The sequence below is a fragment of the Belnapia sp. F-4-1 genome, assembly GCF_000802185.1.
In the GTDB taxonomy this organism is placed as follows: Bacteria; Pseudomonadota; Alphaproteobacteria; order Acetobacterales; family Acetobacteraceae; genus Belnapia.
In genome coordinates this window covers 4,043,208-4,844,017 of the sequence record NZ_KN676113.1, presented here as the reverse complement: position 1 = coordinate 4,844,017, position 800,810 = coordinate 4,043,208, and the positions used below count along the sequence as shown (strand labels likewise).

766 protein-coding genes, 10 tRNA genes, 1 other RNA gene, 11 pseudogenes and 1 other annotated feature (1 of these 789 only partly in view) are annotated in these 800,810 nt (G+C 68.9%); of the genes and pseudogenes, 417 read left to right on the top strand and 371 right to left on the bottom strand.

Annotation, left to right across the window (positions count from 1 at the left end):
- Window positions 1-173 precede the first annotated feature (173 nt).
- From LH62_RS22840 to LH62_RS22720, 25 genes are all read left to right on the top strand, one after another.
- Window positions 174-446, top strand: coding sequence for an HU family DNA-binding protein (locus LH62_RS22840; protein ID WP_043364447.1), 273 nt, complete (start codon window positions 174-176; stop codon window positions 444-446).
- A gap of 50 nt (window positions 447-496) precedes the next feature.
- Window positions 497-568 (top strand) — tRNA-Val (locus LH62_RS22835).
- Between the two features lie 100 nt (window positions 569-668).
- Window positions 669-1,475, top strand: a complete 807-nt coding sequence (locus LH62_RS22830) for a hypothetical protein (RefSeq protein ID WP_236552608.1) — start codon at window positions 669-671, stop codon at window positions 1,473-1,475.
- A 52-nt stretch (window positions 1,476-1,527) separates the two neighbouring features.
- Complete coding sequence (locus LH62_RS28680) at window positions 1,528-2,421, top strand: tetratricopeptide repeat protein (RefSeq protein ID WP_052214839.1); 894 nt, start codon at window positions 1,528-1,530, stop codon at window positions 2,419-2,421.
- Window positions 2,422-2,472: 51 nt separating this feature from the next.
- Window positions 2,473-2,549 (top strand) — tRNA-Asp (locus LH62_RS22820).
- 236 nt (window positions 2,550-2,785) lie between these two features.
- Window positions 2,786-3,154, top strand: a complete 369-nt coding sequence (locus tag LH62_RS22815; RefSeq protein WP_043364445.1) for an NADH-quinone oxidoreductase subunit A — start codon at window positions 2,786-2,788, stop codon at window positions 3,152-3,154.
- Between the two features lie 28 nt (window positions 3,155-3,182).
- A complete protein-coding gene (locus LH62_RS22810; RefSeq protein ID WP_043336216.1) occupies window positions 3,183-3,740 on the top strand; it encodes an NADH-quinone oxidoreductase subunit B family protein in 558 nt (185 codons plus the stop codon).
- Window positions 3,733-4,353 (top strand): NADH-quinone oxidoreductase subunit C, encoded by a 621-nt coding sequence (locus tag LH62_RS22805; protein ID WP_043364444.1) that lies wholly within the window; start codon window positions 3,733-3,735, stop codon window positions 4,351-4,353. Before LH62_RS22810 ends, LH62_RS22805 begins: the two co-directional genes overlap by 8 nt.
- Before the next feature lie 62 nt (window positions 4,354-4,415).
- On the top strand, window positions 4,416-5,630 hold the full coding sequence (locus LH62_RS22800; protein WP_043366442.1) for an NADH-quinone oxidoreductase subunit D: 1,215 nt from the start codon (window positions 4,416-4,418) through the stop codon (window positions 5,628-5,630).
- Window positions 5,630-6,265, top strand: a complete 636-nt coding sequence (locus LH62_RS22795) for an NAD(P)H-dependent oxidoreductase subunit E (protein WP_043336219.1) — start codon at window positions 5,630-5,632, stop codon at window positions 6,263-6,265. The genes LH62_RS22800 and LH62_RS22795 overlap by 1 nt, the downstream gene beginning before the upstream one ends.
- A 4-nt stretch (window positions 6,266-6,269) precedes the next feature.
- Window positions 6,270-7,574, top strand: a complete 1,305-nt coding sequence (gene nuoF, locus LH62_RS22790; protein ID WP_043364443.1) for an NADH-quinone oxidoreductase subunit NuoF — start codon at window positions 6,270-6,272, stop codon at window positions 7,572-7,574.
- 6 nt (window positions 7,575-7,580) lie between these two features.
- Window positions 7,581-9,587: an NADH-quinone oxidoreductase subunit NuoG gene (gene nuoG, locus LH62_RS22785; RefSeq protein ID WP_043364442.1), complete on the top strand. Its 2,007-nt coding sequence runs from the start codon at window positions 7,581-7,583 to the stop codon at window positions 9,585-9,587.
- Between the two features lie 6 nt (window positions 9,588-9,593).
- Complete coding sequence (gene nuoH / locus LH62_RS22780; protein WP_043364441.1) at window positions 9,594-10,604, top strand: NADH-quinone oxidoreductase subunit NuoH; 1,011 nt, start codon at window positions 9,594-9,596, stop codon at window positions 10,602-10,604.
- A gap of 10 nt (window positions 10,605-10,614) precedes the next feature.
- Complete coding sequence (gene nuoI / locus LH62_RS22775) at window positions 10,615-11,103, top strand: NADH-quinone oxidoreductase subunit NuoI (protein ID WP_043336231.1); 489 nt, start codon at window positions 10,615-10,617, stop codon at window positions 11,101-11,103.
- 13 nt (window positions 11,104-11,116) lie between these two features.
- On the top strand, window positions 11,117-11,803 hold the full coding sequence (locus LH62_RS22770) for an NADH-quinone oxidoreductase subunit J (RefSeq protein ID WP_043364440.1): 687 nt from the start codon (window positions 11,117-11,119) through the stop codon (window positions 11,801-11,803).
- The gene (gene nuoK, locus LH62_RS22765) at window positions 11,787-12,113 is read left to right on the top strand and encodes an NADH-quinone oxidoreductase subunit NuoK (protein WP_369796806.1); all 327 of its coding nucleotides are present in this window, start codon (window positions 11,787-11,789) and stop codon (window positions 12,111-12,113) included. The genes LH62_RS22770 and nuoK overlap by 17 nt, the downstream gene beginning before the upstream one ends.
- Before the next feature lie 4 nt (window positions 12,114-12,117).
- Window positions 12,118-14,106: an NADH-quinone oxidoreductase subunit L gene (gene nuoL / locus LH62_RS22760; RefSeq protein WP_043364438.1), complete on the top strand. Its 1,989-nt coding sequence runs from the start codon at window positions 12,118-12,120 to the stop codon at window positions 14,104-14,106.
- A gap of 2 nt (window positions 14,107-14,108) precedes the next feature.
- Window positions 14,109-15,620: an NADH-quinone oxidoreductase subunit M gene (locus LH62_RS22755; protein ID WP_043364437.1), complete on the top strand. Its 1,512-nt coding sequence runs from the start codon at window positions 14,109-14,111 to the stop codon at window positions 15,618-15,620.
- A gap of 4 nt (window positions 15,621-15,624) precedes the next feature.
- Window positions 15,625-17,046, top strand: coding sequence for an NADH-quinone oxidoreductase subunit NuoN (gene nuoN, locus LH62_RS22750; RefSeq protein WP_043364436.1), 1,422 nt, complete (start codon window positions 15,625-15,627; stop codon window positions 17,044-17,046).
- On the top strand, window positions 17,043-17,771 hold the full coding sequence (locus LH62_RS22745; RefSeq protein WP_043366439.1) for a biotin--[acetyl-CoA-carboxylase] ligase: 729 nt from the start codon (window positions 17,043-17,045) through the stop codon (window positions 17,769-17,771). Before nuoN ends, LH62_RS22745 begins: the two co-directional genes overlap by 4 nt.
- A gap of 134 nt (window positions 17,772-17,905) precedes the next feature.
- Window positions 17,906-19,576 carry a ribonuclease J gene (locus LH62_RS22740; RefSeq protein ID WP_052214838.1) on the top strand — a complete coding sequence of 557 codons (1,671 nt, stop codon included), beginning with the start codon at window positions 17,906-17,908 and terminating at the stop codon, window positions 19,574-19,576.
- Between the two features lie 191 nt (window positions 19,577-19,767).
- Window positions 19,768-20,028, top strand: coding sequence for a DUF1467 family protein (locus LH62_RS22735; RefSeq protein WP_043364434.1), 261 nt, complete (start codon window positions 19,768-19,770; stop codon window positions 20,026-20,028).
- A gap of 404 nt (window positions 20,029-20,432) precedes the next feature.
- Complete coding sequence (proS, locus tag LH62_RS22730; protein ID WP_043364433.1) at window positions 20,433-21,743, top strand: proline--tRNA ligase; 1,311 nt, start codon at window positions 20,433-20,435, stop codon at window positions 21,741-21,743.
- Between the two features lie 8 nt (window positions 21,744-21,751).
- On the top strand, window positions 21,752-23,008 hold the full coding sequence (locus LH62_RS22725) for a lipoprotein-releasing ABC transporter permease subunit (RefSeq protein WP_043364432.1): 1,257 nt from the start codon (window positions 21,752-21,754) through the stop codon (window positions 23,006-23,008).
- Window positions 23,001-23,681: an ABC transporter ATP-binding protein gene (locus LH62_RS22720; protein WP_043364431.1), complete on the top strand. Its 681-nt coding sequence runs from the start codon at window positions 23,001-23,003 to the stop codon at window positions 23,679-23,681. The genes LH62_RS22725 and LH62_RS22720 overlap by 8 nt, the downstream gene beginning before the upstream one ends.
- On the opposite strand, the gene LH62_RS22715 is transcribed toward LH62_RS22720, so the two are convergent.
- Complete coding sequence (locus LH62_RS22715; protein WP_160299873.1) at window positions 23,682-24,554, bottom strand: DMT family transporter; 873 nt, start codon at window positions 24,552-24,554, stop codon at window positions 23,682-23,684. It lies immediately after the preceding gene.
- A 47-nt stretch (window positions 24,555-24,601) separates the two neighbouring features.
- On the opposite strand from LH62_RS22715, the gene dnaE reads away from it, so the two are divergent.
- A complete protein-coding gene (gene dnaE / locus LH62_RS22710) occupies window positions 24,602-28,057 on the top strand; it encodes a DNA polymerase III subunit alpha (protein WP_043364429.1) in 3,456 nt (1,151 codons plus the stop codon).
- Here dnaE and ada read toward each other — a convergent pair.
- Entirely contained in the window at window positions 28,054-29,109 is a 1,056-nt protein-coding gene (gene ada, locus LH62_RS22705; RefSeq protein ID WP_043366434.1) for a bifunctional DNA-binding transcriptional regulator/O6-methylguanine-DNA methyltransferase Ada, read from the bottom strand. The two genes, dnaE and ada, sit on opposite strands and share 4 nt — an antisense overlap.
- 95 nt (window positions 29,110-29,204) lie before the next feature.
- Here ada and LH62_RS22700 point away from each other — a divergent pair, with 95 nt between their 5' ends.
- Window positions 29,205-29,546 carry a DOPA 4,5-dioxygenase family protein gene (locus LH62_RS22700; RefSeq protein ID WP_043364428.1) on the top strand — a complete coding sequence of 114 codons (342 nt, stop codon included), beginning with the start codon at window positions 29,205-29,207 and terminating at the stop codon, window positions 29,544-29,546.
- Window positions 29,547-29,710: 164 nt separating this feature from the next.
- Window positions 29,711-30,577, top strand: coding sequence for an aquaporin Z (gene aqpZ, locus LH62_RS22695; RefSeq protein WP_144404607.1), 867 nt, complete (start codon window positions 29,711-29,713; stop codon window positions 30,575-30,577).
- On the opposite strand, the gene LH62_RS22690 is transcribed toward aqpZ, so the two are convergent.
- Both LH62_RS22690 and LH62_RS22685 read right to left on the bottom strand, forming a co-directional pair.
- Window positions 30,505-31,353, bottom strand: a complete 849-nt coding sequence (locus tag LH62_RS22690; RefSeq protein ID WP_043364427.1) for a class I SAM-dependent methyltransferase — start codon at window positions 31,351-31,353, stop codon at window positions 30,505-30,507. The genes aqpZ and LH62_RS22690 overlap by 73 nt on opposite strands.
- A gap of 12 nt (window positions 31,354-31,365) precedes the next feature.
- Window positions 31,366-33,129 carry a long-chain fatty acid--CoA ligase gene (locus LH62_RS22685; protein ID WP_052214836.1) on the bottom strand — a complete coding sequence of 588 codons (1,764 nt, stop codon included), beginning with the start codon at window positions 33,127-33,129 and terminating at the stop codon, window positions 31,366-31,368.
- Between the two features lie 197 nt (window positions 33,130-33,326).
- Between LH62_RS22685 and LH62_RS22680 the strand changes: the two genes are divergently transcribed.
- From LH62_RS22680 to LH62_RS22660, 5 genes are all read left to right on the top strand, one after another.
- Window positions 33,327-35,084, top strand: a complete 1,758-nt coding sequence (locus LH62_RS22680; protein ID WP_369796805.1) for a M3 family oligoendopeptidase — start codon at window positions 33,327-33,329, stop codon at window positions 35,082-35,084.
- Window positions 35,077-36,453 carry an AarF/ABC1/UbiB kinase family protein gene (locus LH62_RS22675; RefSeq protein WP_043364426.1) on the top strand — a complete coding sequence of 459 codons (1,377 nt, stop codon included), beginning with the start codon at window positions 35,077-35,079 and terminating at the stop codon, window positions 36,451-36,453. The genes LH62_RS22680 and LH62_RS22675 overlap by 8 nt, the downstream gene beginning before the upstream one ends.
- A 124-nt stretch (window positions 36,454-36,577) precedes the next feature.
- Entirely contained in the window at window positions 36,578-37,735 is a 1,158-nt protein-coding gene (locus LH62_RS22670) for a Re/Si-specific NAD(P)(+) transhydrogenase subunit alpha (protein WP_043364424.1), read from the top strand.
- A 13-nt stretch (window positions 37,736-37,748) separates the two neighbouring features.
- Window positions 37,749-38,150: an NAD(P) transhydrogenase subunit alpha gene (locus LH62_RS22665; protein WP_043364423.1), complete on the top strand. Its 402-nt coding sequence runs from the start codon at window positions 37,749-37,751 to the stop codon at window positions 38,148-38,150.
- Between the two features lie 4 nt (window positions 38,151-38,154).
- Window positions 38,155-39,567 carry an NAD(P)(+) transhydrogenase (Re/Si-specific) subunit beta gene (locus LH62_RS22660; protein ID WP_043364422.1) on the top strand — a complete coding sequence of 471 codons (1,413 nt, stop codon included), beginning with the start codon at window positions 38,155-38,157 and terminating at the stop codon, window positions 39,565-39,567.
- Between the two features lie 69 nt (window positions 39,568-39,636).
- On the opposite strand, the gene LH62_RS22655 is transcribed toward LH62_RS22660, so the two are convergent.
- On the bottom strand, window positions 39,637-40,323 hold the full coding sequence (locus tag LH62_RS22655) for an isochorismatase family protein (protein WP_043364420.1): 687 nt from the start codon (window positions 40,321-40,323) through the stop codon (window positions 39,637-39,639).
- A gap of 198 nt (window positions 40,324-40,521) precedes the next feature.
- Here LH62_RS22655 and LH62_RS22650 point away from each other — a divergent pair, with 198 nt between their 5' ends.
- Complete coding sequence (locus tag LH62_RS22650) at window positions 40,522-41,913, top strand: hypothetical protein (protein ID WP_043364419.1); 1,392 nt, start codon at window positions 40,522-40,524, stop codon at window positions 41,911-41,913.
- Here LH62_RS22650 and LH62_RS22645 read toward each other — a convergent pair whose 3' ends face one another.
- Together LH62_RS22645 and LH62_RS22640 are read right to left on the bottom strand one after the other, a co-directional pair.
- On the bottom strand, window positions 41,914-42,687 hold the full coding sequence (locus tag LH62_RS22645) for an SDR family NAD(P)-dependent oxidoreductase (RefSeq protein ID WP_043364418.1): 774 nt from the start codon (window positions 42,685-42,687) through the stop codon (window positions 41,914-41,916). It lies immediately after the preceding gene.
- 63 nt (window positions 42,688-42,750) lie between these two features.
- A complete protein-coding gene (locus LH62_RS22640) occupies window positions 42,751-42,930 on the bottom strand; it encodes a hypothetical protein (RefSeq protein ID WP_043364416.1) in 180 nt (59 codons plus the stop codon).
- A 149-nt stretch (window positions 42,931-43,079) separates the two neighbouring features.
- Between LH62_RS22640 and LH62_RS22635 the strand changes: the two genes are divergently transcribed.
- Genes LH62_RS22635 through tsaA form a run of 5 tightly spaced genes read left to right on the top strand, consistent with a single transcriptional unit; the run spans window position 43,080 to window position 47,203 of the window.
- Window positions 43,080-44,138: an amidohydrolase family protein gene (locus tag LH62_RS22635; RefSeq protein ID WP_043364415.1), complete on the top strand. Its 1,059-nt coding sequence runs from the start codon at window positions 43,080-43,082 to the stop codon at window positions 44,136-44,138.
- Window positions 44,135-45,241, top strand: coding sequence for an amidohydrolase family protein (locus tag LH62_RS22630; RefSeq protein WP_043364414.1), 1,107 nt, complete (start codon window positions 44,135-44,137; stop codon window positions 45,239-45,241). Before LH62_RS22635 ends, LH62_RS22630 begins: the two co-directional genes overlap by 4 nt.
- A gap of 22 nt (window positions 45,242-45,263) precedes the next feature.
- Window positions 45,264-46,508, top strand: coding sequence for a CaiB/BaiF CoA-transferase family protein (locus tag LH62_RS22625; RefSeq protein WP_052214835.1), 1,245 nt, complete (start codon window positions 45,264-45,266; stop codon window positions 46,506-46,508).
- Window positions 46,493-46,711, top strand: coding sequence for a hypothetical protein (locus LH62_RS22620; protein WP_043364412.1), 219 nt, complete (start codon window positions 46,493-46,495; stop codon window positions 46,709-46,711). The genes LH62_RS22625 and LH62_RS22620 overlap by 16 nt, the downstream gene beginning before the upstream one ends.
- Before the next feature lie 36 nt (window positions 46,712-46,747).
- On the top strand, window positions 46,748-47,203 hold the full coding sequence (gene tsaA / locus LH62_RS22615; RefSeq protein WP_052214834.1) for a tRNA (N6-threonylcarbamoyladenosine(37)-N6)-methyltransferase TrmO: 456 nt from the start codon (window positions 46,748-46,750) through the stop codon (window positions 47,201-47,203).
- Between the two features lie 12 nt (window positions 47,204-47,215).
- On the opposite strand, the gene LH62_RS22610 is transcribed toward tsaA, so the two are convergent.
- Together LH62_RS22610 and LH62_RS22605 are read right to left on the bottom strand one after the other, a co-directional pair.
- Window positions 47,216-49,285: a methyl-accepting chemotaxis protein gene (locus LH62_RS22610; RefSeq protein ID WP_043364411.1), complete on the bottom strand. Its 2,070-nt coding sequence runs from the start codon at window positions 49,283-49,285 to the stop codon at window positions 47,216-47,218.
- 90 nt (window positions 49,286-49,375) lie between these two features.
- Window positions 49,376-50,050, bottom strand: coding sequence for an RraA family protein (locus tag LH62_RS22605; RefSeq protein WP_043364410.1), 675 nt, complete (start codon window positions 50,048-50,050; stop codon window positions 49,376-49,378).
- Between the two features lie 363 nt (window positions 50,051-50,413).
- On the opposite strand from LH62_RS22605, the gene LH62_RS22600 reads away from it, so the two are divergent.
- Window positions 50,414-51,133, top strand: coding sequence for a response regulator transcription factor (locus LH62_RS22600; RefSeq protein ID WP_043364409.1), 720 nt, complete (start codon window positions 50,414-50,416; stop codon window positions 51,131-51,133).
- A 113-nt stretch (window positions 51,134-51,246) separates the two neighbouring features.
- Window positions 51,247-52,161 (top strand): hypothetical protein, encoded by a 915-nt coding sequence (locus LH62_RS22595; protein WP_052214833.1) that lies wholly within the window; start codon window positions 51,247-51,249, stop codon window positions 52,159-52,161.
- Between the two features lie 16 nt (window positions 52,162-52,177).
- Here LH62_RS22595 and LH62_RS22590 read toward each other — a convergent pair whose 3' ends face one another.
- The 3 genes from LH62_RS22590 to LH62_RS22580 form a co-directional block, all read right to left on the bottom strand.
- The gene (locus tag LH62_RS22590; protein WP_201445572.1) at window positions 52,178-52,957 is read right to left on the bottom strand and encodes an NADPH:quinone reductase; all 780 of its coding nucleotides are present in this window, start codon (window positions 52,955-52,957) and stop codon (window positions 52,178-52,180) included.
- Window positions 52,958-53,176: 219 nt separating this feature from the next.
- On the bottom strand, window positions 53,177-54,877 hold the full coding sequence (locus tag LH62_RS22585; protein WP_043364408.1) for an amidohydrolase family protein: 1,701 nt from the start codon (window positions 54,875-54,877) through the stop codon (window positions 53,177-53,179).
- 64 nt (window positions 54,878-54,941) lie between these two features.
- On the bottom strand, window positions 54,942-57,230 hold the full coding sequence (locus LH62_RS22580) for a DUF3141 domain-containing protein (RefSeq protein WP_236552681.1): 2,289 nt from the start codon (window positions 57,228-57,230) through the stop codon (window positions 54,942-54,944).
- A 132-nt stretch (window positions 57,231-57,362) separates the two neighbouring features.
- Here LH62_RS22580 and LH62_RS22575 point away from each other — a divergent pair, with 132 nt between their 5' ends.
- Complete coding sequence (locus tag LH62_RS22575; RefSeq protein ID WP_043364407.1) at window positions 57,363-57,659, top strand: type II toxin-antitoxin system ParD family antitoxin; 297 nt, start codon at window positions 57,363-57,365, stop codon at window positions 57,657-57,659.
- On the opposite strand, the gene LH62_RS28675 is transcribed toward LH62_RS22575, so the two are convergent.
- Window positions 57,641-58,669 (bottom strand): TonB family protein, encoded by a 1,029-nt coding sequence (locus tag LH62_RS28675; RefSeq protein ID WP_052214831.1) that lies wholly within the window; start codon window positions 58,667-58,669, stop codon window positions 57,641-57,643. The genes LH62_RS22575 and LH62_RS28675 overlap by 19 nt on opposite strands.
- 9 nt (window positions 58,670-58,678) lie before the next feature.
- Complete coding sequence (locus LH62_RS22565; protein WP_043364405.1) at window positions 58,679-58,948, bottom strand: DUF6489 family protein; 270 nt, start codon at window positions 58,946-58,948, stop codon at window positions 58,679-58,681.
- Between the two features lie 146 nt (window positions 58,949-59,094).
- Between LH62_RS22565 and LH62_RS22560 the strand changes: the two genes are divergently transcribed.
- Window positions 59,095-60,159 carry an LLM class flavin-dependent oxidoreductase gene (locus LH62_RS22560; RefSeq protein WP_043364404.1) on the top strand — a complete coding sequence of 355 codons (1,065 nt, stop codon included), beginning with the start codon at window positions 59,095-59,097 and terminating at the stop codon, window positions 60,157-60,159.
- Between the two features lie 37 nt (window positions 60,160-60,196).
- Here the strand turns inward: LH62_RS22560 and LH62_RS22555 are convergent, their stop codons facing one another.
- Window positions 60,197-60,406: a general stress protein gene (locus LH62_RS22555; RefSeq protein ID WP_043364403.1), complete on the bottom strand. Its 210-nt coding sequence runs from the start codon at window positions 60,404-60,406 to the stop codon at window positions 60,197-60,199.
- A 128-nt stretch (window positions 60,407-60,534) separates the two neighbouring features.
- Between LH62_RS22555 and LH62_RS22550 the strand changes: the two genes are divergently transcribed.
- Window positions 60,535-61,935 (top strand): CoA transferase, encoded by a 1,401-nt coding sequence (locus LH62_RS22550; protein WP_043364402.1) that lies wholly within the window; start codon window positions 60,535-60,537, stop codon window positions 61,933-61,935.
- Window positions 61,936-62,090: 155 nt separating this feature from the next.
- Here the strand turns inward: LH62_RS22550 and LH62_RS22545 are convergent, their stop codons facing one another.
- Window positions 62,091-63,056: a tripartite tricarboxylate transporter substrate binding protein gene (locus LH62_RS22545; protein WP_043364401.1), complete on the bottom strand. Its 966-nt coding sequence runs from the start codon at window positions 63,054-63,056 to the stop codon at window positions 62,091-62,093.
- 395 nt (window positions 63,057-63,451) lie between these two features.
- Here LH62_RS22545 and LH62_RS22540 point away from each other — a divergent pair, with 395 nt between their 5' ends.
- Window positions 63,452-65,227 carry a sensor histidine kinase gene (locus LH62_RS22540; RefSeq protein ID WP_043364399.1) on the top strand — a complete coding sequence of 592 codons (1,776 nt, stop codon included), beginning with the start codon at window positions 63,452-63,454 and terminating at the stop codon, window positions 65,225-65,227.
- 10 nt (window positions 65,228-65,237) lie between these two features.
- Here LH62_RS22540 and LH62_RS22535 read toward each other — a convergent pair whose 3' ends face one another.
- From LH62_RS22535 to LH62_RS22505, 7 genes are all read right to left on the bottom strand, one after another.
- The gene (locus LH62_RS22535; RefSeq protein WP_052214830.1) at window positions 65,238-66,077 is read right to left on the bottom strand and encodes an alpha/beta fold hydrolase; all 840 of its coding nucleotides are present in this window, start codon (window positions 66,075-66,077) and stop codon (window positions 65,238-65,240) included.
- Between the two features lie 57 nt (window positions 66,078-66,134).
- Window positions 66,135-67,202 (bottom strand): ROK family protein, encoded by a 1,068-nt coding sequence (locus LH62_RS22530; protein WP_043364397.1) that lies wholly within the window; start codon window positions 67,200-67,202, stop codon window positions 66,135-66,137.
- A 35-nt stretch (window positions 67,203-67,237) separates the two neighbouring features.
- Window positions 67,238-67,771: a transcription elongation factor GreB gene (greB, locus tag LH62_RS22525; RefSeq protein WP_043364396.1), complete on the bottom strand. Its 534-nt coding sequence runs from the start codon at window positions 67,769-67,771 to the stop codon at window positions 67,238-67,240.
- Window positions 67,768-68,697 carry a TAXI family TRAP transporter solute-binding subunit gene (locus LH62_RS22520; RefSeq protein WP_043364395.1) on the bottom strand — a complete coding sequence of 310 codons (930 nt, stop codon included), beginning with the start codon at window positions 68,695-68,697 and terminating at the stop codon, window positions 67,768-67,770. The genes greB and LH62_RS22520 overlap by 4 nt, the downstream gene beginning before the upstream one ends.
- Before the next feature lie 9 nt (window positions 68,698-68,706).
- Entirely contained in the window at window positions 68,707-69,486 is a 780-nt protein-coding gene (locus LH62_RS22515; protein WP_043364394.1) for a hypothetical protein, read from the bottom strand.
- A gap of 9 nt (window positions 69,487-69,495) precedes the next feature.
- Window positions 69,496-70,500, bottom strand: coding sequence for an MBL fold metallo-hydrolase (locus LH62_RS22510; RefSeq protein WP_043364393.1), 1,005 nt, complete (start codon window positions 70,498-70,500; stop codon window positions 69,496-69,498).
- 94 nt (window positions 70,501-70,594) lie between these two features.
- Window positions 70,595-71,203, bottom strand: a complete 609-nt coding sequence (locus LH62_RS22505) for a hypothetical protein (RefSeq protein ID WP_043364392.1) — start codon at window positions 71,201-71,203, stop codon at window positions 70,595-70,597.
- Between the two features lie 192 nt (window positions 71,204-71,395).
- Between LH62_RS22505 and LH62_RS22500 the strand changes: the two genes are divergently transcribed.
- Complete coding sequence (locus tag LH62_RS22500; RefSeq protein ID WP_043366420.1) at window positions 71,396-72,922, top strand: AMP-binding protein; 1,527 nt, start codon at window positions 71,396-71,398, stop codon at window positions 72,920-72,922.
- Window positions 72,923-72,943: 21 nt separating this feature from the next.
- On the opposite strand, the gene LH62_RS22495 is transcribed toward LH62_RS22500, so the two are convergent.
- From LH62_RS22495 to LH62_RS22460, 8 genes are all read right to left on the bottom strand, one after another.
- Window positions 72,944-73,906: a tripartite tricarboxylate transporter substrate binding protein gene (locus LH62_RS22495; protein WP_043364391.1), complete on the bottom strand. Its 963-nt coding sequence runs from the start codon at window positions 73,904-73,906 to the stop codon at window positions 72,944-72,946.
- Between the two features lie 67 nt (window positions 73,907-73,973).
- Window positions 73,974-75,146, bottom strand: a complete 1,173-nt coding sequence (locus LH62_RS22490; protein WP_052214828.1) for an acyl-CoA dehydrogenase family protein — start codon at window positions 75,144-75,146, stop codon at window positions 73,974-73,976.
- A gap of 17 nt (window positions 75,147-75,163) precedes the next feature.
- Complete coding sequence (locus LH62_RS22485) at window positions 75,164-76,279, bottom strand: CaiB/BaiF CoA-transferase family protein (RefSeq protein WP_043364389.1); 1,116 nt, start codon at window positions 76,277-76,279, stop codon at window positions 75,164-75,166.
- Window positions 76,280-76,389: 110 nt separating this feature from the next.
- On the bottom strand, window positions 76,390-76,833 hold the full coding sequence (locus LH62_RS22480) for a general stress protein (RefSeq protein ID WP_043366418.1): 444 nt from the start codon (window positions 76,831-76,833) through the stop codon (window positions 76,390-76,392).
- 242 nt (window positions 76,834-77,075) lie between these two features.
- Window positions 77,076-77,906: an ABC transporter permease gene (locus LH62_RS22475; protein WP_043364388.1), complete on the bottom strand. Its 831-nt coding sequence runs from the start codon at window positions 77,904-77,906 to the stop codon at window positions 77,076-77,078.
- Between the two features lie 7 nt (window positions 77,907-77,913).
- Window positions 77,914-78,939: an ABC transporter substrate-binding protein gene (locus tag LH62_RS22470; RefSeq protein ID WP_043364387.1), complete on the bottom strand. Its 1,026-nt coding sequence runs from the start codon at window positions 78,937-78,939 to the stop codon at window positions 77,914-77,916.
- Between the two features lie 17 nt (window positions 78,940-78,956).
- A complete protein-coding gene (locus LH62_RS22465) occupies window positions 78,957-80,033 on the bottom strand; it encodes an ABC transporter ATP-binding protein (RefSeq protein ID WP_043364385.1) in 1,077 nt (358 codons plus the stop codon).
- 2 nt (window positions 80,034-80,035) lie between these two features.
- Window positions 80,036-80,848, bottom strand: coding sequence for an ABC transporter permease (locus LH62_RS22460; protein ID WP_043364384.1), 813 nt, complete (start codon window positions 80,846-80,848; stop codon window positions 80,036-80,038).
- Between the two features lie 174 nt (window positions 80,849-81,022).
- Between LH62_RS22460 and LH62_RS22455 the strand changes: the two genes are divergently transcribed.
- A tRNA-Ser gene (locus tag LH62_RS22455) sits at window positions 81,023-81,115 on the top strand.
- A 220-nt stretch (window positions 81,116-81,335) separates the two neighbouring features.
- Here LH62_RS22455 and LH62_RS31265 read toward each other — a convergent pair.
- Window positions 81,336-81,632, bottom strand: a complete 297-nt coding sequence (locus LH62_RS31265; RefSeq protein ID WP_160299872.1) for a hypothetical protein — start codon at window positions 81,630-81,632, stop codon at window positions 81,336-81,338.
- Window positions 81,633-81,775: 143 nt separating this feature from the next.
- On the opposite strand from LH62_RS31265, the gene LH62_RS22440 reads away from it, so the two are divergent.
- From LH62_RS22440 to LH62_RS22425, 4 genes are all read left to right on the top strand, one after another.
- Window positions 81,776-82,944, top strand: a protein-coding gene (locus tag LH62_RS22440; RefSeq protein WP_144404605.1) for an IS3 family transposase whose coding sequence is annotated in 2 segments (ribosomal slippage) — window positions 81,776-82,040 and window positions 82,040-82,944 — 1,170 coding nt in all. Because the reading frame shifts where the segments join, the coding sequence is not laid out codon by codon here.
- Between the two features lie 508 nt (window positions 82,945-83,452).
- Entirely contained in the window at window positions 83,453-85,417 is a 1,965-nt protein-coding gene (locus tag LH62_RS28670; protein ID WP_052214827.1) for a competence protein CoiA family protein, read from the top strand.
- Between the two features lie 113 nt (window positions 85,418-85,530).
- Window positions 85,531-87,171, top strand: coding sequence for an exodeoxyribonuclease VII large subunit (locus tag LH62_RS28665; protein ID WP_052214826.1), 1,641 nt, complete (start codon window positions 85,531-85,533; stop codon window positions 87,169-87,171).
- The gene (locus tag LH62_RS22425) at window positions 87,168-87,404 is read left to right on the top strand and encodes a hypothetical protein (protein ID WP_043364379.1); all 237 of its coding nucleotides are present in this window, start codon (window positions 87,168-87,170) and stop codon (window positions 87,402-87,404) included. The genes LH62_RS28665 and LH62_RS22425 overlap by 4 nt, the downstream gene beginning before the upstream one ends.
- 15 nt (window positions 87,405-87,419) lie before the next feature.
- Here LH62_RS22425 and LH62_RS30550 read toward each other — a convergent pair whose 3' ends face one another.
- Window positions 87,420-87,812 (bottom strand): hypothetical protein, encoded by a 393-nt coding sequence (locus LH62_RS30550; protein ID WP_144404604.1) that lies wholly within the window; start codon window positions 87,810-87,812, stop codon window positions 87,420-87,422.
- 172 nt (window positions 87,813-87,984) lie between these two features.
- Between LH62_RS30550 and LH62_RS22420 the strand changes: the two genes are divergently transcribed.
- Window positions 87,985-88,224, top strand: a complete 240-nt coding sequence (locus LH62_RS22420) for a hypothetical protein (RefSeq protein ID WP_043364378.1) — start codon at window positions 87,985-87,987, stop codon at window positions 88,222-88,224.
- Window positions 88,225-88,412: 188 nt separating this feature from the next.
- Window positions 88,413-90,335: an RNA polymerase sigma factor RpoD gene (rpoD, locus tag LH62_RS22415; RefSeq protein ID WP_144404603.1), complete on the top strand. Its 1,923-nt coding sequence runs from the start codon at window positions 88,413-88,415 to the stop codon at window positions 90,333-90,335.
- Between the two features lie 256 nt (window positions 90,336-90,591).
- On the opposite strand, the gene LH62_RS22410 is transcribed toward rpoD, so the two are convergent.
- The 3 genes from LH62_RS22410 to LH62_RS22400 all read right to left on the bottom strand — a co-directional run bounded on the left by LH62_RS22410 (window position 90,592) and on the right by LH62_RS22400 (window position 94,095).
- A complete protein-coding gene (locus LH62_RS22410) occupies window positions 90,592-91,695 on the bottom strand; it encodes an aminotransferase class V-fold PLP-dependent enzyme (protein ID WP_043364376.1) in 1,104 nt (367 codons plus the stop codon).
- 439 nt (window positions 91,696-92,134) lie between these two features.
- The gene (locus LH62_RS22405) at window positions 92,135-92,962 is read right to left on the bottom strand and encodes an IS5 family transposase (RefSeq protein ID WP_052214825.1); all 828 of its coding nucleotides are present in this window, start codon (window positions 92,960-92,962) and stop codon (window positions 92,135-92,137) included.
- Between the two features lie 257 nt (window positions 92,963-93,219).
- The gene (locus LH62_RS22400) at window positions 93,220-94,095 is read right to left on the bottom strand and encodes a LysR family transcriptional regulator (RefSeq protein ID WP_082012728.1); all 876 of its coding nucleotides are present in this window, start codon (window positions 94,093-94,095) and stop codon (window positions 93,220-93,222) included.
- An 86-nt stretch (window positions 94,096-94,181) separates the two neighbouring features.
- On the opposite strand from LH62_RS22400, the gene LH62_RS22395 reads away from it, so the two are divergent.
- From LH62_RS22395 to hflX (LH62_RS22380), 4 genes are all read left to right on the top strand, one after another.
- Window positions 94,182-95,024: a glutathione S-transferase family protein gene (locus LH62_RS22395; protein ID WP_201445571.1), complete on the top strand. Its 843-nt coding sequence runs from the start codon at window positions 94,182-94,184 to the stop codon at window positions 95,022-95,024.
- A 56-nt stretch (window positions 95,025-95,080) separates the two neighbouring features.
- A complete protein-coding gene (locus tag LH62_RS22390) occupies window positions 95,081-95,893 on the top strand; it encodes an SDR family NAD(P)-dependent oxidoreductase (protein WP_043364373.1) in 813 nt (270 codons plus the stop codon).
- A 97-nt stretch (window positions 95,894-95,990) separates the two neighbouring features.
- On the top strand, window positions 95,991-96,656 hold the full coding sequence (locus LH62_RS22385; protein WP_043364372.1) for a glutathione S-transferase family protein: 666 nt from the start codon (window positions 95,991-95,993) through the stop codon (window positions 96,654-96,656).
- 368 nt (window positions 96,657-97,024) lie between these two features.
- A complete protein-coding gene (gene hflX / locus LH62_RS22380) occupies window positions 97,025-98,377 on the top strand; it encodes a GTPase HflX (protein ID WP_043364371.1) in 1,353 nt (450 codons plus the stop codon).
- 214 nt (window positions 98,378-98,591) lie between these two features.
- On the opposite strand, the gene LH62_RS22375 is transcribed toward hflX (LH62_RS22380), so the two are convergent.
- The 4 genes and pseudogenes from LH62_RS22375 to LH62_RS22355 form a co-directional block, all read right to left on the bottom strand.
- Window positions 98,592-98,813, bottom strand: a complete 222-nt coding sequence (locus tag LH62_RS22375) for a hypothetical protein (protein WP_043364370.1) — start codon at window positions 98,811-98,813, stop codon at window positions 98,592-98,594.
- A gap of 471 nt (window positions 98,814-99,284) precedes the next feature.
- Window positions 99,285-100,516, bottom strand: a pseudogene (locus tag LH62_RS22370) (IS3 family transposase).
- Window positions 100,116-100,232: a sequence feature (AL1L pseudoknot), on the bottom strand. Its footprint overlaps the pseudogene before it by 117 nt.
- 149 nt (window positions 100,517-100,665) lie before the next feature.
- A complete protein-coding gene (locus LH62_RS22360) occupies window positions 100,666-101,214 on the bottom strand; it encodes a DUF4337 domain-containing protein (protein WP_043364368.1) in 549 nt (182 codons plus the stop codon).
- A gap of 380 nt (window positions 101,215-101,594) precedes the next feature.
- On the bottom strand, window positions 101,595-102,566 hold the full coding sequence (locus LH62_RS22355; RefSeq protein WP_052214824.1) for an endonuclease/exonuclease/phosphatase family protein: 972 nt from the start codon (window positions 102,564-102,566) through the stop codon (window positions 101,595-101,597).
- 225 nt (window positions 102,567-102,791) lie between these two features.
- Here LH62_RS22355 and LH62_RS22350 point away from each other — a divergent pair.
- Window positions 102,792-103,619: pseudogene (locus LH62_RS22350) on the top strand (IS5 family transposase).
- 332 nt (window positions 103,620-103,951) lie between these two features.
- Here the strand turns inward: LH62_RS22350 and LH62_RS22345 are convergent.
- A complete protein-coding gene (locus tag LH62_RS22345) occupies window positions 103,952-105,055 on the bottom strand; it encodes an aldo/keto reductase (protein ID WP_043364367.1) in 1,104 nt (367 codons plus the stop codon).
- Window positions 105,056-105,152: 97 nt separating this feature from the next.
- Between LH62_RS22345 and LH62_RS22340 the strand changes: the two genes are divergently transcribed.
- Window positions 105,153-106,040 (top strand): LysR family transcriptional regulator, encoded by an 888-nt coding sequence (locus LH62_RS22340; protein WP_043364366.1) that lies wholly within the window; start codon window positions 105,153-105,155, stop codon window positions 106,038-106,040.
- A 548-nt stretch (window positions 106,041-106,588) separates the two neighbouring features.
- Here LH62_RS22340 and LH62_RS22335 read toward each other — a convergent pair.
- The gene (locus tag LH62_RS22335) at window positions 106,589-107,212 is read right to left on the bottom strand and encodes a hypothetical protein (RefSeq protein WP_043364365.1); all 624 of its coding nucleotides are present in this window, start codon (window positions 107,210-107,212) and stop codon (window positions 106,589-106,591) included.
- A 309-nt stretch (window positions 107,213-107,521) separates the two neighbouring features.
- Here LH62_RS22335 and LH62_RS22330 point away from each other — a divergent pair, with 309 nt between their 5' ends.
- Together LH62_RS22330 and LH62_RS31260 are read left to right on the top strand one after the other, a co-directional pair.
- Window positions 107,522-108,601, top strand: coding sequence for a Na/Pi cotransporter family protein (locus LH62_RS22330; protein ID WP_052214822.1), 1,080 nt, complete (start codon window positions 107,522-107,524; stop codon window positions 108,599-108,601).
- 201 nt (window positions 108,602-108,802) lie between these two features.
- On the top strand, window positions 108,803-108,973 hold the full coding sequence (locus LH62_RS31260; RefSeq protein ID WP_160299870.1) for a hypothetical protein: 171 nt from the start codon (window positions 108,803-108,805) through the stop codon (window positions 108,971-108,973).
- A 76-nt stretch (window positions 108,974-109,049) separates the two neighbouring features.
- Here LH62_RS31260 and LH62_RS29515 read toward each other — a convergent pair.
- Window positions 109,050-109,997: pseudogene (locus LH62_RS29515) on the bottom strand (IS630 family transposase).
- 358 nt (window positions 109,998-110,355) lie between these two features.
- Between LH62_RS29515 and LH62_RS22310 the strand changes: the two are divergent.
- Window positions 110,356-111,414 (top strand): annotated as a pseudogene (locus LH62_RS22310) (IS3 family transposase); the annotation flags it as partial.
- A gap of 426 nt (window positions 111,415-111,840) precedes the next feature.
- On the opposite strand, the gene LH62_RS22305 reads toward LH62_RS22310, so the two are convergent.
- Window positions 111,841-113,169 carry an MFS transporter gene (locus LH62_RS22305; protein ID WP_043364362.1) on the bottom strand — a complete coding sequence of 443 codons (1,329 nt, stop codon included), beginning with the start codon at window positions 113,167-113,169 and terminating at the stop codon, window positions 111,841-111,843.
- Between the two features lie 264 nt (window positions 113,170-113,433).
- Here LH62_RS22305 and LH62_RS22300 point away from each other — a divergent pair, with 264 nt between their 5' ends.
- Together LH62_RS22300 and LH62_RS22295 are read left to right on the top strand one after the other, a co-directional pair.
- Window positions 113,434-114,597, top strand: coding sequence for a CynX/NimT family MFS transporter (locus tag LH62_RS22300; RefSeq protein WP_160299869.1), 1,164 nt, complete (start codon window positions 113,434-113,436; stop codon window positions 114,595-114,597).
- 86 nt (window positions 114,598-114,683) lie between these two features.
- On the top strand, window positions 114,684-116,789 hold the full coding sequence (locus LH62_RS22295; protein ID WP_043364361.1) for a PQQ-dependent dehydrogenase, methanol/ethanol family: 2,106 nt from the start codon (window positions 114,684-114,686) through the stop codon (window positions 116,787-116,789).
- Between the two features lie 39 nt (window positions 116,790-116,828).
- On the opposite strand, the gene poxB is transcribed toward LH62_RS22295, so the two are convergent.
- From poxB to LH62_RS22280, 3 genes are read right to left on the bottom strand one after another with little or no spacing between them, the layout of a single operon-like run.
- The gene (poxB, locus tag LH62_RS22290; RefSeq protein WP_043364360.1) at window positions 116,829-118,556 is read right to left on the bottom strand and encodes a ubiquinone-dependent pyruvate dehydrogenase; all 1,728 of its coding nucleotides are present in this window, start codon (window positions 118,554-118,556) and stop codon (window positions 116,829-116,831) included.
- Complete coding sequence (locus LH62_RS28660) at window positions 118,556-118,873, bottom strand: hypothetical protein (protein WP_052214820.1); 318 nt, start codon at window positions 118,871-118,873, stop codon at window positions 118,556-118,558. Before LH62_RS28660 ends, poxB begins: the two co-directional genes overlap by 1 nt.
- Window positions 118,870-119,280: an acyl-CoA thioesterase gene (locus LH62_RS22280; RefSeq protein ID WP_043364358.1), complete on the bottom strand. Its 411-nt coding sequence runs from the start codon at window positions 119,278-119,280 to the stop codon at window positions 118,870-118,872. The genes LH62_RS28660 and LH62_RS22280 overlap by 4 nt, the downstream gene beginning before the upstream one ends.
- A 127-nt stretch (window positions 119,281-119,407) precedes the next feature.
- Here LH62_RS22280 and LH62_RS22275 point away from each other — a divergent pair, with 127 nt between their 5' ends.
- Entirely contained in the window at window positions 119,408-120,343 is a 936-nt protein-coding gene (locus tag LH62_RS22275) for an NAD(P)/FAD-dependent oxidoreductase (protein ID WP_043364357.1), read from the top strand.
- 6 nt (window positions 120,344-120,349) lie between these two features.
- Here LH62_RS22275 and pcaG read toward each other — a convergent pair whose 3' ends face one another.
- Window positions 120,350-120,919: a protocatechuate 3,4-dioxygenase subunit alpha gene (gene pcaG / locus LH62_RS22270; RefSeq protein ID WP_043364356.1), complete on the bottom strand. Its 570-nt coding sequence runs from the start codon at window positions 120,917-120,919 to the stop codon at window positions 120,350-120,352.
- Window positions 120,916-121,632, bottom strand: a complete 717-nt coding sequence (locus LH62_RS22265) for a hypothetical protein (protein ID WP_082012726.1) — start codon at window positions 121,630-121,632, stop codon at window positions 120,916-120,918. Before LH62_RS22265 ends, pcaG begins: the two co-directional genes overlap by 4 nt.
- Window positions 121,633-121,663: 31 nt before the next feature.
- Between LH62_RS22265 and LH62_RS22260 the strand changes: the two genes are divergently transcribed.
- The 7 genes from LH62_RS22260 (at window position 121,664) to LH62_RS22230 (ending at window position 129,006) form a co-directional block, all read left to right on the top strand.
- Complete coding sequence (locus LH62_RS22260; protein ID WP_304413366.1) at window positions 121,664-122,485, top strand: alpha/beta fold hydrolase; 822 nt, start codon at window positions 121,664-121,666, stop codon at window positions 122,483-122,485.
- Window positions 122,482-123,264, top strand: coding sequence for an enoyl-CoA hydratase/isomerase family protein (locus LH62_RS22255; protein ID WP_043364355.1), 783 nt, complete (start codon window positions 122,482-122,484; stop codon window positions 123,262-123,264). Before LH62_RS22260 ends, LH62_RS22255 begins: the two co-directional genes overlap by 4 nt.
- An 88-nt stretch (window positions 123,265-123,352) precedes the next feature.
- Window positions 123,353-124,465 (top strand): mandelate racemase/muconate lactonizing enzyme family protein, encoded by a 1,113-nt coding sequence (locus LH62_RS22250; protein WP_043364353.1) that lies wholly within the window; start codon window positions 123,353-123,355, stop codon window positions 124,463-124,465.
- A 27-nt stretch (window positions 124,466-124,492) separates the two neighbouring features.
- A complete protein-coding gene (locus LH62_RS22245; RefSeq protein WP_201445570.1) occupies window positions 124,493-125,668 on the top strand; it encodes an ABC transporter substrate-binding protein in 1,176 nt (391 codons plus the stop codon).
- Window positions 125,669-125,673: 5 nt separating this feature from the next.
- On the top strand, window positions 125,674-126,531 hold the full coding sequence (locus tag LH62_RS22240) for a branched-chain amino acid ABC transporter permease (protein WP_043364352.1): 858 nt from the start codon (window positions 125,674-125,676) through the stop codon (window positions 126,529-126,531).
- 2 nt (window positions 126,532-126,533) lie between these two features.
- Window positions 126,534-128,276: an ABC transporter permease subunit gene (locus tag LH62_RS22235; protein WP_052214819.1), complete on the top strand. Its 1,743-nt coding sequence runs from the start codon at window positions 126,534-126,536 to the stop codon at window positions 128,274-128,276.
- Entirely contained in the window at window positions 128,257-129,006 is a 750-nt protein-coding gene (locus LH62_RS22230) for an ABC transporter ATP-binding protein (protein ID WP_052214818.1), read from the top strand. Before LH62_RS22235 ends, LH62_RS22230 begins: the two co-directional genes overlap by 20 nt.
- 303 nt (window positions 129,007-129,309) lie before the next feature.
- Here LH62_RS22230 and LH62_RS30545 read toward each other — a convergent pair whose 3' ends face one another.
- A complete protein-coding gene (locus LH62_RS30545) occupies window positions 129,310-129,639 on the bottom strand; it encodes a hypothetical protein (protein WP_144404601.1) in 330 nt (109 codons plus the stop codon).
- A 703-nt stretch (window positions 129,640-130,342) separates the two neighbouring features.
- Between LH62_RS30545 and LH62_RS28655 the strand changes: the two genes are divergently transcribed.
- From LH62_RS28655 to LH62_RS32440, 3 genes are read left to right on the top strand one after another with little or no spacing between them, the layout of a single operon-like run.
- Window positions 130,343-130,807, top strand: coding sequence for a hypothetical protein (locus LH62_RS28655; RefSeq protein ID WP_052214817.1), 465 nt, complete (start codon window positions 130,343-130,345; stop codon window positions 130,805-130,807).
- Window positions 130,804-131,367: a peroxidase-related enzyme gene (locus LH62_RS22220; protein ID WP_043364351.1), complete on the top strand. Its 564-nt coding sequence runs from the start codon at window positions 130,804-130,806 to the stop codon at window positions 131,365-131,367. Before LH62_RS28655 ends, LH62_RS22220 begins: the two co-directional genes overlap by 4 nt.
- A gap of 54 nt (window positions 131,368-131,421) precedes the next feature.
- Window positions 131,422-131,550, top strand: coding sequence for a hypothetical protein (locus LH62_RS32440; protein WP_255360005.1), 129 nt, complete (start codon window positions 131,422-131,424; stop codon window positions 131,548-131,550).
- Here the strand turns inward: LH62_RS32440 and LH62_RS22215 are convergent.
- Both LH62_RS22215 and LH62_RS22210 read right to left on the bottom strand, forming a co-directional pair.
- Entirely contained in the window at window positions 131,537-132,430 is an 894-nt protein-coding gene (locus LH62_RS22215) for a PfkB family carbohydrate kinase (protein WP_043364350.1), read from the bottom strand. The two genes, LH62_RS32440 and LH62_RS22215, sit on opposite strands and share 14 nt — an antisense overlap.
- A 27-nt stretch (window positions 132,431-132,457) precedes the next feature.
- Entirely contained in the window at window positions 132,458-133,405 is a 948-nt protein-coding gene (locus LH62_RS22210) for a tripartite tricarboxylate transporter substrate binding protein (protein WP_043364349.1), read from the bottom strand.
- Window positions 133,406-133,809: 404 nt separating this feature from the next.
- Here LH62_RS22210 and LH62_RS22205 point away from each other — a divergent pair, with 404 nt between their 5' ends.
- The 5 genes from LH62_RS22205 to kdpC all read left to right on the top strand — a co-directional run bounded on the left by LH62_RS22205 (window position 133,810) and on the right by kdpC (window position 138,888).
- Complete coding sequence (locus LH62_RS22205; protein ID WP_043364348.1) at window positions 133,810-134,169, top strand: hypothetical protein; 360 nt, start codon at window positions 133,810-133,812, stop codon at window positions 134,167-134,169.
- Window positions 134,170-134,433: 264 nt separating this feature from the next.
- Entirely contained in the window at window positions 134,434-134,520 is an 87-nt protein-coding gene (gene kdpF, locus LH62_RS32775) for a K(+)-transporting ATPase subunit F (protein WP_082012723.1), read from the top strand.
- A 4-nt stretch (window positions 134,521-134,524) separates the two neighbouring features.
- Window positions 134,525-136,222, top strand: coding sequence for a potassium-transporting ATPase subunit KdpA (gene kdpA / locus LH62_RS22200; RefSeq protein ID WP_043364347.1), 1,698 nt, complete (start codon window positions 134,525-134,527; stop codon window positions 136,220-136,222).
- A 13-nt stretch (window positions 136,223-136,235) separates the two neighbouring features.
- Complete coding sequence (gene kdpB / locus LH62_RS22195) at window positions 136,236-138,299, top strand: potassium-transporting ATPase subunit KdpB (RefSeq protein ID WP_082012722.1); 2,064 nt, start codon at window positions 136,236-136,238, stop codon at window positions 138,297-138,299.
- Between the two features lies 1 nt (window position 138,300).
- Window positions 138,301-138,888, top strand: a complete 588-nt coding sequence (gene kdpC, locus LH62_RS22190; protein ID WP_043364346.1) for a potassium-transporting ATPase subunit KdpC — start codon at window positions 138,301-138,303, stop codon at window positions 138,886-138,888.
- Here the strand turns inward: kdpC and LH62_RS22185 are convergent, their stop codons facing one another.
- The 4 genes from LH62_RS22185 to LH62_RS22170 form a co-directional block, all read right to left on the bottom strand.
- On the bottom strand, window positions 138,889-140,238 hold the full coding sequence (locus tag LH62_RS22185) for an esterase-like activity of phytase family protein (RefSeq protein WP_043364345.1): 1,350 nt from the start codon (window positions 140,236-140,238) through the stop codon (window positions 138,889-138,891).
- A 69-nt stretch (window positions 140,239-140,307) separates the two neighbouring features.
- Window positions 140,308-140,913 (bottom strand): class I SAM-dependent methyltransferase, encoded by a 606-nt coding sequence (locus LH62_RS22180; RefSeq protein WP_052214816.1) that lies wholly within the window; start codon window positions 140,911-140,913, stop codon window positions 140,308-140,310.
- Window positions 140,914-140,940: 27 nt separating this feature from the next.
- Window positions 140,941-141,996, bottom strand: coding sequence for a glycosyltransferase family 1 protein (locus LH62_RS22175; RefSeq protein ID WP_236552607.1), 1,056 nt, complete (start codon window positions 141,994-141,996; stop codon window positions 140,941-140,943).
- Window positions 141,989-142,804, bottom strand: coding sequence for a UDP-2,3-diacylglucosamine diphosphatase (locus tag LH62_RS22170; protein ID WP_043364344.1), 816 nt, complete (start codon window positions 142,802-142,804; stop codon window positions 141,989-141,991). Before LH62_RS22170 ends, LH62_RS22175 begins: the two co-directional genes overlap by 8 nt.
- 245 nt (window positions 142,805-143,049) lie before the next feature.
- Between LH62_RS22170 and LH62_RS22165 the strand changes: the two genes are divergently transcribed.
- Window positions 143,050-143,958: a diacylglycerol kinase family protein gene (locus LH62_RS22165; RefSeq protein ID WP_043364343.1), complete on the top strand. Its 909-nt coding sequence runs from the start codon at window positions 143,050-143,052 to the stop codon at window positions 143,956-143,958.
- A gap of 29 nt (window positions 143,959-143,987) precedes the next feature.
- Window positions 143,988-145,142 carry a zinc-binding dehydrogenase gene (locus LH62_RS22160; protein ID WP_043364342.1) on the top strand — a complete coding sequence of 385 codons (1,155 nt, stop codon included), beginning with the start codon at window positions 143,988-143,990 and terminating at the stop codon, window positions 145,140-145,142.
- Here LH62_RS22160 and gltX read toward each other — a convergent pair whose 3' ends face one another.
- On the bottom strand, window positions 145,143-146,540 hold the full coding sequence (gene gltX, locus LH62_RS22155; protein WP_043364341.1) for a glutamate--tRNA ligase: 1,398 nt from the start codon (window positions 146,538-146,540) through the stop codon (window positions 145,143-145,145).
- A gap of 321 nt (window positions 146,541-146,861) precedes the next feature.
- Here gltX and LH62_RS22150 point away from each other — a divergent pair, with 321 nt between their 5' ends.
- On the top strand, window positions 146,862-148,988 hold the full coding sequence (locus LH62_RS22150) for a ComEC/Rec2 family competence protein (RefSeq protein WP_082012721.1): 2,127 nt from the start codon (window positions 146,862-146,864) through the stop codon (window positions 148,986-148,988).
- Window position 148,989: 1 nt separating this feature from the next.
- Here LH62_RS22150 and lexA read toward each other — a convergent pair whose 3' ends face one another.
- The 10 genes from lexA to LH62_RS22105 form a co-directional block, all read right to left on the bottom strand.
- Window positions 148,990-149,718 carry a transcriptional repressor LexA gene (lexA, locus tag LH62_RS22145; protein WP_043366391.1) on the bottom strand — a complete coding sequence of 243 codons (729 nt, stop codon included), beginning with the start codon at window positions 149,716-149,718 and terminating at the stop codon, window positions 148,990-148,992.
- A gap of 99 nt (window positions 149,719-149,817) precedes the next feature.
- Window positions 149,818-151,023 (bottom strand): gephyrin-like molybdotransferase Glp, encoded by a 1,206-nt coding sequence (gene glp / locus LH62_RS22140; RefSeq protein ID WP_043364337.1) that lies wholly within the window; start codon window positions 151,021-151,023, stop codon window positions 149,818-149,820.
- Entirely contained in the window at window positions 151,023-151,505 is a 483-nt protein-coding gene (gene moaC, locus LH62_RS22135) for a cyclic pyranopterin monophosphate synthase MoaC (RefSeq protein WP_043364335.1), read from the bottom strand. Before moaC ends, glp begins: the two co-directional genes overlap by 1 nt.
- Window positions 151,505-152,338: an indole-3-glycerol phosphate synthase TrpC gene (gene trpC / locus LH62_RS22130; protein ID WP_052214814.1), complete on the bottom strand. Its 834-nt coding sequence runs from the start codon at window positions 152,336-152,338 to the stop codon at window positions 151,505-151,507. The genes moaC and trpC overlap by 1 nt, the downstream gene beginning before the upstream one ends.
- Complete coding sequence (gene trpD, locus LH62_RS30540) at window positions 152,335-153,345, bottom strand: anthranilate phosphoribosyltransferase (RefSeq protein WP_043364333.1); 1,011 nt, start codon at window positions 153,343-153,345, stop codon at window positions 152,335-152,337. Before trpD ends, trpC begins: the two co-directional genes overlap by 4 nt.
- On the bottom strand, window positions 153,342-153,929 hold the full coding sequence (locus tag LH62_RS32145) for an aminodeoxychorismate/anthranilate synthase component II (protein WP_043364331.1): 588 nt from the start codon (window positions 153,927-153,929) through the stop codon (window positions 153,342-153,344). Before LH62_RS32145 ends, trpD begins: the two co-directional genes overlap by 4 nt.
- The gene (locus LH62_RS32435; RefSeq protein ID WP_255360004.1) at window positions 153,926-154,060 is read right to left on the bottom strand and encodes a hypothetical protein; all 135 of its coding nucleotides are present in this window, start codon (window positions 154,058-154,060) and stop codon (window positions 153,926-153,928) included. The genes LH62_RS32145 and LH62_RS32435 overlap by 4 nt, the downstream gene beginning before the upstream one ends.
- A gap of 211 nt (window positions 154,061-154,271) precedes the next feature.
- Complete coding sequence (locus tag LH62_RS22115) at window positions 154,272-155,138, bottom strand: amidohydrolase (protein WP_043364329.1); 867 nt, start codon at window positions 155,136-155,138, stop codon at window positions 154,272-154,274.
- Window positions 155,135-156,640 (bottom strand): anthranilate synthase component I, encoded by a 1,506-nt coding sequence (trpE, locus tag LH62_RS22110; protein ID WP_043364327.1) that lies wholly within the window; start codon window positions 156,638-156,640, stop codon window positions 155,135-155,137. Before trpE ends, LH62_RS22115 begins: the two co-directional genes overlap by 4 nt.
- A 16-nt stretch (window positions 156,641-156,656) precedes the next feature.
- Window positions 156,657-158,546, bottom strand: a complete 1,890-nt coding sequence (locus LH62_RS22105; RefSeq protein WP_043364325.1) for a peptidylprolyl isomerase — start codon at window positions 158,544-158,546, stop codon at window positions 156,657-156,659.
- Between the two features lie 120 nt (window positions 158,547-158,666).
- Here LH62_RS22105 and tpiA point away from each other — a divergent pair, with 120 nt between their 5' ends.
- From tpiA to LH62_RS22090, 3 genes are read left to right on the top strand one after another with little or no spacing between them, the layout of a single operon-like run.
- A complete protein-coding gene (tpiA, locus tag LH62_RS22100) occupies window positions 158,667-159,413 on the top strand; it encodes a triose-phosphate isomerase (RefSeq protein WP_201445640.1) in 747 nt (248 codons plus the stop codon).
- Entirely contained in the window at window positions 159,410-160,537 is a 1,128-nt protein-coding gene (locus tag LH62_RS22095; protein ID WP_043364321.1) for an acetoin utilization protein AcuC, read from the top strand. The genes tpiA and LH62_RS22095 overlap by 4 nt, the downstream gene beginning before the upstream one ends.
- Window positions 160,538-160,564: 27 nt before the next feature.
- Window positions 160,565-161,752: an aminotransferase gene (locus LH62_RS22090; RefSeq protein ID WP_043364319.1), complete on the top strand. Its 1,188-nt coding sequence runs from the start codon at window positions 160,565-160,567 to the stop codon at window positions 161,750-161,752.
- A 4-nt stretch (window positions 161,753-161,756) separates the two neighbouring features.
- On the opposite strand, the gene LH62_RS22085 is transcribed toward LH62_RS22090, so the two are convergent.
- Window positions 161,757-162,698: an alpha/beta fold hydrolase gene (locus tag LH62_RS22085; RefSeq protein ID WP_236552606.1), complete on the bottom strand. Its 942-nt coding sequence runs from the start codon at window positions 162,696-162,698 to the stop codon at window positions 161,757-161,759.
- Between LH62_RS22085 and LH62_RS22080 the strand changes: the two genes are divergently transcribed.
- Window positions 162,697-163,167: a DUF192 domain-containing protein gene (locus LH62_RS22080; protein ID WP_043364316.1), complete on the top strand. Its 471-nt coding sequence runs from the start codon at window positions 162,697-162,699 to the stop codon at window positions 163,165-163,167. The genes LH62_RS22085 and LH62_RS22080 overlap by 2 nt on opposite strands.
- Here LH62_RS22080 and LH62_RS28650 read toward each other — a convergent pair.
- Together LH62_RS28650 and LH62_RS22070 are read right to left on the bottom strand one after the other, a co-directional pair.
- Window positions 163,164-163,895, bottom strand: a complete 732-nt coding sequence (locus tag LH62_RS28650; protein ID WP_052214813.1) for a lytic transglycosylase domain-containing protein — start codon at window positions 163,893-163,895, stop codon at window positions 163,164-163,166. The two genes, LH62_RS22080 and LH62_RS28650, sit on opposite strands and share 4 nt — an antisense overlap.
- Before the next feature lie 152 nt (window positions 163,896-164,047).
- The gene (locus LH62_RS22070; RefSeq protein WP_052214812.1) at window positions 164,048-164,827 is read right to left on the bottom strand and encodes a response regulator transcription factor; all 780 of its coding nucleotides are present in this window, start codon (window positions 164,825-164,827) and stop codon (window positions 164,048-164,050) included.
- 190 nt (window positions 164,828-165,017) lie between these two features.
- On the opposite strand from LH62_RS22070, the gene msrP reads away from it, so the two are divergent.
- A complete protein-coding gene (msrP, locus tag LH62_RS22065; RefSeq protein ID WP_043364314.1) occupies window positions 165,018-165,950 on the top strand; it encodes a protein-methionine-sulfoxide reductase catalytic subunit MsrP in 933 nt (310 codons plus the stop codon).
- 162 nt (window positions 165,951-166,112) lie between these two features.
- On the opposite strand, the gene LH62_RS22060 is transcribed toward msrP, so the two are convergent.
- From LH62_RS22060 to recG, 6 genes are all read right to left on the bottom strand, one after another.
- Complete coding sequence (locus LH62_RS22060) at window positions 166,113-166,541, bottom strand: NUDIX hydrolase (protein WP_043364313.1); 429 nt, start codon at window positions 166,539-166,541, stop codon at window positions 166,113-166,115.
- Window positions 166,538-167,560: a DUF4340 domain-containing protein gene (locus LH62_RS22055; RefSeq protein ID WP_043364311.1), complete on the bottom strand. Its 1,023-nt coding sequence runs from the start codon at window positions 167,558-167,560 to the stop codon at window positions 166,538-166,540. Before LH62_RS22055 ends, LH62_RS22060 begins: the two co-directional genes overlap by 4 nt.
- Window positions 167,561-167,570: 10 nt before the next feature.
- Window positions 167,571-169,517, bottom strand: coding sequence for a Gldg family protein (locus tag LH62_RS22050; protein WP_043364309.1), 1,947 nt, complete (start codon window positions 169,515-169,517; stop codon window positions 167,571-167,573).
- Window positions 169,518-169,520: 3 nt separating this feature from the next.
- Entirely contained in the window at window positions 169,521-170,252 is a 732-nt protein-coding gene (locus LH62_RS22045; RefSeq protein WP_043364307.1) for an ABC transporter permease, read from the bottom strand.
- Window positions 170,252-170,980, bottom strand: coding sequence for an ABC transporter ATP-binding protein (locus tag LH62_RS22040; RefSeq protein WP_052214811.1), 729 nt, complete (start codon window positions 170,978-170,980; stop codon window positions 170,252-170,254). Before LH62_RS22040 ends, LH62_RS22045 begins: the two co-directional genes overlap by 1 nt.
- A gap of 73 nt (window positions 170,981-171,053) precedes the next feature.
- On the bottom strand, window positions 171,054-173,135 hold the full coding sequence (gene recG / locus LH62_RS22035) for an ATP-dependent DNA helicase RecG (RefSeq protein WP_043364305.1): 2,082 nt from the start codon (window positions 173,133-173,135) through the stop codon (window positions 171,054-171,056).
- Window positions 173,136-173,222: 87 nt separating this feature from the next.
- Between recG and LH62_RS22030 the strand changes: the two genes are divergently transcribed.
- Both LH62_RS22030 and mfd read left to right on the top strand, forming a co-directional pair.
- Complete coding sequence (locus LH62_RS22030) at window positions 173,223-173,558, top strand: succinate dehydrogenase assembly factor 2 (protein WP_052215037.1); 336 nt, start codon at window positions 173,223-173,225, stop codon at window positions 173,556-173,558.
- A complete protein-coding gene (mfd, locus tag LH62_RS22025; protein ID WP_043364303.1) occupies window positions 173,555-177,055 on the top strand; it encodes a transcription-repair coupling factor in 3,501 nt (1,166 codons plus the stop codon). The genes LH62_RS22030 and mfd overlap by 4 nt, the downstream gene beginning before the upstream one ends.
- Window positions 177,056-177,154: 99 nt before the next feature.
- Here the strand turns inward: mfd and LH62_RS22020 are convergent, their stop codons facing one another.
- Window positions 177,155-177,745 (bottom strand): TetR/AcrR family transcriptional regulator, encoded by a 591-nt coding sequence (locus LH62_RS22020; protein WP_144404599.1) that lies wholly within the window; start codon window positions 177,743-177,745, stop codon window positions 177,155-177,157.
- Window positions 177,746-177,901: 156 nt separating this feature from the next.
- Here LH62_RS22020 and LH62_RS31255 point away from each other — a divergent pair, with 156 nt between their 5' ends.
- The 3 genes from LH62_RS31255 to LH62_RS22005 are packed head-to-tail and all read left to right on the top strand — an operon-like array spanning window position 177,902 to window position 179,435.
- Window positions 177,902-178,297 (top strand): VOC family protein, encoded by a 396-nt coding sequence (locus tag LH62_RS31255; RefSeq protein ID WP_043364299.1) that lies wholly within the window; start codon window positions 177,902-177,904, stop codon window positions 178,295-178,297.
- A 5-nt stretch (window positions 178,298-178,302) separates the two neighbouring features.
- Entirely contained in the window at window positions 178,303-178,833 is a 531-nt protein-coding gene (locus tag LH62_RS22010) for a thiamine pyrophosphate-binding protein (RefSeq protein ID WP_043364297.1), read from the top strand.
- Complete coding sequence (locus LH62_RS22005; RefSeq protein ID WP_043364295.1) at window positions 178,830-179,435, top strand: thiamine pyrophosphate-dependent enzyme; 606 nt, start codon at window positions 178,830-178,832, stop codon at window positions 179,433-179,435. The genes LH62_RS22010 and LH62_RS22005 overlap by 4 nt, the downstream gene beginning before the upstream one ends.
- Here LH62_RS22005 and uvrA read toward each other — a convergent pair.
- Window positions 179,432-182,314, bottom strand: a complete 2,883-nt coding sequence (gene uvrA / locus LH62_RS22000; protein ID WP_043364293.1) for an excinuclease ABC subunit UvrA — start codon at window positions 182,312-182,314, stop codon at window positions 179,432-179,434. The genes LH62_RS22005 and uvrA overlap by 4 nt on opposite strands.
- 135 nt (window positions 182,315-182,449) lie before the next feature.
- Between uvrA and ssb the strand changes: the two genes are divergently transcribed.
- Window positions 182,450-182,995: a single-stranded DNA-binding protein gene (ssb, locus tag LH62_RS21995; RefSeq protein ID WP_043364291.1), complete on the top strand. Its 546-nt coding sequence runs from the start codon at window positions 182,450-182,452 to the stop codon at window positions 182,993-182,995.
- 10 nt (window positions 182,996-183,005) lie between these two features.
- Here ssb and LH62_RS21990 read toward each other — a convergent pair whose 3' ends face one another.
- From LH62_RS21990 to LH62_RS21975, 4 genes are all read right to left on the bottom strand, one after another.
- Window positions 183,006-186,308: an error-prone DNA polymerase gene (locus LH62_RS21990; RefSeq protein WP_043364289.1), complete on the bottom strand. Its 3,303-nt coding sequence runs from the start codon at window positions 186,306-186,308 to the stop codon at window positions 183,006-183,008.
- Window positions 186,305-187,804: a DNA polymerase Y family protein gene (locus LH62_RS21985; RefSeq protein ID WP_043364287.1), complete on the bottom strand. Its 1,500-nt coding sequence runs from the start codon at window positions 187,802-187,804 to the stop codon at window positions 186,305-186,307. Before LH62_RS21985 ends, LH62_RS21990 begins: the two co-directional genes overlap by 4 nt.
- Window positions 187,801-188,502 (bottom strand): ImuA family protein, encoded by a 702-nt coding sequence (locus LH62_RS21980; protein WP_052214809.1) that lies wholly within the window; start codon window positions 188,500-188,502, stop codon window positions 187,801-187,803. The genes LH62_RS21985 and LH62_RS21980 overlap by 4 nt, the downstream gene beginning before the upstream one ends.
- A 107-nt stretch (window positions 188,503-188,609) precedes the next feature.
- The gene (locus LH62_RS21975) at window positions 188,610-190,811 is read right to left on the bottom strand and encodes a N,N-dimethylformamidase beta subunit family domain-containing protein (protein WP_043364285.1); all 2,202 of its coding nucleotides are present in this window, start codon (window positions 190,809-190,811) and stop codon (window positions 188,610-188,612) included.
- 263 nt (window positions 190,812-191,074) lie between these two features.
- Here LH62_RS21975 and gyrA point away from each other — a divergent pair, with 263 nt between their 5' ends.
- From gyrA to LH62_RS21940, 7 genes are all read left to right on the top strand, one after another.
- Window positions 191,075-193,813: a DNA gyrase subunit A gene (gene gyrA, locus LH62_RS21970; RefSeq protein ID WP_144404683.1), complete on the top strand. Its 2,739-nt coding sequence runs from the start codon at window positions 191,075-191,077 to the stop codon at window positions 193,811-193,813.
- The gene (gene coaD, locus LH62_RS21965) at window positions 193,806-194,318 is read left to right on the top strand and encodes a pantetheine-phosphate adenylyltransferase (RefSeq protein ID WP_043364281.1); all 513 of its coding nucleotides are present in this window, start codon (window positions 193,806-193,808) and stop codon (window positions 194,316-194,318) included. Before gyrA ends, coaD begins: the two co-directional genes overlap by 8 nt.
- 29 nt (window positions 194,319-194,347) lie before the next feature.
- Window positions 194,348-194,893 carry a peptidylprolyl isomerase gene (locus LH62_RS21960; protein WP_043364279.1) on the top strand — a complete coding sequence of 182 codons (546 nt, stop codon included), beginning with the start codon at window positions 194,348-194,350 and terminating at the stop codon, window positions 194,891-194,893.
- Between the two features lie 22 nt (window positions 194,894-194,915).
- Complete coding sequence (locus tag LH62_RS21955; protein WP_082012718.1) at window positions 194,916-195,509, top strand: peptidylprolyl isomerase; 594 nt, start codon at window positions 194,916-194,918, stop codon at window positions 195,507-195,509.
- Between the two features lie 61 nt (window positions 195,510-195,570).
- Window positions 195,571-195,646 (top strand) — tRNA-Lys (locus LH62_RS21950).
- A gap of 113 nt (window positions 195,647-195,759) precedes the next feature.
- Complete coding sequence (locus LH62_RS21945) at window positions 195,760-196,188, top strand: hypothetical protein (protein ID WP_043364277.1); 429 nt, start codon at window positions 195,760-195,762, stop codon at window positions 196,186-196,188.
- Window positions 196,189-196,298: 110 nt separating this feature from the next.
- Window positions 196,299-197,462, top strand: a complete 1,164-nt coding sequence (locus tag LH62_RS21940) for a benzoate/H(+) symporter BenE family transporter (protein WP_043364273.1) — start codon at window positions 196,299-196,301, stop codon at window positions 197,460-197,462.
- Here LH62_RS21940 and LH62_RS21935 read toward each other — a convergent pair.
- Both LH62_RS21935 and LH62_RS28645 read right to left on the bottom strand, forming a co-directional pair.
- Window positions 197,449-198,411 (bottom strand): tripartite tricarboxylate transporter substrate binding protein, encoded by a 963-nt coding sequence (locus tag LH62_RS21935; RefSeq protein ID WP_043364271.1) that lies wholly within the window; start codon window positions 198,409-198,411, stop codon window positions 197,449-197,451. The genes LH62_RS21940 and LH62_RS21935 overlap by 14 nt on opposite strands.
- 67 nt (window positions 198,412-198,478) lie before the next feature.
- Complete coding sequence (locus LH62_RS28645) at window positions 198,479-198,847, bottom strand: glycine zipper domain-containing protein (protein ID WP_052214808.1); 369 nt, start codon at window positions 198,845-198,847, stop codon at window positions 198,479-198,481.
- Window positions 198,848-199,098: 251 nt separating this feature from the next.
- Here LH62_RS28645 and LH62_RS21925 point away from each other — a divergent pair, with 251 nt between their 5' ends.
- Entirely contained in the window at window positions 199,099-199,782 is a 684-nt protein-coding gene (locus LH62_RS21925; protein ID WP_052214807.1) for a glutathione S-transferase family protein, read from the top strand.
- Window positions 199,779-200,831, top strand: coding sequence for an LLM class flavin-dependent oxidoreductase (locus tag LH62_RS21920; protein WP_043364269.1), 1,053 nt, complete (start codon window positions 199,779-199,781; stop codon window positions 200,829-200,831). Before LH62_RS21925 ends, LH62_RS21920 begins: the two co-directional genes overlap by 4 nt.
- 33 nt (window positions 200,832-200,864) lie before the next feature.
- Here the strand turns inward: LH62_RS21920 and LH62_RS21915 are convergent, their stop codons facing one another.
- Genes LH62_RS21915 through LH62_RS21900 form a run of 4 tightly spaced genes read right to left on the bottom strand, consistent with a single transcriptional unit; the run spans window position 200,865 to window position 207,432 of the window.
- Window positions 200,865-202,142, bottom strand: coding sequence for an FAD-binding oxidoreductase (locus tag LH62_RS21915; protein ID WP_043364265.1), 1,278 nt, complete (start codon window positions 202,140-202,142; stop codon window positions 200,865-200,867).
- A 9-nt stretch (window positions 202,143-202,151) separates the two neighbouring features.
- Window positions 202,152-203,732, bottom strand: coding sequence for an ABC transporter substrate-binding protein (locus LH62_RS21910; RefSeq protein ID WP_043364263.1), 1,581 nt, complete (start codon window positions 203,730-203,732; stop codon window positions 202,152-202,154).
- Window positions 203,733-203,760: 28 nt separating this feature from the next.
- Complete coding sequence (locus LH62_RS21905) at window positions 203,761-205,413, bottom strand: hydantoinase B/oxoprolinase family protein (protein WP_043364261.1); 1,653 nt, start codon at window positions 205,411-205,413, stop codon at window positions 203,761-203,763.
- A 3-nt stretch (window positions 205,414-205,416) separates the two neighbouring features.
- Window positions 205,417-207,432, bottom strand: coding sequence for a hydantoinase/oxoprolinase family protein (locus LH62_RS21900; RefSeq protein WP_043364260.1), 2,016 nt, complete (start codon window positions 207,430-207,432; stop codon window positions 205,417-205,419).
- A gap of 86 nt (window positions 207,433-207,518) precedes the next feature.
- Here LH62_RS21900 and LH62_RS21895 point away from each other — a divergent pair, with 86 nt between their 5' ends.
- The 10 genes from LH62_RS21895 (at window position 207,519) to LH62_RS21850 (ending at window position 218,537) form a co-directional block, all read left to right on the top strand.
- Window positions 207,519-208,151 carry a helix-turn-helix domain-containing protein gene (locus LH62_RS21895; protein WP_052214806.1) on the top strand — a complete coding sequence of 211 codons (633 nt, stop codon included), beginning with the start codon at window positions 207,519-207,521 and terminating at the stop codon, window positions 208,149-208,151.
- A gap of 82 nt (window positions 208,152-208,233) precedes the next feature.
- The gene (locus tag LH62_RS21890; RefSeq protein WP_201445568.1) at window positions 208,234-208,791 is read left to right on the top strand and encodes a chromate transporter; all 558 of its coding nucleotides are present in this window, start codon (window positions 208,234-208,236) and stop codon (window positions 208,789-208,791) included.
- Complete coding sequence (locus LH62_RS21885) at window positions 208,784-209,323, top strand: chromate transporter (protein ID WP_043364254.1); 540 nt, start codon at window positions 208,784-208,786, stop codon at window positions 209,321-209,323. Before LH62_RS21890 ends, LH62_RS21885 begins: the two co-directional genes overlap by 8 nt.
- Before the next feature lie 82 nt (window positions 209,324-209,405).
- A complete protein-coding gene (locus LH62_RS21880) occupies window positions 209,406-211,481 on the top strand; it encodes a 3-hydroxyacyl-CoA dehydrogenase NAD-binding domain-containing protein (protein ID WP_043364252.1) in 2,076 nt (691 codons plus the stop codon).
- Window positions 211,482-211,506: 25 nt separating this feature from the next.
- Window positions 211,507-212,709, top strand: a complete 1,203-nt coding sequence (locus LH62_RS21875) for an acyl-CoA dehydrogenase family protein (protein ID WP_043364250.1) — start codon at window positions 211,507-211,509, stop codon at window positions 212,707-212,709.
- A gap of 6 nt (window positions 212,710-212,715) precedes the next feature.
- A complete protein-coding gene (locus LH62_RS21870; RefSeq protein ID WP_043364248.1) occupies window positions 212,716-213,861 on the top strand; it encodes an acyl-CoA dehydrogenase family protein in 1,146 nt (381 codons plus the stop codon).
- A gap of 153 nt (window positions 213,862-214,014) precedes the next feature.
- Window positions 214,015-215,232 carry an ABC transporter substrate-binding protein gene (locus LH62_RS21865; RefSeq protein WP_043364246.1) on the top strand — a complete coding sequence of 406 codons (1,218 nt, stop codon included), beginning with the start codon at window positions 214,015-214,017 and terminating at the stop codon, window positions 215,230-215,232.
- Window positions 215,233-215,243: 11 nt separating this feature from the next.
- Window positions 215,244-217,091 (top strand): ABC transporter permease, encoded by a 1,848-nt coding sequence (locus LH62_RS21860; protein WP_043364243.1) that lies wholly within the window; start codon window positions 215,244-215,246, stop codon window positions 217,089-217,091.
- Window positions 217,078-217,836 carry an ABC transporter ATP-binding protein gene (locus LH62_RS21855; RefSeq protein ID WP_043364240.1) on the top strand — a complete coding sequence of 253 codons (759 nt, stop codon included), beginning with the start codon at window positions 217,078-217,080 and terminating at the stop codon, window positions 217,834-217,836. Before LH62_RS21860 ends, LH62_RS21855 begins: the two co-directional genes overlap by 14 nt.
- Window positions 217,836-218,537, top strand: a complete 702-nt coding sequence (locus tag LH62_RS21850) for an ABC transporter ATP-binding protein (RefSeq protein WP_043366368.1) — start codon at window positions 217,836-217,838, stop codon at window positions 218,535-218,537. The genes LH62_RS21855 and LH62_RS21850 overlap by 1 nt, the downstream gene beginning before the upstream one ends.
- On the opposite strand, the gene LH62_RS21845 is transcribed toward LH62_RS21850, so the two are convergent.
- From LH62_RS21845 to LH62_RS21835, 3 genes are all read right to left on the bottom strand, one after another.
- Window positions 218,512-219,372 carry a hypothetical protein gene (locus LH62_RS21845; RefSeq protein ID WP_043364238.1) on the bottom strand — a complete coding sequence of 287 codons (861 nt, stop codon included), beginning with the start codon at window positions 219,370-219,372 and terminating at the stop codon, window positions 218,512-218,514. The two genes, LH62_RS21850 and LH62_RS21845, sit on opposite strands and share 26 nt — an antisense overlap.
- Window positions 219,357-220,841 carry a 6-hydroxynicotinate reductase gene (locus LH62_RS21840; RefSeq protein WP_043364236.1) on the bottom strand — a complete coding sequence of 495 codons (1,485 nt, stop codon included), beginning with the start codon at window positions 220,839-220,841 and terminating at the stop codon, window positions 219,357-219,359. Before LH62_RS21840 ends, LH62_RS21845 begins: the two co-directional genes overlap by 16 nt.
- Window positions 220,842-220,906: 65 nt before the next feature.
- The gene (locus tag LH62_RS21835) at window positions 220,907-221,332 is read right to left on the bottom strand and encodes a MarR family winged helix-turn-helix transcriptional regulator (protein WP_043364235.1); all 426 of its coding nucleotides are present in this window, start codon (window positions 221,330-221,332) and stop codon (window positions 220,907-220,909) included.
- A gap of 82 nt (window positions 221,333-221,414) precedes the next feature.
- Here LH62_RS21835 and LH62_RS21830 point away from each other — a divergent pair, with 82 nt between their 5' ends.
- From LH62_RS21830 to LH62_RS21815, 4 genes are read left to right on the top strand one after another with little or no spacing between them, the layout of a single operon-like run.
- Window positions 221,415-222,614, top strand: a complete 1,200-nt coding sequence (locus LH62_RS21830; protein ID WP_043364233.1) for an amidohydrolase family protein — start codon at window positions 221,415-221,417, stop codon at window positions 222,612-222,614.
- On the top strand, window positions 222,611-223,609 hold the full coding sequence (locus tag LH62_RS21825; protein ID WP_052214804.1) for a lysylphosphatidylglycerol synthase domain-containing protein: 999 nt from the start codon (window positions 222,611-222,613) through the stop codon (window positions 223,607-223,609). Before LH62_RS21830 ends, LH62_RS21825 begins: the two co-directional genes overlap by 4 nt.
- Complete coding sequence (locus LH62_RS21820; protein ID WP_052214803.1) at window positions 223,609-224,718, top strand: radical SAM protein; 1,110 nt, start codon at window positions 223,609-223,611, stop codon at window positions 224,716-224,718. The genes LH62_RS21825 and LH62_RS21820 overlap by 1 nt, the downstream gene beginning before the upstream one ends.
- 4 nt (window positions 224,719-224,722) lie before the next feature.
- Window positions 224,723-225,307, top strand: coding sequence for an amino acid synthesis family protein (locus LH62_RS21815; protein WP_043364230.1), 585 nt, complete (start codon window positions 224,723-224,725; stop codon window positions 225,305-225,307).
- Here LH62_RS21815 and LH62_RS21810 read toward each other — a convergent pair.
- Window positions 225,304-225,903: a TetR/AcrR family transcriptional regulator gene (locus LH62_RS21810; RefSeq protein WP_043364228.1), complete on the bottom strand. Its 600-nt coding sequence runs from the start codon at window positions 225,901-225,903 to the stop codon at window positions 225,304-225,306. The genes LH62_RS21815 and LH62_RS21810 overlap by 4 nt on opposite strands.
- A gap of 170 nt (window positions 225,904-226,073) precedes the next feature.
- Here LH62_RS21810 and LH62_RS21805 point away from each other — a divergent pair, with 170 nt between their 5' ends.
- From LH62_RS21805 to LH62_RS21745, 13 genes and pseudogenes are all read left to right on the top strand, one after another.
- Complete coding sequence (locus LH62_RS21805) at window positions 226,074-226,877, top strand: ABC transporter ATP-binding protein (protein WP_043364224.1); 804 nt, start codon at window positions 226,074-226,076, stop codon at window positions 226,875-226,877.
- A complete protein-coding gene (locus tag LH62_RS21800) occupies window positions 226,874-228,775 on the top strand; it encodes an AMP-binding protein (protein ID WP_043364222.1) in 1,902 nt (633 codons plus the stop codon). Before LH62_RS21805 ends, LH62_RS21800 begins: the two co-directional genes overlap by 4 nt.
- 4 nt (window positions 228,776-228,779) lie before the next feature.
- Window positions 228,780-229,673 carry a branched-chain amino acid ABC transporter permease gene (locus tag LH62_RS21795; protein ID WP_043364220.1) on the top strand — a complete coding sequence of 298 codons (894 nt, stop codon included), beginning with the start codon at window positions 228,780-228,782 and terminating at the stop codon, window positions 229,671-229,673.
- Between the two features lie 101 nt (window positions 229,674-229,774).
- Window positions 229,775-230,737: pseudogene (locus tag LH62_RS21790) on the top strand (branched-chain amino acid ABC transporter permease); the annotation flags it as partial.
- A gap of 14 nt (window positions 230,738-230,751) precedes the next feature.
- Window positions 230,752-232,038 (top strand): ABC transporter substrate-binding protein, encoded by a 1,287-nt coding sequence (locus LH62_RS21785; RefSeq protein WP_043364216.1) that lies wholly within the window; start codon window positions 230,752-230,754, stop codon window positions 232,036-232,038.
- 6 nt (window positions 232,039-232,044) lie between these two features.
- Entirely contained in the window at window positions 232,045-232,842 is a 798-nt protein-coding gene (locus tag LH62_RS21780) for an ABC transporter ATP-binding protein (RefSeq protein WP_052214801.1), read from the top strand.
- Window positions 232,843-232,874: 32 nt separating this feature from the next.
- Complete coding sequence (locus LH62_RS21775) at window positions 232,875-234,038, top strand: AMP-binding protein (RefSeq protein WP_052215036.1); 1,164 nt, start codon at window positions 232,875-232,877, stop codon at window positions 234,036-234,038.
- Complete coding sequence (locus LH62_RS21770; protein ID WP_043364212.1) at window positions 234,038-235,657, top strand: acyl-CoA synthetase; 1,620 nt, start codon at window positions 234,038-234,040, stop codon at window positions 235,655-235,657. The genes LH62_RS21775 and LH62_RS21770 overlap by 1 nt, the downstream gene beginning before the upstream one ends.
- Window positions 235,657-236,832, top strand: coding sequence for an isovaleryl-CoA dehydrogenase (locus LH62_RS21765; RefSeq protein ID WP_043364211.1), 1,176 nt, complete (start codon window positions 235,657-235,659; stop codon window positions 236,830-236,832). Before LH62_RS21770 ends, LH62_RS21765 begins: the two co-directional genes overlap by 1 nt.
- Window positions 236,829-238,436, top strand: coding sequence for a carboxyl transferase domain-containing protein (locus LH62_RS21760; protein ID WP_043364210.1), 1,608 nt, complete (start codon window positions 236,829-236,831; stop codon window positions 238,434-238,436). The genes LH62_RS21765 and LH62_RS21760 overlap by 4 nt, the downstream gene beginning before the upstream one ends.
- Complete coding sequence (locus LH62_RS21755; protein WP_043364209.1) at window positions 238,433-240,382, top strand: biotin carboxylase N-terminal domain-containing protein; 1,950 nt, start codon at window positions 238,433-238,435, stop codon at window positions 240,380-240,382. The genes LH62_RS21760 and LH62_RS21755 overlap by 4 nt, the downstream gene beginning before the upstream one ends.
- Window positions 240,383-240,433: 51 nt before the next feature.
- Complete coding sequence (locus LH62_RS21750; protein ID WP_052214800.1) at window positions 240,434-241,600, top strand: HlyD family secretion protein; 1,167 nt, start codon at window positions 240,434-240,436, stop codon at window positions 241,598-241,600.
- Window positions 241,597-243,132, top strand: coding sequence for a DHA2 family efflux MFS transporter permease subunit (locus LH62_RS21745; RefSeq protein ID WP_043364207.1), 1,536 nt, complete (start codon window positions 241,597-241,599; stop codon window positions 243,130-243,132). Before LH62_RS21750 ends, LH62_RS21745 begins: the two co-directional genes overlap by 4 nt.
- A gap of 3 nt (window positions 243,133-243,135) precedes the next feature.
- Here the strand turns inward: LH62_RS21745 and LH62_RS21740 are convergent, their stop codons facing one another.
- Together LH62_RS21740 and LH62_RS28640 are read right to left on the bottom strand one after the other, a co-directional pair.
- On the bottom strand, window positions 243,136-243,585 hold the full coding sequence (locus LH62_RS21740; protein ID WP_043364205.1) for a hypothetical protein: 450 nt from the start codon (window positions 243,583-243,585) through the stop codon (window positions 243,136-243,138).
- Between the two features lie 75 nt (window positions 243,586-243,660).
- Window positions 243,661-244,371: an ImuA family protein gene (locus LH62_RS28640; RefSeq protein ID WP_052214796.1), complete on the bottom strand. Its 711-nt coding sequence runs from the start codon at window positions 244,369-244,371 to the stop codon at window positions 243,661-243,663.
- A gap of 142 nt (window positions 244,372-244,513) precedes the next feature.
- Between LH62_RS28640 and LH62_RS21730 the strand changes: the two genes are divergently transcribed.
- The 5 genes from LH62_RS21730 to LH62_RS21710 all read left to right on the top strand — a co-directional run bounded on the left by LH62_RS21730 (window position 244,514) and on the right by LH62_RS21710 (window position 250,171).
- Entirely contained in the window at window positions 244,514-245,557 is a 1,044-nt protein-coding gene (locus LH62_RS21730; protein WP_052214794.1) for a cysteine synthase A, read from the top strand.
- 10 nt (window positions 245,558-245,567) lie between these two features.
- Window positions 245,568-246,248 carry a serine O-acetyltransferase gene (gene cysE / locus LH62_RS21725; protein WP_052214791.1) on the top strand — a complete coding sequence of 227 codons (681 nt, stop codon included), beginning with the start codon at window positions 245,568-245,570 and terminating at the stop codon, window positions 246,246-246,248.
- Window positions 246,249-246,310: 62 nt separating this feature from the next.
- On the top strand, window positions 246,311-246,745 hold the full coding sequence (locus LH62_RS21720) for an OsmC family protein (protein ID WP_043364203.1): 435 nt from the start codon (window positions 246,311-246,313) through the stop codon (window positions 246,743-246,745).
- 33 nt (window positions 246,746-246,778) lie between these two features.
- Window positions 246,779-248,359 carry a fatty acyl-CoA synthetase gene (locus LH62_RS21715; protein ID WP_043364201.1) on the top strand — a complete coding sequence of 527 codons (1,581 nt, stop codon included), beginning with the start codon at window positions 246,779-246,781 and terminating at the stop codon, window positions 248,357-248,359.
- A gap of 57 nt (window positions 248,360-248,416) precedes the next feature.
- Window positions 248,417-250,171, top strand: coding sequence for a thiamine pyrophosphate-dependent enzyme (locus tag LH62_RS21710; protein WP_082012714.1), 1,755 nt, complete (start codon window positions 248,417-248,419; stop codon window positions 250,169-250,171).
- A gap of 12 nt (window positions 250,172-250,183) precedes the next feature.
- Here LH62_RS21710 and LH62_RS21705 read toward each other — a convergent pair whose 3' ends face one another.
- A complete protein-coding gene (locus LH62_RS21705; protein WP_043364199.1) occupies window positions 250,184-251,965 on the bottom strand; it encodes a gamma-glutamyltransferase family protein in 1,782 nt (593 codons plus the stop codon).
- Window positions 251,966-252,044: 79 nt separating this feature from the next.
- Here LH62_RS21705 and phnN point away from each other — a divergent pair, with 79 nt between their 5' ends.
- Window positions 252,045-252,563: a phosphonate metabolism protein/1,5-bisphosphokinase (PRPP-forming) PhnN gene (phnN, locus tag LH62_RS21700; protein ID WP_043364197.1), complete on the top strand. Its 519-nt coding sequence runs from the start codon at window positions 252,045-252,047 to the stop codon at window positions 252,561-252,563.
- Here phnN and LH62_RS21695 read toward each other — a convergent pair.
- From LH62_RS21695 to phnG, 8 genes are read right to left on the bottom strand one after another with little or no spacing between them, the layout of a single operon-like run.
- Complete coding sequence (locus LH62_RS21695) at window positions 252,553-253,248, bottom strand: DUF1045 domain-containing protein (RefSeq protein WP_236552604.1); 696 nt, start codon at window positions 253,246-253,248, stop codon at window positions 252,553-252,555. The genes phnN and LH62_RS21695 overlap by 11 nt on opposite strands.
- The gene (locus LH62_RS21690; protein WP_043364195.1) at window positions 253,245-254,384 is read right to left on the bottom strand and encodes an alpha-D-ribose 1-methylphosphonate 5-triphosphate diphosphatase; all 1,140 of its coding nucleotides are present in this window, start codon (window positions 254,382-254,384) and stop codon (window positions 253,245-253,247) included. Before LH62_RS21690 ends, LH62_RS21695 begins: the two co-directional genes overlap by 4 nt.
- Complete coding sequence (gene phnL / locus LH62_RS21685) at window positions 254,384-255,082, bottom strand: phosphonate C-P lyase system protein PhnL (protein ID WP_043364192.1); 699 nt, start codon at window positions 255,080-255,082, stop codon at window positions 254,384-254,386. Before phnL ends, LH62_RS21690 begins: the two co-directional genes overlap by 1 nt.
- Window positions 255,079-255,849, bottom strand: coding sequence for a phosphonate C-P lyase system protein PhnK (gene phnK / locus LH62_RS21680; protein ID WP_052214789.1), 771 nt, complete (start codon window positions 255,847-255,849; stop codon window positions 255,079-255,081). Before phnK ends, phnL begins: the two co-directional genes overlap by 4 nt.
- On the bottom strand, window positions 255,846-256,694 hold the full coding sequence (locus LH62_RS21675; protein ID WP_043364188.1) for an alpha-D-ribose 1-methylphosphonate 5-phosphate C-P-lyase PhnJ: 849 nt from the start codon (window positions 256,692-256,694) through the stop codon (window positions 255,846-255,848). Before LH62_RS21675 ends, phnK begins: the two co-directional genes overlap by 4 nt.
- Window positions 256,691-257,761, bottom strand: a complete 1,071-nt coding sequence (locus LH62_RS21670) for a carbon-phosphorus lyase complex subunit PhnI (protein WP_043364186.1) — start codon at window positions 257,759-257,761, stop codon at window positions 256,691-256,693. The genes LH62_RS21675 and LH62_RS21670 overlap by 4 nt, the downstream gene beginning before the upstream one ends.
- Window positions 257,761-258,339, bottom strand: coding sequence for a phosphonate C-P lyase system protein PhnH (gene phnH / locus LH62_RS21665; protein WP_043364184.1), 579 nt, complete (start codon window positions 258,337-258,339; stop codon window positions 257,761-257,763). The genes LH62_RS21670 and phnH overlap by 1 nt, the downstream gene beginning before the upstream one ends.
- Window positions 258,336-258,794, bottom strand: coding sequence for a phosphonate C-P lyase system protein PhnG (gene phnG / locus LH62_RS21660; protein WP_043364182.1), 459 nt, complete (start codon window positions 258,792-258,794; stop codon window positions 258,336-258,338). Before phnG ends, phnH begins: the two co-directional genes overlap by 4 nt.
- 93 nt (window positions 258,795-258,887) lie before the next feature.
- On the opposite strand from phnG, the gene phnF reads away from it, so the two are divergent.
- Complete coding sequence (gene phnF / locus LH62_RS21655; protein WP_043364180.1) at window positions 258,888-259,622, top strand: phosphonate metabolism transcriptional regulator PhnF; 735 nt, start codon at window positions 258,888-258,890, stop codon at window positions 259,620-259,622.
- 3 nt (window positions 259,623-259,625) lie between these two features.
- The gene (locus tag LH62_RS21650) at window positions 259,626-260,768 is read left to right on the top strand and encodes an alpha-D-ribose 1-methylphosphonate 5-triphosphate diphosphatase (protein ID WP_043364176.1); all 1,143 of its coding nucleotides are present in this window, start codon (window positions 259,626-259,628) and stop codon (window positions 260,766-260,768) included.
- Here the strand turns inward: LH62_RS21650 and LH62_RS21645 are convergent.
- The 6 genes from LH62_RS21645 to LH62_RS21620 all read right to left on the bottom strand — a co-directional run bounded on the left by LH62_RS21645 (window position 260,758) and on the right by LH62_RS21620 (window position 265,019).
- A complete protein-coding gene (locus LH62_RS21645) occupies window positions 260,758-262,290 on the bottom strand; it encodes an amidase (RefSeq protein WP_043364174.1) in 1,533 nt (510 codons plus the stop codon). The two genes, LH62_RS21650 and LH62_RS21645, sit on opposite strands and share 11 nt — an antisense overlap.
- A 255-nt stretch (window positions 262,291-262,545) precedes the next feature.
- On the bottom strand, window positions 262,546-264,180 hold the full coding sequence (locus LH62_RS31250; protein WP_052214788.1) for a hypothetical protein: 1,635 nt from the start codon (window positions 264,178-264,180) through the stop codon (window positions 262,546-262,548).
- Window positions 264,177-264,551 (bottom strand): DUF4345 domain-containing protein, encoded by a 375-nt coding sequence (locus LH62_RS21635; protein ID WP_043364172.1) that lies wholly within the window; start codon window positions 264,549-264,551, stop codon window positions 264,177-264,179. The genes LH62_RS31250 and LH62_RS21635 overlap by 4 nt, the downstream gene beginning before the upstream one ends.
- A complete protein-coding gene (locus LH62_RS21630; RefSeq protein WP_043364169.1) occupies window positions 264,548-264,757 on the bottom strand; it encodes a hypothetical protein in 210 nt (69 codons plus the stop codon). The genes LH62_RS21635 and LH62_RS21630 overlap by 4 nt, the downstream gene beginning before the upstream one ends.
- Before the next feature lie 48 nt (window positions 264,758-264,805).
- Window positions 264,806-264,880, bottom strand: a tRNA-Asn gene (locus LH62_RS21625).
- A gap of 65 nt (window positions 264,881-264,945) precedes the next feature.
- Window positions 264,946-265,019, bottom strand: a tRNA-Cys gene (locus tag LH62_RS21620).
- 172 nt (window positions 265,020-265,191) lie between these two features.
- Between LH62_RS21620 and LH62_RS21615 the strand changes: the two genes are divergently transcribed.
- The 8 genes from LH62_RS21615 (at window position 265,192) to LH62_RS31640 (ending at window position 274,224) form a co-directional block, all read left to right on the top strand.
- On the top strand, window positions 265,192-265,848 hold the full coding sequence (locus LH62_RS21615; protein ID WP_043364167.1) for a protein-L-isoaspartate O-methyltransferase: 657 nt from the start codon (window positions 265,192-265,194) through the stop codon (window positions 265,846-265,848).
- A 75-nt stretch (window positions 265,849-265,923) separates the two neighbouring features.
- Window positions 265,924-267,360 carry a TolC family outer membrane protein gene (locus LH62_RS21610; RefSeq protein WP_052214787.1) on the top strand — a complete coding sequence of 479 codons (1,437 nt, stop codon included), beginning with the start codon at window positions 265,924-265,926 and terminating at the stop codon, window positions 267,358-267,360.
- Window positions 267,360-267,926, top strand: a complete 567-nt coding sequence (locus LH62_RS32135) for a DUF2497 domain-containing protein (RefSeq protein ID WP_052214785.1) — start codon at window positions 267,360-267,362, stop codon at window positions 267,924-267,926. The genes LH62_RS21610 and LH62_RS32135 overlap by 1 nt, the downstream gene beginning before the upstream one ends.
- A gap of 49 nt (window positions 267,927-267,975) precedes the next feature.
- Window positions 267,976-270,660, top strand: coding sequence for a valine--tRNA ligase (locus tag LH62_RS21600; RefSeq protein WP_043364165.1), 2,685 nt, complete (start codon window positions 267,976-267,978; stop codon window positions 270,658-270,660).
- A 97-nt stretch (window positions 270,661-270,757) separates the two neighbouring features.
- Complete coding sequence (locus LH62_RS21595; RefSeq protein ID WP_201445566.1) at window positions 270,758-271,282, top strand: hypothetical protein; 525 nt, start codon at window positions 270,758-270,760, stop codon at window positions 271,280-271,282.
- 73 nt (window positions 271,283-271,355) lie between these two features.
- Complete coding sequence (locus LH62_RS21590) at window positions 271,356-272,123, top strand: DUF2243 domain-containing protein (RefSeq protein ID WP_043364161.1); 768 nt, start codon at window positions 271,356-271,358, stop codon at window positions 272,121-272,123.
- A 94-nt stretch (window positions 272,124-272,217) separates the two neighbouring features.
- Window positions 272,218-273,936, top strand: coding sequence for a dihydroxy-acid dehydratase (ilvD, locus tag LH62_RS21585; RefSeq protein ID WP_043364159.1), 1,719 nt, complete (start codon window positions 272,218-272,220; stop codon window positions 273,934-273,936).
- A gap of 111 nt (window positions 273,937-274,047) precedes the next feature.
- On the top strand, window positions 274,048-274,224 hold the full coding sequence (locus tag LH62_RS31640; protein WP_201445565.1) for a hypothetical protein: 177 nt from the start codon (window positions 274,048-274,050) through the stop codon (window positions 274,222-274,224).
- Between the two features lie 117 nt (window positions 274,225-274,341).
- Here LH62_RS31640 and xth read toward each other — a convergent pair whose 3' ends face one another.
- Window positions 274,342-275,112: an exodeoxyribonuclease III gene (gene xth / locus LH62_RS21580; protein ID WP_043364156.1), complete on the bottom strand. Its 771-nt coding sequence runs from the start codon at window positions 275,110-275,112 to the stop codon at window positions 274,342-274,344.
- A gap of 63 nt (window positions 275,113-275,175) precedes the next feature.
- Entirely contained in the window at window positions 275,176-275,526 is a 351-nt protein-coding gene (erpA, locus tag LH62_RS21575; protein WP_043364153.1) for an iron-sulfur cluster insertion protein ErpA, read from the bottom strand.
- 86 nt (window positions 275,527-275,612) lie between these two features.
- Between erpA and LH62_RS21570 the strand changes: the two genes are divergently transcribed.
- From LH62_RS21570 to serS, 11 genes are all read left to right on the top strand, one after another.
- Entirely contained in the window at window positions 275,613-276,767 is a 1,155-nt protein-coding gene (locus LH62_RS21570) for a deoxyguanosinetriphosphate triphosphohydrolase (protein WP_052214784.1), read from the top strand.
- Window positions 276,768-276,815: 48 nt separating this feature from the next.
- On the top strand, window positions 276,816-278,582 hold the full coding sequence (argS, locus tag LH62_RS21565) for an arginine--tRNA ligase (RefSeq protein WP_052214782.1): 1,767 nt from the start codon (window positions 276,816-276,818) through the stop codon (window positions 278,580-278,582).
- Complete coding sequence (locus LH62_RS21560) at window positions 278,579-279,340, top strand: SPOR domain-containing protein (protein WP_052214781.1); 762 nt, start codon at window positions 278,579-278,581, stop codon at window positions 279,338-279,340. The genes argS and LH62_RS21560 overlap by 4 nt, the downstream gene beginning before the upstream one ends.
- A gap of 7 nt (window positions 279,341-279,347) precedes the next feature.
- A complete protein-coding gene (nagZ, locus tag LH62_RS21555; protein WP_043364146.1) occupies window positions 279,348-280,346 on the top strand; it encodes a beta-N-acetylhexosaminidase in 999 nt (332 codons plus the stop codon).
- Window positions 280,343-281,062, top strand: coding sequence for a site-2 protease family protein (locus tag LH62_RS21550; RefSeq protein WP_052214778.1), 720 nt, complete (start codon window positions 280,343-280,345; stop codon window positions 281,060-281,062). The genes nagZ and LH62_RS21550 overlap by 4 nt, the downstream gene beginning before the upstream one ends.
- A complete protein-coding gene (locus LH62_RS21545; protein ID WP_043364145.1) occupies window positions 281,059-281,823 on the top strand; it encodes a ScpA family protein in 765 nt (254 codons plus the stop codon). The genes LH62_RS21550 and LH62_RS21545 overlap by 4 nt, the downstream gene beginning before the upstream one ends.
- The gene (gene scpB / locus LH62_RS21540; protein WP_369796802.1) at window positions 281,807-282,397 is read left to right on the top strand and encodes an SMC-Scp complex subunit ScpB; all 591 of its coding nucleotides are present in this window, start codon (window positions 281,807-281,809) and stop codon (window positions 282,395-282,397) included. The genes LH62_RS21545 and scpB overlap by 17 nt, the downstream gene beginning before the upstream one ends.
- A complete protein-coding gene (locus tag LH62_RS21535; protein ID WP_043364143.1) occupies window positions 282,394-283,434 on the top strand; it encodes an ABC transporter ATP-binding protein in 1,041 nt (346 codons plus the stop codon). The genes scpB and LH62_RS21535 overlap by 4 nt, the downstream gene beginning before the upstream one ends.
- A gap of 66 nt (window positions 283,435-283,500) precedes the next feature.
- Complete coding sequence (tatB, locus tag LH62_RS32540) at window positions 283,501-283,995, top strand: Sec-independent protein translocase protein TatB (RefSeq protein ID WP_052214777.1); 495 nt, start codon at window positions 283,501-283,503, stop codon at window positions 283,993-283,995.
- Between the two features lie 12 nt (window positions 283,996-284,007).
- A complete protein-coding gene (gene tatC, locus LH62_RS21525) occupies window positions 284,008-284,799 on the top strand; it encodes a twin-arginine translocase subunit TatC (RefSeq protein ID WP_043364141.1) in 792 nt (263 codons plus the stop codon).
- Between the two features lie 3 nt (window positions 284,800-284,802).
- Complete coding sequence (serS, locus tag LH62_RS21520; RefSeq protein ID WP_043364138.1) at window positions 284,803-286,059, top strand: serine--tRNA ligase; 1,257 nt, start codon at window positions 284,803-284,805, stop codon at window positions 286,057-286,059.
- 84 nt (window positions 286,060-286,143) lie between these two features.
- On the opposite strand, the gene LH62_RS21515 is transcribed toward serS, so the two are convergent.
- Window positions 286,144-286,989, bottom strand: coding sequence for an ATP-binding protein (locus LH62_RS21515; protein WP_043364136.1), 846 nt, complete (start codon window positions 286,987-286,989; stop codon window positions 286,144-286,146).
- A gap of 113 nt (window positions 286,990-287,102) precedes the next feature.
- Here LH62_RS21515 and yajC point away from each other — a divergent pair, with 113 nt between their 5' ends.
- The 3 genes from yajC (at window position 287,103) to LH62_RS21500 (ending at window position 288,529) form a co-directional block, all read left to right on the top strand.
- Window positions 287,103-287,435: a preprotein translocase subunit YajC gene (gene yajC, locus LH62_RS21510; RefSeq protein WP_043364135.1), complete on the top strand. Its 333-nt coding sequence runs from the start codon at window positions 287,103-287,105 to the stop codon at window positions 287,433-287,435.
- A complete protein-coding gene (locus LH62_RS21505) occupies window positions 287,432-287,854 on the top strand; it encodes a hypothetical protein (RefSeq protein ID WP_043364133.1) in 423 nt (140 codons plus the stop codon). Before yajC ends, LH62_RS21505 begins: the two co-directional genes overlap by 4 nt.
- A 78-nt stretch (window positions 287,855-287,932) precedes the next feature.
- Window positions 287,933-288,529, top strand: a complete 597-nt coding sequence (locus LH62_RS21500; RefSeq protein ID WP_043364131.1) for a cysteine hydrolase family protein — start codon at window positions 287,933-287,935, stop codon at window positions 288,527-288,529.
- Between the two features lie 21 nt (window positions 288,530-288,550).
- Here LH62_RS21500 and LH62_RS21495 read toward each other — a convergent pair whose 3' ends face one another.
- The gene (locus LH62_RS21495) at window positions 288,551-289,189 is read right to left on the bottom strand and encodes a superoxide dismutase (RefSeq protein WP_043364129.1); all 639 of its coding nucleotides are present in this window, start codon (window positions 289,187-289,189) and stop codon (window positions 288,551-288,553) included.
- Window positions 289,190-289,297: 108 nt separating this feature from the next.
- Here LH62_RS21495 and LH62_RS21490 point away from each other — a divergent pair, with 108 nt between their 5' ends.
- From LH62_RS21490 to LH62_RS21475, 4 genes are all read left to right on the top strand, one after another.
- Window positions 289,298-290,110 carry a squalene/phytoene synthase family protein gene (locus LH62_RS21490; RefSeq protein WP_043366336.1) on the top strand — a complete coding sequence of 271 codons (813 nt, stop codon included), beginning with the start codon at window positions 289,298-289,300 and terminating at the stop codon, window positions 290,108-290,110.
- A 147-nt stretch (window positions 290,111-290,257) separates the two neighbouring features.
- Window positions 290,258-290,500 (top strand): hypothetical protein, encoded by a 243-nt coding sequence (locus LH62_RS31635; RefSeq protein WP_201445564.1) that lies wholly within the window; start codon window positions 290,258-290,260, stop codon window positions 290,498-290,500.
- Between the two features lie 53 nt (window positions 290,501-290,553).
- The gene (locus LH62_RS21480; protein ID WP_043364128.1) at window positions 290,554-291,045 is read left to right on the top strand and encodes a cupin domain-containing protein; all 492 of its coding nucleotides are present in this window, start codon (window positions 290,554-290,556) and stop codon (window positions 291,043-291,045) included.
- A gap of 160 nt (window positions 291,046-291,205) precedes the next feature.
- Complete coding sequence (locus LH62_RS21475; protein ID WP_043364126.1) at window positions 291,206-292,519, top strand: GDSL-type esterase/lipase family protein; 1,314 nt, start codon at window positions 291,206-291,208, stop codon at window positions 292,517-292,519.
- 99 nt (window positions 292,520-292,618) lie between these two features.
- On the opposite strand, the gene LH62_RS21470 is transcribed toward LH62_RS21475, so the two are convergent.
- Both LH62_RS21470 and LH62_RS21465 read right to left on the bottom strand, forming a co-directional pair.
- A complete protein-coding gene (locus LH62_RS21470; RefSeq protein WP_043364125.1) occupies window positions 292,619-293,170 on the bottom strand; it encodes an NUDIX hydrolase in 552 nt (183 codons plus the stop codon).
- A gap of 4 nt (window positions 293,171-293,174) precedes the next feature.
- Window positions 293,175-293,498 (bottom strand): 2Fe-2S iron-sulfur cluster-binding protein, encoded by a 324-nt coding sequence (locus LH62_RS21465; RefSeq protein WP_043364122.1) that lies wholly within the window; start codon window positions 293,496-293,498, stop codon window positions 293,175-293,177.
- 70 nt (window positions 293,499-293,568) lie between these two features.
- Here LH62_RS21465 and LH62_RS21460 point away from each other — a divergent pair, with 70 nt between their 5' ends.
- Both LH62_RS21460 and LH62_RS21455 read left to right on the top strand, forming a co-directional pair.
- Window positions 293,569-294,354: an SDR family NAD(P)-dependent oxidoreductase gene (locus tag LH62_RS21460; protein ID WP_043364120.1), complete on the top strand. Its 786-nt coding sequence runs from the start codon at window positions 293,569-293,571 to the stop codon at window positions 294,352-294,354.
- Window positions 294,355-294,365: 11 nt separating this feature from the next.
- Window positions 294,366-295,154, top strand: a complete 789-nt coding sequence (locus LH62_RS21455) for a cyclase family protein (RefSeq protein ID WP_043364118.1) — start codon at window positions 294,366-294,368, stop codon at window positions 295,152-295,154.
- Here LH62_RS21455 and LH62_RS21450 read toward each other — a convergent pair whose 3' ends face one another.
- Together LH62_RS21450 and LH62_RS21445 are read right to left on the bottom strand one after the other, a co-directional pair.
- Window positions 295,155-295,541 carry a RidA family protein gene (locus tag LH62_RS21450; RefSeq protein WP_043364116.1) on the bottom strand — a complete coding sequence of 129 codons (387 nt, stop codon included), beginning with the start codon at window positions 295,539-295,541 and terminating at the stop codon, window positions 295,155-295,157. It abuts the gene before it with no gap.
- Between the two features lie 4 nt (window positions 295,542-295,545).
- Window positions 295,546-296,523, bottom strand: coding sequence for a tripartite tricarboxylate transporter substrate binding protein (locus LH62_RS21445; protein WP_052214775.1), 978 nt, complete (start codon window positions 296,521-296,523; stop codon window positions 295,546-295,548).
- A gap of 237 nt (window positions 296,524-296,760) precedes the next feature.
- On the opposite strand from LH62_RS21445, the gene LH62_RS21440 reads away from it, so the two are divergent.
- Window positions 296,761-297,963 carry a Zn-dependent hydrolase gene (locus tag LH62_RS21440; RefSeq protein WP_043364114.1) on the top strand — a complete coding sequence of 401 codons (1,203 nt, stop codon included), beginning with the start codon at window positions 296,761-296,763 and terminating at the stop codon, window positions 297,961-297,963.
- Here the strand turns inward: LH62_RS21440 and hpxZ are convergent.
- From hpxZ to LH62_RS21400, 8 genes are all read right to left on the bottom strand, one after another.
- Window positions 297,960-298,331, bottom strand: a complete 372-nt coding sequence (gene hpxZ, locus LH62_RS21435; protein WP_043364111.1) for an oxalurate catabolism protein HpxZ — start codon at window positions 298,329-298,331, stop codon at window positions 297,960-297,962. The two genes, LH62_RS21440 and hpxZ, sit on opposite strands and share 4 nt — an antisense overlap.
- Window positions 298,331-300,109, bottom strand: a complete 1,779-nt coding sequence (gene atzF, locus LH62_RS21430) for an allophanate hydrolase (RefSeq protein ID WP_201445563.1) — start codon at window positions 300,107-300,109, stop codon at window positions 298,331-298,333. The genes hpxZ and atzF overlap by 1 nt, the downstream gene beginning before the upstream one ends.
- On the bottom strand, window positions 300,109-300,951 hold the full coding sequence (locus LH62_RS21425) for an alpha/beta hydrolase (protein ID WP_052214774.1): 843 nt from the start codon (window positions 300,949-300,951) through the stop codon (window positions 300,109-300,111). The genes atzF and LH62_RS21425 overlap by 1 nt, the downstream gene beginning before the upstream one ends.
- 11 nt (window positions 300,952-300,962) lie before the next feature.
- Window positions 300,963-301,754: an ABC transporter ATP-binding protein gene (locus LH62_RS21420; protein WP_052214773.1), complete on the bottom strand. Its 792-nt coding sequence runs from the start codon at window positions 301,752-301,754 to the stop codon at window positions 300,963-300,965.
- On the bottom strand, window positions 301,747-302,547 hold the full coding sequence (locus LH62_RS21415; protein WP_082012712.1) for an ABC transporter permease: 801 nt from the start codon (window positions 302,545-302,547) through the stop codon (window positions 301,747-301,749). Before LH62_RS21415 ends, LH62_RS21420 begins: the two co-directional genes overlap by 8 nt.
- Window positions 302,544-303,491 (bottom strand): ABC transporter substrate-binding protein, encoded by a 948-nt coding sequence (locus tag LH62_RS21410; protein WP_043364106.1) that lies wholly within the window; start codon window positions 303,489-303,491, stop codon window positions 302,544-302,546. Before LH62_RS21410 ends, LH62_RS21415 begins: the two co-directional genes overlap by 4 nt.
- A gap of 117 nt (window positions 303,492-303,608) precedes the next feature.
- Window positions 303,609-304,586, bottom strand: coding sequence for a D-2-hydroxyacid dehydrogenase family protein (locus tag LH62_RS21405; RefSeq protein ID WP_043364104.1), 978 nt, complete (start codon window positions 304,584-304,586; stop codon window positions 303,609-303,611).
- Entirely contained in the window at window positions 304,586-305,044 is a 459-nt protein-coding gene (locus LH62_RS21400) for a thioesterase family protein (RefSeq protein ID WP_052214771.1), read from the bottom strand. Before LH62_RS21400 ends, LH62_RS21405 begins: the two co-directional genes overlap by 1 nt.
- Window positions 305,045-305,246: 202 nt before the next feature.
- Here LH62_RS21400 and minC point away from each other — a divergent pair, with 202 nt between their 5' ends.
- From minC to minE, 3 genes are read left to right on the top strand one after another with little or no spacing between them, the layout of a single operon-like run.
- A complete protein-coding gene (gene minC, locus LH62_RS21395) occupies window positions 305,247-305,996 on the top strand; it encodes a septum site-determining protein MinC (RefSeq protein ID WP_043364102.1) in 750 nt (249 codons plus the stop codon).
- A 33-nt stretch (window positions 305,997-306,029) separates the two neighbouring features.
- Window positions 306,030-306,851 carry a septum site-determining protein MinD gene (minD, locus tag LH62_RS21390; protein WP_043364100.1) on the top strand — a complete coding sequence of 274 codons (822 nt, stop codon included), beginning with the start codon at window positions 306,030-306,032 and terminating at the stop codon, window positions 306,849-306,851.
- Complete coding sequence (gene minE, locus LH62_RS21385) at window positions 306,851-307,141, top strand: cell division topological specificity factor MinE (protein ID WP_043364098.1); 291 nt, start codon at window positions 306,851-306,853, stop codon at window positions 307,139-307,141. The genes minD and minE overlap by 1 nt, the downstream gene beginning before the upstream one ends.
- A 19-nt stretch (window positions 307,142-307,160) precedes the next feature.
- Here the strand turns inward: minE and LH62_RS32130 are convergent, their stop codons facing one another.
- Window positions 307,161-307,457 (bottom strand): hypothetical protein, encoded by a 297-nt coding sequence (locus LH62_RS32130; protein WP_236552602.1) that lies wholly within the window; start codon window positions 307,455-307,457, stop codon window positions 307,161-307,163.
- A 31-nt stretch (window positions 307,458-307,488) separates the two neighbouring features.
- A pseudogene (locus LH62_RS32770) lies at window positions 307,489-307,869 on the bottom strand (FkbM family methyltransferase); the annotation flags it as partial.
- A 367-nt stretch (window positions 307,870-308,236) separates the two neighbouring features.
- Between LH62_RS32770 and LH62_RS21375 the strand changes: the two are divergent.
- A complete protein-coding gene (locus tag LH62_RS21375) occupies window positions 308,237-309,280 on the top strand; it encodes a serine hydrolase (protein WP_052214770.1) in 1,044 nt (347 codons plus the stop codon).
- A gap of 84 nt (window positions 309,281-309,364) precedes the next feature.
- Here the strand turns inward: LH62_RS21375 and LH62_RS21370 are convergent, their stop codons facing one another.
- The 5 genes from LH62_RS21370 to LH62_RS21350 all read right to left on the bottom strand — a co-directional run bounded on the left by LH62_RS21370 (window position 309,365) and on the right by LH62_RS21350 (window position 315,863).
- Window positions 309,365-309,796: a DoxX family protein gene (locus tag LH62_RS21370; protein ID WP_043364094.1), complete on the bottom strand. Its 432-nt coding sequence runs from the start codon at window positions 309,794-309,796 to the stop codon at window positions 309,365-309,367.
- 57 nt (window positions 309,797-309,853) lie between these two features.
- Complete coding sequence (locus tag LH62_RS21365; RefSeq protein ID WP_043364092.1) at window positions 309,854-311,389, bottom strand: SpoVR family protein; 1,536 nt, start codon at window positions 311,387-311,389, stop codon at window positions 309,854-309,856.
- Window positions 311,386-312,690, bottom strand: coding sequence for a YeaH/YhbH family protein (locus LH62_RS21360; RefSeq protein ID WP_043364089.1), 1,305 nt, complete (start codon window positions 312,688-312,690; stop codon window positions 311,386-311,388). The genes LH62_RS21365 and LH62_RS21360 overlap by 4 nt, the downstream gene beginning before the upstream one ends.
- A gap of 30 nt (window positions 312,691-312,720) precedes the next feature.
- A complete protein-coding gene (locus LH62_RS21355) occupies window positions 312,721-314,667 on the bottom strand; it encodes a PrkA family serine protein kinase (RefSeq protein WP_043364088.1) in 1,947 nt (648 codons plus the stop codon).
- Window positions 314,668-315,071: 404 nt separating this feature from the next.
- Entirely contained in the window at window positions 315,072-315,863 is a 792-nt protein-coding gene (locus tag LH62_RS21350; RefSeq protein WP_144404596.1) for an SDR family NAD(P)-dependent oxidoreductase, read from the bottom strand.
- 136 nt (window positions 315,864-315,999) lie between these two features.
- Between LH62_RS21350 and LH62_RS29495 the strand changes: the two genes are divergently transcribed.
- Window positions 316,000-316,749, top strand: coding sequence for a tyrosine-protein phosphatase (locus tag LH62_RS29495; RefSeq protein WP_043364084.1), 750 nt, complete (start codon window positions 316,000-316,002; stop codon window positions 316,747-316,749).
- Here the strand turns inward: LH62_RS29495 and LH62_RS21340 are convergent, their stop codons facing one another.
- Together LH62_RS21340 and LH62_RS21335 are read right to left on the bottom strand one after the other, a co-directional pair.
- The gene (locus LH62_RS21340) at window positions 316,750-317,487 is read right to left on the bottom strand and encodes an SDR family NAD(P)-dependent oxidoreductase (RefSeq protein ID WP_043364081.1); all 738 of its coding nucleotides are present in this window, start codon (window positions 317,485-317,487) and stop codon (window positions 316,750-316,752) included.
- A gap of 44 nt (window positions 317,488-317,531) precedes the next feature.
- Window positions 317,532-318,530: a TRAP transporter substrate-binding protein gene (locus LH62_RS21335; RefSeq protein WP_043364079.1), complete on the bottom strand. Its 999-nt coding sequence runs from the start codon at window positions 318,528-318,530 to the stop codon at window positions 317,532-317,534.
- A 115-nt stretch (window positions 318,531-318,645) separates the two neighbouring features.
- On the opposite strand from LH62_RS21335, the gene LH62_RS21330 reads away from it, so the two are divergent.
- The 5 genes from LH62_RS21330 to LH62_RS21310 are packed head-to-tail and all read left to right on the top strand — an operon-like array spanning window position 318,646 to window position 324,000.
- On the top strand, window positions 318,646-319,413 hold the full coding sequence (locus LH62_RS21330) for an SDR family NAD(P)-dependent oxidoreductase (protein ID WP_043364078.1): 768 nt from the start codon (window positions 318,646-318,648) through the stop codon (window positions 319,411-319,413).
- A 12-nt stretch (window positions 319,414-319,425) separates the two neighbouring features.
- Window positions 319,426-320,739, top strand: a complete 1,314-nt coding sequence (gene hisD / locus LH62_RS21325; RefSeq protein WP_043364075.1) for a histidinol dehydrogenase — start codon at window positions 319,426-319,428, stop codon at window positions 320,737-320,739.
- Window positions 320,739-321,971, top strand: coding sequence for an amidohydrolase family protein (locus LH62_RS21320; RefSeq protein ID WP_043364073.1), 1,233 nt, complete (start codon window positions 320,739-320,741; stop codon window positions 321,969-321,971). Before hisD ends, LH62_RS21320 begins: the two co-directional genes overlap by 1 nt.
- Before the next feature lie 5 nt (window positions 321,972-321,976).
- Window positions 321,977-322,846 (top strand): oxaloacetate decarboxylase, encoded by an 870-nt coding sequence (locus tag LH62_RS21315; RefSeq protein ID WP_043364071.1) that lies wholly within the window; start codon window positions 321,977-321,979, stop codon window positions 322,844-322,846.
- 56 nt (window positions 322,847-322,902) lie between these two features.
- The gene (locus LH62_RS21310; protein ID WP_144404593.1) at window positions 322,903-324,000 is read left to right on the top strand and encodes an alpha-hydroxy acid oxidase; all 1,098 of its coding nucleotides are present in this window, start codon (window positions 322,903-322,905) and stop codon (window positions 323,998-324,000) included.
- Here the strand turns inward: LH62_RS21310 and LH62_RS21305 are convergent.
- Window positions 323,997-325,652 carry a gamma-glutamyltransferase family protein gene (locus LH62_RS21305; protein ID WP_236552601.1) on the bottom strand — a complete coding sequence of 552 codons (1,656 nt, stop codon included), beginning with the start codon at window positions 325,650-325,652 and terminating at the stop codon, window positions 323,997-323,999. The genes LH62_RS21310 and LH62_RS21305 overlap by 4 nt on opposite strands.
- Window positions 325,625-326,626 (bottom strand): VOC family protein, encoded by a 1,002-nt coding sequence (locus LH62_RS21300; protein ID WP_043364065.1) that lies wholly within the window; start codon window positions 326,624-326,626, stop codon window positions 325,625-325,627. The genes LH62_RS21305 and LH62_RS21300 overlap by 28 nt, the downstream gene beginning before the upstream one ends.
- 261 nt (window positions 326,627-326,887) lie before the next feature.
- On the opposite strand from LH62_RS21300, the gene LH62_RS21295 reads away from it, so the two are divergent.
- On the top strand, window positions 326,888-327,148 hold the full coding sequence (locus LH62_RS21295) for a hypothetical protein (RefSeq protein ID WP_043364063.1): 261 nt from the start codon (window positions 326,888-326,890) through the stop codon (window positions 327,146-327,148).
- Window positions 327,149-327,157: 9 nt separating this feature from the next.
- Window positions 327,158-327,739: a LysE family translocator gene (locus LH62_RS28635; protein ID WP_052214768.1), complete on the top strand. Its 582-nt coding sequence runs from the start codon at window positions 327,158-327,160 to the stop codon at window positions 327,737-327,739.
- 7 nt (window positions 327,740-327,746) lie between these two features.
- On the opposite strand, the gene pepN is transcribed toward LH62_RS28635, so the two are convergent.
- The 4 genes from pepN to LH62_RS21270 are packed head-to-tail and all read right to left on the bottom strand — an operon-like array spanning window position 327,747 to window position 335,213.
- On the bottom strand, window positions 327,747-330,368 hold the full coding sequence (gene pepN, locus LH62_RS21285; RefSeq protein WP_236552600.1) for an aminopeptidase N: 2,622 nt from the start codon (window positions 330,366-330,368) through the stop codon (window positions 327,747-327,749).
- Between the two features lie 17 nt (window positions 330,369-330,385).
- The gene (locus LH62_RS21280; protein WP_043364061.1) at window positions 330,386-332,485 is read right to left on the bottom strand and encodes a N,N-dimethylformamidase beta subunit family domain-containing protein; all 2,100 of its coding nucleotides are present in this window, start codon (window positions 332,483-332,485) and stop codon (window positions 330,386-330,388) included.
- 42 nt (window positions 332,486-332,527) lie between these two features.
- A complete protein-coding gene (locus LH62_RS21275) occupies window positions 332,528-334,183 on the bottom strand; it encodes an ABC transporter substrate-binding protein (RefSeq protein ID WP_052214766.1) in 1,656 nt (551 codons plus the stop codon).
- 52 nt (window positions 334,184-334,235) lie between these two features.
- Window positions 334,236-335,213, bottom strand: a complete 978-nt coding sequence (locus tag LH62_RS21270; protein WP_043364059.1) for a tripartite tricarboxylate transporter substrate binding protein — start codon at window positions 335,211-335,213, stop codon at window positions 334,236-334,238.
- A 276-nt stretch (window positions 335,214-335,489) separates the two neighbouring features.
- Here LH62_RS21270 and LH62_RS21265 point away from each other — a divergent pair, with 276 nt between their 5' ends.
- Complete coding sequence (locus LH62_RS21265; RefSeq protein WP_236552599.1) at window positions 335,490-337,211, top strand: ATP-binding protein; 1,722 nt, start codon at window positions 335,490-335,492, stop codon at window positions 337,209-337,211.
- Window positions 337,212-337,331: 120 nt separating this feature from the next.
- Here LH62_RS21265 and LH62_RS21260 read toward each other — a convergent pair whose 3' ends face one another.
- The 5 genes from LH62_RS21260 to LH62_RS21240 form a co-directional block, all read right to left on the bottom strand.
- Window positions 337,332-338,297: a tripartite tricarboxylate transporter substrate binding protein gene (locus LH62_RS21260; protein ID WP_043364058.1), complete on the bottom strand. Its 966-nt coding sequence runs from the start codon at window positions 338,295-338,297 to the stop codon at window positions 337,332-337,334.
- Window positions 338,297-339,409 carry an S-(hydroxymethyl)glutathione dehydrogenase/class III alcohol dehydrogenase gene (locus LH62_RS21255; protein WP_043364056.1) on the bottom strand — a complete coding sequence of 371 codons (1,113 nt, stop codon included), beginning with the start codon at window positions 339,407-339,409 and terminating at the stop codon, window positions 338,297-338,299. The genes LH62_RS21260 and LH62_RS21255 overlap by 1 nt, the downstream gene beginning before the upstream one ends.
- Before the next feature lie 67 nt (window positions 339,410-339,476).
- The gene (locus tag LH62_RS21250) at window positions 339,477-339,881 is read right to left on the bottom strand and encodes a DUF3597 domain-containing protein (protein ID WP_043364054.1); all 405 of its coding nucleotides are present in this window, start codon (window positions 339,879-339,881) and stop codon (window positions 339,477-339,479) included.
- 59 nt (window positions 339,882-339,940) lie between these two features.
- On the bottom strand, window positions 339,941-340,597 hold the full coding sequence (locus LH62_RS21245) for a DUF1028 domain-containing protein (RefSeq protein ID WP_043364052.1): 657 nt from the start codon (window positions 340,595-340,597) through the stop codon (window positions 339,941-339,943).
- A complete protein-coding gene (locus LH62_RS21240; RefSeq protein WP_043364050.1) occupies window positions 340,594-342,153 on the bottom strand; it encodes an acyl-CoA carboxylase subunit beta in 1,560 nt (519 codons plus the stop codon). The genes LH62_RS21245 and LH62_RS21240 overlap by 4 nt, the downstream gene beginning before the upstream one ends.
- A 71-nt stretch (window positions 342,154-342,224) precedes the next feature.
- Here LH62_RS21240 and LH62_RS21235 point away from each other — a divergent pair, with 71 nt between their 5' ends.
- Together LH62_RS21235 and cutA are read left to right on the top strand one after the other, a co-directional pair.
- The gene (locus tag LH62_RS21235; RefSeq protein ID WP_144404592.1) at window positions 342,225-343,403 is read left to right on the top strand and encodes an acetyl-CoA acetyltransferase; all 1,179 of its coding nucleotides are present in this window, start codon (window positions 342,225-342,227) and stop codon (window positions 343,401-343,403) included.
- A gap of 2 nt (window positions 343,404-343,405) precedes the next feature.
- The gene (gene cutA / locus LH62_RS21230) at window positions 343,406-343,735 is read left to right on the top strand and encodes a divalent-cation tolerance protein CutA (protein ID WP_043364047.1); all 330 of its coding nucleotides are present in this window, start codon (window positions 343,406-343,408) and stop codon (window positions 343,733-343,735) included.
- A 3-nt stretch (window positions 343,736-343,738) separates the two neighbouring features.
- Here cutA and LH62_RS21225 read toward each other — a convergent pair whose 3' ends face one another.
- On the bottom strand, window positions 343,739-344,494 hold the full coding sequence (locus LH62_RS21225) for an SHOCT domain-containing protein (protein ID WP_043364045.1): 756 nt from the start codon (window positions 344,492-344,494) through the stop codon (window positions 343,739-343,741).
- 100 nt (window positions 344,495-344,594) lie between these two features.
- Here LH62_RS21225 and LH62_RS21220 point away from each other — a divergent pair, with 100 nt between their 5' ends.
- Window positions 344,595-344,999 carry a hypothetical protein gene (locus tag LH62_RS21220; protein ID WP_043364042.1) on the top strand — a complete coding sequence of 135 codons (405 nt, stop codon included), beginning with the start codon at window positions 344,595-344,597 and terminating at the stop codon, window positions 344,997-344,999.
- A 183-nt stretch (window positions 345,000-345,182) separates the two neighbouring features.
- Here LH62_RS21220 and LH62_RS21215 read toward each other — a convergent pair whose 3' ends face one another.
- Entirely contained in the window at window positions 345,183-346,328 is a 1,146-nt protein-coding gene (locus LH62_RS21215) for a bifunctional 2-C-methyl-D-erythritol 4-phosphate cytidylyltransferase/2-C-methyl-D-erythritol 2,4-cyclodiphosphate synthase (RefSeq protein WP_043364040.1), read from the bottom strand.
- 122 nt (window positions 346,329-346,450) lie between these two features.
- Here LH62_RS21215 and dusB point away from each other — a divergent pair, with 122 nt between their 5' ends.
- The 11 genes from dusB (at window position 346,451) to LH62_RS21160 (ending at window position 359,077) form a co-directional block, all read left to right on the top strand.
- Window positions 346,451-347,542 (top strand): tRNA dihydrouridine synthase DusB, encoded by a 1,092-nt coding sequence (gene dusB, locus LH62_RS21210; protein WP_236552598.1) that lies wholly within the window; start codon window positions 346,451-346,453, stop codon window positions 347,540-347,542.
- Window positions 347,539-348,690, top strand: a complete 1,152-nt coding sequence (locus tag LH62_RS21205; RefSeq protein ID WP_043364038.1) for a nitrogen regulation protein NR(II) — start codon at window positions 347,539-347,541, stop codon at window positions 348,688-348,690. The genes dusB and LH62_RS21205 overlap by 4 nt, the downstream gene beginning before the upstream one ends.
- Entirely contained in the window at window positions 348,687-350,126 is a 1,440-nt protein-coding gene (gene ntrC / locus LH62_RS21200) for a nitrogen regulation protein NR(I) (protein WP_043364036.1), read from the top strand. Before LH62_RS21205 ends, ntrC begins: the two co-directional genes overlap by 4 nt.
- Entirely contained in the window at window positions 350,126-352,459 is a 2,334-nt protein-coding gene (locus LH62_RS21195) for a PAS domain-containing sensor histidine kinase (protein WP_082012707.1), read from the top strand. The genes ntrC and LH62_RS21195 overlap by 1 nt, the downstream gene beginning before the upstream one ends.
- Window positions 352,449-353,858 (top strand): sigma-54 dependent transcriptional regulator, encoded by a 1,410-nt coding sequence (locus tag LH62_RS21190; protein ID WP_043364034.1) that lies wholly within the window; start codon window positions 352,449-352,451, stop codon window positions 353,856-353,858. The genes LH62_RS21195 and LH62_RS21190 overlap by 11 nt, the downstream gene beginning before the upstream one ends.
- A 32-nt stretch (window positions 353,859-353,890) precedes the next feature.
- Window positions 353,891-354,763: a D-amino-acid transaminase gene (locus LH62_RS21185; protein WP_043364032.1), complete on the top strand. Its 873-nt coding sequence runs from the start codon at window positions 353,891-353,893 to the stop codon at window positions 354,761-354,763.
- The gene (locus tag LH62_RS21180) at window positions 354,760-355,407 is read left to right on the top strand and encodes an HAD family hydrolase (RefSeq protein WP_043364030.1); all 648 of its coding nucleotides are present in this window, start codon (window positions 354,760-354,762) and stop codon (window positions 355,405-355,407) included. The genes LH62_RS21185 and LH62_RS21180 overlap by 4 nt, the downstream gene beginning before the upstream one ends.
- A gap of 162 nt (window positions 355,408-355,569) precedes the next feature.
- A complete protein-coding gene (gene hfq / locus LH62_RS21175; protein WP_043335638.1) occupies window positions 355,570-355,887 on the top strand; it encodes an RNA chaperone Hfq in 318 nt (105 codons plus the stop codon).
- On the top strand, window positions 355,883-357,232 hold the full coding sequence (hflX, locus tag LH62_RS21170; RefSeq protein ID WP_052215034.1) for a GTPase HflX: 1,350 nt from the start codon (window positions 355,883-355,885) through the stop codon (window positions 357,230-357,232). The genes hfq and hflX (LH62_RS21170) overlap by 5 nt, the downstream gene beginning before the upstream one ends.
- A 23-nt stretch (window positions 357,233-357,255) precedes the next feature.
- A complete protein-coding gene (locus LH62_RS21165; RefSeq protein WP_043366314.1) occupies window positions 357,256-358,062 on the top strand; it encodes an inositol monophosphatase family protein in 807 nt (268 codons plus the stop codon).
- Between the two features lie 118 nt (window positions 358,063-358,180).
- Entirely contained in the window at window positions 358,181-359,077 is an 897-nt protein-coding gene (locus LH62_RS21160) for a pirin family protein (protein ID WP_043364028.1), read from the top strand.
- 210 nt (window positions 359,078-359,287) lie between these two features.
- Here LH62_RS21160 and mazG read toward each other — a convergent pair whose 3' ends face one another.
- The 9 genes from mazG to LH62_RS21115 all read right to left on the bottom strand — a co-directional run bounded on the left by mazG (window position 359,288) and on the right by LH62_RS21115 (window position 368,301).
- Entirely contained in the window at window positions 359,288-360,112 is an 825-nt protein-coding gene (gene mazG / locus LH62_RS21155; RefSeq protein WP_043364027.1) for a nucleoside triphosphate pyrophosphohydrolase, read from the bottom strand.
- A 235-nt stretch (window positions 360,113-360,347) separates the two neighbouring features.
- On the bottom strand, window positions 360,348-361,142 hold the full coding sequence (locus LH62_RS21150; protein WP_043366313.1) for an MBL fold metallo-hydrolase: 795 nt from the start codon (window positions 361,140-361,142) through the stop codon (window positions 360,348-360,350).
- Between the two features lie 6 nt (window positions 361,143-361,148).
- Entirely contained in the window at window positions 361,149-361,925 is a 777-nt protein-coding gene (locus tag LH62_RS21145; protein WP_043364025.1) for a TatD family hydrolase, read from the bottom strand.
- Between the two features lie 3 nt (window positions 361,926-361,928).
- Entirely contained in the window at window positions 361,929-363,449 is a 1,521-nt protein-coding gene (metG, locus tag LH62_RS21140) for a methionine--tRNA ligase (protein WP_043364023.1), read from the bottom strand.
- A gap of 11 nt (window positions 363,450-363,460) precedes the next feature.
- The gene (locus LH62_RS21135; RefSeq protein WP_043364021.1) at window positions 363,461-364,477 is read right to left on the bottom strand and encodes a DNA polymerase III subunit delta'; all 1,017 of its coding nucleotides are present in this window, start codon (window positions 364,475-364,477) and stop codon (window positions 363,461-363,463) included.
- Window positions 364,474-365,094, bottom strand: a complete 621-nt coding sequence (gene tmk, locus LH62_RS21130) for a dTMP kinase (protein ID WP_043364019.1) — start codon at window positions 365,092-365,094, stop codon at window positions 364,474-364,476. The genes LH62_RS21135 and tmk overlap by 4 nt, the downstream gene beginning before the upstream one ends.
- Window positions 365,094-366,353 carry a D-alanyl-D-alanine carboxypeptidase family protein gene (locus LH62_RS21125; RefSeq protein ID WP_052214764.1) on the bottom strand — a complete coding sequence of 420 codons (1,260 nt, stop codon included), beginning with the start codon at window positions 366,351-366,353 and terminating at the stop codon, window positions 365,094-365,096. Before LH62_RS21125 ends, tmk begins: the two co-directional genes overlap by 1 nt.
- 110 nt (window positions 366,354-366,463) lie before the next feature.
- Window positions 366,464-367,360, bottom strand: coding sequence for an RlpA-like double-psi beta-barrel domain-containing protein (locus LH62_RS21120; RefSeq protein WP_052214763.1), 897 nt, complete (start codon window positions 367,358-367,360; stop codon window positions 366,464-366,466).
- Window positions 367,357-368,301 (bottom strand): lytic transglycosylase domain-containing protein, encoded by a 945-nt coding sequence (locus tag LH62_RS21115; protein ID WP_236552597.1) that lies wholly within the window; start codon window positions 368,299-368,301, stop codon window positions 367,357-367,359. The genes LH62_RS21120 and LH62_RS21115 overlap by 4 nt, the downstream gene beginning before the upstream one ends.
- 118 nt (window positions 368,302-368,419) lie before the next feature.
- On the opposite strand from LH62_RS21115, the gene LH62_RS21110 reads away from it, so the two are divergent.
- Window positions 368,420-369,820 carry an MmgE/PrpD family protein gene (locus tag LH62_RS21110; protein ID WP_043364016.1) on the top strand — a complete coding sequence of 467 codons (1,401 nt, stop codon included), beginning with the start codon at window positions 368,420-368,422 and terminating at the stop codon, window positions 369,818-369,820.
- Window positions 369,821-369,856: 36 nt separating this feature from the next.
- On the opposite strand, the gene nrdR is transcribed toward LH62_RS21110, so the two are convergent.
- From nrdR to rpiB, 3 genes are read right to left on the bottom strand one after another with little or no spacing between them, the layout of a single operon-like run.
- On the bottom strand, window positions 369,857-370,309 hold the full coding sequence (gene nrdR / locus LH62_RS21105; RefSeq protein ID WP_043364014.1) for a transcriptional regulator NrdR: 453 nt from the start codon (window positions 370,307-370,309) through the stop codon (window positions 369,857-369,859).
- Window positions 370,306-371,607 carry a serine hydroxymethyltransferase gene (gene glyA, locus LH62_RS21100; RefSeq protein WP_043364013.1) on the bottom strand — a complete coding sequence of 434 codons (1,302 nt, stop codon included), beginning with the start codon at window positions 371,605-371,607 and terminating at the stop codon, window positions 370,306-370,308. Before glyA ends, nrdR begins: the two co-directional genes overlap by 4 nt.
- Window positions 371,608-371,611: 4 nt before the next feature.
- Window positions 371,612-372,055, bottom strand: a complete 444-nt coding sequence (gene rpiB / locus LH62_RS21095) for a ribose 5-phosphate isomerase B (RefSeq protein WP_043364010.1) — start codon at window positions 372,053-372,055, stop codon at window positions 371,612-371,614.
- A gap of 168 nt (window positions 372,056-372,223) precedes the next feature.
- On the opposite strand from rpiB, the gene LH62_RS21090 reads away from it, so the two are divergent.
- The 3 genes from LH62_RS21090 to LH62_RS21080 are packed head-to-tail and all read left to right on the top strand — an operon-like array spanning window position 372,224 to window position 375,346.
- A complete protein-coding gene (locus LH62_RS21090) occupies window positions 372,224-373,516 on the top strand; it encodes an O-acetylhomoserine aminocarboxypropyltransferase/cysteine synthase family protein (protein WP_043364008.1) in 1,293 nt (430 codons plus the stop codon).
- A complete protein-coding gene (gene hemB, locus LH62_RS21085; RefSeq protein WP_043364006.1) occupies window positions 373,513-374,532 on the top strand; it encodes a porphobilinogen synthase in 1,020 nt (339 codons plus the stop codon). Before LH62_RS21090 ends, hemB begins: the two co-directional genes overlap by 4 nt.
- A 22-nt stretch (window positions 374,533-374,554) precedes the next feature.
- Window positions 374,555-375,346 (top strand): SDR family NAD(P)-dependent oxidoreductase, encoded by a 792-nt coding sequence (locus LH62_RS21080; protein ID WP_043364004.1) that lies wholly within the window; start codon window positions 374,555-374,557, stop codon window positions 375,344-375,346.
- On the opposite strand, the gene LH62_RS21075 is transcribed toward LH62_RS21080, so the two are convergent.
- Genes LH62_RS21075 through LH62_RS21060 form a run of 4 tightly spaced genes read right to left on the bottom strand, consistent with a single transcriptional unit; the run spans window position 375,324 to window position 380,455 of the window.
- Complete coding sequence (locus LH62_RS21075; RefSeq protein WP_043364002.1) at window positions 375,324-376,301, bottom strand: alpha/beta fold hydrolase; 978 nt, start codon at window positions 376,299-376,301, stop codon at window positions 375,324-375,326. The genes LH62_RS21080 and LH62_RS21075 overlap by 23 nt on opposite strands.
- Window positions 376,302-376,331: 30 nt before the next feature.
- Window positions 376,332-377,552, bottom strand: coding sequence for a CaiB/BaiF CoA-transferase family protein (locus tag LH62_RS21070; RefSeq protein WP_144404590.1), 1,221 nt, complete (start codon window positions 377,550-377,552; stop codon window positions 376,332-376,334).
- Between the two features lie 57 nt (window positions 377,553-377,609).
- On the bottom strand, window positions 377,610-378,935 hold the full coding sequence (locus LH62_RS21065) for an SLC13 family permease (protein WP_043364000.1): 1,326 nt from the start codon (window positions 378,933-378,935) through the stop codon (window positions 377,610-377,612).
- Between the two features lie 53 nt (window positions 378,936-378,988).
- Window positions 378,989-380,455, bottom strand: coding sequence for a malonyl-CoA decarboxylase (locus tag LH62_RS21060; protein WP_052214761.1), 1,467 nt, complete (start codon window positions 380,453-380,455; stop codon window positions 378,989-378,991).
- Between the two features lie 72 nt (window positions 380,456-380,527).
- On the opposite strand from LH62_RS21060, the gene LH62_RS21055 reads away from it, so the two are divergent.
- The 8 genes and pseudogenes from LH62_RS21055 (at window position 380,528) to istB (ending at window position 390,410) form a co-directional block, all read left to right on the top strand.
- Window positions 380,528-380,827, top strand: a complete 300-nt coding sequence (locus tag LH62_RS21055) for a hypothetical protein (RefSeq protein WP_043363998.1) — start codon at window positions 380,528-380,530, stop codon at window positions 380,825-380,827.
- Window positions 380,828-380,889: 62 nt separating this feature from the next.
- Window positions 380,890-382,401 carry an aldehyde dehydrogenase family protein gene (locus LH62_RS21050; RefSeq protein ID WP_082012706.1) on the top strand — a complete coding sequence of 504 codons (1,512 nt, stop codon included), beginning with the start codon at window positions 380,890-380,892 and terminating at the stop codon, window positions 382,399-382,401.
- 785 nt (window positions 382,402-383,186) lie between these two features.
- Entirely contained in the window at window positions 383,187-385,073 is a 1,887-nt protein-coding gene (locus tag LH62_RS21045; protein WP_144404589.1) for a hypothetical protein, read from the top strand.
- A 100-nt stretch (window positions 385,074-385,173) separates the two neighbouring features.
- The gene (locus LH62_RS21040; protein WP_043363995.1) at window positions 385,174-386,499 is read left to right on the top strand and encodes a hypothetical protein; all 1,326 of its coding nucleotides are present in this window, start codon (window positions 385,174-385,176) and stop codon (window positions 386,497-386,499) included.
- 58 nt (window positions 386,500-386,557) lie between these two features.
- Window positions 386,558-387,103: a hypothetical protein gene (locus LH62_RS21035; protein ID WP_144404588.1), complete on the top strand. Its 546-nt coding sequence runs from the start codon at window positions 386,558-386,560 to the stop codon at window positions 387,101-387,103.
- A gap of 1,176 nt (window positions 387,104-388,279) precedes the next feature.
- Window positions 388,280-389,050: pseudogene (gene istA, locus LH62_RS32860) on the top strand (IS21 family transposase); the annotation flags it as partial.
- Window positions 389,045-389,800, top strand: coding sequence for a Mu transposase domain-containing protein (locus LH62_RS32855; RefSeq protein WP_408735075.1), 756 nt, complete (start codon window positions 389,045-389,047; stop codon window positions 389,798-389,800). The pseudogene istA and the gene LH62_RS32855, both read left to right, overlap by 6 nt.
- Complete coding sequence (gene istB, locus LH62_RS21025) at window positions 389,697-390,410, top strand: IS21-like element helper ATPase IstB (protein WP_236552596.1); 714 nt, start codon at window positions 389,697-389,699, stop codon at window positions 390,408-390,410. The genes LH62_RS32855 and istB overlap by 104 nt, the downstream gene beginning before the upstream one ends.
- Before the next feature lie 526 nt (window positions 390,411-390,936).
- On the opposite strand, the gene LH62_RS29485 is transcribed toward istB, so the two are convergent.
- Together LH62_RS29485 and LH62_RS30520 are read right to left on the bottom strand one after the other, a co-directional pair.
- On the bottom strand, window positions 390,937-391,077 hold the full coding sequence (locus LH62_RS29485; RefSeq protein WP_082012704.1) for a transposase: 141 nt from the start codon (window positions 391,075-391,077) through the stop codon (window positions 390,937-390,939).
- A gap of 466 nt (window positions 391,078-391,543) precedes the next feature.
- Window positions 391,544-392,035: a hypothetical protein gene (locus LH62_RS30520; protein ID WP_043363987.1), complete on the bottom strand. Its 492-nt coding sequence runs from the start codon at window positions 392,033-392,035 to the stop codon at window positions 391,544-391,546.
- 215 nt (window positions 392,036-392,250) lie between these two features.
- Here LH62_RS30520 and LH62_RS29475 point away from each other — a divergent pair, with 215 nt between their 5' ends.
- A complete protein-coding gene (locus LH62_RS29475; protein WP_160299868.1) occupies window positions 392,251-394,614 on the top strand; it encodes a DUF2235 domain-containing protein in 2,364 nt (787 codons plus the stop codon).
- A gap of 81 nt (window positions 394,615-394,695) precedes the next feature.
- Here LH62_RS29475 and LH62_RS21010 read toward each other — a convergent pair whose 3' ends face one another.
- From LH62_RS21010 to LH62_RS32760, 5 genes are all read right to left on the bottom strand, one after another.
- Window positions 394,696-395,760, bottom strand: a complete 1,065-nt coding sequence (locus LH62_RS21010) for an alpha/beta hydrolase (protein WP_043363985.1) — start codon at window positions 395,758-395,760, stop codon at window positions 394,696-394,698.
- A gap of 372 nt (window positions 395,761-396,132) precedes the next feature.
- Complete coding sequence (locus LH62_RS30515) at window positions 396,133-399,432, bottom strand: hypothetical protein (RefSeq protein ID WP_144404586.1); 3,300 nt, start codon at window positions 399,430-399,432, stop codon at window positions 396,133-396,135.
- Between the two features lie 50 nt (window positions 399,433-399,482).
- Window positions 399,483-400,637 carry a MoxR family ATPase gene (locus LH62_RS29470; protein WP_160299867.1) on the bottom strand — a complete coding sequence of 385 codons (1,155 nt, stop codon included), beginning with the start codon at window positions 400,635-400,637 and terminating at the stop codon, window positions 399,483-399,485.
- 1 nt (window position 400,638) lies between these two features.
- Entirely contained in the window at window positions 400,639-402,048 is a 1,410-nt protein-coding gene (locus LH62_RS32765; protein WP_369796830.1) for a hypothetical protein, read from the bottom strand.
- A gap of 122 nt (window positions 402,049-402,170) precedes the next feature.
- Window positions 402,171-402,518 carry a CU044_2847 family protein gene (locus LH62_RS32760; protein WP_369796800.1) on the bottom strand — a complete coding sequence of 116 codons (348 nt, stop codon included), beginning with the start codon at window positions 402,516-402,518 and terminating at the stop codon, window positions 402,171-402,173.
- 818 nt (window positions 402,519-403,336) lie between these two features.
- Here LH62_RS32760 and LH62_RS21005 point away from each other — a divergent pair.
- On the top strand, window positions 403,337-403,915 hold the full coding sequence (locus tag LH62_RS21005) for a recombinase family protein (RefSeq protein WP_043363983.1): 579 nt from the start codon (window positions 403,337-403,339) through the stop codon (window positions 403,913-403,915).
- A 475-nt stretch (window positions 403,916-404,390) separates the two neighbouring features.
- Window positions 404,391-405,956: an HNH endonuclease gene (locus LH62_RS28625; protein WP_144404585.1), complete on the top strand. Its 1,566-nt coding sequence runs from the start codon at window positions 404,391-404,393 to the stop codon at window positions 405,954-405,956.
- Between the two features lie 428 nt (window positions 405,957-406,384).
- Here LH62_RS28625 and LH62_RS29460 read toward each other — a convergent pair whose 3' ends face one another.
- On the bottom strand, window positions 406,385-406,543 hold the full coding sequence (locus tag LH62_RS29460) for an ATP-binding protein (protein WP_369796799.1): 159 nt from the start codon (window positions 406,541-406,543) through the stop codon (window positions 406,385-406,387).
- A gap of 704 nt (window positions 406,544-407,247) precedes the next feature.
- On the opposite strand from LH62_RS29460, the gene LH62_RS30510 reads away from it, so the two are divergent.
- The 3 genes from LH62_RS30510 (at window position 407,248) to LH62_RS30505 (ending at window position 409,178) form a co-directional block, all read left to right on the top strand.
- Window positions 407,248-407,958 carry a hypothetical protein gene (locus LH62_RS30510; protein ID WP_144404583.1) on the top strand — a complete coding sequence of 237 codons (711 nt, stop codon included), beginning with the start codon at window positions 407,248-407,250 and terminating at the stop codon, window positions 407,956-407,958.
- A 91-nt stretch (window positions 407,959-408,049) separates the two neighbouring features.
- The gene (locus LH62_RS20995) at window positions 408,050-408,427 is read left to right on the top strand and encodes a DUF6876 family protein (RefSeq protein ID WP_043363980.1); all 378 of its coding nucleotides are present in this window, start codon (window positions 408,050-408,052) and stop codon (window positions 408,425-408,427) included.
- A gap of 175 nt (window positions 408,428-408,602) precedes the next feature.
- Window positions 408,603-409,178 (top strand): hypothetical protein, encoded by a 576-nt coding sequence (locus LH62_RS30505; RefSeq protein WP_144404582.1) that lies wholly within the window; start codon window positions 408,603-408,605, stop codon window positions 409,176-409,178.
- On the opposite strand, the gene LH62_RS20990 is transcribed toward LH62_RS30505, so the two are convergent.
- Together LH62_RS20990 and LH62_RS30500 are read right to left on the bottom strand one after the other, a co-directional pair.
- Window positions 409,153-409,527, bottom strand: coding sequence for an H-NS family nucleoid-associated regulatory protein (locus tag LH62_RS20990; RefSeq protein ID WP_052214758.1), 375 nt, complete (start codon window positions 409,525-409,527; stop codon window positions 409,153-409,155). The genes LH62_RS30505 and LH62_RS20990 overlap by 26 nt on opposite strands.
- Window positions 409,528-410,317: 790 nt before the next feature.
- On the bottom strand, window positions 410,318-410,785 hold the full coding sequence (locus tag LH62_RS30500) for a hypothetical protein (RefSeq protein ID WP_144404580.1): 468 nt from the start codon (window positions 410,783-410,785) through the stop codon (window positions 410,318-410,320).
- Window positions 410,786-411,065: 280 nt separating this feature from the next.
- On the opposite strand from LH62_RS30500, the gene LH62_RS20985 reads away from it, so the two are divergent.
- The 4 genes from LH62_RS20985 (at window position 411,066) to LH62_RS30490 (ending at window position 413,535) form a co-directional block, all read left to right on the top strand.
- Window positions 411,066-411,302 (top strand): hypothetical protein, encoded by a 237-nt coding sequence (locus LH62_RS20985; RefSeq protein WP_043363978.1) that lies wholly within the window; start codon window positions 411,066-411,068, stop codon window positions 411,300-411,302.
- Between the two features lie 33 nt (window positions 411,303-411,335).
- Window positions 411,336-411,578 (top strand): hypothetical protein, encoded by a 243-nt coding sequence (locus LH62_RS20980; protein WP_043363976.1) that lies wholly within the window; start codon window positions 411,336-411,338, stop codon window positions 411,576-411,578.
- A gap of 21 nt (window positions 411,579-411,599) precedes the next feature.
- Entirely contained in the window at window positions 411,600-412,451 is an 852-nt protein-coding gene (locus LH62_RS30495; RefSeq protein WP_144404579.1) for a hypothetical protein, read from the top strand.
- Between the two features lie 184 nt (window positions 412,452-412,635).
- Window positions 412,636-413,535 (top strand): hypothetical protein, encoded by a 900-nt coding sequence (locus tag LH62_RS30490; RefSeq protein WP_144404578.1) that lies wholly within the window; start codon window positions 412,636-412,638, stop codon window positions 413,533-413,535.
- A gap of 117 nt (window positions 413,536-413,652) precedes the next feature.
- On the opposite strand, the gene LH62_RS30485 is transcribed toward LH62_RS30490, so the two are convergent.
- A complete protein-coding gene (locus tag LH62_RS30485) occupies window positions 413,653-414,060 on the bottom strand; it encodes a hypothetical protein (RefSeq protein ID WP_144404577.1) in 408 nt (135 codons plus the stop codon).
- Here LH62_RS30485 and LH62_RS30480 point away from each other — a divergent pair.
- From LH62_RS30480 to LH62_RS28620, 7 genes are all read left to right on the top strand, one after another.
- Window positions 414,046-414,483, top strand: coding sequence for a hypothetical protein (locus tag LH62_RS30480; RefSeq protein ID WP_144404576.1), 438 nt, complete (start codon window positions 414,046-414,048; stop codon window positions 414,481-414,483). The two genes, LH62_RS30485 and LH62_RS30480, sit on opposite strands and share 15 nt — an antisense overlap.
- A gap of 189 nt (window positions 414,484-414,672) precedes the next feature.
- Complete coding sequence (locus LH62_RS30475) at window positions 414,673-415,011, top strand: DUF6626 family protein (protein WP_144404575.1); 339 nt, start codon at window positions 414,673-414,675, stop codon at window positions 415,009-415,011.
- A 411-nt stretch (window positions 415,012-415,422) separates the two neighbouring features.
- Entirely contained in the window at window positions 415,423-415,890 is a 468-nt protein-coding gene (locus LH62_RS20970) for a hypothetical protein (RefSeq protein ID WP_043363973.1), read from the top strand.
- Window positions 415,891-415,960: 70 nt separating this feature from the next.
- Window positions 415,961-416,113, top strand: a complete 153-nt coding sequence (locus LH62_RS31245; protein ID WP_160299865.1) for a hypothetical protein — start codon at window positions 415,961-415,963, stop codon at window positions 416,111-416,113.
- A 122-nt stretch (window positions 416,114-416,235) separates the two neighbouring features.
- Window positions 416,236-418,323: an AAA family ATPase gene (locus tag LH62_RS20960; RefSeq protein ID WP_082012700.1), complete on the top strand. Its 2,088-nt coding sequence runs from the start codon at window positions 416,236-416,238 to the stop codon at window positions 418,321-418,323.
- A 509-nt stretch (window positions 418,324-418,832) separates the two neighbouring features.
- On the top strand, window positions 418,833-419,648 hold the full coding sequence (locus LH62_RS30470; protein ID WP_144404573.1) for a hypothetical protein: 816 nt from the start codon (window positions 418,833-418,835) through the stop codon (window positions 419,646-419,648).
- Between the two features lie 345 nt (window positions 419,649-419,993).
- On the top strand, window positions 419,994-421,001 hold the full coding sequence (locus tag LH62_RS28620; protein WP_144404572.1) for a RelA/SpoT domain-containing protein: 1,008 nt from the start codon (window positions 419,994-419,996) through the stop codon (window positions 420,999-421,001).
- Window positions 421,002-421,047: 46 nt separating this feature from the next.
- On the opposite strand, the gene LH62_RS30465 is transcribed toward LH62_RS28620, so the two are convergent.
- The 3 genes from LH62_RS30465 to LH62_RS32755 form a co-directional block, all read right to left on the bottom strand.
- Window positions 421,048-421,308 carry an HNH endonuclease signature motif containing protein gene (locus LH62_RS30465; protein ID WP_201445561.1) on the bottom strand — a complete coding sequence of 87 codons (261 nt, stop codon included), beginning with the start codon at window positions 421,306-421,308 and terminating at the stop codon, window positions 421,048-421,050.
- 247 nt (window positions 421,309-421,555) lie between these two features.
- Window positions 421,556-422,470, bottom strand: coding sequence for a hypothetical protein (locus tag LH62_RS30460; protein ID WP_144404570.1), 915 nt, complete (start codon window positions 422,468-422,470; stop codon window positions 421,556-421,558).
- Window positions 422,471-422,719: 249 nt separating this feature from the next.
- Window positions 422,720-423,484: a DUF2272 domain-containing protein gene (locus LH62_RS32755; RefSeq protein ID WP_369796798.1), complete on the bottom strand. Its 765-nt coding sequence runs from the start codon at window positions 423,482-423,484 to the stop codon at window positions 422,720-422,722.
- A gap of 446 nt (window positions 423,485-423,930) precedes the next feature.
- Here LH62_RS32755 and LH62_RS30455 point away from each other — a divergent pair, with 446 nt between their 5' ends.
- Window positions 423,931-424,407, top strand: a complete 477-nt coding sequence (locus tag LH62_RS30455; RefSeq protein WP_144404568.1) for a hypothetical protein — start codon at window positions 423,931-423,933, stop codon at window positions 424,405-424,407.
- On the opposite strand, the gene LH62_RS32750 is transcribed toward LH62_RS30455, so the two are convergent.
- The 4 genes from LH62_RS32750 to LH62_RS20935 all read right to left on the bottom strand — a co-directional run bounded on the left by LH62_RS32750 (window position 424,379) and on the right by LH62_RS20935 (window position 429,039).
- On the bottom strand, window positions 424,379-424,717 hold the full coding sequence (locus tag LH62_RS32750; protein WP_082012697.1) for an HNH endonuclease: 339 nt from the start codon (window positions 424,715-424,717) through the stop codon (window positions 424,379-424,381). The genes LH62_RS30455 and LH62_RS32750 overlap by 29 nt on opposite strands.
- 59 nt (window positions 424,718-424,776) lie before the next feature.
- Entirely contained in the window at window positions 424,777-425,655 is an 879-nt protein-coding gene (locus tag LH62_RS29445; RefSeq protein ID WP_144404567.1) for a serine protease, read from the bottom strand.
- A gap of 205 nt (window positions 425,656-425,860) precedes the next feature.
- Window positions 425,861-427,348, bottom strand: a complete 1,488-nt coding sequence (locus LH62_RS20940) for a site-specific integrase (RefSeq protein WP_144404566.1) — start codon at window positions 427,346-427,348, stop codon at window positions 425,861-425,863.
- A 335-nt stretch (window positions 427,349-427,683) separates the two neighbouring features.
- The gene (locus LH62_RS20935) at window positions 427,684-429,039 is read right to left on the bottom strand and encodes a glycerophosphodiester phosphodiesterase family protein (RefSeq protein ID WP_052214756.1); all 1,356 of its coding nucleotides are present in this window, start codon (window positions 429,037-429,039) and stop codon (window positions 427,684-427,686) included.
- A gap of 190 nt (window positions 429,040-429,229) precedes the next feature.
- On the opposite strand from LH62_RS20935, the gene LH62_RS20930 reads away from it, so the two are divergent.
- Window positions 429,230-430,189, top strand: coding sequence for a TIGR03557 family F420-dependent LLM class oxidoreductase (locus LH62_RS20930; RefSeq protein ID WP_043363962.1), 960 nt, complete (start codon window positions 429,230-429,232; stop codon window positions 430,187-430,189).
- A 79-nt stretch (window positions 430,190-430,268) separates the two neighbouring features.
- On the opposite strand, the gene LH62_RS20925 is transcribed toward LH62_RS20930, so the two are convergent.
- Entirely contained in the window at window positions 430,269-432,590 is a 2,322-nt protein-coding gene (locus tag LH62_RS20925; protein ID WP_052215032.1) for a 1-deoxy-D-xylulose-5-phosphate synthase N-terminal domain-containing protein, read from the bottom strand.
- Between the two features lie 236 nt (window positions 432,591-432,826).
- On the opposite strand from LH62_RS20925, the gene LH62_RS20920 reads away from it, so the two are divergent.
- The 4 genes from LH62_RS20920 to LH62_RS20905 are packed head-to-tail and all read left to right on the top strand — an operon-like array spanning window position 432,827 to window position 437,224.
- Window positions 432,827-434,332, top strand: a complete 1,506-nt coding sequence (locus tag LH62_RS20920) for a CHASE3 domain-containing protein (RefSeq protein WP_043363960.1) — start codon at window positions 432,827-432,829, stop codon at window positions 434,330-434,332.
- Window positions 434,329-434,763, top strand: coding sequence for a response regulator (locus LH62_RS20915; RefSeq protein ID WP_043363958.1), 435 nt, complete (start codon window positions 434,329-434,331; stop codon window positions 434,761-434,763). The genes LH62_RS20920 and LH62_RS20915 overlap by 4 nt, the downstream gene beginning before the upstream one ends.
- Before the next feature lie 25 nt (window positions 434,764-434,788).
- Complete coding sequence (locus LH62_RS20910) at window positions 434,789-435,826, top strand: sensor histidine kinase (protein WP_144404565.1); 1,038 nt, start codon at window positions 434,789-434,791, stop codon at window positions 435,824-435,826.
- Window positions 435,827-435,874: 48 nt separating this feature from the next.
- Window positions 435,875-437,224 (top strand): IS1182 family transposase, encoded by a 1,350-nt coding sequence (locus LH62_RS20905; protein WP_043359747.1) that lies wholly within the window; start codon window positions 435,875-435,877, stop codon window positions 437,222-437,224.
- A gap of 48 nt (window positions 437,225-437,272) precedes the next feature.
- Here the strand turns inward: LH62_RS20905 and LH62_RS20900 are convergent, their stop codons facing one another.
- On the bottom strand, window positions 437,273-438,268 hold the full coding sequence (locus LH62_RS20900; protein ID WP_052214755.1) for a lipid A deacylase LpxR family protein: 996 nt from the start codon (window positions 438,266-438,268) through the stop codon (window positions 437,273-437,275).
- A gap of 54 nt (window positions 438,269-438,322) precedes the next feature.
- Here LH62_RS20900 and LH62_RS20895 point away from each other — a divergent pair.
- Window positions 438,323-438,409 (top strand) — tRNA-Ser (locus LH62_RS20895).
- A 202-nt stretch (window positions 438,410-438,611) separates the two neighbouring features.
- On the top strand, window positions 438,612-439,640 hold the full coding sequence (gene adhP / locus LH62_RS20890) for an alcohol dehydrogenase AdhP (protein ID WP_043363953.1): 1,029 nt from the start codon (window positions 438,612-438,614) through the stop codon (window positions 439,638-439,640).
- Between the two features lie 19 nt (window positions 439,641-439,659).
- Here adhP and LH62_RS20885 read toward each other — a convergent pair whose 3' ends face one another.
- Together LH62_RS20885 and LH62_RS20880 are read right to left on the bottom strand one after the other, a co-directional pair.
- A complete protein-coding gene (locus tag LH62_RS20885) occupies window positions 439,660-440,559 on the bottom strand; it encodes an alpha/beta hydrolase (RefSeq protein ID WP_043363951.1) in 900 nt (299 codons plus the stop codon).
- Window positions 440,559-441,728, bottom strand: coding sequence for a M20 aminoacylase family protein (locus tag LH62_RS20880; RefSeq protein WP_043363949.1), 1,170 nt, complete (start codon window positions 441,726-441,728; stop codon window positions 440,559-440,561). Before LH62_RS20880 ends, LH62_RS20885 begins: the two co-directional genes overlap by 1 nt.
- Before the next feature lie 155 nt (window positions 441,729-441,883).
- On the opposite strand from LH62_RS20880, the gene LH62_RS20875 reads away from it, so the two are divergent.
- Window positions 441,884-442,423 (top strand): GGDEF domain-containing protein, encoded by a 540-nt coding sequence (locus tag LH62_RS20875; RefSeq protein ID WP_043363948.1) that lies wholly within the window; start codon window positions 441,884-441,886, stop codon window positions 442,421-442,423.
- Window positions 442,424-442,478: 55 nt separating this feature from the next.
- Here the strand turns inward: LH62_RS20875 and LH62_RS20870 are convergent, their stop codons facing one another.
- Together LH62_RS20870 and LH62_RS20865 are read right to left on the bottom strand one after the other, a co-directional pair.
- A complete protein-coding gene (locus LH62_RS20870) occupies window positions 442,479-443,855 on the bottom strand; it encodes an MATE family efflux transporter (protein WP_043363946.1) in 1,377 nt (458 codons plus the stop codon).
- On the bottom strand, window positions 443,852-444,781 hold the full coding sequence (locus LH62_RS20865) for a 2-dehydropantoate 2-reductase (protein WP_043363943.1): 930 nt from the start codon (window positions 444,779-444,781) through the stop codon (window positions 443,852-443,854). The genes LH62_RS20870 and LH62_RS20865 overlap by 4 nt, the downstream gene beginning before the upstream one ends.
- A 124-nt stretch (window positions 444,782-444,905) precedes the next feature.
- On the opposite strand from LH62_RS20865, the gene LH62_RS20860 reads away from it, so the two are divergent.
- Entirely contained in the window at window positions 444,906-445,565 is a 660-nt protein-coding gene (locus tag LH62_RS20860) for a DsbA family oxidoreductase (protein ID WP_201445559.1), read from the top strand.
- Here the strand turns inward: LH62_RS20860 and LH62_RS20855 are convergent.
- A complete protein-coding gene (locus LH62_RS20855) occupies window positions 445,562-446,572 on the bottom strand; it encodes an aldo/keto reductase (RefSeq protein WP_043363941.1) in 1,011 nt (336 codons plus the stop codon). The genes LH62_RS20860 and LH62_RS20855 overlap by 4 nt on opposite strands.
- 47 nt (window positions 446,573-446,619) lie before the next feature.
- Window positions 446,620-447,879, bottom strand: coding sequence for a D-amino acid dehydrogenase (locus tag LH62_RS20850; protein WP_043363940.1), 1,260 nt, complete (start codon window positions 447,877-447,879; stop codon window positions 446,620-446,622).
- A gap of 130 nt (window positions 447,880-448,009) precedes the next feature.
- Here LH62_RS20850 and LH62_RS20845 point away from each other — a divergent pair, with 130 nt between their 5' ends.
- The 3 genes from LH62_RS20845 to LH62_RS20835 are packed head-to-tail and all read left to right on the top strand — an operon-like array spanning window position 448,010 to window position 449,673.
- Window positions 448,010-448,462, top strand: a complete 453-nt coding sequence (locus LH62_RS20845; protein WP_043366290.1) for an Lrp/AsnC family transcriptional regulator — start codon at window positions 448,010-448,012, stop codon at window positions 448,460-448,462.
- Window positions 448,459-449,322: an aldose 1-epimerase family protein gene (locus LH62_RS20840; protein ID WP_043363939.1), complete on the top strand. Its 864-nt coding sequence runs from the start codon at window positions 448,459-448,461 to the stop codon at window positions 449,320-449,322. Before LH62_RS20845 ends, LH62_RS20840 begins: the two co-directional genes overlap by 4 nt.
- Before the next feature lie 6 nt (window positions 449,323-449,328).
- Entirely contained in the window at window positions 449,329-449,673 is a 345-nt protein-coding gene (locus tag LH62_RS20835) for an MmcQ/YjbR family DNA-binding protein (RefSeq protein WP_043363937.1), read from the top strand.
- 20 nt (window positions 449,674-449,693) lie between these two features.
- Here LH62_RS20835 and LH62_RS20830 read toward each other — a convergent pair.
- The 9 genes from LH62_RS20830 to LH62_RS30450 form a co-directional block, all read right to left on the bottom strand.
- A tRNA-Arg gene (locus LH62_RS20830) sits at window positions 449,694-449,770 on the bottom strand.
- Between the two features lie 8 nt (window positions 449,771-449,778).
- A complete protein-coding gene (locus tag LH62_RS20825; RefSeq protein WP_043363936.1) occupies window positions 449,779-450,090 on the bottom strand; it encodes an ETC complex I subunit in 312 nt (103 codons plus the stop codon).
- Between the two features lie 21 nt (window positions 450,091-450,111).
- Window positions 450,112-450,185, bottom strand: a tRNA-Pro gene (locus LH62_RS20820).
- 54 nt (window positions 450,186-450,239) lie between these two features.
- Complete coding sequence (locus LH62_RS20815; protein ID WP_236552592.1) at window positions 450,240-451,253, bottom strand: amino acid ABC transporter substrate-binding protein; 1,014 nt, start codon at window positions 451,251-451,253, stop codon at window positions 450,240-450,242.
- 10 nt (window positions 451,254-451,263) lie between these two features.
- Window positions 451,264-451,944: an NIPSNAP family protein gene (locus tag LH62_RS28615; protein ID WP_052214754.1), complete on the bottom strand. Its 681-nt coding sequence runs from the start codon at window positions 451,942-451,944 to the stop codon at window positions 451,264-451,266.
- Window positions 451,945-452,009: 65 nt separating this feature from the next.
- Window positions 452,010-452,255, bottom strand: a complete 246-nt coding sequence (locus LH62_RS20805) for a hypothetical protein (protein ID WP_043363935.1) — start codon at window positions 452,253-452,255, stop codon at window positions 452,010-452,012.
- Between the two features lie 34 nt (window positions 452,256-452,289).
- A complete protein-coding gene (locus tag LH62_RS20800) occupies window positions 452,290-453,123 on the bottom strand; it encodes an LLM class F420-dependent oxidoreductase (RefSeq protein WP_043363933.1) in 834 nt (277 codons plus the stop codon).
- Between the two features lie 12 nt (window positions 453,124-453,135).
- Window positions 453,136-454,071 carry a methylisocitrate lyase gene (gene prpB, locus LH62_RS20795; protein ID WP_043363932.1) on the bottom strand — a complete coding sequence of 312 codons (936 nt, stop codon included), beginning with the start codon at window positions 454,069-454,071 and terminating at the stop codon, window positions 453,136-453,138.
- A 10-nt stretch (window positions 454,072-454,081) separates the two neighbouring features.
- Entirely contained in the window at window positions 454,082-454,174 is a 93-nt protein-coding gene (locus tag LH62_RS30450; RefSeq protein ID WP_201445558.1) for a hypothetical protein, read from the bottom strand.
- Window positions 454,175-454,442: 268 nt separating this feature from the next.
- Here LH62_RS30450 and LH62_RS20790 point away from each other — a divergent pair, with 268 nt between their 5' ends.
- From LH62_RS20790 to LH62_RS20765, 6 genes are read left to right on the top strand one after another with little or no spacing between them, the layout of a single operon-like run.
- Window positions 454,443-455,252 carry a carbon monoxide dehydrogenase subunit G gene (locus LH62_RS20790; protein WP_043363931.1) on the top strand — a complete coding sequence of 270 codons (810 nt, stop codon included), beginning with the start codon at window positions 454,443-454,445 and terminating at the stop codon, window positions 455,250-455,252.
- Entirely contained in the window at window positions 455,249-456,148 is a 900-nt protein-coding gene (locus LH62_RS20785) for a MoxR family ATPase (protein WP_043363929.1), read from the top strand. The genes LH62_RS20790 and LH62_RS20785 overlap by 4 nt, the downstream gene beginning before the upstream one ends.
- Window positions 456,149-456,164: 16 nt before the next feature.
- The gene (locus tag LH62_RS20780; protein ID WP_236552675.1) at window positions 456,165-457,397 is read left to right on the top strand and encodes a VWA domain-containing protein; all 1,233 of its coding nucleotides are present in this window, start codon (window positions 456,165-456,167) and stop codon (window positions 457,395-457,397) included.
- Complete coding sequence (locus LH62_RS20775) at window positions 457,394-457,714, top strand: XdhC family protein (protein WP_043335283.1); 321 nt, start codon at window positions 457,394-457,396, stop codon at window positions 457,712-457,714. Before LH62_RS20780 ends, LH62_RS20775 begins: the two co-directional genes overlap by 4 nt.
- Complete coding sequence (locus LH62_RS20770) at window positions 457,711-458,415, top strand: XdhC family protein (RefSeq protein WP_043363927.1); 705 nt, start codon at window positions 457,711-457,713, stop codon at window positions 458,413-458,415. Before LH62_RS20775 ends, LH62_RS20770 begins: the two co-directional genes overlap by 4 nt.
- Window positions 458,412-460,055: an NTP transferase domain-containing protein gene (locus LH62_RS20765; RefSeq protein WP_043363926.1), complete on the top strand. Its 1,644-nt coding sequence runs from the start codon at window positions 458,412-458,414 to the stop codon at window positions 460,053-460,055. The genes LH62_RS20770 and LH62_RS20765 overlap by 4 nt, the downstream gene beginning before the upstream one ends.
- On the opposite strand, the gene LH62_RS20760 is transcribed toward LH62_RS20765, so the two are convergent.
- Entirely contained in the window at window positions 460,048-461,337 is a 1,290-nt protein-coding gene (locus tag LH62_RS20760; protein WP_043363925.1) for an amidase, read from the bottom strand. The two genes, LH62_RS20765 and LH62_RS20760, sit on opposite strands and share 8 nt — an antisense overlap.
- Before the next feature lie 63 nt (window positions 461,338-461,400).
- Here LH62_RS20760 and LH62_RS20755 point away from each other — a divergent pair, with 63 nt between their 5' ends.
- The 13 genes and pseudogenes from LH62_RS20755 to LH62_RS32745 form a co-directional block, all read left to right on the top strand.
- The gene (locus tag LH62_RS20755; protein WP_236552591.1) at window positions 461,401-461,913 is read left to right on the top strand and encodes a hypothetical protein; all 513 of its coding nucleotides are present in this window, start codon (window positions 461,401-461,403) and stop codon (window positions 461,911-461,913) included.
- 11 nt (window positions 461,914-461,924) lie between these two features.
- Window positions 461,925-462,320 carry a hypothetical protein gene (locus tag LH62_RS20750; RefSeq protein WP_043363924.1) on the top strand — a complete coding sequence of 132 codons (396 nt, stop codon included), beginning with the start codon at window positions 461,925-461,927 and terminating at the stop codon, window positions 462,318-462,320.
- Window positions 462,320-463,570, top strand: a complete 1,251-nt coding sequence (locus LH62_RS20745; protein ID WP_082012694.1) for an MFS transporter — start codon at window positions 462,320-462,322, stop codon at window positions 463,568-463,570. The genes LH62_RS20750 and LH62_RS20745 overlap by 1 nt, the downstream gene beginning before the upstream one ends.
- 20 nt (window positions 463,571-463,590) lie before the next feature.
- Complete coding sequence (locus LH62_RS20740; RefSeq protein WP_043363922.1) at window positions 463,591-464,727, top strand: alpha/beta hydrolase; 1,137 nt, start codon at window positions 463,591-463,593, stop codon at window positions 464,725-464,727.
- Window positions 464,728-464,746: 19 nt separating this feature from the next.
- Entirely contained in the window at window positions 464,747-465,721 is a 975-nt protein-coding gene (locus LH62_RS20735; RefSeq protein ID WP_043363921.1) for a Gfo/Idh/MocA family protein, read from the top strand.
- Window positions 465,722-465,778: 57 nt separating this feature from the next.
- Window positions 465,779-466,129: a RidA family protein gene (locus tag LH62_RS20730; RefSeq protein ID WP_043363920.1), complete on the top strand. Its 351-nt coding sequence runs from the start codon at window positions 465,779-465,781 to the stop codon at window positions 466,127-466,129.
- Window positions 466,130-466,420: 291 nt separating this feature from the next.
- A complete protein-coding gene (locus LH62_RS20725) occupies window positions 466,421-467,197 on the top strand; it encodes a CHAP domain-containing protein (protein WP_236552590.1) in 777 nt (258 codons plus the stop codon).
- 72 nt (window positions 467,198-467,269) lie between these two features.
- The gene (locus LH62_RS20720) at window positions 467,270-468,241 is read left to right on the top strand and encodes an ABC transporter ATP-binding protein (protein ID WP_043363919.1); all 972 of its coding nucleotides are present in this window, start codon (window positions 467,270-467,272) and stop codon (window positions 468,239-468,241) included.
- Window positions 468,238-469,281 (top strand): ABC transporter ATP-binding protein, encoded by a 1,044-nt coding sequence (locus LH62_RS20715; RefSeq protein WP_043363918.1) that lies wholly within the window; start codon window positions 468,238-468,240, stop codon window positions 469,279-469,281. The genes LH62_RS20720 and LH62_RS20715 overlap by 4 nt, the downstream gene beginning before the upstream one ends.
- Window positions 469,278-470,783 carry an ABC transporter substrate-binding protein gene (locus LH62_RS20710; protein ID WP_043363917.1) on the top strand — a complete coding sequence of 502 codons (1,506 nt, stop codon included), beginning with the start codon at window positions 469,278-469,280 and terminating at the stop codon, window positions 470,781-470,783. The genes LH62_RS20715 and LH62_RS20710 overlap by 4 nt, the downstream gene beginning before the upstream one ends.
- Complete coding sequence (locus LH62_RS20705) at window positions 470,784-471,731, top strand: ABC transporter permease (RefSeq protein WP_043363916.1); 948 nt, start codon at window positions 470,784-470,786, stop codon at window positions 471,729-471,731.
- Window positions 471,728-472,585 (top strand): ABC transporter permease, encoded by an 858-nt coding sequence (locus LH62_RS20700; protein WP_043363915.1) that lies wholly within the window; start codon window positions 471,728-471,730, stop codon window positions 472,583-472,585. Before LH62_RS20705 ends, LH62_RS20700 begins: the two co-directional genes overlap by 4 nt.
- A 461-nt stretch (window positions 472,586-473,046) precedes the next feature.
- A pseudogene (locus tag LH62_RS32745) lies at window positions 473,047-473,697 on the top strand (RES family NAD+ phosphorylase); the annotation flags it as partial.
- Between the two features lie 30 nt (window positions 473,698-473,727).
- Here the strand turns inward: LH62_RS32745 and LH62_RS20695 are convergent.
- From LH62_RS20695 to LH62_RS20685, 3 genes are all read right to left on the bottom strand, one after another.
- Window positions 473,728-474,381: a YoaK family protein gene (locus tag LH62_RS20695; RefSeq protein ID WP_082012879.1), complete on the bottom strand. Its 654-nt coding sequence runs from the start codon at window positions 474,379-474,381 to the stop codon at window positions 473,728-473,730.
- 188 nt (window positions 474,382-474,569) lie between these two features.
- A complete protein-coding gene (locus LH62_RS20690) occupies window positions 474,570-475,727 on the bottom strand; it encodes a serine hydrolase (RefSeq protein ID WP_043363914.1) in 1,158 nt (385 codons plus the stop codon).
- Window positions 475,728-475,780: 53 nt separating this feature from the next.
- Window positions 475,781-476,707: a 3-hydroxyacyl-CoA dehydrogenase gene (locus tag LH62_RS20685; RefSeq protein WP_082012691.1), complete on the bottom strand. Its 927-nt coding sequence runs from the start codon at window positions 476,705-476,707 to the stop codon at window positions 475,781-475,783.
- A 79-nt stretch (window positions 476,708-476,786) separates the two neighbouring features.
- Here LH62_RS20685 and LH62_RS31240 point away from each other — a divergent pair, with 79 nt between their 5' ends.
- Genes LH62_RS31240 through LH62_RS20675 form a run of 3 tightly spaced genes read left to right on the top strand, consistent with a single transcriptional unit; the run spans window position 476,787 to window position 478,782 of the window.
- Window positions 476,787-476,936, top strand: a complete 150-nt coding sequence (locus LH62_RS31240) for a hypothetical protein (protein WP_160299863.1) — start codon at window positions 476,787-476,789, stop codon at window positions 476,934-476,936.
- Complete coding sequence (locus tag LH62_RS20680; RefSeq protein WP_043363912.1) at window positions 476,936-477,685, top strand: hypothetical protein; 750 nt, start codon at window positions 476,936-476,938, stop codon at window positions 477,683-477,685. Before LH62_RS31240 ends, LH62_RS20680 begins: the two co-directional genes overlap by 1 nt.
- Window positions 477,682-478,782, top strand: coding sequence for a toxic anion resistance protein (locus LH62_RS20675; RefSeq protein WP_082012690.1), 1,101 nt, complete (start codon window positions 477,682-477,684; stop codon window positions 478,780-478,782). Before LH62_RS20680 ends, LH62_RS20675 begins: the two co-directional genes overlap by 4 nt.
- Window positions 478,783-478,798: 16 nt before the next feature.
- On the opposite strand, the gene LH62_RS20670 is transcribed toward LH62_RS20675, so the two are convergent.
- A complete protein-coding gene (locus LH62_RS20670; RefSeq protein ID WP_052214751.1) occupies window positions 478,799-480,046 on the bottom strand; it encodes a serine hydrolase in 1,248 nt (415 codons plus the stop codon).
- A 131-nt stretch (window positions 480,047-480,177) separates the two neighbouring features.
- Here LH62_RS20670 and LH62_RS20665 point away from each other — a divergent pair, with 131 nt between their 5' ends.
- Window positions 480,178-481,140, top strand: a complete 963-nt coding sequence (locus tag LH62_RS20665) for a tripartite tricarboxylate transporter substrate binding protein (RefSeq protein ID WP_043363911.1) — start codon at window positions 480,178-480,180, stop codon at window positions 481,138-481,140.
- Window positions 481,141-481,224: 84 nt separating this feature from the next.
- Here the strand turns inward: LH62_RS20665 and LH62_RS28610 are convergent, their stop codons facing one another.
- Entirely contained in the window at window positions 481,225-481,749 is a 525-nt protein-coding gene (locus LH62_RS28610) for a YidB family protein (RefSeq protein ID WP_052214750.1), read from the bottom strand.
- Between the two features lie 117 nt (window positions 481,750-481,866).
- Between LH62_RS28610 and LH62_RS20655 the strand changes: the two genes are divergently transcribed.
- Window positions 481,867-482,928: an alcohol dehydrogenase gene (locus tag LH62_RS20655; RefSeq protein WP_043366274.1), complete on the top strand. Its 1,062-nt coding sequence runs from the start codon at window positions 481,867-481,869 to the stop codon at window positions 482,926-482,928.
- 6 nt (window positions 482,929-482,934) lie between these two features.
- Here the strand turns inward: LH62_RS20655 and LH62_RS20650 are convergent, their stop codons facing one another.
- Together LH62_RS20650 and LH62_RS20645 are read right to left on the bottom strand one after the other, a co-directional pair.
- Window positions 482,935-483,570: a nitroreductase family protein gene (locus LH62_RS20650; protein WP_043363910.1), complete on the bottom strand. Its 636-nt coding sequence runs from the start codon at window positions 483,568-483,570 to the stop codon at window positions 482,935-482,937.
- A gap of 40 nt (window positions 483,571-483,610) precedes the next feature.
- Window positions 483,611-484,090 carry a cupin domain-containing protein gene (locus LH62_RS20645; protein WP_043363909.1) on the bottom strand — a complete coding sequence of 160 codons (480 nt, stop codon included), beginning with the start codon at window positions 484,088-484,090 and terminating at the stop codon, window positions 483,611-483,613.
- A gap of 100 nt (window positions 484,091-484,190) precedes the next feature.
- Between LH62_RS20645 and LH62_RS20640 the strand changes: the two genes are divergently transcribed.
- On the top strand, window positions 484,191-484,787 hold the full coding sequence (locus tag LH62_RS20640) for a cysteine dioxygenase (protein ID WP_043363907.1): 597 nt from the start codon (window positions 484,191-484,193) through the stop codon (window positions 484,785-484,787).
- Between the two features lie 67 nt (window positions 484,788-484,854).
- Entirely contained in the window at window positions 484,855-485,094 is a 240-nt protein-coding gene (locus LH62_RS20635) for a DUF3297 family protein (protein WP_043363906.1), read from the top strand.
- A gap of 32 nt (window positions 485,095-485,126) precedes the next feature.
- Here the strand turns inward: LH62_RS20635 and LH62_RS20630 are convergent, their stop codons facing one another.
- From LH62_RS20630 to ltnD, 19 genes are all read right to left on the bottom strand, one after another.
- Window positions 485,127-486,122, bottom strand: coding sequence for a branched-chain amino acid ABC transporter permease (locus LH62_RS20630; RefSeq protein ID WP_043363905.1), 996 nt, complete (start codon window positions 486,120-486,122; stop codon window positions 485,127-485,129).
- 1 nt (window position 486,123) lies between these two features.
- Window positions 486,124-487,008 (bottom strand): branched-chain amino acid ABC transporter permease, encoded by an 885-nt coding sequence (locus LH62_RS20625; protein WP_043363904.1) that lies wholly within the window; start codon window positions 487,006-487,008, stop codon window positions 486,124-486,126.
- A 15-nt stretch (window positions 487,009-487,023) separates the two neighbouring features.
- Entirely contained in the window at window positions 487,024-488,247 is a 1,224-nt protein-coding gene (locus tag LH62_RS20620; RefSeq protein WP_043363902.1) for an ABC transporter substrate-binding protein, read from the bottom strand.
- 5 nt (window positions 488,248-488,252) lie between these two features.
- On the bottom strand, window positions 488,253-489,482 hold the full coding sequence (locus LH62_RS20615; RefSeq protein WP_043363901.1) for an ABC transporter substrate-binding protein: 1,230 nt from the start codon (window positions 489,480-489,482) through the stop codon (window positions 488,253-488,255).
- 20 nt (window positions 489,483-489,502) lie between these two features.
- Window positions 489,503-490,732 (bottom strand): ABC transporter substrate-binding protein, encoded by a 1,230-nt coding sequence (locus LH62_RS20610; protein ID WP_043363900.1) that lies wholly within the window; start codon window positions 490,730-490,732, stop codon window positions 489,503-489,505.
- A gap of 64 nt (window positions 490,733-490,796) precedes the next feature.
- Entirely contained in the window at window positions 490,797-492,020 is a 1,224-nt protein-coding gene (locus LH62_RS20605; protein ID WP_043363899.1) for an ABC transporter substrate-binding protein, read from the bottom strand.
- Window positions 492,021-492,046: 26 nt separating this feature from the next.
- Complete coding sequence (locus tag LH62_RS20600) at window positions 492,047-492,787, bottom strand: ABC transporter ATP-binding protein (RefSeq protein ID WP_043363898.1); 741 nt, start codon at window positions 492,785-492,787, stop codon at window positions 492,047-492,049.
- Window positions 492,780-493,562, bottom strand: coding sequence for an ABC transporter ATP-binding protein (locus LH62_RS20595; RefSeq protein WP_369796829.1), 783 nt, complete (start codon window positions 493,560-493,562; stop codon window positions 492,780-492,782). Before LH62_RS20595 ends, LH62_RS20600 begins: the two co-directional genes overlap by 8 nt.
- Window positions 493,563-493,671: 109 nt before the next feature.
- Entirely contained in the window at window positions 493,672-494,418 is a 747-nt protein-coding gene (locus tag LH62_RS28605; protein ID WP_052214749.1) for a glycerophosphodiester phosphodiesterase family protein, read from the bottom strand.
- Entirely contained in the window at window positions 494,400-495,350 is a 951-nt protein-coding gene (egtD, locus tag LH62_RS20585; protein ID WP_201445557.1) for an L-histidine N(alpha)-methyltransferase, read from the bottom strand. Before egtD ends, LH62_RS28605 begins: the two co-directional genes overlap by 19 nt.
- The gene (gene egtB / locus LH62_RS20580; RefSeq protein WP_043363893.1) at window positions 495,347-496,537 is read right to left on the bottom strand and encodes an ergothioneine biosynthesis protein EgtB; all 1,191 of its coding nucleotides are present in this window, start codon (window positions 496,535-496,537) and stop codon (window positions 495,347-495,349) included. Before egtB ends, egtD begins: the two co-directional genes overlap by 4 nt.
- Before the next feature lie 135 nt (window positions 496,538-496,672).
- Window positions 496,673-498,913 (bottom strand): tetratricopeptide repeat protein, encoded by a 2,241-nt coding sequence (locus LH62_RS20575; protein WP_052214748.1) that lies wholly within the window; start codon window positions 498,911-498,913, stop codon window positions 496,673-496,675.
- Window positions 498,913-500,352: a methyltransferase domain-containing protein gene (locus LH62_RS28600; RefSeq protein WP_052214747.1), complete on the bottom strand. Its 1,440-nt coding sequence runs from the start codon at window positions 500,350-500,352 to the stop codon at window positions 498,913-498,915. The genes LH62_RS20575 and LH62_RS28600 overlap by 1 nt, the downstream gene beginning before the upstream one ends.
- Before the next feature lie 13 nt (window positions 500,353-500,365).
- The gene (locus LH62_RS20565) at window positions 500,366-500,719 is read right to left on the bottom strand and encodes a flagellar biosynthesis regulator FlaF (RefSeq protein ID WP_043363892.1); all 354 of its coding nucleotides are present in this window, start codon (window positions 500,717-500,719) and stop codon (window positions 500,366-500,368) included.
- Between the two features lie 73 nt (window positions 500,720-500,792).
- The gene (locus LH62_RS20560; RefSeq protein WP_043363890.1) at window positions 500,793-501,626 is read right to left on the bottom strand and encodes a flagellin; all 834 of its coding nucleotides are present in this window, start codon (window positions 501,624-501,626) and stop codon (window positions 500,793-500,795) included.
- 106 nt (window positions 501,627-501,732) lie between these two features.
- Complete coding sequence (locus LH62_RS20555; protein ID WP_052214746.1) at window positions 501,733-502,323, bottom strand: class I SAM-dependent methyltransferase; 591 nt, start codon at window positions 502,321-502,323, stop codon at window positions 501,733-501,735.
- Window positions 502,324-502,394: 71 nt separating this feature from the next.
- Window positions 502,395-503,831 carry a hypothetical protein gene (locus tag LH62_RS20550; protein ID WP_144404563.1) on the bottom strand — a complete coding sequence of 479 codons (1,437 nt, stop codon included), beginning with the start codon at window positions 503,829-503,831 and terminating at the stop codon, window positions 502,395-502,397.
- Between the two features lie 104 nt (window positions 503,832-503,935).
- Window positions 503,936-504,172, bottom strand: coding sequence for a hypothetical protein (locus LH62_RS20545; protein WP_160299862.1), 237 nt, complete (start codon window positions 504,170-504,172; stop codon window positions 503,936-503,938).
- A gap of 160 nt (window positions 504,173-504,332) precedes the next feature.
- On the bottom strand, window positions 504,333-505,229 hold the full coding sequence (ltnD, locus tag LH62_RS20540) for an L-threonate dehydrogenase (RefSeq protein WP_043363886.1): 897 nt from the start codon (window positions 505,227-505,229) through the stop codon (window positions 504,333-504,335).
- 100 nt (window positions 505,230-505,329) lie between these two features.
- Here ltnD and LH62_RS20535 point away from each other — a divergent pair, with 100 nt between their 5' ends.
- Window positions 505,330-506,673 (top strand): NAD(P)H-dependent oxidoreductase, encoded by a 1,344-nt coding sequence (locus LH62_RS20535; protein WP_043363885.1) that lies wholly within the window; start codon window positions 505,330-505,332, stop codon window positions 506,671-506,673.
- Here LH62_RS20535 and LH62_RS20530 read toward each other — a convergent pair.
- The 8 genes from LH62_RS20530 to LH62_RS20495 all read right to left on the bottom strand — a co-directional run bounded on the left by LH62_RS20530 (window position 506,637) and on the right by LH62_RS20495 (window position 514,342).
- Window positions 506,637-507,125, bottom strand: coding sequence for a GNAT family N-acetyltransferase (locus LH62_RS20530; protein ID WP_043366268.1), 489 nt, complete (start codon window positions 507,123-507,125; stop codon window positions 506,637-506,639). The two genes, LH62_RS20535 and LH62_RS20530, sit on opposite strands and share 37 nt — an antisense overlap.
- A gap of 8 nt (window positions 507,126-507,133) precedes the next feature.
- Window positions 507,134-508,408: an MmgE/PrpD family protein gene (locus tag LH62_RS20525; protein ID WP_052214745.1), complete on the bottom strand. Its 1,275-nt coding sequence runs from the start codon at window positions 508,406-508,408 to the stop codon at window positions 507,134-507,136.
- Between the two features lie 12 nt (window positions 508,409-508,420).
- Entirely contained in the window at window positions 508,421-509,377 is a 957-nt protein-coding gene (locus tag LH62_RS20520) for a tripartite tricarboxylate transporter substrate binding protein (protein WP_160299861.1), read from the bottom strand.
- Window positions 509,378-509,414: 37 nt separating this feature from the next.
- Window positions 509,415-510,884: a class I adenylate-forming enzyme family protein gene (locus LH62_RS20515; RefSeq protein WP_043363882.1), complete on the bottom strand. Its 1,470-nt coding sequence runs from the start codon at window positions 510,882-510,884 to the stop codon at window positions 509,415-509,417.
- Window positions 510,881-511,285 (bottom strand): PaaI family thioesterase, encoded by a 405-nt coding sequence (locus LH62_RS20510; RefSeq protein WP_043363881.1) that lies wholly within the window; start codon window positions 511,283-511,285, stop codon window positions 510,881-510,883. The genes LH62_RS20515 and LH62_RS20510 overlap by 4 nt, the downstream gene beginning before the upstream one ends.
- Window positions 511,282-512,286, bottom strand: a complete 1,005-nt coding sequence (locus LH62_RS20505; RefSeq protein WP_043363879.1) for a zinc-binding dehydrogenase — start codon at window positions 512,284-512,286, stop codon at window positions 511,282-511,284. Before LH62_RS20505 ends, LH62_RS20510 begins: the two co-directional genes overlap by 4 nt.
- An 80-nt stretch (window positions 512,287-512,366) precedes the next feature.
- Window positions 512,367-513,398, bottom strand: coding sequence for an L-idonate 5-dehydrogenase (locus tag LH62_RS20500; protein ID WP_043363878.1), 1,032 nt, complete (start codon window positions 513,396-513,398; stop codon window positions 512,367-512,369).
- The gene (locus LH62_RS20495) at window positions 513,395-514,342 is read right to left on the bottom strand and encodes a 2-hydroxyacid dehydrogenase (RefSeq protein ID WP_043363877.1); all 948 of its coding nucleotides are present in this window, start codon (window positions 514,340-514,342) and stop codon (window positions 513,395-513,397) included. The genes LH62_RS20500 and LH62_RS20495 overlap by 4 nt, the downstream gene beginning before the upstream one ends.
- A 47-nt stretch (window positions 514,343-514,389) precedes the next feature.
- On the opposite strand from LH62_RS20495, the gene LH62_RS20490 reads away from it, so the two are divergent.
- The 10 genes from LH62_RS20490 (at window position 514,390) to LH62_RS32535 (ending at window position 523,383) form a co-directional block, all read left to right on the top strand.
- Window positions 514,390-515,157 carry an SDR family NAD(P)-dependent oxidoreductase gene (locus tag LH62_RS20490; protein ID WP_043363876.1) on the top strand — a complete coding sequence of 256 codons (768 nt, stop codon included), beginning with the start codon at window positions 514,390-514,392 and terminating at the stop codon, window positions 515,155-515,157.
- Window positions 515,158-515,195: 38 nt separating this feature from the next.
- The gene (locus LH62_RS20485; RefSeq protein ID WP_043363875.1) at window positions 515,196-516,008 is read left to right on the top strand and encodes a transporter substrate-binding domain-containing protein; all 813 of its coding nucleotides are present in this window, start codon (window positions 515,196-515,198) and stop codon (window positions 516,006-516,008) included.
- 3 nt (window positions 516,009-516,011) lie between these two features.
- Window positions 516,012-516,713, top strand: a complete 702-nt coding sequence (locus LH62_RS20480) for an amino acid ABC transporter permease (RefSeq protein ID WP_043363874.1) — start codon at window positions 516,012-516,014, stop codon at window positions 516,711-516,713.
- Complete coding sequence (locus LH62_RS20475; RefSeq protein ID WP_043363873.1) at window positions 516,710-517,366, top strand: amino acid ABC transporter permease; 657 nt, start codon at window positions 516,710-516,712, stop codon at window positions 517,364-517,366. Before LH62_RS20480 ends, LH62_RS20475 begins: the two co-directional genes overlap by 4 nt.
- Window positions 517,347-518,078, top strand: a complete 732-nt coding sequence (locus LH62_RS20470; RefSeq protein WP_043363872.1) for an amino acid ABC transporter ATP-binding protein — start codon at window positions 517,347-517,349, stop codon at window positions 518,076-518,078. The genes LH62_RS20475 and LH62_RS20470 overlap by 20 nt, the downstream gene beginning before the upstream one ends.
- Window positions 518,079-518,158: 80 nt before the next feature.
- On the top strand, window positions 518,159-519,331 hold the full coding sequence (locus LH62_RS20465) for a thiolase domain-containing protein (RefSeq protein ID WP_043363871.1): 1,173 nt from the start codon (window positions 518,159-518,161) through the stop codon (window positions 519,329-519,331).
- A 6-nt stretch (window positions 519,332-519,337) separates the two neighbouring features.
- Window positions 519,338-519,736 carry a Zn-ribbon domain-containing OB-fold protein gene (locus LH62_RS20460; protein ID WP_043341516.1) on the top strand — a complete coding sequence of 133 codons (399 nt, stop codon included), beginning with the start codon at window positions 519,338-519,340 and terminating at the stop codon, window positions 519,734-519,736.
- Window positions 519,737-519,797: 61 nt separating this feature from the next.
- Window positions 519,798-520,607, top strand: a complete 810-nt coding sequence (locus LH62_RS20455; protein WP_201445556.1) for an enoyl-CoA hydratase — start codon at window positions 519,798-519,800, stop codon at window positions 520,605-520,607.
- A gap of 13 nt (window positions 520,608-520,620) precedes the next feature.
- Window positions 520,621-522,255 (top strand): acyl-CoA synthetase, encoded by a 1,635-nt coding sequence (locus LH62_RS20450; RefSeq protein ID WP_043363870.1) that lies wholly within the window; start codon window positions 520,621-520,623, stop codon window positions 522,253-522,255.
- A gap of 57 nt (window positions 522,256-522,312) precedes the next feature.
- Complete coding sequence (locus LH62_RS32535) at window positions 522,313-523,383, top strand: methyl-accepting chemotaxis protein (protein ID WP_043363869.1); 1,071 nt, start codon at window positions 522,313-522,315, stop codon at window positions 523,381-523,383.
- Here LH62_RS32535 and LH62_RS20440 read toward each other — a convergent pair.
- On the bottom strand, window positions 523,366-524,532 hold the full coding sequence (locus LH62_RS20440; RefSeq protein WP_043363868.1) for a multidrug effflux MFS transporter: 1,167 nt from the start codon (window positions 524,530-524,532) through the stop codon (window positions 523,366-523,368). The genes LH62_RS32535 and LH62_RS20440 overlap by 18 nt on opposite strands.
- 319 nt (window positions 524,533-524,851) lie before the next feature.
- Here LH62_RS20440 and LH62_RS20435 point away from each other — a divergent pair, with 319 nt between their 5' ends.
- Complete coding sequence (locus tag LH62_RS20435; RefSeq protein WP_043363867.1) at window positions 524,852-525,433, top strand: malonic semialdehyde reductase; 582 nt, start codon at window positions 524,852-524,854, stop codon at window positions 525,431-525,433.
- A gap of 39 nt (window positions 525,434-525,472) precedes the next feature.
- Here the strand turns inward: LH62_RS20435 and LH62_RS20430 are convergent, their stop codons facing one another.
- The 3 genes from LH62_RS20430 to LH62_RS20420 all read right to left on the bottom strand — a co-directional run bounded on the left by LH62_RS20430 (window position 525,473) and on the right by LH62_RS20420 (window position 529,004).
- The gene (locus LH62_RS20430) at window positions 525,473-526,759 is read right to left on the bottom strand and encodes an amidase (RefSeq protein ID WP_043363866.1); all 1,287 of its coding nucleotides are present in this window, start codon (window positions 526,757-526,759) and stop codon (window positions 525,473-525,475) included.
- Window positions 526,760-526,913: 154 nt separating this feature from the next.
- Window positions 526,914-528,347, bottom strand: coding sequence for a DegQ family serine endoprotease (locus LH62_RS20425; protein WP_052214742.1), 1,434 nt, complete (start codon window positions 528,345-528,347; stop codon window positions 526,914-526,916).
- Window positions 528,348-528,467: 120 nt separating this feature from the next.
- Window positions 528,468-529,004, bottom strand: a complete 537-nt coding sequence (locus tag LH62_RS20420) for a fasciclin domain-containing protein (protein ID WP_043363863.1) — start codon at window positions 529,002-529,004, stop codon at window positions 528,468-528,470.
- A 110-nt stretch (window positions 529,005-529,114) separates the two neighbouring features.
- Here LH62_RS20420 and LH62_RS20415 point away from each other — a divergent pair, with 110 nt between their 5' ends.
- From LH62_RS20415 to LH62_RS20375, 9 genes are read left to right on the top strand one after another with little or no spacing between them, the layout of a single operon-like run.
- A complete protein-coding gene (locus LH62_RS20415; RefSeq protein WP_043363862.1) occupies window positions 529,115-529,783 on the top strand; it encodes a response regulator transcription factor in 669 nt (222 codons plus the stop codon).
- Entirely contained in the window at window positions 529,761-531,137 is a 1,377-nt protein-coding gene (locus tag LH62_RS20410) for a HAMP domain-containing sensor histidine kinase (RefSeq protein WP_043363861.1), read from the top strand. The genes LH62_RS20415 and LH62_RS20410 overlap by 23 nt, the downstream gene beginning before the upstream one ends.
- 8 nt (window positions 531,138-531,145) lie before the next feature.
- A complete protein-coding gene (ribD, locus tag LH62_RS20405) occupies window positions 531,146-532,258 on the top strand; it encodes a bifunctional diaminohydroxyphosphoribosylaminopyrimidine deaminase/5-amino-6-(5-phosphoribosylamino)uracil reductase RibD (protein WP_082012877.1) in 1,113 nt (370 codons plus the stop codon).
- Window positions 532,240-532,860, top strand: a complete 621-nt coding sequence (locus tag LH62_RS20400) for a riboflavin synthase (protein WP_043363859.1) — start codon at window positions 532,240-532,242, stop codon at window positions 532,858-532,860. Before ribD ends, LH62_RS20400 begins: the two co-directional genes overlap by 19 nt.
- Window positions 532,857-533,987 (top strand): 3,4-dihydroxy-2-butanone-4-phosphate synthase, encoded by a 1,131-nt coding sequence (gene ribB, locus LH62_RS20395; RefSeq protein WP_043363858.1) that lies wholly within the window; start codon window positions 532,857-532,859, stop codon window positions 533,985-533,987. Before LH62_RS20400 ends, ribB begins: the two co-directional genes overlap by 4 nt.
- Window positions 533,988-533,991: 4 nt before the next feature.
- The gene (locus LH62_RS20390) at window positions 533,992-534,492 is read left to right on the top strand and encodes a 6,7-dimethyl-8-ribityllumazine synthase (protein WP_043363856.1); all 501 of its coding nucleotides are present in this window, start codon (window positions 533,992-533,994) and stop codon (window positions 534,490-534,492) included.
- Entirely contained in the window at window positions 534,489-535,160 is a 672-nt protein-coding gene (nusB, locus tag LH62_RS20385; RefSeq protein WP_369796794.1) for a transcription antitermination factor NusB, read from the top strand. The genes LH62_RS20390 and nusB overlap by 4 nt, the downstream gene beginning before the upstream one ends.
- Window positions 535,161-535,166: 6 nt before the next feature.
- Window positions 535,167-536,132, top strand: a complete 966-nt coding sequence (gene thiL / locus LH62_RS20380; RefSeq protein ID WP_043363854.1) for a thiamine-phosphate kinase — start codon at window positions 535,167-535,169, stop codon at window positions 536,130-536,132.
- Between the two features lie 13 nt (window positions 536,133-536,145).
- On the top strand, window positions 536,146-537,312 hold the full coding sequence (locus LH62_RS20375) for an MFS transporter (protein WP_052214741.1): 1,167 nt from the start codon (window positions 536,146-536,148) through the stop codon (window positions 537,310-537,312).
- A gap of 114 nt (window positions 537,313-537,426) precedes the next feature.
- On the opposite strand, the gene LH62_RS20370 is transcribed toward LH62_RS20375, so the two are convergent.
- Window positions 537,427-537,918, bottom strand: a complete 492-nt coding sequence (locus LH62_RS20370) for an outer membrane protein assembly factor BamE (RefSeq protein WP_052215026.1) — start codon at window positions 537,916-537,918, stop codon at window positions 537,427-537,429.
- Between the two features lie 183 nt (window positions 537,919-538,101).
- Here LH62_RS20370 and LH62_RS20365 point away from each other — a divergent pair, with 183 nt between their 5' ends.
- From LH62_RS20365 to LH62_RS20315, 12 genes and pseudogenes are all read left to right on the top strand, one after another.
- Window positions 538,102-538,662 (top strand): ubiquinol-cytochrome C chaperone family protein, encoded by a 561-nt coding sequence (locus LH62_RS20365; RefSeq protein WP_043363852.1) that lies wholly within the window; start codon window positions 538,102-538,104, stop codon window positions 538,660-538,662.
- Window positions 538,652-539,152, top strand: coding sequence for a DUF177 domain-containing protein (locus LH62_RS20360; RefSeq protein ID WP_043363851.1), 501 nt, complete (start codon window positions 538,652-538,654; stop codon window positions 539,150-539,152). The genes LH62_RS20365 and LH62_RS20360 overlap by 11 nt, the downstream gene beginning before the upstream one ends.
- Window positions 539,153-539,273: 121 nt before the next feature.
- Window positions 539,274-539,477, top strand: coding sequence for a 50S ribosomal protein L32 (rpmF, locus tag LH62_RS20355; RefSeq protein WP_043341472.1), 204 nt, complete (start codon window positions 539,274-539,276; stop codon window positions 539,475-539,477).
- Window positions 539,478-539,506: 29 nt separating this feature from the next.
- Window positions 539,507-540,559: a phosphate acyltransferase PlsX gene (gene plsX / locus LH62_RS20350; RefSeq protein ID WP_369796793.1), complete on the top strand. Its 1,053-nt coding sequence runs from the start codon at window positions 539,507-539,509 to the stop codon at window positions 540,557-540,559.
- A 14-nt stretch (window positions 540,560-540,573) separates the two neighbouring features.
- Window positions 540,574-541,539 carry a beta-ketoacyl-ACP synthase III gene (locus tag LH62_RS20345; RefSeq protein WP_043363849.1) on the top strand — a complete coding sequence of 322 codons (966 nt, stop codon included), beginning with the start codon at window positions 540,574-540,576 and terminating at the stop codon, window positions 541,537-541,539.
- 88 nt (window positions 541,540-541,627) lie between these two features.
- Window positions 541,628-542,005 (top strand): PH domain-containing protein, encoded by a 378-nt coding sequence (locus LH62_RS20340; RefSeq protein WP_043363848.1) that lies wholly within the window; start codon window positions 541,628-541,630, stop codon window positions 542,003-542,005.
- A gap of 167 nt (window positions 542,006-542,172) precedes the next feature.
- Window positions 542,173-542,487 carry an integration host factor subunit alpha gene (locus tag LH62_RS20335; protein ID WP_043363847.1) on the top strand — a complete coding sequence of 105 codons (315 nt, stop codon included), beginning with the start codon at window positions 542,173-542,175 and terminating at the stop codon, window positions 542,485-542,487.
- 26 nt (window positions 542,488-542,513) lie between these two features.
- Window positions 542,514-542,843, top strand: a pseudogene (locus tag LH62_RS20330) (MerR family transcriptional regulator); the annotation flags it as partial.
- Between the two features lie 78 nt (window positions 542,844-542,921).
- A tRNA-Pro gene (locus tag LH62_RS20325) sits at window positions 542,922-542,998 on the top strand.
- Window positions 542,999-543,115: 117 nt separating this feature from the next.
- Complete coding sequence (locus LH62_RS31235) at window positions 543,116-543,271, top strand: hypothetical protein (protein ID WP_160299860.1); 156 nt, start codon at window positions 543,116-543,118, stop codon at window positions 543,269-543,271.
- Window positions 543,272-543,322: 51 nt separating this feature from the next.
- Complete coding sequence (locus tag LH62_RS20320; RefSeq protein WP_043363845.1) at window positions 543,323-543,994, top strand: sulfite oxidase-like oxidoreductase; 672 nt, start codon at window positions 543,323-543,325, stop codon at window positions 543,992-543,994.
- A gap of 40 nt (window positions 543,995-544,034) precedes the next feature.
- Window positions 544,035-544,544, top strand: a complete 510-nt coding sequence (locus LH62_RS20315; RefSeq protein ID WP_043366261.1) for a glutathione peroxidase — start codon at window positions 544,035-544,037, stop codon at window positions 544,542-544,544.
- On the opposite strand, the gene acpS is transcribed toward LH62_RS20315, so the two are convergent.
- The 4 genes from acpS to folK all read right to left on the bottom strand — a co-directional run bounded on the left by acpS (window position 544,528) and on the right by folK (window position 548,268).
- Window positions 544,528-544,938: a holo-ACP synthase gene (gene acpS / locus LH62_RS20310; protein ID WP_043363844.1), complete on the bottom strand. Its 411-nt coding sequence runs from the start codon at window positions 544,936-544,938 to the stop codon at window positions 544,528-544,530. The genes LH62_RS20315 and acpS overlap by 17 nt on opposite strands.
- Window positions 544,935-547,253, bottom strand: coding sequence for a bifunctional (p)ppGpp synthetase/guanosine-3',5'-bis(diphosphate) 3'-pyrophosphohydrolase (locus LH62_RS20305; RefSeq protein ID WP_369796792.1), 2,319 nt, complete (start codon window positions 547,251-547,253; stop codon window positions 544,935-544,937). Before LH62_RS20305 ends, acpS begins: the two co-directional genes overlap by 4 nt.
- A 10-nt stretch (window positions 547,254-547,263) precedes the next feature.
- Complete coding sequence (gene rpoZ, locus LH62_RS20300) at window positions 547,264-547,665, bottom strand: DNA-directed RNA polymerase subunit omega (protein WP_043363843.1); 402 nt, start codon at window positions 547,663-547,665, stop codon at window positions 547,264-547,266.
- 99 nt (window positions 547,666-547,764) lie between these two features.
- Complete coding sequence (gene folK / locus LH62_RS20295; RefSeq protein WP_043363842.1) at window positions 547,765-548,268, bottom strand: 2-amino-4-hydroxy-6-hydroxymethyldihydropteridine diphosphokinase; 504 nt, start codon at window positions 548,266-548,268, stop codon at window positions 547,765-547,767.
- A 77-nt stretch (window positions 548,269-548,345) separates the two neighbouring features.
- Here folK and LH62_RS20290 point away from each other — a divergent pair, with 77 nt between their 5' ends.
- Window positions 548,346-548,993, top strand: a complete 648-nt coding sequence (locus LH62_RS20290; RefSeq protein WP_043366259.1) for an NYN domain-containing protein — start codon at window positions 548,346-548,348, stop codon at window positions 548,991-548,993.
- Window positions 548,994-549,003: 10 nt separating this feature from the next.
- On the top strand, window positions 549,004-549,642 hold the full coding sequence (locus LH62_RS20285) for a uracil-DNA glycosylase (protein WP_043363841.1): 639 nt from the start codon (window positions 549,004-549,006) through the stop codon (window positions 549,640-549,642).
- Between the two features lie 26 nt (window positions 549,643-549,668).
- On the opposite strand, the gene LH62_RS20280 is transcribed toward LH62_RS20285, so the two are convergent.
- A complete protein-coding gene (locus LH62_RS20280) occupies window positions 549,669-549,863 on the bottom strand; it encodes a hypothetical protein (protein WP_043363840.1) in 195 nt (64 codons plus the stop codon).
- Between the two features lie 73 nt (window positions 549,864-549,936).
- On the opposite strand from LH62_RS20280, the gene LH62_RS20275 reads away from it, so the two are divergent.
- Together LH62_RS20275 and LH62_RS20270 are read left to right on the top strand one after the other, a co-directional pair.
- Entirely contained in the window at window positions 549,937-551,370 is a 1,434-nt protein-coding gene (locus tag LH62_RS20275; protein ID WP_043363839.1) for a bifunctional ADP-dependent NAD(P)H-hydrate dehydratase/NAD(P)H-hydrate epimerase, read from the top strand.
- A gap of 64 nt (window positions 551,371-551,434) precedes the next feature.
- Window positions 551,435-552,892: a malonyl-CoA decarboxylase gene (locus LH62_RS20270; RefSeq protein WP_043363838.1), complete on the top strand. Its 1,458-nt coding sequence runs from the start codon at window positions 551,435-551,437 to the stop codon at window positions 552,890-552,892.
- Between the two features lie 16 nt (window positions 552,893-552,908).
- On the opposite strand, the gene smpB is transcribed toward LH62_RS20270, so the two are convergent.
- Both smpB and dapA read right to left on the bottom strand, forming a co-directional pair.
- A complete protein-coding gene (gene smpB, locus LH62_RS20265) occupies window positions 552,909-553,394 on the bottom strand; it encodes an SsrA-binding protein SmpB (RefSeq protein WP_043363836.1) in 486 nt (161 codons plus the stop codon).
- 9 nt (window positions 553,395-553,403) lie between these two features.
- Entirely contained in the window at window positions 553,404-554,282 is an 879-nt protein-coding gene (dapA, locus tag LH62_RS20260; RefSeq protein ID WP_043363835.1) for a 4-hydroxy-tetrahydrodipicolinate synthase, read from the bottom strand.
- Between the two features lie 155 nt (window positions 554,283-554,437).
- On the opposite strand from dapA, the gene LH62_RS32430 reads away from it, so the two are divergent.
- From LH62_RS32430 to LH62_RS20240, 4 genes are read left to right on the top strand one after another with little or no spacing between them, the layout of a single operon-like run.
- Window positions 554,438-556,438, top strand: a complete 2,001-nt coding sequence (locus LH62_RS32430; RefSeq protein WP_052214739.1) for a lytic transglycosylase domain-containing protein — start codon at window positions 554,438-554,440, stop codon at window positions 556,436-556,438.
- A complete protein-coding gene (locus LH62_RS20250; RefSeq protein ID WP_160299859.1) occupies window positions 556,435-557,283 on the top strand; it encodes an alpha/beta fold hydrolase in 849 nt (282 codons plus the stop codon). The genes LH62_RS32430 and LH62_RS20250 overlap by 4 nt, the downstream gene beginning before the upstream one ends.
- A gap of 2 nt (window positions 557,284-557,285) precedes the next feature.
- Window positions 557,286-557,738 (top strand): phosphatidylglycerophosphatase A, encoded by a 453-nt coding sequence (locus LH62_RS20245; RefSeq protein WP_043363834.1) that lies wholly within the window; start codon window positions 557,286-557,288, stop codon window positions 557,736-557,738.
- Complete coding sequence (locus LH62_RS20240) at window positions 557,738-558,226, top strand: CinA family protein (RefSeq protein ID WP_043363833.1); 489 nt, start codon at window positions 557,738-557,740, stop codon at window positions 558,224-558,226. The genes LH62_RS20245 and LH62_RS20240 overlap by 1 nt, the downstream gene beginning before the upstream one ends.
- Here LH62_RS20240 and LH62_RS20235 read toward each other — a convergent pair whose 3' ends face one another.
- The 10 genes from LH62_RS20235 to pdhA form a co-directional block, all read right to left on the bottom strand.
- Window positions 558,227-558,538, bottom strand: a complete 312-nt coding sequence (locus LH62_RS20235; protein ID WP_236552588.1) for a YraN family protein — start codon at window positions 558,536-558,538, stop codon at window positions 558,227-558,229. It lies immediately after the preceding gene.
- 53 nt (window positions 558,539-558,591) lie between these two features.
- On the bottom strand, window positions 558,592-559,656 hold the full coding sequence (locus tag LH62_RS20230) for a low specificity L-threonine aldolase (RefSeq protein WP_043363832.1): 1,065 nt from the start codon (window positions 559,654-559,656) through the stop codon (window positions 558,592-558,594).
- 69 nt (window positions 559,657-559,725) lie between these two features.
- Window positions 559,726-560,349 carry a glutathione S-transferase family protein gene (locus tag LH62_RS20225; RefSeq protein WP_043363830.1) on the bottom strand — a complete coding sequence of 208 codons (624 nt, stop codon included), beginning with the start codon at window positions 560,347-560,349 and terminating at the stop codon, window positions 559,726-559,728.
- 77 nt (window positions 560,350-560,426) lie between these two features.
- Window positions 560,427-560,891, bottom strand: coding sequence for a type II toxin-antitoxin system RatA family toxin (locus LH62_RS20220; protein ID WP_043363829.1), 465 nt, complete (start codon window positions 560,889-560,891; stop codon window positions 560,427-560,429).
- Window positions 560,892-560,896: 5 nt separating this feature from the next.
- The gene (gene lipA / locus LH62_RS20215; protein WP_043363827.1) at window positions 560,897-561,853 is read right to left on the bottom strand and encodes a lipoyl synthase; all 957 of its coding nucleotides are present in this window, start codon (window positions 561,851-561,853) and stop codon (window positions 560,897-560,899) included.
- Between the two features lie 54 nt (window positions 561,854-561,907).
- A complete protein-coding gene (lpdA, locus tag LH62_RS20210; protein WP_043363826.1) occupies window positions 561,908-563,311 on the bottom strand; it encodes a dihydrolipoyl dehydrogenase in 1,404 nt (467 codons plus the stop codon).
- A gap of 4 nt (window positions 563,312-563,315) precedes the next feature.
- Complete coding sequence (locus LH62_RS20205; protein ID WP_043363825.1) at window positions 563,316-563,801, bottom strand: GNAT family N-acetyltransferase; 486 nt, start codon at window positions 563,799-563,801, stop codon at window positions 563,316-563,318.
- Window positions 563,798-565,171: a pyruvate dehydrogenase complex dihydrolipoamide acetyltransferase gene (locus LH62_RS20200; RefSeq protein ID WP_043363824.1), complete on the bottom strand. Its 1,374-nt coding sequence runs from the start codon at window positions 565,169-565,171 to the stop codon at window positions 563,798-563,800. Before LH62_RS20200 ends, LH62_RS20205 begins: the two co-directional genes overlap by 4 nt.
- Before the next feature lie 12 nt (window positions 565,172-565,183).
- Window positions 565,184-566,614, bottom strand: a complete 1,431-nt coding sequence (locus tag LH62_RS20195; protein WP_043363823.1) for a pyruvate dehydrogenase complex E1 component subunit beta — start codon at window positions 566,612-566,614, stop codon at window positions 565,184-565,186.
- 1 nt (window position 566,615) lies between these two features.
- Entirely contained in the window at window positions 566,616-567,641 is a 1,026-nt protein-coding gene (pdhA, locus tag LH62_RS20190; RefSeq protein ID WP_043340755.1) for a pyruvate dehydrogenase (acetyl-transferring) E1 component subunit alpha, read from the bottom strand.
- 303 nt (window positions 567,642-567,944) lie between these two features.
- On the opposite strand from pdhA, the gene LH62_RS20185 reads away from it, so the two are divergent.
- The gene (locus LH62_RS20185; protein WP_043363822.1) at window positions 567,945-568,967 is read left to right on the top strand and encodes a phytanoyl-CoA dioxygenase family protein; all 1,023 of its coding nucleotides are present in this window, start codon (window positions 567,945-567,947) and stop codon (window positions 568,965-568,967) included.
- 79 nt (window positions 568,968-569,046) lie between these two features.
- On the opposite strand, the gene LH62_RS20180 is transcribed toward LH62_RS20185, so the two are convergent.
- The 13 genes from LH62_RS20180 to LH62_RS30445 all read right to left on the bottom strand — a co-directional run bounded on the left by LH62_RS20180 (window position 569,047) and on the right by LH62_RS30445 (window position 581,490).
- Window positions 569,047-569,376: a septum formation initiator family protein gene (locus LH62_RS20180; protein ID WP_043363821.1), complete on the bottom strand. Its 330-nt coding sequence runs from the start codon at window positions 569,374-569,376 to the stop codon at window positions 569,047-569,049.
- A 192-nt stretch (window positions 569,377-569,568) separates the two neighbouring features.
- Window positions 569,569-570,774, bottom strand: a complete 1,206-nt coding sequence (locus tag LH62_RS20175; RefSeq protein WP_043363818.1) for a polysaccharide pyruvyl transferase family protein — start codon at window positions 570,772-570,774, stop codon at window positions 569,569-569,571.
- Window positions 570,775-570,781: 7 nt separating this feature from the next.
- Window positions 570,782-572,059, bottom strand: a complete 1,278-nt coding sequence (eno, locus tag LH62_RS20170; protein WP_043363817.1) for a phosphopyruvate hydratase — start codon at window positions 572,057-572,059, stop codon at window positions 570,782-570,784.
- Window positions 572,060-572,145: 86 nt separating this feature from the next.
- A complete protein-coding gene (locus LH62_RS20165) occupies window positions 572,146-572,385 on the bottom strand; it encodes a hypothetical protein (protein WP_043363813.1) in 240 nt (79 codons plus the stop codon).
- A complete protein-coding gene (locus tag LH62_RS20160; protein ID WP_043363811.1) occupies window positions 572,382-573,314 on the bottom strand; it encodes a hypothetical protein in 933 nt (310 codons plus the stop codon). The genes LH62_RS20165 and LH62_RS20160 overlap by 4 nt, the downstream gene beginning before the upstream one ends.
- A gap of 127 nt (window positions 573,315-573,441) precedes the next feature.
- Entirely contained in the window at window positions 573,442-575,082 is a 1,641-nt protein-coding gene (locus LH62_RS20155; protein WP_043363810.1) for a CTP synthase, read from the bottom strand.
- 217 nt (window positions 575,083-575,299) lie between these two features.
- Window positions 575,300-575,638, bottom strand: a complete 339-nt coding sequence (secG, locus tag LH62_RS20150) for a preprotein translocase subunit SecG (protein ID WP_043363808.1) — start codon at window positions 575,636-575,638, stop codon at window positions 575,300-575,302.
- Window positions 575,639-575,679: 41 nt separating this feature from the next.
- Window positions 575,680-576,654: a UV damage endonuclease UvsE gene (locus tag LH62_RS20145; protein WP_236552587.1), complete on the bottom strand. Its 975-nt coding sequence runs from the start codon at window positions 576,652-576,654 to the stop codon at window positions 575,680-575,682.
- Between the two features lie 154 nt (window positions 576,655-576,808).
- Window positions 576,809-577,741, bottom strand: coding sequence for a calcium-binding protein (locus LH62_RS20140; RefSeq protein ID WP_052214738.1), 933 nt, complete (start codon window positions 577,739-577,741; stop codon window positions 576,809-576,811).
- 224 nt (window positions 577,742-577,965) lie between these two features.
- Window positions 577,966-578,379, bottom strand: coding sequence for a Rieske (2Fe-2S) protein (locus LH62_RS20135; protein ID WP_043363806.1), 414 nt, complete (start codon window positions 578,377-578,379; stop codon window positions 577,966-577,968).
- Window positions 578,380-578,381: 2 nt separating this feature from the next.
- Window positions 578,382-579,491: an amidohydrolase family protein gene (locus tag LH62_RS20130; protein WP_043363805.1), complete on the bottom strand. Its 1,110-nt coding sequence runs from the start codon at window positions 579,489-579,491 to the stop codon at window positions 578,382-578,384.
- A complete protein-coding gene (locus tag LH62_RS20125) occupies window positions 579,488-580,564 on the bottom strand; it encodes an amidohydrolase family protein (protein WP_043363804.1) in 1,077 nt (358 codons plus the stop codon). Before LH62_RS20125 ends, LH62_RS20130 begins: the two co-directional genes overlap by 4 nt.
- Before the next feature lie 2 nt (window positions 580,565-580,566).
- A complete protein-coding gene (locus LH62_RS30445; protein WP_160299858.1) occupies window positions 580,567-581,490 on the bottom strand; it encodes a shikimate dehydrogenase in 924 nt (307 codons plus the stop codon).
- Between LH62_RS30445 and LH62_RS20115 the strand changes: the two genes are divergently transcribed.
- Both LH62_RS20115 and LH62_RS20110 read left to right on the top strand, forming a co-directional pair.
- On the top strand, window positions 581,438-582,214 hold the full coding sequence (locus LH62_RS20115) for a 3-ketoacyl-ACP reductase (protein WP_043366254.1): 777 nt from the start codon (window positions 581,438-581,440) through the stop codon (window positions 582,212-582,214). The genes LH62_RS30445 and LH62_RS20115 overlap by 53 nt on opposite strands.
- A 76-nt stretch (window positions 582,215-582,290) precedes the next feature.
- The gene (locus LH62_RS20110; RefSeq protein WP_052214737.1) at window positions 582,291-583,937 is read left to right on the top strand and encodes a methyl-accepting chemotaxis protein; all 1,647 of its coding nucleotides are present in this window, start codon (window positions 582,291-582,293) and stop codon (window positions 583,935-583,937) included.
- A gap of 2 nt (window positions 583,938-583,939) precedes the next feature.
- Here LH62_RS20110 and LH62_RS20105 read toward each other — a convergent pair whose 3' ends face one another.
- Window positions 583,940-584,902 (bottom strand): tripartite tricarboxylate transporter substrate-binding protein, encoded by a 963-nt coding sequence (locus tag LH62_RS20105; RefSeq protein WP_043363802.1) that lies wholly within the window; start codon window positions 584,900-584,902, stop codon window positions 583,940-583,942.
- A gap of 133 nt (window positions 584,903-585,035) precedes the next feature.
- Here LH62_RS20105 and LH62_RS20100 point away from each other — a divergent pair, with 133 nt between their 5' ends.
- Together LH62_RS20100 and LH62_RS20095 are read left to right on the top strand one after the other, a co-directional pair.
- The gene (locus LH62_RS20100; RefSeq protein ID WP_043363801.1) at window positions 585,036-585,251 is read left to right on the top strand and encodes a DUF2795 domain-containing protein; all 216 of its coding nucleotides are present in this window, start codon (window positions 585,036-585,038) and stop codon (window positions 585,249-585,251) included.
- A gap of 12 nt (window positions 585,252-585,263) precedes the next feature.
- On the top strand, window positions 585,264-585,818 hold the full coding sequence (locus tag LH62_RS20095; protein ID WP_043363800.1) for a type 1 glutamine amidotransferase domain-containing protein: 555 nt from the start codon (window positions 585,264-585,266) through the stop codon (window positions 585,816-585,818).
- Between the two features lie 3 nt (window positions 585,819-585,821).
- Here the strand turns inward: LH62_RS20095 and LH62_RS20090 are convergent, their stop codons facing one another.
- Window positions 585,822-586,460 carry an MBL fold metallo-hydrolase gene (locus LH62_RS20090; RefSeq protein WP_043363799.1) on the bottom strand — a complete coding sequence of 213 codons (639 nt, stop codon included), beginning with the start codon at window positions 586,458-586,460 and terminating at the stop codon, window positions 585,822-585,824.
- A 76-nt stretch (window positions 586,461-586,536) separates the two neighbouring features.
- On the opposite strand from LH62_RS20090, the gene LH62_RS20085 reads away from it, so the two are divergent.
- From LH62_RS20085 to urtE, 6 genes are all read left to right on the top strand, one after another.
- Complete coding sequence (locus tag LH62_RS20085; protein ID WP_236552586.1) at window positions 586,537-587,463, top strand: DMT family transporter; 927 nt, start codon at window positions 586,537-586,539, stop codon at window positions 587,461-587,463.
- A gap of 281 nt (window positions 587,464-587,744) precedes the next feature.
- On the top strand, window positions 587,745-588,923 hold the full coding sequence (gene urtA, locus LH62_RS20080; protein ID WP_052215023.1) for an urea ABC transporter substrate-binding protein: 1,179 nt from the start codon (window positions 587,745-587,747) through the stop codon (window positions 588,921-588,923).
- Between the two features lie 53 nt (window positions 588,924-588,976).
- The gene (gene urtB / locus LH62_RS20075) at window positions 588,977-590,536 is read left to right on the top strand and encodes an urea ABC transporter permease subunit UrtB (RefSeq protein ID WP_043363797.1); all 1,560 of its coding nucleotides are present in this window, start codon (window positions 588,977-588,979) and stop codon (window positions 590,534-590,536) included.
- The gene (gene urtC, locus LH62_RS20070) at window positions 590,533-591,627 is read left to right on the top strand and encodes an urea ABC transporter permease subunit UrtC (protein WP_082012679.1); all 1,095 of its coding nucleotides are present in this window, start codon (window positions 590,533-590,535) and stop codon (window positions 591,625-591,627) included. The genes urtB and urtC overlap by 4 nt, the downstream gene beginning before the upstream one ends.
- Window positions 591,624-592,361 carry an urea ABC transporter ATP-binding protein UrtD gene (urtD, locus tag LH62_RS20065; protein WP_043363796.1) on the top strand — a complete coding sequence of 246 codons (738 nt, stop codon included), beginning with the start codon at window positions 591,624-591,626 and terminating at the stop codon, window positions 592,359-592,361. Before urtC ends, urtD begins: the two co-directional genes overlap by 4 nt.
- A gap of 3 nt (window positions 592,362-592,364) precedes the next feature.
- Window positions 592,365-593,060: an urea ABC transporter ATP-binding subunit UrtE gene (gene urtE, locus LH62_RS20060; protein ID WP_043363795.1), complete on the top strand. Its 696-nt coding sequence runs from the start codon at window positions 592,365-592,367 to the stop codon at window positions 593,058-593,060.
- Here urtE and LH62_RS20055 read toward each other — a convergent pair.
- The 3 genes from LH62_RS20055 to LH62_RS20045 all read right to left on the bottom strand — a co-directional run bounded on the left by LH62_RS20055 (window position 593,046) and on the right by LH62_RS20045 (window position 595,780).
- The gene (locus tag LH62_RS20055) at window positions 593,046-593,936 is read right to left on the bottom strand and encodes an MBL fold metallo-hydrolase (RefSeq protein WP_043363794.1); all 891 of its coding nucleotides are present in this window, start codon (window positions 593,934-593,936) and stop codon (window positions 593,046-593,048) included. The genes urtE and LH62_RS20055 overlap by 15 nt on opposite strands.
- Window positions 593,937-593,987: 51 nt before the next feature.
- Complete coding sequence (locus LH62_RS20050; RefSeq protein WP_043363793.1) at window positions 593,988-594,518, bottom strand: GNAT family N-acetyltransferase; 531 nt, start codon at window positions 594,516-594,518, stop codon at window positions 593,988-593,990.
- A 74-nt stretch (window positions 594,519-594,592) separates the two neighbouring features.
- Window positions 594,593-595,780 carry an amidase gene (locus LH62_RS20045; RefSeq protein ID WP_236552585.1) on the bottom strand — a complete coding sequence of 396 codons (1,188 nt, stop codon included), beginning with the start codon at window positions 595,778-595,780 and terminating at the stop codon, window positions 594,593-594,595.
- A 155-nt stretch (window positions 595,781-595,935) separates the two neighbouring features.
- On the opposite strand from LH62_RS20045, the gene LH62_RS20040 reads away from it, so the two are divergent.
- The 3 genes from LH62_RS20040 (at window position 595,936) to LH62_RS20030 (ending at window position 600,630) form a co-directional block, all read left to right on the top strand.
- Window positions 595,936-596,745 carry a ferredoxin--NADP reductase gene (locus LH62_RS20040; protein ID WP_052214736.1) on the top strand — a complete coding sequence of 270 codons (810 nt, stop codon included), beginning with the start codon at window positions 595,936-595,938 and terminating at the stop codon, window positions 596,743-596,745.
- A gap of 203 nt (window positions 596,746-596,948) precedes the next feature.
- A complete protein-coding gene (locus LH62_RS20035; protein WP_201445555.1) occupies window positions 596,949-598,640 on the top strand; it encodes an MFS transporter in 1,692 nt (563 codons plus the stop codon).
- Window positions 598,641-598,752: 112 nt separating this feature from the next.
- Complete coding sequence (locus LH62_RS20030) at window positions 598,753-600,630, top strand: AMP-binding protein (protein ID WP_043363789.1); 1,878 nt, start codon at window positions 598,753-598,755, stop codon at window positions 600,628-600,630.
- Window positions 600,631-600,888: 258 nt separating this feature from the next.
- On the opposite strand, the gene LH62_RS20025 is transcribed toward LH62_RS20030, so the two are convergent.
- The 5 genes from LH62_RS20025 to LH62_RS20010 all read right to left on the bottom strand — a co-directional run bounded on the left by LH62_RS20025 (window position 600,889) and on the right by LH62_RS20010 (window position 603,056).
- Window positions 600,889-601,704: a TIGR00282 family metallophosphoesterase gene (locus tag LH62_RS20025; protein ID WP_043363788.1), complete on the bottom strand. Its 816-nt coding sequence runs from the start codon at window positions 601,702-601,704 to the stop codon at window positions 600,889-600,891.
- A gap of 4 nt (window positions 601,705-601,708) precedes the next feature.
- Window positions 601,709-602,302 (bottom strand): 5-formyltetrahydrofolate cyclo-ligase, encoded by a 594-nt coding sequence (locus LH62_RS20020; RefSeq protein ID WP_052214735.1) that lies wholly within the window; start codon window positions 602,300-602,302, stop codon window positions 601,709-601,711.
- Window positions 602,289-602,443: non-coding RNA, 6S RNA (gene ssrS, locus LH62_RS29430), on the bottom strand. The genes LH62_RS20020 and ssrS overlap by 14 nt, the downstream gene beginning before the upstream one ends.
- Before the next feature lie 32 nt (window positions 602,444-602,475).
- Window positions 602,476-602,799 carry a cell division protein ZapA gene (locus tag LH62_RS20015; protein WP_043363787.1) on the bottom strand — a complete coding sequence of 108 codons (324 nt, stop codon included), beginning with the start codon at window positions 602,797-602,799 and terminating at the stop codon, window positions 602,476-602,478.
- Between the two features lie 11 nt (window positions 602,800-602,810).
- Complete coding sequence (locus LH62_RS20010; protein ID WP_043363786.1) at window positions 602,811-603,056, bottom strand: hypothetical protein; 246 nt, start codon at window positions 603,054-603,056, stop codon at window positions 602,811-602,813.
- A gap of 71 nt (window positions 603,057-603,127) precedes the next feature.
- On the opposite strand from LH62_RS20010, the gene LH62_RS20005 reads away from it, so the two are divergent.
- From LH62_RS20005 to LH62_RS31625, 8 genes and pseudogenes are all read left to right on the top strand, one after another.
- Window positions 603,128-603,571 (top strand): hypothetical protein, encoded by a 444-nt coding sequence (locus LH62_RS20005; protein ID WP_144404556.1) that lies wholly within the window; start codon window positions 603,128-603,130, stop codon window positions 603,569-603,571.
- Window positions 603,572-603,635: 64 nt separating this feature from the next.
- On the top strand, window positions 603,636-604,562 hold the full coding sequence (locus LH62_RS20000; protein WP_043363785.1) for a class I fructose-bisphosphate aldolase: 927 nt from the start codon (window positions 603,636-603,638) through the stop codon (window positions 604,560-604,562).
- Window positions 604,559-605,200: a thiamine phosphate synthase gene (gene thiE, locus LH62_RS19995; protein WP_043363784.1), complete on the top strand. Its 642-nt coding sequence runs from the start codon at window positions 604,559-604,561 to the stop codon at window positions 605,198-605,200. Before LH62_RS20000 ends, thiE begins: the two co-directional genes overlap by 4 nt.
- Complete coding sequence (locus LH62_RS19990; protein WP_201445554.1) at window positions 605,197-605,613, top strand: VOC family protein; 417 nt, start codon at window positions 605,197-605,199, stop codon at window positions 605,611-605,613. The genes thiE and LH62_RS19990 overlap by 4 nt, the downstream gene beginning before the upstream one ends.
- 2 nt (window positions 605,614-605,615) lie before the next feature.
- Window positions 605,616-606,497 carry a PhzF family phenazine biosynthesis protein gene (locus LH62_RS19985; protein ID WP_043363782.1) on the top strand — a complete coding sequence of 294 codons (882 nt, stop codon included), beginning with the start codon at window positions 605,616-605,618 and terminating at the stop codon, window positions 606,495-606,497.
- Window positions 606,490-607,215: an FkbM family methyltransferase gene (locus tag LH62_RS19980; RefSeq protein WP_052214733.1), complete on the top strand. Its 726-nt coding sequence runs from the start codon at window positions 606,490-606,492 to the stop codon at window positions 607,213-607,215. Before LH62_RS19985 ends, LH62_RS19980 begins: the two co-directional genes overlap by 8 nt.
- A gap of 51 nt (window positions 607,216-607,266) precedes the next feature.
- On the top strand, window positions 607,267-607,683 hold the full coding sequence (locus tag LH62_RS29425; RefSeq protein WP_082012678.1) for a DUF2171 domain-containing protein: 417 nt from the start codon (window positions 607,267-607,269) through the stop codon (window positions 607,681-607,683).
- Window positions 607,684-607,869: 186 nt separating this feature from the next.
- Window positions 607,870-608,193 (top strand): annotated as a pseudogene (locus LH62_RS31625) (vitamin K epoxide reductase family protein); the annotation flags it as partial.
- Here the strand turns inward: LH62_RS31625 and epmA are convergent.
- On the bottom strand, window positions 608,159-609,187 hold the full coding sequence (gene epmA / locus LH62_RS19965; protein ID WP_043363781.1) for an EF-P lysine aminoacylase EpmA: 1,029 nt from the start codon (window positions 609,185-609,187) through the stop codon (window positions 608,159-608,161). The pseudogene LH62_RS31625 and the gene epmA overlap by 35 nt on opposite strands.
- 11 nt (window positions 609,188-609,198) lie before the next feature.
- Here epmA and LH62_RS19960 point away from each other — a divergent pair, with 11 nt between their 5' ends.
- A complete protein-coding gene (locus tag LH62_RS19960; protein ID WP_236552584.1) occupies window positions 609,199-610,206 on the top strand; it encodes a lysine-2,3-aminomutase-like protein in 1,008 nt (335 codons plus the stop codon).
- Here the strand turns inward: LH62_RS19960 and LH62_RS31230 are convergent.
- Window positions 610,191-610,775: a hypothetical protein gene (locus LH62_RS31230; RefSeq protein WP_043363777.1), complete on the bottom strand. Its 585-nt coding sequence runs from the start codon at window positions 610,773-610,775 to the stop codon at window positions 610,191-610,193. The two genes, LH62_RS19960 and LH62_RS31230, sit on opposite strands and share 16 nt — an antisense overlap.
- Before the next feature lie 279 nt (window positions 610,776-611,054).
- Between LH62_RS31230 and efp the strand changes: the two genes are divergently transcribed.
- The 5 genes from efp to LH62_RS19930 are packed head-to-tail and all read left to right on the top strand — an operon-like array spanning window position 611,055 to window position 615,903.
- Window positions 611,055-611,624, top strand: a complete 570-nt coding sequence (efp, locus tag LH62_RS19950; protein WP_043340827.1) for an elongation factor P — start codon at window positions 611,055-611,057, stop codon at window positions 611,622-611,624.
- Between the two features lie 15 nt (window positions 611,625-611,639).
- A complete protein-coding gene (locus LH62_RS19945) occupies window positions 611,640-612,494 on the top strand; it encodes an inositol monophosphatase family protein (RefSeq protein WP_043363776.1) in 855 nt (284 codons plus the stop codon).
- A gap of 46 nt (window positions 612,495-612,540) precedes the next feature.
- On the top strand, window positions 612,541-613,062 hold the full coding sequence (locus LH62_RS28595; RefSeq protein WP_052214732.1) for an OmpA family protein: 522 nt from the start codon (window positions 612,541-612,543) through the stop codon (window positions 613,060-613,062).
- 25 nt (window positions 613,063-613,087) lie between these two features.
- On the top strand, window positions 613,088-614,236 hold the full coding sequence (locus LH62_RS19935) for a hypothetical protein (RefSeq protein ID WP_043363775.1): 1,149 nt from the start codon (window positions 613,088-613,090) through the stop codon (window positions 614,234-614,236).
- On the top strand, window positions 614,236-615,903 hold the full coding sequence (locus tag LH62_RS19930) for a peptidoglycan -binding protein (RefSeq protein WP_043363774.1): 1,668 nt from the start codon (window positions 614,236-614,238) through the stop codon (window positions 615,901-615,903). The genes LH62_RS19935 and LH62_RS19930 overlap by 1 nt, the downstream gene beginning before the upstream one ends.
- A gap of 100 nt (window positions 615,904-616,003) precedes the next feature.
- Here LH62_RS19930 and LH62_RS19925 read toward each other — a convergent pair whose 3' ends face one another.
- Window positions 616,004-616,720 carry a response regulator transcription factor gene (locus LH62_RS19925; protein ID WP_043363773.1) on the bottom strand — a complete coding sequence of 239 codons (717 nt, stop codon included), beginning with the start codon at window positions 616,718-616,720 and terminating at the stop codon, window positions 616,004-616,006.
- Between the two features lie 226 nt (window positions 616,721-616,946).
- Window positions 616,947-617,279, bottom strand: coding sequence for a DUF1491 family protein (locus LH62_RS19920; protein ID WP_043366237.1), 333 nt, complete (start codon window positions 617,277-617,279; stop codon window positions 616,947-616,949).
- 120 nt (window positions 617,280-617,399) lie between these two features.
- Between LH62_RS19920 and LH62_RS19915 the strand changes: the two genes are divergently transcribed.
- Window positions 617,400-617,597, top strand: coding sequence for a hypothetical protein (locus LH62_RS19915; protein ID WP_043363772.1), 198 nt, complete (start codon window positions 617,400-617,402; stop codon window positions 617,595-617,597).
- On the opposite strand, the gene LH62_RS19910 is transcribed toward LH62_RS19915, so the two are convergent.
- Window positions 617,594-618,133 (bottom strand): cytochrome b, encoded by a 540-nt coding sequence (locus LH62_RS19910; RefSeq protein WP_043363771.1) that lies wholly within the window; start codon window positions 618,131-618,133, stop codon window positions 617,594-617,596. The two genes, LH62_RS19915 and LH62_RS19910, sit on opposite strands and share 4 nt — an antisense overlap.
- 102 nt (window positions 618,134-618,235) lie before the next feature.
- Between LH62_RS19910 and LH62_RS19905 the strand changes: the two genes are divergently transcribed.
- Window positions 618,236-619,084, top strand: coding sequence for a hypothetical protein (locus LH62_RS19905; protein ID WP_236552583.1), 849 nt, complete (start codon window positions 618,236-618,238; stop codon window positions 619,082-619,084).
- Here LH62_RS19905 and LH62_RS19900 read toward each other — a convergent pair.
- From LH62_RS19900 to LH62_RS19880, 5 genes are read right to left on the bottom strand one after another with little or no spacing between them, the layout of a single operon-like run.
- The gene (locus LH62_RS19900) at window positions 619,074-619,910 is read right to left on the bottom strand and encodes a VOC family protein (protein WP_043363770.1); all 837 of its coding nucleotides are present in this window, start codon (window positions 619,908-619,910) and stop codon (window positions 619,074-619,076) included. The two genes, LH62_RS19905 and LH62_RS19900, sit on opposite strands and share 11 nt — an antisense overlap.
- Window position 619,911: 1 nt before the next feature.
- The gene (locus LH62_RS19895) at window positions 619,912-620,907 is read right to left on the bottom strand and encodes a ketopantoate reductase family protein (RefSeq protein ID WP_043363768.1); all 996 of its coding nucleotides are present in this window, start codon (window positions 620,905-620,907) and stop codon (window positions 619,912-619,914) included.
- Window positions 620,904-621,896, bottom strand: coding sequence for a ketopantoate reductase family protein (locus LH62_RS19890; protein ID WP_043363767.1), 993 nt, complete (start codon window positions 621,894-621,896; stop codon window positions 620,904-620,906). Before LH62_RS19890 ends, LH62_RS19895 begins: the two co-directional genes overlap by 4 nt.
- A complete protein-coding gene (locus LH62_RS19885; RefSeq protein WP_052214730.1) occupies window positions 621,893-622,666 on the bottom strand; it encodes a creatininase family protein in 774 nt (257 codons plus the stop codon). The genes LH62_RS19890 and LH62_RS19885 overlap by 4 nt, the downstream gene beginning before the upstream one ends.
- The gene (locus LH62_RS19880) at window positions 622,663-623,850 is read right to left on the bottom strand and encodes a M20 family metallopeptidase (protein ID WP_052214729.1); all 1,188 of its coding nucleotides are present in this window, start codon (window positions 623,848-623,850) and stop codon (window positions 622,663-622,665) included. The genes LH62_RS19885 and LH62_RS19880 overlap by 4 nt, the downstream gene beginning before the upstream one ends.
- A gap of 167 nt (window positions 623,851-624,017) precedes the next feature.
- Between LH62_RS19880 and LH62_RS19875 the strand changes: the two genes are divergently transcribed.
- The 5 genes from LH62_RS19875 (at window position 624,018) to LH62_RS19855 (ending at window position 628,456) form a co-directional block, all read left to right on the top strand.
- The gene (locus tag LH62_RS19875) at window positions 624,018-624,989 is read left to right on the top strand and encodes a tripartite tricarboxylate transporter substrate binding protein (protein WP_043363766.1); all 972 of its coding nucleotides are present in this window, start codon (window positions 624,018-624,020) and stop codon (window positions 624,987-624,989) included.
- A 130-nt stretch (window positions 624,990-625,119) separates the two neighbouring features.
- On the top strand, window positions 625,120-625,725 hold the full coding sequence (locus tag LH62_RS19870; protein ID WP_043363765.1) for a tripartite tricarboxylate transporter TctB family protein: 606 nt from the start codon (window positions 625,120-625,122) through the stop codon (window positions 625,723-625,725).
- A gap of 31 nt (window positions 625,726-625,756) precedes the next feature.
- Window positions 625,757-627,256 (top strand): tripartite tricarboxylate transporter permease, encoded by a 1,500-nt coding sequence (locus LH62_RS19865; protein ID WP_043363763.1) that lies wholly within the window; start codon window positions 625,757-625,759, stop codon window positions 627,254-627,256.
- Window positions 627,257-627,365: 109 nt separating this feature from the next.
- Entirely contained in the window at window positions 627,366-628,124 is a 759-nt protein-coding gene (locus LH62_RS19860) for an SDR family NAD(P)-dependent oxidoreductase (RefSeq protein ID WP_043363762.1), read from the top strand.
- Window positions 628,125-628,141: 17 nt separating this feature from the next.
- Window positions 628,142-628,456, top strand: a complete 315-nt coding sequence (locus LH62_RS19855) for an antibiotic biosynthesis monooxygenase (RefSeq protein ID WP_043363761.1) — start codon at window positions 628,142-628,144, stop codon at window positions 628,454-628,456.
- Window positions 628,457-628,556: 100 nt separating this feature from the next.
- On the opposite strand, the gene LH62_RS19850 is transcribed toward LH62_RS19855, so the two are convergent.
- Window positions 628,557-629,507, bottom strand: a complete 951-nt coding sequence (locus LH62_RS19850) for a S1C family serine protease (RefSeq protein ID WP_052214728.1) — start codon at window positions 629,505-629,507, stop codon at window positions 628,557-628,559.
- 69 nt (window positions 629,508-629,576) lie between these two features.
- Here LH62_RS19850 and LH62_RS19845 point away from each other — a divergent pair, with 69 nt between their 5' ends.
- Window positions 629,577-631,259: a Na+/H+ antiporter gene (locus LH62_RS19845; RefSeq protein ID WP_052214727.1), complete on the top strand. Its 1,683-nt coding sequence runs from the start codon at window positions 629,577-629,579 to the stop codon at window positions 631,257-631,259.
- 79 nt (window positions 631,260-631,338) lie between these two features.
- Here the strand turns inward: LH62_RS19845 and LH62_RS19840 are convergent, their stop codons facing one another.
- Entirely contained in the window at window positions 631,339-632,283 is a 945-nt protein-coding gene (locus tag LH62_RS19840) for a metallophosphoesterase (protein WP_082012676.1), read from the bottom strand.
- A 200-nt stretch (window positions 632,284-632,483) separates the two neighbouring features.
- On the opposite strand from LH62_RS19840, the gene LH62_RS19835 reads away from it, so the two are divergent.
- A complete protein-coding gene (locus LH62_RS19835; protein ID WP_201445552.1) occupies window positions 632,484-633,464 on the top strand; it encodes an SDR family NAD(P)-dependent oxidoreductase in 981 nt (326 codons plus the stop codon).
- Window positions 633,465-633,466: 2 nt separating this feature from the next.
- On the opposite strand, the gene LH62_RS19830 is transcribed toward LH62_RS19835, so the two are convergent.
- Window positions 633,467-634,132 (bottom strand): DNA-3-methyladenine glycosylase, encoded by a 666-nt coding sequence (locus tag LH62_RS19830; protein ID WP_144404680.1) that lies wholly within the window; start codon window positions 634,130-634,132, stop codon window positions 633,467-633,469.
- A 74-nt stretch (window positions 634,133-634,206) separates the two neighbouring features.
- On the opposite strand from LH62_RS19830, the gene LH62_RS19825 reads away from it, so the two are divergent.
- The gene (locus LH62_RS19825) at window positions 634,207-634,602 is read left to right on the top strand and encodes a gamma-glutamylcyclotransferase family protein (protein ID WP_043363759.1); all 396 of its coding nucleotides are present in this window, start codon (window positions 634,207-634,209) and stop codon (window positions 634,600-634,602) included.
- Window position 634,603: 1 nt separating this feature from the next.
- On the opposite strand, the gene LH62_RS19820 is transcribed toward LH62_RS19825, so the two are convergent.
- The gene (locus LH62_RS19820; RefSeq protein ID WP_043363757.1) at window positions 634,604-635,737 is read right to left on the bottom strand and encodes a M20/M25/M40 family metallo-hydrolase; all 1,134 of its coding nucleotides are present in this window, start codon (window positions 635,735-635,737) and stop codon (window positions 634,604-634,606) included.
- Between the two features lie 119 nt (window positions 635,738-635,856).
- On the opposite strand from LH62_RS19820, the gene LH62_RS19815 reads away from it, so the two are divergent.
- Together LH62_RS19815 and LH62_RS19810 are read left to right on the top strand one after the other, a co-directional pair.
- On the top strand, window positions 635,857-636,654 hold the full coding sequence (locus tag LH62_RS19815) for a hypothetical protein (RefSeq protein ID WP_043363756.1): 798 nt from the start codon (window positions 635,857-635,859) through the stop codon (window positions 636,652-636,654).
- Between the two features lie 4 nt (window positions 636,655-636,658).
- Window positions 636,659-637,390: an aspartate/glutamate racemase family protein gene (locus tag LH62_RS19810; protein ID WP_043363755.1), complete on the top strand. Its 732-nt coding sequence runs from the start codon at window positions 636,659-636,661 to the stop codon at window positions 637,388-637,390.
- Between the two features lie 6 nt (window positions 637,391-637,396).
- Here LH62_RS19810 and LH62_RS19805 read toward each other — a convergent pair whose 3' ends face one another.
- Entirely contained in the window at window positions 637,397-638,392 is a 996-nt protein-coding gene (locus LH62_RS19805; RefSeq protein ID WP_043363754.1) for a tripartite tricarboxylate transporter substrate binding protein, read from the bottom strand.
- Between the two features lie 229 nt (window positions 638,393-638,621).
- On the opposite strand from LH62_RS19805, the gene LH62_RS19800 reads away from it, so the two are divergent.
- The 5 genes from LH62_RS19800 (at window position 638,622) to LH62_RS19780 (ending at window position 644,134) form a co-directional block, all read left to right on the top strand.
- Entirely contained in the window at window positions 638,622-640,412 is a 1,791-nt protein-coding gene (locus LH62_RS19800) for a glucan ABC transporter ATP-binding protein/ permease (RefSeq protein ID WP_043363753.1), read from the top strand.
- A gap of 91 nt (window positions 640,413-640,503) precedes the next feature.
- Window positions 640,504-640,941, top strand: a complete 438-nt coding sequence (locus tag LH62_RS19795) for a CBS domain-containing protein (protein ID WP_043363752.1) — start codon at window positions 640,504-640,506, stop codon at window positions 640,939-640,941.
- A gap of 69 nt (window positions 640,942-641,010) precedes the next feature.
- Window positions 641,011-641,994, top strand: coding sequence for a TRAP transporter substrate-binding protein DctP (gene dctP / locus LH62_RS19790; RefSeq protein WP_043363751.1), 984 nt, complete (start codon window positions 641,011-641,013; stop codon window positions 641,992-641,994).
- 181 nt (window positions 641,995-642,175) lie between these two features.
- Complete coding sequence (locus LH62_RS19785; protein WP_043363750.1) at window positions 642,176-642,709, top strand: TRAP transporter small permease; 534 nt, start codon at window positions 642,176-642,178, stop codon at window positions 642,707-642,709.
- A 3-nt stretch (window positions 642,710-642,712) separates the two neighbouring features.
- Window positions 642,713-644,134, top strand: coding sequence for a TRAP transporter large permease (locus tag LH62_RS19780; RefSeq protein WP_043363749.1), 1,422 nt, complete (start codon window positions 642,713-642,715; stop codon window positions 644,132-644,134).
- Window positions 644,135-644,165: 31 nt separating this feature from the next.
- Here LH62_RS19780 and LH62_RS30430 read toward each other — a convergent pair whose 3' ends face one another.
- From LH62_RS30430 to LH62_RS19760, 4 genes are all read right to left on the bottom strand, one after another.
- Window positions 644,166-644,675: a hypothetical protein gene (locus tag LH62_RS30430; protein WP_144404553.1), complete on the bottom strand. Its 510-nt coding sequence runs from the start codon at window positions 644,673-644,675 to the stop codon at window positions 644,166-644,168.
- A 124-nt stretch (window positions 644,676-644,799) separates the two neighbouring features.
- A complete protein-coding gene (locus LH62_RS19770; RefSeq protein ID WP_043363748.1) occupies window positions 644,800-645,213 on the bottom strand; it encodes a VOC family protein in 414 nt (137 codons plus the stop codon).
- A gap of 120 nt (window positions 645,214-645,333) precedes the next feature.
- Window positions 645,334-646,161, bottom strand: a complete 828-nt coding sequence (locus LH62_RS19765; protein ID WP_043363746.1) for a hypothetical protein — start codon at window positions 646,159-646,161, stop codon at window positions 645,334-645,336.
- A complete protein-coding gene (locus LH62_RS19760; RefSeq protein ID WP_201445551.1) occupies window positions 646,158-647,759 on the bottom strand; it encodes an acyl-CoA synthetase in 1,602 nt (533 codons plus the stop codon). Before LH62_RS19760 ends, LH62_RS19765 begins: the two co-directional genes overlap by 4 nt.
- Before the next feature lie 112 nt (window positions 647,760-647,871).
- On the opposite strand from LH62_RS19760, the gene LH62_RS19755 reads away from it, so the two are divergent.
- Both LH62_RS19755 and LH62_RS19750 read left to right on the top strand, forming a co-directional pair.
- A complete protein-coding gene (locus LH62_RS19755; RefSeq protein WP_043363745.1) occupies window positions 647,872-648,879 on the top strand; it encodes a TRAP transporter substrate-binding protein in 1,008 nt (335 codons plus the stop codon).
- Between the two features lie 3 nt (window positions 648,880-648,882).
- Window positions 648,883-650,730 carry a TRAP transporter large permease subunit gene (locus LH62_RS19750; protein ID WP_043363744.1) on the top strand — a complete coding sequence of 616 codons (1,848 nt, stop codon included), beginning with the start codon at window positions 648,883-648,885 and terminating at the stop codon, window positions 650,728-650,730.
- A 48-nt stretch (window positions 650,731-650,778) separates the two neighbouring features.
- On the opposite strand, the gene LH62_RS19745 is transcribed toward LH62_RS19750, so the two are convergent.
- From LH62_RS19745 to LH62_RS19730, 4 genes are all read right to left on the bottom strand, one after another.
- Entirely contained in the window at window positions 650,779-652,128 is a 1,350-nt protein-coding gene (locus tag LH62_RS19745; protein WP_043359747.1) for an IS1182 family transposase, read from the bottom strand.
- A 60-nt stretch (window positions 652,129-652,188) separates the two neighbouring features.
- Complete coding sequence (locus LH62_RS19740) at window positions 652,189-652,947, bottom strand: alpha/beta fold hydrolase (RefSeq protein ID WP_043363743.1); 759 nt, start codon at window positions 652,945-652,947, stop codon at window positions 652,189-652,191.
- Between the two features lie 14 nt (window positions 652,948-652,961).
- Window positions 652,962-653,861, bottom strand: coding sequence for a DMT family transporter (locus tag LH62_RS19735; protein ID WP_052214725.1), 900 nt, complete (start codon window positions 653,859-653,861; stop codon window positions 652,962-652,964).
- Between the two features lie 109 nt (window positions 653,862-653,970).
- Window positions 653,971-654,978: an NAD(P)H-quinone oxidoreductase gene (locus tag LH62_RS19730; RefSeq protein ID WP_052214724.1), complete on the bottom strand. Its 1,008-nt coding sequence runs from the start codon at window positions 654,976-654,978 to the stop codon at window positions 653,971-653,973.
- Window positions 654,979-655,106: 128 nt separating this feature from the next.
- Between LH62_RS19730 and LH62_RS19725 the strand changes: the two genes are divergently transcribed.
- Window positions 655,107-656,345: an ABC transporter substrate-binding protein gene (locus tag LH62_RS19725; RefSeq protein WP_236552582.1), complete on the top strand. Its 1,239-nt coding sequence runs from the start codon at window positions 655,107-655,109 to the stop codon at window positions 656,343-656,345.
- Here the strand turns inward: LH62_RS19725 and LH62_RS19720 are convergent.
- From LH62_RS19720 to LH62_RS19695, 6 genes are all read right to left on the bottom strand, one after another.
- The gene (locus LH62_RS19720) at window positions 656,332-657,300 is read right to left on the bottom strand and encodes a tripartite tricarboxylate transporter substrate binding protein (protein WP_043366221.1); all 969 of its coding nucleotides are present in this window, start codon (window positions 657,298-657,300) and stop codon (window positions 656,332-656,334) included. The genes LH62_RS19725 and LH62_RS19720 overlap by 14 nt on opposite strands.
- Window positions 657,301-657,354: 54 nt before the next feature.
- The gene (ugpC, locus tag LH62_RS19715; RefSeq protein ID WP_043363740.1) at window positions 657,355-658,419 is read right to left on the bottom strand and encodes a sn-glycerol-3-phosphate ABC transporter ATP-binding protein UgpC; all 1,065 of its coding nucleotides are present in this window, start codon (window positions 658,417-658,419) and stop codon (window positions 657,355-657,357) included.
- Complete coding sequence (ugpE, locus tag LH62_RS19710; RefSeq protein WP_043363739.1) at window positions 658,419-659,264, bottom strand: sn-glycerol-3-phosphate ABC transporter permease UgpE; 846 nt, start codon at window positions 659,262-659,264, stop codon at window positions 658,419-658,421. Before ugpE ends, ugpC begins: the two co-directional genes overlap by 1 nt.
- Window positions 659,264-660,142 carry a sn-glycerol-3-phosphate ABC transporter permease UgpA gene (gene ugpA / locus LH62_RS19705; protein WP_043363738.1) on the bottom strand — a complete coding sequence of 293 codons (879 nt, stop codon included), beginning with the start codon at window positions 660,140-660,142 and terminating at the stop codon, window positions 659,264-659,266. The genes ugpE and ugpA overlap by 1 nt, the downstream gene beginning before the upstream one ends.
- Before the next feature lie 13 nt (window positions 660,143-660,155).
- Window positions 660,156-661,499, bottom strand: a complete 1,344-nt coding sequence (gene ugpB / locus LH62_RS19700) for a sn-glycerol-3-phosphate ABC transporter substrate-binding protein UgpB (RefSeq protein ID WP_043363737.1) — start codon at window positions 661,497-661,499, stop codon at window positions 660,156-660,158.
- A gap of 115 nt (window positions 661,500-661,614) precedes the next feature.
- Window positions 661,615-662,778, bottom strand: a complete 1,164-nt coding sequence (locus tag LH62_RS19695; RefSeq protein ID WP_043363736.1) for a diaminopropionate ammonia-lyase — start codon at window positions 662,776-662,778, stop codon at window positions 661,615-661,617.
- Window positions 662,779-662,876: 98 nt separating this feature from the next.
- Between LH62_RS19695 and denD the strand changes: the two genes are divergently transcribed.
- A complete protein-coding gene (denD, locus tag LH62_RS19690) occupies window positions 662,877-663,863 on the top strand; it encodes a D-erythronate dehydrogenase (protein ID WP_043363735.1) in 987 nt (328 codons plus the stop codon).
- A 27-nt stretch (window positions 663,864-663,890) separates the two neighbouring features.
- On the opposite strand, the gene LH62_RS28590 is transcribed toward denD, so the two are convergent.
- Entirely contained in the window at window positions 663,891-664,337 is a 447-nt protein-coding gene (locus LH62_RS28590) for a thioesterase family protein (protein WP_052214722.1), read from the bottom strand.
- Between the two features lie 223 nt (window positions 664,338-664,560).
- Between LH62_RS28590 and LH62_RS19680 the strand changes: the two genes are divergently transcribed.
- The 10 genes from LH62_RS19680 to rpmG all read left to right on the top strand — a co-directional run bounded on the left by LH62_RS19680 (window position 664,561) and on the right by rpmG (window position 674,973).
- Window positions 664,561-665,268 carry a GntR family transcriptional regulator gene (locus LH62_RS19680; RefSeq protein ID WP_052214721.1) on the top strand — a complete coding sequence of 236 codons (708 nt, stop codon included), beginning with the start codon at window positions 664,561-664,563 and terminating at the stop codon, window positions 665,266-665,268.
- Window positions 665,269-665,465: 197 nt separating this feature from the next.
- On the top strand, window positions 665,466-667,037 hold the full coding sequence (locus LH62_RS19675) for a gamma-glutamyltransferase (RefSeq protein ID WP_052214720.1): 1,572 nt from the start codon (window positions 665,466-665,468) through the stop codon (window positions 667,035-667,037).
- Between the two features lie 152 nt (window positions 667,038-667,189).
- Window positions 667,190-668,167, top strand: a complete 978-nt coding sequence (locus LH62_RS19670; RefSeq protein WP_043363733.1) for a tripartite tricarboxylate transporter substrate binding protein — start codon at window positions 667,190-667,192, stop codon at window positions 668,165-668,167.
- 57 nt (window positions 668,168-668,224) lie between these two features.
- A complete protein-coding gene (gene rutA, locus LH62_RS19665) occupies window positions 668,225-669,304 on the top strand; it encodes a pyrimidine utilization protein A (RefSeq protein ID WP_043363732.1) in 1,080 nt (359 codons plus the stop codon).
- A 48-nt stretch (window positions 669,305-669,352) separates the two neighbouring features.
- A complete protein-coding gene (locus tag LH62_RS19660; protein WP_043363730.1) occupies window positions 669,353-670,747 on the top strand; it encodes an amidase in 1,395 nt (464 codons plus the stop codon).
- Window positions 670,748-670,783: 36 nt separating this feature from the next.
- Window positions 670,784-671,668 carry a fumarylacetoacetate hydrolase family protein gene (locus LH62_RS19655; RefSeq protein WP_043363729.1) on the top strand — a complete coding sequence of 295 codons (885 nt, stop codon included), beginning with the start codon at window positions 670,784-670,786 and terminating at the stop codon, window positions 671,666-671,668.
- Complete coding sequence (locus tag LH62_RS19650) at window positions 671,665-672,627, top strand: tripartite tricarboxylate transporter substrate binding protein (protein WP_043363728.1); 963 nt, start codon at window positions 671,665-671,667, stop codon at window positions 672,625-672,627. Before LH62_RS19655 ends, LH62_RS19650 begins: the two co-directional genes overlap by 4 nt.
- A gap of 66 nt (window positions 672,628-672,693) precedes the next feature.
- On the top strand, window positions 672,694-673,233 hold the full coding sequence (locus LH62_RS19645) for a histidine phosphatase family protein (RefSeq protein WP_043363727.1): 540 nt from the start codon (window positions 672,694-672,696) through the stop codon (window positions 673,231-673,233).
- 26 nt (window positions 673,234-673,259) lie between these two features.
- Window positions 673,260-674,729, top strand: a complete 1,470-nt coding sequence (locus LH62_RS28585) for a CHAD domain-containing protein (RefSeq protein ID WP_052214719.1) — start codon at window positions 673,260-673,262, stop codon at window positions 674,727-674,729.
- 76 nt (window positions 674,730-674,805) lie between these two features.
- A complete protein-coding gene (gene rpmG / locus LH62_RS19635; protein ID WP_043342217.1) occupies window positions 674,806-674,973 on the top strand; it encodes a 50S ribosomal protein L33 in 168 nt (55 codons plus the stop codon).
- Window positions 674,974-675,034: 61 nt separating this feature from the next.
- Here the strand turns inward: rpmG and LH62_RS19630 are convergent, their stop codons facing one another.
- Both LH62_RS19630 and LH62_RS19625 read right to left on the bottom strand, forming a co-directional pair.
- Window positions 675,035-676,414 carry a PleD family two-component system response regulator gene (locus LH62_RS19630; RefSeq protein WP_043363726.1) on the bottom strand — a complete coding sequence of 460 codons (1,380 nt, stop codon included), beginning with the start codon at window positions 676,412-676,414 and terminating at the stop codon, window positions 675,035-675,037.
- 250 nt (window positions 676,415-676,664) lie between these two features.
- On the bottom strand, window positions 676,665-677,849 hold the full coding sequence (locus tag LH62_RS19625; protein ID WP_043363725.1) for an alanine--glyoxylate aminotransferase family protein: 1,185 nt from the start codon (window positions 677,847-677,849) through the stop codon (window positions 676,665-676,667).
- Window positions 677,850-677,974: 125 nt separating this feature from the next.
- Here LH62_RS19625 and LH62_RS19620 point away from each other — a divergent pair, with 125 nt between their 5' ends.
- From LH62_RS19620 to LH62_RS19585, 8 genes are all read left to right on the top strand, one after another.
- Window positions 677,975-680,881, top strand: a complete 2,907-nt coding sequence (locus LH62_RS19620) for an FAD-binding and (Fe-S)-binding domain-containing protein (protein WP_201445550.1) — start codon at window positions 677,975-677,977, stop codon at window positions 680,879-680,881.
- Window positions 680,882-681,062: 181 nt separating this feature from the next.
- A complete protein-coding gene (locus LH62_RS19615; RefSeq protein ID WP_043363724.1) occupies window positions 681,063-681,803 on the top strand; it encodes a DUF1194 domain-containing protein in 741 nt (246 codons plus the stop codon).
- 213 nt (window positions 681,804-682,016) lie between these two features.
- The gene (locus LH62_RS28580; protein ID WP_052214718.1) at window positions 682,017-684,089 is read left to right on the top strand and encodes an HWE histidine kinase domain-containing protein; all 2,073 of its coding nucleotides are present in this window, start codon (window positions 682,017-682,019) and stop codon (window positions 684,087-684,089) included.
- Window positions 684,086-685,045 (top strand): NAD(P)/FAD-dependent oxidoreductase, encoded by a 960-nt coding sequence (locus LH62_RS19605; RefSeq protein ID WP_043363723.1) that lies wholly within the window; start codon window positions 684,086-684,088, stop codon window positions 685,043-685,045. Before LH62_RS28580 ends, LH62_RS19605 begins: the two co-directional genes overlap by 4 nt.
- A 65-nt stretch (window positions 685,046-685,110) precedes the next feature.
- The gene (locus tag LH62_RS19600) at window positions 685,111-685,377 is read left to right on the top strand and encodes a DUF3253 domain-containing protein (RefSeq protein ID WP_043366213.1); all 267 of its coding nucleotides are present in this window, start codon (window positions 685,111-685,113) and stop codon (window positions 685,375-685,377) included.
- Complete coding sequence (locus tag LH62_RS28575; RefSeq protein ID WP_052214717.1) at window positions 685,374-685,823, top strand: DUF1499 domain-containing protein; 450 nt, start codon at window positions 685,374-685,376, stop codon at window positions 685,821-685,823. The genes LH62_RS19600 and LH62_RS28575 overlap by 4 nt, the downstream gene beginning before the upstream one ends.
- 36 nt (window positions 685,824-685,859) lie before the next feature.
- On the top strand, window positions 685,860-687,590 hold the full coding sequence (locus LH62_RS19590; protein WP_043363722.1) for an ABC transporter ATP-binding protein/permease: 1,731 nt from the start codon (window positions 685,860-685,862) through the stop codon (window positions 687,588-687,590).
- 56 nt (window positions 687,591-687,646) lie between these two features.
- On the top strand, window positions 687,647-688,624 hold the full coding sequence (locus LH62_RS19585) for a YihY/virulence factor BrkB family protein (protein ID WP_082012672.1): 978 nt from the start codon (window positions 687,647-687,649) through the stop codon (window positions 688,622-688,624).
- 60 nt (window positions 688,625-688,684) lie between these two features.
- Here the strand turns inward: LH62_RS19585 and recQ are convergent, their stop codons facing one another.
- The 5 genes from recQ to cydD all read right to left on the bottom strand — a co-directional run bounded on the left by recQ (window position 688,685) and on the right by cydD (window position 695,508).
- Window positions 688,685-690,520 carry a DNA helicase RecQ gene (gene recQ / locus LH62_RS19580; RefSeq protein ID WP_043366209.1) on the bottom strand — a complete coding sequence of 612 codons (1,836 nt, stop codon included), beginning with the start codon at window positions 690,518-690,520 and terminating at the stop codon, window positions 688,685-688,687.
- 60 nt (window positions 690,521-690,580) lie between these two features.
- The gene (locus LH62_RS19575) at window positions 690,581-690,967 is read right to left on the bottom strand and encodes an OmpA family protein (RefSeq protein ID WP_043363721.1); all 387 of its coding nucleotides are present in this window, start codon (window positions 690,965-690,967) and stop codon (window positions 690,581-690,583) included.
- A gap of 149 nt (window positions 690,968-691,116) precedes the next feature.
- Window positions 691,117-692,076: a radical SAM protein gene (locus LH62_RS19570; RefSeq protein WP_043363720.1), complete on the bottom strand. Its 960-nt coding sequence runs from the start codon at window positions 692,074-692,076 to the stop codon at window positions 691,117-691,119.
- A 118-nt stretch (window positions 692,077-692,194) separates the two neighbouring features.
- Window positions 692,195-693,835, bottom strand: coding sequence for a thiol reductant ABC exporter subunit CydC (gene cydC / locus LH62_RS19565; protein WP_043363718.1), 1,641 nt, complete (start codon window positions 693,833-693,835; stop codon window positions 692,195-692,197).
- A gap of 2 nt (window positions 693,836-693,837) precedes the next feature.
- Window positions 693,838-695,508, bottom strand: a complete 1,671-nt coding sequence (cydD, locus tag LH62_RS19560; protein ID WP_043363717.1) for a thiol reductant ABC exporter subunit CydD — start codon at window positions 695,506-695,508, stop codon at window positions 693,838-693,840.
- Between the two features lie 92 nt (window positions 695,509-695,600).
- Between cydD and LH62_RS19555 the strand changes: the two genes are divergently transcribed.
- Entirely contained in the window at window positions 695,601-696,491 is an 891-nt protein-coding gene (locus LH62_RS19555) for a polysaccharide deacetylase family protein (RefSeq protein ID WP_043363715.1), read from the top strand.
- A gap of 4 nt (window positions 696,492-696,495) precedes the next feature.
- Here the strand turns inward: LH62_RS19555 and LH62_RS19550 are convergent, their stop codons facing one another.
- The 5 genes from LH62_RS19550 to LH62_RS19530 form a co-directional block, all read right to left on the bottom strand.
- Window positions 696,496-697,476, bottom strand: a complete 981-nt coding sequence (locus tag LH62_RS19550) for a TRAP transporter substrate-binding protein (protein WP_043363714.1) — start codon at window positions 697,474-697,476, stop codon at window positions 696,496-696,498.
- Between the two features lie 75 nt (window positions 697,477-697,551).
- Window positions 697,552-698,613 carry a spore photoproduct lyase family protein gene (locus tag LH62_RS19545; RefSeq protein WP_043363713.1) on the bottom strand — a complete coding sequence of 354 codons (1,062 nt, stop codon included), beginning with the start codon at window positions 698,611-698,613 and terminating at the stop codon, window positions 697,552-697,554.
- Window positions 698,603-699,658 carry a spore photoproduct lyase family protein gene (locus LH62_RS19540; protein ID WP_043363712.1) on the bottom strand — a complete coding sequence of 352 codons (1,056 nt, stop codon included), beginning with the start codon at window positions 699,656-699,658 and terminating at the stop codon, window positions 698,603-698,605. Before LH62_RS19540 ends, LH62_RS19545 begins: the two co-directional genes overlap by 11 nt.
- A gap of 32 nt (window positions 699,659-699,690) precedes the next feature.
- Window positions 699,691-701,049 (bottom strand): formimidoylglutamate deiminase, encoded by a 1,359-nt coding sequence (locus tag LH62_RS19535; protein WP_043363711.1) that lies wholly within the window; start codon window positions 701,047-701,049, stop codon window positions 699,691-699,693.
- 17 nt (window positions 701,050-701,066) lie between these two features.
- Complete coding sequence (locus LH62_RS19530) at window positions 701,067-701,969, bottom strand: lipid kinase (protein WP_043363710.1); 903 nt, start codon at window positions 701,967-701,969, stop codon at window positions 701,067-701,069.
- Between the two features lie 93 nt (window positions 701,970-702,062).
- On the opposite strand from LH62_RS19530, the gene LH62_RS19525 reads away from it, so the two are divergent.
- The 6 genes from LH62_RS19525 (at window position 702,063) to LH62_RS19500 (ending at window position 708,363) form a co-directional block, all read left to right on the top strand.
- Complete coding sequence (locus LH62_RS19525) at window positions 702,063-702,761, top strand: phosphatase PAP2 family protein (protein ID WP_052215022.1); 699 nt, start codon at window positions 702,063-702,065, stop codon at window positions 702,759-702,761.
- 73 nt (window positions 702,762-702,834) lie between these two features.
- On the top strand, window positions 702,835-704,511 hold the full coding sequence (gene hutU / locus LH62_RS19520) for a urocanate hydratase (RefSeq protein WP_043363709.1): 1,677 nt from the start codon (window positions 702,835-702,837) through the stop codon (window positions 704,509-704,511).
- A gap of 18 nt (window positions 704,512-704,529) precedes the next feature.
- The gene (gene hutH / locus LH62_RS19515) at window positions 704,530-706,029 is read left to right on the top strand and encodes a histidine ammonia-lyase (protein WP_043363708.1); all 1,500 of its coding nucleotides are present in this window, start codon (window positions 704,530-704,532) and stop codon (window positions 706,027-706,029) included.
- Window positions 706,029-707,213, top strand: a complete 1,185-nt coding sequence (gene hutI / locus LH62_RS19510) for an imidazolonepropionase (protein WP_043363707.1) — start codon at window positions 706,029-706,031, stop codon at window positions 707,211-707,213. Before hutH ends, hutI begins: the two co-directional genes overlap by 1 nt.
- Window positions 707,213-707,629 (top strand): PaaI family thioesterase, encoded by a 417-nt coding sequence (locus LH62_RS19505; RefSeq protein ID WP_043363706.1) that lies wholly within the window; start codon window positions 707,213-707,215, stop codon window positions 707,627-707,629. Before hutI ends, LH62_RS19505 begins: the two co-directional genes overlap by 1 nt.
- Window positions 707,599-708,363: a hypothetical protein gene (locus LH62_RS19500; RefSeq protein WP_052214716.1), complete on the top strand. Its 765-nt coding sequence runs from the start codon at window positions 707,599-707,601 to the stop codon at window positions 708,361-708,363. The genes LH62_RS19505 and LH62_RS19500 overlap by 31 nt, the downstream gene beginning before the upstream one ends.
- Here LH62_RS19500 and LH62_RS19495 read toward each other — a convergent pair.
- Together LH62_RS19495 and LH62_RS19490 are read right to left on the bottom strand one after the other, a co-directional pair.
- A complete protein-coding gene (locus tag LH62_RS19495) occupies window positions 708,360-709,886 on the bottom strand; it encodes an FAD-dependent oxidoreductase (RefSeq protein ID WP_043363705.1) in 1,527 nt (508 codons plus the stop codon). The two genes, LH62_RS19500 and LH62_RS19495, sit on opposite strands and share 4 nt — an antisense overlap.
- Window positions 709,883-710,941, bottom strand: coding sequence for an isocitrate/isopropylmalate dehydrogenase family protein (locus tag LH62_RS19490; protein WP_236552581.1), 1,059 nt, complete (start codon window positions 710,939-710,941; stop codon window positions 709,883-709,885). The genes LH62_RS19495 and LH62_RS19490 overlap by 4 nt, the downstream gene beginning before the upstream one ends.
- Before the next feature lie 223 nt (window positions 710,942-711,164).
- On the opposite strand from LH62_RS19490, the gene LH62_RS19485 reads away from it, so the two are divergent.
- The 7 genes from LH62_RS19485 to LH62_RS19455 all read left to right on the top strand — a co-directional run bounded on the left by LH62_RS19485 (window position 711,165) and on the right by LH62_RS19455 (window position 717,462).
- Entirely contained in the window at window positions 711,165-712,466 is a 1,302-nt protein-coding gene (locus LH62_RS19485; RefSeq protein WP_043363702.1) for a site-specific integrase, read from the top strand.
- Window positions 712,467-712,966: 500 nt separating this feature from the next.
- Complete coding sequence (locus LH62_RS19480) at window positions 712,967-714,109, top strand: hypothetical protein (RefSeq protein WP_043363701.1); 1,143 nt, start codon at window positions 712,967-712,969, stop codon at window positions 714,107-714,109.
- Window positions 714,110-714,300: 191 nt separating this feature from the next.
- The gene (locus LH62_RS19475) at window positions 714,301-715,950 is read left to right on the top strand and encodes a primase-helicase family protein (RefSeq protein WP_043363700.1); all 1,650 of its coding nucleotides are present in this window, start codon (window positions 714,301-714,303) and stop codon (window positions 715,948-715,950) included.
- A gap of 457 nt (window positions 715,951-716,407) precedes the next feature.
- Complete coding sequence (locus LH62_RS19470; RefSeq protein WP_043363699.1) at window positions 716,408-716,671, top strand: hypothetical protein; 264 nt, start codon at window positions 716,408-716,410, stop codon at window positions 716,669-716,671.
- Complete coding sequence (locus LH62_RS19465) at window positions 716,668-716,934, top strand: hypothetical protein (protein WP_043363697.1); 267 nt, start codon at window positions 716,668-716,670, stop codon at window positions 716,932-716,934. The genes LH62_RS19470 and LH62_RS19465 overlap by 4 nt, the downstream gene beginning before the upstream one ends.
- Window positions 716,934-717,182, top strand: coding sequence for a hypothetical protein (locus tag LH62_RS19460; protein ID WP_043363696.1), 249 nt, complete (start codon window positions 716,934-716,936; stop codon window positions 717,180-717,182). Before LH62_RS19465 ends, LH62_RS19460 begins: the two co-directional genes overlap by 1 nt.
- A gap of 55 nt (window positions 717,183-717,237) precedes the next feature.
- The gene (locus LH62_RS19455) at window positions 717,238-717,462 is read left to right on the top strand and encodes a hypothetical protein (protein ID WP_043363694.1); all 225 of its coding nucleotides are present in this window, start codon (window positions 717,238-717,240) and stop codon (window positions 717,460-717,462) included.
- Window positions 717,463-717,800: 338 nt separating this feature from the next.
- On the opposite strand, the gene LH62_RS19450 is transcribed toward LH62_RS19455, so the two are convergent.
- Complete coding sequence (locus tag LH62_RS19450) at window positions 717,801-717,998, bottom strand: hypothetical protein (protein WP_144404550.1); 198 nt, start codon at window positions 717,996-717,998, stop codon at window positions 717,801-717,803.
- A 433-nt stretch (window positions 717,999-718,431) separates the two neighbouring features.
- On the opposite strand from LH62_RS19450, the gene LH62_RS31225 reads away from it, so the two are divergent.
- From LH62_RS31225 to LH62_RS29415, 7 genes are all read left to right on the top strand, one after another.
- Window positions 718,432-718,572 carry a hypothetical protein gene (locus tag LH62_RS31225; protein ID WP_160299857.1) on the top strand — a complete coding sequence of 47 codons (141 nt, stop codon included), beginning with the start codon at window positions 718,432-718,434 and terminating at the stop codon, window positions 718,570-718,572.
- A 269-nt stretch (window positions 718,573-718,841) separates the two neighbouring features.
- Window positions 718,842-719,054 carry a dodecin gene (locus tag LH62_RS19445; RefSeq protein WP_043363692.1) on the top strand — a complete coding sequence of 71 codons (213 nt, stop codon included), beginning with the start codon at window positions 718,842-718,844 and terminating at the stop codon, window positions 719,052-719,054.
- Window positions 719,055-719,112: 58 nt separating this feature from the next.
- Window positions 719,113-719,334 carry a hypothetical protein gene (locus LH62_RS19440; protein ID WP_043363691.1) on the top strand — a complete coding sequence of 74 codons (222 nt, stop codon included), beginning with the start codon at window positions 719,113-719,115 and terminating at the stop codon, window positions 719,332-719,334.
- 479 nt (window positions 719,335-719,813) lie between these two features.
- On the top strand, window positions 719,814-720,275 hold the full coding sequence (locus LH62_RS32740; RefSeq protein ID WP_082012670.1) for a MarR family transcriptional regulator: 462 nt from the start codon (window positions 719,814-719,816) through the stop codon (window positions 720,273-720,275).
- A gap of 670 nt (window positions 720,276-720,945) precedes the next feature.
- Window positions 720,946-721,929, top strand: coding sequence for a hypothetical protein (locus LH62_RS19435; protein WP_043363690.1), 984 nt, complete (start codon window positions 720,946-720,948; stop codon window positions 721,927-721,929).
- A 352-nt stretch (window positions 721,930-722,281) separates the two neighbouring features.
- On the top strand, window positions 722,282-722,728 hold the full coding sequence (locus LH62_RS19430; protein ID WP_144404549.1) for a sensor histidine kinase: 447 nt from the start codon (window positions 722,282-722,284) through the stop codon (window positions 722,726-722,728).
- Between the two features lie 291 nt (window positions 722,729-723,019).
- Window positions 723,020-724,180 (top strand): sensor histidine kinase, encoded by a 1,161-nt coding sequence (locus LH62_RS29415; RefSeq protein WP_082012669.1) that lies wholly within the window; start codon window positions 723,020-723,022, stop codon window positions 724,178-724,180.
- 80 nt (window positions 724,181-724,260) lie between these two features.
- Here the strand turns inward: LH62_RS29415 and LH62_RS19420 are convergent, their stop codons facing one another.
- From LH62_RS19420 to LH62_RS19410, 3 genes are all read right to left on the bottom strand, one after another.
- Window positions 724,261-725,688: a sensor histidine kinase gene (locus LH62_RS19420; protein WP_144404548.1), complete on the bottom strand. Its 1,428-nt coding sequence runs from the start codon at window positions 725,686-725,688 to the stop codon at window positions 724,261-724,263.
- 559 nt (window positions 725,689-726,247) lie between these two features.
- Window positions 726,248-727,480, bottom strand: a complete 1,233-nt coding sequence (locus LH62_RS19415; RefSeq protein WP_052214713.1) for a sensor histidine kinase — start codon at window positions 727,478-727,480, stop codon at window positions 726,248-726,250.
- A 697-nt stretch (window positions 727,481-728,177) separates the two neighbouring features.
- Window positions 728,178-728,462: a hypothetical protein gene (locus LH62_RS19410; RefSeq protein WP_043363689.1), complete on the bottom strand. Its 285-nt coding sequence runs from the start codon at window positions 728,460-728,462 to the stop codon at window positions 728,178-728,180.
- A 308-nt stretch (window positions 728,463-728,770) separates the two neighbouring features.
- Here LH62_RS19410 and LH62_RS19405 point away from each other — a divergent pair, with 308 nt between their 5' ends.
- Window positions 728,771-728,974: a cold-shock protein gene (locus LH62_RS19405; protein WP_043363688.1), complete on the top strand. Its 204-nt coding sequence runs from the start codon at window positions 728,771-728,773 to the stop codon at window positions 728,972-728,974.
- Between the two features lie 294 nt (window positions 728,975-729,268).
- On the opposite strand, the gene lpxD (LH62_RS19400) is transcribed toward LH62_RS19405, so the two are convergent.
- Window positions 729,269-730,285 carry a UDP-3-O-(3-hydroxymyristoyl)glucosamine N-acyltransferase gene (lpxD, locus tag LH62_RS19400; protein WP_043363687.1) on the bottom strand — a complete coding sequence of 339 codons (1,017 nt, stop codon included), beginning with the start codon at window positions 730,283-730,285 and terminating at the stop codon, window positions 729,269-729,271.
- A 966-nt stretch (window positions 730,286-731,251) separates the two neighbouring features.
- On the opposite strand from lpxD (LH62_RS19400), the gene LH62_RS19395 reads away from it, so the two are divergent.
- On the top strand, window positions 731,252-731,815 hold the full coding sequence (locus LH62_RS19395) for a family 16 glycosylhydrolase (RefSeq protein WP_043363686.1): 564 nt from the start codon (window positions 731,252-731,254) through the stop codon (window positions 731,813-731,815).
- A 1,002-nt stretch (window positions 731,816-732,817) separates the two neighbouring features.
- On the opposite strand, the gene LH62_RS30425 is transcribed toward LH62_RS19395, so the two are convergent.
- On the bottom strand, window positions 732,818-733,006 hold the full coding sequence (locus LH62_RS30425) for a hypothetical protein (protein ID WP_144404547.1): 189 nt from the start codon (window positions 733,004-733,006) through the stop codon (window positions 732,818-732,820).
- Window positions 733,007-734,772: 1,766 nt separating this feature from the next.
- Here LH62_RS30425 and LH62_RS30420 point away from each other — a divergent pair.
- Complete coding sequence (locus tag LH62_RS30420) at window positions 734,773-735,225, top strand: hypothetical protein (RefSeq protein ID WP_144404546.1); 453 nt, start codon at window positions 734,773-734,775, stop codon at window positions 735,223-735,225.
- Between the two features lie 375 nt (window positions 735,226-735,600).
- Here LH62_RS30420 and LH62_RS19385 read toward each other — a convergent pair whose 3' ends face one another.
- The gene (locus LH62_RS19385) at window positions 735,601-735,864 is read right to left on the bottom strand and encodes a hypothetical protein (protein WP_043363684.1); all 264 of its coding nucleotides are present in this window, start codon (window positions 735,862-735,864) and stop codon (window positions 735,601-735,603) included.
- A gap of 1,265 nt (window positions 735,865-737,129) precedes the next feature.
- Here LH62_RS19385 and LH62_RS31220 point away from each other — a divergent pair.
- The gene (locus LH62_RS31220) at window positions 737,130-737,741 is read left to right on the top strand and encodes a transglycosylase SLT domain-containing protein (RefSeq protein ID WP_160299856.1); all 612 of its coding nucleotides are present in this window, start codon (window positions 737,130-737,132) and stop codon (window positions 737,739-737,741) included.
- Between the two features lie 269 nt (window positions 737,742-738,010).
- On the opposite strand, the gene LH62_RS19375 is transcribed toward LH62_RS31220, so the two are convergent.
- Both LH62_RS19375 and LH62_RS32095 read right to left on the bottom strand, forming a co-directional pair.
- Window positions 738,011-739,090 carry an alpha/beta fold hydrolase gene (locus LH62_RS19375; RefSeq protein WP_236552580.1) on the bottom strand — a complete coding sequence of 360 codons (1,080 nt, stop codon included), beginning with the start codon at window positions 739,088-739,090 and terminating at the stop codon, window positions 738,011-738,013.
- A gap of 377 nt (window positions 739,091-739,467) precedes the next feature.
- Window positions 739,468-740,187: pseudogene (locus tag LH62_RS32095) on the bottom strand (cysteine hydrolase).
- A 691-nt stretch (window positions 740,188-740,878) separates the two neighbouring features.
- On the opposite strand from LH62_RS32095, the gene LH62_RS19365 reads away from it, so the two are divergent.
- The 3 genes from LH62_RS19365 to LH62_RS32735 all read left to right on the top strand — a co-directional run bounded on the left by LH62_RS19365 (window position 740,879) and on the right by LH62_RS32735 (window position 742,704).
- On the top strand, window positions 740,879-741,322 hold the full coding sequence (locus LH62_RS19365; protein ID WP_144404544.1) for a hypothetical protein: 444 nt from the start codon (window positions 740,879-740,881) through the stop codon (window positions 741,320-741,322).
- A gap of 165 nt (window positions 741,323-741,487) precedes the next feature.
- Window positions 741,488-742,126 carry a glutathione S-transferase family protein gene (locus tag LH62_RS19360; protein WP_043363683.1) on the top strand — a complete coding sequence of 213 codons (639 nt, stop codon included), beginning with the start codon at window positions 741,488-741,490 and terminating at the stop codon, window positions 742,124-742,126.
- Window positions 742,127-742,164: 38 nt separating this feature from the next.
- Window positions 742,165-742,704, top strand: coding sequence for a methyltransferase dimerization domain-containing protein (locus LH62_RS32735; protein ID WP_082012666.1), 540 nt, complete (start codon window positions 742,165-742,167; stop codon window positions 742,702-742,704).
- 47 nt (window positions 742,705-742,751) lie between these two features.
- On the opposite strand, the gene LH62_RS29410 is transcribed toward LH62_RS32735, so the two are convergent.
- The 4 genes from LH62_RS29410 to LH62_RS19340 all read right to left on the bottom strand — a co-directional run bounded on the left by LH62_RS29410 (window position 742,752) and on the right by LH62_RS19340 (window position 744,601).
- On the bottom strand, window positions 742,752-743,489 hold the full coding sequence (locus tag LH62_RS29410) for an alpha/beta fold hydrolase (protein ID WP_082012665.1): 738 nt from the start codon (window positions 743,487-743,489) through the stop codon (window positions 742,752-742,754).
- Window positions 743,476-743,676, bottom strand: a complete 201-nt coding sequence (locus tag LH62_RS19350; RefSeq protein ID WP_052214710.1) for a hypothetical protein — start codon at window positions 743,674-743,676, stop codon at window positions 743,476-743,478. The genes LH62_RS29410 and LH62_RS19350 overlap by 14 nt, the downstream gene beginning before the upstream one ends.
- A 12-nt stretch (window positions 743,677-743,688) precedes the next feature.
- On the bottom strand, window positions 743,689-744,177 hold the full coding sequence (locus tag LH62_RS19345) for a lipocalin-like domain-containing protein (protein WP_052214709.1): 489 nt from the start codon (window positions 744,175-744,177) through the stop codon (window positions 743,689-743,691).
- Window positions 744,178-744,253: 76 nt separating this feature from the next.
- On the bottom strand, window positions 744,254-744,601 hold the full coding sequence (locus LH62_RS19340; protein WP_043363682.1) for a hypothetical protein: 348 nt from the start codon (window positions 744,599-744,601) through the stop codon (window positions 744,254-744,256).
- A gap of 629 nt (window positions 744,602-745,230) precedes the next feature.
- On the opposite strand from LH62_RS19340, the gene panE reads away from it, so the two are divergent.
- Window positions 745,231-746,169, top strand: a complete 939-nt coding sequence (panE, locus tag LH62_RS19335) for a 2-dehydropantoate 2-reductase (protein ID WP_043366193.1) — start codon at window positions 745,231-745,233, stop codon at window positions 746,167-746,169.
- Between the two features lie 129 nt (window positions 746,170-746,298).
- Here the strand turns inward: panE and LH62_RS19330 are convergent, their stop codons facing one another.
- The 3 genes from LH62_RS19330 to LH62_RS19320 are packed head-to-tail and all read right to left on the bottom strand — an operon-like array spanning window position 746,299 to window position 749,185.
- Window positions 746,299-747,651 carry a tetratricopeptide repeat protein gene (locus tag LH62_RS19330; RefSeq protein ID WP_052214708.1) on the bottom strand — a complete coding sequence of 451 codons (1,353 nt, stop codon included), beginning with the start codon at window positions 747,649-747,651 and terminating at the stop codon, window positions 746,299-746,301.
- 59 nt (window positions 747,652-747,710) lie between these two features.
- A complete protein-coding gene (locus LH62_RS19325; protein WP_043363681.1) occupies window positions 747,711-748,544 on the bottom strand; it encodes a DUF2182 domain-containing protein in 834 nt (277 codons plus the stop codon).
- The gene (locus tag LH62_RS19320; RefSeq protein ID WP_043363680.1) at window positions 748,544-749,185 is read right to left on the bottom strand and encodes a DUF1326 domain-containing protein; all 642 of its coding nucleotides are present in this window, start codon (window positions 749,183-749,185) and stop codon (window positions 748,544-748,546) included. The genes LH62_RS19325 and LH62_RS19320 overlap by 1 nt, the downstream gene beginning before the upstream one ends.
- A 456-nt stretch (window positions 749,186-749,641) precedes the next feature.
- On the opposite strand from LH62_RS19320, the gene LH62_RS19315 reads away from it, so the two are divergent.
- The 3 genes from LH62_RS19315 (at window position 749,642) to LH62_RS19305 (ending at window position 751,366) form a co-directional block, all read left to right on the top strand.
- Window positions 749,642-750,094: a DUF3237 domain-containing protein gene (locus LH62_RS19315; RefSeq protein WP_043363679.1), complete on the top strand. Its 453-nt coding sequence runs from the start codon at window positions 749,642-749,644 to the stop codon at window positions 750,092-750,094.
- Between the two features lie 127 nt (window positions 750,095-750,221).
- Window positions 750,222-750,782: a RidA family protein gene (locus LH62_RS19310; RefSeq protein WP_369796790.1), complete on the top strand. Its 561-nt coding sequence runs from the start codon at window positions 750,222-750,224 to the stop codon at window positions 750,780-750,782.
- A gap of 323 nt (window positions 750,783-751,105) precedes the next feature.
- Window positions 751,106-751,366: a hypothetical protein gene (locus tag LH62_RS19305; RefSeq protein ID WP_144404543.1), complete on the top strand. Its 261-nt coding sequence runs from the start codon at window positions 751,106-751,108 to the stop codon at window positions 751,364-751,366.
- Between the two features lie 602 nt (window positions 751,367-751,968).
- Here LH62_RS19305 and LH62_RS19295 read toward each other — a convergent pair.
- Complete coding sequence (locus LH62_RS19295) at window positions 751,969-752,730, bottom strand: hypothetical protein (RefSeq protein ID WP_201445547.1); 762 nt, start codon at window positions 752,728-752,730, stop codon at window positions 751,969-751,971.
- Between the two features lie 475 nt (window positions 752,731-753,205).
- Window positions 753,206-753,442 carry a GNAT family N-acetyltransferase gene (locus LH62_RS19290; protein ID WP_236552579.1) on the bottom strand — a complete coding sequence of 79 codons (237 nt, stop codon included), beginning with the start codon at window positions 753,440-753,442 and terminating at the stop codon, window positions 753,206-753,208.
- Window positions 753,443-754,654: 1,212 nt separating this feature from the next.
- Between LH62_RS19290 and LH62_RS19285 the strand changes: the two genes are divergently transcribed.
- On the top strand, window positions 754,655-756,127 hold the full coding sequence (locus LH62_RS19285; protein WP_043363676.1) for a hypothetical protein: 1,473 nt from the start codon (window positions 754,655-754,657) through the stop codon (window positions 756,125-756,127).
- Between the two features lie 387 nt (window positions 756,128-756,514).
- Here LH62_RS19285 and LH62_RS29405 read toward each other — a convergent pair whose 3' ends face one another.
- Window positions 756,515-756,721, bottom strand: a complete 207-nt coding sequence (locus LH62_RS29405) for a DUF2934 domain-containing protein (protein ID WP_082012875.1) — start codon at window positions 756,719-756,721, stop codon at window positions 756,515-756,517.
- Between the two features lie 1,318 nt (window positions 756,722-758,039).
- Here LH62_RS29405 and LH62_RS19270 point away from each other — a divergent pair.
- The 3 genes from LH62_RS19270 (at window position 758,040) to LH62_RS19255 (ending at window position 761,312) form a co-directional block, all read left to right on the top strand.
- Window positions 758,040-759,599 carry a PAS domain-containing protein gene (locus LH62_RS19270; RefSeq protein WP_201445546.1) on the top strand — a complete coding sequence of 520 codons (1,560 nt, stop codon included), beginning with the start codon at window positions 758,040-758,042 and terminating at the stop codon, window positions 759,597-759,599.
- A 154-nt stretch (window positions 759,600-759,753) separates the two neighbouring features.
- A complete protein-coding gene (locus tag LH62_RS19265; RefSeq protein WP_043363674.1) occupies window positions 759,754-760,290 on the top strand; it encodes an inorganic diphosphatase in 537 nt (178 codons plus the stop codon).
- Between the two features lie 794 nt (window positions 760,291-761,084).
- Window positions 761,085-761,312, top strand: a complete 228-nt coding sequence (locus LH62_RS19255; protein WP_043363672.1) for a WGxxGxxG family protein — start codon at window positions 761,085-761,087, stop codon at window positions 761,310-761,312.
- Window positions 761,313-761,373: 61 nt separating this feature from the next.
- Here LH62_RS19255 and LH62_RS19250 read toward each other — a convergent pair whose 3' ends face one another.
- The 3 genes from LH62_RS19250 to LH62_RS19235 all read right to left on the bottom strand — a co-directional run bounded on the left by LH62_RS19250 (window position 761,374) and on the right by LH62_RS19235 (window position 763,549).
- A complete protein-coding gene (locus LH62_RS19250; protein WP_052214705.1) occupies window positions 761,374-761,838 on the bottom strand; it encodes a sensor histidine kinase in 465 nt (154 codons plus the stop codon).
- Window positions 761,839-762,436: 598 nt separating this feature from the next.
- The gene (locus LH62_RS19240; protein ID WP_144404542.1) at window positions 762,437-762,853 is read right to left on the bottom strand and encodes a helix-turn-helix domain-containing protein; all 417 of its coding nucleotides are present in this window, start codon (window positions 762,851-762,853) and stop codon (window positions 762,437-762,439) included.
- Between the two features lie 6 nt (window positions 762,854-762,859).
- Window positions 762,860-763,549 (bottom strand): isocitrate/isopropylmalate family dehydrogenase, encoded by a 690-nt coding sequence (locus tag LH62_RS19235; RefSeq protein WP_052214704.1) that lies wholly within the window; start codon window positions 763,547-763,549, stop codon window positions 762,860-762,862.
- 62 nt (window positions 763,550-763,611) lie between these two features.
- On the opposite strand from LH62_RS19235, the gene LH62_RS19230 reads away from it, so the two are divergent.
- The gene (locus tag LH62_RS19230) at window positions 763,612-764,589 is read left to right on the top strand and encodes a tripartite tricarboxylate transporter substrate binding protein (RefSeq protein ID WP_043363669.1); all 978 of its coding nucleotides are present in this window, start codon (window positions 763,612-763,614) and stop codon (window positions 764,587-764,589) included.
- A 42-nt stretch (window positions 764,590-764,631) separates the two neighbouring features.
- Here the strand turns inward: LH62_RS19230 and LH62_RS19225 are convergent, their stop codons facing one another.
- Window positions 764,632-764,976 (bottom strand): hypothetical protein, encoded by a 345-nt coding sequence (locus LH62_RS19225; RefSeq protein WP_043363668.1) that lies wholly within the window; start codon window positions 764,974-764,976, stop codon window positions 764,632-764,634.
- 179 nt (window positions 764,977-765,155) lie between these two features.
- Here LH62_RS19225 and LH62_RS19220 point away from each other — a divergent pair, with 179 nt between their 5' ends.
- A complete protein-coding gene (locus LH62_RS19220) occupies window positions 765,156-765,614 on the top strand; it encodes a MarR family winged helix-turn-helix transcriptional regulator (protein ID WP_043363667.1) in 459 nt (152 codons plus the stop codon).
- On the opposite strand, the gene LH62_RS19215 is transcribed toward LH62_RS19220, so the two are convergent.
- Both LH62_RS19215 and LH62_RS19210 read right to left on the bottom strand, forming a co-directional pair.
- Window positions 765,615-766,484 carry a DUF697 domain-containing protein gene (locus LH62_RS19215; protein WP_043363666.1) on the bottom strand — a complete coding sequence of 290 codons (870 nt, stop codon included), beginning with the start codon at window positions 766,482-766,484 and terminating at the stop codon, window positions 765,615-765,617.
- Window positions 766,481-767,890 (bottom strand): YcjX family protein, encoded by a 1,410-nt coding sequence (locus tag LH62_RS19210; protein WP_052214703.1) that lies wholly within the window; start codon window positions 767,888-767,890, stop codon window positions 766,481-766,483. The genes LH62_RS19215 and LH62_RS19210 overlap by 4 nt, the downstream gene beginning before the upstream one ends.
- A 177-nt stretch (window positions 767,891-768,067) precedes the next feature.
- Here LH62_RS19210 and LH62_RS19205 point away from each other — a divergent pair, with 177 nt between their 5' ends.
- Entirely contained in the window at window positions 768,068-769,795 is a 1,728-nt protein-coding gene (locus LH62_RS19205; protein WP_052214702.1) for an ATP-binding protein, read from the top strand.
- A gap of 5 nt (window positions 769,796-769,800) precedes the next feature.
- Here LH62_RS19205 and gloA read toward each other — a convergent pair whose 3' ends face one another.
- From gloA to LH62_RS19110, 20 genes are all read right to left on the bottom strand, one after another.
- Entirely contained in the window at window positions 769,801-770,190 is a 390-nt protein-coding gene (gene gloA, locus LH62_RS19200) for a lactoylglutathione lyase (protein ID WP_043363665.1), read from the bottom strand.
- On the bottom strand, window positions 770,187-771,029 hold the full coding sequence (locus LH62_RS19195) for an LpxI family protein (RefSeq protein ID WP_043363664.1): 843 nt from the start codon (window positions 771,027-771,029) through the stop codon (window positions 770,187-770,189). Before LH62_RS19195 ends, gloA begins: the two co-directional genes overlap by 4 nt.
- Entirely contained in the window at window positions 771,026-771,868 is an 843-nt protein-coding gene (lpxA, locus tag LH62_RS19190; protein ID WP_052214701.1) for an acyl-ACP--UDP-N-acetylglucosamine O-acyltransferase, read from the bottom strand. Before lpxA ends, LH62_RS19195 begins: the two co-directional genes overlap by 4 nt.
- Window positions 771,869-771,872: 4 nt before the next feature.
- The gene (gene fabZ, locus LH62_RS19185) at window positions 771,873-772,373 is read right to left on the bottom strand and encodes a 3-hydroxyacyl-ACP dehydratase FabZ (protein WP_043363663.1); all 501 of its coding nucleotides are present in this window, start codon (window positions 772,371-772,373) and stop codon (window positions 771,873-771,875) included.
- Window positions 772,374-772,377: 4 nt separating this feature from the next.
- Window positions 772,378-773,415, bottom strand: coding sequence for a UDP-3-O-(3-hydroxymyristoyl)glucosamine N-acyltransferase (gene lpxD / locus LH62_RS19180; RefSeq protein ID WP_043363662.1), 1,038 nt, complete (start codon window positions 773,413-773,415; stop codon window positions 772,378-772,380).
- 15 nt (window positions 773,416-773,430) lie between these two features.
- On the bottom strand, window positions 773,431-774,234 hold the full coding sequence (locus tag LH62_RS19175) for an OmpH family outer membrane protein (protein ID WP_043363661.1): 804 nt from the start codon (window positions 774,232-774,234) through the stop codon (window positions 773,431-773,433).
- Between the two features lie 47 nt (window positions 774,235-774,281).
- Window positions 774,282-776,648, bottom strand: coding sequence for an outer membrane protein assembly factor BamA (gene bamA / locus LH62_RS19170; protein ID WP_052214700.1), 2,367 nt, complete (start codon window positions 776,646-776,648; stop codon window positions 774,282-774,284).
- Window positions 776,649-776,787: 139 nt separating this feature from the next.
- A complete protein-coding gene (rseP, locus tag LH62_RS19165) occupies window positions 776,788-777,891 on the bottom strand; it encodes an RIP metalloprotease RseP (protein ID WP_043366177.1) in 1,104 nt (367 codons plus the stop codon).
- A 42-nt stretch (window positions 777,892-777,933) separates the two neighbouring features.
- On the bottom strand, window positions 777,934-779,103 hold the full coding sequence (gene dxr / locus LH62_RS19160; protein ID WP_043363660.1) for a 1-deoxy-D-xylulose-5-phosphate reductoisomerase: 1,170 nt from the start codon (window positions 779,101-779,103) through the stop codon (window positions 777,934-777,936).
- Window positions 779,094-779,945 carry a phosphatidate cytidylyltransferase gene (locus LH62_RS19155; RefSeq protein ID WP_043363659.1) on the bottom strand — a complete coding sequence of 284 codons (852 nt, stop codon included), beginning with the start codon at window positions 779,943-779,945 and terminating at the stop codon, window positions 779,094-779,096. The genes dxr and LH62_RS19155 overlap by 10 nt, the downstream gene beginning before the upstream one ends.
- A gap of 13 nt (window positions 779,946-779,958) precedes the next feature.
- Window positions 779,959-780,723, bottom strand: coding sequence for a polyprenyl diphosphate synthase (gene uppS / locus LH62_RS19150; protein ID WP_052215020.1), 765 nt, complete (start codon window positions 780,721-780,723; stop codon window positions 779,959-779,961).
- Between the two features lie 5 nt (window positions 780,724-780,728).
- The gene (frr, locus tag LH62_RS19145) at window positions 780,729-781,301 is read right to left on the bottom strand and encodes a ribosome recycling factor (protein WP_043363658.1); all 573 of its coding nucleotides are present in this window, start codon (window positions 781,299-781,301) and stop codon (window positions 780,729-780,731) included.
- 132 nt (window positions 781,302-781,433) lie between these two features.
- Window positions 781,434-782,159, bottom strand: a complete 726-nt coding sequence (gene pyrH / locus LH62_RS19140) for a UMP kinase (RefSeq protein WP_043363657.1) — start codon at window positions 782,157-782,159, stop codon at window positions 781,434-781,436.
- A 123-nt stretch (window positions 782,160-782,282) separates the two neighbouring features.
- A complete protein-coding gene (tsf, locus tag LH62_RS19135) occupies window positions 782,283-783,203 on the bottom strand; it encodes a translation elongation factor Ts (RefSeq protein ID WP_043363656.1) in 921 nt (306 codons plus the stop codon).
- Between the two features lie 94 nt (window positions 783,204-783,297).
- Window positions 783,298-784,137, bottom strand: a complete 840-nt coding sequence (gene rpsB, locus LH62_RS19130; RefSeq protein ID WP_043363655.1) for a 30S ribosomal protein S2 — start codon at window positions 784,135-784,137, stop codon at window positions 783,298-783,300.
- Between the two features lie 187 nt (window positions 784,138-784,324).
- The gene (locus LH62_RS32425) at window positions 784,325-784,447 is read right to left on the bottom strand and encodes a hypothetical protein (protein WP_255360003.1); all 123 of its coding nucleotides are present in this window, start codon (window positions 784,445-784,447) and stop codon (window positions 784,325-784,327) included.
- Between the two features lie 13 nt (window positions 784,448-784,460).
- Entirely contained in the window at window positions 784,461-785,894 is a 1,434-nt protein-coding gene (locus LH62_RS19125) for an ABC transporter substrate-binding protein (protein WP_052214699.1), read from the bottom strand.
- Between the two features lie 149 nt (window positions 785,895-786,043).
- Window positions 786,044-787,000: an isopenicillin N synthase family oxygenase gene (locus LH62_RS19120; protein WP_052214698.1), complete on the bottom strand. Its 957-nt coding sequence runs from the start codon at window positions 786,998-787,000 to the stop codon at window positions 786,044-786,046.
- An 82-nt stretch (window positions 787,001-787,082) separates the two neighbouring features.
- Window positions 787,083-788,516, bottom strand: a complete 1,434-nt coding sequence (gene pyk / locus LH62_RS19115; RefSeq protein WP_043366173.1) for a pyruvate kinase — start codon at window positions 788,514-788,516, stop codon at window positions 787,083-787,085.
- Between the two features lie 277 nt (window positions 788,517-788,793).
- On the bottom strand, window positions 788,794-790,092 hold the full coding sequence (locus tag LH62_RS19110; protein WP_043363654.1) for a glycerate kinase: 1,299 nt from the start codon (window positions 790,090-790,092) through the stop codon (window positions 788,794-788,796).
- Between the two features lie 71 nt (window positions 790,093-790,163).
- On the opposite strand from LH62_RS19110, the gene LH62_RS19105 reads away from it, so the two are divergent.
- From LH62_RS19105 to LH62_RS32090, 3 genes are all read left to right on the top strand, one after another.
- Window positions 790,164-790,472 (top strand): DUF1244 domain-containing protein, encoded by a 309-nt coding sequence (locus LH62_RS19105; RefSeq protein ID WP_043363653.1) that lies wholly within the window; start codon window positions 790,164-790,166, stop codon window positions 790,470-790,472.
- A 167-nt stretch (window positions 790,473-790,639) separates the two neighbouring features.
- A complete protein-coding gene (locus LH62_RS19100; RefSeq protein ID WP_043334855.1) occupies window positions 790,640-790,945 on the top strand; it encodes a DUF2312 domain-containing protein in 306 nt (101 codons plus the stop codon).
- Window positions 790,946-791,108: 163 nt separating this feature from the next.
- Window positions 791,109-793,886 (top strand): PAS domain-containing sensor histidine kinase, encoded by a 2,778-nt coding sequence (locus LH62_RS32090; protein WP_236552578.1) that lies wholly within the window; start codon window positions 791,109-791,111, stop codon window positions 793,884-793,886.
- 217 nt (window positions 793,887-794,103) lie between these two features.
- Here LH62_RS32090 and LH62_RS19090 read toward each other — a convergent pair whose 3' ends face one another.
- Entirely contained in the window at window positions 794,104-794,667 is a 564-nt protein-coding gene (locus LH62_RS19090) for a tetratricopeptide repeat protein (RefSeq protein ID WP_144404539.1), read from the bottom strand.
- The gene (locus LH62_RS19085; protein ID WP_082012874.1) at window positions 794,667-795,149 is read right to left on the bottom strand and encodes a Fur family transcriptional regulator; all 483 of its coding nucleotides are present in this window, start codon (window positions 795,147-795,149) and stop codon (window positions 794,667-794,669) included. Before LH62_RS19085 ends, LH62_RS19090 begins: the two co-directional genes overlap by 1 nt.
- A gap of 69 nt (window positions 795,150-795,218) precedes the next feature.
- Between LH62_RS19085 and hisI the strand changes: the two genes are divergently transcribed.
- Genes hisI through lpxB form a run of 5 tightly spaced genes read left to right on the top strand, consistent with a single transcriptional unit; the run spans window position 795,219 to window position 799,275 of the window.
- Entirely contained in the window at window positions 795,219-795,608 is a 390-nt protein-coding gene (hisI, locus tag LH62_RS19080) for a phosphoribosyl-AMP cyclohydrolase (protein ID WP_043363651.1), read from the top strand.
- Window positions 795,605-796,618, top strand: a complete 1,014-nt coding sequence (locus tag LH62_RS19075) for a GTP-binding protein (RefSeq protein ID WP_043363650.1) — start codon at window positions 795,605-795,607, stop codon at window positions 796,616-796,618. The genes hisI and LH62_RS19075 overlap by 4 nt, the downstream gene beginning before the upstream one ends.
- A complete protein-coding gene (locus LH62_RS19070; protein ID WP_043363649.1) occupies window positions 796,615-797,199 on the top strand; it encodes a GNAT family N-acetyltransferase in 585 nt (194 codons plus the stop codon). The genes LH62_RS19075 and LH62_RS19070 overlap by 4 nt, the downstream gene beginning before the upstream one ends.
- A complete protein-coding gene (locus LH62_RS19065; RefSeq protein WP_043363648.1) occupies window positions 797,196-798,062 on the top strand; it encodes a carbon-nitrogen hydrolase family protein in 867 nt (288 codons plus the stop codon). The genes LH62_RS19070 and LH62_RS19065 overlap by 4 nt, the downstream gene beginning before the upstream one ends.
- 52 nt (window positions 798,063-798,114) lie before the next feature.
- Entirely contained in the window at window positions 798,115-799,275 is a 1,161-nt protein-coding gene (gene lpxB, locus LH62_RS19060; RefSeq protein ID WP_043363647.1) for a lipid-A-disaccharide synthase, read from the top strand.
- 45 nt (window positions 799,276-799,320) lie between these two features.
- On the opposite strand, the gene LH62_RS19055 is transcribed toward lpxB, so the two are convergent.
- Both LH62_RS19055 and LH62_RS32085 read right to left on the bottom strand, forming a co-directional pair.
- Entirely contained in the window at window positions 799,321-800,265 is a 945-nt protein-coding gene (locus LH62_RS19055) for a Gfo/Idh/MocA family protein (protein ID WP_043363646.1), read from the bottom strand.
- Between the two features lie 71 nt (window positions 800,266-800,336).
- On the bottom strand, window positions 800,337-800,810 hold the final stretch of the coding sequence (locus LH62_RS32085; protein WP_043363645.1) for a PAS domain-containing protein. Its footprint extends 2,136 nt past the window's final position; 474 of the gene's 2,610 nt are visible here — the last part of the coding sequence; its start codon lies off the right edge, out of view; the stop codon is at window positions 800,337-800,339.

Genomic DNA, 800,810 nt, shown 5'->3' with positions numbered 1-800,810 from the left:
CACCTCGCCTCCCGCGCCATCGCCGCCACGAAGCGCGGAAAACGGCGGGTTCGGCCCTGCGCCTTGCACGCTTTGATTGACGCGTCAGAATCGAGCCCCCTACAGTCCCGCCGAGTTGCGGCCGGAATCGTCCAGGCCGGCAAAGGCATGCCGCCTTGCAGGGGGGTTGGTATATGAACAAGCAGGATCTCATCTCGATCGTAGCCGAGGTCGGTGATCTCCCCAAGGCCAAGGCGGGCGATGTCCTGGATGCGGTTTTTGACGCCATCGCTCAGTCCCTGACGAAGCAGACGGACGTGCGGCTGGTGGGCTTTGGGACCTTCTCCATTTCCAAGCGCAAGGCCGGCACGGGCCGCAACCCGCGTACCGGCGAGGAGATCAAAATTCCTGCCAGCACCACCGTGCGCTTCAAGGCTGGCAAGGGACTGAAGGACGCGTTGAACTGAGTCTCGGCTCAAGAGCAGATCGGGCAGGCTTCGATGGGAGCCTGCTCCTGGGGCGCTTAGCTCAGCGGTAGAGCGCCTGTCTTACACACAGGTGGTCGGCGGTTCGATCCCGTCAGCGCCCATTCTCCACCCGGGCGTGAGTTTTATTACATTCACCGTTCGGCTAGAATTCCGCGGTAAAAACGTCCAATCCAGGTTGGCGTCATCCCGGCGGAGGTTCGCTTGCGGCAGAGTGTTCTCACTATCGGTTTCATGGCCTGTGCGGCGATTGCGCTCGGCGGGTGCGTCGAGCAGGGCGGCGCCAGCGGCCCGGTGACCGGCTCCGCAGGCGGCGGCACCAGCGTCGGCGCCGCCTCCAATCTGCAGCGCTGTGCGGAGCCGCTCGGCACTGTTGCCATCGATGACGGCCGCGAGCAGAGCTGGTGGGGGCCCTTCGCCGCCCGGACACAGATCACCACGATCGAGCCGATGGTGCGCCTCGTCGTGCAGCAGTCCAATTGCTTCGTCATCACGGCCATGGGCAACAACCGGCTTGAGAGCCGGATGCGGGGCATGATCGGCGACATGCGCAACAGCGGCGAATTCCGCGCCGGTTCCAACATGCAGCGCGGCCAGCGCGTTGCGGCCGACCTCTTCATCGAACCGGCGATTCTCTTCTCCAACCAGAATCTCGGTGGCCTTGGTGGTGGCGTCGGCGGATGGGGCGGCGTGGCGCTCGGCCTCGCGGGCGCGGCGATGTCCACCTCGGCGACCTCGGTCACGCTCTCCGTCTTCGACATGCGGAGCGGCGTGCAGGTGGCGGCCTCCGAAGGCTCCTCGACGGCGACGAATTTCGGCGCGCTGGTTGGCGGCTTCGGGGCAACGGCAGGCGGCGTGCTCGGCGGCTACCAGCGAACGCCGGCTGGCCAGGCAACGGTCGCCGCCTTCGTCGATGCCTACAACAAGCTGGTCGTCGCCGTGCGCAACTACCGGGCGCAGGATGTGCGGGGCGGGCTGGGGACCGGTGGCGGTGCGCTGCGCTCCCGCTAGCGCGGCAGGGCTTGCTGCCCTCGCGTTGCTGCTCGCCGGGTGTCAACCGCGCATGGGCAGCCGCAGTGGCTTCGGCCCTGCCGTCCAGGTCTGCGACGAAGCTGGCTGCCGCGTACAGCCGCGCGAGGCGCAGACCCTCGTCGTCGGCGAGGATGAACGGCTGCAGCGCCAGGCTGATCCAGACCTTTATCGCGGCGAGTCGGTTGCCGAACTGCGCGCAGCGGCCGCCGGCGGTGACGCAGGCGCGGCCTATCGACTCGGACAGGCTGCGGAGTTCGGCGGTGGTGGCCTGCCGCGCAGCGCCGGGCAGGCGGTGCGGCAGTATGAGGTCGCGGCCAATGCCGGCATGCCCTTCGCCATGTTCCGGCTCGGGCGACTGGTCGAGCAGGGAGCGGCACCGGGCGGTCGGGCAAGGGCCATCCAGCTTTACACCGGTGCGGCACAGGGCGGCGTGGCCCAGGCGGCGCATAATCTCGGCTTCCTCTTCCTCGAAGGGAGGGGTGTCCCGCGCGACATGGCGGAGGCAGCCCGCTGGTTCTCCCAAGCGGCCGAGCGTGGCGTCCCCGAAAGCCAATACAATCTCGGCCTGATGTATTTCCGCGGCGAGGGCGTTTCCCGCCGGCCTTACGAGGCGCTGCAATGGATGCGCCGAGCTGCGCAGAACGGATTCCTGCCGGCGCAGAAGGCAGTCGGCCGCCTCTACATGACCGGGCTCGAGGAAATGGGTCAGGATCTCGGCGAGGCAAAAAGCTGGCTTTCGCTCGCGGCCAGCCGCAGCGATGCCGAATCGCGGCGCTGGCTACAACAGATCGAGCAGGCGGAGCGCGCCGAGCGCGACTACCAGCGGCGTCTGGCGATGCAGGCGCAGCAGACCTGGGACCTATGGGCCTCGGTCGCGCTGGCGGCCGCGCTGGCCCCGCCGCCGGTAACGGTGATCATGTACTGAGGGAGCTTGACACGGGAGGCGAGGGGCCATACACCCCGCCTCCTGTCGCGGGCGGGTGTAGCTCAGTTGGTTAGAGCGCCGGCCTGTCACGCCGGAGGTCGCGGGTTCGAGCCCCGTCACTCGCGCCACGCGACTGATTGCAACGACGGCGTCGCTCCTCACAGGGCGGCGCCGTTGCCGCATTTAGGCCCCTTTTCGTTCCGGGGCGCCGTAGCCAAATCTGGTCGAGAAGACAGCGTTCCCCCTATGGCGGAGCGGGCGGGGCAGGGCTAATGTCCGGCCGCGCTGCGCTGCGGCAAGGCGGGACCGAGCCTCGATCCTGACCTCGAAAGGCTGCCCCGGCGCGTCTGTGGGCGGAGCAAACATGACCCAGCCGCTGCTGGCCGATTATTTTCCGATCCTGGTTTTCCTGGCCATCGCGGCGGCCATTGCCGTCGCCATGGTGGGCGGCAGCCTCCTCGTCGCGCGGCAGAAGCCGAACCCGGAGAAGCTTTCCGCCTACGAATGCGGCTTCGAGCCTTTCGACGACACGCGTCGTCGCTTCGATGTCCGCTTCTACCTGGTGGCCATCCTCTTCATCATCTTCGACCTGGAAGTGGCCTTCCTCTTCCCCTGGGCGGTGGCGCTGGGTGGCATCGGCTGGTTCGGCTTCCTGTCAATGGTTGCCTTCCTTGGCGTCTTGACGGTCGGCTTTGTCTACGAATGGCGCAAGGGCGCGCTGGACTGGGAGTGACGGCATGCCGTCCCCACCGGAGACCCGCATGAACGAGAACACGGACACCATCGCCTGGAACCGCGATCACTTGGCGCCTGGCGCGGCGCAGGATGCCGTGGTGAAGGGCATCACCGGCGAGATCGAGGATAAGGGCTTCGTCGTCGCCAACCTCGACAAGGTGGTGAATTGGGCCCGCACCGGTAGCCTCTGGCCGATGACCTTCGGCTTGGCCTGCTGCGCGGTGCCGATGATCCACGCCTACATGGCTCGCTACGACCTCGACCGGCTCGGCATCATCCCGCGTGGCTCGCCGCGGCAGTCGGACGTGATGATCGTCGCCGGCACGCTGACCAACAAGATGGCCCCCGCGCTGCGTAAGGTTTACGACCAGATGAGCGAACCGCGCTGGGTCATCAGCATGGGCAGCTGTGCCAATGGCGGCGGTTACTACCACTACAGCTACAGCGTGGTGCGGGGCTGCGACCGGATCGTGCCGGTCGATGTCTATGTGCCCGGCTGCCCGCCGACGGCCGAGGGGCTGATCTACGGCATCCTGCAGCTGCAGAAGAAGATCCGGCGCTCGGGGACGATCCTTCGTGGTTGAGAACGCAATCCTGGCCGAGCTCGGTGAGACCGTGCAGGCCGCGCTGCCCGGCAGCCGCACCACCATCGAGCGCGGTGCCGAGCTAGTGCTGACCCTGCCGCGTGAGGGGTTGGTCGCGGCCATGCGCCGCCTGCGTGACGAGTTCCATTTCGAGCAGCTCATGGATCTCTGCGGGACGGACTGGCCGAATCGGCCGCTCCGCTTCGAGGTGGTCTACAACCTGCTCAGCCTTACGCAGAACCGCCGCATCCGCGTCGTTGTCGCTACCGATGCGGCGACGCCGGTGCCGAGCATCGCTTCCGTCTGGCCCTGTGCCACTTGGTACGAGCGCGAGGCCTGGGACATGTACGGCGTCGTCTTCGAGGGCCAGACCGATCTCCGCCGGCTGCTGACCGACTACGGCTTCGAGGGCCATCCGCTGCGCAAGGATTTCCCGCTTACCGGCCATGTCGAGGTTCGCTGGGACGAGGAGCGCAAGCAGGTGGTCTATGAGCCGGTGAAGCTCCAGCAGGACTGGCGCAATTTCGATTTCCTCTCGCCCTGGGAAGGCATGACCACGCTGCCCGGCGACGAGAAGGTCCATCTCAACCGCATCGAGGGAGGCAAGGCATGAGCGGCAGTTCCGCCATGGCCTCGGAGGCGGGGCCGCTGACCTCCGCCGCCGATCCGGCCAGCATGTCGTCCGCGACCGGCCTCTCCAACGAGGCGAGGACGGTCGAGGTCGACAGCCACACGATCAATTTCGGCCCGCAGCACCCGGCGGCGCATGGCGTGCTCCGCCTCATCCTCGAGATGAAAGGTGAGATGGTGGAGCGTGCCGATCCGCATATCGGGCTGCTGCATCGCGGCACCGAGAAGCTGATCGAGTACAAGACCTATCTCCAGGCGATGCCCTATATGGACCGCCTGGATTACGTAAGCCCGATGTGCATGGAGCACAGCTGGGTGCTTGCGGTGGAGCGGCTGCTGCATATCGACAATGAGGTGCCGGAGCGCGCCCGCGTCATCCGCACCATGTTCGCCGAGCTGACGCGCATCCTGAACCACCTGCTGAACGTCACCACCTATGCGCTCGACTGCGGCGCCATCACGCCGGCGCTCTGGGGTTTCGAGCAGCGCGAGCACCTGCTGGAATTCTACGAGGCGGCGGGCGGCAGCCACTACCACGTCAACTACTTCCGCCCAGGCGGTGTCTCGCGCGACTTGCCGGCGGGGCTGACGGACCGGATCGCTGGCTGGTGCGACCAGTTTCCGAAATTCCTCGACGATCTCGAGGGACTGCTGACCAACAACCGCATCTTCAAGCAGCGCACCGTCGATATCGGCATCATGACGGCCGAGATGGCGATGGAGTGGGGCTTCTCGGGTCCCTGCCTGCGCGCCTCCGGCGTGCCCTGGGACCTGCGCAAGTCGCAGCCCTACGAGATCTACGACCAGCTCGATTTCGAGATCCCGGTCGGCCGCCAGGGCGACTGCTACGACCGCTATCTCATCCGTATGATGGAAATGCGGCAGAGCCTCAGCATGGTGAAGCAGTGCCTCGGGCGCCTGAAGCCGGGGCCGATCAAGATCCTCGACAACAAAATCGTCCCGCCGAAGCGCGGCGAGATGAAACGGTCGATGGAATCGCTGATCCATCACTTCAAGCTCTACACCGAGGGCTTCCATGTACCGGAAGGCGCGACCTACACCGTGACCGAGGCGCCGAAGGGTGAATTCGGCATGTACCTGGTCGCCGACGGCACCAACAAGCCCTATCGCTGCAAGGTCCGGGCACCGGGCTTCGCCCATCTGCAGGCCATGGAAGTGCTCTCCAAGGGGCACATGCTGGCCGATGCGGTGGCGATCATCGGTTCGCTCGACATCGTCTTCGGGGAGATCGATCGCTGATGGACGCCGAACTCTCCACTGCCACCGAGTTCCCACAACCCGAAAGCTTCTCCTTCGACGAGGAAAGCTTGAAGGCCATCGAGACCATCGTGAAACGCTACCCGCCCGGCAAGCAGGCGAGCGCCGTCATCCCGCTGCTCTACGTCGTGCAGCGGCAGATGAAGCGCAGCACCGGCAGCGCCTGGGTGCCGAACAAGGGCATGGATGCGGTGGCGGAGCGGCTCGGCATGGCGCCCATTCGCGTCTACGAGGTCGCCACTTTCTATTTCATGTTCAACATGAAGCCGATCGGGAAGCATCACCTCCAGGTTTGCGCCACGACACCCTGTTGGCTGCGCGGGTCGGACGAGGTGTCTCGCGCCTGCCGTGACGCCGGCAAGCTCGGCGGCTGGGGCCAGACCAGCGAGGACAAGATGTTCACCCTGTCCGAGGTGGAATGCCTCGGCGGCTGCGTAAACGCGCCGATCCTGCAGGTCGATGACGACTACTACGAAGACATGGATTACGAGAGCACGGTCAGGCTGATCGAGGCGCTGCGGCGCGGCGAGCGGCCGGCGCCCGGCTCCGTCATCGGCCGCCAGACGAGCGCGCCGGAGGGCGGGCCGCAGACGCTGCTGGACGTGCCGGGGGAATGACGCCATGGCGCTGAGCGACAAGGACCGCATTTTCACCAACCTGTACGGGTTGCAGGACTGGCGCCTTCCGGCCGCCCGCAAACGTGGCCAATGGGACGGCACCAAGGCGCTCATCGAGAAGGGGCGCGATTGGATCATCGAGGAGGTGAAGAATTCCGGCCTCCGGGGGCGGGGTGGGGCGGGATTCCCGACCGGCCTCAAATGGTCCTTCATGCCGAAGCAGCCGGGCGACCGGCCGCACTACCTCGTGGTGAATGCCGATGAGTCCGAGCCCGGCACCTGCAAGGACCGGGATATCCTGCGCCACGATCCGCATACGCTGATCGAGGGCTGCCTGATCGCCGGCGTCGCCATGGGTGCGCATACTGGCTACATCTATGTCCGCGGCGAGTATTATAACGAGCATCTCGTCCTGCAGGCAGCGATCGACGAAGCCTATGCGGCAGGTCTGCTCGGGCCGAATGCTTGCGGCGCCGGTTGGGATTTCGACCTCTACGTCCATCGCGGCGCCGGCGCCTATATCTGCGGCGAGGAGACGGCGCTCATCGAGAGTCTCGAGGGCAAAAAGGGGATGCCGCGGCTGAAGCCGCCATTTCCGGCAGCCGTTGGGCTTTATGGCTGCCCCTCGACGGTGAACAATGTCGAGACCATCGCCGTGGTGCCGACGATCCTTCGCCGCGGGGCGCCGTGGTTTGCCGGGTTCGGCCGGCCGAAGAACAGCGGTACCAAGATCTTCTGCATCCAGGGCCATGTGAACAAGCCCTGCAATGTGGAGGAGGAGATGAGCATCCCGCTGCGGGAACTCATCGAGCGGCATGCTGGCGGCGTGCGCGGCGGCTGGGACAACCTGCTGGCCGTCATCCCGGGCGGCAGCTCGACGCCGATGATTCCTAAGGCCGTCTGCGACGACGTGCTGATGGATTTCGACGCGCTGCGCGAGCACAAGACCGGCCTCGGCACGGCGGGTGTGATCGTGATGGACAAGTCCACCGACCTCATCAAGGCGATCGCCCGGCTCTCGACCTTCTACAAGCATGAGAGCTGCGGCCAGTGCACCCCCTGCCGCGAGGGCATGGGCTGGGTGAAGCGCATGATGGACCGCATGGTCGAGGGCCGCGCCGAGGTGGCGGAGATCGACGTGCTGGAGCAGGTGACGCGCCAGATCGAGGGGCACACGATCTGCGCGCTCGCCGATGGCGGCGTTTGGCCGGTGCAGGGGTTGATCCGGCACTTCCGGCCGATGATGGAAGAGCGTATTGCCGCCTACAAGGCGGGCAAGGCCGCGCCGATGGCGCTGGCGGCGGAGTAGGCACCGATGGCGAAGGTCACCGTCGACGGGATCGAGGTGGAGGTGCCGAACGGCGTCTCCGTCCTCCAGGCCTGTGAGGCAGCGGGCAAGGAAATCCCGCGCTTCTGTTATCATGAACGGCTGAGCGTTGCCGGCAACTGCCGGATGTGCCTGGTCGAGGTCGAGAAGGCGCCGAAGCCCATCGCTTCCTGCGCCTATCCGGTCGCGGACGGCATGAAGGTCTTCACCGACAGCCCGATGGTCCGCAACGGCCGCCGCGGCGTCATGGAATTCCTGCTGATCAACCACCCGCTGGACTGCCCGATCTGCGATCAGGGTGGCGAGTGCGACCTGCAGGACCAGGCTGTGGCCTTCGGCGGCGATGCCAGCCGCTACCGCGAAGAGAAGCGCGCGGTGAAGGACAAGTATCTCGGCCCGCTGGTCAAGACGATCATGAACCGGTGCATCCAATGCACCCGCTGCGTCCGTTTCGCCACCGAGGTTGCCGGCGTGCCGGAACTCGGCGCGACGAATCGCGGCGAGAACATGGAAATCGGCACCTATGTCGAGAAGGCGCTGACCACCGAGCTCAGCGGCAACCTGATCGACATCTGCCCGGTCGGCGCGCTGACCTCGCGTCCCTATGCCTATGTCAGCCGGCCTTGGGAGCTGCGGAAGACGGACAGCGTGGACGTGCTGGACGCGACCGGCACCAATATCCGGGTCGATGCCCGCGCCGGCGAGGTGCTCCGCATCCTGCCGCGCACCAATGACGACGTGAACGAGGAATGGATGGCCGATCGCGGCCGCTTCGCCTTCGACGGACTGAAGCGCCGCCGGCTGGACCGGCCTTGGGTACGGCAGAACGGCAAGCTGAAGCCGGCAAGCTGGGCCGAGGCCTTCACCGCCATCGCGGCCGGCATCAAGGGGCGGAAGATCGGTGCCGTCGCCGGCGAGCTGGCGGATGCCGAGGCGACCGTCGCCCTGCGCGACCTGATGGCGGCACTCGGCAGCAACCACCTCGAATGCCGGACCGATGGCGCCGCGATCGATGCTTCGCGGCGCGACTTCTACACCTTCAACACCGGCATCGCCGGGATCGAGGAGGCAGATGCGCTGCTGATCATCGGCAGCAACCCGCGGCTAGAGGCACCCGTGATCAATGCCCGCATCCGCAAGCGGGTGGCGACGGGCGGCATTCCGGTCGGCTTCATCGGTCCGCGCGGACTGGACCTGACCTATGCGCAGGACTGGCTGGGGGAGGGGGGTGCGACCCTCTCTGCCCTGGTCGGCGGCCAGCATCGCTTCAACGAGGTGCTGCGGGCGGCGAAGCGGCCCATGCTGATCCTCGGCCGCGGCGCGCTGGCGCGGCCGGACGGCGCGGCGGTGCTCGCCGCGGCCTGGCAGGTCGCGGCGCAGAACGGCATGCTCCAGGCCGACTGGCACGGCTTCAACCTGCTGCACCAGTTCGGTGGCCAGGTGGCGCCGCTCGACCTCGGCTTCACCACCGGCATTCCGGCGGATGTTGAGGCGCTGTGGCTGCTCGGCGCCGAGGTCCCGGCGGCGGTGCCGGAGAGTGCCTTCGTCATCTATCAGGGCCATCACGGCGAGGCCGGCGCAGCGCGGGCGGACGTCATCCTCCCCAGCGCGGCCTATACCGAGAAAGATGCGACCTGGGTCAACACCGAAGGCCGGGTGCAGCGTGGGCGACTGGCCGTCTACCCGCCGGGCGAGGCGCGGGAGGATTGGAAGATCCTGCGCGCCGCGAGCGAGGTGCTCAGCATCCGTCTGCCCTATGACTCACCGGACGGCGTGCGGGCGCGGCTTGTCGAAGCCAATCCGGTCTTCGGCGGACCGGGCTTCGTGCCGCATGGTTGCACCGACCTTGCCGGGCCGGCGGGCGATGCCGGTGGCGTCGCCGAGTCAGCCTTCGCCTCCTCGATACACAACTATTGGCAGGCGGATGTGATCAGCCGCGCTTCCGCCACCATGGCGGAATGCGCGCGAACCTACCTGCCCCAGGCGGCGGAGTAAGCGGGCATGGATGGTTTCCTCGCCTCGCCCATCGGCATCCTCGCCATAACCGTGGCGCAGACGCTGGCGCTGCTGGTGCCGGTGCTGATCGCCGTCGCCTACCTGACGCTCGCCGAGCGGAAGGTGCTGGCGGCGATGCAGCTGCGCCGCGGGCCGAATGTGGTCGGCCCCTTCGGCCTGCTGCAACCCTTCGCCGATGCGCTGAAGATGCTGATGAAGGAGACGATCGTCCCATCCGGGGCCAATCGCTTCCTCTTCATTCTGGCGCCGATCCTGCTCTTCATGCTGGCGATGATTGCCTGGGCGGTGATCCCGGTGCAGGACGGCTGGGCGATCGCCGACATCAATGTCGGCATCCTCTATCTCTTCGCGGTCAGCTCGCTCGGCGTCTACGGCGTCATCATCGCCGGTTGGGCCAGCAACTCGAAATACGCCTTCCTCGGCGCGCTGCGCTCGGCGGCGCAGATGGTGAGCTACGAGGTCTCCATCGGCTTCGTCATCGTCACCGTGCTGCTCTGCGTCGGATCGCTGAACCTCACCGAGGTGGTGCGGGCACAGGAGCGGGTGTGGTTCTTCATCCCACTCTTCCCGATGTTCATCATCTTCTTCATCAGCGCGCTGGCCGAGACCAACCGCGCGCCCTTCGATCTGCCGGAGGGCGAAAGCGAGCTGGTGGCCGGCTTCTTCGTCGAATACAGCAGCATGTCCTTCGCGCTGTTCTTCCTCGGCGAATACGCGAACATGATCCTGATGTCGGCGCTGACCACCATCTTGTTCCTGGGGGGTTGGCATCCGCCGATGCATATGGCGCCCTTCACCTGGGTCCCGGGCTTCGTCTGGTTCGCGCTGAAGATCGCACTGCTGCTTTTCGTCTTCATCTGGGTGCGGGCGACCTTTCCGCGCTACCGCTACGACCAGCTGATGCGGCTGGGCTGGAAGGTCTTCCTGCCTTTCAGCCTGGTCTGGCTGGTGCTGACGGCGGCGGTGCTGAAGCTCGCCGGCTGGCTCCCGGCCTAAGGATACCCACATGGCAAGCCTCGACCGCGCCGCCCGTAGCCTCCTGCTCTCCGAGCTGGTCTCAGGCATGGCGCTGACCCTGAAGTACTTCTTCAAGCCAAAGGTCACCATCAACTACCCTTATGAGAAGGGTCCGCTCAGCCCCCGCTTCAAGGGCGAGCACGCGCTGCGTCGCTACCCGAACGGCGAGGAGCGGTGCATCGCCTGCAAGCTCTGCGAGGCGGTCTGCCCCGCCCTGGCCATCACCATCGAGGCCGAGCCGCGCGAGGATGGCAGCCGCCGCACCACGCGCTACGACATCGACATGACCAAGTGCATCTATTGCGGCATGTGCGAGGAAGCCTGTCCGGTGGATGCCATCGTCGAGGGGCCGAATTTCGAGTTCAGCGTCGAGACCCGCGAGGAGCTCATGTACGACAAGGCCCGGCTGCTGGCGAATGGCGACCGGTGGGAGCCGGAGCTGGCCAAGCGGCTTGAACTCGACGCCCCCTATCGCTGAAGCGGAAGCCCCGATGATCGCCGCGCTCGCCTTCTACCTCTTCGCGGCCATCCTGATCGCCTCCGCGGTCATGGTGGTCACGGCACGCAACCCCGTCCACAGCGTGCTCTTCCTGATCCTTGCCTTCTTCAACGCGGCGGCGCTGTTCCTCATCGCCGGGGCCGAGTTCCTGGCGATGATCCTGGTCATCGTCTATGTCGGCGCGGTCGCCGTGCTGTTCCTCTTCGTGGTGATGATGCTGGACATCGACTTCGCCCGGCTACGCGAAGGCTTCCAGCGCTACGCGCCGATCGGCGCGATCATCGGGGGCATCCTCTTCCTCGAGCTGGTCTTCGTCGTCGGGAGTTGGGGCTTCTCCAGCCAGGCGAGCGAGCTGCGGCTCGCGCCGAACCCGGGCACCGGCGTCACGAATGCCGAGGCGATCGGGCGCATTCTCTATACGGACTATGTCTATCTCTTTCAGGCCTCGGGCCTCGTCCTGCTGGTGGCGATGATCGGCGCCATCGTGCTGACGCACCGCCAGCGCGAGGGCACGAGGCGGCAGAACATCGCCTCCCAGGTCTATCGCAGCGGTTCCGTCCTGTTGGAGAAGGTGCCGAGCGGCGCCGGCATCGCGACGCTCGGCATCCGCCGCCCGCCGGAGCCTGAGCCCGAGGCGCCGAAGGTCACGCATGGTGCCGGGCATGGAGGGCACCACTGAGATGACCATCGGCCTCGCCCACTACCTGACCGTCAGCGCCATCCTGCTGGTGCTCGGCATCTTCGGCATCTTCCTGAACCGGAAGAACGTCATCGTCATCCTGATGAGCGTGGAGCTTATCCTGCTCTCGGTGAACCTCAACTTCGTCGCCTTCTCCGCCTCGTTGCAGGACCTGAACGGGCAGATCTTCGCCATGTTCGTCCTCACCGTGGCGGCGGCGGAAGCGGCCATCGGCCTTGCCATCGTCGTCATCTACTTCCGCAACCGCGGCAGCATCGAGGTCGAGGGTATCTCGACGCTGAAGGGCTGAACCCATGTTCGTCGGCGCGATCTTCTTTCCCCTGCTGGGGTCCTGCCTCAGCGGCTTCCTCGGCCGCTGGCTTGGCGACAAGCCGGCACAGTGGGCGACAGTCATCTGCATGGCGCTTGCCGCCGTCTGCGGGAGCCTCGCCTTCGGCCAGGTGGCCTTCGACAGCCAGCCCACCACTGTGCCGCTGCTGACCTGGATGGATGTCGGCGGGCTCGAGATTTCCTGGGCGCTCCGCTACGACACGCTGAGCGTGATGATGGTGGCGATGGTCACCTTCATCTCGACGCTGATCCATCTCTACTCGGTCGGCTACATGTCGCATGACGCGACGCCGACGCGCTTCTTCGCCTATCTCAGCCTCTTCACCTTCATGATGCTGATGCTGGTGACAGCGGACAACCTTGCCCAGCTCTTCTTCGGCTGGGAGGGCGTCGGCCTCGCCTCCTACTTGCTGATCGGCTATTGGTACGACCGCGAGAGCGCGAACCGCGCCGCGATGAAGGCCTTCATCGTCAATCGCGTCGGCGACGTCTTCTTCATGCTTGGCTTGGCGCTGACCTTCTTTACCTTCGGTAGCATCGAGTTCGACACGATCTTCTCCTCGGTCGCAGCGCATGCGAATGACCGCTTCGCCGGCCTGCCTTCGATCGAGCTGATCGGCGTGCTGCTCTTCCTGGGCGCCTGCGGCAAGTCGGCCCAGCTCGGCCTGCACACTTGGCTGCCGGATGCGATGGAGGGGCCGACGCCCGTCTCCGCCCTCATCCATGCGGCGACCATGGTGACGGCCGGCGTCTTCCTAATGGCGCGCATGTCGCCGGTGATGGAGTACGCGCCCATCGCGCTCGCCATCGTCACCGTAGTCGGCGCCTCGACCGCGCTCTTCGCTGCAACGATCGGCTGCGTGCAGAACGACATCAAGCGCATCATCGCCTACTCGACCTGCTCGCAGCTCGGCTACATGTTCTTCGCAGCGGGCGTGGGCGCCTACCAGGTCTCAGTTTTCCACCTCTTCACCCATGCCTTCTTCAAGGCGCTGCTCTTCCTCGGCGCCGGCAGCGTGATCCATGCCATGTCCGATGAGCAGGACATCCGCAGGATGGGCGGCATCTGGACCAAGATCCCGGTCACCTATGCGGTGATGTGGATCGGCAACCTGGCGCTGGCGGGCATCCCCTTCTTTGCCGGCTACTACTCCAAGGATGCGATCCTTGAGGCGGCGTATGCGGCGCATAGCGGCGTCGGCATCTATGCCTTTGTTTGCGGCATGCTCGCCGCCTTCCTCACCGCCTTCTACTCCTGGCGCCTGCTGATCCTCACATTCCACGGCAAGCCGCGGGCGGATCACCACACCATGGAGCATGTGCATGAGAGCCCGGTGGTGATGCTGATCCCGCTGCTGGTGCTTGCGGCTGGTGCCATCCTCGCCGGTGCCATCTTCGCGCCCTTCTTCATCGGCGAGCACGAGCACGCCTTCTGGCACGGTGCGATCTTCAACGGCGAGCACAACCACATCATGCATGCGATGCATGAGGTGCCCGAATGGGTGCCGCTGGCGCCGACGGTCATGGGCATCGGCGGCATCGCGCTGGCCTATCTGATGTACATGCTGATGCCTGGCCTGCCGACGCGGCTGGCGCAGATGTTCAGCGCCCGGCCGCAACTCGTCCGCAGCCTGCCGCTGATCCCGCAGGAGGGCGCCGAGCAGCAGACCGAGCCGAACCCGGGTGGGCTCTACGGCTTCCTGCTGAAGAAGTGGTACTTCGACGAGCTCTACGACTTCCTCTTCGTCCGCCCAGCGCGCAACCTGGCGATGCGGCTCTGGAAGACTGGCGACGCCCGGATCATCGACGGCATGCCGAATGGAGCGGCGAGCCTCGCCGTCGCCGGGTCGCGCGGCGCGGTCCGCATCCAGACCGGGCGGGTGGCGAACTACGCCTTCGCCATGATCATCGGCCTCGTCCTCTTCGTCACCCTCTTCCTGATCGGGCGCTGAGAATGAACGCCGCCGGCTTCCCGCTGCTCTCGTTGCTGACCTTCCTGCCGCTGGCAGGGGCGGCCATCATCATGTCCGTGCGCGGCGATGACGAGGTCGTCGCTCGCAACGCCCGCTGGACCGCGCTCTGGACCAGCCTGATCGTCTTCCTGCTCAGCCTCATCCTCTGGGCGCGCTTCGACACCGCCTCCGCCGCCTTCCAGTTCGAGGAGAAGCTGGACTGGCTGCCGGAATTCGGCGTCGGCTACCACATGGGCGTCGACGGCATCTCGGTGCTCTTCGTGCTGCTCTCGACGGCGCTGACGCCACTTTGCATCCTCGCCTCCTGGGAGTCGGTGACGTCGCGCGTGCGCGAGTACATGGTCGCCTTCCTCGTCCTCGAGACGATGATGGTCGGCATGTTCTGCGCCCTCGACTTCATCGTCTTCTATGTCTTCTTCGAGGCCGTTCTGATCCCGATGTTCCTCATCATCGGCGTCTGGGGCGGGGCGCGGCGCGTCTATGCGGCCTTCAAGTTCTTCCTCTACACGCTGCTCGGCAGCGTGCTGATGCTGTTGGCCATCCTGTATCTCTGGTACAATGCCGGCACGACCGACATCCCGGCGCTGTTCCAGTACCAGGTGCCACGCGCCGCCCAGGCCTGGATCTTCTTCGCCTTCTTCGCCAGCTTCGCGGTGAAGGTGCCGATGTGGCCGGTGCACACTTGGCTGCCCGACGCGCATGTGGAGGCACCGACCGCGGGCTCCGTCATCCTCGCAGGCGTGCTGCTGAAGATGGGGGCCTACGGCTTCCTCCGCTTCACCCTGCCGCTGCTGCCGGAGGCGAGCGCGACGTTTGCGCCGCTGATCTTCGCCCTCTCGGTCATCGCCGTGGTCTACACCTCGCTCGTGGCGCTGGCGCAGGAGGACATGAAGAAGCTGATCGCCTACAGCTCGGTCGCCCATATGGGCATCGTCACGATCGGCATCTTCACCTTCAACCAGCAGGGGCTGTCTGGCGCGCTCTTCACCATGCTGGCGCATGGCGTCGTCTCCGGCGCGCTCTTCCTTTGCGTCGGCGTGCTCTACGATCGCGTCCATAGCCGCGAGATCATGCGCTATGGCGGCGTCGCCAAGATTATGCCGGCCTATGCGCTGGTCTTCATGCTCTTCACCATGGCCTCCATCGGCCTGCCGGGGCTGGCCAATTTCGTCGGCGAGTTCCTGGTGATCGTCGGCGCCTGGCGGGTGAATCCCTGGGTCGCCTTCGGCGCGGCGCTCGGCATGATCCTTGGCGCGGGCTACATGCTCTACCTCTACCGCCGCGTCTCCTTCGGGAAGATCACGCGGGAGGACCTCAAGGCGCTGCTCGACCTCAGCCCGCGCGAATACGTGGTCTTCGCTCCGCTGATCGTGCTCACGCTCTGGATGGGCATCTATCCGCAGCCCTTCCTTTCCTTCTTCGAGGCCAGCGTCGCGGCGCTGGTCGCGCGGCATGAGGCCGCGCTGAACCTCAGCCGCCTGGCGGGAATGTAAGCCGATGTCCTGGACCCTCGCCCTGCCGGAACTCGTGCTCGGCTGCAGCGGCCTCGTGCTGCTGCTGGCTGGTGTGATCCCGAAGACCGAAACCTTCTTTCCCATCACCATGGGCGCCATCGGCGCGCTGCTTCTGACCGCCGTCCTGGTGCTCGGCCAGGGTGAGGGGACTGCGCTCGGTGGTCATTATGTTGCCGACAGCTTCAGCGGCTTCATGAAGATCCTGTCACTTGGCGCCGCGGCCATCGCCCTCTTGGTCTCGTTGGACTTCAATGAGAAGGAAGGGCTGGCTCGCTTCGAGTTTCCGGTGCTCGTCGTCTTCGCCAGCCTCGGCGCCATGCTGATGATTTCGGCGAATGACCTCATGTCGCTCTATCTGGGGCTCGAACTGCTCTCGCTGCCGCTCTACGTCATCGCCGCCTTCAACCGCGATAATGCCCGCTCGGCGGAAGCCGGCCTCAAATACTTCGTCCTCGGCGCGCTCGCCTCGGGCCTGCTGCTCTACGGCAGCTCGCTGGTCTACGGCTTTGCCGGAACCACGAATTTCGACCGGCTGGCGGATGCCTTCTCGGCCTCGCAGGACGCCTCGCCTGGTGTGGTGGTCGGCGTGGTGTTCGTGATCGCCGGCCTCGCCTTCAAGGTATCGGCCGTGCCTTTCCATATGTGGACGCCCGATGTCTATGAGGGCGCGCCAACGCCGGTGACGGCTTATTTCGCCTCCGCGCCCAAGGTGGCCGCCATCGCGCTGCTGGCCCGCGTGCTGCTCGGTCCCTTCGGCGACCTCGCGGCGCAGTGGCAGCAGGTCATCCTGCTGGTGTCCATTGGCTCGATGATCCTCGGCAGCTTTGCCGCCATCGGCCAGAGCAACCTGAAGCGGCTGATGGCTTACTCCTCCATCGGCCACGTCGGCTATGCGCTGATGGGCCTCGCGGTCAGCAGTGATATCGGGCTGCGTGGGTTGCTGGTCTACATGGCCATCTATGTCTTCATGAACATGGGCAGCTTCGCTGTACTCGTCGCCATGCGGCGGCAGGGAAGGGCGGTGGAGCGCATCGAGGATCTCGCCGGCCTCGGCCGGACCGACCCGACCATGGCGCTCTGGATGGCGGTCTTCATGTTCTCCATGGCCGGCATTCCGCCGCTCGCCGGCTTCTTCGGCAAGCTTTACGTCTTCCTTGCCGCCGTGCAGGGAGGGTACTGGACGCTTGCCGTCATCGGTGTGCTGACCAGCGTTGTCTCGGCCTACTATTACCTCCGCATCGTGAAGGTGATGTATTTCGACGAGGCGGTGGGCGCGCTGGACCGGGCGCCGGCCAGCCTCACCATCGTCATGGCAGGCACTGGCCTCTTCACCCTGTTCTTCTGCCTTTGGCCGGCGCCGATGCTCGCTGCGGCTCAGGCGGCGGCGGCCGCGTTGCTGGGGTGACGCTACCCCCGGGCTGGCGGCTTGAGGTGCATGCGGCGCTGCCGAGCACCTCCGACCGCATCGCCGCAGCCGCAGAGGCAGGCGAGCCGGCAGGCCTTGCAGTGATCGCACTGCAACAGACCGCCGGCCGAGGCCGATCCGGCCGGGCCTGGGCCTCGCCGCCCGGAAATCTCTACTGCTCGATGCTGCTGCGGCCTCGCGGGCCGGCGCGGGAGGCGGCGCAATGGTCGCTCCTCGCCGGTGTCGCCCTGGCAGAAGCGGCAACGGAGATCGATCCGGACCCCGCCGCCCTCCGCCTCAAATGGCCGAACGACCTGTTGCGGCATGGGGCGAAATGCGCCGGCATCCTGGCCGAGTCCGCTCTCGATCCTGACGGCCGTCTGGCTTGGTTGAGCCTCGGCATCGGGGTCAATCTGGCTCATGCCCCATCCCTGCCCGACCGCCCGACCACCTGTCTTGGCTCCATTGAGCCGCCGCAAGCCTTCGCCGCGCGGTTGATCGCCCGGCTGGATTACTGGGTCCGGCGCCATGCGTCCGAGGGGTTCGCCCCGGTCCGCGCTGCCTGGCTGGCGCTGGGCCCGTCGCCAGGCACGCCCATTGCCCTGCGGGAGGGGCCGGTGGAGGGCGGGTTCTTTGCCGGTCTCGCCGAGGATGGCGCCCTGCTGCTGGAACGGGAGGGGGCGCTCCATGCCGTCCGCAGCGGTGAAATCCACCGGCTTGGCTGAACGCCATGCGGCTCCCATCTCTTTCACTCATATTCGCATCCGTCCGGGATCGGCCAGGGGGGCCGCCCACGGGGTTACGATGGCATGAAAGGTAGGGGCGCGCGCCGCAGGGTGCATTGCCCTAGAAGGTGGTGATGAACGATTTCCAGGCTTCGGCCCTCCCCGACGCAACCGACGACTTCGCCTTCATCCCGCTGGGTGGCACCGGCGAGATCGGCATGAACCTCAACGTCTACCGCTGCGACGGGCGGCTGCTGGCGATCGATTGCGGCATCGGCTTCGGCGGGCCGGAGATGCCGGAGGTGGAGGTCATGGTCCCCGACCCCGCCTGGCTGGCGGAGCGGCGGGATCGCTTGGTCGGCCTCGTCATTACCCATGCGCATGAGGATCATATCGGTGCCGTTGCGCATCTCTGGCCGATGCTGCGCTGCCCACTTTATGCCGGCCCCTTCGCCTCGGCCGTGCTGCGGCGGAAGCTGAACGAGGCTGGCCTCGGCAGCGAGGCGCGGGTCATCACGCTGCCGCTCAGTGGCCGGATCGAACTGAAGCCCTTCGACCTCGAATTCCTGCGCGTCGCCCATTCCGTTCCCGAATCCCAGGCGGTCGCCATCCGCACCCGGCACGGTCTCGTCCTCCATACCGGCGACTGGAAGCTGGACCCGGAGCCGCTGCTCGGCCCGCCGACCGACGAGGCTGCCTTCGCCCGCATCGGCGAAGAGGGTGTGCTCGCCATGGTCTGCGATTCGACCAATGCCCTGGTCGAAGGCCATAGCGGCTCCGAGGCCGAGGTGCGGCGGACGATGGAGGCGCTGATCCGTGGGTTGCGTGGCCGCGTCGCCGTCACCTGCTTCGCCACCAACCTGGCCCGCGTCGAGAGCATCGCGCTGGCTGCCCAGGCGGCCGGACGGCAGGTGGCGCTGTTCGGCCGGTCGCTTCGCAATGCCGAGGCTGCGGCGCGGGAATGCGGCTACCTGAAGGCGGTCGAACCATTCGTGCCGGAGGACGAGGCCGGCTACATTCCGGACGACAACCTCCTCATCATCTGCACCGGCAGCCAGGGCGAGCCGCGCTCCGCCCTCGCCAAGATCGGCGCCGACACCCATCCGTCGATCGCGCTGGGCGAGGGGGATACGGTGATCTTTTCCTCCCGCATGATCCCCGGCAATGAGCGGGGGATCCTGCAGATGCAGGACCAGCTGGCGCGCCGCGGCTGCCGCGTGATGACGGCGGACGACCACATGGTGCACGTCTCCGGCCATCCGGCGCGAGACGAGTTGCGGCGCCTCTATGGCTTGGTGAAGCCAAGATATGCCGTGCCGGTCCATGGCGAATGGCGCCACCTCTCGGAGCATGCCGCCCTGGCGCGCGACCTGCGCGCGGAGCCCATCCTGGTCGAGGACGGCGATGTCCTCCGCTTGGCACCCGGCCGCCCGGATGTGGTGGAGGGCGTACCGACCGGCCGCCTTGCCGTCGACAATGGCCGCCTGCTGCCGCTCTCCGGCGGCGTACTCGCGGCGCGGAAGCGGATGCTGTTCAACGGCGTCGTCGTCGCTTCCCTGGCCGTCGATGGCGGCGGGCGGGTGGTCGGCTCGCCGCAGGTTTCCGCCCCGGGCCTGTTCGAGAGCGGGGAGCAGGAGGCGGTGCAGATCGCCGCGGAGCTCGCTCGGGCGGTGACAGACCTGCCGGTCCAGCTCAAGCGTGAGGACGATGCCCTGCGCGAGGCCGCACGGAGCGCGCTCCGCAAGGCGATCGGCCGGCGGGTGCGCAAGCGGCCGAATGTCGAGGTCCACCTGCTGCGCGTGTAGTGTCTCGACCTCGAAGCCTGGAAGCTTCGAGGTCGCAACACCGAGCTTGGTCGCCAGTGGCCTGCCAAACTCTCTTGTTCGCGGGAAGGACCTATGAAGGCCAGGGTAGGATCTTATCCGTCGTTTCGCTGCGTGAGGCACGCCTCGGCCGGTCCAGCCGCTGGCGACCACGCCCCAAGGGAGCCGAACCCATGAGTTGGGTCAGCGGGATCGCCGTCTATTTCCTCATCTGGTGGGTGGTGCTGTTCGCAATCCTTCCCATCGGAACCCAGCCGGTCGCGGAGGGCGACCCGGAAAGCGGCTGGCGCGGAGCGCCGGCCAATCCGCGGCTGTGGCGCAAGGTGCTGATCACCACGCTGGTGGCGACCGTCCTTTGGCTCGGCACCTATGCGCTGATCACCAGCGACTATATGAGCTTTCGCAGCGGTTGGTGGGCGATGCCAGAAAAATAGGCGACTTTCGGCCGTTTAGGCCATCGTCGCTTCTCATTTTTGCAATCCGTGCGTGGGAGCCAGTTTTTTCATCTTTCGTGGCATCGATTAGCATTGTGCCACGTTGGTCCCCCGCGCCAACATACTGACAGGAAGAGGGTTGGTCCTCTTTCTGCCGTGTGACTGGCGTTTCCTCCCTAAACTCGGGCCGTACCCCAAGGGTACGGCCCTTTTTTTTGTCTATAGCAGCGCTAGCGGCTCCGCAAGATCAAACCAACCCTGAAGCGGAAAAATCTTTCTGGATTGTTCGTGTCGCACCGCAACATCGAAAGAAAATTGCTGCATGGCGGCATGAACCCGGAGCACTGGCGGAGCGGACGCCGCCCCACTAGTCTCCGCCGCCCTACCAGCCCCTGGAGCCTGCCTTGCGCCTCTCCCGCGCCTTCCTGCCCACCCTCAAGGAAACCCCGGCCGATGCGCAGATCGCCTCGCACCGGCTGATGCTGCGCGCGGGCATGATCCGGCAGACCAGCGCCGGCATCTATGCCTGGCTGCCGCTTGGCTGGCGGGTGCTGCAGAAGGTCGAGCAGATCGTCCGCGAGGAGCAGGACCGTGCCGGCGCCCAGGAAATCCTGATGCCGACCATCCAGACCGCTGATCTCTGGCGCCAATCCGGCCGCTACGACGCCTACGGGCCGGAGATGCTGCGCCTCAAGGACCGGCACGACCGCGAGATGCTCTACGGCCCCACCAACGAGGAGATGGTGACGGAGATCTTCCGCACCTACGCGAAGAGCTATCGAGACCTGCCGCGCAACCTCTACCACATCCAGTGGAAATTCCGGGACGAGGTGCGCCCCCGCTTCGGCGTCATGCGCGGCCGCGAATTCCTGATGAAGGACGCCTACAGCTTCGACCTCGACTACGCAGGCGCCCAGCGCAGCTACCGGCAGATGTTCGTGGCCTACCTACGCACCTTCGCCCGGATGGGCCTGAAGGCCATCCCGATGCAGGCGGATACCGGCCCGATCGGCGGCAACCTTTCCCATGAATTCCTGATCCTCGCCGAGACCGGCGAGAGCCAGGTCTACCTCCACCGCGACCTGCTCGACTTCGACGTGCTCGGTCAGGCGCCGGATTATGAGGGCGACCTCTCGCCCATCGTCGATTTCTGGACCAGCCGCTACGCCGCGACCGACGAGAAGCACGATGAGGCCGCCTGGAACGCCATTCCGGCCGAGCGCCAGGTCTCGGCACGCGGCATCGAGATCGGCCACATCTTCTATTTCGGCACCAAGTACAGCGCCTCCATGGGCCTGCAGGTCCAGGGGCCGGACGGCAAGGCGGTGACGCCGGAGATGGGCAGCTACGGCATTGGCGTCTCCCGCCTGGTCGGCGCCATCATCGAGGCGAGCCATGACGAGGCCGGCATCATCTGGCCGGATGCGGTGGCGCCCTTCCGCCTCGCCGTGCTGAACCTGAAGCAGGGCGACTCTGCGACCGACGTTCTCTGCGACCAGCTCTACGCCGCCTTCGCCCCGGATGCCGTCTATGACGACCGGCCCGAGCGCGCTGGCGTGAAATTCGCCGATGCGGACCTCATGGGCTACCCCTGGCAGGCGATCGTCGGCCCACGCGGCGCGGCGGCCGGCAAGGTCGAGCTGAAGCGACGTGCCACTGGCGAGCGGCTGGAATTGTCGCTCGAGGATGCCATCGCCCGCATCAAGGGCGCCTGAGCGCCATCATGTTCAATGCCTTCGAGCGCGCCGTCGCCTTTCGCTACCTGCGCGCCCGCAAGGGCGAGCGCTTCGTCTCCGTCATCGCAATCTTCTCGCTCGTCGGCATCGCCCTCGGCGTCGCCACGCTGATCATCGTGATGAGCGTGATGAACGGGTTCCGGCAGGAGCTGCTCGGCCGCATCCTCGGCCTCAACGGCCATATGGGCGTCTATTCCGCCGATGGCGGCAACCTGCGCGACTACGACCCGCTGGCGGAGGCCGTCCGGCGCGTCCAGGGAGTCACCGCCGCGACGCCGATCATCGAGGGTCAGGTGCTGCTGACGAGCGAGCAGGGCGGCGCCTCGGGGGGACTCGCGCGGGGCATCACGCCGGAGGACATGCGGGCGAAATCGATCATTGCCAACAACATCCGCCGCGGATCGCTGGCGGAGTTCGGCGGCGAGGACAGCATCGTCATCGGCACCGGTCTCGCCAGCAAGCTCCGCATCGGCCTGGGCGACCGGGTGACGCTGGTCTCGCCCCAGGGCCGGACCACCGTGCTCGGCACCCTGCCGCGGGTCCGCGCCTATCGCGTGGTGGCGCTCTTCAACATCGGCATGAACGAGTACGACACCAGCTTCGTCTACCTGCCGATGCAGGCCGCCCAGCTCTTCTTCCAGACCGGCGACGCGGCGACGCAGGTCGAGGTCTTCGTCGACGATCCGACGCGCGTCAGGGGCGTCAACCTCGAGATCCGCCGCGCGCTCGGCCAGGACAGGCCCGTCCGCATCGTCGACTGGCAGGACGCGAACAGCAGCTTCTTCAACGCGGTGCAGGTCGAGCGGAACGTGATGTTCCTCATCCTGACGCTCATCATCATCGTCGCCGCATTCAACATCGTCAGCTCGCTCATCATGCTGGTGAAAGACAAGGGGCGGGACATCGCCATCCTCCGCACCATGGGGGCGACGAGCGGCGCCATCCTTCGCATCTTCCTGCTCTGCGGCGCCTCGGTCGGCGTCATGGGCACGCTGATCGGCTTCGGCATCGGCCTCGTCTTCTGCATGAACATCGAAAGCATCCGCGAGGCGCTGCAATCGCTGACGGGAACGGAGTTGTTCAGCCCGGAAGTGTATTTTCTCTCCCAGCTCCCGGCCGTGGTCGACCCGAACGAGGTGGTGCAGGTGGTGCTGATGGGCCTCGGCCTGTCGCTCCTGGCGACGGTCTATCCGAGCTGGCGCGCCGCGCGGCTCGACCCCGTGGAGGCGCTGCGCAATGAGTGAGGCGCCGCTCCGGCTCGACGCCGTCGTCCGCCGCTTCCGCACCGAGGCGGGTGAGCTGCCGGTGCTGACCGGGGCCGAGCTGACGCTGGCCGCGGGCGAGATCGTCGCCCTTGTTGCGCCGTCTGGCACCGGCAAGTCGACGCTGCTGCACCTGGCCGGGCTGCTGGAGCGGCCCGATGCGGGCGAGGTCTTCGTCGCCGGCCGCGCCGCCGGCACGCTCTCCGACGATGCCCGCACCGCGATCCGCCGCACCGAGATCGGCTTCGTCTACCAGTTTCACCATCTCCTGCCGGAATTCACCGCCGAAGAGAACGTGGTCCTGCCGCAAATGGCGAACCGCACGCCGCGTGCCGCCGCGCAGGAGCGCGCCCGGCATTTGCTGGCGAGCTTCGGCCTCAGGGGACGGGAGCATCACCGTCCCGGCCGGCTGTCCGGCGGCGAGCAGCAGCGCGTCGCCATCGCCCGGGCGCTGGCCAATGCGCCGAAGGTGCTGCTGGCCGACGAGCCGACCGGCAATCTCGACACCGCCACCTCGGACCTCGTCTTCGGCGAGTTGCTGGCGGCCGTGCGCGGCCAGGGCGTCGCGGCACTGATCGCCACGCACAACCCGGCGCTGGCTGCGCGGATGGATCGGGTGGTGACGCTCCGTGACGGGTGTATCGTCCCGGGCTGATCAGCGGCGCCGCCAGAGCGCGCCGCAGAGCATCCCCGCGATGACTGTCACCATCCCGGCGACCTGCATCGGCGTGACATGCTCGCCGAGCAGGAGCCAGGCCCAAAGCACGCCGAGCGCCGGGACGAGGGGCGGCAGCAGCGCCGCCCGCGCCGGCCCCATCGCCACAACCGCCCGGCTGTAGAGGATGATGGCGAGGCCGCCGGCGATCAGTCCCTGGTAGCCCGCCTGCCGCAGCGCCTCCGCCGGATGCGCGGCGACGCCATCGATGCCGAAGACAATGAGGTGCACCGGCACCCAGGCCAGCGAGACGGCACCAATGATCGCGGCCGCCCGCAGCCCGCTCACCTCCCAGCGGCGCATCAGCACGCCATAGAGGGCCCAGTTGAAGCCGCTCGCCAGCACCATCAGGTCGCCGATCCAGACCTTGCCGCCGCCTTCGCCGAGCCCCGCCCCGCCGATCAGCAGGAGGCCCGCGGCAATCACCGGCAGGCCGATCCGCACGCCGATCTCTGGCGGCGTCCGCAGCAGCCACCAGGCGAGCAGTGGGGCGAAGATCATCGTCCCGCCAGGATTGAGGATGGAGGCATGCACCGCCGGCGCGAAGCGCAGCGCAACGGCCGTCAGCAGGAAATAGGGCGCCCCGCCGAGCGCCGCGAGCACCACCGCCCGCCACCAGGCGAGCCCGCCGAGCCCGATCCGCAGCAGGAGCAGGAGGAAGAGCGGCCCCGCCGTGCCATAGCGGAGGAACACGAGGTCCGGCACCGACAGCCCCTCCGCCAGCGCGTGGCCGGTCGCGGCGAAATTGGCGCTGAACATGAACATGGCGAGGACGCCGGCGGCGACCACGGCGCGGCTGGGCTGTTCCGGCATCGCGTGGATCATGCCGGGGAGGGTGCCGCTGTGCTAGTCTCTCCGCCATGCGCGACGACTCGACGGCCTGCTTCGTCCATCTCCACGTTCATTCGAGCTATTCGCTCTCGGAGGGCGCCATCAAGGCGGAGAAGCTGGCCTCCCTTGCCAAGGAAGCCGGGATGCCGGCCGTGGCGCTGACCGATTCGGCCAACCTGTTCGGCGCGCTCGAATTCGCCCAAGGGTGCCAGGGCAAGGGCATCCAGCCGATCATGGGGTGCCAGCTCTGGCTTTCCCGCGCCGCCTCCGACCCCCGGCCCGAGGCGGAGCGCCTGCCGCCCGATCCGATCGTCGCCCTGGCAATGAATGCGCAGGGCTATGACAACCTCCAGCGCCTGTCCTCGCGCTCCTTCCTCGGCTCCGACGCCTCCGGCAAGCCCTGCCTCAGCTATGCGACGCTGGAGGAGCATGCGGAGGGCATCTTCCTGCTGACCGGCGGCACGCTCGGCCCGGTCAGCCGGTTGCTGGCGGAAGGCCGCCGCGAGCCGGCCGAAGACCTGCTCCGTCGCCTTGCCGCCACCTTCCCCGACCGGCTTGCAGTGGAGCTGCACCGCCATGGCCTCGAGGTGGAGAAGGCGATCGAGCCGGCGCTGCTCGCGCTCGCCGATGAGCTGGCGCTGCCGATCGTCGCCGCCAACGACGTCTATTTCGCTGCTTCCGCGATGCATGAGGCGCATGACGCGCTGCTCTGCATCGCCGAGGGCCGCACGCTGGCCGAGAAGGACCGCCGCCGCGTCACGCCCGAACACTGGTTCAAGCCGGCATCCGCAATGCGCTCGCTCTTCGCCGACCTGCCGGATGCCTGCGACAACACCCTCGCCATCGCCCGCCGCTGCGCGGTGATGGCGGAGACGAAGAAGCCCGAGCTGCCGATCTGCCCCAAGGTACAGCCCGGCATGACCGAGGCGGAGACGGTGCGCGACATGGCCCGCCGCGGCCTCGCCGCCCGGCTCGACGCGGCAGGCATCGAGGCTGACAGGCGCGAGGTTTACACGACGCGCCTGGAATACGAGCTCGGCGTCATCGAAAGCATGGGCTTCGCCGGCTACTTCCTCATAGTCGCCGACTTCATCCAATGGGCGAAGGCGCAGACCCCGCCCATCCCCGTCGGGCCGGGCCGCGGATCGGGCGCGGGCTCCGTCGCCGCATGGGCCTTGCAGATCACCGACCTGGACCCCTTGCGCTTCGGACTGCTCTTCGAGCGTTTCCTCAACCCCGAGCGCGTCTCGATGCCGGATTTCGACATCGACTTCTGCCAGGACCGTCGCGACGAGGTCATCGCCTATGTCCGCCGCGAATACGGCGAGGACCGGGTCGCGCAGATCATCACCTTCGGCAAGCTGCAGGCCAAAGCGGCCGTGCGCGATGTCGGCCGCGTGCTCGGCATGCCCTATGGGCAGGTGGACCGCATCGCCTCCCTCATTCCTTTCAACCCGGCCAAGCCGGTGACCCTTGCCCAGGCGATCGAGGGCGAGCCGCGGCTGCAGCAGATGCGCGATGGCGACGAGCAGGTGGCGCGGCTGCTCGAGATCGCCAACCAGCTCGAAGGCCTCTACCGCAACGCCTCGACGCACGCGGCTGGCGTCGTCATCGGCCGAAAGCCGCTGATCGACATCGTCCCCCTCTACCGCGATCCGCGCAGCGACATGCTCATCACCCAGTATTCGATGAAGTATGTCGAGCAGGCGAGCCTGGTGAAGTTCGACTTCCTCGGCCTGAAGACGCTGACGGTCATCGAGCAGGCGCTGGAGATCCTGAAGGGGCAGGGGACCGAGATCGACATCAACGCGATCCCGCTCGACGATGCCAAGACCTTCGAGATGCTGCGAAAGGGCGACGCCGCCGGGGTGTTCCAGTTCGAAGGCCAGGGCATGCGGGACTGCCTTCGGCAGATGAAGGTGGACCGCTTCGAGGACCTGGTCGCCGCCGTCTCGCTCTATCGGCCCGGCCCGATGGCGAACATCCCCGCCTATTGCCAGCGCAAGGCCGGCGAGCCCTGGGAGAGCCCGCACCCGAAGATCCACCCCATCCTGGAGGAGACCTTCGGCATCATGGTCTACCAGGAGCAGGTGATGCAGATCAGCCAGGAGCTGGCGGGCTACTCGCTCGGCGGCGCCGACCTGCTGCGCCGCGCCATGGGCAAGAAGATCGCCAAGGAGATGGAGCAGCAGCGCGCCATTTTCACAGAGGGCGCGGTCAAGAACGGGATCGAGCCGGCCAAGGCGACTGAGATCTTCGACATGATGGCGAAGTTTGCGGAATACGGCTTCAACAAATCGCATGCCGCGGCCTATGCGCTCGTCAGCTACCAGACCGCATGGCTGAAGGCGAACCACACCGTCGCCTTCCTCGCCGCCTCGATGACGCTCGACCTCGACAAGACGGAGAAGCTGGCCGGGCACATGCAGGAATGCTCGCGCCTCGGCATCCCCGTGCTGCCGCCTGACATCAACCGCTCCGGCGCCTTCTTCCTCGTCGAGGCGCAGGAGGACGGCAAGCAGGCGATCCGCTTCGCCCTCGCCGCGGTCAAGCGCGTCGGCGCGGCGGCGATGCAGGCGCTGGTCGCGGCGCGCGATGCGGGCCGGCCCTTCGCCTCGGTCGCCGACTTCGCGCATCGCGTCGACCCGAAGCTCCTCAACAAGATGCAGATCGAGAACCTGGCCAAGGCCGGCGCCTTCGACGCGCTGGAGCCGAACCGCGCCAGGCTCGTCTCCGGCGCCGAAGTGCTGCTGCGCGCCGCGCAGGAGGCCGCCGAGCGGCGCGACGACCCGACAGCCGACATGTTCGGCAGCACCGGCGGCCCGGTGCCGCTGCGCCTCAAGGACATCCCCGACTGGCCGCAGCTTGAGAAGCTGGCCTACGAGGCGGAGGCGGTGGGCTTCCACCTTTCCGCCCATCCGCTCGACACCTATGGAGAAGTACTACGACGCCTTGGCGCCACGCCCTTCGTCGCGGTCGCCGATCGCGCCAAGGGCGGCTCGGCCAAGCTGACGCTAGCCGGCACCGTCGTCGCCACCAAGGAGCGGCCGACCCGCACCGGCAGCCGCATGTGCTGGCTGACCCTCTCCGACCAGACCGGCAGCTTCGAGGTGACGCTGTTCAGCGAAGTGCTCAACCGCGTCCGCGACCTGCTGACCGAGGGCAATGCCCTGCTGGTCAAGGCCGAGGCGCGGTTGGACAACGACGCGCTGCGCCTGACCGCGAGCGAGGTGGAGAGCCTGGAGAAGGCCAGCCAGGGTGTCGGCCAGGGCATCCGCCTCTGGCTGGAAGGACCAGCCGCGGTCGATCCGATCCGCACCCTGCTGGAGCGCGAAGGCAGGGGGCGCGGCCGCGTCGTCGTCGTCGCCCGCACCGGCGAGGGGCAGGAGGTTGAACTCGCCCTGCCCGGCAAGTTCAACGTCTCGCCTCGGCTGATGCAGGCGATGAAGGTGTTGCCAGGCGTGGCGGAGGTGGAAGCGGTCTAGCCCTTCGCCCCCGCCCGCTCCTTCGCCAGCAGCGCCCGCTTCCGTGGCACGCCCCAGCGATAGCCGGTGAGGTCGCCATCGGCGCCCACCACGCGATGGCAGGGCACGGCCAGCGACACGTGGTTCTGCGCGCAAGCCCGCGCAACGGCGCGGATCGCCCGCGGCGCACCGATGGCGACGGCCATCTGCCCATAGGTCCGCGTCTCGCCGAAGGGGATCGCCTGCAACGCTTCCCAGACCCGCCGCTGGAAAGCGGTGCCGCGCAGGTCGAGGGGCAGGGCGAGGGCGGCCTTCGGCTCCTCCAGGAATTCCACCACCTGCCGCACCGTCTCCGCCAGCGCCTCCGGCGCGGGCTCCACCCGCGCCTTGGGGAAGCGCTGCCGCACATCCCCCTCCAGCGCGTCGTAATCCTCCGCGAAGCCGATGAAGCAGACGCCACTCTCCGTCGCCCCGACCATCAGCGGCCCGAGGGCGCTGGTCGCCGTGGCGATGCGGATCGTCTCGCCCTCGCCGCCCCGCCGTGCGGCGCCCGGGGTCATCCCCAGCACCCGCCCCGGTGCCCCGTAGACCCGGCTCTCGCTGCCATAGCCGGCGCCGGCGACCGCTTCTGCTACCCGGTCGCCTGCCGCCAGCGAAGCCTGCAGCCGCCGCGCCCGCACCGAAGCGGCGTAGGAGTGCGGCGTCACGCCCGTGATTTCCTTGAACAGCCGCAGGAAATGGTGCCGCGCATAGCCCGCCCGGTCGGCCAGCGTCGCCAGCGATGGTGTCGCCTCGCTCGCCTCGATCAGGCCGCAGGCGGCGCTGATGGCGGCGGCATGGATGGCTGCCCGCTCACCCTTCGGGTCACAGCGCTTGCAGGCGCGGAAGCCCTCCGCCTCCGCCGCCGGCGCATCGGCATAGAAGCGCACATTCCGCTGGAGCGGCGGCCGCGAGGGGCATCCGGGCCGGCAATAGACCCCCTGGGTGGTGACGGCATAGAGAAAGGCGCCGCAATCGGGCGCCGGATCGCGGGCCAGCAGGGCTTCCCAGCGCAGGGCATCCTGGTCGAGCATCGGTCGGTCCTCGTCGTCGCTGCCGGTATCAGGATGGCGATGCGGGCCTTCGGCAACCATCCGGGCATTGCCCCGGCATGAAGGGGGGGGGGGCGATGAGCGAGGTGGTCACCGGCTGGCATGCCCATGTCTACTACGATCCGGTCTCCACCCGCATCACCGCCGCGGCACTGCGCGAGACGATCGCCGCCCGCTTCCCCGCGGCGGTGCTCGGCCGCTGGCACGATGCTCCGGTCGGCCCGCATCCGGGGGCTATGTACCAAGTTGCTTTCGCGCCCGACCTATTGCCTGGTCTCCTGCCCTTTCTCGCTTTGAACCGCGCCGGCCTCACCATCCTTCTCCACCCAGAAACCGGCCGCGCCCGCGCCGACCACTCCGCCCATGCGCTCTGGATGGGCGCGGTGCTGCCGCTGAGGCTGGAGATCCTGCCCGAATAGCCAAATGACGATTAGTCGGCGCCTCCGCCACTTTACGTCACATTGAGAGTTTCCGGGCAACAAGAACAGATTTTCGCGAGCTTCGACTTATTCTTTGGTCATCCGTATACAATTTCGGCCCGGACGCCGCCGTATCCCCGGCGGCCTCACCGGGAGGTCATCCCATGTCTCGCAAACTTGTCGCAGAATTTCTCGGCACGTTCTGGCTTGTGCTCGGGGGGTGTGGAAGTGCCGTGCTTGCCGCAGCCTTTCCGGATGTCGGCATCGGCCTGCTAGGGGTTTCATTCGCCTTCGGGCTGACCGTGCTGACCATGGCCTTTGCGATCGGCCATATTTCCGGCTGCCACCTGAACCCGGCCGTTACCTGCGGCCTGGTCGCCGCCGGCCGTTTCCAGGCCTCGGAGGCGCTGCCCTATATCGGTGCCCAGGTGATCGGTGGCGTGGCAGGCGCCTTCCTGCTCTACGCCATCGCCTCCGGGCAGCCGGGCTTCGACCTGGCGGTGAAGGGGCTGGCGGCGAACGGCTTCGGCGACGCCTCGCCCGGGAAGTTCGACATGGTTTCGGGCTTCGTCATCGAGGTGGCGATGACCTTTTTCTTCCTCGTCGTCATCCTCGGCGCCACCTCGATGCGCGCACCGCCGGGCTTCGCTCCGATCGCCATCGGCCTCTGCCTGACGCTGATCCACCTGATCAGCATCCCGGTCACCAACACCAGCGTGAACCCGGCCCGCAGCACCGGCCCCGCCTTCGTGCTGGGCGGCCTCGCCTTGCAGCAGCTCTGGCTGTTCTGGGTGGCGCCCATTCTGGGGGGGGATTGCCGGTGGCCTGCTGCATCGCTGGCTGAGCACGGAGGAAACCGCCGATGCCATCGACCGCGCCGTGGCGGCAGCCGAGGCGTTGACCGCCGAGCCGGAAGCCCTCGCCCCCATGCCGGCGCGCCAGCCGCGCTGACCTGGGCTCAGCCCCGCGCCGTCACCAGCCAGATGGCCGCGGGCATCACCACCCCGCCGGGCCCTTCCATGGCCCGGTAAAAGGCGAGGAGGCGGTGCCGCACAGCCTCCCGCATCTCAACCGGCGCGCCTTGCAGCGCCCGGCTGACCTGGCCGAGCGTCATAGCGAAGTCCGTCGCCTCGGCCGCATCGGCACCAAGCCGGATCGGCACATCCTCCGGCGCCAGCGCCACCTCGGCAAAGCCGGCGCCATGCAGGATGCGCTCCACCCGCGCCGGATCGGCGAAGGCGAATTGCCCAGGCTCCTCCGGCCCAGGCGAAGGCTGGGGCGGGATCAGGTCCCGCATCGCCGCCGCGGCGCCGGTCGTCCAGGCATTCTCGGCGGCGGCGCGGAAGGCCGCCAGCACCAGGCGCGCCCCCGGCCTCAGCGCCGCCCGCAGATGGGCGAAGGCTGCTACCGGTTCCTCGAAGAACATCACCCCGAAACGCGAAGCCAGCAGGTCGAAACCACCAGGCGGGAAAGGGTGCGCCGCTGCATCGGCCAGCAGCGCCTCGGCCTGGACGAGCCCCGCCGCCGCGATCCGCCGCCGCGCGACCTCGACCGATTCCGCGGCGATATCGACGCCCAGCACTCGCCCACCAAGGCCGACCCGCTCCGCCAGGGCAATGGTCGAGGTGCCGCTGCCGCAGCCGATATCGAGCACATGCTCGCCGGGACGCGGGGCCGCCCGTGCCAGCAGCAGGTCGAGTATCGGCGCGAAGCGGGCGTCGATCCGCTCATGCTCCCGCGCCCAGGCCCGCGTCGCTGGCCCGTTCCAGTAGGCGGCCTGCGCCGCGTTCGGTCCTTCCTGCGTCATGCCAGCCCTCCGCTACTTGATGAGCGCCTGGATCTCCGCCGCATGGCGCTCCAGCACGGCCCGGCGCTTCACCTTCATGGTCGGCGTCAGCAGCCCGTTCTCCACCGAGAAGGCGGCCGGCGCCATGCCCCAGCGGCGGATGCGCTCGATGTTGGAGAGCCGCGCATTCACCCGCGCCACCGCCTGGGCGAGCCCCGCCTCCTGACCCTCGGCCGGCACGAGCAGGGCGACGACGCCCGGCTGCCCCTCGCCGGCGACGACGGCCTGGGCGATCTCCGGCTCCGCCATCAGCAGCGATTCCAGCTTGGCCGGGCTCACCATGTCGCCGCCGAGCGTCTTTATGAAGTCCCGCTTGCGGTCCGTGATGGTGATCCGCCCGTCCTCGATCCGCGCCACGTCGCCGGTATGCAGCCACGGCGCCTCGCCGGGCTCGACGGTGCGGATCGCCGCCGCCGTCGCCGTCGGGTTGCCCCAGTAGCCGTCCATCACCAGCGGCCCGCGCACCAGCAGCTCGCCATCCTCGGCGACCCGCGCCTCCACCCCCGGCAGAGGGTAGCCTACCGTTCGCCGCACATTGTCCCAGGGCGGGTTGACCGCGATCACCGGCCCCGCCTCCGTCTGGCCATAGCCTTGGATCAGCGGCAGGCCGAAGCCGATGAAGAAGCCGGAGAGATCCGGATCGAGCCGCGCCCCGCCGCACACCATCGCCTGGAGGCTGCCGCCGAAGCGTGCCCGCACCTTCTCCCGCACCAGCCGCTCCAGCACCGCATCCTGCACCCGCTCCAGCAGGGAGAGGCGCCCACCATCCGCCCGCTTCAGCCCGAGCGCCAGCGCCCGATGGAAGAGCCGCTGGCGGAAAGGCGTTTCCTTCTCGACCTGCGCCAGCATCCGGCCGCGCAGCACCTCGAAGAGCCGTGGCACGGCGGTGATGATGCTCGGGCGGAATTCCTGGAACTCCGCCGAGAGCCGGTCGGCCCCGCGCGAATACACCACCTCCACCCCGAGCGAGGGCAGCAGGAAGACGCCGACGGTATGTTCATAGCTGTGCGAGAGCGGCAGGAAGGAGAGGTAGACCGTGCCGTCCAGCCGGAGCCGCTTGGCCAGCGCCGCCACGCCGTCGCGGTTGGCCAGCATCGCCCGGTGCGGCAGCATCACCCCGCGCGGCGTACCCCCGGTGCCGGAGGTGTAGATCAGGCAGGCGAGGCGGCCGTCTGGAATCTGCTCCGCCTCCGCCATCAGCAGCGGCAGGTCGCCTGGTTCCGCCAGCAACTCCGGCCAGTGGGCGATGCGCGCGGCCGCCCCCTCGGGCGGCATCGCGTCGAGGCCGATCAGCAGGTCGAGCCCCGCCGGCGCCGCCTTCGCCACTCGCATCGCCAGGGCGGGCGAGGAGACGATGGCGATGCGCGCCCCGGAATCGCGCAGGATATGCGCGTGGTCCGCCTCGGTATTGGTGGTGTAGGTCGGCACGGTGACGGCGCCGATCGCCATCAGCGCCACATCGGCGATGTTGAATTCCGGGCGGCTTTCGCTGACCAGCAGCACCCGGTCGCCCGGCATGACGCCGGCGCCGCGCAGCCAGGCAGCGGTGCTGGCGACGCCAAGGGCGAATTCTCCCCAGCTCAGCCGCTGCCAGCCGCCCTGTCGCCAGTAGCGCACCATGGGCCGGTTCGGCCGCTGACGGGCGATGTCGAGCAGCATCCAGGGCAGGCTGCTCCAGGGCGTCTCGCCCGGGCTGCCGGCAAAGGCACCCGCCTGGCTGGGACCGATATCCGGCATTCCGCGTGCTCCCCCCTGCTTCGTGGCTTGGCCCTGCCTGTCCGCGCCATATATGCAATGCCGTGACCCGAGCCGAGCCCCAATCGCCCCCGCCCCAGGCCGCCGCGGATGCCGCCGCCGCCGGGACCACCCGCCTGGCCCCTCTCTCTGGGGCTGTCCTTTCACCCCTTGATGCCGGCGGCGAGGTGGGCCCGCCCTTGCCGGTCTGGGACCTCTCTGACCTTTATGCCTCGCCCGAGGATCCACGCCTCGCCGCCGATCTCGACCGGGCGGAGGAAGAGGGCAAGGCCTTCGCCGCCCGCCTGTCCGGCAAGCTCGGCGGCCTCTCCGGTGACGCCCTCGCCGAGGCGATCGGACGGTATGAGCGGATCGAGGAGGTGCTCGGCCGCGCCATGAGCTTCGGGCAGCTCATCTTCGCCGGCGACGCCACCGACCCGGCCAATGGCCGCTTTTATCAAACCCTGCAGGAGCGGGTGACGGCGATCAGCAGCCACCTGCTCTTCTTCACGCTTGAGCTGAACCGGCTGGAGGATGCCGAGATCGAGCGGAAGCTCGCCGGCAGCCCTGCGCTCGCCCGCTGGCAGCCCTGGCTCCGCGACCTGCGCGTCTTCCGCCCGCATCAGCTGTCCGACGAGGTGGAGAAGCTGCTGCACGAAAAGGAGGTTACCGGCCGCGCCGCCTGGAACCGCCTGTTCGACGAGACCATCGCCAACATGCAGGTGCGGATTGGTGACGAGGAACTGACCGTCTCCGCCGCCCTCAACCGCCTTTCCGACCGCGACCGCTCGGTGCGCGCCGCCGCGGCCGAGGGCGTCTCCGCGGCCTTCGGCGGCCAGGTTCGCCTGTTCTCGCTGATCACCAATACCTTGGCCAAGGACAAGGAGATCATCGACAACTGGCGCCGCTATCCGCGGCCCGGCTCTTCGCGCAACCGCGCCAACATGGTCGAGGACGAGGTGGTGGACGCGCTGGTAACGGCGGTGCGCGACAGCTTCCCCCACCTCTCCCACCGCTACTACGCCATGAAGGCGAAGTGGCTCGGCTTGCCCAAGCTCCAGCACTGGGACCGCAACGCGCCCTTGCCCGAGGAGCAGGACCGGACCATCGCCTGGCCGGATGCCGTGCGGACGGTGCTCGACAGCTACCGCGCCTTCAGTCCCGAACTGGCCGAGATCGGCGGCCGTTTCTTCGACCGGCCCTGGATCGACGCCGCGCTCCGTCCCGGCAAGGCCAGCGGCGCCTTCGCACACCCGACCGTGCCGAGCGCACATCCCTATCTTCTGCTCAACTATCACGGCAAGTCGCGCGACGTGATGACGCTGGCTCATGAGCTCGGCCATGGCGTCCACCAGGTGCTCGCCGGCGACCAGGGCTACCTGCTCTCCGGCACGCCGCTGACCCTCGCCGAAACCGCCTCCGTCTTCGGCGAGATGCTGACCTTCCGCGGCCTGCTCGATGCCGAGCAGGACCCGAAGCGGCGCCGCCTGATGCTGGCCGGCAAGGTCGAGGACATGCTGAACACGGTGGTGCGGCAGATCGCTTTCTACCGCTTCGAGACCCTGCTGCATGACGAGCGCCGCCGCGGCGAGCTTTCCGCCGAGCGCATCGTCGCGCTCTGGATGCAGATACAGCGCGAGAGCCTCGGCCCTGCCTTCGACTTCACCGAAGATTACGGCGTCTACTGGGCCTATATCCCGCACTTCATCCATTCGCCCTTCTATGTCTACGCCTACGCATTCGGTGATTGCCTGGTGAACGCCCTTTACGGCGTCTACCGTGAGGGCCGCGTGCCCGACTTCGAGCGCAAGTATCTCGACCTGTTGCGCGCTGGCGGCACCCTCCGCCACCGCGAGCTGCTGGCCCCCTTCGGCCTCGACGCCTCCGACCCGGCCTTCTGGCAGCGCGGTCTCGACGTCATCGCCGGCTTCATCGATGAATTGGAACAGGATGTCTGAGCGCAGCCCCGACAGCACCATCTTCGGCGAACTGCGCCGGATGGCGCGCACTTCCGGCGCCGTCGGCGGCATCGCCGCCCGCGTCGCCGGGGAGCGCTTCTTCGGCGTGAAAACCGACAAGACGGCGCATGCGGAGGATCTGAAGGCGATCCTCGGCGGCCTCAAGGGCCCGCTGATGAAGGTCGCGCAGTTCCTCTCGACCGTCCCTGACGCCCTGCCGGAGGAGTATGCGCAGGAGCTGGCGACGCTCCAGTCCAACGCCCCGCCGATGGGTTGGCCCTTCGTCCGCCGCCGCATGGCCTCCGAGCTCGGCCCGACCTGGGAGCGGCGCTTCGCCAGCTTCGGCCGCGAGGCCGCCGCCGCCGCCAGCCTGGGCCAAGTCCATCGCGCGACCCTGCCGGACGGGCGGGAGGTCGCCTGCAAGCTGCAATACCCGGACATGCCGAGCGTGGTGGAGGCCGATCTCCGCCAGCTGAAGCTCGCCGTCAGCCTCTACCGCCGGATGGACAGCGCCCTCGACAATGGCGAGGTCTACCAGGAGATGTGCGACCGGCTGCGCGAGGAGCTGGACTACCTCCGCGAGGCCTCGCAGATGCGCCTCTACGGCATCATGATGCGGGACACGCCCGACGTTTCCATCCCCGAGCCGGTCGAAGACCTTTGCACCAAGCGCCTGCTGACGATGAGCTGGCTCGACGGCCGCGCCATCATCAAGCGGCTTGAGGAAGACCCGCCGCTCGAGGAGCGCAATGCCTATGCGCGGGCGCTGTTCCGCGCCTGGTACAAGCCCTTCTACCAGTACGGCGTCATCCATGGCGATCCGCACCTGGGCAACTACCAGGTGCGCCCGGACCGCGAAGGCATCAACCTTCTCGATTTCGGCACCATCCGCGTCTTCCCGCCGAGCTTCGTCGGCGGCGTGATCCTGCTCTACGAGGCGGTGCGCGACGGCGATGACGAGAAGGCGGCCGAGGCCTACCGGATCTGGGGCTTCCGCAACCTTTCCAAGGAAACGATGGAGGTGCTGAGCGTCTGGGCGAAGTTCCTCTACGAGCCGCTGGTGCAGGACCGCGTCCGCCCGATCCAGGAGGTCGACGACATGTCATATGGCCGCAAGATGGCGGCCAAGGTGCATGAGGGGTTGAAGCGCACCGGCGGTGTCCGCATCCCGCGCGAATTCCCGCTGATGGACCGCGCCGCGGTCGGCCTCGGCAGCGTCTTCCTGCGGCTCCGGGCGCAGATCAACTGGCACCAGATGTTCATGGAACTGGCCCAGGACTTCTCCGAGGCGGCGCTGACCGAGCGCCAGGCTTCCGGGCTGAGGGAGGCCGGGGTTCCGGCCGCAATGGCGGGCGCCGTCGCCAAATAGGCGGGCCGCCCGTTCCACGGGCTTGGGCATGGGTTCGCCCAGATCCGTGGCCAGGCCTCGGACATTCCATCTTGCCTCCCCGCGATCGCATGCGCATGTTCCGCCGCCGAAGGGGGAGACCCGCATGCGACTTGCAGTGCTCAAGGAACGCCGCCCGGCCGAGACCCGGGTCGCCGCCACGCCGGAGACGGTGAAGAAATTCATCGCCCTCGGCCTCACGGTCGCCGTCGAGGCCGGGGCCGGCCTCAGCGCCGGCATCCCCGATGCCGAGTACACCGCCGCCGGCGCCGAGATCGCCCCGGACACCGCCGCCGCCCTCCAGGGCGCCGCCATCGTGCTGAAGGTGCGCGCCCCGCTTGCCGCCGGCGAGGGCGAAACAGATGAACTCTCCCTCATTCCCCGCGGCGCCCTCCTGCTCGGCCAGCTTCAGGCGACGCCCGAGATGGCGGCCGCCTTTGCCAAGGCTGGCATCGATGCCGGCGCGATGGAGCTGCTGCCGCGCATCACCCGCGCGCAAAGCATGGACATCCTCTCCTCCCAGGCCAACCTCGCCGGCTACCGCGCCGTCATCGAGGCTGCCGCCGCCTTCGACCGCGGCTTCCCCATGCTGATGACGGCCGCCGGCACCATCCCGGCCGCTAATGTCTTCGTCATGGGCGCGGGCGTCGCCGGGCTGCAGGCGATCGCCACCGCCCGCCGCCTTGGCGGCCGCGTCTCCGCCACCGATGTGCGCCCGGCTGCCAAGGAGGAGATCAAGTCCCTCGGCGCCAGCTTCGTCGGCTACGAGGACGAGGAGAGCAAGGCAGCCCAAACGGCCGGCGGCTACGCCAAGCAGCTCTCGGCCAATTTCTACGCTAGGCAGGCCGAGGTGGTGGCGACTCATATCGCCAAGCAGGACATCGTCATCACCACTGCGCTGGTGCAGGGCCGCAAGGCGCCGACCCTGGTAACGGCGGAGATGGTACGCAGCATGAAGCCCGGCAGCGTCATCGTCGACATCGCCTCCGATGCCGGCGGCAACGTGGCGCTGACCAAGCCCGGCGAGACGGTCACCACCGAGAACGGCGTGACGATCCTTGGTCATTCCAACTGGCCCGGTCGCATCCCGGCCGCCGCCTCTGCCCTCTACGCGCGCAACCTGCTGACCTTCCTGACAACCTTCTGGGACAAGGAGGCCAAGGCGCCGAAGCTGCCGGAGAGCGATGAGATCGTGAAGGGCGTGCTGCTGACCCGTGGCGGCGCCGTGATCCACCCGAGCCTCGCCCCCGCCCAGGCCGCCTGAGGAGACCCGAGCGATGAATCCCACCGACCTGGCCAACCAGGCCAGCGCCACGGCGCAACGCGCGCTGGAACTGGCGCAGCAGGCACGCATCCTCGCCGAGGCGCATGTCGCGCCGGTTGCCGCCGCGGCCGACCCTTTCCTCTTCCTGCTGACGATCTTCCTGCTGGCCTGCTTCGTCGGCTACTACGTGGTGTGGAACGTGACGCCGGCGCTGCACAGCCCGCTGATGGGCGTCACCAACGCCATCTCTTCGGTGATCGTGGTCGGCGCCATCCTGGCGACGGGCCTCGGCGAGAGCCTCGCGGCGCAGGTCTTCGGCTTTCTGGCCGCGGCGCTGGCCGCGGTGAACATCTTCGGCGGCTTCATCGTGACGCGCCGGATGCTGGCCATGTTCCAGTCGAAGAAGAAGGGCTGAGACCGTGGCCGCAACACTCTCGACCCTTGCCTATCTCGTCGCCGCCGTCCTCTTCATCCTGGCGCTGCGCGGCCTCTCCCACCCGACCACCTCGCGGCAGGGCAACCTGTACGGCATGGTCGGCATGGGCATCGCCATCGTCGCCACCCTGCTCCGCCCGGGGATGGGCGGCGGCGGGGTCGGGCTGATCATCCTGGCGCTGGCCATCGGCGGCGGGGCAGGGGCCTATATCGCCTCCCGCATCCAGATGACGGCGCTGCCGCAGCTGGTCGCCGCCTTCCACTCGCTGGTTGGCCTTTCGGCGGTCTTCGTCGCGGCTGCCGCCTTCTATGCGCCGGAGAGCTTCGGCATCGGCCATGCCGGCGAGATCCATGGCGGCTCGCTGGTCGAGATGTCGCTCGGCCTCGCCATCGGCGCAATCACCTTCTCCGGCTCGGTGATCGCCTTCGCCAAGCTGCAGGCGCTGATGTCCGGCGCGCCGATCACCTTCAAGGGCCAGCATTGGCTGAATCTCGGCCTAGGCATCCTGCTGGTGGTGCTGATCATCGGCTTCGTCGCCTCGGGCAGCGCGGCGCTGTTCTGGTTGATCGCCATCCTCGCCTTCGCACTTGGCTTCCTGCTGATCATCCCGATCGGCGGTGCCGACATGCCGGTCGTCGTCTCGATGCTCAACAGCTATTCCGGCTGGGCGGCGGCGGGCATTGGCTTCACCCTCAGCAACCTGTTGTTGATCGTGACCGGCGCGCTGGTTGGCGCCTCGGGTGCCATCCTGTCCTACATCATGTGTAAGGGCATGAACCGCAGCATCATCAACGTGCTGATGGGCGGCTTCGGTACGGATACAGGTGGTGCCGCGGCCGCAGGCGGTGCGGCGGGCGACCGGGCCCCGGTAAAGGCCGGCAGCCCGGAGGATGCCGCCTACATCATGAAGAATGCCCAGAAGATCATCGTCGTGCCCGGCTACGGCATGGCGGTGGCCCAGGCCCAGCAGGTGCTGCGGGAGATGGGCGATCTGCTCAAGAAGGAAGGCGCGCAGGTGGAATACGCCATCCACCCCGTTGCCGGCCGCATGCCCGGGCATATGAATGTGCTGCTGGCCGAGGCCAACGTCCCCTATGAGGACGTGAAGGAGCTGGAGGAGATCAACCCGGAATTCGCCGAGGCCGATGTGGCCTTCGTCATCGGCGCCAATGACGTGACGAACCCGGCGGCGAAGACCGACAAGTCCAGCCCGATCTACGGCATGCCGATCCTCGACGTGGAGCGGGCGAAGACCGTCTTCTTCATCAAGCGCGGCATGGCGAGCGGCTATGCCGGCGTCGACAACGAGTTGTTCTTCCGCCCCAACACGATGATGCTCTTCGGCGACGCCAAGAAGGTCACACAAGAGATCGTCCAGGCCCTCCAGCGTGACTGACACTCATAGAAATAGACGAGGGGTTGGGGGCACTGCCCCCAACGGGAGAGTACCTTCTCCCCGGCCTTTTTATTGGTTGTTCAAGAGGGCCGCGCGTACCTCGGCCCCGGTGGCCAGCCACCCGAAGAATTTTTCCACATTGAATTCTGTCGCTTCCTGCGCTGCCGCTCCGCCGGCCGCCATGGTCGCGTCGGTCACCATCACCGGGAAGAACTCCCGGTGGTACGCATCCCGGATCGTGCTCTCGACGCAGACATTGGTGGCGACCCCCGCCACCAGCACCGTCCTGATCCGCCGCGAGGCGAGGATCTGCTCCAGCCCTGTCCCGGCGAAGCCGCTGTAGCGCGACTTCGGCACGACGATGTCGCCCGGTTGCGGCGCCAGCGGATCGACGATCGCATGGTCCCAGGTGCCATGGGTGATGAGCGTGCCGGCAAAGGCTTCGTTGGCACGCATGAATTTCAAGGCGTTGGACTTGTGCCAGACCGGAGCCGATGGGCCACCCGCCTCACGCTGGTCTGGCGAGAAGCCGTTCTGGAGGTAGATGACTAGGATGCCGGCAGCCCGGCAGGCGGCAATCACCCGCCCCGTCTCCTCGATCACGGGCGGAGCGCCGCCGACATCGAACCCCACCAGATCGATATAGCCGCCTGGAGAGAGATAGGCGTTCTGCATATCGACGACGATCAGTGCCGTCTCCTCCGGGATGACGGCGATCGGCTCCGGCCGGGCGGCAAGCGGGACGGTGCGGCGCATGGGCTGACCCTCGTTGAGATGTGCACCAGCTTGCAAGCACGTGACGTGCCATTTAACGATCATCACGTTCCTGTTTATCAACAATCTGATAAATGACTCCCAACGTTTGCAGCGTTACCCGGGAGATCCCACCAGCCGAGCGCAACGACAATGCCCGATGGGATGCAACCACAGAACCTGTCAGCGGTTCCGTTGCCGTTGACGTCAGGAGGCGCATCCAGCGCCGAAACGACCCCGCCTTGGGCCATCGGCCTGGCCGCCATCCTGCTGGTCTGGCCGGCAATCTGGAACGGCTATCCGCTGGTCTTCGCCGATACCGGCACCTATCTCGGCCAAGCCCTGATGGGCTATGTCGGCTGGGACCGGCCGCCCTTCTACAGCCTCTTCATCCATGCGCTGCACTGGCGGGTCTCGCTCTGGCCAGTGGTGATCGGCCAGGGGCTGATGGTGGCGCATCTGTTGCACCTGGTGCTGCGGGTGCAGCGCCAGCCGGGGCCGGTGCCGCTGGTGATCTCCGCCGCCGCGCTGGCGATGCTGACCGGCCTGCCCTTCGTTACTGCGCAGATCATGCCGGATTTCTTCACCGGCGTCGTGATGCTTTGCATCTGGCTGATGGGTTTCCACTGGCGGGCGCTCGGGCGTGGTGAACGCTTCTACCTGCTTGGCCTCACTACCCTCGCGGTGATGGTGCATCAGAGCCATATCCCCTTCGCCATCGGCCTGGCCGCGGTTTCGGCGCTGCTGCTCGGCGTCGGCCGCGGGGCAGTGCCGGCGATGCGTGGCCTGGGCCGCATGCTGGCGCCGACCGCGCTCGCCGTGGTTGCGCTGCTGGCGGTGAATTTCCTCGCCCATCGGGTGATCTCGGTGTCGCCCTTCGGTTCGGTCTTCCTGGCGACGCGGCTGATCTTCGACGGCGCCGGCCGCGACTATCTCGAGCGGCGCTGCCCGGAGATCGGCTTCCGCATCTGCGGCGCGCTCGACCGGATCGGAACTGAGCACAATCTCTTCCTCTGGACACTCGACGGGCCGCTCTACACCGATCTCGGCGGGCCCAAGGTCTGGACGCAGGAGGCGCGGGCCATCATCCGTGGCGTCATCGCGGAGAACCCCGTCGGCGTGCTGACCGATGCCGCGCGCAATACGCTGCACCAGCTCGTCACCACCGCCAGCGGCGACGGGCTCGGGCCGTGGCGCAACCTGCCCGGGCCGGAGCCGCTGATCGCGCGCTACTTCCCGCGAGAGCACGGCGCCTATATCGACTCCCGGCAGCAGTTGGGCGAGCTTCTTCCCTTCGCACAGCGGCTGACGCCTCTGCATGTCGGGGCCTTCTGCCTAGGCCTGGTCGGGTTGCTGGTGCTGGCCTTCCGCCGTGGCTGGTCGCTGCCGGAACTGGCCCTGGCCGTGCTGATGATCGCGGCGGTGATCGGCAATGCGGCGGTCACGGGTGGCCTCTCGGGCCTGGCCGACCGCTACCAGGCGCGGCTGCTCTGGCTCAGCCTCTTCGTCGCCCTGGTCGTGCTGCGGCCGAAACTGCGGGCGCCGACGAGCCAGCAGGACGGCGGGCTAGCCGGCGCCGGCGGCACCGGCTGATCAAAGGTGGACCCCGCCATCCACCAGGATGGCGGTGCCCGTGCTCAGGCGCAGGTGGGTGATGGCACCCATGATGGCGAGCGCCACGTCATCGGCTTCCGTCACCCGCCGCAGCGGCGAAGCGGCCGCCTGCTTCTCCACCGCCGCCCGGCTGCGCCCCGGCACGAAATCGGTGGCGACCGCTGCGGGAGAGATGGTGAGCACCCGGACCTCCGGCCCCAGGACCCGTGCCAAGGCCATTCCCATCGTATCGAGGGCCGCCTTGGAGGCGCCGTAGATGATGCTGCTGCCGGAGCCCTTCTGCGCCGCGAGCGAGGAGATGTTGACGATCACCCCATCCCCGCTCCGCCGCAACAATGGGGCAAAGGCGCGAATGGTAGCGAAGGGGCCGCGCACATTGGTCACCAGCACGCGGTCGATCAGCGCATCGTCCAGCCCGTCGAGATCGGCATGCGGGACGGCGCGGGTGGCACCGGCGGAGTTCACCAGCACGTCGCAGCGGCCGAGCCTCGCTTCCACTGCGGCGGCGGCGGCACGCAGGGCGTCGCTGTCCTCCATCGGCGTGGGCAGGGCGATATGCCCCGCGCCCGGCAAGCCGGCGATCAGGCTCGTCGCGCGCTCCGCCCCGGCATTGTAGCCTATGGCGAGGGTCGCGCCTGCCGCGGCGAGGCGCCGGACGGTGGCGGCGCCGATGCCGCTGCTGCCGCCAGTGACGACAGCGACCTTCCCCGCCAGCCCATACTCGCCCAGATTGCCCGGTGCTGCCTCGGCCATCGCATCCTCCCGCCTTGGAGACGATCCTAGGCCTGACTCTGTCGCCGGCGTAAGGCTTGTGCCCTACCGCTCGTGGAGCTGCAGCAGAGCCGGCGCCGCCTGCCGGCGCAGGGCCGCCATGTCGATGGCGAAGCCGAGCGCGAGGATCAGGCCGAACGCCAGCACCATCGGCACGGGCAGCAGCAGCCCCAGGACGGCTGACAGCAGGATCAGGGCCGGTGTGGGCGGGAAGGGGAGGCTCATCCGTTCAGCTTTCCTCGAAGGCGGTGTCTCACGCCCTGGTGGAAGTAACGGTAGAAGATTAACCGCCCGTTGGTGCCCTCCGATCCCGATCGTTGACCACCCTTCCGGCCGGGGTGCAGCATCCCCACCAAGGGGAGAGGAAACAGGGCATGGATGGCGCCATCGATGTCGACCTGCACCCGGCTTTGCCCGGTTGCCAGGCCCTGCTGCCGCATCTCGAACCCTTCTGGCGCGAGGTGATCGCCAGCCGCGGCATCGACGACCTCGACCTCGCCCTCTACCCCCGCGGCGCCCCGCTGACCGCCCGCACCGACTGGCGCGATGCGAAGGGCATCGCCGGCGCCACCGTCGAGGCGATGCGGCGCGAGGCGCTCGACCCCTTCGGCACCGCGATCGGCATCTGCAACCCGCTCTTCGGGGCGCCCGCACTGCACAATGCCGATCTCGCCGCCGCCCTTTGCCGCGCCGCCAATGACTGGGTCGCCGCCCACTGGCTCGACGCCGAGCCGCGGCTGCGCGCCGGCATCCTCATCCCGGCCGAAGACCCCGCGCTGGCGGTGGAGGAGATCGAGCGCCGCGCCGCCGACCCGCGCTTCGTCCATGTGCTGCTCCTCGGCAGCGCCGAGACGCTGATCGGCCGCCGCGTCAACTGGCCGATCCTGGCCGCCGCCGAGCGCCACGGCCTGCCCATCGCCATCCATGCCGGCAGTGCCGCCCGCCACGCCCCGACCGCGAATGGCTGGCCGACCTACATGATCGAGGACCACACCGTTTTCGCCCAGACCTTCCAGAGCCAGCTGCTCAGCCTGATCGGGGAGGGGGCTTTCACCAAATATCCCGCGCTGAAGGTGGTGCTGCTGGAGAGCGGCTTCGGCTGGGTGCCGAACTTCCTCTGGCGCGGGGTGAAGATGTGGCGCGCCATGCGCCAGGAAATCCCCTGGGTGGACCGCTCGCCGGCCGAGATCCTGCGTGAGAGCATCCGCATCTCCATCCAGCCCGCCGATGCGCCGGAGGACCCGGGCGAGATGGCGGCGCTGCTTGAGATGATCGATTGCGACGAGATGCTGCTTTTCGCCACCGACTACCCGCATGCGCGTTTCGACGGCGGGGGGGCGCTGCCCCCCGGCCTGCCCGCCCGGCTGCACCGCAAGGTGCTGCGGGAGAATGCCCTGGCGATCTATCCCCGGCTGAAGGAGTGCGTCGCATGAGCACCAGCACGCTGCCCCGCCAGGAGGCGCCCGCCGCTTCCCGCCTTCGCCTGATCGATTGCGACATACACCCGGCGCCGCGCGACCTGGCCGTGCTCGACCGCTGGCTGCCGGAGCGCTGGCGCCGCCACCGGCAGGAATACGGCCTACGCCTGCGCCAGCCCTTCGCCACCGGCCACCCCTATCCGAAGGCGACGCCCGCCCTCTCGCGCTACGATTCCTGGCCGCCCGGCGGCGGCCCGCCCGGCTCCGACCTTGAATTCATGCGCGAGCAGCATCTCGACCTTCTCGACATCGAATACGGCATGCTCCAGCCGCTCGCCGCCCGCGGCATGGACGAGCGCAACCCGGGCTTCGCCGAGGCGCTGAGCCGTGCCGTCAACGACTGGATGCGCGAGGACTGGACCGCCCGCGAGCCCCGCCTCAAGGCCACGATCTGCGTCCCCGGCGAAGACGCCGCCGCCTCGGTCCGCGAGATCGAGCGCTGGGCCGGTCAGCCCGACTTCGTCCAGGTCGCCATGGTGTCGCGGGCGCTGGAGCCGCTCGGCCGCCAACGCTACTGGCCAATCTACGAGGCCGCCGAGCATCACGGCCTGCCGCTCGGCCTGCACAGCCTCGGCACCAGCGGCCATCCGGTGACCGGCGGCGGCTGGCCGAGCTTCTATTTCGAGGAGCACCAGGCGGTTGCCATGAGCATGGCTGCGCTTTGCGCCAGCTTCATCCTGGAAGGCGTCTTCGACCGCTTCCCCCGGCTGAAGGTCGTTATCATCGAGGGCGGCTTCGGCTGGGTGCCCTCGCTCGGCTGGCGCATGGACGGGCTGTGGCGAAGCCTGCGCTCGGAGGTGCCGCACCTGCAGCGCAAGCCCTCCGACTACCTGAAGTCGCATCTCTGGTTCACCACCCAGCCGGTCGAGGAGCCGGAGCGCCCCGAACATCTCCGCACGCTGATCGACTGGATCGGCCGCGACCGCCTGCTCTTCGCCACCGACTACCCGCATTGGGACAGCGACGACCCGCGCTACGCCTTCAAGCTACCCTTGAGCGAGGCGGAGCGCCGGGCGATCCTGGCCGACAATGCCCGGGCGGTGTACGGCCTGCGCTAACCATATCGGAGGAACCGGCCGCATGCCCGGACCACTCGCGGGCATCCGCGTGCTCGACCTGACGACCGTCCTCGTCGGCCCCTACTGCACCCAGCTCCTGGCCGAGATGGGGGCTGAAGTCACCAAGGTGGAAGCGCCGGAAGGCGACATGGTCCGCCTTATCGGCCCCGGCCGCAGTCCCGGGATGGGCGGCATGTTCCTCACCATCAACCGCGGCAAGCGCAGCATCGCCCTCGACCTGAAGCGGCCGGAGGCGCGCGAGGTGCTGCTGCGCCTGGCCCGCACCGCCGATGTGCTCGTGACCAATATCCGCCCCGCGGCCATGGCCCGCCTCGGCCTCGACTACCCGGCGCTGCGCACCGTCAACCCGCGCCTCGTCTACGCCGCGGTGCTCGGCTACGCCCAATCCGGCCCCTACGCCCCGCGCCCGGCCTATGACGACCTGATGCAGGGCGCCGCCGGCATCGCCCATCTGCAATCCCGCACCGGCGACGGCACCCCGCGCTATGCGCCGCTCGCCATGGCGGACCGCATCACCGGCCTCGCCGCCCTCGGCGCCATCAACGCGGCGCTGGTCCACCGCGAGCGGGGTGGGGAGGGGCAGCTGGTCGAGGTGCCGATGTTCGAGACGATGCTGAACTTCGTCCTCGGCGACCATCTCGGCGGCAAGACCTTCGACCCGCCGCTCGATGCCGGCGGCTATGGCCGCCTGCTCTCGCCCGACCGCCGCCCCTACCGCACGCGGGACGGCCATGTCTGCACGATGATCTACAACGACCGGCAATGGCGCAGCTTCTGCGCCGCCGTCGGCTGGCCCGACTTGGTGGCGACCGACCCGCGCTTCGCCAGCCACGCCACCCGCACCCGCCATATCGACGAGGTGCTGGCCATGCTCGCCGAGGAATTCCTGACCCGCACCACCGCCGAATGGATGGAACTCCTCGCCGCCGCCGATCTGCCGGTGACGCCCGTCCACACGCTGGAAAGCGTCTTCGAGGACCCGCATCTCCGGGCAACCGGCTTCTTCGGCCGCGAGGAGCACCCGACCGAGGGCTCGCTCACCCGCATGGCCATACCCTTCGCCTTCTCCGCCAACCCGGCTGGCGAACGCGCTCCGGCTCCGCGCCTCGGCGAGCAAAGCGCCGCGATCCTCCAGGAGGCCGGCTATGCCGAGCCGGAGATCGCTGCATTGCTGGCGAGCGGCGCCGTCCGCGCCGCCGAACCGGCAACCGCGCCGGACGTTACTGCTGCATGCGCCTCCCGGTGATCCTCGCCCTGTCCCTGCTCGCCGCCTGCACGCCGCATGAGGACCGCCCCGGCGGTCTCATCCGCAGCGAGGCGGCCCCGGCCAATACCGGCCTGCTCCGGCCCGAAGCCGGCGTCGATCCCGGCATCCGCGCGCCGTTGCCCAATCGCAGCCCGACGACGACGCCCGTCATTCCGCCCAACCCCTACATCCAGGCCCGCTGACTCGCCGCGGCATGCGGCGATGCCTATGCTTCCCGAGTGCCCGGCTTCACCCTCACCCCCATCGGCCATCTCGAGACGCCTTGGCCGAGCCCGGCTGATTGCCCCCGCAACGGCCGCCTGCCCAACCCGCGCCCGCTCTGCCGTGCCGTCGTCGGCGAGGAGTTCCGCGCCGGACTCGATCAGCTTGACAGCTTCTCGCACCTGATCCTGCTCTACTGGATGCATCTGGCACGGCCGGCGCCTCTCGCCATCACCCCTCGCTTCGCCGCCGGTCCGCGCGGCGTATTCGCCACCCGCGCCCCGGTCAGGCCCAACCCCATCGCCCTCTCCGTCGTGCAATTCGAGGGGTTCGACGGGCCCGGCGTGCTGCTTATCCGCAACCTCGACTGCGCCAGCGGCACGCCGCTGCTTGACATCAAGCCCTATCTCCCGACGGTCGATGCCGAACCGGCAGCCAGCATGGGATGGCTTGCGCCGCGCACCCCATCCTGACCCGGCGCTGCATTACGCAGCCCGCAGCCGCTCGAGGAAGGCACCGACGGTATGGCGCATCAACTCGGCCTGCCGGGAAAGCTCTCCCGAGGCCTCTCGCAGATGGCCAGCCGAGGCCCCGGTGCGCTCCGCCTCGTCCTGCATGCCCACTGCATGGGTCGCCGCCTCGCCAGTGCCGGAGGCCGCCTCGGCCACCGCGCGGCCGATCTCGCAGGTTGCGGCCGCTTGCTCATCTGTCGCTGCCGCGACAGCCGCGCTGGTTGTGTCGATCGCTTCTATGATCCGGGCGATGCTGGCGATGGCATCCACCGTGCGCACCGTTTCGCCTTGCATGGCGGCGATCTGCGCACCGATCTCCTCCGTTGCCCGCGCCGTCTGCCCGGCGAGCGCCTTCACTTCCGAGGCCACGACGGCGAAGCCCTTGCCGGCCTCGCCTGCCCGCGCCGCCTCGATTGTTGCATTCAGCGCCAGGAGGTTGGTCTGGCCCGCGATGTCGCTGATCAGCCGCACCACCTCGCCGATGCGCTGCGCCGCCTGGGCCAGGCCCTGCACCGTGGCATCCGTTTCGCGCGCCTGATCCGCTGCCCGTCGCGCGACGGCGGCGCCCGCGCCGACCTGACGGGCCACCTCGGCGATGGAGCCGGACAATTCCTCTACCGAGGCGGCGACGGCCTGCACATTGCTGCTCGCCAGCCCGGTGGCGCCGGCGACGGCGGTGGCCCGCACCATGCCGGCCTGCGCCACCGCAGTCATCTCGCCGGCCGTCCGGTCGAGTTCGGTCGCGGCCGAGGCCACGGTGCCGAGCATCGCCGCCGCCTCCGCCTCGAAGCCCCGCACCAGGGCGCCGACCCGCTCCGCCTGCTCGGCCTTCGCCGCTCGCTCCGCGAGGCGGGCCGCCACGGCTGCCTCGCGCTCGATGGAGGCGGTGCGCAGGGTCTCGACCGCTTCCGCCATCGTGCCCAGCTCGTCCCGGCGCCCGAGGCACGGCACGGCGAGGTGCAGCTCGCCGGCGGCGATGCGCTCGACCGTGCCGGTCATGCGCTGGATCGGCCGGACCACCCGCCGGAACAGCATCCAGGCCGTGCCGAGCATGGCGAGGGCCCCCGCGAAGAGGAGCGCGAGCGCCAGCAGCAGCCCGGCGCGGCCGGCATCCGCGAGGCCTGCGCTGTCCGCCAGCGCTTGGTCCAGCGCCGCGTCGCGCAGCAGGATGATGTCTGCCAAGGCCGGCACGCTCCAGGCGCGGAAGGCGGGGACTGTCTCTGGCCAGGGTGGCACCGCGGCGCCGCTCGCCCGCGCCCGGCCCCATTCCATCATCTGTTCCCAGCGGGGAGCGTGGCGGCCTTCGTAGGCCTCCCGTAGCTTCGCCCCGGCCTCTTGGAGGCGCGGCGCCTCTGGCAGCATGGCAAGCTTCCGCTTGATGTTGTCCCAGGCCTGGCCAACCCGCCCGCTCTGCCGCTCTGCCGTGGCGTAGTCGCCGAGCGGGATGGGCTGGCCGGCAACCCAATTGTTCATCATCAGGTTGCGGCCTCCCGCCACGTCGCGCATCGACATGGTTTCCACGGCGATGTCGATCACCGTGGCGAGCGAGGGCGCCTGGATCACCGTCCGCTTCGCGGCGGCTTCGGCCTGTTGCGCCAGGTCATTGGACAGCGCCTGCCGCCGTGCGAGAACCTCCTGCCTGACGGCAGGGTCCCGCTCCGCAGGCGGCCGGTCCAACTGTCCCTCGATCCGCAGGCGAAGGCCGGCGAGGGCGGTCCGGGCGTCGGCCGGCGCCCGGGCAGGGCTGCCCCAGTCGTCGAGGCGTCGCTGCGCCGCATCCAGCAGTCCATCGGTCGCCGCCGCGCTGCGAGCCAGCCCCGCGCGGTCCGGCTCGGCGGAGAGGGTTGCGGCCAGGAGCAGCCCGGCCTCGCTGACGACCGCGGTCTGCGCCCGCTGCAGCGCGCTGATGACCTGCATGCTGGCCTGGGCAGATCTGGCCTCGTTCCAGCGGTCCCAGGCGGTGCCGGCAAGCCAAGCCATCGCCACCAAGCCGGGCAGCGAAACCGCAAGAAAGCCGGCAAGGAAGACGGTACGGACGCGCATGGCCTGCTCCTTCTGGTCCAGGCCAGGCTATGCCCCGTCAGGTTACGAAACGTATAAATGTCATCCGGGCCGTGCCCGGCACGGCCGCCCTCAGAGCCCGCCGCAGCCCTTCGCCCGCAGCGAGGCGATCACCCAGTCCCGCTCCCAGGTCCCGCCATCGATCGCCTGCTGCGCCATGGCCTCCTTCGCCTGGTGCCCCTCGGCGGCCGCGATCGCCTCCGCCGCATCCGCGGCCGGCAGCACGACGACGCCATCCTCGTCCGCCATGACGAGATCGCCCGGCATCACCACCTGCCCGCCGCAGGCGACCGGATAGCCGATCTCCCCAGGGCCGTCCTTGTAGGGGCCCGATGGCGTGATGCCCCGCGCCCAGATGCCGATCGGCAATTCGCCGAGCTGCGCTGCGTCCCGCACCGAACCATCGACGATGACGGCGGCGATTCCCCGCCGCGCCGCCCAGCCCATCATCAGCTCGCCGGTGATGGCGATGTCGAGGTCGCCGCCGGCATCGACAACAATGACGTCGCCGGCCTCCGCCATGTCAATTGCCCGATGCAGCATCAGGTTGTCGCCCGAACGTGCCCGCACGGTGAAGGCCGGCCCCGCCACGACGAGCTTGCCGCCGAAGGCGCGGAAGCCGCCGCGCATGGTCTGCATGCGGTTGACCACATCGCCGATATTCGCCGCCGGGATGGCGGCTGCGCGGGCGCAGAGCGCCGGATCGATGCGGCCGGTCACCGGCCGGATGCGGAAGCCGAGTGTCATGTGCTGTTTCCCCCTTCGGGTCGTGCCGCCCGCATCATGCCGAGCCTGCGGGCGCTGTCGAGCAGACGCTCATATGCAGTCAAATTAGCGTGCGCAGACAAAGCTGCTGCATCCCTTGGCTTCGCGGCACGTACCGGAACTGTGACGTTGTCGTTCCGTGAGGCAGCCGTAAGGCAAACGGCGGCATGATACCGGGACACTGTATCGCCATGGTCGTTATTTAACAGCATCGTGTCCGGACATCGCGGATTGCCTAGTTGTGTACCCAGACCGGGCAAGTAATGAATGTGGAGGGTTGAAAAACCTCCCTGGCCGAAAGCCAAACGAGTTCTTGCTGCCCACCCCCCCCTGCCGGAGGCTTCGATGACCACGCCGCGCCCCATCCTGATCGTCGAGGACGATGCCGCCCTGCGCGCCACGCTGGCCGAACAGCTCGCGCTCAACGGCGACTTCACCGCCGACGAAGCGGGCAGCGCCGGCCAGGCGGAAGCAAAGCTTGCCGACGCCAATGCGCGCTACGATGCCATCCTGCTCGACATCGGCCTACCCGATGCAGACGGCCGCGAGTTCTGCGCCAAGCTCCGCCGTGAAGGCCGTCGCATGCCGGTCATCATGCTGACCGGCGCCGATGGCGAGGAGGACGTCGTCCGCGGCCTCGATTCCGGCGCCAACGATTACATCGCCAAGCCCTTCCGCCTGCCGGAGCTGCTGGCCCGCGTCCGCGCCCAGCTCCGACTCTTCGACAACAGCGAGGACGCCACCTTTGCCATCGGCCCCTACATGTTCCGCCCGAGCGCCCGCACGCTGACGGAGACGGGCCGCAACCGCCGGATCCGCCTGACCGACAAGGAATGCGCGATCCTGAAATTCCTCTACCGCGCCGGCGGCAAGCCCGTCGCCCGCCAGGTGCTGCTCAACGAGGTCTGGGGCTACAACAGCGCCGTCACCACCCACACGCTCGAGACGCATGTGTATCGCCTGCGCCAGAAGATCGAGCCTGATCCCACCCAGCTCCGCCTGCTGCTGACCGAGGTGGGCGGCTACAAGCTCGCCGCCGCCGCCCTCGGCATCGGCCACGTCTGAGAAGCCCCTCGGGGATGCGCCCTCGGGCGCATCTTGCCAGCCCACTGGCCGGGCCGCAGTCTCGGGCGGGTTGGCGGAGCCCGCAGCACCCTCCGCCCGCCGGAGAACGCCCGATGAGTGACCTGCCCAGTGCCGCCGAGCTGGAAGAGATCACCGGCAGCGCGGCGCCTGCCGCCGCCGACATCGCGCTCGGCGAATGCCTGCTGAGCGAGGCCATCGAGCGGCCGCTGCCGAGCGAGGCCCGCCTTTCCCTCGCCGCAGCCCTGGCCGCGGCCGGCTTCCGCCGCATCGGCCTCACCAGCCTGCGCGACCCCGCCCGCTTCCCCCTCTTCGCCGATGCCGAGCTGCTGCTGCGCGGCGTGCCCCGCCATCCGGGCCTTGCCTTCCAGGTGCCCTGCCCGGACCTGATGGCCGTTCGCCGCGCGCTCGTCGCCCAGGATGGCGGCTGGGGTCCGGACGAGGTGCTGCTGCCCATCGCCGCCACCGATGCCGCCTCGCAGGCCCTGTTCGGCGAGGACCGCGCCGCCCGCTGGGCCAGCCTCGCCGCGATGGCCGAACAGGCGGGTGGCCGCTTCGCCCTCTGCGGCAGCATCGCCGCCGCCTTCGCCGAGGGCGCCGAGCCGGCCGGGGTGCTGGCCGATGCCGAGCGTCTCGCCGAGTTCGGCATCGGCCGCATCGCCATCGCCGACGACGAGGGCCTGGCGACACCGCCCCGTGTCCGGGACCTGATCGGCTGGCTGCATGGCGGCCTGCCGACCGCCAGCTTCATCGCCCGCTTCTCCGACCGCCGCGGCACCGCCATCGCCAATACCCTCGCCGCGATCGAGGCTGGCCTTACCGAGGCGGATGCGGCGCTGGGCGGCGCCGGCGGCTTCTGCTGCGCCGAGGACCTGGCCGCGGCGCTTGCCGCCATGGGCCTCGGCACCGGCCTCGACCCGGCTGCGCTGCGCAAGGCCGGGCTGGCTGCCGAGCAGGTCCTCGGCCATGCACTGTACAGCCGCGTACTGCGGCTGGAGGACGGGGCCTGAGCCCGCCGGACCTCGATCAGGCCCCCGGCAGAACGACGACCGTGCCGCGCTTGGTGCCCGCCTCCACCGCCTCATGCGCGGCTGCCGTCTCGGCGAGCGGATAGGCCACGGCGACGCGGTGCAGCCGCGGCGCCTGCCGTAGCCAGGCATCGATCTCCTCCATCGCCTGACGGCGCGCTGCTGCGGGCGCGCTGTTCAGCACCACGCCGCGCAGGTTGACGTTCTTCCGCATCAGGACGGCGGAAACGGGGATGGACGGCGTCAATCCGCCGCGGCTTGCATAACCGACGACGCTGCCGTTCAGCGCCACCACCTCGGACCAGAGCGCGACATTGCCGCCGACATCGACCTCGACGATGCGGTCCACGCCGCCCGTCGCCGCCATGATCCGCGCGGCGCAATCCGGCGCCCGATAGTCGAAGACGGCGTCGGCGCCCGCGGCCTTCGCGTCTTCGCTCTTCCAGCCGCCGCTCGCCGTGGCGCCGACCCAGGCCGCGCCATCCCAGCGCGCGAGCTGCACCGCGTAATTACCGACCGCGCCGCCGCCGCCCGAGACCAGCACGCGCAACCCGCGCACGGGCCCGTCGGCGAAGAGGCAGCGATGCGCCGTCATCGCCGGGATGCCGAGGCAGGCGCCGGTCTCGAAGTCGATATCCTCCGGCAGGGCGATGACATTCTCGGCCGGTACGCAGGTGAACTCCGCCGCCGTGCCGAAGGGCCGCCCGCGCTGCGCGTTGTAGAGCCAGACCCGCCGCCCCAGCAGCCCGGCCGACGCACCCTCGCCGAGCGCCTCCACCAAGCCCGCGCCGTCGCTGTGCGGGATGATCAGCGGCCACTCATTGGCGTAGGACGTCCCGGCCCGGCGCTAGGTATCGGCCGGGTTAACGCCCGAGGCCAGGAGCCGCACGCGTACTTCGCCCGGCGCCGGCTCCGCCACCGGCCGCTCGCCGAGCTGCAGGACCTCCCGCGCCGGGCCGGGCCGGGTGTACCAGACGGCGCGCATCGGCTCGCGGCCTCAGGCGCCGCAGCGCACCAGCCTGCCGGGAAGCGCCCCCGTCGCCTCGCCGTGGCGGTAAGTGACGGCGCCGGCGACGATGGTCGCCTCATAGCCGCGGGCGCGCTGCATCAGCCGCCGTCCGCCCGCCGGCAGGTCGTAGAGCATCCCCGGCCGGTCGAGCGCGAGCGCATCGAGGTCGATGACGTTGATGTCGGCCCGCATCCCGACGCGCAACAGGCCGCGATCGGCAAGCCCCACAGCCCGCGCCGTGTCGCTGGTCTGCCGCCGGATCAGCTCCTCGATCGGCAGGCCGCGCTGCTTGCCCCAGTAGCTCAGCAGGAAGGTCGGGAAGCTGCCATCCGAGATGAAGCCGACATGCGCCCCGCCATCGGAGAGGCCGACGATGGTATTCGGGTGCCTCAGCAGCTCCGCCGAGGCATCCAGCGTGAAGTCCGCATAGTTGGTCAGCGGGCAGAAAAGGAAGTTCTGGCCCTCATTGGCCAGCAGCATGTCATAGGCGACCTCCTCCGGGCTGCGGCCCTGCCGGGCGGCCTCGGCGGCGACGCTGGTTTCGCGGTGCGGCGCGTAGTCCGGCGGATCGCCGAAGGGAAACATGCGCTCGAAGGACAGCCGGGTGATGAGCGGGAAATTGCTGCCGCTGATGCGGTCATCGGCCAGGATTTGGGCGCGGGTGGCCGGGTCGCGCATGGCGGCAACGCGCTCGGGCACCGGCAGATGGGCGATCGCCTTGTAGCTCGGCGCCCCGCTGAAGGGGTTCTGGCTGCCGAGCAGGCCCATGAGGATGCCGATCGGCCGTGGCGGGAAGACCGGGCGGATGTTCACCCCCTCCGCCGCCGCCTTGTTGGACAGCGCCAGCAGCTCACGCCAGGCCTCCGTCCGGTCGTGCCGGGCGGTGAGGGAGAAGACCATCGGCCGACCGCAGGCCTCGGCGACGCGGCGGAGCATGGCGAATTCGGTGGCGGCGTCCGGCAGGTTGAAGTCGGAGACCACTTCGAGGAAGCCGGCGCCCACCTCCTTCAGGCCGAGGGCGATCCCCGTCAGCTCGTCCTCCTGGGCGCGGAGCGTGGGCGTGGAGTCGCCCTTCAGCGTCTTGTGGCTGATGGTGCGGCTGGTGGAGAAGCCGAAGGCGCCGGCCTGCACCGCCTCGGCGACGATCTGCCGCATGGCGGCGATGTCGGCCTGGTTCGCCGGCTCCAGCGCCAGCGCCCGCTCGCCCATGACATAGACGCGGACGGCGGCATGCGGGACGAGGGCGCAGATGTCGATGTCCCGCGGCTTGCCCTCGAGCACGGCGAGATATTCGGAAAAGCTTTCCCAGGTGAAGTCGAGCCCTTGGGACAGGACCGGGGCGGGGATGTCCTCCACCCCCTCCATCAGCTCGATGAGCTGCATTTCCTGGCCGGGATGGACCGGGGCGAAGCCGACGCCGCAATTGCCCATCACCGCGGTCGTCACGCCATGGATCGCCGAGGGCGCCAGGTGGCTGTCCCACACCGCCTGGCCGTCGTAATGGGTGTGGATATCGACGAAGCCCGGCGTCACCAGCCGGCCATGGGCGTCGATCTCCTCACGCCCACGGGGCAAGTCGGGGCCGATGGCGGTGATCCGCCCGCCGCTGACCGCCAGATCGGCAACGACGCCCGGTGCGCCGCTGCCATCGACGATGGTGCCGCCGCGGATGACCAGATCCTCTGCCATGGCCCGCTTCCTTCCTGCTTATGCTTGGGAGGAAGCCTAGGCCCGGCGCCGGGGGCTGGAAACCCTAATCCGGCATGGCGGCGGCCTCGTAACCGACCGGCACCGGGGCTCGGCCCGGGGTGGCGAGCGTGGCGCGGAGCTGCGCCAGCATCGCTTCTGCCGCCTCGCCAAGCTCCGCCTCCGGCCCGGCCACCGCCTCCACCGCGGCCAGTGCCCGCGCACGCTCCTCCTGCTTCGGCAGCAGCTGGGGGAGAGTCGCCAGCGCCTCGGCCGGCGCCATGCTGGCGATCACCGTTTGCCGGCGGATCATGGCCTGCCGTTCCTCCGGCGTCATGGCGGCGAAGGGCTCCTCCGTCGTCAGCATGGCGTTGGAGCGCACCAGGCGGGAGCGGCGCACGCCGCCACGGGCGCGGGCCAGCAGGATCATCATGCGGATGACCGCTGCCGCATAGCCGCCCTCGGCGATCTGGGCCAGCGCCGCCCGCACTTCGGGCGCCGTGGCTTCGGTCGCCGGCGGCGGGGCCTCGGGCGGCTCGGCCTGGGCCACGCCCCAGGTGCCGAGCGCGCCGTAGAGGGCGTGGAAGGCATATTCCGTCCAGCCGTCGCGGATGTCGCGGTAAAGGTCGAAGCTGCGCTCCACGCCGTCGGCCCAGAGCCGCTCCCAGGCAAGGAAGGGGTTGGTGGGTGCCACCGGCCGCCGGTCCGCCCGTGCCTGCTCGGCCAGCGGCGCGACCGCCGCCATCGCCGGGTTGCGGTCGCTGAAGAGCGTGCGCCGCAGCCGCATCGGGTGCATCTGCCGCCGCAGCTCCGCCGTCCGCTCGGTGCTGAGCTGGCGGATGAAGGGCGCGGCGAAGAGGTCGTAGACCGACTGGTTCAGCGCCGAGATGCGGGCGACGGCGGGGAAGGCCTCGTTCTTCGCCTCGCCGCTGCGAGCGCGGATGTCGGCCATGGTCCGCTCCTTGAGCTCGACCTGCCAGCCGCCGTTGCCGCCCTCGGTGGTGATCAGCATCTCGTAGAGGCCGGGCGCGACGCTGTCGATCAGCTGCAGCGTCTCGGCGATCTCGGTATGCTCCTTCAGCGCGATGGCGCCCGAGACGAAGATGCCGAGATGGCCGATATCCTCGTGCATCAGGTAGACGATGGTCTGGCCGAGCGTCTTGATCTCCTGCTCGTCGCGGTAGACATCGGCGATCCAGCGCAGCGCCTGGCCGGGCGGCGTGATGTTGTCGCCGGCCGAGGCGAAGACGACCACCGGGCTGCGCACCGCGCGCATGTTGAAGGTGGCGCCGCCACCGGCCGAGATCTCGCCGCGGGCGAATTTGTCGCCGATGAACAGGTTCTCGACGATCCAGCGGATCTCGTCGCGGTTCATCAGGAAGTAGCCGCCCCACCAGCGCTCGAATTCGAGGAAGCGCGGCGTCTCCCGGTCAACATTGGCGTAGAGGTTGTAGTATTTCTTGAACCAGGTGTTGGCGGGCGACAGGCTTTCAAAATTCAGCACCAGGTTGGCGCCGTCGAACTTGCCGTTGCCGAGATCGGCCAGCAGCGCCGCCGGCCAGGAGCCGCCGGCGAGGCCGCCGAGATAGCGCATCGGGTTCCGCCCGCGCTCGCCCGCCCAGTAGGAGAGGGGCGCGCCGTTCAGCACGATGGCACCGGTAAGGTCGGGCTGGGAGGCGCCGAGCATCATTACCGCCCAGCCGCCCTGGCAATTGCCGATGACGACGGGCTTCGGCGCCTCCGGATGGAGCTTCGCCACCTCCTCCAGGAAGACGCCCTCGGCCTGGGTGATGTCGAGGATGGTCTGGCCCGGCTCCGGGTCGCGGAAGAAAACGACGAAATAGACCGGATGGCCGCGGCGCAGCGCCACGCCCACCTGGCTGTCCGACTTGAAGCCGCCGATGCCGGCGCCGTGGCCGGCGCGCGGGTCGATGATGACGAAGGGGCGCAGCTTCGGGTCCTGCGGTGCCGCGCCCTCGGGGCGGCGGATGCGGACCAGGGCGTAGTTGCACGGCCGCGGCAGGGTGCGGCCATCCACCACCATGTCCCAGGGGAAGAAGAGGACAGGCGGGCAGCCCTCCGCCTCATGCTCGTAGAAGGCGTTGCCCGCCTGGCGCAGGGCATCGAGGTAGAGAACGCCGCGCTGGGCCGCATCCACCGCGTAATCGGCCGCCGCGGCGAGCAGCATGGCCGGGTTGGCGGGAAGCGGCGGCGGGGCTGGCGGCAGGGACGTGGGGGCGAGCTGCGCCGCCTGACGCGTCGCCACATCGGTGAGGGTCCGGGCCTGGTCGATGATGCGCGACATGGTTTCGGCACCGCGGGCCAGCAGCTCGCGGCCCGGAGGGGGGGTGACCACGGTCAAAGGCGTGTTCCTTGATTTTGGCCGGATGCTGCGTCGCAGCACGCGCAAAGTCCAGTCGAATACTCGGAAATGCGGTGACATCCCGAAATCTTTGGGCCTAGCCTCCCGGATGGGGAGTACCGCGCCATGCCGCAAGTCATGAAACGATGCGTTGCCCTGCCGCCGGAGCAGGCGCATTTCGTCGACACGATGGTGGCGTCGGGGGCCTATGAATCGAGCGGGGCGGTGATGCGGGCGGCGCTGCGCGCGCTGCAGGCCCGCGACGCTGCCATGGAGCGATGGGTGCTGGCCCAGGTCGTGCCCGTGCTCGGAGCGATGCATCCCGGCCCGGCCGCCGGCCTGCCGGATGACTACCTGCGGGCCGCGGTGCGGCGGCAGGAGGCGGTCTGGCTGGGCGAGGGCACTCAGCGCACCAAGATGTAGTGCATCGTGAAGTCGATGGTCACGCCGTTCGGGTCCGCCCCGGGCGGGAAGGCCGGCAGCGTCGCGCCGCGGAACATCGAGACCAGTCCCGCATCGAGCCACACCGAGCCCGACGGGCCGATCAGCCGCACCGACCTCACCTTGCCGTTCGGATCGGCAATCACCTGCACCCGGCTGCGGCCCTGATGGCCCGCCTCCACGGCGCTGGCCGGGTAGCGCTTGTTCTCGTCCACCCAGCGGCGGAAAGCGTTGCGCCAGTCCGGCCCGACCTGCGCGCCGCGCACATCCGCCTCGGACTCAGTCGAATTGCGGCCGAGTGTCGCCAGCGGCCCGGGTGACAGATCGAGCCGCGAGCGCGGCGTGCCCGGCGGCGCCGACGGGGTGGCGGGCGCGAGGTTGCGTGCCTCCGGCATCCAGACCCCGGGCAGGCGCTGCGCCGGCGCGGCGGGGCGGGCGGCGGTCTGCGGCGGGGTGGGGGCCGGGGGCGGCGGGCTGAGGCGCGGGACCTCGCGCGGCAGCGGGATGGGCGGAGGCGGCATCGGCAGGGCCTCGGCGACGGCCGGGGGCGGCGGCGGCGGGGCCGGGGCAGGCTCGGCGAATTCGGTGCGCGGCGGTGCCGGCGGCGGCGGAGCCGGCGGCAGCGGCAGGGGCGGCGCCGGCGAGGCGGTGGCCTCGGGCACCGGCGGCGGCTGGGCCGGTTGCGGGATCGCCGGCAGGCTCTCGGGCGCCGGGGGCGGCGCCTCCTGCTCCGGCCGGGCCTCGCCCTGCTCGTCGCCGGGGCGGCCGGGGGCCCCCGACTGGTACTCGACCTCGAAGGAGGGCGGCGGCAGCGGCTCCGGCGGCCGCTCGCGGGTCATCACTGCCAGCACGACCAGCCCGAGGAAGCCGAGATGCAGCAGTACCGAGCCGACCAGGCCCGGCCGCAGCCGGCGCCAGGGGCGCTGCGCGCGGGGGATGCGGCGGCGGCCCGGCCGGAGCGCCGGCTCGGCCCGGAGGGTCGGGGCGGTCACGCGGCGCGGTCAGCCCTGGCTGCCGGGTCCCTTGCCGCCCGCCATCGGCGTAAACAGGCGGAAGAGGCCGGCCATGGCGTCGCGCATCTGCTCGGGCGTCTGCGGGGCGAGGGGCATCCAAGTCCGCAGCAGCGCCTCGGGCGAGAGGGCATCGACGGCGTTCAGCATCTGCTGCTGCATCTTCGCCAGCACCGCATCCTGCATCGGCCGCAGATCGGGCAGGCCGAGGAAGGTGCGGGCTTCCTCGGGCGTGCAATCGATCTCGACGTTGATCTTCATGGATTCCGGAACTCCGCGCGCACCGCCCATATGGACCGGCTGCGCCGGCTCCGCCAGCGGGGATACGTTTTGTCGGGGAGGCCTGGCCGCTGTTGCGCGTCCCCGGGGGGCGGCTAGGCTGGCGCGAGAGCCGGACGGAGCCCGCCATGCTGAAATTCAGCAATTTCCTCTTCACCGAAAGCCGCGAGCCGGCGAGCGATGCCCGCGTCATCCGCGAATGCCTGGAGGAGGCGAAGCTCTGCGACGAACTCGGCGTCGAGGTGATCTGGCTCGCGGAGCACCACTTCGACGGCAACTGCGCCTATGTCGACCCGACCGCCTTCGCCGCCGCGGTGCTGGCCGCGACCAGGCGGGTGAAGGTGGGCTTCGCCGTGGCGCAGGTCTCGCTGCATCACCCGGTGCGCCTCGCCGAGCAGATCGCGCTGCTCGACAATCTAGGCGAGGGCCGGCTCATCGTCGGGCTCGGCCGTGGCACCGCCTACAATGTCTACGAGTATCAGGGCTACGGCATCGACTGGCGCGAGGCGGGAGCGCGCTATGCCGAGGCCGAGGCGATCATGCTCGAAGCCTGGACCAACAAGGCGGGCGTTACCCACCGGGGCCAATTCTGGGACATCCAGGCGCCGCGGCTGCGGCCGGAATGCTTCACCCAGCCGCATCCGGCGGTGCTGCGGGCCGCCTCCTCGGAGGAGGGAGCGCTGCATCTCGCCGCACGCGGCCTGCCCTTCATGATGAACGTGCAGTCGGTCGAGGTGACGCGGCGGCGGCTGGCTGCCTATCGCGCCGCGCTGGCTGCGGCCGGGCATGACGAGGCGCATGTGGCCCGCTGCATGGCGGAGAGCTGGGTCTGGCGCAACGTCGTCGTCGCCGAGACGGATGCGGAAGCGGCGCGCATCGGCATTCCCGCCTTCGAGGCGATGCAGGAGCAGCGGCGGGTGATGCGCGAGCGGGTTTATGCCGAGCAGGGCATCCGCATGGTGGAGGAGCGGGTGCCGCCCGCCCGGGCGCAGGTGGAGGGTGCGCTGATCCATGGCTCGCCGGCGACGGTCGCGGCGAAGATGGCAGAGATCGACCGCACCGGCGTCGGCGGAGTGATCTGTTCCTTCCGGCTCGGGCCGATGCCGGCGGAGGTGGCGAACGAGTCGATCCGGCTGTTCATGACGCGGGTCGCGCCGGAATTCGGGCCGCGTGCGGCGGCGGCGGCGGAGTAGCGCCGGGGGTTGGGCGCCCCGGCGCCTGCCTCGGCCCTCAGCTGGAGGAGCGGCCCCCATGGCTGTTCTGGCCGCCCTTGCGGCCCGCCTCGGCCGCCTTCTCGCGGTCATTGGCGAAATTGCCGGGGTTGTTCTCCTTGCCCTGGCTCATGCCGCCCATGTGGCCGGCCTCGCGCGCCTTCTCGCGGTCATTGGCGAAATTGCCGGGATTGCCCTTGCCGCCGCCGGAGCCCTGTTGGTTCGCCATCGGTCGTTTCCCTCTTCCTTGTGGTGGGGGCGGGGTTACGCTCCCGCCCGCCGGCATAACGCACGAGCGCGTCGCCGTTTCCCGCAGGCGTTGAGCAACTCCTGAAGCCCTGTCAGCGAGGTTCCCCGATGGCCGATGCATCCCCGCTTGCGATCCTGGAAGGGCTCTGGCGTGGGGCGGGGCTGGCGCCGGGCGCCTTGCCGGAGCTTCGGTTGACGGGCGGGGAGCCGGCCTTGCCGTCGTCCTTCCGCATCGGCGCGGCGGCGCAGGCGAGCATCGGCGCGGCGACGGCGGCGGTGGCGGCGATTCACCGCGCCCGGGGCGGGGTGGCGCAGGCGGTCTCGGTCGAGCTGCGGCATGCGGCGCTGGCCTTCCTTTCGGAGCGCTACCTTGCACTCAAGGGTGGCGATGCGGGCGCCAGGTGGGACGACATCGCCGGTACCTATCGCTGCGGCGATGGCCGCCATGTGCGGTTGCACACGAATTTTCCCCATCACCGGGCGGGCACGCTCCGGCTGCTCGGCTGCGAGGGCAACCGGGCGGCGGTGGGGGCGGCGCTCGGCAGGTGGGAGGCGCTCGACTTCGAGCAGGCGGCGGCGGAGGCGGGGCTCTGCGTTGCCGCCATGCGAAGCTTCGCCGAATGGGATGCGCATCCGCAGGGGCAGGCGGTGGCCGCGCTGCCGCCGGTGCGGATCGAGAAGATCGGCGAGGCGCCGCCGCTGCCCCTGCCGAAGGCGGGGGCGCGGCCGCTCGTGGGCATCCGCGTGCTGGAGCTGACGCGGGTGATCGCGGGGCCGGTCTGCGGGCGAACCCTAGCCGCGCATGGGGCGGATGTGCTGCATGTCAGCGCGGCGCACCTGCCGAGCTTCGACGAGCTGATCGTCGATACTGGGCGGGGCAAGCGGACGGCCTCGCTCGACCTGCGCGCGGAGGACGGGCGTGAACGGCTGCGGAGGCTGGCGGCCTCGGCGGATGTCTTCCTCCAGGGCTACCGGCCGGGGGCGTTGGCGGAGCACGGCGTCTCGCCCGAGATGCTGGCGGCGCTGCGGCCGGGGATCGTCTGTGCCTCGCTGTCGGCCTATGGCGAGGTGGGACCCTGGGGCGGGCGGCGGGGCTTCGACTCGCTGGTGCAGACGGCGAGCGGCTTCAACCACGCCGAGGCGGAGGCGGCGGGCAGCCTGCCTGAGCCGAAGGTGCTGCCCTGCCAGGCGTTGGACCATGCCTCGGGCTACCTCCTCGCCTTCGGCACGCTGGCGGCGCTGCTGCGGCGGGCGGAGGAGGGCGGGTCCTGGCGGGTAGCGGTTTCGCTCGCCGGGACGGCACGGTGGCTGCGCGGCCTCGGGCGGATCGAGGGCGGGTTCGGCGTGTCAGTGCCGACGATGGCGGAGCTGGGCGGGCTGCTCGAGACGGGCGAGAGCGGGTTCGGGCGGCTGACCGCGCTGCGCGAGCCGGGGCGGCTGGAGGCGACGCCGCCCTTCTGGGCGTTGCCCTCCATGCCGCTCGGGACGCACCGGGCGGAATGGGCTTGAAGAGCCAGGACGGCTTCAATCCTTGAAGCCCGCCCCCTGCCGCATCAACGGCTTGGACCGGAGTTTGAGGGATTGAGGGATTGAAGCGGGGGTGCCGGGCGGGGCTTGGGCGGTGACTGTTTTCCTATAACAAGGACGGTGCGGCAACGCAAGAATCAGTCGGCGGTGATGCCGGCCTCGCGCACCAGCACGGCCATGGCGGCACGCTCCCGCTTCAGGAACTCGGCGAATTCGGCCGGGCTGTTGCCGAGGGCCAACGCGCCGAGGGCGGCGAGGCGCTCGGTGACCCTCGGGTCGCGCAGCGCCGCCTGGCAGGCCTCGTGCAGGCGTTCGACGATGGCCGGGGGCAGACCGGCGGGGCCGTAGACGCCGTTCCATTCGGTCTGGTCGTAGCCGGGGAAGCCCAGCTCGGCGACGGTCGGGATCTCCGGCAGGCTTGGGATGCGTCCGGCGGAGGAGGCGGCCAGCGGGCGCAAGCGGCCCTCCTGGGCGAGTGCGGCGGCGCTCGCCACCGTGGCGAAGCCGAAATCGACGTCGCCGGCGAGCACCGCCGCCAGCGCCGGCCCGCCGCCGCGATAGGGAACGTGACTAAAATCGACCTTCGCCCGGTCCGCCAGCACGGCGGTTGCGATGTGGTTGGAGATGCCATTGCCGGAGGAGCTGTAGGTGAGGCGGCCCGGCTCGGCGCGGGCCTTGGCGAGCAGGGCCTCGAGGCTGCGCAAGGGGCTGTCGGGGCGGACCACGAGCAGCAGCGGGTAGACGGTGACGCGGCTGACCGGGGTGAAGCCGGTGACGTAATCGAAGGGCAGGTTGCGGAACAGGACCTGGTTGACCGCTTGGTTGGCGGCATCGACGAGGAGGGTGGTGCCGTCCGGTGCGGCGCGGGCGACCTCCGCCGCACCGATGGTGCCGCCAGCGCCGGCACGGTTCTCGACCACGGCAGGCTGGCCGAGGAAGGCGGTGAAGGCGGGAGCGAAGAGGCGGGCGGTGGTGTCGGCGCCGCCGCCGGGCGAGAATGGGACGATCAGCCGGACCTGACGCGTTGGGGCCCATTGGGCGAGAGCAGGCGTGGCGAAAAGGGAGGCGGCGAGTGCGGGCAGGCTGCGGCGGGTGGTGGCCATGGCGATGTTCCCCGGATGGGGCGATGGTGGCGGCGGGGCGGGTGGCGCGCAACGGGTGGGGAGGGGACGCGCCGTCCGCGACCTCAAGATCGGGCTGCTGGACGGGGCCTGACGTCCCGCCGGGCCGCGGCGGTCATGCCCAACACGGAGCGGCACGACAGGGGGCAGAAGGCGGGGCCGGCCAGCAGCGGGGCTGGCTTCGGCAGCGGGTGGCGCGCCGCGGTCCGTTGCGGCGGGCGGCATCGGGCCGGCGTGCCACATCGGTGCGGAAACCTGCAGCTTTTCATGCCGGGCATGGGTTTTGGCTTCCACCTCCCGCCGGTCGACCCTAATCCTGGGTGGCGCGCCAACGGCCCCCGCTGGCGGGGTTGGCTCGTCCGAGCGAGGGGGACTTTGTGACGCCTGACGAGCCCGCCCCCGCAAGCCTCCTGCGCCGGCCGACGCTTCGCGTCCGGCTCGCAGGCCTCGTCCTCGCCGTGGCCTTGCCGCTCGTCGCGCTGAACCTTGCCCTGGTCCATATCGGCTACCGGAATGCCCGCGCGCAGGCGAGCGGGCAGGCGCTGAATGTCGCGCGCGGGCTGGCCCTTGCCCTCGAGGGCGAGTTGCGCGGGCGGACCCTGGCGCTCGAGGTGCTCGCCAATTCCCGTGCCCTGGCCGGTGGCGACCTCGACACCTTCCGCATCCAGGCGGAGGCGCTCGTCGCGCGCCAGGCGCCCGGGGCCAATATCCTGCTGCTGCGCGCCGACGGGCAGCAGCTGATGAACACCGCCGCGCCGCGCGGCGTGCCGCTGCCTGCGCGGACCCATCTGGTGAACCAAAGACGCGTCCTCGAGACGCAGCGGCCCGCCACCTCCGACCTCTATTTCGGCCTGGTCGTGCGTCGGCCGGTCGTGGCGATCGACGTGCCGGTGCCGGGCCCCGTCGCAGGGCTGGACGGGGCGGCGTCCGGCCTCATCCTGTCTCTCAACCCGCCGCTCGATGCCTTCGACGCGCTGATCAGGCGGCAGCAGCCCGGTGCCGACTGGATCATCGCCGTGATCGACCGCGCCGGGGTGCGGGTGGCGCGTCTGCCGGACCCGGAGCGCTTCGTCGGGCAGAAGGTCACGCCGGAATTGCTGGAGCGGTGGAGCGCGGGGGCCGCCGAGGAGGTGATGGACGCCGTCAGCCCGGATGGCGAACGCGTCATCAGCGCCCTGGTGCGCCTGCCCGAACCCTTCGGCTGGGGCGTGGCCGTCGCGGTGCCGGAGGCGGCGCTCACCCGCCCGGCGGTGCGGACGGCGCTCGCCCTGCTGGCCGGCGAGCTGGCCGTGCTGGCGCTCGGGATCCTCCTTGCCCGCCGCATCGCCCTCGGCGTGCTGCGCCCGGTGACCGAGCTGCTGCACATGGCTGCGGCTCCGGACGAGGCGGCCTTGCCCGCGGCCTCGCACATCCATGGCCTGCCGGAGGCCGACAGGCTGGCGGAGGCGCTGCTGACCGAGGCGCGGCGGCGCCGGGCCGCCACCGCCTCGCTGGTGGACAGCGAGCGGCGGTTGCGGCTGGTCGTCGCCGAGCTGAACCATCGCGCCAAGAATGCCCTCGCCACGGTGCAATCCCTCGCCTTGCAGACGGCGCGCGGCGGGGCGGGGGGCGATGCCGGGGAATTCGTCCCGGCCTTCACGGGCCGGCTGCAATCCCTGGCGCGGGCGCATGACCTGCTGACGGCGGTGGCCTGGGAGGGGGCGGCGCTCGATGTCGTCGTGCGGACCGGGCTGGCGCCCTGGCTGGAGGGGGTGGAGGAAGGCAGGCCGCGCTTCGCCCTGACGGTTCAGCCCGACCGGCCGATGCCTCGCGTGCCGCCCGGCCAGGTCCAGGCGCTCGTCATGGGGCTGCACGAGCTGGCGGTGAATGCCGTCCGGCACGGGGCGCTCTCCGTGCCGGGCGGGCATGTCGAGGTGGTGTGCAGGACCGACCCGGCGAGCCTCGCGGCGGCCATCGACTGGCGCGAGCGGGACGGCCCGCCGGTGCCGCCGGCCCCGGCACGGCGCGGCTTCGGGACACGGCTGCTGGAACGCGCCCTGGCGCATGACCTCGGCTCCGGCGCGCGGGTGGTGCTCCAATTCGAGCCGGATGGCCTGCGAGCGACGATCAGCTTCGCGCCGCGGCCCGTGGTGCGGGAGGGGGTGGAGGCCTGACCGGTGCCAGTCAGGCCGGAGCGAAGCGTCGTGCCAGCATGTCGGCCAACATGGCGTTGAAGCTCTCCGCCGCCTCGTAGGCGACCCAATGGCCGGCGCCGGGCACGAGGCCGGTCCAGGCCTCAGGCTGGACCTCGCGGAGGGCGGCGAAGCGGCGCTCGATTTCGGGGAAGGCGATGGCGTCGCGTTCGCCGTAGAGCAGGGCGACAGGGGCGCGGGCCCGGGCGATGGCGTCCTTCAAGCTGGTCGTGCTGGCGAAGCCGCGGCTGCGGAAGCGGGCGGCCATCGTGTTGGCTTCCTGGATCTCCAGCGCGAGGGCGTCGATGCGGCCGGCATCGGCGAACATCAGCGTCGCCAGGTTGTGGCGGTGGGCGGCGAGACGGGCCTCGCCGGTCTCGCTGCGGACCTTCTTCAGCGGCGTGACCTGGCGGGGGAGGCCGAGGGCGCCGGCGCCGACCAAGGTGACGCTGCGGAGGCGCCCATCGGCCTGCGCGGCGAGGTGGCCGGCGAGCAGGGCGCCGAAGGAAAAGCCGCAGAGGTCGTAGGGGCGGCCGGGCAGGAGGTCGGCGAGGCCGGCGAGGAGGATGGCGGCGACGGGGGCAGGGGTTTCGGCCGGAGGCGGCATGGCGCTGTCGCCGAGGCCGGGGAGGTCGGGGCAGACCACCAGCCGGTCGCGGGATAGCGGCCCGATGTTGCGGGCCCAATGGCGCCAGGAGCCGGAGCCGCCATGCAGCAGGACGAGGGGCGGGGCATCGGCGTCTCCCCAGAGGCGCCAGGCCATGCGGCCCTCGCCGCAGGGGGTCTCGATGCGGCGGGCGGTGGCGTCGAGGCGGGCCAGGAAGTCGGCCATGCGGGAGTCGATCCCCTTAGATGCTGCGCCGCAGGATCGGGCGGAGCGACGAGCGGATCAAGACTTGCGGTTGGTGAAGCGGGCATTGCCGAGGCCGGTACCGATGGTCAGCACGCCCCAGTGCTTCACGTCGCCCATCCAGGGCACCTGGCTGAGGCCCTGCACCACGGCGTCGTTGTGCATGACGACCACCGTACCATGGCCGCCGATCTCGGGGATGGCGGCGTGCAGGCGTCCAGGCAAGTTGAAGCGTTCGCTCTCCCAATCGCCGGGGAGGTTCTGTGCGCCGTGGGCGATGCTGCCATCCTCCTCGACATGGCCAGGGCAGCCGATGCCGATGAAGGGGGCGACGGCGAGGCCGCGCTTCTCGGCCTTGTGCAGCATCTCTCGCAGCATCTCAACGAGGCGGTCGATGGCGGCCTCGCGGCCGGGCTTGTCGTCGCGATGGCGCCAGATGGCGCTTTCCCAGAGGCAGGCGGCGGAGAGGTCGGAAGCCTTCTTCAGATGCGGGCGGACGAGGCCGACGCGGATGTTGGAGCCGCCGATGTCGACGGCAAGCAGCGCGTCGTGGCCGAGGAAGATCCAGGGCGGGGCGAGCTGGGTGGCGCCGATGAGGCCGGCCTCGTCCGGGTCGTGGCGGATGGGGATGAGGTCGATGGTGATCTCCTCGCCCTTCAGCAGCATGGCGGCGCGGCCGATGGCCAACTCGCCGACGCGGCTGCCGCGCATGCCGCCGCCGATGACGATGCGCTCGGTGCCCTGCCACTCCTTCAGCTTGAGCAGGCGCTTGACGACGGTGGCGAAGGACTGGGCGAATTCCTCGACGACGCCATGGACCAGGCCGGCCACCTCCGGGTCGCCCTCGGCGAGCAGCTTGTCGAGCTGGCGGCGGCCGATGGTCTCGGGGGCGGCGTCGCCGAAGGGATCCTCCTTGTCGACGGCCGTCAGTCGCTTCCGCCATTCGGCGAGGATGGCGCGGAAGGCGGTGCTGCTGGCGCGGTCGCCGAGGAAGCCGTCCGGTGTCCGGAGGGTGGCGTTGGCGGTGTCCACCGTGACGGCGGGCAGCTCGGTCGCGCCATGCGAGGGGAAGCCGGGAGGGTTGGGCCGGCGGGCCTGTTCGGTCATGCGGGGGCAACGCCAGCGGCGGCTCGCCGGTTCGGTCAAGGTTCCGGATAGGTGATGGAAACGATCTCCAGCGTTTCCACGGCTTGTGGGGTGCGAAGGCGGACCAGGTCGCCGATGCCGGCGCCGAGCAGGGCACGGGCGACGGGAGAGACCCAGGAGATGCGGCCCTGCGCGGTGTCGGTCTCTTCAATGCCGACGATCGTCACCGTGACCTCGTGGTCGTCCTCGCGGGCATAGGTAACGGTTGCGCCAAAGAAGACGCGGTCGCGGCGGGGCTGGGTGGCGGGATCCACCACCTGCACGCGCTCCAGCCGCTTGCGGAGGAAGCGGACGCGGCGGTCGATCTCGCGCAGGCGGCGCTTGCCGTACTGGTAGTCGGCATTCTCCGAGCGGTCGCCGAGGCCGGCCGCCCATGAGACGACCTCGACGACCTTGGGGCGCTCCTCGGTCCAGAGGCGATGGAGCTCGGCCTGCAGCGCCGAGTGGCCGGCGGGGGTCATGTAGAAGGGCGTGCCGGGGGCGAGACCGGGTGGGGCGTCGTCCTCGTCATCCTCGTCCTGCGGGGTCATGGGCGGAAGCGGGTCCAGCCGGGGAGGCGGGCGGCGAGGTCTACCTCGCGCCATTTGGGGTGGCGCGGGGGGTGGAGGAAAGCGGGGAATTTCGTCTCGAAGGCGGTGGCGAAACGGGCGAGCTTGCGGTGGCGCTCGGTGCCCGGCGTCCAGGCGTAGCAGGCCATGACGGCGCCGACGGCGATGGTCTCGACCGGGCTGTCCGCGATCAAGGCGGGGTAATCGGCGGGGGTGAGGGTTCCGGGGAGGTAGGTTTCCAACAGCCGGGGCGTCATCGGGATGGGGAGGAAGCGGAGCGGCGTGCCCGCAGGGAGGCCGGCGAAGAGGCGGGCGGGCTTGCCGGTGACATAGGCCAGCGCCGCGATCTCGCCGCGGCGGAGTTGCTCCAGCGCCACGTCCTGCGGAGCGTGGCGGGGCTCGATGGGGATGCCCTCGAAGAGCAGGCTGGCGGTCATCGCGGTGCCGCTGCCCTGGAGGTCGATGTTGACGGGCTTGTTGGCGAGATCGGCGAGGCTGGAGATGCCGGGGGCGGCGAGGAGGTGGACCTCCTCGTCATAGAGCTTGGCGACGTACTGGATCAGGGAGTCGAGGCCGGGGAGCAGGCGGCGGCTGCGGGCATAGGCGAGCACGTCCGATTGGACGATGCCGATATCGACGCCGCGCAGCACCAGGATGTCGCTGATGTTCTGCAGCGAGCCGCGGCCGAGGATGGGGAGGACGCGGAGCGCGTCGCCATCGTCGAGCACGGCGGCGAGGTCGGCGGCGATGCGCGCATAGGTGCCGTCGATGCCGCCGGTGACGATGCCGATGGTGCCGGCATTGGCGCGGGCGGCCAATGCGTTGAGGGATTGCACGAGGGTCTGGGCGCCGGCCGGCGGAGCGGCGGCGGCGAGGGCGGCGGCGAGCAGCGTGCGGCGGCTGGGCATCGGCAGGGCTTAGCCCGGTGAGGCGCCGGAGGCCAGCAGGCGGCGGAGGCCGAGGCCGATCGGGACCATGTCGGGGATGACCTGGCGGGTGAAGGTCTCGATCGGTGCGAGGGCGCGGGGGTCTGGAAGTGTCCCCTCGATGGCGAGCAGCGGGCGGATGGCGTCGGCCTCGGCTTCGGCAAAGCGGAGGGTCGTGGCGCGGGCGGCCTGGATGGCGGCGGGGTCGAGCAGGGCGGCGGCGCGTGTGGGGAGGGCCGCCAGGAAGTCGGGCCAATGGGCGAGGTGGAGGTAGAGGCTCGGCACCACGCCGGCGCCGTGGCGAGCGGCAAGGCCGGTGACCAGGGCAGCCGTCGAGGGCGGCAGCGCGTCGAGCCGGGGAAGGGGCGGCGGCGTGGGGAGCATCGGCTCCGGGGCCAGGCGCGGCGGCGGCGGGCCGGGGTGCGGCGGGTCCTGCGCCAGGGCGCGGCGGAGGGCGGTGAGCAGGATCAGGTTGGTGAGGTTGCCGCGGTTGTAGGTCTCGACCAGGTCCAGGATGGTGGGGTCGGCGGGACGCGGGTCGAGCGCCGGCAGGGGGATGGCGGCGGCGAGGCGGGCTCGGGCGCCGGCGAGGCTGCCATCCTCCAGCGGCGGGCGGATGGCGTGCCAGAGCCAGGGCAGCACGCCATTCAGCGTCGCCAGATGGCGGTGAATGAGGTTGACGAGGGGGACGCCGCTGGCCGTGCGCAGCCTGTCGTAGATCGCCGCGATGGCGGGCGGCGCGTCGGCTTCGCGGAGTTCGGCCAGCGGCATGCGGGTGCCCTACAGCGAGGTCAGGTTCATCGGCTCCGCATACCACTCGAAGCCCTCGCCGGCCTTCGCCACATGGCCGAGGCCGGGCCAGGGGAAGTGGTAGGAGATGACCGCGTGCTTGTCGGCGGCGAGGCGCGTCAACATCCGGAGGCGCGACTGGGCGGAAAGCTTGGGGTCGCTGTCGAAGGAGAATTCCCAGAGCGGCTTCTTCAGCAGCAGGATCTGGTGGTGCGCCAGGTCGCCGGTGTTGACGACGGTCTTGTTGCCGTCGGAGATGAAGTAGACCATGTGGCCCATGGTGTGGCCGGGCGTGGCGAAGGCGGTGACGCCGGGCGTGACCTCCTTGCCGTCCTGCACCATCACCATGCGGTCGCGATAGGCCGAAAGGTTCTTCTTGGCGCCGTCGATGAAGGGCACCATGAAGTCCGGGCCCTTCTTGTTGGCGTCGTCGGTCCAGAAGCGCAGGTCGGTCTCGCTCACCGCGACCTGGGCGTTGGGGAAGTTGCGGCGACCCTCGGCATCGACCAGCGCCCAGCAATGGTCGCAATGCGCATGCGTCAGCACCACCATGTCGATCTGCGCCGGGTCGATGCCGGCGGCCTTCATGTTGGCCAGCAGCTTGCCGGTGGTCGGGCCGAACATCCGGCTCGCGGCGCCCATGCTCTCGCCCATGCCGGTGTCGAAGAGGATGAGCTGGCGGCCGGTGTTCAGCACCAGCGCATTCTGCTCGAGCGTCGCCGAGGCAGGGTCGAGGAAATTGCTGGTGAGAAGGTTGCGGATTTCCTCGGGCGGCGAGCTGGGGAAGGCGGGCTCCGGTTTGCCGAGCGGCAGACGACCGTCGGAGATGATCGTCAGCTCGTAGCTGCCGAGCTTGAAGCGGTACCAGGCGGGCGGCAGGTCGTTGCGGAAGGGTGCGGCGGCGCGGGCTTCGGTGATGGCGGCGGTGACGAGCGCGGGCGCGGCGAGCGTCGCGGCGGCCGCACCCAGCAGGGTGCGGCGGCTGATCTGGATCATCCTGTTCCTCCCAATCCGGTGCCGCGGCATGGCGCGGCACGAGGGGATGGTACAGCGGGAGCGGAGTGCGTCGAGCGAAATCGCGCAGGCGCGCTCAGACGGGGACCATCTCGCCCTGGGCGAAGGCGGTCCAGCCATCGGCCGTGGTCTGCACCTTGTGGACATATATTCCACCGAGGGCCTCGACCACCGGCGTGGCGCCGTTCTGGACCGGCATGTGGCGGCCGTTGACGAGGGTGCGCGTCGGGGTGCGCACGATCTTCACGTCGTTCTTGGGGTGCGGCGTCGTGGGGTTCGGCGTCGGCGTGGCGCGGTGGAAGATGCCGCCCGCCGCGGCGATCCTCACATCGACCGAGGGGCCGATGATGTTCTTGTCGAAGACCCATATCTGCCCGTTGAAGCGGAACATGTCCTTCAGCTCGCGTAGCAGGGTGTGGGTGTTGGCGTATTTGTCCGCCCGCTTCTGCCACTCCTCCAGATTGGCGATGAAGTAGAGATCGGTGACGGCGGAGCCGTTCGCCCAGGTGTTCATCGTGTAGGTGCAGCCTACCAGGATCTCGGCGGCGGTGGTGATGCTGGTGAAATGCGCGCCGAGCAGGCGGTTGCTGGCGAGCCGGGCCAGGACGCCGCCGCAGACCTTCAGCCCATGGACGACGATCGTCGAGTTCGACGTGCCGATGAAGTCCTCATCCAGCGAGATCATGCGACGGCCCTGCTGCCCTGGCGGCCCCTTTGCCGACCCTGGGTCGAAGGGTAGCGCGGGCGGGCTTGCCGGGAGAAGTGTGAAATAACCCTCTTGTTCAACTGCGACGTGTGGAAGCCCGGGGCGCCGGGCGCGGCCCGCATTGACGGCGGGGCGCGGCTGCCGCCACCCTTCCGGCAAGAGGAGGAACGGATGCCGCAACTGGTCCATTGGGCGGAACGTCAGCCGGAGAAGCCGGCCGCGATCTTTCCCGACACGGGCGTCACGGTCAGCTACGGCGCCCTGCAGGCGCGGGCGCGGCAGGCGGCGCAGTGGCTGCTGCGGATCGGGTTGCAGGCCGGCGACGGAATCGCTGTGCTGCTCGACAACCGCCCGGAATTCCTCGAACTCGCCGAGGCGGCGCGGCTGGCGGGGCTCTACATCACGCCGCTCTCCATCCATCTGCGGCCGCACGAGGTGGCCTATGTACTGAACGACAGCGGCGCGAAGCTCGTCGTCGCCAGCCCGGAGCTGGAGGGGCTGGCGGCGGCGCTGGTCGCCGAGGGCGCGATCGGCGAACGGCCGCGCTATGCGCTGGGCGACGGCATCGCAGGTTACGAGAGCTACGAGGCGGCGCTGGCGCGCGAGGATGCGGCGGCGCCCCTGCCGGAGCGGCCGCTGGGGCGGGAGTTCCTCTACTCCTCCGGGACGACGGGGCTGCCGAAGGGCATCCGCCGGCCAATGCTGCCCTATGAGCAGCGCGACGCGCCGATGTGGGACATGACGTGGAAGTCGCTCTACGGCTTCGACGAGAGCGTGGTCTATCTCTCGCCGGCGCCGCTCTACCATGCGGCGCCCTTCGGCTATGTGAGCCGGACGCTGCTGGAGGGCGGGACGGCGATCATCCTCCGCAAATTCGATGCGGCGCAGTGCCTTGCCATGATCGAGCGGTACCGCGTCACGCATAGCCAGTGGGTACCGACGATGTTCGTGCGGCTGCTGGCGCTGCCGGAGGCGGTGAAGGGCGCGCATGACCTGTCCTCGCATCGCTGCGCCATCCATGCGGCGGCACCCTGCCCGGCCTCGGTGAAGCGGGCGATGATCGAGTGGTGGGGGCCGGTCCTCTACGAATACTATGCGGGCTCCGAGGGGATCGGGACCACGGTGATCGACAGCGCGACCTGGCTGCGCAAGCCCGGCTCCGTGGGGCGGCCGGTAAATGGCGTGCGGGTGCATATCACCGGCGAGGATGGGCGGGAGCTGCCGCCGGGAGAGACGGGGACGATCCGCTTCGAGGGTGGGCCGCGCTTCGCCTATCACAATGCGCCGGAGAAGACGGAGGCCTGCTACGACGAGCGGGGCTGGGCGACGCTCGGCGACCTAGGCTGGGTGGATGAGGAAGGGTTCCTCTTCCTCTCCAACCGGCGGGCGGACCTGATCCTGTCGGGTGGCGTCAACATCTATCCGGCGGAAATCGAGGCGGCGCTGGCGCAGCATCCGGCGGTAGGCGAGGTGGCCGTCGTCGGCGTGCCGCATGCGGAGATGGGCGAGCAGGTGCATGCGGTGATCGTGCCGCGCGAGGCCGTCGAGCCGGCGGTGCTGGATGCCTGGTGCCGGGAGCGGCTGTCGGGCGTGAAGCGGCCGAAGAGCTACGAGTTCGTCGAGGAACTGCCGCGCAGCGAGGCGGGGAAGCTGCTGCGGCGGATCCTGAAGGAACAGTACCTGACGGCGGCAGGCTGACGCTGCCGCCGTCGGCGTGCATCAGCCCGTGCTGAGGCCGAGGCGCTTCACCCGCGCCTCCTCCATGTCGATCGTCTCCGCCATGTTGCGGGCGTAGTCGGCGCTGTTCAGATATTGCAGCGGCTGGTCGAGCCGGGCGAGCACCGCGAGATGCGCCGGGTCGTGCAGGGCGCGGCGGAAGCCCTCGTGCAGGGCGGCGAGAGTCTCGGGGTCGAGGCCGGCGGGGGCGACGAGGCCGTAGGGCGAGGTGATGACCATGCCCTGGTAGCCGAGTTCCAGCAACGTCGGCACCTCGGGGAAGCCGGGGCGGCGGTCGGGCGTCCAGACATTCAGGAGGCGGAGCTTGCCCTCCTTGATCAGCTCGTAGAGGCCGGTGCCGGCGGCGGTCGCCTCGATATGGCCGCCGAGGAGCGCGGGGACGGCATCGGCCTCGCCGCGGAAGGGGACGTGGACGACCTCGAGCTTCTCGCGTTCGGCGAGTTCGACCATCGCCAGATGCGGCGTGCCGTTGGCGCCGGTATTGCCCCAGCGGTGACGGCCGGGATTGCGGCGGGCGTCGGCCACGACCTCCTGCCAGGTCTTCCACGGGCTTTCGGCGCGGACGACGATGCCGAAGGTGTAGCCGGTCAGGTGGATGATCGGTGTGAAGTCGCGGCGCGGATCATAGGCCATGCGCTGCATGAAGGGCAGGCGGAGCGCCGGCAGCGTCATCTGCGAGACGAGGTAGCCGTCGGGCTTCGCCCGCGCCACGGTCGCCGGGCCGAGGGTGCTGCCGGCGCCGGGGCGGTTGTCGGTGATAACGGTCTGGCCGAAGGCGCGGCTGGCGGCCTCGCCCAGGGCGCGCATCTGCACATCCGTCGCGCCGCCGGCGGGGAAGGGGACGAGCAAGGTGATCGGGCGGTCAGGGAAGCGCGATTGGGCGCGGGCGAGCATGGGCGTGGCGAGGGCGGCGCCGAGCAGGGCACGGCGGGTGGCGAGCGGCATGGATGGTTCGTCCCGGTGGTCTTGTTGTTGAGGCCCCGCCGCGCGGAGGCGGCGGGGCCCGGCGATCCTACAGCGTGCGGCCGATGATCTCGCGCATGATCTCGCTGCTGCCGCCATAGATGCGGCCGATGCGGGCATCGGCCCAGGCGCGGCCGATCTCGTATTCCGCCATGTAGCCGTAGCCGCCATGGAGCTGGAGGAAGTCGTCGAACAGGCGGTTCTGCATCTCGGCGCCGAGCAGCTTGGCGGTTGCCGCCAGCTCGACAGTCAGCTCGCCGCGGAGGTGGAGGGCGAGGCAGTGGTCGGCGAAGACGCGGAACATCGTCGCCTGGGCCTTGGCATCGGCCAGCTTGAATCGGTTGTGCTGGAAGTCGATCACCGGCTGGCCGAAGGCCTGGCGCTCCTTGGTGTAGGCGACGGTCTTCTCCAGCATCACCTCCATCCCCATGGCGGCGCGGACGGCGATGACGAGGCGCTCCTGGGGGAGGTTGCGGATGAGGTAGGAGAAGCCCTTGTTCTCCTCGCCAAGGAGGTTGGCGACGGGGACGCGGACATCCTCGAAGAACAGCTCGGAGGTGTCCTGGGCGTGCAGGCCGATCTTCTCGAGGTTGCGGCCCTTGGTGAAGCCGGGCGCGTCGGCAGGGACGCAGATCAGGCTGATGCCCTTGCGGCCGGCGGAGGGGTCGGTCTTGGCGCAGACGATGACGAGGTCGGCGAGCTGGCCGTTGCTGATGAAGGTCTTGGAGCCGCTGATGACATATTCGTCGCCCTCGCGGCGCGCCGTGGTGCGCATCGCCTTGAGGTCGCTGCCCATGCCCGGCTCGGTCATGGCGATGGCGCCGATGATCTCGCCGCGCGCCATCTTCGGCAGCCATTCGCGCCGGCGCTCCTCCGTCGCCAGGTCGGCGATGTAGGGGACGACGATGTCGGAATGCAGCGGGAAGCCGGGGCCGGTGCAGTTGGTGCGCGCGATCTCCTCGATGATGATGGCGCTGTAGCCGAAATCGGCACCGGCGCCGCCGTATTCCTCGGAGAGCATCGGGCAGAGCAGGCCAGCGGCGCCGGCCTCGAGCCAGACGGAGCGGGGGACGACCCCGTCGCGCTCCCACTGCCGGTGATGCGGGACGATGTGCCGCTCGAAGAAGCGGCGTACCTGGTCGCGGAACATCTCGTGGTCCGCGTTGTAGACGGTGCGGGGGCCGGCGAGGCTGCGGCCGGGCAGGGCGGGGTTGGTATCCATGGCGTGTCTCTCCCGGTTCAGAGTGCGTTGGCGGTGCGCAGGGCGGCGATGTCCTCGGCGCTGAAGCCGCAATCGGCGAGAACCGCGTCGGTCGCTGGCTGGGCGGGCGGGCCGGGCTCGGCGGGCGTGCGGCTGAAGCGGGGGGCTGGGGCGGGCTGCACGATGCCGTCGCGGTTCAGGAAAGTGTTGCGGGCTTGGTTGTGCGGGTGCAGCGGAGCCTCGTCCATGTCGAGGACGGGGGCGATGCAGGCATCCGTCCCCTCGAAGAGGGCAGCCCAGTCGTCGCGGGTGCGGCCGCGGAAGATGGCGATCAGCTCGCCCTTCAGCGCGGGCCAGGCCGAGGGCGACATGCGGTCGGGGAAGCGGCTGGCGTCGAGGCCGAGCTTCTCGCACATCAGGGCGAAGAATTGCGGCTCGATGGGGCCGACGGCGATGCTGCGGCCGTCGGCGCACTCGTAAGTGTCGTACCAGGGGGCGCCGCCGTCGAGCATGTTGGTGCCGCGCTGCTGCGACCAGCGGCCGCGGGCCTTCGCCGCGTAGATCGGGGCCATCAGCAGGGCGGCGCCGTCGACCATGGCGGCGTCCACCACCTGGCCGCGGCCGCTGCCCTTGGCTTCGAGCATGGCGGCGAGGAGGCCGAGGGCGAGGAGCATACCGCCGCCGCCATAGTCGCCGACGAGGTTCAGCGGCGGGACGGGGCGCTCGCCGGGACGGCCGATGGCGTGCAGCGCGCCGGTGAGGGCGATGTAGTCGATGTCATGGCCGGCGGACTGGGCGAGCGGACCTTCCTGGCCCCAGCCAGTCATGCGGCCATAGGCGAGGCGGGGGTTGCGGGCGAGGCAGGTGTCGGGGCCGAGGCCGAGGCGTTCCATCACGCCGGGGCGGAAGCCCTCGATCAGGGCGTCGGCGGAGTCCACGAGGCGGAGGGTCGCCTCGATGGCGGCGGGGGATTTCAGGTCGAGGGCGATGGTGCGGCGGCCGCGCAGAACGAAATCCTCGGGCGGCGGGGGCGGGGCGCCCTTGCGCTCGAGGCGGATGACCTCGGCGCCGAGATCGGCGAGCACCATGGCGCAGAAGGGGCCGGGGCCGATGCCGGCGAATTCCAGGACGCGCAGGCCCTTCAGGGGTCCCATCGAGCTTCCTCCACGATTGGAGGAAGCTTAGCAGGCTATGCGTATCGGGAAAGAGAAAAGGGGCCGGCATTGCTGCCGGCCCCCCCCGTCGCATCAGTCAGGCGATCCGCTCAGCTGCGGCCACCATGGCTGTTCTGGCCACCCTTCTTGCCGGCCTCGCTGGCCTTCTCGCGGTCCTGGGCGAAGTTGCCGGAGTTGCCCTCGGAACCGCCGCCGCCATGGCTGGCCTGGCCACCCGCACGGCCGGCCTCGGCCGCCTTCTCGCGGTCGTTCGCGAAGTTGGCGGGGTTGTTTTCCTTGCCTTGATGCTGGCCGCCGATGCGGCCAGCCTCGGCGGCCTTTTCGCGGTCGTTCGCAAAGTTCGCCGGGTTGTTTTCCTTGCCCTGATGCTGGCCACCGATATGGCCGGCCTCGGAGGCCTTCTGGCGGTCGTTGGCGAAGTTGCCGGGATTGTTCTCGGCACCCTGGTTGCTGCCGCCAGCCTGGCCGGCGCGGGACGCCTTCTCGCGGTCGTTGGCGAAGTTACCGGGATTGCTGTTGCCGCTATTGGCCATGGTGTTCATCCCTGATTCGTTGACTGCGTGACCGCCTTGTCCGCGGCCTGCAGGGGAAGAACGTGGAACGCTGCCGCCGGATGCGGCACGTTCCGCACAAAGCCGCGAAAAAACACTGCAAAATCAATATTATAAACTATTCGCAGGCGGCATGGAGGCGGCCAGAGCCAGGCTTTCCGGGCTCGGTTGCAGGGCCGGTTCCGCAATATCCGGGAGTGAGGAACGGGGGTGGTTTTTCGCGCTCAACGGGAGCGCGAGCGGCCGGCGAGGATCGTGCTGCCGAGAATGGTGAGCACGAGCGTGACGATGAGGAGGAGGAAGGCGAGCGCCGCGCCGAAGGGCCAGTTGGTGCCGCGCACGAACTGGTCGTAGACGGCGGGCGCCATCATCTTGAACTGCGGGCCGCCGAGCAGGACGGGCGTCGCATAGGCATTCATGCAGAGGATGAAGACGAGGACGCAGCCGGCGGCGACGCCGGGCAGCGCCAGCGGCAGGACGACGCGGCGGAAGGATGTCAGCGGGCCGGCGCCGAGATTGGCCGCCGCCTCCTCGACGCTTCGGGGGATCGCCTCGATCACCGCGGCGAGCGTCAGGATCATGTAGGGGGCGACGACGGCGAGGATGCCGGCGATGACGGCGCCGGTGGTGTAGAGCATCGGCAGCGGCTCGGCGATGAGGCCGGTGCCGATGAGCGCGGCATTGATGGCGCCGTCGCGGCCGAGGAGTGCCATCCAGCCGGCGGCGCGGACGACGTTGCCGACGAGCAGCGGGAAGAGCGTCAGGATGGTGGCGAGGCTCTTCCAACGGCTCTCCATGCGCGCGAGCCAGTAGGCGGCTGGGAAGCCGATCAGCAGGGCGAGCAGGGTAGAGGAGAGGGCGACGCCGAGGGTCGTCGCCATCACCTCGCGGTAATAGGGGTCGGCGAGGGCGCGGAGGTAGTTCTCCGCGGTCAGCGCCTCCTGCATCATCTGCGCCGCGTCGTAGCGGTTCAGGCTGATGCGGAAGAGCATCGCCATGGGCGCGACCAGCAGGCCGAGCACCAGCAGCGTCGCAGGGAGAAGGAGGGCGGCCATCGCTCCCCTACCGCTTGAACTCCTTGTTCCAGAAGTCGATGAGCGCGACCTGGTTCTTCGCGATGTATTCGTAGTCGGGGGTGCGGAGCTTGGCCTGCTGCTCCTGCGTCAGGCTGATCTGGCGGGCAAGCTCGGGAGGGAGCTGGGCGTCGGTCACCGTGGGGGCGTAGCCCATGCGGTCGGCAAAGGCGGTCTGGGCGCGGGCGTCGAGGGCGGCGTCGAGATAGGCCATGGCGCCGGTGCGGTTGCGGGCGTTCTTCGGCACCGACATCTCGAAGCAGATGCTGGTGGCGCCCTCGCTCGGCACGGCGTGCTCGACGGGGATGCCGGACTTCTTCCACATGAAGCCACGGGCGAGCCACATGATGGTCAGCCAGACCTCCTCCGACTTCAGGGCGGCGGCGAGGGCCTCGTTGGAGGGGTAGACCTTCGCGTCGAGGCTGCGGAGCTCCATCAGCTTCCTCTTGCCGGGCTCGTAGTCATGCTCGGTGCCGCCGGCGGCGAGGGAGGCGGCCTCCATGTTCTGCAGGTGAAGGATGTCCACGAGGCCGACGCGGCCACGGTATTTCGGGTCCCAGAGGTCGGCATAGGACTGGGGGGCGGCGGTGACCTTGGCCGGGTTGTAGAGGATGACCTTCGCTGAATAGATGTGCGGCGCCGAATAGGGGCGCTTCAGCGAGGGGATGGCGCGGGCGAGGTTGGGGATGCGGCCCTCCTCGATCGGCTCGAAGACGCCCTGCTGGGCGAGGGTGAACATGTCGACATCCGAGAGGCAGCAGACGTCCATGCTGCCGCGGCGCGAGGCGCGCTCGGCGATCAGCTTGGTCTTGCGCGGGTCCTGCGGGCCGACATCCTGCACCACCTCGACTCCCTTGGGGGCGAGGATCGGCTTGTCGATGTTGGAGGCGAGCAGGTCGCCGTAGTCGCCACCCCAGGTGCCGACGACCACCTGGCCGCTCTGCTGGGCGGAGGCAAAGCCGGGGAGGCCGGCAGTAAGGGCGACGGCGAAGGTGCTGCGGCGGGTGAGGCGCATCGGCGGGGTCTCCGGGGTCAGGTGGCGTCGTCGGGCAGGTCGCCGGGCTCGGCGGGCAGCAGGCGGGCTTCGGCGGGGTCCCAAAGGGCGAGGACGGCATCGCCGGGGGCGAGGGCGCGGCGGGGATCGCCCTCGGCCGGCGTCGGCGCGATGGCGAGCAGGCGGGTGCCGGCGAGGTCGAGATGGTACTCGGTCTGGGCGCCGAGATAGGTGACGGCCACGAGGCGGGCGGCGAGGCCATCGCCTGCGGTGGCGACCGCGATCCGCTCCGGGCGGAGGGCGAGGACCTGGCCGTGATGGGCCTGCTGCGGCAGGCAGGGGAGCAGGGCGCCGCCCGGGGTGCGGAACCGGCCGGGGGCCTCCGGCGTGCCGCGCAGCAGGTTGCAGCGGCCGATGAAGCCGGCGACGAAGGCGTCGGCCGGGCGCTCGTAGAGCGCCTCCGCCGTGCCGATCTGGCGGACACGGCCGCGCTCCATCACCACCAGCCGGTCGGCCATGGTCAGCGCCTCCTCCTGGTCATGGGTGACGAAGAGGGTCGTCAGGCCGAGGCGCTGCTGGAGCGCGCGGATCTCGATGCGGACCTCGGCGCGGAGCTTGGCGTCGAGGTTGGAGAGCGGCTCGTCAAGCAGGAAGACGGCGGGGTTGACGACGAGGGCGCGGGCCAGCGCCACGCGCTGCTGCTGGCCGCCGGAGAGCTGGCGGGGGAGGCGGTCGGCCAATCCCTCCAGCCGGGCGAGGCGGAGGGCTTCCCGCACCCGCGCGTCGCGCTCGGCGCGGGCGACCTTCCGCATCTCGAGGCCGAAGGCGACGTTCTCGCCGACCGTCATGTGCGGGAAGAGGGCGTAGGACTGGAAGACCATGCCCGTGTCGCGGCCATGCGGCGGGGCCTTCGTCACGTCGCGGCCGGCGATGAGGATGCGGCCGCTGCTCGGCGGGACGAAGCCGGCGACCATACGCAAGGTCGTCGTCTTGCCGCAGCCGGAGGGGCCGAGGAGGGCGACGAACTCGCCCTGCGCGACGTCCAGGTCGACGCGCTCGACGGCGACGGTGGTGGCGTAGCGGCGGCTGATGGCGTCGAGGGTGAGGGTGCCCATGGTCAGACGACGCGGCTCAGCGAGACGAAGCGGTCGGTGATCAGCATGAGCGCGCCGACGAGCGCGATCTGCACGGTGGCGACGGCGGCGAGCGTCGGGTCCACGCGGAATTCCAGGTAGTTCAGCATGGCGACTGGGAGGGTGGTGCGGCCGGGGCCGACCAGGAGCAGCGTCAATTCGAGGTTCTCGAAGCTCTGGATGAAGCTGAACAGGCAGGCGGCGACGACGCCGGGGCGGAGCATCGGCAGGGTGATGCGACGGAAGACGGTGAAGGGGCGGGCGCCGAGATTGGCCGCCGCCTCCTCCGCCGCACGGTCGAGGCCTTGCAGCGAGGCGGCGACGAGGCGGACCGTCCAGGGGATGGTCAGCAGGACATGGGCGGCGACGAGGCCGGGGAACGTGCCCTTGATGTCGTCATCGACCCAGAACTCGGCCCGGACGTAAAACAGGTAGAGGGCGGTGCCGGCGACGACGCCGGGGACGGCGAGCGGGCCGAGCAGCAGCGTGTTCAGCGCGCCGCGGACGCCGCCGAGCCGGGCGCGGGAAAGGGCCAGCGCCGCCGCTGTGCCGAGGGGGACGCCGATCGCGGTCGCGACCAGGGCCAGTTGCAGCGAGGTGGCGAAGCCGCGGGCGAATTCGCGCTTCTCCCAGGCATTGGCGTACCAGGCGAGGCTGAGGCTCTGCGGTGGGAAGGAGACGATCTCCTGGGAGAAGACGCTGATGACGATGACGGCGAGCACCGGCGCCAGGATCAGCCCATAGGCCCCCGTCACCGCCACGCCGAACGCCGCCCTTTGCAGGCGTGACCCTGCCATCCAGCCCCCTTTCGCCTCCCGCGGCGCACCGTGATGCGGGGGCGGGGGCGGGTCAAGCACCGGTGCGCCCTGCGGAACATCTTCCTTCGCCTTGGAGCGGAGGATAGGTTTGACGGGGTGGGGGGGCTTCGGTATGAAGCGCCCTGCATACGTCGTGAGCCGTGCTGCACCTGCGGAGGGGTGGCCGAGTGGCTGAAGGCGACGGTTTGCTAAACCGTTATAGGGGGTCAACCTCTATCGTGGGTTCGAATCCCATCCCCTCCGCCATTTCAACGGCCTAGATATGTCCTTCGGCGTTCGCGCATGACGGTTTCCGCAGCGTCTGGGACACCTTTTGGGACACTCCCGCCCAACGGGGCCCTTTATGCAGCCCGCTTGGCCGCGGTGCTTTCCGCAGGCGGCAGCGACCCGAAAAGGCCCCCGTCGCGGTTGTAGCGCCACATGGCGCCATTCCTCCGAAGGTGTTCGATATAGATCTCAGTCGTCGTCACCAGCGTGTGGCCGAGGTGCTCGGATAACCTGAAGATGCTGGTATCGTCGTCCACCAGCGATGCGCAGGCGAAGGCGTGCCGGAGATCGGGCAGCCTGAAGCCCGGAAATGCGACGGGTGCCGCACGTCGGCCTCCGCGGCCCGGTTCTCCCGCGCCTGCCGTTGGCGTCGCCACTGCCCGTAGCGTGTGGAGACCACGGCGCTGTCTGACGGCAGCCTGGCGAACAAGCGGCCCCGCTTCGGCAACTCGGCGAGCATGACAGCCGCGGCGCCGAGATTGATGGTGCGTGTCATCTTGCCGTGGCCGTGCCGGTTCCGCTTAACGCCACGAGACAGTGTCGCCTTCGTCCTGCACGGGTGCAGGTCCTCGGCCTGACCTTACCCGTAGAAGCGATCTGCCGGTAATGTGAGGCTGGCGAGCCGCGGAGGGTTTTGGGATGGCGAGGAAACACCACAAACCGGAAGAAATCGTGGCCAAGCTTCAGCAGGTTGGGGTGTTACTGTTGCAGGGCAAGACGGCGTCTGAGGCGGTTCGGACGATCGGGGTGACGGAGCAGACCTACTATCGGTGGCGAAGCGAGTATGGCGGCCTGAAGCTGGATCAGGTGAAGCGCCTGAAGCTGCTGGAGCAGGAGAACGGCAGGCGGCGGTTGGCGGTGGCCGATCTCACTTTGGGGAAGCTGGTGCTGAAGGAAGCTGCCTCGGGAAACTGGTGAGCGCCGCGCGTCGTCGGGGCTGTGTCGAGCATGTCATGGACAAGCTGGGCGTCTCGGAGCGGTTTGCCTGCCGGGTGCTGGGGCAGCACCGCTCGGTGCAGCGCAAGGTGCCGAGGGCAGCCGGCGACGAAGCGGCGCTGGCCGAGAGCATCATTGGCCTGGCCCAGCGGTACGGGCGCTACGGCTACTGCCGGATCACGGCCCTGCTGCGGACCGAGGGCTGGCGGTGCAACCACAAGCGGGTGGGGCGCATCTGGCGGGCGGAGGGGCTGGAGGTGCCTGCCCGGCAGCCCAAGCGTGGGCGGCTCCGGCTGAACGATGGCTCCTGCGTGCGGCTCCGGCCCGAGCGCCCCAATCACGTATGGGCCTATGACTTCGTCGAGGACCGCACCCGGGACGGGCGCAGGTTCCGGATGCTGAACGTGGCCGATGAGTTCACCTGCGAATGCCTGGCGATCCGGATTGGGCGCCAGTTCAAGGCAGCTGATGTCATCGATGCGCTGTCCGACCTGTTCATCTTGCGTGGCATCCCAGGCCATGTTCGGTCGGACAATGGGCCCGAGTTCGCAGCCACAGCCGTGAAGGGCTGGATCAGCGGCGTGGGCACGAGGACCGCCTTCACCGAGCCCGGCAGCCCATGGGAGAACGGATACGGGGAAAGCTTCAACGGCAAACTGCGCGACGAGCTACTGAACACCGAGGTGTTCAACACGCTCGCCGAGGCGAAGGTCCTGATCGAGCAGTGGCGACGGCACTACAATACCGTCCGGCCACACTCCTCACTCCACCACCGACCGCCAGCGCCGGAGGTCACCCTGGCGCCAACTCCGCCGTCGCCCGCTGGCCCACCATCCTCCAGTTCAGGCCAAACCACCGCCATGCTCCATTAAAAATCCGCACGGACTGCCTCGAGGCCGCGCCCGCCGGGGAAGAAGGCGGAGCCTGGGATCTCATGTGGGACTGGCAAAACCCCAATGGGATGGGGAAGCGAGTTGGCTTCGACAGCAATTGCCGAGAGCGGTCCACAATCGGCTATGGCAACTGCACTCCCATCGAGAGATCCAGACATTTGCGACACCCTCTGCGCAAGTTGGGCCGGGCTTTTCGAAGTTACCACGTAGGTGCCGCCCGAGGTAGTGCAGCGACGTGCCAGGTACGCCATAGGCAGACTATCTGGTTCGCCGAGGTTCTTACGGCGGAGGAGGGATACGCTCTTATGATTCAGTCTATTTCTAAAACCACAGAATCCTCCGATGTCTCAACGAGTAACTCCCCCTCGGCGGCCCGGCTTGCCATCGCCTTATGGCACGGCGCAAACCTATGCCTCGCCTTCTTGCACCGGCCGCTGACGCCCAGTCCGATCTTGATATGATGCACTCTCGAAGCGACTTTGGGTGAATGGACGGTCTCGCCAATTCTTGCCAGTCACGTGTGCCTCTGCAGTCGGACGGCGAGGACGTCCGGCTTCCGTACGGCATCACGGAGGACGACCGCCTGGCCCACGTGACCGAGGTGGCGTCGGGTTTGGCCTGCGGCTGCCGGTGTCCGGGTTGCGGCGAGCGTCTAGTCGCACGCAGGGGGGCCAACAAAGTCCACCACTTCGCCCACCACGTGCATCGCGCATGCGCAGGCGCCTGGGAGACGACGCTGCACCGCTTGGCCAAGGAGGCTGTCCTCGAGGCCCGCGAGATCCTGCTCCCGAAAGCGGTTGCCAAGGTCGGTGACTTGAGCGCGGACGTGGCCGCCGCGACGATGTTTATTTACGAGGCGTCGGAGGCAGAGGTCGATTTGGGCGATTTGCGCCCGGACGCGGTCATCACTGGCCGCGGGCGCCAGCTCCTTCTCGAGTTCCACGTCAGCCACCCTTGCGGGTCAGAGAAGATTGCCCGGCTCCGCACCCGAAACTTGGCGACGGTCGAGATCGACCTACCGCGCGTCCCGAGGCTTCTTCCTCGCGGCGAGCACGTCGAACAGATTCTGCGTACAGCACCTCGGCACTGGCTCCACAACGCCAAGGTTGCTGCCGAGGAGGACCGACTACGGCTCATCGCCGAAAGGATGACGGAGCTTGAGCAGCGCCGCAGAAACCGGCTTTACGGCCGAATCGCCGACGAAGTGGCGGCAGCATGGCGGGAGCCAACGAGGCGTGGACACCGGGGCTGGCTGACGCGGGCGGCCGACGCTGGCTTCGGCGAGTTCACGGGCGTGCCGATGCCCGGCGACCGGTGCTTCGCGTTCGACGCCGCAACGTGGCAAGCAGCCTTCGTCTTCTATGCCGTAGTCGCCGCCGCAGGCCACACGTTCACGGCCGAGAACGCGCTCAGCTACCTTCAGCGTCAGGGAATGTTGAAGGAGCCGTTCAAGCTCAGGCGGAACTGGGAGCCGGAGTTAGAGGCGCATCTCCGCGAACGGGTCGGGGGCTTCCGGTCGCCCATCGAGGTCATAGCCGACTACGCCACCTGGCTCGCCGAGCGCGGCGTAGTGGAACGGACCCAGACGGGGTGGCGTGCCGACCACGAGCGTGGATGGGAGGCAAAAGCGAGAATCGACGTCGCCGAGGCTGCCAGGAAGCGGGAAACCGACCTACGGGCCAAGGTGATCTTCCTGCTCAAAGTGGCGCAGCTTCCGACGCGGCTTGCCGAGCCGTGGATGGACCGGGTTCTGCCGGGGTTCGGCGAATCACCGCGCGCCCTGGCCCAGGCGGGCAGTGACTGCTTCGAAAACGTCCTGCGGCGCCTCCGTGAGTTGGAGAGGATGGCGTGGGCGGGCGGCGCTCCAGTTTCAGGGGACCTGCTTGGCCTGCCTCTCGAGGAATTGCGACGGACACGGCAAGCAGAGGCGAACGCCCGACAGGAGACCCAACGTCGCATCCGCGAGGATTTTCAGGCGCAGACCCGAGAAAGGCGCCGCAAGGAGTCGTCGGACTTCGTGGATGCTTTGCTTGCCGAGGCGGCCCTGTTCATGGGCGAGGTGGACGGGCTTGCCTGGGTCGAACACGCCGTGCGCGGTGGTGGGGGCACGACCTTCGACGAGGGGCGGCTTGGTCTCGACCGGGTGATGCAGGAGCGCATCAAAGGCGCTCTCGACGACGAGCGGCGGCGCATTGAGCTGATCCGGCATGTGGAGACATCTCGCCACGGTGAAGAAGCGGCCATGACCGTGGAAACGCTGCGCTGCCGCCAGGAGCTGGAGACCCGGGCGTTGAGGCATTTCTCGGGCAATGCCGACAAGTCCCGGCTCTGGCTACGCACGACGCAGCCCGCCCTAGGACGGTCGCCCTGGACGCACGCCGTCGACGAGAGACGCCGGGATGAGTGCCTACGCCTGCTTGATGCAGCGTTGCCCAAGGGGAAGCGAAGGTAGTTGCCCGTCGAGTTTGGAGATTTCCTGGATACTGACCAAGTGCCGGGCTGGCGCGAAGGACGATTGTGGTCTGGTGTTTCATCCTCGCTGCCACTGTGCTGGACTGAGACGAGATGATCACACACGCGGCAAGACCGTCGAAGGCTGGGATTGCCTCCCAGGAGGAGGGCACTGAGGCCGACCTGCCCAATGACCGCCCCAACCAAGCCGTTGGACTGAAGGCGTATCTCGACGGCGTCGCCGCGCGGGTAAAGACTTTGCCGTCGACTTGGGTCCGCTGCGAACTGCTTACCCTCAAGCCCGGCGACCGGTTCGTCCGAATGGAGTTCGTTGAGCACGATGGGACCGGTCGGAAGGTCGCCCAGGTCAACGGTGGCTGCTGGCCGGGAGTCTATCGCCGGGTGACCGAGGCGTTCACTACCCTAGGCTTGCGCCTTGAGGCGGGCTCGAAGGTGCTCGTGAAAGTCGTCTCCCGCCTCGACGCCAACTACGGTTACTCGGTCGAGATCGAGGACATCGACCCGAACTACTCTCTGGGCGATTTGAAGGCTAGAGCGGAGGCCATCCGCCGACGCCTCAAGGAGGGAGGTATCTGGGAGCGGAACCGCCGTCTCCGCCGACCGGCCGACTTTCTGCGGGTGGCCGTTATCTCCCCGCCGGATGCTGCGGGCCTCGGCGATTTCCGGTCCACCGTGGACCGCCTGACCTCGGCTGGCCTAGTCGAGTTCACGTTCGTCGAGGCACCATTCCAAACCCCTGATGCGGCCGCTCGGATCGTCGCCGAGATGCGGAACATCTACCGCTCGCACCAAGCGTCGCCGTTCTGCGCCCTTGCCATCATTCGCGGCGGAGGTGCCGCAGCGGACCTCGCCTACCTCGTTGACGACAAGCTGGCCGAGGCGGTGTGCAAGATGCCGATGCCCGTGATGACCGGCATCGGCCACGAACGTGACCGAAACCTCATCGACGAGGTTGCCTGCCTCCCGCTGGACACGCCCTCCAAGGTAGCCGAGCACATCAGGAGCGCCGTCGTGGGTGCCGCCCAGGCGGCGCACGGCGCAATCACCGACATCCATTCGCAGATGCGGCTCGCTGTCGCGCATTTCGAACGAGGCCTTACCGCTGCCGGGACCGAGATCGAGCGCGAGGCGCGCGGCGCTCTGGCTTCCGCCGAACGGACTGTGCGCGGCGCGCTCGATAGCCTGAAGCCCGATGCCCGCGGCACGTTGGGCACCGCCAGCAACCTCGTCGTCCAGGCAGAGGCGGCGGCCCTCAGGGCGGCACGGGCCCGCCGGGACGCCGCACGGGAGGGGCTCAAAGCGGCACGAGTAGACGTCGCCCGCTTGGCTGGAGAGCATCTGCTCGCGCATGAGCGTCAAGTGACCCGGGCGTTTGCGGGCGTTGCAGCCGAGCCGCTCCGGCTACTCGACGGCACTGCGCGCGACGTTGCCGATCAGGTGGCAGAGGTGTTTCGCCACGTGACAGCCACCGTTGAGGCTGTGGATCGTGAGGTCGGCCGGGTACTGACCCTGGCCGAGGCGCTCGACCCCGGCGCCGTCCTCGCAGCCGGGTACGCAGTCCTGCGCGGTGCCGATGGCACGCCACTCCCAAATGCCGCGCTCGTGGCGGCCGCACCGGTCATCCGTGCCGAGATGCGTGACGGCGTCATCATGCTGCAGCCGTCTGGGCCAACGCCCAGCAAAGCCGAGACGGCGTCCCATAACGGCGTCGTACGTGGGAGGGTTGAAGAATGAGCGATACGCAGGTCACGATCGGGAAGCCTGATGACAAAGTTCCGGAGCGCTTCGAGGACGCCTACCGCGAGCTGCTTGCGATCTCCGCGAAGCTGAAGCCTGCGCAGGGCCGCATTCCCGACATCGACCAAATCGAGCCGCTGGTCATGCGTGCCAAGCGCTTGGCCGCATACTGCCAGGAGCGCATCGAAAACGTCCGCCGCCTCGTCGACGAGCAGCAGGCGTCGGCCTGAGGGCGGCAGGCATGGTCAGGACGACAGCCAGCCCGACATGCGCTCGGCGGATAGCGGCCATGGGGGGAAGGCGATGATTTCCTGAGGTACGGGTGGGCACACCGCAGCCCTGACATCGGTGGCGTCCTCGGCCGCGGGGATGACGTTTGTATGGTACATTTTCAGATCTTCGCTCTGCGTATCCGAGATGTGGGTCTTGACCACCGCTGTCGAGAACCACCCCTCGCCGCGCCTCAGCCCCGCGTCGCGCTCGGGGCTCGGCGCCCAGGATGCCTTCCCTGCCAGACGAGCTGACCGGACTCTGGCGCGTATGTTCTTCCCTACCGCGTCGAGCAGCCCCTTAATGGCGGTGGAACCACGAGAACTGCGATTGAGATAAGCTCTCTGCAGGTCACTGGCGCGCTGCACGTACCGAAGCGATCCGCTCGAGGCCTGAGGTTTCATTCCGGCCTACGCTACTCCAACGCCATGAACCCTAATCTGACCTGGGAACCCCATGGTCCTGGCGCTCGCCTAATCCGTCATCGAAGGCGTCGAGGCCAGCGCGCTGGAAGCCTCCCTGCCGCCGTAGCGGTGCGAGGTGCTGCATGAGGAAATGGTACGGAACCGGACTCCCATCCTGGAACTGAAGGTGCTCAAGGGCGGTCGAGCCCGGCTCACCGGCGCGTTGGTGGCCAGTGGCCCTGTGGTTGACCTGACGGCAGGCCACCAATTCCGTTGGCTATGCCGCAGCGGCCCGGATGCCAAGGAAAAGATCGTCATCATCTTCCCGGACATGCACGCCTTGATCTACCGCAAGTGCATCCAGTTTAGCGGCTGACGACACCTAGCAGCATATTGCGACAAGTTGCCACCGCCACCCCGCCCGGCATGCCCTCAGCAATGCCTGCGGCTCTGGCAATCGCACCCCTGGTTTCAGCGTCACGGCTTCGCCATATAGCGAACCGCTATGAAACCTGCCCTGCCAGGAACCCCAGTGGGGCGCTGCGGGGACTTGTGGGATCACGGATGAGCAATTCCTTGGAAGTCGATTTTGATGAGCGTGAGCGCGCCCTGCAGGCCGCCATGCCTGGGGCCACCCTTGTTGAGCTGCGCCAGCTGATGATGCTGGCCGAGGAGCGTGGCCATGTTACCCAGGCCGAAGTCGCGGCCGCCTTGCCGCCGGAAAGAACCTCATCGGATGTGATCGAGGATACGCTGGCGGCCCTAGCCCGGCTGGGGATTGAGGTTGTCGAGGCATCCGAGGATGAGGATGCCCCGGCTCCGGCTGTTGCCCTTGAATATGCGTCAGACGACGAGGATGGCGGCAACGTCCGGGGCGACGGGCATACCGATGACCCGACCCGGATGTACTTCCGCGAGATGGGCAGCCATGCCCTGTTGTCGCGCGAGGGCGAGGTAGCTCTCGCCAAGCGCATCGAGGCCGGGCGGGCAATGATGATCGGCGGCCTCAGCCGGTTGCCGACCACGGCCGAGGCGCTGCTGCGCTGGCAGGCGGACCTGGCCTCCGGCCGCATGCTGTTGCGCGACCTCATCGACCTGGAGGCGACACTCGGCGCCGACGCCGTGGACCCGGAGGCAGACGAGGTCGCCGTCCCGGATCCGGTGGAAGCGGAAGTGGCGGCGGCCGGAGCTGACGAGGCGGAAGACTGCGAGGGTTCTGCGGCTCTCTCTATCACTGCGAGCGAGGACAAGGCCCGGCCGGAGGTGCTCACCATCCTCCTGGGCATCCGCACGGTCCATGGCCACCTGCACAAGCTGCAGGCCCGGCGCCTGCCGACCGAGGCAACCGGCGGCAGGCTCAGCGCCGAGGAGGAGGCGGTCTATGCCGCAGGGCGCGCCGAGCTGGCCCGGCTGATTGCCAGTCTGCACCTGCATGCCAACCGGGTAGCCGAACTCTTCGAGGGTGTGCGCTCCTTGAACCGGCGGTTGACCACGACCGAAGGCCGTCTGCTGCGGCTGGCCGAGGCAGCGGGCGTGAAGCGGGACAGCTTCCTCGCGGTCTACCGCAGCGCCGAAGCAGGCGGGGCTTGGTTGCAGGGAGCGGAGGCGCGCCCCGGCAAGGGCTGGAAGGTGCTGGCCATCCGGTATGGCGCCGAGGCCGAGGCCCTCCGAGCCGAGATAGACGCCCTGGCCGAGGAGACTGGGTTGCTGCTGCCTGAGTTCCGCGACATCTACGCCACCGTCTCCCGCGGCGAGCGGGAGATGTCGGCGGCCAAGATCGAGATGGTGAACGCCAACCTCCGGTTGGTGGTGGCCATTGCCAAGAAGTACCGCAACCGCGGCCTGCAGTTCCTCGACCTCATCCAGGAGGGCAATATCGGCCTGATGAAGGCGGTCGATAAGTTCGAGTACCGCCGCGGCTTCAAATTCTCGACCTACGCCACTTGGTGGATCCGTCAAGCCATCACCCGCAGCATTGCCGACCAGGCGCGCACCATCCGGGTGCCGGTCCACATGATCGAGACGGTTAACAAGGTGAACCGCACCAGCCGCCTGATGATGCACGATCTCGGGCGCGAGCCGACCGACGAGGAGCTGGCCGAGCGGATGGGCATCCCGGTCGCCAAGATTAAGCAGGTGCTGAAGATTGCCCGCGAGCCGGTGAGCCTAGAGACCCCGGTGGGGGACGAGGAGGATGCCCATCTCGGCGACTTCATCCAGGACAAGGATGCGGTCTCGCCCGACGACGTGGCGATGCAGTCGAGCCTTCGGGAGAACACCACCCGGGTGCTGTCGAGCCTGACGGCGCGCGAGGAGCGGGTGCTACGCATGCGGTTCGGGATCGGGATGAACACCGACCATACCCTGGAAGAGGTCGGTCAGCAGTTCGGCGTGACCCGCGAGCGCATCCGCCAGATTGAGGCCAAGGCAGTGCGGAAGCTGAAGCACCCCTCACGCTCGCGGGCCCTTCGCAGCTTCCTCGAATAGCAGTCTGCTAGCGACAAGCCGAGCCAACGGCCACCTCAGCTGTAAGAGTCCGATTCGAATAATCAATGAACGTTCGAGAGGGGTGGAAAGCAGACATAGGTGTGCGATCCGTTGAGGCTGCTCAGCGCCCAACGCGGGCAACAGGTGCCGCTGCCCGCCATCCTGAGAGCGGACAGCGCGTTGTTCGAATTTGCTGACGGCAGCGGATGGACCGCGAAGCTAAGCAAAATTCTGGTTTTTCCCTCGGCGGAAGAGGTTAGGCCATGAGCGCCGCAAGGCGATCTAAAATCGCTTCTACTTCGTCTGTCCGCAGCGCAACGAGTTCGAACACAAGTTCTCCCGAGTTGGCGCGATGATCCATCACCCAAATCGATGGTCTGCCTGCCCGCAGCGCCATCGCCAACTCCGGTGCATCCATCCCGGCTCGGTCGGGGTCGACCCGAAGGTGCGCCCGTGGGAAGGGCAGGCCGGTGGGATCGGGCTCGGCCCATACCGCAAGACCGGGCAACGTCCCGGCGCGTGCGGTGAATTCATCCACGATGCGGGCCTGGGCCGCGGCCCAGGCGGCAATGTCCAACTCCTCTCGTTCGGCGAGAGCAGCCAGGACGCCCGCAATGGCTTCCTTCGTAGCCTTCATCCCACGCCCGATCCCCTTTTCCTGGGCACGGACGGCCGCAACCAAGTTCGCGCGCCCCATCACTAGCCCTGCGGTCGGGGCGCCCAGGTACTTTTGCGCACTGACCAGCACAAGATCGGCGCCGGTCGCCAGCAACTGACGCATCCGGAAGTCCTGCGCAGCGCCGTCCAAGATCACTGGTAAGCCACGGGAGTGGGCAGCTGCCACCGCACTGTCGAGGTCTGGCTCCTCTCCATGTACGAGGCGCGATGAGACCAGCAACAGGCAGGCAGCGTCGGGGTGCTCCAGCTCTGGTGTCAATTCCGCAATGGTGCAAAGCTTCGAAGCGCCGACGATTACCGGCACCGCCCCCGCCAGGCGCACAGCCTGCTGAATGGGATGGCCATAATTGACGGCGTGTGTGGCGGGCAGCACAACGCGGTTGCGCATCCCAAGCGTGTCGGGCAGGGCCGCCACCCGATCAGGGGAAGTCCCCGTCATCGTGGCAGCCACGGCGAGCGTGATGGCGGCAGCGGCGCAATGTACGACTGTCCCAGCTTCCGCTCCGCTCAGACGGGCGATCACGGCCCCCGCCGCGGCTTGCAGATCTTCCATGATCGCAAAATCGGCCAAGGCGGCCGCGGCAGCCGCTGCGACGCGTGGCGACGAGCGGGACACGCCGAGCGGCGTGAAGGTGCCGCGGGCGTTGATTAGTTGAGGTCGAGAAGATTCGGCTGAAACCATGGCAGGTAGCCTAATCGCAGCTCAGCGCTTCGCAAGGATGGCGGCCGAGGCGCAAGGAGGGCGATGATCTCGATCGCTAGGTCCGCTTTGATGCGGTTCCGCATTGGGAGCGGACCGGCCGCTTGCGGCCAGCTCTTGCCAGTCCAGTCCGCACCCAGTCCGGTCATCTAGATGCCTGGTGGCCTCCTGGAAAGGAGAAATGGGCCGAACGGTGCTGCCCTTTGCGGTAGCGCCCACGAGGACTACCGCAGGCTAGAGAGTGACGAAGCCTACACGGAAGCCATGGGTCCACCTCTGGGGCTAGGTTCAATACCGGTGACTTTGGATTGCAGGCGAACGGCCGATCGGGCCTTCTTCGGTCAGGCCTGTTCGACGAAGCCCAACCGCCCTCGGCATAAGTCAACGGTATTAGGGCTAACTGACTGTGTGGAAATGCCGGTCAAGCGGCGATAAGCTGGAGCATGATGCGCGACATCGCTGCATGGATCATGGCTTCGGCAGTTGCAGGCAGGCGTTCGTAATCGCGCGCCAGCCGGCGCGACCGCGATAGCCAAGCGAAGGTCCGTTCTACCACCCACTGGCGCGGTATGCCCTGAAAGCCCTCCGGTTTCCCTGCCAAGCCGTAGCGCCAGAGATGGCGGTCGCGGTGCTTCGACACCTCGACACGCCAACCCCGCCCGGCCTCGAGCCAGCGCGCGAAGGTGCCGGCGTAGGCGCCGTCAGCCCAGACCAATTCCAATCTCGGAAGCTCGCCAGGGCTGGCTTGGCCGATGAGGGCCTGGGCGTCGAGGCGGTCATGCAGGTTGGCGGCATGGACATGGGCGAGAAGGACGAGACCTGCGCTATGGACGAGAATGTACCGCTTGCGGCCTGCGGTCCGCTTTGCCGCGTCATAGCCGCGCGCTGGGCCACCGACACCCGTAGCCCGCGCCGTCTGGCTGTCGATGATCGCGGCGGATGGCTCAGCATTCCGTCCTGCTGCTTCGCGTGCGAGCGCGCGCAGCCGGTCGTGCATGCGGCGCAGCGTACCGTCGATCCGCCAGCTTCGGAATTGAGTGAACACCGTCGGCCAGGGCGGGAAGGACGAGGGCAGCATCCGCGAGGCACATCCCGAGCGGACAAGATAGAAGACTGCCTCGACCATCAGGCGCCTTGGCCACTTGAGTGGCCGCCCGTTGGACGTCGGTGGCGGGAGCAGCGGCTCCAGCGCCACCCACTCGGCGTCGGAGAGGTCCTTCGGATATCGATGCTGACGGGGGTTCCGCATGGCTGCCTCGACCCATAATGCTGCAACGCGTTGGACCGCAATCAGCCTTTTCGCACAGTCAGTCAGCCCGGCGGGTCGTTCCAGTATCTAAGCGGTTCCCGTTTCTCCATGTGAGTTTGCCAGTCTGGAGAAAACCGATTCAGGAACAGATATCGGGAAAGCGATACCGAGCAGCGTGGATTTGGCATACTGCGGCGTCACCTTTTTGCTGCAGGTATGTTTGGTAATAATCTGACAGCAACAGCGCTCAGTTCTGATCACCCCGGAGTGCCGAGCGACACTCCGAGGTGATCCACAATTGCACGGACCTTTGCTGATGGCCGCGGACCCGCCGGAAAAACAGCATAAACTTCGGCCGGATCAAGCCGATGCGGTTTGAGCACCTGTGTAAGCTGACCAGTGCGCAGTTCCTCTCCTGCCATCACCCGGGTCGCCAGCGCGATGCCCAGCCCCGCGACCGCGGCCCCGAGCACCCCCAACGCTGAGTTGATCCAGAGCTTCGCGGAGACGTCGACGGAGGTGACGGTCTGATTGTGCGAAAAGCGCCAGCTCTCGCGACCAAAGAGGCCATGCTGGACGATGCAGTCGTGCTGGGCGAGATCTGCCGGATTGGCCGGCATTCCCCTTACTGAGAGATAGGCTGGTGCCGCGACAACCAGTCGCTCAACTACGCCAAGTCTGCGGGCGCCGAACGTGGAGTCATCCAGCGACCCGACGCCCAGGCGAATGGCAAGATCCACTCCGTCCGTGATGAGGTTCTGGCGCGCGTCGCTCATGATCATCTCGACCCGAAGATCCGGATGCCGGGCCAGGAACGTCGCAAGCGCCGGAATGACCGCGCGCGTGCCATAGAGCACGGGCATCGCGAGGCGGATCACGCCGTGCAGCGAGTCCACGCCGCGGGTCGCCTGCTCAGCCTCCTCAATCTCCGCAAGGAGGTACCTCGCGCGCTCCAGATACAAGGTGCCGGCTTCCGTCAGCGAGATGCTGCGAGTGGTGCGCAGCAGCAGCGTCGTGTCCAACCGCGCTTCCAGCGTACCGACGATGCGCGATACCGAGGGTTGCGAGAGCTTCAATTCGCGCGCCGCAAGCGAAAAGCTGCCGCTCTCAGCCACGCGGACGAAAACAGCCATCTCCTGCCATCGATCACTCATTTGATACTCGGATAAGTGTTGTCCAAGGCAAGTGGATACACCCGCCTTCACGGATAACCTAGATCTTGCCAGCACGCTACGTGATCGGGACGGATGGCGTGATCGCCTATGCCGAGGTCAACCCCGACTACACGCGGCGCCCCGATCCGTCCGAGCTGTTGCCGGTGCTTGATCGGCTGCGTGCCGGCGTCCGGACCTGCGCACCCTCATCAACTCAAGAGAAGGAATGTCTACCAATGGCAATCAAGATCTATGGCGATCCCGGTTCGGGCAGCCTGCGTCGCGTAACATCCGCAGCAGCCATCATGGGCGTCGACATCGAGCGCGTGTATGTCGACCTCTTTAAGGGTGAGAGCCACACGCCCGACTTCTTGAAGAATCTAAACCCGCACGGCCTGACGCCGGTGATGGTGGACGGCGACGTCGTCCTCTACGAGGCGTCAGCGATCAACATCTACCTCGCGGAGAAGGTTGGCAGCGACCTGCTCGGCGCCACGCCGCAAGAGCGGTACGAAGTGCTGCAGTGGATGTTCTGGTCGGGAGAGCAGTGGAGGGTTTTCTCCGTGCTCACGTTCGATGAGCGGATCGGCAAGCGCCTCATGGGCCAGCCCCAGGACAAGACCATCGTCGACCTGGCGTTCGCCAAGATTCGCGCTGCTGGAGCCGTACTGGATGCGCACCTCGCGGACCGGCGCTTCATCGTGGGCGATCATTTAACGCTAGCGGATCTCGATATCGCGGCCCCCTTTTCGCAGAACGAGCGCACGAAGGTGCCGTTCAACGAGTTCCCCAACCTTGTCGCCTGGCAGCAACGCTTGCTGGACACAGTCCCCGCCTGGGCCGCGACGAAGCGCGAAGTCGATGAGCGCATCGACGGCGCCCTTGGGGCGGCCAGCATCACACTCTGAGGCCATGGCGCCGGCATCCTCAAGGGTGACCGGCGCCAAACCAGGAAGGCAGACTCATGAGGATCGACTTGAGCGGCCGCACGGCCATCGTGACGGGCTCCACCGCCGGCATCGGCCGAGCGGCCGCCGAAGGGCTGGCGCGGGCAGGCGCCTCGGTCATCATCAATGGTCGCACCCAGGCGCGGGTTGATGAAGCGATGCGGCAGATGCGCGCTGCGTTTCCGCAAAGCGCCATTTCCGGCATCGCCGCCGATCTTGCGACTGCGGAGGGGGCAAACACCTTCATCGCGCAGGCGCCTTACGCCGACATTCTCGTAAACAACGTCGGCACGGCGTCTCTCCGAGACTATAACGGTATCGACGACATCGCGGCCATCCCCGACGAGGAATGGCTTGGCCTATTCCAGCTCAACGTGATGAGCGGCGTGCGCCTGTCGCGCCACTATTTGCCGCGCATGGTCGGCAAGGGTTGGGGACGCGTGATCTTCGTCAGCAGCGAGTCCGCGGTCAACACGCCCAAGGAAATGCTGGACTACGGCATGACGAAGACCGCGCAGCTCGCCGTCTCGCGCGGCCTCGCCGAAGCAGTCGCGGGCTCGGGTGTCACGGTCAACGCGGTGCTTCCGGGACCGACCCGATCCGAGATCCTTGGCGATCACATGGTTAAGCAGGCAGCGGAGAAGGGCATAACCGTCGAGGAGGCCGAGCAGGGCTTCCTGCAAGCGCTCCGCCCCACGAGCTTGATCCAGCGCTTCGCCACGACCGACGAAGTCGCCAACATGATCGTTTACGCCTGCTCCGAGCAGGCATCCGCGACCAGCGGCGCCGCACTCCGGGTGGACGGAGGAGTCGTCCGCTTTGTGGCCTGACATAGAAGGTCCGGCGACAAGTACCGATCACATCTGCTGACACTCACACACGCACTGACCGGTACAGGGTAGAACTATGAACGTGGAAGGCTCAACGATGGATCACGAATTCTTCTGGATAAGCGGCAGCCCCTACGCGTGGCGAGTACAGTTGGCGCTCGAATACAAAGGTGTGCCGTATGTCTCTCGCCGCCTGGATGCGGGCAGGCAGGAACATCGCGCGCCCGCATTCCTCGCGCTGAACCCGCGCGGCAAGGTTCCGGTCCTGAAGACTGGCGACACGGCGCTGTACGAATCCGTGGCGATCATCGCCTTCTTGGATCGCGCGCATCCCGCCGTGCCCCTGCTCGGACAAACAGCGCAGGAGCACGGCTGCGTCTGGCAACGCGTGAACGAGTTCGAGAACTATACGCGAGATTTGTTCGACGTGGAGATCGTCCGACCGTTGTTGCGCGGCCGTGCCAAGGATGATCCCGACGCGATGCGAGCGTCGGCGGCTCGCGCGGTCGAGGCGCTTGGCTGGATGGAGCAGGCTTTGTCGATCACGCCTTATCTGGCGGGTGACAACATCACCGCAGCGGACATCGTTGCCTTGCCGAACATACAAATGCTGCGACGGGTCGCGGCGCGTCCGGAAGCCATGGATATGGGGCTTGGCCTCGAAGACCTCGGCGCGCGTCTGCCAGCGTTGGGCGCATGGCTGTCGCGGATGGAAACAATGCGGGGCTATGACGCTGCTTACCCACCGCACTGGCGGAGTTGATCGGGGGCAGGCAGTACGCACGCGAATTGACGTCTGCCTGTTCATCTTGTCAGAAGCCAACGCCATTCCCGATTATCCATCCTTTTCGGGAAAGGTGGAGGCACTATCAGAAGGGTGGCGAGAGTCTGCAGTGGGTCGAGTGCGGCCGTTCCACGCTCATTGTAAAGCGAGCTCTGAGACAGGCTGACCGGATTTTGGCGTGTATGTTCTTCCCTATCATGGCGAGCAGCCCTGCCGTGATGATGAAACAACAAGACGTACGATTGAGATAATCCCCTCCGTGGAATCCTGGCACCTGCGCGCTGCACAGACGGGAGCGATCCGCCCGAGACTCGAGGTATCGGCTCAATCCGTGCTACCCAATCGCCATGGAAACCAAGCCCCCTGTTCCGCTCGCAGTCTTAGTCGGCATCCAAACGCCTCAGGTAGACGACGTCGCACACGAGGCCAGCCTTGAAGAGTTGGGACGCTTGGTGAAGACACTGGGCTACGGGGTGGTCGGTACGGTGTCCCAAAAGCGCGAGGGCACCGGCGCCGGGTCGCTGCTCGGAAGCGGCAAATTGGCGGAACTAGCGGCGCTCACGGGCGGCACCGGCGTGGGCAGCTCCATGGCGCCGCCCCCGAGGGCCAAGGCGAGGCAGCGCTTCGAAGGTGCCGGGGAGACGGCGCCCTCGACCGAGGCGGAGACGGACACGGTCCGCAAGCCAGAGTTCGTGATCGTCGACCACGAGCTCTCTCCCAGCCAGATCCGCAACCTGGAGCGGGCGACGGGCGCCCAGGTGCTCGATCGTACCGGCATCATCGTCGAGATATTCCATCGCCACGCCAACACGCGTGAGGCGAAGCTCCAGGTAGAGATGGCGCGCCTGAAATACGTGGCGCCGCGTCTGCGGGAGTCGTCGGGCGGCGGCGAGCGGCGGCAGGGGCCGGGCGCGGGCGAGAGCAACCTCGACCTCGACCGCCGCAAGATCCGTGATCGGCTCGCGGAACTGAAGGAGCAGCTGGAAGCGGTGCAGCGGGACAGCGACCACCGCCGCTCCGCCCGGCGGGACCAACTGCGGGTGGCTCTGGTCGGCTATACCAACGCGGGCAAGTCCTCCCTGATGCGAGCCCTGACGGGCAGCCAAGTGCTGGTGGAAGACAAACTCTTCGCCACGCTCGACACCACCGTCCGAATCCTGCAACCGGAAACCCGGCCGCGGGTGCTCGTCTCGGACACGGTCGGCTTCATCAAGCAGCTGCCGCACGACCTCGTCGCTTCCTTCCGCTCCACCCTGACGGAGGCGTTGGAGGCATCGCTGCTGCTCTACGTCGTGGATGCCTCGGACCCGACCTATGAGGCGCAGCTGGAGGTGAGCCGCAGCGTGCTGCGCGAGATCGGGGCGGATGTGGTGCCGTCCCGCCTGGTGCTGAACAAGATGGACCAGGTGGACGCTGCCGGGCGCGCCGCCTTGGTCGAGAAGCATCCGGACGCGATCCCCCTGTCCGCTCACTCGGTTGAGGATGTCAGAGCGTTGCGGGACACCATCATCGCCTTCTTTGAGGTATCCATGGTGGAGGATGTGCTGGTGCTGCCCTACGCGAAGCAAGGGCTAATCGGCGAGGTGTACGAGAGCGCGCGGGTCCTGTCGGAGGGGTATGACGAGAATGGCCGGGTGCTGAAGGTCCGCGGACTGCCCGGCGCCATCGCGCGTTTGCAGCGAAGCCTCGCAGCCCGCTGAGCCTTGATGCTCGTCTGCGCAGCCCGGGCTTATGTTCCCGTCGCCTTTTTGTCCGCGGTTGGGTGGCTTGCTACGGGGAGGCGGCTCTACCCTCCCTGCGGGTCAGGACATGTCGAAGGCGGCGTGGCTCGCGGCACGACAGTACCCCCGCTCTCCGCCATCTCGGCAGGACGCGTCCGTCCTAGCTCCTTCTGCCGTGCCACCAAGCCCAGATCTACGACCAAAGGATTCCTATGAGCTCCGGACCCAGAACCCCGGCGTCCTCCTCGCCGACGGCAACGGGAACCGGCCGGACCACATGTCCCAACGGATGTCGGAGCATGGCCCGTCCGGTGACCCGGACGATGCCGCCGACCCACTCGTAAGCGATCTCCAACTTCCCGTCCGGCCCGCGGGTCAGCTCCAGCAGCCAGCCGCCGTCGGGGCCGCGCGACACGGGGGATTTCCTTCCGGGCGCGCAGGAGCGCGGGCAGGTGGCCGGAGCGCGGAGAATCCTTCTCGGGCATGGGGGCTTTTCCTTGTTGGCGCCGGGCGCGCGGACGCCGTCGTGCAGACCCGGCGCCACCTGTTGGGACCTTGGCGCCGCCACCCCCGGCGGGCAAATCACCAGCGCAGCGCCGCGCATGGGAGACAGCCCACGCCCGAGCCGTGCGAGGCCGTGGCGAATTCCTTGCTGGCTTTTGCGTGCTGCGCCGGAGTGGCCCTCAGCGTCCCACGGCCGCCCGCCAGGGCGCAGCCGCTTCAGCTGGGCGCGTCAGTAGCGTCGCCCGCTGCGTGCGTCGCGGAGCGCCGCCTCGAGCAGAACCCGCAACGTGCGGTCGATGGTGGCGCCGTCCCGTTCGCACAGACGGCTGAGGGACGCGTGCGTTGAACCGCTCCGGATTTCTCGGAGGCAAGGGAGTTTGAGTCAGGCTGCCAGCGCAACCTCCTGCTCGCTGGCATAGTAGCGCGCCTCGGCTTCCGCGGGTGGGATATTGCCGATAGGCTCGAGGAGGCGTCGGTTGTTGAACCAGTCCAGTCAGTCGAGGGTGGCGAACTCGACGGCTTCGAGCGACCGCCAGGGCCCGAGCCGCCGGATCACCTCGGTCTTGAACAGGCCGATGATGCTCTCGGCCAGCGCGTTGTCGTAACTGTCGCCGACGCTGCCGACGGGGGGCTCGATGCCTGCGATCGCCATACGCTCTGTGTACCGAATGCTGAGATATTGCCCCCCGCGGTCGCTGTGATGCACGAGGCCACCGCCCTTTAGCGGACGGCGGTCGTGCAACGCCTGTTCCAGGGCATCGAGGACGAAGCTCGCATGGGCGGTACGCGATACCCGCCAGCCGACGATGCATCGGGCGAAGGTGTCGATGACGAAGGCCACATAGATGAAGCCCTGCCAGGTGGCAGCATAGGTGAAATCGGACACCCAGAGTTGGTTCGGCCGTGGCGCCTGGAACTGCCGGTTTACCTTGTCGGCCGGGCACGGCGTCGCCTTGTCCGGCGCTGTCGTACGGGTCGACCTGCCGCGGACTACGCCCTGCAGGCCCATCTGGCGCACCAGCCTGGCCACCGTGCAGAGGGCTGCCGGGATGCCCTCGCGGCGGGGCTGGCGCCAAACCTTGCGTACGCCATAGACGCCGAAGTTCGCCTCATGGACCCGTCTGTTCTCGGCGCAGAGGTCAGCATCGCGCCGACCGCGGGCTGAGCCCTTGGCCGGATCCACCCGGACGGCAGCATGGGCGTGGTAGGTCGACGGGGCAATCCGCAGCACCTTGCAGATCGGCTCGACCCCGTAGGCTGCCCGATGATCGTCGATGAAGGCGATCATGGCTTTGACCGGCGGTCGAGCTCCGCCATCGCAAAATAGGCCGACGCCTTCTTCAGGATCTCATTGGCCTGCCGCAGCTCGCGGACTTCGCGTTCCAGCGCCTTGATGCGTTCACGCTCTTCGGTCGTCGCTCCAGGCCGTTGCCCCTGGTCCAGCTCGACCTGCCGCACCCACTTCCGCAGCGTCTCGGCCGTGCAGCCGATCTTGCCTGCAATCGAGCCGATCGCAGCCCACTGCGATGCATGGTCGCCCCCGTGGTCCAGCACCATCCGTACCGCTCGCTGCCGCACTTCAGGCGAAAACCGGTTCGACGTCTTCTTCGTCATGGCTCCAAGCTCTCAAGGTTTGAAGCCTCCGGCAAATCCGGGGCAGTTCAGCGCTCCTGTTGGCTGCGGAATCGGCCCAGGAGCCCGAAGCAAACGCACCAGCCGGTCCATGCTGGCTGGCCAGCACCAGCTCCTGGAGAACGGCCGGGTCAGGCGAAGCCGAGGAAGGCAGCCAATGACAGGAGCGCCCCGGCCCCACCCAGAGCCGCGCCCGCCCAGATCAGGATGGCCGTGCCGGTGATGATGGCGGCGGAGGCCATGACGATGCCGACTTGTAGGAGGGCAGATGCCGCATCGAAGCGACCGTCGAGGCGCATGGCCTCGTCACGCTCCTCCTCGGCTCGCTTGGCTCGGGCCATCAGCTCCCGGCGCCCCTCATTGGTCTCCGGCTCGCTCTCCCAGCGTTCAATGCTAGCCCGCCACCGTTCCAGCATCCGCTCGGCATCGTCCTCGCGCCCGGGACGCGGGGTCATCAGTGGCAGTAGGTCCGAAAGGCCACGGAGCGTCGTTTGACGCACCGTCTTCGCCTGAAAGAACGACCACAGGTTGGCGCTTTCGACGTTCTTCAGCTGCGCTTCCGTCTTGGCGTCGTCGCCAGCAACCTCGGTGAGCGCGAGAGCCAAGGCGAGTGCCGCGATCAGCAGCGCGACGCGCTTGTTACCCCTAGCTTCCTCGACGGCTTCAGCTGCGTTGACCATGACTCAAGTCCCAACGATGAGGCCCGCGGCATAGCCGCATTTGCTGCGTTCCGGCAGGGGGCAGCCGCCACGACGGCGCCCTACCGAAATGGGATAGCCGCACACCGCTCCGTAACTGGATGTCACGCTCCTGCGGCTGACCCGTACGGCAAGGAGTCGCAAGTCGGATAGACAAGGACCGGATTGCGTAGCGCATCCACATAGGACGTCCGCACTTCAGAATCGAAGAGCGTGAGGGCGAGTTCCAGCCGCTGAGCGCGTCGCCCATGCCCGCTTTAAGCGCGGCGCATTGAGAAATATTAACCGAAGGGCACTCGGCGATTGCCTTTGTGGCGGAAGCGCAAACGCGTCTGAGCTCCCACGGCTAAGTGCGCTAGAGATCAAAGCGCCTTTGCTGGTCGGTAGCGGAACCGGGCGCAGACAATACCATGGTCACTCGTCCCGTCCGCTTTGTGGTCCGCGGAGTCCAGGTGGTCGTTCCGCACAGTCATGCCGTCGAAGATCCAGAGGCGCTTGCGGCTGTTGTCATAGAATTCCTGACTGACCAGGATGTGGTCCAGGGACTCCATGATGTCCTGGTGAATGTGCGTGTAATAGACGTCGCGAGTGTTCCGGTACTCCTGCAAGGTCTGCGCGGTGTAGAGGGCTGTGTCGCCACCGCCCCGTGAATCCCCGACGAGGTAGCGCGGTTGCTCCGTCAGGATATTCACCGTGTTGCTGTGTTGTCCGTCGTTGACGTCGCCCAGAACGGCGACGGGCGTCTCCGAATCCTTCATGCGTTTTGTCAAGATGAAGCGCAGGGCTGATGCCTCTGCCGTTCTGCGGATGGTGGAGAGCGCCGCGCCCAGATTGGTCCTATGCGGCTTGTAGACTTCATCTTTCTTAAACCACTCCTCGCTCCAAACCTGTGTTGGGGCCTTGGACTTGACGTGGCAGACATAGACGTGGACTGGATCGTGATCCTGACGCACCCTTGCGCGGAAGTGCAGCACCGGCCGAGAAAAGCTGGTGATCTGCACCTCTATGGCGGGCGTCTGCGGGTCGTCGCCAGAGCTGTGCAGACGGAACTTGTCTGGGAAGTCCGAGATCCACTCGGGCTCGCCATCGAGCATCCGTTTGCGGAAGATGGCCGCGTTCACGATGCGCCCGCCATCCGCGTTCGGCGGCGCGAGCAGGTCATACTCGGCAGAGAGCCCGGAGACCTCTAGGGCGCGATTCAGGGATGAGCGGTGCCAGAGCTCCTGAAAACCGAGGATGTCAGGCCTGAGCGGGACGATATTCGACGCCGTCCAGGCAATCTTGCGCTCGTATTCCTCCTCCGACCAGCCCACCCGGTCGGTGTAGATGGGCAAGCCAGGTTCGTTGAGGTTTAGGAGGTTGAAGGTTCCGAAGCTTAGGTGTTCTAAAGTTCATCGTGGCGCCCCTTCATCCTGGCAGATGTTACGCGAGTTTCAATCCATCTGTGAGAAACCTGTGTTACAGGGGCCAGAAGGCAACAATCCGAGGCCGCTGAGAGCCCTTTTGAGAAATCGGTTTGTGGGCTTTCCTTGAAGGCTGTGGCGTGATTCACGCTTGGGATGTGGACCAAGCGGAGCCGCGGCCGGATGGCCGAGATTGCCAGGAAGACGAGGCGCTACCCGTCTGATCTGACGGACGAGGAGTGGGCGCAGATCGCACCGTTGATGCCGGGGCCAAGCCGTCGAGGCAGACCGCGAGAGATGGATTTGCGGGAGATCATCAATGCGCTTCGCTACCTGGTCCGCTCAGGCTGCGGGTGGGAGATGCTTTCCGTTCATTTCGGTCCTTGGCAGACGGTGTATTGGTGGTTTCGGCGGCTGATGCGCTGCTTCCTGTTCCAGACCATCCACGACCTGGCCCTGATGTGTGACCGGGAGCGAGCGGGACGCGAGGCGAGCCCGTCCGCCGGTGTCATCGACAGCCAGTCGGTCAAGGCTCCGGCGGCCGGAGCGCGGCGAGGCTATGACGCCGGCAAGAAGGTTATGGGCCGCAAGCGCCACATCGCGGTCGATACTGACGGACGGCTGTTGATGGTCAACCTGACGCCGGCCGACATCTCCGACAGTGCCGGAGCCCAGACGATCCTGGACGGCATCCGCAAGCGCTGGCCCTGGGTCAAGCACATGTTCGCCGACGGCGCCTATGACCGGCTGAAGCTCATGGACAAAGCGGCCTTCCTCGACTTCACCATCGAAATCGTCCGCCGCTGCAATAGCAAACCAGGCTTCAAAGTCCTGCCGCGTCGCTGGGTCGTGGAACGCACCTTTGGCTGGATGACACGCTAGCGCCGTCTCGTCCGCGACTACGAACAACGCCTCGACGTCTCCGAGGCCATGATCCTTATCGCCATGGCCGCCATCCTGCTGCGCAGAAACGCTCATCCCTGATTTTTCAAAAGAGCTCTAAGGTTGTGCAGGTGGCCGACGCTTACGACTGGGAGGTCTACAACAGCGACTTTGGAGGTAACTCAGGTCAATACTCCCGTCGGAGTACGCATGCGTTTGATGAGCGTACTGATGCTGCTGCGGGTGAACTTCGCCCCGATGGGGCAGATCACGCGGCACTGACGCGGCATCCCCATCACGCGGCATTTCCATCACCCGGGGCGTGAACTGGTAGGTGAGGTCACCGTCTCCTGACCTGATCTGGCCGAACGCGGCTTGGCCGCTTCGGGACAGCAAGCTCGGATAGCGGACTCCGATCGCTGCGCTGAGGCTGCTCACCCACGCACGTCGGCGCCACCGAATACGACCTGGTTGCGAACAGCTGGCTGGAAGAGGGCGTAGAGGAACTTCTGATCGCCCCTGCTCACCGTATCGAGCGCTTTCAACTGGTCAGGTGCCAGGCTTACGCCGAGCGCAGCCACGTTGTCGGCCACTTGTTCGGCGCGGCTTACTCCAATCAACGTGGACGCGACGCCCAACCGTCCCACCACCCAGGCCAACGCGACGCGGGCCGGGCTCTCGCCCATCTCATTCGCCACGCGCTTCAGCGTCTCGACAATGGTCCAGTTGTGGTCGGTGAACAGCGTGTCGCCGAATGGGTTGTCGCCATCCAGCCGCTTGTCGCCTTCCGGGCGTCGTTGACCGTCCGCCTGTGCCTGGTTCGGCACGCCGCCCTGCCGGGGCGCGGCGGCCTCGACGGCGGCACGGTTATACTTGCCGGTCAGCAGGCCATAGGCAAGCGGGCTCCACGGCACCAATCCCATGCCGAACGCCTGGGCCAGAGGGACGTGCTCGCTCTCTACGCCGCGCTCGACCAACGAGTAGAAGTACTGCAGTCCGACGGGCGACGGCAGGCCACGCATCCGCGCCAGCGTGGCGAGCTGCGCAGCGTACCAGGCGGGCGTGTTCGAGATGGCCCAGTAGCGGATCTTCCCCGTCTGGGTCAGCGCCGCCATGGTCTGGAGCAGCTCCTCTGCGGGGGTGATGCCGTCCCAGATGTGGATCCAGTAGAGGTCGATGAAGTCCATGCGCAGCCGCCGCAACGAGCGCTCGACCGCCGCGTGGATGTGCCGCGCGCCGTTGCCGCCCTGGTGAAACCCCTGGCCCGTGGCGAAGCCCGACTTGGTGGCGATCACCATCCGGTCGCGCAGGCCGTTTTCGGCGACGAAATGGCCGACCATCTCCTCAGAGCGGCCGCCGGAATACACGTCCGCGGTGTCGATGAAGTTGCCGCCCAGCTTAACGTATCGCTCGAAGATGGCGCGGCTGCCAGCCTCGTCGGCGCCCCACCGCGCTGTGCCGAAGGTCATCGTGCCCAGGGCCAGCGGGCTGACCAGGAGGCCCGAGCGGCCAAGCGGGCGGTAAGTCTGAAGGTTCACCGGGTGCTCCTCTCCGTGCGGAGTGCCGAAGATGGACTGCGGCTCAGGGGTCGATTAGTGCCTCGGGGACGCATGGGTTGCTGAAGGATTTTCAGGAATGGATCGCGAGCTCTGGTCGGGCCTTGCCGTGTTTGCAGAGATCGTGGAGGCAGGCAGCTTCGCCAGGGCAGCAACCCGGCTTGGCCTGTCGGCGTCGGCGCTGAGCCATGCCATGCGAACCTTGGAGGGCAGGCTGGGTATCCGTCTGCTGGACCGCACCACCCGCTCGCTTTCGCCCACGGGCGCAGGCGAGCAGCTCCTGCTGCGGCTGCGTCCCGCGATGTCCTCTGTGGAGGACATGCTGGCCGAGCTCGATCAGGCGCGCGACCGTCCGATGGGGCGGGTCCGCGTCAACGCGCATCGGCCAGCGGCTGTCCATGTCGTCCTGCCTCGCCTCGCGACGCTGGCGCAGCGCTACCCGGACGTTGCGGTGGAATTGGCTGTCAACGACGGGCTGGTCGACATCGTGGCGGAGCGGTTCGACTGCGGCGTGCGGCACGCGGGCGGTTTGCAGGGGGACATGATCTCGGTGCGGATCAGCGAGCCGATGGAACTCGTCTTCGCGGCGACACCCTCCTATCTCGAGGAGCATGGCAGCCCAGCGACGCCCGATGATCTCGGAGCGCATCGGTGCATCAGCTACCGCCATACCTCGTCAGGCGCGCTCCACCGCTGGGAGTTCGCGCGCGATGGCGAGATGTTCGGACGTGCAGTACCCGAGACCTTCATCACCAACGACGCCGACCTGATGCGCGACGCGGCGCTGTCCGGGCTCGGCGTCGTGTGCCTGCTGCGCCTCCAGGCTGCTCCGTATTTGGCCGACGGATCGCTGGTCGAGGTGTTGCCGGGATGGGCTCCGGTGCTGGCCGCCAACCACCTGTACTATCCGAGCCGCCGCCAGCCAAGCGCGGCATTCCGTGCCTTCCTGGAGGTGATGCGGGATTGAAGGTCCAAGGCTTAGGAGGCTGAAGTCTGGTGGCAGCCGCCAGCTCGCTTCGCCAGAACCGAGTACGCCACGTCCGCTAGCAGGAAGGGCGGCGCATGTAACCGACGACCGAGATGAGCGCTCAGCAGCCAAGGCCGGATCTGGCCGAAGGCGGAGCGGCGGCCTACGAGCGCCCGTGTGGCGAAAGCTGACAAGCTGGTTGGCGAATGGCCGGTCTGCTACCAGCCGGCTGCAGCACACTCGTTTGGCTGGCAGCGCAGCCGTAGCTCTATGCTGTCGGGGTAACAGAAGCAGGTCGGGCTTGGCCCCGCCGCCATCCCATGAGGGCAGGATCAGCGCGCGCGCGGGTTCCCGAGCGAGATCGCAATGTCAGTGAGATCACGAAGCTCTCTCGTATCAGACGGGCGCCTTGGCGGGACAGAGGTCGGGCTACCCCGGTCCTCCTCAACCATCTTTGGGAACTCGCTCCATCGCGGGCGCGTCCTCCCGCCTGCGGCTTCGGGGTCTTGCGCTTCCTCGGGAGCGATATCGCATACCGCCTTGAGCATCTACCTGAGCCCTCCGGCCGCGAACGTAGCAACGAGCCCGCCGATTGTCAGCAGCAACGCGCCGACGAGCGCTACGAAGGCCCGGTTCCTCCAGGTCTTCCTCTGCCGATTCGCCTCCCGATTGCGGGAGGTTGCGACAATCATCTGCGCGACCAGGCTGCCGCGCACCCTGGCAAGGATGATGCTTTCTAATTCCTGTGGCGTCGCGTCCGCGAATTGCTCCCTCGTGTCCTGTGCCACCTGCCCCGCCGACCGAAGCAGTTCCGCCTCGGGCGCGACGTCTAGCACGCCTCGCCGGACGAGCGCCGCGAGTAGGCAGGCTATGGAAACGACAACCAGCACCACGTCGAATGCGAAGGCGGCGGCGATAGGCACCGCGAAGCTAGGCGCCGCCTGCCGGAGTTGCGGGGCCGCGACGGCGATGGCGGCGAAGGTTGCGCCAGTGCCCGTCGCGTAGAATGGCAGGCTCCGGATGACCGTCTCCTCTTCGTCGAGCTCCCAAAGGAAACGCTGGCGAACGTAGCCCTCCAGGTACGCCTGCGTGGCGCCGGTATCGGCCAGGTAGGTGGCCGCCTGTGGATCAGGTTCGGGGCGCACACGCCCGGGGCTCAAAGTTTCCTCCATGCGCGACTCCCGCGAACAAAGCAGGAACATGCCCAACCCCGCTCACGCTGTCCATCGCTTCGTCACCGTTAAAACTCCGTCGCTTCAAGCCGTCGCCGCTGCCCGGAGCGAGCCATGCTCTTTGCCGTGGTAGCGGCATTCCGAAACGGAACCACAAGGGACTGCACACTCAGCTACGTCGCGCGTTTGCGTCACAACCATGCGACGTGGCTTCGAAGACGTTTCAATGAACCCTGTCAGTCCAGCGAATCCTAACGGCACCCTCGTGATAGGGCACAAGTTGCCGCCACCGATCCGGGAATCACACCTATGCGCCATATGCTGCTCCCGCGGAGCGCCCTTGGCCTAGCGCTCTGCCTCCTCGGCGGGGCCGCCTGGGCGCAGGACGGGGGCAGTCGGCCGGAGGTGGACTGGGTCGAACTCGCCATGGGCTTTTTGGGCGGGCTGGTGCTGTTCCTGTTCGGCGTCTCTCAGCTTGCAGAAGGCCTGCGAGAGGCAGCTGGCGAGCGGGTAAAATCGCTTCTTGGGCGCGCCACCAATGGGCCGGTGCGCGGCCTCCTGACCGGGGTTGCTGCTACTACGCTGCTGGACTCCTCCTCCGTAACCATCATCCTGCTTATCGGCTTGGTGGACGCCGGTTTGATGCGCTTTGCCCAGGCACTGCCTGTGATCCTGGGCAGCAACATCGGCACCACCGTGTCCTCGCAGATCTTCGCCCTAGGGGTGGACGAGTACGCACCGGTGATCATGCTGGCGGGCCTGCTGCTTCGTGCCCTTTCCAGTAGGGACGACTTCAAAGCCTGGGGGACAGCGCTGCTCGGCATCGGGTTGGTTTTATTCGGCCTGCACGTCTTGAGCGACGCTGTGGAGCCGCTGCGCGACCATTCAGTCGTCTTGGACTGGATAAAGAGTATGAGCACGCCGCTGCTCGGGGTGTTGGCTGGAGCGGCCTTCACGCTGCTGATCCAGTCGTCTTCAGCGACCTTGGGCGTGGTGATTGTGATGGCCGGGCAAGGATTGATCGAATTGCCGACCGGCCTTGCCATCATGCTCGGCGCCGAGATCGGCACTTGCTCGGACACTCTGGTCGCGACCGTAGGTCGCTCGCGTCACGCGGTGCGAGCTGGAGTGTTCCATCTGCTGTTCAACGTTGTGTCCGTGACGATCGGTGTGCTGCTGATTGACTGGCTCGCTGCATTTGCGCGGTTCACGAGCGGCGAGGTGCCAAATCAGATTGCCAACGCCCACGTTGCTTTCAATGTCGCTGGTGCAGCGGTTTTCCTACCCTTCAGCACCAGGATTGCAGCGCTGCTGGCACGGGCTATCCCGGATCGGGATGAACCTGACAGCATCGGGCAGACCGGGCTGATGTCCCGCCCGGCAAAGTAGACTGGCCTGCCAAGCTCTCCTACGTCGGTATCCATATGGCGGTTACCGCGATTGCGGTAGACAGCGTTGCGCTTGATGTACAGCTGACTTTGTGGTGGGCAGCTAGGTACTTCTTGGTCTCGATGAAACCAGCGAGCGGTCCGCTGGAGATGACTGCATTAAGCAACTACCAGATCCGCCATCATTCCGATGGCGAGTCCGGTGCGCAACCTGGCCGCGCAACTCGGGCATGAAGGCCTGCAAAATCTCGCCGATTGCCTCGCTGATCTGTGGAGTGGCCTGGACAACACCGAGTTGGTATCAAGCGTGTCGGAGAAGACGTTGGACGCCACCCCCGAGGCAACGGAACTCGCCTATTGGGATGGCTTCTAGGCCGCCAGTGGTGGCGACCGTGGCGAAGTCCCGCTGCTGATCTCCGAACTGCCGGCACACCTAGAGCGGTTTCCTATCAGTCTGCATCGTACCCGGCGGCGGCGAAGTAGTTGGCGCACTCGGCAGGGGTGAAGGTGTCGATGATGCGGCCGATGGCGGCCCATAGCCCGTCGAGGCTGCGCTCGGCTGCCGTTCTGAGCGCGGCCTTCAACTTGGCGAAGGCCTGCTCGATTGGGTTGAAGTCTGGGCTGTAGGGCGGGAGGTAAAGCAGGTTGGCACCTGCAGCCTCGATGGCGTCCCTGACGCCGGCGCCCTTGTGGCTGCCGAGGTTGTCCATGACGACGATGTCGCCCGTGTGGAGTTCGGGCACCAGCACCTGCTCGACATAGTCCTGGAAGAGCGAGCCGTTGATCGGCCCATCGAGTACCATCGGCGCGACCATGCCGGTGTTGCGCAGGCCGGCGACGAAGGTGGTCGTCAGCCAATGGCCGTGCGGGATGGCGGCCCGCAGCCGCTCGCCCCGAGGTGCCCGGCCGTGGGTGCGGGCCATGTTGGTCGAGGCCCAGGTCTCATCGATGAACACCAGCCGGTCTGGGTCGAGATCAGGCTGCGCCTCGAACCAGGCCCAGCGTTGCTTCAAGATGTCTGGGCGGTCCTGCTCCGCAGCGTGGGCGGTCTTTTTTTGCGCGTCATTCGGCGCCGGTCGAAGAAGCGCCACAGCGTGCCGATGCCGGCCGACACACCAGCCTTGGCCAATCCAGCCTGGATCTCCCGCAGCGTGATGTCCGACTTCTGGTCGACGAGGCGGAGGATCAGCGCCGCATGCGCCTCAATCTGCGCCGAACACCGGTCGCCGCCCAGCGGTCCTGGTGCGACCGAGCCCGCCTCCCGCATCAGCGCCGCCCAGCGGACCGCGCTGGCCGCGCTTACCCCGAAGCGGGACCGCCGCCGCCCGGCAGGACGACCCTGCCGCGATCGCCGCCACCACGCGTTCCCGTAAATCGACCGACAGCGCCTTGGACATCCGCATCGCCCCTCCAGCCAGGGCGCTACTGAATCACCACCGCGCAGCCCGTGGGGTCACAAGCGATTCAGTCAGGCGGGAAACCGCTCTAGAGGCGCCGCTGAAACTCCCGGTGTCTGAGACGGAGTTCAGGTCAATCGTCTAACTGCGAAGAAAGGACCTCTGAGAAGCTTCGACTAGCATTGTCACTGGGGCTTTTCTGCCGCCTCCCCAAGCTCTGTGCCGCAGGCTGGACGGGTATGGAATATCAGGAACGGCGAGGCGATGCGCTCGCGAGTACCTGCTTCACCAGGGCCGCCTTGCGGTACGCCGGACCGCCCGTCACCTCGCGGCTAAGCCATTTGGGCGAGAGGAGCTCCTGGTCCTCGTCTTCAAGTTCAACCTCGGCGAGCACCAGCCCCGTCAGGACCACAAACCGGAAGAAGTCGTGGCCAAGCTTCAGCAGGTTGGGGTGTTACTGTCGCAGGGCAAGACGGCGTCTGAGGCGGTTCGGACGATCGGGGTGACGGAGCAGACCTACTATCGGTGGCGAAGCGAGTATGGCGGCCTGAAGCTGGATCAGGTGAAGCGCCTGAAGCTGTTGGAGCAGGAGAACGGCAGGCGGCGGTTGGCGGTTGGCGGTGGCCGATCTCACTTTGGGGAAGCTGGTGCTGAAGGAAGCTGCCTCGGGAAACTGGTGAGCGCCGCGCGTCGTCGGGGCTGTGTCGAGCATGTCATGGACAAGCTGGGCGTCTCGGAGCGGTTTGCCTGCCGGGTGCTGGGGCAGCACCGCTCGGTGCAGCGCAAGGTGCCGAGGGCAGCCGGCGACGAAGCGGCGCTGGCCGAGAGCATCATTGGCCTGGCCCAGCGGTACGGGCGCTACGGCTACTGCCGGATCACGGCCCTGCTGCGGGGCGAGAGCTGGCGGTGCAACCACAAGCGGGTGGAGCGCATCTGGCGGGCGGAGGGGCTGGAGGTGCCTGCCCGGCAGCCCAAGCGTGGGCGGCTCTGGCTGAACGATGGCTCCTGCCGGCGGCTCCGGCCCGAGCACCCCAATCACGTATGGGCCTATGACTTCGTCGAGGACCGCACCCGGGACGGGCGCAAGTTCCGGATGCTGAACGTGGCCGATGAGTTCACCCGCGAATGCCTGGCGATCCGGATTGGGCGCCAGTTCAAGGCAGCTGATGTCATCGATGCGCTGTCCGACCTGTTCATCTTGCGTGGCATCCCAGGCCATGTTGGGTCGGACAATGGGCCCGAGTTCGCAGCCACAGTGAAGGGCTGGATCAGCGGCGTGGGCACGAGGACCGCCTTCATCGAGCCCGGCAGCCCATGGGAGAACGGATACGGGGAAAGCTTCAACGGCAAACTGCGCGGCGAGCTACTGAACACCGAGGTGTTCAACACGCTCGCCGAGGCGAAGGTCCTGATCGAGCAGTAGCGACGGCAAGGATGCTTGGCATAGGGCTAACTTCCCCTTCGCTGGGCTTTTGCGCCGGTAGCAGGCGGCGCATCGGGCCTGAGCTATGCCCGAGGCTCCGACCGACGTTCCGGATGGGGTAGGGAAGGCCCCCCCCCACGGCGACAGCGTTCATAGCCCGGGAGCGCCCAGGCAGTCCCAAGCAGAGGATAGAGCGGGAACAGGTGCTGTCTCAACTAGGACACCACCTATGCGACCAGCGCGCCGGATGCGCCCCATGCGCTACATACAGCATTGAGTTGCCCCGAAGTCTCGAAAACGCCCCGGGGCACCTTGTTCTTGATTCGGTTTGCTGAACCGTTATAGGGAGTCAACCTCTATCGTGGGTTCGGATCCCATCCCCTCCGCCACCAGGCTTTCCCTCACCTCCATAGGCCGCGCTTAGAGCGCGGCCGCAGGCTTGGCCGTAGCGGCCGTCTCGAGGTGGGTGCTGACCTTCAGCGTCAGAGCGACGAGGCCGCCGACCAGGGTGACGCCGCCGAGCACCAGCAGGCCCGCCGTGAAGTCGCCCGTCGCATCCCGCAGGTAGCCCATCATGTAGGGCCCGGCGAAACCCGACAGGTTGCCGATGGCGTTGATGGCGGCGATCCCAGCCGCAGCCGAGGTGCCGGTGAGGAAGGCGCTCGGGATCGGCCAGAGCAGCGGCGGCGTCGCCGAGACACCGATCTGGCTCAGGCAGAGCAGGCCGAGTACCAGCACCGGCGCGGAGACGAGCGCGGCCCCCGCCACGCCGACTGCGGCCAGGATCATGGCGAAGCAGACATGCTCGCGCCGCTTCAGCGTGCGGTCGGAGTTGCGGCCGAGCAGCACCATGCCAATGGCACCGAAGACGAAGGGCAGGGCAGCCAGCAATCCCGTCTCGAAGTTGCTGACACCGAAGCCCTTGACGATGGTGGGGAGGAAGAAGGCGACGCCGTAGCTTGCCGCGTTCAGGCAGAAATAGACGAAGGCGCAGGCCAGAACGCGCGGGTCGCTGAGGGACTTGCGGATGCTGATATGCTCGGCCGCCTGCTTGTGCTCGTGCTCGGCGTTGAGGCGCTCCTGAAGCCAGCTGCGTTCCTCAGGCGCGAGCCAGCTTGCCTGGGCCGGGCGGTCGGTCAGGTAGAAGACAACGCCGACCGCCATCAGGATGGAGGGGATCGCCTCCAGGATGAAGAGCCACTGCCAGCCATCGAGGCCGCCGCCGGACAGGTTCAGAAGAGCGCCAGAGACCGGGGCGCCGACGATGGAGGAGAAGGGGATCGCCAGCATGAAGAGGGCGACCACGCGGGCACGGTAGACCGAGGGGAACCAGAGCGTGAGGTAGAAGATGATTCCCGGGAAGAACCCAGCCTCCGCCGCGCCGAGCACGAAGCGCAGGATGTAGAAGACCCATTCGTTGGAAAGGCCGGTCATCGCCGAGATCGGTCCGATGAAGGCGAAGAGGGCGGAGACGATGCCCCAGGTGACCATGATCCGGGCAATCCAGAGCCGGGCGCCGAAGCGGTCGAGGGCGAGGTTGGAGGGGACTTCGAGCAGGAAGTAGGAAATGAAGAACAGACCGGCGCCGAGGCCGTAGGCGGCCTCCGAAAGGCCAAGCGCCGCGTTCATCTGCAGCTTGGCGAAGCCGACATTCACCCGGTCGAGATAGGCGACGAAGTAGCAGACGAAGAGGAAGGGCATCAGCCGCCACATCACCTTGCGGATCGTTGTTTTCTCGATGTCGTCCATGGCGCTGGATTCTCCTCAGGACCATGATCCGCAATGACCGGATCGCGAATCATGGTTCAGCTTGTTGTGTCGTCGCATGATTCACGCCCCCGGCCCCAGCCTTCGGCGACCATGCTCTAGGGCCGCGTGCCGGAAGGAAGCGTAGGTCGGCAAGCTTGGTTCCAGACGGTGGACAAGGCCGGCCCCTGCCGGTGGCCACGGTTTCGCATTGGCGCCGGGGCCGGCACGGGCGAAGCTGTGGCATCGCCGGGGATGGAGGTGCCGATGGACCCGAGATGGCGGGCGCTCGCCGTGCTGACCGCGGCACGGACGAGCCTTGGCTTCCAATTCCAGTCCGTCGCCTCGGTCTCGCCGATGCTGGTCGAGGAGTTGGGGCTGAGCGGGGCCGATCTTGGGGCGCTCATCGGCCTCTACTTCCTGCCGGGGCTGGTGCTGGCGCTGCCGGGTGGGGCTCTCGGGCGGCGCTTCGGCGACATGCGGGTGGTGACGGCGGGGCTGGTGCTGATGGCGCTGGGTGGGGTCCTCGCCAGCCTGGCGAACGGTTTCGGGGGGCTTGCCGCGGGCCGGCTCCTCGGCGGGGTGGGGGCGGTGCTGCTCAACGTGCTGATGGCAAAGATGGTGACGGACTGGTTCGCCGGGCAGCGCGACATCGTACTCGCCATGGCGATCTTCGTGAATTCCTTCCCGATCGGGATCGGGCTGGCGCAGCTTGGGCTCGGGCCGCTCGCCGCCGTGGCGGGCTGGGGGGCGGGCTTCGCCGCGACGGGGGCGCTGGCCCTGGCGGCGCTGCTGCTGCTGCGGCTCGGCTATCGGAGGCATCCGAATGATGGCGCCGGCGTCGCGGTGGTGGCGGGGAGCATCTCCGGGCGGGAAGTGGCATTGGTCTGCCTCGCGGGCGCGCTGTGGGGCGGGCTCAACGGCAGTCTCGCGGTGACGATCGGCTTCGCCCCGACCTTCCTGGTGCTGGGCGGCCTGACGCCGGCGCAGACGGGGCTGGCCGTGGGGGCGGCGACCTGGCTCTCGGTCGCCTCGGTGCAGGCCGGGGGCATGCTGGCGCAGCGGCGTGTCCCAGCGGTGTTGCTGATGGCGGGCGGATGCCTGCTCTGGACGGCATGCCTGATCTTGATGGGGCTTGGCTTCGGCTCCGGGCCGCTGCTCGTGGCGGGACTCGCCATGGGATTGCCGGTCGGGGTGATCATGGCGCTGCCGGCCGCGGCGCTGCGGCCGGAGAACAGGGCCGTCGGCATGGGACTGTTCTATACCTGCCTCTATGTCGGCCATGCCGGGTTGCCGCCGGCGGCAGGATGGGCACGTGATGTGACGGAGGTGCCGGCGGCGCCGCTGCTCGTCGCGGCAGGCTTCGTTGCCCTGCTGCCGGTGATCCATGCATGGTTCTGCCGGCTGGCTGCGCGCCGCCTGGACCTGTAGCGCGGCACACGCGCCGGTTGCGCTACGGGTATACGAGCGCCTAGGCTTCCTTGCAACGGGCCCCAAGGTCCGGACAGGAAGGGAGAATGTCCATGCCCCTGCACCGCACCGCACTCGCGGCGCTGCTTGCCGGCGCCTTTGCCGGCACGGCCGGCGCGCAAGGCCTGACGCCAGAGCGCATCCGCGCCGCGACGGGTGCCGTCGACCAGCGGAGCATCATCGCCAATGCTGCCACGGGGCGGGACTGGCCGAGCTATGGGCTGAACTATTCCGAGAACCGGTTCAGCCCGCTGCGCGCGGTGAACAGCGAAACGGTCGGGCGGCTCGGGCTGGCCTGGTCCTACGACCTCGGCTCCCGGCGCGGGGTGCAGGCGACGCCGCTCGTCGTCGGCGGGGTCATGTATGTCACCGGTTCCTGGAGCATCGTCCACGCGGTCGATGCGAAGACGGGGCAGCCGCTCTGGACCTTCGACCCGGAGGTGCCGCGCGAGCATGGCGAGCGGGGGTGCTGCGACGTCGTGAACCGCGGCGTCGCGGTTCATCAGGGCACGGTCTATGTCGCCTCCTATGACGGGCGGCTCTTCGCGCTCGATGCGGCGACGGGGCAGAAGCTCTGGGAGCGGGACACGATCATCGACCGCAGCCGGGCCTATACCATCACCGGGGCGCCGCGGGTCTTCGCCGGCAAGGTCGTCATCGGCAATGGCGGGGCGGAATATGGCGTGCGAGGCTACCTGACCGCCTATGACGCTGCGACGGGCGAGCAGAAGTGGCGTTGGTTCTCCGTCCCCGGCGACCCCTCGAAGCCGCCGGAGGACGAGAGCATGGCGCGGGCCATGCGCACCTGGGACCCAGCCGGCCGCTGGTGGGAGGCCGGCGGTGGCGGGACGATGTGGGACACCATGACCTACGACCCCGAGCTGAACCTGATGTATGTCGGCACCGGCAACGGCTCGCCCTGGAACCGCAACCTGCGCAGCCCTGCGGGCGGCGACAACCTTTATCTCGGCTCCATCGTCGCGCTGAACCCGGAAACGGGCCAGTATGTCTGGCATTACCAGGAAACGCCGGGTGACCACTGGGACTTCACCTCGACCCAGCCGATGATCCTCGCCGAGCTCGAGATCGACGGGCGGCGGCGCAAGGTCGTCATGCATGCGCCGAAGAACGGCTTCTTCTTCGTCATCGACCGGCAGACGGGCGAGTTCATCTCGGCGCGCAACTTTACCGCGGTGAACTGGGCGACGGGCTACGACAACGAGGGGCGGCCGATCGAGAACCCGGCGGCGCGGAGCGTAGACCAGCCCTTCGAGGCGATCCCGACCGCCTATGGGGCGCGCAACTGGCACCCGATGTCCTTCAACCCGGTGACCGGCCTGGTCTACATGCCGGTGCACGGCGTGCCGCTCACCCTCTCGCCCGACCAGGGCTGGCGGATGAATGCGAACTCGCCGATGCGCTTCCAGAGCGCCTCTGGGTGGAACCTCGGCTTCTACCTCAATGCGGTCGATCCGAAAGCGAAGGCCTTCGGCCGGCTGGTCGCCTGGGACCCGGTGCGGCAGCAGGAGGCCTGGGGCGTCGACTACAGCGGGCCTTGGAATGGCGGCACGCTGACGACGGCGGGCAACCTCGTCTTCCAGGGCACGGCGGATGGGCGGTTCATCGCCTATGACGCGCGCAACGGGCGGAAGCTGTGGGAGGTGCCGGTGAGCTCCGGCGTGGTCGCGGCGCCCTCCACCTACGAGATCGATGGCGAGCAGTATGTCTCGATCGCGGTCGGCTGGGGCGGGGTCTATGGCATCGTGCAGCGGGCCACGGACCGGGTGACGCCGGGGCGGGTCTATACCTTCCGCGTCGGCGGCACGGCGCCGATGCCGGCAGTGGTCGAGGCGGAGCGGCGGCCGCTGGTCGGCGGCATCGCCTACAAGGCCGAGGACGCGCAGGCGGGGGCAGGGCTCTATGTTGCCAACTGCGCCGGCTGCCACGGGTCGCCGGGCGTCAACAACGGCGGCAACGTGCCCAATCTCGGCTATGCGCACCGGGAGCTGCTGGAGGAGCTGCCGAAGGTGGTGCTCGAAGGGGCCTTCCTCGGGAGCGGGATGCCGCGCTTCGCGGGGCGGCTGGACGAGGCGCAGGTGCTGCAGATTCGCGCCTTCATCCTCAGCTCGGCGGAGACGGCGCGGCGGAACTGAGGCGAAAGCCGGGGGCGGGTGTCCTCCCCCGGCCTGCGTTCAGCGCAGCAGGTTGGTGCGGGCCAGCTCCACCACCTCGCTGCCGCGGCCGCTGATGATGGCCTTCGCCAGGTAGATGCCGAAGCCCTTGGCCTGCTCGAAGGTGGTCTTGGGCGGCAGGCTCAGCTCCATGCGGTTGGTGACGACGTCCACCACCGCCGGGCCGGGATGGGCGAGGGCCTCCTGCAGGGCGCCGCGCAGCTCGGCGGGGTCCTCGACGCGCACGGCATGCATGCCGGTGGCGCGGGCCATGGCGGCGAAGTCGGGGTTCTTCAGCTCCGTCCCCGCGTCGAGGAAGCCGCCGGCCTTCATCTCCAGCTCGACGAAGCCGAGCGTGCCGTTGTTGACGATGACGATCTTGGCCGGCAGGTCGAGCTGGTTCAGCGTCAGCAGGTCGCCCATCAGCATGGCGAAGCCGCCATCGCCGGAGAGCGAGATGACCTGCCGGCCCGGATAGGCGGATTGCGCGCCGATCGCCTGCGGCAGCGCGTTCGCCATGGAGCCGTGCCAGAAGGAGCCGACCAGGCGGCGCTTGCCGTTCATGCTGAGGTAGCGGGCGGCCCAGACCGTCGGCGTGCCGACATCGCAGGTGAAGATGGCATCCTCGGCGGCGACCTCGTCGAGCACGCGGGCCAGGTATTGCGGGTGGATCGGCTTGCGGCCGGGATGGCCGACGGCGAGCTCGTCGAGGCCCTGGCGGGCGTCGCGGTAGTGGGCGAGCGCCTGGTCGAGGAAGCGGCGGTCCTCGCGCGGGGTGAGGCGGGGGAGCAGGGTGGCGATGGTCTGCTTCACGTCGCCGACCAGGCCGAGGTCGAGGCGCACGCGGCGGCCGAGATTCTCCGGGCGGATATCGACCTGCGCGACCTTGGCCTCGGTCGGGAAGAACTGCCGGTAGGGGAAGTCGGTCCCCAGCATCAGCAGCGTGTCGCACTCCATCATGGCATGGTAGCCGGAGGAGAAGCCGATCAGCCCCGTCATGCCGACATCGTAGGGGTTGTCGTACTCGACGAACTCCTTGCCGCGCAGGGCATGGACGACGGGCGCCTTCAGCGCGCCGGCCAGCGCCACCACCTCGTCATGCGCGCCGGCGCAGCCGCCGCCGCAGAGCATGGTGACGCGGCCGGCGCCGTTCAGCAGCTCGGCCAGCGATGCGACCTCGCCGGGGTCGGGCTGGACGATGGCGGGCGCGGGCGCGATCCAGCGGGAGGGGGAGGATTCCTCGGCCTCCTCCAGCGCCACGTCGCCGGGGATGACGATGACGGCGACGCCGCGCTTGCCGATCGCCTCGCGGATGGCGGTGTCGAGCACGCGGCCGATCTGCGAGACGGTCGCCACCGGGCTGACATAGTGGCTGCATTCGGCGAAGAGGTGGCGAGGGTCCGTCTCCTGGAAGTAGCCGCTGCCGATCTCGCCGGTCGGGATATGCGCGGCGATGGCGAGGACGGGGACGCGGCTGCGGTGGCAGTCGTAGAGCCCGTTGATGAGGTGCAGGTTGCCGGGGCCGCAGCTGCCGGCGCAGACGGCGAGCTGGCCGGTGAGATGCGCCTCGGCGCCGGCGGCGAAGGCGGCCGTCTCCTCGTGGCGGACATGCACCCAGTCGATCTCGCCCTTGCGGCGCAGGCTGTCGGTCAGGCCGTTCAGCGAATCACCGACCAGGCCGTAGATGCGCCGGACGCCGACCTTGTGCAGCGTGTCGGCGATGAGGTCGGCGACCGACTGGCGGGCCATCAGGCCTCGTCCTCTTCGTCGCCATCCTCCGCATCGACCTCGACGAGGAGGACGGCGTAGCTGTCGGGGTCGAAATCGGCGGAGTCGCCGGAGGATTTCGCCTCGGCGAGGCCCTGGTCCCAGAGGGCGGATTCCTGCTCGTTGGCGGCGCGGACGGTCAGGGGCTCCTCGCCGTCCCAGAGCGGCTCGCCATCCTCCTCGAAATCCTGCAGGTCGGGGCCGATGGAGTTGTTGGCGAGTTCCTCGGCGGCCTCGGTGCTCTTCTCGGGGAAGACGAGGAGGGGGCGGCCGGCGACCTCGATGGTGAACAGCGTCATGGCGTGGCTCCTTGGGATTCGGGCGGCAGCGGGCTCGGATGGCCGTGCTCGTCCATGGCGACGAAGGTGAAGACGCCTTCGGTGACCTTCTCCGGGCGGCGGCCCTGGCCGCGGCCGCGCGCCCAGGTCTCGACCTTGACGGTGACCGAGGTCTCGCCGCATCGGAGGGGGGTGCAGTAGCAGCTCACCTCGTCGCCGACCAGGATGGGGCGGAGGAAGCGCATGGCCTCGATGCCGATGGTGGCGACGCGGCCCTGGGCGCGCTCGGCGGCATAGCCGGCGCCGGCGAGGTCCATCTGCGACAGGGTCCAGCCGCCGAAGATGTCGCCCGAGGCATTGGCGTCGCGCGGCATGGCGATGGTCCGCAGCTGCGGGCCGCCTGCGGGGTCCGGTGGGGCGTCCGGCATGGGTGGTGGCTCCTTCGGTTCATCGCCCTAACTCGGGCGGTGGGGCTGCGTTCGCCCGCGTCGCGCAACCATCCGGAACTTCCGCCGCAGAGCGCGTTGCGCTGCCGCGGGGCGTGAAGGATTTCAGGTGGAACAGGTGGATTGCCTCGTCATCGGGGGCGGGCCGGCCGGGTTGACGGCGGCGCTCTATCTCGCGCGCTTCGGCCGGCATGTGCTGGTGGCGGATGCGGGGGAGCCGCGGGCGGCCTGGATTCCGGCGAGCCACAACATCCCCTTCTTCGCCGGGGGCATTCCGGGGACGGAGATCCTCGACCTGCAGCGGGAGCATCTGGCGCGGTACGGCATCCGGCCGGAGCCGGCGCGGGTGACGGGGTTGCGGCGGGAGGCGGGGGGCTTCGCCGCGGTGCTGGAGGCGGTGGACGGCGGCGCGCGGACGGTCGCGGCGCGGCGGGTGATGCTGGCGACGGGAGCGGTGGATGTGGAGCCGGAGCTGCCCGACCTGCCGGATGCGGTGCGGCGCGGCCTGGTGCGCTACTGCCCGATCTGCGACGGGCATGAGTCGCGCGGGCGGCGCATCGCGGTCATCGGCCATGGTGCGCATGGGCTGGGCGAGGCGGCCTTCATCGCCCGCACCTATTCGGGGGATGTGACGCTGCTGACGCTCGGCCGGCCGCTCGCGCTGGATGAGGCGGAGCGCGAGGTGGTGGCGCGGCATCGCATCAGGCTGGTGGAGGAGCCGGTGACGGGGCTCGACATCCGCGACGGGCGGATCGCGGCGCTGCGCGGCGGCGGGGCGGAGCATCGGTTCGAGGTGCTGTATTCGGCGCTCGGGCTGCATTACCGGTCGGAGCTGGCGCTGAGCCTCGGTGCCGAGCGGGATGAATCGGGGGCGTTGCTGGTCGATCAGCATTGCCAGACCACGGTGCGAGGGCTCTATGCGGCGGGCGACATCGTGCGGGGGCTCGACCAGATCGTGGTCGGGATGGGGCATGCGGCGGTGGCCGCGACGCATATCCACAATCGCTGCGAGATGCCGACGGAGGATGAAGAGGGCGGGGTGTGACCCGGCTCAGCTCTCGAAGAAGGGCGTCTCCTCCTCCGCGCTGCCGCGGAGGAGGATGTCAAAGCGGTAGCCGCCGGCATTGTCGGGCGCGGCGAGCAGGTGGCGGCGGCGTGGGGGTGGGACCAGGGCGAGCACCGGGTCCGCCGCATTGGCCTCGGCGAATTGCGGGAAGAAGAGCGTCGTCGCCACCGGCTGCATGAGGCCGGAGGCCATCACCAGCAGGTCCAGATGCGGGGCGCGGTCGAGGAAGCCGCCGGGCAGCAGGGTGTGGAACTCGTAGCGGCCCTCGGCATCCGTGCGGGCACGGCCCCAGCCGAGGAAATCGGGGTCGGCCTGCTGCCAGTCCGGGTCGGCGGGGTGGCGGAAGCGGCCGGCGGCATCGGCCTGCCAGGCTTCGAGGATGGCGTTGACGCAGGGGAGGCCGCCTTCGCGCAGCACGCGGCCATGCAGGCGGATGGGGATGCCGCGGCGGCTGGGCGGCGCGTCGGGCGTGATGCGCGTGAGGTCGTTGTCGCCCTCGCGGCAGAAGGCCGCGGGGAAGAAGGGGCCGATGGTGTGGGAGGAGAGCGGCGTCATGGCAGCGTGGGCGTGGCGCGGCGGCCGCGCAGGACGATGTCGTGGCGGTAGCCGAGCCAGCCGGAGCCGATCTCGGCCGGCGGCAGGGCGCGGGCGATCAGGCGCTCGCGGGCGGCGGCGCCGGGGACGGCCATGAGGATGTGGTCGAGCGGGTTCAGCGGGTCGCCGGGGAAGAACATCTGCGTCACCAGGCGGGAGAGAGTGGCGGGGCCGAGGACGGAGAAATGGACATGGGGCGGGCGCCACCACACCGCCTCGCCGGGCACGGGATAGGCGCCGGGGCGGATGGTGAAGAAGCCGTAGCGGCCCTCGGCATCGGTGCGGACGCGGCCGTTGCCGATGAAATGCGGGTCGAGCGGGGCTGAGCGGGTGTCGTTGGCATGGGCGTAGCGGCCGGCGGCATTGGCCTGCCAGAGCTCCACGACGGCGTCGGGGATGGGGCGGCCATCCTCGTCGAGCACCTGGCCGGCGATGTGGATGAGCTGGCCGAGGGCGGGGCGGCCGGGGGTGGGTTCCGCCAGGTTGGCCTCGCCGCAGGGCAGCTTGTGGTGGAGGGCGAGCGGGCCGGTGACCTCGGTGCGGCCGGGCGGGCGGCGGATGAGGGGCTGGCTCGGTGTGTGGGTGAAGGTGCCCGGGTAGCCGGGCGTCGGGACGATGGGGGCGATGCCGAGCGGCAGGGGGCCGAAGCGGGCCGGCAGCGCGTCCTCTGGCATCGGGTCCTCCCCCTGCGTGTTGCCGAGGAGCATGCCCGAGCCGATGCTGCGGGGAAAGCAGCGGGAGGCGGCCATGGAGCGGGGGGTTGCGGCGCATGGCGCGGCGCGGATCGCCTGGCAGGCGGAGGGCAGGGGCGCGCCAGTGCTGCTGCTGCCCTCGCTCGGGCGGGGGGCGGAGGATTTCGATGCGGTCGCGCCGATGGTGGCGGCGGCGGGGTTCCGGGTGGTGCGGCCGGAGCCACGGGGCATCGGCGGCTCCGAGGGGCCGATGGAAGGGCTGACGCTCTACGACCTCGCCGAGGATGCGGCGGCGGCGCTGGCGGCGGCAGGCGTCGGCAGTCCGGCGGTGGTCGCCGGGCATGCCTTCGGCAATTGGGTGGCGCGGGCGATGGCGGTGGTAAGGGCGCCGGTGGTGCGGGGCGTGGCGTTGCTGGCGGCCTCGATCGACACGGTGCTCGACCCGGCGGTGCGCGCCTCGATCGATGGCAGCTTCGACCCCCGCTTGGGCGAGGCGGAGCGGCTGCGGCATCTGCAACGGGGGTATTTCGCGCCGGGGCATGATGCGCGGGTATGGCTCGCCGGCTGGCATGCGCCGGTCGCGCGGATGCAGCGGGCAGCGACGGCGGCGACGGATGCCGCCTGGAAGCGCGTCGCCGAGCGGGTGCCGGTGCTCTATGTCGCGGCGGCGGAGGATACCATCGCGCCGGTGCCGAGCGAGGCCAGGTTGCGCGAGGCGCTGGGGCCGCGGGTGGAGATGGTCGTCGTCGCGCGGGCGGGGCATGCGCTGCTGCCCGAGCAGCCCGAGGCGGTGGCGCGGGCGCTGATCGGATTCGCGGGAAAGGTACAGGAATGAGCTTCGAGGGGCTGGAGTGCTTCACCGTCGAGATCGCGGAGCATGTCGCCACCGTCACCATGCGGCGGCCGCCGGTGAATGCGCAGAATGCGCGCTTCCGCGAGGAGATCACCGGCATCTTCGACGCGCTGCACGACATGGCGGAGGTGCGGGCCATCGTGCTGACGGGGGCGGGGCGGGCCTTCTCGGCGGGGGCGGATCTGAAGGAGCGGCCGGGGCTTTCCGGCAAGCCTGGGGCCTATCCGCGGCACAACCGAATGGTGCGGGCGGGTTTCGACTGCGTGGCGGAATGCGGCGTGCCGGTGATCGCGGCGATCAACGGCGCGGCGATCGGGGCGGGCTGCGTGCTGGCGCTCTCGGCCGATATCCTGGTGGCGGCGGAGAGCGCCTTCCTGTCCATGACCGAGGTGGATGTCGGGCTGGCCGGGGGTGTGCGGCATGTGCGGCGGCATTTCGGCGAGTCGGATGCGCGGCTGATGATCATGACGGCGCGGCGCATCACCGGGCCGGAGCTGCTGCGGATGAACGTCGTCTCGGCCTGCGTGCCGGATGCGGCGCTGATGGAGACGGCGATGGGCATCGCGCGCGAGATCGCGCAGAAGGTGCCGCTCGCGGTGCGGGCGGCCAAGCGCTCCTTCCAGGTGACGGAGGAGTTGCCGTTGCAGGACGGCTATCGCTTCGAGCAGTCGCAGACCGTGGCGCTGGCCGGGACGGAGGATACGCAGGAGGCACAGCGCGCCTTCGCCGAGAAGCGCAAGCCCGTGTTCAAGGGACGGTAATCCGCCCCCCCTGGTTGAACTCCGCGGCCGGCCGCCGCAGGATGCGGCCGCGGCCCCGGCGAGAGGGCTTGGGGGAACATTCAGGTCCATGCGCATCACGGCCGTCGAAACCTCGGTCCTGTCCATGCCCTTCACCATGGGCGGGCCGCATGGACGATTCGCCGGGCAGCTCTGGGACCGGATGGAGGTGCTGCTCGTCCGCGTCGAGACGGAGGACGGGCTGGTCGGCTGGGGCGAGGCCTTCGGCCATGCGGCGATCCCGACCACGAAGGCGGCGCTCGAGAGCATCGTCGCGCCGCTGGTGCTGGGGCAGGACTCGGGCGACATCAACGGGCTCTCGCGGCGGGTGCTGCACGGGACGCATCTGCTCGGGCGGAACGGGGCCTTCGTCTATGCCTTCTCGGGCATCGAGATCGCGCTCTGGGACATCATGGGCAAGCGCTGCGGGCAGCCGGTCTGGCGGCTGCTGGGGGGCGCGGCGCCGGAGCGGCTGCCGGCCTATGCGAGCCTGCTCTCCTATGGCGGGGATCTCGATCTCGTCGCGCGGAACACGGCGGAGGCGGCGGCGCGGGGCTACCGGCACATCAAGCTGCATGAGGTGACGCGGGAGGCGGTGGTGGCCGCGCGGCGCGCGGCGCCGGGGGCGGCGATCATGCTCGACGTGAACTGCGCCTGGACGCCGCCGGTCGCGCGGGAGATGGCGCGGTCGCTGGCCGGCGAGGGACTGTTCTGGCTGGAGGAGCCGGTCTGGCCGCCGGAGGATGCGGCGGGGCTCGCCGGGTTGCGGCAGTACGGGATTCCGTTGTCGGCGGGGGAGAACACGGCGGGGCTGTTCGGCTTCAAGGCGCTGATCGAGGCGGGCGCGATCGACTATGCGCAGCCGAGCGTCACCAAGGTCGGCGGCATCGGCGAGATGCGCAAGGTGATCGCGCTCTGCGAGGCGCATGGCGTCACCGTCATGCCGCACAGCCCGTATTTCGGGCCGGGGCTCGTCGCCACCATCCATGTCGCGACGGCGCTGGTCGAGCGGCCGATGGTCGAGGTGCTGTGGCTCGAGATGGAGCCGAACCCCTTCGACCCCTGGGTGCGCTGTCCGGACGGGACGGTCGCGGTGCCGCGCGGGCCGGGGCTCGGGGTGGAGCCGGATCCGGCCTTGCTTGCACAGGTGACGCGTGGGGCGCCGGTGCGCATCGCGCTGTGAACGAAGAAGCATAAGGGAGAGACACCCATGATCATCACTCGCCGAGGCTTAGGCCTGGCAGCCGCCGCGACCAGCCTTTCGATGCCGGCCGTCGCACAGAACGAGCCGATCAAGATCGGCTGGCTCGCCGCCATGACGGGGCCGAGCTCGGCGCCGGCGATCGGCTTCAATCGCGGCGTGATGTGGGCGGCGGAGGCGATCAACAACTCGGGCGGGGTGAAGGGGCGGAAGGTCGAGATCATCACCCGCGACACTCAGGGCGACCCGACCAAGGCAGTGAACGCGACGCAGGAGATGATCAGCCAGCTCCGCGTGCATGCGATCTGGGGGCCGACCAATTCCGGCGAGTCGCTGGCCGTCACCGCGATCATGGCGCGGGCGAAGATGCCGAACATCCATCCCTGCGTCGTGGACAGCCTGATCGACCCGGTGAAATACCCGAATGCCTTCCGCATCGCGCCCTCCAACACGCAATGGGACGATGCGGTGCGCAGCTATACGCTGAACATCGCCAAGGTGAAGAAGGTCGCGGTGATCGGCGATACGACGGGCTATGGCGTGTCGGCGGCGAATGCCTCGGCTGCGGCCTTCCAGAAGGATGGGGCGGAGGTCGTCACCAAGGCGAATATCGACGCGACTCAGCCGGACATGACGCCCGACATGCTGCGGGCTCGGAATGCGGGGGCGCAGGCGATTATTATCTGGAGCGTCTCAACTGGGATGATCGCGCGACTGCTGAACACGCGGGCGGCGATGGGCTGGGACGTGCCCTTCATCGGCCATCCGGCCCTGGCCTCCGGGGAGATCGGCGCGCTGATCGACAAGCCGGCCAATTGGGAGAAGGTCTATGCCATCGGCTACAAGAGCTGCAGCTACGACGCCTCCGGCAAGCTGCCGCCGCGCAACCAGGAGCTGGTGCAGCGGCTGCAGGGCAAGGTGAACCTGCAGGATACGCTGCTCTGGTGGGTCGCCTGCGGGATCGATGCCGTCGAGCTGGTGACGAAGGCGGTGGAGGCGACGGGGGCGACGAGCAACCAGGCAATCATCGCCCACTGGAATTCGCTGAAGCAGTATCCGGGCTATTTCGGCGAGTACAGCTTCACCGCGCAGGACCACAACGGCTACCCCGTCTCCGACGTGGTGATGTCGGCGGCGTCCACGGGGAAGAACGGTACCTTCGCGCTGGCGCCGGGCTACGGCTGAGCCGCATGCTCGCCTCGATCCTGGCCTCGGGCCTGGCGGTGGGCGCGGTCTACGCGCTGATCGGCATCACCTACAACACCATGTTCTCGACCTCGCGCGTGATGAGCTTCACCGCGGGGCAGCTCGGGATGCTGGGGGGCGTGTTCGGCTCGCTCTTCGTGCTGCGGCTCGGGCTGCCGGTGCCGCTCGGGCTGCTGGCGACGCTCTCCTGCTGCGCGCTGCTCGGCGTGGTAACGGAGGTGGTGGCGGTGCGGCCGGTGCTGAAGAGCCTCGACCAGCATCTCTACGTGCTCTCGACCCTGGCCGTCGCGCTGCTGATCCAGCATGCGACGGCACTGGAATGGAGCACGGAGCCGCAGCCTTTCCCCAGGCTCGTCGGGATCGGGGCGGGTATCTGGGACGAGAAATACTGGCTGCCGGTCGTGGCCTGCGCGGCAACCATCCTCGGGCTGGAATATCTCTACCGCTATACGCTGGTGGGGCGGGCCTTCGTCGCCATCGCCGAGGATAATTTCGCGGCGCGCGCGCTCGGCCTGCCGGAGCGGAACTTGCGGATGGCGAGCTACGCGCTGGCCGGCGCGGTGGGGGCGCTGGCGGGCTTCGCCGGCGGGCAGCTGCTGCTGGCCTTCTTCGCCAACGGGCCGTTGCTAAACTTCTATGGGTTTATCCCCGTGGCGCTCGGGGGCTTGGGGAACAACCGGGGGGCGGTGATTGGCGGGCTGCTGCTCGGGCTGTTCCAGCAGGCGGCCAACTTCATGGTGGGGGGCATCTTCTCCTCGGTGGCGGTCTTCACCCTCTTCATCATCGTGTTGCTGGCGCGGCCGCAGGGGATGTTCGGGGCGCCAGCGGCGCGGAGGGTGTGAGGATGGCGAAGCTCTGGCCTTTCCTCGCGCTGCTGGCGCTTGCCCTGGCGCTGCCGCTGACGGGCAACGAGTACTGGGCGCTGATCGCCACGCGGGCCTGCATCTACTGGGTGCTGGTTGCGGGGCTCAACCTGATCGTCGGCTTCGCCGGGCAGCTGGCCATTGGCTATGTCGCGCTGCTGGCGATCGGGGCCTACACCGCCAGTGTCCTTACGGCGGGGACCGTGATGGAACCGCTGCCGGCTTTCGCGGCGCTCGGCATCGCAGCGGCGGCGGGGGCTGTCGCGGGCGTCGTCGTCGGATTGCCGGCGCTCAGGCTGCGGACCTTCTACTTCGCCATGACGACGCTTGGCTTCGCCACCATCGTCACGCAGATCACGCTCGCCTGGCAGGATGTGACGGGGGGCGGCATCGGAATCCCCGGGCCGAGCCTGCCAGCGCCGATGGATACGGCCTGGGGGTTCTACTATTTCTGCCTCGGCGTTGCGGTGGTCTGCACCTGGGCGACGGCGAACCTGGCGCGGAGCCGGTTCGGGCGGGCGCTGGTCGCGATCAGGGACTCGGAAGTGGCGGCGGAGGCGAGCGGCATCGCCAAGCCGCGGCTGCTGGCGCTGGTCTTCCTACTGGCCGGCGCATTGGCCGCTTTCGCGGGCGGGTTGTTCGCCACCTTGCAGACATACATCACGCCGGATGCCTTCACCTTCGACCTGTCGCTTCTCTTCTTCATCGCCGTCCTGATCGGCGGGCGCGGCTCGATCCTCGGGCCACTGCTCGGAACCATATTGCTAACCCTGTTGCCGGAGGTGGCGGCGCCGCTCGCGGCCTGGTCGACCTTTCTCTATGCGGCGCTGCTGCTGGTGATCGTGCTGGCGATCCCGGGCGGGATCGCGGCGCTGCTGGATCGGAGCGGGCGGCGGCCGCTACCGGAGGACCGCGCGATCCGGCCGCAGGAGGCGGCGCTCAGGACGCTGATCGGGGAGCGGGGGGAGCGGGCGGTGCTCTCGCTCAAGGGGATCGTGCTGGCCTTCGGCGGCGTCAGGGCGATCGACGGGATCGACCTCGATTTGCGGCAGGGTGAGGTGCATGGGCTGATCGGGCCGAATGGCAGCGGCAAGACGACGACGCTCAACGTCATCTCCGGCTACTACCGGCCCCAGGAGGGGGCGATGACGCTCGCCGGGGCGGAGCTGTCGGCGGGGCGGCCTTCGGGGCGGGCGGCGAGGGGAATCGCCCGGACCTTCCAGACGCCGCGGATGATCGGCGAGGCGACCGTGCTCGAGAATGTCATGATCGGGGCGACTGTCGAGGGCAAGGCGGGCTTCCTCGAGGCGCTGCTGTCGCTGCCAAGGCAGCGGGCGGAGGAGCGCGTGATGGCGGACCGGGCGCGGCTGGCGCTGGAGGCGGTCGGGCTCGGGGGGCTCGCAGAGGCGCGGGCGGACCGGTTGCAGCATAGCGAGTTGCGCTTCATGGAGATTGCGCGCGCCCTGATGCTGCGGCCGGAATTCCTGATGCTGGACGAGCCGGCGGCGGGGCTCTCCGTTGAGGAGATCAAGCGGCTCGGCAACCTGATCCGCGTCATCAGCCGGCAGGGGGTGGGGGTGCTGCTCGTCGAGCACCATGCGGACCTGATCTTCGATATCTGCGACCGCGTGACCGTGCTCAATCTCGGGCGGGTGCTGGCGGCGGGGACGCCGGCCGAAATCCGCGTCCACAAGGAGGTGGTCAGTGCCTATCTCGGAGCATAAGCCGCTGCTGGAGGTGAGCGGCCTCTGCTCCGGCTACGGGAAGATCGCGGTGCTGCACGGCATCGACCTGCGGGTCGGCGCGGGCGAGGTGGTGTCGCTGCTCGGGCCGAACGGGGCGGGAAAGACGACGCTGCTGCGCGCCATCTCCGGCCTGCTGCCGCCGAGTGCGGGGCGGGTGCGGTTCGATGGCGTGGAGCTGACGGGGAGTGATCCGCGCGCAGCGGTACGGCAGGGCTTGGTGCATGTGATCGAGGGGCATCGGGTCTTCACCCAGATCTCCGTCACCGACAACCTGCTGCTGGCCGGCTACGACGTGCCGCGGGCCGAGCGGATGCGGCGGGTGGAAGAGGCGCTCGAATATTTCCCCGAGATCGCGGCGAAGCGGCAGGACAAGGGCGGCGCGCTGAGTGGCGGACAGCAGCAGATGCTGGCAGTCGCGCAGGGGCTGGTGCAGCGGCCGCGGCTTCTGATGCTGGACGAGCCCTCGGCCGGGCTGTCGCCAGTGCTGGTGGACCGGGTGCTCGGCGTGGTGCGGGCGCTGCGGGAACGTGGGACGGCGGTGCTGCTGGTGGAGCAGCTGATCGAGAAGGCGCTGGCGGTCTCGGACCGCGTGGTGGCGATGGCGCAGGGCCACTTGGTGCTGGAGGCGCGGGCAGACGAGCCTGATCTGCCACACCGACTGGAGCTGGCCTATTTTGGCCAGGAAGTCCCGTCAGCGCTGCATGGTTAGCTCTGGAAGATTTAGCGATCTCGTATGCCCGTCGGACTTGTTTCGACTAAGCTTTGGAAGGAGACGGCTCGACTGATTTTCAGCTCGTCAATCAGTTCGAATTTGCTCTACGCTTTTAATTTCCATGAGCGAGCTGAATTTATGATAGGGCTTTCCTAAACCTGGAATGAAAAGCTGCAAGACTTCGAGGCGACCCTGCATGGGGGTCATCTTTCGGTTGTATTGGACAGACGACTCCGTGATCGAGCCATGCGGAGCGGCTATATCCCGTGGGTCATTCTGCTTGGCTTCGACCTGTTTACCTCATCCTTTCCACACCTTAAGCGGACCATCGGTCACCTCAGCACAGACAACGGCATTCACTTCGCTCCACTCGTAAAGAATGGCAGCAAAGATCCGGGCACAATATCCCAACGAGTAGCCGTGCCTTTCAGCAAAAGTTTTCATGATCTGATAATATTCGTACTCGAACCACCATGGACCGTCGGCGCCGATCACCGAGGGTGATTTGGAAATGTCGATGAAGCGGTACAACACTGTACCTTGGGCTATTTCTGTTTCCCTGGGCCATAAGCCCTTTGCTGCGTGTTGGTGGCTACCGGACCAATAAGTGCTGTTGCTAAAACGTTTCATTTAGCGCCTGCCGCCTTGCATAGCGTGAGGCTGGTGATTTGCATATGGCCAATCGCATCTAAGCAACGATCAAAGCCAAGATAGCGGTTTGCGTTCTTTTTTGCGCTGGTTTCCATCGCACGGCAGAGCTTTTAATTTCGGTTATCAAACAATTTGGTTGGGAGCGGCGAGATCGGCTCCGCCTTCAGGGTTACGACGCGCCGCAGGAGAGAAAGCCCCATGTCGGGTGACCAAGTGATCGGCCCCTCCACAGACAGGCCGGCGGGCGCCGGCGGCTCGATGCTTCACCGCGAATTTCCTGATCTTCGGCACGGGCCACATGGCCGATCCGGCGAGGCGGCCAGAGTTCGCCCCCCTGGTCCCCCAGACCTACCTGTAAGGCGATCCGTTCTGGCCGGGAGCGGGCATGAAGCAGGCGGAACCGGCCGCCTGACCGGACCGGGCGCCGGGTTCCGATTTCTGAGAGCGCCGTGCAGGGGCTTGCCCGGCCTTGTGGTGCATCCATTGCTTCAACTACCCGGCGACGCTCAGCCCTGGGAAGCTGACCTAGGACATCCCCGCCGTCACCGCTGGCGCCAAGCGGCTGGCGGAGCCAATTACCCAGGCTGTATCCGTCGAGGACCGGGCGGCGCATTATGTGGCGCTCAAGGCCTTCGCCACGCCGGGACCGTTGGGCGATGGATGGCTAGAATGGGATTACGGCATGGCCGAGGATGATTTGGTCGAGCGGCTGCTCGGCATCGAGCCAGGCTCGCCGCTCGCCGCGCTGCGGCTGCAGCGGGAGGCGATCCGGCAGCATGCGCAGGGCGCCTGGCGGGAGCTGGTGCTGACCCAGGTGCCGGGTGGCGTCAGTTCGCGGGAGCGGGCGGCGATCGCGCTGGCTGTAGCGCGGCAACAGGGGAATGCGGCACTTCTCGCCGAGTGCGAGGCGCTGGCGGCGCAGGTTGGGGCGCCGCCCGAGGGCGCGCGGACGGAAGTGCTGCTGCGCTATGCGGCGATGGTGGCCGAGGCGCCGGAGCGATGCGGGCAGGCGGATATCGACGCGCTGGTGGCCGCGGGGATGTCGTCGCAGGACATCGTGGCGGTGACGCAGCTCGTCGCCTTCATCCCGTTCCAGGTCACGCTGCTCGCCGGGTTGCGGGCAATGCAGGAGGAGGCGCGCGCATGACCCGCTTCACCATGCAGGAGGTCGGCTGGGAGCCGCGCATCCCGCCCGTCGAGGCGGAGAGCGCGACTCCCGAGCAGCTGGCGGCGCTGGAGGCCTGCCCGCCGGCGCAAAGGCGCTCGACCTATTTCCTGACCCTTGCTCAGGATCCGGCCTCGCTTGGCGAGCGGGGGGCGTTGTTTAACAGCGTGATGTATGCGCCGCGCGGGTTGCCGCGGGCGGAGCGCGAGTTGGCAACGGCGGTCGTCTCCATCGTCAATGGCTGCGTCTATTGTACCTCCGTCCATGCGCGGCGCTTCGCCGAGCTGAGCAAGGAGGTCGAGGTGATGGAGCGGCTGCTGGAGGCGGGGCTCGAGACGGAGTTGTCGCCGCGGCGGCGAGCGATCGTCGATTTCGCGGCGAAACTTACGCGAGAGCCGGAAGCCGTCGGGGCGGCCGATCTGACGCCGCTGCGGGAGGCGGGGCTCGACGATCTGGACCTGCTCGACCTCATCCACTCCATCGCCATGTTCGCCAATGCCAACCGGCTGATGCAGTCGCTCGGCCGGTCGGTGATGCCGTGATCCGCCGACGCGGGCTGCTGGCACAGGCGGTCTCGGGGCCGCTCGGGCGATAAGGTGGCCCTTGACAGCCGGGCAGCCGCTGCGCCGAACGGGGCGGATGGTACGGACTTCGGCGCGGTGCTGCGGCAGGGCATGGAGCGTCGGACAGGGGTGGTTGCGTTGCTCAACATCAAGCGCGACTGAGCAGCAGCGCCTCCACCGCTGTGCGGTCAGGAGTTTCGCCGTCTCGCGCGCGCAATGCCCCGGCGGCGGAGGCAAAGCGCATCGCATCCGGCAGGGACATGCCTTCGGCAAGGGCCAACGCATAGGCGCCATGGAAAACGTCGCCCGCGCCGGCGGTGTTGGTCGCCTCTACAGGGAAGGCTGGGGTTTCGGCGGGGGTCTCCATCCCCTCCGCCAGCCAGAGCGTGCCGTGCTCGCCGCGGGTAACGGCGGCGAGCCTGGCACCGGAGGCGAGCGCCCGGCGCAGGCCCTCGGCGGGTGCCACGCCTGGGGCGAAGATTTGCAGGCCTGGCTGCGAGAAGATCGCGTGATCGACCAGTGGGACCAGGGTGGCCAGGAGTCGGGCCTCGCTCTTCTCCGCGTCGAGGACGCTCGGGATGCCGAGCCGGCGGGCGGCGAGGAGGGCTGCCTCGGCGGCGCGGGGCCAGCGCGGGTCGCAGAGCAGGGCGCCAGCCTCACCGAGTGTTTCCATCGGCAGGATGCTCGGGTCGAGGTCGAGCCCCTCGCCGCGGAAGGCGATGACCACCCGCTCGCCAACCGGGTCCAGTAGCACGGCGGAGACGGGGGTGCGGGCACCAGGGACGATGCGGATGGCGCCCGTATCGACGCCGAAGCCGGCCAACTCCTCGGCCAGCGGGGCGCCGTTGCGGTCATCGCCGACGCGGCCCCAAAAGCGGACCTGGCCGCCGAGCCGGGCCACGGCGATGGCGGCGTTGGCGGCGAGCCCGCCGACGCCCAGGCTGTAGCGCCGAGCCACCTGCTTCGCCGGCGGCTGGGGGACATCTTCCACCCAGAAGGTGTGATCGGCGACAAGATGGCCAAGACAGATGATGATGGGCATGGACCCGCAGTCTACCAGCGGGGGCGGCTAATCGATGCGGATATTCGCCATCCGCACCATCCCCGCAAAGAAGGTGATCTGCTGGTCACGGAAGATACCGAACTCCTCGGGCGTATTGCCTCGGGTAAGGGCGCCGAGTCCGGTGAGGCGCTCCAGCACCGGCGGGTCGGCGATGACAGCGTTCAGCGCTGAATTATAATCCTTGATGAGGCCCGGCGGCGTATTGGCGGGAGCGAAGAAGCCGTTCCACTCCCAGGTCTCGTAGCCTGGAAGCGTGTCGGCGAAGACGGGGACGCCGGACAGGATGTCGATCGGGGTCGGGCCGGTCAGGGCAATGCAGCGCACTTGGCCGGATTGCAGCAGCGGCAGGGTGTTCGGTACGTTGCTAAATTGTAGCGGGATGCGGCCGGTGGTCAGGTCGTTGCGAGCACTGGCCATCTCGCGATAAGCGACATGGGCGATCTCGATACCCGCCCTGTGGTTCAGCAGCTCGAGTGAGACGTGCTGGGCGGTGCCGATGCCCGTGGTGGCGCAGGCGAGTTCGCCAGGCCGGGATTTGGACAGGGCTATGAGGTCGGGCACGGTCCGGGCAGGGAAGACGCTGTTCGCCATCAGCGTGTTCGGCGTGACCATGGCGAGGAAGACCGGCAGCAAGTCCCGTCGCGTGTCATAGGGCAGGCGGGAGCCGAAGAGCGCCGGGTTCACCGAATGCGCGGTCGCGTCGTAGAGCAGGGTCGTGCCGTCGTCGGCGGCACGGGCGACGGCTTGGGCGGCGATGGTGCCGGCGGCGCCGGGCCTATTCTCCACCACGACCGAGAGGCCGAGGCGCGGGCCAAGCGCGGCGCAGAGGATGCGGCAGACGACATCGGCCGTGCCGCCAGCGCTGTAGGCGTTGACGACGCGGAGGGTTCGGCCCTCGGCGCGGGCGAGTGCGGGCGCCATCAGGGCGGCAGCGAGCAAGCGGCGGCGGTTCATGGTTGCTCCGTCAGGCGGCGCCATCGGGGAGGAGAGGGACCGCCTGGCGCACCTGCTCTGCGACCTGCACCTCGTCGGACGGCGGACGCCGGACGCCGGACGAGCGGTATCAGAATATGTGGTTCGCCGAGGACCGTGCCGACCGGCATGCCGGTTGCCTCCAACAGCCTGGCCCGAATCTGGGCCTCGGCCGGGTGGGCCAGGGTTGCAGCCTTGATCCTGCTTCATCCGCTTCTGAGCCCAACCTGCCAGCGAGGATGACAGGATCTCGCTGGCCGCCAAGCACTTTGTGCTTTCCTGCAACGGAGGAAATGGCTTCCATTAAGATGAAACAATCTGGCGCCAGGTGGAAATCGGGGTGAGGGGTGATTCCACCGGTGCCTGCTTTGCTCTAAGGACGGCACATGGAACTGACCTCCGAGCAGATCGCCGCGGCACGGGCCCGTGGCTGTACCTTCCTGCCGGCGACCGAGGAGCAGGTCGCACGGCTGACCATGCAGCGCCGCATCTTCACCATCGACGGGCAGCCGCATGTCGCCATTCGCCAGGATGAGGCGGTGAAGGAGACGCATGGTGCTGTGGCGCTGCTGATCGAAGGCGGCACGCCGCGGTCGGACGAGACGAGCCAGCAGGCGGCTGCGGCAGAAGCCGAGGTGACGCTGGAATTGGCCGGCGAGACGGCTGCAGGCCGTGGCGGCGCCCAGGTGGTACGCCGTGCGACCCGGCCACGCGCCCCCTGGCGCGGCGCCAAGCGCGGCGCCTAACCCAAGGCGCCGAGGGCCTTTCGGCCCTTGGCGAGGAAAGTATGAGAGGGGCGGCGCCCTTCATTAATTTACGCGGTCTTTATACGAACCGCATCTGTCTCACATGGAGGCTTGCGCCCCTCGGCGCGCAGTCTCCCGCCCGGACCGGACCTTTTGTCCCGGCACGGAGCGACCCATGCTTGATCTCGTATTGCTGGCCCTCGGACTGGGCCTGTTCGCCTTGCTGGCAGCCTATGCCGCAGCCTGTGAGCGCGTATAGCGGCCATGATGGAGCTTATCCTCGGCGGTACGGTTACGGCCGGGCTGCTGCTCTACCTTCTCCTGGCTCTGCTTCGGCCGGAGGACCTTTGACCCCATGACGCTGATCGGTTGGGCGCAGATCGCGCTCGTGCTTGCCTGCGTGGTCGCGGCGGCGGTTCCGCTCGGGCGCTACATGGCGGCGGTGGCGGCGGGGCGCGTCACCTTTCTCGCGCCGGTTGAGCGCGTCGTCTATGCGGCGGCGGGCATCGACCCGAGGCAGGCGCAGGGCTGGCGCGGCTACACGCTGGCGATGTTGGCGGCGAATGCGGCAGGGTTCCTGCTGCTTTATGCGCTGCTGCGGGGGCAGGCCGTCTTGCCTCTCAACCCGCAGGGCTTGGATGGGCTGACGCCATGGCTCGCCTTCAACACGGCGGTGTCCTTCGTCACCAATACCAACTGGCAGGCCTATGGCGGCGAATCGGCCCTCAGCTATTTCTCGCAAATGGCGGGGCTCACGGTGCAGAATTTCCTCTCCGCTGCGACGGGGATGGCGCTGGCACTCGCCGTCTGCCGTGCCTTCGCCCGGAGCGGGGTGAAGGATCTCGGGAATTTCTGGTCCGATCTCGTGCGGATGACGCTCTATGTGCTCGTCCCGCTCAGCCTGCTCGTAGGCTTCGCCTTCGTCGCCATGGGGATGCCGCAGACGCTGGCACCCTTCGCGGAGGCAACGACACTGGAGGGCGCGCGGCAGGTGATCCCGCTGGGGCCGGCGGCTTTCCAGATCGCCATCAAGCATCTCGGGACGAATGGCGGCGGGTTCTTCGGCATGAACTCGGCGCATCCCTTCGAGGGGCCGACGGCGCTCACCTCCGCCCTTCAGATCTGGTCACAGCAGGTGATTCCCTTCGCGCTGGCGCTGACCTTCGGCGCCATCGTCGGCGATATCCGCCAGGGGCGGGCGCTGCTGCTGGTGATGCTGGCCTATGTGCTGGCGGGCACCTGGGCAGTGTATGGGAGCGAGGCAGGGGGCAACCCCCTGCACCTAGCGCTCGGCATCGATGCGGCGCAGGGCAACATGGAGGGGAAGGAGGTACGGTTCGGCCAAGCGCTGGTCGCCCTCTTCACAGCCACCACCACCGGCGCCTCCTGCGGTGCGGTGAATGCGATGTTCGAGAGCTTCATGCCGCTCGGTGGGCTGGTGCCGCTGTTCCTGATCCAGCTTGGCGAGGTGTTGCCGGGCGGGGTGGGATCGGGGCTTTATGGCATGCTGGTCTTCGCCCTGCTCGCGGTCTTCGTCGCCGGGCTGATGGTGGGGCGGACGCCGGAGTACCTCGGCAAGAAGGTACAGGCGCGGGAGGTGAAGCTTGCGATGCTCGCCGTGCTGGTGCTGCCGGCGGCGATTCTCGGCTTCACCGCGGTGGCGCTGGTGCTGCCGGCGGCCGTCGCCTCCATCCCGGCGACGGGGCCGCATGGGCTGAGCGAAATGCTTTATGCCTACAGCTCCGCGGCGGGCAACAACGGCTCGGCCTTCGGCGGCATCACCGCGGATACGCCCTGGATGGATGTGACGCTCGGCATCGCCATGATGCTCGGACGTTTCGCCTATGCGGTACCGGTTATGGCGATCGCCGGATCGCTGGCGGCGAAGCCGCGGGTGGCGGAAAGCGTGGGGAGCTTCCCGACGCATGGGCCGCTCTTCGTCGGGCTTCTGGCCGGCGTGATCCTGATCCTCGGGGGACTGCAATTCATGCCGGCCCTCGCCCTTGGGCCGCTGGCCGAGCATGTCTCGCTGCTGGCCGGCAAGACCTTCTGAAGGCACAGATCCGATGGACACCATGATGCCGATGGGGCAGGCCACGCGCCGGGGGCGCGCGGCGGCCTTCACCGACCGGACACTGCTCGGCCGCGCTGCGCTCGATGCGCTGCGCAAGCTCAGCCCAGCGAAGCTGGTGCGCAACCCGGTGATCTTCGTCACCGAGGTGGTCGCCATCCTCGTCACGCTGCTGGCGGGGCTGGATGCGGCGCGGGGGCAGGGCTTCGCCTTCCAGGCGGGGATCGCCATTTGGTTGTGGCTCACCGTCCTCTTCGCCACCTTCGCCGAGGCGGTCGCCGAGGGGCGGGGGCGGGCGCAGGCAGAGAGCCTCAGGCGGGCGCGGGGCGAGGCGCGGGCCAAGCTGCTGGTGCGGGCGGATGACCGGGCCCTCTGGCAGCCCCGCGGGGCGACGGAGCTGAAGCTTGGCGATCTCGTGCTGGTGGAGGCGGGGGATATCATCCCCTCCGATGGCGAGATCATCGAGGGTATCGCTTCGGTCAACGAGGCGGCGGTGACGGGCGAGAGCGCGCCAGTGATCCGGGAGTCGGGCGGCGACCGCAGCGCCGTCACCGGCGGGACGATGGTCGTCTCCGACTGGCTGGTGGTGCGGATCACGGCGGCGCCAGGCAGCACCTTCCTCGACCGGATGATCGCGCTGGTCGAGGGCGCGGCGCGGCAGAAGACGCCGAACGAGATCGCGCTCGACATTCTGCTCGCCGGGATGACGATCATCTTCCTGATTGCCGTTGCCTCGCTGGTGGGGCTGGCGAGCTGGAATGGGCGGCCGCCTTCGGTGCCGGTGCTGGCTGCGTTGCTGGTGACGCTGATTCCGACGACAATCGGCGGACTGCTCTCGGCCATCGGCATCGCGGGGATGGACCGGCTGGTGCGGTTCAACGTGCTGGCGACGAGCGGGCGCGCCGTCGAGGCGGCGGGCGATGTGGATGTGCTGCTGCTCGACAAGACGGGCACCATCACCTTCGGCAACAGGCAGGCCGCGGGGTTCGTGCCGGCGCCGGGTGTCGCCGAGCGGGAGCTGGCAGAGGCGGCGGTGCTGGCGAGTCTCGGCGACGAGACGCCGGAAGGGCGGTCGATCCTCGCCTATGCGCGGGAGCGGCATGGGACTGTCGCGCCGGCGCTGCCGGAGGGGGCAAAGGTGGTGCCATTCACGGCGCAGACGCGGCTGTCGGGGCTTGACCTGCCGGATGGGCAGTACCGGAAAGGAGCGGTCGACAGCCTGTCGGGGAGCCTTGGCGTCGCCATTCCGCCGGCGCTGGCGGAGGCGGTGGAGCGGATCGCGCGGCAGGGCGGGACGCCGCTCGCGGTCGGGCGGGATGGTGTGGTGCTGGGCGCGATCGAGCTGAAGGACATCGTCAAGCCGGGCATCCGCGAGCGATTTGCCGAGCTGCGGCGGATGGGCATCCGCACGGTGATGGTCACCGGCGACAACCGGTTGACGGCGGCGGCGATCGCGGCGGAGGCGGGGGTCGATGACTTCCTAGCCGAAGCGACGCCGGAGCAGAAGCTTGGGTATATCCGTAAGGCGCAGGGCGAGGGTCGGCTGGTCGCCATGGCGGGCGACGGCACCAACGACGCGCCGGCGCTGGCGCAGGCGGATGTCGGGCTGGCCATGCAGACCGGCACCCAGGCGGCGCGCGAGGCGGGGAACATGGTCGATCTCGACAGCGACCCAACCAAGCTGATCGAGGTTGTGGAGATTGGCAAGCAGCTGCTCATCACCCGCGGGGCGCTGACCACCTTCTCCATAGCCAACGACGTGGCGAAGTATTTCGCCATCCTGCCGGCGATCTTCGTCGCCAGCTATCCGGAGCTTGGGGTGTTCAACGTGATGCGGCTAGCCTCGCCGGAGAGCGCGATCCTCTCGGCGGTGATCTTCAACGCGCTGATCATTGTAGCGCTGGTGCCGCTGGCGTTGCGCGGCGTGACCTATTCGCCGGTGGGCGCGGCGGCGCTGCTGCGGCGGAACCTGGTGATCTACGGGGTGGGGGGCATCGTGGCGCCCTTCCTCGGGATCAAGCTGATTGATCTCTTCCTGACCTTGATCGGAGTGGCCTGAGATGAATGGCGTGTTGCGGCCGGCACTGGCGGTGGTCGGCATGACGACGATGCTGTGCGGCCTTGCCCTGCCGCTCGGCTTCACCGGGGTGGCGCAGCTTGCCTTCCCGGTGCAGGCGAATGGCAGCCTGGTGGAGCGGGAGGGGACGGTGATCGGCTCCGCGCTGATCGGGCAGGGCTTCACGGGCGAGCGGTATTTCCATCCGCGACCTTCGGCGACGGTGGAAGCGGATCCGGAGACGCCGGGGAGCACGCGGGCGGCGCCCTATAATGCGGCGGCCTCGGCGGCGTCGCAGGCGGCGCCGACGAGCGCAGCGCTGCTGGCGACGCTGAAGGAACGGGTCGCGGCGGAAGGCGCCGGGCCGGTGCCGGCGGATGCGGTGACGGCCTCGGCCTCGGGGCTCGATCCGCATATCAGCCCGGAGAATGCGGCGCAGCAGGTGGCGAACGTCGCCGCGGCGCGGGGCGTCACGCCGGAGCGGGTAAGAGCGCTGGTGGTGCAGCACACCGAAGGGCGGGAGTGGGGCTTGTTCGGTGAGCCGCGCGTCAATGTGCTGAGGCTGAATCTCGCGCTGGACGGGTTGCGCTGATCATCGAGCCCGCAGCAGCTCGGGCACGCGGAGCAGGATCATCTCGTTGTCATCGGCGCGGGTCAGGTGGCGGCCCGCGCTGAAGGGCAGGTTGTTGTCGTTGCCGACAATGATGTGCTCGCCATCCACCACCGCCACATTCTCGATGGTGAAGAAGGGGAAGGTGAAGCGGTCGCGCGGCTCGCCCTGGCCGCGGTCGCCCTGGGTGCGGGCGAGGCCCTCCGGGTCGCGGATCGCCATCAGGTCGATATAGCCAAGTTTCTTGACGAAGCCCTGCTCGTCCACGGCGCCGAGATCGAGGATGTAGATGCGCTTCAGCCGCGCCGGGTTGGCGAAGCAGCCGGGCGGGTTGGCGCCGGAGGCGCAGGCGAGGGAGGGGTCGCCCTCGCCGTCGTCGCGCTCGATGATCAGGGCGCGGCGGTCGTCGATCATGTTGAAGTCGCCGATGGCGGTGGTGCCTTCCTCCGGGCGGTAGCGCAGCACGCGGCCGGTCCAGGCGCCGCGGGCCGTGTCGAATTCGGCGATGCGGAGGAAGCGGCCCTCGGGCTGGCCGTTGGCTAACAGCGGCTTCTCTAAGAGGGCGTAGAGGCGGCTACCGTCGGGGCTCTGCGCCATGCCCTCGAAGCCGCCGCTGCGCTGGGATTCGAAGGCGGTGGCGGGCACTTGCAGGGCGGGGTTGTCGGGGCTGCGGATCGGGCGGCCGTCGATGGTGGTGTCGACGACCTGGCGGACGCGGCCTTCCATGTCGACCTTGATGAGGAAGGGGCCGAATTCGTCGCCGAGCCAGAAGCCGTCGCCTGTCGGCTGGATGCTCTCGATGTCGAAGTCGCCGCCGGTGAGGTAGCGGCGCTCGCTGCCCTCATAGGCGATGCGGAAGGGCACGCGGCGGTCCGGGTCGGAGAGGAAGATGGTTTCCTCGAGGGCGATCTGGCCGCTGCGCCAGTCGGGGCGGATTCGGTGGAGCATCAACATGGCGTCGGGGCTGTTGCGCTTGTTGCCGAAGCCGTTGTCGCTCAGCACCCAGTAGGAACCGGGTTGCCCGGCCACGGGCTTGATGCCGGAGAAGCCCTGCACCGGCTGGCCGATGAAGGGGAGGCTGATGCCGGTCGGGCGGCCGGCAGACGCCGGGCCGGTGGTGCCGGGGATGCTGCCGGGCTGGTCGGTACGGGTGTTGCCGGAGCCGGCAAATTTGCCGGCGAGAAGGGCATCCCGCGGCGCGTCGGCGGGCGGCAGGGCCATGGTGAAGGCAGGCAGGATGGCATGGCCGGCCAAGCTTGCCTCGAAGCGGTTCTGGGCGAGGGCCGGGGCGGCCATCAGCAGGGCGGTGGTGGCGAAAAGCAGTCGGCGCATGCGGGCATCCCCCAGTCGGTTCGGGGGCCTCCTAGCCGGCGCGTGTTGCGCCGGCTTGGCGGTTCCGTGTCAGCCCTGTTGCAGCGGGCGGTAGCGCCAGACGCTCGCGGGGGGGAAGTTCTTCGGCGTCCAGGTCTCGCGCTTGGCCGAGAGGCCAAGCTTGCGGTACGGCAGCGGCGAGGTGATGCAGTAGGTGTAGAGCAAGAAGCCGAGGCCTGGGGCGACGTGTTCGACACCCTCGACGAAGAGGCGCTGGCGCTCGATCGGCAAGAGCACCAGCGGGATGCCGCAGATGACGCTGCTGACGCGACCGGCGAAGCGCTCCGGCAGGTGCTGCGGCAGGGCGAAGGCATCGGCGCAGAGCACGGTGGCGCCGGGCAGGCTCTCGCGCAGATGCTCGGCCATGTCCGGGACGATTTCAACCAACACGAGACGCTCCGGGGCGATACCTGCCTCCAGCATCGCGCGGGAGATGACGCCGGTGCCCGCGCCTATCTCCAGCACGACGCCATCGCCGTCTGCTGCGGCAAGATTGGCGATGCGGCTCGACAAGGTGCGCGAAGACGGGACGATCGAGCCCATCTGCAACGGATCCGCCATCCAGCGGCGAAAGAAGAGCGGCAGGTTGGCGATGGGATGAGCGGTTTCGGGCCGTTGAAGGCTGCTGCTCGACATGCTCTTTCCTCTCTGTCCGGCTCGGCTTCATTTATTGAATCGGACCAGGGTTTCGCGAAATTGCGCCATCGAAGCGTCCCAGGAGAAGGCTTCCGCATGGACGCGCGCAGCCTCGCGGCTGCACTCCAGCGCGGCCAGGCAGGCGGCGCGGAGATCCTCGTCCAGCACGCCAACGCGTTGGTCGGTTACCACGTCGAGCGGGCCGGTGACGGGGAAGGCGGCGACCGGTGTTCCGCTGGCGAGCGCCTCCAGCAGCACAAGGCCAAAGGTATCGGTGCGCGAGGGGAAGACGAAGACATCGGCGCCGGCATAGGAGCGGGCGAGGACGCCGTTCTCACGGTAGCCGAGAAAATGCGCGTCAGGGAAGCGCTGCTCCAACTCCGCGCGCTGCGGACCATCGCCGATGACGACCTTGCTGCCCGGTAGGTTGAGCGAAAGAAAGGCAGCGATGTTCTTCTCGACGGCGATGCGGCCGGCGTAAAGAAATATCGGCCTCGGCAGACCCCCGAACGTCTCGCGTGGCTCCGGCTGGAAGCGGGACAGGTCGACGCCGCGGGTCCAGGGGCGGACCCTAGCGAAGCCGCGGGCAGCGAGATCGCGCCGCAGGCTTGGGGTTGCGGCCATCACCGCCTGTGCGGGAGCGTGGAACCGCCGCAGGACGCGCCAGGACCAGGCGGCGGGGATGCGGGCACGGGCCTCCATGTATTCGGCGAATTTCGTGTGGAAGGCGGTGGTGAAGGGCCAGTTGCGCCGGAGGCAGATGCGCCGCATGGCCCAGCCAAGCGGGCCCTCCGTTGCGATGTGCACCGCGCAGGGCATGTAGGCATCGACCATCTGAGTCAGCTTGCGTCGCGGCGCGATGGCAAGGCGAATTTCCTTGTAGCCGGGCGCCGGAATGCTGCGGAACCGGTCGGGGCCGATCACCTCCACGGTGTCGCCATTGGCGCGCAGCATCTCGGCCATGGTGGTGAGAGTGCGCACCACGCCGTTCACCTGCGGCACCCAGGCATCGGTGACGATCAGCAGGCGGAGCGGGGCGCTTTTCGCCGGCGCCTCCGCAAGGGTCACGGGCTGGTCAGGCACGGGCGATGGCCAGGCGTTGGGTCATGGCATCGCGCTCGGCGCGGAGGCGCATCTCGCGCACCCAGTCGATCAGCTCGAAGCGGCCATCGGCATGCTCGACGAGGGCGGTACAGCTTTCTACCCAGTCGCCGTCGTTCATGTAGGTGATGCCATGCACGTCGCGCATCTCGGCGTGGTGGATATGGCCGCAGATGACACCGTCGAGGCCGCGCCGGCCGGCCTCGTTGGCGAGCGCCAGTTCGAAGCGATCGATGGCCTTGACCGCTTCCTTCACCTGCCGCTTGAGCCATTGCGAGAGCGACCAGTAGGGGTAGCCAAGCTTGCGGCGCGCGGCGTTGAACCAGCGGTTCAGGGTCAGCGCCATGTCGTAGGCCCAATCGCCAAGATGAGCGAGGAGCTTGGCGTAGCGGATTACGCCATCGAACTCGTCCCCGTGGATGACGAGGAAGCGGCGGCCATCAGCGGCCTCGTGCACCGCCTCACGCATCAGGCGAATGCCGGCCACCTCCAGCCCTTGGCCGAGCCAGTTGCGGAACATCTCGTCATGGTTGCCGGGGATATAGAGTACCTCGGTCCCGGAACGGGCGAGCTTCAGCAGGATGCGCAGCACGTCGTCATGGTCGCTGTCCCAGTACCAGGACTTGCGCAGCCGCCAGCCATCGACGATGTCGCCCACCAGGTATAGCCGGTCACAATCGGTACGACGCAGGAAATCGGCCAGGTAGTCGGCCCGGCAGCCGCGCATGCCGAGATGGGTGTCGGAGAGGAAGACGCTGCGGTAACGGGTCCTGGCCTCGACGGCTTGCATGATCCTGCCCTCGCTCTCGTCGGGGTGGGGCGGGTGCCACGACTCCCCGGACACAATCGTCAACGAGCGGGTAACGCGGGATCAGCAATCCTGTCGTGAACCCTTCATGAAACCATGCAGTAACATTGCGCAAGAAGCCGCGATATGACGGGGTGATGACAAAAGCGGTTCCGTACTGTCTCTGTTGTAAACTGCCTGACTGCGATATGACCCCGAAGCGTCACCTTCAGTCGCGATAAGCTCCCATGCTGATCATCTTCAATCCCAAGGCCGGACAGCGACGCCGGCAGAGGCTGGACCGTGCGCTCAAGGTGCTGCGACGGCTCGGGCAGGATTTCACGCTGGTCGAGACGGGGCATCCGGGCCATGCCGCGTTGCTGGCGCGGGAGGGAGCGAGCGAGGGGCAGGCGGTCGTCGTCGCGGCCGGCGGGGATGGGACGATCGCCGAGGTGGCAGCAGGGCTGGCGGGGGCGGGGACGGGGGCGGGAGCGGCACTTGGCGTGCTGCCACTCGGCACGGCCAATGTCTTTGCCTGGGAGCTTGGCATCCCGGTGCGGCCGGAGCTTTCGGCGCGGCTGCTGATGGAGGGCGAGGCGCGGCTCGTGCATCCGGGCGAGGCGCGCTTCGACGACGGCGGAGCAAGGCTTTTCGTGCAGATGCTGGGGGCGGGGTTCGATGCGGCCGTCGTCGCCAATCTCGATCTCGGGCTGAAGCGGCGGATCGGGCGGGGAGCCTATGTCTGGCAGGCGGTGCGGGAACTGGGGCGCTACCGCTTCCCGCCGCTGCGGGTCGTCTTCGCGGATGGCGAGACGCTTGTGAGTTCGGTCATCGTCAGCAAGGGGCGGCTCTATGCTGGGCGCCACCTGCTGGCGCCTGCGGCGGAGATGGGGCAGCCAGGCTTCCAGGTGGCCCTGTTCCATGGCTCGGGACCGGTGGCGGCGGCGGCCTATGGCGCGGCGCTGCCATTCAACCTGCTGCCGCGCATGCCGGGGCTCGCGCTGCGGCATGCGACCTGGCTCCGCATCGAGGGCGAGGGAGTCGCCGTGCAGGCGGACGGAGACCCGGTGGGACGCCTGCCGGTGGAGGTCAGGGTGGCGCCGGCGCCGCTCCACGTCGTACTGCCGCAGGTGACGGGGCTGGCCCTGGCGGCCTAGGCTTCCCGCCCAAAGGGGAGGGAAGGCTGATGAAGCCCATTCGTGTAGCGACCTTCGACGGGCCTGGAGCTCCGCCTGTCATCCGCGAGGTGCCCTGGCCAAAGGTCGGCCGGAAATCGGCGCTGATCCAGATCGGCGCCTGCGGTGTCTGCGGGACGGATCTGCATATCCTCAAGGGACATTGGCCGAAGCCGCTGCCCTGGCCCTTCACCCTGGGCCATGAGATGACCGGGATCATCCGCGAGATCGGGCCTGAGCTGAAGACGGACTGGATGGACCTGCCGATCACGGTCGGGTCCAAGATCATGGTCCCGCCGTTCATGCCCTGCGGCGAGTGCTACTATTGCCGCCACTACCCGGAAAATTCGAACCGCTGCCAGACGCCGGTCTATTACGGACGCTATCTCGGCTTCGACCGGCCGCCGCATCTTTGGGGTGGCTGGGCCGAATACGTCTATGTCGACCTCGAGGCGCTGCCGGGGACCAAGATCTACAAGCTGCCGGATAGCATGCCGCTCCGGCTCGGGGCGCTGTCGGAGCCGCTGACCTCTTGCATCCGCGGCTTCGCCCGGGCGCAGAAGATGGGGCTCTTCCGCTGGGGCGACACGGTTGTCATCCAAGGCAGTGGGCCGATCGGCATCCTCGCCATCGCCGCAGCGCGCGAGATGGGGGCAGGACGGGTGATCTGCGTCGGCGCGCCGGAGGAGCCGCGGCTGGCTCTGGCCCGGCGCTTCGGGGCGGAGGCGACGGTCGACATCGAAGCTCACCCGACGTCGGAGGCGAGGGTGGCGCGCGTCCGCGAGATTGTTGGCGGCTATGGCGCCGATCTGGTAATGGACTGCACAGGGCATCCCGCCGCGGGGCCGGAGGGTGTCGAGATGCTGCGTGATGGCGCGGCGATGATCGAAATGGGGCAGTTCACCGATGCGGGGAGCATCGCTACCAACTGGCACCGCTTCGTCGCCAAGGATGTGGTCATCATCGGCTCCTGGGCCTTCACCGAGAATGACTTGGCGCTCGGTATCCGCATGTTGGACCACGCGCGGGACCGCTACCCCTGGACCGAGATGCAGACCATCTACCCGTTCGACCAGGATGGGGTGAGCCGGGCGGTCGCGGATGCCATGGCGATGCGGACGGTGAAGAGCACGATCGTGCCCTTCCCCGAGTTGCTGGAGGCCTGACTACTCGATCGCAGCCAGGATGCGGTCCATTGCCTCCGCCCGGCCGAGGGCGGCGAGAACCGCATCGATCGGCGGGCTCTGGGTGCTGCCGCTGAGGGCGATGCGGATCGGCTGGGCGACCTGGCCGAGCTTCATCCCCTTCACGTCAGCATAGTCGCGGAGCCAGTTCATCAGCTCCGTTCGCTCCCAGGGCGCATCGGTGAGGAAGCGAGCGAGGTCGGCCAGCAGCGCCTTCGCCTCCGGCGTAAGCTGGGCGGCGGCCTTGGGGTCCATCGCCGGCGGGCCTTCCAGGGCGGCGAAGGCCGCGGCCGAGGCGAGATCTTCCAGCGTCTTGGCGCGCTCCTTCAGTGTCGGCATCAGGTCGCGGACGCGGTCGCCGCCGAGGGTGCCGTAATCGATCCCACGCGCGGCGAGGCGCTTCAGCACATCCGCTGTCAGGCGGGCATCATCGGCGGCGCGGAGATAAACGCCGTTGAGATGGGTCAGCTTGGCATAGTCCATGCGCGAGGCGGCGCGGCCCACATCCTTCAGGTCGAAGAGAGCGATGGCACGGTCGCGGGGGACATACTCCTCGTCGCCATGGCCCCAGCCGAGGCGGAGCAGATAGTTGCAGACAGCCTCGGGGAGAAAGCCCTGGGCTTCGAACTCCATCACCCCGACGGCGCCGTGGCGTTTGGAGAGCTTGGCGCCGTCCGCCCCATGGATCAGTGGAATGTGGGCGAAGCGGGGGCGGTGCCAGCCCATGGCGTCATAGACCATGCACTGGCGGAAGGTGTTGGTCAGGTGGTCGTCGCCGCGGATGACATGGGTGATGCCCATGTCGTGGTCGTCCACCACCACGGCGTGCAGGTAGGTCGGCGTGCCGTCGGAGCGGAGGATGATCATGTCGTCCAACTCCGTGTTGCGGACCTCGACGCGGCCCTGGACGAGATCCTCAACGACGGTGGAGCCCTCGCGCGGCGCCTTCAGCCGGATGGCGGGCTTGCGGTCGGTCGGGGCTGCGGCGGGGTCGAGGTCGATCCAGCGGGAGCCATCGTACTTGAAGGGGCGCTTAGCCGCCTCCGCTTCGGCGCGCATGGCGGCCAGCTCCTCCGGCGTGTCGTAGGCCAGGTAGGCTGCACCACAGGCGAGCAGTTCCCGTGCCACCTCGGCATGGCGAGCCTCGCGGCTGCTTTGGAAGACAGGCGGCTCGTCCGGGCTGAGGCCGAGCCAGGCGAGGCTGTCGAGAATCTGCTGGACGGCCTCGCCGGTGCTCCGGGCTTTGTCGGTGTCCTCGATGCGCAGCAGGTATTGGCCACCATGGTGGCGGGCAAAGAGGAGGTTGAAGAGGGCGGTGCGCGCCCCGCCGATATGGAGGAAGCCTGTGGGCGAGGGAGCGAAGCGGGTGCGGACGGTCATGATCTGCCTGGGAGGTGCGGCTCGGGCCAGCCAAACATTTCTGCTGCACTGCAGCGAAAGTCAGGCGGAGAACCGGTGGCGGGGCGCGAAGGCCCCTCATAAGCAAGATAGACCGGGCGATGGGGCTTGGGAAACCGGCCGAACTGCCGGAGCGTAGGCCCGTATCGAGCCTGGGCACAGCCGCTGTGAGTCACGATCGCCCCTGCCAAATCGATGCGAGTCTAGATCAGACTCTTAAGATACAACCTTAAGATAATCTCAAATTTTATCTTCACGTAATAGTTGTAAGTCTCCTCCGAAACGGTAATATTTCGACTGACAATGTCTTCAGCTGTTGCCCGGCCAGCCCCCCGATGGCCCGGCAGGCTCGTATCGACGGCCGCGCGGAAAACCTTCCTCGCGGACGAACGCCCTCGGCTTGCCTTATGGTTGGCTGTGGCTCTCGGTGCGGGTGTGCTGGTCTATTTCGCCTGGCCGTCGGAACCCCCACCGGCGGCCAGGTGGCTAGCGCCTCCCCTCTCGCTGCTTGCGCTCTGGATCGGGGCGCGTCGACCCGTGGCCGGGCTGCTGCTCGGCCTGCTGGCGGCAGGGACCGTCGGCTTTGCCCTGACGAGTTGGCAGGCCGAGAGAATGTCGCCTTTGCAGGAAGCGCCTCGCGGGGCGACCATCCTCAGCGGCGTAGTCGCGGAGGTCGAACTGCTGCCCGACGGGCGACGGGTGACGCTCCGGGCAGCGCAATTCGATGGGGGGCCGCAGGAGGAGCGACTGGTGCGGCTGCGGCTGAAGCCGCAGGATCCGGCCCGGCCGGAACCAGGCGACCGCCTAACGATCCGGGCGATGGTCCGGCCGCCGGGGGCACCGGCCTATCCGGGCGGGTGGGATTTCCAGCGGGCGGCCTACTTTTCCGGCCTTGGCGGCAGCGGCTATGCGCTGGGGATGGCAGATCTGGCGCCAGGCGAGACACGGCCGCTCTTCGCCGCGTTGCGGGCGTCGATCGAGGCAAGGGTGGCCGAAGCCCTTCCGGGGGTGACAGGCGCCATCGCCGCCGCGCTGATCACCGGCGGCCAGAGCGCCATCCCCGGCGCCGACCTCGCGGCCATGCGGGATTCAGGGCTTGCGCATCTGCTCTCGGTTTCGGGGCTGCACATCGTAGCGGTGATGGGCATTGCCTTCACGCTGGTCCGCTGCGGCTTTGCTTTCGCCATGCGCCTGCCCGGCAAGGCGATCGCGGCGATGACGGCGCTGGCGGTGGGGGCGGGGTATCTGTTGCTGAGCGGCGCGCAGGTGCCGATGCAGCGAAGCTTCGCCATGGCGGCGGTGACGACGCTGGCGTTGCTGGCAGGTCGGCGGGCACTGAGCCTCAGAGTGCTGGCGCTGGCGGCGGCGGCGGTGATCCTCGTGCAGCCGGCTGCGATCCTCGGGGCAAGTTTCCAGATGAGTTTCGCCGCCGTGCTTGCCCTTATTGCGGGTTGGGACTGGCTGCGGCCGCGGCTGCCGCAGGGCGGGCAGCGCGCGGCCTGGCGACGCCGCCTCGCGCTGGCACTGTTTGGCGTAGTGGCGACCTCCGTCCTGGCGGGCTTCGCCACCATGCCCTTCGCCTTGCACCATTTCGGTCGGGTGCAACTCTATGGCGTGGTGGCGAATGCGGTTGCGGTGCCGGTCACTTCGCTGCTGGTCATGCCCGCGGCGCTGGCGGCAGTACTGCTGATGCCGCTCGGGCTCGAAAGTCTGGCGCTTGCGCCAATGGGTTGGGGAGTAGAGGTGATCCTTGGCGTGGCGCGTCTGGTCGCCTCCTGGCCTGGGGCGTCGCTGGCCGTGCAACCGATTCCGGCTTGGGGGCTGGGGGTCTGCGCCATGGGGCTACTCTGGCTTTGCCTTTGGCGAACAAGATGGCGGCTGGCCGGCGTACCGCTGCTGGCGATCGGGCTCCTGAGTGGGATGGCCGATCGGCCACCGGATCTGCTGGTGTCAGGTGATGGGCGGTTGATCGCACTGCGGGCAGGCAATGCGCTGTTTCTGCAGCGGCAATCGGGGGCCTCAAGCTTCGTCAGGGAGGTCTGGCACCGGATGCATGGCGAGAACGGCATCGAAGCGCTGCCGCGCGATGGCATGGCGGCGAACGGTGCCCTGCGTTGCCGGGCCGGGGCCTGTGCGTTGCGCCCCGATCCGGCCGGGGTGGAGGCGGTGCTGCTACGGGGTGAGGCGCCGGAGCTGGCCTGTGCCACCGCTGCGGTGGTTGTGTCGGCCGAACCGGTGCGAGGGGCCTGCCTGGCGCAGGTGGTAGATCGCTTCGCTGTCTGGCGGAACGGCCCGCATGCCGTCTGGCTGAATAACGATGGGGCCCGTGTGATCAGCGACCGCGCTTGGCGGGGCGACCGGCCATGGGTGCCGCCGGTGCCGAGCCCACGGGGGCTGGCCTCGGCGGCTCCTTTGGCGGCGGTTGACTAGGTCAGTAGCGGCGAAGCAGGCCGATCAGGCGACCCTGCACCTTCACGCGGTCCGGGCCGAAGATCCGCGTCTCGTAGCGCGGGTTTGCCGGCTCGAGCGCGATGGAGTTGCCCTTGCGGCGCAGGCGCTTCAGCGTGACCTCGTTCTCATCCACCAGCGCGACAACGATGGAGCCGTTATCGGCGAGGTCGCCACGGCGGATGATGACCGTATCGCCATCGAGGATGCCGGCCTCGACCATGGAATCGCCGGCGACTTCGAGGGCATAGTGTTCGCCACTGGTCAGCAGGGCGGCCGGGACCTCGACGCTGGTGCCACTGTCACGCAGCGCCTCGATAGGAAGACCGGCGGCGATACGGCCGTAAAGGGGAAGCTGGACGGCGGCGGCCTCATTCGCCGCGCGCTGCACACCGGTGAGATTAGGGGCAAAGCGACCGTGGATGACATTGGGCGAGAAAGCCGGCGTGGACGGGGCGGCAACTTGCGCAGGCTCGGGCGCGCGACGCGGAGCGATGTTTTCCGGCAAGCGGATAACCTCGAGCGCCCGGGCGCGATGTGCCCGCCGCTTCAGGAAGCCGCGCTCCTCAAGGGCGGTGATGAGGCGATGGATGCCGGATTTCGACTTGAGCTTCAGCGCGTCCTTCATCTCCTCAAAGGAGGGAGAGAAGCCGGTCGCGCGCAAATGCTTGTCGATAAAGATCAGCAGCTCATGCTGCTTGCGGGTAAGCATCTTCCCCTCCGTGGGCTGGCCCTGCGCGTGGGTGGCGAACAAACCACGAATCGCAGCGATGTTCTACGGAAGTTCCCTCATCCGGTCAACTGTATCGTATCAGAGACCGAGATAGCCGAGCGGAATAACCTCGACGGATGCGCCGGCTGGAAGAGCAGGGGCGCCAGGCGCGCGAAGGATAAGGGCATCCGCTCGGGCCAACGTCTTCATCATGGAACTGTCCTGCATGGAGAAGGGGGTCGCCAGTGGGACGCCCTCGGGGCCGGGCTGCAGGGTGGCACGAAGGTGGTCAAAGCGGCGGTCGTTCTGCGGCAGGTCGGTGCCGGCGAGAGCGCGAATCGTCCGCGGCGGCGCACCGGGTAGGCCAGAGAGGCGATCAAGGGCAGGGATCAGAAAAAGCACGCTGCACACCAGGGCCGACACCGGGTTGCCAGGCAAGCCAAGCACCGGCGTGGCGCCGAGACGGCCCCAGATCAGTGGCTTGCCGGGTCGCATGGCGATCTTCCAGAAGTCGAGGGTGAAGCCTTCGGGCCCGAGGGCGCTCTGCACCAGGTCGTGGTCGCCGACGCTGGCGCCTCCGGTCGTCACCAGCAGGTCGCAGGCGCGTGCGGCGCGGGCAGCTTCAGCGATCGCCTGGCTGTCATCCGGCGCGATTGGCAGGATGAGCGGGTCGCCGCCTCCGGCGCGAACGAGTGCGGCCAGCGCATGTGCGTTGCTGCTGACGATCCCGCCAGGGGGGATCGGGTCACCGGGCAGGGCGATCTCGTCGCCAGTCGCCAGGATGCCGATGCGAGGCGCGCGGTGGACCGCCAGCCAGGGCGTATTGGCGGCGGCGGCGAGCCCGATATCGCGTGCAGTGAGGCGGCGGCCGGCGGGCAGCACTTCCTCCCCCTCGGCGAAGTCGAGACCGCGACGCCGGATCCACCGCCCAGAACGGACTGCTTCCTTCACTAGCACGGTGGAGGCGGCAGCCTCGGCATCCTCCTGAAGCAGGATGGCATCGGCGCCGGACGGCACGATGCCGCCGGTGAAGATGCGGACGGCCTGACCCGCGCCAACCTCGCCGGTAAAAGGATGACCAGCGGGCGCGGTGCCGATGACGGCGAGGCGGGCGCCTTCCGCCGAATCGACGGCGCGGACGGCGTAGCCATCCATGGCTGAGACATCGGCGGGAGGCTGGGTCAGCCTGGCAAGCACGGGATGGGCCAGGACACGGCCCCAGCCGGCAGGCAGTGGCACGGTCTCTGCCGGCGTGGCGGTGAGGGCCGCCAGGATACGTGCCCGGGCTTCCTCAACCGAAATCATCACTCTGCCTCGTATATACCTGATTTTCCGCCGGACTTGTGGACAAGACGCACGGCTTCGATGCGCATACCGCGATCGATTGCCTTGCACATGTCGTAAACGGTCAGCGCGGCGACGGTGACGGCGGTTAGCGCTTCCATCTCCACGCCAGTACGGCCGGTAAGGGCGACAGTAGCCTCGATCTCGACTGCATCGGGCAGGGCGGGGGTAAGGTCGACCGCGACCTTGGTCAACATCAGCGGATGGCACAGCGGGATCAGGTCGGCGGTGCGCTTCGCCGCCATGATGCCGGCGAGGCGGGCAACGGCGAGGACGTCGCCCTTGGCCATCTGGCCCTCGACGATGCGGGCCAGTGTTGCCGGCTCCATCACCACGCGACCGCGAGCAATGGCCTGACGCTGCGTCTCCGCTTTGCCCCCCACATCAACCATGGCGGCGCGGCCTTCCGCGTCGAAATGGGTGAAGGATGGCGCCTCGGCCATCAGAGGGCCTGGACGAGCTCGGCGGCGGCGGCCGTAACATCCGGCTGGCGCATCAGGCTCTCGCCTACCAGGATGCAGCGGGCGCCGGCATCGGCCATCCGGCGGACATCGGCCGGGTTGCGGATGCCGCTCTCGGCGATGGGGATGCGATCGGCCGGAACCAGCGGAACCAGCTCTTCGGAGGTGGCAAGATCCGTCTGCAAGGTCTTGAGATTGCGGTTGTTAACACCAATAAGCCGGGTTTGCAGGCCAAGGGCGCGATCCAACTCGGCGCGGTCATGGACCTCGGCGAGAACACCCATGTCGAGGCTGCGGGCGATGTCCTCCAACTCCTCGGCCTGCTGGTCGGTGAGAGCCGCCATGATGATGAGGATGCAATCGGCGCCCATCGCCCTGGCCTCGAAGACCTGCCAGGGATGGACCATGAAGTCCTTACGCAGCACCGGCAGGGTGCAGGCGGCGCGAGCTGCCTTTAGGTGGTCGGCATGGCCTTGGAAATAGGGCGCATCTGTCAGCACCGAGAGGCAGGTGGCGCCGGCGCGGGCATAATCCTCGGCGAGAGTGGCGGGCTCGAAAGGGTTGCGGATCAGCCCGCCTGAGGGGGAAGCGCGCTTGATCTCAGCAATGAGGCCGACCCGGCCATCGGCCACGGCTTGGCAAAGGGCGGTGACGAAATCGCGCGGACGGTCGGCAGCGCGGGCTTGACGCTCGATCTCGGAGAGTGGCGTTGCGGCGGAGCGGGCGCGGACTTCCTCATATTTATCGGCCAAGATGCGCGCGAGCGTGTCCGGCACGGTCTGTGGCTCAGGGAGAATCAGATGGGGGGCGTTCATGCTGCAGTGGCGTCCTTCAGGCGGGCCAGTACGGCAGAAGCGGCCCCGCTGTCGATGGCCGCCGCGGCCCGCGCCGCGCCGGATGCTAGATCGGTATCACGCCCCGCAACGACCAGGGCCGCGGCGGCATTCAGCAACACGATGTCGCGGTAGGGGCCGGGAGCGCCCCCCAGCAACGCGGTGAGGGCGATCGCGTTCTCGGCCGGCTCGCCGCCGCGGATCGCCTCAGGTGGGGCGCGACGGAGGCCGGCGTCCTCGGGTGCGATGGTGAACTCACGGATCGTGCTGCCCTCGAGGGCGACCACCTGGGTCTCGCCGGAGAGTGCGATCTCGTCGAGGCCCTGGCCATGGACCAGCCAGGCTGCCTCGGTGCCAAGGCGGGCAAGGGTTTCAGCCATGGGGCGGAGCCAAGCGGCGTCATAGGCGCCGGTCAGCTGGCGGCGGACGCGGGCCGGGTTCGCCAGGGGGCCGAGTAGGTTGAAGATGGTGCGGGTGCCGAGCTCGACGCGGGGCCCGGCGGCATGGCGCAGCGCAGCGTGATGGCGGGGCGCCATCAGGAAGACCATGCCGGTAATGCGGAGGACCGACTCCAACCGATCGAGCGGGACGTCGAGGTCGATGCCGAGGGCGGCCAGCGCGTCGGCGGCACCGGAGCGGGAGGAAAGGGCGCGGTTACCATGCTTCGCCACTGGCACGCCGCAGCCGGCGACGACGAGGGCGGTCGCGGTCGAGATATTGAGGGTGCCCGAGGCGTCGCCGCCGGTGCCGACGATGTCGATGGCGCCGGGCGGGGCCTCAATCGCCGCCATGCGGGCGCGCATGGCGCGGACGGCGCCGGTCAGCTCGGCTACCGTCTCGCCGCGGACTCGCATCGCCATGAGCATGCCGGCAATCTGGGCGGGGGTTGCCTCGCCGGCCATGATGATGCCGAAGGCGGCCTCGGCCTCGCTCTCCGCCAGACGCTCGCCGGCGGCGAGGCGGGCGAGGACCGGCTTCAGCGTGTTCACGCGGGCACCCGCGCCTTGGCGAGCAGCAGGAAGTTCCGCAGCAAGTCGTGGCCGTGCTGGGAAGCGATGCTTTCCGGGTGGAATTGCACGCCCCAGATCGGCAGGCTGCGATGGGAGAGGCCCATGATGAGGCCGTCCTCGGTCCAGGCAGTGGCTTCGAGCTCTGCTGGCAAGTCGTCGCGGCGGACGACAAGCGAGTGGTAGCGCGTGGCGCGGACCGGACTCGGCAGGCCTCCGAAGAGATCGGTGCCGCGGTGGTGCACGTCCCATACCTTGCCGTGCACCGGATCGGGAGCGCGGATGACGGTGCCGCCGAAAGCTTGGCCGATGGCCTGGTGACCAAGGCAGACGCCCATCAGCGGCACGCCGGCCGAGGCGGCGGCGCCGATCAGCGGCAGGCAGATGCCGGCCTCGTTCGGCGTGCAGGGGCCGGGCGAAAGCAGGATGGCCTCGGGCTGCATCGCCAGGGCCTCCTGGCTGGTCAGCGCATCATTGCGATGTACCTCGATCTCCACTCCAAGGTCGCCCAGGAAGTGATAGAGATTGAAGGTAAAGCTGTCGTAGTTGTCGATCAGCAGAATCATGATTTCGGACTTTCGGGCTGGGCCCCGGCCGGGTCAAGCGCGGGCGGCGGCGGCGCCGGCGGTGCGGACGGCCGCAAGGGGGGCAGGGCCGGGCCGCTGATGACGTCGAAGTCGAAATCGCTGCGTTGCATGGAGGCCTCCTGGGTGGTTCGGGGCCGGCACCGCTGGCGGAGGTGCAGAGACGAAAAAGCCGCCAGCGAATGGCGGCTTCTGCGGGTCTGCGTGGGTGCGCTGATCCTAGGCCGCCGGTGTATACCAGCGGTACCAAAATCGCGTTGCGGGGATCGCGCGCTGCACCATGGCGATAGTGGTGCCACGGCCGCGGGTGTGGTGCAAGCGGGATCAGAAGCCGTAGAGCCGCGCTGGATTGTCGACGAGGATAGCCTGGCGCTGGGAGGGCTCGGGCGCCCAGTCGCCGAGCACGTCCATCAGCACGCCGTCATCCGGCACCTCCTCGGGCGAGGCCAGGGAGGGATGGGGCCAGTCGGTGCCCCAGACGCAGCGTTCGGGCGCGGCCTCGATCATGGCGCGAGCCATGGTGGCCACATCGGCATAGGGTGCGCCGGCGATGGAGGAGCGGTAGCCGCAGAGCTTGGCCCAGGCGCCGCCGCGCAGCAGCCGAAGCAAGGCCTGGAAGGCTGGGTGGTTAAGACCTTGGTCGCCGGACTTCACACCGCCCATATGGTCGATGACCAAGGGGCAGGGAAGGCGGACTAGGACCGGCTCCAGCGCAAGCATTTCGGTGGGATGGGCGTAGAGCTGCATGTGCCAGCCGAGCTCGGCGAGGCGAGCGCCAAGGGCCTCAATCTGGGCGAGCGGGGTGCCGTTGCCGCTCACCGCGTTGAAGCGGACGCCGCAGGCGCCGCGCTCGGCCATGGCGCGGAGAGCGGGGAGGCCGAAGCTCTCATCAACGACGACTACGGCCCGGGCGCGGTCGCGGCCGAGCTGCGCGACGGCGTCGAGGCTCACCTCGTTTTCCGTGCCGTAGATGCTCGGCTGGACAACCACGGTCCGCTGGATGCCGATCGTGTCGCACATGGCCCTGTAGGCGGCGATGGAGGCCTCGGGCGGGGTGTAGGAGCGGCCGGGCGAGAGCGGGTAGCACCCATAGGGACCGAAGATGTGCATGTGGCAGTCGGTCGCACCGGCCGGCGGCTGCCAGTGCGGGCGGCTGGTGAGGGCGCGAGCGCCGGGGCAGGGGCGGGTCATCCGCGGCGCCCGGCGGCGAAGCGCACGGCCTCCTCGGCGGCGCGGAACAGGGCGCGGGCTTTCTGCTGGGTTTCCTCGTACTCGGCGACCGGGTCGCTGTCGGCGACGACGCCGGCGCCTGCCTGGACATGCATCACCCCGTCCTTCACCAACGCGGTGCGGAGGCCGATGCAGGTATCCATGCCGCCATCGGCGCCGAAATAGCCGAAACCGCCGGCATAGATGCCGCGCCGGGAGGGTTCCAACTCCTCGATGATCTGCATGGCGCGGACCTTGGGGGCGCCGGTCAGCGTGCCGGCGGGGAAGCCGCCGGCCAGGGCATCGACGGCGGTGAGGCCGGGGCGGAGGCGGCCGCGGACCTCGGAGCCGATATGCATCACCTGGGAGTAGCGCTCGATCTGGAACTGGCTCGGCACGCGGACGGTGCCGATGGCGGAGACGCGGCCGACATCGTTGCGGCCGAGATCGAGCAGCATCAGGTGCTCGGCGCGCTCCTTCGGGTCGGCGAGGAGTTCGGCTTCGAGCGCCTTGTCCTCCTCGGGCGTGGCGCCGCGGCGGCGGGTGCCGGCGAGGGGACGGATCGTTACTTCGCCATCACGCAGGCGCACCAGAATTTCCGGCGAGGCCCCAACGGCGGCAAATCCGGAAAAGTCGAAGAAGAAGAGAAAGGGCGCCGGGTTGATCCGCCGGAGTGCTCGGTAAAGGGCGAAGGGCGGCAGGGCGAAGGGCACCGAGAAGCGCTGGCTCGGGACGACTTGGAAGCAGTCGCCGGCGCGGATGTAGTCCTTGGCGCGCTCGACCGCGGCGATGAAGCCCTCGCGAGTGAAGTTGCTGGAGGGCTCGGGCAGCTTCGGAAGGCTGACCGGGGCGGCGGGGCGGGGCAGCGGGCGGTCGAGCGCGGCCTCGGCCTCATCCAGCCGAGCCTGGGCAGCGTCCCAGGCGACTTGCGCGTCCAGCCCCGGCTGGGGCCAGGCGGTGGTGAAGAGGCTGAGCGCGTCCCGCACATGGTCGAAGACCGCAACGAGGGTGGGGCGGACAAGGACCGCATCGGGCACGCCGAGCACATCCGGGGCGGTCGAGGGCAGGCGCTCCATCAGCCGGACCATGTCATAGCCGAGATAGCCGAAGAGGCCGACGGCGATGGGCGGCAGACCGGGCGGGAGCGTCATCTGCGCCGCGGTGATGGCAGCGCGGAGGCTTTCCAGCGCATCCTCGCCGGCGGGCTCGAAGGCGTGAGGGGCGGCCAGCGCGTGGTGGTTCACCTCGGCGCGACCATTGCGGCAACGCCAGATGAGGTCCGGCTCCAGCCCTACGGCGGAGTAGCGGCCGCGGGCGGCACCACCCTCGATGCTCTCCAGCAGGAAGCTGTTCGGCTTGCCGGAGGCGAGCTTGAGGAAGACCCCGACTGGCGTGTCCAGATCCGCCACCCGCTCCCGCCACAGCACCTGGGCCTGCCCGGCGGCAAGACCAGCGCTGAATGCGGCGAAATCGGGGGAGGGCATGGCGGGTGCTCCGGGTTCAGGGTTGGGCGAGGCTGTCGAGCAGGCGGGCGTTGATGCGGACATCGGCCCGGTTGCGCAGGGCGGCGACGTATTCCGTCTCCAGGTCGCCTGCCATGGCCTGGCTGGTCTCGGTCTTGAGGCGGGCGAGGGCCGCCGGGTCGGCGGCGGGGTCGGGGCGGGTGACCTCCAAGAGCTGGGCGACGGCGAAGCCGTCCCGCGTCCGCGCCATGGTGGGCTCATTCGCCTTCAATTCGAAGAGCGGGGCGAGAATTTCGGCCGGCACCGGCCCGTCGCGCTGGTCGCGCGCGATGGCGCCGACCTCGCGGACGCCGAAGCCGGCCTCGCGGGCGGCATCGGCTAGGCTCCTGCCGCCCTTCACGGCGGCGAGGAGGCCGGCGGCGCGCTCTTCCATCTCGCGGCGCTTGGCCTCGGCAATGAAGGCCTCCCGGACCTGCGGTTGGACGCTTTCGAAAGGGCGGAGGGCTGGCGGCGTGACCTCCTTCACATCGACGGCGACGAAGCCGGCCTCGGTTTCGGCGAGGCGGGGGGCGGCGCCCTTCTCCGTCGTGAAGACGGTGCGCAGCAGGGGTGCGCGGGCGGTCTCGATCACAGGCAGCTCGACCGGCTTGCCCTCGGCGTCGAGGCCATTGGCATCGGTGCGGATGGTGGCGAAGCCGAGGTTGAAGCGCTGTGCGACCTCGGCGAGGGTCGCGCCGCCGGCCAGCGCGTCCTCCACCTGGTTGGCGCGCTCGAAGGCGAGGTCGGCGGCCTTCTCGGCGGTGAGGTCGGTGCGGAGCTGATCGCGAACTTCGGCGAGCGGCCGGGTGGCGCCTGGCTCGATGCCTTCGACCTTGAGGACGTGCCAACCGAAATCGGTCCTCACCGGGGCGGTGACGGTGCCGGGCGCGGCTGCGAAGGCGGCTTCGGCGAGCTGCGGGAAGGGCAGGCCGGCGCGGTCGATGGCGCCGAGATCCACCGCCTGTCCGCCGGCGGCGTCGGCCTCGCGGGTGATGGTGGCGAAGTCGGCCCCGCCGGACCAGGCGGCGGCGATGGCCTTGGCCTTCTCCTCGTCCTGGACTAGCACCTGCTGCAGCTTGCGGCGCTCCGGCGTCTCGAACTGGTTGCGGCGGGAGTCATAGGCGGCGGCGAGGTCGGCGTCGGAAACCTCGATCTCTCGGCTAATCCGCTCGGCGGTCAGCACGCCGACGCTCGCCTCGCGGTATTCGGGGCTGGAGAAGCGGTCCGGGTTGTTCTCGTGGAAGCGGCGGAGCTGGGCTTCCTCCGGCGCCGGGGGCTCGGGGGCGGCGGCGAGGGGGAGGGTGACGAGGCTGGCGCTGCGCTGCTCCTGCTGCCGCTGCAACAAGGTGTTGCCCAGCGCGTCGGGAATGGCGGCGCCGGAGCGGATGGCGAGCGCCAGCTGTTGCCGAGCCAGGTCGGCACGGACCAGAGCGAGGAAGCCAGCCTCGGTCAGGTCGTTGCTGCGTAGGAAATTCTCGAAGACCGGGCGCTCGAACTGGCCGCTCATGCCGCGGAAGCCTTGGATCGAGAAGATGAAGTCACGCACCGCTTGGTCCGGCACGGCAATGCCCAGATCGCTGGCCTCGGCGCGCAGGACACGGTCGAGGATCAGCTGCTCGATCGCCTGCTGGGCGACGGCGCGACGGATGCGCGGGTCGTTGTCGAACTGGCCGCCGAGCTGGCGGGAGAGACGCTGCATCTCTCGGCGGATGGCGGCCTGGGCCTCCTCGATCTCGATCGGCGCGCCATTGACCCGGGCGACGGCATTGTCCTGGCCGAAGCTGCGGATTGTGTCGCCGATGCCCCAAACGGCAAAGGAGCCGATCAGCAGGACGAAGAGCAGCTTGGCGACCCAGGTCGAGGCGAGCCGGCGGAGAGCGGTGAGCATGATGGTCCGTCTGTGATCCGGGCGGGGTGCATAGCGGAGGCGTCGGCCGTTGCCAAACCTGTTGGCCGCGGATACCCGTTTTCGGCCAACAGAGAGGATGCCGCCATGACGACCCCCGGAGTGCGCCCGTTGATCGCCGGCAATTGGAAGATGCACGGCAGCCTGCGCGATGCCGGGGTGCTGGCCGAGGGGGTACGGGCCGGGGGGGCGGGTGCACGGGCGGAGCTGCTGGTTTGCCCGCCCTTTCCCTATCTGGTGCCGGTCGGTGGCGCTCTGGGTAGCGATGTTGCGCTTGGCGGGCAGGATTGCCATGCGGCGGCGAAGGGCGCCCATACCGGCGACGTGGCGGCGGCGATGCTGCGGGATGTCGGGGCCAGCTATGTGATCCTCGGCCATTCCGAGCGCCGGGCAGATCATGGCGAGACGGATTCCGTCGTGCGGGCCAAGGCCGAGGCGGCGCTGGCGGCGGGGCTGACTCCCATTGTCTGCGTTGGCGAGAGCGAGGCGCAGCGGGTCGTGGGCGAGGCGGAGGCCGTCGTCACCCTGCAACTCGATGGCAGCCTGCCGGAAGGCTTCGCTGAGGCAGGTGGTGTCGTCGCCTACGAGCCGGTTTGGGCCATCGGCACCGGGCTGACGCCCACCGAGGTAGAGATCGCGGCAATGCACGCGACCATCCGGGCCAATCTCGAGAAGCATTTCGCAGCCGCAGGAGCGAAGCTGCGGATCCTCTACGGCGGGTCGGTGAAGCCGGGAAATGCGAAGGGCATCCTCGCCCTGCCGCATGTCGACGGGGCGCTAGTCGGTGGGGCGAGCCTGGTGGCCGGGGATTTCCTGGCGATCGCGGCGGGGGTGCCTGACGCCGCGTGACGCCGCTGCTCATCGGCTCGGAGATCTACCGGCACTCCTCCTATGGGCCGAAGCACCCGCTGGCGATTCCCCGCGTCTCGACGGCGCTGGACCTGATCGAGGCGCTGGGCTGGCTGCCGCCGGGCGGGTGGATCGAGGCGCCGATGGCGACGCCGGCGGAGCTCGCACGGTTTCATGCGCCGGGTTACATCGCGGCCTTGCAGCGGGCGGAGGCGACGCAGCGGGCGACGCCGGAGGATCAGGCGCGCTTTCATATCGGGGCGCATGGAAATCCGGTCTACCGGGAGGTCTTCTCCCGGCCGGCGACGAGCGCGGGGGGCTGCATGCTGGCCGCCCGCCTCACTGTGGGGGGTGGGGTGGTCTATTGCCCCGGCGGGGGGACGCATCACGGGCAGCCGGATCGAGCGAGCGGCTTCTGCTACCTCAACGACCCGGTGCTGGGGCTGCTGACTTGGCTCGATGCCGGGCTCGACAATGTCCTCTATGTCGATATCGACGCGCATCATGGGGATGGGGTGCAGGACGCCTTCCATGACGATCCGCGCGTCTTCACCCTGTCGGTGCATGAGGAGGGGCGCTGGCCGCGGACCGGGGCGCTGGAGGATCGGGCGGGCGGGGCAGCGCGCAACCTGCCGGTGCCGGCGGGCTTTAACGATTCCGAGATGCTCTGGGTGCTGCACCAGGCGATTCTGCCGGCTGCGCGTCGGCTACGGCCGCAGGCGATCATGCTGCAATGCGGGGCGGATGCGCTGGAGGAGGACCCGCTGTCGAAGCTCTCGCTCTCCAACAATGCGCATTGGGGGATAGTACGGGCGCTGATGGATCTGGCGCCGCGGCTGCTGGTGCTGGGGGGGGGCGGGTACAACCCCTGGACGGTTGGGCGGTGCTGGGCGGGAGTCTGGGCGGTACTCAACGGCTTCGACATCCCGAAGCGGCTGCCGCCGGCAGCGGAGCAAGTGCTGCGGGCGCTGCGCTTCGGGCGGGCGGCGGGGCGGAATCCGCCGGAGCATTGGTTCACCACGCTGCGGGATGCGCCGCGGCCGGGTGTCGTTCGAGCGGCGGTGCAGCGGGCGGCGGCGGCCGTGGTACGGGACCTCGACACTATCCCGGTTCGGGAGCGTTGAGGGTCCATCTCCGCAACAGGACCCGTCATGCCAAGGCTCAACTCCCGCCTGATCGATACCGGCAGCCCGCCCATTCCCGAGATCCAGGCCTGGGGCCGGCGCTATGACGGTCGGCATGGGCCGCTGATGAACCTCTGCCAAGCGGTGCCGGCTTATCCGCCGCCGCCTGAGATGCTGGAGCGGCTCGCCGCGGCGGCGGGCAGCGCCGAGGCCGCCGCCTATGGGCCGATCCAGGGCGACATGGCGCTGCGGGAGGCCTATGCGGCACATCTGCGCGGCCTCTACGGGGGCGAGTGCGGGCCGGGGCATGTCGCCATCACCGCCGGTTGCAACCAGGCCTATTTCGTCACCATGATGGCGCTGGCTGGGCGAGGCGATGCGGTACTCGTGCCGACGCCCTGGTATTTCAACCATGCGATGACGCTCGACATGCTTGGCATCGAGGCGCGGGGCCTGGCGTGCGGCCCCGGCTTCCTGCCGGACCCAGCGACGGCAGAGGCGTTGATCGACGGTCGGGTGCGAGCCATCGTCTTGGTGACGCCGAACAACCCGACCGGGGCGGTCTATCCGCCGGAACTCATCGCGCGGTTCCATGCGCTGTGCCAGCGGCGTGGAATCTGGCTGGTGCTGGACGAGACCTACCGGGACTTCCTGCCGCCCGGGGCCGGGGCGCCGCATGGGCTCCTCCGAGGCGAGGACTGGCCGGAGAACCTCATCCAGCTCACCAGCTTCTCCAAGTCCTTCGCCATTCCGGGGCACCGGCTTGGTGCGCTGGCGGCGCCGGAGGTGCTGCTGCCGCAGCTCAGCAAGGTGATGGATTGCGTGCAGATCTGCGCCAACCGGCCCGCCCAGGCGGCGTTGGCCTGGGGGATCGAGGCTCTGACCGGCTGGCGCGAGGCGAAGCGGGCGGAGATGGACGAGCGGGCGAGAGCACTGCGAGCAGGCTTCGAGGGATTGGTTGGATGGCGGCTGGAGGCGCTTGGGGCCTACTTCGCCTATGTGCGGCATCCCTTCGGCGCTGCCTCGGCCTGGGATGTGGCGCGGCATCTGGCGACGGAGCATGGGTTGATGGCGCTGCCGGGCCCGGCCTTCGCCGGGGAGGAGCGGCACCTGCGCATTGCCTTCGCCAATGTCGATGCGGCGGCGATCGCGTCGCTGCTTTGGCGGCTGCGGCAGGTGGCGGAGGAACGGCTGGTCCTCGCTGCGGCGGGTTGATGGGTCAGGCCGCCGGAAGCTCGAGCACCATTCGTGCGAAGGCGTCCGGCGCCTCCTGCGGGAGGTTGTGACCGATGCCGGGGAGGACGCGGCGCTCATAGGTGCCGCTGAAATGGCGATGATGGGTGGCGGAGGCCTCGACGGGGCCGACGCCATCGGCGCCGCCATGCGGGGCGATGGTCGGGACCGTGATGCGCGGCTGGCGGGCGAGGGCCGCCTCGATCGGCTCCAGAGCCGAGTCGCCTTCAGCATAGCCGAAGCGGTGGCGGTAGGACTGGATCACCACCGGGACGAAATCCGGGTTGTCGAAGGCGGCGGCGCTGGCAACGAAGGTGGCGTCGTCGAAGTGCCATTCGGGGGACCAGAGACGCCAGAGCAGGCGGGCGATGCCACGGCGGTCGGCCTGAAGCCCGGTGCGGCCACGCTCGGTGTGGAAATAGTACTGGTACCAGAGGCGGTGTTCCTGCTCGGGAGCGGCGGGTTTCACCGAGGCAGCGATGTCCTGGATGTTGTATCCGGTGCAGGAGACGAGGCCGGCGACGCGCTCCGGCCAGAGCGCCGCGGCGATGCAGGCGGCGCGGCCGCCCCAGTCATAGCCGGCAAGGGTGGCGCGGGGGATGGCAAGCGCATCGAGCAGGTCGAGCAGGTCCTGGCCGAGGGCGGCCTGCTGGCCGGAGCGGGGCGTCTCGGGCGAGAGGAAGCGGGTCGGGCCATACCCGCGCAGATAGGGGATGATGCAGCGGCGGCCGGCGGCGGCGAGGCGTGGCGCGACCTCGGCATAGGCCTGTGGCGCGTAGGGAAAGCCGTGCAGCAGCAGGACGGGCTGCCCGTCGGGCGGGCCCGCTTCCGCGTAGGCGATCTCGAGCTTCGGGGTGCGGATGGTGCGGAGCGCGTCCATGCGGGGAGTATGGTCGTCGGGCCGGGCTGATGCCAAGCTGGGTCCCATGCTTCGACGCTCCCTGCTCGGCCTCGCCGGCTTCCTCCTCGCCACTCCCGCCTTCGCCCAGGGCGAGCCGCAGCCGCGGCTGCCCGAGGAGAAGCTCGTCATCGTCACGCGCGAGGGCAAGAGGCATGAATTCCGGGTGGAGATGGCGTTGACCATGGAGCAGCAGATGGTTGGGCTGATGTTCCGCCCAAGCGTCGGGGCAGACGAGGGGATGCTGTTCGACTGGGGGCAGCCGCGCGAATCCAGCATGTGGATGCGCAATACCCTCGCCCCTCTCGACATGGTCTTCATCAGTGCGGATGGACGCATCCACCGGATCGCGGAGCGGACGGTGCCTTATTCCCTCGCTGCCGTCGACAGCCGCGGGCCGGTGCGGGCGACGCTGGAGCTGGCGGCGGGGACGGCGGAGCGGCTGGGGCTGCGCGTCGGGGACCGGGTGATCCAGCGGATCTTCAACAACGTGGATTAGAGACGCGGCGGCAGCATCACCATGCGTCCGGCGAGGGGGATGGGCGCGGCACGATAGGCGGAAAGGCCGCGGCCGCTGCCGGGGTTTGCATTGGCGAGAACCGAGGCGCGGTCGGCACCATTCGATAGCATGAAGCCGCCGCCGGGCTGGCTTGGGCGGAAGAGTGGCAGCGCCACCTGCGGCGCGGGCGCCGGTCGAGCTTGCTCCTGCGCCCAGGCAGCAGCGACTCGGGCGCGGTAAGGCTTGGCATGTTCCGGCGTCTGGGAATGATAGGCCGCGGCGGCGGCCATCCAGTCGGCGCGGGTGGATTTGAGTTCCTTCAGGAAGCGGGCAGCATAGCGCACATTGGCAAGCGGGTCGAAAGCCTCGGCCAGGCTGGCGAAGGCATTCGGGTGATGGCGCAGGTTGATCTGCATGCATCCGATGTCGATGGATCGCACGCCCTGGGCTTGGTTGGAGCGGACGGCGGCAATTGCTGCCGCCTTGTCAGGGAAGAAGCTGCCGCGCCCCTCGGCATTGATGGTCCAGGGCCAGGGCTCGAGCGTGCCGGTGGCCGGGTCGCGGCGGCCGGATTCCACGCGGGCGATGGCGGCGAGGAGGCGCGGCGGGAGGCCCGCCTCGCGTTCCACCGTGGTTATGGCCGCCTCACACAAGCCGTTCGGCGTTGCCGTGGCGGGCAGGGGAAGCAGGAGCAGCGCCAGGACGAAGAGCAGGCGGTAACAGGGCATCGCTGAGTTCCGGAGCCCGCGACATGCGGGCGGCGGGCGGACTCAGCGCAAAGGGCGTGCCAGACCGGACCTTAGAGATGCGGAACAGCGTGCTGGAGGAAGCCGGCATGGCCTTGGGATCGAAGGCGAGACGTCCGATCCCGCGTTTCCGGTCAGGCGGTCGCCAGCACCGGGCTCCTGCGCGTCCATCCCCGCGGCACCGGATCGATGGCTGCTTCCGGCCGGCGGGCGTTGCGCGCGGTCTCGACCGCGGCCGGGCTCGGCTCGAAGGCGACATAGCCGCGGCCCCAGACGGTGCGGATCATCTCTGCCGCACCGCAATCGGCGAGCTTGCGGCGCAGCTTGCAGACAAAGACGTCAACGATCTTGGAATCGGGCGCCATGCCGTCGGCATAGAGGCTGCTCATGAAGCGCTCCTTGGTCAGGAGAACGCCCTTGTGCAGCATCAGCGTCTCGAGGAAGTCGAATTCGCGGGCCGTCAGATTGACGCGCCGGCCATCGACCACGGCGGCGTGCTGTGCCTGGTCGAGCGTGACGTTGCCGCAGACCAGGCGGGCGCTGGCATGGCCGCGGGCACGGCGGGCGAGGGCCTGGAGCCGGGCGGCGAGCACGCGGAGATGGATCGGGTTGGCGAGCACGTCATCGGCGCCGGCGTGCAGCAGCCCCTCCTCTTCAGCCGGCTGGGCGGTGCGACCGCAGAGCACGGCAACCGGCAGGTTGAGGCCGCGCCGGCGGAGATCGGCGATGGCAGCCTGGGCCTCGCGAACGGGGCCGTCGATGCGCAGGATGAGCCCGTCGTAGGGCCCACTCAGCGCAAGGGCAGAGGGCAGGTCGTCCAGGGTATCGATATCGTCACAGCGGAGGCCGAGATCGGCAAGGCCGGCGACGAGGGTCGCGGCATTGGCCGAAGGGGAGGCAAGGAGGATATGCATGCGCTGCTCCGCCGGGTGGATCGTCTGCGAGACCGTTGGTGATCACAGGATAGTGTGCAGGATAAGGAATACAATCCAATTCGCGTGATGCGTGTGTCGGTAACCCTCACTGTGGCTCTGGCGAAACACCTGTGCGATGCCAAATCGGACGAGCCGCGTTGTGGCCTGTCCTCGCCTTAGGAGTATGAAGATGTTCATTCGCAGGCGCCGTGGCTGGGAGATTCCGGAGAGTGCGGCGACGCCGGAGGCGCTGGTCTTTGGCCGGCGAGCGGCGCTGAAGGCGGCAGGGCTGGCCTCGATCGGGCTGCCTGGGCTGGCGCGGGCGGCTGATTTTCCGGCAGCCGCGCGCAACGCCCGGTACGAGCCCGGCCGCGCCATCACGGCCGAGCGAGAGGCGACCACCTATAACAACTTCTACGAGTTCGGCACCGACAAGGGTATCTACCGGCCCGCGCAGAAGCTGCCGCTTTCGCCCTGGACGGTGAAGGTCGATGGGCTCGTGGACCGGCCGCGGGAGTTCTCGGTCGAGGACCTGATCAAGGCCATGCCGGTGGAGGAGCGGGTCTATCGGCTACGCTGTGTCGAGGCTTGGTCGATGGTGGTGCCCTGGACGGGCTTCCCGCTCTCGGCGCTGCTTTCGGCTGTCGGCGTACAGGCCGGAGCCAAGTATGTGCGCTTCGAAACGGCTGCCTTGCCGGCGGTGATGCCGGGGCTGCGGCAGTCTTGGTACCCTTGGCCCTATGTCGAGGGCTGCACCATCGAGGAGGCAGGAAACGATCTCTCTTTCCTCGTCGTCGGAGCCTATGGCAAGCCCCTGCTGGCGCAGAATGGCGGGCCGATCCGCTTCCACCAGCCCTGGAAGTACGGTTTCAAGGCGGGCAAGTCGCTGACGCGGATCAGCCTGATGGCGGAGCGCCCGAAGAGCTTCTGGGAGGCGATCCAGCCGCAAGAGTATGGCTTTTGGGCCAACATCAACCCGGACGTGCCGCATCCGCGCTGGAGCCAGGCGAGCGAGCGGGTCCTAGGCACAGGCGAGCGGGTGCCGACGCAGCTCTTCAACGGCTATGGCGAGTTCGTCGCCGGGCTCTACGGCAACCTGCAGCGGGAAAGGCTCTGGACCTGATCCCGAACCGGTCCCGCCGGGCAGAGGGGCACGATCCGCGGCGGAAAGCGCGGCCGCCTGCGACGGCCTTGGCGAGGGCAGGCCAGCGAGCAGTGCAGTGCCCGCGGCAGGGGATGACGCGACGTCGCGGCATGGCGGCGCACCCTTCTGTCACCGAAAAGGCTACAGGCGTTGGCGGGCTTCGGCGATGACCCTGAGCACGTCCGGCGTCAGGTCGTAGGCAGCGAGTTCTTCCGGCAGGGCCCAGGCGATGGCGGAGACGTCGTCGCCGGGGCGGCCCTCGCCGCCGGTGCGGCGGCCGCAGAAATCGATGATGGTGTAGTGATAGCGCGTGGCGCCGCCCGGGTCGGTGGTGATGGCATCGACCACGGCGGCGAGTTCGAGCGGGCCGGCCTCGATGCCGGTTTCCTCGAAGAGCTCGCGCCGGGCCGCCGCCTCGGCCCGCTCGCCGAGATGCTGGGCGCCGCCGGGGAGCGACCAACTGCCGACGCGGGGCGGCTTGCCGCGCCGGGCGAGCAACACGCGGTCGCCGTCGAAGACGACGATGCCGATGCCGACCCAGGGGCGGTCGGGATATTCTCTGGTGCTCATCGGGCCTGCGGCGGTGGCGGCGCGGCGCGAGGCAGAAGATCCTCGAAGCGGGGGATGAAGGCTTTCTCCTTCCACACGCCGACCTGGTAGACCCAGTTCCGCCAGCGGGCGTTAAGCGGCTCGCTGCCCGGGCCCTGGGCGGCGAGGCGAATCCAAAGGGTTTCGCCGTCATGGCTCGGGGCGACTGTGACGGCAAGGCCGTCGACAAGGTCAAAGCGGGACTCGCCGAGGGCGCTGCCGGGCGCCTCGGCGGCGGGCCTCACATCGAGGAAGGTAAGGAATTCGAAGCCACGCGCCACCTCGTCGAGCGACACGTCGTCGAGCGGACGTGGGTCGAGGGGTTGTTCGAGGCGGAGCTTCGCCTCGGCCTCGTCGCCACGGGCGAGCCTCAATTCCGGCTCGCCGGCGCGGCGGACGGTGACGCGGCGCACGCGGTCCCCGGCGATGTTGGCGATGTCGCGGTCGAGCCAGAGCTGCGCGTCGGCATCGGCGGGCAAGCGGCCCTCGGCCAGCCAGGCCTGGCTCTCGGCGGGTCGGCGGATATAGACGCTCTCCGGCACGTTGCCTTGGGTGCGCACCCGGCGGCGGCCGATGACCAGTTCGGCGATCGGCTGGTCACCGGCGGCGAGGACGCGCAGCAGCAGGGCGGTGCTGCCGGGACGCGAAGGATCCTCGACGCCCAGCCGGTCGTGCTGGCCGGGGTCGGCGGTGCGTGGTTCCACGAGACGCAACTCGGTGAGGCCGACCAGCAACTCGCGCACTCGCTCGGGGCGGACGGGGTAGTTGCCCTTCTCCGGCAGCACCCAGGCCTCGCCCTGGCGGAGCAGGGTGAGGCTGCCATCATGCTTGCGGATCTCGATCCTCGCCGCCTCGGCGAGACGTGGGGCGAGGCCGGGGTAGGCGAGGCTGGCGGCGGACGGGGCGACCTCTTCCTGCAATGTCTTAGGGGTGAGGAGCAAGGCAGCGCCCACCGTCACGATGGCGCCGCCGCCGAGGAGAAGCAGGGTCCGGCGTTGCATCGGTGTCTCCTCAGGCCCGGGCGGCGGCGCGGCGGCGCTGCCGCAGCACGGCGAGGCCGATGGCGAAGAGGGTCAGCAGCGCCGGGACGAGGGCGATGTTGACCAGGCGGAGCGTCGTCTCCAGCCCCTCGATGTCGCGGCGCAGCTCGAGCTGCACGGCGCGGAGCTGGCGGCGAGTGGCGATGATCTCCTCGCGGGCGCGGTCGATCTCGGCGCGCTGCTCGGGCGTGATCACGGCTTGGTTGGCGTTGCGCTCGGCGCCGGGGGCGGTGGGGGTGCCTTGGCGCAGCTCGCGCAGGCGGCGCTCCGTCTCCTCCAACCTCTGGGTCAGCTGGCGCTCGGTCTGACGGTACTGGGCGTCGGCGTTGCGGCGGATGTCCTCGACCAATTCGAAGGGGCGCAGGCTCTCGCCGCGGGAACGGAGCGAGATCAGCGCGTCGGACCCGCCCAGCGTGTCGGTGATGTTGCTGACCAGGGCGCCGTTGCCGCTGATCGGCGTCGCCATCGCCTGGCCGAAGAAATCCTGGATGCGGACCCAGAAGCGGTCCTCCAGGATATCGCTGTCGTTGATGACGACGAGATTGGCCGGGCCCTGGCTGCGGGCGAGATGGGCGGGGAAACCCTCTGGTCGCTGCTGACCCTCGGCGAGCGGAGGCGGGCCGTCCGGGAAGGCGGAAGCAAGCTCGCCGCGCAGCCGGGCGGCAAGGACATGGCGGCTGCCATCGGCACGGAAATCGGCGAGCAGGCGCGCCGGGCTCGGGTCCTGGCTGACGCGGGCGGCGTCCACCACCATGCTCTGCGCGGAGGAGGTCAGCAGTGGGGTGAATTCCACCGTGCTGCCTTCGCGCTCCCGCAACTCGCCGGCGGAGGCGACGGTGACCTGGTCGAGCTGGGCGAGGGAAACCTCGGCGCGGTTCAAGCTGTCGCCCTGGAGGTTGTACCAGGCAAGGTAGTCCACGGCCTGGACGCGGTCGCCGGGGCCGGCGCGGACGCGCCAGGCGCCGCGCAGGTCAAGCACCACCTTGTCGGAGGGAGCCTCGACGCCCCAGGCATTCAGCAGCCGGTCGAGGGAGGAGGCCGTGTTGGTCTGCGGCTGGCCGGTCGGGCCGGGGCGGGCGGCCTGGCTCTCGGAATGCGGGTCGACCAACAGGAAGAGCTTGCCGCCGCGCATGACGAACTGGTCGACCGCGTATTGCGCCGCGTCGCTCAGCCCCTGCGGATGGGCGAGGATGAGAACCTGCACATCTGCGTCGATCACCTGCGCGTCGAGCGCGACGTCCTTCACGGTGAAATACTGACGGAGCTGCGTCATCACCGCGGCCGGCTGGGCGAGCTGGGGCTGGCGCAGCATCATGGCGCGCGGGTCGCCGTTCAGCGGCAGGGGCGACATCACGCCGATAGTCGGGCGGCGGGGGTTGGAGAGCTCGTAGACAAGGCGCGTCAGATCGGCCTCAAGGAAGCGCTCGCGGTCCGGCTGGAAGAAGGCCAGCACCCGCTCGTCATCGACAAGGTTGGTGCCGGCGAGGCCGAAATAGACCTGCTCGCCGGACTGGTCTACCGGCACGCCCTGCAGGCCATAGGCCATGGCGCGGTCCTCCGTCTCGGAGAAGGGCTCAGGGTCGAGGACCTCAAGCTTCACCTTGCCCTTCGAGAGCGAGACGTATTCCGCCAGCATCTCGCGCACCCGGTCGGCATAGGCGCCGTACATCGGGATTTCGGCACCGAGGCGGCGCGAATAGAAGAGGCGGAGCGTGATCGGGTCCTGCAGCCCGCCGAGGATCTGCTTCGTCCCGCCGGAGAGGGTGTAGAGGCCCTGGCTCGTCAGGTCGATGCGAGCGCGGGGCAGCAGCCGGTCCGCCAGCATGTTGATGCCGATGACGAGCACCGCGGCGGCCAGCAGGCCGAGGGCGGAGGTGCCGAGGCGGCGGCTGCCGCGGCGCGGGGTGGTCTCGCTCATAGGCTAGTCCGCCTTCCGATGGTCGAGCACCACGGCATTCACGAAGAGGAAGAAGCCGATGAAGCTGGCAAACCAGATGAGGTCCCGCGCCGCGATGATGCCGCGGGTGAAGCCGCCGAAGCGATCCGCGACGGAGAGGTTGCGGGCGATCTCGGCCAGCACCGGCAGCCGCGTGTCGAGGAACTCGGTGACGACGGGGCTGCCGGCGGCGGCGAAGAGGAAGCAAAGGGCGACGGCGATGACGAAGGCGATCACCTGGTTCCGCGTCAGTGCCGAGACCGCGGCGCCGAGCGCGAGATAGGCGCCGGCGACCAGCAGGCAGCCGACATAGCCGGAGAGGATCACGCCGTTGTCGGGCGAGCCGAGGATGTTGACGGTGATCCAGAGCGGGAACGTCAGCGCCAACGCAATCCCGCAGAAGGCCCAGGCCGCGAGGAATTTGCCGAGCACCGCCGCCCATTGCGGCAGGGGCAGGGTCAGCAGCAGCTCGATCGTGCCGAGGCGCCGCTCCTCCGCCCAGAGGCGCATGGTCAGCGCGGGGACGAGGAAGAGGAAGAGCCAGGGGATGAATGAGAAGAAGGGTACGAGGTCCGCCTGGCCGCGGCCAAAGAAGTTGCCGAGGGTGAAGGTGAGCGCACCGGCCAGGACCAGGAAAATGACGATGAAGACCGTGGCGACCGGCGTGGCGAAATAGCCGGCCAGCTCGCGCCGGGCGACGGTGAGGGCAGCCCGCATCAGGTGGCCTCCTGCCCGAGGGTGAGGCGGCGGAAGACGTCGTCGAGGCTGCTGCCCCGCTCCTCCAGCACGGAGGGCGGCGCATCCACCACCACCTTGCCGCGGGCGATGATGATGGCGCGGGTGCAGACGGCGCCGACCTCCTCCAGGATATGGGTGCTGATGACGATGGCCTTCTCGGGCGCCATGCGGCGGATCAGCTCGCGGACCTCGTGCTTCTGGTTGGGGTCAAGGCCGTCGGTCGGCTCGTCCAGCACCAGCACGGGCGGGTCGTGCAGCAGGGCCTGGGCAAGGCCGACGCGGCGCTTGAAGCCCTTGGAGAGGGTCTCGATCGGCTGCAGGCGGATGCCGTCGAGCTGGGTGAGCGCCATGGCATGGGCGGTGCGGTCGGCCAGCTCGCTGCCCCGGTAGCCGCGGATGCGGCCGGTGAAGGCGAGGAAGCCGGCGACCGTCATCTCCGGGTAGGTCGGCGCACCCTCGGGGAGGAAGCCAAGGCTTCGCTTGGCCTCCACCGGCTGTTCCACCACATCGGCGCCACAGATGCGGGCAGTGCCGGCGGTGGGCGGAGTGAAGCCGGCCAGCATCCGCATGGTGGTGGATTTCCCGGCACCATTGGGGCCGAGGAAGCCCAGCACCTCGCCCCGTTCCACGCTGAAGGAGACGTCATCCACCGCAGTGAAGCCGGCGAAGCGTTTGGTCAGGCGCTCGATCTCGATCAGCGCAGCCAAGGCAGGACCCCCCATCATGCAGCCCGGCGGGGGGACTTACCGGGATGCGCCGGCTTTGCAAGCCCCTCTTGGTTCAACCGGCCCTCAAGGTTTCCATGGCCGCCTCCTTGCCGAAAAGGCGGAGCAGCAGGCGCACCGCCTGGCCGCGGGGGGTGGCGAGGGCCGGGTCCTTCTCCAGGAGAAGGGCAGCGTCGCGGTTGGCCATGGTGACGAGGCCGTCCTGCGCCTCCGCTTCCGGAAGGCCGAGGCGGAAGACGGGGGCTCCGGACTGGCGGGTGCCAAGCGCTTCGCCGCCGCCGCGCAGGCGGAAGTCGGCATCGGCGATGGCAAAGCCGTCCTCGGTGTCGCGGAGCGTCAGCAGGCGTTCGCGGGAGGCGAGGCCGAGGGCCTCGTCATAAAGCAGCATGCAGTAGCTGGCCTCGGCGCCGCGGCCGACCCGGCCGCGCAGCTGGTGAAGTTGGGCGAGGCCGAACTGGTCGGCATGCTCCACCACCATCACCGTCGCCTCCGGCACGTCCACGCCGACCTCGATGACGGTGGTGGCGACCAGCAGCCTGGTCCGGCCGGCGGCGAAGGCCTGGATGGCCTGCTCGCGGATATCCGGGTCGAGCCGGCCATGGGCGAGGCCGACCTGACCGGGGAAGCGCTCGGACAGCTCGGCGAAGCGGGTCTCGGCGGCGGCCATGTCCACCAGCTCCGATTCGGCGACATGGGGGACGACCCAGTAGACCCGAGCACCGCGTTCCATCGCCCGGCCGATGCCGGCCACCACATCCGGCAGGCTGCGGAGGCCGTGCAGGGTGGTGGTGATGGGCTGCCGCCCGGCCGGCTTGCCGGCGAGGCGGGAGACGGCCATCTCGCCCCATTGCGTCAGCAGCAGGGTGCGGGGGATGGGGGTTGCCGTCATCACCAGCATGTCCGCCTCGCCGCCCTTCTCAGCCAGCAGCAGGCGCTGGGCGACGCCGAAGCGGTGCTGCTCATCCACCACGGCGAGGCCGAGGTCGCGGAAGGTGACACCCTCCTGGAACAGCGCATGGGTGCCGATGGCGATCTGCACGGCGCCGCTGGCGAGGCCGGAGAGCACCCGTTTGCGCTGGGCCCCTTTCACGCTGCCGGCCAGGAGTTCCACGCGGACGCCAGCCGGGGTGCAGAGGCGGCCGAGGGTCCGGGCGTGCTGGCGGGCGAGGAGCTCGGTCGGGGCCATCAGCGCAGCCTGGGCGCCTGCCTCGACGGCACGCAGCATGGCCAGCGCCGCGACCAGCGTCTTGCCGGCGCCGACATCGCCCTGGAGGAGGCGGAGCATGCGGTGGGGAGCGGCGAGGTCGGCATCGATCTCGCGCAGCGCATGGGCCTGGGAGGGGGTGGGAGAATGGCCGAAAGCGGCCAGCGCCTGGTCGCGGAGGTGGCCGTCGCCCTCCAGGCTGCGGCCCGGGCGCTGGCGGACGCGGCGGCGGACCAGGGCAAGGGCGACCTGGCCGGCCAGCGCCTCGTCATAGGCGAGGCGGGTGCGGTGGACCGGAGGCGGCGCGCTTTCCGGAGCCTGAAGGGCGTGCAGCGCCGGGGCGAAGCCAGCCCAGCCCTCGCGACGGAGCAGGGCGGGGTCGTGCCATTCCGGCAAGTGCGGGATGCGGCCCAGTGCCGGGACCATGGCCTTGACGATCTGGCCCGTGCGCAACCCCTGGACCAGCGGCCAGACCGGCTCCAGCACCGGCAGGCCTTCCGGGCCGGTGGCGGTCAACGGATTGATCATGGAATAGGCGCCGGCCTCGGCCTTCACCTTGCCGGCGAAGAGGCGCTCGGTGCCCGCCGGCAGGAGCTGCCGCAGCCATTCGAGCCTTCCGTTGATGAAACGGATCAATATCGGCTTGCCGGCTGCTTCGGCCCGGATCTCCACATAGCCACGGCCGGTGCGGGACCGGGCTGCGCGGTGGCTGACCACCAGGGCGGGGAGGATGACCTCGGCATCGGCCGGCGCCTCCGCCGGGCTCTCGATGCGGATGCGGGTGGCGTAGCGTTCCGGCAAGTGGAACAGGAGGTCGAGTACCCGGCTGCCGCCGATTGCTTCCGCCATGCGTTTGGCGATCATCGGTCCCACCCCGGGCAGGCTGCCCAGGGGCGCGAAGAGGGGGGTAAGCTCGGTTTGCTCCGGATTCATCGCGCGGAACCGCCAATGCGGCCGCCGCGTCGGGCTGACAGGATTCCCATGGCCCCCTATATGCCAGCCCCCAAGCCAGACAGCGACATGCCCAGCGATCCCTCCGCCTCCGTACCGACCGAGCTCGATCCGCCCTCATTGGACCCAAGGCGGCGGCGCCTGCTCTTCCGCGCCCGCCATCGCGGCACCAAGGAAGCCGACCTGATGATCGGCGCCTTCGTCGAGCGGCTGGTCGCCGGCTTCACGGAGGCGGAGCTGGATGAGCTGGAGGCGGTGCTGGAATACCCGGATGTGGACCTGTCGGACTGGTTGACCGGACGCCGGCCGATCCCGGAGGAGTGCCGGACGCCGATGCTCGACCGCATGGCCGTCGAGTGCGCCAGCCCCGGCGCCGGCCTGCCCGAGGCGCTGCGTCGGCCATGAGCCAGGCGGAGACAGCGACCCGCGGCCTCACCATCCATGGCGCGCCGGAGGGGTTCGACGCGCTGCTCCTGGCGCGGCGGCGGGCCGAGTCCGAGGCGCCGATCCTGCATGTCTGCCGGGACGATGCCCGCACGGCGCGGCTCGCCGAGGCGCTGGCCTTCTTCGCCCCGGAAGTGGAAGTGCTGCGCTTCCCCGCCTGGGACTGCCTGCCCTATGACCGCGTCTCACCCAACCCGGAGATCGTCGCCGAGCGCGTCGCCACCCTGACCCGGCTGCTGGAACAGGGCAGTCGGCCGCGGATCGTCGTCACCACCGTCAATGCCCTGGTGCAGAAGGTGCCGCCGCGGGCGGCCTTCGCCGGCTCGACCCTTCAACTCAGAAAGGGCGGGCGGGTGAAGCCGGAGGCGCTGACAGCCTTCCTCGAGGCGAATGGCTATGGCCGCACCGGCACGGTCATGGAGCCGGGCGAGTATGCCGTGCGGGGCGGGATCATCGACCTCTTCCCGGCAGGCGAGGCGGACCCGATCCGGCTCGACCTCTTCGGCGACGAGATCGAGAGCCTCCGGCGCTTCGACACCGGCACGCAGCGCAGCGGCGAGGCCTTGCAGGAGCTCTGGCTGCGGCCGGTGGGAGAGGTTTTCCTCGACTCGGATTCGATCAGCCGGTTCCGTGCGGCCTGGCGTGACCTCTTCGGCAATGCGGCGGGCGAGGATCCGCTCTATGTCTCGGTCAGCGCCGGGCGGAAGCATCCGGGCATGGAGCATTGGGCGGGGCTCTTCCACGAGCGGATGGAGACGCTGCTCGACTACCTGCCCGAGGCTTCGGTGAGCCTCGACCACCAGGCGGAGGACGTGCTGGCGGCGCGGCTCGAGATGATCGCCGACCATTACGAGGCGCGGCGGGCGCCGATCCGGGCTAATGAGGGGGAGGTACCCTACCGTCCGGCGCCGCCGGGGACGCTTTACCTGAACCAGCGTGGCTGGGACTCGATGCTGACGGGGGGGGCGTTGCTGCGCTTCTCGCCCTTCGCCCAGGCCGATGGCGCGGAGGGGATCGAGGCCGGCGGACGGCCGGGACGGCTTTTCACCGAGGCGCGGGCGGCGGGGCAGAACGTCTTCGCCGCCTATGCCGAACATGCCGAGGTGATGGTTCAGCAGGGCAGGCGGCCGGTGGTGGTCGCCTGGACGCGCGGCTCGCGCGAGCGGCTCGGCAATCTGCTGCGGGAGAATCGCGTTGCGGCGGAGCCGGTGGAGAGCCTGGCGGAGCTGGGGCGGCTGCCGAAAGGTGTCGTTGGCCTTGCCGTCATCGGATTGGAACGGGGCTTCCTTGCGCCTGCCACGGCGACGGGGCTCGGCTTCGGGCTGTCCGTGGTCGGCGAGCAGGACCTGCTCGGCGAGCGCATCGCCCGGCCGCCGCGGCGGCGGAAGCGGGCCGATCAGTTTATCGCCGATGCGACGGGGATCGAGCAGGGCGACCTGGTCGTCCATCAGGACCACGGCATCGGGCGGTATGACGGGCTCTCGACCATCGAGGTGAACGGCGCGCCGCATGACTGCCTGCGGCTGCTCTATGATGGCGGCGACAAGCTCTTCGTGCCCGTCGAGAACATCGAGGTACTGTCGCGCTTCGGCACGGAGACGGCCGGCGTCGCGCTCGACAAGCTCGGCGGCTCCTCCTGGCAGTCGCGCAAGGCCAAGGCCAAGCAGCGCATCCAGGACATGGCCGGGCAGCTAATCCGCATCGCCGCCGAGCGGCAGCTGCGCGAGGGCATGCTGGCAACGCCGCCCGAGGGCGCCTGGGACGAATTCTGCGCCCGCTTCCCCTTCGCCGAGACCGAGGACCAGCAGCGCGCCATCGCCGATGTGCTGGAGGACCTGGCCAGCGGCCGGCCGATGGACCGGCTGATCTGCGGCGATGTCGGCTTCGGCAAGACGGAGGTGGCGCTGCGCGCGGCCTTCGTCGTCGCCATGTCGGGCGTGCAGGTGGCGGTGGTGGTGCCGACCACGCTGCTGGCGCGGCAGCACTACCGCACCTTCTCGGCGCGCTTCGCCGGGTTGCCGGTGAACGTCGCCCAGCTCTCCCGAATGGTGACGCCAAAGGAGGCGGCCAAGGTGAAGGAGGGGCTGAAGGACGGCTCCATCAACATCGTCGTCGGCACCCATGCGGTGCTGGCGAAGGGCGTGGAGTTCGCCGAGCTCGGCCTCGTCATCGTCGACGAGGAGCAGCATTTCGGCGTTGCCCACAAGGAGCGGCTGAAGAACCTCAAGACCGACGTGCACGTGCTGACGCTGTCGGCGACACCCATTCCGCGCACCTTGCAGCTGGCGCTGACCGGCGTGCGCGAGATGAGCCTGATCGCCACGCCGCCGGTCGACCGGCTGGCGGTGCGGACCTTCATTATGCCCTGGGACGGCGTGGTACTGCGTGAGGCCATCCAGCGCGAGCGCTTCCGCGGCGGGCAGATCTTCTGCGTGGTCCCCCGCCTCGAGGACATGACGAAGGTGGCCGAGCGGATGCGCGAGATCGTGCCCGAGGCGCGCATCGTCGAGGCGCATGGGCAGATGGCGCCGACCCATCTCGAGAAGGTCATGACGGAGTTCGGCGACGGCAAGCACGACATCCTGCTCTCGACCAATATCGTTGAGAGCGGGCTCGACATGCCGGCGGTGAACACGCTGATCATCCACCGGGCGGACATGTTCGGCCTCGGCCAGCTCTACCAGCTGCGCGGGCGGGTCGGACGCGGCAAGCAGCGGGGCTATGCCTACCTGACCTGGCCGCCCTCGCACCGGCTTTCGGCCGCGGCGCAGAAGCGGCTGGAGGTTATGCAGACGCTCGACAACCTCGGCGCCGGCTTCACCCTGGCCTCGCATGATCTCGACCTGCGCGGCGCCGGCAACCTGCTGGGCGACGAGCAGAGCGGGCATATCCGGGAGGTCGGCATCGAGCTCTACCAGCAGATGCTGGAGGATGCCGTCGCCGACCTGAAGGCGGGACAGGGGCGGAAGAAGAAGTCCGAGGGCGACTACGCGCGCGAGTTCACCCCGAACATCAATCTCGGCCTGCCGGTGCTGATTCCTGAGGAGTATGTCCGGGACCTGCCGGTGCGGCTCGGCCTTTATCGCCGCATCGGCTCGCTTGCGGGCGAGGCGGAGGTGGAAGCGATGGCGGCGGAGCTTGCCGACCGTTTCGGGCCGCTGCCGGCGGAGGTGGAGAACCTGCTGCAGGTGGTCGCCATCAAGTCGCTCTGCAGGACGGCTGGGGTCGAGAAGCTGGATGCCGGGCCCAAGGGCGTGGTGCTCGGCTTCCACCGCAACCAGTTCCGCAATCCGGGCGGGCTGATTGCCTGGGTCACGGCGCAGAAGGGGCTGGTGAAGCTGCGGCCGGATCACAAGCTGGCCCTGCTGCGGGAGATGGAGCTGCCGCAGCGCATCCGCGTGGCGAAGGAGCTGCTCGGTGCGTTGGCAAAGGTGGCGACCCAGGCCAAGGCGGCTTAGGGCGAACTCCGACCAAATGGAATCATCTGATCTGGTTGATCCGCTCGCTAAAACAACAAGTTTGAGCGGGGTTCGTACGTCAGTGCGAATGGCCTCGCTCTAGGCCGGGGCGGAAAGCCCGGCGCAGAGGAAGGGCAGGATCTCCGCCACGGCCCTCTCGAAGTCTCCGCTGTTGCAGGCGCCGCCGGACATGGCCTCCAGCCGGCCCGTTCGCAGCAGGGTGTAGCGATAGGCACCCATCATGAAATAGAGGCGCCAGCACAGCGTCTCATGCGGAATGTCTGGCAGGATGCGCTGGAACTCGGCCAGATAGGCGAGGGTGGTCTCGTCATAGACGGTGCTGAGCACCTCCTTCGAGATATCGTCCGGCTCGGTATGGAGGCGCGCATGCATGCGCATGGTGGCTCGGCCTTCCGGCGTCTGGCCGTTCAGCATGAAGGGGGTGACGAAGCTGCGGACCAGCGCCTCCAGCGGGACTGGCATTTCGCCGAACTCGGCACGGGCCTCGGCAAGGGCGCGGCGGCGGGCCTCCGTCACCTGTTCGGCGCCGCGGCGATAGGCGGCTTTAAACAACTCCCGTTTCGCGCCGAAATGGTAGTGGAGCTGGGCGAGGTTCACCCCTGCGGCCTGGGTGATGGCGCGGGTGGAGGCGGCGGCATAGCCATGCTCGGCGAAGAGCGCTTGGGCCATGTCAAGGATGCGCTCCCGGGCGCTGGAGGCGGCCTCGGCTGGCCTGAGCTTCTCGGTCAACGCGGTCCCTTTGCCCTGTCTGCGCGCCTTGACAGGAAAGGCGGCGGGTACCGAGATATGGTCGAACGACCGACTGCCTGGCAAGGGAGGGGCGTCATGCCGCTGCACGGGCTGAACCACTATACCATCCGGCCCGCCGACCTGGAGCGGACGAAGGATTTCTACGTGAATGTCCTCGGCCTCGAGATCGGCTACCGGCCGCCGCTCGGCTTCGAGGGCTACTGGCTCTATTGCGACGGGGAGCCGACCGTCCACCTCATCGGGCCGCGGGAGCGGGATGCGCATATTCCCCGGAATGTCGGCCCGACGGGGTTGCTGGACCACATCGCCTTCTCCTGCACCGGCCTTGCCGAGATGAAGGCGCGGCTCGCCGCTCAAGGAGTCGAGCATGAGGAACGGGTGATCCCGCGCGACCGGCAGACCCAGCTCTTCCTGTTCGACCCGGATGGTGTGGCGGTGGAGCTCAACTACCCGCCGAGCGAGACGGTCTGAGCCGCATGGACCGCGCTTGGCATCAGATCGCGCTCGACGTGCTTAAAGCGAATGAGGTTCGCCTCATCCCCTACGTGCCGGACAACGTGCTGAAGCCGCTGATCGCGGCCATCCATGCCGACCCCTTCTTCCACGCCTTCACGGTGGCGCGTGAGGAAGAGGCGGTCGGCATCGTCGCCGGGGCCTGGATGGCGGGCACCAGGGGCATGGTGTTGATGCAGACCAGCGGCTTCGCTACCCTCGCCAATGTGTTGGCGAGCCTGCCCTGCGCCTTCCAGATCCCGGTGTTGCTGATGATCAGCGAACGGGGAACAATGGGTGAGTTCAATCAGGGCCAGGCGGCGGTGTGGCGGACGATGCGGCCGACGCTGGAAGCGCTGGCGATGGAGTACCACGTCGTCACCCGGCTCGACGAGTGCGAGTTCATCATGGACCGCACCATCCAGCAGGCGCATCTGACGCAGCTGCCGGCGGCGCTAGTCCTTTCGCCGCTGCTGACCGGCGGCAAGCCAACCGCGCGGCAGGTGGTAGCATGATCGTGGCGCACAACGCGAAGCGGATGTACCGCTTCGACCTCATGCAGCGGCTGGTGGCCCGGCTGGAGCATGAGGAGGCTGTCATCGGCGGCATCGGCAACACCAATTTCGACCTTTGGTCCGCCGGGCACCGGGCGCAGAATTTCTACATGCTGGGCAGCATGGGGCTGGCCGTGCCCATCGCTCTGGGCGTCGCGCTCGCGCAGCCGGAGCGCAAGGTCTTCGCCGTTGAGGGCGATGGCTCGCTGCTGATGCAGCTCGGCTGCCTAGCGACGGTGGCGACGCTGGCGCCGAAGAACCTGGCAATCTTGGTGATGGACAACGGCGTCTATCAGATCACCGGCGGGCAAGAGACGCCGGCAGCGCGGGCGGATTACGCCGCCATCGCGCGGGGTTGCGGCCTCGCCGGCGCCGCCTGGGCCGCGGACGAAGCGGATTTCGAGCGGCTGGTCGGTCAGTGCCTCGCCACAGACGGGCCGCACTTCATCGCAGTGAAGCTGGATGATCAGCCGCCGGTGACGCAGACGGAGCGCGATCCCCCGCAGATCCGCGACCGGTTCATGCGGGGGATGGGGGCGAAGCGAAGCAAGCTGCTGGGTTAGGCCCGCTTCCGCTTCTTCACCGGCGCTGCCTGGGCGAGGAGCGGCGCGAGGAAGCGGCCGGTATGGCTCTCCTCCGTCGCCGCCACATCCTCCGGCGTGCCGGCGGCGACGATGCGGCCGCCGCCGTCGCCACCCTCCGGGCCGAGATCGAGGAGCCAGTCGGCGGTCTTGATGACCTCGAGGTTGTGCTCGATCACCACCACCGTGTTGCCGGCATCGACCAGCTGGTGCAGCAGCTCCAGCAGCTTCCGCACATCCTCGAAGTGGAGGCCGGTGGTGGGCTCATCGAGGATGTAGAGCGTGCGGCCGGTGGCGCGGCGCGACAGCTCCTTCGACAGCTTGATGCGCTGGGCCTCGCCGCCCGAGAGCGTCGTCGCCTGTTGGCCCAGATGGATGTAGCCGAGGCCGACCTCGCGCAGCACCTTCAGCTTCTCGTGGATGGCGGGGACGGCGGAGAAGAACTCGCAGCCCTCGTCGACCGTCATCTCCAGCACATCGGCGATGGACTTGCTCCGGAACTTCACCTCCAGCGTTTCGCGGTTGTAGCGCTTGCCCTTGCAGGCGTCGCAGGTGACGTAGACATCGGGCAGGAAGTGCATCTCGATCTTGACGAGGCCGTCGCCCTGGCAGGCCTCGCAACGGCCGCCCTTCACGTTGAAGCTGAAGCGTCCGGGCTTGTAGCCGCGGGCGCGGCTCTCCGGCAGCTCGGAGAACCAGTCGCGGATCGGGGCGAAGAGGCCGGTATAGGTCGCCGGGTTGGAGCGCGGCGTGCGGCCGATCGGCGACTGGTCGATGTCGATGATCTTGTCGAGCTGATCGAGCCCCTCGATCTTCTCGTGCGGGCCGGGGACGGTACCGGCGCCCATCAGCCGGCGGGCGGCCGCCTTGTAGAGCGTCTCGATGACGAGGGTAGACTTGCCGCCGCCGGAGACGCCGGTGATGCAGGTGAAGGTGCCGAGCGGGAATTCCGCCGAGACGTTCTTCAGGTTGTTGCCGCTGGCGCCGACGACCTTCACCACGCGCTTGCGGTCGATCTTGCGCCGCGTCGCCGGTACTTCGATCCGGCGGCGGCCAGCGAGGTAGTCGCCGGTGAGGCTCGCCGGGTTGGCGGCGACCTCGGCGGGCGTTCCCTGGGCGATGACGCGGCCGCCGCCGGCGCCGGCGGCAGGGCCGATATCGATCAGATGGTCGGCGGCGCGGATGGCATCCTCGTCATGCTCGACGACGAGCACGGTGTTGCCGATGTCGCGCAGCCGGCGGAGCGTCGTCAGCAGCCGCTCGTTGTCGCGCTGATGGAGGCCGATGCTCGGCTCGTCGAGCACGTAGAGTACGCCGGTGAGGCCGCTGCCGATCTGCGAGGCCAGGCGGATGCGCTGGCTCTCGCCGCCGGAAAGCGTCGCCGAGGAACGGCCCAAGGAGAGGTAGTCGAGCCCGACATCAACGAGGAATTTCAGCCGCTCGGCAATCTCCTTCAGGATGCGGCGGGCGATCTCCTGGCGCTGCGGCGTCAGCGTGTCGAAGACGGTGCCGAACCAGCGCTCGCTGTCGCGGATGGAAAGCCGCGCGACCTCGCCGATATGCTTGCTGGCGATCTTCACCGACAGCGCCTCCGGCTTCAGCCGGTGGCCGTCGCAGGCGGGGCAGGGCTTGGCGGCCTGGTAGCGCGAGAGATCCTCGCGAATCCAGGGATTGTCCGTCTCGCGGTAGCGGCGCTCGAGATTGGGAAGCACGCCTTCGAAAGGCTTCTTCACGTCATAGCTGCGAAGGCCGTCCTTGTAGCGGAGCGTCACCACCTCCTCGCCCGTGCCGTGCAGGATGGCGTTGCGGATCCTGGCCGGCAGGTCGCCCCAGGGGGTCGAGGTCTGGACGTTGTAGTGGCGGGCGAGGCTTTCCAGCGTCTGGTCATAATAGGGCGATTGCGCGCCGGACCAGGGGGCGATGGCGCCCTCGGCCAGGGTGCGGAGATCGTCGGGGACGACCAGCATCGGATCGAAGAAGGTCTGGGTCCCGAGTCCGTCGCAGGTCGGGCAGGCGCCCTGCGGGCTGTTGAAGGAGAAGAGCCGCGGTTCGATCTCCTCGATGGTGAAGCCCGATTCCGGGCAGGCGAATTTCGCGCTGAAGACGGTGCGGTCGCCGGTATCCGCATTCTCGGCATAAGCGATGCCATCGGCCAGGGCGAGCGCGGTCTCGAAGCTGTCGGCCAGGCGTGGGGCGATGCCCTCGCGGACCACGATGCGATCGACGACCACCTCGATGTCGTGCTTCAGCTTCTTGCTGAGCGCAGGCACCTCGGCGATCTGGTAGAGCGTGCCGTTGACCTTCACCCGCTCGAAGCCGCGGCGCTGGAACTCGGCCAGCTCCTTCTTGTATTCGCCCTTCTTGCCGCGCACGGCTGGCGCGAGCAGCAGCAGCCGCGTGCCCTCGGGCATCGCCATGACGCGGTCGACCATCTGCGAGACGGTCTGCGCCTCGATCGGCAGGCCGGTCGCCGGGCTGTAGGGCACGCCGACACGGGCCCAGAGTAGGCGCATGTAGTCGTGGATCTCGGTCACGGTGCCGACGGTCGAGCGTGGATTGTGGCTCGTCGTCTTCTGCTCGATGGAGATGGCCGGGCTCAGCCCCTCGATGCTGTCCACATCCGGCTTCTGCATGAGCTGGAGGAATTGCCGCGCATAGGCCGAGAGGGATTCGACATAGCGCCGCTGGCCCTCGGCATAGATCGTATCGAAGGCGAGCGAGGATTTGCCGGAGCCGGAGAGGCCGGTGATGACCGTCATCGTGCCGCGCGGGATGTCGAGGTCGAGATTCTTGAGGTTATGCGTGCGGGCGCCGCGGATGCGGAGGAAGCCGGCGCCGGAGAGGGGGGAGGGGGTGGCCATACGGGGTCGTGCTCCACGGGGCGCGCGGCCCACGTTCGCCTTGTGTTCTGGCAGTGATGACATTATATGGGACTGGCGGGAAGGGCATTCGGCAGGCATGGTCCTTCCCTCTCAGCTTCCAAGGGTTCGGACGGCATGGCCGGCAGCGTCAACAAGGTAATTCTGGTGGGCAATCTGGGGCGTGACCCCGAGGTCCGCAACATGCAGTCCGGCGACCGGGTGGTGAGTTTCTCCATCGCAACCAGCGAGTCCTGGGCTGACCGCGCTTCGGGCGAACGGAAGGAACGGACCCAGTGGCACCGGATTGCCATCTTTAATCAGAAGTTGGGCGAGATTGCCGAGAAATACCTGAAGAAGGGCAGCAAGGTCTATCTGGAAGGCCAGCTGGAGAGCCGGAAGTACACCGACAAGGACGGCAACGAGCGCGAGGTCACCGAGGTGGTGCTCAGCCGCTTCCGTGGCGAGCTGACCCTGCTCGACGGCCGCGGCGGCGCCGGCGGCGAGATGGGCGAGGGCGGTGGTGGCGGCGGCTACGGCGGCGGCGGCGGCCGCTCCTCGGGCGGCTATGAGCGCTCGGGTGGGGGCGGCGCCTCGCGCGGCGGTGGCGGCGGCGGCGGGGGTGGTGGCTGGGACAAGCCGAAGGGTGGGGCGAGCGACCTCGACGACGACATCCCCTTCTGACGGCGTCTCCTCAGCGGAAGTCGCGGCTGCCCGGCAGCCGTGCCTTTGGCCCATGATTATCAGGCTCCGGCCGGCGCACCTCGTCGGCATGGCCGAGATTGCGCTCCGCCCAAACGGCATCTCCCGCCTTCATCAGCCCGTCCAGCAGGTCGGACCGGTCGACCAGCCGGCGGACGACCAGGTGGACGATCGGCACCTCGGCCCGCTCCGCCTCCCGCTCCACCCGGCCCTCCGCCACCAGCAGCCGGCCGGCGACCAGCGCCGCCCTGTCCCGTGCGACGATGTCGGGATAGGCGACAAGGTTGCCGATGCCGAACTCGTCTTCCACGGTCAGGAAGACGATGCCTTTGGCCGAGCCTGGCCGCTGCCGCATCAGCACCAGCCCGGGCAGGCGCAGCACGGTCCCGGCCCGGACCGTGTTGAGTTGCCGCGTGTCGGCCAGGCGCAGCGCCTCCAGCTGCGGCCGTAGCAGGGCCAGCGGATGCCGCCGCAGGGTGAGGCCGGTCGACTGGTAGTCCCCGACCACCGTCTCCCCCTCGTCCGGGACGGCGAGCGGAACCTCGGATTCCGGCAGCAGCCCGGCGCGGCCGGCCATGGCGGCTTCGGGCGAATCCCGGGCGATGGCGAAGAGCGGCAGGTCCTGCGGACCGCTGGCGATGCCACGCGCTGCCCAGGCCGCCTGCCGTCGTGGCAGGCCGGCGCTGGCGAAGGCATCCGCCGCGGCCAAGGCCTCGATGGCCCGGCGACGAAGGCTGCTGCGCCAAGCGAGATCCTCGACCGATTCGAAAGGTGCCCCGTTTCGCTCCAGGCGGGCCACGACGATCGCCTCCGCCTCCACCCTCGCCAGCCCCGCCACCAGCCGCAGCCCGAGCCGCAGGGCGAGCCGGTCGGGTCCCTTCGCCGCCGGCTCCAGTGCGCAATCCCAATCGCTGGCATTCACATCGACCGGCCGCACTTCCACCCCATGCTCTCGCGCGTCGCGGACGATCTGTGCCGGGGCGTAGAACCCCATCGGCTGGCTGTTCAGCAACGCGCAGGCGAAGACGCCGGGGTGGTGGCACTTGATCCAGCTCGAGGCGTAGACGAGCAGGGCGAAGCTCGCCGCATGGCTTTCGGGAAAGCCGTAGCTGCCGAAGCCGTCGATCTGCGAGAAAACCCGCTCGGCGAAGTCCCGTGCGTAGCCGCGCCGCACCATCCCATCCACCAACCGGTCGCGGTAGCGGTTGACGCCGCCCGTCATGCGGAAGGTCGCCATGGAGCGGCGAAGCTGGTCGGCCTCCCCTGGCGAGAATTTGGCGGCAACGATGGCGAGGCGCATCGCCTGCTCCTGGAAGAGCGGCACGCCGAGCGTCTTCCTGAGCACCTGTTCCAACTCGTCCGGCTCGCCATGCGCCGGGTCGGGCGAGGGATAGATGACCTGCTCCAGGCCCTGCCGCCGCCGCAGGTAGGGATGCACCATGTCGCCCTGGATCGGCCCCGGCCGGACGATCGCCACTTGGATGACGAGGTCGTAAAACTCCTCCGGCTTCAGCCGCGGCAGCATGTTCATCTGCGCCCGGCTCTCGACCTGGAAGACGCCAAGGCTGTCGGCCCGGCGCAGCATCCCATAGGTTTGCGGGCAGTCCTGCGGCAGCGCGGCGAGATCGACGTATTCCCCCAACCGGTGCTGCCGCAGCAGTTCGAGCCCGCGCCGCAGGCAGGAGAGCATCCCGAGCCCCAGCACATCCACCTTGAGGATGCCGAGCGCGTCGATGTCGTCCTTGTCCCATTCGAGCACGGTGCGCCCGTCCATCGCTGCCCGGCTCACCACGGCCAGTTCCGTCAGCTTGCCGCGGGTGATGGCGAAGCCGCCGACATGCGTCGCGGCATGGCGGGGGAAGTCGAGTAGTTCCTCGGCCAGCGCCAAAGCCAGGCCGAGCCGCGCATCGCCCGGCTCCAGCCCCACCGAGGCGGCGAGCGCCGCGAGCGACATTTCCCGCCCGGGCCCCCAGCTCGCCTTGGCAAGGCGCGCGGTGACGTCCTCGCTCAGCCCCATCGCCTTGCCCACCTCGCGGATGGCGCTGCGCGTGCGGTAGCGGATGACGGTGGCGCAGATCGCCGCGCGGTTCCGCCCGTAACGTTCGTAGAGGTGCTGGATCACCTCTTCGCGCCGCTCATGCTCGAAGTCGATGTCGATATCGGGCGGCTCGCCACGGCTCTCGGAGATGAAGCGCTCGAAGAGCAGGTCGTGCTTCGCCGGATCGACGGCGGTGATGCCGAGCACGAAGCAGACCACCGAATTCGCTGCCGAGCCACGGCCCTGGCACAGGATGTCCTTGCCGCGGGCAAAGCGGACGATCTCGTGCACCGTCAGGAAATAGGGCGCATAGCCGAGCCGGCCGATCAGCCCAAGCTCGTACTGGAGAAGCTGGGCGATCTTCTCCGGCACGCCGCCCGGCCAGCGCAGCGCCACCGCCTCGCCGATCCGCGCCTCCAGCGTTTCCTGCGCGCTGCGGCCGGGCTCCAGCAGCTCTTCCGGGTATTCGTAGCGCAGCTGGTCGAGCGAGAAGCCGGCGCTCGCCTCCAGCACACGAAGCGTGTTGGCCAGCGCTTCCGGATGGCGGACGAAGAGCCGCGCCATCTTCGCCGGCGGCTTCAGGTGCCGCTCGGCATTGGGCTCGGCCGCATAGCCCAACGCATCGACGGTGGTGCGGAGACGGATGGCGGTCAGCACATCGGCGAGCGGCCGCCGCGCCGGGTCGTGGAAACGCGGGTCGTTGGTGGCCAACAGCCCAGCGCCTGCGGCCTCCGCCATAGCCGCCAGCCGGTCGAGCCGGCGCTGGTCGTCGCCGAGGAAGGGGCAGGATGCCGCGAGCAGCAGCGGGAGGGCGAGCCGGCCGCGCAGCGCCCCGGCATCGGCACACAGCTGCTCGGCGAAGCCGGCATCCGCCCCGGCTGGCGGAATGATGGCCAGCGCCCAACCCTCGGCGGCGGCCAGCAGATCGGTCCGCTGCAGACGGCACTCGCCCTTCGGTGCCGTCATGCGGCCATGGGAGAGCAGCGCAGTCAGCCTGCCATAGGCGGCGCGGTCGGTCGGCCAGGCGAGCCAGGCGCTGCCATCGGCCAGCACCAGCCGGCAGCCGACGGCGAAGCGCAGCTTGGCCTGGCGCGCCGCCACATGGCCGCGCACCACCCCGGCCAGGCTGTTGGTGTCGCAGATCCCAAGCCCGGCAAGGCCCAGCATGGACGCGCGCTCCACCAACTCGTGCGGGTGCGAGGCGCCATCGAGGAAGGAGAAATTCGACCGTGCCCCAAGCTCGGCGTAGCCGCTCATGGCAGGTGGCCGTGCAGCGTCCAGCGGCCTTCCGCACGGCAGAGCCAGAGCCGCAGGCCCGAGTCGAGCTCCACGCGGTAATAGTCGCGCCGTGCCTGGCCCGGCTGAGCCCGCCACCATTCAGCCTCCAGCCGCAGTGGCCCTTCCAGTCGCCGCAGCCGATGGGTGCGACCGCCCCAATGCAGGAGGGCGGGCATGGCATCCGGCAAGGCCGCCGCCACCTCCAGCGGCTGCGGCCGGCGCAGCCGCAGAACCGGCCAGGCCGGGGCTGCCCAGCCCTCCGGCATCGGCGGCGGACAGGTTTGCGGGTCGAGCGCGGCGACCGCGTGGTCCAGCCAATGACTGGCCCGGGGCGCCACGCGGCGCACCCGCAGGCGCTGGCCCAGCCGGTCCAGCAGCTGCGCCAAGGCCAGCTCGGCATCCGCTTCCTCCGTCCGGCTGCCGATGGCGAGGCCGGGCTGCATCCCGGCTGTCATGGGCTGCGTGGCGCGCGCCTCGAGCGCCATCCGCTCGAAGCCGAGGCCGGGCTCCAGCCGTTCCAGCCGCGTGGCGAAGAGGCGGCGGAGATGCGCTGCCTCCCGCATCGGCTGGCCGGTGCCGATCGCCACCTCCTGCACCGCCCCATCGACCCGCCAGGCCAGCAGGGTGAGTTGCCGCACCCCAACCCCGGCGGTGCGCAGCCGGTCGCAAAGCTCGTCGAGCAGCCGGTCCAGCACGGCATCGATGCCGCTGCGGGTCACGATCGGCTCCACCATCTCCCGCGCCGCGCTCAGTTCGGGCGGCGGCAGGGCTGGCTGAATGGGGGAAGGGCGCCGGCCAACCACCGCATCCAGCCGGTCCAGCAAATCCTGGCCGAAGCGGCGGGCCAGGGGGCCGCGCGGCAGGCCTGCCAGCGCATGAACCTGATGCAGCCCGAGCGAAGCGAGGCTTTGCAGCATGGCGGGCGGCAGGCGCAGCGCCAGGCCGACCGGCAAGGGTCCAGCCACCGCCGCCTCGGTGCCCGAAACGGCGATCGGGTTGTCGCTTCGGGCGCGGGCCAGGGCACCTGCCGTGGCAGCGGCCCCGGCGATGGCGCCGCGCGCCGCGATGCCGGCGTGGCGCAGGCGTCCCATCGCCTCCTCCAGCAGCGGCGCTTCGCCGCCATGCAGATGAGCGCAGCCGGTGACATCGAGCAACAGCCCATCCGGCGGGTCCGCGGCGGCCAGGGGCGTGTAGCGCCGGGCCCAGAGAGCGAGTTCGGCCAGGGCCTGCGCCTCCCCGATCAAATCGGACTGGCGCAGCAGCAGCGCGGGCAGCATCGCCTGGGCATCGGCGAGTGGCTGGCCGGGCCGCAGCCCTGCCGCCCCGGCCGCCGCATCCACCGCGGCGAGCAGGCGGCGGCTGCCCTGCGCGGCCCAGACGGCGAGCGGCCAATCCGGCGACAGGCCGCGCTCGGCCCGGCGAATCCGGTCGGTGGCGAAATGCGGCAAGTGAAGCGCGAGGAAGCGGCTCGTCATCGGGTGGCTCGGTGCGCGGCCGGGGCTTCCTCGATCCGCAGTTGCCGCGTTGCGGCCTGCCAGGCCAGGGTCCAGGGACCATCTGGCGCGCCGCCCTTGGCCCGCAGCAATTCAAGGTGCCAGCGCGGCGACTCGACGGCGGGCAGCGGTGCCACCCGCCAGCGGGTGAGGGCCGCGCTGGGCTCGGCCGTCAGCATCCCGGGCCGCAGCAGCAGGCCGAGCGCCCGGCCGGCCTCGGCGGCGAGCTGCAGCCGCCGCGTCGCCGTCAGCGGAAGGTTGTCGGCCAGGACCAGCACCGCCCCGGCCACCGCCGGGCAGCGCAGCGCCTCCTCCATGGCCCAAAGCGCATCCTGCGGCCGCTCGGCGCGAACCAGGATGAGGTCGGCCGGGTCGAGCCCGCAGCCGGCAAGGCCCGGCGGCCAAGCCTGCAGGCTATCGGCCGCCCCCGCGATCCAGAGCACGGTGCCGCCGCAACGGCCAAGAAGCACGGCGGCGAAGGCGGCGCCGCAGCCAGGGGCAGCGGCCAGCACCTCATGGAGCGCTGCACGTGCTAGCCCGCCGCCCGGCAAGCCGGGAATGTCGAGGCGTCCCGCCGCGGCCCGGCCGCTGCCCTCCAGCCGCACCACCCGGGCCCGCAGCGCGGCGAGCATCGCCGCCTGGTCGAACGCAGCGGAGGCGGTGGAATCGGCGGGGCGCATCGCCGCGGACGATGGCGGAGGCAATCGAACGAATCAAGAACAAATCGGACCGGCCGAAGGGCGGCGCGAGCGCCTTCGACCACGACATCCCGTCCTGAGGCGATGCCTTACTCGATGCCGGGGAAGGGTGCCGGGTCGCTGAAGCGCCGGACGGCGTTCAGGACCAGCCGTGCGGCCGCGTTCGCGTAGCCGTCTACCGGCAGGGCGCCGATATAGTTCATCGAGCCGAAGGACAGCACCGCGCCGCCCTTGGGCGCCTCGAAGAAGGTGATGTCGGAGCGCATCACCTCGTCATGCTGGCGCGGCCAGAGCGTATGGTCGTAGCGCTCCTCGTTCACCGGGGCATAGCTTGGCTCGGTGACGATCGCGGTCGCCACGATGAGGGCGTGATGCGGCGTGCCGAGGCGGATATCCGCCCGGTCCAGCTCATGGCCGGCGGCGCCGCCGCCCATGAAGCCGCGCTCGCCGAACTCCAGGCCGGGCACCGCCTCGATTCCCTCGCGCAGGAAGGCGACCCGCGGATCGAGAATTCCGGGAGCAAAGCGATAGGGGTGGCCCGTATAGTCGCCCTGGGTGCTGAAGCCGATGCCGACGATGCTCTGCGGCGGCCGGCCGAGCCGGCGCCAGAGGCCGCCATAGCTGCCGTCGAAGGCATGGTAGGACTCGCCGGGCTCGGCCGCCCAGAGCCGGATGCCGCCCTCCGCCCGGCGGACCTCGAGGGCCCAGGGGCCATCCCCATGCGGCACGACCTTCCAGTAGAAGCCGTTGCCGCCGAGATAGACGAAGCGCCCCCCGCCCGCGATGTAGCCGGCGATGCCGTCGAGCGTCTGGTCGGAATGGTATTCCGGGTGCTGGCCGGTCAGCACCACGCTGTAGGGAGCAAGCGCTGCGGCCCCCTCGGCATGCAGGTCGTGGTCGGTGACCACCTCGTAGTCGATGCCGTGCCGGTCCAGCATGTCGATGATGTAGCTGTCGGCGCTGATCCAGTAGGTGCCGGAGCCCTCCGGCGAGGGATCGATCATCTGGATGTGGTTGACCCGCTTGTCGATCATCGGCCGGCGCATGGAGGCATAGGCGATGCCGCTGCCATCCGTGTGCCAATTGTAGGTCGAGAACCCGTAATCCGGGTGCCCATCCGGCGACTGCTGCAGGGCGCTCCAGGCGACGGCGCGGTCGTAGAGCTGGGCCTGGCGGCCGGGCCGGGCGAAATTCCCGTAGATCGTATAGGTGAAGGTGGGCGCCAGGAAGGCGACCCTGGCCCGCGCACCGGGCCGCGCGGCGCGGAGGTAGAAGGGGATGTTGTCGCGCCAGCCGGCGCCTTCCAGGTGCAGGGCGTAGACGCCGCTCGGCCAGTCCTCCGGGACCGTGAGGCTGAGCGAGGGCTGCCAGCCGGCATCGCCCATGTCATCCTCGTGGAAGTGGATGGCGCCCCAATGCTCCGGCGCCTCGGTCCAGCGCTGATGGGCGGCGGTCCAGCGGCTGCCGGTCATGGCGCGGGTCGGCAGGTTCACGCAGCGCCCGTGCCAGCGGCCGGGGCCGGTATCGGCCACATGGTCGCCGGTGATGCCGATGGCGAAATCCCACTCCGCCAGCAGGGCGCCGGCCGGCAGGGCCGTGCCCGCGGCCTGGGCGGCAAGGAGTTCGTCGGCCCCGAGGCCGGCTGCGAGGCGCGGGCGTTCGATCTTGCCATTGAAACACCGGCCCGCCGGCTGGTCGGCGGCGATGGCGGCACCGCCGGGACCGGCGGGGAAGGGGGCTGACAGGGCAAGTTCGGCCTCGGCCGCTTCGCGTCGGTCCAGCCGCGGCTTGCGGGGCTGCTGGCGGAGGGTGAGGGTGCCGCTCGCCGGGTCCAGCACCAGGGCGATGTCATGCCATGCGCGCGCCGTGAGCGGCCGGCCCGTCGAAACCCGCTGGCCGTTGAACTCGCAGAAGGCACCCTCGGGGCCGAGGCCGAGCCGGAGCGTCGCCCCGCCGCCGTCCCATGCCAGCACCACGCCGGGCTGGTCCGGCAGGGTAGGCCAGACCGTCACGGCGATGCCGAGCGCCCGATCCCCCCGGCCGAGATCGACCGATGGGAGATCGACGAAGCTTCCACGCCGGATGGGCTGCTCCGTGCCGGGGTGCCGTCCCTCGATGGCCGAGGGCATCGGCACCTCGCGGTAGCCTGGCCCGGCCGGGTTCGGGTCGCCGCAGTGGATACGGGCGACGCGGGCGGAATAGTCCGCACCGCCCTGGACACTCACCATGAAACGGATGGTCTCGCCCGGTCTCACGCTCCAGCGGTCGGCATAGCCGGTGATGGGGAGCATGAGGCGACCTCCGCAGCGGTGGGGCCGGAAGTGTTTCGTCGGCCGGAGGGAGTGTCAATCGCACCCGCGGATTTGGCGTTGAGGCCCGGAATGCCTATATATGGACCCAATGGAACCCGCGGGCCGAGGCCCGCCGGGCGCCCGGCCATTGCCATTCCGGCAGGGCCGGCCGAGCCCCAAGGAAACCGAGACGCGTGAGCGAAACCCAGAACGGCGCTGACGGAGGGCCGGGCGACACCGCCCCGGTGGCGCTCGAGGAGGAGATGCGCCGCTCCTACCTCGATTACGCCATGAGCGTGATCGTCTCCCGCGCGCTGCCCGATGCGCGGGACGGGCTGAAGCCGGTGCACCGCCGCATCCTCTATGCGATGCAGGAAAGCGGCTACACGGCGGACAAGGCACACCGCAAGTCGTCCCGCGTCGTCGGTGACGTCATGGGTAAGTACCATCCGCATGGCGATTCGGCGATCTACGACGCCATGGTCCGCATGGCGCAGTCCTTCTCCATGCGGGTGCCGCTGGTCGATGGCCAGGGCAATTTCGGCTCGGTCGATGGCGACCCGCCGGCGGCCATGCGCTACACCGAGGTGCGGCTGGCGAAATCCGCCTCGGCGCTGCTGGATGGGATCGACGAGGACACCGTCGACTACCAGCCGAACTACGACGAGAGCGAGAGCGAGCCGCGGGTTCTGCCCGCCGCCTTCCCGAACCTGCTGGTGAACGGCGCGCAGGGCATCGCCGTCGGCATGGCGACCAACATCCCGACGCACAACCCGACCGAAGTGATCGACGCGACGCTGGCGCTGATCGCCGACCCCGAGACCCCGCTGCAGCAGCTGATGGAGATCATGCCCGGGCCGGACTTCCCGACCGGCGGGCTCATCCTCGGCCGCAGCGGCATCCGCAACGCCTTCGAGACCGGGCGCGGCTCCATCCCGCTGCGGGCCAAGTGCGAGATCGAGGAGATGCGCGGCGGCCGGCAGGCCATCATCGCCACCGAGATCCCCTACCAGGTCAACAAGGCGAACCTGATCGAGAAGATCGCGGAGCTGGTCCGCGCCAAGGCGATCGAGGGCATCTCCGACCTGCGCGACGAGAGCGACCGCGACGGCATGCGCATCGTCATCGAGCTGAAGCGCGATGCGACGGCGGAGGTGGTGCTGAACCAGCTCTACCGCATGACCCAGCTGCAGACCTCCTTCGCCGTCAACTTCCTGGCGCTCGACAATGGCCGGCCGCGGCAGATGGGGCTGGTCGAGGCGCTGCGCGCCTTCATCGCCTTCCGCGAGGAGGTGATCCTCCGCCGCTCGCGCTACCGCCTCGCCAAGGCGCGGGAGCGGGGGCACCTTTTGATCGGCCTCGCCATCGCGGTCGCCAATATCGATGAGGTCATCCGCCTGATCCGCGCCAGCCGCGACAGCACCGAGGCGCGGCTCGCGCTGATGGCACGCGACTGGCCGGCCGGCGATGTCGGCACGCTGCTGGCGCTGATCGAGGATGCCGGCAATGTGGTGACGCCGGAGGGCACGGTTCGCCTGACCGAGGCGCAGGCCCGCGGCATCCTGGCCCTCACCCTCAGCCGGCTGACCGGGCTCGAGCGCGAGAAGATCACCGCCGAGCTGGAGGAGGTCGGCGCCCGCATCCGCGAGCTGCTCGACATCCTGGGCAGCCATGTGCGGCGGATGGAGGTGATGTCGGAGGAGCTGCGGGCGGTGCGGGCGCAGATCGCCTCGCCGCGGCTGACGCAGATCGTCGACTACGTCGCCGACCTCGACGACGAGAGCCTGATCGAGCCGGGCAACATGGTCGTCACCCTGACGCGGGACGGCTATGTGAAACGCACGCCGCTCGACGTCTTCCGCGCGCAGCACCGCGGCGGGCGCGGGCGCAGCGCGGCCGGCACGCGGCAGGACGACGTGGTGGTGCGCAGCTTCATCGCCCATACCCATCAGTGGGTGATGTTCTTCACCAGCCGCGGCATCGCCTTCCGCGAGAAGATCTGGCAGCTGCCGGAGGGCGGCGCGCAGGGCAAGGGGCGCAGCCTCCGCCAGGTGCTGCAACTCCAGGAGAGCGAGCAAGTCACCGCCGTGCTGCCGCTGCCGCAGGACGAGAGCCTGTGGGACGGGCTGCACCTGGTCTTCGCCACCGCCTCGGGCGGGGTGCGGCGGAACCGGCTGTCCGACTTCCGCAACGTCCGCGCCGCGGGCCTCATCGCCATGAAGCTTGACGCTGGCGACAACCTCATCGGCGTGCAGACCTGCCGCGAGGGCGACGACGTGCTGCTCGCCACCCGCAAGGGCCGCGCCATCCGCTTCCAGGCGACCGAGGATGTGCTCCGCGTCTTCGCCAGCCGCGACAGCAGCGGCGTGCGCGGCATCCGCCTTGCCAAGGGCGACGAGGTGATCGCGCTCTCCGTGCTCCGCCATGTCGAGGCGACGCCGGCGGAGCGCGAGGCGGCGATCCGCAATGCCGCGCAGCGTCGCCGCACCAATGGCAATGGTGTCGAGGAGATGGAGGCGGCGCCCGTTGCCGTATCGGAGGAAGGCGAGGAGGAGGGCGTCGCCGAGATCACCCTCTCGGCCGATCGCGCGCGGGAGCTGGAGGAGCAGGAGGAGATCATCCTCACCGTCACCGATGGCGGCTTCGGCAAGCGCAGCCTCGCCTATGACTACCGCATCACCGGCCGTGGCGGGCAGGGGCTGGAGAACATGGTCTTCAGCCGCCGCACCGGGCGCGAGGTGGTCGCCACCTTCCCGGCGCGGCCGGGCGACGATGTCATGCTCGTCACCGATACCGGCCGGCTGATCCGCCTGCCGGCGGACCAGGTGCGACTGACGCGGCGGCGCGGCCTCGGCGTGATGATGCTGCGGCTGAACGAGGGGGAGCGGGTGACGAGCTGCTTCCCGGTCGTCGACGATCAGGGCGAGGCGGGGCCGGATTCCGGCGCCGCGCAGACGGGCGCCCTGGCGGCGACCGAGCCCGAGGTGCCGTCCGATGGGTGAGCGCGTCGGCCTCTATGCCGGCACCTTCGATCCGGTGACCAACGGGCATCTCGATGTCATCGGCCGGGCAGCGCGGTTGCTCGACCGGCTGGTGATCGGCGTGGCCATCAACACCGGCAAGGGCCCGCTCTTCACGCTCGAACAACGAGTGGAACTGGTGCAGGCCGAGGCCGCGCCGCTGGCCGAGCGCAGCGGCGCACGGATCGAGGTGGTGCCCTTCGAAGGACTCGTGGTCGATGTCGCGCGGAAGGCCGGAGCGGGAATGATCGTCCGCGGCCTTCGCTCCGTGACGGATTTCGACTACGAGTATCAGATGGCAGGCATGAACCGCCGCCTGGATGACGGGATCGAGACGGTGTTTCTTCTGGCCAGCGAGACGAACCAGTTCATCGCCTCGCGTTTGGTGAAGGAGATCGCGCGGCTCGGGGGCGACATCAGCAGCTTCGTGCCGCCTCTGGTGCTGGAACGGACCCTGGCCCGGATTCGCGAGTCTCAGGCCGGCTGAGCCCGACCGGCCTTATTGGGGAGAAAAGTATGCGCCGACGCGACCTGGCAGGGCTCGCCGCCCTCGCCACGACCAGCAGCCTTGCAGCCCCCGCCCTGGCACAAGCCGAGGAGCGGTTGCAGCTGGAGCTGAAGGACGGCACCGTCACCATCCAGTTCCTGCCCGATGTGGCGCCGAAGCATGTCGAGCGAATCAAGCTGCTGGTTCGCCGCGGCTTCTATGACGGCACGCCCTTCCACCGCGTCATCGAGGGCTTCATGGCCCAGGGTGGCGACCCGACCGGCACCGGCACGGGCGGCGCGCGCGACCTGCCGGACCTGCCGGCCGAGTTCACCAACAAGTACCGCTTCCTGCGCGGCACCTGCGGCATGGCGCGCAGCAGCAGCCCGAACAGTGCGAACAGCCAGTTCTTCATCATGTTCGCCCCGGCGCCGAGCCTCGACAACCAGTACACGATCTGGGGCAAGGTGGTCGCCGGGATGGATGCGGTCGACAGGATCAAGCGGGGCAGCGGCGGCAACGGGGTCGTGCAGAACCCGGACAAGCTGATCCGCGCCCGCATCGTCACCGCCTGAATCAATTACCGAGGAGAGAGCCATGAGCGACGAAGCCGGCAGCCCTGCCGAGATCCCCGGCGAACCGCCGATCGGCGAGCCCGCAGCGGCACCTGCCGCCGCTACGCCCGATCCGGCGCTGGAGAACACGCTGATCCTCGAGCTGAAGGACGGCAAGGTGACGATCGAGCTGCGCCCCGACCTGGCGCCGCAGCATGTGGAGCGGATCAAGATGCTGGTGCGCGCCGGCTTCTATGACGGCACGCCTTTCCATCGCGTGATCGAGGGCTTCATGGCCCAGGGCGGCGACCCGACCGGCACCGGCACGGGCGGCGCGCGGGATGCCGGCCATGCCGACCTTCCGGCGGAGTTCTCGCCGCCCGCCAAGGCGCGCTTCGTGCGCGGCACCTGCGGCATGGCGCGGACCAACAACCCGGACAGCGCGAACAGCCAGTTCTTCATCATGTTCGCTCCGGCGCCGAGCCTCGACGGCCAGTACACGATCTGGGGCCGCGTCGTCTCCGGCATGGAGGTCGTGGACAAGATCAAGCGCGGCTCCGGCGGCAACGGCATGGTCCAGGGTCCGGACAAGCTGATCAAGGCGAACATTGCCGCGGATGCCCCCGCTGCGGCTTGAGGCTTGACAGGCGGGCGTCTCCAGGGTTTTGGGGGCGCCCGCATTGCATGGCGGCGCCTGTGAGCCGGTAGCTCAGCTGGTAGAGCACGGGACTTTTAATCTCGTGGCCGTGGGTTCGAATCCCACCCGGCTCACCAACCCCCGCGCCTTACGCAACCCGGACGGTTTACCTAACTTTAAGACTGGATCGGAGCGGGAGCCGAAGCGCATCCTGTTCGGCCCAAACACCGCGGAAGTCCGGAACATAATCATGAGCGACTACCCAATCATCGGCGTCTCGGACGAGGTGGCGGCCGATGCGGAGGGGGTCCGCATCATTCTTGAGACGCCGGCGGGGCCGCTCGCCCTCGCCATCCCCCTGCTGGTGGCGGAGCGGTTGCTGGTCACCCTCCGTGCCGGAGCGGATGATGCGCACCGGCAGCGGATCGAGCGTGGCGATGCATTGCGCACCGCCATCGTGCCGACCGACCGGCCGCCGCTCGACACCACCGGCTGCATGGCGAGCCAGGCCACCGACGGCCGCATCCTGTTGCAGTTCCGGCATGCCGCGGCGGCGACCACGCAGATCTTCGTCCCCCCGATGGGGGCGGCGATGCTGGCCCGGGCGCTCGGCGAGCTTAGCGGGCAGGCGCAGCCGCCAAGGGCCGTGGCCGGCGAGGCGGGGAAGCGGCGCAGCTAGAACCATGTGATCAAGCCCAGGGGCGTCCGGGCCCGCGGTACCCATGCCCTGGTCCCGGAACCGGACCCATGCTTTACCGGCGCCGCCAGCGCTGACCGGGACTCGATCGCATGCCCTCCTTGCCGGCCCTCGCGGCCGGGCTGCTTTCCGGCTTCGTCGGCTTCGCCTCCTCCTTCGCCGTCGTGTTGCAAGGGCTGCGCGCCATGGGGGCGGGGCCGGAAGAGGCGGCCTCGGGGCTGATGGCGCTGTCCATCGCCATGGGGCTCTGCGGGATCGGGCTGAGCCTGTGGCGGCGGATGCCGATCAGCGTCGCCTGGTCGACCCCTGGGGCAGCGCTGCTGGCGGCTTCGGCGATGCCGGAGGGTGGCTTCCCGGTGGCGGTCGGGGCTTTCGTGGTGAGCGGTATGCTGCTGGTGCTGGCAGGGCTGTGGAGGCCCTTCGGCCGGGCCGTGGCCGCCATCCCCTCGCCGCTGGCCAACGCCATGCTGGCTGGGGTGCTGCTCGGGCTATGCCTGGCGCCGGTGCGGGCGCTGGCGGAGGCGCCCGTGGCAGGCCTCGCCATCATCCTCACCTGGGCGGTGGTCGGGCGGATCAACCGGTTGCTGGCGGTGCCGGCGGCGCTGCTGGTGGCAGTCGGGGTAATCCTGGCGACGATCCAGTTGCCGCCCGGCATCCTCGCGGCGGCGGGACCGGTGCCGGCCTGGGTGATGCCGCGCTTCACCCTCGCGGCCGCGATTGGAATCGGGGTGCCGCTTTTCATCGTCACCATGGCTTCCCAGAACATCCCCGGCATGGCGGTGCTGAACGCCAACGGGTTCCGGCCGGAGGCAGGGCCGCTCTTCGCGGTGACGGGGCTTTTCTCCCTGGCGGGGGCGCCGCTCGGCGGCCATGCGGTGAACCTCGCCGCCATCACCGCAGCGCTCTGCGCAAGCCCTGAGGCGGAGCCGGATGCGGCCCGGCGTTGGTGGGCTGCGGTCGTGGCGGGCACCGTCTATGTCGGCTTCGGCCTGCTGGCGGGGGCGGCGGTCGCCTTCATGGCCGCGGCGCCGCCGGTGCTGATCCAGGCGGTGGCAGGGCTGGCGCTGCTCGGGGCCTTCGGCCATGCGATCCAGGGCGCGGTGGCGGTGCCGGCGCAGCGGGAGGCGGCAATCATTACCTTCCTCGTCACCGCCTCGGGGCTCGCTATCTTCGGCGTCAGCGGGGCCTTCTGGGGGCTGCTCGCGGGCGGTGCGATGCTTCTCCTGCACCGGTCGGGGCCGTTCACTCGAGCCTGATATGAGCCGCCTCGGCAACACGCTGCCAGCGGGCGGATTCCTCGGCGATGGTCGTGGCGAAGGCTGCGGGGCTGGTCCATTGCGCGGTGGCACCCTGTTCGCGGAGGCCGTCGCGGACGGCCGGTGTCTCGCTCGCCTCCTTCAGCGCGGTGGAAAGGCGGTCCACCACCGCGGTGGGCAGGCCGGCGGGGCCGAGCAGGCTGTACCAGTTATCGGCCAGCACCTCCGGCAGGCCAGCTTCAGCGGTAGTCGGCAGGTCGGGCAGGATCGGGCTGCGGCGCGTGCTGGCCAGGGCCAGGGCCCGCAGCGCGCCGCTCCGCAGATGCGGCAGCACCACCGGCAGGTCGGCGAAGAGCAGCTGGATCTGCCCGCCCAGCAGGTCGGTCACCGCCGGCGCGGCGCCACGGTAAGGGACAACGGTAAGTTCCATTCCACTTTGCAGCCGCAGCATCTCGGCGGCGAGGTGGGAGATGCCGGCCGCCCCAGCCGTGCCGATGGCGAGCCTCGTGCCGGGCCGCTGCGCCAGCGCCCTAAGTCCGGCGAGATCGCTGACGCCGAGGCTTGGCACGGCTACCAGCGCCTCCGGCACCAGGGTGACGATGCTGACCGGGGTGAGGTCCTGCGGAACGCGATAAGGAACGGTGTTGGTGACATGCGGGATGATGACCAGGGCGCCGCTGCTGGTCAGCACCAGCGTATGCCCGTCGGGCGGCGCCTTGGCCGCAGCATCGACGCCGATGACGCCGCCGGCGCCGGGGCGGCTCTCGATCACCACCGGCTGGCCGAGCATCGCCGTCAGCGGCTGGGCGTAGAGCCGGGCGATGATGTCGTTCGGCCCGCCGGGCGGGAAGGGGACGATCAGGCGGATCGGCCGGCTCGGCCAGGCGGGCTGAGCCCGGGCGATGGCGGGCAGGACGGCGGCAGCCGCCAGTAGATGGCGACGATGCATGGGCGATCCTCCGGTCTCTTGTTGCCGGGATCATGCCCATGGGGGCTGGCCGGGGGAAGCGCGCCGGCTACCAGCCGTCCTGGGGTGGCTCCGCATAGGGCTGCCCATAGGGGTCCGCATAGGGCTGCTGCTGGTATTGGGGCTGGTATTGCGGCTGATACTGGGGCTGGGCGTAGTAGCCCTGGGTGGGGGCGGCACTCCGTTGGTCCACCGAATTGCCGATCAGCCCGCCGACCAGTGCACCCGCCGCGGCGCCGCCGAGGACGGCCCCGCCGCCATGCCCAACCGCGGCACCGAGCAGGCCGCCGGCTGCAGCGCCGGTAACCGCGCCGGCTGCCGTGTTGGAGGGTGGCGCGGCGTAATAGGGCGTGGACTCCACGATGCAGCCGCAGAGCGGGAGCATCGCCAGGGCCGCGAGCCAAAGCCTCGGTTTCATCTCATTCAACCTCCGATCCGCCCTCGCAACGCACGACGGCCGGGAAGGCTGCATCAACCGTCGCGGATGGGGCGAGGCCATGGCGGCGGCATGGCGAAGCCGGGGCAGGGCGCAACCGGGGCCTGCAGCCGAGGGACGATCGGCGCCGGACGATCCGGGCCTTCCCGGAAAAGACTGCTGGCCTAGGGTGGCCGGACCGGTGGGACTGTCCCAGAATGAGGCCGGCCGGATGGCCTGCGCAGGGAGGCATCATGGTGAACACGGCGGATGCGGAGGATCCGGAGCGCCTGGTGCTGTTCGGCAGCTTCACCAGCAGCTCGAGCTACAAGCCGATGCTCTTCCTTTCCCTGTCCGGTCTGCCCTTCAGCTTCCGCACCGTGAACCTGAAGACCGGCCTGCAGAAATCGCCGGCCTATCTGGCCCTCAATCCCCATGGGCAGGTCCCGACGCTGCGGCATCGCGGGCTGACCGTGATCCAGTCCAACGTCATCCTCGACTACCTGGCACAGGCGACTGGCCGGCTCGGCGGCCGGTCGGAGCAGGCTCGCTGGGCCGCCAAGGCATGGCTGTCCTGGGAGGCGGATGCCGTCACCAACATCGCCAAGGTCCGGCACTACCACCGCTTCCGCAGCGTGGACCCGGCCGTGATGGCGTATTTCGTGCCGCTGGCCGAGGCGGCTCTGGATGTCGTCGACCGGACGCTCGCCGACGGGCGGAACTGGCTCGTGGGCGAGGAGGCGCCGTCCATCGCCGATATCGGCTGCTGGGGCCGGATGGTGTTCATGGCCGAAGGCGGGATCGAGATCGCGCGCTGGCCGCATCTGCAAGCCTGGGCGCAGCGCCTGGCCGCCCTGCCGGGCTTCGCCCTGCCCTATGACCTGATCCCGAAGCGGGACGCCGAATTCGCGGGACGCAACGGAGAGAGCCGGGAATGACCCATCCGCTTCGAGTCGGCATCTGGGCGCTGGTCCATGGCAACCGCGCCGCGCTGCGGGACCCGGAGGAGCCCTATGACGCCTCTTGGCGACGCAACCGCGACCTAGTGCTGGAGGCGGAGGTGCTGGGCTATGACTGCGTCCTCGTCGCCCAGCATACGATGAACCCGCACCGCACCGATCTCGGCCAGCTGGAGGCCTGGACCGCCTCGGCCGCGCTCGCGGCGGAGACGCGCCGGATCGAGATCATCGCCGCCATCAAGCCCATGCTCTACCACCCCGTGGTGCTGGCCAAGATGGCTTTGCAGATCGAGGAGATCAGCGGCGGCCGCTTCGCCATCAACCTGGTGAATGCCTGGAACCGCAAGGAGATCGAGGATGCGGGCCTCACCTTCCGCGAGCATGACGAGCGCTACGCCTATGGCGCCGAGTGGCTGTCCCTGGTGGAGCGGCTGATGCGGGGGGAGGAAGTGCATCACGAAGGGCGCTTCTTTCAGGTCAGGGATTATCTCCTCCGCCCAACCTCTCCGGCCCGGCCGCGCCCGCGCATCTACATCGGCGGCGAATCCCCGCCGGCGCGGGACCTGGCCGCAGCTCAGGCCGACATCTGGTTCATCAACGGGCAGCCGCTGGAGAACGTGCAGGCACTGATCGCCGATGTGCGGGCTCGGCCGCGCCAAGGCGAGCCGGTGCGCTTCGGCCTCTCCACCTTCGTCATCGCGCGGGAGACGGGGGAGGAGGCCCAAGCGGAATACCGTCGGCTGCTCGAGCTGGCGGCGGAAGACACGGACATCAAGGCCTATGTGAAGGCCAATACCGACCCGGCCGTCGCCATGCGGAAGACCCAGGCGAAATACGAGAGCGTCGGCACCAATGGCGGGACCTCGGCCGGCACGGTCGGAAGCTACCAACAGGTCGCCGAGCGGCTGATGCAGTTCCATGCCGCGGGCATCGACACCCTGCTGACCCAGTTCCAGCCCTTCGAGCGGGAAATGCGCCGCTTCGCCGAGCATGTGATGCCACGGCTCGCGCATCTCCGCATGCGGTGACGAACAGGCCGGGCGATCCGAGGTCGATCAGCCCTACATCCCCAGCCGGTCCCGGAGGCGGCCTTCCCAAACCTTCGCCGCCACCCCGAGGCGCCAGAAGCCGTGGAAGGGTATCGTGCGGATCGGCGTCACCGGCATGGCGATCTCGGCGGCCGGCGTGCCGGTTGCCAGCCGCGCGACCTCGCCGCCCATCGCCGTCGAGAGCGCGACGCCGCGACCGTTATAGCCGAGACAACAAAGCAGCCCCGGCGCCGGCTGGTGGATATGCGGGTAGTGGTCCGGCGTCATCGCCAGCTGGCCATTCCAGCCATGCGCCCACTCGGCGCCCTTGAGCGCGGGCCAGAGGCGCTCCGCATAGCGGATGAGATAGGCGACGGGCGAGGGGTCGGTGATCGGGCGCTGCGGCCCGCGGCCGCCGATCAGCAGGCGGTTGTGCTGGTCCACCCGCAGATAGACGGTGATGTGGCCGCTTTCGTAGAGCGAGGCCCGCATCGGCATGATGTCGCGCACCACCGCCTCCGGCAACGGCACCGTCGCGGCAATGGAGCTGAAGACGGGGACGATGCTGCGGCGGAGGCCGGGCCAGAGATCGCCGGTGTACCCGTTGGTGCCGAGGATCACCGTATCGGCCGTGACCGTCCCGCCCGGCGTGGCGACGCGCCATCGCCCCTCGGCGCGGGACAGCGCGGTAACGGGCGTGCCGCCATGCACAGTGGCGCCAGCCTGCATGGCGGCGCGCGCCAGGCCGCGGGCGTAGTCCAGCGGCTGCAGGTCGCCGCCGCTCGCGTCGCGCATCACCGCGAGGTAGCGGTCGGCGCCCGTCGCCGCGCGCGCCGCGTCGCGCTCCAGCAGCGTCACCGGCAGGCCGCGGCGAATCCCTTGCTCGGCCGAGCGGCGTACGGCCTCGGCATGCGCGGGCTGGTAGGCGGCACGCAGCGTGCCGCCCTGGCGCGCATCACAGGCGATCTGCCAGCGGCGGATCAGGGCGAAGGTTGTCTCCGGCGCGCCCCAGGCGAAGCGCACCATGCGCCCGCCGAGCTCCGGCCCGAACGCCGCCTCCACCTCGTCCGGGTCGGGCTTGAGCCCGGGATTGACCTGCCCGCCATTGCGCCCAGAGGCGCCCCAGCCTGGCTCATTCGCCTCCAGCACCACCACATCGACGCCGCGCTCGGCGAGATGCAGCGCGGTCGAAAGGCCGGTGAAGCCGGCGCCCACCACCACGACATCCGCCTGCCGGTCGCCGGCGAGGGGTGGGGTCGGCGGCGCCGGGCGCGCGGTCGCGGCGTAGAGGCTGGGCGGCAGAGGCGTCATCGGCGAAGCCTAGCCCTTCTGCAGGTTGTAGAAGAGCGGCATGCCGGTGAGCATCCCTGTCAGGTTGCGGCGATAGGCGGTGAGGTCCCGCCACTGGCCCGTCGGAATATAGGGCACGTCGATGAAGGCCTGCTCCTGCAGCCGCCGCGCGATCGCCTGCCGAGCTGGCTGGTCCGGCGCCTCGACCCATTGCGCGCGGAGGGTCTCCAGCGCCTCGCTCGTTGGCCAACCCGGCCAGGCGGAGAGGCCGTTGCCGCGCAGCGCGAGATGCGATGTCGGGTCCCACAAGTCGAGGCCGGGGAGCAGAGTCGTCGTGCAACTCCAGCCGCCCTGGTCGACCGGCCCGCGATTGGCGCGCCTTTGCAGCCAGACGCCGAAATCGACCGGGATCACCTCCACATTGAGGCCGGCGCGGCTGAACTGGTCGGCGGCGACATCCACCTGTCGCGCCATGGTCCCGAAATTCACCGCCGAAAGGAAGCCGATCTTCTCGCCCTTGTAGCCGGCGGCCTGGAGCGCGCTGCGCACCCTGGCCGGGTCCCGCGGGCTGGTCAGCGCCTCCATCCCGGCATCGGAGGCCATGGGCGAATTCGGGCAGAACACGCCGACCTTGCCGTTCCAGAGCGCGGGGTCGTTGCCGGCGACCGCCGTCATGATCTCGGCCTGGTTGACCGCGCCGAGCAGTGCGCGGCGGATGGCCGGGCTGTCGAAGGGCGGCTGCAGGTGGTTCAGCCGGAGGATGCCCATATTGCCGGCCGGGTTGTAGCTGCCGACCACCACGTTGCGCTCGCGCCGCACCACCGGCAGCAGATCGAGCAGCAGGTCCTCGTACCAATCGATCTCGCCGCTGACGACGGCCGCGGCGGCGGTCGAATGATCGGGGATGATCTGCCATTCCACGCGCTCGATGAAGGCGCGTTTGGGGCCGGAGGTGAATTGCGGCACGCCGTCCGGACGGGGCACATAGCCGTCGAATTTCTGCCAAACGGATCGGGCGCCGTTCAGCCGCTCATTGGCGACATATCGGTAGGGCCCGCTGCCCACCACCTCCATCACCTGCTTGGTCGGGTCGGCGGCGAAGAGGCGCTCGGGCATCATCACCGGGATGTAGCTCGTGCTCTTGGCCAGCGCGTGCAACAGCAGCGGGAAGCGGTGCTTCAGCCGGAAGAGGATGGTGCGGTCGTCGGGCGCCGAGAGCTCATCGGTCGCCGCCATGAGCATCTGGCCCATGACATCGACGCGGCCCCAGCGGCGGAGGCTCGCCACACAATCGCTCGCGCGCACCGGCTCGTTGTCGTGGAAGCGGAGGCCCTCGCGGAGGGTGATGCGCCAGAGCCTGCCATCCTCCTCGGTGACATGGCCGGCGGCCATCTGGGGCTGCGGGTTCAGCGCATCGTCCAGGCCATAGAGCATGTCGTAGCTGAGCAGCGCCAGGTAGCGGGTGGAGAAGGCGGTGCTGAAGAGCGGGTCGAGGATGGTCGCATCCGCATTCGGCTTGAAGCGGATGACGCGGGAGCCCTGGGCCTGGGCCAATGAGGGGGCCGCGAAGGTGGCGGCTCCGGCCGCTTGCAGGAAATGCCGTCGCTTCATGGTCCCGCCTCGCCTGTCAGGGGTGGAGCTAGCTGGCCCAGGAGTCCGCCAGTGACCGGGTGATGATGCCATCCTCGAGGTCGCGCGCGATCAGCGCCGCCGGCCGCTCCGCCGGCGACCCGTAGCCGCCGCCGCCGCCGAGGCTGATGGTGACGACGTCGCCGCGCCGCAGAGGGAAGGAGACCTTGCTGTCGAGGCTGATGACCTCGCCGCCGCGCCGCACCTCGCATCGGCCCGAGGCGCCCTTGCCGCCGCCGAAGAGCCCGGAAGCGGCGCCGGTGAAGCGGTCGCTGTAGTAGGAGACCAGCGCCTCCTCGGCGAGGATCTCGTAGCTGCGGCTGAAGCCGGCGCCGCCGCGCCGGGCGCCGAGGCCGCTGCTGTCGGGCCGCAGTGCGTATTCCGTGACGCGGAAGAAGGAGAAGTCCTGGTCCATCGCCTCGACCGGCGTGTTGGAGCAATTTGAGAGTGGGTTGTCGACGGCATCGCAGCCGTCATTGCCGATGCCGGCGCCATAGCCGCCGCCATAGACTTCGAGATAGACGGACCAGCCCTGCGGCCCGAGCCAGGAAAGGCAGAAGGCCGTCGTCGTGTCATAGCCCTGGGCGATGGCCTGCTCCGGCGCAGCCTGCGAGACCGCCATCATCACCGCATTCCAGGCGCGCGAGGCGGAGACCATGCGCGCGCGCACCGGTGCCGGATGGTTCGGGTTGAGCAGCGAGCCCTTCGGTGCCGTCACGGTGATCGGCCGCAGCGCGCCATCATTGAAGGGGATGTCGGGGCTGGTCAGCGCCGCCTTGAGGCAGGAAACCGAGGCGGAGATCAGCGAGGCGAAGGGGCAGTTGAGGTTGGTGCCGACCTGCGGATCGGTCCCGGCGAAATCGACGGAGATAGCTTCGCCTGCGACGGTGACGGAGACGCGCACGGTGATGGGCCCGCGGCCAAGCCCGTCGTCGTCCATCTGCGCCTCGCCGCGATAGGTGCCGTCCGGCACCTGGGCGATGGCGGCGCGCATGCGGCGCTCGGAGTAATCCTGCAGCGCGGCCATGGTGGCCTTCACCTTGGCCTTGCCGTAGCGCGCCGCGAGCTCCTGCACGCGCAGCACGCCGATATTGTTGGCGGCGATTTGCGCATCGAAATCGCCCATGGTCTGCTGCGGCACGCGGACATTGGCGCGCAGCAGCCGTTGGAAGCCGCCGCCGTTCCAGTCGCGTGCCATGTTGAGCTTCATCGGCGGGATGATGAGGCCTTCGGCATAGACGTCGCGCGCGGCGGCGTTGAGTCCGGGCGCGCCGCCGCCGAGGTCGAGATGGTGCGCGACGGAGGCGGCGAAGCCGATCACCTCGCCCTCGACGAAGATCGGGTGGAAGAAGAAGACGTCCTGCAAGTGCTGGCCGCCGGAATAGGGATCGTTGATGACGAGGAAGTCACCCTCCTCCAGCGTCTCCTTCGGGAACATCGCCTTGCAGGGCTGGAAGATCGGCCCGATGCTGCCGAGCTGCATCGGGATCAGCTCGGCCTGGGCGACGGTGAAGCCCTCGGCGTCGAGCAGCGCGGCCGAGCCGTCGCGGGCCTCACGTAGGATGGTGGAGTAGGCGGAGCGGATGAGCTTCACGCCCATCTCGCGCGCGGCGGCGATCACCGACTGGCTAAGGATCGCGTATTCGACGGGATCGAGCTGCATGGCTCAGCCTTCCTTCCGCAGCAGCATGTTTCCGGCGGCATCGCGCGCGCCGCTCCAACCGGGCGGGACCCAGGTGGTGGAGGAGTAGCCCTCGATCAGCGCCGGTCCCTGTACCACCTCCCCGATGCCGAGCGTCGCGGCATCGGCAAGGCGCGCCTGCACCGTGGCGCCGCCGGTCACGACCTCGGCCGTTGCCGGGCGTGCCAGTTCGGCGGCGCGCTCCCGCACCTCGGGCAGGGCGTCGAGGCGGCGGCGCAGGCCGAAGCGGAGGCCCACCAGCTCCACCTTCCGTCCCGGCTCGCCGCCATGGAGATAGACCCGGCGGTGCTCCTCGGCGAAGCGCTCCGCCAGGTCGGCGGCGGAGAGCCCACCAAGCATTCCGGGGTCGACCGTGACCGGGATCTCGAAGGCCTGGCCGATGAAGCGCATGTCGAGCTCGAGGCTCGGCTCCAGTGGGCCGGTGAGGCCGAGCTCGGCGAATTCCGCCTCCGTCGCGGCCCGCAGGCGGGCGCAGTCGGCGGCGATGACGGCGGGCGTCCCCTCATCGAGCGCCAGGCGCCGCGTCGCGCCGCGCACCTTCACGTAGTCGGCGGAAAGCAGGCCGAGCGCGGAGATGACGCCGGGGTTGGGCGGGACCAGGATCTCGCGGATGCCGAGCTCCTCCGCAATCTCGGCGGCCAGCAGTGGACCCGCACCGCCGAAGGGCAGCAGCGCGTAGTCGCGCGGATCGCGGCCGCGCTCGGTGGAGACGAGCTGCATGGCGCGCACGATATTGGCGACGGCGAGGCGGATCGCCGCCGCCGCCGCTCCCCGGATATCGGTGCCGAGGCGCCGGGCCACATCCTCGAAGGCACGGTGGGCGGCATCGGCGTCGAGCGACATGCCGCCGCCTAGGAAGGCATCTGGCCGGATGGTCCCGCGCACCACATGCGCGTCGGTGACGGTCGGCTGGGTGCCGCCACGGCCATAGCAGGCCGGCCCCGGCTCGGCCCCCGCGCTGCGCGGCCCGACGCGGAGCATGCCGCCGTCATCGATCCAGATCAGGCTGCCGCCGCCCGCGCCCACGGTGACGATGTCGAGCACCGGGGTGCGGATAGGCAGCCCGTCCACCTCCGTCTCGGCGGCGAGCGCGGCCTCGCCATCCTGGACCAGCGAGACATCGGTCGAGGTGCCGCCCATGTCGAAGGTGACAAGGTTGCCGCGCCCGGAGCGCGCCGCCTGCCGGATCGCGCCAACGACGCCGGCCGCGGGACCGGAGAGCAGGGCGGAGATGGCATTGCGCCGCATGGCCGCCGCCGGCATGCGCCCGCCATTGGACTGCATGACGCTGAAATGGCCGCGGAAGCCGGCCTCGGCCAGCGTCGCCTCGAAGCGGGCGAGATAGCCGTCGATCACCGGCTGCACATAGGCGGAAAGGGCGGTGGTGGAGGCACGCTCGAACTCGCGGAATTCCGGCGCGACCTCATGGCTGGCGGCGATGGTGAGGCCGGGCAGCGCGGCCGCGATCATCTCCTTCAGCCGCATCTCATGCGCGGGCGAGGCATAGGCGGAGAGCAGGCAGATGGCGACGGCGCGGTAGCCGCCGGCGGCGAGGGCGGGCAGCAGCTCGCGCGCCACCTCCACCTCGTCGAGCGGCTGGATGACCGTGCCATCGGCGCCGATGCGCTCGGCCACTTCGAAGCAGTCGCGCCGGCGCACGGGCGGCGCGGGCTTCGCGTAGTGCAGGTCGTAGATGCGGCGGCGGTCGTGCCGCTGCATGAAGAGGATGTCGCGGAAGCCGCGGGTGGCGATGAAGGCGATGTCGGCGCCGCGGCGTTCCAGGATGGCGTTGGTGGCGACGGTGGAGCCGTGCACCAAGTCCGTCACCGTCTCGGCCGGGATGCCGGCGGCGCCGAGCGCGTTGAAGGCACCGATATCAGGGCTTCGGGGCGTGGAGGGGACCTTGATGACGCGCACCTCGCCACGATCGACCGCGACCAGATCCGTAAAGGTGCCCCCGACCTCGATCCCGACACGCATGCTTTGCTTCCAGACCTGCTGGAGGGTAGCTTAACGCATCACGGCGGCTCTGCAATCAGATTGAAAATGCCTGGGCGATTTTTTCAATGACCGAGGAAAGCCTCAGGACCACGGCCATGGCCGGCACCTCCGCTGTGGATCCGGGCCCACCCGGGCCGGAGCGCGAGCCCGTGCTCGGGGGGCGGTTGCGCGGCATGCGCCAGCGCCGGGAATGGACGCTGCAGGAGCTTTCCGCCCGCAGCGGCCTCTCGGTCGGCATGCTGAGCCAGATCGAGCGTGGGGTCTCGTCCCCCTCGATCCGTTCACTGCAGAAGATCGCTGAGATCTTCGCGGTGCCGATCGGATGGTTCTTCAGCGACCCCGGCGCCCTGCCGCAGGGCCCGTCCTGGGTCCTGAGGCGTGCGCAGCGCCGCGTGCTGGACCTTTCGGCCAAGGGCATCACCAAGGAGCTGCTGAGCCCCGAGGGCGATGGGAAGATCGAGCTGATGCTGATCACCATCGAGGCCGGCGGCTCCTCCGGCGAGGCGCCTTACCAGCATGCCGGCGAGGATGCCGGCACGGTTCTGGAAGGGGTGCTGGACCTCGAGGTGGATGGCGCCGCGAGCCGGTTGCAGGCGGGCGATTCCTTCCGGTTCGTCAGCACCCTGCCGCATCGCTTCGGAAATCTCGGGCCGCTGCGCTGCGTCGTCCTCTGGGCGGTGACGCCGCCGCTCTACTGACCTGCCATGCCGGACAAGGCGGCGGCCTCGACAGGGGCGGCGAAGGGCGGAAGACTGCGCGGCGCAACCATCGGGGGATGTGGTGCTCCTACCGGACCCGCCGCAGGCCAGGCTGCTCGATATCCTGCGCGTCTTCACATCCATGGGCCTGGCGAGTTTCGGCGGTGGCCTCGCCGGCTGGATGCACCGCGAGGTCGTCGAGCGCCGGCGCTGGATGAGCGAGGAGGGCTTCCTCGCCGGGGTCGCGCTCGGCCAGGTGCTGCCGGGGCCGAACAGCGTGAACCTCGCCCTCTATATCGGTCAGCAGCTGCGCGGTGTCCCGGGGGCGGCGATGGCCTTCCTCGGCATCCTTGGGCCACCTTTCCTCGTGATTCTCGGCCTGGCGCTGCTCTATGGCTGGGGGATGGGCATGGCGGGCTTCGCCGTGGTCCTGGGGGGCGTGGCGGCGGCGGGACTGGCAAATTCCCTGACCACCGGGCTGCGGACGGCGCGGCGGATGCGAGGCGCCTGGCCTTGGGCGGTGGTGGGATCGACCTTCGTCGCCATCGGGCTGTTGCGCTGGCCGATGATCCCCGTGGTGGCGGTGCTGATCCCGGCCAGCATCGGCCTCGCATGGGCCGAGGGCAGGGTGCGTGGCTGAGCGGCTGCTGGCGCTGCTGCTGGTCTTCGCGCCGCTCTCGCTGATCTCACTCGGCGGCGGCCCCTCGATCTTCGCCGAGATGCAGCGCCAAGCGGTCGATGTGCACGGCTGGATGTCGGCCGGGCAGTTCACCGACCTCTTTGCCATCTCCCGGGCGGCACCAGGGCCGGGCTCGTTGATCTGCGCCCTGGTCGGGTGGCAGGCGGCGGGCTTCCTCGGGGCGCTGGCGGGGGCGCTCGGCCTCTATGTGCCCTCGTCCTGCCTGTTGCTGGCGATCGGGCATTGGTGGCGGCGGCGGGGCGACAGCCCGGCGCGGCGGGTCATCGAGCGCGGGCTGGCGCCGGTGGCGGTCGGGCTCATCTTTGCCGGCGTCTACGCGCTGCTGCGGGCGGATGGCGCGGGCTGGATGGAGGTCGCAACCCTTGCCCTCTGCACCATCGCGCTGTTGCGGGGCGCCAGCCCTTATGCCGTGATGGCAGTGGTGGCGCTGCTCTATGCCGGGCTCCAGCAGGTGGGCGCCATCGGCAGTTAGCCTGCTACCTGTCCCGTTGACAGGGAGAGGGGCCGCGCAACAGGATGCGCGGCCAGTCACGACCAAGAACGAGGAACGCCCCATGGCCGATGCGCCCCGATTCGTCGAGCACGCCCGGGACGGGGATGTGCATGTCCTGCGCATCGCCAATGCCCCCGTGAACACGCTGCGGACCGAAGTGCGCGCCGGCCTGCTGGAGGGGCTGAAGGCCGCCTCCGGGGCCAAGGCCGTGGTCATCATCGGCTCGGGCCGCAATTTCAGCGCGGGTGCCGAAATGACCGAGTTCGGCAAGCCGCGCGTGCCGCCATCGCTCACCGATGTCTTCGACGCGATCGAGGCCTCGCCGGTGCCGGTGGTCGCGGCCATCCACGGCAATGCGCTGGGGGGCGGGCTGGAGCTGGCGCTGGCCTGCCATGCCCGCGTCGCCGCGCCCGGGGCGCAGGTCGGGCTGCCCGAGGTGAAGCGTGGTTTCGTCCCTGGCGCCGGCGGCACGCAGCGGCTGCCGCGGCTGATCGGGCTCGAGGCGCTGAAGATCATCGTCGGCGGCGAGCCGGTCACGGCCGAGCAGGCGGTGAAGCTCGGCTTCGTCGATGCCGTGTTGGAGGGGCCGCTGGAGCAAGCGGCGGTGGACTGGGCCCGGGCCAATGCCGGGCGTCAATTCACCCTGGCGCGGAACCGCAACGACAAGATCGCCGGCTATGACGCCGCGGCCTTCGATGCGGCGGTGAAGCCGCTGACCGCGCGGACCCGCGGGCAGGAGAGCCCGCTTGGCTGCGTCGAGGCTGTGCGGGCCGCTTTCACCATGCCCTTCGAGGAGGGGCTGAAGGTGGAGCGCGACCAGTTCCAGCGCCTCGTCGCCGGGGAGCAGAGCCAGGCGCTGCGGCACATCTTCTTCGGCGAGCGTGAGGCGCAGCGCGTGCCGGACCTGCCGGCGGATGCCAAGCCGCTGCCGGTGGAGAAGCTCGTCGTCATCGGCGGCGGGACGATGGGCGGCGGCATCGCCATGTCGGCGGCGAATTTCGGCCTGCCCGTGACGATCGTGGAGACCTCCGCCGAGGCGCTGGAGAAGGGTCTGAAGCGCTGCGAGGCGAATTGGGAGCGCACCGTGAAGAGCGGGCGGCTCTCGCAGGCGGAGTACGAGAAGCGTCGCGCGCTGCTCAGCGGCACGACCGAGTTCGAGAAGGCGGTCGGCGAGGCGGATCTCGTCATCGAGGCCGTGTTTGAGAACATGGAGGTGAAGAAGGAGGTCTTCGCGCGGCTCGACAAGGCGGCGCGGCCGGGCGTGGTGCTCGCCTCCAACACCTCGACCCTTGATATCGACGGGATTGCCTCGGCGACGAAGCGGCCGGAGCTGGTCATCGGGATGCATTTCTTCAGCCCGGCCAATGTCATGCGGCTGCTGGAGAATGTGCGCGGCTCGGCGACCAATGCGACGGCCATCGCCACGGCGACCGAGGTTGGCAAGCGAATCGGCAAGCTGCCGGTGCTGGTCGGCAATTGCGACGGCTTCGTCGGCAACCGCATGACGGGCAAGCGCGGCCCGCAGGTGGAGAAGCTGCTGCTGGAGGGCTGCCTGCCGCAGGATATCGACCGCGTCATGGAAGGTTACGGCATGGCGATGGGCCCGCTGGCAACGGGCGACCTCGCCGGCCTCGATATCGGCGCGGCGGTGCGCAAGGCGCGCGGCACGGTGGCGCCGATCGCGGATGCGGTGGTGACCGCCGGGCGCCTCGGCCAGAAGACCTCCAAGGGCTATTACGACTACGACGAGAACCGCAAGCGCATCCCCTCGAAGGAGGTCGAGCAGATCATCCTCGACACCGCCGAGAAGATGCAGGTACGGCGGCGGAAGATCGAGGATCAGGAGATCCTCGAGCGGCTGCTGCTGCCGATGGTCAATGAGGGCGCCCGCATCCTGGAGGAAGGCGTTGCCTCGCGGCCCATCGATATCGATGTGATCTTCGCCAATGGTTTCGGCTGGCCGGCCTTCCGCGGCGGCCCCATGTTCTGGGCCGACCGGATGGGGCTCAAGGCGGTGCGCGAAAAGCTGGCGCATTACGCCGAGGCGACGGGCGACCGCAACCTGCAACCCTGCGCCCTGATCGAGAAACTCGCGGCCGAGGGCGGCAGCTTCGCCACCCTCAAGCGCGCCGCCTGAACCGAGAACGACAAGGAGAGACCCGATGGACCTCCGCTTCACCGATGAGGAAATCGCCTTCCGCCAGGAAGTCCGCGATTTCATCGCCAAGGAACTGCCGGCCGAGACGCGCGAACGCATGGTCGCCGGCCGGTCGCCTACCAAGCAGCAGGTGGTGGACTGGCAGCGCAAGCTGAACGCCCGCGGCTGGGCGGCGCCGGAATGGCCGAAGGAGGCAGGCGGTCCGGGCTGGACGCTGGCGCAGCGCTACATCTTCCGCGAGGAGCTGCAGCAGGCGCCGGCGCCCTCACCGCTCGGCTTCAACATCAACATGTGCGGGCCGGTCATCATCGAATTCGGCACCGAGGAGCAGAAGCGGAAGTACCTGCCCCGCATGCTGAACCTCGACGACTGGTGGTGCCAGGGCTTCTCCGAGCCGGGCGCCGGTTCCGACCTCGCCGGGCTCAAGACCCGCGCGGTGCGCGAGGGCGACCACTACGTCGTCAACGGGCAGAAGACCTGGACGACGCTCGCGCAGCATGCCGACTGGATCTTCCTCCTCGTCCGGACCGACCCGGCCGCGAAGAAGCAGGAGGGCATCTCCTTCCTGCTCTGCGACATGAAGACGCCGGGGATCACCGTCCGCCCGATCATCACCATCGAGGGCGGGCACGAGGTGAACGAGGTCTTCTTCGACGACGTGAAGATCCCGGCGGAGAACCTGGTCGGTGAGGAGAACCGCGGCTGGGACTGCGCGAAATTCCTGCTCGGCAACGAGCGTTTCGGCCAGGCGCGGGTCGGCGCCTCGCGCGAGCGCATCCGCCGGCTGAAGGTGATCGCGCAGGAGAGCATGGATGGCGGCAGGCCGCTGATGGAGGACCCTGACTTCCGCCGCAAGGTCACGGAGATCGAGGTCGAGTTGAAGGCGCTGGAGATGACCGTCATGCGCGTCATCGCCACCGAGTCCAAGCGGAAGGATAAGAAGCCCGATCCGGCGACCTCGGTGCTCAAGATCAAGGGCACCGAGATCCAGCAAATGTGCTCCGAGCTGCTGATGAAGGCGGCCGGTCCCTATGCCTGGGCGGATGGCGACCCGGACGAGGAGGACGGCAGCAACGAGGTGGATGTCGCGCCCGACTGGGCGTTCGGCCTAGCCGGCGTCTACTTCAACTGGCGCAAGCAGAGCATCTACGGCGGATCGAACGAGATCCAGCGCAACATCATGGCCAAAGCCTTCCTGGGGCTCTGAGGGAACATGGACTTCGACCTGACGGAAGAGCAGCGCCTGCTGCAGGACAGCGTGGCCCGGCTGCTCGGCAACAAATACGGCTTCGAGCAGCGCAAGGGCTACATGAAGTCGGCCGATGGCTGGAGCCGCGAGGTCTGGTCGCAGTATGCCGAACTCGGCCTGCTTGGCCTGCCTTTCGGCGAAGATGAGGGCGGCTTCGGCGGCGGGCCCGTCGAGACCCTAATCGTCGCCGAGCAGATCGGGCGGTACATCACGCTCGAGCCATGGATGAGCACCGTCGTCATCGGCGGCGGCTTCCTCCGCCATGGTGCCTCGCAGGAGCTGCGCAATGAGCTGGTGCCGCAGGTTGCCTCGGGCGAGATGCTGCTGGCCTTCGCCCAGGTGGAGCGGCAGTCGCGCTACGACCTATTCGACGTGGCGACCACGGCGAAGAAGGACGGCGACGGCTGGGTCATCAACGGCCGCAAGGGCTATGTGGTGCATGGCGACAGCGCCGACCGGCTGATCGTCACCGCCCGCACCGCCGGCGACCGGCGCGAGCGGAAGGGCATCGGCGTCTTCCTCGTGGATGCCAAGGGGCCGGGGGTGGAGCGGCGTGGCTACCGCACGGTCGATGGCCAGCGGGCCGCCGAGGTCGAGCTCTCCGGCGCGCGGGCCGTCGCCGTGCTCGGCAACCCGGAGGATGGGCTGCCGCTGGTCGACCAGGTGGTGGATGAATGCATCGCGGCGCTGGCCGGCGAGGCGGTCGGGGCCATGCAGGCGGTGCACGACATGACCATCGACTACATGAAGACGCGCCAGCAGTTCGGCCGACCGATCGGCAGCTTCCAGGCCTTGCAGCATCGCGCCGCGGACATGCTGGTGGCGCTGGAGCAGTCGCGCTCCATGTCCTACTTCGCCGCCATGTCCGCCGCCGAGCGCAACCCGGTGGAGCGGCGCAAGGCAATGGCGGCGGTGAAGGTGCAAATCGGCCGCTCGGCGCGCTTCGTCGGCCAGCAGAGCGTCCAGCTGCATGGCGGCATCGCCATGACCATCGAATACGCCGCCGGCCACTACTTCAAGCGGCTGACGGTGAACGACGCGATGTTCGGCGATGCCGACCACTACGTCCGCGACCTTTCGGAGACAGGTGGGCTGGTGGCGGCGGCCTGACGGAACGGCGCCACCCCGGCCGGAGCGCCGTGCCGCGCTCCGGCTCCGGGCCCTCCATCACTAAAGTGGGGCAACGGATCGAAAATCGTTTGCACGATAACGGATAGTGCGGTTCCATATCGTCTTCGCAGTTGCAGCGGGACCGGGGGCAGCATGGTGGGACGGGTGATCGGGCGCCGCCGGATACTGGCGGGCGCCGGCATGGCGGCTTTGGCGGCGCCGGGCAGCATCCGGGCGCAGGGCGAGGCCATCCGCATCGGCGAGATCAACAGTTATACCGCCCAGCCCGCCTTCCTCCAACCTTACCGCAATGCCTGGCTGCTGGCGCAGGAGCAGGTGAATGCCGCTGGCGGCATTAATGGGCGCCGCATCGAGACCGTCTTCCGCGACGATGCCGGGCGGCCGGAGGATGCCGTCCGCCTGGCTGGCGAGCTGGTGAATGCGGAGAAGGTCGCGCTGCTGGCGGGCGGCTTCCTTTCCAATGTCGGCTTGGCCCTCGGCGACTTTGCCAACCAGAACAAGAAGCTCTTCGTCGCCAGCGAGCCGCTGACCGATGCGCTCGTCTGGAGCAAGGGCAACCGCTACACCTTCCGTCTCCGCGCCAGCACCTACATGCAATCGGCCATGCTGGTGGAGGAGGCGGCGAAGCTGCCCGTCAAACGCTGGGCCACCGTCGCACCGAACTACGAGTATGGTCAGTCCGCCGTACGCTGGTTCAAGGAGCTGCTGAGCCGCGCCAGGCCGGATGTCCAGTTCGTCGCCGAGCAATTCCCGGCGCTCGGCCGCATCGATGCCGGCGCCACGGTGCAGGCCCTGGCCGCGGCCAATCCGGAGGCAATCTTCAACGTCACCTTCGGCGCCGACCTCACCAATTTCGTCCGCCAGGGCTCGACCCGCGGGCTGTTCGAGCGGCGCCGCGTCGTCTCCTTGCTGACCGGCGAGCCGGAATATCTCGACCCGCTCGGCGACGAGGCGCCGGAAGGCTGGATCGTCACCGGCTATCCCTGGGAGCAGATCGACACGCCGGCCCATACGCCTTTTCGCGAGGCCTATCGCCGCCGCTGGAACGACTATCCGCGCCTCGGCAGCGTCGTCGGCTATGACACGGTGATGGCGATCGCGGCGCTGCTGAGGAAGTCGCCCACGCTTGAGACCGAAGCGCTGGTCGATGCCATGACCGGTCTGCAATTCCAGTCCGTGCTCGGGCCTGTGCAGTTCCGCACCATCGACCATCAGTCCACCATGGGCGCCTTCGTCGGCCGCACCGTGCTGAAGAACGGCAAGGGCGCGATGGCCGACTGGCGCTATGCCGACGGCAAGGACTACCTGCCCTCGGACGATGTCGTCCGGACGCTGCGGCCCCAGGCCTGACGCAGGCGGTCTTGGAGAACCTGGTCCTCCAGGCCCTCAGCGGCCTGGCGAGCGCTTCCTCGCTCTTCCTCGTGGCCTCGGGCCTCACCGTCATCTTCGGCGTCAGCCGGGTGGTGAATTTCGCCCATGGCTCCTTCTACATGCTGGGAGCCTACCTGGCTTACACCTTCGTTACCCAATTGCCACGCGGCCATCTGGGCTTCTGGGGCGGGGTGCTTGGTGCGGCGCTGCTGGTCGGGCTGATCGGCCTGGTGGTGGAGGTGCTGCTGCTTCGCCGCATCTACCGCGCGCCGGAGCTGTTCCAGCTGCTTGCCACCTTCGGCGTGGTGCTGATCGTGCAGGAGTTGACGCAGATGGTCTGGGGCGCGCAGGACCTTCTCGGCCCCCGCGCCCCGGGGCTGCGCGGCAGCACCGAGGTCTTCGGCCTGCGCTTCCCGCTCTACGAGCTTTTCCTGATCGGCGTCGGGCCGGTGGTGCTCGGCCTGCTGCTGCTGCTCTTCCATCGCACGCGCTGGGGCACGCTGGTGCGCGCGGCGACGCAGGACCGGGAGATGGTCGGCGCGCTGGGCGTGAACCAGCGGATGCTCTTCACCTCGGTCTTCTTCCTCGGCAGCCTGCTCGCCGGGCTCGGTGGGGCGCTGCAGCTGCCGCGCGAAAGCGTCAACCTGCACATGGATCTCTCCATCATCACCGAAGCCTTCGTGGTGGTGGTGGTGGGCGGACTTGGCAGCCTGACGGGCGCGGCGCTGGCGGCGCTGCTGATCGGCGAGCTGCATGCCTTCGGCATCCTCATCGTGCCGAAGATCACGCTGGTGCTTGTCTTCCTCGTCATGGCGCTGGTTCTGGTGGTGCGGCCGCATGGGCTGCTTGGCAAGCCGGAGGTGGCGGCGCGGGGCGGGCAGGGGAGCGCCGAGCCAATGATCGGCCCTGCACCCGCAGCCTTGCGCTGGCTGGCGCTGGCCGTGCTGGCCCTGGCGGTCGTCGTGCCGCCCTTTCTCGGCGACTATGCGATCTCGGTGCTGACGGAGCTCGCCACCGCCGTTCTCTTCGCCGCGAGCCTGCATCTCATCATGGGGCCCGGCGGCATGGCGAGCTTCGGCCATGCAGCCTATTTCGGCCTCGGCGCCTATGGGGCGGCGCTGGCGGCGCAGTGGCTTGGCGCGCCGATGCTGGCCGGGCTGGCGCTGGCGCCGGTGGCGGCGGGCGTGTTCGGCTTGGTCTTCGGCTATTTCTGCGTGCGCCTTTCCGGCGTCTATGCGGCGATGCTGACCCTTGCCTTCGCCCAGATCGCCTGGTCGGTTGCCTTCCAGTGGGTTGAAGTAACCGGTGGCGACAACGGAATCCTCGGCGTCTGGCCGGATGCCTGGGCCGCGCCGAAGCTCGTCTTCTACTATCTTGCCCTCGCTCTCTGCATTGGCGCCACCTTGCTGCTGCGGCGTGTTGTCCATGCGCCCTTCGGCTATGCGCTGCGGGCGCAGCGGGACAGCGCCTTGCGCGCCGAAGCGATCGGCATCGACGCCTTCCGCACCCGCTGGCTTGGCTTCGCCCTGGCGGCGGCGGCGGCGGGGATTGCGGGCGGACTCTTCGCCTATGGCAAGGGAAGCGTCTTCCCGACCTTCATGGGCATTCCCCGCAGCGTGGATGCGCTGCTGATGGTGCTGCTTGGCGGGGTGCAAACGCTCTCGGGGCCGATCATCGGCGCGCTCGCCTTTACCGGGCTGCAGGAGCAGCTGGTGCGGCTGACAGATCTGTGGCGGCTGATCCTCGGCGTTGTCATCGTGGCGCTGGTGCTGTTCTTCCCGCAGGGGCTGGCCGGGGCTGTCCGGGCGCGCTGGGAGGCCCGCCATGGCGACGCTTGAGGTCCAGGGGCTGGAGAAGAACTTCGGCGGCGTGCGCGCCGTGCAGGACGTCTCCTTCGCTGTCGGGCCCGGCGAGATGCTGGCGCTGATCGGGCCGAACGGCGCAGGCAAGTCCACCTGCTTCAACATGCTGAACGGACAGCTGAAGCCGGATGCCGGCTCGGTGCGGCTGCTGGGGCAGGACATCACCGGGCTGGCGCCGCGGCAGGTCTGGCGGCTGGGTGTTGGCCGGACCTTCCAGATCACCGCGACCTTCGGCTCCATGACGGTGCTGGAGAACGTGCAGATGGCGCTGCTCTCGCATCACCGGCGGCTGGGCGGGCTGTGGCGGCCCGTCGCTGGGATGGAGGCAGCACCGGCGCGGGCGCTTCTGGAACGCCTCGGCATGGCGGACCAGGCGGGGCGGCCCTGCGGCATCCTCGCCTATGGCGACCTGAAGCGGGTGGAACTCGCCATCGCGCTGGCCAACGAGCCGAAGCTGCTGCTGATGGACGAGCCAACGGCGGGGATGGCGCCGCAGGAGCGCGTCTCGTTGATGGCACTGACGGCGCAGATCGCGCGGGAGAGCGGCATCGCCGTGCTTTTCACCGAGCATGACATGGACGTGGTCTTCGGCCATGCCAACCGCATCCTGGTGCTGGATCGCGGGCGGCTGATTGCCGAGGGAGCGCCGGCCGCGGTCCGAGCCGACCCCAGGGTGCGGGAGGTCTATCTCGGCTCCGGCGCGGTGACGGGGGCACATTGATGCTGCAGGTCACCGGGCTTTCCGCCTATTACGGCCGCGCCCACATCCTCGACGACGTGGCGCTCGAGGTCGGCGCGGGCGAGGTGGTGGTGCTGCTCGGCCGCAACGGCGCGGGCAAGAGCACGACGATGAAGGCGATCATGGGCCTCGTCCCGCCTGCCGCCGGCAGCGTGCGCTTCGCCGGCACCGAGATCGCCGGGCGGGAACCCTTTGAGATCGCCCGCCTCGGCCTCGGCTATGTGCCGGAGGAGCGCCGCATCTTCACCGGCCTCTCGGTGATGGAAAATCTCGATGTGGGACGGCGGCCGGCGACGGCGGGGCTGCGGCCCTGGACACCCGAGCGGCTCTTCGCCCTCTTCCCGAGCCTCGGCGCCATGCAGGACCGGCCGGGCGGGCGGATGAGCGGCGGCGAGCAGCAGATGCTCACCATCGCCCGCACGTTGATGGGCAATCCGCGGTTGATCCTGCTCGACGAGCCAAGCGAGGGCCTCGCTCCCGTAGTCATCGAGCGCATGGCGGAGGCGATCCGGGCGCTGAAGGCGGAAGGGCTGTCCATCCTGCTTTCCGAGCAGAACCTGCATTTCGCGCAACTCGTCAGCGACCGGGCGACCATCATCGAGAAGGGTCGGATCCGCTGGAGTGGCAGCATTGCTGCGCTGCTGGAAGCGGATGAGGTCAGGGAACAGTATCTGTCCGTATGAGCCCCCCTGCGCCGACGACGCGCACGGCCTCGCCCAGTACCAGCGCGGCACCCTCGATCAGCCCGGCGGAGAGCAACGCCTCCGCCCGTGCCTCGCCGGCGTCGAGCGCCGCCTCGGCCACCTCCGCGGGCAACGGGCCGACAGAGATCGTCACCAGCCGCCCGCCGAGGTCGCTGTCGGGGTCGAGCGAGGCGGCCGGGGCGCGGCGGATGGCCGGATGGTCGGCATCCACCGCATTGGCGATGACGGTCGCCGCGGCATCGGCCGCCGCCGCCCCGCGCGCCAGCACCGTGACCGCATCGGCGATGCCGAGCGAGAAGCTTCGCCCTGGCCAGCCGCTGGTGGCGATGCCGCGTACCCGGTCCTCGGCGCGGATGCGGATCAGCGCCTCCGGCACGGCGCGGGCGAGGTGTGGGACGACGCCGACCCGCAGGCTGGCGCCCGGGGCGAGGAAAAGCGCGATGTCGCCCCCGTTGTTGACATGCGCGGCGGTGAGGCCGGGCGTGGCGGCCAGCGCCGCCAGAACCTCCTCCGCCACCGCCCCCGCGACGGCCGCCATGGGCGTGATGAAGCCGGTGCGGAAAGGCCAGACAGCCTCCGCCATCCGCCGGGCAACGGGCCCGCCGACACCGGGGCGATCGGCGCCCACAGGGGAGCGCAGCAGCGGCAGTTCCGCAACCAGCCCGGCGAGCAGCCCCCCGAAGGCGGCGGTGGCCCGGGCTGCGGCCTCGGCGATGGCAGCGCGCGTGCCCTCGAAGCCGATCACCAGGTCGATCGGGCCTTCCTGAAGGTGCAGCCGGCCATCGGGGCGAGGGGTGGCTAGGGCGCCGGCCATGGATTCCTGTCGATCCAGGCTTCCTGCCGGGCGGTGCTGCCGTACTCGGCGAGGAGTTGCTCCAGCGGCACCGCATGGTCCACATGCCCACCGAGCCGGGCATAGAGATCGGCGCGCAGGGTGAACTCCATCGGTGCGACGAGGGCCGGCGTCGGCACATAGCCGAAGGCCCCGTCCGGCACCCGCAGCACATCGGCCATCACCGTGATGCCGCCACCCGGCCAGAGCGTGCAGGGCGCCCCGCCGATGGTGACGCGGACGAGGGAGCGCTGCACCTCCCGCGTCAGCAGCACGGGATTCTCGGTGACGCCTGCCCGGAGCGAGCCGCCGGCGCCGGCCATGAACAGGATGGAGGTCATCGCCGGCTCGCAATTTTCGCCGATGCGCTCCACGGTCTTCAGCACGGCGGGCGGCGTCGGCACCGGGACCGGGCGCAGCGCCTCGTCGAGCTCGACATAGAGGTGGTCCTCGCCCGTCGTGCTGGTCAGCAGCAGGCGGAGGCCGGGCCATGCGGTCTTCGGGTCGATGCTCTCGATGACGGCGAGTGGGTCCTTGATGTCGGTCCCGCCCCAGCCGTCGCCCGGATGCGCCACCTGGAAGTAGCGCCCCGGCGTCGAGCGCCTGCCGCGGACGCGGATGCCCGTGGGCGGCACGTCGAGGCATTTCCCGGCTTGGTGCTCGGAGAGCACGCCGGTGATGTGGTCGTCGACCACGATCACCTCGTCCACATGCCCGTGCCATTGCTGGGCGAAGATGCCGATGGCGGCGCTGCCGCAGCCGACCCGCATGCGCCGCTCCGGCACGCCGTCGACGATGGGTGCCTGCCCGGCCTGCAGCACCAGCGTCACCCCACCGTCTATCGAGACCTCAACCGCCTGCTTGTTGCAAAGCGCCAGCATGGCCGCGCAGGTGACATTGCCCTCGCGCTTGGAGCCGCCGGTCAGGTGCCGCACGCCGCCGAGGCTCAGCATCTGGCTGCCGTATTCGGCGGTGGTGACATGGCCGATCTGCTCGGCATCGACGCGGACGGCCGCCGTCTCCGGACCGAGATGCCGGTCGGTGTCGATCTTCACCTTGAGACCGCAATAGCTGAAAATGCCCTCGGTTACGACGGTGACGGTATCGACCCCGGCATGGCGTGAGCCGACGATGAAGGGGGCCGGCTTGTAGTCCGGATAGGTCGTCCCGGCGCCGATGGCGGAGACGAAGACGTCTTCCCGCGGCGCGAGCCCGCCGGCCCAGTCCTCCGAGCCTTCGAGAAAGGGTACCGTCTCGCCCCCGGCGTCCACCGTGCGCTGCATCAGCACCAGCGGGTCGGTGCGGACCAGGGCGCCGTCCTGGTTGGCGTAGCGGCTGCAGGCGCCGCTGCGGCCGGGGCGGATGCGGCAGAGCACGGGGCAGGCGTCGCAGCGGACGATGCCCTCATTGCCTTCGCGGGCGCCGAAGAGGGCGGTGCGGTCGGTGCTCATCGGGCCGGGCCAGTCGTTGTGTCGCTAACGAGTTTGCCAGTCCCGCCATCCTGCCACAACGGAAATCATCCCATCCGCCGGAGGATGGCGCCGAGCCGCGTCTGCTCGTCCCGCGGCAGCGGCGCGAGGGTGGCGGCGGACACTGCCTTGGCCTTCTCCACCCAACCCGGCAGGGCCGCCTGCGCCGTCGGCGTCAGCACCACCAGCAGCATCCGGGCATCGGAGGGGTCGCGCTCCCGCACCACCAGGCCGCGGGCCATCAGCCGGGCGACAACACCCTTCACCGTCGGCGGATCCATCGCCAGCGACCGCCCGAGCAGGTTCTGCGAAAGCGGGCCGCGCCGCCACAGCACATGGAGGGCGGCGAATTGCATGGAAGTCGGCCCATCCTCCCCCATGATCCCCTGGAACAGGGCGAGGTGGCGCTGATAGGCCCGGCGCAGCAGGTGGCCCACCTGCTCCTCCAGGACATAGTCCTCCGGCTCCTCCATCCTCGCCTCCGCGTCGCATTTCGTTTCTAGGCTTACGAATGAGCCGGGGCTAGAGTGGCGCGAGGGCATGGGGGATCAGGCCATGGCGGTGGAACAGGCGTCGGGTCCGGCACGGGGCCGCATCCTGGTGCGGAATATCGGGCTGCTGCTCTCGGGCGACCTCGCCAACCCGGTGCTCGAAGCCGATGCCATCCTGATCGAGGACGGCAGGATCGTGGCCGTCGGCCGGGCCGGGGAACTGGCCGACCGCGGCCCGGCCGACAGCGTCATCGACGCGCATGGCTGCGCCGTGGCGCCCGGCTTGGTCGACAGCCATGTCCATCCGGTGATCGGCGATTGGACGCCGCGGCAGAACCAGATGGGTTGGATCGAGAGCAACCTGCATGGCGGCGTCACCACCATGATCTCGGCCGGCGAGGTGCACCTGCCTGGCCGGCCGAAGGACATCGTAGGGCTGAAGGCGCTGGCGATCACCGCCCAGCGCGCCTTCTTCAACGCCCGCCCGGCCGGTGTGAAGGTGCTGGCCGGCGCGCCGGTGCTGGAGAAGGGCATGGTCGAAAGCGACTTCGCCGAACTCGCCGCCGCCGGCGTGACCTTGCTGGGCGAGGTCGGCCTCGGCTCGGTCAAGGCCGGCTACGAAGCGCGTGAGATGGTGGCCTGGGCGCGCAAGCACGGCATCCAGAGCACCATCCATACCGGCGGCCCCTCCATCCCCGGCAGCGGGCTGATCGACAAGGACACGGTGCTGGAGGCGGATGCCGACATCATCGGCCATATCAATGGCGGGCATACCAGCCTGCCGGAGGCGCATGTCTGCGAGCTTTGCGAGCGCAGCAGCCGAGCCATCGAGCTCGTTCATAATGGCAACGAGCGGGTGGCGATCGCCGCGGTGCAGGCGGCGCGCGACCTCGGCCAGCTGCATCGCGTCATCCTCGGCACGGACAGCCCGGCGGGCTCGGGCGTGCAGCCGCTCGGCATCCTGCGGATGATCTCGCTGTTGTCCTCGCTGGGCGGGATCAAGGCAGAGCAGGCCTTCGCCATGGCGACGGGCAACACGGCGCGCATCCGCAACCTCGATGCCGGGCTGATCGAGCCAGGGCGGGCGGCCGACCTCGTCTTCCTCGACCGGGCGCAGCACACGGCGGGGCGGGACCTGTTGCACAGCGTGGCGCTCGGCGACATCCCCGGCATCGGCGGCGTCATGATCGACGGGGCGATGCGCTGCGGCCGCAGCCGCAATACCCCGCCGGCCGAGCGGGTGCCGGAGACGCTCGGGCATTGATCCCCGGCTGGCGCCAGGGCCTCCGCAACGGGCTGGTCTTCGGCCTGCTGGCGCTGGGGGCGGTGATTGCCCTTAATGCGGGCGAGCTACCGGGGCTCGGGGTGGTGCTGGCGGATCTGCCGGCGGCGGTCGGCATCTCGGCCGCGGTGCATGTTCCGCAGATCCTGCTGACGGCGGCGGCCTGGCGAGCGCTGTTGCCGCCCGCGGCGCGGCCGCCCTTCATGGTGATGGCGCAGCTCCGCTGGTACCGGGAATCGGCCAACGCCCTGGTGCCGGCCGGGGCGCTGGTCGGTCAGGCGGCGGCGGCACGGCTGCTCGCGCGGCACGGGGTCTCCAGCCAGATGGCGGGGGCGACGGCGACCGTTGACCTGACGCTGGAAGCCGTCTCGCAGCTCTTCTTCACACTGGCCGGTGTCGCGCTGCTGCTGGGCGTCGGGGATGGGCCGGGGCTGCTCGGCTTCGCTGCGGCCGGCTTCGGGATCGCGCTGGCCGGGGCAGGGGCCATGGTGCTGTTCCAGCGCCGGCTGCCGCTGACCCTGCTGGAACGCGGCCTCGGGCGGCTCGCCCGGCGCTGGCCGGCCATCGACCCCGGCTGGGTGCGGGGGTTGCAGGGGGCGATCCTTGAATTGCATGCGGACTGGCCGCGGCTGGCGATGGCGACCCTCTGGCATACGGTCTCCTGGCTGCTCGGGGCGGTGGAGATCGCGGGCGTCCTTTGGCTGCTGGGCCACCCCATCACGCTCGCGGATGCGCTGGTGATCGAGAGCCTGGCCCAGGCGCTGCGGAATGTCGGCTTCATGCTGCCGGGGGCGCTGGCGGTGCAGGAGGGGGCGATCATCGGCGCCGCGGCGCTGGTCGGCGTGCCGGCCGCAGCGGCCCTCGCCGTGGCCCTGGTGCGGCGAGCGCGGGAGGTCTGCCTGAGCCTACCTGGCCTTATCGCTTGGCAGCGGGCGGAAAGCGGGTCTATGCGTCCGGCTGAACCGAGGGATGGGTGATGGCGAGCAAGACATCGGGGGTGTTCGACCTGCTGCGGCTGGTGCCGCGCGGGGGGCCGGCGATCTGCAACGTCTCCGTCACCAATATGTGCAACGCCACCTGCGACTTCTGCAATTTCGCCCACAACAAGGGCTTCGTGAAGCACCGCAGCTGGCTGGATGCCGAGCGCTTCCCGGCCGCGCTCACCCGGCTGCGCGAGCAGGCGAATGTGCGCTTCGTCACCTTCATGGGTGGCGAGCCGCTGCTGCATCCGAAAATCCTGGACATGGCGCGCGAGGCGACGGCGCAGGGCACGCAGCCGACCCTCGTCACCAATGGCTGGCTGCTGCCGCCCAAGGTGGATGACCTCGCGGCCGCCGGCATCACCACCCTGTTCATCTCCATCGATAGCGAGCACGCGCATCTGCATGAGGAGAATCGCGGGCTGAAGGGCGTCTGCGCCCGCATCAAGGAGGCGAATACCCGCCTCGCCGCCAAGGGGGTGACGCCGATCGCCAGCGTCGCCATGACCCGGCTGGTGAAGGACTACGCGGCGCTCGGCCGCTTCCTGAAGGAGCTCGGCTTCTCCGCCGTCACCTTCTCCTACCCGCGCAAGGCGGCGCTCGGCTCCTCCTCCCTCGTCTATTCCGAGGACAGCGAGCTGGTGGACATGTCGCAGGCGGAGCTGCTGGCGGCTTTCGACGGGGTCGAGCAGGCTCGTGGCGTAATCCCGGTGCACAACCCGCGCGCCGCCATCGCCGACATGCGCCGCCGCTTGACCGGCCAGGGCGAGCGCTTCATCTGCCATGCCGGCTACAAGTATTTCTACCTGGACTGGAATTACGACCTCTGGCGCTGTGAGGACTGGAAGGAGCCACTCTCCTCGGTCTGGGACTTCACCCCGGACAAGGTGATGCGCGACGGCTGCCAGGCCTGCACCACCGATTGCTACCGCGACGCCAGCATCATGCTGCACTTCTCGGTCTCCATCGGCGACTCCTTCGCGCGCCTGAAGGAAGGGCGACCGCTGGCTGCCGTCGCGGCCCTGGCGGACCGGCGCAATCTCGGCTCGCTCGGCGCCGTCATCGGCCATGGCGCGCGGCTGGCCAATCTGGCGGGAAGGGCCTGAGGCAATGGCGGCGGTGATCCGGAAGCTCGTGGTGCTGCTGGACGAGACGCGGCGGGAGATGGGGCGCGACCTGCCCCGGCCGATCCGCCGCGCCGTCGCCTGCGCCGTCATCGAGAACCCTTTTGCCGGCCGTTACATGGAGGATCTTTCCGAACTGGTCGCCCAGGGCGAGGCGCTCGGTGCATTGCTGGCCGAGCGCGCCATTGCCGCTCTCGGCATTCCGGGCGAGCAGGTGGAGAGCTTCGGCAAGGCCGCCGTCGTGGGTGAGGCAGGCGAACTCGAGCATGCCGCCGCCCTGCTGCACCCGAAGATGGGCGCGCCGGTCAGGGCCGCGCTCGGAAAGGGACCGGCGCTGATCCCCTCGGCCAAGAAGGCGGGTGGGCCAGGCACCCCGGTCGACGTCCCGCTCGGCCACAAAGACGCCGCCTTCGTCCGCAGCCATTTCGACGCCATCGAGGCGCGGGTGACGGATGCGCCGCGGGCGGGGGAGATCCTGCTCTGCCTGGCGCTGACCGATGGCGGCCGCCCGCTGCCCCGCATCGGCGGGCTGACCACGGCGGAGGTCGTCGGCAAGGACGGTCTGCGCTAGTCGCGGCGGAGCACGCCCTCCAGCGCCAGGCGGGTGTGCAGCGCGACGAGTTCCGCAGGGGACAGCCTCCCGTCGGGGCGGTACCAGGTGCAGACGCCGGTCAGCATGGCGAGCATGGCGAAGGCGGTGATCCGTGCATCGCCGAGGCGAAGCAGGCCGGCTGCGGCCGCGTCCTTCAGCAGCCCGATCAGCCGTGCCTCATACTCGTGCCGCATGCCGACGATCTGCATCGCATTGGCAGGATTAAGGGCGCGCAACTCGAAATTGGCGATGTAGACCTCGCGCTTGCGCTCGAGGTGGTAGAGCACATGGTGGCCGATGAAGGCTTCCAGCCGAGCCAGCGGTTCCGGCCCGGCGGCGGCGAGGGCGGCATCCGTCTGCTCCAGCAGTGCCGTCATGTGCTCCAACATCAGGTCGAAGAGCAGGCTCTGTTTGGTCGTCATATGGTTGTAGAGCGAAGCTGGGCTGATGCCCACTGCAGCCGCCAGTTCGCGCAGGTTCATGGCGGCGAAGCCCTGCTCGTGGATCAGCCGCAGCGCGGCCTGGCGAATGGCCGCCGCCGTGCGCTCGCCACTGGATCCCGTGATGCGGGCCATCGTGCTGGACGTCTCCCCTAGTCGGGGTGCAGGCTGGCTTCGGAAACCTCTTGCGGTCAACCTGAAAACGAACATATGTTCGTTTAGGAGCGGGGACCATAATCCCGCCGGGGAGGGACCGATCGTGGCCGCAACTGCGCCTCATCGCCTGAATCATGGCTGAGCCCGGCATGGCGATCCTCGCCGCCGAGGGCGTTACGCTTCGCTTCGGCGGCGTGCGGGCTCTCACCGACGTCTCCTTCGAAGTCAGGGCCGGCGAGGTCTTCTCGATCATCGGCCCGAATGGCGCCGGCAAGACTTCCATGGTCAATTGCGTTTCCGGCCGCTACCGCCCGACCTCCGGACGCATCCGCTTCGACGGCGCCGACATCACCCGCCTGCCGACGCGCAAGCGCGCCGCCATCGGCATCGGCCGGACCTTCCAGAACTTGGCGCTGTTCGGCCATATGAGCGTGCTCGACAACATCATGGTCGGCCGCCACCATCTGATGCGGCATGGCTTCCTCACCGGCATGCCCTATTGGCTGGGCGGGGCGCAGCGCGAGGAAATCGCACATCGGCGCGAGGTCGAGGAGATTATCGACTTCCTCGAGATCCAGCATGTGCGGAAGGCACCGGCCGGCACGCTCTCCTACGGCTTGCGCAAGCGGGTGGAACTGGCCCGCGCCATCGCGCTGCGCCCGAAGCTGATCCTCCTCGACGAGCCAATGGCCGGAATGAACCTCGAGGAGAAGGAGGACATGGCCCGCTACATCCTCGACCTCAACGAGGAATGGGGCATGACCGTGCTGATGATCGAGCACGACATGGGCGTGGTGATGGACATCTCCCACCGCGTCATGGTCCTCGACTTCGGCAAGAAGATCGCCGAGGGCTCGCCGCAGGAGGTGCTGGCCGATCCGCATGTGCGGCGCGCCTATCTTGGCGAGGCGGATGAGGTGGTGAGCGAGCCGGAAGAGGCGCTCGCGCCATGAGCGAGGTCGATACCCTGCCGAAGCTGCTCTCCCGCAACGCTGCAGTGGCGGGGCGGGAGGTGGCGATGCGCGAGAAGCATCTTGGCATCTGGCGCAGCCTCACCTGGGCCGAAGTGGAGACGCGGACGCGGAGCATCGCGCTCGGCCTGCGTGCGCTTGGCCTCGGCACCGGCGATGTCATCGGCCTGATCGGCGACAACCGGCCGGACTGGGTGATGGGCGAGGTCGCTGCGCATGCGATCGGCGCCCGCTCGCTCGGCATCTACCGCGACGCGCTTGACGACGAGGTTGCCTACCTGCTGGAGCATAGCGCCGCCGCGGCGGTGATTGCTGAGGATGAAGAGCAGGTCGACAAGCTGCTCAACCTCGAGGGTCGGGCGCCGGCGCTGCGCCACATCTTCTACATGGACCCGCGCGGCATGCGGAAGCACGCCGATCCGCGCCTCATGCCGATCGAGGAGCTCGTGCAACGCGGCGAGGCGTCGCATGCTGCGGACGCCGAAGCCTATGCCGCAATGGTCGCCGCGACGCGGGGCGAGGACGTGGCCATCCTCTGCACCACCTCAGGCACGACCGCGCGGCCAAAGCTGGCCATGCTGCAAGGCGGTGCGCTGATCCGCCACTGCGCCTCCTATATCGCCGCAGACCCGAAGGGGCCGGATGACGAGTATGTCTCCGTCCTGCCGCTGCCATGGATCATGGAGCAGATCTACGTGCTCGGCTTCGGCCTGCTGGCCCGGATGAAGGTGAACTTCGTCGAGGAGCCGGAAACGATGATGGCCGATTTCCGCGAGATCGGCCCGACCTTCGTCCTCTTCGCCCCGCGTCTCTGGGAGCAGGTCGCCGCCGATGTGCGGGCGCGGGTGATGGATGCCTCGCCGCTGAAGCGCCGCCTGTTCGAGCTTGGCATGAAGCGTGGGCTGGCGGCGCTCGACGGGGGCAAGCGCTCGTCGCTCGCCAACCAGCTGCTGTTCCGCGCGCTGCGCGACCGGCTCGGCTTCAGCAACCTACGATCGGCGGCGACCGGCGGTGCGGCACTTGGGCCGGACACCTTCCGCTTCTTCCTCGCCATGGGCGTGCCGCTGCGCCAGCTTTATGGTCAGACCGAGCTGCTGGGCGCCTATACCATCCACCGGGCGACGGACGTGAACTTCGATACGGTCGGTGTGCCCTTCGACGACAGCGTCGAGATCCGCATCGACCAGCCGGACCATAACGGCGTGGGCGAGATCGTCACCCGCCATCCGAACATGTTCTGCGGCTATCTCGGCCAGGGCGAGCCGGGCGATGTGCGCGATGGATGGATGCATACCGGCGATGCCGGCTTCTTCGACAAGGCCGGCCATCTGGTGGTGATCGACCGCATCAAGGACATCGCCACCACCAGCCGCGGTGACCGCTTCAGCCCGCAATATATTGAGAACAAGCTGAAATTCAGTCCCTATGTCGCGGAAGCCGTGGTGCTTGGCGACGGGCGGCCACATCTGGCGGCGATGATCTGCATCCGCTTTCCCATCGTCTCCAAATGGGCCGAGCGCAACCGCATCGCCTTCACCACCTATACCGACCTCTCGGCCCGCGACCAGGTTCTAGAACTGCTGCGCGGCGAGGTGGCGCGGGTGAACGCCACCCTGCCGGAGCCGCAGCGCATCTGTGACTTCGTGCTGCTCTACAAGGAGCTAGATGCGGATGACGAGGAACTGACGCGCACCCGCAAGGTTCGCCGCGGCGTCATCAACCAAAAATACGCCGACATCATCGCCGCCCTCTATGGCGGCGCACGAGCGATTCCGGTGGACACCACCATTGCTTTCCAGGACGGCACGCGGCAGCGCATCCGCACCACCCTGCGCGTGGTCTCGATGGACGCGCCGGCGCTGGCGCAGGCGGCGGAGTAGGGCGATGGACTGGACGCTGCTGCTGCAACTGACGCTCAACGGCCTCATCGTCGGTGCGCTCTATGGCGTCGTCGCCATGAGCTTCGTGCTAATCTACAAGGCAAGCCAGGTGGTGAACTTCGCCCAGGGCGAGTTCCTGCTGGTCGGCGCCTGGGTCTGCTGGTGGCTGCTGACCGACTGGCAGCTGCCCTTCTGGGCCGGCTTCCTCGTCACCCTCGCCTTCATGACGCTCTTCGGCATGATCCTGCAGGTGGTGGTGCTGCGGCCGTTGATCGGCGAGCCGGTCATCAGCGTCATCATGGCGACGATCGGCCTCGGCATCTTCTTCCAGGCATTGATGAAGTGGATCTTTGGCGTCTTCGCCAAGCCCTTCCCGCCGATCTTCAGCACGGAGCGGGTGAACCTGCTCGGGCTCGAGGTGCAGACGGCCTATCTCATGTCGCTCGGCATCTCCGTGCTCATCATGGCGGGCTTCGCCTGGTTCTTCACCGCCTCGAAGCACGGGCTGGCGATGCGGGCAACGGCCTTCGACCAGCAGGTGGCGCAATCCCTTGGCATCTCCGTGCCGAAGGTCTTCGCCATGTCCTGGGCGATCTCGGCCGTGGTCTCGGCCGTCGCCGGCGTGGTGGTGGGGGTGGTGAACGGCGTGTCCTCGGCGCTTTCGGTTTATGGAATCAAGGTCTTCCCGGCGGTGATTCTCGGCGGCCTCGACAGCGTCATCGGTGCGGTCCTCGGCGGGCTGATCGTCGGCGTGCTGGAGAACTGGGCGCAATATCTCGATGCCGGCTGGCTCAACTGGGGCAACATGGTCACCATCGCGCCCTTCTACGCCCTCATCGTCATTCTGCTGATCAAGCCCTATGGGCTTTTCGGCACCAAGAACATCGAGCGCGTCTGATGGATCTCGCACCGGCCGGCGAATACCGCAGCAGTTACCGGGAGGACATGACGATCTTCCCAACGCGGAACAGCCGCCGCGCCTTGTTGCTCGGCTTGCTTCTCGCCTGCGGGCTGCCCCTCCTGCTGGGGCGCTATGAGCTCGGCCTGCTGATCAATATCGGCACGCTCGGCATCGCGGCGCTTGGCCTCAACATCCTGGTCGGCTTCACCGGGCAGATCAGCATCGGCCATGCCGCCTTCTTCGGCTTCGGCGCCTTTGCCTCCGCCTGGCTGCATGAGCGCTGGCACATCCCGGTCGCGCTTTGCATCCCTGTCGCCGGGGTGATGACGGCGGTGGTCGGGCTCGTCTTCGGCGCGCCGGCAGGGCGGCTGAAGGGCCTTTATCTGGCCATAGCGACGCTCGCCGCGCAGTTCATCCTCGAGGATTTCTTCGCTCGCGCCCAATGGTTCACCGGCGGCGTCGCGGGGCGCATCACGGAGCCCTTCGCGCTCGGCAACTGGGTGGCGGACCGCGAGGAGAGCTACTTCTACGTCGTGCTGGCCTATGTCGTGGTGATGTATCTCGGCGCCGCCAACCTGATCCGCACACGGGACGGTAGGGCGCTGGTTGCCGTGCGCGACCACTACCTGAGCGCCGAGGTGATGGGCATCAATCTCGCCTATTACCGCACGCTCTCCTTCGGCATCGCTTCCTTCTACGCAGGCATCGGCGGTGCGCTCTATGCGCATTACCTGCTCTTCGTCAGCGTCGAGGCCTTCAACATCCTTTTTTCCATCCAATTCCTCGGCATGGTCATCATCGGCGGCCTAGGCAGCGTGATGGGAAGCCTGATGGGCGCGGCCTTCATGGTGCTGCTGCCGGAGGTGGTTCAGGCGGGGGCGGATGCGTTGTCGGGCAGCGCGATCGATCGGGCGTTGAAGCTCGGTGCCTCCATCTCCTTCCTGCGCGAGATGGCGGTTGGTGCCGCAATCATCCTCTTCCTGATCTTCGAGCCGGACGGCCTGGCGCGCCGCTGGCGGCTGATCAAATCCTACTGGAAGCTCTACCCGTATTCGCACTGATGGGGAGGACAAGAATGACAATGAGAACGACCATCCTCGGCCTGGCCGCCACCGTGACGCTGACCTTGCCGGCCGCGGCGCAGCCGATCCCGGTCGGGCATCTGATGGATCTCTCCGGCGCCACCAGCGATGTCGGCACGCCCTTCGCGCAGGGCGTCAACGACACTTGGGCCTGGGTCAACCGCATGCGGAACGGCGTTGCCGGACGGCAGGTGAACGCCCTTGCCTTCGACTATGGTTATCAGGCGCCGCGCGCCGTCAGCCAGTATCAGGCCTGGAGCCGCGATCGGGTCGTCGCCATCAACGGATGGGGCACGGCGGATACCGAGGCATTGGTGCGCTTCGTCACCCGCGACCGCGTCCCTTATGTCTCCGGCTCCTATTCGGCGGCGCTCACCGACGCCGGCGGCAAGTCCGGCCGGCAGGGCGTCGAGCCGGCGCCCTACAACTTCTTCTACGGTCCGTCCTATTCCGACTCGCTGCGCGCGATGTTGATCTGGGCGGCGGAGGACTGGAAGACGCGGGGCGGGCAGGGCAAGCCGAAATACGTCCATATGGGCGGCAATCACCCCTACCCGAACTCGCCCAAGGCGGCCGGCGAGGCGCTGGCTGCGGAGCTCGGCTTCGATGTGCTGCCGGCCATCGTCTTCGCCCTTACGCCGGGCGACTACACGGCGCAGTGCCTGACGCTGAAGCAGCAGGGCGCGAACTACGCCTATCTCGGCAATACGGCGGGCTCCAACATCTCCGTCCTGCGCGCTTGCCAGGCGGCCGGCGTGAACGTGCAGTTCATGGGCAATGTCTGGGGTATGGACGAGAATGCCATGAAGGCTGCTGGCACCGCGGCGAATGGCGTGATCTTCCCGGTGCGCACTGCCGCGGTCTGGGGCCAGCAGGCGTCTGGCATGGCGAATGTGCAAGCGATCAGCCGCATCTCCGACCAGACGGGCACCGCCTATCGTCCCGTGCACTACCTCACCGGCATCTGCAGCGCCATGCTGCTGGCCGAGGCGATGGACACCGCAGCTTCGAATGGCGGCCAGATCACGGGTGAGCGGATCCGCGACGGCTTCTATGCGCGGCAGAACTGGGTGCCGAAGGGCTTCGACGGCGTCTGCGCGCCTTCCAATTTCACCCCGGCCGATCATCGCGGCCAGCTGACCGTCGCACTCTATCGCGCCCGTGTCACCGGCGACACCAGCCAGGGCAATGTCGGCGAGCTGATGCAGAACGGTACGATGCGGCTGGAGCTGGTGAAGACGGTGACGCTTGATCGCCGTGCCGACTGGCTGGGCTGGTAGCCTGTCATGGAAGCCGCGCCGCTGCTCGAGGTGAACAACATCGAGGTCGTCTACAATGACGTCATCCTCGTGCTGCGCGGCCTTTCGCTGAAGGTGCCGCAGGGCAAGATCGTTGCCCTGCTCGGCGCCAACGGTGCCGGCAAGTCGACGACGCTGAAGGCGATCTCCGGCCTTCTGAAGACGGAGGAGGGCGAGGTCACGCGCGGCGAGATTCGTTTTGCCGGTGAGCGGATCGACGGCGTCGATCCGCACATGATCGTGCGGCGCGGCATTTTCCAGGTGATGGAGGGGCGGCGCATCATCGCCGATATGACCTGCCTCGAAAATCTCCGCCTGGGCGCCTTCACCCGCAGCGACAACGAGGTGAAGTCCGATATTGAGCGGGTCTATGGGTATTTTCCGCGGCTGCGTGAGCGGACCGGCCTTGCCGGCTACCTCTCGGGCGGCGAGCAGCAGATGCTCGCCATCGGCCGCGCGCTGATGGCACGGCCGAAGCTGATCCTGATGGACGAACCGTCGATGGGCCTTTCACCGCTATTGGTGAAGGAAGTCTTCGCCATCATTCGCCGGCTGAATGAGGAACTCGGCATCACCATCCTGCTGGTCGAGCAAAATGCGCGGATGGCCCTTTCCATTGCCGGCTATGCCTATGTGTTGGAACAGGGCAAGGTCGTGCTTGACGGCACGGCCGAGGCGCTGTCGAGCAATGAGGATGTGAAGGAATTCTACCTCGGCGGCCATGGTGCCGAGCGCAAGAGCTTCAAGAACCTCAAAAGCTACAAGCGGAGGAAGCGGTGGCTCTAGCGAAGTTCTTCGACGCGCTCGAGATCCGCAGCATGGATGAGCGCGAGGCCGCACAGGCCACGGCGCTGGCCCTCCAGGTCGCGCATGCCCGGGCCCATGCGCCGCACTACGCCGCATTGCCGGACGGGCCTCTCGCCAGCCTCCCGGTGACGCGAAAATCCGAGCTTCTGGCGCAGCAGTCGGCCAACCCGCCTTTCGGCGGCGTGGCGGCAACGCCGTTCGGTCAGCTCGCCCGCGTCTTCGCCTCGCCCGGACCGATCTATGAGCCCGAGGCTGCAACGCCCGACTACTGGCGATATGCGCGGGCGCTGCATGCGACCGGCCTTCGCGCCGGCGAGCTGCTGCACAACTGCTTCGCCTACCACTTCACGCCCGCAGGCAGCATGTTGGAGAGCGGCGCGCGGGCGCTTGGCTGCCCGGTCTTTCCGGCCGGCACCGGCAACACGGAATTGCAGGCCCAGGCTGCGGCACAGCTGCGGCCGCGCTGCTACAGCGGCACGCCGGACTTCCTTAAGACCATTCTGGAGAAAGGCGACGCACTTGGCCTCGACCTTTCGTCGCTGACGCTTGGCCATGTCACAGGCGGCGCCTATTTGCCGAGCCTGCGAAGCTGGTATGCGGAGCGCGGCCTCACCGTGCTGCAAAGCTACGGCACCGCTGATCTCGGCCTCATCGCCTATGAGAGCGAGGCGCGCGAGGGGCTCATCATCGACGAAGGGGTCATCGTGGAGGTTGTTCGGCCAGGCACCGGCGACCCCGTCCCGGATGGCGAAGTCGGGGAGATTGTCGTCACGACCTTCAATGCGCATCATCCACTGATCCGGTTCGCCACCGGCGACCTGTCCGCCATCCTCCCTGGGCAATCATCATGTGGCCGCACCAACCGGCGTATTCGCGGCTGGATGGGGCGCGCAGACCAGGCAGCCAAGGTGCGTGGCATGTTCGTGCGGCCGGAGCAGGTCGCGGCGGTCCTGCGCGCCGTGCCGAGCGTGGGCAAGGCACGACTTGTCATTTCGCTCGATGGCGAACGCGATATGATGGTGCTGCGCGCCGAGGCGCCGTCCGAGGCGGCTCCTGCACTGGCAGACGCCTTGCACGCCACGACGAAACTGCGCGGCCAGGTCGAATGCGTCGCGCCCGGGACATTGCCGAATGATGGCAAGGTCATCGACGATGTGCGTCCGGTGCCGGGCTGATGCTGCCGCAGGGGAGCAGCTACGACGCGATCCGCAGCGCCTTCCGGTGGAAGGTGCCCGATCGCTTCAACATCGCCGCAGCCTGCTGCGATCGTTGGGCGGATGGCAGCGGGCGCGTGGCGCTGCTGCATCTCCGCGCCGATGGCGGCACGGACCGCATCAGCTTCGATCTGTTGCAAGCTGAGAGCAACCGGCTGGCCCATGTGCTGACGGCTCATGGCGTCCGTCCCGGGGACCGGGTGGGTGTGCTGCTGCCGCAGGTGCCGGAAGCCGCGATCGCACATCTTGCCATCTACAAGCTCGGTGCCATCGCGGTACCGCTGTTCCAGCTGTTCCAGGCGGAGGCGCTGGAGTACCGGCTGCGCGATTGCGGCGCCATGGCGCTCGTAACCGACGCGGTCGGGCTGGCGAAGCTGTCGGGCCTGAACCTGCCGGCGTTGCGGCTTGTGCTGAGCGCGGATGGGGCAGGGCAGGGCGCCCTTGACCTTCGCCTGGAGATGGCGCGGGCAAGTGATGCCTTCGTCACGTGGGATACGGCAGCCGACGATCCCGCCGTCATCATCTATACTTCGGGTACCACGGGCGCGCCGAAAGGGGCGCTGCATGCGCATCGCGTGCTGCTTGGCCATCTGCCCGGTGTCGAGATGCCGCAGGATCTCTTCCCACAGCCGGGCGACCTGTTCTGGACGCCGGCGGATTGGGCCTGGGTCGGCGGCCTGTTCGACGTTCTCCTGCCGAGCCTCTATCATGGCGTGCCCGTACTTGCGCATCGCATGGCAAAATTCGATCCGGAATTCGCCTACAGGCTGATGGCCCAGCATGGCGTGCGCAACGCCTTCCTGCCGCCGACCGCGTTGAAGATGCTGCGCATGGTGCCGGACCCGATGCGCTTCGGAGCCCGGCCGCGAAGCATCGGCAGCGGCGGCGAGACGCTCGGCGCCGAGTTGCTCGATTGGGGGCGCGCGACCTTCGGCTGCACGATCAACGAGTTCTACGGCCAGACCGAATGCAACCTTGTTATTTCCTCCTGTGCCGCGTTGATGCCCGCGCGGCCCGGCTGGATGGGCCGTGCGGTGCCAGGGCACGAGGTCGCGGTGGTCGATGCCGAGGGCCAGGTGCTGCCGCCCGGCCAGCATGGCACCATCGCCATCCGCCGGCCCAATCCGGTGATGTTCCTCCGCTATTGGAACAAGCCCGAGGAAACAACGGCCAAATTCGTTGGCGACTGGCTGCTGACCGGCGACCAGGGCGAGCAGGACGAGGAAGGCTGGTTCCGCTTCATCGGCCGCGATGACGATGTCATCACCTCCGCCGGCTACCGCATCGGCCCGGGTGAGATCGAAGACTGCCTTGCCGCGCATCCCGCCGTCGCGATGGCCGCCGTCATCGGCCTGCCCGACCCGCTACGCACCGAAGCGGTCACCGCCATCATCCTTCCGGCGCCTGGTGTCGCCGCAGACGATGCCTTGGCCCGTGTCCTGCAGGACCACGTGAAGACGCGGCTCGCGGCGCATGTCTATCCACGCGCGGTCCATTTCACCGATGCGCTGCCGCTCACCGCCACCGGCAAGGTGATGCGCGGCGAGTTGCGGCGCCGCTACACCAGGGGAGAGGGCTGATGCCCGGCAATGTCACCATCCCGAGCCTCGATCATGGGCTTGGCGAGGAGATCGATGCGCTGCGCGACAGCGTGCGCGGCTTCGCCGAGGGCCGCATCGCGCCGCTCGCCGCCGAGATCGATCGCACCGACGAATTCCCTCGCCACCTTTGGCCGGAGATGGGCACGCTCGGCCTGCATGGCATCACCGTCGATGAGGAACACGGCGGCGCCAATATGGGCTACCTCGCCCATTGCGTGGCGATGGAGGAGGTAAGCCGCGCCAGCGCCTCGGTCGGCCTGTCCTATGGCGCTCACTCCAACCTCTGCGTCAACCAGATCGCCCGCAACGGCAGTACGGAGCAGAAGCACCGTTACCTGCCGAAGCTCATCAGCGGTGAGCATCTTGGCGCACTGGCGATGAGCGAGCCCGGCGCCGGCTCGGATGTCGTCTCGATGCGGCTGCGGGCGGACAAGCGGGGTGATCGATACATCCTCAATGGCACCAAGCTCTGGATCACCAACGCGCATTATGCCGAGACGCTTGTGGTTTATGCCAAGACCGACCCGGAAGCCGGGCCGCGCGGCATCACCGCCTTCCTGATCGAGAAGGGGTTCAAGGGCTTCCGTCCGGCGCAGAAGCTCGACAAGCTCGGCATGCGCGGCTCGCCGACCTCGGAACTGGTCTTCGAAGAATGCGAGGTGCCGGAGGAAAACGTCCTCGGCCGCGTCAACGAGGGCGTGCGGGTGCTGATGTCCGGCCTCGACTACGAGCGCGCCGTGCTCGCCGCCGGGCCGCTCGGCATCATGCAGGCCGCTCTCGACGTCGTCGTGCCCTATATCCACGAACGGAAGCAATTCGGCCAGCCGATCGGCGAGTTCCAGCTCATCCAGGGCAAGGTGGCGGACATGTACACGGCGTTGAATGCCTGCCGGGCCTATGTCTATGCCGTGGCCCGGTCCTGCGACCGCGGGCAGACGACGCGGAAGGATGCGGCCGGCGCCATCCTCTTCGCCGCCGAAGCGGCCACCCGCATCGCCCTCGATGCCATCCAGATTCTTGGCGGAATGGGATACATCAATGAGACCCCGACCGGGCGGTTGCTGCGCGACGCCAAGCTCTATGAGATCGGCGCCGGCACCAGCGAGATCCGCCGCATGTTGATTGGCCGCGAGCTGTTCCGCGAGACGGCATGAGCATCCTTACCTCCTCCGTCGATACCCGCGGCACGGAGTTCCGTGCCAATGCCGAGGCGATGCGGGCGCTGCTCGCGGAACTCGCCGAGCACACCGCGCAGGCTGCGCTCGGCGGGCCCGAGGCGGCTCGGCAGCGCCACGCCTCCCGCGGCAAGCTGCTTCCGCGGGAGCGCGTCGAGCGGCTGCTCGACCCGGGCGCACCCTTCCTCGAACTGTCGCCGCTCGCGGCGCATGGCCTGCATGGCGGCGAGGTTCCGGCCGGCGGCATCCTTACTGGAATCGGCCGCGTCGCGGGACGTGAATGCATCATCGTCGCCAATGATGCGACGGTGAAGGGCGGCAGCTACTACCCGGTCACGGTGAAGAAGCACCTGCGGGCGCAGGAGATCGCGCTGCAGAACCGCCTGCCTTGCCTCTATCTCGTCGACAGCGGCGGCGCCAACCTGCCGAACCAGGACGAGATCTTCCCAGACCGCGAGCATTTCGGCCGCATCTTCTACAACCAGGCCAATATGTCGGCACTCGGCATCCCCCAGGTCGCCGTGGTGATGGGCAGTTGCACCGCTGGCGGTGCCTATGTCCCGGCGATGTGCGACGAGGCCATCATCGTCAAAGAGCAGGGCACCATCTTCCTCGGCGGCCCGCCTCTCGTGAAGGCAGCGACGGGCGAGATCGTCAGCGCCGAGGATCTCGGCGGCGCCGATGTCCATACGCGCCTGTCCGGCGTTGCTGACCATTTTGCACTGGACGACATGCATGCGCTCGGTCTCGCGCGGCGCATCGTCGGCCGGCTGGGTCGGCAAGCACGGGCCGGCCTCGATCTCGCCGCGCCGGTGCCGCCACGCTACGATCCGGCTGAGCTGCACGGCATCATCCCGCAGGATGTGCGCCAGCCCTACGACGTGCGGGAAGTCATTGCTCGCATCGTCGACGGATCGGAGCTGGACGAGTTCAAGGCGCGCTACGGCACGACGCTGGTTTGCGGCTTCGCCCGCATCTGGGGCCATCCGGTCGGCATTCTCGCCAATAACGGCATTCTCTTCTCGGAAAGCGCCCAGAAAGGCGCCCATTTCGTCGAACTGTGCAGCCAGCGCGGCATCCCGCTGCTCTTCCTCCAGAATATCGCCGGCTTCATGGTCGGGCGGAAATACGAGACGGGCGGCATCGCCAAGGATGGCGCCAAGCTCGTCACCGCTGTCGCCACCACCGCCGTGCCGAAATTCACCGTGCTGATCGGCGGCAGCTTCGGCGCCGGCAATTACGGGATGTGCGGCCGGGCCTATTCGCCGCGCCTCCTCTTCACCTGGCCGAACAGCCGCATCAGCGTCATGGGCGGGGAACAGGCGGCAAGCGTGCTGGCCACCCTCCGCCGCGATAATATCGAGGCGAAGGGCGGCCAATGGACGGCCGGAGAGGAAGCCTCGTTCAAAGCGCCGATCCGCGCCCAGTACGAGGCGCAGGGCTCGCCCTATTACGCCACCGCGCGGCTCTGGGACGACGGCATCATCGACCCGGCGCTGACGCGCGATGTGCTCGGCCTCGGCCTTTCCGCCGCCTCCAACGCGCCGATCGGGGAGACGCGCTTCGGCGTGTTCCGCATGTGATCAAGACGCTCCTCATTGCAAACCGCGGCGAGATCGCCTGCCGCATCATCCGCACGGCCCGCCGGATGGGCATCCGCAGCATCGCCGTCTTCTCCGAGGCGGATGCGAAGGCGCAGCATGTGCTGACGGCCGATGCCGCCTGGCCGATCGGCGGCTCGCGCGCGGCGGAGAGCTATCTCCGCACCGACCGCATTCTCGCCGCGGCGAAGGAGAGCGGCGCAGAAGCCATCCATCCCGGTTATGGTTTCCTTTCGGAGAATGCCGACTTCGCCGAGGCCTGCGCCGCCGCCGGCATCGCCTTCGTCGGCCCGCCGCCGGCGGCCATCCGCGCCATGGGCAGCAAGGCAGAATCGAAGCGGCTGATGGAGGCCGCCGGCGTCCCCATCGTCCCCGGCTACCATGGCGAGGCGCAGGAGGAGGCGCGGCTGGCCGAGGAGGCGGCGCGCATCGGCTTCCCCGTGCTGATCAAGGTTAGCGCCGGCGGCGGCGGCAAGGGCATGCGCCCGGTCCTGCGTGCCGAGGATCTCCCCACCCAGCTCGCCGGCGCCCGGCGCGAAGCCAAGGCCGCCTTCGGTGACGACCGCGTGCTGCTGGAGCGCTACCTGCAGAAGCCGCGTCATGTCGAAGTGCAGGTCTTCGCCGACAGCCACGGCAGCACCATCCATCTCCATACCCGCGACTGCTCCGTGCAGCGCCGCCACCAGAAGGTGCTGGAGGAGGCGCCGGCGCCCGACCTGCCGGAAGCGCTCCGCACCCGGCTGCACGAGGCCGCCATCGCCGCGGCGCGGGCGGTCGGTTATGTCTCGGCCGGCACGGTGGAGTTCATCGTCGAGGGCGAGGACGCCTTCTTCATGGAGATGAACACCCGGCTCCAGGTCGAGCACCCCGTCACGGAGATGGTGACCGGCCTCGATCTGGTCGAATGGCAGCTCCGCATCGCCGCCGGCGAGCGGCTGCCGCTCGGCGCAGCCCCGGCGCCGCACGGCCATAGCGTCGAGGTCCGGCTCTACGCGGAGGATCCGGCGCGGGACTTCCGCCCCTCCACCGGCCCGTTGCGGCGCTTCCAGCTGCCATCGCCGGCGCCTGACCTGCGGATCGAGAGCGGTGTCGTCGAGGGCGATGCCATCACCCCGTATTACGACCCGATGATCGCCAAGCTGGTTGCCTGGGGGCCGGACCGGCCGGCGGCGCTCGCCCGGCTCTCGGCGGCGTTGGCGGAGTGCCGCATCGCCGGCATCACCAGCAATCTCGGCTTCCTCGCGCGCCTTGCCGCGCATCCGGCGATGCTGGCGGGAGAGCTCGATACCGGCTTCGCCGGACGCCACGCCGCCGCGTTGCAGCCGCCGCCTGGCCCGGCGCCGCGCCTTGCCCTCGCTGCCGCGGCGCTCGACGCCTTGCTGCCACCCGCTGCCCCATCCCCGAACCCCTGGGACCGGCAGGATGGCTGGCGCCTTCAGGGGGCTGGCTCCCGCCTGCTGGTGCTGGCGGATGCTGAGGCGGTGCACCGCCTGCGACTTACATCTTCAGGGGCGGGATGGGCCGGCGACCTGCCAATCGCAGGGCGCCGCTTGGCGGATGGCGCCTTGCAGGTGGTGCTCGACGGCACCGCGCATCGCGTCCCCATCCTGCGCGACGGCGAGGCAGTGCAGGTGATGCTGCCCGAGGGCGAATGGACCCTCCGCTGGCTCGATCCCTACGCCCCCCCGGGCGGTGAGGCCGCCGGCGCCGGCCGGCTCTCCGCGCCGATCCCCGGCCGCGTCGTCCAGGTGCTTGTCCAGCCCGGCGAGTCCGTCACCCGCGGCCAGGTCCTCGCCGTGCTGGAGGCGATGAAGACCGAGCTCCGCATCACCGCCCCGGCCGATGGCGTGGTCGCTCATATCGGCTGCGCGCCCGGCGACAGCGTGGAGGAGGGAGCCGAACTCGTCACCCTGGCCGCCGCCGATTGACCTCGCCCGGGGATGGGTTTCTCGTAGCGGAGGAACCCTTTCCGGAACGGGATGAACGTCCTCAACGAAACCCGCCCCGCGATGCCCGCGGCGAGTCACGGTCCGGCAAGACGGCGCCGGTGGCTCCGCCGGCTGCGCTGGCCGGCGCTGGTCCTGGCCCTGCTGCTCCTGGCGCTTGGGGTGAACTGGTGGCTGCTGGTCGGACGATGGCTGGAATCGACCGACAACGCCTACATCCAGGGCGACATCGCCACCCTCGCGCCGCGGATCGAGGGCCATATCGCCGCCATCCTGGCGGCCGACCACCAGCGCGTCGCCGCCGGCGACGCGTTGATCGAACTGGACCAGGGCCTGTGGCGCGCCCGGCTGGCGGAGGCAGAGGCCACGCTCGCCGAGGCGGTGGCCGGCATGGCGACGCTCCGCCAGCAGCTCACCCAGCAGCGCGCCCAGATCGACAATGCCGAGGCCCAGCTCGAGCAGGCCCGCGCCGAGCAGATCCGCGCCCTGGCCGAGGCCCGCCGCGCCGGCACGCTCGTCGGTGCCGGCTGGACAAGCCGTCAGGCCAATGAGCGCGCGGTGGCGGACCAGGGCAAGGCCGATTCCGCCGTCGCCGCCGCTCTCGCCCAACTGAGCATCGCCCGCCAGCAACTCGACGTGCTGGAGGCGATGCAGCTCCAGCAGCAGGCCCGGCGCGACCAGGCCGCCGCCGCTGCCGAGCGCGCCCGGATCGACCTCGGCAACACCGTCATCCGCGCGCCCTTCGACGGCATCGTCGGCAACCGCGCGGCGCAGCTCGGGCAGTTCGTCCGCACCGGCCAGCAACTGATCGCTGTCGCGCCGCTGCCGGAGCGGCAATGGGTGACGGCGAATTTCAAGGAGACGCAGTTGCCGCGCTTCCGCCCTGGCCAGCCGGTGCGGCTCGCGGTCGACGCCATCCCCGGCCTTGCGTTGCAGGCGCGGGTGGAGAGTCTCGCCCCCGCCACCGGCGCGCTCTTCAGCCTGCTGCCACCGGAGAATGCAACGGGGAACTTCACCAAGATCGTGCAGCGCGTCCCCGTTCGCCTCGCCCTCGACCCGGGCGAGGCGGCGCAACTCGCCCTGCTGCGCCCTGGCCTCTCCGTCACCGCCGAGGTGGATACCCGCGCGGATCCCTCCGCCCCGCGCAGCCTCTGGTCCGCGGCCGCAGCCCGCCTGGGGGCTTGGCGCACCGTACCGTGAGCGGTCCGAGCCTCCGCCACCGCATCGGTTTCGGCGCCACAGTGGTCGGGCTGTTCATGGCGATCCTCGACATCCAGATCGTCTCCGCCTCGCTCGCCGAGGTGCAGGCCGGTCTCGCCGCCGCGCCGGATGAGGCAAGCTGGATTCAAAGCAGCTACCTCATCGCCGAAATCGTGATGATCCCGCTCTCGGGCTTCCTGTCGCGCGCCCTCTCCAGCCGCGTCCTCTTCACGCTGTCCTGCGCCGGCTTCACCCTCTTCTCCGGCGCCTGCGCCCTGGCCGACACCCTGCCTGCCATGGTCGTCGCCCGCGCGCTGCAAGGCTTCGTCGGCGGGGCGATGATTCCCGTCTGCTTCTCCACCAGCTTCCTGCTCTATCCCGGCACGGAGCGGGTGAAGATCAGTGTACTCATCAGCCTGACCGCGACCCTGGCGCCCACCATCGGCCCGAGCCTCGGCGGCTGGCTGACGCAGGCGCTGTCCTGGCACTGGCTCTTCCTCATCAACCTGCCGATCGGCGCCGCCGTCGCCGTGACCGCCTGGCTCACCCTTGACATCGACCGGCCGGAGCCCGGCCTGCTCGCCCGCTTCGACTGGTGGGGGCTGCTGTTCATGGCGGGCTTCCTTGGCTCCGCCGAATACGTGATGGAGGAAGGTCCGCGCTGGGGCTGGTTCGACGACGCGGAGATCACGCATCTTGCCATGCTTTGCGCCCTTTGCGGCGCGCTTTTCCTTTGGCGCGCCTTCACCCGCGCCGAGCCGATCATCGAGCTCCGTGCCTTCCGCAACCGCAATTTCCTGATGGGTTGCCTGCTGAGCTGCGTCGTCGGAGTGGGGCTCTATGGCCTCGTCTATGTGCTGCCGCTCTTCTTCGCCCGCGTCCGCGGCTACGACTCGATGCAGATCGGCGAGACGCTTTTCATCACCGGCCTCTGCATGTTCCTTTCGGCGCCGCTTGCCGGGCGGCTGGCGAAGCTCATGGACCTGCGGCGGCTGCTGGTCCTCGGCATGCTGCTCTTCATCGCCTCATGCCTCTGGATTGCACGGCTGACCAATCTCAGCGGCTTCTGGGAGATGGCGGTGCCGCTCGGACTGCGCGGCACCGCGATGATCTTCATGTTCATGCCGATCAACCAGATAGCCTTCGGCACCCTGCCGCCGGCCGAGATCAAGAACGCCGCGGCGCTCTACAACCTGATGCGCAACCTGGGCGGTGCGCTCGGCTTGGCTGCGATCAACAGCATCGTCACCTGGCGCGGCGCCGCACACCGCCAGCACCTGACGGAGCAGCTGGGCTGGGCACGGCCCAACGTTCCCGTCTGGCTCGACAACCTCGCAGCGCGCATCGCCCTCGTCCAGCCGGATGTGCCGGCCGACCTTGCGGCGCTCAGGCGGTTGCAGGGGCTGATGCAGCGGGAAGCGCTGGTGCTCGCCTACAACGACGTGCTGATGCTGATGGCGATGCTCTTCCTGCTCGCCATTCCCTGCGTTGCCATCGTCGCCCGGCCGCGAACGGGGCCGGGCGGCCACTGAGCCTCACCGCATCCGCAGCGGGTTCCGCAACAGCAGCCCGGCGCCCCGCAGCGCGATGCCGAGATGCAGCGCCTCCGGCATCGCCGCATAGGCCTGGGCCGGCGGGACGTAGCGCAGCAGCAAGCCGAGCGCCTGGCTGCGGCAGCCCCGCTGCGCCAGCGCCATGGCAAGCAGCAGTTCCGCTTCACTCGGTGTCGCCCGCGGGCAGAGCGGGCAGGCGATGCCCGGTATGCCGCTGGCGCTCACCGCCCGCATCAGCGCATCGAGTGGGCGCAGCGCCGCTACGGCATCCTCGGCGATGAAGGGCAGGCGCATCGCCGCAAGGGTCGCGGCACCCGTGCGGGCGGCCAGCGCCCAGCGGCGCATGCCTTCCAGCAGCAGCGCCTCGGCGGGCGGCAATTCGGCGGTCTCAGTATCGGCCCAGGGCCAGGCGGGAAGGCCATGTGTCGCCATTTCGCTCTCTCCGACGCAGGGGGGAGAAGCTATCGCAACTGAGAACCATTCGCAAATATGCGGTTGCCCCTCACCCTATCGTGCCCGGCGGCGTAGCGGGGTTGGCGATGCCTCTGACTCGTCGTCCTCCACCTCCAGCCGCTCTGCCGCCGGGCGCCAGACGGCCTCCCAGCGCCCCGGCCGCCCAGCGCGGCAGCGCAGCAACTCCAACCGCCATCGCGGATCGCCGAGGCCGGCGCTGCCGCCACCGACGTGCCAGCGCGTCGCCACGCCCGAATCGCCCGCGTCCCGCCGCAGCAGTAGGCCGAGGCCGCCGCCGGTCCCCGCCGCCTGCTGCAAGCGCCGTGCGGCTATCGGCTCCACGCCATCAAGGCAGAGAACGGCGCCGGCCATGCTGGAGCTGCCAAGGCCTTCCTCCATTGCCCAGAGCGCATCCTCCGGCCGCACCGCTCGCACCAGGAGCAGGTCCGCGGGCGAAAGGCCGAAGCGGCCGAGCCCGGCCGGGAAATCTTCGGCCGCGATCCAGAGCAGGCTGCCGCCTGCGGCGGCCGCGGCTCGTGCCAGCAACAGGGCGCAGAACTCGGCGCCCGCTTCCGGCTCTTCCGCCAACACCTCGTGCAGCGCCGCCCACGGCAGGCCACCACCGGGCAGTGCGGCGTTGATCGCGGGACAAAGCGCAAGCCCACCGGCTGGGCTCGCATGCCGCGCAGGCCGCGCCGCCAGCGCCGCACGCAGGGCAGGGCGATCGAGCAGGGGCAGGGGGGTGTCGTCGGGGGGAGGGTTCATGTCGGGTTCGTCTTATGTTCCGGTGCGAGGCCCCTCGTGGTCAATCGCAAAGCGCCCGATGCGGGATCGCAATGTCGCCAACCCCCTTGAATCCAGCCCCGGGCCGCGCGCAGATCATCCGGACGCCAGGAGATAGAATTGCATGAGCCCCACGCCGCCCGACCGAATCGTGGCCCGAACCGTGGACGGCCTCGCCGGTGCCATCGGCAGCACGCCCCTCATCCGCCTCAGCCGTGCCAGCGCTGCGACAGGCTGCGAGATCCTTGGCAAGGCGGAATTCATGCAGCCGGGCGGCAGCGTGAAGGACCGCGCCGGCCTCGGCATTATCGAGGACGCCGAGCGTCGCGGCCAGCTCATCCCCGGTGAGCCGGGCATCGTGGTCGAGGGAACAGCCGGCAATACCGGCATCGGCCTCACCCTTGTCGCCAATGCGCGCGGCTACCGCTCCATCATCGTCGTGCCGGAGACGCAGGCGAAGGAGAAGCTCGATTTTCTCCGCATGATCGGCGCCGACCTTCGCCTGATCCCGCCGAAACCCTACCGCGACCCGGGGCATTACGTGCACACCTCGCGCCGCATCGCGGAGGAGCTGGCCGCCGAGGGGAAGCGCGTGGTCTGGGCCAACCAGTTCGGCAATCTCGCTAATGCCGCCGCGCATGAGGCGACGACTGGTCCCGAAATCTGGGAGCAGACCGGCGGCCGCATCGATGCCTTCACCTGCGCCTGCGGCACAGGCGGCACGCTGACCGGTGTCGCACGCGCGCTGAAGGCGCAGAAGCCCGACATCCGCATCATCCTCGCCGACCCGATGGGCAGCGGCCTCTACAGTTGGGTGAAGACCGGCGAGGTGAAGGCCGAAGGCAATTCCATTACCGAGGGCATCGGCCAGGCCTCCACCGTGCCGGGCAACCTGGAGCAAGGCCGCGCCCTCATCGACGATGCCGTGCAGGTGACCGACCCGGTGGCGCTGGAACAGGTCTACGACCTGCAACTCCATGAAGGGATTTCGGTTGGCGGGTCCGCCGGCGTCAATGTCGCAGCTGCGATCGCAATCGCGCGTCAGATGGGGCCGGGTCACACCATCGTCACTATCCTTTGCGATGGCGGAGCGCGCTATCAAAGCAAGATCTTCAACCCGGCGTTTCTGCGCGAGCGCGGCCTGCCGGTACCAACCTGGCTCGAATAGGGGCGGTCCCATGGAAATCCTCGAACTCGCCCGCACGATCCGGTCGCGCGACCCGGCTCGCCCGACCTGGATCGAGGCCGTCACCTGCTACGCGGGACTGCACGCGGTGCTGCTGCACCGCCTCGCCCATCGCCTCTACCGCATGGGCTTCCGCACCTTGGCGCGCGCCGTGTCGCACACCAACCGCTTCATCACCGGCATCGAGATCCACCCCGGCGCCACCATCGGCCGTCGCCTCTTCATCGACCACGGCATGGGCGTCGTCATCGGCGAGACGGCAGAGATCGGCAATGATGTGCTGATCTACCACGGCGTCACACTGGGTGGCCTTTCCGGGCAGCCTGGCAAGCGCCACCCCACCATCGGCAACGGCGTGGCGGTCGGCGCCGGCGCGCAGGTGCTCGGCCCCATCCGGGTCGGCGACAATGCCCGCATCGGCGCCAATGCCGTGGTCGTCGCCGAGGTGCCGGTCGGCGAGACCGTGGTCGGCATACCCGCCCGTCCGCCGCAGGAGCTTCACGTGTTGCCGACCCGCAGAGCGCCGAGCCCCGGCTACGGCCTGCTGGACGCTCCCTGCGACCCGGTAGGGGAGGAACTCGCCGAGCTGCGCGCCGAGGTTGCCATGCTTCGCAACGAGATGGCCCTGATGCGTGGCCAGCAGCGGCAGGTAAACGTGTCAGCCGCCGAATAGCGGCTGGAACTGGCGGCGTTGCGCCCTATCTCCTTCCCCGCAACATGGAAGGGAGAGAGCCCATGGCGAGTATCCATCGCAGCGCCAGCGCGCACTGGCAGGGCAGCGGCAAGGAGGGCACCGGCAGCCTCACCACCCAGTCCGGCGTGCTCAAGGACAGCCAGTACGGCTTCAAGACCCGCTTCGAGAACGGCCCCGGCACCAACCCCGAGGAGCTGATCGCCGCCGCCCATGCCGGCTGCTTCACCATGGCGCTCGCCTTCCAGCTTTCCGGCGCCGGGCACGAGCCGCAGGCGCTCGATACCTCCGCCAAGGTCTCGCTCGAGCAGGAAGGCGCCGGCTGGAAGATCGCCGCGGTGGCGCTGACCCTGAAGGCCAAGGTTCCTGGCCTGTCGCAGGAGGAGTTCCGGAAGCTCGCCGATGCCGCCAAGGCCGGCTGCCCCGTCTCCAAGGTGCTGAACGCCAGCATCACCCTCGACGCCACGCTGGACTCCTAGGCTACACTCCCCGTCAAGAAAGGGGAGGACTCCATGACCGAGACAGGCGCGCGCGCCCGGCGCAACACCATCGGCGATGCGCTGGGGCGCGCGGCGGGCCGTTTCCACGACCGCCAGGCGCTCCGCTACGCCGACCGCGCCTGGAGCTATGCAGGTCTGGATCAGGCCGCCACCCGCATTGGCCGCTGCCTGCTGGCATCGGGCCTCGCACCTGGCGACCGCGTCGTCGCCTATGGCCGCAATTCGGATGCCTACCTGCTGCTTTGGCTCGGGTGCGCCCGGGCCGGCCTCGTGCATGTGCCGATCAACTTCGCCCTGACGCCGAAGGAGGTCGAATACGTCCTTCGCCAGTCCGGCGCCTCCTTGCTGCTGCACCAACCGGCGCTGGCCGCTGCGGCCGAAGCCGCCCGCGCCGCCGTGCCGGGCGTTCGCGCCGGCACCATCGACGCCGGGGAAGGGCCGCTCGACATCCTCGCCGCCGCGCTCGACCCGCGCTGGGATGAGGACGAGCCGCTGGGCGAGGCGGTGCGGGACGAGGATCTGGTGCAGATCATGTACACCTCCGGCACCACCGGAGCGCCGAAGGGCGCGATGATGTCCCATCGCGGCCTGCTTGCTGAATATGCCAGCTGCATCATCGAGCTGGAGATGCAGCGCGACGACCGCTCGCTCGCCGCCCTGCCGCTCTACCACACGGCGCAGATGCACGCCTTCACCATGCCGCAGCTGCTAGCCGGCATCCCGACCCTGCTGATCGACGCCCCCGTCGCCGCCACCTGTCTCGAGCTGATCGAGCGCGAGCGCATCACCGCCTTCTTCGCCCCGCCGACGGTCTGGATCACCCTGCTGCAGCACCCGGATTTCGGCACCCGCGACCTTTCCTGCCTGCGCAAGGTCTATTACGGCGCGAGCATCATGCCCGTGCCCGTGCTGCAGGAGCTGCGCGCCCGTCTCCCCGGCTCGCGCCCCTACAACTGCTATGGCCAGACCGAGATCGCCCCGCTGGCGACCGTCCTCCGCCCGGAAGAGCACGAGGCTCGCCCCGGCTCCATCGGCCGCCCTGTCCTCAACGTCGAAACCCGAGTCGTCGATGTGGAAATGCGCGACGTGGCGCCCGGCGAGCGCGGCGAGGTCATCCACCGCTCGCCGCAGCTCCTGCTCGGCTACTGGAACATGCCGGAGGAAACGGCCCGCGCCTTCGAGGGCGGCTGGTTCCATAGCGGCGATGTGGCGACCGTCGACGAGGAAGGCTATCTCGCCATCGTCGACCGCACCAAGGACCTCATCAACACCGGTGGCGTGCTGGTGGCGAGCCGCGAGGTGGAGGAAGCGCTCTTCACCCATCCCGCCGTCGCCGAGGTTGCCGTCATCGCGGTCCCCGACCCGAAATGGATCGAGGCCGTCGCCGCCGTCGTCGTCCCCCGCGCCGACGCGCCCCCCGATATCGAGGCCGTGCTTCTCGCCCATGCACGTGGGCTGCTCGCCCCCTACAAGCTGCCGAAGCGCATCATCATCGCCGAGTCGCTGCCGAAGAACACCGCTGGCAAGCTGCTGAAGCGGGAGCTCCGGCAGATGCATGCCGGCACGGCGAGCGGCGCCCTCGGCGCAGGGTGACGCGCGCCCGCCGCCTCGCTATGGTCGTGCGCCACGAGAGGGGACGGAGACCAGGGCATGACGCAGGCAAGGCGGACCGAGGCGCGGCTCGGTGGGCACATCCTGGCCGACGCGCTGGTGGCGCAGGGCGTTAGCCACGCCTTCTGCGTGCCCGGCGAGAGCTATCTCGACCTGCTCGACGGGCTCTACGCCCAGCGCAACCGAATCCAGCTCGTCACCTGCCGCTTCGAGGCCGGTGCCGTTCACATGGCGGAGGCTTATGGCAAGCTGACCGGCAAGCCCGGCGTCGCCATCGTCACGCGGGGCCCGGGTGCCTGCCATGCGGCGATCGGCGTGCATGTCGCCTACCAGGACTCCACGCCGCTGGTGCTGCTGATTGGCCAGATTCCCTTCGAGGAGACTGATCGGGAGAGCTTCCAGGAGGTCGACTACCGCAAGATGTTCGCGCCCCTCGCCAAGTGGGTGACGCAGATCGACGACGCCGCGCGCATCCCGGAGCTGATGGCGCATGCCTTCGACGTCGCCACCTCCGGCCGCCCCGGCCCGGTGGTGGTGGCGATCTCCGAGGAGATGCAGAAGGAGATGGTGTCGGCTCCGGATATCGGCCCCGCCCAGGTCGCCCCCGCGCATCCCTCGCCCGCCGCCATGGAGCGGATGATGGCGATGCTGGCCGGGGCGAAGCGTCCGTTCGCCGTGCTCGGCGGTGGTGGCTGCTGGACGCCGGAAGGCCGCGCCGATATCCGCGACTTCCTCCGTGCCAACGACATCCCTGTCGCGGTCAGCTTCCGCCGTCAGGGCCTATACGACAACACGCTGCCGAATTTCGTCGGCGACCTCGGCGTCGGCGCCGATGCCACGCTGGTGGCGAAGGCACGGGAGTGCGACCTCTTCCTCGCCATCGGCACCCGCATCGGCGAGACCGTGTCGCAGGGCTACACCCTCTTCGACATGGCTGGCGGCACGCCGATCATTCACGCCTATCCCGACCAGTCGGAGATCGGCCGCGTTTATCGCCCGGCCCTCGGCATCACCACGGACATGAACGCCTTCGCTGCTGCCGCGAAAGCGCTGCCACCCATCGCAAGTCCCGCCTGGGCCGGCTGGCGCGCCGAGCTGCGCGCCGCGCGTGAGGCGCAGGCGAAGCCGGGCGAGTACGAAGGCCCGCTCAACCTCGCCGTCGCCCTCCAGGCGCTGGAGAAGGCGCTGCCGCCTGATACCATCTTCACCACCGACGCCGGCAATTTCGCCACCTGGCCGACGCGCTTCATGCATGTCTCGGAAGGCCAGGACTTCCTCGGCCCGACGAATGGCGCCATGGGCTACAGCGTGCCGGCCGCGATCGGCGCCAAGATCGTCCATCCCGGGCGGACGGTGATCTCCTTCGTCGGCGATGGCGGCTTCCTGATGACGGGCCAGGAGATCGCCACCGCCTTCCACCATGCGGTCAATCCCATCATCCTGGTCTTCAACAACCAGATGTACGGCACGATTCGCATGCACCAGGAACGGCACTATCCTGGCCGCGTCTCCGCCACGACGCTCACCAACCCGGACTTCGCCAAGTTCATCGACAGCTTCGGCGGCCATGGCGAGGTGGTGGAGGCGACCGAGGAGCTGGTGCCTGCCGTGCAGCGTGCGATCGCCTCCGGCAAGCCGGCGGTGGTGGAGGTGCGGACCAACCCGGAGCAGGTGACCAACCGCTCGACCATCGCCCAGCTGCGCGAGCAGGCGCGCAAGGCGGCGGCCAAGGCGCCGGCCGCGCAGCCGGCGCGGGTGCCGGCGCCGCGGCGCGTCGGGCCGCGGACGCGGTAAGGCGGCGGGGACTTATCGCCCTACCGCATAACCCTGCATGCCTCGCGGGTTGGCGCCCGCGAGGATCTGGCCATCCGCCTCCAGCCGCGCTCCGGTGAGCCGTCCCTCGGACCACTCGCCGCCCATCTCGGCGGCATGGCCGCGGGACGTCAGCTCATCGAGCACCGCCGGCGCGTAGCGTCCCTCCAGCACCAGCTTCCCCGGCTGGGCGCCGCGCGGCCAGAAGCTGCTGATCCAGTGCTCGCTATGGAAGCTCGGCAGGTCGATCGCCTGCTGGATGCCAAAGCCATGGTCGAGCATCCGCGCCAGCATGATCGGCTGCCACTGGTCCTGCTGCTCGCCGCCCGGCGTGCCAAAGCTCATCCAGGGCTTGCCCTCGCGCAGCACCAGGCTCGGCGACAGCGTCGTCCGCGGCCGCTTGCCGGGCTTGAGCCCATTCGGCAGCGTCTCGTCCAGCCAGAACATCTGGCAGCGCGAGCCGAGGCAGAAGCCGAGGCCGGGTATCGCCGGCGAGCTTTGCAGCCAGCCGGCCGAAGGCGTCGCGCTGACGAAATTGCCCCATTGGTCGATCACGTCGATATGGCATGTATCCCCGCCCGAGGCACCGAGGCGGGAAACCGTCGGCTCGCCCGTCCCGGCCGCCATGGTGAGCGCCCCAGCCCGTTGCACCGCGGCCGCGTAGTCCGTCCGTGGCGCCCGCCCGTCCGGCGAGCCGGGCCGGAACTCGTTATTCGCCTCGCGCCCGATCAGTGCCCGCCGTGCGGCATTGTACTCGGCTGAGAGCAGCGCCCCCATCGGGACATCGGTGAAATCCGGATCGCCGTAGAAGGCCTCGCGGTCGGCGAAGGCGAGCTTCATCGCCTCGGTAACAGCGTGGACGAACTCCGCCCCAACCGGGTCCATTCCTGCCACATCGAGCCCATCGAGCAGGGCGAGGGTCTGGAGCATCGCCGGCCCCTGGCTCCAAGGCCCGCATTTCAGCACGGCATGCCCGCGGTACTGCCCGGCAAGCGGCTGCTCCACGCTCGCCCGCCAACCGGCCATGTCCTGCCCCGTCAGCAGCGCATGATGCCGCCGGCCGGACGTGTCGAGCGCAGCGAACTCGCGGCCGAAGCGGTCGATCGCCTCGGCGACGAAACCGCCATACCAGATGTTCCGCGCCGCCTCGATCTGCCCCTCGCGATCGCTGCTCGCCGCCTCCGCCTCGCGCACCACCCGCGCATAGGTTTCGGCCAGGTCCGGGTTGGTGTAGAGCCCGCCCGGCGTGATCCCCTTCAGCCAGAGCGCGGCCGAGGTCTTCCACTCCGTCTCGAAGAGCGGCCGCACCGTCTCGATCGTCGCGCAGATGCGCCCGACCACATGCGCCCCGCGCGCCGCGTAGCCGATGGCGTAGTCCAAGACGTCGCGCAGCCGCCAGGTGCCATGGTCACGCAGCATCAGTGCCCAGGCATCGAAGGCGCCGGGGATGGGCGCGCAAAGGAAGCCGGTCCCCGGTACGATGTCGAGGCCCAGCTCGTCCTTCAGCTTGCCGACCGTCATCGCCGCCGGCGCCGGCCCCTGGCCGCAGATCACCTGCTGCGCGCCGAGCTTCGCGCTGTGCAGAATGATCGGGCAGTCGCCCCCCGGCCCGTTCAGATGCGGCTCGACGATCTGCAAGGTAAAGCCGGCGGCGCAGGCGGCGTCGAAGGCATTGCCGCCCCGTTCCAGCACGGACATTCCGACCTGCGAGGCGATCCAATGCGTCGTGGCGACGGCGCCGAAGGTGCCGGCGATCTCGGGCCGTGTCGTGAACATGCTGTGGTCTTCTCCGAGGGAACATTGCCTGACGGCGTTCGGACAGGCAGAGAAGGCCCGTTCGATCTGGAAGGCAAGCATGCTGGTCGGTGTGGTCGGGCCCTCCGGGGCGGGGAAAGACACGCTGATGGAGGGCGCCCGCGCAGCCCTGGCCGGCGATCCCCGCTTCCACTTCATCCAGCGCAGCATCACCCGCCCTGCCGAGGCCGGCGGCGAGGCGCATCGCCCGCTGACCCGCGCCGATTTCGAGGCCGAGCGCGCCGCCGGCCGCTTCGCCCTCTGGTGGGAGGCGCATGGGCTACTCTACGGCATCCCGGCCGCCCTGCCACCCGGAGTGGCGGTCGCCAACCTCTCGCGCACCGTCCTCGCCGAAGCCGCGCGGCGCATGCCCCTGCTGGTGCTGGAGATCACCGCTCCGCCCGCGATACTGGCCGCCCGCCTCGCCGCCCGCGGCCGCGAGACGGAGGCCGACATCGCCGCCCGCCTTGCCCGCGAGGCCGCGCTGCCGCCCGGCCTCCATGTGGTCCGGGTGATGAATGAGGGTCCGGTGGAGCAAGGCGTCGCCCGGGTGGTGGCGGCCCTCCGCGCTATCCCCTGAGCGGCAGCCGCTCGGCGATCAGGAAGGGCGCACCGGCCTTCGCCTGGGTGAACAGGCTGATGGCGCCGACCCGCCGCGGCATCGCCGGCGCCTCGCCTAGAAAATCCGTCACCGCCGGCTGTACCACCGCCATCTCCCCGGCCGAGAGGCGCCGGCTGAGAGTGACGTGGAAGCGCCACTCCTCCATGACGTAAGGATAGCCATACCGCTCTAGCAGCACCTCCTGCCGCGCGCTCAGCCGGGCCCGCCGCCGCTTTGCCAACTCTGCCTCGTCGGGCGGCGCCCGGCAGGGATCCAGCGCCTCGACGCAAGCATCGGCGAAGGGCCGGAGGGCAGGGCAGTGCGCCGTCTCCCGCAGCGCCAGGAACCCCTCCAAATTCTCGACGGCGAGCGGCGGAAGGTCGAAGGGTGCCGTCCGCGCCGCAAGCGCCTCCGCCGCGGCGACCGCCTCCGCCCAGCTGACCCGCAGGTGGAAAGGCGGCTTCAGTGTCGCATGAAGGCCATATCCCCGCGCATCCCTGGTGATCTCCGCGACGTCGAGCCCCGGCAGCACCGGCTGCGGCAGCGGCGCCCCCGTCTCCGCATCCCGGCCGAGCCAGGCGGAGCCGAGGCGGTGGAGGGGGTCCTCCGGCTCCGGCGCCCAGTAGAGGGCCAGGCGCGCCTCCGGCATGGGCGCGCCGATCACGCCACGCGCTCCCCCTCGCGCCAGACGGCGCGGACCATCGGCAGCCCCTCCACCGCCCGTACCCGCACCAGATCGGCCCGCAGCCCCGCCACCAGCCGCCCCCGGTCCCTCAGCCGCGCCATGCGCGCGGGCCCGTCGGTGATGCTGGCGACAGCCCGGGGAAGGGAGATGCCGGTGGTCGCGGCCGCAATCCACGCCGCCTCCACCATCGCCGCCGGCACATAGTCGCTTGCCAACGCATCGACAGCGCCGGCGCGGATGAGGTCGGCCGCCGCGACATTGCCCGAATGGCTTCCGCCGCGGACGATGTTGGGCGCCCCGGCGATCACCGTGACACCGAGGCCGCGCGCCGCACCGGCCGCCTCCATCGTCACCGGGAACTCGCTGATGCGGATGCCGTCCTCCGCGTTGCGCGCCATCTCCTCCACGTCGTCATCGTCATGGCTGGCGAGCGGCAGGTCGCGATGGGCGATGCGGTCCAGCAGCCAGCGCCGCTGCGGCTCGCGCAATCGGGCACGGCGCTCCAGCAGCTCAGCGATGCGCGCATCCACCTCGGCATCGCTCATCTGCTTCTGCCGCTGCCGCATCGCACGGTAGCGGGGAATGTCTCGGTACTGGCCGACGCCCGGCGAGTGGTCCATCAGGCTGACCATGGCGACGAGCGGATGGTCGGCGACGCTCTCCACCGCCGGCACCATGTCGGTCGCCGGCAGCTCGCACCGGAGATGCAGCAGGTGCTCCGCCTTCAGCAGGCCGCTCGGCACCAGCGCGGCGAGGTCGGCGACACCCTCGTAGAAGGTCTGCACCCGCCCGGGGTCGAAGCCGAGATCACCGAGGCAGAGCGCGTCGAAGACGGTGGTGACGCCCGCCGCCGCGCATTGCGCGTCATGCGCCAACAGGGCGGAACGGCTCGGCCAGCGCGCATTGGCCCGCGGCTGCACCTGACGCTCGAGATTGTCGGTATGCAGGTCGACCACGCCGGGGATGACGTGGTCGCCCCCGCAATCCACCGCCCCCGCAAGGCTGCTGCGCCCCGGCTGCACTTCGGCGATCAGCCCGTCGCGCAGCACCAGCGTGCCGGGCATCACATCCTCCGGCAGGACGAGCAGGGCATGGGTGAGGATGGTCTCGGACATCAGGCGGCGACCGGCATGGGCAGGACCTCGAACAATCGGTCCGCGACCTGGTCGCGCACCTCGGTGTCATGGAAGATACCGATGATGGCGCTGCCCGCGGCCTTGGCGGCGCGGATTAGCCCGACCACCACCGCTCGGTTGCCGGCATCGAGGCTCGCCGTCGGCTCGTCGAGCAGCAGCACCGGGTAGCCCGGGGCGAAGCCCCGCGCCAGGTTCACCCGCTGCTGCTCGCCGCCCGAGAAGGTCGCCGGCGGCAGCCCGTGCAGCCGCGCCGGCAGGTTGAGCTGCGCCAGCAGTTCCGCCGCCCGCGGCCGCGCTGCCTCGCGCGCCACGCCCCGCGCCATCAACGGCTCGGCGACGATGTCGAGCGTCGGCACGCGCGGGATGACGCGGAGGAACTGGCTGACATAGCCAAGCGTCTCCCGCCGCACCTCGCGCACCAGCCGCGCATCGGCCGCTGCGAGGTCGACCTCCGCCCCATGATGGCGGATCAGGATGCGCCCCGCCGCCGCGCCGTAATTGCCGTAGAGCAGCCGCATCAGCGTGGACTTGCCGGCACCCGAAGGTCCTGCCAGTGCGACGCATTCCCCTGCCGCCACGCTCAGGTCCACGCCTTCCAGCACGGGGATGCGCACCCCGCCCTGGAGATGCAGCGTGAAGGACTTGCCGAGCCCCTCGGTGCGGATCGCCCAGCTCATGCCGCCAGCACCGAGGCAACGAGCAATTGGGTGTATTCATGCTGCGGGTCGTCGAGTACCCGGTCCGTCAGCCCCTGCTCCACGACTTGCCCCCGCCGCATGACGAGCAGCCGATGCGCCAGCAGCCGTGCCGCCGCGATGTCATGCGTCACGATCACCACCGCGAGGCCGAGATCGGCGACAAGCGCCCGGATCATGTCGAGCAGCTTCGCCTGCACCGAGACATCGAGTCCCCCGGTCGGCTCGTCCATGAAGACCAGCCGCGGCCGCGTCACCAGCGTGCGGGCGATCTGCAGCCGCTGCTGCATGCCGCCCGAGAAGAGCGCTGGCATGTCGTCAATCCGTGCCGGGTCGATCTCGACGCGCCGCAGCCACTCCGCCGCCTCGGCGCGGATGTTGCCGTAATGCCGCGCGCCCACCGCCATCAGCCGCTCGCCGATATTGCCGCCCGCCGAGACGCGCATGCGCAGCCCGTCGCGCGGGTTCTGATGGACGAAGCCCCAATCCGTCCGGTGCAGCCGGCGTAGCTCCGCCTCGCCCATCTCATGGACGACATGCAGCCCGCCTTCCGGGTCACGGTAGCGGACCTCGCCCGCCTCCGGCCGCATCATGCCGGAGAGCACGCGCAGCAGCGTCGTCTTGCCCGAGCCTGACTCGCCGACGATGGCGACGACCTCGCCGGGAAAGATCTCGAGCGCCACGCCATCCAGCGCCGGCACCGCCCCGAAGCGCAGCGCGAGGCCCGAGGCTTCGAGCAGCGCGCTCATTCCGCCGCCTCCCGCTGCGTCTGGCGCGTGGCGCAGTAGTCGGTATCCGAGCAGACGAACATCCGCCCGCCCTTGTCGTCCACGACGACCTCGTCGAGATAGCTCTCCCGGCTGCCGCAGAGCGCGCAGGGCGCATCCGCCCGCACCGGCTGGAAGGGATGGTCCTCGAAATCGAGGCTCGTCACCGAGGTGTAGGGCGGTACCGCATATATCCGCTTCTCCCGCCCCGCGCCGAAGAGCTGCAGGGCCGGCATCCGGTCCATCTTCGGGTTGTCGAAGGCGGGGATCGGCGAGGGAGACATCAGGTAGCGCCCGCCGACCAGCACCGGATAGTTGTAGCTGATCGCCACATGGCCATGCCGAGCGATGTCCTCGTAGAGCTTCACATGCATCAGCCCGTAATCGGCCAGCGCATGCATCCGCTTGGTCTCGGCGACGCGCGGCTCCAGCCGAAACAGCGGCTCCGGCATCGGCACCTGGTAGACCAGGATCTGCCCCTCGCGCAGCCGCGTCTCCGGGATGCGGTGCCGCGTCTGAATGATCGTCGCCTCGCCCGTCCGCTCGGTGGTCCCAACCCCCGTCACCTTGGCGAAGAAGTGCCGGATGGAGACGGCATTGGTTGTGTCGTCCGCCCCCTGGTCGATCACCTTCAGCCGGTCGCCGGCGCCGATGACGCTGGCGGTCACAGCGATGCCGCCCGTCCCCCAGCCATAGGGCAGCGGCATCTCCCGCGCGCCGAAGGGCACCTGATGCCCGGGCACCGCCACCGCCTTCAGCAAGGCGCGGCGGATCATCCGCTTGGTGTTCTCGTCGAGATAGCCGAAATTGTAGCCGAGCGCCGTCATTCGCCTCCGGCCTCCCGCCGCAGCAGCCGGATCTTCTCCAGCTCGCTCTGGAAATCGACGTAGTGCGGCAGCTTCAGATGCTCGACGAAGCCCGTCGCTTCCACATTGTCGCAGTGGTACAGCACGAATTCCTGATCCTGCGCCGGCGCCTCCACCGGCTCGCCAAGCTCCGCTGCCCGCAGCGCCCGATCCACCAGCGCCATCGCCATCGCCTTCCGCTCGCCCTGGCCGAAGACGAGGCCGTAACCGCGGGTGAACTGCGGCAACTCCGTCTTCGAGCCGGCGAACTGGTTCACCATCTGGCATTCGGTGACGGTAATCTCGCCGATCTCGATCGGGAAGCCGAGTTCCGGCGGCTCGAACTCCACCGTCACCGCTCCCATCCGGATCTCGCCGACGAAGGGATGCGCGTTGCCGTAGCCACGCTGCGTCGAATAGCCGAGCGAGAGCAGGAAGCCCTCATCGCCCCGCGCCAGCGCCTGCAGCCGCAGCGGCCGCTCGGCCGGGAAGTCGAGCGGCTCCCGCGTCAGGTCGCGCGGCTCCACCTCGGAGGGCGGCTCGGGCGCCATTAACCCTTCCTGCGCCAGCAACCCGGTCACCCGCGGCATCGCCGCCGCATCGGTGGCGGCCTCCGGCGCCGGCTCGGGCACGCTGCCTTCCGCGGCCAGGGCGAAATCCAGCAGCCGATGCGTATAGTCGAAGGTCGGCCCCAGCACCTGGCCGCCCGGCAACTCCTTGTAGGTCGCGCTGATCCGCCGCCGGATGCGCATCCCGCCGGTCTCCACCGGCCGGCTGGCACCGAAGCGGGGCAGGGTGGTCCGATAGGCGCGTAGCAGGAAAGCCGCCTCGATCAGGTCGCCCCGCGCCTGCTTGACGGCAAGCGCGGCGAGCCCCCGGTCATGGCAAGCTCCCTCCGCCATCACCCGGTCGACGGCGAGGCCGAGCTGCCCCTCGATCTGGGCGAGGCTCAACTCCGGCAGCGCCGGATCGCCACGCCGCTCCTCAGCCAGCCAGGCATGCGCCGCCTCGATCGCCCGCTCGCTACCCTTGACCGCCACATAGGCCATCAGCCGGCCTCCTCGATGCGCGTGGTGCGCGGCAGCGCCGCCAGCCTGTTCCCGGCGCACAGCACCAGGTCGATCCCGCGCGGAAACCGTGCTCCGTTCGCGGCCCAATCGGCGAGGAAGCCGCGCGGCAGCCCCTCCACCTGCAGCCGGTGCTCCCGCTCGATGCCGGGCCCGGTGAGCCGCCAGCCCCCGCCCAGCTCCAACCCCGCCACCTGCACGATCAGGGTTGCGGAGCGATGCGGCTCCTCCTCCGTCCCCGCCTCCAGCGCTGCCAGCGCGGGAAGCCCGCCCGTCGCCAACAGGAAGCCCGCCAACCCCGGCTCCGCCACCAGCGGACAGCCGGCATGGAAGCGCAGCCAATCCTCCGCCACCGGCCCGGCATCGGTCCAAACCGGCGTCTCCGCATCCGCCAATGTCAGCAGCACCGCCGCCGCCGCCGGGGCCAGGGGCGCCGGGGCTTCGGGCAGGGCCGCCAGGCGCTCCACCCGGCCCGGCCGCGCCATCGCCTCCAGCAGCGCCCGGAAACAGGCTTGCGCATCCGGCACCGGATCGGCGAAGCCGGGGGTCAGGCCGTTCATCGCATCGTCGCCATGGTGAAGAACTCCACCCGCGTCGCCGCCGCCTTCGCCGCCTCGCGGGCGGCATGCGCGGCCTGCGCCTCGGCCAGGGGCTCGATCACCGTCGCCAGCAGCACCGGCCGCCGTGCCGGGTCCTGCAAGGCGGCATCCAGCACCGCTGCCAGCTCCGCTTGGCGCGCGTCGCGGCCGGCGACATAGGCATGGCCCACCGCCCCATCCGCCAGCCGCACGCTGCACCGGGTCACGGTCATCTCGCCGAGATTGAAGGGCGCCCCATCGCCGCCCTGCCGGCCGCGGGTCATCACCAGCCCGGTCTCCGGGCCGCGCAGCCGGATGTGGCGGGGCAGGGCAGGGGCGTCAGCCAGCCGAGTTGCGATGGCATCCGCATCGGCACGGGCCAGCACGCCCATCCAGCGGCGTCGCGCCGCCTGGGCTTCGGTTGCGTCATCGGACATGGGGTTCATCATAAAGTCTAGACAAATAGACGTCCAGCCATCTAGGGTGCTTGTTACAATACACGCCAGGCAAGGCCCAAGGTTGAAACTTCCATGAACACCACAGCCACCCTCGCCCGCGGCCAGGGCGTCGCCCTCTGGCGCCAGATCGCTGGCACGATGGAACGCGAGATCGCCAGCGGCAGCCTCGCCCCCGGCGCCCGCCTGCCGACCGAGGCCGAGCTCTCCGCCCGCTTCGGCGTCAACCGCCACACCGTCCGGCGCGCCATGGAGGAACTGGAAGGCCGCGGCCTGGTCCGCATCGAGCAGGGCCGCGGCAGCTTCGTTGCCGAGGATGTGCTGGACTATCCCGTCGGCCGCCGCACCCGCTTCTCCGAAACGATCCAACGGCAGAACCGCGAGCCCAAGGGCCGCATGCTCCGCATCGAGGAGGTGCCCGCCGAGGCGCATATCGCCGAGCAGCTCCGCCTTCGCCGCGGGCGCCCTGTCATCGTCGCGGAGCGGCTGAGCCTGGTCGATGGCCGCCCCATCGCCATCGGCACCCATTGGTTCTCCGCCACCCGCTTCCCCGGCATCGCCGGCCTCCTGGCGGAGGAAGCCTCCATCACCAGGGTCCTCACGCGATTGGGCATCCCGGATTTCCGCCGCGAGGCGACCCGCATCACGGCCCGCATGCCGACGCCGGAGGAAGCCACCCTGCTTGAGCAATCCCGCACGCGCCCGGTGCTGGTGACGGAAGCCCTGAACCTCGACCCCGAGGGCCAGCCGGTGGAGGTCAGCTTCGGCTGCTATGCCTCGGGCCGCGTTCAGATCGTGGCGGAGAGCTGAGGGATGTCTGGCTGGCACCTCACCGGCGGCGAGGTGCTGCGCGGCGGCAACCTCGCCGCCGGTGACCTTGCCCTCGCCGGCGAGACGATCGCCGCAGCCCCGCCCGCCGGCGCCCGCCGCCTCGACGCAACCGGCTGGCTTGTGCTGCCCGGCCTCGTCGACATCCATGGCGATGCGCATGAGCGCGCGCTGCAACCCCGCCCCGGCATCGACTTCCCGCCCGCCCTCGCACTGCGCGACACCGCGGCGCAGCTCCTCGCCTGCGGCATCACCACCGCCTTCCTCGGCGTGACCCTGTCCTGGGAGCCCGGCCTTCGCTCACTCGGCATGTGGCGCGCGCTCATGGCAGCCTTGGACGAGGCCGGGCCGCTCCCCCTCGACCTCCGCATCCACTGCCGCTTCGAGGCCGACAACCTCGACGCCCTCGACGACGCCCTGGCCGGCATCGCCGCCGGCCGCATCCATTTGCTCGGCTTCAACGACCATACGCCGTCCATCCTGAAGAAGCTCGGCAATGCCAGGGAGCTGGCGAAGTATGCCGGCCGCGCCGGCCTTTCCCCCGACGAATTCCGCGAGTTGATCGGGCGCGTCGCCGCCCGCCGTGCGGAGGTGCCCGCCGCCCGCGCCCGCATCGCCGCCGCGGCCGCCGCCGCCGGCATCCCGATGCTGAGCCATGACGACGCGACGCAGGAGGACCGCGCCCACTACCGCGGCCTCGGCGCCCGCCTCTGCGAATTCCCGATGGCCGAGGCCGTCGCCGCCGATGCCCGCGCCCATGGCGAGGCGGTGGTGATGGGCGCCCCCAACGTCGTCCGCGGCGGCAGCCATCTCGGCTGGGCCAGCGCCGCCCCGCTCGCCGAGCGCGGCCTCGTCACCATCCTCGCCAGCGACTATCACTGGCCCGCGCTGCTCGAAGCCCCCTTCGCCATAGCCCGCCGCGGCAGGCTGAGTCTCGCCGAGGCCTGGTCCCTCGTATCCGCCAACCCGGCCGCCGCGGCTGGCCTGGCGGATCGGGGCGCGCTGCATCCGGGCATGCGCGGCGACGTCGTCCTCGTCGATCCGGCAGGGCCGCGTGTGCTGGCCTGCTTCGTCGCCGGCGAGGCGGCATTCCTCGCCGGCGACGCCGTCGCCCGCCTCAGGCCGTGAGGCTCCTCCAGTCGACGCCGCTCTCGAAGGTGGCAGCAGCGCGGTAGATGGTCGCCTCGTCATACATCTTGCCGACCAGCATCAGCCCGATCGGCAACCCGTCCGCCAGCCCACAGGGCAGCGACATCGCCGGGTGATGCGTGCAGTCGAAGGGTGCCGTGTTGGGCAGCACTTCGAAGGCGCGCTGTATGATCTCGCTGGTCGGCGCATCGGCCGCCGGCAGCGGCGTCGCCGCCATCGGCAGCGTCGGCATCGCCAGCAGGTCGTACTGCGCCAGCACCGAGTCATAGGCTGCCCGCAGCCGCCGCACCAGGTTCTGCGCCTTGGCGTAGTAATGCCCGCGATGCCGCGTCACCATGTAGTGCCCGAGCAGCATGGTGTTCTTCAGCGTCTCCGACAGCTCATCGGCCCGCCCGCGCCAGTTGCTGTGCGCATCGAGCAGCGAGCTGACATAGAGTCCCTGCCAGTTGAAGCCGAAGCCGTTGCCATGCATCATCTGCACGGTCGCCCCCTCGGCCGCCACCGGCAGCCAGATCGCAGCTCCCAGCCGGTGCATCGGCAGCGAAACCTTCTCGACCGTCGCGCCGAGCCCGCGCAGCCGCTCCGCCGCCTCCCTCACCAGCGCGTCGTTCTTTTCCTGCGATTGCGGATGGCCGAAGCCTTCCTCGATCAGCGCGATCCTCATTCCCGCGACGCCGCCCCGCATCAGGTCGCGATAGGCCGGCACCGGCGCCGTGCTGTATTGCCGCGGATCGAGCCCATCCGGCCCTGCCAGCGCCTCCAGCAGCAGCGCATTGTCCTCGACCGTCGCCGTCATCGGCCCGGTATGGTCGATCGTCAGCTCGATCGGCATGATGCCGGTGTAGGGCACCAGCCCATGCGTCGGCTTCATGCCGTAGATGCCGCAGAAGGAGGCCGGCATGCGGATCGACCCGCCCTGGTCGCCGCCGAGCGCCATCGGCACCTCGCCCGCCGCGACGACGGCCGCGCTGCCGGAGGAGGAGCCACCCGCGGAATATCCCATGCGATGCGGGTTGTGCACCGGCGCCGGCGCGCTGGTATGGCTGCCGCCGGAGAAGCAGAAATACTCGCAGACCGTCTTGCCCACGATGCTTCCGCCCGCCTCGAGGATGCGCGTGACGACCGTCGCGTCCACATCCGGCACATAGCCCTCAAGCGTCGAGGCGCCGTTCATCATCGGCACGCCGGCAAGGCAGATATTGTCCTTCAGCGCGATGGTCTTACCCTTGAGCTTGCCCGAGGACGCGCCCTGCACGGTGCTCTTCACATACCAGGCACCATGGGGATTCTCCTCGGCGCCCGGACGGCGGCCCGGCGTCCGCGGGAAGGTGACCTCCGGAATCTCGTCCGGCATCTGGTCGACGAGGTTGTATGCGGCGAAGCTGCCCGTCAGCGCCGCGCGATGCTGCGCAAGATCGTCATCCGAGAGGTTCAGGCCCAGTTCGCCCGCGACCTTGCGCCACTCCTCGATGCCCGGCAGCTTCAGTGTTCCCAGCGGCATGGCCATCCTCCTTCGGTTTGGGGTCAGGCGCTCGTGCCCACGAATTCCTGCACCGGGGCAGGATCGCCGAGCGCAGTCGGCTCGCTGCATCGAGCGCATCCCAGGTGAGCGCATCCGGCGTCGAGGCGATCTCGTGTCGAGCAGGCATGGCGCGAACCTCGTGCTGCCCACGCCCTGCGGCGTCAGGCGGACGGTATCAGCCGGTGCGTCTCATCTCCTGCAAGGATGATGGCCAAGCACGGCGCCCCGCGCAAGCTACTCCGGCCCGCTCCAGATGAAGCGCTGCAGATCGAGGGCGCAGAGTCCCGTCACCTGCCAATGCGCCGCATAGGCCCGCACCTGCTCGATGTAGCGCGGGTCCTCCGGGATCGCCTCCGGCCAGAAAGGCGGGTTGAAGGTGGAGATGCCGTTGATGGTCGGCACATGCCGCACGGCCGCCACCAGCATCGCTTCGGTGTTGTGGTTGTAGGGGTTCGCGACTTCCTCGCCGAAGCGGCTCTCCTGCCGTGCCGCCGAGACGTAGAAGGCGCGGCACCCGGCCGGCGCCGGCGGCACCGCCGCCAGCCGCCCCGCCTCCAGCGGCCGGTCGAGGAAGAGCGGCGCATAGCCATTTGCTTCCTCCGCCACCAGCAGGGCGCAGAGCAGGCCGGCCGCCAGCCGCGGCAGCCGCCACGCCTCGGCCGAAAGCATCGCCATCGCCAGCAGCACGACCGGCAGGGTGAGGAAAAGCTGGTAGCGCGCCACCACGCGCGCCGCCTTCGCCCCGGGCACGACGCGGTAGACCAGGGACCAGCCGGTAACGCCGCCGACCTGCAGGGTGAGCGCCCAGGTCACCAGCACCGCGATGGCCAGCGCCCGCAGCAGCGCGACGCGTCCCGGCGGCGCCTCGCCCCCGCCGCGCCAGAGCCAGAGCAGCGAGGCGGCGAAGGTCATGAGCAGCAGCGGCGGCATCCCCGTCATCAGTTCCGACCAGAAGGGGAAGCCGGGCCGGAAGGTACCGTTCATCGCCCGCACCAGCCAGCCCCAAAGGTAATTCGCCTCGCCGACATGGATGATGTCGAGCGGGGAGGGGACGTGCCTCAGCACGTCCGCCCATGGGTGCATCCCCGTCTCCGCCGCCTTCGGCAGGTAGAGCGACAGGAAGGGGATCTCGACAGCCACGGCCACTATGCCGATCGCCGCCAGCGTCCACGCCTGCGCCCGCATCGCGGAAAGCAGCCGCCGCCGCGCCGGCCGCCCCGCGACGACCAGCCAGGCCGGCAGCATCACCCCGCCGCACCAGGCGAAATACCAGGCCATGTAGAAGCCCGTCATCAGGCAGGCAGCGACGCCAAGCGTGAAGCCTGCCCCCCAGCCCAGCAGCGCCCCCCGCCGCCCCTCCAGCAACGCCACCACCGCCCCGTGCAGCAGCAGTGCCAGAACCGGCACCAGCCCGACGCTGAAGATCTGCGCATGGCTGCCGCGGATATAGAGGTTGTTGCTGATGGTGAAGATCGCCGCGCCCAGCAGCGCCCAGCCCCAGCGCAGTCCGATCGCCCGCCGACCCAGCGCATAGGTGCCGAGGAAGCCGACCAGCCGCATCGTCATGTTGACCAGCTCGCCGCCGAGGAAGAGGTCGGCTCCCATCGCGCGGAATGCGGCCTGCAGCAGGCCGAAAACGAGATAGCCGTCATTGTAGCCGAGCGTTCCCGGCACCGGGAAGAAGTAGTCCGTCCTGTCCCAGGCCGAGCGGCCGGCCAGCACGTTCACCCAGTGCTCAAGGATCGACAGCTCGATCACCGCATCATGCCGGTCGCCCAGCAGCAGCGTGAAGCCATCGCCAATCTGGTGGCGGAAGAAGAACCCGACCGCAAGCAGCGCCGCGAGCCCAACGGCGAGTGCCCGCCTCATCGCCCCAGCCTGGCCTGCCAGAGACAGAGCAGCGGCGTCACCACCAGTTCCATGCCGAGCGCCGCCAGCATCGGCGCCCCCGGCACGCCCCGCACCACCAGCCCGTAGAGCCGGCCGAGTCCACCCAGCACGACGATCGCCGTCAGCAGCCGGAACCGCTCCCGATGCCGCACCGGGTCGCCGAGCGTGCTCCAGAAGCCCAGCCCGATGCCGAGCAGCAGGCCGGAGAGGTAGCGCGCATGGCTATCCTCATCCGTGCCGGACTCGGCCCCAAGCATCGCCGGCCCCGCCAGTATGCCGCCGAGCCCGGCCAGCACGGGCACCAGCCCGCCTACCGCCACGGCAAGCCGAAACCATGCCGTTCCGGTCAAAGATAGCGTCCGCGTTCCAGGATCTCGAGCGTGTAGTCCTTGTAGCTCATTCCCAGTTCCTCGGCCCGGGCGAGCCGGCGGAGCGCGATCTCCCGCGGCGGCGTCTTCCAGGCGCGCTTGTGCGCCCGCCGCCAGACATAGCCGCGCCAGCTTTCCTCCGGATCGAGCGGTGGGCCGCCGTTATGGCCGATGCGAGGAGTATCCATGCGCCACCGATAAGGCGGGCAGGTAGGCTCGGCAAGACAGGGGAAGGATGGCTCCGGCGGTTGGATTCGAACCAACGACCAACGGATTAACAGTCCGCTGCGCTACCGCTGCGCCACGCCGGATCAGCCAGTGGGCGGCGCCTATAGCAGGGCACCGCCGATGATGAAAGCCCCCACGAGAGCCACGTTGGAGGTCCGGGGCGGAATTGAACCGCCGTAGCAGGTTTTGCAGACCTGTGCCTGACCACTCGGCCACCGGACCGCCGAGGCTACCCCCGTGCGTCGTGCCTCTTTGGCGCCACAGCGCCGGCAGGTCAAGCGTGCGCCGCAACACGGCCGCTTGGCGGCAGGGGGAGGCGCCCCCTATAACCCCCTCGAACGGAAGGGCCGCCCCCGGTCGGGGGAGCCTTGCCGGCGGCTGGAGATTGCGCTTCATGGACTACGCGGATGCGCGCAAGCGCATGGTGGACGGACAGCTTCGCCCCAACAAGGTGACCGATCCCCGCCTGCTGGAGGCGATGCGCGACCTGCCGCGCGAGCGCTTCCTCCCTCCTTCCGCCACCGCGCGGGCCTATACCGACGAGGACATCCCGCTCCCTGGTGGCCGGGCGATGATCGAGCCGATGGTGCTCGCCCGCCTGATCCAGCTCGCCGCGGTGCGTCCTGGCGACCGCGCCCTGATCGCCGGCGCCGGCACCGGCTATGGCGCCGCCGTGCTGGCCCGCATGGGCGCCCGCGTCACCGCCCTCGAAACCGACGCGCCGCTGCTCGAGATCGCCCGTGCCGCCCTGCCGGCCTGCCTGCCCGCCGGCGCGGTGCGGCTGGAGGCGGCCGACCCGGCCCAGGGCTTCGCCACTGGCGCGCCCTATGACATCGCCATGATCGAAGGGGAGGTCCCCGAGGTTCCGCCTGCCTTCATCGAGCAGTTGGCCGAGGGTGGCCGCCTGGTCGCGGTCATCGGCATCGGCCGGCGGCAGGGCAAGGCCGTCCTCGGGCAGAAGCTCGGCGGCAGCTTCACCACGGTCACCGCCTTCGATTGCGCGACGGCCCCCTTGCCGGCTTTCGCCCGCCGCCCCGGCTTCGTCTTCTGAAGCTCGGCATCCTCGCAACGAAGGCGCGGGTGCTGTAGGACGTTCTTAATATTGCTCCGCAAGGATCAAGTTACGATGAACTGGACCCGTCCCTTCCCGGTGCTGACCGCCGCGCTGCTCGCCCCGGCCGCCCTTGTCGCGCTGGCACCGCAGGCCGGGGCGCAAACCCTGGCGGATGCCCTGGCCCAGGCCTATGCCAACAATCCGGCGCTGCTCGCTGCCCGTGCCCAGCTTCGCGCGGTCGATGAGAACGTGCCCCAGGCCCTGGCCGGATGGCGGCCGACCGTCTCCATCGCCAACAGCTTCGGCTATTCCGACGGCCGTGTCCGCAGCCTGACCGCAGCGCAGGACCCAAACACCGGTGGCTTGCGCCAGGTTGGCGTCAGCACCCATAACGACCGGACGATCGCCACCAACACGATCACCGTCACCCAGCCGATCTTTCGCGGCGGCCGTACCGTTGCCTCCACCCGGCGGGCCGAGAGCCAGGTCCTTGCCCAGCGCGCCCGCTTGCTGGCGACCGAGCAGCAGGTGATGCAGGACACGGTGACGGCCTATGTCGGCGTCATCCGCGACCAGGAGCTGCTGCGCCTCAACATCAACAACGAGCAGGTGCTGACCGAGCAGCTGCGCGCCACCAACGAGCGCTTCCGCGTGGGCGAGATCACCCGCACCGACGTTGCCCAGGCCGAATCGCGCTTGGCCGGCGCCCGCTCCCAGCGCGCCCAGGCCGAGGGCAACCTGCAGATCTCCCGTGCCACCTTCCAGCGCCTGGTCGGCCTTCCGCCCGGCGCGCTGGTAGCGCCCCAGCCGCTTCGCGTGCCGCTCCGCACCAGCCAGGAAGTGGCCCAGGCCGCGGCCGCCAACAATCCGAACGTTGTTGCCGCCCTGTTCGACGAGGCCGGTGCACGGGACAACATCAACATCCAGACCTCCGCCTTGACGCCGCAGCTGAGCGTCAGCACCCAGGCCGGGCGGAACGACAACAACCTCACCAACCACACCCGCCAGACCTTCGCCCAGGTCACCGCGAACCTCACCGTGCCGCTTTACCAGGGCGGCGCGGAATACTCCGCCATCCGCCAGGCTCGGCAGACCGCCCAGCAGGCCCGCCAGACGGTCGACGACCAGCGTCGCACCGTCGTCCAGCAGGCGACCCAGGCCTGGGAGCAGCTGCAGAGCTCGCGGGCCCAGGTCGAGAGCGTCCGCGCTCAGATCCGCGCTGCCGAGATCGCCCTCGACGGCGTCCAGCGCGAGGCGATCGTCGGCAGCCGCACCACCCTCGACGTGCTGAATGCCGAGCAGGAATTGCTGAACGCCCGCACCAGCCTGGTCCAGGCCCTCTCCACCGTTGTCCAGCAATCCTATGCGCTGGCGGCGACCATCGGGCGGCTGACCGCGAGCGATCTTGGCCTCGCCGTCGATCCCTATGACATGCGCGCCTATTACAACGAGGTGCGCAATCGCTGGATCGGCTTCGGCGACTATTCGGGCGTGGCGGAGCGTCGCTGATGGCCGAGGCGCGGCCGGCCCCGCCGGGGAATGCTCCTGCCGATCCGAGCATGGAGGACATCCTCGCCTCCATCCGCCGCATCCTCAACGAGGACGAACCCGGCAAGGCCCCGGCAGCGCCGGAGCCGGGGGAGCCCCTGGCACTAACCGAGGAGATGCTGGTGCAGGAGCCGACTGCCGCGCCGCCGGTACCGCCCCCTGCCTCCACCCCCCCGGCCGAGCCACTCCCCGCCGCCCTTGTACCCGAGCCGGAACCAGCCGCGCGCGCCATACCCGCCGGCTTGGCCCTTTCCGAGCTGGAGCCTCCGCCCGAGCTTCCGGCAGCCGAGGCGCTGATCGCCCCGGCCGTCGCCGCCGCCGCCACCGCCGCGATCGGCAGCCTGATCCGCGCCGTCTCCCAGGACCGCGGCGCCACCGTCACCCGCGGCGGCCCGAGCATCGAGGATGTGGTGCGCGAGGAACTGCGTCCCTTGCTGAAGGACTGGCTCGACCAGCACCTCCCCGCCCTGGTCGAGCGCCTGGTCCGCGCCGAGATCGAGCGCGTCGTCGGCCGCGCCCTGGGCTGAGCCGCGACGCCCCTTGACGGCGCCCGTCCGGCAGGGGACGGATGCGCCCATGCTGGACAAGACCCTCACCCCGGGCAGCTTCGAAACCCGCCTTTATGAAGGCTGGGAAGGCTCGGGCGCCTTCGCCTGCGACCCTGCCTCGGCCGCCACGCCCTTCACCATCATGATCCCGCCGCCGAACGTCACCGGCAGCCTCCACATGGGTCATGCGCTCACTTTCACCATCCAGGACACGCTGGTCCGCTGGCGGCGGATGCAGGGCAGGGACGCGCTCTGGCAGCCCGGCACCGACCATGCCGGGATCGCCACGCAGATGGTGGTCGAGCGCCTGCTAGCGACCGAGGGCAAGCAGGATCGGCGCAGCATGGGCCGCGCCGCCTTCCTCGACCGCGTCTGGCGATGGAAGGCCGAGAGCGGCGGCACCATCACCCGCCAGCTTCGCCGCCTCGGGGCCAGCCTCGACTGGCCGCGCGAGCGCTTCACCATGGATGAGGGCTTGTCGAAGGCCGTCCGCGAGGTCTTCGTCACCCTGCACCGCCAGGGGCTGATCTACCGCGACCGCCGCCTGGTGAACTGGGACCCGAAGCTGCAGACGGCGATTTCCGACCTCGAGGTCGAGAGCCGCGAGGTGAAGGGCAACCTCTGGCACATCCGCTACCCTGTCGATGGCGGCGGCGAGATCGTAGTGGCGACTACGCGCCCGGAGACGATGCTCGGCGACACCGCCGTCGCCGTCCACCCCGAGGATGCCCGCTTCGCCGCTCTTGTCGGCAGGCAGGTCATCCTGCCGCTGACGGGCAGGCGCATCCCCGTCGTCGCCGATGAGTATTCCGACCCGGAGAAGGGCACCGGCGCGGTGAAGATCACCCCCGCGCACGACTTCAACGACTTCGAGGTCGGCCGCCGCCACAACCTGCCGATGGCCTCCGTCCTCGACGCCGAGGCACGGATCGACCTAGCCGAGCTCCGCCCCGACCTCGGCGCCCAGGCCGACCTCACCTTCCTCGACAGCCTCCAGGGCATGGACCGCTTCGCCGCTCGCCGCGCGATCGTCGCCCGCCTCGAGGAACTCGGCCTCCTCGTCCAGACCGAGCCGCACACCCACCAGGTCCCGCATGGCGACCGCGGCGGCGTGCCGCTCGAGCCGCGCCTGACCATCCAGTGGTACGCCGACGCCGCGACCCTGGCGAAGCCCGCGATCGAGGCGGTCGAGTCCGGCCGCACGCAATTCGTGCCGAAGCAGTGGGAGAACACCTTCTTCGCCTGGATGCGTGACATCCAGCCCTGGTGCGTCTCCCGCCAGCTGTGGTGGGGCCACCAGATCCCCGCCTGGTACGCGCCGGACGGCAGCGTCTTCGTCGAGCGGACGGAGGAAGAAGCGAAGGCCGCCGCCCGCGCCAGGTTCGGCGAGGACGTCCCGCTGGAGCGCGACCCGGACGTGCTCGACACCTGGTTCAGCAGCGCCCTCTGGCCCTTCAGCACGCTCGGCTGGCCCGACCGGACGCCCGAGCTCGCCCGTTACTACCCCGGCGACGTGCTGGTGACGGGTTTCGACATCATCTTCTTCTGGGTCGCCCGGATGATGATGATGGGCATCCACTTCATGGGCGATGTCCCCTTCCGCCACGTCTACATCCATGGCCTCGTCCGCGACGAGAAGGGCCAGAAGATGTCGAAGTCCAAGGGGAACGTGATGGACCCCCTGGAGCTGATCGACGCCTACGGCGCCGACGCCCTCCGCTTCACCATCTGCGCGCTGACCGGCCCCGGCCGGGACGTCAAGCTCGGCCGCAAGCGCGTCGAGGACTACCGCAGCTTCGCCACCAAGCTGTGGAACGCCGCGCGCTTTTGCGAGATGAACGGCATCGCCCCGCAACCGGGCTGGGACCCGGCCTCGGCGCGCACGCCGCTCGCCCGCTGGATCCTCGACGCCGGCAACACCGCCATCGCCGAGGCGACCGCGGCGCTGGAGGCCTACCGCTTCGACGACTACGCCGCCGCCTGCTACCGCTTCGTTTGGGGCAGCTTCTGCGACTGGTTCCTTGAATTCGCCAAGCCCATCTTCAACGGCCCGGACGGCGCCGAGAAGGATGAGGTGAAGGGCGCCGCGCAATACGTCCTCGGCCTGATCCTCCGCCTGCTCCACCCGGCGATGCCCTTCGTCACGGAAGAGCTGTGGGACCGCTTTGGGTACGGCCCGGAGTGCAGCCTGATCCGCGCCCCCTGGCCTGAAGCCGCGCCCGTGGCCAAGGCCGCCTCCGCCCGCGAGGAGCTGGACTGGATCGTGCGTCTCATCGGCGAGCTCCGCGCCGTCCGCGCCGAGGTGAACATCGCCCCCTCCATCACCACGCCGTTGCTAGTGAAGGACGCCGCACCGGAAAACCTCGCCCGCGCCGACCGCTGGATTGAGGCCGTCCGCCGCCTAGGCCGCGTCACCGAGATCACCCCGCTCGCGGGCGAGGTGCCGAAGGGCGTCGCCCAGGCCGTGCTCGGCGAGGCGACGCTGATCCTCCCGCTCGCCGGCATCATCGACCTCGCCGCGGAGCGAACCCGCCTCGCCAAGGACCGTGCCAAGGCCGAGGCCGAGGCGCGCAAGGTGGAGGCGAAGCTCGCCAACGCCGATTTCGTCGCCCGCGCCAAGGAGGAGGTGGTCGAGGAGAACCGCGAGCGCCTGACCAATTTCAGGGCCGAGATGGCCCGCCTCGACGCGGCGATGGCCCGCATCGGCGACTAGACCCTCCCCCCGGCGTTGAGGCCGCGGATGGGCATCCCGCCCGTCCGGGAAGGGGACAAGTCGCATGGCCAGGATGGACCGCGATCGCGGAGGGACGATGCCGCTGCTCGCCGCCGGGCTGCTGGCGGGGGCGGCCGGCGTTGCCGCCATGACGCTGGGAGAGAAGCTGGAGCAGGCGGTGACGGGGCGTCCGAACTCCTTCGTGCCCGCGCATACGCTGGAACGCCTGCTCGGCCGCCCCGCGCGCCCGGACCGCGAGCGGCAGGGCCTGAATTGGACGATGCATTGGGGCCAGGGCATCCTGCTTGGGATGGTGCGCGCCGTGATGGCGCGGGGCGGCGTCGGCGGGCCCTTCGGCTCCTTCCTCTTCCTCAACCTGCGCCTGCTGAACGACCAGAGCTTGGAGAACGCCACCGGCATCGGCGCGCCGCCCTGGACCTGGCCGCGCGACGAGCAGGTGGTCGACCTGCTGCACAAGGCCGTCTACGCCTTCGCCGCCGGCGCCGTCGCCGATCGGCTGGTGACCGGGCGCGCCTCGCCAGGGACGGGCCGGGACGAGCCGCAGAACTGGCACCGCGTCAACCATGCCGCGCGCGCCGCCGCCCTGCGACGGACCGCCTGAACAACCGTTCCGCCAGGATTCCGTGATCGCCGGCCGCGCTGCGGCGTTCGCTCCCCATCAGGGGAGACACCGCATGCCGGCCCAACGCCTGCCACTCGCTCTTGGCGTCCTTGGCTTCGCCCTTGGCGGCTTCTTCGACGGCATCCTGCTGCACCAGGTGCTGCAATGGCACCACTTCCTCAGCCTCGTCGGCGGGGAAGCGCTGCGCGATATCCGCGTGCAGATCCTTTGGGACGGGCTGTTCCACGTCGCCGTCTATGCCATTGCACTGGTCGGCCTCACCCTGCTCTGGCGGGCCCGGTCGGGGCTCAGCGAGGTGCGGGGGATGCGGCTGCTCGGCTGGGCGCTGCTCGGCTTCGGCATCTGGCAGCTGGTCGATGTGGTCGGCTTCCATTGGATCGTCGGCATCCACCGCATCCGGGTGGATGTGCCGAACCCGCTGGCCTGGGATATCGGCTGGCTCGCCGTCACTGGTCTGCCGCCGCTGCTGGCCGGGGCATGGCTGCTGCGGCGCGGCGATGCGGGACCGCCCGGCCGGGGCGGGCTGAGGGTGGCGGCGATGCTGGCGCTCGCCGTAGTCGGCGCCGCGCCGGTGGCGGCGCTGCCGCCAACGGATGCCACCACGGCCCTGGTCCTGTTCCGGCCGGGAATCGGCCTCGACGGTGCCATGGGAGCCGTCGCGGCCGCCGATGGGCGCATCGTCTGGGCCGATGCCTCAGGCGAACTGGTTGCGGTCGATCTCGGCGAGGCCGGCAGCGCCTGGACGCTCTACCGCCACGGCGCGATGCTGGTCGGCACCGGCCTGCCGGTGGCGAATTGCCTCGGATGGTCGCGGATCTGACGGTACGGCAGGCGCCGCGCCGCGGCCCCTGCCATCTCCGCTTGCCTTATCCGGAGACTTTGCGACCCTCTGGGGCGAAACCGGAGGATACGCCATGACCGAGTGGGACAAGTCGAAGCTGCCCAGCCGCCACACCACGGTTGGCCCGGAGCGCGCCCCGCATCGCAGCTACTACTACGCGATGGGCCTTACCGAGGCCGAGATCGCCCAGCCCTTCGTCGGCGTCGCCACCTGCTGGAACGAGGCCGCCCCCTGCAACATCGACCTCCACCGCCAGGCGCAGAGCGTGAAGACGGGGGTGAAGGCCGGCGGCGGCACGCCGCGCGAGTTCACCACCATCACCGTCACCGACGGCATCGCCATGGGCCATCAGGGGATGAAGTCCTCGCTCGCCTCGCGCGACGCCATCGCCGATACGGTGGAGCTGACGGTCCGCGGCCATTGCTACGACGCGCTGGTGGGGCTCGCCGGCTGCGACAAGTCGCTGCCCGGCATGATGATGGCGATGCTCCGCCTCAACATCCCCTCCGTCTTCATGTATGGCGGCTCCATCCTGCCGGGCACCTACAAGGGCCGCGACGTCACCGTCGTCGATGTCTTCGAGGCGGTCGGCCAGCATGCCGCCGGCAACCTATCCGAGGAGGAGCTGCACGAGCTGGAATGCGTCGCCTGCCCGAGCGCCGGCGCCTGCGGCGGCCAGTTCACCGCCAACACCATGGCGACGGTCTCCGAGGCGATCGGCCTCGCGCTCCCCGGATCCGCCGGCACCCCCGCGCCCTTTGAGGAGCGCGACCGCTGGGCCGCCGAATCCGGCCGCGCGGTGATGGAGCTGGTCCGCCGCAACCTCCGCCCGCGCGACATCGTCACGTTGAAGTCGCTGGAGAACGCGGCCGTCATCGTCGGCGCGACCGGTGGCAGCACCAATGCCGGCCTGCATCTCCCGGCCATCGCGCATGAGGCCGGCCTCCGCTTCACCATGGACGATGTCGTCGCCATCATGCGCCGCACGCCCTACATCGCCGACCTGAAGCCGGGCGGGAAGTATGTCGCCTACGACGTCCACAAGGTCGGCGGCATCCCGGTCATCATCAAGGCGCTGCTCGAGGCCGGCCTGTTGCATGGCGACTGCATGACGGTCACCGGCAAGACCCTCGCCGAGAACCACAGGGACGTCGCCTTTCCTACGGACCAAGACGTCATATACCCGGTGAGCAAGGCCCTCTCGCCGACCGGCGGCGTCGTCGGCCTCAAGGGCAACCTTGCCCCGGACGGCGCCATCGTGAAGGTTGCCGGGATGAAGACCCTTCGCTTCGAGGGCAGCGCCCTCTGCTTCGACAGCGAGGAGGAGGCCTTCCAGGCCGTCGAGCAGCGCGCCTACAAGCCGGGCGACGTCATCGTCATCCGCTACGAGGGGCCGAAGGGCGGGCCGGGGATGCGCGAGATGCTCTCCACCACGGCCGCCATCTACGGCCAGGGCATGGGTGAGAGCGTGGCGCTGATCACCGATGGCCGCTTCAGCGGCGCCACCCGCGGCTTCTGCATCGGCCATGTCGGGCCGGAGGCGGCGGTCGGCGGCCCCATCGCCCTGCTGCGCAACGGCGACCGCATCGTCATCGACGCGGAGAAGGGCAGCATCGACATGCAGGTTGAGGAAGCGGAGCTCGCCCGCCGCCGTGCCGAATGGAAGCCCCGCCCGACCGACTACAACGCGGGTGCCCTCTGGAAATACGCCCAGCTCGTCGGGCCGGCCCATCTCGGCGCCGTTACCCATCCGGGCGGTGCGGCTGAGACGCATTGCTACGCCGACCAATAATAGGTGATTCGGCCGGTAGCACCTACGCATGGCGGGGGTCCTATCGGCCGTGCCCTGCTTTCGTCACAGAGCCTCGGTTTCTATCTGCGCCTGCCACGAGGAGTGATCGCGATGAAACGCTTCCTGCTGCCGCTGCTCCTGCTGCCGGCGTTCACCTTGCTATCGGGCTGCGTCGTCGCACCGGCCCGACCCTATTACGGCCGGCCCTACTACGCGCCGCCGCCGCCGCCGCCCGCCGTTTATTACGGCCGCCCCTATGGTTACGGCTATGGCTGGCGTCGCTGGTGAGGGAGGGCGCTGAAACCTTGGCCCGCTGGCGCCTCGCCGCGCCACTCGCCGTCCCGGCGTCGCTTAGCCATTCCGGGCGCCGCAGCCCGGCCTGAGCCCCCGAAGTCTGGGGGGCCGCTATCGCAGCTCCACCCAGACCGGCGCGTGGTCGCTCGGCTGGTCCTCCGACCGTGCGATCGTATCCACCCCACATCCCGTCAGCCGCTCCGCCAGCTCCGGGCTGAGCAGCGCATGGTCGATCCGCAGCCCGCGGTTCATGTTGAAGGCCGGCCCGTAATCCCAATAGGTGAAGGGCGCGTCCGCCGGATGCAGCGTCCGCAGCGAATCCGTCATCCCGATATGGGTGAGGGCCCGGAACCGCGCCCGGGTTTCGGGATGCACCAGCGCATCGGTCGCCGGCAACGCCCCGGGCGAGAGATCCGCCTCGGTCGGGCAGACATTGAAGTCGCCGAGTACCGCGACCGGCATGAAATCGTCGAGCCTTGCCGCCGCCCAGTCCCGCAGCCGCTCCATCCAACGCAATTTGTATTGGAAGCCGGCCTCGCCCCCCGAATTCCCATTCGGCAGGTAGATTCCCGCCGCCTCCATCCCCGCCGCGCGGACGGAAACGAAGCGGGCATGATCATCCTCGGCCTCGCCCGGCAGCGCATCGCCGGTCACCTCGAATTCGACGCGCCCGAGCACCGCAACGCCATTGCGCCCGCCCGGCTGCCCGATCGCCTGGATGCGATACCCGCTTCCCTCGAATTCCGCGGCGGGGAATTCCTCCGTCCTGCACTTCAGCTCCTGGAGGAAGAGCAGATCCGGCTGGTGCCGCTCGAGAAAGCGCCGCACATGCGGCGCGCGGCGGCGGATTGAGTTCACGTTGAAGCTGGCAAGGCGGAGCATGGCCCCACCATCGCCGGAAGCGGCTGGCTTGGCCAGCCGGGATGGATGGCGGGGAAGGGGCCTTTACCCGACCGCGAAGCTCACCCCGCAGCCACAGCCCGAGACCGCCTGCGGATTGCGCACCACAAAATGCGCCCCGATCAGCGAGTCGTTCCACTCCAATTCCGACCCCGCCAGCAGGTCGAGCGACACGCTGTCGATGAAGACCCGAACTTCCCCCGACTCGACGACAAGATCATCCTCAGCCGCGCTGTCCTCCAGCGCGAAGCCGTACTGGAAGCCCGAGCACCCTCCGGCGCTTACCGAGACGCGGAGCCCAGCCTCCGGCCGTCCCTCACGGCGCGCGATCTCCGCCACCTGGGCGGCGGCGCGCGGGGTCACACGGAAACGGGGCAGGTCGGCACCATCGGGCATGGCAGGATCTCGATCAGCTTCATTTGGAAGATAGGGTTGCCGCGGCCTGATTTCCAACCTCACCCCCGCCCATGCTAGGCAGCGCCATGCCGTCCGAACTCCGCGCTCCCTGGGCCGTCGACCCTCGCCAGTCCCGCGGCCGGCTGCATCCAGAGCCGGCCGATGCCCGCTCCCCCTGGCAGCGCGACCGCGACCGCATCATCCACACCGGCGCCTTCCGCCGGCTGCAATACAAGACCCAGGTCTTCATTTTCCATGAAGGCGACTATTTTCGTACCCGCCTGACTCACAGCATCGAGGTTGCGCAGATCGCCCGCAGCCTGGCCCGCCGCCTCCGCCTCGACGAGGATCTGGCCGAGGCCCTGGCGCTGGCCCATGACCTGGGACACCCGCCTTTCGGCCATGCCGGGGAGGAGGCGCTCGACAGCCAGATGCGCCCCTATGGCGGCTTCGACCACAACGCCCAGTCGCTGAAGGTCGTGACGGTGCTTGAGGCCCGCTACGCCAATTTCGACGGGCTGAACCTGTCCTGGGAAACGCTGGAGGGCCTCGCCAAGCACAACGGCCCGCTCCGTCGGCCGTCGGCCTTCATTGCCGAATATGACCGTCAGCACCCACTCGAACTCCAGACCCACGCCTCCGCGGAGGCCCAGGTCGCGGCGCTGGCCGACGACATCGCCTACAACAACCACGACCTCGACGACGGCGTGCGCGCCCGCATCCTCGCTCCGGAGGACATCGCCGGCCTGCCCCTGGTCGGAGACGCCTACCGCGAGGTCCTTGCCGCCTTTCCTGGCATCAGCCGCGACCGCTTGGTGACGGAAACCGTCCGCCGCGTCATCAACCTGATGATCCAGGACGTGGTGGAGGAGGCCGGCCGCCGCATCGCCGCCCTCGCCCCGCAGAGCGCCGACGACATCCGCGCCGCGGCCGAGCCGGTGATTGCCTTCTCCCGCCCCATGGCCGAGGCGAACCAGGTGATCCGCGACTTCCTCTTCACCCGCATGTACCGTCACTGGCGGGTGAACCGGGCGATGCAGAAGTCGAAGCGGGTGAGCCAGCTTCTCTTCCAGCTCCTCCACGGTGGCCCGCAAATGCTGCCCGACGACTGGCGGGCAAGGGCAGGGGAGGCGGGCAGCCCGACCTGCGCCCGCGTCGTCTGCGACTACATCGCCGGCATGACCGACCGGTACGCACTGGAAGAGCACCGCCGCCTGACGGACCCGAACATCCCTGGGTAACGCAGGTGTTTCCACCCGTGGGCATCGCGGGCTAAACCGCACCGCAGCATGACCAGCACCGACATCTTCGCGGCCCTCCGCGCCCGCGCCATCGCCGCCCTGCGGGACCTCCTGCCCGAGCTGCCCGAGGACGCCTTCGCCAAGGTGCAGATGGAGCCGCCGCGCGACCCGAGCCATGGCGACATGGCGACCAACGCCGCCCTCGTCGTCGCCAAGCCCGCCCGCCAGCCCCCGCCGAAGCTCGCCGCGGCGCTGGCCGAGCGGCTCGCCGCCCTGCCCGAGGTCGAGACCGCCGCCCCCGCCGGGCCGGGCTTCGTCAACCTCCGCCTGCGCGAGGGCTTCCTGCGCGCCCAGCTCCCGGTGATCCTGGAGGCCGCCGAGGCCTATGGCGACAGCGCCGTCGGCGCCGGCCGCAAGGTCGATGTCGAGTACGTCTCCGCCAACCCGACCGGCCCCATGCATGTCGGCCATTGCCGCGGCGCCGTGGTGGGCGATGCCTTGGCCAACCTGCTCGACAAGGCCGGCTGGGCGGTGACCAAGGAGTACTACATCAACGATGCCGGGGCGCAGGTGCAGGCCCTCGCCTGGGCCGCCTACTGGCGCTACCTGCAGGCGCTCGGCACGCCGCTGACCGAGGAGGAGTACTCAGCGAACATCCCCGGCGGCCTCCAGTACCGGGGCGAATACCTCATCCCCATCGGCGAGACGCTGAAGGGCCGCTATGGCGACGCCCTCGCCCCCGGCGCCCTCCCGGCCGACCTGGCGCTCTGGCTCGACACCGTCCAGCCTTTCGCCGTCGATGCCATGATGGCCGAGATCCGCCAGGACCTCGCCGCCCTCGGCGTCCGCCACGACGTCTTCATCAGCGAGGCTGAGCTGGTCCGCGCCGGCGTCGCCGACCGCGCCATCGCAACGCTCGCCGAGCGCGGCCTGGTCTATGAGGGCGTGCTCGAGCCGCCCAAGGGCAAGACCCCGGAGGACTGGGAGCCGCGCCCGCAGACCCTCTTCGCCTCCACCCGCTTCGGCGACGACGTGGACCGCCCGCTCCGCAAGTCGGATGGCAGCAACACCTATTTCGCCAACGACATCGGCAACCATGCCGACAAGCTCGCCCGCGGCTTCGACGAGCTGGTCCATGTCTGGGGCGCCGACCATGGCGGCTACGTCAAGCGCATGCAGGCCGCCGTCTCGGCCCTCTCCGCCGACCGCCCGGTCCCGCTCGACGTGGTGCTGACCCAGATCGTCAAGGTGATGAAGGGCGGCGAGCCGGTGCGGATGAGCAAGCGCGCCGGCACCTATGTGACGCTGGCCGACCTCATCGAGGAAGTCGGCCGCGACGCCGTCCGCTTCACCATGCTGACCCGCAAGGCCGATGCGCAGATGGAGTTCGACCTCGACAAGGTGGTCGAGCAGTCGCGCGAGAATCCCGTCTTCTACGTGCAGTACGCCCATGCCCGCTGCCGCAGCGTCCTGCGCAGCGCCGGCGACCCCACGGACCTCGTCGAGGCCCCGCTCGATTCGCTGGTTGATCAGGCCGAATTGGCCCTGATCCGCCGCCTCACTGCTTGGCCCCGCACCGTTGAGTCCGCGGCGCTGGCCCGTGAGCCGCACCGCATCGCCTTCTTTCTCCATGACTTGGCGGGTGATTTTCACGTATTGTGGAACAGGGGACGAGAGGACACGACCCTCCGCTTCATCCGGGGGGATGAGCCGGAGGCGACGCGGGCGAGGCTCGCGCTGGTTGCCGCGACGGCGACGGTCATCCGCTCGGGCCTCAGGGTGATGGGGGTCACGCCCGTCGAGGAGATGCGGTGAGCGATATCACGGTTCCATCCTGGCGCGCCCGGCCGGTCCAGCCGGGGCCCAATTGGCGCATGCTGGCGGTCGCCGGCGGGCTGCTCGGCACTTTGGCGGTGGGCGGTGCGGCCTATTGGGGCATCTCCCGCATGGGGCCTCGGGTCGTGCCGACCATCGAGGCCGATGCGCGCCCGGTGAAGATCAAGCCGGACGCCCCCGGCGGCCTCGTCGTGCCGAACCAGGACCAGCTGGTGCTGGAGCCGCCCTCGGTCCGCCGCGCCGCCGAGCGCAACGTGACGGCGACCTCCCGCCTCGACCGCGGCCCGGAAAGCCCAGCGCTCGACCTGCTTCGCCAGCAGGCCGCCCCGCCGGCGCCTGCGCCCCAGGCCGTCGCACCCGAACCCGTCCCGCCGCCCGTTGCCGCCGCGCCGGTGCCCGCGCCTGCCCCGGTCGCTGCGGCACCGGTGGCACCGCCGCGTCCCGCGCCCGTCGCCGCCCCGGCCAACCCCGCCATCGCCCCGGCCGCCAATGGCCGGGCGATGGTCCAGCTCGCAGCCCTCAGCTCCGAGGAATCCGCCCGCGGAGAGTGGGAGCGCCTGCAGCAGCGCATCCCCGAACTGGCCGCGTTCCAGCCGGTGATCTCCCGCTTCGACCGCGAGGGGAAGCCGCCGCTCTACCGCCTCCGCGCCGGCGGCCTCGCCAACGCCGCGGCCGCCCGCGCCCTTTGCGCCGCGGTGCAGGCCAAGGCCGCGCCTTGCAACCCAGTCGGGGGCTGAATCTGGAATGACCCGGCCGCGCGCCGCCATCATCGGCCTTTCCGGCCATGCGCTGACCGCGGAGGAAGGGGCGCTGCTGCAGGCTACGCCCCCGCTCGGCGTGATCCTCTTCGCCCGCAACATCGCCGATCCCTCGCAGCTCCGCGCCCTCACGGCCTCCATCCGCGAGGAGCTGGGCGAATCCGCCCCCATCCTGGTGGATCAGGAAGGCGGCCGCGTCGCCCGCCTCCGCACCCCGCACTGGCCCGACTTCCCACCCGCCGCGCGCTTCGAGGGCGCTCCGGCCGAGGCCGCCCGCGCCAATGCCGCGCTCCACGGGCTGATCTGCCGCGATGCAGGCTTCGACGTGGTCTGCGCCCCGGTACTCGACCTGCGGATGCCGGGCGCCCATGGCATCGTCGGCGACCGCGCCTTCAGCGACGATCCGGAGGAGGTCGCCCGGCTCGGCCTCGCCTGGGCCGAGGGCCTCCAGCAGGCCGGCTGCATCCCGGTGGTGAAGCACATCCCCGGCCATGGCCGTGCCATGGTCGACAGCCATTACGAGCTACCCCGCGTCACCGCCCCGCGCGAGATGCTGGTCGAGGATTGCGGCCCCTTCGCGGCCCTGGCCGACATCGCCGCCTGGGCCATGACCGCGCATATCGTCTATCAGGAGCTGGACCCGGAGCGCCCGGCTACCCTCTCGCCTCTGGTCATCGGCCAGGTGATCCGCCGCGCCATCGGCTTCCAGGGCGTGCTGATCAGCGACGATCTTTGCATGAAGGCGCTGGAGGGCGAACCCGGCGAGCTTGCCGCCGCCTCGATCGAGGCCGGCTGCGACCTCGTCCTCCACTGCAATGGCGTGCTGGAGAACAGCGCCGCCGTCCTCGCCGCCTGCCCGGCGCTTGGCGATGCGGCCGAAGCCCGGCTGGCCGAGACCCGCGCCCGGGTACTGGCCGCCCGCCAGACCCTCGACCCCGCCGGCTTGCTCGCCCTCCGGGACGCCCGGCTCGCGGCCGCCGCGTGACCGAGGGCTTCGGCTGGCTGCCGGAGCTGGTGGCCGCGGTGCTCGCCTCCGTCCTGGCGATCACCCTGCACGAGGCGGCGCATGGCTATGCCGCGCTAGCCCTCGGTGATCCGACGGCGAAGCTCGCCGGTCGACTCAGCCTCAACCCGCTCCGCCATGTGGACCCGGTCGGCACGGTCCTGCTGCCCGGCATCCTGCTGCTCGGCCAGCTGCTGACCCTGGGCCGCGTCGAGTTCATGTTCGGCTGGGCGAAGCCGGTGCCGGTGAACATCCGGGCGCTGCGCCACCCGCGCCAGGGAATGATGCTGGTCGCCGCCGCCGGCCCGCTGATGAATTTCGTCCTGGCCCTCATCGCCGGCCTGCTGGTCCACCCGCTGGTCGCGCTCGACGGCACGGCGCCCCGCGATCTGCTCTATGCCGGCCTCCGCTTCGTCCAGTACGCGATCCTCGCCAACCTGGTCCTCGGCCTGTTCAACCTGCTGCCCATCCCGCCGCTCGATGGCGGGCGGATCGTCGCGGGCCTGCTGCCCCGGCCGCTGGCGCTTCCCTACATGCGGCTGGAGCGCTGGGGCATCCTCATCGTAATCTTCGCCGTCTTCCTGCTGCCCCGGATCGCGGAAGGCTACGACCCGGTCGGCTGGGCACTCCGCAACGTCGTCGCCCAGGCCTTCGACCTCGTGCTGACGCTCACGGGCAACGGGGGAGGGAGCGAATGACCCAACCGGTCCTGCATCTCCGCCTCGACGGCTTCGAGGGCCCGCTCGACCTGCTGCTCGACCTGGCGCGGGCGCAGAAGGTCGATCTCGAAAAGATCTCGATCATCGCGCTCGTTGACCAGTTCCTCGCCGTGCTGGAGCAGGCCCGCCGCGTCCGCCTGGAACTCGCCGCCGACTGGCTGGTGATGGCTGCCTGGCTGGCCTGGTTGAAATCCCGCCTGCTGGTCCCGCCGGACCCGGCCGAGGAAGTGGATGCCGAGGCCCTCGCCGCCGCGCTGACCGACCGCCTCGCCGAGCTGGAGCGGATGCGCCTCGCCGCCGCCTGGCTTGCCACCCGCGACCAGCTCGGCCGCGAGGTCTTCGGCCGCGGCGCCGCCGAGCAGCTCCGCATCGAGGACCGCAGCGGGATCAATGCCGACCTGCCGGCCCTCCTCCAGGCCTATGCCGCCGCCCGCCGCCGGGCGCTCGCCCGCCGCCCCTACACGCCCAAGCACCGCAAGCTTTGGACGGTGCAGGATGCGCTGGCTCGGCTCGGGCGGCTGATCGGCGCCCTGCCGGACTGGGCGGTACTGCACCGTTTCCTCCCCGAAGGCCTGACCGACCCCGTCGAGCAGCGCGCCGCGCTTGCCAGCACCCTCATCGCCGCCCTCGAGACAGCCCGTGGCGGCGGCATCCAATTGCAGCAGGACCGCGCCTTCGGCCCAATCCTGGTCCGTCGCGCCGCCCCGACCGAAGCGATCCCCGATGTCCGAGCCGCCTGATCTCCCCGAGCCCGTTGCCGAGCCGATGCCGGAGGCCGACCCTGCGCTCTTCGCGCATGCCCTCCGCATCGCCGAGGCTCTCATCTTCGCCAGCGACCGGCCGATCCCGCCCGCGCGCCTGGCCCAGGCCTTGCCCCCTGGCATCGACCCCCGTGCCGTCATCACTTCGTTGATGGCGACCACCGCCGGCCGTCCGGTCGAGCTGGTCGAGGTCGCCGGCGGCGTCGCCTTCCGCACCGCGCCCGAGCTGGCGCCCGCCATCACCAAGGTGGTCGAGGTTCCCCGCCGCCTGCCGCGGGTGGCGATGGAGACGCTCGCCATCATCGCCTACCACCAGCCCGCGACCCGCGCCGAGATCGAGGAGATCCGCGGCGCCTCGCTTTCCCAATCGACGCTTGAGGCCCTGCTGGAGATGGGGCTCATCGCCCCGCGCGGCCGCAAGGAGGTTCCCGGCCGCCCGAGCCTCTGGGGCACCACTCCGCGCTTCCTCGAGCAATTCGGCCTGAAGGCACTGACCGACCTGCCGCGCCGCGAGGAACTGGTAAGCGAGCCGGCCCCGCCGCTTTCCGCATGAGCCTGCGCCTCAGCGGCATCCGCCACGCCTATGGGGCGCGGGCGATCCTGCGCGGCATCGACCTCGAGGTCGCGGCCGGCGAGATTCTCTGCCTGCTCGGTCCCTCGGGCGACGGCAAGACGACGCTGCTCCGCCTCGTCGCCGGGCTTGAGCCGCTCCAGGCCGGACATATCGCCCTCGACGACATCCCGCTGGCCGAGCCGGGCCGCGAGCTGCCGCCCGAGGCCAGACGGGTCGGCTTCGTCTTCCAGGACTACGCGCTCTTTCCCCACCTGACCGTCGCCGGCAACGTCGCCTTCGGCCTCGGCGCCACGCCGCGTGGCGAGCGCGCCTGGCAGGTGGCCGAAGCCCTGGCACGGGTCGGGCTGGAGGCGCTTGCCAATGCTTATCCCCACACCCTCTCCGGCGGCCAGCAGCAGCGCGTCGCCCTGGCCCGTGCGCTCGCCCCCCGCCCCCGCGCCCTGTTGCTCGACGAGGCCTTCGCCAGCCTCGATGCCCGGCTCCGCGAACAGGTACGGGACGATACGCTCCACGTCCTGCAATCCGCCGGCATCCCCGCCCTCATCGTCACCCATGACGCGGAGGAGGCGATGTTCCTCGCCGACCGCATCGCCCTCATGCGGGAGGGCAAGGTGGTCCAGCTCGGCACGCCGGAGGATCTCTACCTCCGCCCGGCCAGCCCCTTCGTCGCCACCTTCCTCGGCGAGGTGAACCGCCTGCCCGCCCGGGTCCGCGCCGGCCGGGCCGAGACCGCCCTCGGCCCGCTCCCCTGCGCCATGCCCGATGGCCCGGCCGAACTCCTCCTTCGCCCGGAAGGCCTCCGCCTCGGCGCTGCCGAGGGACCCGTCGCCCGCGTCGAGGCCTGCCGCCTGCTCGGCGCCACCAGCCTCGCCCATCTCGCCCTGCCGGATGGAGCGGGCGGCACGCTCCATCTGCATGCCCGGCTGCCGCCCGGCCTGCGACTCCGGCGTGGAGAGGAGGTGAAGCTCGCGTTGGATCCCGAACGAGCCTTCGTATTCCCGGCCCCCGCTCCCTAGATTGGCGTGGCCGGGCTATCCTGCTAACGGAGGCGGCCCGCGCGACGAGGCGGAGCCGGAGACACGATGTTCGATCTAGCCTGGTCCGAGATTGCCCTGATCGGCGTGGTGGCGCTTGTCGTCATCGGCCCGAAGGACCTGCCCGAGGCCATCCGCGGCGTCGCCCGCGGCATCTCCAAGCTGCGCCGCATGGCCAGCGAGTTCCAGGGCCAGGCCGATGAGCTGGTGCGGGAGGCCAATCTCGACGAGGTGCGGCAGTCGATCAACGAGATCCGCCGCTTCAACGTCCGCGACGAGCTCACCAGGGCGGTGGACAAGGACGGCTCGATCCGGAAGACCTTCACCGAGGACCCGCTGAAGCCGAGCTACACGCCGCCGCCCGCGCCAGCTCCCACGCCAGCCGCCGAGAGCTTCGGCCCGCCGGCACCCGAGCCGCCGCGCCCGGCCGCCCCTGCCTTCATCCCGCCGAGTGCCGTGCCCACTGCCGCCGCACCGCAGGCCCCGCCCGCCTTCGTGCCGCCGGCCGACCCGGCCCCGGCCCCACCGACCCAACAGAGCTGAGCACCCACGCCCGTGCCGCGCGACCCGGACGATTCCATCGACGACAAGCCGATGCCGCTGCTCGATCACCTGATGGAGCTGCGCACGCGGCTGCTCTGGTCGGTCGGCGCCTTCGCCATCGCCTTCGCCGTTTGCTACTACTTCTCCGCCCAGATCTACGGCTTCCTCGCCCGCCCGCTCGCCGACATCCTGCAGGCGCAGGGCCATGGCGAGCGGCGGATGATCTTCACCGCGCTCTACGAGGCCTTCTTCACCTATCTGAAGGTCGCCTTCTTCGGCGCGGTCTTCTTCAGCTTCCCGATGTGGGCGACGCAGCTTTGGCTGTTCGTGGCGCCCGGCCTCTACCGCAGCGAGAAGCGGGCGATCACGCCCTTCCTCGTCGCCTCGCCCTTCCTGTTCGTGATGGGCGCGGCGCTGGCCTACTACTTCATCTTCCCGCTCGCCTGGCACTTCTTCATCACCTTCGAGACGCCGCCGGGTGATGGCGCGCTGCCGATCCAGCTCGAGGCCAAGGTCAGCGAGTACCTGTCGCTGGTCATGCAGATGATCCTCGCCTTCGGCATCTCCTTCCAGCTGCCGGTGCTGCTGACGCTGCTCTGCCGTGTCGGCATCCTGAGCGTCGAGACGCTGAAGAAGGGGCGGCGCTACGCCATCGTCGGCATGTTCGTCGTGGCGGCGGTACTGACGCCGCCCGATGTCATCAGCCAGGTGGGCCTCGCCATACCGCTGCTCGGCCTCTACGAGATCTCGATCATCGCCGCCACCTGGATGGGGCGGAAGAAGGATGGCGGGACGAAGACCTGACCCATGCATGACATCCGCGCCCTTCGCGCCGACCCAGCCGGGTTCGACGCCGCCATGGCCCGCCGGGGCCTCACCCCGGTAAGCGCCGAACTCCTCGCCCTGGATGCCGCCCGCCGCGAGGAGTTGACGCGTCAGCAGGAAGCACTTTCCCGCCGCAACGAGCTGGCGAAGCAGATCGGCATGCGAAAGCGCAAGGGCGAGGACACCGCCGCGCTGGAGGAGGAGGCCCGCGACCTGCGCCAGCGCCTCGAAGCCTTCGAGACCCAGCGATTCGAGATCGACGACCGGCTCGCCATCCTTCCCAACATCCTCGACGCGGACATCCCCGACGGCCGCGACGAGTCGGACAACGTCGTCCTCCACCAGCATGGCGAGCCGCCCCGCCCGAACTTCACCCCGAAGCAGCATTTCGAGCTCGGCGAAGCCCTCGGCCTGATGGATTTCGCCGCCGCCACCAAGCTGGCCGGCGCCCGCTTCACCGTCCTCCGCGGTGCGCTCGCACGGCTCGAGCGCGCCCTCGGCCAGTGGATGCTGACGCTCCATGCGACGGAGCACGGCTACACCGAGACCGCGGTGCCCTACCTGGTCAACGCCGCCACCATGTACGGCACCAGCCAGCTGCCGAAATTCGAGGAAGACCTTTTCAAGACCACGGACGGCCGCTACCTCATCCCGACCGCCGAGGTGCCGCTGACCAACCTGGTCCGTGACGAGATCGTCCCCGAAGCCTCACTGCCCTTCCGCTTCACCGCGCTCTCGCCAAGCTTCCGCTCCGAGGCCGGCAGCGCCGGGCGCGACACGCGAGGGATGCTCCGCCAGCACCAGTTCCACAAGGTGGAGATGGTTTCCGTCACCCGCCCCGAGGACAGCGCGGCCGAGCATGAGCGGATGACGCGCTGCGCGGAGCGGGTGCTGACCGAGCTTGGCCTGACCTGGCGCCGCGTGGTGCTCTGCGCCGGCGATACCGGCTTCAGCGCGGCGAAGACCTATGACCTCGAGGTCTGGCTGCAGGGGCAGGGGGCATGGCGGGAGATTTCCTCCTGCTCCAACTGCCGCGATTTCCAGGCCCGGCGGATGAATGCCCGGATGAAGCCTGTCGAGGGCAAGGGCAACGTCTTCCTGCATACGCTGAACGGCAGCGGCGTCGCCGTCGGCCGTGCCCTGATCGCGGTGATGGAGACGCACCAGCAGGCCGACGGCAGCATCGCCGTACCGGAGGTGCTGCACCCCTGGATGGGCGGCCTCGACCGCATCGCCTGATTTAAGGGTCCAAGGGGCTGAACCGATAGGTTCAACCGGCCCTTGGCGAGCGGAGCTTGAGGAGGGCGCGCCCTCCTCGACCGGTCAGGCGGCGACCCCCAACCTTCCCGCCAGATCCTGGATGAACTGCCAAGCCACCCGCCCCGACCGGCCGCCGCGCGTCACCGACCACTCATTCGCCTGCCGCCTGATCTCATCCTCCCCGATCTCAAGGCCGAGCGCCCGCGCATAGCCCTCGACCATGGCGAAGTAGGTCGGCTGGTCGCAATTGTGGAAGCCGAGCCACAGCCCGAAGCGGTCGCTGAGCGAGACCTTTTCTTCCACCGCCTCGCCCGGGTTGATGGCGGTGCTGCGCTCGTTCTCGATCATGTCGCGCGACATCAGGTGGCGCCGGTTGCTGGTCGCATAGAACAGCACGTTGCCCGGCCGCCCCTCGATCCCGCCATCGAGCACGCTCTTCAGCGCCTTGTAGTCGGCATCCTCCCGCTCGAAGGAAAGGTCGTCGCAGAAGACGAGGCAGCGCCGCGCCTGCCCGCGCAGGATGTTCAGCAGCGCCGGCAGGCTGCGGATATCCTCCCGCTGGATCTCGATCAGCGCGAGGCTGCCCGCCCGCTCCGCCAGCGCCGCGGCATGGGCGGCCTTGACGAGGGAGGACTTCCCCATCCCCCGCGCGCCCCAGAGCATGACGTTGTTGGCCGGGAAGCCGCGGGCGAAGCGCAGCGTGTTCTCGAGCAGGATGCCCTTTTGCCGGTCGACGCCCTGCAACAGCCCGATCTCCACCCGCGCCACCTTCGGCACGGGCGCCAGCCGCGCAACCGGCTCCGGATGCCAGACGAAGGCATCCGCCCCCTCCAGCGAGGGCGCGGGCGGCGGCGGCGGCGCCAGGCGCTCCAGCGCTTCGGCGATGCGGGCGAGCAGGGCGGTGTCCATGGGGTATTCCAGTCAGGAGGAGCCGATACGGGGGAGGCTTGACGGGCGGGGGGCGAAAGCTAGTTTGCGCCCGCCGCATACGGCAAGCCGGCCCAACAAGGAAATCGCCCGGGATGCTGATCTCCCCCGCCTATGCCCAGGACGCCGCCGGCGCCGTTGGGCTCGTCACCCAGCTCGCGCCGCTGCTGCTGATCTTCGGCGTCTTCTACTTCATGCTGATCCGCCCGCAGCAGAAGAAGCAGCGCGAGCACCGCGCCCTGCTCGCCTCGCTCAAGCGCGGCGACCGCGTGCTGACCGCCGGCGGCATCATCGCCAAGGTCGTCACCGTGAAGGAGGGCGTCGACGAGGTGGAGGTGGAGATCGCCCCCAATGTCCGCGTCAGCGTGCTGCGCCAGACCATCGGCGACGTGCTGAAGCCGATCGGGGCCGAGGCGCCCAAGGCTTGATCCCGCGCCGGGCGCTGGCGGCGCTGCTGCTGCCTGCGCCCGGCCTCGCGGCCGAGCCCGGCACCCGCCGCGCCGAGGGCGGCACGCTCGTCCAGCTCGCCGCCGAGCCCGCCGTCTCCCTGTCCCTGCGCGGCGCCGCCCGCGGCCGCCAGCAATCCGTCTATGAGGGGCTGCGCCTGCCGGGCCCCCCGGTCGCCCTGGTCGCCGAACGCTGGCTGGTCGGCTGGGGGAGGGAGGGTGACCGCGGCCTCTTCCTTGCCTTCGACTGGCAGGCCGAGCAGCTTTTCCTTCTGCTGCTGATCGATGGAGAGCCGGTCTACCTGGCCCCTTCCCGCCACGCCCGCTGGCCCGAGGGGCTGGCCGAACCCTTCGGCCGCTTCGCCCCTGGCCTCGCCCGGCCTCCGGTATTCGCGGATTAGGGGAAGCGTCCTGCGCCCTCGGCAGAGGTCAGACCGGCCCCATCTTGGCATGATCGTCCAACAACCGAGGAACCGCCGATGTCCGAACCAAAGACCTTGCTGCAGATGGCGGGCGCTCCGCTCAACCCGCCGCCTCTCGCCGAAGCCGTCCTCGTCGTCGTCGATGCCCAGGGCGAGTACCGCACCGGCAAGCTGCCGCTGGAGGGCATCGAGCCCGCGCTCGAACGCCTCGCGGCCCTGCTGCACGCTGCCCGCGCCGTCGGCACGCCGGTGATCCACATCGCCCATAAGGGCCGTTCTGGCAGCCTCTTCGACCGCGAGGCGGAAGGCGGCGCCATCGTCGCCGAAGCCGCGCCGCAGGCCGGCGAGCAGGTCATCGAGAAGCCCCTGCCGAACGCCTTCGCCCAGACCGGCCTCGGCGAGGCGCTGGCCGCGCTCGGCCGCAAGGAGATGATCCTCGCCGGCTTCCAGACCCATATGTGCATCAGCAGCACCGCCCGCGCGGCGCTCGACCTCGGCTACCGGGTGACGATCGCGGGCGATGCCGCGGCGACCCGCCCCCTGCCGGACCCGCTCGGCGGCCCCGCCCTCAGCGGCGCCGAGATCCACCGCATCGCGCTTGCCGAACTGGCCGACCGCTTCGCCGTGGTGGTGCCGGTCTCAGCCTTGCGCTGAGACCGGGTCGTTACCGCAGTCTTAGGCCGACTGCCCGGACTTCAGGCCGCCATTCTTCAGCAGCGTCTCGACAACTTCCCAATCGACCAGCTTGTTGAGGAAGTTGTCGAGGTAGTTCGGCCGCACGTTGCGGAAGTCGAGATAGTAGGCATGCTCCCACACATCGACGCCGAGGATGGGCGTGCCTTCGCCGGTGGCGATCGGGTTGGAGCCGTTCGGCGTCTTCGTCACCTTCAGCTTGCCGTCGGCGCCGACGATCAGCCAGGCCCAGCCGGAGCCGAACTGTGTCACGCCGGCCTGCTTGAAGGCCTCCTTGAACTGCGCGAGCCCGCCGAGATCCTGGTCGATCTTCGCGGCCAGCGTCCCCGGCAGCGTGTCCCCACCGCCCTTCGGCGACATCACCTGCCAGAACAGGATGTGGTTCCAGTGCTGCCCCGCCTGGTTGAGCACCGGCAGGCCATCGGCCCCGGCCTTGCCCGCCTCGGCGACGATGTCCTCGAGCGACTTGCCGGCGAGGCCCTTGCTCTCGATCAGCCCGTTCAGCGCGGTCACATAGGCGTTGTGGTGCTTGCCATGGTGCAGCTCGAGCGTCTCCTGGCACATGCCCTGGGCGGCGAGCGCGCTGGTGTCGTATGGCAGCGGCGGCAGGCTGAAGGCCATTGGATATCTCCCGTTTGTGTGGGCTACGGCACCCGGCAGGCCCGGGAGCTAGGGCGAGAGCTAGGCGGCGGCTTCCCGCCCGTCAAGCAAGCGGGCATGAAGCCTGCGATGCCCGATACCCTCTCCCCCCTTGGCGCCTTCGCCCGTGCGCATGACCCGGACCGCTTCCTCTGCGCGCTCTTCGCGCCGGCGGAGCGGCGGGAGGCGATCTTCACCCTGATTGCTTACAACCATGAGCTGGCCCGGGCGCGGGAGGCCGCCCGCACGCCGATGATCGCCTTGATCCGCCTGCAATGGTGGCGCGACGCCGTGGAGGAGGCGGCGGCCGGCAAGCCCCCCCGCCGTCACGAGGTGGCAGGCCCGCTGCATGCGGCGATCACCGCCGGCTTGTTGGACCCGGACAGCCTCCAGGCCATGGCCGATGCCCGGGAGGCCGAGGCGGAGGAGGAAGGCATCCCGACCGAGGCCGCATTCGCCGCCTATTGCCGCGCCAGTGCCGGCGGCTTCGCCGTCACTGCCGGCCGCCTGCTCGGTGCCGCCGGCCCCGTGCTCGCCGCCCTGCAGGAGGCCGGTGCCGCCTACGGACTCGCCGGCATCCTCCGCAGCACCGCCGCGCTGGCCGGCCAGGGCCGCTGCCTGCTCCCGGCCGACTCCCTCGCCGCCGCCGGACTGACTGCCGAGGAGGTGATCGCCGACCCAACCACCGCCGCCCCGGTCATCGCCACCCTGGCGGGGAGGGGCCTTCGTCAGGCCGAGGCCCTCCGCCCCCACCCGCCCCGCGGGGCTGTCGCCGCCGCCCTGCCGTTGGTGCTGGCCCGCCGCGACCTTCGCCGCCTTGCCCGCGGCCGGGCCATTCCGCCGACCCGTGGCCTCGGCGACCGGCTCGCCGTCACCCTTGCCGGCCTGCTTGGCCGGGCCTGAGCGGGCCCCAGCGCGGCATGGCGGAAACAAGGCCGTGCTGCCACGAAACCGTCCCCTCCCGGCCGCGCTCGGGCCATGGTTCCTGTCTTTCATGTCATGCAAGGAGGAAGGCTCGCCCCCAACCGCCATTCCTCCAGGGAGGTCGCCATGGCCCGCCGGTTGATGAAGATTCTGGCCTTGCTTACCCTCACTGCCAGCCTCGGCGGTTGCGTCGCCTATACGGGCGGCTACGGCTACCGTCACCAGGGCTCTGGCTACGGCTATGGCGGTCAGCCGCGCTACGCCTATGGCGGCGGCTACGGCAACCGCGGCTATTACGGCGGCGGTTACGGCAACCGTGGCTATTACGGCGGTGGTTATGGCGGGGGCTACCACCGCGGCTGGCGCTGAGGCGCTGGACGCCCGTACCCGCCCCCTGGATCATGGCGGGGAGGAGCCCTGCCATGTCCAAGACCACCGCCCGCCTCGTGATCCGACAGCCCGGCGAGGCGCCAGGCTTCTGGCAGCCCGTCCCCGCCAACGGCTTCGTCCGCTGCCTGCTCGACCCCGCCGTGACCGGAGCCGAGAACCCATTCTCCATGGGGACCCAGACGGTGGACCCCGGCTGCCACATCCGCGAGCATCTGCACGACGCTCATGAGGAGGTAATCCTGGTCCAGGAGGGAGAGGGCGAAGCCCGCCTCGCCGGCGCGGCCCATCCGATGCGGCCCGGCACCTGCCTTTTCCTTCCTCGCAGCCTGCCACACAGCTTCCACAATACCGGGCAGGGGCCGCTGACCCTGCTCTGGCTTATCCTGCCTGGCGGGCTGGAAACCTTCTTCGCCCGCATCGGTCGCCCCCGTACCAAGGGCGATCCGCCGCCCGCGCCCTTTGCCCGCCCGACGGATGTCGCCCGGATCGAGGCCGAGACCGTCTTCGGCCGCCTCCCCACGTGACTGGATGGACCACCCCCGGCTGCTCCGCGGACTGGCCGCTGCGCCAGGGGATCATCCGTGCTCGCCGGATCACGAATCATCCTCCATCCTGTATCCTGTCGCGTGATGGACGTCTTCGGCCGTTCCAGCCTCCGGCGATCACGCTCAGGGAGGGACCCGAATGCACCTCGTCGCCGCGCTGCTCGTTGCCATGAGTCTCGCCATGCCGGCGGGGGCCCAAGGGTGGGCGACGAGCTGGGCCGCCTCCGTCCAGGGCCCCTATCCCACCGGCAATCCCTCCGCCCAGCCCGACCAGCGCTTCGCCTTTCCCGACGCGGCACGCGGCGCGAGCGACCAGACCCTCCGCCTTGTCCTGCGCCCGAGCCTCTGGGGAAAGGAGGTCCGCCTGCGCTTCTCCAACGCCTTCGGCACCCGCCCGGTGACGCTGGACGGCGTCCAGATCGGCCTTCAGCTCGGTGGCGCCACGCTGGTCCCCGGAAGCAACCAGCCGGTCCGCTTCGCCGGCCGCGATTCGCTCACCCTGCCGCCGGGCGAGAGCGCCTGGAGCGATCCGGTCACCCTGGCCTTCGTCCCGGAGACCGGCGCCGGGACGATGCAGGGACGCAAGCTCGCCGTCAGCCTGCATGTCGTCGGCGAGAGCGGGCCGATGACCTGGCATGCCAAGGCCTTGCAGACCTCCTACGCGACGCCACCCGGCGCCGGCTCGCTCGGCCATGAGGAAGGCGAGGGGGCCTTTTCCTTCACCACGACGAGCTGGTTCTTCCTCGACGCACTCGATGTGCGCGCGCCCGCCGGCACGCCCGTCGTGCTCTGCTTCGGCGACAGCATCACCGATGGCACCGCCAGCACGCTGAACGGCGACGACCGCTGGCCGGACGTGCTCAACCGCCGCCTTGTCGCCCGCTTCGGCAATCGCGCCGCCGTGGTCAATGCCGGCATCGGCGGCAACCAGGTCGCCGGCCCCGCCGAATATTCGCCGCAGCGGCACTTCCCCGGCGGCCCCGCCGCTGGCCAGCGGCTGGAGCGCGACGTGCTTTCCCTTTCCGGCGTCACCACGGTGATCTGGCTCGAGGGCATCAACGACTTCAGCCGCAACGGCAATGCGAGCGTCGAGACGGTGCAGGCCGCGATGCGCGACACCGTCGCCCGCATCCGTGCCGGCCTGCCCGGCGTGCGGGTGATCGGAGCCACGCTGACTTCCGCGCTCAGCACCGAGGGCCAGCCCCACGGCTTCCGCGAGCAGGACGAGAAGCGCCGTGCGCTGAACGACTTCATCCGCCACGGTAGCCTGTTCGACGCGGTGATCGACTTCGACGCCGCCACCCTCGACTCGGCGACTGGCGGCATCCGCCCCGAGATGGTGCCGGATAGCACCACCGGTGGCCCCGGCGACCGCCTCCACCCCAACCGCGCTGGCTACCTGGCGATGGGACACAGCATCGACATCGGTGCGCTGCTGCCCGGCCTGCGCTAGAGCAGACTCCGTTCGGATGGAATCATCTGATCGGAGATATTTGCTCGCAAAACAACAGGCTAGAGCGGGCTCCGTGAGCCAGTGCGAACGGAAACCGCTCTAGATCAGGCCCCGCGCCCGCAGCAGCGCCACCACGGCGAGCGTCGTCGAATCGGCGATTTCGCCGTCGCGCAGCATGCGCTCGAATTCCGCAGCCGGAACGCAGCGCGTCACCAGCCCCTGCTCCTCCGCCTCCAACGCCGCCTCGTCCTGGCTCAGCCCCTCGGCGAGGAAGACGTGGCAGCCCTGGGTCGAGTAGCCATAGCCCTGGAAGAAATGCCCCGCATACGTCATCCGGGCCGCGACCAACCCGGTCTCCTCCCGCAGCTCGCCCCGCGCTACATCGAGCGGGTCGGCCCGCTGCACCTGCTCCCAGGCCCCCTGCGGCAGCTCCCAGACGCGGCGCCCAATCGGGTAGCGGTACTGCTCCACAAGGTGCACCGCCCCATCCGCCTCGCGCGCGAGGACGGCGACGAAATCCGCCTTCTCCACCACGCCATAGATGCCCTCGGAGCCATCCGGCCGGCGGATCGCATCCTCCCGCACCCGCATCCAGCGATTTTCGTAGACCAACCTGGTCCCGAGCGTGACGATTTCCGGCTGCTCCCCCATCGCCTCAGCCCTGCCGCTCGGGGATGCGCACGACGAGCCCGTCGAGCGCCGGCGTCACCGCGATCTGGCAGCAGAGCCTCCGCCCCTCCGGCAGGCTGCCGATCCTGTCCTCGATCATGTCCCGCTCATCCGGCGAGGCCTCCGGCACCCGCCCGCGCCAGTCTTCCGGCACATCGACCATGCAGGTCGCGCAGGCGAGCTGCCCGCCGCATTCCGCCGGCATCCCCGGCAGGTCGTGGCGGATCGCCAGATGCATCACCGTCGGCGCATCCCCTGCTTCCAGGGTCTGCGTGCCTCCATCGGGCAGGAGGAAGGTGATCTGCGGCATGATGGGCCTCCTTGGCGCCCCCCGGCGGAGGGTGCAACCTGCCGACCCTATCCCTGGGAGGAAATCCAGCATGGCCTACGCGCCCTTCGACCTGACAGGCAAGGTGGCGCTCGTCACCGGCGGCAATGGCGGCATCGGCCTCGGCCTGGCCGAAGCGCTGGCCCAGGCCGGCGCCGACATCGCCATCTGGGGCACCAACGAGGCGAAGAACGAGGCCGCCAGCGCCCGCCTCGCCGCTACCGGCCGCCGCATCCTGGCGCTGCGCTGCGATGTCGGCGAGGAAGCCGAGGTCGAGGCCGCCTTCGCCGAAACCCTGGCGCAGCTCGGCCGCGTCGATGGCTGCTTCGCCAATGCCGGCATCTCCGGCGGGCGCTCCGGCCCCTTCGTCGAGCGTACGAAGGAACAATGGGATCGCGTGCTGCGCGTCAACCTCACCGGTGCCTTCCTCACCTTCCGCGCTGCCGTCCGGCACATGCGCGCCCGCGGCGAGTCCGGCGACAAGGGCGGCGTCCTCGTCGGCACCGCCTCGCTCGCCGCGATCGAGGGCGCGGCCCGCAACGAGCATTATGGCGCGTCCAAAGGCGGCATGGTGTCGATGATCCGTGCCCTCGCGGTTGAGCAGGCCCGCCACGGCATCCGGGCACACGCCATCCTTCCCGGCTGGATCGAGACGGAGATGACCGCCCGCTCCGTCGCCGACCCGAAATTCGCCGGCAACGTCCTGCCCCGCGTCCCGATGCGCCGCTGGGGTACGGGCGAGGATTTCGGCGGCATCGGCGTCTACCTGATGAGCGCCGCCAGCGCCTTTCACACCGGCGACAGCTTCGTCATCGACGGCGGCTATTCGCTTTTCTAGGGAGCACCAGCATGGCCCGCCGCTTCATCGACATCTCCGTGCCCCTCAAGGCCGGTATCCGCTCGGACCCGCCGGAGATGCTGCCGAAGATCGACTATGTCGACCACCACATGTCCGCCCCGCGCATGGCGGCCTATATGGGCGTCCCCGTCTCCGCCCTGCCTAACGGCGAGTATGCCGCCGTCGAGCGCGTCGAGATCAGCACCCATAACGGCACCCATCTCGACGCGCCCTATCACTACTTCTCCCGCATGAACGAGCGCGTCGTCCCAGGCGGCGAGCCCTCCTGGCGGATCGACGAGGTGCCGCTGGAGTGGTGCTTCAACCCGGCCGTGAAGCTCGACTTCCGCCACATGGAGGACGGCTATGTCGTCCAGCCCGGCGATGTCGAGGCGGAGCTGAAGCGCATCGGCCATGAGCTGCGACCGCTCGAGATCGTCGTCGTCAACACCGCCGCCGGCACCCGCTATGGCGAGGATGACTACATCGACCGCGGCTGCGGCATGGGCAAGGCGGCGACGCTCTGGCTGCTGGAGCAGGGCGTGCGCCTGGTCGGCACGGATGCCTGGTCCTGGGACGCCCCCTTCAGCCACACGAAGCGCAAGATCGCCGAGGGCGGCGACCCTTCGCTGATCTGGGAAGGCCACCGCGCCGGCCGCGAGATCGGTTACTCGCATCTCGAGAAGCTGCACAACCTCGAAGCCCTGCCGGCGGACGGCTTCCAGGTCGTCTGCTTCCCGGTGAAGGTCCATCGCGGCTCCGCCGGCTGGACGCGGGCGGTGGCGATCATCGACGACTAGCTAGAGAACGGCGATGCACTCGATCTCCAGCAGGAAATTGGGCCGCGGCAGCGAGTAGACGATGGCCGTGGTCCGCGCCGGGTATTTTCCCTCGGGGAAGTGCGCGGCGTAGATCCGGTTCATCTCGGCGAAGTCCTCGCGCCGCGTCAGCAGCACATTGACCTTCGCCACCCGGTCCCATCCCGCGCCCGCCGCGGCCAGGATGCCGGTGATGTTCGCCATGGTTTGCGTCATCTGCGCCGTGAAGTCGCCGACCGCCAGCGTCCCATCCGCCGCATAGGCCGGGATGCCGGAAACGAAGAGCAGGTTGCCGACCTTCACCGCCGGCGAGAGCGGTGCCGGGACCTCGTGCTGCCCCTCGGGAAAGATGTGCTCGAGCGGTTCCATCCCCTTACTCCACCTTGATTCCGTTGGCGCGGATCACCTCCGCATAGGTCTTCGTATAACGCAGGATCTCCTCGCCGAATTGCGCGCCGGGCCGGGCCAGCACGCTGAAGCCCAGCTCCTCCAGCCGCCCCTTCACCTCCGGCCGGTTCAGCGCCTCGATCCAGGCGGCCTCCAGCCGCGCCCGCGCCGGTGCCGGCACGTCGGCGCGCAGGATCAGCCCGAACCAGCTGTCGGAGAGCACCAGCGGGAAGCCGAGCTCCGCCATCGTCGGCACCTCCGGCAGTTCCTTGACCCGCGCTTCGGCCGAGATGGCGATGGCCCGCATCTGCCCGAGCTGCGCCGGCTGGATCACGTCGGGCAGGTTGGCGAACATGAATTGCAGCCGGTTGCCGATCAGGTCCGTCGTTGCCTGCGGGGCGCCATTGTAGGGCACATGCGTCGCGTTGAGCTTCGCCGCCTCGCGGAATTGCCCGCCGCCGAGATGGTTCGAGGTGCCGATGCCGTAGGAGCCGAAGGCGAGGCCCGCCCCGGGCTTCCGCCCCGCCTCAAGGAAGCCGGCGAAATCCCGCGCGACGGAAGGGTGCACCACCAGCACATGCGGCACGACCGTCGCCATCACCAGCGGCGCGAAATCGGTCAGCGGCTTGTAGGGCATGCTCGGCCGCAGCGTGACGTTCGCCGCGAAGCTGTTGGCAATCATGATCATGCTGTGGCCATCGGGGGCGGAGCGCGCCACCTCCTGCGTGCCGATCACCGTCGCCCCGCCCGGCCGGTGCTCGATCACCACCGGCTGGCCGAGGGATTGGGTCAGCAGGTTCTGCACGATCCGCACCACCGGGTCCATCGTCCCGCCGGGCGTGAACGGAATGATCACTCGCACCGGCTGGCTCGGCGCCCAGCCCTGGGCCCGCGCCGGCGCGAGGGCCGGGGCGGCGAGCAGCGCGGCCAGCGCGGCGCGGCGCGTCAGGGCGAAGGCGGTCATCGGTGGTTCTCCTGCGGCAGGGGGCCGATGGTTGCGGCTGCCCCCGACCTGGGCAAGGCCGCGGCAGCGGGAAATCGGCACCCTGAGACAGCGCCTGCCCAAGCGGCAGGCAGACGCCACGCCGCACCGCCACCCGCATGGCCGATGCCGTCGCCGCGGGCCAACTCGGCGCGTCGCCGCCCGGTTGCGCGCCTCCGGATCCGGCGCCAGCATGCCGCGCCGCAACGGGGGACCACCATGCCGCAGATCGACGCCGACCGCTTCCTCCGCGACCTCAACGAGCTGCGCAGGATCGGCGCCTACAAGACCGGCGTCCACCGCCCGACCTACTCCCCCGAGGACATGGAAAGCCGCCGCTGGCTGATGGAGCGCATGGCGGAGGTCGGGCTGGAGCCGAGCATCGACGGCATCGGCAATGTCTATGGCCGCCACCGCGGCCCGGGGCCCCACCTCCTCGCCGGCAGCCATATCGAGAGCCAGAACCAGGCCGGCTGGCTCGACGGCGCGCTCGGCGTCATGGCCGCCCTCGCGCTCGCCCGCGCCGGTCTGCCCGTCGACGTCGCCGCCTTCGCCGATGAGGAGGGGCATTTCGAGGGCGGTTTCCTCGGCAGCAAGTCCATCATCGGCGCGCTGCCGGAGGAGGAGATCGACCGCAGCCGCAGCCGCAACGACGGCACGCCGCTGCGCGAGGCGCTGGCCGCCGCCGGCCTTGCGGGCAAGCCGCGGATGCAGCTGGAGCCCGGCCGCCACAAGGGCTTCTTCGAGATGCATATCGAGCAGGGCACGCAGCTCGAGAAGGCTGGCTTCCGCGCCGGCGTCGTCACCGGCATCGTCGCCATCTGGCAGTGGCGCATCACCATCGAAGGCATGCAGGACCATGCTGGCGGCACGACGATGGTTGAGCGCCGCGATGCCGGCCTCGCCGCCGTCCGCCTGCTCGCCATGATCGACGGGGAGATGCCGAAGGCCTGCGGCGAGCGCAGCACCTGGACCACCGGCCGCATCGCGGTCGAGCCTGGCGCGCCAAGCATCATCCCCGGCCGCGCCGACATCCTCTTCCAGTTCCGCGACATCGACGTGGCGACGCTTGATCGCATGGAGGCCTGCCTCCGCGCCTGCGTGCAGGAAAGCAACCGCCGCGAGCGCTGCACCGCGACGCTGGTCAATGTCAGCAAGTCGCTCCCCGCCCCCTGCGACACCGCGATGATGGCCGCCCTCGATGCCGCCGCGGAGCGCCACGCCCCCGGCCTCTGGCAGCGCATGCCGAGCGGGGCCGGGCACGACGCGCAATACATCGCCCGCGTCATGCCCGTCTCGATGCTCTTCACTCCCTCCATCGGCGGCATCAGCCACCATTGGGCCGAGGACACCAAGGAGGAGGATTTGGCGCTCTGCTGCCAGATCCTCGCCGATGCGGCGGAGACCTACCTCAAGGGCTAACCCATCAGCGAGACATGGGCGGCGACGATACGCCAGCCCTCATCAGGGAAGCGCACCCAGCTCTGGCTCTGCCGCCCGCGCTTCCCCGCACGCACGAACTCGGTGTTGGCCACGGCGAAGTCGCGCCCGAAGGTGGTGATCACGGTATTCTCCAGCTCCCGCGCCAGCCCGACCGGCGAGCGCGTGCTGCGAAAGGCCGCGATCGCCTCCCAGCCATAGAGGCATTCCGCCGGCCCATAGCGCAGCGTCCGAGCATCCCGCCGGAACAGCGCCTGCAGCACCGGCACGTCATTGGTGACGAGCGCCCTCTCATACTCGGCGAAGGCCGCCCGCATCTCGGCTAGCACCTCCGGAAGATCGACCTCCATCACGCCCGCTCCTTCGATGCCAGATAAGCCCGCCATCCACCCGTCGCCGAGATATCCGGCATCCCCACGACGCCCGCCGCCTCGCAGAGGAAGCCGAGCGGCCGCGACCCGTCCGCCATCTCCACCCGTCCGAAGCCGAGCGGCGGCGGAATCTCCGCGAGGAACGGCCCGACGGAAGCGGCCGGCACCGCCCAGACCTCGCCCGCCACCGCGACGCCACCCTCGCCGACCCGCACCATCCCCGGCCTGCCGCCGAGATCGTGCAGCCGATAGACCGCCGCCGTCCGCGCCTCGCCGAGGAACCGCCCGCCATGCCGCACCACCGGCGGATTGAGCGGCAGTCCCGCCATATGCGCCCCGATCGCCAGCAGCGGCAGTTCGTCGGCGGCAAGGGCAGGGGGCTCCGGCGCCGCCGGCACCACGCCGCCCAGCGCCCCCAGCCCGACCCCGGCGCCGGCATGCAGCCCCGCCCCCAGCCCCGCCAGCCTTGCCTCGGAAAAGGCCGGCCCCACCAGCGTCGCGCCGAAGGGCCGCCCATCGCCGCGGAATCCCGCCGGCACCGCCAGCGCCGCCAGGTCGCAGATATTGACGAAGTTGGTATAGGTCCCGAGCCGGCTATTCGCCGCCACCGGCTCGGCGGCAAGATCGGCAAGCGTCGGCACCCCAGGCGCCGTCGGCAGCACCAGCGCATCCACACTGGCAAAGAGCACCTGCGCCCGCCGCCGCGCCTCCGCCGCCGCATGGAAGTCGTCCCAGGCATCGATGGTGAGCTTGCCAAGCCCCGCCTCCAGGATGCCCCGCGTCACCGGATGCACGCTCCCCAGCCGCTCGGCGAGGAAGCCCCGCAGCGCCGCCGTCCGCTCCGCCACCCAGGCACCGTCATAGAGCCGCTGCGCGATGGCCAGGAAAGGCGCGATATCCACCCGCTCCACCGGCCCGAGCCGCGCCAGCGCCGCCTCATAGAGCGCCGCATCATCCGCCGTGTCGAAAACCAGCTGCCCCGGCAGCGGCGCCGCCAGCCGCCAATGGAGCTGCCCCGCCGGCGCCGCCTGCCAGCCGGCCGGGGCAGGGCGCCCATACCGATCCCCCCCCGCCACCCCCGCCATCACCTCCAGCACGGCAGAGGCATCCGCGACGGTCAGCGCGAAGACGGACACGCAATCGAGCGACCGGCAAGCCGGCACCACTCCTGCGGTCGGCACCAGCCCGAGGCTCGGCTTCAACCCGACGATGTTGCAGGCCATGGCCGGCACTCGCCCCGACCCCGCCGTATCCGTCCCCAGCGAGAAGGCCGCGATTCCCGCCGCCACCGCCGCCGCCGAGCCGGAGGAGGAACCTCCCGGGATACACTCCGGCACCACCGGGTTGCGCGGCGTGCCATGCGGGCTCCGCGTGCCGTTCAGCCCCGTGGCGAATTGGTCGAGATTGACCTTCCCCAGCAGCACCGCCCCCGCCGCCAGCAGCCGCGCGACCGCCGGCGCGTCCGCCGCCGGCGTATAGGCATAGTCCGGGCAGGCCGCCGTCGTCGGCAGCCCCGCGCAATCGATATTGTCCTTCACCACGAAGGGCAGGCCGAAGAGCGGCCGCCCGCGAGGCCCCTCCGCCGCCAGCGCCCTGGCCCGCGCCAGCACCGCCTCCTCCGGCACCCGCGTCAGGAACAGCGCCGGGTCGTCCCAGGCCGCGATCCGCGCGAGCGCCGCCTCCGCCACCGCCATCGGGCTGCCGCCCCGGGCGAAGAACTCGCCGAGCGCCGCGAAGGTGAAAGCCGCCGGCACCATCAGCCGAACCTCAACAGCTCGTCCGCCGCGCGCAGCAGCTCGCCATCCGGCGCCTTCAGCGCCTCGAGGATGCGGAAATGGTCCGCCCCGCTCACCGGGATCAGCGCCCCCGGCGCATGCGCCTCGGCCCTGAGCCCGTGGAAATGCCGCGACTGCCGCATGAGCTCCGGCAGCTCCGCGCTGCCATAGGCAATGGCGAGCGGCTTCTGCACCACCGGCAGCCGCATCGGCGAGAGCGTGGCGAGTTCCGCCTCGGTCAGATGCAGCTTCTCATCGAGATCGGTATCCCGGATCGGCGCCAGCTCGAAGATGCCCGAGATGGCGAGCCCCGCCGCCACGAGCGGATGGTCGAGCGCCATCGCCGTCAGGTGCCCACCCGCCGACCAGCCGGAGACCACGACCTTCCCCGCGATCCCATGCTCCTTCCCATGCGCGGCGAGCCAATCGAGCGCCGCCTTGATCTCGCCTACGATCTGCGTCAGCGAGGCCTCCGGCCCCAGCGTGTAGCCCGGCAGCGCCGCCGACCAGCCGCGCTCCAGCGCCCCCGCCATGAAGGCACAGAAATCCTCCCGCCGGTTCCGCTGCCAGTAGCCGCCATGGATGAAGACGAGGCAGGGCGCCGCAGGGTCCTTCGCCGGGAACAGGTCCCAGGCCGTCCGCTCCGTCGCCCCGTAGCGCAGGTCGAGATGCCCAGGCCTCGCCGCGCGGAACGGCGCCGCCTCGGCATTCCGTGCCGCGATCAGCGCCGGGCTGTCCGTCACCGCCGTGCTGTTGTCATAGGCCGCGCTGCGCTCGGCCTTGCTGGCGCCGGCCCAGAAGGACGGCAACGGGTCATAGGTCATGGCGGAAACCCCTAGTGATGGCTGCCGAGCAGCCCCGAAAGATGCCGCCGCAGCGCGTTGAACTCCACCCCCGTCGGGTCGCGCGGCCGGGGCAGGGCGATGCGCTCGTCGGCGATGATCCGCCCCGGTCCCGGCGACATCACCACCACCCGGTCGGCGAGGATGATCGCCTCCTCGATCGCATGGGTGACGAAGATGATGCTGAGCTTCGCGCGCGCCCAGATCTCCAGCAGCTCCTCCTGCAGCCGCTCCCGCGTCATCGCATCCAACGCGCCGAAGGGCTCGTCCATCAGCACCACCTCGGCATCGTTGGCGAGCACCCGCGCGATGGCGACACGCTGCTTCATCCCCCCCGAGAGCTGGTGCGGATAGGCATCGGCGAAGCGCGTCAGCCCCACCATCTCGACGAAGCGCCTGGCCGTCGCCGCTGCCTCCGCCTTCGGCCGCCCGCGCGCGATGGGGCCGAAGGCGATGTTCTGGCTCACCGTCAGCCAGGGGAAGAGGCCGTAATCCTGGAACACCATCCCCCGGTCCGGCCCCGGCCCGGCGACCGGCTTCCCCCACATCAGCAGCGATCCGGCACTCGCCGTCTCGAACCCCGCGATCATCCGCAGCAGCGTGGATTTCCCGCAGCCCGAGGGCCCGATCAGGCAGATGAACTCGCCCTTGCCGATCCGCAGCGTCGCGTCGGACAGCGCCGTGATCGTCTCCGCCCCGAAGGCGAAGCGCTTGTCGACATGTCGGATGTCGAGGATCGGCAGCACCGTCCCCGCCGCCGCCGGCTTCTCCAGCACCTCACCCATGTTGCGGACTCCAGCGCAGCAGCCGCCGCCCGAGCAGCTGCACGGCGCGGTCGGAGAGGAACCCCAGCACCCCGATCGTCACCATCCCCGAGATGACGATCTCCGTCCGCGAGAGCTGCCGCGCCTCCATGATGATGGCGCCGAGCCCGGTCTGCACCCCGGTCATCTCCCCGACGACGATCACCACCCAGGCAAACCCCAGCCCCAACCTGAGCCCCGTGAAGATGGAGGGGAGGGAGGCCGGCAGCACCACCGTCCAGAACATCGCCTGCCGCCCGACGCCGAGCATCGCCGCCGCCTCGAACAGCCGCCCCTCGACGCTGCGCACCCCGAAGACCGTGTTGAGCAGGATCGGATAGAAGGCGCCGAGGAAGACGAGGAAGAAGGCGCTCCTCGGCCCGATGCCGAAGACGATCATGGCCAGCGGCAGCCAGGCCGTCACCGGGATCGGCCGTAGGATCTGCAAGGACGGGTCGAGCAGGTCCCGCACCACCGCGATGCGCCCGATCAGCATCCCCATCGGCAGGGCCACGAGAGCGGCGAGCGCGAAGCCGCCATAGACCCGGCTCAGGCTGGCGACGGTATGGGTCCAGAGCGTCGCCGAATAGAGGTCGTCCCACACCCCGCCGAAGGCGAGGTCCCACCACTGCACCGCGACATCGGAGGGCGGCGGGATCAGGTGATAGCCCGGCCCGCTCGTCGCCACATGCCAGGCGAGCAGGCCGAGCACCGGCGCCGCCACCGCCAGCAGCGCCTGGCGCGAGGCGGCGGCGCGCACCGCCAGCGCCGTCATGCCGCCGACTTCGCCAGCTCGTCGGAGAATTGCGGCTGGAAGAAGCTGGCGAAGTCCGGCAGCGCGCGGATTTGCTTCAGGCTCAGCATCTGCTCCGCATAGGTCTTGGCGCGGCTCAGCATCTCCAGCGTCATCTGCCAGTTCAGCTCGACATTCGGCAGGCTGACCTCCAGCGCGTCCCGCCGCATGCCGAGCTTCGCCACCGCCGTCTCGATGGTGACGTCGCGGTTCGCCATGCCGAACTCGCTCGCCTGCCGGTGCACCTTCAGCATCGCCCGCACGAGGTCCGGCCGCTGCGCCACGGTCTCGGGATGCGCGGCGAAGATCATGTTCAGCGAGCCCATCGGCGTCGAATAGGGATACTCGACGATCTTCCCGATGCCCGATGCGATGGAGACGCCCGGCCCCGGCTCCGCCCCGACATAGGCATCGACATCGCCCCGGGCCAGCGCGATCGGCATCTCGGAGAAGGAGACCCGCACCGCCTGCACGTCGCGGATCGTCATCCCCTCCATCCTGAGCCGCTCGAGGATGAAGACCTCCTGCGTCGAGCCCGGCCAGATGCCGACGCGCTTGCCGCGCAGGCCGGCGAGCGTGTCGATGCCGCTCTCCTTCTTCGCCACCACCGCCATGCCGCGGTCGCAGCAGGAGCCGACCACCGCCACCGGCTCCCGCGCCGCCGCGCCGAGGATGCCCGCCGCGATGCCGAAGGCGCCGAAATCGACCGATTTCGTCACGACGGCATTCTTGCCCTCGGTGGGGCTCTCGAAGGGGATGACCTCGATCCGCATCCCCGCCGGCTGGAACCGCTCGTAGAGATAGGGCGCGATGGAATGGATCAGCCGCAGCGCCCCCATCCGCACCGTGACACCCTGCGCGTGCAGGGCAGGCGTGGCGAGGGCGGCGGAGGCGGCGCCAAGCAGCGCGCGGCGGGCGATGGGCATGGAAGCGATCCTCCGGCTAAGGGACGTTTCGCCTGCCCATGCAACGCTCATGCCGCGGCCGTGAGGCGCGTCCGCCCCGCTACGCCCCTCCCGCTGCCGCCGAAAGCGGCACCCCGCTCACCCCGCGCGCAGCTCCCGGATCGGCCGCCCTGCCAGATAGGCCTCCACCGCCTCGACGGCGCCGAGGAAATACTGCGCGTAATTCTCCTCGGTGACGTAGCCGAGATGCGGCGTCAGCACCGTATTGGGCGCCCCCAGCAGCGGATGCCCCGGCGGCAGCGGCTCCCGGTCGAAGACATCGATGCCCGCGCCGGCTATCCGCCCCTCCTGCAAGGCCGCAATCATCGCCTCCTGCTCGATCAGCGGCCCCCGGCTGGTATTGACGATGAAGGCCGAACGCTTCATCCGCCCCAGCTCCTCCGCCCCCACGATCCCCCGCGACCGCTCGGAGAGGATGAGGTGGAGGCTCACCACATCCGCCTCCTCCATCAGCTGCGCCTTGTCGACCAGCCTCGCCCCCGCCGCCTCGGCCTTCTCGGCGGTGAGGTTCTGGCTCCAGGCGACCACCTCCATCCCGAAGGCCTGCCCCACCTTGGCGACCCGGCTGCCGAGATTGCCGAGCCCCATCACGCCCAGCACCTTCCCCTCGAGGGTCGAGCCCACGCTCCCCCCCGGCGCGATCTGCCAGCCGCCCGCGCGCAGCGAGGCCTGCTGCTCCGGGATGCGCCGTAGCAGCGAGAGGATCAGCCCCCAGGTGAGGTCGACCGTCGGATGGCCGAAGCTTGGCGTCCCGCAGACCGTCACCCCCCGCTCGGCGGCCGCCTCCAGATCGACGCTCCGGTTCCGCGCGCCCGTGGTGATGAGCAGCCGCAGGTTCGGCAGCCGCTCCAGCAGCGCCCGTGGGAAGGGCGTGCGCTCCCTCATGATGAGGATGGCGTCGAAGGGCAGGAGGCGCGTCACCAGCGCCTCTGGATCGGTGACGGTGTCGCGGAACACCTCGATAGTCAGCCCCTCCGGCAGACGGTCCCAGGGCCCGCGCGTCAGCGCCACGCCCTGGTAGTCGTCGAGGATGGCAAGTCGGCTCAATTCGGGCATCAGGCGTCTCCTGCAGGGGTTGGCATCAGCAGTCGCGTCGCCGCCTCGCGCAGCCGGGCGGGGAGGGGCACGCTCCGCCCCTGCTCCGCCCTCGCCACATAGACATGGATGAAATGCGCCTCGGCGCTCGCCTGCTCTTCATCGTTGCGGAAGATGCCGATCTCGTAGCGGATCGAGCTGGTACCGAGCCGCCCGCACCGCACCCCGCAGGTCACGGAATCGGGGAAGGCGATCGGCGCGAAGTAGCGGCAGCCGGTATCCACCACCAGCCCGACCTCGCTGCTGGCCTTCAGGTCGAGCACCCCTTGCGCGATCAGGAACTGCGCCACCGCCGTATCGACCCAGCTGTAATAGGTGACGTTATTCACATGGCCATAGACGTCGTTGTCCATCCAGCGGGTTGGGATGGCGGTGAACCAGCGGTAGTCGGCGCGGGTGCCGATGGGCGGCCGGCTCACGCCGCGGCCCCGCCGAGTCGGCAGGCATCGATGAAGGCAGAAGGCGGCACGTCACGCTCCCGGGTTGCCCCGGCATTATGAACCGGCCAGCCGCGACGCCAATCCGTGATGCTTCGGCGTATTCGGGCTTCGCCCCTCGCCGCCGCGCCGCTATAGACATGAGGACCGCAACCTCCACGCCGCAGCCAGGTCCGAGAGCGCCTTGAGCAGCCAGACGCTTCCAGAAGCCTTCCGCCTCCGGGCCGGCAATTTCAACCTGCTCGTCCTGCGCCTGCTGGACCCGCGGCCGGAAGCCGTGCTGCCCGCACTCGGCGACCAGTTCCGCCGCGCCCCCGGCTTCCTCCGCTTCGCCCCCATCGTCATCGGCCTCGCCGATCTCGAGGCGGCGCCGGAGGAGGTGAATTTCCGCGGCCTCGTCGAGGGGCTGCACAAGCTGGAGATCGTGCCCATCGGCACCTCCGGCGGCAGCCAGGCGATGAAGCAGGCCGCGCAACATGCAGGCCTCCCCCCGCTCCGCGCCGTCGGTGGCGCCGAAACGGAGCCCGCTGCCCCGCCGCCCGAGGCCGCCGTGCCGCCGGCCGCGGTCGAAGCCGCCCCGCGCCCCGATTTCTCCGGATCCGGCCGCGCCGCCATGCTGGTGACCGAGCCAGTCCGCTCCGGCCAGCGAATCTACGCCCAGGGAGCGGACCTCATCGTCACCGCGACCGTCAATCCCGGCGCGGAGATAATTGCCGACGGCAACATACATGTATACGGAGCACTCCGCGGCCGCGCCGTCGCCGGCGCCGCGGACGATGCGACGGCGCGGATCTTCGCGCTGAATTTCGACCCGGAACTCGTCGCCATCGCCGGCTTCTACGCGGTGCGCGAGGGGCTCGGCGACGCGCCCATCGGCAAGCCGACGCAGGTGCGGCTCGAGGGCGAGGAGATGCGGTTCGCGCCGCTCGGGTGATGGGATGACTATGGGGATGAGGGGGATGCGTCCATGGCGCAAGTGATCGTTGTCACCTCCGGCAAGGGAGGCGTCGGCAAGACCACGACCAGCGCCGCCTTCGCCACCGGCCTCGCGCAACGGGGCAAGAAGACCGTGGTGATCGATTTCGACGTCGGCCTGCGCAACCTCGACCTCATCATGGGCGTCGAGCGCCGTGTGGTCTTCGACATCGTCAACGTCATCCAGGGCGAAGCGCGCCTCAACCAGGCGCTGATCCGCGACAAGCGCGTTGATACGCTGGCGATTCTGCCCGCCAGCCAGACCCGTGACAAGGACGCGCTCACACGCGAGGGCGTCTCGACCATCATCGAGGAGCTCTCGGCCGACTTCGACTACATCCTCTGCGACAGCCCCGCCGGCATCGAGAAGGGCGCCCTCCTCGCCCTTTACTTCGCCGACCAAGCCATCGTCGTCACCAACCCGGAAGTCTCCTCGGTCCGGGACAGCGACCGCATCCTCGGCGTGCTGCAATCCAAGTCGAAGCGCGCCGAGGAGAAGAAGGACAAGGTGAAGGAGCACCTCCTCGTCACCCGCTACGACCCGAACCGGGTCGAGCGCGGCGAGATGCTGAAGCTCGAGGATGTGCGGGAGATCCTCGCCATCCCCCTGCTCGGCGTCGTCCCCGAGAACGAGAGCGTGCTGAAGGCGTCCAACACCGGCACGCCGGTCATCATGGATACCGAGAGCGTCGCGGGGCAGGCCTACAAGGATGCCGTCGGCCGCTTCCTCGGCGAGGACTTGCCGCACCGCTTCCTGGAGCCGGACAAGAAGCCCGGCCTGTTCCGGCGTCTGTTCGGGGGGAGGGCCGCCTGATGAGCTGGCTCGATTATTTCCGCGCCGCCCGCAAGGAGGAGGCGCCTCCCAGCGCCTCCGCCGCCAAGGAGCGCCTGCAGATCGTGCTCGCCCATGAGCGCATCGGCCGCACGCGGGAGGATTTCCTGCCGAAGCTCCAGCAGGAGCTGGTGGCGGTCGTCGCCCGCTACGTGGCGATCGACCCAGGCAAGGTGAAGCTCGACCTCGACCGCGGCGGCGACATGTCGACGCTTGCCATCGAGATCGAGCTGCCCGCGCCGTCCCCCGGCCGCCAGGCTGCCGCGAGCTGAAACCCTTACGGCACGCCGTTCAGCGTGCCAGGTACAGCATCACATCCCCCCCGCCCATCGCCTCGGCGGGCGTGCAGTCCTGCGCCTCGCCCTGCGCCGTCAGCCGCCGCAGCCGGAACTGCCCCGCAAGCCGCTCCAGGAAATCCGCCGGCGCCGCCGACCGCACCGGGTTGAAGCAGAGCAGCACCTGCACCGCCGGATTGGCCTCGATCACCCCCTGCATTCCGGCGAAGGCTGCCTCCTCCGCCCCGCAAAGGTCGAGCTTCACCACATCCGGCTTCGCCCCGGCATGGCGGTCGAGCGGCCGCGTCGGCACCAACGCCAGCCCCGGCATGGCGGTCGAGCGGCCGCGTCGGCACCAACGCCAGCCCCGGCCCGCGCATCGTGCCCAGCCCGCTCCCCGCCAGATCCTCCGGCAGCAGATGTGCGTTCATCGGGCTGCCTTCCGGCAGGGCGAAGCGCATCACCCGCCCCGCACTCGCCCCGGCCAGCGCCACCTCCTCCACCTGCGCCCGGCCTTCCAGGCCATTGAGCGCTAGGTTCTGCCGCAGAAGCCCCGCCGAGCGCGGATGCGGCTCGAAGGCAAGAACCTTTCCCGCCGGTCCCACCAGCTCCGCCGCCAGCAGGCTGAAATAGCCGTAGCAGGCCCCGCCATCGACGAAGACCTGCCCCGGCTTCAGTCGTTCCGCCAGGAAGCGTGTCGTCCACCACTCCCAGAACCCATCCATGGCGAGGTGCGGCGCATGGGTGAAGTCGCCCGCATCGACCAGCATCTTGTGCCGCCCGAGCGTCCGGCAGAGGAGCGTCTCCCCAGCCATCGGCACTGCCTGCGCCAGGGCGCGCACCGCCGCCTCCGCCGGCCCCGCCGGCCCTGCCAGCCGCTCGACGGGTACCAGCCGCCGCCGCGGCCTCAGCCATTCCGCGACTCGGACGAGAGTGGAGTTCGGTGGGGCGGCAGTCTGGCCCTGCGGCATGCATATCCTCCGGTGGTGCGCCTTGCGCAACGCAGCGCCATGTAAAGGAGATCACGCCGCCGTGGGAACGCGTCTCCCGTCCCCTGGCGCCCTATCCGACAGGGCGTGATACCTTCGCCGCATGCCCACACTTCCTGCCTTCGCCCCCGCCGTCGACTTCGCCCTGTCGCACGAGTCCCCCTGGCCACGGGACATCCGCGCCCACCTCGAGGCGGGCTTCTTCGAGCCGCCGCCGGACAACGCCATCATCGGCCCCGTCGCCCCGCGCGGCGCCCCCAACGGGCTGATCCTCCATCACGGCCGCCGGGTCGCCGAGTGGGGCGACACGCACCGCGTCGACATGACCTTCTCGGTGGCGAAGTCCTACCTCGCCCTGCTCGCCGGCCTCGCCCATGGCGACCGCCTCATCCCCGATCTCGACGCCCCGGTCCGCGACCTCGTCGATGACGGCGGCTTCGACGGCCCGCAGAACGCCCCCATCACCTGGCGCCACATGCTGACCAACACCTCGGAGTGGGAAGGCACGCTGTTCGGCAAGTCCGACCTCATCGACCGCGGCCGCAACCTCGGCGTGGAAGGGCAGGGGAAGAAGGGCCTCGCCCGCCCCCTCCACAAGCCCGGCGAGTACTGGGAATACAACGACGTCCGGGTGAACCGCCTTTCCCTCGCCCTGCTCCGCCTCTTCCGCCGCCCGCTGCCGGAGGTCTTCGCCGAGCGCATCATGCGCCCGATCGGCGCCTCGCAGGACTGGCGCTGGCTCGGTTACGAGACCTCCTGGGTCGAGGTGGAGGGCCGCCGTGTCCAGAGCGTCTCCGGCGGCGGCCACTGGGGCGGCGGCGTCTTTATCCATGCCGAGGACCAAGCGCTGATCGGCCAGCTCACCCTGCAGGATGGGGTCTGGGAGGGCCGGCGCCTGCTGCCGGAGGGCTGGGTCGCCCAATGCACCACACCCTGCGCCCTCAACCCGCATTACGGCCTGCTCTGGTGGCTGAACACCGGCCGTACCCGCTGGCCCTCCGCCGGCCCGCGGAGCTGGTGCTTTTCCGGAGCAGGCGGCAACATCACCTGGGTCGATCCGGGTGCGGGGATCACCGCGGTGCTGCGCTGGGTGGATCAGACGCAGCTGGATGGGTTCATGAAGGCAACTTTGGCCGCCGCTGCTTGAGAGGAGCGCTGCCCCTCTCAAACTCACCCCGCCAAGGGCCGAAGGGCCCTTGGAACCCTCGAGTTCTACATCAGCGCCTTCCGCTCAGGGACGCGGCTGCACCGCGTGCCGCCCCGGGCCGATCCAGGCCAGCAGCAGGAAGCCGCCGCACATCGCCAGATTCTTGAAGAAGCTGAAGATCTGGGCCATCTGCGCCGGTCCCTCGAATTCCCAGAACCGGTGCGCGATGACATTGGTCCCGAGCGTGTAGAGGATCAGTCCGAAGGCGGCCCAGCGCGTCCACAGCCCGAGGATGATGAGCAGCGGGAACACCGTCTCCGCCAGCACCGCCACGATGCCGCCTAGATAGGGCAGCGGCGCCCCCTGCTGCGTCAGCATCCCGACGATGCCGGGCCAGCCGATGATCTTGAAATAGGCGCTGATCGGAAACAGCACGACCATGGCGATGCGCGCGACGAGGAGGACGGCATCGAGATCGCCGCCCCGCGCGGCGCCGGGGCTGGTGTAAGCGGACATGCGGCTCTCCGGCAGTTGTTGCCGCGAAACTAGCGGCCACCTCCCGCCGCCACAACCCTACCGCGGCGGCGACACCGCATGCTCCCGAAGGCTCGCTCCCGTCGCCGGATCAACCTCGCGCAGCAGCACGTCGTAGCTCCAGAGGCTCGCCAGGTGCCGCAGCACCTGCCGCGCCTCCTGCTCCTCCAACAGCCGCCCGTCCTGCACCCGGTGCTCCAGGATCAGCCGCCGGTCGCCGGCGAGGTCCACATCCACCACCTGGATATCCGGGTCCATCCAGGCCGGGTCGTACTGCTTGGCCAGCGCCCGCCGCAGCCGGCGGTAGCCACGCTCGTCATGCATGGCATCGACGCGGAGCACCGGTTGCGCCGCATCGTCCTTCAGGTGGAAGAACTTCATCTTCCGCATCAGGTGCGGGCTGAGGAATTGCAGGATGAAGCTCTCGTCGCGGAACTCGGACCAGCCATAGCGCAAGGTTGGCATCGGGTCCCCGCTGCCGGCGAAATCGGGGAACCACTCCCGGTCTTCCTCGGTCGGCTCGCGGCAGATGCGCTCGATATCCTCCATCATGGCGAAGCCGAGCGCATAGGGATTGATGCCCGAATAGCGCGGATCGTCGAAGTCCGGCTGCATGATGACGCTCGTATGCGAGTGCAGCGCCTCCAGCAGCGCCCCGTCGCTCAGCTGCCCCTCGCGGTGCAGCGTGTTGAGGATGCGATGGTGCACATAGGTCGCGCACCCCTCGTTCATCATCTTGGTCTGCCGCTGCGGGTGGAAGTACTGCGCCACGTTGCGGACGATGCGGATGACCTCACGCTGCCAGGGCGCCAGCCGAGGCGCCGACTTCTCGAGGAAGTAAAGGACGTTCTCCTGCGGCAGCTGCAGCATCGCCCGCCGCCGCTCCACCTCGTCGGCGCCGATCGCTTGGTTCGCCCGCTCCGGCAAGGTGCTCCAGAGGACGTTGTACATCCGCTCGTCATGCGCCCGGCGCTCACGCTCGCGCTGTTCCTCGGAGCGCAGGTCGATGGTCCGGCGGTGATGCCGGTGCACGCCGTAATTCATCAGCGCATGCGCCGAGTCGAGCACCCGCTCGACCGCGATCTCGCCATGCTTGTCCTCGCAATCCGCGATGTAGCCCTTGGCGAATTCGAGGTAGTCGAGGATGCCCTTGGCATCCGTCCACTCGCGGAAGATGCGGTTGTTCTTGAAGAAGTGGTTGTGACCGAAGGCCGCATGCGCGATCACCAGCGCCTGCAGTGTCGCGGTGTTCTCCTCCATCACATAGGAGAGGCAAGGGTCGGAGTTGATGACGATCTCATAGGCGAGGCCCCGCAGCCCCTTGCGGTACAGCGCCTCGTGCTGGGCGAACTGCTTGCCGAATGACCAGTGCCGGTAGAAGAGCGGCAGGCCGGTGCTGGCATAGGCATCCAGCATCTGCTCCGCGCTGATGATCTCGATCCGGTTCGGATAGAAGTCGAGCCCCAGGTCGCGGACCGCCACCTTCTCGCAGGCATCATGGATGCGCATGAGGGTGGAGAAGTCCCAGTCCGCCCCTTCGTAGAGCAGACCGGGCGTCGATACGGGCGCGTTCATGCCTTGGCTTCCTCCAGCAAGCCGCGTTTGGCGAAGAGCTCGCGGAAGACGGGGAAGATGTCCCGCCGGTTGCGCACTTTCTTCATCGCCATCGGCGCGCCGGCGCTGACCAATTGCTCGTAGGTCCGCCACAAATCCGTGGGACCTCGCGGGAAGCCCGGCATGCCATGCTCGCCGTCGCGCCCGACCTCGATATAGGCGTAGTACTGGCAGGCCGGCAGCACCTCGTCGATCAGCAGCCGGGCCGTACGCTGGCTGTCGCCCGCGGCATTGTCGCCATCCGAGGCCTGCGCCGCATAGATGTTCCATTCCGTCGGCGGGTAGCGGTCCGCCACCACCTTCCGCATCTCCTCCAACGCGGTGGACACCAGGGTCCCACCCGTCTCACGGCTGTGGAAGAAGGTCTGCTCGTCCACCTCCGCCGCCTCGTGCGTATGGCGGATGAAGACGATATCCACATGCTTGTAGCGCCGCTGCAGGAAGATATAGAGCAGCGTGTAGAAGCGCTTGGCGAGGTCCTTCATGTCCTCGGTCATGCTGCCCGAGACATCCATCAGGCAGAACATGACGGCCCGCGCCACCGGGCGGGGGACCGGCTCGAAGCGCCGGTAGCGCACGTCGATCGGGTCGATCCAGGGGATGCGCTGGCTGCGCCTGAGCTGGATCGCCAGCTCCGCCTTCAGCTTGGCGACCTGCTCCTCGCTGCCGGGCTGCCCCTCCAGCGCAGCGATCTCCGCCTCCAGCGCCGCCACCGCCTCGGGCTTCGGCCGCTTCAGCGCAATGCGACGCGACAGGCTGTTCCGCATGGTCCGGGCCAGCGACAGGTTCGAGGGCGTCCCCGCCACCGAATACCCCGCCCGGTGCCAGGCCGGATCCGCCCCCTCGACCAGCCTTCGCTTGGCGAGGTCCGGCAGTTCCAAGTCGTCGAGGAAGAGCGAGAGGAACTCCTCCCGCGTGAGGACGAAGCGGAAGGCATCCTCCCCCCCACCCTCGGGGGAGCCCTCGGAGCCACCGCCGCCGCCCCCGCTCGGTGGCCGCTGGATTTCGTCTCCCTCGCGGTACTCCTTGTTCCCCGGCAGCACATGGTCGCGGCTGCCGCCGGAGCCGTGGTGGAAGCTCGGCTCGCGGATGCCATGGAGGGGGATCGAGACCTCCCCCCCCTCGTCGGCGCTGCGGATGTCCCGCTTCGCCGAGGCATCCCGCACCGCCTCCTGCACCAGGGATTTCGCCCGGCGCAGAAAGCGCTGGCGGTTGGGCAGGCTACGGCCGCTTGGGTTCAGGCGGCGATCCAGAATCTGCATCGAGCAGGCGCCTCGCGGTCCAGTTCTGGGTCAGCCGGCCTGCTTCACGCGCATGTACCATTCGACAAGCCGGCGGACCTGTCTCTCGGTATAACCCCGGGAGACCATGCGTTGCACGAATTCCCCGTGCTTCTTCTCGCTCTCGCCATCCTTCTTGGAGCCGAAGGAGATCACCGGCAGCAGGTCCTCCACCTGGCTAAACATGCGCCGCTCGATCACCTCACGGATCTTCTCGTAGGAGGTCCAGGAGGGGTTCCGCCCGCCCCGGTTTGCCCGGGCGCGGAGGGCGAATTTCACCACCTCGTTGCGGAAGTCTTTCGGGTTGGCGATGCCGGCCGGCTTCTCGATCTTGGTGAGCTCCTGGTTCAGCAGCTCCCGGTTCATCATCTGGCCGGTATCGGGGTCCTTGAAGTCCATGTCTTCGACCCAGGCATCGGCATAGGCCACGTAGCGATCGAAGAGGTTCTGCCCGTAGTCGTTGTACGACTCGAGATAGGCCTTCTGGATCTCGTTGCCGATAAACTCGGCGTAGCGCGGCGCCAGCTCGCCCTTGATGAACTCGAGGTAGCGCTTCTCCGTCTCGTCCGGCAGCTGCTCGCGCCGGATCGTCTGCTCCAGGACGTACATCAGGTGGACGGGGTCGGCCGCGATCTCGGTCGTGTCGTAGTTGAAGGCCGCCGCCAGCACCTTGAAGGCGAAGCGGGTCGAGGCCCCCTCCATCCCCTCGTCGGGGCCTGCCGCGTCCCGATATTCCTGCAGGTTCTTCGCCCTGGGGTCGGTCTCCTTGAGCGACTCGCCGTCATAGACCCGCATCTTGGCGTAGACGTTGGAGTTCTCGTGCTTCTTCAGCCGCGAGAGCACCGTGAACCGCGCCAGCATCTCGAGCGTCGCCGGGGCGCAGGGCGCGGCCGACAGCTCCGACGAGGAGACCAGCTTATCGTAGATCTTTTGCTCCTCGGTGACCCGCAGGCAGTAGGGCACCTTGATGACGTAGATGCGGTCGATGAAGGCTTCGTTGTTCTTGTTGTTCTTGAAGCTCTGCCACTCCGACTCGTTGCTATGGGCCAGAATGATGCCCTGGAAGGGCAGGGCGCCGATATTCTCGGTGCCGATATAGTTGCCCTCCTGCGTCGCCGTCAGCAGCGGATGCAGCATCTTGATCGGCGCCTTGAACATCTCGACGAATTCCAGGACGCCCTGGTTCGCCCGGTTCAGCCCGCCCGAGAAGCTGTAAGCATCCGGATCGTTCTGTCCGAACATCTCGAGCTTGCGGATATCCACCTTGCCGACCAGCGAGGAGATGTCCTGGTTGTTCTCGTCGCCCGGCTCGGTCTTGGCGATGGCGATCTGCCGGAGCCGCGAGGGCCTGACCTTCACCACCCGGAACTGCGAGATGTCGCCGCCGAAGGCATCCAGCCGCTTGAGTGCCCAGGGGCTCATCAGCCCGGTGAGGCGTCGGCGAGGGATGCCGTAGCGATCCTCCAGCACCGGTCCCATCCGCTCCGGGTCGAACAGGCCAAGCGGGCTCTCGAAGACCGGGCTCATCTCGTCGCCCGCCTTCAGCACGTAGATGGGCTCCTGCTCCATCAGCGCCTTCAGCCGCTCGGCGAGCGAGGACTTGCCGCCGCCCACCGGCCCAAGCAGGTAGAGGATCTGCTTCCGTTCCTCCAGCCCCTGGGCGGCATGGCGGAAGAAGCCGACGATCCGCTCGATCGTCTCCTCCATGCCGTAGAATTCGGAGAAGGCCGGATAGACGCGGATGGTCCGGTTCAGGAAGATCCGTCCGAGCCGCACATCCTTCGCGGTATCCACCACGGTCGGTTCACCGATCGCTTTGAGGATACGTTCGGGGGCACTCGCGTAGTAACCCGGATCCTTCCGGCAGCCTTCCAGATATTCCGAAATGGACATGTCTGTTTCGCGCCGGGACTCATAACCCCGGGCATAATCGGCGAAGATGTCCTGCATGCTGTTCATCGGCCGCCCCTGCAAGCGCTGCCAGTCAGATGGCAACGCGGACAGTGTGCGGAATGGGCCAATCGATTGCGGTAAACTTTTATTGCTGCGGCGCACCGCGGCCCTGTAGACTGCAAATCACGGGAAGGGGAGGGCAGGGGTCCGGCCCTCACCGGACCATTGCCGAACGACTTTGCCAAGTCAAAGTCGGCGTTCGTCGCGGCTAGGGCAAATCGCCACGGGTCATGCCGTCTGTGACACTTCATGACATGCTGCTCGTAGCCCGAAGCCACGATTCATCAAGCTCTCGCCGCGGGCAGCAACATTTCGAAACCGAGGCGCACCGTGCCAGTCATGGCAGTCTCGCACGGCGCCTCCCGCCACGGAGACTGCGTGACTCCCCCTAGCAATCCCCGCGCCACCTGCTAATCCTCCGGGTTGGCCGGCGCGCCGCAGGTTACCCCGCCGTCAATGATCATGCTCTGCCCGGTCATGAAGCTCCCCGCTGGCGAGGCGAGGAAGACGGCTGCCCCCGCGATCTCGTCCGGCTCGCCGATCCGCTTCAGCGGGGTGTCCCGCGTCCGCTTCTTGTAGTTCGCCGGGTCCTCCCACAGCGCCCGCGCGAAATCGGTCCTGACGAGCCCCGGCGCGATGCAGTTCACCCGGATGTTCTTCGGCCCCCACTCGCAGGCCAAGTTCCGCGCCAGCTGCAGGTCCGCCGCCTTGGTGATCGCATAGGCGCCGAGGTTGACCGAGCCGCGATATCCCCCGATCGAGGAGATGATGACGATCGCGCCGCCCCCGCGCGCCTCCATGCTCGGGATGCACATGTGGGAAAGCCACATGTTCGACTTGATGTTGGTCGCCATCATCTTGTCGAAGACCTCGTCGGGGATGCCCATGGCCGGCCCGAAATGCGGATTGATCGCCGCGTTGCAGACCAGGATATCGACGCCGCCCCAGCGCGAGATGGTCTCGTCCGCCAGCGCCTGCAGCTCCGGCTTCCGCCCGATGTTGCAGGCCATGGCCACCGCCTCGCCACCCTTCGCCTTGATCGCATCAACCACGACCTGGCAGGCATCGAGCTTGCGGGAGGAGACGACCACCTTCGCCCCATGCTCCGCCATCCGCTCGGCGATGGCCCGGCCGATGCCACGCGACCCGCCGGTGACGATGGCGATCTTGCCGCTGAGGTCGAAGAGTGATGATCCGGTCATGGGCATTCCTCCTGGGTTGTTGGATGGAGTGTCCCTGCCGCTTTCGCCTGGCGTCAACCGCCCTCCGCAGGGCGCCACCCCTCAAGCTCGCTCCAAAACCTGCTACAACCGCCCCGACGCCGCCGAGGAGCCCCCTATGCCCGAAGACCTTCCCATCGCCATCCCCCTCGACGGCGCCTCCAACCTCCGCGACCTCGGCGGCTGGCAGATGGCCGATGGCCGCCGCCTCCGCCTCGGCCACCTCTACCGTTCCGCAACCCTTGCCCACCTCACCGAGCGCGACGTGGAGACCATCGCCAGCCTCGGCTTGCGGACCGTCTGTGACCTCCGCGGCGTCGAGGAAGCCGCCCATCGCCCCTCCCGCCTGCCCACGGGCGCCGAGCGCATCCACCTGCCCATCGAGCCGACCGTCGGCGCCTCGCTCGCCGACCTCATGCGACGCGAGCTGTCGACGGGTGAGGATGTGGTGGACCTCCTCCGCCGCGCCTATCTCGACTACGGCACCCGCTTCATCAGCGCCTATCGCGGCCTCTTCGACCTGCTGCTGGAGCCGGAGCGGCATGCGCTGCTCTTTCATTGCTCCGCCGGCAAGGACCGCACCGGCCTCGCCGCTGCGCTGATCCTCACCGCCCTCGGCGCCAGCCGCGAGACGGCGATGGAGGACTACCGCGCCACTGACCGCATCTGGCGCCGCGACCTGGCCCTGCCCCCCGGGACGCCGAAGCCCTTGGCCGACGCCCTCTACGCCACCCATCCCGAACTGCTGGAAGCCGCCCTCGACGCCGCCGTGGAGGCCCATGGCGGCGCGATGCCGCTGCTGCTGGAGCGCGGCCTCGGCCTCAACGCCTCGCGCCTGGAGCGCCTCCGCAACCTGCTGCTGGAATGATCACGGCATGTAGCCGCCGCCGTTCACATGATAGACCTGCCCGGTGATCCACGCCGCTCCGGGCGAGGCCAGGAAGACGGCCATGTCGGCGATATCCTCCGGCCGCCCCAGCCGCCCGAGCGGCAGCGCGGCCCCCATCGCCCGCACCTCCTCGTCGCTATTGCCGTAGCGCGGCTGCGCCGTATCCGTCAGCCCCGGCGCGATCGCATTCACCCGGATGCCATGCGGCGCCAGCGCCAGCGCCATGGAACGGTTGATGCCCACCACGCCATTCTTCGTCGCGCTGTAATGCACCCCAACCGGCGTCCCCCGCACCGCGGAGGAGGCTAGGTTGACGATGCAGCCCTTCACGCCCCCCGCCACCATCGCTCGGGCGGCCGCCTGCGCACAGAACACGCTCCCCTTGAGGTTGACGGCGAAGACCTGGTCCCATTGTCGCTCCTCCATCTCAAGAAATTCGACCCGCGGAAAGATCCCCGCATTGTTGACCAGCACCTCGACCGTCCCGAGCGCCGCCGCAGCCTCCCCGACCAGCGCCGCACAGGCCGCGGCCCCCGCCCCGACATCACCCTGCACCAGCGCCGCCTTGCGCCCCGCCGCCCGCACACCCTCGGCGACAGCCTCCGCCGCCGCCCGGTCATCGAGCCAGTTGATGGCGACATCATGCCCCGCCGCAGCAAGGGCGAGGGCACAGGCCCGCCCGATTCCCTGCTGCGCACCCGTCACCAATGCCACCATCGCCCCATCCTCCACCGATGCTGCGCCGCACTATGCGGCCCAGCTCACCGACTGAGTAGGGCGCGGTACCGCTCCAGCATCTGGCCGCCCTCGCTCCCCGCCCGGCCGAGCCATTCCCGCGTCTGCACCTCGCCGATCGCGCGAAGCTGCGCCTGCATCGCCGGCGCCACCGCGGCCACCTGCACCTCATGGCTCCGCAGCTTGCCCACCATCTCCACCTCCGCCTCCCGCGAATACTCCGCCCCGCGCGCCTCGGCCCGCTTCGCCGCCTCCATCACCGCCGCCCGCTGCGCCGCATCGAGCGTGGCCAACGCCCGGCTGTTGGCGAAGACCGCATTGCGCGGCCGCATCCCGCCCACATCGGTGAAGTGGCGCGCGAAGTCCCAGACGCTCGCATCCACCCCCGTCTGCGCCGAGGTGAAGAGCACATTGATCACATTGGTGGCGAAGGCCTGCGGAATCTCCGGCACCTGCACCGTCACCGGCTGCGCCCCCAGCAACTCGGCGAAGCGGAAGGTCAGGTTGTTGAAGGCCCGCATCCGCGTCCCCTTCAGCGCCTCGACGGATTGCAGCGGCTCCCGCGTATAGAATCCCTGCCCGGTCCAGTTGACCATGTAGAGCAGGGTCAGCCCCTGCCGCTCGAAGCGCGCCCGGATATAGGGCTCCGTCGCCCGGTGCAGCGCCCCCGCCGCCTCGACGGTATCGGCGAGGAAGGGCACGCTATCCACCTCGAAGAACGGGTCCTCGTTGCCATAGGCCGAGAGCAGGATCTCGCCGAGCTGCACCTGCCCGGTCTGCACCCCGCGCTTGATCTGCGGCATCGCCAGCAGCGTCCCGTTGTGGTGCGCCTGCACGGCCAGCCGCCCGCCCGTCGCCTGCTCGATATCGGCCAGGAAGGCGCGGACGTTGCGCGTATGGAAATTCGCCTCCGCATAGGGCGTCGCCATCACCCAGCGCGTCTGCGCCAAGGCGGGTGGAACCAGGGCCGATGACGCGAACAGGCTTAGCGCTGCGCCCGCGAGCGCGCTGAACAGGCGATTCATGACGACGTTCTCCCTTCGCCGCCTATGCCGCGGCCTTGGAACGAAAGCTGTCCCAGCGCGGCCAGTCCTGGCAAGGGGGCCTGGACCGCGCCGCCGCTCGGTGTAGCCTGCCCGGATGACCGCTCTCCCCGAGACCCCGAGCTTCCGCCTCGACGGCCGCCGTGCCCTCGTCACCGGCGCCGGCCGCGGCATCGGCCTCGCCGCCGCCGCCGCGTTGGCCGGGGCAGGGGCCTCGGTGACGCTGGCCGCCCGCACTGGCGCCGAGGTCGAGGCCGCCGCCACCGCCATCCGCGCCCGGGGCGGCCAGGCCGAGGCCCTGGCGCTCGACATCGCCGACACCGCCGCCGTCCAGGCCGCCATCGCCGCGCGCCCGGCCTTCCACGCCTTCGTCAACAATGCCGGCACCTCCCGCCACGCCCCCTTCCTTGAGGTCACCGAGGAGGATTTCGACGCCGTGCAGGCGCTCAACCTCCGCGGCTGCTTCTTCGCGGCGCAGGCTGTCGCCCGCCGCATGGCCGCCGAAGGCATCCCCGGCTCCATCATCAACGTCTCCTCGCAGATGGGCCATGTCGGCGGCCCCAACCGCAGCGTCTACTGCGCCAGCAAATGGGCGATGGAGGGCTGGACCAAGGCGATGGCCATCGAGCTCGGCCCGCTTGGCATCCGCGCCAACACCATCGGCCCCACCTTCATCGAGACGCCGATGACGAAGCCCTTCTTCGAGCGCCCCGAATTCGCCGACTGGGTGCTGAGCAAGATCAAGCTCGGCCGCCTCGGCCAGGTGCAGGACCTGATGGGCCCTGTCGTCTTCCTCGCCTCCGACGCCTCCGCCCTGATGACGGGCTCGGCGCTGCTCATCGATGGCGGCTGGACCGCCGAGTAAGGAAACACCTCCATGGCCCGCTGGCTCAAGCAAAGCATCTCCGCCGCCGACAAGGCCGATGCGGACACCAAGGTCCGCGGCATCGTCGAGGGCCTGCTCGCCGATATCGCGCAGCGCGGCGACGCCGCCGTGCGCGAATACTCGGTGAAGTTCGACGCCTGGGACCGCGTCGACTACCGCCTCACCGATGCCGAGATCCGCGAGTGCCTCGACCAGCTCACCGGCCAGGACCTCGAGGACATCCGGTTCGCCCAGGCCCAGGTCCGCAACTTCGCCGAGCACCAGAAGGCGGCGTTGAAGGACATCGAGGTCGAAACCCTCCCCGGCGTCATGCTTGGCCACAAGAACATCCCGGTGAACTCCGTCGGCTGCTACGTCCCGGGCGGCAAATACCCGCTGCTCGCCTCCGCCCACATGTCCGTGGTGACGGCGAAGGTCGCCGGCGTCCCGCGCATCGTCACCTGCGCCCCGCCCTACAAGGGCAAGCCCGCACCCGCCATCGTCGCCGCCCAGCACCTGGCCGGCGCGGACGTCATCTACTGCCTCGGCGGCGTCCAGGCCGTCGGCGCCATGGCGCTCGGGACGGAGAGCATCCCTGCCGTCGACATGCTGGTCGGCCCCGGAAACGCCTTCGTCGCCGAGGCCAAGCGCCAGCTCTACGGCCGCGTCGGCATCGACCTCTTCGCCGGCCCGACCGAGACCCTCGTCATCGCCGACGAGACGGTGGATGCCGAGCTCTGCGCGACGGACCTCCTCGGCCAGGCCGAGCACGGCCCCACCAGCCCTGCCATCCTCCTCACGGACTCGGAAAAACTCGCCCGCGAGACCATCGCCGAGGTCGAGCGCCTGCTGACCATCCTCCCGACCGCCGAGATCGCCCGCAAGGCCTGGGAGGACTACGGCGAGGTGATCGTCTGCGACGGCCTCGACGAGATGGTCCGCGAGGCCGACCGCATCGCCTCGGAGCATGTCCAGGTGATGACCCGCGACGACGACCACTTCCTGCGCCACATGACCAATTACGGCGCCCTCTTCCTTGGCCCCCGCACCAATGTCTCCTATGGCGACAAGGTCATCGGCACCAACCACACCCTGCCGACTCAGCGCGCGGCCCGCTACACCGGCGGCCTCTGGGTCGGCAAGTTCCTGAAGACCGTCACCTACCAGCGCGTCCTGACCGACGAGGCCAGCGCCATGATCGGCGAGGCCTGCTCCCGCCTCTGCATGCTGGAAGGCTTCGTCGGCCATGCCGAGCAGGCCAATATCCGCGTCCGCCGCTATGGCGGCCGCAACATCCCCTACGCCACCACGGCCGAGAAGCGCTGATGGCCCTCGACCTCCTCCTCCGCAACGCCCGCCTGCCCGACGGCACCGCCACCGATATCGGCATCAAGGACGGCCTCATCGCCGCCCTTTCGCCAAACTTCGCGGCCGACGCGGCGGAAGCGATCGACTGCGCCGGCCACCTCGTCTCCCCGGGCTTCGTCGAGACGCATATCCACCTCGACAAGACCTGCACCATCGACCGCTGCGCCTGCGAGACCGCCCGCTTCCCGCATCATGCGATGGAGCGCACCAGCGCCATCAAGCATACCTTCACCGTGGAGGACGTGACGGACCGCGCCCGCCGCACGCTGGAGAAGTGCATCGGCCACGGCACGACGCTGATGCGCACCCATGCCGAGGTGGACCCGAAGGTCGGGCTCCGCGGCTTCGAGGGCGTCAAGGCTCTGGTCGATGCCTATAAATGGGCCATCGACATCGAGATCTGCGTGATGCCGCAGGAGGGCCTCCTCAACAACCCCGGCACCGACGAGCTGATGGTGGCAGCGCTCCGCAACGGCGCCCGCGTCGTCGGCGCCGCCCCCACCTACGACAGCGACCCCGCCGGCCAGATTCGCCGCGTCTTCGAGCTGGCCCGCGAATATGACGCCGATATCGACATGCATGTCGATAGCGGCTCCTCCGCCGCCCATCTCGACACCCGCCTCGTCTGCGAGCTGACGGAGCAGTACCGCTGGGGCGGCCGCGTCGCCTGCGGCCACCTGACCAAGCTCTCCGTCATGCCACTCCCCGAACTCGACGAGATGGCGCGCCGCATGGCCGATGCCGGCGTCGCTCTCACCGTCCTCCCCGCGACCGACCTCTATCTCGGCGGCCGCGACAAGGACCACCGCATCGAGCGCAGCTTGGCGGACGCCAACCGCCTGCACCGCCAGGGCGTCACCTGCTCGATCTCGTCCAACAACATCCTGAACGCCTTCACCCCGATGGGCGACGGCCAGCTCATCCGCATGGCCAATCTCTACGCCAACGTCACCCAGCACGCGATGCCGGACGATTTGAACGACACCTGGTCCATGTTTACCACCGAGTCAGCGAGGCTGATGCGCCGCCCGGACTACGGCATCGCAGTCGGCAACCCCGCCGACCTCGCCTTGATCGACGCCCCCGACCCGGTCGCCGCGATCCGCGAGGTCGCTCCCGTCCTCGCCGCCTTCAAACGCGGCCGCCGCAGTGCCACGCGCCAGCCCGTCACGCTGCACCGCCCGGAGTGAGCCGCATGTCCAGCAACACCGACCGCCGCCAGCGCTTCCGCGCCGTCCTCGCCGGCCCGCATTGCGTCCATCCCGGCTCCGTCTTCGACCCGATGTCGGCCCGCATCGCCGAGGAACTCGGCTTCGAGGTCGGCATGTATGCCGGCTCCACCGCCTCGCTCACCGTGCTCGGCGCCCCCGACCTCATCGTGCTCACCCTTAGCGAGTTCGCGCAGCAGGCCCGCCGCATCTGCCGTGCCGTCCGCACCCTGCCGGTGCTGGTCGATGCCGACCACGGCTACGGCAACGCGCTCAACGCCATGCGCACGGTGGAGGAGCTGGAGAATGCCGGCGTCGCCGCCATGACGCTGGAGGACACCGTCCTGCCGCGCCCCCATGGCGACGGCAAGGTCACGCTGATCTCCCTGAAGGAAGGCCTCGGCAAGGTCCGCGCCGCGCTCGCCGCCCGCGACGACCCCTCCTTCGTCATCGTGGCCCGCAGCGGCGTCGTCTCCGTCAACGGCGTGGAGGACGCCGTCGCCCGCACCAAGGCCTATACCGCGAGCGGCGCCGACGCGCTGTTCTACACCGGCATCAGGACGCGCACCGAGTTAGACGCCGTTGCTGCGGTGGCTACCCTGCCCATCATCCTCGGCGGCATCGAGGGCACGGAGCTGAAGGACCGCGACTACCTCGCCGCCCGCGGCGTCCGCATCGCGCTGCAGGGCCACCAGCCCATCATGGCCGCCCAACAGGCCGTCTACAACACGCTGAAGGCGCTCCGCGACGGCGTGCAGCCCGCCGACCTGCAAGGCGTGCCGGGCGCCGATTTCATGGGCCGCGTCACCCGCGATGCCGATTACAAGCGCTGGACCAAGGACTTCCTCGGCGGCTGAGCCCGCCACCCCATCCAGCCATGCCGCCTGAACCACGCCTTCGGAGGAAACCGACAATGTCCCAACCGGAAGAAAGCCCCTTCCAGACACTGCATGAATTCGTCAAGGAGGCGAAGGGCCGCCTCAGCCCCGGCAATTGGGACTACCTCGTCGGCGCCACCGAAACCGAGACGACGATGATGCGCAACCGCGCCGGCATCGACAGCCTCGCCTTCCGCCCCCGCGTGCTGCGCGACGTCTCGGAGATCGACGTCTCCGGCCGCTTCCTCGGCAAGCCGATCACCCTGCCGGTGATGCTCGCCCCGGTCGGCGGCCTCGAGAATTTCGACCCGGAGGGCGGGGCGCCGGCCGGCCGCGCCGCGGGCGAATACGGCGTCCCCATCATGGTTTCCTCCGTCTCCATGCCGGGCCTCGAGCCGATGGCCCAGGCGGGGCAGGGGCCCAAGGTCTTCCAGCTCTACGTCCGCGGCGACTGGAACTGGATCGAGGAGGTCAGCCAGCGCGCCATCGGCGCCGGCTACGACGCCTTCTGCATGACGGTCGACACCGCCATCTACAGCCGCCGCGAGCGCGACATCGCCAAGCGCTTCGTCAAGCCCTGGCGCGTCCGCGCCACCGGCCAGCACTTCCAGGCCGCGCTGAACTGGGACGACGTGAAGCGCTGGAAGGACCGCTTCCCCGACACCCCGCTCGCCCTTAAGGGCATCGCCACCGCCGAGGATGCGGTGCTCGTCGTCGAGCACGGCGTCGAGGTCGTCTATGTCTCCAACCATGGTGGCCGCCAGCTTGACCACGGCCGCGGCTCCATCGACGTCCTGCCCGAGGTGGTGAAGGCGGTCGATGGCCGCGCCAAGGTCTGGATCGATGGCGGCTTCGTCCGCGGCACCGACATCGTGAAGGCCATCATCCTCGGCGCCGAGCTGGTCGGCATGGGCCGCATGTACTGCTACGCCCTGGCCGCGGCCGGCGAGGCTGGCGTCGCCCGGATGTTCCGCATCCTGCAGGACGAGGTGCATGGCGTCCTCGGCCTGCTCGGCGTGACCAGCTTCGGCCAGCTCGACGGCAGCTACCTGCACCCCGTCGCACCGGTCGTGCAGCCGCACGTCCACAGCTCCTTCCCGCTGACCAACCTCACCGATCCGGGGTACCGCTAGACCCCCGCCGCATACCCATCCCGCTGCGGATCGGCGCCGCCCTCGGCGGTGCCGTCCCAGACGGCGATGCCATGCACGCCGGCGAAGGCGTAGCTCTGGTAGCTCCGCTTCGTCGCATAACCCATCCCCTGCAAGGCCCGCTCCGTCGCGCGGGGGATGCGGTTGGACAGGTCGATGGTCTCGCTCGTCGCCGAGAAGCGCGGCGCCATCACCGCCTCCTGCATCCCCATCCCCCAGTCGAGCAGGTTGAGCAGCACCTGCGCGACGGCGACGGTGATCCAGGCCCCGCCCGGCGCCCCGAGCGTCACGACGGGCTTCCCCTCCCGCAGCACGATCGTCGGCGTCATCGACGAATACCGCCGCTTCCCCGGCGCGATGGAGCCAGCCCGCCCCGGCCGCGGGTCCATCCAGTTCATCGCCCCGTTCAGCATGAACCCCATCCCCGGCACGATGAGGCCCGAGGGCACGGCGAGGGTATGCGTCATCGACACCATCATGCCGTCGGCATCGACGCAGGAGACATGCGTGGTGTTCGGCGCATCGCTCCCCGCCCGGGTCAGCGAGGCCCGCTCTCCCCGCCGGATGCGCGCCGCGCAGTCATCGGCATACCCATCCGACAGCAGCCGCCCGACCGGCACATCCTGGAAGGCGGGGTCGCCGACATGCGCCTCCTTGTCGATCCCGGCGATCTTCATCGCCTCCGCCACCACCGCGATGTAGTCCGGCGAATTATGCCCGAGCGCCACGAGGTCGAACCGCTCCAGGATTCGCAGCATCTCCCCGACGACGACACCCCCCGCCGGCGGCTCCGGCAGCGCCAGCTCATACCCCCGGTACGGCACCCGCAACGGCGCCCCCTCCGCCACCCGGAACCCCTCGAGGTCCCCGGCCGCGATCAGCCCGCCCCGCGCCTCCATCGCCGCGACGATCGCCCGCGCGATCCGCCCCTGGTAGAAATCCTCCGCCCCGCCATCGGCAAGCACGCGCAGCGTCGCCGCCAGCTCCGGGTTGCGCACCACCTCCCCGAGCCGCTTCGGCGTCCCATCCTCCCGCAGGTAGAGCCGCCGCCCGTCCTCTGTGTGGCCGAGCTTCTCCGGATAGCTCATCCGCCCATAGGGCCGCTCGTCGAGGCTGAACATCGCCTGCACATGCGGCCGGATGATCCAGCCCTCCGTGGCGAAGCCGATCGCCGCCCCGAACAGGCTGGCCCAAGGTTTCCGCCCGAGCCGCGCATGCGCTTCGGCGAAGACCCGCACCGCCCCCGGCACGGTCACGGCCTTCGCCCCGCACTCGTTCGCATAGCCCCGCACGCGGTAGCCGAACCCGTCCGGGCATTCGCCGAGGAAATCCGCCGCCCACATATCCGGCCGCGCCGCCCCCGGGCAGGTCCCCAGCCCATTGAGCACGGTATGCGTCCCGCTCGCGGGGTCGAGGACCTGCAAGGTGGCGATGCCGCCGATGCCGCACATCATCGGGTCGACCACGCCCTGGGTGATCGCACAGGCCAGCGCCGCATCCAGCGCATTGCCGCCCGCGGCCAGCATCGCCGCACCCGCCTCCACCGCCTCCGGCTGCGGCGCGACGACCATGGCGCGCGGGGAGGGGAGTCGCCGCTCCGGCCGCATCACTCCGCGGCCCTCAGCTGGTCCCACCAGGCGCATTCCCCCGGCATGAGGGTATGGTTCCCCGGCAGCACCTGCACCGGCGCCCGCTCGCCATCGGCGGCCGCCTTCAGCCGCATCCGCTGCGCCTCCTCCCGCATCGCGGGCGGCCCCCAATGCCGCTCATGCCCCCACAGGCTCGGCCCCGAACTCATCTCCACCGGCGTCCAGGCGGCCGGGTCGATCACCCGCCCGCCCCAGCCATACTCCACCAGGAATCCCCCCGGCGTCCGCGCATAGAAGCTCGTCATGAAGTCGTTGGTGTGCCGCCCGAGGCCGGTCGCGACCCGCCCCTCCTCCAACATCGCCAGGTCATGGCCCTGGCCCACATCGTCGAGGCTGAACAGCTCCAGCATCAGGTGATGCAGCCCGGCCTGCCCGGTCTCGGTCAGCGCCAGCGAATGGTGCCGCGGATTGACGTGCAGGAAGGTCGCCCTGAACGGATGGGTGACGAAGTCCGACACGCCGAAGCCCAGCACATCCCGGTAGAAGGGCAGCACCGCCTCGATCCGCGGCACGGTCAGCACCGCATGCCCCATGCCGAGCGGCCCGGTGCGGAAGCCGCTGATGCAGCGCCCCGGGCGGAAGGGCTCCGCCGTCACCTCCGCCCCATGGACGATCTCCAGCCGGCTGCCGAGCGGATCCTCGGTGACGACCAGCCCCGCCACCCGCCGTTGCGCCGCCAGCCCCGCATCACCCCGCGCGACCGCAACGCCCATGCCCTCCAGCCGCGCTGCGAGGGCATCGAGCGCCGCCCCATCCGCCACCTCCCAGCCGAAGAAGCGCGCGCCGTCACCCGCGCCCGGCACCACCAGCAGCCGCTGCCTGCGGTCATCCATGCGGAAGGTGAGCTGCGCCGCACTCCGCTCCGCGAGCTGCAACCCGAGCAGCCCGGTGCCGAAGCCGGCCCAGTCCTCCATCCGGCTCGCCTCGATCCCGACATAGCCGAGCGCCTGAACGGCCATCGCTGCCTCCCATGCCGCAGTTGCGCCTAGCATCGCGCCGATGCCGCCCTCCGTCACATGAAACCTGCGCCGCGCTTCGTCCCATGCCGTGGATCGTATGCCATCCAAATCCCAGGAGTTGGACGACACTACCTGCATGAAGGAGCAAAAGTATTCACCCGGAAACAACCCTCACATCCGGGCGAATTTCCAATTATCCGCTCGGATTCCCCAAGGATTCCTCCAATCATCTGCCTGCCCCCGAGACAAGGTACTTCCGCCATGCGACATGCGATATTCGGCCTCGCCTTGGCCACGCTCCCGCTCGCCTTCCTCCCCGCTGCCGCCCAGCAGGCCACGCCGCAGCCCCGCCCGGCCGCCGCCACGGCCGAGCCGGATATCGGCCTGCCCCACCCGCCGCTGGTCGAATGCCGCCCGCTCTACGCCCCGGCGCCCCTGGCCATCGGCCCCGCCAGCGTCAACCAGGAGCAGGCGACCGAAGGCTTGGTCCTCATCGGCACGGCCTGTACCCCCGCCGGCTGAGCCCGCCCGGTGCGTGACTTCCTGCTGGCCTATCTGGCGATCCTGGTCACGCCCGGCCCGAACCTGCTGGTGATCGCCGGCGTCGCCGCGTTGCGCGGCCTGCGCGGCGCCCTGCCGATCTGCCTCGGCATCGCGCTCGGCGCCGGCACGCTGAACGCGGCGCTGGCGGCGACCCTGCACACCGCGCCCACCACCGCCGGCTGGGCCGTGGCCGGCCGCCTGCTCGCCGCGGCGATGCTGCTCTGGGTCGCCGTCTCCATCGCCCGCAGTCGCCCGCCGGAGACGATCCGTGCCGTCCGCAGCGCCCAGGGTGCCGAGTTCGGCGCCGGCTTCTGCACCGCCGCCACCAACCCGATGACCGCCGCCTTCTTCGCCGCCCAGTTCCTCGGCCCGCTCGCCCTGATGGACGGCACGCGGCCCCTGGTGCCGCTGGCGGTGACGGCCACCGCCCTCGCGGTCTCCCTCGGCCTCGCCACCCTGCTGGCGCGGCCCGCCTGCCGGCGCCTGGCCATCGCCTGGCACCGCCCCATCCGGCTGACGGCGGCCGCGACCCTGGTGGCGATGGCCGCCTCCGTCCTCGCCCGGCCGTAGCCGGCCGTCAGGCCAGCCCCTTCGACGCCTTCTCGAAGGTTCCCTTGCTGAGCTTCGGCACCGCGAGCACACGCTGCAGTTCCCGCTTTATCAGCGCCGCCCGCGCCGGCGCCTGCCGCCGCCACTGCCCGAGCGGCCCCACCATCCGCGCCGCGATGGAGCCGTTGATCGGGTCGAGCGCGATCACCGCATCGGCCAGGAACCGGTAGCCCGCGCCATTCTCCCGGTGGAAGTGCAGCGGATTGCCCGCCGCGAAGGCGCCGACCAGCGAGCGCGCCCGGTTCGGGTTGCGCAGGTCGAAATCCGCATGCCCGTAGAGCGCCCTAACGGCCTCCATCGTATCCGCCCGCGAGGACATCGCCTGGATCGAGAACCACTTGTCGAGCACTAGGTCGTCGCCCCGCCATTTCGAATGGAAATCGGCAAGCGGCCCGTCGCGCGCCGGCCCCTCGGCATCGGCGAGCAGCGAGAGCGCCGCCAGCCGGTCCGTCATGTTGCCCGCCTCCCGGTACTGCGCCTCGGCCAGGCCCGTCTCCCCCGCCGCGACGAGGTAGGCGAGGCAGGCATTCCGCAGCGACCGCCGCCCGATGCTGCGCCCGTCGACGCGGTACTCGCCCCCCTCCGCCAGCACGTCATAGGTCTCGCGCAGCGCATCGCCGCAGCGCCGCCCGATCTCCCGCCGCAGATGCTCCCGCACCGCATGCACCGCCGCCGGCTCGGCGACCTCCATCTGGTCGGCGACGAAGCCCTCGCCCGGCAGCGCCAGCGCCTCGGCGGCGAAGGCGGGGTCCGCCTCCGCCCCGCGCAGCGTGTTGCGCACCGCCGCCTCCAGCGCCGCATCGAAGCCGAGCGCCTCGCCCCGCAGATGCGCCGCCACCATCCCCAGCATCAGCCCGGCAGCATATTGCAGTCCGCTCTCCCAACGGACGAAGGGATCCGTGTCGTGCACGGCGAGGAAGCGCAGCCGCTCCGGCGCCACGCCCTTCAACTTCACCGGCGCCGAGAAGCCGCGGAGCAGGGAAGGAACGGGCGGCCCGTCCACATCCTCGAAGACGAAGCTCTGCTCCGCCTTCTCCAGCAGCAGCACCCGCGTCCCCGGCCTCGCCTCGTTCTCGCCCTCGAGCCGCGTCGCCACCTCGGCCCCGCCCGCATCGAGCAGCCCCATGGCGACCGGCACCGGCACCGGATGCTTCACCGCCTGCCCCGGCGTCGCCGGCAGGCTCTGCCGCAGGGTCAGAACCCAGCGCCGCGCCTCCGGCTCGTAGCGATCCTCGGCGACGAGCTCCGGCGTTCCCGCCTGGTCGTACCATCCCATGAAGGCTGAGAGATCGACGCCCGACGCCTCCTGCATCGCCGCGACGAAATCCTCGATCGTCACCGCCCGGTTGTCGCAACGCGCGATGTAGAGATCCATCCCCCGGCGGAAGGCCGCCGCGCCGATCCGCGTATGGATCAGCCGCACCACCTCGGCACCCTTCTGGTAGACGGTCGGCGTGTAGAAATTATCGATCTCGATATAGCTGTCCGGCCGCACGGGATGCGCCATCGGCCCCGCATCCTCAGGGAACTGCGCTGCCCGCAGCCCCCGCACGTCGCGGATGCGCTTCACCGCCCGGCTGCCCTGGTCGGCGCTGAACTCCTGGTCGCGGAAGACCGTCAGCCCCTCCTTCAGCGAGAGCTGGAACCAGTCCCGGCAGGTGACGCGGTTGCCCGTCCAGTTGTGGAAGTACTCATGCGCGATGACGGTCTCGATGCCCTGGTAGTCGCCATCCGTCGCCGTCTCCGGCCGGGCAAGGACGTACTTGGTGTTGAAGACGTTGAGCCCCTTGTTCTCCATCGCCCCCATGTTGAAGTCGGAGACGGCGGCGATGTTGAACACGTCGAGGTCGTATTCGAGCCCGAACACCTCCTCGTCCCACCTCATCGAGCGGATGAGGCTATCCATCGCATGTCCGCAGCGGTCCTCGTCGCCGCGCCGCACCCAGATGTTGAGCGCCACCGGGCGCCCCGACCGGGTGGTGAAGCTGTCGCTCACCGCCACCAGCTCACCTGCGACCAAGGCGAAGAGGTAGCTCGGCTTCGGATGCGGATCGACCCAGCGCGCCCAATGCGTCCCGTCCTCCCCATCGCCCGCGCCATCGGGATTGCCGTTCGACAGCAGCACCGGGCACCGCCCCTTGTCGCTATGGAGGGTGACGGTGAATCGCGCCATCACATCCGGCCGGTCCGGGAAGAAGGTGATGCGCCGGAACCCCTCCGCCTCGCACTGCGTGTAGAAATTGCCCCCGGAGGTATAAAGGCCCGATAATTCCGTGTTCCTTTCCGGCGCGATCCGCACCAGCGTCTCCAGCACGCCCCGGTCGGGCGCATCACCGATGGTGAGCGACCCATCCTCGCCGAGCCCCGCCCGCCCCTCCGCCAGCGCCACCCCGTCGAGCTTCGCCTCCAGCAGGGCCAGCCCATCCCCATCCAGCCGGAACTCCCCTGGCGCGTTCCGCCGGAAGGCCAGGCGTGCCCGGACCAGCGTCGCCGCCGGATCGAGCCGGAAATCCAGCTCCACCGTGTCGATGAGGAAGGCGGGCGGCCGGTAATCGGCACGGCGGGTCGTGTGCGGAGCGCTATCGGGCATCGTCAAGGTCCAGTCCATCACGCGCCGAACCGGCGCAATACATTCTCGAGCATGCGGGAGATCGGGTTCGCGTAGCCGTTGTGCGAGAGGCTCCCGCCGAAGGTGATGGAGCCCGTCGAGAAGAAGGCCCCACCCCCCGCCGTCTCGCCGTACACGATCTCCGCCCGTACCAGCCGCGGCGCCGGCTCGCCATTGACGGTGGTGATCCGCCCCAGCAGTTCCTCCGGCACGGTGACGAAATGCGGCTGGTGTCCCTCCGACCGGGCGAGGATGACGGTTCCCGGCGGCGTTCCCAGCAGCGGATCGGCCCGGTCCAGCTCGAACCCCGCCGCCCCGCCACCCGAGAGCCCGAAATCCCCGAGCACCTCTTCCTCCACCCCGTCGAACACCCAGGCGAGCCGCTCCGGCACCGCAAGCCGCCGGTACCAGGCCCCCTCGAAGGCCCCCTGGCCCGAGAATCCGACCCCGCACAGCATCTGCGGCGGCCGCCCGTTCCGCCGCCACAGTCCGCCGAGCGTCCCGTCGAACTGGTGGAAATACTCCCCCGGCTCCGCCGCCCAGGCGCGGATGCCGCCCTCCGCCCGCCGCAGCTCCAGCACCGGCCCGCGCCGCGCCACCTTCCAGTAGAAGCCATTGCCGCCGAGATAGGCGAGCCGCCCCCCGCCCTCGACATAAGCCTGCAAGGCATCGAGCGTCCCCTGGGTGTGGTATTCCGGGTGGCTCCCCGTCACCACCGCCTCGTAGGGCGCCAGCAACCCGACGCCTTCCTCGTCCAGGTCCTCGTCGGTGACCACATCGAAGCCGAACCCCCGCTCCTCCAGCCAGTCGGTGATGTGGCTGTCGGCAGGAAAATGCCTGAGCCCCGAGCCGCGCGGATCGTCGAAGGTGAGGAAGCCCGGCCGCATCGTGAGGATCGGCCGAAGTCGCGTCGTGATCCCGATGCCGCTTCCGTCCGGATGCCGGTTATAGGTGCTGTGGCCGAAGTCGTGATGCTCGTCCGGATTGTGCGGATAGGCGCCCCACTCCGCGATCCGCGCACGGAAGGCGTCGTCCAGGTTGCCCCGCGCATGATTGGCATAGGCCTGGTAGGTGAAGGTGCTGGCGAGGAAGACGATCCGCTCCCGCGCCCCGCCCCGCGGCGGCAGCACGTAGAATGGGATGACATCCTCGGCTCCCTCCGCCCGCAGCCGCACGCCATAGACCCCGCTCGCCAACCCCTCCGGGATGCGGATCTCGAAGGCCGTCTCCCAGCCGCAATCCGCCAGGTCGTCGGTATGGAAATGGATCGCCGCATACTCCCGCGGGGCATGCCGCCAGCAATGCTCGGCGCCGCTCCACCGGCTTCCGCGCATCGCCCGCGAAGGCAGGTTGACCAGCCGCCCATGCAGCCCGCCCGGCCCGCGATCCTTGATCGCCTCAGCTTCCATGTCGCGCGAAAAGTCCCACCAGGCCCGCACCCGCCCTTCGGCGAGCAAGCCCTCCGGCCTCCCCAGCTCTGCGGGCGCCATGCCGTCCAGCAGCACCGGGTCCTCCACCCGCCCGTCATAGCCATGGCCGAAGGCGATGCGCGCCGCCCCCGACCACTCGGCTTCGGCGAGCGCCACCTCCGCCACGCCTTCGTCCCCGCGCCCGGCAATGGGCAGGAGGGCCCGCTGCTCCAGCCGCAGCCGTCCACCGCCGACCCGCACCGAAACCTCGTACCAGCGGCGGGGCAGGGGCGGCGGCACCGCGCAGCCAACCCCATCCGCCTCCGCCCGCAGCCCCTCGGCGCCGAGCGCCAGTCGCAGCACATGCCCGCCGACCTCGACTGCGACGGGCACCCCGCCCGGCAGCCAGGGCTGCAGCCGCAGCAGCAGGGTAAACTCCCGCCCGAGTCCCAGCTCCCCCTCGACCACCCCATGCGAGCCGAGCGCCACCGCCTGCATCCGTGCCGGATACTCGCCCGCCCACGCCGCCGGCACCGGGATCAGCTTCATCCCCGGCCCCGCCGGGTTCGGGTCGGCATGCCGGATGCGCACGAGATCGGCGCGATAGGGCATCGCCGCCGAGACCTTCACCCCCAGCATTCCGCCCGGCCGCGCCGAGAAGCGATCCAGATACCCGACCAGTTCCAGCATGCGGCCCGCTCCCTCAATCCGACCGGCAGCATGCGCCGGCTCTCATCCGGGAGCGATATCGAGCCGCGGCCAATCGACATAGAAGCCGTTCGGCGCCGCATAGCCGCTGATCCGTGCGCTGATCGCCCGCGGCGACACGTCATGCACGAACCACACGAAGCAGGCCTCCTCCACCAGCCTCGCATGCAGCCGGGCCAGCGCCGCGTCGCGCTCCGCCGCGTCGAAGCTTGTGCGCGCCGCCGCCGTCAGCCGGTCGAGTTCCGGGTCGCGGACGAAGCCCCAATTATTCGAGACCGGCGGCACCATCCGCGAATCGGCGAATCGCGCCACCGCGAAGAAGGGATCGATCGTGGCGATCGAGACATTCGTCGCCGTCGCCCCGCGTGCGACCGGCGCCTTCGGCCCCTCCCGCCAGTTGGCGAAGAGCGTGCCCCATTCCAGCACCTCGAACCGCACCTCGAAGAAGGTCCGCGCCAGCGCCGCCTGGATCGCCTCGTTCATGGCGAGGGATTGCATCTGCCCCGAGCCGACCGGGGTGATCAGCACCTTCACCTGGGCCGGCCGCTGCGCCGAATAGCCCGCCTCCGCCATCAGCCGCCGCGCCTCGGCGAGGTCGTGCCGCAGCACGAAGTCCGGCTCGCCGAACCAGGGATGTCCCCGCCGCATCTGGCCGAAGGCCGGCTCCGCCAGCCCACCGTTCAGCAGCACCAGCTCCTCGCGGTCTATGGCGAGGTTGGCCGCCTGCCGCACCCGCCGGTCGCGCCAGGGCGAGCCTTCCAGCATCGAGAGCTGCCAGGGCCAGACATGCGCCATCGCGCTGGTGACGATTTGGAAGCCCCGCGCCCGGATCGAGGGCGCCGCATCCGGCGGCGGCGCCTCGATCCAATCCACCTGGCCGGAAAGCAGGGCGGCCGTTCGCGCGCTGGTATCCGGCACGGGCAGGAAGACCAACCGGTCGAGCTTCGGCACCCGCGCCTGGTCCCAGTAGGCCGGGTTGCGCATCAGTTCCAGGCGCTGCCGCGGCACCAGCCGCGCCAGCCGGAAGGCGCCCGTCCCCGACGGATCGAGCGCGAAAGCCTCCCAGGCCCGCATCGCCCGCTGCGCCGGGTCGCTCACCTCCGCCGGCACCGCCGCCAGCTTCGCCGCCCAATGGGCCGGGGAGGCGATGAAGAGGTTGGCGATGTTGAGCGGCAGGAAAGCATCGGGCTCCGCTGTCGCCAGCTCGACGGTCAGCGCATCGACAACCCGCGCCCCGCGCAGCGTCGGCATGCGCGAGAGAGTGAAGCCCACCTGGCCCGCATCGAAATGCGGCGCCTCCTTGTCGAGCACCTTGCGCAGGTTCCAGACCACCGCCTCGGCATCGAAGGCCGAGCCGTCATGAAAGCGCACGCCCGGCCGCAGCCGGAATACCCATTTCGTCCTGTCGGCCGGGTCGACCGCCCACTCCGTCGCCAGCGCCGGGGCGATGCGGGTCCCCGTCTCGTAGTCCCAGGCGGTCAGCGCGTCGTAGAGGGTGAGGCCGGCGACGCGCACGCCCTCGAAGGCCTGGTCCGGCTGGCCATGCGTCTTCGGGATGTCGCCGGCGGTCATCGCCACCCGCACCACCTTCTCCGCCGCCCGCGCCGGCCCGGCGCCGATCAGCCCGGCAAAACCGAGGGCGGCAAGCGGGCGGCGCCCGATGGCAAGGGAAGGGGGCATGTCCTGGCTCCGGCTGTCCGCCGTTGCCAAAGCACGCACCGTGCCACCCGGGTTATTCCACGCGGATGCGGTTCGCCTCAATGACCTGGCGGAACTGCTCCCGGTGCGTTTTGAGGAAGGCGCTGAATTCCGCCGTGCCCCGCGGCTCCGGCTGGAAGCCGATGGCGGCGAGGCGCGAGCGCACTTCATCCGTTGCCATCGCCCGCCCGGTCTCCTCGGCCAGCTTCGCCACGATCTCCGGCGGCGTTCCCGCCGGCATCATGTAGCCGCCGAAGGCCCCGACATCGAAGCCCGACGCCTCCGGCACGCTGCCGAGCGGCGCGATGCCCGGCGCCAGCGGGCTGCCGGCCCCGAGGGTGATGCCGAGCGCGCGCAGCGCCCCCTGCTTCACCAGTGGCCCCGTCGCCGCCAGCGTGTCGATGGCGAAATCCACCTGTCCGGCCACCACCGAGGTCAGCGCCGGCCCGCTGCCCTGGAAGGGCACATGCACCGTATCCGTCAGCCCCGTCCTGCTCAGGAACATCAGGGTGATGAGATGCGCCGCCGCCCCGGTGCCGGAGGAAGCATAGGTGAATTTCCCCGGATTGGCCTTCACCACGCGAATGAATTCCGCCGTGTCCTTCGCCGGGAAGTTGTTCGTCACCGTCAGCAGGTAGGGCGAGATGCCGATCATCGCGACCGGTGCGAAATCCTTCTCCGGATCATAGGGCGTCCGCTGCACCAGCGGCGCAGTGGTGATCGGGCCGGTCGAGGCGGCGAGGATTGTGTAGCCATCCGGCGCCGCCTTGGCGACCGCATCCGTCCCGATCATCCCCGCGGCACCCGCCTTGTTGTCCGGAACGACAGGCTGACCCCATTGCGTCGAGATCTGCTGCGCCGCGACCCGCGCCATCAGGTCCGTCGCCTGGCCCGGCGGCCAGGGCACGATCAGCCGCACCGGGCGTGAAGGGTAGGGACCCTGACCTTGGGAGAGGCCGAGGCGCGGCGCGGCAAGCCCAGCGCCGGCGAGCAGGAGGGTACGACGATCCACGGCAACGCTTCCCCGTTTTTGTTTTGTAGGGGCAGCATAGGTCGCCCCGCGCAACGGGACCAGCCAGGGGCCATTCCGCATCTCGCGAGAGAGTGTAACGTATACGTTCCTTCTGTGGTTTGAAAGATCGTGATGCCCTTGGCGTAGCAGGCGAAAATCCGCTTTCCAGCATCAACCCTCCGATGCATGAAAGTTCATCTGGGCAAATGTTCCGCCAGCCCCATCTGCATACCGCTCCGGCCTCCCGAGGCTGAGCCCGGCCGTTGGAGACCGCGATTGACTGATGCGACCAAGACGGCCACCGGCATCCCCGCGGATGCGGCGATGGATCAGGGCGCGCTGGAGCCGCTCGGCCGCCCCGGCCTCCATCACTGGCGTCAGGCCGAGATCTCCGACACCACACTCGACGAGCGCGGCAGCGTCTTCTTCGCCGCTGTCGAGATGACCCGCATGCCGATGATCCTGGCCGATCCCCGCCAGGAGGACTGCCCCATTGCCTTCGCCAACAACGCCTTCCTCGACCTCACGGGTTACGAGGAAGAGGAGGTCGTCGGCCGCAACTGCCGCTTCCTCCAGGGCGCCGGGACCGACCCCGCCTCCGTCCGCCAGCTGCGCGAGGCGATCCAGGAGCGCCGCCCCACCGCCCTTGAGATTCTCAACTACCGACGCGACGGCACGCCCTTCTGGAACGCAATCTTCATGGGCCCCGTCTTCGACCGGAAGGGGGACCTGATCTTCTTCTTCGCCTCCCAGCTCGACGTCTCCAAGCGGCGGGAGAGCGAGCAGTCGCTCCGCCAGGCGCAGAAGATGGAAGCCATCGGCCAGCTCACCGCCGGCCTCGCGCACGACTTCAACAACCTGCTCCACATCATCGACGGCAGCCTGGAGCGGCTGAAGGCCAAGCGCCACGACGACCGCACCTTCCAGCGCTTCCACGAGGCCGCCATGGTCGCCACCGAGCGCGGCACCAAGCTGACCCGCCAGCTCCTCGCTTTCGCCCGCCGCACCCGGCTAGAGCCGAAGGGCGTCAGCCTCACCAACCTAGTGAACTCCTTCTCGGAGTTGCTCAGCACCTCGGTCGGCGACAAGGCCGAGCTGCATCTCAGCCTGCAGCAGCGCCTGCCCATGGTGAAGGTCGACGTGAACCACCTGGAGATGGCCCTGCTCAACGTCGTGGTGAATGCCCGCGACGCCTCGCCCGGCGGCGGCGCGATCACCGTCACCACCCGCGCCATCCACCTCAACTGCGACGCCGCCGCGCGCCACCTCGAGCCCGGCGACTATGTGCTGCTCTGCGTCAGCGACGAGGGCGTGGGCATGCCGCCCCATGTCCGGGCGCGAGCGACGGAGCCCTTCTTCACCACCAAGGGGCCGCAGCACGGCACCGGCCTCGGTCTCGCCATGGTGCATGGCTTCGTACAGCAATCCGGCGGCCGGCTGGAGATCGAGAGCGAGCCCGGCCGCGGCACCACCGTGCGGATGATCTTCCCCCGCCACATTCCCGAGGACGAGGCGGACGGCGCCGGGCCGATCGGCTACCAGCCCCGGGCCGTCGAGGAGACGGCCCGCGTGCCGCTGATCCTCGTCGTGGACGACGGCCGCGAGATCGCCGACATGGCGCGGGAGGCGCTGGCCGAGACCGGTTACCGCGTCGCCGTCGCGCATAGCGCCGAGGATGCTATCCGTGCCTTCGACGAGGCGGCAGCCGCCGGCGATGCCTTCGACCTCGTCTTCTCCGACGTGCTGATGCCGGGCGGTGCCAACGGGCTGGTGCTGGCCGAGCAGGTGCGCAACCGCGCCCCCGCCACACCGGTCATCCTGACCACGGGCTACAACGACGAGATGTCGATCGACGGGCCGCAGGCGATCGCGCTGGAGGTTCTAGGAAAGCCCTACAAGCGCACCGAGCTGATCGACCGCGTCCAGGCCGGGCTGCGGCAAGGTGCGCGCACGGGGCCGCTCCGGGAAACTTCCGACTTCGGCCATGCCGAGGCCTGAGCGGGTGGATTCGCTTCGGCTCACGGGCCCCGCTCCGGCTCGTTGCTCCGGCGGGCTGATCACTCCGACCAGACGGGTCCATCTGATCCCGGGCCGTTCCAGCCTCCCGCCGACCAGGCTCTAATCCACCCGCATCCCCGCACGCCGCACCACCGGCGCCCATCTTGCCCGGTCCTCCGCAAAGAACCGCGCGAACTCCTCCGGGCTCGCGCTCGGCTGCACCTCCAGCCCGCCTTCCACCAGCCGCCGCCGGATCTCCGCATCCTCGAGCGCCGCGTTCAGCGCCGCGTGCAGCCTGAGGACGCGCTCCGGTGGCGTCCCGCCCGTCGCCAGCAGCCCGAACCAGGTCGCCGCCTCGATCTGCGGGAAGCCTTGCTCGCCTGTCGTCGGCAGTTCCGGCATGGCGCTGCTCCGCTGCCGTCCGGCAATGGCGAGTGCCCGTACCGCCCCTGACTGGATATGCGGCTGCAAGGGCGCCAGCGCATTGGTGAAGACGTGCACCCGCCCGGCGATCAGGTCGTTCAGCGCCGGCCCCGTCCCGCGATAGGGGATGTGGTCCATCGGCACGTCCAGCACCTGCGCGATCATCGCCCCCGCCGCATGCCCCGTGCTGCCGACGCCGGGAGAGGCATAGGACAGCGGCTGTGCCGCCGCCCGCGCCGCCGCCTGCAGTGCGGGCAGGCTCCGTGCCGCGACCGAAGGATGCACGGTGACGACATTCGGCCCCACCCCCATCAGCCCGACCGGCGCGAAGGCGGTGGCGACGTCATAGGGCACCCGGGCCTGGACGAGGCTGGTGATGGTGAGGCTCCCGCTCCCGCCCAGCACCAGCGTGTACCCATCCGCCGCCGCCTTGGCGACCGCCTCCGCCCCGAGCATCCCGCCCGCCCCGCCGCGGTTCTCGATGACGACCGGCTGCCCGAGCCGCGCCGCCATCCCCTCGCTGACGAGCCGCCCGACGATGTCGTTCGTGCCGCCCGGCGGCCAGGGGATCAGCAGCCGGATCGGCCGGTCGGGGTAGGGGCCCTCGGCGCGCGCGACGGCCGGTGCGGCGAAGACGCCCGCCAGCAGCGCGCGCCTCTGCATCAATAGACGACCACGCTGCGGATGCTCTCCCCGCGCTCCATCAGCTCGAAGCCGTGGTTGATCTGGTCGAGCGGCATGGTGTGGGTGATGAGGCTGTCGATGTCGATCTTCCCCTCCATGTACCAGTCGACGATCCTCGGCACATCCGTCCGCCCCCGCGCGCCCCCGAAGGCCGTGCCGCGCCAGTTCCGCCCGGTGACGAGCTGGAAGGGCCGCGTGCTGATCTCCTCGCCCGCGCCTGCGACGCCGATGATGATGCTCTCGCCCCAGCCGCGATGCGTGCATTCCAGCGCCTGCCGCATCACCTTCGTATTGCCGATGCACTCGAAGGAGAAATCAGCGCCGCCCCCCGTCAGGTCGATGATCGCCTGCACGACCTTGTCGGCGCCGACCTCGTTCGGGTTGATGAAATGCGTCATGCCGAACTTGCGCGCCATCGCCTCCCGCGCCGGGTTGAGGTCGACGCCGATGATCTTGTCGGCGCCGACCATCCTCGCGCCCTGCAGCACGTTCAGCCCGATGCCGCCCAGCCCGAAGACCGCGACATTCGCGCCCGGCCAGACCTTCGCCGTGTTGATGACGGCGCCGACGCCGGTGGTCACGCCGCAGCCGATATAACAGATCTTGTCGAAGGGCGCGTCCTCCCGGATTTTCGCCAGCGCGATCTCCGGCAGCACGGTGAAGTTCGCGAAGGTGCTGCACCCCATGTAGTGCATCACCTGCGTTCCCTCGCACGAGAAGCGGCTCGTCCCGTCCGGCATCAGCCCCTTGCCCTGGGTGGCGCGGATAGCGGTGCACAGGTTGCTGCGCTGGCTCAGGCAGGTTTTGCACTGCCGGCATTCCGGCGTGTAGAGCGGGATCACATGGTCGCCCGGCTTCAGGCTGGTGACGCCGGCGCCCACCTCCCGCACGATCCCGGCCCCCTCATGGCCGAGGATGGCCGGGAACAACCCTTCCGGGTCCCGCCCGCTCAGCGTGTACTGGTCGGTGTGGCAGAGCCCGGTGGCCTTGACCTCGACGAGCACCTCGCCCGCCCGCGGTCCCTCGATCTCGATGGTCTCTATGCTGAGCGGCTTTCCCGCCGCCCAGGCCACCGCCGCGCGCGTCTTCATCAGGCTGTCCCCCTGCCGGTCTTGGCGGCACTCTGCCGCCAGTCCCGGCAAGGGTCCAGAACCCGGTTCAGTCCTTCAGCTCGGCCGGCACCTTGCCGCCATTCGCCGCGAGCTTCGTCATGACCTGCTTGTGCAGCCAGATGTTCATCGCCGCCGAGTCACCCGTATCCCCGGTGTAGTTGAGCTCCTTGGCGAGCTCCTTCCGGTTCTCGAGGCTGCTGTCCAGCTCCAGCAGCTTCATCAGGTCGACGATGGAATGCCGCCAGTCGAGCTTCTGCCGCTGCTGCGAGGCCAAACCGTCGAGGATGCCCGTCACATCGATCGGCGCCGCGCTGGCTGCCCCGCCCGAGGCGGAAACGTCATCCGCCGGCCCTGGCGATTGGGCCGGCGCGGCCGCTGCACCGTCCTGCGATGCGGGTGCCGCCTGGGCATGCCCCTTCAGCTTATCGAGAATTCGACCGAACCAACTCATGCGGATGATCTCCTTGAATGACCAACGGCCCAACGATCCGCGCCCCATTCGGTTCAATGTCAGATGACCGGCGCGCCTTCCGGCTCCCGCGCCCGGGCGAGGAAACCATCCGCCAGAGGTGCATACTCATCCCAGAGCGCCCTGAGCGCCGGCAACGGCGCCTCCGCCTTGTCCACCCGCAGATCGACATAGGGAAAAGCCTCCCGCCAGACGACCATGAGGCTCGCCGAACTCACCGCCCCATGCTCGCCGCCGGCCGCCTCGCCCGCCTCCAGCCCGCGCAGCAGCCGCTCCGCCAGCGGCAGCTCCGGCGCGGCGAGGAAAGCCGCGGCCATCGCGCCCGGCACCCGGTCGGAGGCGAGGATGTTGCCGATTGCCACCACCCCCTTGGCATGCGCCGCACCCCGCTCCGGCTTCACCTTCGCCCCGTCGAAATGCGCCGTCCCCCCGGCGGCATCCATCACCGCGATCTGCCGCCAGGCATGGTGCGGCGTCGACGCCACCAGCGCCGCTACCACTGCCTCCGCCCCGCAGCCCGAGCGCAGCAGGTCGAGCCCCCGTGGTCCCAGCCCGGGGTCGGTCCGGTGCTGCGTCAGCACCGCCCCGACGCCCGCCGCGCAGAAGGGCACCCGGCTGCCGACGGCGATGGAGGAGGTCGTGACCGCCGCCCCGATCTGCCCCGTCCGCGCGCAGCGCCCGATCAGCGAGAAGGTCACGGCCGCACGCCGCGCCCGATCCGCCCTGGCTCCCGCAGCTTCTCGGCGTAATCGGCGAATTCGCAAAGCAGGCGCCTGGTCTGGCGGGGATCGATGATCTCCTCCGCCCAGAAGGCCTCCGCCGTCCGGAGCGGACTCCGGAGCTTCTGCAGCCGTGCCTCGATCCCGGCGAGCGCCGCCTGCGGATCCTCGGCCGCCTCGATATCCGCCCGGTAGGCCGCCTCGATGCCGCCCTCCAGCGGCAGCGACCCCCAGCGCGCCGAAGGCCAGGCATAGCGGATCGAGAACCGCCCCGCCGGCTGGTGGATCGCCCCCGCCACGCCGAAGGCGTTGCGCAGGATCACCGTGCACCAGGGCACCCGGCTTTGGTTGATCGCCGCCATTGCGCGCACGCCCCAGCGGATCGTCCCGCGCTGCTCGGCCTCGAGACCGATCATGAAGCCCGGGCAGTCCATCAAGTGGACCACCGGCAGGTGGAAGGTATCGGCGAGATCGACGAAACGGATGATCTTGGCGCAGGCATCCGCCGTCCAAGACCCGGCATAGAACATCGGGTCGCCCGCGATCACCGCCACCGGCAGCCCGTTGAGCCGGGCGAGGGCGGTGACGACGGAGCGCCCGAAATACCGCCCCATCTCGAAGACGCTGCCGCGGTCGAGTATCCCCTCGATCAGCGGCCTGATCCGGTAGGCCTTCCTGATCTCCCGCGGGATCGCCGATAGCCACCCTTCCTCGGCCCGCACAGGATCATCCGCACATTCGCCCCGCGCCGGCAGCTCATGCACCGAGCTGGGCAGGTAGCTGAGGAACCGGCGCGCCGCCGCGAAGGCCTCCTCCTCCGTATCGACCGCATGATCCACCGAGCCGGCCCGCGTCTGCGTCTCCCAGCCGCCCAGCTCCTGCTTGGTGAACTGCTTCGGCCCCAGCGCATTCACCACCGGCGGCCCGGCGACGAACATCGCGGAGGCCTTGGTCATCACCGAGAAATGCGTCGCCGCCAGCCGCGCCGCCCCGAGCCCCGCGACCGAGCCGAGCCCGAGGCCCACCACCGGCACCACCGAGAGGTTGTCGCCCGAGAGGTGGTACATCTGCTCGCCGCCGATCCCGCCCGGCAGGTTGGCCCGCCCGGTGGTCTCGATGGTCTTGACCGAGCCGCCGCCGCCCGAGCCCTCGATGATCCGGATGATCGGCAGCCGCAACTCCCGCGCCATCCGCTCCGCCATGATCGGCTTCTCGCGGATCGTCGCATCGGCGCTGCCGCCCCGCACGGTGAAGTCGTCGCCGACGACGACCACCGGCCGCCGGTCCACGCGGCCCCGCCCCATCACGCAGTTGGACGGCGTGAACTCCGCCAGCTCCCCGTCCGCCTCGTACCGGGCCTTGCCGGCGATCGTCCCCACTTCATGGAAGCTCCCGGCATCCAGCATCCGGTCCACCCGCTCCCGCACCGTGAGCCGACCCCCGGCATGCTGCCGCGCGACCTTCTCCGGCCCTCCCATCGCGCGCGCCATCGCCTCGCGCCGGGCGAGGTCCTCCAGCTCCGGCTGCCAGCTCATCCGTCCCTCCATGCCTTTCACCGGATGCTAGCCGCGCCTATCTTCCTGGGGGAGAGGAACGGAGCACTTTCATGGCCGAGACGCTGGACGCCTGCATCGTGGGCTGGGCCCATACCCCCTTCGGCAAGCTGGAGGAGCCGGATATCGAGAGCCTGCTCGCCCGCGTCGGCCGCGCCGCCATCGAGGATGCCGGCATCTCGCCGGCCGAGATCGATGCCGGCTTCCTCGGCGTCTTCGGCGAGGGCTTCACCAACCAGGGCTTCCCCAGCTCGCTGGTCCTCCAGTCGATTCCTGAGCTGCGCTTCAAGCCCATCACCCGGTACGAGAACGCCTGCGCGACCGGCAGCGCCGCCATCCACGGCGCCCTCGACTTCCTGGCGGCCAAGCGCGGCCGCTTCGCCCTCGTCCTGGGTGCGGAGAAGATGACCGCGACGCCCGGCCCCCAGGTCGGCGAGATCCTGCTGAACGCCAGCTATCGCAAGACCGAGCAGGACATCCGCGGCGGCTTCGCCGGCGTCTTCGGCCGCATCGCCGAGGCCTATTTCCAGCGCCATGGCGACCAGTCAGACGCGCTCGCCGCCATCGCCGCCAAGAATCACAAGAATGGCGTCGACAACCCCTGGGCGCAGATGCGCAAGGACCTCGGCTACGCCTTCTGCCGCGCGGAGTCGGAGAAGAACCCCTTCGTCGCCCCGCCGCTGAAGCGCACCGATTGCAGCCTCGTCTCGGACGGCGCCGCCGCCATGATCATCACCGACAGCGAGACCGCGAAGGCGATGCAGAAATCCGTCCGCTTCCGCGCCGCCGTGCAGGTGAACGACTACCTGCCCATCGCCGCGCGCGACATCATCCGCTTCGAGGGCCCGCGCGAGGCCTGGTTCCGCGCGCTCGACCAGGCCGGGCTCGGCGCCGCGACGGACCTCTCCTTCGTCGAGACGCATGACTGCTTCACCATCGCCGAGCTGCTGGAATACGAGGCGATGGGCCTGACGCCGGAAGGGCAGGGGTCCCGCGCCATCCTCGAGGGCTGGACGGCGGCCGACGGCAAGCTGCCGGTCAACCGTTCCGGTGGCCTCAAGGCGAAGGGCCACCCGATCGGCGCGACGGGCGTCTCCATGCACGTCCTGACCGCAATGCAGCTCACCGGCACCGCCGGCGACCTGCAACTGCCGAAGGCCGACCTCGGCGGCGTCTTCAACATGGGCGGCGCCGCCGTCGCCAACTACGTCTCCATCCTCGAACGCGCCTGAGGATGGAAGCGGCCGACCCCGTCCTCTGGGTCTGGGTCACCGCGGCCGATGCGGAGGAAGCCCGCCGCATCGGCCGGACGTTGGTGGAGGAGCGTCTGGCCGCCTGCGCCAACCTCCTCCCTGGCCATGTCGCGATCTACCGCTGGGAAGGCGAGGTAAGGGAGGACCCCGAGTCAGCCCTCGTCCTGAAAACGACGGCCAGCCGCTTCGAGGCGCTGCGCGCCCGCATCCGCGCCCTCCACAGCTACGACCTTCCCGCCATCCTCGCTCTCCCTGCCACCGCGGGCGACGCCGATTTCCTCGCCTGGGTCAGGCAGCAGGCGGGCGGCTGAGCCTCACAGCCGCGCCAGCAGCTCCGTCTTTTTCGTCTGGAACTCCGCCTCGGTCAGCACCCCTTGCCGATGCAGCTCCGCCAGCCGCCGGATCAGCAGGATCGGATCGCCCCCATGTGGCCCAGTCTCAGCCGGCGCGGTACCCGTCGGCGCGGCCGGCGGAGCCTCCGCCGGCGCCGCCGGAGCAGGGCCAGGGGTCGGGGCATGGGCTTCGCCCCCCACTTCCCGCAACCCTTCCAGCCTGACCTCCCCCCGATCGCCGCTGAAAACCAGCACCTGCCCCGAGCCCTGCTGCTGCGAGACACCGCCGATGCGATGCTCCCCGGTATCGAAGACCCGCACCCGCCCGTCCTGCCGCACCGCCAGCCGCCGCGCCGCTGGAAAGAGCGCATAGCCCATCCCGTTCTGCGTCCCGCTCGCCGTCGGGCTGCCCAGCTCCGCCGGCCACGATCCACCCGACCCAGCCTGCGCCGCCGCCTCGACGAAGACCGGCTCCGCGTCCCGCAGCAGTGCGGCCAGCGCCCTGCACAGCGCATCCACCCGCGCCTTGAGCGCGTGGTTGAACATGTCGCCGACCATCACCATCCCGCCTTGCGACCACTGTCCCATGCCGCCCAGCTCCGGATGGCTGAACTGCGCCATGGTCCCGCCGCCAGCCGCCAGCGCATGCAGCAACACCAGCGCCGCCTCCTGCCCGACGCCATGCTGCGCCGCGATTGCTGCCACCTGCCGCTCGCCGGCCTCGGTCAATTCCCGCATTGCCCAGCCTCCATCACCGCCTCGAGCCCTGCCAGAGCCCACTCCCGGCGAACAGTCACGTCCCAGCGGCGTTATGACCCAGACCTCACAGGAAACTCCTATGCCCCGCTGGACCCGCCTCGCTGACCCCGCCACCGATGCCGAGCTGCTTCCCGCCTGGTTCGTCCAGCGCATGCTTGGCGCGACGGAGGGCCATTTCGGCCTGCTGCTGACGACCGGCGACGTGCTGCGCGTGGCCGGCCTCCGCGCCGCCCATATCGCCGAGGACGGCACCATCCTGCTCGACCTGCTGCTCGACCATGCCGGCGTGCCGAGCCTCGCCGATGTCGCCTGGCAGTCGAAGCACTATCTCGGCGCCCCGGTCCCTGGCGCGGTGGAGGCGACGGTGAACCTTGCCCAGGTCGTCTGCGCCGTGGAGTTCACCGCCGAGTCCACCCTCTCCGACAAGGTGGTCGAACTCCGCGCCGCCGCCGAGGAAGCGGCTGGGCGCCAGGAAGTCGCCTGACCCTTGCCTTCGGCCGTATGTCCCGTTCAGCACCCGCCGATCCATGCCCGGCCAGGAGGCCGGGCATGAAGCCCTAAAGTCTTGAATTTCCGAAAGGCGAATACGGAAAGATCAGCGGCTTAAGCTTCGGTCTGCACCCGATCCGCGCACTGAATTAAATTCGCTTGGTGCGGTTTGAAGCCTTCAACCCGGAACCAGCAGCATCGCCGCCGCCTGCGCCGCAATGCCTTCGCCCCGTCCGGTGAAGCCCAGCCGCTCCGTCGTCGTCGCCTTCACGCCGACGATTCCCGGATCGACGCCCAGCAGCTCGGCCAGCCTTGCCTGCATCGCATCACGGTGCGGCCCGATCTTCGGCCGCTCGCACAGGATGGTCACATCCACATTGGCGATGACGCCGCCCCTCGCCGCTACCCGTCCCGCGGCATGGCGGAGGAAGCGGGCGCTGTCCGCATCCTTCCACTGCATTTCGGACGGCGGGAACCACCGCCCGATATCGCCTTCCGCCAGCGCCCCGTAGATCGCATCGCAGAGCGCGTGGATCCCGACATCCGCGTCAGAATGCCCCTCCAGCCCGAATTCGCAGGGCACGACCACGCCGCAGAGCACCATCCTTCGCCCCACTTCGGTCCGGTGCACGTCGAAGCCGGTGCCGACCCGCGGTACCAGCCGCCCCTGCACCTGGCCCGCCACCCGTTCCAGATCCTCGGGGAAGGTGATCTTCACATTCGTCTCCGATCCCGACACCAGCACCACCCGCTCGCCCGCGATTTCCAGCAGCTGCGCATCATCCGTCGCCTCGCCACCGGCCGCCCGGTGCGCGGTCAGCAGGGCATCGAAGCGGAAACCCTGAGGCGTCTGCGCCCGGTATAGCCCCGCTCGCGCCACCGTCTCCACAATGGCCGCACCGTCGCCCCGCTTCAGCGTATCCGCCACAGGCTGGGCCGGGATCGCGCCCGGTGCGCCCTTCAGGGCCTCAAGGATCGAGGCAATCGTCCCCCGCGGCACCACCGGCCGCGCCGCATCATGCACCAGCACCACTTCGGGCGTCCGCTCGGCCAGCGCCTCCAGCCCGGCGCGGACGCTCGCCTGCCGCGTCGCCCCGCCCGTCACCGCCGGCAGCACCGGCAGCCCGTCGAGCAGCCCGGCGATCCGCGCCTCTTCCCCGGCGGCACAGACCGGCAGCAGGATGTCGACCAGCCCCTCCGCCAGCAGCGCCTCGGCGGCATGGCGGATGACGGGGCGCCCCAGCAGGGGCAAGTATTGCTTTGGCTGCGCGGCGCCGAAGCGCGTGCCGCTGCCGGCGGCCATCAGGAGGGCGGCGATGCTCATCGCCCGCTTCTAGCCCAGAAGCGCAGCGCAGCAAAAATTGGTACGTTTCTCGGCGATAGGCCCTGGCGGGCGTTGCCGAGGCGCCGCACTTCGCCTAGTTTGCCCAAATCATGAGCATGACCATGCCCGAGTCTCAGGCCCGTCCGGCGCTGAATGCCCCGGAATCGGGCGGTTTGCCGTCCATCCTGGTCGGCGATGTCCGGATCGACACGCCCGTCTATCTTGCCCCCATGTCCGGCGTGACGGATCTGCCCTTCCGGCGCCTCGCCCGCCGCCTCGGCACGGGCATGGTGGTAAGCGAGATGATCGCCTCCCAGGCCATGGTCCGTGAGAACCGGCAAACGCTGAAGATGGCCGAGGTCGATGGCTTCGGCGCCCCCTCCGCCGTTCAACTCGCCGGCTGCGAGCCCTCGGTCATGGCCGAGGCGGCGAAGCTCGCCGCCGACCGCGGCGCTGCCATCATCGACATCAATTTTGGCTGCCCGGTGAAGAAGGTCGCCCTCGGCCAGCAGGCTGGCAGCGCCCTGATGCGCGACGAGGTTCGCGCCGCCGCCATCCTCGAGGCGGTGGTGAAGGCGGTCGGCGTCCCCGTCACCCTCAAGATGCGCATGGGCTGGGACCACAGCTCGCTCAACGCCCCAAACCTCGCCCGCATCGCCGAGTCCTGCGGCATCCGCCTGGTGACCATCCACGGCCGCACCCGGCAGATGCTCTACACGGGCAAGGCCGACTGGGCCTTCATCCGCGGGGTGAAGGAAGCCGTCTCCATCCCCGTCCTCGCCAATGGCGACATCCTGACCCCCGAGCACGCCGCCGAGGCGCTGCGCCTCTCGGGCGCCGACGGGGTGATGATCGGCCGCGGCTGCTACGGCCGTCCCTGGCTGCCTCGCCAGGTCGCCCATTACCTCCACACCGGCGAGACCCCGGCCGAGCCCAGCCTCGCCGAGCAACTCGCCATCCTGCTGGAGCACTATGCCGACATGCTCTCGCATCACGGCACCCAGACCGGCCTCCGCCTCGCCCGCAAGCATATTGCTTGGTATTCGAAAGGCCTGCCCGGCTCGGCTGAGTTCCGCTCGCAGGTCAACCAAGTGGAGACGGCGGCGGAGGTCATCCGGCTGATCGAGGGCTTCTACCGGCCGCTGCTCGATCTCGGGCTGGAAGCCGCCCGCGCCCGCTTCCACGCCCAGGGGCTGGAGCGGATCGCGGCATGAACAGCCTCGCCGCCCGCGCCCGGATCGCGCCCCTGCCGATCCGCAGCACCCCGCTGCCGGATTTCGCCGCCATCCTCGCCGCGCTTCCCATGCCGGCGGTGGTGATCGATGCCGAGGACCGTTTCCGCTATGCCAACCAGGCGGCGGAGCTGTTCTTCCAGCTCTCCTTCGCCTCTCTCGCCGTGCTCCGGCTCGGCGACCTGTTGCCGCCGGACAGCCGGCTCTTTGCCCTGCTCGACCAGGTCCGACAGCATGAAGCGCCGGTTTCCGACCATGACCTGGTGCTCGACAGCCCCCGCCTCAACCGCCGCGGCGTCGCCGCCCATGGCGCCCCGCTGCCCGAGATGCCCGGCGCCGTGGTCCTGACGCTGCAGGACGGCTCGACGGCGCAGATGATGAACCGTCAGCTGAACTTCCTCGGCGCCGCCCGCGGCACCTCCGCCATGGCGGAGATGCTCGCCCATGAGGTGAAGAACCCGCTCTCGGGTATCCGCGGCGCCGCGCAGCTCCTGGAGCAGGGCGCCTCCGAGCCCGACCGCGAGCTCTGCCAGCTCATCCAGGACGAGGCGGACCGAATCCGCAACCTGGTCGACCGGATGGACATGTTCTCCGACCGTCCTGTGGAGCTGGCCCCGGTCAACATCCATCAGGTGCTCGACCATGTGCGGCGTGTGGCGCAGACCGGCTTCGCCGCGCATCTCCGTATCGTCGAGGATTACGACCCCTCGCTGCCCCCGGTCTGGGGCAACCGCGACCAGCTCGTGCAGATCCTGCTGAACCTCGTGAAGAACGCCGCCGAGGCGGTCGACCCGCTCGGCGGCGAGATCGTCCTCGCCACCGCCTACCACCACGGCGTCCGCATCGCCGTGCCCGGCAGCAAGGAGCGGGTGCATGTGCCGCTCCAGGTGATCGTGCGCGACAACGGCCCCGGCATCCCGGAGGCGGTGCGCGCCACCCTCTTCGAGCCCTTCGTTACCACCAAGCGGGGCGGGCAGGGGCTTGGCCTCGCCCTCGTCGCCAAGCTGGTCGCCGACCAGGGCGGGCTGATCGAATGCGACAGCCGCCCCGGCCGCACCAGCTTCCGCCTGTCGCTGGCCATGCCGCCTGCGGGGCTGCGCCTCGACTCCCATCCGATGGACCGTTCATGAGCGACAGCCGCACCATCCTCATCGCCGATGACGACCGGGCGATCCGCACCGTCCTCAGCCAGGCCCTGGGCCGCTCCGGCTATCAGGTGCGTGCCACCTCCTCCGCCTCGACCCTCTGGCGCTGGGTGGAGGATGGCGAGGGCGACCTCGTCATCACCGACGTGGTGATGCCGGACGAGAACGGCCTCGACCTCGTTCCCCGCATCAAGCGCATCCGCCCCGAGATGCGCGTCGTGGTGATGTCGGCGCAATCGACCTTCATGACGGCGCTGAAGGCCGCCCAACGCGGCGCCTTCGAGTACCTGCCCAAGCCCTTCGACCTGAAGGAGCTGCTGGCCGTCGTCGAACGCGCGCTTGCCGTCCCCCAGGCCCCCGCGCCCGCCGAGGATGAGGAGCCGGAGGAGCGCCTGCCGCTGGTCGGCCGCAGCCCGGCCATGCAGGAGATCTACCGCACCGTTGCCCGCCTCACGACGACGGACCTGACGGTGATGATCACCGGCGAGTCCGGCACCGGCAAGGAGCTGGTCGCCCGCGCCCTGCACGACTACGGCCGCCGTCGCGGCGGCCCCTTCGTCGCCATCAACATGGCAGCCATCCCGCGCGAGCTGATCGAGAGCGAGCTCTTCGGCCATGAGCGCGGCGCCTTCACCGGCGCGCTGAACCGTGGCATCGGCCGCTTCGAGCAGGCTGCCGGCGGCACCCTCTTCCTCGACGAGATCGGCGACATGCCGCCCGAGGCGCAGACCCGCCTGCTGCGCGTCCTCCAGGAGGGCGAGTTCACCACCGTCGGCGGCCGCAACCCGATCAAGGCGAATGTCCGCATCGTGGCCGCTACCCACCGGGACCTGCGCCAGTCCATCCGCCAGGGGCTCTTCCGCGAGGACCTGTTCTACCGTCTCAACGTCGTTCCCATCCGCCTGCCCCCCTTGCGCGAGCGGATGGAGGACATCCCGCTGCTCGCCCGCCACTTCCTCGAGCGCGCCCGTGCCTCCGGCCTGCCGATGAAGCAGCTCAGCTCGGAGGCGGTGGAGCGGCTGAAGGGCCATGCCTGGCCCGGCAATGCCCGCGAGCTCGAGAACCTGATGCGCCGCCTCGCGGCCCTCTACCCGCAGGAGACGATCGATGCCGAGGCCGTCGGCTCCGAGCTGTCGGAGGCCGAGCCCCCGGCCGAGACCGGCCTCCGCCGCCCGGAGACGCTGGAACAGGCGGTGGAGCGCCACCTGAAGGCCTTCGTCGCCGCCCACAAGGACGGGCTGCCGGTGCGCGACCTCTATGACCGGGTCCTCGCCGAGGTGGAGCGGCCCTTGCTCCGCCTCGTCCTCGGCGCCACGCGCGGCAACCAGATCAAGGCGGCGGCGATGCTCGGCCTCAACCGCAACACGTTGCGGAAGAAGATCCGCGAGCTCGACCTGCCCGTGGTGCGCGGGCTCGGCTGATGACCCTCGGCGAGCCGCGCCAGCGCGGCCTGCCCCGCCGCATCGCCGACGTGCTGCTGGGCCGGGGAATGACCCTCGGCCTTGCGGTCAGCGCCCTGCTGCTCGGCATCGCAACCTTCTCCGTGCTGTCGGACGGCAGCCCGCTCGGCCCCACCAAGCCCGGCGCCGTGGTCGGGCTGGTACTGGTCAACGCCGCGGTGCTGCTGCTGCTGATGGCCTCGCTGGCGGGCCGGCTGGTGCGGGTCTGGGCGGAGCGGCGGCGGGGTTCCGCCGGCTCGCGCCTGCATGTGCGGCTCGTGCTGCTCTTCGGCGTCGTCGCCGTGGTGCCGGCCATGCTGGTGGCCGCCTTCGCCGCGCTGTTCTTCAACCTCGGCATAGAGACCTGGTTCAGCGATCGGGTGCGGACGGCGCTGGAGGCCAGCCTCCAGGCCAGCCGCGGCTATCTGGAGGAGCACCGCAACACCATCCGCGGCGATGCGCTGGCGATGTCCGCCGACCTTTCCCGCGCCCGGGTGCTGCTGCCTGACAACGGCCTTGCCTTCGCCCGCGTGCTGGCGACGCATACCGCGCTGCGCAACCTGACCGAGGCGGTCGTCTTCGACCCAGCGACCCAGCAGGTCGTGGCGCATGCCGGCTATACGACAAGCTTCACCCTCGACCCGCCGCCCGAGGATGCCATCGCACAGGCCCGGCTCGGCGAGGTCGCCGTGCTGCCGGCCGAGGACCGCGTGCGGGCCGTGGTCGCGCTCGATTTCGGCGAGGGCTGGATGCTGCTGATCGGCCGCCCGCTCGACGCCACGGTGCTGGCGCACCAGCGCTCGGTCGAGAAGGCGGTGGCAGAGTATGTCGAGCTCGACAACAACCGCTCCGGTCTCCAGATCACCTTCGTCATGATCTTCGCCATCGCAGCGCTGCTGGTGCTGCTGGCGGCGGTGCTGATCGGCCTCGTGCTCGCCAACCAGCTGGCGCGGCCGATCGGGCGGCTGATCGTCGCCGCCGAGCGGGTAAGGGGGGGCGACCTCGCCACCCGCGTCGAGGAAGGCGCGGCGGACGAGGAGATCGCCAGCCTCGCCCGCGCCTTCAACCGCATGACCAACCAGCTCGCGGCGCAGCGCTCGGAGCTGCTGCAGGCCTACCGCCAGATCGACGAACGGCGGCGCTTCACCGAGACGGTGCTGGCCGGCGTCTCGGCCGGCGTCATCGGCCTTGAAACGGATGGGCGGATCAACCTGCCGAACCGGCGGGCGAGTGAGCTGCTCGGCATCGACCTCGACTCGGCCATCGGGCGCCCGATGGCGGAGGCGGTGCCGGAATTCGCCCCGCTGCTTGCCGCCGGTGCCGAACGCACCGCCGAGATCCGCATCGGCCCGCCCAGCAACCGCCGGACCCTGCTCGCCCAGATCGGCGAGGAGCGGCAGGCGGGCGGGCAGGGAGAACTCGCCGGCTTCGTCCTTACCTTCGACGACATCACCGAACTGCTTTCCGCCCAACGCAAGGCCGCATGGGCCGATGTGGCGCGGCGCATCGCGCATGAAATCAAGAACCCGCTGACCCCGATCCAGCTCTCGGCCGAGCGGCTGAAGCGGCGCTACCTGAAGCAGATCAGCAACGACCCTGAAACCTTCGTTGCCTGCACCGATACGATCGTTCGCCAGGTCGGCGATATCGGCCGGATGGTGGACGAGTTCTCCGCCTTCGCCCGCATGCCGCAGCCGGTGATCCGGCCGGAGGACCTTTCCCAGGTGCTGCGCGAGGCGCTGGTGCTGCAACGGGACGCGCATCCCAGCATCCGCTACCATGTCGAGCTGCCGGAGGGGGTGCGCGGCCCGCTCGTCGCCTGCGACCGCCGTCTGCTCGGCCAGGCGCTGACCAACCTGCTGATGAACGCGGCGGACGCCGTCACCATGCGGGCCCAGGCGGAGCGGGAGGTCCAAGGGGAGCAGGAGGCCGAGCCCGGCCAGACCCTCGGACACATCACCGTGCGCATCGAGCAGGGCGAGGAAAGTGTCGCCATCGCGATCGAGGATGATGGAATCGGCCTGCCCCAGGGGGATGAGCGGGACAGGCTCACCGAGCCTTATGTCACCCACAAACCGAAAGGAACCGGCCTCGGCCTTGCCATCGTGAAGAAGATCATGGAGGACCATGGGGGCAGGCTGGGGTTGGAGGACCGTCCCCACGAGGCCGGCTCGGGGCGCGGTGGGGCCCGGGCCGTTCTTACCCTGCCGTGGCGACCCGGGGCCGACCGCATGGCGGAGCGCCCGGCCGGCACGGAACGCGAGACACTGGACCCCTGGCCGGATGGCAGCATGAGGCGCGCGCATGGCGCATGAAATCCTGATCGTGGATGACGAGCCGGACATCCGGGCGCTGATCGAGGGCATCCTCTCGGACGAAGGCTACGAGACGCGGCAGGCGGCGAATTCCGACCAGGCGCTGGCGGCCTTCAAGCACCGCCGGCCGTCCATGGTGGTGCTCGACATCTGGCTGCAGAATTCGAAGCTGGACGGGCTCGGCATCCTGGCGGAGCTCCACAAGGAGGAGCCGCAGATTCCCGTCGTCATGATCTCCGGCCATGGGACGATCGAGACGGCGGTGCGAGCGATCCAGCAGGGCGCCTACGACTTCATCGAGAAGCCCTTCAACTCCGACCGGTTGCTGCTGGTGGTCGCCCGCGCGCTGGAGGCGGCCCGTCTGCGGCGGGAGAATTCCGAGCTGCGCCTCCGCGCCGGGCCGGAGACGGAGCTGGTCGGCAGTTCCGCCAGCCTCGCTCAGCTCCGCGCCGCGATCGAGCGGGTGGCGCCGACCGGCAGCCGGGTGCTCATCGCGGGTCCCGCCGGGGCGGGCAAGGAGGTGGTGGCGCGGATGATCCATGCCCGCTCCCGCCGCAACGACGGCCCCTTCGTCGCCCTCAACTGCGCCACGCTGAATCCGGCCCGTTTCGAGGAGGAGCTGTTCGGCATGGAGGCGGGCGCCGATGCCCAGGCCGCGCCGCGCCGCGCCGGCGTGCTGGAGCGCGCCCACAATGGGACGCTGTTGCTGGACGAGGTGGCCGACATGCCGCTCGAGACCCAGGGCAAGATCGTCCGCGCCCTGCAGGAGCAAGGCTTCGAGCGAATCGGCGGCGCGACCCGGGTGAAGGTCGATGTCCGCGTCATCGCCACCACCAACCGCGACCTCCAGGGCGAGATCGCCGCCGGGCGGTTCCGTGAGGACCTCTACTACCGCCTCGCCGTGGTGCCGCTGCGCATCCCGGCGCTGCGCGAGCGGCGGGAGGACGTGCCGGCGCTGGCCCGCCACTTCATGACCCGCTCGGGCGCGACCTCCGGCATGCCGCCGCGGGAGCTGGCCGAGGACGCGATGGCAGCCCTCCAGGCCTATGACTGGCCGGGCAATGTCCGGCAGTTGCGCAACCTCATCGACTGGCTGCTCATCATGGCGCCGGGCGAGGCGCGCGAGCCGATCCGCGCCGAGATGCTGCCGCCCGAGGTGGGCTCTGCAGCGCCGGCCATGCTGAAGCTCGACCGCAGCTCCGAGATCATGACCCTGCCGTTGCGCGAGGCGCGCGAGCTGTTCGAGAAGCAGTATCTGGAAGCCCAGCTGCTGCGCTTCGGCGGCAATATCAGCCGCACCGCCAATTTCGTTGGCATGGAGCGGAGCGCTCTGCACCGGAAGCTGAAATTCCTCGGCGTCCATGCCGAGGACCGGGTGCCGGCCGGGCCGGCGCTGTGAGAGAATACGGAACGAACTAGCCGGGATCCTTCATGTCGCGCATCGCTTACGTCAACGGCCGCTATGTCGCCCAGCGGCTGGCCGAGGTGAATATCGAGGATCGCGGCTACCAGTTCGGCGACGGCATCTATGAGGTGGTCCACCTCCATGGCGGCCGCTTCATCGACGAGGAGCGCCACCTGGCCCGGCTGGTGCGGTCGCTCGGCGAGATCCGCCTGCCGATGCCGATGAGCCTCCCGGCCCTTCGCCATGTCCTCGCCGAGGTCGCCCGCCAAAACCGGGTCACGGAGGGGCTGCTCTACATGCAGGTGACGCGCGGCGTGGCCCGGCGCGATCATGCCTTCCCGAGGGTGCCGGTGCCGCCGGCGCTGGTCGTCACCGTGAAGCGCATCGCTCCCTACCCGGCGAGCGTCGATGGCTGGGGTGCCAAGGCCATCACCCTGCCGGACCTGCGCTGGGCGCGGCGGGACATCAAGTCGATCAACCTGCTGCCCAATTGCCTGGCCCGCCAGACGGCGCGGGAACAAGGCGCTATCGAGGCCATCCTTTATGACGAGGCGACGGGGATGGTGACCGAGGGAGCCGCCACCACCTTCTGGATCGTCGATGCCGAGGGCGCCATTGTCACCCGGCAACTCGACCATGTCATCCTCCCCGGCTGCACCCGCGCCGCGCTGATGGCCGAAATGCAGGCGGCCGGCCTCCGCTTCGAGGAGCGGGAGTTCAGCCTGGAGGAGGCGAGGGGTGCCCGCGAGGCATTCCTCACCTCGGCGACCTCCTTCGTGAAGCCGATCCTCGCCCTCGACGGCCAGCCGGTCGGTGACGGCAAGGTCGGGCCGGTGGTGCGGCGCCTCTTCGACCTCTTCGCCCGGCACGTGAAGGGCGATCTGAGGAACGCGGCGTGACCCCGAGGGGCATCCTCTGGGACTGGGACAACACCCTGGTCGATGGCTGGCTCGCCATCGCCGCCGGGCTGAACGCCGCATTCGACCGCTTCGGCCTGCCGCGCTGGACGCTGGAAGAGGTGAGGGGCCGCGTCCGCCGCTCCCTCCGCGAGACCTTCCCCGAGATGTTCGGCGAGAACTGGGAGGAGGCGAGGGACCTCTTCTACGCAGAAGTCCGCGCCCGCCACCTGGCCGTGCTGACGCCGATGCCGGGCGCGGGCGAGGCGGTCGCCGCCATTGCCGCGATGGGCCTGCCGCAGGGCGTGATCAGCAACAAGCAGGGGCCCTTGCTGCGGGCCGAGGCGGCGCATCTCGGCTGGGCGCCGCGCTTCCGCATCTTGGTCGGCGCCGGGGATGCGGCGGTGGACAAGCCCGACCCGGCGCCCTTCCGCATGGCGCTGCCGGCGCTCGGCCTCCCGGCCGGCTCGGTCTGGTATGTCGGAGACACCGCGCTTGATATGGAGGCGGCGCGGCGGGCCGGCTGCACCGCCGTGCTGCTCGGCGATGCGGCGCATGACGGCGGGCCGGCGGCGGCGGCGCCGGATCTTGCCTTTCCGGATGCATCGGCGCTCACTGCCTATCTGCGAGGCGACCGCCGGGGCTGATGCTCCGGGCGGCGGCAGTCCTGGCCGCCATGCGCGGATGCGGGGTCAGGCCTGCCTTGCAAACGGCAGTGCGAGGATGGATGGTGCGCCCTCCGACGGGGCGACCCGTCTCGGGCGCGCCGCCAGATCAGAGCGGCCGCGAAAAACAAGAAGGACCCTGCCGTGGCAGCCGAGAAGTCCCAGAACGTGCAGGACGTGTTCCTGAACCACGTTCGCAAGAGCAAGACCCCAGTCACGATCTTCCTCGTGAATGGCGTCAAACTTCAGGGAATTATTACCTGGTTCGATAACTTCTCCGTCCTTCTCCGCAGGGACGGTCATACCCAATTGGTCTACAAGCATGCGATCAGCACCGTGATGCCGGGTGCGCCGATCCAGCTCTTCGATGCCACCGCAGCGGCCCGTGAAGGGGCGACGGTGAGCCGCGAAGGCAACACCTTGACCATGAACCGTGAGGCCAATCCTGTCGGCGGAGATTGAACCGGGGCTTCCGGCCCCAGCGAACGACCGGGGCGACGGCACCGAGACCGGCCCCACCAGGGCCGCCGTCATCCTGCCTTATGAGCGCCAGCCGCGGGGCCTCGGCCCGCAGCAGGACACCGCGCCGCGCGCGGCGGAGGCCCGGCTGGCGGAGGCTGTCGGCCTCGCCGCCAGCATCGGCGTGACCATCGTCCACCAAGCGATCTACCCGCTGCGCGAGCGCCGCCCCAGCACCTATCTGGGCGAGGGCCAGGTCGCTGCGGCGCGGCAGGCGATCGACGACCAGCGCGTGGCGCTTGTCGTGGTCGATGCCGCGCTCTCGCCGGTGCAGCAGCGCAACCTGGAGCGCGAGTGGCGCTGCAAGGTCATCGACCGCACCGGGCTGATCCTTGAGATCTTTGGCGAGCGCGCCCGCACCAAGGAGGGCTCGCTCCAGGTCGAGCTCGCCCATCTCGACTACCAGCGCACCCGCCTCGTCCGGTCCTGGACCCACCTCGAGCGCCAGCGCGGCGGCTTCGGCTTCCTCGGCGGCCCCGGCGAATCGCAGATCGAGATCGACCGGCGGCTCATCACCGACCGCATGGTGAAGCTGAAGAAGGAGCTGGAGCAGGTCCGCCGCACCCGCGGCCTGCACCGGCGCCAGCGCGAGAAGGTGCCCTACCCGGTCATCGCCCTCGTCGGCTACACCAATGCCGGCAAGTCGACGCTGTTCAACGCGCTCACCGGCGCCGGCGTTTACGCCCAGGACCAGCTCTTCGCCACGCTCGACCCGACCATGCGCGGCATCCGCCTGCCTTCCGGCCGGCGGGCCATCCTGTCGGACACCGTCGGCTTCATCTCCGAACTGCCGACCCAACTGGTCGAGGCCTTCCGGGCGACGCTGGAGGAGGTGGCGGCGGCCGATATCATCCTCCATGTCCGCGACGTCGCCCATCCCGACACCGCGGCGCAGCGGGCCGATGTGCTCTCCGTGCTGGAGGAGATGGCGGCCGGCGCCAACGCCCCGCTCGACGAAGGGTGGCAGCGGCGGGTGCTGGAAGTCCTGAACAAGGCCGACCTGCTGGGCGGAGTTGGTTCCGTGCCCGGCGGCTCGGCCGAGGGTGCCGTCGCCGTATCGGCCCTGACCGGGGAGGGCTTGCCCCAGCTGCTGGAGGCGCTCGACGCCCGGCTCTCGGCCAACATGGAGACGGTGCGCTACGCCATCCCCTCGGGGGACGGGGCGCGCCTCGCCTGGCTCTACCGCCATGGCGAGGTGATCGAGCGTGCCGATACCGAGGAGGATGTCCAGGTGACCGTGCGCCTCTCGCCGACCGACCGCGCCCGCTTCGAGCAGCCCTCCGCGTGACCGGGCAGCTCGACAGCCGGGCGATGGCCGATGTCGCGGCTCTGCTCCGCCAGGCGACGGAGGCGGAAATCCTGCCGCGCTTCCGCCGCCTCGCCGCCGGCGCGGTGCGGGCGAAGAGCGGGCCGCTCGACCTCGTCACCGATGCCGACGAGGCGGCGGAGCGCGTCATCACCGCCGGGCTCCAAGCCCGCTTCCCCGGCTGCGTCGTGGTCGGCGAGGAGGCGACGGCGGCCGACCCTGCCGTGCTCGGCCGGCTGGCCGGGGCCGACCTCGCCTTCGTCGTCGACCCGGTGGACGGTACCGCCAATTTCGCTGCCGGCCTGCCGGTCTTCGGCTGCATGGCGGCCGCGATCATCCGCGGTGAGATCGTCGCCAGCTGGATCCACGACCCGCTCGGCGACGATACCGCCATGGCGCTGCGCGGGGAGGGGGCCTGGATCGAGGCGCCGGACGGCCACCGGGCCGCGCTGCGGGTGGCGGCACCGGTGCCGGTCGGACGGATGGTCGCTGGCGTCTCCTGGGGCTACATGCCGGAGCCGCTGAAGAGCCGCGTCGCCTCGCGGCTGCCGCAGCTGGCGGCGACGGTCAACTTCCGCTGTGCTGCGCATGAGTACCGGCTGGTGGCCGGCGGCCATGCCCATGCGCTGGTCTACAACAAGCTGATGCCCTGGGACCACGCGCCCGGCTGGCTGCTGCACCGCGAGGCCGGGGGCTATGCCGCCCGCTTCGACGGCACACCGTACGGCCCGCTGACGATGACCGGCGGCCTCATCCTCGCTCCCGACCGTGCGGGATGGGAGGCGTTGCGGGAGGCCTTGCTGGCGGAGTAGCGCCGGCACGGCTTGAGGCGCGGATCATGCGCCAGATGGATGAGTAAAATCAGGATCCGTGATCCTGCGATCGCGCATCCTGATCTAGTCTCCCGGCCGAAACCGAGGAGATCCTGCCATGTCCGATACCGCGCCCGCCCTCGTCATCCTGCCGCGCTCCCATGACGTGGGCGGCTTCGAAGTCCGCCGTGCCCTGCCGGCCAAGGAGCGCCAGATGGTCGGGCCCTTCATCTTCTTCGACGAGATGGGGCCCGGCGAATTCCTCGAAGGCACCGGGCTCGACGTGCGGCCGCACCCGCATATCGGCCTCTCCACCGTGACCTATCTCTTCGAGGGTTCGATCCAGCACCGCGACAGCCTCGGCTCCGACCTGGCGATCGTGCCCGGCGACGTGAACTGGATGACGGCGGGGAAGGGCATCACCCATTCCGAGCGCAGCAGCGCCGAGAGCCGGCAAGTGCGGCGGCGGATGGCTGGCATCCAGTCCTGGGTCGCCCTGCCGAAGGAAGCCGAGGAAACCTCCCCGGATTTCGCTCACCATTCAGCGGCAACCTTGCCGCTGGTGGAAGAGGACGGGCTGCGGCTCCGCCTGATCGCGGGCGAGGGCTGGGGTATGAAGGCACCGGTCGCCGTCTCCTCGCCGCTCTTCTATGCCGATGCTGTGCTGGCGCCGGGGGCGGTGGTGCCGATGCCCGACCGGCATGAGGAGCGCGCCGCCTATGTGGTCGAGGGTGCCGTGACGGTCGGCGAGGATCGGCACGAGGCGGGGCGGATGCTGGTCTTCCATCCGCGTTCCGGCCTCGCGCTCCGGGCCGGGCCGGAAGGGGCGCGCCTGCTGCTGCTGGGCGGGGCAGCAATGGACGGGCCACGCTACGTTTTCTGGAATTTCGTCTCCTCCTCGCATGACCGCATCCAGCAGGCGAAGGAGGACTGGCAGGCTAGCCGCTTCCCCAAGGTCCCCACCGACTCGGTGGAGTTCATCCCGCTGCCGGAGACGGTGCGGGCGAGGGGCTAACGCCTACCCCGACCAGATAATCCACGGGCTGGAGCGGCCCGCTAAGCGGGCCGCTCCTCGGCGTTTCCGATTAGTTCTTGAAAAGTTCTTTGCTGCCTGAACTGGCGCTTAGCGCCCGCGAAAAGCCTTCACTGCGTGTGTAAATATTTGACATAACGGTGTGAAAGCCTTTCCGGTGCTAGCAATGATGCGCTCAAGCCGCTTGTGAAGCTATTTACAATCCTGTTTTTCCTCAGTTTTTACTGCCTGCCACGCGGCTTCCATCACCTCGAGAGATGCATCGGCCGGAGACAGTCCGCGCCGCGCCAGCCGCGCCTCGACGCCCTGGAAGCGGCGTTCGAATTTGGCATTGGCGCTGCGCAGGCATTCCTCGGCATCGAGATCCAGCTTCCGTGCCAGGTTGGCGAGAACAAAGAGCAGGTCGCCCACCTCATCGGCCAGCCGCGCCGGGTCGGCGCCGGGCAGTTCGGCCCGCAGCTCGGCCGCTTCCTCCTCCAGCTTGTCGAGCACCGCGGCGGCATCCGGCCAGTCGAAGCCGACCCGGGCGGCCCGGCGGGTCAGCTTGGCGGCCCGAGTCAGGGCAGGGAGACCGGCAGGCACGCCCGCCAGCGTGCCGGTCTCGGCCCGCGCGGCGCGCTCGGCGGCTTTCTGCACCTCCCAGGCGGCGGTCTGGGCAACGGCATCGCGGGCGGCGGCCTCACCGAAGACATGCGGGTGGCGGCGGATCATCTTCTCGCTGATCGTCTCCGCCACATCGGCGAAGCCGAAACGGCCAAGCTCCGAGGCCATCTGCGCGTGGTAGACGACCTGGAAGAGCAGGTCGCCCAGCTCATCCTGCAGGGCCGCGAAGTCCGGCCCATGGCGGATGGCGTCGGCGACTTCATAAGCTTCCTCGATGGTATAGGGCGCGATGGTGGTGAAGTCCTGGACCTGATCCCAGGGGCAGCCGTCCGGCGCGCGTAGCTGGGCCATGATGGCGAGCAGGCGGCTAAGGGCGGCCTCGGGGGCGGCTTCGGACTTCGGCTGATCAGTCATGGCGCGGGCTCCTCGGTCGGTCGGAGGCTCCCGTCGCAGATGGGGGAAGGTGGTGCAATGGGCGGGGGCGGGCACGGGCCGGGTTTGTCCCCAGGCTTTGTCCACAACCATTATTGTTGGATAAGATATATTATGGAAAAAAAAGAGCTGGGGATAAGGCTGTGGCTAAGCCTGTGGGCAGTACGTTCAGCCAGTTGACCGTGGTTTCCGCGCAGCACGCTGTGGTGCGAAGACCTCAGTCCAGCGGGACTTCCAGCACCAGCCCGTCATGCGCCGGCTCAATATGCGGCGGTAACTCCCGCTTCAGCGTCGCATAGTCCATCGCGGTGCCCATATGCGTCAGCACCGTCCGCCGCGGCTTTAGCCGCTCCACCCATTCGAGCACCTGCGACAGGTTGGCGTGGACCTTGTGCGGCCCGCGCTGGAAGCAGCCGACCACCCAGGTATCCAGCCCCTCCAGCGCCGGCATGCTCTCCTCCGGCAGCATCACCACATCCGTCGAATAGGCGAAGCGGCCGATGCGGAGGCCGAGCGTGTCCATCACCCCATGGTCCTGGCGGAACACCTCCACTGCGAGGCCGGCCGCCTCGAAGCGGTCGCCATAGGCGATGCGCCGGCCCTCGAGCGCCGGCCGGTAGAAGAATGGCGGAGTCGGGCCGATGAAGGCGTAGTCGAACCGGTCATCCAGCTTCTGCAAGGTCGTTCGCGTTCCGTACGCGTCGAGCGCCCGGCCGGTAATGCGGTTCACCTGCCGCAGGTCGTCGATGCCGAGGCAGTGGTCGGCATGGGCGTGGGTGAAGAGGATTGCATCCAGCCGCCCGGCGCCGACCGCTAGCAGCTGCTGCCGCAGGTCCGGCCCGGCATCGACCAGCAGCCGCTCGCCCTCCGGCCCCTCGATCAGGGCAGAGGTCCGGGTGCGCCGGTTGCGTGGCTCGGCGGGGTCGCATTCACCCCACTCACCGCCCTCGCCTGCCCCGCCGATCAGCGGCACACCGCCGGAGCCGCCGCAGCCAAGGATGGTGACCCGCAGCACGGCTCAGGCGACCTTGCGGAACAGGCGGCGGAAATTCGCCGTGGTCAGCGCCTCGACCTCAGCCCCACTGAGGCCGCGAGCCTCGGCCAGGACGCGCGCGGTATGCGCCACATAGGCCGGCTCGCACCGCTTTCCGCGCAGCGGCACCGGGGCGAGATAGGGGCTGTCCGTCTCCACCAGCAGCCGGTCAGCCGGCAGCTCGGCTGCCACCGCCCGGATCTCCGGCGATTTCGGGAAGGTCAGGATGCCGGAGAAGGAAACATAGCCGCCCATCGCCACCGCCTGCCGCGCCAGCTCGGCGCCTGAGGAGAAGCAGTGCAGCAGGAAGTCGAAATCGCCGCCAGCCTCGTGCTCCTCGCGGAGGATGCGGATGATGTCCTCATCCGCCTGCCTGGCATGGATGGCCAGCGGCAGCCCGGCCAGCCGCGCCGCCCGGATATGCCGGCGAAACCCTTCCTGCTGCATCTCGCGGGGCGATTTATCGTAGAAATAGTCGAGCCCGCTCTCGCCGATGCCGATGATGCGTGGGTGGTCGGCCAAGGCGACGATCTCCTCGACCGTCGGCAGCCCCTCGGGCTCGCCCGCATTGTGCGGATGCACGCCGACCGTGCCCCAGACATCCGGGAACCGCTCGGCCAGCGCCTTCACCGCCGCCGCCTGGCCGACCCGCACGCCGATGGTGACCAGCAGGCCGACGCCCGCCTCGCGGGCCCGGCCAACGATCCCTTCGATCTCGGCCTCAGTGAAGTAGTCGAGATGGCAATGGCTATCGACGAGCATCGTTCAGGCTTCGACCTTGCGGAAGAGCGGGGCGGGCGGCGGCAGCGCCGTGCCCTCGGGCAGCGGCACGGCGAGGGCATCGAGCCCCCTGCCCTCCGCCGGTACCCCGAGCTGGTCGAGCATCGCCGCCATGGTCCCCGGCATGAAGGGCTGCAGCACGGTGGCGAAGACCCGCAGCGCGGTATGCAGGTGCCGCAGCACCACCGCCATGCGCACGGGGTCGGTCTTCTTCAGCGCCCAGGGCGCCTGGAGGGTGATGTAGCCATTCGCCGCCCGCGCCTCCGCGAGGATCGCCTCCAGCGCCAGGTGGAATTCCTGCCGCGCGAGATGCCCGCCGACCCGCGCCGGGAGGCTCCCGAGTCCGGAAATCAGCTCCGCATCCCCCTCGGCCGCTTCGGCCGCGGCCGGCAGCGCGCCGCCGCAATTCCGCTGGATCAGCGAGAGCGTCCGGTTCGCCAAGTTGCCCAGCGTATCTGCCAACTCCCCGTTGAGCCGCCCGATCAGCGCCAAGCGGGAGAAGTCGCCGTCACTGCCGAAGGGCACCTCGCGCAGCAGGAAGTACCGCACCGGATCGAGCCCGTACTCCTCGACCAGCGTCACAGGGTCGATGACGTTGCCGAGGCTCTTCGAGATCTTCTGCCCCTCATTGGTCCACCAGCCATGGGCGAAGACCCGCCGCGGCGGCGCGAGCCCCGCCGCCTGCAGGAAGGCAGGCCAGTAGATGGCATGGAAGCGGACGATGTCCTTCCCGACCACATGCACATCCGCCGGCCAGAACCGCCAGCGCTCGGCTGAGGTGTCCGGGTAGCCTGCGGCGGTGATGTAGTTGGTCAACGCATCCAGCCAGACATACATCACATGCGCCGGGTCGCCCGGCACCGGGATGCCCCAGGTGAAGCTGGTCCGGCTGATGGACAGGTCCTGCAGCCCGCCCTCCACGAAGCGCATCACCTCGTTCCGCCGCGAGGCGGGGGCGATGAAGTCCGGATTCTCCCGGTAGAAGTCGAGCAGCCAGGGGCCCCATTTGGAGAGGCGGAAGAAGTAGCTCGGCTCCCGCACCCACTCCACCGGCGCGCCGGTCGGGGCGAAGCGCTTCCCGTCCCGCTCCTCGGTCTCGTCCGGGCCGTAGAAGGCCTCGTCCCGCACCGCGTACCAGCCCTCGTAATGGCCGAGATAGATTTCGTCCCGCCGGACCAGCTCCTCCCACAGCGCCTGGCAGGCCGCCTTGTGGCGCGGCTCCGTGGTGCGGATGAAGTCGTCGTTGGAGAAGCCCATGGTCGCGGCCAAGTCGCGGAAATGCTGGCTCACCCGGTCGGTGAACCCCTGCGGGTCCATCCCCGCATCCTGCGCGGCCTTCTCCACCTTCTGCCCGTGCTCGTCCGTGCCGGTCAGGAAGAAGACCTCCTCGCCCGAGAGCCTCGCCCAGCGGGCCATCACATCGGTGGCGAGCGAAGTGTAGGCATGGCCGATATGGGGCCGGTCGTTCACGTAATAGATCGGGGTGGTGAAGTATTTCGTTGCCATGGCTGCGTCTTTCAGCGGACCGCGAGCATCCCGAGGCTGCTCAGGACGGCCTGCTTGCGGTCGAGGTTCAACCGCTCCGTCTCGTCCGCGAGGCGGCCCAGCTTCTCCCACAGGGTGGACCACTCGGCAAGCGAGCGCCCCTCGGCCCAGCGCAGCGCCGTGCCCTCGCGCGCCGCGCCGCGAAGCCCGGCCGCCATCCCCCGGCGCAGCAGGGCCATGAAGGTGGTGAGCGCCGCCGCGTCCCGCCGCGCCGTCACCCGGTCGGCGATGTCCTGCGCCCGGCGCGGGTCGAGCCGCGGCAGGCCGGCCATCACCTCATCAACTAGGGATTGTAGGGCGAGCCCCTCGCCCTCCGCCAGCAGCAGCGCCCTGCCCGGGCAGCCATCGGCGATGCGGGCGAGCCCGGCCCGCTCCGGCCCGCCCAACTCTGGCAACCAGCGGCCGAGCAGCTCCTCCATCGCCGCATCGGGCAGCGGTGCCAGGTCGAGCCGCCGGCAGCGGCTGCGGATGGTCGGCAGCAGCCGGTCCGGCGCGCTGGTGACGAGCAATTGCACGGTGCGTGGCGGCGGCTCCTCCAGCGTTTTCAGCAGGATGTTGGGGACGACCTCACGCTCCGCCCGCTCCAGCTCCTCGACGACCACGGCGCGCCAGCCGCCCTCGGCCGCCGTCATTGCCATGAAGCGAAGCGCGGCGCGGGCATCATCGGCCCGGAGCACCTCCTTCTTGCCACGCTCGCCGGCATTGGGCGCCATGCTGAACAGGTCGGCATGGGCGCCGGCAGCGACGCGGCGGAAGACCGGGTGCTCCTCCGGCAAATAGAGCGGCACCCGCCCCGGCCGCGCCGGCGGCAGCCCGGCGAGCAGCCAGCGGGCGAAGCGATAGGCGAGCGTCGTCTTACCGACTCCGGAGGGCCCCGCGATCAGCCAGGCATGCGGCAGCCGGCCGGAGCGGGCGGCTTCCTCCAGCGTGCGCGCGGCATCGTCATGCCCGACGAGCTCGGGATTGGCGCGAGGTTCGGGCGGCGTCACGGCAGCAGGCGGGCGCGGACGGCCTTCAAGATGTCGGCGGCGACGCCTTCCGGCGTGCCGGTCGCGTCCAGCAGCAGGCAGCGATCCGGCTCCGCCGCTGCGATGGCGCGGAAGCCGTCGCGGACGCGGGCATGGAAGGCGGCATCCATCGCTTCATAGCGATTGGCATCGCCGCGGGCGGCGGCGCGGGCGAGGCCCGCCTCGGGGTCAATCTCCATCACCAGCGTAAGGTCGGGCCTGAGCCCCTCCAGCGCAACCGCCGCCAGCGCGTCGAAGACGTGCCGGGGCACGCCCTGCCCGAAGCACTGGTAGGCGAGGGTCGAGTCGGCGAAGCGATCGGAGACCACCCAGGTCCCGGCGGCGAGCGCCGGCCCGATGGTCCGCTCCACATGCTCCCGCCGCGCGGCGAAGTGCAGCATGCACTCCGCAATCCCGTCCCACGGCCCCTGCCCGAGCAATACGGAGCGGATCGCCTCCGCCCCCGGCGCCCCGCCCGGCTCCCGCGTGCGGAGCACGGGGATGCCCTCCGCCTCGAGCGCCGTGACGAGCCGCCCGGCCTGGGTGGACTTCCCCGCCCCCTCCCCGCCTTCCAACGTGATGAAGCGGCCCCGCCCCATCAGCCGCCGATCCAGCGGCCGATCACCGCCGGGATGCGCGAGACGAGGCCGAGCTTGTCGACATCGGCCCCGGCCAGCAGCGGCAGGGAAAGATTCGGCACGCCCTGGCCACCGACCTCCAAACGACCAAGCTCCTGCCCCTTCAGCACCGGGGCTGTGATCGGCGCGTCATAGCGCAGCTTGGCCTGCAGCCGCTGGCGCCACTGCCGCGGCAGGGTGACGACCACATCCTTGCCGCCGACCAGCGGCACCGTCTTGCGGTCGCCAAGATGCACCGGCACCTCCTCGATCACGTCGGCAGCACGAAACAGAACGACATTCTCGAATTCGCGGAAGCCCCATTCCAGCAGCCGCTCGCTCTCCTCGCCGCGCGCCCGCATGGTGGGCAGGCCATTGAAGATCAGGATCAGCCTCCGGTCGCCCCGCTTGGCGCTGGCGGTGAGGCCATAGCCGGCCTCCTCGGTATGGCCGGTCTTGAGGCCGTCGGCGCCGGGGACGCGCGCCAGCGTCGGGTTGCGGTTCTCCTGGGAGATGTTGTTCCAGGTGAAGCTGCGCTCGTTGTAGTACTTATAGTATTCCGGGAAGTCGTTGATGATATGCCGGGCAACCCGAGCGAGGTCACGGCAGGTCATCCGATGCTCCGGGTCGGGCCAGCCGGTCGAGTTGCGGAAGGTGCTGTCGGTCAGGCCGATCTGCTTGCCCTTCTCGTTCATCATTTCGGCGAACTGCTGCTCCGAGCCGGCAATGCCCTCGGCCAGGACGATGCAGGCATCGTTGCCCGACTGAACGATGACGCCGCGGATCAGCGCCTCCACCGGCACGGTGCCGCCAATCTGGACGAACATCTTGCTGCCCTGCATGCGCCAGGCGCGCTCGCTGACCGGCAGCTCCTGATCCAGCTTGAGCCGGCCTTCCTTCAGCATGCTGAAGACCATGTACATGGTCATCAGCTTCGACATGGAGGATGGCGGCATTCGCTCATCGGCATTCTTCTCGAGTAGAACCGCATCGGTATCGGCATCGATGATGAGCGCTTGGCGGGCGATGGTGTCGAAGGGGCCGAGCGGCGTATTCGCCGGGGTCGGCGCCGGGCCAGCGGGCGCATTGCGCGCGCCGGCGGCACCCGACCGTGGGGCATTCCGCGGCTGGGCGAGGGCCGGCAGGCTGGCGGCGGTCAGCGCCGCGGCGACGGGCAGGACCAAGCCGCGGCGGGTGGAACCCAGGACGCCGGGCTTCGGGGCATCAGGGCGGGAGGACATGACAGGCGGACTCCGGTGCGGTGCGCATCGCATACGCCGTTGCACCCCCGCCGCTCAAGGGCTTGTGTGCGCCGGCTCAAAATCGAGCGCTTGGCGTGGCTTGCGGGACGCTATTCGACCAGCAGCCGAACCTCCGGGAGGCCTGCCCGCAGCACCGCCCCCACCGCCCGGTCGGCGGCGGCGATATCGGGGAAGGACCCGGTGACCACCCGGTATTGTGGCTGCCGCCCGCCGCCGAAGGGCTCGACCCGCGGCCGCACGCCCGGGATGCGCGCCGCTTGCCGCTGCGCCAAGTCGCGGCGGAAGAAACTGCCGGCCTCGACCACCAGCCGCCCGGGCTGTGCCGGTCGGCTGGTGACTGTCTCCGGCAGCGGATCGGGTGGCGGCTCCGGCCGGACATCGGCGACCGGGCGCGCCGTGGCCCGGATCGGGGCGACACGCCCGCCCGCCTCCCGCGTCCCGGCCAGCGGCGGCAGCGCCTCGGTCTCGACCGTGGCCCGGGGCGCGGCGGCCACCGCGATCGCCGGCCGCTCCGCATTCGGCAGTGCTCCGGCCAGCGCCTGGCTCGGCCCGGTTTCAACGCGGATGCGCACCTGCGCCGCGCCATTATCCGGAATGCCAAGCAACTGCGCCGCCCGCGGCGACAGGCCGACGACCCGCCCGGGCTGCGCCGGCCCCCGGTCATTCACCCGGACCTTGATCTCCCGCCCGTTCTCCAGGTTCCAGACCGAGATGATCGCCGGAAGCTGCAAGGTCCGGTGCGCGGCGACCAGCCGGTCCGGGTCATAGGCCTCGCCATTGGCGGTGCGCTGTCCTGGCCGGCCACGCGGCAGCACCGCGGCAACACCACCCTCCTCCAGGCCGAAATCTTCGCGCGGATAGGACCACACGCCGCCCATTGCATAGGGTTCGCCCAACATGTAGCGGCCGGCCGAAGTTGGCGCCGGCGCCTGACGGTCGCAGCCCGCCGCCAGCAAGGCCAGCACCAGGGCGGCGGCCTGCCTCAAGCGACCCGGTCCGACAGCAGTCCCACGGCCAGCGCGTAATTCACCGGCGGATTGTAGCGGCGGATCACCTGGAAATTCTTGTGGCAGAGGAAGACCTGGGTGGTGCCGTTCCGGGGCAGGACGAGGCTCGTCTCGATCTCCGAGGCCGGCAACGTGCCGCCATCCTGCCGCCGGAAGCCCATGCGGCCCCATTCCCGCAACGGCCGCTTGCTGTCCGTCTCCGCCCGCTCCTGGTCGAAGCCGGGCGGGGCAAGGACTGCCTGGCCCCAGGGTTCCTCCTCGCGCCAGCCATGGCGGGCGAGGTAGTTGCCGATGGAGGCCAGCGCATCCGCCCGGCTGTCCCAGATGTCGCGGCGCCCGTCGCCGTCGAAATCGACGGCCAGGCGGTCGAAATTGGTCGGCATGAATTGTGGCTGGCCCATCGCGCCGGCCCAGCTGCCCTTCATTCGTGCCGGCGCGACATGCCCGCCGTCCAGCACCTTCAGGGCCGCGATGAGCTCGGTGCGGAAATAGCTCGACCGCCGCCCGTCCCAAGCAAGTGTTGCCAAGGCCTCGATCACCCCGAAGCCGCCGGTATTGGTGCCGAAATTCGTCTCCATTCCCCAGATCGCCACGATAACGCGAGGATCGACCCGGTAGCGGGTGCCGATGGCCGCCAGCAGGCTGCGGCTGTCGCCGAAGTTGCGGCGCCCGTTCTCGATCCTGGTCGAGGAGACGATGCGGTCGCGGTACTCTTCCCAGCTGAGCGACCCCTCGGGTTGCTTCCGGTCCAATTCCAGTACCCGGTCATTCGGGCGGAGGCCGCTGAGCGCCCGCTGAATGGTGCCAGGCGAAACCCCGGCGCGGCGGGCATCGCCGCGGACGCCGTCGAGGAATGCATCGAAGGAGGCGGTGGCGGCGCGTGCCGGCATGGCGAGCGCCACCGGAACCGCGAGGAACAATCGGCGAGGAATCATGCCGTGACAGGTGCCATGAGCGTCGCCCCTTCCGCAACTACCGCGTGCTCTTGGAAGCCGGGCCGATGGTGCTAGGATCGATGGAAGCCGAGGGGAAAACGTCATGGCCGCCGTCACCGAAACCATCGCCCAGTATTGCGCGACGCTCGATTTTGCCACCCTGCCGCCCGAGGTGCAGGAGCGCACGCGCTTCCTGGTGCTCGACCTGGTCGGCAACATCATCCGTGGCCGGCATGATGCGGAGAGCACCCCTGCCCTGCTCGCCATGGCCCGCGCCCTCGGGCTGGCCGCCGGCGGCTCCGCGGTGTTCGGCGATTCCGCCCGGTACACCCCGGCCGGTGCCGCGATGCTGAACGGCGCCCTCGCCCACAGCCTCGACTTCGACGACACCCATGCGGCCGGCACGCTGCATCCCGGCGCTCCCGTGATCCCGGCGGCGCTGGCGGCGGCGGAGATGGTCGGCGCCGATGGCCGCACCGTGCTCTCCGCCATCGTCGCAGGCTACGAGGTCACCTGCCGCCTCGCCCTGGCGCTTCCCGGAGGCGACCACTACGACCGTGGCTACCACCCGACCGCCACCTGCGGCGCCTTCGGCGCGGCCGCCGCCGCGGCGCGGGTCTTCGGCCTCGACGCCAAGGGAATGCAGGACGCCTTCGGCATCGCCCTCTCCCAGGCCGCAGGCAGCCTGCAATTCCTGGCGAACGGCGCCTGGACCAAGCGCTTCCAGGTCGGCTGGTCGGCGATGAACGGCCTCGCCGCCGCGACCCTGGCGCGCGAGGGTTTCCGCGGCGCCTCCGAGGCCTTCGAGGGCAAGGCCGGCTTCCTCCGCGCCTATGCGCCGAACCCGACGCCCGAGCGCGCCCTCCAGGGCCTCGGCCATCAGTTCGAGCTGATGAACACGGCGGTGAAGCCCTACCCCTCCTGCCGCTACGGCCATGCCTGCGTCGACGCCGCCATCGAGTTCCACAACGAGCTCGGGCTGAAGGCCGAGGACATCGAGTCCGTCACCATGGGCCTGCCCAACAAGGGCATGCTGCTGGTTGGCGCGCCGCTCGCCTACAAGCAGAACCCGCAGAATGTCGTGGATGGCCAGTTCAGCGGCCCCTTCGTCGTCGCCTGCGGCCTGGTGCATGGACATATGGGCTGGGACAGCTACGCCCATCTGCAGGACCCGGCGGTGCGCAGCGTCCTCCCCAAGGTCAACTGCGTCGAGGATCCGGAGATCCAGGCGCTCTTCCCGGAATACATGTCCGGCAAGCTGACGCTCCGGGCACGCGGGCAGGAGCATGTTCGGGTGGTGAAGATCGCCAAGGGCGAGCCGGCGAATTTCCTCACCGAGGCCGAGCTGCGGGCCAAGTTCCACGGGCTCGTCGATGCCGTGCTCGGCCGCGACCGGGTTGTGCAGCTGGCCGATGCGGTGATCGGCCTCGAGCGCGCGGCGGATGTGAACGGCATGCTGCGCCTCGGCGCGCCGATGATGGCGGCGAGGCTGGCCGGGGAGTAACCCCGGCCTCGAACGGGCCGGGGTTACTCCCCGGCCCTACTTGTCCTCGAGCTGGCCGAGGAAGGCGCGGAAGTCCTTCGCCTCGCCGAAATTGCGGTAGACGCTGGCGAAGCGGACATAGGCCACCTGGTCCACCTCCTTCAGCGTCTCCATGACGATCTCGCCGATCTGCCGCGAGGTCACCTCCGAGTCGGCTTCCGTCTCCAGCCGCCGCTGGATGCCGTTGACGATGCGCTCCACCCGGTCCTCATCGACCGGCCGCTTGCGCAGCGCCACGCGGATGGAGCGCGCCAGCTTCTCCCGGTCGAAAGGCGCCCGGCGCCCATCGGTCTTGAGCACCGTCAGCTCGCGGAGCTGCACCCGCTCGAAGGTGGTGAAGCGGCTGCCGCAGGCCGGGCAGGAACGCCGGCGGCGAATGGCCGCCGCATCCTCCGCAGGACGGCTGTCCTTCACCTGGGTATCGTCACTGCCGCAATAGGGGCATCTCATCGATAGATCGGGAAGCGCTGGCAGAGGCTGAGCACCCGCGCCTTCACGCTCTCCTCCACCGCCGAATTCGCAGCCGCGTCATTGGCCCGCGCCAGCCCGTCCAGCACCTCGCCGATCAGCTTGCCGACCTCGCGGAACTCCACCTCGCCGAAGCCGCGCGTGGTGCCGGCCGGCGTGCCGAGGCGGACGCCGGAGGTCACCATCGGCTTCTGCGGGTCGAAGGGGATGGCGTTCTTGTTGCACGTCAGGTGCGCCCGGTTGAGCGCCCCCTCCGCCGCCTTGCCCGTGAGCTTCTTCGGCCGCAGATCGACCAGCAGCAGGTGGTTGTCCGTCCCGCCGGTGACGAGGTCGAGCCCCTGCGCCTTCAGCTCCTCCGCCAGCACCGCCGCATTGGCAACGACGGCTCGGGCATAGGCACGGAATTCCGGCTTCAGCGCCTCACCGAAGGCCACCGCCTTGGCCGCGATCACATGCATCAACGGCCCGCCCTGGAGGCCGGGGAAGACGGCCGAGTTGAACTTCTTCGCCAGCGCCTCGTCATTGGTGAGGATCATGCCGCCGCGCGGCCCGCGCAGCGTCTTGTGCGTCGTCGTCGTCGCCACATGCGCATGCGGGAAGGGCGACGGGTGCGCCCCGCCCGCGACCAGCCCCGCGAAATGCGCCATGTCCACCATGAACCAGGCGCCAACCTCGTCCGCGATGGCGCGGAAGGCCTCGAAGTCCCAGACCCGCGCATAGGCCGAGCCGCCGGCGATGATCAACTTCGGCTTGTTCTCCAGCGCGATCCGGCGGACTTCCGCCATGTCGATCCGCTGGTCCTCCTGCCGCACCGTGTAGGGCACCGGCCTGAACCACTTGCCGGAGAGGTTGGCCGCCGAGCCATGGGTCAGGTGCCCGCCCGCCGCCAGGTCGAGCCCCATGAAGGCATCGCCCGGCTGCAGCAGCGCCAGGAACACCGCCTGGTTGGCCTGCGCCCCGCTATGCGGCTGGACATTGGCGAAGCCGCAGCCGAAGAGCTGCTTCGCCCGCTCGATCGCCAGCGTCTCGGCCACGTCAACGAACTCGCAGCCGCCGTAGTAGCGCCGCCCCGGATACCCCTCGGCATATTTGTTGGTCAGCACCGAGCCCTGCGCCTCAAGCACCGCCTGGGAGACGATGTTCTCCGAGGCGATCAGCTCAATGCCGTCCTGTTGCCGGCCCAGCTCCTGCGCGATGGCGGCGGCGAGGTCCGGATCGGCTTCGGCGACCGAGGCGCTGAAGAAGCGATCGGGGCTGCGATAGGCGGTGGTTTCGTTCATGGCGTCACCCGTTCGGAGCAAGCTTGGCGAGGCGCCGGGCATGCCGCCCGCCCTCGAATTCGGTGGCGAGGAAGGCCCGCAGCGCGTCGAGCGCCAGCTCGGGCCCGGTCGTCCGGGCGCCGAAGCAGGCGATGTTGGCGTCGTTATGGGCGCGGGTCAGCCGTGCTTCGGTCGCGGAATGCAGCACCGCGGCGCGAATGCCGGCATGGCGGTTGGCCGCGATCTGCACGCCGATCCCGGTCCCGCAAACCAGCACCCCGAAGCGCGCCTCGCCGGCCTCGACGGCGCGGGCGACCTTATGAGCGAAATCCGGATAGTCGACGCTTTCGGTCGAGTTGGTGCCGACATCGATCAACCGGTATCCGGCCTCGGCCAGTTCCTGTTGCAGCACGGATTTGAGCGGCAGCCCGGCATGGTCGCCGCCGATGGCGATGGTGAGCTGAGTCATGGGCCGTCACTAACACGCAATGGGGTGGACGGGATATGGTGACCACAAGGGCTAGGGCGCAACCCTGGCCTGCATCCGTGCGGCCCCGGGCCCAGGCAATCCGCCCCTCATCCCGCTTCCGTCCCGGCGCCGGACATGGCACGGATAGGCCAAGCGGAGGAGCACCCCATGGTCAACAGCACCAATCCCGAGACCCTGGCGCTGCATGGCGGCAGCCACCGGGCCGACCCCACCACCGGCTCGGTCGCCGTGCCGATCCACCAGACGACGAGCTTCCAGTTCCAGGACACCGGCCATGCCGCCAGGCTCTTCGGCCTGGCCGAGCTCGGCAACATCTACACCCGCATCATGAACCCGACCTGCGACGCGCTCGAGACGCGCATCGCTGCGATCGAGGGTGGCGTGGCGGCGCTCGCGGTCGGCTCCGGCCAGGCGGCGACCAGCTTCTCGGTGATGAACCTCTGCTCGGCCGGCGACAACATCGTCTCCTCGACCGACCTCTATGGCGGCACCTGGAACCTCTTCGCCAACACGCTGAAGCAGTTCGGCGTCGAGGTCCGCTTCGTCGACCCTGCCGACCCGGAGGGCTTCGCCCGCGCCACCGACGCCCGCACCCGCTGCTACTATGCCGAGGTGCTGCCGAACCCGAAGCTCCAGGTCTTCCCGATCGCCGAGGCCGCTGCCATCGGCCGCCGCCTCGGCGTGCCGCTCATCATGGACAACACCGCCGCCCCCATCATCTGCAAGCCGCTCGCCCTCGGCGCCGCAGTGGTGATGCATTCGACGACGAAGTTCATCGGCGGCCACGGCACCAGCATCGGCGGCATCGTGGTCGATGGTGGCAATTTTGACTGGGAGTCGGGCGGTGACCGCTTCCCGACGCTGAACCAGCCGGACCCGAGCTACCACGGCGCCGTCTGGAGCCAGGCGGCGAAGCCGCTCGGCCCGATCGCCTACATCCTCCGGATGCGCACCTGCCTGCTGCGCGACATGGGCGCCCCGATGTCGCCCTTCAACGCCTTCATGTTCCTCCAGGGGCTGGAGACGCTGCCGCTGCGCATGGAGCGCCACTGCGCCAATGCGCTGAAGGTCGCCGCCTATCTCGCTTCCCATCCCAAGGTGACGAAGGTGATCCACCCGAGCGTGCAGACCGGCGAGGCGAAGCGCCGCGCCGATGCGGCGCTGCATGGCGGCTATGGCAGCCTGATGGGCTTCGAGATGCAAGGCGGCGCCGAGGCCGGTGCCCGCTTCATCGACAACCTCAAGCTGCTCTACCACGTCGCCAACATCGGCGACGCCCGCTCGCTCGCCATCCACCCGGCGACCACCACCCACAGCCAGCTCTCCGCCGAGGAGCAGGCGGCGACCGGCGTCACCCCCGGCTATGTCCGCCTCTCCATCGGTATCGAGCATGTCGAGGACATCATCGCCGACCTCGCCCAGGCGCTGGAGGCGGCATGAGCATCGGCACCCCGACCGGGGCCTTCCCCGCGACCCGAATGCGCCGCAACCGGCGCGATGCCTGGACGCGCCGGCTCAACGCCGAGAACACGCTGACGGTCGACGACCTGATCTGGCCAATCTTCGTCCGCGAGGGCAGCGGCCAGACCACCGACGTCGCCTCCATGCCCGGCGTCGTCCGCGTCACGCTCGACCGCCTCGCCGGCCATGTCGAGCAGGCGGCGTCGCTCGGCATCCCCGCCGTCGCGCTCTTCCCGATGACGCCGCCCGAGCTGAAGGATGCCGAGGGCACCGAGGCGCTCAACCCCGAGAACCTGATGTGCCGCGCCGCCCGCCTGCTGAAACGCGAATTCCCTGAGCTCGGCCTGGTCGGCGACGTGGCGCTCGACCCCTATACCGACCATGGCCATGACGGCGTGATCCGCGAAACTCCGACCGGCGAGTACGTCCACAACGACGAGAGCGTCGCCGTCCTCACGACCCAGGCCGTGAACCAGGCCGAGGCCGGCATCGACGTTATCGCCCCCTCCGACATGATGGATGGCCGCATCGGCACCATCCGCGTCGCGCTCGACGCGGCCGGGCTGATCGACACCCGCATCATGTCCTATGCGGCGAAATACGCCTCCGCCTTCTACGGCCCCTTCCGCGACGCCGTCGGCAGCGGCAAGGCTCTCCGAGGCGACAAGAAGACCTACCAGATGGACCCGGCCAACACCGACGAGGCGCTGCGCGAGGTGGCGCTCGACCTCGCCGAGGGCGCCGACATGGTCATGGTCAAGCCAGGGATGCCCTATCTCGACATCGTCCGCCGGGTGAAGGACCGCTTCGGCGTCCCCACCTTCGCCTATCAGGTGAGCGGCGAATACGCGATGATCATGGCCGCCGTCCGCAATGGCTGGCTGGAGCATGAGCGGGCGATGATGGAAAGCCTGCTCGGCTTCAAGCGCGCCGGCGCCAATGGCGTGCTGACCTATTTCGCGGTCGAGGCGGCGCGGCTGCTCCGGTCGCGCTGATCTTCGGCAGAAGGACCAAGCGATGAACACCGACTGGCTCGGCCTCTCTGACAAGATCGCGGTCGTCACCGGCGCCGCGGGCGGCATGGGCCGCGCCATCGCCGCCGCCTTCGTCGAGGCGGGCGCCGCCGTCGCCTTGCTCGACCGCGAGAAGGACGGGCTGCTGGCGCTCGAGGGCCAGCTCACCGCCGCCGGGGGCCGCGTCGCCGCCATCCGGTGCGACACCGGCTCCGAGGCCAGCATCGCGGACGCGGCCCGCGCCTCGGCCGACAAGCTGGGCCCGGCGGATATCGTGGTGAACAATGCCGGCATCCTCCGCGCCGGCCCGCTCGCCACCCTTCCGCTGGAAGAGTGGAACACGTTGCTCGCGGTGAACCTCACCGGCTACCTGCTCTGCGCCCAGGCCTTCCGCCCGCAGATGCTGGGCCGCGGCGGCGCGCTGGTCCACATCGCCTCCATCGCGGCGAGCAACCCGCAGCCGCGCAGCGGCGGCTACAGCCCGAGCAAGGCGGCAGTCGCCATGCTGTCCCGGCAGCTCGCGCTCGAATGGGGCCCGGACGGCATCCGCAGCAACGTTGTCAGCCCCGGCCTGATCCGCACGCCGATGTCGGAGAGCTTCTACCAGGCACCCGGCGTGAAGGAGCGCCGCGAGGCCATCCTGCCCATGCGCCGCATCGGCACACCGCAGGACATCGCCGATGCGGTGATCTACCTCGCCAGCGCCCGTGCATCCTACGTGACCGGCGGGGAGATCCTGGTCGATGGCGGCCTCGACCAGGCCATCATGGAACTCACCCCCCGCCCGGGCTACTGACCCCCTCGAAGAAGGCGCCCATCGCCCGGGTGGCCAGGCTCTCGCGCGCCCGGTCATAGAAGCCGCAATGCCCGCCGCCCGCGACCCGCAACGGCAGCACCGCCGGGCAGGCCGCCCAGTCGATCCCGTCCATCACCGTGACCGGCACCAACGGATCATCCTCCGCCATCACCAGCAAGGTCGGTACGCGAAGCCGCGGCAGGGCGGCGGCCGGCCGGTTCACCTCGCAGAAGACGCCGAAGGAGGGGTAGCCGAAGCGCGGCGCCGTCACCTCCGCTTCGAACTCCGTCAGCGACCCGGCCCGCCGCGCAGCCTGGCGCAGCGCCTCGGGAAGGTCGGTGGCCGGCACCGCCAGCACCTCCCGCCGGTAGAGCGCCAGCAGCGCCCGACCGAGCACTGGATTGGCGTCGATGGTGGCAAAGGCCTCCGCCGGATCGAGCGGCGGCCCGATAACGGCGGCGCCATGGATGGCTGGCATCCCCTGGCCGCCCCGCCCCAGCAGGTTCAGCACCAGCGCCCCGCCAAGCGACCAGCCGGCCAGCACCACCCCATCCGCCGTCAGCGCCTCCGGCAACACGACAAGCGCCTCGGCCAAATCCTCGCTGCGGCCGAGGTGATAGTGGCTGGTGCTCCGCGCTAGGCTCCGCGCGCTGCCGCGCAGGTTGAGCCGCAGCACGGGGAAGCCCCGCCGCAGCAGCCCTGAGGCGGCCTCGCGCAGATAGGGATCGTCCTCCGTTCCGGTCAGCCCATGCAGGAGCACCGCCAGCGGCCGCCGCATCCCGCCTACGGGCAGGTGCAGCATGGCCGCCAGCGCATCGCCGTCCGCCATTGGCAGCCAGAGCCGATGCCCCGGCGTCAGCCGCGCCGGCCAGGGCCAGCGAAGCGCGCGCAAGGTCTGCAAGGTGCCACCCAGCCAGGGCGGACGCGGGCGGAAGGGCACGGGCGATGGCGTCATGCAACCGCCAACGCGCTGCCGCCGCGGCGGTTACAGGACCCCCTTCTCCCGCAGCGACGCGATCTCCGGCGCCGTCATCCCGAGCACCCCGCCCAACACCTCCTCCGTATGCTGGCCGAGCACCGGCGGCGGGCTGCGATAGCTGGGCGGCGTCGCCGAGAGCTTCACCGGATTGGCGATAACCTTCACCGTCTCGCCCGAGGCATGCGGCAGATCCAACACCATGTTGCGCGCCTGCACATGCGGGTCGGCGAAGACCTGCTCCAGCGTGTTGATGGGCCCGCAGCCGATCTTCAGCGCCTCCAGCGCCTCGATCCACTCCGCCGTGGTCTTCGACTTCATCACCGGCGTCAGCGTGTCCGTCACCAGCTGGCGATTCTGTACCCGCTTCGGGTTGGTGGCGAAGCGCTCGTCGCTCAGCAGGTGCTCGAGCCCGTTCGCCTTGCAGAAGCGCTCGAAGGTCGGGTCGTTGCCGACGGCCAGGATGATGTAGCCGTCCTTGGTCGGGTATTCCTGGTAGGGCGCGATGTTCGGATGCTGGTTGCCGAGCCGCGGCGGGTTCTCGCCGGTCGCCAGGTAGTTCATCCCCTGGTTGGCCAGCCAGGCGACATGGGTATCGAGCATGCCGATGTCGATCTGCTGCCCCTCCCCGGTCGCGTTGCGGTGGTTCACCGCCGCCAGGATGCCGATGCAGCCATAGAGACCGGCGAAGAGATCGGCCACCGGCACGCCCACCTTCTGCGGCGTTCCCTCCGGCTCGCCGGTAAGGGACATGACGCCGCCCATCGCCTGGATCAGCGCATCATAGCCCGGCCGCGGCGCATAGGGGCCGGTCTGGCCGAAGCCGGTGATTGAGCAGTAGATCAGCCGCGGATACTTCGCCTTCAGCTGGTCCCAGCCCAGCCCGTATTTCGCCAGCGCGCCGACCTTGAAGTTCTCGACCAGGATGTCGCAATGCCCGAGCAGCTTGTGGATCACCGCCTGGCCCTCGGGCTTGGCGATGTCGAGGGTGATGGACTTCTTGTTGCGGTTCACGCCCACGAAATAGGCGCTCTCCCTCGTATTCGGCACGAAAGGCGGGGCGAAGCCGCGGGTGTCGTCACCCGCCTCGGGCCGCTCGATCTTGAAGATCTCGGCCCCGAGGTCGCCCAGCATCTGCGTGCAGGTCGGTCCCGCCAGCACCCGCGTCAGGTCGAGCACCCTGAGCCCTCGCAGCGGCCCGACCACCCCGCCTTCCCGTCCATCCTGCATCGCCCTCTCCCTTGCCTCGGCGCCTGGATCCTGCCCGTTGATGCACCAGCCGCGCCGCTACATCCAGCCCGGCAGGATGAAGACCAGCCAGGCGAGCAGCGGCCCGGCGATCACGACGAGGATGCTGTAGACGAGGAAACGCCGGTACACCCCCTCGCGCTCCTCCGGCCTGGCATTCGCCACCACCAGCGCGCCATTGGTCGAGAAGGGCGAGACATCGACGATGGTGGAGGCAATGGCGAGCGAGGCGATCATGCCCCCGACGCCGATCTGCCCCTGCTGCAGGAAGGGCACGGCCAGCGGGATGATGGCCCCGAGCACCCCCACCGAGGAGGCGAAGGCCGAGACCACGCCGCCGATATAGCAGAGCAGCAGCGCCGCCAGCAGCGGCGAGCCGAGGCTGGAAACCCCCTGCCCCACGCTGTCGATGGCCCCCGTCTTCTGCAGCACGCCGACATAGGTGACGACGCCCCCAACCAGAAGGATGGTCGACCAGGCGATCTTGTCGACCGCCCCCTTCTGCTCCTCCGGGTCGAGCAGGGCGAGCGCCACCGCGACCGTCACCGCCAGCAGCCCGATGTTGATGCTGAAGGCGAGCCCGCCGATGGCGAGCACCGCCAGCCCCAGCAGCGTCGCACCCTGATGCAGGTTGAGCCCGCCCTGCTGCGGGTGGGTCGGCGGCGTCAGGCTGGCATCGGCGCTGGTGCCATGCCCCGCGATCGCCAGGCCGGTGACCGCCGCCCCTGCGCCGTCCGTCGCCGGCACCATCGCCCGCCGACCGAGCAGCGCCCGCCCGCCGAAGGCGAGGAAGACGCCGGCCGAGACGACCAGGTTGAAGCCGAGGCTCGCCAGGAACAGCAGCGTCTCATGCCCCGGCAGGCCGGAGCGGGCGACGATCTGGTTGGTGATGCCGCCATAGATGCTGATCGGCGAGAAGCCGCCGCCCTGCGCCCCATGGATCACCAGCAGCCCCATCATCAGCGGGCTGATCGCATAGGCCCTGGCGAATTGCAGCGCGACCGGGGCGAGGATGGCACAGGCCGCCGGGCTCACCGCCCCCACCGCCGTCAGTGCGGCCGCCACGCCGAACATGATCCAGGGAATGGCCGCGATCCGTCCACCGACGGCGACCACCGCCCGGTGGATCAGCCAGTCGACCGTCCCGTTCTTCTGCGCGATGGCGAAGAGGTAGGTGATGCCGACCAAGGTGACGAAGAGGTCGCCGGGGAAGCCGGCGATGATTTGCGCGGAGGTCATCCCGACCGAGAGCGTCCCGATCAGGAAGGCCATGGCCAGGGCCAACGCCCCCATATTGAGCGGCAGGGCGGTCGCGACGACAAACATCACGACCAGCCCCAGGATGGTGGCGGTCTGCGGCGACATGGACAGTGTTTCTCCCTCCGGGCCGGTTCCTGCCGACCCGCCTCATCCCTCGTTCAGGCTGGCTTGCCGCCGGCCTTCTCCTCGCCGCCCAGCAACCGCGCCAGGGCGGAGCGGGGCGGCGCGGCGTCCGGCCTTGGCGCCTGCAGCAGCGCCTCCACCGCGGCGGAGCGCGCAACATGGCCCGAATGCACGAATCGCTCGTGGTTCGCCTCGATCTGCTCGCGGTCGTAGAGGTAGTTGACCATCACCCCGAAGCTCTCCCGCATGCCGCGGGCGGAGGTGTTGCCGAGCCAGTTCACCCGCTCGAGCCGCGCGCCGTTGCCGAGATGGAAGCGCGCCACCGGGTCCAAGCCGGGCTCCCCCGCCGGCCGGGTCAGGTAGGCGGCGGCGAGGCGCAGCAGCGGGCCGCGCAGCGCCTCCCGCTTCGCCTCCTCCTGCCACCACGCGCCCTCGGTCAGCGCCTGGAGGGCGGTCGGCACGTCCTCCGCCGCGGACGTCGCGGTCAGCAGCGCCGCCTCCTCCGGGCGCACCAGCTCCTCCTCCGGCTGCGATGCGACCTCCCGCTCCAGCCAGCGGCGAAAGCCGGGCACGGGCGAGAGCGTCGAGAAAGTGGCAAGCTGGGGCAACTCCGCCTTCAGCTCCTCCACCACCTGCTTGATGAGGAAATTGCCGAAGGAGATGCCGCGCAGCCCCTCCTGGCAGTTGGAGATGGAGTAGAAGATTGCGGTATCTGCCCGCGCCGGGTCGGCCGGCGGCTCGTCCCGCGCCAGCAACGGCTGCACCGCGGCGGCCAGGCCCTGGACCAGCGCCACCTCGACGAAGATCAGCGGCTCGCCCGGCAAGGCGGGGTGGAAGAAGGCGAAGCAGCGGCGGTCGGCATCGAGCCGGCGGCGGAGATCCTCCCAGCCCTGGATCTCGTGCACCGCCTCGTAGCGGATCAGCTTCTCCAGCACCGCCGCCGGCGTCTGCCAGTCGATGCGGCGCAGTTCCAGGAAGCCGCGGTTGAACCAGGAGGCGAAGAGATGCCGCAGGTCGGAATCCAGCACCCGCAGCGCCGGCTCATCCTTGGTGAGGCCGGTCAATTCCTTGCGCAGCCCAACCAGGGTGGCGGTGCCGCCGGGGGCCATGTTCATCCGCCGCAGCAGCTCCTGCCGGGGCGGCTCGGAGGCCTCCGCCAGGCGGGCCGCGGCCTCCGCCGTGGGCTCCGCCATCCAGGCCTCCGCTGCCCGGCGCAACCGCTCCGGATCGGGGCCGAAGCCCTCGGCAAGGAAGCGGAAGAAGGCGATGCGGTCATCCCCGGCCAATTGGACGAGGCTCTCGTGCAGCTCCCGCGCCACCGCGGCACCGGAAGCCTCGCCACGCTCGGAGAGCAGCGCCTCGGCGAGATGCCGGGCCCGGTCGAGCGGCGGCAGCCGGCTCGACGGCACGTCGGCATAGGCCCGGCCGCGATCGGCGATGCTGGACCAGACCCGCTCCAGCCAGGTGCGGCTGTCGGACAGGCTCAGGGCGACAGGCGGCATGCGATACCCCTCCTCTGGCAGGCGACGGCTTACGCCGTATGTCCCGCCGGAGGAAGCCGGGCAAGGAACCCCATGCCGTCGCATCGAACTGCCCTGGAATCCCGCTGGCTGGCGCTGACTCGGCAGGTCCTGCCCGGCATGGCCGCCGCCGAGGGCTGGCCGATCCGCCTCGACCACTGCTTCATGCGGGTCTGCCTCGATGCCGCCATTGGCCGCCCCTGGCATGAGGCGGTGCGCCGCCCGGCCTTCCGCCACCTGACCGAGCCGCAACTCGCCGCCGCCATCGCCGTCGCCGAGCGCATTCGGACCGAACCCGACCTACTGCCGGCGCTGAACCGGCAATCCCTCCGCTGGCGGGGCAAGCTCCGCTGACGGGGTGCCTTGCGGAACCCCTACCCCAGCGCCATGGTCCGCCCACAGCCCAGGAGGAACCCATGCTCGACCGGCCCATGCCGACCCCCGCTGCCCCCAGCCTCGACCCCTTCGCCCTGGCCAAGGCGCTGTCTGGCCATCACTTCATCGGCGGCGGCTATGTCCCCGGCCGCAACGGCAAGAGCTTCGCCGTCGTCAACCCGGCGACCGGCGAGGAGGTAGCCCGCGCCGCCGAGGGCGACGCCGCCGATGTCGACGCCGCCGTGCAGAACGCCGCCAAGGCCCAGAAGGAATGGGCCAAGATGCCGGCCCGCAAGCGCGGCGCCCTCGTCCACCAATGCGCCGCGCTCATCAAGGAGCATCAGGAGGAGCTGGCCCGCCTCATCGCCCTTGAGACCGGCAAGGCACTCCGCACCGAGAGCCGCGTCGAGGCTGGCGTCGTCGCCGACATCTTCGAGTTCTTCGGCGGCCTCGGCTCCGAGCTGAAGGGCGAGAGCGTTCCCTTCGCCCCGAACGTGCTGAGCGTCACCGTGCGCGAGCCGCTCGGCGTGGTCGGCGCCATCATCCCCTGGAACGTGCCGATGCTGCTGATGGCGCTGAAGGTGGCGCCCGCCCTCGTCGCTGGCAACAGCGTGGTGGTGAAGAGCGCCGAGGAGGCGCCGCTCGCCGTACTGCGCATCTGCGAGCTGATGAACCGCGTCCTTCCCGCCGGCGTCTTCAACATGCTTTCCGGCTACGGTCCGGACTGCGGCGCGCCGCTGGTCGAGCATCCGCTGGTGCGCAAGCTGACCTTCACCGGCAGCGTCGAGACCGGCAAGATCGTCGCCCGCGCCGCTGCCGAGAAGCTGATCCCTGTCACGCTGGAGCTCGGCGGTAAGTCGCCGATGATCGTCTTCGCCGATTGCGACTTCGACAAGACCGTCTCCGGCGCGCTCACCTCCATGCGCTTCACCCGCCAGGGCCAGAGCTGCACGGCTGCCAGCCGCATCTATGTCGAGCGCCCGATCTTCGACCGCTTCGTCCAGGCGATGAAGGATGCGGTGAACAAGATGGTGATGGGCGACCCGCTCGACGAGAATACCGATATCGGCACCATCGTCTCCGAGGGCCAGCTCGAGAAGGTCCGCGGCTTCATCGAGGAGGGCAAGGCGACGCCGGGCGCCACCGCCCATGTCTGCTCCGCCATGCCGACCGACTCCGCGCTGAAGAAGGGCCTTTTCATCCAGCCCGTCATCTTCACCGGCCTGACCAAGGACAGCCGGCTGGTGCGCGAGGAGATCTTCGGCCCGGTCACCGTCATCGCCCCCTTCGACGAGCCGGAGGCCGTGCTGGCCGAAGCGAACGACAGCGAGTTCGGCCTCGCCGCCTCGCTCTGGACCAACAACCTGAAGGTCGGGCTCGACCTGGCGCACCGGCTGGAGGCCGGCCTCGTCCAGATCAACCAGAACCTCGTGGTCCAGGCCAACCTTTCCTATGGCGGCGTGAAATCGAGCGGCCTCGGCAAGGAAGCCTCGCTCGAGGCGATGCTCGAGCACTTCACCCACAAGAAAACAATAATGGTGAACATGGCCTGAAGTAATGGCCTTGCAGAATAAGGAAGAGATCAAGGACAACGAAACCCAGCTTCTCTTTGGTTTTTTCTAAGCTTGGATAACGTTACAGGAGAGGGCGCAAGAGTACAAGCTTTTGCCCCCTCCCCTGCCCTGGGTGCTTTGTATAGACCTTGCAAATGCACCTATGCTGGCGTCAGTCCTGCACCAGCAAACCTCGTATTTCTTGCATTACGAGAATGATTCGCTGCGTCACTGTGGCTTGCAGTCGTAGCCGGGCGACCTTTCACACGCTCCGGCGCAGCTGCGTCATCCCGAGCACCGCATTTCGCATCCTTGGTCGCTGCCCCTACGTACGATGGTGCTGCGGGAGGATGAGCAGCGGAGCACGAAGCGCACCAGAAGATCGCAAGTCGAAACCATTATCTCCCTTGCTTGGACGCGTGTATGCGTTAAATCGCGCATTGGATCAGCTCTCGGCTTCGGGGGCTGGTTCGAAGCTGGAGGCCGCGCCGGCGAAACAGGCTCGGTCATAGGAACGACACCAACAGCCGAAAGGCTGATTCGGCCACTGCACCCGGGACCATGTCGCGCAGGCATGTGTCGAGAAGAGGCAGAGCTGACGCGGTGACGTCGGGGTCCTGTGACCCTGACCTGGCGTAGAGAGGCACAACGCCCGGCGGCAATTACATTGCTGTCGATTCCAGCGACTTCCGACCATACCCTTTGGGGCGTGGCGGGGTCGCTGTGGCCTGATGCATCCCGTCACCGCACGCGTCCCTGGTCCACGCTCCGTAACAGGAGCGAACATGGCAAGAGCTACCAAGGCACGTTCGAAGGCCACGGCCGCCGATGTGGCCACCGCAGATCAAACCCACGCCAGCAATTCAATTGATCGCGGCGGTCAGACTGTGACCAACCCGCCGAGTGATGATGTCCTCCCACGGGACGATCTCACCATCAGGCTCAGCCGCGCCGATATCGCCAACGCACTGCCGTTCGAGGCGCCGGACTTGTCCGCCCTCCCGGCGGTCGCACGCGCGGACGCCGCCTTCAAGCTCGCGGGACGGTACTCGGCTGAGTCCCGTAAGGAAGAAGCAACAGCCAGGAAGCACGCCGGCACGGCGCTCACCTGCCGCACGGCAGGGCTCATCACCATTGTGCTTTCTGCACGTGATGGCGAAATTGCGCCGTCGGTCGAGGAGTCGCTGCGCGAGAAGGGCTGGACTGTCCAGTCGGGCAAGGTCTTCAAGGCAACGGTTTGCGCCGTCGACGAGCTCAATCCGGCAGACCCCCGGCAAGGCAGCCTCGCGGACCAGAGGGCATCGGCCTGCGACACCATCAAGCGGATAATCGAGCAGAAGGAAGCAGAGCTCGGCTGCCGCTTTGAATTGCGCCACGCGGACCTTGAGCAGCTGGTGGAACTCGTCAAGAACCACGGCACACCCACCGAGCTCGGCGCGTCCGAGAACCGCGACAACGTCACTGTGCCGCCCGACAGGTCGATCGAGATCGCGCTGGACAGCGGCAAGCTGAAGGCGCGTGAGCTGCTACTGGCTCGCACGCAGCTCGCGGTGCGGACTGTGCCTGACGGACCAATGAGGCCAGACGAGATAGTGTTTGACGAAGGGGTCTACGTCAGGGCGATGAACGTGCCCGGCGAGCGCGGATTCGTACGGCTCGATGCCAAGCCTGGGGACATGGACGTGCAGTTGCGCAGGGCGGCGAGGGCGGAGCCCTGCTCGCAGTTTCTCGCAGACCTATTCCGGTTGGACCGCGACTGCATCCCGGCGCGCCGGGAGGACGTCTCCACCACGCCAGGCCTCGAGCGGAGTGGGGACCAGGACGGCATGCGCCTCGGCAGATCCCAGCTGCACGTCCTCTCCGGCCGTACCTTTGTCCACTCACCGATCCTGCAGGACATGAGCCTGATTGTGGAGGGAGTACCCAATGAGACCATCGGTCACGCCATCGTGCCAGCCGGCTTCGAAGACGACTACTGGGTCCACGCAAAGGAGCTGAGGGAGTTTGCCGAACAGCTCATCGGCAAGAGGCGCGAGTTAGCGTTCGGCTTCCACTGCCACCAGCGGGAGGAGTGGGAGCCCGGCAAGTGGCTGCTGCGGTGGACGCTTGATTGCGACTGCGGCAAGGATGCGGCCACGATCAGGAGGTCGGTCGTGCTTTCGGAGGCGAGGCCTCGGCCTGGCAGGATGCCGCTGGATGTGAAGCGAGCGGAATTCCGCGAGCACCTCGCACGTGGCGAGGTGGTGCAGGTGCACATCGATAAGGAGGTTTTTGCAAAACACTCCAGCGGGGATGCAAGGGATTTCGTCAAGCAGGGCAAGAACGACCCGGCCGCCCTTATGCTGAAGCTTTCGTCGGACAGGCTGGTCCTGGACCCGCACGACTTGAAGCTGGAGCTCAAGCTGCGCAAGCGCCTAGCACGAGAGGAGGTCTTCGCCAGGGCACTCCGCACGGATTGGGGACGAGCGTGCGTCGCGTTTGGCAAGCTGTGCGACCGTATGGTGGATGACGCGCTCCTAGAGCTCGATCCCGCGGGCGTCCTTAGGCTCTCCGCTCGTACGACCGAGGGCCAATTCGCCGTGTGGATGTTCCTGCTGCGCGCAAGGGGTGACGAGCGTACGGATACCATGCTGCAGTCCGAGATGCTCGTCGGTATTCCGCCCGGCGACTAGGGCTAACAGGCCTGAGCTGGCGGCGCACGGAAGGGCCTGTGCGCCGCTCCCTCAACGATCAAATCCTCTGCCCGACCATTCAGAGTAGCGGAGATCAGCCATGGCGCGACAGCTCGCACCGGAGTGGGACGACCTCGCCTGCTACGCCGAAGCAATCCAGGACTACTATCTCCGGTTCCCGTACGGTCCTGATTACGGACCGCTCCTGGACTGCGGTCTTCGTCAGCATGCTTTGGACTTCCTCGCCGAAGCCTCTCCACTGTTCACGGTGCCCGAGGCGCTGGTGAGCGCCGGCGTCGTGATGAGGAACGGCGACGCGCGAACCCTGCAAAATCACGTCGAAGATATGGTGACGAACCGGCGGCGAGGCGATGGGAGCCCTACCGTTATTGGGGACAACGGTTGCTTTCAGACGATCAATCCGAGCAACCGGTTTATCCTTACGTCGGGGACCACCCGTGCGGTTCTCCGATGGATGGAACGCGTGTGCGATTGGGGCGTCGGACCTGACGTACCCAGCGCCGCGTGGCGCGTTCCCGGGAACCGCTACCACCGGAAGCCGCAGCTCGCCCTCGCCGACACTCGGACAGCTTTGGACGTCTTCCGCAACGAGCGTGAAGGCGAGCTCAAAGTCATGATTACGCTGCAGGGCCACACGCGTGGCGAGGCGGACGAACGGACCGAGGGTGTGAAGCATCACCTTCAGTGGGGGAACGGCATCACCTGGGGCGGGCAGATGCGCTTCGATCTGCGGCATGTGATCCGGACATTGCGGCGCCTGCACGAGGACGGGTTTCTGGAGCGTGTGGAGCGCATCCACTTTCTCGGCACGAGCAGCCTAGGCCTAGCTGTGTGCCTGACAGCCCTCAAGCGGGCGCTATTTGGGTTGCTCGGGCGAAAGATTTCCGTTTCATTCGATACGTCGACGCCGTTCCTGCTCGCTCACAAGTACAACCGCGCTATCGGTCCGACGCCAGTCTGGGCAACTTCCGCGCCCCGCCACGACCACGCAGGCAACCCCGTTCCGGCAGGGCGCTCACTCGGGATACATGTAAAGCAACTAAGGAGGGATAGCCGTCCGGAGGATGATGCTCGATTTCCGTTTGATACCGAGGTGGGGCGATTGCTGCGGATGCATGACCTGCGGCGCCGGCACGGTCAGAGTAAGGCATGGGACGAGGTTGGGCGGCTGTTGCTGTGCAACAGCAACGTCGAGGCGCTGAGCCGAGCTCTGATCCAGGCGAACCGCATGGCGGATTTACCTGACAGCGGCGAAGAAATCCCGAGCAGGATTAGGAGCGCCCGCAGGGCGGTGTCCGAAGCATTCACGCTCAGCGGCGCCGAGCTGGAGGCACATCTGAAGTACTCAGGCAATCATCTTGGCATGTTTGCCGGAATGGAAACCGAAGACGGTGACGTGGAATAGGTGACTTAAAGTATGTGCAATTTGTAATTTCTGTCAAAGAAGGTAGGTAATCGCGTCAATGCCAGCCAAACCGCACGAATCATTTTCGGATGAACTGAGGGAAATCAGGGAGAAATTGCTGCAACTCCAAAAGGACGCTGAGGAACAAGATGCAAAACGCCGCAAAAAAGAAGAAGAGCTGAATGCAAAAGCGGCCGAGCTGGAGAAGGAGCACGAGCGAGAGCTGGCCGAGCTGAAGGAGCAGCGCGAGCGAGAGCTGGCCGAGCTGAAGGAGCAGTTCAAGCGGGAAGAGCTAGTGAGGCTCGAACGCCAACGTGTCGAAGCCAAGCGGGCCAAGCTAGCAAAGGTGCGCGATCCCACGGCGACGGCGCGTCGGATGCATCAGGGTATGACCGCAGTGCTTTTCCCACCGAACACCACCCTTCAGAGAATCCAGGAATTGGCGGAGCACTGCAGGGCTGAAAAGGCAGACGGCGAATGGGACTATGCGTATTATCATCATTCCCCACGTCCCTGCAGGAGCGACAAGAGCTTTGTAGCCTTCTTCTTCACTGACAAATATTACGCTGTTCAGTTCAAACTGCTGCATGGGGGCTCGGTCTAAATTCGAGTTTGGGCATTCTGAGGTGGTCCCTAATCGTCGGGCAGTTTGACGGCCTGCATGGGCTCGATCCTAGTTTTCGTCAGGCCGCCAATCTCGCCATCTGCCGCGCCCCATACGCCTCTCCCGGCGTCTGCCCAGCAAGTGCGCTGTGTGGACGTCCGGCATTGTACAACTCGACGGCTGAATGCCCACAGGACCCCGGAACGGAGGCTATTGTATTCGTGGCATCCCTGGAGCGGTCTCTCGGTCCACGTCCATGAGGTGACCAAGAGAGGACGCGGCACCGCGTTGCGGTGCAGCCTCGATGGGGATGCTGGCCGATGCCTTGAGGTACCGGCCTGGATGTTCGAGCCAGAGGCCTGCGTGCCGCTGCGCCTCGCATCCGGGCCGCAGGTCGGCGTTGGTGCGCTTTCCGCGCTGCAGCACTTGCTGGCGGAGGTCTCGAGCCGCAGTTCGATGGATGCCTCGGTCTTGCCTGCGGAGGGAGACTTTCCCGACCAGAATCGGGGAGAGGTCCATGCGACGCCACCGAGACCGCTGCCGGGGGACCACAAGGAGCCGGGTTGCGTGTTCCGACGGAAACCAGCCGCTGATTCCGACGCAAACCAGCCACTGAATCCAGTCCAAGCCAGCCACCCATTCCGACGCAAGCCAGCCACCCCGACCGGGGGCGGAGGAGGCGGTCTGCGGGCAGTCGTCCACCTGAGGCAGGCTCGGTCCGGCAAATGCGCTGGGGAGAGCCATGCCCGCTCAGAGACTGCCAATGCGCCAAGTTCGAGAAGTCCTTCGCCGCAAGCACGCCTGCGGCCAGAGTGAGCGACAGATCGCCGTAGCGGTCGGGGTCAGCCGCTATACCGTGGCCGAGTACCTGCGTCGGGCGGCGGTCGTTGGCATCACCTGGCCGGTGCCGGCCGGGCTGGATGACGCGGCGCTGGAGGCCCTGTCAATGCTGAGGTGGGTTTGGTTCTTCCGCACTTTCCGTGCTGCCAGAATCCCGACGCCAATAGGCAAGCGGTTGAGGTACTTCAGAAAGCGGCGTGCACGTTTCGTAACGACGCTTTCCTGGTGTCCTTAATCGCCTGAATCGCATTTTGCTTAGTGTTTTGAGATGGTTGGGCACCTCCATCCCGGAGCGACAGCACGGAAAGTGCGGAAGAACCCGCATTCATCCAGCCGCTACAGGCCCGGCTGTTCAGCCCGCCGTTCACGCCCCCGGAGGCGGTGCGGCCACAGCCCGACTGGCCGCGGATCCATCTCGAACTGCGCCGTCCCGGGGTGACCCTGCTGCTGCTGTGGCAGGAGTATCGGGTCGGGCAGCCTGAGGGTTATGGCTACAGCCGGTTCTGCGACCTCTACGCCGCGTGGCGCGGCCGGGTGTCGCTGACCATGCGCCAGACCCATGTCGCTGGCAACAAGCTGTTCGTCGACTTCGCCGGGCAGACCCTGGCGGTGGTCGATCCGGCGACCGGTGAGGTCCGGGCAGCACAGGTCTTTGTCGCCGTGCTGGGCGCGTCCAGTCTGACCTATGCTGAGATCCGCTGGAGCCAGGGCCTGGCGGACTGGATCGGTTGTCACGTCAACGCCTTCGGCTTCTTCGGCGGTGCCGCGCGGCAGCTGGTCTGCGACAACCTCAAGGCCGGCGTCACCGCCACCTGCCGCTATGAGCCCGGGATCAACCGCACCTACCAGGAGATGGCGGCGCACTACCGCACGGCCGTGGTGCCGACCCGGGTCCGCAAGCCGCGCGACAAGGCCAAGGTCGAGGTTGGGGTACAGATCGTCGAGCGCTGGATCTTGGCCCGCCTGCGCCACCGGCGGCTGCTCGGCCTGGACGAGGCCAACGCCGCCGTCCGCGAGTTGCTGGAGGCGTTGAACGCCCGCCCCATGCGTCACATCGGCAGCAGCCGGCAGGCCCTGTTCGACAGCTTCGAGCGCACTGCCCTGCTGGAGCTGCCGGCCGAGCCCTACGAGTATGCCGACTGGCGGCGCTGTCGGGTCGGGCTCGACTACCATGTCGAGGTGCTGGGACACTGGTACAGCGTGCCCCACCGCCTGGCTCGGGCGGTAGTGGACGCCCGTGTCACCGAGCGTGGAGTGGAGCTGTTCCACAACGGCAGCCGCGTCGCTGCGCATGTTCGCAGCCCGCTGCGGCACCGGCACACCACCATCCCCGAGCACATGCCGAGCGCGCATCGGCGGCATGCCGACTGGACACCGGCCCGGCTGCGGCGCGAGGCGGCCACGATCGGCCCCGCCACGGCTGGCATGGTCGAGGCGATCCTGCGCGCCAAGCCCCATCCGGAACAGGGGTTCCGCGCCTGCCTCGGCATCCTGAGCCTGCCTGGTACGCGGCTACGGCGCGGCCCGGGTCGAGGCCGCCTGCCAGCGTGGTCTCGACATCGGAGCCCGCAGCTACGCATCGATCGCTTCCATCTTGGACAACGGCCTCGACCGCGCCTTTGCGGCCGAACCCGTGCCGGACACGCCGCCCATCCGGCACCCGAACATCCGCGGCGGCGGCTACTACCACTGAGGAGGAACCATGCTGACCCACCCCACCAGCGAAGGTCTGCGCAGCCTTGGCTTGGTCGCCATGGCGCAGGCGCTCGAGGAGCAGAGACGTCAGCCGGACCTGGAGGGCCTCGGCTTCGAGGAGCGCCTGGCCCTGCTGGTCGAGCGCGAGGCCACCGGGCGTGAGGACCGACGGCTGCGGGCCCGGCTGAAGTTCGCCGGCCTGCGCCAGTCAGCCTGCATCGAGGACATCGACTGGCGCGCCACCCGCGGCCTCGACCGCGCCTTGTTCGGACGGCTTGCTGCGGGCGAGTGGATCGACCGCCACCAGGGGGTTCATCTCACAGGGCCGACCGGCGTCGGCAAGACCTGGCTGGCCTGTGCCCTCGGCCACAAGGCCTGCCGTGACGGCCGCAGCGTGCTCTACCACCGCCTGCCGCGGTTGCTGGAGGCGCTCGGCCTGGCCCGCGGGGATGGCCGCTACGCTCGCATGCTGAAGGGCCTGGCCCGCGTCCAGCTGCTGATCCTGGACGATTGGGGCCTGACCCCTCTGACGCCCGAGCAGCGGCGCGACCTGCTGGAGATCGTCGATGACCGGCATGGCCGAGCCGCCACCATCGTCACCAGCCAACTCCCCGTACCCGCCTGGCATCAATGGATTGCCGATCCCACCCTGGGCGATGCCATCCTTGATCGCCTCGTTCACAACGCCCATCGCATCGAGCTCCAGGGCGAATCCATGCGCCGTCGGGCCGCCCGCCGCGCCGTTGCTGTTGACGTCGACCAGGAGACCTAGGCCAACTCGCCCCGCTCGCAGACTACCGCCCCACCCCCGGCCGGCATCGCTCGGAATGCCCGGCTGGCTTCGGTTGGAATAGGTGGCTGGCTTCGGTTGGAATAGGTGGCTGGCTTCGGTCGGAATACCCGGCTGGAATCATCGGAATCCGCAGCCGGGTTCCACAATCCGATCTGTTCGCCCTGACTCGGGTAGCAAGCGGCCTGGCCAGGACGGTCTGGCCGACGCTGCCCGAGGAGGCTCGGCGGAGCCTGACCGACCGACTGGCGCGTCTGTTCCTCGAGCACGAGGCCAGCACGCGAGGCAGCGTCGCCGCGCTGATCGTCGCTGCGATCCGCACCGCAGTCCCGTCCGGCAGCACGATCTCGATCCGCTCATCCGCCTCGCCCGCCACGGGAGGATCAGCGCAGGACGGGCCCGACCCACCCTGCAGCGCCGGCACGGCCAGATCTGGCACGACCTGCATCGGCAGGAACCCCGGTGTCTCGGCCACCAGCCTGCCGCGCCGATGCGAATCCCGCCATTGTCAGAGCAAGCCGCGGCTCACATCATGCCGCCGCGCAACCTCACTGAGCTTGACCTCGGGCTGGTTCAGCTCGGCCAGGATCCGCAGCCTCTCCTCAGCCCGCCACGGCCGGCGGCGCTCTACCCCGGTGATGATCTCCATCCGTCACCCTGCCGCTTGTCCTTACCGGCGCTCCAAAGAACGCACGTAAGATCAAAGGCAGGTTCCGTGCAGATCCGGTAGGCGGCCCTCGGCGAATGGATACCGGCCGCCAGCCAAACCTCACTTGTCAATTCGACTGACAATCCTGCTTTCCCGCCCCGACCTGGCAACCCCGCGGCTACGGCGCGCAGCGGCGGTGATAGACGGCGAGCAGCCAGCCGCAGCCATGCGCAGCAGGGCGAACATGGCGAGGCTGGCGAGCGACCGGTCATTCGCCGCCTTGAGCACCGTGGCAGCCTCCCCCGCCGTCGGTGGACGACACCCCACATCATTCATCGATTAGGGGATCTCGTTACAAAACCAGCGCAACGACTACGTCGGCACGCATTAGCCTGGGCGCGGCCCGCGCCGGCCGCGATGGCCTGGTCGATCAGCGCCATGGCTTCTGGCGATCTGGGAGTGCTGATCATGCGTCCCCGCCGTCCCCCCAGATCGCCGCGGCGTTGTTTCGGAGCACCAGCAACGCCGCCTCGGCTAGCGCCTTCTCCTTGCGCGCCAGGTCGCGCTCGAGCATCTTGACGCGCTTCCTCTCCTCCATGGTCGCCTGGCTCAGCCGCTGGTTGCTGGCGCGCTCCCAATCGTTGGCTTGCTCGCAAGCGGTCCACCAGGCCCCGATCTGCTCCGGGTAGAGACCCCACTGACGGCAGTAGGCGGCGAGATCGGCCTCGTTCATGGCCGCCGTCTCGATCACCGCAGCGAACTTGTCGCGCGACGTCCAACCCGTCGGGCCAGCATCGGCATCAGGCAGCAGCCGCCCTTGGCTGCGAGCTTCACGGCGCCAGGCGGGCAGGGTTGCCTTGGAGGTCCCCTCCTCCTTGGCCATCTGCCGCAAGGAAGCCGCGTTCGGCGGCTCCAGCTTCTTCAGAACCGCCGCGCGGCTCTCCGGTGAGTAGGTCAACTCATCCCTCCGTCCCACCCCTCCGAAATTGAAAGATCATTTCAAGGCGCCGGACAATTTACCTGACAGAGAAGGTCTTACTCTTCGCCAGGAAAGCCGCGGCGAAAAGCTCGTGCGAAGGTCATAAACCAGCCATGCTTACAGCCCGCTGCCTGACAGCATTGCTGCCGAGCTCCTTTGAGAGCCAGATGATCGTGCCATCGGAGGGGCTAGGAATGACTCTGCAGAGCCGCAACATTGTGCTGTTCTCGGATGGAACAGGCAACAGCTCGGCCAGCCTCTTCAAGACCAACGTGCGCCGCCTCTACGAGGCGCTAGACGTCGAGGACCCGGCGGACCTGCAGCATCCGCGTCAGTTCGCTTTTTATGATGATGGCGTTGGCACGTCCTCCTTCCGGCCGCTGGCCATTGTGGGCGGTGCGTTCGGCTATGGTCTGGGGCGCAATGTCCGCGATCTGTACGCATTTCTGTGTCGAACCTACAGGCCAGGGGACAGGATCTACGCATTTGGCTTTAGCCGAGGGGCGTTTACCATCCGCGTCGTGGTTGGGCTGGTCATGAGCCAGGGCATTGTCGCCTACGATGGTAATGAGGCTGCTCTTGCCAGGAACGTCCGGGACGCGTTCAGGGCATATCGGAAGGAGCGTTATGGTCGGCCGACGCTCACCTCACTTGTCCGCCTAGCACGTGATGCCGTTCTCGGGACCTATCGCCTGATCAGGCGTCTACCCCGCTATCATAAGGCAAACAACGAAGGTGCACCGCCTCGATCGGTTACACCAGGCGCTCCAGAGTGGCCCAAGCCGATTGAAATCGAGTTCGTCGGTGTTTGGGATACGGTCGACGCTTATGGGCTGCCCATTGAGGAGCTGACCCGTGCCGTTGATACGCTACTAGTGCCTCTCACTATGCCGGATGCCGACCTAAACACGAGGGTCAAGTGCGCCCGCCACGCACTCTCACTCGATGACCAGCGGTACACCTTTCACCCTCGCCTTTGGAATGAGGCGCAGGAGCCAGTCGACAGCGAACGAATCAAGCAAGTCTGGTTCGCTGGTGTCCACGCCGACGTAGGCGGTGGTTACCCGGATGATGGGTTGGCGCACGTCACGCTGCAATGGATGATAAAGGAAGCGACTGCCGCGGGGCTGCGCTTTGTCCCTGCAATACTTGCCAGACAGCTGGCGCTGGCAGACGAAAATGGGCCTCTGCACGACTCTCGCAAAGGACTGGCCAGTTACTACCGGTACAAACCGCGCCGCGTTGACGATTTGTGTAACCAGCCCGCGACCTTGACGAGGCGCTTCGGCATCCATGTGAAACACCCCCTCGTGCACGAGAGTGTGCTCCGCCGCATTCGAGTCGGCCAGGACGGCTACTCGCCGATTAACCTGCCCAGCAACTTCCGAGTTCTTCGCGTTGCAGGCGACACAGTAGGCGGGGACACATACGTTGGCCTGCAACCGCTTGGGCGGCAGGCCTTCAACGAGGGTCAGGAGCACGTCTGGAACTTCGTGTGGTGGCGTCGTGTCGCCTACTTCGTTACCCTCGGCGGAACGCTCACTCTCGCCGCGCTTCCCCTCGTTCTGGAGGAAGGGGACTGCGACTCCGCGCTTTGCTTTTTCTCGCCTGCGATTGCCGCGACCGAAGCCTTTCTCCCAGGACTTGCCACGATGTGGACGGGGGTTTTCGCCGCCAACCCTCGGTCCTTCCTAATTGCGGCCGGGATCGTGCTCACTGGGACGGTACTTGGCCGGCACCTCGATGTTCGAGTGCCAGACGAGATGCGGCGCCTCTGGTACTCCAGAACCAACCTAAGCCCGCCACGTCACTCAGGGCATCGCGGCTATAGGACGCCGCAAAGCCCTGGGTGGACGAATAGAGCGGTGGAAGCCCTGCGGAAGTCGTACCCCTACCGCCTGATCTGGTCTGGTTTGACCCGCTTCGTCCTGCCGACAGTCGCTGGCGTGGTTGCTGTTTTCCTGGCCGCCGGGCTCCTGAACACCACGACGCTCTCTATGCTGGAATCCATTGGAGGCACTTGCAGTCAGTCCAGTGATCCCTCCCCCGTCACGGCCACGCATGACGCAGGGACATTCTGGACCTCCAAGTTCTGCCACGCGACGAATCTACGCTTGGAGGAGGGAGCCGAATACCGGGTCCGTGTCGCCGTGCCGCGGGATCCCGGATGGCCGGAAACATCATCGTGGCGGGATGACGACTACAGCGGGTGGCCCAACGGTATTCGACCCGAGGACGTTCAGCCAAGCCTATCCGCCTTCGCGCCGTTCAAGCGCCACATTGGGCAACCCTGGTACAAGCTGATGGCGCGGGTCGGTCAGCGTGGCGCAGCCGTCTACGCCCCAGATTGGCGCCTCCTGCCAAACAGTGACAACGCCAACATGGACGTCCATGAAGCCGTGCTTCGGCCGAGGCGTTCTGGCCCTCTGTTTCTGTACGTGAACGACGCAGCGTTCGTGCCCGCCATGGACTGGCTCTACACTAAGAATAACGCGGGCACAGCCAAGCTACAGGTCGAGCTCCTGAGCGTGACCCATCCACGACCGCGGGTGCGCTGAACAGGTCTTTTGGCGGCGCAGGCTGCTCGCCGACCACGGCCTCACAAGCCCACCTGCACAAGGCTCGACGGAGCGGCACGATTAAACCACCTGCTCCCCAACTGGGTAGAGGCGGTCTGGTTTTGGATTGATGGCGACGGTTGGATTGATCAACTCAGCACCTCGCCTTCGGCCAAGCACCTCCTCCGGCGTCGCGCCCCGGAACACCTGAGCCAGGTCATCGCGTACGCGCCTATCGTTCCGGTAGTACTGGTGGCTCACGGCGTTCCAGCTCACGTCTTGCCACGCCTCAGGCGGCAGCTGCTTCAGCACGTCCACGGCGTAGGCGTAATCCACAACCGCGACATTCGGCGGCAGCGTGTCTGGCCGATTCGGCCCGTAGGCGCCGAGCCGCTTGGGTCGCCCAAGCACGGAATGGTTTAGCCTGATAACCGCGTCCGCGGGATAAACTCCGAGAGTGACCCAGTCGGCGATACTGGCGACCGGGCACAGCGGCCCGTCCGCGTCCAGCACCGTCCAGTCGTCATCCCCGGCCATGGCCACAACCTGCGCGAAGGGCGGCCGGTCGGGCAGGCCGTCTCTCACTAGCGCACTGATGCCGAGCCTCAGCATGAACACGCCCATGCTGTGTGCGAGCAGCACCGGCCTCACCCCTACAGCGTTGGCCGCCGCGCCGACGTCTCGGATCAACAGGGCCAAGGCTTCGTCTGAGCGCTCGCAGGAGGTACGGTCGGCCGTGTAGGCAGAATTGTCCAATTCGCCGCCTGATGGCCAGCAGAAGGCAAGTGGCGCCAGCTGTACTGCGAATGGTCCCTCAGCGTAGAAGGCGGCGATCTGACCAGCACGTGTGACGGCGTCCACGAAGCTGTAGCAGAAGCCGTGCACGGATAGAACCGGCACGCGTCCGGAGTCGCGGGCACCAGCCAGCCACTCCAACAACCAATCTTGGCGATCCGCCGCAGCCGCCTCGGAATGCTCAACCCTCAGTGAGCCATTGACCAGTTCCGCGTCAAGGGCAGACTGGGCGCAACTGCGTACCTGGACGCGGCCAAGCCGGAGCATTGCTCTCGGGTCCTCGCAGTCGGGTCCGAAGCCGCCCTTGAGAGGCTTCCGGTTAGTAGCGAAGCGGATCTTGCGTACAAACATGCCGCCGCTCCTGTTTCGCATCAAAGCTAGACGGTTAAGACAGGAGAAAGCGAGCCTGAAAGCTTCCCATTGAGATGCCAAGGCACCCGCACTGATGGCTGTTGCTTCGAACATGTCCAAGATACGTCGGAACGTTCGGCTGCCAGGTAGAATGGCGGTAGTGAGACGGCGCCGCTCCCTTCGAACTAATTACTCGCTGTCTTGAGGCACGGCTAGTCGAAGCTATTCACTGGTCTGCATCATTCCATGTTTGGATGAGGACTACGTGGCAAAGCTATCGAGGCAAGTTTCAACACCTTCGGAGAAATCTTTATGGAAAGAGTTTGAATTCGCGCTTGCGATGGCCAGTGACCTACTCCCTACAGTCCGAATTCAGCTCTTGGGCGAAAGAGGGTGCCGCAGCCTCAAACTAAAAACCATAGGTGCAATGCTTATATACGAATGTATAAACATTATAGGAAACCACACAAAAGAAGTCACGACGGAGCTAACTAGCCAGCCAATCTTCTCTTTATCGAACATGTCTAGCTTAATTAAACCGAGGACGGTGAGCGACACAGCAAGCATACCGACAAGCGGGCCAACTAAGGCCAAACCGCTTGCAGTTGCGCCAATTAATTTTTGAGAACGCTTTCTTAAATAGCCCAGCTCCATGAAGTTTTGGAGATGCAAGGTAGATCCCGTCAAGATTGCAACAGACATTGGATTTAAAGTCCACACTATCGCAAGGATGCTAGGCACGAAAATCTCCAAGAAACTCATGTCCTCCACGTCAGGTAAAAACAAAAATGCGCCTCCAATAACTAAGGTCTGGATCAAGCACACGGCGGCTGCACTGGTAGCGAAATAGACCGCAATAAGTCCAACATCCAAAATTTTCCTATCAGCCAGCCGACTAATCAGTCCTGGCAAAACGCAAGCTTCGATCAGAGCCACAACGCACACATACGTTTGAGGACGAAGCCATCCATGCAACGTGCTCCCGCCTTCTGGGGCGGGGCGAAAGACAAATTCGTCCAACGTCCCTAAAACGAAGATCGTACTACCAACAGCAAAGGCAGCACCAGACATCAAGAACGAAATAAAAGCGGTAGCCGCAACCATGTAATTTCGCGCGAGATTTAGAATTTTCCGAAGCGCAAGAGCCGAAAACGCGACCAGCAGGATGAAATAAATGTATACAGTAAATAATCCATTAAGCTGGCCCAAATTATCTAACCTAGATACTGAAAACACGTCTTCCAATACGATAGTAACAGCAAAAGTTGCCACGAAGAGCGATATTATTATTGAGTATCCCCCAAGGTACCACTGGGGACCGAAGTTCCACCGGATCAATCCCTGCCATTTGTCGGACTGAGTTAGTAAATGAGCACAGACGGCAATTTTAGCCTCTTCCTGTTGCCCTGCGATAGAACCGATGATAGCAAGGGACGCTGACACCAGAGCCAGCAGTGTTGCGTACTCAACAAACCCATCTTGGTCGGAGCGCGAGGTTCCTAATAATCCAAGCACAAATAACATGGCCAACAGAATGTTGACCGAGATAAGTTCGAATTTTGCTCGATAGTACCAGTCACCTCCTTTTAATACACACCAGAGCGCAAATGCTAACGTCGTGAGTGCGTTCATTCTATGCGTTGCAAGAGCTACGACCTCCGCCACCAGCACATCGCGACACATAAAAAGAATGAGCGAAATTAAAGCCGTGCTGCTAGCCAGCACAGAGAGCTTAGTTCTTGCGGCAAGATTTAGCAGTTGCACAATTAAGTTCGGCACCTTGACCGAGAGCTGCTCTTGCTGATCTTTAAGGAAAGTCACGAGTACCTGATCGTGCAAGGCGGATTGTTTCGGCGCTAGATGGATCAGAGCATCTACTAGATCGCGCCAGGACCTATCGGCTGCTTTTGCAAGCTGCAAATTGACCCGCCCAGATGGTGTTAGTTGAAAGAATAATTCAGCGAAGATCAGTCTAGTTTGCGCCGCTAAACCTGGATCGAGCTTCGCTACTAGAGCCCGTCGCAGCCAGTCTGGCATGCCTCCACGAGCAACCCAGGGAAGGCGAGCTAGCACGAGATATCTCTGCTCGCTAAACACTGGCGTAGAGCTCGCTTCGAGCCTGAGGCGCTTGCCAAATTCCCTTGTTAAAGACGCATGGATCTGTGGGTAAACAGCCAGCGCGCAGAGCCAGGTAAAGCTTGGCCGTCCCAGGTAGGTTCGAAGTTGGCCAAGCAGCTCGCTGATTAGGTCCCGTTCCGGAGGCCGGTGGGACAGAAAGCGGGTTTCAACAGCGCGCAGAAGGGTGGGGAAAGATCCGAACTCCTTATGCCGCTGCACGCGGTATCGCCGGAGTGCCTCTTCAATCTTTGGAACGCCGGATTCTAATTCACGATTCTGTGCAATCCATTCGCTAAGACTGAATAGTCCTGCTGAGTCTGCCGGAAATAAAGCGAATCCGCTTTCGCTAAGTAGAATTTCCGACTCACCCCACGCGGAAACCGGCTTCGGTGACAAAACAACTTTTCTGCTTAAGACAGATAAAAGTGCTCCGGGAGATCCGTCAAATCCTACTGCCGCATAGCTTGCCCCATCCCCGAAAATTACGACTCCGGCGTACATTTTTGAGTTCAACACATCACCGAGTGACACTACCTCGCTTATATTGTCGGTGAGGGGTTGTGAACCAAAACATAGGTCACGCATGACGCGTAACTGCGTCGGCGAGCCGCGAACTTCGTAGGCATGGATAGCGACATTCGATCGACCTAGGCGGTGAATAAGATCCTGGCCTACGTAAGATGCGTGATCGGCTTTCCCATCACGACGCAGTAAAAATAGATACTCTGGCTGCCTCAAAACGGGACGGAAGACGGCTGGACCATTTCCTCCGAACCGAATAGCGGTGGAAACGCTCGCGTTTGTGTCAAACTGCTGTTGGTTAGATGACTCGCGCGTAGCTAAAGCAGTACTCAAACGAACGATATTAGCAGGGGAAAAATGCGATTCTACTCGATTTCCAAGCTTGAGCAGTACCTCTTCCAGTTGTCGGAATGAAAAATGCCTTGCTAAACGTGCTTGGCGGGATCGACGCCACAGAGCAAAGGCTCCTACGAGCGTCCATGGGGCGAGTACGAGAATTATATGGTCAGTCCGAAATGGTCTTTCAAAGTCGGGGCCTTCACCCGGCAGTAGTGGACGGCGCTCCTCTGATCTTGGTTCCCGTATCCATTCAGAAATGGTCCAATCCCACATAATGCCGATGGTGATGCTAAGAGCAAACAACAGGGTAACTAAAAATAGAAAGCGCAGCCAATGGTGGCTTGAGCGCCGCCGGTGTTTTGGAGTACGCTTGGAGGGGTCAGAAGCTTCAGTTCGCTCGCCTTCATACCTGCCGCTATCCGCAATATTATGCGCAGGCGCTCCGATAGTTACACTTTCACTCGGAGCCTCATTTCGAAGCTTCCAGCTTGTAAGTAGGGAAATAAGTTGCTCACGAAATGCCTTCTGTTCTTTTGTTGAGCGGCAGATAAGTGGGGTTATGTAGGCGGCAACCGCTTCGGGCCGTGCAGGTAATCGCCCAGCCGCTCTCAGAAATTCAAAAATCTTTTTTGCGCGATCTATATCATCGTCACAGTATGCGAGTTCCGCACTATTTCGGCGCAGCTCCACCAACAAATGGCCGAGATCTATGTTCTCCCAAGACCCAGACATCTCAGGTTACGCTACGCTCTTCGCATGGCCTCATTCCCAAGTGACCTAGGTAACCCCCACAGCCCGCAAAGCCACTCCCGTCCAGCATCCTGATCTTCCTTCGTTTTGAAAAGAATTGCGAGGCACTGACGAAAAATCAGAGTAGCTGTTTCCGGAGAGGACAAAGCCAGTCCCGCAAGCCCGGAGCGGATACCTTGCTCGCTAATAATCTTCCATCCAGACCGCGTGAGTGTTTCCATTTGCCCGCCCTCTATACTGGACGAGCTTGAACTTACTCCAGAAAAGGAAAGATGTACGACAAGAAGGTGTAGAAGCTCCGCCACGCTAGGGCGCCTTCTCAACGCTATTTGAGTTTCGGGATCGTATAGTTTATCGAAAATTTCCAGCGCTTCGGTTTCGAAGTTTCCGCCGTCCGGCAGATCAGGGAATTGGCTGCGAACAATTTTTCGAAGCCGGTCCTTTATTGGCATCTCAACGTGGTGGAAGATGCACCGGCGAAGAAATGCGTCCGGCAACGCTCTTTCAGAATTACTGGTTACAATTACGAGTGGATGAAGATTATTTTGAACCCGCAAGCGAACTCTAGCCTCAGCTACAAGGAACTCCCCGGTCTCGAACTCAGTCAGCAGGTCGTTAGGAACATCGCGCGGCGCTTTGTCTATTTCGTCGATGAGCACCACACTCGAAGTAGCCGCAATGGGGCGTGCTGCTGTTTCACCCGCCTGTAGGTTTGCCTCCGAGTCCCACGATGCCTGCATCTCCAACGCCTCCACCGGATAGGTAAGTGCGATTGCCCTCCCGATTGCCTCAAACGTGATGTAAGCTCGCGTGGGCGTAGGCTCTTGATCTAAGCCACGGTGGCGCTGTGCGTCACGAAACTCGCGAACCGAGTCGAATCGGTAGAGCAAATCTTGTGCTGAGGTCGTTGATTTTGCAGTAAAGCGAATGAGGCTTCGGCCTAATTGTAAGGCGACCCAAGCCGCCATCTGTGTTTTGCCTGCTCCCGGATCGCCGGTGAGCAACAGAGGTTGCCTCAGTAATGCAGCAATCTGCGCTGCGGCCGCGAGTTGTTCATCAGGCAGATAGCGGTGCGGGTCACGAAGTCGCGCGGAACGCGAGCTACTAGTTTCCTGCTTTACAGTGTCTTGTTCCATGTCGGAATCCAAGTTAATACTCCTCGGAAGGAAGTATTGTGGACGCATTTAACGTAAGAGCGTTGAACCATTCCAACATACTCATATTTTGTGTTCCAGGCGTGTAGATTAACTCTTCCGCCCTCTTTTGAATTAGCCCTGGCTCCGGAATAGGCCGACGAAGGTGTGCGTTGGCACTTCGTGACCATGCCCGCAGATGTGTGAGCCCCACCGAGTTGAGCGGCCCCAAATCGTGCATCTGCAGCTGCGATGACCGCCTCACCGCAGCTGCCATGAAGTTACGACGTGCTCGGTCGCCACACTTCGAGGCAGTGCTAATCAGGCAGAAAAAAGGCTGAGGCCGGCTTCGCGGCTGAGCTGAACTTGCAGAGGCCCATCTATCGAGGATTGCTATTAGTAGTTGAACGTCCCGCCGTTCTCGCAAATCGACTTCGAACAAATGCAATCCGTCAAACATATGAGTTGCTGTCGTCAGAGACTTCTCGTTCGTTGCAGGCAATCCTGCTTCCTGTGATACTTCCTGCGTGTGCCTCTGAATACGTTCTTCCTGCCCCCCCCAATTCCGGTCGGGAAGAGTAAGGGGAAGAATGGAAAGCAAAGCACCTTGCCTCCACTCAGCCGCAAGCTCGAAGCTGATACGATGGCGAAGCCCGTCCGCGCAGTCCGAGGTATCAGCATCGGCGACCAAAACCACTAGCTGACCTGCGAGCTTATTTCCTGTGTCAGGACGAACCGCACGCTTAACTGCTATTACAACCTCCTCCCTGTCTTTTAAAGCATACAAATAATCGCGGTCCAGACTTGGCACAGCTCGACGTAAGAGAGATAGAGGACGTGAGCCTGGCATTGTTGTACGTGATGTCGTGATTATTGATGCAAGAGCTTCCGCCAAAGTCTGCACCGATATCACCATCGATTGTCGTGCGCTCTCATTGGCACGCACAAACATTCCGAGTACCTCGCCAGATCTGGAGTTGATTGCCGGTGCTCCACTAAAACCCGGTACGATTTTCTGAGTTTCGGGAGCGGTAATCGCAACCGTACGGCCGATGCCAACCGTTATGAAGGGTTGTAGCCAGCCCTCAACCAACACCCCTCCGCTTACGGGACCCCAGGTTACAAAACTCGTCTCGCGAGGGTGATCAGCCCTGTCCTGAAAAGACGCAGGCGTAACGGCCACATCGAGGTTCGCGCTAGAAAGCCGCTCTAGGGCTGAATCGTCGAGCTCGAGTACGGCAATGTCGGCGACTTTGCGGACGCGCGCTGGTACATCTTCTGAGGATCGAACGCATCGATTCCAAATAACAACACGAGCTGAGACACGAGCACCGTCAGCCGAGGACTGAAAAAAATGGAGCTCTACCGCATTGTCGATCGGCGCCGCATCTTGGTATGGATCGATGCCAAGAACCGGCGCGACCACATGTGCGCATGTGACGAAGTGGCGCGGCGATACGGCAAACGCAACGCCTTCTCGGCGTCCGTCTGATGTAAGCACAAAAGCAAGTGTTAAATCAGAGTTCGCCAAACTTACCTCGCGTGGACTTATGCCTTCCAGCGCAGCTTCAACCCAATGCTGCCTTCACCTTGAGATTCTGCGATAAAAAAGCCGACTTTTCCACTGAGTTTGATACTCAGGGTTAACTCTATTTCCGCGGGACATTCAGGACCAAGGGACCGTAGACCTTCGGCTACTCGGGCCGCTATCGGTTTAATTGCGTTGACGGCTTGATCAAATGCTTGAGTTGTCCCTTCGACCAGCGCACGACTCGAAGCACCTACGTCCTGCCAGCTGTCCTCTTGACCCGTCGGAGCACCATCGCTCGCTTCGAAAAGGATCGGACTTTGATTGGAGTCGACAGTTACCGTGACAAACCGTCTAGATGCTACCATCAGCTGTCTCACTCCTAAGACAAGCATACTCGCAGGCGTCGTCTCACAAGTCTGTCATGATAACGCTCCTGCTACCAACCTTTAGCGCAAATTATATTGAATTCGCGTCGAACCGTGGGTCACATTTCAGAAGCACTGCCGAATCGACGCTAAAATGCAGGGCTGCTCACTTACGTTGCGACCTACTCAAAAACCTGTTCACGTTTGTAGGATCATCTAAGCGGGTCCAGCGGGCTGTCTGCGAGCCCGTACACCAACCATATGCTTCAGTCGGAATGAGCTGGTGCAGGATGCCTGACGGCTTTTGCAGGGCGCCGGCGCTCCTGACCGGGAGCGGCCAAGACGCTTTTGAGCAGCGATTCTGCGGCATACTATCCATGGACCGCCAGCGTCTATAGGTGCGTCCGTTGATCCCGAGTTCCGCGCAGGCCAGGCGCGACGCACGTCAGCCTGGTCGACTAGCACCATGGCATCCTGGCGATCTGGACTGCTGGTCATGCGTTCTTGTAGGCTCCCCGAAACCGCCGTGCCGTTTTAGCAGTACCACGGATCCCGCTACCTCGGCTGCGCTATTGGGCCGGTGGCTTGAAGCTTTGCGCGCATGATCCCACTCCAGGGTTTCGACGCACTGATTTTCTTCCTGGTCGCCTTTATTGTTAACTCAAAGAAGCGCGCAAAAGCTTTCGGACGTTCTCGAGTATGTCGCCGTTGCGCAGACGCACGTCTATGCAACGCCAAGCACGGTCCAGCTGTCCTGCGCGGTCGCCCGTTGCGCAGACCTGTTGTATAATTGGATCCAATCGCAACGGGTTTTTGCAATGCTGTTGGGCTACGCGCGGGTCTCCACCGACGACCAGGACACGGCCGCGCAAGTAGCGGCGTTGGAATCCGCTGGCGCCGGCCGGATCTTCACCGAGCGGGCATCCGGCGGGCGATGGGATCGGCCGGAGTTGCACCGGATGCTTGATCAAGTCCGAGCCGGCGATGTTGTGGTGGTCTGGAAGCTCGACCGCCTATCTCGCTCACTACGTGACCTGCTGCAGCTCATGGACCAGCTGGACGCAGCTGGTGCTGGCTTCAAGTCGCTAACAGAGGCCATCGACACGACCACCGCTGCGGGCCGAATGATGATGCAGGTGATCGGCGCCTTCGCTCAGTTTGAGCGTGACATGGTGAGAGAACGCACGAGAGCAGGTTTGGCCGCTGCAGCCGCACAGGGGCGCAAAGGTGGTCGCCGCCCGAAGCTCACACGGGAGCAACGCGCGATGGTCGTGCGTTTGGTCGGGACTGGTGAGAAGACCGCGGCGGAAGCAGCCCGATTGTTCGGCGTGAACCCGTCAACGGTGAGCCGCCTGCTGGCCACTGAGCGGCACACAGGCGATGAGCTGCGGCTGTAAGCGGAGATCCCACGCTCGACCGGGTTGCAGCTGTGGTCCACGCAATTGCGGCCATGCTAACCAGACGGCTAGGAGGATTTGTCGACTTGGCCGATTTACGGATTGTCCTCGAGAACGGCGGACTCGCGGGCATTGGCAAAGGTGAAGCAGAAGGTCCAGGTCGCGCGACCGAGCCGGCGAAAGCATCCCTCGCAGAACCGCGGGTTCATCTGAGATCGATGGCACAGTCGAAGAAGTAACCTCGTTGGTCAGCCGAGCGGAACTCGATGCTCGCCCAGTGAGGAAATATAAGGACCGGGCACCCACGGCTCGCCGGAGGACCGATGATCCGGAGGCTCAAGGATGAGGGTGTGCAGCCGGGCAACATTGCCAAGAGTCCCGGGTCGGGCGGGCCAGTGTGTATAGGGTGCTCGACGCCGGATCGATCTCACGGGATGCTTCGTAGCCGCGCTGGCATGCCGCTACTCATGAGGAAATGATGACTGCATTCTGGATGACCTGGAAGCCTGACGGGTGGCCCATCGAACGGCTGCGTGACCTCATTCAACGGGCAAGTACAGATTCGAATACAACGGAGCATTGGCGGATCCAGGCCCACAGGCAGGCGGTGGTGGGTTCCAGAGCGTACCTCTTCAAGCAGGGCACAGGCCCGCGCGGCATCTTCGGGGTAGGGACAACTGCAGGTCCGCCTATACCTATCCCAGATCAGTCCCACGATCCGGAGAACCCTCAGTGGTTTGTGCCGTTGCGGTTTGAACAACTCACAGACCCCACCTCGGGGATGCTCCTCTCTCTGGATCAGCTGGAAGACATCGTCCCGGTATCGCGCATCAAAGCCAACGCCAGTGGCACGACGATCACCGATGATGTCGCTGCGAAACTCGACGACCGCCTCGGAATGTCGTCACCCTCCCCGACACTGAGCAAGCTAAAGGTGACTGCGGGATCAGATTGGTCTCCAGACGAAGTCAATGCCTGTGTTTCCGCTTACTTCGACATGCTCGATCTGGAATTAGCCGGGAAGCCCTTCAGCAAGGCCGACTTCAACAGGCAGGTGCAAACGGTCACCCACCGAACGAAGGGTTCTGTCGAGTTCAAGTTCGGCAATGTCAGCGCGGTCATGGACCAACTCGGCTTGCGTTGGATCCAAGGTTACAAGCCTGCGCCGAATGCACAGGCTGGCGCGATCAAGGACGCCATTGAACACCAGTTGGCATCCCGGTCGTCCCTCGCGGCACGTTTGAGGTCCTTCAAGACGCCCGACGTTCCGCCCGGCCCATCGCTTGCTGACCTCACTGATCGGAGTGCTGTTCTCCAGGCTATTCGTGAGTTCGACACCCTCGGCCGCGATGCCTTTTTGGCCAATTACGGCTACGGCGAGGCCCGAGAAATTTTTTTGCTTCATGACGGTGAACGCTACGACAGCAAGGCCATCGTCGGCGCCGCATTCGCCTATCAGCCAGGGGTCATGAGGCCTCTAACCAACGGCGAATTCTCCGGTGGCGCAGCGACGGTGCAGAGGGCTCTAGAGCGTCTCGGCTTTGAGGTCGAGGTCAGCGGCGGCCGGAGCGGAATGGGCGTCAAGGTGAACAGTAAGGCGGTAGAACCAAGCGACGCCGATGAACAGCCGTTCGACCCAAAGAGCGCCAAGGATGCTCGCCAAGCGGTGCTCCGGTCAATCAAAGCTCGTCGTGGCCAGCGTGGCTTCCGCGATGCCCTGATCACCGTCTACGAAAGCCGCTGTGCCATCACCGGCTGTGATGTGCTGGACGTCTTAGAGGCAGCGCACATCACCCCGTACCTAGGTCCCGAGACCAACCACGTCACCAACGGTCTGCTACTCCGTGCCGACCTGCACACCCTATTCGACACTGGCTTGCTCGCGGTGAACCCAGACAACGAGGAAGTCCAGGTGGCACCCACCGTGAAGGACCCGATGTACCGGGCGCTGCATGGTAAGCTGCTGCGGCCGACGACGACCAAGACATCAGCTCCCAGCGCCGCTGCGCTGAAGCAGCATTGGTCGGACTGCGGGTGGTAAGAAGCTGCCTAATGACGCATCACCCCAAGCCGCAACTCAGCCTCAAATCCGGCCTGCTGCTCGAGTGTGCTGGAGTGGGCATAGTCGACGTGCATGCATCCGCTTCCCTGTCGCGTACGGTTTTGAACGCGATGTGACCCCTGTTGCAAAAGGGCGACCGAAGATCCAGCGCGACACCTCAGCCCTGTCGCACAGGGGCAAGCTCTATTGCGACGTTGCCCCGAGCTCGAAAGTCATCCGACGCTCTGTCCTTCGAGTGCTGCCAGTCTGCTAGCGACCGGCCGGAAGGACCCTTGAAGTTGATGCGGTCTGTGGCCTTGGTGCGGATTCCGACGAAGCTGGCCGTGGCTTCCGATTGAAGCCGGCCACCTATTCCGAACGAAGCCGGCCGGGGTGTGGTGGCGGTCTGTGGGCGGGGCGAGTGTTGCCTAGGTTCCCGCTTTGGCGTCAACTGGTGCGGCGCGGCGGGCGGCCTTGCGGCGCATGGGTTCTCCCTGGAGCTCGACGCGATGGGCGTTGTGGACGCGGCGGTCGAGGGTGGCGTCGCCGAAGGTCGGATCGGCGATCCGCTCGTGCCAGGAAGGCACATCGGAAGCAGTGGCCAGCTTGCGTCGGAATCACTCGCCGCATTGCGTCGCAATCCACAGGCATTGTTCTTGGAACACGCCGGAACAGCCGCGTTGGGTGGACTGCGGCTGTGGAAGGGTAGTACGCGGATGCCCGCTCCAAGCCCGTCAGCGGACATAGAAGCATCGCGCCTGAGCTCATCCCAGCGGCAGTTGGTATTGATCGATGCGGAAGTCTAATCGTGGAGGAGGCCATGGGTCGAATTCCACCACCTTTGACATCACACTTCAACGCATGGTCATTTCGCAAGCCGCCTATCCGCTTCCCGACGCGGGTTCCCGGGGAATGAAGGTCGAGTGGCTAGCATCGCGCGCGGCTTTCAACCCAACCCGGACCGTGCCGCCCTCAATGATCAGTCCCAACAGCCCGTCGACAAAATGCCACCGGCTTACGGGCAGCACAGCATACTGTGCAGCTCAGGAGCTTTGGACTCCAACATCTTGCGGCGCCGAGCATGGTAGCCAACTTTATCAACGGGCTGCTAATGCTGGTACGCCCGCAACGAGACTGGTGGCAACCAGTGAGCCCGAGTTGGCGTTCTCTGAAGGCAAGTCATTTTTCATGGCAGATGTCCGCATCCTTCCGCATAGACGCGTATAGCTAACTTACTATCCAAATACGTCCTTGTCTGATTTGATGCCATGACAATGGCTGCAAGAACCTCATGTCCAGAATCATTCATCAGATAACAAGCGGGATTGCTGGCTGGCTCACTTTCGAGCAGATGCAGGGCGGGGTTGATAATCTTCGTGAAGCAGAACTGAAGAAGCCAATAGAACTAATCGCTCGGGGACGAGGTTGTGAAGTAAAAGGCGAATTTCCAATTCCCACAGAGTCGAATAAAAAAGGAGCACCGCCAAGCCTCGACTTTCTCATAATCCAACGCGAACAAAAATTAGTCGTTGCGCTTGAGATAAAATACAAAAAAACTGGCAGGAGAATGGCTGGAAGCATAGGCTTTGATGCAGCCCGGCTACATAATTTAAATATCGAAAATATTAACAGGCAAATAAAGGCAGGAAAAGCTCATCCGATTACAAAAACCGTAACCGGTTTCAACCTCATCAAGGCAGTTATTGTCGCATGGCACCAATCAGCAATTTTAGAACAGATTGCATTAGAGCCTCCGATAATTCGTCGACAATTCATTAATCTTGTAACGGCCATGTTGCCAGAGGATGTTGAGGCCAACTCCAAAAACTTTAGCAGTGCGATGCTTGGCGTCATCGCTACGAGGCCTGTAGCAAACAGGTCCGGTTCGCTTCGTGCCGGATCTACTGTAACCCACAGGCGATTCTGGGTGGCGAGTTTTCTGGGTCAGGAGTATTGGCAGCGAATCCGCTCGCCAAATCACAAAACAGGAACCGGCAATTAGCGGCCGCGTAATTGTATTCGAATTAAAAGTTTCGGATGACAGGCGAGCCAGAAGGTTATTGATGGGGCGGGCCGCGGAGGAGGGCGGCCCTATGACCTCAGAGGATTTGCAATCGGCGCTGGCCCGCTTCACCGGCTCAGACACACTTACCCGCCATGGCCTGACCCGCTGCATTTTCATGACCCAGGGCGTCGTGTTCCTGGCCGAGCAGACCCAGGCCCACTGGCTCACCGACCTGATCGTCTCGCACCAGGCGGACCCTCGGGTGCGCTCGGAACCCTTCCAGGTCTGGACCCTGGCCGTTGACGCAGCGACCGGCAGCTCAGTCGCCACGATGACGGACGGCAACTCCGAGCAGCCCATTACCAGCCAGGAGATCCCTTGGACCGATTTTCCGCTGCCGGAGGTGACACTGTGGCTGGTGCAGGAGGGCAATGCATGGGTGATGCTGATGCCGAACGAGTATTGACATTGCACTTGTCGAAGAGTTCGCCACTTGGTGTCACCATGCACCTCCGAACGTCGACTTATCCTGCGGTACCGGACAGTCTTCAAATGACGCAGGTCCACGAACCGCGCACGAAAGGATCAATTTTACTGCCGTAAATACTGACTACCAGAAAGCCCGGCAGTAATATGGGCGTATGAAGATCAACAAAACAAACCACCCCGGCCAGCATATGCATAAGCTTCTCAATGCGGTGGAGGCGGTCAGAGCTGGCAACTATCAACTGGTCCCCGGCAAAGGAAGTCGGACGCGATCTATGTCAATTCAGGTCAAGTATGCAGCTAAGGTCACAGGCTTTTATGTCGGCACCCCATTCGAAATGCAAGCCTACGATAAAGAGGCATCCGATGGTTGCATGCACAGGCAGATGCCAGATTGGCTATACGATAAACTACAGGGCCGATTTTACGGAATTAAGAACGCATTCGCCCGTGGCAAATCGATGTGGGACAAAAGCGAGTGGCTGCAATGCGGTGCTACGAGCTTCTGCAAGGTGGTCATGGATGGCAGTCTGAGTGAGGATTTCGATCAGTTGGTCAATACCTTTGGTGCACGCGTCACCGCAGACCACAGGCATCTTTCCTACATGCGGGATGTAAAGGAAATGCACAGCATCACACTGCCAACTGTGAACTTCACACCCAGCGATGCTGTGCTGTTCAAGCTCGCACATTGTAGTTGGCTAGCTACTCGGCAGCGGGCTTTTCAATAAGATGCTGTTCAAGCTGCTCCGCGGGCATGCCCCGGGCCCAGATCGGCTTGCGTCCCCTACCGGACCACTCCTGACCTGCCGGCCCACGGTACTTCGGCGCGACTTTGGAACCTTCGGGCTTTGGCTTAGCCTTGCCACGACCGCGCTTTTTCGCAGGCTCAGGCGTCTCACCGAACAGATCCCTAATTGAAAGGCCCAGCGCCTTGGCCTTGTTAAGCGTTTCCTCAATGAAGGAACGCTTCTCGCTCTCGGACTTCTCCTGGATCTTGGCTTCTGCCACAGCGACCACTTGGCGCAGGTCAGCCACACCAAACTGGTCCATCGCTGCGGCGATCTGCTCGATCGTCAACGTGTCACTTCTTGGCTCGTTTTTATCCTTGGACCCAGACATGGCGACTCGCTCCCGATCCCTCGTAAGGCTTACCATATACGCAGCAGGTCGACCTGCCCTCAAATGGGGTATCGAAATTCAATGCTGCCTCGCCCGGCAGATTGATCCCAAGCCCGTGTGTGACCCTCACAGACGCTTTCTAGGGGCATTTAGCTCCACAGAGACGGCCACAAACACCATGGCGACCTTGTTGAACGACCACAAGGAAGAGTTTGATCTCCTACTCGGTTGGCACCTTGGCTTGTTTCACGAAAACCTCATGAGAGATGTATAATCTGCATCTTTCATTGTGTTTCTCCTAGGAGAAAGAGCGGCCGCATAGAGCGTGTCTGCAACTTCGACGGCTTCGGGCTAAATGTCAGGAAATGCGTATTGTGTGACGTTCTAGCGGTTTGGGCTGGGATCAGCTACGCATATGCAGTGCGGTTATGGATCTGCTATCGCTTAATTGGGAGATCTACATAAATGGCCATCACCTGATCTGCCATTCACTGTCTGCTATTTCGATCTAAGTATCTAGTATCTAGTATCTAGTATCTAGTATCTAGTATCTAGTATCTAGTATCTAGTATCTAGTATCTTATCTGAAGCTCTATAGCTCTGACAGACTGACACCATTGCCAACCATCAGAACGATGATCAGCAACGGTGTCATGCGGTACAGGGAGCGTTGAGGTAGCACCTTAGCGTGGCAAAAGGTGTTCTCGGGTGTCCCCTATGTGTCGGCTCCTCGTTGGGAGCCGTGGCTTTAGGCCTTACCCGGCGTCAGAAGCAGCCGATCGCCTTTGCTGGCCGACAGGTGTTTCGCTACATAATTTATAGCGCCAGCGAGGTCAGTAACCGGCTGCACGTCGATGCTGCCGCTCACAACCAATTTCCTCCAAATTGGTCCAACCCGCTTTGCAAACGCCCATGCGTTATTTTTGGCCGGTTTGACGAGTAGATGAATGTGCGGGTTCGTGCGCGGGTTCTCAAGAACCGATATATGCTGTGTTCTTCTGGATGCATCCTGTGATGCCCATTTCGGGCCGAGCAGTTTGCGATCCATGCGTGCAAGAAACGCTGTCAACCTATCAGCCGCACTCTCATGAACGATGGCGCGGTTGAAGGCCAGCGTCACGAAGAGTGAGGGTTTGATTGCAGTTGCCATCTCGGCAACGCCTCTGAGGTAGGCTGCGTTCAGTTGCTCCTGCGATGTAGCTGTTATATTTGCCATGGTAACTCCTGTTTGGTTGCACCACCACAGATAATAGCAATGCTCACCAACCGCGATTTCTGCGGTAAATACGATGATTGCCGTATTTGTATTTATTCAGGAGGATCTCGCATTACATTGCTCGACAACGTCGCCGCACTGAAGCCAGTTGGTTTTGCGACCACTGCGCAGGTTTTTGAAAAGTTATTTTACAAAGGATGCTCGCTACTGCGGACATCTCATCTGCTCGCGTACTCAGCCATGGATTGCGAGGGAGCAGGGCAGGTTAAGAGCAAAACATTTGAGTTGCCGGGTCGACGGCCGCCCGGCCTTCTTCAACATGCAGAGCCATGCCGCCCGCTACTCCCCCGCCCTCACCCTCGACCACTTTACGGGCCGGCGCTGCTTCGTGGGCATGGACTTGGCGAGCAAGCAGGGCATCGCCGCCATGCAGACTTTGGTGCCGCTAGACGATGGCACCTTTGCGACTTTCGGCCGCTACTACCTGCCAGAGGATGTGATGTTCAGCCCCGGTTAGGATCACTACCGGGCATGGCAGACCGATAATCAGTTGATCATCACCGATGACAAGATGATCGACCACCAACGCATACTAGACGACCTGCTGGAGGTGACAGAAGGTCATGACGTTGAGGAAGTGGTCTTCGGCCCGGCACGCGCCACTTTGATGATGGGTCAGCTCATGAAGCGCCGCATAGCTACATATGAGTTCATCCAGCACGCCAGGAACTACAGAAAGCCCATGAAACATGGTGGCGGCACTGATGGATGCAGGCAAGCTCAAGCACGCTGACGGTGAAAACAGCCCAATGGCTTGGATGCTCTCAAACGTCGTATCCCGAACAAATGCGAAGGACGGAGTTTTGCCAGCGACGGAGGAGGACCTCAAAATCGACGGACCAATGGCACTGATTATGGTCATGGCCCGTGCATTGGCGAACGTCTCAACGAAGTCAGTCTACGAGGGACGCGGCTTGCTGGTGTTTGGTTGATTCAACTGCTGCAATGCGTCGAGCAACGAGGTTGCACGTCTGTGACAAAGTATAAACTCGAAGGGTTTGGCCCGCTTGATAAATTTGCGCTGTGGAGCAGGTTGCGTGCGGTTGGGAACTCTCCTGCCGCCAAAGCCACTGTTGTTATGCCATTAGCCGGTTACCTGATCCTCCTAAACCAAAACTTCCTCAACCTTGCCGACGTAGACGCCCGCTTCAAATTCTTAGCCGGAGAGATCCCTTGGAGATTGGTGGCAGTATACTTCGGGACTTTCTTTCTAGGATTGGGGTCGCTAGTGTACGGTGCTTTGTGCCCTTACGCCGTCAAACGGCACGAGTCCGCGATCGATTATCATGACAAAGAAATAGCATTTCACCGCGAAAGCCCAGCGTATGCATTGCAACTCGAAAACCATGTCCTGGAACGTGCTCTCACGCTAATTGATGAGGACCCCCGCGACGCGCAAATGGATGCACTGGAACGCCATCATCGTGGTTTAGGAGGTCTGTACGCGACCCTGGGGCAAAGAGCAAATACATTGAGCATGCGCACCGACGTGAACTCGATGCTATATTATTTTTGGCAAATCGAAAATGTCTCACGAAGCATTTGGCGGCAGCTCTGCGCAGGCTCTATGTGTTTGGGTTCGCGTTCCTGGCCGTACCAACAATAGCAACATTTCTAGGCGTCGTCGCTTACGTGTGCCGCGCGAGCTTCAAACTCCTAAACGGCTGATCGTGAGAAATCTCAACCCAAGCCGATTGCTGGCATAGCCACACTCATCGACGAATTCTGCAAGAGAGGCGGGCCGCTTGCTCGGCTCTGGTCGATTGGGATGCTGCAACGTGGAGGACAGAATGGAAAAAGAGGTTATCTCTCCAGTGCAGGTAGCATCGGGGATTGCACTAATTGTTGGCCAAGTTTTTTTGGTTGCAGCATTTGGTTATTGGCTGGGGTTCGGAGCAGTTGCTGAGATATCCGCTATCAGATATTTCTCGGTGCTGGAGTCATTCTCAAACCTTCCAGCAGACAGAGTTCCACCCCTCATTGTGTGGATATTGTTTCAAATTGGCTTCACCGCTTGGGGTATACAGATGCGGGCCAGCGCCCATGGCTTTATCGACAAACCTGGCATTACGGTAACCCGCGAGTCGTTCGGCTTGCCAGCTCAGACGGTTAAGGACCGCGGCGATGCTTTAGGTGGCGCGGCTGAACCCCGCTCTTCAAAGGCAGGTGACGGTAGTGCTCAAGGTACTACACCAACCGAGACACCGATGACGCCTGAGCAGTTGCTCTATTACCTACGATGGCAAGAGGGAAAGAGGCTGTTCCTGAAGCATACCAAAATCCTACTCGGCATCACCTTCGCGCTGATGATTGGACTCTGGATTTTCAATCAAAAAATAGCCGCAATCTGGGCCGGCTTCGGTTTCACCGTAGCACTGGGCAGTTTTGTCGCTGCTTCAGATGCGTATGTTGCGATAAGCTTGCCTATCAGGATCACCGCTGGATCAGTTGTAACCCTCGGTTTTCTGGCCGCCTTCCAGGGCGGGAGAGACGCTGATCTCCTCGTTAAAGGTTTGCCGCAAACTATTTTTCCCCTGGTTACAGCGAAAGTTGAGGCACGTACTGTGCTTGGTTATTTGATATTTCAGAGCGCATCGGGAGCTATGGTGTACGAACGCAGCCGGGTGTTCAATTTACTACCCGCCAGCAAGATTGCGGAAATCAGATACATCACTCTGCGGATGCAATAGATCCGGATTGTTGTGGCCGCCTAAATATCTTTACGACCACACCCATCGACCAAATTCTTCCGCAGAGGTGTGTTGCCTACTGCCATTTGGCTAACGGTAACACAGTCAGATAGTCAGCTACCTCGCCGCCGGTTCTTCGATCACACGACCATTGTGTCGTTCCGCAAGCAGCGCCTGCAATGCGTCATGGAAGCTCGCGAAAGGATTATTGCGGCAAAAATTCGCAATCCATTGTTCGCTGGCCGCGAGATTGAAATTACCGACGTTGAAGGTCGCTGCTTGATACTCATTGACGCCGGTCATGTAGCCCATCATCCAAGCACGATACATGAACAGGTTGTTGGTGTCCCTTCCTCGCGCTTCCTGAAAAATCCGGATGAACGTTGAACATTCTCTCATAGGACGCTGATTGTGAGAGAGACCGAAGATCTCGGCGTATCGTCCGTTCTTATCGGCGGCCTGGCTCGCGCCTGCTAGCGTGCAAATTACCATGAACACGAGCAGTGCTGATTGGACAAAGCGCATTTCCGCTACCCTTGTATTCCGATGCTGTTATTCGAAGTGTCTACCGGTTCATTGTTTGGCAAGTCCAATGATATTGGTTGCCATACAGCTAAACTGAATGCGATCTCCAACTTATTTTGCTGTGCCTCAATAAATACCGATATGGCCACATTCATCGAAAAAATTCTTCCGTGGAGGCGCAGCACCAACCTGACGCAGAACGACGCTGGCGCGCCGGTCGAGAAGTCGGGCTGGTCAAGTGGCTTCCCAATTGGCGCCCTGAGCACAACCTTTGGCTCAGTCACCAATAACTTCGGGGTAGCAGTCACACCCACTGGTAACCTTCAGAGCGCGGTGGTTCATGCGCGTCAGAAAATCCCCAAGATTAGCAGCTGCGCTGTCCTAGACGGTAGCTTAGTCGAAGGCGAGCGTCACGAAGAGTGAGGGCTTGGTTGCAGTTGCGATCTCGGCAATGCCGATGAGATATGCTGCGTTCAGGTGCTCCTCCAATCAATCCTCTTATTTGCCATTCTTTCTCTCCTGCTTCGATGCAAGAAGAAATAACTCACGCCTTACTTTTCAATCGCAGCAACGCAGTAAATACTAACGTTGTCGTATTTTTTCGGAAATAAAATGTCAAAGATTTTGAATGAGGCTTTAGCTGTCCTGAAGCGTGTCGGCTTTGTAAAAAACCACGCTGGCTTTTCGGAAGACTATCTGAACAAAGGGCCGCGCTACTATGACCACCTTGTTTGCTCGCGCACCGAGCCATCGATTTCAGCTTTAGTTTCGCTGTTTATCCGGATCAGGGCCATTGCTGATGGCTTCGTTCGAGTGCAAGCAGGCCCGGCGGCAGAGATGGAGACATTGGCTGGCGCCTTGTGGACGGAGATCGCCCGGCGCTGCTGCGCGGTGCTGCCTCAACGTGCCAAGCGCCCAGGCGTGGCCTTCGCACACCGGCACAGGCCCTGACACCACCACGCGGTCCGCGATGCCAGCTTGGCGGCTGCTGAACCCGCCCGATGCACCAGCCCTGCACGGGCCGCCAAGGGTAACTTGCACTCCCCCAATACGCGTGCTGCCCGCTGTACTCGGAACCCCTGCTGTAGCCTTGTAGGGGCTGTAAGGGGCATGCGCTTTCCTGCCCCTGCGCGGGTCATGCAGGGGCTCCGCAACCACTCAGCACGCATGTGTTTCCCGAGGCCACTTTCCCCTGCACGGGCTTCGGAGGAGAGCGATGACGCATGGTGCGGGAAGAATATGCCCGCGCCGAAGGGCGGCCTTACGGCGTAGGGGAAAGATGTGGACCGCGTCTCCTTTTCGGTTGGCCTTTTGGACGATGGCTGTAGATCGATCAGCACGGAAGCAGAACGGGAACCTCGGATGTCCGTGCTCAAGACACTCAAACTCGGCAAAGCTACGCCCACGGCGCCACCCAATGATGCCAAGGGCCGCGCCCGCGCCAAGGTGCTCGCCCACTTGGAGCAGCAGAAGGCGCTGCTGCTGGCCCATTTGGAAGGCCGCTCACTTGAAGTGACGCGCCCTGTGTACCGGAGCAACGATGCTGGCGAGCGGGTGCGGGTGATGCAGCCTGTGCATGTACGACGCGACTGGTTTACGGACGGCGCTGGCGTTGTACATTTTATGATTCGGTACGGTGCGAAAGCGCTGCCACTCGACAAGGCTGGCAACACCGCTGTGGAGGTAGGCCAGCTCGACATGCTGCCAAGTGCGATCGACACCCTGCTCGCGGCTGTAGCTGCTGGCGAGCTGGATGCGCAGTTGACTACAGCGGCTCAGGAGCGCGGCCGGGCGTTCAAGCGCCGGAGCGCCACGCCAAAGGCGGTGTGATTACCGACTCCATGTCATTGCTGGCCGGCATAGCCGGCCAGCCGCATCCACCAACAACAAGGATCGGCGCATGTACGAGTTTGTGGCGATCGTGCGCCTGTCAAACGGGATGACGCAGCGAGTAAGCCTCCACGCCGACGACATCGGCCGGGCGCGGGCGATGCTGGAGGCGCAGTACGGCCATCGCAGCGTCCTCAACCTGGGGCGGCCGGCAAGACGGTGACGAGGCACGCCATATGTATCGAACCCCTCCTCTTGTACCGCTGATGCTCGGCATCACCAGTCGAGCACGGCAACCATGACTGCCCTGCCGTCCTGTCGCCTGACCGGGATGCAGTGACCATCATGACGTCCACATCACAACGCCAGCTCGGTTGGTATCTGCGTAATGTTGCAAACTCTGAGGACGCGATCGAGGTTCTGGCGCTCGTGCTGCGCAACATGCCGGCTCTTGCAGATGGGGACCGCGACTGGTTGCCACTGGAGCGCGTGGAGCTGCCAGCAATCGGCGACCCTGACCATCAACGCCGCTGGTCTGAGGTACTGACACAACTCTCCATTTTTCATGAGCCAACATGCGGGCTTGAGCCCTACGAAGTGAATGCCCTGCATGCGGCAGTGACCTTCCAGCTCTCGCCGCTTGATCTTGAGATCCTTCGCCTCATGCTACGCGCTGGGCGCCGTGTCCGACTCAAGACGTTTGCGGACGCGGTACGTGACGAATTGTGTGACACGGTGGCAACGCTGGCCGCTCTGTTGGGCAGGAGCGATGCAGAGATCTCTGAGCGCCTTCTCCCCGAAGCGCCCCTGAGGGCTTGTGGCGTGCTGGTCTACAACGAGGATGGCAGTAACCTGCTGTCCGGCTTTCCCGTGCTGAGTATGCCCGATCGCCTGATGCGGCTCATGGTGCGCACGTATGCCAATGCTGACGCTTGGGTTGCCGCGGTTGTCGGAAAGCCGCGTGTCACTACGTTGGAGTGGGCCGACTTTGCTCACCTCGGTGAGCGGGCCGACCTGGCTGCCAAGGTGCTGCAGGCCGCAGCGGCCGAGGGTGCCAGGGGCGTACACATCCTCCTCTCTGGTCCACCGGGTACTGGCAAGACCGAGTTTGCCAAGGTCCTTGCTGCCCGGGCTGGGTTACGGCTCTTTGCTGCCGGAGAGGAGGCAGACAAGGACGATGACGAGCCCAGCCGGGCAGAGCGATTGGCCGCTTTGCGCATGGCTACTTCTATGCTCCGCGGCGTGGCCGATGCAGCCGTGCTGTTGGACGAGGCAGAGGACGTGCTGGAAGGCCGGAGCAGCTTTGGCGACCGACGCGGCGAGGTTTCGAAGGCCTTCCTAAATCGCATGCTCGAGGAAACGCCTCGGCCGATCTTGTGGACCACTAATAGTGTGACTGGCATGGATCCCGCGACGCTGCGTCGAATGACGCTGGTGATAGAGATGGAGGTTCCAGATCGGGTCGGACGAGAGCGCATATGGACGCGGGTGCTGCACCAAGAGTGCCTCAACCTTGGCCCCGATCTTCCAGCGCAACTGGCTGCGCAATGGCCAGCCTCGGCCGGAGTATCGGCAGCTGCTGCTCGTGCTGCTCGGCTCTCAGGCGAAGGCGTGACCGCCCTCGAAACTGCGCTCTCCGGTGTTATGGCCGCGCTCGGGCAGGGTGGCCCGGCTAAGGCACCTTATTTGCCCACCTTTGATCCCACGCTCTCGCCGTGTGATCAGGACTTGGAGGAGCTGGCGGCCAAGTTGTCGCGTCCTGGCGCCCCTCGTGCCTGGTCACTGTGCCTCATGGGCCCACCGGGCACCGGCAAGACCGAGTTCGCGCATTGGCTGGCGCAGCGTATCGGCCTGCCTGTACTGCAGAGGCGGGCCTCAGACCTTCTGTCGATGTGGGTAGGCGAGACAGAGAAGGGTATTGCGGCAGCCTTTGCCGAGGCGCGCGCGAAGGACGCCGTGCTGCTGATCGACGAGGCTGAGGCAATGCTGCTCGATCGCGCCGGTGCGGTGCGCTCATGGGAGGTCAGCCAGGTTGACGAGATGCTGGTGCAAATGGAACGCCACCCGTTGCCATTTATTTGCACCACCAACTTGCCGGAGCGCATGGACGCCGCGGTGCCGCGGCGTTTCACACTTAAGCTGCGGCTTTTACCGCTTGATGCCACGTGGGCCGCGGTCGCATTCCGGCAAATGCTTGGCGCAGAACCACCTAGACCACTACCAGAGGGATTGACGCCAGGCGACTTCGCAGTGGTTCAGCGGAAGGCCCGGCTGCTGGAGGTGAATGACCCAGCCATCCTGTTGCGATGGTTGGAAGAGGAAGCTGCCGCGAAAGGGGCGTCGTGGTCTCCAATCGGCTTTCGTGTCAACAACGGGCCGGAACGGCAGCAGTATACGCTGTTGTCGAAACCCGAGCGGCATGAGAACGCGTGACCAAGGCTGTCGTGGTTTAGCGGTCGACGCGCATCCGAGCTGTGTCGGCATTGTTTCGCGCTTCGTCGCCGAGTTGTTGAGCTTTGCGGATGTAATGCTCGACGCGGTACGTGCCACCGTCATAGACAATGCGCAGGGTGCAATCAAAAGGGCTCATGGCCCAATGTATGTCTAATGGTATTGGACCGGGCCAGATGCGAGTGAGTTTGCCTCTTAGCAGCTGAATGATCTCAGCGTTGGTCCTGTTCCCCATCCTAATCTGCACCCGGCTGCATAGTTTTCGCCATGCAGATATTTATCGGGAAAGATTATTTTTCTGCACTCCGGGAAAAAAGGAAGGGGTGCGGTGTATAGCAAGGTGTCTGCTAGCTTTTGAGGGGCTATATGCCCCTGCTGAGCTCGCGACGCCGAAGCCGTGCCGAAACTGGCCTACATCTATGGTTCGATTTGTGGGAGACCTCTCCCAACGGGTGGGAACCTGTTCCAACGTCCGCACGTATACACAATGAATGCCTGCGGAGGTGCTCTTGTCCTCTTGTTTCATCATACAGCCGTTTGACAACGGAACATTTGACTTTCGCTACGAAGACGTTTTCAAGCCTGCCATCGAGGCAGCTGGCCTCGAACCCTACCGAGTTGACGCCGATCCGGGAGCAAACATACCGATAGATCAGATAGAGAGCGGCATAAGGCAAGCGTTAGTCTGTTTTGCTGATATCACCTTGGATAACCCAAACGTATGGTTTGAACTCGGCTACGCGTTCGCCTCAAATAAGGAGGTGTGTATGGTATGCTCGGACGAACGCACCAGCAAATTTCCTTTTGACGTTCAACATCGTCGCATCGAGAGATATAAAGCCCGATCGCCTCGTGATTTTTCTGATTTAAGCAAGAAAATAACCCAACGTCTTACCGCAATGAAAGATCAAGTCGAAAAATTTGAAGTTGATGAAATACCGGCACTTCTTAAAGGGAGCGGCGGCCTCTCTCAACGAGAAATTCTCACCCTTGCTTCGATGGTTGAGGTGCAGGATGAAGCTGATGAGCTTGTCACCCACTCTACGCTCCGTCGCCAAATGGAGCGCCATGGCCAAAACAACCTTGCTGTACATATGGGAGTGAACAGGCTTCTCGGCAGAGGCCTCATCCGTGACTCATTCAATGAGGACGAACAGGGGTATCGATACTCTGGCTACAGGGTCACACCACAAGGCATTTCCTGGTTGATCGAAAATGAAGAGCTTCTTAATTTAGATCTTTCGAAATCGCCAAAGCCCGATTACAAGCCCAAACCGTCGGATCTTGATGACGACATCCCTTTCTGACCATCCAAAAAAGACGCTTGCCCGCGTTTGAAATGCTTACGCATCGCTCTATAAAAGAAGTACGCGGCACAACGATGTGGCTGGCGACAAGCAATCAGCTTGCTTAAGGCATCTCATTGATGCCCGCGTATTTGAACTGCCGGGTGATGATTAAATGATGTGATGATTGGGCTGCTTGCCTTGCCGTTTTGCTTTACTGGAGCCCAGCAGCAAAGACGATGGTTTTGCACAACTTGGTTCGGCACAAAACCGCGCTTTAATCCTGACCTTCCTCTTGCAAATGCGCGCTTCGCTCTCGATATTGCAGCTTTGTAGTCGGAGCATCTTATTGTGGTTAATTGGGTTGTGCCGGAAAACACGCCTTCACGGGTCAAAGCTGCTGGTAAACGAATCCGGTCAGGACAGTTCGACACCACCGACATCCTCGTGATGGAGAACTGGCGCGCCAGCCATGCCTACATTCTGAATACGTTCCAGACCACTCTAAGGTCCCGTGCTCGTGGCAAAACCATCACGGTCGCCCAGCGGCTCAAGCGACGAAACACCATCTTTGACAAGCTGGTGCGTGAGCCGACGATGCAGCTTAACACAATGCATGATATCGCCGGGTGCAGGCTGATCTTTCAGAATCGATCCGAACTTAACGAGTTCAGGGCTTCTCTTCATAGGACGCGCTCCAAACACAAGCGCCGCTATCCCATGGAAGATCGGTACAACTATATTATTCACCCGAAGAGCAGCGGTTATCGCGGCATCCATGACGTTTACGAATGGTTTGTCACCACGCCTTTTGGTAGTAATTGGAACGGGCTTCATGTTGAGATCCAGTACCGCACCATCTACCAGCACGCATGGGCCACGGCTGTTGAAGCTGCGGATCTGCTCACCACGAGCCGCATCAAATTCAGCCTTGCTGAGCAACGCTACACGCGATTTTTCCAGCTGTGCAGCGAGGTCATTGCTCGCGCATATGAGGATCAACGATCCTGTTTGCCCGAGCTTAGCAACTTGGAATTAAGACATGAGCTTTCCGAGTTGGAAGCCAGTACCGGACTACTTGCTTCGCTGCGGGATGTGAAGCATTCAAGCGAGCAGTTTGCGTTCAAGGCAAATACCATTTTGATCCGACACACAGGTGATGCGGCGAGGGTACGGCTTGAGGTTGAGACATACGACAACATCAACGAGGCTGTTGAACGCTACAGTGTGTTGGAGAGGCAGTACGGTGGCAATGCTGACATCGTACTCGTACGCGCAAAAGATGAAATGAATGTCCGGGACGCATTTCGCAACTATTTCTCCGACACGAACGACTTCGTGTCGTATATTGACGAAGGTCAGAGACGGCTGTAACGCTCAGTTTGTTCTCAGCCCGCTCCATGATACCTCCTGATCTTTGTTAAATTGGCATCTCGTTGATGCCAGTGTGCTTGAAATGCTGGGTGATGACGGCATGGTGTGACGAGCACAGGCTGCGTAAGTTGGTGGGATCAAGCCGCCTGTGCGAGGCCACTGCCACTGGGGTGATGTGGTCCACACATTGCGCGACCGTCAGCTGACCAGCCTGTTCGCACACCACACATAAGGGCTTCAGCGACAGGTGCTGATTGCGCAATCGCCGCCATCTGGTGTCATAGGTGGCGCTGTTGGTCCTGCTCATCTCAGCATTGCGGAGAGTGGCAGGCGGTGTGGCGGCTGTGCGATGTGGTTCGGGTCTGCGTGGCATCCCGTACTTAGCTGCTCGCTGACGGTGAGGCGGCATGGAGCGTCGAAAGTTTAAAAATTCGGACGCAGAGTTTGTCTGCTAAAACTTTGCTTTGTCGCGCGTTGTCCATCGCTGCTCCGTTTCGCTATTAAAGATATTTAGCCAAACAAAGTGTTTTCCATACGCACGAAACCATCGGATTTTATGCCTTGTTTAGGATTGTCGTAATTTTTCCCGGGTTGCACCGAGCAAAAAGCTGGACACCCAACACAGTAGCGCGATACCAAACCGCCGATATTTTATAATCGCCAATTTGATAACCACTGATATTTTCTTGCTTGATTAAATTGAGGCTTTCCAATATCGCATAGTCCAGCTGATCATCGTTGCTATACTGGCAGACCAAGTCTTTGAAGTCTTCTCTAAGATAGGCTTCGTAAGACTCGCCATCCAGATCAACTGTCACTGCGGGCACATCTACAGCAATACCCGGCTGATCAAGCACTGACTTGATTTTTAACATGATGATCTCGTCAACAGATTTATCGTACTCGTCACTTGCATCGTCGGAAGTATCTTTTGCCTTAGCAATCTCGTCGTTTAGACCAGCAGTAATGGCAGTTGTATCCGCCCATAACCGGGCATGAATCACGTGCTCGTATTGATGAAAGCTCAGGCGTTCTAGATTATGCGTGATGATTTTTTCGAGCAAGATGAGCAGTTGGCCGTTAAGCTCGGAGAGAATGTTTACAAAGCGAGGCAAGTTATCGCTATCAGTAGTTGCGGCGGTAGCCAAAAGGTTGGCCCACATCGAGACCATTACTTCATCTTCAATCTCCTCAAGGGAAGCTTTCTCCAGCAACTGGACAAGCCCCTTGTTAGGGATCGGTTTGATGGTGAGCCCGGCCGTGCTGATGTGATGATGGGCTAACTGCAACGCTCGAAATGCAACCTCGTCCCGTTGGACTCTGATGAGGTCTGCCTTCAAACCACGGCGCTCGGAGAAAGGCCGAACTATGTCAACTAACGCATCCATAAGCCGCCCGGTGGAAGCAGACGGTATCTCTGTTTTGACTTCAGCCTTTAACTGAAGGCTTACAGGGCTCTCGATCGGCATGCACAATCTCCAGCTAAGCAGGCGATATTTCCCGATGGACAAGAAGGCCCACTTGAAGCTGGAACAGCAAACGCGTCTGAACGCAGGAAGCTTCATTTGCTGAAATCGATTTTTCAAACAAAGTTTTTCTCAGAAGCACAGGCTGCTTCCAAGGCCAGGGTGCGGTTGTCAAAACAAGGGGCGTCAGGAACGAAGACGCCCCTCCCCGCAGAAACTGATCTAAACTTCCGAGCGGAAGTCTAGCTCGGTTTACGTATTTAGCGCGGTCCCTATCCGATTCTCAAAGATGACAAACCAGTGTCGAGCATTCCGTTGTAGGAAACCTTGCTCGGTTTTGTAGATTACCTTGGTCACGCCTTGACCAACGTTACCGCCGATAACCTCGACTGCGTCAGGGCGAACTGCGACGACGAAGTCGCAGTGCATTGGTCGTCCTAGACCGACCTCTTTCCTGCGTTCAGCCATTGTGGAGATACGGGGGCCTTCCGACCGATCAGAGCAAACAAGATCCCCTACTCGCGGTCTGTAAGCATTGATCTCTCGCGGGTAGAACGCGACTTTGCCACCATGAGTTGCGGCGAGTGCATCAAGTGCGTCCACATAGCCGCGATGGCCATCGCTCGGGGCGAACTCTAATCTGTCTATACCTGCCGACCGCGCCACATAGGATATGAACGCGGCTGACCAGGGCTGGCAGCCCCATATGACGGGATCACCGTCGCTTTTAAGCTCCGAAGCGGTGCATGCCACTCCATTACTGCCTTGAGAGTAGGCGAACTTGTTCCTATTGATAAAACTCTGATTGCCTACCGCAATCCAATAGGCGAGCACCTTAGAAAAGGCGGCGCGGTCATTCTCCTCCAATCTATTGGGTATCTTCTCAAGACTTCCATCCCGCGCATCAACAGTTTGGCTTCCCCACTCTCGCCATTCTTGGTTGAGGATTCGAAGTAGTCGGTCCCTCGTTTCCTGTGGATATGAGACAACCGTTGGAGGCACCGGCGCTGGCGCCATCTGAGCGCATGCACTCACGAGGAGGGCGACCGACGAGATCGATATTATTCCCACCCGGCTTATTGGACGCATAACTGCTCCTTCTTCGGGGGGCAGGTTCGTTTTCGACGATTCATTGCGTGTCAACCCCCAAGCCCATGTTGCTGGGTTTGGGGAAGTTGTGCAACTTGTTACCTCCCTGCACTTTCAGCCCTCTACGGCGGCATGATCACTCCTGCCAGACCGCCACGAGCATGACCTCATGTACAGCAGCACTCGGCAGACCAGGCCAGCTGTGTACAATGACACTTGTGAGTGGGGGCCAGCTGATGAGCGAGTTAAGTGTTGGGAGTGCGGTTATCTGGTTTCTGTTATTATTCTTAACATTGCTTGCACGATCCGCCTATACGCGCACCTTTGAGCCACGTCTCTACAGGTTTTGGGACAATCGAAGTGCCAGCTCTAGGATGAAGAAGGCCATTTGGCTGCGCGAGAACTATGTGCGTGAGATACGTCGAACTTCTGATATCAGGCTCTTAGCGCTCGATCTACAGCAAGGGTTATTATTCTCGATCATGTGGTGTGCGGGCGGAATCGGCCTCATGATCATTATGGTTGTTTCAGATCTCCGAGCCAGACCAATGGACCAGCTGATGGTGTCACCACATCTGGTAGTGATGCCTTTTTCCTACTTCGTGCTGATATTTCTAAATGAACGAGCAAGGAAGCAAACACTTAAAGTGATTGAAGATCCTAACGCGTATCGACTGAAAATGTACGAGCTTATCGGCGCTGAACTCAAAGCCTCCGGGATGACGGAGGAGCAGATTACCAGCTTTGTTATGGAGGTGCCTGAGTTTGTGCCGGATGATCTAAGCAGCACACTTGTTGCGCCATGGCCGCCGCGGGCAACACCTATGAACGACGGTTCGGCACCTCGTTGATGCCGTTGGCTTTCCAGTTCTGAGACATGATCGAGCGACATGATTGGCAGCAGGATCGGAAGTTAGTGGGATCTAATCGGCGGTCGGGTGCAATGGCCACTGGCTGTATGTGATCGACCACTGTTGCTTCCACTATCTTGTCGAGCTTGAAACACTCAACACACAGGGGATTGGCCGCTAGGTGGTGACGCCTTAATCGTCGCCATGCGCCATCATAAATCTTGTTGGTTTCGGGACGAGCTTGGCGCTTGCGATCTGCAATTCGTTCAAGCTGGGCTTTGTTCCGAAAGGTAGGTGGCTTTGTAGGCATCACCTACTTAGTGAAACTTAGTTTATTCGGACATTACTGACGCCGAAAAATGACAGAGTTTACCTTAGCACATTGCGTGCCTGCACCTGCGTCGCCCGGGCAGCATCGTTGAATATTTTGTAAAAATATTGGTTGCCGGTGACTCTGACCGCAAAATTGAAATTACAAGCCGCGTCAAACTCAGCATTTGCTTCTGACCCCCAAAACAATTCCGCTGATACGCCTCCAGTGTGAATGGCATGAACGACAGGAACCGCGGGACGAACTGGATTTATTGATACGATTGCTCCGCCCGAGCTACCCGAAACACTATCTATAGAATGAATAAGCAAATCTTTGTCTCGATACTGGGGAGAGGAACTGAGCCTGCTGCAGAACTGCGCTGGTTTAGTCACGATACTCCCACCAGAGACTTGCTTAACAAGCCCCTTATCTCCGTGATAAGACACCAACGCAAGTTGGCTCGGCAACTCAGCTTCGGGGTTATCGCTCTCCTCAAAATCCATCACATTGATATCACTCGACACATTTTGCTCCAGCCGAAAGACGACAAAATCTTTCGGCTCATTTCTCTCAGGATCTTCAGTTCCAAAGTGTGTTTCGACCACGCGGTACCTTTGATGCCTTCTTTCGTTTCCGAGAACGAACACAAGCTTGTCCATTTGATGTCTAGCCCGGCCGTTCGAAACCACATTGTGTGCCGCTGTAACTACTAGATTTCTTTTTCGCACCACTTGACCAGATGCTATTGCAATAAGGAGTCTATTCTGATTAGTGCTTCGCATTTCACATATCGCGCCGGAAGCATTATAAAAGTCACCGGTAACAGGTATGCGATCGTCTTGTCCGAATATTTTTGCGCAAGCAAAGCAGCTGGTGATTGCAGATGATAATGCCCCTGCAAAAATAGAACGCTTGGTTATCACCAGAGACTCCACCGGCAATCCAGTCGCCCTGTAAGGGTCATACAGGGCAACCGCATGCAGTCTGCGTGTCGGGGCAGCCCATTCGAGTAGGGCTGCCAGCGCGCAAGAACGATTGGTTGCGGACAGCCAGGAATGGCAATTGATAGCTGGGGCGCGCAAGGAGGCGGCCTCGCACACCGCCGTGGCGCGGTGGTAGGGCGCGCCGTCCCAGTGAGGGTCAGCGGCCGGCCCGGCCACTCTGCGCGCAGCCGACGCGGGACGTCGATGGTGTTATCGCCGTTGGCGCCCGCTTTAGGCCATCAGCTTTCAGCCGCCCCCCCGCGCGCGTTCCCTCGATGCCTTTCAGGAGCTCCGCCGCGTGCTGCGTGTGGATCACGTGGTCGTAGTGCGCCGAGATCTGTTCGACCGAGTTCCCCGCGTTATCCGCCAGCATGCTGAGGTTCACACCACGCTGAATGGCGTCGGTGATGAACGAATGGCGCATGCTATATGGTGTCCGAACCAAGCCTTGAGCATCACGGTCAAGGGCAAGCTCCCGGAGCACGGCCTTGAGACCCTCGCCGAAGCGCGTGGTAGGCTCGCCGTTAGGCTTCACCCATAAGCACGCATCGGGTTTTGGGTCAGGGTGCTGCGCCTCAATTGAATTTATGACCTCCTTGAGCCGCATATCCACCACCACAGGCCGTGACCCGGTCTTGCCCTGTTGGACGCGAACCACGTAGTGCGGCACCGTCCCACTGACGAACTCGATGTCACGAAACCTGAGTGTCGTGCCCTCTACGCCTGGCCTGAGTCCGGTCAGCAGGTGGAAGCGAACCCAAAGCCATAGAAGCCTGCGCGAAGCCTGGTGGTGCTTCTTTTTGGTTTTCCCGATTCGGGCTTCAAGGTGGGCCAGCAGCTTCGCCTGCTCGGCTTCGCTGAAGGCTCCTCGGCGGTTCCGCACGAACTTCGTGGCGTCCAGCTCGGGCATCTCCGTTCTCGTAATACGGCCGTCCTTGATGGCGCGCTCAAGAATGTGTTTCACCAGCCGCTCGAACAGGATGCGGCTGTTGACACCCGGCTTGCGGATGTACGTGCCAGGCATCTCCACTGCGATAGGCTTTTTGTATTCGCGCCGCTGGTTGTCGCGCGTGCGGAACTGGACCCGTTTAGCCCCCTGCCCTGCCTTCCATTGGCCAAGATATGCCTCGTGAAAGCGTTCGACAGCTTGCGCGTCGACCTCGTCCAGTGGTGTCTCGCCGAAGTGGGGAGCGAGGTAGCGTCGGATCATGCTTGCCTCCATCTCCGCCTTCTTCATCCTCGCGGCGCGCTTGGCCGGGGGCGCCTGGTCGGCCGTCCGGACGCGGTAGGCGATGTACGCCTCGGCCGCACTGCTGAATGGCGCAGCCTTCGTGCTGAGGCCACGCTGCTCACGCCACTTGACCTCTTGGTATCTTGCTTCAGCTACCCTCTTTGCCTCGTCGAGGGTACGCTTACCTGTGGTCTTGCGCTCGTACTCGCCGCTGGGCAGACGCAAGCGATACTGCCACTTGCTGCTTGCGCCGGGGCGCCGGTAGACGACGAGGTCGCCGTCGTGCAGCGACACCTGCTCTGTCTCGACTGCCTGCTTTGCAGGTGTGGGTACCTTGGCGGGCTCGCGTGGGGCAGCAGAATTAACCGGGTTAATTTCCGGCTTGGCACCGAACAGGTGAATGACTTGGGCCATTATTGGGCTCCTTGGCTGGTTGTCCGATCTAATGCTTGCCAAGGAGAGCTGAGTCTGAGTTGTGCGCCACTGCCCTATTGTGCAGGTTTCTTGCCCTTCCACTCCCTTCTTATACTGTCTTCATTGTGTGCTTGCCAATATTCATCGCAATCATCAGCGCACATACCTGCCCTGTGCAGAAACCTTGCATCACGTTCCCGTGTATGTTCTGCAGGCAGGTCTTACATCTCAAGGGTTTAGGCTTGGTTGTGTGTTTCACCCACAAGAAGACCATCATGGTGAACATGGGCTAAGCCGACTGGCGCGCCCCATGAAAGGGGCGCGCCGATCCCGGATTAAATGAACCACTGCCCCGTCGCCGCGAAATTCGCCTCGACCTGGGCGGCAACCGCGTTCCAGTCCGTCACCTCTTCGCGGTCCGGGTCGCCGAAGCCGATGCCCGAGACATACCAGTTTCCGGTGCGCTCGAAATTCCGCGTCGCCTCGGCGGCGATAGCATCCCAGTCGGCGCCCTCCCAGCCGCGCGCCTCGAACTCCTGGTTCACAGCGCCGCGGCCGATGTCGGGGTTGTCAGTGAAGATGCCGTCGACGCCGATCTCGATCAGCGCCCGCGCCTCCTCCGTCAGCGTCTCGACCTTCCCGTCCAGCGTCAGCGACAGGAAGCTCTCCTCCGCCCGCAGCGTGTAGGGCGCCACCTCCAGCCCCGCCGCATGCGCATCCTCGACCAGCGAGGTCGTCTCGCCGGTGAGCTGTCGGGTGATCTCGGCCGTGCCGTCGCCATCGCCATCCACCGGTGTTTCCAGCTCGGTGACCGGGCGGATGTAGTCCTTGTAGGGACCGATCCCCTCGGCATAGACGCGCGCCATAGCCTGCAGCGCCTCGGCGCTCAGCAGGTCCTCGTTGATGGCGCTCTCCATCGTGAGGTCGAGGCCGAGCTCGTCATAGACCGAGGGATCGGCCCCGAGCGCCGCCTTGCCGGGGTCGAAGTTGAAGGCCAGGTCATAGGAGCCGCCGAGCAGCTGCACCAGCGGCAGGTCGATACCCGCCTCGGGCATGATCTCCTTCTGCAGCTCGATCAGGTTGCCGAGCTCGAAGGACTGGATGGTGACGCGCTCCGGGTCGGTGAAGCCAGCCTTCACCAGCGCATCGACCAGCAGCTGGCTGGTGTCCTGCCGGATGAGCGTACCGTCGAGATAGCTGCCTTCCTGGGCGAAGAAGGTCGGGTGCTTTGTCTCCGGGATGATGCCGATCTCGCGCCCCGTCCGGGCTTCCTCCTGCCGCACAAGCTCGATCACCTCGTCGAGGGTCGGGATGCGGTAGAGGTCGTCATAGGCGGTGTTGTCCGGCCGCACCTCGGGGATGCGCTCGCGGGCATAGAGGGTCTTGATCTCGGCGAGGGTGAAGTCTTCGGCGAACCAGCCGGTGATCTCCTGCCCGTCGATCGTCTTGGTCGTCTCCCGGTCGGCGAATTCCGGGCGGTCGGATACATCGGTGGTCCCGCCGAGCTCGTTCTCGTGCCGGGCGATCAGTGCACCGTCCTTGGTGACGACGAGGTCCGGCTCGATCACGTCGGCGCCCAGCTCGATGGCCAGCTTGTAGGCTTCGAGCGTGTGCTCCGGCCGGTAGCCGCTCGCCCCGCGATGGCCGATGACCTCCGGCGCATCGCCGTCCAGCGTGTTGAAATCGCTCATCGATATCCCTTCCCCGGCCTGCCTGGCTGCGGCCTTGGCGGCGGAGGCTAGGAGTGAGGAACAACAGCCTGATGACGGGCGGATGACAGGGTAGTTATATTGTATTCAATCCATATCACGCTGTTCCGAACCGGGCCGCAGGCGCCACGTTGCCATGAGCACCCCTCACCACCGGCAAGGCACCCCCCGCATGACGACCCTGGGCTACAAGCTGATGGCCGAGGAGCACGCCCCGCGCGCCCTCGTCCGCAACCTCGTCGCGGCCGAGCAGGCCGGCTTCGAATTCTCCGCCATCTCCGACCACTTCTCCCCCTGGGTGGAGGAGCAGGGCCACGCCTCCTTCGCCTGGTCGGTGCTCGGTGCCATGGCCCAGGCCACCAGCCGCATCGGGCTGATGACCGCCGTCACCTGCCCGATCATGCGCTACCACCCGGCGATCATCGCCCAAGCCGCCGCCACCCTCGCCATCCTGAGCGAGGACCGCTTCGTGCTCGGCCTTGGCGCCGGCGAGCGGCTGAACGAGCATGTGGTTGGCGAGGGCTGGCCCGGCGTCGGCGAGCGCCATGCCCGCATGGGCGAGGCACTGGAGATCATCAACGGCCTCCTCACGGGCGAGCTGAGCAACTACCGCGGCCGCTACCTCCAGCTCGACCATGCGCAGCTCTTCGACCGGCCGGAGCGCAAGCCGCCGGTGATCTTCGCCGTCGGCGGCCCCGAGGCCGCGCGCCTCGCCGCCCACAAGGCCGACGGCATGATCGCCACCGAGCCGAAGCCGGAGCTGGTCGAGGCCTACCGCGAGGCGGGCGGCCAGGGCCCCTGCTATGCCGAGGTCTCGCTCTGCTTCGCCGCCAGCGAGCAGGAGGGAATGGAGACCGCCCACCGCTATTCCCGCTGGGCGCTCACCGGCTGGAAGGTAATGGCCGAGCTGCCGAGCGTCGAAGCCTTCGGCGCCGCCACCGCCCATGTGCAGCCGGAGATGATGGCCGCCCAGGTCCCCTGCGGCCCCGATCCCTCCCGCCACCTGGAGCGGCTGGAAACCTTCCGCAAAGCCGGCTTCGACCACCTGATCCTCAGCCAGATCGGCCCGAACCAGGAGGGCTTCCTCGACTTCTTCCGCAGCACCCTCGCGCCGGCCCTGCAGAAGGCTTGAGGATCGAGGGGGACGTCGTCCCCCTCGAACTCCCCTCAACCAAGGGCCGGAAGGCCCTTGGAACCCTTGAGTTCGTAAGCTACCCCAGAAGTGCCTGCGCGCAGGCGTCCAGGATGCTGTCCGCGTCCAGACCGTATTCGCGGTAAAGATCCGGGATGTCGCCGGCTTGCCCGAAGTGGTCTACGCCGAGCGGCACCACCCGCTGCCCGCGCACCGCGCCAAGCCAAGCATGCGCCGCCGGATGCCCATCGAGCACCGTCACCAGCGCCGCATCCGGCGCCAGCGGCGCCAGTAGCTGCTCCACCCAGCTCGGCGCCCCGAACCCGCCCCGCGCCTTGCGCCGCGCCGCCAGCCACTCGGCATGCAGCCGGTCCGGGCTGGTGATGGCGAGCAGCCCCGCCCTCGGCTCCTCCGTCCGCAGCTCCTCGAAGGCCGCCACCGCCTCCGGCGCCACCGGCCCCTGATAGGCGATCGCGATCCGCGCCCCCGGCGCCGGCGGCACCACCCAATGCCCGCCGGCGATCACCGCCGCTGGGTCGAGCTTCCGCTGGGGCTGCTCCAGCCCGCGCGTCGAGAGCCGCAGCCACACGGCGCTGCCGTCGGGCTTCTGCATGTGCTCGAAGCCCCAGCGCATCAGGATGCTGAGCTCATCCGCATGGGTCGGCTCGTAGCTGGCCAGCCGGTCCTGCGCGATGCCGATCAGCGGCGTGTTGATCGACTGGTGCTGCCCGCCCTCCGGCGCCAGCGTCAGCCCGGACGGCGTGCTCACCAGCATGAACCGCGCATCCTGGTAGCAGGCATAGATCAGCGCATCGAGGCCACGGTTGACGAAGGGATCGTAGACCGTCCCCACCGGCAGCAGCCGCGCTCCGTAGAGCGAATGCGACAGCCCGAGCGCCCCCAGCAGCAGGAACAGGTTCTGCTCGGCGATGCCGAGCTCGATGTGCTGCCCCTCCGGCGACATCCCCCAGCGCTGCGCCGAGGCGAGCTTCGCATCCCGGAACACGTCGTTCTTCAGGTGCCGGTCGAAGACGCCGCGCCGGTTCACCCAGGCCCCGAGATTGGTCGAGACGGTGACATCCGGGCTGGTGGTGACGATCCGGCTGGCGATCGGCGCCGACGCCCCTTGCCCCCGCCCCAGCTCCGCCAGCACCTCGCCGAAGGCCGCCTGGGTCGACAGCTTCCGCCCGGCCGGCACCCGCGGCATCGGGAAGGCCTCCGGCACCGGCACCGCGGGCGAGGCCAGCCGCCGCCCCTCCTCGGCCAGCTGCTTCGCGAAGGGCACGCCCTCGATGAAGGCGCGCAGCTCCGCCTCCGGCACGTCGAGCCCGACGAAGGGCTCCCATTCCTGCCCGTCCTCGATGCCCATCTCGCGCTTGAAGCCGGCCATCTGCTCCTTGGTCATCAGCCCGGCATGGTTGTCCTTGTGCCCGGCGAAGGGCAGGCCCATGCCCTTGATGGTGTAGGCGATGAAGCAGGTCGGCTGGTCGCCCGCGGCATCCTGCGCCCGGAAGGCTTCCAGCAGCGCCGCCACGTCATGCCCGCCGAGATTGGTCATCAGCGCGCCCAGCTCCTCGTCGGAGAGCGGGTCGATGATGGCGCGGATGCCCTCCTCGCGTCCCAGATCGGTCAACAACGCCGCCCGCCAGGCAGCGCCCCCCTGGAAGGTCAGCGCCGAATAGAGGCTGTTCGGGCAGTCGTCGATCCAGCGGCGCAGCGACTCGCCCCCCTCGCGGGCGAAGGCCGCCTCCAGCTTCCGCCCGTATTTCAGGGTGACGACATTCCACCCCATGTCGCGGAACAGGCCCTCGATCCGCCCGAAGAGCCGGTCCTGCACCACGGAATCGAGGCTCTGGCGGTTGTAGTCGATCACCCACCAGACATTGCGGACATCGTGCTTCCAGCCCTCGAGCAGGGCTTCGTAGATATTGCCCTCGTCCAGCTCCGCATCGCCGACGATGGCGATGTGCCGCCCCGCCGGCACGCCCGGCCGACTGAGCTTGTGCAGGTGCACGTAGTCCTGCACCAGGCTGCCGAAGCTGGTCAGCGCCACGCCGAGGCCGACGGAACCGGTGGAGAAGTCCACCTCCGGCCCGTCCTTCACCCGCGAGGGATAGGGCTGGATGCCGCCGAACTGCCGCAGCGTCTCCAGCTTCGCCCGGTCCTGCCGGCCGAGCAGGTAGTTGACGGCGTGAAAGACCGGCCCCGCATGCGGCTTCACCGCCAGCCGGTCCTCGGGCTTCAGAATCTCGAAATAGAGCGCTGTCATGATCGAGATGACGGAGGCGCAGGAGGCCTGATGCCCACCCACTTTCAGCCCGTCCCGGTTCGGGCGGACATGGTTGGCATGGTGGATCATCCAGGCCGAGAGCCACAGCAGCTTGCGCTCCATGGCATGCATCAGCCGCAGCCGCTCGCCTTCCGACTCGCGGTCGGCCCGCACCAGGTTGGTTGCGCCATTCGCCAGGACGTTCACCGGGGGTCCTCCCGCATTCTCGGACAGGACGCATCTGGCCCTGCCTGCCCCCGCTCGGCAAGGGCGCAGCCATCGTTGCGGCATCGGTGCCGCTTGCGGTTGAGCCGGCCACTGGCTAATGCGCTGGGTCGATCACGCCGCGAAAGGCCATAGCCGGCGCCATGCCCTTCAACAAAACCAGGTTCGGCCGCCTTTCGCTGCTGCTGATGGCGATCGGCTTCGCCGCGCTGCTCACCACCAAGGTCGGCATGCTCTGGCTGGTCGAGGAGACGCGGAGCTTCGCCACCGGCGTCATCACCACGCAGGAAATCCGCACCGCCGCCGGCCGCGTCCTTTCCCTTGTCCAGGATGCCGAGACCAGCCAGCGCGGCTACCTGCTGACCGCCGAGGATGCCTATCTCGAACCCTACCGCCACGCCATGACCGAACTGCCGCGCGAGATACCTGCGCTGGTCGCGAGCATCATCGCCGATGGCGGCAGTGAGGTGGCTGCCCGCAACCTGCAGCGGCAGGTGGAGGCGAAGCTTGCCGAACTGGCCGAGACCGTCGCCCTTGGCCAGGCTGGCGACCGGGAGGGCGCCCTGGCCTTGGTCCGCACCGACCGCGGCAGGGCGGAGATGGATGCCATCCGCCAAGTCGTCGCCGGCATCGAGGCCCGCAGCCTCGCCCGCGGCCGGGCCCGCAGCGAGGGGCTGGTCAGCAATGGCCGCCTCCTGCTGCTCGGCTCGGCCGGCGCCCTCCTGCTGATGCTCGCCGTCACCATCGGCGCCGGCCTGCTCGCCCGCCGCTACACCCAGGCGCTGGAGACCGCGCAGGCGGAAGTCGTCACCGCCAATGCCTCGCTCGAGGCCCGGGTCGCGGAACGCACCGCTGCGCTTGCCGCCGCCAATGATGAGGTGCAACGTTTCGCCTATATCGTATCGCACGACCTTCGTGCGCCCCTGGTGAACGTCATGGGCTTTACCACCGAGCTGGAGGCGGCTGTCGAGCCGCTTGGGGCGTTGCTGGCCGCCACCGAGCGGGAGGCGCCCGCCCTCGTCACCCCCGAGGCTCGCGCCGCGGTGCTGGAGGACATCCCCGAGGCAGTCGGCTTCATCCGCTCCTCCACCGCGCGGATGGACCGGCTGATCAACGCCATCCTCCGCCTTTCGCGCGAGGGGCGCCGGCTGCTGCACCCGGAGCCGATCGACTTCCAGGCGCTGCTCGCCGGGCTGGTGGCGACGCAGCAGCACCAGCTCGACGAGGCGGGCGCCAGCGTCAGCCTCGCCCCCGGCCTGCCACGAATCCACAGCGACCGGCTGGCGGTGGAGCAGATCTTCGGCAACCTCATCGACAATGCGGTGAAGTATCTCGACCCGGCCCGTCCCGGCCGCATCGCCATCCGCGGCCGCACCAGCGGCAGCCATGTGGTGGTCGAGGTCGAGGATAACGGGCGCGGGATCGACCCGCGCGACCACGGCCGGATCTTCGAGCTTTTCCGCCGCTCCGGCCGGCAGGACAGGCCGGGCGAAGGCATCGGCCTCGCCCATGTGCGGGCGCTGGCCCGCCGTCTCGGCGGCGATGTCGTATGCCGCTCGGCCCCCGGCCACGGCTCCACCTTCCGCGTGACCCTGGCGCTCACCGCGCCCGCCCAGCCGCAGAGCGCAGCAGAGGACATCCCCGCATGAACGCCGCCGCCCAGGCCGTCACCATCGTCATGGTCGAGGATGACGAGGGCCACGCCCGCCTGATCGAGAAGAACCTGAAGCGCGCCGGCGTCTTCAACGAGGTGCGCCACTTTCTCGACGGCACCTCGGCACTGGATTTCCTGGTCGGCCAGGGCCGGCCGGAGCACCGGCCGCTGCTGGTGCTGCTCGACCTCAACCTACCGGACATGTCGGGCTTCGACATCCTGGCCAAGCTGAAGGCCGACCCGCAGCTCAAGCCTGCACCGGTGATCGTGCTGACCACGACGGATGACGAGCGCGAGATTCGCCGCTGTTACGAATTGGGATGCAGCGTCTATATCACCAAGCCGGTCAACTATGAGACCTTCGCCCAGGCCGTGCGCCAGCTCGGCCTGTTCCTGGCGGTGATCCAGGTGCCCCCCACGCCATAGGCCGCCCTTCCCTCTCATGAACCCGATGCCCCGCCGCATCCTTTATATCGACGACGAGCCCGGCCTGCGCCGGCTGGTGCAGCGCGACCTGGAGCGGCATGGCTACGCGGTGGTCACCGCAGCCGACGGCCTCGCCGGCCTGGCGCTCGCCGCCGCGGAGGCCTTCGACGCAATCTGCCTCGACCACTACATGCCCGGCCAGGACGGACTCGACACCCTCACCCAGCTGCGCGCCCTGCCCGCGCAGCCGCCGATCATCTACGTCACCGGCTCCGACGAGGGCCGCATCGCCATCGCCGCACTGCGCGCCGGGGCGGCAGACTATGTCATCAAGGAAGCCGGCGGCGACTTCCTGCTGCTGCTCCGCACGGCGATCGAGAGCGCCATCGAGCGCGAGGCGCTGAAGCGCGCGCACGACGCAGCCGAGGCCGCGGTGCGCGAGGCCCGCGACCGCGCCGAGGAACTCGCCAACCAGCGCGCCGTGCTGCTGCGCGAGGTGAACCACCGCGTCGCCAACAGCCTCCAGCTCATCGCTTCCCTCACCCGGCTGCAGGAAGGCGCGGTGCAGGACCCGGCGGCGCGCGAGGTGCTGGCCGCCATGCGAAACCGCATCGCCGCCGTCGCCCAGGTGCATCGCCGCCTCTACACCTCGGACGACGTGCGCAGCGTGGCGCTGCACGACTACCTGGCCGGGCTGGTGGAAGAGATCGCCCGCTCGGTCGGCGGTCGCCCGATCGGCTTCGAGGCGGTGCCGATCGAGGTGCCGACCGACCGCGCCGTCTCGCTCGGCGTCATCCTCACCGAGCTCGTCACCAACGCGCTGAAATACGCCTATCCGGCAGGCGAGGACGGTCCGATCACCGTGCGGCTGGAGCGGCAGGACGAGCACGGCCTGCTCGCGGTGCAGGACCGGGGCGTCGGTGCCGCGGCCACGCCATCGGCCACCGGCACCGGCCTCGGCCGCCGCATCGTCGAGAGCCTGTCGCACAGCGTCGGCGGGCTGGTGACCCAGACCGCCGGGCCGGGCGGCACCGCGGTCTCCATCCGCTTCTCCCTAGCCTAGCAGCTTGTCGGATTCCCATCTGGCCTGAAATGGGCGAATCTGGCGGGCATGACAGGGTTCATTCCGTTCAGCCGCGAGCAGGCCTTTCTGCTGCCGCCGGATGCCAAGGACTGGTTGCCGGCGGACGACGTGGCGCACTTCGTAGTGGCGGCGGTGGACCGGGTGCCGCTCGGCGCCTTTGCGGTGCGGCCGATCCCGGGCGGCAAGGCGCAGTATCACCCGCGCCTGCTGCTGGCGCTGCTGATCTACTGCTATGCGAACGGCATCTTCTCCTCGCGGCGGATCGAGCGGGCGACCCACCGCGACATTGGGGTGCGCTACGTGGCGGCGAACCTGCACCCCGACCACGACACCATTGCCGCCTTCCGCCGGGCCAACCGCGCTGCCTTCGAGGCGGCCTTCCTGCAGGTGCTGCTGCTGGCGCGCGAGAGCGGCCTGCTGCGGCTCGGGACGGTTTCGATCGACGGCACCAAGCTCGACGCCAACGCCTCCAAGATCCGCTCGGTGCGGTATGACCGCGCCAAGGCGCTGCGCGTCAGGCTCGCTGCCGACATCACCGACCTGACCAACCGCGCCGAGGCGGCCGACGCTGAGGCCCAGCCCGACCCGCAGGCGCTGCCCGCTGAGATCGCCAGGCGCGAGGCGCTCAAGGCCAAGCTCGATGCCGCCTGCGCCCGGCTGGAGGCCGAGGCCCGTGCCGAAGCCGAGGCCGCCCGACCCGAGTATGACGCCAAGCGCGCCGCCTACGAGGCCAAGACGGGCCGGCGGGGCCGCCCGCCCAAGCCGCCCAAGGACGATCCGCCGCCCGAGCGGCAGTCCAACCTCACCGACCCCGACAGCGCGCTGATGCGCCGCTCCGACGCCCATGAGTACCGCCAGGCCTACAACGCCCAGGCTGTGGTCTGCGCCGAGGGCTCGCAGCTGATCCTCGCCACCGGCGTCGTCGCCACCTCGGCCGATGCGCCGAGCTTTGCCGCAACCATCCTCGGCATGGAGGGCGGCATCGGCCTGCCACAGACCGTCCTCGCCGACACCGGCTTCGCCTCAGGCGAGGCAGTTGCCGCCCTCGAGGCGCACGGGATCGAGCCGCTGGTCGCCATCGGCCGGACCCAGCCGCACCGCGCCTACGACTTCCGGCCGCCACCCCAGCCCAGGACGCCACGCCGCATCACCGAGCCCTGGCGCCTCGCCATGGTGGCCAAGCTCGAAACCCCTAATGCCAAAGCCCGCTACGCCCGTCGCAAGCAGACCGTCGAGCCCGTCTTCGGCACCATCAAGTCAGCCCTCGGCTTCACCCGCTTCCACCTCCGCGGCCTCGCCAAGGTCACCAGCGAGTGGACCCTCGTCGCCCTCGCCTACAACTGCCGCAGGCTCCACAACCTGCGGCTCGCAGCCTGATCGCGCCTCAACCCTCGGCCTGACACCAAGTGCAAATCCGACAGGCTGCTAGAACGAGACCGACAGCGAAAGCGCGCCGAAGACGAATTCCTTCTTCTGACCGACGAATTCTTTGCTGCGGAAGTTCTGCGTATAGCTCAGCCGGACATTGTGCCAGAAGACCGCGGCGCCGACCTCAAGGTCGCCGACGAAGGGCCGGTGATCGACCGAGCGGCTGTCCCGGTAGGTGTTGCCGTCGAGGAAGATGTCCCGTGCCACCGCCCGCCCGCCGGCGCCGGCGAAGAGGTACCAGCCGAATCCCTCGCCCACCGCGGCCGGCGTGTCGGCGACGGTCGGGCGGATTCGCGGCGCGCCAAAATCGCGGTCCAGCCCCTGGCCGATGCGGATGCGCCCGCCGATCCCGGCATAGGTCTGCACGGTGCCTGCGGCCAGGGTCACACTCGGCAGCGTGTCGACGCCGAGCCCGCCCGGCAGCGTCGCAACCGGGAGGCGCCAGATGCGATCGTAGTTCAGGTTGAAGACCGGCTCGTCCCGCAGCTGGTAGCGCCAGCCCCTCGCTTCCCGGTCGCCGAGGATGGCATGCACCACATCCTGCGTCGGCCGCGCCAGCGAGCTCGGCCCCACCACGCCGACCTGCAGGCCGAACCGGTCAAGCGTGGTCTGCGTCCGCCGGTCGAGTGAGAGCTCGGCATAGAGATAGCCGGCATAGGGCCGGTCGCGCGGGTCGGGGTTGCGGAGTTGCTTGTCGACGGGCGTGAACATGTTCTGCCCGAAGCCGAGGCCCCAGCGGCTCCGAGCCGGGCCGAACAGCCCGGCCAGCGCATTGTCGAGCGCCGCCATCGGCCCCGGCAGGTTGTCCTCTGCCGAGGCCCAGTTGAAGCGGAAGCCGTTGGTGTACCAGCGGTCCGTGTTGCGGGCGTAGCTGTCGTTCTCGGAGACGAAGCTGACAGCTCCGCGCCGGTCCGGAGCCGGAAGATCCTGTGCCGCGGCCGTGCCGGCGAGCAGGGTGAGGGCAGGCAGGGCTGCGGCAAGCGATCGCTTCATTTGTCCCATCCCAGGAGAGGCGCTAGATGTACCCCCTCGGACGCCGGGCGCAAAGGATGGGTGGCCGAGTGGTCTATGGCAGCGGTCTTGAAAACCGCCGTGGGTGCAAGCTCACCGTGGGTTCGAATCCCACCCCATCCGCCGGCCTGGCCGCAAACCCTCCCCGCCCGCCGCTGCAGTTCACCTGCTCTCTTGATCCCGATCAATGCGGCGCCCGGCTCCGGGCCGCAGGATCAGCGCCACAGGACGCCGGATGCGGGTCCCACCACCGCGGGGTGCAGCGCGCCGCGCGGCCCGCTCCGGTCCTCGCGGACGCCGCCGGGCAGAGTCAGGAGAGTTCCCCATGGCCAGGTTCATGAAAGCCGCCGTCGTCCGCGAATTCGGCAAGCCGCTTGTTCTGGAAGAGGTGACTCTACCTACCCCCGGCCCGGGCCAGATTCTCGTGAAGATCGCCGCGACCGGCGTTTGCCACACCGACCTGCATGCGGCGGAAGGCGACTGGCCGGTGAAGCCCAAGCCCCCCTTCATTCCCGGCCATGAGGGCGTCGGCCATGTCGCCGCGGTCGGCGCGGGCGTCCGGCATGTCAGGGAGGGCGACCGCGTCGGCGTACCCTGGCTCTACACCGCCTGCGGCCATTGCAGGCATTGCCTCGGCGGCTGGGAGACGCTCTGCGCCGACCAGCAGAACACCGGCTATTCGGTGAACGGCAGCTTCGCCGAATACGTGGTCGCTGATCCCAACTATGTCGGCCACCTGCCCGGCAACGTCTCCTTCACCGACATCGCGCCCATCCTTTGCGCCGGCGTCACCGTCTACAAAGGGCTGAAGGTGGCCGACACCAGGCCCGGCGACTGGGTCGTCATCTCAGGCATCGGCGGGCTTGGCCACCTGGCGGTGCAGTATGCCCGGGCGATGGGCCTCAACGTCATCGCCGTCGACATCGACGATGCCAAGCTCGACCTCGCCCGCCAGCACGGCGCGGCGCTGGCGGTCAACGCCATGCAGGAAGACCCGGCCGCCTTCGTGAAGCGCGCGGTCGGCGGCGCCCAGGGCGTCCTCGTCACCGCCGTCTCGCGGCAGGCCTTCGCGCAGGCGATGGGTATGGTCGGCCGCGGCGGCACGGTCTCGCTGGTCGGCCTGCCGCCCGGCGACTTCCCAATCTCGATCTTCGACACCGTGCTCAACGGCGTGACCGTCCGCGGCTCGATCGTCGGCACGCGCCTCGACCTGCAGGAGGCGCTCGACTTCGCCGGTGCGGGCAAGGTCAAGGCGACGGTCGCCACCGACCGGCTGGAGAACATCAACGACATCTTCGCCCGCATGCATAAGGGTGACATCCAGGGCCGCGTTGTCATCGACTTCGCGCAATAGGCGCCGGATCGGGGCTGCCCTAATCGGGCCCGAGCACGAAGCGCAGCCCCCGATTCACCGCGACCGGTATCTCGGAGAAATGCGTCTCCCCGGGGATCGGCTCGAACTGCGCCGCGATGCCGAGGTCACGCAGCCGGTCCGTCATCTCCCTGGCCCGCGCCGGGATGCGTAAGCGCCCGATGCTTTCCCGCCGCATCGCCGCATCCCCCGCCGCCGCCTGGAAGGGCGCCAGCCGCTCCTCGAACTCCCCGGCGCCGAGCAGGGCCCGTGGCTGCCCCCGCTCGGCCGGCGGCAGCGCGGCAAACCGCCCCTGCGCCTGCGCGATCAGCTCCGCGTCGAATTGCAGCGAGGGGCTGAACGCCGCCCAGTGCGTGAAGGCACGCGGCCGCATCAGCAGCGACCAGACCACGCAGAGCCCGCCGAGCGAATGTCCGAACAGCCCCTGCCGCGCCCGGTCGAGCGGCACCTGCGCGGCGACGAAGGGCTGCACCTCTTCCACGATGAAGCGGAGGAAGCCCTCCGCCCCGCCGGTGCGCCCCTTCTCCGGTGGCGGCGTCAGGTCGAAGGCGCGGCGCCGGTCGTCATAGGCCGCCTCGGTCGGATAGCCGATGCCGACCAGCACCCCGTCGCGGATGCCGGTCTCGCCGGGGAAGGCCGCCTGCACCCGAAGCGCATCGCTGGCGATTCCCATCACCGCATTGGCGTCGAGCAGATAGAGCGCCGGCCACCCCCCGGCCGGCGCCGGCCCGTCCGGCTGACGGAGGAAGATGCGGTAAGGCGGCCGCCCGCCCGCCTTCGGCGCCAGCTCGAATTGCCGCACCCCCGGCATCGCCGCCGGCGTCCCGTTCTGCGCCCCCGCCGCCCCGCCGAACGCCGCCGCGCCTGCCAGGCCGAGCGCTGCCCGCCGCGACAGCGCCATCAGCCCTGCGCCCCCTTCGGCAACTCGCGCTCCACCAGCCGCGCCAGCAGCGCGGCGCCATAGGGGATGGCCGCGTCGTTGAAATTGTAATGCTGGTTGTGGACGGTCGCGCTGTCGCCATTGCCGACATGCAGATAGGCACCCGGCACCCGCTCCATCATGAAGCTGAAATCCTCCGACCCCATCCCCGGCGCCTTGGTTCGGTCGACCTTCGCCTCGCCCACGATTTCGGCGGCCGCCGCGGCGAAGCGCTCGGTCTGCTCCGGCGCGTTGATGGTGGGGGCGAAGATCAGCCGGAAATCGACGCTCGCCGTCGCCCCCAGCCCGGCCGCGACGCCTTCCGCTACCCGCTTCATCCCCTCCTCGAGCAGCCCCCGCGCCCGCGCGCTGAAGAAGCGCGCGGTGCCCGAAAGCTTCGCCGTCTGCGGGATGACGTTGTAGGCGTCGCCCCCCGTCACCTTGGTGATGCTGAGCACCGCCGTCTCCATCGGCGGCATGTTCCGCGCGACGATGGATTGCAGCGCCGTGGCGATGTGGCAGGCGGCCAGCACCGGATCGACCCCCGCTTCCGGCCTCGCGCCATGCGACCCCTTGCCCTCGACAGTGATGTCGAAGAACGCCCCGCCCGCCGCCGTCGGCCCGCTGCGGATGGCATATTCTCCGACGGGCAGCCCAGGCCGGTTGTGCATGGCGAAGACCTGGCCGCAGGGGAAGCGCTCGAACAGCCCGTCCTTCAGCATGGCGAGCGCCCCGCCGCAGCCTTCCTCCCCCGGCTGGAAGATGAAATTGACCGTCCCGTTGAAGGCCCGGGTCTCCGCCAGGTACTGCGCCGCGCCGAGCAACATCGTCGTATGGCCGTCATGCCCGCAGGCATGCATCCGCCCCGGCGCGGTGCTGCGATAGGGCAGGTCGTTGGCCTCCTCCATCGGCAGCGCGTCCATATCGGCGCGCAGCCCGATCGCCGCCTCGCCATTGCCCGAGCGCAGCACGCCGACGACGCCGGTGCCCCCCACCCCGCGATGCACCTCGATCCCCCACTCCTCCAGCTTGCGCGCGACGAGCTCCGCCGTGCGATGCTCCTCCATGCCGAGCTCGGGATGGGCGTGGATGTCCTGGCGGATGGCGGCCAGTTCGTCCCGGCGGCGGGCGATGGCGTCGAAGGCGGTCATGCGGGGATCCTCGGGGTTTCGTTCCCGCCGAGCAGACCCCGGCACGCCGCCCCCGGCAAGGGTGCCGCGTCTGGTTTTGCTGCGGGTTAATCAGGCGGCAACCGTATTGATCGACACCACGTTCCAGGATCACCCCGGCAGGATCGCACGCCCTCATGACCCCCGCTCCGCTGAGCGACGACCCGAATGGCCGCCACCGCGACCCGATGACCGGCGCGGTCACCGAGGAGGCCCTGCTGCATTTCCTCGAGGCGGTGCTCGCCATGGCGGAGCCGGTCGGCCCGCAGGTCGGCATGCTCTGCCTCGGCATCGACGGGCTGGACGGCATCACCGCCCGGCACGGAACCGCGGTGCGGGACGCGGCACTGCTCGGCGTGGCCGACCGGATGCATGAGCGCATCCGCGTACAGGATCTGGTCGGGCGCGTCGATGGCGGCTTCGGCGTCTGCCTCGCCGATATCTTCCCCGCCCAGGCGGTGGCGGCGGCCGAGCGCCTGCTGCGCTGCATCCGTGCCATGCCGGTGCCGACGCCGATCGGCGCCCTCGCCCTTACCTGCAGCGTCGGCCTGGTGCTGAGCCGCGGCGGGACGGATCAGGCTCCGATGCTGCTCGATCGGGCACGCGACCTGCGCGAGGCGGCCCGCCGATCGGGCGGCGACAGCCTCGTCACCTCCCTCCAGGGCAGGCCGGGCTAGCCCCCCTCCAGCATCGGTCCCTGCCCAAAGCCCATCCCGCTTTCGCGGGGCGTCGTCAGCGGAACCACGCCCCGCCCCGGATCACCGCCGCCAGCAGCACCCCATAGACGACGAGCCCTGCCGCCAGCGCCGCGAAGACCCAGGCGAGCGAGCCGGTGAGGTGAAGCGCCAGCCAGCCGCCGCCCACCGCGATCACCAGCCGGATCAGCCCCGCCAACAGTGGCCAGCCGAGCTTCCCCGCCCCCTGCGAGGCGAAATAGAGCGCCAGCCCCAAGCCGAAGAAGCCGTAGGTCGGCCCGACCACCCGCAGATAGGCGGCCCCCGTCTCCAGCATGCGGGGATCGTCGCCGAAGAGCCCGAGCCAGGCCTCCGGCCACGCCGCCGCCGACAGCCCCACCGCCTCCGCGACGAGGAAGGCGAGCACCCCGCCGGTCAGCGCGATGCGCAGCGCCCGCGCGCCTTGTCCCGCTCCGATATTCGTCCCCACCAGCGCCACCAGCGGCGCCCCGAGGCCGAAGACCAACGGGATCAGCAGGTACTCCAGCCGCGTCCCCGTCCCATACCCCGCTACCGCATCCGGCCCGCCAGCCCGCGCCACCACCGCCGTCGTCAGCGCGATGGTCAGCGTCGTCTGCAGGGTACTGACCGAGGCGACGGCCCCGACGCCCAGGATGTCGCCGAACAGTGCCCGGCGCAGCCGCCCCCGTCGTAGCCGCGCGATGCTCCGCCCGGAGAGCACCGCCCAGCCGAGGATCGCGGTCGTGAGTCCCGTGCCGATCACCACCGCCCAGCCCCCGCCGGCGATGCCAAGGGCCGGTACTGGCCCGTAGCCATGGATCAGCAGCGGCGAGAGCGGCACCAGAACGACCACGCCGATGACGATGGCGACCGAAGGCAGCAGCATGGCGCCGGTGCCGCGCAGCACGCTGGCGAAGGCATTGCTCAGCCAAACCAGCACCGCCCCGCCGAACACCACGTCGGAATAGGCGAGCGCCGCCCGCAGCGAGCCGCCCTCGCCACCCAAAGCGGCATAAAGCGCCGGGCCGAAGACGAGCAGCAGCGCGGTGAAGCCAAGGCCGAGTACGCCGTTGATGACCAGCGCATGGAGCACCAGCGCATCCGCATCTTCCCGCCGGCCTGCCCCGAGCGCCCGCGCCACGGCCGCGGCAATGCCGCCGCCGACCGCGCCGCCGGAAAGCATCTGCATCATCATGAAGCCGGGGAAGACCAGCGCCATGCCGGCCAGCGCCTCGGTGCCGAGATGCGAGACCCACCAGGTCTCGATCAGCCCGACCGAGGCCTGGGCCAGCATCACCAGCGTATTCGGCCAGGTCAGGCGCAGCAGCGTCGGCACCACCCGCCCATGCAGCAGCATGCGGGTGCGGGGGCTCATCGCCACGGCACCGGGCGCGAGGGAGGTCGCGGCGCTCATGCCGCCCGCCCGCCCTGGGCGTTGTAGACCTGCAAATGACCGAAGGCGGCTGCCAGCAGCGGCGAGTCGAGGCCCCGCTCCCGTCCGCGCCGGATCAGGTCGCCGATGATGTGCTCCGCCTCGACCCTCGGCGCTCCCTGCTGGATGTCCCGCATCATCGAGGCCGCCCAGCGCGATTGTGGGTCGGTCAGCGTCCGGTCGGCCAGGGCGACGGCGGGCGGCCGCGGCGCATGCCCATGCGCGGCGGCGATGGCCCTTGCCTCGGCGAGCCGCCCGCGGGCGATGGCCGGCCCATCCTCCGTGGCCATCACCTCGCCGACGGTGCCGTGCATCAGGCAGGTGAGCGCCGCCCCCGGCGCCAGCATGCACCACTTCTCCCAGAGATCCTGGAGGATGCCCTCCGATGCCCGCGCCGCCACCCCGCCCGCGACGTAGGCCTCCGCCAGCGCCCGCACCTCCGGAGTGACCGCGCCGCTCCGGTCGCCGACCACCAACGTATCCGCCGGGCCGGCATGGCGGATCGTGCCATCCGCCTCCATCATCGTGGCGATATAGGCGACGCCGCCCAGCACCCGAGCCGTGCCGAACCGCTCATCCAGCGCATCGAGATGCGCGATGCCGTTCAACAGCGGCAGCACCAGGCTCCCCGGCCCCATCGCGGGCGCGATGGCCTCCATCGCCGGCCCGAGATCGTAGGCCTTGCAGGTCAACAGGACGACATCGAAGGGCCCGCCGACTTGCCCAGCCTGCACCACCGGCAGGCGCCGCCGGCGGACCTCGCCCCGGCTGGCGACGACCAGCCCGTCGCGCTCCAGCTGCGCCGCTCGGCCGGGACGGACCAGCAGGGTCACATCCGCCCCCGCCTCCGCCAGCCGCAAGCCGTAATAGCCGCCGATGGCCCCGGCGCCGAGGGAAAGGATTCGCATCGCTGGCCCTTTTTGATGACGATCGCTATTTATATGCGCATGATTGGCCCCGTCATCAAAAGCTGTCAACCACCCGCTCCAGAGAGGCTTCGCCCGCACCGCTGCTTCGGCCTATGATGTGCTGGTGAACCTGCTCGCCCCGCCCCGCGCCCGGCTGCCCATCGAGGTGGTCTTCGACCTGGTCTGCCCCTGGTGCTTCCTCGGCATCCGGCGGCTGCGGCGAACCCTGCGCTCCCGCCCGGACGTGGCGGCGGAGCTGCTTTGGCGTCCCTTCCTGCTGAACCCGGACTTCGCCCCGCAGGGCGTGCCGCGGCAGGACTACCTCGTCCGCAAATTCGGCGGCGAGGACCGCGCGCGCCGCCTGCACGGCACCATCGCCGATCTCGGCCGGGCCGAGGGCATCGAATTCCGCTTCGACCGCATTCGCCGCGTTCCGCACTCGCTCGACGCCCACCGGCTGGTCCGCTGGGCCGGCCGCTTCGGCGCCGCCGATGCGTTGGTCGAGGCGATCTTCGAGGCCTATTTCACCGAGGGCGCCGATATCGGCGACGGCCATGTGCTCGCCACCCTCGCTGGCCAGCAGGGGCTCGACGCCCCCCTCGCCCGGCGCTTCCTCTCAACCGTCGCCGAGGTCGAGGCCGTCCACGCCGACAACCTCCGGGCCCACCGGCTTGGCATCAACGGCGTGCCCTGCTTCGTCGTCGCCGGCCGCAGCGCCATCGCCGGCGCCCAGGAGCCCGAGGTCCTGGAACGCCTGCTCGATATCGCCCTGGTCGAGAGCTAGCCGATCGCGGTCACCCGTCCCTCGATCGGATACTGCGGATCGTTGTACCCCGGCGTCGAAGGGTGTCCCGCCGGCACCAGCCGGTCGACCAGCGCCTCGTCTTCCGCCGTGAAGCGGTAGTCGAGCGCTGCCAGATAGTCCTCCAGATGCGCCTCGGTCCGCGGCCCGAGGATGCAGCCGGTGACGAGCCGGTTGTTCAGCACCCAGCCGATGGCGAAATGCACCGGCGTGGTCCCCACCCGCTCGGCATGCTCGCGGATCACCTGCGCGATCTCGAGCGACTCCGGCCGCAGCTCCGTCTCCAGCATCCGCTTGTCCTGCCGCGCCGCCCGGCTGCCCGCCTCGGGCTCCGCGCCCGGCCGGTACTTCGCCGTCAGCACCCCGCGCGCCAGCGGCGAATAGGGGAAGACGCCGAGCCCGTAATGCGCCGCAGCGGGGAGCTGCTCCACCTCCGGCTGCCGGTTCATCGCGTTGTAGTAGGGCTGTGAGACGACGGGCCGGTCGATGCCGAGATCGTCGCAAAGCCGGCAGATCTCCGCGATCCGCCAGGAGCGGTAGTTGGAGACGCCGAAATGCCGCAGCTTCCCCGCCCGCACGAGGTCGGCGATCGCCCGCACCGTCGTCTCCAGCGGCGTCGCATGGTCCTCCTTGTGGAGGTAGAGGATGTCGATGAAGTCGGTACCCAGCCGCCGGAGGCAGGCCTCCGCCCCCTGCATCACCCATTTGCGCGACAGCCCGCCCTCGTTGCGGCTCGGCCCGACCTTGTTGGCGATCTTCGTCGCCACCACCCAGTCATGCCGGCGCGCGGCGATGGCCTGCCCCACCACCTCCTCCGACCGGCCGCCGTTATAGGCATCCGCCGTGTCGAGGAAGTTGATCCCCGCCTCGGCGGCGCGCGCGATTAGCCGCGCGCTGGTCGCCGCATCGGTCGGCCCGCCGAACATCATGGTGCCGAGGCAGAGCCGGCTGACGCTGAGGCCGCTGCGGCCGAGGGTGCGGTATTCCATCGAAGCCTCCCGAAAGGCGGCCAGTCAGGCCGCCCCTCGGCGAGGCGTCAAGCCGCCGCGTAGCGGGTTAGCGCCAGGTCGCCGGAGTCGATCTCCGGCTCCCGCCCGGTGACGAGGTCCGCCAGCAGCCGGCCGCTGCCGCAGGCCATGGTCCAGCCGAGCGTCCCGTGGCCGGTGTTGAGGTGCAGGTTGCGGTACCGCGTCGGCCCCACCACCGGCGTCCCATCCGGCGTCATCGGCCTGAGGCCGGTCCAGAATTTCGCCTGCGCGATGTCCCCCCCGCGCGGGAAGAGATCGCCCACCGAATGCGCCAGCGTCTCCCGCCGCGGCCCGCGCAGCTTCAGGTTGAACCCCGCCAGCTCCGCCGTCCCGCCGACGCGGATGCGGTCTCCGAGCCGGGTGATCGCCACCTTGTAGGTCTCGTCCATCACGGTGGAGACCGGCGCTCCCGCCTCCTCGGTGACCGGCAGCGTCAGCGAATAGCCCTTCACCGGATAGACCGGCACATTGACACCGAGCGGCCGCAGCAGCGCCGTCGAATAGCTCCCCAGCGCCACCACATAGGCATCCGCCGTCACCCGCCCCTGGTCGGTGACGACGCCGGTGACGCGGTCCCCCTCGCTCTCGATCCCCTTGATGGTCACGCCCTGGCGGAACTCCACCCCCGCCGCCGCCGCCATTTCGGCCAGCCGCTGGGTGAAGACATGCGCATCGCCCGTCTCGTCCCCAGGCAGGCGCAGCCCTCCGACGAATTTCCCCTCGACCAGCCCAAGCGCCGGCTCCGCGCCGACGCAACCCTTCGGGTCGAGCAGCTCATAGGGCACCTGGAAGGCATCGAGCACGGCGGTGTCGCCACTCACTGCGTCGAGCTGCTTCTGCGTGCGGAAGAGCTGCAAGGTGCCCTGCATCCGCTGGTCATAGGCGATGCCCGTCTCGTCCCGCAGGTCGCGCAGGCAGTCCCGGCTGTACTCGGCGAGGCGGACCATGCGCGCCTTGTTGGTCGCATAGGCATCCTCGGTGCAATTGGCGAGCATGCGCGCCAGCCAGGGATAGAGCCCGCCCTTCGCCTGCGGCCAGAAGACCAGCGGCCGGTGCCGCATCATCAACCACTTCAGCGCCTTGACCGGGATGCCCGGCCCCGCCCATGGGGCGGAGTAGCCCGGCGAGACCTGCCCCGCATTGGCGAAGCTCGTTTCCATGCCGGCGGCCGGCTGGCGGTCGATCACCGTCACCTGATGGCCGGCCCGCGAGAGATACCAGGCGCTGGTCACTCCGACCACGCCGCTGCCGAGCACCACAACGCGCATCGCCGCCTCCGCCGATTTTATCCATCGAGACTACGCAGCGGCTTATGCGAATTTCACGCCAGACCCTCGCAGCCCCTGCCACTCGGAGGCGGAATGGCGCATGATCTGCGGCCAATTCGCAGATTCTTCGATGCACACCCTGGACGACACCGACCGCGCCCTCCTCCGCCTGCTCCGCACCGATGGTCGCATGAGCAATGCCGACCTCGCCGTGGCCGTCGGCCTCTCCCCCTCCGCCTGCCTCCGCCGCGTTCGGCTGCTGGAGCATCGCGGCATCATCCGCGGCTACACCGCGCTGATCGAGGAGGCGGCGCCGCGCGACCTCGTGGTGGTGATCGTCCAGATCACCCTCGACCGCCAGACCGACGAGCACCTGAAGCGCTTCGAGGAGGCGGTGCGCCGTTGCCCCGAGGTGCGGGAGTGCTACCTGATGACCGGCATCGCCGACTATCTGTTGCGGGTGGAAGCACGCGACGCCGCGGATTACGAACGCATCCACAAGGAGGCGCTGTCGCGCATGCCGGGCGTCGCCCGCATCCAGTCGAGCTTCGCCATCCGCACCGTCATCCGGGGGACCGCATGATCCAGATCGTCAGCGACGCGCTCACTGCCGCCATCAAGCCCGAGGGCGCCGAGCTTTGCCGGTTGCAGGATGCCGCCGGCCGCGACTTCCTCTGGGATGCCGGCCCCGCCTGGCCGCGCCACGCGCCGGTGCTCTTCCCCATCGTCGGCCGCCTCGCGGGCGATGGGCTCAACCATGCCGGCCGCCGCTACCCCATGCGCCAGCACGGCTTCGCCCGCGACCGAACCTTCACCCTGATCGACCAGGCCCCCGACCGCTGCGCCTTCCGCCTCACCGACGATGAGGCGAGCCGCGCCGCCTATCCCTTCGCCTTCGCCCTCGAGATCCGCTACGCCGTCACGGGCCTCCGTCTCGCGGTCGAGTACCGCCTCTCCAACCCCGGCACGGAGCCCCTGCCCGCCTCGCTCGGTGCCCATCCCGCTTTCCGCTGGCCGCTGCCCGGCGCCGGGGGCCGCCCCCACAGCCTCACCTTCGAGACCGACGAACCCGCCCCCATCCGCCGCCTGCAGGATGGCCTCCTCCTCCCCGAGCCGCAGCTGAGCCCGATCGAGGGCCGCCGCCTCGCCCTCTCGCCCGCGCTCTTCGACGCCGACGCGATGATCCTCGATCAGCCCCGCAGCCGCGCCCTCGACTACGGCGCCGAGTGCGGCCCCACCCTCCGCTTCGCCTTCCGGGGCTTCCCCTATCTCGGCCTCTGGTCGAAGCCGGGAGGCGCCGACTTCCTCTGCATCGAGCCCTGGCAGGGCTTCGCCAGCCCGCTCGGTTGGGACGGGGAGTTCGCGGAGAAGCCCGGCCTCGTCACCCTTCCCCCCGGCGGCGAGTTCCTCGCCGGCTGGTCGGTCGACGTCGCCGCGGGCTAGACCGGCATGGCCAGCAGCGAAGACCTCCGCCGCATCGCCCTCTCCCTCGAGGGGACCGTGGAGGCGCCTCACTTCGACCGCACGGCCTTCAAGGCCCGGCGCATCTACGCCACCCTTGCCGCCGACGGCCGCACCACGAATCTCCGGTTCACGCCGGAGTTGCAGGAATTCAAATGCATGATGGCGCCGCAGGCCTTCGCCCCGGTGCCGAATGGCTGGGGCCGCCGCGGCGCCACCACCGCCATCCTCGCCCATCTCACCGAGGCGGAGCTGGAGGAGGCGCTGCGCACCGCCTGGAGCCTCGCCGCCGCACCCGGGCCGCGCCAGCCCCGGCGCCGCCCGGCCTCCTGACCATCGGATATCGGGGAAGGTGGCGCGCCCGGCGGGATTCGAACCCACGACCACACGCTTAGAAGGCGCGTGCTCTATCCAGCTGAGCTACGGGCGCAATCGGGTTCAGTGCGTCCAGTTCTCGGGCCGGCCGAAGCGGAAGTTGTCCGCATAGACCTTCGCCTTGATGCGGACCGGCTTCGGCTCCTCGACCTCGTAGGGGATGCCGTTCGCCTCGGCATAGGCGATCGCATCCTCCTTGCTGTCGAAATTGAGGCTCACCTGCGCATTGGTGTCGCCCGAGCCGGCCCAGCCCATCAGCGGGTCGAGCCGCTGCCGCTCGCCCGGCTCATAGGCCAGGGTCCAGCCCTGGGAACGCCCGCGGCCGGACTGCATGTGGGAGCGAGGCATGACGAAGATGCGGGCAAGCTGCGGCATAGGGCACCCTTGTTGCAGGTATCGGGGCGAGAGGATTCGAACCTCCGACCCTCTGCTCCCAAAGCAGATGCGCTACCAGACTGCGCCACGCCCCGACTTGGGCGGGAAACTAGGCCGTCCCCCGCCCCACGGCAACAGGAGAGGCGCGTCTACCGCATCGGCCAGGAATACATCAGCCCGCCATCGGTCCAGAGCCGGTTCAGCCCCCGCTCCAGCCCGATCGGCGTCTGCGGCCCGAGATTGCGCTCGAACAGCTCGCCGTAATTTCCGATCGCCTTGATGGCATTCACCGCCCAGGCCGGATCGAGCTTCAGCGAATTGCCGAGCACCGGATCGACTCCGAGCAACCGTCGGATATCCGGATTGGGGCTGCCCCGCATCTGCTCCAGATTGCGGCTGGTGACGCCCAGCTCCTCCGCCTGGATCAGCGCCGAGAGGGTCCAGCGCACCACGTCGAACCATTCCTGGTCGTCGCGCCGCACCACCGGCCCATAGGGCTCCTTGCTGAAGCGCTCCGGCAGGATCACGAAATTGGCCGGATTGGTGAACTGGCTCCGCAGCGCCGCCAGCTGCGTCGCATCCGTGCCGATGGCGTCGCACCGGCCGGATTGCAGCGCCGTCGCATTGTCCTGCATCCGCTCCTGCAGCAGCGGCGTGAAGCGCAGGTTGTTGGTGCGGAACCAGTCCGTCGTCACCAGCTCGTTCGTTGTCCCCGGCGAGAGGCAGATGGTCATGCCATCCATCCCCTTCGGCTCGGTGACGCCGGCATCCTTCCGTACCATGAAGCCATGGCCGTCATAGAGGTTGGCGGCGACCATGCGCAGGCCGAGCGAGGTGTCGCGCGTCATCGTCAGCGTCGTCTGGCGGATCAGCACGTCGATCTCGCCCGATTGCAGCGCGGTGAAGCGCTGCACCGCGGTCAGCGGCACGAAGCGCACCTTGGCTGGGTCGCCGAAGACGGCCGCGGCGAGGCCGCGGCAGAGATCGGCATCCATCCCGCGCCAGACGCCCTGGCTGTCGGGCAGGGAGAAGCCGGCGACGCCGACATTGACGCCGCAGTTAAGCACGCCGCGGGCCTTGACCGCGTCGAAGGTCTGCCCCGCCTCCGCAGCGCCGGCGAGGCCGAGCGCGAGGGCCGCGCCGGCCAGCATCTTCTTCAGCATGGACCGGGCCTCAGCGGATCGGGGAGAAGGGGGTGGGCTTCAGCACCATCGTCGTCTGTTGCTTCAGCGCGCCGAGCGGCGCCGTCGCCTTCTGGAACTCCGCCCAGCCGGGGTCGGCCGCCATCGCCGTCCGCCGCTTGTCGCGGTCGCCGAGCGAGTTGTAGGCCCAGGCGAAGACGGCCTGGTTGATCGGCCCGCACTCGGTCACGGCGAACCAGAGCAGCTGGCCGAGCAGCCGGTCCTGCACCGGCTTGCCGAGGTCGCGATAGGCGTCGATCCAGGCCTGCGCCTTGCCGGGGTGGAAGTCGTAGGTCCGGTGATCGACCCACATCTCCCCGCCCTCGATCTTGCGCTCGAAGGGCTGGCCGACCTTCTGCAGGGGCGAGAAGGGCACGGTCTTCAGCAGCTTCGCTTCCTGCGCCATGAGCGCGCCGCTGTCGCGCCCCTCCTTGAGGAAGCGCTGCCACTCCGGGTCGGCATCGCGCCGGCCCATGCCGCGCTCGCGCTCGTCGATGTCGTCGAAGCCGCGAACGAAGAGGACGCGGTTGATCTGGCCAAACTCCACGGTGAACATGCCGATCAGCGGCGTCAGCGTGCGGGAGGAGGCCGGGCCGCCGATATCCCGGTAGAGGGCCAGCCAGGCGGGCAGCTTGCCCGGATGCATGGTGTAGATGCGTTGCTCGAGGAACATGGGCTCTTCCCTCCCGTCAGGATTGGCGGAGTGCCGCATGTCCGGGCGCCGCGGTCAATCCGGCCTCAGCGCCCGGCTTCCGCCTCCGGCAGGCTGGCCCCGACCTGCCGCGCGCCTGCCTCCGTCACCTGGAACAGCACCAGCCCCGCCGGCGTGGCGGCGCCGCGCTGCATCAGCCCGCGCTCGACCAGCCGCCGGGCCACCGGGTCGTCGCCCGGGGCGGGGTAGTGGTTGCGATAGGGTCTGGCGGCGCGATCAAGGCCGAGGGCCTGGCGGAGCGCATCGCCTTCTTCGGGGTCGAGAAGGGGCATATCGGGCCAATGCCCCGCCCCTGCCCGGGTTCCCTCAGGCGAGCGGCGCCAACTCGTCGAGCCGGCGGAGGATGCCGTCACGGTCGAGGTCAGGCACTTCCAGCAGCACCCGCTCGATCCCCGCCTCGCGGTAGGCGTCGAGCTTCCCGGCCTCCGGCGGCGCCCGGAAGACGGTGATGGTGAGGCTGGCCGGGTCCCGCCCCGCCCCCTCCGCCGCCCGCCGCAGCCGCTCGCGCGCCACCTTCGGGTCGAAGTCGCCCCCCGCCCGCGGAAACCAGCCCTGGCAGAAGGCCGCGACGCGCTTCAGCGTGTAATCCGTCTCGCCGCCGAGCAGCACCGGTGGATGCGGCCGCTGCACCGGCTTCGGATAGCACCAGACCGGATCGAAGTCGACGAACTCCCCATGGAAGCTCGCCTCCTCCTCCGTCCAGAGCGCCTGCATCGCCCGAATGCGCTCCTCCATCAGCCTGAAGCGCGTCGGGTAGCGCGCCCCGTGATTCTCCATCTCCTCGACATTCCACCCGCCACCGACGCCGAAGACGAAGCGCCCGCCCGACAGCCGGTCGAGGCTGGCGACGGACTTGGCGGTGATGATCGGGTCCCGCTGCGGCACCAGGCAGACGCCGGTGCCGAGCAGCAGCGTCTTGGTCGCCGCCGCCGCGAAGCTCAGCGCGACGAAGGGATCATGCGTGTGCTTGTACCGCCGCGGCAGTTCGCCCCCGCCAGGGAAGGGCGAGCGCCGGCTGACCGGGATATGCGTATGCTCGCAGAGAAAGAGCGAGTCGAAGCCCCGCTCCTCCAGTGCCCGGGCCAGCTCCCCGGTCTCGATCCCGTATTCCGTCGGGAAGTAGAAGACGCCCGTGCGCATCGTGCTCTCCCCTTACCGCTGCGGCATCGCCGTCGGGATGACGGTCTGGATCAGGCTGCTGTCGAGCGCCTCGTAGGCATGCAGGTTGATGACGTCATACAGCTCCGCCCGCGTCTGCATCCGATCGACCAGCTCGTGCGTCCCGCCATTCTCGCGGATCGACTGGAACAGCTCCTCCATCGCCTTGTTGGCGACGCGCGCGGCGGAGACCGGCCAGATCACCATCTGGTAGCCCATCTCCTCGAATTCCTGCGCGGTGAAGAAGGGCGTGCGGCCGAACTCCGTCATGTTCGCCAGCAGCTTCACCTCGGGGTAGCCCTCGGCCCGGATGCGGCGCGAGAATTCCGTGAACATCTCCCGGCTGTTCAGCGCCTCGGGGAAGATCGCATCCGCCCCGCTGTCGAGGTAGAGCTTGGCCCGCGCCAGCGCCCCGTCCATCCCTTCGCTGGCCGCAGCATCGGTCCGCGCGATGATGTAGAGGTGCCGTCGCGCCTTCCGCGCCGCCGCCACCTTGGCCGCCATGTCGTGCGCGTCGGCCATCTTCTTGTCGTTCAGATGGCCGCACTTCTTCGGCAGCAGCTGGTCCTCGAGATGCACCGCCGCCGCCCCCGCATCCTCGAAGGTGCGCACCATGTGCATCACGTTCAGCGCTTCGCCATAGCCGGTATCGCCATCGACCAGCAGCGGCAGCGCCGTGGCCCGCGCGATCTGGCGGATATGGAAGGCGACCTCATCGACCGTGATCATCCCGAGGTCGGGGATACCCATGGAGAGCGTCATCGCAGCCCCCGAAAGGTAGAGCCCCTCGAACCCCGCCTTTTTCGCCAGCAGCCCGGCCATGCCGTTATGCGCGCCGGGCAGCTGGAGGATCTGCTTCCGCTCCAGCAGCCGGGCGAAGCGGTGGCCGGCGGGCTCTTCCGGGTTGTCGGCGCCGATGACGTAGGGCATGGGGGGTTCCTCAGCGGAAGAAGACGAAGGGCGCCAGGATGAAGGTCGGCACGAGAAAGGCAACCGCCCAGCCGCAATAGCCGAAAGGACCCGGCATCCGCACCCCTCTGCGCCTCGACGAAAGCTATCGGTCCCCACGAGAGCCGCCCGTCGGACAGCGAGGCCTACGCCCCCGCCCCTCCACCATCCACCCCCGGCCAGATCCCCCGCCTCCTCGGGCTAGGCCATCTCCGCCGCCAGGAGGTTGAACCCGCCCCGATCGCCCTGCGTTGCCACCGGGCATTGAACGGAGCCCCTCCCGGACCGATACGGGGTGGGGTTCCCCTCACCCGGCCCGGCCACTAAGGTCCGCGAAAACCCAGGAGACACGCATGGAAATGACCGGCGAGCGGCGCATCCCCGCGCCGCGCCAGCAAGTCTGGGAAGCCCTGAACGACCCGCAGGTCCTCCAGGCCTCCATCCCCGGCTGCGAATCGGTCGAGCGGGTCGGCGACGACCAGTTCCAGGCCAAGGTGGCGCTAAAGCTCGGCCCGATGTCGGCCAAGTTTGGCGGCAAGGTGAAGCTCGAGAACCTCAACCCGCCGGCCAGCTATACCATCAGCGGCGAAGGCAATGGCGGCGCCATGGGCTTCGCCAAGGGCGGCGCCGATGTCGCGCTGGAGGAGGTTGGTCCCTCCGAGACGCTGCTCACCTACAATGTGAAGGCGCAGGTCGGCGGCAAGATGGCCCAGCTCGGTGGGCGGCTGATCGACAGCACCGCGAAGCAGATGGCCGACCAGTTCTTCAACCGCTTCGCCGCCCAGCTCACCCCGGCGCCCGAGCCGGAACCTGCGATGGCTGAGCCTGCGATGGCCGCGCCCGCCGGGGCCGAGGCCGCTGGAGCCAAGCCCGACACGACCAACCTCGCCGCCGCCAGCGCCGAGATCCGCGCCCCTGCCCGGTCCGGCACGGATACCGAATACCTGCGCGACGCCGGCGGCCCCGGCCCGCTCACCCAGCATGGCGCGGACGGCACCAGCGCCGCCGGCAAGCCCGTCCACCGTCCCAACCCGCGCCCGGTCGACCCGGTAGCGGTCCAGCCGCTCCGGCTGCTCGGCTCCTTCCAGCCCTTCGGTCTGCCGCTGCAATTCTGGGGCGGCTGCGCGGTGATGCTGGTCATCCTGGCGCTGCTCTTCCTGTGAGCGACATCCCGGGGAGCGTCGAGGCCACCCAGCAGCTGCTCGGCGCCGGCGGCTATGTCGCCGACCGGGCGCTCTCGACCACGGTGCATCTCGCGCTGCGGATGGGCCGGCCGCTCTTTCTCGAGGGCGAGCCCGGCACCGGCAAGACCGAGATCGCCAAGGTCCTGGCCGGCGGCCTGCCCCGCCGGCTGGTCCGCCTGCAATGCTATGACGGGCTCGACCTCGGCGCCGCTGCCTACGAGTGGAACCACGCCAAGCAGCTCATCTCCATCCGCCTCGCCGAGGCGAGCGGCGAGACGACGGACCGCGAGGCGCTGGAGCGCGGGATCTATGACCGCCGTTTCCTCCAGGAGCGACCGCTGCTCCAGGCCCTCAGCCCCGAGGGTGGGCCGGCGGTGCTGCTGATCGACGAGCTCGACCGCGCCGACGAGCCCTTCGAGGCCTTCCTTCTGGAGCTGCTGGCCGATTTTCAGCTTTCCATCCCGGAATACGGCACGGTGAAGGCCAAGGTCCCGCCCGTCGTCATCATCACCAGCAACCGCACGCGCGAGGTGCACGACGCCATCCGCCGCCGCTGCCTCTACCACTGGGTCGATTACCCCGACGCCGTCCGCGAACGCGCCATTCTGAAGATCCGCGCCCCGCACGTGCCCGAGGCGCTTTCGGCCCAGGTCGTAGCCTTCGTGCAGCGGCTGCGCGGCGGCGAATACTTCAAGCTGCCCGGCGTCGCCGAGACCATCGACTGGGCCTCGGCCCTGGCCGCACTCGACGCCACCGAGCTGGAGCCGGCCGCCGTCGACGAAACCCTCGGCGTGCTGCTGAAGTACCAGGACGACATCGCCAAGCTTCGCGGTGCCGAGGCCGCGAAGCTGGTCGCCGAGGCGAAGGCCGCGTGACCACCGCATGAGCGACATGCCCGGCAATCTCGGCCAGGCGATGCAGCTCGCCAGCGCCGGCATCGGCGCCGGCCGCGGCGCGCTGGCGGGCAACCTGCTCGCCTTCGGCCGGCTGCTGCGCCGCGCCGGCCTGCGGGTCGGCACCGCCGATCTGCTGGCCGCCGGCGAAGCCCTGCGGCTGATCGATATCGGCGACCGGCGCCAGGTGCATGCGGCGCTGCGCGGCGTCCTGGTCCACAGCCGCGACGGCTTCGAGATCTTCGACCAGGCCTTCCTGCTGTTCTGGCGCGACCCGGAGGCGGGCCGCAACGCTGCCGCCATGGCGATGCTCGACGGCTTCAAGGAGCGCGACAAGCCGCCGCCCGCGAGCCGCCGCCTTGCCGAGGCAATGACGCCCCCGCCGCAAACCCCGACCCCGCCTCAGCCGCCGGAGGAACGCCCTCCGGTCGAGGTGGCGATGACGGTGAGCGAGCGCGAACGCCTGCAGACGATGGATTTCGAGGCCATGTCGGCCACCGAGATCGCCGCCGCCAAGCAGGAGATCCGTCGTCTCGTCCTGCCGCTGGACGAGCGACCCACGCGCCGCTTCCGCCCCGACCCAACGGGACCCCGGACCGACCTCCGCGCCACCTTGCGCGAGAGCCTGCGCATGGGCGGCGAGATCATGAGCATCGAGCGCCGCCGCCGCGTCGTGCGCCCGCCGCCGCTGGTCGCGCTCTGCGACATCTCCGGCAGCATGTCGCGCTATGCCCAGGTGCTGCTGCACTTCCTGCATGCGGTGACGAACGACCGCGACCGCGTCAGCTCCTTCCTCTTCGGCACGCGCCTGACCAACGTCACCCGCCAGTTGAAGAGCCGCGACGCCGAGGTTGCCTTCGAGCTCGTCTCCCACATCGTCCCCGACTGGTCCGGCGGCACCCGCATCGGTGAGAGCATCGAGCTGTTCAACCGCCTCTGGTCGCGCCGTGTGCTCGGCCAGGGCGCCGTCGTGCTGCTCATCACCGATGGCCTCGACCGCGAGGGCGCCAAGGGTCTCGCCGAAGCGACGGACCGCCTCCGCCGTTCCTGCCGCCGACTGATCTGGCTGAACCCCCTGTTGCGCTGGGAGGGCTTCCAACCCAGATCACAGGGCATCCGGGCGATGCTGCCGCATGTCGACGAATTCCGCCCGGTCCACAACCTGCAAAGCCTGCGCGCCCTGGTGGCGACGCTGAGCGGGCCGCAGCCGGCAAGGAGAAATGCCGCATGAGCGATTCGGAAGACGTGCTGGCCACCGCCGCCGCCTGGCGCGCGGCCGGCGAACCGGTGGCAATCGCCACCGTCGTCGAAACCTGGGGCAGCTCGCCCCGCCCGGCCGGCTCGCGCCTGGCCGTCAGCGCCTCCGGCCGGCTCGCCGGCAGCGTCTCCGGCGGCTGCATCGAGGGCGCCGTGGCCGATGCCGCGAAGCAAACCATGACCACTGGCACCCCCCAGCTCCTCGATTTCGGCATCTCCGACGAGCGCGCCTGGGAAGTCGGCCTCGCCTGCGGCGGCAAGCTGAAGGTCTTCGTGGAGAAGCTCTCGTGACTCCCGAGGTCCTCGCCGCCCTGGAAGCGGCGAAATCGGCCAAGCGCCCCGTCGCCCTGCTGACCCGCCTCTCGGACGGCACCCAGCATCTCTGGCCCGGCTCCGACCTCCCCGCCCCCCTCGCCGAAGCCGCCGCCAAGGCCCTGGAGGAGGACGCTGCCGCCAACCTCACCCAGGATGGCGAGGCCTGGTTCATTCACCCGCACAACCCGCCCCTGCGGCTGATCGTCGTCGGCGCCGTCCATATTGCCCAGGCCCTGGTGCCCATGGCGCTCGCCGCCGGTTATGCGGTGACGGTCGTCGACCCCCGCCGCGCCTGGGCCACCGCCGAGCGCTTTCCCGGCATTACCCTGATCCATGAGTGGACCGACGACGCCGTCGCCGCCCTCGCCCCCGATGCCCGCAGCGCGGTGGTCACCCTGACCCACGACCCCAAGCTCGACGACCCCGCCCTCGAAGCCGCGCTCACATCCGACTGCTTCTACATCGGTGCCCTCGGCAGCCGCCGCACGCATGCCAAGCGCGTCGCCCGCCTCACCGAGGCCGGCCACTCCGCCGAGGCCATCGCCCGCATCCACGCCCCCGTCGGCCTCAACATCGAGGCGGTGACGGCGCCCGAGATCGCGCTTTCCATCCTCGCCGAGGTGGTCGCCACCCGCCGTGGCGCAGCTCTCGCACAGCGTCCGGCGCTCGCCGCATGATCTTCGGGCCGACTCCGCTCGACGAGGCGCGCGGCGCCGTCCTCGCCCATACCGTCCGCCTGCCTGGCAAGGTGCTGAAGAAAGGTACCGTCCTCGACCAAGCCGCTATCGCCGCGCTCCAGGCCGCCGGCCATGGCAACGTCATCGCTGCCCGGCTCGAGCCCGGCGAGGTGCCGGAGGACGAGGCCGCCGACCGCCTCGCCAATGCGCTGATGGGCCCGCTCCTCGCCCGCTCCCGCGCCTCCACCGGCCGGGTCAACGTCCTGGCCGATGCCGCCGGGCTGCTGGTGGTGGACGCCACGACCGTCAACCGCCTCAATGCCCTCGACGAATCGCTGACCGTTGCCACCCTCGCCTCGCACATCCCCGTCTCGGCGAAGGAGATGCTGGCGACCATCAAGGTCATCCCATTCGCCACCCCCGGTTCGGTGCTGGAGGTGGCGGAGCTGATCGCCCGCAGCGGCCCGCCCGCCCTCTCCCTCCACCCCTTCCGCCCGCTGAAGGTCGGCCTGGTGCTGACCGAGCTGCCCGGCGTGAAGGAGAGCGTGATGGAAGGCGCCATCGAGGCGACGCGCGACCGCGTCGAGGCCCTTTGTGGCACTCTTCTCCCGCCGGAGCGCACCCGCCACGAAACCCAGGCCATCTCCGACGCGCTGAACCGCCTGCGCCGCGCCGGCGCCGAGCTGCTGCTCGTCGCCGGCGCCTCCGCGGTGGTCGACCGGCGCGATGTCGGCCCCGCCGGCATCGTCCGCTCCGGCGGCGCCATCGACCATTTCGGCATGCCGGTCGATCCCGGCAACCTGATCTGCCTCGGCCATATCGACGACATCCCGGCCCTCGTCCTGCCCGGCTGCGCCAAGTCGCCCAAGCTGAACGGCATCGACTGGGTGCTGCAGCGCCTCTTCGCCGGCCTGCCGGTGACGGCGCGGGACGTCATGGGCATGGGCGTCGGCGGGCTGCTGAAGGAGATGGAGGCCCGCCCGCTGCCGCGCGACCAAGCGCCCCAGGCCGCGACGGTCACCCCGCGCCGCGGCCGCAAGGTCGCCGCCCTGGTGCTGGCCGCCGGGCGCAGCCGCCGCATGGCCCCCCTCAACAAGCTCCTGGTGCAGGACGACCAGGGCACGCCGATGGTCGCACGGGTGGTGGACAATGCGCTGGCCTCCCGCGCCCGCCCCGTCGTCGTCGTCACCGGCTACGAGCATGAGCGGGTGGAGGCGGCGCTCGCCGGCCGCGCCGTGATCCTCGCCCATGCCGAGGATTATGCCGAGGGCCTCTCCGCCAGCCTCAAGGCCGGGCTCGCCGCGTTGCCGAAGGATATCGACGGCGTTGTCATCTGCCTTGGCGACATGCCCCTCGTTGCCGGCCCCATGATTGACCGTCTGCTCGCCGCATTTGACCCGGAGGAGGGCCGCGCCATCGTCATGCCGACCTTCCGCGGCAAGCAAGGCAACCCGATGCTCTGGGCCATGGAATTCCTGCCTGAGATGATGACGATCAGCGGCGATGTCGGCGCCCGCCACTTGGCCGGCAAGCATGCCGACCGCGTCGCCGAGGTGGAGATGGCCGATGACGCTGTCCTCCGCGACTTCGACACCACGGACGCGCTGAAGAAGGCGCCGGGCTTCGAGAAGGTCAGGTAGCGGCCGCGCGAACCCACTCCGCCCAGGCCAGCGCCTCCCGGTCCTGGCCGAAGCCGGCAACCAGCTGCGCCCCAAGCGGCAGCCCCTGCGGCCCGGTGCCGGTCGGCACCGTCACGCAGGGGACGTGCAGCAGGGTCCAGAGCGAGTTGAAGGCCGGGTCTCCGGTCCAGCCGAGCCCCTCCGGCGCCTCGCCCGGGGCGCTCGGCGTCAGGATGGCATCGAACCCAGCCATCACCCCGGCGAAGGCCGCCCGCGCCACGGTGAAGGCGGCGCGTGCGTCCAGCAGCGCTGCCCGCCCCTTGCGGCTTCCCCAGTCCAGCCGCTCCCGCAACCCCTCGGTGAGCTGCGCTGCCGCGTGGTCGAGCTCCCAGCTCAGCGCCTCCGCCGTTTCACCGTTCATCACCAGCGCGTGCGCCTCGTAGCCGGCGAGGACCGCCGCCGGTAGATCGACGGCCTCCACCTGGGCCCCGGCCCGCGCCGCGGCGGCCGCGACCCGCTCGATCGCCTCCCGCGTCTCCGGCGCCGCCTGCTCCGCCGCCGGCCCCCAGCAAAGGCCGATCCGCGGTGCCCGCCCAGGCCGTTCCTCCGGCCTGCCGTAATCCCCGCCCGTCAGCCCCGCCATGGCCAGCGCCGCATCGCCCACGCTGCCGGCGATGACGCCGATCGTGTCGAGCGACTCCGCCATCACCTTCATCCCCGCCCGGTGCAGCGTACCGAAGGAGGGCTTGAACCCGACCGCCCCGCAATAGGCCGCCGGCCGGATGATGCTTCCCGCCGTCTGCGTCCCGAACCCGGCATGGAAGAACCCGGCCCCCGCCCCCGCCGCCGAACCGGAGGAGGAGCCGCCCGGCGTATGCGCCGGATTGTGCGGATTGGCCGTTGCCCCCGGATGCCGCGTGGCGAATTCCGTCGTGACCGTCTTGCCGAGGATCACCGCCCCAGCCCGCCGGGCGAGCGCGACGCAGGCGGCATCGGACCGCGGCCGGTGCCCCGCCCAGATCGGCGAACCGTATTGCGAGGGCTGGTCCGCCGTATCGAGCACATCCTTCACTCCGAAGGCGAGGCCGGCCAACGGCCCTGCCCGTCCCGCCTTCACCGCCTGGTCGACCGCCGCCGCCTGGCGCAGCGCCAGCGCCGGGTCGAGATGGACGAAGGCCCGGACCGCCGGCTCCCGCGCCGCGATCCGGGCGAGCAGCGCCTCGGTCAATGCGGTGGCGGAGAGGCGGCCGTCGCGGACGCGCCGGGTGGCCTCGGTGGCGGAGAGGGTCGAGGGATCGGTCATGATTTTAACCTTAAGGCGCAACGCCGCTGGCGCCAGCCCCTGGCCGCCCCCAGATTGAGGTCAATGCCCTTCCCCATCCGCGTGGCCGAGGCGCCGAACGGCGCGCTCACCTACGCCGTCCCCCTGCCGCCCGAGCGCCTGCCCCCGGTCGCCCCGCGCCAGCTCCTCGCCGCCTGGGAGCTGGCCCGCGAGGCCGCCGACCGCCAGCAATGGGGCAAGCCCCGCCGCCTGCTCTTCCCCCGCGCCGAGGGCGAGCCGATGGAGCTTGCCATCGCCGACCGCGACGCCGCCGCCTGGGCGGAGGCCATCGACTCGGCAGTGGGGCTGGACACCATCGGCGGCCTCAGCCTCTGCCTCCGCCTGCTTGCCCTCGTCGAGATCTTGGGCCGGGCGCCCTGGCTCACCGCCCTGTTCGCCGTCACCCGCCATGGAATCGACCTGCACCCCGCCCTGCTGTCCGCCGCGGCCGCCATGCCGCTGGACGGCGGGGCACGGTTCGACGAAACCGGTCTCCGTCGGCTATTGTCCCGGCCGCTGCCCGCGGGCGGCGCTCCGAGCCTGGGCCGCATCGCATGACGGATGACCTGATGACACGCCTTCTCTCCCTCGGCCTGCTCGCCCTCGTCGCCGCCTGCGCCAGCGGGCCGGACCCGGCCGTGGTGCCGCTGACGGTCAATGCGGCGCCGAGCCGCGCCGCCATCGCCCCCGGCCCCGGCGCCGTCCCCACCGTGCCGCCGCCGGGCGCCGCGCTGCGCGACCAGGCCGCGCTCGCGGCCGCCTGCCGGACCGATGCCGACCGCATCGTCACCTTCCGCGACCGCGGCCAGCTGATGCGCGAGGACGAGCGCGACGCCCGCATCGGCACCGATGCCAGCATCTATGCCCGCCGCAGCGAGACCGACCGGCTGGGCCGCATCTACGAGCGCGACCGCATCGCCGCCGACTGCGTGCAGGAGAACAGCCGGACCGCGCCGCAGCGCTGATGGCGTTCCGCGGCCTGGCCGCCTTCGGTGCGCTGGGCCGCGCCCTTTCGCACCGCGATGCGCGGCTGTTCTTCGGCGCCTCCCTCACTTCCTGGACCGGGCTCTGGGTCCATCAGATCGCCGTCGCCTGGCTGGCCTGGGAACTGACCAGGAGCGCCTTCTGGGTCGGCATGGTCGCCTTCTGCGACCTTGCGCCGGCCGTCATCTTCAGCCCCATCGCCGGCGCCGTCGCCGACCGGATGGACCGGGTGAAGCTCACCATGGCCTCCCAGGCGACCATCGCGCTAGAGGCGGCAACGATCGGCACGCTGCTCGCCACCGGCCACCTCTCCATCGGCCTGCTGCTCGCGCTGGAGGTGGCGAAGGGCACTGCCTCCTCCTTCGCCCAGCCGGCGCGGCAGAGCCTGATGCCCGGCCTCGTCCCGCGCGCGGATCTGCCGGCCGCCGTTGCGTGCAATTCCCTCTGCTACAACGTCGCCCGCTTCATCGGCCCCGCCATCGCCGGGCCCTTGATCGCCGCCGCCGGCGTCGTCCCCGCCGTCTTCCTCAACAGCCTCGCCTATCTCGCCGCGACACTGACCATGCCCAACCTCCGCGTCGAGGCGGCGCAGCGCCGCGGCCAGCCTTCGGGCGGCAGCGTTTTCGCCGACACCATCGCCGGCTTCCGCTATGCCGGGCGGCACCCGGGCATCGGCCCGCTTCTCGCCTTCGCTGCCGTGGCGGCTGTGCTGATGCGCGGCGTGCAGGAGATCCTTCCGCCCTTCGTCGAGCGCCTTTTCGCCCGCGGCGCCGATGGGCTGGCGATGCTGACCGCCTGCATCGGCATCGGCGCGCTCTTCGCCGGCCTCTGGGTGGCCGGCCGCGGTAAGCTCGAAGGCGCGGTGCCGCTCGCCATCGCTGCCGCCGCCTGCCAGGCGCTCTTCACGATCGGCTTCGTGGCGACGGGCCTCTTTCCCTTCGCCCTGGTCTGCGCCGCGCTCCTGGGCGCCAGTGCCTCGGTGCATGGCATCCTTGTCCAGACGCTGGTGCAGAACGCGGCCGACGCCTCGATGCGCGGCCGGGTGCTGAGCCTCTGGGGCATGATCACCCGCGCCTGCCCGGCGAGCGGCGCGCTGGCACTCGGCACGGCCGGCGAGGTCTTCGGCCTCCGCTGGCCGACCGTCGCCGCCATGCTGGCCGCGCTGCTGGTGGTGGGCTGGGGCTGGCAGCGAAAGCCTGCGATGGTGGCGGCGCTCGAGACGAGAAGCTGAAACCGGAGGAAGACGAAGCCATGGATGACCTGCCCCTGCCCGCTGGGATCAGCAGCCGCTTCCTCGACGGTATCAACGGCCTGCGCATGCACCTTCTCGAGGCCGGTGACCCCCGGGCGCCCTGCCTCCTGCTGCTGCACGGCTTCCCGGAACTCGCCTTTTCCTGGCGCAAGGTGATGCTGCCGCTGGCCGAGGGCGGTTACCACGTCGTCGCCCCCGACCAGCGCGGCTATGGCCGCACCACCGGCTGGAACGCCGACTACGACGGCGACCTCGCCCCCTTCCGCCCCTTCAACATCGTCCGCGACGCCATGGGCCTGCTTGCCGCCCTCGGCCATGACGGGGTGGAGGCGGTGATCGGCCACGATTTCGGCTCGCCCATGGCCGCCTGGTGCGCCCTGCTCCGCCCCGACCTGTTCCGCCGCGTCGTGCTGATGAGCGCTCCCTTCGGAGGCCCGCCCCCGCTCCAGGAAGGGGCGAAGCCCCGCCCCGCCACCCCCGACATCCACGCCGCGCTGGCCGCCCTGCCCCGCCCTCGCAAGCACTACCAGTGGCACTACTCGACCCGCGAAGCCAATGCCGAGATGCTGCACGCCCCGCAGGGCCTGCACGCCTTCCTCCGCGCCTACTACCACGCCAAGAGCGCCGACTGGCCCGACAACCGTCCCTTCCCCCTCGCCGCCTGGACCGCCGACGAACTGGCGAAACTCCCTGGCTACTACGTCATGGACCTTTCGAAGGGCATGGCCGAGCAGGTCGCCCCCGACATGCCCTCGCCAGCCTCCATCGCTGCCAACCGTTGGCTCCCCGAGGCGGAGCTCGCCGTCTATGCGGCGGAGTATGCCCGCACCGGCTTCCAGGGCGGCTTCCAATGGTACCGTTGCGGCACCTCCCGCCGCTTCGAGGCGGAGCACCAGCTGATGGCCGGCCGCCGCATCGCGCAGCCCTCGCTCTTCATCGCCGGCGCGAGCGACTGGGGCATCCGCCAGGTGCCTGGCGCGCTCGAGCGGATGCAGCGTGAGGCCTGCACCGACATGCGCGGCTGCCACCTGATTGAGGGCGCCGGCCATTGGGTGCAGCAGGAGCAGCCGGAGTGCACCGTCGCGCATCTGCTCGACTTCCTGAGCGGCAGCGGCACGGATAGTCTCCACCGCTGAAACGCAGGACATCCCTATCATGTTGAACACCGCGATCGTCGGCATGGGCCGCTGGGGCCGCACCCTGGTGGAGAGCGTGCAGCGCAGGAACGGCGCCGGCCTCCGCTTCGTCGCCGGCACCACCGGCACGCCCGCCAAGGCCGAAGCCTGGGCCGCCGAGCAGGGTATCCGCCTGCACCCAAGCTTCGAGGCCGTCCTCGCGGATCCGGAGGTGAAGGCCGTCGCACTCGCCACGCCGCACAGGCAGCATGCCGAGCAGGTCATGGCCGCCGCCGCCGCCGGCAAGCATCTCTTCGTTGAGAAACCCTTCACACTCAGCAAGGCGAGCGCCGAAGCCTGCGTTGCCGCCTGCCGCCGGGCCGGCGTCGTGCTCGCCCTCGGCCACAACCGCCGCTTCCTCCCCGCGACGCTCGAGACGAAGCGCATGCTCGCCGCCGGCGAACTCGGCACCGTCCTCCATGCCGAAGGCCATATCAGCGGCCCCGGCGCCTTCGGCTGGAAGCCCGGCATGTGGCGCGCCGACCGCGAGGAAAGCCCGCTCGGCGGCATGGGCGCCATGGGCATCCACATGATCGACATGCTGATCAACCTGATGGGCCCCGTCGCGGAAGTGACCGTGCAGTCCTTCCCCCGCGTTTCGCCACATATCGACGACACCACGGCGATGCTCGCTCGCTTCGCCTCCGGCGCCACCTGCAATTTCGCCACGCTCTCGCTGACCGCGCGCTATTGGCGCGTCGCCCTCTTCGGCACCAAGGGCCATCTGGAGATGCAAGGCCAGGACCGCTTGGTCTTCACCCCCGTCGAAGGCCAGGGCTGGGCCCGCGACTTCGACAAGGTCGATATCGAAGCCGCCGAGCTGGAAGCCTTCGCCGCCGCCGCGGCCGGCGGCCCCGCCTATCCGCTGCCGGTTGAACAGGCGATCCACGGCGTCGCCGTCTTCGAGACAATGATCGGTGCGGCCGCCTCCGGCAGCACCTACGCGGTCGCCTGACTTGTCGCTGCCTTGGCCGGGCCCTAGAACGGCCCTTCCTTAAAGGAGGGGCAGCCGATGTCGAAGATCACCCGCCAGGGCAGCAACACGATTCTCTCGGGTTCCGTCGAGTACCACAACTTCGTCTACCTGGCCGGCATGACCGCCGACGATCTCTCGCTGGACGTCACCGGCCAGACGAAGCAGGTCCTCGCCAAGATCACCGCTGCGCTCGAAGCCAACGGCACCGACACCACCCGCCTGCTGACCGCGCAGATCTGGCTGAAGAACATCACCGACCGCGACGCGATGAACAAGGTCTGGGTCGAGTGGCTCGGCGATGCCGGCCGCCCCGCTCGCGCTTGCGTTGAGGCAAACATGGCCGATCCTCGCCATTTGGTGGAGATCATGGTCACCGCCTGCCGCTGAACGGGCAGGACTCGCATGGGCGGCACCCTTCGGTGCCGCCCTTTTCGCGACTGTTGCACACCAGCCATCACACTGTGGCAAGACTCATTTTTGAGACTATATCTAGGACGATTCTCCGTTCACGGATCAGTAACCGACCGCCCTTCCGATAAATCACGCTGGATTTCCCGGGGTTTCGCCGCTCCCGGTTGCGCGAGACATTTGTGACCCGGATAACCCCATTTGTGTCGCGAGGTTACGGCATCGCGAGAAAAAGCGGCCCGCGTGCCGTGCAGGGGGATGGGTATGCGGATGCATCGTACGGCAATGGCGTGGTGCGTGGTGGCCGGTGCGCTGGCGGCGTCGGGCGACGCCATGGCCGCGCAGCGGGACCAGGCCCAGCAGCGCCCTGGCCGGGACACGGTGCAGAAGGTGGGCATTGCAGCGCATCAGGCGCATGCCGTGCGGCACCGGGCCGCGAGCCGCCTCCGCACCGCCCGCCGCAGCCAGGTTCGCCTCGCCGCCGCCCCGGCCGAGAGCGGCGGCATTTCCTGCGTCCCCTATGCCCGTGCCGTCACCGGCATGCAGGTCAGCGGCAATGGCGGCGACTGGTGGTCCAACGCCGCGGGCCTCTATGATCGCGGCCAGCGGCCGGAGCCCGGCTCCGTCATGGCCTTCCGCGCAACGGGCGGCATGTCCCGTGGCCATGTCGCCGTGGTCCGCCGCGTGGTCGCCCCGCGCGAGGTTCGCATCGACCACGCCAACTGGGGCGGTCCCGGCATCCGTCGCGGCTCGGTGATGCAGGATGTCAGCGTGATCGACGTGTCGCACGCCAATGACTGGTCAGAGGTCCGCGTCCAGTCCGGCTACAACGACAACGCCTTTGGCCGCGTCTATCCGACCTACGGCTTCATCTACAACCGCCCGGATGACGGCGTGACTGCCGGCACCGCCTATGCCGGCATGCAGCTTCACCGCAGCGCCCGCTACGAGCAGGTCGCCGAGATGCCCGACGGCCACGGCGCCCGCGGCTACAGCCTGCAGGGCCTCGCCCCGCTCCGCACCGCCCAGGCCCGCACCGCGCGCTAGGCGATCGCGTCTTGCGCCCATCCGCCGGCATGTCACTGTCCAGGGGATGACGCGCTTCCGCACACCCGGCTGATGGTCCTCGAGATCCGGGACCTTGCCGTTACCTTCCGCACCGATCGCGGCCCGCTCCGGGCCGTCGATGGCGTCTCCTTCGCGGTGGAAGCCGGCCGGACGCTGGCCGTGGTCGGCGAGAGCGGCTGCGGCAAGTCGGTCACCGCCCTGGCGGCGATGGGCCTGCTGCCCCCCAATGCCCGGCTCTCCGGCTCCATCCGCCTGCGCGGACGCGAGATGGCGACGCTCGCCCAGGCCGAATGGCGCCGCCGCCGCGGCCGGGAGATCGCGATGGTCTTCCAGGAGCCGATGACCAGCCTCAACCCCGCCTTCACCGCCGGCGAGCAGGTCGCCGAGGTGCTGCGGCTGCATGAGCGCCTCGGCGACCGCGCTGCCCACGACCGCGCCGTCGCCCTGCTCGACCGCGTCCGCATCCCCGACGCCGCCCGCCGCGCCCGGCAATACCCGCACCAGCTCTCGGGCGGCATGCGCCAGCGGGTGATGATCGCCATGGCGCTCGCCTGCCGCCCGCGCCTGCTGATCGCCGACGAGCCCACCACCGCCCTCGACGTGACGGTGCAGGCCCAGATCCTCGCCCTGCTCGACGAGCTGAAGCGCGAGACCGGCACGGCCGTGGTGCTCATCACCCACGACCTCGGCGTCGTCGCCGACCATGCCGACGATGTCGTCGTCATGTATGCCGGCCGCATCGCCGAGCGCGCTCCCGCTGCCCGTCTCTTCGCCCGCCCCGAGCACCCCTACACTGTCGGCCTGCTTGGCGCCGCCCCCCGCATCGAGGGCGGCCCCTCCCGCCTCGCCAGCATCGAGGGCACCGTCCCCGACCTCCTCCACCCGCCGGACGGCTGCCGCTTCGCCCCCCGCTGCCCCTTCCGCGGCGCCGACTGCGCCCGCCAGCCCCCCTTGGCCGAGGTGGAACCGGGCCACGCCACCGCCTGCTGGCGCGCCCCGCTCGACCGCGTGCTCGCCGCATGACCGAGCCGCTGCTGGAACTGCGCGGCCTCCGCAAGCACTTCCCGCTCCGCGACGCGCTCGGCCGCCGCCGCGGCGCCGTCCGCGCGGTCGACGGCGTGTCGCTTGCCATCCCCCGCGGCTCGGTGCTGGCGATCGTCGGCGAGAGCGGCTGCGGCAAATCGACCCTCGGCCGCCTCGCGCTGCGCCTGATCGAGCCCGATAGCGGCAGCGTCCTGTTCGAGGGCGAGGACCTCCGCACCCTCTCCCCCGCCGCGCTCCGCGCCCGCCGGCGCGACATGCAGCTGATCTTCCAGGACCCCTTCGCCAGCCTCGACCCGCGCATGACGGTCGGCGCCGCGGTCGCCGAGCCGCTCCGCCTGCACCGCATCACCCCACGCGCCGGCGAGGCCGCCCGCGTCGCCGAGCTGCTGGAACGCGTCGGCCTCCGCCCCGAAGCCGCCCGCCGCTGGCCGCACGAGTTCAGCGGCGGCCAGCGCCAGCGCATCGCCATCGCCCGCGCGCTCGCCAGCGGCCCCCGCCTCGTCATCGGCGACGAGCCGGTGAGCGCGCTCGACGTCTCGGTCCAGGCCCAGGTGGTGAACCTGCTGGCCGACCTGATCCGCGACCTCGGCCTCACCTTCGTCCTGATCAGCCACGACCTCGGCGTGGTGCGCCACATCGCCGACCGCGTGGCCGTCATGTATCTCGGCAGCCTGGTCGAGGAGGGCCCGGCCGAGGCGCTCTTCGCCGCTCCCCGCCACCCCTACACCCGCGCCCTGCTCGCCGCCGTCCCCGGGCGGGGGATCAAGTCCCCGCCCATCGAGGGCGATGTCCCAAGCCCCATCGCCCCGCCTGCCGGCTGCCGCTTCCACACCCGCTGCCCCCATGCCGAGGCCATCTGCCGCGAGCAGGCGCCGGCCCTCGCCGGCGAGGCCCACCGCGCCGCCTGCCACCTGCAGGACCGCCTGCCCCCCGCCCCGCCACTGCGCGAGGCCGAGCCCGGCGGCGAGCGCCTCCGCCGCCTGCAATCCTTCTTCCAGCCTGCCGGGAGCAGCGCATGATCCGCCGAACCTTCCTCGCCGCCCTCGCCTCCCTGGCGCTGAGCGCCGTGGCCGAGGCGCAGACCTTCCGAATCGGCCTCCGCGAGGATCCCGACATCCTCGACCCGACGCTCGCCCGCACCTTTGTCGGCCGCATCGTCTTCGCCACGCTCTGCGACAAGCTCTTCGACATCAATGAGAAGCTGGAGATCGTGCCCCAGCTCGCCACCGGCCATGCCTGGGAGGACCCGAAGACGCTCCGCATCACCCTGCGCGAGGGCGTCCGCTTCCACGATGGCGAGACGATGGATGCGGAGGCCGTGCGCTACTCGCTCAACCGCCACCTCACGCTGTCCGGCAGCTTCCGCCGCAGCGAGATCGGCGCGATGGAGTCCGTGGAGGTGATCGACCCGCGCACCCTCCGCATCCGCCTCAAGGTCGCCTCCTCGCCCTTCCTCTCCCAGCTCACCGACCGCGCCGGGATGATCGTCAGCCCGAAGGCTGCCGAGGCTGCCGGCCGCAGTTTCGGCAATGCGCCCGTTTGCGCCGGCCCCTACCGCCTGGTCGAGCGCGTGGCGCAGGACCGCATCGTGGTGGAGCGCTTCGATGGGTACTGGGATGCCGCGCGCATCCACATCCCGCGCATCACCTTCCTGCCGATCCCCGACAGCACCGTCCGCCTCGCCAACCTGCAATCCGGCGCGCTCGAGATGGTGCAGACCATCGAGCCGGACGATGTGAAGGCTGTGCAGGCCAACCGGCGGCTCCGCGTCGCCGCCTATGACGAGCTCGGTTACCAGAGCATCGTCTTCAACATCGGCAACGGGCCGCGCGCCAACGCCGCTATCGCCCGCGACCCGCGCATCCGCGCCGCTTTCGAGCTGGCCATCGACCGCGATGCCGTCAACCAGGTGGTCTACGAGGGTGCCTACACGCCAACGGCGCAGCCCATTCCGCCTGGGAATCCCTATCACGTTCCGGCCTTCCGCCCGGAGGGCCGCGACCTGGCCCGCGCCCGCACCCTGCTGCGCGAAGCTGGCGTCACGGCGCCCGTGCCGGTCGAGATGACGGTGCCGAACAGCCCCGACCTCCGCCAGGCCGGCGAGGTGATCCAGGCCATGGTACAGGAGGCCGGCTTCGCCCTGAAGCTGAACACCATGGAATTCGCCTCGAGCCTCCAGGCCGCCAACCGCGGCGAGTTCGAGGCCTACCTCATCGCCTGGTCCGGCCGTGTCGACCCCGATGGCAACACCTGGACCTTCCTGCACAGCCAGGGCGGCCAGAACGACGGCAAATACGCCAATCCCGAGGTCGACCGCCTGCTGGATGCGGCCCGCACCGAAAACGATGTCGCCGCCCGCCGCGCCCTCTACGGCCGCATCTTCGAGATCGCCCTGCGCGGGGACCGCAGCCGCATCATCCTCTGGCACCGCAAGAACATCGTCGCCCACACATCGCGGCTCAGCGGCTTCGTCCCCGTCGCCGACGGCCTGATCCGCCCTCAAGGCCTCAGGCTGAACTAGATGCTCCCCTGGCTCCTCCGCCGCCTCGGGCAGATCATCCCGACGCTGCTCATCCTCTCGGTGCTGATCTTCGGCCTGCAGCAGCTCATGCCCGGCGACCCGGCGCTGATCCTCGCTGGCGAGGAGCGCGGCGACCCGCAGGTGCTGGCGCAGATCAGGGCCGAGCTCTTCCTCGACCGCCCCCTGCCGGAGCAATACCTCCACTGGATCACCCGTGCCGTGCAGGGCGATTTCGGCTTCTCCTGGCGCATCCGCGAGCCGGTGGCGAAGCTCATCCTCGAGAAGCTCCCCGTCACCTTCCAGCTCGCGGTGACGGCCTTCCTCATCGCGCTGGCCATCGGCATCCCCGCCGGCGTGCTCTCCGCCGTCCGCCGCGACCGCCCGACCGACTGGCTGGTCAACGCCGTCGCCCTCTTCGGCATCTCGACGCCGAATTTCTGGCTCGGCATCATGATGATCCTGCTGTTCAGCGTGCAGCTCGGCTGGCTTCCCCCCTCCGGCTACGTGCCGCTGTGGGAGGACCCGCTGCAGAGCCTGGCCACCACCATCATGCCCGCCTTCGTCCTCGGCTCCGGCATCGCCGGCGTGCTGATGCGCCACACCCGCGCGGCGATGCTCGGCGCCCTCGGCCAGGACTATGTCCGCACCGCCCGCGCCAAGGGCCTCGGCGAGCGCGCCGTCGTCGGGCGGCATGCGCTGCGCAACGCGCTGATCCCCGTTGTCACGCTCGGCACCATCGAATTCGGCCGGCTGCTCGCGGGCGCGGTGCTGACCGAGCAGATCTTCACCATCCCCGGCTTCGGCAAGCTGATCGTCGATGCCGTCTTCAACCGCGACTACCCCGTGGTGCAGGGCGTGGTGATGGCGACGGCGCTGATCTTCACCGGCCTCTCCCTCGTCGCCGACCTGCTCTACATGGCGGTCAACCCGCGCCTGCGCACCGCATGAGCGCTACCGCCGACAGCCCGGCGCGTCGCGCGCTCCGCCGCTTCCTCCGCCACCGCCTCGCCGTCTTCGGCCTCATCGTCGTGGTGCTCTTCATCCTCGCCGCGCTGCTGGCGCCATGGCTCTCCCCCGCCGACCCCTTGCAGACCTCCTGGACGGCGATCCGCAAGCCGCCCTCCGCCGCCCACTGGTTCGGCACCGACGAGAACGGCCGCGACGTGCTGGCGCGCGTGCTCTACGGCGCCCGCGCCTCGATGGCGGCCGGCGTCCTCTCCGTCAGCGTCGCCCTGCTGATCGGCGTGCCCATCGGCCTGCTCGCCGGCCTCGCCGGCGGCTGGGTGGATGCGCTGATCGCCCGCATCGCCGACGCCATGCTCTCCGTCCCCTTCCTCATCCTCGCCATCGCGCTGGCCGCCTTCCTCGGCCCCGCGCTCGAGAATGCGATGCTCGCCATCGCCATCACCGCCTCGCCCATCTTCGTCCGCCTCGCCCGCGGCATGGCGCTCGACGCCCGCGCCACCGACTGGGTGGAGGCCGCCCGCGCCCTCGGCAACCCGCCCTGGCGCCTCGGTCTCGTCCATGTCCTGCCGAACATCATCCCGCCCCTGCTGGTGCAGGCGACGCTCTCCATCGCCGAGGCCATCATCGCCGAAGCCTCGCTGAGCTTCCTCGGCCTTGGCCAGCAGCCGCCGGCGCCCTCCTGGGGCAGCATGCTGAACAGCGCCCAGCGCTTCCTGACCCAGGCGCCCTGGCTGGCGATCTTCCCAGGCCTCGCGATCTTCCTCGTCGTCCTCGCCTTCAACCTGATGGGCGACGGGCTGCGTGACGCGCTCGATCCGCGCGGGGAACGGCGGTAGGGTAAGAACTCGGTCACCGCTGGCTGTTTCGACCCGCAACAAACCCACTCATCATCGACCCGGGTGGCTGGGTTTGGTCCGGAGCAGAACGGCCGCTATGGTTGCTACGCTTCAAGCCTTACAGGCGATAAGCGGTCCTTCATGTTCGGCTGAAGAACGCCTTCCGCGCTCTGATCTGGCGTCGGGGTCTAGATCGTTCCACCTAATCCATTTCGGCGAGATGAATCGCCCTCAACTGCAATCGAACCGCGGTGCTAAATCTTTATCGTTGCCGCAACGGAGTTACGCTGGCCGTGGATGCTTTTGACGAGCCGAATCTTCGGGTAAGCCTGTGCGCTGATTGTGCGCTCCACCCCAGCCTCAAGCGACTTATCGAGGGTGATAGCGTCATTGGGCTTTGTGCTTTTTGCGGGAAATCGGATGCAAAAGTCCGAAATCCTGATCGCATCGAACCGATAATTATGCTTATCCGAAGCTTGGTCCGATACTATTGGGATGAATTTGAATACAACCATCACTGGGGAGGGGATTCGGTTCTCGGTTTATTTAAAAGTAATGATAATCTTGTGGTCAAACCGCCTGCCACCGAAGATTATCTCGATCTGTTTCATGAGACTTTCGATTGGCCGCCATATCCCGATCCAGACAAAGGCATTTCAGTATACGCCGGTTTCGACGACGACACACGGCTGGTTGCTCGGGCAATTTCCCGCACAGATCCGGAGGAATTTGTCGATCTGCAGAGCAGGTTGCTGAAAGAGAACTTTTTTGAAGTGGAACCTGCACTTGAAGCGATGATCGATCCATTCTTGGGGGACATCACTACCGAGTTACCCGAGGGGGATGTTTGGTTCCGTGCTCGCCTTGGCTACAAACAGATCTATCAGAGATTTAACTTCGGATGGCACGCTGATATATTATACCAGCCGTGGTTCGGCAACGAAATCGGAGCGCCGCCCCCCATCAACGCTGGGGCCGGCCGATTGAATCGGGCCGGTGTGTCAATGCTCTATCTTGCCTCAGATTCTGGAACCGCGTGCGCCGAAATCAGACCACATCCCGGCCATCATGTTTCCTTGGGCGGCTTCAAAAGCCTAACGAAGATTCGCTTAGCTGACTTCGATCCAGACATCGCCACATTTTCAGCCAACGAAACCCGACTCAGCCAATACGCGGTTATAAAAGCCTTCGATCGGTTGATGAGCACACCTGTTACTCCCGACGCAAGGACACCGTATCTGCTGACGGTTGACCGCCGCCTCCGCCCGCCGGCGCCTTCGCAGCGCGATGTCGAGCAGGTTGCCGAGCTCGATGCCGATATCCGTCACCATCCCCGTCACATGCGTCGTGCGGATGCGCGCATTGGAGATGCGCGTCACCACCGCGTTCTGCAGCCCCATCAGCGCGCTCATCCCGAGCACGAAGCCGAGCCCGCCCCAGAGCTGCGGCACCCAGGCATCCGCCGCCGCCAGCCCCGCCAGCAGCACCGCCTCCGCCATGATGCTGAGCGCATGGATGCCGGCGAGCCCCCGCCTTTGCCCCTCATTCGCCAGCAGGGTCGAGGCCGCCGCCCCGGCGACGAAGGAGGTGACCAGCCCGAGGCACACCATCGCCCCCGCCCAGTCCCCGAGCGCCAGCCGGTCCGCCAGCGTCGAGACCGCCCCCGTCATATGCGAGGAGTAGATGCCGATCTTGTAGAAGCCGACCGTGTTCAACGCCCCCGCCGCGAGCGCCAGCGTGCAGGCGAGGTTGCGGTCGGCGGCGAGCGGCCTGGCATCGCCTTGCCGGATGAGCATGCGGGGGTCCGGGGCCTGGGTTGTGACGACCCCGATCATAACCCCTTGCCGCCGCCGCCCCAAGCCTGCTATTAGGAACATCTGCCCAAGGTGGTACTGCGCTGCAAACCGCCTCAAACCCTAAAATCTAAAATTCCCGCCGTTTCGCCAGGGTTTTCAACACCCTGGCGCCGGCCCGTCTCAACAATTCAACCCGCATGCACCGCCCGCTCGAACGCCGCCAGCAGGTCGAGAACCCGCGGATCGGCGAAGGGAAAGCTCTGCGTCAGCAGCACCCCGCAGCGGTCATGCGCCGGGTCGATCCAGTAATAGGTATTGCCGAGCCCCGCCCAGGCCATGCTCCCGGCCGAGCGCCCACCCATGGGATGCGCCTCCTCGTTCAGCATGAAGGCGAGGCTCCACCGCTTCCGCTGCCCGGGGAAGAACTCCGCATCATGCGAAACGCCTGGCTGCGCCGTGGCGAGCGGCCCGACCAGTAATTCGTCCATCTGGTTGCGGCCGAGCGCCTCTACGGTGGCGGGCTCGAGGATGCGGGCTCCGTCCAGCGCCCCGCCATTCAGCACCATGCGGCAGAAGCGAAGGTAGTCGGGCGCCGTGCCGTAGAGGCCGCCGCCGCCCATGTCGAATTCCTGCTCCTCCGGAATCGGGAAGGGGATGGGCCCAAGCCGCCCATCCACGCGACGGCTGTGCATCGCCGCGAGCCGTGCGCGCTGCTCGGGGCCGGGGCGGAAGCTCGTGTCGTGCATCCCGAGCGGCCCGGTGATGCGCTCCTCGATCACATCGCCGAGCCGCTGCCCGGTGACGGCCTCGACGGCGAGGCCCGCCCAGTCGATGCCGATGCCGTAGTGCCAGGCCGTGCCCGGGTCGGCGACCAGCGGCAGGGCCAGCGCCTGTAATTTGCGCGAGGCAACGCCGGGGATGCCCGTCATTTGCATGTAGCGGCCGATGTCGGCGTTCCACATCGGGTAGCTGAAGCCGCTGGTATGGGTCAGCAGTTGGCGGAGCGTGACGGCGCCGCGGGCCGGACGGAGGATCGGCTCGCCGGCCGCGGAGAAACCCTCCAGCACCCGCGGACTGGCGAGGTCGGGCAGGACCTCGGCAATCGGCTCATCAAGCGTGAGCCGGCCCTCCTCGACCTGCTGAAGGGCCGCGACGCTGGTGATGGCCTTGGTCATGCTGGCGATCCAGCCGACGGTATCGAGCGTCATCGCCTCGCCGCCCGCCGCGGAGCGGAAGCCGGCCGCGCCCTCGAACAACGTCCCCGCCGCATTGCCCGCGACGGCGACGACGCCGGCCACGGCGCCACTGGTCACGGCCTCATCCAGCAGCCTGCCGATCGCCTGCATGGCCACGTTCCTCCCTCTGGTTGCGGAAAGGCAACTCCCGCCGGACCGCTCGGTCAAGACTGCCCACGCTTATGCGCGATGAGCGCCATCAGCCGCCGGTCCCGCCAGGCGCTCCGCCCCTCGATGCCATCGAGCGGCAAGGCCGCCCGCCTTTCCCCGGCGACCTGCCCGACCGTCTCCCGGTCGTAGAGATAGGGCGTCTGCTCCTCGGTGATGCCTCCCATCAGCGGCCCGAACCGCTCGACGTAATCGGCGACGCCGCCCGGCGCATTGAGGTCGATGGTCTCGAAGGGCCCCATGAAGGACCAGCGCAGCCCAAGCCCGTCCTTCACGCAGGCATCGACATCCTCGGCCGACATCACCCCGTCGCGCACCATGCGGAAAGCCTCCGCGACGAGGGCCGCCTGCAACCGATTGAGCACGAAGCCCCGCGTCTCCTTGTGCGCCGTCACCGGCACCTGCCCGACGCGCTCCATCAACCCTCGCGTCCGCGCCACGACGGCCGGATCGGTCCAAGGGGCGCCGACCAGCTCGACGAGCGGGATGAGGTAAGGCGGGTTCACCGGATGCGCGACGAGGCAGCGCCCCCGCCCCGCGAGGTTCCCGGTGAACTCGCTCGCCGGAATGCCGCTCGTGGACGAGGCGAGCACCACCTCCGGACCGCAAAGCCGGTCCAGCTCGGCGAACAGCTCCTGCTTCGGCCCGAGCCGCTCCGGCCCGTTCTCCTGCACATAAGCAGCACCCGCGACGCACTCCGCCAGCGTCGCCGCCGCCGTGACGCGCGCCGTGATGATGAACGGCTGCTCGGTGACGAGCCCCGCCGCATGCAGATCGGCCAGGCTCTCGCCGATCAGCGCCAGCGCCCGCTCCGCCACCCCAGGCGCCTTGTCCCAGAGCCGGACGGGGTAGCCCGCTCGGGCGAAGACGATGGTCCAGGCGCGGCCGATCAGCCCGGCGCCCACCACTGCGATCTGCTCCATCAAAATCGTCCTTCCGTGACGTTCCGCCCGGGAAGGTGGCTTGATCCCGGCCTCCCCGATGGCGATCTAACGACCCGCAATGGCCGAACGCAACGTGACCACCCTCCCCGCCTCCCCGCCGCTGACCACGCCGCTGGTCTGGGCCTGGGGCGGCGTTCTGCTGACCGCCACCACCTGGCTGGTCGGCATCATCGCGCTCTTCCGCAGCATCGGCGGGTTCTTCGACTGATGCTGGACCGCGCCCTCGGCGCCTGGATCGGGCTCCGCACCCGCTGGCGCGGGCTGGCGCTGCCGATCTTCGCCTCTCCCTTGCTGCCGGCCGCGCTGCTTTTCGCCATCGACGGCAATGAGCGGGGCGTGACCGGTGCCGCGCTCGGCTTCGGCGGCAGCCTGCTGGCCGCACGCGCCCTGCGGCGCGGCCGCCAGGGCGATTCGCACCGCGCGGCTTGGCTGATGGCCGTCGGCACCGGGCTCTCCGCGCAGATGGCCGGGCATCTCGGGATTCCGATGTCGCTCATCATGGCCACCGGCGCCCTCTTCGGTACGCGGATGATGTACCAGGCCCTGCCCGAGACCGCCCCGCCCCCGCCGCCGGAGCCTCCCCCGCCGCCCCCTGGCCCGATCGAGGAGAGCCGCCTGCGCCTCGCCCGCATCGAGGCGGTGGCGGCGCGGCGCGGCGATGGGAAGCTCCAGGGCGTGGCCTCGGCGATGGAGGGCGTGCTCGACGACCTCACCGCCCATCCGGACCGCCTGCCCCAGGCCCGGCGTTTCCTGACCGTCCACCTCGATGGGCTGGAACGTATCGTCGAACGCCTGGAGGCCGGCGCCGCGCCACCCGAGGGGCTGCCCATCCTTCTCGATGATTTGGCAACGACGGCGCAGGAACTCCGCGGGCGGCTGACGCGTGAGGAGAGCGCGGCGCTCGACATCCAGGTGAAGGTGCTCTCCGACCGCCTGCGCGAGGAAGGATTCCGATGAGCGAAACCCAGCAGACGATGGTCGAACAGAAGACGGTTGAGCTGGAGCCGGTGCTGCCGCCGCGCGAAGCCGAGGTGACACGGCTCGCGGCGCAGCTCGATGTCGCCGACCCCGCCAGCATCCTGCGCTTTGGCCAGGACGCGCAGAACCGCGCCACCATCGCCGCCGACGCCATGCTGGAAGGCGCCCGCAACCGCGAGGCCGGCGAAGCCGGCGTCACCCTCTCGACGCTGATCGGCACGCTGCGCGGCTTCGACATGCGCGGCCTCGGCGAGAAGACCGGCTGGCTGGCACGCCTCTTCGGCCGCGCCAGGGCGGAGACGGCCCGCGTCCTGCAGCGCTACGAGAGCATCAAGGGCCAGGTCGAGGCGGTCGGCGACAAGCTCGACACCCACCGCACCCGCCTCCTCGAGGATGTCGAGAAGCTGGAGCGGCTCTATGCCGCGACGCTTGAATGGTTCCACGCCCTGGGCGACCACATCGCCGCCGGCGAGAGCGTGCTCGGCCGCGTCGAGCGTGAGGCGATCCCCGCCATGGCCAAGGCCGTCGAGGGCGGCGATTCGACGGCGGCGCAGAAGCTGCGCGACCTGCGCACCGCCCGTGACGAGCTGGAGCGGCGTGTCCACGACCTTCGCCTGACCCGCCAGGTGGCGATGCAGGCCCTGCCTTCGATCCGGCTGATTCAGGAGAACGACAAGGCGCTCGCCTCCAAGATCCAGAGCGTGATCGCCAATACCGTGCCGCTCTGGCGTCAGCAGCTGGCGCAGGCGCTCGCCATCCAGAACATGCGCGAGGCCGGGCGGACGCTGAAGGAGGCGACCGACCTCACCAACGAGCTGCTGACCGGCAATGCCGAGCGCCTGCGCCAGGGCAACCTCGAGGCGCGCCAGCAGATCGAGCGCGGCGTCTTCGACATCGAGGCGGTGAAGCGCGCCAATGCTTCGCTGGTGGCAACCATCGAGGACAGCCTCCGCATCGCCAACGAGGCCCAGGCGCATCGTGCCAGCGCCACGAAGGAGCTGGAGAAGGCCGAGGGCGAGATCCGCCGCGTGCTGACGGCTGCCAAGGCCTCGGGCGGATCGGGGCGGCCGCTCTGAGCCGCCCCGCGCCGCGCTACTGCGCCATGGTGCCGTAGAAGGCCTCGCGCACCTCGTTCGCCGCCGCGCCGCCATTGGTTGCGGTCTGGGTCATGACGATGGTGGCCAGCCGGTTCACCGGATCGACGAAAAAGCCGGTGCCGTAGATGCCGCCCCAGCCATAGGTGCCCACCGGTTGGCGGGTCTTCGCCGCCGCCGGGTCCGTCACCACGCTGAAGCCGTAGCCGAAGTCATAGCCCGGCCCGCGGAGGTTGACGGGCAGGCCGCCGGTCTGACCGCGCGTCATCTCCGCCACCGTCTCCGCCTTCAGGATGCGCACGCCGTCCAGCTCGCCGCCGTTCAGCAGCATGCGGGTGAAGCGCGCATAGTCGCCGAGGTTCGCCGTCGCCCCCGCGCCGCCCGAGGGATAGGCGGTACGGCTGAAGGCGCGCTCCGGGTCGGAGACCCAGGTGCCGCGGGTCAGCGGATAGGGCACGCGGTCGCCGGAGCGGATGGGGCGAAGCCCCTCCGGCGTCGGCTGCATTGCCGTCACCATCCGCGGGCGCGAGCTCTCCGGGACATGGAAGGCGAAGCTCGTCAGCCGCAGCGGGCCGGCGATGCGCTCCTGGACATAGGCATCGAGCGGCTTGCCGCTGACGCGCTCGACGACGGCGCCGAGCACATCCGTCGCCAGCGAATAGGCCCAGACCGTGTTGGGCTGCGCCTGCAAGGGCGCGCGCGCGAGGCGCCGCATGTTGTCGCGGGTCGTGCGGCCCGGCGCGGCCAGCCCGTCATCCACGCCCTCCCGCGCATAGGCCTCGACCATACCGGGGACATTGAGGAAGCTGTAGGAGAAGCCGCCCATGTGCCGCAGCAGGTCGCGGATCGTCGGCTGACGGGCAGCGACAAGCCTGCCATTCGCCTCGCGCACGCGCAGGCCGCGGAATTCCGGCAGGTGCTTCGCCAGCGGATCGTCGAGCCGCAGCTTGCCGTCCTCCACCAGCGTCATCACCGCGACGCTGGTGACGGGCTTGGTCATCGAGGCGAGGCGGAAGAGGCTGTCGGTATTCGCGCCGCCCGCATGGCCCTGGTAGAGCACCTCGCCATCGGCGCGGATGACGATGGCGGAGATGGCCGCGACCTTGCCGCCCTCGACCTGCTGGCGCAGCGCGCCGTCCAGCACCGCCTGGCGCGAGGGCGCGGCGGCGGTCGGGGCCCGGTCCTGCCCGGCGCAGGCGAGCAGCGGCAGCAGGGCCAGCGGCCAGAGATAGCGGCGCAGCGTCATGGACGGTTTCCTCCGGAGTCGCTCTTGGTTGTCCGCCGAGGCTAGCGGGCGGGAGCGGCGGCCGTCCATCGCCGGCCTTGACCGCAGCGGCGGCTTCGCGGCCTAAAAGCGCAAACAGGGAGGTCCCAACCATGCTGACCCGCCGCACCGTGCTCGGCACGGGGCTCGTCCTCGCCGCGCCCGCCATTGCCCAGCCTGCCTGGCCCAGCGGGCCGGTCCGCCTCGTCGCCCCCTTCCCACCGGGCGGCAGCGTCGATGCCATCTCGCGCCTGCTGCAGCCGCATCTCTCGGCGGCGCTCGGCGTGCCCGTTGTCGTGGAGAACAAGGCCGGGGCCTCGGGAGCGATCGGCACGCGGGACGTGGCGCGCTCCGCGCCGGACGGCAACAGCTGGGTCCTCGTCTTCGACACCCATGCGGTGAACCCGGCGCTGATTCCCAATCTTGGCTTCGACACGCAGCGGGACCTGGCGCCGGTGCTGCTGATCGGCACCTCGCCCATGGTCATCACCGCCTTCCATACGCGACCCTGGCGGGACTTCCCCGCCCTGGTGGCGGCAGCCAAGGCGAAGCCGGAGACGATCACCTACGGCACCATCGGCAACGGCTCCCTGGCGCATCTGACGATGAAGCTGGTCGAGAAGGAGGCGGGGATCAGCCTCGTCCACGTCCCCTATCGCGGCGGCGGGCCGCTCGGCGTCGCCGCCTCCGCCGGCGAGGTGGATCTGCCGACCGCGACGGGCACGATCTTCGTCCCCCAGCTCGAGGCCAAGGCGATCCGGCCGCTGGCCAGCACCGGGGCGAAGCGCTCCACCGTCGCCCCCGACGCGCCGACCCTCACGGAACTTGGGGTGAAGGTGATGGCGGAGGCCTTCTGGGGCGTGCTCGGCCCGGCGGGGACACCGGCGCCGATCCGCGCCCGCTTCGAGGCGGCGCTGCGCGAGGCGCTGAAGGTGCCCGCCGTTCAGGAGCGACTGACGGGCACCCTCGGCGTCGATGTCGATCCGAAGGGGCCCGCCGACTTCGCCGCCTTCCTCGACCGGCAGATCGAGACCTGGGGCCGCGTCGTCCGGGCGAACGGCATCCGGCCCGACTGAGGCGCCGCCGAGCGCCCCTCGCCGGCTTCGCCTTGGCCGCCGCCGCCACCGCGGTGTCGTCCGCCAGGGGAGTATCCGCGCCGACTAACCTTTGTGCAGCGGCGGGGATGCCTGGCCGGATGCCGGCGCGGTGCCATCATCCGCTGGGGCGGGGCCGAAGCGGCCGATGCCCGCCTCGCCGCCCGCGCCGATGCCGGGCTTATGCATCCCGGCGGTGAGATTGCCGGCGCCGGGCAGGGCGGTCGCCCCCTCCTCGCCGCGCGGCAGCTCGCCATTCGGCGTCAGCGCGTCGACCAGGCGTGGCAGGGCCTGGCTCAGCATCTCCAGCAGGTTCGGACGCTCCAGATTGGCCTCGCGCGCGATCGCGCCGGTCTCCGACTCGCCGAGGGCGCGCTCGAGCTCGGGCGGCGAGACGGGTCGGTTCGGGCCGGTGCCGACCCAGGAGGCGACCTGCTCGGCGAGGCCGCCGCTGCGCAGCCGCTCGACGAGGGCCTCGAGGCCGGAGGCGCCGGCTTGGCCGCCCATCAGCCGGTTCAGGATGGCATCGAGGGGCGTCCCCTTCAGGTCGTTCAGCGCTGCGCCGCCGAGGCGGCTCAGGAATTCGCTCATGCGCTTTCTCCTTTGCGCGGAGCAACGCCGACGATGTGAGGCCGTTGCCGCGCGCCCGGCTTGACCGGCGGCGCGCGGCGCGGTCCCATCGGCGGCACGAACAAGGAGGGACAGTTCATGCGCGCCTGGGCCGTGGTCGAGACGGGACAACCGTTGCAGGAAATCGAGATGCCGACGCCCGAGCCCAAGGGCGCCGAGGTGCTGCTCGAGGTGACGCATGCCGGCGTCTGCCATTCCGACCTGCATATCTGGGAGGGCGAGTACGACCTCGGCAGCCGCGGCAAGATGCGGCTGACCGATCGCGGCGTGAAGCTGCCGCTCGCCATGGGGCATGAGATCGTCGGCCGCGTGGTGAAGCTCGGGCCCGAGGCCGAGGGCCAGGGCAGCAAGGTCGGCGATATCCGCGTCGTCTATCCCTGGGTCGGCTGCGGCAAATGCGCCATCTGCCAGCGCGACGAGGAGAATATGTGCCTCAACGGGCGCAGCCTTGGCGTCTACCAGAACGGCGGCTACGCCACGCATGTGCTGGCGACGCATGTGAAGCACCTGATCGACATCGAGGGCGTCGACCCCTCGCTCGCCGCGACCTATGCCTGCTCCGGCGTCACCGTCTATTCGGCGGTCAACAAGCTGCTGCCGCTGGAGCCGGACGAGCCGGTGGTGCTGGTCGGCGCCGGCGGTCTCGGTTTGAACGCCATCGCCATCCTGAAGGCGCTCGGCCATCGCCGCATCTGCGTCGTCGATGTCGCCGAGGACAAGCTGGCAGCGGCTAAGAAGCAGGGCGCCAGCGACACCGTGCTCGCCTCGGGCGAGGACACCACCCAGCGCATCATCGAGGCCTGCGGCGGCCCGGTCGCGGGTGTGGTCGACCTGGTGAACGGCACCCAGACCGCGCGCTTCGCCTTCGATGCGCTGCGCAAGGGCGGCAAGCTGGTCCAGGTCGGGCTGTTCGGCGGCGAGATGAACATCCCGCTGCCGCTCATGCCGATCAAGGCGCTCACCGTCCAGGGCAGCTATGTCGGCAACGTCAAGGAGCTGCGGGCGCTCATCGACATCGCCAAGCAGGGCCAGATCCCGCCGATCCCGGTCGAGAACCAGCCGCAACGCAATGCCGATGCCGTGCTGCACCGGCTGAAGGAGGGCAAGATCACCGGCCGCGTGGTGCTCGTCGCCGGATAGGCGGCGTCACCCTTCCTCCGGGATGTCCCAGGTCTCGCCCCAGCGGTCGAGAAAGGTGATGTCCCGGAGCGGGCCGCGGCCGACCGGCCCGAAACGGCCCATCGGATAGCCGATGGGCAGGATCGCATAGGAATGCACGCCCGGAGGCAGGCCGAGCGCCGCCTCCGCTTCCTTCTCATAAAGCAGATGCCGCGTCGTCAGCGTCGCACCCAGGCCGAGCGCCCGTGCCGCCAGCAGCATGTTCTGCACCGCCGGGTAGATCGAGGCGCCGGACCACCGCGTCGGCTTTTCCTCGGCGATGCAGGCGACGATCCAGACCGGCGCCTCGTGGAAATGCTCTGTCAGGTACTCGACCGCGGCATGCTGCCTTGCATAGCGCTCCGCCGTGGTGCCGGGCGGCGGTGCGCTGCCGGCATAGCGCGGGCCGATCACCTCGTCATAGGCGCGCTTGTACCACTGCTGCACCGCCTGCTTGATCGCGGGGTCCTTCACCACCAGGAAGCGCCAGCGCTGGGTGTTGCCGCCATTCGCTGCAGAGGCGCCGGCACGAAGGATCTTGGCGATCAGTGCATCCGGCAGCGGGTCCGGCTTCAGCCGGCGCATGGCGCGGGTGCTGTGCAGGATCTCGAAGAGTTCGGTCATGGCAGGCTCCTCCACCAATGGCGAGCCTGTCACGACGTGCTCACAGCGGCCAGGGGGCGCCGGTGACGGGCTCGCCCGGCGGATCGGGCACAGCGGGGATGGCGGCAATGGCCCTGCCATGCTCGCCCGGCTGGCCGCGATATTCCTCGGGCGCCTGCCCCGGCGGATAGGCGCCGACCACCAGCAGATCCGGGCTGGCGCCGAGGTTGCGATGCCCGGTGCCGGCCGGCAGCACCACCACGTCGCCCGCTTCGAGGTCGAGCGCCTGGCCCCCCTCCCCGCCAAGCATCACCCGCACCCGGCCCCGGGCGATGGCCAGCGCCTCATGCGCATTCGGGTGGTAGTGGTGATAGGGGTAGATGCCGTTGCGCCAGGCGGGCGGCCAGCCATGCCGGGCAAAGAGCGCCTCGGCCGCCTCAGGCCCGCCCGCCGGCACTACGCCACGGTACAGCAGTACGGGCAGGCGCGGGTTGTTCGGGATGGTGCCGTCATCGGCGAGGACCAACAATTCCGCGCTCATCGGCGCCTCCTTCCTGCTGGCCTGAAAACGCATCGTCACGGAAACCCGTTCCAATGCGGCGCAGCCGGGATAAGCTCCCATGCCTGAGGGAGGGACTGACATGTCAGGACTGATCAGGCTGCGAGGCTTCATCCAGGCCATGACCCGGCTGGCCGATGCCCATGCCGATGAACGCAAATGGCTGAACGAGGGCGCCGACCTGATGCGCGGCCTCGTCGCCCATGATGATTGGCTGCCGGCCGAGATGGCTGAGGCCGGGCCGACCTACCGGCAATACCTGCTGCATTGCGATCCGGCGGAGCGCTTCTGCGTCGTCAGCTTCGTCTGGGGGCCGGGGCAGCGCACACCGGTCCATAACCACACCGTCTGGGGCCTGGTCGGCATGCTGCGGGGCGAGGAGGTTTCGACCGAGATGCGTCCGGACCCGGCCGGCGGGCCGATGCGCCCGGGCCAGGTGGACCGGCTGCGGCCGGGCGAGGTGGTGCCGGTTTCGGCCGATACCTACGACATCCATGTGGTGGAGAATGCCTTCGCCAACCGCGTGAGCATCAGCATCCACTGCTATGGCGGCAATATCGGCGCCATCGCCCGCAGCGTCTTCGACCCGGCGACGGGGGCGGCGCGGCCCTTCATCTCGGGCTATCACAACAAGGCGGTGCCCAATCTCTGGGACCGGAGCCGGGAGCTGGCGGCCTGAAGCGGTTGGCGGCGCGGCGCGGTCTGGCTATGACCGCGCCATGCAAGACATGCCCGAAGGACAGGCCATGACCGAAACCCTGCCGGACCGCCTGGCGACCGACCCCCGCAGCCCCTTCCACGATGCCGAGCTGCTCTCGCGCGGCATCGGCATCCGCTTCAACGGCGCGGAGAAGACGAATGTGGAGGAATACTGCGTTAGCGAGGGCTGGGTGCGGGTCGCGGTCGGCAAGACGCTCGACCGCAAGGGCAACCCGATGACCATCAAGCTGAAGGGAACGGTCGAGCCCTTCTTCAAGGAAGGCTGACGGAAGGGGGCCGTTCGGCCCCCTCCCCCCGCTTACAGCTTCACCTTCAGCCAGTTGCCGATCTCGCCGACGATGCCGCGGCGGAAGGCCAGCACGCAGATGACGAAGATCACGCCCTGGATCACCGTCACCCAGGCGCCGAGCTCGGCCAGGTAGTTCTGCATCGTCACGATGACCGCAGCGCCGACCACCGGGCCGAAGACGGTGCCGAGGCCGCCCACCAGCGTCATCAGCACCACCTCGCCCGACATCGACCAGTGCACGTCTGTCAGCGTGGCGATGCCGAAGACGATCGACTTGGTCGCTCCCGCCACGCCGGCGAGCCCGGCGGAGAGGATGAAGGCGAGCAGCTTGTAGTCGTCCGTCCGGTAACCGAGCGAGATCGCCCGGGGCTCGTTCTCGCGGATCGACTTCAGCACCATGCCGTAGGGCGAGTGGATGATGCGGTGGATCATCAGGAAGCCCAGCAGGAAGATGCCGGCGACGACCCAGTAGAGCGTCAGGTCCCGGTCGAGCGGGATGACGCCGAACAGGCTGCCGCGCGGGATGGCCTGGATGCCGTCCTCGCCCCCGGTGAAGGGCAGCTGCACACAGAGGAAGTAGATCATCTGCGCCAGCGCCAGGGTGATCATGGCAAAGTAGATGCCCTGGCGGCGGATCGCCACCCAGCCGGCGACGGCGCCGAGCAGCGCAGCCGTCGCGCCGCCCACGATGATGGCCAGTTCCGGCGTCAGCCCCCAGACCTTCGCCGCATGGCCGGCAAGGTAGCCGCCCATGCCGAAATAGGCGGCATGGCCGAAGGAGAGAAGCCCGACATAGCCGATCAGCAGGTTGAAGGCGCAGGCGAAGAGGGCGAAGCAGAGCAGCTTCATCAGGAAGACGGGGTAGAGCAGGAAGGGCCCAATGGCGAGCACGGCCAGCATCACCCCGAGCGCGCCGAACTGCGCCCGCGAGAAGCCCCAGATGCCGTGATCCTCGGCCGCGGGGGCCGGGATCGAGTTGGCAGTGATGGCGGTGGATTCGGCCATGTCAGGCCCTCCCGAACAGGCCGGCGGGCCGTGCCAGCAGCACGATCGCCATGATGACGAAGATGACGGTCGCCGAGGCCTCCGGGTAGAAGACCTTGGTCAGCCCCTCGACGATGCCGAGGCCGAAGCCGGTGATGATGGACCCCAAGATGGAGCCCATCCCCCCGATCACCACCACGGCGAAGACGACGATGATCAGGTTGGTGCCCATCTGCGGGTTCACCGAATAGATCGGCGCCGCCAGCACCCCGCCGATGGCCGCCAGCGCCACGCCGAAGCCGTAGGTCAGCGTCACCATGCGGGGGACGTTGACGCCGAAGGCCTGGACCAGCGGCGCATTCTCCGTCGCCGCGCGGAGATAGGCGCCGAGCCGCGTCTTCTCGATCAGCAGCCAAGTGGCGAGACAGAGGACGAGGGCCGCGATCACCACCCAGCCGCGATAGATCGGCAGAAACATGAAGCCGAGGTCCCAGGCGCCCTGAAGCTCGGGCGGGATGCGGTAGGGCAGGCCGGAGGAGCCGAACTGGTTGCGGAACACGCCCTCGATGATGAGCCCGAGGCCGAAGGTCAGCAGCAGGCCGTAGAGGTGGTCAAGCTTGTAGAGCCGGCTGATCATCAGCCGCTCCAGCACCACGCCGGTGAAGCCGATGATGATGGGCACCAGCAGCAGTGCCCACCAGTAGTTCAGCCCGGCCCATTCGAGCAGCATCCAGGCCGCGAAGGCGCCCATCATGAACTGCGCGCCATGGGTGAAATTGATGATGTTGAGCAGCCCGAAGATCACCGCCAGCCCCAGCGACATCATCGCATAGAAGGCGCCGTTGATGAGGCCGAGCAGCAGCTGCCCGAAGAGCAGCGGTGCGGGGATGCCGAAGATGTCGTCCATGCGGCGTGGGAGTCCTTAAGTTCGAACGAAGGGGCAGCCGCCTTCGGCGAGCGGGCGGGCGGCCTCCTCGGCCGGGGTGGTGGCGACCAGTTTATGCACGTCGAAGGGGCCACGGCTCTCGGCCGGGGACTTCACCTGGAAAAGATAGCCGGGCGTCAGCTTGCGTCCATCCTCGCGGATGCGCCCCGGGCCGAAGGCGTCGTCATCGGTCGGCATCGCCTTCATGCGGTTGACGACCTCGAGGCCGGAGGCGCGGGCGCGCTCGAGGCCAAGGTCCTTCACCGCCTTCAGGTAGTGCAGCGTGACGCCATAGCAGCCGGCGCAGGAGGCATGGACCACGGCGCCCTGCCGCTTGCCCTTCACCCGCTCGGCGAAGGCGCGCGTGCGGTCGTTGAGGTCCCAGTAGAAGCTTTCGGTCATCAGCAGCCCCTGCGCCTCGGGCAGGCCGAGGGCGATGCTGTCGACGACCGTCATCAGCAGGCAGGCGAGCTTCACCCCGCTCCGCAGCAGGCCGAATTCCCGCGCCTGCTTGATGCAGTTGATGAGGTCCGCCCCGGCATTGGCGAGGCCGATGACCTTGGCGCGCGAACTCTGCGCCTGGAGCAGGAAGGAGGAGAAATCCGTCGTCGCCGGGAAGGGATAGCGCGTGGCGCCGAGCACCTTGCCGCCCGCCGCCTCGACGAAGCGCGAGGTATCGGCCTGCAGCGCATGGCCGAAGGCGTAGTCGGCCGTGATGAAGAACCAGCTATCGGCGCCCTGCTTCACCAGCGCGTCACCGGTGCCCTTGGCGAGCATGTAGGTGTCGTAGGTGAACTGGATGCTGTTCGGGCTGCATTGCGCGCCGGTGAAGACGGTGGAGCCGACGCCCGAGCCGAGCACCACCTTGTTCTTCTCCCGCGCGATGCCGGAGACGGCCAGCGCCACGGCGCTGTTCGGCAGGTCGACGAGCGCCTCGACGCCCTCGCGATCAAACCACTGCCGGGCAATGTTGGCACCGACATCCGGCTTGTTCTGGTGGTCGCCGACGATCACCTCGACCGCCATGCCGGTCGCCGCGGAGAACTCCTCCGCCGCCTGCCGGGCGCCGGCGAAGCTGCCGGGGCCCGTCAGGTCGCGGTAGGGGCCGGACATGTCGGTGAGGACGCCGAGGCGCAAGGGCCCACCCTGCGCCCTCGCCCGGCCGCCGGCCAAGGCAAGGCCGCTGCCGGCCAGCAATACATCCCGGCGGTGCAGCGGCATCGCCCTCAGCTCCGCACGAGGGGGCAGCCACCCTCGTTGAGCGGACGGAAGGCTTCCTCGGCCGGGGTGGTTTGAAGCAGCTTGTAGTAGTCCCACGGCGCCTTGCTTTCGGCCGGCGACTTCACCTCGAACAGGTAGGAGGGGCAGAGCTTCCGCCCATCCGCGCGGATGGTGCCGGGGCCGAAGGCGTCGTCGTCGCAGGGCATCGCCTTCATGCGGTTGACGATCTCGGTGCCGGAAGCCTTGGCTGCGGCCACACCCATATCCGCCACCGCCTTCAGGAAGTGCAGCGTGCAGGAGTAGTTGGCGATGGAGGCCATGTTCGGCTTCACATCCTTGAGACGTGGGCGCAACCGCTCCGTCACTGCGCGGGTGCGGTCATTGAGGCCCCAGTAGAAGCTCTCGGTCAGCACCAGCCCCTGCGCCGTCTGCAGGCCGATGGCATGCACGTCGGGCAGGAACATCAGCAGCGCCGCCAGCTTTACCCCGCGCCGGGTGATGCCGAATTCCGCCGCCTGCTTGATGCTGTTCACCGTGTCCGCGCCGGCATTGGCGAGGCCGATGACCTTGGCCCGCGAGGCCTGGGCCTGGACGAGGAAGGAGGAGAAGTCCGAGGTCGCCGGGAAGGGATACTTGACGCTGCCGTTCACCTTGCCGCCGGCCGCCCTGACGAAGGCCGTGGTGTCGCGCTCCAGCGCATGGCCGAAGGCATAGTCGGCGGTGATGAAGAACCAGCTGTCGCCACCCGCCTTCACCATGGCGCCGCCGGTTGACTTCGCCAGCATGTAGGTGTCGTACATCCAGTGCACCGTGGTCGGGCCGCACTGCGCTCCTGTGAGGTCGGAGGTCGCCGAGCCGGTGTTGATGTAGGCCTTGTTCTTCTCGCGCGCGACATTGTTCACCGCGAGCCCGACCGAGCTGGTGGGGACGTCGAGGATGAGGTCGACGCCCTGGTCGTACCATTGGCGCGCGATATTGGCGCCGACATCCGGCTTGTTCTGGTGGTCGGCGGCGATCACCTCCACGGCGAAGCCCTTGTTGCCGAATTCCTGCACCGCCTGCCTGGTGCATTCGATGCCGTAGGGGCCGGAGATGTCCCGGTAGGCGCCGGATTGATCGTTCAGCACACCGATGCGGATGGTGTTGGCGGCCTGCGCCCGGCCGAGGCGCGGCAGGGCGGGCATCAGCGTGGCGCCGACCGTGGCGGTCAGCAGGCTGCGGCGGGTCGGGGTCATCGCTTTCTCTCGCTTCCTTGTCAGCTACGCACCAGCGGGCAGCCGCCTTCGTTCAACGGGCGGAAGGCCTCGCCGGCCGGAGTGGATTGCAGGACCTTGTAGTAGTCCCAGGGGCGCTTCGACTCCGCCGGGGACTTCACCTCGAGCAGGTAGGAGGGGCAGATCTTTCGCCCATCGGCGCGGATGGACCCTGCCCCGAAGGCATCGTCCTCGGTCGGCATCGCCTTCATCCGGTTGACCACCTCGGTGCCCGAAGCCTTGGCCGCGGCGACGCCCATCGCCTGCACGGCGCGCAGGTAGTGCAGCGTCGCCGAGTAGCAGCCGGCATGGATCTGGTTGGGGTAGAGGTTCGGCATCTTCGGCAGCACGCGCTGGGTGAAGGCGCGGGTGCGGTCGTTGAGGTCCCAGTAGAAGCTCTCGGTGCAGACCAAGCCCTGCCCCGTCTCGAGGCCGATGGAATGCACGTCGGTGATGAACATCAGCATCGCCGCGAGCTTGGTGCCCCGCTTGGTGATACCGAACTCGGCCGCCTGCTTCACGCAGTTGATGGTGTCCGACCCCGCATTGGCGAAGCCGATCACCTTGGCCCGCGAGCTCTGCGCCTGGACGAGGAAGGAGGAGAAGTCCGTCGTGGACGGGAAAGGCGTCCGTACCGCGCCGAGAACGCGGCCGCCCGAGGCCCTGACGAAATTGCTGGTGTCCCGCTCCAGCGCATGGCCGAAGGCGTAGTCGGCGGTGATGAAGAACCAGGTATCGCCGCCCGCCTTCACCATGGCACCGCCGGTCGACTTCGACAGCATGTAGGTGTCGTAGGACCAATGGACCATGGTCGGCGCACACTGCGCCCCGGTCAGGTCCGAGGTCGCCGAGCCGCAGTTGATGTTCACTTTGTTCTTTTCGCGGGCGACGTTGTTCACCGCGAGGCCGACCGAACTGGTCGGCACGTCGAGGATCATGTCGACGCCCTGGTCGTACCACTGCCGTGCCAGGTTCACCCCGACATCCGGCTTGTTCTGGTGATCGGCGAAGATCAGCTCGACATTGAAGCCCTGTTGGCCGAACTCCGCGATCGCCTGCTGCGCGCAGGCGACGGAGCCGGGGCCGGTATTATCCTTGTAGGTGCCGGACATGTCGTTCAGCACGCCGATGCGGATGGTATTCGCCGCCTGGGCGCGCGTCAGCCGCGGCAGCGATGTTGCCGCCGTGGCCATGGCGCCGGTTGCGAGCAGCCCTCTCCTCGTGATCGTCATGTCCGTCTCCCAGTTTTACGGGGCCGGGCGATGCATGGCCGCCCGGTCTCCCATGGTCTGTCGTCTAGCTGCGGACGAGCGGGCAGCTGCCCTCGCCGACCGGGCGGAAGGCTTCCTCCGCCGGCGTCGTCTGCAGCAGCTTGTAGTAGTCCCAGGCGCCCTTGCTCTCGCCCGGCGCCTTCACCTCGAAGAGATGGGCCGGGTGCAGCTTGCGCCCGTCCTCGCGGATGCGCCCCGCGCCGAAGCAGTCGTCATCCGTCGGCATCGCCTTCATCCGGGTGACGGTCGCCGCGCCATCCTGCTTCGCCTGCGCCGCGCCCATATCGGCCGCGGTCTTCAAGTAGTGCAGTACGGCGCTGTAGCAGCCGGCATGCGACATGGCGGGCATCGACCCCGCCAACTGCGGCTTCACCCGGTTGGTGAAGGCGCGGGTGCGGTCGTTGAGATCCCAGTAGAAGGTCTCGGTCAGCACCAGCCCCTGCGCCGCCTGGAGCCCCAGCGCATGCACGTCGTTCAGGAACATCAGCAGCACGGCGATCTTGGTGCCGCGCCGGGTGATGCCGAACTCGGCCGCCTGCTTCACCGTATTGACGGTATCCGTCCCCGCATTGGCCAGGCCGATGACCTTGGCGCGCGAGCTCTGCGCCTGCACGAGGAAGGAGGAGTAGTCGGTGTTGCTCAGCGGATGCCGCACGCCGCCGACGACGCGGCCGCCCGCCGACTTGACGAAGTTGGTCGTGTCCCGCTCCAGCGCATGGCCGAAGGCATAGTCCGCGGTGAGGAAGAACCAGGTATCGCCGCCCGCTTTCACCATGGCGCCGCCGGTGGACTTGGCCAGCATGTAGGTGTCGTAGGTCCAGTGGACCGTGTTCGGCGAGCATTGCGCACCGGTCAGGTCCGCCGTCGCCGAGGTCGAGTTCAGGTAGACCTTGTTCTTCTCGCGCACCACGCCTGCAACCGCGAGGCCGACCGCGCTGTTCGGCACATCGACGATGACGTCGACGCCGTCGCGGTCCATCCATTGCCGCGCGATGTTACTGCCGACATCGGGCTTGTTCTGGTGGTCGCCGACGACGACCTCGACATTGAAGCCGCGGCTGCCGAAATCCTGAATCGCCTGGCGTACGCAGGCAACCGAGGTCGGGCCGGAGATGTCGCGGTAGACGCCGGACTGGTCGTTCAGCACGCCGATCTTCAGCGTCGGCGTCCCTTGGGCATGCCCCGCCCGCGCAAAGGCGAAGGGGGCGGCAGCGGCGCCGGTCAGCAGAGTGCGGCGGTCAAGCGACATGATGGTCGGGCTCCTGGAAGGCGGGGTCAGACACCGAGATATTCGTGCAGCCGGCCGAGCGAGGCGTTCAGCTCATCGTTGCGGACCATGTCAACGACGCGGCCATGCTCCATCACGTAGTGGCGGTCCGCGACGGTCTGGGCGAAGCGGAAATTCTGCTCGACTAGCAGCACGGTGAAGCCGCGCGCCTTGATCTCGCGAATCATGGCGCCGATCTGCTGGACGATGACCGGGGCGAGGCCCTCGGTCGGCTCGTCGAGCAGCAGCAGGTTGGCGCCGGTGCGAAGGATGCGGGCGATGGCCAGCATCTGCTGCTCGCCGCCCGAGAGCTTGGTGCCCTGGCTGTTCGCCCGCTCCTTCAGGTTCGGGAAGAGCTTGTAGATCGTGCCCAGGTCAAGCCCGCCTGGCTTGACCACGGGCGGCAGCATCAGGTTCTCGGTGACGTTGAGGCTGGCGAAGATGCCGCGCTCCTCCGGGCAATAGCCGATGCCGGCGCGGCCGATGATGTCGGAGCGGAGGTTGATCGTCTCCCGTCCCTCGAAGCGGATGCTGCCCGCGCGCCGGCCGGTGAGGCCCATGATCGCGCGGAGCGTCGACGTCTTGCCGGCGCCGTTGCGGCCGAGCAGCGTCACCACCTCGCCTGGGTTCACGTCGATATCGACGCCGTGCAGGACGTGGCTCTCGCCGTACCAGGCCTCGAGCTTGCGGACCTCGAGCAGCGGCGCGCCGGCGCTGCCGGGACGGGCGCGTTCCAGGGTCTCAGCCATGGGCCATCGCTCCTTCCGGGGAAGCTTCGGTGCCGAGATAGGCGGCGATCACGTCGGGATTGCGCGACACCTCGGCATAGTCGCCCTCGGCGAGGACGCTGCCGCGCGCGAGCACAGTGATGCGGTCGCAGAGGCCGGAGACGACCTTCAGGTTGTGCTCGACCAGCAGCACGGTGCGGCCGGCGGAAACGCGCTTCACCAGCGCCACGATGCGGTCCACGTCCTCATGCGTCATCCCGGCTGTAGGCTCGTCGAGCAGCATCATCGCCGGGTCCATGGCCATCGTCGTTGCGATCTCGAGGGCGCGCTTGCGGCCATAGGGCAGCTCGCCCGCCTGAAGACGTGCATAGCCGGTCAGGCCAACATCCTCGAGCAGCGCCATGGCGCGGTCATCGAACTGCCGCAGCAGCCCCTCCGAGCGCCAGAAGTCGAAGCTGCCGCCGCGCTGCCGCTGCAGCGCCACCCGCACATTCTCCAGCACCGAGAGATGCGGGAAGACGGCCGAAATCTGGAAGCTCCGCACCAGGCCGAGGCGCGCGACCTCGGCCGGCTTCATGCCGGTGATGTCACGGCCGTCGTAGCGGATCGTCCCGCGGGTCGGCTGGAGGAATTTGGTTAGCAGGTTGAAGCAGGTGGTCTTGCCGGCACCGTTCGGCCCGATCAGCCCATGGATGCTGCCGCGCCGGACCTTCAGGGAGACGCCGTTGACGGCGACGAATCCCCGGAATTCCTTCGTCAGCCCCTCGGTTTCCAGGATGGAATCTGTCACCCGGATCGTTCTCCCCGTTGCGTCCCTGATGGCGCCGTCGTTGCGGCTAGGTATGGCCGCGCGGCGCGCCGGATGCAAGGGAGGCTGCGGCTTTCAGGCCGTTCCTTATGCGTTATCAGCCCCGAAGCCGGAGCGCGAGCGGCGGGTCGTCGGTGGCTATGGCGTCCATGCCGAGGGCGAAGCCGCGTCGAATGCTGGATTCGTCATTCGTGCCCCAGGCGCTGACCCCGAGCCCGGCGTCGCGGAGTGCGGCGACCGAGGCCTCGTCCCAGTCGGCGATGGTGAGGCCGAGTTCCTCCGCATGGCAGGCGCGGGCGAGGGCGATGGCGCCCTCCGGCCCCATGCCGTGCCAGGGCCGGCTGCCCATCAGCAGCACCAGCCGCTGGAAGCCGCCGGCGGCCGCCGCGGCGGCAACGGTCATCGGCTCGAAGCTCATCAGCACGGTGCGGCCCCGAATTCCACCGGCATCGAGCACGGCGAGACAGGCAGGCACGAGTCCAGGATAGGGGCGCCCGGTACCATCCGCCTTGATCTCGAGGCGGAGGACGCGTCCCGCCTGCTTCACCAGCGCCACGACCTCGGCGAGGCCTGGCACCCCTTCCCCATCCGTGCCCTTGAGCCTCAGTCGGCGCAGCGCCGCCATGGGCTGGGCACGAACCGGCCCGGTGCCGTCGGTGGTGCGGTCGAGCGTCGCGTCATGAATGACCGCGACCTCGCCATCGGCGGTGAGATGGACGTCGATCTCGAGTTGCTCCGCCGGCAGGGAAAGCGCCTGGCGGAAGGCAAGAAGGCTGTTCTCCGGCCAAAGGATCGCCCCGCCGCGATGGCTGGCGATCTCGGTCCCTATGCGTCCAGCAGCCATACCGAGAAGAGCCCCTTCGCATCCGTCCAGTGGCGGCTTATGCGCCAGCCAGCGGAGGCGGCCAAGTTGGCGAGGCGCTCCGGCCGGTACTTGTGGCTGCTCTCGGTATGGATGGTCTCGCCCTCGGCGAAGCGGATGGTGCGGCCGGCGAGCCGGACCGTCTGCGCCCGCTCGGCGACCAGATGCATCTCGATCCGCTCCAGCGCCGCGTTCCAGACGGCGCGGTGGCGGAAGGCGCCGATGTCGAAATCCGCCCCTGCCTCACGGTTCAGCCGATGCAGGAGGTTGAGATCGAAGGCGGCCGTGACGCCCTGCGCATCATCATAGGCGGCTTCCAGCACGGCGGGCGCCTTCACCAGATCGGCCCCGAGCAGCAGCCGCGCACCCGCCCCCAGCGTCATCCGCGCCCGGCAAAGGAAGGCAACGGCTCCTTCGGGCTCGAAATTACCGATGGTGGAGCCGGGGAAGAAGCCGAGCCGCGGCGCCGCGCCGAGCCGCTTCGGCAGGGCGAACGGCATGGTGAAATCAGCCACGACCGGCAGCACCGGCAGGCCAGGCCGCGCGAGGGCTACCCGGCTCGCCGCCTCCTCCAGCCATTCCGGGGCGATATCGACCGGAACATAGGCGGCAGGCCGGTCGAGGCCGGCGAGCAGCAGCGCCGCCTTGGCGCCGTCGCCCGGCCCGAATTCGACAACGGCACGGCCGGGCCCGACCGCTTCGGCGATGGAGGCTGCCTCCTCGGTCAGGATTCGGACCTCCGTCCGCGTCGGGTAGTACTCCGGCAGGCGGGTGATGGCCTCGAAGAGCTGGCAGCCTTCGGCGTCGTAGAGCCACTTGCAGGGCAGCGTCTTGCGCGGCGCAGTGAGGCCGGCCAGCGCATCGGCGATGAGGGCGGCGCGCTGCCCCGCCGGGGCATCCATCGCCGCGCTCACGCCGCATCCTCCGCAAGCCGAAGGCCGGTGAACTGCCATCGCGCCTCGGGCGGGAAGAAATTGCGGTAGCCGGGCCTTGCATGGCCCGGCGGTGTGGCGAGCGAGCCGCCACGCAGCACCATCTGGCCGATCATGAACTTGCCGTTGTACTCGCCAACGGCACCCTCCCAAGGGCGGAAGCCCGGATAGGGACGATAGGCGCTGCCGGTCCACTGCCAGGCGGTGTCGGCAACCTGCTGCAGGCCGGGCAGGCCGCAAGCCGCCTCCCATTCCACCTCGGTGGGCAGGCGGCGGCCGGCCCAGCGGGCATAAGCTTCCGCCTCGTACCAGGAGATGTGGCGAACCGGGGCGGCAGGATCGACCGGATGAACGCCGGCGAGGGTGAACTGGCTCCAGCCGCCCTCCCGCCGGTGCCAGTAGAAGGGTGCCTGCCACGCCTCGGCCTGGGCACGGGCCCAGCCTTCGCTCATCCAGAGCGTCGCGGTGCGGTAGCCGCCGTCTGCCATGAAATCCAGCCACTCGCCGTTGCTCACCAATCGATCGGCGATGCGGTGTGGATCGAGCCAAACCTTGTGACGCGGCGTCTCGTTGTCGAAGGCGAAGCCCCCGCCGGTGCTGCCGATCTCATGGATACCCTCCGACCCGTCGAGCATGCGGGCCGGGCCGGAGGCGGCGGCGGGTTCCCGCCAGCCCGTGTCGTAGGCCGGCAGCAGCGGATTCTGCGACAGCGCGTGCAGGATGTCGGTCAGCAGCAGCTCCTGATGCTGCTGCTCGTGCTGGAGGCCAAGCTCGACCAACGGCAGGGTCTCGGCCGGCGGCTTGTCCAGCAGCCGGGCCATGGCGGCATCAACATGGGCGCGGTAGGCGCCGACTTCGGCGGCGGAGGGCCTCGTCAGCATCCCGCGCTTCGGTCGGGCAAGGCGCGGACCGGCGGCTTCGTAATAGGAGTTGAAGAGAAAGGCGAACTCCTCGCGGAAGCGACGGTAGCCCGGCAGGTGCGGCAACAGCAGGAAGGTCTCGAAGAACCAGGTGACATGCGCCCGATGCCACTTCGTCGGGCTGGCATCCGGCATCGATTGGACGGTCTGGTCCTCGGGCGAGAGCGGCGCGGCGAGCGTCTCGGTACGGTCGCGGATGGCAGCATAGCGGTCGGCCAGGGCGGAGGCGCGGGTATCGAGGAGGGTCATCGGCGTTCCTGCTTCTTTATCCCGCGAGACGCAGCCGGAACGGCCGGAAGGGCCCAACGGTTCCGCTGAGATAGGACCTGCTTCGCGGCGGCCCAGTCAAAGGTTACCAGAAGCCTAACCACCTTCTATGACGTTTTATCGAGTGCCCTCCTCCCACGCCTCACGCAAGGCGGCGGCGAGGCCGCGGGCGAAGCGCGGCGCATCGGTGAGCGGCGATGCCGCAACGCGCTCGCGCATCCCGGCCCGCAGCGCAGCGAGTGCTGGCAAATCCCGCGCCCGGGCGATCGCCTGCGCCACATATTCCTCCGCATCCGCCACCGCCCAATCGGCGAGACCCACATTGCTCAAATGGCTGAGCGCATGCCGGGCGCAGAAACTGTCCCCCGCCATGGCTAGGACGGGAACGCCCATCCACAGCGCCTCGCAGACCGTCAACCCACCGGTATAGGGAAAGGGGTCGAGCGCGATATCGATCCCGCCATAGGCCGCCATGAGATCGCGATGCGGCAAGCCACCCTCCAGCGCCACCCGCGCCATCGGCAGCCCCGCCATGGCGAGCCGCCCGGCGGTGCGCGCCCGCGTTTCCGGCTCGCTAAGGCTATGGGTGCGCAGCACCAGCCGAGCCTCCGGCAGTGCGGCAAGGATACGCGCCCAGGCCGCGAGCACCGGCGCCGTCAGCTTCGCGAGGTTGTTGAAGCAGCCGAAGGTGACGGCACCGAGGCCGAGCGCAGGCAGGGTCGCTACCGGCGGCGCATAGGGCGGCGGCAGGTAGCAGACATAGCCATCCGGCAGTCGCAACAGCTGTTCGGTGTAGTGGGCTTCGAAGCCGGACGGTGTCTCCCAGCGATCGGTCAGCATCCAGTCGCAGCCATTGAGGCCGAGCGTGGAGAATTGCGCGCCGACCCACTTCACCTGCATCGGCGCCGGGCGGTGCTGCAGCACGAAGGGCCGGCCACCTTCGCCATAACCGCCCAACTCGACGAGGATGTCGATGCCATCCTCGGCAATCAGCGCGGCAATGGCGGCATCCTCCAGCGCGCCAACCTCGCGCCAACGAGCACAGCGGGCGCGGAAGCGGGCGGCGAGCGGGTCCTGCCGCGGCTTGAGCGAATAGGCGGTCAGCTCGAACTCGCGCTCCGGGAGCGCCTCCAGCCCGGCCAGCGTCAGCCATCCGACCGGATGCTGGCCGAGGCCGCCCGACAGCAGCCCAACCCGAAGCCGCCCGCCGTGCGGCCGGCGCCGGCCGGCAAGCGGCGCCACCGGCGGTAGCGCGGCGTCAATCGCCTCGGCCGCGGCGCGCAAGTTGGCGGCGGTGCCGGCGACGGGGTGGTAGGGCAACACTGCGATCCGGTTGACCAGCGCCGCCACGCCTCCCCCGACCAGCGATGCATCGGCGGCGGCGAGCGCAGCCTCCTGCTCGCCGATGGTGTTCAACGCCAAGGCCTGATTCTGCAACAGGGTGGGATGTGGCCCGAAATCGGCGATGGCGGCTGCCAGGATATCGAGCATGGCCGAGAGACGATTGGCCTTCCAGAGCACCGTCGCCAGCCGGTTGCGCAGATCGAGATCGGCGGGCCGCGCCTTGATCGCGGCGCGGAGCGTCAGTTCCGCCTCCGTCGTTAGCCCGGCATCGGCCAGGGCATGCGCCAGCGCGGCGAGGATGTCCGGCGAGTCCGGCGCCAGGAGGTGGGCGGTGCGCAACTCGGCGAGGGCCGCACCCGGCCGGCCATTGGCCTCATGCACGGAGGCTGCAGCGAGAGGCCATCCTGCGGCGAAAGGCTCCGCCTCCGCACGGGCATCAATCTCGGCGAGTGCCGCCTCGGCACCCCATGCGGCAATGCCGGCTTCGGCGAAGAGCCGGGCCGCGACCGCATGGCCCGTACGGGCAGCCAATACCGTGGCGGCTCCCTTGGCAGCAGCCTCCGCCTGGCCTTCGGCTAGGTCGAGGCGAGCCAGCGCCAGGACGAGTTCCGGCTCCTCCGCATCGATCCGACGAGCCGCGGTGAGCAGCGCGCGGGCTTCCGCCGGAACATCCACCAAGCCCGCAAGGGCGGCATGGGCCGGCACATGGCGCGGGTCGCGGGACAGGGCGATGCGGAACAGGGCCACGGCGTCGGCGGCATTGCCACGCAGCCCGGCGATGGTGCCGAGGCGGAAGGCCGGCTCCGCCTGCTCCGGCAGCGCCATCATGGCCGCTCGCAGATGCGGCTCCGCCTCGGCGAGGCGACCGAGTGCATGCAGGGCGAGGCCGAGATTGAGCTGGGCCCAGACCCCTAACGCGGGATCGTCGAGCGCGGCCGTCAGCGGCGCGAGCGACGCCTCCATCCTGCCGACCCGCAACGCCTCCAGCCCGGCATGATAGGCGAGCGCGCCCATCAGCACGGCATCCGGCGTGCGAGGATCAGCATGCCTTCGACCGCATGGTCGGTTTCGAGACGAAGCGCCTCGTCGCGCTGCTCGATCACGGCGAGCCCGGCCTCGGCAAGGCAGCTGGCGACATAGTCGGGCGCATGGGCGTAGCGGCCAGAGGGGCCGAGCCGCCAGGACCCCTCTCCCGCCGCCAGCCGTTCCAGGCTGAAGAGCAGCGCGCCGTCCGGCGCCAGCGTCTCGCCGCAAAGCCGCAGCACCTCCTCCAGCCGGCCGAGATAGATGAAGACATCCGCGGCGACGATCAGCGCCTGGGGCGGCAGGCCTTCGCGCAGTGCGGCGGCGATGTCGGCCTGGCGCAGCTCGGCATAAAGATGCTTGGCCGCAGCCTGCTCCAGCATGCCGCGCGAAAGGTCGATGCCGGTCAGCGGCCCGCCCAGCAAATCCGTCAGCGCCACGCCGACGAGGCCGGTGCCGCAGCCAAGATCGAGCACCGGGCCAAGCTTCGCCTCGCCGGCGGCGATGGCCGGCCAATGGCGCTCCACCATTCGCCGCACCAAGCCGGGCACGCGGTAGCCAAGCCCGATGAGCGACTGTTCGAAGCGCGGCGCATAGCCGTCGAAGAGCGCGGCGACATAGCTCTCCGTCGCCCGCTCCGTTCCCTCCCCCGCCGCTGCGGCGGCGAGATGGGCGAGATAGCCGTTGCCGGGCGAGAGCCGCGCGGCCGCGGTGAAGTGCGGTGCCGCGTCCGCCACGCGGCCGGCAGCGACCAGCGCATGGGCGAGGATGCTGTGCAGCGAGGCATCCGGAACGCCGCCGGCGAGGCCGGCCTCGGCCAAGGCCATGGCGGATGCCCCATCTCCCGCGAGCAGCGCATTCTGCGCTTCCAGGGCGACGAAGCGCGGCCGGTCCGGCGCCTGCCTGCGGCAAAGGGCGAATTGCTCGGCGGCGGCCCCATGCCGTCCCGCCAGCATGAAGGCTTGGCCGAAGCGGGCGCGCAGGACGGTGTCACCAGGCGCGGCGCGCACCGCCTCGCTGAGAAACCAGATCGCCTCGTCGAAGCAGCGGCCTTCAAGCAAGGCGGCGCCGAGCAGGGCCTTGGCCGCGGGGTCCCAGGGCGTCGCCATCACCGCCGCGGCAGCGTCGTCGATGCCGCCCTTCACCTCGCCTCGGGCGAGGCGGATGCGGGCGCGGACCTGGCGGGCGGCGGACCATTCGGGGTCCGCGGCGAGGGCCAGGTCGGCTGCCGCCTCGGCCTCCGGCAGACGGTCCAACGTGGCAAATGCCTCGGCCTGCATCAGCGCGGCCGCGGGGGCGAGGCCGGGCAGGCGGGCGAGCCGGTCGAGCATCGGCAGCGCTTCCGCTGGTCGGCGGTCCTGCAGCAACTGGCGGGCGCCGGCGTGGAGGCGAGCGCCAAGCAGCGCATCGGGCGTGGCGGCGATGGTCATCGCATCCCTCCCCTCAGCGCCAAAGCGCGGCGGCGAAGTGGTCGTTCATCTCGGCAACGAAGTCGAGATCGGGCTCCTCCGTGCCGCACTCGCGCAGCACCGCCATGGCGACACCGGCGATGCTGGCGCGCAACTCGGTCGGCAGTGCATTGGTCGGGTCGATCACGGCGGCCTGCACCGCGTCCCAGAGCCGGCGGTTATCGGCGACGGCGCGGGCGCGGGCGAGCGGGCCGCCGTCTCGGCTCTCGCGGATGGCACGGTTGGCGCGGGCAAAGACCTCGGCCTCCATCTGCCGCGACGAGAGGCGGCGGCGATAGGCGGCAGCGCCGCGATGGGCCTGGGTTTCGGTCTCGGAGTCGGGGAACATGCGCAGCAATCCTTCCTGGAGGGGCGCGCGGCCTCAGCCTGTGGCCGGCCTCCTGCCGGCTTCGGCCTTCGCGTTAGCGGAACAGGCTCAGCAGCGTCTGTGGCGCCTGGTTGGCGATCGACAGCGCCTGGGTGCCAAGCTGCTGGCGAATTTGCAGCGATTGCAGCGTCGCCGACTCCTTCGCCAAGTCGGCATCGACCAGCGCACCGATGCCGGCCTGCTGCGCGTCCATCTTCGACTTGTTGTAGTTGATCTGGCTGTCGACGAAGTTGGAGTAGCTGCCGAAGTTGTTCATCTGGCTGAGCGTGTTGGTGATGGCCTTCGAGATCGCGCCGGTCTTGGTCAGCGCGGCGGAGGCGTCGCCTCGCGTCCAGGTATTCGCCGCCGAGACGGTGTTGAAGATGTTGGTGGTCGCCTTGTAGCCGCTGAAGGTATAAGTATCGCCCGCGCCGTTGCGCACCACCTGGTTGGCGAGGTTGGTGGGGTCGTTCAGCACGTTGGTGCCGTTGTAGGTCGCGTCCTTGATGAAGGACTGGATGTTGTTCGTCAGCTCCTTCGCCTGCGCCTGATACTGCGTGCGCTGCTCGCCGGAGATGGTGCCGTCGGCCAGCTTCACCGCCACCGTCTGCAGCTTCTGCAGCGTCGTGGAGACGTTCTGCAGACTGGCCGAGGTGACGTCGATCAGCCCTTTGGCGCCACCAAGCTGCTCATTGGCCGAGGTGTTGGCCGCCACCTCGCCGCGCACGCGCTCGGCGACGGCATAGGCGGCGCCGTCATCCTTCGCATCGGCCACGCGGTAGCCGGTGGAGATGCGCTTCTGCGTGACGGTGAGCGCTTCCGCGGTCTTGTTGAAGGAGGCCAGCGCCACCTGGGCGCCGGCATTGGTGATCACCGAATTCAGCGGCATTTGGGTTTTCCCTCTGGTCGCTGGCCCGGCTCGTCCGGGACCATGCAAGCAGTCTCCGCCCGGGGAATGAAAACCCGGTTAAGGCGTCGCGCGGAAATTGCGTGCCTCATCCCGGCTCGAAGGCATGGGCGGCGATGTCCACGGCGAGCGTCGCCGGGTCCAAGCCAGGCTTCGGCCGCAGCAGGGCAAGAGTCCCGGCGCTGCCGTCCAGGCTGAAATGCCGGAGCAGCGGCGCGCGGTAGGCCGCGCGGCTCCAGAAATCATGGACGATCACCAATGCGCCGGGCGCGAGCCGCGGCAGGCCGGCGAGCGCGCATGCCACGCGGAAGCGGCCATCCACCAGCACGGCATCGACTTCGCCGGCGGCCTCCCAGGGGTCGCGCCAGTAAGCCGGCCAGCGCGGCAGGCTAGCGGCCTCGGCCGGGTAGCCCCAGGGACCGGTCGGGCCGATATCGACATGCAGCAGGCGAAGCCGTCCCGCCGCGATGGCGGGCGCGTTGGCGGCGGCGACACGCTCCAGCCAGGCGCGGTCGCTGTCGACGGAGAGCAGGCGGGGCAGACCGGCGGCGAGCAGCAGGCCGGTGCTGCCGCCGCAGCCGAATTCCAGGCCGCAGCACCGGTCCGCAACCGCGGCGGCGAGCAGGGCCTGCTCCGCCGCGGTCATGGCGGGGTGCAGCCCATCGGGGATGGCGTTCACGCGGCGGCTCCGTCCTGGGGCGCCGCCAGTCTCGCCCCGCGAAGGTTAGCGAAGCGCGAAGATCGCCAGGCTCAGACGAAAAGAATGTCGCCCGGCGCCAGCGCTGCGACGCCGGGCAGGGTGAGGCTGTGGCCGGCGGCATCGAAGGTGAAGGCGAGGCCGCCCGTCGCGGTCGGCGTGGTGACCAGGCTCTCCGCTGCGACTCCGGTGAAGACCAGATGGTCGAGGCCCGGGCTGAAATCCGCGATGGTGGCGCTGCCGGCACCGGGTGCGACGACCCATTGGTCCGCCCCCGCGCCGCCGGCGAGGACGCCGCCGCCGCTGCCCGCGCCAAGGCTGAAGACATCCGCACCATCGCCGCCTTGCAGGCCCGCCGAGGCGGTGGTCGGCGCATGGATCGTGCCGTCCGCGACGAGCCCATGCGCGTCGACCCAGATCGGCATGCCCTGGTCGTCATAGACGGCATGGCCACGGCCGCTGCCGTCGGCGCCGGCGAGGCGGCCATTGCCATGGCCGTAGAACAGCCGCGCATCGGCCGGCAGCGGCGCGGCGAAGTCCAGCAGCAGCGTGCCCGGGCCGGTCAGCCTTGCCGCGCTGGCCTCGATCCTCACCCCCGCCGCATCGCCGGTCGTGGTCCAGCCCGCGCCACGCGCGGCATCCGCATCGAGCGGGGCGAGACTGTGGGCGGCATCATGCGCCACGGTCAGGGCGAGCTGACGGTCGCCGACGCGGCTCGCCTGCACCACCTGCGGCCCAAGGTCATCGACCTGGCCGCCGGCCAGCGCCACCGGTGAGCCGGGTTTCGCATACTCGGCCCAGTCTTGGGCGAGGGAGAGGGCAAGGCGCTCGCCGGTCTGCATCCCGTCCGCATTGGACTGGTGCGGCCCGCCATAGTCGCGGGTGCTCCAATCCACATCGAGGTTGTTGAAGCTCATATCCGTATCCAGCGCGCGGGCACCGATGCGGGCATTGAAGGCCGGGTCGGCCGCCAGCTCCTCCATGCCGATGCGGATCGCCTGGTGACCGGCATCGCTCCCGTCGGAATAGGGGATGGCGCTGACGAAGTGGTAGGGCAGCGCCGCGGCATCCTGCCCATAGGCGGCGCGCAGCGACGCGGCCTCGCCACGGACAGCACTCTCCCACTCGGCCGGGCTCAGATGGGCGTCGCGGCTGTCATACTCGCTATGGAACCAGACGACGGCGGTCGGCTCCGCCTTCTGTGCCGCAGGCAGTTGGCCGACATAGTCGAGCAGCCTCTGCTCGAGCCTGCTGGTGGCCCAGCCTTCGCCGTCCGGGCCGGGCTTCAGCCAGTCGCCCAGCAGAGAGGTGCCGCCGAAGACGGTGTTCCCGTTACGGCCATGGCTGGAATATTGAAGATTGACCTCATCGGTGACGCCATCGAAGCCAAGCAACTCCTCGACCCGATGTACCATCGCCTGGGCGCCGCCATTGTAGTCGCCCATAAGCTGGGCATTGGACTGGCCGCGGAGCAGGACATTCAACTGCAATGCAATAACCTCACGATGTATCCAGTTCAGGCCAGGAACGGCCGAACCAGGCGTCGTGATGGATCAATACTGCCGCAGGTCCTACACGCGATGCAGTGAGCAATTCAGGGTTGCAGCGCCGCAGAGAGGATCGCCCGCGGCGCCGCCTCCCGCCCTGCCTCCACCCGGAACAGCAACTCCGCCGAAACCCAGGAAAGCGCGAGCGCCAGCATTCCGGCGAGGCAGGCCTCCTGCATCGGCCCGAGGCCGATCACGGTGATGCGGAGGCCGCCCTTGACCGGTCCTGGCCTCGGGCGGCCCGGCGGCGGGGGGATGTGGTTCGGGTCCAACGGGTCGATCATCGGCATGGACCGATGTGAACAAATCCTGAACCTTGAATCAAGGGTTAATGTTCGTGGGACGTTCTCAGAGCATGGTGCGGTCCGGCGCTGACGCCGGATGACCTGGAAATGAGCGCACAAACAAACACTTAGCGCTTGCCGGGCCCATGCCGGCCAACGGTCAACCTTCCTTCGGCAGCCGGATCCCCGTCAGGGCCTGGTATGCCCGGATGACGAAGGCATCGTCCTTGCCGCCATGGCCCTGCGCGCTGGCCGAGATGAAGAGCTGCTGCGCCTGCGCGGCCAGCGGTGCCGGGAAGGCCACCTCGCGCGCCAGCTGCGTCACCAACCCGAGGTCCTTGACGAAGATGTCGACCGCCGAGCGCGGCGCCTCGTCACCCTCCAGCACATGCGGCATGCGGTTCTCGAACATCCAGGAATTCCCCGCCGCATTAGTCACCACGTCGAACAGCGCCTGCGGCTCGATGCCCGACTTGATGCCGAGCGCCATCGCCTCTGCCGCCACCGCGATGTGCACGCCGGCCAGCAACTGGTGCACCACCTTCATCGTGCTGCCGAGACCGGGCGCCTCGCCAAGCGTCCAGACCTTCTTGGCGACGGCCGCGAAAACCGGCGCCGCCTTCGCCATCGCCGCCTGGCTGCCGGAGGCCATCACCGTCATCGCCCCGGCCCGCGCCCCGACCGCGCCGCCCGAGACCGGCGCATCAACATAGAGCAGGCCCGCCGCCTCGGCCTTGGCCGCCAGCCGCCGCGCATCTTCCGGCGCCATGGTTGAGGAGACGATGAGCACCGCTCCGGGGGCGAGGCGCGGCGCCGCTCCCTCGGGGTCGAACAGCGCCGCCTCGGCCTGCTGCGCATTGACGACGAGGACGAGCAGCGCCTCCGTCCCCTCCGGCAGGTCAGCGGCGCGGGCGGCGGCGATGCCTCCGGCGGCGGCGAACTCCGTACGCGCCGCCTCGCGCGGATCGACGCCCGCGACCTCCATCCCCCCGGCCTTCACCAGGCTAAGGGCGGCGCCCATCCCCATGCTGCCCAGACCGATCACCCCGACGCGCATGGCGTTGCCCTTCCCTGTCCGCTTGTGCGGCGAGGCTCGGGTGGCGCGGGTGCGGCGTCAAGCGCTAGCCTCCCCGGTCAACGACGCAGAGGAAACGGCCATGAACCTGCACGCCATGCTGCGCCGCCGAGCGGCCGAGGAGCGGCCCATCACCGTCGGCGTCATCGGCGCCGGGAAATTCGGCTCCATGTTTCTCGCCATGGCGGTGCGGATGCCGGGCATCCAGGTCGCCGGCATCGCCGACCTTTCCATCCCCCGTGCCCGCGACGCCCTGGCCCGCATCGGCTGGGAGGCGGAGCGTTATGCCCCGGCCTCGCTCGACGCGGCGCTGGCGACCGGCGGCACCCATCTCACCGAGAATGCGATGGCGCTAATGGCCGAGCCGCGCATCGAGGTCATCGTCGAATGCACCGGCCATCCGGCGGCCGGCATCCGCCATGCGCTGGCCGCCATCGGGCATGGCAAGCACATCGTCATGGTGAATGTGGAAGCCGATGTCCTCGCCGGCCCGCTGCTTGCCGCCCGGGCCCGGCAGGCGGGCGTCGTCTATTCCCTGGCTTACGGCGACCAGCCGGCGCTGGTCTGCGAACTGGTCGACACCATCCGCGCCATGGGCCTGCCCGTCACCGCCGCCGGCAAGGGCACGAAATACCTCCCCGCCTATCACGAGAGCACGCCGGAGACGGTCTGGGGCCATTACGGCCTGACTGAGGAGCAGGCGCGGCTTGGGGGCATGAACCCGCAGATGTTCAACTCCTTCCTCGACGGCACGAAGTCGGGCATCGAGATGGCGGCCATCGCCAATGCCACCGGCCTCGCCCCGCCGGAGGACGGGCTGCGCTTCCCTCCCTGCGGCACGCAGGACCTGCCGCGCGTCTTCGCCGATGCAGGCGGGGTGGTCGAGGTGATCTCCTCCCTCGAGCGCGACGGGCGGCAGGTGGTGGGCGACCTTCGCTGGGGAGTCTATGCCGTCTTCGAGGGGGAGACCGACTACATCCGCCGCTGCTTCTCCGAATACGGCGTCCATTGCGACCCCTCCGGGCGCTTCGCCGCCCTTTGGCGCCCCTACCACCTGATCGGCCTGGAACTCGGCGTGAGCATCGCCTCCGCGGCGCTCCGCCGCGAGCCGACCGGCGCGCCCGAGGCCTGGCGCGGCGACGTGGTGGCGACGGCCAAGCGCGACCTCGCCGAGGGCGAGGTGCTGGATGGCGAGGGCGGTGCCATGGTCTGGGGCAAATGCCTCCCCGCGGAACGCTCCCTCGCCCTTGGCGCCTTGCCCATCGGCCTCGCCCATGGCGTCCGGCTCAAGCGCGCGGTGCCGCGCGGCGCCGCGGTCGGCTGGGCCGATGTCGCCATCGACGAGTCGGGCGAGGCCGTGCGCATCAGGCGCGAGATGGAGGCCGGCGCTCAGCCCAGCCGCAGCGCCATCAGCACATCGTCATAGTCGCGCCCGGCGACGCGGAGCGCCCGCTCCTCCCACCCATAAACGCGGAAGCCGAAGCCCTCGTAGAGGCGGATCGCCGCCTCGTTGCCGACGGTGACAGTGAGGCGGACCTCCTCCACCTTCCCGCGCGCCGCCGCCAGCACCGCCCCCACCAACGCGGCACCAAGCCCGGTGCCGCGCGCCTCGGCCCGGACATAGACGCCCCAAAGCACCGCCTTGTGCCGCAGCTTGGCCGCCGCGTGACATATCAGCCCCGCCATCCCGAGCAGCGTCCCGTCCGGCGCCACCGCGGCCCAGACCTCGTTCGAAGCCAGCCGCTCCGCGAACCAGTCGAGCGGCCGCCCCGCTTCCTCGGCGAAATCCGCGGCAAAGACCTCCGGATGCAGCCGCAGCGCCTCCAGCCGCAGCGCCCGGAAGGCAGCGGCGTCGCCCGGCCCGAGGCAGCGCGGCATGCTGCCCGTCACGGCCGGAAAGCGTCGAACAGCGCCGCCACGGCGCCGATGCGCTCCGGGTGCCGCGCCATCTCCCACATCCCCGCCCAGCGCGCGCCATGCGTCGGCTCGACGCTCCGGCGGAATTTCTCCTGCAACGCCGCTTCCGGCAGCGGCCGATCCGGATCGCCCGGCGTCCCGCAGACCACCCGCTCCCGCACGCCGCCATCCGCCAGCCGCAGCGTCAGCCGGCATAGCCGCTCCGCCGGCAGCCGTGCGGTATACTCCGGATCCTCGACGACCCTGACCTTCGCTGCCAGTGCCCGCGTCGCCGGATAGGCGATCGCCTCCGCGGAAAAAGCCTCGATCCAGGCATGCCCCCGCAGCATCCGCGTCGCCACGGTGAAGGGAATGGAGAACCGCCCCGCGATCGGCGCCACCGGCGCACGCTCCGCCAGCAGCGCGGCGGAGGCGAAGGTGGCCACCTCGATCCCCGCCACCTCCCCGGGCACGACCGGCGCCTCCGCCAGCAGCAGCTCGATCGCCTCCAGCGCCCCCTGCGTCTCCCGGCAGCAGCTCGCCTGCTTCAGGAAGCTTTCGAGGATGAACCAGCGCCCCTCCGCTGCTTGATAGGTGGCCAGATCGAAAGCCGAGCCCACCACCTCGCCGAAGACAACGGCGATGCCGCCCGGCTCCCCCGTCACCCCCGACTCCAGCAGGTCGACCGCCAGCAGCCCGTTCTGCGCCGCCGCCCCCGCATAGATGTTGCGCACCGAGCCGCCCCGCAGCGAGGCCGTGGCACTCGTCGCCAGGCCGAGGCTCGCCGCCAGCTCCAGCGCTGCCCGCACCCGTCCTTCGTCATGGCCGCGCAGGCTGGCGACGGCCGCCGCCGCGCCGATCACCCCCCAGGTCCCATGCGGGTGCGCCGCCGGCCGCAGCCGCATCGCATGGCCGACCCGCGAGCCCGCCTCATACCCGGCGACGACCGCCGCCAGCAGCGCCTCGCCCGAGGCATCCCGCACCGCCGCCTCGGCTAGCGCCGGCGCCACCGCATGGATCGCCGGGTGCCCGCCCGCCGGGTAGTTCCCCTCGTCCAACTCCAGCGCCGTCCCCGCGAAGCCGGTGAGGAAGGCCGCCATCGGCACCGGCGCCGCGAGCCGCGTCCCGAGCAGCGGCACGCCCGCCCCCGCATGCCGCCCGGCCATCGACCGCACCTCCGGCTGCGCCTGCCCGGCGAGGATGGCGCCGAGCGTATCGGCCAGGATCAGCCCGGCATGGTCGCGGACATGGTCGGGGATGGGCATGGATGCGGCACCTCAGTCGATCCGCGCCAGCTTGCCCTGCCGCACCAGCCCCTGCCAACGCGCCACCTCGCCCGCGTACCAGTGACCGAATTCGGTGCCCCGCGCCGGCAGCGGCACCGCGCTCGCCTGCTGCAGCTTCTCCTGCACCGCGGGCGCGGCGAAGGCCCGGAGCAGGGCCACCTCCAGCGCGCGGCGCGCCGGCTCCGGCGTGCCGCTGCGGGCGAAGAAGCCGAACCAAGTGAGGAATTCGAAGCCCGGCACCCCCGATTCGGCGATGGTCGGCACCGCTGGGAAGGCCGAGGCGCGCTCCGCCGCGCTGATCGCCAACGCCCGCACCGCCCCCGCCGTCACCTGCCCGGCCGAACTGCCCATGACATCGAGCAGGATATCGATCCTGCGCGCGATCAGGTCCGGATAGACCGCGCCGGAGCCGCGATAGGGCACATGCGTCAGCTCCACCCCCGCCTGCGCCGCGAGCAGCGCCCCGGCGAGGTGGCTCCCGGTCCCCGGCCCGGATGAGCCATAGGTAATCGCTCCCGGCCGGGCCCGCGCCGCCGCCAGCACATCGCCGAGACTTCGATAGGGGCTCTCGGGCGAAACCACCATCAGGCTCGGGATGGCACCGAGCCCCGCCACCGGCACCAGGTCCCGCAGCGGGTCGAAGCTCAGCCTCTGCAAGGCCGGCGCGGTCGAGAGCGAGATGGAGGCGAAGAGGAGCGTCGTGCCGTCCGCCCGCGCCCCCTCCGCCACATGCGCCGCGCCGATATTGCCCCCGGCGCCCGGCCGCAGCTCCACCACCACGGATTGCCCCAGCGCCTCGCCCATGGCCGGGGCGATGACGCGCGCCAGCACATCGGCCGAGCCGCCTGGCGCGTAGGGGACGATCATCACCACCGGATGGTCGGGCAGGTCCGCCGCCCGCGCCAGGGCAGGCGCGGCGGCGAGGGCGAGCAGCATGCGTCTCTTCAAGGGCGTCATCCTCCCGGCTGGAGCTGACGGCCGTTTCCTACCCTGGCTGGTTCAGGCCTTCGCGCGCCCAGGCGGCGAGCTGCGCCTTGTCGATCTTGTTGGTCCCCATCAGCGGCAGCGCCTCCACGAACCAGATGCGCCTCGGGTGCATATAGGCCGGCGCATGGGCGAGGGAATGCGCCTTCAGCGCCGCCTCATCCACCACCACGTCTGGCCGGCGGACGACGAAGGCAACCGGCTTGGTGCCCTTGATCTCGTCGGGGACCGGAATGACGGCCGATTGCTCGACGGCCGGATGCGTCTCCAGCACCTTCTCCACCTCGCTCGGGAAGATGTTCTCCCCGCCCGAGATGAACATGTCGTCCACCCGCCCGACCACGGTGTAGAAGCCGTCGGCATCCACCGAGAAGACATCCCCGGTGACATAGAAGCCGTCCGGCGTGACCGGCGCCCTGAGGTCCGGCCGGTTCCAGTAGCCGTTCATCATACCGGGGCATTTCTGCTCCAGCACATCCTGCGCGTTGAGCCTGAGCTCCACCGCCGGATGCGGATAGCCGACCGAGAGCGGCGGCGTCGGGATACCCTGCGGATGCGGCCCGAAGACCACCGGCCCGCATTCCGTCGTGCCATAGCCATTGACGAAGCGCGCCCGCACAAACGCCGCCTTGATCGCTGCCAGCAGCGCCGGCGAGGTCGGCGCCGAGCCGCAGCGCACATGCCGCACGCTGGAGGTATCCGTTGCCGCAAGCAGCTCCCGCTCCTGCAGCAGCATCGCCATCATCGGCGGCACGCCGGTGATCCAGGTGGCGCGATGCTCGCCGATCGCACGGATATAGCCCCGCGCCTCGAATTGCGGCAGCAGCACCACCGTAATGTGCGCCGCGCTCGCCAGCTGCGCCAGGGCGAGGCCATTCATGTGGTAGAGCGGCGCCGCGATCAGCGCCCGCTCCTGCCGCATGTCGGCGCCGGCCAGCCGCTGCTCCACCACCCAGAGATGCGACTGGTGCGACAGCACCACGCCCTTCGGCCGGCCCGTCGAGCCCGAAGTATAGAGGAATAGCGCCGGCTCCGCCGGCGCCGGCACCACCGCCTCGAAGGGCCCTGGGTCGAGCAGCGCCTCCCACTCCGCCCCACCCAGGACGATGCCACCCGGCACCGCCTCGCGCCGCGCCGCATCGGTGAAGACGAGGCTCGCGCCGCTGTTCTCCAGCACGTAGTCGAGCGTCGTCTTCGGGAAGCGCCAGTTGACCGGCACGGCGACCAGCCCCGCCCGCATCGCGCCATTCAGTGCCGCCAGGAACTCCGCCGAATTCGCCGCGAGGATGCCGACGCGGTCGCCCCGCTTCAGGCCCCGCCGCAGCAGCCCCCGCGCCACCGCCTTGCTCATCGCATCCAGCGCGGCGTAGCTGATGTGCCGCGCCTCGCCGGTCGAGAGATCGATGAGCGCCGTCTTCTCCGCGTCGGCGGCCGGATCGATCAGCGCGCCGAGGTTGCGGAAGCCGGTCACTTCGGCGGGGCGGTGAGGTAGACGCCGCGGCCCGAGGCGCAGAGCTTGCCGTCGAGGTCGAAGATTGACGCCTCGGCGACCGAGAACATCCCGCCCTGCCGCACGATCTTCCCCTTGCAGATCAGGTCGCCCGGCATCGCCGGCCGATGGTAATCGACCCGCATGTCGACGGTCGGGATGCCCCGCCCCAGCTCCGCGCCGAGCGCCCAGTCGGCCGCGAGATCCACGAGCGCGGCGAGGATGCCGCCATGGGTGTAGCGCCGGTCCGGGTTCACCACCCATTCCTCGCGCCAAGTGGCGCGGATCTCGATCTCGCCCCCGCCGAAGGAGACTACCTCGAGCCCGAGCCATTGATGATAGGGCGCCCGGGTGACGAGCGCCTGCAATTCCTCAAGCGTCATGGCGTCACCACCACCTTGCCCATCACCTTCCGGTCACGGATGAGCGCCAGCCCCTCCGCCGCCTGCTCCAGCGGCAGCACCTTGTCGATGACGGGGTTCATCTTCCCCTGCTGGATCAGGTCCATCAGCGAGGTGAAGTCCTCGTTGTAGAAGCTGTTGCTGCCGATCACCTGCAACTCGAAGGTCCAGATGAAGCGCAGGTCCTCCTTCGGGTCGAAGCCCGCCGTCGCGCCGCAGACCAGGATCTTGCCGCCCCGCTTCACGCAGCGCAGGCCCGGCCCCCAGGTCTCGCCCCCGGTATAGTTGATGAGGACATCGACGCCGCCCTCATAGCTCCGCCGCTGCGGCTTGCCGAAGCGCTCGATCGCCCATTTGGAGAAATCGACCTTTCGGTAGTCGATCGCCTCGTCGGCGCCGATCTCCAGCATGCGCCGGCACTTCTCCTCACCGCCAGCGGCGGCCACCACATGGGCGCCCAGCTGCTTGGCCAGCAGCACGCATCCCGTGCCGACTCCGCCCGAGGCGCCGAGGATCAGCACATTGTCCCCGGCCTTGATCGTCTTATGCGTCACGATCATCCGGTGCGCCGTGCCATAGGCAACGGGCAGCGCCGCTGCCTGCTCGAAGCTGACGCCTTCCGGCAGGCGGATCAGCTGGTCGGCGGCGACGAGGCAGTATTCCGCCATCCCGCCATCCAGCATCTCGCCCATCAACCCCTTCTTCTTGTTGATGGGATTGACCAGCACCCGGTCGCCCGGCGCCCAGCCGGACACATCCGCGCCGACCTCGGCGATCTCGCCGGCCATGTCGAGGCCGATGACGACCGGCATCGGCACCTTGATGCCCGGCATGCCCTTCACGGTGAAGACGTCATGGTAGTTGAAGGAAGAGGCGCGGACGCGGATGACGACATGCTCCGGCACCGCCTTGGGCGTCGGATAATCGCTCTCCAGCGCCAGCACATCGAGGTCGCCATGCTGGCGGAGTACGAGGGCTCGCATCGTCCCGGACCATCCTTCTTCGGCTTGGCCGGAAGACTGCGACGGGCGCGGCCGTGAATCAACCCGCCGCGCCCACCGGCTCAGAACGCCAGCTGCACCTTCATCGCCCGGCTCTTGTCCGCCGCCAGCTCGAAGGCGGCGACTGCCTCCGCCACCGGCATGGTCGCCGTCAGCAGCGGCGTCGGGTCGATGTCGCCGCGCGCCAGGACATCGACGGCAAGCGCAAATTCCTCATGGAAGCGGAAGGTGCCGCGCAGCGAGACCTCCTTCGCCACCAGCGCCGAGAGCGGCAGGCCGACATCCCCGCCGAGGCCGAGCTGCACGATCACCGCCCCCGGCCGCGCCGCCTGAATCGCCGAGGTCAGCGCCGCGCCGCTGCCGGACGCCTCGAACACCACGTCGAAATGCCCCTTGTCGAGCGTATAGGGCAGCAGCCCGTCCGGGTCCTCGCTCATCGAGAGCGTGCGGTCCGCGCCCATGCGCCGCGCCGTCAGCAGCGGGGTCGAGTGGAGGTCCGTCACCACCACCTCCCTTGCCCCGGCATGCCGGGCGACGGCGATGGCGAGGTTGCCGATCGGCCCCGCTCCCGTCACCAGCACCCGCGCGCCCAGCATCGGCCCCGCCTGCCGCCCGGCATGCAGGCAGACGGCGAGCGGCTCGGCGAAGGCGGCAAGCTCCAGCGCCATCCCCTCCGGCAACGGCACGGCGCGCGCCGCTTCGCAGACCAGCAGCTCGGAGAAGCCGCCCTGCACATGCGGCATCCGCATCGCGCTGCCGTAGAAGCGCATGTCGAGGCAGTGGTTCGGCCGTCCGGCGAGGCAGTGCCGGCAGGCGCCACAGGGCAGGCTCGGATTGACCGCGACGGCCTGCCCCGGCGAGAGCCCCTGCACCCCCTCGCCCAGCGCCTCGACGACGCCGGCGATCTCATGGCCGAGCACCATCGGTTCGCGCAGCCGCACCGCGCCGAAGCCGCCATGCAGGTAGTAATGTAGGTCGGAGCCGCAGATGCCCCCCGCCCAGATGCGGATGGCGACCTGGCCGGGGCCCGGCGCCCCCGCCTCGCGCTCCTCGACGCGGAGATCCTTCGGCGCGTGGATGACGACCGACTTCACGGCTTGACCTCCGTCGGCAAGGGGCGGCCGGCGAAATGCGCGGCCAGGTTCTCCTGCATCAGCGCACCCATGGCACGGCGGGTTTCCACCGTGCCGCTCGCCGCATGCGGCGCGAGGACGACATGCGGGAAGCTGGCGAATTCCGCGTCGATCGCCGGTTCGTTCCAGAACACGTCGAGCCCCGCCATCGCAATGCGCCCGCTGCGCAGCGCCTCCAGCAGCGCCGGCTCGTCCACCACCGAGCCGCGGCTGACATTGACGAAGATCGCCCCCGGCCGGAGCGCCTCGATCGCCGCGCGGTCGATCAACCCCTGCGTCGTCGGCCCGCCCATGGCGCAGCAGACGAGGATGTCGACCTCCGGCGCCAGCGCCGCCGGGCTCGGATGGAACGCATACGGCACCCCCGGCTTCGGCGACCGGCCGCTGTAGCTGATCGCCATGCCGAACCCCTCGGCCCGCTTCGCCACCGCCGAGCCGATCCGCCCGAGCCCGACGATGCCCATCCGCTTGCCCCAGACCCGCGTGGTCAGCGGCATCGAGCCCTCGCGCACCCAGGACCCGTCCCGCACCCAGGCATCGGCCGCGGGGATGCGCCGCGCCGCGGCGAGCAGCAGGGCGAAGGCGAGGTCCGCCACATCCTCGGTCAGCACATCGGGCGTATTGGTCACGGGGATGCCGCGCTTCGCGCAATAGGCCCGGTCGATCGCATCCACGCCCACGCCGTAGCATGCCACGATCTCGAGCCGCGGCTGCCGGTCCATCAGCTCGGCGGAGGCGCCGATCTCACCCTTGGTTACGATGCCGCGGATCGCCGCTCCATGCTCGGCGATGAAGGCGGCCTCGTCCGGCGCCTCGTACAGCAGGCGCAGGGTATAGCGCTCCGCCATGGGCTCCAGGTCCCAGTCGGGCAGGACGCCCATCACCAGAAGCTCCGGCTTGTCCAACTGCGCCTCCCCTGCAACTGTCCGGCCTGCTGTTAGGGGATGGGACCATGTCGCTCAAGCTCTTCGACCTCACCGGCCGACTGGCGCTGGTCACCGGCTCCAGCCAGGGCATCGGCCTCGCCCTGGCCCGGGGCGTCGCGGAAGCCGGCGCCCGGGTGGTCCTGAACGGCCGCGACGCGACGAAGCTGGAGCGAGCCGCCACCAGCCTCCGCGCCGACGGCCTCCAGGCCGAGACCGCCGCCTTCGACGTCACCGACCCGACGGCGGTGGAGGCGGGCGTCGCCGCCATCGAGGCCGGCACGGGTCCCATCGACATCCTGTTCAACAATGCCGGGGTCAATCTCCGCGGCCCGCTCGACGAGATGCCGGACGAAACCTGGCGCGCGGTGATGTCCACCAACCTCGACAGCGCCTTCTACTGCGCCCGTGCCGTGGCGAAGCGGATGATCCCGCGCGGCCGCGGCAAGATCGTCAACACCTGCTCGGTGATGAGCATGCTCGGCCGACCGGGGACGGGCCCCTACACCGCCACCAAGGGCGCGCTCGGGATGCTCACCAAGGCGATGTGCGCCGACTGGGCGAAGCATGGCATCCAGGCCAACGGCATCGCGCCGGGCTATTTCAGCACCGAGCTGACCGCCCCGCTTCGCGCCAACCGCGAATTCGACGGCTGGCTGTGCAAGCGCACCCCCGCCGGCCGCTGGGGCGAGCTGCCGGAGCTTGTCGGGGCGGCTATCTTCCTCGCCTCCGACGCCTCGGCCTATGTTAACGGCCACCTGCTCTATGTTGACGGCGGGCTGACAAGCGTGGTCTGACAGCGGCCGAGGAAGCCGGATACGGGGGAGGAACGACAATGATCACGCGCCTTGGATTATTCGCCGCGGCGGCCACGCTGCCCGGCCTTGCCTTCCTCTCGCGGGAAGCTCAGGCGCAGCAGTCCGGCCCCATCACCACCGCCGACATCATAAAGCGCGGCAAGGTCCGCATCGGCGTCGTCACCGGCGCCCCGCCCTTCGGCATGGTGGACGCCACCGGCAACGCCGTCGGCTACGACCTCGATGTCGCCGCGCTCCTCGGCAAGTATCTCGGCGTGCCGGTCGAGATCTCCTCCCTCACCCCGCCGTCGCGCATCCCCGCGCTCGAGGCCGGCCGCGTCGACTTCCTCTGCGCGACGCTCGGCGCGACGCCGGAGCGCGCCCGCTCCGTCATGTTCACCATGCCCTACAGCGCCTTCCGCATGGTGGTGATGGCGAAGAAGGACAGCCCCATCTCGAAGATCGAGGACCTCGCCGGCAAGCGCGTCGGCGTTCCCCGTGGCACGCCGCAGGAACAGGCGCTGCTGCGCCGTGCGCCGCGCGGCACCAACGTCGTCCGCTTCGAGGATGACGCGACCTCCGCCCAGGCGCTGATCGTCGGCCAGGTCGATGCGGTCGGCATCCCCGACACCATCGGCGGCGACATCGCCAAGGGCCGGCCCGAGGCAGGGCTCGAGGCGAAGTTCACCCTGTTCAACCAGCCGAACTGCATGACCGTCCGCAAGGACCAGTTCGAGCTGCGGCAGTGGCTGCAGAACACCATCTACTTCATGAAGACCAGCGGCGAGCTGGACGACATCTCCAACAAGTGGACCGGCAGCCCGCTGCCCGCCGACCTCCCCGTTTTCTAGGCGGTGAACGGTTTCCAGTTCCAGTTCAGCCCGGTCTTCGCCCGCAGCGACGTGCTGCTGGAGGGGCTGTGGCTGACGCTGCAGCTTTCCGCCATCGGCATCTCGCTCGGCGCGCTGCTCGGCATCCTGCTGGCGATGCTGCGCGGCCTCGCGCCGCGGGCGCTGCGCTGGCCGGTCGATACTTATGTCGAGCTGGTGCGCAACACGCCCTTCCTGGTGCAGCTTCTCATCATCTTCTTCGGCCTGCCCTCGATCGGGGTGAAGCTGACGGCCGAGCAGGCGGCGATCGGCGCCATCGTGCTCAACCTCGGCGCCTACTCGACCGAGATCGTTCGCGCCGGCATCGAGAGCGTGCATAAAAGCCAGATCGAGGCCGGGCTGTCGCTGGCCATGACGCGCTGGCAGGTCTTCCGCCATGTCGTCATCGCGCCCGCGCTGGCCCGCGTCTGGCCCTCGCTCTCCAGCCAGTTCGTGCTGATGATGCTCTCCACCTCGGTCTGCTCCTTCATCTCCGTCCAGGAACTTTCCGGCACGGCGGCGAACGTCGAGAGCGACACCTTCCGCAGCTTCGAGGTCTACATCACCGTCACCGCCATCTACTTGGCGCTTGCGCTCGTCATGCGCGGGCTGCTCGCGGTGCTGGGCGCCGTGCTCTTCCCGAAGGGCTCCGGCCTCGGGCGCCTGCGGACACAATCCGGCCGATGATCCGCACCTTCTCGGAATCCGAGTTCCTCTTCATCGTCGCCTCGGCGCGCTGGACGCTGCTGCTGACGCTGCTTTCTCTGCTGCTCGGCGGGCTGCTCGGCTTCATCGTGGCGCTGGCGCGGACCTCGCAGCTCGCCCCGCTGCGGATGCTGGCGGCGGGCTGGATCGGCATGATCCAGGGCATCCCGGTGCTGATGCTGCTCTTCCTCTCCTATTACGGGCTCTCGATGGGCGGCATCGACATGCCGCCCATCGTCGCCGCCTCGGTCTCCATGGCGCTCTATGCCAGCGCCTATCTCGGCGAGATCTGGCGCGGCTCCATCCAGTCCGTCGCCTGGCAGCAATGGGAGGCCTCGGCGGCACTCGCCATGTCGCGGGCGCAGCAATACCGCTACGTCGTCCTGCCCCAGGCGGTGCGCATCGCCGTAGCGCCAACGGTCGGCTTCATCGTCCAGCTGGTGAAGAACACCTCCATCGTCTCGATCATCGGCGTGGTCGAGCTGGCCCGCGCCGGCAACCTCGTCAACAACGCCACCTTCGCCCCCTTCAAGGTTTTCGGCACGGTGGCGGCGACCTATTTCATCATCTGCTGGCCGATCTCGCTGCTCGCGCGGCGGCTGGAAGGAAGGCTCAATGCCCGTCGTTCAGGTTGAGGGCGTCCGCAAGAGCTTCGGCGCGGTGGAGGTGCTGAAGGGCATCGACCTGACGGTGGAGCGCGGCGAGGTCATCGCCATCATCGGCCGCAGCGGATCCGGCAAATCGACCCTGCTGCGCTGCATCAACGGGCTGGAGGGGATCCAGGCCGGCCGCATCGAGGTCTCGGGCCACAAGCTCGACGCCTCGGGCCGGGGCCTCCGCGAGCTGCGCAAGGATGTCGGCATCGTCTTCCAGAGCTACAACCTCTTCCCGCATCTCCGCGTCGGCGAGAACATCATGCTCGCGCCCCGCGTCGTCCTCGGCGTCGGCCGCGCCGAGGCACGGCAGCGGGCCGAGGAGGCGCTGGCCGAGGTCGGCCTTGGTGAGCGCTTCGATGCCTGGCCGGACAACCTCTCGGGCGGCCAGCAGCAACGCGTCGCCATCGCCCGCTCGCTGGCGATGAAGCCCAAGGTGATGCTCTTCGACGAGGTGACCAGCGCCCTCGACCCGGAACTCACCGGGGAGGTGCTGGCGACCATGGAGCGCCTCGCCGAGCACGGCATGACCATGCTGCTGGTGACGCATGAGATGGGTTTCGCCCGCCGCGTCGCTACCCAAACCATCTTCATGCACCAGGGCAAGGTCTGGGAGGTCGGCCCCTCCGAGCAGCTCTTCGGCGCGCCACAGACGCCGGAGCTGCGGCAGTTCCTCGGCACCGGGCTGAAATAGCGCGCGCCCGGCTTGACGAGCGCGCGGCTTGGTAGAACCCTAAGCTAGCTATCGATCGACAAGGGAGGGCGTCCAGCCCCATGAGCATCAACGGCAAAGCCTATATCGTCGGGGCCTTCGAGCACCCGACCCGCAAGGCCGACGACAAGTCCGTCGCCCAGCTCCATGCCGAGGTCGCCTATGGCGCCCTGCAGGATGCCGGCCTGACCAAGGACGACATCGACGGCTTCTTCTGCACCGGCGCCGCCCCGGGCCTCGGCCCGCTGAACATGGCGGACTATCTCGGCCTGACGAAGCTCCGGCATTTCGACAGCACCGACGTCGGCGGCAGTTCCTACGTCATGCATGTCGGCCATGCGGCCGAGGCCATCTCCATGGGCCTCTGCGACATCGCCCTCGTCACGCTGGCCGGCCGCCCCCGCGCCGAGGCGATGGCGACCGGCACGGCGCCGCGCAGCTGGGGCGTCAACGTCCCCGACGATCCCTTCGAGATTCCCTACGGCCGCACCGTCGCCAATGCCTATGCGATGTGCGCCATGCGCCACATGCACGAGTTCGGCACGACCTCGGAGCAGCTCGCCTGGATCAAGGTGGCGGCGAGCCACCATGCCCAGTGGAACGAGCATGCGATGCTCCGCAAGGTCGTCACCGTCGAGGACGTCGTGAACTCCCCGATGGTCTCCGACCCCCTGCACCGGCTCGACTGCTGCGTCATCTCGGATGGCGGCGGCGCCCTCATCCTTGCCAAGCCGGAGATCGCTAGGTCGCTGAAGCGGCCGCTGGTGAAGGTCCGCGGCCATGGCGAGGCGACCAAGAACCAGAATGCCGGCTACACCGACCTCACCTATTCCGGCGCCCGCTGGTCCGGCCCGCGCGCCTTCGAGGAGGCCGGCTGCACGCCGCAGGACATCCAGTACGCCTCGATCTATGACAGCTTCACCATCACCGTGCTGATGCAGCTGGAGGATCTCGGCTTCTGCGAGAAAGGCCAGGGCGGCAAATTCGTCGCCGACGGCAACCTGATCTCCGGCGTCGGCAAGCTGCCCTTCAACACCGATGGCGGCGGGCTCTGCAACAACCACCCGGCCAACCGCGGCGGCATGACCAAGGTGATCGAGGCGGTGCGCCAGCTCCGCGGCGAGGCTCACCCCAAGGTCCAGGTCCCCGGCTGCACGCTCGCGCTGGCCCATGGCACGGGCGGCCTGCTCGGCACCCGGCACGGCAGCGCCACCGTCATCCTCGAGCGGGAGTAAGAAGCAATGGCAACCCCTGCCTCCAACCGTGCCCTCCCCGCCATCGCGGTGGACCCGACCAACAAGCCCTATTTCGACGCCGCCCGCGAGGGCCGCATGCTGATCGGGCTCTGCAAGGATACCGGCAAGCATTTCTGGTACCCGCGCGGCTGCTCGCCCTTCACCCTCTCGAACAATGTCGAGCTGGTGGAAGCCAAGGGCACCGGCACCGTCTACACCTTCACCGTGATGCGGACGAAGGAGCCCTACTGCGTCGCCTATGTCGAGCTGGATGAGGGCGTCCGCGTCTTCACCAACATCGTCGATTGCGACCTGGACGAGGTGAAGATCGGCCAGAAGGTGAAGGTGGTCTTCAAGCCGACCACGGGCGACAGCCCGCCGGCGACCATGTTCACGCCCGTCTAACCGAGGCTTTGCCACAGCTGCACTCCCTGGCAATATGGCCTATATTGCCAGGGAGGCAGCGATGGCCAGCACGGGCGACAACACGCCCCCGGTGACCCGGCGCGACGAAGGCGCCGTCGCCATCATCACCCTCGACCGCCCGGCGGCGCGCAACAGCCTCTCCCGCGCCATGCTCGCGGCCTTGCAGGCCACGCTCGACGAGGTCGCCGCGGACGAGCGCATCCGCTGCGTCGTCCTTACCGCCGAAGGCCCCGCCTTCTCCGCCGGCCACGACCTCAAGGAGATCACCGCCCGCCGTGCCGACCCCGATGGCGGCGCCGGCTTCTTCGCCGAGACCATGGCCGCCTGCTCGGCGGTGATGCAGCGCGTCGTCACCCTCCCCCAGCCGGTCATCGCCGCGGTCGAGGGCGTCGCCACCGCCGCCGGCTGCCAGCTTGCCGCCAGCTGCGACCTCCTCGTCGCCTCGGAACGGGCCAAATTCTGTACCCCCGGCGTCGATATCGGCCTGTTCTGCTCCACCCCCGGCGTCGCCGTCGCCCGAGCCGTGCCGCGCAAGGCGGCGATGGAGATGCTCCTCCTCGGCGAGATGGTCCCCGCCGCCGAGGCGCATCGCATGGGCCTCGTCAACCGCGTCGTCCCCGCCGGCACCGCCCTGCCTGCCGCTCTCGACCTCGCCCAGCGCATCGCCGCCCGCTCCGCCGTCGCATTGCGGATGGGCAAGCGCGGCTTCAACGCCCAGGCCGCCCTCCCGCTCGCCGAGGCCTATGCGGCGGCCGGCCAAGTGATGGTCGAGAACCTGCTCGCCGAAGATGCGGCGGAGGGCATCGGCGCCTTCCTCGGCAAGCGTCCCGCCGAATGGCGGCATCGCTGAGGAGGGACGCCCGATGGCCGCCGCAGATTATGAGACCGGGCTGGAGCGCCACCCCGCCAACCACCAGCCGCTGACGCCGCTGCTCTTCCTCGAGCGCGCCGCGGCCACCTTCCCCGACCACATCGCCGTGGTCCATGGCTCGCTCCGCCGCCCCTACCGCGAGCTGCGCGACCGCGCCGTCCGCCTCGCCTCCGCGCTCGCCGCCCGCGGCATCGGCCGCGGCGACACGGTGGCGGCGCTGCTACCCAACATCCCGGCCATGGTCGAGGCGCATTACGGCGTGCCGATGGCCGGCGCCGTGCTCAACACCATCAACACCCGGCTCGACGCCGACACCATCGGCTACATCCTGCGCCACGGCGAGGCGAAGGCGATCCTGGTGGACCGCGAATTCGCCCCCGTCCTCCGCGCCGCGCTCGCCATCGGCGGCGTCTCGCCCCTGGTCATCGAGATCGACGACCCGGAAGCCCCCGATGGCGCCCGCGCCCAGACCCTCGGCGGCCTCGACTACGAGGCGCTGCTGGCCGAGGGCGATCCCGCCTTCGCCTGGGCGATGCCCGCCGACGAGTGGGACGCCATCGCCCTCAACTACACCTCCGGCACCACCGGCCGGCCGAAGGGCGTCGTCTACCACCACCGCGGCGCGCAGCTCCTCGCCACCGGCAACGTCCTCTCCGCCAGCATGGCGCGGCACCCGGTCTATCTCTGGACCCTGCCGATGTTCCACTGCAACGGCTGGTGCTTCCCCTGGACGGTCTGCGCCGTCGCCGGGACCCATGTCTGCCTGCGCGCCGTGCGCGGCCCGGCCATGTGGTCGCTGATGGCCGAGCATGGCGTGACCCATATGTGCGGCGCCCCCGTCGTCATGGCGACGCTGCTCGACACGCCGGAGGCGGAGAAGCGCCCCCTCCCCCACCAGGTGCAATTCGTCACCGCCGGCGCGCCGCCACCCGAGGCGGTGCTCGGCCGCATGCGCGAGGCCGGCTTCGCCGTCCTCCACGTCTACGGCCTCACCGAATGCTACGGCCCCGCGGTCGTCAACGAGTGGAACCGCACCTGGGACGAGCTGCCCGCCCCCGATCAGGCCCGGCTGATGGCGCGCCAAGGCGTGCGCTACCTCGCCCTCGAATCCCTCGACGTGCTCGACCCGGCGACGATGCAGCCCGTCCCCGCCGACGGCGCGACGATGGGCGAGGTGATGATGCGCGGCAACGTCGTGATGAAAGGCTACTTCAAGGACCGCGCCGCGACCGAGGCCGCCTTCGCCGGCGGCTGGTTCCACACCGGCGACCTCGCGGTGAAGTATCCGGACGGCTACATCCAGCTCCGCGACCGCTCCAAGGACATCATCATCTCCGGCGGCGAGAACATCTCCTCGATCGAGGTGGAGGACGCCCTTTACAAGCACCCCGCCGTGGCGCTGGCCGCCGTCGTCGCCCGGCCCGACGACAAATGGGGCGAGGTGCCCTGCGCCTTCGTCGAGCTGAAGCCGGGCCTGCAGGCGACCGAAGCGGAGCTGATCGCCCATTGCCGCGAGCGCATGGCCGGCTTCAAGGCGCCCAAGGCGATCCTCTTCACCGAGCTGCCGCGCACCAGCACCGGCAAGATCCAGAAACACATCCTTCGCGCCCAGGCCCGCGGCGGCTGAAACCCGGCCTTAACCCGCCAGGGGAGACACTACGCGGCAGAGATTCGGGTTGCCGCCATGGACGGAATGCAGGTCACCGAGGAAGCCGCCACCCCCGAGCGCGTCCTGGCGCTCGCCGAACGGGCGGAGGCGGTGGCGGCCGGCAAGGTCCGCGCCATCCAATCGATCACCGGCCAGACCCGCATCCTGGCGCTCAACGCCACCATCGAGGCCGCGCGCGCCGGCGAGCAGGGCCGCGGCTTCGGCGTCGTCGCGGGCGAGGTGAAATCCGTCGCCGCCGAGGTCGCCCGCCTTGCCGCCGAGATGGATGGCGAGCTGCGCGGCGTCTTCACCGCCCTCCGCCGCATCGGCGCCCGCATGGCGGAGGAGGTCGGCGGCCAGCGGCTGACCGACCTCGCGCTGAACGTTATCGAGATCATCGACCGCAACCTCTACGAGCGTAGCTGCGACGTCCGCTGGTGGGCAACCGACGCGGCGGTGGTCGATGCGGCGGCGGACCCTTCGCCGCAGCGCCTGGCCCATGCCGAGCGGCGCCTCGGCATCATCCTCTCGGCCTATACGGTCTATCTCGACCTCTGGCTCTGCGACCTGTCCGGCCGCGTCATCGCCCATGGCCGGCCGGATCGGTACCCCGCGGTCCGCGGCCACGCCGCCGGCGCCGCGCCCTGGTTCCGCGCTGCGCTTGAGACCAGGAGCGGCGACGACTACGCCGTCACCGACATCGCCCGCTGCGCCCCGCTCGGCGATGCGCCGGTCGCCACCTATGCCGCGGCGGTGCGCGAGGGCGGCGCCACCGATGGCGGCCCGATCGGCGTGCTCGGCATCCATTTCGACTGGGCCCCGCAGGCCGATGCGGTAGTGCGGGGCGTCCGCCTCTCGCCCGCCGAGCGCGCCCGCACCCGCGTGCTGCTGCTTGATGCCGCCGGGCGCGTGCTGGCCGCCTCCGCCGGCGGAGGCGTGCTGACCGAGACCATCCGGCTGCAGCATGGCGGCTGCGAGGCCGGCGCCTACCGCGACGCCGAGGGCCGCGCCATCGGCTTCCACCGCACGCCCGGCTACGAAACCTATCGGGGCCTCGGCTGGTACGGCGCGCTCATCCAGGATCCGCCATCAGCGCACGAGAATTAGCCGGCTCAGCAGCCCCGCCAGCGCGGCGAGCGCCATCACCACGGCCATCGGCACCGCCGTCCCGGTGTAGAGCGCCCCGACCAGCGCGCCCGTCAGCGCCCCCCCACCGAATTGCAGCGTGCCGATCAGCGCCGAGGCGCTCCCCGCCGCGCGCCCCTGCGAGGCCATGGCCAGAGCCGCGGCAATCGGCATCACCATGCCGATGCTGGCGACATAGACGAAGAGCGGCAGGGCGATGCCCCAGAAGCTCCCCGTCCCCGACAGCGCCGCCATCGCGACACCCGCCCCGGCCATGGCGCAGAGCCCCCAGAGCAGCACGCGCTCCGGCGGATGCCGCTGCGACAGCATCGCGTTCAGCTGCGAGACGCCCATGATGCCGAGTGCATTCGCCCCGAAGAGCAGCCCATACTGCCCCGGCGCGATGCCATGCAGCTCCATGAAGACGAAGGGCGAGCCGGTAATATAGGCGAACAGCCCGCCCATCGGCAGCACGCCCGACAGCACCAGCCCCATGAAGCGCCTCGTGCCGAGCATCCGCGCATAGACCATCACCACGCCGGCCAGCCCCTCCCGCCGCCGCCGCTCGGGCGGGAGCGTCTCCGGCAACACCCGCCCCACCACCAGGGCGAGGCCGAGCCCATAGACGACCAGCGCCCAGAAGATCGCCCGCCAGCCGCCCCAGCCGAGCAGCAGCCCGCCCAGCGAGGGCGCCAGGATCGGCGCCAGCGTCACCACCAGCATGAGGCGGGACATCAGCCGGATCGTCTCCGTCCCCTCCGTCACGTCGCGCACGATGGCCCGCGCCGTCACCATCCCCGCGCAGCCGCCAAGCCCCTGGATGAAGCGCCACATCGCCAGCCAGCCGACCTCCTCGGTCAGCCCGCAGCCGATGGAGCCGAGGACGAAGATGCCGAGCCCCGCCAGCAACGGCAGCCGCCGCCCGAACCGGTCTGTCAGCGGCCCGAAGGCGAGCTGCGCCAGCGACATACCGGCGAAGAAGCTCGCCAGCGTCGTCTGCACATGCGCCGCATCCGTCCCGAGCCCGGCGGCGATGGCAGGGAAGGCCGGCAGGTACATGTCCGTCGACAGTGGCCCGAAGGCCGACATGGCGGCAAGGACCAGGACGAAGAAGGGCGTGATGCGCGGCATAAGTGTGGGTTAGCACCCCATGCTGCACTGCACCATCATTCGGTAACGCAGGGCCTGCGGCGGGCGTGCTCGCGGCGGCTGTAGGGCACGCCGTGCTCCCCATCCTCGATGACATGCTGCCGTATCCCTTTGGGCAGGGTGCGGGATGAGCGACAGGAAACGGGTTTCAGCGCGGCCGTGAACAGGTCCCCCGAAGCCAGGGCCCGAGCCTGGCGCGGGCCCTGGACCCTGGAATGAACGCAGCCGGCCCTGGCCGCCTGGACCGGTGACGGGGCCGCCTTCAGCGTCTATGCAGGGGGCAACGAAGGAGACCCTGACGATGCCCGACCAGGCCGCCATCGACGCGCTCTTCCTCAAGGCGCGCACCCAGAACAAATGGACCGACCAGCCCGTCTCCGAGGAGGAGTTGCGGCAGATCTACGACATCCTGAAGATGGGCTCGACCTCGGCGAATTGCTCGCCGGCGCGCTTCGTCTTCGTGACGACGCAGGCGGGCAAGGAGAAGCTCGCCCCCTGCCTCTCCTCCGGCAACCTCGCCAAGACGATGAGCGCGCCGGCCTGCGTCATCGTCGCGCAGGACATGGAATTCTACGAGAAGCTCCCTCAGCTCTTCCCGCATGCCGATGCCCGCTCCTGGTTCACCTCCAGCCCGGAGCTGGCGGCGGAGACCGCATTCCGCAACGCGACGCTGCAAGGCGCCTACCTGATGATGGCGGCGAGGCTCATCGGCCTCGATGTCGGCGCCATGTCCGGCTTCGACAAGGCGAAGTGCGACGAGACCTTCTTCGCCGGCACCAAGGTGAAGTCCAACTTCCTCGTCAATCTCGGCCATGGCGACCCCAGCGGCGTCTTCGACCGCCTGCCGCGCCTCTCTTTCGAAGAGGCCTGCACCATCGCCTGATGCGATGTCCGGGGAGGTCAGCCCCTCCCCGGCACGCCGTCAACGCGGGTCGATCACCGGCCCCACCAGCGCCGCCACGTCGAGCAGCGTCGCATCGCCGAAGCGAGGCCCGACGATCTGCACGCCCACCGGCATCCCATGCGGCCCCGTCGTGCAGGGGATGGCGATGCAGGGCACGTGCAGCAGCGTCCACATGCTGTTGAAGACCGGGTTGCCGGTATCCTGCCGCCCGAGCGGCGCCTCGCCCACCGCGGCCGGCGTCAGCACCGCGTCGAAGCGCGGGAAGAGCGCGTCGAACAGCTTCCGGCAATCGGCGGCGAGATTGTAGGCCCCGGCGAGCCGTGCCCCGCTGATCCCGGCGAAATTCTCGACGCGGTCACGGAAATCGGCATGCAGCAGGCCAGGCGCCGCGACATATTCCTGCAGGAAAGCGCTGCGCCCTTCGCCGAGCAGCACCACTCGCTGCGCCTCGGTGATGCCCTCGAAGGCCTGCGGCAGCGCCAGCGGCTCGACGGCCGCCCCGGCCTCCTCCAGCCGCCGCCCGGCCAGCTCCAGCGCCGCCCGCGACTCCGGCGCGGCCAGGTGCCAGTTCGGCCCGCCGCAGAGACCGATCCGCAGCTCGCGCAGCCCCTTCCCCAGCGGCTCGTCGAGGTCGAAGAGGCGAAAGGCCTCCGCCACCAACCGCAGGTCCTCCGGCGCCCTTCCGTACCAGCCGATGGTGTCGAGGGTGTGCGCGTAGCGCTTCGCCCCTTCCGTGCTGACCACTCCATGCGTGGGCTTCATCGCGTAGATGCCGCAGAAGGAGGCCGGGCGGATGGTGCTGCCCCCGGTCTGCGTGCCGAAGGCGAGCGGCACCATGCCGTCGGCCACCGCCGCCGCCGAGCCGGAGGAGGAGCCGCCCGGAGTCCGCGCCGCGTCACGCGGGTTTCGGGTCAGCGCGCGGCGCCCGGCCGCTGCGAACTCCACCGTGTCGGTCTTGCCGAGGATCACCGCCCCCTCGCCGCGGGCGATGCCGACGCAGGCCGCATCCCGCCCCTGCCGCAGCCCCTGGTAGATCGGCGAATTGTAGGTGGTCGGCATGTCCGCCGTCTCGATCATGTCCTTCACGCCGACCGGCAGCCCCTGCAGCGCGCCCATCGTATGGGCCTTGTCCACCTCGCGGGCGCCGGCGATGGCGAGGCGCGGGTCGAGGAAGGTCCAGGCCTTCACCACCGCCTCCCGCTCGGCGATGCGCTCGAGGCAGGAGCGGGTCAGCGCCTCCGCGGTGAGGCGGCCCTCGCGGAGCTTCGCGGCGGCGGCGGCGGCGGTGAGCTGCCAGGGTTCCATGCCTCGTCCTCTCGGCTGGGATGCGGGTCGGCGCCCGCCATGCGCGCCCGGCGGCCCGGCGTCAATGCGCCAGGCCGCCCTGCATGGCCAGAGGATGCAATGCCCAGGCCAGTGGGCGCCAGGGAGGGAATTTCCCTCGCCGGCCCCAGGGACCTCAGCCCGCCTTCAGCGGCAGGGCGATGAAGGCCCGCCCGCCCTCTCGCTCGATCTGCAGCGCGATGGCCGGCTTGTTGGCCTGCCGGGCGGCGCCCACGGCCTCCGCCACGTCGCGCGGCCCGTTCACCGCCCGGTCGCCGGCGCGGAGGATAACATCGCCCGGCTGCAGGCCCTGGCTGGCGGCCACGCTGTCCGGCTGCACCCCGGCGACCACCGCGCCATGCCCGCCGCGCTCGTTCGGCGCCAGCGCCAGGCCGAGATTGCCCGAGGACCGGGCTTCCCCGGCGGCGCCCTTCGCTTCCTGCTGGCCCGGGATGGCGATCAGCGTCACCTGCTGCTCCACGGGCTTGCCGTCGCGCAGCAGGGCCAGGGTGACGGTCGCCCCGGGCCGTTGCTCGCCCACCGCCTCGGCCAGGTCGCGCGGCACGGCGATCGCATGGCCGTTCACCCCGGTGACGACGTCGCCGCTCTGCACTCCCGCCCTGGCCGCCGGCCCGTCCGGCTCCACCGCGCCGATCAGCGCGCCCCTGCTGTCAGACAGGCCGAGCGCGCTCGCCAGCGTCGGGTCGATCCGCTGCGTGGAGACGCCGAGCCAGCCGCGCTCCACCCGCCCATGCTCCTTCAGCTGCGCCACCACCGACTGCGCCAGCGAGGCGGGGATCGCGAAGCCGATGCCGATATTGCCGCCCGAGGGCGAGAAGATCGCCGCATTCACCCCGACCACCTGACCCTGCGCATCGAACAGCGGCCCGCCGGAATTGCCCGGGTTGATCGAGGCATCGGTCTGGATGAAGTCGTCATAGGGCCCGGCGCCGATCTGCCGCCCGCGCGCCGAGACGATGCCCGCCGTCGCCGTTCCTCCGAGGCCGAAGGGATTGCCCATGGCCAGCACCCATTCGCCGACGCGGAGCCTGTCGCTGTCGCCGAAGGCGACGGTCGGCAGGTTGCCGCCGGCCTCGATCTTGATGAGCGCGAGATCGGTCTTCGGGTCGGTGCCGACGACGCGGGCCGGCAGCTGCCGCCCGTCGGCCAGCTCCACCTTCACCGAATCGGCCTGGCCGACCACATGGTTGTTGGTCACGACATAGCCGGCCGCGTCGATGATGAAGCCGCTGCCCTGGCCCATGACCCGCCGCTCGGCCGGACCCTGGCGCTGCTGGAAGAAGCGCTCGAAGGGCGTGCCGCGCAGCTCCGGCGGCACCTGCGCCGGCGTCGCCTCGGTATGGCCGGTGATGCTGATGCGCACGACCGCCGGCGCCACCCGCGCGGCGAGGTCGGCGAAGTCCGGCCCGACCGGGCGCGGCAGCGCGACGGCCGTCGCCGGCTGGCTGGCCGATTGGGCCGTCGCCGGCGGGGCGAAGGGTGTCAGCGCCGTGGTGCCGAGCGCCAGCGCCAGAGCGCCGCCTGCGAGGATCTTGGTGATGCGGGGCATCGATTGGAGCTCCTTCCTGAGGGGCGGCCGCTCCGGGCGACCGCCATGCCCCACATCAAAGCCCCGCGCACCTGCGGGCTTCCTGCCCCGAACCATACGGATCGGTATGGTCGGTCCGGCTCAGCGGACGAGCACGCGGTCCACGATATGGATCACGCCGTTGCTGCACGGGATGTCGGCCTGCACCACATGAGCCGGCTCGATCTCGCGGATGCCGCCGGCGCCGAAGCCGCCACGCTCCGGCACCATCGTGTACTGCCCGTCCGCCCCGCGCTGGATCAGCAGCATGTTGCCGTTGCGGGTCCTGACCGTCACGCGGTCGCGCCCGGCGACCTCGCTGGCGAGGTGCCGCCCATCGATCATCTGCGCATTGACCACCGCCGGCCCGCGCACCGGATCGAAATCCGCGCCGGGCTGGGAGCCCATCAGGTCGTTGCGGATATTCACCGGCACCCGCGCGATGGCGCCATTGTCGGGCGCGAGGATGGTGAAGGGCCCGCTGCCGTGCAGCAGCTCGGACTGGCCGGTGCGGTTCAGCGCCTCGACGAAGCTGCTGAGCCGTGGGTCGTCCGCCATCACGCGCATGCAGTCCTGGGCACGGGCGGCACCGGCGCCGAGCAGCAGCCCGGCAGCGGCGAGGAGGGGGAGGCGTCGCATGGGCGGTTTCCTTTTCTGCATTCCGGCCAGAAGCTCCGCCCGCCGGGGGAGTTCGCATTCGATCCACCTCTGCCTATTGTCCGGCCGGTGGGACGAGGGGCCGGGGCAGCGTGAAGATCCTGCTGGTCGAGGACGATGCGGAGACGGCCGGCTTCATCCGCCGCGGCCTGACCGAGGCCGGTCATGTGGTGGACCACGCCGCCGACGGGGCGGATGGCCTCCACCTCGCCATGCAGGCGAGCCATGACGTGCTGGTGGTGGACCGCATGCTGCCGCGGCTGGATGGCCTCGCCCTGGTCCGTGCCCTCCGCGCCGCCGGGCAGCGCACGCCCGTCCTCTTTCTCACTGCCCGCACCGGCGTCGGCGACCGGGTCGAGGGACTGGAAGCGGGTGCCGACGACTATCTCGGCAAGCCCTTCGCCTTCGCCGAGTTGATGGCGCGCCTCAACGCCCTCGCCCGGCGCCCGCCCATGGCGACGGAGGCGACCACGCTCCAGGTCGCCGACTTGGAGATGGACCTGCTCCGCCGCACCGTCACCCGCGCCGGGCGGCGGATCGATCTGCAGCCCCGCGAATTCCGCCTGCTGGAATACCTGATGCGCCGCGCCGGCCAGGTGGTGACGCGGACCATGCTGCTGGAGGGCGTCTGGGACTTCCATTTCGACCCGAAGACCAGCGTGGTCGAGACGCATGTGAGCCGGCTCCGCGCCAAGCTCGGCGAGCCTCCGCTCATCCACACCATGCGCGGCGCCGGCTATGCCATCCGCCAGCCCGGCTGAGCAGGCGACACGCTGGTGGCGGACAACCGCCTTCCGCATCACCCTCCTGCACCTGCTGCTCACCCTGCTCGGCACCGCCGCGCTCTCGGGCATCGCCTGGTGGGCGACCACCGGCTACGCCCTGCGCCAGCTGGCACAGGAGGTCGACAGCGACAGCGGGCTGCTGGTCCAGGCCGCCCGCCTCGGCGGCCCGCGCTCCGTTGCGCTCTCGGTCGAGGCGCGGCTCGCCGCCGACCGCAGCGGCACCCAGTACTACCTCCTCGCCGGAACGGCGGGCGAGCGCCTCGCCGGCAACCTCGCCAGCGCGCCCGAAACCCCCGGCTGGGCCAGCCTCCGCCTCGAGGCCGCCGGGGAAGCGGCGTCGGCCGAGTTGCTCGCCCTCGGTACCCCGCTTCCCGGCGGCGGCTTCCTCGTCGTGGCGCGCGACGTGGCGCCGGTACGCCAGCTCGAATCGCTCCTGCTCGGCGCCGCCGGCTGGGTCGGTGGCGGCGCGGCGCTGCTCGGCCTGCTCGGCGGCCTGCTGATGGGCCGCGGCGTGACCCGCCGCGCCGCCGCCATGGATGCCGCCCTGGCCCGCGTCGAATCGGGCGAGATCGGCCACCGCCTGCCCATCCGCCCGGGCGGCGACGAGTTCGACCGCCTGGCCCGCCGCATCAACGCCGCGCTCGACCGGGTGCAGGGACTGATGCAGACCCTCCGCCAAGTGACGGACGACATCGCCCATGACCTCCGTACCCCCCTCACCCGCCTGCGCGGGCGGCTGGAAGCCGCCCTCCGCGCCGGGGACGACACCACCTGGCGCCCCGCCACCGAAGCGGCGCTGCGCGACTGCGAACAGCTCCTCGAAATCTTCGCCGCCCTGCTCCGCATCGCCCAGGTCGAGGGCGGCGCCCGCCGCGCCGGCTTCGCCCCGCTCGACCTTTCCGCCCTGGCAGCGACCGTCGCCGAGGTCTACGCCCCTGCCGCCGAGGAGCGCGGCCAGAGGGTGGAGGCCGACATCCCGCCCGCCATTGCCGCCTTCGGCGACCGCGAATTGCTGACCCAGGCCCTCGCCAACCTGTTGGAGAACGCCGTGAAGCACGGACGCGAGGGCGGCCGCATCCGGCTCGCCCTCGGCACCGACAGGGTGCTCACCGTTGAAGACGACGGCGAGGGCATCCCTCCACGCGAGCGCGAGGCCGTCCTCCGCCGCTTCCACCGGCTGGACGCCGCCCGCAGCCGCCCCGGCGCCGGGCTCGGCCTCGCTCTGGTCGCGGCGGTGGCGGAGCTGCACGGCGCCCGCCTCACCCTCGGCGATGCCGGGCCCGGCCTCAGGGTGGAGCTCGCTTTGCCGCCCGGCCCCGCCGGCCCATAGTGCGCCGCATGACGGATCGGGAGCATATGGCGGCCGCGCTGGCCCTGGCGCGACGTGGGCTCGGCAATACCTGGCCGAACCCGGCGGTGGGCTGCGTGCTGGTGAAGGACGGCCAGGTGGTCGGCCGCGGCTGGACCCAGCCCGGCGGCCGCCCCCATGCCGAGACGGAGGCGCTGGACCGTGCGGGGGAGGCCGCCCGCGGCGCCACCGCCTATGTGACGCTCGAGCCCTGTTCCCACTGGGGCCGCACGCCCCCCTGCTGTGACGCCCTGGTCCGCGCCGGCGTCTCCCGCGTGGTCGTGGCGACCGGCGACCCGGACCCCCGGGTCGACGGCCGTGGCCTGCAACGCCTGCGCGAGGCCGGAGTAATCGTCGAACTAGGCCTGATGGGCGAGGAGGCCCGCCGGGAGAATGCCGGCTTCGCCCGCCGCATCACCAGCGGCCTTCCCCTTGTCACGCTGAAGCTGGCGACGACGCTCGACGGCCGCATCGCCACCTCGACGGGCGAGAGTCAGTGGATCACCGGCCCCGCCGCCCGGCGCGAGGCGCATGCGCTGCGTGCCCGGCATGACGCCATCCTGGTCGGCAGCGGCACGGTGCTGGCCGACGATCCCGAGCTGACCGCCCGCCTCCCCGGCACCGCCCGCGTGCCCCTCGCCCGCGTCGTCGCCGACAGCCGCCTCCGCACCCCGCTCGGCGCCCGCCTGGTGCAGACGGCCCGCGCGGTGCCGACCTGGATCGCGACCCGCACCAACCAGCGCCCCGCCGCCCTTGCCCCCTATCTGGAGGCTGGCGTGCAGATTCTCTCCGTCCCGCGCGCGAAGCCTGGCCTCGACCTCGCCGCCCTGCTTGGCGCGCTGGCCCAGCGCGGCGTCACGCGGGTGCTCGCCGAAGGCGGCGCCGGCCTCGCCGCCGGGCTGCTGCGCGGCGGCTTCGTCAACCGGCTGGCCTGGTTCCACGCCCCCGGCATCATGGGCGGCGACGGACTGCCCGCCGTGCAGCCCTTGCCGGTTGTTCTGCTTTCCGCCATGCCCAAGTTCCAGAGGGTTGCAAGCCGTCCCCTGGGCGAGGACTGGCTGACCGAGTTCGAGGAGTGCGGGCCATGTTCACCGGCATCGTGACGGATCTGGGGACGGTGCGGGAAATCCTGCCATTGGGTGACGGGCAGGACATGCGCCTCGTCATCGGCACCTCCCCCGCCTTCCTGGCGGAGCCAGCGCCAGTGGCGATCGGCGCCTCCATCGCCTGCTCCGGCTGCTGCCTCACCGCGGTGGAGCTCGGCGGCGACTGGTTCGCCGTCGATGCCTCGGCCGAGAGCCTGTCCAAGACCACGCTCGGCCGCCTTGCTCCCGGCAGCCGCATCAACCTCGAACGTTCGCTCCGGATGGGCGACGAACTCGGCGGCCACCTCGTCTCCGGCCATGTCGACGGCGTGGCCGAGGTGCTCTCAGCGGTGCCGGAGAACGGCTCCGTCCGCTATCGCTTCCGCCTGCCGGAGCACCTCGCCCCCTTCGTCGCCGCCAAGGGCTCGATCGCCATCGACGGCATCTCGCTCACCGTCAACGAGGTCGAGGGCGCCATCTTCGGCGTCAACGTCATCCCGCATACGGCGGCGGTGACCAGCTTCGGGACGCTGCAGCCGGGCGGCTTCGTCAACATCGAGATCGACACGCTGGCGCGCTACGTCGCCCGGCTCGTCTCCTTCCAGGGACTCCAGGCATGACCGGCGCGGTGGCGACCAAGACCGTCAATTTCGCCGACTTCATCTCCCCGACCGAGGAGCTGATCGAGGAGGCGCGGCGCGGCCGCATGTTCATCCTGGTCGATGACGAGGACCGCGAGAACGAGGGGGACCTCGTCATCCCCGCCCAGTTTGCGACCCCGGACGCGATCAATTTCATGGCCCGCTTCGCCCGTGGCCTGATTTGCCTGGCGATGGACCGCAGGCGGGTCGAGCAACTCGGCCTGCCGCTGATGGCCCAGGCCAACGGCACCCGGCACGCAACGGCCTTCACCGTCTCCATCGAGGCGAAGGAGGGCGTCACCACCGGCATCTCCGCCGCCGACCGCGCCCATACCGTCGCCGTCGCCATCAACCCGGAGATGGGCCGCGAGCACATCGTCACGCCGGGCCACGTCTTCCCCCTCGTCGCCCGCGACGGCGGCACGCTGGTCCGCGCCGGCCATACCGAGGCCTCGGTCGACCTTGCCCGCCTCGCCGGCCTGAACCCCTCCGGCGTGATCTGCGAGATCATGAACGACGACGGCACCATGGCGCGGATGCCGGACCTCGTGGCCTTCGCCCAGCATCATGGCCTGAAGCTAGGCACCATCGCCGACCTGATCGGCCACAGGCGCCGCACCGAGCGCCTGGTCCGCCGCCTCTCCGAGGGCCATATCGACCACCCGATCGGCGGCGACTGGCGGCTCGTCGTCTACGGCAACACGCTCGCCCCGGGCGAGCACCTAGCCCTGATCCGCGGCGACGTCTCCGCCCCCGGCCCCGTCCATGTGCGGATGCATGCCGCCAACCTGCTGCACGACATCGTCCTCGGCGCCGGCACCGGCGATCTGCACGACGCCATGCGCATGATCGAGTCTGCCGGCCGCGGCGTCGTCGTCATCATCCGCGACTGGCGGCCGGACAATATGAGCGAGCAGGTGAGGAACAACCGCGGCCGGCAGGTAGCGCCGCCCGAGATCCGGGACTATGGGATCGGCGCGCAGATCCTCGCCGATCTCGGGGTGCGCGACATGGTGCGACTGTCGAACAACCCGCGGCCCATCGTCGGGCTGGAGGGGTATGGCCTGCGCGTGGTGGAAACCCGCCCGCTGGTCCAACAAGGATGACCGAATGAGCACGATCGATGCGCCGGAGCGCCAGGCGCGGCCGCTGGACGGCCCCGCGCCGCATCTGCTGGTGATCCAGGCGCCCTATTACGCCGATGTGGTGGGCGGGATGCTGCGCGGCGCCCAGGGCGTCTTCGCCGAGGCGCAGGCGACGGCCGAGGTGGTGGATGTCGCCGGCGCCTTCGAGCTTCCGGCCGCGCTGCGCATGGCGCTCAGCCAGCCCTCCAAGGGCGGCAAGGCGGTGCGCTATGACGGCTTCCTGCTGCTCGGCTGCGTGGTGAAGGGCGAGACCGACCATTACGACTTCATCTGCTCGGCGGTCTGCCAGGGGGTGATGGACGTCTCGACCGAGCGCGGCGCCGCCATCGGCTTCGGCCTGCTGACCGTCGACAGCCTCGCCCAGGCCGAGGCCCGCTCCGCCGATGACCGGCACAACAAGGGTGCCGAGGCTGCGCATGCGCTGCTCGGCCAGGTGGCGCTGCGCCGCCGCTGGAGCCTCGCGTGAGCGGCAACTGGAAGACTACGGATCTCGGCACCAGCGAACTCGACAAGCTTCGCGCCGAGATGGAGGCGGAGCAGTCCGGCACGCCCGAGGCGCCGAAGCCTGCCGCCAAGCCGGGGGCGGGCAAGTCCCCTGGCAAGCCCGGCGGCGGCAAGTCCCGCCACCGCCGCCCCGGCCAGGCTCCGGGCGGCGGCCCGCAGGTCCGCGGCGGTCGCCCGCGCACCGGCGCGCGTGTCGCCGCCGTTCAGGCGCTCTACCAGAGCGAGCACACCGGTGAGTCGGCCGAAGCCGTCATCCAGCAATTCCTCAGCCACCGCATCGGCGGCGGTTTCGAGGATGGCGGCGTGCCGGAAGCCGATCGCCCGCTCTTCGGCACCATCGTCCGCAGCGCGGCGAAGCATGGCGAGCGGCTGGACGGCCTCATCACCCAGCATCTCGATGCCGACTGGCCCTTGATGCGCCTCGACCCGGTGCTGCGCGCCCTGCTCCGCGCCGCCTGCGCCGAATTCGCCGAGGGCGGCGGGCAGCCCCCGGCCCGCGTGGTGATCAACGAGTACCTCGACATCGCCCATGGCTTCTTCGGCGGCGAGGAACCGCGCTTCGCCAATGGCGTGCTCGACGCGCTGGCCCGCGCCCTGCGGCCGGAGGAATTCGCCGCCGGCCGGAAGTAGCGGCAAATGGCCGAGCCGCCCGCCGAATTCGGGTTGATCGCCCGGCACTTCCTGCCCCTGGCGGGACCAGGGGCGCTCGGCCTCGCCGATGATGCGGCCCTGCTCGACCCGCCGCCCGGCCGGCAATTAGTGCTGGCCGCCGATGCCATGGTGGCGGGCGTCCATTTCCTCCCCGACGACCCGCCGGAGACCATCGGCCGCAAGCTGCTGCGGGTGAACCTCTCCGACCTCGCCGCCATGGGCGCCACGCCGCTCGGCTACCTGATGACCACCGCCCTGCCCCGCGACCTGCCACCCGGCTGGCTCGAGGGCTTCGCGGCGGGGCTGGCCGAAGACCAGCGGCGGTTCGGCCTTTCCGTCCTCGGCGGCGACACCGTCTCCATCCCAGGCCCGATCAGCCTGTCGTTGACCATCCTCGGCACCGTCGCACCCGGCGCCGCCCTCCGCCGCGCCGGCGCCCGGCCTGGCGACGGGCTCTGGGTGTCGGGCACCATCGGCGACGGCGCGCTCGGCCTCCGCGTCCTCCAAGGTCGCTTGCCCGCCGATGCCGAGGGCCATCTCGCCCGTCGCTACCGTCTGCCGGAGCCCCGCCTCGCCCTCGGCACGGCGCTCGCCGGCCGGGCCCGCGCCACGATGGATGTCTCGGACGGCCTCGTTCAGGATGCCGGCCATCTCTGCCGCGCCGCCGGCTGCGGAGCCGTGATCGAGGCGGCGCGAGTACCGCTCTCCCCCGCCGCCCGCGCCCTGGTCATGACGGAGGCGGCCCTTCTGCCCCTGGTCCTCACCGGCGGCGACGACTACGAATTGCTCTTCGCCGCCCCACCCGGCGCCGGCATCGAGGCCCTGGCCTCCACCGCCGGCACCCCGGTCACGAGGATCGGCGAGTTCACCGAAGGGCCCGCCGAGGTCCGGGTCGTCGACGCGGCGGGCGCCCCCATGGCGCTCCCCATGGGAGGATGGTCGCATTTCTGACGAAGAGAGGCGCATGAAGCGCCAGGTCTGGCTGCTCTTTTGCTGCCAGGCCTTGATGCAAGCTGCGACCGTCGGCCAGGCGGTGATGGCGGCGCTGATCGGCCACAGCCTCGCCGAGGACAAGTCGCTCTCGACGCTCCCCGTCGCCATCCAGATGACGGCGACCATGGCCGCCTCCATCCCGGCCGGAATGGTCTTCGCCCGGCTCGGCCGCAAGCCCGGCTTCATCCTCGGCGCGCTCGGTGCCATGGCCGGGTCGCTCACCTTCGCCGCCGGCGTCTGGACGGGCAATTTCACCCTCTACTGTGCGGGCGCCATCCCCGCGGGCCTCGGCTTCGGCATCGCCCAGCATTACCGCTTCGCCGCGGCCGAGGTCGCCTCCCCCGCCTATCGTCCGCGCGCCATCAGCTTGGTGATGACCGGCGGCATCCTCGCCGCCAGCCTCGGGCCCGAGCTGGTCAAGGCGACGCGGGACAGCTTTCCGCCCTATCTCTTCCTCGGCACCTACCTCGTGCTGGCCTGCCTGCCGGTGCTCTGCATGGCGCTGCTGTCCTTCACCCGCCTGCCGCCGCCGCCCGCCCGCCATGCCGGCGGTGCCCGGGTGTGGGAAATCATCGCCCGCCCCGCCTTCCTCACCGCCGCCGTCACAGGCATGGTCGCCTATGGCACCATGAACTTGCTGATGACCTCGACGCCGGTCGAGATGATGCTCTGCGGCTTCGGCATCGGCGCCTCGGCGACCGTTATCCAGATCCATGCCATCGCCATGTTCGGCCCCGGCTTCTTCACCGGCCGCCTTATCAGCCGCTTCGGCGTCCGCCCGGTGATCGTTGCCGGTGCCGTGCTCACCGCGCTCTGCGTGGCGATCGGCCTGGCCGGCGAAAGCTTCGCCCATTTCGGCCTGGCCCTCGGCCTGCTCGGGCTCGGCTGGAACTTCATGTTCGTCGGCGCCACCACCCTGCTGGCGACCGCCCATGCGCCGGAGGAGCGCGTCCGCGCCCAAGCGGCGAACGACACCATCGTCTTCGGCACCGTTGCCTGCACCGCCTTCCTCTCCGGCGCGGTCCATGCCCAGGCAGGATGGACGGTGCTGAACCTCACGGTGCTCCCGGCCCTCGCCCTCGCCCTCGGCGCCATCGCCTGGCAGCAGATGCGCGGGGCGCGGACGGCCACGGGCTGACAGGCCCCGCCTTTCTGCCTTGCGTCCCTTCGCGGCTTCGCTGCGGAAGGACACGGGCATCAGGCGCTCATCCGGGGCTCCCGCAACGTCGCGCAGCGGTTTTCCGGGGATGGATCAGCGCCCCGTCCCCGACCCCGGCGCCCCCGGGCTCGTCGGGATCGACGCCCCCGGCCCGATCCGCCCCACATTCCCGAAGAGCGCCTGCAGCAGCGACCGGTCGTTGCCCGGCGTCGGCGTCACGCGGGAAACCATGGGCACCGGCTTGCCCTCGTCCTCGCCGATCACCTTCACTGCCCGCACCACGCCATTCTGGTCGAAGGTGATGGATACCGTCTGTTGGTCCGTCACCATCAGCTCCCGCCCCGGCCGCTGCCGGGTGTTGCTGCTGATGTAGTACCAGGTGGGGTCGCCGAAGGTGCTGGTCTGGGTCGGCGAGCCGAGCAGGGTCTGCACGTCCTGGCGCGTCTGCACGCCGGGCGTGATCTCCTTCAACTGGTCCTCGGTCACCCGGTTGCCGCGCTGCACCACCGGCGCATCGAAGACGCTGCATCCGGGCAGCGCCACCAGCAGGCCGAGCGCCAGCGCCGCCGCGCGCCAACGGGCCATGCCAATCCGGGCCGGACGGGGCAGATTGACCGGATGGCAGGGGCGATCCATGTCTGGTCCCACTCTCGATTTCCGCCCGGGGCATCGTGCCGCGGGCCGCGCATGACTGTTCCGGCGCGGATGCCACCATACCACGGCAGGGTCAACCGCGCCGTGGCGGACCGTGAAGAGGACCGACCAACCATGGGCCTGCTCGCCCTATTCCGCCGCAAGCCGCATGAGCGGGCCGGCTTCGAGCTTTACGGCGCCGCCGTCGTCGCCGCGCGGACTCCGTGGTTCTACGGCGGCCTCGGCATCCCGGACACGCTGGACGGCCGCTTCGACGTGGTCGGCCTGCATGTCGCCCTGCTGATCCGCCGCCTCCGCACCGACCCGGACAAGCGCGGCGCCGCCCTCGCCCAGGCCGTCTTCGACGCCATGTTCGCCGACATGGACATCAACCTGCGCGAGATGGGCGCCGGCGACATGAGCATCGGCAAGCGGGTGAAGCGGATGTGGGAAGCCTTCCACGGCCGCTGCCTGGCCTATGAGGCGGCGCTCGACGCCGGCGATGCCGAGGCGCTGGCTACCGCCCTCGAACGCAATGTTTGGCGCGAGGCGGCCGAGGCGCCGCGCGAGCCCGCCCTCCGTCTCGCCCGGCATGCCATGCACGGCGCCGCGGCGCTGGCCGCGCTGCCATTCGCCACGCTGTTGCGCGGCGAGGCCTCCTTCCCAGCCCCGCTGGAGGCTGCCGATGCCGCCTGACCAAGCCCCTGAATTCTCCCGCCCCCTGCCGCTCGGCACCGTCCGCGAGGGCGGCCGGCGCCTTACCCTTACCGCCACGCCGGAGGAATGCCGGGCCCTGGCCGACCGATTCGGCATCCTTTCGCTGGAGAGCCTCGCCGCCGAGCTGCGTCTGACGCCGGAGGAGGACGGCACCACCCGCGTCGAGGGCCGCATCGCCGCCCAACTCACCCAGGCCTGCATCGTGACGCTGGAGCCGGTCCCCCAGGCGGTCGACGAGCCGGTCGCCTTCCGCCTTCTCCCTCCCGGCCGGGAGCCGCAGGACGGGCCGGACGACATCGACGAGATCGAATGCCCGGATGGCATCGCCGATCTCGGTGAGGCCGTGGCCGAGCAGCTTGCGCTGGCCCTCGACCCCTATCCCCGCATCCCCGGCGCCGAAATGCCGGACGAGGCAACTGACCGCTCCGCCGACGCTTTCGCGGCCCTCGCCGCCCTGCGGAAGAACTAGCGCAGGGCCGGATTTGCGCCTGTATGACGCCTGCACGGCGCTTGCGCCCCTGGGGGTGCGGTGCTACAGCCCCGCCCTCCCGTTGAAACGCCTTGCGTGTTACAAAGAAAGGCTCGGCGCCATGGCCGTCCCGAAGAAGAAAGTTTCGCCCTCCCGTGCCGGCATGCGGCGGAGCCATCAGGCCCTGACCAGCATGGCTCATGCGGAGTGCTCCAACTGCGGCGAGCTGAAGCGCCCGCATCACGTCTGCTCCTCCTGCGGGCATTATGACGGCCGCGAGGTGGTGCCCGCCGGAGATGCGCTGAAGGCCGCCATCCGCCACTGAGCCAGAACAGGCATCCGGGCGGGGATCGGTTGACCGTGTCGCAGAGCACAGGTGCATCGGGCTTCTCATTGGCAATCGACGCCATGGGCGGTGACCATGCGCCCGACAGCGTCCTCGACGGGCTGGAACTGGCCGCGGAGCGTCATCCGCAGGCCCGTTTCCTGCTGGTCGGCGACGAAGCCCGCATCGGCGGGATGCTCGCCCGCCGCCCCCGCGCCGCGCGCGCCTGCAGCCTTCGCCACGCGCCGGATGTCATCTCCTCGGAGATGAAGCCGACCGCGGCACTGCGCCAGGGTCGGCAGAGTTCCATGCGCATCGCAATCGATGCCGTCGCCGGCGGCGAGGCGAGCGGCGTGGTCTCGGCCGGCAACACCGGCGCGCTGATGGCCCTGGCCAAGATCGTCATCAAGACCCTGCCAGAGATCGACCGGCCGGCGCTGGCCGCCATCGCCCCCTCGGCGCGCGGCGACGTGGTGCTGCTCGACCTCGGCGCCAACGTCCAGTGCGATGCGCGCAACCTCGTCGAATTCGCCGTCATGGGCGACAGCTTCGCCCGCGCCGTGCTCGGCCTGACGACGCCGAGCTTCGGCCTGCTCAATGTCGGCTCCGAGGAGCTGAAGGGTGACGACCGCGTGCGCGCCGCCGCCGAGACGCTGCGCGAGAGCCATATCGGCCCGAACTTCCATGGCTTCATCGAGGGCCATGACATCGCCGCCGGCACCGTCGACGTGGTGGTGACGGACGGTTTCACCGGCAATGTCGCGCTGAAGACCGCCGAGGGCACGCTGAAGCTGATGCGCGACCTGCTGCGCCAGGTCTTCACCAGCAGCATCCCCGCCCGAGCCGGCTACCTGCTGGCGCGCCCCGCGCTCGACCGCCTGCGCGAGTGGATGGACCCCCGCCGCTACAACGGCGCCATCCTCCTCGGCCTCAACGGCGTCGTCGTGAAGTCCCATGGCGGGACGGATGCGCTCGGCTTCGCCCATGCCGTCGACGTCGCCATGGACATGGTCACCCACCGCTTCAACGACCGCATTCGCGAGGGCCTGGCGCAGATCGGCAAGCCGGTCGCCGCAGCCTGAAGGAGGGCGCCCCGATGCTCCGTTCCGTGATCGCCGGCTGCGGCGGCTACCTGCCGGAGCGCTGCGTGCCGAATGCTGCGCTTGCCGCCGAATTCGGCATCGAGACCTCGGATGAGTGGATCATCGAGCGCACCGGTATCCGCCAGCGCCACATCGCCGCCCCGGGCGAGACCGCCTCCTCGATCGGCGCGGCGGCCGCCCGCCAGGCGCTCGAGCGCGCCGGCATCGAGGCAGGGCAGGTCGATGCCATCATCGTGGCGACGGCGACGCCGGACAGCGCCTTCCCGGCGACCGCCGTGCGCATCCAGCAACACCTCGGCATCACGCAGGGCTTCGCCTTCGACATCGCGGCGGCCTGCACCGGCTTCGTTTATGCGCTCGGCGTCGCCGATGCGCTGCTGAAGACCGGCCAGGCCCGTTGCGCCCTCGTCATCGGCACGGAAGTCTTCTCCCGGATCCTCGACTGGACCGATCGCGGCACCTGCGTCCTCTTCGGCGACGGCGCCGGCGCGGTGGTGCTGACCGCGGAGCAGGGCACCGATCGCGGCATCCTCTCCACCCACCTCCATTCGGACGGCCGCCACGGCGACATCCTGCTGGTCGACGGCGGCGCTGGCTCCACCGGCGGCCCCGGCCTGCTGCGGATGGCGGGCAAGGAGGTCTTCCGCCACGCCGTCTCCAAGCTCGCCTCGGTGGTCGACGAGGCGCTGGCCGCCAATGGGCTGAACCACGCCGACCTCCGCTGGCTGGTGCCGCACCAGGCCAATCTCCGCATCATCGAGGCGATGGGCAAGAAGCTGAACCTGCCGCGCGAGCGCGTCGTGGTGACGGTGGACCGCCACGCCAACACCTCCGCCGCCTCCATCCCCCTGGCGCTGGCCGAAGTCGCAGGCCGAGGCCTGATCGAGCGTGGCGACCTGATGGTGCTGGAGGGCATCGGCGGCGGCCTTACCTGGGGCGCCTGCCTGCTGCGCTTCTGAGCGAGCGCACCGCCGGCTTCGCACCCTCGCCTGCCCGGCCGACCGGACGCTATGCTCCCCCTGAGCTTGAAGCAGGAAGGTGGCGGTAATGGCGATTCTGTCCGGCTTGCTAGGACATGCTGGCGCGTTCGATCCGGCGCAGGCGCGGGAAGAGTACTCCCGCCTGCTCGCCGCGGACGAGCCGGTCGAAGGCGCCTACAAGCTCGTCCGTGACGTGATCCTGCTGACGGATCGCCGGATTCTCCTGATCGACAAGCAAGGCATTACCGGCAGGAAGACCGAATACCTCTCCATCCCGTATCGGAGTGTCGTCCGCTTTTCCGTCGAGAGCGCCGGCCATTTCGACCTGGATGCCGAGCTCAAGATTTGGGTGAGCGGAGCCTCGGCGCCGATCGAGCGGACATTCAACCACAAGGTCGACGTCTATGCCCTTCAGGCCGCCATTGCGGGGCGCATACCGCGCTAGGGAAAGGACAGGGACGAGCCGCCGGCCTGCACGTGTTCATGTCGCCGCGGCTGGCGCTACTGCGACATTCCTGCCACCCTGTGGCGCATTCGCCAGGGCGCGGTTGACGCCCGCGGTGGATACCGGTTTCCTAACGGTCAGAATGGCTTGCGGGAACCGGTTGCCAGATGAATACGCTGACGCGCGCGAACCTGGCCGAGGCGATCTACAGCCAGGTTGGGCTGTCGCGGAACGAATCCGCTGCCCTGCTCGAATCCGTCCTCGAACGGATCTCCGCCGCCCTGGAATCCGGTGAGGCGGTAAAGATTTCTGCCTTCGGCACCTTCATGGTCCGCCAGAAGGGCCAGCGCGTCGGACGCAACCCGAAGACCGGTGTGGAGGTGCCCATCCTGCCACGCAAAGTCCTTTCCTTCCGGCCCTCGCAGGTGTTGAAGGCTCGCATCAACGGCCAGGCCGCACCCACCTCGGATAATGCCGCGTGAGCGACCAGTTCACCCCCCGTCCCCGCAAGGCGCCGACCGCCTTCCGCACCATCAGCGAGGTGGCGGACGACCTGCACATCCCGCAGCACGTCCTGCGGTTCTGGGAAACGAAATTCCCCCAGCTCAAGCCGCTGAAGCGCGGCGGCGGGCGGCGCTACTACCGGCCCGAGGATATCGGCCTGCTGCGCCGCATCGCCGACCTGCTCTACACCCAGGGCTACACCATCAAGGGCGTGCAGCGGCTGCTGCGCGAGGGCGGACTCGGCGAGGCCGAGATGTCCCAGACCGAGGCGCTGGAGAACACGCCGGAGAGCCTTCGCAGCATCATCGAGGAGCTTGAGGACATCGCCGAGGAGTTGCACGCCCTCGCCGGCCGATAATGGCGGAAGGGCACTAGCCTCCGCCGAGGCGTGGTGCTATCCCCGCGCCCGGCACGGATCGTAGCGCAGCCTGGTAGCGCACTTGTCTGGGGGACAAGGGGTCGTGGGTTCAAATCCCGCCGGTCCGACCATCGTCTGTCTCAAAAATTGAGACTCTGGCCTTGACGGTGGGGGTAGCTGTGTGCAGCTTGGGGTTGCACGCTGCGGGCAGGATGGCCGCATCACCCCGATGCCGAAGGCTTCCGACGATGACCGCCATCTCCAACCTCGCCCCGCCCCATCCTGGCCCGCCCACCAGCCGCGAAATTGCCCGCGAGGACGAGAAATCCCGCACTGCCGCCCCCGCCCCGCCAGCACCGCCTGCCTCGCCCACCTCGCCCCAGCGCCTCGACATCCGCGTCTGAGCCCTTGCATCTGCTGCCGCCCCCGATACCTAAGGGCAGCAGGAGATCGCCATGGCTGAAGACGAGGACATCCCCCTGAGCGGCGGCATCCGCCAGAAGCTGGTTGATACCAAGCAGGCCTGGGCCCGCGATGGACGCCTCCTCACCGGCACCCCGGGCGACCCCGCCCGCGACCGTCTCCCCCCCGGCCAAACCCTGGTGCGGGATTGGCCGGTGCTCGACCTTGGGGTGCAGCCCGATGTCACGCCGGAGCGCTGGCGGCTCCGAGTCGAGGGGCTGGTGCAGGCTCCAGTCCGCCTCACCCTCCCCGAATTCATGGCCTTGCCGCAGACCGAGCTGGTCAACGACATCCACTGCGTCACGCAATGGAGCCGCTACGACAACCGCTGGCAGGGCGTCCGCGCCCGCGACCTGACCGAGCTGGCCCGACCGAAGGAGGAAGCTCGCTTCGTCGCCTTCACCTCCTATGACGGCTACACCACCAATGTGCCGCTCGCAGAGTTCACCCGCGACGAGGTCCTCCTCGCCCATTCCTGGGAAGGCGAGCCGTTGACCCGTCAGCATGGCGGCCCGGTGCGCGTGGTCCTTCCCCGCCTCTATTTCTGGAAAAGCCCGAAATGGGTGACGCGCATCGAGCTGCTGCGCGAGGATCGGCCCGGCTTTTGGGAAGTCCGCGGCTACCACAACAACGGCGATCCCTGGCTGGAGGAGCGGTATGGCTGAGCCCGGACGACGCGGAGCCCTCGTCCTCGGGGCGATGGCCATGAGCGGCCTCGCCACCGGTGCGGAGCCCACCGCCTTCGACTTCCGCATGGAGTCGCTCGATGGCGGCCCGCTCGACCTCGCCACCTTTCGCGGCCGTCCGATGCTGGTGGTGAACACCGCGAGCTTCTGCGGCTTCACCCCGCAATATACTGGCTTGCAGAAGCTTCATGACCGCTTCTCCGGACGTGGCCTGTTGGTGCTCGGCGTGCCCTCCAACGACTTCAACCAGGAGAGTGCCGACGCCCGCGCCATCAAGCATTTCTGCGAGGCGAACTACTCGGTCACCTTCCCGATGACGGTGCCCGCCCATGTGCGCGGCGCCCAGGCCGCACCGCTCTTCGCCTTCCTCGCGGCCCATGGCGGCGGCCCGCCGCGCTGGAATTTCCACAAATACCTGGTGAGCCGCGACGGCCGCCGCGTGCAAGGCTTCCCCAGCGCGACCGAGCTCGACGCCCCGGCGCTGATCCGCGCCGTCGAGGCCGCCCTGGCCTCTACTCCGGCAGCCTGACCGCCGAGATGATCACCACCGCGCTGGCGTAAGGATATTCGTCCGTCATCGTCAGCGCCACCTCCGCCCGGTGACCGGGCGGCGTCATCCGCGCCAGCCGCTCCGCCGCCCCGCCCGTCATCCGAAGCGTCGGCTGCCCGCTCGGCAGGTTGACCACGCCGAGGTCGCGGAGGAAGACCCCCGCCCGGAACCCCGTCCCCAGCGCCTTGGAGGCCGCCTCCTTCGCCGCGAAGCGCTTGGCATAGGTACTGGCGCGGATCTTCTCCGTCCGCCGCTCCGCCTTGGCGCGCTCCGTCTCGGTGAAGACCCGCTCGAGGAAGCGCTCGCCGAAGCGCGCGATGCTCTGCTCGATGCGCCGGATATCGACGACATCATTGCCGAGGCCAAGGATCATCCGCGCGCCCGCTCCACCCGAAGGTTGTCCGCCGGCGCCCGCAATGCCCCCATGATCCGCTCCAGATGCCTGAGGTCCCGCACCTCCACGTCGAGCGCGATCTCGCAGCTCTCCGGGTCGCGGTGATTGACCCTCAGCCCGGCCAGTGCCCCGTCCTGCTGCGCCACCGTCTCGGTCAGGGCAGCCAGCGCCGAAGGCTTGTTTCGCGTCTCGACGATGATCCGCCCCACATGGTGCCCGACCGCCCCCTCTTCCCAGTCGATATCGAGAAAGCGTTCGGGAGCGGCCGCGAAATTCTGCAGGCTGGGGCAATCCGCGGCATGGATGGTAACGCCCTTGCCGGTCGTGACGATGCCGAGGATGCGCTCGCCCGGCAGTGGATGGCAGCAGCCCGCGAAGTGATAGGGCATGCCGCTGACCAGCCCCGTCACCGGCATCCCCGCCGGCGCCATCGCCGCCCCGCGCCCCGCCCCCGGCCTGTCGGCCCGCCCGAGCATCGGCCCCGCACCCAGCCGCCCGCGCGGCCGCGCCAGCGGCAGCGGGTCGGCGATGCGCGGCGGCGTCCGCAACTCCGGCACCGCCGCCTGCACCACCTCCCGCGCCGAGAGCGAGCCGGAGCCGACCAGCAGGTAGAGCTCCGGCAGCCCCGGCTGCTTCAGCGCCTTCAGCGCCCCTTCCAGCAGCTTCTCGGAGAAATCCAGGCCCTCCTGCCGGAAGGCCTTGGTGATGGCTGCCCGCCCGCTTTCCTGGTTCTCCTCCCGCTGCCGCGCGTGGACGAAACGGCGGATGCGCGCCCGCGCCTTGCCGGTGACGACGAAGCGTTCCCAGGCCGGGTTCGGCTGCCCGCCACGCGCGGTGATGATCTCGACTTGGTCGCCGTTCTCCAGCATGTGCCGGAGCGGGACGATCTTGCCGTTGACCTTGGCCCCGACGCAGGTGTCGCCGACCTGGCTATGCACCTCATAGGCGAAGTCGACGGGCGTCGCCCCGCGCGGCAGCTCGATCAGGTCGCCCTTCGGCGAGAAGCAAAAAACCAGCTCGCGATGCAGCTCGAGCTTGGTGTCGTCGAGGAATTCCTGGACGCCCTCGGCATTCTCCAGGATGTCGAGCAGCGCCCGCACCCAGGGATAGCGCTTGCGCGTCGTCCCCGCACCCGCCGTCTCCGGCCCCTGCTTGTAGATCCAGTGCGCCGCGACGCCGTATTCGGCGACCTCGTGCATCTCGCGGGTGCGGATCTGCACCTCGATCTTGGCGTTCCGCCGCTCCGGCACGGTCACACCAGTGTGCAGCGACTGGTAGCCGTTGGTCTTCGGCGTCGAGATGTAGTCCTTGAAGCGCCCGGGGACGACGCGATAGGCATCGTGCACCGCGCCGAGCGCCATGTAGCAGGCGTTGCGGTCATCGACGATGACGCGGAAGGCCATGACATCCGAGAGCGCCTCGAAGGCCACGTTCTTCTTCTGCATCTTCAGCCAGATCGAATAGGGCGACTTCTCCCGCCCCAGCACATCGAGCGCATTGACCCCGTGCTTCGCAAGCACGCGCCGCAGATCCTGCTCGATCTCGCGGATCAGGTCGGCGCCTTGCCCGCGGAGGAAGGTGAGCCGCGCCGCGATGGTCTGCCGTGCCTCCGGGTGGAGCGCCTGGAAGGCGAGCGTCTCCATCTCCGTCTTCAGCGCGTCCATGCCGATGCGCTCGGCGAGCGGGGCGAAGATTTCCAGCGTCTCGCGGGCCGTCTTCTGCCGCCGCGCCAGCTGCGGGACGAAGTGCAGCGTCCGCATGTTGTGCAGCCGGTCGGCCAGCTTCACGAGCAGGACGCGGATGTCCTCGCTCATCGCCAGCACCAGCTTGCGGAGGTTTTCCGCCTGCTTGGTCCGCTCGGACTGCAGCTCGATCCGCGTCAGCTTGGTGACGCCGTCGACCAGCCGCGCCACCTCGGCACCGAAGCGCCGCTCGATTTCCTTCAGCCCGACCGCCGTGTCCTCGGCGACGTCGTGCAGCAGGGCGGTGGCGATGGTCGCGCTGTCGAGCCGGTAGTCGGCCAGGATGCCCGCGACCGCGAGCGGGTGGATGATATAGGGCTCGCCATTCTCCCGCTTCTGCGCCGCATGCGCCTCGGCGGCGACCTGCCCGGCGCGGGTGATGAGGCCGATATCGGCCCGCGGGTCGTAGGCGAGCACCCGCTCGGCGAGCGCGGCAGCTTCGCCATAGCCCGGCGGCAGGGCGGGATTGGCAACGGGGGCGGTTCCGGTAGCCGGGCCCTCGGGGGCGCGCGGCACCAGGGCGGAGAGGGGCCCGGTGTCGCGCTCGGTCAAGACGCCGGCCTCAGCGCCGGCCGCCGCCGCCCAGCTCAGCGGCGATCGCGGCCTCCAGGTCGTCGGGCGACATCTCCTCGAGCCCGGCGCCATCGGCCGGCAGCTCCTCGTTGACGTCCATGACGCCGAAGATGTTCTCGTCCGTGGCGATGAGGTCGAGCACCTCCTCCTCCGCCGGCTCCGGCTCAGGCGCGCGCTGCAGCGACTTGATGAGGTCCGCCTCGACCGCGGACAGATCGATGGTCTGATCGGCGATCTCGCGCAGCGCGACGACGGTGTTCTTGTCGTTCTCGCGCTCCAGCGTCAGCTCCTCGCCGCGGCCGATGTTGCGGGCCCGCTGCGCGGCGGTGAGCACGAGCTCGAAACGGTTCGGGATCTGGAGGATGCAGTCTTCGACGGTGACGCGCGCCATTTCGGCCTCACTGAACTGGGTCGGCCACCCCGTGGGGGCAGCGCGGATGAACCCTTCAGATAGACACGCCGCCTCTTTTCCGCAAGCGCCGCGCGCCGGTCACCCTTCGATCGGCACCGGCAGATCATCAGCCGGCAGCCCGGCCAGCAGCGCCTCCACCGTCACCCCGAGCGAGGGATGCACCCAGCCCGGCGCCACATCCGCCAGCGGCTGCAGCACGAAGCGCCGCAGATGCGCCCGCGGATGCGGCAGCACCGGGTCCGGCGCCGCCCGCAGCATGTCGTCGATCGCCACGATGTCGAGGTCGAGGGTCCGCGGCGCGTTCGGATAAGGCCGCTGCCGCCCCGCCCGATCCTCCAGCCCCTGCAAGCCGGCCAGCAGCGCCGCCGGATCGGGCACCTCGCCCTTCAGCCGCGCCATGCCATTGACGTAGCGCGGCACGCCCGGCACCGGCGGCACCGGCACGGTCTCGTACCAACGCGAGACGGCAGCCAGCCGCATTCCGCACAACCCATCGAGCGCAGCGGCGGCCGCGCGACACGTCTCGATTGGTGTATTTCCGCCATATCCGGGCAAATTCGCGCCAATGGCGATGAGGGCCACGCTTTGTCGCTTAACCACCTGCAATGTTCACCTACAATACATGCGCGCAGAATGGCGCGACCCATATTTCGAAAGCAATGATCTTGCAGCCCGACCGAATCGAACGCCTCGCCGTATTCATCGACGGGGCCAATCTCTACGCCGCTTCGCGTACCCTTGGCTTCGACGTGGACTACAAGAACCTCCTGGCCCATTTCCGCCGCCAGGCCTATCTTATCCGCGCCTATTACTATACCGCCCTGCTCGAGACCGAGGAGTACTCCCCGCTCCGCCCGCTGGTCGACTGGCTCGGCTACAACGGCTACTCCGTCGTCACCAAGCCCGCCAAGGAATTCACCGACGCCACCGGCCGCCGCCGCGTCAAGGGCAGCGTCGACATCGAGATGGCCGTCGACGTGCTCGACCTTGCACCGCATCTCGACCATGTCGTCATCTTCTCGGGCGATGGCGACCTCCGCCGCCTGGTCGAGGCCGTGCAGCGCCGCGGCGTCCGCGTCACCGTCATCTCCTCCATCCGCACCCAGCCGGCGATGATCGCCGACGAGCTGCGCCGCCAGGCCGATGCCTTCATCGACCTTTCGGAACTCGCCGAGCACATCACCCGCCGGCAGGTGGAGCCCCGCCAGCGCACAGCCGGCCCCTCCGGCGGCTCCTCGCCCAAGCTCGCCCCGGTCCGCGCCACCCCGGCCGAGCCCTTCCGCGAAACCCCGGACCTGCCGGAATGAGGACGCCGGAATGACCGATCCGGCGCCCCAGCCGGACCGCGACTGCCCGCTTTGCCCCCGGCTCGCCGCGCTCCGCGAGGCGAACCGGGCCGCCTGGCCGGATTGGCACAACGCTCCCGTCCCTTCCTGGGGCCCGCGCGAGTCCGGGCTGATGGTTCTCGGCATGGCGCCCGGCCAGCGCGGCGCCAACCGCACCGGCCGCCCCTTCACCGGCGACCATGCCGGGCGGCTGCTCTACGCGACGCTGCTGAAATACGGGCTTGCCGAGGGCGTCTACCTGGAACGTCCCGATGACAGCCTGACACTGACCGGCTGCCGCGTCACCAATGCGGTGCGCTGCGTCCCCCCCGCCAACCTGCCCCAGCCGGCCGAAATCCACGCTTGCAACGGCTTCCTCGCCGGCGAGATCGCGGCGATGCCGCGGCTCAGGATCATTCTCGCATTAGGTGTCCTGGCGCATGACGCGTGCCTGCGCGCCCTCGGGCTGAAGCGCAGCGCCACGCGCTTCGCCCATGGCGCCATGCACGCGCTGCCCGGCGGCCTAGTGCTTGCCGACAGCTACCATGTCAGCCGCTACAACACCTCGACGCGGCGCCTGACGACGGAAATGTTCGAAGCCGTCGTCGCCGCCATCCTGCTGCGGCTGTAGCCGGGATACCGGCCTTCCGTGGAGGCTTACCCGCCCGTCCGCGTGCTCGTCGCCGGCGGCTGAACCGGCGCCGGCCCGGCACCGCTCGCCTCCCGGTAGGCGGCCGTGTTCGGCGGCGGCGGCGCCTCGGGCTTCTCCGCGGTCATCTTGTGGAAGCCAAGCGCCAGGGTGATGAGGACCAGCAGCGGCGCGATGACGGTCGATAGCGAGATGCGGGGCATTCTCCCCTCCTTCGGGAAACCTGTCCTCCCAGGACGCATAGGGTCCCTGCCGGTTCAAACGGAGCGCGGATCGATGGCCCCAGAACTCACCCCCGAATTGCTCACCCCCGCCGAGATGGCCCGGGCCGATGCGCTGGCGGCCGAGGCCGGCTTCCCCACGCTCCGCCTGATGGAGGCGGCCGGCCGTGCCGTCGCCCGGGCCGCCCGCCGCCGCTTCCGCCCATGCCGCACTCTCGTCCTGGCCGGCCCGGGCAATAATGGCGGCGACGGCTATGTCGCGGCCCGGTTGCTGGAAGCGGCGGGCTGGCCGGTCGCCGTCGCTTCCCTCGCCCCGCCCCGCATCGGCAGCGACGCGGCGACGATGGCGGCCCGCTGGCAGGGCCCCCGCGTCCCGTTCTCGATGGCCGAGGCGGCCCGCGCCGGTCTCGTCATCGACGCCCTCTTCGGCGCCGGACTCGCTCGCCCGGTCGATGGCCTCGCCGCCGAGGTACTGGCTGCATGCCGCGCCCCCATCCTCGCCATCGACACCCCCTCCGGGCTCGACGGCGCCACCGGCCAGGCCCAGGGCTACGCCCCGCAGGCAGCCCTCACCGTCACCTTCTTCCGCCTCAAGCCCGGCCATCTCCTGCTGCCCGGCCGCAGCCTCTGCGGCGAAACCCTGCTTGCCGATATCGGCCTCCCCCCCTCGGTCCTCGCCGACATCGCCCCCCGCATGCGGCGCAACGGCCCTGGCCTCTGGCACCTGCCCGGCCTGGACCGGGACTCGCACAAATACACGCGCGGCCACCTGACGATCCTCGCCGGCGGCGCGATGACCGGCGCCGCCCGCCTCGCCGCCGGCGCCGCACACCGCACCGGCGCCGGCCTCGTCACCCTTCGCGCTCCCGATGCCACCGCCGCGACCCTGTACCGCACCACCGAGCCCGGCAGGCTCGTCACCGAGGCCCCGGTCGAGTCCCTCCTTGCCGATTCCCGCCGCGTCACCTGGCTGATCGGCCCCGGCCTCGAACCCGACGACGCCACCCGCAGCGCCCTCCGCAAGGTGATCGCGGCCGGCCGCCAGCTCGTCGCCGATGCCGGCGCCCTCGGCGCCGCCGCCGGTGCGCCCGACCTGCTGCGTGGCGCCACCATCCTGACCCCCCATGCCGGGGAATTCGCCCGCGTCTTCGGACCCATAGGTGCCGACAAGGCGGAAGCCGCCCGCCGCGCCGCCGCCCTGACCGGCGCCGTGGTCCTGCTGAAAGGCGCCGACACCGTCATCGCCGCCCCGGACGGCCGCGTGATCGTCAACGACAACGCGCCGCCGAGCCTCGCCACCGGCGGCACCGGCGATGTCCTCGCCGGCACCATCGCCGCCCTGCTCACCCAGGGCATGCACGCCTTCGAGGCCGCCGCCGCCGGCGCCTGGCTACAGGGCGAGGCCGCCCGCCGCCACGGTCCCGGCCTGCTCGCCGAGGATCTCATCACGCTGCTGCCAGCCGCAGCGGAGGCCACGCGGGAGGTCTGACGGAATCCGCTTGCTCCCGCTATATTACCTGGGATTTCATTACGCCTCCCCGAAGGACCAAACGATGTCCGAAGTCCTGGAACAAGCCGGCCTTTTCGACCGCGCCCTTCGCCGCGTCACCAGCCTCTGGCGCGACATGGCGGACCGCGTCACCGGTGCCGAGGCGGAGGGCATCGCCGAGCAGATGCGCGCCTGCCTGGAGGACCGCGGCGGGGAGCTTTCCGCCCGCAACCGTGCCGCGAAGCTGGCCCAGGCCTATCTCGGCCTCGATGCGCCAGGCCGCATCGAATTCCTCCGCACCCTTGCCAGCTTCGACTCGGACGAGGCCGCCGTCCGCGCCGCCATGGAGCGTGTCCAGGCTGCCGCCGACGCCACCGAGCGCGCCAGCGCCAAGGCCCGCCTCCGCCGCGCGCTGGAGCCGCCGCGCCTCCGCCTGCTGACGCAGTTCACCACCATCCCCGACGGCGTGAAATTCCTCGTCGACCTGCGCGGCGAGCTGCTGCGGCTGATGGACGGCGACCCGCTCCTCGGTGCGTTGGAGAGCGACATGCGGGGCCTGCTCGCCAGCTGGTTCGATGTCGGCTTCCTAGAGCTTCGCCGCATCGACTGGAACAGCCCTGCCGCCCTGCTCGAGAAGCTCGTCAGCTACGAGGCCGTCCACCGCATCCGCACCTGGCGCGACCTCAAGAATCGCCTCGACAGCGACCGCCGCTGCTACGCCTTCTTCCATCCCCGCATGCCGGAGGAGCCGCTGATCTTCGTCGAGGTGGCGCTGGTCAAGGGCCTCGCCGGCAGCGTGCAGAAGCTGCTCGACGAGAAAGCGCCGGTGCTCGACCCGGCCGGGGCCGACACCGCCATCTTCTACTCGATCAACAACTGCCAGCGCGGGCTGGACGGCATCAGCTTCGGCAACTTCCTCATCAAGCGCGTTGTGGCGCTGCTCGGTGCGGAGCTGAAGGGACTGAAGGCCTTCTCCACCCTCTCCCCCATTCCCGGCTTCGGCCGCTGGCTGCACGAGCGCATCGCCGAGGGCGAAGCCGGGCTGATCACCGATGAGGAGCTCGCCGCCCTCCGCGCCGCCGCTCCCGCCATGCTCGCCCTGCCCGCCCCGGCCGAAGGCGGCGCCGCCACGACCAGCGCGCCCTCCCTGGCGCCGGAGACGCCCTCCCAGACCCTCGCCCGCATCCTCGGCCGGCGCGGCTGGCAGCGCGATGAGGCGCTGGCGAAGCTGCTGGAGCCGGTGCTGACGCGCCTTTGCGCCACCTACCTGGTGCAGGCCGCCTCCGCCCGGAACCCGAAGCGCGCACGCGACCCGGTGGAGCATTTCCACCTCTCCAACGGCGCGCGGATCGAGCGGCTGAACTGGCGCGGCGACATCTCCGACAAGGGGATGCGCGAGAGCGCCGGGCTGATGGTCAACTACCTCTACGACCCGGCGCGGATCGAGGAGTACCACGAAGGTTATATGGGCGAGGGCAAGCGCCCCATGGCCAGCGCCATCCGCAAGCTGGCCAGGGCCTGACCCGGGCGCGGACGCGTCAGCCGCGCGCCCGCATGAGCCTTGCCTTGTCCCGCGCCCAGTCCCGCTCGGCGATGGCATGGCGCTTGTCGTGCTTCTTCCGCCCCTCGGCCACGCCGAGCAGCACCTTGGCGCGGCCCTTCTCGTTGAAATGGATCTGCATCGGCACGATCGTCGCCCCCTCGCGCGCGATGTTGCCGATCAACTCCTGCACCTGCTTCCGGTGCAGGAGCAGCTTGCGCGGCCGCGTCGGCTCGAAGCGCGCGACGGTGCTGCCCGCCTGCCATTCCGGGATGGTGCAGTTGAACAGCCACATTTCGCCGTCGCGCTCGCCCGCCCAGGCCTCGGAAAGCGTCGCCCGCCCGGCGCGCAGCGACTTCACCTCCGGCCCGACCAGCGCCAGCCCAGCCTCGATCGTCTCGCCGATCGTGTAGTCGTAGCGCGCCCGCCGGTTCTGCGAGGCGATGCCGTGCGAGATCAGCCCCTTCTTCTTCGTCTCTGCCATGGCGGATACTTAGTTCAGCAGCCCCACCGATACCATGGCCTCGCGGACCCGCTTCCGCACCGGCTCCGAGACCGGCGCCATCGGCAGCCGGCAGTGATCCGTGCCCTTGCCGAGCAGGCTCGCGGCATACTTCACCGGTCCCGGCGAGGTTTCGGCGAAGAGCGCGTCATGCAGCGGCACGAGCCGGTCCTGGATGCCCATCGCCTCGGACACCCGCCCCTCGCGCCAGGCCTTATGCATCTCGGCGCAGAGCCGGGGGGCCACATTGGCGGTGACGCTGATGCAGCCGACGCCGCCCGCGGCGTTGAAGGACAGCGCCGTATGATCCTCACCCGAGAGCTGGATGAAATCCTCGCCGCAGGCCCGGCGCGTGTGCAGCGGCCGCGCCAGGTTGGCGGTCGCGTCCTTCACGCCGACGATGTTCGGGTGCCGCGCCAGCCGCGCCATGGTTTCGACGCTCATGTCGATCACGCTGCGCGGCGGGATGTTGTAGATGAAGAGCGGCAGGTCGGCCGCATCCGCCAGCGCCTTGAAGTGGAGGTACAGCCCCTCCTGCGTCGGCTTGTTGTAGTAGGGGGTGACGACCAGCGTCGCATCCGCCCCGGCGGCCTTGGCGTGCTTGACGAAGTCCATGGCCTCCGCGGTGCTGTTGCTTCCCGCGCCGGCCATCACCGGCACCCGCCCGCGTGCCACCTCGACGCAAAGCTCCACCAGCCGCTTGTGCTCGGCATGGCTGAGCGTCGGGCTCTCGCCGGTGGTGCCGACCGGGACCAACCCCTCGGTGCCTTCGGTGATCTGCCACTCCACCAGCTCCTGGAAGGCTTTCTCGTCCAGGGATCCATCGCTCCGCATCGGCGAGATCAGCGCGACCATCGATCCCCTGAACATGACCCTTTTCCTCCTCTTGGCGAGCAGACGAGCTTAGACCAAAGCCACCGGCGGCAACAGGCTCGACCTGTGCCCGCGCGGCCTGTCGGAACGGCTTCGGAAACCGTTAGTTCAGCCATGGGACATCGCATCCCGTTTCAGGGTACATCGCACCGATGCGTCGCCGCACCGTCCTTTCCCTTGGCCTCCCCCTTGGCCTCGCCCTCCCGCTCGCCCTCGCCCTGCCGCGCGGCGCCTGGGCCCAGCCCGCCGCCCCCGGCAACGCGGAGGCCAGGCGCTCCGCCGGCCGCCAGGCCATCGCCTTCGCCAACAACCAACGCTGGGCCGAGGCCGATGCCGCCGCCCAGTCCGCCGACCCGCTGATCCAGAAGCTCGTCACCTGGATGCGCCTGCAATCCCGCAGCAGCGCCGCCACCGCCCGGGAGATCGCAGCCTTCGCCCTGGCCAATCCCGGCTGGCCGGCCCAGGACGCCCTTTCCCGCCGCGCCGAGGAGGCGCTGGCGACCGAACCCGACGACACCCTCGCCGCCGAATACTTCGCCGCCCGCAGCCCCCGTACGCTGGACGGCTACCAGCGCCTCGCCGATGCCCTCGCCCGCGCCGGCCGCACCGAGGAGGCGGCGAAGATCATCCGCATCGGCTGGCAGGAGGCCCCGGCCGACCCGATGGCCGAGCCCGCCTATCTCGGCCGCAATGCTGCCAGCCTGACGCCCGAGCACCACTGGCAGCGCTTCGACCGCCTGGCCCTCGCCCGCGAGACCGCTGCCGCCGGCCGGACGCTTGCCTATCTCGACCCGGCCCGGCAGGGCATCGCCGCCGCCCGCCTCGCCTACGCCGCCGACGGCGCCGATGCCGACCTCCCCGCCTTGGCCACCGCCGCCGCCTCCGACGCGGCGCTGGCCTTCGAGCGCGCCCGCTGGCTCCGCCGCCGCGACCGCGACGCCGAGGCCGCCGCCTGCTGGGCGACGAGCCCCGCCCCCTCGCCGGAAGTCGCCCGCGCCGCCTGGCCGGAGCGCCAGCTCCTCGCCCGCAAGCTGATCCGCCTCGGCGATGCGCGCACGGCCTATGCGGTCGCATCCCGCCACGGGTTGGAAGCGCCCGGCGAGCCCCGCCAGGAGGCCGAATTCCTCGCCGGCTTCATCGCCCTCCGCCGCCTCGACGACCCTGGCTCCGCCGAGCGCCACTTCACCCTGCTCGCCGAGGGCAGCCGCAGCGTCATCACCCGCGCTCGCGCCTTCTACTGGCAGGGCCGCGCCCTCGCCGTCCGCGGCGACGCCGCCTCGGCCCGCCAGCGCTACGCGGCGGCGGCCGAATTCCCCGTCGCCTTCTACGGCCAGCTCGCCTCCCTCGCCCTCGGCGAGGACAGCGCCGCCCTCTCCAGCCGCATCGCCCGCACGCCGACGCCCGCCGCCTCCGCCGAGCTGATGACCGGCTTCGCCACGAAGGAGATGGCCCGCCTAGTCCTGGCGCTGGCCGATATCGGCGAGACCCGCCGCGCCCGCACTTTCCTCCTCCGCCTCGAGGAGACCGCCGCCGACCCCGCCGAACGGTTGCTGGCCGCCCAGTTGGCCACCCGCATCGGCCGTCCCGACCATGCGGTCTGGATCGCCCGCCGCGCCGGCGCCTCCGGCCTCATGCTGCTCGCCGATGGCTGGCCAACCCCCTACCCCGCCCCCGCCGACGGGCCGGAACCCGCCCTGACCTATGGAATCACCCGGCAAGAGAGCAATTTCGACACGGCGGCCATTTCCTCCGCCAATGCCCGCGGGCTGATGCAGCTTCTCCCGAGCACCGCGCAGCTCGTCGCCCGCCGCCTCTCCGTCCCCTATGCCGTCGGCATGCTGACCACCGACCCGGCGCTGAACATGCGCCTCGGCGCCGGCTATCTCGCCCAGCTGCTCGACCGCTTCGCCGGCACGCTGCCCTTCGCCATCGCCGGCTACAATGCCGGCCCCGGCCGTGTCGACGAATGGCTCGGCACCTTCGGCGACCCGCGCGGCGGCTCCATCGCCATGCTCGATTGGATGGAGCTCATTCCCTTCGGCGAGACCCGCAACTATGTGCAGCGGGTGATCGAGAACATGGCCATCTACCGTGCCCGCGACCCCGCCGCCTCTGGGCAGCCCCATCCGATGACGCGCTGGCTCGCCGCGTGAGCGCGCTGCCGCGCCGCATCGCCTTCAGCGCCCGCGACGGCCTCCGCCTATCAGCCCTGGAATGGCCCGGCGACCCGCGCGCCACCCCCTTGCTCTGCCTGCCCGGCATCGCCCGCACCGCCCTCGACTTCGCCGGCATCGCCCTCCGCTACCGCGGCCGCCGCCGCGTCGTGGCGCTCGACTATGCCGGCCATGGTGAGAGCGGCCGCGCCGCCGACCCCGCCCGCTACCGGGTGGAGATGGCGATCCGCGACCTGATGGATGCCCTGGCCGCCCTCCACCTGCACCGCGTCGCCCTCCTCGGCACCAGCTTCGGCGGCATCCTCGGAATGGCGCTTGGCATCCTCCGTCCCGGGGCGCTCGCCGCCCTTGCCCTGAACGATACCGGCCCCCGGATCGAGCCGACCGGCATCGAGGAGGTCCGTGCCTTCATCGGCCGCGACCCCGCCTTCGCCACCATCGACGAAGCCGCCGCCTTTCTCCGCCAGATCCTCCCGCCCCTCGGCATCCCCGAGCCAGGCTGGCGCACCGTCGTCGAGACCACCTATGCAAGGGGCTCGGACGGCCGCCTCCACCCCCGCTGGGACACCGGCATTCTCCAGGCGATGCCTGCGGAGTCCGGCCCGACCGAACTCTGGCCGCTCTTTCACGGCCTCCCCGCCATCCCTCTGCTGCTGATCCGGGGCGAGGCCAGCGCCATCCTCTCCGCCGATACGGCCCAACGCATGCGCGCGGCGCGGCCGGAGATGGCCTTCGTCTCCCTCCCCGGCATCGGCCACGCCCCGACGCTGATCGAGCCTGCCAGCCTCGTCGCCCTCGACCACTGGCTCGCCCACCTCCGGTGAGGATGACCCCGCTGCGCTTCATCGCCACCATGGGCGGCATCGGCCTGCTGCGCCCGGCGCCCGGCAGCTGGGGCTCCGCCCTCGTCCTGCCCCTTGCCCTGCTCGGTCCCGCCTGGTGCCTCGCCCTCGCCCTGCTGCTGACCCTGCTCGGCCTCTGGGCCATCGACCGCCTGCTCGCCACCGACCGCCAGGCCGATCCCGGCTGGGTGGTGATCGACGAGGCCGCCGGCCAGCTCCTGGCGCTCGCGGCCCTGCCCTCGGCCCCGACCGGCTGGGGAATCATCCTTGCCTTCCTGCTCTTCCGGCTTTTCGATGTGACCAAGCCCGGCCCCGTCGGCTGGGCCGATCGCAAGCATGGCCCCTTCGGCATCATGCTGGACGATGTCGTGGCCGGGGCGATGGCTGCCGCGCTCCTGCTGCTGCTGCGCTTCGCTTGGCCGGAGGTACCCCTGTGATGCTGCCCGCCGACACCCTCGATGCCGCCCGCGACCTGCTCGCCCTGTTCGAAGCGCGCGGCCTGACGCTGGCCACCGCGGAAAGCTGCACCGGCGGCCTCATCGCCGCCGCGCTCACCGCCATCCCCGGCTCCTCCAGCGTCGTCGCCTGCGGCTATGTCACCTATTCCAACGCGGCCAAGGCCACGATGCTCGGCATCCCGATGGGGGTTATCGAAGGCTACGGCGCCGTCAGCGACTCCGTCGCCCGCCGCATGGCCGAAGGCGCCCTGCGCGCGGGTGGCACGGACATCGCCGTCAGCTGCACCGGCATCGCCGGCCCCGGCGGCGCGACGCCCGGCAAGCCGACCGGCCTGGTCCACATGGCCGCCGCCCACCGCGACGGCCGCACCCTTGCGATCCGCCGCGTCTTCCCCGGCGACCGCACGGCGGTCCGCGCCGCCACCGTCGCCGAGGCACTGATCCTGGCCCGCTGCCTGGCCGAATAGCTATTCCAGGCGGAACGCATCCGCGATTCGCCGCACCGTCCCATCCACCGCCACCAGCAGCAGGTCGAACCGCACCCCCGCCTCCCCGCGCTCCGGATTTGCCGCCAGCCAGCACTCTCCCGCCCGCAGCAGTCTCTCCCGCTGCCGCCGCCCGAGCGCCCCGGCGGCTTCGGCGAGGCTCGGCCGCGCCTTCACCTCGATGAAGACGAGCACCCCCTCCCGCTCGGCGACGAGGTCGATCTCCCCCGCCGCCGTCCGCACCCGCCGCGCCAGCACCACCCAACCCTCGGCACCGAGCGCCGCCTCCGCCACCGCCTCGGCCTGCCGCCCGGCAACCTCCGCCCTGGCTCCGGTCGCGGCCCGCTTCAGCGCCCGACCGCCTCGCGGATCGCCGCCACCGCTTCCTCGATCATCGGCGCCGAGACATCGAGATGCGTGCAGGCCCTGACGCGCCCGCCGAGCCCGCTCACCGCGACGCCCTGCAGCGCCAGCCGCGCCTGCAAGGCTTCCACCGTCAGCCCCGTTCCCCTGATGTCGAAGAAGACCAGGTTCGTGTCCGGCTCCTCCACCACGACGCCCTCGATCTGCCGCAGCCCCCGCGCCAGCGCCCGGGCATTGGCATGGTCCTCTGCCAGCCGCTCCACATTGTGGTCGAGCGCATAAAGGCAGGCCGCCGCGCAGATGCCTGCCTGCCGCATGGAACCGCCGAGCCGCTGCTTCCACCGCCAGGCCTGGCCAATGAACGCATCCGTCCCGCACAGCACCGCCCCGAGCGGCGCCCCGAGCCCCTTGGTGAAGTCGAGCCAGACGCTGTCGTATTGCGCCACCATCTCGCGCGGCGCGATCCCGGCCGCCACGCAGGCATTCATCAGCCGCGCGCCGTCCATATGCGTGGACCAGCCCTGCTCATGCGCCACATCGGCCACCGCATTGAGCTGCGCCAGCGGCCAGACCGTGCCGCCGCCGATATTCGCCGTCTGCTCCACCTCCAGCAGCCGCTGCGGCGGCGCGTAGCGCGTCTTCGGCCGGATCACCGCGCGTACGTCATCGGCGCTGAACTGCCCCCGCTCCCCCTTCAGCGGCAAGATCTGCACCCCGGTCAGCGCCGCATGGGTTCCGCCCTCGCTGTGCAGGATGTGGCTCGTTTCGTGGGCGATGACCTCGTCGCCCTTGCCGCAATGGGTCAGGATGGCGATGACGTTGCACATCGTCCCCGACGGCAGGTAGATCGCCGCCTCCTTCCCCATCAGCTCCGCCATCCGGTCGCAGAGCGCATGGACGGTCGGGTCGTCGCCATGCTGCTCGTCGCCGACCTCGGCGCGCATCATCGCCTCCTTCATCGCCGGGCCCGGCCGGGTCTGGGTGTCGGAGTAGAGGTTGATGCGCACCGGTGGGGCGCCGGCGGGTGGACGGGCGGGGGCGTGGACCATGGCTGGAATCCCTATCAGAGGCGCCGAACCTGCGACCGCCCGGCCGCCCTGGCAACACCCTCCGAAGGGTCAGATATGCTTCGCCCAGACCGGCCCCGCCCGCGGCCGCGCCGCGACCGCCCGGGCGATGCTCTCCACCTTCGGGCAATTGGCCGGCGTCCACTCCCGCCCGCCCATCCAGCGCGAGAGGAAGCCGAGATAGAGGTCGGCTAGGCTGAACCGCTCCCCCAGCAGATAGGGCGCCGGCTCGATCCGCGCCTCGATCAGCCGCCAGATGTCGCGGCCCATCTCGATCGCCTTGGCCCTGATCGCCGGCGCATGGGCCGGATCGGTGCTGAACCGCTCCGGGTAGTCTCCCCGCGTCACACAGGGGTAGAACTCCCCCGCCACCAGCGCCATCCAGCGCAGCACGATCGCCCGCCCTGGATCGCCCGGCGGCGGCAGCAGCCCTGCCTCCGGGTGCCGGTCCGCCAGGGTCAGCAGGATGGCGAGGCTCTCCGTCACCACCGTCCCGTCCGGAAGGACCAGCGTCGGCACCCGCCCCATGGGATTGATCCGCCGGTACTCCTCGGCGAGTTGATGGTCGCCCTCGAGCGGCACCGCGCGCAGCTCGACCGGCGCCCCGATCTCCGCCAGCGCCATCTCCACCGGGGCCGAGCCCGACCCTTTATCGCCATAGAGGATGTAGGTCATGGCGCCGAGCCTGCCGCACCCGCCGCGCCGGCCGCCAACACAAAAGCCTGATGCCCCCGATCAGCCCCGCTGATCGGTCAGGCTGCCGGCACCGGGCTCGGCGTGCCGTTCGGCCTCCCGTAGAGCTGCATGGCCCGCCGCTCGAAGGACCGGACCATCAGCCGCACCGCCTCGTTGAACACAGTGCCGATCACAGCCTGCAACAGCCGCGAGCGGAACTCGAAGTCGACAAAGAACTCCACCTGCGTGCCATGCGGATGCGGCACGAACTTCCAGTGGTTGTTCAGGTAGCGGAAGGGCCCGTTCAGGTACCGCACATGGATGTCATGCGGCCGCTCCAGCTGCACCTCGCTGCGGAAGGTCTCGCGGAACAGCTTGAAGCCGATGGTCAGATCGGCGACCAGCCGATCCTCGGCCTGCGAGATCACCCGCGCGCCCACGCACCAGGGCAGGAATTCGGGATAGCGCCGCACATCCGCGACAAGCGCGAAGAGCTGCTCCGGGGTGTAGCGCAGCACGCGCTTCTCGGCATGAGTCGGCATGAGGCTTAGGTGGCGCCACCCGGCGCCATGGCAAGCTGCTTCTCCCGCGCGGCCCGCAAGGCAGCGAAATCGCGATCCGCATGGTAGCTGCTGCGGGTCAGCGGCGTCGCCGAGACCAGCAGGAAGCCCTTGGACCGCGCCATCCGCGCATAATCCTCGAACTCGTCCGGTGTCACGAACCGGTCCACAGCCGCATGCTTCACGCTCGGCTGGAGGTACTGCCCGATGGTGAGGAAATCGACCTCGGCGCTCCGCATGTCGTCCATGACCTGCAGCACCTCGATCCGCTCCTCGCCGAGCCCGACCATCAGCCCGGACTTGGTGAAGATGGTAGGGTCGAGCCGCTTCACCCCGTCCAGCAGCCGGAGCGAGTGGTAGTAGCGCGCCCCCGGCCGGATATTCGGGTAGAGCTTCGGCACCGTCTCCAGGTTGTGGTTGAAGACATCCGGCCGCGCCTCGACCACGACCTCCAGCGACCCGTCCTTGCGGAGGAAGTCCGGCGTCAGCACCTCGATCGTCGTCTCCGGCGTCGCCGCCCGGATCGCCCGGATGGTCTCGGCGAAATGCCGCGCCCCGCCATCCTTCAGGTCATCCCGGTCGACGCTGGTGATCACCACATGCCGGAGCCCGAGCGTTGCCACCGCCTCGCCCACGCGTCGCGGCTCATCCGCATCGAGCGCCTTCGGCAGGCCGGTCGCCACGTTGCAGAAGGCGCAGGCGCGGGTGCAGGTCTCGCCCATGATCATCATGGTGGCGTGGCGCTGCGACCAGCATTCGCCGATATTCGGGCAGGCCGCCTCCTCGCAGACCGTGACCAGCTTCTGGTCCCGCATCAGCGCCCGGGTCTCGTGATAGATCGGATGCGTCGGCGCCTTCACCCGGATCCAGCTCGGTTTCCGCTGGATCGGGTTGTCGGGCCGATGGACCTTCTCGGGATGCCGGATTTCGATGCGGGTGGTCATGAAGCACTCCAGGGCTCCCGCGACGCCGCATCGCGGCACCGCGGGAACAGGGGCCTACATGTGGATCACGCGGCCATAGGCATCAAGCACTGCCTCATGCATCGCCTCCGAAATCGTCGGATGCGGAAAGATGCTCTGCATCAGCTCCTCCTCCGTCGTCTCCAAGGTCTTGGCGATGGTGTAGCCCTGGATCATCTCCGTTACCTCGGGCCCAACCATATGGGCGCCCAGCAGCTCGCCGGTCGTGGCGTCGAAGATGGTCTTGATCAGCCCCTCCGGCTCGCCCATGGCGATCGCCTTGCCGTTGCCGATGAAGGGGAAGCGCCCAACGCGCAGCTCATGCCCCGCCTTCTTCGCCGCCTCCTCGGTCAGCCCGACGCTCGCCACCTGCGGCCGGCAATAGGTGCAGCCGGGGATGTTGAGCACCTCCATCGGATGCACCCCCTCGATGCCGGCGATGGTCTCGACGCAGAGGATGCCCTCATGGCTTGCCTTGTGCGCCAGCCAGGGCGCCCCGGTCAGGTCGCCGATAGCGTACACGCCGGGCTCCCCCGTCCGGCAATACTGGTCGATGACGACATGCGTCCGCTCGACCTTCACCTTGGTCCCTTCGAGCCCGATATCCTCGACATTGCCGACGATGCCGACCGCCGAGATCACCCGGTCGGCCGTGACCTCCTGCACCTTCCCCCCCGCCTCGATGACCGCGGTGACATTGTCCGAGCCCTTGCGCAGCCCCTGCACCTTGGCCTCCGTCAGGATCTTCATCCCCTGCTTCTCGAAAGCCTTGCGGACGAAGGCGCTGATCTCGGCGTCCTCGACGGGCAGGATGCGGTCCATCACCTCGACCAGCGTCACCTGCGCCCCGAGATTGAGGTAGAAGCTGGCGAACTCCGCCCCGATCGCGCCCGAGCCGATGACGATCAGCGACTTCGGCATCGAGGGCGGCACCATCGCCTCCTTGTAGGACCAGACGAGCTTGCCGTCCGCCTCGAGCCCCGGCAGCGTCCGCGCCCGCGCCCCCGTCGCCAGGATGATGTGCTTCGCCGCCAGCTCGGCGACCGGCTTGCCGTCCTTGCTGACCGACATCTTCCCCGGCCCCGCGAGCTTGCCCTGCCCGTTGAAGACCGTGACCTTGTTCTTCCTGAGCAGGTGCTTCACCCCGCCCGAGAGCTGGTTGGCCACCGCCCGGCTGCGCTTCACGATCTTGCCGATGTCGAAGCGGATATTGTCGGCCGCGAAGCCATAGGCATCGAGCGTATGCAGCAGGTGGTTGATCTCGGAGGAGCGCAGCAGCGCCTTGGTCGGGATGCAGCCCCAGTTGAGGCAGATGCCGCCCAGATGCTCGCGCTCCACCAGCGCCGTCTTCATGCCAAGCTGCGCCGCGCGGATGGCGGCGACATAGCCGCCGGGGCCCCCGCCGAGGACGATGAGGTCGAAGCTCTGGGTATCTGCCATGGGTTCAATCCTCCCGCGCGGCGAGCGCCTCAAGCGCCGCGCCGCTGAGCCGTTGCAGGGTCCACCCCTCGCGCGGCAGCGCGCCGATGGAGCGGTAGAACGCGATGGAGGGCGCGTTCCAGTCGAGCACGGACCATTCCATCCGGCCGCAGCCGGCAGCGATGGCCCGCCTCGCGAGTTCTTTGAAGATCGCCCGCCCGATGCCGCGGCCGCGCAGCCCCGGCTCGACGAAGACATCCTCGAGATAGAGCTTCGGCGTCCCGTCGAAGGTCGAGACGCTGTAGAACCAGAGGGCGAAGCCTACCGGCCTCCCCTCCCACTCGGCGATCAGCGCGGAGGCGCGCGGCGTCTCGCCGAAGAGCAGGCGGCGGAAATGCGCCTCCGTCGCCGTCACCTCGTGCAGCAGCTTCTCATACTCCGCGAGCGCCCGGACGAAGTGGAGCACCAGCCCCTCATCGCCCAGCACAACGTCACGCAGCGAGAGCGTCACAGCATCAGGCTCAGCGGATCCTCGATGACGCCCTTCAGCGCCTGCATGAACTCCGCCGCCAGCGCGCCATCGATAACGCGGTGATCGACCGAGAGCGTGCAGGTCATCACCGTGGCGACGGCCAGTTCGCCCTTCCGCACCACCGGCCTTTGCTCGCCGGCAGCGACGGCCAGGATGCCGGCCTGCGGCGGGTTGATGATGGCGCTGAAGTCACGCACGCCATACATGCCCATGTTCGAGATGCTGAACCCGCCGCCCTGGAACTCCTCCGGCTTCAGCTTGTTCGCCTTGGCGCGCGAGGCGAGGTCCTTCATCTCGTTGCTGATCGTCGTTAGGCCCTTCTGGTCGGCCTTGCGGATGATCGGCGTGATCAGCCCCGTCGGCGTCGAGACCGCGACCGAGACATCGACGTCGTGGAATTGCAGGATCGCCTCGTCCGTCCACATGGCGTTGACGTTCGGGAAGCGCCGCAGCGTCGCCGCCACCGCCTTGATCACCAGGTCATTGACCGAAAGCTTGAACGCCCCCGGCCCGTCCTTGGCCGACTTCGCATTGAGGTCGGCCCGCAGCTTCAGCAGCGCGTCGATCTCGAAATCCATCGTGACATAGAAATGCGGGATGGTCTGCTTCGACTCCGCCAGCCGCCGGGCGATGACCTTGCGGATGGTGGAATTCGGCACCGGCGTATGCGGCGCCGTGACCACCGGCGCGGGCGCCGCCGGCTTCGGCGCCGGAGCGGCCGCCGGGGCCTGCGCGGCCGGTGCCGGAGCCTGCGCCGCCGGCGCCTGCTTCGGCCGGTTCAGCGCCGCCTCGACATCCGCCTTGACGATCCGCCCTGCCGGCCCGCTGCCGCTGATACCGCCGAGGTCGAGCCCTGCCTGCTGCGCCATCCGCCGCGCCAGCGGCGAGGCAAACGTGCGTTCCTCCCCCTTGGCATGCCCGTTCGCGACGGGCGGCAACGGCTGCGGATTGAGCGCCTTCTGCTCCGCCGGCTTCGGCGCCTCGATCGGCTGCTCGGCCGCACCCGCGACCTTGCCGCCATCCGCCTTCACCGCCTCCAGCGCCGGCCCCGACGGTGACTCGTTCCCCGCCGACTTGCTGCCACCACCGCCGCTCGGCACCGCCTCGCCCGGCTCCACCAGCACGGCGATGGTGTCGTTCACCTTCACGCCCTGGGTGCCGTCCGCGACGAGGATCTTGCCGAGCACGCCCTCATCGACGGCCTCGACCTCCATCGTCGCCTTGTCGGTCTCGATCTCGGCGATGATGTCGCCCGCCTTGACCTGGTCGCCTTCCTTCTTCAGCCAGCGCGCCAGCGTGCCTTCCGTCATGGTCGGCGAGAGCGCGGGCATCAGGATATTGGTCGCCATCTCCCCGCCCCCTTACTTGTAGGTCACGCGCTTCACGGCATCGACGATCTCGGGGATCGTCGGCAGCGCCAGCTTCTCGAGATTGGCCGCGTAGGGCATCGGCACATCCTTGCCGCAGACGCGCACAGGCGGCGCATCCAGCCAGTCGAAGGCCGCCTCCACTACCTGCATGGCGATCTCGGTGCCGATATTGGCGTAGGGCCAGCCCTCCTCCACCGTCACCAGCCGGTTCGTCTTGCGCACCGAGTTGGCGATGGTCTCCGCATCCAGCGGCCGGATGGAGCGCAGGTTGATCACCTCCGCCTCGATGCCCTGCTTCGCCAGTTCCTCCGCCGCCTGCATCGCCCAGGTGACGGCGATGGAATAGGCGACGATGGTGACATCCTTGCCCGCCCGCTCGACCTTGGCCTTGCCGATCGGCACGATGAAGTCATCCGCCACCGGGCAGTCGAAGGTGTGGCCGTAGAGGATCTCGTTTTCCAGCACGATCACCGGGTTGGGGTCGCGGATCGCCGCCCGCAGCAGCCCCTTGGCATCCGCGGACGACCACGGCGCCACCACCTTCAGACCGGGGACATGCGCATACCAGCTCGCATAGCACTGGCTATGCTGCGCCGCGACGCGCGCCGCCGCCCCATTCGGCCCCCGGAAGACGATCGGGCAGCCGAGCTGCCCGCCGCTCATGTAGAGCGTCTTGGCCGCCGAGTTGATGATCTGGTCGATCGCCTGCATGGAGAAGTTGAAGGTCATGAACTCCACGATGGGCTTGAGCCCCGTGAAGGCCGCGCCCACCGCCATGCCCGTGAAGCCATGCTCGGTGATCGGCGTGTCGATGACGCGCCGCGGCCCGAACTCATCGAGCAGCCCCTGCGAGATCTTGTAGGCGCCCTGGTACTGCGCGACCTCCTCACCCATGAGGAAGACCTTGTCGTCCGCCCGCATCTCGAGCGCCATGGCGTCGCGCAGCGCCTCGCGCACCGTCATCGGCTTGGTCGGACCCCAATCCTTCTCGGGCGCCGCAGCGGCCTCGCCGGCCTTGGCTGCGCCTTCCTTCCGGTCGGCCCCACGCTGCGCGACGGCGCCGTAATCCTCGGCCTGCTTCGCCACCTCGCCGACCTCGGGGCTCGCGGCCGCCGGCGGCGCCGGTTGCTGCGGCATCGCCGTGTCATGCCCCGGCGCCGTGCCCTTGGAGCCGCCCTCGCCACCACCATCCAGCTCGGCGATTGGCGAGTTGACGGCGACGCCCTCCGTCCCCTCCGGCACGACGATCTTCGTCAGCGTGCCCTCATCGACCGCCTCGACTTCCATGGTCGCCTTGTCGGTCTCGATCTCGGCGATCACGTCGCCGGACTTCACCTGGTCGCCCTCTTTCTTCAGCCAGCGGGCAAGCTTGCCCTCCGTCATGGTGGGCGACAGCGCCGGCATCAGGATTTCGACACCCATCTCAGCGCGCCTCCACCAGCACATCGGTCCAGAGCTCGGCCTCGTCGGGCTCCGGGCTCGATTGCGCGAAATCGGCCGCCTCCTGGACCACCGCCTTCACCTCGTCGTCGATCTTCTTGAGCGCCGCCTCATCGAGCCCGCCCTCCAGCAGCAGCTTGCGCGCCGTCTCGATCGGGTCGGACTGCTCGCGCATCTTCTGCACCTCCTCGCGGGTGCGGTACTTCGCCGGGTCGGACATGGAATGCCCGCGATAGCGATAGGTCTTCATCTCCAGCAGGTACGGCCCGTTCCCGGCGCGGCAATGCGCGGTCGCCCGCTCCCCCGCTTCCTTCACGGCCATGACGTCCATGCCGTTCACCTGCTCGCCGGGGATGCCCCAGGCCGCACCATTCTTCGACAGGTCGCGCGACGCGCTGGCCCGCTCCACGCTGGTGCCCATGCCGTACTTGTTGTTTTCGATGATGAAGATCACCGGCAGCTTCATCAGCGCCGCCAGGTTGAAGCTCTCGAAGACCTGCCCCTGGTTCGAGGCGCCCTCGCCGAAATAGGTCAGCGAGACATTCCGCGACTCCCGGTACCAGTTGGCGAAGGCCAGCCCCGTCCCGAGCGAGACCTGCGCGCCGACGATCCCATGCCCGCCGAAGAACCCCTTTTCCCGGCTGAACATGTGCATCGAGCCGCCCTTGCCGCGTGAATAGCCGCCCGAGCGCCCGGTCAGCTCAGCCATCACGCCGCGCGCCTCCATGCCGGTGGCGAGCATATGCCCATGGTCGCGGTAGGAGGTGATGACCTGGTCGCCCGGTTCCAGACAGGCCTGCATGCCGACGACGACCGCCTCCTGCCCGATATAGAGGTGGCAGAACCCGCCGATCAGCCCCATGCCGTAGAGTTGCCCCGCCTTCTCCTCGAAGCGGCGGATCAGCAGCATGTCCCGATAGGCCTGGAGCAGCTGGTCCTGGGTCATCGGCGGCGCCGACGCCGCCTTGCCGCGGCGCTTTGCGCCTGTGGCTTCCGCTGCCTGGGCCATGCGGTCCCCTCCCTTCCCTACGATCTCTCTTTGCCGAAATACGCGCCCCGTGCCTCCACGACAAGCGCGAGCCTTCGGAAAAACCGAGCCGCCGCAACGAAATACGGCGATTAACCGGATTTTGGTTAATGTGCTTTATGTGCGCTGCAGCAGGCTCGCAGCCTGTTGCTCCACCCCGGCTGCAAGCGCAAGAAGCGCAAAGCGGTTCCGTCCGCCTGTGCAGCTTCCGGTTCCGCTTGACGCGCCATGGCCCGGCCCCGGATAACCCCGGCTCTCATTTCCGTGACATGATCGGAGGGTTGGATGCCCGGCTGGACCGGCTGGTTGCTCGCCCCGCTACACGCCCTGGCGCTGGCGACCGGCGCGAAATCCTTCCGCGACAACCCCATCGTCGGCAGCCCCGTGCTGAACCGCCGGGGCCTGCACATCGCCCGCAAGCGCCTGGCCGCCCGCCTCGCCGCCCGCCGCCGCGCCTGCCTAGCCTCCGGCCTCTCACCGGCCGACCGCGCTGGCTTCGACCGCGACGGCTACCTCGCCATCCCGGACTTCCTGCCGCCGGCCCTATTCGCCCGCCTCAAGGCAGAACTCCTCGCCCGGCCGACGCCCGCCCGCGAATTCGCGGACGGCTACAGCCTGACCCGCCTCATCCCCCTCGACGCCGTCACGCTTCCCACCCTGCCCGCCACTGCCGAGGCCCTCGCCTCGCCGCGCTACCGCGCCCTGCACGACTATGCCGGCTCCCACCGCCTTGCCCCGCACTGCTTTGTTCAGACCGTCTTCAGCGGCGTGCGCGACGCCCCGCCCGACGTGCAGAGCCACTTCCACACCGACACCTTCCACCCGACGGTGAAGTCCTGGCTCTTCCTCGCCGATGTCCCGGGCGATGCGGCCGGTTTCACCTATGTCCCCGGCTCCCACCGCCCGACCCGCCGCCACCTGGCCTGGGAACGCCGCCTCTCCGTCACCGCGGCACAACATGCGGACCGGCTGACCGGGGAAGGCTCGCTCCGCATCGGCGAGGCGCAACTCGCCCGCCTCGGCTATCCGCCCGCGCGGAAGCTCGCCGTCCAGGCCAATACGCTCGTCATCGCCGATACCAGCGGCTTCCACCGGCGCGGCATCAGCGAAGGCGCAGCCTGCCGCATCGCCATCTGGGCCTATGCCCGCGGCAACCCCTTCACGCCCTGGACGGGGCTTGGCCTGGCCGGAGCGGGGGGACGAAAGATCAGGGCCTTCTGGGCCATGCAGGACGCCATCGCCCGGCTCACCGGGCGGGGCGACGGGTGGCGATGGGTCGGGCTCCGAAGCCCTGCGGCACCGCCCTGAGGGGGGGCACCGGAGGCAATGCCTCCAATCGCCTCAAGCTCCTCCGCCAAAGGCCGAAAGGCCCCGGGAAACCTTCAGCTCAGTACAGCCGCCGCTGCGCCTCGTAGGGCACGACGATCTCGTCTTTGTTGACGAGGTTGAGCAGCGTCCGCGCCCGCTCATCCAGCTCGTCCCGGTCGATGCGCTCGCCGCGCAACCCGTTCACCTTGCGCTCCATCGAATCACGCTCCGCCTCGGCGCGCGCCAGCGTGGCCCGCGCCTCGACGATCGCCTGCTGCTTCTCCTCACGCGCCAGCAGGCCGCTCTCGCCATGCAGCGAGTGCCAGACGAAATAGCCGCAGAGCAGCGCCAGCCCCACGGGCGGCAAGGCCTCTGCCAGCTTGCGCTTCACCGCACGTCCGAAGGACATGTCCGGAATCCCCCAATCCCCAGTGCTATAAGCACCAGCCCCGGCGCCACTGGCAAGCACGATCCCCGCTTACGGCGGCGAATTGGAACGCCTTGCGCAGCCACCCTTTTCCGGGGTGCCTTCCCGCAGCTTTGAGGGGAGAGGAGCGGCTTCGAGGACCCCCGCAGGGACGCGAAGGGTTTGGCGGGAGTGTTAGCCCAGCCGCCGCGGCAGCCCCTCCATCACCCGCCCGAGCGCGGCCAGCGCCACCTCCCCCGCTGCCCGCAGCGGTGCAAACCGCCCGGGCTCCAGCGGAGCCGGTGGGGCTGCCAGCCGCTCCCGCAACCCGCCATGACCGTCGATCGCCTGGTCCCGCGCCCCGAGCGCCTCGAACAGCGCTGGTATCTTCCCCGGCCCCGCCCCAAGGCACGGTACCCCCGACAACAGGGCAGCGATGCAGCCATGGTACCGTGCGGAGACGACCACCGAGGCCGCCTCGCACATCCGCCCGAGTTCCTCGACCCCTTCGGCGAAGCGCAGCCCGGGAAAGCGCGAGGCCAATTCCCCCTCCCGCCACCGCTCCATGGCAACGACGTCGCATCCCGCACCCTCGGCTTCCACCCAGTCGAGGAAGCGCGCCTCCTCCGCATGCACCGCCTGCTTGAGAATGATGAGCGGGCGGCCCCCCGGCACCGGCGGCCTCGGCTGCCCGCCCCCGGACCGCAGCCCGGCCAGCAGGACCGGATCCGGCATCCACAGCGCCTCGGGCGCCGCGCCGAGGCTCAGCCCATCCCGCGCCGAGCGGAATGCCGCCCCGGCCAGCAATGCGTCCCAGATCGGCCCATGCCGCGGGTCCTCACGCAACCCTCGCCCGACGCCGACCCCGACCAGCCCGTAGGCCAGCCCGATGGTCCGCAGCATCGGCGCCCAGCCGGGCTCCATCAATGGCCAGTGCGGCGTGGCGAATAGGCCGCCCCCGCCGACCAGCAAAAGGTCCCAGGCGGCCAGCGCAAGCGGATCGGCCACCACCTCGGCCGGCATCACCCGCCCGTCGGGAAAGCCATAGGGTCGCGCATCGATGAAGGAGCAGGCGCCGAATTCCAGCGGCCGCGCCACTGCCCCCCGCAGCAGCGTGGCAACCGCCTTCGCCTGTTCCGCATCGCCGAGATTGCCATTGCCATAGGCGCCGAAAAGCAGCACCCGCAGCGGCCCCGGCTCGGCCGCCGCCATCCGCCGCAGCAGCGCCTCGCGCCGCTGCCGCTCCCGCGCTTCCTCGCTGTCGAACAGCGTCCGGATCAGCCCCTCCGGCGCCTCATAGCGCGCGGCATGGGCGGCGACGACTGCCTCGCTCTCCGCCTCCCGGCCAAGCACCACCCGATAGAGGGCGCGGACGACATCCTCCCGCCGCCAGCCCTCCATGGCGGACCTAGCGCCGGAGGATGGTCCGCCCCGCATAGCGCGCGGCGGTGCCGAGCTGCTGCTCGATGCGGATCAGCTGGTTGTACTTGGCGAGGCGATCCGACCGGCTGAGCGAGCCCGTCTTGATCTGCCCGCAATTGGTGGCGACGGCGAGGTCGGCGATGGTCGCATCCTCGGTCTCGCCCGAACGGTGGCTCATCACCGCCTTGTACCCCGCCCGGTGCGCCATCTCGACCGCCTCGAGCGTCTCCGTCAGCGTGCCGATTTGGTTCACCTTGACCAGGATCGCATTGCCCGTCCCGCTTTCGATGCCCTGCCGCAGCCGCTCCGGGTTGGTGACGAACAAGTCGTCGCCGACCAGCTGCACCTTCCCGCCCAGGGTCTCGGTCAGCAGCTTCCACCCCGCCCAGTCATCCTCGGCCATCCCGTCCTCGATCGAGATGATCGGCCACTTGGCGCAGAGCCCGGCGAGGTAGTCGACCATGCCCTGCTGGTCGAGCGTCTTCCCCTCGCCCTCCATCTTGTAGGCGCCGCCCGCGAAGAACTCGGTCGAGGCGCAGTCGAGCGCGAACATGATGTCCTCGCCGACGCGGTGCCCCGCCGCCTCGCAGGCCTTGGCGATGAAGGAGAGCGCCTCGTCCGCCGAGCCGATATTCGGCGCGAAGCCGCCCTCGTCGCCGACATTGGTGTTGTGGTGCGCGTCGTGCAGCTGCTTCTTCAGCGCCGCGAAGACCTCGGCGCCGATCCGCACCGCATCCGCCATCGTGCCGGCCGCCACCGGCATGATCATGAATTCCTGGATGTCGATCGGGTTATCGGCATGCTTGCCGCCATTGATGATGTTCATCATCGGCACCGGCAAGGTGCGGGCGAAGACGCCGCCCACATATCGATAGAGCGGCTGCCCCAGCTCCTCGGCCGCCGCCTTGGCCACGGCGAGGCTGACGGCCAGGATCGAATTCGCTCCGAGCCGCGCCTTGTTCGGCGTCCCGTCCAGCTCGATCATCGTTTCGTCGATGCGGACCTGCTCGCTCGGGTCCATCCCCGACAGCGCGTCGAAGATCTCGCCCTCGACATGCTCGACGGCCTTCTGCACGCCCTTGCCGCCGTAGCGCGACTTGTCCCCGTCGCGCAGCTCCACCGCTTCATGTGCACCCGTCGAGGCGCCCGACGGCACGATGGCCCGGCCGATGGCGCCGCTCTCCAGCACCACCTCGGCCTCGACCGTGGGGTTGCCGCGGCTGTCGAGGACTTCGCGGGCGATGATGTCGACAATGGCGGACATGGGCGGACCTCCGGCTCTCTCAGCGCGCGGATACCGGCCCCGCCGCCAGGCGGCAAGACCCCAACTTTCCGGGATCGACGGAGCCGTTATTCGCCACCGTCGCCCCCGGCATCGCCATCGCCCCCGCCGCCATCGCCGCCCGGCTGGGCGCCACCCGCGCCGCCGCCATCGCCCGCCTCATCCGGCTCCGAGCGCATCGCCATGGTGACGGCGACGAATGCTGCAATGGTGAGCGGCGCCACCCAGGCCGCCGCCGCCTCCCCAGCCAAGGCACACAGCGCGACGCCGCCGAAGCCAATCCCCGCGAGGACCAGCCCCTTCCTCACCCCCGCCCGGCGCCTTCGGTCAGCGAGGTGAGCCGCTCGACCGCCAGCTCCAGCGCCGCTACCTTGGCCTCCGCATCCGCGCGGTCCGCCGCGAGCGCCGCGTGCGCCTGCTCGATCGCGGTCAGCAACTGGTTGATCGCCTCCAGGTTGCCCTGCGCCGGGTCGTTGTCCCGGCCCTCGGCAACGCTGCGGAAGATGCTGTAGCGCTCGCCAGGCCCGATCCGCCCGTCATTGCGGAGCGCGGCGAGGAAGCGCGCCTGCTGCGCATCGAGCCCCTCGCGCCGCGCACGGATGGCGCCCCGCGTGCCGAGACCCGGCTCCGCCCCGATCACCGCCTGCAGCATGGCGATGACGGCCGCCACATGCGGCTGGCCTTCCTGCACCAGCGCGGCGAGGCTCGGCGATGCCCGCCGCTGCGCCAGCACCGCCGGCATGTCGGCCAGCGCCGCGACCCCGGCCACGCCCGCCGTCCTCACCGGCTCCAGCACCGGCGTGCCGCTTGCCGCCCGCACCGCGTCGAGCCCCTTCGCCACCGCCTCGGCCAGGACGCGACCGTTTCCGGCCGCGGCATCCCGCACCCGCTGGCCGCCCGCAGCGGCCGCAAGCACCTGGGCGTAGTCGCCGAGCGCGGTGAAGGCCGGCTCCAGCACCCGCCCAGCGGCCTCCGACGCTCCGGCCGGCGGCGCGGTGAAGTGCCCAGCCGGCGCCGCTCGCCCGCCGATGGCGAAGGCGATGGCGTTGTCCTCACGCTGAGCCAGGCGCTCGAACCCGTCCATCCGCCCGATCGCCTCGTCCACCGCGTCGTCCGCCTGGTCCAGCGTCTGGGCGAAGCGCAGCGAAGCCGAGGCCGGCGGCTCCGGCCGCTCCCCCATCTGGGCGCAGCCCGCGAGCAGCGGCAGGGCAAGGAGCATCAGGCGAGGCCGGACCATGCGGTTTCCCTCTTTTCGGCTGGTTCGGCGCCGAGTGAGACCCCGGCGCGCGCCCAGGTCAAGCGCAACCGGGACGGCACCATGCGTCGCCCCGGCTTTCCCTGTGATTGCAGGCAGATGGACGCGCCTAGACCAACCTTGCCTGCTTCACCGCCGCCCCGATGAACCCACGGAACAGCGGATGCGGCGCAAACGGCTTCGACAGCAGCTCCGGGTGGAACTGCACCCCGATGAACCACGGATGGTCCGGATACTCGACGATCTCCGGCAGCTCCCCGTCCGGCGACATGCCAGAGAAGCGCAGCCCCGCCTCCTCGAGCTGGTCCTTGTAGTTGACGTTGACCTCGAAGCGATGCCGGTGCCGCTCCTCGATCGTCGCCGCCCCGCCATAGACCTCGCGCACCAGCGACCCGTCGGAGAGCTTCGCCGCATAGGCACCGAGCCGCATCGTCCCGCCGAGGTCGCCCGCGGCATTCCGCCGCTCCAGCGCATTCCCCCGCAGCCATTCGGTCATCAGCCCGACCACCGGATGCTCGCAGGGCCCGAACTCGGTGGACGACGCCCCCTTCAGCCCGACGAGATTGCGCGCCGCCTCGATCACCGCCATCTGCATGCCGAAGCAGATGCCGAAGAAGGGGATCTTCCGTTCGCGCGCAAAGCGCACCGCCTCGATCTTCCCCGGCGTCCCACGCTCGCCGAAGCCGCCCGGCACGAGGATGCCGCTCGCCCCCTCCAGCCGCTTCACCGCCTCCTCGCCGCGCCGCTCGTCGAACACGCCGGAATCGACCCAGTCGAGGTTGACCTTCACGTTGTGCGCGATCCCGCCATGGGTCAGCGCTTCCATCAGCGACTTATAGCTGTCGAGCAGGTTGGTGTACTTGCCGACGACGGCGATCGTCACCTCGCCCTCGGGCTGCTTGATGGAATGGACGATCCGGTCCCAGCGCCGCATGTCGGGCTCGCCATAGGCCGAGAGGCCGAAATGCCGCAGCACCTCCTGGTCCATGCCCTCCGCATGGTACTGGATCGGCACGTCGTAGATCGTGCTCGCATCCAGCGCCGGGATCACGCTCTCCGGCCGCACGTTGCAGAACAGCGCGATCTTCCGCCGCTCGTTCTCGGGGATCGGCCGGTCGCAGCGGCAGAGCAGCACCTGCGGCTGGATCCCGAGGCCCAGCAGCTCCTTCACGCTGTGCTGCGTCGGCTTGGTCTTCAGCTCGCCCGCCGAGGGGATGTAGGGCAGCAAGGTCAGATGGACGAAGAGGCTCCGCGTCGGCCCCAGCTCATTGGCCAGCTGCCGCAGCGCCTCGAGGAAGGGCAGCGACTCGATGTCGCCGACCGTGCCGCCGACCTCGACCAGGATGAAGTCGTAGCCATCCGTCTCGGCCTGGACCACTTCCTTGATCTTGTCGGTGATGTGCGGAATCACCTGGACGGTGCCGCCCAGATAGTCCCCCCGCCGCTCCGCGGCGATGACGTCGGAATAGATCCGTCCCGTCGTCCAGTTGTCGGCCTTGGTCGCATGCACGCCGGTGAAGCGCTCATAGTGACCGAGATCGAGGTCCGTCTCCGCACCGTCATCGGTGACGAAGACCTCCCCATGCTGATAGGGCGACATGGTCCCCGGATCCACGTTCAGATAGGGATCGAGCTTGCGCAGACGGATCTTGTATCCGCGCGCCTGCAACAGGGCACCCAGGGATGCCGCTGCGATGCCCTTGCCGAGGGAGGAAACCACGCCGCCGGTGATGAATACGAACCGCGCCATGGGCGCCCCTCATAACCGGCTCCGGCGCGCTCCGCTACCCGCGATCACATCGGGCCCCAAGGGGTCAGCTATGCGGCGGCGTGCCTTGTAACGCACCGAATCGGATCAAGAGGGGCTCTGCCCCTCCCCAGCCTTCCCCGCCAAAGGCCGAAAGGCCTTTGGAAAGCTTGAGTTCGGTCAGCGAGGAGGCCGTCGCGGTTGCGAAGCGGCCTAGCGACTAGTTGGTCGGCACGCTCGGCGCGGCCGGGGTGGCAGGCACGGCCGGGACAGCCGGCGCGGTCGCGGCCGGCGGCGTCGGCGCCACGTCGAGAATCGACCCCCGCAGCCCCGTCCCCCGCCCGAGCAGCGCCAGGGCCAGCGACAGCACGAAGAAAGCCGTCCCGAGGATTGCCGTCGTCCGCGTCAGCAGGTTGGCCGTCCCCCGCCCGCTCATGAAGGACCCCATCCCCTGCGAGGAGCCGATCCCGAGTCCGCCCCCCTCGCTGCGCTGCAGCAGCACCACCCCGATCAGGGCCAGGGTCACAAAGAGGTGGATGACAAGAAGAACGGTGGCCATGGTCTGCGGCAAGGTCCGGACAGGGAGGTTGGAGGCGCCTTCTACAGGCTCGCCGCGGGCGAAGCCACCCTCCCCTGCATCGCCGCCTCCGCCAGGTCATGGCTGGCAAGGTTCTTTCCCTTCGCCTCCACCTCAAGATCGGTCCAGGCCAGGTGCCCGACCGCCCAGTCATTGATCGCCCGGTTCCACATCCGCTCTGAATGCGCCCTGAGCTCCCGCGCCGGCACCCCCGCTGCCACCAAGCCCCCAAATTCCGGCAGCACGTCGGGGTCGAGCCCTCCCGGCAGCAGCCCCTCCCGCGGCGCGCTCAGATGCCCCATAGGCCGCACCCCCAGCCAGCTCTCCCGCACCACCTCGACCCGCGGATCATCGGGGGCGATATGCTCCCCCTGCGACTGGCACCAGTGATGATGCAGGTCGAGCACGATCGGCAGCGTCTCGGCGAGCGGCAGCAGGTCATCGAGCCCATAGGCGATCTCGTCATTCTCGACGGTCAGCAGCCCCTGCGTCTCCTCCGACAGCAGCGCAAAGCCCCGGCGGAACCCCTCCACCCCCGGCGCCCGCGCCCCGCCATGGATGTTGATATGCGCACCATCCCGGTGCCACCCGCCCGAGAGGCCGAGCATCCCCATCACCTCGGTATGGTAATCGAGTTCCTCGATGCTGTTGGCCAGCGCCCGCGGGTTCTCGGTGGACAGCACGCAATACTGGCCCGGGTGCATGGACAGCCGGACCCCCGCCGCCCTCGCCCGCTCGCCGATCCCGATGAGCCCCCGCTCCACCACCTCCCGCAGCGCCCGCTCCGCATAGCGCGGCCTGGCGACGGGGTGCGTATAGACCGGAAGCACGCTCGAGATGATGCGCAGGCACCGCTCCAAGGGCGGCGCAGCCGCCGCCTCCTCCACCTGCGCCGCCAGCGCCAGCATGTTGCCCTCGACGAGGCCGAGCAGCTTCGCCGTCGCCTCCGCCGGCCCCAGCCGGCTGAGCGCCGCGACCGTCGTATCCCTGAGGTTCATCGAGGCCGCCAGCCGGTCATCTCCCGCCGGCGGCACCCATTTGCAACACCATCCGATTCGCATGAGGGCCGAACGCATCGCGCGCCCGGCCGGTTCGCCTTGCAAAACCAGCCCGAAGTTGCAGCCATGAAACGATCAGTGCCGCTTCGCCCATTCAGCCGAGAAAGACATCATCGGCGCTGAGCCCTTGCACGCCGAGCAGCTCGATCTCCACCGTCACGCCCGGCCTCGGCTGCGGATACTCCGGCGGCGGTAGGTTGAACTGGGTATAGACCTGCACGATCGTCCGGTCGCCCTCGGCCTCGTAGCGCACCTGCATCCGGGGCCCGTCCTCCGGCGTAACCCGGAAAGCCTCGGTGCCGATGAAGATCGGCGGCGGCGTGTCCTGGGGCAGGAAGCCGCTGCGGTAGCCAGCCAGGTCGAGCACATCCTGGTCGGCCTGCCGAAAGTCGGTAACGACATCCCGGTTGCCCAGGCCCACGCCGCTGTCGAGGGTCGTCCCGGCAATGTCCTCGCGGCCGAAGAGGAAGCGGTCGGCGCCGGCCCCGCCGGTCAGGCGGTCGAGGTCGTACCCGCCCTGCAGCGTGTCATCACCGGCGCCGCCGGTAATGGTATCGTTCCCGCCGCCGCCCAGGATGCTGTCGCTCCCGCGACCGCCATGCAGCAGGTCGGCGGCATCATACCGCTCATAGGCCTCGGCGCCCGACGGACTTGGCGGCCCGAAGCCCCAGCCGATGATGGTGTCGTTCCCCGCGCCACCGAAGGCGGTGTCCTCGCCATAGCCGCCGCGGACGAAATCATTGCCGCCGCCGCCGAGGAGCAGGTTGCGGCCCGGCGTACCGCCGGATTCGACCGGGGCAGGCCCGCCGCCCGAGGCATCGCCGACCACCGTGTCGTCACCGGCGCCGCCCGAGACGAGGTCGTCGCCCGCCCCGCCATAGACGCTATCATCGCCGTCGCCGCCGAAGACCGCGTCGCTCCCCGCCAGCCCGTCCAGACTGTCGGCACCGCCAGCCCCCACGAGCAGATCAAGGCCATCCGTGCCCGGCAGGCTGTCGGCACCGGCTCCGCCAAATCGGATACTCATTCGGGTTCCTCCGGAGGCCCATTCTTTTTCATGGGCCTTGCCTATCGGTAACCCGGCGGACAACCGCACCGAACCTGTTTCGCCACCCAGCTTAGCCAGGGCGCCTTCAACTTCCTTTGAAAGGGTCGCGCCGCAAACCCTCAGTCACCGGCTCAAGCCATCGACCTCATGACCGAAACCCATCGCCCACTTCAACCGCTCGAGGGATTTGGGGTGGGACGTCGTCAGGCCTCGACGACGACGTACTCGTCCTCGACCCGCACGGCGAAGGTTTCCGCCACATACGGGCCTTCCACCAGCGCTGCGCCACTCGTCACCTGCGCCGGGAATTGCCGCACCTGTACCCGCTTCGGATCGAACCAGGACTTCCCCGTCCGGATGTCGAACTCCCAGTAGTGCCACGGGCACCGCACCATCTCGCCCCGCCGCGCATAGCGGTAGACGCCCGGCTCCGGACTATCGACATGCCCCGAGACAAGCCCCGCGCAGAGGCTCCCCCCTTGATGCGGGCACCGGTCGCTCAGCGCATAGAACTCGCCGCCGAGGTTGAAGACGACGATCCGCTTCCCCTCCGCTTCCACGAGTTTCTGACCGCCGGCTGGGATCTCCCCCACCGGCGCCACCACGATCCGCGCCATGGTCAGAACCCATACAGCGCCCGCGCATTCCCGCCATAGATCGCCCGCCGCCGCTCGGCCGGGATCACGCCGGGGATCGCCGCGCGGGGGTCGTCGAAATCCCAGTGCGGATAGTCGCTGGCAAACAGGATGCGGTCCCACCCGACCCATTCGCAGATATCGAGGATATGCTGCCCCCGCTCCGGCTCCTCCATCGGCTGGGTCGAGACCCAGATATGCTCGCGGATATACTCCGACGGCGCCCGCTTCAGATGCGGCACCTCGCTCTTCAGGTGCCGCCAGTGCTTGTCGAGCCGCCACCCGACCGAGGGCAGCCAGCCGAACCCGCACTCGATCAGCACCACCTTCAGCCCGGGGAAGCGCTCGAACACCCCCTCCGTGACGAGCGAGATCACCTGGTTCTGGCAGGAGGTCGCATGCTCGCTGACCTCCTCGATATAGAAGGAGGGCCACCCCCCGTTCGTCATCGCCCAGCCGCTGTAGCCGAAGGCATGGAAGGCCACCGGCAGCCCCGCCTCCACCGCCGCCTCGTAGATGGGCCAGTAGCGTGGGTTGCCGGCCGGCTCCGCGGTGCGGCTCATCATCAACACCTGGCAGAAATTCGGGTCGCCCGCCCGCTTGCGGATTTCCGCCGCCGAAGCCTGCGGATCCTCATAGGGCACGACGACGCTGCCCCTCAGTCGCGGCTCGCGCCTGAGCCAGGCCTCGAGCTGCCACTCGTTGACCGCATGGGCCATCGCCGCCGAGAAGCCGTTGTTCCGGTCCCCCTGCCCGCTCGGCTGCAACGGGTTCAGCACGCCGTAGTCGATCCCGTAATTGTCGAGCAGCTGGAAGCGCAGGAAGTCGAGGTCGGAGGCCGGCGTCCCCCCCGTCGGCGGCCAGGCATCGCGCCGGGAGGCCAGCGGCTGCGCCTTCGGGAAGGGCGGTTGCCCCGCCGTGAAGCCATGCCGCGCCCGCATTCCCCAGGTCTGCAGATGCTCCCACCACCTGTCGCTGAGGAACGGCTTGAAGGCCTCGATATTGTCCGCCCTCGGGTGGATATCGACATCGACCAGCCCCTGCGTCGCGGCAGCAGGCTTTCCCGGGGCGGCGATCGGCTGAATCACGTTCATGCCACGACTCCTTCGCTGAGGCGCTGATAGGTGGCGAGCGGGTTGTCCCGCATGAGCTTCGGCCAGAGGCTCTCGGGGATGCCCGCCGGCATGGCGTCATCCCCGTCGAATTGCCAATGCGGCCAGTCCGAGGCCCAGAGCAGCAACGCATCGGAGCGCAGCTGGTCCATCACCCGCTGCACGATGGCGCCATCCTCCGGCGCATCCAGCGGCTGGACGGTCAGCCGCACCTGGTCCCGCACGATCTCGGCCGGCAGCCGATCGACCCAGGGCACCTCGAAGCGCACGCCCTTCCAGGTCTTCTGCAAGCGCCAGAGAAAGCCCGGCAGCCAGGAAACGCCCGATTCCAGCAGCACCACCCGCAGCTCCGGAAACTTGGAGAAGACCCCCTCGGTGATGAGGCTCGCCAGCGTGCTTTGGAAGGCCTGCTGATTGGCCGCATATTCCTCGAGGTAATAGCTGGTCCACCCCACCGAGGTCTGCGGATGCCGATACGCGCTGCCCGCATGGATGCCGAGCGGCAGCCCATGCCGCACGCAGGCCTCGAAGATCGGCCAGTACTGCCTTCGCCCGAGCGGCACCTCCCCCATCGCCAGAGCCAGCACCTGCACGAAGCGCCTGTCCCCCGCCAGCCGCTCGATTTCCCCGACCGCCGCCTCGACGCTCTGCAACGGCAGCACGATCGAGGCCCGCAGCCGGTCGTCCTTGTCGAGCCACTCCGCCCGCGTCCAGTCGTTGAGCGCCCGGGTGAAGGCCGCCGCCATGTCCTCGTTGAAGACCAGCTGCACGCCGTAGAGCGGGTTGAGAATGCCGAGCTCGGTGCCCAGCCGGTCCAGCGACTGCGCCTGAAGCTGCCCGACCGTCGCCGCTCCCCGCCCGTCCGCACCGCGCCAGTCGGCGCGGATGGTCTTCGGCGAGCGCACCGGCCAGGACTGGGTATCGAGCGTGGTGATCCCCCGCTCCACCGCCTGGTCGCGCCAGAACTCATCCATATAGGGCGTGAGCGCCGCCATGCCCGGCACCATCGGATGCAGGTCGCAATCGATCGGGCGGAATTGGCCGTAGTTCGGCACCGTTACCCTCCCAGGCCCACGAACCCCAGATAGGCCGCGGCCAGTCTTGCCTGGCCTTCGAACATCGCGCGGCCTGAAACTGTATCACACCCCGCCACGGCCGCCGCGTCCAGCAGCGGCGTGCGCTCCGGATTGGGAATCACGTCCGCCACCACCTGGCCGGCCGAGAGCCGCCCCGGTTCCACCGCCAGCACATCGCCCGGCCGAAGCCCCAAGGGCGTCGCATTCACGATGAGGTCATATCCCGCCGGATCGGCCAGCCCCGCCGCCACCGCACAATCGGGGAAGGCCTCGCCGGCCGCCTCGGCCAGCGCCCCCGCCCGCCCCGGCGCCGTATCGGAGAGGGCGAGCGAGGCCACCCCCGCCCGCGCCAGGGCGAAGGCGATCGCCCGCCCCGCCCCGCCGCAGCCGACCTGCAGGGCCCGCATTCCCGCCGGCTCATGCCCCGCCGCCCGCAACCCGGCGACGAAGCCCTCGCCGTCGAACATCTCGCCTTCCCAACCGCCATCCACCCGCCGCCGCACCGTATTCACGGCCCCCGTCAGCCGCGCCATCGGCCCCAGCCCATCGAGCAGCGGCACCACCGCCTGCTTGTGCGGCATGGTGAGCACGATCCCGTCGAGGTTTCGAAGCCGCGTGAGCCCGCGCCAGGCCACGGGAAGGTCGCCACCGGCGACCTCCACCGGCAGGAAGACGGCATCCAGCCCCGCCCGCGCGAAGGCCGCGTTCCACCACTCCGGCGAGCGCACCACCCCCACCGGATCGCCGATGATGGCGAAGAGCCGGGCCCGACCGGTGATCGGCATGCTGAACCCCTTCCGCTGTCCATCCGCCTCACGCATCCTCCACCCAAGCATCGTGCAGAGGAAGGCCATGGCGAGCGGGACGAAGCCGGTGGCGCTGGTGACGGGAGCGCGGCGCGGCATGGGGGCGGCAACCTGCATCGCCCTCGCCGGCGCCGGCTACGACATCATCGCCATCGACAAGGAGCTGGAAGGGGCGCGGGAGACCGGCCATGCCGTCGTCGCCGCCGGCGGCGACTTCGACTTCCGCTTCTGCGACCTGGCCGACCCGGCGGCGGTGGCGAAGATCGCCGACCTCGCCTGGGAGATCGGCGGCGGCATCGAGGCGGTGGTGAACAATGCAGGCGTCGGCACGCTGGTCCGCGGCGACCTGCTCGACCTCGCGCCGGAAAGCTGGGACCGGGCGCTGGCGGTCAACACCCGCGCTCCCTTCTTCCTGACCCAGGCCCTGGCCCGGCGCATGGTGGCGGCAGATGCGCCACGGCGCGGGCCGCGCGGCATCGTCTTCGTCACCTCGGCCAACGCCGCCCTCGCCAGCCCCGACCGGGCCGATTACAGCGCGAGCAAGGCCGCGCTCTCCATGGTGGCGCGCTGCTTCGCGCTCCGCCTTGCCGAGGACGGCATCCCCGTCTACGAAGTGCGTCCCGGCGTCATCCGCACGGCGATGACCGAGGCCGTCGCCGAACGCTACACGCAGCGCATCGCCGACGGCCTTGCGCCGATCCGCCGCTGGGGCGAGGCCGGAGACGTGGCGCGGGCCATCACCGGGCTGCTCTCGGGCGCCATCCCCTTCTCCACGGGTGATGCATTCCACGTCGATGGCGGGCTGCATATCGGCCGGCTTTAGGCATTCTTAAGCTTCGCAGCCCTAGGGTTTGCCTTGGCCGCGCTCGGCGGCCGGCAATGCCTCGGGGTCATCCGCCTTGTCCAAGTCCGACCAGTCGCTCCACCAACGCATGCTTGCCTTCCATGTCACGCCTGCTGATCTTGAAGCCCTGGCCGAACTTCGGGGGTTCGCCGCGACGCGCCTGCCGGGGCTGATCCAGGACCGGGCGACGGAGCTATCGGACTGGCCGGAGATCACCGAAGTGCTGCGGCATCCGGCGGTGCATGCGGCCCGCGTGGCCCATTGGCAGCGCCTCGTCGGTGGCCGGCTAGACGAGGACTTCGTCGCCTCGGCCCATCTTCTCGGCCGCGTGCTGCATGAGCACGGGCTGCCCATCTTCGGCGTCTCCTTCTGTGCCGCCTCCGTCATGCAGGCGGTCACGGAGGCGCTCGGCCTGGCGGCGCCCCCGGGGCGCTGGCCGAGCCGCCGCCAGGCCGAGAAGGCGAGATTGCAGGCAAGCCTTTCGCGCGCGGCCTGGCTGCACAGCGAATTGCTGCTCGAAACCTTTACCGAGGCCGCCTTCGAATCGCGCAAGCTCTCGCTCCGTGCCATGGCCGAACGGGTCGAGACGGAGAGCTTCCAGGCGGTCACCAACCTCACCGCCACCATGGGGCGCGTGATCGCCGATGCCGTGGCGATGGCCGACACCGTCGCCGCCCTGGCGGAGGACAGCCAGGCCGTCACCCTCGCCACCGGGGAAGCGCAGCAGAACGTGCAGACCGTGGCCGCGGCGACGGACCAGCTCGGCGCCTCCATCCAGGAGATCGCGCAGCAGATCACCGGCGCCACCGGCGCGACCCGGCGGGCGACCGAGCATGGGAACGAAGGCCGGCGCCGCATCGCCACCCTTGCCGAGGAGGTTGGGCGCATCGGCAATGTCGCGCGGCTGATCGCCGGCATCGCCGGGCAGACCAACCTGCTCGCGCTGAACGCCACGATCGAGGCGGCACGGGCGGGCGAGGCCGGCAAGGGCTTCGCCGTGGTCGCCAATGAGGTGAAGAGCCTCGCCGCGCAGACCGCCAAGGCGACCGAGGAAATCAGCCGCCAAGTACAGGAAGTCTCCAGCGCGACCGACAACGCGGTGACGGTGGTGCGCGAGATGGCCGGTGCCGTCGCCGAAGTCGATCAGGCCGCCGCCGCAATCGCCGCCGCCATGGAGCAGCAGACTGCGGCGACGCGGGAGATCGCCCGCGCCGTCGAGGTCGCCTCGGTTGCGACGGGGTCGGTGAGCCAGCGCATCTCGCTGGTCTCCGGCCGGGCCGATGCGGCGGCGGGGAGCTCGGCCTCCGTGCGTGGTGCGGCGGAGGAGGCGCAGGCGGGAATGGAGCACCTCAACCGCATATTGACCCGCATCGTCCGTGAGGCGGCGCCGGAGGTGGAGCGGCGCGAGCATGAGCGGTTGGCGGTGACCCTGCCGGCGGAAATCCTTGCCGCGCAACCGGGCGCCCCTCCCGTAGGCGTCACGCTGGTGGACCTGTCGCGCGGCGGATGCCGCCTCAGCCCGGGGCCGGCCTCCTTCGCAGCCGGCGCCGCGGTGACGCTGCGCCTGACCGCGGCGAGGCTCGAACTGCCGGCCGAGGTCGTCTCCGGCGAGGGCGCGCCGCGCCTCCGCTTCACCGCCAGGCCGGACCAGCTGGACCAGCTCGAGCGGTTCATGCGGGATCTGCCGCGCAAGGCGGCCTGAGCCTATTCGATCCGGATGTTGGCGAGCTTGGCGACTTCGGCATTCACCGCGATCTCGCGCGGGATGCGCTTGCGGAACTCGGCCGGCCCCTCGCCCTCCACCACGCCGGCCGCTTCCTCGATGCGGGCGATGATCTCCGGGCGGCGCAGCAGCGCCTGCACATCCGCGGCGATCCGGGCGACGAGTGCCTCCGGCATGCCGGCCGGCCCGGCGAAGCTGTACCAGGGCGAGGTGTCGCGGATCTCGATACCCTGCTCCGCCATGGTCGGCACATCGGGAAAGGCGCGGGCGCGGCGCGGGGCGGCAACGGCGATCGGGCGGAGCTTGCCGTCGCGGGCGAGGCCAATGGCACCGGAGAGCGTGGAGAAGGTGATCGGCACGCGGCCGCCGATCACGTCCTGCATCGCCGGCACGGCACCGCGATAGGGCACATGCGTCAGCTCGACCTTCGCCGCGCGCATGAACATCTCCGTGGCGAAGTGGCCCGATGTGGCGACGCCGGACGTGGCCGCGGCCAGCCCCGGCTGCCGCAGGGCCGCCTCGATCACGTCCTGCACCCTGCGATAGGGCTGATCAGCGCCCGTGAAGAGCACCGTCGGCGAGGAATAGATGACGATGATCGGGGTGACGTCGCGCAGCGTGTCGAAGGGCAGCCGGGCGAAGACCGCAGGGTTGCTGGTCAGGTTGCTGGTGCAGAGCAGCAGCGTATAGCCATCGGGCGGTGACTTCGTCAGCGCCTCGACGGCGATGTTCTGCGAGGCGCCGGGACGGTTCTCCACCACCAGGGGCTGGCCCCAAAGCGCCTGCAAGGGCTCCTGCAACAAGCGCGCGGCGAAGTCGGTCGGGCCGCCGGCAGGAAAGCCGACCAGCAGGCGGACCGGCCTGTCCGGCCAGGCCGGCTGGGCGCGGGCCACGGTGGTCAAGGCGGCGCCGGCGGCGGCAAGCACCCCGCGTCGGTGGAGCATGGCGTTTCCCCGTACCTTTCGTTGCCGGGAGCATTCGCCTCGCGGACCGGCCCGTCAAGCAAGCCCGAGTGGGGCAACCCGGTGCGGCGCACCCCGTTCAGCGGGCAAGCCGAACAACGTCAGGAGACACAGCATGACACAAGGCCTTGGCGGTCATTCCCCCGTCGACATCACCCACCACCTGAAGGGCCTGCACTTCCCCGCGCAGAAAGGGGATCTGGTGCAGCAGGCCAAGAAGAACGGGGCCGATCAGGACATCATGAAACTCCTGGGCGCCATGCCCGAGCAGGAATTCGCCAGCATCGCCGAGGTCATGAAGGCGGTAGGCGAGCAGAACCCGGATCGTTGAAAGGAGCCGCGCATGGCGAATGAGTTGAGCGGCCGCAGCGTCGCCGTGCTGGCGACGGATGGCGTCGAACAGGTCGAGCTGACGGAGCCGGTGAAGGCACTGAAGGCGGCCGGCGCCACCGTGCATGTCGTCTCGCCGAAGGAGGGCAGCCTGCAAGGCTGGAACCACCTCGACAAGGCCGATCCGATCCCGGTCGACCAGCCGCTCGATGGGGCGGACCCAGGGCGCTACGACGCGCTGATGCTGCCGGGCGGCGTGGTCAATCCCGACCAGCTCCGGTTGCAGCCGAAGGCGATCGAGTTCATCCGGCACTTCGTCCAAAGCGGCAAGCCGATCGCGGCCATCTGCCATGGGCCCTGGACGCTAATCGATGCCGGCGGCGTCGAGGGGCGGCGGATGACGAGCTGGCCCTCGCTCAAGGTGGACCTCACCAATGCCGGGGCACGCTGGGAGGATGCCGAGGTCGTCACCGACCGCGGCCTCGTCACCTCGCGCAAGCCGGACGACATCCCCGCCTTCATCCGCAAGATGATCGAGGAATTCCGCGAGGGCCGGCACTCCCGCTGAGCGTCAGCTCCTCAGGAAAGGATTGCTGCGCCGTTCCTGGCCGAAGCTCGAGCCAGGGCCATGGCCGCAAAGGAAGGCGATGTCGTCGCCGAGCGGCAACAGCTTCCCATGGATCGCGGCGAGCAGGGCCTCCTGGTCGCCATAGGCGAAGTCGGTACGGCCGACCGAGCCGCGGAACAGCACGTCGCCGACCACGGCGACCCGCAACCTTGTCTGGACGAAGGCGACATGACCGGGCGTATGTCCCGGGCAATGCAGCACGCCGAATTCCTCGCCGCCGATGGCGACCGTATCGCCCTCAACCAGCCATTGGTCAGGCACCAGGTTGCGCGCCTGCATGCCGTATTTCGCCGCCTGCTCCTCCAGCCCCCCCAGCAGAAAGGCGTCGCGCCGGTCGGGGCCGATGACGGGTGGCGCACCGGGCAGCGCCTCCTTCAGCTCCGCCGCGCCGCCCGCGTGGTCCATATGGCCATGGGTCAGCAGGATGCTCTCGACGGTGATCTTTAGCTCGTCGATAGCGGCGAGGATGCGCTCCACCTCCCCGCCCGGATCGATGACGCTGCCGCGCAGACTTTCCTCGTCCCAGAGCAGGGCGCAGTTCTGCTGGAAGGGAGTGACGGGGATGATGGCCGCTTTGAGCATGAGCGGAGCCTAGGCAGCCCAACCCCTGGGGGCAAGCGGGCTGGACGCGGCGGCGCGCGGGCCGCAGCCTCAGCCCATGCCTGACTCGATGCGCGGCGGCGCACTTCCGCCAAGGGCCGTGGGCCTGATGTTGCTGCTCTGCCTCGTCTGGGGGCTGAACCTCGTGGCGATGAAACTCGGCAACCAAGGCATCCCGCCCGTGCTGCAGGCGGGGCTGCGCTCCACCATCGCCGCCTTGCTGCTCGTCGCCTGGTGCCGCTGGCGCGGCATCCACTTCGGCCTTTGGCGCCGCGACGGCACCCTTGTCCCGGGCCTTCTCGCAGGCCTGCTCTTCGCCGTCGAGTTCATCGCCCTCTATGTCGGCGTCGGGCTGACGACGGCCTCGCGCGGCGTCGTCTTCCTCTACGGCGCGCCCTTCTTCGTGGCGCTCGGCGCCCACTGGCTCATCCCCGACGACCGGCTGACGCAGGCCAAGGCCATCGGCCTGCTGGTCGCCTTCGGCGGGCTGGTCCTCGCCTTCTTCGAAGGACTCTTCGCCCCGGCCGGCGAGCGGGCCCTGCTTGGCGACGTGCTCTGCCTGCTGGCCGGCGGGCTTTGGGGCGCGACGACGGTGCTGGTGAAGGCCTCGGCCTTGCGCCGCGCGCCGGCGATGACGGTGCTGCTCTATCAGCTCGCCGTCTCGGCACCGCTTCTGCTGATCGCCTCGCCGCTGATGGGCGAGGCATGGCGCATCGAGCCCCGCCCACTCGTCATCGGCGCCCTGATCTACCAAGGGGCCGTCATCGCGGGCGCCAGCTACGCGCTCTGGTTCTGGCTGGTCTCGCAACACTCCGCCTCGCGGCTGGCCGCCTTCAGCGTGCTGACGCCCATCTTCGGCGTGCTGGCCGGGGCGGTGCTGCTTGGCGAGCCGCTCGGCCACCTGTTCGGCGCCGCGCTGGCCCTGGTGGTGCTCGGCCTCTGGCTGGTGAACCGCCCTGCCCGTCCGGCACCCAGTATGCGATGAAATTCAATCCACCTGCGCATTTTTGAGGCAAATTCGGCTCGCAGGTGAGTGACCCCAGCCTCCTGCTTCTGGCACGCATCTCGCAGTGGCTTGAGCGCAACCCGGCACCCCGCCCCACGGAGTGATGCGGCTGCTCGCCGCCAAGGCTGCACAGGCCCGAGGGAACACAACCCTCAGGATTGAAGGCCAAGGTCTGAACAAGGAAGGAAGAACAGGTGACCTCGACCTCCCCCACCCTCACCCGGCGCGCGGCGCTCGGCGGCTTCGGCGCCGCCCTCGCCATGCCCGCCCTCCGCCCGGCCTTCGGCCAGGGCACGCCCATCAAGGTGGGCGTGCTGCACTCCCTTTCCGGCACCATGGCGATCAGCGAGACCGCGCTGCGCGACACCGTGCTGATGATGGTGGACTGGGTGAACGCCAAGGGCGGCGTGATGGGCCGCAAGGTCGAGGCGGTGGTGGTCGACCCGGCCTCCAATTGGCCGCTCTTCGCCGAAAAGGCGCGCGAGCTGCTGCAGGTCCACAAGGTGGACGTCACTTTCGGCTGTTGGACTTCGGTCTCCCGCAAATCCGTCCTCCCCGTCTTCGAGGAGTTGAACGGCATGCTTTTCTACCCCGTCCAGTACGAGGGCGAGGAGGAGAGCAAGAACATCTTCTACACCGGCGCCGCTCCGAATCAGCAGGCGATCCCCGCCGTCGAGTACCTGATGTCGAAGGATGGCGGCGAGGCGAAGCGCATCGCCCTGCTGGGTACCGATTATGTCTATCCGCGCACCACCAACCGCATCCTGCGCGGCTTCCTGAAGTCGAAGGGCATCGGCGATGCCGACATCATGGAGGAGTACACCCCGTTCGGGCACAGCGACTGGCAGGGCATCGTCGCCCGGGTGAAGCGCTTCGCCTCCGAGGGCAAGAAGACCGCGATCGTCTCCACCATCAACGGCGACGCCAACGTCCCCTTCTACCGCGAGCTCGGCAACCAGGGCATCAAGGCAGAGGACATCCCCTGCGTCGCCTTCAGCGTGGGTGAGGAGGAGCTGGCCGGCATCGACACCAAGCCGCTGGTCGGCCACCTGGCGGCGTGGAACTACTTCATGTCAGTGCAGGGCGCGCCGAACACCGAGTTCAAGCAGCTCTGGCAGAGCTACATCAAGAACCCGAAGCGCGTGACGAACGACCCGATGGAGGCCACCTACACCGGCTTCCGCATGTGGACCCAGGCCGTCGAGCGCGCGAAGTCCACCAAGGTCGACGATGTCCGCGCCGCAATGATCGGCCAGAAGCTGATGGCCCCCTGCGGCTACGAGGAGGAGATGCTGCCCAACCATCACCTCTCGAAGCCCGTCCTCATCGGCGAGGTGCAGGAGGACGGCCAGTTCAACATCGTCTGGAAGACGCCGAACGCGGTGAAGGCCGAGAACTGGTCGCCCTTCATCCCCGAGAACGCGAACCGCCGTCGCTGAGCCTGATGGCGGCGCCGGGTCTCCCTCGGCGCCGCCCCTTCCCGAAAGCACTCATGAAGAACCTTCTCCTGGCCCTGGGCGTGCTGCTCTGGCTGGCGCTGCCGGCCCGGGCGCAGGACGCCTTCACCGCCGCGCTGCCCGGCCTTGCCGGCGGCTTCGGCGACATCGCCACCTCTGTCGAGCAGCTCGGCGCCCTCGGCGACCCGCGCGCCCTGCCCATCCTCCGCGCCCTGCAAGCCGGCCAGTTGCAGAAGCACGCCGATGGCCGCCTCCTCCTGCCCGGCAATACCGACGCCGCCACCGGGCAGCCCGCCGACGCATCCGGCGCCGAGACCGTCCGCCTCAACAACCGCGTCCGTCAGGCGCTCCGCGGCGCCCTCGGCCGCCTGCAACTCGTCTCGCCCGATGCGGCGGAACGCGGCGCCGCCGCCGAGGCCATCTTCCGCAGCCGCAGCGCCGAGGACGTGCCGACGCTCCAGGCCGCCATCGCCCGCGAGACCGATGCCGGCGTCAAGGCGAAGCTCGTCCTGGCGCTGGCCGCCGCCCAGCTCGTCGCTCCCGACGAGGAGGCCAAGCGCGACGCCATCGCCCGCCTCGGCGCCGCCGGCACGGTCGAGGCCCGCGCCCTGCTGATCGAGGCCCGCGCCGCCAACCCCACGCTCGTCACCGCCATCGACATCTCCATTGCCAGCATCGAGCGTTCTCTCTCGATCCGCCGTGCGGCCGAGACGCTGTTCCAGGGCCTCTCCCTCGGCTCCGTGCTGCTGCTCGCCGCGCTCGGCCTCGCGGTCACCTTCGGCGTCATGGGCGTCATCAACATGGCGCATGGCGAGTTCGTCATGCTCGGCGCCTATGCCACCTTCATGGTGCAGGAGGCCTGCCGCGGCATCCCCTGGCTCGCCCCCTGGTCGCTGCCGCTCTCCGTTCCCGCCGCCTTCCTCATCGCCGCCGCCGCGGGCGCAGCGCTGGAGCGCGGGCTGATCCGCCATCTCTACGGCCGGCCGCTCGAGACGCTGCTGATGACCTTCGGCGTCGGCATGATCCTGCAGCAGGCGGTCCGCACTATCTTCGGCGCGCAGAACCGCGAGGTCGCCTCGCCCGCCTGGATGCAGGGCACGCTGATGCTCCCCGGCGGCATCGCGGTGACGCAGAACCGCCTCTGGATCATCGTCTTCGGCATCGCCGTGCTGCTGCTGGTGATCGCGGCCATCCGCTTTACCCGCTTCGGCCTCGAGATGCGCGCCGTCGTGCAGAACCGCCGCATCGCCGCGACGATGGGCATCCGCACCGGCCGCGTTGATGCGCTGACCTTCGCATTCGGCTCCGGCATCGCCGGCATGGCGGGCGTCGCGCTGAGCCAGATCGACAACGTCTCGCCCAATCTCGGCACCGGCTACATCATCGACAGCTTCATGGTCGTCGTCTTTGGCGGCGTCGGCTCGCTCGCCGGCACGCTGGTCGGCGCGCTGACGCTCGGCGTCGTCAACAAGGTGCTGGAGCCCTATGCGGGCGCGGTGCTGGCCAAGGTCTTCGTCCTCGTCGCCATCATGCTGTTCATCCAGCGCAGGCCGCGAGGCCTCTTCGCACTCAAGGGCAGGGCCGCCGAATCATGAGCGCCTCTCTCGCCGCGCCCGCGCCCGGCGGCTTCGGGCGCATGACGCTGCGCCTGGTGCTGATCGGCGCCGTGCTGCTGCTCGCCATGCTGCCGGCGCTGAACCGCCTGCCGGCCGACAGCGCGCTCCATGTCTCGGACTTCATCGTCAGCATCACCGGCAAGTGGATCACCTACGCGATCCTGGCGCTGGCCATCGACCTCGCCTGGGGCTATGCCGGCATCCTCTCGCTCGGCCATGGCGCCTTCTTCGCCCTCGGCGGCTACGCGATCGGCATGCATCTGATGCGGCTGATCGGCCCGCGCGGCGTCTACGGCCACCCGGTGCTGCCCGATTTCATGGTGTTCCTCGGCTACCGGGAGCTGCCCTGGTACTGGCTAGGCTTCGACCACTTCCCCTTCGCCATCCTGATGGCCGTCGCCGTGCCCGGCCTGCTGGCCGGCATCGTCGGCTACCTCGCCTTCCGCAGCCGCATCACCGGCGTCTATCTCTCCATCATCACCCAGGCGCTGACCTATGCGCTGATGCTCGCCTTCTTCCGCAACGACATGGGCTTCGGCGGCAATAACGGCTTCACCGACTTCAAGGAGCTGCTGGGCATGCCGCTGAACACGCCGACGGCCCGCAGCGCGCTGTTCTACGCCTCGCTGCTGCTCCTCCTCGCCGCCCTCTGGCTCTGCTCGTCCATCACCCGCTCGAAGCTCGGCCGCGTCCTCGTCGCCATCCGCGACGCCGAGAGCCGCGTGCGCTTCCTCGGCTACGACGTGACGCAGCACAAGCTCTTCGTCTTCGTCCTTTCGGCGATGATCGCGGGGCTCGCCGGCGCGCTCTACGTCCCCCAGGTCGGCATCATCAACCCCGGCGAGTTCAGCCCCGGCAACAGCATCGAGGCGGTGATCTGGGTCGCGGTCGGCGGTCGCGGCACGCTGGTCGGCGCCCTGCTCGGCGCCTTCTCGGTCAACGCGCTGAAGACCTGGCTGACGACCGTCGCCCCCGACCTCTGGCTCTTCGCCCTCGGCGGATTGTTCGTGGCGGTGACGCTCTTCCTCCCCCGCGGCCTGATCGGCCTCTTCTCCAAGGCGCCGAAATGACCGAGCCCGTCCTCTATCTCGACGGCGTCTCGGTCGTCTTCGACGGCTTCAAGGCCCTCAACAGCCTCTCCCTCATCGTCGATGCCGGCGAGCTGCGCGCCATCATCGGCCCGAACGGCGCCGGCAAGACGACGATGATGGACGTCATCACCGGCAAGACGCGGCCTACCGCCGGCGTCGTCCGCTTCCGCGAGCACGACCTGACGAAGCTCGACGAGGCCACCATCGCCAATCTCGGCATCGGCCGGAAATTCCAGAAGCCGACGATGTTCGACGCGCTGACCGTCTTCGAGAACCTCGAACTCGCGCTCAAGGCCCCGCGCGGCCCCTTCTCCTGCCTCCGTTGGGTGCTGACCGGCGAGGCCCGCCGCCGCATCGAGGCAGTGATGGAGGAAGTCGGCCTCGCATCCCGCGCCCAGGACCGCGCCGCCATCCTCAGCCACGGCCAGCGGCAATGGCTCGAGATCGGCATGCTGCTGATGCAGGATCCGGAGCTGCTGCTGGTCGACGAGCCCGTCGCCGGCATGACCGACCAAGAGACGGAGCATACGGCGGCGCTGCTGGTCCGCATCGCCGGGGAGCGCAGCGTCGTCGTCGTCGAGCACGACCTGGAATTCGTCCGCGCCCTCGGCAGCAAGGTCACGGTGCTCTGCGAGGGCTCGATGCTCTCCGAGGGCAGCATCGACCATGTCCAGAACGACCCGCGGGTCATCGAAGTCTATCTGGGGCGCTGACCGATGCTGCGCGTTGAAACCATCGACCTCTCCTACGGCGCCTCGCGCTGCCTGCGCGGCGTCTCGCTGGAGGCCGATCCCGGCCGCATCACCTGCGTGCTCGGCCGCAACGGCGTCGGCAAATCCTCGCTAATGCGCGCGATCGTCGGGCTGGAGCGCATCCAGTCTGGCCGCATCCTGTGGGAAGGGAAGGACATCGCCGCCATGGCCCCCGCCGAGCGGGCCCGCGCGGGCATCGGCTACGTCCCGCAGGGCCGCGAGATCTTCCCCTTCCTCACCGTCCAGGAGAACCTCGAGACCGCGCTCGCCGCCGCCCCCCGCGGCAGCAAGGTGCCGGAGGAGGAGATCTTCACCCTCTTCCCCATCCTGAAGCAGTTCCTGAAGCGCCGCGGCGGCGACCTCTCCGGCGGCCAGCAGCAGCAGCTCGCCATCGCCCGCGCGCTGACCGCACGCCCGCGCCTGCTGATCCTCGACGAGCCGACCGAGGGCATCCAGCCCTCCGTCATCAAGGACATCGCCCGCGTCATCCGCCTCCTCGCGCGGGAGAAGAACTTCGCCGTCGTCCTCGTCGAGCAATACTTCGAATTCGCCCGCGAGCTGGCCGACCGCATCGCGGTGATGGTCCGCGGCGAGGTCGCCCTCGGCGGCCTCGTCGAGGAGCTGGAGGACGAGTCCGTCCGCCGCCTACTGACCGTGTAGGCCCCCGCGCAGCACGACGGGAATCCTCATGTAGCGCACGCCGTTGCTCTCGGCCGGCGGGAAGCGCCCAGCCCGCATGTTCACCTGGATCGAAGGCAGCAGCAGCACCGGCGGCGCCAGCTTGGCATCCTTCGCCTCCCGCATGGCGACGAACTCCTCCTCCGTCACGCCGTCCCTCACATGCGGGTTGCGCGCCCGCTGCTCCGCGACGGTGCTCTCCCAGGCGAATTCATCCCGCCCCGGCGCCTTGTAGTCATGCGCGGTGAAGATGCGCGTCTCCGGCGGCAGCGCCAGCAGCTTGCGGATGCTGCGCCACAGCGTCCGCGCATCGCCGCCCGGGAAGTCGCAGCGCGCCGTACCGTAGTCGGGCATGAACAGCGTATCGCCGACGAAGGCCGCATCGCCGATGCGGTAGGCGATGCAGGCCGGCGTATGCCCCGGCACATGGATCACCTCCGCCTCGATGCCGCCGAGCATGAAGCGGTCGCCCTCGGCGAAGAGCCGGTCGAAATCCCCGCCCTCGGGGATGAGGTCGGCGGCATCGAAGACCGGGCGGAAGATCGCCTGCACGTCGCGGATATGCTCGCCGATGCCGATCCGCGCCCCGGTGCGCGCCTTGATGTAGGGCGCCGCCGTCAGGTGGTCGGCATGCACATGCGTCTCCAACACCCAGCGCAAGGCGACGCCCTCCGCCTCCGCCGCGGCGAGGATGGCATCCGCGCCGGCGGTATCCGCCGTGCCGCCGCGATTGTCCCAGTCGAGCACCGGGTCGATGATGGCGCCCTGCCGGCTCGCCGCATCCCAGACCAGGTAGCTGACCGTGTTGGTCGCCGCATCGAAGAAGGCCCGGATCGCCGGGCTGCCGCTTTCCGCCATGGCATCGCCTCCTTGCGAGAGGCCCCAGCATGCGCCCCTCAGGCTGACATGTCAGCCTGGAACATCGCGGTCGGCCATGCCGATGCCGCGCTGCATGAAGACAAGGTCCACCCAGCGGCCGAATTTCAGCCCGGCCGCCTTCATCACCCCCGCCTGCCGGAAGCCGAGCGAGACATGCAGGCCGATGGAGCCGACATTGTCGCTGTCGCCGATCAACGCGAACATCTGGCGGAAGCCGGCCTCGGTAGCACGATCCAGCAGCGCCTTCACCAGCGCTTTGCCGACGCCCTGGCCGCGGACGTCGTTGCGAACATAGATGCTGTCCTCCGCGGCATGGCGGAAGGCGGAGCGGTCGCGGAGCTGGGCGTAGTAGGCGAAGCCGATGATGCCCCTGCCCTCGCCCTCCTCCGCCTCGGCAACCAGCCAGGCCCAGCCCCTTTCCTGCACCTGGGCCAGGCGGCGCGCCATCTCGGCCTCGTCGGGCGGAACCTCCTCGAAGGTGCCGGCGCCGTGCAGGACGTGATGGGCATAGATGTCGGTGATGGCCGGAAGGTCCTCGGGGCCGGCATCACGGATGATCATGCAGCTTGTCCTGGCGAGAGATTCGGTTGCGGCCCCGTCCTAACCGCCGGGGGCGGACGGGACAAGCATTCGACTCAAACGGGTAGGCCAAGTTCCACGGCAAGGTGCTCCGCAAGCGCGAGCAGCGCCCGATCCCGCCCGGCGGCGGCGACCAGGGAGAGCCCGACCGGGGCGCCCTCGGCACGGCCGACGGGCAGGCTTACCTCCGGCAGCCCGGCGAGGCCGGCAATGGCGGTGACGCCCATGCTCCGCTCGCGGATGGCATTCTGCTCCGCTTGGCTGGCGCCGAGCTTCGGCGCCGGCACCGGCGAGGTCGGATAGGCGAGGACGGCTCCGCCGGCCAGCAATGCCCGCATCCGCGCCTGGAAACCGCGGCGGAAGGCGCGGCCAGCGGCCGCCCTGGCCGGGTTCATGCCCTTGGCGGCGGCGAAGCGCTCCGCCACGCCCGGGCCGAATTCGGGCCGCGTCGCCTCGACCCAGGAGCCGAGCGTGGCCCAGGCCTCCTCCGCCTGGGCACAGCGGAAATGCTCGTAGAGGGCGTCGAGCCCCTCCGGCGCGACATCGACGCGAAGCGCCCGGCCGAGCAGCCGCTCCAGCGCCAGCATCGGCTCGGCCAGCGCCACCACGGTGGGCGGGATGGCGTTGATCCAGGCATCGTCCACCTTCAGCAGCGGGCCGAGGCCGGGCCCGGCGCCATCCTCCGGCAGCAGCACGGCGCCGACGCCGGCAAGGATGGAGGCGCGCCTTGCGAACCAGCCCGGCGTGTCGAAGCTCGGTCCGAGGCCGCGGGCCCCGGCGAGGCTGATGGCGCCCCAGCTCGGCCGGATGCCGAAGACGCCGCAATAGCTGGCCGGGATGCGCACCGAGCCACCGGTATCCGACCCCATGGCGAAATCGACGAGGCCCGCGGCGACGGCGGCGGCCGAGCCGCAGGAGGAGCCGCCGGGAAAACGGTCCGGTGCCGCCGGGTTGAGCGGCGTGCCGTACCAGACATTCTCGCCGGTCAGCCCATAGGCCAGTTCCACCGTCTTGGTCTTGCCGCACAGGCTGGCCCCGGCCTGCAGCAGGGCCTGAATGACGGGCGCCGTCGCCGCCGCGGGCGGCTGGGTGCGGGCCCAGTCCGGGTTGCCGTAGCCGGTTGGGCTGCCAGCGACGTCGAAAAGGTCCTTCACCGCGAAGTTGAGGCCGGCGAGGGGCCCCTCCGCCGCACCTGCAAGCTCGAGACGAGGGCCGGGCAGGAAGGGGCTGTCGCGATCGGTCATGGCATGCGGCATGGCGGCCTCGCTCGGCGGGTTTCGTTGCGACGCGATCCTGCCCTGCGGGGCGGGGCGGGCGAAAGACCAATCTCGCGCGTGCATGGCAGGCATTTCACGACGGTAGTTGCATCTTTCGCCGCAGCGCAGCATGTAGCAATGCCATGAACGCCCTCGCTCCCAGCCCGAAACCCGCCATCCCGCCGGCCTTCAACGGCGAGACGGTCACCTGGGTCCATCACTGGACCGACCGGCTCTTCTCCTTCCGCTGCACGCGGGACCCGGGGTTGCGCTTCGTCGCCGGGCAGTTCGCCATGATCGGGCTCATGGCCGAGGGCAAGCCGCTGGTGCGGGCCTATTCCATCGTCAGCCCGCCTTGGGAGGAGGAGCTCGAATTCCTTTCCATCAAGGTGCAGGACGGGCCGCTGACCTCACGCCTCCAACACATCAAGCCGGGCGACACGGTCGTCATCGGCAAGAAGCCAACGGGTACGCTGCTCACCGAGAATCTGCTGCCGGGCAAGACTCTCTGGCTGATCGCCACGGGCACCGGACTCGCCCCTTTCATGTCGCTGATCCGCGAGCCGGATGTCTATGAGCGCTACGAGCATGTGGTGGTCTGCCACACGGTGCGTGAGGTGAAGGAGCTGGCCTACCGCCAACTCATCAGCGAGGAGCTGCCACGGCACGAATTCCTCGGCGAGATGCTGGCGGGCAAGCTGCTCTACTACCCGAGCGTGACGCGCGAGCCCTTCCCCACCCAGGGCCGCATCACCGACCTGATCGAATCGGGCAAGATCTTCACCGATCTCGGCCTGCCCGCGCTCTCGCCCGAGCAGGACCGGGTGATGCTTTGCGGCTCCGAGGCAATGAATGCCGATGTGAAGGCGCTGCTCGAGGCGCGCGGCTTCACCGAGGGCTCGAACAACGAGCCGGGCAGCTACGTGCTCGAAAAGGCCTTCGTCACCAAATAGATCGCGGTTAATCCCGCTTTCATCGCGGGTTAAGGAAGCTCGCGATCCGCTTGCCTTTCCGGCCATCCGTTGCCATCCTGGCAAGGTTGGGTCCCGGCGGCGGCTGGCGGTGGTGGCGTTGCGGCATGCAGTCGGGGGCCCTCCCCGCAGCCTGCCCCCTGCCCCTCCCCTGGCTGCGATTGGCCGGGAGGAAAGGGCAGGAAATGAGCGCAAACACCGCAACCTCGGGGGCCGCGGGACGGGCGGCGCCGATGACGAAGGAAGAGAGGAAGGTCATCCTCGGCTCCTCGCTGGGGACCGTCTTCGAGTGGTACGACTTCTACCTCTACGGCAGCCTCGCCGGGCTCATCGGCACCCACTTCTTCAGCCAGTACCCCGAGGGCACGCGCAACATCTTCGCGCTGCTGACCTTCGCGGCCGGCTTCCTCGTGCGCCCCTTCGGCGCCCTGGTCTTCGGCCGCATCGGCGACCTGGTGGGGCGGAAATACACCTTCCTCGTCACCATCGTCATCATGGGCGCCTCGACTTTCATCGTCGGCCTGCTGCCCGGCTCGGAGACGATCGGCATCGCCGCGCCCATCCTGCTGATCCTGCTGCGCTGCCTCCAGGGACTCGCGCTCGGCGGCGAGTATGGCGGTGCCGCGACCTATGTCGCCGAGCACGCGCCGAACGGGCGGCGGGGCTTCTACACCTCCTTCATCCAGATCACCGCGACGGCGGGGCTCTTCCTTTCGCTGCTCGTCATCCTCGGCGTCCGCACCTGGACGGGCGAGGCGGATTTCGCGGCCTGGGGCTGGCGCGTGCCCTTCCTCGTCTCGATCGTCCTGCTCGGCATCTCGGTGTGGATCCGCTCGACGCTGAACGAGAGCCCGGCCTTCCAGAAGATGAAGACCGAGGGCACCGGCTCCAAGGCGCCGCTGTCGGAGGCCTTCGGCCAGTGGAGCAACGCCAAATGGGCGCTGCTCGCGCTGCTCGGCCTGACCATGGGCCAGGCGGTGGTCTGGTACACCGGGCAGTTCTACGCCCTGTTCTTCCTCGGCTCGATCCTCAAGGTCGACGGCCCCACGACGAACCTGCTGATCGCCTGGTCGCTGCTCCTCGGCTCCGGCGGCTTCGTGCTGTTCGGCTGGCTGTCCGACAAGATCGGCCGCAAGCCGATCATCCTCGGCGGCTGCCTGATCGCGGCGCTGACCTACTTCCCGCTGTTCAAGCTGCTGACGGCGGAGGCCAACCCGGCGCTGCACCAGGCGCAGCAGACCATCCCAGTGCAGGTGCTGACGGATCCGGACAGCTGCTCCTTCCAGTTCAACCCGGTCGGCACCGCCCGCTTCACCCAGCCCTGCGACATCGCCAAGTCGGCGCTGGCGCGGGCCTCGGTGCAGTATTCGGTCGAAGGCGGCGTGGCGGCGGGCGAGACGGCGATCCGCATCAACAACGGCGCGCCGATCCGGGCGACGGACCCGGCCTTCGCCCAGCAACTCGCGGCGGGGCTGACGGCGGCGGGCTACCCGGCCGCCTCCAACCCGACGGTGGTGAAGATGGCCGGGCCCTTCGACATCTTCCGCGAGCAGCCGGCGGTCATCATCGGCGTGCTGACCGTGCTGGTGATCTACGTCACCATGGTCTACGGGCCGATCGCGGCGGCGCTGGTGGAGCTTTTCCCGACGCGCATCCGCTACAGCTCGATGTCGCTGCCCTACCATATCGGCAATGGCTGGTTCGGCGGCCTGCTGCCGGCCACCTCGCTGGCGATGGTGGCCCAGACCGGCGACATCTATTTCGGTCTCTGGTACCCGATCGTGATCGCACTCGCGACCTTCGTCATCGGGATGATCTTCATTCCGGAGACCAAGGACCGCGACATCTTCGACGACGCATCCTCCACCACGCGCTGACCGGCGCGGCAGGGCTGGAGCAGGGCGCCGGGGGCAACCCCGGCGCCTTTTTTCATGCCGCTTGCCGCCGGGCTGCGGGCTTGCCACCTTCCCCGAAACGGGGAGCGAAACCATGCAAGGCTATGACGCCACCTACGCCGCCTGGCGGGCCCATCCGGAGGCCTATTGGCGCGAGGCCGCGCAAGGCATCGATTGGGACCGCGCACCGGAGCGCATTTTCGACGCGGAAGCCGGCGTCTACGGCCGCTGGTTCCCCGATGCGCGGCTGAACACCTGCCACAACGCGCTCGACCGCTACGTCGCCGCCGGCCGCGGGGCCCAGCCCGCCCTGCACTACGACAGCCCGGTGACGGGCCGCAGCACCACCTACACCTACGACGCCCTGCTTGCCCGCGTGGCGAAGCTCGCCGGGGCGCTGGCCGCCCGCGGCATCGGCCAGGGCGACCGCGTCGTCATCTACCTCCCCATGGTGCCCGAGGCGCCCATCGCCATGCTCGCCTGCGCCCGGCTCGGCGCGGTCCACTCCGTCGTCTTCGGCGGCTTCGCGGCCGCCGAGCTGGCGGCCCGCATCGCCGACGCCCAACCCAAGCTCGTCATCTCCGCCTCCTGCGGCATCGAGCCGGGCCGCGTCGTCGCCTACAAGCCACTGCTCGACGCCGCGATCGGCCTCTCCCCGCACAAGCCGGCGCACTGCCTGATCCTGCGCCGCCCCGAGCTGGACTGCGCCCTCACCCCCGGCCGCGACGAGGACCTGCTCGAGGCCGAGGCCGCCGCCGCCCCGCACCCCTGCGTCCCCGTTGCCGCCACCGACCCGCTCTACATCCTCTACACCAGCGGCACGACGGGGAAGCCGAAGGGCGTCGTCCGCGACAATGGCGGCCATGCCGTCGCCCTGCACAACTCCATGCGCATGCTCTACGGCATCGGCGCCGGCGACGTGATGTTCACCGCCTCCGATGTCGGCTGGGTCGTCGGCCATTCCTACATCGTCTACGCCCCGCTCCTGGCCGGCGCGACCACCGTGCTCTACGAGGGCAAGCCGGTCGGCACGCCGGATGCCTCCGCCTTCTGGCGGGTCTGCGCGCAGTACCGGGTGAAGGCGATGTTCACCGCCCCCACCGCCATGCGCGCCATCAAGCGCGAGGACCCGGAGGGCCGCCTGATGACCGGCCACGACCTTTCGGCGCTTGAGGCCCTCTTTCTCGCCGGCGAACGCTGCGACCCACCGACCGCCGAGTGGGCCGCCGGCCTTCTGCGGCGCCCGGTGATCGACCATTGGTGGCAGACCGAGACGGGCTGGGCCATCACCGGCAATTTCCGCGGCCTCGGCCTGTTCGAGCCGCGCTTCGGCAGCGGCGGCAAGCCCTCGCCCGGCTACGAGGTCGCCGCCCTCGACGATGCCGGCCAGCCCCAGCCCCCCGGCCAGACCGGCACACTCGCCATCCGCCTGCCGATGCCCCCCGGCTGCCTGCCGACGCTCTGGCAGGCGGACGACCGTTGCCGCGAGGCCTATCTCGAGGCCTTCCCCGGCTGGTACAACACCTCAGACGCCGGCGTCATCGACGCCGAGGGCTATGTCTCCGTCATGTCCCGCACCGACGACATCATCAACGTCGCCGGCCACCGCCTCAGCACCGGCGCGATGGAGGAGGTCCTGGCCGCCCACCCCGACGTCGCCGAATGCGCCGTTCTCGGCGTGAAGGACAGCCTGAAGGGCCAGGTCCCCCTCGGCCTCGTCGTCCTCAAATCCGGCACAACGAAGTCCGAGGCCGATCTCGCCCGCGAGCTGGTGGCCATGGTCCGCGACCGCATCGGCCCCGTCGCCGCCTTCAAGGACGCCAAGGTGGTGTCCCGCCTGCCCAAGACCCGCAGCGGCAAGATCCTCCGCGCCACCCTCCGCAAGATCGCCGATGGCGAGAGCTACACCGTGCCGCCGACCATCGACGACCCGGCGATCCTCGACGAGATGCAGGCGAGCCTCGGGCGGTAGGTCCTAGGCGGTCTTCCTGTCATGCTTGGGCTCGACGGCGAGGTGGAAGGCTACCGGAAGCCCGGCCGCCGAAGACCTTGCCTCCAGGGCATCCGTAACGTTACAATAATATCTGCCCGAACCCTCGCGGCACCTGGGCCGCTCGCCCCCGCCTCAAACCCTAAATCCCTCAAATCTGCCCATCGAGCTGAAGCTGTTCAGCGGCTTTCCAGGCGCCGGCTTCAAGCCCTGAAGAATTGAGGCGCGACGAGCGGGCTTCTACACGCCCGGCATCGCCTGCGACAGCCTCCCGCCCAGCCGCACCGGTGCGACGCCCAGCGCCAGCCCGGTCGCATCGTCCGTCTCGACGAAGAGCCCGCAGAGCGTCGCCTCGCCCTCCGCCGGAGCCAGCTTCTCCCCCGGCATCTTGCGCCAGAAGCGCAGCGCAGCGCCGCCCTTCTGCATGCCGATGACGCTGTCATAGTCGCCGCACATGCCGGCATCGCTCTGGTAAGCGGTACCGCCGGCGAGGATCTGGTGGTCCGCCGTCGGCGTATGCGTATGGGTGCCGATCACGAGGCTGGCGAGGCCGTCGAAGCTGTGGCCGAAGGCGTATTTCTCGCTCGTTGCCTCGGCGTGCACGTCGATCACTGCCGCATGGATGGTCTGACCGAGGCGATGCCGCTGCAACTCCGCCTGGACAGCCCGGAAAGGGTCATCCAGCGCGTCCATGAACAGCCGGCCCATCACGTTGACGACGAGCGCGCGACGGTTGCCGGGCACATCGACAACCACCGCACCGCGGCCGGGCGTACCGGGCGGGAAATTCGCCGGGCGGATGACGCGCGGCTCGGTCTCGAGGAAGGGGATGATCTCCTTCCGGTCCCAGGCATGGTTGCCGAGGGTGATGACATCGGCCCCGGCGGCGAGGAAGGCGCGTGCCATATCGGGCGCGAGGCCGAAGCCATGGCTGGCATTCTCGCCATTCACCACGACGAGGTCGGCGCGGAGGCTGGCACGGAGGCCGGGAAGCTTCGCCGTCAGGGCATCACGCCCGCTGCGGCCGACGACATCGCCGAGGAAAAGGAGTCTCAACCGGTCACACCCCGCATCGCACCATGCCCGCTTCCGTCGCCACCATAGGCAGCCGCCAATCCTCGGGCCCGGCCGGCACCTCCGCCATCTCCTGCGCGGCATAGGCGCAGCCGATGGGCATCGCCTCGGGCAGCAGGGCCAGCGTCCGGTCGTAATAGCCGCCGCCATAGCCAAGGCGGCGCCCGGCGCGGTCGAAGGCGAGCAAGGGGACGAGGAGCCATCCAGGCGTCACAGCCTCGCCCTCGGCCGGCTGGCTGGTGCCCATCGGGCCGCGGGCGAGCGGCGCACCGAACTGCCAGCGGCGGAAAATCAGCGGCTGGCCGCGGCGCGGCGTCACCGGCAGGGCGAGCGGGTGGCCCCGCGCCTCGAGCGCCTGGAGCAGCGGGCGGATGTCGATCTCCTCGCCCATGGGCCAGAATCCGCCGACAAGGGCACCGGGCGGCGGCGGGGCTTCGGCGAGGAGTCGCTCGGCCAGCCGCGTGCCGAGCCGCGGGTCGCAACCGGCACGCCGCGCGAGCGCCTGGCGACGAGCCTCGCCCTTCAGGCCGGTAAGCAATTCGGCGCAGAAGGCCGTGCTGTCTGAGTGCGGAGCCACCATGGCCGTCGGCGTCTCATCCTCCCAAGGCCTGCGTGAGCAGGTGGGCACCGGGTACCCGGACCAAGATCCGGACAGAGCCAGCTCCCGGAGGATGCTTATTGGCCCTGGGGATGAATTACCAGACGCACCGGGCAGCCCCGCCCGATGCATATAGGCGCTGAGGCACCCCGAGACTAGGTGTTGCGGTCCAGCGTCTGCGCCAGCCCCTCGATCCGCTCGGCGATGCGCGCCAGGCGGTCGGCGAGCTGCGGGTCGGCGCCGCCCGGCTGGCCGCTGCGCAAGCGGTCGATCTCCACGCGCAGGTCGCCGCCCTCGTCGGCCAGCAGCAGCGCGACATGCAGCAGCATCCGTGCCTCGGAGAACTGCCCGCCCATGCCGCGGATCAGCCGGACCTTCTCCTCGATCTGCTGGGCGAGGGCGAGGACATGCCCCTCCTCGCCGTCCTTGCAGCCGATGGTGTGGCTGTAGCCATTGACCCGGACGGTGACCTGCCCCACGCGCTACCCCCTCAATACGTCTCGGCCGGCGGCGGCTCCGGTGGCGCCTCCGGCCGCAGCTCCTCCGCCAATGCTCCGCGCAGCCGGGCGATGGTCGCCTCCAGCCGCTCGGCCATGGCGGCAACCTCGGCACGGGGCACCATGTCGCCCTCGGCGGCTGGAAGATGGCCGCGGGCGAAGGCCTCGGTAAGCCGCTCCACCGCCGCTTCCAGGCGCGCCGCCGCCACCCCGACCGGATCCCTCGCGCTGTCGCTCATGCCTCTCCACCGGGACGCGTCGCCGATGGACGCGCTGGACGGCGCCGCACCGGCATGCTGGAAGGCTTCGCATGGGTGCCGAGGCGGGTCAACGGCCAGGGAAAATGCCGGAGGCGCTGCCGCCGGCCGTCCGCGTGCATGGGCGGGCGGAGGCCGAGGCGGCGCTGGCCCTGGTCGGGCCGCTCGGCGCCACGCTGCTGTCGGCGCCCGGGATGGCGCCTGGCGTCTTCCTCGCCATGGTTGCGGCGGCAGCGGCGGCGCGGCCGGGCCTGCCGCATCGGGTGATGATGGATTGCGCGGAGGCGCCCGGCCTGGCGCTGGCGGCGCTGCGGGCCGGGCTGCGGCTGCTGGTCCTGGCCCCATGCCCGGCTTTCGGCGCCGTCGCCGCCGCGGCGGAGGAATATGGCGCGGAGCTTCGGCCGGAGCCGCCACCAGCCTTCGATCCGGGCCGGATCGACCTCAATTCGCCCGGCGGACGCAACAAGCTCGCGCAATGGCTATGTCCGGCCGGGTGACAGGAACGCAACCCCGCGCTACAGGACGCGCCGCACGCGACGACACGGCTGCAAAGGGACTCCGATGAAGCTTTCCCGCAAGGTCAAGGACATCCTCTCCTGGTATGAGAGCGACAACCCGGGGACCAAGGCCAACCTCGCCCGCATCCTGATGGAGGGCAAGCTCGGCGGCACCGGCCGCATGGTGATCCTCCCCGTCGACCAGGGTTTCGAGCACGGTCCGGCCCGCTCCTTCGCGCCGAATCCGGCCGCCTACGACCCGCGCTACCATTTCGAGCTGGCCGTCGAGGCGGGGCTCAACGCCTATGCCGCTCCGCTCGGCATGATCGAGGCGGGGGCGGCGAGCTATGCCGGCGCCATCCCGACCATCCTCAAGGTCAACAGCTCCAACAGCCTCTCCACCACCAAGGACCAGGCGCTGACCGGCAGCGTCTCCGACGCGCTGCGCCTCGGCTGCTCGGCCATCGGCTTCACCATCTATCCGGGCTCCGAGTACCAGTTCGAGATGATGGAGGAGCTGCGCGAGATGGCGGAGGAGGCGAAGGCCGCCGGCCTCGCCGTCGTCGTGTGGAGCTACCCGCGCGGCCCGATGCTGGACAAGGTGGGTGAGACGGCGCTCGATATCTGCGCCTATGCCGCCCACATGGCGGCGCTGATGGGTGCCCACATCATCAAGGTGAAGCCGCCGACCGAGGCGATCTTCCTGGATGCCGCCAAGAAGACCTACGAGAAGTCGCCGGTGCCGAACCTCGCCGAGCTGTCGGGCCGCATCACCCATGTGGTGCAGGCCTGCTTCGGCGGGCGCCGGCTGGTGGTCTTCTCCGGCGGCGAGGCCGGCACCGTGGACAGCATGATGGCGATGGCGCGCGGCATCCATGCCGGCGGCGGCAACGGCTCCATCATCGGGCGGAACACCTTCCAGCGGCCGAAGGCGGAGGCGCTGCAGCTGCTCTCCGACATCATCGGCATCTACAAGGGCCCCGCCGCCTGAGCGAGCAGGGCTGCCGGCTCTACCTGATCACCCCGCCGGCCTTCGAGCCGGCGGGGTTTTCGGCGCGGCTGGCGGAAGCGCTGGACGCGGGCGACGTCGCCGCCCTGCAGATCCGGCTTAAGGATGCCGATGACGACACGGTGCGCCGCGCGACGGAAGCCATGCTGCCCGTCGCCCAAGCCCGCGGCGTCGCCGTGCTGATGAACGACCGCGCCGACCTCGCCGCGGAGCTGGGCTGCGACGGCGCCCATCTCGGCCAGGAGGATGGCGACCATGCCGCCGCCCGGCGCCTGCTGGGGCCCGAGCGGACGCTCGGCATCACCTGCCACGGCAGCCGCCACCTGGCGATGGAGGCCGGCGAGGTCGGCGCCGACTACGTTGCCTTCGGCGCATTCTTCCCGACCTCCACCAAGGAGGCGAAGCACCGCGCCGAGCCTGGCCTGCTGGAATGGTGGCAGGAATTCTTCGAGCTGCCCTCGGTCGCCATCGGCGGCATCACCGCGGCCAATTGCGCCCCGCTGGTGCGGGCGGGGGCGGATTTCCTCGCCGTGGTCGGCGCCGTCTGGAACCACCCCGAGGGCCCCGCCGCCGGCGTGCGCGCGATGAACCGGGCCATCGCCGAGGCGATGGCGGGGTGAGGCAGCCGGCGCTCGTGCCGGAGCTGATGGTGACGGAGCTCCGTCGCAGCCTCGCCTTCTGGTGCGGCCCCTGCGGCTTCACCGTGCTTTACGACCGGCCCGAGGACGGCTTCGCCTGCATCGAGCGGGGCGGCTCGCGCCTCATGCTCGACGAGCTGCCGAAGGACCGGCCGCATCGCTGGCAGGTGGCGGAGACGGTGCCTCCCTTCGGCCGGCATGTGAATTTCGAGATGGCGGTGGAGGCGGTGGAGCCGATCCTCGAGGCGCTGGCCGCCATCGGCTGGCCGCTCTTCATGCCGCCGGAGGTGCAGCACTACCGCATCGGCACGGGCGGCGTGACCGTGCGGCAGTTCCTGGTGCAGGATCCGGACGGCTACCTGATCCGCTTCTCGGAGGCACAGGAGGAGGCCTGACCATGCGGCTTGAGTTCGAGACGGCGGATGTCTTCACCGAGCGCCGCTTCGGCGGCAACCCCCTCGCCGTCGTCTTCGATGCCGCCGCCCTCGACACGGCCGCGATGCAGCGCCTGGCGCGAGAGTTCAACCTTTCCGAGACCGTCTTCGTCCTCGCAGCCGAGGGCCATACGGCCCGCATCCGCATCTTCACCCCGGGCTCCGAACTGCCCTTCGCCGGCCACCCGAATGTCGGCGCGGCGGTGCTGCTGGCGCGGCGGCTTGGGATCGCGGGCGAGGAGGTGCTGCTCGACCAGGCTGCCGGGCGGGTGGTGGCACGGCTGGCGCGGGACGAGGCCGGTGCCGTCACCGGCGCCGAAATCGAGGCCCCACGCCCCTTCGCCGAGATCGCACCCTTCACGGCGGAGGCAGCGGCGGCCTGCGCGGGCCTGCCCGCCTCGGCCATTGTCACGCGGACCCATGCGCCGCTCATCGGCGGCTGCGGCAACAGCATCGCCTTCGCCGAGGTCACCGACGCGGCGGCGCTGGCCTCGGCAAACCCCGATGCGACGGCATTCCGCGCGCATCTGCCGGTGAGCGTGGCGACGGGGCTCTACCTGCATGCGCCGCTGCCGGATGGGCGGAGGCGAGGCCGGATGTTCGGCCCGCTGGAGGGCATCCCCGAGGACCCGGCAACCGGCAGCGCCAATGTGGCCCTTGCCGCGCTGCTGCTGCGGGCATCGGGCGGCGACGGCATCGCGCTTGACGTCGAGCAGGGCATCGAGATGGGCCGGCCGAGCCGGCTTGCGATTCGCGCCTGGCGGGACGCCGCGGGCGGGCTGCGCGCCGCGGTCGGCGGCGGGGTGGTGCCGGTCTCGCAGGGCACCATCCGCGCCGATGGATGAGCTCGGCTTCCACCGCGCCCTGTACCGTCCGGGGACGCTGCTCGATATCGGCGCGCATGAGGGCGGCTTTACCCTGCCGCTGGCCGCCCTGCCCGGCTCGCGCGTCCTCGCCTTCGAGCCCCTGCCGGCGAGCTTCGCCCGGCTCCGCGCCGCCGCCGGCCATCTTGCGCATGTGACGCTCCGGCAGGAGGCGCTCGGCGACGCGACGGGCGAGGCGGTGCTGCGCCTTCCGGTCGTCGATGGCGTGCCGAACGCGCAGTGGGCGAGCCTCGCCAAGCGCTATGACGGCCACGGGGCGCATGTCGGCGAGCGGCAGGTCACGGTGCCGCTGCGCCGGCTCGACGAGTTCGGCCTCGACGACCTGACGGCAGTGAAGCTCGATGCCGAGGGGGCGGAATACGAGGTGCTGCGCGGCGCCGTGGAGACGCTGCGGCGCTGCCGCCCCGTCCTCTCGATCGAGATCGAGGAACGTCACCGGCCCGGCAGCACCTGGGCGGTGCCGGCCTTCCTCGACGCGCTTGGGTATGACGGCCTCTGGGAGCATTGGGGCGACTGGCGGCCCATTGCCGAGTTCGACCGCGCCACCATGCAGGTGGCGAGCCCGGACCCCTCCGTCTTCGCCGCCTCCGACCCCTATGTCTTCGTCTTCTACTTCCTGCCGCGCGAGCGGGCGCCGGCCATGCTGGATCGGTTGCGGAAGGCAGAAGCCGGCGGCTGAACCCCAGCCCCTCCCCGCCCGTTCCCCTGCAGGACACGGCAGGAGGGACGCATGGCCAACGCAGCAGACCTCGCCCATGGCGAGATTCCCGACCACATCCCAGTCATCGGCAGCGACGGGCGTAACGTCGGCACGGTGGACGGCACCGAGGGCGAGTACATCAAGCTGATGCGCGACGAGCAGGGCCAGCATCGCTGGCTACCGCGCAAGCTGGTGGCAAGCCTCGAGGGCGGGCTGGTGCGCCTGTCGCTCCCGGCGGCCCAGGCGGCGGAGGCCATGGTGGACGAGGCGGAGCTGGCCCGGCGCATGGCGCTCGACCCGGATGCGGGAGCGGCTTTCGGGCGGCCGGACGACAGCGGGCCGCACGGCAGCCGCGCCCAGGCGCATGGGCCGAAGGGCAGCCCGAACCATCTCCAGGGCGGCCAGCGCCTGGCCGCCGATGGCGGCATCAACACCCATCGGAAGTAGGGCGATGGCACCCCCTCCCGGGCTGCTCTCGCGCGAGCTGCGCCTCGGCCGCGGGCCCGACCTGCGGCGGCGGCGCTAGATCCTGGGTTTGTCGCTGCTCGGCACGCTGGCGGCGCAGATCGTCACCCTGTTCCAGATGGGGGTGGTCCGGCGGCTGCCGGACCCGCCGGCCCCTTCGATTCGAGCCGCGTCGATGCCTCGGACTACCGCTACAGCCGGCCGCAGATGCCGGACGGGGCCTTGATGCTCGTCACCTACGGCGTGACCGCGGCGCTGGCCGCCGCCGGCGGGCGCGACCGAGCGGAGGAGATGCCGGCCCTGGCACTGGCGCTGGCGGCCAAGACAGGTCGGGATTCCTACAACTGCCTCAAGCTCGGCCAGGAGGAATGGGCAGAGAACCGGGCCTTCTGCACTTATTGCCAAGTGGCGACCCTAGCCTCGCTGGCGAGCCTCGCCCTCGCCCTCCCGGAGGTGGTCAGGGCAGCGCGGGTAGCCACAGCACGTCGCTGATCCGGCGGGCGCCGGATGCCAGCATCGCCAGCCGGTCGAAGCCGAGGGCGATGCCGCTGCCCTCCGGCATGCCGTGCTCCAGCGCGGCGAGGAATTCCTCGTCGATGTCCCAGGCCTCGCCGGGGTGCTGCGCGCGGCGGGCCTCCGTATCGGCGATGAAGCGGGCGCGCTGCTCGACGTGGTCGGTCAGCTCGTCGAAGGCATTGGCCAGCTCGATCCCGCCAATGAAAAGCTCGAAGCGCAGCGCGGCGCGCGGGTCGGCCGGATCGCGCCGGGCGAGCGCCGCCTGCGGCGCCGGCCAATGGGTGAGGAAGGTCGCCCGCTCCCGCCCGAGATGCGGCTCGACCCGCTCCAGCAGCAGGCGGAAGAACAGGTCTTCCCACCCCTCGCCCTCGCGCGGCGAACTGCCGATGGCGCTGGCTGCGGCACCGAGCGCGCCGGCGTCGCCCTCCGTCGCCAGGATGTCGAGCCCGCCGCACCAGCGGTCGAAGGCCTCGGCCATGGTGATCCGCTCGAAGGGCCGGGTCAGGTCGGTCTCCACCCCCTCATGGCGGACGCGCGGCGGGCAGACACTGCGGACGAAATCCTCTGCCTGGTCCATCAGCCCGGCGAGGCCGAGGCCCGGCGCATACCATTCGAGCATGGTGAACTCCGGGGCGTGGCGCGGGCTCGCCTCGCCGTTGCGCCACACCCGGGCCAGCTCGAAGACCGGGCCGGCGCCGGCGACGAGCAGGCGCTTCAGCGCCAGTTCCGGCGAGGTGCGGAGCCAGAGCGTCCGCCGCGCGCCGACGCCGAGATGGGGCAGGTATTCGCTGCGGAAGGCCTGGAGATGCACCTCCATCCCCGGCACGGGCACGAGGCAGGGCGTCTCCACCTCGGTGAATCCGCGGCTGGCGAAGAAATCGCGGGTGGCCGCCGTCAGCGCGGCGCGGCGGCGGAGGAAGGGCAACCGGTTGGCGAGGCTTTCCGGGTGCCAGTTCGGCAAGGGAGGCATTGCCGCGGAGCATGCCAGGGATTAGCTCCCGCCGCATCATGCTGACCCGCACCCTCCGCAGCGCCGCCGATCTCGCCGATGCCGGGCTGCTGCCCGCCGATGCCGTGGACGCCGTGGCACGGGTCGGCGCGCGCTACAGCATCGCCGTGACGCCCGCCATCGCCGGGCTGATCGACCGCGCCGATCCGGCGGACCCCATCGCCCGGCAATACATCCCCGATGCCGCCGAGTTGCTGACCGCCTCGCACGAACTCGAGGACCCGACGGCGGATGCGCCCCACACCCCGGTCGCGGGCGTGGTGCACCGCTACCCGGACCGGGCACTGCTGAAGCCGCTGCTGGCCTGCCCGGTCTATTGCCGCTTCTGCTTCCGCCGCGAAGCGGTCGGCGCCGATGGCGGCGTGCTGGGCGAGGCGGCGTTGGAGGCCGCGCTCGGCTGGTTCGCGCAGACGCCGACGGTGCGGGAGGCGATCCTCACCGGCGGTGATCCGCTGATGCTCTCGCCGCGGCGGCTGGGCGCGATCCTCGGACGGCTCGCGGCGATGCCGCATATCGAGCTGCTGCGCATCCACAGCCGCGTGCCGGTGGCGGCGCCCGATGTCGTCACCCCGGCGCTTGCGGAGGCGCTCGGGGCGGTGGCGAGGCCGCTTTACCTTTGCGTCCATGCCAACCACGCGCGGGAATTCTCGACCGCCGCCATCGCGGCGCTCGGGCGGCTGCACCGCGCGGGCGTCGTGCTGCTCGGGCAGAGCGTGCTGCTGCGCGGCGTCAACGACAGCGTCGAGGCGCTGGAGGCGCTGTTCCGCGCCATGCTGCGGGCGCGGGTAAAGCCCTACTACCTCCACCAGCTCGACCCGGCGCCGGGGACGGCGCGCTTCGCCGTGCCGGTGGAGGAAGGCCGCGCGCTGCTCAGGGCGCTGCGCGGGAGGGTCAGTGGCCTCGCCTGGCCGACCTATGTGCAGGAACGGCCGGGCGGTGCCGGCAAGGTGCCGCTCGGCCCGGCCTATGACGGCGCCTGATCGCGCCGGATAGGCTGCGCCTCGACCTGGCGGCTGACGGCGACCGGTTCGCGCTCCAGCAGCGGCGCCTGCGGGCCCTTCAGCCGAGGCTCGGCCGGCGGCACCAGCCAGCCCGCCGCATAGGGGCCGCGCACGGCAACCAGCGCCAGGATCGCCAGCAGGAAGAGCAGGCCGAAGGGGAAGCCGTTGCCGATCGTCAGCAGCATGTTGACGATGCCGGCGCCGAGCAGGATGACCACCAGCACGGCGCTGCGCTGCGGCTCCGTCAGCCCGTCATACCAGAGGTTCCAGCGGTAGAGGCTGTCGGCGCCCTCGATGCGCATCTGCGCGCGGCCCTGCTGCTCCGGGTGCGGATGGACCCAGCCCATGGCATGCGGCAGGCGGATCGCGGTCAGCGCCGCGATGGCGAGGAGAACCAGCAGGGCGAAGGGGAAGCCGATTGTGACCGTCAGCCACATGTTGACGGCGCCGATCAGCACCACCGCTCCGGCGACGACGTTGAACCGCAGGTCCTCGGGCGCCTGGTCATACAGGCGGTTCCAGTGCTGCACGCGCTCGGCATAGGCCATGGATATTCCCCTCCGGGTTGGTTTTCGGCTTGTGCACTCTCCAGTCTCAATGCGGCCCCAAGTCAAAGGCGGCAGGCACGCTATCGCTTGCGTCGGCGTCATGAAAGCAGGAGCGCCAGCCGCGGGATCACATGGGCTTGACGGTAAGCGCGCCGGGGACGGATCGGTCGGCGAGGTTGCCAGCGGGATGCTTGCCCGTTAAACCCCGCCCGGTCCGCGTGCCGGCCCCGTCGGCGCGCCACTGCTCATTCCGCCCTTTCAGACGTCAGGTCCCGCCCCATGGCAAAGATGCAAGCCAACCAGATGCGTGCCGGCATGGTCATCGAGTTCGAAGGCCAGCGCTACACCATCCTCAAGCAGAACATCATGATCCCGGGCAAGGGCAACGCGATCATCCAGGTCGACATGCGCAACATCAAGACCGGCGCGAAGAAGGACCAGCGCTGGCGCACGGCGGATACCGTCGAGCGGCTGATGACCGAGGACAAGGAGTTCACCTACTCCTATGCCGAGGGCGACACGCTCATCCTGATGGACCCGGAGACCTACGAGCAGACGACGGTGTCGAAGGACATCCTCGGCGACCGGCTGCCCTTCCTGGTCGAGAACATGACCGTCGGCGTGCGGCTGATCGAGGGCGAGCCGGTGGCGATGACCCTGCCGCCGCAGGTGACGCTCGAGGTGGTCGAGGCCGACCCGGTGGTGAAGGGGCAGACCGCCGCCTCCTCCTACAAGCCGGCCATGCTGTCGAACGGCGTGAAGACCATGGTGCCGCCTTTCGTCACCACCGGCGAGAAGATCGTCGTGAGCACCGAGGACGCCTCCTACGTGGAGCGGGCCAAGGGCTAAGGGAGGAATCGAGTCTTGGCGTCTCCTGCCCGTCTCTCGCCCGCGCTCAATGTCGTCGTCTCGGCGGTGCAGAAGGCCGGGCGCCGGCTGCTGCGCGACTTCGCCGAGGTCGAGCAGCTCCAGGTTTCGGCCAAGGGGCCCGGCGACTTCGTTTCCCAGGCCGACCTGCGGGCGGAGGAGACGCTTCGTCAGGATCTCGGCCGGGCGCGGCCCAATTTCGCCTTCCTCATGGAGGAAAGCGGCACCCATGGCGCAGATGACTGGGAATGGCGCTGGGTGGTCGATCCGCTCGACGGCACCAGCAATTTCCTCCACGGCATCCCGCACTGGGCGATCAGCGTCGGCATCGAGCGGCGGCTGGAGGACGGGCGGAGCGAACTCGTCGCCGGCGTCGTCTACAACCCGGCCGCGAACGAGATCTTCTGGGCGGAGCGGGGCGTCGGCGCCTTCCTGAACGACCGGCGGCTGCGCGTTTCCGGGCGGAAGGACATGCGGGAGGCGTTGTTCGCCACCGGCATCCCCTTCGCCGCGGCGCCGCGCCGCGCGGAGTTCACCCATACCCTCGCCCGCATCATGCCGCAGGTGGCGGGCATCCGGCGCTTCGGCGCGGCCTCGCTCGACCTCGCCTGGGTGGCGGCGGGCCGCTACGACGGCTACTGGGAGCTGAACCTGAAGAAGTGGGACATCGCCGCGGGCCTCGTCCTGGTGCGGGAGGCGGGCGGCTTCGTCACCGACCCGCAGGGCGGCGATGCCTATTACGCGGAGGGCAATGTGGTCGCCGGCAACCAGGCGCTGCAGGGCAAGCTGCGCGAGGTGGTGGCGGAGGGCGTGGCCGCCGCCGAGGCGAGCCGCCAGCGCCAAGCCGGCTGAGGCCGCGCCATGGACCTCGGCATCGGCCATGTCCTAGTTTGGTGAAGTGACGCGCTTCGCCCTCGCCCTCTGGCTGCTGGCCAGCCTGCATCCGGCCGCGGCTCAGCCGGCGGGGACGGAGGAGAGCATCCCTGCCCCGCCCGCCGCGACGGAGCCGAGCCCGGCCGATCTGAGCCGGCCTGCTGCCCCTGCTCCACCCCGGCCGGGACCAGCCCTGCATGGGCTGCCGGCCTTGCTGGAAGCCCTGCCCGATGGGGGAGCACGGCTGCGCTTCGCCCCCGGGGCCGAAGGGCTCCCACAAGGGGCCGAGGCCAGCCTCGCCGAATTCGGCCGGCGAATTGGCGCCGGGCCGCCCGGGCGGGTGACGGTGACGACCCAGGCCTCCGCCCCGGTCGCCGATATCTCCATCGCGCGGCGGTTGAGCCTCGCCCGGGCGCTGGCCGTGAAGCAGGCCCTTGCCGCGGCCGGGGTGGCACCGACGCGGATCGACCTGCGCCCGATGGGCCACACCGCCGAGGCACTGGACGCCGCCGACATCCAGCCGCCCGCGCCGCCGCCGGCACGATGAGGCGCAACCGGATGGAGATCGGTCGATGACCCCCCCGCTCCGCTTCCTCTGGCGCATGCTGATCTTCCTGGCCGTGGTGCTTGGGGTCGGGCTGCTGCTGGCGCCGGAACTCGCCACCGCCTTCGGCGCCAATCCGCTGCTGAACGGGCTGATCCTCGGCGTGCTGTTCATCGGCATCGCCTGGAATCTCCGCCAGGTGCTGGTGCTGAAGCCGGAGGTCGCCTGGCTCGAAAATTTCCGCGCCCCGAAGCTCGGCGCTCCGGCCCAGCCGGCCCCGAGCCTGCTCGGGCCGATGGCCAGCATGTTCTCCGCCCGGCGCTCCGACCGGCTCTCGCTCTCGGCGCCGGCGATGCGGAGCGTGTTGGACGGCATCGCCTCCCGCCTCGACGAGACACGGGAATTGTCGCGCTACATGACCGGGCTGCTGATCTTCCTCGGCCTGCTCGGCACCTTCTGGGGCTTGCTGCTGACCATCGGTTCGGTTTCCGAGGTGATCGGGGGGATGTCGGTCGGGTCGGGCGACCTCAACCAGCTCTTCAACCAGTTGAAGACCGGCCTCGCCCAGCCGCTGCGGGGCATGGGAACGGCCTTCTCCTCCTCCATGCTGGGGCTGGCGGGGGCGCTGGTGCTCGGCTTCCTCGATCTCACGGCGGGACAGGCGCAGAACCGCTTCTACAACGAGCTGGAGGAATGGCTGGCCGGCATCACCCGCCTATCCTCCGGCGTGCTCGGCGATGCGGGCGGCGAGGCCATGGGCAGCGTGCCGGCCTATGTGCAGGCGCTGCTGGAGCAGACGGCGGAAAATCTGGAGGGGCTCCAGCGCATCCTGGCGCGGGGCGAGGAGGGCCGGGCGCAGACTGGCCAGGCGATGCTGACCCTCACCGAACGGCTGACGGCACTGACCGACCAGATGCGGGCAAGCCAGTCCCTCATGCTGCGCGTCGCGGAGCAGCAGGCGCAGCTCGCCCCGGTGCTGACGCGGCTGGCCGATACACAGGCGCAACCGCAAGCCGACGAGGTGCTGCGCGGCCATCTGCGCAATGTTGAGCTGCACCTCGCCCGGCTGGCCGAGGACGTGGCGCAGGGGCGGCAGCAGGCGACCAACGAAATCCGCAGTGAGATCAAGCTTGTTGCGCGCACGATCGCAGCGCTGTCCGAAGATCAGTCCCGGTAATGGCGGGGTCTGGCGGAAGGCGCCGGGCACGGGGGGGCGGCGGGCTCGATGCCTGGCCGGGCTATGTGGATGCGCTGTCGACGCTCCTCATGGTGCTCATCTTCGTGCTGCTGGTCTTCGTGCTGGCGCAGGGCTTCCTGTCCGTCGCCCTTTCCTCGCGCGACCGGGCGCTCGACCGGCTGAACCGGCAGGTGGCCGAACTGGCCGAGCTGCTGTCGCTGGAGCGCGGCCAGACCGGCGAGTTGCGGAGCGCCCTCACCCGCACCGCCGAGGAGCTTCGCGGCGCGGCGGCAGCGCGAGACGCCCTGCAGACGCAGCTGCGCGACCTGAGGGAGGAGCGGGACCGGCTGTCCACCGAGCGTGATGCGGCGCGCGGCGAGCGGGACCAGCTGACGGCCCGCCTTGCCGATCTGGAGCTGACCAGCCGCGGCGCCCCGGAGCGCATCGCCACGCTGGAACGCCAGCTGGCCGATGCCTTGCAGCGGGCCGAGGCGACCGGCGGCGATGCCGCACAGACCGTCGCCCGGCTGACCGAGGCGACGCGGACACTCGCCGCCGAGCGTGGCGCGCGGCAGCAGCAGGAGACGCGGGCAGCCGATCTCGACCGGCAGCTCGGCGAGGCGCGGGGCGCGACCGAGACGGCGCGCCAGGAGCTGGCCGGGCTGCGGCGGCAGCTCCAGGAGGCGCAGGGCCAGCTTGCAGAGGCGCAGCGCCAGCTTGCGACCATGCGGCAGGAGATGGCGGCGCTCGACCAGCAGGTGAAGGCGGATCGGGCCACCATCGAGGCGCGGCTCTCCGATGTCGCCCGGCTCAACGAGCAGGTGCGGGCGCTGACCGCGTTGCGGGACCAGTTGGAGCGCCAGGCGCAGGAGGCGGCACGGCGCGCCGGCGACGAGGCTCAGCGCCGCACCACGGCCGAGGCGGCCACCGGCAGCGAACAGGAGCGCCGCCTCGCCGCCGAGCGGGCCGCGGCGGCGGAAACGGAGCGGCGACAGGCCGCCGAGCGCGTGGCGGGCGAGCAGACCCGCCTTGCCGAGAGCGCCCGCGCCCAGGTCGCCCTGCTCGGCCGCCAGATCGAGGAATTGCGCAACCAGCTCGCCCGGATCGCCGCGGCGCTGGATGCGGCCGAGACCTCCGGGCGGGACAAGGATGCGCAGATCAGCGCACTCGGCACCCGGCTGAACGCGGCACTCGCTGCCCGCGTCGAGGAACTGCAGCGCTATCGCAGTGATTTCTTCGGTCGGCTGCGCGATGTGCTCGGCGATCGGCCGGACGTCCGCATCGTCGGCGACCGCTTCGTCTTCCAGTCGGAGGTGCTGTTCCCGCCCGGCAGCGCCGAGCTGTCCCCGACCGGGCAGCAGCAGATCAGGGCCATCGCCAGGGTGCTGCAGGACCTCGCTTCGAGAATACCGCAGGATGTGAACTGGCTGCTCCGCGTGGACGGCCATGCCGACCGCACCCCGATCCGCAGCCCACGCTATGCCAGCAACTGGGAGCTCTCGGCCGCGCGGGCCATCGCCGTCTCGCAGCTCCTGATGGCGGAAGGGCTGCCGCCGAACCGGGTGGCGGCGACGGCTTTCGGCGACAACCAGCCGCTAGACCCTGGCGAGACGCCGGAGGCGCTGGCGCGCAACCGGCGGATCGAGCTGCGGCTGACCGACCGGTAGAGCAAGCCCCGAAGGGAGTGAAGTCACCGATCGGAGTGAATTTGCCCGGTTAGCAATAGGTTAGTCCTGCTTCTTCATGTCAGCGCGCACCGAGACCGCCCTAGGTAGGCGGGTTACCGGCCACCGGGTCGAGCTTGTAGCCGCCGGCCTCGGTCAGCAGAAGGCGGGTCTGGGAGGGGTCGGGCTCGATCTTTTGGCGCAGCCGGTAGATATGGGTCTCGAGCGTGTGGGTCGTCACCGCGCTGTTGTAGCCCCAAACCTCGTTCAGCAGGATCTGCCGCGGCACGGGCTTGCCGCCTGCCCGGTAGAGGAATTTCAGGATCGCGCCTTCCTTGTCGGTCAGCCGGATCTTGCGGTTGCGTGCCGGCTCCATCAGCAGCTTGGCGCTCGGCCGGAACAGGTAGGGGCCGATGGTGAAGACGGCGTCCTCCGAATTGTCGAAGACGCGCAGCTGGGCACGAACCCGGGCCAGCAGCTCCGGCAGGCGGAAGGGCTTGGCGATGTAGTCGTTGGCGCCGGCATCCAACCCGCGCACCACATCCGCCTCGGCATCGGCGCCGGTCAGCATGATGATCGGCATCTGCCGCCCCTCGCGGCGGAGCTTGGCGCAGAAATCGCGGCCATCGGCATCGGGCAGGCCGATATCGAGCAGGATGGCATCATAGCGGGCATTGGCATTGGCGAGCTTGGCCTCCGCCTCGCCCGCACTCTCGGCCTCGTCGGCCGCGAAATCGCCATCCATGGCGAGCTGCTCGACCAGGGTGGAACGCAGGGCAGCATCGTCCTCGACGATCAAAATCGGGCGGGGCGTCGCCATTGGACCTCCGGGAAAAAGACATCGCCAATTCGCCATGCCGGACGCAATTGGCGACCAAGCCTCAGCGATTGAAACCACAAAGCGAAACTTCGCATCTCACGGATGCGTCTGAAAGGCTAACTTTATTGCGACATAGGTTCGACCTGTTGAGAGCAGGCGGACGTTCCCTTTAAGGGGTAATGAACAGTGCCATGCAACGTGTTGATTTTGCAAAAAATCTCAACGGTCAGATAAGCTTGCCCTCAAAGGGTGGCACCAGATCCGGTGCGTCGAACTCCACAACCCATAAATCCGGGTCGCGTTTCACTTGCCGTTCGACATAGGCATCGGCGACCGAATCTTCGACCGGCACAGGTCCCGTGCCCCGGAGCCAAGCTTGGCGGCCTTCCGCATCGCGCACCTGACTGAGCACGACCAGCCCCTCCCGCCCGCGCAGCACGCAGAGGATGCCGCCCGAATCCGGGTCGCCCTTGCGCAGCACCGCGCCGCTGCGGCCGCCGATATCGGCGAGCCGCAGTGCCATGGAGACCCAAATACCAGCCTTCACGCGCGCTTCCATGGTCCGCATAGGCCCGGATGCGGGCGCCTCCGGCAAGCCCCTGCTTGCCGATCGGCGCGACCTCCGCCACATCTCCCGCAGTCAGGGCCAGTGTGGGGTTGGACCGTGGATCAGCGGAAGATGACCGAGGGCCAGCGCGCCTATGAGGCGAAGCGGGCGGCAAAGGCGGGAATGAGCCTGGAGAAGTGGCTGGCGCTCAAGGCAAAGGAAGCCGAGGCGGAGCGCATTGTCGCAGCCAAGGCGTTGGACACGGTACAGCCAGCGAAGAAGGCCGGCTTTTTCAGCCGGTTGATGGAGCGGGCTCAGAAGCCGCTTTAGGCAGGACCTCCGACCATCCGCTGCAGGATGCCGTCGCGGCGGATGGCCTGGTGGAAGATAACCCCGCCGAGATGTAGAGCAAGCAGCGCCACGATCGCATAGCCGCCGATCCGGTGCGCGGTCTGCACAACGCCGGCGAGCGCCTCGTTCGCCTCCATGAATTTCGGAAGGTCGATGATGCCGAGGAAGGCGCTGTCGCCGCGCAGCGGGAAGCCCCAGGCATTGGTGGCGATGAAACCGAGGACCGGCTGCAGGATCAGCAAGGCGTAAAGCGCATGGTGAACGGCGGCCGCCGCCCGGCGCAGCGGCCGCGGCACCTGGTCCGGCAGCGGCGGCGGCGGGTAGCGCAGCCGCCAGGCCAGCCGGGCGAGGACGACCAGCAGGATGATCAGCCCAGCAGATTCATGAACGGTGTAGAAGGCGGTCTTCGCATCTTCCTTGATGTAGCTGATGACGAAGCCGGCCGGCCAGGCAAGGGCCAGCAGCGCCACGGTGATCCAATGGAACCACTTCGATCCGGTGCTGTACTCCTGCATGATCCGCCCTCCCCTGGCCTGATCGCTGCCCATGCCGACTGGAGCATCGATCCGCGCAAGCGCTGGATATCAGTGGCCGAGCGCGAAGGAGAAGGCTGGCGCATGGCGGCGCCGCGGCCGGTCGGGCCGCTGGAGGGGCTGGTCGAAGGGCTGATCGGGCCGGGGCGGGCAGTGGCGCTGGGGCTCGACCTGCCGCTCGGCCTACCGCGCGCCTATGCGGCAGAGCGGGCCGAGGCGGATTTTCCCCAATTCCTGCGCGGGTTGGCGGCGCGTCCTGCTTTCTTCGAGGTGAGCGCCGGGCTGGAGACGGTCTCGCCGGAGCGGCCCTTCTACCCAGCGCGCGGGATCAAGGGGATGACCCGGGCGGCGCATGCGGCGGCGCTCGGCTTCAGTGGGCCTGAGGGGCTGTCGCGCTGGTGTGACCGGGCGACGGCGGAGCGGCCGGCGGGGGCGCCGGTCTTCTGGACGCTGGGGGCGAACCAGTCGGGCAAGGCGGCGATCGGTGCCTGGCGGGATTGGCTGGTGCCGGCGCTCGGCGCAGGGATGCCGGTACGACTCTGGCCCTTCGAGGGCGGCCTGCTGGAGTTGCTGGCGCCCGGACGGGCGGTGCTGGCCGAGGTCTACCCGGCCGAGGCGCTGCGGCAATGCGGGCTTCGCCTCGCCGGCAGCAAGCGGACGCAGGGGTCGCGGCGCGCCCTGGCCCCCGCCCTGTTCGCCGTGCTGGCGGCTCGGCGGGTGGTGGCGGATCCGGCGCTTGCGGCTGCCATCGCCGACGGGTTCGGGGCGGATGCGGCGGGGGAGGACCGGTTCGACTCGGTGATCGGCCTGCTTGGGATGATCGGCGTGCTGGACGGGGCACGGCCGGACTTCATCCCCGACGACCCCTGGATCCGGCGCTGGGAGGGCTGGGTGCTGGGGCAGACGGCGCTGCCCCGCGGCCTCACGCCATGAAGTCGAGCGTCGTGTTCATGGCCTCACGGGCCGGGATGCGGAGCAGGCCTGGCGCCTCGGTGAAAGGCACGTCGTTGATGCGGAGCGCCGAGGCGGTTTCCTCCCGCGAGCGGACACGGAGCCCGAGCAGCGCCATGTGGTCGCCGCGCCCGGCCGGGTCCGGCGCCGCCGCGCCCAATTCGGCGGCGACGGCGGCATGGGGGGCGGCCTCCACCACCGCCTTGCCGGATTGGAGTATGGCGCGGCCATCTGGCCCCGTGCTCACCGCATCGGCGCCGAACATGCGGCGGAAGAGGGCCGCCTGACGCTCCGGGTCCCGCACCGAGAGCAGGATGCGGGCGACGCCGAGGGCGCCGTTCGGGTGGGACTGCCATTCCGGGCGCCAGACATGCTCCGGCGTCAGGTGCTCGCACCAGTAGAGGCGCCCGTCGAAGGCGGCGGCGCGGTCGAGGCGGGCGGTGCGAAATTTGGCGTCCTGCCGGCTGCCGTCCGGCAGGTCGGCAGGACGGTGGAAGGACTGGACGGGCCCGATCGGCACGCCGCGGGCCTGCTGGGCGGCGGCCAGCGCCTCGGCGTTCCCGGTGCGGAAGACGAGGCCGTTCAGCCCGACCGGATAGGGCGCGATATCGGGACGGAGGGTGCCGCCGGGCACATCGGTGCCGAGCAGTTCCAGGTAGTCGCGGCCGAGGATCGCCAGGTGGTTGGCGGAGCCGAGGCTGTGCTTGCCCATCGGCGTGAGCTGAAAGCCTAGGCGGCGCCAGGCCTCGGCGCCCTCCGCCATGCGGTCGCGGACATCGATGACGATGTGGTCGATGAGGTTGTCCATCTCACCCCTCCCGGCGATAGAGACCGGCGGCTTCGGCGGCCTGGGCGGCCTGGGCGGCGAGCGCCACCATCAGGGCGAGCATCGGCGCCGGCACGCCGCGCTCCCGTGCGAGGCGGAGCGGCGCCTGGAACAGCGCATCCACCTCCATCGGCCGGCCCGCCTCGAGGTCCTGCAGGATGGAGGGCTTGTGCGGGATGTCGGCCGAAAGGTTGATCCGCTCCTCCGCCGCGCCGCCGACCGGGTGCCCCATGGCGGCGGCGATGGCGAGGCCCTCCTTCACCACCTCCACCGCTGCGGCGCGGACGGTGGCGTCGCGGAAGGTCTCCTGCATGTTGCGTCGGCTGAGGATGCAGAAGGGGCCGTTGGAGAGGTTGTTCAGCAGCTTGGCCCAAACATCGGTGCGGATGTCCTCGGCGACGCTGCACGGCAGGCCGCCCTGCTTGAAGGCGCCGGCCAGCGCCATGGCGCGGGGGCTGCGGGAGCCGTCCGGCTCGCCGAGGATCAGTTTGCTCGACTTGCTGGTGACCTCGATGACGCCGGGCTCCGGCACGGAGCAGGCGGAATAGACCACGCCGCCGATGGCCCGCGCCGGGCCGACGGCATTCCAGACCACGTCGCCCGGATCGGCCTCGGGCACGCGCCGGCCCTCCTCCGGCCCGCCATGGTGGGCGAAGTACCACCAGGGGATGCCGTTGGTGACGAAGGCGACCGGCGTCTCCGGCCCGAGCAGCGGGGCGATGGCGCGGGCGACGCCGGCCAGGGCCGGAACCTTGGTGCAGACGACGACGGCATCCTGCGGGCCGAGCTCGGCCGGATCGGCGGCGGCCTTCGGACGGCATTCGATGGCACCGTCCGGCAGGCGGACGGTCAGGCCGCGCTCGCGGATGGCGGCGAGCTGGGCGCCGCGGGCGACGACCGAGACTTCGGCGCCGCCCTTGGCCAATCTGCCGGCCAGATGCCCGCCGATTGCGCCGGGCCCATAGATGCAGATCCTCATGCGGCGTCCTCGGTGGGGGTGTAGAGGCCGGCGGCGATGGCGGCGCGGGTCGCCAGCGCCACCATCACGGCAAGAGTCGGCACGGCGAGGCCGGCCTCGCGGGCGATCCGCAGCGGGGCCTGGAGCATCGCCTCCACCTCCATCATCCGCCCGGCCTCGAGGTCCTGCAGGATGGAGGGCTTGTGACGGAGCTTCGCCGAACGGGCGATACGAGCGGCGGGTGCATCGCCGGAGATGGGCCAGCCTTCGGCGGCGGCGATGGCGGTGACCTCTTCGGCCATGCGGATCGCCGTCTCGCGCGTCTCGGCGCTCAGCAGCGTATCCTGCATGCAGGAGCGCGTCAGGATGCAGAGCGGGCCGCTGACGAGGTTGCCGAGCAGCTTCTGCCAGACCGCCTGGCGGATGTCGGGCACCACCGGCGAGGGCAGACCGCCGGCGGCGATGGCGGCGGAGAGGGCCTGGGCGCGGGCCGAGATGCGGCCATCGACCTCGCCGAGGATGACGCGGCCGTCGCTGGTCTCGACCTCGACCACGCCGGGCTCGATGACCTCGCAGGCGGAGTAGACGACGCCGCCGATGGTGCGGGGGATGCCCACCGCCCGGCGAAGCGCGCCTCCCGGGTCGAGCGCCGGCAGGGGCTGTCCGTCCCGTGCCGTCGCGTCATTGTACCACCAGGGGATGCCGTTCATGACGAAGGCGACCGGCGTCTCCGGCCCGAGCAGCGGGGCGATGGCGGCGGCGACGCTCGGCAGGGCCGGCGCCTTGGTGGTGACGATCACCGCATCCTGCGGGCCGAGCGCGGCCGGGTCGGCGCTGGCGCGGGGGCGGCAATGCATTGTGCCGTCCGGGGCGTGGACGGTGAGGCCACGCTCGCTGATTGCCGCGAGATTGGCGCCGCGGGCGACCACCGAGACCTCGGCGCCGCCCTTGGCCAGCCGTGCGGCGACATGGCCGCCGATGGCGCCGGCGCCGAAGACGCAGACCTTCACGCCGTAGCCTCCTTGAGGGCGGCGGCGGCGGCGATGCCGGCCTCGACCAGCCGGTTCACGATCCGCGCGCCATGCTCGGCATTGCCGGGGCGGCTGTCGGCGCAGGCGACGCCACCGGGGGCGACCTCCTCCACCTCGGTCGGCACCGAGACTTCGACGCCAGCGAGGCGGATCGTGCCGAAATTGGCGATGGGCTGGCCAAGGGCGCTGCCGGCCGGCTCGCGGGCGCGGGCCCGCTCCGGGTGACAGAGATCGGGGCGGAGATGAAGTGCTGTGGACCAGACCGGGTCGCCGCCATGGCCGAGGCTCTCCGGCTTGCCGCCAAGCTCGGCATGGAGGCTGCCCGCGATCCGCCAGAGATGCAGGGCGGGGATTACCACCCCATGCCGGCGCCGGAGCCCGCGCGCCGCGGCATCGACCGGGGCGATGGAGCCGGCATGGCCGTTGAGGATGAGGATGCGCCGGCAGCCGGTGCGGATCAGGTTGCCGCAGACCTCCTCCACCACCGCCTGCAGCAGGCCGGGCGTGAGGACGACGCCGCCCGGCACCATGCCGAAATAGTCCTCGCCGCCGAAGGGGATGGCAGGCAGGACGAGGGAGCCGGTGCCGGCGGCGATGCGGTCGGCCAGCGCCTCGGCCAGCAGGTAGTCACCCATCGGCGCCTGCGGGCCATGCGTCTCCAGGCTGCCCATGGGGAGGATGGCGCAGGCCCCCTGCCCCAGCCGCTCGGCGACCTCCGGCCAGGTCAGCTCGGCGATACGATTGGTCATGCGAGCATGTCGAGCGCGATGCGGGTCAGCGCCTGGGCGCCGAGGCCGATGCAGCGCTCGTCCGGCTGGTAGCGGTCATTGTGCAGATGGTCGTGCCGGCCGGGCGCGCCGCTGCCGATGCGGAGCTGGAAGGCGGGGACGCGCTCGGCGAATTCGGCGAAGTCCTCGGCGCCCATGCTCGGGCGGCCCTCCACCACGACGTCGCCGAACTGACGGCGGACCGCGGCGATGGCCGGATCGAGCACGCTGTCGGCATTGACGAGCGGCGGCACGCCACGGCGGTAGCTCAACGTGCACTCGACGCGGTGCATGGCCTCGAGCCCGGTGGCGAGGCGCTTCAGCCCGGCCTCCGCCACGTCGCGGGCGGCATGGTGCAGGGTGCGGACGGTGCCGCGCAGCTCCACCGTTTCCGGAATGATGTTGGGCGCGGTGCCGCCATGGATCATGCCGATGGTGACGACGCCGGGCATCAGCGGGTCGAGCTCGCGGCTGACGACGGTCTGCGCCTGTGCGATGAAGGCGCCGGCGGCGACGATAGGATCGACGGCCTTGTCGGGATGGGCGGCGTGGCCCGACTTGCCGCGGATGACGAGGTCGAAGCGGTCGGCGGCGGCGAGCGTCGAGCCGCGGCAATAGCCGAACTGCCCGGCCGGCATGTCGGGATGGTTGTGGAAGCCGAGCGCTATGTCGACGCCCTCCAGTACGCCGTCCTTCACCATGGCGGCAGCGCCGCCGAGCGCCTCCTCGGCCGGCTGGAAGACGAGGAGGACGCGGCCGGCGAGTTGCGGCGCGAGATCCTTCAACACCTCCGCGGCGCCGAGCAGCGTCGTCGTGTGGATGTCATGGCCGCAGGCATGCATCTTCCCGTCCACCGTGCTGGCGAAGGGCAGGCCAGTCATCTCATGGATCGGCAGGGCGTCCATGTCGGCGCGGATCGCCAGCGTCGGGCCCGGGCGGCCCCCTTCGATCACGCCGACAACTCCGGTGCGGCCGATGCCGGTTCGATGCGCGATGCCCATGCGGGAAAGTTCCGCGGCGACGATGCCGCTGGTGCGCACCTCTTCGAAGGCGAGTTCGGGATGGGCGTGGATGTCGCGCCGGATCTCGATCAGCCGCGGCTCCAGCGCCGCGACCGCCTCCCGGATCGCGGTCTCGGGATCGTTGGGGCGGGGTGAGGCGGCCATGGCGAAGATCCTGTCGGGAAAGGCGTGCGGCGAGGATCGGGGCAAAGCGGCGCTGCCGCAAGCCGTGGCGAGGGATTTTGCCGCGGTGCAGCACGGGATGGGCGGCTTGCCCGCCATCCGCTCGTCATGCGATACGCAGCGCGATCCAAAGGGAGGAGACGCCCGGGATGCTGCCGCGCCGAGCCTGGCTCGCCGGTGGCGCCGTCATTGCGGCGCTGCCCGCGATCACGCGTGCCGAGACCCCGTGGCCGGCACAGCCGATCCGCCTCGTCGTGCCCTTCGCCCCGGGCGGAACCACCGACCTTGCCGCGCGGCTGGTGGCCCAGGGGTTGGGTGCCCGGCTCGGCCAGCCGGTGATCGTCGAGAACAAGCCAGGGGCGGGATCGACGCTCGGTGCCGCCCAGGTGGCGCAGGCGGCGCCGGATGGGCTCACCCTCGTCGTCTCCAACATCGCCAGCCATGCCATCGCGCCCTCGCTCTATCGCGACCTGCGCTACCATCCCTTGCGCGACTTCACCCATGTCGCCCTGCTGATCGAGACGCCCTCGGTCTTCGTCGCCAACCCGCAGTTCGCGCCGCGCGGCCTCGGCGAGGTGGTACGGCTGTCGCGGGAGCAGCCAAGGGGACTCGATGTCGCCTCCTCCGGCTCGGGTTCATCCAACCATCTCCTGATTGTGCAATTCGGCCAGGTGACGGGCGCGCGGGTGAACCATGTGCCCTATCGCGGCGCCGGCCCGGCCATGACGGATGTCATCGCGGACGTGGTGCCGATGATGTCGGACAGCCTGCCGAGCGCCTCCGGCCATCTCCGTGGCGGCGCGGTGCGCGGCATGGCGGTGGCGTCGGCGGCGCGGCATCCGGGCTTCCCGGCACTGCCGACTTTCCGCGAGCAGGGCGTCGATCTCGTCAGCAATTCCTGGTTCGGCATCTCCGGCCCGGCTGGCCTGCCGCCGGCGGTGATCGGGAGGCTGAACCGGGAGATCAATGCCGTGCTGGCGGAGCCGGCCACGCAGCGGCGCTTCGCCGAGCTTGGCGGTCTCGTCAGCCCGCTTTCGCCTGCCGCCTACGCGGAGTTCATCGCCGGGGAGGTGGCGCGATGGGCGCCGATCGTGCAGGCATCCGGCGCCAAGGTGGAGTAGCAGGCCAGGCCGGGGAATTCGGGAACGCCCCGGCTTGACCGGAGGCGCTCCATGGGGTTGTCGTTGCACGATTAAGATTGGGGAAATGCCGGGTCCTCCCGGCAAGCTGGGAGCCGAGAAGGGTCGCCGCATGAAAATCAATGCCAAGGATGTTGCCTCGGGCGCATTCCTCATCCTGCTTGCCGCGATCGGCCTTTGGCTGAACATGGACCATACGCTCGGCACCGCCCGGCGCATGGGACCCGGCTACATGCCCATGCTGGTCTTCTGGGTGCAGCTTGGCCTCGGCGCGCTGGTGCTGGTGCTCGGCTTCTTCAGCGGGCCGGATCCGATGGAGCGCTGGAAGGGCATCGACTGGACGATGCTCATCGCCTCGATCGTCGTCGGCACCCTGGTCTGGCAGATCTCGCCGATGTTCGGCGAGTTCTTCTCCAGCACCTACAACGGCATCGGCCTTGGGATGCTCGTCGGCTTCCTGGTGATCTGCTACGCCGTCGGCTGGCGGCTGCTCGGCTTCATCTGCGCCGCGATGTGCATCTTCGCCCTGCTGCTGGAGAAGGGCGGGCTGATGCTGGCAGTCGCCGCGACGATCCTCATCTCCGCCATGGCCGAGCCCGAGCACCGCTCGCGGCCGCTCGGCGTGTTGGGGCTGATGATCTTCCTGCTGGCCATGTGCTGGTGGATCTTCATCAAGCAGCTCGATATCCGCGTGGCCGTCTGGCCCATGCAGTACTGACGCGACGCCGGGATAGGGAAACGCAACGGCCATGGATATCATTGGCAACCTGGCGCACGGCTTTGCCGTGGCGTTCAGCTTCCAGAACCTTCTCTTCGCGCTGATCGGCGCGCTGATCGGCACCGCCATCGGCGTGCTGCCGGGCATCGGTCCGGTCGCCACCATCTCGCTGCTGCTGCCGATCACCTTCGGCCAGCCGGCGACAACCGCCATCATCATGCTCGCGGGCATCTACTACGGCGCGCAGTATGGCGGCTCCACCACCGCCATCCTGCTGAACCTGCCGGGCGAGATCAGCTCGGTCGTGACGACGCTCGAAGGCTACAAGATGGCCCGCAACGGGCGGGCGGGGGCGGCTCTCGCCACCTCGGCGCTCGGCTCCTTCTTCGCCGGATCGGTCGCAACGGTCGTCGTCGCCGCTTCCGGGCCGCTGCTGACCAGCATCGCGCTGTCCTTCGGTCCCGCCGACTACTTCTCGCTCATGCTGCTGGGCCTCATCATCTCGGCCGTGCTGGCGCAGGGCTCGATCATCAAGTCGATCGGCATGGTGGTGCTCGGCGTGGCGCTCGGTCTGGTCGGCACCGACGTGCAAACGGGCCAGCAGCGCTTCACCTTCGGCATTCCCGAACTCTCCGACGGCATCAGCTTCGTCGCGCTCGCCATGGGCATGTTCGGCATCGCCGAGATCGTCCTGAACCTCGAGCGTCCCGAGGCCCGCAGCGTCCTCAAGACCAAGGTGGACAGCCTTTGGCTGACCAAGGAGGAATGGAAGCGCGCCACCCCCTCCGTCCTGCGCGGCACCGTGGTGGGTTCGATCCTCGGCATCCTGCCGGGCGGCGGCGCCTCGCTCGCTTCCTTCGGCTCCTACATGATGGAGCGGAAGATGTCGAAGGGCCGGCACCTGTTCGGCCAGGGCGCAATCGAGGGCGTGGCGGGGCCGGAAGCGGCCAACAACGCCGCGGCGCAGACCAGCTTCATCCCGCTGCTGACGCTCGGCATCCCGGCGAATGCCGTGATGGCGCTCATGGTGGGCGCGCTGATCATCCAGGGCATCCAGCCGGGCCCGCGCATGGTGGAGGCCCAGCCGGACCTCTTCTGGGGCCTCATCGCCTCCATGTGGATCGGCAATGTGATGCTGCTGATCATCAACCTGCCGATGATCGGCATGTGGGTGAAGCTGTTGCAGGTGCCCTACAAGTTCCTCTACCCGGCGATCCTGGTCTTCTGCTGCATCGGCTCCTACAGCGTGAACAACAACGTCTTCGACGTCTACTCGACGGTGGTGTTCGCGGTGCTGGGCTACATGTTCAACAAGCTGAAGATGGAGCCGGCGCCGCTGCTGATCGGCTTCGTGCTCGGGCCGATGATGGAGGAGCACCTGCGCCGCGCCATGCTGCTCTCGCGCGGCGACATCACCGTCTTCATCGAGCGGCCGATCAGCGCCAGCATGCTGGCGATCGCTGCCGTCGCGCTGCTGGCGATGATGCTGCCCAACCTGCGCAAGGGGAAGGAAGCCGCGCTCAGCGGCTGAGCTCCCTGCCCTCACCCGGCTGCAGGGCCGCCCCGGGATGCCGGGGCGGCCTTTTCTTTTGCGCAGCCGCGACGCAGGCTGACACCGGACGGGCCTGGAGGATGCACGGATGGATCTGCAGTTGGTCGGGCGGGTCGCGCTCGTCACCGGCGCCTCGGCGGGGCTCGGGCGCTGCATCGCCACCATGCTGGCGAAGGAGGGATGCCGGCTTGCCATCCTGGCGCGGCGGCGGACGCTGCTGGAGAGCCTCGCCGCCGAAATGCCCGCGACGGCGGAGCCACTCGTCATCGTCGAGGACGTGACCGACCCGGCGGCGGCGCCACGCATCCGCGATGCGGTGCTCGGGCGCTTCGGGCACTGCGATATCCTGGTCAACAACGCCGGGGGCAGCCGGCCGCAGCCGGCGGGGGAGCTTGGCGAGGAGGCGGTGTGGCAGGAGGCGATGGAGCTCAACTTCCACGCGGCGCGGCGCCTCACCCATGCGCTGGTGCCGGCCATGCAGGCGGCCGGCTTCGGGCGGATCATCAACCTCACCGGGCAGGACGAGCCGCACAACGTGAACCCGGCCAATGCGCCGAACGGCGCCACGCATATCTGGGCCAAGGCGCTGTCGCGGCAGGTCGGGCGGGACGGGATCACGGTGAATTCCATCCCGCCCGGCCGCCTCCGCTCGGAGCAGATCGACCTGCGCGTGATGCCGACGGAGGAATCCCGACGTGCCTGGGCGGAGCGGGAGGTGCCGGCGGGCTATATCGGCCAGCCGGAGGACCTAGCGGTGCTCGCCGTCTTCCTCGCCTCGCCGCTGGCGCGCTACATCACAGGGCAGGTCATCCATGTGGATGGCGGCACGCGGCGTTTCAGCCACTGAGTAAGGGAACGAGGCCGATGTTCATCGCCATGAACCGCTTCCGCGTCATGCCGGGCGCCGAGGCGGATTTCGAGGAGCTCTGGCTTTCGCGCGATTCGAAGCTCAGCACCGTGCCGGGCTTCGTGGAATTCCGGCTGCTGCGCGGGCCCCGGAAGGAGGACCACACGCTCTACGCCTCGCATACCATCTGGGCGAGCCGGGACGCCTTCGAGGATTGGACGAAGTCCGAGGCCTTCCGCATGGCACACCGCAGTGCGGGCGGGACGCGGCCGCTCTATCTCGGCCATCCGGAATTCGAGGGGTTCGAGCCGATCCAGACGCTGAAGGGCTAGAGCGGTTTCCGTTCGCACCGGCTCACGGAGCCCGCTCCAGACCATTGTCTTGGCCAGCAAATTACTCCGATCAGATGATTCCATCCGATCGGAGTTTGCTCTAGCCGCCGCGCTCGTCGGGCACGAGGCGGAGGCGGCGTGGGTCGCCGCGGCGGAGGATCAGCACCTCCGCCGGCTCGCCGACACGCTCGGCGGTGAGCCAGCGCAGCAGCGCATCGATGCCGGTTACGGCCTGGCCGCCGATGCGGAGGATGAGGTCGCCGGGCACGAGGCCGGCGCGGGCGGCAGGACCGTCGGGCTGAAGGGCGGTGACGAGGACGCCGGTGTCCTGCTCGATCCCTGCGGCGCGGGCCAAGCGGCGGGGGACGGCCTCGCGCTGGCCGGTCAGGCCGAGGCTGGCGCGGCGCACGCGGCCGAAACGTACCAACTCGCCCAGCACGAGCTGCGCCGTGTTGGCGGCAACGGCGAAGCAGAGGCCCTGCGCGCCGGCGATGATCGCCGTGTTGATGCCGATCACCCGACCCGCGCTGTCCACCAGGGCGCCGCCGGAGTTGCCGGGGTTCAGCGCGGCATCGGTCTGCACCAGATCCTCGATGGGACGGCCGCCGCGGCCGGCGAGGCTGCGGCCTAGGGCGCTCACCACCCCGGCCGTCACCGTCGAGGAGAAGCCGAGCGGGTTGCCGATGGCGATCGCCAGCTGTCCGACGCGGAGGGCCGCGGAATCGCCGAGCTCGGCTGTGGGGAGCGCCGCCGGGGCCTCGGCGCGGAGCAGGGCGAGGTCGGTGTCGCGGTCCTCGCCGAGCAGCCGGGCGGGCATTGGGCGGCCCTCGGCGGTGGTCACCTGCACTGCCTCGGCACCGGCGACGACATGGGCATTGGTCAGCACCAGCCCGTCGGGCGAGACGATGACGCCGGAGCCGGTGCCCTGCCCGCGCCGGCCGCGCACCTCAACATGCAGCACGGCGGGGCCGGCGCGCTCCACCGCCGCGGTCACGGCACGGGAATAGGCATCGAGCAGGTGGGAGTCCGGGGGCGGCAGGGAGTCGAGCATGGTTTCGGGGAGATGGGAGGCCGGGCGGCCCTCTCGCAACCGGGCCGATCGGGCGGGTAGAAGCAGGATATGGACCTCGTCGAACTGCTTCTTGCCCTGATCGGTGCCTGCATCGGCTTCGCGCTGCTCGCACGTCGCCTGAACCTGCCCTATGCCGTCATCCTCGTCCTGGGCGGGATGGTGCTGGCGCTCATCCCCGCCGTGCCGGAGCTGCGGCTGGACCCGAACCTTGCGCTCGCCTTCTTCCTGCCGCCGCTGCTGCAGGTGAGCGCCTACCGGACGGATTGGCGGGCCTTCCGCAGCAATCTGGGGCCGATCCTGCTGCTGGCGGTGGGGGCGGTGATCTTCACCGCCTTCCTGATCGGCGCGGTGGCGCGCTGGCTGGTGCCGGAGCTGCCCTGGGCGGCGGCCCTCGCCCTGGGCGCCATCGTCGCGCCGCCCGATGCGGTGGCCGCCGGCGCCGTGCTGCAAAGGCTGCGGTTGCCGCGGCGCATCGTCACCGTGCTCGAGGGGGAAAGCCTCATCAACGATGCCTCCTCCCTGGTGCTCTACAAGCTCGCGGTCGCCGCGGCCCTGGCGAGCGGCACGCTGGGCGCGGCGAGCGGGGTGGGCAGCTTCCTCGTGCTTGGCCTTGGCGGGATCGTGGTGGGCTGGCTGGTGGGCCGCGCCGCGCTCTGGGTGCTGCCCCGGCTCGACGACACCATGCTGGAGACGACGACGGGCTTCCTTGCCGCCTATGCCTCCTACCTGGCGGGCGAGGCGCTGCACGTCTCGGGCGTCATGGCGGTGGTGACGACGGGCCTGGCCTTTGGCCGGGCGCAGCACACCCTCTTCAGCTACAACTCGCGCGTGACGACGGGCGTGGTCTGGCGCTTCGTCGAATTCATCCTGAATAGCCTGGTCTTCCTGCTGATCGGCCTCCAGCTCAACCATGTGCTGGAGCGGATCGCCGGCCGCGGAATCCTGAGCCTCGCCGGCATTGCCGGAGGCGTCGCGCTGGCGCTGATCGCAGGGCGCTTCCTGTGGGTGTTCCTCGCGAGCTGGCTGCCGCGGCGCATCCCCGCCCTGCGGCGGCGGAACCCGATGCCGGATTGGCGGCACATCACGATCATCGGCTGGGCGGGGATGCGAGGCGTGGTCAGCCTCGCTGCGGCGCTGGCCCTGCCGATGGACTTTCCCGAGCGCGACCTGATCGTCTTCCTCGCCTTCACCGCCATCCTGGCGACGCTGGTGCTGCAGGGAACGACGTTGGAATGGGTAATCCAGCGCCTTGGCGTGACGCTGCCGCCGCATCCGAACGGCATCAATCCGGAGGAGGCGGAAGGGCGGCGGCTGATCGCCGTGGCGGCGCTGGCCGAGATCGAGAGGCGCATGGAAGACCCGCTGGAGGGCGCGATCGCCGCCGACCTGGTGCACGAGTTCCGTGACCGGGCGGGGCATCTCCACCGCACAGCGACGAACCAGGGGGCGGCGGTCGCCGAACGGACGGCACGGCGTCGCATCCGTCTGGCGGCGCTGGAGGCCTCGCGGCAGCAGCTCCTAGCGCATTACCAGGCCGGGCATCTCGACGAGGAAGGGCTGGTGAAGCTGGAGCAGGAGCTCGACCTCGAGGAGCTTCGGGTGCGGCAGGTGCTGGGCGACGACCGGACCGAAGGTCAGAAGCGGGAGGATGCCAAGCGCCGGAAGGCGATGGAAGCGGCTGCGGCCGAGGACGGCGCCGCCGTGGCCGGCACAGTGGTGGCCCGGGCCTGAGCCCTGCGGGGGAAGCAGCGGATGAGGGCCGGCGGGGCGGATGCCTGCGCCGCCCCCTGCCGCGCCGGTCCGGCTGGCTTCAGGCCAGTTCGACCAGCGTGACTTCCGGCGGCATCCCGAGCCGGATCGGCAGCGCCGAATTGCCGATTCCGCCGGAGACAACCAGGTGCCGCCCCTCCTCCTCCACCGCGCCATAGGCATAGCGGTTGCCGTAGCGGCTCGGGACCAGCGGCGAATAGCCCCGGAGCCGCACCTGCCCGCCATGGGTATGGCCCGAGAGCGTCACCCCCACCTGCTCGGGCACGCTCGGGAAGATGTCGGGCTCATGCGCCAGCAGGATGCTCGGCGCGCCATCGGGGATGCCGGCGAGCGTCCCTTCCAGGTCGTGCGCGCCATGGATGGCGCCGCCGCGCCGATAGGCCCACTGGCTGCCGAGGCCCGCCAGCCACACATCCCGTCCGCAATGGACGAGCCGGCGGAGTTCATTGTGCATGACGGGCAGCCCGGCCGCGGCGAAGGCTTCCGCCGCCTCGGGCAGCGGCCGCAGGCCGGCCTGGGCCGCCGGGCACTCCCACCAGTCATGGTTGCCGAGCACGGCATGCACCCCGAGTGGAGCATGCAGCCCGGCCAGGATCTCCGCCACCTGCCGCATGGTCGGGCGTTCGGCGATGAAGCGCCCATCCGCCAGATAATCCCCCAACAGGACCACGAGATCCGGCCGCAGTGAATTCGCCATGCCGACCGCGCGCGCCAGGTGCTCGACCGGGGTCTGCGGCCCGCCGGCATGAGGGTCGGCGATGATGACGATGGAGAGCGGCAGGTCCCGCGGCCAATTCGGCGGGGCCAGGCGGTAGCGCACCAACTCCAGCCGCGGCTCATGCGCCCCGCCGCGGCGATGGGCGCCGAGCCAGCCGAGCAGCCGGCGCCGGCCAGGCCGCCGCGTCGGCGCCGTGCGCGCCAGGGCCTCCGGCCGGGACTCCGCGCCGGCCGGGAGGCCGGCAAAGGCTGCCACTTCCGTCGTCATTCCTGGTCCTGTCCAAACCCCGCGCCGCGCGGGCAGCCCCTAATCTAGGCTCTCGCGCCTTGCTGAAAAGCGAAGCCGCGGCTCCGGCGCTCGAATGGCATGGGATGGCCGCCCTGAAAAGCACCATTCGCCCTCACGAGCCGGGAACGGCCGCCCGCGGGGCCGGTTGAGGCCGCAGTCCAGCCAAAGGTCCGGCCACCGTGTCCAGACCACTCGTCGTGCTCCTCGTCCTTCTCCTCGCCGCCTGCGCCACCCAACCGGGCCGCGAGGAGATCGTCAACCGCACCTATGTCGTCACCGGCGCCTCCAGCGGCTTCGGCCGCGGCGTCGCCACGCGCGTCGGCGCGCAGGGCGCGAATGTCGTCCTCGCCGCCCGCCGCGCCGCGGTGCTGGAGGAGGTGGCCGGCGAGATCCGTGCCGCCGGCGGCCAAGCCCTCGTCGTCCCGACCGATGTCAGCCAGCCCGACCAGGTCGAGGCCCTGGCCGCGGCGGCCGTGTCCCGCTTCGGCCGCATCGACGTCTGGGTGAACAACGCCGCCGTCGCCTCCATCGGCCGCTTCGAGGAGATTCCCGTCGAGGACCATGCCCGCGTCATCGACGTGAACCTGAAGGGCGTCATCTACGGCAGCCATGCCGCGCTCCGCCGCTTCCGCGCCCAGGGCGGCGGCACGCTGGTGAACATCGCCTCCGTCGAGGGCCGCGTGCCGCTCGCCTACCACGCGAGCTACAGCGCGACGAAGCACGCCGTCATCGGCCTCGGCAACGCTCTGAATCAGGAACTCCGCCTCGCCGGCGTGCGTGATCGCATCGCCGTCTCGACCGTGCTGCCCTGGGCGGTGGACACGCCCTTCTGGCAGCATGCCGGCAATTACAGCGGCCGCACGCCGCGCATGGTGCTGATGGACGGGCCGGACCAGGTGGTCGATGCCATCATCCGCACCTCCGTCCACCCGACGAGCGAGCTGGCCGTCGGCTGGAAGGCGAAGGGCGCCGTGCTCGGCGAGCGCATCTGGCCCGGCCTTGCCGAGCGCATCGCCGGCAATGTTGTCCACCGCGCCCAGATGGAAAGCGGCGCACCCGCCCCGCCGACCACCGGCTCGCTCTACGCCCCGGTCATGGAAGGCACCGGCGTCGCCGGCAATGCCCGCGCGCGGATGGCGCGGGAGGATGCCGCCCGTTGAGCCTATTGCGGCTTGAAGACGGTCCGCTTCGCCGCATCCGCCGCGCGCCAGAGATACCAGGCGGCGACGCTCCGCCAGGGCTTCCAGGCCTCGCCGACCGCCGCCAGCTCTTTCGGCTTCGGCTGCGCCTCCAGCCCGGCGGCCACCTTCCACCCCTCGCGCACGCCGAAATCATCGACCGGCAGCACGTCGGGACGTCCAAGCGTGAAGATCAGCAGCATCTCCACCGTCCAGCGCCCGACGCCGCGGATGGCAACCAGCCGCTCGATCAGCACCGCGTCGTCGTAGCGGGCGCAGGCCTCGCGCGTCGGCACCAGCCCGCCCGTCGCCTTCTCGGCAATGTCGCGGATCGCCGCGACCTTGGAGCCGGAGAAGCCGCAGCCCCGCATCGCCTCCACCTCCATCGCCAGGATCGCCTCCGGCGGCGGGAAGCCATGCGCCGGGTGCAGCGCCAGCAGCCGGCCGAGGATCGCCTCCGCCGCCCGGCCATGCACCTGCTGGTGGGCGATGGCGCGGACCAGCGCCTCATAGGGCTCGCGCGTCACCGGCTCGAGCGTGCAGGGACCGATCTGCTTGATGACCTTCTTCAGCACCGGGTCGCGCTTCAGCGCGCGCTCGGCGCGGGACCAGTCGGGGCGTTCGGTCTGCTTCGGGCTGTCGCCGGCCATGTCGCTCATCGCCCGGGTTGTATCGCGCGGGGCGACCCTTGCGCCATGCCGCCCGCGCCTGGGATGCTTCATCCATGCCCGAACTCTACGCCGCCTATGGCAGCAACCTCTCCCACGCGCAGATGCAATCCCGCTGCCCCGGCGCCGTTGTCGCCGGCGCCGTGCTGCTGCCCGGCTGGCGGCTGGTGCTGCGGAAATTCGCGCTCATCGAGCCCAACCCGGCGAGCGCCTGCCCCATCGGCCTCTGGCAGGTGACGGAAGAGCACATGGCAAGCCTCGACCGCTACGAGGGCCCGCACACCTATGAGCGCGTCCGCCTCGCCCTGCCCGATGGGGGCGAGGCCTGGATCTATCACGAGCTCGCCTTCCGCCCCGGCCCGCCCTCCGCCGAATACGTGGCGCGGCTGCGCCAGGGTTACCGGGACTTCGGCTTCGACCCAGCGCCGCTGGAGGCGGCGTTGGCCGCCTGACTCACACCACCTGCAGCAGCCCCGCCAGCAGCTTCGCCCGCGGCACCAGGCTGTCGAGCAGCAGGTGCTCCTCCAGCGTATGCCCGCCCGCGCCCTGTACCCCGAGCCCGTCGAGCGTCGGGATGCCCATCGTCCCGGTGAAATTGCCGTCCGAGCCGCCACCCGCGCTTTGCGAGCTGATGTCGAAGCCCATGCTCTGCGCGATCCGCCGCGCCGTGCCGAAGAGCTCCATCCCCCGCGCATCCGGCTCCCAGACCGGCCGCGTCACGCCGCGCCGGACCTCGAGCTGCACATCGTTCCCCGTCGGCCGCAGCGCCAGCATGGTCTCGACGGCGCGGTCGAGATCCTCCTGCCGCTTGGCCATGGAGAGGCTCTCCGCGTCGCAATGCGTCGCCACGCAGTTCACCCACTGCCCACCGTGGATCACGCCGACCGAATAGGTCACGTCGTCATTCGTCAGCGCCTCGATCGCCACCACTTGGCGGCACATCTCGCGGATGGCGCTGCGCCCATCGGCGAGCCGCGCCCCGGCATGGCTCGGCCGCCCGGTGGCACGCAGGTTGAAGCGGGCAATGGCGTAGCGCCCGGTGACGACGCCGCCATCCGGCCGCGCCGGCTCCGGCACCAGCACCACGGCATGGCGCGCCGCCTCCGCCTCGATCAGGTCACGCGTCGAAGGCGAGCCGATCTCCTCGTCGCTGGTCAGCAGCACCGTTACCGGCCGGCTGGTGGCGATGCCGGCGCGGATGAGCTGGCGGATGGCCTCGAGAGCGATCCAGTTGCCGCCCTTCATGTCGTAGACCCCGGGCCCATAGACCCGGTTGCCCTCGACCCGCCAGGGCAGCGGCTCCAGCGTGCCGACGGGGTGGACGGTGTCCATGTGGCCCATCACCAGCACGCCCGGCATGGCCGGATTCGGGTGCGGGAAGGTGGCGCGGACGCAGGGCCCATAGCCCATCCGGCCGGGGATGGTCTCGATCCGCGCGCCCATCAGCGCCAGGTCGCGGGCTGCGATCTCCATCACCCGCGCGACGGCAGCGGCGTCGAAGGTTGGGCTCTCGCATTCCACCCAAGCACGGAGGCCGGGCAGCATCGCCTCGGCATCGAAGGGCAGGTCGAGGACTGGCTGGTCCATGCGGCATCTCCGGGTTGCTGGGGTGGAGCCTGTATCCGCCGCTCCCATCCGGCAATGGCATCCTTGCGCGGCCGCGCCCTCCCTGCCGCCCGCGCCTTCCGGCTGCTAGGCTTCCCAGCATGCAAGCGCCGCCCCCCCGCCTCATCCCCCAGGCCGGCCCCGCCGCCTGGGCCGGCTCCGCCCTCACCCCAGCCGACTGGATGATCCCAGCCGGCGCCGAGGCCGCGGCCGAGCTGGCTGAACGCGACGCGGCGCAGCGGCCGCAGCTCACCGCCCTGCTGCGCCAGGTTGCCGAGCGGCTGGACGAGGGCCGCGGCTTCTGCCTGCTGCGTGGCCTCAAGCTCGACCTGCTGGCCGAGCCGGAGGCCGCCTTGATCGCGCTCGGCCGCCTGCTGGGCCAGCCGCTGCCGGACGCCGAGTCCCCTCCCACGGCCGCTTTCCATGCCGACCCGGCGGATGCCGTGGCGCTGCTCTGCCTCGGCGGCCTGGCCGAGGGCGCGGTCAGCCTGGTCGCCGCCGCGGCCCTGCACAATGCGCTGCTGAAGTCGGACCGTGCGGCGCTTGCCGTGCTGCACCGGGAATTTCCCTATGGCGAGGCCGCCGCGCTGCCGGTCTTCTCCACCGCCGAGGGCGTATTCCTCAGCCATCTGGACCGGGCGGCGATGAGCAAGGCGCGGCTCGATCCCGCCCAGGAGGCGGCGCTCGCCGCGCTGGAGGCCGCGGCGGAGGCGCCCGGCCAGGCCCTCGCCCTGCCGCTGCATGCCGGCGATCTGCTGCTGGTGAACCCGCGCCTCGCCTGGCTGCGGATCGCGGCCGGGGCGCCGGCCTTGCGTCGGCTCCGCCTCGACCGGCCCGGCCCGCGCTCGCTTCCGGCTGCCTTTCGTCAGGCGGCCTCCAACCCGACCTCCGGGGGCTGAGCCGATGCGCATCCTGGTCGCCAATGCCAATACCACCGGGGCCATCACGGAGCTCTGCGCCGCCGCCGCGCGTGCCGCCGCCGGCCCGGGCACGGAGATTCTGCCGGCGACGCCGCGCTTCGGCCCGGTGGTGATCTCCTCCCGCGCCGAGAACGTCGTCGCCGGCCATGCCTTGCTCGAACTGCTCGCCATCCATGCCGGCAAGGTGGATGGGGTGCTGCTGGCTGTCAGCCACGACACCGCGCTCGAAGCCGCCCGCCAGCTCATGCCCTGCCCCGTGGTCGGCATGACCGAGGCCGCCTGCCTCACCGCCTGCCTCGCCGGGGGCCGCTTCGGCCTGGTGACCTTCGGGGGTACGGAAACCTACCGCGAACGCATCGCCCAGCACGGGCTGAGCGGTCGCCTCGCCGGCCTCGCCGGCCTGGAGGCGACGCCGCAGGATGCGGTGCGGGATCCGGAGGGGGTGGCGCGCCTGCTGCATGGCGCCATCGGCCGCCTCGCTGCGGAGGGAGCCGATTCGGTGGTGCTGGGCGGCGCTGCCCTGGCCGGCATGGCGCCCCGGCTGCAGCCGGACGCATGCGTACCGCTGCTGGACGGCATCGCCTGCGGCGTCCGGCTGCTGGAGATGCTGGTTGCGCTCAGGCTGCCGAAGCCAGGCCTCGGCAGCTTCGCCGCGCCGCGGGGGCGCGAGGTGGGCGGCGTCGATCCGGCGCTGGCCGCCCTGTTCCGCGGCTGAGCGGGGCTATTCGGCCGTCGCCCCCGACTTCCGCACAACCTCGGTCCACTTTGCGATCTCGGCCTGGATGAACCGCTCGAAGGCTTCGGGCGTGGTGCCGCCATCAGGCGTCAGCCCGGGTGCCATGCCACCGAGATCGGCGATCTTCGCGCGCGTCTCCGGCTCTTTCACCGCGGCGTCGATCTCCCGGCCGAGCCGGTCGATGATCGGCCGCGGCGTCCGCGCCGGTGCCTGCACGCCGAACCAGGCCGTCGCCTCCACGTCGGGGAAGCCAGCCTCCGCCGTGGTCGGCACGTCCGGCAGCGCCGGGCTGCGCTGCGTCGTCGTCACCGCCAGCGGCCGCAGCCGCCCCTCGCGCAGATGGCCGATGACGGAGGGCAGGTTGTCCACCGCGACCTCGATCCGCCCGGCGATCACCTCCTGCAGCATCGGCCCCGCGCCGCGGAATGGGACGTGCTGCATCTGGATGCCCGTCGCGGATTTCAGCAGCTCCCCGGTCAGGTGCAGCGATGTGCCGATGCCGGAGCTGCCGTTGTTGAGCCGCCCCGGCCGCGCCTTGACGTAGTCCACCAGCTCCTTGAGCGTCTTCACCGGCAGGCTGTTGGTGACGAAGATGGCGTTCGGCACCTGCAGCATCAGCCCGGCGCCTGCCAGCGCGTCCGGTTTGTAGGGCATCTTCGCCCCGTACAGGCTGTAATTGATTGCCCCGGAGCTCACCGTGCACATCAGCAAGGTGTAGCCGTCCGGATCGGCGTGGACGACGGCATCGGAGCCGATATTGCCGCCCGCGCCGGGCCGGTTCTCGACGACGACGTTCTGCCCGAGCCGCTGGGTCAGCCGCTCGGCCAGGATGCGCGCCGCGATGTCGGTGGTGCCCGCCGGGGTGAAAGGTACGACCAGCCGCACCGGGCGGGCCGGCCAAGTCTCCTGGGCCCGGGCGATGGCCGGGGCAGCGAGCAGGCCTGCCCCGGCGGCGAGCGCCGCGCGGCGAGTCACGATCATTGGAAGTCCTCCCGGTTCTTATATGGCAAAGGTGGCGATGCGCCCGGGGTGCCGTCAACCCTCCCGACACGGGATCGTTCCGCAAGACGCAGGGAACTCCCGACGCCCTCCGCCGATCCCATCCCGGTGTTGCCGCAGGGGTGGCCTTGCCGTTCGGCGGGGCTTGCCTATTACGGCATCGGATGGCCCGGCGCCGCCGGGCATGGGGACCACTCACAGGGGCGCCGGGATGGATTTTATCAGGCTCTACGGGCGGGTCCTGAAGCTGCTGTCGAAGGACCGCTGGGTGGCGGTCGGCCTTGCAATCGCCAATATCGCGCTTGCCGGGCTGCTCTTCCTCGAGCCGGTCCTGTTCGGCCGGGTGGTGGACGTGCTTTCCCACGCCTCGACCAGCACGCGGGACCAGGTATGGGAGCGTGCCTTCGCCCTGCTCGCACTCTGGAGCGCGGTCGGCCTCTCCGGCATCGGCGCGACGGTCGCGGTGTCGTTGCTGGCGGACCGCATGGCCCATCGCAACCGCCTGCTCTCCATGCACAGCTATTACGAGCATGTGCTCGCCCTGCCGCTCTCCTTCCACGGCGACATCCAGTCCGGCCGGCTGATGAAAGTGATGCTGGTCGGCGCCGATAACCTGTTCAGCATCTGGCTCGCCTTTTTCCGCGATCATCTCTCGACCTTCGTCGCAGCGCTGGTCCTGCTGCCGCTGACGCTGGCGATGAACTGGCGCCTCGGCCTGCTGCTGCTCGGCCTGGTCTTAGTTTTCGCCGTCATCACCGCCTTCGTCATCAGGCAGACCGAGACGGCGCAGGGCAAGGTGGAGATGTTCCAGTCCCGCCTCGCCGGCACGGCGCAGGATGCGCTGTCCAACGTCATCGTCGTGCAATCATTCACCCGCATGGCGAGCGAGGCGCGCATGTTCGGCGACATCGTGCGCCAGGTGATGGATCACCAATTCCCGGTGCTGAACTGGTGGGCCGTCGTCTCGGTGCTGACCCGCGCGGCCAGCACGCTGACGGTCATCTCCATCTTCATCCTGGGCACCCTGCTGCATCTCGACGGCAAGGCGACGGTCGGCGAGATCGTCAGCTTCATGGGCTTTGCCATGCTGCTGATCAACAAGCTGGAAGGCGCCGTCGCCTTCGTCTCGCGCCTCGTCTTCCAGGCGCCCGGCATTGCCGAGTTCTTCGAGGTGCTGGACGCCCGCACCAGCGTGCCGGAACGTCCGGGTGCCGTCTCGCTCAGCCGCGCTTCGGGCCAGGTGGTGTTCGACAAGGTCGCCTTTGCCTATCCCGGCGGCCCACGCATCCTCTCCGATGTCGAGTTCCGCGCCGAGCCGGGCCGCACGCTCGCCCTGGTCGGCCAGACCGGTGCGGGCAAGTCGACGGCGATGGCGCTGCTGCAGCGCCTGTGGGACCCGGTGGGTGGCCGCGTCACGCTCGACGGCCACGACCTGCGCGACATCACCCTGGAAAGCCTGCGGCGCAACGTCGGCGTCGTCTTCCAGGAAAGCATGCTCTTCAACCGGACGATCAGGGACAACCTGCTGGTCGGCCGCCCGGAGGCGACCCAGGACGAGCTGGAACGCGCCTGCCGCATGGCCGAGGCGCATGATTTCATCATCCGGCAGCCGAAGGGTTACGACACGCTGGTCGGCGAGCGCGGCGCCAGCCTCTCCGGCGGCCAGCGCCAGCGCCTCGCCATCGCCCGCGCTCTGCTGAAGGACCCGCCGGTGCTGATCCTCGACGAGGCGACGAGCGCGCTCGACGCCGCCACCGAGGCGCGGGTGCAGAAGGCGCTCGCGGCGCTGATGGCCGGCCGCACCACCTTCATCATCGCCCATCGCCTCTCGACCGTGCGCGACGCCGACGAGATCCTGGTCTTCGAAGGCGGCCGCATCGTCGAGCGCGGCAGCTTCGACACGCTGGTGCAGCAGGGCGGCCGCTTCGCCGAGCTGGTGAAGACGCAGCTCACCGCCAGCGCCCCGCTGACCGCCGCACAGCCCGTGAAGGCGGCGGAATGAGCACCTCCGCGGCGTCGCTTTTGCTTGCAACCGGCGCGCGTGGCGGCGCAGCCTGCCCGATCTGAAGGAAGACCAGTCCAGGGAGGCACCCATGGTCATCGCCGCGATCCTGAAGACGAAGGGCAACCGCGTCATCTCGCTCGGCCCCGATCAGTCCGTCCTCGACGCCGCCCGCCTCCTCGCCGAGCACCGCATAGGCGCTGCCCTGGTCCGCGGCCCCGGCGGCGAGCTGCTCGGCATCCTGAGCGAGCGGGACATCGTCCGCGGCATGGCGGCGCATGGCCCCGGCACCACCGGCCTCCAGGCAACCCAGTTCATGACCCGCGACCTGGTCACCATCCGCCCGGAGACGCTGGTGACCGAAGCGCTCTCGCTGATGACGGCGCGCCGCGTCCGCCACCTGCCCGTGCTCGATGCCGGCGGCGGCCTGGTCGGCATGGTCTCGATCGGCGATCTGGTGAAGGCGCGCATCGAGGCCGCCGAGCAGGAGGCAGAGGAGCTGAAGCATTACGTGGTCTCGGCCGGCTGACGCCCCTTGTTGAGGAGGCCGCTTCCGGGCTTCACTCGGCCCCGGTAACGAAACCAGGGGCTTTCACGCATGACCATCACCCGTCGCGCCGCGCTGGCGACGCCGAGCCTGCTCGCCATTCCGGGCCTGGCCCGGGCCCAGGCCCAGGCCAAGTGGCAGCTCGCCAGCGCCTACCCGGACGGCAACTACCACACCCGCAACCTGGCTGAGTTCTGCACGGATGTGGATCAGGCGACCGGCAGCAAGCTGCAGATCCAGCTGCACAGCAACGCCTCGCTCCTGCCCATGCCGCAGATCAAGCGCGGCGTGCAGACCGGCCAGGTGCAGGTCGGCGAGATGCTGCTGACCGCCTATTCCAACGAGGATCCGTTCTTCGACGCCGATGCCGTGCCCTTCCTCGTGGCCGACTTCGCCGGCGCGCGGAAGCTGGCCGAGCTGCAGCGCCCCTATATCGAGGCGCGCCTCGCACGGCAGGGGCTGTCGCTGCTCTACACCGTCGGCTGGACGGCGGCCGGCTTCTACACCCAGGTGCCGCTGACCAGCCTCGACGTGCTGAAGGGCAGCCGCTTCCGCACCTTCAGCCCGATGACCAACCGCTTCGCCGCCCTGGTCGGCGCCAACCCGGTGCTGGTGCAGCAGGCCGAGCTGGCCCAGGCCTTCGCCACCGGCATCGCCACCGCCATGGTGACGAGCGCCCAGACCGGCGTCGACACCTCCGCCTGGGATTATGCCAAGGTTTTCACCCCGGCCGCCTTCTCGATGACGAAGAACGCCGTCATCATCTCGCGCCGCGCGCTGCAGGGCCTGCCGGGCGACCAGCAGGCGGCGGTACAGGCCATGGCGAAGAAGGCCGAGGATCGCGGCTGGGCCTATGCCGAGGCGGCGCAGCGGGCCTCCGTGGCGAGGCTCGGCGAGAAGGGCGTCACCATCGGCACCGTGCCGCCCAATGTCATGGCCGAGCTGAAGAAGATCGGCGAGACCATGACCGAGGAGTGGGTCCAGCGTGCCGGCGAGGACGGCCGCAAGCTGGTGGACGCGCTGCGCGCCGGCTGACCACGCCCGGGCCGGTGCTGCCTGCTTCGCGGGCAGCATCGCCTGCCGCGTCCCACTCAACCGGGCGATGGCCCCTTGCGGCCCCCTGGCCGCGCGGCGATGGTGCCGCGCCGGGACTCGCCATCAGGGGGCTTGCATCGATGCCGTCCATCCACCGCGCCTGCAAAGGCCGCTGACCCGCATGCGCCGCCTGCTCGATGCGCTCTACGCCCTGGGTGCCGGCCTCGCCGCCCTGTCACTCTTCGCCATTTTCTGCGTGATGATGGCGCAGGTGGCGATGCGGGAGATGCAGCTCCAGCTGCCCGCCGCCGACGACATCAGCGCCTATCTCTGCGTCTCCACCACCTTCTTCGCGCTGGCCGCCACCTTCAAGCGCGGCGAGCTGATCCGCGTCGGCATGGCGCTCGACCGGCTGGGCCCCGCCGCGCGGCGCTGGGCGGAGCTGCTGGTGCTCGGCCTTGCCGCGTTGCTGATCGCCTATGTCACCGTCTGGACCGCGCAGGACATGTGGTTCAGCTGGGAGATCGAGGAGGTGGCGCAGGGTACCGTGCCCATCCCGCTCTGGATTCCGAAGCTTGCCGTGCCGCTCGGCACCGGCCTGCTGCTCATCGCCATTCTCGATGAATTCGTCACCGTCCTCGGCGGCGCCAAGCCGGGTTACGTCGTCGCGGCCGAGGAACGCGCCGCGGCCGGCGACTTCTCGGCGGAGGTTTGATCGATGGATCTGCTGACCTTCGCCCTTCTGCTGCTCGTGCTGCTGTGCATCCTGCTCGGCGCCGGGCTCTGGATCGCCATGTCGCTCGCCGCCGTCGGCTATGTCGCCATGGTCTTCGTGCATCCGAGCCCGGGGCTGTTTCTCGCCTCCTCCTTCTGGGAGGCGACCGGCTCCTGGACGCTCGCGGCGCTGCCGATGTTCGTCTGGATGGGCGAGATCCTCTTCCGTACCAAGCTTTCGGAGGAGCTTTTCAACGGCCTCGCCCCCTGGGTGCGGCGCATCCCGGGCGGCCTGCTCCACGTCAACATCCTTGCCTGCGGCATCTTCGGCAGCGTGTCCGGGTCGAGCGCCGCCACCTGCGCGACGGTCTCGAAGATCGCGCTGCCGGAGCTGAAGCGCCGCGGCTATGACGAGAATGTCGCGGTCGGCTCGCTCGCCACCTCGGGCACGCTCGGCATCCTGATCCCGCCCTCGATCATCATGGTCGTTTATGCGGTGGCGGCCGAGGTCTCGATCATCCGCGTCTTCATCGCCGGCTGCATCCCGGGCCTGCTCGTGATGCTGCTCTTCAGCGCCTATATCGCCATCTGGGCGATGCTCAACCCGGGCAAGCAGCCCAAGGCCGAGCCGCGGATGAGCTTTGCCGGGAAGATGCGGGCCAGCGCCAAGCTCATCCCCTGTGCCGTGCTCATCATCGTCGTCATCGGCACCATGTTCGTCGGCTGGGCGACGGCGACCGAGGCGGCGGCCTTCGGCGTGCTGGGCTCCCTGCTGATGGCGGCCGGCTGGCGTACCGGCGCCGTGCTGCTGGCCGCCGACCTGATCGCCTGGGCCTTCGGCGTCATCGGCTTCTCCGAGGTGTGGCCGATCGCCTTCTTCGCGCTCCTCGGCCTCGCCGCGGGCGAGAGCGTGCTGACCTGGCAGGCCTTCCTCGACAGCGTGAAGGGCGCGACGCGCCTGTCCTGCATGATCATGTTCATCCTGGCCGGTGCGGCCTTCCTCACCAAGGCGATGGCGCTCACCGGCATCCCGGCCGCGCTCGCGGAAGGCGTCGTGCACCTCAACCTCGGCCCCTACGGGCTGATCGCCATCCTCACCGTCGTTTATGTGCTGCTCGGCACCGCGCTCGACGGCGTATCGATGATCGTGCTGACCACCTCCATCGTCATTCCGCTGGTGCAGCAGGCAGGGTTCGACCTCGTGTGGTTCGGCATCTTCATCGTGCTGCTGGTGGAGATCGCCGAGATCACGCCGCCCGTCGGCTTCAACCTCTTCGTCATGCAGACCATGACGGGGAAGGAGCAGACCGAGGTGGCGATGGCCAGCCTGCCCTTTTTCCTCATGCTGGTGCTCACCGTGGTGCTCTGCACCCTGTTCCCGGTGACGCTGGTCACCGGGCTGCCGGATCTCCTGCTGTCGCGGTAGCGGGGCCGGGGCCCCGCTGCCGCGCGCAGCCTCAGCGCATCGGGGTGGCGCTGTTCATGCTGTTGCCGGCAGGGGCGGTGCCGGCAGGGGGCGTGGCATCGCCGGCGGTGCCCATGCCGCTGCCGGTGGTGCCGGGCGTCGTGGCCGTCGTTGTGCCGGTGCCGGTCGGCGTACCCACCATGCCGCCGCCCATATAGGCGCGGTCCGCCTCGCTGGTCGGCCGGCGGGCAGCACTCTGCGAGCGGCGGGTGCCGTGGCGGGCGGTGCGCCGGCTGTCGACCGGTGTCCGCACCTCGGGATTGCTCCAGGGCGGTGTGCCGAGATTGACATCCCGGGGGCTGGTCGTCGCGCCGGTCACGGCGCCCGCGCCGGCTCCGATCGCCGCCCCGGCCAGCGCGCCCACCGGGCCGCCGAGCGCGCCGATGCCGGCGCCCGTCGCCGCGCCTGCGGCCGCGCCACCGGTCGTGCGATCGGAACTATTGGTACCGCAGGCCGCCAGCGCCAGCGCCAGGCCGGCCGCACCGATGACTTTCCAGCTCATGTGTTCCTCCATCCCTTTGCCGCTCGCGTCGGGAGGTGGCGCCAGGGCGCTGCCGTCCCGCATGAACCGGAACGCCTTCGCGCTGAAATGGTTGCGCAGGCGGTGGGGAACCGACACGCGTATGTCAGCTTGGCTCCGGCCAATCCGCACGGTCGAAGCGCTGGATCTCGAGCAGGTAGCCCGCCGGGTCGCGGAAAAAGAAATGGGTGATGCCGGTGGCCGCATGGGCCGTGGGCGGCGCCTCGATGACCGCCCCCTCGGCCAACAGATGCGCATGCCAGGCTTCCACTGCCGCGGTGACGAGCGTCAGCACCACGCCGCCTTCCACCCGTGGCTCCCGCCCCTCGCGCGGCCCGCGCGCCTGCACCACGCCGAGAAAGCCACGCCGCCCGGCCGCCGCATAGATGGCTGCGAAGCCCTGGTCCTGCACCAATTCGAGGCCGAGCACCCGCCCGTAGAAATCACGGCTTGCTGCAGGATCCTCGGCATAGAGGAAGGTGATCTGCTGGGCGAAGGCCGGCGGGCGCGGGGCGGTCATGCAGCATCCTCCGCCGAGGCCGTGCCCCAGCGCAATCCTTGCTGGGCGGCCGGGAGTGGCCGTCCGCCGTGGAGAAACACGGAAGAGCGCGCCGCTGGCACAGGGTTGGCCCGGCCGGGCTCAGGCCTCATCCACCAGCAGCGCCTCGATGGTGATGCAGACCGGGTTCTCGCCCGACTGCAGCATGCCCTCATGCACTCGTCCCTGCATGTCAGCCAGGGCGACGCCAAGGCCGTTGCCAGTGAAAAACATCTCGGTCGCATGATCCTCGACCGCGCCACCGCCCTCGAAGCGGGCGCCGATGAGGCTGCCGAGGCTGCCGCGCAGGGCGGGTCGGCGGAAGCCATGGCGGCCGATCGCAGCGGCGAGGGCGCTCGCGGCATCCTCGTTCGGACGGATGCGGAGGGCGAGTGCGGGCCGCGCTCCGGGCAAGGGTGAGCCGGCGGCTGGCACGGGGCGGAAGATGGTGAAATTGGTCTCGGGGTCGGGTTCCGAGACCAGGGCGATGCCGGTGAGGCCCCAGGCGCGGGCAGGGATGGCGGTGGCGAGCACCGTCTCCTCCGGCAGGACATGACCACCGCGCCGCCCGGCGGGTTCCTGCCAGACGGCATGGCAATGCAGCCAGGGCTGGCCGGCGCGGCGGCCGAAGGTGATGCAGCCACGCTCGAGGCGTGCGCCCGCCGGCGGGGTATGGGTCGCGCTGTAATAGGCGGCGTGGGTGTCGTCCGGCGCCGGGGCCGGCAGGACATAGGAGAAGGGCGCGAAGTCGCCGCCCTCCAGCTCGAGCGTCGCGCTGTCGAAGCCGGCGGCGTGGACGGCGCAGGTGACGGCGTCCAGCAGGGAGAGGCCGGGGGCAAGGGTGAGGGCCAGCGGCAGCGCGTGCCCGGAAACGAGCTCGGTTCGTGGCGCAAGTGCCAAGCCGGGCTGGACAAGGCGGCGCGGGCTCATGCGAGGGGCAGCAGGCCGCGGGCTTCCATCTCCTCGCGCACCATCTTCTTGGTGATCTTGCCGTACCCTGAGCGGGGCAGCGCATCCCAGGCGAAAACGCGCCGCGGCATCTTGTAGCGCGCCATGCGGCCATCGAGCCAGCCGAGCAGCGCCTCCTCCTCCACCGCTTGGCCCGGACGGGGGACGATGACGGCGACGCCGACCTCGCCCCAATGCCGGTCGGGTATGCCGACCACCGCGACCTCGGCGATGCCGGGGTATTGCAGGATCAGTTCCTCCACCTCGCGTGGATACACGTTCGAGCCGCCGGAGATGTACATGTCCGAGGCGCGGCCGGTGATGGTGAGGAAACCCTGCTCGTCCACATGGCCGAGGTCGCCGGTGCGGAACCAGCCGTTGCGGAATGATTTCGCGTTGGCCTCGGGGTTGTTGTAGTAGCCGGCGAAGACGGCGGGGCCGGCGACGCAGATCTCGCCCTGGGTGCCGGGCGCGACCTCCCTGCCCTCCCCGTCCTGGATCTGGATCTCGATTCCCGTGCGGGCAAAGCCGCAGCTGCCGATACGGGCGGCGGGCCCGTCCTCCTCGTCGTGCAGAGCGGGCGGCAGGACGGTGATGTTGCCCGTCACCTCGCCGAGGCCGAAATACTGGACGATCACCTTGCCCAGCTTCCGCAGGGCGAATTTCTGGTCCTCGCGGTACATCGGCGCGCCGGCATAGATGACGTAGCGGAGCGAGGCATGGTCGTGCGCATCGACCGCGGGATGCTCGACCAGCATCTTCAGGATGGTCGGCACCGTGAACATGTTGCTGATGCGATGGGCCTCGACCAGGCGCCAGGCCTCAGCGGCGTCGAAGCGCTCGCCAGGCAGGAGGATGCTGGCGGCGCCGCGCGCCACCTGCGTCAGGAAATGGATGCCGGCGCCGTGGGAGAGCGGCGCCACCACCAACGAGGCGTCCTGCTCGGTCGTGCCTGGCATCAGGTCGCAGAGATGGTTGGTGATGACGAAGGCCATCTGGCCATGCGTCAGCACCGCGGCCTTGGGGCGGCCGGTGGTGCCGGAGGTGAAGAAGAACCAACAAGGGTCGTCGTACTCAGCATTGGCGATGGGACAGGCCCGGCCCGCTCCCGCCTCGATCAGCGCTTCCAGCGTCGCCGTGCCGAACCCGGCCTCGCCGATGCTCGCCAGCAGGCGGAGGCCAGGCAGGGCGGCGGCGACGGCGGCAGCGTGCTCGGGGAAGACGGACTGGCAGAGGAAGGCGCTCGCGCCGGAGGCCTCGGCGAGATAGGCGACTTCCTCCGGCACCAGCCGCACATTGGTCGGCACCAGCACGGCGCCGAGGCGGAAGGTGGCGAACATCGCCTCCAGGATCTCGTTGCCGTTCCGCGCATGGACCAGCACGCGGTCGCCCTTGCCGATTCCCTGGGCGGCGAGCGACGCGGCAAGCGCTGTGCTGCGCCGCTCGAATTCCCGCCAGGACCAGCGCCGCTCGCCCCAGGCGAGCGCCAAGTGGTCAGGCAGGCGGCGGGCCGTCTGGGCGAGGAAGCCGGCGAGGTTCATCACCCGCCGTGAGACGGGCAGGCCGGTCATCGAGATCATGCGGGCGGTCCCTCCTTCGTTGCCGGTGAAAATACCGCCTCCCCGGCCCGGGCGACATGGCCTATGAGCGGGCAACGGGACAGTCCGGCCAAGACCGGAATGGAGGGAACAGATGGTCCGACTGCATCGCCGCACCTTGCTCGCCGTGGGCGCGCTCGCCGCCCCCGCCATTCGGATGCAGCCCGCCCATGCGGCGGAGTTCAGCTACAAATACGCCAACAACCTGCCGCTGACCCATCCGATGAACCAGCGCGCCAAGGAGGCGGCGGAGGCGATCGCACGGGAAACGGGCGGCAGGGTCGAGATCCAGATCTTCCCGAACAACCAGCTCGGCTCGGATACCGACATGCTGAGCCAGGTGCGCAGCGGCGCGATCGAATTCTTCACCCTCTCGGGGCTGATCCTCTCGACGCTGGTGCCGGCCGCCTCGATCAACGGCGTCGGCTTCGCCTTCCCCAACTACGCCGCGGTGTGGAGGGCGATGGATGGGGCGCTCGGCGCCCATGTGCGGGCGCAGATCGGCAAGGCCGGCCTGATCGTCATGGACAAAATCTGGGACAACGGATTTCGGCAGGTCACGTCTTCCTCGAAGGCCATCACCGGGCCGGAGGATCTGCGGAACTTCAAGATCCGCGTGCCGGTAAGCCCGCTCTGGACCTCGCTCTTCCAGGCCTTCGGCTCGGCGCCGACGAGCATCAACTTCGCCGAGGTCTACTCGGCCTTGCAGACCAGGGTGGTGGATGGGCAGGAGAACCCGCTCGCCATCATCTCGACGGCAAAGCTCTACGAGGTGCAGAAATTCTGCGCCCTCAGCAACCACATGTGGGACGGCTTCTGGATGCTCGGCAACCGCCGGGCCTGGGCGGCGCTGCCGGCCGACGCGCAGGCCGTAGTGGCGAAGCACTGGAACGCCGCGGCGGTGGCGGAGCGAGGCGATGTCGAAGCGCTCAATGCCGGGCTGCAGGCGGAGCTGACGAAGCAGGGCCTCACTTTCAACACCGTCGATCCCGCGCCTTTCCGCGAGGCGCTGAAGAAGGCGGGCTTCTACACCCAATGGCGGCAGCGCTATGGCGAGGAGGCCTGGGGCATCCTCGAACAGGACCTCGGCAAGCTGACCTGAGTCATGGCGGATATCGGTCTGGTGGAGCGGCGGCCCGAGGGGCGAGTAGAGCGCCTGCTCGGCGGCGCGCTGGAGCTCGCGGCTGCGACGCTCGTCGCGGTGGAGACGGCGCTGCTGCTGGCCGGCATCGTGGCGCGCTACGTATTCCACAGCTCGCTCGTCTGGTCGGACGAGCTGGCCTCGGTGCTGTTCCTCTGGCTGGCGATGCTGGGGGCGGTGGTCGCCTTCCGCAGGGCCGAGCATATGCGGATGACGGCGCTCGTCGCCATGGCGCCGGCGGGGCTGCGCGGCTTCCTCGAGGCGGTGGCCGTGGCGGCGCCGATCCTTTTCCTGCTGCTGCTGCTTCATCCGGCCTACGACTATGCGGTGGAGGAGAGCTTCATCACCACGCCGGCGATGGAGATCCCGGGAAGCTGGCGGGCCTCGGCGCTACCGGTGGGCGTTCTGCTGATGTTGCTGGTGGCGCTGGTGCGCCTGCCGCGGGCTGCGGGCTGGGGGCGGGCGGCGGCGGCGCTGGGCGTCGTCGCACTGGTCGCGGCGGGGTTCTGGTGGGCCGGGCCAGTGTTCAGGCCGCTCGGCAACCTCAATCTCGTCATCTTCTTCGTGGGGCTGGTGGCGGCGACGGTACTCGCCGGCGTGCCGATCGCATTCTGCTTCGGGCTTGCGACCTTCGGCTATCTGGTGCTGACGACGCGGGTGCCGACCATGGTGGTGGTGGGGCGGATGGATGAGGGGATGTCGCACCTCATCCTGCTCGCGGTGCCACTCTTCATCTTCCTCGGCAGCCTGATCGAGATGACGGGCATGGCCCGCGCGATGATCCGTTTCCTCGCCAACCTGCTCGGTCATGTGCGGGGCGGGCTGTCCTATGTGCTGATCGGGGCGATGTACCTCGTCTCCGGCATATCCGGCGCGAAGGCGGCCGACATGGCGGCGGTGGCGCCGGTGCTGTTTCCCGAGATGCGGGAACGTGGGGCGAAGCCGGGGGAGCTGGTCGCACTGCTCTCGGCAACGGGGGCGCAGACCGAGACGGTGCCGCCCTCGCTAGTACTCATCACCATCGGCTCGGTGACGGGGGTGTCGATCGGCGCGCTCTTCACCGGCGGGCTCCTGCCGGGGGCGCTGCTCGCGGTGGTGCTCTGCGGCGTGGTGTGGTGGCGGCATCGGGGGCAGTCGCTTGCCGGCGCCGCCAAGCCGGGCGGGCGTGAGATCCTGCGGAGCTTCGGCTTCGCGCTGCCGGCGCTGGCCCTGCCCTTCCTGATCCGCGCCGCGGTCGTCGAAGGCGTCGCCACGGCGACCGAGGTGTCGACCATCGGCATCGCCTACGCCTTCATTGTCGGGTTGCTGTTCTACCGTCAGCTCGATTGGTCGCGGCTGAGGCCGATGCTGGTGGATACGGCGGCGCTGTCGGGAGCGATCCTGCTCATCATCGGGGCGGCGACGGCAATGGCCTGGGCGCTGACGCAGTCGGGCTTCTCGCGGCAGCTTGCCGCGGTGATGGCGGCGCTGCCGGGCGGGCAGGCGGGGTTCCTCGCCGTCTCGATCCTGGCCTTCGTTGTGCTTGGCAGCGTGCTGGAGGGAATTCCGGCCATCGTGCTGTTCGGACCCCTGCTCTTTCCCATCGCGCGCGACATGGGTGTGCATGAGGTCCACTATGCGATGGTGGTGATCCTCTCGATGGGGATCGGCCTCTTCGCCCCGCCCTTCGGCGTCGGCTACTATGCCGCCTGCGCCATCAGCCGCATCGGGCCGGATGAGGGGATGCGGGCGATCTGGGGCTACATGCTGGCGCTGCTGCTCGGCACGGCAGTGATCGCCGCCATTCCCTGGATCTCCATCGGGTTCCTCTAACAGCCTGTCGGATTTGCACTTGGTGTCAGGCCGAGGGTTGAGGCGCGATCAGGCTGCGAGCCGCAGGTTGTGGAGCCTGCGGCAGTTGTAGGCGAGGGCGACGAGGGTCCACTCGCTGGTGACCTTGGCGAGGCCGCGGAGGTGGAAGCGGGTGAAGCCGAGGGCTGACTTGATGGTGCCGAAGACGGGCTCGACGGTCTGCTTGCGACGGGCGTAGCGGGCTTTGGCATTAGGGGTTTCGAGCTTGGCCACCATGGCGAGGCGCCAGGGCTCGGTGATGCGGCGTGGCGTCCTGGGCTGGGGTGGCGGCCGGAAGTCGTAGGCGCGGTGCGGCTGGGTCCGGCCGATGGCGACCAGCGGCTCGATCCCGTGCGCCTCGAGGGCGGCAACTGCCTCGCCTGAGGCGAAGCCGGTGTCGGCGAGGACGGTCTGTGGCAGGCCGATGCCGCCCTCCATGCCGAGGATGGTTGCGGCAAAGCTCGGCGCATCGGCCGAGGTGGCGACGACGCCGGTGGCGAGGATCAGCTGCGAGCCCTCGGCGCAGACCACAGCCTGGGCGTTGTAGGCCTGGCGGTACTCATGGGCGTCGGAGCGGCGCATCAGCGCGCTGTCGGGGTCGGTGAGGTTGGACTGCCGCTCGGGCGGCGGATCGTCCTTGGGCGGCTTGGGCGGGCGGCCCCGCCGGCCCGTCTTGGCCTCGTAGGCGGCGCGCTTGGCGTCATACTCGGGTCGGGCGGCCTCGGCTTCGGCACGGGCCTCGGCCTCCAGCCGGGCGCAGGCGGCATCGAGCTTGGCCTTGAGCGCCTCGCGCCTGGCGATCTCAGCGGGCAGCGCCTGCGGGTCGGGCTGGGCCTCAGCGTCGGCCGCCTCGGCGCGGTTGGTCAGGTCGGTGATGTCGGCAGCGAGCCTGACGCGCAGCGCCTTGGCGCGGTCATACCGCACCGAGCGGATCTTGGAGGCGTTGGCGTCGAGCTTGGTGCCGTCGATCGAAACCGTCCCGAGCCGCAGCAGGCCGCTCTCGCGCGCCAGCAGCAGCACCTGCAGGAAGGCCGCCTCGAAGGCAGCGCGGTTGGCCCGGCGGAAGGCGGCAATGGTGTCGTGGTCGGGGTGCAGGTTCGCCGCCACGTAGCGCACCCCAATGTCGCGGTGGGTCGCCCGCTCGATCCGCCGCGAGGAGAAGATGCCGTTCGCATAGCAGTAGATCAGCAGCGCCAGCAGCAGGCGCGGGTGATACTGCGCCTTGCCGCCCGGGATCGGCCGCACCGCAAAGGCGCCGAGCGGCACCCGGTCCACCGCCGCCACTACGAAGTGCGCCACGTCGTCCGCCGGCAACCAGTCCTTGGCATCCGGCGGCAGCAGAAAGGCCTGCTCGCGGCTGAACGGAATGAACCCTGTCATGCCCGCCAGATTCGCCCATTTCAGGCCAGATGGGAATCCGACAAGCTGCTAAAGCAAGCTCTAGTCGAGGAACGGGCCGATCAGGGCGAGGAAGCCCGACGGGCTCTCGGCATGGACCCAGTGGCCGACGCCCGGGACGGTGGCGAAGCGGGCGGCCGGGAAAAGGGCCTCGAAGCGCGGGTGCGAGTCGGGCTGGATGTAGCTGGACCGTTCACCATTGATGACGAGGGCCGGCCCCTCGTAGCGCCCAGCGAGATCGGGGAAGTCCTCAAGCACCGGCATGGCGGCAGCGATCTCATCAATGCCGAGGCGCCAGCGCGGCGGGTCGTCCTGCATCCGCAGGTTCTGCACGAGGAAGGCACGGATGCCGGGCTCCGGAACGGCAGCGGCCAGCGCCGCATCGGCGTCGCGGCGCGTCAGCCCGGAGCGGAGCGGGATGGCCTGCATCGCCGCGACATAAGGGCGCAGCGCCGGCGGATAGGGGATGGGCGCGATATCGACGACGACCAGCCGCGCCACCAGCGCCGGCTCGGCGAGCGCGAGCGCCATCGCCACCTTGCCGCCCATGGAGTGGCCGACGACCGCGGCGGGCGCGGCCCCCATCGCCCGCATCGTCTCGGCGACATCGGCGGCCATGGCCGGATAGTCCATGGCGTGGGAGCGGCCGGAGGCGCCGTGGTTGCGGAGGTCGAGGGCAAGGACGCGATGCCGCGCCGCCAGATGCCGCTGCACTGCCCCCCAATTCTGCGCAGAGCCGAACAGCCCGTGCAGCAGGATCACGGGCGGGCCGTCGCCGGCTTCGACTAAGTTGAGGCGCATCCTTTCTCCCTCCCCTAACCCTTCGCGGCCAGGACCACGCTCGCGGCGATCAGCCCGCCCCCCGCCAGCACATCCCATCCCAGCGCCTCGCCGAGCCAGAGGTTCGAGATCACTACGCCGAGCGCCGGCACGACAAGGAAGCCGACCGAGGCGCGGATGCCCGACAGCCGCCGTCCCGCCTCGATGGTCGACCAGGTGCCGATGGGCGCGGCCACGGCGCCGATGAAGGCGGCATGCGGCCAGGAGGGTGGGCCGATGCCGCCCGCCGGCTCGCGCCAGAGGGCCAGCGGCAGCAGCAGGAGGGCGGCGATGGCGAAGCACCAGGGCAGCAGCTCCATCACCGGCAGGCGCGGCGGCAAGCGGCGGGTGACGAGGATGGCAAGGCTCCAGAACAGGCTGGAGCCGAGCAGCATCAGGTAGCCCGGCAGCGCGTCGAGCGTCGCGCCGCCACCGGTCATCGTCCAGGGCTGCATCAGGACGCCGACGCCGAGCAGGCCGATCGCCGCCGCCAGCCACTGCGGCGACGAGACCCGCTCACCCAGCACCCACCAGGAGAGCGGGATCAGCCAGAAGACGGTGACATTGGTGAGGATCGCCATCCGCCCGGCCGGAATGAAGGCCAAGGCCGTATGGGTCAGCGCGAAGAAGCCGCCGAGCTGGAGCAGGCCGATCGCCAAGATGCAGGCAATGTCGCCCCGCGCCGGCCAGCGCAGCCGCCGCATCCCCGCCAGCAGCAGCAGGGTGACTGCGGCCGCCATGGCGCAGCGGTTGAAGGCGAACCAAAGCGGCGTCGCATGCGCCAGCGCGTCCTTGGTGACGGGCCAGACGCCGCCGAACAGCACCACCGAGACGGCCAGGTACCGGTAGCCTTCGAGCGTCGTCGCCCGCGGCGGGGTGTTCGGAGCGCCTGTCAAGAATCGGTCCTGCCCGGTGTCCTGCCACGATCATGCCGTGGCAGGCGGCGCGTGGCCTAGGGAGTGAAGCGTGTTCCGAGGCCCCGCGAAGCGGTTTCGCGGGCAGCAATCAGTCGGCGACCTTCAGCATGATCTTGCCGATATGCGCGCTGCTTTCCATCAGCGCATGCGCAGCCGCGGCCTCGGCCAGCGGGAAGACCTTGTGGATGGAGGGCGCGACGCGGCCGGCATCGAGCAGCGGCCAGACCTTCTCGCGCAGCGCCTCCGCGATCTCCGCCTTCTGCGCCGTGGTGCGCGGGCGCATGGTGCTGCCGGTGACGGTGAGGCGCCGGGTCATCACCGGGCGGAGGTCGGCCTTCGCCACCTCGAAGCCGCCGAGGAAGGCGATGATGACGAGGCGGCCATCCATAGCCAGGCAGCGCAGGTTGCGGTTGAAGTAGTCGGCGCCCACCATGTCGAGCACGACATTGGCCAGCTTGCCGCCGGTCGTGCGCTTCACCTCCTCGACGAAATCCTGGGCGCGGTAGTCGACCGCGTGATCGGCGCCAAGCTCCAGGCAGGCCTTGCACTTGTCGGCGCTGCCGGCCGTTGCGATCACCGTGGCGCCGAACGCCTTGGCGAGCTGAATGGCGGTGACGCCGATGCCGCTGGTGCCGCCATGGATCAGCACCGTCTCGCCGGCGGCGAGGCGGCCATGGCCGAAGAGGTTGGCCCAGACGGTGAAGAAGGTTTCCGGCAGGGCAGCGGCATGGATGGCGTCGAACCCCTTGGGCCAGGGCAGGCACTGGCTCGCCGGGGCGACGCAGTACTCGGCATAGGCGCCGCCATTGGTCAGGGCGCAAACCCGGTTGCCCGGCGTCCAGGCGGTGACCTCGGCGCCCGCTGCGACCACCTCGCCGGCGGTCTCAAGGCCGATCAAGGGGCTTGCACCGGGGGGTGGCGGGTATTCGCCCTTGCGCTGGGCGACGTCTGGGCGGTTCACGCCCGTCGCCAGGACGCGGATCAGCACCTCATCCGCCTTTGGCTGCGGCACCGGTGCCGTCGAGGGGATCAACACCTCGGGCGGGCCGCCATCGCCATGGGTGATGACGGTCATCGATGAGGGCAGCGGTGCCATGGACGATCTCTCCCGGAGTTGCGGGGAGGTTCCGCGCGAGGGCGCATCGCGTCAAGCCGGGGGGCCTTGCCAGGATGGGTGGGCATGCGATGAATCCGCCGCCGCGCATCCGTCGCGGGAGGATGCCGATGTCGAGGATTGCCCGTCGCCCGCTACTCGGCGGGGTCGCCGCCCTGGCGGCGCCGCGAATGGCCAGGGCGCAGGGCACGGCGCCGGCCGGTGAGCTGAGGTTCGGCGCCTTGTTTCCCTTCACCGGCAGCCTGGCGCTGCTCGGTGACGAGAGCTTCCGCGGGCTGGAGCTGGCCGCGGAGGAGCGCAACGCGGTAGGCGGCCTTCTCGCGCGACCGATCCGGCTGGTGAAGGGCGATGCGGCCGGAGCGGACCAAGCGGTCGCCGAGTTGCGGCGCCTGCAGGGGACGGAAAGGGTGGCCGCCGCCTTCGGCACCTATGCCTCGCCGCTCGGCTTCGCGGCCAGCCAGGCTGCGGAGTTGCAGGGCTTTCCTTTTTTCGAGCTCGGCGCCATCGCCGACCCGATCACCGAGCGCGGCTTCCGCATGTTGTTCCGCCTCTGCCCGCGGGCCAGCGACTTCGCCCGCGACTCGGTCGCCGTCATCCCGGAGATGCTGGCGACGGCCTGGTCCACGCCGGCCGAGGTGCTGCGCATCGCCATCCTGCATGAGGAGGGCCTCTACGGCCAGGCGGTGAGCGGGGCGCAGGAGGCGCAGCTCAAGGCGCGCGGGCTGAACCTGGTGGAACGGATCGGCTATGCGGTGCGAAGCGTCGACCTCTCGTCGCTGCTGCAAAGGCTGCGCGCGGTCGGCGCCGATGTGGTGCTGCATACCGGCTACCAGAATGACATCGTGCTGTTCTATCGCGGCATGAAGGAGGCAAGCTGGCGGCCGCGCATGGTGATCGGCGCCGGGGCCGGCTACAGCTTGACCGATACGGCCCGTTCGGTCGGGCCGGAATTCGACGGCACGCTGGATGTCGACTTCCCGCAGATCGCGGTGAACGAGACGGCTGCGCCCGGCATGCAGGGCTTCGTCGAACTCTACAAGCGGCGTTACGGCAGCGACCCGCGCTCAGGCCATTCGCTGGCGAATTACGTCGGAGCGCGGCTGGTGCTGGATGCCATGCAGCGGGCAGCGGGGCTGGAGCGCGACAGGCTGCGTGCCGCACTGCTGGCGACGGATGTGGCGGAAGGCAGCACGCCGAATGGCTGGGGGGCGCGCTTCGACGAGAAGGGGCAGAACCTGCGGGCGCGGCCACTGCTGGCGCAATGGCAGGGTGGCAAGCTGGTGACGGTGGCGCCCGCCGAGGCGGCGGTGGCGCCGCTACGGCCGGTGATGGGGGCTACTCCACCTTGATCCCGGCATCCCGGATGATCGCCTCCCACTTGGTGATCTCGTCGGTCAGCCAGCGCTTGGAGGTTTCGGGCGTGCTGTCGTGGCGGACGAGCATGGTGAGATCGGTGAGGCGCTGCTGCACGCTTGCCTGCGCGGCGGCCTTGTTGAAGGCGGCGTTGATCTGCTCGACGACCGGCGCCGGGGTGCCGGCGGGGGCGAAAACCATGTGCCAAGTGTAGCTCTCGGCATTGGCGACGCCGCCCTCGGCGAAGGTCGGGATGTCGGGCGCCTGGGGCAGGCGCTCGGCGGAGGAGATGCCGATGGCGCGCGCATCGCCGCGCTTCGCAAAGGTGAGGCCGCCAGCGGCGACATCCATGAACATCGCAAGCCGCCCGGAGAGCAGGTCGGGCATGCCCGCCGCCGAGCCGCGATAGGGGATGTGGTTGACCTTGAGATCGCCGGCGCGCTTCAGCAGAAGTTCCGTCGCCAGGTGGACGGCGCCGCCGACGCCGCTGCTGCCGTAGTCGTATTCGCCCGGCTTGTTGCGGAACAGCGCGACGGCCTCCTGCATGGTCTTCGCGGGGAGGTCGTTGTTGACCAGCAGGATCATCGGGATGACGCCGAGCAGCGCGACGGGCTGGAAATCGGCGACCGGGTCGAAGGCGAGACGCGGGAAGAGCGGGCGCAGCACGGAATGGGCGATGGTGCTGTAGAGCAGGGTGTGGCCGTCCTTCGGTGCCGTGGCCACGGCCTCCGTGCCGACGACGACGCCGGCGCCGGTGCGGTTCTCGACGACGACGCGCTGCGGTAGGAGCTTCGACACCTCCTCGGCGAAGAGGCGGGCGGGGATGTCGGTCGGGCCGCCGGCGGCGAAGGGGACGATCAGACGGATCGGCTGGTTGGGCCAGGCGGGCTGAGCGCGCACGGAAGCGGCGGGCAGGATGGCGGCGGCGGCGAGCAGGCGGCGGCGATGCATGGAAGTCTCCCGGTGGGCTTCGTTGCCCTTGCCGAGCATCTTGGCCCCCGGGGGCTAGGGGTCAAGCCGCTTGCCGGTCTCGCCATCGAAGACGTGCAGGGCGGATGCGGGGAAGGCGACGGGGAGGCTCGGCGCGTCCGGCGCGGGGCCGGCGAGCTTCACCACCAGCGCCTCGCCGCTCGGCAGGCGGCCGTGCAGCACGGTCTCGGAGCCGAGGGGTTCCACCAGGTCGAGCGGCATGGGGATGCCGCCTTCCGCGAGGTCCATATGCTCGGGGCGGATGCCGATGGTGAGCGGCCTCCCCTCCCCGCCCGTGCGCGGGCCGTCGGCGAAGCGGAGGGTGGGGCCGGCCTTGAGGGCGACGGCGTGGCCGCCTTCGGTGAGGGTCCCGGCGAGGAAGTTCATCGCCGGGCTGCCGATGAAGCCGGCGACATAGGTGTCGGCGGGGCGGGCCCAGATCTCCATCGGCGTCGCGATCTGCGCGGCATGGCCGGCATGCATGACGACGAGGCGGTCGCCGAGGGTCATCGCCTCGGTCTGGTCGTGGGTGACGAAGAGCGAGGTGACGCCGAGGCGGCGTTGCAAGCGGCGGATCTCGGCGCGCATCTGCACGCGGAGCTTGGCGTCGAGGTTGGAGAGCGGCTCGTCGAAGAGGAAGAGCTTCGGCTCGCGGACGATGGCGCGGCCCATGGCGACGCGCTGGCGCTGGCCGCCGGAGAGCTGGCGGGGGCGGCGCGCCAGCAATGCCTCGATGCCCAGCAGCCCGGCGGCCTCGGCGACGCGGCGGGCGATCTCCGCCTTCGGCAGGCCGCGGATCCTGAGGCCATAGGCCATGTTCTGCTCGACCGTCATGTGCGGGTAGAGCGCGTAGTTCTGGAAGACCATGGCGATGTCGCGCTCGGCGGGCTCGAGTGCGGCGACCTCGCGGCCGGCGATGCGGATGCTGCCCGAGGTCGCGGTCTCGAGGCCGGCGACGATCCGCAGCAGGGTGGACTTGCCGCAGCCCGAGGCGCCGACGATGACGATCATCTCGCCATCCTCGACGGCGAGGTCGATGCCGTGCAGGACATGGGTGGGGCCGAAGGACTTCGTCAGTCCGGTGACCTCGAGGCTGGCCATTACTTCTCGGTCTCCGTCAGGCCCTTCAGGAACCAGCGTTGCATGAAAATGACGACGGCGACGGGCGGCAGCAGGGAGAGCACCGCCATGGCCATGATGACGTTCCACTCGTTCTGCGCCTCGCCGGTGCCGATCATCTTGGCCATGCCGACGACGATGGTCTCGAGGCTGCGGTCGTTCACCACCAGCAGCGGCCAGAGATACTGGTTCCAGCCATAGATGAAGAGGATGACGAAGAGGGCGGCGATGTTCGTCACCGAGAGGGGCAGCAGGATGTCGCGGAAGAAGCGCATCGGGCCGGCGCCGTCCATCTTCGCCGCCTCGACATATTCGTCGGGGATGGTGAGGAAGAACTGGCGGAAGAGCAGCGTCGCGGTCGCCGAGGCGATCAGCGGGATGGTCAGGCCGGCCATGGAGTTGAACAAGTCCATGCTGACGATGACCTGGTAGGTCGGGATGATGCGCACCTCGACGGGGAGCATCAGCGTCATGAAGATGGTCCAGAAGGCGATCATCCGGCCGGGGAAGCGGAAGAAGACGACCGCATAGGCGGAGAGCAGGGAGATGACGATCTTACCGACCGCGATGCAGAGCGCCATGATGGTGCTGTTCAGCAGCATCCGCGAGGCGGGCGAGACGGCGAAGCGGCCGGAGCCGCCGCTGACCCAGGCGGCGGTGTAGTTCTCGACCGCGTGGCTGCCGGGCAGCAGGGGGACGTCGCCGCGGCCGATCGTGCTGGCGTCGTGGGTCGAGCCGATCAGGGTGATGTAGATGGGCGTCGCGAAGACCAGCACGCCGAGCAGCAGCCAGAGATGCGGCCCAAGGGACGACAACCAGCGCTTCATCAATAGTGGACCTTGCGCTCGATGAAGCGGAATTGCACGGCGGTGAGCGCGATGACGAGGACCATCAGGATCACCGACTGGGCGGAGGAGCTGCCGAGGTTCACGTTCTGCACGCCCTCGACATAGACCTTGTAGATCAGCGTCTCCGTCGCCTTGCCGGGGCCGCCGCCGGTCAGCGCATGGATGACGCCGAAAGTGTCGAAGAAGGCGTAGACAAGGTTGACCACCAGCAGGAAGAAGGCGGTGGGCGAGAGCAGCGGCAGGATGATGGTCCAGAAGCGGCGGACCGGCTTCGCGCCGTCGATCGCCGCCGCCTCGAGCACGGCGCGGGGGATGGATTGCAGGCCGGCGAGGAAGAAAATGAAGTTGTAGCTCACCTGCTTCCAGGCGGCGGCGACGATGATCAGCAGCATCGCCTGGTTGCCGTTCAGCTTGTAGTCCCAGGCGATGCCGGCCTCGTTCAGCGCGCGGCCGACGAGGCCGATCGAGGGGTGGAAGAGGAAGAGCCAGAGCACGGCGGCGACGGCGGGCGCCACCGCATACGGCCAGATCAGCAGGGTGCGGTAGATGTTGGCGCCGCGGATCGACTTGTCGGCCTGGACGGCGAGGAAGAGCGCGGTGCCCATGGCGAGCACGGCGACCGAGGTCGAGAAGATCAGCGTGTTCCAGGCGGCGCCGCGCCATTCGGGCTCGGCCAGGACCTCGGTGAAGTTGCGGAGGCCGACGAATTGGGAGCTCATGCCCCAAGGATCCTCCTGCAGCAGGGACTGCCAGATGGCGGCCCCCGCCGGCCAGAGGAAGAAGATGGCGGTGATGACGAGCTGCGGCGTGAGCAGCAGCAGCGGCAGCGCCGTGCCCTTGAACGTTGTCTTGCGCACGGGGCTTTCCCGATCAGCCGCGGTTCTGGCGCTCGAAGTTGCGGAGCACCGTGTTCGCCCGCTGCGTCACCGCCTCCATCGCCTGCTGGCCATTCTGCTGGCCCTGGAAGGACTTCTCCATCTCCTCCTGGATGATGTTGCGGATCTCGACATAGCCGCCGAGGCGGATGCCGCGGGTGTTCGGCGTGGTATCGCCGCCGCGGAGGAGCTGCTCGATAGCGACTTCGGTGCCGGGGTTCTTCTCGTAGAAGCCCTGCGACTTCGCCACCTGGTAGCTGGCGCGGCGGACCGGGACGTAGCCGGTGTCCATGTGCCACTTGGCGTCGATCTCGGGCTGGCTGAGGTAGCGGTAGAACTCCGCGACGCCCTTCCACTCGGCGGCGTTGCGCCCGCCGGAGGGACCACGGTTCAATGCCCAGAAGCTGGCGCCGCCGATGATGCTGTTGCGCGGCGCGCCGGCGACATCGCTGTAGTAAGGCAGCATCGCGGTGCCCCAGGCGAAGCGCGACTCGCGCAGCAGGCGGGCGCGGAGGCTGGAGGAGGCCATGGTGAGGCTGACCTCGCCGGCCGGGAAGAGCGCGTCGGCGGCGTTGTCGCGGCCGCCATACTTGAACAGCCCGTCCTTCTGCCAAGCGATCAGGTTGTTCATGTGGCGGACCATCAGCGGGTTGTTCACCTGCATGGTGGCGCCGAGGCCGTCGAAGCCGTTGCCGAGGCTGGCGAGCGGGATGTTGTGGATGGCGGAGACCTGCTCCACCTGGACCCAGGCGGGCCAGGAGGTGGTCATCGGGCTGGCGATGCCGGCGGCCTTCAGCTTCTTGATCGCCTCGGCCAGCTCTTCCCAAGTCTTGGGCGGCATCTCCGGGTCGAGGCCGGCGCGCTTGAAGTGGTCCTTGTTGTAGAACATCGTCGCGGTGGAGCTGTTGAACGGCATGCTCATCTGCCGCCCGTCCGAGGCCTGGTAGTAGCCGCGCACCGCGGGGAGGTAGTCGTTGAAGTCGATGCTGACGCCGGACTCCGAGAGAAGCTCATGGACCGGCTTCACCGCGCGGCCGGCGGCCATCATCGTGCCGGTGCCGACCTCGAACATCTGCACGACATGCGGCGCGGCATTAGCACGGAAGGCGGCGATGGCGGCGACCATCGTCTCCGGGTAGGAGCCGCGGAAGGAGGGGACGACCTTCACGCCGCTCTGCGAGGCGTTGAAGGCGGCGACGATCTCCTCGAGCTGGCCGCCGAGCGGCTGCGCCAGGCCGTGCCAGAACTGAATCTCGACCGGCGCCTGGGCGCGGGCGGGGCGGGTGGCGGCGATGGCCGCGGCGGCCAGGCTGGCCTGGGCCAGGAAACGGCGCCTCATACGTGACTTCTCCCAATCGATCTCGTTACCGGGGCCGCGGGTTAGCGGCGCCAGGTTGCGGCTTCGTGCCAGTCCTGTGACAGATAGATGAAGGCCGTGTGGCGCGGCAAGCCGGTCAGGCGGTCAGTTTCTCGTAGAGCTCGGGGTCGGTCGCGCCCTCGGTGCCGAAGAGCAGGACGCGGCTCTCGGGGGTGAGGCCGAGCGCGCCGCGGGCGAAAGGCTCGCGCGCGGCCAGCAGCAGGCCGGCAAGGCCGGCGACGGCGCTCTCGCCGGCGACCAGCTTCGGCTGGCGGCGGGCGAGCAGGCGCATGCAGTCCACGGCGCTGGCATCGGGGATAGCCATGAAGGCGAAGCCGGCGCGCTCCAGCTCCTGCCAGGCGAGCAGGCTCGGCTCGCCGCAGGCGAGGCCGGCCATCAGCGTGTCCAGCTCGCCCTCGATGGAGACGGGCTCGCCGGCCTCGGCGCTGGCCATGAGGCAGGCGGCGCGCTCCGGCTCGACGACGACGATGCGGGGGCCTTCCAGCCCGTAGCGGGCGCGCATCTGCACCGAGACCGCCGCCGCCAGACCGCCGACGCCGCCCTGGATGAAGACATGGGTGGGCGGGGCGGGAATGGACTCCGCCGCCTCCTCCGCCATCAGGCGGTAGCCTTGCATGACGTCGCGGGGGACTTCCGTGTAGCCGGCATAGGAGGTGTCGGAGACGACGTGCCAGCCCTTCTCGGTCGCCTCGCGCTGGGCGACGCGCACGGCATCGTCATAGGTGCCGGGGACCACGCGGATCTCGGCGCCGTAGCGGGCGATCGCGTCGCGGCGGCCCTGGCTCACCCCCTCATGGACGAAGATGACGCAAGAAGCGCCGAAGCGCTCCGCGCCCCAGGCGACGCTGCGGCCGTGGTTGCCGTCGGTCGCGCAGGTGACGGTGATGGCGCGCGTCGCCTCGCGGTAGGTGCCGTCGGTAAGCTCGACGGCGGTCGCGGAATTGGCGGTGCCGCGCTTGGCCAGCTCGGCCTGGAGCAGCTTCATCACGGCATAGGCGCCGCCGAGGGCCTTGAAGCTGCCCAAGCCGAAGCGGCCACCCTCGTCCTTCCAGTGGATGGCGGTGAGGCGGGCGGCCTTCGCCACATCCTCCAGCGCGACGAGCGGGGTCGGCGCGTAGCCCTCCCAGGCGGCGATCTCCTCGCGTGCCCGGCGGAAGCCGCCCTCGGGCAGCACGACAACGCCGGGCGTGCCGTGGTGGCGGTTGAGGATCAGGCGGAAGGGGCGGTTCGGGATGCTCATGCGGGGGTTATCGCGCCGTCCCTGCCCCGCCGCCACTGGCGGCTTGCGCGCGGACGGGGGCGGGGCGACATCTATCGGCGCAAGATCGGGAGAGCGCCATGCAGATCACCATCCTGGGCGGGGGCGGGTTCCTCGGCCGCAAGCTGGCGGCGCGGCTGGCGCGCGAGGGCAAGCTTGGCGATGAGGCGATCTCGGGCCTCACCCTGTTCGACCTGCACGCCCCGCCGGCGATGGAGGCCCCCTTTCCCGTCCGGTGCCTCGGCGGCGATGTGGCGGACCCGGAGCAGGTGGCGGCGGCCATTCCCGATGGGACGCGGGTGGTGGTGCATCTGGCGGCCGTGGTTTCGGCCCAGGCGGAGTCGGATTACGAGCTGGGGATGCGGGTGAACCTGCATGGCACGCTGGCGGTGATAGAGGCGTGCCGGCGGCTCGCCACTCCGCCCAGGGTGGTCTTCACCTCCTCCGTGGCCAGCTTCGGCGGCGGGCAGGAGGCGCGGCTGGAGGACGATGCGCGGCAGCTTCCCGGCAACAGCTATGGGGCGGAGAAGGCGGCGGCCGAGCTGCTGCTGCAGGATGCCTCGCGGCGGGGGATGCTGGATGCGGTCAGCCTGCGCCTGCCGACGGTGATCGTGCGGCCGGGGCGGCCGAACAAGGCGGCCTCCTCCTTCGTTTCGGCAATCCTGCGGGAGCCGTTGCTGGGCCTCTCGACCGAGTTGCCGGTGCCGGAGGAATTCGCGGTCTGGATCTGCTCGCCGCGGCGGGCGGTCGACTGGTTCCTGCATGCGATGGCGATGGACACGGCGCCGCTCGGGCTCGACCGCGGCATCAACCCGCCAGGGCGGAGTGCGACGGTCGGCAAGATGCTGAGCGCGCTGGAGAGCGTCGCGGGGCCGGAGGCGCGGGCGCTGGTGAAGCATGTCCCGGATGCGGCAATCGAGGCGATCGTCGGGGGCTGGCCGGCGAGCTTCACCGCGGAGCGGGCACGGCGGCTGCTCGGCTTCTCGGAGCAGGAATCGCTGGAGGAGATCATCCAAGGCTTCATCGAGGACGACCTCGCCGCGACGCGGGCCGAGCGAGGCCTCTGAAGGCCGGAGCGGCGCCGGCCGCGGGGCTCAGGCGTCCTCCACCGCGCCCTGCCCGATCAGCGCCGCCCGCATCGCCGGCGGGATCGACACCTTCTCCCCGCTGCCATGGCGGATGAGGACCAGTACGGCGCGGCAGGTGAAGACGAGCCCAGCCTTCCAGATCGCATAGTCCTGGGTCAGGCTGCTGCGGCGCAGCGCCGCGGGCCGCATGGTGACGGCGACCGCATCGTCGAAGGCAAGCGATTGGAGGTAACGCACCTCCATCTGCGCGACGACCGGCCCCGGCTCGCCGACGGCAAATCGGCCGCCGAGCGAAAGCCAGTGGGACACGCGAAGATCCTCGCAGAGGGCGAGGTAGGCGGTGTTGTTGGCATGGGCATACTGGTCGCACTCCGACCAGCGGATTCGGTGCCGCCGGACAACCGCCCAGTCACCCTCGATTCCGAATTCCGCGCGATCCGCATCCTCGACCATGCTGCCCTCCACCTCGGCGAGACTGCCACGGCGGCGAAGACAAGGGCAGCGGGGCTTGACTTGATGTTTAAATGCAACAAGCTGGTACCGTTCGCCAAATTCGATCCGTAAGCGATCTTCACAAACCAATGAGTTGAATTTAAACTTCAGTTCTTCGCGATTTAACGGGGATCACCACGTGGCTGTTCCGGACCATCGGGCGCACCAGGACGCGTCCGAAAGCATGGTCATTGCCCTGGCTGAACCCCGACGCCTGTCCCCCGTCCAGCCGCGGACGATGGTGGAGCAGGCGGCCGAGGCCATCGTCGCCGCCGCCGCCCGCGGACTTTTCCTGCCCGGCGACAGGCTCGTCGAGGCGGAAATCGCCCGTGACCTCGGCATCAGCCGCGTCCCGGTCCGCGAGGCACTGCGGCTGCTGGAAAGCCAGGGGATCGTCGTCAGCACTCCCTACAAAGGGATGCGGTTGATGCAGGTGACGAATGCTGGCGTCGCCGCGCTGATGCGGGTGAGGTTCGCCCTCGAGTCGCTCGCCGTGCGGGAAGCCTTGCGCCAGCCGGGCGGCGCCGAGCGCTTCGAGGGGCTCGAGGTCGCCGCCATGGGCTATCGCCAAGCGGCGGAGCTCGGCGATCCGGCGCTGATCGTGCTGGCCGATGGCGATTTTCATGCCGAGTTGTGCCGAGTCTCCGGCAACGCGCCCCTGCTCGCCCTGTGGCAAAGCCTCGCTCGGCAGCTTGCGGTGATCTGGGGGCTTGCCCAGCAAACCAGGGTGCCGGAGGCACCGGAGGCGGAGCATGGCGTGCTGATCGCCGCCCTCGCTGCCGGAGATGAGGCCAAGGCCCTGGCCGCGCTCGAGGCGCATGTGGGCTGGAACCTCACCTTCGATTTCGAGGCGGTGCTGGAGGAGCGGCGGCGGCCCCCGGCCGGGCTGTGAAATTCTCCACGGAGCCGCTTCGCAGCTGCGCGGGAGGCCGGGCTTCCCGCTCAACGCCCAGCCCTCGCACGCCTTCCCGCCGCAAATCTGCCGAAGGGCGTCGGGCGGGCGCCGGTCCCGATAGGTGGTCTTAGGGGATTGCGGCATCCAGGCCATGGCGGGACGATGACGGCACGCCGACCACCGGAGTTGCCGCGATGACGGATGCCTTCCCCCTGCCCGATCACCAGAGCCAGAACTGGTCCCTTCGCAAGCCGGCCGCGAGCGGCGCCGGGGGCGTCGTCGTCTCCCAGGTGAAAGTGGCGGCGGAGGCCGGTGCCGCCATGCTGCGCGCCGGCGGCACCGCGGCCGATGCCGCCGTTGCCGCCGCTTTTGCCCTCGCCACGCTCGAGCCCTGGAACAGCGGCCTCGGCGGCATCGGCTTCGCTCAGGTGATGAAGCCGGGGATGGTGCCCGCCGAGACCATCGATTTCGGCCCCGTCGCGCCCGCCGGGCTCGACGCTTCCGCCTTCCCGCTGACCGGGCGGATGAAGCAGGACCTCTTCTCCTGGCCCGAGGTGGAGGGGGACCGCAACATCCATGGCCCGCTCTCCTTCGTCATCCCCTCCGCCGTCGCCGGCTATGCGTTGCTGCATGAGCGGCATGGGCGGCTGCCGATCCGCGAGGTCCTGGCCCCGGCCGTCGCCCTGGCCCGGCGCGGCCTGCCGGCCGACTGGTACACCACGCTGAAGGTGGCAAGCTCGGCCAGCGTGCTGCGCCTTTACCCGGAGAGCGCCCGCATCTACCTGCCGAACGGCCTGCCGCCGACGACGCCCTATCAAGGGGCGCCGGGCTTCTTCCCGCTCGGCAACCTGCCGGCGACGCTGGAGCGTCTGCAACAGGCCGGGCTGCGTGACTTCTACGAGGGCGAGATCGCCGCGCAGATCGCCGACGATGTGCGGGAGATGGGCGGCGTGCTCTCCGCCGCCGACCTCGCCGGCTGCCGCGCGAGGGTGAAGCCAGCCGTCGCCGTGCCCTGGCGCGGGCGTACCCTCATGCTCTCGAATGGGCTGACCGCGGCGCCGACCATGCGGAGGGTGCTGGAGCTGATGGCCGATGTCCCGCTCGGCCCGGAACCCACGGCCGCCTGGTATGCGAGCTTCGCCCGCGCCATGCAGGCCGCCTATGCCGAGCGGCTCGCCGGCCTCGGCGATGCCGAGCCCGAGGGCGCCGAAACCTGCACGACCCACCTGACCGCCTGCGACAAGGACGGCATGATGGTGGCGGTGACGACGACCCTGCTTTCCTCCATGGGCAGCCGCGTCGTGCTGCCGCGCTCCGGCGTGCTGATGAACAACGGCGTCATGTGGTTCGACCCGCAGCCGGGAACGCCGAATGCCATCGCTCCCGGCAAGCGGCCGCTGACCAACATGTCGCCCATCATCCTCGCCTCGGGCGACCAGCCGGAGATCGCGGCAGGCGCCTCGGGCGGGCGGCGCATCCTCGCGGCGGTGCTGCAGCTGCTCTCCTTCGTCGCCGAATTCGGGATGGAGCCGGAGGCGGCGGCGCATCATCCGCGGATCGACGTTTCCGGGCCGGAGGGCGTCACCGCCGACCGGCGCCTGCCGCCCGAGGTGCTGGCCGCCCTGCCCGGCACCCCGACGATCGTGGAGCACGCCGTGCTGCCGCTCAACTTCGCTTGCCCAAACCTCATCCGCCGCGACCCGGGCGGCGAGGCGACCGGGATCAGCGATGCGATGACGCCCTGGAGCGGAGCAGTCGCGGCCTAGGACGAACCTCGATCCAAGGAATCCGGCGGCTACAGCCGCGGCACGCTCCTTGCTCCTCCCGCCTTGCCCAAGGGCAAGGCAGGTTCCGGAACATGACCATTGCGTCATCCGACGGCAATCTGCCTGCGCCCTGCTGCAAAGGAGCGCAGAGCATGCACCGCCGACACCTACTGGCCGCCCTCGCCGCCCCTGCCCTGCTGCCCCGCCTCGCGCGGGCGCAGAATGGCTGGCCGGGACGCGGCTCCATCCGCCTCGTCGCGCAATTCCCGCCGGGCGGGCTGGTTGACACCATAGCCCGGCTGATCGCGCCGCCGCTCGCCCAGGCGCTCGGCCAGACCGTCGTCGTCGAGAACAGGGCAGGCGCCGGCGGGGTGATCGGCACCGATTTCGTCGCCAAGTCGCCGGCCGATGGCTACACCTTCCTCGTCAGCCATGCCTCGGTGCATGTCTTCTCGACGGCGACGCTGCCAAGCCTGCCTTTCGACCCGGTGGCCGACTTCACCCATCTCGGCATGCTGGTCGAGGCGCCGAACGTGCTGCTGGTGAAGGCGAACTCGCCCTACAGGACGCTCGACCAGTACCTGGCGGCGGCGCGGCGCGTGCCGGTGCGCTATGGCTCCTCCGGCATCGGCTCGGCGCCGCATCTGCTCGGGGTGATGCTCGGGGCGGAAGGGCGGGCGCCCAGCCTCGACCACGTGCCCTACCGCGGCAGCGCACCGGCGATGCAGGATCTGATGGCCGGCACCATCGAGAGCCTGATCGACCCGATCACCACCAATGTGGCGTTGCTGAAGGATGGCACGCTGCGCTGCCTCGGCATCTCCGCGCCGCAGCGTCTGGCGCAGATGCCGGACATACCGACCTTCGCCGAGCAGGGCTATGGCAAGCTGACCTCGAGCCAGTGGCTCGGTCTTTCGGCGCCGAAAGGCCTGCCGGCGCCGATCGCCGAGCGGGTGACAGCGCTGATCCCGCCGCTGCTGGAGACGCCCGTGCTCCGCACCCGGTGCGAGGAACTGGTGACGCTGCCGCGCAATCCGCCACCGCTCGGTGCCGATTTCGTCGCCATCATGAAGGAGAACATCGCCACCTGGACCGGTATTGCCCGACAGTTCAACATCGTGGCGAGCTGAAAGCCATGGCATGAGGATTGCCTTCCCCTCTGCGGCTCAACGCAGAGGGGCGTGCCCATGGATATCGGCGTCTTCATCCCGATCAACAACAATGGCTGGCTGATCTCGGCCACCTCGCCGCAATACATGCCAAGCTTCGAGCTCAACAAGCGGGTGGTGCAGATGGCCGAGGGCTACGGCCTCGACTTCGCCCTCTCGATGATCAAGCTGCACGGCTTCGGCGGGACAACGGAGTTCTGGGACCACGGGCTGGAAAGCTTCACGCTGATGGCGGGGCTTGCTTCCGTCACCTCGCGGATCAGGCTTTATGCCTCGACGGCGGTGCTCACCATTCCGCCGGCGATCGTGGCGCGGATGGCGACGACCATCGACAGCATCTCGGGCGGGCGGTTCGGGGTGAACATCGTCTCCGGCTGGCACAAGGTCGAGTACAGCCAGATGGGGCTGTGGCCGGGCGATGCCTATTTCGGCAGGCGCTACGACTACAGCACGGAATACGTCCAGATCATGAAGCAGCTCTGGGAAACCGGGACGAGCGACTTCAAGGGCGAATTCTTCCAGATGGACGAGTGCAAGATGAGCCCGCCGCCCTCGGTGCCGATCAAGCTGGTCGCCGCCGGGCAGAGCGACCGCGGGATGGAATTCGCCGCCACCTACTGTGACTTCAACTTCGCCCTGGGCGAGGGGGTGAACGAGCCGCAGAAATGCATCGACGTGCCGCGGCGCATGCTGCAGGCCGCCGAGAAGACGGGGCGCGATGTCGGCTCCTACATCCTTTACATGGTCATCGCCGACGAGACCGACGAGGCGGCGATGGCGAAATGGGACCTCTACAACCGGGGCGCCGACCGCGAAGCGCTGGCGCATCTGCTGGGCCATGCCGCAGCCGATGTGAACACGGAATCGACCTCGATGGCGGCGGCGATCCAGCGCTCGCCCTCGCCGATCAATTTCAACATGGGTACGCTGGTTGGCTCCTATGCCAGCATCGCCCGCATGCTGGACGAGGCGGCGGCGATGCCGGGGGTGAAGGGCATCATGCTCACCTTCGACGACTTCCTGGTGGGAATGGAGAATTTCGGCACGCGCATCCAGCCGCTGATGCGGTGCCGCAGCCATGTGAAGCTGGCGGCCTAGCCGCCCGCCTTGGGCGGGTCCAGATTGGCGGCCTGCCCGAGGTGACGCATGACCGAAACCGATCCCGCCCTGATGTCCGCCGAGACCCTGCTCGCGCTTTATGCGCGGCGGGCGCTCAGCCCCGTGGAGGTGTTGAAGGCGGTGATGGAGCGGGTGGCCCGCTACAACCCCTGGGTCAATGCCTTCGCCACCATGAACCCGCGCGCCCTCCAGGCCGCGGGCGAGAGCGAGGCGCGCTGGATGGCCGGGCGGCCGATGGGGCTGCTCGATGGCGTGCCGACCACGGTGAAGGACCTGCTGAACCTCACCGGCTTCCCGACACGGCGGGGCAGCAAGACGACCGATGCGACGCCGGCGACGGAGGATGCGCCCTCCGTGCTCGGGTTGAAGGCGGCCGGCGCCGTCATCCTGGGCAAGACCACCACCACGGAATTCGGCTGGAAGTCGCCCGGCGACTGCCCGCTGCACGGCATCACCCGCAATCCCTGGAACCGCGAGCGGACGCCGGGCGGCTCCTCCTCGGGTGCCGGAGCGGCCGGCGCGGCCTGCTTCGGGCCGCTCCATATTGGCACGGATGCGGGCGGCTCCATCCGCATCCCGGCCGCCTTCTGCGGCCTCGTCGGGCTGAAGCCGTCCTTCGGGCGGGTGCCGCAATGGCCGCTCGGCGCCTTCGCCCATGTCGCCGTCGCGGGGCCAATGACGCGGACGGTGCGGGATGCGGCGCTGATGCTCTCGGCCATGGCGCAGCACGACCTGCGCGATCCCTTCAGCTTGCCGGACGAGGCGCGGGACTGGCGGCAGGGCCTGGAGCAGGGCGTCGCCGGCATGCGGGTCGGGCTGGTGCGGCGGCTCGGCTTCGGCCCGCCGCTCGATGCCGATGGCGAGGCGGCGCTCACCGGCGCGGCACAATTGCTGGAGGAGCAGGGCGCCGTCGTCGAGGAGGCGGACCCCGGATTGCCGGATACGCGGGCGATCTTCGGCCGGGTCTGGGGCGTGGCGCTGGCGCGGCTGGTGGCCTCGATCCCGGAGGAGCGGCGCGGCTTGCTGGATGCGGGGCTCGCTGAGCTCGCCGGGCGCGAGGCGGGGATGAGCGCGGTCGATTTCCTCGGCGCCGAGGCGCTCAGGATCGAGGCGGCGCATGCGGCGGCGCGCTTCCACCAGCGCTTCGACCTGATGCTCTGCCCGGCGACGCCGACCGCCGCCTTCGCCGCCGACCAGCCGACCATCCGCCCGGCCGAGGCGCTGTGCCGCGACTGGGCACCCTGGACCTTCGGCTTCAACCTGACGCGGCAGCCCGCGATCGCCGTGCCGGTCGGCCTCGACGAACACGGGATGCCGCGCGCGGTGCAGCTCGCCGCCGCGCTCTACCGCGACGACCTGGTGCTGCGCGGGGCGCGGGCGCTGGAGCAGGCCGCCACGATACCGCTGGCCCAGCCCGGCTGATTCTGCTTCATCGGGAACAGGGTGGGAGGACGCGGCATGCGGTTGGTGACCTATAAGCGGGGCGGCTGGGCCGGCGGCAGGGTGGGCGCGCTGCGGGCGGACGGGGCGGTGCTCGACCTTTCCGCCGCGGATGGGCAGGTCTCCTGGGACAACATGCCGGCGCTCATCGCCGGCGGCGAGGGCATGCTGAAGCGCGCCCGGGCCGCGGCCGCGCAGGCGCCGGTGGTGGAGGATGCGGTGCTGTTGGCGCCGATTCCGCGCCCGGCGAAGAACATCTTCTGCGTTGGCAAGAACTACCACGAGCATGCCAAGGAATTCGCCGGCTCGGGCTTCGACGCCACCGCGAAGGAGGTGGTGCCGGAGGCGCCCGTGGTGTTCAGCAAGCCCCCGACCGCCGTCATCGGGCCGGGCGACAGCATCCCGGCCTTTCTCGACCCGACCGGATCAACCGACTACGAGGGCGAGCTGGCCGTCGTCATCGGCAAGGCGGGACGCGGCATCAAGGCGGCCGACTGGGCGCAGCACGTCTTCGGCTACACCATCGTCAACGACGTGACGGCCCGGACCTTGCAGCACAAGCACCGGCAATGGATCCTCGGCAAGGGGATCGACGGCTTCTGCCCGATGGGCCCCGCAATCCTCACGGCCGACGAGGTGCCGGACCCGCGCGCGCTGCGGCTGACCACGCATGTGAACGGCGAGAAGCGGCAGGATGCGGCGGTCGCCGACCTGATCTTCGACATCCCGACCCTGATCGAGACCATCAGCGCCGGCATCACCCTGGAGCCCGGCGACGTCATCGCAACCGGCACGCCGGCCGGCGTCGGCATCGGCTTCCAGCCGCCGCGCTTCCTCAAGGCGGGCGATGTGGTGAGGGTCGAGGTGACGGGGATCGGCGTGCTGGAGAATCCGGTCGCATGAGGCGCCGGGCGGTGCTGGCGGGCGGTCTGGCGCTCCCGGCGCTGGCCGGTGCGCAGGACTTCCCCGGCCGCCCGGTCAGCATGGTCGTCGCCTTCCCGCCCGGCGGGCAGGCGGATGTGGTGGCGCGGCCCGTCGCGGCGGCGCTGGAGCGCCACTGGCGCCAGCCGGTGCCGGTCGTGAACCGCGCCGGCGCTGCGGGCGAGATTGGCAATGCCTCCGTCGCCCGCGCCGCGCCCGATGGCACCACCCTGCTGATGGCCCTTTCCTCGCTTGCCATCCTGCCGGAGGCGGCGCGCCTCTTCGGCCGGGCGCCGGCCTATGAGGTGGAGCAGCTGGCGCCCATCGCACTCTTCACCGCCGACCCGACCCTGCTGGTGGTGCCGGCCGCCTCGCCCTGGCAGAGCCTCGAGGAATTCCTGGCCGACGCCAGGGCACGGCCGGGGCGGATCAGCTACTCCTCCTCCGGCAACTACTCGGCGCTGCATGTGCCGATGGCGATGCTGGCCAAGGCGGCCGAGGTGGAGCTGCTGCATGTGCCGTTCCAGGGCGGGGCACCGGCGCTGACCGCGCTGCTCGCCGGGCAGGTGCAGGCGCTGGCGAGCGGGCCCGGGCCGGTCGCGCCGCATCTGCGCGAGGGGCGGTTGCGCGCGCTGGCCAGCTGGGGCGCCCGTCGACCGGCCGGAATGCCGGAGGTGCCGACGCTGATCGAGCGCGGCTTCAGGGAGGCGGAGTACTACATCTGGGCCGGCATCTTCGTCCCCGCCGGCACGCCGGCGCCGATCCGCGAGGCGCTGCGCGCGGCCATGGCCGCGGTGGCGGCCGAGGCGGAGACCGGCCGGGCCCTAGTGGCCAGCGGGAACGCCCTCGACTACCGGGACGGCACCGCCTTCGAAGAGTTTTTCCGCACCGACAGCGCCCGTCTCGTGCAGGCAGTGCGCCGGATCGGGCGGGTGGACTGAGGCCGCGGGGCCGTTCGCGCCGAAGGGGCAGGACAAGCGGCGCGAGCCGTGGCAGGATTGGCCACGATGCGCCAGCTCCTGCTGCTGCGGCACGCGAAGTCCTCCTGGGACGATCCGGGCCTCTCCGACCATGCCCGCCCGCTCAATGCGCGCGGTCGACGCTCCGCCGCGGCCATGGCCGAGGCCATGCGCGAACTGGGCCTTTCGCCCGATATCGTGCTGGTCTCCTCGGCCCGCCGCACCCTGCAGACGCTCGAAGCGCTGACGCCCTTCGAGGATGGGGCGCTGGTCGAGCCGATGGATGCCCTCTACCTCGCCCCTTGGCCGCGGCTGCTGGACGAGCTGCGCCAGGCGCCGGAGACGGCCCGCAGCCTGCTGCTGATCGGCCACAACCCCGGCCTGCACGAATTGGCCGTGGAGTTGGCCGGCCCCGAGGCGCTGGCCCGCGGCGGGGTGGACGCGCGCCGCCTGGCGGAAGCCTATCCGACCGGGGCGCTGGCCGAGTTCACCATCGCCTCGGCCTGGCGCCAACTCGACCGGGGTGGGGCGCGTTTGGTGCGCTTCATCGCTCCCCGTGACCTTCCTGCCGCAGAGGTGCCCGCCTGAGCCGCTTCGAGACCCCTGATCCCGCGATGGACATGCAAAGCGAGTCGAGCCCCGCCGGGGAAGCGGCAGCGCAGCTCGTGCTGGAATTCGCTCTCGATCCCGAAGCGGCGCAGCGCCTGTCGCGGCATGGTGCGATCGCCTCGGCCCGGGCCGGGCGCACCAAGAGCTCGGCGGAGGAGCTGATCTGGCTGGACACCGCCGATGGCGCGCTGGCAACCGAGGGCCTGGCCCTCGAATCCAACCGCCGCGGCCTGCGCCGGCTGCTGCGCGCCATGCCGGCCCCGGGCGCGAGCTGGTGCCCTGGGCAGCCGCCGGAGGAGTTGGAGGCGCCGTCCGAGGAGGCGGCCACCCTGGTCCCGATTGCCGCCTTCAGTGGCCGGCGCAGCCTCATCGCCCTCGGCGAGGTGGAGGCGGAGCTGCTGACCGGCAAGCTGCGCGCCGTCGCCGCCGAGATGCCCGTCGCCCGGCTGACCCTGCGGGGCACGACGGCCGCCGTGCTTGCCCGCGCGGCAGCGCTTGCCGACCTGCACCCGTTACCGCCCATCGCCAGCCTCGCCGAGGAGGGCCGCGCCCTCGCCCGGGGCGAGTCGCCCCGCCCGCGCCGCCGCGGCCCGCCGGTGCTCGCCGGTGCGGCGACGGTGGAGGAGGCTTTGCTCGCCGCCCTTGGCCATCTGCTGGAGGTGATGCTCGGCCATGCCCCGGGCTGCCGGCTCGGGGCGGGGCCGGAAGGAGTGCACCAGACCCGCGTCGCCCTGCGCCGCCTGCGCTCGGTGCTGAAATCCTTCGGCGCGGCCGCCGCCTGCCCGGAGGTCAAGGAATTCGACCAGGGACTGCGCGCCCTGGCGACCGCCCTCGGTCCGGCACGCGACTGGGATGTCTTCCTTGCCGGCACTGGCGCCACCGCGGCGGAGGCGATCGGCGACGACCGACGGCTGCTGGCCCTGCTGAAGGCGGGCGAGACGCGCCGGCAGGAAGCCTATGTCGCGCTCCGGCGCATGCTGGACGGGCCGGTCTTCCCGCGGCTGGTGCTAGCGGGACTCGGGCTGATGCTGCTCCGCCCCTGGCGGGCCGGGCCGCCGGAGCAATCGGCGCTGCTCGATCAGCCGCTTACGGAATTCGCCGGCGTCCTCCTCGACAAGCGCTGGCACCGCCTGCGCAAGCGCGGCGAGGACATCGCCGAGCATGGCGCCGAGGCGCTGCACGAGGTCCGGCTGGATGCCAAGCGGCTGCGCTATGCGGCGGAGCTCTTCGCCCCGCTTTGGCCGGGGAAGCCCGCGCGACGCTTCCTCCGCCGGCTGGCGGCGCTGCAGGAGGAGCTCGGCCTGGCGAACGACGTCTCCGTGGCGCGGGGGCTGGTCGGCTCGCTCGGCCCCGGAGTGCCGGCCTGGGCGGTGGGCGCGGTCGAAGGCTTCGCCGCCGCCCGCACCGGTCGCGCCCGTCGGCATGCGCTGGAGGCCTGGGACGAGTTGCTGGGGGCCGATCCCTTCTGGCGGTAACCCTTTCGCTTGACCTTTGGGCGCGGGAAGCTACGGTGCGACCCCTTCCGACATTGCAGGATTCACGGGCTTCGCCATGGCCAAGTCGAACACCATCCAGATCAAGCTCGTCAGCAGCGCCGAGACCGGCTTCTTCTACGTGACCAAGAAGAATGTCCGGAACACCACTGGCAAGCTGGAACTGAAGAAATACGATCCCGTCGCGCGCAAGCACGTCGTCTTCCGCGAAGCCAAGATCAAGTAAGCTGGCCTGAGCCTGTCGGCGAAGCGAGGGGCGGGGCCGTGAGGCGCCCGCCCTTGCCGATTCACGCCTTGCCTTCGTCGCCGTCGGTGAAATCCTCCGGCCCCGCCTGCTCCACCCGGTTCCGGCCGCCCTGCTTGGCCCGGTAGAGGGCAGCATCGGCTGCTGCGACGACAGTGTTCACGCTAGTGCCGGTGGTGGCGATGGCGAGGCCGAAACTCGCCGTGATGGGGAGCGAGAGCCCGGCAATGTCGAAAGGATCGGCGGCGATTGCCAGGCGCAGCCGCTCCGCCACCGCGGTGGCGTAGTCGGTCGGTGCGCCGGTGAGCACCACCATGAATTCCTCGCCACCGTAGCGGGCCACTACATCCGCGGCGCGGAGATGGGATTTCAGGCGTTTCGCCACCTCCTTCAGCGCCGCATCGCCCGCCGGGTGGCCGTAATTGTCGTTGATCGACTTGAAGCGGTCGACGTCGAGCATCAGCACGGCCGCGTCCGTCCCGCGCAGCACGCCCTCCATGTGGCGGCGCACGTAGCGGCGGTTGCGTAGGCCCGTCAGCGGGTCGGTGACCGCCATCTCCAGCGACCGGTCGAGATCGGCCCGCAGCCGCTCCTGGTAGCGCTTGCGGCGAATCTGGTTGCGCGCCCGGGCACGCAGCTCGTTCGGATCGATGGGGCGAAGCACATGGTCGTTGGCGCCGAGGTCGAAGCCCCGCAGCACCAGCCCGCGCTGGCTGACATCGGCGGCGAGCAGCACCGGCAGGTCCCGGGTCGCGCCCTGGGCGCGGAGGCGGGAGGCGAGGCGCAGCACATCTCCTCCCTCCCCCGGCAGGCAGAGCACGGCGAGGTCGAAATTGCCGTCGGCCAGGATGCGGCGGGCGGTCTCCGGGTCGGTCGCGGTCTCCACCGTGACACCATCGGCGCCTAGGATGACGGCGACCTGGGCGGCTTCCGCCGCCTGCTCGGAGAGGACGAGGACCTCGGCGCCCTCGATGCTCGGCGAGGGGTCGGGCTGCGGCTCGATGCCGAGGTCGCGGGCGGTGTCGGAGCGAAGGCGCCAGGCGTCCTGCACCTGCTTGACCCGCAGCAGGGCGCGGAGCCGGGCGAAGAGCGTCGCGTCGTCGACCGGCTTCGACAGGAAGTCGTCCGCCCCGGCCTCGAGGCCGCGGACGCGCTCCACCGGGTCGATCAGGGCGGTGATCATGACGACGGGCATATGCGCCGTCACGCCGTTCTCCTTGAGGCGGCGGCAGACCTCGTAGCCGTCCATCCCGGGCATCATCACGTCGAGCAGGATGACGTCGGGTGACCAGCGGGCGGCGGTGGCCAGCGCCTCCGGGCCCGAAGCGGCCAGGGCGACATCGTAATACTCGTTCAGCAGCTTGGCTTCGAGCAACCGCAGATTGGCGGCGATGTCATCGACCACGAGAATCCGGGCAGTCATGGCTGGCCCTCGGATTCGTCGCGCCGCAAGGCCGTCTGCTGCTGCATCCCTGTCCTATCGCCTTCCCCAACCGAAGCGACGCCGCCCGTCCTGGCGCCGCACCGACCTGCCGACCGGCGCCCGGGCCTCGGTCGCCGTTGCGCGGGAAGAGCTAGAACACGGCCGGCCTTTCCTCGCCACACGCAAACGATAGCACAGGCGCCCCCTGGCTTAGAACTCCCCCATCGCCTTGACGCATGGCCCCGGCCGCTCAGGCATTGCCGTTCAGATAGGCCATTGCCGCCTGCACCCCGCCCGGCTTGTGCGGCACGCCCGCCGCGCCCAGGCCCATCTCCACCCCGCCGAGCGTGCCGATGAGGGAAAGCGGCCCAAAATCGCCGAGGTGGCCGATGCGGAAGACCCGGTCGTTCAGCCGGCCGAGACCATTGCCGAGGGACATGTTGAACCGTTCCAGGATCACCGCCCGCAGCGCGTTGGCGCTGTGACCCTCCGGTAGGCGGACGGCGGTGAGGGAGGAGGAATAGTGCCGCGGCTCCTCGCACTGGATCTCAAGGCCCCAATGGCGCACGGCGCGCCGTGTCGCCTCGGCGAAGCGGTCATGCCGGGCGAAGACATTGTCGAGCCCCTCCTCGTTCAGCATGTCGACCGCGGCATCGAGCCCGTAGAGCAGGTTGGTCGCGGGCGTGTAGGGGAAGTAGCCGGTCTCGTTCGCCTTCAGCATCGGGCGCCAGTCCCAGAAGCTGCGGGGCAGCTGGGCGGTCTCGGTGGCCTTCAGCGCCTTTTCCGAGACGGCGTTGAAGGACAGGCCCGGCGGCAGCATCAGCCCTTTCTGCGAGCCGGCGACTGTGACATCGACGCCCCATTCGTCATGCCGGTAATCGATCGAGCCGAGGGAGGAGATGGTATCCACCAGCAGCAGCGCGGGATGGCCGACGGCGTCGATGGCGCGGCGGACCTCCTCGATGCGGGAGGTGCAGCCGGTGCTGGTCTCGTTGTGGACGACACAGACGGCCCTGATGCCGTGGGCCTTGTCCTCGCGCAGCGCCGCCTCAATCGCCGGCACATCGGCACCGCGGCGCCAGTCGGTCGGGATGAATTCCGGCCGGAGCTGGAGGCGCTCCGCCATCTCCTGCCAGAGCGTGGCGAACCAGCCGGTTTCGCACATCAGCACCCGGTCGCCGGGCGAGAGGGTGTTGACCAGCGCCGCCTCCCAGGCCCCCGTGCCGGAAGCGGGGTAGATGACGACCGGCCCCTCGGTCTTGAAGACGGTGCGGAGCTTTTCCAGCAGCTGGGCACCGAAGCGGCCGAAATCCGGCCCGCGGTGGTCCATGGTCGGATGGTCCATGGCGCGCAGCACGCGGTCCGGCACGTTGGTCGGCCCCGGGATCTGCAGGAAATGCCGGCCCGCAACGGGGGAAGGCTGGTAATAGGCCATCTGTCGGTCTCCGATCTTGCGGCACCTATGCGCCCGATCCATGTCCCTCGCCAATGAGAAGGGCTTGTCGGATTGATGAGCATTATAGATCAGACAAGCAGCCCGGCCAGGACTAGAACCCGCGCATGAACGCCTTCACCATCCCCATGGACCGCATCGGCGACAGCCGCCTCGCCGAGCGCCTGCGCCGCGAGACCCAGGGCGAGGTGCTCTGGGGCGCGGCCGACCGCGGCCGCTACGCGACGGATGCGAGCATCTACCAGATCGAGCCGGTCGGCGTGCTGGTGCCGCGCAGCATGGCGGATGTGGAGGCGGCGCTCACGATCTGCCGCGAGGCCGGCATCCCGGTCCTGCCACGGGGCGGCGGCACCAGCCAGTGCGGCCAGACGGTGAACCGCGCCCTCGTCATCGACTGCAGCAAGTACCTGAACCGCGTCCTCGCCGTCGAGGGCGACACGGTGAGGGTGGAGCCGGGGATCAGCCTCGGTGCGCTCAACACGGCACTGGCTGGGACGAAGCAGTTCTTCCCCGTCGATCCTTCCACCTGGGCGCGCTGCACCATCGGCGGAATGGCCGGCAACAACAGCTGCGGCAGCAAGTCGATCCGCTATGGGCTGATGGCCGACAATGTCCGCGCCATCGACGCGCTACTCGCCGATGGCAGCCGCTTCCGCTTCGGCGAGCTGCCGGACAATCTCGGTGCCGGCGTTCCGGCTGGCATCGCCGACCTCATCCAACGGCTGCGCGCGCTCGGCGCCCGCGAGGCAGAGGAGATCGCCGCGCGCTTCCCCAACCAGCTGCGCCGCGTCGGGGGCTACAACATCGAATCCCTGACGCCCGCCGCCCGCGCCGAGGGCCGCGGCAACCTCGCGCGCCTCCTTGTCGGCAGCGAGGGCACGCTTGCCTTCTCCGCCGCGCTCGACCTGAAGCTCTGGCCGGTGAAGCCGCGCAAGGCGCTCGGCATCTGCCAGTTCCCGACCTTCCGCGCCGCCATGGCCGCCTCGCAGCACCTGGTCACGCTGGACCCGGAGGCGGTGGAACTGGTCGACCGGACGATGATCGATCTCGGCCGCTCCATCCCGATCTTCCGCGCGACCATCGACAGGATCGTGCGCGGCGAGCCCGACAGCCTGCTCATCGTCGAGTTCCACGGCCAGGAGGATGCGCCGCTCGCCCGCAGTCTCGATGCGCTCGAAGAGATGATGGGCGATCTCGGCTATCCGGACAGCGTGGTGCGCTGCATCGACCCGGGCTTCCAGGCCGCCGTCGCCGAGGTGCGGGAAGCCGGGCTCAACATCATGATGAGCATGAAGGGCGACGGGAAGCCTGTTTCCTTCATCGAGGATTGCGCCGTCGCCCTGCCCGACCTCGCCGACTACACGGAGCGGCTGAACCAGGTCTTCGAGCGCTACGGCACCAAGGGCACCTGGTACGCCCATGCCAGCGTCGGCTGCCTGCATGTCCGCCCGGTGCTGAACATGAAGGACCCGGAGGATGTGCAGCGGATGCGCGCCATCGCCGAGGAATGCTTTGCCCTCGTCCGGGAATACAAGGGCTCGCACAGCGGCGAGCATGGCGACGGCATCGTGCGTTCGGAGTTCAACGCGCCGATGTTTGGCCCGCGCATCGTCTCGGCCCTGGAGGAGGTGAAGGACGCCTTCGACCCCGCAGGCCTGCTGAACCCCGGCCGCGTCGTCCGCCCGCCGCGGATGGATGACCGCACTCTCTTCCGCTACGGCCCCGGCTATGCCGCCGATCCCGGCCTGCAGCCGGCGCTCGACTGGTCGGCCTGGCCCGGGCCGCAAGGGGGCCTGCTTGGCGCGGTCGAGATGTGCAACAACAACGGCACCTGCCGAAAATCCGACGCCAATGTCATGTGCCCCAGCTATCGCGCGACGCGTGACGAGGAGCACCTGACGCGCGGCCGGGCCAATACGCTCCGCCTCGCCCTGACTGGCCAGCTTCCCGGCGGCCTCGCCTCGGACGAGGTGCACCATGCGCTCTCCCTCTGCGTCTCCTGCAAGGGCTGCAAGCGCGAATGCCCGACCGGCGTCGACATGGCGAAGATGAAGATCGAGGCAATGGCCGCCCGCGCCCGCGAGCGCGGCATCAACGCCCGCGACCGGCTGATCGCCACCCTGCCCCGCTGGGCGCCCTTCGCCGCCATGCTGCCCGAAGCGGCCAATGCGCGGAACTGGATTCCCGGCCTGCCGCGCCTCGGCGAGCGGCTGCTCGGCTTCTCCGCCGGGCGCAGCCTGCCGCGCTTCCGCCGCGACGCCTTCCATGATGCCGAACTGCCGGCGCCCGATGGCCGCGCGGGCGAGGTCATCCTCTTCCCCGACGTATTCAGCCGTTACTTCGAGCCGGAGAACCTTCGCGCCGCCATCCGCGTGTTGCGTGCCGCCGGCTACCACCCAACGGTCGCGCGGCCCGCGCGCGGCTCCCGGCCCCTCGATGAGGGCCGCACCCTGCTCGCCGCCGGCCTGGTCGATGAGGCCAGGGAGGAAGCGCGGCGGACGCTCGCGGCGCTGTCCGCCGTCGCCTCCCCCGTCATTGGCCTGGAGCCCTCCTCTACGCTGACGCTGCGGGACGAGTTCCTGTCCCTCCTCCCTGGGCCGGAGGCCGAGGCGCTGGCCGCCCGCACCTTCCTCGTCGGCGAGTTCCTGGCGCGCGAGAAACCGAAGCTCGCGCTGAAGCCGGTGGCCGCGGCGGCGCATGTTCACGGGCACTGCCACCAGAAGGCCTTCGCCGCCTTTGCCCCCGCCATCGCCATGCTGACCATGATCCCCGAGTTGAAGGTGGTGCCGATCACATCCTCCTGTTGCGGGATGGCCGGGAGCTTCGGCTATGAGGCGGCCAATCTCGCCGTCTCCAAGGCGATGGCGGAGCTTTCCCTGTTGCCGGCGGTGCGGAAGGCCCCGGAGGGGGCACTGATCGTCGCCGACGGCACCTCCTGCCGCCACCAGATCGGCGACCTCGCCGGTCGGCAGGCGCTGCATGGCATTCGGGTGCTGGAGATGGCGCTGGTCTGAACCAGCCCGTTCAGGCTTCCGCTCAGCAAATGCGCTTCTTCTCCTCCGCGACGATGTTGCAGCGCAGCATAAGTCCGTTCTATGATGATTTTGTTTCGGGAAGGAAGGCGGTCACGGCCTCGCTTGTTCACGCCGCGGATCGGGTGCGCGCAGCGCTCATCCACGGCAAGAAGGGGGTCGTATGCGAAGACGCGAAGTGCTGGGCGCAGCCCTGGCAGTGCCTGCCATTCTCCGGCCCGGCCGGGCCCGGGCTGCGACGCCGGTCGATGTGGAATTGATCCTCGCGGTCGATGTCAGCCGCTCGGTCGATCCGGAAGAACAGGAGATGCAGTTCTCCGGCTACGAGGCCGCCTTCCGCGACCCGCGCCTGATCGAGGGCATCATGGGCGGCCCGGTCGGCGCCATTGCGGTGACGATGTTCACCTGGTCCGACTGGCACATCCAGAACACGGTCGTTCCCTGGATGCTGCTCGACGGTTCTGGCTCGGCCAACCGCTTCGCCGATGCCATCGGCAATGCGCCGCGGCGCACATGGCTCTATACCTCGATCTCGGGCGCCATGGATTATGCGGTGCGGCAGTTCGGCCAGGGCTTCGAGGGTACCCGCAAGGTCGTCGACATCTCGGGCGACGGCGTCAACAATTCCGGCCGGCCCGTCGCCGATGCGCGGGCCGAGGCGCTCGCCCAAGGCATCGTGCTGAACGGCCTCGCGGTGCTGGACCGGACGCCGCAGCCGCTCTCCCTCGCCTCCTCCCTGCCTCCGCTCGACACTTACTACCGCGACGAGGTGATTGGTGGCCCCGGCGCCTCCCTGGTCGTCGCCGAGGGGTTCCAGGCCTTCGAGGCGGCGGTGCGGCGGAAGATCATCCGCGAGATCGCCGCCGTGCCGGAGCCGGGTCCGGTGACAGAGCGCTTCGCCTGACGTCACTCCTGCCGTAACGTCCAAAAAATAGACAAAAGTCGTCATTGCGAACAGATCGCACCGAATGAACCATATTTTTCGACGAAACGGTTGATTTTACCTCTCGGTAATGTTTTCTGTTGCGGAGCCGTGGCTCCCTGACAGCCGCCCCGGCGGTGGAATTCACCGGGCGTGGCGATCGCGACCCGAGCCGGCGTCCTGCGGGGAGACCGAGTGTCCTTCATTACGAAGATCGGGCCGCCGAGGTCCTCGAGCCTGCGCCGCCGCATGATGGCGATCTACTGCGCGGTCGCCTTCGGCCTGCTCGGCCTCGCCGCCTTGATCGTCCACCGGGCGGAGACGCGGGCGCTCGGCTGGGCCGAGGCCGAGATGATAGGGACGGCGCGCGCCCTCGGGCAGACCATCGAGGGCCGCTTCGATGCCGCCGAGGCGGCGCTGCACGGCCTCGCCGCCATGGGATCCTATTCGCTCGGCAAGGGAGGGCCGGGAGGATTCGCCGCCCCGCTCGCCGCCTTCGCCCGTGCGGCCAATCTGGGCATGGTGAGCCTCGTCACGCCGGATGGCCGGTTGCTGCTCCGCTCCGGCGCGCCGCCCGGGACGGAGCCGCTGGACGTCCTGGCACCGCCAGCGGCCCGGCAGGCCTTCCTCACGGGCCGGACCGAGATCGGCGACCTGATCCGCGATCCGGCCGGCGGCGAGTACCAGGTCGCCGTCGCTGTGCCGGTCGAAAGGCCGGATAGCGGCGCCGAGCCCTGCCGCTGCTATGCCCTCAGCCTGTCCCTGGCCGCCACCGATCTCGCCGCTGCCCTCCGCAGGCAGGAACTGCCCCCCGGCTGGGTGGCAGCGGTGATCGACCGCACCGGCCATGTCGTCGCCCGCAGCGAGCGGCACGAGGAGTTCGTCGGCTCCGGCGTGATTCCCGCAATCAAGGCGGCGATCGAGAGCGGGTCGGAGCCCAAGGTCGTGCGGACGCGCCGGATCGACGGCGTGGAGTCCTCCATTGCCCTGGTCCGCAGCGGGAAGTCCGGCTTTCGCATCGCCATCGCCGCGCCGGAAAGGCTGTTGGCCAGCAGCTTGCGCGATCCGCTGCGCTGGGCGCTCCTCGCCGGCGTCTCGATCGCCCTGGCGGGGCTGCTGCTCGTCCTCCTGCTGGCCAGGAGGATCGTGCGCGGCATCGCCTGGCTGGGCAGTCTCGGCGAAGCCCCGCCGGCGGCGGCGGCGACCGTCACCGGCTTCAGCGAGATCGACCGCGCCGCCCGCAGCCTCACCAGGGCGGTGGAGGCGCAACGGCAGCAGGCGCTCGGATTGAGCGCCGGCTTCCAGGCAGCCAGCATCGGCCTCGCCCATGCCGAGCTCGAAAGCGGAAGGTTGCTGCTGGTCAACGCACGGCTCTGCACCCTGCTCGGGCAGCCGGAGGCCGGCCTGCTCCGGGGCATGGACATCGCCACCCTCTTCGGTGCCGAGGCAATCGGGGATTACCGCCTGGACCTGCGGCAGCATGGCAGTGCGACGCGCAGCCTTCGCCACCACCGCCCGGATGGCAGCACGATCTCCCTGCAACTCGGCATTGCCCCGATCACCGCGGCGGCGCTGACGCCGCCGCGGATAGTGCTGGTTGTGGAGGATGTCACCGAGCGGCACCGGTCGCTCGAACGCATGGCCCTTGTCATGCGGGAAATGTCGCACCGGGCGATGAACGCGCTGGCCCTGGTGCAGGCGACCCTCCGCCTCACCCCGCGCGCCGACGCCGCTGCCTATGCGGCTGCGGTCGAGGCGCGCGTCGCCGCACTGGCCAGGGCCCATGCAAGGCTTGTCGGCGACTGCTGGAGCGGCGGCAGCCTCCGGGCCCTGGCGGAAGGCGAGCTGCGGGTATTTCAGCCGAACCTCGGCGATCAACGGCGGATCGGCATCGACGGGCCGGAGATGCGGCTCCTGCCCCAGGCGGTGCAGCCACTGGCCATGGCCCTGCATGAGCTGGCCACCAACTCGACCAAGCACGGGGCCCTCTCCTGCCCGACGGGACGGGTCATGCTGCATTGGCGCACGGACCGGGTGCGGGAGACGCTGAGGCTGCACTGGGAGGAGGCGGACGGACCGCTCATCGCCGGTCCGCCGAGCCGGCGGGGCTTCGGCTCCCGCCTGCTCGATGCGACGATTCGGGGCCAGCTTGGCGGAACGGTCACGCTGTCCTGGCGCCGCACGGGCCTGTCCTGCCGGATCGAGATTCCCCTGGCGCGCGCCGCTCTTGCGGATGCGGCGGACGGGCCCATTCGAGGTGGTGCATGACACAGCTCCGGATCGCCATTCTCGGTGCCGGCCTTGCCGGCCTCGCCTGCGCCCGTGAACTCACCGCGCGGGGCGCCGCCGTCACCCTTTTCGACAAGGGCCGCGCGGCCGGCGGAAGGCTGGCGACGCGGCGGGCCGAGGCGGGCGGGCGCCGGCTGCAATGGGACCATGGCGCGCAATACCTGACGGCGCGCGGTCCCGGCTTCGCCGCGCTGCTGGCCGAGGCCGGGGCGCAGGGCTGGGGCGAGGCCGGGCGCTTCGTCGGCGTGCCGGGAATGTCCGCCCTGCCGAGGGCGCTCGCGGCCGGGCTCGACCTGCGCCCGGGCCGCCATGTGGTGGCCCTGGGCGGCGGGCCTGGTGCCTGGACGGTGCGGCACCTGGAAGCGGCGCTGGTGCGTCCGGGCAAGGCGCTGCCCGAGGTGGCACCAAGCGAGGACGGGCCCTTCGACGCGGTCGCCATCACCCTGCCGCCGGCCCAGGCGGCGCCGCTGGTGGCGCGACCGGCGCCGGGCCTGCGGGCGCGGATTGCGGAAGTCGGCATCGCCCCCTGCTGGACCGTGCTCGCCGCCTTCGGCACCCGGCCTGACTGGCCGGAAACGCTTCGCCCCGAGGCCGGGCCCATCGGCTGGCTGGCGCGGGACAGCGGCAAGCCGGGCCGCGACGCCGCGACCGAATGCTGGGTGATCCACGCCGGACCGCACTGGTCCCGCGCTCATCTCGAGGCAGAGGCGGCCTCCATCGGCCCTGCCCTGCTCGCCGCCCTGCCCCCGGCCCCCGTGCCGCTCCATCTCCAGGCGCATCGCTGGCGCTATTCCCTGGTGGAACAGCCGCTCGGCGAGCCCTGCCTCTGGCTGCCGGAGGCGCGGCTCGGCCTCGCCGGTGACTGGTGCCTCGCCGGCCGGGCGGAGGCGGCCTTCGACAGCGGGCGGGCACTGGCCGCCGCCATGTGCGGTTGAGTGATGGAACGGCGACGCAAAACCAGGCTGACAGCGCCGGCGTGGGGCCTATGGTGCCGGCCAGCATGAGCCCCACCCCCGACCAGGCCGTCATCACGGCCGAGATCCTCCGCCAGACCGCCGAGCGCGGCACCGAGAAATCCATCTGCCCGAGCGAGGTGGCGCGCGCCCTCGCCGGTGACGAGGAATGGCGCCCGCTGATGGGCCCCGTCCGCCAGGCGGCGATCGCGCTCAGCCGGGAGGGAGAGGTCGAGATTCTCCGCAAGGGGAAGCCGGTGCCGCCCGAGGAGGTCCGCGGCGTCATCCGCCTTCGCCGGCGGTCCGGCACATGAGTGCGCCGGTCGGGGCGCTGTTCGGCCGCGGCGCGGGCGGATTGTCGCCGGCCGAGCCGGTGGATTTTGCCCGGCTGGCCCTGCCGCCCTCGCCCAATACCTGCCTCGCCGCGCCGCCGGGCGGGCACCCGCAGGCGCACATCACGGTGCCGCCCCTGCCGGTCGATGCAGCGACGGCCTGGCCGGTGCTGCAGCGTCTCGGCGGGGGCTTCCCCCGCACGACTCTGATCCGCGACTGGCCCGAGCGGCGCCAGGCGCAATGGGTCGAGCGCTCGGCGCTGATGAACTACCCGGACATCATCGCCGCCGAGCTGGTCGCAGGCCCGGCCGGGGCCGGGCTGTTCCTTTACTCGCGCAGCCTGTTCGGCTGGTCCGATCTCGGCGTGAACCGCCGCCGGGTGGAGCAGTGGCTCGCCGCCCTCGACGCTGCGCTGCGCCGGCGCTGATCCCCTTCCCTCTCCTGCTTTCCCGGAGTGCCTGCCATGCGCCGCCTCGGTCATTTCCTTTCCGATGCCTGGACCGTGGCCGGCCCTTACTGGCGGAGCGAGGAGCGCTGGCGGGCCCGGCTGCTGCTCGGCGTCGTCATCGTCCTGAACCTGTCCCTGGTCGGGATGAGCGTGCTGCTCAGCTACTGGAACCGGGAATTCTTCAACAGCCTGCAGGAGAAGAATGCCGAGGCCTTCTGGGCGTTGCTCTTCTGGTGGCGGCAGACCGAGAGCGGGCCGATGCCCGGCTTCGTCTTCGTCGCCGTCCTCTACATCCTGATCGCGGTCTATGCGCTCTATCTCCGTCAGGCTCTGCAGATCCGCTGGCGTTCCTGGCTGACGCGGGAGGTGCTGGACCGCTGGCTTGCCGACCGCGCCTATTACCGCGTGGCGCTGACCGACTCGGGCACCGACAATCCGGACCAGCGCATCGCCGAGGATCTGCGGCAATTCGTCGACACCACCCTTGCCCTCGGACTTGGGCTGATGCGGTCGGTGGTGACGCTGTTCAGCTTCGTCCTGGTGCTATGGGGGCTGTCGGGGCCGGCGACCGTCTTCGGCATCACCATCCCCGGCTACATGGTTTGGGTGGCGCTGGCTTATGCGGTGGTGGGGACCGGCCTCGCCCATCTCGTCGGGCGGCGGCTGATCGCGCTGAACTTCCAGCAGGAGCGGGTCGAGGCGGATTTCCGCTACGCCCTGGTGCGGCTGCGCGACAATGCCGAGGGCATCGCCCTCTACGGCGGCGAAGCGGATGAGAAGCGGGGGCTGCGCGACCGCTTCGGCGCGGTGATCGGCAACTGGTGGTCGATCATGGTCGCCACCAAGCGGCTCACCTTCTTCACCAGCGGCTATGCGCAGGTGGCGATCATCTTCCCCTTCATCGTCGCGGCGCCGGCCTATTTCGCCGGGCGCATCCCGCTCGGCGGGCTGACCCAAACCTCGGGCGCCTTCTCCGAGGTCCAGGGGGCGCTGTCCTGGTTCGTCGATAATTACTCGTCGCTGACGGAGTGGCGGGCGACGGTGCTCCGCATCCGCGGCTTCATCGGCGCGATCGAGGCAGCGCGGGCGGCGGCCGGCAGCGGCATCGAGGCCGTGCCGGATGGCGGCGACGAGCTGGTGCTGGACGATGTGACGATCGGCCTGCCGGATGGGCGGGTGCTGATCGAGAATGCCTCCGCCCGGATCGCGCCGGGCGAGGCGGTGCTGATCGCCGGCCGGTCGGGCAGCGGCAAGTCGACGCTGTTCCGGGCGCTCGCCGGGCTCTGGCCCTTCGGCCATGGGCGGGTGCATGCACCAGCGGAGGGGCGGCTCTTCCTGCCGCAGCGGGCCTACCTGCCGCTCGGGACGCTGCGGCGGGCGGTCTGCTATCCGCGCGATGCGGCGGAGTTCGGCGATGCCGAGGTGCGCGAGGCGCTGGAGGCTGCCGGCCTCGGTCACCTGACCGGACGGCTCGACGAGGTCGAGGCCTGGGACAGGCTGCTCTCGGGCGGCGAGCAGCAGAGGGTGGCGCTCGCCCGCGCCCTGCTGCTGAAGCCGCGCTGGCTCTTCCTCGACGAGGCGACGGCGAGCCTCGACCCGGAGGCGGAATCCCGCTTCTACGAGCTGCTGAAGGAGCGGCTGCCTGGCACCTCGCTGGTCTCCATCGCCCATCGCCCGGCCGTCGCGCAGTACCACCAGCGGGCGCTCCGGGTCCGGGACGGGCAGCTGGTCGCTGCCCCGGCCTAAGCCTGGCGAAACCCTTTCCGCCTCCGGATGTTCGTCCGGCGACGGGAGACGGGTGGATGCTGAACCGGGTCTGGGTGCTGCTGCGCGAGACGGTCTACGGCTATATCGAGGACGAGGCGCTGAGCCGCGGCGCGGCCATCGCCTACTACACCGTCTTCTCCATCGCGCCGCTGCTGGTCATCGCCACGGCCATCGCCGGCATCTTCTTCGGCGAAGAGGCGGTGCGCGGCGCCATCGCCGAGCAGCTGCGCGGCCTGCTCGGCCGGACCGGGGCGGAAACGGTGGAGGGCATGGTCCGCGGCGCGGGGGACCTCACCAAGGGCACCATTGCCACGGTCATCGGCGTCGTCACCTTGCTGCTGACGGCGAGCGGCGTCTTCGGCGAGCTGCAGTCGGCGCTGAACGCGATCTGGCGGGCGACGCCACGCGAGGGCGGCACGGTGACGCGGCTGATGCGGGCCAAGCTCGCCAGCCTCGGGCTGGTGGCGGCGACGGGCTTCCTGCTGCTGACGTCGCTGATCGTCAGCGCGGTGCTCTCGGCGCTGATGACCTGGTTCCGCGACCAGCTGCCGGAGATGCTGCTGCTGCTAGGCGCGGCGAATTTTGTCATTTCCTTCCTCATGGTCGCGGTGCTTTTCGCGGCGATCTACAAGATCCTGCCGGACCGCGAGATCGGCTGGCGCGACGTGGTGGTGGGGGCGCTGGTGACGGCCTTCCTCTTCACCGTCGGGAAGACGCTGATCGGCTGGTATGTCGGCAGCAGCCATGTGGCGACCAGCTACGGCGCCGCGGGGGCGCTGATGGTGGTGCTGCTCTGGGTCTACTACTCGGCGCAGGTCTTCCTGCTCGGGGCGGAGTTCACCCGGGCCTGGGCCGGCTTGCAGGGGAGCCCGGCGGGCCAGGCGGCGCTGGCCGAGGCGCCGCATCAGCGCGGGCGGGACAGAAAGGCGCAGAAGCGGGCCGAGACCGGGCATTTCCTCGGCGGGGCCGCGGTGGCGGCCGTGCTGATGGCGGTGTTCCGGCGGCGGAAGTAGAGCGTGATCGCCGAAGGCCGGAACGGCCGAAGGTGTGAATCACGCGACCAGGTAACGCCTTCAGCCGATGTCCCTGACGACGCGCAGCACGGCATCCGCATAGCGCTCGAGCTTGCTGCGGCCGACACCCGGGATCATCGCCAGCTCCTCGGCATCCTGCGGGCGGCGCTCGGCGATGGCGGCCAGGGTGTCGTTCTGGAAGATGACATAGGCGGGCACGCCCTGCTCGGACGCCTCGCGCTTGCGCCAGGCGCGTAGCGCGTCGAACAGCGCATCGCCAGCCATGGCGGGCTCGACGCTGCGGCCGCGCTCGCGCGGGCTCGGGGCGGTCAGGGCGTCGAGGCGCAGCATCACCCGCTCCTCGCCCTTCAGGATCGGCCGCGCCGTCTCGGTCGGGACGAGCTCGCCATGGTTCTCCACCGCCACGTCGAGCGCGCCACGGGCGACGAGCTGCCGCGCGACGCCCCGCCAGGCGAGATCGGAGAGATCGGCGCCGATGCCGAAGGTCTTCAGCTGGTCGTGCGAGAACTGCGCGACTTTCGGCGTCAGCTTGCCGCGCAGTACGTCGACCACATGGCCGAGGCCGAAATGCCCGCCCGAGGGCAGCCGGGTGCGGACCACTGCGCTCAGCAGCTTCTGCGCCGGAATGGTGCCGTCGAAAAGGCGCGGCGGGTTGCGGCAGATGTCGCAGGTGCCGCATTGCTCGGGGCCCTGCTCGCCGAAGCAGCGCAGCAGGATGCGGCGCCGGCAGGTGGCGGCCTCGGCGATGGAGACCATCGCTTCCAGCCGGGCGCGCTCGATGCGCTTCTGCTCGGGCGTCGCTGGGCTGCCCACGATGCGGTGGCGGGCGAGCGCGATGTCGCCGGCGCCGTAGAGCAGCAGGGCGCGGGCGGGCAGGCCGTCGCGCCCGGCACGGCCGATCTCCTGGTACCAGCTCTCCGGCGAGCGCGGCAGGTCGAGATGCGCGACCCAGCGGACATCCGGACGGTCGATGCCCATGCCGAAGGCGATGGTCGCAGCCATGATGACGGCATCGCCGCGGGCGAAGCGGCGATGCGCCTGGCGCTTCGCCTCGCCTTCCATCCCGGCATGGAAGCAGAGCGCGTCATGCCCGTCGGCGCGCAGCCATTCGGTCGTCTGCTCGGTCTTGGCGCGGCTGCCGCAATAGACGATGCCGGCGCCGGAGCCGTCGCCGGCCACCTTGATGAAGGCGCGGAGCTGCGCCCGCTCGCTTTCCCGCGGCTCGGCGGTGATGAAGATGTTCGGCCGGTCGAAGCCGCCGCGGAAGACCGGGCTGTCGGCGAGGCCGAGCTGGGCGCGGATGTCCTCGACGGTGCGGGGGTCGGCGGTTGCGGTCAGCGCGAGGCGCGGCACGTCGGGGAAGCGCGTGGCGAGCAGGCCGAGGCCGCGGTATTCCGGGCGGAAGTGATGGCCCCACTGGCTGACGCAGTGCGCCTCGTCGATGGCGAAGAGGGCGAGCGGCCGGCGGGCGAGGAAGTCGAGCGTGCCCTCGAGCGTCAGGCGTTCGGGCGAGATGTAGAGCAGCTTGACGGCGCTGCGGGCGAGGTCGCGCTTCACCTCGCGCGCCTCGTCCTCGGGCAGGTCGGAATGCAGCGCGGCGGCGGCGACGCCCTGCTGGCGGAGGGCCGCGACCTGGTCCTCCATGAGGGCGATCAGCGGCGAGACGACGACGCCGAGCCCCTCGCGGCAGAGCGCGGGCACCTGGAAGCAGAGCGACTTGCCGCCGCCCGTCGGCATCAGCACGAGGCCGGAGCCGCCCGCCATCACATGGTGGACGATCTCCTCCTGGCGGCCGCGGAAACCGGGATGGCCGAAGACCCGATGCAGCAACTCGGCCGGGTCGGCAACAGCCCCCGGATGGGTCGGGGACTCCATGACATCGGGCATGCCACCTACATGGCATGCGCCGGGGCCGGCGTCAGCAATTGTTGCTGATTAGCTGCCGAGGAGAATTTCCACGCGGCGGCTCTCGGTCGGGATCATCTCGTAGGAAACCGGGCCGCGCGGCTCGATGCGGATGCGGCTGCGGTCGATGCCGGCGGCGACCAGCACATCGGCGACATTCCGGGCGCGGGCCTCGGAAAGCGAGCGGTTGAAGCCGGGGCTGCCCTCGGGGGCGGCGAAGCCGCGGATGCGGATCGGCGCGGCGGGGTTGGCCTTGGCGCGGTCGGCCACCTCGGAGACGAGGCTCGCCGCATTCTCGTCGAGCGCCGCGCTGTCGGCAGTAAAGAAGACGACGCTGCGCGAAGCCGGGGTCTGGCTGGGCGCCTGGCAGGCGGCCAGGGCAAGCATCGGCAGGGCAGCGAGAAACAGGCGACGCATAGGATCACTCCGGAAGCGATGTAATTGACCAGCGCGTAACGCAACCAAAGAGCGTGGATACGGCGAATCGCGCAACCCTGATCGCCCGGCTTCTCGCATGAGCGAGAGCGGCGACGGCCATCACATTCCGGAGGGCAAGGCGGCCCGCGTCAGCGCGAGCAGGCGGCACCGCCAAGGACGCAGAACCTGGCGCAATGCGGGTGGTTCAGCGCCACCGGGCGGGCAGCCTCGGCAAGCGTCCCGCCCAGCTCGAATTGCGGGTCATGGGGCAGCAGAGTGCAGGCGAGCACCGCAGGCGCCGCGGCGCCGCGACGCTTCACCAGCATCCGGGAGGAGGCGCACATCATGCTGTCCGGCGACTTGCCGAGGATGCCCCAGCAGGCGGTGGTGATCTCTGGCACGTCGGCCGCCGCATCCATCTCCGGGAAGAGCATCAGCGCCACCGGATCCACAGCATCGATCGGGATGCCGTGCTCGGCGAAAAGGCCAGCGAAACCGTCGCGCATCGCGGCCTCGCCCTCCCCGCCGAAGGCCGCCCGTCCAGCGACATGGACGCGGAAGCCCTCGCGCACCAGCCATGTCAGCCCATCGAGGGCGATGGCGAAGCTGCCTTCCTGCCGCTCCAGGTCGTGCAGCACCGCCCCGTAATGGTCGAGGCTGACGCGGAGGGTCAGCGCCTCGCCATACCGGTCCCGCAGCGAGAGCAAGGCCGCGGCTTGGTTGCGCATCGGCTTCATCGCGTTGGTCAGCACTAGGGCGCGATGACCGCGGGTGAGCACGTCCTCCAGCATGGCCGGCAGGTCGCGGTTGAGGAAGGGCTCGCCGCCGGTGAAGCCGATCTCCTCCACCGGCAGCCCGTCGCGGGCGATCTCGTCGAGGAAGGGGCGGAGCTCGGCCGCGGTGATGTAGACCAGCGAGTCGTTCCGTGGGCTGCTCTCGATGTAGCAGTTGCTGCAGGCGATGTTGCAGAGCGTGCCAGTGTTGACCCAAAGGCTGCGGAGGCCGCCGAGGGCGACCGTGGCGCGGGTCTCGCCCTTGGCCGTGACCCATGGGTCTCGGAATTTAGCGGGGTCGAGCGGTGGCGGGGCGGTCGGGGCTAGGACGGACATGGCTGCGATCTGGCCCCTAAAGCATGAACGCCAAAGGCTGGAACGGCCAAAGGGGCGAGTCATGCGATAAACAAACAGCTAGAGCATGGGCCACGATCCAGCGGTCGTGGCCCATGCCCTAGCCGGCCGCAGGCAAGGCCCGGCCGCCGGCGAGGCGGATGATGCGGGTCGGCCGTTCCGCCCCGGTCAGGCGATGGGCGATGAGGATGACGGTGCGGCCGGCCGTCACCTCCTCCAGGGTTTCGAGGAAGGCCCGCTCGGTCTCGGCATCGAGGCCCGCGGTCGGCTCGTCGAGGATCAGCACCGGAGCAGCGGAAAGCAGCACGCGCGCCAGCGCCAAGCGCCGCGCCTGGCCGCCGGAGAAGCGGGCGCCGCCCTCGCCGCAGCGGGTCTCGAGCCCCTCCGGCAGGGCGCGGACCAGGGTGCCGATCCCGGCGCGGTCGAGCGCCCGCCACAGGGCGGCCTCGGGCGCGAACGGGGCGGCGATGCGGAGATTGGCCGCGATGCTGTCGTCGAACAGCCGGGCATCCTGGCTGAGGCAGGCGATGCGGCGGCGGACATCCTCGGAGGCGAGATCGGCGAGGTCGGTGCCGCCCAGAGTGATGCGCCCGCCCTGCGGCGCGGCGAGCTTCAGCAGCAGGGCGGCAAGCGTCGACTTGCCGATGCCGCTCGGCCCGAGCAGGGCGAGGCGGGTGCCTTCCGGCAGATCGAGATCGAGGCCGTCGAAGACCGGCGGGCGGTCGGGCTCCCAGGCGAAGCGGAGGCCTTCGACCCGGATCGCATGGCCAGCGGGCAGGTCGGCGGGTTGCGGTGGCTCGGCCAGGGGTGGCGGCGCGTCGGCTGCCTCTAGTAGCCGGCGGGCGCCGGCGGCGGCGGCGGCCAGCGCCGTCCCGGCCCGTGGCAGGATGCCGACCGTCTCGGCCGTCGCCAGCACGAGGAACAGCGCCAGAACCGTCATCCCCGGCGCCCCGCCGCCCAGCCCCCAGGCGAGGGCGGCGAGCAGCGCGGCCTGGCTCAGCACCGTGCCGGCGGCCCCGGCTAGGGCGGCGCGCCCGGCAAGGCGGCGCTGCGCCCGGCCGAGCTCCCGCGCCTCTTCCGCCAGCGCCGCGCCAGCCCGCCCCTCGGCATTGGCGGCCAGCGTGTCCTCGATGCCGATCATCGGATCGACCGCGGCGGCGCGCAGCCGGCCCTGCGCCCCGGCCGCCTCGGCCGCGGCGCGGGCGGCGCCCGGGGCGAGCAGGAATGGGAGGACGAGGGCAAGCGCCAGCGGCAGGGCGACGGCTGCGGCGAGCAGCGGATGCCCGGCCAGCAGCGCTACCACCACCAGCACCAGGGCGAGGGCGGCGGCGACCGGGACCATGACCTTCAGGTAGAGCCCGTCCAGCGCCTCCACATCCGCCACCAGCCGCCCGAGCAGGTCGCCGGAGCGGCGCAGGCCGATGCCGGCGGGCAGCCGCTCGGCGAGGCGGCGGAAGAACCAGACGCGGGTATCGGCGAGCGCGCGGAAGGTGGCGGCATGCGTCACCATGCGCTCGGCCCAGCGGGCGGCGGGGCGGAGGCCGATCAGCGGCTTCAGGAGAAAGAAGGCGACGGCCGCGGCGACGGCCGCGCCACCCAGGGCATCGGCGACGGCCTGGCCGGCGAGCGCCAGCAGCGCGGCGCCGATGAGGGCGGAGAGAATGGTGACGCCCAGGCCGGCGGCCAGCCAGCCGCGGCGCCCACGCCAAAGGCCGAGGATGCGGAGAAGGTCGGCGGTCATGATTACCCCTGGGCCAGCCGCGCGCTGCCCGCGGCCCGGCCGCCGGCGATCTCCAGCACCCGACCGAGCCGGGCGCGGGCGGCGGCGGAATGGCTGGCGATGATGGCGGTGCGGCCCATGCAGAGGCGTTGCAGGCTCTCGATCACCTCGGTCTCCGTGCCCGGGTCGAGATGGGCCGTCGGCTCGTCGAGCAGGACGAGGGGCGTGTCGCGCAGGAAGGCGCGGGCCAGCGCCACGCGCTGAGCCTGGCCGCCGGAGAGGCCCCATCCCCCCTCGCCCACCAGCGTGTCGAGCCCCTGCGGCAGCGCGGCCGCGAAGTCGAGCACGCGGGCGGCGGCGGCGGCGGTCTCGACCTGTTCGGGCGAGGCGTCGGGGCGGGCAAAGCGGATGTTGTCGCGGATCGAGGCGCGGAAAAGGTGCGGCTTCTGCCCGACATAGGAGGAGAGGCGGCGCAGCTCGGCCGGCTTCAGCGCCAGCGCATCCTGCCCGTTGATGGCGATGCGGCCGGCCTCAGGCCGGTTGAAGCCCATCAGCAGGCGGAGAACGGAGGACTTGCCGGCCCCGGACGGCCCGGCGAGCACCAGCGTCTCGCCGGCATTGACCCGGAAGGAGAGACCGTCGAGGGCGGCCGGGCGGGCCGGATCGTAGGTCAGGCGGACATCGGTGAAGGTGACGACGACGCGGGGCGGCATCTCCTCCAGCAGCAGGCCGCCCTCCTCCTCGGCCAGCAGCAGGGGGGCGAGAGCGGCGGCGGCGCCGGCGGCCGAGAGGCGCTCGTGATAGGCGGCGGCGAAGCTGCGGAGCGGGGCGAAGAAGGCGGGCACCAGCAGCAGGCAGAACAGGCCGGCGGCGGGGTTGCCGCCCTCCAGCGCGCCGTGGCGCCAGGCAATGCAGGCGAGCGCCAGGGCGGAAAGCAATTCCAGCGCGGTGCCGGAGAGGAAGGCGACGCGCAGCACCTTCATGGTCCGCTGCCGAAGCTCGTTCGCGGCCGTGCCGAGCGCCTCGGCCTCGGCCTCCTGGCGGTTGAAAAGGACGAGGGTCGGCAGGCCGCGCATGCGGTCTAGGAAGCGGCCGGAAAGGCGCTCCAGGGATTCGAACTGGCGGCGGCTGGCCTGGGCGGCGCCGATGCCCGTCACCGCCATCGCCACCGGGTAGAGCAGCCCGGCGATGGCCAGCAGCAACCCACTGCGCGGGTCGGCGGTGCTGGCGGCAGCGATGACCATCAGCGGCGAGAGCAGGGCCAGCATCGCGGCCGGCAGCCAGCGGCCGAAATAGCCATCCAGTGCTTCCACCCGGTCGACGGCGAGGGAGGCCGCCTCGCCGACGCCACGCGGGGCGGCGGGGCCTGCAGCCAGGAGCCGGGCGAAGGTCATGTCGCGAAGCCGGGTGCGGGCGGCCTCGCCGGCGGCAAGCTGGGCGCGTTCCTGGGCGAGGCCGAGGGCGGCGCCGAGCAGCGCCAGCGCCGCGGCGGCGGCGAGTTCCGGCCAGCCCGCGCCGGGGCTGCCGAGCAGGACGGCCAGCAGCCGCGCCGTCAGCCAAGTGGTGCCGAGGGCGCAGGCGGTAGCAGCCACGCCCAGCAGGACGGGCAGCAGGACACGGCCGCGCAGGGCCCGGGATTCGCGACGCAGTAGGGCGCGCGCTGCGTCCTGCCGGCCCGCCGAGGAGGAAGTCATGCCGCATATTAAGGGCCGGTTGGGGCTTCGTCACCTTGAACCACTGCAAGACGCCGGGCAGATGATGTCCATCCGTTGCGGGAGCCCCTGCCTTGTTGCCGAGCCATGGCCGCTTCGACTACGTCCCCTGGCCCGGACGGCCGCGCCAGGCCTGGCCGGGCGGGGCGAAGCTCGCGGTCTATCTCGGGATCAATCTCGAGCATTTCGCCTTCGGCGAGGGGCTGGGGGCGGAGCTGGCGCCCGGCGGGCCGCAGCCGGATGTGCTGAATCATGCCTGGCGGGATTACGGCAACCGGGTCGGCGCCTGGCGGCTGATCGAGCTGCTCGATGCGCTCGGCCTGCCGGCGACGGTGCTGCTCAACAGCGCGATGTATGACCACGCGCCGCAGCTCGTTGCCGCGCACCGGGCGCGGGGCGATGAGATCGCCGGGCATGGCCGCACCAATAGCGAGCGGCAATCCGTCCTGGACGAGGGGCAGGAGCGGGCGCTGATCGCGGAGAGCACGGCGGCGATCCTGGCGCAGGAGGGGGTCGCGCCGCGCGGCTGGCTCTCGCCCTGGATCGCCGAGAGCCGGGTGACGCCGGACCTGCTGGCCGAGGCTGGCTACCGCTACACGCTGAACTGGTGCATGGACGACCAGCCGGTCTGGATGCGGACGCGGTCCGGGCGGCTGCTTGCCATCCCCTACCCGCAGGAGGTGAACGACATCCCCTCCGTGGTGGCTCGGAAGGACGGCGCGGAGCAGTTCGCCGCGATGGTGCTGGCGGATTTCGAGGAGCGGCAGGAGCAGGTGGCGCGCGACGGCATCGCGCAGGTGATGGGGATTGCGCTGCACCCCTACATCATCGGCCAGCCCTACCGGCTCCGGGCGCTGCGGGGGGCGCTGGCGGCGATCGCGGCGCGGCGGGGCGAGGTGTGGATCACCACCGCCGGCGCCATCCACGACCATGTGGCGGCGCTGCCCGACGACAACACCGCCTGAGCCGCTACGGACGCAGCAGGGCGCGGTAGCGCTCCAGCATCGCCCGCCCGTCGGGACCGGCCTTGGCGAGCCATTCTTCCTCCTGCTTCGCGCCGATGGCGCGGAGGCCGGACATGAGGGTCTCGCTCGGCGCCGGGGCCTGCATGCCATGGGCCTGGAGGCGGGCCGTCATCTCGCGCTCGGAGGCCTGGGAGGCTTCCAGGCCGCGGGCTGCGGCGCGCTCGGCGGCGGCGGCGATGGCGGCCTGGGTCGCCGCGTCGAGCGAGCGGAGGGCGCGGGTATTCGCCACGACCACGTTGCGGGTCAGGGTGAAGCCGATGTTGTAGAAGTATTTCGAATAGTCCCAGGCGGCGCTGTCGACGCCGGTCTGCGCGCTCGTCACCATGGCGTTGACGATGCCGGTGGCGAAGGCCTGCGGGATGTCGGCCGCCTGGACCAGCACCGGCGTCGCGCCGAGTAGCTCCGCCATGCGGGCGATGATCGGCGTCTGGGCGCGGAAGCGGCTGCCGCGGAGGTCCTCCACGCTGCGCAACTCGGTGCGGCTGTAGAGGGCCTGGCTTGGCCAGGGGACCATGTAGAGGGCGGTGAGACCCTGGCGCTCCAGCCGGGCGCGGATGGCGGGCTCGATCGCCTGGCCGAGCGCCCTCCCCTCGGTCCAATTGCTGGCGAGGAAGGGGATGAAGTCGACCTCGTAGATCGGGTCCTCGTTGCCATAGGCGCCGAGGAGGAATTCGCCGAGCTGGATCTGGCCGGTCTGCACGCCGCGCTTGATCTGCGTCAGCGGCATCAGCGAGGCATTGCTGTGGAGCTGGACGGCGAGCTTGCCGGGCGCCGCGGCCTCGATATCGGCGAGGAAGGCGCGGACGGTCTGGGTGTGGAAATTGGCGTCCGGATAGGCGGTGGCCATGACCCAGCGAGTCTGCGCCAGCGCGGGCGCGGACATGGCGATGAGCGCGGCGAGGGCCGCGGTGACGAGGCGGTGCATGCCGCTCCTCCCTGGTTGCAGGTGTGCCGTGGAGCGGGCGTTCTTCCCGGCTGCGTTATGGCAGGGGGTGGCGGCTCAGGTCCAGTAAAGGCGGCGGGCCTGGGGCAGGTGGCGGGCGAGGCTCGCTTCGATCCCGCGCCGGAGGGCGGCCATCTGCTCGCGCGGGAAGACGTATTTGATGCCGCCGAATTTGGTGGTCTTCCGGCTGCGGCTAGCATCCTCCATCTCGAGGCGGCTGCCGGGATACCAGTCGCGTAGGATCTTGCGCGAGGACTCGGTGAAGCGGTGGGTGATGAGCTCGACGGTGAGGTCAGGGTCGGGGATGCCGTCGAGCGCCGCGGCGCAGTCCGCCAGGAGCCGGTCGTACTGCGCCTCCCAGCCGGGGATGGGGAGGATCGGTGCGATGGTGAGGCCGATGCGGTAGCCGGCCTCGGCCATCCGCCGCATCGCGCCGAGCCGGGCCGGCATGCGCGGCGCGCCGCCCTCGAAGCGCTCGGCGCCGGCGGCGTTCAGCGAGAAGCGGATGCGCGTGCGGCGGTTGTGCGGCAGGCCGAGCAGCGGCTCCACCGCATCGTATTTGGTGGTGAAGCGGAGCTGCACGGGCGCCTCCCATTCGCCGAAACGGCGGATGGCGGTGGCGAGCGCGCCGGTGATGTGCTCGAGCGCCAGCGGGTCGGTGTAGCAGGAGCATTCGAAGGTGGTGCCCTCCCCTACCCTCGCCGCATCGGTCGAGGTGACGCGGCCCTGGCCGAGCAGCGGGGGCAATTCCGCCAGGATCTCGGGCAGGTTGGCATAGGCGCGGATGATGGGCGGGCCGGCGAGCGAGCCGGCGAGGTAGCAGTACTGGCAATGCGCCGGGCAGCCGGCGGCGAGGTCGAAGCGGAAGTCGGCGCTCGGCGGGATGGGCTGGGGGCGGCGCTTGCTCGGCGGGGCGACGACCAAAGCGAGGGTCGTCTTGGCGTCGCGGTAGGTGTCGGGCAGGCCGGTGAGGCGGTCGGACTTCAGCCAGACCAGCTCGGCGCCGAGGGCGGCGGCGCGCTCGGCCATGGCGGCGCCTTCCGGCCAGGCGAGGGCGGCGGGCGTCGCCAGGACGCGCTTCGGCACCCAGAGGCGCGGTGGGGCGGCGTCAAAAGGCATAGCGCACCCGGCAATAGGGCATGTGCCGCGCGAGGAGCGCCTGGAAGCGGGCGAGCCAGCGGCCCTTCCAGCCGGTGCGGTAGCGGAGGTTCACCCCGCCCGCCTCGGAGCGCTTCTCCTCCTGGATGTCGGGGCGCCAGAGCATCTCCTCGGCCTTCGGGTGCCAGGCGAGGTTGACGTCGTGCAGCGCCTCGTTGTGGGTCAGCATGATGATCTCGGCGGCCAGTTGCTGCTTCACCGCAGCGGGCAGCACGGCGTCGAGTTCCGCGAAGAGCGCGGTCCATTCCGCCTCCCATCCCTCGTGCAGCACGACGGGAGAGAAGTTGAGATGAACTTCGTAGCCGGCGCGGTGCAGCTCGGGGACGAAGGCCATGCGCTCGGCGATGGAGGGGGCGCGGACATCGAGCAGCTTCGCCATGCCATGCGGCATCAGCGACATGCGGATGCGGGTGCGGCCCTGCGGGTCGTAGCCGAGCAGCGCTGGGGTGACGCCCTTGGTGGCGAAGCTGCCCTTGGCGTTGGGCAGGGTGCGGAAGAGGGCGACGAGGTCGCGGACATTGTCGGAGATGAGCGCATCGACCGAGAGATCGCCGTTCTCGCCGAGGTCGTAGACCCAGTCGCGCGGGTCGACCTGGTTCGGCTCCGGCTTCGGCCCCTGCTTGGCGGCGTGGCGGGCGGTGGCGGCCATGATCTGCTCGATATTGGCGAAGACGGTGATCGGGTTGGCGTGGCCCTTGCGGCGGGCGACGTAGCAATAGGCGCAGGCCATGGCGCAGCCATTGGAGCTGGAGGGCGCGATGAAGTCGGCGCTGCGGCCGTTGGGGCGGAAGGGAAGGCCCTTCTTCACGCCGAGGACGAGCACCTCGCGCTTGGGGCGGAGGTAGTCCTCCGGCTCGGCCTCGCGCAATTCGGGGATGCGCCAGTGGGAGGCGACCTCGATGCGCTCGGCATCGGGGAAGCGGGCGACGACCGCCTGGCCGCGCGGCAGGGCGGCCGCCGCGGGTTCGAGATAGATGCGGCGGATGTCGAGGAGCGGGGCGGCCATCCCCCATCAGATGGGGACGCGGGCCCGGAACGTCAGGTCAGGAGGCGGCGCATGACCTGCCCGTAAGTAGCGGCGATCGCCTCCGCCTCGACGTGCCGCCCGCCCTCCACCACCGGTCGGCCGCCCACGATGACGGTGCGGATCGGGTTGGCCTGGCCGGAGAAGACCCAGGCATCCAGCAGGCCGTCGCCTGCATGGCCGGCGAGCAGGGGGTGATCCGTATCGAGTTCCAGCAGGTCGCAGCGGCGGCCTGAGGCGATGGCGCCGACCGGGCGGCCGCAGGCGATGGCGCCGCCGGCCAGCACGCCGTCCAGCAGGAAGCGGCCGGGATGCGGCAGCGCCTCGCTCGCGGCGACCGCGCGGGATTGCAGCAGCAGGCGCTGGCCGGTTTCCAGCAGGCGGAGCTCGTCGCGGGCGGCGGTGCCGACATGGCTGTCGGTGCCGACGCCGAAGCGGCCGCCGGCGGCGAGCCAGGCGGGCAGTGGGAAGAAGCCGTCGCCGAGCGAGGCCTCGGTGGTCGGGCAGAGGCCGGCGACGGCGCCGGTCGCGGCGAGCGCCGCCGTCTCGGCGGGGTTCATGTGGGTCGCATGGATCAGGCACCAGCGGTCATCGACCGGCGCGTTGTCGAGCAGCCACTGCACCGGGCGGGCGCCGGTGGCGAGCAGGCATTCCGCCACCTCGCGCTGCTGCTCGGCGATGTGGATGTGCAGCGGGCCGGCCTCGGTTGCCACTGCCGCCAGCATCTCCGGCGTCACCGCGCGCAGGCTGTGCGGGGCGAGGCCGACCGCCGCCTGCGGGTCGCCCGCCACCGCCAGGCGGCACGCCTCGACAATCCGCAGATACGCATCGAGGTCGTTGAGAAAGCGCCGCTGCCCCGGCGCGGGCGGGCGGCCGAAGATGCCGCCATGCCGGTAGAGCACCGGCAGCAGGGTCAGCCCGATTCCAGTGCGGCGGGCGGCGGCGAGGTTGCGCAGCGCCATCTCGGCGGGCTCGGCATAGGGCGCCCCGTCCGGCTGGTGGTGCAGGTAGTGGAATTCGGCGAGGCTGGTGAAGCCGCCTTCCAGCAGCTCAACCTGGAGCTGGGCGGCGATCGCCTCCGCCTCCTCCGGGCCGAGGCGCTCGCCGAAGCGGTACATCACCTCGCGCCAGGACCAGAAGCTGTCCTGCCCTTCCGGGCTGCGCCGTTCCGTCGCCCCCGCCATGGCGCGCTGGAAACTGTGGGAGTGGAGGTTCGGCAGGCCGGGGATCAGCGCGCCGTGCAGGCGCCGCGCCGCGCCCGGCGCCGTGCCGGGGGTGACGGCGGTGATGGTGCCGGCGGCATCGGCGGCGATGAGGACATCCGCCGCCCATCCGTCGGGCAGCAGGGCGGCGGGGGCGTGGAAGTCGGGCATCGGGGCATCATGGCCCCTCACCCCGGCGGCGCGAAGACCCGCAGCGCCGCCCGGTGCAGGCGGAAGATGGCCGGCGTATGCGTCGTCAGCTCGCCATCCGTGTTGACGGGCCGAGGCTTCCGCGTCCGCAGCTCCAGCCCAGTGGTGCGGAAGGCGCGGACATCGTGCCAGCGGCCCTGGGTGCCGCTGCGCAGCCAGGGAATCAGCGCCACCAGCCGCCACCAGTGCGCGACCTCGAGGCTGTAGACGTCGAACAGGCCGTCATCCGGCCGCGCATCCTCGGCGATGGTCATTCCGCCACCATAGTGCCGGCCGTTGCCGACCGAGACCTGGATGGTCTTTACCCGCCGTACCTGGCCGTCATGGATCAGCGTCGCGGTGAAGGGCCGGGCGCGGCGCAGCAGGCGAAATGCGGCGATGCCATAGCCGAAGGTACCCCAGCGCTGCTTCGCCTCGGCCTTCAGCTCGCCCGCCAGTTCCGCGCTGAATCCGACGCTGGCGACGTTGAAGTAGCGGTGCCCGTTGACCTCGCCGAGATCGACCGGCCGCGGCTGCTCCGTGGCGATGACCTGCGCCGCCGCCTCCAGCTCGAGCGGGATGCCGAGGCTCCGCGCAAGGTCGTTCGCCGTGCCGAGGGGCAGGATGCCGAAGGGCAGCCCCGCCTTCAGCAGGCCGGGGATGGCGCCGTTCAGGGTGCCGTCGCCACCGCCGATGACGATGCGGTCGATGCCCCCCGCCTCCGTGCCGAAGCGGGCGAGGCCGGAGGTGACGGCCTCGGCGCAGCCCATGCTGGGCGGTGTCTCGAAGCGGGCGACGGAGAGGCCCGCCATCTCCAGCGCGTCATGCGCCGCCTCCACCGCTTCGGCGCCGCGGCGCGCCTGGCGGTTCACGATCAGCAGAGCACGGCCCTGGTCATGCATTATCGGAATGTCCCGGCTTCGACCTGTTGCGGCGATGCAACCGGCGAGGCGGCCGGAGGTTGCCTGCGGATCGATATCACGGAACGATGCCGCATGCCCGGTCCCGCCGAACCCCGCCCCTTGCCCCTGCGCCTTGGCCAAATGGTGCCGCTGCTGGCGCTTGCGGTTTGCGCTGGCGGGTTGTTCGGCTTCCTCGAGCTGATGGAGGTGCTGGAGGGCGAAGGTCGCCACATCGACGAGGCCGTGCTGCTGGCGCTACGCAACCCGGCCGACCCGGCAGACCCGCTCGGCCCGCCCTGGCTCGAGCTGACGATGCGGGACCTCACTGCTCTCGGCGGCATCCCGGTCCTCGGCCTGCTTTCACTGGTGGCGCTGGGGTGGCTGGTGCTGCGGCGGCGATGGCGCTCCGTCACGCTGATGCTGCTCGCCCTGCCCGGCGGGCTGCTGCTGAATACCCTGCTGAAGCACGGCTTCGACCGGCCGAGGCCGAGCCTCGTCGCGCACCTGGTCGAGGTGGAGACGAGCAGCTTCCCGAGCGGCCATGCCATGCTCTCGGCCGTCGGCTTCCTCACCCTGGGCGCCCTCCTGGCCGGAGGGGCCGAGCGGCGCCGGGAGCGCGGCTACATCCTCGCCGCCGCGGTGCTGCTGACGCTGGTGGTCGGCGGCAGCCGGGTCTATCTCGGCGTGCACTGGCCAAGCGACGTGCTGGCCGGCTGGTGCCTCGGCGCTGCCTGGGCGATGGGCTGCTGGCTGCTGTTGGACCTTGCCCGGCGGTTCTTCCCCAACCGGTGAACACTGTTGCTGTGCCTCGGGCCATAGCGGCGGGATGGCTGACGCGGAGAGCCGATCGGCTTATCATCAGGCAATGACCGACCTGACGAACTCACGGCTGCGCAATTCTCCCGCGATCCGCGCGCCGCGCGGGCTCGACCGCTCCGCCCTGCACTGGACGACGGAAGCGCCGCTGCGGATGCTGATGAACAACCTCGATGCCGAGGTCGCGGAGCGGCCGGGCGAGCTCGTCGTCTATGGCGGCATCGGCCGCGCCGCGCGCGACTGGGCCAGCTACGAGCGCATCGTCGAGGTCCTGCGCCGCCTGCGCGAGGACCAGACGCTGCTGGTGCAGTCCGGCAAGCCGGTCGGCGTCTTCGAGACCCATGCGGATGCGCCGCGCGTGCTGATCGCCAACAGCAACCTGGTGCCGCGCTGGGCAAGCTGGGAGCATTTCTCCGAACTCGACCGCAAGGGGCTCATGATGTACGGCCAGATGACGGCCGGCTCCTGGATCTATATCGGCAGCCAGGGGATCGTGCAGGGCACCTACGAGACCTTCGCCGAGGCCGGGCGGCAGCATTTCGGCGGCGACCTCGCGGGCCGCTGGATCCTGACCGGCGGCCTCGGCGGCATGGGGGGCGCGCAGCCGCTGGCGGGCGTCTTCGCCGGGGCCTGCGTGCTTGCGGTCGAATGCCAGCCTTCCTCCATCGAGAAGCGGCTGGAGACCAAATACCTCGACCACAGGGCGGACAACCTCGATGAGGCGCTGGCCATGATCCGCGCCGCCTGCGCCGAGCGCCGCGCGATCAGCGTCGGGCTGCTCGGCAACGCGGCGGAGGTCTTCCCGGAGCTGGTCCGCCGCGGCGTCGTGCCGGACATCGTCACCGACCAGACCTCGGCGCATGACCCGGCCAATGGCTACCTGCCGGCGGGCTGGACGCTCGCCGAATGGGCGGCGAAGCGGGAGAGCGACCCGGCCGCCGTCGCCGCCGCCGCGCGGCGCAGCATGGTGGCCCATGTGCAGGCGATGCTGGATTTCCAGCGGATGGGCGCCAAGGTGCTCGATTACGGCAACAACATCCGGCAGATGGCGAAGGAGGAGGGGCTGGCGGACGCCTTCGGCTTCCCGGGCTTCGTGCCGGCCTATATCCGGCCGCTCTTCTGCCGCGGCATCGGTCCCTTCCGCTGGGCGGCGCTCTCCGGCGACCCGGAGGACATCTACAGGACGGACGCCAAGGTGCGGGAGCTGATCCCGGATGACCCGCACCTGCATCGCTGGCTCGACATGGCGCGCGCGCGGATCAGCTTCCAGGGCCTGCCGGCGCGGATCTGCTGGGTCGGGCTCGGCCAGCGGGACCGGCTCGGCCTCGCCTTCAACAAGATGGTGGCGCGCGGCGAGATCGGGCCGGTCGTCATCGGACGGGACCACCTGGATTCTGGCAGCGTTGCCTCGCCCAACCGGGAGACGGAGGCGATGCGGGACGGCTCGGACGCCGTCTCCGATTGGCCGCTGCTGAATGCGCTGCTCAACACCGCCTCCGGCGCCACCTGGGTTTCGCTGCATCATGGCGGCGGCGTGGGGATGGGATTCAGCCAGCATGCGGGGATGGTCATCGTCTGCGACGGCACCGCGGATGCGGCACGGCGGCTGAAGCGCGTCCTGTGGAACGACCCCGCGACGGGGGTGATGCGCCATGCCGATGCGGGCTACGAGATCGCCATCGACTGCGCGCGGGAGCATGGGCTCGATCTGCCGGGCCTTGGCTGATCCGCCGAAGGAGGGGCGATGACGGTCATTCCGGGCAAGGCCAGGCTCGGCCAGTGGCGGGCCGTGATGCAGGGCGAGGCGTTGGAGCTTGCCCCCGGCTGGCAGGCGGTGGCGCAGGCGAGCGTCACCGCGCTCGAGGCCCGGCTGGCGACCGGCGAGGCGCTCTACGGCGTCAATACCGGCTTCGGCAAGCTGGCCGGCACGCGGATTGGCCCGGCGCAGCTTGCCCAGTTGCAGCTGAACCTGCTCCGCAGCCATGCCGCCGGCACCGGGCCGCTGCTGCCGGCGCCGGTGGTGCGGCTGGTGCTCGGGCTGAAGGCGGCCTCGCTGGCGCGCGGCGCTTCCGCCATCCGGCCGGCGGTGATCGAGGCGCTGTTGGCCCTGCTCGCGGCCGACATCCTTCCCGCCATCCCGGCCCGCGGCTCGGTCGGCGCCTCGGGTGACCTGGCGCCACTCGCCCATATGGCACTGCTTCTCATCGGCGAGGGCGAGGCCTTCCAAGGCGACCGGGTCCTGCGGGGACCGGAGGCGCTGGCGGCGGCCGGACTCGCACCCTTCGCCCTCGGCCCGAAGGAGGGGCTGGCGCTGCTCAACGGCACGCAGGTGAGCACCGCGCTGGCGCTCGCCGGCCTCTTCGCCGCGGAGGACCTGCTGCGGACGGCGCTCGTCGCCGGCGCCATGTCGGTCGATGCGGCACGCGGCAGCGACACGCCCTTCGATGTACGCATCCATGCCCTGCGCGGCCAGCCGGGGCAGATCCGCGTGGCGGCGGCACTGCGCGAGCTGCTCGCCGGCAGCCAGATCCGCGAAAGCCACCGCGAGGGCGACCCGCGCGTGCAGGACCCCTATTCGCTGCGCTGCCAGCCCCAGGTCGCCGGCGCCTGTCTCGACCTGCTCGGCCAGGCGGCCCAGGTGCTGGAGCGGGAGGCGAATGCGGTCACCGACAATCCGCTGGTTGTCGGCGACGAAGTTCTGTCAGGCGGCAATTTCCATGCGGAGCCGGTGGCTTTCGCCGCCGACACCATGGCGCTGGCGCTCGCCGAACTCGGTGCGATCAGCGAGCGGCGCATCGCCCTGCTGACCGATCCGGTGCTCTCCGGCCTGCCGGCCTTCCTTGTCCGCGATGGCGGCGTCAACTCCGGCTTCATGATCGCGCATGTCACGGCCGCCGCGCTCACCGCGGAGAACCGCGCACTGGCCGTGCCGCGCAGCACCGACAGCATCCCGACCAGCGCCAACCAGGAGGACCATGTCAGCATGGCGACCGGCGCCGCGCTCCGGCTGCACGACATGGCGGACAACCTGGCCGGCATCCTCTCGATCGAGCTGCTGGCCGCGGCGCAGGGCCTCGAATTCCATCGTCCGCTGCAAAGCGCGCATTCCATCGAGGCGGCGCATGGGTTGGTGCGGGAGGCTGCCGCCGCCTGGGATGCGGACCGTGCCATGGCGCCCGACATTGCCGCCGTGAAGGCGCTGGTCGAACGCGGCCGCTTCGCCGCCCTGGTGGAGATCGCCTGATGTTCGACCGCGTCTGGCTGAACGCCCACCTGGCGACGATGCAGGGCGCGGAACTCGGCATCGTCGAGGACGGCGCCATTGCCGCGAAGGACGGCCGCATCGCCTGGGTCGGGCCGCGGGCCGCGCTGCCGGGCTGCGGGATCGAGACGACGGATTGCGGCGGCGCCTGGATCCTGCCCGGGCTGATCGACTGCCACACCCATCTCGTCTTCGGCGGCGACCGCGCCGACGAGTTCGAGCGGCGGCTGGCCGGCGAGGACTACCAGGCGATCCTCAGGGCGGGCGGCGGCATCCTCTCCACCGTCCGCGCGACGCGGGCGGCGAGCGAGGAGGCGCTGCTCGCCGCCGCCCTTCCCCGCGCCGAGGCGCTGATGGCCGAGGGCGTCACCACCATCGAGATCAAATCCGGCTATGGGCTGGAGCAGTCGGCGGAGCTGCGCCAGCTCCGCGCCGCCCGCCGCCTCGGCGAAAGCCTGCCTGTCGCGGTGCGGACGACGCTGCTCGCCGCGCATGCCGTGCCGCCGGAATTCACCGGCCGCCGCGCCGACTACGCGCGGCTGGTGGCGGAGGAGATGGTGCCTGCCGCGTGCGGCCTCGCGGATGCCGTCGACATCTTCCACGACCCGCTTGCCTTCGGCACGGAGGATGCGCGGCTGGTGATCGCCGCCGCGCGACGTGCCGGCCTGCCGGTCAAGCTGCACGGCGACCAGCATGGCGACATGGGCAGCGCCGCGCTCGGCGCCGCCTGCGGCGCGCTATCGGTCGATCACCTGGAACATGCGAATGGCGAGGGCCTTGCCGCAATGGGCCGCGCCGGCACCGTTGCCGTGCTGCTGCCGGGTGCGACGCTCTTCCTCCGCGAAACCCGCATCCCCGACATCGCCGCGATGCGGGCGGCAGGTGTCCGGATGGCGGTCAGCACCGACATGAACCCGGGCTCCTCCCCTGCCCTCTCCCTGCTGCTGATGCTGAACCTCGCCTGCACGCTCTATCGCCTCACCGTCACCGAGGCGCTGCGCGGCGCGACGGCCGAGGCGGCGGCGGCGCTGGGCCTCGCCGACCGCGGCCGCCTGGCGCCGGGGCTGCGCTGCGACCTCGCGCTCTATCGCATCGCCCGGCCGGCCGAGCTCTGCTACTGGATGGGCCGCAACCCCTGCATCGGCCGCGTGCTGGAAGGACGCTGATGGATCTCGCCACCATGCTCGCCGTGATCCGTCGCGGCGTGCCGCTCGCCGAGGACTGGGGCGTCGAATTGCTCGAGGCCGAAGGCGGCCGCGCCGTGCTGCGGCTGCCGGCCTCGGCGCGGCTGCTGCGGCCGGGCGACACGCTCTCCGGCCCGGCGCTGATGGGGCTTGCCGATGTGGCCATGTGGGCGGCACTGCTCTCGGTGAACGATGGGCGCGACAACAGCGTCACTTCCACCATGACGGTGAATTTCCTCCGCCCTGCCGGCAGCGGCCCGGTGCTGGCCGAGGCGCGGCTCGTCAAGCGCGGCAGGCGCATGGTGTTCGGCGAGATCATGATCCGTGCGGAAAACAGCGAGGAGGTTGCCGTGCATGTGACGACGACATGGGCGGTGATCGCGCCGGCCGCCCGATGAAGCGGCTTGCCCTCGCCCTCGCCGCGCTGTTGCTGGCCTCGCCCGCCGGCGCTGCCGGCTTCGACGAATTCCAGGTCTATGACGGGCGCATCGCCGAACCGGGCAAGCCCGACCTCAACATCCACCTGAATGCCGGCCGCCGCGGCCGGCTCGGCGATGGCGCGCCACGCAACGGGGTGCTGGCGACGGCCGAGCTCGGCTTCGCCACCGCGCCCTGGCACGAGGTGGCGCTGCTGCTGCCCGTCGCACGGGAATTCTCCGGCGACACCTTCGATGGCGGCTTCAAGCTGCGCAACAGCTTCATCAGCCCCGGCGCCGACACCAGGCCCTTCGCCTATGGCATGGATGTCGAGTTCGGCTACCAGTCGCTCCGCTTTGCCGAGGCCAATCTGGCGTTGACCCTGCGGCCCATCATCGACATGCGCAGCGGGCCCTGGCAGCTCATCCTCAACCCAGCCGTGGTCTTTCCGCTTGGTCAAGGTGGACCGGTCTTCGTGCCCTCGGTGCGCGGCGTGCGGCAGGTGGCGCCGATCGTCTGGCTTGGGCTCGAGCACTACATGGATTTCGGCCGCATCAGCCGTGGTGAGGGGCTGCCGCAGCAGTCGCACCAGCTCTTCGTCACGACGGACATCAAGATCAGCAACCGATTCGCCCTGCATTTCGGCCTCGGCCACGGGCTGACCCATGCCAGCGACCGCTGGCTCGGCAAGGTGATCCTCAGCGTGGATTTCTAGGCCATCTGTTCGAGTGCGGCCCAGGCGGAGAGCACCGCACCTTCCTGCCAGCCGGTGAACCAGGAAAGATAGTCTCCGGCGAAGTGGTAGGGGCCTTCCGGGCTTCGCAGCAGCGGGTAGAGGCTGCGGCGCTGCTCCGCGGTCCATTCCGTCCAGGCGCCGCGGGCGCGAGGCATGCGGCGCCAGGCGATGGACACCGGCTTCGAGACTTCGCGCGAGAGGCCGGGATGCAGCACCTCGCCATCGGCCGCGACGACGGCGGCGCGTTCGGCGGGGCTGCGGGCACCGAAGCGCTCGCCAATCTTGTCGTCCCAGATATAGGCGCCGATCAGGATGCCTCTCGCGGCATGGAAGCCGTGCGACGGGTACCAGAGCTGCGTCGCCTCACGCGGCAGCCAGGAGATGCCGCCATAGATGGCATGATCCTCCTCCCAGAAGCGGCGGCCGCACTGGAAGGCGAGCTTGGCAGCCGCAGCCTGATGCAGCGCGGCGAATCCTGCCTTCCGCTCCGCCGAAAGGTCGGAGTCGAGCTGCGCCAGGACCGGCGCCGGCAGGGCGAGGAGGATGCGCAGCGCCTCCTCCTCGCGCACCGCGCCATCGATGCCGCGCCAGGCGACGCGCGCGCCCGATTCCGTGCGGCGGAGGGAGAGCACCTCCGCCCCCGTCACCAGCGCATCGCCGACCGTCGCGGCAAGAGCGGCGGCGATGCGGTCCATGCCGCCGACCGGCTGCAGCATGGTCGCCGCGTAATCGACCCCTTCGGCGAAGGCAGCCCCTTCCCAGAGCGCCGGCTCCAGCAGCAGGCGCGGATCGAGCGGCGCCATGGCACGCGGCGGGCCGAGGCCGGCGCTAGGCGGCTCCACCCAGCCGGCACGCGACGTGCCGTGGTAGCGCATGTCCCGTCCGAGGGCGCCGAAGCGGCGCAGCATGGCCCGCAGCGCATCGAGATCGCCCTCGCCGAGCGGCGCCTCGGCGGTGCCGCGCTCCAGGCCCTTGGCGGCAAGTTCGGCGATCAGGCCGCGCAGGTCGGCCTGCACCCGCCGCATCGGCACCGGTCCGGTGGAGGCTTCGAGCAGCGCCGCCCGGTTCTCGTCGACCAACACCTCCAAAGGAACGCCAAGCGTTCGGCAGTAGCCCAGGATGCCGCGGTGGTGGTGCGGGATGCGCGCCGGCCCTGGATTGGCATAGAGATGCGGCGCAGCATCCCAGGCAACGCGCTGCGCCGGCCCGCCTTCCTCTTCGACCACATCGCCGGCGCGCAGCGTCATGCAGCGGCCGCCGGGCCGTGGGGCAGCCTCCAGCACCCGCACCCACCAGCCGGCCCGCTGCATCTCCAATGCCGCGACCAGCCCGGCGATGCCGGCGCCAACGACGACCACCCGCCGCCCGTCCCGCGGAAGGGCGGGCGGCGCGGCGGCGGCCGGCGCCGCCGGCAACCCGCCGAGCACGGCGATCACCGCGACTGCCGCCCGCGCCCCGCCAGCCGCCGCGGCACCCTCCAGCAGGGCGCGGCGGGAGATCACCGGACGAGCCGTTCCATCACCTCCCGCACCACCGCCGCCGTGCCGTCGCCGCCGCCGATATCGGCGGTGCGCAGTCCGGCGGCGAAGGCAGCATCGACCGCCCTCTCCAACTCGGCCCCAGCCTCCGCGAAGGCTTCGCCCGCGCCGCGGCTGGCGAGCCAGTCGAGCATCATCGCCGCCGAGAGCAGCATCGCCGTCGGGTTGGCGATGCCCTGCCCGGCGATGTCGGGCGCGGTGCCATGCGCTGGCTGGAATACCGCGTGTTCGTCGCCGATATCGGCCGAGGGGGAGAAGCCCATGCCGCCCACCAAACCTGCAGCGAGGTCGGAGAGGATGTCGCCGAACATGTTCTCGGTCGGCAGTACGTCGAAGGCCCAGGGGCGGCGCACCAGGTCGAGCGCCATGGCATCGACATAGTGGTGGCCACTCTCCACCTCGGGAAATTCCGCCGCGACGCCGTCGAAGACCGCGCGCATGAAGGCGAAGGCGCGGAAGACATTCGCCTTGTCCACCAGCGTCACAAATGGGCGCTTTCCGGACCGTTGTGCGCGCCTCTCCGCCAGCCGGAAGGCAAACCGGGCTAGCTTCTCTGTGGTTGAGCGGGTGATGCGCAGAGTCTCCTCCGCCATATCCGCCATCACGAGCCCTTTGCCCCTGGAATAGAACAAGCCCTCGGTGCTTTCGCGGATTAGGACGAAATCGATGTCCGCCGCACGGGGATCGGCCAGGGCTAAAGGAACACCAGGGATGGCCCGCACCGGGCGCACCCCGGCATACAGTTGGAGGCGGAACCGAAGGTCTAGCTGCGGTGCGATCTCCGTGCCGTCCGCTTGCCTGATGCCGGGCCAGCCCATTGCTCCCAATAGGATAGCGTCAGAGGCTTCAGCAGCGCGGAAACTGGCCTCCGGGAACGCCTCCCCGATGGCCTGATAGTGGAACGCGCCAGCCGGGACGATCTCGGTCGCTAGACCGATGCCGTGGCGGCGGGCCAGGGGCTCCAGAACTGCCAGGGTTGCCTCTGTGACCTCCGTGCCGATGCCGTCCCCCGGCAGCACCGCGATCCGAACCGAGTTGGATGCCATCACTCACCTCCCAGTTGATTCTGCCCCGGCTGGCATCCGGGTGTCTTGCCAGCGAACAGCTTGAATTAGGCCAGTTGATGCTCGCCATAAGGTAGATATAGGCCCGTGCCTGTATGAGATGTATGAGTTTTGACCCTGACTCATACATGTTATACATGGAGGACATCGCCCATGTCTGCACCCCAAGGAGCCCCGCATGGCCACCACCCGCCTTCGCACCGAAGCCCATAAACTGACCTGCCCCCCGGATAAGGCGCAGGTCTACCATACCGATCATGAGACACAGCACCTTCGGCTGAAGGTCGCGCGATCCGGTCGCCATGTGTGGGACTGGCGCGGGCCAGGGGGCACCACCAGCATCATCGGCATCTTCGATCCCACTGGGGTGACCGGCCTGACCTACCTCCAGGCTAAGGCCAGGGCCGATCAGTTCAATGCCGAGCTTGGCAAGGGCACGGCGGCACCGGCGGTGGTCGCCACCCCGGCCCCGGTGGAAACCATCAGCCAGATGGTGGAGCACTACATCAAGGGAAAGATCAAGGACGCCACCCGGAAGCGCCGGGAGCGGACCACCGAGGCGGGCATCAGGTCCATGATGAAGCCCCTCTTGCACGAATATGGGGACCTCCCGGTGGTGGACGCCAGCCGTCACATCCTGCTGGCCGTGGTCCGGAAATATAACCTCGCCGGGCGCGAGGCCGGGCGCAAGTTGGTCCATTGGTACCGGGCCGCCTGGAACTACTGCGACCGGGAGCGTGTCCTGCCGAAATTCGGCCGGGATGGGCTGCCCCTGGTGAATGCCGCCAGCCACCTCATAGAGGACACCCGCGACCTCCGGGTGAAGGACCGCAGCAGCTACGCCACAAACCTGTCCGACGCGGAGATCGTGGCCCTGCTGAAGGGCATTCAGGCGGGCAAGGCGGCATGGGTGAAGGGCCGCCGGGCGCGGCCGGGCACCAACGACATCCCCATCCGCTGGCCGGGTGGTTACCTGATGCTCGAATTCTTGTTGCACACCGGGTGCAGAAAGATGGAGGCGCAAACGCTCCACATCACGGATATCAAGGACACCGTGGCTCAGGTTGACGAGCACAAGACGGACCGCGCCAGCGGCAAGCCCCGGTCCATCTACCTGTCTCCCCTGGCCCTTGATGTCCTCCGGCAGGCGGCTGAACTCCGCGCCACCCTTGGCTACACCGGGGCACTCGTGTTCCCAAGCCAGACCGGCACCGAGATCGCCAATTGCGCGGAGTATCTGGACACCGCCTGCCGGGCCGGGGGCCTGGAGCGGCGGCTGGTGCCTCACAGCCTCCGCAGCGTGTACATTAACTTCGCCGTCCGCCAGAAAATCCCCCTCACAGTGGTGTCGCGCAACGTAGGGCACACCGATATCCGGACCACGCAAAAGCACTATGAGGCGATAGAGGCTGGCATCCAGGCGGAGGCTGTGGGCACCATGGCCGGCCGGATCGAGGCGCTGCTTGGGCTGGCTGCCTAGTCCACCGGGTTCCTACTCCAGGGGGTGATGACGGGGGGCCGCAAGGCCCCCTAGCCATGTCTGGCCTACGGGGCCGGGGCCGCCGGGCCGGGCCGGGCGTGCAGCTCAACAACGGCCCGGCACTGGTCGCAGACGGGCCAACGCACGAAGCACCGGGATCTTGCAGATATATACTCAAAGGTTGATGAGCAAGTTTGTAGTTCTACCAAAGCCCTTGGACCAAGCCCGTCCATGCCGGGGCATGCTGTCTCAGATCGGTTGAGCGAGTTGAGAATCGTTACACCAAGTTGATAATCCATGCCGTGGCATATATCCCGAACCGGGTGGACCCCCAAACGCAAAAAGGCCCACCGCAGGGAGGCGGTGGGCCAGTTCACATTAAGATTTATTCAAGAGCCATCCCCTTTATAGCTCCACCCGGCTGAAATCGCAATATGAAAGATCACTGGACTGTGAACAGCGGCATCTTCTAAGTACCCGTTCCCAAGCAGGAGCAACAGATGGGCCGTTACTATTTAAGCACGATGGAGAAAACCTTCTCCTTCAAGGATGGGAAGGTTCAGCGTACTAAGCTCGACATGGCCACCGTCTCCGCGATTGAGACGTTCGACAGCTTCGGGGCCATGCAGGATTACATCTTGCGCGACCTCCGCTACCCCAAGCGCACCACCCATAAGTTCGAAACCTATGCGTGGGTGCCTGCTTGGTACAATTGGTCCGAACGCCTCCTTGTCACGCGGGACGGCCCGCGCATGGTCCGTGGCTGCTGGCGGAACGGGGACTCCGAGGCCGCTGCCCTGGCGCTGCATTACAGCGATATTGACAACGATTGCGCGGACCTGCCGATGGTGGACGAGGCCATCGTCCGGGAGCGCATCACCGGCCTGTTCGGGCCTGTGAGGGCGTTCACCTACACCTCGTGGTCCAGCACGGATGCGAAACGCAAGTTCCGTATCGTCTTCGATACCAGCCGGGAGGTGACGCGGGAGGAGATGGTCCGCTGTCACGTCACCCTGAACGAACTGGCCTTCGGGCGCCAGGGTGACGGCAGCATCTACAGCGCCGGAGACATGCTCTTCGCCCCGCCGCACCAGACGGAGACGAGCACATGGCAGGGTGCCGCCCTGGACGTGGATGCACTCTTGGCGCGGGAGGCCGAACTGCGGGCCGCCGATCCGGAGGGCATCGCGGCCAAGTACGATCCCAAGCCTAAGACCTCCCACCATGCCCCCCACCGTCCTCTGACGGAGGCGGAGCAGGCCGCCATGCGCCAGCGCCTCGCGGATCAGCGGACGCGGACGGAGTTCCGTGGGATCGATGATCCGGCGGTGTTCAATCCGGACTGGCGGGACGAATACCCAAACACCTCCGTCCAGGGGAGCCACTACCAGACGATGTTAAGCTTGCTTGGCCGCGTCTGGCGCAAGTCCGGCGGCACCCTCTCCCACGGGGAGATGGCGCAGGTGTTTGACGAGATCGATGGCCTGGACGGCTGGTACATGCGGTCCAATCCCAACCATGGCCCGGACAAGCAGCGGGACATGCTGGCCTTCGTCATGAGCCAGCCGGTTATTGATGACAAGCCGAAACTGTCAACAGCGGCGCTGCTCCGGATCGCCAAGAAGGGCTTGGGAAAGCGGTAACAGATTGTCGAGGAGCCGTTCACTTTTCTGTTGAACGGCTCCGCGATCCGGGGGATAAATCGCCCCGCCGGGGTAGCTACCCGGCAAAGCCTTGGGGGGTGTTGGCTGAACGGGGGGCGGTTTTCTGCCGTCCCCTACAGCACCCTTCGAGAAATCATTCCAGCGGCCCACCTTTTCACAGGACACCAGACATGGACTACGAGAACACCCCCGAGATGGGGAACGAGGACGCGTGCTCGATTGCCTCCGCCACCGGCACCGATGGCGTGATCAACCTCCGTGACGCCAAGGCGCGGCGCCTGGACCAGCAGGCAGAGGCCGCGCGGGCCAAGGCCCTCGCTATCGAAGCCAAGGCCGCTGCTGCCGCAGAGGAGGCGCGCCTGAAGGCTGAAGCGGAGGCCGAAAAGGCGCGGCTGAAGGCAGAGGCAGAGCGGGCGGCGCAGGCGGAAGCCGCTGCCGCCATGGAGGAGATCAAGCGCGAAATCCGGGAGGAGTTCCTGGCGGAGCATGACATCTCCTACGTGGCTTCCACGGATTGCTGGTGGCACTACCATGGCGCCACCGATAGCTGGACCCCGATCAAGGAACGGGCGGTTCGCATGATCCGGCCGGACTCCATGTGGGACAAGCTCTATTGGTCCTTGTTCATGTCCGTGATGGCGGAGGACGGTCGCCACTTCCGGACCATCACCAGCAGCTTCGCCGAACAGCCCGCCGATGTACTGAACATGCTGCGCCCGCAGTTCTGCCCCATGGCGGCAACGGCGGACTACGATGGCTTCTTCGATGTGCTGCTGCACACCCTGGCCAACGGTGATCCGGGCGGCGTCGCCCATATTGAGCAGTTGATCCTGGCTAAGTGGCAGAGGCCGCAGAATTATTTGCTGCCCGCCCTCGCCGTCCACAACGAACAGGGCGGCGCTGGCAAGAACCTGTTCGTGGAGGCCATGCTTGGCACGGTGTTCGGGCGGAACCTCGTAGCCGATGGCCTGTCCATGAACGACATCACCAGCAAGTTCAACTCGCACCTGATCGGCAAGGCCGTTTGGTTCGTTGATGAGAGCGTTGAAGACAAGGTTGACGAGAACGCCCTGAAGCGCCTGTTGGGCTCCCGCCAGATGTGGGTGGAACCCAAGGGTTTGGCCAAGTTTCAGGTTGAGAACACCGCGCTGCTGGTGGTGGCGGGCAATGGCGTCACGGGTTCGGTCCGCGTGGTTGGCAGCGAAGTGGACCGGCGCATCTCCGTTATCGAAGCCACCCGCACCCTGAAGTCCGCCGTGGCGGAACAACGTGGCTGCACGGTGGCAGAGGCGGAGCAGTGGGTCCGGGATGTGGGCCAGCATCTCCTCCGGGATCGGGAGCAGGTTGGCCGGTGGCTCCGTGCCATGCAGGATCGCCATGGGGACCTCCAGCATGTGGCGGCCTTCCACGGGGATTCCTACAAGAACCTCGTCCGGCTCCAGCGCCCCTTCCATGACCTGTTGTTCGATGCGCTGTTCAAGGACGAGGGCTTCCAGTACATCCGCCGCCCCCTCCTCTACGAAGCGTACCGGGACCTTGCCAAGACGCAGAACAGCAGCCACGCCACCTTCAAAAATAGGACGTTCTACGCCCATCTTGATAGCTGGTCCAAGCGTGAGGGCATCCCCTTGGAGAAAGCCAAGGTGAACTGGCGGGCGCGGCCTGTGAACACCAGCATGCCTGCGGCCTACCGGCCCACCACCCCTGCGACCACCGCCGATATCATCTACCGGCCTGATCGCCTGCCCAATCTTGAGGACGTGGTGGTGAATGATGAGCGGTACGGTGGCTCCGCCTCCGGCTGGAACATCTCCATCTAGCATCTGGCGCCAGGAACAAGCGGGGGAGGCCGTCAGGCCCTCCTTCCGTATTTCCGTATTTGCTTCCGTATTAGGGGTCCAAGGGCAAAGCCCTTGGTATATCTCACATCTTTCGTTGCCTAATACGGAAATACGGAAAATACGGAAGAATCAACTTCTTATAGGGATTTCACCTCCCTGTTCGTTTTTTTTCATCACCCCATGAAAAAAACTCGTATACGAATAATTCTCTTCCGTATTCGGTATTTCCGTATCTTCCGTATTAGACCACACCGCCAGTATTACCCGCTGGCCTGTAGTGTTCCGGCCACGCGATTAGTGTGGATCACTGGTGACCGATAAGATCAAGCGCAGAAATTACTTCCAGATCAGGCACTTATGAGGTACATTCCTTGTACCGCCTCCCCCGTAAGGCGGGCCTACAGCACTTCAACAGCCTAGTAGGGCATCCCAATACATGTCTGATCCCCCCACCATCGCCACCATCCAGGCGCAGCGGTTCGCGCTGTTGGATGCATGGCAGGAATACGCCTACGCCCGCCAGCGCCGGGATGATAACGGCACCAAGATTGCCTACGATGCCTTCCTCCGGATCGAATCCTGGCTGTACGAGCACGACCGGGAATGGATCACCCAATACTGGCGGGCAGAGACAACTCCCACGCTCACCAGCGAGCGGATCAAGGCCATCGCGGATCGCGTTGCGGGGAAGATCGCATGACGATCCAGCAGGCGGCGGCCCACCCGGTGTTCTTCGTTGTCATGGATCGTGGCGCGAAGGGCGTGGACATCAGCATCATCTCCGGCCCCACCGATGTGGAGGCCGTCATCCACATGGCGGAGAACGGCCAGCGTGATGATGCGGGCGAAAGCGGTCCTGGCCTTAACGGCCGCGCCCTCTATTTGATTGAGGGCACGGACAACACGAAGTTCTGCGTTGTGGACGATGTTCGCAAGGCCATCAGCCAGCGGGGTGCGAAGTGATGGCGGAGATCGTCCCCATGCCCCTTCCCCGTAGCCGCAAGGATCGCGGCTTGGCGCTGCTGAAGGGGGAGTACGCCACCTTCCGCCCCTCCAAGGCTTACGCTGCGGCCCTGGAGGAGTTCGCCACCCACTACTATCGGCGCAGCAGGCTGCCCTGCGGCTGGAGGAAGCAGCGCTTGAGCTTAACGAGGAAGGCGGCGCCGATCTTCTGGACGCCTTCCGGGATGATCCGGAGTTCCGCAGCCTGATCCTGGCGGCGCGTGTGGTGGCGAAGCACCGCCTGGAAGGTCCGGAGGACAAGGTATGACCGCGCACAGGGACAGGGCCTTCGTCATCATCGTTCAGCGCGATGATGGCACCACTGGCGTGACTGTCTCCTATGACGCCAAGGATGCCGCCGCTGCCGCCCGCGAGGCGGAGGCGCTGTCCGGCGCAAGGGTGGCGTGGGTGGTGGAAGCCCATGGGGACGTGATCGTCCACCACCCGAACACCTTCCCCTCCGCTGCCTCGTCCACCTCTAGCCACTAGCCTACCGGCGGGCAGCGTATTAGCTGCCCGCTTCCACCCTTTCATTTGAGCCAATCCATTATGAGCACCTGTACACATCCGGAGTGCGCCAAGCCTGCGTACTCCATGGCCAAGGGCCAAGGCCCGTTCTGCCGCATGCACTGCCAGAGGGTCCAGCGATACAACAACCCTGATTTGGTGTACCAGCGCCACCGTAACCCGATGCCTCAACAGGGCTTCGTGGCGGGCCAGTGCGCCTGCGGCCAGCCCTACGTGAAGCCCCGCTACAGGGTGTAGGCAGTCAGCCCGGCCAGATCGCGGCCTAGCAGGATGGGGAGGGCTGGTCCCTCCCCTTCCCTTCACCGGCCCAACAATCCCCGGCGCGGATCATCCGGCCCGATTAGCAATCCACCCGCCACCCGGCCAGCAGCCAGATCACCGATGAGGGACGGCGCGGAGATGGCAGTGGCCCGCTGGAGCAAGTTCCTCCGCTGGGCAAGCTCATCCATGGCGCCCTGAACCGCAGCCTGATCCTGGCCACCCAGCAGCCAGAGCATTTCCCCGCTCCGCTGGGCATCACCCGCCGCGGTCATCCGTTGACCCAGTGCCCGGAACTAACTCCTGGGAACGTTGCGGGTCAAATTGAGCCCGGTCGCAATGCCGGGGCTGCTGGTGAGGGCATCTACCCCAACGAACTCATTAGGCCATCACCGCGCCGGTCATCGGCATCCACGGCCTGCCGGAGGGCGGTGCGGCTGTTCTCCATGGCGGCGCTGTTCGTCCGGGCGATCTGGTTTGTCGATGAATGTTCCCGATCATCCGCTCCGTGATGGCGGGACGGGCTACTGGGTCATCATCCACGGCGGTGAAGATGGCATCCGACTGTGCCCTGCTATGGGTGCTCAGGCCGGCAACCCCCCCTGGCATCCCCTCCATCGCGGACCTTTGCGAGCTTTGCGCGGATGGCCTGTAGGACGCCGATCGGAAGGCATGGTGCTCGCTGTCGTTCATATGGGTGATCTGCCGCATCAGGGCTTCGGGCCGCTCATGGAAGGCGCGGGTGTCATGCTCTGCCGCAGTGCGGAGCGCGAATGGCGCAGCCCACGCAGCGCGGACCATCTGGTAGAATGAGTATCCGGTCCGCAGATCGACAATGAAGGTACCATCTAGATCAGCAGGCTTGCATGAACTGCGTAAGGTACGAGCCATCCTCCTTCCCCGGCGCACAGCGCCTCGTGGACAGCATTGCGCTAGGCTTGGTTAGTCGTCTCCAAGACGATCACGGTGGGGATCACGAGCAGCCAACAGTAAAGGTGCCGCTTGTGCCGCGCTGCCTAGACGGCGCAGGATCGGTGGGCGCCCCCTGGGTTGACCGACGCGGATCGCGGGAGAACTCCGTCATGACTGAGCACGTCTACAAGCTAGTGGAGCTTGTCGGTACCTCCGGTACCAGCGTCTCCGACGCCATCCAGAATGCAATTGCGCGGGTCACCACCACCGTCCGCAACGTCAAGTGGTTCGAGGTAGTCCAAGTCCGCGGCGAGGTGAAGGACGGAAAAGTCGGGCACTACCAAGTGACGCTCAAGATCGGCTTCACGCTTGACGACGGTTAGCCCATCAGCCGAGGGCGGTCTGAATAGTCCGCCTCACCGCTGCCGATGAACATCCGAGATGGACGAGGTAACGGTCATCTCGATCGATCCTCGCCAGAAGTCGGACATCTTGCCGGTTCTCCATGGCCTGCTCAAACTTTGCAAAGTCAGCCTGATCGAGGATGACATCGGCGACGAATGGGTGGCTGGCGATAGTGGCTGGGCGTTGTACGATCTCGCGGTAGCGCACGGGAAATCCTCCTGGGTGGCTCTCGGCATAGTTGTCGAGACCTGTATTTAGCTGCTTTGTTGTCCGGCCCAGGCCAATGGCAATCAAAGTGATGGCCCCGGCATCGTCCCCAGCATGGCCTTGAGCATCAACCCAGGCATACCCGATCGGCGCGGGCCACCCCTGGCGGCTGACCATCCGGGCAGGACCGTCGAGACCCCGAACCGGGCGGCGCATGGATGGCGGGACAGTCGGCAGCTTGGTCGTTGGGAAACCGCCATCTATCCTATGACCGCCCCGGGTCGTGGATGGCCTCTAACTGGCCGCGGTGAACGGGCGGACCAGTGGATCAACGACGACTCTGAAGCCGGCATTCCGGCGGACTGCTCTGGATGGCAGCTTCGCGTGCTTCTCATTCGGGAACATGAATGCTGCGACAATCGTCTGTGCCGGACAGCATGGCAACAAGCGGACGCGACATCCCATGCTCGTGCATAGACGATCCGAGCGAACAATGATGATTTAGCATCATTCCGGTAAGGTATCGATGAATGGAAGGGCTGCCAGGATCAGGCGAAAGCTTCGCTGATGACTACCTGCCACATCTACTGACCCGAGCCGCCCAAGCCGCCGATGCGGAGTTCGAGGCGGAGTTACGCCAACTGCGGGTGCAACGCCCGGTCTGGTGGGCCTTGGCCGTCCTGTCCGAGGCCGAAGCTACAACGGTGACTGAGTTGGCAAACCGGTGCGCACTTCGGCAACCTACCGCTACCAAGCTAGTAGACCGTATGGAGCAGCAAGGACTTGTCTGCCGTAGGTCCGACGAGCGCGATCGGCGTCTTGTCCGGGTCGCGCTGACCACCAAGGGAGGCGCTGTGGCGGCCAAGTTGGTCGATGCGGCAAAGCGGCACGAAGCAGCGCTACTGCCCCGCTATCCGCGAATAGAAGATGCTAAGGAGGTGCTGCGCGCGATCATAGCAGACAATGCGAAGGCTCTCCGCAATGCACGATGAGGACGCGATGTTGGCGCCGTGCTCATGGAAGCTGCGACGCTGACGCGAGGGCGACTGCCGCGCCCGGCCACCATGGCCGCTGGTTAGGCCTTGCTGGCATCGGTCATCACGGCCCGGCAAATCTGGGGATCGCCCCTCCGGTAATGCCGTTCATCGGCGCGTTTCAGAGGTGTTGGCCAGCCAGACCCCTGCGACCATGTGCTCGGTAAAGTCAATGATCGGAGCGGCCCGTTTAGTCCTGCTCCGGACCGCCACCTTGAACAGCGGCCACATGCCCGGTGCATGCGCCAACCCCAAAAACAGCTTGCCGAGCAGGCGCCGTCCCGCACAACACCGCCGCCATCAAGATCGCAGCCTTCGGGCGGCGCTAGCGAACCTATCTCAGCTTACTGGATCGGCACGGCCCGGCCAGCCGGTTCGGTAATCTATGCGGCGACCAAGGCGCTGCCTTCCCTCGCCTCGACGGGTCTCATCTACCGCGGGCAGGATGGTCAGACGCGCAGCGACGGCGGCCGTCCCGAATAGCCGCAACAGGATCGCTAGAGCGTGACCCCGATTTCATTGCCAGATTTCAGTTTTCGGCTACGCCAGACGTATGAGCAACGAAAGCGACCAGCCTCCGCGTGAACGCGCTCCTCTCTTGCTTGCTTTCGGCGAGCATGCAGGCCGAATGGCTGCCCTGATCCGGGTAAAGCCGATCCTTATCGCTCGGCTGATCGTGGCGCCCCGCGAGGCCGTGCATTCGATCGGGACGTTCCTCCATTTTGCACCTGACGCGTGCCGAGCCGATGCCGAGGTTGCTGGTCTGATCAATGACAGCGCCCCGCGCGATCTCCTCGCCGCTGCGTTGCCGGGGTGTCCGTCGCGCCTCTATCGCGCACTCGACCGTGCGGGCGATCGTGTTCGCGGCCGGGAGTTTTACAGAAGGGTTGGCAACGTCGCCGCCAGCCCGTTCGCCGATGTCATGCTCGAAGCCAAGACGATCGACGATGCCTGCCTCACCTACTGCGAGGCGCTTTCCGCTATGGACCCGGAGGTGGCAGCGATATTTGCCGCGTTGCGTGACCGGTACCATGCGGAGTTCGCCAACAGCTTGGTGGCATTCCTGCGGGCGTATGGGGCAGTTGGAGAGAACGATCTTCGCCTTCCGCCGAGGGCTGGGTTGCCGGCTCTGGTGAGGCGGCTGACGAGAGCACTTGGGCGAATCCCAGCACCCGATCCCGGGTTCGAAGTGCCGGCGCCGTACCGGCAGATCACCAGCACTGATGAACTCCAGCGTCTCGGCAGGGAATTCCAAAACTGTCTCGCGCTGCACCACTGGGGAGCCGCCGAGCACCATCTGCGGCTCATCGACGGATCGGGCGTTTACCTCGTCGCCGATGAACCGCGTCTCTTGGTAGCGCTGCACCGGGTCGGCGGCGGATTGTGGGTGCTCGAACAGTGCGCCGGGCCGAAGAATGAGGCGCCGCCAGAGGGCGCCCAAGCGGCACTCCTGAGGGGCCTTGCCGCAAACGGGGTGAAGGTACTGTCCACCGACCCGCAGACCGCCCTGGCGCGGCTTTATGGCGCAATCCGGCGTCAGCGCGGACCTCAGGATGATGACCTGAACGAGGCGGTGATTGATGAGGATGATGGTGAGGAGGTTGCAGCTTAGGGGAGTTTTAGGCGGGCTCAGGCGGATGCCTCTGAGGCGCTTATCGGATGGCACTACCGCTCAGCGGGTCGGCCACGAACTCGGCACCACACGCGCCCAAGCCATCGCGCGGCGCGCTCAAACCAGTCCTTGAGCCGCGGGATGTCGTCGCTCATGAGCGCTAACCCGAGCGGCAACATCCATAGTCTGAGGACTGGAAGGATGGAGAGGATACCACCCAGGATAAGCAAGACAGCTACAAGCAGGCGTACCGCCCTTTGCGGAGGGTACCGCGACCTATTCGTGGACGGTATGCCGTTTGACAGCGGCAACGTGCCGTGGTGCCGACCTGAGCGCGGTCACCGAGCGGGAGTTGACGCCCTACGCGTCTGCCGACCCCTGGCAGGTGACGGCCGTCTTGCTCGACGGACCACCCGTGGCGCTGGCGCCAACCGCCGTGCAGCCGCTCGCTATGGTGCTGCACGAGCTTGCCACCAATTCCGCCAAGCCCTGCGCGCTCTCCACACCCGGCGGTCTTGTCGAGGTGCGCTGGCACATAGGCCGCCGGGCAGGCGAGGACGGGCTTCTGCACCTGCACTGGATGGAGAACGGAGGGCCGCCGATCCAGAGCATCCCGGCGCGGCGCGGCTTCGGCACACGAGTGATCAAGGTCCCCGTCCGGGGTCAGCTTGGCGGGTCGGTGGCGTTGCACTGGGGATCCTCGCGACTCGTGGTCGAGATCGAGGTCCCGCTCGCGCGCGTTGTGGCAAACGGGGAAACGGGCGGGACCGTGGATGCCGCTGCCGCGGTTGGCGCCTAGAACCAGAGGTTCGGAAAGCCGGGGCAAAGCGCGGACGACCGGATAAAGGGGCCGTGCTGGCATCATGAGGGATGGCGCAACCTCCTACGGGATGCCCCAGGCGGTGCCACTTTGCCGAACCTGTGGGATGCCTGCTGCCGGCCATGCTGAGGGTGCATCTTCCATCTGGGGTGCGCCGCACGCTGCGCCATGACGCCGAGGCGTCGAGAAAGTCTCGGGATAATGTGTGAAGTCTGGGTCACCTGCTCCCGCTACCCTGTCGCACCTGCGAGGGCGGGGCTATACTGCCACATGGAAACAACTACCCGTGGACCGCTGGCGAGCGGGAATGCCGAGACCAACCGTCTTGCGGCGCTGCGTCGATACGACGTCCTCGACACACCCCCAGACGGCGCCTTTGACCGCATCACCGCGCTTGCGGCCGACCTGTTCTCAGTCCCCATCGCCATCGTTAGCCTCGTCGATCACGACCGCATCTGGTTCAAGTCGCGCTACGGACTCGATGTGGAGCAGATCGGGCGCGACCCGGGCCTATGTGCCTCGGCTATCCTGCAAGTCGAGCCGTGGGTGCTGACCGACGCGCGGGTCAATACCCGCGCGCTCGCCAACCCGCTGGTGGCGGGAGAATTCGGCCTGCGCTTCTACATCGGCGCGCCGCTGCGGACGCAGGACGGGTTCAACCTTGGCACGCTTTGCGTCATTGACCGCGAGCCACGCCCCGTCAGCGAGCGGCAGATCGCCCACCTCAAGCACCTCGCCGCGCTGGTCATGGACCAGATGGAGCTTCGCCTGTCGGCCCGGCGCGCCATCGCCGACCTGTCGCGGGCTGTTGAGGAGAAGGACGCGGCCCTGCGACGGGCCGAACTAATGGCGAAAGAGATCGACCATCGGGTGATGAACAGCCTGCAACTAACCTCCGCCCTGCTGCGGCTACAAGGGCACGCGCTCGGGAATACGGAGGCCGCAACGCAGTTGGCCCTGGCTGCCAGCCGGGTCGCGGCAGTCGCGCGGGTGCATCAGCACCTCTACGTCGGCGATGGCGACGGTACCATCGATTGCGGCGCTTACCTCCGGCGACTATGCGACGATCTCTCCGGCACGCTGCGGCCCGACCAGGGGGTGATCTCCGTTGAGGTCGTCGATGCCGTGTTCCCGACCGCTAGGATCGTTCCCCTCGGGCTGATCGTGGCCGAACTCGTGGCTAACGCCGCTAAGCATGGGGCGGGGCGCATTAGGGTCTCGCTCGAACGTACCTCTCCGGGCGAATACGCGCTGTCGGTCTCTGACGAGGGCACGGGGCTGCCTGCGGGATATGATCCCGGCGCAACCAGCGGTCTCGGCATGCGGGTGATCTCCACCCTGATCGGGCAACTCCACGGGCGACTGAACTTCGGGGCGAACGGTGGCGGCCCGGGAGCAAAATTCACGGTTGTTTTCCCAGTCGCGGGCTGACCTGCTCAGCGCGGGCCACGGGCCGAGGCCGGAGTGGTAGTTGCACGCGTTGCGCGGCGAAGCTGCCGCGATGCTGGTGGTCAGGCGTTGCTGGTCCGGCGGCCCAGTGCGACGCGGCGATGTGGGGGCAGGCGGAGGATACAGTGCAAGCCATCCGGCTCGAAGCGGATGTCGGCCTTCATGCCTGCCTGTATTGCCAACCCACGCTCAAGCAGCCGCAGCCCGAAGCCCCGCCGAGCAGGCGGACCCGCGATCGGCGGGCCACCTCGCTCGACCCACTCAACAGCCTGCCATGGCTCGGCGTCCCCATCGTCGTTCGCGGCGCGGAGAACCACCCGGACACGTCCGCTCGGCCCGGACAAGGCGCCGTGCCGGACCGCGTTGGTGGCGAGTTCATGCACGGCCATGGCCAGGGTGAGCGCTGCACCGGGTGGCAGGAACACCTTCGCCCCCTCGGAGGTGGACAGGTCCAACCGATCGCTGTCCGCCAGCAAGGGCGCAAGAACAGCGCGCACGACCCCATCGAGCGGCGCACCGGTCCAGTCCTCACGGGTGAGCAGGTCGTGCGCACGGGCGAGGGCGAGGATGCGTCGCTGGAAGGCCACGGCGAAGGCCGAGAGGTCGGGTGACGCACCGCGTGTGCCGAGAGATGTGAGCGACTGCACCACCGCAAGCGTGTTTTTCACGCGGTGGTTCATTTCGTCCGTCAGCAGAGTCCGCCGCGCCTCCGCCCACCGCCGCTCCGTCTGGTCGCGCATGACCGCAAGCAGCCCAAGGGGTGGCGCATGCGGCCCCGCTGCTGGGTCGCGCAGCGGCATCGACAACCCGCTGGCCCAGAACCGCGCGCCATTCCGGCGAAGGTGCCAGCGCTCGTTCTCGGCCCGGCCTTCCGCGAGGGCCGTCGCGGCCTCCCGCTCCGGCACCCCGGCAGCGCGGTCCTCGGGGGTGAAGATTGGGTCGGCTGAGCGGCCGATGATTTCCGTCTCGGTCCAACCCAGCAGCCGCTCTGCCCCCGCGTTCCATGAGGTGACGCGGCGGCTGAGGTCCGTAGTGAAGATCGCGTACTCCGTGGCGCTGTCGAGGATGAGGCGCATCCGCTCATCACGCTCGCGCAAGGCTGCACGGCTCTCGGTCAGCGCGGCGTTGGCGCGCCGCAGCGCCTCGTTGTCCGCCTCCGTGGCGGCAATATTTGCTCGGCCTGCCGCCATCTGTCGATCATGCTGCGCCTCGACTGCGGCTGCCGCCGATTTCGCCAGCCTCCTGCCCGTTGCATTATCAGTCTGCTCACGGGCGAGTTCATCGGCGTGCGTTTCCGCTGCTTGCTCAGCCGATAAACCAGCCTGCGCGAGAGCGCGGCGCAGAGTGGCGACCTCCGCCTCAAGCTCTGCGATGCGGGCCTGGAAGGCCAGTGCATCCTGCCCCGCCTCGCCCACGCTGCGGCTGGCCGTTTCGTTACTGTCCTTCATAACCCTCACGCGGAACGACGGACAAAGCGTCCGGAATCTCAACCGGACTCCCTCGGAGGCGTTCCCGCGAGGTGGCTCTTTTGATCGCGTGTATGTCGACTAAGTGGCTGTAGATACAATCCCCAGAGCCCATCCGGGAGCCAGCACGGAGAAACTGATGGGCCGCCCGACAGCCTTCCGCCGCTAGGAGGCGGCCCTTCCCAACAGCAGAAACATTATTATATCGCACAGATAGGTCCGCTGTCGAGCATTCCTGTAACGCAACTGCGCGCGGTCATTGTAAGGCATGGGCCGAGGGAGGCGATCATGGACCCGCCCAAAGATGCCTCGGCTATGGCTAGCCGCCATGTCCGAGAGGGTGTGGAGCGTATCGCTCGCTAGCATGCCATCATCGACGAGAAGGACCGGAACAACCATCCCGAGGCGGCGCCGATGGCCAAGATGGTGTTGGCGACGCTGCAAGCCACCCTCGACCTGATGCGAGAGCGGCTTTGCATGGAGTGCGAGGCCGTTGGCGTAGGTAACTGACCGACAATCCGTTCCACGCCGGGGAGGCCTATAAGGACGGGGCGAGCGGAACTGGGGAGGCGTATCGGCTCGTTCAGTCCGGCTTGGCGCTTGGGTCGGGAAAGATGACTGCCACGGCGGTGCCCTGGCCGCCGCGCCCGGCCTCCATCACGGCTCGGCCCCTGACCTGCTTGGCCAGCATCTCAACCAGTCGCAGCCCGAGCGAGCCTGCCCGACGCTCGGTGGGCATGCCGGCTCCGTCGTCCTCGATCAGCAGGCGCATCTGCCCGCCGGCCTCGGCGTGCAACTCGACCCAGACCCGCCCGCTGCGCCCATCCGGAAAGGCGTATTTGAGCGCGTTGGTCACTGCCTCACCCACGATAAGCCCGAGCGGCACCACAAGGTCCGGGCTCCACACAGCCTCCTCGTCAGCTTCCACCTCGACCGACACCTGTTCCGGCGATGGCGCCATAGCTTCGGCCATTTCCTCGCAGAGGCGACGGAGGTAGTCAGGAAAGTCGATCGCGTTCGGGTTGCCTGCTCTGTAGGTCAGCAGGCTGTGGACCTCGCCCACGCGCCGGAGCCGACCCGTGGCGGTTTCCAGCGTCGCGCGGCAATCCGGATCGTCGATCTGGCGCGCTTGAACGCGGAGCAGTGAGACCGCGAGTTGCAGCGCGTTCTTGGTTCGATGGTTGACCTCGCGAATCAGGAAGTCGCGGAAGCGGATGTCCTCCTGGCCCTGAGCCAAGGCATCGCGCAGCGTGGCCTCGGTCCGTTGCCGCCGCTCCACCTCCTCTTGCAGCCGTGCGTTGACCTCCTGAAGCCGTCTCGTGCGGGTGGCAACACGCCGCTCCAGCGTCTCCTTCGCCTCGCGCAGTTCATGCTCGCGGGCCACCCTATCGCTGATGTCGAGGAAGGAGGCGAAGTGCTGCACCACCCGGCCGTCCTCGACCACAGGACTGACGAACATCGAGACCCACACCTCGCGGCCGTCCCTTGTACGGAACGGCACGTCCTCGATGAATCGACGCTGTGCCGCCATGACTGCTTCGACCCGTGCCGCCACCTCCAGGGCCGCGTGCTCGCCCAAGAGGAAGAAGTAGTTCTGGCCCAGGACCGCCTCGCGCTCATAGCCGCATAGTTCGAGGAAGGTAGCGTTGGCGTAGATGATGGGATTGCCGAGCACCGTGGGATCGGTGACCACCATCGGCATCCGCGTGGCCTCAACCGCCGCAACAAAAGGCCCGCCGCGCGCCTCGATATCACGGACCCCACGCTCGGCGGCTGCTTGGCCCTCCCGGGTCCGGGGCTGGTTGCTGGCGGGCATCGGCGATCCTCCACTACTGTGCGTCCAGCCTGACCCCGCCAAAGCAATACGGGATATGGACCCCTCATCGCACTCTATCGGATAGCGGAGATTGCTGGATGTGCATCCAACCAGCAACCTCGGCGCATTATTGGGCGTCTATGATCGCGTGTGGCTTCCGGTGCTGGTGATGTATCCGGCAGACAGCCTGGGCATCGCTCGCCCGGCCTTTGAGCCGCTGCGAGCGATACCCTGGAGGGGATTAGATCAAGGACCGAGCCAGCGAACTCGGACCGAATTATTGTCGAGCGGACGCCCACCGAGGAGAGTTCGGCCGCAAGCCAGGGCTCGGCAGCGCTCCGGCCGAGGTCGGGCATCCTGCGGAGGAAGCACCAGCTTGCGTCGCGGTGGCTCCCTGCATTGAGCCTGCGGAACTCCTCCTCGGCACCGATCGCGTGCATCCGGGCGTCACGCCGCCGCCCCAGGGCACCCACCGCCGAGGCAGGCAGGTCGGCCAGAATCCTTAGGCAGCGCTAGCGAACGCAACTTCTGCCAAGCGCCGCGCCGAAGGCTATCTCGTCGATCCGTTCGGCTAGGCCAGAGGTGCCGACGAGCGAGGCGGGTCGGTCTACGGGCGTGGTCCGGACCAGCACGATGTCCCCGGGTGCGCCCGCCTCGACTAGCGCGCACAATGGCGGTTGCCCGCGCAGCCGCCGTCTCAGTACGCCTCGCCACCGATCTCCGCCGCTGGGGACAACTGCGGCAGGCAAGCCGAGGCCAGCAGCACCTCCGCCGTGACCTCGGCATCGCGAAACAGCCGCGCTTCGCCGGTCCACCCATGGGTCGCCGAGATGACCAGGGTAGGCGCCCCCTCGATCCTGAAAACGGACGGATGAAGCAAGCCGTCGAGCACGCCAGGAAGCGGGTTCAGCCCAAGCAGGTTGATTTGGTCGCGCGACAGCCCTCTGACGGCTTGCAACAGCGCACCAACTATGGGCGCCATCACCTTCGTAAAAGAAGGACCCCAGCCCCGGCCGTGTCAGGCGAGCCGGAGCCGGTGGCGACCCGGCGCCACGAGACGCCGAGGAGGCGCTTGGCTTCGCCTAGTCGTCCTGTGGCGAGGCCCTGGACCAGCATGGCAGCGCTCATCGCTTCAGCGCTGGCGCCGCCAGCCATAAGGCTAAGTGCCATGGCGGCAGCCGCTAGCTGCCCAGACCGGGTGGTTGGATTGGGAACGACGGCGGCTTTCTGGTGTTTACCAGCCCGATCCGCTGGATCATTGCTGCTTGGCCAAAATGAGGAGCGCATCAGATGGCAACCGGCGCTGTGAAATGGTTTAACGCCAGCAAAGGGTTTGGCTTTATTCAGCCTGATGATGGCGGCAAGGACGTGTTCGTGCATATCACCGCCGTGCAGGCTGCGGGATTGCAGGGCCTCAGTGATGGCCAGAAAGTCAGCTACGAGGTTGTTCGGGAGCGCGGGAAAGAAGCGGCAGCCAACCTGAAGCTCGTTTGAGGCGGCGTCACCGCGGCTGTTCACCCATACTTCCGTACCGATGTTGGTGCGCTTGAATGTAGCATGGCACGGTCCCAGCCGCCGCCCGGCAGCGTTTGACGCAAGCCGACCAGCCTGAGGAAGTGACGCCGAACCCTTTCGAGGTTTAGCCCCAACTCAGCCCTGGAGCCGTTCCTGCACTCGGATCACGCTGCGTCAGAGCAGCCTCCGGTGGCTATCTCAGAGGTGGGAAAGACGGTTGGCCAGACGGCTCAATCGGGCCGCACGGAAGTGGGTCCTTGCGTCGCAGCCTTTTCACCCTTGCGGGCGCGCCATTCGCTTCAGGGAAGCGATCTGCCGGAAGACCTCGTGCCGCGGCTGGGCGGGGCTGCCGACCACAGTGGCGCCCGCGGGCACGTCCGACATCACGCCTGATTGCGCCCCGATCCGCGCTCCTTGGCCAATGCTCAGGTGTCCAGCCACACCCGCCTGTCCGCCAATCTGCACGAAGTCGCCGAGCACCGCCGAGCCCGCGATACCGACCTGCGCCACCACGGCGCAGCACCGGCCGAGTTGGACGTTGTGTCCAATCTGGACGAGGTTATCGAGGCGTGACCCGGCCTCGATTGTCGTGTCGCCAGTCGAGCCCCGGTCGATGGTGGTGTTGGCCCCGACCTCCACGTCGTCGCCCAGGACCACTCGTCCGAGATGGGGGACGGAGAGGAAGCCGGCCGCCGTGGGAGCGAAGCTGAAGCCCTCCTGTCCGATGCGCGCGCCGGGGTAGACGTACACCCGTGCTCCCAGCAGGGCATGGCTGAGACTGGCATGCGCGCCGATCCGGCAGTCGGGGCCAATCACCACGCCTTCGGCGATGGTGACGTGCGGGCCGATGCGGCAGCGGGCACCGACCTCCGCCCCAGCATCGACGAAGGCGAAGGGGCCAATCTCGGCCGAGGGATCAACCCGTGCGCCCTCGGCCACGCAGGCGGTCGGATGCACGCCGAGGCGTATGGGCGGTGCTGGGTAAAACAGAGCGGCAACCCGCGCCCACCCCGCATAGGGCTCTGTTGTGACAATCGGCACCGTGCCTGCGGGCACCCGCGCCAGCATGTCGGGATGCACGATTACCGCGCCAGCCATGGTGCCTTCCAGCGCGGAGGCATAGCGCCGATTGTCGAGGAAGCTCACCTCGGAGGGTCCCGCCATGTGCAGCGGGGCGACACCGGTCAGCAGCAGGTTCAGTGCTGGTGCCGTGCCCTCCGCCGCTTCCGCCACCCTGGCGAGCGGGTACGGCCCGCTTCGCGCGAAGAAGCGCGCATCACCGATCGTCATCCTGGCTATTTCTCCCTGGATTGGGGGTCAGGGTAGCCCGCCTTCCCGCCGTTGGCACCCCGGCGATGTGGCCCGTACAGCGCCTTCCCGCTCTGACCCAGCAGGACCCGTGGCACGTTCCGCGATGGGATCAGCAGAGGAGCAAGCGACCATGCCCAGGGGGCGTTAACCCGCGGCCGAAACCTCTTTCCGCGTAGAGGACGCCATCTGCCAAACCCCCGATCAGTTTCCCCATGCCGGTCCGGTCCAGGCTGGGGAATGTGGCGAGGAAGCAGATGGGCGCGGCATGTGGCGTAAGGTTAACCAGCGGCCACTTGCTCCCGCCCTGCCCCTCCAACCGGTCCACAACCCCGTCGGGAAACCAAACCAACTCTCGATCCCATCAGCAAATTCGAGTTCTTGCCTTGCTGAGCGAACGCTCCAACGGCGCAGCCTGTCAGACAGTCGCCACACGACGGCGATCTCACACCTGAGCCCACTCACACGCGCAGCAAACCTTCTTGGAATGCCGATCATCATCTTCCGCTTATGTCGCCTCACTCAGGCTCCCGGTCATGCGTCCGAGGCTGGCGGTGCTGCGCGGTTCCTATTTCGAATGACCAGTCGATATCCAATCTGTTTATGCAAGATGCGCGGTTCTGGCGCTTATCGATGTCGCCAAGAAGCTTGGGCTGCCGCAACTACTCCGGCGCAAGATACCTGTGCGAGAATGGGGCAGCCTACACGTTGTATTGGAATGCCGTTATCTCTGCGAGAAGATTTGGCTTGGCGTGACTAAGACGTTGATGATGTGCGGCATACGATCTGCAACGCGGATCGCTTGCAACTCTAGTCCCGATCGACAATGATCTAGCCTGTCAGCACAATTGATGTGGTTGACTCCCCCTCTCCAACGCCCTTAGCACCTCTTCGTGTGTACGGAGAACCGTTCACTGATCATGACAGCATCAGATGTGAGTTCATAAATTGGCAGATTTCTTTGAGAGCTTCGATAACGGCGTCGGTATCCTCAACCACACCTGGGGCAGCGTCGATACCAGCAAGGATGGTCAGGTTACGCTGACCGGCTATTCAGGAATCATGCAGCGGCCGTCTGGCGATTCTGCCGGCAATGGCTATGGAACTTACGAGTTCACTCTCTCAATGAAGGGCAATCAGCAGGGGCCTGCTGCACTGCTGTGGCCGGGCAATGACGAGTGGCCGGGCACGGAGATGGATGTGGTTGAAGTCCACAACGGCCGTGCTTACGGAACGGCACATCACGAGAAGTCGGATGGTAGCGACGGCTACCGCACCGTCACCTATGACGGGCTCGACGAGAGCAAGGTGCATACCTACACGCTCGATTGGCAACCGGGGAAGCTCACCTACGCGGTCGATGGCGAGGTCTATGGCACAATCACCAAGAACGTCGGCGAAGATTTCGCCCATGGTGGCGTTGATGCTGTTGTCGGAGCACTGAACATCAATCCCAACACTTCGATCACTCTCTACGATGTTAGCTACACGGCTTCCGATAACATCTGGTAGTAAGCTTCGGGGGTGGCCGGCGACTCCGGCCGCCTCTTAGAAGCGATGGTCAGATTTGGTTTCTCGCCAAGGGCGAGCCGCACTGGACCTAAGCGGGCTATCCGCCGCACTGCTGTTGCAAGCACAGAACCGTTTGCATGATGCAGCGTCAAGATCGCAGCAGAGACGTGTGCGCCCACATTCCTGTGGATCGAACGGGCGGCCAGATGCCGACGTTCAGACAGAGCAACGGCACCAACACGGGCCATTGCGGCGCGCTCAGCAGGCGGCCCCCAAGGATCGTGTTAAGCGGCATCGTGTGGGTGGTGTTGACTTGCACGATCCAGCGACCTCGCAGCCGAGAGGTTCGCAGAATAATTGGCAGAAGGTCAGGACCGTCATATTGCCTGTCCTTTGGCCGGGGTATGGTCCCGAGCCTATTAGACTATGGCACGCACGTCTTGCTTACTGTCACGCAATCTAGCACGCCAGCCCAGCGGTTCAGCCGATTTAAACCAGGGGTAGCCAAGCTCGCTGTGGCCTTGGCTACGTCGTCCTTGCAAGCTTACGCCGACCCGCGGCTTTACGGAGCTTGAGGCTGGATGTGGCGACGAAGGTCCGGTGATCCGCCGCTGTCGTATGACCACGTAGCTCCACCTACCCAAGCTCGTATCATGGTTGGACGGAGAGCATAATATCCAAGACGAACGCTTATCACCGTAGTGCAGCAGATCAGCGCGTCTTGGTATTCGAAATGCATGATCAGGCTGGCAACGTCGCACCGAGCCAGTGGCGCCTCGCTTTCGCCCATAGGTCGCGGACGCCATTGGCAGGGCTGGCCAATGTCGTTTTGGAAGGCTGATCCTCATAGGCACCGGCCCTGCCTACATGCAGCAAATCGGGAGGAGTGCTGTTAGCAGGCCCGCGTGGGTTGAGGGTGGCTGAACCCACCTGCCCTGCCGTGACGGCCACATTCCACTGCATGCTAAATTCCATGCCAACTACGGTGCGAGCGACGGCTGCTTACCGTGCCGCGATATCGGCGAGGTCCAAAAGGTTGTGGCCTGCCTCGAACACCTCGGCAGCGGAGGTTAAGGCTTCCACCCATTCTCCGTCCGGCGTTCCAAGATCAGGTTCAGCGGCAACAAGACGCTTAATCTCATTCAGAACGCGCCTGTAATCGGCTTCAGTGAAGATCGGCGCAATCTGCATGATGCCACTCCCAGGAAACAAAGGCTTACCGGGCCTTTTTCTATCAGAGGTAGAAGGCGCCTGTCCAACCCCGCTGAGAGACAACTCAGGGTAGTTCTGCTCAGTGTGGTTTTCCCGCATCACCGCTGGGGATCGGGAAGCCGGATGTTGTGTAGATGCTCAATCACAACTTATGATTGAATATAGCAGTTTAGGAACACCAAGATGCGCTGCGGCGCCGTCCTCCCCTTCCCTCACCCACGAAGGCTTCGGGACGCTGAACGCGAATGTTTGCAGCGCTTTGTGGTAGCAGTCCCGGGTGCAAGGGCCGACATCCTCATCGGCCAAGGTCGCAGAGAAATCGCCATTCTCACCCTGGTCGGGAGGCATTTCTGGATTGCCCGCAACCACACCGGCATAGAGGCGCGTGACGCATTCAACGGGCACCTCATAGCCAAAGAACCCTGCATTAGTCTGCTCCTGCCGACGATGGCGGCCGTTCTGCCGCCGGATAGGGCTACGTGCAGTGGCCTGCCCCAGGTCCCCCACTTAGCGCCATGCGAACCGGCGAAGCCTCCGCGGTCTCATACAACCCCTAGCCAGGATGACCGCCCGTGATGGATGGGCTGGGTACATCCCCGCCGCCGTTGTTCAGTAGCGGGAAGCTTCTATACATCGCACCGCCGAGGCATGCTGCGATCGAGAGCGCATCGGCTGAGATCGACGCGCTCCGGGACTATGCCGACCGGCTCGGGGTTCAGTTGACGGTGCAAGATGGGCTGACCAGCATCGACCTCGACTGGCTCTGCCGCCGCCCATGTGCGCCACCAGGGGCGGGCGCCCAAGTACTTAGCGCACTGTGCAGCTACGCCGACCGCACAGGTCGGCCAGTTCGCCTCATCGTATTGGCTGGCCGCGAACGGCTACTCACCTTTTACAATCGGTTCGGCTTTGAGGTCGTGCGTTCAGCCGAGAACGACATTGACAGCACGGAACTTGCACGCTTGCCAGGAACGTGTGGCCCTTCGCTTGGGATGCAGACCAAATATCGTGCCGCGGCACTCTCGGAAATACCGCCACGCGGACATCGGCAAGTCGCGGCATTGACCAGATTATCACCCCTATGCCTGAGGGCATCATTGAGACCGCACCGTTGGTTCCGAACGTAGCGGCCATCTTCCCAGTCTGGTCGCTCTGCGGACAAGCCCGGCTACCCATGTCGCTGTTGAACCTTGGTAGGACTGCTCGCCAACGGCGTTATTCGGCGTCTATGGGATATCTAACGAGCCATGCCGGCCAAGACCGTGGTGCCCTGTCGCACGAAACGCACCGTGATGATCCCCGGGCATCCCGAGGCTACGGTGTACTCCATCATGCAGTGCTCACGTCTGGCAATCTGCCGGAGGAGAGCGACAAGCTCCGACACGTCGCCCCCACCGTATGCAAAGGAGAGGCAATCCACTTTCCGTGCGGCCTCCCTAAGTCTCGACATCAGCAACATGCAACCTCGCGTTCAAGCAGCACCGGTTCGCAGCCCGCCAGTCAGCGTAAGCTCGCCTGATTGCCGCATACATTCTGCAGACGCATCAAATCGGCGTGGAGTGGTCACCCTCGTGTGCTTTGGACTCCACCGTGCGCGATCGCTGGCGCTACATTTGCGGCCTGTGAACGACAGCGAACATTTCGCGGTGATCAGCGCGATCGGAAGATGACGATGCACGCTGCCAGGAGCAGCATCTTCCGGTTCGTGCCACCAAGGTGCGGCGTGACGGAGGCCTCGTTCAGGGATGATGTCTCGTCTTGCGCTCGCCATCCTCGTCGCCTCGGTAGATGCCGCTACGGCGGGCAATGGAGCAATGCCATGGTGGCAGCACCGAAGGCTCGCCTTGCCCATCCCGGTGACGTTGGTCGGCAGTCAGTCGGTTGATGCTGGAACAGCGTCAGGGTTCTTCGGCGGCCTAACCAGCATGGGCTTCGCATGCACGGCGGAGGACATCACCCGCTGGCGGCTCCGACGTGTCCGGGTGGAATGCTCCCGCGGCGCTGAAGCTTTCCGCTACGAAGGCGGCTTTCCGGTGAGCTATGGCTCCGTAATCTTCGATCGCGTTCACCGCGACGGACGGCTGCTAGGCAGTGCCGACTTGATAACCCACGTCAACACGGTCATCGATTACCGAGAAGGCAAGCAGGACCAGTTGGCCGTGCAATCCTTGAGTGCCGATGGCGGTTCGGGAAAATAGTGAGATCGCGCCCCTGATACGCCATCCCTCGACACCACCCGCCCCGACGCAAGACCTGATCCGGCAGGTTTTGGGCGTAGTGGTGCAGTTCGAAAAGGCGAACCTCGTCAGCAAGCTGAAGGCCGTCGGCGATCGCCAGCCGGCCTAGGCCGCCGCATCGAGGATCGCCACTGCAATCGGGCGCATGTTCAGGCAGTAAGGAGATCGGCCTCGATTTCGGCTAGCGGGAGATCGCCGCAACCCTGGCTAAGCGTGGCATTGTCACCGCCTCTGGTGGCCACCTGAGCCCTGACGGCATCCGGCCGCTGGTGCTGACGCCAAGCGTAGCTTTGAAGCACCGTGAGGAACGCTGAGGTTCCCGCTTCGGACGTGCGGCTAGTACCCCATCTGGGTCATCGGCACGGGTTCCCTACTGGTCCAGTCCGCGGCTACCCCGCCCGTGATGACCTGAAGGACGTGGGTGACCTCGGCGATGCGTTGCGTTGCTGAGAACTCCTCATCGACCGTTAGGCTGGCGACAAATTCCCCACGGGCCTTCGCCTCGGTCTCGGCCTCGATAATCCGCTGCACGGGTTCGTCCCGGCGCTGGTTGGGGTATGTGATCACCCGCACGATACCAGTGACGACGAAAGTAGCCATGGCGGCATGCCCTCCGGTCGGGGCCTGACTGTGCGGAGCCCAGCCCTGTCATGTCCACGGCAATTATGGCGGAGGCGCTGTTCTGCGTATGAAAAGGTTAGCGGGTCGGCGCGGCGTAGACGACGATATGAAGGAACGGGACGGCCCGGCTGTCCCGAGCGGAATTCGGTGGGGCGCCCGCCGGGGGTTAAGCCGTCGATCGGCCCGCCGGGCTAGTCATTGGCTGCCGCGACAATAGCGGTCTGGCCCATCACGACGGTAGGCGGGTTCGGTGCGATCTGCCTCTCACGCATGATGGATACTACCTGCTCATTCGCCTGTATCGCGTTCTGTCGCGTGTCAAACAGGGAGACTGCCGCTGCCGATAGGCCTTCGGCGTCGGTACGGGTTCAGATGGTAAAACTCCGACCATGGCGGAAATTCGCGCGGCCGTTGGCAGCGCGGACAATAGCTCGGCAGCCTCTCAGATCATGCCGCTTGATTCTCCCCGTTTGGAGAACGCCTCGGCTGCTCAACACACATGAGCCGCGTGCGATCGGGACTGAACTGACGTACAGAGTATATTCGCAGGTCTAATGCAGGTAGGTGAGCAGAAACCCAGCGTTGAAAAGTACGAACTAGACGTTGCGTTCGTGTTCGAGCGCGGCTCAGTTTGTCACCTTTTTCAAAACGTGAATGATACCATCCCTAGGATTTCATCACTTCGGCGTTCATCAACACCAAGTACTCTAACTTTCCTACCACTTGTCCGCATCGTCCGAAGTGAGCCAACAGGTCAACATCGTCCAACCACTTCGGGCGGACAGCTTACGCGTCTCCCACCCTCAAGGAGAACCTGCGTGCAAAGCCCGCTACGGCACGGCGCCGTCCCCAGCGCCGCTAGAACAGATGTGCGGACCTCTGCCATGAGTGCGGTGATCCAACTGGCTATCGCGACGGCCCTTGGAATATTCTTCTTGCTTGCTACAGCGATGAACCGCGGAAGCGAAGCCGCCACGCAACGCCAAGCGTCCGCTGACGGCCATCGCCAGCAGCGTGGCATAGCGCACCGACCGCAATTGCGTGCTCCGGCACGGAGCGCGACCCGATCTATGTCTGGCCGACGCGCTGCCGCAAAAAACATCCCTGTCGTAGCGAGCCATCGTAGTCGAACTCGCCCGGTGGCAGCGTCTCCGCCCAAGGCCGATGCTGCCGTGCTCCCGTCGATCAGCCCGCACGTCCTCGTGGCGTTGCAGAGCGCTGGAGGGAGGCGCCTGGACAACCACGTGCTGCTTTTTTCCCTGGCATGGCGGGAGAGCCGCTGCGATCCAGAAGCCCAGAACCCAGCTTCTACAGCGCGCGGGCTGATGCAGTTCACTCGGGCGGCGTGGCTTGAGGCGATCCGGGACCACGGAAAAGCCCACGGCTTGGCCTCCTATGTTGTCGCCCTAACTACCAACCCTGACACTGGGGAGATCACAGTCCGCGATCGCCGCTTGCTGGCTGAGCTTTTGATGTTGCGGGACGACTCACGTCTGTCCGCCGCGCTGGCGATGGCGCGCTTGGAACGCGAGAAGGCCAACCTTGCGATGATCCTGCGGCGACCCGTGACGCACGCTGACCTTTACATGGTACATTTCCTCGGCGCGGACGGTTCGCGCCGATTCTTACGCGAACTCGCTCGCACGCCCTCTCGGCGAGCATCTGATGCGGTCGATCTGGATTCGATCGCCGCGAACCGAAATGTGTTTATTGCCAGCAATGGTCGCCATTTTAGCTTGCGTGAGGTCTACAGCGAGGTACGGAACACCCTTCGGTCGCAGCGCGTCATCTACGCAAGGCTACTTGAGCAATTGAACGAAACAGCGGAGGTGGCCGAGGTGGCGTCCACCCGCTGACAGGTCGAGGCGGCCACCCCCACAACCTCAGGCTTCCGGCGGTGATGATCCCCTTCCGCCCGCTCCAACAGGCGAGTGGCCGTCGCCGATCATGCCACTCCATCGCCGCAACCTATACTCAACCGCTCGTCCGGCGATGCTGCCCGCACGAGGGGGCGAGTGGGTCGTCGGGAGCGACGTGATAGGCCAGGAGCCCGAGACAGAACACATTTTATAGTCGAACTAACTATGGTTGGCGCAAGTTGCTGAATCCCACGCAGTCCGGAGGACTACGATCGCAGGAGCCCCTTCAATGCCTCGTCGATGTACCTCACATCGGCCGGGTTTAATCCTGGGCCTCCGGCGCAATGACCCCAGACGGACGGAATGGTGCGTAACTCCGCATTCGGCATGTGGGCGACCTCGTACTGGCTATCTTCGGGAGGGAAGTAAAGGTCCGTTTGTCCAGGCATCACCAACGCTTTGGCCGTGATCGCGCCTAGCGCCCGGTCGAAGTCGCCGCAATAGGTCCGATTGGCCGAGATGTCTGCGTGCTGCCACGTCCACAACATGGCTAAGAGGTTGTTGGCATCACGCGGCAAGAACAATCCCTCCCAGAACCCGGTAAGGAAATCTTCCAGCGAGGCGAAGCCCATTCCCTCCATGTCCAGACGTTCGCGGTAGAATGCTTGCGAGAACCCCCAACCCGCATAGACCCGCGCCATTGCGCGCAGGCCCTTGGTGGGCTGGCGCTCGTACCAACCACCTTGGAAGGCGGCGTCAGCGGTCAGCGCCGCCTTCACCCCCTCAAGGAACACGAAGTTGTGCCGCGAGGTTCGGGCAGACCCGCAGAACGGGGCGATGCACTCCACCATTTTGGGATAAGCCACTGCCCACTCGAAGGTCTGCTGTGCGCCCATCGACCAGCCAACCACCAGCCGCAACCGTTCGATTCCAAACACCTCGGTCACTAATCGGTGCTGGCAGGCCACATTGTCATGGACCGTCACGCCAGGGAAGCGAGCGCGGTCCCAGGGCGGGGGAGTGTTGCTAGGCGAGGAGGACAGGCCGTTGCCGAACATGTTCGGAACCACAATGAAGTACTTCTCCGGATCAAGCGCCATTCCAGAACCCATCAGCCACTCATTTTCGGTATGCTGCCCAGAGTACCATGTGGGATAGACGATAGCGTTGTCTTTCGCGGCGCTCAGCCGCCCGTAGGTCTTGTAGGCCAGCTTGGTCCCACGCAGTGTCAACCCGGATTGCAGGACGACATCGCCCAGTTCAAACACCTCATGATCAAACACGACCTTCTCCTTGAACACCGAGGTTGACGAGCCCTCCTGCAACTTCATCGGGAAGTCGGCCAAGCAAGTAGTGCTCACCGTCGATGTGAAGCATCTGGCCAGTGATGCATCTTGTCTCCCCCGAGCACAGCAGGATCAGACGATGGCGGCATGGCGTTCCCGATGGAGTCACTTTCTGACCGCAATGCGGTGGCCGCGGAACCGCCGAAGCACCCTTTCAAGGCACATCGGCTTCTTCCGCATAGCCTCGGCTACCGCTGCCCGCTAACGAACCTGACCTCGATCTCGGTCGGCCTGCCCGTGTCTGTGGACAGCCAATGCAGTCGGTCGAAAAGCAGCGTACAGCTTGGCTGCGTCCGTATTGTACATACCCGCGGTTTAGAGCCAGCAGACCCGTTCGATCCAGCAAGATCGTCATCGCACATCGGCCTGTCCTCCCGTTATCTCAATGACCCAGTGATAGCCTCGACGAAACGTCCAGATTCCGACACCCACCCGAACAGCAGTTGGATGGTCAGCAGCGACGCTGCGTGGTTCGTCCGCTGCTGATCGTTGGCAATCGGCTCCGCCGTGCAATCGGCGAGTACCACACAGTGGTAGTCGCGGAACATCGCGTCCCGGACTGTCGATTCCACGCACACGCTGGTCGTGCAGCCGGTCACCACGAGATGCTGGATGTTCCGCTCGCTCAGCCCCTTGTCGAGGTCCGTTTGAAAGAACCCGCTGTAGCGGTGCTTAGGGATGATTACATCGCCTGCCTGCGGGGCGAGCCGTGGCAGAATGTCGGTGTCTCACGTGTCCCTGACGAGGATACGGCTCGCCCGGCCATCGGGCGCGGATACCTCCTTCCCCACTCCCAACCGTGCGTGCTTGATCGAGTGTGGTGACCCAGGTCCCCCGGTGTCGGCGAGGTCGGGGCTGTGCTGCATCCTGAGATAGCCGATGGGAAGCCCGGCACTGCGCGCAGCGGCCAAGACCTGCGCCGTGGGCTCGACCACCCGCTCGATCGGGGTGATATCAATGCCTGCCCGGTCGAACATGCCGCCCCGAGCGCCGAAATCGTTTTGCATATCGACGACCAGAACGGCGCATCGCCTGCGATCGCCTCCGACGGGCTCGGGCTGAGTATCCAAAGCGATCACGTCGGGTTTGGCTTGCATCGGCTTCCCCCTGTGTTCAGCGCATTCCGAAACCAGCCCAGGCCGTCACGGCGGAGGAGCGCGGACCATCCGCATTGCCGTAGAGATGGGCCACCTCGACTTTCTTCCGGTCTCTCCCTAGTCGCTCGGGCGACAGGGACCGACAGTAAATGCGGAAGGCTAGCTCGTCGCTGGTTGGGTCACAAAGATCGGCGAAGTTGGCGTGCCTTTCCCGGATGGTAATCTCCACATTCCTGATGTCCGAAGATCGGCGTCACGCAGAGGCCAGCGAGAGCACCGGTCTGTTGACGCTTTCCTCCACGGAGGGATTTTAGTGTCCCCTACGGCAACAAAGCACGCGGGAACTACATCCGAAACGGCACACGCGGCCGTTGTGGACGGTCGGATGGGCTTACCTGCCGCATCTCGCCCAGCGACCATGCTGGCGTTTGCTGTTCATGGCCCGCGTAACGAGCGCGTCATTTCAATTTAATTTCTTTCAAGCCAAACGCTCTGGCCGGATGCTTCCCCGATAAAAAAAAGAGGAGGCGAAAAAATGCGGAACGTTGTCACGGCTGCCGCGGTCCTCTTGCTCGGCGGAACGGCCTGGGCGCAGCAGGCGCCGAGTACAGCCCCTACACTCCATGGACATGGCGTAGCGCCGGGGGCGCAGCAGCGCCCCATATCGGACCAAGACCTGATCACCAGCGCGATGTCAGCCGCACCGAAGTCGGTGGCCGAGGGCGCGACCATCATCGTTATGGACGCCAGCAATAACGCGCGCACGCTTCGGGAAGGCAGTAACGGCTGGACCTGCATGCCCGACAGCCCGGCCAGCCCAGGCCAGGACCCCATGTGCCTTGACCAGAACGCGATGGAGTGGGCGGGCGCCTGGATCGGCAAGAGGCCGCCGCCCGATAAGATCGGCTTCGTGTTTATGCTCGCTGGGGGCTCCGACGCGAGCAACACCGACCCATACGCCACAGGCCCCTTGCAGGGAGGCGCCTGGATCGACACAGGTCCACATGTGATGATTGTCGGTCCCGCGGTGGGCCGCATGGCGGGTTATCCAAGAGGCGTGCAGCCGGACACGACGCAGCCCTACGTCATGTGGCCGGGCACGCCCTACGAGCACCTGATGATCCCCATCCGTTGATGCGTCTGGGGTGGTGTCGTCCAGCGGGCGCCTCATCCGCCCTGCGCGTCCGCGCCGGTTGGCGGCTACCCCCAACCGGCAGGAGGTCGAGATCGACGGCGGGGCAGGCGGCCGCTTCATTCCATTCACCACCGTTGTGCCCGGTTCGAAAGAGGAGACTCCGAAATGCCCGTCGTGCTCTATGGCCCCGCCTACAGCACCTACACGCGCACGGCCCGGCTCGCGCTGGAGGAGAAGGGGACTGCCTACGACCTGCGCGAGGTAGACACCCTCGCGGGCGACGGCCAGAAGGCTGAGCACCTTGCGCGCCACCCCTGGGGCAAGGTCCCGGTCTTGGAGCACGACGGCTTCTCCCTCTACGAAACCGTCGCCATCGCTAGATACGTGGACGAGGCATTCCCAGGCCCGGCGCTGCAACCGGCCGGCGCGAAGCGCCGGGCGCGCATGGCCCAGGTCTGCGCCGTGCTCGATCACTACGGTTGGTCGCCGATGGTAATCACCGTCTTCGTCCAACGCGTCGTCGTGCCGATGCGCGGCGGGACACCCGACGCGGGGGTTATTGACGAGGCGATGCCCCGGTGCGGGCGGGTGCTGGCCGCCATCGAGGGGCTGATGGATGGGCAGGAGTTCCTGATCGGCAGTGATCTCAGCCTCGCCGACCTGCACCTCGTGCCAATCCTTGACTACTTCGCCCGTACCGAGGACGGCCGCGCAATGCTATCCCGCCACCCACGCCTGTCCACGTGGTGGGAGCACATTGAGCAGCGCCCCAGCGTTGCAAAGACGCGCCCAAACCTAGGGTAAACAAGCATCAGGCAGGCCATCTTGAGTGCAACGCTACCATGGGTAGGCGGGCCGAAAGAAACAGCCGTCACTGGCAGCATAGGTGGAGAATGCTGGCCGAGCAAAACCCATCTGCCGAACTCATGCGTCTCGCTAACGGCTATCAAGTCTCGCAGGCCATCTACGTCGCGGCGACGCTAGGCATCGCCGACCTCCTTGGGGACGAGCCGCGCGGCAGCGACGACCTCGCGGCCAGGACAGGAGCCAACCCCGGTTCGCTCTTCCACCTGCTGCGTGCGCTCGCGGCCGTCGGAGTGTTCCGCGAGGAGGAGAACCGGTGTTTCTCCCTAACACCTATGGGCCATTGCTTCAGGGCGGGCGCCAACCGGCCAGCCGGACCCTACGCAGCATTCATCGGGCGCCCCTACCAGTGGTCAGCCTGGGGCGACCTCCTGCACGGAGTGAGGACCGGCGACCAGCAGGACGCCTCTTTCCCAATCGACGCACCGCCAGTCCAGCCGCAACGCTTCTTGGGTTCGTATCCCAGTCTCGCACGGCAGCATCACCGGGTCGGCCCATGCGCTGTAGCTCGCCAGTAGCCGTGTTTCCTGCACCTTGGTCAGATAGGTAATGCGCTCGACCCGGACTAGCTGATCCCCGCGAGGAGCCGTGCTACCTCGTCCGGTGCCGTGACCGGTGCCGCATGGCCGACGGCCAACTCCATCCAGCCCCAGCCTGCTCGGCCGCGTGCCCATCGACGGCTGGATTCTTGTGGGGGCGACGCTGGATTGGTGAAGGATATGAAGGTACAGGGTCGTCCGTTGCCAACGGGACGGTTCAGCGTCAGCGGCGTCTCGTAATAGGCGAGCGGCATTGGTGTCATGCGGCGCCTCAGCCAGTCGGCCACCGAGCCCTCGGGAACCCCAAGTGCGCCAATTGCTGCGAGCGGCGGAGGAAGCGCAGGCACCCTGCCGCCTGCCGCCCGCGCCGCCTGCCGTCGTGTCTCCGCAATCTCGGGCGGAAGTGCGTCGAGGAAGCTCCTGCCGCTCTCGGGAATATTGGCGTCGAGATAAACGAGGTGCCGGATGCTTTCGGGCAGGCGATCAGCAACACCTGTAATCGGGATGCCCCCAAAGCTATGCCCGATCAGGATGATATCTCGTAGTTCCTCAGCCTCAATAACATGCGCAACGTCATCGACTGTGGTGTCCAGCGTGACATCGAGTGAGAGCAGGTGGCGGCGCTCCCCTAGGCCGGTCAGGGTCGGAGCGAAGACGCGGTGGCCCATGCCGCGCAGCCGCTCGGCCACGGGCGCCCAAAACCACCCTCCCACCCACGAGCCGTGTACCAGTAGGTAGGTCTTGCCCGCGTCAAACTCCGTCATCCCAATCGTCTCCCACTTGCCGCAAGGCGGGCACCTTCCCGAGCAGATTGACCCGCAGGTACGTCTCGGTACGGTGCCCGTTCGCTGCCTCATCGACGAGCCTCGCCTCGTACTCCGCACCCGCCTTCACAAGCGCGAGGTGCGACGCCATCGAGGATGAGCCCGGGGCGTAGTAGAGCGTGAGCACGACAGAGCCCTCCTACATGGTCCGTCGCAGCGTTACCGTTGCGGCAACTCCGCCAGAGCCGGATGTCGAGTAGACCAACTGGTCTCCACTAAGCTTCATTTCACGGCGCTGCTCGGCGCCTGCCCAGTTAGGGAATGTCCCGTTCTCGATACGCAGGATCAGGGTCTTGCCAGCGTCCTCCACCGCGTAGGTACCAAAGAGGGCGATGCTTCCCTGCACGACAGCCCGGTTCTCCTCCGGGGTGCCTGACGCGCGGCTATTGGAAGCGAATTTCGGCAAGTCACTTCGGAGGAAGATCAGAGCGAAACGTCCGTCACTGCCGAACATCATGGTGCCGCTCGGTGGATCGCCAAGCGCGGCTGCATCGCGGCCCGGGGCTGCGGAGGTGACGGAGATGGGGGTCCACGAACCCATGAGGTCTCGTGCCGTCTGGGCCAGCGACGGCGCAGCCACTCCGACCGGGGCGGCGATCGTGACTGCGCCCAGAATTCTTCTCAGCATGAGGTTGTCCTTTCATTCGGGCCAGTAGGCGCTTGATGTGAACCGCAGAGCATTCCCAAGCGCACTGTCCACATCGTCAGTCCACCGGGATCAGGATTGAGTGCCGGAGTTTGCCCAGCGCCTCGGAGAGGTGGCCTTTGCCGTGCATATCCTCAATCAGGATCACCTCACCCTCGCCAATGGTGCGGGTTTCTCCGTCGCTGGCCGTGATCTTGTGTGACCCGTCAAGGTTGATCACATACTGGCGTCGCGTCGCTGTGTGCCAGTCAAAGTGCCAGTCACCGGGTGTTTTGCGGAAGATGATCCCCGCGGCGGGGAAGCGCTTGGAGGTCGTTCCGTCCGGCCCCTCCTCCGCCCACTCGACCTCGATGTCGCGGAAGTGGCTCTCGCCCTGCTCGTCGGCATAGATGTTGTGGACGCGCATTACGCCTCTCTCCCTAGTATTGTGGGTTCCGTTGCGACGGCACCTGGGCGCAGTGACCTACGCCTAGCCACTTTCAGAGTTTTTCTGGGGCTGAAGCCGAGCCTCAAGGATCATGTTAACAGGTAGCGCTGGTGGACCTTTGCTCGCTGTGTCAGTTCGGCGCAGGTCATCGGACCACGAGTATGCAAAGCTCGATAGAGACCTTGGGCACCGCCCATTCGGACCAGCGGTACGTTTGCTGCGCCCCCCAAGGTCACCCAGCATTTTGCTAATGAACTGCTGTAGCTTGGCATTGTCGATCGCGCGTGGTGTTGGCGCATGCGTTCCTTCCGACATAGCTGCCTCCGCGGTGCATTGACGGCCAGCCAGGGGAGGTTGCGCTATGTGCAGATCACCATGACAAGGCGGCGCCCTGTTGACGCTACTCCACCATAGCGAGACTTTAGTGTCCTGCTCGCCAACAAAGCACGCGGGAACTGCATTCGAAACGGCACACGCGGACGTTGTGGGCATGAGAATATCTATACATGCTCGATACCCTGCAAATATCCATTACCGGCAGCGCCCCACGACAGTCCATAATGCAGGGCGCAGACGCACTTTCCACTAGCCGGAGAGAGGACGGGATCATGCGCATTTTGGTGATCGGCGCCGGGGCGCTAGGCGGCTACTACGGCGGGCGCCTTGTAGAAGCGGGCCGCGACGTGACCTTCCTCGTCCGCGCCGCCCGCGCCGAGCAGATCGCGCGGCACGGGCTGCGCATCGAAAGCCAGCATGGCGACGCCGACCTCCGACCCCGCGCCGTGACGGCCAGTAGCCTCGACGGACCCTACGACCTGATCCTGCTCTCCGTGAAGGCGTACTCGCTCGACCCTGCGATGGACGACATGACGCCCGCGGTCGGCCCTGACACAGCCATCCTCCCCCTGCTGAACGGGATGCGCCACCTCAACCTCCTGGCCAAGCGGTTCGGTCCGGCGCGCGTGCTCGGCGGCGCGGCGAGAATCGCCGCGACCCTCGGCCCCGAGGGACAAGTTCTCCAACGAATGATGCCCAACCACGATCTGATCTTCGGCGAGATCGCGGGCGGCGTGAGCGAGCGCGTGCGGGCCATTGCTGCGGCCTTTGAGAGGGCGAACTTCGCCCCGCAGGCCAGCGAGCAGATCGTGCAGGAGATGTGGGAGAAGTGGGTGGCGCTGTCCACGACCGCGGGCATCACCTGCCTGATGCGCGCGGCGATCGGGGACATCCTCGCCGTGCCCGGGGGTCGAGACGCGATCCTCATGCTGCTCGCCGAGTGTCGGGCGGTGGCCGCAGCGGCCGGGCACGAACCCCGGCCCGCCTTCATGGACTTCCTGATGGGGGTGCTAACGAAGGAAGGTTCGACGCTGACCGCCTCGATGCTGCGCGACATGGAGCGCGGTGGCCCTACCGAGGGCGAGCACACCCTCGGCGACCTCACGGAGCGGGCAGACCGCATGGGGGTGCCTACGCCCGTCCTGCGGCTCGCCCGCTGCCACGTCGCCGCCTACGAGGTACGCCGCGAACGCGAGCGGACAGCGCCATAGCGTGTCCGGCGGCCTTTTGCGGGTAACCCACCCTCCGCCCACTTCACCATCAGTCATTCATGGTGACGGGTGCGCCCGTGGAGGGAGGTGCGCGCCGCTCCTGCCGACGTGCGCTCATCCTCGGCACCTTCAGTGAGGGATGCGACCTGCCGCTTCAACGTAGCCCACCCGCCGCTCCGGCGGTACCGGGTGCTGCCCTGCCACCCGTTCCAGAAGCAGGCGCGCGTCCTCGTCCAGCCCCGCCCTCACTGCGGCGTCGAAGAATAGCTGCTCAAGCACGTCCTGCTGCGCGTGGCTGCCGCCCAGGCGGTACATCACCCCGAGCGCCGGACGCATCGCCTCTACCGCGACCGCGTAGTCGCCCCGGCGGTGCGCCAGAACCGCCTCACAAACCGGGATGGCAGCATCGCGCAGCACCGCCGCATGGTCGCCCCGGTTCGCCCGAGCGGCCTCGCGCATCGTCCCCAGCATACGGTCCGCCGCCGCCCACCGCCCCGTCGCGGCGAGCGCCATCATCCGGTGCGGCAAGGTGAAGGGCGAGAGGTGGTCGCCGACCCGCGCCTCCGCCTTGTCGGCCAACTCCACCCAGCGGTCTCCCACCGCCACACCGCGCAACTCCAAGCGGAACAACATCGAGGCGGCGTTCTGCGCATCGACGATGAAGTCCGGCATTGCCTGCGCGAGCGGCGAGGCGAGGTCGCGGAAGCGTCGGTCATAGAGGCCCAGCGCCTCCCCGAACTCTCGCCGCTCAAGGTGGTACATCGCACGGTGCCACCATAGGTGGTGGGTGATGGCGTTGCCCCCCTCCCAGTGCTGCTCCAACCCGGAGAGGAACCGGATGCCCTCGCCCCGGCGGCCCTGCATTTCCATGACGTGCGCCACCGCGTGGGTGGCCCAGAGGTTGGCCGGGTCCAGCATCAACGCCTCGCGGCCGGACGCCTCGGCGACGACGTAGCTGCCGCACTCCTCGTGGGCGAAGGCGCGGCTGGCCAGTACGGCGCCCCAGCCCGGTACAGAGGCGGACCAGCGTGGCAGAACCCGCTCTACCCCGGCCAGCATCCGCTCCGGCATGCCGGACCAGAAGGCGACGAAGTGGTGCATGCGGAAGGCCAACACGTCGCGCGGGTGTTCGGCCAGGATGTCCTCCCACGTCGAGAGCGCCCGGCCGACCTCGCCGTCGATCCAGAAGGACAGCGCCTCGGCATGCGCCCGCTCCCGCGGCGTCGCACGCGCGAGGTGGCGCCGGGCCTCGGCCAGCGCCTCGCGGGAACGCGGGAGGAAGGCCCCGTCGTAGGCGGTCATGGGCAGGTAGCCCCTGAGGACGTGGGCCATGCCGAACTCCGGGTCGGCGGCGAGCACCGGGGCGATCCGCTGAGCGGCGTTGGCGCGGTGCATCAGGTAGCCCTCGACGGCGTGGTCGAAGGCGCGCGCCGCCTCCTCGGAGGCGACGGTGACGGCGTGGTCCTGGGCGTCCCTCGGCATGGCCAGTCCTCCTTTCTCGCTTCTGGGGCCAGCGTGTTTCCCGCGAGCAGGTTGAACCTTTACCCGTGCCTCACGGGACCATGCCCCATCCCGACCGCAAGGACCCAGGCGCCGCCAAGCACCATCGCGGCGCCAAGCGCCCTTGCGATCCACCTACCCCTGGGCGCCAGCTTCTCAGCCAGGACGGCCAGCGTGATGGCCGCGACCCAGAGCAGGTTCATCACCCCGCCGACGAACAGCAGTGCCATCAGCGCCCAGCAGCAGCCCATGCAAAAGGCCCCATGCTCGGCCCCCATTCGGAAAGCGCCGCCCGGCCCAGCGCGCCAGCGGCCCATCACGAAGGCGGCCGGGGAGCGGCACAGCCCCAGGCAGGCGTCTTTGAGCGGCGTCCACTGGTAAAGCCCGGCGGCGATCAGGATCGCCCCGCCGAGGATCGGGCTCGCGGCGGCCATGTGTGGGGAGAGAAGCGCGGCTCGGTCCAGTGCCCACTGCAAAATCGTGGCCGCGAGGGCGAAGGCGGTCCAGACAGCAAGGTAGCCCGCCACGAAGATGCCAACCGACGCCACACGGTGCCCCTGCTCACGGCTCCGCCGGGCGAAGGTAGCGAAGAGCAGAATCATGGGCGTCGCAGCGGGGAGCATCATGCCCACCATCATCACCGCCCACATGCCGAGCATCATGCTGAAGTGGGCCGCGCTCCAAGGCACGGACCGCAGCATGTCCATCGCACCCTGCGCCATGCCGGGCATGTCTGGCGCGTCGGCAATCCCGTGCATGCCACCTGCCATCATGGCGAGGTACGCCCAGGACAGGCCGATTAGGCCCGCAAGCGCGGCTAGGACCGGAAGACGATCCCAGGACAGGGCGACTTCAAGCGCGCTTTGGCGGCCCATCACGGGCGCTTCGGGATACCGCTCTGGGTCAGGTGGATGCGGGCGAACTGGCCGTAGCTGTCTTTGAAGGCCAGCTTCACTCCGCCGGTCGCCGTCGTTGAGCCACTGCCGTACTCGGCCTCGCTGTACTCGAAGCCGCTGCGCAGGGAGACGCGGACACGATGGTCCTGACCGGTGAAAGGGCTCTTGATGGGCGTGCCAGTGGACTCAATCACACCCGGCACGACAATCCGCCCGTGGCAAGCGGCGGGGTCAATCTCGACCTCTACCTTGGTGAACACCGGGTCGAGCACGTTGCTCATCGTGGTCGAGAACACCTGAAAGACGGTGGCGCCGGGCTCAGTCTCCCGCCCGTGCAGTATCTCGACCAGCGCCTTGCGCTGGTCCGCATCGGCGCGCTCGTCGATAAAGAACTGCTGGGTGCCATTGCCGAGGTGAATTGGGCCGGGCCAGCCATAGGTGCCTACCCACGCGAGCCCATCGAGGCGCGTGCTCCCGAAGTGACCTCGCTCGATGCGCATGCCGGCGACGGCGCGGCAGGTGCCGTCCGTCGGCAAAGCGTTGAACTGGCATGGGCAGCCCCAGGCGCAATTGCAATTAGCGTACTCTGGACCCTCGATACTCCAATCGACGTATGCCATCGTCACGAACCTCCAGCATCCGCGGCTGTGCCCGGCCTAGGGTTTCGAGTCCAGGCGGCCAACTCTTTTGCGGACTACACTAGAATTCTTGACCCGCTAAAAGCACGCGGGAACTATGCCCGAAACGGTACACGCCGCCGTTGCGAGCAGGAACGTCTTAACGGCTCCGATCTGCAAGGTGCTGTCTGCCAGTTGGCCATCCAGCCCATTCGTGGATGTCCGTCACCCAGCCGCCGTAGCGCCTTTGTGGCCCAGAACAGTTCATCGATGCCGCGCGTCCCGCTGAGACGATCCATGAGGAAGATGCGGATCTGGATGAATCGCGTGGCCGTGACCGCGGACGCATGCGGTGACGGTGCAGGATGGATCGACCGGGGTTTCCGAACTGTCCCACCCAGTGGCGCCGCATGGCATCACCACACGCGCAAAGTGGAACAACGGGAGGGAGGCAGCGCAATGGAGTTGAAACACGAGTTCATGCTGAGTGCGCGGCTTGAACCGCCGCTCGCGTTTGGCGCAGGGCTACGAGGCGATCGCATCTTCTTCCACGCTTTCGACGGCAGAGTGGAGGGGGAGCGCCTTCACGGCACCCTTCTGCCCGGTGGAGGCGACTGGCTGATCGCCCACCCGTCTGGCTGGGGCATCCTCGACGTACGAACGCAGATAAGGACCGACGACGGGGCGCTGATCTACGCCCATTACCCTGGCCTGATCGAGATGGACACCGCCTTCGCGGCGGCCTTCGCCAACGGCACGGCGACACGATTTGAGGACCAATACTTCCGCACGACACCGCGCATGGAGACCGGCGACCCCCGTTATGCCTGGGTTAATCACTCGCTGTTTGTCGGCGAAGGGCGCGTGATCGAGGGGTTGGGGGTCGAGTACCACGTCTCCCGAGTTACGTAAGCAGGCTGCCAACGAGCGAGGCGTAAGACCTCATAGTTCACTTGAATCCGTTGCCATTAAGGGAACTTCGCTGCCCGCGGCGGTTGGTCCCCAAGACAAACAAAAACGCGCTTCGGAGGTGTACGCAATGTGGAATCCCAGCCGCCGCACAGCCATGTCTTTCGGTCTGACAGCCGCCGCCTTGGCGGCACCCCAGTACGGCGCAGCACAGAGCGCCGGGACAGGCTCCGCGGAGCAGCGGCTCCGGGAGCGAGCCATCGAGTTGCCACGGGTGGCTCCCGTCGCGGGCGTCAACAACGTCCCGTATGTCCGCACAGGCAACTTGATATTTCTTTCCGGCTTGGGGCCGAGTAGGCCCGAGGGAGGGTTGGCGACAGGCAAGGTTGGGCGGGAGGTGAGCGCCGAGGACGCCTACGGGCATGCACGGCTGACCGGATTAGCGCTGCTGGCCGTGCTGCGCGGCGCGGTGGGTAGCCTTGACACGGTGAACCGAGTAGTGAAGGTGCTGGGCATGGTGAACGCCACACCCGAGTTCGCCGACCACCCAAAGGTCATCAACGGCTGCTCGGACCTGTTCGTCGAGGTATTTGGTGAGGATCGAGGGCGGCACGCGCGCTCGGCCGTAGGGATGGCGTCGCTGCCCTTCAACATCACAGTCGAAATCGAAGCGGTATTCGAGGTCGCATAAGCTCGGCTGCTGCTGCGGGCTAGCAGTCCTCAAGTACTGCATCAGTGCCCCCCGACCCGCAGGAGAAGCGGAGCTACAGTATGCGAAGTAACTCACCACCGCCAGTGCGGTGTGGGACGAAGAAGTCTGCGTTGCGGTGCGCCGAGGCACAAGCACGCCAACGGCGTGCATGAGGCACCGCTGGCGATCACGGACAAGCATCAACGAGACGTTGGCATCCGGGTCGCGGCCCCAGGACAGACCGCCGTCCTGACGACGGCATGACCGCATCCAGGCTGGGCGGGTCGTCATTCCGGCCGTGCTTCGGCGTAAGGGAGACGATGATGGCGGACACGCTCGGGAGGCCCATGAAGCTTGGGGTGCTCGCGCCCTCCAACAATACCTCCGTGCAGCCTGAGTACGATGCCATGCGCCCACCCGGCGTCACCAACCACGTCCGACGGTTTCGCGCTCCCAATGCCTTGAGCCGAACCGACGTGGAGTTCAGACAGCAGTTGGAGAACATGCGCGCTACCATGGTGGACGGCATCGACGAGGTGCTGACCTTTGGAGCCCGACCACATCATTCTCGCCAGCGCGCCTGAGTCCGCGGACGGTGGCGTCGGTGCCCGTCTTTTTCGGGCAGGCTGATGGCCAGGAGCAACGGGCAGGTAGGCGTGACGCTCGGGGGCGACGTATTTCTGGCAGCACTTCACCCTTGTAGTGGATCACGCGCATCAGGCTCGTGACGCCCTACATGCCTGTCGCCGACGAACAGGCGAGGGGGTTCTTCGAAGACAGCGGCTTCGCAGTGGGGTAAGTGAAAGGCTCAGGTGCGGCGGACCGGTGCTGATCGCCCCCTGGCCTGGAGCTAGGGGACGCCATCATCGAGGTGGGTGGGCCAGAGGTGGTAGCGGTTGTCATCGTCGGTACCAACCTTCCCGTGGCACGGGTCGCGGCGAGTGCGGAATGCTGGCTGAGCAAGTCAGTGACCGCTCTTAACACCGCCACTTACTGGGCCGCGCTGCGCCAGTGCGGCATCGACGACAAGATTCAGGCTTCCGGACGACTCCTGGCCGAGTTCTGAGATGGCTGGGCGAGAATGGCACCGCGGGGCCGAGTGGCATGACCGCTGACATTGGAGCGCCCCGGCGGTGATAACCGTGTTGACGGGCTACGGAGGACGCCTGCCCCTACAAGACAACATTCACACCGGCACGACGTGCCGCACCCAAACGTTCGGCTCGATGTAGACGGCGTGGTTCTGTTCGAGCGAGACATGCACAGGCACGAGGGCGCTCGGCACGACGACAGTGCCGGTGGCAATGAACTGTGATCCTGTCCAGCGCTGCCAGTCGGTGATCGTCTCGGAGATCACCATGCTGATCGGCGCGATCTTTACGATATGGCCTCCCACTCGGACGTGGACCCGTAGCCAAGGGTCGGCGGGCAGCCCATCGCCGCCCGTGCGGGCCGCGTACTCCTGCATGGGCACGAATGGCTCCAAGTGCTTCATCGTGGGGCGCACGGGCGCGAACATGTAGCTGAGGCCGAGTTCGGCGGCCCGCTGCCGCATGGCGTCGAGAACCATACGCGAGGCGCCCCTACCCCGGTGGGAGGGCAGCAGGGTGATCTCCAGCGCGCTGAGCGCATTCGGCGCCCGGCCAAGGGCACGGTCGGCATGCGCCCATCTGACCACGCCATCCCAGCCCGCATCCGGCAGGTTCTCCCGGCCAGGAACTCCGAAGGTGAAGGGCACGGCAAAGGCCCGCCCCACCGCAGCCTCGGGGCGGGCCGGATCAACAACGGCGAAGGCGGTGTCGAGGCAGGCGTCAAGATGCGGCTGCGCGAAGAACAAGTCGGCAGTGGGGTCCTCCACCATGAAGGCGGGCCAGAGCGCCAGGAACACCTCCGAGAACACCTGCGCTCGCAGGTCGGGGCGGCCACGCAGCGGCACGAGCTTGAGCATCCGGTCCTCCTGCGGGGATGGTCGCAGCCCCCTCGGGAGCATACTAGGCAGCGCGACAGCGCATTCGGTAACCATATCTGTTGATCCAAGGGGGAGCGCAGCCAACGCTGCTACAGGAACCATGGTAGTGTCCCAAGGCTGTCAGCAGCGCTCGCCTACGATCTGCTTTCCCTCAGCGGCCAGTAGGGTCGCTCAGCGGTCGCCGCTTTCGATCGTCACTTCGAAGCACTTCGGCGGGGTCAATGACCGAGCGCTGCCGGCCCAGTGAAAACAGCGCTACAAGCACCGTCTCACCATGCAGGCCAGCTTTGCGATCCCGGGCGGGCTGCTGGGCAGCGCGCCTTGCTTTACGCCCTCCGACCGGCGCTGGTTGCTCGATGGCCCGTCTTCCTAGCCATTGGACCCCCGCCTAGGCAGGGCCGTGCCGGCAAGACGGTGCGGCATACACATGCTTCACCTGAGCGGGGTCGTGCCGTCAGTCCTCCGCGACGAGGCTCCGGTACCCCGGGTGCTGTTGGATGAATCGCGCCACAAACTCACATTGCGGGACGACCGTCGTGCCCTCAGTTCGAAGGGCCTCCAGCACACCGCCAACCAGCTTGGACCCGACGCCCTGCCCCGACAGTGCCTTGGGCACCTCTGTGTGGGTCAGCACGACCCGGTTGCCGGTCCGTCGATACTCGACGAAGGCGATGGCATCGCCGCTGCCCATTTCGAACCTGCCGAGACCGGGATTGTCTCTCACGACCAACATCGCCGCTTACGCCTCCAACCGTGCCCTAACCGCCCCGCTGCGTGCTCTCTCCGGGCACAACGTTCCAATGGCCGGCTGGTGCCCTGCTGGCTCAGGCTTCGGTGGACGACCTGATCAACCACGCCGGCGACATCGCCTCAGCAGGTGACAGCTAGCTCAGTGGCAGCCGCGGATAGGAAGGCAGCTTCATTCCAGCCGCTTTGAGAGTATCAGCCCCAAGGAGACGGAGCACCAAGGCATTCCGCACCACGGCATACGTGGTCACGCGATCCACGGAGGGGAAGCTCCGCCTGCTGGGCTAATCTGTCCGCCGCATGTCGGGCGAACTGATAACTTCGCCTGACGCACATCCCTCCCCTGCCCTACGGCTGACTTGGTACGCAGCCTACATGCGGACCCATGGCACCGCCTTATGCCGCCGAACTTGGCCTGTGCAGCGAGCGACATGGCTGGAACGCGGGTGAGGCGGAGCCCGCGACGCCTTGCCCAGCGAGGGCCTTGGCCCGGTTCCTGTCATGTCTGCTCGTGCCGGGTGGAAGCGCGCCCTGCGCGGTTCCGCCCCGGTAGGTTCAACGCGTCCCTCGTCCCGCCCTTCAGCTATGTAGCGGGCCACCTGCGGGATGTGGCGTGCAGTTCGCGGCTCATGGCTTGGCCGCGAATTCTACTCCGCTGGGGCCGCAGGCCCCAGGTCAGGTGGTGCATGGATGTAGCACTGCGGAGCGGGGAATGGACATGGAGGTCGGGTCGCGCTCGGCCGTGGCCGGGCTCTGCCCGGCTTCAGCCTGCGCCCGACCCAAGCCTGACCTCGCGGCCAGTGGGCACCTGCGGTGCCCTCGCTTCGCCGCGCGCCTGCGCTGCGCTTCGTCGCGCATCGGCGCGTGCCCGGTCGGTCAGGCGGCTTCGCGTTGCTGCATCTATATGGTCGATTTCTCTTCCACCAAGCAGGTATGATGCAGGTGTGGCCGCGAAGCGGGCGCGCATCTGCGCAGCCGGTCGGATAAATAGGTCACGAGCAATTCTTATATAGACATGCGCCGGACGCGTTATCCGGCGCTCATTCATTTCAGCAGATCGAAACCCGCGCAGCTTTTGCAGCGGGCCTATTGGAGAGACGACGTGATTCGAGTTGAGGTATACGGCGGCCCGCCGGGGTGCGGGAAGACTAATGAGTTGCTGGTCGAGATGACCAGCGTGCCGGGCCGCTATGTGTTCGCACTGCCGACAACGGAGTTGATCGGCGAGAAGCTTCTGGACCTCTCCCGAGAGGCAGCGAAATCCGGCACCGAGCCGATGATCCGGCCCATCCACAGCCGGGTCGAGGGCCGGCGCTCACTCGGCGTGACCCGCGAGATCACCGACGCCATCGATGAGTACTCAGCAATGCCGCATGTCATTCTTGTCATCACGCATGAGGCTCTGATGCAGACCGACTTCAGTTGCGTTGAGAGCAGGCGGTGGCATATGCGGATCGACGAGGTTCCCTCGGCGGCCGTTGCAGGTGAGTTTCACATCCCAAGCTCGGCGCGGTTCTTCGAGGCATCATACGCACTCTCGCCGACCGACGAGGCAGGTTGGTATCGGGTGTCGCTGGCCAGCAATGCTCCAACCATGGCCGATGTGATGGCGGATGATCTGGTCAAGGATTTGGCAGCCTTCCACAAGAGGTCCAAGTCTCCACAGGGCGTCTTCGTGGATGTGGCGGACTGGCGCGATGCCCGGGACCGCGGGCGAACGGTGCGTTGGTGGTCAGCGTGGACTCCTGCTGAGTTGGCACCCTTCGCCACGTCGGTCATCGCAGCGTCCGGGTTCTTTCACAGCATCACCTGCCTTGCGACGCGGAAGTGGTTTGGCGACGAGGTGGAATTCGTGCAGCGGGAACTCGGCATCACCGGGCTGCGGAAGGCGTCAAAAGTCCGCATCCGCTACTTCACACACGGCCACCGCGGCTCGACCGAATGGTGGTTCCCTAAAACTTCTAAGAAGCACTCTGAGGGCAAGCGTTGCCTCGCCGCGGTCTGCCGTTACCTTGAGGGCGTGCATGATCTTGGCTACTGGAGTGGCAACGCCGAAGTGGTCAACTACTTCGAGGAGCGCCTGCCGGGCAAGCAGGTGCGACCCAAGGTTGCGGGCTCTAACCAGTACCGGCACCTGTCCTCGTGTGCCTTCATCTACAGCAGCAAGGCGCGTCCTGAGGACGCAATCCTACTCGGCGTATTCGGGCTGACACGCGAGGAGGTGGAACGTGCCCGCGAGCAGGAGGACATCTGGCAATTTGTGATGCGCGGCGCGATCCGCAGGGCCGAGTTCGACGGCACCTACACGGTCTACCTCTATGATCTCTGGCAGGCTGAGGTGCTGGCGCGGATGCTCGGCGAAGCTGGTATCTCTGCTGATGTTACGCTGGAACCTGTGGATGAAGCCGGCATCCTCGATGTGCAGCGTCCGAAGCCGGGACCAAAGCCGGGCACCAAGGCCGCTGTAGCGGATATGTCCTTCGAGCAGCAGGAAAAGGAGCGCCGCGCGGCCGATCGGCTGCGGAAGCAGCGCGAGCGTGAATTGGATCGCGCCGCGAAAGCTGCCGAGGGGACATTGCGCAGCCGCGGCCGTCCAAGGAAGGCTGACGGCCCGGAGATGCGGCCGTGACGGGTATCCTCATTCGAAGCGTCTGCTGGTCCACGGTACGGGCGGATCGGGAGTGGTTGCCACTGATCCTGATGGCTGGTCCTGGCGGGCGGCTCCGAGGATCAGGCAGGCTCCTCTCCATCCACCAGGGTCCCGAGCAGCCGCAGCAACTCCTGATGCTCGGGGCCATGCCCGCCCCGCGCCAGGAAATCGCCGATGCTGATGTCGCTGCTCCTCCCACCGGATGGCAGGTTGGGCTCGTGCCTGACGAACACCCGGCCCGAACCGGGATCGTGGGCGAGGCACTAGCGGTCGCCGTTCGGGCTGCGGTAAAGCTTCCGAACCTTCAGTGACATGGCTGCTCCTCCGGCTCCCCGATGCGCCTGTCACGGTTGGGGTGCTCCACCGTCACGCTGCCCTCGCCTCCTCCCGGTAAGCTTGCTCCCAAAACTCCAGGGCACGCCCCTCCGGGCGCCCCTCCCGCTCCCACAGGAAGTAGGCTCGCTCCCGCAGGCAATGGTCAGGATCATCCTCCCCGGCCGGCGGGGCGGCATGTTGGGTGCCCTGGGGAGCGCCGCGCAGGGGTGACGTTGGCGTCCCATGCTCCGCCGCCATACGGTCATTGCTGCTGCCGGCCTGCAAAGCCTTGCTGACCGCTTCGTCGGCTGCCCTCAACAGAGCAGAGATGCGCTCGGCAACTGCCTCGGGGTCCAGCGGCAAGCCACACCGACCGCGGTAGATGATCTGGTGGCCAGAGCCGCGGCGCCGATGCAACTCGACTGTGAGGGCTATCGAACCGTCGGTGACCACCACGCTGCGGTAGAGGGCAGCACCAAAGTCACTCAGAGGTGCCACCCAGGTGATCCAGTCAGGAGCCTCGTCGGGCGAAGGGCGCCCGATCTCCCACCAGACCGGTAAGGGAGGTGTCGCAGCCTGGAGCGGGGGTGAGGACAAGACCAGACCTCCGGTTTGGGTGTAACCGAACTTTAACGCGAAGCTGCCGAAATGGGACACCCGCCCCCAATGACGGCCAATCACGCCTCCGTGCAACAGTGCGGCCTGATCGACACACCCTTGCTCGCTCCCCGCCAAGTTCCGCCGTCCCATTTACGGATTTGACACGTTCCTGTGGGAGGTGGCTGCCACCGCTCGCGCCACCCATATCACTGAGGTGCCTGCCCGCGGAGCAATCCGCGATGGCCAAAAATGCCGCCGCCACATGGAGTAAGAAGCGGTGCTGAGCGAGGAAGCTTTTGATTTCAAGAGGTGCTTCGGCGTACCTGCGGAGCATGCTCTCCGACAATCCGATCTCCCGTTGGCAACCCGAGGGCTGCTGGCTCCCAGGCGGTGGGAGCATGAGGAATACGACAGTGACGGCAATCTGGTCGCAGTTTACGAGAGTTGGGTGCGCAACGGCGACAGCCTCGGCTTCGTAAAGTATTCGCCCTTTGGCTGGGTGCTCAGCATCTCCGGCCAGTCGCCACGCTTTCCACCCCCCAAGCCACGCCTCCGGCTTGGAAAAGCGGCGTGACCCCATAGGGATCACACCGGCCACCTCGCCTCACCACCCCGGCGGGTACTGGTAGGGACACCCAGCCCCTCCCCGCGGCTTATCCTCTGTCCCTGCTCGGTTGGAACAGGAAGGTTTTACGGACCAACGATCATTTCTGTGCAGCCATCGCTAATTCCCGGCGTTGGCCGGTGGTCCCGAGCACCGGGGCTCTGGATGCGGAACCGGGTTGGAATGGTGAATAGGGAGCAGGGTGGGGTTTCAGGGCAGCCATCGAGTGAGGTGCCGCCGGCTGGGAGTAGTCACGGCGTGCGAGCCGCCGGCAGGCACGAAGTTGCTTCTGGTGGCCCGGTAGGCGGTCCAGGGTTTAGCAGTTGGCAAGAGGCCACAGTTGCTCGCCCTGGCCTGGACGACCGCAGCGGCGTGTTTTTTGCCGCCGTCGAAATGACGCGCATGCCCATGCTCATGACCGACCCGCACCTGCCGGACAACCCAATCGTCTTCGCCAATGCCGCCTTTCTCGACCTCACAGGCTACGCACGCGAAGACATCCTGGGGCGCAACTGCCGTTTCCTCCAAGGCGCGCTCACCAGCCAGGACACGGTGAGCCAAATCCGGACCGCCCTGGCTGAGCGGCGCCCGATCGCAGTTGAAATCCTGAACTACAAACGGGACGGCACACCCTTCTGGAACGCCCTGTTTATCGGCCCGGTCTTTGGCCCGGATGGCGAACTCCTGCACTTCTTCGCGTCGCAGTTTGATGCCACGCCACGTCATGACGTGGAGGATGCGCTGCGGCAGGCGCAGAAGATGGAGGCGATCGCGCAATTGGCAGCCGGGTTGGCGCACGACTTCAACAACACCCTTCAGGTCGTGCTTGGCAATCTCAAGCGCGCTGAGACACGCCTACCGAATGAACCTGAGGCATTGAGGCCGCTGGAGCGCGCACGGCAGGCCGCCCGGCATGCGGCGACGCTCACCCAGCAACTCCTGACCTTTGCCCGGAGAACACGGCTCGAAGCGCGTCCGGTTATCCTCAACACGGTGCTGTCGGAGATCGGTGAGGTGCTGTCGCGTACCCTCGGCGAAGGCCTGGAGCTACGCTACGACCTCGACCCACGTCTCCCGCCATGTGCCATCGATCCAGCCCAGGTGAAGGTGGCCTTGCTGAACCTGCTGGCCAACGCGCGTGACGCCATGCCGAGTGGCGGTCGCGCCACCATACGAACCGGGACGGTGATGCTGGACGAAGCCGCCGTTCTTGCCGGGAGCGATGGGTTGAAGCCGGGCCGCTATGTCGTGCTGAGCGTCGAGGATGAAGGGCCAGGAATGCCGCCAGAGGTTCTGGCGCGCTCCACCGAGCCGTTCTTCAGCACCAAGACTGGCAAGCGCGGCCTTGGCCTCGCAACCGTTCATGGCTTTGTTCGCCAGTCGCGCGGGCGGCTGGACATCACCAGCATGCCCGGCGGCGGAGCCAGAGTGCGCATGCTCTTTCCCCTGGCGCTGAATGACACCGCGGACGCACCGCAGCCCCTAAACGACAATGAAGCGTTGCCTGACGGCAATCTGGACGGCACCGCCACAATCCTTGCCGTGGATGATGATGCGGGCGTGCTTGAACTCGCGGTGCATCAACTGACAACCCTTGGCTACCGGGTACTGTCGGCGAAGAGCGGGGAGGATGCCCTGGAGGTACTGGGGCGAGCAGGCGGGCAGGTGGACCTGCTGTTCACCGACATCTCCATGCCGGGCGGCATGAACGGCCTTGTGCTGGCCGAGCAAGCGCGAGCGCTGTGCTCCGACCTCCGCATCCTGCTCGCAACCGGCTACAGCGATGACCTCGTGGCGCAGCAAAGGCCGACACAGGCAGCTAACGTGCTCAGCAAGCCATACAGCCAGACCGACCTTGCCGGCCGTGTGCGCGCCGCACTGAACGGTCGCTACGATCGTCGCCCCGATCTGGGACCAGCACAGGAAGTCTGAACTCGATCGGTAAGCACCCGAGTGTCGCTTACCTTGCTTCACACCTCGTCGCCTACAGCACACTGCACCGACCCGCGCTGGACAGAGGCCCTGAACCGGCTTCCGTTCCCGAGCGTTGCCCGGTTCGCCGCAGTGTTGCGCAATGGAACCTCCGATGAAACTCCTCACCCAAATTCCGGCGTTCGACGCACACGGAGACATCAACGTCATCATTGAAACGCCCAAGGGCAGCCACAACAAATACGCCTATGATGAGGAGTTCGGCGTATTCCGCTTCAAGGCGGTAATGCCGGAGGGCAACGTGTTTCCCCACGACTTCGGCTTCGTCCCTTCCACGCTCGGAGAGGATGGTGACCCGCTCGACGTTCTGGTCCTGCTTGACGTGTCGCTCCCGGTAGGCTGCCTGCTTTCGGCACGGCCACTCGGCGTGATCGAGGCGGAGCAGCGAGAGCGAGACGGCAAGACGGAGCGCAACGACCGTCTCCTTGCGGTCGCCACCATGGCCCGCACGCACGCCCATGTCCACCGGCTCGAAGACCTTCGGCCGGGCCTGCTGGACGAGATCGAGGCGTTCTTCTGCCACTACAATGCCCTGAGCGGGCGTACCTTCACGCCTGTAGGCCGCGGTGGCCCTGAGCGGGCGCGGGCGCTCGTCGAAGCGGGCGTCGCGGCGCGTAAAAATGGTGGGTAAACCCGCATAGGCCGAACCGCCCGGCTTGTACCGCGGCCTGGAAAGCGCCGCGGACAGCTTGTTCGCCTAAACGGATTTGGCAGGTGGGACCGGTGCTGGTGCGCCAACGCTACGGCGGCGCAGACGGCGGCCTTCGTCACCGTCGAGGCGTGGTCACCTGCCGCCTACCTTGCAGCGAGTTGACGCGTCCGTGCGTGCCCGCGCGTCAGCCGCCCGAACGCCTCTGTCACAGCCCGGAACGCATCCGCGCTGCCCCCCGCATCTGGATGCGCCTCCTTGGCTGCACGGCGATAGGCCCTCCGGAGTTCGTCCCGTGTTGACGGCATACGGTCGAGGCCGAGCGCCATCAGGTCCGCCGTCCGGGACGCAGGCGCCCAAAAGGTCCACGCTGCCCCGGTGACAAACAGCGTCCAGCCCAAGTCCAACGACCGCGCCGCGAGGGCGAGCAGGTCGGCGTTCAGCCGCCTGAGGATATCCGCACCATCAACCATGCCACAGCAGCCCATGCTCGAATGCGACTCTTGCCCCGGGAGCACCACTTGCGCCCTTGTCAAGACGGCGATGACAAGACGACGTGCATGCGACGAAGTTCATGGCGGTGGCGTATGGAGGGACGATTTTCGCCCAGAGGTCAGACTGGCAACATCGCTTGGTGATGTTGGTGTCGTCGGGGCCTCGATCAGCGTCTAATCAGGCCGCGGCCTGGACATCCGCCCTCCTCACGGAACGACACCATCCGACACAGCGTTACTTTCGATACCCGTCGGATTGGCGGGGTACTGGGAGAAACGATCATGCTCACTCGCTTTGGTGCAGTGGCAATGCTCACCGTTGTCCTGGCCGGTCCGGCAATCGCCCAGACCACAACTGCGACGCCGCCGTCAAGCACCGTCACGCCCGTGGGCGACCGCGACGACGGTTTCGATTGGGGCTGGATCGGCCTCTTGGGTCTGGCGGGTCTGGCACCCCTGTTCATGCGCAAAGACCGGCAGGGCAACGTTCACGCCGATACGCGAAGGTAATCCCCTCCGGACCGCCGGGCCGATGACGGGTTCGGCGGCCCAGCGTGCCGGCAATGCTAGTTCAGTGAGGTGACCCGGGCGGTGCGGCACGAAAGCGCAGCCCGGCGACCGTTCCCCGGCCGCACTCGCCGGGTTGGCGCGAGAAGGTGCCGCGAAGCTGCGCCGCCAATGCACGCAGCAGCCGCGTACCCATGCCCGAGCCTTGCAGGGGCATTGCAGGCGGCGCCCCCAGCAACTCACCCTCGGCGGGCAGACCAATGCCGTCGTCGGCCACGGTCAAGACGAACTCTCCCGCCTCGCGCGCGAAGCGTACCTGCACAGTCCCGGCCCGGTCCTTGGGAAAGGCATATTTGAGGGCGTTGGTCACCGCCTCGTTCAGCACAAGCCCAAGCTGTACAGCCCGCTCGGTGTCAAGCGTGTGCGCCTCGGCCTCTGTCACCAGCGCCACCGGGCGCAAGCCGTCACCCATCTGTGCCGCTATGATGTCAGCGCATAGACCCTCGATAAAGTGCTGGGTGTTGACCACGGTCGCCTCCTCGTCGGCACCGCCAATACCAGCAAGCCCGCGCTGGCATCCGCCGGGACTCACTCCGTTACGGGTACAGTATCAGCCACCCTTGCCATGCCGTCCCTATCCGCTGACGGAACGGTAAGCGGTGTCCCTAGTGTAACGGGAACGCTTTCCGCAACCACCGCGATCCCCTTCCTGGCGGCCTCCGGTACCTACACCCTCAGCGGTTCAGCAGCGGCCACCACCCTGAAGCCCGTCATGACAGCCTCCGGAACACAGACCATTATTGGCTCCGCCGCGATTACCACCTTGAAGCCAGCCATGGTTGCTGCCGGTGGTGGGATCATGGGCGCCCTGGCGGCGGTGACCACCCGCCCGTCCAGGCGGCACGCGGTTCGCATTGCGTCACCGGGACCTTCGCCGCACCCACCGCCAGACCGTCCCTGGTTGGCGCTGGAAGCCATGCGGGCAATTACCAGGGGGGGGTTGCGGCCACCACGCGGAAGCCCACCCTGGCGGCCTCTAGCGCAAGTGCCACGGCATCTGGCGCCCTGGTGGTGATAGGCATCAGCCTCTCCCCTGGCCCTGGCGGTGTCGATCCCGCGTCTGGCAATCAGATAAGGGGAACGCTCCTTGGCCGCCCCCTGGTCTTCTTGGGGGCCTCCTTCAGGGGCGCGACGGGTGGAGGAGCACAACCCCTGCGGGGCTGTTCCGCGAGCCACTGGAGAAGGTCTGCCAGGGCATAGGTGGCGGACCGGCCATAGTCGAGGAAGGGCGGCCCTTTCTGCTGCGTTGCCCAATCGGCCAGGGTGGTGGTGGCAACGCCAAGGAACGCGGCGGCCTGCTCCCTGGTAAGCAGCGGGTTGCTTTCCAGGGCGGCCTGTGCGGCTGGCGGGAGGGCAACGGCGGGCTCGACGGCGGGGGCCAGGACTTCAGCCACGGGAACCGGGAGGCCGGTCTGCGGGTGGTCCACGGTGAACTGACCGTGCTTCCAACGAAGGCTGTATGGGTTATAGTGAGTGGTGTTCATACCCGGTCAATAATGCGTGAGGCCAGTCTTGGGCAAGCGCTTTGTATGAAACAGGTATGAGATTCCCCTTCCAGAACTGATCTTCTGAGATATACCAATGGGGAAAATATTAGGGAAAATATTAACCAGGGTCACGCGTCCCTTTCGGCCGAGCCGTGCCGCCCGGCGCTCGGCGAGGCGGAAGCTGAAGCGGGAAAGCTTCTCGGTCGTCGCGCGGGTGATGCGGAGCGTTTCTTCCGCCCGGTCCTCCGTCACCAGACCGGCGCCGCGCGAGTGGAACAGCCCCTCCGTGCTCTCCCGCACCAGGACGAAGTCCATGGATTGGGCGCGCGGGTTGGCAAGCGCCACGGGCACGCCGGGGATGGCGCGCACCGGCCGCACGCCGGCATAAAGGCCGAGGCGGAAGCGGAGGTCGAGCTGCGGCGCAATCTCGGTCCCGTCCGCCTGGCGGATGCCGGGCCAGCCCATGGCGCCTAGCAGGATGGCGTCCGCCCCCTCGGCGGCGCGGAAGCTGCTCTCGGGAAAGGCCTCGCCGGTCGCCTGGTAATGGAAAGCGCCGGCCGGCAGCGTCTCGGTCGAGAAGCCGATGCCGTGGCGGCGGGCCAGCGGCTCCAGCACCGCGAGCGTCGCATCCGTCACTTCCGTGCCGATGCCGTCGCCCGGCAGCACCGCGATCCGTACCGAATTGGCGGCCATACGCTTTCCCTTCCCACAACTTTGGCGCCATCCTGCGGCAAAGAGTCCGGGAGGGACAGTTCATGACGCATCTCACGCGCCGCAGCCTGCTCGGGGCTGCCGCCATGGTGCCGGGCCTCGCCCGGGCGCAGCAACCGGCCTGGCCGGAGAAGCCGGTGCGGATCATCGTGCCCTTCCCGCCCGGCCAGGCGGCCGACATCTTCACGCGGCTCTATGCCGACGAGTTGTCACGGCGCTGGCCGCAGCGTGTCGTCGTCGAGAATCGCGGCGGAGGCGCCGGGGCGCCGGCGCTGGAGGCGGGGGCACGGGCGGCGGCGGATGGCTACACGCTGACGGCGGGCACGTCGGGGACGCTCGGGGTCAACCCGTCCGTGCTGCCGCGCATCCCCTATGATGCCGAACGGGATTTCGCCTTCGTCAGCAATGTCGTGGTGCTGCCGCTGCTGATCGTGGCGCACCCTTCGCTCGGAATGCGGACAGCGGCTGAGGTCGTGGCGACGGCCAAGGCCGCGCCCGGGGCGATCGATGTGGCGACGGCAGGGCCGGCGACGAGCCAGCACATGTCGGCCGAGCTCTTCGTTCACCGCACCGGCATCCGGGTGAACATGGTTCATTACCGCGGCAGCGGTCCGGCCATGGCCGACCTGCTTTCGGGCAACGTGAAGCTGATGTTCGACAGCGTCGCCTCGGCCCTGCCGCATATCCAGGCGGGCAAGGTCATCCCCATCGCCGTCACCACGCCGGACCGCGCGCCGCAGCTGCCGGAGGTGCCGACCATCGCCGAAACGGTGGCGCCCGGCTACGGGGCCTATGGCTGGACCGGGCTCTGCGCCCCGGCCGGGACGCCGGCGGAGATCGTGCAGAAGGTGAATGCCGATCTCGGCGCCGTCCTGCGCCAGCCGGCGATGCAGGCGCGCTTCATCGAGCTTGGCGGCACGGCGGCGCCGGGCACGCCGGAGGAATTCGGGAGTTTCGTGCGGCGGGAAATCGCGCAATGGCGCGAGGTTGCCCGCATCGCCAATGTCAGGCTGGAGGGATGAGCCGCCGCGGCGCCCGGAGGCGCCGCGGGAGCTAAATCAGCGTCAGCCGCCGATGCGGTCGGTCGTCCGCTCGGCCAGGGTCGGGCTGCCGGCCTGCGCCGGAGCATAGACCAGGGCCTGCTCGCGGCCACCGCCCACGAGCCGGGCAACATAGCCGGTCACGGGCTGGCCTGCCGTCGGGCCGGAATAGGCGACGCTGCGGTTGCTGGCCTCGCCGGTGATGCGGGCGTAGCCGCCACCGACGACATTCTGGCTGGGCTCGGCGTACACGACCCGGGGGCCGCCATCGGCGCCGCCGCCGACGAGGCGGGGGCCATTGTCCTGGGCCAGCGCGGCACCGGCCGTGCCGAACAGCATCGCGGAGGCGATCAGTGCGTTGCGGAACATGGTTCAGTCTCCTTCAGGCCCCGACTACCGGCGCCGTGTTGAGAGGCTATGTAGCGGGCGATTAGGTCGTACGCGATAGACATATCCGCATGTCAGCCATGCAGGCCTTTCATGTGCGATTAAATCGCGCGATATTCATTTGGTGAGGTAAGGGACAGACGTCAAATGGGAGTGCAGCCATGAGCGAATCGACACCGACCGGCCCGAGCCTGGATCTGAACGAGTTCCTCTGCTTCGCCCTGCATTCCACTGCGCAGGCCATGGGGCGCGCCAACAAGCCGATGCTGGAGAAGATCGGCCTGACCTACCCGCAGTACCTGGTCATGATCGTGCTGTGGAAGGAGGACAACCGCACCGTCAGCGCGATCGGCGACAAGCTCTACCTCGAATCCAGTACGCTGACGCCGATGCTGAAGCGGCTGGAGGCGCTCGGCTACATCCGGCGCGAGCGCGACACGGAGGATGAGCGGCAGGTGCGCATCCGCCTCACCGAGCAGGGCCGCGCCCTGCATGACAAGGCCTGCGAGCTGCACCCGGATTGGGTGGAGCAGGTTTTCGGCGGCGACTTGAAGGCCGTCCACGACCTGAAGCAGCGCGTCATCGCCCTGCGGGACAAGCTGCTGTCCGTCGAGGGGTAGTCAGCGCAACGGCGGGACGATCCGGCAGGCTTCCGCCGCGACGCGGGCGAGGCGCAGCATCCGCCGTGCCGCTACCGCCCCGGCCGCTGCCTCTCCGGCGAACTGCTCCAGCAGCTTGTTGGAGAGCAGCGCCCGCGCCGCCGCATCCACAGCGACATCCGTCGCGGCGACGGTGGCAGCGTCGAACAATGTCCGCCTCACCAGGGCAAGCGTTCCCGCGAAGCCCGGCCGCAGCCCGTGCAGCGCCGCCACCTGCCGCACCAGCCGCACGCCGCGCCAGGCGAAGACCAGAGCATCAAGCCCCGGCGAGGGGCTGACCGCGGTGATCGAGAAGGCCTGCACCGCCGCCACCCGACCAAGCCCCGCCGCCTCCGCGTCCAGCAGCCGCAGCGGACCGCCCTCGAGCAGCGCGCGCAACTCCTCCGTGCTGCCGGCCTGGCGCAAGGCCGGTTGCAGGCTCGCCGCTTCGGCGACGCCGCCCGCCCAGCGCAGCGTCTCCGCCCGCGCGGTCTCCAGGTCCTGCCGGGCGAAGGCCACCCGCGCCCGGTCCACCGCCCGGAGCGCGGCAAGGCTCCGCAACTCGCGCCAGGCGCCACCCGCCAGCAGGCCGAAGCCGACCCCTACCACGCCGAGCGTCGCCCAGCCCTGCACCGGCCCCCGGCCGAACTGGTCGACGACGAAATTGGCCGCATCCAGCGCCGCCAGGCCAAGGCCGAGCACCGCCGCCCCCGCCGCCGCGCGCCCGAGCCCGGACCAACGGGCTCGCGGGGCCGGCACCGCCACCGGCACCACCGCCTGTTCCCATTGGAAGTCGAGCCGCGGCGCCGGCTCCTCCAGGATCACCCGCGGGCCCTTGGGCGCATCGCTCACAGCAGGTCTCCGATCAGCGCCGCCAACAGCGCATCCAGCCCGAGATGCGGAACGCCGGAGCCGCCCGCCGCGTCCAGCCGGGGCGGCTGGAATTCCGGCATCTCGAAGAAGCCATGCTCCCAGAAGCCCGGCTCGGGCGGCCTCAGGGGAATCTCACCGGGATAGACCTTGGCGCTTCGCCCGTTCGCCAGAAGCAACCCGCGCACGGCGGCGACCGGGCGGCCGTCCAGCACCGCCACATCGTCCTCCGTGCAGCGCAGCGAGGCGAGGGCGTGCACGCTGGTGGGTACGCCCGCCTCGCCCGCCCTGTCCTGCGGCCCGGCGACGAGATGGCCGAGCAGCGCCGCCAGCGCATCCCGCTGCCGCGCCGGCACATGGTCGGACTTGGTGGCAGCGAAGGCGATGCGGCTGATGCCGGCCCCGGTCAGCCAGTCCAGCCAGCCGCCGCCATGGCGCAGGGCGCCGGCAATGGCCGCGAGCGCCTCCGCCGTATCCTCGAAGGCGGCCTGTCCGGCATGCAGCGCGCCGAGCACATCGACCAGCACCGCCTGCCGGTCGAAGCGGCGGAAGAAGGGCTCGAAAAACTCTGCCCGCTGCGCGGCCACATAAGCGGCATGGCGCTCCGCCAGCAGGGCGGCCAAACCGCCACCGCGCGGGTGCGGCAGGGGAAAGAACCAGAGCAGCGGCGTCTCGCCCCGCGGCCCCGGATTGAGCACCCGTCCGGGCTGGAGGAAGCGGAAGCCAAGCCGGTCCCGGCACTCCCGCAAGGCATCGCGGTAGAGCGCATGGCCACGTCGCGCCAGCGCCTCATCCGCCGGGGACCCGGCCGGCAGCGCCTCCGCCCAGTCCAGGAACTCGCGCGCCGCCGTTGAAGCCTCAGCCCGGCGCAGCCGCCGCAAGGCCTCAGCCGACCACTCCGCATAGCCCTGGTCGAGCATCGGCAGGTCGAGCAGCCACTCGCCGGGATAGTCGAGCAGTTCCAGCGTCACCGTCCGCCGCCCGCTCAACCCGCCCAGCAGGCTGCCGAGGCTGCTGCCGCGCTCGAGCTCGAGGGTCAGCTCCAGCGTGGAAAGGTCGTCCGTCCGGCCCGGCCAGGAGGGCGGATCGGCCGCCAATGCCGCGAGATGCGCCTCAACATCGAAGCGCGGCAAGGCCTCGGTCGCCGAAGGCACCAGCCGCACGCCCCGCAGCCGCCCACCAGCCGCCTGCTCCAGCAACGGCAGCGTGCGCCGCCCGCGCCCGGCGGCCAGCAAGTTGGCGACGAGAGCGGTGAGAAAGACCGTCTTCCCCGCCCGGGTCAGGCCGGTGACCGCGAGCCGGACGCGCGGCTGGCCGATCAGGCTGCGGAAGCCGCGCTCGGGCATCTCCGCCAGGTCGCGGAGGAGGCCGAAAGGATCAGCGGGCATCGGCAGAGCAGGTCCCCCTTGTCTCGGCTCCGGGGTGTAGGGGCCGGTCAGGGCAGCGGCAAGGCAGACCCAAGATCACGGATTTTGGCGCGGCCTCGCAATGGAGCAGCGCGGCGGCTACCATGAAGGAGAACAAGCGCGGGGCGCCATGCATCCCTCGACCGCTGGTACGCGCTGATGGCAAATACGCCGGACCTCCAGGCCGAGCGGTTGAAGGCGGTCCGCGCGCAGCTGCCCTTCGCCCTGGTTGCGACGCTCGGCAATGCCGCGATCACCACCATCCTGCTGGCGCTCGACCTTGGCCAGGCAGAGGCCTTCGCGTGGTTCGCCGTCATGCTCGCCATCACCGGCTTCCGCTTCCTGGTCGGGCGGAGCGCCGGGCCGGAGAGTCCGCGCCGCGCCTGGGCGGCGCTCGCCGGCACCGCCGCGAGCGGCCTCGGCTGGGGTCTCGGCGCCCTCTGGCTGATGCCGGCCTCCGAGGGTTACCAGCTGTTCTGGATCTTCCTGATCGGCGGCATGTGCGCCGGCAGCGCGGCACTGCATTACCCGCATTTTCCGACCGTGCTCGCCTTCCTGCTGCCGGCCGGATTGCCCCTGGTGCTGCGCATCGCCTTTGCGGAAGGGCCGCGCCACCACGCCGAGGCCCTGCTGCTGCTCAGCTTCCTCCTCGCGCTCAGCCTGACCGCGCTGCGCTCCAGCCGGCAATTCGATGCGATGATCCGCCTCCAGATCGACCTCGTCGCGCTGCAGGCCCGCCTCAACGCCGAGATCGCCGAGCGCCGCGCGACGGAGGCCAACCTCGTCCATGCCCAGAAGATGGAAGCGGTCGGCCAGCTTACCGGTGGCATCGCGCATGATTTCAACAACCTGCTGATGGCCGTGCTCGGCAGCCTGAAGCTGCTGCGCAAACGCCTCCCGTCGGAGGACGTCAAGGCGCGGCAGCTCATCGAGAATGCGCTGGCCGGGGCGGAGCGCGGGGCCGGCCTGACCCGCCGCCTTCTCGCATTCGGCCGCCGCCAGCCGAGCCGGCCGGAGCGGGTGGAGCTGCCCCGGCTGGTCCGCGGCATGAGCGACCTGCTGCGCAACTCCCTGAGCGCTGCCATCCAGCTCCAGATTCGCCTGCCGCCGGATCTGCCCGCGGTGCAGGTGGATGCCAACCAGCTGGAACTTGCCCTGCTCAACCTGGTGGTCAATGCCCGCGACGCCATGCCCGCCGGCGGCACCATCACCATCACCGGCCGGGTGGCCGAGCCGGAGGCGGAAGCGCTGCCGCCCGGACCCTATGTCGTGCTCTCCGTCACCGATACTGGCGAGGGGATGGACGAGGCGACCCTTGCCCGCGCCACCGAGCCCTTTTTCACCACCAAGCCTGCCGGCAAGGGCACGGGCCTCGGCCTGCCGATGGTCCAGGGGCTGGCGCTCAGCTCGGGCGGGCATTTCCTGCTGCGGAGCGTTCCAGGCACGGGCACCGAGGCGGAACTCTGGCTGCGTCAGGCCCCGGCCGAGGCGGCGGCTGAGACAGCGCCCAGCCCCGCCCCCGCCGCGGCGCCGCGTCCGGCCCGGCGCCTCAACGTGCTGCTGGTCGATGACGACCCGCTGGTGCTGGCCAGCACGCGGGACATGCTGGAGGATCTCGGCCATGCCGTGCTGGAAGCCAGTTCCGGCCCTGAGGCGCTGGCGCTGCTGCACGCCGGCCGCGCCGCCGACCTCATCATCACCGACTACGCCATGCCGGGAATGACCGGCATGCAGCTCGGCACCGCCATCCACCGGGATTGGCCGAGCCTGCCGGTGCTGCTGGCCACCGGCTATGCGGAATTGCCAGGCGAAGGCGAGGGCACCCTCCCCCGGCTGGCGAAACCCTTCGACGCTGAGGCGCTGGCACGGGCGACCAGCCTCCCCTGACCGGCTCAGCGCTGGATCAGCTCGATCTTGTAGCCGTCCGGATCCTCGACGAAGGCGATGATGGTGGTGCCGAACTTCACCGGACCCGCCTCGCGCGTCACCTTGCCGCCGCCCGTGCGGACCTTCTCGCAGGTCGCCGCCACATCCGGTACGCCGACCGCGAGATGGCCGAAGGCGTTGCCCTGCTCGTAGGTTTCCGTGCCGTAGTTGTAGGTGAGTTCGATCTCGCCCTGACCCTCGGCATTGCCCTCGCCATAGCCGAGGAAGGCCAGGGTGTACTTGCCATCGGGAACATCACGGCGGCGCAGCTCCTTCATCCCCAGGAGCTCGGTGTAGAACTTCACGCTGCGGTCGAGATTGCCGACCCGGATCATCGTGTGCAGGAATTTGCTCATGGCGTTGTCTCCTTGAGGAATTCGTCCGGCCGGATGGCGAGCAGGAAGAGCCCCGCCGCGTCCGCGGCCGCGATGGTGGCGAACCGGTCCACCAGAATGGTGCCGCCCGCTTCAACGGCAATGCCGGCGAGCCCCGCCGCCGCGGCGCCCGCGATGGTCGCCGGCCCCAGCGTCGGCAGGTCTACCCGCCGATCCTGCCCCGGCTTCACCAGCTTCACCAGCACCCCGCCCGGCCCTTCGCGCCTGAGCCCGGCGCAACGCGCGAGCAGCGCATCCGTCCCCTCGATCGCCTCGACGCCGAGGACGAGGCCCTGCTGGATCACCGCTCCCTGACCGACATCGACGGCGCCGAGCGCCCGCACCACGGCGATGCCGCGCCGGATATCCTCGAGGGCCGCTGGCGGGGGCACCACGGCGCCGAGCAGCCCCGCCTCCGGCAGGATGTCGCGGAGGATCGCCTGGGCGGGGAGGATCTCGAATCCATCCTCCTCCAGCACGCGCACCACGGCCTTCAGCAGCCCGTCATCGCCCTGCCAGGCAGCACGGCCGATCTTCAGCAGCAGCCTGGCCATGCCGGCATCGGGGCGGATGGAGAGAAAGGAGGGGCGCTTTGCCGTCCCGCTCATCACCAGCTGGCGGATGCCGCGCGCCCGGAGCGCCTCGATCGCCTCGCCCGCCGCGCCGAGCCGGATCGCCAGATGCGGCAGATGGGCGTAGTCGGCCGGGTCGCCCCAGCCCTCGATCACCACGGCAAAGACATCGCGCCCGGCCGCCTGCGCCGCCGCGGCCACCCGGAGCGGCACGGAGCCGCCGCCGGCGACGAGGCCGAGGGGCGTCACGCCCCCTCCCCGTTCTCCTCATCCACGCCGCCGAGCTCCGGCGCGGTCATCCGCCCCGGCCGGACCAGCTGCCGGCGGCGGGACGCATCGCGGACGAAGGCGATGATCTCCATCACCAGCGGCTCCTCCGCGTAGCGCTCTTCCGCCTGGGCAAGCTTCGCCGCGAACTCGCCGGCATCCTTGAAGAGCAGGTTGTTGGCGACGCGGAGGGTGCGCAGCTGCTCCCGGCTCGCGCCCCGTCGCAGCAGGCCGATCTTGTTGAAGCCGACGAGCCGCGCCGGCAGGCCGAAGACATAGCCGAAGGGCGGGATGTCGTTGGTGACGCCCGCAAGCCCGCTCACCATGGCGAGCCGGCCGATCCTGACCGTCTGGTGCACCGCCGCGCCGCCGCCGATGAAGGCACCGTCGCCGACATGCACATGGCCGCCGAGCATGACGTTGTTGGCGAGGATGACGCCCTCTCCCACCACGCAGTCGTGCGCCACATGCGCCTGCGCCATCAGCATGCAGCCCGCACCGACACTGGTGACGCCGGCACCGCCGACCGAGGCGCGATGGATGGTGCAGCCTTCCCGCACCAGGGTCCGGGCGCCAAGCTCGCAGCGCGTCGGCTCGCCCTTGTACTTGGTGTCCTGCGGCGGCGTGCCGATGGAGGCGAAGGGCAGGATGCGGGAGCCAGCGCCGATGCGCGTCATCCCGTCGACGACGACATGGGAGACGAGTTCCACCCCCGCCTCCAGCACCGCCTCGGGGCCGACCTGGCAGAAGGGGCCGATGCGGACATCGTCGGCAAGCTGGGCGCCGGGCGCGACGACCGCGCTGGGATGGATCTGCGCCAAGGGCTCAGCGGTCCAGGATCATGGCGGTGTAGGTCGCCTCGGCGACGACTTTGCCGTCCACCTTCGCCTCGGCGGCGAATTTCCAGATATTGCCCCGCTGCCGGTCCTTGTTGACATGGATGCGGAGCTGGTCGCCCGGACCGACCGGCTTGCGGAATTTCGCGCCCTCGACCGACATGAAATAAACGAGCTTGCCCCGTGCCTCGGGGCCCAGCGTCTCCACCACCAGCACCGCCGCCGTCTGCGCCATGCTTTCGACGATCAGCACGCCCGGCATCACCGGATGCTCGGGAAAATGGCCCTGGAAGAAATTCTCGTTGATGGTGACGTTCTTGATGCCGACGCAGGAGTGGTTCTTCCGCACCTCGACGATGCGGTCCACCAGCAGGAAGGGGTAGCGGTGCGGAATGGCGCGCATGATCTGCGCGATGTCGAAGGCCTCGACCCGCCCTTCCTCGCCGACCGGACCGGCGGTTTCCGCCGCTCTCGCCTCGTTCGCATCCATTGCCTTAGCCTGCCTTCCCCTCGTCCTGCCGGGCCGCGCCCAGCTTGCGCAGCCGTGCCACGGCGCGCCAGAATTCCCGCGCCGGCCAGGCCGGGCTGCCGATGACATCGGTCTTCGCAGGCACGTCGTTCATCACCCCGGCCTGGGCGCCGATCCGCACCCCGCTGCCGATGTCAAGATGGCCGGCAATACCACCCTGGGCCGCGAGCTGCACATAGTCGCCGAGCACGGTGGAGCCGGAGATGCCCGCCTGCCCGACGATGATGCAGCCTCGGCCAGTGCGCACGTTGTGCCCGACCTGCACCAGGTTGTCGAGGCGCGAGCCCGGCCCGATGACCGTATCGCCCTGGCTGCCGCGATCGACGCAGCTGTTGGCACCGATCTCGCAAAAATCACCGAGCAGTACCCGGCCGAGCTGCGGCATCGTCAGGAAGCCGCCCTCCGGCGTGGGCGCGAAGCCGAACCCCTCCTGCCCGATCCGGGCCCCGGGATGCAGCACCACCCCGCGTCCGGCGACCGCATGGCTGATGCTGCAATGCGGATGTAGCCGGCAGCCCTCGCCCAGCTCGACCCCCGGCCCAACCACCACATGGGCGCCGATGATGCACCCGGCGCCGATCCTCGCCCCGGCGCCGATCACGGCGCAGGGCCCGATTTCGCACCCCTCCCCGATCGCCGCGCCGTCGCCGATGACGGCGCTCGGATGCACCCCCGGCACCGGCGCCGGCGCCGGATGGAACAGCGCCGCGATGCGGGCAAAAGCCAGATAGGGCGCAGCCGCGGTGATGGCGATGGTCCCGTCCGGCACCTGCCCGGCCAGCGCCGGGGCGAGCACCACCGCGCCAGCCTTGGTCGCGGCGAGGGCCGGCAGGTATTTTCGGTTGTCGAGGAAGCTCACCTCGTTCGGCCCGGCTGCCTGCAGCGGCGCGACGCCGGAGAAGGCCCGCGCCGGGTCGCCCGCGCTCTGCCCGCCGGCGGCGAGGAGGATATCGGCCAGCACCTGTGGCCCGGCCGAGGCGAAGAAGCGAGGATCGACCGCCACGGCCGCCCCCTCAGGTCAGCGCCGCTGCTGAGCGGCGGGCGCCGGGGCCGGCGCGGCCGGCCGGGCCGGCGCCTGGGCGGCCGGAGCCTCGGCCCCACCGGTGGCATCGGGCGGCATGGTCACGCTGCGCAGCACGCGGTTGAACTGCTGCGCCACTTCCTCGGTCAGGTCGAAGGGCGGGTCGTTGAAGATCACCAGCGGCCGCGGCAGCACAAGGTTGACCTTTCGGCTTGCCGCCACCTGGCGGATCACACCGCCGAGCGCCTGCTCGATCTCCTGCAGCGCCTGCTGCGCCGCTTGCTCGATGGCACGCGAACGTTCGCGGAAGATGCGCTGGCTGTCGGTGATGCGGTCCTGCAAGGTCCGCTCGCGCTCGCGCAGCTGGTCGGGCGGCAGCGTCGCGCGCTGGTTGGCGAGTTGCTGCTGCTGCTCGCGCCAGTTGTTCTGCTCGCGCTGGAGGTCGTCGTTGAGGCGCTGACGCCGCCGCTCAATCTCGTCCCGCACTTGGTTGAAGGCGGTGGAAACGCGCTGGATCTCCGGCACGTCGACAATGCCGATGACGGCGTCGGGCGGTTGCTGGCCGGGCGGCAGCGGGGCCGGAGCCTGGGTGTTGGGCCGGGCCGGGGCCTGGGCCGGACGCTGCTGCTGTGCCGGCTGGGCCGGCCGCGGCTGCTGCGGCTGCGGCTGTGCCGGCCGCTGGCCGCCTGGGATGAAGAAGCCGGGATCCTGCTGCTGGGCCAGCACCGGCCCGCTGGCCAGGGCGACAACCGCCAGGGCCGAGGCCGAGCGGAGCAGGAACGAAGCGCGGAAGGCTGGCATAGGCAGGACAATCCCAGGGTTCAGATGATCGGGGTCACAAGCTGCGGTCAGAACCGGGTGCCGAAGCCGAACCGAAAGACCTGGGTCTCGTCGTAGGACTTCTTCACCACCGCCTGGGCGATGTCGATATTGATCAGGCCGAATGGGCTCCGCCAGGAGACGCCGACGCCGGCACCGACCCGCGGCGAGGAATCGTCGACGACGCCTGCGCCGCTCGCGCTCTGCGACAACGCGCCGACATCGACGAAGGCACGTCCGACCAGCCCGAGTTCGGCCGGCAGGGGCAGCGGGTAGCGCAACTCGGTTGTCTGCGTCCAGAGGAACCGGCCGCCGAGGCTGTCGCGGGTATTGATGTCGCGCGGGCCGGCGCCGGCGATGCGGAAGCCGCGGAGGTTCTCGCCGCCGAGGAAGAAGCGGTCGATGATGCGGGTCTGCTTGCCGAACAGGTCCTCGAGATAGCCGACGCTGCCGGAGATCGAGAGCAGGTAGTCCGGGTCGCCGAGCCAGGATTCGAGCGGGACGTAGTAGGTGCCGTCGAGCCGTGCGCGGAGATAGGCCACGTCGCCGCCGAGGCCGGCGAAGTCGGTGCCGAGGCGGAGCACGGCGCCGCGACGCGGATCGACGATTGAATCCCGCAGGTCGTAGGTCAGCGTCTGGCCGATCTGCGACAGCAGGGTCGCGCCGCGCTGCTCGGTGATGAAGCGGGAGGCACCTTCGGCGATGTCCGTGATGCGCCGGTTGGTGAGGGTGTAGGCCCAGGTCTGCCGCAGCCGCTCGTTGAAGGCATAGCCCATGCGGAGGGTGAAGCCCTGCCGCTCCTCGCGGTAGGAGGCGATGTTCAGCAGGTTGCGCTGAACGTAGAAGACGTCGACGCCGGCCGCGAGGTTGCGGTCGAGGAAATAGGGGTCGGTGACCGAGATATCGATCTGGCTGCGGCGCTGGGCGATAGTGCCGTTGATGCGTGCGTCGATGCCGGTGCCGAGCAGGTTGCGCTCGCGCAGGCCCACATCGGCCAGCGCGCCCGCATCCGTCGAGTAGCCGCCGCCGATCGAGACCTCGCCCGTGGCCCGCTCGGCGACCTGGGTGTTGAGGACCGCCCGGTCCGGCGCGCTGCCCGGCGTCGAGGTGATCTGCACGTCGGAGAAGTAGCCGAGGTCGCGCAGCCGCTGCCGGCTGCGCCGGATCTGCGCAGCGTTGAAGGCATCGCCCTCGGCCAGACGGAATTCACGCCGCAGCACGCGGTCCTGCGTGCGGGTGTTGCCGTTGATCTCGATGCGCTCGACATAGACCCGCGGCGCCTCGTTGATCTCGAAGGTCAGGTCGACCCTCCGGTCCTCGCGGTTGCGAGTGATGCGAGGCTGCACGTCGACGAAGGGGAAACCACGAAGGTTCGCGGCATCCTGGATCGCCTGCGCGGTGCGTTCGACGACATCGCCGTCATACCAGTCGCCATCCGAGACATCGACCAGCCGCCGCACGCTCGTCGCGTCGAGGTTGCGGATGTTGGAGACGACCTCCACCTTGCCGACGCGGTAGCGCACGCCCTCATCGATCGAATAGGTGACGAAGAAGCCGGTGCGGTCCTGCGCCAGCTCCGCCGTCGCATTGGTGACCTGCACATCGGCATAGCCGTTGCGGAGGTAGTAGCGGCGCAGCAGCTCGCGGTCGAAGGTCAGGCGCTCCGGATCGAACTGGTCGGATGTCGAGAGCAGCCGGTACCAGGCCTGCTCCTTGGTCGCCACGATCTCCTTCAGCTTGCTGTCCGAATAGGCCTGGTTGCCGACGAAATTGATGCGGGCGACAAGGGCCGCACTGCCTTCCTGAATCTCGTAGACGATGTCGATGCGGTTCTGGTCGCGTTGGATGATCTTCGGCTCGACGGTCGCGGCGAAGCGGCCGCGGCGGGCATAAAGGTCCATGATCCGCTGGCGGTCGGCCTGCACCGCCTGGGTGGTGTAGACGGAGCGCGAGCGGAGCTGCATTTCCTTGCCCAGCACGTCGTCCGAGATCTTGCTGTTGCCCTCGAAGGCGACGCGGCTGACGATCGGGTTCTCGATCACCTGCACCAGGACGCGGCCGCCCTCGCGGCGCATCTGCACGTCGCTGAAGAGGCCGGTCGCGTAGAGTGACTTCAGGCTGCGGTCGAGCCGGTCGGCATCGAAGGCGTCGCCCGGCTGCAGCAGCATGTAGGAGCGGATGGTGTCGCCCTCGATGCGCTGGTTGCCGGTGACGTCGATCGCCTGGACGATCCCGTCCGCTGCCGCAGGCCGGGCGGGCACGGCGCGTGCCGCCGGGCGCGGCCGCGCCTGGGCCTGGGCCTGCTGCTGGCGGGTCTGCGCCTCGGCGGCCACCGGGATCAGACCCGAGGCAATGCAGGCGGTGGCAGCGAGGAGGACGCGGAAGGAAGGGAGCAAAGTGCAGTCCCGTAACGTTGGGGTTCAGCGGCGGGCCGGAGAATAGCCGCGCACCCGCGCCACCGCCACCCCACACCTCGCGTCTTCGCTACTAATCCGCTCAAAGACTTAGCCGGCGCATCGCAGACGGGTAAAAAGCCTAGCCTACAAGGCCCGCAACCCAGCGCCCGATGGCCCCGCCGGCGATGTCGTTCCAGGAGGCAAAGAGGAAGAGCGAGACCAACAGCGCGAATCCGGCCCGGAAGCCGTATTCCTGCGCCCGCGGCGGCAGCGGCCGGCCACGAATTGCTTCCGCCGCATAGAAGACGAGATGCCCGCCATCCAGCAACGGGATGGGGAAGAGGTTCAGCAGGCCGAGGCTCACCGAGAGCAGCGCCATCAGGTTGATCAGCGGCGACAGGCCGAGCGAGGCCGCCTCGCCCGACACCTCGGCGATGCGGATCGGCCCGCCGAGTTCCTTGGCGCTGCGCTCGCCGACGAGCATCTCACCGATGCCCTTCAGCGTCTGCCAGGTGATGTCAGCCGTCTGCACCGCGCCGGCCGCGACGGCCGAGGCCGGGTCCAACCGCTCGAACCGGGAGGCGCCGCCCTGGATGCCGAGCACGCCGACCAGGCCGCTGCCATTGTCCCTGGCATCGGGCGTCACGGTCACGGTCTGCTCGGCGCCGTCGCGGGTGATGGCCACTGCCACCGGCTGGCCCGCCCGCGGCTGGATGTAGCGCTGCACCTGCTCGAAGCGGCTGACCCGCTGCCCGTCGAGAGAAAGGATGGCATCGCCCGGCAGCAGCCCGGCCCGCGCCGCGGCCGAGCCTTCGACGACGGTGTTGATGCCCGTGCCGCCGACCGGCTGGCCGATCGTCATGAACAGCCCGGCGAAGAGCAGGATGGCGAGGAGGAAATTGGCGACCGGCCCGGCCGCGACGACGATGGCGCGGTCGCCGACCGACTTCTCGTGGAAGGTCCGCCCCGGCTGCCAGTTCGCCCGAACCTCCGGGGGGACATCCTCGGGCGTCTCTTGCCCATGCAGCTTCACGTAGCCGCCAAGCGGTATCCAGCCGAGCCGCCATTCCGTCCCGCGCCGGTCGCGCCCCTGGAGCAGCGGCCGTCCGAAGCCGATGGAAAAGGCATCGACATGCACGCCGCGCCAGCGGGCGGCGAGGTAGTGGCCCATCTCATGGACGAAGACGAGGACACCGAGCACGATGGCAAAGGCGATCAGCGTCCGCGGCAGAGCCGGCAGCATGTTCCAGAGATAGCCAAACGATTCCAAAACCGTCGCTCCTGCTCAGGCCGCCGCCCGCCTCGCGGCGAGCCGGCCGGCTTCCTCACGCGCCGCCGCATCCACGGCCAGCACCGCCTCGAGCCCATCGATCGCAGGGTTGCCGAGGGCTTCCAGCGTCTCTTCCACCACCGCGGCGATGTCGAGGAAGCCGAGCCGCCGGTCGAGGAACAGCGCCACCGCCACTTCATTCGCGGCATTCAATATGGTGGTGGCGCCCTGCCCTGCCTGCAACGCCGCCCGGCATAGCCGAAGGGCGGGGAAGCGTATCGCATCCGGAGCAAAAAATTCCAGCCTGCCGAGCGTTGCCAGGTCGAGCCGTGGCACATCGACGGCCATCCGCTCCGGCCAGGCGAGCGCATGGGCGATGGGGGTGCGCATGTCGGGCGAGCCGAGCTGCGCGAGGACCGAGCCATCGGCATACTGGACGAGGCCGTGCACGGTCGATTGCGGATGGACCAGGATCTCGATCCGCTCCTCCGGCACCGGGAAGAGCCGGGCCGCCTCGATCAGCTCCAGCCCCTTGTTGAACATGGTGGCGCTGTCGACCGAGATCTTGGCGCCCATGGACCAGACCGGGTGGCGTACCGCCGCCTCCGGCGTCGCCGCCCGCATGGTGGCGAGGTCGGCGTTGCGAAAGGGCCCGCCCGAGGCGGTCAGCACGATCTTCTCGATCACCGCCGGGTCGCGGGTGTCGAGCGCCTGGAAGATGGCGTTGTGCTCGGAGTCGACCGGCAGCAGCGTCGCCCCGGAGCGCCGGGCCTCGGCGAGGACGATCTCGCCGGCGCAGACCAGGCTCTCCTTGTTGGCCAGCGCCAGCGTGCCGCCGCGGCCGAGTGCGGCGAGGGTGCTGCGCAGCCCGGCCGCGCCGACGATCGCCGCCATGGTCCAGTCGGCCGGGCGGGCGGCGGCCTCGACCACCGCCTCCGGCCCTGCCGCGGTCTCGATCCCGCTGCCGGCCAGCGCCTCGCGCAGGGCGCCGAGGCAGGCAGGGTCGGCCACCACTGCCAGCTGCGCCCCGAAGCGCCGGGCCTGGGCGGCGAGCGCGGTCACGTCGCGCCCGGCGACCAGCGCCTCCACCGCGAAGCGCCCGGGCGGCGCCGCCTCCAGCAGGGCCATGGTGCTGCGGCCGACGGAGCCGGTGCTGCCGAGAACGGTGATACGCTTCAACGCCATAAGGCTTCCCCAGGGCCCAGCAGCACGCCAAGCAGCGCCGCGGCGGGCGCGGCCGAGATCACCCCGTCCAGCCGATCCAGCAGGCCGCCATGGCCGGGGATGAGGCGGGAGGAATCCTTCACGTTGAAGCGCCGCTTGATCCAGCTTTCAAACAGATCCCCCGCCTGCGAAAGCAGGCCGAGGATGGCGGCGATCATCAGCACCCGCGGAAGGGGCACCGTCGCCGGCTCCATCACATACGCCGAGAGCGCGCCGACCGCCATCGCCGAGACGAGCCCGCCCATTGCCCCGGACCAGGTCTTGTTGGGGGAGATGGCCGGCGCCAGCTTCGGCCCGCCAAAGGCCCGGCCGGCGGCATAGGCGCCGATATCGCTCGACCAGACGATCAGGAAGAGGAAGATGACGTTGCGCAACCCCGCCGCCTCGTCGCCCCGCAGATGGATGAGGGAGACACCGGCGAGGCCGATATAGATTACCCCGAAGGCCAGCCAGAAGCCCGGCACCGCCCGGCGGAAGCGCGGCGGCTCGGCCACCGCCCAGAGGCCGAGGAAGCCGAAGCCCAGCACGGCGAAGGCCCAATTCCAGGCCCCGCCCACCGCCAGCACGCCCGCCAGCAGCACCGCCACCGGCACCACCATCCCCGGCGGGCGCTTGGTCGAGAAGCCGCAAAGCCGCACCCATTCCCAGGCCAGTAAGGCGACGGCGGCGGCCATCAGCGCCGTCCAGGCCTCCGCCCCCAGCCAGATGCAGAGCAGGGCCGCCGGCCCGAGCAGGAGGGCGGAGAGAGCACGCTTGCGCAGGTCAGGCCAGCGCGAGGCAGGCCGGGCGGCCGGGTCGGTCACGCGCGGTGGCCGCTCAGCCCGTGCGAGCGCCGAAGCGCCGCTCCCGCCGGCCGTAATCGCGCAGCGCCCGCGCCAGGTGCTCGGCGCCGTAATCCGGCCAGAGCACGTCCTGGAAGACGAATTCGGCATAGGCCGCCTGCCAGAGCAGGAAATTCGACAGCCGCTGCTCGCCCGAGGTGCGGATGATGAGGTCCGGGTCCGGCATCCCGGCAGTGAAGAGGTGCCGCGCGAAGGCCGCGTCGTCGATCGCCTCCGGGTCCAGCCGCCCATCCCGCACCGCCGCCGCCACGGCCCGCGCCGCGGCGAGGATCTCGTCCCGCGCGCCGTAGGAAAGCGCGACATTGAGGTTCAGCCGCGTTCCGCCGGCGGTGACCGCCTCCGCCTGGTCGATCTCCCGCACCATCTCGGCACCGAACCGCGCCCGGTCGCCGATCACCCGGAGGCGGATGCCCTCCTTGGCGAAGGTCGCCACCTCGGAGCGCAGATAAACCCTCAGCAGCCCGGTCAGCGCCCGCACCTCATCGGCCGGCCGCAGCCAGTTCTCCGAGGAGAAGGCGAAGAGGGTCAGCCAGCCGATGCCCTGCTCGGCACAGGCCTCGATGGTGCGGCGCACCGCTTCCGCCCCCGCCTTGTGGCCGAGCGCGACCGGCAGGCCGCGCGCCTCGGCCCAGCGCCGGTTGCCGTCCATGATGATGGCCACATGCTGCGGCAGCGCGCCGGGGGACGTACCCTGTGGCGCGGCATCGGGCAGCGGCTGGAGCTTGGGGGCGCCCGACACGAGGCTCAAACCTGCCGGATGTCCTTTTCCTTCTCGGCCAGCGTGCTGTCGATCTGCTTGATGTACTGATCGGTCAGCTTCTGCACCTCGTCGGACCAATGCTTGACGTCGTCCTGGCTGATCGGTGCCTTCTTGTCCTTCTCCTGCGCCTTCACCTGCTCCATCCCGTCGCGGCGGACGCCGCGGATCGCCACCTTGGCGCTCTCGGCATACTTGCCGGCGGTCTTGATGAGCTCGTTGCGCCGCTCCTGGGTCAGCGGCGGCAGCGGCACACGGATCACCTGACCCTCGGTCTGCGGGTTCAGCCCCAGCCCCGAATCGCGGATGGCGATCTCGACCGCCTTCACCACCGACTTGTCCCAGACCTGCACCGAGAGCAGCCCGGGCCCCGAGACCGAGACATTGGCCACCTGGTTCAGTGGCTGGTTGTTGCCATAGGCCTCCACCCGGATGGGCTCCAGCAGCGCCGGGCTGGCGCGGCCGGTCCGGAGGCCGGAGAATTCCTTCTTGAGCATCTCGATCGCGCCGTCCATGCGGCGCGTGAGGTCCTGTTTCAGCGTCTTGAGGTCGGCCGGCATGGCCCGTCTCTCCCGATCGGTGCGGCCCTGGACATGGTCCCGGGCCTCGTCACATCGCGCCCAGGGCACATCCAGGCCCAGGGCGCATTCAAGCTCAATCCACCATGCGAAGATGGCGGGAAGCGGGCGGCGTCAGTGCTGCTCGACCACCGTGGTGAACTTCCCCTCGCCCTGCATGACCGCGGTGAAGGCGCCGGGCTCGTGGATATTGAAGACGATGATCGGCAGCTTGTTCTCGCGGCACAGGCTGATCGCTGCGGCATCCATCACCAGCAGGTCCCGGGCGAGCATGTCGAGATAGGTGAGCGTCACGTAGCGCTCCGCCTTCGGGTTCTTGCGCGGGTCGGCGGAATAGACGCCGTCCACTTGCGTGCCCTTGAAGAGCGCGTCGCATTCCATCTCCGCGGCGCGCAGCGCGGCGGCGGTGTCGGTGGTGAAGAAGGGGTTGCCCGTGCCGGCGGCGAAGATCACCACCCGGCCCTTCTCCATGTGGCGGATGGCCCGCCGGCGGATATACGGCTCGCAGAGTGACTGCATGGGGATGGCGCTCAGCACCCGGGTCGGCAGGCCCTGCTTTTCGAGTGCCGACTGCATGGCCAGCGCGTTCATCACCGTCGCCAGCATGCCCATGTAGTCGGCCTGGGCGCGATCCATGCCGGCCGCGGCGCCGGCGATGCCGCGGAAGATGTTGCCGCCGCCGATGACGAGGCAGACCTCCGCACCGAGCGCAACCGCGCCCTTCACATCCTCCGCAATGCGGCGGACCGTGGCCGATTCGAGGCCGTAGTCGCGATTGCCCATCAGCGCCTCGCCGGACACCTTGAGCATGACACGCTTGTAGCTGGTCGGCTGGTTCATTATGGGACCGTCACGGGGGCGAGGAACGATATGCAGCAACCCCCGGCCCCGCAAGGCCCTGGTCGAGCCGCGGACGCCACATGCGGGTGAGCGGAGGCCCCACCCGCATGCAACGGTTTCGGATCAGGCGGCGCCGACGCCCGACACCTTCGCCACTTCGGAGGCGAAGTCCGGCCCGACCGGCTTGTCGATGCCCTCGCCGAGCTGGAACCGGGCGAAGCCGGTCAGCTTGCCGCCGGCCTTCTGGACGATGGCCTTCACCCGGCTCTCGCCGTCATGCACCCAGACCTGCTCCAGCAGCACCACTTCCTCGTAGTACTTGCGGATGCGGCCCTCGACCATCTTCTCGATGATGGCCTCCGGCTTGCCGCTGGCCCGTGCCTGCTCGGAAAGCACCGCCTTCTCCCGCTCGAGGGCGGAGGGATCGACGGCGGTGACATCGAGCGCCTCCGGCCTGGTCGCGGCAACATGCATGCCGATCTGCCGCCCGAGGCCTTCGAGCGCATCGATCTCCGACGCCGCCTCCAGCGCGACCAGCACGCCGATCTTGCCAAGGCCCGGGCGGATGGCGTTGTGGGTATAGGTGGCGACGGCGCCACTGCTGACCTCGAGCCGGCGCGCACGGCGGATCGCCATGTTCTCGCCGATGGTGGCGATGAGGCGCGTCAGCTCCTCGGCCACGCTATGCTGCGCACCGGGATAGGTCGCCGCCTTCAGCGCCTCGACGTCCTCGCCGACGGTCAGGGCCAGGCCCGCCACCTCGGAGACGAAGTTCTGGAACTGCTCGTTGCGGGCGACGAAGTCGGTCTCGGCATTCACCTCGACCATGGCGGCAACGTTCGGCGCGCTGGCAACGCCGACCAGCCCCTCGGCGGCGACGCGGCCGGACTTCTTGGCGGCGGCCGAGAGGCCCTTCTTCCGCAGCCAGTCGATCGCGGCTTCCATGTCGCCGTTCGACTCCACCAGGGCCTTCTTGCAGTCCATCATGCCGGCGCCGGTCTTGTCGCGCAGGTCGCGGACCATCGCTGCAGTGATTTCGGCCATGGATCAAACCCCCACAGGAACGCGGCCGTCCTGTCCGGACGGCCGCCATAACAGATCAGTCCAATACGGCCCCGCCCTGAGGCGGGACAATCATTCAGGCCTGCGCGGCAGGCTGCTCGGCCGGGGCTTCCTCGGCCGCGGCGGCCGCGGTGAACTCCTGCGGCGTCGCTTCCTCGGCGGCGGCGGTCAGCGCCTCGTCCTCGGGCAGCTCCTCGACGGCGCCCATGTCGACGCCCGAGGCCTGCAGCCCGGCCGAGATGCCGTCGATGACGGCACCGGCGATCAGGTCGCAGTAGAGGTTGATCGCGCGGATCGCGTCGTCATTGCCCGGGATCGGGAAGGCGACGCCCTGCGGATCGGCATTGCTGTCGACCACGGCGATGACGGGGATGCCGAGCTTGTTGGCCTCCTCGATCGCCAGCTTCTCCTTCACCACGTCGATGACGAAGATGATGTCGGGCAAGCCGCCCATCTCCTTGATGCCGCCGAGCGCGCGGTCGAGCTTCTCCTTCTCGCGCGTCAGCATCAGAATCTCTTTCTTGGTGAGACCCGTGATGTTGCCGCCGAGCTGCTCCTCCATCTGCTTCAGGCGCTTGATGGAGCCGGTGATGGTCTTCCAGTTCGTCAGCATGCCGCCAAGCCAGCGGTGGTTGACGTAGTACTGGCCGCAGCGGGTCGCTGCCTCGGCCACATACTCGGCCGCCGCCTTCTTGGTGCCGACGAAAAGCACGCGGCCGCCGGCCGCCACCACGTCGCGCACGGCGCGCAGCGCGCGGTCGAGCATCGGGACGGTCTGCTGCAGGTCGAGGATGTGGACCTGGTTGCGGACGCCGAAGATGTAGGGCGCCATCCGCGGGTTCCAGCGCCGCGTATGGTGGCCGAAATGCACGCCTGCCTCAAGCAGCAGGCGAAGGGAAACCTGGGGCATCGCCATCGGGCGAAATCCTTCCTGTCAGTCCGGTTGAGCCTCCGCGGCGCCTTCCCGGGAAAAACCCCGGGACCGGACCCTGCCGTGCGGGAAGGGCGCGCCGCGTGTGAATTTGCCGCGCCGGGTCAGGCCCGCCCGCGACGGGGCGCCATATGGCATGGCAACCGCCCCGCGGCAAGGCCCGGGGCAGACGTCAGCGGCGCTCCACCCCCCAGAAGACCGGGAAGCTGAACGGGACTACCCCGCGCAGCTCGGCCCGCCAGGCCGGCGGTCCCGAGAACTGGCCACCGGGGACGAAGGTGACGGCGTCGTGCACCGTCGCCTGCAACTCATCGGCCAGCGCCCGGGCCGCCTCGGGCGTCGCCGCTTCGGAGTAGCGGGCGGTCAGGCCAGCGAGGCGCGGGTCGCAGTACCAGCCGGGATAGTCGACGCAGTTGTAGGCGATCAGGGGATTGGCCAGCGGGTTCGCCAGGTCGACCCCGTTGAAGACGATGGGCGCCACAGACCACCCCCCCCTGCTCCAGCGGCGCCCGGCTGAGGCGCCGCTGCGCGACCGTCGCGTAATCGGTGCTGCGCAGATCGACGGTCAATCCCGCTCGCCGCATCTGGTCGGCCATGACGAGGCCGATCGGGTTGAGCAGCGCCGAGGCCGCGGCATGCAGGAAGACCACCGGCTCGCCCCGGTAGCCGCTGGCCCGCAGCAGGGCCCTCGCCCGTTCCGCCGAGGCGGTGCGCAGCCCCTCCGTCCCTGCGTCAGTCGTCCCGGCGGCGTTGCACATGTAGATCGAGCCGCACCAGGGCACGACCATGTCGTCCGGCAGGCCCATCGCCGCCATGACCTCCGGCTGCACGATCGCCGCCTGCAGGGCGCGGCGGATGGCGGGATCGTTGAGGGGCGGCACCGCATGGTTGACGTTCAGCACGGCATAGAACTGGTCGATGCCGCGCGGCTGGCCGACCACGACGTTCCGGTTCCGCCGCATCCGGGCGATGTAGTCGAAGGGCAGGATCTCGAGGAAGTCCAGTTCCCCCGATTCCAGCGCGGCGGCGCGGGTGGCCTGGTCGGTGATGCTGACCAGCTCGATCCGCTCCATCCGCGCCACCTTGCCGCCGGCCAGCGCCGAAGGCGGCTCCTCCCGCGGCCGGTAGCGCGGGTTGCGGACGAAGCTGGCCCGCTCGCCCGGCCGCCATTCGGCCTGCAGGAAGCGGTAGGGGCCGGAGCCGACGATCTCCGGCACCGGCAGGTTCGGGTCATGCGCCGCAAGGCGCGCCGGCATCATCACCGGGATGGTATGCCCGGCCTTGCCAAGCGCCTCGATGACGAAGGCGAAGGGGCGGTTGAGCCGGATCTCGAAGCGCCTGGCATCCACCACGCGCATCTCGCGCGTCGCCGCCATGAGCTGGCCGCCGAGCGCCTCCCGCTTCGCCCAACGGCGGATGGAGGCGACGCAATCCTCGGCCGTCACCGGCTGGCCGTCGCTCCATTCCAGCCCTTCGCGCAGGGTGAAGGCATAGGTCAGCCGGTCCGGGCTGATTTGCCAGCCCTCGAGCATCTGCGGCCGGTACTGTCCCTCGGCATCCAGGCTGACCAGGGTGTCGAAGACGAGGTAGGCGAAGACCCGCGTGGCATTGATGGTGGTGAGAAGCCGATCGAGGACCTGCAACTCGGTGTTCAGCGAGACGCGCAGCGTGCTGCGGCGGTCCTGCGCCAGGGCGGCGCAGGGCAGCAGCAGGAGCAGCAGGGCAAGACGGCACAGCCTCATTGACGCTCTCCAGGGGCGTTGGGCCGTGGCTGGCTGTTCTTGGCCGCACCGGACTACGATCCGCGATCACCCGAGCGGCTCGCAGTCCGGCTTTCTGTTCTGCCGCATGGGTCATGCCTCGGGCCATTCCGGCCTTCGGCGATCATGCGCTACTCCGCTGCGGCGGCGGCACCCTTGCGGAAGTGGTTGTAGTTCTGCCCACGGAACCAGGCCATGTAGTCGCCCACCGTCTGCGCCGGGAAGCGCGGCGGATTGGCCTCGCTGACGCAGGTCGGAAGCGCCTCGATCATCGTCTCGGGATCGGGGTGGAAGAAGTAGGGAATGGCGTAGCGCGGCGCATCCATCGTGTTGAAGGCGCGGTGCGGCGTGGACAGGAAGCGCCCGTTGGTCCAGCGGTTCAGCACGTCGCCGGTGTTGACCACGAAGGTCTGCGGGATCACCGGCGCCGAGATCCACTCGCCCGCCTGGGTGCGGATCTGCAGGCCCGGCACCGGATTCTGCGCCAGCAGCGTGAAGAAGCTGGAATCCGTATGCGGCGCGATGCCGTACTCATCCGAGCCGTAGGCGACCGGCGGGTAATGCGTCAGCCGCAGCGAACTGAGCGACTTTTGGCAGAGCGGCGTGAAATAGTCCGCCGGCATGTCGAGCGCCCGGGCATAGAGCGGCAGCAGCCGCAGCGCGAGCGCCTCCAGCGCCGCGAAGTAGCGCAGCGTCACCTCGCGGAAATCGGGCATCGCCTCCGGCCAGCGATTGGCCGGCCGCGCCGGGTCGCGCTCCGGATTGACGAAGAAGGCCTCGTTCTCGTTCGGCTTGCGCACGGCGACGAGGCCGTTGGCCCGCGTCGTGCTGCTCTTGTAGGGCAGGTAGCCCTGCATGGCGTCGTCGAGCTTCACCGCCATCTTCGCCTCGAGCGGCTGGGCGTGAAAGCGCGCGGCGGCATCGAAGGTCGCATCCACCAGCGACCAGGGCACGCCATGGTTGGCGATGAAAAGGAAGCCGACCGTCTCGCAGATATGGCGCAGCCGGGCGGCGGCGGCCTCCAGCGCGCCGGGCTCGCCGGCGAAGGCGGGACCGAGATCGAGAAGGGGGATGGCGGCATCGGACATCGGGTATTCCTTTTGCGCTGCGGCGGTCCGTCCCGGCGCCAGCATGCGACAGCGGGCAGGCGCGGTCAAACCGCGCCGGCGGCTATTTCACCGCGGCCACCCGCAGCGCATTGGTCGTGCCCGGCGTGGCGAAGGGGACGCCGGCCGTCACCACCACCTCCTGCCCGGGCACGGCGAAACCCTCGGCCTGCGCGGCGCGCAGCGCCTTCGCCACCATGTCGCTCATCGAATGCGGCTCCTGCGAGACCAACGGATGCACACCCCAGACGACGGCCAGCCGCCGCGCGCTCGCCATGCTGGCGGTGAGGCCAAGGATCGGGCAGTCCGGCCGCTCCCGCGCCACACGGAGCGTCGTCGATCCGGTCGAGGTGAAGGTGGCGATCACCTGGGCCTTGATCGTATGAGCTACCTGCCGCGCCGCCGCAGCGATGGCGCCAGCACTGTTCGCCTCTGGCTCGGGCCGCGAAGTGTCGGTGAGCGAGCGCCAATCCGGGTCCTGTTCCACCCGTGCGACGATTCGGTCCATCATGTTGACCGCCTCGAAGGGATACTGGCCCGCCGCCGTCTCGGCCGAAAGCATCACCGCATCCGCCCCGTCGAACACGGCGGTGGCGACGTCCGAGGCCTCGGCCCGGGTCGGCGCCGGGGCGGAGATCATGCTTTCCAGCATCTGCGTGGCAACGACCACTGGCCGGCCCAGCGCCCGCGCCGCGCGGACGATGCGCTTCTGCACCAGCGGCACCTCCTCCGGCGGCAGCTCGACGCCGAGGTCACCGCGCGCCACCATCACGCAATCGGCGAGGGCGATGATGGCATCGAGGTTCTCGACCGCCTGCGGCTTCTCCATCTTGACCATGACGAGGGCGCGGCCGGCGCAAATCGCCTTGGTCTCGGCCACATCCTCCGGCCGCTGGACGAAGCTGAGGCCGATATACTCGACGCCCCGGTCGAGCACGAAGGCGAGGTCCTCCCGGTCCTTCTCGGTCAGTGCCGGGATCGGCAGCGCCACGTCGGGGACGTTCACGCCCTTGCGGTCGGACAGCGGTCCGCCGACCACGATCTCGGTCTCCAGATGGTCCTCGCGCACGCGCGTGACGCGCAGCCGCAGCTTGCCGTCGTCGAGCAGCAGGCTGGTGCCGATCTGCGCGGCCTTGATGATCTCCGGATGCGGCAGCTGCACCCGCCGCACATCGCCCGGGCTGGGGCTGAGATCGAGGCGGAAGGGCTGGCCGGTCTGCAGCTGCACCCGCCCACCCTGGAAGCGCCCGACCCGCAGCTTCGGCCCCTGCACGTCGGCGAGGATGCCGATCGGCCGCCCCACCTTCCCCTCCAGCGCCCGGATGATCGAGATGCGCTCGGCATGGTCGGCGTGCGACCCGTGGGAGAAGTTCAGCCGGAACACATCCGCCCCCGCCCGGTAGAGCCGTTCGATCACCTCGGGCGTGGAGCTGGCCGGGCCGAGGGTCGCGACGATCTTGGTGCGGCGGCGGCGGCGCAGCGGAATGCGGGTGGCCATGCGGGGCGTGTTCCATTCGAGCGGGGTCTTGTGGAGGTCCGGCCGCAGCCGGTGCGGCGGCAGGTCGAGCAGGCGGGAAAGGTCGGCAACCCGCTCCGCGGGCACGCGCTGCCACTGCGACACGGCAGCGGGGGAGATGCCGAGGGCCGTCGCGATGCGGGTCACGGCGCCGCGCCGGGACAGGATGTCTTCCAGTTCTGGGTCGCGCATCGGGGCAACTTAGGGATTTTAAGCTGCCCCGCCCATAGCCATCGCCGCCTTAAATTTGAAGGCTAGATTAAGTTACCAGGATCGCCCGGACATCGTTGACGTTGGTCAGTGTCGGTCCGGTGACGATGAGGTCTCCGAGCGTCGCGAAGACCCCGTAGCTGTCATGCCCCGCCAACATCGCCCTCGGATCGAGCCCCGCCGCCCGCGCCCGCGCCAGCGTATCCGGCGCGGCGATGGCCCCCGCCGCGTCGGACCGGCCGTCGATTCCGTCCGTATCCGCCATCAGCGCCCAGACACCGGGATGCCCCTCCAGCGCCAGCGCCAGGCCGAGCAGCCCCTCCATGCTCCGCCCGCCCCGCCCGGAGGCGCCCGCCGGCAGCGTCACCGTCGTCTCCCCGCCGGAGAGGATCAGCGCCGGCCGCCCGACCGGCAACCCATGCGCCGCGCTGCTGCGGGCGATGCCGGCCAGCACCTTGCCAAGCTGGGCGGCCTCGCCCTCCAGCGCATCGCCGAGGATCAGCGGCGCGAGGCCCAGCGCCTCCGCCTCCCGCGCCATGGCCCGGAGCGCCATCAGCGGCGTGGCGATCATCCGGAGTTCTGCACCCGCGAGGCGCGGGTCGCCCGGCTTCGGGCTCTCCTCACGCGCCTCCGCCAGATGCCGCGTCACGGCGGGCGGCAGCCGCATGCCGTAATGCGCGACCAGCGCCCGCGCCTCGGCGAAGCTGGTGGGGTCCGGCACGGTCGGGCCGGAGGCGATCACCGCGGGGTCGTCGCCCGGCACGTCGGAGATCGCGAGCGTCACGACCCGCGCCGGATGCGCCGCCGCCGCCACCCGCCCGCCGGAGAATGCCGAGAGGTGCTTGCGGATGCAGTTCATTTCCTGGATCGGCGCGCCCGAGCGCAGCAGCTCCCGGTTCACCGCCACGAGGTCGTCGAGGGAGAGGCCCTCCGCCGGCAGGGTCGAGAGCGAGGAGCCGCCGCCCGAGACCAGGAACAGCACCAGATCCTCGACCGTGAGCCCCCGCAGCAGCCCGAGCATCTCCGCCGCCGCCGCCGCCCCAGCCGCATCCGGCACCGGATGGCTGCCGAAGCGCACCGCGATCCGCCGCCCCTGTGGCGGGTCCGGCACATCGGCCCCATGCGTTGCGATGACCAGGCCCGAGAGCGCCCGATCCGGCCAGGCCCGCTCCACCGCGAGCGCCATCTTCGCCGCCGCCTTGCCGACGCCGATGACGATGCAGCGGCCCCGCGGCGCCTCCGGCAGATGCGCCGGCAGCGCCGTCAGTGGGTCGGCCGCCGCGAGCGCCGCCTGGAACACCCGGTGCAGCGCCGCCCGCGCCCGCGGATCGTCGAAGCCAGACGCCATGCCTTCACCCCTCCCCTTTGCCTCGGCGCCAGTATGGACCATCTAGGGCCCTGACCGAGAGGGAGAGCCCCATGCCCGACATCGACCCCGCCACCCGCACCGAACTCGAGGCCGCCGCCTTCCGTCGCCTGGTGGAGCACCTCCGCGAGCGGACCGACGTGCAGAACATCGACCTGATGAACCTCGCCGGCTTCTGCCGGAACTGCCTCAGCAAGTGGTACCGCGCCGCCGCCGAGGAGAAGGGCATCCCGCTGGCCGACCCCGAGGCGCGGGAGATCATCTATGGCATGCCCTACAAGGAGTGGCAGGCGAAGCATCAGGTTGAGGCCAGCGCGGCACAGAAGGCGCAGTTCGCCGCCTCCAACCCCGGCCACGGCTGATCGTCGTTGCTGCCCAGCCGCGGGCGCGGTAGGAGCGTGGGCAGCGGGGGCCGGTCTGGCCGGCCGCATGAAACACGCGACAAAACAACGGACTAGACCGTGTTTCTCGCTTCCCTTGGCGGCGATCATGGTCTAGGAGCGCCGCCCGCCCTGGAGCTAGGCAGCAGATGAGCGACATCGACTACGAGGACGAAGCCCGCGCCAGCCGCGCCCGCCAGGAAGCCGATCCGGACCCGGAGGTGGGCGGCATCGCCGTCGACCGGCTGCGCTCGATCATCGAGCGGATCGAGCGGCTGGAGGAGGAGCGCAAGGCGCTCGCCAACGACATCAAGGACATCTACGCCGAGGCCAAGTCGGCCGGCTTCGACGTCAAGGTGGTCCGCACGCTGATCTCGCTGCGGAAGAAGGAGCCGGCCGAGGTGGAGGAGCAGGAGACGCTGCTCGACCTCTACAAGCGCGCCCTTGGCATGTGATAGGGCGTGCCACTTGCGGTTCAGGATTCCGTAACGAACTGAGCTCCGGTGCCGCCGGGCGAGCCTGTCCGGTGGCTGCGTCCCGTCTTGCGAGGCCGTGCTGACCGAGTATCCCGAGACCATGGCGCCTGCGCTGCCCGCCTTTCTGTCGGGAGGCGGGCGCATGGGCGCCCTGATGCGCAGCCTCGACTGGTCGCAATCCCCGCTCGGCCCGCCGGAGGGGTGGCCCGCCTCGCTGCGCACCGTGGTCGGGCTGATGCTCGCCTCGCGCTTCCCGATGTTCGTCGCCTGGGGGCCGCAGCTCGGCTTCCTTTACAATGACGGCTACGAGCCGATCCTCGGGGCCAAGCATCCGCGCGCCATGGGCCGGCCCTTCCAGGAGGTCTGGGCCGAGATCTGGCCGGACATCCTGCCGCTGGTCGACCGGGCGCTGGCCGGCGAGGCCACCTGGGCCGAGGACATGCATCTCGTCATGCAGCGGCACGGCTACCCCGAGGATACCTGGTACACCTTCTCCTACAGCCCCGTCCGCGACGAGGACGGGACCGTCGCCGGCATGTTCTGCGTCTGCACCGAGACCTCCGGCCGGATTCTCGCCGACCGCCGGCGCGCCGCGGCGGAGGCGGCGCTGCGAGAGAGCGAAGCCCGCTTCCGCACCATGGCGGACCATGCGCCGGTGATGATCTGGACCACGGAGCCGGACGGCCATTGCAGCTACCTCAACAGCCGCTGGTATGAGTTCACCGGACAGGCGCCGGGCTCCGGCGAGGGCTTCGGCTGGCTCGACACCTCGCATCCCGAAGACCGGCCGCGCGTCGAGGCCAGCTTTCGCCAGGCCAATGCCGCGCGGCAGGCGTTCCAGGCGGATTACCGGCTGCGCCGGGCGGATGGCAGCCTCGCCTGGGTGCTCGACACGGCCGTCCCCCGGTTCGGCGAGCGGGGCGAATATCTGGGCTTCATCGGCTCCGTCATCGACATCTCCGAGCGCCAGCGGGCCGCCGCCGCGGTGGCGGAGAGCGAGGCCCGCTTCCGCGCCCTGATCGAGGCCTCGGCCCAGATCGTCTGGACCGCCGACGCCAGCGGCACCGTGTCGCTGGACTCCCCATCCTGGTGCGCCTTCACGGGCCAGAGCCAAGCCGAGCTGTCCCGCCTCGGCTGGCTGGCCGCCATCCATCCCGACGACAGGGCCGGGGCCGAGGCCCGGTGGCGCGAGAGCGTCGCCACCCACAGCCCCTACGAGATCGAATACCGCCTCCGCCACCACGGGGGTGGCTGGCGATGGACCCTCGCCCGCAGCGTGCCGTTGCTCGATGCCGGGGGGCGGACGCAGTCCTGGGTCGGCATGAATATCGATGTGGAGGACCAGCGCCAAGCCGAGGCAGCGCTTCGCGCGCTGAACGCTGAGCTGGAGGCCCGGGTCGGGGAGCGGACGCGCGAGCGCGACCGGATGTGGCGCCTTTCGCAGGACCTGATGCTGGTGGCCCAGTTCGACGGCACCATCACCTCCGTCAACCCGGCCTGGGAGCGGCTGCTCGGCCAGGACGCCGCAACGTTGCTCGGCGCCCGCTTCCTCGACTTGGTCCACCCGGAGGACAGGGCGGCGACCCTTGGCCAGATCGGCAGCCTGGCCGATGGCCTCGCTACCCTCCGCTTCGAGAATCGCTACCGCCATGCCGATGGCGGCTGGCGCTGGATCTCCTGGACCGCGGTGCCGGCCGAAGGGCAGATCCATGCCGTCGGCCGCGACGTCACTGCCGAGAAGGAGGCTGCCGCGGCGCTGGCTGCCGCCGAGGACCAGCTGCGCCAGGCACAGAAGATGGAAGCGGTCGGCCAGCTGACCGGCGGCATCGCGCATGACTTCAACAACCTGCTGACCGGCATCATCGGCTCCCTCGCCCTGCTGAAGAAGCGGGTCGCCGAAGGCCGCATCGCCGAAACCGGCCGCTACGTCGCCGCCGCCACGGAATCGGCCGAGCGGGCGGCGGCGCTGACCCAGCGGCTCCTCGCCTTCGCCCGCCGCCAGCCGCTTGACCCGCGCCCCGTCGACGCCGCCGCCCTGATCTGCTCCATGGAGGAGCTGCTGCGGCGAACCCTGGGCGAGGCCATCACCCTCTCGATCGAGATCGCACCCGACCTTCCGGCCACGCTCTGCGACCCGAACCAGCTCGAGAACGCCATCCTCAACCTTGTCATCAATGCCCGCGACGCGATGCCGGGCGGCGGCCGGCTGACCATCGCCGCCGCCGAGGCCCGGCTGGACACGGGCGAGGAGGCGCCGCCCGGCGACTACGTCGCCATCACCGTCTGCGATACCGGCATCGGCATGCCGCCAGCGGTCGCGGCGCGGGCCTTCGACCCCTTCTTCACCACCAAGCCGACCGGCCAGGGCACCGGGCTCGGCCTGTCGATGATCTACGGCTTCGTCCGTCAGTCGGGCGGCACCGTCGGCATCCGCACGGCGCCGGGCGTGGGCACCACCGTTCGGCTCTGCCTGCCCCGCCATGCCGGCGCCGCCAGCGGCACCCCGCGGGCCGGACCGCGCCCTGGCCTGGCCGACGCACCGTCGGCCCGCACCGGAGAGACCGTGCTGGTGGTGGAGGATGAGCCGGTGGTGCGCAGCGTGCTGATCGAGGTGCTGCACGACCTCGGCTACCATGCGCTGGAAGCGTTCGACGGGCGTGAGGCGCTCCGCCTGTTGCGCGGCGACTGGCAACTCGACCTGATGGTCACCGATGTCGGCCTGCCGGGCGGGATGAACGGCCGGCAACTCGCCGATCTGGCGCGGGAGCAGCGGCCCGGGCTGAAGGTGCTCTTCGTCACCGGCTATGCCGATGCGGCTGGGCTCTCGGGCGAAGTCCTGGCGCCGGGCATGGCGCTGATCGCCAAACCTTTCGAAGCAGGCAACCTTGCCTCCCGGATCCGCGCCCTCATCGAGGGCTGACGGTCAGCGGAACTGGGTCAGGGCCGCCGCCGCAGCCACCAGGCCAAAGGCCCAGGGCAGCATGGAGATCAGTTCGTTCATGGCCACTCGCCCTTGATTCGTCCGCCCGCACCGCTGGGCAGGGAAGATTGCAGGTTTGCAATCTAGAATCTGGGAAGATGACATTCCACTCATCATTCCGCCTTGCTGCTATGCAGCAATGGAATGGCCTTCACGCTCAAGTGGCCTCGCCCTCGGCCCTCCGCCGCTGCTCGCGGAGCCTTGCCGCCCCGCCCGGCATCTTCGGGTTGATGGCGAGCGCAGCGGTCAGGCTGCGCAACGCACCGCGGGCATCCCCTGCCCCATCTTGGACCGTGGCGAGGGCGAGCAGCGCGGGCCAGTGCCGCGGCTCCAGCCGCAGCACCTCTTGCAGGTCGCGCGCCGCCGCCGCCCCGTCGCCGGCGGCGAGATAGGCCTGGGCCCGGAGGAACCAAGCCTCTGCGAAATCCGGCGCCAGGGTGATGGCGGCGTCGCAGTCCTCCAGGGCCTCGTTCGGCAGGCGGGCCTCCAGGTTGCGGGCGCCGCGGCGGAGCAGCAGCACCACCGAGGGGCTGGCCGCCTGCGCCCAGAGCGCCCGGATGCGCCCCTCGACCAGCGCCGCCCCGCCTTCGTCCGGTGCGGTGCGCAGCGCGTCGAAGGCACGGTCGAGCTCCGCCTTGCGCGCTTCGGGCCCTGGCCGGGGTGGCGCCTGCGCCAGGGCCGTGGCGGGCAGCAGCAGGGAGGCGAGCAGGCGCCGCCGCATCAGCCGGCGGCGTCGCGGCAGGCGGCACAAAGCCCCTCCGCCTCCACCGTGCTGCGCGCCAGCGCGAAGCCGGCCGCAGCCGCAGCTCGGTTGAGGGCGAGGGCGACGCCCGGGTCGCTGATCTCCGTCGCCCCACCGCACTGGGCGCAGATAAGGAACTGGTGCGGATGGTCATGCGCCGCGCCGCAACCGCAATCCTCGGGGTGGTCCTCCACCTCGGCGCAGCCGATGAAGGCGCCGAGCCGCTCCACCTTGTGGATCAGCCCATGCTCCACCAGGAAGTCGAGGGCACGGTAGACGGTCGGCGGCGCGGCGCCGGCGCGGCTCGCCTTCAGCCGGTCGAGCAGCGCATAGGCGCCGACCGGCTGGCCACTTTCCAGCACCAGCCGCAGCACCTGCCGCCGCAGCGCGGTGAGCTGAGCCCCGCGCCGGGCGCAGAGGGAGGCGGCGCGGTCGAGGCTCGCCTCCAGGGCGTCGGGCATGGGCTCCTCCATCCAGGCATCTTGCCCTTATATAGGGGAATGAGCAGCCCTCCGAAGAGCCCCGAGCCGATGCCCGGCCTCCCCCTGCTGGATTCGATCCGCTTCGACCAGCGCGGCCTCGTCCCGGCCATCGCCCAGCAGCACGACACCGGCGAGGTGCTGATGCTCGCCTGGATGAACCGCGCCGCCGTCGAGGAGACGCTGGCGACCGGCCGCGCCTGCTACTTCTCCCGCTCGCGGGACGCACTCTGGCGCAAGGGGGAAACATCGGGCCAGGTGCAGCGGCTGGTCGATATCCGCCTCGATTGCGACGGCGATGCGGTGCTGCTGCTGGTCGACCAGACCGGCGTCGCCTGCCACACCGGGCGGCGGAGCTGCTTCTACTTCGCGCCGCGCGATGGCGTGCTGGCCGAGCTGACCCGGCCGGAGGTCTCGCCCGAGGCGCTCTACGGCGCATGAGCACGATACCGGTCACCGTCCTCACGGGCTTCCTCGGCGCCGGCAAGACGACGCTGCTCAACCGCCTGCTGCGCGACCCGGCGCTGGCCGGGACGGCCGTGCTGGTGAACGAGTTCGGCGAGATCGGGATCGACCACCTCCTCGTCGAGCGGCTCGACGGCGATACCGTGTTGCTCAATGCCGGCTGCCTCTGCTGCACCGTGCGCGGCGACCTGGTGCGGGCGCTGCGCGACCTCGCGGGCCGCGACATCCGCCGCGTCGTGGTGGAAACCACCGGCCTCGCCGACCCGGCGCCCATTCTGCAGACGCTGATGGCCGAGCCATCGCTGGCCGCCCGCTACCGGCTCGACGGCGTCGTCACGCTGGTCGACGCGGTGGCCGGCATGGCGACGCTCGACGCGCAGATGGAGGCGGTGAAGCAGGCCGCCGTCGCGGACCGCCTCGTCCTGACCAAGGCCGACCTCGCCGCGCCGGAGGCGGTGGCGGCGCTGGAGGCGAGGCTGCGCGCCCTCAACCCCGGCGCGCCGCTGCTGCGGCCCGATGCGCCGGCCGCGGCGCTGCTCGATTGCGGCCTCTACGACCCGGCTGGGAAGCACCCCGATGTGCGCCGCTGGCTGGATGCCGAGGCCTTCACCGGCCACCACCACCATCATCATCATCACGACGTTAGCCGGCACGATGCCCGCATCCATTCCTTCTGCCTCACCTTTGACGAGCCGCTGCCCTGGGACGGGCTTGCCACCTGGATCGACGTGCTGACCACGACGCGGGGCGAGAGCCTGCTGAGGCTCAAGGGCATCCTCAACCTCGAGGGCGAGGAGCGACCGGTCGCCATCCATGGCGTGCAGGGCCTCTTCCACCCGCCGGTGATGCTTGAACGCTGGCCAGATGGGGATGACCGGCGCTCGCGCCTCGTGTTCATCCTGCGCGACCTCGACCGGGCGGTGGTGGAGAACGGCCTCCGTGCCTTCGCCGAGAGCGCGCGGCGGGAGCGCGAGGTGCTCGGATGAGGCTCGAGACCCTGGAGGGCTCCGCGGCGCGGGCGGCGCTGCCGGCGCTGACGCGGCTGCGCATCACGGTCTTCGCCGAGTGGCCCTACCTCTACGATGGCGATGCAGGGCAGGAGGAAGCCTATCTGGCGACGCTCGTCGGGGGGCGGGACGCGGCGGTCGTCATCGCCTGGGACGGCGCGGAGCCGGTCGGCATGGCGACCTGCCAGCCCATGCGCGATTCCTATGCGACGGTGCGGGAGGCCTTTTGCCGGCGCGGGCTGGATCCGGCGCGCTTCTGCTATTTCGGTGAGAGCGTGCTGCTGCCGGCATTCCGCGGCCAGGGCATCGGAGTCGGCTTCTTCCACGCGCGGGAGGCGCATGCGCGGCGGGTCGGGCTTGGGGCCACGGCCTTCTGCTCCGTGGTGCGCAATGCCAACGACCCCCGGCAGCCGCGCGACCATGTGCCGCTCGATGGGTTCTGGCGGCGGCGCGGCTATGCGCCGCGGCCCGACCTTTCCTGCATCTTTCACTGGCGCGAGCACGGCGATGCGGCTGAGACGCCGCATGCGCTCGGCTTCTGGGTGAAGGACCCTCTGTGACGCTGCTCCGCCTCGGCACCCTCGCCTGGCCCGTGGGTCGGCCGGCGGGGATCGAGGGCTATGCGGCCCGGCTCGATGCCTTCGTCGCCGAGGCAGCGGGGCGGGCCGATCTGCTGCTGATGCCCGAATATGCGCCGATGGAGATCGTGGGCGGCGAAGCGGATGCCGCCGCCGAACTGCGTGCCATGGTCGGGATCGCGCCGGCGGTGGTGGAGGCGATGCGCGCCATAGCGCGGCGGCACGGCGTTTGGATGGTGCCGGGCAGCCTGCCGATGGAAGCGGGCGGGCGGGTGGTGAACCGGGCGCCGCTGATCGCCCCGGACGGACGGCTCGCCTTCCAGGACAAGCGGATCATGACGCGCTTCGAGGCGGAGAGCTGGGGCGTCTCGGCCGGTGCCGGGCCGGTGGTCTTCGGCACGCCCTGGGGCACCATCGGGCTTTCCATCTGCTACGATGCCGAATTCCCCAAGCATGTGCGGGCCCAGGTGGAGGCCGGAGCCTGGCTGGTGCTGGTGCCGGCCTGCACCGACAGCCTGCATGGCTACAACCGCGTCCGCCTCTCCGCCCAGGCGCGGGCGTTGGAGAATCAGTGCGTGGTCGCCGTTGCACCGACCGTGGGGCTGGCGCCCTGGTCGGCGTCGCTCGATGAGAATCACGGCGCGGCCTCCGTGCATGGGCCGGTGGACCGGGGCTTCCCCGCGGACGGGGTGCTGGCGGCCGGGGCGATGGATGCGCCGGGCTGGGTCTTCTGCCCGCTCGACCCCGGCGCGATCGAGCGGGTGCGGCGGGAGGGGGCAGTGCTCAACCACCGGGACTGGCCGAAAGGGCCGGTCGAGCCCCCTGCACTCGCGGTGCTGGCATGAGGCGCGGCCGCCTCATGCCTCCGGGCAGGCTCTCCGGCGATCGGATGCAGGCATGACACTGATCTACATGGCGGCCGGCGAGGCTTCGGGCGACATCCTCGGCGCGCGGCTGATCGCCGCCCTCAGGCGGCGGCGGCCGGACCTCGAATTCGCCGGCATCGGCGGCGAGCGGATGGCGGAGCTGGGGGTGCAAAGCCTCTTTCCCATGCGCGAGCTATCATTGATGGGACTGCTGGAGGTGATGCCCAACCTCCGCCGCCTCGCCCGGCGCATGTCCGAGGCGGAGACGGATGTGCTGGCGCGGCGCCCGGCGCTGCTCGTCACCATCGACGCACCGAGCTTCACTCTCCGGCTCGGCGGTCGCGTCAGGGCGCGCGGCGTGCCGGTGCTGCACTACGTGGCGCCGCAGGTTTGGGCCTGGCGGCCGGGGCGCGTGCGGCGGGTCGCAGAGGAGGTGGACCGCATCCTTGCCCTCCTTCCCTTCGAGCCGCCCTTCTTCGAGGCCGCGGGCATCCCGGTCCGCTTCGTCGGGCATCCGGTGCTGGAAAGCGGCGCCGATGGCGGGGATGCGGCGCGCTTCCGGGCCGCGCATGGCATCGCGGATGGCGAGCGGGTGGTCGTCGTGATGCCGGGCAGCCGGCGCTCCGAGGTGCGGCGCCTGCTTGGCGTCTTCGGCGAGGCGCTGCGGCTGGCGGGCGGGACGGTACCCGGGCTGCGGCCGGTGGTGGCGCTGGCCGGGGCCGTCGAAGGGGCGGTGCGCGAGGGCTGCGCGGGATGGCCGGCGCAGCCGGTGCTGGTCCGGGAAGCTTCGGACAAATACGACGCCTTCGCCGCGGCGGAGGCGGGGCTCATCAAATCGGGCACCTCCAGCCTCGAAGTGGCGGTTGGCGGGGTGCCGCATGTGGTGGGCTACCGGGTCAACCCGATCACCGCCGCGATCGTGCGGCGGCTGATCCAGGTGCCGCATGCCTCGCTGGTCAACCTGCTGGCGGAGCGGGAGGTGGTGCCGGAGTACATCCAGGAGCGCTGCACCCCGGCCTTGCTGGCCGAGGGGCTGGTGCGGCTGCTGCGCGAGCCCGGGGCGGCGGCGGCGCAACACGCAGGCTTCGCCGAGGCGCTCGGGCGGTTGCGGCCGCCGGAAGGCGTGCCGAGCGAGGCGGCGGCGGCGGCAGTGCTGGAGATGATCGGGCAAGGCCGGGCCGAGGCGGCTTAAGCCGCTTCAGCCCCTCTCAAGACCTGAGGCGTCGATGCAGGCCGGCTATGCGGGCCGGCAGCCGATGGCGGCTTCCACCCGCAAGGCGGCATCCAGCGCCGCCAGCCCTGCCTCGCCGCCCGCCTCGACCGGGGCGCCGGTCTCGATGCTGGCGAGAAAGGCCGCCTGTTCCGCCTCCAGGCTGTCATGTTCCGTCCAGGTGGCGCGGGTGATGCCCCAGCCGGGCATGGTTGCGACCGGCTCGGCGCCGCCGGGATGGATGCGTTCGAGGCTGCGGGCCAGGAAGTCGATGCGGGTTTCGCCCTCCCTGCCGAGGATGCGTAGGCGCCGCTCCATCCCGACGCTGACGCGGCTCGCCGTGATGGTGGCCCGCGCCCCGCTCTCGAAGCGAAGATGGGCGACGGCGAAATCCGGGTGGTCCGACATGATGCGGGCGCCGGTCGCCTGCACCTCGGCCAGAGGCGAGGCGGCGAGGCTGAGGACCAGGTCGAGGTCGTGGATCATCAGGTCCAGCACCACCGAGACATCGAGGCTGCGCGGGCGGAAGGGAGCAACCCGCATCGCCTCGAAGCTCATCGCGCCGGCCCCGGCCCCGGCGCCGCTGCGGCGCAGCATCCGGATGGCGGCCGAGTAGCGCTCGATATGGCCGACCTGGAGGACGCGGCCGGTGGCGCGGGCGGCGGCGACCAGCTCCCTGCCCTGCTCCAGCGTGGCGGCGAGCGGCTTCTCGACGAAGAGGTGGCGGCCGGCGGCGATGGCCTGCATCGCCAGCGCATGGTGGTGCGCGGTGGGGACGGCGATGACGACGGCGTCGCAGGCCGCGAGCAGCGCGTCGGAGGTAAGGGCCGGAGCGCCGGTTTCGGCCGCGATCTGCACGGCGCGGGCCGGATCGGCGTCGTAGAGCCCGGCGAGCAGCCCGCGCGCGGCGAGCTTCAGCGCGTGGAAGCGGCCGAAATGGCCGGTGCCGAGGACGCCGATGCGGAGGGGCATGGTCTGCTTCACCCTTGGGGAGTCGAGGCGCGGTTCTAGCAGCCTGCGCCGCGTCAGTCAGGGCATGTGGGTCAGCGCGAGGCGATCATCTCGCGGATCCGGCTGGCGAGCGTCTCCATGGCGAAGGGCTTGGTCAGGACATGCATCCCCGGCTCCAGATGGCCATGGCCGATGGCGGCGTTCTCGGCATAGCCGGTGATGAAGAGCACCTTGAGGCCGCGGCGCAGCGCCCGGCCTGCATCAGCGAGCTGGCGGCCGTTCATGCCGTTCGGGAGGCCGACATCGGTGACCAGCAGGTCGATCCGCGCCTCCGAGCGCAGGACGCGGAGGCCGGCCGCGCCGTCCTCGGCCTCGATCGCGGTGTAGCCGAGCTCGCCCAGCACGTCGGCGACCAGCATGCGCACGGTCGGCTCGTCATCGACGATCAGCACCGTCTCGCCGCGTTCCGCCCGCGGCGGGGTGCCGGCGGAGGGTGGCAGCTCCACCTCCTCGGCGGCGCCGATGTGGCGCGGCAGGTAGAGCGCGACGAGGGTGCCCTGCCCCAC

Bases quoted from the DNA above. Each gene is read 5' to 3' on its own strand.
- LH62_RS22840 (WP_043364447.1), top strand. From the start codon at position 174: ATGAACAAGCAGGATCTCATCTCGATCGTAGCCGAGGTCGGTGATCTC.
- LH62_RS28680 (WP_052214839.1), top strand. From the start codon at position 1,528: ATGGGCAGCCGCAGTGGCTTCGGCCCTGCCGTCCAGGTCTGCGACGAA.
- LH62_RS22815 (WP_043364445.1), top strand. From the start codon at position 2,786: ATGACCCAGCCGCTGCTGGCCGATTATTTTCCGATCCTGGTTTTCCTG.
- LH62_RS22810 (WP_043336216.1), top strand. From the start codon at position 3,183: ATGAACGAGAACACGGACACCATCGCCTGGAACCGCGATCACTTGGCG.
- LH62_RS22800 (WP_043366442.1), top strand. From the start codon at position 4,416: ATGTCGTCCGCGACCGGCCTCTCCAACGAGGCGAGGACGGTCGAGGTC.
- LH62_RS22795 (WP_043336219.1), top strand. From the start codon at position 5,630: ATGGACGCCGAACTCTCCACTGCCACCGAGTTCCCACAACCCGAAAGC.
- nuoF (WP_043364443.1), top strand. From the start codon at position 6,270: ATGGCGCTGAGCGACAAGGACCGCATTTTCACCAACCTGTACGGGTTG.
- nuoG (WP_043364442.1), top strand. From the start codon at position 7,581: ATGGCGAAGGTCACCGTCGACGGGATCGAGGTGGAGGTGCCGAACGGC.
- nuoH (WP_043364441.1), top strand. From the start codon at position 9,594: ATGGATGGTTTCCTCGCCTCGCCCATCGGCATCCTCGCCATAACCGTG.
- nuoI (WP_043336231.1), top strand. From the start codon at position 10,615: ATGGCAAGCCTCGACCGCGCCGCCCGTAGCCTCCTGCTCTCCGAGCTG.
- LH62_RS22770 (WP_043364440.1), top strand. From the start codon at position 11,117: ATGATCGCCGCGCTCGCCTTCTACCTCTTCGCGGCCATCCTGATCGCC.
- nuoK (WP_369796806.1), top strand. From the start codon at position 11,787: ATGGAGGGCACCACTGAGATGACCATCGGCCTCGCCCACTACCTGACC.
- nuoL (WP_043364438.1), top strand. From the start codon at position 12,118: ATGTTCGTCGGCGCGATCTTCTTTCCCCTGCTGGGGTCCTGCCTCAGC.
- LH62_RS22755 (WP_043364437.1), top strand. From the start codon at position 14,109: ATGAACGCCGCCGGCTTCCCGCTGCTCTCGTTGCTGACCTTCCTGCCG.
- nuoN (WP_043364436.1), top strand. From the start codon at position 15,625: ATGTCCTGGACCCTCGCCCTGCCGGAACTCGTGCTCGGCTGCAGCGGC.
- LH62_RS22740 (WP_052214838.1), top strand. From the start codon at position 17,906: ATGAACGATTTCCAGGCTTCGGCCCTCCCCGACGCAACCGACGACTTC.
- LH62_RS22735 (WP_043364434.1), top strand. From the start codon at position 19,768: ATGAGTTGGGTCAGCGGGATCGCCGTCTATTTCCTCATCTGGTGGGTG.
- LH62_RS22725 (WP_043364432.1), top strand. From the start codon at position 21,752: ATGTTCAATGCCTTCGAGCGCGCCGTCGCCTTTCGCTACCTGCGCGCC.
- LH62_RS22720 (WP_043364431.1), top strand. From the start codon at position 23,001: ATGAGTGAGGCGCCGCTCCGGCTCGACGCCGTCGTCCGCCGCTTCCGC.
- LH62_RS22715 (WP_160299873.1), bottom strand. From the start codon at position 24,554: ATGCCGGAACAGCCCAGCCGCGCCGTGGTCGCCGCCGGCGTCCTCGCC.
- dnaE (WP_043364429.1), top strand. From the start codon at position 24,602: ATGCGCGACGACTCGACGGCCTGCTTCGTCCATCTCCACGTTCATTCG.
- ada (WP_043366434.1), bottom strand. From the start codon at position 29,109: ATGCTCGACCAGGATGCCCTGCGCTGGGAAGCCCTGCTGGCCCGCGAT.
- LH62_RS22700 (WP_043364428.1), top strand. From the start codon at position 29,205: ATGAGCGAGGTGGTCACCGGCTGGCATGCCCATGTCTACTACGATCCG.
- aqpZ (WP_144404607.1), top strand. From the start codon at position 29,711: ATGTCTCGCAAACTTGTCGCAGAATTTCTCGGCACGTTCTGGCTTGTG.
- LH62_RS22690 (WP_043364427.1), bottom strand. From the start codon at position 31,353: ATGACGCAGGAAGGACCGAACGCGGCGCAGGCCGCCTACTGGAACGGG.
- LH62_RS22685 (WP_052214836.1), bottom strand. From the start codon at position 33,129: ATGCCGGATATCGGTCCCAGCCAGGCGGGTGCCTTTGCCGGCAGCCCG.
- LH62_RS22675 (WP_043364426.1), top strand. From the start codon at position 35,077: ATGTCTGAGCGCAGCCCCGACAGCACCATCTTCGGCGAACTGCGCCGG.
- LH62_RS22670 (WP_043364424.1), top strand. From the start codon at position 36,578: ATGCGACTTGCAGTGCTCAAGGAACGCCGCCCGGCCGAGACCCGGGTC.
- LH62_RS22665 (WP_043364423.1), top strand. From the start codon at position 37,749: ATGAATCCCACCGACCTGGCCAACCAGGCCAGCGCCACGGCGCAACGC.
- LH62_RS22655 (WP_043364420.1), bottom strand. From the start codon at position 40,323: ATGCGCCGCACCGTCCCGCTTGCCGCCCGGCCGGAGCCGATCGCCGTC.
- LH62_RS22645 (WP_043364418.1), bottom strand. From the start codon at position 42,687: ATGGCCGAGGCAGCACCGGGCAATCTGGGCGAGTATGGGCTGGCGGGG.
- LH62_RS22640 (WP_043364416.1), bottom strand. From the start codon at position 42,930: ATGAGCCTCCCCTTCCCGCCCACACCGGCCCTGATCCTGCTGTCAGCC.
- LH62_RS22635 (WP_043364415.1), top strand. From the start codon at position 43,080: ATGGATGGCGCCATCGATGTCGACCTGCACCCGGCTTTGCCCGGTTGC.
- LH62_RS22630 (WP_043364414.1), top strand. From the start codon at position 44,135: ATGAGCACCAGCACGCTGCCCCGCCAGGAGGCGCCCGCCGCTTCCCGC.
- LH62_RS22625 (WP_052214835.1), top strand. From the start codon at position 45,264: ATGCCCGGACCACTCGCGGGCATCCGCGTGCTCGACCTGACGACCGTC.
- LH62_RS22620 (WP_043364412.1), top strand. From the start codon at position 46,493: ATGCGCCTCCCGGTGATCCTCGCCCTGTCCCTGCTCGCCGCCTGCACG.
- LH62_RS22610 (WP_043364411.1), bottom strand. From the start codon at position 49,285: ATGCGCGTCCGTACCGTCTTCCTTGCCGGCTTTCTTGCGGTTTCGCTG.
- LH62_RS22605 (WP_043364410.1), bottom strand. From the start codon at position 50,050: ATGACACTCGGCTTCCGCATCCGGCCGGTGACCGGCCGCATCGATCCG.
- LH62_RS22600 (WP_043364409.1), top strand. From the start codon at position 50,414: ATGACCACGCCGCGCCCCATCCTGATCGTCGAGGACGATGCCGCCCTG.
- LH62_RS22595 (WP_052214833.1), top strand. From the start codon at position 51,247: ATGAGTGACCTGCCCAGTGCCGCCGAGCTGGAAGAGATCACCGGCAGC.
- LH62_RS22585 (WP_043364408.1), bottom strand. From the start codon at position 54,877: ATGGCAGAGGATCTGGTCATCCGCGGCGGCACCATCGTCGATGGCAGC.
- LH62_RS22575 (WP_043364407.1), top strand. From the start codon at position 57,363: ATGCCGCAAGTCATGAAACGATGCGTTGCCCTGCCGCCGGAGCAGGCG.
- LH62_RS22565 (WP_043364405.1), bottom strand. From the start codon at position 58,948: ATGAAGATCAACGTCGAGATCGATTGCACGCCCGAGGAAGCCCGCACC.
- LH62_RS22560 (WP_043364404.1), top strand. From the start codon at position 59,095: ATGCTGAAATTCAGCAATTTCCTCTTCACCGAAAGCCGCGAGCCGGCG.
- LH62_RS22555 (WP_043364403.1), bottom strand. From the start codon at position 60,406: ATGGCGAACCAACAGGGCTCCGGCGGCGGCAAGGGCAATCCCGGCAAT.
- LH62_RS22550 (WP_043364402.1), top strand. From the start codon at position 60,535: ATGGCCGATGCATCCCCGCTTGCGATCCTGGAAGGGCTCTGGCGTGGG.
- LH62_RS22545 (WP_043364401.1), bottom strand. From the start codon at position 63,056: ATGGCCACCACCCGCCGCAGCCTGCCCGCACTCGCCGCCTCCCTTTTC.
- LH62_RS22535 (WP_052214830.1), bottom strand. From the start codon at position 66,077: ATGGCCGACTTCCTGGCCCGCCTCGACGCCACCGCCCGCCGCATCGAG.
- LH62_RS22530 (WP_043364397.1), bottom strand. From the start codon at position 67,202: ATGACCGAACAGGCCCGCCGGCCCAACCCTCCCGGCTTCCCCTCGCAT.
- greB (WP_043364396.1), bottom strand. From the start codon at position 67,771: ATGACCCCGCAGGACGAGGATGACGAGGACGACGCCCCACCCGGTCTC.
- LH62_RS22520 (WP_043364395.1), bottom strand. From the start codon at position 68,697: ATGCCCAGCCGCCGCACGCTGCTCGCCGCCGCCCTCGCCGCCGCCGCT.
- LH62_RS22515 (WP_043364394.1), bottom strand. From the start codon at position 69,486: ATGCCGCTGGCCGAACTCCGCGAAGCCGACGCGCCGCCCGCCATCGCG.
- LH62_RS22510 (WP_043364393.1), bottom strand. From the start codon at position 70,500: ATGATCCAGATCAGCCGCCGCACCCTGCTGGGTGCGGCCGCCGCGACG.
- LH62_RS22505 (WP_043364392.1), bottom strand. From the start codon at position 71,203: ATGATCTCGCTGGATGAGGACTTCATCGGCACGTCGAACTCGACGATC.
- LH62_RS22500 (WP_043366420.1), top strand. From the start codon at position 71,396: ATGCCGCAACTGGTCCATTGGGCGGAACGTCAGCCGGAGAAGCCGGCC.
- LH62_RS22495 (WP_043364391.1), bottom strand. From the start codon at position 73,906: ATGCCGCTCGCCACCCGCCGTGCCCTGCTCGGCGCCGCCCTCGCCACG.
- LH62_RS22490 (WP_052214828.1), bottom strand. From the start codon at position 75,146: ATGGATACCAACCCCGCCCTGCCCGGCCGCAGCCTCGCCGGCCCCCGC.
- LH62_RS22485 (WP_043364389.1), bottom strand. From the start codon at position 76,279: ATGGGACCCCTGAAGGGCCTGCGCGTCCTGGAATTCGCCGGCATCGGC.
- LH62_RS22480 (WP_043366418.1), bottom strand. From the start codon at position 76,833: ATGGCCAATAGCGGCAACAGCAATCCCGGTAACTTCGCCAACGACCGC.
- LH62_RS22475 (WP_043364388.1), bottom strand. From the start codon at position 77,906: ATGGCCGCCCTCCTTCTCCCTGCGACGCTGCTGGTGCTCGGCCTGCTG.
- LH62_RS22470 (WP_043364387.1), bottom strand. From the start codon at position 78,939: ATGCGCCTCACCCGCCGCAGCACCTTCGCCGTCGCCCTTACTGCCGGC.
- LH62_RS22465 (WP_043364385.1), bottom strand. From the start codon at position 80,033: ATGGGCACCCTCACCCTCGACGCCATCAGCCGCCGCTACGCCACCACC.
- LH62_RS22460 (WP_043364384.1), bottom strand. From the start codon at position 80,848: ATGGCAGGGTCACGCCTGCAAAGGGCGGCGTTCGGCGTGGCGGTGACG.
- LH62_RS31265 (WP_160299872.1), bottom strand. From the start codon at position 81,632: ATGACACGCACCATCAATCTCGGCGCCGCGGCTGTCATGCTCGCCGAG.
- LH62_RS28670 (WP_052214827.1), top strand. From the start codon at position 83,453: ATGGACGGTCTCGCCAATTCTTGCCAGTCACGTGTGCCTCTGCAGTCG.
- LH62_RS28665 (WP_052214826.1), top strand. From the start codon at position 85,531: ATGATCACACACGCGGCAAGACCGTCGAAGGCTGGGATTGCCTCCCAG.
- LH62_RS22425 (WP_043364379.1), top strand. From the start codon at position 87,168: ATGAGCGATACGCAGGTCACGATCGGGAAGCCTGATGACAAAGTTCCG.
- rpoD (WP_144404603.1), top strand. From the start codon at position 88,413: ATGAGCAATTCCTTGGAAGTCGATTTTGATGAGCGTGAGCGCGCCCTG.
- LH62_RS22410 (WP_043364376.1), bottom strand. From the start codon at position 91,695: ATGGTTTCAGCCGAATCTTCTCGACCTCAACTAATCAACGCCCGCGGC.
- LH62_RS22405 (WP_052214825.1), bottom strand. From the start codon at position 92,962: ATGCGGAACCCCCGTCAGCATCGATATCCGAAGGACCTCTCCGACGCC.
- LH62_RS22400 (WP_082012728.1), bottom strand. From the start codon at position 94,095: ATGGCTGTTTTCGTCCGCGTGGCTGAGAGCGGCAGCTTTTCGCTTGCG.
- LH62_RS22390 (WP_043364373.1), top strand. From the start codon at position 95,081: ATGAGGATCGACTTGAGCGGCCGCACGGCCATCGTGACGGGCTCCACC.
- LH62_RS22385 (WP_043364372.1), top strand. From the start codon at position 95,991: ATGGATCACGAATTCTTCTGGATAAGCGGCAGCCCCTACGCGTGGCGA.
- hflX (WP_043364371.1), top strand. From the start codon at position 97,025: ATGGAAACCAAGCCCCCTGTTCCGCTCGCAGTCTTAGTCGGCATCCAA.
- LH62_RS22360 (WP_043364368.1), bottom strand. From the start codon at position 101,214: ATGGTCAACGCAGCTGAAGCCGTCGAGGAAGCTAGGGGTAACAAGCGC.
- LH62_RS22340 (WP_043364366.1), top strand. From the start codon at position 105,153: ATGGATCGCGAGCTCTGGTCGGGCCTTGCCGTGTTTGCAGAGATCGTG.
- LH62_RS22335 (WP_043364365.1), bottom strand. From the start codon at position 107,212: ATGGAGGAAACTTTGAGCCCCGGGCGTGTGCGCCCCGAACCTGATCCA.
- LH62_RS22330 (WP_052214822.1), top strand. From the start codon at position 107,522: ATGCGCCATATGCTGCTCCCGCGGAGCGCCCTTGGCCTAGCGCTCTGC.
- LH62_RS22305 (WP_043364362.1), bottom strand. From the start codon at position 113,169: ATGGACGACATCGAGAAAACAACGATCCGCAAGGTGATGTGGCGGCTG.
- LH62_RS22300 (WP_160299869.1), top strand. From the start codon at position 113,434: ATGGACCCGAGATGGCGGGCGCTCGCCGTGCTGACCGCGGCACGGACG.
- LH62_RS22295 (WP_043364361.1), top strand. From the start codon at position 114,684: ATGTCCATGCCCCTGCACCGCACCGCACTCGCGGCGCTGCTTGCCGGC.
- poxB (WP_043364360.1), bottom strand. From the start codon at position 118,556: ATGGCCCGCCAGTCGGTCGCCGACCTCATCGCCGACACGCTGCACAAG.
- LH62_RS28660 (WP_052214820.1), bottom strand. From the start codon at position 118,873: ATGACGCTGTTCACCATCGAGGTCGCCGGCCGCCCCCTCCTCGTCTTC.
- LH62_RS22280 (WP_043364358.1), bottom strand. From the start codon at position 119,280: ATGCCGGACGCCCCACCGGACCCCGCAGGCGGCCCGCAGCTGCGGACC.
- pcaG (WP_043364356.1), bottom strand. From the start codon at position 120,919: ATGACGCCGCTCTCCTCCCACACCATCGGCCCCTTCTTCCCCGCGGCC.
- LH62_RS22265 (WP_082012726.1), bottom strand. From the start codon at position 121,632: ATGCCAGAGGACGCGCTGCCGGCCCGCTTCGGCCCCCTGCCGCTCGGC.
- LH62_RS22260 (WP_304413366.1), top strand. From the start codon at position 121,664: ATGCCCGAGCCGATGCTGCGGGGAAAGCAGCGGGAGGCGGCCATGGAG.
- LH62_RS22255 (WP_043364355.1), top strand. From the start codon at position 122,482: ATGAGCTTCGAGGGGCTGGAGTGCTTCACCGTCGAGATCGCGGAGCAT.
- LH62_RS22250 (WP_043364353.1), top strand. From the start codon at position 123,353: ATGCGCATCACGGCCGTCGAAACCTCGGTCCTGTCCATGCCCTTCACC.
- LH62_RS22245 (WP_201445570.1), top strand. From the start codon at position 124,493: ATGATCATCACTCGCCGAGGCTTAGGCCTGGCAGCCGCCGCGACCAGC.
- LH62_RS22240 (WP_043364352.1), top strand. From the start codon at position 125,674: ATGCTCGCCTCGATCCTGGCCTCGGGCCTGGCGGTGGGCGCGGTCTAC.
- LH62_RS22235 (WP_052214819.1), top strand. From the start codon at position 126,534: ATGGCGAAGCTCTGGCCTTTCCTCGCGCTGCTGGCGCTTGCCCTGGCG.
- LH62_RS30545 (WP_144404601.1), bottom strand. From the start codon at position 129,639: ATGAAACGTTTTAGCAACAGCACTTATTGGTCCGGTAGCCACCAACAC.
- LH62_RS28655 (WP_052214817.1), top strand. From the start codon at position 130,343: ATGGCCGAGGATGATTTGGTCGAGCGGCTGCTCGGCATCGAGCCAGGC.
- LH62_RS22220 (WP_043364351.1), top strand. From the start codon at position 130,804: ATGACCCGCTTCACCATGCAGGAGGTCGGCTGGGAGCCGCGCATCCCG.
- LH62_RS22215 (WP_043364350.1), bottom strand. From the start codon at position 132,430: ATGCCCATCATCATCTGTCTTGGCCATCTTGTCGCCGATCACACCTTC.
- LH62_RS22210 (WP_043364349.1), bottom strand. From the start codon at position 133,405: ATGAACCGCCGCCGCTTGCTCGCTGCCGCCCTGATGGCGCCCGCACTC.
- LH62_RS22205 (WP_043364348.1), top strand. From the start codon at position 133,810: ATGGAACTGACCTCCGAGCAGATCGCCGCGGCACGGGCCCGTGGCTGT.
- kdpF (WP_082012723.1), top strand. From the start codon at position 134,434: ATGATGGAGCTTATCCTCGGCGGTACGGTTACGGCCGGGCTGCTGCTC.
- kdpA (WP_043364347.1), top strand. From the start codon at position 134,525: ATGACGCTGATCGGTTGGGCGCAGATCGCGCTCGTGCTTGCCTGCGTG.
- kdpB (WP_082012722.1), top strand. From the start codon at position 136,236: ATGGACACCATGATGCCGATGGGGCAGGCCACGCGCCGGGGGCGCGCG.
- kdpC (WP_043364346.1), top strand. From the start codon at position 138,301: ATGAATGGCGTGTTGCGGCCGGCACTGGCGGTGGTCGGCATGACGACG.
- LH62_RS22185 (WP_043364345.1), bottom strand. From the start codon at position 140,238: ATGCGCCGACTGCTTTTCGCCACCACCGCCCTGCTGATGGCCGCCCCG.
- LH62_RS22180 (WP_052214816.1), bottom strand. From the start codon at position 140,913: ATGTCGAGCAGCAGCCTTCAACGGCCCGAAACCGCTCATCCCATCGCC.
- LH62_RS22170 (WP_043364344.1), bottom strand. From the start codon at position 142,804: ATGCAAGCCGTCGAGGCCAGGACCCGTTACCGCAGCGTCTTCCTCTCC.
- LH62_RS22165 (WP_043364343.1), top strand. From the start codon at position 143,050: ATGCTGATCATCTTCAATCCCAAGGCCGGACAGCGACGCCGGCAGAGG.
- LH62_RS22160 (WP_043364342.1), top strand. From the start codon at position 143,988: ATGAAGCCCATTCGTGTAGCGACCTTCGACGGGCCTGGAGCTCCGCCT.
- gltX (WP_043364341.1), bottom strand. From the start codon at position 146,540: ATGACCGTCCGCACCCGCTTCGCTCCCTCGCCCACAGGCTTCCTCCAT.
- LH62_RS22150 (WP_082012721.1), top strand. From the start codon at position 146,862: ATGTCTTCAGCTGTTGCCCGGCCAGCCCCCCGATGGCCCGGCAGGCTC.
- lexA (WP_043366391.1), bottom strand. From the start codon at position 149,718: ATGCTTACCCGCAAGCAGCATGAGCTGCTGATCTTTATCGACAAGCAT.
- glp (WP_043364337.1), bottom strand. From the start codon at position 151,023: ATGATTTCGGTTGAGGAAGCCCGGGCACGTATCCTGGCGGCCCTCACC.
- moaC (WP_043364335.1), bottom strand. From the start codon at position 151,505: ATGGCCGAGGCGCCATCCTTCACCCATTTCGACGCGGAAGGCCGCGCC.
- trpC (WP_052214814.1), bottom strand. From the start codon at position 152,338: ATGAACGCCCCCCATCTGATTCTCCCTGAGCCACAGACCGTGCCGGAC.
- LH62_RS32145 (WP_043364331.1), bottom strand. From the start codon at position 153,929: ATGATTCTGCTGATCGACAACTACGACAGCTTTACCTTCAATCTCTAT.
- LH62_RS32435 (WP_255360004.1), bottom strand. From the start codon at position 154,060: ATGCAACGCAGCGATTTCGACTTCGACGTCATCAGCGGCCCGGCCCTG.
- LH62_RS22115 (WP_043364329.1), bottom strand. From the start codon at position 155,138: ATGACCCGCCCCTGCCCCGGCGCTCGCGCCCTCACCAGCCGCCCGCAC.
- trpE (WP_043364327.1), bottom strand. From the start codon at position 156,640: ATGCCCTCCCCCGATTTCGCCGCATTCAGCGCTGGTCTTGCCGCCGGG.
- LH62_RS22105 (WP_043364325.1), bottom strand. From the start codon at position 158,546: ATGCTCACCGCTCTCCGCCGGCTCGCCTCGACCTGGGTCGCCAAGCTG.
- LH62_RS22090 (WP_043364319.1), top strand. From the start codon at position 160,565: ATGCCAAGGCTCAACTCCCGCCTGATCGATACCGGCAGCCCGCCCATT.
- LH62_RS22080 (WP_043364316.1), top strand. From the start codon at position 162,697: ATGCTTCGACGCTCCCTGCTCGGCCTCGCCGGCTTCCTCCTCGCCACT.
- LH62_RS22085 (WP_236552606.1), bottom strand. From the start codon at position 162,698: ATGGGACCCAGCTTGGCATCAGCCCGGCCCGACGACCATACTCCCCGC.
- LH62_RS28650 (WP_052214813.1), bottom strand. From the start codon at position 163,895: ATGCCCTGTTACCGCCTGCTCTTCGTCCTGGCGCTGCTCCTGCTTCCC.
- LH62_RS22070 (WP_052214812.1), bottom strand. From the start codon at position 164,827: ATGCATATCCTCCTTGCCTCCCCTTCGGCCAATGCCGCGACCCTCGTC.
- msrP (WP_043364314.1), top strand. From the start codon at position 165,018: ATGTTCATTCGCAGGCGCCGTGGCTGGGAGATTCCGGAGAGTGCGGCG.
- LH62_RS22060 (WP_043364313.1), bottom strand. From the start codon at position 166,541: ATGAGCACCAGAGAATATCCCGACCGCCCCTGGGTCGGCATCGGCATC.
- LH62_RS22055 (WP_043364311.1), bottom strand. From the start codon at position 167,560: ATGCAACGCCGGACCCTGCTTCTCCTCGGCGGCGGCGCCATCGTGACG.
- LH62_RS22050 (WP_043364309.1), bottom strand. From the start codon at position 169,517: ATGAGCGAGACCACCCCGCGCCGCGGCAGCCGCCGCCTCGGCACCTCC.
- LH62_RS22045 (WP_043364307.1), bottom strand. From the start codon at position 170,252: ATGCGGGCTGCCCTCACCGTCGCCCGGCGCGAGCTGGCCGGCTATTTC.
- recG (WP_043364305.1), bottom strand. From the start codon at position 173,135: ATGAATCCGGAGCAAACCGAGCTTACCCCCCTCTTCGCGCCCCTGGGC.
- LH62_RS22030 (WP_052215037.1), top strand. From the start codon at position 173,223: ATGCCCAGCGATCCCTCCGCCTCCGTACCGACCGAGCTCGATCCGCCC.
- mfd (WP_043364303.1), top strand. From the start codon at position 173,555: ATGAGCCAGGCGGAGACAGCGACCCGCGGCCTCACCATCCATGGCGCG.
- LH62_RS22020 (WP_144404599.1), bottom strand. From the start codon at position 177,745: ATGGCCCAAGCGCTCTTCGCCGAGCATGGCTATGCCGCCGCCTCCACC.
- LH62_RS31255 (WP_043364299.1), top strand. From the start codon at position 177,902: ATGCCGCTGCACGGGCTGAACCACTATACCATCCGGCCCGCCGACCTG.
- LH62_RS22010 (WP_043364297.1), top strand. From the start codon at position 178,303: ATGGACCGCGCTTGGCATCAGATCGCGCTCGACGTGCTTAAAGCGAAT.
- LH62_RS22005 (WP_043364295.1), top strand. From the start codon at position 178,830: ATGATCGTGGCGCACAACGCGAAGCGGATGTACCGCTTCGACCTCATG.
- uvrA (WP_043364293.1), bottom strand. From the start codon at position 182,314: ATGGCCACCCCCTCCCCCCTCTCCGGCGCCGGCTTCCTCCGCATCCGC.
- ssb (WP_043364291.1), top strand. From the start codon at position 182,450: ATGGCCGGCAGCGTCAACAAGGTAATTCTGGTGGGCAATCTGGGGCGT.
- LH62_RS21990 (WP_043364289.1), bottom strand. From the start codon at position 186,308: ATGAGCGGCTACGCCGAGCTTGGGGCACGGTCGAATTTCTCCTTCCTC.
- LH62_RS21985 (WP_043364287.1), bottom strand. From the start codon at position 187,804: ATGACGAGCCGCTTCCTCGCGCTTCACTTGCCGCATTTCGCCACCGAC.
- LH62_RS21980 (WP_052214809.1), bottom strand. From the start codon at position 188,502: ATGCGCCCCGCCGATTCCACCGCCTCCGCTGCGTTCGACCAGGCGGCG.
- LH62_RS21975 (WP_043364285.1), bottom strand. From the start codon at position 190,811: ATGCTCCCCATCACCGGCTATGCCGACCGCTGGAGCGTGAGACCGGGC.
- gyrA (WP_144404683.1), top strand. From the start codon at position 191,075: ATGCGCCGCTCCTACCTCGATTACGCCATGAGCGTGATCGTCTCCCGC.
- coaD (WP_043364281.1), top strand. From the start codon at position 193,806: ATGGGTGAGCGCGTCGGCCTCTATGCCGGCACCTTCGATCCGGTGACC.
- LH62_RS21960 (WP_043364279.1), top strand. From the start codon at position 194,348: ATGCGCCGACGCGACCTGGCAGGGCTCGCCGCCCTCGCCACGACCAGC.
- LH62_RS21955 (WP_082012718.1), top strand. From the start codon at position 194,916: ATGAGCGACGAAGCCGGCAGCCCTGCCGAGATCCCCGGCGAACCGCCG.
- LH62_RS21945 (WP_043364277.1), top strand. From the start codon at position 195,760: ATGAGCGACTACCCAATCATCGGCGTCTCGGACGAGGTGGCGGCCGAT.
- LH62_RS21940 (WP_043364273.1), top strand. From the start codon at position 196,299: ATGCCCTCCTTGCCGGCCCTCGCGGCCGGGCTGCTTTCCGGCTTCGTC.
- LH62_RS21935 (WP_043364271.1), bottom strand. From the start codon at position 198,411: ATGCATCGTCGCCATCTACTGGCGGCTGCCGCCGTCCTGCCCGCCATC.
- LH62_RS28645 (WP_052214808.1), bottom strand. From the start codon at position 198,847: ATGAAACCGAGGCTTTGGCTCGCGGCCCTGGCGATGCTCCCGCTCTGC.
- LH62_RS21925 (WP_052214807.1), top strand. From the start codon at position 199,099: ATGGTGAACACGGCGGATGCGGAGGATCCGGAGCGCCTGGTGCTGTTC.
- LH62_RS21920 (WP_043364269.1), top strand. From the start codon at position 199,779: ATGACCCATCCGCTTCGAGTCGGCATCTGGGCGCTGGTCCATGGCAAC.
- LH62_RS21915 (WP_043364265.1), bottom strand. From the start codon at position 202,142: ATGACGCCTCTGCCGCCCAGCCTCTACGCCGCGACCGCGCGCCCGGCG.
- LH62_RS21910 (WP_043364263.1), bottom strand. From the start codon at position 203,732: ATGAAGCGACGGCATTTCCTGCAAGCGGCCGGAGCCGCCACCTTCGCG.
- LH62_RS21905 (WP_043364261.1), bottom strand. From the start codon at position 205,413: ATGCAGCTCGATCCCGTCGAATACGCGATCCTTAGCCAGTCGGTGATC.
- LH62_RS21900 (WP_043364260.1), bottom strand. From the start codon at position 207,432: ATGCGTGTCGGGATCGAGGTCGGGGGCACCTTTACGGATCTGGTCGCG.
- LH62_RS21895 (WP_052214806.1), top strand. From the start codon at position 207,519: ATGACCGAGGAAAGCCTCAGGACCACGGCCATGGCCGGCACCTCCGCT.
- LH62_RS21880 (WP_043364252.1), top strand. From the start codon at position 209,406: ATGGCCGATGCGCCCCGATTCGTCGAGCACGCCCGGGACGGGGATGTG.
- LH62_RS21875 (WP_043364250.1), top strand. From the start codon at position 211,507: ATGGACCTCCGCTTCACCGATGAGGAAATCGCCTTCCGCCAGGAAGTC.
- LH62_RS21870 (WP_043364248.1), top strand. From the start codon at position 212,716: ATGGACTTCGACCTGACGGAAGAGCAGCGCCTGCTGCAGGACAGCGTG.
- LH62_RS21865 (WP_043364246.1), top strand. From the start codon at position 214,015: ATGGTGGGACGGGTGATCGGGCGCCGCCGGATACTGGCGGGCGCCGGC.
- LH62_RS21855 (WP_043364240.1), top strand. From the start codon at position 217,078: ATGGCGACGCTTGAGGTCCAGGGGCTGGAGAAGAACTTCGGCGGCGTG.
- LH62_RS21850 (WP_043366368.1), top strand. From the start codon at position 217,836: ATGCTGCAGGTCACCGGGCTTTCCGCCTATTACGGCCGCGCCCACATC.
- LH62_RS21845 (WP_043364238.1), bottom strand. From the start codon at position 219,372: ATGGCCGGCGCCCTAGCCACCCCTCGCCCCGATGGCCGGCTGCACCTT.
- LH62_RS21840 (WP_043364236.1), bottom strand. From the start codon at position 220,841: ATGAGCACCGACCGCACCGCCCTCTTCGGCGCCCGCGAAGGCAATGAG.
- LH62_RS21835 (WP_043364235.1), bottom strand. From the start codon at position 221,332: ATGGAGGAGCCGGAGGACTATGTCCTGGAGGAGCAGGTGGGCCACCTG.
- LH62_RS21830 (WP_043364233.1), top strand. From the start codon at position 221,415: ATGGCGGTGGAACAGGCGTCGGGTCCGGCACGGGGCCGCATCCTGGTG.
- LH62_RS21820 (WP_052214803.1), top strand. From the start codon at position 223,609: ATGGCGAGCAAGACATCGGGGGTGTTCGACCTGCTGCGGCTGGTGCCG.
- LH62_RS21815 (WP_043364230.1), top strand. From the start codon at position 224,723: ATGGCGGCGGTGATCCGGAAGCTCGTGGTGCTGCTGGACGAGACGCGG.
- LH62_RS21810 (WP_043364228.1), bottom strand. From the start codon at position 225,903: ATGGCCCGCATCACGGGATCCAGTGGCGAGCGCACGGCGGCGGCCATT.
- LH62_RS21805 (WP_043364224.1), top strand. From the start codon at position 226,074: ATGGCGATCCTCGCCGCCGAGGGCGTTACGCTTCGCTTCGGCGGCGTG.
- LH62_RS21800 (WP_043364222.1), top strand. From the start codon at position 226,874: ATGAGCGAGGTCGATACCCTGCCGAAGCTGCTCTCCCGCAACGCTGCA.
- LH62_RS21795 (WP_043364220.1), top strand. From the start codon at position 228,780: ATGGACTGGACGCTGCTGCTGCAACTGACGCTCAACGGCCTCATCGTC.
- LH62_RS21785 (WP_043364216.1), top strand. From the start codon at position 230,752: ATGACAATGAGAACGACCATCCTCGGCCTGGCCGCCACCGTGACGCTG.
- LH62_RS21780 (WP_052214801.1), top strand. From the start codon at position 232,045: ATGGAAGCCGCGCCGCTGCTCGAGGTGAACAACATCGAGGTCGTCTAC.
- LH62_RS21775 (WP_052215036.1), top strand. From the start codon at position 232,875: ATGGATGAGCGCGAGGCCGCACAGGCCACGGCGCTGGCCCTCCAGGTC.
- LH62_RS21770 (WP_043364212.1), top strand. From the start codon at position 234,038: ATGCTGCCGCAGGGGAGCAGCTACGACGCGATCCGCAGCGCCTTCCGG.
- LH62_RS21765 (WP_043364211.1), top strand. From the start codon at position 235,657: ATGCCCGGCAATGTCACCATCCCGAGCCTCGATCATGGGCTTGGCGAG.
- LH62_RS21760 (WP_043364210.1), top strand. From the start codon at position 236,829: ATGAGCATCCTTACCTCCTCCGTCGATACCCGCGGCACGGAGTTCCGT.
- LH62_RS21750 (WP_052214800.1), top strand. From the start codon at position 240,434: ATGAACGTCCTCAACGAAACCCGCCCCGCGATGCCCGCGGCGAGTCAC.
- LH62_RS21740 (WP_043364205.1), bottom strand. From the start codon at position 243,585: ATGGCGACACATGGCCTTCCCGCCTGGCCCTGGGCCGATACTGAGACC.
- LH62_RS28640 (WP_052214796.1), bottom strand. From the start codon at position 244,371: ATGAACCCTCCCCCCGACGACACCCCCCTGCCCCTGCTCGATCGCCCT.
- LH62_RS21730 (WP_052214794.1), top strand. From the start codon at position 244,514: ATGAGCCCCACGCCGCCCGACCGAATCGTGGCCCGAACCGTGGACGGC.
- cysE (WP_052214791.1), top strand. From the start codon at position 245,568: ATGGAAATCCTCGAACTCGCCCGCACGATCCGGTCGCGCGACCCGGCT.
- LH62_RS21720 (WP_043364203.1), top strand. From the start codon at position 246,311: ATGGCGAGTATCCATCGCAGCGCCAGCGCGCACTGGCAGGGCAGCGGC.
- LH62_RS21715 (WP_043364201.1), top strand. From the start codon at position 246,779: ATGACCGAGACAGGCGCGCGCGCCCGGCGCAACACCATCGGCGATGCG.
- LH62_RS21710 (WP_082012714.1), top strand. From the start codon at position 248,417: ATGACGCAGGCAAGGCGGACCGAGGCGCGGCTCGGTGGGCACATCCTG.
- LH62_RS21705 (WP_043364199.1), bottom strand. From the start codon at position 251,965: ATGTTCACGACACGGCCCGAGATCGCCGGCACCTTCGGCGCCGTCGCC.
- phnN (WP_043364197.1), top strand. From the start codon at position 252,045: ATGCTGGTCGGTGTGGTCGGGCCCTCCGGGGCGGGGAAAGACACGCTG.
- LH62_RS21690 (WP_043364195.1), bottom strand. From the start codon at position 254,384: ATGTCCGAGACCATCCTCACCCATGCCCTGCTCGTCCTGCCGGAGGAT.
- phnL (WP_043364192.1), bottom strand. From the start codon at position 255,082: ATGAGCTGGGCGATCCGCACCGAGGGGCTCGGCAAGTCCTTCACGCTG.
- phnK (WP_052214789.1), bottom strand. From the start codon at position 255,849: ATGAGCGCGCTGCTCGAAGCCTCGGGCCTCGCGCTGCGCTTCGGGGCG.
- LH62_RS21675 (WP_043364188.1), bottom strand. From the start codon at position 256,694: ATGACGGCGCTCGGCTACAATTTCGGCTATCTCGACGAGAACACCAAG.
- LH62_RS21670 (WP_043364186.1), bottom strand. From the start codon at position 257,761: ATGGCCTATGTGGCGGTCAAGGGTAGCGAGCGGGCGATCGAGGCGGCG.
- phnH (WP_043364184.1), bottom strand. From the start codon at position 258,339: ATGAACGGCCTGACCCCCGGCTTCGCCGATCCGGTGCCGGATGCGCAA.
- phnG (WP_043364182.1), bottom strand. From the start codon at position 258,794: ATGTCCGATGACGCAACCGAAGCCCAGGCGGCGCGACGCCGCTGGATG.
- phnF (WP_043364180.1), top strand. From the start codon at position 258,888: ATGAACACCACAGCCACCCTCGCCCGCGGCCAGGGCGTCGCCCTCTGG.
- LH62_RS21650 (WP_043364176.1), top strand. From the start codon at position 259,626: ATGTCTGGCTGGCACCTCACCGGCGGCGAGGTGCTGCGCGGCGGCAAC.
- LH62_RS21645 (WP_043364174.1), bottom strand. From the start codon at position 262,290: ATGCCGCTGGGAACACTGAAGCTGCCGGGCATCGAGGAGTGGCGCAAG.
- LH62_RS31250 (WP_052214788.1), bottom strand. From the start codon at position 264,180: ATGAGGCGGGCACTCGCCGTTGGGCTCGCGGCGCTGCTTGCGGTCGGG.
- LH62_RS21630 (WP_043364169.1), bottom strand. From the start codon at position 264,757: ATGGATACTCCTCGCATCGGCCATAACGGCGGCCCACCGCTCGATCCG.
- LH62_RS21615 (WP_043364167.1), top strand. From the start codon at position 265,192: ATGGACTACGCGGATGCGCGCAAGCGCATGGTGGACGGACAGCTTCGC.
- LH62_RS21610 (WP_052214787.1), top strand. From the start codon at position 265,924: ATGAACTGGACCCGTCCCTTCCCGGTGCTGACCGCCGCGCTGCTCGCC.
- LH62_RS32135 (WP_052214785.1), top strand. From the start codon at position 267,360: ATGGCCGAGGCGCGGCCGGCCCCGCCGGGGAATGCTCCTGCCGATCCG.
- LH62_RS21600 (WP_043364165.1), top strand. From the start codon at position 267,976: ATGCTGGACAAGACCCTCACCCCGGGCAGCTTCGAAACCCGCCTTTAT.
- LH62_RS21595 (WP_201445566.1), top strand. From the start codon at position 270,758: ATGCCGCTGCTCGCCGCCGGGCTGCTGGCGGGGGCGGCCGGCGTTGCC.
- LH62_RS21590 (WP_043364161.1), top strand. From the start codon at position 271,356: ATGCCGGCCCAACGCCTGCCACTCGCTCTTGGCGTCCTTGGCTTCGCC.
- ilvD (WP_043364159.1), top strand. From the start codon at position 272,218: ATGACCGAGTGGGACAAGTCGAAGCTGCCCAGCCGCCACACCACGGTT.
- LH62_RS31640 (WP_201445565.1), top strand. From the start codon at position 274,048: ATGAAACGCTTCCTGCTGCCGCTGCTCCTGCTGCCGGCGTTCACCTTG.
- xth (WP_043364156.1), bottom strand. From the start codon at position 275,112: ATGCTCCGCCTTGCCAGCTTCAACGTGAACTCAATCCGCCGCCGCGCG.
- erpA (WP_043364153.1), bottom strand. From the start codon at position 275,526: ATGCCCGATGGTGCCGACCTGCCCCGTTTCCGTGTGACCCCGCGCGCC.
- LH62_RS21570 (WP_052214784.1), top strand. From the start codon at position 275,613: ATGCCGTCCGAACTCCGCGCTCCCTGGGCCGTCGACCCTCGCCAGTCC.
- argS (WP_052214782.1), top strand. From the start codon at position 276,816: ATGACCAGCACCGACATCTTCGCGGCCCTCCGCGCCCGCGCCATCGCC.
- nagZ (WP_043364146.1), top strand. From the start codon at position 279,348: ATGACCCGGCCGCGCGCCGCCATCATCGGCCTTTCCGGCCATGCGCTG.
- LH62_RS21545 (WP_043364145.1), top strand. From the start codon at position 281,059: ATGACCCAACCGGTCCTGCATCTCCGCCTCGACGGCTTCGAGGGCCCG.
- scpB (WP_369796802.1), top strand. From the start codon at position 281,807: ATGTCCGAGCCGCCTGATCTCCCCGAGCCCGTTGCCGAGCCGATGCCG.
- LH62_RS21535 (WP_043364143.1), top strand. From the start codon at position 282,394: ATGAGCCTGCGCCTCAGCGGCATCCGCCACGCCTATGGGGCGCGGGCG.
- tatB (WP_052214777.1), top strand. From the start codon at position 283,501: ATGTTCGATCTAGCCTGGTCCGAGATTGCCCTGATCGGCGTGGTGGCG.
- serS (WP_043364138.1), top strand. From the start codon at position 284,803: ATGCATGACATCCGCGCCCTTCGCGCCGACCCAGCCGGGTTCGACGCC.
- LH62_RS21515 (WP_043364136.1), bottom strand. From the start codon at position 286,989: ATGGACACCGCCCTGCTCGCCCGCATCGCCGAAGCGCTGGAGCGCCTG.
- yajC (WP_043364135.1), top strand. From the start codon at position 287,103: ATGCTGATCTCCCCCGCCTATGCCCAGGACGCCGCCGGCGCCGTTGGG.
- LH62_RS21500 (WP_043364131.1), top strand. From the start codon at position 287,933: ATGTCCGAACCAAAGACCTTGCTGCAGATGGCGGGCGCTCCGCTCAAC.
- LH62_RS21495 (WP_043364129.1), bottom strand. From the start codon at position 289,189: ATGGCCTTCAGCCTGCCGCCGCTGCCATACGACACCAGCGCGCTCGCC.
- LH62_RS21490 (WP_043366336.1), top strand. From the start codon at position 289,298: ATGCCCGATACCCTCTCCCCCCTTGGCGCCTTCGCCCGTGCGCATGAC.
- LH62_RS31635 (WP_201445564.1), top strand. From the start codon at position 290,258: ATGGCCCGCCGGTTGATGAAGATTCTGGCCTTGCTTACCCTCACTGCC.
- LH62_RS21480 (WP_043364128.1), top strand. From the start codon at position 290,554: ATGTCCAAGACCACCGCCCGCCTCGTGATCCGACAGCCCGGCGAGGCG.
- LH62_RS21475 (WP_043364126.1), top strand. From the start codon at position 291,206: ATGCACCTCGTCGCCGCGCTGCTCGTTGCCATGAGTCTCGCCATGCCG.
- LH62_RS21470 (WP_043364125.1), bottom strand. From the start codon at position 293,170: ATGGGGGAGCAGCCGGAAATCGTCACGCTCGGGACCAGGTTGGTCTAC.
- LH62_RS21465 (WP_043364122.1), bottom strand. From the start codon at position 293,498: ATGCCGCAGATCACCTTCCTCCTGCCCGATGGAGGCACGCAGACCCTG.
- LH62_RS21460 (WP_043364120.1), top strand. From the start codon at position 293,569: ATGGCCTACGCGCCCTTCGACCTGACAGGCAAGGTGGCGCTCGTCACC.
- LH62_RS21455 (WP_043364118.1), top strand. From the start codon at position 294,366: ATGGCCCGCCGCTTCATCGACATCTCCGTGCCCCTCAAGGCCGGTATC.
- LH62_RS21450 (WP_043364116.1), bottom strand. From the start codon at position 295,541: ATGGAACCGCTCGAGCACATCTTTCCCGAGGGGCAGCACGAGGTCCCG.
- LH62_RS21445 (WP_052214775.1), bottom strand. From the start codon at position 296,523: ATGACCGCCTTCGCCCTGACGCGCCGCGCCGCGCTGGCCGCGCTGCTC.
- LH62_RS21440 (WP_043364114.1), top strand. From the start codon at position 296,761: ATGCCGCAGATCGACGCCGACCGCTTCCTCCGCGACCTCAACGAGCTG.
- hpxZ (WP_043364111.1), bottom strand. From the start codon at position 298,331: ATGGAGGTCGATCTTCCGGAGGTGCTAGCCGAGATGCGGGCGGCCTTC.
- atzF (WP_201445563.1), bottom strand. From the start codon at position 300,109: ATGGTGCCGGCGGCTTTCACCTTCGCGGCGCTCGGCGAGTTCTTCGCC.
- LH62_RS21425 (WP_052214774.1), bottom strand. From the start codon at position 300,951: ATGACCTATGACCCGTTGCCGTCCTTCTGGGCCGGCGCCAGCAAGGCC.
- LH62_RS21420 (WP_052214773.1), bottom strand. From the start codon at position 301,754: ATGGGTGAGGTGCTGGAGAAGCCGGCGGCGGCGGGGACGGTGCTGCCG.
- LH62_RS21415 (WP_082012712.1), bottom strand. From the start codon at position 302,547: ATGACGGCGCTGGCGGTGCGCGCCGCCGCCTCGCGCCAGGCGCTGCTG.
- LH62_RS21410 (WP_043364106.1), bottom strand. From the start codon at position 303,491: ATGCCCATCGCCCGCCGCGCGCTGCTTGGCGCCGCCTCCGCCGCCCTC.
- LH62_RS21405 (WP_043364104.1), bottom strand. From the start codon at position 304,586: ATGCCCGAATTGAGCCGACTTGCCATCCTCGACGACTACCAGGGCGTG.
- minD (WP_043364100.1), top strand. From the start codon at position 306,030: ATGGCGCAAGTGATCGTTGTCACCTCCGGCAAGGGAGGCGTCGGCAAG.
- minE (WP_043364098.1), top strand. From the start codon at position 306,851: ATGAGCTGGCTCGATTATTTCCGCGCCGCCCGCAAGGAGGAGGCGCCT.
- LH62_RS21375 (WP_052214770.1), top strand. From the start codon at position 308,237: ATGCCCACACTTCCTGCCTTCGCCCCCGCCGTCGACTTCGCCCTGTCG.
- LH62_RS21370 (WP_043364094.1), bottom strand. From the start codon at position 309,796: ATGTCCGCTTACACCAGCCCCGGCGCCGCGCGGGGCGGCGATCTCGAT.
- LH62_RS21365 (WP_043364092.1), bottom strand. From the start codon at position 311,389: ATGAACGCGCCCGTATCGACGCCCGGTCTGCTCTACGAAGGGGCGGAC.
- LH62_RS21360 (WP_043364089.1), bottom strand. From the start codon at position 312,690: ATGCAGATTCTGGATCGCCGCCTGAACCCAAGCGGCCGTAGCCTGCCC.
- LH62_RS21355 (WP_043364088.1), bottom strand. From the start codon at position 314,667: ATGAACAGCATGCAGGACATCTTCGCCGATTATGCCCGGGGTTATGAG.
- LH62_RS21350 (WP_144404596.1), bottom strand. From the start codon at position 315,863: ATGACCGGATCATCACTCTTCGACCTCAGCGGCAAGATCGCCATCGTC.
- LH62_RS29495 (WP_043364084.1), top strand. From the start codon at position 316,000: ATGCCCGAAGACCTTCCCATCGCCATCCCCCTCGACGGCGCCTCCAAC.
- LH62_RS21340 (WP_043364081.1), bottom strand. From the start codon at position 317,487: ATGGTGGCATTGGTGACGGGTGCGCAGCAGGGAATCGGGCGGGCCTGT.
- LH62_RS21335 (WP_043364079.1), bottom strand. From the start codon at position 318,530: ATGAATCGCCTGTTCAGCGCGCTCGCGGGCGCAGCGCTAAGCCTGTTC.
- LH62_RS21330 (WP_043364078.1), top strand. From the start codon at position 318,646: ATGACCGCTCTCCCCGAGACCCCGAGCTTCCGCCTCGACGGCCGCCGT.
- hisD (WP_043364075.1), top strand. From the start codon at position 319,426: ATGGCCCGCTGGCTCAAGCAAAGCATCTCCGCCGCCGACAAGGCCGAT.
- LH62_RS21320 (WP_043364073.1), top strand. From the start codon at position 320,739: ATGGCCCTCGACCTCCTCCTCCGCAACGCCCGCCTGCCCGACGGCACC.
- LH62_RS21315 (WP_043364071.1), top strand. From the start codon at position 321,977: ATGTCCAGCAACACCGACCGCCGCCAGCGCTTCCGCGCCGTCCTCGCC.
- LH62_RS21310 (WP_144404593.1), top strand. From the start codon at position 322,903: ATGTCCCAACCGGAAGAAAGCCCCTTCCAGACACTGCATGAATTCGTC.
- LH62_RS21300 (WP_043364065.1), bottom strand. From the start codon at position 326,626: ATGGCCGTTCAGGCGCTCGGCTATGTCGGGATCGAGGCGAGCCGGATG.
- LH62_RS21295 (WP_043364063.1), top strand. From the start codon at position 326,888: ATGCGACATGCGATATTCGGCCTCGCCTTGGCCACGCTCCCGCTCGCC.
- pepN (WP_236552600.1), bottom strand. From the start codon at position 330,368: ATGCCCGATAGCGCTCCGCACACGACCCGCCGTGCCGATTACCGGCCG.
- LH62_RS21280 (WP_043364061.1), bottom strand. From the start codon at position 332,485: ATGCTGGAACTGGTCGGGTATCTGGATCGCTTCTCGGCGCGGCCGGGC.
- LH62_RS21275 (WP_052214766.1), bottom strand. From the start codon at position 334,183: ATGCCCCCTTCCCTTGCCATCGGGCGCCGCCCGCTTGCCGCCCTCGGT.
- LH62_RS21260 (WP_043364058.1), bottom strand. From the start codon at position 338,297: ATGCAGAGGCGCGCGCTGCTGGCGGGCGTCTTCGCCGCACCGGCCGTC.
- LH62_RS21255 (WP_043364056.1), bottom strand. From the start codon at position 339,409: ATGAAGACGCGCGCGGCGGTGGCCTGGGCGGCGGGAAAGCCGCTCAGC.
- LH62_RS21250 (WP_043364054.1), bottom strand. From the start codon at position 339,881: ATGAGTTGGTTCGGTCGAATTCTCGATAAGCTGAAGGGGCATGCCCAG.
- LH62_RS21240 (WP_043364050.1), bottom strand. From the start codon at position 342,153: ATGAGCTGGCAGCCGGAGCTGGAGGACCTCGCCCGGCGCGAGGCGATG.
- LH62_RS21235 (WP_144404592.1), top strand. From the start codon at position 342,225: ATGGCCGAGACGCTGGACGCCTGCATCGTGGGCTGGGCCCATACCCCC.
- cutA (WP_043364047.1), top strand. From the start codon at position 343,406: ATGGAAGCGGCCGACCCCGTCCTCTGGGTCTGGGTCACCGCGGCCGAT.
- LH62_RS21225 (WP_043364045.1), bottom strand. From the start codon at position 344,494: ATGCGGGAATTGACCGAGGCCGGCGAGCGGCAGGTGGCAGCAATCGCG.
- LH62_RS21220 (WP_043364042.1), top strand. From the start codon at position 344,595: ATGCCCCGCTGGACCCGCCTCGCTGACCCCGCCACCGATGCCGAGCTG.
- LH62_RS21215 (WP_043364040.1), bottom strand. From the start codon at position 346,328: ATGAGCATCGCCGCCCTCCTGATGGCCGCCGGCAGCGGCACGCGCTTC.
- dusB (WP_236552598.1), top strand. From the start codon at position 346,451: ATGCCCGAGTCTCAGGCCCGTCCGGCGCTGAATGCCCCGGAATCGGGC.
- LH62_RS21205 (WP_043364038.1), top strand. From the start codon at position 347,539: ATGAACAGCCTCGCCGCCCGCGCCCGGATCGCGCCCCTGCCGATCCGC.
- ntrC (WP_043364036.1), top strand. From the start codon at position 348,687: ATGAGCGACAGCCGCACCATCCTCATCGCCGATGACGACCGGGCGATC.
- LH62_RS21195 (WP_082012707.1), top strand. From the start codon at position 350,126: ATGACCCTCGGCGAGCCGCGCCAGCGCGGCCTGCCCCGCCGCATCGCC.
- LH62_RS21190 (WP_043364034.1), top strand. From the start codon at position 352,449: ATGGCGCATGAAATCCTGATCGTGGATGACGAGCCGGACATCCGGGCG.
- LH62_RS21185 (WP_043364032.1), top strand. From the start codon at position 353,891: ATGTCGCGCATCGCTTACGTCAACGGCCGCTATGTCGCCCAGCGGCTG.
- LH62_RS21165 (WP_043366314.1), top strand. From the start codon at position 357,256: ATGGCCGATGTCGCGGCTCTGCTCCGCCAGGCGACGGAGGCGGAAATC.
- LH62_RS21160 (WP_043364028.1), top strand. From the start codon at position 358,181: ATGTCCGATACCGCGCCCGCCCTCGTCATCCTGCCGCGCTCCCATGAC.
- mazG (WP_043364027.1), bottom strand. From the start codon at position 360,112: ATGACTGATCAGCCGAAGTCCGAAGCCGCCCCCGAGGCCGCCCTTAGC.
- LH62_RS21145 (WP_043364025.1), bottom strand. From the start codon at position 361,925: ATGCTCGTCGATAGCCATTGCCATCTCGACTACTTCACTGAGGCCGAG.
- metG (WP_043364023.1), bottom strand. From the start codon at position 363,449: ATGGCAACGAAATACTTCACCACCCCGATCTATTACGTGAACGACCGG.
- tmk (WP_043364019.1), bottom strand. From the start codon at position 365,094: ATGGGGCGGGGCCGCTTCATCACGTTGGAAGGCGGGGAGGGGGCGGGG.
- LH62_RS21125 (WP_052214764.1), bottom strand. From the start codon at position 366,353: ATGTCCTCCCGCCCTGATGCCCCGAAGCCCGGCGTCCTGGGTTCCACC.
- LH62_RS21110 (WP_043364016.1), top strand. From the start codon at position 368,420: ATGGCCGCCGTCACCGAAACCATCGCCCAGTATTGCGCGACGCTCGAT.
- nrdR (WP_043364014.1), bottom strand. From the start codon at position 370,309: ATGAGATGCCCCTATTGCGGCAGTGACGATACCCAGGTGAAGGACAGC.
- glyA (WP_043364013.1), bottom strand. From the start codon at position 371,607: ATGAACGAAACCACCGCCTATCGCAGCCCCGATCGCTTCTTCAGCGCC.
- rpiB (WP_043364010.1), bottom strand. From the start codon at position 372,055: ATGACTCAGCTCACCATCGCCATCGGCGGCGACCATGCCGGGCTGCCG.
- LH62_RS21090 (WP_043364008.1), top strand. From the start codon at position 372,224: ATGGTCAACAGCACCAATCCCGAGACCCTGGCGCTGCATGGCGGCAGC.
- hemB (WP_043364006.1), top strand. From the start codon at position 373,513: ATGAGCATCGGCACCCCGACCGGGGCCTTCCCCGCGACCCGAATGCGC.
- LH62_RS21080 (WP_043364004.1), top strand. From the start codon at position 374,555: ATGAACACCGACTGGCTCGGCCTCTCTGACAAGATCGCGGTCGTCACC.
- LH62_RS21075 (WP_043364002.1), bottom strand. From the start codon at position 376,301: ATGACGCCATCGCCCGTGCCCTTCCGCCCGCGTCCGCCCTGGCTGGGT.
- LH62_RS21070 (WP_144404590.1), bottom strand. From the start codon at position 377,552: ATGCAGGATGGACGGGAAGGCGGGGTGGTCGGGCCGCTGCGAGGGCTC.
- LH62_RS21065 (WP_043364000.1), bottom strand. From the start codon at position 378,935: ATGTCGCCGCAGACCGCCACCATCCTGGGGCTGGTCGTGATGTTTGTC.
- LH62_RS21060 (WP_052214761.1), bottom strand. From the start codon at position 380,455: ATGCCGCCTGTCGCCCTGAGCCTGTCCGACAGCCGCACCTGGCTGGAG.
- LH62_RS21055 (WP_043363998.1), top strand. From the start codon at position 380,528: ATGCCGTCGCATCGAACTGCCCTGGAATCCCGCTGGCTGGCGCTGACT.
- LH62_RS21050 (WP_082012706.1), top strand. From the start codon at position 380,890: ATGCTCGACCGGCCCATGCCGACCCCCGCTGCCCCCAGCCTCGACCCC.
- LH62_RS21045 (WP_144404589.1), top strand. From the start codon at position 383,187: ATGGCAAGAGCTACCAAGGCACGTTCGAAGGCCACGGCCGCCGATGTG.
- LH62_RS21040 (WP_043363995.1), top strand. From the start codon at position 385,174: ATGGCGCGACAGCTCGCACCGGAGTGGGACGACCTCGCCTGCTACGCC.
- LH62_RS21035 (WP_144404588.1), top strand. From the start codon at position 386,558: ATGCCAGCCAAACCGCACGAATCATTTTCGGATGAACTGAGGGAAATC.
- istB (WP_236552596.1), top strand. From the start codon at position 389,697: ATGGCGCAGGCGCTCGAGGAGCAGAGACGTCAGCCGGACCTGGAGGGC.
- LH62_RS29485 (WP_082012704.1), bottom strand. From the start codon at position 391,077: ATGGAGATCATCACCGGGGTAGAGCGCCGCCGGCCGTGGCGGGCTGAG.
- LH62_RS29475 (WP_160299868.1), top strand. From the start codon at position 392,251: ATGACTCTGCAGAGCCGCAACATTGTGCTGTTCTCGGATGGAACAGGC.
- LH62_RS21010 (WP_043363985.1), bottom strand. From the start codon at position 395,760: ATGTTTGTACGCAAGATCCGCTTCGCTACTAACCGGAAGCCTCTCAAG.
- LH62_RS32760 (WP_369796800.1), bottom strand. From the start codon at position 402,518: ATGGTAGCATCTAGACGGTTTGTCACGGTAACTGTCGACTCCAATCAA.
- LH62_RS21005 (WP_043363983.1), top strand. From the start codon at position 403,337: ATGCTGTTGGGCTACGCGCGGGTCTCCACCGACGACCAGGACACGGCC.
- LH62_RS28625 (WP_144404585.1), top strand. From the start codon at position 404,391: ATGATGACTGCATTCTGGATGACCTGGAAGCCTGACGGGTGGCCCATC.
- LH62_RS30510 (WP_144404583.1), top strand. From the start codon at position 407,248: ATGTCCAGAATCATTCATCAGATAACAAGCGGGATTGCTGGCTGGCTC.
- LH62_RS20995 (WP_043363980.1), top strand. From the start codon at position 408,050: ATGACCTCAGAGGATTTGCAATCGGCGCTGGCCCGCTTCACCGGCTCA.
- LH62_RS30505 (WP_144404582.1), top strand. From the start codon at position 408,603: ATGAAGATCAACAAAACAAACCACCCCGGCCAGCATATGCATAAGCTT.
- LH62_RS30500 (WP_144404580.1), bottom strand. From the start codon at position 410,785: ATGGCAAATATAACAGCTACATCGCAGGAGCAACTGAACGCAGCCTAC.
- LH62_RS30490 (WP_144404578.1), top strand. From the start codon at position 412,636: ATGGAAAAAGAGGTTATCTCTCCAGTGCAGGTAGCATCGGGGATTGCA.
- LH62_RS30485 (WP_144404577.1), bottom strand. From the start codon at position 414,060: ATGCGCTTTGTCCAATCAGCACTGCTCGTGTTCATGGTAATTTGCACG.
- LH62_RS30475 (WP_144404575.1), top strand. From the start codon at position 414,673: ATGTCAAAGATTTTGAATGAGGCTTTAGCTGTCCTGAAGCGTGTCGGC.
- LH62_RS20970 (WP_043363973.1), top strand. From the start codon at position 415,423: ATGTCCGTGCTCAAGACACTCAAACTCGGCAAAGCTACGCCCACGGCG.
- LH62_RS31245 (WP_160299865.1), top strand. From the start codon at position 415,961: ATGTACGAGTTTGTGGCGATCGTGCGCCTGTCAAACGGGATGACGCAG.
- LH62_RS20960 (WP_082012700.1), top strand. From the start codon at position 416,236: ATGACGTCCACATCACAACGCCAGCTCGGTTGGTATCTGCGTAATGTT.
- LH62_RS30470 (WP_144404573.1), top strand. From the start codon at position 418,833: ATGCCTGCGGAGGTGCTCTTGTCCTCTTGTTTCATCATACAGCCGTTT.
- LH62_RS30465 (WP_201445561.1), bottom strand. From the start codon at position 421,308: ATGAGCAGGACCAACAGCGCCACCTATGACACCAGATGGCGGCGATTG.
- LH62_RS30460 (WP_144404570.1), bottom strand. From the start codon at position 422,470: ATGCCGATCGAGAGCCCTGTAAGCCTTCAGTTAAAGGCTGAAGTCAAA.
- LH62_RS32755 (WP_369796798.1), bottom strand. From the start codon at position 423,484: ATGGCGCCAGCGCCGGTGCCTCCAACGGTTGTCTCATATCCACAGGAA.
- LH62_RS30455 (WP_144404568.1), top strand. From the start codon at position 423,931: ATGAAGAAGGCCATTTGGCTGCGCGAGAACTATGTGCGTGAGATACGT.
- LH62_RS32750 (WP_082012697.1), bottom strand. From the start codon at position 424,717: ATGCCTACAAAGCCACCTACCTTTCGGAACAAAGCCCAGCTTGAACGA.
- LH62_RS20940 (WP_144404566.1), bottom strand. From the start codon at position 427,348: ATGGCCCAAGTCATTCACCTGTTCGGTGCCAAGCCGGAAATTAACCCG.
- LH62_RS20935 (WP_052214756.1), bottom strand. From the start codon at position 429,039: ATGAGCGATTTCAACACGCTGGACGGCGATGCGCCGGAGGTCATCGGC.
- LH62_RS20930 (WP_043363962.1), top strand. From the start codon at position 429,230: ATGACGACCCTGGGCTACAAGCTGATGGCCGAGGAGCACGCCCCGCGC.
- LH62_RS20925 (WP_052215032.1), bottom strand. From the start codon at position 432,590: ATGCATGCCATGGAGCGCAAGCTGCTGTGGCTCTCGGCCTGGATGATC.
- LH62_RS20920 (WP_043363960.1), top strand. From the start codon at position 432,827: ATGCCCTTCAACAAAACCAGGTTCGGCCGCCTTTCGCTGCTGCTGATG.
- LH62_RS20915 (WP_043363958.1), top strand. From the start codon at position 434,329: ATGAACGCCGCCGCCCAGGCCGTCACCATCGTCATGGTCGAGGATGAC.
- LH62_RS20910 (WP_144404565.1), top strand. From the start codon at position 434,789: ATGCCCCGCCGCATCCTTTATATCGACGACGAGCCCGGCCTGCGCCGG.
- LH62_RS20905 (WP_043359747.1), top strand. From the start codon at position 435,875: ATGACAGGGTTCATTCCGTTCAGCCGCGAGCAGGCCTTTCTGCTGCCG.
- LH62_RS20900 (WP_052214755.1), bottom strand. From the start codon at position 438,268: ATGAAGCGATCGCTTGCCGCAGCCCTGCCTGCCCTCACCCTGCTCGCC.
- adhP (WP_043363953.1), top strand. From the start codon at position 438,612: ATGGCCAGGTTCATGAAAGCCGCCGTCGTCCGCGAATTCGGCAAGCCG.
- LH62_RS20885 (WP_043363951.1), bottom strand. From the start codon at position 440,559: ATGGCGCTGTCGCGGCGGGCAGCGCTCGGCCTGGCAGGCGCGGCGGCG.
- LH62_RS20880 (WP_043363949.1), bottom strand. From the start codon at position 441,728: ATGACCGCCTTCGACGCCATCGCCCGCCGCCGGGACGAACTGGCCGCC.
- LH62_RS20875 (WP_043363948.1), top strand. From the start codon at position 441,884: ATGACCCCCGCTCCGCTGAGCGACGACCCGAATGGCCGCCACCGCGAC.
- LH62_RS20870 (WP_043363946.1), bottom strand. From the start codon at position 443,855: ATGAGCGCCGCGACCTCCCTCGCGCCCGGTGCCGTGGCGATGAGCCCC.
- LH62_RS20865 (WP_043363943.1), bottom strand. From the start codon at position 444,781: ATGCGAATCCTTTCCCTCGGCGCCGGGGCCATCGGCGGCTATTACGGC.
- LH62_RS20855 (WP_043363941.1), bottom strand. From the start codon at position 446,572: ATGGAATACCGCACCCTCGGCCGCAGCGGCCTCAGCGTCAGCCGGCTC.
- LH62_RS20850 (WP_043363940.1), bottom strand. From the start codon at position 447,879: ATGCGCGTTGTGGTGCTCGGCAGCGGCGTGGTCGGAGTGACCAGCGCC.
- LH62_RS20845 (WP_043366290.1), top strand. From the start codon at position 448,010: ATGCACACCCTGGACGACACCGACCGCGCCCTCCTCCGCCTGCTCCGC.
- LH62_RS20840 (WP_043363939.1), top strand. From the start codon at position 448,459: ATGATCCAGATCGTCAGCGACGCGCTCACTGCCGCCATCAAGCCCGAG.
- LH62_RS20835 (WP_043363937.1), top strand. From the start codon at position 449,329: ATGGCCAGCAGCGAAGACCTCCGCCGCATCGCCCTCTCCCTCGAGGGG.
- LH62_RS20825 (WP_043363936.1), bottom strand. From the start codon at position 450,090: ATGCCGCAGCTTGCCCGCATCTTCGTCATGCCTCGCTCCCACATGCAG.
- LH62_RS20815 (WP_236552592.1), bottom strand. From the start codon at position 451,253: ATGCTGAAGAAGATGCTGGCCGGCGCGGCCCTCGCGCTCGGCCTCGCC.
- LH62_RS28615 (WP_052214754.1), bottom strand. From the start codon at position 451,944: ATGTTCCTCGAGCAACGCATCTACACCATGCATCCGGGCAAGCTGCCC.
- LH62_RS20805 (WP_043363935.1), bottom strand. From the start codon at position 452,255: ATGCCCCTTCTCGACCCCGAAGAAGGCGATGCGCTCCGCCAGGCCCTC.
- LH62_RS20800 (WP_043363933.1), bottom strand. From the start codon at position 453,123: ATGCGCACGGGCGTCTTCTACTTCCCGACGGAATACGGGATCGAGACC.
- prpB (WP_043363932.1), bottom strand. From the start codon at position 454,071: ATGCCCTACGTCATCGGCGCCGACAACCCGGAAGAGCCCGCCGGCCAC.
- LH62_RS20790 (WP_043363931.1), top strand. From the start codon at position 454,443: ATGGAAATGACCGGCGAGCGGCGCATCCCCGCGCCGCGCCAGCAAGTC.
- LH62_RS20780 (WP_236552675.1), top strand. From the start codon at position 456,165: ATGCCCGGCAATCTCGGCCAGGCGATGCAGCTCGCCAGCGCCGGCATC.
- LH62_RS20775 (WP_043335283.1), top strand. From the start codon at position 457,394: ATGAGCGATTCGGAAGACGTGCTGGCCACCGCCGCCGCCTGGCGCGCG.
- LH62_RS20765 (WP_043363926.1), top strand. From the start codon at position 458,412: ATGATCTTCGGGCCGACTCCGCTCGACGAGGCGCGCGGCGCCGTCCTC.
- LH62_RS20760 (WP_043363925.1), bottom strand. From the start codon at position 461,337: ATGACCGATCCCTCGACCCTCTCCGCCACCGAGGCCACCCGGCGCGTC.
- LH62_RS20755 (WP_236552591.1), top strand. From the start codon at position 461,401: ATGCCCTTCCCCATCCGCGTGGCCGAGGCGCCGAACGGCGCGCTCACC.
- LH62_RS20750 (WP_043363924.1), top strand. From the start codon at position 461,925: ATGACACGCCTTCTCTCCCTCGGCCTGCTCGCCCTCGTCGCCGCCTGC.
- LH62_RS20745 (WP_082012694.1), top strand. From the start codon at position 462,320: ATGGCGTTCCGCGGCCTGGCCGCCTTCGGTGCGCTGGGCCGCGCCCTT.
- LH62_RS20740 (WP_043363922.1), top strand. From the start codon at position 463,591: ATGGATGACCTGCCCCTGCCCGCTGGGATCAGCAGCCGCTTCCTCGAC.
- LH62_RS20735 (WP_043363921.1), top strand. From the start codon at position 464,747: ATGTTGAACACCGCGATCGTCGGCATGGGCCGCTGGGGCCGCACCCTG.
- LH62_RS20730 (WP_043363920.1), top strand. From the start codon at position 465,779: ATGTCGAAGATCACCCGCCAGGGCAGCAACACGATTCTCTCGGGTTCC.
- LH62_RS20725 (WP_236552590.1), top strand. From the start codon at position 466,421: ATGCATCGTACGGCAATGGCGTGGTGCGTGGTGGCCGGTGCGCTGGCG.
- LH62_RS20720 (WP_043363919.1), top strand. From the start codon at position 467,270: ATGGTCCTCGAGATCCGGGACCTTGCCGTTACCTTCCGCACCGATCGC.
- LH62_RS20715 (WP_043363918.1), top strand. From the start codon at position 468,238: ATGACCGAGCCGCTGCTGGAACTGCGCGGCCTCCGCAAGCACTTCCCG.
- LH62_RS20710 (WP_043363917.1), top strand. From the start codon at position 469,278: ATGATCCGCCGAACCTTCCTCGCCGCCCTCGCCTCCCTGGCGCTGAGC.
- LH62_RS20705 (WP_043363916.1), top strand. From the start codon at position 470,784: ATGCTCCCCTGGCTCCTCCGCCGCCTCGGGCAGATCATCCCGACGCTG.
- LH62_RS20700 (WP_043363915.1), top strand. From the start codon at position 471,728: ATGAGCGCTACCGCCGACAGCCCGGCGCGTCGCGCGCTCCGCCGCTTC.
- LH62_RS20695 (WP_082012879.1), bottom strand. From the start codon at position 474,381: ATGCTCATCCGGCAAGGCGATGCCAGGCCGCTCGCCGCCGACCGCAAC.
- LH62_RS20690 (WP_043363914.1), bottom strand. From the start codon at position 475,727: ATGCAGGCGATCGGCAGGCTGCTGGATGAGGCCGTGACCAGTGGCGCC.
- LH62_RS20685 (WP_082012691.1), bottom strand. From the start codon at position 476,707: ATGGAGCAGATCGCAGTGGTGGGCGCCGGGCTGATCGGCCGCGCCTGG.
- LH62_RS31240 (WP_160299863.1), top strand. From the start codon at position 476,787: ATGGCCGAACGCAACGTGACCACCCTCCCCGCCTCCCCGCCGCTGACC.
- LH62_RS20680 (WP_043363912.1), top strand. From the start codon at position 476,936: ATGCTGGACCGCGCCCTCGGCGCCTGGATCGGGCTCCGCACCCGCTGG.
- LH62_RS20675 (WP_082012690.1), top strand. From the start codon at position 477,682: ATGAGCGAAACCCAGCAGACGATGGTCGAACAGAAGACGGTTGAGCTG.
- LH62_RS20670 (WP_052214751.1), bottom strand. From the start codon at position 480,046: ATGACGCTGCGCCGCTATCTCTGGCCGCTGGCCCTGCTGCCGCTGCTC.
- LH62_RS20665 (WP_043363911.1), top strand. From the start codon at position 480,178: ATGCTGACCCGCCGCACCGTGCTCGGCACGGGGCTCGTCCTCGCCGCG.
- LH62_RS28610 (WP_052214750.1), bottom strand. From the start codon at position 481,749: ATGAGCGAATTCCTGAGCCGCCTCGGCGGCGCAGCGCTGAACGACCTG.
- LH62_RS20655 (WP_043366274.1), top strand. From the start codon at position 481,867: ATGCGCGCCTGGGCCGTGGTCGAGACGGGACAACCGTTGCAGGAAATC.
- LH62_RS20650 (WP_043363910.1), bottom strand. From the start codon at position 483,570: ATGACCGAACTCTTCGAGATCCTGCACAGCACCCGCGCCATGCGCCGG.
- LH62_RS20645 (WP_043363909.1), bottom strand. From the start codon at position 484,090: ATGAGCGCGGAATTGTTGGTCCTCGCCGATGACGGCACCATCCCGAAC.
- LH62_RS20640 (WP_043363907.1), top strand. From the start codon at position 484,191: ATGTCAGGACTGATCAGGCTGCGAGGCTTCATCCAGGCCATGACCCGG.
- LH62_RS20635 (WP_043363906.1), top strand. From the start codon at position 484,855: ATGACCGAAACCCTGCCGGACCGCCTGGCGACCGACCCCCGCAGCCCC.
- LH62_RS20630 (WP_043363905.1), bottom strand. From the start codon at position 486,122: ATGGCCGAATCCACCGCCATCACTGCCAACTCGATCCCGGCCCCCGCG.
- LH62_RS20625 (WP_043363904.1), bottom strand. From the start codon at position 487,008: ATGGACGACATCTTCGGCATCCCCGCACCGCTGCTCTTCGGGCAGCTG.
- LH62_RS20620 (WP_043363902.1), bottom strand. From the start codon at position 488,247: ATGCCGCTGCACCGCCGGGATGTATTGCTGGCCGGCAGCGGCCTTGCC.
- LH62_RS20615 (WP_043363901.1), bottom strand. From the start codon at position 489,482: ATGACCCCGACCCGCCGCAGCCTGCTGACCGCCACGGTCGGCGCCACG.
- LH62_RS20610 (WP_043363900.1), bottom strand. From the start codon at position 490,732: ATGACGATCACGAGGAGAGGGCTGCTCGCAACCGGCGCCATGGCCACG.
- LH62_RS20605 (WP_043363899.1), bottom strand. From the start codon at position 492,020: ATGTCGCTTGACCGCCGCACTCTGCTGACCGGCGCCGCTGCCGCCCCC.
- LH62_RS20600 (WP_043363898.1), bottom strand. From the start codon at position 492,787: ATGGCTGAGACCCTGGAACGCGCCCGTCCCGGCAGCGCCGGCGCGCCG.
- LH62_RS28605 (WP_052214749.1), bottom strand. From the start codon at position 494,418: ATGGCTGCTGGACGCATAGGGACCGAGATCGCCAGCCATCGCGGCGGG.
- egtB (WP_043363893.1), bottom strand. From the start codon at position 496,537: ATGACCCTCCTCGATACCCGCGCCTCCGCCCTGGCCGACCGCTATGCT.
- LH62_RS20575 (WP_052214748.1), bottom strand. From the start codon at position 498,913: ATGGGCGCGCTCGCCTATCATGCCGGGCTGGAGGCGTTGCGGGTCGGC.
- LH62_RS28600 (WP_052214747.1), bottom strand. From the start codon at position 500,352: ATGACCATCGCCGCCACGCCCGATGCGCTGCTTGGCGCTCGCCTCCAC.
- LH62_RS20565 (WP_043363892.1), bottom strand. From the start codon at position 500,719: ATGTTCCCCGACTCCGAGACCGAAACCCAGGCCCATCGCGGCGCTGCC.
- LH62_RS20560 (WP_043363890.1), bottom strand. From the start codon at position 501,626: ATGCCGCTGAATTCGGTGATCACCAATGCCGGCGCCCAGGTGGCGCTG.
- LH62_RS20545 (WP_160299862.1), bottom strand. From the start codon at position 504,172: ATGATCGACCCGTTGGACCCGAACCACATCCCCCCGCCGCCGGGCCGC.
- ltnD (WP_043363886.1), bottom strand. From the start codon at position 505,229: ATGCGCGTCGGGGTGATCGGTCTGGGCAGCATGGGGATGGGCGCCGCC.
- LH62_RS20535 (WP_043363885.1), top strand. From the start codon at position 505,330: ATGAACCTGCACGCCATGCTGCGCCGCCGAGCGGCCGAGGAGCGGCCC.
- LH62_RS20530 (WP_043366268.1), bottom strand. From the start codon at position 507,125: ATGCCGCGCTGCCTCGGGCCGGGCGACGCCGCTGCCTTCCGGGCGCTG.
- LH62_RS20525 (WP_052214745.1), bottom strand. From the start codon at position 508,408: ATGCCCATCCCCGACCATGTCCGCGACCATGCCGGGCTGATCCTGGCC.
- LH62_RS20510 (WP_043363881.1), bottom strand. From the start codon at position 511,285: ATGACGCTTGAGGAATTGCAGGCGCTCGTCACCCGGGCGCCCTATCAT.
- LH62_RS20505 (WP_043363879.1), bottom strand. From the start codon at position 512,286: ATGCGAGCCCTCGTACTCCGCCAGCATGGCGACCTCGATGTGCTGGCG.
- LH62_RS20490 (WP_043363876.1), top strand. From the start codon at position 514,390: ATGTCGCTCAAGCTCTTCGACCTCACCGGCCGACTGGCGCTGGTCACC.
- LH62_RS20485 (WP_043363875.1), top strand. From the start codon at position 515,196: ATGATCACGCGCCTTGGATTATTCGCCGCGGCGGCCACGCTGCCCGGC.
- LH62_RS20475 (WP_043363873.1), top strand. From the start codon at position 516,710: ATGATCCGCACCTTCTCGGAATCCGAGTTCCTCTTCATCGTCGCCTCG.
- LH62_RS20470 (WP_043363872.1), top strand. From the start codon at position 517,347: ATGCCCGTCGTTCAGGTTGAGGGCGTCCGCAAGAGCTTCGGCGCGGTG.
- LH62_RS20465 (WP_043363871.1), top strand. From the start codon at position 518,159: ATGAGCATCAACGGCAAAGCCTATATCGTCGGGGCCTTCGAGCACCCG.
- LH62_RS20460 (WP_043341516.1), top strand. From the start codon at position 519,338: ATGGCAACCCCTGCCTCCAACCGTGCCCTCCCCGCCATCGCGGTGGAC.
- LH62_RS20455 (WP_201445556.1), top strand. From the start codon at position 519,798: ATGGCCAGCACGGGCGACAACACGCCCCCGGTGACCCGGCGCGACGAA.
- LH62_RS20450 (WP_043363870.1), top strand. From the start codon at position 520,621: ATGGCCGCCGCAGATTATGAGACCGGGCTGGAGCGCCACCCCGCCAAC.
- LH62_RS32535 (WP_043363869.1), top strand. From the start codon at position 522,313: ATGGACGGAATGCAGGTCACCGAGGAAGCCGCCACCCCCGAGCGCGTC.
- LH62_RS20440 (WP_043363868.1), bottom strand. From the start codon at position 524,532: ATGCCGCGCATCACGCCCTTCTTCGTCCTGGTCCTTGCCGCCATGTCG.
- LH62_RS20435 (WP_043363867.1), top strand. From the start codon at position 524,852: ATGCCCGACCAGGCCGCCATCGACGCGCTCTTCCTCAAGGCGCGCACC.
- LH62_RS20430 (WP_043363866.1), bottom strand. From the start codon at position 526,759: ATGGAACCCTGGCAGCTCACCGCCGCCGCCGCCGCCGCGAAGCTCCGC.
- LH62_RS20425 (WP_052214742.1), bottom strand. From the start codon at position 528,347: ATGCCCCGCATCACCAAGATCCTCGCAGGCGGCGCTCTGGCGCTGGCG.
- LH62_RS20420 (WP_043363863.1), bottom strand. From the start codon at position 529,004: ATGCGACGCCTCCCCCTCCTCGCCGCTGCCGGGCTGCTGCTCGGCGCC.
- LH62_RS20410 (WP_043363861.1), top strand. From the start codon at position 529,761: ATGCCATCCGCCAGCCCGGCTGAGCAGGCGACACGCTGGTGGCGGACA.
- ribD (WP_082012877.1), top strand. From the start codon at position 531,146: ATGACGGATCGGGAGCATATGGCGGCCGCGCTGGCCCTGGCGCGACGT.
- LH62_RS20400 (WP_043363859.1), top strand. From the start codon at position 532,240: ATGTTCACCGGCATCGTGACGGATCTGGGGACGGTGCGGGAAATCCTG.
- ribB (WP_043363858.1), top strand. From the start codon at position 532,857: ATGACCGGCGCGGTGGCGACCAAGACCGTCAATTTCGCCGACTTCATC.
- LH62_RS20390 (WP_043363856.1), top strand. From the start codon at position 533,992: ATGAGCACGATCGATGCGCCGGAGCGCCAGGCGCGGCCGCTGGACGGC.
- thiL (WP_043363854.1), top strand. From the start codon at position 535,167: ATGGCCGAGCCGCCCGCCGAATTCGGGTTGATCGCCCGGCACTTCCTG.
- LH62_RS20375 (WP_052214741.1), top strand. From the start codon at position 536,146: ATGAAGCGCCAGGTCTGGCTGCTCTTTTGCTGCCAGGCCTTGATGCAA.
- LH62_RS20370 (WP_052215026.1), bottom strand. From the start codon at position 537,918: ATGGCCCGTTGGCGCGCGGCGGCGCTGGCGCTCGGCCTGCTGGTGGCG.
- LH62_RS20365 (WP_043363852.1), top strand. From the start codon at position 538,102: ATGGGCCTGCTCGCCCTATTCCGCCGCAAGCCGCATGAGCGGGCCGGC.
- LH62_RS20360 (WP_043363851.1), top strand. From the start codon at position 538,652: ATGCCGCCTGACCAAGCCCCTGAATTCTCCCGCCCCCTGCCGCTCGGC.
- rpmF (WP_043341472.1), top strand. From the start codon at position 539,274: ATGGCCGTCCCGAAGAAGAAAGTTTCGCCCTCCCGTGCCGGCATGCGG.
- LH62_RS20345 (WP_043363849.1), top strand. From the start codon at position 540,574: ATGCTCCGTTCCGTGATCGCCGGCTGCGGCGGCTACCTGCCGGAGCGC.
- LH62_RS20340 (WP_043363848.1), top strand. From the start codon at position 541,628: ATGGCGATTCTGTCCGGCTTGCTAGGACATGCTGGCGCGTTCGATCCG.
- LH62_RS20335 (WP_043363847.1), top strand. From the start codon at position 542,173: ATGAATACGCTGACGCGCGCGAACCTGGCCGAGGCGATCTACAGCCAG.
- LH62_RS31235 (WP_160299860.1), top strand. From the start codon at position 543,116: ATGACCGCCATCTCCAACCTCGCCCCGCCCCATCCTGGCCCGCCCACC.
- LH62_RS20320 (WP_043363845.1), top strand. From the start codon at position 543,323: ATGGCTGAAGACGAGGACATCCCCCTGAGCGGCGGCATCCGCCAGAAG.
- LH62_RS20315 (WP_043366261.1), top strand. From the start codon at position 544,035: ATGAGCGGCCTCGCCACCGGTGCGGAGCCCACCGCCTTCGACTTCCGC.
- acpS (WP_043363844.1), bottom strand. From the start codon at position 544,938: ATGATCCTTGGCCTCGGCAATGATGTCGTCGATATCCGGCGCATCGAG.
- rpoZ (WP_043363843.1), bottom strand. From the start codon at position 547,665: ATGGCGCGCGTCACCGTCGAAGACTGCATCCTCCAGATCCCGAACCGT.
- LH62_RS20290 (WP_043366259.1), top strand. From the start codon at position 548,346: ATGATCTTGCAGCCCGACCGAATCGAACGCCTCGCCGTATTCATCGAC.
- LH62_RS20285 (WP_043363841.1), top strand. From the start codon at position 549,004: ATGACCGATCCGGCGCCCCAGCCGGACCGCGACTGCCCGCTTTGCCCC.
- LH62_RS20280 (WP_043363840.1), bottom strand. From the start codon at position 549,863: ATGCCCCGCATCTCGCTATCGACCGTCATCGCGCCGCTGCTGGTCCTC.
- LH62_RS20275 (WP_043363839.1), top strand. From the start codon at position 549,937: ATGGCCCCAGAACTCACCCCCGAATTGCTCACCCCCGCCGAGATGGCC.
- LH62_RS20270 (WP_043363838.1), top strand. From the start codon at position 551,435: ATGTCCGAAGTCCTGGAACAAGCCGGCCTTTTCGACCGCGCCCTTCGC.
- smpB (WP_043363836.1), bottom strand. From the start codon at position 553,394: ATGGCAGAGACGAAGAAGAAGGGGCTGATCTCGCACGGCATCGCCTCG.
- dapA (WP_043363835.1), bottom strand. From the start codon at position 554,282: ATGTTCAGGGGATCGATGGTCGCGCTGATCTCGCCGATGCGGAGCGAT.
- LH62_RS32430 (WP_052214739.1), top strand. From the start codon at position 554,438: ATGCGTCGCCGCACCGTCCTTTCCCTTGGCCTCCCCCTTGGCCTCGCC.
- LH62_RS20245 (WP_043363834.1), top strand. From the start codon at position 557,286: ATGACCCCGCTGCGCTTCATCGCCACCATGGGCGGCATCGGCCTGCTG.
- LH62_RS20240 (WP_043363833.1), top strand. From the start codon at position 557,738: ATGCTGCCCGCCGACACCCTCGATGCCGCCCGCGACCTGCTCGCCCTG.
- LH62_RS20230 (WP_043363832.1), bottom strand. From the start codon at position 559,656: ATGGTCCACGCCCCCGCCCGTCCACCCGCCGGCGCCCCACCGGTGCGC.
- LH62_RS20225 (WP_043363830.1), bottom strand. From the start codon at position 560,349: ATGACCTACATCCTCTATGGCGATAAAGGGTCGGGCTCGGCCCCGGTG.
- LH62_RS20220 (WP_043363829.1), bottom strand. From the start codon at position 560,891: ATGCCGACTCATGCCGAGAAGCGCGTGCTGCGCTACACCCCGGAGCAG.
- lipA (WP_043363827.1), bottom strand. From the start codon at position 561,853: ATGACCACCCGCATCGAAATCCGGCATCCCGAGAAGGTCCATCGGCCC.
- lpdA (WP_043363826.1), bottom strand. From the start codon at position 563,311: ATGGCAGATACCCAGAGCTTCGACCTCATCGTCCTCGGCGGGGGCCCC.
- LH62_RS20200 (WP_043363824.1), bottom strand. From the start codon at position 565,171: ATGGCGACCAATATCCTGATGCCCGCGCTCTCGCCGACCATGACGGAA.
- LH62_RS20195 (WP_043363823.1), bottom strand. From the start codon at position 566,614: ATGGGTGTCGAAATCCTGATGCCGGCGCTGTCGCCCACCATGACGGAG.
- pdhA (WP_043340755.1), bottom strand. From the start codon at position 567,641: ATGGCCCAGGCAGCGGAAGCCACAGGCGCAAAGCGCCGCGGCAAGGCG.
- LH62_RS20185 (WP_043363822.1), top strand. From the start codon at position 567,945: ATGCCCGGCTGGACCGGCTGGTTGCTCGCCCCGCTACACGCCCTGGCG.
- LH62_RS20180 (WP_043363821.1), bottom strand. From the start codon at position 569,376: ATGTCCTTCGGACGTGCGGTGAAGCGCAAGCTGGCAGAGGCCTTGCCG.
- LH62_RS20175 (WP_043363818.1), bottom strand. From the start codon at position 570,774: ATGGAGGGCTGGCGGCGGGAGGATGTCGTCCGCGCCCTCTATCGGGTG.
- eno (WP_043363817.1), bottom strand. From the start codon at position 572,059: ATGTCCGCCATTGTCGACATCATCGCCCGCGAAGTCCTCGACAGCCGC.
- LH62_RS20160 (WP_043363811.1), bottom strand. From the start codon at position 573,314: ATGGTCCGGCCTCGCCTGATGCTCCTTGCCCTGCCGCTGCTCGCGGGC.
- LH62_RS20155 (WP_043363810.1), bottom strand. From the start codon at position 575,082: ATGGCGCGGTTCGTATTCATCACCGGCGGCGTGGTTTCCTCCCTCGGC.
- secG (WP_043363808.1), bottom strand. From the start codon at position 575,638: ATGGCCACCGTTCTTCTTGTCATCCACCTCTTTGTGACCCTGGCCCTG.
- LH62_RS20145 (WP_236552587.1), bottom strand. From the start codon at position 576,654: ATGAACCTCAGGGATACGACGGTCGCGGCGCTCAGCCGGCTGGGGCCG.
- LH62_RS20140 (WP_052214738.1), bottom strand. From the start codon at position 577,741: ATGAGTATCCGATTTGGCGGAGCCGGTGCCGACAGCCTGCCGGGCACG.
- LH62_RS20135 (WP_043363806.1), bottom strand. From the start codon at position 578,379: ATGGCGCGGATCGTGGTGGCGCCGGTGGGGGAGATCCCAGCCGGCGGT.
- LH62_RS20130 (WP_043363805.1), bottom strand. From the start codon at position 579,491: ATGAACGTGATTCAGCCGATCGCCGCCCCGGGAAAGCCTGCTGCCGCG.
- LH62_RS20115 (WP_043366254.1), top strand. From the start codon at position 581,438: ATGGCGAGCGGGACGAAGCCGGTGGCGCTGGTGACGGGAGCGCGGCGC.
- LH62_RS30445 (WP_160299858.1), bottom strand. From the start codon at position 581,490: ATGCCGCGCCGCGCTCCCGTCACCAGCGCCACCGGCTTCGTCCCGCTC.
- LH62_RS20105 (WP_043363802.1), bottom strand. From the start codon at position 584,902: ATGCTCCACCGACGCGGGGTGCTTGCCGCCGCCGGCGCCGCCTTGACC.
- LH62_RS20100 (WP_043363801.1), top strand. From the start codon at position 585,036: ATGACACAAGGCCTTGGCGGTCATTCCCCCGTCGACATCACCCACCAC.
- LH62_RS20095 (WP_043363800.1), top strand. From the start codon at position 585,264: ATGGCGAATGAGTTGAGCGGCCGCAGCGTCGCCGTGCTGGCGACGGAT.
- LH62_RS20090 (WP_043363799.1), bottom strand. From the start codon at position 586,460: ATGCTCAAAGCGGCCATCATCCCCGTCACTCCCTTCCAGCAGAACTGC.
- LH62_RS20085 (WP_236552586.1), top strand. From the start codon at position 586,537: ATGCCTGACTCGATGCGCGGCGGCGCACTTCCGCCAAGGGCCGTGGGC.
- urtA (WP_052215023.1), top strand. From the start codon at position 587,745: ATGCCCGCCCTCCGCCCGGCCTTCGGCCAGGGCACGCCCATCAAGGTG.
- urtB (WP_043363797.1), top strand. From the start codon at position 588,977: ATGAAGAACCTTCTCCTGGCCCTGGGCGTGCTGCTCTGGCTGGCGCTG.
- urtC (WP_082012679.1), top strand. From the start codon at position 590,533: ATGAGCGCCTCTCTCGCCGCGCCCGCGCCCGGCGGCTTCGGGCGCATG.
- urtD (WP_043363796.1), top strand. From the start codon at position 591,624: ATGACCGAGCCCGTCCTCTATCTCGACGGCGTCTCGGTCGTCTTCGAC.
- urtE (WP_043363795.1), top strand. From the start codon at position 592,365: ATGCTGCGCGTTGAAACCATCGACCTCTCCTACGGCGCCTCGCGCTGC.
- LH62_RS20055 (WP_043363794.1), bottom strand. From the start codon at position 593,936: ATGGCGGAAAGCGGCAGCCCGGCGATCCGGGCCTTCTTCGATGCGGCG.
- LH62_RS20050 (WP_043363793.1), bottom strand. From the start codon at position 594,518: ATGATCATCCGTGATGCCGGCCCCGAGGACCTTCCGGCCATCACCGAC.
- LH62_RS20045 (WP_236552585.1), bottom strand. From the start codon at position 595,780: ATGACCGATCGCGACAGCCCCTTCCTGCCCGGCCCTCGTCTCGAGCTT.
- LH62_RS20040 (WP_052214736.1), top strand. From the start codon at position 595,936: ATGAACGCCCTCGCTCCCAGCCCGAAACCCGCCATCCCGCCGGCCTTC.
- LH62_RS20035 (WP_201445555.1), top strand. From the start codon at position 596,949: ATGAGCGCAAACACCGCAACCTCGGGGGCCGCGGGACGGGCGGCGCCG.
- LH62_RS20030 (WP_043363789.1), top strand. From the start codon at position 598,753: ATGCAAGGCTATGACGCCACCTACGCCGCCTGGCGGGCCCATCCGGAG.
- LH62_RS20020 (WP_052214735.1), bottom strand. From the start codon at position 602,302: ATGGTGGCTCCGCACTCAGACAGCACGGCCTTCTGCGCCGAATTGCTT.
- LH62_RS20010 (WP_043363786.1), bottom strand. From the start codon at position 603,056: ATGAGCGACAGCGCGAGGGATCCGGTCGGGGTGGCGGCGGCGCGCCTG.
- LH62_RS20005 (WP_144404556.1), top strand. From the start codon at position 603,128: ATGGGTGCCGAGGCGGGTCAACGGCCAGGGAAAATGCCGGAGGCGCTG.
- LH62_RS20000 (WP_043363785.1), top strand. From the start codon at position 603,636: ATGAAGCTTTCCCGCAAGGTCAAGGACATCCTCTCCTGGTATGAGAGC.
- LH62_RS19985 (WP_043363782.1), top strand. From the start codon at position 605,616: ATGCGGCTTGAGTTCGAGACGGCGGATGTCTTCACCGAGCGCCGCTTC.
- LH62_RS19980 (WP_052214733.1), top strand. From the start codon at position 606,490: ATGGATGAGCTCGGCTTCCACCGCGCCCTGTACCGTCCGGGGACGCTG.
- LH62_RS29425 (WP_082012678.1), top strand. From the start codon at position 607,267: ATGGCCAACGCAGCAGACCTCGCCCATGGCGAGATTCCCGACCACATC.
- epmA (WP_043363781.1), bottom strand. From the start codon at position 609,187: ATGCCTCCCTTGCCGAACTGGCACCCGGAAAGCCTCGCCAACCGGTTG.
- LH62_RS19960 (WP_236552584.1), top strand. From the start codon at position 609,199: ATGCCAGGGATTAGCTCCCGCCGCATCATGCTGACCCGCACCCTCCGC.
- LH62_RS31230 (WP_043363777.1), bottom strand. From the start codon at position 610,775: ATGGCCTATGCCGAGCGCGTGCAGCACTGGAACCGCCTGTATGACCAG.
- efp (WP_043340827.1), top strand. From the start codon at position 611,055: ATGGCAAAGATGCAAGCCAACCAGATGCGTGCCGGCATGGTCATCGAG.
- LH62_RS19935 (WP_043363775.1), top strand. From the start codon at position 613,088: ATGACCCCCCCGCTCCGCTTCCTCTGGCGCATGCTGATCTTCCTGGCC.
- LH62_RS19930 (WP_043363774.1), top strand. From the start codon at position 614,236: ATGGCGGGGTCTGGCGGAAGGCGCCGGGCACGGGGGGGCGGCGGGCTC.
- LH62_RS19925 (WP_043363773.1), bottom strand. From the start codon at position 616,720: ATGGCGACGCCCCGCCCGATTTTGATCGTCGAGGACGATGCTGCCCTG.
- LH62_RS19920 (WP_043366237.1), bottom strand. From the start codon at position 617,279: ATGGAAGCGCGCGTGAAGGCTGGTATTTGGGTCTCCATGGCACTGCGG.
- LH62_RS19915 (WP_043363772.1), top strand. From the start codon at position 617,400: ATGACCGAGGGCCAGCGCGCCTATGAGGCGAAGCGGGCGGCAAAGGCG.
- LH62_RS19910 (WP_043363771.1), bottom strand. From the start codon at position 618,133: ATGCAGGAGTACAGCACCGGATCGAAGTGGTTCCATTGGATCACCGTG.
- LH62_RS19905 (WP_236552583.1), top strand. From the start codon at position 618,236: ATGGCGGCGCCGCGGCCGGTCGGGCCGCTGGAGGGGCTGGTCGAAGGG.
- LH62_RS19900 (WP_043363770.1), bottom strand. From the start codon at position 619,910: ATGGACAACCTCATCGACCACATCGTCATCGATGTCCGCGACCGCATG.
- LH62_RS19895 (WP_043363768.1), bottom strand. From the start codon at position 620,907: ATGAGGATCTGCATCTATGGGCCCGGCGCAATCGGCGGGCATCTGGCC.
- LH62_RS19885 (WP_052214730.1), bottom strand. From the start codon at position 622,666: ATGACCAATCGTATCGCCGAGCTGACCTGGCCGGAGGTCGCCGAGCGG.
- LH62_RS19880 (WP_052214729.1), bottom strand. From the start codon at position 623,850: ATGGCCGCCTCACCCCGCCCCAACGATCCCGAGACCGCGATCCGGGAG.
- LH62_RS19875 (WP_043363766.1), top strand. From the start codon at position 624,018: ATGCTGCCGCGCCGAGCCTGGCTCGCCGGTGGCGCCGTCATTGCGGCG.
- LH62_RS19870 (WP_043363765.1), top strand. From the start codon at position 625,120: ATGAAAATCAATGCCAAGGATGTTGCCTCGGGCGCATTCCTCATCCTG.
- LH62_RS19865 (WP_043363763.1), top strand. From the start codon at position 625,757: ATGGATATCATTGGCAACCTGGCGCACGGCTTTGCCGTGGCGTTCAGC.
- LH62_RS19860 (WP_043363762.1), top strand. From the start codon at position 627,366: ATGGATCTGCAGTTGGTCGGGCGGGTCGCGCTCGTCACCGGCGCCTCG.
- LH62_RS19855 (WP_043363761.1), top strand. From the start codon at position 628,142: ATGTTCATCGCCATGAACCGCTTCCGCGTCATGCCGGGCGCCGAGGCG.
- LH62_RS19850 (WP_052214728.1), bottom strand. From the start codon at position 629,507: ATGCTCGACTCCCTGCCGCCCCCGGACTCCCACCTGCTCGATGCCTAT.
- LH62_RS19845 (WP_052214727.1), top strand. From the start codon at position 629,577: ATGGACCTCGTCGAACTGCTTCTTGCCCTGATCGGTGCCTGCATCGGC.
- LH62_RS19840 (WP_082012676.1), bottom strand. From the start codon at position 632,283: ATGACGACGGAAGTGGCAGCCTTTGCCGGCCTCCCGGCCGGCGCGGAG.
- LH62_RS19830 (WP_144404680.1), bottom strand. From the start codon at position 634,132: ATGGCCGGCGACAGCCCGAAGCAGACCGAACGCCCCGACTGGTCCCGC.
- LH62_RS19825 (WP_043363759.1), top strand. From the start codon at position 634,207: ATGCCCGAACTCTACGCCGCCTATGGCAGCAACCTCTCCCACGCGCAG.
- LH62_RS19820 (WP_043363757.1), bottom strand. From the start codon at position 635,737: ATGGACCAGCCAGTCCTCGACCTGCCCTTCGATGCCGAGGCGATGCTG.
- LH62_RS19815 (WP_043363756.1), top strand. From the start codon at position 635,857: ATGCAAGCGCCGCCCCCCCGCCTCATCCCCCAGGCCGGCCCCGCCGCC.
- LH62_RS19810 (WP_043363755.1), top strand. From the start codon at position 636,659: ATGCGCATCCTGGTCGCCAATGCCAATACCACCGGGGCCATCACGGAG.
- LH62_RS19805 (WP_043363754.1), bottom strand. From the start codon at position 638,392: ATGATCGTGACTCGCCGCGCGGCGCTCGCCGCCGGGGCAGGCCTGCTC.
- LH62_RS19800 (WP_043363753.1), top strand. From the start codon at position 638,622: ATGGATTTTATCAGGCTCTACGGGCGGGTCCTGAAGCTGCTGTCGAAG.
- LH62_RS19795 (WP_043363752.1), top strand. From the start codon at position 640,504: ATGGTCATCGCCGCGATCCTGAAGACGAAGGGCAACCGCGTCATCTCG.
- dctP (WP_043363751.1), top strand. From the start codon at position 641,011: ATGACCATCACCCGTCGCGCCGCGCTGGCGACGCCGAGCCTGCTCGCC.
- LH62_RS19785 (WP_043363750.1), top strand. From the start codon at position 642,176: ATGCGCCGCCTGCTCGATGCGCTCTACGCCCTGGGTGCCGGCCTCGCC.
- LH62_RS19780 (WP_043363749.1), top strand. From the start codon at position 642,713: ATGGATCTGCTGACCTTCGCCCTTCTGCTGCTCGTGCTGCTGTGCATC.
- LH62_RS30430 (WP_144404553.1), bottom strand. From the start codon at position 644,675: ATGAGCTGGAAAGTCATCGGTGCGGCCGGCCTGGCGCTGGCGCTGGCG.
- LH62_RS19770 (WP_043363748.1), bottom strand. From the start codon at position 645,213: ATGACCGCCCCGCGCCCGCCGGCCTTCGCCCAGCAGATCACCTTCCTC.
- LH62_RS19765 (WP_043363746.1), bottom strand. From the start codon at position 646,161: ATGAGCCCGCGCCGCCTTGTCCAGCCCGGCTTGGCACTTGCGCCACGA.
- LH62_RS19760 (WP_201445551.1), bottom strand. From the start codon at position 647,759: ATGATCTCGATGACCGGCCTGCCCGTCTCACGGCGGGTGATGAACCTC.
- LH62_RS19755 (WP_043363745.1), top strand. From the start codon at position 647,872: ATGGTCCGACTGCATCGCCGCACCTTGCTCGCCGTGGGCGCGCTCGCC.
- LH62_RS19750 (WP_043363744.1), top strand. From the start codon at position 648,883: ATGGCGGATATCGGTCTGGTGGAGCGGCGGCCCGAGGGGCGAGTAGAG.
- LH62_RS19745 (WP_043359747.1), bottom strand. From the start codon at position 652,128: ATGACAGGGTTCATTCCGTTCAGCCGCGAGCAGGCCTTTCTGCTGCCG.
- LH62_RS19740 (WP_043363743.1), bottom strand. From the start codon at position 652,947: ATGCGCCTCAACTTAGTCGAAGCCGGCGACGGCCCGCCCGTGATCCTG.
- LH62_RS19730 (WP_052214724.1), bottom strand. From the start codon at position 654,978: ATGGCACCGCTGCCCTCATCGATGACCGTCATCACCCATGGCGATGGC.
- LH62_RS19725 (WP_236552582.1), top strand. From the start codon at position 655,107: ATGTCGAGGATTGCCCGTCGCCCGCTACTCGGCGGGGTCGCCGCCCTG.
- LH62_RS19720 (WP_043366221.1), bottom strand. From the start codon at position 657,300: ATGCATCGCCGCCGCCTGCTCGCCGCCGCCGCCATCCTGCCCGCCGCT.
- ugpC (WP_043363740.1), bottom strand. From the start codon at position 658,419: ATGGCCAGCCTCGAGGTCACCGGACTGACGAAGTCCTTCGGCCCCACC.
- ugpE (WP_043363739.1), bottom strand. From the start codon at position 659,264: ATGAAGCGCTGGTTGTCGTCCCTTGGGCCGCATCTCTGGCTGCTGCTC.
- ugpB (WP_043363737.1), bottom strand. From the start codon at position 661,499: ATGAGGCGCCGTTTCCTGGCCCAGGCCAGCCTGGCCGCCGCGGCCATC.
- LH62_RS19695 (WP_043363736.1), bottom strand. From the start codon at position 662,778: ATGAGCATCCCGAACCGCCCCTTCCGCCTGATCCTCAACCGCCACCAC.
- denD (WP_043363735.1), top strand. From the start codon at position 662,877: ATGCAGATCACCATCCTGGGCGGGGGCGGGTTCCTCGGCCGCAAGCTG.
- LH62_RS28590 (WP_052214722.1), bottom strand. From the start codon at position 664,337: ATGGTCGAGGATGCGGATCGCGCGGAATTCGGAATCGAGGGTGACTGG.
- LH62_RS19680 (WP_052214721.1), top strand. From the start codon at position 664,561: ATGGTCATTGCCCTGGCTGAACCCCGACGCCTGTCCCCCGTCCAGCCG.
- LH62_RS19675 (WP_052214720.1), top strand. From the start codon at position 665,466: ATGACGGATGCCTTCCCCCTGCCCGATCACCAGAGCCAGAACTGGTCC.
- LH62_RS19670 (WP_043363733.1), top strand. From the start codon at position 667,190: ATGCACCGCCGACACCTACTGGCCGCCCTCGCCGCCCCTGCCCTGCTG.
- rutA (WP_043363732.1), top strand. From the start codon at position 668,225: ATGGATATCGGCGTCTTCATCCCGATCAACAACAATGGCTGGCTGATC.
- LH62_RS19660 (WP_043363730.1), top strand. From the start codon at position 669,353: ATGACCGAAACCGATCCCGCCCTGATGTCCGCCGAGACCCTGCTCGCG.
- LH62_RS19655 (WP_043363729.1), top strand. From the start codon at position 670,784: ATGCGGTTGGTGACCTATAAGCGGGGCGGCTGGGCCGGCGGCAGGGTG.
- LH62_RS19650 (WP_043363728.1), top strand. From the start codon at position 671,665: ATGAGGCGCCGGGCGGTGCTGGCGGGCGGTCTGGCGCTCCCGGCGCTG.
- LH62_RS19645 (WP_043363727.1), top strand. From the start codon at position 672,694: ATGCGCCAGCTCCTGCTGCTGCGGCACGCGAAGTCCTCCTGGGACGAT.
- LH62_RS28585 (WP_052214719.1), top strand. From the start codon at position 673,260: ATGGACATGCAAAGCGAGTCGAGCCCCGCCGGGGAAGCGGCAGCGCAG.
- rpmG (WP_043342217.1), top strand. From the start codon at position 674,806: ATGGCCAAGTCGAACACCATCCAGATCAAGCTCGTCAGCAGCGCCGAG.
- LH62_RS19630 (WP_043363726.1), bottom strand. From the start codon at position 676,414: ATGACTGCCCGGATTCTCGTGGTCGATGACATCGCCGCCAATCTGCGG.
- LH62_RS19625 (WP_043363725.1), bottom strand. From the start codon at position 677,849: ATGGCCTATTACCAGCCTTCCCCCGTTGCGGGCCGGCATTTCCTGCAG.
- LH62_RS19620 (WP_201445550.1), top strand. From the start codon at position 677,975: ATGAACGCCTTCACCATCCCCATGGACCGCATCGGCGACAGCCGCCTC.
- LH62_RS19615 (WP_043363724.1), top strand. From the start codon at position 681,063: ATGCGAAGACGCGAAGTGCTGGGCGCAGCCCTGGCAGTGCCTGCCATT.
- LH62_RS19605 (WP_043363723.1), top strand. From the start codon at position 684,086: ATGACACAGCTCCGGATCGCCATTCTCGGTGCCGGCCTTGCCGGCCTC.
- LH62_RS19600 (WP_043366213.1), top strand. From the start codon at position 685,111: ATGAGCCCCACCCCCGACCAGGCCGTCATCACGGCCGAGATCCTCCGC.
- LH62_RS28575 (WP_052214717.1), top strand. From the start codon at position 685,374: ATGAGTGCGCCGGTCGGGGCGCTGTTCGGCCGCGGCGCGGGCGGATTG.
- LH62_RS19590 (WP_043363722.1), top strand. From the start codon at position 685,860: ATGCGCCGCCTCGGTCATTTCCTTTCCGATGCCTGGACCGTGGCCGGC.
- LH62_RS19585 (WP_082012672.1), top strand. From the start codon at position 687,647: ATGCTGAACCGGGTCTGGGTGCTGCTGCGCGAGACGGTCTACGGCTAT.
- recQ (WP_043366209.1), bottom strand. From the start codon at position 690,520: ATGGAGTCCCCGACCCATCCGGGGGCTGTTGCCGACCCGGCCGAGTTG.
- LH62_RS19575 (WP_043363721.1), bottom strand. From the start codon at position 690,967: ATGCGTCGCCTGTTTCTCGCTGCCCTGCCGATGCTTGCCCTGGCCGCC.
- LH62_RS19570 (WP_043363720.1), bottom strand. From the start codon at position 692,076: ATGTCCGTCCTAGCCCCGACCGCCCCGCCACCGCTCGACCCCGCTAAA.
- cydC (WP_043363718.1), bottom strand. From the start codon at position 693,835: ATGACCGCCGACCTTCTCCGCATCCTCGGCCTTTGGCGTGGGCGCCGC.
- cydD (WP_043363717.1), bottom strand. From the start codon at position 695,508: ATGACTTCCTCCTCGGCGGGCCGGCAGGACGCAGCGCGCGCCCTACTG.
- LH62_RS19550 (WP_043363714.1), bottom strand. From the start codon at position 697,476: ATGCACCGCCTCGTCACCGCGGCCCTCGCCGCGCTCATCGCCATGTCC.
- LH62_RS19545 (WP_043363713.1), bottom strand. From the start codon at position 698,613: ATGCCTTTTGACGCCGCCCCACCGCGCCTCTGGGTGCCGAAGCGCGTC.
- LH62_RS19540 (WP_043363712.1), bottom strand. From the start codon at position 699,658: ATGGCCGCCCCGCTCCTCGACATCCGCCGCATCTATCTCGAACCCGCG.
- LH62_RS19535 (WP_043363711.1), bottom strand. From the start codon at position 701,049: ATGCCCGACTTCCACGCCCCCGCCGCCCTGCTGCCCGACGGATGGGCG.
- LH62_RS19530 (WP_043363710.1), bottom strand. From the start codon at position 701,969: ATGCATGACCAGGGCCGTGCTCTGCTGATCGTGAACCGCCAGGCGCGC.
- LH62_RS19525 (WP_052215022.1), top strand. From the start codon at position 702,063: ATGCCCGGTCCCGCCGAACCCCGCCCCTTGCCCCTGCGCCTTGGCCAA.
- hutU (WP_043363709.1), top strand. From the start codon at position 702,835: ATGACCGACCTGACGAACTCACGGCTGCGCAATTCTCCCGCGATCCGC.
- hutH (WP_043363708.1), top strand. From the start codon at position 704,530: ATGACGGTCATTCCGGGCAAGGCCAGGCTCGGCCAGTGGCGGGCCGTG.
- hutI (WP_043363707.1), top strand. From the start codon at position 706,029: ATGTTCGACCGCGTCTGGCTGAACGCCCACCTGGCGACGATGCAGGGC.
- LH62_RS19505 (WP_043363706.1), top strand. From the start codon at position 707,213: ATGGATCTCGCCACCATGCTCGCCGTGATCCGTCGCGGCGTGCCGCTC.
- LH62_RS19500 (WP_052214716.1), top strand. From the start codon at position 707,599: ATGGGCGGTGATCGCGCCGGCCGCCCGATGAAGCGGCTTGCCCTCGCC.
- LH62_RS19485 (WP_043363702.1), top strand. From the start codon at position 711,165: ATGGCCACCACCCGCCTTCGCACCGAAGCCCATAAACTGACCTGCCCC.
- LH62_RS19480 (WP_043363701.1), top strand. From the start codon at position 712,967: ATGGGCCGTTACTATTTAAGCACGATGGAGAAAACCTTCTCCTTCAAG.
- LH62_RS19475 (WP_043363700.1), top strand. From the start codon at position 714,301: ATGGACTACGAGAACACCCCCGAGATGGGGAACGAGGACGCGTGCTCG.
- LH62_RS19470 (WP_043363699.1), top strand. From the start codon at position 716,408: ATGTCTGATCCCCCCACCATCGCCACCATCCAGGCGCAGCGGTTCGCG.
- LH62_RS19465 (WP_043363697.1), top strand. From the start codon at position 716,668: ATGACGATCCAGCAGGCGGCGGCCCACCCGGTGTTCTTCGTTGTCATG.
- LH62_RS19460 (WP_043363696.1), top strand. From the start codon at position 716,934: ATGGCGGAGATCGTCCCCATGCCCCTTCCCCGTAGCCGCAAGGATCGC.
- LH62_RS19455 (WP_043363694.1), top strand. From the start codon at position 717,238: ATGACCGCGCACAGGGACAGGGCCTTCGTCATCATCGTTCAGCGCGAT.
- LH62_RS19450 (WP_144404550.1), bottom strand. From the start codon at position 717,998: ATGCTCTGGCTGCTGGGTGGCCAGGATCAGGCTGCGGTTCAGGGCGCC.
- LH62_RS31225 (WP_160299857.1), top strand. From the start codon at position 718,432: ATGGTGCTCGCTGTCGTTCATATGGGTGATCTGCCGCATCAGGGCTTC.
- LH62_RS19445 (WP_043363692.1), top strand. From the start codon at position 718,842: ATGACTGAGCACGTCTACAAGCTAGTGGAGCTTGTCGGTACCTCCGGT.
- LH62_RS19440 (WP_043363691.1), top strand. From the start codon at position 719,113: ATGGACGAGGTAACGGTCATCTCGATCGATCCTCGCCAGAAGTCGGAC.
- LH62_RS32740 (WP_082012670.1), top strand. From the start codon at position 719,814: ATGGAAGGGCTGCCAGGATCAGGCGAAAGCTTCGCTGATGACTACCTG.
- LH62_RS19435 (WP_043363690.1), top strand. From the start codon at position 720,946: ATGGCTGCCCTGATCCGGGTAAAGCCGATCCTTATCGCTCGGCTGATC.
- LH62_RS29415 (WP_082012669.1), top strand. From the start codon at position 723,020: ATGGAAACAACTACCCGTGGACCGCTGGCGAGCGGGAATGCCGAGACC.
- LH62_RS19415 (WP_052214713.1), bottom strand. From the start codon at position 727,480: ATGCCCGCCAGCAACCAGCCCCGGACCCGGGAGGGCCAAGCAGCCGCC.
- LH62_RS19410 (WP_043363689.1), bottom strand. From the start codon at position 728,462: ATGGCGCCCATAGTTGGTGCGCTGTTGCAAGCCGTCAGAGGGCTGTCG.
- LH62_RS19405 (WP_043363688.1), top strand. From the start codon at position 728,771: ATGGCAACCGGCGCTGTGAAATGGTTTAACGCCAGCAAAGGGTTTGGC.
- lpxD (WP_043363687.1), bottom strand. From the start codon at position 730,285: ATGACGATCGGTGATGCGCGCTTCTTCGCGCGAAGCGGGCCGTACCCG.
- LH62_RS30425 (WP_144404547.1), bottom strand. From the start codon at position 733,006: ATGCAGATTGCGCCGATCTTCACTGAAGCCGATTACAGGCGCGTTCTG.
- LH62_RS30420 (WP_144404546.1), top strand. From the start codon at position 734,773: ATGATGTCTCGTCTTGCGCTCGCCATCCTCGTCGCCTCGGTAGATGCC.
- LH62_RS19385 (WP_043363684.1), bottom strand. From the start codon at position 735,864: ATGGCTACTTTCGTCGTCACTGGTATCGTGCGGGTGATCACATACCCC.
- LH62_RS19365 (WP_144404544.1), top strand. From the start codon at position 740,879: ATGTCAGCCGCACCGAAGTCGGTGGCCGAGGGCGCGACCATCATCGTT.
- LH62_RS19360 (WP_043363683.1), top strand. From the start codon at position 741,488: ATGCCCGTCGTGCTCTATGGCCCCGCCTACAGCACCTACACGCGCACG.
- LH62_RS32735 (WP_082012666.1), top strand. From the start codon at position 742,165: ATGGGTAGGCGGGCCGAAAGAAACAGCCGTCACTGGCAGCATAGGTGG.
- LH62_RS29410 (WP_082012665.1), bottom strand. From the start codon at position 743,489: ATGACGGAGTTTGACGCGGGCAAGACCTACCTACTGGTACACGGCTCG.
- LH62_RS19345 (WP_052214709.1), bottom strand. From the start codon at position 744,177: ATGCTGAGAAGAATTCTGGGCGCAGTCACGATCGCCGCCCCGGTCGGA.
- LH62_RS19340 (WP_043363682.1), bottom strand. From the start codon at position 744,601: ATGCGCGTCCACAACATCTATGCCGACGAGCAGGGCGAGAGCCACTTC.
- panE (WP_043366193.1), top strand. From the start codon at position 745,231: ATGCGCATTTTGGTGATCGGCGCCGGGGCGCTAGGCGGCTACTACGGC.
- LH62_RS19330 (WP_052214708.1), bottom strand. From the start codon at position 747,651: ATGCCGAGGGACGCCCAGGACCACGCCGTCACCGTCGCCTCCGAGGAG.
- LH62_RS19325 (WP_043363681.1), bottom strand. From the start codon at position 748,544: ATGGGCCGCCAAAGCGCGCTTGAAGTCGCCCTGTCCTGGGATCGTCTT.
- LH62_RS19320 (WP_043363680.1), bottom strand. From the start codon at position 749,185: ATGGCATACGTCGATTGGAGTATCGAGGGTCCAGAGTACGCTAATTGC.
- LH62_RS19315 (WP_043363679.1), top strand. From the start codon at position 749,642: ATGGAGTTGAAACACGAGTTCATGCTGAGTGCGCGGCTTGAACCGCCG.
- LH62_RS19310 (WP_369796790.1), top strand. From the start codon at position 750,222: ATGTGGAATCCCAGCCGCCGCACAGCCATGTCTTTCGGTCTGACAGCC.
- LH62_RS19305 (WP_144404543.1), top strand. From the start codon at position 751,106: ATGGCGGACACGCTCGGGAGGCCCATGAAGCTTGGGGTGCTCGCGCCC.
- LH62_RS19295 (WP_201445547.1), bottom strand. From the start codon at position 752,730: ATGCTCAAGCTCGTGCCGCTGCGTGGCCGCCCCGACCTGCGAGCGCAG.
- LH62_RS19290 (WP_236552579.1), bottom strand. From the start codon at position 753,442: ATGGGCAGCGGCGATGCCATCGCCTTCGTCGAGTATCGACGGACCGGC.
- LH62_RS29405 (WP_082012875.1), bottom strand. From the start codon at position 756,721: ATGGCGGCGGAGCATGGGACGCCAACGTCACCCCTGCGCGGCGCTCCC.
- LH62_RS19265 (WP_043363674.1), top strand. From the start codon at position 759,754: ATGAAACTCCTCACCCAAATTCCGGCGTTCGACGCACACGGAGACATC.
- LH62_RS19255 (WP_043363672.1), top strand. From the start codon at position 761,085: ATGCTCACTCGCTTTGGTGCAGTGGCAATGCTCACCGTTGTCCTGGCC.
- LH62_RS19240 (WP_144404542.1), bottom strand. From the start codon at position 762,853: ATGAACACCACTCACTATAACCCATACAGCCTTCGTTGGAAGCACGGT.
- LH62_RS19235 (WP_052214704.1), bottom strand. From the start codon at position 763,549: ATGGCCGCCAATTCGGTACGGATCGCGGTGCTGCCGGGCGACGGCATC.
- LH62_RS19230 (WP_043363669.1), top strand. From the start codon at position 763,612: ATGACGCATCTCACGCGCCGCAGCCTGCTCGGGGCTGCCGCCATGGTG.
- LH62_RS19225 (WP_043363668.1), bottom strand. From the start codon at position 764,976: ATGTTCCGCAACGCACTGATCGCCTCCGCGATGCTGTTCGGCACGGCC.
- LH62_RS19220 (WP_043363667.1), top strand. From the start codon at position 765,156: ATGAGCGAATCGACACCGACCGGCCCGAGCCTGGATCTGAACGAGTTC.
- LH62_RS19210 (WP_052214703.1), bottom strand. From the start codon at position 767,890: ATGCCCGCTGATCCTTTCGGCCTCCTCCGCGACCTGGCGGAGATGCCC.
- LH62_RS19205 (WP_052214702.1), top strand. From the start codon at position 768,068: ATGGCAAATACGCCGGACCTCCAGGCCGAGCGGTTGAAGGCGGTCCGC.
- gloA (WP_043363665.1), bottom strand. From the start codon at position 770,190: ATGAGCAAATTCCTGCACACGATGATCCGGGTCGGCAATCTCGACCGC.
- fabZ (WP_043363663.1), bottom strand. From the start codon at position 772,373: ATGGATGCGAACGAGGCGAGAGCGGCGGAAACCGCCGGTCCGGTCGGC.
- LH62_RS19175 (WP_043363661.1), bottom strand. From the start codon at position 774,234: ATGCCAGCCTTCCGCGCTTCGTTCCTGCTCCGCTCGGCCTCGGCCCTG.
- rseP (WP_043366177.1), bottom strand. From the start codon at position 777,891: ATGCTGCCGGCTCTGCCGCGGACGCTGATCGCCTTTGCCATCGTGCTC.
- dxr (WP_043363660.1), bottom strand. From the start codon at position 779,103: ATGGCGTTGAAGCGTATCACCGTTCTCGGCAGCACCGGCTCCGTCGGC.
- frr (WP_043363658.1), bottom strand. From the start codon at position 781,301: ATGCCGGCCGACCTCAAGACGCTGAAACAGGACCTCACGCGCCGCATG.
- pyrH (WP_043363657.1), bottom strand. From the start codon at position 782,159: ATGAACCAGCCGACCAGCTACAAGCGTGTCATGCTCAAGGTGTCCGGC.
- tsf (WP_043363656.1), bottom strand. From the start codon at position 783,203: ATGGCCGAAATCACTGCAGCGATGGTCCGCGACCTGCGCGACAAGACC.
- rpsB (WP_043363655.1), bottom strand. From the start codon at position 784,137: ATGGCGATGCCCCAGGTTTCCCTTCGCCTGCTGCTTGAGGCAGGCGTG.
- LH62_RS19125 (WP_052214699.1), bottom strand. From the start codon at position 785,894: ATGAGGCTGTGCCGTCTTGCCCTGCTGCTCCTGCTGCTGCCCTGCGCC.
- LH62_RS19120 (WP_052214698.1), bottom strand. From the start codon at position 787,000: ATGTCCGATGCCGCCATCCCCCTTCTCGATCTCGGTCCCGCCTTCGCC.
- pyk (WP_043366173.1), bottom strand. From the start codon at position 788,516: ATGGCCACCCGCATTCCGCTGCGCCGCCGCCGCCGCACCAAGATCGTC.
- LH62_RS19110 (WP_043363654.1), bottom strand. From the start codon at position 790,092: ATGGCGTCTGGCTTCGACGATCCGCGGGCGCGGGCGGCGCTGCACCGG.
- LH62_RS19105 (WP_043363653.1), top strand. From the start codon at position 790,164: ATGCCCGACATCGACCCCGCCACCCGCACCGAACTCGAGGCCGCCGCC.
- LH62_RS19100 (WP_043334855.1), top strand. From the start codon at position 790,640: ATGAGCGACATCGACTACGAGGACGAAGCCCGCGCCAGCCGCGCCCGC.
- LH62_RS32090 (WP_236552578.1), top strand. From the start codon at position 791,109: ATGGGCGCCCTGATGCGCAGCCTCGACTGGTCGCAATCCCCGCTCGGC.
- LH62_RS19090 (WP_144404539.1), bottom strand. From the start codon at position 794,667: ATGCGGCGGCGCCTGCTCGCCTCCCTGCTGCTGCCCGCCACGGCCCTG.
- LH62_RS19085 (WP_082012874.1), bottom strand. From the start codon at position 795,149: ATGCCCGACGCCCTGGAGGCGAGCCTCGACCGCGCCGCCTCCCTCTGC.
- hisI (WP_043363651.1), top strand. From the start codon at position 795,219: ATGCCCGGCCTCCCCCTGCTGGATTCGATCCGCTTCGACCAGCGCGGC.
- LH62_RS19075 (WP_043363650.1), top strand. From the start codon at position 795,605: ATGAGCACGATACCGGTCACCGTCCTCACGGGCTTCCTCGGCGCCGGC.
- LH62_RS19070 (WP_043363649.1), top strand. From the start codon at position 796,615: ATGAGGCTCGAGACCCTGGAGGGCTCCGCGGCGCGGGCGGCGCTGCCG.
- lpxB (WP_043363647.1), top strand. From the start codon at position 798,115: ATGACACTGATCTACATGGCGGCCGGCGAGGCTTCGGGCGACATCCTC.
- LH62_RS19055 (WP_043363646.1), bottom strand. From the start codon at position 800,265: ATGCCCCTCCGCATCGGCGTCCTCGGCACCGGCCATTTCGGCCGCTTC.